Origin of the sequence: Nakamurella flavida, from assembly GCF_030811475.1 — a bacterium.
Classification (GTDB): Bacteria; Actinomycetota; Actinomycetes; order Mycobacteriales; family Nakamurellaceae; genus Nakamurella; species Nakamurella flavida.
The window spans coordinates 1-922,746 of sequence record NZ_JAUSQV010000001.1 but is presented as its reverse complement, the minus strand read 5'-3'; the positions used below and the strand labels follow the sequence as shown (position 1 = coordinate 922,746).

The 922,746-nt window shown below is 72.2% G+C and carries 794 protein-coding genes, 8 tRNA genes, 11 pseudogenes and 4 riboswitches (1 of these 817 only partly in view); of the genes and pseudogenes, 401 read left to right on the top strand and 412 right to left on the bottom strand.

What is annotated here, in order from left to right:
- The 4 genes from J2S58_RS04060 to J2S58_RS04045 all read right to left on the bottom strand — a co-directional run.
- Nucleotides 1-994, bottom strand: the start of a protein-coding gene (locus tag J2S58_RS04060; protein WP_240188723.1) for an FtsX-like permease family protein. Its footprint begins 1,451 nt before the window's first position; 994 of the gene's 2,445 nt are visible here — the first part of the coding sequence; it begins with the start codon at nt 992-994; the stop codon falls past the left edge of the window.
- On the bottom strand, nt 994-1,767 hold the full coding sequence (locus tag J2S58_RS04055) for an ABC transporter ATP-binding protein (RefSeq protein ID WP_205256176.1): 774 nt from the start codon (nt 1,765-1,767) through the stop codon (nt 994-996). Before J2S58_RS04055 ends, J2S58_RS04060 begins: the two co-directional genes overlap by 1 nt.
- A gap of 177 nt (nt 1,768-1,944) precedes the next feature.
- Nucleotides 1,945-2,601, bottom strand: a complete 657-nt coding sequence (locus tag J2S58_RS04050) for a response regulator (protein ID WP_205256177.1) — start codon at nt 2,599-2,601, stop codon at nt 1,945-1,947.
- Nucleotides 2,598-3,827, bottom strand: coding sequence for a sensor histidine kinase (locus J2S58_RS04045; RefSeq protein WP_205256178.1), 1,230 nt, complete (start codon nt 3,825-3,827; stop codon nt 2,598-2,600). Before J2S58_RS04045 ends, J2S58_RS04050 begins: the two co-directional genes overlap by 4 nt.
- Nucleotides 3,828-3,994: 167 nt before the next feature.
- Between J2S58_RS04045 and J2S58_RS04040 the strand changes: the two genes are divergently transcribed.
- On the top strand, nt 3,995-4,582 hold the full coding sequence (locus J2S58_RS04040; protein WP_205256179.1) for a hypothetical protein: 588 nt from the start codon (nt 3,995-3,997) through the stop codon (nt 4,580-4,582).
- Between the two features lie 163 nt (nt 4,583-4,745).
- Here the strand turns inward: J2S58_RS04040 and qcrB are convergent, their stop codons facing one another.
- The 4 genes from qcrB to ctaE all read right to left on the bottom strand — a co-directional run bounded on the left by qcrB (nt 4,746) and on the right by ctaE (nt 8,996).
- Entirely contained in the window at nt 4,746-6,347 is a 1,602-nt protein-coding gene (gene qcrB, locus J2S58_RS04035; RefSeq protein WP_205256180.1) for a cytochrome bc1 complex cytochrome b subunit, read from the bottom strand.
- Nucleotides 6,344-7,495, bottom strand: coding sequence for a cytochrome bc1 complex Rieske iron-sulfur subunit (qcrA, locus tag J2S58_RS04030; protein ID WP_240188669.1), 1,152 nt, complete (start codon nt 7,493-7,495; stop codon nt 6,344-6,346). The genes qcrB and qcrA overlap by 4 nt, the downstream gene beginning before the upstream one ends.
- Nucleotides 7,492-8,301: a cytochrome bc1 complex diheme cytochrome c subunit gene (qcrC, locus tag J2S58_RS04025; RefSeq protein WP_205256181.1), complete on the bottom strand. Its 810-nt coding sequence runs from the start codon at nt 8,299-8,301 to the stop codon at nt 7,492-7,494. Before qcrC ends, qcrA begins: the two co-directional genes overlap by 4 nt.
- 74 nt (nt 8,302-8,375) lie before the next feature.
- Entirely contained in the window at nt 8,376-8,996 is a 621-nt protein-coding gene (gene ctaE / locus J2S58_RS04020; protein ID WP_338093207.1) for an aa3-type cytochrome oxidase subunit III, read from the bottom strand.
- Nucleotides 8,997-9,387: 391 nt separating this feature from the next.
- On the opposite strand from ctaE, the gene J2S58_RS04015 reads away from it, so the two are divergent.
- Nucleotides 9,388-9,798: a hypothetical protein gene (locus J2S58_RS04015; protein WP_205256421.1), complete on the top strand. Its 411-nt coding sequence runs from the start codon at nt 9,388-9,390 to the stop codon at nt 9,796-9,798.
- Nucleotides 9,795-10,847: an anthranilate phosphoribosyltransferase gene (trpD, locus tag J2S58_RS04010; RefSeq protein WP_205256183.1), complete on the top strand. Its 1,053-nt coding sequence runs from the start codon at nt 9,795-9,797 to the stop codon at nt 10,845-10,847. Before J2S58_RS04015 ends, trpD begins: the two co-directional genes overlap by 4 nt.
- A gap of 71 nt (nt 10,848-10,918) precedes the next feature.
- On the opposite strand, the gene J2S58_RS04005 is transcribed toward trpD, so the two are convergent.
- Together J2S58_RS04005 and J2S58_RS04000 are read right to left on the bottom strand one after the other, a co-directional pair.
- On the bottom strand, nt 10,919-11,194 hold the full coding sequence (locus J2S58_RS04005) for an Lrp/AsnC family transcriptional regulator (RefSeq protein ID WP_205256184.1): 276 nt from the start codon (nt 11,192-11,194) through the stop codon (nt 10,919-10,921).
- A gap of 198 nt (nt 11,195-11,392) precedes the next feature.
- Nucleotides 11,393-13,219 (bottom strand): DEDD exonuclease domain-containing protein, encoded by a 1,827-nt coding sequence (locus J2S58_RS04000; RefSeq protein ID WP_205256185.1) that lies wholly within the window; start codon nt 13,217-13,219, stop codon nt 11,393-11,395.
- 213 nt (nt 13,220-13,432) lie between these two features.
- Between J2S58_RS04000 and J2S58_RS03995 the strand changes: the two genes are divergently transcribed.
- The 9 genes from J2S58_RS03995 (at nt 13,433) to J2S58_RS03955 (ending at nt 22,308) form a co-directional block, all read left to right on the top strand.
- Nucleotides 13,433-14,764: an NYN domain-containing protein gene (locus tag J2S58_RS03995; RefSeq protein ID WP_205256186.1), complete on the top strand. Its 1,332-nt coding sequence runs from the start codon at nt 13,433-13,435 to the stop codon at nt 14,762-14,764.
- 153 nt (nt 14,765-14,917) lie between these two features.
- A complete protein-coding gene (locus J2S58_RS03990) occupies nt 14,918-15,106 on the top strand; it encodes a hypothetical protein (RefSeq protein ID WP_205256187.1) in 189 nt (62 codons plus the stop codon).
- A 248-nt stretch (nt 15,107-15,354) separates the two neighbouring features.
- Nucleotides 15,355-15,519: riboswitch (cyclic di-AMP (ydaO/yuaA leader) on the top strand.
- A gap of 9 nt (nt 15,520-15,528) precedes the next feature.
- Complete coding sequence (locus J2S58_RS03985) at nt 15,529-16,845, top strand: C40 family peptidase (protein ID WP_205256188.1); 1,317 nt, start codon at nt 15,529-15,531, stop codon at nt 16,843-16,845.
- A gap of 113 nt (nt 16,846-16,958) precedes the next feature.
- Nucleotides 16,959-18,083, top strand: coding sequence for a glycosyltransferase family 4 protein (locus J2S58_RS03980; RefSeq protein ID WP_205256189.1), 1,125 nt, complete (start codon nt 16,959-16,961; stop codon nt 18,081-18,083).
- 125 nt (nt 18,084-18,208) lie between these two features.
- Nucleotides 18,209-19,015, top strand: coding sequence for a metallophosphoesterase family protein (locus tag J2S58_RS03975; protein ID WP_205256190.1), 807 nt, complete (start codon nt 18,209-18,211; stop codon nt 19,013-19,015).
- A 74-nt stretch (nt 19,016-19,089) separates the two neighbouring features.
- Nucleotides 19,090-19,557, top strand: a complete 468-nt coding sequence (locus J2S58_RS03970) for an SRPBCC family protein (protein WP_205256191.1) — start codon at nt 19,090-19,092, stop codon at nt 19,555-19,557.
- On the top strand, nt 19,554-20,807 hold the full coding sequence (locus J2S58_RS03965; RefSeq protein WP_205256192.1) for an ArsA family ATPase: 1,254 nt from the start codon (nt 19,554-19,556) through the stop codon (nt 20,805-20,807). Before J2S58_RS03970 ends, J2S58_RS03965 begins: the two co-directional genes overlap by 4 nt.
- The gene (locus J2S58_RS03960) at nt 20,804-21,352 is read left to right on the top strand and encodes a hypothetical protein (RefSeq protein WP_205256193.1); all 549 of its coding nucleotides are present in this window, start codon (nt 20,804-20,806) and stop codon (nt 21,350-21,352) included. Before J2S58_RS03965 ends, J2S58_RS03960 begins: the two co-directional genes overlap by 4 nt.
- Nucleotides 21,349-22,308, top strand: a complete 960-nt coding sequence (locus J2S58_RS03955; RefSeq protein WP_205256194.1) for an ROK family protein — start codon at nt 21,349-21,351, stop codon at nt 22,306-22,308. Before J2S58_RS03960 ends, J2S58_RS03955 begins: the two co-directional genes overlap by 4 nt.
- A gap of 29 nt (nt 22,309-22,337) precedes the next feature.
- On the opposite strand, the gene J2S58_RS03950 is transcribed toward J2S58_RS03955, so the two are convergent.
- On the bottom strand, nt 22,338-23,162 hold the full coding sequence (locus J2S58_RS03950) for a DUF308 domain-containing protein (protein WP_205256195.1): 825 nt from the start codon (nt 23,160-23,162) through the stop codon (nt 22,338-22,340).
- A 206-nt stretch (nt 23,163-23,368) separates the two neighbouring features.
- On the opposite strand from J2S58_RS03950, the gene J2S58_RS03945 reads away from it, so the two are divergent.
- From J2S58_RS03945 to J2S58_RS03935, 3 genes are all read left to right on the top strand, one after another.
- Nucleotides 23,369-24,238, top strand: coding sequence for a lysophospholipid acyltransferase family protein (locus J2S58_RS03945; protein ID WP_205256196.1), 870 nt, complete (start codon nt 23,369-23,371; stop codon nt 24,236-24,238).
- A 7-nt stretch (nt 24,239-24,245) separates the two neighbouring features.
- Nucleotides 24,246-24,764, top strand: a complete 519-nt coding sequence (locus J2S58_RS03940) for a polyadenylate-specific 3'-exoribonuclease AS (protein WP_306826351.1) — start codon at nt 24,246-24,248, stop codon at nt 24,762-24,764.
- A gap of 118 nt (nt 24,765-24,882) precedes the next feature.
- Nucleotides 24,883-26,271 (top strand): class II 3-deoxy-7-phosphoheptulonate synthase, encoded by a 1,389-nt coding sequence (locus J2S58_RS03935; protein ID WP_306826350.1) that lies wholly within the window; start codon nt 24,883-24,885, stop codon nt 26,269-26,271.
- 26 nt (nt 26,272-26,297) lie between these two features.
- Here the strand turns inward: J2S58_RS03935 and pknB are convergent, their stop codons facing one another.
- Entirely contained in the window at nt 26,298-28,646 is a 2,349-nt protein-coding gene (gene pknB / locus J2S58_RS03930; RefSeq protein ID WP_205256197.1) for a Stk1 family PASTA domain-containing Ser/Thr kinase, read from the bottom strand.
- Nucleotides 28,647-28,759: 113 nt separating this feature from the next.
- On the opposite strand from pknB, the gene J2S58_RS03925 reads away from it, so the two are divergent.
- Complete coding sequence (locus tag J2S58_RS03925; protein WP_205256424.1) at nt 28,760-29,083, top strand: Rv2175c family DNA-binding protein; 324 nt, start codon at nt 28,760-28,762, stop codon at nt 29,081-29,083.
- Between the two features lie 51 nt (nt 29,084-29,134).
- Here the strand turns inward: J2S58_RS03925 and J2S58_RS03920 are convergent, their stop codons facing one another.
- The gene (locus J2S58_RS03920) at nt 29,135-30,289 is read right to left on the bottom strand and encodes a polyprenyl synthetase family protein (protein WP_205256198.1); all 1,155 of its coding nucleotides are present in this window, start codon (nt 30,287-30,289) and stop codon (nt 29,135-29,137) included.
- A 34-nt stretch (nt 30,290-30,323) separates the two neighbouring features.
- On the opposite strand from J2S58_RS03920, the gene metF reads away from it, so the two are divergent.
- The 4 genes from metF to J2S58_RS03900 all read left to right on the top strand — a co-directional run bounded on the left by metF (nt 30,324) and on the right by J2S58_RS03900 (nt 34,383).
- A complete protein-coding gene (metF, locus tag J2S58_RS03915; protein WP_205256199.1) occupies nt 30,324-31,214 on the top strand; it encodes a methylenetetrahydrofolate reductase [NAD(P)H] in 891 nt (296 codons plus the stop codon).
- Between the two features lie 11 nt (nt 31,215-31,225).
- Entirely contained in the window at nt 31,226-32,725 is a 1,500-nt protein-coding gene (locus J2S58_RS03910; protein ID WP_205256200.1) for a potassium/proton antiporter, read from the top strand.
- Nucleotides 32,726-32,795: 70 nt separating this feature from the next.
- Nucleotides 32,796-33,461 (top strand): signal peptidase II, encoded by a 666-nt coding sequence (gene lspA / locus J2S58_RS03905; RefSeq protein WP_205256201.1) that lies wholly within the window; start codon nt 32,796-32,798, stop codon nt 33,459-33,461.
- Nucleotides 33,454-34,383, top strand: coding sequence for an RluA family pseudouridine synthase (locus J2S58_RS03900; RefSeq protein WP_205256202.1), 930 nt, complete (start codon nt 33,454-33,456; stop codon nt 34,381-34,383). The genes lspA and J2S58_RS03900 overlap by 8 nt, the downstream gene beginning before the upstream one ends.
- A 7-nt stretch (nt 34,384-34,390) precedes the next feature.
- Here J2S58_RS03900 and J2S58_RS03895 read toward each other — a convergent pair whose 3' ends face one another.
- Nucleotides 34,391-36,364, bottom strand: coding sequence for an ABC1 kinase family protein (locus J2S58_RS03895; RefSeq protein WP_205256203.1), 1,974 nt, complete (start codon nt 36,362-36,364; stop codon nt 34,391-34,393).
- 210 nt (nt 36,365-36,574) lie between these two features.
- On the opposite strand from J2S58_RS03895, the gene dnaE reads away from it, so the two are divergent.
- Both dnaE and J2S58_RS03885 read left to right on the top strand, forming a co-directional pair.
- Nucleotides 36,575-40,108 carry a DNA polymerase III subunit alpha gene (gene dnaE / locus J2S58_RS03890; RefSeq protein WP_306826348.1) on the top strand — a complete coding sequence of 1,178 codons (3,534 nt, stop codon included), beginning with the start codon at nt 36,575-36,577 and terminating at the stop codon, nt 40,106-40,108.
- Nucleotides 40,105-40,776, top strand: coding sequence for a DUF2567 domain-containing protein (locus J2S58_RS03885; RefSeq protein WP_205256204.1), 672 nt, complete (start codon nt 40,105-40,107; stop codon nt 40,774-40,776). The genes dnaE and J2S58_RS03885 overlap by 4 nt, the downstream gene beginning before the upstream one ends.
- A gap of 95 nt (nt 40,777-40,871) precedes the next feature.
- Here the strand turns inward: J2S58_RS03885 and J2S58_RS03880 are convergent, their stop codons facing one another.
- Nucleotides 40,872-41,603 carry an NUDIX hydrolase gene (locus tag J2S58_RS03880; RefSeq protein ID WP_306826347.1) on the bottom strand — a complete coding sequence of 244 codons (732 nt, stop codon included), beginning with the start codon at nt 41,601-41,603 and terminating at the stop codon, nt 40,872-40,874.
- A 45-nt stretch (nt 41,604-41,648) separates the two neighbouring features.
- Between J2S58_RS03880 and nadA the strand changes: the two genes are divergently transcribed.
- From nadA to J2S58_RS03830, 10 genes are all read left to right on the top strand, one after another.
- Nucleotides 41,649-42,695, top strand: a complete 1,047-nt coding sequence (gene nadA, locus J2S58_RS03875) for a quinolinate synthase NadA (RefSeq protein ID WP_205256205.1) — start codon at nt 41,649-41,651, stop codon at nt 42,693-42,695.
- Nucleotides 42,692-44,419 carry an L-aspartate oxidase gene (locus tag J2S58_RS03870; RefSeq protein ID WP_205256206.1) on the top strand — a complete coding sequence of 576 codons (1,728 nt, stop codon included), beginning with the start codon at nt 42,692-42,694 and terminating at the stop codon, nt 44,417-44,419. The genes nadA and J2S58_RS03870 overlap by 4 nt, the downstream gene beginning before the upstream one ends.
- Nucleotides 44,416-45,390: a carboxylating nicotinate-nucleotide diphosphorylase gene (nadC, locus tag J2S58_RS03865; RefSeq protein ID WP_205256207.1), complete on the top strand. Its 975-nt coding sequence runs from the start codon at nt 44,416-44,418 to the stop codon at nt 45,388-45,390. Before J2S58_RS03870 ends, nadC begins: the two co-directional genes overlap by 4 nt.
- Nucleotides 45,391-45,446: 56 nt before the next feature.
- Nucleotides 45,447-46,202, top strand: coding sequence for a carbon-nitrogen hydrolase family protein (locus tag J2S58_RS03860; RefSeq protein WP_205256208.1), 756 nt, complete (start codon nt 45,447-45,449; stop codon nt 46,200-46,202).
- An 82-nt stretch (nt 46,203-46,284) separates the two neighbouring features.
- Nucleotides 46,285-47,658: a histidinol dehydrogenase gene (gene hisD / locus J2S58_RS03855; RefSeq protein WP_205256209.1), complete on the top strand. Its 1,374-nt coding sequence runs from the start codon at nt 46,285-46,287 to the stop codon at nt 47,656-47,658.
- Nucleotides 47,655-48,809, top strand: a complete 1,155-nt coding sequence (locus tag J2S58_RS03850; RefSeq protein WP_205256210.1) for a histidinol-phosphate transaminase — start codon at nt 47,655-47,657, stop codon at nt 48,807-48,809. Before hisD ends, J2S58_RS03850 begins: the two co-directional genes overlap by 4 nt.
- A complete protein-coding gene (hisB, locus tag J2S58_RS03845) occupies nt 48,806-49,429 on the top strand; it encodes an imidazoleglycerol-phosphate dehydratase HisB (RefSeq protein WP_205256211.1) in 624 nt (207 codons plus the stop codon). The genes J2S58_RS03850 and hisB overlap by 4 nt, the downstream gene beginning before the upstream one ends.
- The gene (locus J2S58_RS03840) at nt 49,426-49,578 is read left to right on the top strand and encodes a hypothetical protein (RefSeq protein ID WP_205256428.1); all 153 of its coding nucleotides are present in this window, start codon (nt 49,426-49,428) and stop codon (nt 49,576-49,578) included. Before hisB ends, J2S58_RS03840 begins: the two co-directional genes overlap by 4 nt.
- Entirely contained in the window at nt 49,575-50,210 is a 636-nt protein-coding gene (gene hisH / locus J2S58_RS03835) for an imidazole glycerol phosphate synthase subunit HisH (RefSeq protein WP_306826346.1), read from the top strand. Before J2S58_RS03840 ends, hisH begins: the two co-directional genes overlap by 4 nt.
- A 1,265-nt stretch (nt 50,211-51,475) precedes the next feature.
- Nucleotides 51,476-52,498: a hypothetical protein gene (locus tag J2S58_RS03830; protein WP_205256212.1), complete on the top strand. Its 1,023-nt coding sequence runs from the start codon at nt 51,476-51,478 to the stop codon at nt 52,496-52,498.
- Nucleotides 52,499-52,606: 108 nt separating this feature from the next.
- Here the strand turns inward: J2S58_RS03830 and J2S58_RS03825 are convergent, their stop codons facing one another.
- Complete coding sequence (locus J2S58_RS03825; RefSeq protein WP_205256213.1) at nt 52,607-53,599, bottom strand: helix-turn-helix transcriptional regulator; 993 nt, start codon at nt 53,597-53,599, stop codon at nt 52,607-52,609.
- Nucleotides 53,600-53,679: 80 nt separating this feature from the next.
- Here J2S58_RS03825 and J2S58_RS03820 point away from each other — a divergent pair, with 80 nt between their 5' ends.
- From J2S58_RS03820 to J2S58_RS03720, 21 genes are all read left to right on the top strand, one after another.
- Nucleotides 53,680-54,228 carry a DinB family protein gene (locus J2S58_RS03820; RefSeq protein ID WP_205256214.1) on the top strand — a complete coding sequence of 183 codons (549 nt, stop codon included), beginning with the start codon at nt 53,680-53,682 and terminating at the stop codon, nt 54,226-54,228.
- A 645-nt stretch (nt 54,229-54,873) separates the two neighbouring features.
- A complete protein-coding gene (locus tag J2S58_RS03815) occupies nt 54,874-56,874 on the top strand; it encodes a DNA polymerase Y family protein (protein ID WP_205256215.1) in 2,001 nt (666 codons plus the stop codon).
- On the top strand, nt 56,874-60,206 hold the full coding sequence (locus J2S58_RS03810) for an error-prone DNA polymerase (protein ID WP_205256216.1): 3,333 nt from the start codon (nt 56,874-56,876) through the stop codon (nt 60,204-60,206). Before J2S58_RS03815 ends, J2S58_RS03810 begins: the two co-directional genes overlap by 1 nt.
- Nucleotides 60,207-60,266: 60 nt before the next feature.
- The gene (locus J2S58_RS03805) at nt 60,267-60,773 is read left to right on the top strand and encodes a hypothetical protein (RefSeq protein ID WP_205256217.1); all 507 of its coding nucleotides are present in this window, start codon (nt 60,267-60,269) and stop codon (nt 60,771-60,773) included.
- A gap of 11 nt (nt 60,774-60,784) precedes the next feature.
- On the top strand, nt 60,785-61,639 hold the full coding sequence (locus J2S58_RS03800; protein ID WP_205256429.1) for an exodeoxyribonuclease III: 855 nt from the start codon (nt 60,785-60,787) through the stop codon (nt 61,637-61,639).
- The gene (locus J2S58_RS03795) at nt 61,636-62,394 is read left to right on the top strand and encodes a type 1 glutamine amidotransferase (protein ID WP_205256218.1); all 759 of its coding nucleotides are present in this window, start codon (nt 61,636-61,638) and stop codon (nt 62,392-62,394) included. The genes J2S58_RS03800 and J2S58_RS03795 overlap by 4 nt, the downstream gene beginning before the upstream one ends.
- Nucleotides 62,391-65,522, top strand: a complete 3,132-nt coding sequence (locus J2S58_RS03790; protein ID WP_205256219.1) for a bifunctional [glutamine synthetase] adenylyltransferase/[glutamine synthetase]-adenylyl-L-tyrosine phosphorylase — start codon at nt 62,391-62,393, stop codon at nt 65,520-65,522. Before J2S58_RS03795 ends, J2S58_RS03790 begins: the two co-directional genes overlap by 4 nt.
- 270 nt (nt 65,523-65,792) lie before the next feature.
- Nucleotides 65,793-67,511, top strand: coding sequence for a signal recognition particle-docking protein FtsY (gene ftsY, locus J2S58_RS03785; RefSeq protein WP_205256220.1), 1,719 nt, complete (start codon nt 65,793-65,795; stop codon nt 67,509-67,511).
- 328 nt (nt 67,512-67,839) lie between these two features.
- The gene (locus J2S58_RS03780; RefSeq protein WP_205256221.1) at nt 67,840-69,201 is read left to right on the top strand and encodes an ammonium transporter; all 1,362 of its coding nucleotides are present in this window, start codon (nt 67,840-67,842) and stop codon (nt 69,199-69,201) included.
- On the top strand, nt 69,198-69,536 hold the full coding sequence (locus J2S58_RS03775) for a P-II family nitrogen regulator (protein ID WP_205256222.1): 339 nt from the start codon (nt 69,198-69,200) through the stop codon (nt 69,534-69,536). Before J2S58_RS03780 ends, J2S58_RS03775 begins: the two co-directional genes overlap by 4 nt.
- 4 nt (nt 69,537-69,540) lie before the next feature.
- Complete coding sequence (locus J2S58_RS03770; protein WP_205256223.1) at nt 69,541-71,910, top strand: [protein-PII] uridylyltransferase; 2,370 nt, start codon at nt 69,541-69,543, stop codon at nt 71,908-71,910.
- Nucleotides 71,911-71,989: 79 nt separating this feature from the next.
- Nucleotides 71,990-73,540 carry a signal recognition particle protein gene (ffh, locus tag J2S58_RS03765; protein WP_205256224.1) on the top strand — a complete coding sequence of 517 codons (1,551 nt, stop codon included), beginning with the start codon at nt 71,990-71,992 and terminating at the stop codon, nt 73,538-73,540.
- Nucleotides 73,459-74,634, top strand: a complete 1,176-nt coding sequence (locus J2S58_RS03760; RefSeq protein WP_370881851.1) for an amidohydrolase family protein — start codon at nt 73,459-73,461, stop codon at nt 74,632-74,634. The genes ffh and J2S58_RS03760 overlap by 82 nt, the downstream gene beginning before the upstream one ends.
- A gap of 152 nt (nt 74,635-74,786) precedes the next feature.
- Nucleotides 74,787-75,236, top strand: coding sequence for a 30S ribosomal protein S16 (gene rpsP / locus J2S58_RS03755; RefSeq protein ID WP_205256225.1), 450 nt, complete (start codon nt 74,787-74,789; stop codon nt 75,234-75,236).
- Nucleotides 75,233-75,472 (top strand): RNA-binding protein, encoded by a 240-nt coding sequence (locus J2S58_RS03750; protein WP_344470157.1) that lies wholly within the window; start codon nt 75,233-75,235, stop codon nt 75,470-75,472. The genes rpsP and J2S58_RS03750 overlap by 4 nt, the downstream gene beginning before the upstream one ends.
- A gap of 13 nt (nt 75,473-75,485) precedes the next feature.
- Entirely contained in the window at nt 75,486-75,998 is a 513-nt protein-coding gene (gene rimM / locus J2S58_RS03745) for a ribosome maturation factor RimM (RefSeq protein ID WP_205256226.1), read from the top strand.
- Nucleotides 75,999-76,061: 63 nt separating this feature from the next.
- On the top strand, nt 76,062-76,904 hold the full coding sequence (trmD, locus tag J2S58_RS03740; protein WP_205256227.1) for a tRNA (guanosine(37)-N1)-methyltransferase TrmD: 843 nt from the start codon (nt 76,062-76,064) through the stop codon (nt 76,902-76,904).
- Between the two features lie 102 nt (nt 76,905-77,006).
- Nucleotides 77,007-77,363: a 50S ribosomal protein L19 gene (gene rplS, locus J2S58_RS03735; protein WP_205256228.1), complete on the top strand. Its 357-nt coding sequence runs from the start codon at nt 77,007-77,009 to the stop codon at nt 77,361-77,363.
- Between the two features lie 134 nt (nt 77,364-77,497).
- Nucleotides 77,498-78,493, top strand: coding sequence for a signal peptidase I (gene lepB / locus J2S58_RS03730; RefSeq protein ID WP_205256229.1), 996 nt, complete (start codon nt 77,498-77,500; stop codon nt 78,491-78,493).
- Nucleotides 78,490-79,296 carry a ribonuclease HII gene (locus tag J2S58_RS03725; protein WP_205256230.1) on the top strand — a complete coding sequence of 269 codons (807 nt, stop codon included), beginning with the start codon at nt 78,490-78,492 and terminating at the stop codon, nt 79,294-79,296. Before lepB ends, J2S58_RS03725 begins: the two co-directional genes overlap by 4 nt.
- A gap of 98 nt (nt 79,297-79,394) precedes the next feature.
- Nucleotides 79,395-79,715 (top strand): DUF2469 domain-containing protein, encoded by a 321-nt coding sequence (locus J2S58_RS03720; protein WP_205256231.1) that lies wholly within the window; start codon nt 79,395-79,397, stop codon nt 79,713-79,715.
- Between the two features lie 45 nt (nt 79,716-79,760).
- On the opposite strand, the gene J2S58_RS03715 is transcribed toward J2S58_RS03720, so the two are convergent.
- Nucleotides 79,761-80,246 (bottom strand): Lsr2 family DNA-binding protein, encoded by a 486-nt coding sequence (locus J2S58_RS03715; RefSeq protein ID WP_240188674.1) that lies wholly within the window; start codon nt 80,244-80,246, stop codon nt 79,761-79,763.
- A gap of 269 nt (nt 80,247-80,515) precedes the next feature.
- Here J2S58_RS03715 and J2S58_RS03710 point away from each other — a divergent pair, with 269 nt between their 5' ends.
- The 4 genes from J2S58_RS03710 (at nt 80,516) to J2S58_RS03695 (ending at nt 85,213) form a co-directional block, all read left to right on the top strand.
- A complete protein-coding gene (locus J2S58_RS03710) occupies nt 80,516-80,875 on the top strand; it encodes a YraN family protein (RefSeq protein WP_205256433.1) in 360 nt (119 codons plus the stop codon).
- Nucleotides 80,875-82,437, top strand: coding sequence for a YifB family Mg chelatase-like AAA ATPase (locus tag J2S58_RS03705; protein WP_205256232.1), 1,563 nt, complete (start codon nt 80,875-80,877; stop codon nt 82,435-82,437). Before J2S58_RS03710 ends, J2S58_RS03705 begins: the two co-directional genes overlap by 1 nt.
- Nucleotides 82,434-83,780 carry a DNA-processing protein DprA gene (gene dprA / locus J2S58_RS03700; protein WP_205256233.1) on the top strand — a complete coding sequence of 449 codons (1,347 nt, stop codon included), beginning with the start codon at nt 82,434-82,436 and terminating at the stop codon, nt 83,778-83,780. Before J2S58_RS03705 ends, dprA (J2S58_RS03700) begins: the two co-directional genes overlap by 4 nt.
- 362 nt (nt 83,781-84,142) lie before the next feature.
- On the top strand, nt 84,143-85,213 hold the full coding sequence (locus J2S58_RS03695) for a tyrosine-type recombinase/integrase (protein ID WP_205256234.1): 1,071 nt from the start codon (nt 84,143-84,145) through the stop codon (nt 85,211-85,213).
- A gap of 188 nt (nt 85,214-85,401) precedes the next feature.
- Here J2S58_RS03695 and J2S58_RS03690 read toward each other — a convergent pair whose 3' ends face one another.
- On the bottom strand, nt 85,402-86,319 hold the full coding sequence (locus tag J2S58_RS03690; protein WP_205256235.1) for a helix-turn-helix domain-containing protein: 918 nt from the start codon (nt 86,317-86,319) through the stop codon (nt 85,402-85,404).
- Between the two features lie 91 nt (nt 86,320-86,410).
- On the opposite strand from J2S58_RS03690, the gene J2S58_RS03685 reads away from it, so the two are divergent.
- The 5 genes from J2S58_RS03685 to J2S58_RS03665 all read left to right on the top strand — a co-directional run bounded on the left by J2S58_RS03685 (nt 86,411) and on the right by J2S58_RS03665 (nt 92,208).
- Complete coding sequence (locus J2S58_RS03685; protein ID WP_205256236.1) at nt 86,411-87,127, top strand: amidohydrolase family protein; 717 nt, start codon at nt 86,411-86,413, stop codon at nt 87,125-87,127.
- Between the two features lie 410 nt (nt 87,128-87,537).
- Nucleotides 87,538-88,569 carry a sugar ABC transporter substrate-binding protein gene (locus tag J2S58_RS03680; protein WP_205256237.1) on the top strand — a complete coding sequence of 344 codons (1,032 nt, stop codon included), beginning with the start codon at nt 87,538-87,540 and terminating at the stop codon, nt 88,567-88,569.
- A gap of 54 nt (nt 88,570-88,623) precedes the next feature.
- Nucleotides 88,624-90,189 carry a sugar ABC transporter ATP-binding protein gene (locus J2S58_RS03675; protein WP_205256238.1) on the top strand — a complete coding sequence of 522 codons (1,566 nt, stop codon included), beginning with the start codon at nt 88,624-88,626 and terminating at the stop codon, nt 90,187-90,189.
- On the top strand, nt 90,186-91,193 hold the full coding sequence (locus J2S58_RS03670) for an ABC transporter permease (RefSeq protein ID WP_205256239.1): 1,008 nt from the start codon (nt 90,186-90,188) through the stop codon (nt 91,191-91,193). Before J2S58_RS03675 ends, J2S58_RS03670 begins: the two co-directional genes overlap by 4 nt.
- Before the next feature lie 52 nt (nt 91,194-91,245).
- Nucleotides 91,246-92,208, top strand: coding sequence for a cyclase family protein (locus tag J2S58_RS03665; protein WP_205256240.1), 963 nt, complete (start codon nt 91,246-91,248; stop codon nt 92,206-92,208).
- A 56-nt stretch (nt 92,209-92,264) separates the two neighbouring features.
- On the opposite strand, the gene J2S58_RS03660 is transcribed toward J2S58_RS03665, so the two are convergent.
- Nucleotides 92,265-93,035 carry an SDR family oxidoreductase gene (locus J2S58_RS03660; protein ID WP_205256241.1) on the bottom strand — a complete coding sequence of 257 codons (771 nt, stop codon included), beginning with the start codon at nt 93,033-93,035 and terminating at the stop codon, nt 92,265-92,267.
- Nucleotides 93,032-94,051: an alcohol dehydrogenase catalytic domain-containing protein gene (locus J2S58_RS03655; RefSeq protein ID WP_205256242.1), complete on the bottom strand. Its 1,020-nt coding sequence runs from the start codon at nt 94,049-94,051 to the stop codon at nt 93,032-93,034. The genes J2S58_RS03660 and J2S58_RS03655 overlap by 4 nt, the downstream gene beginning before the upstream one ends.
- Before the next feature lie 92 nt (nt 94,052-94,143).
- Here J2S58_RS03655 and J2S58_RS03650 point away from each other — a divergent pair, with 92 nt between their 5' ends.
- Genes J2S58_RS03650 through J2S58_RS03635 form a run of 4 tightly spaced genes read left to right on the top strand, consistent with a single transcriptional unit; the run spans nt 94,144 to nt 97,931 of the window.
- Nucleotides 94,144-94,992, top strand: coding sequence for a hypothetical protein (locus tag J2S58_RS03650; protein WP_205256243.1), 849 nt, complete (start codon nt 94,144-94,146; stop codon nt 94,990-94,992).
- Nucleotides 94,993-94,997: 5 nt separating this feature from the next.
- Nucleotides 94,998-95,966, top strand: coding sequence for a 5-dehydro-2-deoxygluconokinase (iolC, locus tag J2S58_RS03645; protein ID WP_370881850.1), 969 nt, complete (start codon nt 94,998-95,000; stop codon nt 95,964-95,966).
- A complete protein-coding gene (locus J2S58_RS03640) occupies nt 95,959-97,059 on the top strand; it encodes an NAD-dependent epimerase/dehydratase family protein (RefSeq protein ID WP_205256244.1) in 1,101 nt (366 codons plus the stop codon). The genes iolC and J2S58_RS03640 overlap by 8 nt, the downstream gene beginning before the upstream one ends.
- Nucleotides 97,056-97,931: a sugar phosphate isomerase/epimerase family protein gene (locus J2S58_RS03635; RefSeq protein ID WP_205256245.1), complete on the top strand. Its 876-nt coding sequence runs from the start codon at nt 97,056-97,058 to the stop codon at nt 97,929-97,931. The genes J2S58_RS03640 and J2S58_RS03635 overlap by 4 nt, the downstream gene beginning before the upstream one ends.
- Nucleotides 97,932-97,933: 2 nt before the next feature.
- Here J2S58_RS03635 and J2S58_RS03630 read toward each other — a convergent pair whose 3' ends face one another.
- From J2S58_RS03630 to J2S58_RS03620, 3 genes are read right to left on the bottom strand one after another with little or no spacing between them, the layout of a single operon-like run.
- Nucleotides 97,934-99,310 carry an NADP-dependent succinic semialdehyde dehydrogenase gene (locus J2S58_RS03630; RefSeq protein ID WP_205256246.1) on the bottom strand — a complete coding sequence of 459 codons (1,377 nt, stop codon included), beginning with the start codon at nt 99,308-99,310 and terminating at the stop codon, nt 97,934-97,936.
- A gap of 22 nt (nt 99,311-99,332) precedes the next feature.
- Nucleotides 99,333-100,253: a carbohydrate kinase family protein gene (locus J2S58_RS03625; protein ID WP_205256247.1), complete on the bottom strand. Its 921-nt coding sequence runs from the start codon at nt 100,251-100,253 to the stop codon at nt 99,333-99,335.
- Nucleotides 100,250-101,056, bottom strand: coding sequence for a GntR family transcriptional regulator (locus J2S58_RS03620; RefSeq protein ID WP_205256248.1), 807 nt, complete (start codon nt 101,054-101,056; stop codon nt 100,250-100,252). Before J2S58_RS03620 ends, J2S58_RS03625 begins: the two co-directional genes overlap by 4 nt.
- A 74-nt stretch (nt 101,057-101,130) precedes the next feature.
- Here J2S58_RS03620 and J2S58_RS03615 point away from each other — a divergent pair, with 74 nt between their 5' ends.
- A complete protein-coding gene (locus J2S58_RS03615) occupies nt 101,131-102,174 on the top strand; it encodes a tartrate dehydrogenase (protein ID WP_205256249.1) in 1,044 nt (347 codons plus the stop codon).
- 94 nt (nt 102,175-102,268) lie between these two features.
- Here the strand turns inward: J2S58_RS03615 and J2S58_RS03610 are convergent, their stop codons facing one another.
- Nucleotides 102,269-102,808, bottom strand: coding sequence for a M23 family metallopeptidase (locus J2S58_RS03610; protein WP_205256250.1), 540 nt, complete (start codon nt 102,806-102,808; stop codon nt 102,269-102,271).
- A gap of 415 nt (nt 102,809-103,223) precedes the next feature.
- On the opposite strand from J2S58_RS03610, the gene rpsB reads away from it, so the two are divergent.
- The 8 genes from rpsB (at nt 103,224) to J2S58_RS03570 (ending at nt 110,996) form a co-directional block, all read left to right on the top strand.
- Nucleotides 103,224-104,132 carry a 30S ribosomal protein S2 gene (gene rpsB / locus J2S58_RS03605; RefSeq protein ID WP_205256251.1) on the top strand — a complete coding sequence of 303 codons (909 nt, stop codon included), beginning with the start codon at nt 103,224-103,226 and terminating at the stop codon, nt 104,130-104,132.
- A 296-nt stretch (nt 104,133-104,428) separates the two neighbouring features.
- Nucleotides 104,429-105,256 (top strand): translation elongation factor Ts, encoded by an 828-nt coding sequence (tsf, locus tag J2S58_RS03600; protein ID WP_205256252.1) that lies wholly within the window; start codon nt 104,429-104,431, stop codon nt 105,254-105,256.
- Between the two features lie 145 nt (nt 105,257-105,401).
- Complete coding sequence (pyrH, locus tag J2S58_RS03595; RefSeq protein WP_205256253.1) at nt 105,402-106,223, top strand: UMP kinase; 822 nt, start codon at nt 105,402-105,404, stop codon at nt 106,221-106,223.
- A complete protein-coding gene (gene frr, locus J2S58_RS03590) occupies nt 106,220-106,777 on the top strand; it encodes a ribosome recycling factor (protein ID WP_205256254.1) in 558 nt (185 codons plus the stop codon). Before pyrH ends, frr begins: the two co-directional genes overlap by 4 nt.
- Nucleotides 106,777-107,658: a phosphatidate cytidylyltransferase gene (locus J2S58_RS03585; RefSeq protein WP_205256255.1), complete on the top strand. Its 882-nt coding sequence runs from the start codon at nt 106,777-106,779 to the stop codon at nt 107,656-107,658. Before frr ends, J2S58_RS03585 begins: the two co-directional genes overlap by 1 nt.
- Before the next feature lie 87 nt (nt 107,659-107,745).
- Nucleotides 107,746-108,501 (top strand): alpha/beta fold hydrolase, encoded by a 756-nt coding sequence (locus tag J2S58_RS03580; RefSeq protein ID WP_205256256.1) that lies wholly within the window; start codon nt 107,746-107,748, stop codon nt 108,499-108,501.
- 63 nt (nt 108,502-108,564) lie between these two features.
- Nucleotides 108,565-109,434 (top strand): ABC transporter ATP-binding protein, encoded by an 870-nt coding sequence (locus J2S58_RS03575; RefSeq protein WP_205256257.1) that lies wholly within the window; start codon nt 108,565-108,567, stop codon nt 109,432-109,434.
- A gap of 11 nt (nt 109,435-109,445) precedes the next feature.
- Complete coding sequence (locus tag J2S58_RS03570) at nt 109,446-110,996, top strand: hypothetical protein (protein WP_205256258.1); 1,551 nt, start codon at nt 109,446-109,448, stop codon at nt 110,994-110,996.
- A 98-nt stretch (nt 110,997-111,094) separates the two neighbouring features.
- Here J2S58_RS03570 and J2S58_RS03565 read toward each other — a convergent pair whose 3' ends face one another.
- A complete protein-coding gene (locus tag J2S58_RS03565) occupies nt 111,095-112,714 on the bottom strand; it encodes a coiled-coil domain-containing protein (RefSeq protein WP_205256259.1) in 1,620 nt (539 codons plus the stop codon).
- Between the two features lie 57 nt (nt 112,715-112,771).
- Nucleotides 112,772-113,254: a methylmalonyl-CoA epimerase gene (mce, locus tag J2S58_RS03560; protein ID WP_240188675.1), complete on the bottom strand. Its 483-nt coding sequence runs from the start codon at nt 113,252-113,254 to the stop codon at nt 112,772-112,774.
- Between the two features lie 132 nt (nt 113,255-113,386).
- Between mce and J2S58_RS03555 the strand changes: the two genes are divergently transcribed.
- Complete coding sequence (locus J2S58_RS03555) at nt 113,387-114,310, top strand: ABC transporter ATP-binding protein (RefSeq protein ID WP_306826343.1); 924 nt, start codon at nt 113,387-113,389, stop codon at nt 114,308-114,310.
- Entirely contained in the window at nt 114,307-115,371 is a 1,065-nt protein-coding gene (locus J2S58_RS03550) for an ABC transporter permease (protein WP_306826342.1), read from the top strand. The genes J2S58_RS03555 and J2S58_RS03550 overlap by 4 nt, the downstream gene beginning before the upstream one ends.
- Nucleotides 115,372-115,384: 13 nt before the next feature.
- Here J2S58_RS03550 and J2S58_RS03545 read toward each other — a convergent pair whose 3' ends face one another.
- Both J2S58_RS03545 and J2S58_RS03540 read right to left on the bottom strand, forming a co-directional pair.
- Complete coding sequence (locus J2S58_RS03545; protein ID WP_205256260.1) at nt 115,385-115,891, bottom strand: MarR family winged helix-turn-helix transcriptional regulator; 507 nt, start codon at nt 115,889-115,891, stop codon at nt 115,385-115,387.
- Nucleotides 115,892-115,937: 46 nt separating this feature from the next.
- A complete protein-coding gene (locus tag J2S58_RS03540) occupies nt 115,938-117,104 on the bottom strand; it encodes a metallophosphoesterase (RefSeq protein ID WP_205256261.1) in 1,167 nt (388 codons plus the stop codon).
- Nucleotides 117,105-117,405: 301 nt separating this feature from the next.
- Here J2S58_RS03540 and J2S58_RS03535 point away from each other — a divergent pair, with 301 nt between their 5' ends.
- Nucleotides 117,406-118,383, top strand: coding sequence for a tetratricopeptide repeat protein (locus tag J2S58_RS03535; RefSeq protein ID WP_205256262.1), 978 nt, complete (start codon nt 117,406-117,408; stop codon nt 118,381-118,383).
- A 45-nt stretch (nt 118,384-118,428) separates the two neighbouring features.
- On the opposite strand, the gene J2S58_RS03530 is transcribed toward J2S58_RS03535, so the two are convergent.
- From J2S58_RS03530 to J2S58_RS03495, 8 genes are all read right to left on the bottom strand, one after another.
- Nucleotides 118,429-119,718, bottom strand: a complete 1,290-nt coding sequence (locus J2S58_RS03530) for a neutral zinc metallopeptidase (RefSeq protein WP_205256263.1) — start codon at nt 119,716-119,718, stop codon at nt 118,429-118,431.
- A gap of 29 nt (nt 119,719-119,747) precedes the next feature.
- Entirely contained in the window at nt 119,748-121,973 is a 2,226-nt protein-coding gene (gene glgB / locus J2S58_RS03525; RefSeq protein ID WP_344470267.1) for a 1,4-alpha-glucan branching protein GlgB, read from the bottom strand.
- Nucleotides 121,974-122,815: 842 nt separating this feature from the next.
- Nucleotides 122,816-124,261: a maltokinase N-terminal cap-like domain-containing protein gene (locus tag J2S58_RS03520; RefSeq protein ID WP_205256264.1), complete on the bottom strand. Its 1,446-nt coding sequence runs from the start codon at nt 124,259-124,261 to the stop codon at nt 122,816-122,818.
- The gene (gene treS, locus J2S58_RS03515) at nt 124,258-126,048 is read right to left on the bottom strand and encodes a maltose alpha-D-glucosyltransferase (RefSeq protein WP_205256265.1); all 1,791 of its coding nucleotides are present in this window, start codon (nt 126,046-126,048) and stop codon (nt 124,258-124,260) included. Before treS ends, J2S58_RS03520 begins: the two co-directional genes overlap by 4 nt.
- Nucleotides 126,049-126,175: 127 nt before the next feature.
- Nucleotides 126,176-128,197, bottom strand: coding sequence for an alpha-1,4-glucan--maltose-1-phosphate maltosyltransferase (locus J2S58_RS03510; RefSeq protein WP_205256266.1), 2,022 nt, complete (start codon nt 128,195-128,197; stop codon nt 126,176-126,178).
- A 124-nt stretch (nt 128,198-128,321) separates the two neighbouring features.
- A complete protein-coding gene (locus J2S58_RS03505; protein WP_205256267.1) occupies nt 128,322-129,860 on the bottom strand; it encodes an MFS transporter in 1,539 nt (512 codons plus the stop codon).
- 252 nt (nt 129,861-130,112) lie between these two features.
- On the bottom strand, nt 130,113-131,024 hold the full coding sequence (locus tag J2S58_RS03500) for a 2-hydroxyacid dehydrogenase (protein WP_205256268.1): 912 nt from the start codon (nt 131,022-131,024) through the stop codon (nt 130,113-130,115).
- An 89-nt stretch (nt 131,025-131,113) separates the two neighbouring features.
- Nucleotides 131,114-131,683 (bottom strand): GNAT family N-acetyltransferase, encoded by a 570-nt coding sequence (locus J2S58_RS03495; protein WP_240188682.1) that lies wholly within the window; start codon nt 131,681-131,683, stop codon nt 131,114-131,116.
- A gap of 188 nt (nt 131,684-131,871) precedes the next feature.
- On the opposite strand from J2S58_RS03495, the gene J2S58_RS03490 reads away from it, so the two are divergent.
- From J2S58_RS03490 to J2S58_RS03480, 3 genes are all read left to right on the top strand, one after another.
- Nucleotides 131,872-133,152 carry a hypothetical protein gene (locus J2S58_RS03490; protein ID WP_306826341.1) on the top strand — a complete coding sequence of 427 codons (1,281 nt, stop codon included), beginning with the start codon at nt 131,872-131,874 and terminating at the stop codon, nt 133,150-133,152.
- 148 nt (nt 133,153-133,300) lie between these two features.
- Nucleotides 133,301-135,064: a hypothetical protein gene (locus J2S58_RS03485; protein WP_205256271.1), complete on the top strand. Its 1,764-nt coding sequence runs from the start codon at nt 133,301-133,303 to the stop codon at nt 135,062-135,064.
- Nucleotides 135,065-135,235: 171 nt separating this feature from the next.
- Nucleotides 135,236-136,084 (top strand): alpha/beta fold hydrolase, encoded by an 849-nt coding sequence (locus J2S58_RS03480; RefSeq protein WP_205256272.1) that lies wholly within the window; start codon nt 135,236-135,238, stop codon nt 136,082-136,084.
- Nucleotides 136,085-136,094: 10 nt separating this feature from the next.
- Here J2S58_RS03480 and glgX (J2S58_RS03475) read toward each other — a convergent pair whose 3' ends face one another.
- Nucleotides 136,095-138,413: a glycogen debranching protein GlgX gene (gene glgX / locus J2S58_RS03475; RefSeq protein ID WP_205256273.1), complete on the bottom strand. Its 2,319-nt coding sequence runs from the start codon at nt 138,411-138,413 to the stop codon at nt 136,095-136,097.
- Nucleotides 138,414-138,665: 252 nt separating this feature from the next.
- Between glgX (J2S58_RS03475) and J2S58_RS03470 the strand changes: the two genes are divergently transcribed.
- Together J2S58_RS03470 and J2S58_RS03465 are read left to right on the top strand one after the other, a co-directional pair.
- Nucleotides 138,666-139,496 carry an ABC transporter ATP-binding protein gene (locus J2S58_RS03470; RefSeq protein ID WP_306826340.1) on the top strand — a complete coding sequence of 277 codons (831 nt, stop codon included), beginning with the start codon at nt 138,666-138,668 and terminating at the stop codon, nt 139,494-139,496.
- Between the two features lie 36 nt (nt 139,497-139,532).
- Nucleotides 139,533-140,717, top strand: coding sequence for a class I SAM-dependent methyltransferase (locus tag J2S58_RS03465; protein WP_205256275.1), 1,185 nt, complete (start codon nt 139,533-139,535; stop codon nt 140,715-140,717).
- Nucleotides 140,718-140,728: 11 nt separating this feature from the next.
- On the opposite strand, the gene J2S58_RS03460 is transcribed toward J2S58_RS03465, so the two are convergent.
- On the bottom strand, nt 140,729-141,175 hold the full coding sequence (locus J2S58_RS03460; RefSeq protein ID WP_205256276.1) for a MarR family winged helix-turn-helix transcriptional regulator: 447 nt from the start codon (nt 141,173-141,175) through the stop codon (nt 140,729-140,731).
- 147 nt (nt 141,176-141,322) lie between these two features.
- Here J2S58_RS03460 and J2S58_RS03455 point away from each other — a divergent pair, with 147 nt between their 5' ends.
- From J2S58_RS03455 to J2S58_RS03440, 4 genes are all read left to right on the top strand, one after another.
- Entirely contained in the window at nt 141,323-142,249 is a 927-nt protein-coding gene (locus J2S58_RS03455; RefSeq protein ID WP_344470265.1) for a DNA-3-methyladenine glycosylase family protein, read from the top strand.
- Nucleotides 142,250-142,298: 49 nt separating this feature from the next.
- Nucleotides 142,299-142,811 (top strand): mycothiol transferase, encoded by a 513-nt coding sequence (locus J2S58_RS03450; protein WP_205256278.1) that lies wholly within the window; start codon nt 142,299-142,301, stop codon nt 142,809-142,811.
- Nucleotides 142,812-142,830: 19 nt separating this feature from the next.
- On the top strand, nt 142,831-143,568 hold the full coding sequence (gene priA / locus J2S58_RS03445) for a bifunctional 1-(5-phosphoribosyl)-5-((5-phosphoribosylamino)methylideneamino)imidazole-4-carboxamide isomerase/phosphoribosylanthranilate isomerase PriA (RefSeq protein WP_306826338.1): 738 nt from the start codon (nt 142,831-142,833) through the stop codon (nt 143,566-143,568).
- A 99-nt stretch (nt 143,569-143,667) separates the two neighbouring features.
- The gene (locus J2S58_RS03440; protein WP_205256280.1) at nt 143,668-144,210 is read left to right on the top strand and encodes a DUF1003 domain-containing protein; all 543 of its coding nucleotides are present in this window, start codon (nt 143,668-143,670) and stop codon (nt 144,208-144,210) included.
- Between the two features lie 15 nt (nt 144,211-144,225).
- On the opposite strand, the gene J2S58_RS03435 is transcribed toward J2S58_RS03440, so the two are convergent.
- The 3 genes from J2S58_RS03435 to J2S58_RS03425 all read right to left on the bottom strand — a co-directional run bounded on the left by J2S58_RS03435 (nt 144,226) and on the right by J2S58_RS03425 (nt 146,547).
- Nucleotides 144,226-144,618 carry a PPOX class F420-dependent oxidoreductase gene (locus J2S58_RS03435; RefSeq protein WP_205256281.1) on the bottom strand — a complete coding sequence of 131 codons (393 nt, stop codon included), beginning with the start codon at nt 144,616-144,618 and terminating at the stop codon, nt 144,226-144,228.
- Nucleotides 144,619-144,683: 65 nt separating this feature from the next.
- On the bottom strand, nt 144,684-145,586 hold the full coding sequence (locus J2S58_RS03430; protein ID WP_205256282.1) for a hypothetical protein: 903 nt from the start codon (nt 145,584-145,586) through the stop codon (nt 144,684-144,686).
- A 22-nt stretch (nt 145,587-145,608) separates the two neighbouring features.
- Nucleotides 145,609-146,547 (bottom strand): hypothetical protein, encoded by a 939-nt coding sequence (locus J2S58_RS03425; protein ID WP_205256283.1) that lies wholly within the window; start codon nt 146,545-146,547, stop codon nt 145,609-145,611.
- Between the two features lie 119 nt (nt 146,548-146,666).
- On the opposite strand from J2S58_RS03425, the gene J2S58_RS03420 reads away from it, so the two are divergent.
- Nucleotides 146,667-147,461 (top strand): siderophore-interacting protein, encoded by a 795-nt coding sequence (locus tag J2S58_RS03420; RefSeq protein ID WP_205256284.1) that lies wholly within the window; start codon nt 146,667-146,669, stop codon nt 147,459-147,461.
- Nucleotide 147,462: 1 nt separating this feature from the next.
- Here J2S58_RS03420 and J2S58_RS03415 read toward each other — a convergent pair whose 3' ends face one another.
- Entirely contained in the window at nt 147,463-149,706 is a 2,244-nt protein-coding gene (locus J2S58_RS03415; protein WP_205256285.1) for a TerD family protein, read from the bottom strand.
- 272 nt (nt 149,707-149,978) lie between these two features.
- The gene (locus tag J2S58_RS03410) at nt 149,979-150,719 is read right to left on the bottom strand and encodes a DUF5666 domain-containing protein (RefSeq protein WP_205255599.1); all 741 of its coding nucleotides are present in this window, start codon (nt 150,717-150,719) and stop codon (nt 149,979-149,981) included.
- Between the two features lie 148 nt (nt 150,720-150,867).
- Here J2S58_RS03410 and J2S58_RS03405 point away from each other — a divergent pair, with 148 nt between their 5' ends.
- Nucleotides 150,868-151,572 carry a response regulator transcription factor gene (locus J2S58_RS03405; RefSeq protein WP_205255600.1) on the top strand — a complete coding sequence of 235 codons (705 nt, stop codon included), beginning with the start codon at nt 150,868-150,870 and terminating at the stop codon, nt 151,570-151,572.
- Nucleotides 151,573-151,583: 11 nt separating this feature from the next.
- Nucleotides 151,584-153,077 (top strand): HAMP domain-containing sensor histidine kinase, encoded by a 1,494-nt coding sequence (locus J2S58_RS03400; protein WP_205255601.1) that lies wholly within the window; start codon nt 151,584-151,586, stop codon nt 153,075-153,077.
- Nucleotides 153,078-153,088: 11 nt separating this feature from the next.
- Here the strand turns inward: J2S58_RS03400 and J2S58_RS03395 are convergent, their stop codons facing one another.
- A complete protein-coding gene (locus tag J2S58_RS03395; RefSeq protein WP_205255602.1) occupies nt 153,089-154,114 on the bottom strand; it encodes a zinc-dependent alcohol dehydrogenase family protein in 1,026 nt (341 codons plus the stop codon).
- Between the two features lie 200 nt (nt 154,115-154,314).
- Here J2S58_RS03395 and J2S58_RS03390 point away from each other — a divergent pair, with 200 nt between their 5' ends.
- Genes J2S58_RS03390 through J2S58_RS03375 form a run of 4 tightly spaced genes read left to right on the top strand, consistent with a single transcriptional unit; the run spans nt 154,315 to nt 156,948 of the window.
- Nucleotides 154,315-155,349, top strand: a complete 1,035-nt coding sequence (locus J2S58_RS03390; protein WP_205255603.1) for a zinc-dependent alcohol dehydrogenase — start codon at nt 154,315-154,317, stop codon at nt 155,347-155,349.
- Between the two features lie 57 nt (nt 155,350-155,406).
- Complete coding sequence (gene hisF, locus J2S58_RS03385) at nt 155,407-156,201, top strand: imidazole glycerol phosphate synthase subunit HisF (protein WP_205255604.1); 795 nt, start codon at nt 155,407-155,409, stop codon at nt 156,199-156,201.
- Nucleotides 156,198-156,551 (top strand): phosphoribosyl-AMP cyclohydrolase, encoded by a 354-nt coding sequence (gene hisI / locus J2S58_RS03380; RefSeq protein WP_205255605.1) that lies wholly within the window; start codon nt 156,198-156,200, stop codon nt 156,549-156,551. Before hisF ends, hisI begins: the two co-directional genes overlap by 4 nt.
- A gap of 16 nt (nt 156,552-156,567) precedes the next feature.
- Complete coding sequence (locus J2S58_RS03375) at nt 156,568-156,948, top strand: VOC family protein (protein ID WP_205255606.1); 381 nt, start codon at nt 156,568-156,570, stop codon at nt 156,946-156,948.
- Between the two features lie 14 nt (nt 156,949-156,962).
- On the opposite strand, the gene J2S58_RS03370 is transcribed toward J2S58_RS03375, so the two are convergent.
- From J2S58_RS03370 to J2S58_RS03360, 3 genes are read right to left on the bottom strand one after another with little or no spacing between them, the layout of a single operon-like run.
- Nucleotides 156,963-157,520, bottom strand: coding sequence for a nuclear transport factor 2-like protein (locus tag J2S58_RS03370; RefSeq protein ID WP_205255607.1), 558 nt, complete (start codon nt 157,518-157,520; stop codon nt 156,963-156,965).
- On the bottom strand, nt 157,517-158,329 hold the full coding sequence (locus tag J2S58_RS03365; RefSeq protein WP_205255608.1) for a GNAT family N-acetyltransferase: 813 nt from the start codon (nt 158,327-158,329) through the stop codon (nt 157,517-157,519). Before J2S58_RS03365 ends, J2S58_RS03370 begins: the two co-directional genes overlap by 4 nt.
- Entirely contained in the window at nt 158,326-159,606 is a 1,281-nt protein-coding gene (locus tag J2S58_RS03360) for an MFS transporter (protein WP_205255609.1), read from the bottom strand. Before J2S58_RS03360 ends, J2S58_RS03365 begins: the two co-directional genes overlap by 4 nt.
- A 137-nt stretch (nt 159,607-159,743) precedes the next feature.
- Between J2S58_RS03360 and J2S58_RS03355 the strand changes: the two genes are divergently transcribed.
- The 11 genes from J2S58_RS03355 to J2S58_RS03305 all read left to right on the top strand — a co-directional run bounded on the left by J2S58_RS03355 (nt 159,744) and on the right by J2S58_RS03305 (nt 176,407).
- Complete coding sequence (locus J2S58_RS03355; RefSeq protein ID WP_205255610.1) at nt 159,744-161,333, top strand: anthranilate synthase component I; 1,590 nt, start codon at nt 159,744-159,746, stop codon at nt 161,331-161,333.
- Nucleotides 161,326-162,135: a Trp biosynthesis-associated membrane protein gene (locus J2S58_RS03350; protein ID WP_205255611.1), complete on the top strand. Its 810-nt coding sequence runs from the start codon at nt 161,326-161,328 to the stop codon at nt 162,133-162,135. Before J2S58_RS03355 ends, J2S58_RS03350 begins: the two co-directional genes overlap by 8 nt.
- A gap of 168 nt (nt 162,136-162,303) precedes the next feature.
- A complete protein-coding gene (gene trpC, locus J2S58_RS03345; RefSeq protein WP_205255612.1) occupies nt 162,304-163,113 on the top strand; it encodes an indole-3-glycerol phosphate synthase TrpC in 810 nt (269 codons plus the stop codon).
- A 187-nt stretch (nt 163,114-163,300) separates the two neighbouring features.
- Nucleotides 163,301-164,677 carry a tryptophan synthase subunit beta gene (trpB, locus tag J2S58_RS03340; RefSeq protein WP_370881849.1) on the top strand — a complete coding sequence of 459 codons (1,377 nt, stop codon included), beginning with the start codon at nt 163,301-163,303 and terminating at the stop codon, nt 164,675-164,677.
- Between the two features lie 146 nt (nt 164,678-164,823).
- Nucleotides 164,824-165,627 (top strand): tryptophan synthase subunit alpha, encoded by an 804-nt coding sequence (gene trpA / locus J2S58_RS03335; RefSeq protein ID WP_205256041.1) that lies wholly within the window; start codon nt 164,824-164,826, stop codon nt 165,625-165,627.
- On the top strand, nt 165,624-166,751 hold the full coding sequence (lgt, locus tag J2S58_RS03330; RefSeq protein WP_306826336.1) for a prolipoprotein diacylglyceryl transferase: 1,128 nt from the start codon (nt 165,624-165,626) through the stop codon (nt 166,749-166,751). Before trpA ends, lgt begins: the two co-directional genes overlap by 4 nt.
- A 466-nt stretch (nt 166,752-167,217) precedes the next feature.
- Nucleotides 167,218-171,792: a glutamate synthase large subunit gene (gene gltB / locus J2S58_RS03325; protein WP_205255613.1), complete on the top strand. Its 4,575-nt coding sequence runs from the start codon at nt 167,218-167,220 to the stop codon at nt 171,790-171,792.
- Nucleotides 171,785-173,236, top strand: coding sequence for a glutamate synthase subunit beta (locus tag J2S58_RS03320; RefSeq protein WP_205255614.1), 1,452 nt, complete (start codon nt 171,785-171,787; stop codon nt 173,234-173,236). The genes gltB and J2S58_RS03320 overlap by 8 nt, the downstream gene beginning before the upstream one ends.
- Before the next feature lie 161 nt (nt 173,237-173,397).
- A complete protein-coding gene (gene pyk / locus J2S58_RS03315) occupies nt 173,398-174,816 on the top strand; it encodes a pyruvate kinase (RefSeq protein ID WP_205255615.1) in 1,419 nt (472 codons plus the stop codon).
- 7 nt (nt 174,817-174,823) lie between these two features.
- Nucleotides 174,824-175,726, top strand: a complete 903-nt coding sequence (locus J2S58_RS03310; RefSeq protein ID WP_306826335.1) for an acyl-CoA thioesterase — start codon at nt 174,824-174,826, stop codon at nt 175,724-175,726.
- Nucleotides 175,727-175,828: 102 nt separating this feature from the next.
- Nucleotides 175,829-176,407, top strand: a complete 579-nt coding sequence (locus J2S58_RS03305) for a DUF1802 family protein (protein WP_205255616.1) — start codon at nt 175,829-175,831, stop codon at nt 176,405-176,407.
- Between the two features lie 10 nt (nt 176,408-176,417).
- On the opposite strand, the gene J2S58_RS03300 is transcribed toward J2S58_RS03305, so the two are convergent.
- Nucleotides 176,418-176,494: transfer RNA gene (locus tag J2S58_RS03300), tRNA-Leu, on the bottom strand.
- Between the two features lie 221 nt (nt 176,495-176,715).
- Here J2S58_RS03300 and J2S58_RS03295 point away from each other — a divergent pair.
- The 9 genes from J2S58_RS03295 to J2S58_RS03255 all read left to right on the top strand — a co-directional run bounded on the left by J2S58_RS03295 (nt 176,716) and on the right by J2S58_RS03255 (nt 185,381).
- Nucleotides 176,716-177,300: an ANTAR domain-containing response regulator gene (locus J2S58_RS03295; protein ID WP_205255617.1), complete on the top strand. Its 585-nt coding sequence runs from the start codon at nt 176,716-176,718 to the stop codon at nt 177,298-177,300.
- Between the two features lie 266 nt (nt 177,301-177,566).
- Entirely contained in the window at nt 177,567-178,847 is a 1,281-nt protein-coding gene (locus J2S58_RS03290) for a branched-chain amino acid ABC transporter substrate-binding protein (protein ID WP_240188451.1), read from the top strand.
- A 211-nt stretch (nt 178,848-179,058) separates the two neighbouring features.
- Nucleotides 179,059-180,099 carry a branched-chain amino acid ABC transporter permease gene (locus tag J2S58_RS03285; protein WP_205255619.1) on the top strand — a complete coding sequence of 347 codons (1,041 nt, stop codon included), beginning with the start codon at nt 179,059-179,061 and terminating at the stop codon, nt 180,097-180,099.
- Entirely contained in the window at nt 180,096-181,316 is a 1,221-nt protein-coding gene (locus tag J2S58_RS03280) for a branched-chain amino acid ABC transporter permease (RefSeq protein ID WP_205255620.1), read from the top strand. Before J2S58_RS03285 ends, J2S58_RS03280 begins: the two co-directional genes overlap by 4 nt.
- Complete coding sequence (locus tag J2S58_RS03275; protein ID WP_240188452.1) at nt 181,313-182,305, top strand: ABC transporter ATP-binding protein; 993 nt, start codon at nt 181,313-181,315, stop codon at nt 182,303-182,305. The genes J2S58_RS03280 and J2S58_RS03275 overlap by 4 nt, the downstream gene beginning before the upstream one ends.
- Entirely contained in the window at nt 182,292-183,011 is a 720-nt protein-coding gene (locus J2S58_RS03270) for an ABC transporter ATP-binding protein (RefSeq protein WP_240188453.1), read from the top strand. Before J2S58_RS03275 ends, J2S58_RS03270 begins: the two co-directional genes overlap by 14 nt.
- 1 nt (nt 183,012) lies before the next feature.
- The gene (locus J2S58_RS03265; protein ID WP_205255621.1) at nt 183,013-183,576 is read left to right on the top strand and encodes a hypothetical protein; all 564 of its coding nucleotides are present in this window, start codon (nt 183,013-183,015) and stop codon (nt 183,574-183,576) included.
- Nucleotides 183,576-184,409: an alpha/beta fold hydrolase gene (locus tag J2S58_RS03260; RefSeq protein ID WP_205255622.1), complete on the top strand. Its 834-nt coding sequence runs from the start codon at nt 183,576-183,578 to the stop codon at nt 184,407-184,409. Before J2S58_RS03265 ends, J2S58_RS03260 begins: the two co-directional genes overlap by 1 nt.
- 48 nt (nt 184,410-184,457) lie before the next feature.
- Nucleotides 184,458-185,381 (top strand): hypothetical protein, encoded by a 924-nt coding sequence (locus J2S58_RS03255; protein ID WP_205255623.1) that lies wholly within the window; start codon nt 184,458-184,460, stop codon nt 185,379-185,381.
- Nucleotides 185,382-185,400: 19 nt separating this feature from the next.
- On the opposite strand, the gene J2S58_RS03250 is transcribed toward J2S58_RS03255, so the two are convergent.
- The gene (locus tag J2S58_RS03250) at nt 185,401-185,868 is read right to left on the bottom strand and encodes a hotdog fold thioesterase (protein ID WP_205255624.1); all 468 of its coding nucleotides are present in this window, start codon (nt 185,866-185,868) and stop codon (nt 185,401-185,403) included.
- Nucleotides 185,869-186,112: 244 nt separating this feature from the next.
- On the opposite strand from J2S58_RS03250, the gene polA reads away from it, so the two are divergent.
- Entirely contained in the window at nt 186,113-188,782 is a 2,670-nt protein-coding gene (polA, locus tag J2S58_RS03245) for a DNA polymerase I (protein ID WP_205256045.1), read from the top strand.
- A 39-nt stretch (nt 188,783-188,821) separates the two neighbouring features.
- On the opposite strand, the gene add is transcribed toward polA, so the two are convergent.
- The 3 genes from add to J2S58_RS03230 all read right to left on the bottom strand — a co-directional run bounded on the left by add (nt 188,822) and on the right by J2S58_RS03230 (nt 191,655).
- Nucleotides 188,822-189,790 carry an adenosine deaminase gene (gene add, locus J2S58_RS03240; RefSeq protein ID WP_205255625.1) on the bottom strand — a complete coding sequence of 323 codons (969 nt, stop codon included), beginning with the start codon at nt 189,788-189,790 and terminating at the stop codon, nt 188,822-188,824.
- 9 nt (nt 189,791-189,799) lie between these two features.
- Nucleotides 189,800-190,621, bottom strand: coding sequence for a nucleoside phosphorylase (locus J2S58_RS03235; protein ID WP_205255626.1), 822 nt, complete (start codon nt 190,619-190,621; stop codon nt 189,800-189,802).
- A 158-nt stretch (nt 190,622-190,779) separates the two neighbouring features.
- A complete protein-coding gene (locus J2S58_RS03230) occupies nt 190,780-191,655 on the bottom strand; it encodes a class I SAM-dependent methyltransferase (protein ID WP_205255627.1) in 876 nt (291 codons plus the stop codon).
- A 318-nt stretch (nt 191,656-191,973) separates the two neighbouring features.
- On the opposite strand from J2S58_RS03230, the gene rpsA reads away from it, so the two are divergent.
- The 6 genes from rpsA to J2S58_RS03200 all read left to right on the top strand — a co-directional run bounded on the left by rpsA (nt 191,974) and on the right by J2S58_RS03200 (nt 199,257).
- Nucleotides 191,974-193,428: a 30S ribosomal protein S1 gene (gene rpsA, locus J2S58_RS03225; RefSeq protein ID WP_205255628.1), complete on the top strand. Its 1,455-nt coding sequence runs from the start codon at nt 191,974-191,976 to the stop codon at nt 193,426-193,428.
- Between the two features lie 253 nt (nt 193,429-193,681).
- A complete protein-coding gene (locus J2S58_RS03220) occupies nt 193,682-194,461 on the top strand; it encodes a hypothetical protein (protein WP_205255629.1) in 780 nt (259 codons plus the stop codon).
- A 44-nt stretch (nt 194,462-194,505) separates the two neighbouring features.
- Nucleotides 194,506-195,747, top strand: coding sequence for a dephospho-CoA kinase (coaE, locus tag J2S58_RS03215; protein ID WP_205255630.1), 1,242 nt, complete (start codon nt 194,506-194,508; stop codon nt 195,745-195,747).
- Nucleotides 195,748-195,793: 46 nt separating this feature from the next.
- Complete coding sequence (uvrB, locus tag J2S58_RS03210) at nt 195,794-197,965, top strand: excinuclease ABC subunit UvrB (protein WP_205255597.1); 2,172 nt, start codon at nt 195,794-195,796, stop codon at nt 197,963-197,965.
- Between the two features lie 52 nt (nt 197,966-198,017).
- Complete coding sequence (locus J2S58_RS03205) at nt 198,018-198,452, top strand: VOC family protein (protein WP_205255596.1); 435 nt, start codon at nt 198,018-198,020, stop codon at nt 198,450-198,452.
- 181 nt (nt 198,453-198,633) lie between these two features.
- The gene (locus J2S58_RS03200) at nt 198,634-199,257 is read left to right on the top strand and encodes a maleylpyruvate isomerase family mycothiol-dependent enzyme (protein ID WP_205255595.1); all 624 of its coding nucleotides are present in this window, start codon (nt 198,634-198,636) and stop codon (nt 199,255-199,257) included.
- 153 nt (nt 199,258-199,410) lie between these two features.
- Here the strand turns inward: J2S58_RS03200 and J2S58_RS03195 are convergent, their stop codons facing one another.
- Nucleotides 199,411-200,331, bottom strand: coding sequence for an ABC transporter permease (locus J2S58_RS03195; protein WP_205255594.1), 921 nt, complete (start codon nt 200,329-200,331; stop codon nt 199,411-199,413).
- Entirely contained in the window at nt 200,328-203,411 is a 3,084-nt protein-coding gene (locus J2S58_RS03190; RefSeq protein WP_205255593.1) for an alpha/beta fold hydrolase, read from the bottom strand. The genes J2S58_RS03195 and J2S58_RS03190 overlap by 4 nt, the downstream gene beginning before the upstream one ends.
- A 221-nt stretch (nt 203,412-203,632) precedes the next feature.
- Between J2S58_RS03190 and J2S58_RS03185 the strand changes: the two genes are divergently transcribed.
- The gene (locus J2S58_RS03185; protein ID WP_205255592.1) at nt 203,633-205,627 is read left to right on the top strand and encodes a S9 family peptidase; all 1,995 of its coding nucleotides are present in this window, start codon (nt 203,633-203,635) and stop codon (nt 205,625-205,627) included.
- A 45-nt stretch (nt 205,628-205,672) separates the two neighbouring features.
- Here the strand turns inward: J2S58_RS03185 and J2S58_RS03180 are convergent, their stop codons facing one another.
- The 5 genes from J2S58_RS03180 to J2S58_RS03160 are packed head-to-tail and all read right to left on the bottom strand — an operon-like array spanning nt 205,673 to nt 209,908.
- Nucleotides 205,673-206,605, bottom strand: coding sequence for a linear amide C-N hydrolase (locus J2S58_RS03180; protein ID WP_205255591.1), 933 nt, complete (start codon nt 206,603-206,605; stop codon nt 205,673-205,675).
- Nucleotides 206,606-206,659: 54 nt separating this feature from the next.
- On the bottom strand, nt 206,660-207,652 hold the full coding sequence (locus tag J2S58_RS03175) for a hypothetical protein (RefSeq protein ID WP_205255590.1): 993 nt from the start codon (nt 207,650-207,652) through the stop codon (nt 206,660-206,662).
- On the bottom strand, nt 207,649-208,485 hold the full coding sequence (locus J2S58_RS03170; RefSeq protein WP_205255589.1) for a phosphoenolpyruvate hydrolase family protein: 837 nt from the start codon (nt 208,483-208,485) through the stop codon (nt 207,649-207,651). Before J2S58_RS03170 ends, J2S58_RS03175 begins: the two co-directional genes overlap by 4 nt.
- Nucleotides 208,482-209,030, bottom strand: a complete 549-nt coding sequence (locus J2S58_RS03165; RefSeq protein ID WP_205255588.1) for an SIS domain-containing protein — start codon at nt 209,028-209,030, stop codon at nt 208,482-208,484. The genes J2S58_RS03170 and J2S58_RS03165 overlap by 4 nt, the downstream gene beginning before the upstream one ends.
- Complete coding sequence (locus tag J2S58_RS03160) at nt 209,027-209,908, bottom strand: NADP-dependent phosphogluconate dehydrogenase (RefSeq protein WP_205255587.1); 882 nt, start codon at nt 209,906-209,908, stop codon at nt 209,027-209,029. The genes J2S58_RS03165 and J2S58_RS03160 overlap by 4 nt, the downstream gene beginning before the upstream one ends.
- Nucleotides 209,909-210,087: 179 nt before the next feature.
- Here J2S58_RS03160 and J2S58_RS03155 point away from each other — a divergent pair, with 179 nt between their 5' ends.
- The 5 genes from J2S58_RS03155 to J2S58_RS03135 all read left to right on the top strand — a co-directional run bounded on the left by J2S58_RS03155 (nt 210,088) and on the right by J2S58_RS03135 (nt 216,307).
- A complete protein-coding gene (locus tag J2S58_RS03155; RefSeq protein ID WP_205255586.1) occupies nt 210,088-211,584 on the top strand; it encodes an aminotransferase-like domain-containing protein in 1,497 nt (498 codons plus the stop codon).
- Entirely contained in the window at nt 211,577-212,533 is a 957-nt protein-coding gene (locus J2S58_RS03150; protein ID WP_205255585.1) for an ROK family protein, read from the top strand. Before J2S58_RS03155 ends, J2S58_RS03150 begins: the two co-directional genes overlap by 8 nt.
- Nucleotides 212,472-213,713 carry a Gfo/Idh/MocA family protein gene (locus J2S58_RS03145; protein ID WP_306826334.1) on the top strand — a complete coding sequence of 414 codons (1,242 nt, stop codon included), beginning with the start codon at nt 212,472-212,474 and terminating at the stop codon, nt 213,711-213,713. The genes J2S58_RS03150 and J2S58_RS03145 overlap by 62 nt, the downstream gene beginning before the upstream one ends.
- Nucleotides 213,714-213,800: 87 nt before the next feature.
- Entirely contained in the window at nt 213,801-214,832 is a 1,032-nt protein-coding gene (locus J2S58_RS03140) for a zinc-dependent alcohol dehydrogenase family protein (RefSeq protein ID WP_205255583.1), read from the top strand.
- A gap of 56 nt (nt 214,833-214,888) precedes the next feature.
- Nucleotides 214,889-216,307: an FGGY-family carbohydrate kinase gene (locus J2S58_RS03135; protein WP_205255582.1), complete on the top strand. Its 1,419-nt coding sequence runs from the start codon at nt 214,889-214,891 to the stop codon at nt 216,305-216,307.
- A 24-nt stretch (nt 216,308-216,331) separates the two neighbouring features.
- Here J2S58_RS03135 and J2S58_RS03130 read toward each other — a convergent pair whose 3' ends face one another.
- Both J2S58_RS03130 and J2S58_RS03125 read right to left on the bottom strand, forming a co-directional pair.
- Nucleotides 216,332-217,006: an MBL fold metallo-hydrolase gene (locus J2S58_RS03130; RefSeq protein ID WP_205255581.1), complete on the bottom strand. Its 675-nt coding sequence runs from the start codon at nt 217,004-217,006 to the stop codon at nt 216,332-216,334.
- Nucleotides 217,007-217,070: 64 nt separating this feature from the next.
- Nucleotides 217,071-218,174, bottom strand: coding sequence for a Gfo/Idh/MocA family protein (locus J2S58_RS03125; RefSeq protein WP_205255580.1), 1,104 nt, complete (start codon nt 218,172-218,174; stop codon nt 217,071-217,073).
- A 107-nt stretch (nt 218,175-218,281) separates the two neighbouring features.
- Between J2S58_RS03125 and uvrA the strand changes: the two are divergent.
- Together uvrA and J2S58_RS03115 are read left to right on the top strand one after the other, a co-directional pair.
- Nucleotides 218,282-221,188: pseudogene (gene uvrA / locus J2S58_RS03120) on the top strand (excinuclease ABC subunit UvrA); the annotation flags it as partial.
- 358 nt (nt 221,189-221,546) lie between these two features.
- A riboswitch (guanidine-III (ykkC-III) riboswitch) is annotated at nt 221,547-221,611 on the top strand.
- A gap of 11 nt (nt 221,612-221,622) precedes the next feature.
- Nucleotides 221,623-221,937 carry a DMT family transporter gene (locus J2S58_RS03115; protein ID WP_205255578.1) on the top strand — a complete coding sequence of 105 codons (315 nt, stop codon included), beginning with the start codon at nt 221,623-221,625 and terminating at the stop codon, nt 221,935-221,937.
- Between the two features lie 100 nt (nt 221,938-222,037).
- Here J2S58_RS03115 and J2S58_RS03110 read toward each other — a convergent pair whose 3' ends face one another.
- Nucleotides 222,038-222,940, bottom strand: coding sequence for a helix-turn-helix transcriptional regulator (locus tag J2S58_RS03110; RefSeq protein WP_205255577.1), 903 nt, complete (start codon nt 222,938-222,940; stop codon nt 222,038-222,040).
- 163 nt (nt 222,941-223,103) lie between these two features.
- On the opposite strand from J2S58_RS03110, the gene J2S58_RS03105 reads away from it, so the two are divergent.
- Nucleotides 223,104-224,333 (top strand): MFS transporter, encoded by a 1,230-nt coding sequence (locus J2S58_RS03105; protein WP_205255576.1) that lies wholly within the window; start codon nt 223,104-223,106, stop codon nt 224,331-224,333.
- Between the two features lie 392 nt (nt 224,334-224,725).
- On the opposite strand, the gene J2S58_RS03100 is transcribed toward J2S58_RS03105, so the two are convergent.
- Entirely contained in the window at nt 224,726-225,028 is a 303-nt protein-coding gene (locus J2S58_RS03100) for a putative quinol monooxygenase (protein WP_205255575.1), read from the bottom strand.
- 316 nt (nt 225,029-225,344) lie between these two features.
- Here J2S58_RS03100 and J2S58_RS03095 point away from each other — a divergent pair, with 316 nt between their 5' ends.
- Nucleotides 225,345-225,713 carry a bleomycin resistance protein gene (locus tag J2S58_RS03095; protein ID WP_205255574.1) on the top strand — a complete coding sequence of 123 codons (369 nt, stop codon included), beginning with the start codon at nt 225,345-225,347 and terminating at the stop codon, nt 225,711-225,713.
- A gap of 50 nt (nt 225,714-225,763) precedes the next feature.
- Here the strand turns inward: J2S58_RS03095 and J2S58_RS03090 are convergent, their stop codons facing one another.
- From J2S58_RS03090 to J2S58_RS03075, 4 genes are read right to left on the bottom strand one after another with little or no spacing between them, the layout of a single operon-like run.
- Nucleotides 225,764-226,636 carry a hypothetical protein gene (locus J2S58_RS03090; RefSeq protein ID WP_205255573.1) on the bottom strand — a complete coding sequence of 291 codons (873 nt, stop codon included), beginning with the start codon at nt 226,634-226,636 and terminating at the stop codon, nt 225,764-225,766.
- Between the two features lie 9 nt (nt 226,637-226,645).
- The gene (locus J2S58_RS03085) at nt 226,646-227,647 is read right to left on the bottom strand and encodes a LacI family DNA-binding transcriptional regulator (protein ID WP_205255572.1); all 1,002 of its coding nucleotides are present in this window, start codon (nt 227,645-227,647) and stop codon (nt 226,646-226,648) included.
- Nucleotides 227,648-227,679: 32 nt separating this feature from the next.
- A complete protein-coding gene (locus J2S58_RS03080) occupies nt 227,680-228,687 on the bottom strand; it encodes a class I mannose-6-phosphate isomerase (RefSeq protein WP_205255571.1) in 1,008 nt (335 codons plus the stop codon).
- Between the two features lie 36 nt (nt 228,688-228,723).
- Entirely contained in the window at nt 228,724-229,785 is a 1,062-nt protein-coding gene (locus J2S58_RS03075) for a carbohydrate kinase family protein (RefSeq protein ID WP_205255570.1), read from the bottom strand.
- 181 nt (nt 229,786-229,966) lie between these two features.
- Between J2S58_RS03075 and J2S58_RS03070 the strand changes: the two genes are divergently transcribed.
- Nucleotides 229,967-230,812 carry a class I fructose-bisphosphate aldolase gene (locus tag J2S58_RS03070; protein WP_205255569.1) on the top strand — a complete coding sequence of 282 codons (846 nt, stop codon included), beginning with the start codon at nt 229,967-229,969 and terminating at the stop codon, nt 230,810-230,812.
- Nucleotides 230,809-231,972: a Gfo/Idh/MocA family protein gene (locus tag J2S58_RS03065; RefSeq protein ID WP_205255568.1), complete on the top strand. Its 1,164-nt coding sequence runs from the start codon at nt 230,809-230,811 to the stop codon at nt 231,970-231,972. Before J2S58_RS03070 ends, J2S58_RS03065 begins: the two co-directional genes overlap by 4 nt.
- 66 nt (nt 231,973-232,038) lie before the next feature.
- Here J2S58_RS03065 and J2S58_RS03060 read toward each other — a convergent pair whose 3' ends face one another.
- From J2S58_RS03060 to J2S58_RS03050, 3 genes are read right to left on the bottom strand one after another with little or no spacing between them, the layout of a single operon-like run.
- Nucleotides 232,039-232,692, bottom strand: a complete 654-nt coding sequence (locus J2S58_RS03060; protein WP_205255567.1) for an HAD-IA family hydrolase — start codon at nt 232,690-232,692, stop codon at nt 232,039-232,041.
- Nucleotides 232,693-232,713: 21 nt separating this feature from the next.
- Nucleotides 232,714-233,634, bottom strand: a complete 921-nt coding sequence (locus tag J2S58_RS03055; protein WP_205255566.1) for a DUF2090 domain-containing protein — start codon at nt 233,632-233,634, stop codon at nt 232,714-232,716.
- The gene (locus tag J2S58_RS03050; RefSeq protein WP_205255565.1) at nt 233,631-235,082 is read right to left on the bottom strand and encodes an FGGY-family carbohydrate kinase; all 1,452 of its coding nucleotides are present in this window, start codon (nt 235,080-235,082) and stop codon (nt 233,631-233,633) included. The genes J2S58_RS03055 and J2S58_RS03050 overlap by 4 nt, the downstream gene beginning before the upstream one ends.
- Before the next feature lie 130 nt (nt 235,083-235,212).
- Here J2S58_RS03050 and J2S58_RS03045 point away from each other — a divergent pair, with 130 nt between their 5' ends.
- Nucleotides 235,213-236,238: a LacI family DNA-binding transcriptional regulator gene (locus tag J2S58_RS03045; RefSeq protein ID WP_205255564.1), complete on the top strand. Its 1,026-nt coding sequence runs from the start codon at nt 235,213-235,215 to the stop codon at nt 236,236-236,238.
- A 38-nt stretch (nt 236,239-236,276) separates the two neighbouring features.
- The gene (locus J2S58_RS03040; RefSeq protein ID WP_205255563.1) at nt 236,277-236,828 is read left to right on the top strand and encodes an AAA family ATPase; all 552 of its coding nucleotides are present in this window, start codon (nt 236,277-236,279) and stop codon (nt 236,826-236,828) included.
- Here J2S58_RS03040 and J2S58_RS03035 read toward each other — a convergent pair.
- Nucleotides 236,754-237,776, bottom strand: coding sequence for a LacI family DNA-binding transcriptional regulator (locus J2S58_RS03035; RefSeq protein ID WP_205255562.1), 1,023 nt, complete (start codon nt 237,774-237,776; stop codon nt 236,754-236,756). The two genes, J2S58_RS03040 and J2S58_RS03035, sit on opposite strands and share 75 nt — an antisense overlap.
- Nucleotides 237,777-238,256: 480 nt before the next feature.
- Between J2S58_RS03035 and J2S58_RS03030 the strand changes: the two genes are divergently transcribed.
- The 6 genes from J2S58_RS03030 to J2S58_RS03005 all read left to right on the top strand — a co-directional run bounded on the left by J2S58_RS03030 (nt 238,257) and on the right by J2S58_RS03005 (nt 245,250).
- Nucleotides 238,257-239,282, top strand: coding sequence for a zinc-dependent alcohol dehydrogenase family protein (locus J2S58_RS03030; RefSeq protein ID WP_205255561.1), 1,026 nt, complete (start codon nt 238,257-238,259; stop codon nt 239,280-239,282).
- 135 nt (nt 239,283-239,417) lie between these two features.
- Entirely contained in the window at nt 239,418-240,179 is a 762-nt protein-coding gene (locus tag J2S58_RS03025; RefSeq protein ID WP_205255560.1) for an ATP-binding cassette domain-containing protein, read from the top strand.
- Nucleotides 240,176-241,261: an ABC transporter permease gene (locus tag J2S58_RS03020; protein WP_205255559.1), complete on the top strand. Its 1,086-nt coding sequence runs from the start codon at nt 240,176-240,178 to the stop codon at nt 241,259-241,261. Before J2S58_RS03025 ends, J2S58_RS03020 begins: the two co-directional genes overlap by 4 nt.
- Nucleotides 241,262-241,271: 10 nt before the next feature.
- Nucleotides 241,272-242,372 (top strand): ABC transporter substrate-binding protein, encoded by a 1,101-nt coding sequence (locus tag J2S58_RS03015; RefSeq protein WP_205255631.1) that lies wholly within the window; start codon nt 241,272-241,274, stop codon nt 242,370-242,372.
- A 160-nt stretch (nt 242,373-242,532) separates the two neighbouring features.
- Nucleotides 242,533-244,050, top strand: a complete 1,518-nt coding sequence (locus J2S58_RS03010; RefSeq protein WP_205255546.1) for a mannitol dehydrogenase family protein — start codon at nt 242,533-242,535, stop codon at nt 244,048-244,050.
- Nucleotides 244,051-244,068: 18 nt separating this feature from the next.
- On the top strand, nt 244,069-245,250 hold the full coding sequence (locus J2S58_RS03005) for a GNAT family N-acetyltransferase (RefSeq protein WP_205255545.1): 1,182 nt from the start codon (nt 244,069-244,071) through the stop codon (nt 245,248-245,250).
- 30 nt (nt 245,251-245,280) lie between these two features.
- On the opposite strand, the gene J2S58_RS03000 is transcribed toward J2S58_RS03005, so the two are convergent.
- Both J2S58_RS03000 and J2S58_RS02995 read right to left on the bottom strand, forming a co-directional pair.
- Nucleotides 245,281-245,811 (bottom strand): DUF1990 family protein, encoded by a 531-nt coding sequence (locus J2S58_RS03000; RefSeq protein WP_205255544.1) that lies wholly within the window; start codon nt 245,809-245,811, stop codon nt 245,281-245,283.
- A gap of 57 nt (nt 245,812-245,868) precedes the next feature.
- Nucleotides 245,869-247,230 carry a TrpB-like pyridoxal phosphate-dependent enzyme gene (locus tag J2S58_RS02995; protein WP_205255543.1) on the bottom strand — a complete coding sequence of 454 codons (1,362 nt, stop codon included), beginning with the start codon at nt 247,228-247,230 and terminating at the stop codon, nt 245,869-245,871.
- A 170-nt stretch (nt 247,231-247,400) separates the two neighbouring features.
- Between J2S58_RS02995 and J2S58_RS02990 the strand changes: the two genes are divergently transcribed.
- Both J2S58_RS02990 and hisG read left to right on the top strand, forming a co-directional pair.
- Nucleotides 247,401-247,664 (top strand): phosphoribosyl-ATP diphosphatase, encoded by a 264-nt coding sequence (locus J2S58_RS02990; RefSeq protein ID WP_205255542.1) that lies wholly within the window; start codon nt 247,401-247,403, stop codon nt 247,662-247,664.
- A gap of 119 nt (nt 247,665-247,783) precedes the next feature.
- Nucleotides 247,784-248,629 carry an ATP phosphoribosyltransferase gene (gene hisG, locus J2S58_RS02985; protein WP_205255541.1) on the top strand — a complete coding sequence of 282 codons (846 nt, stop codon included), beginning with the start codon at nt 247,784-247,786 and terminating at the stop codon, nt 248,627-248,629.
- Between the two features lie 55 nt (nt 248,630-248,684).
- On the opposite strand, the gene J2S58_RS02980 is transcribed toward hisG, so the two are convergent.
- Nucleotides 248,685-249,734 carry a RecB family exonuclease gene (locus J2S58_RS02980; protein ID WP_240188402.1) on the bottom strand — a complete coding sequence of 350 codons (1,050 nt, stop codon included), beginning with the start codon at nt 249,732-249,734 and terminating at the stop codon, nt 248,685-248,687.
- Between the two features lie 402 nt (nt 249,735-250,136).
- On the opposite strand from J2S58_RS02980, the pseudogene J2S58_RS02975 reads away from it, so the two are divergent.
- The 4 genes and pseudogenes from J2S58_RS02975 to J2S58_RS02960 form a co-directional block, all read left to right on the top strand.
- Nucleotides 250,137-250,964, top strand: a pseudogene (locus tag J2S58_RS02975) (tRNA (adenine-N1)-methyltransferase); the annotation flags it as partial.
- A gap of 252 nt (nt 250,965-251,216) precedes the next feature.
- Nucleotides 251,217-252,926 carry a proteasome ATPase gene (gene arc / locus J2S58_RS02970; RefSeq protein ID WP_205255540.1) on the top strand — a complete coding sequence of 570 codons (1,710 nt, stop codon included), beginning with the start codon at nt 251,217-251,219 and terminating at the stop codon, nt 252,924-252,926.
- 79 nt (nt 252,927-253,005) lie between these two features.
- The gene (locus tag J2S58_RS02965; protein WP_306826332.1) at nt 253,006-253,920 is read left to right on the top strand and encodes an aldo/keto reductase; all 915 of its coding nucleotides are present in this window, start codon (nt 253,006-253,008) and stop codon (nt 253,918-253,920) included.
- Between the two features lie 171 nt (nt 253,921-254,091).
- Nucleotides 254,092-254,664, top strand: coding sequence for a DUF1697 domain-containing protein (locus J2S58_RS02960; RefSeq protein ID WP_205255538.1), 573 nt, complete (start codon nt 254,092-254,094; stop codon nt 254,662-254,664).
- 7 nt (nt 254,665-254,671) lie between these two features.
- On the opposite strand, the gene J2S58_RS02955 is transcribed toward J2S58_RS02960, so the two are convergent.
- Nucleotides 254,672-255,913 carry an FUSC family protein gene (locus J2S58_RS02955; RefSeq protein WP_205255537.1) on the bottom strand — a complete coding sequence of 414 codons (1,242 nt, stop codon included), beginning with the start codon at nt 255,911-255,913 and terminating at the stop codon, nt 254,672-254,674.
- A gap of 208 nt (nt 255,914-256,121) precedes the next feature.
- Here J2S58_RS02955 and dop point away from each other — a divergent pair, with 208 nt between their 5' ends.
- The 7 genes from dop to pafA all read left to right on the top strand — a co-directional run bounded on the left by dop (nt 256,122) and on the right by pafA (nt 263,949).
- Entirely contained in the window at nt 256,122-257,633 is a 1,512-nt protein-coding gene (dop, locus tag J2S58_RS02950; protein WP_205255536.1) for a depupylase/deamidase Dop, read from the top strand.
- A 112-nt stretch (nt 257,634-257,745) separates the two neighbouring features.
- Nucleotides 257,746-257,940, top strand: a complete 195-nt coding sequence (locus tag J2S58_RS02945; RefSeq protein WP_205255535.1) for a ubiquitin-like protein Pup — start codon at nt 257,746-257,748, stop codon at nt 257,938-257,940.
- Complete coding sequence (gene prcB, locus J2S58_RS02940) at nt 257,937-258,812, top strand: proteasome subunit beta (RefSeq protein ID WP_306826331.1); 876 nt, start codon at nt 257,937-257,939, stop codon at nt 258,810-258,812. The genes J2S58_RS02945 and prcB overlap by 4 nt, the downstream gene beginning before the upstream one ends.
- Nucleotides 258,813-258,875: 63 nt before the next feature.
- Nucleotides 258,876-259,703 (top strand): proteasome subunit alpha, encoded by an 828-nt coding sequence (gene prcA, locus J2S58_RS02935; RefSeq protein WP_205255533.1) that lies wholly within the window; start codon nt 258,876-258,878, stop codon nt 259,701-259,703.
- Nucleotides 259,704-259,920: 217 nt separating this feature from the next.
- Nucleotides 259,921-261,372 (top strand): hemolysin family protein, encoded by a 1,452-nt coding sequence (locus tag J2S58_RS02930; RefSeq protein WP_205255532.1) that lies wholly within the window; start codon nt 259,921-259,923, stop codon nt 261,370-261,372.
- Nucleotides 261,369-262,580, top strand: coding sequence for a hemolysin family protein (locus tag J2S58_RS02925; protein ID WP_205255531.1), 1,212 nt, complete (start codon nt 261,369-261,371; stop codon nt 262,578-262,580). The genes J2S58_RS02930 and J2S58_RS02925 overlap by 4 nt, the downstream gene beginning before the upstream one ends.
- Nucleotides 262,581-262,590: 10 nt before the next feature.
- On the top strand, nt 262,591-263,949 hold the full coding sequence (pafA, locus tag J2S58_RS02920; RefSeq protein WP_205255530.1) for a Pup--protein ligase: 1,359 nt from the start codon (nt 262,591-262,593) through the stop codon (nt 263,947-263,949).
- Between the two features lie 59 nt (nt 263,950-264,008).
- Here the strand turns inward: pafA and J2S58_RS02915 are convergent, their stop codons facing one another.
- Both J2S58_RS02915 and J2S58_RS02910 read right to left on the bottom strand, forming a co-directional pair.
- Nucleotides 264,009-264,731 (bottom strand): YqjF family protein, encoded by a 723-nt coding sequence (locus J2S58_RS02915; protein ID WP_205255529.1) that lies wholly within the window; start codon nt 264,729-264,731, stop codon nt 264,009-264,011.
- A gap of 101 nt (nt 264,732-264,832) precedes the next feature.
- Nucleotides 264,833-265,465 carry an FxsA family protein gene (locus J2S58_RS02910; protein WP_205255528.1) on the bottom strand — a complete coding sequence of 211 codons (633 nt, stop codon included), beginning with the start codon at nt 265,463-265,465 and terminating at the stop codon, nt 264,833-264,835.
- 158 nt (nt 265,466-265,623) lie between these two features.
- Here J2S58_RS02910 and J2S58_RS02905 point away from each other — a divergent pair, with 158 nt between their 5' ends.
- The 5 genes from J2S58_RS02905 to J2S58_RS02885 all read left to right on the top strand — a co-directional run bounded on the left by J2S58_RS02905 (nt 265,624) and on the right by J2S58_RS02885 (nt 272,973).
- On the top strand, nt 265,624-266,649 hold the full coding sequence (locus J2S58_RS02905) for a helix-turn-helix transcriptional regulator (protein WP_205255527.1): 1,026 nt from the start codon (nt 265,624-265,626) through the stop codon (nt 266,647-266,649).
- Nucleotides 266,642-267,640, top strand: coding sequence for a helix-turn-helix transcriptional regulator (locus J2S58_RS02900; RefSeq protein WP_205255526.1), 999 nt, complete (start codon nt 266,642-266,644; stop codon nt 267,638-267,640). Before J2S58_RS02905 ends, J2S58_RS02900 begins: the two co-directional genes overlap by 8 nt.
- Nucleotides 267,641-267,802: 162 nt before the next feature.
- Nucleotides 267,803-268,894, top strand: a complete 1,092-nt coding sequence (tatC, locus tag J2S58_RS02895) for a twin-arginine translocase subunit TatC (RefSeq protein WP_306826330.1) — start codon at nt 267,803-267,805, stop codon at nt 268,892-268,894.
- A 136-nt stretch (nt 268,895-269,030) separates the two neighbouring features.
- Nucleotides 269,031-271,841 carry a DEAD/DEAH box helicase gene (locus J2S58_RS02890; protein WP_306826329.1) on the top strand — a complete coding sequence of 937 codons (2,811 nt, stop codon included), beginning with the start codon at nt 269,031-269,033 and terminating at the stop codon, nt 271,839-271,841.
- A gap of 121 nt (nt 271,842-271,962) precedes the next feature.
- Nucleotides 271,963-272,973 carry a DUF4333 domain-containing protein gene (locus J2S58_RS02885; protein WP_205255525.1) on the top strand — a complete coding sequence of 337 codons (1,011 nt, stop codon included), beginning with the start codon at nt 271,963-271,965 and terminating at the stop codon, nt 272,971-272,973.
- Between the two features lie 36 nt (nt 272,974-273,009).
- Here J2S58_RS02885 and J2S58_RS02880 read toward each other — a convergent pair whose 3' ends face one another.
- Nucleotides 273,010-273,999 carry a 5'-3' exonuclease gene (locus tag J2S58_RS02880; protein ID WP_205255524.1) on the bottom strand — a complete coding sequence of 330 codons (990 nt, stop codon included), beginning with the start codon at nt 273,997-273,999 and terminating at the stop codon, nt 273,010-273,012.
- Nucleotides 274,000-274,107: 108 nt separating this feature from the next.
- On the opposite strand from J2S58_RS02880, the gene J2S58_RS02875 reads away from it, so the two are divergent.
- From J2S58_RS02875 to J2S58_RS02865, 3 genes are all read left to right on the top strand, one after another.
- Entirely contained in the window at nt 274,108-275,253 is a 1,146-nt protein-coding gene (locus J2S58_RS02875; protein ID WP_205255523.1) for a M24 family metallopeptidase, read from the top strand.
- 64 nt (nt 275,254-275,317) lie between these two features.
- Nucleotides 275,318-275,803 carry an Lrp/AsnC family transcriptional regulator gene (locus J2S58_RS02870; protein ID WP_344470101.1) on the top strand — a complete coding sequence of 162 codons (486 nt, stop codon included), beginning with the start codon at nt 275,318-275,320 and terminating at the stop codon, nt 275,801-275,803.
- 61 nt (nt 275,804-275,864) lie between these two features.
- Nucleotides 275,865-278,039 (top strand): prolyl oligopeptidase family serine peptidase, encoded by a 2,175-nt coding sequence (locus J2S58_RS02865; RefSeq protein ID WP_205255522.1) that lies wholly within the window; start codon nt 275,865-275,867, stop codon nt 278,037-278,039.
- 82 nt (nt 278,040-278,121) lie between these two features.
- On the opposite strand, the gene J2S58_RS02860 is transcribed toward J2S58_RS02865, so the two are convergent.
- Nucleotides 278,122-278,253: a hypothetical protein gene (locus tag J2S58_RS02860; protein WP_275889258.1), complete on the bottom strand. Its 132-nt coding sequence runs from the start codon at nt 278,251-278,253 to the stop codon at nt 278,122-278,124.
- Between J2S58_RS02860 and J2S58_RS02855 the strand changes: the two are divergent.
- Nucleotides 278,216-279,708, top strand: a pseudogene (locus J2S58_RS02855) (MDR family MFS transporter). The gene J2S58_RS02860 and the pseudogene J2S58_RS02855 overlap by 38 nt on opposite strands.
- A gap of 4 nt (nt 279,709-279,712) precedes the next feature.
- On the opposite strand, the gene J2S58_RS02850 reads toward J2S58_RS02855, so the two are convergent.
- Entirely contained in the window at nt 279,713-282,190 is a 2,478-nt protein-coding gene (locus J2S58_RS02850; RefSeq protein WP_306826328.1) for an HAD-IC family P-type ATPase, read from the bottom strand.
- 213 nt (nt 282,191-282,403) lie between these two features.
- Between J2S58_RS02850 and J2S58_RS02845 the strand changes: the two genes are divergently transcribed.
- The 3 genes from J2S58_RS02845 to J2S58_RS02835 all read left to right on the top strand — a co-directional run bounded on the left by J2S58_RS02845 (nt 282,404) and on the right by J2S58_RS02835 (nt 286,609).
- On the top strand, nt 282,404-284,011 hold the full coding sequence (locus tag J2S58_RS02845; protein ID WP_205255520.1) for an amidohydrolase: 1,608 nt from the start codon (nt 282,404-282,406) through the stop codon (nt 284,009-284,011).
- Nucleotides 284,012-284,081: 70 nt separating this feature from the next.
- Nucleotides 284,082-285,818, top strand: a complete 1,737-nt coding sequence (gene lnt, locus J2S58_RS02840) for an apolipoprotein N-acyltransferase (protein WP_205255519.1) — start codon at nt 284,082-284,084, stop codon at nt 285,816-285,818.
- Between the two features lie 44 nt (nt 285,819-285,862).
- Nucleotides 285,863-286,609, top strand: coding sequence for a polyprenol monophosphomannose synthase (locus J2S58_RS02835; protein ID WP_306826327.1), 747 nt, complete (start codon nt 285,863-285,865; stop codon nt 286,607-286,609).
- A 93-nt stretch (nt 286,610-286,702) separates the two neighbouring features.
- Here J2S58_RS02835 and J2S58_RS02830 read toward each other — a convergent pair whose 3' ends face one another.
- The 3 genes from J2S58_RS02830 to J2S58_RS02820 form a co-directional block, all read right to left on the bottom strand.
- Nucleotides 286,703-287,044, bottom strand: coding sequence for an RNA polymerase-binding protein RbpA (locus tag J2S58_RS02830; RefSeq protein ID WP_205255517.1), 342 nt, complete (start codon nt 287,042-287,044; stop codon nt 286,703-286,705).
- A 463-nt stretch (nt 287,045-287,507) separates the two neighbouring features.
- Nucleotides 287,508-288,197: a thymidine kinase gene (locus J2S58_RS02825; RefSeq protein WP_205255551.1), complete on the bottom strand. Its 690-nt coding sequence runs from the start codon at nt 288,195-288,197 to the stop codon at nt 287,508-287,510.
- 137 nt (nt 288,198-288,334) lie between these two features.
- Complete coding sequence (locus J2S58_RS02820) at nt 288,335-289,126, bottom strand: glycerophosphodiester phosphodiesterase (RefSeq protein WP_306826325.1); 792 nt, start codon at nt 289,124-289,126, stop codon at nt 288,335-288,337.
- Nucleotides 289,127-289,253: 127 nt separating this feature from the next.
- On the opposite strand from J2S58_RS02820, the gene J2S58_RS02815 reads away from it, so the two are divergent.
- Nucleotides 289,254-289,634, top strand: coding sequence for a hypothetical protein (locus J2S58_RS02815; protein WP_205255516.1), 381 nt, complete (start codon nt 289,254-289,256; stop codon nt 289,632-289,634).
- Nucleotides 289,635-289,649: 15 nt separating this feature from the next.
- On the opposite strand, the gene J2S58_RS02810 is transcribed toward J2S58_RS02815, so the two are convergent.
- The 4 genes from J2S58_RS02810 to J2S58_RS02795 form a co-directional block, all read right to left on the bottom strand.
- Nucleotides 289,650-292,451 (bottom strand): MGH1-like glycoside hydrolase domain-containing protein, encoded by a 2,802-nt coding sequence (locus tag J2S58_RS02810; protein WP_306826324.1) that lies wholly within the window; start codon nt 292,449-292,451, stop codon nt 289,650-289,652.
- Between the two features lie 289 nt (nt 292,452-292,740).
- Nucleotides 292,741-296,544, bottom strand: a complete 3,804-nt coding sequence (gene metH / locus J2S58_RS02805) for a methionine synthase (protein WP_306826323.1) — start codon at nt 296,542-296,544, stop codon at nt 292,741-292,743.
- A 180-nt stretch (nt 296,545-296,724) separates the two neighbouring features.
- Complete coding sequence (locus J2S58_RS02800; protein WP_205255515.1) at nt 296,725-298,887, bottom strand: FUSC family protein; 2,163 nt, start codon at nt 298,885-298,887, stop codon at nt 296,725-296,727.
- 121 nt (nt 298,888-299,008) lie between these two features.
- Nucleotides 299,009-299,857 (bottom strand): SMP-30/gluconolactonase/LRE family protein, encoded by an 849-nt coding sequence (locus tag J2S58_RS02795; RefSeq protein ID WP_205255514.1) that lies wholly within the window; start codon nt 299,855-299,857, stop codon nt 299,009-299,011.
- Nucleotides 299,858-300,129: 272 nt separating this feature from the next.
- Between J2S58_RS02795 and J2S58_RS02790 the strand changes: the two genes are divergently transcribed.
- The gene (locus J2S58_RS02790) at nt 300,130-301,107 is read left to right on the top strand and encodes a hypothetical protein (protein ID WP_205255513.1); all 978 of its coding nucleotides are present in this window, start codon (nt 300,130-300,132) and stop codon (nt 301,105-301,107) included.
- Between the two features lie 3 nt (nt 301,108-301,110).
- On the opposite strand, the gene J2S58_RS02785 is transcribed toward J2S58_RS02790, so the two are convergent.
- From J2S58_RS02785 to J2S58_RS02770, 4 genes are read right to left on the bottom strand one after another with little or no spacing between them, the layout of a single operon-like run.
- Nucleotides 301,111-301,767 carry a class I SAM-dependent DNA methyltransferase gene (locus J2S58_RS02785; protein WP_205255512.1) on the bottom strand — a complete coding sequence of 219 codons (657 nt, stop codon included), beginning with the start codon at nt 301,765-301,767 and terminating at the stop codon, nt 301,111-301,113.
- Between the two features lie 10 nt (nt 301,768-301,777).
- On the bottom strand, nt 301,778-302,287 hold the full coding sequence (locus J2S58_RS02780) for a DUF4395 domain-containing protein (protein WP_205255511.1): 510 nt from the start codon (nt 302,285-302,287) through the stop codon (nt 301,778-301,780).
- Nucleotides 302,284-303,660 carry an NtaA/DmoA family FMN-dependent monooxygenase gene (locus J2S58_RS02775; RefSeq protein ID WP_205255510.1) on the bottom strand — a complete coding sequence of 459 codons (1,377 nt, stop codon included), beginning with the start codon at nt 303,658-303,660 and terminating at the stop codon, nt 302,284-302,286. The genes J2S58_RS02780 and J2S58_RS02775 overlap by 4 nt, the downstream gene beginning before the upstream one ends.
- A complete protein-coding gene (locus tag J2S58_RS02770; RefSeq protein WP_205255509.1) occupies nt 303,657-304,874 on the bottom strand; it encodes an LLM class flavin-dependent oxidoreductase in 1,218 nt (405 codons plus the stop codon). Before J2S58_RS02770 ends, J2S58_RS02775 begins: the two co-directional genes overlap by 4 nt.
- A 203-nt stretch (nt 304,875-305,077) precedes the next feature.
- A riboswitch (SAM riboswitch) is annotated at nt 305,078-305,187 on the bottom strand.
- Nucleotides 305,188-305,423: 236 nt separating this feature from the next.
- Between J2S58_RS02770 and J2S58_RS02765 the strand changes: the two genes are divergently transcribed.
- The gene (locus J2S58_RS02765; protein WP_205255508.1) at nt 305,424-305,657 is read left to right on the top strand and encodes a hypothetical protein; all 234 of its coding nucleotides are present in this window, start codon (nt 305,424-305,426) and stop codon (nt 305,655-305,657) included.
- A 69-nt stretch (nt 305,658-305,726) separates the two neighbouring features.
- Entirely contained in the window at nt 305,727-306,548 is an 822-nt protein-coding gene (locus tag J2S58_RS02760) for a thioesterase family protein (RefSeq protein WP_205255507.1), read from the top strand.
- Between the two features lie 21 nt (nt 306,549-306,569).
- On the opposite strand, the gene J2S58_RS02755 is transcribed toward J2S58_RS02760, so the two are convergent.
- The 4 genes from J2S58_RS02755 to J2S58_RS02740 all read right to left on the bottom strand — a co-directional run bounded on the left by J2S58_RS02755 (nt 306,570) and on the right by J2S58_RS02740 (nt 309,615).
- Nucleotides 306,570-307,919 carry a formimidoylglutamate deiminase gene (locus tag J2S58_RS02755; protein ID WP_306826322.1) on the bottom strand — a complete coding sequence of 450 codons (1,350 nt, stop codon included), beginning with the start codon at nt 307,917-307,919 and terminating at the stop codon, nt 306,570-306,572.
- Between the two features lie 210 nt (nt 307,920-308,129).
- A complete protein-coding gene (locus J2S58_RS02750) occupies nt 308,130-308,300 on the bottom strand; it encodes a hypothetical protein (protein ID WP_205255505.1) in 171 nt (56 codons plus the stop codon).
- A 5-nt stretch (nt 308,301-308,305) separates the two neighbouring features.
- The gene (locus J2S58_RS02745; RefSeq protein WP_205255504.1) at nt 308,306-308,686 is read right to left on the bottom strand and encodes a hypothetical protein; all 381 of its coding nucleotides are present in this window, start codon (nt 308,684-308,686) and stop codon (nt 308,306-308,308) included.
- A 113-nt stretch (nt 308,687-308,799) separates the two neighbouring features.
- A complete protein-coding gene (locus J2S58_RS02740; RefSeq protein ID WP_205255503.1) occupies nt 308,800-309,615 on the bottom strand; it encodes an SIMPL domain-containing protein in 816 nt (271 codons plus the stop codon).
- A gap of 941 nt (nt 309,616-310,556) precedes the next feature.
- Here J2S58_RS02740 and J2S58_RS02735 point away from each other — a divergent pair.
- The 3 genes from J2S58_RS02735 to J2S58_RS02725 all read left to right on the top strand — a co-directional run bounded on the left by J2S58_RS02735 (nt 310,557) and on the right by J2S58_RS02725 (nt 317,527).
- Nucleotides 310,557-311,594: a hypothetical protein gene (locus J2S58_RS02735; RefSeq protein WP_205255502.1), complete on the top strand. Its 1,038-nt coding sequence runs from the start codon at nt 310,557-310,559 to the stop codon at nt 311,592-311,594.
- Between the two features lie 113 nt (nt 311,595-311,707).
- Complete coding sequence (locus J2S58_RS02730) at nt 311,708-312,493, top strand: DUF4344 domain-containing metallopeptidase (protein ID WP_205255501.1); 786 nt, start codon at nt 311,708-311,710, stop codon at nt 312,491-312,493.
- Between the two features lie 381 nt (nt 312,494-312,874).
- On the top strand, nt 312,875-317,527 hold the full coding sequence (locus J2S58_RS02725) for an RHS repeat-associated core domain-containing protein (protein WP_205255500.1): 4,653 nt from the start codon (nt 312,875-312,877) through the stop codon (nt 317,525-317,527).
- Between the two features lie 223 nt (nt 317,528-317,750).
- On the opposite strand, the gene J2S58_RS02720 is transcribed toward J2S58_RS02725, so the two are convergent.
- Complete coding sequence (locus tag J2S58_RS02720; protein WP_240188420.1) at nt 317,751-318,359, bottom strand: TraM recognition domain-containing protein; 609 nt, start codon at nt 318,357-318,359, stop codon at nt 317,751-317,753.
- 10 nt (nt 318,360-318,369) lie between these two features.
- On the opposite strand from J2S58_RS02720, the pseudogene J2S58_RS19170 reads away from it, so the two are divergent.
- The 3 genes and pseudogenes from J2S58_RS19170 to J2S58_RS19165 form a co-directional block, all read left to right on the top strand.
- Nucleotides 318,370-318,623: pseudogene (locus J2S58_RS19170) on the top strand (helix-turn-helix domain-containing protein); the annotation flags it as partial.
- A 13-nt stretch (nt 318,624-318,636) separates the two neighbouring features.
- Nucleotides 318,637-318,885 (top strand): hypothetical protein, encoded by a 249-nt coding sequence (locus J2S58_RS02710; RefSeq protein ID WP_205255557.1) that lies wholly within the window; start codon nt 318,637-318,639, stop codon nt 318,883-318,885.
- 503 nt (nt 318,886-319,388) lie between these two features.
- Nucleotides 319,389-319,646, top strand: a pseudogene (locus tag J2S58_RS19165) (tyrosine-type recombinase/integrase); the annotation flags it as partial.
- A 68-nt stretch (nt 319,647-319,714) separates the two neighbouring features.
- Here J2S58_RS19165 and J2S58_RS02700 read toward each other — a convergent pair.
- The 11 genes from J2S58_RS02700 to J2S58_RS02650 form a co-directional block, all read right to left on the bottom strand.
- Nucleotides 319,715-320,497, bottom strand: a complete 783-nt coding sequence (locus J2S58_RS02700) for an alpha/beta fold hydrolase (RefSeq protein WP_205255497.1) — start codon at nt 320,495-320,497, stop codon at nt 319,715-319,717.
- A 939-nt stretch (nt 320,498-321,436) separates the two neighbouring features.
- A complete protein-coding gene (locus tag J2S58_RS02695) occupies nt 321,437-322,444 on the bottom strand; it encodes a LacI family DNA-binding transcriptional regulator (protein ID WP_205255496.1) in 1,008 nt (335 codons plus the stop codon).
- Between the two features lie 29 nt (nt 322,445-322,473).
- On the bottom strand, nt 322,474-323,139 hold the full coding sequence (locus tag J2S58_RS02690) for an SDR family NAD(P)-dependent oxidoreductase (RefSeq protein ID WP_205255495.1): 666 nt from the start codon (nt 323,137-323,139) through the stop codon (nt 322,474-322,476).
- Nucleotides 323,136-323,915, bottom strand: a complete 780-nt coding sequence (locus J2S58_RS02685) for an HpcH/HpaI aldolase family protein (RefSeq protein ID WP_205255494.1) — start codon at nt 323,913-323,915, stop codon at nt 323,136-323,138. The genes J2S58_RS02690 and J2S58_RS02685 overlap by 4 nt, the downstream gene beginning before the upstream one ends.
- The gene (locus J2S58_RS02680) at nt 323,915-325,063 is read right to left on the bottom strand and encodes an ABC transporter substrate-binding protein (RefSeq protein WP_205255493.1); all 1,149 of its coding nucleotides are present in this window, start codon (nt 325,061-325,063) and stop codon (nt 323,915-323,917) included. The genes J2S58_RS02685 and J2S58_RS02680 overlap by 1 nt, the downstream gene beginning before the upstream one ends.
- Nucleotides 325,060-325,959: an ABC transporter permease gene (locus J2S58_RS02675; RefSeq protein ID WP_205255492.1), complete on the bottom strand. Its 900-nt coding sequence runs from the start codon at nt 325,957-325,959 to the stop codon at nt 325,060-325,062. Before J2S58_RS02675 ends, J2S58_RS02680 begins: the two co-directional genes overlap by 4 nt.
- Nucleotides 325,956-326,747 carry an ABC transporter ATP-binding protein gene (locus J2S58_RS02670; protein ID WP_205255491.1) on the bottom strand — a complete coding sequence of 264 codons (792 nt, stop codon included), beginning with the start codon at nt 326,745-326,747 and terminating at the stop codon, nt 325,956-325,958. Before J2S58_RS02670 ends, J2S58_RS02675 begins: the two co-directional genes overlap by 4 nt.
- Before the next feature lies 1 nt (nt 326,748).
- Nucleotides 326,749-327,696: a polysaccharide deacetylase family protein gene (locus tag J2S58_RS02665; protein WP_205255490.1), complete on the bottom strand. Its 948-nt coding sequence runs from the start codon at nt 327,694-327,696 to the stop codon at nt 326,749-326,751.
- Complete coding sequence (locus tag J2S58_RS02660) at nt 327,693-329,033, bottom strand: MmgE/PrpD family protein (RefSeq protein ID WP_205255489.1); 1,341 nt, start codon at nt 329,031-329,033, stop codon at nt 327,693-327,695. The genes J2S58_RS02665 and J2S58_RS02660 overlap by 4 nt, the downstream gene beginning before the upstream one ends.
- On the bottom strand, nt 329,030-330,061 hold the full coding sequence (locus J2S58_RS02655) for a zinc-binding dehydrogenase (protein WP_205255488.1): 1,032 nt from the start codon (nt 330,059-330,061) through the stop codon (nt 329,030-329,032). The genes J2S58_RS02660 and J2S58_RS02655 overlap by 4 nt, the downstream gene beginning before the upstream one ends.
- A complete protein-coding gene (locus J2S58_RS02650) occupies nt 330,055-331,038 on the bottom strand; it encodes an asparaginase (RefSeq protein WP_205255487.1) in 984 nt (327 codons plus the stop codon). The genes J2S58_RS02655 and J2S58_RS02650 overlap by 7 nt, the downstream gene beginning before the upstream one ends.
- 214 nt (nt 331,039-331,252) lie before the next feature.
- Between J2S58_RS02650 and J2S58_RS02645 the strand changes: the two genes are divergently transcribed.
- Complete coding sequence (locus J2S58_RS02645) at nt 331,253-331,657, top strand: GNAT family N-acetyltransferase (protein WP_205255486.1); 405 nt, start codon at nt 331,253-331,255, stop codon at nt 331,655-331,657.
- Between the two features lie 106 nt (nt 331,658-331,763).
- On the opposite strand, the gene J2S58_RS02640 is transcribed toward J2S58_RS02645, so the two are convergent.
- The gene (locus tag J2S58_RS02640; RefSeq protein ID WP_205255485.1) at nt 331,764-332,708 is read right to left on the bottom strand and encodes an ABC transporter permease; all 945 of its coding nucleotides are present in this window, start codon (nt 332,706-332,708) and stop codon (nt 331,764-331,766) included.
- Nucleotides 332,709-332,743: 35 nt separating this feature from the next.
- Entirely contained in the window at nt 332,744-333,754 is a 1,011-nt protein-coding gene (locus J2S58_RS02635) for a sugar ABC transporter substrate-binding protein (RefSeq protein WP_205255484.1), read from the bottom strand.
- Nucleotides 333,755-334,135: 381 nt separating this feature from the next.
- Between J2S58_RS02635 and J2S58_RS02630 the strand changes: the two genes are divergently transcribed.
- Entirely contained in the window at nt 334,136-335,293 is a 1,158-nt protein-coding gene (locus tag J2S58_RS02630) for a glycoside hydrolase family 76 protein (RefSeq protein WP_306826310.1), read from the top strand.
- Here J2S58_RS02630 and J2S58_RS02625 read toward each other — a convergent pair.
- Nucleotides 335,196-336,245, bottom strand: a complete 1,050-nt coding sequence (locus tag J2S58_RS02625; protein WP_205255482.1) for an extracellular solute-binding protein — start codon at nt 336,243-336,245, stop codon at nt 335,196-335,198. The two genes, J2S58_RS02630 and J2S58_RS02625, sit on opposite strands and share 98 nt — an antisense overlap.
- A 221-nt stretch (nt 336,246-336,466) precedes the next feature.
- Here J2S58_RS02625 and J2S58_RS02620 point away from each other — a divergent pair, with 221 nt between their 5' ends.
- The gene (locus tag J2S58_RS02620; protein ID WP_205255481.1) at nt 336,467-337,513 is read left to right on the top strand and encodes a LacI family DNA-binding transcriptional regulator; all 1,047 of its coding nucleotides are present in this window, start codon (nt 336,467-336,469) and stop codon (nt 337,511-337,513) included.
- A gap of 137 nt (nt 337,514-337,650) precedes the next feature.
- Here J2S58_RS02620 and J2S58_RS02615 read toward each other — a convergent pair whose 3' ends face one another.
- The 3 genes from J2S58_RS02615 to J2S58_RS02605 all read right to left on the bottom strand — a co-directional run bounded on the left by J2S58_RS02615 (nt 337,651) and on the right by J2S58_RS02605 (nt 338,947).
- The gene (locus J2S58_RS02615) at nt 337,651-338,004 is read right to left on the bottom strand and encodes a DUF2200 domain-containing protein (protein WP_205255480.1); all 354 of its coding nucleotides are present in this window, start codon (nt 338,002-338,004) and stop codon (nt 337,651-337,653) included.
- 87 nt (nt 338,005-338,091) lie between these two features.
- Complete coding sequence (locus tag J2S58_RS02610) at nt 338,092-338,280, bottom strand: hypothetical protein (protein ID WP_205255479.1); 189 nt, start codon at nt 338,278-338,280, stop codon at nt 338,092-338,094.
- 262 nt (nt 338,281-338,542) lie between these two features.
- On the bottom strand, nt 338,543-338,947 hold the full coding sequence (locus J2S58_RS02605) for a (R)-mandelonitrile lyase (protein ID WP_205255478.1): 405 nt from the start codon (nt 338,945-338,947) through the stop codon (nt 338,543-338,545).
- A gap of 338 nt (nt 338,948-339,285) precedes the next feature.
- Here J2S58_RS02605 and J2S58_RS02600 point away from each other — a divergent pair, with 338 nt between their 5' ends.
- The 3 genes from J2S58_RS02600 (at nt 339,286) to J2S58_RS02590 (ending at nt 341,733) form a co-directional block, all read left to right on the top strand.
- Nucleotides 339,286-340,707, top strand: a complete 1,422-nt coding sequence (locus J2S58_RS02600; protein WP_205255477.1) for an FAD-binding oxidoreductase — start codon at nt 339,286-339,288, stop codon at nt 340,705-340,707.
- 26 nt (nt 340,708-340,733) lie between these two features.
- Nucleotides 340,734-341,120: a DUF2255 family protein gene (locus J2S58_RS02595; RefSeq protein WP_205255476.1), complete on the top strand. Its 387-nt coding sequence runs from the start codon at nt 340,734-340,736 to the stop codon at nt 341,118-341,120.
- A gap of 79 nt (nt 341,121-341,199) precedes the next feature.
- Complete coding sequence (locus J2S58_RS02590) at nt 341,200-341,733, top strand: GNAT family N-acetyltransferase (RefSeq protein ID WP_205255475.1); 534 nt, start codon at nt 341,200-341,202, stop codon at nt 341,731-341,733.
- A gap of 129 nt (nt 341,734-341,862) precedes the next feature.
- Here J2S58_RS02590 and J2S58_RS02585 read toward each other — a convergent pair whose 3' ends face one another.
- The 3 genes from J2S58_RS02585 to J2S58_RS02575 form a co-directional block, all read right to left on the bottom strand.
- Nucleotides 341,863-342,432, bottom strand: a complete 570-nt coding sequence (locus J2S58_RS02585; RefSeq protein WP_205255474.1) for a GNAT family N-acetyltransferase — start codon at nt 342,430-342,432, stop codon at nt 341,863-341,865.
- 55 nt (nt 342,433-342,487) lie between these two features.
- Nucleotides 342,488-344,401, bottom strand: coding sequence for a KUP/HAK/KT family potassium transporter (locus J2S58_RS02580; RefSeq protein ID WP_205255473.1), 1,914 nt, complete (start codon nt 344,399-344,401; stop codon nt 342,488-342,490).
- Nucleotides 344,402-344,703: 302 nt separating this feature from the next.
- Nucleotides 344,704-345,168 carry a DIP1984 family protein gene (locus J2S58_RS02575; RefSeq protein WP_205255472.1) on the bottom strand — a complete coding sequence of 155 codons (465 nt, stop codon included), beginning with the start codon at nt 345,166-345,168 and terminating at the stop codon, nt 344,704-344,706.
- 84 nt (nt 345,169-345,252) lie between these two features.
- On the opposite strand from J2S58_RS02575, the gene J2S58_RS02570 reads away from it, so the two are divergent.
- Nucleotides 345,253-345,843, top strand: a complete 591-nt coding sequence (locus J2S58_RS02570; RefSeq protein ID WP_205255471.1) for a DUF1707 SHOCT-like domain-containing protein — start codon at nt 345,253-345,255, stop codon at nt 345,841-345,843.
- A 36-nt stretch (nt 345,844-345,879) separates the two neighbouring features.
- Here the strand turns inward: J2S58_RS02570 and J2S58_RS02565 are convergent, their stop codons facing one another.
- Nucleotides 345,880-346,815, bottom strand: coding sequence for an alpha/beta hydrolase fold domain-containing protein (locus J2S58_RS02565; RefSeq protein WP_205255470.1), 936 nt, complete (start codon nt 346,813-346,815; stop codon nt 345,880-345,882).
- Nucleotides 346,816-346,973: 158 nt separating this feature from the next.
- Between J2S58_RS02565 and J2S58_RS02560 the strand changes: the two genes are divergently transcribed.
- A complete protein-coding gene (locus tag J2S58_RS02560; protein WP_205255469.1) occupies nt 346,974-347,411 on the top strand; it encodes an organic hydroperoxide resistance protein in 438 nt (145 codons plus the stop codon).
- A gap of 70 nt (nt 347,412-347,481) precedes the next feature.
- Here J2S58_RS02560 and J2S58_RS02555 read toward each other — a convergent pair whose 3' ends face one another.
- Nucleotides 347,482-348,510 (bottom strand): LLM class flavin-dependent oxidoreductase, encoded by a 1,029-nt coding sequence (locus J2S58_RS02555; RefSeq protein WP_205255468.1) that lies wholly within the window; start codon nt 348,508-348,510, stop codon nt 347,482-347,484.
- A gap of 219 nt (nt 348,511-348,729) precedes the next feature.
- Between J2S58_RS02555 and J2S58_RS02550 the strand changes: the two genes are divergently transcribed.
- On the top strand, nt 348,730-350,148 hold the full coding sequence (locus tag J2S58_RS02550) for a serine hydrolase domain-containing protein (protein ID WP_205255467.1): 1,419 nt from the start codon (nt 348,730-348,732) through the stop codon (nt 350,146-350,148).
- A 27-nt stretch (nt 350,149-350,175) separates the two neighbouring features.
- On the opposite strand, the gene J2S58_RS02545 is transcribed toward J2S58_RS02550, so the two are convergent.
- The gene (locus J2S58_RS02545; protein WP_205255466.1) at nt 350,176-351,012 is read right to left on the bottom strand and encodes a DeoR/GlpR family DNA-binding transcription regulator; all 837 of its coding nucleotides are present in this window, start codon (nt 351,010-351,012) and stop codon (nt 350,176-350,178) included.
- Nucleotides 351,013-351,154: 142 nt separating this feature from the next.
- On the opposite strand from J2S58_RS02545, the gene J2S58_RS02540 reads away from it, so the two are divergent.
- From J2S58_RS02540 to J2S58_RS02515, 6 genes are all read left to right on the top strand, one after another.
- The gene (locus J2S58_RS02540) at nt 351,155-352,015 is read left to right on the top strand and encodes a ketose-bisphosphate aldolase (RefSeq protein ID WP_205255465.1); all 861 of its coding nucleotides are present in this window, start codon (nt 351,155-351,157) and stop codon (nt 352,013-352,015) included.
- A gap of 70 nt (nt 352,016-352,085) precedes the next feature.
- Nucleotides 352,086-353,282, top strand: coding sequence for an ADP-dependent glucokinase/phosphofructokinase (locus tag J2S58_RS02535; protein ID WP_205255464.1), 1,197 nt, complete (start codon nt 352,086-352,088; stop codon nt 353,280-353,282).
- Between the two features lie 310 nt (nt 353,283-353,592).
- Complete coding sequence (locus J2S58_RS02530) at nt 353,593-355,281, top strand: phosphatase PAP2 family protein (RefSeq protein ID WP_205255463.1); 1,689 nt, start codon at nt 353,593-353,595, stop codon at nt 355,279-355,281.
- A 45-nt stretch (nt 355,282-355,326) separates the two neighbouring features.
- On the top strand, nt 355,327-356,190 hold the full coding sequence (locus tag J2S58_RS02525; RefSeq protein WP_240188396.1) for a pyridoxamine 5'-phosphate oxidase family protein: 864 nt from the start codon (nt 355,327-355,329) through the stop codon (nt 356,188-356,190).
- Between the two features lie 209 nt (nt 356,191-356,399).
- Nucleotides 356,400-356,924, top strand: a complete 525-nt coding sequence (locus J2S58_RS02520) for a hypothetical protein (RefSeq protein WP_205255462.1) — start codon at nt 356,400-356,402, stop codon at nt 356,922-356,924.
- Nucleotides 356,925-357,145: 221 nt separating this feature from the next.
- On the top strand, nt 357,146-357,850 hold the full coding sequence (locus J2S58_RS02515; protein ID WP_205255461.1) for an ANTAR domain-containing protein: 705 nt from the start codon (nt 357,146-357,148) through the stop codon (nt 357,848-357,850).
- Nucleotides 357,851-357,883: 33 nt separating this feature from the next.
- Here the strand turns inward: J2S58_RS02515 and J2S58_RS02510 are convergent, their stop codons facing one another.
- Nucleotides 357,884-358,573, bottom strand: coding sequence for a GAF and ANTAR domain-containing protein (locus tag J2S58_RS02510; RefSeq protein WP_205255460.1), 690 nt, complete (start codon nt 358,571-358,573; stop codon nt 357,884-357,886).
- Nucleotides 358,574-359,036: 463 nt separating this feature from the next.
- On the opposite strand from J2S58_RS02510, the gene J2S58_RS02505 reads away from it, so the two are divergent.
- The 4 genes from J2S58_RS02505 to J2S58_RS02490 all read left to right on the top strand — a co-directional run bounded on the left by J2S58_RS02505 (nt 359,037) and on the right by J2S58_RS02490 (nt 362,094).
- Nucleotides 359,037-359,708 carry a 1-acyl-sn-glycerol-3-phosphate acyltransferase gene (locus J2S58_RS02505; RefSeq protein WP_205255459.1) on the top strand — a complete coding sequence of 224 codons (672 nt, stop codon included), beginning with the start codon at nt 359,037-359,039 and terminating at the stop codon, nt 359,706-359,708.
- Between the two features lie 117 nt (nt 359,709-359,825).
- Nucleotides 359,826-360,833, top strand: a complete 1,008-nt coding sequence (locus J2S58_RS02500) for a cation diffusion facilitator family transporter (RefSeq protein WP_205255458.1) — start codon at nt 359,826-359,828, stop codon at nt 360,831-360,833.
- Between the two features lie 77 nt (nt 360,834-360,910).
- A complete protein-coding gene (locus tag J2S58_RS02495; protein WP_205255457.1) occupies nt 360,911-361,309 on the top strand; it encodes a cation:proton antiporter domain-containing protein in 399 nt (132 codons plus the stop codon).
- Entirely contained in the window at nt 361,246-362,094 is an 849-nt protein-coding gene (locus tag J2S58_RS02490) for a cation:proton antiporter (RefSeq protein WP_205255456.1), read from the top strand. The genes J2S58_RS02495 and J2S58_RS02490 overlap by 64 nt, the downstream gene beginning before the upstream one ends.
- A 4-nt stretch (nt 362,095-362,098) precedes the next feature.
- Here J2S58_RS02490 and J2S58_RS02485 read toward each other — a convergent pair whose 3' ends face one another.
- Together J2S58_RS02485 and J2S58_RS02480 are read right to left on the bottom strand one after the other, a co-directional pair.
- Nucleotides 362,099-362,947 carry an ABC transporter permease gene (locus J2S58_RS02485; RefSeq protein WP_205255455.1) on the bottom strand — a complete coding sequence of 283 codons (849 nt, stop codon included), beginning with the start codon at nt 362,945-362,947 and terminating at the stop codon, nt 362,099-362,101.
- Nucleotides 362,944-363,954 carry an ATP-binding cassette domain-containing protein gene (locus tag J2S58_RS02480; protein WP_306826292.1) on the bottom strand — a complete coding sequence of 337 codons (1,011 nt, stop codon included), beginning with the start codon at nt 363,952-363,954 and terminating at the stop codon, nt 362,944-362,946. The genes J2S58_RS02485 and J2S58_RS02480 overlap by 4 nt, the downstream gene beginning before the upstream one ends.
- 239 nt (nt 363,955-364,193) lie before the next feature.
- Between J2S58_RS02480 and J2S58_RS02475 the strand changes: the two genes are divergently transcribed.
- Together J2S58_RS02475 and J2S58_RS02470 are read left to right on the top strand one after the other, a co-directional pair.
- Complete coding sequence (locus J2S58_RS02475; protein WP_205255453.1) at nt 364,194-364,853, top strand: TetR/AcrR family transcriptional regulator; 660 nt, start codon at nt 364,194-364,196, stop codon at nt 364,851-364,853.
- On the top strand, nt 364,850-366,517 hold the full coding sequence (locus J2S58_RS02470) for an MDR family MFS transporter (protein ID WP_205255452.1): 1,668 nt from the start codon (nt 364,850-364,852) through the stop codon (nt 366,515-366,517). The genes J2S58_RS02475 and J2S58_RS02470 overlap by 4 nt, the downstream gene beginning before the upstream one ends.
- Before the next feature lie 61 nt (nt 366,518-366,578).
- On the opposite strand, the gene J2S58_RS02465 is transcribed toward J2S58_RS02470, so the two are convergent.
- Nucleotides 366,579-367,160: a mycothiol transferase gene (locus tag J2S58_RS02465; protein WP_205255451.1), complete on the bottom strand. Its 582-nt coding sequence runs from the start codon at nt 367,158-367,160 to the stop codon at nt 366,579-366,581.
- Between the two features lie 110 nt (nt 367,161-367,270).
- Here J2S58_RS02465 and J2S58_RS02460 point away from each other — a divergent pair, with 110 nt between their 5' ends.
- From J2S58_RS02460 to J2S58_RS02445, 4 genes are all read left to right on the top strand, one after another.
- Nucleotides 367,271-368,308: an LLM class flavin-dependent oxidoreductase gene (locus J2S58_RS02460; protein WP_205255450.1), complete on the top strand. Its 1,038-nt coding sequence runs from the start codon at nt 367,271-367,273 to the stop codon at nt 368,306-368,308.
- A 316-nt stretch (nt 368,309-368,624) separates the two neighbouring features.
- Nucleotides 368,625-370,811 carry a bifunctional lysylphosphatidylglycerol flippase/synthetase MprF gene (locus J2S58_RS02455; RefSeq protein ID WP_205255449.1) on the top strand — a complete coding sequence of 729 codons (2,187 nt, stop codon included), beginning with the start codon at nt 368,625-368,627 and terminating at the stop codon, nt 370,809-370,811.
- Nucleotides 370,812-371,034: 223 nt separating this feature from the next.
- Nucleotides 371,035-371,874, top strand: a complete 840-nt coding sequence (locus J2S58_RS02450) for a pentapeptide repeat-containing protein (protein ID WP_205255448.1) — start codon at nt 371,035-371,037, stop codon at nt 371,872-371,874.
- Nucleotides 371,875-371,883: 9 nt separating this feature from the next.
- Nucleotides 371,884-372,123 carry a hypothetical protein gene (locus tag J2S58_RS02445; RefSeq protein WP_205255447.1) on the top strand — a complete coding sequence of 80 codons (240 nt, stop codon included), beginning with the start codon at nt 371,884-371,886 and terminating at the stop codon, nt 372,121-372,123.
- A 9-nt stretch (nt 372,124-372,132) separates the two neighbouring features.
- Here J2S58_RS02445 and J2S58_RS02440 read toward each other — a convergent pair whose 3' ends face one another.
- Complete coding sequence (locus J2S58_RS02440) at nt 372,133-372,726, bottom strand: hypothetical protein (protein WP_205255446.1); 594 nt, start codon at nt 372,724-372,726, stop codon at nt 372,133-372,135.
- A gap of 80 nt (nt 372,727-372,806) precedes the next feature.
- Here J2S58_RS02440 and J2S58_RS02435 point away from each other — a divergent pair, with 80 nt between their 5' ends.
- The 7 genes from J2S58_RS02435 to J2S58_RS02405 all read left to right on the top strand — a co-directional run bounded on the left by J2S58_RS02435 (nt 372,807) and on the right by J2S58_RS02405 (nt 379,627).
- Nucleotides 372,807-373,976 carry a spore photoproduct lyase family protein gene (locus J2S58_RS02435; protein WP_205255445.1) on the top strand — a complete coding sequence of 390 codons (1,170 nt, stop codon included), beginning with the start codon at nt 372,807-372,809 and terminating at the stop codon, nt 373,974-373,976.
- Between the two features lie 111 nt (nt 373,977-374,087).
- Nucleotides 374,088-374,825, top strand: coding sequence for a VIT1/CCC1 transporter family protein (locus J2S58_RS02430; protein ID WP_205255444.1), 738 nt, complete (start codon nt 374,088-374,090; stop codon nt 374,823-374,825).
- A 116-nt stretch (nt 374,826-374,941) separates the two neighbouring features.
- Nucleotides 374,942-375,733 carry a hypothetical protein gene (locus J2S58_RS02425; RefSeq protein ID WP_205255443.1) on the top strand — a complete coding sequence of 264 codons (792 nt, stop codon included), beginning with the start codon at nt 374,942-374,944 and terminating at the stop codon, nt 375,731-375,733.
- Between the two features lie 65 nt (nt 375,734-375,798).
- Nucleotides 375,799-377,433: an alkaline phosphatase D family protein gene (locus tag J2S58_RS02420; protein WP_205255442.1), complete on the top strand. Its 1,635-nt coding sequence runs from the start codon at nt 375,799-375,801 to the stop codon at nt 377,431-377,433.
- Nucleotides 377,430-377,981, top strand: a complete 552-nt coding sequence (locus J2S58_RS02415) for a GNAT family N-acetyltransferase (RefSeq protein ID WP_205255441.1) — start codon at nt 377,430-377,432, stop codon at nt 377,979-377,981. The genes J2S58_RS02420 and J2S58_RS02415 overlap by 4 nt, the downstream gene beginning before the upstream one ends.
- Before the next feature lie 9 nt (nt 377,982-377,990).
- Nucleotides 377,991-378,785: a thymidylate synthase gene (locus J2S58_RS02410; RefSeq protein ID WP_205255440.1), complete on the top strand. Its 795-nt coding sequence runs from the start codon at nt 377,991-377,993 to the stop codon at nt 378,783-378,785.
- Nucleotides 378,782-379,627, top strand: coding sequence for an ACT domain-containing protein (locus J2S58_RS02405; RefSeq protein WP_205255439.1), 846 nt, complete (start codon nt 378,782-378,784; stop codon nt 379,625-379,627). Before J2S58_RS02410 ends, J2S58_RS02405 begins: the two co-directional genes overlap by 4 nt.
- 26 nt (nt 379,628-379,653) lie before the next feature.
- Here the strand turns inward: J2S58_RS02405 and J2S58_RS02400 are convergent, their stop codons facing one another.
- The 5 genes from J2S58_RS02400 to rimO form a co-directional block, all read right to left on the bottom strand.
- Nucleotides 379,654-380,853, bottom strand: coding sequence for a M20 metallopeptidase family protein (locus J2S58_RS02400; RefSeq protein WP_205255438.1), 1,200 nt, complete (start codon nt 380,851-380,853; stop codon nt 379,654-379,656).
- An 87-nt stretch (nt 380,854-380,940) separates the two neighbouring features.
- Nucleotides 380,941-381,303 (bottom strand): helix-turn-helix domain-containing protein, encoded by a 363-nt coding sequence (locus J2S58_RS02395; protein ID WP_205255405.1) that lies wholly within the window; start codon nt 381,301-381,303, stop codon nt 380,941-380,943.
- A gap of 421 nt (nt 381,304-381,724) precedes the next feature.
- Nucleotides 381,725-382,252, bottom strand: a complete 528-nt coding sequence (locus J2S58_RS02390) for a CinA family protein (RefSeq protein WP_205255404.1) — start codon at nt 382,250-382,252, stop codon at nt 381,725-381,727.
- On the bottom strand, nt 382,249-382,854 hold the full coding sequence (gene pgsA / locus J2S58_RS02385) for a CDP-diacylglycerol--glycerol-3-phosphate 3-phosphatidyltransferase (RefSeq protein WP_205255403.1): 606 nt from the start codon (nt 382,852-382,854) through the stop codon (nt 382,249-382,251). The genes J2S58_RS02390 and pgsA overlap by 4 nt, the downstream gene beginning before the upstream one ends.
- On the bottom strand, nt 382,851-384,320 hold the full coding sequence (gene rimO, locus J2S58_RS02380) for a 30S ribosomal protein S12 methylthiotransferase RimO (RefSeq protein WP_205255402.1): 1,470 nt from the start codon (nt 384,318-384,320) through the stop codon (nt 382,851-382,853). Before rimO ends, pgsA begins: the two co-directional genes overlap by 4 nt.
- 127 nt (nt 384,321-384,447) lie before the next feature.
- Here rimO and J2S58_RS02375 point away from each other — a divergent pair, with 127 nt between their 5' ends.
- Complete coding sequence (locus J2S58_RS02375; protein ID WP_306826280.1) at nt 384,448-385,020, top strand: amino-acid N-acetyltransferase; 573 nt, start codon at nt 384,448-384,450, stop codon at nt 385,018-385,020.
- A gap of 18 nt (nt 385,021-385,038) precedes the next feature.
- Here the strand turns inward: J2S58_RS02375 and J2S58_RS02370 are convergent, their stop codons facing one another.
- From J2S58_RS02370 to uvrC, 9 genes are all read right to left on the bottom strand, one after another.
- Nucleotides 385,039-385,386 carry an RNA polymerase-binding protein RbpA gene (locus tag J2S58_RS02370; protein ID WP_205255401.1) on the bottom strand — a complete coding sequence of 116 codons (348 nt, stop codon included), beginning with the start codon at nt 385,384-385,386 and terminating at the stop codon, nt 385,039-385,041.
- A 71-nt stretch (nt 385,387-385,457) separates the two neighbouring features.
- Nucleotides 385,458-385,697 carry a preprotein translocase subunit SecG gene (gene secG / locus J2S58_RS02365; RefSeq protein ID WP_205255400.1) on the bottom strand — a complete coding sequence of 80 codons (240 nt, stop codon included), beginning with the start codon at nt 385,695-385,697 and terminating at the stop codon, nt 385,458-385,460.
- Between the two features lie 98 nt (nt 385,698-385,795).
- A complete protein-coding gene (gene tpiA / locus J2S58_RS02360; RefSeq protein ID WP_205255399.1) occupies nt 385,796-386,593 on the bottom strand; it encodes a triose-phosphate isomerase in 798 nt (265 codons plus the stop codon).
- Between the two features lie 6 nt (nt 386,594-386,599).
- Nucleotides 386,600-387,802: a phosphoglycerate kinase gene (locus tag J2S58_RS02355; protein WP_205255398.1), complete on the bottom strand. Its 1,203-nt coding sequence runs from the start codon at nt 387,800-387,802 to the stop codon at nt 386,600-386,602.
- A 117-nt stretch (nt 387,803-387,919) separates the two neighbouring features.
- Nucleotides 387,920-388,927 carry a type I glyceraldehyde-3-phosphate dehydrogenase gene (gene gap / locus J2S58_RS02350; RefSeq protein WP_205255397.1) on the bottom strand — a complete coding sequence of 336 codons (1,008 nt, stop codon included), beginning with the start codon at nt 388,925-388,927 and terminating at the stop codon, nt 387,920-387,922.
- A 218-nt stretch (nt 388,928-389,145) separates the two neighbouring features.
- Complete coding sequence (gene whiA / locus J2S58_RS02345) at nt 389,146-390,126, bottom strand: DNA-binding protein WhiA (RefSeq protein WP_205255396.1); 981 nt, start codon at nt 390,124-390,126, stop codon at nt 389,146-389,148.
- Nucleotides 390,117-391,235 (bottom strand): gluconeogenesis factor YvcK family protein, encoded by a 1,119-nt coding sequence (locus J2S58_RS02340; RefSeq protein WP_306826273.1) that lies wholly within the window; start codon nt 391,233-391,235, stop codon nt 390,117-390,119. The genes whiA and J2S58_RS02340 overlap by 10 nt, the downstream gene beginning before the upstream one ends.
- The gene (gene rapZ, locus J2S58_RS02335) at nt 391,232-392,083 is read right to left on the bottom strand and encodes an RNase adapter RapZ (RefSeq protein ID WP_205255434.1); all 852 of its coding nucleotides are present in this window, start codon (nt 392,081-392,083) and stop codon (nt 391,232-391,234) included. Before rapZ ends, J2S58_RS02340 begins: the two co-directional genes overlap by 4 nt.
- Nucleotides 392,084-392,341: 258 nt before the next feature.
- Nucleotides 392,342-394,447 carry an excinuclease ABC subunit UvrC gene (gene uvrC / locus J2S58_RS02330; RefSeq protein ID WP_205255395.1) on the bottom strand — a complete coding sequence of 702 codons (2,106 nt, stop codon included), beginning with the start codon at nt 394,445-394,447 and terminating at the stop codon, nt 392,342-392,344.
- 229 nt (nt 394,448-394,676) lie between these two features.
- Here uvrC and glgX (J2S58_RS02325) point away from each other — a divergent pair, with 229 nt between their 5' ends.
- The 5 genes from glgX (J2S58_RS02325) to J2S58_RS02305 all read left to right on the top strand — a co-directional run bounded on the left by glgX (J2S58_RS02325) (nt 394,677) and on the right by J2S58_RS02305 (nt 403,214).
- Nucleotides 394,677-396,992: a glycogen debranching protein GlgX gene (glgX, locus tag J2S58_RS02325; RefSeq protein ID WP_205255394.1), complete on the top strand. Its 2,316-nt coding sequence runs from the start codon at nt 394,677-394,679 to the stop codon at nt 396,990-396,992.
- 89 nt (nt 396,993-397,081) lie between these two features.
- A complete protein-coding gene (treY, locus tag J2S58_RS02320; protein ID WP_205255393.1) occupies nt 397,082-399,367 on the top strand; it encodes a malto-oligosyltrehalose synthase in 2,286 nt (761 codons plus the stop codon).
- 80 nt (nt 399,368-399,447) lie between these two features.
- Complete coding sequence (gene treZ / locus J2S58_RS02315; protein ID WP_205255392.1) at nt 399,448-401,232, top strand: malto-oligosyltrehalose trehalohydrolase; 1,785 nt, start codon at nt 399,448-399,450, stop codon at nt 401,230-401,232.
- 72 nt (nt 401,233-401,304) lie between these two features.
- Nucleotides 401,305-401,679, top strand: a complete 375-nt coding sequence (locus J2S58_RS02310) for a hypothetical protein (RefSeq protein WP_205255391.1) — start codon at nt 401,305-401,307, stop codon at nt 401,677-401,679.
- On the top strand, nt 401,676-403,214 hold the full coding sequence (locus J2S58_RS02305) for a cryptochrome/photolyase family protein (RefSeq protein ID WP_205255390.1): 1,539 nt from the start codon (nt 401,676-401,678) through the stop codon (nt 403,212-403,214). The genes J2S58_RS02310 and J2S58_RS02305 overlap by 4 nt, the downstream gene beginning before the upstream one ends.
- A 12-nt stretch (nt 403,215-403,226) precedes the next feature.
- On the opposite strand, the gene J2S58_RS02300 is transcribed toward J2S58_RS02305, so the two are convergent.
- Together J2S58_RS02300 and J2S58_RS02295 are read right to left on the bottom strand one after the other, a co-directional pair.
- The gene (locus J2S58_RS02300; protein WP_205255389.1) at nt 403,227-403,613 is read right to left on the bottom strand and encodes an SRPBCC family protein; all 387 of its coding nucleotides are present in this window, start codon (nt 403,611-403,613) and stop codon (nt 403,227-403,229) included.
- The gene (locus tag J2S58_RS02295; RefSeq protein WP_370881848.1) at nt 403,613-404,281 is read right to left on the bottom strand and encodes an HAD family hydrolase; all 669 of its coding nucleotides are present in this window, start codon (nt 404,279-404,281) and stop codon (nt 403,613-403,615) included. The genes J2S58_RS02300 and J2S58_RS02295 overlap by 1 nt, the downstream gene beginning before the upstream one ends.
- Before the next feature lie 219 nt (nt 404,282-404,500).
- Between J2S58_RS02295 and J2S58_RS02290 the strand changes: the two genes are divergently transcribed.
- Nucleotides 404,501-405,325: a PAC2 family protein gene (locus J2S58_RS02290; RefSeq protein WP_205255432.1), complete on the top strand. Its 825-nt coding sequence runs from the start codon at nt 404,501-404,503 to the stop codon at nt 405,323-405,325.
- A gap of 61 nt (nt 405,326-405,386) precedes the next feature.
- On the opposite strand, the gene J2S58_RS02285 is transcribed toward J2S58_RS02290, so the two are convergent.
- The 8 genes from J2S58_RS02285 to J2S58_RS02250 form a co-directional block, all read right to left on the bottom strand.
- A complete protein-coding gene (locus tag J2S58_RS02285) occupies nt 405,387-405,635 on the bottom strand; it encodes a DUF4287 domain-containing protein (protein ID WP_205255388.1) in 249 nt (82 codons plus the stop codon).
- Between the two features lie 72 nt (nt 405,636-405,707).
- Nucleotides 405,708-406,925 carry a cysteine--1-D-myo-inosityl 2-amino-2-deoxy-alpha-D-glucopyranoside ligase gene (gene mshC, locus J2S58_RS02280; protein WP_205255387.1) on the bottom strand — a complete coding sequence of 406 codons (1,218 nt, stop codon included), beginning with the start codon at nt 406,923-406,925 and terminating at the stop codon, nt 405,708-405,710.
- A 25-nt stretch (nt 406,926-406,950) separates the two neighbouring features.
- Nucleotides 406,951-407,757 (bottom strand): M10 family metallopeptidase domain-containing protein, encoded by an 807-nt coding sequence (locus tag J2S58_RS02275; protein ID WP_205255386.1) that lies wholly within the window; start codon nt 407,755-407,757, stop codon nt 406,951-406,953.
- On the bottom strand, nt 407,742-408,647 hold the full coding sequence (locus J2S58_RS02270) for an SCO1664 family protein (protein WP_306826259.1): 906 nt from the start codon (nt 408,645-408,647) through the stop codon (nt 407,742-407,744). The genes J2S58_RS02275 and J2S58_RS02270 overlap by 16 nt, the downstream gene beginning before the upstream one ends.
- Nucleotides 408,634-409,197, bottom strand: coding sequence for a DUF3090 domain-containing protein (locus tag J2S58_RS02265; protein WP_205255385.1), 564 nt, complete (start codon nt 409,195-409,197; stop codon nt 408,634-408,636). Before J2S58_RS02265 ends, J2S58_RS02270 begins: the two co-directional genes overlap by 14 nt.
- Nucleotides 409,198-409,257: 60 nt before the next feature.
- The gene (locus tag J2S58_RS02260) at nt 409,258-410,058 is read right to left on the bottom strand and encodes a histidine phosphatase family protein (protein WP_344469975.1); all 801 of its coding nucleotides are present in this window, start codon (nt 410,056-410,058) and stop codon (nt 409,258-409,260) included.
- A gap of 90 nt (nt 410,059-410,148) precedes the next feature.
- Nucleotides 410,149-410,976: an undecaprenyl-diphosphate phosphatase gene (locus J2S58_RS02255; protein ID WP_205255384.1), complete on the bottom strand. Its 828-nt coding sequence runs from the start codon at nt 410,974-410,976 to the stop codon at nt 410,149-410,151.
- On the bottom strand, nt 410,973-412,034 hold the full coding sequence (locus tag J2S58_RS02250) for an LLM class flavin-dependent oxidoreductase (RefSeq protein WP_205255383.1): 1,062 nt from the start codon (nt 412,032-412,034) through the stop codon (nt 410,973-410,975). The genes J2S58_RS02255 and J2S58_RS02250 overlap by 4 nt, the downstream gene beginning before the upstream one ends.
- Nucleotides 412,035-412,152: 118 nt before the next feature.
- Here J2S58_RS02250 and J2S58_RS02245 point away from each other — a divergent pair, with 118 nt between their 5' ends.
- The 3 genes from J2S58_RS02245 to J2S58_RS02235 all read left to right on the top strand — a co-directional run bounded on the left by J2S58_RS02245 (nt 412,153) and on the right by J2S58_RS02235 (nt 415,457).
- Nucleotides 412,153-413,085, top strand: coding sequence for an aldo/keto reductase (locus J2S58_RS02245; protein ID WP_205255382.1), 933 nt, complete (start codon nt 412,153-412,155; stop codon nt 413,083-413,085).
- A 50-nt stretch (nt 413,086-413,135) separates the two neighbouring features.
- The gene (locus J2S58_RS02240) at nt 413,136-415,154 is read left to right on the top strand and encodes an AAA family ATPase (protein ID WP_205255381.1); all 2,019 of its coding nucleotides are present in this window, start codon (nt 413,136-413,138) and stop codon (nt 415,152-415,154) included.
- A 69-nt stretch (nt 415,155-415,223) separates the two neighbouring features.
- Complete coding sequence (locus J2S58_RS02235) at nt 415,224-415,457, top strand: DUF5703 family protein (RefSeq protein ID WP_205255430.1); 234 nt, start codon at nt 415,224-415,226, stop codon at nt 415,455-415,457.
- A 10-nt stretch (nt 415,458-415,467) separates the two neighbouring features.
- Here J2S58_RS02235 and J2S58_RS02230 read toward each other — a convergent pair whose 3' ends face one another.
- Nucleotides 415,468-416,805, bottom strand: coding sequence for a M20/M25/M40 family metallo-hydrolase (locus J2S58_RS02230; protein ID WP_205255429.1), 1,338 nt, complete (start codon nt 416,803-416,805; stop codon nt 415,468-415,470).
- A 131-nt stretch (nt 416,806-416,936) separates the two neighbouring features.
- Here J2S58_RS02230 and J2S58_RS02225 point away from each other — a divergent pair.
- From J2S58_RS02225 to J2S58_RS02200, 6 genes are all read left to right on the top strand, one after another.
- A tRNA-Leu gene (locus J2S58_RS02225) sits at nt 416,937-417,022 on the top strand.
- Nucleotides 417,023-417,163: 141 nt separating this feature from the next.
- Nucleotides 417,164-417,319: a hypothetical protein gene (locus J2S58_RS02220; RefSeq protein ID WP_205255380.1), complete on the top strand. Its 156-nt coding sequence runs from the start codon at nt 417,164-417,166 to the stop codon at nt 417,317-417,319.
- A 125-nt stretch (nt 417,320-417,444) separates the two neighbouring features.
- Nucleotides 417,445-419,109, top strand: coding sequence for a CocE/NonD family hydrolase (locus J2S58_RS02215; protein WP_205255379.1), 1,665 nt, complete (start codon nt 417,445-417,447; stop codon nt 419,107-419,109).
- Nucleotides 419,110-419,177: 68 nt separating this feature from the next.
- Complete coding sequence (locus tag J2S58_RS02210) at nt 419,178-419,780, top strand: TetR/AcrR family transcriptional regulator (protein ID WP_205255378.1); 603 nt, start codon at nt 419,178-419,180, stop codon at nt 419,778-419,780.
- 3 nt (nt 419,781-419,783) lie between these two features.
- The gene (locus J2S58_RS02205; RefSeq protein ID WP_205255377.1) at nt 419,784-422,033 is read left to right on the top strand and encodes an MMPL family transporter; all 2,250 of its coding nucleotides are present in this window, start codon (nt 419,784-419,786) and stop codon (nt 422,031-422,033) included.
- Nucleotides 422,034-422,202: 169 nt separating this feature from the next.
- Nucleotides 422,203-423,228 carry a LacI family DNA-binding transcriptional regulator gene (locus tag J2S58_RS02200; protein ID WP_205255376.1) on the top strand — a complete coding sequence of 342 codons (1,026 nt, stop codon included), beginning with the start codon at nt 422,203-422,205 and terminating at the stop codon, nt 423,226-423,228.
- Between the two features lie 109 nt (nt 423,229-423,337).
- Here the strand turns inward: J2S58_RS02200 and J2S58_RS02195 are convergent, their stop codons facing one another.
- Nucleotides 423,338-424,102 carry an SDR family NAD(P)-dependent oxidoreductase gene (locus J2S58_RS02195; protein ID WP_205255375.1) on the bottom strand — a complete coding sequence of 255 codons (765 nt, stop codon included), beginning with the start codon at nt 424,100-424,102 and terminating at the stop codon, nt 423,338-423,340.
- Nucleotides 424,099-425,148 (bottom strand): NAD(P)-dependent alcohol dehydrogenase, encoded by a 1,050-nt coding sequence (locus tag J2S58_RS02190; RefSeq protein ID WP_205255374.1) that lies wholly within the window; start codon nt 425,146-425,148, stop codon nt 424,099-424,101. Before J2S58_RS02190 ends, J2S58_RS02195 begins: the two co-directional genes overlap by 4 nt.
- Nucleotides 425,149-425,548: 400 nt before the next feature.
- On the opposite strand from J2S58_RS02190, the gene J2S58_RS02185 reads away from it, so the two are divergent.
- Nucleotides 425,549-426,778 carry a substrate-binding domain-containing protein gene (locus J2S58_RS02185; RefSeq protein WP_205255373.1) on the top strand — a complete coding sequence of 410 codons (1,230 nt, stop codon included), beginning with the start codon at nt 425,549-425,551 and terminating at the stop codon, nt 426,776-426,778.
- Between the two features lie 189 nt (nt 426,779-426,967).
- Here the strand turns inward: J2S58_RS02185 and fbaA are convergent, their stop codons facing one another.
- The gene (gene fbaA, locus J2S58_RS02180) at nt 426,968-427,993 is read right to left on the bottom strand and encodes a class II fructose-bisphosphate aldolase (RefSeq protein ID WP_205255372.1); all 1,026 of its coding nucleotides are present in this window, start codon (nt 427,991-427,993) and stop codon (nt 426,968-426,970) included.
- Nucleotides 427,994-428,225: 232 nt separating this feature from the next.
- Here fbaA and J2S58_RS02175 point away from each other — a divergent pair, with 232 nt between their 5' ends.
- Genes J2S58_RS02175 through J2S58_RS02165 form a run of 3 tightly spaced genes read left to right on the top strand, consistent with a single transcriptional unit; the run spans nt 428,226 to nt 431,217 of the window.
- Nucleotides 428,226-429,311 (top strand): PfkB family carbohydrate kinase, encoded by a 1,086-nt coding sequence (locus J2S58_RS02175; protein ID WP_306826246.1) that lies wholly within the window; start codon nt 428,226-428,228, stop codon nt 429,309-429,311.
- Entirely contained in the window at nt 429,308-430,345 is a 1,038-nt protein-coding gene (locus J2S58_RS02170) for an ABC transporter permease (RefSeq protein WP_205255370.1), read from the top strand. The genes J2S58_RS02175 and J2S58_RS02170 overlap by 4 nt, the downstream gene beginning before the upstream one ends.
- A gap of 2 nt (nt 430,346-430,347) precedes the next feature.
- The gene (locus tag J2S58_RS02165) at nt 430,348-431,217 is read left to right on the top strand and encodes an ATP-binding cassette domain-containing protein (RefSeq protein ID WP_205255369.1); all 870 of its coding nucleotides are present in this window, start codon (nt 430,348-430,350) and stop codon (nt 431,215-431,217) included.
- A 183-nt stretch (nt 431,218-431,400) separates the two neighbouring features.
- Here the strand turns inward: J2S58_RS02165 and J2S58_RS02160 are convergent, their stop codons facing one another.
- Nucleotides 431,401-432,501 carry a LacI family DNA-binding transcriptional regulator gene (locus J2S58_RS02160; protein ID WP_205255368.1) on the bottom strand — a complete coding sequence of 367 codons (1,101 nt, stop codon included), beginning with the start codon at nt 432,499-432,501 and terminating at the stop codon, nt 431,401-431,403.
- Nucleotides 432,502-432,552: 51 nt separating this feature from the next.
- Here J2S58_RS02160 and J2S58_RS02155 point away from each other — a divergent pair, with 51 nt between their 5' ends.
- Nucleotides 432,553-433,221 carry a nucleoside/nucleotide kinase family protein gene (locus tag J2S58_RS02155; RefSeq protein ID WP_205255367.1) on the top strand — a complete coding sequence of 223 codons (669 nt, stop codon included), beginning with the start codon at nt 432,553-432,555 and terminating at the stop codon, nt 433,219-433,221.
- Nucleotides 433,222-433,316: 95 nt separating this feature from the next.
- Here the strand turns inward: J2S58_RS02155 and J2S58_RS02150 are convergent, their stop codons facing one another.
- Nucleotides 433,317-435,275, bottom strand: a complete 1,959-nt coding sequence (locus J2S58_RS02150; RefSeq protein WP_205255366.1) for an ABC transporter ATP-binding protein — start codon at nt 435,273-435,275, stop codon at nt 433,317-433,319.
- Nucleotides 435,276-435,484: 209 nt separating this feature from the next.
- On the opposite strand from J2S58_RS02150, the gene J2S58_RS02145 reads away from it, so the two are divergent.
- The 5 genes from J2S58_RS02145 (at nt 435,485) to J2S58_RS02125 (ending at nt 438,574) form a co-directional block, all read left to right on the top strand.
- Nucleotides 435,485-436,048 (top strand): MarR family winged helix-turn-helix transcriptional regulator, encoded by a 564-nt coding sequence (locus J2S58_RS02145; protein ID WP_306826240.1) that lies wholly within the window; start codon nt 435,485-435,487, stop codon nt 436,046-436,048.
- Nucleotides 436,049-436,095: 47 nt separating this feature from the next.
- The gene (locus tag J2S58_RS02140) at nt 436,096-436,437 is read left to right on the top strand and encodes an HNH endonuclease (RefSeq protein ID WP_205255365.1); all 342 of its coding nucleotides are present in this window, start codon (nt 436,096-436,098) and stop codon (nt 436,435-436,437) included.
- A gap of 164 nt (nt 436,438-436,601) precedes the next feature.
- Nucleotides 436,602-436,751: a hypothetical protein gene (locus tag J2S58_RS02135; protein WP_205255364.1), complete on the top strand. Its 150-nt coding sequence runs from the start codon at nt 436,602-436,604 to the stop codon at nt 436,749-436,751.
- Between the two features lie 105 nt (nt 436,752-436,856).
- Nucleotides 436,857-437,633: an SDR family oxidoreductase gene (locus J2S58_RS02130; RefSeq protein WP_205255363.1), complete on the top strand. Its 777-nt coding sequence runs from the start codon at nt 436,857-436,859 to the stop codon at nt 437,631-437,633.
- Nucleotides 437,630-438,574: an alpha/beta fold hydrolase gene (locus tag J2S58_RS02125; RefSeq protein WP_205255362.1), complete on the top strand. Its 945-nt coding sequence runs from the start codon at nt 437,630-437,632 to the stop codon at nt 438,572-438,574. Before J2S58_RS02130 ends, J2S58_RS02125 begins: the two co-directional genes overlap by 4 nt.
- 36 nt (nt 438,575-438,610) lie before the next feature.
- Here the strand turns inward: J2S58_RS02125 and J2S58_RS02120 are convergent, their stop codons facing one another.
- Nucleotides 438,611-439,576 (bottom strand): diacylglycerol/lipid kinase family protein, encoded by a 966-nt coding sequence (locus J2S58_RS02120; RefSeq protein WP_240188380.1) that lies wholly within the window; start codon nt 439,574-439,576, stop codon nt 438,611-438,613.
- Nucleotides 439,577-439,807: 231 nt separating this feature from the next.
- The gene (locus J2S58_RS02115; RefSeq protein WP_205255360.1) at nt 439,808-440,011 is read right to left on the bottom strand and encodes a cold-shock protein; all 204 of its coding nucleotides are present in this window, start codon (nt 440,009-440,011) and stop codon (nt 439,808-439,810) included.
- A 343-nt stretch (nt 440,012-440,354) separates the two neighbouring features.
- On the opposite strand from J2S58_RS02115, the gene J2S58_RS02110 reads away from it, so the two are divergent.
- Nucleotides 440,355-441,302 (top strand): DNA/RNA non-specific endonuclease, encoded by a 948-nt coding sequence (locus tag J2S58_RS02110; protein ID WP_205255359.1) that lies wholly within the window; start codon nt 440,355-440,357, stop codon nt 441,300-441,302.
- A gap of 20 nt (nt 441,303-441,322) precedes the next feature.
- Here J2S58_RS02110 and J2S58_RS02105 read toward each other — a convergent pair whose 3' ends face one another.
- The gene (locus J2S58_RS02105) at nt 441,323-441,799 is read right to left on the bottom strand and encodes an Lrp/AsnC family transcriptional regulator (RefSeq protein WP_205255358.1); all 477 of its coding nucleotides are present in this window, start codon (nt 441,797-441,799) and stop codon (nt 441,323-441,325) included.
- Between the two features lie 137 nt (nt 441,800-441,936).
- On the opposite strand from J2S58_RS02105, the gene J2S58_RS02100 reads away from it, so the two are divergent.
- The 3 genes from J2S58_RS02100 (at nt 441,937) to malQ (ending at nt 446,046) form a co-directional block, all read left to right on the top strand.
- The gene (locus J2S58_RS02100; protein ID WP_205255427.1) at nt 441,937-443,166 is read left to right on the top strand and encodes a histidinol-phosphate transaminase; all 1,230 of its coding nucleotides are present in this window, start codon (nt 441,937-441,939) and stop codon (nt 443,164-443,166) included.
- Entirely contained in the window at nt 443,163-443,804 is a 642-nt protein-coding gene (locus tag J2S58_RS02095; RefSeq protein WP_205255357.1) for a YitT family protein, read from the top strand. Before J2S58_RS02100 ends, J2S58_RS02095 begins: the two co-directional genes overlap by 4 nt.
- A gap of 100 nt (nt 443,805-443,904) precedes the next feature.
- Nucleotides 443,905-446,046 (top strand): 4-alpha-glucanotransferase, encoded by a 2,142-nt coding sequence (malQ, locus tag J2S58_RS02090; RefSeq protein WP_306826231.1) that lies wholly within the window; start codon nt 443,905-443,907, stop codon nt 446,044-446,046.
- A 7-nt stretch (nt 446,047-446,053) separates the two neighbouring features.
- Here the strand turns inward: malQ and J2S58_RS02085 are convergent, their stop codons facing one another.
- Both J2S58_RS02085 and J2S58_RS02080 read right to left on the bottom strand, forming a co-directional pair.
- Entirely contained in the window at nt 446,054-447,598 is a 1,545-nt protein-coding gene (locus tag J2S58_RS02085; protein WP_205255356.1) for an MFS transporter, read from the bottom strand.
- Nucleotides 447,595-448,419 carry an LppX_LprAFG lipoprotein gene (locus tag J2S58_RS02080; RefSeq protein ID WP_205255355.1) on the bottom strand — a complete coding sequence of 275 codons (825 nt, stop codon included), beginning with the start codon at nt 448,417-448,419 and terminating at the stop codon, nt 447,595-447,597. The genes J2S58_RS02085 and J2S58_RS02080 overlap by 4 nt, the downstream gene beginning before the upstream one ends.
- A gap of 246 nt (nt 448,420-448,665) precedes the next feature.
- Here J2S58_RS02080 and J2S58_RS02075 point away from each other — a divergent pair, with 246 nt between their 5' ends.
- Together J2S58_RS02075 and J2S58_RS02070 are read left to right on the top strand one after the other, a co-directional pair.
- Nucleotides 448,666-450,981, top strand: a complete 2,316-nt coding sequence (locus tag J2S58_RS02075; RefSeq protein WP_205255354.1) for a glycosyltransferase family 4 protein — start codon at nt 448,666-448,668, stop codon at nt 450,979-450,981.
- A 93-nt stretch (nt 450,982-451,074) separates the two neighbouring features.
- Entirely contained in the window at nt 451,075-452,028 is a 954-nt protein-coding gene (locus J2S58_RS02070; protein WP_344469929.1) for a glycoside hydrolase family 130 protein, read from the top strand.
- A 101-nt stretch (nt 452,029-452,129) separates the two neighbouring features.
- On the opposite strand, the gene J2S58_RS02065 is transcribed toward J2S58_RS02070, so the two are convergent.
- Both J2S58_RS02065 and J2S58_RS02060 read right to left on the bottom strand, forming a co-directional pair.
- Nucleotides 452,130-452,423: a hypothetical protein gene (locus J2S58_RS02065; RefSeq protein WP_205255352.1), complete on the bottom strand. Its 294-nt coding sequence runs from the start codon at nt 452,421-452,423 to the stop codon at nt 452,130-452,132.
- A gap of 199 nt (nt 452,424-452,622) precedes the next feature.
- The gene (locus J2S58_RS02060) at nt 452,623-453,051 is read right to left on the bottom strand and encodes a hypothetical protein (protein ID WP_205255351.1); all 429 of its coding nucleotides are present in this window, start codon (nt 453,049-453,051) and stop codon (nt 452,623-452,625) included.
- A 126-nt stretch (nt 453,052-453,177) separates the two neighbouring features.
- Here J2S58_RS02060 and J2S58_RS02055 point away from each other — a divergent pair, with 126 nt between their 5' ends.
- On the top strand, nt 453,178-454,116 hold the full coding sequence (locus tag J2S58_RS02055; RefSeq protein WP_205255350.1) for an SMP-30/gluconolactonase/LRE family protein: 939 nt from the start codon (nt 453,178-453,180) through the stop codon (nt 454,114-454,116).
- A gap of 167 nt (nt 454,117-454,283) precedes the next feature.
- Here the strand turns inward: J2S58_RS02055 and J2S58_RS02050 are convergent, their stop codons facing one another.
- Entirely contained in the window at nt 454,284-455,021 is a 738-nt protein-coding gene (locus tag J2S58_RS02050) for a transglycosylase family protein (RefSeq protein ID WP_205255349.1), read from the bottom strand.
- A 1-nt stretch (nt 455,022) separates the two neighbouring features.
- Nucleotides 455,023-455,213, bottom strand: a riboswitch (cyclic di-AMP (ydaO/yuaA leader).
- A 392-nt stretch (nt 455,214-455,605) separates the two neighbouring features.
- Entirely contained in the window at nt 455,606-457,324 is a 1,719-nt protein-coding gene (gene pgi / locus J2S58_RS02045; RefSeq protein ID WP_205255348.1) for a glucose-6-phosphate isomerase, read from the bottom strand.
- A 220-nt stretch (nt 457,325-457,544) separates the two neighbouring features.
- Between pgi and J2S58_RS02040 the strand changes: the two genes are divergently transcribed.
- The 3 genes from J2S58_RS02040 (at nt 457,545) to J2S58_RS02030 (ending at nt 460,194) form a co-directional block, all read left to right on the top strand.
- On the top strand, nt 457,545-458,756 hold the full coding sequence (locus tag J2S58_RS02040) for a glucose-1-phosphate adenylyltransferase family protein (RefSeq protein ID WP_205255347.1): 1,212 nt from the start codon (nt 457,545-457,547) through the stop codon (nt 458,754-458,756).
- Nucleotides 458,757-458,908: 152 nt separating this feature from the next.
- Nucleotides 458,909-459,793, top strand: coding sequence for a formyltetrahydrofolate deformylase (gene purU, locus J2S58_RS02035; protein WP_306826224.1), 885 nt, complete (start codon nt 458,909-458,911; stop codon nt 459,791-459,793).
- A gap of 62 nt (nt 459,794-459,855) precedes the next feature.
- Nucleotides 459,856-460,194 (top strand): antibiotic biosynthesis monooxygenase family protein, encoded by a 339-nt coding sequence (locus J2S58_RS02030; RefSeq protein ID WP_205255346.1) that lies wholly within the window; start codon nt 459,856-459,858, stop codon nt 460,192-460,194.
- A gap of 66 nt (nt 460,195-460,260) precedes the next feature.
- Here the strand turns inward: J2S58_RS02030 and J2S58_RS02025 are convergent, their stop codons facing one another.
- The 16 genes from J2S58_RS02025 to J2S58_RS01950 all read right to left on the bottom strand — a co-directional run bounded on the left by J2S58_RS02025 (nt 460,261) and on the right by J2S58_RS01950 (nt 474,995).
- Nucleotides 460,261-461,025, bottom strand: a complete 765-nt coding sequence (locus J2S58_RS02025) for a sulfite exporter TauE/SafE family protein (protein ID WP_205255345.1) — start codon at nt 461,023-461,025, stop codon at nt 460,261-460,263.
- Nucleotides 461,026-461,068: 43 nt separating this feature from the next.
- A complete protein-coding gene (locus tag J2S58_RS02020; protein ID WP_205255344.1) occupies nt 461,069-461,515 on the bottom strand; it encodes a DUF5709 domain-containing protein in 447 nt (148 codons plus the stop codon).
- Nucleotides 461,516-461,714: 199 nt separating this feature from the next.
- Nucleotides 461,715-462,458: a hypothetical protein gene (locus tag J2S58_RS02015; RefSeq protein WP_205255343.1), complete on the bottom strand. Its 744-nt coding sequence runs from the start codon at nt 462,456-462,458 to the stop codon at nt 461,715-461,717.
- Nucleotides 462,459-462,529: 71 nt separating this feature from the next.
- Entirely contained in the window at nt 462,530-463,009 is a 480-nt protein-coding gene (locus J2S58_RS02010; RefSeq protein WP_205255342.1) for a MarR family winged helix-turn-helix transcriptional regulator, read from the bottom strand.
- 65 nt (nt 463,010-463,074) lie between these two features.
- A complete protein-coding gene (locus J2S58_RS02005; protein ID WP_205255341.1) occupies nt 463,075-464,379 on the bottom strand; it encodes an NAD(P)/FAD-dependent oxidoreductase in 1,305 nt (434 codons plus the stop codon).
- A 174-nt stretch (nt 464,380-464,553) separates the two neighbouring features.
- Complete coding sequence (locus tag J2S58_RS02000) at nt 464,554-465,945, bottom strand: MFS transporter (protein ID WP_205255340.1); 1,392 nt, start codon at nt 465,943-465,945, stop codon at nt 464,554-464,556.
- A gap of 113 nt (nt 465,946-466,058) precedes the next feature.
- A complete protein-coding gene (locus J2S58_RS01995; RefSeq protein WP_205255339.1) occupies nt 466,059-466,757 on the bottom strand; it encodes a DUF998 domain-containing protein in 699 nt (232 codons plus the stop codon).
- Nucleotides 466,758-466,837: 80 nt separating this feature from the next.
- Nucleotides 466,838-467,110, bottom strand: coding sequence for a DUF2277 domain-containing protein (locus J2S58_RS01990; protein WP_205255338.1), 273 nt, complete (start codon nt 467,108-467,110; stop codon nt 466,838-466,840).
- A gap of 58 nt (nt 467,111-467,168) precedes the next feature.
- Nucleotides 467,169-468,041 carry an ATP-binding cassette domain-containing protein gene (locus tag J2S58_RS01985; RefSeq protein ID WP_205255337.1) on the bottom strand — a complete coding sequence of 291 codons (873 nt, stop codon included), beginning with the start codon at nt 468,039-468,041 and terminating at the stop codon, nt 467,169-467,171.
- On the bottom strand, nt 468,038-468,823 hold the full coding sequence (locus J2S58_RS01980; RefSeq protein ID WP_306826218.1) for an ATP-binding cassette domain-containing protein: 786 nt from the start codon (nt 468,821-468,823) through the stop codon (nt 468,038-468,040). Before J2S58_RS01980 ends, J2S58_RS01985 begins: the two co-directional genes overlap by 4 nt.
- Nucleotides 468,820-469,665, bottom strand: coding sequence for an ABC transporter permease (locus tag J2S58_RS01975; protein WP_205255336.1), 846 nt, complete (start codon nt 469,663-469,665; stop codon nt 468,820-468,822). The genes J2S58_RS01980 and J2S58_RS01975 overlap by 4 nt, the downstream gene beginning before the upstream one ends.
- Nucleotides 469,662-470,603: an ABC transporter permease gene (locus tag J2S58_RS01970; RefSeq protein ID WP_205255335.1), complete on the bottom strand. Its 942-nt coding sequence runs from the start codon at nt 470,601-470,603 to the stop codon at nt 469,662-469,664. Before J2S58_RS01970 ends, J2S58_RS01975 begins: the two co-directional genes overlap by 4 nt.
- Before the next feature lie 91 nt (nt 470,604-470,694).
- Nucleotides 470,695-472,254, bottom strand: a complete 1,560-nt coding sequence (locus J2S58_RS01965; RefSeq protein WP_205255334.1) for an ABC transporter substrate-binding protein — start codon at nt 472,252-472,254, stop codon at nt 470,695-470,697.
- 120 nt (nt 472,255-472,374) lie between these two features.
- Complete coding sequence (locus tag J2S58_RS01960) at nt 472,375-473,643, bottom strand: SPFH domain-containing protein (protein ID WP_205255333.1); 1,269 nt, start codon at nt 473,641-473,643, stop codon at nt 472,375-472,377.
- A gap of 5 nt (nt 473,644-473,648) precedes the next feature.
- A complete protein-coding gene (locus J2S58_RS01955) occupies nt 473,649-474,080 on the bottom strand; it encodes an NfeD family protein (protein ID WP_205255332.1) in 432 nt (143 codons plus the stop codon).
- A gap of 78 nt (nt 474,081-474,158) precedes the next feature.
- Nucleotides 474,159-474,995: a DUF3097 domain-containing protein gene (locus J2S58_RS01950; RefSeq protein WP_205255423.1), complete on the bottom strand. Its 837-nt coding sequence runs from the start codon at nt 474,993-474,995 to the stop codon at nt 474,159-474,161.
- Between the two features lie 196 nt (nt 474,996-475,191).
- Between J2S58_RS01950 and J2S58_RS01945 the strand changes: the two genes are divergently transcribed.
- Entirely contained in the window at nt 475,192-475,959 is a 768-nt protein-coding gene (locus J2S58_RS01945; RefSeq protein ID WP_205255331.1) for a hypothetical protein, read from the top strand.
- A 124-nt stretch (nt 475,960-476,083) separates the two neighbouring features.
- Here J2S58_RS01945 and J2S58_RS01940 read toward each other — a convergent pair whose 3' ends face one another.
- The 8 genes from J2S58_RS01940 to J2S58_RS01905 form a co-directional block, all read right to left on the bottom strand.
- Nucleotides 476,084-476,269 carry a CsbD family protein gene (locus J2S58_RS01940; protein ID WP_205255330.1) on the bottom strand — a complete coding sequence of 62 codons (186 nt, stop codon included), beginning with the start codon at nt 476,267-476,269 and terminating at the stop codon, nt 476,084-476,086.
- A 179-nt stretch (nt 476,270-476,448) separates the two neighbouring features.
- Nucleotides 476,449-477,267 (bottom strand): enoyl-ACP reductase FabI, encoded by an 819-nt coding sequence (fabI, locus tag J2S58_RS01935; protein ID WP_205255329.1) that lies wholly within the window; start codon nt 477,265-477,267, stop codon nt 476,449-476,451.
- A 92-nt stretch (nt 477,268-477,359) separates the two neighbouring features.
- Entirely contained in the window at nt 477,360-478,091 is a 732-nt protein-coding gene (gene fabG / locus J2S58_RS01930) for a 3-oxoacyl-ACP reductase FabG (protein ID WP_205255328.1), read from the bottom strand.
- 155 nt (nt 478,092-478,246) lie between these two features.
- Nucleotides 478,247-479,272 carry a VWA domain-containing protein gene (locus J2S58_RS01925; RefSeq protein ID WP_205255327.1) on the bottom strand — a complete coding sequence of 342 codons (1,026 nt, stop codon included), beginning with the start codon at nt 479,270-479,272 and terminating at the stop codon, nt 478,247-478,249.
- Complete coding sequence (locus tag J2S58_RS01920; RefSeq protein ID WP_205255326.1) at nt 479,269-480,318, bottom strand: DUF58 domain-containing protein; 1,050 nt, start codon at nt 480,316-480,318, stop codon at nt 479,269-479,271. The genes J2S58_RS01925 and J2S58_RS01920 overlap by 4 nt, the downstream gene beginning before the upstream one ends.
- The gene (locus J2S58_RS01915) at nt 480,318-481,358 is read right to left on the bottom strand and encodes an AAA family ATPase (RefSeq protein ID WP_240188315.1); all 1,041 of its coding nucleotides are present in this window, start codon (nt 481,356-481,358) and stop codon (nt 480,318-480,320) included. The genes J2S58_RS01920 and J2S58_RS01915 overlap by 1 nt, the downstream gene beginning before the upstream one ends.
- A 290-nt stretch (nt 481,359-481,648) precedes the next feature.
- A complete protein-coding gene (gene mobA / locus J2S58_RS01910) occupies nt 481,649-482,233 on the bottom strand; it encodes a molybdenum cofactor guanylyltransferase (RefSeq protein WP_205255325.1) in 585 nt (194 codons plus the stop codon).
- A complete protein-coding gene (locus J2S58_RS01905) occupies nt 482,230-483,981 on the bottom strand; it encodes an NlpC/P60 family protein (protein WP_205255324.1) in 1,752 nt (583 codons plus the stop codon). The genes mobA and J2S58_RS01905 overlap by 4 nt, the downstream gene beginning before the upstream one ends.
- Before the next feature lie 425 nt (nt 483,982-484,406).
- Here J2S58_RS01905 and J2S58_RS01900 point away from each other — a divergent pair, with 425 nt between their 5' ends.
- The 5 genes from J2S58_RS01900 (at nt 484,407) to J2S58_RS01880 (ending at nt 491,109) form a co-directional block, all read left to right on the top strand.
- On the top strand, nt 484,407-484,916 hold the full coding sequence (locus J2S58_RS01900; protein ID WP_205255323.1) for a hypothetical protein: 510 nt from the start codon (nt 484,407-484,409) through the stop codon (nt 484,914-484,916).
- A gap of 339 nt (nt 484,917-485,255) precedes the next feature.
- Nucleotides 485,256-486,911, top strand: coding sequence for a hypothetical protein (locus tag J2S58_RS01895; protein ID WP_205255322.1), 1,656 nt, complete (start codon nt 485,256-485,258; stop codon nt 486,909-486,911).
- 237 nt (nt 486,912-487,148) lie between these two features.
- Complete coding sequence (locus tag J2S58_RS01890) at nt 487,149-490,013, top strand: aconitate hydratase (protein WP_205255321.1); 2,865 nt, start codon at nt 487,149-487,151, stop codon at nt 490,011-490,013.
- 38 nt (nt 490,014-490,051) lie between these two features.
- Nucleotides 490,052-490,612 (top strand): TetR/AcrR family transcriptional regulator, encoded by a 561-nt coding sequence (locus J2S58_RS01885; protein ID WP_205255320.1) that lies wholly within the window; start codon nt 490,052-490,054, stop codon nt 490,610-490,612.
- On the top strand, nt 490,609-491,109 hold the full coding sequence (locus tag J2S58_RS01880) for a hypothetical protein (protein ID WP_205255319.1): 501 nt from the start codon (nt 490,609-490,611) through the stop codon (nt 491,107-491,109). Before J2S58_RS01885 ends, J2S58_RS01880 begins: the two co-directional genes overlap by 4 nt.
- A 481-nt stretch (nt 491,110-491,590) precedes the next feature.
- Here the strand turns inward: J2S58_RS01880 and J2S58_RS01875 are convergent, their stop codons facing one another.
- The 5 genes from J2S58_RS01875 to J2S58_RS01855 all read right to left on the bottom strand — a co-directional run bounded on the left by J2S58_RS01875 (nt 491,591) and on the right by J2S58_RS01855 (nt 498,515).
- A complete protein-coding gene (locus J2S58_RS01875) occupies nt 491,591-492,028 on the bottom strand; it encodes a hypothetical protein (RefSeq protein ID WP_205255318.1) in 438 nt (145 codons plus the stop codon).
- 82 nt (nt 492,029-492,110) lie between these two features.
- Nucleotides 492,111-493,193 carry a carbohydrate kinase family protein gene (locus J2S58_RS01870; RefSeq protein ID WP_205255317.1) on the bottom strand — a complete coding sequence of 361 codons (1,083 nt, stop codon included), beginning with the start codon at nt 493,191-493,193 and terminating at the stop codon, nt 492,111-492,113.
- Nucleotides 493,194-493,453: 260 nt separating this feature from the next.
- Entirely contained in the window at nt 493,454-493,705 is a 252-nt protein-coding gene (locus tag J2S58_RS01865; protein WP_205255316.1) for a helix-turn-helix domain-containing protein, read from the bottom strand.
- A 425-nt stretch (nt 493,706-494,130) separates the two neighbouring features.
- Nucleotides 494,131-495,756, bottom strand: a complete 1,626-nt coding sequence (locus J2S58_RS01860) for an ABC-F family ATP-binding cassette domain-containing protein (protein ID WP_205255315.1) — start codon at nt 495,754-495,756, stop codon at nt 494,131-494,133.
- Nucleotides 495,757-495,962: 206 nt separating this feature from the next.
- Entirely contained in the window at nt 495,963-498,515 is a 2,553-nt protein-coding gene (locus J2S58_RS01855) for a Tex family protein (protein WP_425575796.1), read from the bottom strand.
- Nucleotides 498,516-498,665: 150 nt separating this feature from the next.
- Between J2S58_RS01855 and J2S58_RS01850 the strand changes: the two genes are divergently transcribed.
- Nucleotides 498,666-498,917, top strand: a complete 252-nt coding sequence (locus J2S58_RS01850; protein ID WP_205255313.1) for an SCO4848 family membrane protein — start codon at nt 498,666-498,668, stop codon at nt 498,915-498,917.
- A gap of 24 nt (nt 498,918-498,941) precedes the next feature.
- Here the strand turns inward: J2S58_RS01850 and J2S58_RS01845 are convergent, their stop codons facing one another.
- Nucleotides 498,942-499,652: a DedA family protein gene (locus tag J2S58_RS01845; protein WP_205255312.1), complete on the bottom strand. Its 711-nt coding sequence runs from the start codon at nt 499,650-499,652 to the stop codon at nt 498,942-498,944.
- 156 nt (nt 499,653-499,808) lie between these two features.
- Here J2S58_RS01845 and J2S58_RS01840 point away from each other — a divergent pair, with 156 nt between their 5' ends.
- Both J2S58_RS01840 and map (J2S58_RS01835) read left to right on the top strand, forming a co-directional pair.
- On the top strand, nt 499,809-500,435 hold the full coding sequence (locus J2S58_RS01840) for an orotidine 5'-phosphate decarboxylase / HUMPS family protein (RefSeq protein WP_205255311.1): 627 nt from the start codon (nt 499,809-499,811) through the stop codon (nt 500,433-500,435).
- A gap of 147 nt (nt 500,436-500,582) precedes the next feature.
- Entirely contained in the window at nt 500,583-501,353 is a 771-nt protein-coding gene (gene map / locus J2S58_RS01835) for a type I methionyl aminopeptidase (RefSeq protein ID WP_205255310.1), read from the top strand.
- A 19-nt stretch (nt 501,354-501,372) separates the two neighbouring features.
- Here the strand turns inward: map (J2S58_RS01835) and J2S58_RS01830 are convergent, their stop codons facing one another.
- The 3 genes from J2S58_RS01830 to J2S58_RS01820 form a co-directional block, all read right to left on the bottom strand.
- Nucleotides 501,373-504,771, bottom strand: coding sequence for a beta strand repeat-containing protein (locus J2S58_RS01830; protein WP_205255309.1), 3,399 nt, complete (start codon nt 504,769-504,771; stop codon nt 501,373-501,375).
- Between the two features lie 35 nt (nt 504,772-504,806).
- The gene (locus J2S58_RS01825; RefSeq protein ID WP_205255308.1) at nt 504,807-505,307 is read right to left on the bottom strand and encodes a hypothetical protein; all 501 of its coding nucleotides are present in this window, start codon (nt 505,305-505,307) and stop codon (nt 504,807-504,809) included.
- A gap of 488 nt (nt 505,308-505,795) precedes the next feature.
- A complete protein-coding gene (locus J2S58_RS01820) occupies nt 505,796-506,506 on the bottom strand; it encodes an acVLRF1 family peptidyl-tRNA hydrolase (RefSeq protein ID WP_205255307.1) in 711 nt (236 codons plus the stop codon).
- A 259-nt stretch (nt 506,507-506,765) separates the two neighbouring features.
- On the opposite strand from J2S58_RS01820, the gene htpG reads away from it, so the two are divergent.
- From htpG to J2S58_RS01800, 4 genes and pseudogenes are all read left to right on the top strand, one after another.
- Nucleotides 506,766-508,697: a molecular chaperone HtpG gene (gene htpG / locus J2S58_RS01815; protein ID WP_205255306.1), complete on the top strand. Its 1,932-nt coding sequence runs from the start codon at nt 506,766-506,768 to the stop codon at nt 508,695-508,697.
- Nucleotides 508,698-508,820: 123 nt separating this feature from the next.
- Nucleotides 508,821-509,741 (top strand): methylenetetrahydrofolate reductase, encoded by a 921-nt coding sequence (locus J2S58_RS01810; protein WP_205255305.1) that lies wholly within the window; start codon nt 508,821-508,823, stop codon nt 509,739-509,741.
- Between the two features lie 1,334 nt (nt 509,742-511,075).
- Nucleotides 511,076-512,264, top strand: a pseudogene (locus J2S58_RS01805) (IS3 family transposase).
- Nucleotides 512,265-512,340: 76 nt separating this feature from the next.
- Entirely contained in the window at nt 512,341-512,823 is a 483-nt protein-coding gene (locus J2S58_RS01800) for an aminotransferase class I/II-fold pyridoxal phosphate-dependent enzyme (protein ID WP_205255304.1), read from the top strand.
- 349 nt (nt 512,824-513,172) lie between these two features.
- Here the strand turns inward: J2S58_RS01800 and J2S58_RS01795 are convergent, their stop codons facing one another.
- Nucleotides 513,173-513,505: a DUF3040 domain-containing protein gene (locus J2S58_RS01795; protein WP_205255303.1), complete on the bottom strand. Its 333-nt coding sequence runs from the start codon at nt 513,503-513,505 to the stop codon at nt 513,173-513,175.
- A 1,401-nt stretch (nt 513,506-514,906) separates the two neighbouring features.
- Between J2S58_RS01795 and J2S58_RS01790 the strand changes: the two genes are divergently transcribed.
- From J2S58_RS01790 to heR, 3 genes and pseudogenes are all read left to right on the top strand, one after another.
- A complete protein-coding gene (locus J2S58_RS01790) occupies nt 514,907-515,743 on the top strand; it encodes a GAF and ANTAR domain-containing protein (RefSeq protein ID WP_205255302.1) in 837 nt (278 codons plus the stop codon).
- Nucleotides 515,744-515,919: 176 nt separating this feature from the next.
- Entirely contained in the window at nt 515,920-516,492 is a 573-nt protein-coding gene (locus J2S58_RS01785; protein WP_205255301.1) for an ANTAR domain-containing protein, read from the top strand.
- A 138-nt stretch (nt 516,493-516,630) separates the two neighbouring features.
- Nucleotides 516,631-517,418, top strand: a pseudogene (gene heR / locus J2S58_RS19160) (heliorhodopsin HeR).
- 238 nt (nt 517,419-517,656) lie between these two features.
- Here heR and J2S58_RS01770 read toward each other — a convergent pair.
- The 3 genes from J2S58_RS01770 to J2S58_RS01760 all read right to left on the bottom strand — a co-directional run bounded on the left by J2S58_RS01770 (nt 517,657) and on the right by J2S58_RS01760 (nt 520,024).
- Nucleotides 517,657-517,980 carry an RNA polymerase sigma factor gene (locus J2S58_RS01770; protein ID WP_205255298.1) on the bottom strand — a complete coding sequence of 108 codons (324 nt, stop codon included), beginning with the start codon at nt 517,978-517,980 and terminating at the stop codon, nt 517,657-517,659.
- Between the two features lie 326 nt (nt 517,981-518,306).
- Nucleotides 518,307-518,996: a GAF and ANTAR domain-containing protein gene (locus J2S58_RS01765; RefSeq protein WP_205255297.1), complete on the bottom strand. Its 690-nt coding sequence runs from the start codon at nt 518,994-518,996 to the stop codon at nt 518,307-518,309.
- Between the two features lie 248 nt (nt 518,997-519,244).
- Nucleotides 519,245-520,024: a GAF and ANTAR domain-containing protein gene (locus J2S58_RS01760; RefSeq protein ID WP_205255296.1), complete on the bottom strand. Its 780-nt coding sequence runs from the start codon at nt 520,022-520,024 to the stop codon at nt 519,245-519,247.
- A gap of 882 nt (nt 520,025-520,906) precedes the next feature.
- On the opposite strand from J2S58_RS01760, the gene J2S58_RS01755 reads away from it, so the two are divergent.
- Nucleotides 520,907-521,317, top strand: a complete 411-nt coding sequence (locus tag J2S58_RS01755) for a hypothetical protein (RefSeq protein ID WP_205255295.1) — start codon at nt 520,907-520,909, stop codon at nt 521,315-521,317.
- Nucleotides 521,318-521,471: 154 nt separating this feature from the next.
- Here J2S58_RS01755 and J2S58_RS19155 read toward each other — a convergent pair whose 3' ends face one another.
- From J2S58_RS19155 to J2S58_RS01730, 6 genes are all read right to left on the bottom strand, one after another.
- Nucleotides 521,472-521,975, bottom strand: a complete 504-nt coding sequence (locus J2S58_RS19155; protein WP_344469973.1) for a Na+/H+ antiporter NhaA — start codon at nt 521,973-521,975, stop codon at nt 521,472-521,474.
- 279 nt (nt 521,976-522,254) lie between these two features.
- The gene (locus J2S58_RS01750; protein ID WP_205255293.1) at nt 522,255-523,988 is read right to left on the bottom strand and encodes a BCCT family transporter; all 1,734 of its coding nucleotides are present in this window, start codon (nt 523,986-523,988) and stop codon (nt 522,255-522,257) included.
- Nucleotides 523,989-524,399: 411 nt separating this feature from the next.
- Complete coding sequence (locus tag J2S58_RS01745; RefSeq protein ID WP_205255421.1) at nt 524,400-525,980, bottom strand: deoxyguanosinetriphosphate triphosphohydrolase family protein; 1,581 nt, start codon at nt 525,978-525,980, stop codon at nt 524,400-524,402.
- 97 nt (nt 525,981-526,077) lie between these two features.
- Entirely contained in the window at nt 526,078-526,830 is a 753-nt protein-coding gene (locus J2S58_RS01740; RefSeq protein ID WP_205255292.1) for an FAD-binding oxidoreductase, read from the bottom strand.
- A 7-nt stretch (nt 526,831-526,837) separates the two neighbouring features.
- The gene (locus J2S58_RS01735) at nt 526,838-527,449 is read right to left on the bottom strand and encodes a sulfite oxidase-like oxidoreductase (protein ID WP_205255291.1); all 612 of its coding nucleotides are present in this window, start codon (nt 527,447-527,449) and stop codon (nt 526,838-526,840) included.
- Nucleotides 527,450-527,554: 105 nt separating this feature from the next.
- The gene (locus J2S58_RS01730) at nt 527,555-528,067 is read right to left on the bottom strand and encodes a DUF421 domain-containing protein (RefSeq protein WP_205255290.1); all 513 of its coding nucleotides are present in this window, start codon (nt 528,065-528,067) and stop codon (nt 527,555-527,557) included.
- A gap of 701 nt (nt 528,068-528,768) precedes the next feature.
- On the opposite strand from J2S58_RS01730, the gene J2S58_RS01725 reads away from it, so the two are divergent.
- Nucleotides 528,769-529,728, top strand: a complete 960-nt coding sequence (locus tag J2S58_RS01725; protein ID WP_205255289.1) for an ROK family protein — start codon at nt 528,769-528,771, stop codon at nt 529,726-529,728.
- Between the two features lie 109 nt (nt 529,729-529,837).
- Here the strand turns inward: J2S58_RS01725 and J2S58_RS01720 are convergent, their stop codons facing one another.
- The 20 genes from J2S58_RS01720 to J2S58_RS01625 all read right to left on the bottom strand — a co-directional run bounded on the left by J2S58_RS01720 (nt 529,838) and on the right by J2S58_RS01625 (nt 551,478).
- Complete coding sequence (locus J2S58_RS01720; protein ID WP_205255288.1) at nt 529,838-531,223, bottom strand: NADH-quinone oxidoreductase subunit N; 1,386 nt, start codon at nt 531,221-531,223, stop codon at nt 529,838-529,840.
- Nucleotides 531,224-531,248: 25 nt separating this feature from the next.
- The gene (locus tag J2S58_RS01715) at nt 531,249-532,736 is read right to left on the bottom strand and encodes a complex I subunit 4 family protein (protein ID WP_205255287.1); all 1,488 of its coding nucleotides are present in this window, start codon (nt 532,734-532,736) and stop codon (nt 531,249-531,251) included.
- Nucleotides 532,736-534,661: a proton-conducting transporter transmembrane domain-containing protein gene (locus tag J2S58_RS01710; RefSeq protein WP_205255286.1), complete on the bottom strand. Its 1,926-nt coding sequence runs from the start codon at nt 534,659-534,661 to the stop codon at nt 532,736-532,738. The genes J2S58_RS01715 and J2S58_RS01710 overlap by 1 nt, the downstream gene beginning before the upstream one ends.
- On the bottom strand, nt 534,658-534,960 hold the full coding sequence (locus J2S58_RS01705) for an NADH-quinone oxidoreductase subunit NuoK (protein ID WP_205255285.1): 303 nt from the start codon (nt 534,958-534,960) through the stop codon (nt 534,658-534,660). Before J2S58_RS01705 ends, J2S58_RS01710 begins: the two co-directional genes overlap by 4 nt.
- Entirely contained in the window at nt 534,957-535,511 is a 555-nt protein-coding gene (locus J2S58_RS01700; protein ID WP_205255284.1) for an NADH-quinone oxidoreductase subunit J, read from the bottom strand. Before J2S58_RS01700 ends, J2S58_RS01705 begins: the two co-directional genes overlap by 4 nt.
- Nucleotides 535,508-536,461: an NADH-quinone oxidoreductase subunit H gene (locus tag J2S58_RS01695; protein ID WP_205255283.1), complete on the bottom strand. Its 954-nt coding sequence runs from the start codon at nt 536,459-536,461 to the stop codon at nt 535,508-535,510. The genes J2S58_RS01700 and J2S58_RS01695 overlap by 4 nt, the downstream gene beginning before the upstream one ends.
- A complete protein-coding gene (locus J2S58_RS01690; protein WP_205255282.1) occupies nt 536,454-537,581 on the bottom strand; it encodes a hypothetical protein in 1,128 nt (375 codons plus the stop codon). The genes J2S58_RS01695 and J2S58_RS01690 overlap by 8 nt, the downstream gene beginning before the upstream one ends.
- Nucleotides 537,572-537,895, bottom strand: a complete 324-nt coding sequence (locus tag J2S58_RS01685) for an NADH-quinone oxidoreductase subunit A (RefSeq protein ID WP_344469972.1) — start codon at nt 537,893-537,895, stop codon at nt 537,572-537,574. Before J2S58_RS01685 ends, J2S58_RS01690 begins: the two co-directional genes overlap by 10 nt.
- Before the next feature lie 54 nt (nt 537,896-537,949).
- On the bottom strand, nt 537,950-538,951 hold the full coding sequence (locus J2S58_RS01680; protein WP_205255280.1) for a mechanosensitive ion channel family protein: 1,002 nt from the start codon (nt 538,949-538,951) through the stop codon (nt 537,950-537,952).
- Between the two features lie 404 nt (nt 538,952-539,355).
- Nucleotides 539,356-540,702, bottom strand: coding sequence for a DUF2254 domain-containing protein (locus tag J2S58_RS01675; protein ID WP_205255279.1), 1,347 nt, complete (start codon nt 540,700-540,702; stop codon nt 539,356-539,358).
- 77 nt (nt 540,703-540,779) lie between these two features.
- A complete protein-coding gene (locus tag J2S58_RS01670) occupies nt 540,780-542,345 on the bottom strand; it encodes a Na+/H+ antiporter (RefSeq protein WP_205255278.1) in 1,566 nt (521 codons plus the stop codon).
- Between the two features lie 251 nt (nt 542,346-542,596).
- The gene (locus tag J2S58_RS01665; protein WP_205255277.1) at nt 542,597-543,355 is read right to left on the bottom strand and encodes a ferritin-like domain-containing protein; all 759 of its coding nucleotides are present in this window, start codon (nt 543,353-543,355) and stop codon (nt 542,597-542,599) included.
- A gap of 18 nt (nt 543,356-543,373) precedes the next feature.
- Nucleotides 543,374-544,033, bottom strand: a complete 660-nt coding sequence (locus tag J2S58_RS01660; protein ID WP_205255276.1) for a ferritin-like domain-containing protein — start codon at nt 544,031-544,033, stop codon at nt 543,374-543,376.
- Between the two features lie 359 nt (nt 544,034-544,392).
- Complete coding sequence (locus J2S58_RS01655) at nt 544,393-544,812, bottom strand: metal-sulfur cluster assembly factor (RefSeq protein WP_370881847.1); 420 nt, start codon at nt 544,810-544,812, stop codon at nt 544,393-544,395.
- Between the two features lie 146 nt (nt 544,813-544,958).
- Nucleotides 544,959-545,465: a Fe-S cluster assembly sulfur transfer protein SufU gene (sufU, locus tag J2S58_RS01650; protein WP_205255275.1), complete on the bottom strand. Its 507-nt coding sequence runs from the start codon at nt 545,463-545,465 to the stop codon at nt 544,959-544,961.
- 1 nt (nt 545,466) lies between these two features.
- The gene (locus J2S58_RS01645) at nt 545,467-546,816 is read right to left on the bottom strand and encodes a cysteine desulfurase (protein ID WP_205255274.1); all 1,350 of its coding nucleotides are present in this window, start codon (nt 546,814-546,816) and stop codon (nt 545,467-545,469) included.
- Nucleotides 546,813-547,598: a Fe-S cluster assembly ATPase SufC gene (gene sufC, locus J2S58_RS01640; RefSeq protein ID WP_205255273.1), complete on the bottom strand. Its 786-nt coding sequence runs from the start codon at nt 547,596-547,598 to the stop codon at nt 546,813-546,815. The genes J2S58_RS01645 and sufC overlap by 4 nt, the downstream gene beginning before the upstream one ends.
- A gap of 75 nt (nt 547,599-547,673) precedes the next feature.
- Nucleotides 547,674-549,050 carry a Fe-S cluster assembly protein SufD gene (gene sufD, locus J2S58_RS01635; protein ID WP_205255272.1) on the bottom strand — a complete coding sequence of 459 codons (1,377 nt, stop codon included), beginning with the start codon at nt 549,048-549,050 and terminating at the stop codon, nt 547,674-547,676.
- A 2-nt stretch (nt 549,051-549,052) separates the two neighbouring features.
- Nucleotides 549,053-550,528 (bottom strand): Fe-S cluster assembly protein SufB, encoded by a 1,476-nt coding sequence (gene sufB / locus J2S58_RS01630; protein WP_240188312.1) that lies wholly within the window; start codon nt 550,526-550,528, stop codon nt 549,053-549,055.
- Nucleotides 550,525-551,478: a helix-turn-helix transcriptional regulator gene (locus J2S58_RS01625; protein WP_306826169.1), complete on the bottom strand. Its 954-nt coding sequence runs from the start codon at nt 551,476-551,478 to the stop codon at nt 550,525-550,527. The genes sufB and J2S58_RS01625 overlap by 4 nt, the downstream gene beginning before the upstream one ends.
- A 242-nt stretch (nt 551,479-551,720) precedes the next feature.
- On the opposite strand from J2S58_RS01625, the gene mptB reads away from it, so the two are divergent.
- The 5 genes from mptB (at nt 551,721) to J2S58_RS01600 (ending at nt 556,631) form a co-directional block, all read left to right on the top strand.
- A complete protein-coding gene (mptB, locus tag J2S58_RS01620; protein ID WP_205255271.1) occupies nt 551,721-553,445 on the top strand; it encodes a polyprenol phosphomannose-dependent alpha 1,6 mannosyltransferase MptB in 1,725 nt (574 codons plus the stop codon).
- Nucleotides 553,442-553,804: an MmcQ/YjbR family DNA-binding protein gene (locus J2S58_RS01615; protein WP_205255270.1), complete on the top strand. Its 363-nt coding sequence runs from the start codon at nt 553,442-553,444 to the stop codon at nt 553,802-553,804. Before mptB ends, J2S58_RS01615 begins: the two co-directional genes overlap by 4 nt.
- Nucleotides 553,805-553,894: 90 nt before the next feature.
- Nucleotides 553,895-554,839, top strand: a complete 945-nt coding sequence (locus J2S58_RS01610) for an ABC transporter ATP-binding protein (RefSeq protein ID WP_205255269.1) — start codon at nt 553,895-553,897, stop codon at nt 554,837-554,839.
- Nucleotides 554,836-555,651 carry an ABC transporter permease gene (locus tag J2S58_RS01605; RefSeq protein ID WP_205255268.1) on the top strand — a complete coding sequence of 272 codons (816 nt, stop codon included), beginning with the start codon at nt 554,836-554,838 and terminating at the stop codon, nt 555,649-555,651. Before J2S58_RS01610 ends, J2S58_RS01605 begins: the two co-directional genes overlap by 4 nt.
- Nucleotides 555,642-556,631, top strand: coding sequence for a COX15/CtaA family protein (locus J2S58_RS01600; RefSeq protein WP_205255267.1), 990 nt, complete (start codon nt 555,642-555,644; stop codon nt 556,629-556,631). The genes J2S58_RS01605 and J2S58_RS01600 overlap by 10 nt, the downstream gene beginning before the upstream one ends.
- A gap of 57 nt (nt 556,632-556,688) precedes the next feature.
- On the opposite strand, the gene J2S58_RS01595 is transcribed toward J2S58_RS01600, so the two are convergent.
- Both J2S58_RS01595 and J2S58_RS01590 read right to left on the bottom strand, forming a co-directional pair.
- Complete coding sequence (locus tag J2S58_RS01595) at nt 556,689-557,009, bottom strand: hypothetical protein (RefSeq protein WP_205255266.1); 321 nt, start codon at nt 557,007-557,009, stop codon at nt 556,689-556,691.
- Nucleotides 557,006-557,968: a heme o synthase gene (locus tag J2S58_RS01590; RefSeq protein WP_370881846.1), complete on the bottom strand. Its 963-nt coding sequence runs from the start codon at nt 557,966-557,968 to the stop codon at nt 557,006-557,008. Before J2S58_RS01590 ends, J2S58_RS01595 begins: the two co-directional genes overlap by 4 nt.
- A 514-nt stretch (nt 557,969-558,482) precedes the next feature.
- On the opposite strand from J2S58_RS01590, the gene tkt reads away from it, so the two are divergent.
- The 17 genes from tkt (at nt 558,483) to pepD (ending at nt 583,449) form a co-directional block, all read left to right on the top strand.
- A complete protein-coding gene (gene tkt, locus J2S58_RS01585; RefSeq protein WP_306826160.1) occupies nt 558,483-560,657 on the top strand; it encodes a transketolase in 2,175 nt (724 codons plus the stop codon).
- Between the two features lie 111 nt (nt 560,658-560,768).
- Nucleotides 560,769-561,902 carry a transaldolase gene (gene tal / locus J2S58_RS01580; RefSeq protein WP_205255265.1) on the top strand — a complete coding sequence of 378 codons (1,134 nt, stop codon included), beginning with the start codon at nt 560,769-560,771 and terminating at the stop codon, nt 561,900-561,902.
- Between the two features lie 162 nt (nt 561,903-562,064).
- Nucleotides 562,065-563,597: a glucose-6-phosphate dehydrogenase gene (gene zwf, locus J2S58_RS01575; RefSeq protein WP_205255264.1), complete on the top strand. Its 1,533-nt coding sequence runs from the start codon at nt 562,065-562,067 to the stop codon at nt 563,595-563,597.
- Nucleotides 563,598-563,679: 82 nt separating this feature from the next.
- Complete coding sequence (locus J2S58_RS01570; RefSeq protein WP_205255263.1) at nt 563,680-565,140, top strand: glucose-6-phosphate dehydrogenase assembly protein OpcA; 1,461 nt, start codon at nt 563,680-563,682, stop codon at nt 565,138-565,140.
- Nucleotides 565,137-565,871 carry a 6-phosphogluconolactonase gene (gene pgl, locus J2S58_RS01565; protein WP_205255262.1) on the top strand — a complete coding sequence of 245 codons (735 nt, stop codon included), beginning with the start codon at nt 565,137-565,139 and terminating at the stop codon, nt 565,869-565,871. The genes J2S58_RS01570 and pgl overlap by 4 nt, the downstream gene beginning before the upstream one ends.
- 169 nt (nt 565,872-566,040) lie before the next feature.
- The gene (locus J2S58_RS01560) at nt 566,041-567,027 is read left to right on the top strand and encodes a malate dehydrogenase (protein WP_205255261.1); all 987 of its coding nucleotides are present in this window, start codon (nt 566,041-566,043) and stop codon (nt 567,025-567,027) included.
- 434 nt (nt 567,028-567,461) lie between these two features.
- Nucleotides 567,462-571,004 carry a hypothetical protein gene (locus J2S58_RS01555; protein WP_205255260.1) on the top strand — a complete coding sequence of 1,181 codons (3,543 nt, stop codon included), beginning with the start codon at nt 567,462-567,464 and terminating at the stop codon, nt 571,002-571,004.
- On the top strand, nt 570,994-571,752 hold the full coding sequence (locus tag J2S58_RS01550; protein WP_205255259.1) for a hypothetical protein: 759 nt from the start codon (nt 570,994-570,996) through the stop codon (nt 571,750-571,752). The genes J2S58_RS01555 and J2S58_RS01550 overlap by 11 nt, the downstream gene beginning before the upstream one ends.
- Nucleotides 571,749-572,975 carry a glycosyltransferase family 4 protein gene (locus tag J2S58_RS01545; RefSeq protein WP_205255258.1) on the top strand — a complete coding sequence of 409 codons (1,227 nt, stop codon included), beginning with the start codon at nt 571,749-571,751 and terminating at the stop codon, nt 572,973-572,975. The genes J2S58_RS01550 and J2S58_RS01545 overlap by 4 nt, the downstream gene beginning before the upstream one ends.
- Before the next feature lie 95 nt (nt 572,976-573,070).
- The gene (locus J2S58_RS01540) at nt 573,071-574,186 is read left to right on the top strand and encodes a glycosyltransferase (protein WP_205255257.1); all 1,116 of its coding nucleotides are present in this window, start codon (nt 573,071-573,073) and stop codon (nt 574,184-574,186) included.
- A gap of 224 nt (nt 574,187-574,410) precedes the next feature.
- Nucleotides 574,411-575,358, top strand: coding sequence for a beta-keto acid cleavage family enzyme (locus J2S58_RS01535; protein WP_205255256.1), 948 nt, complete (start codon nt 574,411-574,413; stop codon nt 575,356-575,358).
- A gap of 40 nt (nt 575,359-575,398) precedes the next feature.
- Nucleotides 575,399-576,646: an epoxide hydrolase family protein gene (locus tag J2S58_RS01530; protein WP_205255255.1), complete on the top strand. Its 1,248-nt coding sequence runs from the start codon at nt 575,399-575,401 to the stop codon at nt 576,644-576,646.
- A gap of 249 nt (nt 576,647-576,895) precedes the next feature.
- On the top strand, nt 576,896-578,041 hold the full coding sequence (locus J2S58_RS01525; protein ID WP_205255254.1) for a sugar ABC transporter substrate-binding protein: 1,146 nt from the start codon (nt 576,896-576,898) through the stop codon (nt 578,039-578,041).
- A 272-nt stretch (nt 578,042-578,313) separates the two neighbouring features.
- Entirely contained in the window at nt 578,314-579,243 is a 930-nt protein-coding gene (locus J2S58_RS01520; protein WP_205255253.1) for an ABC transporter permease, read from the top strand.
- A complete protein-coding gene (locus tag J2S58_RS01515) occupies nt 579,240-580,814 on the top strand; it encodes a sugar ABC transporter ATP-binding protein (protein ID WP_205255252.1) in 1,575 nt (524 codons plus the stop codon). The genes J2S58_RS01520 and J2S58_RS01515 overlap by 4 nt, the downstream gene beginning before the upstream one ends.
- Before the next feature lie 2 nt (nt 580,815-580,816).
- Nucleotides 580,817-581,872 carry an ABC transporter permease gene (locus tag J2S58_RS01510; protein WP_205255251.1) on the top strand — a complete coding sequence of 352 codons (1,056 nt, stop codon included), beginning with the start codon at nt 580,817-580,819 and terminating at the stop codon, nt 581,870-581,872.
- Between the two features lie 113 nt (nt 581,873-581,985).
- A complete protein-coding gene (pepD, locus tag J2S58_RS01505) occupies nt 581,986-583,449 on the top strand; it encodes a beta-Ala-His dipeptidase (RefSeq protein ID WP_205255250.1) in 1,464 nt (487 codons plus the stop codon).
- A gap of 106 nt (nt 583,450-583,555) precedes the next feature.
- On the opposite strand, the gene J2S58_RS01500 is transcribed toward pepD, so the two are convergent.
- Entirely contained in the window at nt 583,556-584,533 is a 978-nt protein-coding gene (locus tag J2S58_RS01500; RefSeq protein WP_205255249.1) for a sugar-binding transcriptional regulator, read from the bottom strand.
- Between the two features lie 270 nt (nt 584,534-584,803).
- On the opposite strand from J2S58_RS01500, the gene J2S58_RS01495 reads away from it, so the two are divergent.
- From J2S58_RS01495 to J2S58_RS01415, 17 genes are all read left to right on the top strand, one after another.
- The gene (locus J2S58_RS01495) at nt 584,804-585,823 is read left to right on the top strand and encodes a substrate-binding domain-containing protein (RefSeq protein ID WP_205255248.1); all 1,020 of its coding nucleotides are present in this window, start codon (nt 584,804-584,806) and stop codon (nt 585,821-585,823) included.
- Nucleotides 585,824-585,886: 63 nt separating this feature from the next.
- On the top strand, nt 585,887-587,404 hold the full coding sequence (locus tag J2S58_RS01490; protein ID WP_205255247.1) for a sugar ABC transporter ATP-binding protein: 1,518 nt from the start codon (nt 585,887-585,889) through the stop codon (nt 587,402-587,404).
- A 103-nt stretch (nt 587,405-587,507) separates the two neighbouring features.
- Nucleotides 587,508-588,524: an ABC transporter permease gene (locus tag J2S58_RS01485; protein ID WP_205255246.1), complete on the top strand. Its 1,017-nt coding sequence runs from the start codon at nt 587,508-587,510 to the stop codon at nt 588,522-588,524.
- Between the two features lie 152 nt (nt 588,525-588,676).
- Nucleotides 588,677-589,666: a thiamine pyrophosphate-dependent dehydrogenase E1 component subunit alpha gene (locus J2S58_RS01480; RefSeq protein ID WP_344469969.1), complete on the top strand. Its 990-nt coding sequence runs from the start codon at nt 588,677-588,679 to the stop codon at nt 589,664-589,666.
- Complete coding sequence (locus J2S58_RS01475; RefSeq protein ID WP_205255245.1) at nt 589,663-590,775, top strand: alpha-ketoacid dehydrogenase subunit beta; 1,113 nt, start codon at nt 589,663-589,665, stop codon at nt 590,773-590,775. The genes J2S58_RS01480 and J2S58_RS01475 overlap by 4 nt, the downstream gene beginning before the upstream one ends.
- Nucleotides 590,776-590,863: 88 nt before the next feature.
- The gene (locus J2S58_RS01470) at nt 590,864-591,109 is read left to right on the top strand and encodes a lipoyl domain-containing protein (RefSeq protein WP_205255244.1); all 246 of its coding nucleotides are present in this window, start codon (nt 590,864-590,866) and stop codon (nt 591,107-591,109) included.
- A 146-nt stretch (nt 591,110-591,255) separates the two neighbouring features.
- Complete coding sequence (locus J2S58_RS01465) at nt 591,256-592,926, top strand: glycerol-3-phosphate dehydrogenase/oxidase (protein ID WP_205255243.1); 1,671 nt, start codon at nt 591,256-591,258, stop codon at nt 592,924-592,926.
- Complete coding sequence (locus J2S58_RS01460; protein WP_205255242.1) at nt 592,923-594,422, top strand: FGGY family carbohydrate kinase; 1,500 nt, start codon at nt 592,923-592,925, stop codon at nt 594,420-594,422. Before J2S58_RS01465 ends, J2S58_RS01460 begins: the two co-directional genes overlap by 4 nt.
- A 94-nt stretch (nt 594,423-594,516) precedes the next feature.
- Nucleotides 594,517-595,383 carry a class II fructose-bisphosphate aldolase gene (locus J2S58_RS01455; protein ID WP_205255241.1) on the top strand — a complete coding sequence of 289 codons (867 nt, stop codon included), beginning with the start codon at nt 594,517-594,519 and terminating at the stop codon, nt 595,381-595,383.
- Nucleotides 595,380-596,102, top strand: a complete 723-nt coding sequence (locus J2S58_RS01450) for a 2-oxo acid dehydrogenase subunit E2 (protein ID WP_205255240.1) — start codon at nt 595,380-595,382, stop codon at nt 596,100-596,102. The genes J2S58_RS01455 and J2S58_RS01450 overlap by 4 nt, the downstream gene beginning before the upstream one ends.
- Nucleotides 596,099-596,926, top strand: a complete 828-nt coding sequence (locus J2S58_RS01445; protein WP_205255239.1) for a lipoate--protein ligase family protein — start codon at nt 596,099-596,101, stop codon at nt 596,924-596,926. The genes J2S58_RS01450 and J2S58_RS01445 overlap by 4 nt, the downstream gene beginning before the upstream one ends.
- A 26-nt stretch (nt 596,927-596,952) precedes the next feature.
- Nucleotides 596,953-598,518, top strand: coding sequence for an iron-containing alcohol dehydrogenase (locus J2S58_RS01440; protein ID WP_205255238.1), 1,566 nt, complete (start codon nt 596,953-596,955; stop codon nt 598,516-598,518).
- Nucleotides 598,505-600,016 (top strand): xylulokinase, encoded by a 1,512-nt coding sequence (locus J2S58_RS01435; protein ID WP_306826136.1) that lies wholly within the window; start codon nt 598,505-598,507, stop codon nt 600,014-600,016. Before J2S58_RS01440 ends, J2S58_RS01435 begins: the two co-directional genes overlap by 14 nt.
- Before the next feature lie 50 nt (nt 600,017-600,066).
- On the top strand, nt 600,067-600,873 hold the full coding sequence (locus J2S58_RS01430; protein ID WP_205255237.1) for an HAD-IIA family hydrolase: 807 nt from the start codon (nt 600,067-600,069) through the stop codon (nt 600,871-600,873).
- Nucleotides 600,874-601,073: 200 nt separating this feature from the next.
- Nucleotides 601,074-602,582, top strand: coding sequence for a glycoside hydrolase 5 family protein (locus J2S58_RS01425; protein ID WP_205255236.1), 1,509 nt, complete (start codon nt 601,074-601,076; stop codon nt 602,580-602,582).
- Between the two features lie 320 nt (nt 602,583-602,902).
- A complete protein-coding gene (locus J2S58_RS01420) occupies nt 602,903-603,970 on the top strand; it encodes a glycosyltransferase family 4 protein (RefSeq protein ID WP_205255235.1) in 1,068 nt (355 codons plus the stop codon).
- Nucleotides 603,967-605,184 (top strand): cellulase family glycosylhydrolase, encoded by a 1,218-nt coding sequence (locus tag J2S58_RS01415; protein ID WP_205255234.1) that lies wholly within the window; start codon nt 603,967-603,969, stop codon nt 605,182-605,184. The genes J2S58_RS01420 and J2S58_RS01415 overlap by 4 nt, the downstream gene beginning before the upstream one ends.
- A gap of 21 nt (nt 605,185-605,205) precedes the next feature.
- Here the strand turns inward: J2S58_RS01415 and J2S58_RS01410 are convergent, their stop codons facing one another.
- Nucleotides 605,206-605,988 carry a DeoR/GlpR family DNA-binding transcription regulator gene (locus J2S58_RS01410; protein WP_205255233.1) on the bottom strand — a complete coding sequence of 261 codons (783 nt, stop codon included), beginning with the start codon at nt 605,986-605,988 and terminating at the stop codon, nt 605,206-605,208.
- A 313-nt stretch (nt 605,989-606,301) separates the two neighbouring features.
- Here J2S58_RS01410 and J2S58_RS01405 point away from each other — a divergent pair, with 313 nt between their 5' ends.
- Nucleotides 606,302-607,789: a xylulokinase gene (locus J2S58_RS01405; protein WP_205255232.1), complete on the top strand. Its 1,488-nt coding sequence runs from the start codon at nt 606,302-606,304 to the stop codon at nt 607,787-607,789.
- Between the two features lie 147 nt (nt 607,790-607,936).
- Here the strand turns inward: J2S58_RS01405 and J2S58_RS01400 are convergent, their stop codons facing one another.
- Both J2S58_RS01400 and J2S58_RS01395 read right to left on the bottom strand, forming a co-directional pair.
- Nucleotides 607,937-609,208, bottom strand: coding sequence for a glycosyltransferase (locus J2S58_RS01400; RefSeq protein ID WP_205255231.1), 1,272 nt, complete (start codon nt 609,206-609,208; stop codon nt 607,937-607,939).
- Complete coding sequence (locus J2S58_RS01395) at nt 609,205-610,074, bottom strand: glycosyltransferase family 2 protein (protein WP_205255230.1); 870 nt, start codon at nt 610,072-610,074, stop codon at nt 609,205-609,207. Before J2S58_RS01395 ends, J2S58_RS01400 begins: the two co-directional genes overlap by 4 nt.
- A 964-nt stretch (nt 610,075-611,038) precedes the next feature.
- Here J2S58_RS01395 and J2S58_RS01390 point away from each other — a divergent pair.
- The gene (locus J2S58_RS01390) at nt 611,039-611,998 is read left to right on the top strand and encodes a patatin-like phospholipase family protein (RefSeq protein ID WP_205255229.1); all 960 of its coding nucleotides are present in this window, start codon (nt 611,039-611,041) and stop codon (nt 611,996-611,998) included.
- Nucleotides 611,999-612,066: 68 nt separating this feature from the next.
- Here the strand turns inward: J2S58_RS01390 and J2S58_RS01385 are convergent, their stop codons facing one another.
- From J2S58_RS01385 to J2S58_RS01350, 8 genes are all read right to left on the bottom strand, one after another.
- Nucleotides 612,067-612,573, bottom strand: coding sequence for a hypothetical protein (locus tag J2S58_RS01385; RefSeq protein WP_205255228.1), 507 nt, complete (start codon nt 612,571-612,573; stop codon nt 612,067-612,069).
- Nucleotides 612,574-612,795: 222 nt separating this feature from the next.
- On the bottom strand, nt 612,796-615,624 hold the full coding sequence (locus J2S58_RS01380; RefSeq protein WP_240188309.1) for a DNA translocase FtsK: 2,829 nt from the start codon (nt 615,622-615,624) through the stop codon (nt 612,796-612,798).
- Nucleotides 615,625-615,727: 103 nt separating this feature from the next.
- Nucleotides 615,728-616,405 (bottom strand): hypothetical protein, encoded by a 678-nt coding sequence (locus tag J2S58_RS01375; protein WP_205255227.1) that lies wholly within the window; start codon nt 616,403-616,405, stop codon nt 615,728-615,730.
- Nucleotides 616,406-616,459: 54 nt separating this feature from the next.
- Nucleotides 616,460-617,740, bottom strand: coding sequence for a uroporphyrinogen-III C-methyltransferase (gene cobA, locus J2S58_RS01370; protein WP_306826123.1), 1,281 nt, complete (start codon nt 617,738-617,740; stop codon nt 616,460-616,462).
- Nucleotides 617,741-617,745: 5 nt separating this feature from the next.
- A complete protein-coding gene (locus J2S58_RS01365; RefSeq protein WP_205255226.1) occupies nt 617,746-619,149 on the bottom strand; it encodes a nitrate/nitrite transporter in 1,404 nt (467 codons plus the stop codon).
- A gap of 208 nt (nt 619,150-619,357) precedes the next feature.
- Complete coding sequence (locus J2S58_RS01360; protein WP_205255225.1) at nt 619,358-619,714, bottom strand: Rieske (2Fe-2S) protein; 357 nt, start codon at nt 619,712-619,714, stop codon at nt 619,358-619,360.
- Nucleotides 619,711-622,227 (bottom strand): nitrite reductase large subunit NirB, encoded by a 2,517-nt coding sequence (gene nirB / locus J2S58_RS01355; RefSeq protein WP_205255224.1) that lies wholly within the window; start codon nt 622,225-622,227, stop codon nt 619,711-619,713. Before nirB ends, J2S58_RS01360 begins: the two co-directional genes overlap by 4 nt.
- Entirely contained in the window at nt 622,227-624,830 is a 2,604-nt protein-coding gene (locus J2S58_RS01350) for a molybdopterin oxidoreductase family protein (RefSeq protein WP_344469968.1), read from the bottom strand. Before J2S58_RS01350 ends, nirB begins: the two co-directional genes overlap by 1 nt.
- A gap of 482 nt (nt 624,831-625,312) precedes the next feature.
- Between J2S58_RS01350 and J2S58_RS01345 the strand changes: the two genes are divergently transcribed.
- Nucleotides 625,313-626,446: a uroporphyrinogen-III synthase gene (locus tag J2S58_RS01345; protein WP_306826118.1), complete on the top strand. Its 1,134-nt coding sequence runs from the start codon at nt 625,313-625,315 to the stop codon at nt 626,444-626,446.
- 225 nt (nt 626,447-626,671) lie between these two features.
- Nucleotides 626,672-627,286: a hypothetical protein gene (locus tag J2S58_RS01340; protein ID WP_205255221.1), complete on the top strand. Its 615-nt coding sequence runs from the start codon at nt 626,672-626,674 to the stop codon at nt 627,284-627,286.
- A gap of 25 nt (nt 627,287-627,311) precedes the next feature.
- Here the strand turns inward: J2S58_RS01340 and J2S58_RS01335 are convergent, their stop codons facing one another.
- From J2S58_RS01335 to J2S58_RS01295, 9 genes are all read right to left on the bottom strand, one after another.
- Nucleotides 627,312-628,319 carry an aldo/keto reductase gene (locus J2S58_RS01335; RefSeq protein WP_370881845.1) on the bottom strand — a complete coding sequence of 336 codons (1,008 nt, stop codon included), beginning with the start codon at nt 628,317-628,319 and terminating at the stop codon, nt 627,312-627,314.
- Nucleotides 628,320-628,556: 237 nt separating this feature from the next.
- Complete coding sequence (locus J2S58_RS01330; protein ID WP_205255219.1) at nt 628,557-628,949, bottom strand: DUF952 domain-containing protein; 393 nt, start codon at nt 628,947-628,949, stop codon at nt 628,557-628,559.
- 1 nt (nt 628,950) lies between these two features.
- Nucleotides 628,951-630,708, bottom strand: coding sequence for a ribonuclease J (locus J2S58_RS01325; protein WP_205255218.1), 1,758 nt, complete (start codon nt 630,706-630,708; stop codon nt 628,951-628,953).
- Complete coding sequence (gene dapA, locus J2S58_RS01320; RefSeq protein WP_205255217.1) at nt 630,705-631,628, bottom strand: 4-hydroxy-tetrahydrodipicolinate synthase; 924 nt, start codon at nt 631,626-631,628, stop codon at nt 630,705-630,707. The genes J2S58_RS01325 and dapA overlap by 4 nt, the downstream gene beginning before the upstream one ends.
- Nucleotides 631,629-631,657: 29 nt before the next feature.
- Complete coding sequence (locus J2S58_RS01315; RefSeq protein ID WP_205255216.1) at nt 631,658-632,287, bottom strand: TIGR03085 family metal-binding protein; 630 nt, start codon at nt 632,285-632,287, stop codon at nt 631,658-631,660.
- Nucleotides 632,288-632,369: 82 nt separating this feature from the next.
- Entirely contained in the window at nt 632,370-633,254 is an 885-nt protein-coding gene (locus J2S58_RS01310; protein WP_205255215.1) for a class F sortase, read from the bottom strand.
- A gap of 88 nt (nt 633,255-633,342) precedes the next feature.
- Complete coding sequence (locus J2S58_RS01305; RefSeq protein WP_205255214.1) at nt 633,343-633,825, bottom strand: hypothetical protein; 483 nt, start codon at nt 633,823-633,825, stop codon at nt 633,343-633,345.
- Nucleotides 633,826-634,228: 403 nt separating this feature from the next.
- Nucleotides 634,229-635,938: a solute symporter family protein gene (locus J2S58_RS01300; protein ID WP_205255213.1), complete on the bottom strand. Its 1,710-nt coding sequence runs from the start codon at nt 635,936-635,938 to the stop codon at nt 634,229-634,231.
- Nucleotides 635,935-636,336 (bottom strand): DUF485 domain-containing protein, encoded by a 402-nt coding sequence (locus J2S58_RS01295; protein ID WP_205255212.1) that lies wholly within the window; start codon nt 636,334-636,336, stop codon nt 635,935-635,937. The genes J2S58_RS01300 and J2S58_RS01295 overlap by 4 nt, the downstream gene beginning before the upstream one ends.
- Before the next feature lie 398 nt (nt 636,337-636,734).
- Here J2S58_RS01295 and J2S58_RS01290 point away from each other — a divergent pair, with 398 nt between their 5' ends.
- Together J2S58_RS01290 and J2S58_RS01285 are read left to right on the top strand one after the other, a co-directional pair.
- Nucleotides 636,735-640,031: a S8 family peptidase gene (locus J2S58_RS01290; RefSeq protein WP_205255211.1), complete on the top strand. Its 3,297-nt coding sequence runs from the start codon at nt 636,735-636,737 to the stop codon at nt 640,029-640,031.
- Nucleotides 640,032-640,174: 143 nt separating this feature from the next.
- Nucleotides 640,175-640,759, top strand: a complete 585-nt coding sequence (locus tag J2S58_RS01285; protein ID WP_205255210.1) for a hypothetical protein — start codon at nt 640,175-640,177, stop codon at nt 640,757-640,759.
- A gap of 29 nt (nt 640,760-640,788) precedes the next feature.
- Here J2S58_RS01285 and thyX read toward each other — a convergent pair whose 3' ends face one another.
- On the bottom strand, nt 640,789-641,550 hold the full coding sequence (gene thyX, locus J2S58_RS01280; protein WP_205255209.1) for an FAD-dependent thymidylate synthase: 762 nt from the start codon (nt 641,548-641,550) through the stop codon (nt 640,789-640,791).
- Between the two features lie 322 nt (nt 641,551-641,872).
- On the opposite strand from thyX, the gene J2S58_RS01275 reads away from it, so the two are divergent.
- Together J2S58_RS01275 and J2S58_RS01270 are read left to right on the top strand one after the other, a co-directional pair.
- Entirely contained in the window at nt 641,873-642,430 is a 558-nt protein-coding gene (locus J2S58_RS01275) for a toxin-antitoxin system HicB family antitoxin (RefSeq protein WP_205255208.1), read from the top strand.
- Nucleotides 642,431-642,504: 74 nt separating this feature from the next.
- A complete protein-coding gene (locus tag J2S58_RS01270) occupies nt 642,505-643,407 on the top strand; it encodes a DUF4097 family beta strand repeat-containing protein (RefSeq protein WP_205255207.1) in 903 nt (300 codons plus the stop codon).
- Nucleotides 643,408-643,458: 51 nt separating this feature from the next.
- Here the strand turns inward: J2S58_RS01270 and J2S58_RS01265 are convergent, their stop codons facing one another.
- Both J2S58_RS01265 and J2S58_RS01260 read right to left on the bottom strand, forming a co-directional pair.
- Nucleotides 643,459-644,871: a gamma-glutamyltransferase gene (locus tag J2S58_RS01265; protein ID WP_205255206.1), complete on the bottom strand. Its 1,413-nt coding sequence runs from the start codon at nt 644,869-644,871 to the stop codon at nt 643,459-643,461.
- A 439-nt stretch (nt 644,872-645,310) separates the two neighbouring features.
- Nucleotides 645,311-646,582, bottom strand: coding sequence for a winged helix-turn-helix domain-containing protein (locus J2S58_RS01260; protein WP_240188308.1), 1,272 nt, complete (start codon nt 646,580-646,582; stop codon nt 645,311-645,313).
- Between the two features lie 105 nt (nt 646,583-646,687).
- Between J2S58_RS01260 and J2S58_RS01255 the strand changes: the two genes are divergently transcribed.
- The 3 genes from J2S58_RS01255 to J2S58_RS01245 all read left to right on the top strand — a co-directional run bounded on the left by J2S58_RS01255 (nt 646,688) and on the right by J2S58_RS01245 (nt 648,955).
- Nucleotides 646,688-647,209 (top strand): GNAT family N-acetyltransferase, encoded by a 522-nt coding sequence (locus J2S58_RS01255; protein WP_205255204.1) that lies wholly within the window; start codon nt 646,688-646,690, stop codon nt 647,207-647,209.
- A 144-nt stretch (nt 647,210-647,353) separates the two neighbouring features.
- Nucleotides 647,354-648,301 (top strand): VOC family protein, encoded by a 948-nt coding sequence (locus J2S58_RS01250; RefSeq protein ID WP_205255203.1) that lies wholly within the window; start codon nt 647,354-647,356, stop codon nt 648,299-648,301.
- A 90-nt stretch (nt 648,302-648,391) separates the two neighbouring features.
- Nucleotides 648,392-648,955, top strand: coding sequence for a DUF421 domain-containing protein (locus J2S58_RS01245; RefSeq protein WP_205255202.1), 564 nt, complete (start codon nt 648,392-648,394; stop codon nt 648,953-648,955).
- Nucleotides 648,956-648,964: 9 nt separating this feature from the next.
- Here J2S58_RS01245 and J2S58_RS01240 read toward each other — a convergent pair whose 3' ends face one another.
- The 16 genes and pseudogenes from J2S58_RS01240 to rimP form a co-directional block, all read right to left on the bottom strand.
- Entirely contained in the window at nt 648,965-649,420 is a 456-nt protein-coding gene (locus tag J2S58_RS01240; RefSeq protein ID WP_205255201.1) for a tetratricopeptide repeat protein, read from the bottom strand.
- Nucleotide 649,421: 1 nt separating this feature from the next.
- Nucleotides 649,422-650,198: a 4-hydroxy-tetrahydrodipicolinate reductase gene (gene dapB, locus J2S58_RS01235; protein WP_205255200.1), complete on the bottom strand. Its 777-nt coding sequence runs from the start codon at nt 650,196-650,198 to the stop codon at nt 649,422-649,424.
- Between the two features lie 80 nt (nt 650,199-650,278).
- Nucleotides 650,279-651,637, bottom strand: a complete 1,359-nt coding sequence (locus J2S58_RS01230) for a M16 family metallopeptidase (RefSeq protein WP_205255199.1) — start codon at nt 651,635-651,637, stop codon at nt 650,279-650,281.
- Nucleotides 651,638-651,746: 109 nt separating this feature from the next.
- Entirely contained in the window at nt 651,747-653,990 is a 2,244-nt protein-coding gene (locus J2S58_RS01225) for a polyribonucleotide nucleotidyltransferase (RefSeq protein WP_205255198.1), read from the bottom strand.
- A 516-nt stretch (nt 653,991-654,506) separates the two neighbouring features.
- Nucleotides 654,507-654,776: a 30S ribosomal protein S15 gene (gene rpsO / locus J2S58_RS01220; RefSeq protein ID WP_205255197.1), complete on the bottom strand. Its 270-nt coding sequence runs from the start codon at nt 654,774-654,776 to the stop codon at nt 654,507-654,509.
- Between the two features lie 173 nt (nt 654,777-654,949).
- On the bottom strand, nt 654,950-655,909 hold the full coding sequence (locus J2S58_RS01215; RefSeq protein ID WP_205255196.1) for a bifunctional riboflavin kinase/FAD synthetase: 960 nt from the start codon (nt 655,907-655,909) through the stop codon (nt 654,950-654,952).
- A 146-nt stretch (nt 655,910-656,055) separates the two neighbouring features.
- Entirely contained in the window at nt 656,056-657,081 is a 1,026-nt protein-coding gene (gene truB, locus J2S58_RS01210; protein ID WP_205255195.1) for a tRNA pseudouridine(55) synthase TruB, read from the bottom strand.
- Complete coding sequence (locus J2S58_RS01205; RefSeq protein ID WP_205255194.1) at nt 657,078-658,487, bottom strand: MFS transporter; 1,410 nt, start codon at nt 658,485-658,487, stop codon at nt 657,078-657,080. Before J2S58_RS01205 ends, truB begins: the two co-directional genes overlap by 4 nt.
- Nucleotides 658,488-658,537: 50 nt before the next feature.
- The gene (locus J2S58_RS01200; protein ID WP_205255193.1) at nt 658,538-659,233 is read right to left on the bottom strand and encodes a GntR family transcriptional regulator; all 696 of its coding nucleotides are present in this window, start codon (nt 659,231-659,233) and stop codon (nt 658,538-658,540) included.
- 230 nt (nt 659,234-659,463) lie between these two features.
- Nucleotides 659,464-660,534: a DHH family phosphoesterase gene (locus J2S58_RS01195; protein WP_306826099.1), complete on the bottom strand. Its 1,071-nt coding sequence runs from the start codon at nt 660,532-660,534 to the stop codon at nt 659,464-659,466.
- Nucleotides 660,535-661,310: 776 nt separating this feature from the next.
- Nucleotides 661,311-661,790 (bottom strand): annotated as a pseudogene (rbfA, locus tag J2S58_RS01190) (30S ribosome-binding factor RbfA); the annotation flags it as partial.
- A 148-nt stretch (nt 661,791-661,938) separates the two neighbouring features.
- A complete protein-coding gene (locus J2S58_RS01185; protein WP_205255191.1) occupies nt 661,939-662,244 on the bottom strand; it encodes a DUF503 domain-containing protein in 306 nt (101 codons plus the stop codon).
- Between the two features lie 80 nt (nt 662,245-662,324).
- Entirely contained in the window at nt 662,325-665,312 is a 2,988-nt protein-coding gene (infB, locus tag J2S58_RS01180; RefSeq protein ID WP_205255190.1) for a translation initiation factor IF-2, read from the bottom strand.
- Nucleotides 665,313-665,392: 80 nt separating this feature from the next.
- Complete coding sequence (locus tag J2S58_RS19150; RefSeq protein WP_344469928.1) at nt 665,393-665,701, bottom strand: YlxR family protein; 309 nt, start codon at nt 665,699-665,701, stop codon at nt 665,393-665,395.
- 146 nt (nt 665,702-665,847) lie between these two features.
- Nucleotides 665,848-666,861: a transcription termination factor NusA gene (gene nusA / locus J2S58_RS01175; protein ID WP_205255188.1), complete on the bottom strand. Its 1,014-nt coding sequence runs from the start codon at nt 666,859-666,861 to the stop codon at nt 665,848-665,850.
- Complete coding sequence (gene rimP / locus J2S58_RS01170; protein ID WP_205255187.1) at nt 666,858-667,574, bottom strand: ribosome maturation factor RimP; 717 nt, start codon at nt 667,572-667,574, stop codon at nt 666,858-666,860. Before rimP ends, nusA begins: the two co-directional genes overlap by 4 nt.
- Nucleotides 667,575-667,825: 251 nt before the next feature.
- On the opposite strand from rimP, the gene J2S58_RS01165 reads away from it, so the two are divergent.
- The gene (locus tag J2S58_RS01165; RefSeq protein ID WP_205255186.1) at nt 667,826-668,341 is read left to right on the top strand and encodes a hypothetical protein; all 516 of its coding nucleotides are present in this window, start codon (nt 667,826-667,828) and stop codon (nt 668,339-668,341) included.
- Nucleotides 668,338-668,892, top strand: coding sequence for a ferritin-like domain-containing protein (locus J2S58_RS01160; protein ID WP_205255185.1), 555 nt, complete (start codon nt 668,338-668,340; stop codon nt 668,890-668,892). Before J2S58_RS01165 ends, J2S58_RS01160 begins: the two co-directional genes overlap by 4 nt.
- A gap of 22 nt (nt 668,893-668,914) precedes the next feature.
- On the opposite strand, the gene J2S58_RS01155 is transcribed toward J2S58_RS01160, so the two are convergent.
- Nucleotides 668,915-670,693 carry a proline--tRNA ligase gene (locus J2S58_RS01155; protein WP_205255184.1) on the bottom strand — a complete coding sequence of 593 codons (1,779 nt, stop codon included), beginning with the start codon at nt 670,691-670,693 and terminating at the stop codon, nt 668,915-668,917.
- A gap of 261 nt (nt 670,694-670,954) precedes the next feature.
- Nucleotides 670,955-672,004 (bottom strand): GNAT family N-acetyltransferase, encoded by a 1,050-nt coding sequence (locus tag J2S58_RS01150; protein ID WP_205255183.1) that lies wholly within the window; start codon nt 672,002-672,004, stop codon nt 670,955-670,957.
- Between the two features lie 527 nt (nt 672,005-672,531).
- Here J2S58_RS01150 and J2S58_RS01145 point away from each other — a divergent pair.
- Nucleotides 672,532-673,485 (top strand): serine protein kinase RIO, encoded by a 954-nt coding sequence (locus tag J2S58_RS01145; RefSeq protein WP_370881844.1) that lies wholly within the window; start codon nt 672,532-672,534, stop codon nt 673,483-673,485.
- 25 nt (nt 673,486-673,510) lie between these two features.
- Nucleotides 673,511-675,013 carry a mycothione reductase gene (locus J2S58_RS01140; protein WP_205255182.1) on the top strand — a complete coding sequence of 501 codons (1,503 nt, stop codon included), beginning with the start codon at nt 673,511-673,513 and terminating at the stop codon, nt 675,011-675,013.
- Between the two features lie 84 nt (nt 675,014-675,097).
- Here the strand turns inward: J2S58_RS01140 and map (J2S58_RS01135) are convergent, their stop codons facing one another.
- The 3 genes and pseudogenes from map (J2S58_RS01135) to J2S58_RS01125 form a co-directional block, all read right to left on the bottom strand.
- The gene (map, locus tag J2S58_RS01135) at nt 675,098-675,952 is read right to left on the bottom strand and encodes a type I methionyl aminopeptidase (RefSeq protein WP_205255181.1); all 855 of its coding nucleotides are present in this window, start codon (nt 675,950-675,952) and stop codon (nt 675,098-675,100) included.
- Between the two features lie 142 nt (nt 675,953-676,094).
- A pseudogene (locus J2S58_RS19145) lies at nt 676,095-678,008 on the bottom strand (bifunctional metallophosphatase/5'-nucleotidase); the annotation flags it as partial.
- A gap of 1,516 nt (nt 678,009-679,524) precedes the next feature.
- Nucleotides 679,525-681,507, bottom strand: coding sequence for a penicillin-binding transpeptidase domain-containing protein (locus J2S58_RS01125; RefSeq protein ID WP_205255179.1), 1,983 nt, complete (start codon nt 681,505-681,507; stop codon nt 679,525-679,527).
- A 232-nt stretch (nt 681,508-681,739) separates the two neighbouring features.
- Here J2S58_RS01125 and J2S58_RS01120 point away from each other — a divergent pair, with 232 nt between their 5' ends.
- Nucleotides 681,740-683,419 (top strand): MFS transporter, encoded by a 1,680-nt coding sequence (locus tag J2S58_RS01120; protein ID WP_370881832.1) that lies wholly within the window; start codon nt 681,740-681,742, stop codon nt 683,417-683,419.
- 24 nt (nt 683,420-683,443) lie between these two features.
- Here the strand turns inward: J2S58_RS01120 and J2S58_RS01115 are convergent, their stop codons facing one another.
- A complete protein-coding gene (locus tag J2S58_RS01115) occupies nt 683,444-684,433 on the bottom strand; it encodes a helix-turn-helix domain-containing protein (protein ID WP_205255177.1) in 990 nt (329 codons plus the stop codon).
- Between the two features lie 552 nt (nt 684,434-684,985).
- Between J2S58_RS01115 and J2S58_RS01110 the strand changes: the two genes are divergently transcribed.
- The 4 genes from J2S58_RS01110 (at nt 684,986) to J2S58_RS01095 (ending at nt 688,914) form a co-directional block, all read left to right on the top strand.
- Nucleotides 684,986-685,657 carry a SipW-dependent-type signal peptide-containing protein gene (locus J2S58_RS01110; protein ID WP_205255176.1) on the top strand — a complete coding sequence of 224 codons (672 nt, stop codon included), beginning with the start codon at nt 684,986-684,988 and terminating at the stop codon, nt 685,655-685,657.
- 7 nt (nt 685,658-685,664) lie between these two features.
- Nucleotides 685,665-686,249 (top strand): signal peptidase I, encoded by a 585-nt coding sequence (locus J2S58_RS01105; RefSeq protein WP_205255175.1) that lies wholly within the window; start codon nt 685,665-685,667, stop codon nt 686,247-686,249.
- Between the two features lie 155 nt (nt 686,250-686,404).
- On the top strand, nt 686,405-687,157 hold the full coding sequence (locus tag J2S58_RS01100) for a hypothetical protein (RefSeq protein ID WP_205255174.1): 753 nt from the start codon (nt 686,405-686,407) through the stop codon (nt 687,155-687,157).
- Entirely contained in the window at nt 687,157-688,914 is a 1,758-nt protein-coding gene (locus J2S58_RS01095) for a choice-of-anchor G family protein (protein WP_205255173.1), read from the top strand. The genes J2S58_RS01100 and J2S58_RS01095 overlap by 1 nt, the downstream gene beginning before the upstream one ends.
- Before the next feature lie 134 nt (nt 688,915-689,048).
- Here J2S58_RS01095 and J2S58_RS01090 read toward each other — a convergent pair whose 3' ends face one another.
- The 4 genes from J2S58_RS01090 to dxr all read right to left on the bottom strand — a co-directional run bounded on the left by J2S58_RS01090 (nt 689,049) and on the right by dxr (nt 693,752).
- A complete protein-coding gene (locus J2S58_RS01090) occupies nt 689,049-689,885 on the bottom strand; it encodes a GNAT family N-acetyltransferase (protein ID WP_205255172.1) in 837 nt (278 codons plus the stop codon).
- A gap of 67 nt (nt 689,886-689,952) precedes the next feature.
- The gene (ispG, locus tag J2S58_RS01085) at nt 689,953-691,101 is read right to left on the bottom strand and encodes a flavodoxin-dependent (E)-4-hydroxy-3-methylbut-2-enyl-diphosphate synthase (RefSeq protein WP_205255410.1); all 1,149 of its coding nucleotides are present in this window, start codon (nt 691,099-691,101) and stop codon (nt 689,953-689,955) included.
- Nucleotides 691,102-691,247: 146 nt separating this feature from the next.
- Nucleotides 691,248-692,573 carry a M50 family metallopeptidase gene (locus tag J2S58_RS01080; protein ID WP_240188305.1) on the bottom strand — a complete coding sequence of 442 codons (1,326 nt, stop codon included), beginning with the start codon at nt 692,571-692,573 and terminating at the stop codon, nt 691,248-691,250.
- Between the two features lie 15 nt (nt 692,574-692,588).
- Nucleotides 692,589-693,752, bottom strand: a complete 1,164-nt coding sequence (gene dxr, locus J2S58_RS01075) for a 1-deoxy-D-xylulose-5-phosphate reductoisomerase (protein ID WP_344469967.1) — start codon at nt 693,750-693,752, stop codon at nt 692,589-692,591.
- Between the two features lie 166 nt (nt 693,753-693,918).
- Between dxr and J2S58_RS01070 the strand changes: the two genes are divergently transcribed.
- On the top strand, nt 693,919-694,770 hold the full coding sequence (locus J2S58_RS01070) for a hypothetical protein (RefSeq protein ID WP_205255437.1): 852 nt from the start codon (nt 693,919-693,921) through the stop codon (nt 694,768-694,770).
- Between the two features lie 63 nt (nt 694,771-694,833).
- Here J2S58_RS01070 and J2S58_RS01065 read toward each other — a convergent pair whose 3' ends face one another.
- Nucleotides 694,834-695,817: an LLM class flavin-dependent oxidoreductase gene (locus J2S58_RS01065; RefSeq protein ID WP_205255170.1), complete on the bottom strand. Its 984-nt coding sequence runs from the start codon at nt 695,815-695,817 to the stop codon at nt 694,834-694,836.
- A gap of 136 nt (nt 695,818-695,953) precedes the next feature.
- Between J2S58_RS01065 and J2S58_RS01060 the strand changes: the two genes are divergently transcribed.
- Together J2S58_RS01060 and J2S58_RS01055 are read left to right on the top strand one after the other, a co-directional pair.
- Entirely contained in the window at nt 695,954-696,304 is a 351-nt protein-coding gene (locus J2S58_RS01060; RefSeq protein WP_205255169.1) for a DUF2631 domain-containing protein, read from the top strand.
- A gap of 106 nt (nt 696,305-696,410) precedes the next feature.
- Nucleotides 696,411-697,850: a YcaO-like family protein gene (locus J2S58_RS01055; RefSeq protein WP_205255168.1), complete on the top strand. Its 1,440-nt coding sequence runs from the start codon at nt 696,411-696,413 to the stop codon at nt 697,848-697,850.
- A 10-nt stretch (nt 697,851-697,860) separates the two neighbouring features.
- Here the strand turns inward: J2S58_RS01055 and J2S58_RS01050 are convergent, their stop codons facing one another.
- Nucleotides 697,861-698,811 carry a polysaccharide deacetylase family protein gene (locus J2S58_RS01050; protein ID WP_205255167.1) on the bottom strand — a complete coding sequence of 317 codons (951 nt, stop codon included), beginning with the start codon at nt 698,809-698,811 and terminating at the stop codon, nt 697,861-697,863.
- 186 nt (nt 698,812-698,997) lie between these two features.
- Here J2S58_RS01050 and J2S58_RS01045 point away from each other — a divergent pair, with 186 nt between their 5' ends.
- Nucleotides 698,998-699,357, top strand: a complete 360-nt coding sequence (locus tag J2S58_RS01045; protein ID WP_205255166.1) for a VOC family protein — start codon at nt 698,998-699,000, stop codon at nt 699,355-699,357.
- Nucleotides 699,358-699,419: 62 nt separating this feature from the next.
- On the opposite strand, the gene J2S58_RS01040 is transcribed toward J2S58_RS01045, so the two are convergent.
- From J2S58_RS01040 to rlmN, 6 genes are all read right to left on the bottom strand, one after another.
- Entirely contained in the window at nt 699,420-700,616 is a 1,197-nt protein-coding gene (locus J2S58_RS01040; RefSeq protein WP_205255165.1) for a substrate-binding domain-containing protein, read from the bottom strand.
- Nucleotides 700,617-700,804: 188 nt separating this feature from the next.
- Nucleotides 700,805-701,590 carry a GAF and ANTAR domain-containing protein gene (locus tag J2S58_RS01035; protein WP_205255164.1) on the bottom strand — a complete coding sequence of 262 codons (786 nt, stop codon included), beginning with the start codon at nt 701,588-701,590 and terminating at the stop codon, nt 700,805-700,807.
- A gap of 288 nt (nt 701,591-701,878) precedes the next feature.
- Nucleotides 701,879-702,688, bottom strand: a complete 810-nt coding sequence (gene eutC / locus J2S58_RS01030; protein WP_205255408.1) for an ethanolamine ammonia-lyase subunit EutC — start codon at nt 702,686-702,688, stop codon at nt 701,879-701,881.
- 104 nt (nt 702,689-702,792) lie between these two features.
- Nucleotides 702,793-704,205: an ethanolamine ammonia-lyase subunit EutB gene (locus J2S58_RS01025; protein ID WP_205255163.1), complete on the bottom strand. Its 1,413-nt coding sequence runs from the start codon at nt 704,203-704,205 to the stop codon at nt 702,793-702,795.
- Nucleotides 704,202-705,662, bottom strand: a complete 1,461-nt coding sequence (gene eat, locus J2S58_RS01020) for an ethanolamine permease (RefSeq protein ID WP_205255162.1) — start codon at nt 705,660-705,662, stop codon at nt 704,202-704,204. Before eat ends, J2S58_RS01025 begins: the two co-directional genes overlap by 4 nt.
- 156 nt (nt 705,663-705,818) lie before the next feature.
- Complete coding sequence (rlmN, locus tag J2S58_RS01015; RefSeq protein WP_205255161.1) at nt 705,819-706,928, bottom strand: dual-specificity RNA methyltransferase RlmN; 1,110 nt, start codon at nt 706,926-706,928, stop codon at nt 705,819-705,821.
- A gap of 395 nt (nt 706,929-707,323) precedes the next feature.
- Here rlmN and J2S58_RS01010 point away from each other — a divergent pair, with 395 nt between their 5' ends.
- Together J2S58_RS01010 and J2S58_RS01005 are read left to right on the top strand one after the other, a co-directional pair.
- On the top strand, nt 707,324-707,617 hold the full coding sequence (locus J2S58_RS01010) for a PTS sugar transporter subunit IIA (protein WP_205255160.1): 294 nt from the start codon (nt 707,324-707,326) through the stop codon (nt 707,615-707,617).
- Nucleotides 707,618-707,622: 5 nt separating this feature from the next.
- Nucleotides 707,623-707,895, top strand: coding sequence for an HPr family phosphocarrier protein (locus tag J2S58_RS01005; protein ID WP_205255159.1), 273 nt, complete (start codon nt 707,623-707,625; stop codon nt 707,893-707,895).
- On the opposite strand, the gene J2S58_RS01000 is transcribed toward J2S58_RS01005, so the two are convergent.
- From J2S58_RS01000 to J2S58_RS00985, 4 genes are all read right to left on the bottom strand, one after another.
- The gene (locus J2S58_RS01000; RefSeq protein WP_205255158.1) at nt 707,896-709,335 is read right to left on the bottom strand and encodes a hypothetical protein; all 1,440 of its coding nucleotides are present in this window, start codon (nt 709,333-709,335) and stop codon (nt 707,896-707,898) included.
- Nucleotides 709,336-709,493: 158 nt separating this feature from the next.
- On the bottom strand, nt 709,494-710,276 hold the full coding sequence (locus tag J2S58_RS00995) for a fructosamine kinase family protein (protein ID WP_205255157.1): 783 nt from the start codon (nt 710,274-710,276) through the stop codon (nt 709,494-709,496).
- Between the two features lie 192 nt (nt 710,277-710,468).
- Nucleotides 710,469-711,071, bottom strand: a complete 603-nt coding sequence (locus tag J2S58_RS00990) for an HdeD family acid-resistance protein (protein ID WP_205255156.1) — start codon at nt 711,069-711,071, stop codon at nt 710,469-710,471.
- On the bottom strand, nt 711,068-712,933 hold the full coding sequence (locus J2S58_RS00985) for a CocE/NonD family hydrolase (RefSeq protein ID WP_240188304.1): 1,866 nt from the start codon (nt 712,931-712,933) through the stop codon (nt 711,068-711,070). The genes J2S58_RS00990 and J2S58_RS00985 overlap by 4 nt, the downstream gene beginning before the upstream one ends.
- A 107-nt stretch (nt 712,934-713,040) precedes the next feature.
- Here J2S58_RS00985 and J2S58_RS00980 point away from each other — a divergent pair, with 107 nt between their 5' ends.
- The 5 genes from J2S58_RS00980 (at nt 713,041) to J2S58_RS00960 (ending at nt 718,800) form a co-directional block, all read left to right on the top strand.
- Complete coding sequence (locus J2S58_RS00980; RefSeq protein ID WP_205255155.1) at nt 713,041-713,670, top strand: TetR/AcrR family transcriptional regulator; 630 nt, start codon at nt 713,041-713,043, stop codon at nt 713,668-713,670.
- A gap of 387 nt (nt 713,671-714,057) precedes the next feature.
- Nucleotides 714,058-714,975, top strand: coding sequence for a diguanylate cyclase domain-containing protein (locus J2S58_RS00975; protein ID WP_205255154.1), 918 nt, complete (start codon nt 714,058-714,060; stop codon nt 714,973-714,975).
- Between the two features lie 207 nt (nt 714,976-715,182).
- Nucleotides 715,183-715,881 carry an MOSC domain-containing protein gene (locus J2S58_RS00970; protein WP_205255153.1) on the top strand — a complete coding sequence of 233 codons (699 nt, stop codon included), beginning with the start codon at nt 715,183-715,185 and terminating at the stop codon, nt 715,879-715,881.
- Entirely contained in the window at nt 715,874-716,692 is an 819-nt protein-coding gene (locus J2S58_RS00965) for an Fpg/Nei family DNA glycosylase (RefSeq protein WP_205255152.1), read from the top strand. The genes J2S58_RS00970 and J2S58_RS00965 overlap by 8 nt, the downstream gene beginning before the upstream one ends.
- A 56-nt stretch (nt 716,693-716,748) precedes the next feature.
- Nucleotides 716,749-718,800, top strand: coding sequence for a S9 family peptidase (locus tag J2S58_RS00960; RefSeq protein ID WP_205255151.1), 2,052 nt, complete (start codon nt 716,749-716,751; stop codon nt 718,798-718,800).
- Here J2S58_RS00960 and J2S58_RS00955 read toward each other — a convergent pair.
- On the bottom strand, nt 718,783-719,460 hold the full coding sequence (locus tag J2S58_RS00955) for a ferritin-like fold-containing protein (RefSeq protein WP_205255406.1): 678 nt from the start codon (nt 719,458-719,460) through the stop codon (nt 718,783-718,785). The two genes, J2S58_RS00960 and J2S58_RS00955, sit on opposite strands and share 18 nt — an antisense overlap.
- Nucleotides 719,461-719,828: 368 nt before the next feature.
- On the opposite strand from J2S58_RS00955, the gene J2S58_RS00950 reads away from it, so the two are divergent.
- Both J2S58_RS00950 and J2S58_RS00945 read left to right on the top strand, forming a co-directional pair.
- The gene (locus J2S58_RS00950) at nt 719,829-721,703 is read left to right on the top strand and encodes a DEAD/DEAH box helicase (RefSeq protein WP_205255150.1); all 1,875 of its coding nucleotides are present in this window, start codon (nt 719,829-719,831) and stop codon (nt 721,701-721,703) included.
- 166 nt (nt 721,704-721,869) lie between these two features.
- The gene (locus tag J2S58_RS00945) at nt 721,870-723,399 is read left to right on the top strand and encodes an Rv3212 family protein (protein WP_205255149.1); all 1,530 of its coding nucleotides are present in this window, start codon (nt 721,870-721,872) and stop codon (nt 723,397-723,399) included.
- Here J2S58_RS00945 and J2S58_RS00940 read toward each other — a convergent pair.
- A complete protein-coding gene (locus tag J2S58_RS00940) occupies nt 723,392-724,654 on the bottom strand; it encodes a DNA polymerase domain-containing protein (protein WP_205255148.1) in 1,263 nt (420 codons plus the stop codon). The two genes, J2S58_RS00945 and J2S58_RS00940, sit on opposite strands and share 8 nt — an antisense overlap.
- A 140-nt stretch (nt 724,655-724,794) precedes the next feature.
- On the opposite strand from J2S58_RS00940, the gene J2S58_RS00935 reads away from it, so the two are divergent.
- Nucleotides 724,795-725,658, top strand: a complete 864-nt coding sequence (locus tag J2S58_RS00935) for an alpha/beta fold hydrolase (protein WP_205255147.1) — start codon at nt 724,795-724,797, stop codon at nt 725,656-725,658.
- A gap of 34 nt (nt 725,659-725,692) precedes the next feature.
- On the opposite strand, the gene J2S58_RS00930 is transcribed toward J2S58_RS00935, so the two are convergent.
- Complete coding sequence (locus J2S58_RS00930; protein ID WP_205255146.1) at nt 725,693-725,980, bottom strand: hypothetical protein; 288 nt, start codon at nt 725,978-725,980, stop codon at nt 725,693-725,695.
- A gap of 95 nt (nt 725,981-726,075) precedes the next feature.
- Nucleotides 726,076-726,957 (bottom strand): PHP domain-containing protein, encoded by an 882-nt coding sequence (locus J2S58_RS00925; protein WP_205255145.1) that lies wholly within the window; start codon nt 726,955-726,957, stop codon nt 726,076-726,078.
- Nucleotides 726,958-727,203: 246 nt separating this feature from the next.
- On the opposite strand from J2S58_RS00925, the gene J2S58_RS00920 reads away from it, so the two are divergent.
- Nucleotides 727,204-728,334: a magnesium and cobalt transport protein CorA gene (locus J2S58_RS00920; RefSeq protein ID WP_205255144.1), complete on the top strand. Its 1,131-nt coding sequence runs from the start codon at nt 727,204-727,206 to the stop codon at nt 728,332-728,334.
- Between the two features lie 16 nt (nt 728,335-728,350).
- Here J2S58_RS00920 and J2S58_RS00915 read toward each other — a convergent pair whose 3' ends face one another.
- The gene (locus tag J2S58_RS00915; protein ID WP_205255143.1) at nt 728,351-728,863 is read right to left on the bottom strand and encodes a YflT domain-containing protein; all 513 of its coding nucleotides are present in this window, start codon (nt 728,861-728,863) and stop codon (nt 728,351-728,353) included.
- Nucleotides 728,864-729,281: 418 nt separating this feature from the next.
- Between J2S58_RS00915 and J2S58_RS00910 the strand changes: the two genes are divergently transcribed.
- A complete protein-coding gene (locus J2S58_RS00910) occupies nt 729,282-730,406 on the top strand; it encodes an Mrp/NBP35 family ATP-binding protein (RefSeq protein ID WP_205255128.1) in 1,125 nt (374 codons plus the stop codon).
- Nucleotides 730,407-730,436: 30 nt separating this feature from the next.
- Here the strand turns inward: J2S58_RS00910 and J2S58_RS00905 are convergent, their stop codons facing one another.
- The 4 genes from J2S58_RS00905 to sigE form a co-directional block, all read right to left on the bottom strand.
- On the bottom strand, nt 730,437-730,994 hold the full coding sequence (locus tag J2S58_RS00905) for a Sec-independent protein translocase family protein (RefSeq protein ID WP_205255127.1): 558 nt from the start codon (nt 730,992-730,994) through the stop codon (nt 730,437-730,439).
- 86 nt (nt 730,995-731,080) lie between these two features.
- Nucleotides 731,081-732,385 (bottom strand): S1C family serine protease, encoded by a 1,305-nt coding sequence (locus tag J2S58_RS00900; protein ID WP_306826062.1) that lies wholly within the window; start codon nt 732,383-732,385, stop codon nt 731,081-731,083.
- A gap of 297 nt (nt 732,386-732,682) precedes the next feature.
- Complete coding sequence (locus tag J2S58_RS00895) at nt 732,683-733,144, bottom strand: anti-sigma factor family protein (RefSeq protein WP_205255125.1); 462 nt, start codon at nt 733,142-733,144, stop codon at nt 732,683-732,685.
- Nucleotides 733,141-733,725 carry an RNA polymerase sigma factor SigE gene (sigE, locus tag J2S58_RS00890; protein WP_344469965.1) on the bottom strand — a complete coding sequence of 195 codons (585 nt, stop codon included), beginning with the start codon at nt 733,723-733,725 and terminating at the stop codon, nt 733,141-733,143. Before sigE ends, J2S58_RS00895 begins: the two co-directional genes overlap by 4 nt.
- Nucleotides 733,726-734,095: 370 nt before the next feature.
- On the opposite strand from sigE, the gene J2S58_RS00885 reads away from it, so the two are divergent.
- Together J2S58_RS00885 and J2S58_RS00880 are read left to right on the top strand one after the other, a co-directional pair.
- Nucleotides 734,096-734,719, top strand: a complete 624-nt coding sequence (locus tag J2S58_RS00885) for an O-methyltransferase (protein WP_306826058.1) — start codon at nt 734,096-734,098, stop codon at nt 734,717-734,719.
- Nucleotides 734,720-734,829: 110 nt separating this feature from the next.
- Entirely contained in the window at nt 734,830-735,612 is a 783-nt protein-coding gene (locus J2S58_RS00880) for a D-alanyl-D-alanine carboxypeptidase family protein (protein WP_240188250.1), read from the top strand.
- A gap of 232 nt (nt 735,613-735,844) precedes the next feature.
- On the opposite strand, the gene glgC is transcribed toward J2S58_RS00880, so the two are convergent.
- The gene (gene glgC, locus J2S58_RS00875) at nt 735,845-737,068 is read right to left on the bottom strand and encodes a glucose-1-phosphate adenylyltransferase (RefSeq protein ID WP_205255122.1); all 1,224 of its coding nucleotides are present in this window, start codon (nt 737,066-737,068) and stop codon (nt 735,845-735,847) included.
- Between the two features lie 202 nt (nt 737,069-737,270).
- On the opposite strand from glgC, the gene glgA reads away from it, so the two are divergent.
- Nucleotides 737,271-738,422, top strand: coding sequence for a glycogen synthase (gene glgA / locus J2S58_RS00870; RefSeq protein ID WP_205255121.1), 1,152 nt, complete (start codon nt 737,271-737,273; stop codon nt 738,420-738,422).
- Nucleotides 738,423-738,569: 147 nt separating this feature from the next.
- On the opposite strand, the gene J2S58_RS00865 is transcribed toward glgA, so the two are convergent.
- Nucleotides 738,570-738,737: a DUF3117 domain-containing protein gene (locus J2S58_RS00865; protein ID WP_090479970.1), complete on the bottom strand. Its 168-nt coding sequence runs from the start codon at nt 738,735-738,737 to the stop codon at nt 738,570-738,572.
- 312 nt (nt 738,738-739,049) lie between these two features.
- Here J2S58_RS00865 and J2S58_RS00860 point away from each other — a divergent pair, with 312 nt between their 5' ends.
- On the top strand, nt 739,050-739,394 hold the full coding sequence (locus J2S58_RS00860) for a DUF6191 domain-containing protein (RefSeq protein ID WP_240188301.1): 345 nt from the start codon (nt 739,050-739,052) through the stop codon (nt 739,392-739,394).
- 126 nt (nt 739,395-739,520) lie between these two features.
- On the opposite strand, the gene J2S58_RS00855 is transcribed toward J2S58_RS00860, so the two are convergent.
- From J2S58_RS00855 to J2S58_RS00835, 5 genes are all read right to left on the bottom strand, one after another.
- Entirely contained in the window at nt 739,521-740,123 is a 603-nt protein-coding gene (locus J2S58_RS00855) for a DNA-3-methyladenine glycosylase I (protein ID WP_205255119.1), read from the bottom strand.
- Entirely contained in the window at nt 740,120-740,605 is a 486-nt protein-coding gene (locus J2S58_RS00850; RefSeq protein WP_205255118.1) for an SRPBCC family protein, read from the bottom strand. Before J2S58_RS00850 ends, J2S58_RS00855 begins: the two co-directional genes overlap by 4 nt.
- The gene (locus tag J2S58_RS00845; RefSeq protein ID WP_205255117.1) at nt 740,602-741,006 is read right to left on the bottom strand and encodes a DivIVA domain-containing protein; all 405 of its coding nucleotides are present in this window, start codon (nt 741,004-741,006) and stop codon (nt 740,602-740,604) included. Before J2S58_RS00845 ends, J2S58_RS00850 begins: the two co-directional genes overlap by 4 nt.
- A gap of 180 nt (nt 741,007-741,186) precedes the next feature.
- Nucleotides 741,187-745,179, bottom strand: coding sequence for a UvrD-helicase domain-containing protein (locus J2S58_RS00840; protein WP_205255116.1), 3,993 nt, complete (start codon nt 745,177-745,179; stop codon nt 741,187-741,189).
- Nucleotides 745,176-748,382 carry an ATP-dependent helicase gene (locus J2S58_RS00835; protein ID WP_205255115.1) on the bottom strand — a complete coding sequence of 1,069 codons (3,207 nt, stop codon included), beginning with the start codon at nt 748,380-748,382 and terminating at the stop codon, nt 745,176-745,178. Before J2S58_RS00835 ends, J2S58_RS00840 begins: the two co-directional genes overlap by 4 nt.
- 81 nt (nt 748,383-748,463) lie before the next feature.
- Between J2S58_RS00835 and J2S58_RS00830 the strand changes: the two genes are divergently transcribed.
- Nucleotides 748,464-748,751, top strand: a complete 288-nt coding sequence (locus J2S58_RS00830) for an MGMT family protein (protein ID WP_205255114.1) — start codon at nt 748,464-748,466, stop codon at nt 748,749-748,751.
- A 128-nt stretch (nt 748,752-748,879) separates the two neighbouring features.
- Nucleotides 748,880-749,947 carry a DUF4192 domain-containing protein gene (locus J2S58_RS00825; RefSeq protein ID WP_205255113.1) on the top strand — a complete coding sequence of 356 codons (1,068 nt, stop codon included), beginning with the start codon at nt 748,880-748,882 and terminating at the stop codon, nt 749,945-749,947.
- Here J2S58_RS00825 and J2S58_RS00820 read toward each other — a convergent pair.
- The 4 genes from J2S58_RS00820 to J2S58_RS00805 all read right to left on the bottom strand — a co-directional run bounded on the left by J2S58_RS00820 (nt 749,830) and on the right by J2S58_RS00805 (nt 754,265).
- Complete coding sequence (locus tag J2S58_RS00820; RefSeq protein ID WP_205255112.1) at nt 749,830-750,711, bottom strand: TIGR02569 family protein; 882 nt, start codon at nt 750,709-750,711, stop codon at nt 749,830-749,832. The two genes, J2S58_RS00825 and J2S58_RS00820, sit on opposite strands and share 118 nt — an antisense overlap.
- 11 nt (nt 750,712-750,722) lie before the next feature.
- Nucleotides 750,723-751,898 (bottom strand): adenylyltransferase/sulfurtransferase MoeZ, encoded by a 1,176-nt coding sequence (moeZ, locus tag J2S58_RS00815; protein WP_205255111.1) that lies wholly within the window; start codon nt 751,896-751,898, stop codon nt 750,723-750,725.
- 100 nt (nt 751,899-751,998) lie between these two features.
- A complete protein-coding gene (locus J2S58_RS00810; RefSeq protein ID WP_205255110.1) occupies nt 751,999-752,973 on the bottom strand; it encodes a DUF3152 domain-containing protein in 975 nt (324 codons plus the stop codon).
- 209 nt (nt 752,974-753,182) lie between these two features.
- Nucleotides 753,183-754,265, bottom strand: coding sequence for an alpha/beta fold hydrolase (locus J2S58_RS00805; RefSeq protein WP_205255109.1), 1,083 nt, complete (start codon nt 754,263-754,265; stop codon nt 753,183-753,185).
- Between the two features lie 162 nt (nt 754,266-754,427).
- Here J2S58_RS00805 and J2S58_RS00800 point away from each other — a divergent pair, with 162 nt between their 5' ends.
- The 3 genes from J2S58_RS00800 (at nt 754,428) to J2S58_RS00790 (ending at nt 757,127) form a co-directional block, all read left to right on the top strand.
- Nucleotides 754,428-754,730 carry a hypothetical protein gene (locus tag J2S58_RS00800; protein WP_205255108.1) on the top strand — a complete coding sequence of 101 codons (303 nt, stop codon included), beginning with the start codon at nt 754,428-754,430 and terminating at the stop codon, nt 754,728-754,730.
- Between the two features lie 11 nt (nt 754,731-754,741).
- Nucleotides 754,742-756,337 (top strand): alpha/beta hydrolase, encoded by a 1,596-nt coding sequence (locus J2S58_RS00795; protein ID WP_205255107.1) that lies wholly within the window; start codon nt 754,742-754,744, stop codon nt 756,335-756,337.
- A 154-nt stretch (nt 756,338-756,491) separates the two neighbouring features.
- A complete protein-coding gene (locus tag J2S58_RS00790; protein WP_205255106.1) occupies nt 756,492-757,127 on the top strand; it encodes a TetR/AcrR family transcriptional regulator in 636 nt (211 codons plus the stop codon).
- A 48-nt stretch (nt 757,128-757,175) separates the two neighbouring features.
- On the opposite strand, the gene J2S58_RS00785 is transcribed toward J2S58_RS00790, so the two are convergent.
- From J2S58_RS00785 to murA, 3 genes are all read right to left on the bottom strand, one after another.
- Entirely contained in the window at nt 757,176-757,403 is a 228-nt protein-coding gene (locus tag J2S58_RS00785) for a DUF3107 domain-containing protein (protein WP_205255105.1), read from the bottom strand.
- A gap of 450 nt (nt 757,404-757,853) precedes the next feature.
- Nucleotides 757,854-758,513: an endonuclease NucS gene (gene nucS, locus J2S58_RS00780; RefSeq protein WP_205255104.1), complete on the bottom strand. Its 660-nt coding sequence runs from the start codon at nt 758,511-758,513 to the stop codon at nt 757,854-757,856.
- A 35-nt stretch (nt 758,514-758,548) separates the two neighbouring features.
- On the bottom strand, nt 758,549-759,802 hold the full coding sequence (gene murA, locus J2S58_RS00775) for a UDP-N-acetylglucosamine 1-carboxyvinyltransferase (protein ID WP_306826045.1): 1,254 nt from the start codon (nt 759,800-759,802) through the stop codon (nt 758,549-758,551).
- A gap of 79 nt (nt 759,803-759,881) precedes the next feature.
- On the opposite strand from murA, the gene J2S58_RS00770 reads away from it, so the two are divergent.
- Nucleotides 759,882-760,472, top strand: a complete 591-nt coding sequence (locus tag J2S58_RS00770; RefSeq protein ID WP_205255102.1) for a cob(I)yrinic acid a,c-diamide adenosyltransferase — start codon at nt 759,882-759,884, stop codon at nt 760,470-760,472.
- A gap of 162 nt (nt 760,473-760,634) precedes the next feature.
- Here J2S58_RS00770 and J2S58_RS00765 read toward each other — a convergent pair whose 3' ends face one another.
- The 24 genes from J2S58_RS00765 to argS all read right to left on the bottom strand — a co-directional run bounded on the left by J2S58_RS00765 (nt 760,635) and on the right by argS (nt 783,692).
- Nucleotides 760,635-761,096, bottom strand: a complete 462-nt coding sequence (locus tag J2S58_RS00765; protein WP_205255101.1) for a DUF2550 domain-containing protein — start codon at nt 761,094-761,096, stop codon at nt 760,635-760,637.
- A 16-nt stretch (nt 761,097-761,112) separates the two neighbouring features.
- On the bottom strand, nt 761,113-761,502 hold the full coding sequence (locus J2S58_RS00760; RefSeq protein ID WP_205255100.1) for a F0F1 ATP synthase subunit epsilon: 390 nt from the start codon (nt 761,500-761,502) through the stop codon (nt 761,113-761,115).
- 206 nt (nt 761,503-761,708) lie between these two features.
- Nucleotides 761,709-763,148: a F0F1 ATP synthase subunit beta gene (gene atpD, locus J2S58_RS00755; protein ID WP_205255099.1), complete on the bottom strand. Its 1,440-nt coding sequence runs from the start codon at nt 763,146-763,148 to the stop codon at nt 761,709-761,711.
- Nucleotides 763,149-763,153: 5 nt separating this feature from the next.
- On the bottom strand, nt 763,154-764,089 hold the full coding sequence (locus tag J2S58_RS00750) for a F0F1 ATP synthase subunit gamma (protein WP_205255098.1): 936 nt from the start codon (nt 764,087-764,089) through the stop codon (nt 763,154-763,156).
- Between the two features lie 112 nt (nt 764,090-764,201).
- Complete coding sequence (gene atpA, locus J2S58_RS00745; protein WP_240188249.1) at nt 764,202-765,845, bottom strand: F0F1 ATP synthase subunit alpha; 1,644 nt, start codon at nt 765,843-765,845, stop codon at nt 764,202-764,204.
- 57 nt (nt 765,846-765,902) lie between these two features.
- Nucleotides 765,903-766,727, bottom strand: coding sequence for a F0F1 ATP synthase subunit delta (locus tag J2S58_RS00740; RefSeq protein ID WP_205255097.1), 825 nt, complete (start codon nt 766,725-766,727; stop codon nt 765,903-765,905).
- Complete coding sequence (locus J2S58_RS00735; protein ID WP_205255096.1) at nt 766,727-767,257, bottom strand: F0F1 ATP synthase subunit B; 531 nt, start codon at nt 767,255-767,257, stop codon at nt 766,727-766,729. Before J2S58_RS00735 ends, J2S58_RS00740 begins: the two co-directional genes overlap by 1 nt.
- A gap of 40 nt (nt 767,258-767,297) precedes the next feature.
- The gene (gene atpE / locus J2S58_RS00730; protein ID WP_205255095.1) at nt 767,298-767,531 is read right to left on the bottom strand and encodes an ATP synthase F0 subunit C; all 234 of its coding nucleotides are present in this window, start codon (nt 767,529-767,531) and stop codon (nt 767,298-767,300) included.
- Between the two features lie 117 nt (nt 767,532-767,648).
- Nucleotides 767,649-768,464: a F0F1 ATP synthase subunit A gene (gene atpB / locus J2S58_RS00725; protein WP_205255094.1), complete on the bottom strand. Its 816-nt coding sequence runs from the start codon at nt 768,462-768,464 to the stop codon at nt 767,649-767,651.
- Complete coding sequence (locus tag J2S58_RS00720) at nt 768,465-768,740, bottom strand: AtpZ/AtpI family protein (RefSeq protein ID WP_205255093.1); 276 nt, start codon at nt 768,738-768,740, stop codon at nt 768,465-768,467.
- 87 nt (nt 768,741-768,827) lie between these two features.
- Nucleotides 768,828-769,430 carry a hypothetical protein gene (locus J2S58_RS00715; protein WP_205255092.1) on the bottom strand — a complete coding sequence of 201 codons (603 nt, stop codon included), beginning with the start codon at nt 769,428-769,430 and terminating at the stop codon, nt 768,828-768,830.
- On the bottom strand, nt 769,427-770,656 hold the full coding sequence (locus J2S58_RS00710) for a glycosyltransferase family 4 protein (RefSeq protein WP_370881843.1): 1,230 nt from the start codon (nt 770,654-770,656) through the stop codon (nt 769,427-769,429). Before J2S58_RS00710 ends, J2S58_RS00715 begins: the two co-directional genes overlap by 4 nt.
- Nucleotides 770,657-770,720: 64 nt before the next feature.
- Complete coding sequence (locus J2S58_RS00705; RefSeq protein ID WP_205255090.1) at nt 770,721-771,365, bottom strand: L-threonylcarbamoyladenylate synthase; 645 nt, start codon at nt 771,363-771,365, stop codon at nt 770,721-770,723.
- Nucleotides 771,366-771,431: 66 nt separating this feature from the next.
- A complete protein-coding gene (gene prmC / locus J2S58_RS00700; RefSeq protein WP_205255089.1) occupies nt 771,432-772,310 on the bottom strand; it encodes a peptide chain release factor N(5)-glutamine methyltransferase in 879 nt (292 codons plus the stop codon).
- The gene (gene prfA / locus J2S58_RS00695) at nt 772,307-773,404 is read right to left on the bottom strand and encodes a peptide chain release factor 1 (protein WP_205255088.1); all 1,098 of its coding nucleotides are present in this window, start codon (nt 773,402-773,404) and stop codon (nt 772,307-772,309) included. Before prfA ends, prmC begins: the two co-directional genes overlap by 4 nt.
- Before the next feature lie 133 nt (nt 773,405-773,537).
- Nucleotides 773,538-773,750 carry a 50S ribosomal protein L31 gene (rpmE, locus tag J2S58_RS00690; protein WP_205255087.1) on the bottom strand — a complete coding sequence of 71 codons (213 nt, stop codon included), beginning with the start codon at nt 773,748-773,750 and terminating at the stop codon, nt 773,538-773,540.
- Nucleotides 773,751-773,876: 126 nt separating this feature from the next.
- Entirely contained in the window at nt 773,877-774,314 is a 438-nt protein-coding gene (locus J2S58_RS00685) for a PPOX class F420-dependent oxidoreductase (RefSeq protein ID WP_205255086.1), read from the bottom strand.
- 9 nt (nt 774,315-774,323) lie between these two features.
- Nucleotides 774,324-776,564: a transcription termination factor Rho gene (rho, locus tag J2S58_RS00680; protein WP_306826035.1), complete on the bottom strand. Its 2,241-nt coding sequence runs from the start codon at nt 776,562-776,564 to the stop codon at nt 774,324-774,326.
- Between the two features lie 393 nt (nt 776,565-776,957).
- On the bottom strand, nt 776,958-777,905 hold the full coding sequence (thrB, locus tag J2S58_RS00675) for a homoserine kinase (RefSeq protein ID WP_205255084.1): 948 nt from the start codon (nt 777,903-777,905) through the stop codon (nt 776,958-776,960).
- 101 nt (nt 777,906-778,006) lie between these two features.
- On the bottom strand, nt 778,007-779,065 hold the full coding sequence (gene thrC / locus J2S58_RS00670) for a threonine synthase (RefSeq protein ID WP_205255083.1): 1,059 nt from the start codon (nt 779,063-779,065) through the stop codon (nt 778,007-778,009).
- A complete protein-coding gene (locus J2S58_RS00665; protein ID WP_205255082.1) occupies nt 779,062-780,378 on the bottom strand; it encodes a homoserine dehydrogenase in 1,317 nt (438 codons plus the stop codon). Before J2S58_RS00665 ends, thrC begins: the two co-directional genes overlap by 4 nt.
- Nucleotides 780,375-780,608 carry a hypothetical protein gene (locus tag J2S58_RS00660; RefSeq protein WP_205255081.1) on the bottom strand — a complete coding sequence of 78 codons (234 nt, stop codon included), beginning with the start codon at nt 780,606-780,608 and terminating at the stop codon, nt 780,375-780,377. Before J2S58_RS00660 ends, J2S58_RS00665 begins: the two co-directional genes overlap by 4 nt.
- The gene (lysA, locus tag J2S58_RS00655) at nt 780,605-782,035 is read right to left on the bottom strand and encodes a diaminopimelate decarboxylase (RefSeq protein WP_205255080.1); all 1,431 of its coding nucleotides are present in this window, start codon (nt 782,033-782,035) and stop codon (nt 780,605-780,607) included. The genes J2S58_RS00660 and lysA overlap by 4 nt, the downstream gene beginning before the upstream one ends.
- A gap of 4 nt (nt 782,036-782,039) precedes the next feature.
- Nucleotides 782,040-783,692 (bottom strand): arginine--tRNA ligase, encoded by a 1,653-nt coding sequence (gene argS, locus J2S58_RS00650; protein WP_205255079.1) that lies wholly within the window; start codon nt 783,690-783,692, stop codon nt 782,040-782,042.
- 210 nt (nt 783,693-783,902) lie between these two features.
- Between argS and J2S58_RS00645 the strand changes: the two genes are divergently transcribed.
- The 7 genes from J2S58_RS00645 (at nt 783,903) to J2S58_RS00615 (ending at nt 789,985) form a co-directional block, all read left to right on the top strand.
- Nucleotides 783,903-784,856: a DUF3105 domain-containing protein gene (locus J2S58_RS00645; RefSeq protein ID WP_240188248.1), complete on the top strand. Its 954-nt coding sequence runs from the start codon at nt 783,903-783,905 to the stop codon at nt 784,854-784,856.
- Nucleotide 784,857: 1 nt separating this feature from the next.
- Nucleotides 784,858-785,658, top strand: a complete 801-nt coding sequence (locus tag J2S58_RS00640) for a DUF305 domain-containing protein (protein ID WP_205255078.1) — start codon at nt 784,858-784,860, stop codon at nt 785,656-785,658.
- Nucleotides 785,659-785,730: 72 nt separating this feature from the next.
- Nucleotides 785,731-785,805 (top strand) — tRNA-Arg (locus J2S58_RS00635).
- An 809-nt stretch (nt 785,806-786,614) separates the two neighbouring features.
- On the top strand, nt 786,615-787,520 hold the full coding sequence (locus J2S58_RS00630; protein ID WP_205255077.1) for a tyrosinase family protein: 906 nt from the start codon (nt 786,615-786,617) through the stop codon (nt 787,518-787,520).
- A 102-nt stretch (nt 787,521-787,622) separates the two neighbouring features.
- Nucleotides 787,623-788,036 carry a hypothetical protein gene (locus J2S58_RS00625; RefSeq protein WP_205255076.1) on the top strand — a complete coding sequence of 138 codons (414 nt, stop codon included), beginning with the start codon at nt 787,623-787,625 and terminating at the stop codon, nt 788,034-788,036.
- A 339-nt stretch (nt 788,037-788,375) separates the two neighbouring features.
- Complete coding sequence (locus J2S58_RS00620; RefSeq protein ID WP_205255075.1) at nt 788,376-789,467, top strand: PP2C family protein-serine/threonine phosphatase; 1,092 nt, start codon at nt 788,376-788,378, stop codon at nt 789,465-789,467.
- A gap of 170 nt (nt 789,468-789,637) precedes the next feature.
- Nucleotides 789,638-789,985, top strand: coding sequence for a helix-turn-helix domain-containing protein (locus J2S58_RS00615; protein WP_205255074.1), 348 nt, complete (start codon nt 789,638-789,640; stop codon nt 789,983-789,985).
- Nucleotides 789,986-789,987: 2 nt separating this feature from the next.
- On the opposite strand, the gene J2S58_RS00610 is transcribed toward J2S58_RS00615, so the two are convergent.
- On the bottom strand, nt 789,988-790,359 hold the full coding sequence (locus J2S58_RS00610; protein ID WP_205255073.1) for a sulfate permease: 372 nt from the start codon (nt 790,357-790,359) through the stop codon (nt 789,988-789,990).
- A 196-nt stretch (nt 790,360-790,555) separates the two neighbouring features.
- Here J2S58_RS00610 and dprA (J2S58_RS00605) point away from each other — a divergent pair, with 196 nt between their 5' ends.
- Nucleotides 790,556-791,554 (top strand): DNA-processing protein DprA, encoded by a 999-nt coding sequence (gene dprA, locus J2S58_RS00605; protein ID WP_205255072.1) that lies wholly within the window; start codon nt 790,556-790,558, stop codon nt 791,552-791,554.
- Between the two features lie 34 nt (nt 791,555-791,588).
- On the opposite strand, the gene J2S58_RS00600 is transcribed toward dprA (J2S58_RS00605), so the two are convergent.
- On the bottom strand, nt 791,589-794,177 hold the full coding sequence (locus J2S58_RS00600; protein ID WP_205255071.1) for an AAA family ATPase: 2,589 nt from the start codon (nt 794,175-794,177) through the stop codon (nt 791,589-791,591).
- A gap of 146 nt (nt 794,178-794,323) precedes the next feature.
- Nucleotides 794,324-797,935, bottom strand: coding sequence for a MobF family relaxase (gene mobF / locus J2S58_RS00595; RefSeq protein WP_240188279.1), 3,612 nt, complete (start codon nt 797,933-797,935; stop codon nt 794,324-794,326).
- A 236-nt stretch (nt 797,936-798,171) separates the two neighbouring features.
- On the opposite strand from mobF, the gene J2S58_RS00590 reads away from it, so the two are divergent.
- Entirely contained in the window at nt 798,172-798,639 is a 468-nt protein-coding gene (locus J2S58_RS00590; RefSeq protein ID WP_205255069.1) for a DNA cytosine methyltransferase, read from the top strand.
- Nucleotides 798,636-799,130: a hypothetical protein gene (locus J2S58_RS00585; RefSeq protein ID WP_205255068.1), complete on the top strand. Its 495-nt coding sequence runs from the start codon at nt 798,636-798,638 to the stop codon at nt 799,128-799,130. The genes J2S58_RS00590 and J2S58_RS00585 overlap by 4 nt, the downstream gene beginning before the upstream one ends.
- A 183-nt stretch (nt 799,131-799,313) precedes the next feature.
- On the opposite strand, the gene J2S58_RS00580 is transcribed toward J2S58_RS00585, so the two are convergent.
- The 9 genes and pseudogenes from J2S58_RS00580 to J2S58_RS00540 form a co-directional block, all read right to left on the bottom strand.
- Nucleotides 799,314-801,089, bottom strand: coding sequence for a DUF262 domain-containing protein (locus J2S58_RS00580; protein ID WP_205255067.1), 1,776 nt, complete (start codon nt 801,087-801,089; stop codon nt 799,314-799,316).
- A 30-nt stretch (nt 801,090-801,119) separates the two neighbouring features.
- A complete protein-coding gene (locus J2S58_RS00575) occupies nt 801,120-803,690 on the bottom strand; it encodes a DEAD/DEAH box helicase family protein (RefSeq protein ID WP_205255066.1) in 2,571 nt (856 codons plus the stop codon).
- Complete coding sequence (locus J2S58_RS00570; RefSeq protein WP_205255065.1) at nt 803,683-805,344, bottom strand: Eco57I restriction-modification methylase domain-containing protein; 1,662 nt, start codon at nt 805,342-805,344, stop codon at nt 803,683-803,685. Before J2S58_RS00570 ends, J2S58_RS00575 begins: the two co-directional genes overlap by 8 nt.
- Entirely contained in the window at nt 805,341-805,985 is a 645-nt protein-coding gene (locus J2S58_RS00565) for an N-6 DNA methylase (protein WP_205255064.1), read from the bottom strand. Before J2S58_RS00565 ends, J2S58_RS00570 begins: the two co-directional genes overlap by 4 nt.
- A 76-nt stretch (nt 805,986-806,061) precedes the next feature.
- Nucleotides 806,062-806,241: pseudogene (locus J2S58_RS00560) on the bottom strand (helix-turn-helix domain-containing protein); the annotation flags it as partial.
- Between the two features lie 135 nt (nt 806,242-806,376).
- A complete protein-coding gene (locus J2S58_RS00555; RefSeq protein WP_205255062.1) occupies nt 806,377-807,513 on the bottom strand; it encodes an alpha/beta hydrolase in 1,137 nt (378 codons plus the stop codon).
- A gap of 71 nt (nt 807,514-807,584) precedes the next feature.
- Nucleotides 807,585-808,520, bottom strand: coding sequence for a hypothetical protein (locus J2S58_RS00550; protein ID WP_205255061.1), 936 nt, complete (start codon nt 808,518-808,520; stop codon nt 807,585-807,587).
- Nucleotides 808,517-808,981 carry a hypothetical protein gene (locus tag J2S58_RS00545; protein WP_205255060.1) on the bottom strand — a complete coding sequence of 155 codons (465 nt, stop codon included), beginning with the start codon at nt 808,979-808,981 and terminating at the stop codon, nt 808,517-808,519. The genes J2S58_RS00550 and J2S58_RS00545 overlap by 4 nt, the downstream gene beginning before the upstream one ends.
- Nucleotides 808,982-809,041: 60 nt before the next feature.
- A complete protein-coding gene (locus tag J2S58_RS00540; protein ID WP_205255059.1) occupies nt 809,042-809,308 on the bottom strand; it encodes a hypothetical protein in 267 nt (88 codons plus the stop codon).
- 133 nt (nt 809,309-809,441) lie between these two features.
- Here J2S58_RS00540 and J2S58_RS00535 point away from each other — a divergent pair, with 133 nt between their 5' ends.
- The 5 genes and pseudogenes from J2S58_RS00535 to J2S58_RS19140 all read left to right on the top strand — a co-directional run.
- On the top strand, nt 809,442-810,803 hold the full coding sequence (locus J2S58_RS00535) for an IS256 family transposase (RefSeq protein ID WP_205255139.1): 1,362 nt from the start codon (nt 809,442-809,444) through the stop codon (nt 810,801-810,803).
- Between the two features lie 89 nt (nt 810,804-810,892).
- The gene (locus J2S58_RS00530) at nt 810,893-811,333 is read left to right on the top strand and encodes a single-stranded DNA-binding protein (protein ID WP_205255058.1); all 441 of its coding nucleotides are present in this window, start codon (nt 810,893-810,895) and stop codon (nt 811,331-811,333) included.
- Nucleotides 811,334-811,370: 37 nt separating this feature from the next.
- The gene (locus J2S58_RS00525; protein ID WP_344469964.1) at nt 811,371-811,910 is read left to right on the top strand and encodes a hypothetical protein; all 540 of its coding nucleotides are present in this window, start codon (nt 811,371-811,373) and stop codon (nt 811,908-811,910) included.
- Nucleotides 811,911-811,914: 4 nt separating this feature from the next.
- Nucleotides 811,915-812,142: a hypothetical protein gene (locus J2S58_RS00520; RefSeq protein ID WP_205255057.1), complete on the top strand. Its 228-nt coding sequence runs from the start codon at nt 811,915-811,917 to the stop codon at nt 812,140-812,142.
- Nucleotides 812,143-812,323: 181 nt separating this feature from the next.
- Nucleotides 812,324-813,358: pseudogene (locus J2S58_RS19140) on the top strand (recombinase family protein); the annotation flags it as partial.
- 243 nt (nt 813,359-813,601) lie between these two features.
- Here the strand turns inward: J2S58_RS19140 and J2S58_RS00510 are convergent.
- From J2S58_RS00510 to J2S58_RS00495, 4 genes are all read right to left on the bottom strand, one after another.
- Nucleotides 813,602-813,841, bottom strand: coding sequence for a hypothetical protein (locus tag J2S58_RS00510; RefSeq protein ID WP_240188245.1), 240 nt, complete (start codon nt 813,839-813,841; stop codon nt 813,602-813,604).
- Nucleotides 813,842-813,971: 130 nt separating this feature from the next.
- Nucleotides 813,972-814,043, bottom strand: a tRNA-Val gene (locus tag J2S58_RS00505).
- 54 nt (nt 814,044-814,097) lie between these two features.
- Complete coding sequence (locus J2S58_RS00500; protein ID WP_205255056.1) at nt 814,098-814,634, bottom strand: peroxiredoxin; 537 nt, start codon at nt 814,632-814,634, stop codon at nt 814,098-814,100.
- The gene (locus tag J2S58_RS00495; protein WP_306826016.1) at nt 814,631-815,065 is read right to left on the bottom strand and encodes a DUF3052 domain-containing protein; all 435 of its coding nucleotides are present in this window, start codon (nt 815,063-815,065) and stop codon (nt 814,631-814,633) included. Before J2S58_RS00495 ends, J2S58_RS00500 begins: the two co-directional genes overlap by 4 nt.
- A 392-nt stretch (nt 815,066-815,457) precedes the next feature.
- On the opposite strand from J2S58_RS00495, the gene aceE reads away from it, so the two are divergent.
- The 7 genes from aceE (at nt 815,458) to J2S58_RS00460 (ending at nt 823,855) form a co-directional block, all read left to right on the top strand.
- Nucleotides 815,458-818,229: a pyruvate dehydrogenase (acetyl-transferring), homodimeric type gene (aceE, locus tag J2S58_RS00490; protein ID WP_344469925.1), complete on the top strand. Its 2,772-nt coding sequence runs from the start codon at nt 815,458-815,460 to the stop codon at nt 818,227-818,229.
- A gap of 210 nt (nt 818,230-818,439) precedes the next feature.
- Entirely contained in the window at nt 818,440-818,643 is a 204-nt protein-coding gene (locus tag J2S58_RS00485) for a cold-shock protein (protein ID WP_205255054.1), read from the top strand.
- Between the two features lie 189 nt (nt 818,644-818,832).
- Nucleotides 818,833-820,059 (top strand): PucR family transcriptional regulator, encoded by a 1,227-nt coding sequence (locus J2S58_RS00480; protein WP_306826013.1) that lies wholly within the window; start codon nt 818,833-818,835, stop codon nt 820,057-820,059.
- A gap of 110 nt (nt 820,060-820,169) precedes the next feature.
- Complete coding sequence (locus tag J2S58_RS00475) at nt 820,170-821,099, top strand: ACP S-malonyltransferase (RefSeq protein ID WP_205255052.1); 930 nt, start codon at nt 820,170-820,172, stop codon at nt 821,097-821,099.
- Entirely contained in the window at nt 821,096-822,073 is a 978-nt protein-coding gene (locus tag J2S58_RS00470) for a beta-ketoacyl-ACP synthase III (RefSeq protein ID WP_205255051.1), read from the top strand. Before J2S58_RS00475 ends, J2S58_RS00470 begins: the two co-directional genes overlap by 4 nt.
- Nucleotides 822,074-822,270: 197 nt before the next feature.
- The gene (locus J2S58_RS00465) at nt 822,271-822,513 is read left to right on the top strand and encodes an acyl carrier protein (protein ID WP_205255050.1); all 243 of its coding nucleotides are present in this window, start codon (nt 822,271-822,273) and stop codon (nt 822,511-822,513) included.
- 115 nt (nt 822,514-822,628) lie between these two features.
- Nucleotides 822,629-823,855, top strand: coding sequence for a beta-ketoacyl-[acyl-carrier-protein] synthase family protein (locus J2S58_RS00460; RefSeq protein ID WP_205255049.1), 1,227 nt, complete (start codon nt 822,629-822,631; stop codon nt 823,853-823,855).
- Nucleotides 823,856-824,057: 202 nt separating this feature from the next.
- Here J2S58_RS00460 and J2S58_RS00455 read toward each other — a convergent pair whose 3' ends face one another.
- The 4 genes from J2S58_RS00455 to J2S58_RS00440 form a co-directional block, all read right to left on the bottom strand.
- Complete coding sequence (locus J2S58_RS00455; protein WP_205255048.1) at nt 824,058-825,524, bottom strand: glycoside hydrolase family 3 N-terminal domain-containing protein; 1,467 nt, start codon at nt 825,522-825,524, stop codon at nt 824,058-824,060.
- Nucleotides 825,524-826,060 carry a hypothetical protein gene (locus tag J2S58_RS00450; protein WP_205255047.1) on the bottom strand — a complete coding sequence of 179 codons (537 nt, stop codon included), beginning with the start codon at nt 826,058-826,060 and terminating at the stop codon, nt 825,524-825,526. Before J2S58_RS00450 ends, J2S58_RS00455 begins: the two co-directional genes overlap by 1 nt.
- Before the next feature lie 203 nt (nt 826,061-826,263).
- Entirely contained in the window at nt 826,264-826,470 is a 207-nt protein-coding gene (locus J2S58_RS19135) for a DUF3145 family protein (RefSeq protein WP_275889208.1), read from the bottom strand.
- A complete protein-coding gene (locus J2S58_RS00440; protein ID WP_205255045.1) occupies nt 826,400-826,891 on the bottom strand; it encodes a DUF3145 domain-containing protein in 492 nt (163 codons plus the stop codon). Before J2S58_RS00440 ends, J2S58_RS19135 begins: the two co-directional genes overlap by 71 nt.
- Nucleotides 826,892-827,328: 437 nt before the next feature.
- Here J2S58_RS00440 and J2S58_RS00435 point away from each other — a divergent pair, with 437 nt between their 5' ends.
- The gene (locus J2S58_RS00435; protein WP_205255044.1) at nt 827,329-828,264 is read left to right on the top strand and encodes a LysR family transcriptional regulator; all 936 of its coding nucleotides are present in this window, start codon (nt 827,329-827,331) and stop codon (nt 828,262-828,264) included.
- A 24-nt stretch (nt 828,265-828,288) separates the two neighbouring features.
- Here J2S58_RS00435 and J2S58_RS00430 read toward each other — a convergent pair whose 3' ends face one another.
- The 3 genes from J2S58_RS00430 to J2S58_RS00420 all read right to left on the bottom strand — a co-directional run bounded on the left by J2S58_RS00430 (nt 828,289) and on the right by J2S58_RS00420 (nt 829,570).
- Nucleotides 828,289-828,564, bottom strand: coding sequence for a hypothetical protein (locus J2S58_RS00430; protein WP_205255043.1), 276 nt, complete (start codon nt 828,562-828,564; stop codon nt 828,289-828,291).
- An 86-nt stretch (nt 828,565-828,650) separates the two neighbouring features.
- Nucleotides 828,651-828,725: transfer RNA gene (locus J2S58_RS00425), tRNA-Ile, on the bottom strand.
- A 62-nt stretch (nt 828,726-828,787) separates the two neighbouring features.
- On the bottom strand, nt 828,788-829,570 hold the full coding sequence (locus tag J2S58_RS00420; RefSeq protein WP_205255042.1) for a hypothetical protein: 783 nt from the start codon (nt 829,568-829,570) through the stop codon (nt 828,788-828,790).
- A 167-nt stretch (nt 829,571-829,737) separates the two neighbouring features.
- Here J2S58_RS00420 and J2S58_RS00415 point away from each other — a divergent pair, with 167 nt between their 5' ends.
- The 3 genes from J2S58_RS00415 (at nt 829,738) to J2S58_RS00405 (ending at nt 831,834) form a co-directional block, all read left to right on the top strand.
- The gene (locus tag J2S58_RS00415; RefSeq protein WP_205255041.1) at nt 829,738-831,402 is read left to right on the top strand and encodes a cellulase family glycosylhydrolase; all 1,665 of its coding nucleotides are present in this window, start codon (nt 829,738-829,740) and stop codon (nt 831,400-831,402) included.
- Nucleotides 831,403-831,517: 115 nt separating this feature from the next.
- A tRNA-Asn gene (locus tag J2S58_RS00410) sits at nt 831,518-831,593 on the top strand.
- Nucleotides 831,594-831,651: 58 nt separating this feature from the next.
- Nucleotides 831,652-831,834, top strand: coding sequence for a hypothetical protein (locus tag J2S58_RS00405; protein WP_205255040.1), 183 nt, complete (start codon nt 831,652-831,654; stop codon nt 831,832-831,834).
- 9 nt (nt 831,835-831,843) lie between these two features.
- Here J2S58_RS00405 and J2S58_RS00400 read toward each other — a convergent pair whose 3' ends face one another.
- Complete coding sequence (locus tag J2S58_RS00400) at nt 831,844-832,512, bottom strand: DUF1707 SHOCT-like domain-containing protein (RefSeq protein WP_240188243.1); 669 nt, start codon at nt 832,510-832,512, stop codon at nt 831,844-831,846.
- Between the two features lie 245 nt (nt 832,513-832,757).
- Here J2S58_RS00400 and J2S58_RS00395 point away from each other — a divergent pair, with 245 nt between their 5' ends.
- Complete coding sequence (locus J2S58_RS00395; RefSeq protein ID WP_205255038.1) at nt 832,758-834,020, top strand: cation:dicarboxylate symporter family transporter; 1,263 nt, start codon at nt 832,758-832,760, stop codon at nt 834,018-834,020.
- Between the two features lie 32 nt (nt 834,021-834,052).
- Here the strand turns inward: J2S58_RS00395 and J2S58_RS00390 are convergent, their stop codons facing one another.
- The 4 genes from J2S58_RS00390 to J2S58_RS00375 form a co-directional block, all read right to left on the bottom strand.
- Nucleotides 834,053-834,610, bottom strand: a complete 558-nt coding sequence (locus tag J2S58_RS00390; RefSeq protein WP_205255037.1) for a hypothetical protein — start codon at nt 834,608-834,610, stop codon at nt 834,053-834,055.
- On the bottom strand, nt 834,607-836,553 hold the full coding sequence (gene dnaG, locus J2S58_RS00385) for a DNA primase (protein WP_205255036.1): 1,947 nt from the start codon (nt 836,551-836,553) through the stop codon (nt 834,607-834,609). The genes J2S58_RS00390 and dnaG overlap by 4 nt, the downstream gene beginning before the upstream one ends.
- An 86-nt stretch (nt 836,554-836,639) precedes the next feature.
- Nucleotides 836,640-837,920, bottom strand: coding sequence for a deoxyguanosinetriphosphate triphosphohydrolase (locus J2S58_RS00380; protein WP_205255035.1), 1,281 nt, complete (start codon nt 837,918-837,920; stop codon nt 836,640-836,642).
- Nucleotides 837,917-838,540, bottom strand: a complete 624-nt coding sequence (locus J2S58_RS00375) for a YdcF family protein (protein WP_306825996.1) — start codon at nt 838,538-838,540, stop codon at nt 837,917-837,919. Before J2S58_RS00375 ends, J2S58_RS00380 begins: the two co-directional genes overlap by 4 nt.
- A 117-nt stretch (nt 838,541-838,657) precedes the next feature.
- Here J2S58_RS00375 and J2S58_RS00370 point away from each other — a divergent pair, with 117 nt between their 5' ends.
- Nucleotides 838,658-840,250 carry a M1 family metallopeptidase gene (locus tag J2S58_RS00370; RefSeq protein WP_205255034.1) on the top strand — a complete coding sequence of 531 codons (1,593 nt, stop codon included), beginning with the start codon at nt 838,658-838,660 and terminating at the stop codon, nt 840,248-840,250.
- Between the two features lie 209 nt (nt 840,251-840,459).
- On the opposite strand, the gene J2S58_RS00365 is transcribed toward J2S58_RS00370, so the two are convergent.
- Together J2S58_RS00365 and J2S58_RS00360 are read right to left on the bottom strand one after the other, a co-directional pair.
- Nucleotides 840,460-841,851 carry a glycine--tRNA ligase gene (locus J2S58_RS00365; protein ID WP_205255033.1) on the bottom strand — a complete coding sequence of 464 codons (1,392 nt, stop codon included), beginning with the start codon at nt 841,849-841,851 and terminating at the stop codon, nt 840,460-840,462.
- A 258-nt stretch (nt 841,852-842,109) separates the two neighbouring features.
- Nucleotides 842,110-842,634, bottom strand: a complete 525-nt coding sequence (locus tag J2S58_RS00360; RefSeq protein WP_205255032.1) for a hypothetical protein — start codon at nt 842,632-842,634, stop codon at nt 842,110-842,112.
- 567 nt (nt 842,635-843,201) lie between these two features.
- On the opposite strand from J2S58_RS00360, the gene J2S58_RS00355 reads away from it, so the two are divergent.
- Nucleotides 843,202-843,462, top strand: a complete 261-nt coding sequence (locus J2S58_RS00355) for a hypothetical protein (RefSeq protein ID WP_205255031.1) — start codon at nt 843,202-843,204, stop codon at nt 843,460-843,462.
- Between the two features lie 111 nt (nt 843,463-843,573).
- Here J2S58_RS00355 and J2S58_RS00350 read toward each other — a convergent pair whose 3' ends face one another.
- From J2S58_RS00350 to J2S58_RS00340, 3 genes are read right to left on the bottom strand one after another with little or no spacing between them, the layout of a single operon-like run.
- The gene (locus J2S58_RS00350) at nt 843,574-846,831 is read right to left on the bottom strand and encodes an AAA family ATPase (protein ID WP_205255030.1); all 3,258 of its coding nucleotides are present in this window, start codon (nt 846,829-846,831) and stop codon (nt 843,574-843,576) included.
- Between the two features lie 7 nt (nt 846,832-846,838).
- Complete coding sequence (locus J2S58_RS00345; RefSeq protein WP_205255029.1) at nt 846,839-847,984, bottom strand: exonuclease SbcCD subunit D; 1,146 nt, start codon at nt 847,982-847,984, stop codon at nt 846,839-846,841.
- A gap of 46 nt (nt 847,985-848,030) precedes the next feature.
- Complete coding sequence (locus J2S58_RS00340) at nt 848,031-850,079, bottom strand: serine/threonine-protein kinase (protein WP_205255028.1); 2,049 nt, start codon at nt 850,077-850,079, stop codon at nt 848,031-848,033.
- A gap of 120 nt (nt 850,080-850,199) precedes the next feature.
- Here J2S58_RS00340 and lipB point away from each other — a divergent pair, with 120 nt between their 5' ends.
- From lipB to J2S58_RS00320, 4 genes are all read left to right on the top strand, one after another.
- Nucleotides 850,200-850,946, top strand: coding sequence for a lipoyl(octanoyl) transferase LipB (gene lipB / locus J2S58_RS00335; protein ID WP_205255027.1), 747 nt, complete (start codon nt 850,200-850,202; stop codon nt 850,944-850,946).
- Nucleotides 850,947-851,164: 218 nt separating this feature from the next.
- Complete coding sequence (locus J2S58_RS00330; protein WP_205255026.1) at nt 851,165-852,277, top strand: hypothetical protein; 1,113 nt, start codon at nt 851,165-851,167, stop codon at nt 852,275-852,277.
- Nucleotides 852,274-853,215, top strand: coding sequence for a lipoyl synthase (gene lipA / locus J2S58_RS00325; protein ID WP_205255025.1), 942 nt, complete (start codon nt 852,274-852,276; stop codon nt 853,213-853,215). The genes J2S58_RS00330 and lipA overlap by 4 nt, the downstream gene beginning before the upstream one ends.
- Nucleotides 853,216-853,365: 150 nt before the next feature.
- Nucleotides 853,366-854,157, top strand: coding sequence for a DUF4191 domain-containing protein (locus J2S58_RS00320; RefSeq protein ID WP_205255024.1), 792 nt, complete (start codon nt 853,366-853,368; stop codon nt 854,155-854,157).
- 124 nt (nt 854,158-854,281) lie between these two features.
- Here J2S58_RS00320 and J2S58_RS00315 read toward each other — a convergent pair whose 3' ends face one another.
- Nucleotides 854,282-854,683 carry an RDD family protein gene (locus J2S58_RS00315; protein WP_205255023.1) on the bottom strand — a complete coding sequence of 134 codons (402 nt, stop codon included), beginning with the start codon at nt 854,681-854,683 and terminating at the stop codon, nt 854,282-854,284.
- Nucleotides 854,684-855,015: 332 nt separating this feature from the next.
- Between J2S58_RS00315 and glnA the strand changes: the two genes are divergently transcribed.
- The 3 genes from glnA (at nt 855,016) to J2S58_RS00300 (ending at nt 857,843) form a co-directional block, all read left to right on the top strand.
- Entirely contained in the window at nt 855,016-856,437 is a 1,422-nt protein-coding gene (gene glnA, locus J2S58_RS00310) for a type I glutamate--ammonia ligase (protein ID WP_205255022.1), read from the top strand.
- A 162-nt stretch (nt 856,438-856,599) separates the two neighbouring features.
- Nucleotides 856,600-857,436 carry a DNA polymerase beta superfamily protein gene (locus tag J2S58_RS00305; protein WP_205255021.1) on the top strand — a complete coding sequence of 279 codons (837 nt, stop codon included), beginning with the start codon at nt 856,600-856,602 and terminating at the stop codon, nt 857,434-857,436.
- Between the two features lie 119 nt (nt 857,437-857,555).
- Nucleotides 857,556-857,843 (top strand): YciI family protein, encoded by a 288-nt coding sequence (locus J2S58_RS00300; protein WP_205255020.1) that lies wholly within the window; start codon nt 857,556-857,558, stop codon nt 857,841-857,843.
- Between the two features lie 45 nt (nt 857,844-857,888).
- On the opposite strand, the gene J2S58_RS00295 is transcribed toward J2S58_RS00300, so the two are convergent.
- The 12 genes from J2S58_RS00295 to rsmD form a co-directional block, all read right to left on the bottom strand.
- Complete coding sequence (locus tag J2S58_RS00295; protein WP_205255019.1) at nt 857,889-858,788, bottom strand: hypothetical protein; 900 nt, start codon at nt 858,786-858,788, stop codon at nt 857,889-857,891.
- Between the two features lie 147 nt (nt 858,789-858,935).
- The gene (locus tag J2S58_RS00290; RefSeq protein ID WP_205255018.1) at nt 858,936-859,679 is read right to left on the bottom strand and encodes a hypothetical protein; all 744 of its coding nucleotides are present in this window, start codon (nt 859,677-859,679) and stop codon (nt 858,936-858,938) included.
- Between the two features lie 97 nt (nt 859,680-859,776).
- The gene (gene smc / locus J2S58_RS00285; RefSeq protein ID WP_205255017.1) at nt 859,777-863,409 is read right to left on the bottom strand and encodes a chromosome segregation protein SMC; all 3,633 of its coding nucleotides are present in this window, start codon (nt 863,407-863,409) and stop codon (nt 859,777-859,779) included.
- Nucleotides 863,410-863,574: 165 nt separating this feature from the next.
- Complete coding sequence (locus J2S58_RS00280) at nt 863,575-863,835, bottom strand: acylphosphatase (RefSeq protein WP_205255016.1); 261 nt, start codon at nt 863,833-863,835, stop codon at nt 863,575-863,577.
- A gap of 50 nt (nt 863,836-863,885) precedes the next feature.
- Entirely contained in the window at nt 863,886-865,295 is a 1,410-nt protein-coding gene (locus J2S58_RS00275) for a bifunctional phosphatase PAP2/diacylglycerol kinase family protein (protein ID WP_205255015.1), read from the bottom strand.
- A 10-nt stretch (nt 865,296-865,305) separates the two neighbouring features.
- Nucleotides 865,306-866,226 (bottom strand): bifunctional DNA-formamidopyrimidine glycosylase/DNA-(apurinic or apyrimidinic site) lyase, encoded by a 921-nt coding sequence (mutM, locus tag J2S58_RS00270; protein ID WP_205255014.1) that lies wholly within the window; start codon nt 866,224-866,226, stop codon nt 865,306-865,308.
- Between the two features lie 4 nt (nt 866,227-866,230).
- Complete coding sequence (rnc, locus tag J2S58_RS00265; protein ID WP_205255013.1) at nt 866,231-867,028, bottom strand: ribonuclease III; 798 nt, start codon at nt 867,026-867,028, stop codon at nt 866,231-866,233.
- A gap of 13 nt (nt 867,029-867,041) precedes the next feature.
- Complete coding sequence (rpmF, locus tag J2S58_RS00260; RefSeq protein ID WP_205255012.1) at nt 867,042-867,221, bottom strand: 50S ribosomal protein L32; 180 nt, start codon at nt 867,219-867,221, stop codon at nt 867,042-867,044.
- 77 nt (nt 867,222-867,298) lie between these two features.
- Entirely contained in the window at nt 867,299-867,895 is a 597-nt protein-coding gene (locus tag J2S58_RS00255; protein WP_205255011.1) for a YceD family protein, read from the bottom strand.
- Between the two features lie 168 nt (nt 867,896-868,063).
- Nucleotides 868,064-868,816: an SPFH domain-containing protein gene (locus J2S58_RS00250; protein ID WP_205255010.1), complete on the bottom strand. Its 753-nt coding sequence runs from the start codon at nt 868,814-868,816 to the stop codon at nt 868,064-868,066.
- Nucleotides 868,817-868,922: 106 nt separating this feature from the next.
- Entirely contained in the window at nt 868,923-869,441 is a 519-nt protein-coding gene (coaD, locus tag J2S58_RS00245; protein ID WP_205255009.1) for a pantetheine-phosphate adenylyltransferase, read from the bottom strand.
- Nucleotides 869,438-869,995, bottom strand: coding sequence for a 16S rRNA (guanine(966)-N(2))-methyltransferase RsmD (gene rsmD / locus J2S58_RS00240; protein ID WP_205255008.1), 558 nt, complete (start codon nt 869,993-869,995; stop codon nt 869,438-869,440). The genes coaD and rsmD overlap by 4 nt, the downstream gene beginning before the upstream one ends.
- Nucleotides 869,996-870,226: 231 nt before the next feature.
- Here rsmD and J2S58_RS00235 point away from each other — a divergent pair, with 231 nt between their 5' ends.
- A complete protein-coding gene (locus tag J2S58_RS00235; protein WP_344469962.1) occupies nt 870,227-871,261 on the top strand; it encodes an aldo/keto reductase in 1,035 nt (344 codons plus the stop codon).
- A gap of 58 nt (nt 871,262-871,319) precedes the next feature.
- Here J2S58_RS00235 and recG read toward each other — a convergent pair whose 3' ends face one another.
- Together recG and J2S58_RS00225 are read right to left on the bottom strand one after the other, a co-directional pair.
- The gene (recG, locus tag J2S58_RS00230; protein WP_205255006.1) at nt 871,320-873,599 is read right to left on the bottom strand and encodes an ATP-dependent DNA helicase RecG; all 2,280 of its coding nucleotides are present in this window, start codon (nt 873,597-873,599) and stop codon (nt 871,320-871,322) included.
- Nucleotides 873,600-873,720: 121 nt separating this feature from the next.
- A complete protein-coding gene (locus J2S58_RS00225; RefSeq protein WP_205255005.1) occupies nt 873,721-874,698 on the bottom strand; it encodes a hypothetical protein in 978 nt (325 codons plus the stop codon).
- Nucleotides 874,699-875,124: 426 nt separating this feature from the next.
- On the opposite strand from J2S58_RS00225, the gene rpmB reads away from it, so the two are divergent.
- Nucleotides 875,125-875,316: a 50S ribosomal protein L28 gene (gene rpmB / locus J2S58_RS00220; RefSeq protein ID WP_205255004.1), complete on the top strand. Its 192-nt coding sequence runs from the start codon at nt 875,125-875,127 to the stop codon at nt 875,314-875,316.
- A gap of 176 nt (nt 875,317-875,492) precedes the next feature.
- On the opposite strand, the gene J2S58_RS00215 is transcribed toward rpmB, so the two are convergent.
- Both J2S58_RS00215 and gcvT read right to left on the bottom strand, forming a co-directional pair.
- Nucleotides 875,493-876,593, bottom strand: coding sequence for a branched-chain amino acid aminotransferase (locus J2S58_RS00215; protein ID WP_205255003.1), 1,101 nt, complete (start codon nt 876,591-876,593; stop codon nt 875,493-875,495).
- Between the two features lie 52 nt (nt 876,594-876,645).
- Complete coding sequence (gcvT, locus tag J2S58_RS00210; protein WP_205255002.1) at nt 876,646-877,809, bottom strand: glycine cleavage system aminomethyltransferase GcvT; 1,164 nt, start codon at nt 877,807-877,809, stop codon at nt 876,646-876,648.
- Between the two features lie 115 nt (nt 877,810-877,924).
- On the opposite strand from gcvT, the gene J2S58_RS00205 reads away from it, so the two are divergent.
- Nucleotides 877,925-879,421, top strand: a complete 1,497-nt coding sequence (locus J2S58_RS00205) for a leucyl aminopeptidase (protein ID WP_205255001.1) — start codon at nt 877,925-877,927, stop codon at nt 879,419-879,421.
- 46 nt (nt 879,422-879,467) lie between these two features.
- On the opposite strand, the gene J2S58_RS00200 is transcribed toward J2S58_RS00205, so the two are convergent.
- A complete protein-coding gene (locus J2S58_RS00200) occupies nt 879,468-879,824 on the bottom strand; it encodes an oxidoreductase (protein WP_205255000.1) in 357 nt (118 codons plus the stop codon).
- A 546-nt stretch (nt 879,825-880,370) separates the two neighbouring features.
- On the opposite strand from J2S58_RS00200, the gene lpdA reads away from it, so the two are divergent.
- From lpdA to J2S58_RS00185, 3 genes are all read left to right on the top strand, one after another.
- A complete protein-coding gene (lpdA, locus tag J2S58_RS00195) occupies nt 880,371-881,747 on the top strand; it encodes a dihydrolipoyl dehydrogenase (protein ID WP_205254999.1) in 1,377 nt (458 codons plus the stop codon).
- A gap of 126 nt (nt 881,748-881,873) precedes the next feature.
- Entirely contained in the window at nt 881,874-883,820 is a 1,947-nt protein-coding gene (gene sucB / locus J2S58_RS00190; RefSeq protein WP_205254998.1) for a 2-oxoglutarate dehydrogenase, E2 component, dihydrolipoamide succinyltransferase, read from the top strand.
- Nucleotides 883,821-883,848: 28 nt separating this feature from the next.
- Nucleotides 883,849-884,772 carry a TIGR01777 family oxidoreductase gene (locus J2S58_RS00185; RefSeq protein WP_205254997.1) on the top strand — a complete coding sequence of 308 codons (924 nt, stop codon included), beginning with the start codon at nt 883,849-883,851 and terminating at the stop codon, nt 884,770-884,772.
- A 48-nt stretch (nt 884,773-884,820) separates the two neighbouring features.
- On the opposite strand, the gene J2S58_RS00180 is transcribed toward J2S58_RS00185, so the two are convergent.
- The 5 genes from J2S58_RS00180 to recO are packed head-to-tail and all read right to left on the bottom strand — an operon-like array spanning nt 884,821 to nt 890,543.
- Nucleotides 884,821-886,659, bottom strand: a complete 1,839-nt coding sequence (locus tag J2S58_RS00180; RefSeq protein ID WP_344469961.1) for a glycoside hydrolase family 15 protein — start codon at nt 886,657-886,659, stop codon at nt 884,821-884,823.
- Between the two features lie 44 nt (nt 886,660-886,703).
- On the bottom strand, nt 886,704-887,687 hold the full coding sequence (locus J2S58_RS00175) for a TIGR03943 family putative permease subunit (protein WP_205254995.1): 984 nt from the start codon (nt 887,685-887,687) through the stop codon (nt 886,704-886,706).
- The gene (locus tag J2S58_RS00170; RefSeq protein WP_205254994.1) at nt 887,684-888,712 is read right to left on the bottom strand and encodes a permease; all 1,029 of its coding nucleotides are present in this window, start codon (nt 888,710-888,712) and stop codon (nt 887,684-887,686) included. The genes J2S58_RS00175 and J2S58_RS00170 overlap by 4 nt, the downstream gene beginning before the upstream one ends.
- A complete protein-coding gene (locus tag J2S58_RS00165) occupies nt 888,709-889,620 on the bottom strand; it encodes an isoprenyl transferase (RefSeq protein ID WP_306825970.1) in 912 nt (303 codons plus the stop codon). Before J2S58_RS00165 ends, J2S58_RS00170 begins: the two co-directional genes overlap by 4 nt.
- Entirely contained in the window at nt 889,617-890,543 is a 927-nt protein-coding gene (gene recO, locus J2S58_RS00160; protein ID WP_205254993.1) for a DNA repair protein RecO, read from the bottom strand. Before recO ends, J2S58_RS00165 begins: the two co-directional genes overlap by 4 nt.
- 281 nt (nt 890,544-890,824) lie before the next feature.
- Between recO and J2S58_RS00155 the strand changes: the two genes are divergently transcribed.
- The 5 genes from J2S58_RS00155 (at nt 890,825) to J2S58_RS00135 (ending at nt 895,119) form a co-directional block, all read left to right on the top strand.
- The gene (locus tag J2S58_RS00155) at nt 890,825-891,208 is read left to right on the top strand and encodes an ankyrin repeat domain-containing protein (RefSeq protein ID WP_205255134.1); all 384 of its coding nucleotides are present in this window, start codon (nt 890,825-890,827) and stop codon (nt 891,206-891,208) included.
- Nucleotides 891,209-891,402: 194 nt separating this feature from the next.
- Nucleotides 891,403-891,885 (top strand): GNAT family N-acetyltransferase, encoded by a 483-nt coding sequence (locus tag J2S58_RS00150; RefSeq protein WP_205254992.1) that lies wholly within the window; start codon nt 891,403-891,405, stop codon nt 891,883-891,885.
- A 76-nt stretch (nt 891,886-891,961) separates the two neighbouring features.
- The gene (fdhD, locus tag J2S58_RS00145) at nt 891,962-892,786 is read left to right on the top strand and encodes a formate dehydrogenase accessory sulfurtransferase FdhD (protein WP_205254991.1); all 825 of its coding nucleotides are present in this window, start codon (nt 891,962-891,964) and stop codon (nt 892,784-892,786) included.
- Between the two features lie 115 nt (nt 892,787-892,901).
- On the top strand, nt 892,902-894,029 hold the full coding sequence (locus J2S58_RS00140) for an LLM class flavin-dependent oxidoreductase (RefSeq protein ID WP_205254990.1): 1,128 nt from the start codon (nt 892,902-892,904) through the stop codon (nt 894,027-894,029).
- A gap of 331 nt (nt 894,030-894,360) precedes the next feature.
- Nucleotides 894,361-895,119, top strand: coding sequence for a hypothetical protein (locus J2S58_RS00135; protein WP_205254989.1), 759 nt, complete (start codon nt 894,361-894,363; stop codon nt 895,117-895,119).
- 61 nt (nt 895,120-895,180) lie between these two features.
- Here J2S58_RS00135 and J2S58_RS00130 read toward each other — a convergent pair whose 3' ends face one another.
- From J2S58_RS00130 to J2S58_RS00090, 9 genes are all read right to left on the bottom strand, one after another.
- Entirely contained in the window at nt 895,181-896,071 is an 891-nt protein-coding gene (locus tag J2S58_RS00130; RefSeq protein ID WP_205254988.1) for a septum formation family protein, read from the bottom strand.
- Nucleotides 896,072-896,116: 45 nt separating this feature from the next.
- Nucleotides 896,117-897,382 (bottom strand): ATP-dependent Clp protease ATP-binding subunit ClpX, encoded by a 1,266-nt coding sequence (clpX, locus tag J2S58_RS00125; RefSeq protein ID WP_205254987.1) that lies wholly within the window; start codon nt 897,380-897,382, stop codon nt 896,117-896,119.
- A 294-nt stretch (nt 897,383-897,676) separates the two neighbouring features.
- Nucleotides 897,677-898,321: an ATP-dependent Clp protease proteolytic subunit gene (locus tag J2S58_RS00120; RefSeq protein ID WP_205255133.1), complete on the bottom strand. Its 645-nt coding sequence runs from the start codon at nt 898,319-898,321 to the stop codon at nt 897,677-897,679.
- A 115-nt stretch (nt 898,322-898,436) separates the two neighbouring features.
- The gene (locus J2S58_RS00115; protein ID WP_344469959.1) at nt 898,437-899,078 is read right to left on the bottom strand and encodes a ClpP family protease; all 642 of its coding nucleotides are present in this window, start codon (nt 899,076-899,078) and stop codon (nt 898,437-898,439) included.
- Nucleotides 899,079-899,415: 337 nt separating this feature from the next.
- Nucleotides 899,416-900,999 (bottom strand): trigger factor, encoded by a 1,584-nt coding sequence (gene tig, locus J2S58_RS00110; RefSeq protein WP_205254985.1) that lies wholly within the window; start codon nt 900,997-900,999, stop codon nt 899,416-899,418.
- Nucleotides 901,000-901,262: 263 nt separating this feature from the next.
- Nucleotides 901,263-902,690: a carotenoid oxygenase family protein gene (locus tag J2S58_RS00105; RefSeq protein WP_205255132.1), complete on the bottom strand. Its 1,428-nt coding sequence runs from the start codon at nt 902,688-902,690 to the stop codon at nt 901,263-901,265.
- Nucleotides 902,691-902,773: 83 nt separating this feature from the next.
- A complete protein-coding gene (locus J2S58_RS00100) occupies nt 902,774-903,400 on the bottom strand; it encodes a hypothetical protein (RefSeq protein ID WP_205254984.1) in 627 nt (208 codons plus the stop codon).
- Nucleotides 903,401-903,506: 106 nt separating this feature from the next.
- Nucleotides 903,507-906,347 carry a LuxR C-terminal-related transcriptional regulator gene (locus J2S58_RS00095; RefSeq protein WP_240188240.1) on the bottom strand — a complete coding sequence of 947 codons (2,841 nt, stop codon included), beginning with the start codon at nt 906,345-906,347 and terminating at the stop codon, nt 903,507-903,509.
- A 92-nt stretch (nt 906,348-906,439) separates the two neighbouring features.
- Nucleotides 906,440-906,513: transfer RNA gene (locus J2S58_RS00090), tRNA-Pro, on the bottom strand.
- A gap of 113 nt (nt 906,514-906,626) precedes the next feature.
- On the opposite strand from J2S58_RS00090, the gene J2S58_RS00085 reads away from it, so the two are divergent.
- The 4 genes from J2S58_RS00085 (at nt 906,627) to J2S58_RS00070 (ending at nt 910,067) form a co-directional block, all read left to right on the top strand.
- A tRNA-Gly gene (locus tag J2S58_RS00085) sits at nt 906,627-906,697 on the top strand.
- Nucleotides 906,698-906,791: 94 nt separating this feature from the next.
- Complete coding sequence (locus J2S58_RS00080; RefSeq protein ID WP_306825957.1) at nt 906,792-907,970, top strand: RtcB family protein; 1,179 nt, start codon at nt 906,792-906,794, stop codon at nt 907,968-907,970.
- Between the two features lie 271 nt (nt 907,971-908,241).
- Nucleotides 908,242-909,465: a pyrophosphate--fructose-6-phosphate 1-phosphotransferase gene (locus J2S58_RS00075; protein WP_205254983.1), complete on the top strand. Its 1,224-nt coding sequence runs from the start codon at nt 908,242-908,244 to the stop codon at nt 909,463-909,465.
- Nucleotides 909,466-909,560: 95 nt separating this feature from the next.
- Nucleotides 909,561-910,067: a hypothetical protein gene (locus tag J2S58_RS00070; protein ID WP_205254982.1), complete on the top strand. Its 507-nt coding sequence runs from the start codon at nt 909,561-909,563 to the stop codon at nt 910,065-910,067.
- A gap of 13 nt (nt 910,068-910,080) precedes the next feature.
- Here J2S58_RS00070 and J2S58_RS00065 read toward each other — a convergent pair whose 3' ends face one another.
- The 3 genes from J2S58_RS00065 to J2S58_RS00055 all read right to left on the bottom strand — a co-directional run bounded on the left by J2S58_RS00065 (nt 910,081) and on the right by J2S58_RS00055 (nt 911,951).
- On the bottom strand, nt 910,081-910,554 hold the full coding sequence (locus J2S58_RS00065; RefSeq protein ID WP_205255129.1) for a ribose-5-phosphate isomerase: 474 nt from the start codon (nt 910,552-910,554) through the stop codon (nt 910,081-910,083).
- A gap of 92 nt (nt 910,555-910,646) precedes the next feature.
- A complete protein-coding gene (locus J2S58_RS00060) occupies nt 910,647-911,180 on the bottom strand; it encodes a universal stress protein (protein ID WP_306825953.1) in 534 nt (177 codons plus the stop codon).
- A 123-nt stretch (nt 911,181-911,303) separates the two neighbouring features.
- Entirely contained in the window at nt 911,304-911,951 is a 648-nt protein-coding gene (locus tag J2S58_RS00055; RefSeq protein ID WP_205257322.1) for a mycothiol-dependent nitroreductase Rv2466c family protein, read from the bottom strand.
- Nucleotides 911,952-912,209: 258 nt separating this feature from the next.
- On the opposite strand from J2S58_RS00055, the gene pepN reads away from it, so the two are divergent.
- A complete protein-coding gene (pepN, locus tag J2S58_RS00050; protein WP_205257321.1) occupies nt 912,210-914,765 on the top strand; it encodes an aminopeptidase N in 2,556 nt (851 codons plus the stop codon).
- Between the two features lie 69 nt (nt 914,766-914,834).
- Here the strand turns inward: pepN and J2S58_RS00045 are convergent, their stop codons facing one another.
- The 3 genes from J2S58_RS00045 to J2S58_RS00035 all read right to left on the bottom strand — a co-directional run bounded on the left by J2S58_RS00045 (nt 914,835) and on the right by J2S58_RS00035 (nt 916,887).
- Nucleotides 914,835-915,329 carry a DUF5130 family protein gene (locus tag J2S58_RS00045; RefSeq protein WP_205257320.1) on the bottom strand — a complete coding sequence of 165 codons (495 nt, stop codon included), beginning with the start codon at nt 915,327-915,329 and terminating at the stop codon, nt 914,835-914,837.
- Complete coding sequence (gene ctaJ, locus J2S58_RS00040; protein ID WP_205257319.1) at nt 915,316-915,546, bottom strand: aa3-type cytochrome oxidase subunit CtaJ; 231 nt, start codon at nt 915,544-915,546, stop codon at nt 915,316-915,318. Before ctaJ ends, J2S58_RS00045 begins: the two co-directional genes overlap by 14 nt.
- A gap of 66 nt (nt 915,547-915,612) precedes the next feature.
- Nucleotides 915,613-916,887: an MFS transporter gene (locus tag J2S58_RS00035; protein ID WP_306825948.1), complete on the bottom strand. Its 1,275-nt coding sequence runs from the start codon at nt 916,885-916,887 to the stop codon at nt 915,613-915,615.
- Nucleotides 916,888-917,515: 628 nt separating this feature from the next.
- Here J2S58_RS00035 and J2S58_RS00030 point away from each other — a divergent pair.
- The gene (locus tag J2S58_RS00030; RefSeq protein WP_275889418.1) at nt 917,516-917,638 is read left to right on the top strand and encodes a hypothetical protein; all 123 of its coding nucleotides are present in this window, start codon (nt 917,516-917,518) and stop codon (nt 917,636-917,638) included.
- Between the two features lie 661 nt (nt 917,639-918,299).
- On the opposite strand, the gene J2S58_RS00025 is transcribed toward J2S58_RS00030, so the two are convergent.
- Complete coding sequence (locus J2S58_RS00025) at nt 918,300-918,845, bottom strand: HNH endonuclease (protein WP_306825946.1); 546 nt, start codon at nt 918,843-918,845, stop codon at nt 918,300-918,302.
- A gap of 218 nt (nt 918,846-919,063) precedes the next feature.
- Here J2S58_RS00025 and J2S58_RS00020 point away from each other — a divergent pair, with 218 nt between their 5' ends.
- The gene (locus tag J2S58_RS00020; RefSeq protein WP_205257317.1) at nt 919,064-919,447 is read left to right on the top strand and encodes a globin; all 384 of its coding nucleotides are present in this window, start codon (nt 919,064-919,066) and stop codon (nt 919,445-919,447) included.
- An 18-nt stretch (nt 919,448-919,465) separates the two neighbouring features.
- On the opposite strand, the gene J2S58_RS00015 is transcribed toward J2S58_RS00020, so the two are convergent.
- The 3 genes from J2S58_RS00015 to J2S58_RS00005 form a co-directional block, all read right to left on the bottom strand.
- Nucleotides 919,466-920,101: a hypothetical protein gene (locus J2S58_RS00015; protein ID WP_205257316.1), complete on the bottom strand. Its 636-nt coding sequence runs from the start codon at nt 920,099-920,101 to the stop codon at nt 919,466-919,468.
- Entirely contained in the window at nt 920,098-920,505 is a 408-nt protein-coding gene (locus J2S58_RS00010; protein ID WP_205257315.1) for an acyl-CoA thioesterase, read from the bottom strand. Before J2S58_RS00010 ends, J2S58_RS00015 begins: the two co-directional genes overlap by 4 nt.
- Nucleotides 920,506-920,582: 77 nt before the next feature.
- Nucleotides 920,583-922,746 (bottom strand): NAD-glutamate dehydrogenase domain-containing protein (locus J2S58_RS00005; RefSeq protein ID WP_306825943.1); only part of this gene is annotated, 2,164 nt, incomplete at its 5' end.

Sequence of the window (922,746 nt, the reverse complement as noted above, 5' to 3'; positions counted from 1 at the left end):
TCAGGCTGGACAGGGCGATGCCGGCGATCCCGGAGCCGGCGGCGGCGACCGCGATCCCCAGCACCAGGCCGATGAGCGAGCCGATCACCCCGAGCAGGAGCGCCTCGAGGATCACCGACCGGCGGACCTGCCGGCGGGAGGCCCCCACGCAGCGCAGCAACCCGATCTGCCGCTGGCGTTGGGCGATGAGGATGGAGAACGTGTTGGCGATGACGAACGACGCCACGAGGCCGGCGATGGCCGCGAACGCCAACAGGATGCTGGTCAGGGCGTCGGTGTCGCCGATGACGGCGGCGCTGCGGGCCTCGGCGGCGACCACGCCGGTCCGGACCAGCGCGTCGGCCCCGAACGCCGCGCCCAGTTCGTCCGCCACCTGCTCGGGAGACACCCCGTCGGCGACGGTGACGGCGATGCGGTCCGGATCCCCGCCGGCCAGCGAGCGGACGAGTTCGGTGGTGCCGAACAGCCGATCGGGGGCGCCGGCCAGCTTGGAGGTGTGCACGTCCACCAGCCCGCCGAGCACGACGGGCCGTTCGGTGCCGTTGCCGTCGTCCAGGGTGATGCGGTCGCCGACGGTCAGTCCGTTGCGGGTGGCGGTGCCGGGGTCGGTGACCACCGAATCCGGTCCGGTCGGCCAGGCGCCGGAGGTGAGGTCGAACCACCGATCGGCCGGGTCGGCCGGGATGCCCTGCAGCCCCACCCAGCCGCGTGCGGAACCCGTCCGCAGCTCGGCGAAGGCCGTCCACCGGGCCTCGGTGGCCGCCACCCCGGCCACCTGCAGGCGGGGGTCCGCGGGGTCGAGCTGCTGCTCGGCGGGCTGCACGTCGACATCGATCAGACTCTCCTCGGCGCCGACCGAGCGGACCAGATCGGTCTGGAAGGAGGCGGTGAAGACCTGCGTCGCGGCGGCGAAGCCCACGCCGATGGCGATGGCGAGCAGGACGGCGACGAACCGGCCGGGATAGGCGCGCAGGTTCGCCCAGGCGGAGCGCATCACGCCCCCAGCGAGGCGAGCGCGGACAGCACGGTCTCCGGCGTGGGTCGCTCCAGCGTGCCGCGGAGTCGGCCGTCGGCCAGGAGGACGGCCCGGTCGGCGTAGGAGGCCGCGTTCGGGTCGTGGGTGACCATGACGACGGTCTGCCCGGTCTCCCGGACGGTGGACCGCAGGAAGGACAGCAGCGCGGCGCCGGTGCGGGAGTCGAGCGCGCCGGTCGGCTCGTCGGCGAAGACGACCGCCGGGCGGGTGATCAGGGCACGGGCGATGGCCACCCGCTGCTGCTGACCGCCGGACAGCTGGGCCGGCCGGTGATCGAGCCGGTCGGTGAGGCCCAGGGACGCGACGAGGGCGTCCAGGGCCACCCGGTCCACGGCCCGGCCGGCCAGTTCCAGCGGCAGGGTGATGTTGTCGCGGGCCGAGAGCATCGGCAGCAGGTTGAACGACTGGAAGACGAAGCCGATCCGGTCCCGGCGCACCTCGGTGAGGCGATCGTCCGGCAGGCCGGTGATCGCGGTCCCGTCGAGGAAGACCTCGCCCGAGGTGGGGCTGTCCAGGCCGGCCAGGCAGTGCATCAGGGTGGACTTGCCGGACCCGGACGGCCCCATGATCGCCGTGAACGACCCGGCGGCGAAAGCGATGTCGACCCGGTCGAGGGCGGTGACCGCGGTGGGGCCGGCACCGAACACCTTGCTCACCGCGGCGGCGCGGGCCACGGCCGTGGTGGTGCCGGGCGGGGGAGCAGCGAGTCCGGCGGTGGGGGGCGGGGTCATCGGGGTCCTTCCTGGCCCGCGGCGGCTCCGCGGTACCCGGACGACGCTAGGGACCGGTCGGCGGCCCGTCATCGGTCGGCGGTCCCGTCATCGCGGTACCGGCGTCCCGTCCTGGCCGGGGCGTCTCCACCCGTGGGGGGAGACCCGCTCCCCGTCGTCCGCGGGCGGGGCGGTGGATCAGCCGACGAGTCCGGTCTCGTAGGCGAACATGACCAGCCCGACCCGGTCCCGGCGCTGGAGCTTGGCCAGCAGACTGCCGACGTGGGTCTTGACGGTGGACTCGGCCATGAACAGCGCCGCCGCGATCTCCGGGTTGGTCAGCCCGCGGGCGACCTCGGCGAGCACCTCCCGTTCCCGGACGGTCAACACCCCGAGCCGGTCGTCGGGCGGCGCGGCCACCCCCGGCAGTGCCGCGGTGACGTGCTGGAGCAGGCGCCGGGTCGCGGACGGGGCGACCACCGCGTCGCCGGCGGCGATGGACCGGATCGCGGACAGCAGCTCCTCGGGGCGGGTGTCCTTGAGCAGGAACCCCGAAGCCCCGGCCTTCAGCGCGGCGAACACGTACTCGTCGAGGTCGAACGTGGTCAGCACCAGCACCTTCGGGGTGTCCGGCCCCGGGGAGGCGAGCAGCCGCCGGGTGGCCTCGACCCCGTCCATGACCGGCATGCGGACGTCCATCAGCACGACATCGGCGGCCGTGGTGGTCAGTCCGGCCAGCGCCGCCGACCCGTCGGCCGCGTCCCCGACCACGGTCATGTCGTCCTGGGCCTCGATGAGCATGCCGAACCCGGCCCGGACGAGCTGCTGGTCGTCCACCAGGTACACCCGGATCACCGGGCGTCCCGCGGGGTCGTCACGGGGGTGCCCATCGGGAGGACCACCCGGACCCGGAAGCCGCCGCCCGGGCGGGGGCCGGCCCACAGGGTGCCGTCGAGGACGGCGACCCGCTCACGCATGCCGCGCAGGCCGTTCCCGGCGCCGTCGGACCGGGCGGCGGCCCCCCGGCCGTCGTCGACGACCTCGACGGCCAGCTCGTTCCCGCTGATCGCGATCTCGACCGTGGCCGAGGCGGCGGGACCGGCGTGCTTCAGGACGTTGGTCAGCGCCTCCTGGACGACGCGGAACACGGTGAGATCGACCGTGGGCGACAGCGCGGGCAGATGGTCGGGCAGGTGGACGTGCACCGTCACGCCGGACTGCCGGGTCTGCTCGACGAGCCGGTCGAGGGAGGCCACACCGGGCTGGGGGAGGTAGGCGGCCCCGTCCGGACTGCCGCCCGACCGGCCGTCCGACCGCAGCACCCCGACCAGGGAACGCATCTCGGACAACGCCTGGCGGCTGGTGTCGGCGATGGTGCGCAGCACGTCCGCGGCCACCGCCGGGTTCTTCGCCGCGGCGGCGGCCCCGCCGTCGGCCTGGACGACGATCACCGCGAGGGAATGGGCGACGATGTCGTGCAGTTCCCGGGCGATCCGGGTCCGTTCCGCGGCGGCGGCGAACTGCACCCGCTGGTCGCGTTCCGCGGTGACCAGGCGGGACCGTTCGGCCAGGGCCGCCATCTCCGCAGCCCGGAAGTCGAGGTCGGCGCGGCGACGATCGCCGGCGACGTAGGCGACCAGGACCAGGGCGGCCAGCGCGATGACCCCGCCCACCGCCGCAGCGCTGCCGTACGACGACCACAGGTCGAGCGAGTACCAGGCCGCCGGAGCCGCGACCGCACCCAGCAGCCCGGCCGTGAGGGCGACGCGGCCCCAGGCCTTGTTGGGGACGCACACCACCGTCGAGTAGATGACCAGGAGCACGCTCGCCGACGCCGGCGTCTGCTGCCGGGTGGTCAGCACGACGAGTTCCACCGCGATGCTCACCAGCAGGACCGGCACCGGGAACGTGCGGCGGAAGACCAGGGGGAGGGCGATGAGCAGGACGAGGAACGACAACCCGCGCTCGCTGCTGCCGGACAACGACTCCCAGAAGAGACCGACGACGAACACGAACAGCGCGATCACGGCGTCACCCGCGAGGTGGTTGGCCGCGAACCACCGATAGATGCTCTGCCGCATCCGAGTGAACCTAGTGCGCGCGGACGACACCCGGATCCCCCCGTGGTGCCGGACCGGCTGTCCACATCTTCGGGTTCGATCGGGAGGAGGCGTCCGCAGCTGCCTAGGGTCGACCCGCAGGTCGGGGTCGGACCCCGACCGCGGAAGGGGGAGCGGTGCGTCCGCCCATGGAGGTGAGCAGGGTCGGGGTACTGGCGATCCTCTTCGGCGTCCCGGCGTGTTCGGCACCCGCCACGCCGCCGCCGGCCGATCTGCCCGCGAGCTGGGTGTCGCTGACGCCGGGCTCACCCGCATCCGTCAGCTGGGTGCGCAACGGCCCCGATCTCACCGGCGAGGTCGACATGATGGTCTCGGTCGACGGCCTGCCGTCGCGACGGTCGACCGGCTTCCGGGGAGTGCTCGACCCGGGATTGGCGCGCATCGTGCTCGCCCTCGACACCGCCCTGCCCGGTGGCGAACGGTCGCTCGCCGGATCGGTGACGGGAACAGAACTCGTCCTCGCCCTGCCCGGTCGGGGCGAGGTGTCGTTGCGGCCGGGAACGGACGCCGAGTACGAGCAGGTGGTGCGGGAGGTGGCTACCGCCCTGGACGTGCAGCCCTCCCGTCGGTTCGACGCCACGGAAGTGGCGGAGGGCGTGCGCAGGATCCTGACGGACCCGGCTCCGGAGGGCGACGCCCTTGACGGGATCCGGGACGTCCACTGCCCGGCCGACCGGCCGGTGACGGTGTCCCTGGGGTCGACTGCTCGTCGGTGATCGACGGGGAGGCGTCCGTCCGCGTCACCGTGCTCGACGGCGACGGTCGGTCCGAGGTGAGCCCCCCGGCCTCACTCGCCGGTTCGTGAATCAGCTCCGTCCCGGATAGACCACTGCGCGCCCGACCCGGAGGTCGGACGCGCAGTGGGGTGGAGCAGGTGGGTCAGCGTTCCGTGGCCGACCCGGACATCTCGTCGTGGAACTCGAGCTCCCCGCGGTTGTCCTTCGGGCTGACGATCCCGGGGACGGGAGCGCCGGCCGAACCGAGCTGGTTCATCCGCTTGGGCACCGACGCACCCTGGTAGGCCAGCGGGATGGGATGTCCGTGGCTGTCCACGCCGCCCAGGGGCTGGTGGATCTCCACGAACTGCCCGCTGGGCAGACGCTTGATGATGCCCGTCTCGATACCGTGCTCGAGCACCGCCCGGTCCGAGTGCTGCAGACCCAGGCACAGGCGGTAGGTGACGATGTAGACGATCACCGGACCCACGATCGAGCCGATCCGACCCGCCCACGTCATCACGTTGAGCGAGATGTCGAACTTGAACGCGATCAGATCGTTCGCGCCGTTGATCAGGTTGATGATGTAGAAGGCCATGAACGCGGCACCCAGGGCAGTACGCACCGGGACGTCCCGGGGGCGCTGCAGCAGGTTGTGCATCGCCTTGTCCTTGGTGAAGGCCGTCTCGATCCAGGGGTACATCATCACGATGATGAGCAGGATCGTCGACCCGAGGATGGCCGGGAAGAACACCGCCGGGATCATGTAGTGCCCGAAGATGTTGCGGACCTCCCAGTTGGGCCAGACGCGGACCATGCCGTCGAGGAAGCCCATGTAGAAGTCCGGCTGCACACCGGCGGAGACCTGCGAGGGGTTGTACGGACCCAGGTTCCAGATCGGGTTGATCTGGAAGACGCCGGCCATGGCGACGATGACACCGAAGACGATGCCGAAGAAGCCACCGCCCTTGGCGGCGAAGGTCGGCAGGATGCGGACGCCGACGACGTTCTTCTCGGTGGCACGCGGCCCGGGGAACTGGGTGTGCTTCTGGAACCAGACCAGGGCGAGGTGGACACCGATGAGGGCGAGCAGGATGCCCGGGATCAACAGGATGTGCAGCGAGTAGAACCGACCGATGACGATGTCGCCGGGGTAGTCCCCGCCGAAGACCGCCCAGTGCATCCACGTCCCGATGACCGGGATGGACAGGATGAACGCGCTGACGGCGCGCAGGCCCGTACCGGACAGCAGATCGTCCGGGAGCGAGTAGCCGAGGAAGCCCTCGGCCATGGCCAGCACCAGCAGCAGGACGCCGATGACCCAGTTGGCCTCACGCGGCTTGCGGAAACCACCGGTGAAGAACACCCGCATCATGTGGATCATGATCGAGAACAGGAAGATCAGCGCGGCCCAGTGGTGGATCTGCCGGATCAGCAGCCCGCCACGGACGTCGAAGGAGATGTCCAGGGTCGAGGCGTAGGCCATCGACATCGGGACACCACGCAGCTTGTCGTACACGCCCTGGTAGACGGTCTCCGTCATGGACGCGTCGTAGAACAGCGTCAGGTAGACGCCCGACAGCAGCAGGATGACGAAGGAGTAGAGGCACGCCTCGCCGAGCATGAACGACCAGTGGCTCGGGAAGACCTTGTTGAGCTGGGTGCGCAGCGGACGGGCGCCGTGGTAGCGGATGTCCGCCTCGTCCAGGCCCTTCGCGGCGATCGACGGCCCCTTGGGCTTGGTCGGGGTGGTGAGACGACTCATGACTGTTCCTTCGGACTGGAGCCCCACGCAGGATATTTACCGTTTTCCCAGAAACCGGGACCGACCGCTTCGATGAAATCACTGGTGGCCACGAAGTAACCCTCGCTGTCCAGCTCGATCGGGAGCTGGGGGAGCGGGCGTGACGCCGGACCGAACACCGGGCGCATGCCGTCGTACAGGTCGAACTGCGACTGGTGGCACGGGCACAGCACACGGCCGGTCTGCTGCTCGTACAGCGAGACGGGGCAACCGACGTGCGTGCAGATCTTGGAGTAGGCGTAGTAGTCGCCGAACTGGAAACCCTCCTGGCCGGTCCGGATCGAGATGCCCTGGTTGGGGCGGACCCGGAAGAGCATCACCGGCGCGTCGGAGAACTTCGCGCCGCCGGAGACGCCGGGGTAGACGGTCGACATGGAGCCGGCCTCGAGGTCCTCCGGACGCACGGGCGTCCCGTCCTGCTGGGTCAGCCGGATCTTGGTGCCGTCGGCCAGCGGAGCCCACGGGGTGACCCACAGCTGCGAGTCGGCGCCCTCGGCCCACGGATTCTTGACGAAACCACCCAGAGCACCGACGGTCGCCGCGAGGCCGAGGCCGCCACCGGCGAGCACGAGCGAGCCCTTGAGCACGCCGCGTCGCTTGACAAGCCCGGACTTGTCGACGACGTCGAACACCTCGCCGGACAGGGTCTTGCGATCGACCTCCGCGGAGAATCCGTCGTGCCGCGTCTGCACGGCGACCTCGTGCGGGGTGATCTTCTTGGCCAGGGCGACGACACCGATGCCCAGGAACAGGAGCGAGCCGCCCAGCGTCAGGCCGATCAGCGGGGTGTAGAGCGCGTAGGCGAGCTGGCTGTCCGAGTAGGCCGTCTGGTACTCGTGCGGCCAGAACAGGAAGATGCCGACGAAGGCGATCGCGAAGATCGCGGTGAGCAGGAACCAGGCGGACACGGCCCGTTCGGCGCGCTTGTCCGCCGGGGAACCCGGCTCGTAGCGGATGCCGTACTCGACGAGCTCGACCCCGTCGAGCTTGGCGCCCAGGCGGGCCAGCTCCTCGCGGGACATCGACTTCAGCTCTTCGTCGCTGACCTCGACCGCGCTGTGGGAGGTGTCCGTGCCGGCGGCGTTCCCGCCGGGGTTGGTGATGGTCATGCCCGGGATCCCATCCACAGGGTGAAGGCGACGATGGCGCTCATGCCGACGACGAAGGCGATCAGGCCCTCGGGGGCAGGACCGAACCCACCGAGCGGAGCCCCACCCGGGTCGATGCTCTGCTTGTTGTTCTGGATGAACGCGATGATCGCGGTCTTCTCCTCCGGGGTGATCTGCCCGTCGGAGAACTTCGGCATGTTCTCGGGTCCGGAGAGCATCGCGGAGTAGATCTGCTCATCGGTGGCCGGATCCAGGTTGGGCGCGTACTTGCCCTGGGAGAGGGCGCCGCCCTGGCCGGTGAAGTTGTGGCACGAGGCGCAGTTGAGCCGGTACATCTCCCCGCCGAGCGCGAGGGCATCGGTGTTCTGCAGCTCACCGTCGGGCACCACCGGGCCGCCGCCGTTGGCCTGGACGTACGCGGCCAGCTGGTCGACCTCCTCCGGATTGAAGAAGGGCTCCTTGCGGGGCGCCTGCGCGCCGTGGTCGGCCAGCGGCATGCGGCCGGTGGAGACCTGGAAGTAGGTGGCGGCCTGACCGGTGCCGATCAGGGACGGACCACGATCCTCGACACCCTGCAGGTTGGAGCCGTGGCAGGTGATGCACGAGTTCGCGTACAGCTGTGCGCCGGCGGCGACCTGCTCGGCGCTGACATCGGCGGCGACCGCCGTCTGCGGGGTGGGGCTCAGGGCGACGTACACCAGGCCCAGGGTGGTCAGGGCGAACAACAGCGCCAGACTGCCCGACAGGCGACGAACCATCTTGGTGCGGAGACGGCCCTTGCGGGGGCCCTTCTCGGAGGACTTCATGCGGGACACCTCGAACTCTTGGCGCGGCGGGTGGGTGCGGTGACCTCGTATGAAGACATACCGGTCGAGGGCCCTCAGCGGATGATGTAGATGGTCATGAACAGACCGATCCACACCACGTCGACGAAGTGCCAGTAGTACGAGACCACGATGGCGCTGGTGGCCTGGGCGGGGGTGAACTTGCTGAGCTTGGTCCGGAAGATCAGCAGCAGGAACGCGATCAGGCCACCGATGACGTGCAGGCCGTGGAAGCCGGTCGTCAGGTAGAAGACCGTGCCGTAGGCCGATGACGAGAGCGTGGTCTCGTGCTCGGTCACCAGGGTGTGGTACTCGTTCGCCTGGCCGAGGACGAAGATCAGGCCCATCACGAAGGTGATCAGGTACCACCGACGGAGGCCGAAGACGTCGCCCTTCTCGGCGGCGAACACACCCATCTGACAGGTCACCGACGAGAGCACCAGGATCGCCGTGAAGAACACGGCGTAGGGCACGTCGAGCTCGGTGGGCAGCGGCGGCCACTCACCGACGTGGGTGGCGCGGGCGGTGAAGTAGATGCCGAAGAGACCGGCGAAGAACATCAGCTCGCTGGCGAGCCAGACGATCGTCCCGACACTCACCATGTTCGGTCGGTTGATCGTGTGGATGCGCGCGGTGATGGACGTCGTCCCAGATGGCGGGCTGGTCGCAGTGGTCACCCAGCGATTATGACCTGTCCGCGCCCGGGTTGCGCCGACGGGTTCCACACGTCGCTCCCGTGTCGCGCACAGCGGACTCATCCTCGCAGCTCACGGGGTTCACGACCTTCGACAACTTGTCGAAATCGATATCCGGCCGGCCCCGGCGGAGCGTCCCGCCGCCGCTCCGGGCGTCGTGCGCCGTCCGCCGGACGGCCGGGAGCCCTACGATCAGGCCCTGCCGCCACCCGCCCGCTCCCGCGGGTGGGACGGGGGCCCACCCCGGCGCGCGGGTCACCCCGCCGCCCGCCCGACCAGGGACGAGGACACCGTGACCGCTGCCCAGCACCCATCCTCCGCAGGGCCCGACGACACCGCGGGCCCGGACGGCCACCGCCGCCCGGTCGTCCTCGTGCACAGCCACCGGCCCGAGGTGCGCGAGCAGATCCGGTCCGCCATCGGCCGCCGACCGGCCGCCGACATCGGCCGCATCGACTTCCTGGACGCGACCGGTGTGGCCGAGGTGCTGATGGCGGTGGACTCCGGCGGCGTCGACGTGGTCGTCCTGGACGGCGAGGCACAGCCGACGGGCGGCATCGGCATCAGCCGGCAGATCCACCAGGAGGCCGGACGCCGTGGTGCGCCGATCCCCCCGGTGATCCTGGTCGTGAAACGGGCCGACGACCGCTGGCTGGCGACCTGGGCCCAGGCGAGCGAGGTCCTGGTGCACCCGCTCGACCCGGTGACCGCGGCCGAGACGGTCGCCCACGTGCTGCGCAGGGTCCTGCACGGTGACCTGGCCGGGACCCCGGGCCGCCCGTGACGCACCCGACCGCCACGCGCACGTGGCCCGACCTGCTGACCCGCCTGCTCGGTCGGAACGATCTCGCCGACGCCGACACCGGCTGGGTGATGGACCGCATCATGGCGGGGGAGGCCACCTCTGCCCAGCTCGCCGGTTTCGCCGTCGCCCTCCGTGCGAAGGGCGCCACGGCGGCGGAGGTCGCCGGCCTGGCCGGGAGCATGCTCGCCCACGCCGTCCGGGTGGAGATCCCGGTGCGGGCCGTGGACCTGGTCGGCACGGGCGGCGACCGGGCCAACACGGTGAACATCTCGACGATGGCCGCGGTGGTGACGGCGGCGGCCGGCGCCCCGGTGGTCAAGCACGGCAACCGGGCCGCGTCCAGCAAGTGCGGGGCCGCGGACCTGCTGGAGGCGCTCGGGGTCCCGCTGTCGCTGCCGGCCGCGGCGGTGGCCGAGTGCGTGCGGGAGGCCGGCATCGGCTTCTGCTTCGCGCCGGTCTACCACCCGTCCCTGCGCCACGCCGCCGCTCCCCGGCGGGAGATGGGCATCCCCACCGTCTTCAACTTCCTCGGCCCGCTGACCAACCCCGCCCAGCCCGTCGCGGGGGCCATCGGGTGCGGTGACCCCACGATGGCGCCGGTGATGGCCGAGGTGTTCGCCCGCCGCGGCGCCGAGGTCCTCGTCTTCCGCGGCGACGACGGGCTGGACGAGCTGACCACGACCACCACGTCCAGCGTCTGGGTCGTCCGGGACGGTGCGGTGCGCCGGGACACCGTGGACCCACGCGATCTGGACATCCCACCCGCCCGGCCGGCCGATCTGGCCGGTGGGGACGCCGCGGTGAACACCGCCGCGGCCCGGGAGTTGTTCGCCGGCGAGCGGGGCGCGGTGCGGGACGCCGTGGTGCTGAACGCGGCCGCGGCCCTGGCCACCCACGCCGGGCTCACCGACGACCTCACCGCCGACCTGCGTCGCGGGATGGAGCGCGCGGGTGCCGCGCTCGACGACGGCGGGGCGGAACGACTGCTGGACCGGTGGGTCGAGGTCGGGCGACGTCTCGCCGGCTGACCGTCCGGCCGGTCACCCGCGGACGGGCCGCGGGGGGCGCGGCCCCGGTCCGGGCCGGGTGTGACGCCGGGTCAGCCGCCGATCGAGAAGGCGTCGTCGGCGTCCCGCTGGTTGTAGGAGCGGAACGCGATGTGGGTGATCGTGCGCTGGACGCCCGGCACCTGCGAGATGTGCCCGGGCACGAGCTCGGCGATCTGCTCGTGGTCGGCGGCGTGGGTGATCGCCACCAGATCGACGTCACCGGCACACGAGTACACCTGGTCCACCCCGGGGATGTCGGCGATCTCCTGGGCGGCCTGCGGGATGCGGCTGGCATCCACGTGGATGAGCACGATCGCGGTCACCATCGGTCCACTCCCTCTCGCCCTGCCGGGGCTCGACCCCGGCGGGCGCATCGTATGCCGGGGCGTGCCCGTCGGCCCGGCCGTCGTGCGGATCTCCGTCGGCTCACCACCGTCGGCTCACCACCGTCGACTCACCACCGTCGGCTCACCACCGTCGGCTCACCACCGTCGACTCACCACCGTCGGCTCACCGCCGTCGGCTCACCACCGTCGGCTCAGCGACCCACGGGCCAGGTCGGCGGTGGCCATGAACGAGCGCCACCGCCCGGCACCGCCGGCCGGGCTGACCCAGGGAGAGCTCGCCTGCACCAGGCGCGATCCCGGCCGGTCCACCCACCGCAGCACCGTCCCCGTCTCCTCGGCGGAGGCCGCCGGGAGCGGGCCGACGCCGGGCAGGACCGTCTCGGCCGAGGCGACCAGCAGCTCCACCACCGGCATCGGGTCGACCCCGCGCCGGGCCCGACCGCTGGCCACCAGCCGACCCCGGCGGACCACGGAGAGCTCCCACCCGCCGCCGTCCGGCCGGGCCACCACCAGGTGGTCGATGGCCGCGAAGGCCCCCAGCCGCTGCCGCCGGTCCACCGCCGCGGCCAGCACGGACAACCGGTCGCGCAGGACGGCGGCCTGGTCGAACCGGCCCCCGGCGGACAGCATCTGCAGCCGGGTCCGCAGAGCGACCAGCACCTCGTCCGACCGGCCGTCGAACAGCGCCGCGATCCGGTCCGGGTGCTCCGCGTAGGCATCCGGCCCCTGCCGGCCCTCGCACGGCGCCCCGCAGCGGCCGAGCTCGGCCAGGGCGCAGGCCGATCCGGACGGCGCCCGCCGGGAGATGCGTGCCGTGCACGTCCGGATGGGCACCACGTCGTGCAGAGCCTCGACAGCCGTCCGGGCGGCCTGCTGGGTGGTGAACGGCCCCAGACACGACTGGCCGTCGGCGGGTCGCCGGGCGATCGACAGGCGCGGGAAGGCCTCCTGGGTCAACACCACCCAGCAGACCTTCATCGGCGCTCTCGACCGGCGGTTGTACGGAGGTTGGTGGGCGGCGATCAACCGTTGCTCGCGCACCTCCGCCTCCAGGGCGTGCGCGCACTCGACGTGGTCCACGCGCTCGGCCAGCAGCACCATGCGGGCGATGCGCGGGCGGGTCTCACTGGCCGAGAAGTACGACCGCACCCGCTGTCGCAGGTCCTGCGAGGTGCCCACGTAGAGGACCTCGTCCCGTGGGCCCTTGAACAGGTAGACGCCCGGCGCCGCCGGCAGGTGATCGGCCAGGTGTCGCTTGCGGCGTCGACCCGGCGCCACGTCCCGGGCGGCGTCGCGCAGCTCGGTCAGGCTGTGCACGCCGACCGTGCCGAGCCGCTCGAAGAGGGCGTGCAGCACGTCGACGGTGGCCCGGGCGTCGGTCAGCGCGCGGTGGTCGGGGGCGACCCGGGAGCCCAGCAGGGGGGCCAGGGCCGACAGACGGACGCTGGGTGCCTCCGCCTTGCTCAGCACCGACCGGGCCAGCCGGACCGTGCACACCACCGCGGGGGCGGGCCAGACCATCTGCAGCTGCGCGCACGCCGCGCGCAGGAAACCCACGTCGAAGGACGCGTTGTGGGCCACCAGCACGCATCCACGGATGAACTCCAGGAAGCCCGGGAGGACCGTGCCGATGCGGGGAGCGTCCACCACCATCGCGTCGGAGATGCCGGTGAGCACGGTGATCTGCGGGGGGATGGACCGCCCCGGGTCGACCAGGGTGGCGAACTCGCCGAGCACCTCGCCGCCCCGCACCTTGACCGCACCGATCTCGGTGATCGCCTCGGTCTGGGCCGAACCGCCGGTGGTCTCCAGGTCGACGACCACGAAGGTGACCTCGCGCAGCGGGTCGCCCAGCTCGTCGAAGGTGTGCTGGCCGCTGTCCACGGCGGGTCCGGACAGGCGGGAACTGCTGCCCGGCGGCCGCACGATCGGGCTCAGACCGGGGGGACGCCGACCGGCGCCGTCCCACCCCGTCCAGGTCCGGTCCCCGCTCGTCAAGGTCATGTCGCGGACGCTAGGACACCGGTACGACAGTGCCGGTTGAGCAGGCGGCGGGGCCGGGGTGACCGACCGGGCGCGGGACCGCCATGACCCCGCCGGGCCACAGGGACGGCGGCGGCGGGCGACGACGGGCGGCGTCCGGCGGGACCGCGCGGACCCCGGACAATGTCACCGTCCGGGACCACGAGTGCCACCCGGATCGAGCAGGAGGACGCCATGACGGACGCAGACTCTCAACCTCTGGTAGAGGGTGAGGCCGAATCCCCGGCCCGGACGGGCGGTCTGCCCGAGCCGGTCCGCGCCCGGGTGGTCGGGTGGGCCGCGATCACCGTGGGAACCCTGCCGCCGTCCGAGGTCCCGGCCGCCCTGCGGTCGGTTGCCCGGTTCGCCCCGGCCAAGCGGGCCCGTGCGGGCGCCGCCGCCCTCGCCCGGGTGCTGGACGGCGAGCCGGCCTTCCGGGCCGCGGTCGCCGCCGGCGCCCCCGCGGCGACCGCCGCACCGGACGGCCGCCGGTCGGGTGGCCGAGGGGTCGACGACCCGGTGCACCGTGCCGCCCTGGCCTTCCTGCTGCGGTCGACCGAGCTCGCGGAGGTGCTGACCGAGGTCCGGGCGGCCCACCCCGAGTCCGACCCGGCGGCGTCCACCGACGCACTGCGGGACGCGCTGGCGCGCAGTCGGCACCAGGTCGACCGGCTGCAGCTGGAACGGGACGAGGCGCTGCGTGGCGCGGCGGTGGGTCAGGAGAGCCCGGAGGTCGCCCGGCTGCGCACCCGACTGCGGGAGCAGGGCACCCGGGTCCGGGAGCTGCAGGACGCCCTCGCGACAGCGCAGGCGGGGGCCCGTTCCGATCAGGCCGCCGTGCGGGCCGAGCTCGACGTGGCGCGGGCCGAGGCCGCGGGGGCGGTCGAGCGTGCCCGGGACGCCGAGGCCCGGGCCGAACAGGCCCAGCTGTCGCTGGCCAGGCTGCGGGAGGCGGGTCGCGAGCGCACGGCGGCCGACGGTCGCCGGGTGGAGCTGCTGCTGGCCACGGCCGAGGGCGCGGTGCGCGGACTGCGCCGGGAATGGGGGATCACCTCGGGCGGGGCGGACCCGGCCGACCTGGTGGCGGCGACGCTGCCGGCCCCCCGGGCGGGTACCGCGCCGGTGGACGCGACCCGGTTGACCGGCTGGCTCACCTTGCCCGCCGCGCACCTGGTCGTGGACGGCTACAACGTCACCAAGACGGGCTATCCGGCGTTGTCCCTGGCCGATCAGCGGGACCGGCTCGTGCGTGCCCTCTCGGCGCTGTCGGCGCGGACGTCGGCGGAGATCACCGTGGTCTTCGACGGTGCCGCGGTGGTCGCCCCGGCTCCGCCGGGCCGTCGCATCCGGGTGCTCTTCTCGCCGCCGGGGATCCCGGCCGACGACGTGATCCGCGATCTCGTGGCCGGGGAGCCGACCGGTCGGGTGGTCGTGGTGGTGTCCTCCGACAAGGAGGTGGTGGAGCGGGCCCGCCGGAACGGGGCCCGGACGGCGCCGTCACCGGTGCTGCTGGATCTCCTGGGCTGAACGGTCGTGATCAGTGCGAGGGGGACTGTCGGAGGGTGCCTCTAGCGTCCGTGCGGAAGGGCGATCCGGCCCGGCGGACGACAGAAGGACGGTCCAGCGATGCATGTCGATTGCGATCAGTGCAGTGTCCGGGGCGCGGCGTGCAGCGGCTGCGTGGTGACCGTGTTGATGGGCTCGACCCCGGACGGGGTGGAGTGGGACGAGACCGAGCGGGCCGCCCTCGGCGTCCTGGCCGACTCCGGTCTCATCCCGCCGCTGCGCCTGGTCACCCCGTTGGAGCTCCGGTCTCCCCGCGAACACGCTGCGGCACGGGCACGACGGGGGCAGCGCGCGGTGGGGTGACGGGTCCGTCCCCGAGTTTGCGGGTCGTCGGAACGAAGTCCGCTCACCCGTCGGAACGCCGTCGCGCCTCCGCCGGGGGTGAAGTCTGTGCGTCCGGGCGCGCCCCGTCTTCCTGTGCGACGGACGGGCCCGGGTGAGAAAGCACACGGGTGAACATGTCGCTTTCAAGCAACCGGAACTGGACTCGCTCGTATCCGTCTCGTAACCTGACCGAGATCTTCCACATCGGTTTGCCATACGGGCAGGCCACAAGGTCACCGCCGAATCGACGTGCCTTCCGCCGTCGAACCGGGGAACCAGGTTTTCTTTGGGGTGAATCCCCGCCGATGGCACGTGCGCGTGTCACGCCGGGGTAGGGCTACTTCCTGGCCCGAATCCGTCAGCTAACCCGGTAGGCGGCACGAAGGAAAGGCACGCCTGCGTTGGCGAATCAGCATCTCGAGCGTTCCGTCCTGCCCATCCTCAGGACGACGAGCGTCTCGGCCCGTTCCCGGCGGCTCACCGCCTACGCGAAGACCGTCGCCGTCGGCACCGCCGCCGTGCTGGCCTTCGCGCTCGTCCCCGCCACCGTGGCGTCCGCCGACCCGGCCACGCCGGAGACGGCCCAGGACGCCAAGCAGGCCTGGTTGGACGCCGAGCGCCAGTCCGAGGTGCTGAACGAGGACGTGCTGCAGGCGCAGGTCGACGAGCAGAACGCCGTCGCCGCCGCCGCTGCGGCCGCCACCCAGGTGGACACCTCCCGGGTCGCGGTGACCGCCGCGCAGGCCCGGTCGGTCGAGTCCGACGCCGCCGCAGCCGGTTACCAGGTCAAGGTCAACGCGTTCGCCAACGCCAGCTTCCGGGGCGCCCGGCTGAACCAGTTCAGCGCCATGCTGACCGCCGACTCCGCGGACGACTTCCTCGACGAGGTCACCTCCCTGGACCGGGTCGCCGAGGACACCCAGACCACGCTCGCCGACGCCCTCGCGGCGAAGGCCGCCGCTGCCCAGGCCAAGGCGGACGCCGACGCCGCCGAGTCCGCCGCCGAGGCCGCGAAGTCCGAGGCCGACGCCGCGCAGGTCGCCGCCCAGCAGGCCGCTGCCGACGTCGTCACCCGCAAGGCCGAGCTCGACACCCAGGTCGCCAGCTACAAGGCGCTGTACGACAGCCTCTCCGAGCAGGAGCGTCTCGCGGCGATCGCCGCCGAGGAGGCCCGTCAGGCCGAGGCCAACCGCGCCGCCCAGGCCGAGATCGAGCAGGCCGCAGCGGCCCAGGCCGCTGCCGCCGCCGTCGCCGCCCCCCGGGCCGATCGGGCCGACCGCTCGGCCGAGCCCGCCGCTGCCGCTCCGTCGTCCGCCAGCGCTGCCGCGGCCCCGGCCGCGTCCGCCCCGGTCGCTGCCTCCGGAGGCAGCTCCGCCGGCCAGGCCGCCGTCGCCGCCGCGCTGTCCAAGGTCGGTTCCCGCTACGTCTACGGCGCAGCCGGTCCCAACCAGTTCGACTGCTCCGGGCTGACCTCCTGGGCCTGGGCCCAGGCCGGGGTCTCCATCCCGCGCACCTCCCGCGATCAGGCCGGGCTGCCCAGCGTCCCGCTGAGCCAGCTGCAGCCGGGTGACCTGGTCACGTACTACTCGCCGGTCAGCCACGTCGGCATGTACATCGGCAACGGCCAGATCGTCCACGCCTCGACCGAGTCCAAGCCGGTCTACGTCACCACCGTCGCCGGCGGCGGCCCCAACCCGACCGGCCACCGCGTCGGCTGATCGCCCCCGGCCAACGGCCGGCGCATCCCGGACCACCGCCGACGGCGGGCCCTCGCGGCCTGCCGTCGGCGGTTCTGTCATGCTCCGGCCCCATCCCAGGCACAGGAGACGCGGTGCGGCGCACGCTGTTGATCACGAACGACTTCCCACCCCGGACCGGCGGGATCCAGTCCTACGTGCACGCCCTGACCCGCGAGGTGCCACCCGACGCCCTGGTCGTCTACGCCCCGGCGTGGCCTGGTGCACAGGAGTTCGACGCCGCGCAGCCCTACCCGGTCCACCGGCATCCCACGTCCCTGATGCTGCCCGGGCCGGCGGTGCGCGGACGTGCCCGGGAACTCGTCACCCGGTACGGCTGCCAGGCGGCCTGGTTCGGTGCGGCCGCCCCGCTGGCGCTACTGGGGCCGTCGCTGCGTGATGTGGGGATCCGTCAGGTGGTGGCCAGCACCCACGGTCACGAGGTCGGCTGGTCGATGCTGCCGGCGTCACGTCAGGCGCTGGGCCGGATCGGCCGGACCGCCGATGTCGTCACCTTCGTCAGCCGGTACGCACGGTCCCGGATCGCCGCGGCCCTGGGCCCGGACGCCGCCCTGGAGAGCCTGCCCCCCGGGGTCGACACGGGGCGCTTTCGTCCCGACCCCGACGGCCGCGCCCGCATCCGGGCCCGGCACGGCCTGACCGACGGTCCGGTGATCGTCTGCGTGTCCCGCCTGGTCCGCCGCAAGGGCCAGGACGTCCTCGTCCGGGCCCTGCCGCGGATCCGTACCCAGGTGCCCGCAGCCCGGCTGTTGATCGTCGGCGACGGCGACGACCGGGCCCGGCTGACGGCCGAGGCGCGGCGGTGCGGGGTGACCGACGCCGTGGTGTTCACCGGAGCGGTGCCGTTCGACGAACTGCCGGCGTACTACGCCGCCGGCGACGTGTTCGCCATGCCGTGCCGCACCCGGGGCGGCGGGCTGGACGTCGAGGGGCTGGGCATCGTCTTCCTCGAGGCCTCCGCGGTGGGGCTGCCGGTGGTGGCCGGGGACGCCGGGGGAGCCCCGGAGACGGTCCGGGCGGGGGAGACCGGCGAGATCGTCGACGGGCGCGACGTGGCGGCCGTCACCGCGACGCTGGTCGATCTGCTCGCCGACCCGGACCGGTGCGCCCGTCTGGGAGCCGCCGGTCGTCGCTGGGTCGAGCGGGAGTGGACCTGGCCGGCCTCCGGGCGGCGACTGGCCGACCTGCTCTCCGGATGAGCCGCGGACGCCGCCCGGGCGACCAGCCCACCCGCCGGAGGGGTCGGACCCGTGCCTCCGGCAGCCGAGGTGGCGGGTGACACGGGTCCCACGGGGGAGTGCCGGCCGCCGGATAGCCTGGGGCGGTGCGGCTCTCCTTCGTCTCCGACATCCACGGCAACATCGAGGGTCTGGCCCGGGTGGCCGAACGGGTCGAGCACCTGATCGTCCTCGGGGACCTGCTCGACTACGTCGACTACCACGACCCGGCGGGCGGGATCCTGGGCACGCTGTTCGGTGCGGAGAAGGTCCGGCACTTCACTGCGCTGCGCACCCGGGGTGACTTCACGGGCCTGCGCACCTTCAACCGGGGCCTGTGGGAGTCCATCGCCGATCCCGCCGGCACCCTGGCCGAGGTCGTGTCCGGGCGGTACCGGGAGGTGCTGGCCGCGGTCGGCCCGGACACCCTGCTGACCCTGGGCAACGTGGACGTCGCCTCCGTCTGGACCGAGGTGGCCGGCGACACGTTGCCCTACCTGGACGGCCAGGTCGTCGAGATCGGCGGAAGGCGGCTGGGTTTCGTCGCCGGCGGGGCCAGCAGTCGTCCCGCGGGTCCCCGCCCGCCGGAGGACCAGGTGTGGCAGCCGCTGGTCCGCCCGGCCGCGGAGTACCGGGCGAGCATCGACGCGGTGTTCGCCGACGGACCGGTCGACGTGCTGTGCACGCACATCCCGCCGGACATCGCCGCCCTGCGGTACGACGTCGTCCCGGCGCGGCTGGAGATGCCGGGACCGGGTCTGGTGGAGGCCATCGACCGGTGGACGCCCCGGTTGTCCGTGTTCGGGCACGTCCACCAGCCGCTCGCCCGCCGGCTGCGGCGGGGTCGCACCGAGTGCGTCAACGTCGGTCACTTCCAGCGGTACCCCCGGGCCTTCGAGATCGACCTCGACTGAGCGACCCGGGTCCGGGTGACCGGGGCCGGTCGTCAGCGGTGCCCGGGCCCCGGCCCGCCGGTTAGCCTTCCCCCATGGCCGAACCCTCCACGCAGTCCCTGACCATGGCTGCCGACCCCGCCGCGATCATGGCGGCGATCGCCGACTTCCGGTCGTACCCGGAGTGGGCCGGGGCCGTGAAGACCGTCGAGGTCACCGACCCGGGCCAGGGCGGCCGGGCCGCGCAGGTCCGTTTCTCGATGGACGCCGGTCCGATCAAGGACACCTACGAGCTGGCCTACCAGTGGGCGGCCGACGACCGGTCCGTCTCCTGGACGCTGGTCAAGGGCCAGCTGCAGAAGGCGCAGCGCGGCTCGTACGTGCTCCGCCCGGTGGCGCCGGTGGACGGCGCCCCGCACACGGAGGTCGTGTACACCCTGGCCGTCGACCTCTCCATCCCGCTCATCGGGGTCTTCCGCCGCAAGGCCGAGAAGGTCGTGATGGACACCGCCCTCAAGGAGTTGCGCAAGCGGGTCGAGGCCACCGGGGCCGGGACCGAGTGAGGATCGCGCTGCACACCGGCAAGGGCGGCGTCGGCAAGACGACCCTCTCAGTGGCCACCGCCGTCGCGGCGGCCCGGGAGGGGCACCGCACGCTGATCCTGTCCACCGACCCCGCGCACTCGGTCGCCGACGTGCTCGGGGCGCCGGTGGCCGCCGATCCCACCCCGGTGGCCGACGTGCCCGGTCTGTGGGCGGCGCAGGTCGACACCCGTCGCCGCGTCGAGGAGAGCTGGGCGGGCATCCGGCAGTACCTGGTGGGCATGCTCGCCGCCGGTGGCATGGCCGAGGTGCAGGCCGAGGAGCTGACCGTGCTGCCCGGGGCCGAGGAGATGGTGGCGCTGCTGGAGCTGCGCCGGCACGCCGAGTCCGCCGAGTTCGACGTGATCGTGGTGGACTGCGCGCCGTCCGGGGAGACGCTGCGGCTCCTGGCACTGCCGGAGACGGTGCAGTTCTACGCGTCCCGGCTGCTGCGCGGACCGAACCGGCTGCTGCGCGGTCTGGCCGCGGGACTGGCCGGACTGTCCGGCGGGCCGACGCCCCCAACCCAGGTGCGGGACGCCGTGGCCGATCTGCTCGCCGACCTGGGCCGGGCCCGCGACCTGCTGGCCGACCCGACCGTCACCGGAATCCGCATCGTGCTCACCCCCGAGCGCGTGGTGGTCGCCGAGGGGCGACGGCTGCTCACCGCCCTGGCCCTGCACGGGTTCCCGGTGGAAAGCGTGCTGGTGAACCGGGTGCTGCCGGACGCCGCCGACGGCGCCTTCGTCGCTCGGCAGCGTGCCGGGCAGCAGACGGTGCTGGCCGGCATCGCCGAGTCGTTCCCCGGGATCCCGGTCACCGCCGTGCCGACGCAGGCCGGCGAGCCGGTCGGCGCGGACGCGTTGGGCGAACTGGCCGTCGCGGCCTTCGCCGGCGCCTCCGTGCTGCCGCCGCTGACCGCGACCCCCGTCCTGCAGGTGTCCGGGTCGGGCGGGGAGTACCGGCTGGAGATCGCCCTCCCGCACGTGGACCGGGCCGAGGTCGGACTGAGTCGGGTGCAGGACGACCTGATCGTCACCGTCGGCGACCACCGCCGGCGCATCGCCCTGCCGTCCCTGCTCCAGCGCTGCCTGACCCGGGGTGCCCGGCTGGCCGACGGCCGGCTGACGGTGGAGTTCGTCGCCGACCCGCAGGCCTGGCCGACCGATCTGCTGGCCGGCGCCACCGGTGAGCGGCGCGCGGCCGCCGAGACCCTGGCGGGGGCGTCATGACGGGCCCCACACCGGGCCCGCTGGCCGCCGAGGCCGGTCTGCTGCTCGACGTGCTGGCCGAACGACTGGCCGCCCTGCAGCCGACGGCGCGGCCCGCCGTCCCGGACGGACCCGGCGCGACACCGGACCCGTCGACCCCGGCCGGTACGGCCCCCGACGCGACCCCGGCCGCCGGGCCGGCGTGCACCACCGGATGCCCGTTCTGCCAGGTGCTCGCCGTCGTCCGCGGCGAGCGACCGGAGACCGCCGCCCGGTTGGTGGACGGCGCCCTGGTCGTGGTCCGCGGGCTCCGCTCCCTGTTGGATCACTCCCCGGCGGATCACGGGTCGTCGGACCACGGCGGGTCCCCGGCCGCGACCGACCCGGGCCGTCCGGCGGAGCCCGGACGTCACCCCACCGACACCCGGCAGGGTGCAGGATCGTCCGCACCGCCGCCGGGACGCACGACCCGCCCCGACGGGACGGACAGCTCCGCAGACCAGGCCGCATCGACCGGCACCGGCACGGCCCCGCAGGCCCGGGTGGAATGGATCGACATCCGATGAATCCCCTGTTCGACCGTCCGTCCGGCAACACCATCGGCATCGACATCGGCGGCACGTCCGTGCGGGCCGCGGTGGTCGACCCGGCCGGGGAGATCCTCGGGTCGCTGCGGGCCGGCACCCCGCACACCGTGGGCGAGACCGAGGACCTGCTCACCACCCTGATCACCAAGCTGGCCAGCACCTTCCCGGTGGACGGGGTGGGGCTGGCCGTGGCCGGCTTCATCAGCAAGGACCGGCAGCGGGTCATGTTCGCGCCCCACCTGGCTTGGCGGGACGCCGACGTGCCCGCCCGACTGGCGGCGCGGGTCGGCCTGCCCGTGGTGATGGAGCACGACGTGAACGCCGCGGCCTGGGCGGAGTACCGCCGGGGGGCCGCCGCCGGGTCCGACCTGGCCCTGCTCATCGCCCTCGGCACCGGGATCGGCGCCGGGTTGGTCATCGACGGCACCGTCTACCGCGGCGCCCACGGGGTGGCGCCCGAGCTGGGCCACCTCACCGTCGTCCCGGACGGTCGACGGTGCGCCTGCGGCAAGCGCGGGTGCTGGGAGCGGTACTGCTCGGGCACCGCGCTGGCCGACACCGCCCGCGAGGCCATGGTGGGCCGGGACGCCCCCGTGCTGCGGCGGCTGTGCCAGGACGACCCGGCCGCCGTCACCGGGACGATGGTCGCCATCGCCGGCACCGAGGGCGATCCGGTCGCGCTCGCCGCCCTGGACCAGCTCGGCCACTGGCTGGCCGTCGGTCTGGCCCTGGTCACCGACGTGCTGGACCCCGAGGTCATCGTGGTCGGCGGTGGGGTGGCCAGTGCCGCCGGGATGTTCCTGCCCGTCGCGGTGTCGGAGTTCGCCGGGCTGATCACCGGGGCCGGCCACCGGCCGGTGCCCCGGGTCGAGCTCGCCCGCTTCGGCGACCGGTCCGGCCTGCTCGGCGCGGCGCTGCTGGCCGCGCACTCCTGACCGCTCCGGCCGCGGGCGCACCGCCCGGGTCAGAGGCGTGCGCCGTCGTCCCACCCGTCGGAGCCGTCCGCGGCCGGCCGGTGCAGACCGGCCACCAGGACGCCCAGACCGCCCAGGATGATCAGCACGGCCAGCACGATCGAGACGTCCTGGTTGAGCTCCAGCAGCGTGGGCCGGGCCAGGAGGAGCACCCCGGCGGCGATGGCGAGCACGGCGGCCACGGTGCGACCCCGGGGGCGGGGCAGCGGGGGCGGGGGTGGCGGCTCGTAGTGGGCGTCGTCCTCCGCGTACTCGCGCTCGCGTTCGGCCTTCTCGGCGTGGAACGCGGCCAGTTCCTCCGCGCGCTCCTGGCGACGGGCCTCGCGGCGCCGGGACCGCTCGTCGGCGGTGTCCGGCGTCCGGTCGACGGACGGGGTGGGACGGGGCGGCGGGAACCGGGTCGGGCCGACCGGCGGGGTGACGTCCTCGGGGCGGTCCAGCAGGTTCCCGGGACGGTCGGCGTCGTCCGCGTCCGGCCCACCGGTGCGGAGCGGCGCGGAGCCGCGGTCGTCCGGGCCGGCTTCGGCACGGGGCCCGTCGAGGGCGGTGTCCGACGGAACGGAATGCCACGTCATGGTCGGCGCGATGCCCGACACGATGGCCAGGAACCGGGCGTCCAGGTCGTCGGCGCTCAGGTCGTCGGCGCTCCGGTCGTCGTGGTCCGGCGCGCTGGTGTTCCGGTCGTCGCGGTCCGGCGCTTCGCGGTCCGGGGTGCCGCGGTCCGGATCCCCGTCTGGACCGGTGGTGCCCTCGGCCGGTGGGCCGCCGTCGGTGGACTCGTCGGCCGGGTCGTCGGGGAGGTGGGGTGTGGTCATCCGCGCACCGGGCCCGTCGCCCCCGCCGCTGCACGCTCACGGTCTGCCGTCATCGCCGCCCCTTGCCGGGTCCCCGGTGGAGCATCGTGCTCCCGTCCCCGACATCGTCCCACCCGCCCGCGCGTCGCCGGCACCGCGGACGGCAGAACCCTCCCGACGGCGTAGGGTTGCCGGAACATCAACGGCGAGGTGAGGGGCTCCTCCACGTGCTCTACAACTTGTGCAAGTACGTGCTCATCGGGCCCCTGCTCCGGGTGTCCTTCCCCGCCACGGTCATCGGCGCCGAGTACGTGCCCGAGTCCGGGGGAGCGATCCTCGTCGGCAACCACGTGTCGGTGGCCGACTCGTTCTTCACCCCGCTGTACGTCAAGCGGCCGGTGTACTACCTGGCCAAGAGCGAGTACTTCACCGAGAAGGGCCTCAAGGGCCGCCTGAAGAAGGCGTTCTTCTCCGGTGTCGGGCAGGTCCCGGTCAACCGCGAGGGTGCCTCGGCCGCCCGCGACGCCCTGGACACCGGCATCAAGCTGCTGAACAAGGGCAACCTGCTCGGCATCTACCCCGAGGGCACCCGTTCTCCCGACGGTCGGCTGTACAAGGGCAAGACGGGCGTGGCCCGGATGGTCCTGGAGACCGGCGTCCCGGTCGTCCCCGTGGTGATGATCGGCACCGACCGGGTCAATCCCATCGGATCCAAGATGTGGCGCCCGCACCGCATCACGATGATAGTCGGACGCCCGCTCGACTTCTCCCGGTACGAGGGCATGGCCGGCGACCGGTTCGTCGAACGGTCGATGACCGACGAGATCATGTACCGCCTGATGGAGCTGTCCGGCCAGGAGTACGTGGACGTCTACGCCGCCAAGGTCAAGGCCGACATCGCCGCCGGCATTCCCGGCGCGCTGCCGCCGTCGGCGCCCAGCGGCCGCAGCACCCGGCTGAAGCTGTCCCGCCGCCTGGCCCAACGGCTGCGCAAGGTGCTGCACGGCCACCCCGCCGTCTCCGCCGTGCCCCCGCTGCCCGCCGAGGGTCGCGGACCGGGCACCGTCACCCGCCTCCCCGGCACCAAGGCGGGCTGATCCCGGCGTGGTGCGTCCCCCCGCGGCCGGTCCGGTCGCCCGGTACTTCTACGACTGCGAATTCATCGAGGACGGCACCACGATCGAGCTGGTGTCGATCGGTGTCGTGGCCCAGGACGGACGGGAGTTCTCCGCCATCTCGGCGGAGTTCGACCCGGCCCGGGCCACCGCCTGGGTGCGCAAGCACGTGCTCGACAAGCTGCCCGGGCCCGCGGACAAGCGGTGGATGTCCCGCACGCGCATCCGGGACGAGCTGTACGCGTTCCTCACCGCCCCGGGTCTGCCGATCGAGCTGTGGGCCTGGTACGCCGCCTACGACCACGTCGTGCTCGGTCAGCTCTGGGGGGCCATGCCCGCGCTGCCGTCCGACGTCCCGCGGCTGACCCGGGAGATCCGGCAGCACTGGGAGTACGCGGGCTGCCCGCCGATCCCCGATCCCGGCGCCGACCGGCACGACTCGCTGGCCGACGCCCGGCTCGGCCGGGATCGCTGGTTGGCCGCCGACGCGGTGATCACCGGCCGCTGACCGGCCGGGCCGACCCGTCCGGCGCGCTCGGGTGAGCTGCGACGGACAGGGACGGGCAGGGACGGGCCCCGACGGGCAGGTGGCACGGGGCGCCGCCGGGATTGCCTAGTCTTGTGCGGTGAAATGGAATCTGGACTTCCGGGAGGACGACCTCCCGACCCTGCCGCCGCTGCCGGCGCCGATGCGCGAGCAGCTCGACGCGGCGCTGGCCCTGCCCGCCGCCCAGCAGCCGGTCTGGCCGGAGCCGGAGCAGGCGCGGTCCGTGCGCACCGTGCTGGAGGCGGTCCCGCCCGTCACCGTCCCCGGTGAGGTCGACCGGCTGGCCGACAAGCTGGCCGCCGTCGCCCGCGGTGAGGCGTTCCTGCTGCAGGGCGGTGACTGTGCCGAGACGTTCGTGGACAACACCGAGCCGCACATCCGCGCCAACATCCGCACCCTGCTGCAGATGGCCGTCGTCCTGACGTACGGGGCCTCCCTGCCGGTGGTCAAGGTCGCCCGCATCGCCGGCCAGTACGCCAAGCCGCGGTCCTCCGAGACCGATTCGCTGGGGCTGCTGTCCTACCGCGGCGACATCATCAACTCCCTCGCCACCCGCCCCGAGGCCCGCGTGGCCGACCCGGCCCGGATGGTGCGCGCCTACGCGAATTCCGCGGCCGCGATGAACCTGGTCCGCGCCGTCACCAGCACCGGCATGGCCGATCTGACCAAGGTCCACGAGTGGAACCAGGAGTTCGTGCTGACCTCGCGGGCCGGCGAGCGGTACGAGCGGGTGGCCGGCGAGATCGACCGGGCCATGCGCTTCATGGCCGCCTGCGGGGTCGACTCGCACTCGCTGCACGAGGTGGAGATCTTCGCCTCGCACGAAGCGCTGCTGCTGGACTACGAGCGCGCCATGCTCCGCCTGGACACCACCCACGAGACGCCGCGCCTCTACGACCTGTCCGGCCACTTCCTGTGGATCGGGGAGCGCACCCGTCAGCTGGACGGCGCCCACATCGCGTTCGCCGAGCTGCTGGCCAACCCGATCGGCGTGAAGATCGGCCCGAGCACCACCCCGGAGATGGCCGTCGAGTACGTCGAGCGGCTCGATCCGCACCACACCGCGGGCCGGCTGACGCTGATCTCCCGGATGGGCAACGGCAAGGTCCGTGACGTGCTCCCGGACATCGTCGCCAAGGTCGAGGCCACCGGGCACCAGGTCATCTGGCAGTGCGACCCGATGCACGGCAACACCCACGAGGCGTCGACGGGCTACAAGACCCGGCACTTCGACCGCATCGTGGACGAGGTCCAGGGCTTCTTCGAGGTGCACCGCGACCTGGGTACCCACCCGGGCGGCATGCACCTGGAGATCACCGGTGAGGACGTCACTGAGTGCCTGGGCGGCGCCCAGGAGATCTCCGACGCGGATCTCGCCGGTCGGTACGAGACCGCGTGCGACCCGCGGCTGAACACCCAGCAGTCCCTCGAGCTGGCCTTCCTGGTCGCGGAGATGCTGCGCGCCTGAGCCTGCATCCCTGCCCCCCCGGGGGGTCAGGGGAAGGCGGTGACCGATACGCGGGTACCCGGGGCGACCCGGGTGCCCGCGTTCGGGTCCTGGCTGATGATGTCGGCCGAGTCCGCGCCGAACAGGGCGGTCACCCGGAGCGGCAGGCCCAGTGCGGCCAACGCGGAACGGGCCTGACCCACCGTTCCGTTCAGCTTGGGGACGGTCACCGCGGTGGACTCGACCAGGGTCACCCGGCTGCCCGCCTGCACCCGCTGACCGGCGGTCGGTTCCGACCGGGCCACGGCGCCGCCGTCGACCCCGGAGTCGAACTCGCTGGACCGGTCGACCGTCACACCGAGCGCGGTGAGCCGGTCGGCCGCGGCCTGGGCGTCCTGCCCCCGCAGGTCCGGCAGGGTCACCGACTCGGCGACGACCAGGGCGACGGTGCTGCCGCGGGGGAGCGCGGTGCCGGCGGGCGGATCGGTGCCGAGCAGGGTGCCGGCGGGGGAGTCCGCGTCGAACCGACGTTGCGTGGTCCCGACGACGAACCCGGCCACCACCAGCTTGTTGCGCGCGTCCTCCGAGGACTTCCCGGTCACCGCGGGCACCGGGACGGGGGCCGGTCCGCCGGACACCAGCAGCCGGACGGTGCCGCCGAGGCGCAACGGGGTGCCGGCGACCGGGTCGACGGCCAGCACGGACCCGGCGGGCACGGTGTCGTCGAACCGTGGTTCCGGGTCGACGGCGGCGACCAGGCCGGCCGCGACGACCGCGGCGGTGGCGGCAGCCACCGAGGTGCCGGCGCGGACGCCCGGCACCCGCGGGGAGCCCGCGGAGACCACGAGGGTGACCTCGGTGCCGCGCAGCACCCGCTCACCGGGCGCCGGTTGGACGGCGGTGACCTGACCCGACGGCGCCGTGTCGTCCGGCTCCGTGTTCACCGCGGGCACCAGTCCGGCATCGCGGACCGCCTGCTCGGCGATCAGGCGGGTCATCCCCACCGCGGCCGGGGTGGTGGACCAACGGCCGCCCACCCACCAGCCGCCGAACGCCGCCGCCGCGGCCAGCAGCACCACGACGAGGACCGCGATCAGCCACCGGCGCAGGCTGCGACGACGCTGCTCCCGTCGCCACCCGGCGGTCTCCGCACGGTCGTCGGCGTCCGGGGCGCGGTCGAAACTGCTGCCGGGAAGGGTCCGGCCGGCGGGGACCGGGTCGCCGTCGGTGTCGACGACGACCGCGGTGCCGTGGGCCCCTTCGGGGGCCCAGGGGGAGCTGCCGTGGCGTGGTGCGGGTCGGTCGTCGGCGTGGCCCCCGGTGGGAACGTCGGGACCGTCCGGGCGGTCGTCGCCGTCGGTGGGCAGCAGCCGGGTGGCATGGGGACCGGCCGGGGCGGCCCCGGCCGCGTCCGTCGGCGTCGCGGTGGCGGCGAGGGTGGTCCGGTCCGGGCCGGTGGCGACCCGGCGTCGCGGCAGCGGCACCGGGACGTGTCCGATGCCGGTCCGGGCGCGCACGCTGACCAGTCCGGCGAGGAACGCCGAGGCGTCCCGGGGTCGGTCCTCCGGGTCGCGGCTGGTGGCCGCGTAGATCAGGTCGTCCAGCTCGGCCGGGATGTTGGGCAGCGCGTCCGCGACGGCCGGGACGTCGGAGTTGACGTGCTGGTAGGCCACCGAGAGCGCCGTCTCCCCGGTGTACGGCGGGGTGCCGACGAGCATCTCGTAGGCCACGATGCCGGCCGAGTAGACGTCGGAGCGGGCGTCGGCCGAGCCGGTGGCGACCTGCTCGGGCGAGAGGTAGGCGACGGTGCCCAGGATGACGTCCCCCGTGGCCACCGACGCCTCCGGGGCCGCGCTCAGCGCCCGGACCAGGCCGAAGTCCGCGATCTTGACCTCGCCCTTGGCCGAGATGAGCACGTTCTCGGGTTTGACGTCGCGGTGGACCAGGCCGGCCGCGTGCGCGGCGCCGAGTGCGGCCAGCAGCGGTTCCAGCACGGCCAGGGTGACCTCGGGGGACAGCGGGGCGTCCGCGGCGATGAGATCGCGCAGGGTGCCCCCGTCGACGAGCTCCATCACCAGGAAGGCCAGCGGGGTGCCGCCGTCCAGCTCGCGCCCCTGGTCGTGGACGGCGACCACCCCGGGGTGGCGCAGACCGGCGGCCAGCCGGGCCTCGCGTTCGAACCGGGCCTGGAACGCCGGGTCGTCGCCGTAGAGGGGATTCATCACCTTCACCGCGACCGGCCGGTCCAGCCGGAGGTCGACGGCGCGGTACACCGCGGACATGCCACCGCGGGCGATCAGGGCGCCCAACCGGTACCGGCCCTCCAGCACCCGGCCGACCAGGGCGCCCGGCGACCCGCCCGGGGCGGCGCCCGCTGAAGATCCGACCCTGTCCACGAGCGCCCATCCTGCCAGGAGGTGGCAGGCTGGACGCCGTGTCCGAGTCTCCTGCGCCTGTCGAGTCCCCCCGCCCCCCCGAGTCCGTCCCCGCCGGTGAGTCACCGTCCGGGATCCCCGAGCTGTCCGTCCCGCAGGTGGCCCAGGAGCTGGGCGTCATCGTCACCAAGGTCCACCAGTGGATCCGGGAACGGCAGCTGCTGGCCGTCCGCCGGGACGGGATCCTGCGGGTGCCCGCCGGTTTCGTCCAGGACGGGGAGATCGTCAAGGGCGTCACGGCGACGATCACCCTGCTGACCGACGCCGGCTACTCCGACCTGGAGATCATCGACTGGATGCACCGGGAGGACGACTCCCTGCCCGGCACCCCGGTGCAGGCGCTGCGCGAGAACCGCGGGCGCGAGGTCAAGCGCCGGGCGCAGGTCGCCGGGTTCTGAGCCCTGGCGCCGACCCGGTGCGCCCGGGGCCCACGGATCGGCGCACCCGGGTCAGCGAACCCGGGCGGTGGCGGCCACGGCCAGATCGGTCAGCCGCTGACGGGCCGCCGGCGAGACGGCGGGCGACCCGTCGGGTTCGGTCGCGTCCAGGGCGGCCACGCCGGAGGCCACCAGCGCGGAGATCTGCTCCTCGAGATGGGCCGGCGCGCCGGTGTCGGCGATGATCCCCGCCAGTCGGGCCACGTCCGCGGTGGGACTGCCCAGGCCGGCGTCGAGCTCCGCCAGCAGGTCGGGCGTCGGGGACAGGGCCGCCCGGGCCGCGGCGACGAGCAGGGTGCGCTTGCCCTCGGTCAGGTCGTCCCCTGCGGGCTTGCCGGTCACCGCGGGGTCGCCGAAGACGCCGAGCAGGTCGTCCCGGAGCTGGAACGCCACGCCGATGTCGGCCCCGTACGCGCGGAGGGCCTGCACGCAGGCCTCACTGCCGCCGGCCAGGGCCGCGCCCAGGTGCAGCGGCCGCTCCACCGTGTAGGCCGCGGTCTTCCACCGGTTGACGGCCATCGCGTCGTCGGCCTGGGCGACCGGGTCGACGGTGGGATCGGCGGTGACCCGCAGATCGAGCATCTGCCCGGCCAGCACCTCGGTGCGCATCGCGCGCCACACCGTGGCGGTCTGGCCGACCCGGTCCAGGCCGGCGGCGCCCTCCAGGTAGAGGTCGTCCGACCAGGCCAGGGCCATGTCCCCGAGCAGCAGGGCCGCGGACAGCCCGAAGTGCTCGCTCTCCCCGGCCAGCCCGGTGTCGGCGTGCTCCTTGGCCACCGCCCGCTGGATGGTCGGCCGGCCGCGGCGGGTGTCCGAGCGGTCCATGATGTCGTCGTGCAGCAGGGCGCAGGCCTGCAGCAGTTCCAGCGCCGCGCCCACCTGCAGGACCGGGACCGGGGAGTCCTGGCCGCCGGCCGCGCGCCAGCCGCAGAACAGGAACTCGGGCCGGAGCCGTTTGCCGCCGTCCAGCACGAACTCGACCAGCCGGTCGAGCAGGCCGGCCAGGCGGGCGTCCACGGCCAGCACCTCGGTGCGGCGGGCGGCCATCTCGTCGACGATCACCGCGTTCAGGGTGGTGACCGTGGACGACACCGGTGGCCGGGACGTCTCGGATGTCCCTGACGGGGCGGCCGGGGCTGACGGGTGCAGGGGGGGCGACTGCTGCATCCCCCCATCCTGCACGGCGGATAGGGTTCGGGACATGGCAACGGTCCGTGATCGGCTCTCCGCGCCGGGGCCGCACGTCTCGGTGGAGTTCATGCCGCCCCGGGACGACGCCGAGGAGGCCGTGCTGTGGGACGCGATCCGGCGGCTCGAGCCGTTGCGACCCTCGTTCGTGTCGGTGACGTACGGCGCGGGCGGCTCGCACCGGGACCGCACGGTCCGCGTCACCGGGCGCATCGCCACCCAGACGACCCTGCTGCCGGTGGCGCATCTCACGGCGGTCGGGCACACCGTGGCCGAGCTGCGGCAGATCATCGGCTCGTACGCGGCCGTCGGCGTCCGGAACATCCTCGCCCTGCGCGGTGACCCGCCGGGGGATCCGCTGGGCACCTGGTCCACCCATCCCGGCGGGCTCACCTACGCCGCCGAGCTCGTCGCGCTGACCCGCAGCCTGGGCGATTTCTGCGTCGGGGTGGCGGCCTTCCCGGAGATGCACCCGCGGTCCACCGACCCGACCACCGATCTGCGGAACTACGCGGCGAAGGTGTCCGCCGGGGCGGAGTTCGCGATCACCCAGATGTTGTTCTCCGCCGCCGACTGGGTATCCCTGCGGGACCGTTCGGTGGCCGCCGGGGTCGACGTCCCGCTGCTCCCGGGCATCATGCCGATCACCTCGCTGGGCCGGTTGCGTCGGATCACCGAGCTGTCCGGGCAGGCCATGCCGGTCGAGCTGGCCGAACGGCTCCGGGCCGTGGAGGGTGATCCCGCGGGTGGCCGGGCGGTCGGCATCGAGCACGCCGTCGACATGTGCCGGGCGCTGCTCGACGAAGGGGCGCCGGGGCTGCACTTCTACACGTTCAACCGGTCCCGGGCCACGCTCGAGGTCCTGGGTGCCCTGGGTCTGACGCCCGCCGTCCTGCGGCGCTGAGGGCGGGGCCGGTGGACCTCGACACGATCGAACGCGCCTTCGGCTTCGCCTCCCTGATCATCGTGCTGGCCCTGGTGGCCGTGCGGCTCACCCGCCGGCTGGGCCTGCCGTCGCTGCTGCTCTTCCTGGGCATCGGGATGTTCCTCGGCTCGGACGCGGTGCCCGGGGTCGAGTTCACCGACACCATCGCGACCGAACAGCTCGGCCTGGCCGCGCTGGTCTTCATCCTCGCCGAGGGTGGGCTGACCACCCGGTGGGACAACGTCCGGCCCGCGCTCGGGCTCGGTGTCGCCCTGGCCACGGTCTCGGTCGTGGTGTCCATCGGGGTGGCCGGGCTCGGGGTGCACCTGCTGCTGGGCTACGACTGGCGCACCTCGCTGCTGTGGGGTGCGGTGCTGTCCAGCACCGACGCGGCCGCTGTGTTCTCGGTGCTCCGCGGGGTGGGGGTGCGGCGCAAGCTCGCCGCCGCGCTCGAACTGGAGTCCGGGCTCAACGACGCACCGGTGGTCATCGCCGTCCTGCTGCTGGCCGGGACCGAGGAGATCACCTGGACGGCCCCGCTGCTGGTGGTCTACGAACTGTTCGCCGGAGCCGTCGTCGGCATCGCGGTGGGCGTGGCCGGGGCCTGGGCGCTGCGCCGGGGCGCGCTGCCCGCGGCCGGGCTGTACCCGTTGGCCACCATCGCGCTCATCGGCGGGGCGTACGCCGGGGCCCAGTACGCGCACGCGTCCGGCTTCCTGGCCGTGTACGTGGCCGCCCTCGTGCTGGGCAACTCCAACCTGCCGCACCGGTCGTCCACGCTGTCCTTCGCCGAGGCCCTCGGCTGGATCGCGCAGATCGGCCTGTTCGTCATGCTCGGCATCTACGTGGAGGCCGAACGGCTGGGCCAGTCGCTGCTCATCGGGGTGGCCATCGGGTTGATCGTGCTGCTGGTGGCGCGCCCGCTGTCGGTGGTGGCCGCGGCACTGCCGTTCCGGTTGCCGTGGCGGGAACAGGCGTTCCTGTCCTGGTCCGGCCTCCGCGGAGCGGTGCCCATCGTGCTCGCGATGATCCCGCTCATGCTCGGCCGCGAGCACTCGGTCCAACTGCTCGACGTCATCGTCGTGGTGGTGGTCATCTACACGCTGCTGCAGGGCACCAGCCTGCCGTGGGTCGCCCGCAAGCTCGGCGTCATCCAGGGCGGCCAGGCCCTCGAGCTCAACCTGGAGGCCGCCCCGCTGGAGGAGATGTCGGCGCACGTGCTGCAGATCACCATCCCGCCGGAGTCGCGGATGCACGGCGTCTACCTGAACCAGCTCCGGCTGCCGGCGCCGTCCGTGGTCTCGCTGATCCTGCGGGCGGGGGAGCCGGTGCCGATCCATCCGCTGGTCCGCCTCGAGGTCGGTGACCAATTGCTCGTGGTCGCCCCGGAACGGGTGCGCACGGCGACCGAACGGCGGCTGCGGGCGGTGGGCCGGGGTGGTGCGCTGGCGAACTGGTTCGGTGAGCAGGGCGGGACCGGATCGTCCTGAACGGCGGCGGCGCCGGGGTCGGGGAGACATCACGGTCCGGACGACGCCCGATCTTTGGGACACTGGGGTCGTGACGATTCCCGCACCCGACCCGGCGCCCGACGATCCGGCGGTCCATCCTGCCGTGGTCCCGGACAGGGCGGCGGTCCCGGAGGATGCCACCACGGCCGACACCACGCGGCCGGCCGGGCGTCGGCGGGTCGTCCTGCTCGCGTCCCTCGCCGGCGCCATCGTCGTCCTGGACCTGATCACCAAGATCATCGCGGTGGCCACGCTCACCCCCGGCGTCAGTGAACGGGTGCTCGGCGGGTTGGTCTACTTCTCGCTCATCCGCAATCCCGGGGCGGCGTTCTCGCTGGCCACGGGCATGACCTGGATCCTCGCGGTGGTCGCGACCATCGTCGTGATCGTCATCATCCGGATGGCGCCGCGCCTGCGGTCGACCCCGTGGTCGGTCTGCCTGGGTCTGATCCTCGGCGGCGCGGTGGGCAATCTCATCGACCGGATCTTCCGTGCCCCGGGCTTCATGCAGGGCCACGTCGTCGACTTCGTCTCGGTGTTCGGCCCGAACGCGGAGTACTTCCCGATCTTCAACGTGGCCGACTCCGCCATCACCGTCGGAGGCATCACGCTGGTCGTCATCGCGCTCATGGGTATCGACTTCGACGGCACCCGGGTGCCCGGTCGTCGTCGCCGCCGCGAGCAGGAAGCCGCCGGGGGGTCTTCCGATGCGTGAGACACGCACCCTGGCCGTTCCCGACGGCCTTGCCGGCATGCGGGTGGATGCGGGCCTGGCCCGCCTGCTCGGCCTGAGCCGCACCACCGTGGCGACCCTGGTCGACGCGGGCGACGTCCTCGTCGACGGACGCCCGGCGATCCGGTCCGAGCGGCTGGTCGCCGACGCCGGCCTGCAGATCACCCTGCCCGAGCCGCCCCGCGCCCCGGTCACCGCGCCGATGACGGTGGACGGGTTGACGATCATCTACCGCGACGCCGACATCGCCGTCATCGACAAACCCGTCGGGGTGGCCGCCCATGCCAGCCCCGGCTGGACGGGTCCGACCGTCACCGGCGCGCTGGCCGGGCTGGGCATCCAGGCGGCGACGTCGGGGGCCAGCGAACGGCAGGGGATCGTGCACCGGCTGGACGCCGGCACCTCCGGGGTGATGGTCACGGCGCTGTCCGAGCACGCCTACACCGTCCTGAAGGACGCGTTCCGCGAGCGCACGGTGGACAAGGTCTACTCCGCCCTCGTCCAGGGCCACCCCGATCCGAGCTCGGGCACCATCGACGCCCCGATCGGTCGGCATCCCACCGCGGACTGGAAGTTCGCGGTCGTGGCCGGCGGTCGGGACAGCGTCACCCACTACGACACCGACGAGGCGTTCCGTGCCGCGTCGCTGCTCACCGTCCACCTGGAGACGGGCCGCACCCACCAGATCCGGGTGCACTTCTCGGCGCTGCACCACCCGTGCGTCGGCGACCTGACCTACGGCGCGGACCCGGTCCTGGCCAAGAGGGTCGGCCTGACCCGGCAGTGGCTGCACGCCCGGTCCCTGGCCTTCGCCCACCCCGCGGACGGCCGCCGCGTCGAGTTCACCAGCCCCTACCCGGCCGATCTGGAGCACGCGCTCGAGGTCGTCCGGGACAGTTCCTGAGCCACGGTCACTCGCCGCGGACGCCCTCCCGGCGCAGCACCTGGGCGATCACCCGCATGATCATGATGCCGGAGCTGATCAGGCCGACGTAGCCCGCCGTCTCCAGCACGGTGATGCCGTCGTCCCCCTGACCGAACGCGGTGGCCACCAGCATCCCGGTGGAAGCGAGGAGCAGGACGCAACCGACCGCGGCGAACAGGGCGCGGTCGACCCAGCTGCCGACCTCGGTGCGCAGCGCGTCGGACATCGGGTCCACGCCGACGCTCAGCTGCCCGGCCCGGACCTGCAGGGCCACGTCCTCCACCAGCCCGGGCAGGGCCCGCAGGGTCGGCAGGTTGCGCAGCGCCTCCTTGGTCAAGGTCTCCCGGGCACTGCCGCCGTGCAGCGCGTTGAGCCCGCCCAGGTTGCGGCTGGCCGAGGTGGCCAGGTCGAACCGGGGGTCGAGCTGCCGCAGGGTGCCGTCCAGGGTGACCAACGCCCGGCCGAGCACGATCAGCGCGGCCGGCACCGGGATGGCGTTGCGGCCCATCACGTCGATGATCTTCTGGATGCTGCCCGCGCTGAACCCACCGGAGTGCATCTGGTCGGACAGCACCTTGCTCAGGTCGGCCGTGAGGGCCTGCGCGTCGACGGTGTGCCCGGTGGACCCGGCCATCTGGCGCAGTGCCCGGGCGAGCAGGGCCGGTTCCCGTGTCCCCAGCCCCGCTCCGATCAGCGTCACCGCCTCCAGGGTGACCGGGTCCAGGAACCCGATGGCGCCGAAGTCGATGAACCAGACCGTGCCGGCGCGGTCCAGCAGGATGTTGCCCGGGTGCGGGTCGGCGTGGAAGACCCCCGAGCGCATGACCTGGGCCAGGAACGCCTGCAGGAGTCGGTCGGCCAGCACCTCGCGGGGAACCCCGCAGGCGTCCACCGCGGCGACATCGGTCAGCGGGCGCCCGTCCACCCGTTCCATGACCAGCACGCTCGCGGTGGTCAGGTCGTCCAGCACGGCCGGGACGGCCACCCCGTCGGGCATCGGGGTCGAGCGCAGCGCGTGGTTGTTGGCCTCCTCGCTCGTGAAGTCCATCTCCCGGCGGACCGATTCGATGACCTCGTCGGCCAGCGCCACCAGCCCGAGCTGACGGGCACCGGCCGAGCGCCGCGCCGCCGAGCGGCTGGCCCAGCGCAGCACGGCGGCGTCCCGGGCCACCCCCACGTCCACGTCCGGACGACGCACCTTGACCACCACCGACCGTCCGTCGGGCATGGTGGCGGCGTGGATCTGGCCGATGGAGGCCGCCGCCAGCGGGGTGCGGTCGAAGGAGGCGAACACCTCGTCCACGCTGTCACCGAGTTCGCGTTCCACGGCCGCGACGACCAGATCGGACTCGATGGGCCGGGCCTGGGTCTGCAACAGGGTCAGTTCGCCGACCAGGGCGGGTGGCAGCAGATCCGAGCGGGTGGCGGCGATCTGGCCGAACTTCACGAACAGGCCGCCGCAGTCCTCCAGGAACCGGCGGACGCGCCGTGCCGTCTCGGGGGTGGCCAGGGCCGCGCGGGAGGTCAGGCGCCGGCCGGCCAGGCCGTGGCGGCGGGCGATCCGGGCGACCTGCATCAGGCGCCGGCCGACGGTGAACGCCGCCCGCAGCCGGGCCCGGCGGGAGGGTCCGGCCTTCTTCGGCTTCCGGCGCAGGACCAGCTCGAAGAGGATGGACAGCACCATGGTGGCCAGGACGGCGAAACCGAACTCCGAGAGCCCGAACCCCAGGAACTCCCCGGGGGTCTCCGGGCGCCCGCCCGTGGTCTCCCGCCGGATGACCTCGGTGACGACCTGCCCGACGAACCAGCCGAGCAGGCCGGTGCCGACCGAGCGGCGGAACCCGCGCTTGATGCCGAGCAGACGTCCGGTGATCACCCCGGCCAGGGCCATGAGGAGCAGGGACGCGACGAAGTTCCACCACATGCCCCCACTCTGCGGGTCACGCTGTGTGATGTCCATACACCGGTTCGCATTGCCGCAGGTCGGGGGAGGGGTCCGGCCGGTCAAGGTCTCACCCTCGACCTGAGGTCGAGGCCCGTTGGTGAGAGCCCGGTCTCGGGGTGCGGCGCGGGGGCCGGGCACTGTCGGGGCGCAGTGCTAGAACAGACGTGGCCGGACATCGGCCGCAGGAGATCGGCCACGACGGCCCGGAGCATCGAGGGGGCAGGAGTGGCAGGGTCCGGCGCGGGCGATTCGTTCGTCCATCTGCACGTGCACACCGAGTACTCGATGCTGGACGGGGCGGCTCGCCTGGGCGAGTTGTTCGACCGGACGGCCGAGATGGGCATGCCGGCCCTGGCCATGACCGACCACGGCAACGTGTTCGGCGCTCACGACTTCTACCGGCAGGCGCGCAAGGCCGGGATCAACCCGATCATCGGCATGGAGGCCTACGTCACCCCGGGCACCTCCCGGTTCGATCGCACCCGGGTCCGCTGGGCGAACGGCGGCGACGACGACGTGTCGGGATCCGGCGCCTACACGCACATGACCCTGCTCTCGGAGTCCACCGAGGGCATGCACAACCTGTTCCGGCTGGCCTCGCGGTCCTCCCTGGAGGGCTACTACTACAAGCCCCGGGCCGACCGGGAGCTGCTGAACCAGTACGCCAAGGGTCTGATCGCCACCACCGGCTGCCCGTCCGGTGAGGTGCAGACGTGGCTGCGGATCGGTGACTACGCGAAGGCGCGCGCCAGCGCGGCGGAGTTCCGGGACATCTTCGGCGCGGACAACTACTTCCTCGAGCTGATGGACCACGGGCTGTCCATCGAGACCCGGGTCCGGGACGGGCTGATCCGGCTCGCCCGCGATCTGCAGCTGCCGATGGTGGCCACCAACGACCTGCACTACACGAACGCCGCGGACGCCGACACGCACGAGGCGCTGCTCTGCGTGCAGTCCGGCAAGACCCTGGACGACCCGAACCGGTTCAAGTTCGACGCCCGCGACTTCTACCTCAAGTCGCCGGCCGAGATGCGGGCGCTCTGGCAGGACAAGTACGACCTGCGCGAGGCGTGCGACAACACCCTGCTCATCGCCGAGCGCTGCTCGGTCGCCTTCGACGAGTCCGCCTCCTACATGCCGCGGTTCCCGGTGCCGGCCGGGGAGGACGAGACCAGCTGGTTCGTCAAGGAGGTCGAGCGCGGGCTGATCGTCCGGTTCCCGAACGGGATCACCCCCGAGGTGCGCAAGCAGGCCGACTTCGAGGTCGGCGTCATCACCCAGATGCGGTTCCCGGGCTACTTCCTGGTCGTGGCCGACTTCATCAACTGGGCCAAGAACAACGGCATCCGGGTCGGCCCGGGCCGTGGCTCGGGCGCCGGCTCGATGGTCGCCTACGCGATGCGCATCACCGATCTGAACCCGCTGCAGCACGGGCTCATCTTCGAGCGGTTCCTCAACCCCGACCGCGTCTCCATGCCCGACTTCGACGTCGACTTCGACGAGCGCCGACGGGGCGACGTCATCCGCTACGTCTCGGAGAAGTACGGCGACGACCGGGTCGCGCAGATCGTCACCTACGGCACCATCAAGGCCAAGCAGGCGGTGAAGGACGCGGCCCGGGTGCTGGGCATGCCGTTCTCCGTCGGTGACCGCATCACCAAGGTGATGCCGCCCCCGGTGATGGGCAAGGACGTCCCGCTGTCCAAGGTGTGGGAACCCACCCACGAGCGCTACTCCGAGGGCGCGGAGTTCCGTCAGCTCGTCGAGATGGACCCGGACGTCAAGACGGTCGTGGAGACCGCCCGTGGCCTCGAAGGGCTGAAGCGGCAGTGGGGCGTGCACGCGGCCGGCGTGATCATGTCCTCCGAGCCGCTGATCGACCTGATCCCGATCATGAAGCGGGAGCAGGACGGCGCGATCATCACGCAGTTCGACTACCCGACGTGCGAGACGCTCGGCCTGATCAAGATGGACTTCCTGGGACTGCGGAACCTCACCGTCCTGGACGACGCGCTGATCAACATCCAGGCCAACCGGGGCGAGACGGTGGTGCTGGAGGAGCTGACCCTGGACGACCGGGTCACCTTCGACCTGCTGGCCCGTGGGGACACCCTCGGGGTGTTCCAGCTCGACGGCGGCCCGATGCGCGCGCTGCTCCGGTCGATGCGGCCGGACAACTTCGAGGACATCTCGGCGGTCGGCGCGCTGTACCGGCCGGGTCCGATGGGCGCGAACTCGCACAACGAGTACGCGGACCGGAAGAACAACCGCAAGCCGGTGGTCCCCATCCACCCCGAGCTGGCCGAGCCGCTCGCCGAGGTGCTGGGCGACACCTACGGGTTGATCGTGTACCAGGAGCAGGTCATGGCCATCGCCCAGCAGGTGGCCGGCTACTCCCTGGGTGCGGCCGACCTGCTCCGGCGCGCGATGGGCAAGAAGAAGAAGTCCGAGCTGGACGCCCAGTTCGAGAAGTTCTCCTCCGGCATGGCCGAGAAGGGGTTCAGCCCGGCGGCGGTCAAGACCCTCTGGGACATCCTGCTGCCGTTCTCGGACTACGCGTTCAACAAGGCGCACTCGGCGGCCTACGGGCTGGTCTCCTACTGGACGGCCTACCTCAAGGCGAACTACCCGTCGGAGTACATGGCCGCGCTGCTCACCTCGGTGGGCGACGACAAGGACAAGATGGCCATCTACCTGGCCGAGTGCCGTTCCCGCGGCATCACCGTGCTGCCGCCGGACGTCAACGCCAGCGAGAAGAACTTCGCCCCGGTGGGTACCGACATCCGGTTCGGTCTGTCCGCGGTGCGCAACGTGGGCACCGGCGTGGTCGCCTCGGTGCTGGCCGCCCGTCGGGACAAGGGCGCCTACACCGACTTCTACGACTTCCTGGACAAGGTCGACGCCACCGCCTGCAACAAGAAGGTCGTCGAGTCGCTCATCAAGGCGGGCGCGTTCGACTCGCTGAACCACCCCCGCAAGGGCCTGCTGATGGACCACGTGCGGGCGGTCGACGAGATCATCGGGCTGAAGAAGGCCGAGGCCTCCGGGCAGTTCGACCTCTTCGGGGAGATGACGCAGGAGGAGAAGGGGTCGAGCTTCCGCGGCAGCATCCCGGACACCGAGTGGGACACCAAGCTGCGCCTGCAGTTCGAGCGGGAGATGTTGGGGCTGTACGTGTCCGGGCACCCGCTGGCCGGGGTGGAGCACGTGCTGGCCGCGCAGTCCGACGCGTCCCTGCCCGACATCCTGGACGGCACCATCCCGGACCGCGCGGTGATCACCGTGGGCGGGATCCTCACCGGGCTGCAGCGCCGGCTGACCAAGAAGGGCGATCCCTGGGCGTCCGCCACCCTGGAGGACCTGGTCGGCGGGGTCGAGGTCGCCTTCTTCCCCAAGGTCTACAGCGAGTGCTCGCTCTCCCTGGCCGAGGACGCCGTGGTGCTGGTCAAGGCGCGGGTGGCCCGCTCCGACGACCGGCTGAGCCTGCACGTGCAGTCGGTGACGGTGCCCGACCTGTCCGACATCGGCAACAAGGGGCCGATGCAGGTGACCCTGTCGGCCACCCGCTGCACCCCGCCCATCGTGGAGCGCCTCAAGGAGGTGCTGCGCGAGCACCCCGGGATGAACGAGGTGACCCTGCGCCTGGTCCACGACGGCCGGATCACCGCGCTGCGACTGGCCGAGCAGTACCGGGTCACCCCGACGTCCGCGCTGATGGGCGATCTCAAGGCGTTGCTCGGCGCAGACTGTCTGACGTGACCCCGCCCGACGACCCGCAGGCCCGGTACGCCCCGGCCCCGTCCGCCTTCCCCGTGCCCGCTCCGGCGGCCGGCCCGGGGCAGCTGGGGCAGATGTGGGTCGACACCACCCCGCCGCCGATCTCCGCGGTGCCGCGCCGACGGGACCGCGGCGTGCTCGGGGTCGGGGTGGCCTTCCTGGTCGCCGGGCTGGTGCAGGCGGTGCTCTGGAGCCTGCTGGCCCCCGGCCGGCAGATCCAGCTGCTCGACCAGGGCCGGTACGCCGTCCTCGGCGGCAGCTTCTCCACCGCCCAGTTCACCTCCATCGCGGTCTTCGTGCTGCTGGGCGTCGTGCTGGCCGTGACCATCGCCGTCGCGGCCTGGCGGGTGCGCACCGCCCGCGGCCCACGGATGCTGCTGACCGTGCTCATCGGCTCGCTGCTCGGCGGGGTGATCGCCTGGGGCCTGGCCACGATGATCGCGCCCGGCACCGATCTGCACGTCGCGGCGGCCACCGGCGCGGTCGGCGACGTCTTCACCGAGCGCCCGGTCACCGGATCGCTGCTGGTGCTGTGCGCGCAGGCCGGTCTGGCCACCGCGGTCTACACGTTCCTCGCCGCCTGGAACGGAACCCCCGGGCTGGGTCGGCTGACCCGGGCGCAGGACGGGGAGCCTTCCGCGGGTCGCTGAGCCTTCCGCGGTCCCCAAGCCTGACGCAGGTCGTCGAGCAGGCGCAGGTCGTCGAGCCGCTCGCCCCGGCTCCGCCGCTCGTCGGTGACCGGCCGTCAGGACCCCGGCGGCCGGAATGCCGCGAACGGGTCGGTGACCCGCAGCTCGGCGACGGTGAAGCGGAACAGTGCGGCCGGGCGGCCGCCGGCCGGGCCGGGGGGAGCGGTGGTGCCGGTCGGCTGGAGCATGCCGCGGCGGGTCAGGATCCGCTGGAGGTTCGTCGGGTCGACCTCGTGTCCCAGGGTGGCCGTCCAGATCCGGCCCAGCTCGGCCAGCGTGAACTCCGCCGGCGCGAGCGCGAACCCGATGTTGGTGTACCCGATCTTCGCGCGCAGGCGTTGGCGGGCGCGCTCGGCGATCGCGCCGTGGTCCAGGGCGGTCGGCGGCAGGTCGTCCACCGGGTGCCAGGCGGTGTCGGCCGGCAGCCGGGCGTCCGCGATCTCCCCGGACCCGCCGTCGCCGGGCATGGGCACCAGGCCCAGGAACCCGGTGGCGACGACCCGACCGCCGGGCACCCGGCCCGGATCGGAGAACACCCCGATCTGTTCCAGGTGGGCGACCCGGGTCAGATCGACCTTCTGGGCCAGCTGCCGCCGCGCGGAGGAGTCGACGTCCTCGTCGGCCCGCACGATCCCGCCCGGCAGGGCCCACCGGCCCAGGTCCGGCTCCTGGCCGCGGCGCCACAGCAGCACCGTGAGGCGGTGCTGGCCGGCGGGGTCCCGGCGGACGGAGAACACCGCGGCCAGGGCCTCGAGGGTGAGGGCGTCGGTTCTGCTAGCATGAGGCACGTTTTCGATCGTAGGTCGAAAACCCCCCGATGACAAAGGAGCATCATGGCCGCCCCCACTCTTCCGGCCCCGTCGCTCGTCCGCCCCGTCCCGCCCGCCTCGGTCCCCGACCCCGTCGACCCCGGCCCCGCGTGGGCCGCCCGGGTCCGGGAACTGGCCGACCAGCGCGACGCGGTGATCCTGGCGCACAACTACCAGCTGCCCGCGATCCAGGACGTGGCGCACCACGTCGGCGATTCGCTCGCGCTCTCCCGCATCGCGACCACGGTCGAGCAGTCGACGATCGTGTTCTGCGGGGTGCACTTCATGGCCGAGACGGCCAAGATCCTCTCGCCGCAGAAGCGGGTGCTCATCCCCGACGCGCGGGCCGGCTGCTCCCTCGCCGACTCGCTGACCGCCGAACAGCTCGCGGGCTGGAAGGCGCAGTACCCGGACGCGGTCGTCGTCTCCTACGTCAACACCACCGCCGCGGTGAAGGCGCTCACCGACATCTGCTGCACATCGTCCAACGCGGTCGAGGTCGTCGCCTCCATTCCGGCCGACCGCACCGTGCTCTTCGGGCCCGACCAGTTCCTCGGCGCCCACGTGCGGCGGGTGCTGGACCGGAAGAACATGCACGTCTGGGGCGGGGAGTGCCACGTGCACGCCGGCATCAACGGTGCCACCCTGGCCGCCAGGGCGGCGGAGTTCCCGGACGCCCAGCTGTTCATCCACCCGGAGTGCGGCTGCTCCACCAGTGCCGTCTACCTCGCCGGCACCGGCGCGCTCGACCCGAAGCGGGTCGAGTTCCTGTCCACCGGCCAGATGGTCGACGAGGCGACGCGCGGCCAGGCCGCCGGGGTGAAGACCGTGCTGGTGGCCACCGAGATCGGCATGATCCACCAGCTCCGCCGGGCCGCACCGAGCATCGACTTCCGGGCGGTGAACGACCGGGCCAGCTGCAGCTACATGAAGATGATCACTCCGGCCAAGCTGCTCACCTCCCTGGAGGAGCTGCGGGACGAGGTGATCGTGCCGGTGGACGTCGCCGCGAAGGCGCGCGCCAGCGTCGAGCGGATGATCGCCATCGGCCAGAGCGGCGGCGGGGAATGACCACCCCGGACCCGGCTGCCGTCATCGACGCGGCCGAGTGGGCCGAGACCCTGCTGCCGGCCTGGGAGGCGACCGCCGACGTGGTCGTGGTCGGCACCGGAGTGGCCGGGCTGACCACGGCGTTCGATCTGATCGCCGCCGGTCGTTCCGTGCTCGTGGTGACGAAGGGCGAACCGGACGAGGGCAGCACCACCTGGGCCCAGGGCGGGGTCGCGGTCGTCCTGGACCAGGTCGCCGATCGGCCGGGCGTGGACGGCGCCCCCGCGGAGGACTCGGTTCCGGCGCACCTGCGGGACACCCTGGAGGCCGGCGGCGGCCTGGTCGACCCGGACGCCGCGGCCCGCATCCTCATCGACGGGCCCGGTGCGGTCGACCGCCTCATCGCCCGGGGTGCACGCTTCGACGTGGGCCCCGGCGGGCTGCTCCGCACCCGGGAGGGCGGCCACCACGCCGACCGGATCATCCACGCCGGTGGCGACGCCACCGGCGCGGAGATCGAACGGGCCCTGCTGGCCGGGATCGACACCGGTCCGGCCGTGCTCACCGATCACCTGGCCCTGGACGTGGTGCTCGACGGTTCCGGTCGGGCCGGTGGGCTGTCCGTGCTGGCCCCCGACGGCTCCGTCGGGCTGATCCGGGCCCGCGCGGTCGTGCTGGCCACGGGCGGCGCCGGCCATCTGTACGCGGCCACCACCAATCCGCCGGTGGCCACCGGTGACGGCCTGGCCATGGCGTTGCGGGCGGGCGCCGAGCTCGCCGACGCCGAGTTCGTCCAGTTCCATCCCACGGTGCTGTTCACCGCCGGGGGTGGACGGGGCCGGCGGCCGCTGGTCACCGAGGCGGTCCGCGGCGCGGGCGCCGTGCTGGTGGACGTGGACGGCGCCCGGATCATGCCCGGCGTGCACCCGTTGGCCGATCTGGCCCCGCGCGACGTGGTCTCCCTGGCCGTCACCCGTCGGATGACCGGCACGGACGGGGCGGGAGCCGCCCCGGCCGACCACGTGCTGCTCGACGCGACCGGCATCGACGGTGCGGAGTTCCGCCGGCGTTTCCCGACCGTGACCGCCGCCTGCCTGGCCGCCGGGATCGACCCCCGGGTCGACCCGATCCCGGTCGCCCCGGCCGCCCACTACAGCTGCGGCGGGGTGCGCACCGACCTCGACGGACGGACGAGCGTGCCCGGCCTCTTCGCGGTGGGCGAGGTCGCGCGCACCGGACTGCACGGGGCGAACCGGCTGGCGTCCAATTCTCTGCTGGAGGGTCTGGTGATGGGGGAGCGGACGGCCGAGGCGGTGAACGCGGCGGTGCTGGCCTCCCGGGTGTGGAACCCGTCGGACGCCGAGCTGGTGCTCACCCGGGCGCCCGGGGCCGATCCGGCCGGGCTCGAGGCGCTGCAGAACGCGATGAGCCGGTGGGCCGGCATCGGCCGGGACGCGGCCGGACTGGCCGCGGCCGACGCCGTCGCCGCCGACACGGCCCGTCGCACGCCCGTGGTGACCGATCGGGCCGCCGTGCAGACGGCGAACCTGGCCCTGGCCGCGCGGGCGTTGCTGGCCGCGGCGGCGGCCCGGACCGAGTCCCGCGGCGCCCACGTCCGAGTCGACTTCCCGGCCACCGACGCCGCGCAGGCCCGGTCGAGCACCGTGCGTCTGGTCGACGGCGAGCTGCGGGTGTCCACCGATCGCGTCGCCGACGGCAGCAGCGACGTCCTGGTGACCCGATGAACACCGGGACGACGACCGACGACGCGGCGGACCGGACCGACACGTCGGGTCGACCGGGGCCGGGTGGGTTCTCCCCGGCCACCGTGGCCGCGCTGGCCCGGGCCGGATTGGACCCGGCCGACGTCGCCCGGGTCGTCGCGGTCGCGCTGGCCGAGGATCTGCGCGACGGGCCGGACGTGACGACCATGGCGACCGTCCCGGTGGACCTGTGGGCCGAGGCCGATCTGACCCCGCGGGAACCGGGGGTGATCGCCGGGGTCGCGGTGGTGATGGCGGTGTTCGACGCGGCCACCGACGGTGCCGTGCGGGTCGAGGCGCTGCTCACCGACGGCGACCGATTGGTGCCCGGCGAGCCGGCCCTGCGCGTGCAGGGCCCGGCCCGGGCCATGCTGACCGCCGAACGGACCGCGCTCAACCTGCTCACCCACCTGTCCGGCATCGCCACCGCCACCCGGGCCTGGGTGGACGCGGTGGCCGGGACGGATGCCCGCGTCCGGGACACCCGCAAGACGCTGCCGGGGCTGCGGGCGTTGGAGAAGTACGCCGTGCGGTGCGGCGGCGGGGTCAACCACCGGATGAGTCTCGGTGACGCTGCGTTGATCAAGGACAACCATGTGATGGCGGCGGGCTCTGTTCGGCAGGCCATCGCGGCGGTACGGTCCCTGGACCCGCACACACCGCTGGAGGTCGAGGTGGACACCCTGCAACAGCTCGACGAGGCGCTGGCGGAAGGGGTTCCGTTGGTCCTGCTGGACAACTTCAGCCTGGCCGACACCCGCGAGGCCGTCCGGCGGGCCGCCGCGCGGAGCCCACGGATCGCCCTGGAGGCGTCCGGCGGGCTGACCCTGCGGCGGGCGGCCGAGGTCGCCGCCACCGGGGTCGACTACATCGCCGTCGGCGCCCTGACCCATTCGGCACCCGCGCTGGACCTGGGCCTGGATCTGCGGACCAGCCTGTCCCCGGCGCGATGACGCCGGACCGGCCCCCGGCCGCACCCGGCTCGCGCCCACCCCTGCGGGTGGCCGCGGTGCAGCTGTCCCCGGTCACCGGGGACGTCGGTGCCAACGCCGTCGACCACGCTCGGTGGGTGGCCGAGGCGGCCGCGTCCGGGGCACGGGTCGTGGTGTTCCCGCAGTTGTCGCTCACCGGCTACGACCCGGACCTCATCGACCTGCACCGCATCCGGGTCGACCCGGGTGACCCGCGCCTGGAGCCGCTCCGCCGGGCCTGTCGCCACCACGGGGTGCACGCCTTCGTCGGTGCCCCGGTGACCGAACCCCGGCCGGTCGCGGTGGGCGCCGGGTCCGCCCCGGACGGGCCGCCGCGCATCGGCACCCTGCACATCGACATCGCCGGTCGGGATCGGGTCGCCTACCTCAAGCGGTACCTGGACGTGGGGGAGATCGGCATCTTCGGACCGGGGGTGAACGACGCCGTCCTGCCCATCGGGGGCTGGCGCCTCGGGCTGGCCACCGGCCGCGACGTCACCGTGGCCGATCACCATTCCCGGCTGGCCTACGCCGGGGTGGAGGTCTCGCTGGTCTCGGGGCTGTACGTGATCGGGGCCGAGCAGCGGCTCGCCGAGCAGATGGCCGCGGCCACCCGGCACGGCAAGTGGGTCGTGCTGGCCCAGTTCTGCGGGGGCACCGGCGGCGGACCGGCCTGCGGCGGCAGCGGGGTCTGGGCCCCCGGCGGGCACCGCGTCCGGCAGCTCGGGCAGGAGCCGGGTGTGGTCCTGGTCGACGTGGACCTCGCGCAGGGCGTGCGTACCGCCGGTTCGTGACGTCCGGATCTCCCCGGCGGACGTGCCCGGGGCGACGTCCGGACCGTTCTGACGGCCGGTGATCACCGCCTACGCTGGACGCATGCTCCAGCGGATCGACCTGCGCCCCTCCTTCGGCTCGACCGTGGACTCCGCGCACGGTCTCACCCGCGCGGTGCGGACCCTGCTCCCGCGGGCGGCGGTGGACATCGCCTCCGCGGCCGCCGTCGTCGAACCACTCATCGACGATGTCCGCGCGCGGGGCGCCGCCGCCGTGCAGGACGCCTCCGAGCGGTTCGACGGGGTGCGTCCGCCCGCGCTGCGGGTGCCGGCCGAGGTCATCGCCGCCTCCGTGTCCGCCCTGCGGCCCGAGGTCCGGGCCGCGCTGCAGGAGGCCATCGCCCGGGCCCGGGTCGGGCACGCGGCGCAGCTGCCGGAGGAGCGGGTCAGCACCATCGCCCCCGGCGGCACCGTCCGGCAGCGCTGGGTGCCGGTGGCCCGCGTCGGGCTGTACGTGCCCGGCGGGCTGGCGCTGTACCCGTCGAGCGTGGTCATGAACGTGGTCCCCGCCCAGGTGGCCGGGGTGCCCGGGATCGTGGTGACGTCGCCGCCGCAGAAGGACAACGACGGCTGGCCGGACGCCAACGTGCTCGCCGCGTGCGCCCTGCTCGGGGTGGACGAGGTGTATTCCGCCGGCGGCGCCCAGGGCATCGCCCTGCTCGCGCTCGGGTCGCTCGAGCAGTCCGACGCCGACGGTCGCGTCGAGCCGGCCGTCGAACCGGTCGACGTGATCACCGGCCCGGGCAACGTGTTCGTCACCGCCGCCAAGCGCGCCCTCCGCGGCACGGTGGCCATCGACTCCGAGGCCGGGCCGACCGAGATCGCCGTGCTGGCCGACGATTCGGCCGATGCCGACTTCGTCGCGGCCGATCTGATCTCGCAGGCCGAGCACGACCCGCTGGCCGCCGCCGTGCTCGTCACCACCTCCGCGGAGCTCGCCGACGCGGTCGAGATCGCCGTCGCCGCACGCATTCCGCGCACCCGGCACGTCGAACGGATCACCGCGGCCCTGTCCGGTCCGCAGTCCGGGATCGTGATCGTCGGATCGATCGACGACGGCCTGGCCGTGGTCGACGCCTACGCGGCCGAGCACCTGGAGATCCAGACGCGGGACGCGGAGGCGGTGGCCGCGCGGGTGCGCAACGCCGGCGCGGTGTTCGTCGGGGCCTTCGCGCCGGTGTCGCTCGGCGACTACTGCGCCGGGTCCAACCACGTCCTGCCCACGTCGGGGACCGCCCGGTTCTCCGCCGGTCTGGCCACCACCACGTTCCTGCGCCCCATGCAGGTCGTCACCTACGACCGGGCCGCGCTGGCCGGGGTGGCCGACCACGTCGTCGCGCTGTCCGCCGCGGAGGACCTGCCGGCCCACGGCGAGGCCGTCACCGCGCGTTTCGAGACTGCCGGAGCGTCGGCATGATCGGGAAGTCCGTCACCCTGGCCGATCTGCCGCTGCGGGCGGACCTGGTGGGGCGCAGCCCGTACGGCGCCCCCCAGCTCGACGTGCCGGTGCAGATCAACACCAACGAGAACCCGTTCCCGCCGTCGCCCGCGCTGGTCGCCGATCTCGCGGCCAGCGTCGGCGCCGCGGCCGTCGAGCTGAACCGGTACCCGGACCGGGACGCGGTCCGACTCCGCGAGCAGCTCGCCGGGTACCTGTCCCGGGCCACCGGGGTGCCGTTGCTGACGGCGAACCTGTGGGCGGCCAACGGGTCCAACGAGATCCTGCTGCAGATCCTGCAGGCCTTCGGCGGTCCCGGTCGGCGCGCGATGGGCTTCGAGCCGTCGTACTCGATGCACCCGATCATCGCCTCCGGCACGCAGACCGACTGGGTGCCGTTCCCGCGCCGGGCCGACTTCACCGTCGACGTCGACGCGGCCGTCGCCGCGATCGAGGAGCACGCCCCGGACGTGCTCTTCGTGACCAGCCCGAACAACCCCACCGGCGGATCGCTCACCCTGGACGAGGTCGCCGCGCTGCTGCAGGCCGCCCCCGGGATGGTGGTGGTCGACGAGGCCTACGCCGAGTTCTCCGACCAGCCGTCCGCGGTCGGACTGATCGACGAGTTCGCCGACCGGTTGCTGGTGGTGCGCACCATGAGCAAGGCCTTCGCCTTCGCGGGTGGACGACTCGGCTACCTGGCCGCCGCACCGGCCGTCGTCGACGCGCTGCTGCTGGTCCGGCTGCCCTACCACCTGTCGACCCTCACCCAGGCGGCCGCGCTGGCCGCGCTCCGGCACGGGCAGGAGACGCTCGCCTCGGTGGCCGCGCTGGTCGCCGAGCGCATCCGCGTCCAGCAGGCCCTCACCGAGCAGGGCTTCTCCGTCGTCGAGTCGGACGCGAACTTCCTGCTGTTCGGGATGTTCGCCGACGCGTCCGCGGCCTGGCAGGCCTACCTGGACGCCGGGGTCCTCGTCCGCGACATGGGTATCCCCGGGTACCTCCGCACCACCATCGGCACCCCCGCGGACAACGACGTCTTCCTGGCCGCCAGTGCCGAGCTGGCGCCCGTCCCGGACGAGACCCTCTCGAACGACACCGCCCCGACCACCCAGGAGCTGCCGGCGTGACCACCGGATCCGATCTCAACCCGCGCCGCCGGGCCCGCATCGAGCGCACCACCAGTGAGTCCTCGGTGCTGGTCGACCTCGACCTGGACGGCACCGGTGTCGTCGACATCTCCACCGGGGTCCGGTTCTACGACCACATGCTGACTGCGTTCGGCGTGCACGGGTCGTTCGACCTGACGGTGAAGGCCACCGGCGACGTCGACATCGACGCCCACCACAGCGTCGAGGACATCGCCATCGTGCTCGGCCAGGCCTTCGCCCAGGCCCTCGGCGACAAGAAGGGCATCCGCCGCTTCGGCGACGCGTTCATCCCGATGGACGAGACGCTGGCCCACGCCGCCGTCGACCTGTCCGGCCGGCCGTTCAGCGTGCACACCGGCGAGCCCGACGCGATCCTCGGCTTCACCGTCGGCAACAACTACCCGGTGGTGCTCAACCGGCACGTCTTCGACTCGTTGGCCTTCCACGCCCGCATCGCCCTGCACGTCCGGGTGCTCTACGGCCGCGACCCGCACCACATCTGCGAGGCCCAGTACAAGGCGATCGCCCGCGCGCTGCGGGAGGCCGTCGAACCGGATCCTCGCGTCGGTGGCATCCCGTCCACCAAGGGTGTGCTGTGAACTGGCTCCCGATCCTGCTCATCGGTCTGGGCGGGTTCCTGTCCGGCGGCGTGCTCGCACTCCGGAAGACCAACCCCACCGGCGCGGTGGTCATCGCGGTGTTCGCGGTCGGCTGCGTGGCCGGGGGCATCCTCTGGTTGCTGTCGTGAGCCCGAAGCTGGTCGTGCTGGACTACGGCTCCGGCAACCTGGCCTCCGCGGCCCGCGCGCTGCTGCGCACCGGGGCGGAGGTCGAGGTGACGTCCGACTTCGACGCCGCCCTCGCGGCCGACGGCCTCGTCGTCCCCGGGGTCGGCGCGTACGAGGCCTGCATGCAGGGACTGAACGCGGTACGCGGCGGCCGCATCATCGGCCGGCGGTTGGCCGGGTCCCGACCGGTGCTGGGCATCTGCGTGGGGATGCAGGTGCTCTTCGACCGCGGCGTCGAGCACGGCGTGGAATCCACCGGGCTCAGCGAGTGGCCGGGAACGGTGGAACGGCTGCAGGCCCCGATCGTCCCGCACATGGGCTGGAACACCGTGCAGCCGGGGGAGAGGTCCGTGCTGTTCGACGGTCTCGACCCGGAGACCCGGTACTACTTCGTGCACTCCTACGCCGTCCGCCGCTGGGAGCTCGAGGTCAGCGGTCCGTTCACCCCGCCGGTGATCACCTGGGCCGAGCACGGCGGCGACCGGTTCGTCGCCGCCGTGGAGAACGGCCCGCTCAGCGCCACCCAGTTCCACCCCGAGAAGTCCGGCGACGCCGGTGCCGAGGTGCTGCAGCGCTGGGTCCGCTCGCTGTAGGTCGCTCGCTGTAGGTCACTCGGCCGGTGCGGGCGCTGGTGTGCCTGTGCCCGGCGGTCGAGGGTGGGCGATCGCGGTGGCCCTGGCCGTGGTGATGCTGTTGCGGCGACCGGCGTCGTGCCGGGCTCGGCCGGTCGTCAGGTCGGACGGGGGCGGGCTCCTGCCCCGGTCTCGCGGTGATCCCTGAGGACCTGCGACGTGTCCGTGTGCCCCATGGGCGGACGGGTCACGAGGGCGGCTCCTGCCGTGCAGTGTGGGTTGCCCGTCCCGATCGTCCCATCCGTCCCTCCTCACCCGTCAGGTTCCCGGCGGGTTGCCCCCGAGGGTTGTCGCTGTTTAGGGTCGAACACATGTTCGACGACCCGGGCGGTGGCGCCGACCCGTTCTCCGACCCGGTCGGGTCGGAAGCGGTCGAGTTGTCCTTCGGTGAGGTCATCGGGGGCGCGGTCCGGGACGGATCGTCCGCCGACGACCTCCCCGATGCCGGTCGTGTCCCTGCCGGCACGGGGTCGGTGGGTGCCGGTGGGGACGGGATCCCGTTCGAGGCCGGGTGGGACGGCACCGGGGTCGTCACCGACTGGTCACCCGACGATGTGTCCGGTGACGGATCCGGCCCGGCGACCGGCGCCCGGTCGGTCGGCCCGGCCGGCCGGCCGATGCCTTCCCGCTCTCCGGGCCGGGCCGACCCGGCCGTCGGCCTCGATCCTCCTGTGGGCCTCTATCATCCGGCGCGGGCCGACTCTCGCGCCGGAGCGGACCGGGCCGCCGTCCTGGCCGATCTCCGTCGACGGCTCGCCGAGGCGTCCGGTCGGCCGGCACCGCTGGGGGCGCCCATCCCGTCCGTCGCTCCCGCGCCGCGGCTGATCGGGGCATCGGCGAGGTCCGCCCGTCGAGCGGACAGCCCGTCGGCCGCCACGTCCGCGACATCCGGGGTGTCTGCCGCGTCCGTCGGTGTCGAGCCGGCGATCACACCTCCGGCGACGGGTCGGGCCGCCGGCCTCTCCGCCCAGGGGACTGCTCCTGCGCGGACGTCGTCCCCACCGCGGACGAACCGGGGGGTCCGCCCGGCTGTGGCACCGCTGTCCACCCTCGACCTGTTCGCGCTGGAGGCCGACCCCGCCGAGCCCGCGTCGGCGTCCCCACCGTCCCGACCCCTTCCGCGTCCGGCCCGGGCCGCGCGAACCGCCGGGCCGACCACCACCCAGCCCCCCCTGCTGCAACCCCTGACCTCCCCGCCGTCGGCGAGAGTCGTCTCCCACAGCCCGATGTCGGACGCCGCCGTGCCGTCGGACGTGCTCGGGCTGTTCGCGCACCCCGCCGCCGCGTCGACCCCCGTGGGGCGGCCGGTGGTCGTCGTGTCGCCCCGCTCGTTCGGCAGCACCGCTTCGTCCGTCGACCCCGCCCACCGGGATGAGGCGTCCGACCCGGCCGGGCCTGGCCGCGGTGCCGCGCTGCGCGATCTCGCCCGACCGGGTTCCGAACGGCACGGCTCCGCTCTCCACGGCTCCGAACGGCACGGCTCCGAACGGCACGGCTCCGATCTGCACGGTTCCGATCTGCACGATCTCGCCGGACCCGGGTCGGCCGGTACGGGTCCGATCGGCGAGCAGGGCGCGGACCGCGGTGCCGACCCGACCCGGCCCACCGTGGTGCCGGTTCCCGAGCCGTTGGCCGTCGTCCTGCCGCGCGGTGGCCTGCCGCGCGGTGGCGTGGTCAGCCTCGCCGGACAGGGGGCGACGAGTCTGTTGTTCTCCCTGCTGGCCGGTTCCCGGGTGCAGTGGGCCGCCCTGGTCGGCATGCCGGGCATCGGGCTGGCCGCGGCGGCCGAGTTCGGCATCGACCTGGATCGCCTGGTCGTCATCCCCGATCCGGGTGAGGACGTCCTGCAGGTGCTGTCGGTGCTGGTCGACGGGGTCGAGGTGGTGGCCGTGGCCGCACCGAAGGCCCCGCCCCCCGCGGGCCGACTCCGGGTGCTGAACGGTCGACTGCGGCAGCGCGGCGCCGTCCTGCTCGTCGCCGGTCCCTGGCCGGGAGCCGACATCACGCTGACTGCGACCCTGCAGGGCTGGACAGGGCTGCACCAGGGGCACGGTCGGCTGCGGGACCGGGAGCTCCTGGTGCAGGCGCGCGGTCGGGGGGCGGCGGCGCAGGGCCGGGAGGCCGTGGTCCTGCTCCGGAGCGACCGGCGGTCCGTCCGCGTCGTCCCCGCCGTGGCCGTCCCCGCCACGGGGACCGCAGCGACCGGGACGTCGGGGGAGCAGGAGAGGCCGACCGCTGCGATGGGTTGACCCGTGCCGTGCCGTGCCGGTCGGCGCTGGTCGGTGCCGTTCCTGCCGCGCGTCCGACGGGTCCCGCGCTGTCTCCGGTCCCCGGTCGGCGTTCCGTCCGTCGCCCGGTCAGCTGCTCGGCTCGAGCGGGGTCCCTGACGCGGATCGCGCGGCGGCCGCGGTCATCCGCGCGCCGATCACGCCCAGCAGATCCACCAGTTCCGGCGGCTCCAGCACTTCGAACGGTGAGGTGATCTGGCCCAGGTGCATCGCGAGATCGGTGAGGTGGTCGGAGCCGGTGGTGAGGATGCTGCTGGTCGCGCTCTCGGCCTGCACCATCGCCATCGAGGCCGGGACGTGCGGGGCGACGGACTGCAGGGGCGCGAAGATCCGCACCCGGGCCGTCCACCGGTAGGGCCCGGTGGACAGGGCCCGGCTGACCATCGTGGCCGCGTCCTCCGGGGGTTCCTGCGGCCGGAAGGTCAACGTGCCGGCCGTCAGGTCCGCCATCCGGTCGGTGCGGAAGGTGCGCCACGCGTCCCGGTCGACGTCCCGGGCGACGAGGTACCAACGACGCCCGGAATAGACCAACCGGTGCGGCTCCACGTCCCGCCGGGTCGGCTCCCGGTCCACCGCCCGGTACTCGAAACGCAGTCGCCGGTGGTCCCGGCAGGCACCCACGATGACGGCCACCCACTCCGGTGACAGGCCCACCGCCCCGGTGTCCAGCGAGACCACCCCGTCGGCCACCGCGCTCGCCTGGGCCCGCACCTCCGGCGGCAGCACCCGTTCCAGGGCGGCCAGTGCCCGCGCCGCCCCCGCGCCCGTCCCCGGCGGGCTGCTGATGGCCCCGGCCGTCACCGTCCGCAGGCCGACGACGATGGCCACGGCCTCCGCCTCGTCCAGGAGCAACGGGGGCATCCGCCCGCCGGTACCGAAGCGGTACCCGCCGGTGTTCCCCCGGCGGGCCGCGACGGGGTATCCGAGCCCCCGCAGCCGGTCGACGTCCCGGCGCACGGTCCGGATGTCGACCTCGAGGCGCTCGGCCAACTCGGCCCCCGAGAACTCCCGCCCGTCGGACAACATCCCGAGCAGGCTCAGCAGGCGGGCGGCGGTGGACATGCCTGCAGAGTGTGCCCCGGTGCGGACGTGAACTGTCCTGTTGGGATGCCACGGTCGGGGTCCCGACCGGAGGAGAACCGATGACCCTCGATCTGAACGCCGAACTGCTGCTCCAGCTGACCTGGCACTGGGAGAACCAGCTGCGGCCCAGACTCGACGGGCTGACCGACGAGGAGTACCGCTGGGAGCCGGTGTCCCCGAGCTGGAACCTCCGTCGCCGGGGTGAGCCGGGGGCGCCCATCGCCGGCGGTTCGGGGGAGTGGGTGATCGACTTCGCCTACCCCCAACCCGTCCCGGCCCCCGTCACCACCATCGCCTGGCGGACGGGGCACCTGCTGGTCGGGGTGTTCGGCGCGCGGCTGGCCCAGCACTTCGGCGGGCCGCCGGTCGACTATCTCGGCTACGACTACCCCGGTTCGGCCGACGAGGCGCTCCGCCGGCTCGACGACCAGTACGCCGCCTGGATCGACGGGGTGCGGTCGCTCGGCGAGGACGGGTTGACCCGGCCCTGCGGCGAGGACGGCCACGAGACCCTCTCCATGGCCGCCCTCGTCCTGCACATCCACCGCGAGGTGATCCACCACGGCGCCGAGATCGCCCTGCTCCGCGATCTGTACGTCCGGCGCTGATGCCCGGGCGGTGACGAGGGCGGGGAGGGGTCGCTGTTCCTGGGTCGCCGCCCGTGGCCCGGCTCCCTCGTGCAGGGTGCGCTCCCCTCGCGTTTCGTCGTGAGGGGAGCGTCCCCGTCGTGAGGGAGCAGCGGACGGACCTGATCGACCACCTGGTCGGCCTTCCCGTTCGACCCTGCCGTCCGATCTCCCCGTTCGACCCTGGTCTGCCGGCCGAGGCGTCACCTCGCACCGGGCGCGCCCTGCTCCCGTCCCGCTCCGTGGTGTCATCGACCCGGGGGAGGAGCGGGCGTCGGGGCCGTTCGATCATGACTGTCGGTGTCCTGTGGGACTGTTGCGGCTGAAGTGAACCAGAGTGACCACAGTGCCACCTGTGCTCGAGACGCGTTGTGTCACAACGGTTCACCCGACCGGGTGGTCCCCGGCGCGAAGTCCCGCAGTGTCGTACCCACCCTCTAGTGTTCGAACAGGAGTTCGAACGGGAGGGTCGATGATGCATCGCACGGAGAGCAGGGCCGGGGTGGTCGCGGCCGGTGTCCCCGGGCTGCCGGTGGGCCGGGGGCGGCGGCGTCGCGCCGTCCGGGGTCGCCGTCGGCCCACCGGCCGCCCCGCCGGACGGGTCGGCGCACCGCCGTCGGTGTCCCGGTGAAGTCCCGCCCGGCGCGCACCCTGGTCCTCTGGTGCCCGGACTGGCCGGCCGTGGCGGCGGCCCGGCAGGCCGGGGTGCCGACCACCGGCCCGGTGGCGGTGTTCCACGCCAACCGGGTCCGCGCCTGCACGGCCGCGGCCCGGGCCGAGGGCATCCGGATCGGTCAACGCCGTCGGGACGCCCAGTCCCGCTGCCCCGAGCTGGTCGTCCTGGCCGCCGACCCGGACCGGGATGCCCGGCTGTTCGCCGCCGTCCCGGACGCGGTCGAGTCGGTGGCGCCGGGGGTGGAGATCCTGCGGGCCGGGCTGCTGGCGTGCTCGGTGCGCGGCCCGGCCCGGTACTTCGGGTCCGAGACCGCCGCGGCCGAACGGATCGTCGACATCGTCGAGGCCCTGGACATCGAGTGCCGGGTGGGTGTCGCGGACGTGCTGTCCGTCGCGGTCCTCGCCGCCCGGGCCTCGGCCATCGTGCCGATCGGGGGTTCGGCGGAGTTCTGCGCGCCGCTTCCGGTGGGCGAGCTCGCCCGCGATCCCGCCATCGCCCCGCCCGAACGGGCCCAGCTCGTCGATCTGCTGATCCGGCTGGGTCTCACCACGGTGGGGTCGTTCGCGGCCCTGCCGGAGGCCAAGGTGGCCACCCGGTTCGGGGTCGACGCCGTGGCGGCGCACCGGCTCGCCCGGGGCGTCGCCGAGCGCGGGCTGTCCCGCCGGTCCATCCCCGAGGACCTGACCGTCGAGCAGGAGTGCGACCCGCCGCTGGACCGGGTGGACACCGCCGCCTTCGCCGCACGTGCACTCGCCGAGCGGTTCCACGCCCGGCTCGCCGACGCGGGCCTGGCCTGCACCCGGCTGGCCATCACCGCCCGCACCGAGAGCGGTGCCGAGCTCACCCGCACCTGGCGATGTGCCCGCCCGTTGACCGCGGCGGCCACCGCCGACCGCCTGCGCTGGCAGCTCGACGGTTGGCTGACCGCCGGTCGTACCCGCCGCGCACCCGGGGGTGGCCCGGCCGGCCCCCTCCCGGTCGGAGGCCAGGGAGATGCCGAGGATTCCGGCGGTCCCGGCGCGATCACCCTGCTGCGGCTGGATCCGATCGAGGCCGTCGGCGCCGGCTTGATCCAGTACGGGCTGTGGGGTTCGGACGGGCAGGACGACCAGCGGGCCGGTTGGGCGCTGGCCCGGGTGCAGGGCCTGCTCGGCCCGGAATCCGTTCTCACCCCGACGCTCTCGGGTGGGCGGAGTCCGGGGGAGCGGGTCACCCTCGTCCCCTGGGGCGAGGAGAAGATCCCGTCCCGCGATCCCGCCGCGCCCTGGCCCGGCGCGGTCCCCTCGCCCTCACCCACCCGGTTGCCGCCGGCCGGCCCCCGCCCGGTGCGGGTGCTGGACCACCACGGCGACGAGGTCGTGGTGGACGACAGAGGCCGGCTCAGCGGCCCGCCGGTGTGGATCGGGCTGGACGACCTCCCGGTCCAGGACATCGCGTCCTGGGCGGGCCCCTGGCTGGTCGACGAGCGCTGGTGGTCACCGCCGACCCCCGTCGTCGCCGGGCCCGGTGCGGGGATCGGCGGATCGGGCGCGGGCATGACCGCGAGCGTGGCTGCGGCCACGGGGATCCCCTCGCTGCTCCCCGCGCGGCCCGTCCCCGCACATGCCGAGCGGCAACGGGTCTCGTCCGGAACGCCGGGATTCTTCGGGCTGCCCGACGAGCTCCACGCGGTCGGCGGGGTCGCCGGTGGTGGACACGGCGGCGTGCCGGGCGGGCAGGCCGAGGCCGATCGACTCGAGCACGCCCGCCGCGCCATGCGCCCGACCAGCTACTCGGCCTCGCACTACGAGACCAGTGCCTACCGACGGGCCGACACCGGCCCGGTCGCCGGCCCGCTGGTCGACACCCCGGCCGCGATCCGCGCCCGGGTGCAGCTGCTCACCGGTGCGGGTGCGGCCCTGTTGCTGCTCGTCGGGACGGCGGGCTGGCAGGTCGAGGGGGTGTACGACTGATGGGCTGGACGAATCCCGTCGTGCCCTGGCGCGAGCTGGAGCGGGCCTTGTCCGGGCGACCCCCGCGGCCGGGCCAGGGGCCGTTGCGCGGGGTCGACCTGCACCGGGCCACCTACCTGCGTGACGCGGCCGAGATACCCTCTCCACCACAGGATCCGGCCGCCGTCGTGCCCTACGCCGAGCTGCACAGCCATTCCACGTTCAGCTTCCTGGACGGCGCGTCCACCCCGGAGCTCCTCGTCGCCGAGGCGCTCCGACTGGGGCTCGAGGCGCTGGCGATCACCGACCACGACGGCCTGTACGGCATCGTCCGGTTCGCCGAGGCCGCCGCCGGGACGTCCCTGCGGACGGTCTACGGGGCCGAGCTCTCCCTGCAGCTGCCCGAACCGCAGCTCGGCGTTCCCGATCCGGTCGGCGACCACCTCCTCGTCCTGGCCCGCGGCCAGGAGGGGTACCGGCGGCTGTCCCGGCAGATCAGCGCCGCCCAGCTGGCCGGCGGGGAGAAGGGCCGCCCCCGCTACGACCTCGACGCGCTGGCGGACGCGGCGGGGGAGCACTGGCTGATCCTCACCGGCTGCCGCAAGGGCAGTGTGCGGCGCGCCCTGCACCGGGGTGGCCCGCCCGCCGCCCGCATCGCGCTCGTCGCCCTGATGGACCGGTTCGGCCGGGACAACATCGCCGTCGAGCTGAGCACCACCCTGCTGCCCACCGATGACGAGGACAACGACGACCTGGCCGAGATCGCCGCCGCACTCGGCCTTCCCGTCGTCGCCACCACCGGGGCGCACTACGCCACCCCGCGGTCCGGGCGGGTGGGCGCGGCGATGGCCGCCGTCCGTGCCCGGCGCAGTCTGGACGAGGCCGACGCCTACCTGCCGCCCGCCTCCGCCGCCCACCTGCGGTCCGGGGCGGAGATGGCGGCCCTGTTCGCCCGGTACCCCACCGCGGTCCCCGCCGCCGCCGCGCTCGGCCGGGAGTGCTCGTTCGATCTCAAGCTGATGGCCCCGCAGCTGCCGCCCTACCCGGTGCCCGCCGGGCACGACGAGAACAGCTGGCTGCGGGAGCTCACGCTGACCGGGGCGGCGCGTCGGTACGGCCCTCCGGAGAACAACCCCGACGCCTACGCACAGATCGACAAGGAGCTCGGGATCATCGCCGAGCTCAACTTCCCCGGGTACTTCCTGATCGTCCACGACCTCGTGGCCTTCTGCCGGAAGAACGACATCCTCTGCCAGGGGCGGGGTTCCGCGGCCAATTCCGCCGCCTGCTACGCCCTGGGCATCACCGCGGTGGACGCCGTCCGCTACCAGTTGCTCTTCGAGCGGTTCCTCGCACCGGAACGCGACGGCCCGCCGGACATCGACATCGACATCGAGTCCGACCGCCGCGAGGAGGTCATCCAGTACTGCTACGACACGTACGGGCGGGACTACGCCGCCCAGGTCGCCAACGTCAACACCTTCCGGCCGCGGATGGCCGTGCGGGACATGGCCAAGGCACTCGGTCATTCCCCGGGCCAGCAGGACGCGTTCTCCAAGCAGCTCGACGGCTGGACCCCGTTGGCCGCCCAGCAGCACGACGACCACCCCATCCCGGCACCGGTCATGGAGCTGGCCGGGGAGGTGCAGGACTTCCCCCGGCACCTGGGCATCCACTCCGGCGGCATGGTCATCTGCGACCGCCCGGTCGCCGACGTCTGCCCGGTGGAGTGGGCCCGGATGGAGAACCGCACGATCCTGCAGTGGGACAAGGACGACTGCGCCGCCATGGGGCTGGTCAAGTTCGACCTGCTCGGGCTGGGCATGCTCTCCGCGCTGCACTACGCGGTCGACCTGGTGCGGGAGTACGACGGCACCGAGGTCGACTTCGCCACCCTGGATCTCGAGGAGCCGGCGGTGTACGCGATGCTGCAGCGGGCCGATTCGGTCGGGGTGTTCCAGGTGGAGTCCCGCGCGCAGATGGCCACCCTGCCGCGGCTCAAGCCGCGCACCTTCTACGACCTGGTCGTCGAGGTCGCGCTGATCCGGCCCGGCCCCATCCAGGGCGACTCCGTGCACCCGTACATCCGCCGCCGCAACGGGCTCGAGCCGGTCGTCTACGACCACCCGAGCATGGAGCGCGCGTTGCGCAAGACCCTGGGCATCCCGCTGTTCCAGGAGCAGCTCATGCAGCTCGCCGTGGACGTCGCCGGCTTCGACGCCGGCGAGGCCGACCAGTTGCGCCGGGCCATGGGCGCCAAGCGGTCCGGGGCCAAGATGGCCCGGCTCAAGGACCGGCTGTTCGCCGGGATGGAACGGGAGCACGGTCTCACCGGTCCCATCGCCGACCGGATCTACGAACGGCTGCTCGCCTTCGCCAACTTCGGCTTCGCGGAGTCGCACGCGCTGTCCTTCGCCGCGCTGGTCTTCTACTCGTCCTGGCTCAAGCTGCACCACCCGGCCGCGTTCTGCGCGGCCCTGCTCCGGGCCCAGCCGATGGGCTTCTACTCACCCCAGTCGCTGATCGCCGACGCCCGCCGGCACGGCGTCCGGATCCGCTGTCCGGACATCAACGTCTCCGGGGTGCACGCCACCCTGGAACCCGGTCCGGACGGCGCCCCCGCCGTCCGGCTCGGCCTGGCCGGCATCCGCACCCTGGGCCCGGAGATCGCCCAGGCGCTGGTCGACGCCCGGCCCGTCGACGGCTACCGCGCCCTGGACGAGTTGACCCGCGCCGTGGAGATGACCACCGCGCAGGCCGAGGCGTTGGCCACCGCGGGCGCCCTGGACGCCCTCACCCTCCCCGGCTCCGCCCCCGGGGACGCCCGGCTCGGCCGCGACCGGCGCCGTGCCCTGTGGGCGGCCGGCGCCGCCGCCGGGCAACGGCAGGGCATGCTGGCCGGCACCACCGCAGGCCTGGACGCCCCCGCGCTGCCCGGGATGAGCGACATCGAGCTGACCGTCGCCGACATCTGGGCCACCGGCATGTCCCCCGAGGCCTACCCGACGGAGTTCTCCCGGGCGACCCTCACCGCCCGCGGGGTACGGACCGCGGCCGAGCTCGCCCGCACCCCGCACGGCACCCGGGTGCTCGTCGCCGGGATGGTCACCCACCGGCAACGGCCGGCCACCGCGTCCGGGGTCATCTTCATCAACCTCGAGGACGAGAGCGGGTTGATCAACGTCATCTGCTCCACGGGGCTGTGGTCCCGGTACCGGCAGATCGCCCGGGGGTCCACATCCCTGCTGGTCCGCGGGTTGCTGGACAGTCACGAGGGGGCGCTGTCGGTGGTGGCCGACCGCATCGCCCGGGTCGCCCTCATCGCGGCCACGCCGTCCCGGGACTTCCGATGAGGAGGTGGACCGGGTGGTGGCGCGGGGATCCCGGTCCGGTCGGTCTGCCAAGATCGACCGATGAGTGTTGTCTTCGAACAGGCGGCGGTGTCGCTGGTCCTGGCCGACTACGCGGTCGCCGACGCCCTGGGCAAGCTCCAGATGGTCGGCGGTGGTCTGCAGATCGTCGGCCGCGACCCGGTCAAGGGCGTGTCGTCGGCCTTCGCGCTCGTCGTCTCGCTGACCTTCCCCCCGGAGACGGTGAACGAGCAGTACGCCTTCGAGGTCCTGCTGGAGGACACGGCCGGGCGGCCGATCGAGCTGCTGGACGCCTCCGCCGGTGCCTCGGCCCGGGTCATGCGCTTCGGCCAGACCCTGCAGATCGAGGAACCCAACTTCCGGGGCAGCGGTGTCCCGCGCCGGGCCCTGCCCACGCGCTCGCACGTCGTCCTGTACTTCAACACCGGCCTGCCCCTGCCGGCCGGCCGCGTCCTGGTCTGGCGGGCCCGCATCGACGGGGAGTCCCGCCCGGAGTGGGCCGTCTCCTTCTTCGTGCCCGCCCCGCCCACCGGCCCCGTGCTCGGCTGATGTCCGCGCCCCTGACCCTGGCCACCTGGAACGTCAACTCGATCCGGGCCCGGCAGGACCGGCTGGTGGCCTGGTTGACCACCCACGACGTCGACGTGCTCGCGGTCCAGGAGACCAAGGTGGCCGACGGGAAGTTCCCGTACGAGGTGATCACCGATCTCGGGTACGAGGTCGCCCACGCCGGCACCTCGGCGTGGAACGGTGTCGCCGTCCTCTCCCGCGTCGGCCTGACCGACGTCCGCATCGGCCTGCCCGGCGCCCCCGCGTTCGGCGACCCCGCCGTCGTCGAGGCACGGGCCATCGGCGCCGTGTGCGGGGGTGTGCGGGTGTGGAGCCTCTACGTCCCCAACGGCCGGGCGCTGGGCGATCCGCACTACGCCTACAAGCTCGAATGGCTCGCCGCCCTGCGGGCCCACGGCGCGGCCGAGCTCGCCGCCGACCCGGCCGTCCAGCTCGCGTTCTGCGGCGACTTCAACATCGCCCCCACCGACGACGACGTCTGGGACATGGCCGCCTTCGTCGACTCCACCCACGTCTCGGGCCCGGAGCGGCAGGCGTTCGCCGACCTGCTCACCACCGGGTTCACCGACGTGGTCCGCCCCTTCGCACCCGGGCCGGGCACCTTCACCTACTGGGACTACCAGCGGCTCAGCTTCGCCAAGCGGATGGGCATGCGGATCGACTTCACCCTGGCCACTCCCGCGCTGGCCGCGCGCGCAGTCGGGGCGTCCATCGACCGGCAGGAACGCAAGGGCAAGGGCGCGTCGGACCACGCCCCTGTCGTCGTCGAGTTCGGTCCGGGGACGTCGAGCGCCGATCCGGCCGAAATCCCTGCCTCCGGAGCCGACGCGGGGGAGCGGGGATGAGCACGCCCGCCCCGGTGACCGTCCTGGTCCTGGAGCACGACCCCATCGACCCGCCGGGGCTGCTGGCCGACTGGCTCGTGGCCGCAGGCGCGCGGATGGACCTGCGTCGCCTGCATGCCGGCGACCCCCTCCCGGACACCCTGGAGGGCATCGACGCCGTGGTCAGCCTGGGCGGGGTGATGGGCGCCCTGGACGACGCGGTCGCGCCGTGGCTCCCGGCCACCCGGTCCCTGCTCGCCTCGGCCACGGCGGCCCACACACCGACGCTCGGCATCTGCCTGGGCGCTCAGTTGCTCGCCGTGGCCAACGGCGGGACCGTCACGGTCGGCGCCGACGGCCCGGAGATCGGTGCCCACCTCACCGCCAAGCGGGATGCGGCCGAGGACGACCCGCTCTTCGCCGACCTGCCGATGACCCCGGACGCCATGCAGTACCACTACGACGTGGTGTCCACCCTCCCGCCCGGAGCGGTCCTGCTGCTGTCCTCCGGCGGCTATCCGCACCAGGCGTTCCGGGTGGGTCCGGCGGCCTGGGCCCTGCAGTTCCACATCGAGGCCACCGCCGACCGGGTCCGGGAATGGGCAGCGGTCGAGGGCCGGCCGGTCGACGCCCGCCTCGGCGCCCGCCTGGACGACGCCGAACAGGTCATGGGCGAGGTGTGGCCCGCCTTCGTCGGCCGGTTCGTGGACCAGGCCCGGAACGCCGGCCGGTTCGCGGTCCCCGGCCGTCGGTTGCCCCTGCTGGGACCGGTATGAGCCGACCCGCCGGCCGCAGCCTGGCCCGGTACGGGCTGCCGGACACCGACCGGGTCCGGGCCGAACTCCGCGCGGTCGACCTCGCGGACGACGCCGGTCCCGCCGTCGGGGCCGAGGGGGTGCTCGCGGCCATCGGCCGGACGGGCCGTCCCGAGCTCGCCGTCACCGCCCTGACCCGGGTGGTCGAGGCCATCGCCCGCGCCGCGGAGGACGGCGGGTCGGCGGCCCGCCGGGCCGCGGCCGGTGAGCGGGCCGACCTGCTCCGGCACCTGGCCGAGGACGCCCGCTTCCGGGGCCGGATGCTCGGAGTGCTGGGCGGGTCCATCGCCCTGGGCGACCACCTCGCCGTCTTCCCCGAGGACTGGCGCCTGCTGGTCACCGAACCACCCGCCGAACGCCTCCTCGCCCCCAGCACACTGCGCGGCGTGCTCGGCGGTGCGGTCGGCATCGACCCGGACGCCCCGCCGTGCACCGGTTCCGAGGGGGCCCGGGCCACTGTCACCGGTCCCGCCGCGGTCAAGGCCCTGCGCCACGCCTACCGGTCACTCCTGCTGATCATCGCCGGGCACGACCTGGCCCCCGCGGTCGAACCCTCCCTGCCCACGACCGCGTTGCCCGCCGTCTGCCAGGCACTCAGCGACCTCGCCGACGCCACCCTGCAGACGGCCCTGAGTGTCGCTGCCGCCGCCCTCCCGGCCCACGGTGCGCCCGCGCGGCTGTCCGTGGTCGCCATGGGGAAGTGCGGCGCCCGGGAGCTGAACTACCTCTCCGACGTCGACGTCATCTTCGTGGCCGATCACCCGTTGCCGCCCACCGCACCGGACGGGCCGAGCGGATCGGCCGCGGAACCGGGGGAGCGCAACGAGCACGGCATGCTCGCCACGGCCACCGCCCTGGCCGCCGGGCTGATGCGGATCTGCGAGCAGGTGGCGTGGGAGGTCGACGCGAACCTCCGCCCCGAGGGCAAGGCCGGTGCCCTGGTCCGCACCCCGTCCGGACACGCCGGGTACTACCGCCGGTGGGCGCACACCTGGGAGTTCCAGGCCCTGCTCAAGGCCCGGCCCGCGGCCGGCTGCGACTCCCTGGGCGAGGAGTTCATCTCCATCGTGGCCCCCGGGGTCTGGAGCGCCGCCGGCCGTGACTCGTTCGTCGACGACGTCCAGGCCATGCGTCGGCGGGTCGAGGACAACATCCCGGAAGGTCTGCGCAGCAAGGAGCTCAAGCTCGGCGCGGGCGGACTGCGGGACGTCGAGTTCGCCGTCCAGCTGCTCCAGCTCGTCCACGGCCGGACCGACGCGGACCTCCGCCTGCCCGGCACGCTGATGGCGCTGCGCAGTCTCATCCGCGGCGGCTACGTCGGGCGCTCCGACGGGGCCGAGATGGCCGCCGCCTACACGTTCCTGCGCCGGGCCGAGCACCGGCTCCAACTCCAGCGCTTGCGCCGCACCCACCTGCTGCCCGACGACCACGCCGACCTGGAGTGGTTGGCCCGCACCGACGGGTACACCTCCTCCGGCACGTCGAGCGCCGCCGAGGTGTTCACCGCCGAGCGGCTCCGGCACGGCACCACGGTGCGCCGCCTGCACGAGAAACTCTTCTACCGCCCGTTGCTGCACGCCGTGGCGGCCGTCGCCGAGGACGAGCTGCGGCTGAGCCCGCAAGCCGCCCAGGCGCGGCTCGCCGCTCTCGGCTTCCGCACCCCCGACGCGGCGTTGCGACACATCGCCGCGCTCACCACCGGCCTGAGCCGACGCGCCGCCATCCAGCGCACGTTGCTGCCGGTGCTGCTGGAGACCTTCTCGGCCAGCCCCGACCCCGACGGCGGCCTGCTGTCCTACCGGCAGGTCTCCGAGGCGCTCGCCGACACCCCCTGGTACCTGCGGCTGCTCCGGGACGAAGGTTCCGTGGCCCAACGGCTGGCCGGTCTGCTGGGTGGATCGCGGATGATCGGCGACCTGCTCACCCGCGCCCCCGACGTGCTCCAGCTCCTGGTCGACGACCGGGCCCTGCTCGAACCCGAACCCGAGCAGGTGGCCGGGGCGCTGTGGGCCCGCAGCCACCGGGCCGTCACCGCCCGGGAGGCCGTGGACGTGGCCCGTTCGGCGCGCCGGCACGAGATGCTCCGGCTCGCCTGCGGCGACCTCCTCGGGCTCATCGAGGTCACCGACATCGCCCGCGGCCTGTCCAGCGTGGCCGAGATCAGCATCCGCGCCGCGCAGTACTGCGCACAGAAGCAGGTCACCTCCGAACGCGGGGCCTTCCGCGCCCGGATGACCGTCATCGCGATGGGCCGGCTCGGTGGCGGTGAGCTCGGCTACTCCTCGGACGCCGATGTCATGTACGTCGCCGAGGCCCTCCCCGGCGAACAGGCCGAGGAGGCGCTCGCGGACGCCGCCGCCGTCGCCGACCTGATGGCCCGGCTCCTCGGCCGCCCGAGCCCGGACCCGCCGCTGGTCGTCGACGCCGGCCTGCGCCCGGAGGGTCGGAACGGCCGCCTGGTGCGCACCCTGGACAGCTTCCGGACCTACTGGGAACGCTTCGCCCTGCCGTGGGAACGGCAGGCGCTGCTCCGCGCCCGGGTCATCGCCGGCGACGAGGAGCTGGGCGCCCGGTTCATCGAGGCGGCCGACGCCTTCCGCTACCCCGAGGGGGGCCTGAGCCAGTCCGACGTGGTGGAGATCCGCCGCATCAAGGCCCGGGTGGACGCCGAACGGCTGCCCCGGGGTGCCGACCCGACCACCCACACCAAGCTGGGCCGGGGCGGTCTCGCCGACATCGAATGGACCGTCCAACTGCTGCAGCTGCAGCACGCCCGGGAGGTCCCCGAGATGCGGGTGACGTCCACCGTGCCGGCCATCTGCGCCGCGCGTGACGCCGGTCTGCTCAGCGCCACCGACGCCCAGGCGTTGATCACCGGATGGCTCACCGCCGCCCACACCCGGAACGCGATCATGCTGGTCCGGGGCAAGCCCGAGGACCAGATCCCGCGGCAGGGCCGGGAGCTCGCGGCCATCGCCCGGGCCCGTGGTTACCCGGCGGGGGAGGACCCGGGGGTGTTCGTCGACGACTACCGGCGGGCCACCCGCAAGGCCCGTCGAGTGGTCGACCACGTCTTCGACGGCGGCTGACCCGGGTTCGAGGCCATGCGTTCGGATCCGCGCCCCAGGGTGTCCGATCCGTGAGCACCCACGACGAACGCGGCCATCCTGGACGTGCTCACCCGCCGGCGGGACAACCGGGCGCGCCCGCCGGCGGCGCCGGAGCCCCCCGCCGGCACGACCCGCTGGTGCGTCGAGGACGGGATTCCGCGCTCGACAGCCGCGGCACGAGCGCTCCGGCACGTCCGCGCCGCCCGCGAGGATGACCGGCCGCGGCGTCGACTCTGCGAGGATGGCCGGGTGTCGACCTGGATATGGATAGTGCTCGCCGTCGTCGTGATCCTGGCCATCGGCTTCGGGATCGGCCTGGCCCGATCGCGCAGCCGACGCATCTCGCTGCGCGACGCCCCGCCCACCCCCGCGGCCGTCACCGAGGGCCCGCCGGCCAAGGGTGGTTACAAGGCCAAGGGGTCGTCCATCAGCTTCTCCGCCGGCGCATCGGGATCCGGCACCGCCACCGCCGCGCGGCCCCCGGCGCAACCCGTCCGCCCCCCGGTGGTCAAACCCTTCCCGGACACCACCACCCCGAGCACGGTCACCCCGAGCACGGTCACCCCGGACACCCCGACCCCGGACACCGCCGGGCCGAACGACGACCGGACCCCACCCGCCGCGGGTGCCCATCCGGTCCGCGACCGCCCGGAGACCGACGGTCAGCCGGGCGTCGGTGACGACGCGTCGGTACCCCGCGACGCTTCCTCCCGGTCCATCCAGGAGGTCGAGCTCCCCGACCTGGCCGAGCTCGAGAAGCAGTTCGCCCAGCCCGAACCCCTGCCCCGGCAGCCCGAGCCGGACACGCAGGTGCCGCCCGCGGCGCAGCCCGGACCCGTCGTCGTCGACGAGGCCGCCACCCTCACGCCCGTCGCGGAACCCCGGTCCACCCCGGCCGCACCGGTCACGCCCGCAGCACCGGTCACGCCCGCAGCGCCGGTCGCCCCTGCAGCGCCCGTCGCCCCCGCGGTCCCGGCCGCACCGGTCACCACCACGCCGGTGGTGGCCGAGCCCGCCGAGATCGAGGTCATCGAGCCGTCGACCGGGCGGTTGGTCAAGCTGCGCGGGCGGCTGTCCCGCTCGCAGAATGCCTTCGGCCGCTCGATGCTGGGCCTGCTCGGGGCGGGCACCCTGGACGAGGACTCCTGGACCGACGTCGAGGACACCCTCCTGCTCGCCGATCTGGGCGCGGCCGCCGCCGCGGAGATCACCGCCAAGCTGCGGGCCGAGGTGGCCCGCCACGGCGTGACCGATGCCGCCAGCGCCCGGGCCATGCTGCGCCGGGTGATGATCGAGGCCGTCGACAGCGGGCCCGGCATCGGCACGGACCGCTCGGTCAAGGCGCTCCCGCACGACGGCCGCCCCTCGGTGCTGCTGGTCGTCGGGGTGAACGGCACCGGCAAGACCACCACGACGGGCAAGCTCGCCCGCGTCCTCGTCGCCGACGGCCGCCACGTCGTACTCGGCGCGGCGGACACCTTCCGTGCGGCGGCGGCCGACCAGTTGCAGACCTGGGCCGAGCGCTCGGGCGCCGTGGTCGTCCGGGCGGAGCAGGGCACCGACCCGGCCTCGGTCGCGTTCGACGCGGTCAAGCGGGGGATCGCCGACGGCGCCGACGCCGTCCTCATCGACACCGCCGGCCGCCTGCACACCAAGACCGGCCTGATGGACGAGCTCGGCAAGGTCAAGCGGGTCGTGGAGAAACAAGCGGCGGTGGACGAGGTGCTCCTCGTGCTCGACGCGACCACCGGGCAGAACGGCCTGGTGCAGGCGACGGTGTTCGCCGAGGTCGTGCAGATCACCGGCATCGTGTTGACCAAGCTGGACGGTACGGCGAAGGGCGGCATCGTCGTGGCCGTGCAGCGCGCCCTGGGCGTGCCGGTCAAGCTCGTCGGGCTGGGGGAGGGCGTGGACGACCTCGCCCCGTTCGAGGCCGCGGCATTCGTCGACGCCCTGCTCGGCGACTGATCCCGACCGCTCCCGACCAACCCCCGACGGGCGTACCGCACCCGACCACCGAGCCCCGCCGATCCCGGATCGGCGGGGCTCCGTCGTGTCCGGGCCCGGTGGCAGCGGGAAAGCCCGGGGCCCCACAGCGGTCCCACACCCGCCATCGAACCCATGTGCACTCTGCGTCACACGGTGTCGACATCGACGCAACACAACGGAAACCGTTTCGGCCGCCCGTTCACCGGCGCGAAACACGCGGGAGCCCGCGGCGCAACAGAAAGGGACGACGGTTCAACCGTCGACTGGGTCGCCCTGATCCTCCTCCCCTTCCAAGCCTGGAGGCTTGATGTTCGAACTCAATGCGGGCAACACCGCCTGGATGCTGATATCGGCGTCCCTGGTGCTGCTGATGACGCCCGGTCTCGCCTTCTTCTACGGCGGCATGACCCGGTCGAAGTCCGTCCTGAACATGATGATGATGTCGTTCGGCGCCCTGGGCGTCGTCGGGGTGATCTGGATGCTCTGGGGCTACTCGATGACCTTCGGTGCCGACCAGGGCGGCATCATCGGCAACCCGTTCGAGTACTTCGGCCTCGTCGGCCTCACCGACGAGAACAGCCTGATGATCGCCTCCGGCGTGCCGGCCACCGTGGCCGTCGGCTACCAGGCCACCTTCGCCGTCATCACCGTCGCGCTGATCTCCGGCGCCATCGCCGACCGCGCCCGTTTCAGCACCTGGCTGGTGTTCGCCGGCCTGTGGGTCACCATCGTCTACAGCCCGATCGCCCACATGGTGTGGGGCGGCGGCATGCTCGGTGGCGGCGGCTGGGTCGCCGACGCGCTGTCCGTGCCGATCGACTTCGCCGGTGGCACCGTGGTGCACATCAACGCCGGTGTCGCCGGCCTGGTGCTCGCGTTGATCATCGGCAAGCGTCGCGGTTTCGCCCGCGACCCCATGAAGCCGCACAACCTGCCGTTCGTCATGCTCGGCGCGGCGCTGCTGTGGTTCGGCTGGTTCGGCTTCAACGCCGGTTCGGAGTTCGGGGCCGACTCGGTCTCCGGCCAGGCCTGGATCAACACCTTCGCCGCCACCTGCATCGCCATGCTGGGCTGGCTCCTCGTGGAGCGCATCCGGGACAGCCACGCCACCAGCCTGGGTGCCGCGTCCGGCATCGTCGCCGGTCTGGTCGCCATCACCCCGGCCGCCGCCGCCGTGGACATCTTCGGCGCCCTGGCCATCGGGCTCGTCGCCGGCATCCTCTGCGCGCTGGCCGTCGGCCTGAAGTACAAGTTCGGCTACGACGACTCCCTCGACGTCGTCGGGGTCCACCTCGTCGGTGGCCTCGTCGGCACCGTCCTCATCGGCCTGTTCGCCCACGTGGAGCGGGACGACGCCGGTGCGGCCACCGGGTCGACCTTCGCCCCCGAGGGCGCGCTGAACGGCCTGTTCTACGGCGGCGGCGTGACCCAGCTGGGTACGCAGATCGTCGTGGCCCTGGTCGCCGTCGTCATCTCGGGTGTGCTCACCGCGATCATCGGCTACGCGCTGAAGGTCACCATGGGCTGGCGCATCCCCGAGGAGGACGAGGTCGAGGGCGTCGACGTCACCACCCACGGTGAGTCCGCCTACGACATCGAGCCCGGCAACGGTTCCGGTTCGTCCGGTGTCCTGTCCAGCACGCACAAGACCCATGGAGCACACGCATGAAGCTCGTGACCGCTGTCATCAAGCCGTTCAAGCTGGACGAGGTGCGCGCCGCCCTGCTGGCCTTCGGGGTCCAGGGCATGACGGTCTCGGAGTCCTCCGGGTACGGCCGTCAGCGCGGCCACACCGAGGTCTACCGGGGCGCGGAGTACACCGTCGAGCTGCTGCCGAAGATCCGCCTGGAGGTGCTGGTCGACGCGGCCGACGCCGACGACGTGATCGACGTGATCGTCCGGTCCGCCCGCACGGGCAAGATCGGTGACGGCAAGGTGTGGGCCATCCCGGTCGAGAACGTGGTGCGCGTCCGCACCGGCGAGACCGGCCCGGAAGCCATCTAGTCCCATGCCCAACTCCTCAGTGCCCAACTCACTGGGGACGGTGGGTGGCTTCCGCGAACTGCGCACGCAACTGTTGAGCCGGGCCGGCCTGTCCGGCCCGGCTCGACGGCGTGCGTTGGCCCGACTGACCGACGGCTGGCTCATCGAGCTGGCCGACGAGGCCGGGGTCAACGTGGGGGGCGTCGCCCTGGTGGCCGTCGGCGGCTTCGGCCGCGGCGAGCTGTCACCGTTCTCCGACCTCGACCTCGTCCTCCTGCACTCCACCGAGACGCCGGCCTCCTACGCCGGCATGCTCGCCGAGCGGCTCTGGTACCCGATCTGGGACTCCCGCATCCGCCTCGACCACTCCGTCCGGTCCGTCGGCGGCGCCCGTCAGGTCGCCCGCACCGACCTGCCCGCGATGCTCGGCATGCTGGACCTGCGGCACATCGCCGGCGATCCCGAACTGGCCACCACCCTGCACCGCCGGGTGCTCGCCGACTGGCGGGCCGACGCCCGCGACCGGTTGCCCGATCTGCGGGAGAGTGCCCGGGAACGGGAACGCCGCAGCGGGGAGCTGGCCTTCGCCACCACTCCCGATCTGAAGGAGTCCCGCGGCGGCATGCGCGATCTGGTCGTCATGCGTGCGGTGGCCGCCTCCTGGGTCGCCGACTGTCCGCACCAGGGGCTGGAGGAGGCGCGCTCGGCCCTGCTGGACGTCCGCGACGCCGCCCAGACCGTGGCCGCCCGAGCCACCGACCGGTTGCAGCCCCAGGACCAGCAGGCCGTCGCCGCCGCCCTCGGCCTGGACGACGCCGACATGCTCCTGCGGCATGTCGCGGCCATCGGCCGCACCGTGGACCACGCCACCGAGCTCACCTGGCACCGGGTCGGTCGGGCGCTGAGTCGCCCCACCGGGCAGGTCACCGATCTCGGCGGCCGGTTCGCCCGCAAGGTCGACCGCACCCCGCTGGCCGACGGCGTCGTCGAGCAGGAGGGCGAGGCGATGCTCGCGCGGGGCGTCAACCCCGCCGTGGACCCGACGCTGACCCTGCGCGCCGCGGCGGCCGCCGCCCAGGCCGGACTGCCGGTGTCCCCGGCCACCGTGCAGCGCCTGGCCAAGACGTCGCCGCCGTTGCCCACCCCGTGGCCGGCTCCGGCCCTGCAGGCGTTCCTGCGGCTCATCGGGGCCGGTGAGTCGATGCTGGCCGTCTGGGAGGACCTGGACCAGGCCGGGCTCATCTCCACCCTGCTGCCCGGCTGGGAACGGCTCCGCTCCCTCCCGCAGCGCGACCCGGTGCACCTGTACACGGTGGACCGGCACCTCATGCAGACGTCGGCCAATGCCGCCGGTCTGATCCGCCGGGTCAGCCGGCCCGATCTGCTCCTGCTCGCGGCGATCTTCCACGACATCGGCAAGGGCACCGGCCGGGACCATTCCGTCGCCGGCGCCGAGATGATCGGGCCCTGGCTGGACCGGATGGGCTGCCGACCGGCCGACCGGGACCGCATCGCCCTGCTCGTCCGCCACCACCTCCTGCTCTCGGAGACGGCGACCAAGCGCGATCCGGACGACCCGGCCACCGTCGCGGTGATCACCGCGGCCATCGGCGACCCGGACACGCTCGATCTGCTGCACGCGCTCACCGAGGCCGATGCCACCGCGGCCGGGCCGGCCGCCTGGACCACCTGGAAGGCCAGTCAGGTCGCCTATCTGGTCGGTCGGGCCAAGGCCGCACTGGCCGGGGCGAGCGCCGAGGGCACCCTCACGGTCGCCGACCAGGCCATGACCGACGCACTGGGCGAGCCGGGAGTGGCCGCCGGCGAGGTGACCGTGCGGATCGTGCCGCGACCCGGGGCGCTCGACGTGGTCGTCACGGCCCCCGATCGCCCCGGTCTGCTGGCCACCGCGGCCGGCGTGCTCACCCTGCACCGGCTCTCGGTGTCCTCCGCTTCCGCACGCACGGTGGACGGCACCGCGGTGCAGACCTGGACGGTGGTGCCGGAGTTCGGCGACGTCCCCGAGTCCGCCGCACTGCGCACCGATCTGCGGCTCGCCCTGGACGGCACTCTCGACGTGGCCGCCCGGTTGGCCCGCCGCACCGCCGCCCCGCGTCGTCCGGGCGCAGCCGCCGCTCCGCCCAGCGTCCGGGTGCTGCCCGGGGCTTCGGACCAGGCGACCGTGCTGGAGGTCCGCGCACGAGACGTCCCCGGGTTGCTGATGACGGTGGCCACCGGTCTGGCGGCCCAGGGGGTGACGGTGGACTCGGCGTGGGTGAACACGCTGGGTGCCGACGCGGTCGACGTGTTCTACCTGCACGACTCCACGGGGGTGCCGCTGGCTGCGTCCAGGGCCGTCGAGGTGGCGGAATCGGTGCGGATCGCGCTGGACTGAGGGACCCGGCGGCAGGATCCGCAGGACGGGGTCGTCGCATCCGGCCCGGCGACGACCTCACCTCGGATAGCCTCTCGGAGTGTTCGACACCCTGTCCGATCGCCTCGGCGCGATCTTCACCAATCTCCGCGGCAAGGGCCGACTGTCCCCGCAGGACATCGACGCCACCTGCCGGGAGATCCGCATCGCCCTCCTCGAGGCCGACGTCGCGCTCCCGGTGGTGCGCGGCTTCATCGGACGCATCAAGGAACGGGCCACCGGCGCCGAGGTGTCCGCCGCGCTGAACCCCGCGCAGCAGATCATCAAGATCGTCAACGAGGAACTGGTCGCCATCCTCGGTGGTGAGACCCGTCGACTGCGCTTCGCCAAGAACCCGCCGACCGTCATCCTGCTCGCCGGTCTGCAGGGCGCGGGCAAGACCACCCTGGCCGGCAAGCTCGCACTGTGGTTGCGCAACCAGGGGCACGCGCCCCTGCTGGTCGCCTGCGACCTCCAGCGGCCCAACGCCGTCACCCAGCTGCAGGTCGTCGGCCAGCAGGCCGGGGTGCAGGTGTACGCCCCGGAGCCCGGCAACGGCGTCGGCGACCCGGTCGCCGTGGCTCGCGACTCGATCCGGCATGCGCAGGTCAAGCAGCACGACGTCGTCCTGGTGGACACCGCCGGTCGGTTGGGTGTGGACGCCGAGCTGATGCAGCAGGCCGCCGACATCCGCGACGCGGTGTCCCCGGACGAGATCCTGTTCGTCGTCGACGCGATGATCGGGCAGGACGCCGTCGCCACCGCGGAGGCGTTCCAGGCCGGTGTCGGCTTCACCGGTGTGGTGCTGACCAAGCTGGACGGTGACGCGCGCGGTGGTGCCGCCCTGTCCGTCCGGCACGTCACCGGCCAGCCCATCCTCTTCGCCTCCACCGGCGAGAAGCTGGCCGACTTCGACACCTTCCACCCGGACCGGATGGCGTCCCGGATCCTGGGCATGGGCGACATGCTCAGCCTCATCGAGCAGGCCGAGCAGGTGTTCGAGGCCGACGAGGCCGAGGCGATGGCGGCCAAGCTGGTCGGCAACGACTTCACCCTGGACGACTTCCTCCAGCAGATGATGATGATCCGCAAGATGGGCCCCATCGGCGGGCTGCTGGGCATGCTGCCCGGGGCCGGCCAGATGAAGGAGGCCCTCGCGGGGGTCGACGACCGGGACATCGACCGGACGGCCGCGATCATCCAGTCGATGACGCCGGGGGAGCGGCAGGATCCGAAGATCATCAACTCCTCCCGCCGGCAGCGCATCGCCAAGGGCTCCGGCTCGACCGTGGCGCAGGTGAACGCGCTGGTCGACCGGTTCTTCGAGGCCCGCAAGATGATGCAGTCGATGGCCGGCAAGTTCGGCCTCCCGGGGGCACGGTCCAACCGGAAGGCGGCCAAGGGCCGCAAGGGCAGGAAGCCCGCCGGACGTGGCCCCACCGCCCCGAAGATGAAGGGGTTGCCCGGCGGGTTCCCCAACCTGGCCGAGCTCGGCGGGATGACCGGGGCCGGTCCCGGCGGTCCGGGTCAATTGCCTGGACAGGCCGCCCCCGGTCAGCTGCCGCCCGGTTTCGACTTCGACCCCAGCACGCTGAAGTTCCCGAAGAAGTAGCCCTCGTGCCGGACGCCGAACTGCTCCGGATCGTCGGGCCCGACGCGGTCACCGGCGACGAGGTGGACCTCTGGGTGCAGGACGGGGTCTTCGTCCCGCCTCCCGGACGGGCACGACCCGACCGGGTCCTCCGCGGGTTCGTCTCGCCCGGTCTGGTGGACGCCCACTGCCACGTCGGCTACTCGGCGCGGGGAGCGGTGGACCTGGCCGAGGCCGAGGAGCAGGCCCGGACGGACCTGGCCACCGGGGTGCTGGCCATCCGGGACTGCGGGTCACCGCTGGACACCCGGCCGCTGGTCGACCGACCCGATCTGCCCGTGCTCCTCCGCGCCGGTCGGCACATCGCCCGGCCCAAGCGTTACATCCGCGACCTCGGCGTCGACCTGGACGACCCGGCCGATCTGCCGGCCGAGGTCGCCCGCCAGGTCGCCTACGGCGACGGCTGGATCAAGGTGGTGGGGGATTGGATCGACCGTTCCCTCGGTGATCTCGCCCCGCTCTGGCCGGACGACGTGCTCGCCTGCGCGGTGGCCGTCGCCCACGACGGCGGCGCACGGGTCACCGCACACGTCTTCGGCGAGGACGCGATCCCGGGGCTGCTGGCCGCCGGCATCGACTGTCTCGAGCACGGCACCGGGCTGACCGAGGAGTCCCTGGCCGCCGTGGTCGACCAGGGTGTGCACCTCGTGCCGACGATGATCAACATCGCCAATTTCCCGACCTTCGCGGACGCCGCCGACCGCTACCCCGCCTACGCCAAGCACATGCGGGACCTGCATGCGCGCAGTGACGCCACGTTCGCCTCGGCGTTCGAGGCCGGTGTCGCCGTCCACGCCGGGACGGACGCCGGCGGGTTCGTGGAGCACGGCCGCATCGTCGACGAGGTGCTGGCGCTGAACCGGGTGGCCCCGCCGCGACGGGTGCTGGCCGCCGCCGGCCGCGAGGCCCGGGACTGGCTCGGACTGTCGACCTGGGAGCCGGGGGACAGCGCCGACCTCGTGCTCCATCCGGCCGATCCCGTCGCCGAGCCGGCGGTGCTCCGGCATCCGTCGCTGGTGATGCGGTCCGGTCGGGTCGTCGTCGGTTCGCCCTGACCCGGCTCCGTCTGGCAGGATGGCGTCTTACGGCTCGCGTTCGGACCCTCTCCCCGGATGCGGCCGCCATTTGGTGTGTCCTGGTCCCGCAACCCCACGCGGAGGCCGGACGCCCGCCCACCGCAGCACACCGTCAAGGAGTAGTCACCACCGTGGCTGTCAAGATCAAGCTCGCTCGCTTCGGCAAGATCCGCGAGCCGTACTACCGCATCGTCGTCGCCGATTCCCGCACCCGCCGCAGCGGCCGGGCCATCGAGGCGATCGGGAAGTACCACCCGAAGGCCGACCCCAGCGTCATCGAGATCGACTCCGCGCGTGCCCTGTACTGGCTGTCCGTCGGCGCCCAGCCGACCGAGTCCGTCGAGGCCCTGCTCAAGGTGACCGGCGACTGGCAGAAGCACAAGGGCCTGCCGGGCACCGAGGGCACCCTGCGCCCGCAGCCGGAGAAGGTCGACAAGAAGGCCCTCTACGAGGCGGCCATGGCCTCCATCGGCGAGGACGACAACAATTCCGCCACCACCCAGCGCAAGCGTGCGCCCAAGGCCGAGACCCCGGCCGAGGCGCCCGCGGAGAGCGCCGAATCGGCGCCGACCGCCGAGTGAGTGTGCTGGAGGACGCCCTGGACCACCTGGTCCGGGGCATCGTCGAGCACGACGAGGACGTCAGCGTCGAGATGACCACCGGTCGTCGTGGCCGCACCCTGCAGGTGCGCGTCCACCCCGACGATCTCGGCAAGGTCATCGGGCGCGGGGGCCGCACGGCCACCGCGCTGCGCACGGTGATGTCCGCCGTCGGCGGCCGTGGCATCCGGGTCGACGTCGTCGACACGGATCGCTGAACAGGTCGTCGCGATGTTCGTCCAGGTCGGACTCGTCGGCCGCCCCCACGGGGTGAAGGGCGAGGTCACCGTGCAGATCAGCACGGACGACCCCGCTGACCGCTTCGCCGCCGGATCGGAGCTGTTGACCGATCCGGCGGGTCGCGGCCCGCTCACCGTCGCCGGCTTCCGGAAGTCCGGGCCGGTGCTCGTCGTCGGGTTCGAGGGCATCGAGGACCGGAACGCCGCCGAGACGCTGCGGGGCACCACCCTGCTCGTCGACAGCGACGAACTTCCGCCGCCCATGGACGACGACGAGTTCTACGACCACCAGTTGATCGGGTTGTCGGCCCGGCTGGGCGACGGCACTGTCCTCGGCGAGGTCGTCGACGTCCTGCACCCCCCGGCCGCGCCGGTGCTGCAGGTCCGCCGGGGCGGTGACGTCGAGGACGAACTGGTCCCGTTCGTCTCGGCCATCGTGCCCACCGTCGATCTGCCGGGCGGCTTCCTGGTCATCGACCCGCCGGACGGCATGTTCGCGTCCTGACCGCGCCCGTCGGCCGCTGACCCGGCCGGCGGGCGGGCCGGAACGCGCAGGAAGGGAGGCGACGTGCGCATCGACGTCATCACGCTCTTCCCGGAGTACCTGGATCCGTTGCGCGCCTCCCTGGTCGGCCGGGCCCAGCAGGACGGGCGGTTCGCCCTCGCCGTGCACGACCTGCGGCAGTTCGCCACCGATCGGCATCGCACCGTGGACGACAGCCCGTACGGCGGTGGCGCCGGAATGGTGATGCGGGCCGACGTCTGGGGACGGGCGTTGGACGCCGTGGCCGGACCGGACACCGTGCTGGTCGTCCCCACCCCCGCCGGTGAACGTCTCGACCAGACTCTCGCGGCCGAGCTGGCCGGAGCGCAGCACCTGGTGTTCGCCTGCGGCCGCTACGAGGGCATCGACCAGCGGGTGGCCGACGTGGCCGCCGAGACCATGGCCGTGCGCGAGATCTCCATCGGCGACTACGTGCTCGCCGGCGGCGAGGTGGCCGTCCTGGTGATGGTCGAGGCCGTCGCCCGCCTGCTCCCCGGGGTGCTCGGCAATCCCGAGTCCGCGGTGACCGACTCGTTCGGCGCCGGATCGCCGGGCCTGCTGGAACACCCGCAGTACACCCGGCCCCCGGTCTACCGTGGCCGTCCCATCCCGGCCGTGCTGACCTCGGGGGACCACGCGGCCGTGGCCCGGTGGCAGCGTGACGAGTCCCTGCGGCGCACTGCCCGTCGGCGGCCGGACCTGCTCGCCGTGCTGGACGCCGACACCCTGGACGAGGCCGACGTCGCGGTCCTGGTCGCCGAACAGGTCCCGGTGCCCGAACCCGCCCTGCGGCGCGCGGAGGAATCCGCTCAGGCCCGCCGGACGAAGGCCGAGAAGGCGGCGGCCCGCCGGGCCCGGCGGGGATGATTTCCCTTGCTGCCGCGCCGTCTGGCAGAATAGAGGGGTTGCCGTTCGGGTGTTGACCCGATCGCCACCCGCCACGACTGATCGACTCGAAGGATTGTTGACATGCAGACCCTGGACGAACTGGACTCCGCCTCGTTGCGGACCGACATGCCGGACTTCCGTCCCGGTGACACCGTTCGGGTGCACGTGAAGGTCATCGAGGGCACGCGCTCCCGTGTGCAGGTCTTCGCCGGGCACGTCATCCGTCGCCAGAACGGCGGCATCCGCGAGACCTTCACCGTCCGGAAGATCAGCTTCGGTGTCGGCGTCGAGCGCACCTTCCCGGTGCACTCCCCGAACATCGACAAGGTCGAGCTCGTGACCCGCGGTGACGTGCGTCGCGCCAAGCTCTACTACCTGCGCGAGCTGCGCGGGAAGGCCGCCAAGATCAAGGAGAAGCGCACCCCGATCGTCAAGTGATCGTGCGCTGAACCTCAGCATCACCGGCCGCCGTGGCCGTCCCGCTCGTCGGGTCGGACGCGGCGGTCTTTGCTGTCCCCGGTCCCTCGTGGCACACCACGAGGACACCGCGCCGACCCGTAATCTGAACCGCGATGAGTGACGATCGTTCTGCCGCACCCGGTCCCGTCGACCCACAGGAACCGGACGGGGACCCGACGGGGTCGGCCCCGGCCGCCGGTTCCGGCGGCACCGCTCGGGCGCCGAAGAAGAAGCGCCCGTTCTGGATCGAGTTCCCGATCCTCATCGTCATCGCGTTCGTGCTGACCTTCCTCATCCAGACGTTCCTGGTGAAGGTCTACTACGTGCCCTCCGGGTCGATGGAGACCACGCTGCACGGTGCCGCGTCCGGCGGGGACCGCATCCTGGCCAACAAGGTGGTCTACGACTTCCGAGACCCGCAACCGGGCGATGTCGCGGTGTTCAAGGGCCCGGAGAACTGGGTGCCCGAGGTCCGCATCAACAGCCCGTCCAACTGGTTCTCCTCGCTGGCCGCCTCGGTCGGGTCGGTCGTCGGCATCGCCCCGCCCGACGAGAAGGATTTCGTGAAGCGGGTGATCGCCACCGGCGGTCAGACGGTGGAGTGCTGTGATGCCACCGGGAACGTGATGGTCGACGGGCGGAGCCTGGACGAGCCGTACATCTACGAGCCGATCCCGTTCGTCCCCGGTGTGCAGGACTGTCAGAGCGTCCCGCTGTCCAGCCGCTGCTTCGGCCCCGTCACCATCCCGGAGGGGCAGATCTGGATGATGGGTGACCATCGGTCCGACTCCGCCGACTCCTCCTACCAGTGCCAGGGTCAGCCCCCGGGCAACGGGGCGCAGTGCCAGGGCCCCGTCCCGGTCGACAACGTGATCGGCAAGGCCATCTTCATCGTCATGCCGCCCTCCCGGTGGGGGACGATCGGCAACCCGGACATCGATCCCTCCGCACAGGCCCTTGCCCTGTCCTCCGGGGCGGGGGTGTCCACCGCGGCCGCGCCCGCTCTGGGCCTGCTCGGGACGATGGTGCTGCGGGGCGGGGTGGCCATGACGCCGGGTCGTCGCCGGCGGCGTCGCACCCGACGGGCGGAGCGGCGGACGGCTCGATGACGGCGGCCACGGCCGTGCGACGGCCACGCAAGCCGGTGACCCCACCCCGGGGCGGCCGGCCCGATCTGCGGTTCGAGAAGGAGCTGCTGCGTTCCGGTGCCGTCCGGTTGGCGGCGATGGACGAGGTCGGACGGGGTGCCCTGGCCGGCCCGGTCACCGTCGGCGTCGTGGTGGTCACCGGGACCATCGGCCGCGTTCCGGCCGGTCTGAAGGACTCCAAGCTGCTCAGTCCCGCGGTGCGGCAGCGTCTGGTGACGCCGGTGCGCCGATGGGTGGGGGAGTACGCCGTCGGGCATGCCTCACCGGACGAGATCGACGCCTGGGGCATCATCGCGGCGCTGCGGGCCGCCGGTCGCCGGGCCCTGGCCCAGCTCGCCGGTCCGGTGGACCTGGTGCTGTTGGACGGTTCCCACGACTATCTGACCTGGCCTGCTCCGCCGCCGGTCACCGACGAGCCGGCGGATCCCGAGCTGTTCCCCGCCGACACGTGGACGGGCCCGACACCGCAGCCGCTGTCCCCGCCGCCGGGTTTCCCCGCGGTGGCCCAGGACGACCTCCCGGTCCGCGTCCGCATCAAGGCCGATCTGACCTGCGCGGCCGTGGCCGGGGCCAGTGTGCTGGCCAAGACCGAACGCGACGGTCTGCTGGTGGATCTGCACGACCGGCACCCGCAGTACGGCTTCGCGATCAACAAGGGCTACGGGACCGCCGAACACGTCGACGCCCTGCGCAACCACGGCCCCAGCCCGGTGCACCGCCGCAGCTGGCGGTTGCCGACCGGTGACGCGGAGCGTGAGGGATGATGGGCCACGCACGCCCGCCCGCCCCGTGAGGACGGCGGCGTGACGAGCAGAGGACCGGCCCGGTGCGGCGCCGGGTGGCGAGAGTACGGAAGGTCGACGTGAGCGCAGAGGATCTCGAGCAGTACGAGACCGAGATGGAGCTGCAGCTCTACCGGGAGTACCGCGACATCGTGGGGCAGTTCGCGTACGTGGTGGAGACCGAGCGACGCTTCTATCTGTGCAACGCGGTGGACCTGCAGGTGCGCAGCCCCGACGGGGACATGTACTTCGAGGTGCGGATGTCCGACGCCTGGGTGTGGGACATGTACCGACCTGCCCGTTTCGTGAAGAACGTCCGCGTGGTCACCTTCAAGGACGTCAACATCGAGGAGCTGGAGAAGCCCGATCTCCGCCTGCCGGAGAACGGGCCGTTCACCTGATCCGCCGGGCGCTCCCGGAGCTCTGTCCGGGGCGCCCGGGCGGTTCTACTGGTGGGCGTCCTGGTAGGCCTGTTCGATCTCGGCCTTGATGCGTCCCCGGTCGCTGACCTGGTAGCCGTTCTGCCGGGCCCAGTCGCGGATCGCCTGGATCTGCGACGGATCTCGCTTCGTGCTGGAGATCGCCGCGGCCCGACCGGCGGTCTGCGCGCGCAACCGTGCCGGCCCGTCGTCCTCCAGCTCCTCGGCTCCGTCGAGCACGTCCTGGACGTCGCCGCGGGTGATCAGCCGGTCGAAGTCCGCCTGGTCCAGCACCATCCGCTGCGGCCGTTCGCCGGGGAGCACGAGATCCAGGGTGACCAGGTCGCGCTTCGTCTCCTGCATGGAGGCGACCTCGAGCACGAAGGCGTCGAGCTTGACCGGGTGGTCGATCGAGGGGTGGTCCAGGACCCGGATCTCGGCCATCTGGTCGCTCTCGGCGATCTCCTTGCCGGAGAGGTCCGAGGTGTAGAGAACGATACTGCGGCGCGCCATTGCTGGACTCCCGTGTTCGGTGTTCGGTGGTCGTTCCTGGTGCTGATCCCGGTGGTCGGTTCCCGGTCGGGGTCAGGGGTACTGCCGGTCGTGACTGTGGTTCCGGGGACCGACAGCGCAGCACGTGGTCGGTCCGTCCGCACCGGGTTTGTCCCCATGTGCAGAACCATCCACATCCTGCACCCCCGCGGCCCGTGCGCCGTTCAACCGTTCCACCCTGACTGCCGTGCCGCACTCGGCACATCGGGACGTGGAGCGGACGGGTGGACATGGCGGCGAAGGACGAGTTGGGCCGGGCCGGGGAAGAGCTGGCGGTGGCCGAGCTGGAACGCAGCGGGTTGATCGTGCTCGACCGCAACTGGCGGTGCCGGGAGGGGGAACTGGACATCGTGGCCACCGACGGCCACGGCACCGCGGTGTTCTGCGAGGTCAAGACCCGGCGTGGGGTCGGCTACGGCACCCCGATGGAGTCCGTGACCCCGGGCAAGCGCCGTCGGCTGCGGCGCCTGGCCCAGTTGTGGCTCGCCGGTCACCGGACGCCGTGGGTGTCCACCCGCTTCGACGTGGTGGGCATCCTGTGGCCGCTGGGCGGGGATCCCGTGCTCGACCACCGGATCGAGGCCTTCTGATGGCCCTGGCGAGGACCTGGGCGGTGGCCCTGAGCGGCGTCTCCGGTTCGGTGATCGCGGTCGAGGCCGATCTGGCCGCGGGACTCCCGGGCACCACGGTGATCGGGCTCGGTGACGCCGCCGTCACCCAGGCCCGGGACCGGGTACGAGCCGCCGTGCTGAACTCCGGCTGCTCCTGGCCGGACCGGCGGATCACGCTGGCGCTCTCGCCGGCGGCGCTGCCCAAGCGCGGCGCGGGCTTCGATCTGGCGCTGGCCATCGCGGTCCTCGCGGCGGCCGGTGTGGTCCCGGTCGAGCGGGCCGCGGAGGCGGTGCTGATCGGCGAGCTGGGCCTGGACGGGCAGGTGCGGCCGGTGCGTGGGGTCCTGCCCTGTCTGCTGGCCGCTGCGGCGGTGGGCCACACCCGGGCGGTCGTTCCCGTGGACAACCTCGCCGAGGCCGGGCTGGCGGGGTCCGTGGCGGCGGTGGGCGTCCGGTCGCTGCGCGATCTGGTCGCGCAGCTCCGGGGGGAGGACGACCGACTCGTGCGGATGGTCCCGGGCCGGCTGCCGGTACCCCCGCTCCTCCCGGACATGACGGACGTCCTCGGTCAGCCCGAGGCCCGCGCCGCTCTCGAACTGGCCGCGGCCGGTGGCCACCACCTCGCCCTGATCGGACCGCCCGGGGCGGGCAAGACGATGCTGGCGACCCGGCTGCCCGGTCTGCTCCCGCCGCTGGATCCCGAGCAGGCGCTCGAGGTGACGGCGGTCCACTCCGTCGCCGGCCTGCTGCACGAGTCCACTCCGCTGATCACCCAGCCCCCGTTCGTCGACCCCCACCATTCGGCCACCCTGGCCTCCCTGGTGGGCGGGGGATCGGGCACCGTCCGGCCGGGGAGTGTGAGTCAGGCCCACCACGGTGTGCTGTTCCTGGACGAGGCGCCGGAATTCCCCGCTTCGGTGCTCGACTCGCTGCGACAGCCGCTCGAGTCCGGCTGCGTGCTCATCGCCCGGGCCCAGGGGGCGGTGCGGTTCCCGGCCCGGTTCCAGCTGGTCATCGCGGCCAACCCCTGCCCGTGCGCGGCGGCCCGGGACGTCGACTGCCGCTGCCCCTCCGGGGTCCGGAGGCGGTATCTCGGCAAGCTCTCCGGTCCGTTGCTGGACCGGGTCGACATCCGGGTCGAGGTGCCTGCCCTCGATCCCTCCGCATTGACCGGCGTCGGCGTCGGCGACGATCCTGGTCGGCCCGAGGGGCCCGCGCCCCAGAGCGACGGTGAGGGATCGGCCGCCATCCGGGCCCGGGTCATGCTGGCCCGGGAGCGGGCCGCCGTCCGGTGGGCCGGCACCCCGTGGAGGTGCAACGCCGAGGTGCCCGGGCCCACCGTGCGCCGCCGCTGGCGACCGGACCGGCGCTCGGCCGGGCTGCTCGACCAGGCCCTCCGATCCGGGCGGTTGACCGGCCGTGGCTACGACCGGGTGCTGAAACTCGCGCTGACCGGCGCCGATCTCGCCGGTCGTGACACCCCGACGACGGCAGACGTCGCCCTGGCTCTCGCGTTGCGCTGCGGGGAGGTGGCGGCATGAGGGCCCCGTCCGACACCACCCCCGCCCCCACCGCCGGGCCTCCCATCGCTCCCGTCGGCGCGCCCACGGCCGGAACCGCGGTGTCGCAGCGTGAGGCCGGATCCACGGTCGGGGGCGCGGTCGATCCTGGTCGCCGCGCCCTGGCGGGTCTGCTGCGTGCCTGTGAACCGCCGGCACCGGCGGTGGGTGCCTTCGTCGGTCAGGTCGGCGCCCGAGCCGCCTGGGCGGCCATCGCCACCCGGCGAGCTCCGCGGGTGGTGCTCGCGGCCACCGCCGCCCGGGTGCAGGGGCGGTCCGCCGCGGAACTGGACGCGGACGCGGAGGCCGACCTGGTCACCGCCGGGGAGAACGGGGCCCGGCTGATCGGGCCCGAAGACCCGGAGTGGCCCACGGAGGCGTTCGCCGCCTTCGAGCTGGCCGGGGCCCGAGGGGTGAGCGGGTCCGCCCCGCCGCTCGCCTTGTACGTGCGCGGGCGGTCCCTGGCCGGGCTGCCCGGTACCGGGATCACCGTCGTCGGGTCCCGCGCCTGCACCCCCTACGGCCGACGGGTGGCTGCCGAGTGGTCCGCCGCGTTGGCCGACGACGGCCTCACGATCATCTCCGGTGCCGCCTTCGGGATCGACGCCGCCGCCCACCAGGCCGCTCTGCACGCGTCGGGACCGGCGACGGGCCTACCGCCGGCCGGTCCCACGGTCGCCGTCCTGGCCTGCGGGATCGACCGGGCCTACCCGCAGGCCAACGCCGCCCTGCTCAGCGCGATCGCCTCACGGGGGACGGTGATCAGCGAGTACCCGCCCGGCACCACCCCGGCCCGGCACCGCTTCCTCGTCCGCAACCGGCTGATCGCGGCGCTCGGGCGGGGAACGTTGGTCGTCGAGGCGGGCCGGCGGTCCGGGACCTTGAGCACGGCGTCGGCGGCCGATGCGCTGGGCCGACTGGTGATGGCCGTCCCCGGTCCGGTCACCTCCGCCCTGTCCGTCGGGTGCCACCTGCTGCTGGGGGACCGGTTCGCGCAGCTCGTCACCACCCCGCAGGACGTGCTGTCCGCACTCGGGTGGCGCGGCGCCGGGCGTGTCGTCGGTGACCCCGGCGGGGGAGTCGACAGGGGGTCACCCCGGGTGGTGGCGTCCGGGATGGTGGACGCGCGGCACCCGACAGACGGGTTGGACGACGACTGCGCCCGCGTCCACGAGGCCCTGCCGACCCGTCGGGCCGCCTCCGTGACGGAGCTGTCCGTCGAGTCGGCCCTGCCGGCCATGACGGTGCTCGGCGGGCTGGGGGTCCTGGAGACGCTGGGGCTCGTGGAACGCGACGGTTCCTCCTGGCGGCGGCGGCCCCGGTGACCGCGTCGGCTGCCGGGCGCCGGTTCGGGGATGCGGGGGATGGTGTGGCCGGCCCGGCGCGGCCCGGCGCGGCCCGGCGCGGCCCGGCGCGGCCCGGCGCGGCCCGGCGCGGCCCGGCCCGGCCCGGCCCGGCGCGGCTCGGCCCGGCGGTCCGCAAGCTTGAGGCCACGGTCGAGGAACGGTGGGTCGGCGGGCGGCGCCTTCACGTGCCGAGACGTGCCGGCGCTGCGTTCCACGGTCCGGTCCTGGCCGGAGTGCGGTCCGGGTGCGCGGGCCGAGGAGTCCCGGTCCGGGTTGCCACCGGTCGCGACGTGCGGCGTGGTCGCTTGACCGTGGTCGGTGCAACCCGCACCGTCGGGTTCATGGCCGCCTCCACCCCAGATCTCCGGAAAAGCCTCCCGGCTGCGCTGGCCGAGGCAGCCGAGGGCTTCGACCGGCATCTGGAGCTCGAACGCAATCTCGCCGTGGCCACCAGGACGGCGTACCGGGCCGATGTCGCCTCCCTGCTCGACCACGTCGCCCGGTTGAACGGTGGAGCGGGCTCGACCGATCTCGGGGCGCTCAGCCTCCCCGCGCTGCGCAGTTGGCTGGCCAGGATGCGGACCACGGGAGCCGGCCGAGCCACGCTGGCCCGTCGCACGGCCGCGGCCCGATCGTTCTGTGCCTGGGCCGTGCGCACCGGGCGGACGGCCCAGGATCCGTCCGTCCGGCTGACCTCCCCCTCGGCCCGGCGGAACCTGCCCGCCGTCCTCCGGACGGACCACATCAGCGAGTTGCTCGACGCCCACGCCGGTGCACCGGCCGACGACGCCGCCGGCCGGACCCCTGATCGGATTCCCGACGACCGCCGGACCGGCGGAACCAACTCCCCGGAACCTGGTTCGACCCCCACCCCGACCCCGACCCCGCCCGACCCGGTCCGCGCCGCACTCGCCCTCCGTGACGCCGCCATCCTGGAACTCCTCTATGCCTCCGCCCTCCGGGTGTCCGAGCTGACCGGGCTGGACGTCGGCGCCGTCGACGAGCACCGCCGGGTGGTCCGTGTCCGGGGCAAGGGGGACAAGGAGCGGGTGGTCCCGTTCGGCGTCCCCGCCCACCGGGCGCTGACCCGATGGCTGACCGAGGGGCGGCCGGTGCTCGCCGGGGCCGGATCCGGAGCGGCGGTCTTCCTGGGCTCCCGGGGCGGCCGCATCGATCCGCGCGCCGTCCGCACGATGGTCCACCGCCGCACCGCCGCCGTCCCCGGCGCACCCGAGATCGGTCCGCACGGTCTGCGGCACACCGCCGCGACCCACCTGCTCGACGGGGGAGCGGACCTGCGGGCCATCCAGGAGATGCTCGGTCACGCCAGCTTGGCGACCACGCAGATATACACCCACGTGTCCTCCGAGCGGCTGGCCGCCGTCTACCGGCAGGCTCACCCGCGGGCCTGATCTGCGGACCGTTCTGGGTGTCCCTCTGCGCGCGGGGAGGCTGATCCACCCTGTGGGGTCCGGTCGGCCGGGCCACCACCCGTCGATCTCGGCTCGGGCGTCACCTGTCGCCAGGAACGGCGCCCGGTCCGAACTCCCGCGGCGCCGGGTGTCCCGCACCCGCTTCCCCGCGCCCGGGTCGCCGGCGGTCACCGCCCGGCTGCGACGCGTGCCCGGTAGGCGCGGGGCGTCACTCCGACCTCCCGCAGGAACTGGCGGTTGAAGTTGGAGAGGTTGCCGAAACCCACGTCGTAGCAGATTGCCGAGACGGGAGCGTCGGACTCCTCCAGGAGTACCCGGGCTCGCGCGACACGCAGCATCCGGACCATCTCGCTGAAGGTCCGCCCGCTCGCGCGTTGGAAGAAGCGGGAGAACGTGGGGGCCGACATCCCCGCCAGACGTGCGGCTTCCGCCATTCGTACCGTGCCCGTGAGGTTCTCGAAGATGTGGTCGAGACCCCGCTGCACCGCGACCGAAGCAGGGAGAACGGCGTCGGGCGGTACGAACCACTCCCGAGCCAGGACAACCCGATCGTCCTTCGGCGACCTGCTGAGAACGACGAAAAGTCGGAGGAGATGGGCGATGCGCAGGAGGCGGTCGGCTGCCGCCATCGCTTCGATCACCTGCGCCGCTTCCACCGCCGTGCGTCCGATGAACTGGATCCCTCGCGAGGCCTGGTCAAGGAGCGGGCGCAACTCCCGCAGTTCGGGCATCTCGACCGACGCGCGCTCCACCCAGGCCCCGGTGAACTGAATGGCTGCGTCACGGTCACGAATGACTTCGCCCGGCCGGAGATCGGAGATCCAGTCGTGTGGCAGCCCGGCCCCGACCAGCGCCACGTGACCCGGCCCGAAGGTGCCGATGTGGTCTCCGACGATGAACCGACCCGTGCTCCGACGGATCAGGTGGATCTCGAATTCCGGATGGTAGTTCCAGCGGGCGATGGGGGCTGGATAGTCGTGTTCGAGCCATCGGATCGAGGAATCCGGTGGTCGGACGACGACTTCCCGTGTCGCGGCCTTGTTCAGCAGCCGCTCGACGCGGGTGGCCGATCGCGAGTCCTCCACTGAAAATAAGTATCAGAATTCGACAGCGGGAGGCTAGGGAAGAACTGCATGGCTCCGTAGCCTCGGCCCGGACCACGCAAAGGAGCGGCCGGTGATCATCGACTCGCACAGCCACATCGGTGCCCGAATCGGCTCGTCCCAGACCGGTCCTGAACTGCGGGCCCGGATGGATGGCGCCGGAGTCGATCTCGCCTGCATCTTCCCGCACGTGGAGGGCGGGTTCCGCAACGACGACGTGGACGAGGCCATGTCGGTCGTCCCCGGACGGTTCATCCCTTTCCTCGCGGTCGATCCCTGGTTCGGGGCCCGTGCGGTCGCGGAGATCCACGAGCGTGCCGACCGCGGCTACCGAGGCGTCAAGCTGCACCCCACCATCCACGGCTACGACCTCGCTGATCTGGTGCTGCTCGCCCCGGTTCTGGAAGCGGTGCGGGACCGCGGGTTGATCCTCCTGGCGCACGGCGCGGACGACATCCTCAATGCACCAGCAGCATTCGCCGCGCTGGCCCGGGCCTATCCCGAGATCCCGGTGCTGATGGCCCACAGCGGAGTCTTCCGCGCCCACGCGCAGGCCATCGCCGCGGCGCGGGAGATCGACAACCTCTACCTCGAGGCGGCGCGTGTCCCCGCCCACGAGATCGCCGTCCAGATCCGCGAACTCGGGCCGACCAGGACGATCTGGGGGAGCGATTCCCCGTTCTGCGACTACACCTGGGAGTACGAGAAGATCCGCCGCTGTGTCGATTCGGAGGAGGCGCGGCTCCTGGTCGCCGGCGGGAACCTGGCCCAGCTGCTCGGGCTGAGCTGAGTGAGGAATGGGTGGCAGTGCGTCGACGAGCCCGGGGTGTCTCCTGGCCGGGGCCTGCCGCGGAGCGGCCCCGGGACCGAACCTGCCCGGGGTCGGGCGAGGACCCCGTCCGGCCGGACCCGGCGGGAGCGCCGACACCGTGGGCCGCGCGCTCGGTGGGGGTTGCAGCCGGCAGCACCGCACCCCCGGCGCCGACCCTCCGAACCCGGCTTCGGGGCGCGTGCGTACGCGAACAGCGGTGACAGATTCGGCAAATCGGTTGCCTGACAGGGCATCCCGTACTCCGCCAGATCGTTATGACCACTTACCTGCTTGATAGGATACGTTGACAACTTGTCAGCACGGGGACGTGTGCCCGGCGCTGACGCCGACCATCGACAGGCGACTATCGACATCGAAGTGGAGTAGTCATGCATAGTGCTGTGCTCACCAGGGCGGCCCGGCGCGGCCGGGCCGTCGCCGGGGCGGCTCTTGCCGCCGGTCTGGTCCTCTCTCTCACCGGGTGTGGCGGTGACAGCGCAGGCAGTGGCGGCAGCGCCGCCAGCAGTGGCGGTAGCGCTGCTGCGGCCGGGGGCCAGAGCCTCGGCCTCATCGCCTTCGACATGACCTCCGCGTCCGATGCGGCGTTCGACAACAGCACGAACAAGGCCTTCACCGACGCCGGCTGGGAGGTGTTGACCCAGGACCCCAAGGGAGATCCCGGCCAGGCGAACACCATCTGCAGTCAGTACGTCACCCGACAGGTCACCGCACTGGTGGTGACCACCTTCGCCCAGGATCAGATGGCGCAGTGCCTCTCGCAGGCTTCGGCCGCGAAGATCCCGGTGTTCTTCCTGGCGAGCCCTCTGCTGGACGGCATGGCCGGTGCGGTCGACGTGGTCGCCCCGGAGCCGATCAACGATGCCTTCGTGACCTACCTGAAGGACAACGCGGTCACCAACATCCTCACCCTGGACTACACGCCAGGGACGCCCTGCCGGCTGCGGGCGGAATACCGGGACAAGGCCATCGCCGACGCCGGTCTGGACATCACGGTCGACAACCACGAGTTCCCGATCCCGGGACAGGTCGTCGACTCGCAGAACGCCACCGCAGCCTGGCTGTCGGCCCACCCCGCCGGCTCCGGCACCTTCGCGATCTGGTCCTGTTTCGCCGATTCGACGGCCGGCGCGCTGGCCGGCATCCAGCAGGCGGGCCGGACCGACGCCCTGCCCGTCTTCACCTGGGACTACAGCGTCTCCATCGTGAACGGCATCCGCAGCGGCGCCGTGGCCGCCGACCTCTGGCTCGATTTCGACGGCGTCGGCGCCCAGGCGCTGCAACTGGTCACCGACTACCTCAAGGACGGCAAGCCCGCCGGTGCCACGGCGGCCAACATCGTGCTGACCAAGGACAACATCGAGAAGTTCCTCGCCGACCATCCCGAGGTCGAGCGCAACTGACCTGCACCATTTCGCCGACCCTGCTCGCCACGAGCCCGAAGGGACGACAGATCGATGGCTTCCCCCGACCCGTCCGATGGTGCGCCGCCGGTGGACCGCCCGGCGCCGTTCATCCAGGCACGCAACGTCAGCCGTTCGTTCGGCGCGGTCGCGGCCCTGACGGACGTCAGTGTGGATTTCCGGCGGGGGGAGATCCACGGACTCGTCGGTGCCAACGGCGCCGGTAAGTCGACGCTGCTGAACATCATCGGCGGGGTCATCACCCCGTCGACGGGCGAGATCCTGGTGGACGGGGAGGCGCGGTCCATCACCCGACCCGGCGACGCGGATGCGCTCGGGTTCGCGTTCATGCACCAGGAACTCGCCCTGATCCCGGACTTCTCGACGATCGACAACATGACGCTCGGGCTCAAGGACGTCGGCCGGGCGGGGTTCGTCGATCGTCGGGTGGCGACCCGTCGGGCCCGGGAGGTGGCCGATCTGCTCGGCATCACCTTCTCCCTGCGGCGGCCGGTGCGACAGCTGAGTCCGGCCGAACGCGGACTGGTCGCCATCGGTCGGGCGCTGGTCCGCAACGCGCGCTTCATCGCCATGGACGAGCCGACGGCCGTGCTGTCCGACGTCGAGTGTCGACGGCTGTTCCGCATCGTGCGCGACCTGGCCGCGACCGGGGTCACGATCGCCTACGTCAGTCACCGCCTCGGTGAGATCGAGGAGCTGAGCGACCGGATCACGGTCTTCAAGGACGGACGGGTCACCGGGCGCCTGGAACGCGGCGGCTACACCCGGGACGATCTGGTGCGGGGAATCACCGGGAGCAATGCCGGACTGGGACCGCGGGCCGAGATCTCCCGGGTGGAGCGGGACGCCCCGGTGCTGTTCCGGGCCGCCCATCTGTCGGACGGCATGCGGGTGCGGGACGTCAGCTTCGACGTCCGCGCGGGCGAGATCGTCGGTCTGGCCGGGGTGGTCGGTGCCGGGCGGACGGAGACCCTCGGTCTGGTGTTCGGGGAAAGTCGGCCGATCAGCGGGTCGATGATGCTGGACGGCGGCCCCTACCGGGCGGCGAACGTCCGCGAGGCCATCCGGCAGGGGGTGGCCCTGGTCCCGGAGGAACGGCGTTCGCAGGCCCTGATCATGACCGATTCCGTGCGCGCCAACATCGCCATGGGCGCGTGGGGGTCCACGGTCACCCGCCGTCTCCTGCCGTTCGTGAGCGACCGCCGTGCCCAGCGCACCGCCCAGGACATGGTCGGCGCCCTGCAGATCAAGGCGCGGGACACCCAGGTCGCGGTGGGCACCCTGTCCGGTGGCAACCAGCAGAAGGTGGTGTTCGGCCGCTGGCTGGCCCGGGGTGCCCGGCTGATGCTGCTCGACGAGCCCACCCGGGGCGTCGACATCGGCGCCCGCCAGCAGATCTGGCAGACCATCGAGGATTTCGCCGCTGCCGGCAACGCCGTCGTCGTCGTGAGCTCCGAGCTCGAGGAGCTGTCCATCTGCCACCGCGTCGTGGTGATGGTCGAGGGCCGGACGGTGGGCGAGCTCGCCGGCCCCGGTGTCACCGAGGAGCAGATGCTCGCGCAGATCTACACCACCCGGACGAAGGAAGAGACCGCATGACCGACATCGCGCCCGTGCCCATCGTCGACTCCCGGAAGGGACGTTCCCCGGGGCAGTCCGCGACGCTGTTCATGGGCAAGTACGGTGCCCTCATCGTGCTCGCCCTGCTGGTGGTCGTGTTCACGATCATGGAGCCGAAGTACTTCCTGACCTGGGGCAACATCGTCCAGATCTTCAACCAGTCCGCGCTGGCGGCGATCGTCTCGTGTGGTCTGACGCTGGTGCTGGCGGCCAACCAGTTCGACCTGAGCGTGGGCAACACCGCCAGCCTGTCCGGCATCGCGGTGGCCGCCCTGCTCATCGCCGGGGTGCCGATCCCCCTCGCGATCCTCCTGGCCGTCTCCATCGGCCTCGTGGTGGGCCTGGTCAACTCCCTGCTGGTCACCCGGCTGGGGGTCAACGCCCTGGTGGCGACCCTCGGGGTGGGCAGTGTAGCGGTGGGTGCGAACTATCTGATCTCCGGCGGGGCGGCCCAGCCGTTCGGGGCGTACGTGCCGGAGTTCACCCAGATCTCGGTGGGCACCTGGCTCGGCATCCCGAAGAACGTCTACTACATGGTGGTGGTCGTCGCGGTGCTGTGGGTGCTGCTCAACCGGACCGTGCTCGGGCGCAACATGCAGGCGGTCGGCGGTAACGCCGAGGCCTCCCGCCTGGTCGGCGTCCCGGTGCGGGGGGTCACCACCTCGGCCTTCGTCATCTGTTCGATCTGTGCGGCGATCACGGGTGTCCTGCTGGCCGCCGTGGTCGGCAGCGGGCAGGCGACCGGTGGCGACGGGTACACCCTGCAGGCCTTCGCGGCGGCGTTCCTGGGCACCGCGGTCATGAGGGAGGGGCAGTTCCACATCCTCGGCACGGTGGTGGGGGTGATCACGGTGGCCACCGGGTTCAACGGGCTGGCCATCATCGGCGTGCCGGCCTTCGCCCAGTTCCTGTTCCAGGGTCTGGTCCTGATCGCGGCGGTGTCGTTCAGCACGGTCGCGCGCAAGCTGACCCGCGCCGGTTGACCCGACCGGTCCACTTACCTCCCCGTCCCATCGCAGCAGAGGATCACCCACCATGTCGAACGACCGGCCGCGCACCATCGCAGAACTGCTCGGGGAGGACGCACCCAAGAACTGGGGCAAGTGGGGCCCGGACGACGAGGTCGGCAGTCTGAACTACCTGACTCCGCAGGAGGCCCTGCGCGGCGCGGCGTCGATCAGGACGGGCCAGTCGTTCACCCTGCAGGTCCCCATCGGCCGTCCCGGCTTCCCGGATCCCGTGCATCCCAGCCGGTCCGCCGCGGTGCGGACGTCGGTGTCCGACGAGGGCTTCTTCCGGCGCGGCGCGGAGGAGCCGGCCAGCGGGCACCACTGGGCCGACGACCGGATCGACATGTTCCTGCAGGGGTCCACCCAGTACGACGCGCTCGGGCACCTCTGGTACGGCGGGCAGATCTGGAACGGCTACGACGCGATGACCACCGACGGCGAACTGCGCAAGGCCTCCATCCTGCCCATCGCCGAACGCGGCGTGGTCGGCCACGGGGTCCTGATCGACATGGCCCGCCACCACGGCAAGGACTCCCTGGAGCGTGGCGAGAGCTTCTCGCACGTCGACCTGCAGGAGGCCGCCCGCGCCCAGGGGGTCGAGATCCAGCCCCGCGACATCATCGTCATCCGTACCGGATGGCTGGGCAGCTACTACCGGACCACGCCGGAGGACTTCTACGCGGACTGGAACGAGCCCGGGCTGACCTGGTCGCGCGAGCTCGTGGAGTGGTTCCAGCGCATGGAGATCCCAAACCTGGTCACCGATCTCGTCGCCAACGAGGCGACCTGGCACGAGTCCGGGGTCGAGCTCCCCCTGCACAACGCGCTCATGCGCAACCTGGGTGTCGCCTTCACCGAGATCGTCTGGCTCGATGACCTCGCCGCGGCGTGCGCGGCCGACAACCGATGGGACTTCCTCTACACCGCGGCCCCCCTCAAGGTGCACGGGGCCAGTGGTGCGCCGGTGAATCCCGTCGTCATCCGCTGACATCGGCCGTTCTCCTCCCCGTGGACATCGTCGTGGGACGGAACGGGTGCGCCGGGTCAGACCGCGGTGTAGCCGCCGTCGACGGACAGGTCGGCACCGGTGACGTACGAGGCGGCGTCCGAGGCCAGGTAGAACACCGCGCCGGCGATCTCCTCGGGCCGGCCCAGGCGGCCCATCGGGGTGCCCTGCAACCAGACGTCGAGCCGCTCGGGGATGGCCCGGCTGCGGGCGGTCAGGGCGGTCTCGATGTAGCCCGGCGAGATGCTGTTCACCCGGACCCCGCGGGTGGCCCACTCCACGGCGAGCGACCTGGTCAGCATGATCACCGCCGCCTTGGAGGCGTTGTAGGTGGCCTGCGGCTGCGGGCGGTTGACCACGTGCCCGGACATGGAGGCGATGTTGACGATGGCTCCTGTTCCGGCCGCGAGCATGGCCCGTCCCTCGGCGCGGCACGAACGGAACATGCCCGTGGCGTTGACGTCCATCACGGTGGACCACTCGTCGTCCGTCACGGTCTCGGCGGCCGATCCGAGGTGCCGGATGCCCGCGCAGTTCACCGCGATGTCCAGTCGTCCCGCATCGGCGACGATCCGGTCGACCGCCCCGTCCACCGACCCGGTGGACGACACGTCCAGCGGCACGAACCGTCCGCCGACCTCCGCCGCAGCCGCCGCGCCGATCTCCGGGTCCAGGTCGCCGATCCAGACCTGGGCACCCGCCCCGGCCAGCAACCGGGCCGCAGCCAGGCCGATGCCGCCCGCGCCACCGGTGACCAGGGCGACCCGGCCGTCCACCCGGAACACCTGTGGTGCCGTCGGCCCCGTCATCGGGCCACCTGCGGGGTGATGAAGACCTTGTCGTACGTACCCGCACGCTGGGCGGCCAGCGCCTCGTCGAACCGTTCCAGCGGGAAGTCGCCCACCGTCAGCTCGTCGAGCGGCAGCTGATGGACCAGGTTGGCCGCCCGCCGATGGGTGAACGGGTTGAGCGCCGTACCCAGGATGGTGAGCTCGCGGGCGTAGATGTCGTGGGGGGAGATGCTGGCCCGGGCATCGGGATGGGCGACACCGAACACGAGCAGTCGGCCACCGCGGGACAGTGCCGGGATGGCCGTCTCCAGCACCGCCGCCGACCCGACCGCGTCGATCGCCGACGGGAAACCGATGCCCCCGCTGGCCTCCAGCAGCCGGTCGACCAGGCCGTCCTCGGTCGGATCCAGCACGATGTCGGCGCCCACCCGCTGGGCGAGATCCCGTCGACCGGAACGGCCCTCGACGGCGACGACCGGACCCACGCCGGCGCGTCGGGCGAGCATGAGCAGCAGCGCGCCCACCGGGCCGACCCCGAAGACCACCAGGGCGGACCCGGAGGCGGGCGCCAGCCGGTCCATCCCGTGGACGGCGCAGGCGAGGGGCTCGGTGAGAGCCGCGCGGCGGGCGTCCTGGGTCCCCGGTACGGGGTAGGCGATGGTCTCGTCGACGGCGAGGAACTCGGCCATCCCGCCGTCCAGGTGCACACCGGGGGCCCGCCGGTCCGGGCACATGTTCACCCGCCCGGACTGGCAGTGCACGCAGACCCCGCAGTAGTAGTGCGGTTCGACGCTGACCAGATCGCCCACCCGCACGGTGCGGACGGCCGAACCGATCTCGACGACCCGGCCGCCGATCTCGTGCCCGAGGGTCACCGGGGGGGCGCTGCGGTACTCCCCGTCCACGATGTGGGCGTCGGTGCCGCACACGCCCACGAACTCCGGCGCCAGCAGGACGTCCGTGGGGCCGACGGAAGGGATGGGGACGTCCTGCACGGTGACGCGGCGGTCACCCAGGTAGCGCGCTGCTCGCATACCGCGAACCTATCAGTTGTCCGCCTATTAGGATAAGTTGACATCTTGTAAGTACCACAGTCGGTACCACGATCGACGAAACGACGGGGCCCATGACGACCACCACCCTCGACCGCCTCCGGGACCACACCGGACGGTTCTCCATGCTGGCCATCGACCAGCGGGAGTCCCTCCGTCAGATGCTGACCGCGGGAGCGTCCACGCCCGTCGGGGACGCCGATCTGGTGGCGTTCAAGCAGCTCGTCGTGCAGACCCTGGCCGGGCACGCCAGCGCGGTCCTCGTCGACCGGCAGTACGGCGGCCCGGCCGCGGCGGCATCCACCCGGCCGGTCATCCTGGCCGCCGATCTGCTCTCCCAATCGGTGCCCGGTGGACCCGTGAACGTCGCCGAGCTCGACGAGGACGTCACGCCGGAGTTCGCCCGGGAGTTCGGTGCCGCGGCCCTCAAGATGCTCGTCCCGTGGGCGCCCGACGGCCGTGACCGGGCGATCGACCTGTCGGCCCGGTTCATGGACCTCTGTCGTCGTGCCGGGCTGCCGGGTGTGGTGGAAGGGGTCGTCCGACCCGACGACATCGCCTCCTGGACCGACGGCGACCGCAACGCCGCCCTCGTCACCGCAGCCCGCGATTTCGCCACCACGGCACCGGATCTCTACAAGGCGGAGGTGCCCTCGTACGGCGTCGAGAGCCCCGAGGAGATCAGCGCCGTGGCCCGGGCCATCACCGGCAGTGTCGACTGCCCGTGGGTGGTGCTGTCCTCGGGGGTGACCGCGGCGCGGTTCCCCGACGCCGTCCGGGCGTGTGTCGCCGGTGGGGCGCAGGGCTTCCTGGCCGGCCGGGCGATCTGGGCGGACGCCACCACCTCCGCCGATCCGCGCGGGTTCCTCGAGGGCGAGTCCACGCGCCGGCTCCGCGGGCTGGCCGCAGCGGAGCAGGCGTGAGCCTGGTGCGGCCCGACGTCGTCGTCGCCGGCCGCATCTGCATCGACCTGTACCCGATCCGCTCCGGTCTCGCCCTGGAGGATGTGCCGTCGTTCAGCAAGTCGATCGGGGGGAGCGCGACGAACGTCGCCGTCGCGGCCACCCGCCAGGGCCTGGACACCCTGTTGTTGACCCGTACCGGTGACGACCCGTTCGGTCGCTACGCCGTCCAGGAACTCGCCCGGTTCGGGGTGCGCACCGGCACCATCCGCCCGGTGCCGGGTATGCAGTCCGTCCTGACGTTCTGCGAGATGTTCCCTCCGGACGACTTCCCGCTGTACATCTACCGGAACCCCACCGCGCCGGACATGTACCTCGACCTCGACGACGTCCCGCTCGCCGAGGTCGCCGCGTCCCGGGTCTTCTGGGCCACCGCGACCGGGCTGTCCCGGGAACCCAGCCGTGCCGCGCACTTCGCGGCGTGGCGGGCCCGGGGTCGAGCGGCGCACACCGTGCTGGACCTCGACCACCGGCCGACCTTCTGGGACAGCGCAGAGGACGCGGCCGCGGCCGTCGGGCCTGCTCTCGACCTGGTGACCATCGCGATCGGCAACGCGGACGAGTGCGAGATCGCGGTCGGTGAGAGGGATCCCGACCGCGCGGCGGACGCCCTGCTGGAGCGGGGGATCGAGCTGGCCATCGTCAAGCGGGGTCCGAAGGGCGTGCTGGCCAAGACGGCCGACGAACGCATCGAGGTGCCGCCCATCCCCGTCGAGGTGGTCAACGGTCTCGGCGCCGGTGATGCGTTCGGAGGAGCGCTGTGCCGCGGCCTGCTCGAGGGTTGGCCGCTCGCGCGGACGATGCGCTTCGCCAACGCAGCGGGGGCCATCGTCGCCACCCGGTTCGAGTGCTCGACGGCCATGCCGACGGGGGACGAGGTCGACGCGTTCCTGGCCCGCCGGTCGATGGACGAGACGGGTGGCAGCGGTGGCTGATCGGAAGCGGGTGCTCGTCCTGGGGGCGACCGGAACGGTGGGCGGCGCGGCGGCCCGCCGGTTCCTGGCCGACGAGGAGTTCGAGGTCGTCGCGGTGTCCCGTCGCACCCCCGGGTACGCGCCGCACGAACGACTGCGCCATGTGGCCGTCGACCTGACGGACGCCGCGGCAGTGGCGGAGGCGGTCGGCTCCGTCGGCCCGATCACCCAGGTCGTGTATGCGGCCCTCTTCGAGCAGCCGTCCCTGGTCAGCGGTTGGACCGATCCGGCGCAGCGCGCCACGAACGACCTGATGTTCCGGAACGTCCTCGCCGGGCTGCGCGATTCACCGGTCGAGCACCTCTCGTTGCTCCAGGGCACGAAGGCGTACGGCTTCCACGTCGGTCGGATGCGGGTGCCGGCCAAGGAGTCCCAGCCGCGGGTCGAACACCCCAACTTCTACTGGCTCCAGGAGGACGCGCTCACCGCGGCGGCCGCCGAGCGCGGTCTCGGCTACACGATCTGGCGGCCGCAGGCCATCTTCGGCGACCAGATCGGCGTCGCGATGAACATGGTGCCGGTGATCGGCGCCTACGCGGCCATCCGGGCCGAGCTCGGGCAGCCCTTCTCCTACCCCGGCGGGCACCTGTATCCCGTCGAGGCCGTCGACGCCCGGCTGTTGGCGAACGCCATGCACTGGGCGGCCCGGGCCCCCGCGGCCCGTGACCAGACCTTCAACATCACCAACGGAGACGTGTTCGCCTGGCCGGACATCTGGCCCGCCTTCGCCGAGATGCTCGGCGTGCCGGTCGGACCCGACGAACGGCTGGGTCTGGCTACCTGGCTGCCCGAGCACGCCGACGTCTGGGACCGGGTGGTGCGCCGCCACGACCTGATGCCCACCACCCTGGATCAGGTGCTCGGTTACTCGCACGAGTTCGCCGACGAGATGCTCGCGTACACCCCGGACGGTTCGGTCCACCGGGCCCGGTCGGCTCCGTTGTTCATGAGCACGGTCAAGTTGCGGAAGGCCGGCTTCACCGAGGTGGTGGACACCGAGGAGATGTTCGCCGATCTGTTCGGGATGCTGCGCGCACGGCGGGTTCTGCCGTGACCGACGGGGTGCCCGACCTGGCCGTCAATCCGGGGGTGTGGATGACCGGTTGGCAACCCGACCGCGCACCGGCCCTGGTGCGGCGCATCGCGGCCATCGGCTACCGGCGCGTGGTGGTCGTGCTGCGCGATCCCCACACCTTCGATCCCGCGGGCGTCCGCGACCTGGTCGAGTCGGCCGGGCTGCGGGCGATGACGAACACCAACCAGGTCGCCGGTCAGGACATCTCGAGCGTGGACGCAGTGGCCCGGGAGAGCGGGATCGCCCGGATCCGGCGCGCGATCGAGCTGTCCGCCGAGCTGGGATCCGACCGCCTGACGGGCGTGCTGTACGGCGTGCTCGGCAGGGCCGGCGGCCCCGCCCCCCGCGCGGTGGTCGACCGCACGGCCCGGATCCTCGGTGAGCTGGCCGAGGAAGCGGCGGAATCCGGCGTCACCCTGCTCGTCGAGGTGGTCAACCGGTACGAGACGGCTTTGCTCAACACGGCGCGTCAGGCCATGGCCTTCGTGGAGGCCTCGGGTTCGGCACGTCTGGGAGTGCACCTCGACGTCTTCCACATGAACATCGAGGAGGACGACATGGTCGCGGCCGTCACCGAGACCCTCCCCCGGCTGGGGTATCTCGAGCTGGAGCAGAACCATCGCGGGGAGCTGCGTCGCGGGCACATCCCGCTGACCGATCTGCTCGCCGGCGTGCTGGACGCCGGTTACCGCGGTCGATTCGGGCTGGAGGCGTTCACCGTCTCGGCGCTCGCGCCGGACCATGCGACGGGCCTGGCCGTGTGGCGTGACGTGCTGGATCGCGACACCCGGATCGCGGAGGACGCCTACGCCCTGCTGGCCGAGGCGTGTGCCGCGGCCGGCAGGGCGTGAGGTCAGCTCTTCCAGACGGTCTTGAGATTGCAGAACTCCCGGATCCCGGCCGCGGAGAGTTCCCGCCCGACACCGGAGGCCTTGACACCGCCGAAGGGCAGCTCGGGGTAGGACGCGGTCATCCCGTTCACGAACACGCCACCGGCGGCCAGCGCCCGGACGAAGTGGTCCTCCTCGGCGGAGTCGTTCGTCCAGACCGCGGAGCTCAGCCCGAAGGTCGTGGCGTTGGCGACGGCGACCGCCTCGGCCGCGTCGGCGACCCGGAAGACCGTCGCCACCGGCCCGAAGGCCTCCTCGGCGTACAGGCGCATGGCCGGGGTGACGCCGGAGATCACCGTCGGCGGGTAGAACCAGCCGGGCCGGTCGGGACGAGTGCCGCCCACCGCGATGTCCGCCCCCTGCTGCCGGGCGTCGTCGACCAGGTCGGCCAGCTCGTCGCGCCCGGACTCGGTGGCCAACGGACCGACGTCGGTCGCCTCGTCGAGCGGGTCACCGACCGAGAGGGCGGCCATCCGCTCGGAGAAGGCGGCGAGGAACTCGTCGTGGACGTCCGCGTGCACGATGAAGCGTTTGGCCGCGATGCACGACTGCCCGCTGTTCTGCGTACGGGCCCTGACCGCGACCGCCGCGGCGGCCGCCACGTCGGCGCTCGGCATGACGACGAACGGGTCGGATCCACCGAGCTCCAGGACGACGTGCTTGATCTCGGAACCGGCGATGGCGGCGAGGGAGCGTCCCGCGGGCTCGGAGCCGGTCAGCGTCGCGGCCGCGATCCGCGGGTCACGCATCACCCGTTCCACCCCGGAAGCGGGGATGAGCAGCGAGGCGAACGACCCCGCGGGGAACCCGGCGCGCTCGAAGAGGGTGTCGAGGTAGAGGGCAGCCTGCGGAACGTTCGACGCGTGCTTGAGCAGGCCCACGTTGCCGGCCATCAGCGCGGGCGCAGCGAACCGGAGGGCCTGCCAGAACGGGTAGTTCCACGGCATGACCGCGAGCACGACGCCGATGGGTTCGTACCGGGTGCCCGCCGCCGACGCGCCCACCGACGACGGGTCGGACAGCCATTCCGGGGCCAGGAAGGACTCGGCGTGCTCGGCGTAGAACCGCATGCCGCGAGCACACTTGCCCACTTCGGCCCGCGACTGCGCGATCGGTCGACCGATCTCCACGGTGATCAGCCGGGCGAGCTCGTCGCCGTCGGCCTCGATCAGATCGGCGGCCGCGCGCATCCAGCCGGCCCGTTCGGCGAACGTACTGGCGGTCAGGGGAGCGACGGCCGCCGCCGCGGCGGCGATGCGGCGTTCGACCTCCGCCTCGTCGATCGCGTCGAACGTGCGCTCGACGATTCCGGTGGTCGGGTTGGTGGTGGCGATGGGCACGAGGACTCCTGGTGGTGGGCGGTCAGCCGGTTCGGGTGAGCAGGTCTCGGATCAGGTCCGGCGCAGGGCCGGAGGGGACGGGCAGGTCGCGCAGGCGCTCGTCGACCTCGCGTCGGTCGGGTATCCCGGATCGCCCGTCCACGGCGCGACAGGAGAGGGCGGCGGTGACGTTGGCGAAACGGATGGCCTCGGGGAGATCTCGGCCCAGGACGACGGCGGCGAGCAGGGCCCCGTGGAAGACGTCGCCGGCGCCCAGGCTGCTGAGCGGGACCACGGGCAGCGCCGGCGCGTAGGCGGCGGCGTCCCCGTCGAGCGCGAAGGATCCGCGGGCGCCGTCGGTCGCGACCACGGTCCGGGCACCGGCGTCGCGGGCCCGACGGGCGGCGGTCAACGGATCGGACCCCCCGAACCGTTCGAGCAGCACCGCGGCGGTGGGGACGTACAGGTCGATCATCCCGAGATCCAGGTCGGGAACCGGGTTGCCGTCGTCGAGCGAGATCCGTGCTCCGGTCGGGTGTCGGTCGGGGATTTCGCGCAGGGCCCGGTATCCGACCTTGTCGACGTGGATCCAGTCGAAGCCGCCCGGGACGGCGGTGGGTGTGGTCGCCGGCCGGGTGAGGATCGTGCGCGTGGCGCTGTCGGTGTTGACCACGACCACCGAGGCGCCCGTCTCGACGCCGCGGCGGACCTCGACGTGATCGGTTCCGACACCTTCGGCGGCCAGCCCGTCGAGCACCATCCGCCCGATCCGGTCGTCGCCGACCACGCCGGCGAAATCGACGTCCACCCCGAGCCGGGCCATGGCCACCGCCGCGGTGGAGGCGTTTCCGCCCCCGGCCAGCACGATGTGCTCGGCCTCCACGCGCTCGTCCTCACCCGGCAGTCGGTGCACGACGGCGATCGTGTCGAGCAGGAGGCTGCCCAGGCACAGCACCCGGGTCATCGCAGCGTCCCGGGGTCGGCGGGCCGGGTGGACGTGCCCCGCAGGTCGGAGCTGAGTGCGGTGCCCTCGGGATAGATGATGTGGACGTACTCGACACCGTTCCCGCGACTGTCGAACGCCACCCGGTGGGCCACCATCACCGCCGAGTCCGACGGCAGCTCCAGCAACCTGGCCTCGGCCGGGGTCGCGTGCCGGGCACTGACCGTCTGGGATCCGCCCACCAGCTCGATGGCGGCGACCCGGTGCAGCAGGTTGTACAGACTGTCCGTCTCCAGCTGCTCCCGGGTGAGGGTGATGCCCGGGGGGAGGGCCAAGAGCGAACGGGTGAGCACGACCGGGATGTCGTCGGCGTACCGCACCCGTTCCAGGTGCAGCAGGCGCGTCCCCGGTGCGATGTGCAGCTCGGCGGCGACCGCGGGTTCGGCCACCGTCTCCTCGAGGACGAGCACGGTGGTCCGCGGGACCCGGCCGGCGTCGACGAGGTCGCGGTAGAGGCTGCTGAGTCCGACCGGGCGGACGAGGCCACTGCGCAGGGCGAAGGCGCCGACACCGCGCTGGGAGTGGACGACCCCGTCGGTGGCCAGCCGAGCCATCGCCTGGCGCAGGGTCGGACGACTGACGCCGAGCGCCCGGGCCAGTTCGTTCTCCGGCGGGAGCGGAACGGCGGCGGGGTAGTGGCTCTCCTCGATGAGCCGCTTGAGCAGCTCGCTGCACTGCCAGTACAGCGCGGTGCCCCCGGTCCGCGTCGGCGGAGCGGCCGCCAGCTTCTCCAGCAGGACGGACTGTGGACTCGCCTCGGTCATCGGGCCTCCGCCATGTCGTCAGCTTATCAGTGTAACTTTACATCTTGTAAAGTCGGCCGACGGAGAGGCACCCCATGCGCATCGCTGTCATCCCAGGTGACGGTATCGGCCAGGAGGTCGTCCCGGCGGCGATCGCCTGTATCGACGCGGCCCTCGCGCGGCACGACAGCCGGGTGGACTGGGTCCACCACGACTGGGGGTCCGACCTGTACCAGCGGACCGGTGGCATGATGCCCGCCGACGGCATCGAGGTGCTGTCCCGACACGACGCCATCTTCCTGGGCGCGGTGGGGATGCCGGGGATCCCGGACACCGAGACGCTGTGGGGTCTGTTGATCCCGATCCGGCGCGAATTCCGCCAGTACGTCAATTTGCGTCCGGTGCGGGCACTGGCGGGGGTGCCCAGTCCGGTCGCCGGGGGTGACGGGATCGACATCGTGCTGGTCCGGGAGAACAACGAGGGCGAGTACTCCGAGGTCGGTGGCCGGACCTATCGCGGCCGGGCCGAGGAGGAGGCCATCCAGGTCAACGTCTTCACCCGGCACGGGATCGAACGGGTGGCCAGGTACGCGGTGGCGCAGGCCCGGCGGCGGCGCGGTCTGCTCACCTCGGCCACGAAGTCGAACGGGATCATCCACTCGATGCCGTTCTGGGACGAGGTCGTCGCCGAGGTGGCGGCAGGTACCCCCGAGGTCCGGCTCGAGAGCATCCTCATCGACGCCCTGGCGGCCCGACTGGTCCTCGACCCGGGTCGCTTCGACGTGATCGTGGCGTCCAACCTGTTCGGCGACATCCTGTCCGACCTCGCCGGTGCGATCGCCGGCTCCATCGGGGTGGCCCCGAGCGCCAACCTCAATCCGGAGCGGGAGTACCCGTCGCTCTTCGAGCCCGTCCACGGCTCGGCGCCCGACATCGCCGGGCGCGGCATCGCCAACCCCGTCGGTGCCATCTGGTCGGGAGCCATGATGTTGGAGCACCTCGGTCACGTCGAAGCGGCCGATGACCTGACCGCCGCGTTCCGGCGCGTCACCGCCGACGGCGTCCGGACCGCCGATCTGGGCGGCACCGCGACCACGAGCGAGGTGTCGGCGGCCGTCGTCGCTCAGTTGACTGCGTGATCTGAGGGACCGGCGATCAGCGTGCACCCGTGAGGGGGGCGGACGCCCCCGGTGCTGGTCCCTACCCGCCTACCGGGAACGCCCACCGTGCCCGTCACGGATCCACCCACGGGTACAGCCGGACCCGGCGGGGTCCGAGCAGGCTCATCGGGTCCAGGTAGTCGCCGTCGAGGAGTCGGGCGCCCCAGTGCAGGCAGGACGTCGAACAACCCGGGTGACCGTCCTGCAGGGTGCCCAGCACGTCGCCCGCCCGGACATCGGCACCCGCCGCGACCGAGGCCAGGACGGGCTCGTACGTGGTGCGCAGACCGGACGGGTGCTGCACCGACACGACCGGGCGACCGGCCACCGTGCCGGCGAAGGCGACCACCCCGTCACCGGCGGCCAGGACGGCCACCCCGGGACCACCGGCCAGGTCCACCCCCCGGTGCCCCGCCCCGTACCGGTGGGCCGGAGCCCGGAACGGGGTGAACACCGGGGCGCCCGGCACGGGCAGGACGAACGTGTCCTGGTCGCCCACCCCGGCCACCAAGGCCACGGCCGGGGGCGAGTTCCGGCCGGACGGGGCATCGGCGGGCGGGGTCAGGGAGGTCAGCAGCAGGCCGGCGACCGTCAGCACCCACGGGAGTCTCATCGGCCCAGGGTCGTCCGCGGGTCGAGCGGAGTCCCGGCGGCCCGGGAAATGGGGACGAGCCCGCGGCCTGGGGACAACTCGGCGCCGCTCGCGCCGGCGGTCCGAGCGGGGCGGTGGTCTCCGGTAGTCTGGAGCAGCTGCCCGTCTCCGGACGGGTTGACTTCGCACGTCCTGCTGCCGGAATCGAACGGTGGTCGGGCCCGTCCGGGCCCGCTCCGCCACTCGTCCACCCCGGCCGTCGCGCACCGAGGTCCTCTCCGCGGCACGATCCCCCGGGATCGGACCGGGGAAGGGCGATGCGCACGAGGGCGTCAGGGCCGCCGACCACCGGTCGACGGCGACAACCGAACCGTGTTCCCACGGTGTCGCGCCCACAGAGGTGCGGCCTGCGGGAGCCTGCCCAGAAAGGACGACCATGGCTGTCGTCACCATGCGCGAGATGCTGGATGCGGGTGTCCACTTCGGGCACCAGACCCGGCGCTGGAACCCGAAGATGAAGCGCTTCATCTTCACCGAGCGCAACGGCATCTACATCATCGATCTCCAGCAGACGCTGTCGTACATCGACCGCGCCTACGAGTTCATCCGCGAGACCGTGGCCCGCGGCGGCACGGTGCTGTTCATCGGCACCAAGCGCCAGGCCCAGGAGGCGATCGCCGAGCAGGCGACCCGCGTCTCCATGCCCTACGTCAACCAGCGCTGGCTGGGCGGCATGCTCACCAACTTCCAGACGGTGCACAAGCGTCTGCAGCGCCTCAAGGACCTCGAGGCGATGGAGACCTCCGGCGAGTTCGACGGCCGCACCAAGAAGGAGGTGCTGCTGCTGACCCGTGAGAAGGACAAGCTGAGCAAGACCCTCGGTGGCATCCGCGACATGGCCAAGGTGCCCTCCGCGGTGTGGATCGTCGACACCAAGAAGGAGCACATCGCCGTCGGCGAGGCTCGCAAGCTGAACATCCCCGTCGTCGCGGTGCTCGACACCAACTGCGATCCCGACGAGGTCGACTTCCCGGTCCCCGGCAACGACGACGCGATCCGCTCCGCCGCGCTGCTGACCAAGGTCGTCGCCCAGGCCGTCGCCGACGGTCTCATCGCCCGGTCCGGTGGCAACACCGGTACCCAGGCCGAGGAGCCGCTGGCCGAGTGGGAGCGGGAGATGCTCGCCGCCTCCGCCGAGGCTCCGGCCATCCCGGCCGACGCCCCGATCACCGACGTCCGGTCGGAGACCGAGGCCGGTGCCGTGGCCGAGAACCAGGTCCAGGCCGATGTCGCGCAGGGTGTCGCCGAGACCCCGGTCGACCAGCAGGGCGTCAACGCGTCCTGACGTGTCGCCGGGCCGGCCGCCCGGCACGCACCGCCCCGGGCGTCGTCGGCACACGCCGACGGCGCCCGGCGGTGCGACACCGCCTTCTCGGCCCGGTCGACCGGACCGCACCGACGAAGAGGTGACGCCCCCCGAGCGCGGGCCTCACCGCCCGCCCGCGACACTGGGGCCCGACGGGGCCCCCGGGGCGGGGCAGGAGTCACGTGGGCAACAGACGGCCCGCGAACAGCATCGCGCCAGGATCAACCACGATCGACCCAGCACCACGATCGAATACAGAAGGGCATGCGCCGACGATGGCGAACTACACCGCTGCAGATGTCAAGCGTCTCCGTGAGTTGACCGGAGCCGGGTTCATGGATTGCAAGAAGGCGCTCGAGGAGACCGACAGCGACTTCGAGAAGGCCGTCGAGGTCCTCCGGATCAAGGGCGCCAAGGACGTCGGGAAGCGCGCCGAGCGCACCGCCGCCGAGGGCATGGTGGCCGCCAGCGGCCACGCGCTCATCGAGCTCAACTCCGAGACCGACTTCGTCGCCAAGAACTCCGAGTTCCAGGAGCTGGGCGCGAAGATCGCCGAGGCCGCCGCCGGGCTGTCCGGCCAGGTCGACGTGGCCGCCGTGCTGGCCGCCCCGCTCGACGGTGGCACCGTCGAGCAGGCGATCGCCGCCCTCTCGGCCAAGATCGGCGAGAAGCTCGTCCTCAACCGGGTCGCCCGCTTCGAGGGCGACACCGCCGTGTACCTGCACAAGCGGTCCGCCGACCTGCCGCCGTCCATCGGCGTGCTCGTCGCCTACACCGGCACCGGTGACGAGGCCCAGGAGACCGCCCGTGGCGCGGCCATGCAGGTCTCCGCGCTCAAGGCCCGCTACGTCTCCCGGGACGCCGTCCCGGCCGACGTGGTCGAGTCCGAGAAGCGCATCGCCGAGGCGACCGCCCGCGAGGAGGGCAAGCCCGAGGGTGCCCTGCCGAAGATCGTCGAGGGCCGGGTGAACGGCTTCTACAAGGAGTCCGTCCTGGTCGAGCAGGCCTCGGTCCGCGACAGCAAGCAGACCGTCGGCAAGCAGCTGGCCGACGCCGGCGTCGCCGTCACCGACTTCGTGCGGTTCGAGGTCGGCACCGCCTGATCCACCCGCCGGGGCACGCCCCGGTGCGATCCGGTCCGCCGTCACCCGCCCACCAGGGCGGGCGACGGCGGGCCGGGGCGGTAACCGTCGCGCAGCAGGTGGGCGCGAGGGGCACGAGGCGAACGCAGGACGAGGGGAGCACTCCATGGGGCAGTCCGACGCGAACGAGTCCGGGGCCGGTCGCACCGACGGCGGCGCCACCGCGGAAGGCGCGGCGACCACCGTCACCGACCGCCCGGCCTTCCGCCGGGTGCTGCTCAAGCTCGGCGGCGAGATGTTCGGCGGCGGTTCCGTCGGCGTCGACCCCACCGTGGTCAAGGAGGTGGCCCGGCAGATCGCCGAGGTCGCCGACAGCGGTGTGCAGGTCGCGGTGGTCATCGGCGGCGGCAACTTCTTCCGCGGCGCCCAGCTCTCCGAGGAGGGCATGGACCGGGCCCGTTCGGACTACATGGGCATGCTCGGCACCGTGATGAACTGCCTGGCCCTGCAGGACTTCCTGGAACGCGAGCACGGCCTGGACACCCGGGTGCAGACCGCGATCACCATGGGGCAGGTCGCCGAGCCGTACATCCCGCGCCGCGCCATCCGGCACCTGGAGAAGGGCCGCGTGGTCATCTTCGGCGCCGGGGTCGGCATGCCGTACTTCTCGACCGACACCACCGCCGCGCAGCGCGCGCTGGAGATCGACGCCGAGGTCGTGCTCCTGGCCAAGGGTGTCGACGGTGTCTACGACAGCGATCCGAAGACCAACCCGGACGCGACCATGTTCGCCGAGATCACCCACCGCGAGGTGCTCGAGCGCGGCCTCAAGGTGGCCGACGCCACCGCGTTCAGCTTGTGCATGGACAACGCCATGCCCATCATCGTGTTCAACCTGTTGCTGGACGGCAACATCGGGCGCGCGGTCCGTGGCGTGCCTATCGGCACCCTGGTCGCCACGCCCGCCACCCGAGAGGATCAGTCGTGATCGACGAAGCCATGTTCGACGCCGAGGAGAAGATGGAGAAGGCCGTCACCAAGGTGAAGGAGGATCTGTCCACGCTCCGCACCGGGCGGGCCAACCCCAACACCTTCGGTCGGGTCACCATCGACTACTACGGCGCGCCGACCCCGCTGACCCAGATGGCCACCATCACCATCCCCGAGGCGCGGATGGCGGTCATCAAGCCCTACGACGCCAGCCAGCTGACCGCGATCGAGAAGGCCATCCAGCAGTCCGATCTCGGGGTCAACCCGGGTAACGACGGCGTCGTCATCCGGGTGGTGTTCCCGCAGCTGACCGAGGAGCGCCGCCGCGAGCTCGGCAAGTCCGCCCGGGCCAAGGGCGAGGACGCGCGGGTCTCCATCCGCAACATCCGCCGCCGCACCAAGGAGGAGCTGGACCGCATCGTCAAGGACGGTGAGGCCGGCGAGGACGAGGGTGCCCGCGCGGAGAAGGAACTGCAGACGCTCACCGACAAGTACATCGCCTCGGTCGAGGATCTGATCAAGAACAAGGAAGCCGAGCTGCTCGAGGTGTGATGAGCCAGTCGCCGCTGGGGCCGACCGGGGACGGCCCGTCCGCCACCGCTGCTGCGGCCCGGCCCGCCTCGCGGGCCGGTCGCAACCTCCCCATGGCGATCGCGGTCGGGCTGGGGCTCGGCGTGGTCATCGTGGCGACCCTGTTGTTCTTCCGCCCGGGCTTCGTCGTCATCATCGCCGCTGCGGTCGCCGCGTCGGTGTGGGAGCTGCGGATCACGCTGGCCTCCCGGGGGATCACCCTGGCCTGGGTGCCGGTCGCCGTCGGATCGATCGCGACCATCGTCCTGGCCTGGCCCTACGGGCACGCAGCCCAGGCCGCCGGCATCGCCCTCACCGCGCTGGCCTGCATGGCCTGGCGCTTCCGGGGCGGAGCCGACGGGTACCTCACCGACGTCGGCGTATCGGTCTTCCTGGCCGTCTACCTCGGACTCTTCGCCTCGGCCGCCACCCTGATGGTCGCGGCGCCGGACGGCTCGGCCCGGGTGCTCACGTTTCTCATCGTGGTGGTCTGCTCCGACACCGGCGGGTACGCCAGCGGGGTGTTCTTCGGCAAGCACCCGATCGCTCCGACGATCTCCCCGAAGAAGTCCTGGGAGGGGTTCGCGGGGTCGGTCGCCGTCGCCATGACCGGTGGGGCGCTGTCCGTCGGCCTGCTGCTGCACGCCCCGTGGTGGCAGGGGCTGCTGCTCGGCATCGTGCTGGCCGTCACCGCCACCGGCGGGGACCTCGCCGAATCACTGATGAAGCGCGATCTCGGCGTCAAGGACATGGGCACCCTGCTCCCCGGGCACGGCGGCATCATGGACCGGCTCGACTCGCTGCTGCCGTCCGCGGTGGTCTGCTGGATGCTGCTCGCCGTATTCGTCCCGGTGACCGGCTGACCGGTCGACCGGCTGAGGGAGACCGGTGACCGGCTGAGCCGTCGACCGACCGACCGGCCCGCCGGCCCGACTGGCAGGATCGGCGCGATGAGCCCCGCACCCCCGATCGTCCTGCTCCACGCGTTCCCGCTGGACAACAGACTCTTCGACGGTGCCCGCTCGCTGCTGAGCGGCCGCCGGCTGATCACCCCGGATCTGCGCGGGTGCGGCGACGCCGGCCCGGTGGAGCCCCACGACACCCCCTCGATCGCCCTGCTGGCCGATGACGTCGTCGCCGGGTGGGACCGGCAGGGGCTGGAGTCCGTGATCCTCGGCGGCGTCTCCCTCGGTGGGTACGTGGCGCTGGACATCGTGCGCCGGCATCCCGGTCGGGTGGCCGGGCTCGTGCTGGTGGACACCCGGTCCGGTGCCGACGACGACGCGGGCCGGCAACGCCGGGAGGACGTCGCCGCGCGGGCGGACCACGGCGACCGGGCCACCGGGGAGGACGCGATCGCCCCCCTGCTGGGGGACGGCGTCGACGGGTCCTGTCGTCGCGAGCTCGCGGCCATCGCCCACGCCGTGCCCGCGGCGACCGTCGCCTGGTTGCAACGTGCCATGGCCTGCCGCCCCGATGCCGACGCCGTGCTGCGGACGGTGGGTGTGCCCGTGCTGGTCGTGGTGGGGGAGCAGGACTCCGTCACGCCGGTCGCCGAGGCGGCCCGGATGGCCGCTCTGGTGCGGGACGGCGGGGGGTCGGCCACCCTGGTCGTCGTCCCGGGTGCGGGACATCTGACCCCGGCCGAGGCTCCGGCCGTATTCGTCGACGCGCTGGTGCAGTGGGTGGACGAGCACTGGTCCTGACCGCGACAGGTCCGGGCCGAAGTGCCCTGGGGTCTGTGGGGCTGCTGTGGCAGGGTGTGCGCCATGACTGACACCCCCCACCCAGACCAGGTGTCCGGTTCCACCACGGCGACCAGCGGTGCCTTACCGGGCTATCCCACCGACCACGCCGCCTACCCGGAGGCGGCAGGGCAGGCGGTGACCATCCGGGGGCTGCGCAAGTCGTTCGGTCAACGGGTGGCCGTGGACGATCTCGATCTCGACGTCCCCCGGGGATCCTTCTTCGGTCTGGTCGGCCCGAACGGCGCCGGGAAGACGACCACGCTGTCGATGGTCACCGGTCTGCTGCGGCCGGATTCCGGCCGCATCTTCGTGGCCGGGGTGGACGTGTGGGGTGATCCGGTCGGCGCCAAGGCGCGGATGGGCGTGCTGCCGGACGGCCTGCGCCTGTTCGAGCGGCTGTCCGGCCCGGAGCTGCTCAGCTATCTCGGCCGGCTGCGGGGCATGCCCGCCGAGACGGTGACCTCCCGGGCGACCGAGCTGCTGCACGTGCTGGATCTCGACGAGGCCGGCGGCAAGTTGGTCGCCGACTACTCCACCGGCATGCGCAAGAAGATCACCCTGGCCGCCGCGCTGCTGCACTCCCCGCCGGTGCTGCTGCTCGACGAACCGCTCGAGGCCGTCGATCCGGTGTCCGCCCGCATCATCCGCACGGTGCTGTCGCGCTACACCGGCGCCGGCGGCACCGTCATCTTCTCCAGCCACGTCATGGCCCTGGTCGAGGGGCTGTGCTCACACGTGGCGGTGATGAGCCGCGGCCGGCTCGTCGCCTCCGGGCCGCTCGCCGAGGTGCGCGGCTCGGCGTCGAGCCTGGACGACGCGTTCATGCACCTGGTCGGCGCCGACGAGGTCGGAGAGGGGGGACTGTCGTGGTTGGGGTCTTCGCAAGCCTGAAATGGCGGCTGGTGACGAGCCGGCTCCGGGCCTCCCGGGGCGGCGCACGGGTCGGCATCGTGATCCTGCTGGTCCTGGCCGTGCTCGTCCTGGGCTTCGCCGCGTTCGGTCTGGTGCTGTTGCGGTCGGTGCCCGATGTCGCCGTCGTCCTGGTCGTCACCCTGTTCACCCTGCAACTGGTGGGCTGGGTGCTGACACCGCTCATCGCCTTCGGCGTCGACGAGACGGTCGACCCGGCGCGCTTCGCCCTGCTGCCCATCCGGATGCGGGACCTGCAGCGCGGTCTGCTGACCTCCTCCCTCATCGGCTATCTCCCTGCGGCGAACGTCATCGTGCTGCTCGGGGCCGTGGTGGCCCTGTCCGCACCGTGGTCGGTGCTGCCGGTCGCGCTCGTGTGCGCCGTCCTGCAGCTGCTGACCTGTGTGGTGCTGTCCCGGGCGGCGTCCACCGCGATGTCCACCCTGATGGAGAGCCGCCGCGGTCGGGACCTCGGCATGGCCGTCGGCTTCGGCATCTTCGTCCTCTACCTGGCGCTGTCCTGGCTGCTGAACAGCGGCGGCGGGTCCGGTGTCCAGTCCGGGGTCGAGAAGGCGGCCGGCATCTTCGGCTGGCTGCCGTCGGGCAGTCTCGCCCTGCTGCCCCAGCTGGTGGCCACCGGCCAGTGGGGACGCGTGGCCCTGGCGGCGGTCATCGGTGTGGCCCCCCTGGTGCTCGGCTGGATCTGGTGGCGCCGGGCGCTGGTCACCACGTTGACCACCGTGTCCTCGAGCACCGAGAGCTCGGCCCCGTCCGGTGCGTCCCACGACACGTCCGTCGGTGGCGGCGTGGCCGGGACGGCCCGGGTGGTCGCCGGCCGCGACCGGTTGCTGATGTGGCGCGATCCGATGCGACGCATGCCGTGGCTGATGATCGGGGTGCTGATCATCGCGTGGCCGTTCTTCGTCGCCCGCGGGCCCGGCGGTGTCTACGCCGTCGCGTTCGGCGCGCTGCTGATCGGCACCCAGTCCGCCAACCAGTACGGGGTGGACGGCTCCGGGCTCTGGCTCCACCTGCAGACGATCGCCGACCGCGCCCGCGCCCGCGGGGAGAGCGTCGGGCACGTGGTCGCCGCGTTCCTCCCCGGAACGGTGCTGGTGCTGGTCGCCCTGGCCCTGCAGGCGACGGTGTACGACGCGTGGGACAAGGTCCCCGGTGCCCTCGGTCTCGCGCTGGGCGTCATGCTCGGCGGGGCTGCCGCGTCGACCTACATCGCCGCGGTCATCCCGTACGCCATGCCGCAGAGCCGCAAGTCGATGTTCGCCTCCAGCGTCCCCGGGCAGAAGGGGCGGACGACCCGCGCCACCCTCGCCATCCTCGGTATCGGCCTGCTGGTGGGCGTCCCGGCCGGTATCGCCGTGGTGCTGTCCCTGGTGGTGGCTCCCTGGTGGGGCTGGGTGGCCCTGGTCCTCGGGCCGGTGTGCGGGTTCCTCGCACTCGACCGGCTGGTCAAGGTGAGCGCTGATCGTTACCTGCAGAACGGGCCGGAGATCCTGGCCACCGTCGCCGCGGGCGACCGCAGCTGAGCCGGGCGGTCGGTCACCGGACATCCGGTGGCCGACCACCCGACTCCGGCCGGCCGGCAGGCGGGCCGATCGTCAGGCCCGGCCGGTCCGGCGGGATGTCAGTGCCGACCCCGTGCCCGGTCCGCGAACGAACGCCCCTGCTTGCGCTTGCCCTCGGGCTGGGCGGACCGGTCGAGCGGCCGGGACCCGGCCGGGGCCGGACGGGAGTCGTGCTCGACCTCCGGATCGTCGATCTCCGGCTCGACCTCGCTCGCCTCGGTCGGATCCGGGTCGACCCCGGTGTCGGTGGCTGCGGCCGGGGCGGCAGCATCCGCCGCCGTCGTGCCCGTCTCCTGGACCGGCCCGGCGGCGGCCCTCTCCAGCTCGTCGCTGAACGGCAGTGCGCCCTCCTGGAAGTCCCGGCCGCGGCCGGTCGGGCGGGCGGCGGGATCGGCGGGGAAGTCCCCGGTGACCGGGCGGGCGGCCTCGGTCGGCGGGGCGGCCACCAGGTCGGGTGCCGACGCCACGTGGCCGTCGATCATGCCCAGGTGGCCGCGCAGATCCTGCATCTGCTGCAGCAGCGTGGACCGCAGATCGGTGAGGGCGATGACGGCGTCGTCCGCCTCGTGCACCCGCTGGGCGGATTCCGCGGTGGCCCGCCGGACCAGCTCGGTGGAGTGATCGGTGGCGTCGCGCACCAACCGGTGGGCGTGGTCGGTGGCTTCCCGCACCAGTCGCTCGGCCTCCGCCGTGGCCGTCTCCACCCGGTGGTGGGCGTCGGCGACGGACAGCTCCTCGCGCTCGGTGAGCCGGGTGTGGAACTCCGCCCGCCGCGCCTGGCTGGCGATCTCGAAGTCCTCGTCGACCTGGGCGCGGCGCGCCGTGCCCTCCGCGTCCAACCGGTCCCGCTCGGCGGTCGCCGTGGCGGTGAGGGTGTCGGCCTGGGTCCGCGCGGAGGTGAGCAGGTAGTCGGCCTCGGCGTGGGCCCGGTCCATCGTCTGCTGGGCCTCGGTGCGGGCGGCGAGCAACGTCGCCTCGGCCTCGGCGCGGGCCGCGCCGAGGGTCGCCTCGGCCTCGGCCCGGGCGGCGCCCACGGTCTGCTGGGCCTCGGTGCGGGCCGCATTCAGCGTCCGCTGGGCCTCGCCGCGGGCGTCGCCCAACGTGCGGTCGGCCTCCGCGGTGGCCGAGGCCAGCGCGGACTCGGACTGCTGTCGGGCGGTCAGCACGAGCGCCTCGGATTCCTGCCGGGCCTGCGCGCGGGTCGCCTCGGCCTCGGCGCTCGCCTCGCCGACCAGGTCGCGGACCTGCTCGGCCAGCTGCCGGCGGGTGCGCTCCCGCTCGTCGTCGAACGACTCCTTCTCGGCGGCCTGCGCGGTCAGCGCGGCGGTGAGCTCGGCCCGCAGCGAGGTGGCGTCGGCGGCGGCGCGGGTGCGGATCTCCGTCGCCTCCTCCTCGGCGATGCGGATCATCCGCTGCATGCGGTCGGACAGACCGGCCATCGACACCGGTTCGCCGGCCTGGCGGTCCAGCTCGGCGCGGAATTCGTCGGCCTGTCGCTGGGCCGCGGCCAGCTGGTCGGTCAGCTCGGTGAGCCGCAGGGAGGTGGCGTCCCGGTTGGCGGTGGCGATCCGGAGGTCGTACTCCAGCCGTTCGAGATGGGAGGTGACCTGTTCGGTGTCGAAACCCCGCCGCACGACGTCGAAGGGAGCCTGGGCGGGAAGCCAGTCGCTGGAGCTCATGCCCCCATCGTTCCACCCCGTGGGGCCGGGCCGGGGAAGGCAGGCCGCAGGACGGCGTCAGCCCGCGGCGCCGGTCCCCACCTGGTCGGTCCGGGCGGGCTGGACGAGCTCGACCAGCACCCCGCCGGCGTCGCGGGGGTGGACGAACAGGATGCGCGACCCGGCGGTGCCGAGGCGGTCGGTGTCGGACAGCAGGCGCATCCCCCGGGCCCGGAGTGCGCCGGCGGCCGAGCCGATGTCGGACACCCGGTAGGCCAGGTGGTGCATGCCGGGCCCCCGCGAGGCCAGGAACCGCCCCACCGGTGAGTCCGGCGAGGTCGGGGCGAGCAGCTGGACCCGGGTGCCGCCGTCGAAGGCGATCATCACCTCGACGACGCCCTGCTCCACGTTCTCCTCACGGTGCTCGAGGCGCCCGCCGAGCACCGCCGTGTGCAGGTGCACCGCGGCGGTCAGGTCGGGCACGGCCAGGCCGATGTGGTCGACACCGACGATGCCGGGCAGAGCGGCGTTCTCGACCGGCCCGTCCACCGTCTGCATCATCGGCCCACGATAGCCACGCGCACCGGCCCGGGGACGTGCGCGAGGGTCACGGCGACGGGTCGCCCGGGTGCGACGGTCGGTTCTGCGTGTCCCGGTGGGCACCCCCGGCCGCCGGCGGGCACACTCGACGAAGTGGACCCCGACACCCGGACGATCGTGGCCAGCGGGGTCGTCAAACGCTACGGCCCCCTGGTCGCCGTGGACGACGTCTCCCTGTCGGTGCGGCGGGGCGAGTTCTTCGGCATCCTCGGCCCCAACGGAGCCGGGAAGACGACGCTGCTGGAGATCATCGAGGGGCTGCGCAAGCCCGACGCGGGCACGGTCACCGTCCTGGGCCTGCCCTCCTGGCCCCGGGACCAGCGGCTGCTGGGCCGGATCGGTGTGCAGCTGCAGGCCAGTTCGTTCTTCGAACGGCTGACCGCGGGGGAGCAGCTCCGCACCTTCTGCGCGCTGTACGGCCGACCGGCGAGCCGGGCGACGGAGCTGCTGGAGCTGGTCGGCCTGCAGGACAAGGCGGGCGTGCGGGCCGAGAAGCTGTCCGGCGGGCAGGCGCAGCGGTTGTCCATCGCGTGCGCTCTGGTGCACGACCCGGAGGTCGTCTTCCTGGACGAGCCGACCGGTGCCCTGGACCCGCAGGCCCGTCGGAATCTGTGGGACCTGTTGCGCGCCATCAACACCCGGGGAGCGACCGTCGTGCTGACCACCCACTCCATGGAGGAGGCGCAGACCCTGTGCGACCGGGTGGCCATCCTGGACGGCGGCCGGGTGCTGCAGCTGGGCACACCGGCCGAGCTCATCCGGGCGCTGGACGCCCCGGTGCGGATCTCCTTGGCCCCCGGGGTGCTGTCGGGGGACGGGGCCCGGGAGCTGGTCGGACCGGTCGATGCCGAGGTGGTGGTCGAGCAGGACGGGGCGGGGACGGCGCTGGTCACCCGGCGGCCCGCGCCGGTGCTCGCCGCGCTGGCCCGGGCGGACGCGCTGACCGGGTTGCAGGTCCAGGGGGCCAACCTGGAGGACGTCTTCCTGGCCCTGACCGGACGGGAGTACCGCGCGTGAGGGTGTTCGCCGCGCTGGCCCTGGCCATGGTCAAGGGATTCTTCCGCGACCGGCTGTCGCTGTTCTTCTCGATCGTCTTCCCGCTGTTCTTCATCATCGTGTTCGGCGCGGTGTTCACCGGGGGCGGTGCGGCCCGGGTCACCGTCCTGGAGGTCGGCAACGTGGCCGTCGTCGACGCCTTGCCCGCCTCCGCGCGCACCGGACTGGACGAGGCCGTGGAGATCCGCGGCGCGGCGTCGATCGACGATGCGCTGACCGCCGTCCGGCGGGGGGATGCCGGGGCTGCCATGGAGCAGCGCGGCCAGGAACTGGTCCTGTACTTCTCCTCCGCCGACCCGGTCACCGCGGCCACCGTGCAGGGCATCTTCGCCGGGTTCGTCGACCAGGTGAACATCGTGACCTCGGGCATCCCGCCGACGTACACGTTGACCTCCCGGCAGGTCGAGGACGATGCGCTGCAACCGATCCAGTTCGTCGCCCCGGGGATGATCGCGTACGGCGTCGCGGTCGGTGCGACCTTCGGCGCGGCGATGATGCTGATCACCTGGCGGGAGAAGCGGGTGCTCCGTCGCCTGCGGCTGGCGCCGATCCGCACCTCGACGGTGGTCGCCGCCCGGGTGGTGGTGTCGCTGACCGTCGCGCTCGTGCAGCTGGCCATCTACGTCGGGGTGTCCGTGCTGCCGTTCCTCGGGCTCCGGCTGTCCGGCGCCTGGTACATGGCCGTCCCGCTGGTCCTGGCCGGGACCCTCGCGTTCCTGTCCATCGGGCTGCTCGTCGGCGCGGTGGCGAAGACGTCCGAGGGCGGGGCCGGGCTGGTCAACCTCATCACCCTGCCGATGGCGTTCCTGTCCGGCGCGTTCCTGCCCATCGACACCGCCCCGGGCTGGCTGACGGTGCTGTCGAAGGCGCTGCCGATGGGCTATCTCGTGGAGGGCATGAAGGACGTGATGGTGCGCGGGGAGGGCCCGACGGCGGCGCTGCTGCCCATCGCGATCCTGCTCGGCTTTGCGGCCGTGCTCACGGCGCTCGCCACCCGGGTGTTCCGCTGGGACGCGGCCTGAGAGTGCGTGCCGGTCAGGCGAAGTCGCCGGAGGCCCGCCGCACCTTGGTCAGCAGGCCGGAGAGCTGGACGAGCTCGGACGGGTCGAGCCCGACGAAGCCGAAGTCGGACGCGGTGACCGCGACGGTGGCCGCGGCCAACCGTTCCCGGCCGGTGTCGGTGAGTTCGACCAGGGTGGTGCGTCGGTCGTTCGGGTGGGGCAGGCGGCGGGCCAGGCCCTCGGCCTCGAGTCGGTCCACGATGTTGGTGATCGACGTCGGGTGCAGCTGCAGCCGCTCGCCCATCAGTCGCATCGGCAGCGACCCACGCTTCGAGAACGACAGCAGCACCAGCGCCTCGTAGCGGGCGAAGGTCAGGTTGTGCGGCCGCAGCCGTTCGTCCACGCTGGCCTGCAGGATCTGCTGCACCCGCATGATGTTGGTGACCGCCTCCATCGAGGCGTTCGGTCCGACGCGTTCGGCCCACGTCTCCGCGGCCTTGGCGATCGGATCGAACGGCAGGGCAGGCGATCCCGAGGTCATCGGAGCACCGTAGCAAGCGGCCGGCCGGGGACGATCCCGGCCCGGCTCAGGGTCGCGTCAGCGTCAGCACCGTGATGTCCGGCGGTGCCCCGACCCGGACGGGCGGACCCCAGAACCCGATGCCGCGGGAGGTGTAGAGCCAGGTGTTGTCGTGGCGGCTCAGCCCCCACAGCACTTTCTGCTGGGCGAGCACGGCGTAGTGGAAGGGCCAGATCTGGCCGCCATGGGTGTGCCCGGCCAGCTGCAGGTCGACATCGGCCGCGGCGGCCGCCCCGACCTGCCGCGGCTGGTGGGCCATGAGCACGACGGGCTCGCCGTCGGCGCGATCGGCCAGCGCGGTCTGCAGGTTGGCCGGATCGCCGTTCTCCTCGCCGGTCCAGTCGTTGATGCCGGCGATGCGCAGGGAATCCCCGCCGCGGCTGACACCCACCGAGGAGTTGTGCAGCACGGTGATGCCCAGGGTCGGCAGGTGCCGCATCCATTCGCCCGCGCCGGAGTAGTACTCGTGGTTGCCGGTGGTGAAGAACGTGCCGTCGACGCTGGTGAGTCCGGCGAGAGGGGCGACGCTGTCGCTGAGCGCGGCCACCGACCCGTCCACCAGGTCGCCGACCAGGGCCACCGCGTCGACCTGCTCGGCGTTGACCGCGGCGACGACCCGCTCGGTGAACGCCCGACCGTTCAACGCACCCAGGTGCAGATCGGTGACCACCGCGATGCGGTACCCGTCCAGACCGGCGGGCAGCCGGGTCAGCGGTACACCCTGCCGCAGCACCCGGACGTCGGTGGACAGCGCCTGGGTCATGCCCCAGCCGACGGTCGCGGTGGCCGCCACCCCGGCACCGACGGCGATGCCCCGGGACACCAGCAGTCGCCGCCGCGGGTCGACCGGGGCGCCGTCGTGGGACGACCGGGCACGGGAGCGCCGCACCACGAGCACCACCAGTCGGACCAGCTCACCGACCAGCAGGGCCAGGAACAGGTACAGCACCATGGCCAGCCAGACGTTCCCGACGCCGTGCAGCAGGGTGATCTGGCTGAAGGCGGCCGACCGTTGCGTGCTCACCGCGGTGAGGAAGACGGCGAACAGCACGCCCAGCACGACCGCGCCCCCGACGCGCCAGCGGCGTGACGTGCCGGTCGATCGGACCAGCCGGAACCAGAGGTAGACGTGCCCGACGAGCAGCAGGCCGCCGAGGCCGAGGAGGAAACCCACGGTCAGCGGGCCCGGATGGCGCGGTGCGGGCAGGCGGACGGGCGGTCGATCGGGATGGTCGGCACGTGATCACGCTACCGAGTCGCCGCGCCACCCCCGGTCCGGCGGACGGACGCGGGTCGGCCCGCCCCCCTCATCTGCCTCCCTCCCGCGGCGTCGGATCTCCTCGTGTCCGGGCCCGAGGGAAGCGCAGGCTGCTCCAGGGGAGGGGACGGCCCGGTCGCCCGGGCGTCCGGCCGGGTCGGTCTCGCCCGCAGCGAACGGCCCCGGGGGCGTCGGGCCCGCGTGGGAGGATGACGGCATGACTCGACCGGATTCGCGCCGCCCGGCGGCCGTCCCCGCCGCCTTCGCCGGCGCCCTGGATCTGTCCTCGCTCAAGCGCCCCGCCCCGACCGCCGCACCCGCGTCCGCAGCGCCCTCGGCCGGTGCGGCGCCGGCCGGTGGCGCCGCACCGGCGGGACGATCGCCGTACGTGGTGGACGTGTCCGAGGCCGATTTCGGCGAGATCATCCAGGTCTCGAACGACGTCCTCGTCGTCATCGATCTGTGGGCCACGTGGTGCGAACCGTGCAAGCAGCTCTCGCCCGTGCTCGAGCGCCTCGCCGCCGCCGGTGGGGGGTCGTGGATCCTGGCCAAGGTCGACGTGGACGCCAACCCGCGCATCGCCCAGGCCTTCGGCGTCCAGTCCATCCCGACGGTGGTCGCGGTCGCCGCGGGCCAGCCGGTCGACGCGTTCAACGGTGCCCTGCCCGAACCCGAGGTGCGGACGTGGATCTCGGGTCTGCTGGACGCCCTGCGCGAGCGGCTGCCCGGCATCGCGGCGGCCGAGGCCGCGGCGGGGGGAGCCGTCGAGCCGGCCCCGGAGCCCGAGGACGAACGGTTCACCGCCGCCGAGGACCTACTGGGCGAGGGTGACTTCGTCGCCGCCCAGCGGGCCTACCAGGCCATCCTGGACGCCGAGCCGGCCAACGAGCAGGCGAAGGCGGCCCTGGCCCAGGCGCAGTTCCTGGCCCGGGTCGACGCCCACGATCCGGCCGTCGTCGAGCGTGCCGACGCCGATCCGACGGATGCGGCGGCGCAGCTGGACGCCGCCGACGTGCAGCTCGCCGGGGGTGACATCGCCGGCGCGTTCGATCGGCTCATCGCCTCCGTGCGCCGGTCCGCGGGTGACGAGCGGACGGCCGCCCGGGAGCGGTTGCTGTCGCTGTTCGCGCTGTTCCCCGCCGACGACGAGCTCGTGGTCAAGGCCCGACGGGCGCTGGCAGCCGCGCTGTACTGACCCTGTCGGCACGGCCAACCCTCGGTCTCCGTCGGCGGTGGGCGATCAGCCGCAACCGGCTGCCCCGCCGTCCAGTCCGCTCGAGAACGCCTGCAGCTGCGCGTAAGTGGCGTCCGGGCGGCCGCGCAGGTAGTCGATCGCCTGATCGGCCGCGTGCCGGCGGGAGGGCTCGCCGGCCCAGGCGCCCAGCAGGCACGTAGCCCGCGAGGCGTCGTCACCGGTCGCCGCGTCGGCCTGGGCCAGGGCGGTCGCCGCCTGCCGGGCCACCGGTCCCAGCGCATCCACCCCGTCCAGGTCGGCAGCGGTCGTCGGGTCGGTGACGGGTGGGATCAGCCCGGCCGCGGCCAACACTGTGGCCATGTCGGGACCGTCGCCGCCCCCGGGAGCGGAGCTGTCGGACGGGTCCCCTTCGACCGGGTCGCTCGCGGTCGCACCGCCGTCGGGCATGCCCAGGGTGGTCGACGCGAGCACCTGCTCGCCGGTCATCGCGCGGCAGGCCGGCACCCCGGCCCGCACTCCGGTGTCCAGGGCCCGGAACCGGTCGACGGCCGAGCCGTGGGCGGCCCCGGCCCGCGGGTCCGAGCCCGGGGCGTCCCGGAAGTCGAGCAGCGGCGCGATCGCGCGGAGGTCGGACCCGGCGGGGATGTGCACGCGCTCGGTCGCGCCCGCGGTGGCCCGGCCCAGGAAGGCACCGGCGAAGCAGTCGGCCTGGAGCTCGACGAGCAGGGCGGGATCGTCGGGTCCGGTCCAGCCGCCCCGGGCCTGCACCGCGTGCCCGTACTCGTGGGCCAGCGCGACCGCCAGGGCGGCGTCCCCGTAGTGGCCGCGCAGCACGGGGATCAGACCGGCGGAGTCGGCGACGATCGCGTCCTGCTCGGGGCAGAAGAACGCGGTCCCCACCAGGTCGGCGGCTCGCCCGACGCACAGCACCGACCCGTCGGTGGGGGCGGGGTCCACGGCCGCGTACCCCCCGGAGAGGACGTCGTCGCCGGGGCCGTCGGGGAGTCCGGTCGCGAAGTCGTCGAGGTCGGCGAGAACCGCCAGGGCCGTGGTCTCGTCGACGGACCGGTCCGCCGGGGACGGTGCGGACGTGCCCGATCCGTCGACCCGCAGGAACGGCACGTCCGTCACCGTCACCGGGTCGATGCGTTCCGCAGCGACCGGCGCCGGCCCGGCGGCACATCCGGACAGGGCCACACCCACCGACAGCACGCCGACGAGCAGCCGGATCCCCGGCCGCAGGCGCCCCCGGGCCGTCCGACCGCTGACCGCCCGGCCACCGGGAGCGGTCAGGGCGCCGAGCCGACGGCTCGACGCCCTGACCCCCGACCTCACGTCAGGGAGAGACCGGGTCACTCACGACCTCACTGGCTGGACGACTCCGGCACCAGCCACAGCGCCCCCAGCGGCGGGATGGTCAGCGTGGCCGAGGCCGGCTGCCCGTGCGAGGGGTTGTTCGACGCCATGACGGCGCCCATGTTGCCCGCACCCGACCCGCCGTACAGCTCGGAGTCGGTGTTGATGGCCTCGCGCCAGACCCCGGAGAACGGCAGACCGATCCGGTAGCCGCTGTGCGGCATCGGTGCGAAGTTCAGCACGCAGGCCACCACGGACCCGTCCGAGCCCCACCGCAGGTAGGCCAGCACGTTGCCCTCGCGGTCGTTGGCGTCGATCCAGGTGAACCCGTCCGGGGTGAAGTCCTGCGAGTACAGCGCCGGGCTGGCGGTGTACACCCGGTTGAGGTCGCCGACGAGCTGCCGGACGCCCTCGTGGAGCGGGTAGTCGCGCAGCTGCCACGGCACCTGCACGTCCTCGTTCCACTCCCACGGGTTGCCCAGCTCCTGGCCCATGAACAGCAGCTGCTTGCCCGGGTGGGCCCACTGGTGCGCCAGGAACGTGCGGAGGGTGGCCGCCTTCTGCCACTCGTCACCCGGGATCTTGGACCAGAGCGAGCCCTTGCCGTGGACGACCTCGTCGTGGCTGATGGGCAGGACGTACTGCTCGCTGAAGGCGTACATGAACGAGAACGTCATCTCGTTGTGGTGCCAACTGCGGTAGATCGGGTCGCGGCTCACGTAGCCGAGGCTGTCGTGCATCCAGCCCATGTTCCACTTCAGGTGGAACCCGAGACCGCCCAGGTGCGTGGGGCGGGTGACGCCCGGCCAGGCGGTGGACTCCTCGGCGATCATCAGCGCGCCCGGGACGCGCTTGCCCACGGTCGCGTTGGTCTCCTGCAGGAAGGCCACCGCGTCCAGGTTCTCGTTGCCGCCGTAGGCGTTCGGCAGCCACTGGCCCGGCTCGCGCGAGTAGTCCAGGTAGAGCATGGAGGCCACGGCGTCGACCCGCAGGCCGTCGATGTGGAACTCCTCCAGCCAGTACAGGGCGTTCGCGACGAGGAAGTTCCGCACCTCGGTGCGACCGAAGTCGAACACCAGGGTGCCCCAGTCGGGCTGCTCGCCGCGCCGCGGATCCGGGTGCTCGTACAGCGCGGAGCCGTCGAACTTGGCCAGCGCCCACTCGTCCTTGGGGAAGTGCGCCGGCACCCAGTCCATGATCACGCCGTAGCCGGCCTGGTGCAGCCGGTCGACCAGGTACCGGAAATCGTCCGGCGAGCCGAACCGGGCGTCCGGCGCGTAGTACGACGTCACCTGGTAGCCCCAGGACGGGGCGTAGGGGTGACCGGCCAGCGGCAGGAACTCGACGTGGGTGAAGCCGGTCTCGTCGAGGTAGGCGATCAGGCTGTCCGCCGCGTTGCGGTACGTCAGGCCCTCCCGCCAGGAGCCGAAGTGCACCTCGTAGACCGACAGCGGGGAGCTGAGCTGGTCGGTCTCGGCCCGGGTGGACAGCCACTGCTCGTCCGACCAGGTGTAGGACGTCGTGGTGACGACGGACGCGGTGGCCGGGGGCTGCTGCGCGGCGAAGGCCATCGGGTCGGCCTTCTCCCGCCAGATGCCGTCCTGGCCCAGGATCCGGTACTTGTAGAGCGTGCCGTCACCGATACCGGGGACGAAGAGCTCCCACACGCCGGAGGACCCGAGGGAGCGCATCGGGAAGCCGGCACCCGACCAGCCCTCGAAGTCGCCGGTGACGCGGACGCCGCGGGCGTTGGGGGCCCAGACGGCGAACGAGGTGCCGGTGACGGTCCCGCCGGGGGTCTCGTACGACCGGACGTGCGAGCCGAGCACGTCCCACAGCTGTTCGTGCCGGCCCTCGCCGATCAGGTAGATGTCGATCTCGCCGAGGGTCGGCAGCCAGCGGTACGGGTCGTCGACCTCGAACGGGCCGTCCTGCGGGTAGCTGACCCGGATCCGGTAGTCACCGACCGCGCCGGGCACCGTGACGCTGAAGATGCCGCCATGGGTGTGCTCGAACGGGATCTCCTGACCGTCGGTCAGCAGGACGACCTCGGTGGCGTGGTGGCGCAGGGTGCGGACGACGGTGGAGCCGTCGGCCTGCGGGTGCGCGCCGAGCAGGCCGTGCGGGTCGTGGGTCTCGCCGCCCAGGACCTTCTCGTAGTCGTCGGTGGACGGCGCCCAGTCGGCCGGCGGTTCGTTCGCCGGTTCCTCGTCGCCGCCGGCGACGGCGGTCACCCCGCCCGCCTGCCCGTGGTCCTCGGGCAGGTTGCTCTCCGCGAGCGGGGTGGCGACCTCGCCCGTGGACACCGCGGCCGGGGCCTGGGCGGCTGCGTGCACGGGGTCGGTCGCCGGCTCGGTGGCCAGCTCCGCGTCGGTCGGGGTGACCTCGGCGTCCGATGCGTCCGGGTTGACCGATGCGTCCGGGGCCTCGGGGGAGGTCTCGGCCACGGGGGAGTCGGTGGAGGCCTCCGTCCGGGTTCCCGCGCCGGTCCCGGCGATCGGGGTGATGGTCTCCGGCGTGGGCTGCTCGTCGGTCACCGGCGGCTTCTTGGCCCGGCTGGCCCGCGGCTTCGCCGGGGCCTTGGCGGGCTTGTCGGCCGGCTTGTCGGGGGTCACCGCGTCGACGACGACCTCGGCCGCGTGCTCGACGGCGTCGCCGACCGCCTCGGCGGCGTGCTCGACCGCCTCACCGACGGCGGCCAGCACCTTCTTGGCCCGGCTGACCCGCGGCTTGCGGGCCGGCGCGGCGGGAGCGTCGCCGGCGGCTGCCGGAGCCGAGGTGTCGCCACCCGCTGCGGCGGCGGGCTTGCGAGCCCGGGTGGCCCGCGGCTTGGCGGCCGGGGCCGCTGTTTCGGTGCCGGTCCCGTCGGTGTCGACCGGGCCGGAGCCGTCGGACGGGGCCGCCGGGTCGGCCACGGCGGCCTTGCGGGCGCGGGGGGCGCGCGGCTTGGGCGCGGCGGCCGGTTCGGCCGCCGCCCCGTCGACCGCCGGGGCGGCCTTGGCGCGGGAGGCGCGGGGCTTGCGGGCCGGGGTGGCCGGAACGGCGGTGCCGTCCGGGCCGAGATGGGGGGTGTCGGTCATGATTTTCCTCCGGCGTGAACCAGGCGGTTGACCGCCTGGAGTGGAATGGCTTCCCAGCTCGGCCGATGACCGTGCTCGTAGACGACCTCGTAGACGGCCTTCTCCAGTTCGAAGGCCCGCAGGACCGCCCCCGCCTGACGCGGGTCGTACCCCAGGACGGCGGTGTAGCCGTCGCAGAACGCCGTGCTGTTGCGGGCGGTCCACTCGGCCGCCCGGTAGGCGTGCTGGGCGTCCGGTCGGGCCCCGACCAACGGCTGGTGGCCCGCGTAGTCGTACGACCGGAGCATGCCGGCCACGTCCTTGAGCGGGCTGTGCAGGGCGCGGCGGTGCTCCAGGGACTTCGAGGGCTCGCCCTCGAAGTCGATGATCAACCATCCGGTCAGCGTCCGCAGCGTCTGGCCCAGGTGCAGATCGCCGTGGATGCGCTGCAGATTCATCCCGGCGGCGTGCTCGCCGGCCAGGGCGAAGACGTCGAGGATGCCCGGCAGCAGCGGCGCGAGCGACGGCGCCTGTTCGGCGGCGCGGCGGGCCTCGCCGGCCATCGTGTCCAGCGTCCGGCGCAGCTCGGCGTTGTCCGCGGTCTGCGTCCCGAACGCGCCGGCCAGGTCGGCGTGCACGGCGGCGACCGCCTCGCCCAGCCGGTAGGACTCGGCGGCCAGGTCGCCGCCGACCTCGTCGGCCCGCAGGTCACCCTCGGCCATGAGATCGCGGACGGAGGACACCGCCATCGACCAGCCCTCGGCGCTGTTGGCGTAGAAGCGGGTCAGCAGACCCATCGTGGTGTCCTGGCCGTCGAGCGGGCCGGTGATCTCCCCGAGGGGCACGGCCACGTGCGTGGACCCGGCGCGGTGCAGCGCGCGGTGCACCTCGGCGTCGGGGTTGCTGCCCGGTTCCAGGCGGCGGAACACCTTGAGGATGGCCGAGTTGCCGAAGACCACCGAGGTGTTGGACTGCTCGGCCCCGATGACGAAACCGTTGGCCTCGACGTCGATCTCGGCGTCGGGTTCGGGCCGGCAGCGCAGGGGTCCGAGGTCGGTGCCCTGGGCGATGTGCTGCAGCACCAGGGAGGTCACGGCCGGGTTGTGCAGGGCGTCCACCGCCTGCAGACCACCCGCCTCGCCGATGACGGCGGCCAGGTGCGCCTCGGGGCCGTCCGCGCTGTGCCAGCCCACCCACAGCTGGTAGCGCAGCGCGCCGTGGGCGGTGTCCACCTCGATCAGCACCTGCTCCACGTCCAGCGGTCCGCCGGTGGCGGAGGGCAGTGCGCGGGCCAGCACGTTGCGCGCCTGCAGCCCGACCCCGGTCAGGGTCTCGCCCTTGCCGGAGAACCAGCGCTGGGTGGGCAGCCAACCGGTCAGCAGAGCGGCCAACTCGGCGTCGGTGGCGCCCACGGGCGTGGTGCCGCCGGGGGCGGCGGTGTCCTCGCTCCTCGGGCTGCTCATCGGGGTCCTTCCGTCGGGGTGGTGATGTCGAACCAGTAGAAGCCGTGGCCCGGCAGCGTGAGCAGGTAGGGCAGGTCGCCGATCGCGGGGAACGGGGTGCCACCGGTCAGCTCGACCGGCACCGCGCCCGGGTAGGCGCGCAGGTCGAGTTCGACCGGCTGGGGGAAGCGCGACAGGTTGTTGACGCACAGCACGGTGTGCGCCTCCTCGGCCGGGGTGACCTCGGCGCCGTTCTCGTCGAGCACGGCCGGACCGCCGTCGAAGTGGCGGACGTAGGACAGCACCGTCGGGTTCGAGCCGCCCAGATCGGTGAACGAACCGACCGCGAAGGCCGCGTAGTTCCGACGGATCTCGATCATCCGGCGGGTCCAGTGCAGCAGCGAGGCGGTGGAGTTCATCTGCGCCTCGACGTTGACCGTCTGGAATCCGTAGATCGGGTCCATGACGGCCGGCAGGTAGAGCCGGGCCGGGTCGCAGCGCGAGAAGCCGGCGTTGCGGTCGGGCGACCACTGCATCGGGGTACGGACCCCGTCACGGTCACCGAGCCAGATGTTGTCACCCATGCCGATCTCGTCCCCGTAGTACAGGACGGGGGAGCCGGGCAGGCTGAGCAGCATCGCGGTGAACAGCTCGATCTGGTTGCGGTCGCCGTCCAGCAGCGGGGCCAGCCGGCGGCGGATGCCGATGTTGGCCTTCATCCGCGGGTCCTTGGCGTACTCCGCCCACATGTAGTCGCGGTCCTCGTCGCTGACCATCTCCAGGGTCAGCTCGTCGTGGTTCCGCAGGAAGATGCCCCATTGGGCGCTCTCCGGGATGGCCGGGGTCTGGGCCAGGATCTCCGAGATGGGGAAGCGGGACTCGCGGCGGGCGGCCATGAAGATGCGCGGCATGAGCGGGAAGTGGAAGCACATGTGCGCCTCGTCGCCACCGACGGCCGGGTCGCCGAAGTACTCGACGACGTCGGCGGGCCACTGGTTGGCCTCGGCCAGCATGACGGCGTGCGGGTACTCCTGGTCGATCACCGCCCGGCACCGCTTGAGGAACTCGTGCGTCTTGGGGAGGTTCTCGCCGTTGGTGCCCTCCTCCTCGAACAGGTAGGGCACGGCGTCGAGCCGGAACCCGTCCAGTCCGAGGTCCAACCAGAAGCGCAGCGTGTCGATCATCGCCTCGCCGACGGCCGGGTGCTCGAAGTTCAGGTCGGGCTGGTGGGAGAAGAAGCGGTGCCAGAAGTACTGCTTGCGCACGGAGTCGAAGGTCCAGTTGCTCGGCTCGGTGTCGACGAAGATGACCCGGGCGTCGGGGTAGCCGGTGTCGTCGTCGCGCCAGACGTAGAAGTCGCCGTAGGGACCGTCGGGATGCCGTCGGGACTCCTGGAACCAGGGGTGGGCATCACTGGTGTGGTTCATGACCAGGTCGGTGATGACCCGGATGCCGCGGGAGTGGGCGGCGTCGAGCAGGGCGACGAAGTCCTCGACGGTGCCGAACTCCGGCAGCACCTTGCGGTAGTCGGCGATGTCGTAGCCGCCGTCGCGCAGGGGCGACTCGTAGAACGGCGGCAGCCAGAGGCAGTCGACGCCGAGCCACTTGAGGTAGTCGAGCTTGTCGATGAGGCCGCGGAGGTCACCGGTGCCGTCGCCGTTGGAGTCGGCGAAGGCCCGGACGAGGACCTCGTAGAACACGGCGCGCTTGTACCACTCCTTGTCGCCCGCGACGGGCCTGGCGTGGGCGAAGCTGCTGGCGTCGGGTTCGTCCGCCTGCGTGTGGTGCTGCCCGGCGAGCTGGGTCATACGGGGCGGTCCTTCCTGGTGGTCCTGTGGAGGCCGGGCACGACCGGGCCGGGACGGTTGTCGTCGGCCCGGTCGGACCGGGGGAGATCGTTCGTCGTCGAACGGTGGGTCGGCGTTCGCCGGTGGGTCAGCGTCGGACGGTGAGGATGTGGGCGGTGCGCCAGCGCGGGTCCAGCCCGACGGTGTTCCGACTGCCCCACCGGTAGGTCTCGCCGGACAGCTCGTCGAACACCTCGACGACGTCGTCCCAGCCCAGGCCGAGCTCCGGCATGTTCAGCTCGGTCTGACCCCACTGCTGCTCGTGGGAGTCCAGCGTGACCACGACGATGACCGTGTCCCCGGTGGCCGGGTCGCGGCGGGAGTAGCAGAGCAGGTTGTCGTTGCTGATGCCGTGGAACCACAGCCCGGTCAGCGTCTGCAGAGCCGGATGGGCTCGCCGTATCGCGTTCAACCGGGTGACCATCGGCTCCAGGGACTCGCCGCGCGTCAGCGCCCCGGCGTAGTCCCGCGGCTTGAGCTGGTACTTCTCCGATTCGGCGTACTCCTCGCTGCCGGGTCGGACGGCCTCGCCCTCATAGAGCTCGAAGCCGGAGTACATGCCCCAAGTCGGCGACAGGGTCGAGGCCAGGACGGCGCGGATGGCGAACATCGCCGGGCCGCCGTGCTGCAGGGACTCGTGCAGGATGTCCGGCGTGTTCGGGAAGAAGTTGGGCCGCATGTGGTCCGCGGACTCCACCAGCTCGACGGCGTAGTCGATGATGTCCTGCTTCTCGGTGCGCCAGGTGAAGTACGTGTACGACTGCGTGAAGCCCAACCGGCCCAGCTCGTGCATCATCGCCGGCTTGGTGAACGCCTCGGCCAGGAAGATCGCCTGCGGGTGCGTGGCGTGCACCTGCGCGATCAGCCACTCCCAGAAGTCGATCGGCTTGGTGTGCGGGTTGTCGACCCGGAAGATCGTCACGCCGTGGTCGATCCAGAAGCGCACGACGCGCAGCACCTCGGCGTAGAGCCCCTCGGGGTCGTTGTCGAAGTTGAGCGGGTAGATGTCCTGGTACTTCTTGGGCGGGTTCTCCGCGTAGGCGATCGACCCGTCCGGCCGGGTGGTGAACCACTCGGGGTGGGCCGCGACCCACGGGTGGTCGGGGGCGCACTGCAGCGCGAGGTCGAGGGCGATCTCCAGCCCCCGTTCGTTCGCGGCGGCCACGAACGCGTCGAAGTCGTCGATGGTGCCCAGCGCGGGGTGCACGGCGTCGTGCCCGCCGTCCTTGGAGCCGATGGCCCACGGGGAACCGACGTCACGGGGATCGGGGTGCACGGACCCGCCGGGCTCCTGCGCGGTGTTGCGGCCCTTGCGGTTGACCTCGCCGATGGGGTGGATCGGCGGCAGGTAGACCACGTCGAAACCCATGGAGACGATGCGGTCGAGCATGCCGATCGAGTCGCGCAGGGTGCCGTGCCGCAGCGGCAGGCCCTCCTCGTCGATCTCGGAGTCCACCGAACGCGGGAAGAACTCGTACCAGGAGCCGAACTCGGCCAGCGGGGTGTCCACCCACACGGTGAGCGGGTCCGAGTCGGTGATCAGCTCGCGGACGGGGTCGGCGGTGAGCGCCGGCCACACGTCGGGGGACAGGGCCGGGGCGATCCGCTCGATGACCGACAGGTCGGTGTTCCGCAACGCGGCCAGGGCCGCACCGATGGCGCCGGCCGAGGGCTGCGCCGGGCGGGCCAGGATCTGCTCGAGCAGCAGTGCGCCGGTCTCCAGGTCGTTGGCCATCTCGTCGGCACCCTGACCGGCGGCCGACTTGACCTCGACGGCGTGCCGCCAGGTGGCCAGCGGGTCACTCCAGGCCTGCACGACGAAGGTCCACAGCCCCATCCGGTCGGGGGTGACGGTGGTCGAGTACCGGGTGCTCCAGGACGCCTCGCGGGTCATCCGGTTCAGCGGTCCCGTTGTCGTCACCGTCCCGGTCGCACCGTCGGCCGTGTCCGCGGTCGGCGGTGTCCACACCACGTTGGCGGCCACTGCGTCGTGTCCCTCCCGGAACACGGTGGCCGAGATGGTGATCGGTGCCCCCACGACCGCTTTGGCCGGATACCGGCCGCAGTCGACGATGGGCTCGATCTGGTTCAGTCCTATGCGTCCAGCCACGCGGGTCAACCTACCGGGGATGGCCGCACCCGGCGACGGCGCACCACCGACGACAGCACCCCCGGGAGGAATATCCCGGGGGTGCTGTCGTCGGTGGTCGTGCCGGTGCGATCGGACGGGTGGATCAGCCCATGTGGGCGGCGCCGGTCGGGGCCGGGACGTCGTCCTTCTTGGCGTTCACGACCACGAGCGCGATCACCACGGCGGCGATGAACAGGCAGGCGGCCCAGGTGAAGGCCGTGCCGTAGCCGTTCACGGTGGCCTGGGCCAGCAGCGCCTCGGAGGGGGCGCCGCCGGTGGCGCGGGCGGCGATGAAGGAGGACACCGAGGAGTACGCCACGGTCGACAGCAGGGCGGTGCCGAGCGAGCCGCCGATCTGCTGCGTGGTGTTGAAGACCGCGCTGGCCACGCCGGCGTCGTCGTTGCTGATGCCGACCAGGGCGAGGTTGGTCGTCGACATGAAGATGAAGCCCATGCCGAACGCCATCACCAGCATGGCCGGGAAGAGGTGCCCGAAGTAGCTGGTCTGCACGTCGATCGTGGAGAACAGGAACAGGCCGATGGTGCCCAGGGTCGCGCCGATGGCGATGACGTACCGGGCGCCGATGCGGAGCACCAGCTGGGAGCCGACGCCGGCGCCGGCCACGATGCCCGCGCTGAACGGCAGGAAGGCGAAGCCGGTCTCCATCGGGCTGAACATCTTGTAGTCCTGCAGGTACAGCGTCAGGAACAGGAAGACCGAGAACATGCCGGCGCCGACGAGCATGCCGACGAGATAGGCCCCGGCGCGGTTCCGGTTGGTGACGATGCGCATGGGCAGCAGCGGGTTGGTGCTGCGCCGCTCGACGAGGACGAACGCGGCCAGCAGGACGACGGCGGCGACGAGCCAGCCGATGGTCTGCATCGATCCCCAGCCGAGCTGGGTGCCGTCCGGGTTGGTCTGGATCGGCCGGGTGAAGCCCCAGACCAGCGCGGCCAGGCCGGCGGTGGCGAGCAGCGCACCGGGCAGGTCGTAGTGCCCGCGCTCGGTGGTCCTGGACTCCTTGAGGATCCGCGCGCCCATGATGGCGGCGATGACGGCGATCGGGATGTTGACCAGGAAGCACCAGCGCCAGCCGGAGATGGCATCGGTGGACAGGTACTCGGTGAGGAAGCCGCCGAGCAGCAGGCCGATGGCCGCGCCGCCGCCGGCGATGGCACCGAAGACCGCGAACGCCTTGGCCCGCTCCTTGGGGAGCGTGAAGGTGACGGTCAGCAGGGACAACGCGGCCGGGGCCAGCATCGCGGCGAAGACGCCCTGCAGGGCGCGACCGGCGTAGAGCATCCACGCCTCGGAGGCGATGCCGCCGATGATCGAGGCCAGGGCGAACCCGGACAGCGCCAGGATCAGCACCTTCTTGCGGCCCACGTAGTCGGCGATCCGGCCGCCGAGCAGCAGCAGCGCACCGAAGGGCAGGGCGTAGGAGGTGATCACCCACTGGATGTCGGACTGCTGCAGTCCGAGATCAGCTGCGGCGGTGGGCATCGCGACGTTGGTGATGGTCGCGTCCAGCACGACCATCAGCTGCGAGATGCCGATGACGACGAGGGCGATCCACCGCCGCGGGTCCAGGGGTTGGGATTCGGTGGCGGCGGGGGGATCGCCGAGGGCGCGGTCGGACATGGCGGTGCTCCGTGTCAATCGTGGGTGTCGAGCGCAGGGGAACGCGGGAGGTCGGCACGGCCACGGTCGTTGGGGCCACTGCCGGCTGAGCGTACGTCCGTTCGACCGTCCGCGGCCGGGGAATTCATCGCTCGGCCGAACGGGTGGACCCCGGGCGCCGCACCTGCTCTGACCGGTCGTCGGCCGGTCACGATCATCCGAACGCTGCCCGAGGCTCTTCCCGTGCCGACCGCCGCGACGGGTGGGGCAGGGTCAGTACTCGCCCTCGACCACGTTGATCAGCTCTTCTCCCGCCACGTAGCGGCGGATCTGGTCACCGACGAGGGCGAACGCGCGGGGCCCGGCCTGGCTGATGTGGCCGGCCGCGTGCGGGGTGAGGATCAGGCCGGGGGCAGTCCAGAGCGGGTGGCCGGCGGGCAGCGGCTCGGGCTCGACCACGTCCAGCGCGGCCCGCAGTCGGCCGCTGGTCAGCTCGGCCAGCAGGGCGTCGGTGTCCACGATCTTCCCGCGGGAGACGTTCACGAGCAGGGCACCGTCGGCCATCCGGGCCAGGAAGTCGGCGTCGACCATGCCCTCCGAGCCCGGAGTCAGGGGCAGGGTCAGCACGACGACGTCGGCGTCCGGCAGCAGGTCGGGCAGCTCGTCGGTCGCGTGGACACCTTCCCGCGCGCTGTGCGCGACCATGACCGGCTCGGCGTCGAAGGCCCGGAGCCGGCGAGCTGTCTGCTCCCCGAGGTCGCCGGCGCCGACCACCACGACCCGCTTGTCACGCATGTCCTCGCCCTCGACGAGGTCCCACCGGCCCTCGCGTTGCGCGTCCAGGAAGTGCGGCAGCCGCCGCTGGGAGGCGAGCACCAGGGCCAGCACCAGCTCGGCCACGGAGCTGCCGTGCACCCCCCGTGCGTCGCACATGACGACACCATCGGGGATGTGCCCGACCATGTCCTCGACGCCGGCGCTCAGCAGCAGGATCACCTCGAGCTCGGGCATCGCGGCGAACTTGCGGGGGAGCTCGTCGGCGTCCTCCACCTGGGGCACCCAGATCCGGGTGTGACGCAGGTTCTCCGGCTCGTCGCCGTACCCGTCCCAGGCGATCACCTCGACCTCGGCCGGGAGGTCACCGAGCAGGGGAGCGGACGCCGGGTCGGGGATGCACACGATCATGCGGACACGGTAACCGCCGGGCCGGACGCCCCGGGGAGTGTCGCCGGGGGCCGGCCGGACCGGAGCGGGCGCGCACCTGGGTGCTGCCATCAGGGCCTCGGTCGCCTCAGGGGTGTCGACCGGGCGCGGGCGAAGCCGAGGGAGCGGTACGGGTGCTCCGCCGCCGGGGTGGCGTGGATGTCGGTGATCTCCGCGCCCGCTCCGTCCAGCCACTGCACGGCCGCGGTGACCACCGCCCTGGCCAGTCCGCGGCCACGGTGGTCCGGTTCCACGAACACGGAGGACATGCTCCCGGACAGGCCGGTGGCGAACCCGGGACCGGGGAGACGTCGGTCCAGGGTGGCCACTGCGCAGGCGGTCACGGTTTCGCCGGACGCCGCGTCGATCACGAACGCCGCAGCATCACCGGTGGTCAGCGGTCGGGGGTCGGGCGGGAGCCCTCCCCGGTGGTGTCGACACCCCGCGCAGCGGTGGACGGGGGTGGCTGCCGCGGGGTCGGCGGCTGCGGCCCCATCATCGCTCCCGGAGCGGACCTCCGCCGGTGCGCCGGCGCGTGGTCCGTGCGGTGGTCCGAACGGTGACGAGGATGGTCGTCGGTGACCTGAGGTGGGGGAGGCGCATCCCGCGAGGGGCCCGTCGGATGGGTCTGCACCGCACATGTCATCCCTCCGGGGGTCATGTCCGCCCCTCTGCACCGAATGGTGACCGGCCGTACTCGGGAGGCCACCGCCACGGGCGATGACGGAGCCACGAGCCCGGTTGTACCGTGGACGGAGGGCGGACGGTCCTCGCCGGCGCCCCCTGCACGTCGGCTCTGCGAACTGCTCAGAGAGGGGAGGCGGCTCCGATGACGACATCCGGACCGGCTGTCTCCCTGCATGTCCCGGGTCCTCGATCGGTGTTCCGGACGCTGATGGTCCGCGCCCTGGTCGTCTCCGGGCTGGCGTTCCTCGCTCTCGTGCTGGGCGCGGTGCTGACCGACGCGCAGGCCGGCGCCGCAGCCCCTCCGGCCGGTGTGTCCGCTGCTGCCGCCGCCGGTGGCTCCCTGGTCGGCGAACTGGGAGATCTGGCCGCCGACGGGGTGGCGCCGGTGGCCGAGGCTGTCGCGCCGGTCGTGCAGCAGGCCGCGCCGGTGGTCGAGGCGGTGACCGACCCGGTCGCCGCAGTCGTCGCGCCCGTCGTTCCGCAGGTCGCGCCGGTGGTCGAACGCGCCGCCGCGCCGGTGGCGCCCGTGGCTCAGCAGGCCGCACCCGTCGTCGAGCAGGTCCTCGCCCCCGTCGCGCCCGTCGTCGAGCAGGTGGCTCCGGTGGTCCGGCAGACTGCCGCACCGGTGGTCGCGCCGGTGGCCGAGATCGTTCGTCCCGCAGTGGATGTGGTCGTTCCCGTCGTCGCGCCCGTGACCGAGATGGTCGAGCCCATCGTCGACGTCGTCGTTCCGGTGGTCGAGCCGGTCGTCGATGTGGTCGCCCCGGTCACCGATGTGGTCGTTCCGGTGGTCGAACCGGTCACCGATGTGGTCGCCCCGGTCGTCGACGTGGTCGAGCCCGCGACCGAGGTCGTCGCCCCGGCTGTGGAGTCCTTCGTCGCCCCGGCCGGTTCGGGTCTCTCGTCGGCCCCTGCGGTCGGCGAGGATGTCGTTCCCGCCGGGGTGGTCGCGGGTGCCGGTCTGCCGGGTGCCGCCACTGCTGTTCTCGCGGGCGGAGCCGCCGACGACGCGATCGCGTCCACCGTGGCGTTCCGTACCGGGCCGATGGTCGTCCCGGCCACCGATCAGGCCGTGGCCGCCGCTGCGCTGACCCTGGGCGCGCCCCGGTCCGTGTCCTTCTCCCCGGACGTCCCGGTCGTGCCGGAACCGGCCGGCGCCGCGGTGGCGCCGGCCGCCTCGAGCCCCGCCGTCGTGGCGAACGCCGATCTGTCCGTCCGGTCGACCCCCTGGGGTGACCCTGCCGCCGCAGCCGTGGGCGGGTGTGCCACCAGTGGCCTCGCCGGCGCTTCCTCGTCCGGGTCCGCCGCGGCGGTCACCGCCGACGCGGACCTGCACGCCCCGACCGGCACCTCGCTGGCCGCGCACACCGACCACCGGCGGGACACCGCCCGCGCGTACCGCCCCTCGTTCTCCCCCGACTGACCCACTCCCCGGAGCCCGACCGCGCCCCGACCCGCCTTTCGCAGGGTCCACGCCGGTCGGTCATTTACTGTCCTCCGCACCCCACACACCCCCGTGTCGTGGACGGCACCCCGTGTCACCCATCCGCACCCTCCACGGGAGTTCCCTCATGTCTTCGTTCCGCTCGTCCCCCCACGGCGCACACCGCGCCGCCCTCACCCGCACCCTGCACCTCAGCGCCCTCACCGGCGGCCTGCTCTTCCTGGGCACCGGCCTGGCCTCGGCCACCGACACCGGACCGTCGTCGTCGGACACCACCCTCACCGCCGACGTCTCCGCCGCGGCGTCCGCCGACGTCACGATCGGGCACGACCCCGCCCTGATCCAGGCCTCGCTCGGCGTCGAGGCCGATGCCTCGGTCGGGGTGCTCGACCCCGGTACCGCCGACGACACCGACGCACTGCTCGACGTGCCGGTCACCGTGTCCGACGTCGACATCGACGTCCTGTCCGACGGCCAGGACGCTGCCCCCGCACCGGCGCCAGTTCCCGAGGATGCTGCCGATGAGCCGGCGCTGATCGACGTGCCGGTCACCGTGATCTACGTCGACGTCGACGTCCTGAACGGCGGTCAGGACGATGCGCCTGCGCCTGCTGACGATGGGCCGGCGGTGGTCGACGTGCCGGTCACCGTGACCGACGTGGACATCGACGTCCTCACCGGCGGCCAGAACGAGGCACCGGCACCGGCTCCCCAACCCGCTCCTGCCCCCGCGGCGGACGACGAGCCCGCAGTGGTGACCGTCCCGGTCACCGTGTGCGGTATCGGGATCGGCGTGCTCGACGACGCCACCGGCACCTGCAGCGCCCCCGCCGACAACGGCGGTGGCACGCTCGTCGACATCCCGGTCACGGTCTGCGGTGTGGGCGTGGGCGTCCTGGGCGACGCCGACGGCACCTGCACCAGCCCCGCCGGCACCACACCCGGCGCCTCCGGCAGCAACCCGGTCGTCACCGTCCCGGTGACGGTCTGCGGCATCGGCGCGGGCGTCCTCGGTGACGCCGACACCACCTGCACCACCCCGGCCGACAACAACGGCGGTTCGGTCGTCGACGTCCCGGTGACGGTGTGTGGGATCAGCGCAGGGGTTCTCGGTGACGCCGACACCACCTGCACCACCCCCGCCGACACCACCGGCGGAACCGGAACCGGCACGCCCGGCACCGCCCCGGTCGTCACGGTCCCGGTGACCGTCTGCGGCATCGGCGCGGGCGTCCTCGGTGACGCCGACACCACCTGCACCACTCCGGCCGACAACGGCGGCGGTTCGGTCATCACCGTCCCGGTGACCGTCTGCGGCATCGGCGCCGGGGTCCTCGGCGATGTCGACACCACCTGCACCACGCCGGGCGGAACCGGCGCCGGCACCACCCCCGGCAACCCCGGCACCCCGGTCATCGACGTCCCGGTGACCGTCTGCGGCATCGGCATCGGGCTGCCCGGCGACGCCGACGGCACCTGCAGCACCCCGACCACCCCGACCACCCCGACCACCCCGACCACCCCGACCGAGTCCACCCACCCGACCCCGGTCGACCCCACCGACACGCCCATCGTCGAGGTCACCGACCCCGAGATCACCACTCCCCAGATCACCACCCCGGCCCTGCCCGTCCTCGTCCGCACCGGCGGACCCGGCCTGGGCGGCGGAATCCTCCGCTCCGCCCCGGCGCCAGCCCCGGCCATGACCACCACCATGACCACCAGCCCGAACCGCACCCCGGCCGTCGCCGGGGAGCAGACCATCGCCCGCACCACCCAGGGATCCCTGGCCTCCACCGGGTTCGGTCTCGGCGGGGCCGTGCCGGCCGCGCTGCTGCTCGTCCTGGTCGGTCTCGCCCTCACCATCCGGAGGCGCCCGCGCATCCACTGATCCCCACATTGCCGTCGTGCCGCGCATCCACCCCCGGGTGGGTGCGCGGCACCTCGGCATACGCCCCGGCCGCGGATCCCGCCGGATCCCCGGGGACCGATGAATCCGGCCGGCCGGCCGGGTCGACCCCGGGTGCCGGGGCCCCACCACGCCTCGGCCGGGAGGAGTGCTGTGATCGACGTCGACACCCGCCAGGTCGCCCTGCCCGACGGAGGCAGGCTGGTCTGCCATCTCGTCCCGCCGGACCCGGACGGTCCGACCACCGGTCTCACCGTCGTCTGGCACCACGGGTCTCCGCAGACGGGAGCGCCTCTGGAGCCCGTGGTGCAGGCGGCCCGGGCCCGAGGGATCCGACTGGTCAGCTACGGCCGCCCGTCGTACGGCGGGTCCACGCCGCGTCCCGGTCGTGATGTCGCCTCGGCCGCATCGGACGTGGGACACATCGCCGACAGCCTGGGCCTCGGGAGGTTCGCGGTGATGGGAGCTTCCGGTGGGGGACCGCACGCGCTGGCCTGCGCCGCCCTGCTCCCCGGTCGGATCACCGGCGTGGTGACCCTGGCCGGTCTGTGCCCACCGCAGGCCCTCCGGGACTGGACGGCCGGGATGGTGGCGCCCGGCGGGTTGGTCGCGGCCGCGCAGGGGCGTTCCGCCCGGTCCACGTTCGCCGAGACGGACGAGTTCGACGAAGCCAGTTTCGTGGACGCCGACTACGCCGCCCTGGCCGGACCGTGGGCTGAGCTCGGCCGCGATGTCGGCCTGGCCGACCAGGACGGTCCGGACGGCCTGATCGACGACGACGTCGCGTTCGCCGCGCCGTGGGGGTTCGACCTCCGCGACGTGCGGGCGCCCGTCCTGGTCGTGCAGGGGGAGCGCGACCGGGTGGTGCCGGCGTCGCACGCACGGGCCCTGGTGGACGGCTGCCCGGACGCACAACTGTGGCTGCGTCCCGCCGATGGTCACATCTCGGTGCTGGCGGCCGTCCCGGTGACGCTGGACTGGCTGCTCGACCTGCCCCGGTGACCCGGTCCGGTCAGCCGGCGGCGGGGAGAGCGGCCGGCTCCGTCGCGTCGGAAACCGCCGGCCCGTCGAACGGCGGGACGCTCCCGTCCCGGTTCGCCTGCAGCAGCCACAGGGTCCGCCCCGGCACGGTCAGCTCCACCCCCGGTGTGAGTGGGGTGGTGTCGGCCGGGGCGCCGTCGACGGTGTCGGTGTCGACGACCGGCGTGTAGCAGTCGGCGTACGGGGTGCCGGGCAGGCGGACGGTGAGCGGATCGGGCCCGGCGTGCAGCAGCAGCAGCCACGAGCGGTCGATCAACGGTTCGCCCATCGCGGAATGGCCGCGGACGTCCCGGCCGTCGATCCACATCAGCAGGGTCTGCCGGGAGCCGTCGAACCAGTCGTTCATGCTCATCTGTGCGCCGGACTCGGTGAACCACACCAGGTCGGCGATCCCGTCGCCACCGATGGGCGCCCGACCCTCGAAGAACTCGCCCTGGTGCAGGGCCGGGGCATCCTGCCGCACGCGCAGGGTGCGGCGCACGAAGGCGAGCATGCTGGCCTGCGCGGTCGGCGGCTGCGGCGAGTCCTCGCTCTCGACGCCGACGGTGTCCCCGGCGCCGTCGGTCAGCCCGGCCAGGCCCGACCAGTCCAGCCAACCGATCTCGTTGTCCTGGCAGTAGGCGTTGTTGTTGCCGCCCTGGGTCCGCCACATCTCGTCGCCCATGACGATCATCGGCGTCCCGGTGGAGAGGATCATCGTGCCGGCCAGGTTGCGGGCCTGGCGCAGCCGGCGGGCCTGGATGGCGGGGTCGTCCGTCTCGCCCTCGGCGCCGTTGTTGCCGGACCGGTTGTTGTCGGTCCCGTCGCGGTTGTTCTCCCCGTTCGCCTCGTTGTGTTTGTGGTCGTAGGAGACCAGATCGCGTAGGGTGAAACCGTCGTGCGCGGTGACGAAGTTGATCGAGGCCCAGGGTCGGCGGGTGGCGCCGTACAGGTCGGAGGATCCGGAGAGCCGGTAGGCCAGGTCGCGCACACCGGGCGCGCCCCGCCAGAAGTCGCGGGTGCTGTCGCGGAAGCGGTCGTTCCACTCGCACCACTCGGTGCCGAACCGGCCGACCGCGTACCCCTCGCCGGTGGCGTCCCACGGCTCGGCGATCAGCTTGAGGGTGGAGAGCACCGGGTCGGTGGCGATCGCGGTGAGCAACGCCGAGCCGGCGTCGAAGGGTCCGCCGTGCGGCCGCCCGTGCACCGAGGCCAGGTCGAAACGGAACCCGTCCACCCCGAGGTCCTGGGCCCAGTAGCGCAGGGAGTCGGTGACCATCCGGGTCACCGGCACCGAGCCCGGGTCCAGGGTGCGTCCGCAGCCGGTGATGTCGTGCCCGTCGGGCAGGTAGTAGGACCGCGGTGAGAAGCCCGACCAGGACAGGGCCGCGGTCTTCCCGGGCCCGCCCTCGCAGGTGTGGTTGTAGACGACGTCCAGCACGACCTCGATTCCGGCCTCGTGCAGCGTGTCCACCATCCAGACGAACTCCTCGAGCTCGCGCCCCGGCACGGCGGCGTACGAGGGGTGCGGGGCGAAGTAGCCGAGGGTGGAGTAGCCCCAGTAGTTCGCCCTGCCGGCCGCCAGCAGGTCCGGCTCGGTGGCATGGGCGTGCACCGGGAGCAGTTCCAGGGTGGTGACCTGCAGAGCCAGCAGGTGGTCGATCACCGCCGGATGGCACACCCCGCGGAACGTGCCCCGCAGGCGTTCCGGGACGTCGGGATGCAGGTTCGTCAACCCGGCCACGTGCGCCTCGTAGAGCACGGTGAGCCCCCAGGGCACGCGGGGGCGGGAGGACACCGATCGGATCGGGCGGGTGACCACACCCAGCGGAGCGCGACCGGCGGTGTCGACCCCGGGCGTGCACGCGGCGTCCACGTCGTAGTCGGTGGTGTCCACCCGCCGGGCGTAGGGATCGAGCAGCAGCTTGGACGGGTCGCCCGCCGCGACCCGGTAGCCGTACCGCTGGCCGTGGGTGATGCCGGGGACGAAGGTGTGCCAGATGCCGTAGGTGCGTTCCTCCATGGCCAGCCGGCGTTCGTTGCCCTGCTCGTCGACCAGGCACAGCTCCACGCCGTCGCCGTGCTGATCGGGGTCGGCCAGGATGGCGAAGTTGGTGCCGGAATCCTGCACCGTGGCCCCCAACGGCAGCGGCCGGCCGGGGAAGGGACTGGATCCGATGCGACGCACGGCCGCCGGGTTGGCCGCGCCCGGCACTGCGCCTGCCTCGTCACCCCAGGGCGCGGAGGGTCCGCCCAGGGGGGTGAAGGACCCGGCGTAGGCATGCTGAACTCGGGGAACGCGACGCGGCATCGCCGGATCATGTCCCATTCGGGGGCATCTGCGAACCCCGCCCCCCTGATCGTGGTGGCCCAGGCGCGCCGGACCGACCATGGTCCACCCGGTCCAGTGCGACCACGGAGGCCCGCTCACGCTCAGTGATCAGGCGAGCACCCTCGTACGCGGAGAGTCAGCGACCCCGGGAGCAAGGGACGCCCCGGTCGGCCCACGTGGGCGGCGGCCGGCGGGGTCCGGTGCAAAATGGCCCACGTGACCGCGACGGGTGTGACCTCTGCCAGCCGGATTCCCCGACCTTCCCTCGTCCCCGGGCCGGAGTCGGTCGTCCATCTGCTGCAGGCCACCGTGCGCCGCGGCGAGGCCGTCCTGCTCGACGCGGTGAACTGGGACGTGCAGGCCGACGAGCGGTGGGTGGTGCTGGGTCCGAACGGCGCCGGGAAGACCACCCTGCTCCAGCTCGCGGCGGCTGCCCTGCACCCCACCTCCGGCCGCGTGCACGTGCTGGGCGAGCGGCTCGGCGCGGTCGACGTGAACCAGATCCGACCCCGCATCGGGGTGTCCTCCGCCGCCCTGGCGTCGCGGGTGGACCCCACCGAGAAGGTGCGCGACGTCGTCGTCTCCGCCGGGTACGGCGTGCTCGGCCGGTGGCGCGAGGAGTACGACGCCCTGGACTTCGCCCGCGCGCAGGAGCTGATGGACGCGATGGGCGTGGCCGCGCTCGGTGACCGCACCTACGGCACCCTCTCGGAGGGGGAGCGCAAGCGGACCCTCGCCGCTCGCGCGTTGATGGCCGACCCTGAGTTGCTACTGCTCGACGAGCCCACCGCCGGGCTCGATCTGGGGGGCCGCGAGGATCTGCTGGCCCGGCTGTCCCGGTTGGCCGTCGACCCGTCCGGCCCGACCACCATCCTGGTCACCCACCACGTCGAGGAGATCCCGCTGGACTTCAGCCATGTGATGCTGATGAAGGCGGGCCGGGTGGTCGCCGCCGGCCCGATCGAGCGGGCGCTCACCGAGGAGACGTTGGCCGAGACCTTCGGCATGACGCTGCGACTCGACCGCCAGGACGGCCGGTACTTCGCCTACGCCGCCCGCTGATCCCGGCGCGACCGTCGGCTCCCGGCGAGATCCTCCATGTCGTACGACTTCTCGCTCGACGACGTCGCCTTCCTGACCGGTCCGGCCGGCGAGCGTGCGATGGTCGGGGCACGGGATCTGCCGCTGACCGACGCGACCCTGATCGCCGATCTGTCCCGGCTCCGGCGTGATGTCGGCGAGCGTGCGGCGCCGGTGGCCGAGACGATCCGCCTGCGCCGGAGGGCGCAGCTCAAGCTCGGTGACCTCGCGGCCGACTGGCTGTTCACCGACGAGGCCCTGCAGCAGGCCAGCCCGCTCCCGGTGGCCCGGCACCGCGCCGACCGTCTCGCCGGCGTGCCCGTCCACGACGTGACCTGCTCGATCGGCACGGAACTCATCACCCTCGCCGCCACGAGTCCGGTGGTGGTCGGATCCGACGTGGACCCCGTCCGTCTGGCCATGGCCCGGCACAACCTCGACCGCACCTCGGGGGCCGAGGGTGTCCTGCTGGTGCGTGCGGACGCCCGCACCCGCACCACCCGCGGTCTGCTGCCGTACGCCGACCCGGGCCGGCGCGGCGGCGGCCGCCGCATCACCACCGTCGACACCCTTCCGCCGGTGGCGGATCTGGAGGCGGCCTGGACGGGTCGGCCGCCGGTGCTGCGGCTCCCGCCGGGGGTCGACTACGACGCGCTGGACCGCCCCGGCGAGGTCGAGGTGGTCTCGCTCGACGGGGCGGTGCGCGAGGCGGTGCTGTGGCCGGTCGAACTGGCCACCGTCCGCCGGCGGGCCAGCGTGCTCACCAGCGACGGCCCCGGCTGGCAGATCGACACCGACGAGCCGGACGACGTCCCGGTGGGCCCGCCGGGACGCTGGATCGTCGACCCCGACGGCGCCGTCGTGCGGGCACACCTGGTGCGGCACTACGCCTTCCGTCACGGACTGTGGCAGCTCGACTCGCATCTGGCCTATCTCACGGGGAACACCCCGCCGCCGGGCACCCGCGCGTTCGAGGTGCTGGACACCGCTCCGTTCACCGAACGCACGGTGGCCGGTTGGTGCCGACGGGACGGCGTCGGCACCCTGGAGATCAAGCAGCGCGGCACCGCGGTCGTCCCCGACGCGCTGCGCGTCCGGCTCCGGCCCGCGCTGAAGGGGCCGACGACGACCGCCGCCACCCTCGTCGTCGCCCGGGTCGGCCGCAGCACCCAGGCCTACTGGTGCCGGGCCCACGCCGCCTGACCCACCTCGGATCAGGCCGGCTCGGCCAGGTTGTCGCGGAACATCCGGAGAACTTCGAGCAGGATGCGCTGCCGCTCCGCGGTGAGCCCCGCGCACATCCGCTCCTGGACCTCGCGGACCGCAGAACTGGCTTCGCACAGTCGGTCCCGCCCCGCATCGGTGAGTGCGGCCGGCAGTTCGCGGCCGCGGGCGGCGGTGGCGGGACGGGTGACCAGGCCGTCGCGTTCCAGTCCCTGCAACACCACGTTCATCGACTGCCGGGTGACGAACGTGCCCCGGGCCAGCTCGGCGTTGGACTGGGCCGGCCGTTGCCCGAGCAGCTCCAGGCAGGAGTACTGGGGGGTGCTCAGCTGCAGCGGCCGGAGCGCGGCGTCCATCGCGTTCCGCAGGGCCACCGCGGACTCCTTGAGGACGTACCCCACCGCGTCCTCCACCGGGCCGAGCTGCTCTTGCATCATGTCAGAAGTCTGACATACGGTGTCGGAAGTCAATACCCTGACATGCAGACGACCTCCCGGAGGAACCCCGTGACCGTCACCCGACCCGATCTCGTCGCCGTCACGATTCCAGGGCCGGTCGTGACCGGTATCCCCGTGATCCTGCGGATGCGGGCCCGCGGGCCGTTCTCGCTGGGCGCCGCCGCACGCTTCTCCGAGGAGTTCCCGGCCGGCCAGGGCGGTGGTGACGAGCCGCGCCTGGATCTCGCCTTCCCGGCGGACCGCGGCGGGTCGGCCGTGGGGGTGCGGGTCACCCAGGACGGCGCTGACGTCATCGCCCGGGTGGTCGCCGACCCGGGCGGGGTGTCGCCGGCGGACGTCCGCGGGCAGGTCGAACGGATCCTCGCCCTGGACGTCGACGGCACCGGTTTCCTCGCCGTCGGTGAGCACGACCCCGTGGTGGGGGAGCTGCAGCGACGTCGCCCGGGTCTCCGGCCGGTGCAGTTCCACAGTCCGTACGAGGCCGCGGCATGGGCGATCATCGGGCAGCGCATCCGGATGACCCAGGCCGCGGTGATCCGGACCAGGATCGCCGAACGACTCGGCGAGACGATGGACTTCGGCGACCGGACGCTGCCGGCCTTCCCGGCGCCCGGCCGGCTCGCGGAGCTGGGGGAGTTCCCCGGACTGACCGGCCGCAAGATCGACCAGCTCCGGGCCCTGGGTCGGGCCGCCGACGAGGGTCTGCTGGATGCCGCGGAACTCCGCGCCCTGCCGGTGGAGGAAGCCCTGACGCATCTGCGGGCTCTGCCGGGCGTCGGCCCGTTCTCCGCCGAACTCGTCCTGCTCCGCGGCGCCGGGCACCCCGATGTCTTCCCGGCCCACGAGAAGCGCCTGCACCGCGCCATGGCCGCGCTCTACGACCTGGGTGAGGACCCGAGCCTGGACGCGCTGCGTGCCGTCGCGGACGGTTGGCGGCCGTACCGCACCTGGACGGCGCTGCTGCTGCGCGTGTGGTTGGAGGACCAGACCCACGAGATCGCGACCGGGCGGCGGGTGATGGACCTGCCGGACCGGGTCGACCCCGACCGCTGAACCGGCCCCGGCACGCCTGTCCGGCGCGGTGCAGGTGCAGGATCGAGCCGTGACCACCACCGCAGAGCTGCTGACCGACGCCTTCGGGCGCGTCCACTCCACCGTGCACGCCGTGCTGAGCGGCGTCGAGCCCGAGGTGCTGACCTACCGGCCGGACCCGGCGGCCAACACCGTCGGCTGGCTGGTCTGGCATCTCACCCGGGTGCAGGACGACCACATCGCCGGGGTGGCCGGCCACGAGCAGGTGTGGACCGCGGACGGGTGGGCGACCCGGTTCGCGTTGCCGTTCGACGACGACGCCATCGGTTACGGCCAGGACGCCGACGAGGTGGCTGCCGTCCGACCGTCGGCGGACCTGCTGCTGGGCTACCTCGACGCCGTCCACGAGCGCACCACCGCCTACCTGGCCACGCTGACCGACGCCGACCTCGACCGCGTCGTCGACGAGGCCTGGGACCCGCCGGTGACCCTGGCCGTCCGGCTGGTCAGCGTGCTGAACGACGATCTGCAGCACGCAGGCCAGGCCGCGTACGTCCGGGGTGTCGCCGACCGGGTGGGCTGAGCCCGTAGGGTTGTCGCCCGTGACCGACTCCAGACTGGAACTCCTGCCCGCCGTCGACGTCGCGGACGGCCAAGCCGTCCGGCTGGTGCAGGGCCGGGCCGGCACCGAGACCACCTACGGCTCTCCGCTGGACGCCGCGTTGGCCTGGCAGCGGGACGGCGCCGAGTGGATCCACCTGGTCGACCTGGACGCGGCCTTCGGACGTGGGTCCAACGCCGAGCTGCTCGCCGAGGTCGTCCGCACCCTGGACGTCCGGGTGGAGCTGTCCGGCGGCATCCGTGACGACGCCTCCCTGGAGGCCGCGCTGGCCACCGGGTGCACGCGGGTGAACATCGGCACCGCGGCCCTCGAGCAGCCGGAGTGGTGTGCACGGATCATCGAGAAGTACGGCGACAAGGTCGCTGTCGGGTTGGACGTGCGCGGCAGCACGCTCGCCGCCCGGGGCTGGACGCAGGACGGCGGCGACCTCTGGGATGTCCTCGGCCGGCTCGACGAGCAGGGTTGCTCCCGGTACGTCGTCACCGACGTCACCAAGGACGGCACCCTGCGCGGCCCGAACCTCGAGCTGCTCGCCCAGGTGTGCGCGGTGACGACGGCCCCGGTGGTCGCCTCCGGTGGGGTGTCCAGCCTGGACGATCTCGTCGCACTGGCCGGGCTCACCGATGCCGGCGTCGAGGGCGCCATCGTCGGCAAGGCGCTCTACGCCGGGGCGTTCACCCTGCCCGAGGCACTGCGCGCGGTCGCCGACGTCGGCTGAGTCGGGCCCGCCGGCGGGCCGGGGTGACCGTGGGGATGCCCGGGTCGTGACATCGTCAGGGTTCGGGCGCCGTCGCGCCGGAACGCTGAAGGGAGTGACATGTCGCCATCGGAGAACCTCGATCGACCGAGCATCGGCCGGCGCCCGCTGCTGCGCAGGCCCGATTCCGAGACGTTCGGCAAGCTCAGCGAAGCGTTCGCCCGGTACATGGGCACCCCGACGTTCCTCCTGCAGATGTCGGCGTTCATCGTCGCGTGGGTGGTCTGGAACTTCGTCGGGCCCGAGGCCCTGCGTTTCGACCCGTACACCTTCACGTTCCTGACCCTGCTGCTCAGCCTGCAGGCGTCGTACGCGGCGCCGTTGATCCTGCTGGCGCAGAACCGGCAGGACGACCGCGACAAGCTGGCCCTGCGCGAGGACCGTCGCCGGGCCGATCTCAACCTGTCCATCTCGGAGTTCCTCGGTCGCGAGCTGGCCGAGATCCGGGTGTCCACCGGTGCGGCGCCCACCCGGGGGTTCATCCGGGAGAACGCCCGGGAGAACCTCGCCCCGGTGACCGACATCGCGCACCGCCTCGACCGCATGGAGGCACAGCTCGACGCGATGCACACGCTGCTCACCGCATCCCAGCGCCGCGGCTGACCCCCCGGGGGCCGGTCAGCCGACGCCGTGCACGTGGTCGGGCCGGATGGTCAGCACCACCCGCACCTGATCGCGCCCGCCGTACCAGGGGTAGGGGCCGCCGGTGTACTTCTGCGCCATCGCCTCGATGCTCTCCACGCCACCCTCGGTGGTCGCCGAGACGACCTCGCCGCGCACCGCGTAGTAGCGGAACAGCTCCTGCGGGTCGGTGATCGTGACGGCCACCCGGGGGTCCCGCTCGATGTTGCGCGTCTTCTGGAACCCCTGCACGGTGTTGATGATGATGTTGGTGCCGTCGGTGTCCACCCAGGTCTGGGTGAGCTGCGGGGATCCGTCCGGCATCGTCGTCGCGATGTAGCAGATGGAGCGTTGGCGGAGCAGGTCGAGCAGTCCCTGGGGCATATCCATCGGTGTCACTCCCGGCTCACGCGGCGGCCCGCCGTGCGGCGGGTCCGCCCGACGGTACGTCCGGCTCACCCCGCCCAGGGCACCGGGGCGTCGCCGAGTCCGATCACGGTGCCGCTCAACGTCTCCGGGCCGACCACGCCGATCAGGCACTGGGCCAGCGAGACGTGACCGTCGGCGTCGGCACCGGGGTACAGGGTGCCGTCGGCGCCGACGTACCCGCTGTTCACCACGACCTCGAGCCGACCACCCGCGGTGACGTCCGGCATCCGGGTCAGCCGCCGCGCGAGCGCGTCGCAGGTCCGGCCCAGGGTGGCGGCGGCCGTGGCGGGCACGTCGAAGGTGCTGGCCAGCACCTCTACGGCATGGGCCTGCGTGCAGGGGATGTCCGCGGCGTCGATGACGTCGCGGCCCGAACGGCAGAGGGCGAACGCGGACGGGAGTCGACCGCCGTCGTACCCGCCCCGCGCCGTGCCGTCGTAGGTGCCGGTGTCCGTGTCGGTACCGAACGGGCTGAGGTCGACGACGCAGGCGACCCAGTCCTGCCCGGCGGCCCGCTGCAGGTCGTCCGGTCCGGCCAGCACCACCCCGGAACGGATGGACGGCATCCACGGTCCGGTGGCGTCCGCGGGGTCTCCGGCGCCCAGGTAGTCCCGCGCGCTCGCGCCGCAGCCCTGCAGCCGCTCGGACCGGGTGATCCCGCGCGCGGGGGTCAGTCCGACCACCTCGCCGAAGCGCGCGCCGTCGCACGGCGCGATCTGCGCCGTGGGAGCGGTGAACCCGGTGGTCGTCTCGTACCCGTTCCGCAGCGAGATGCGTTGCAGCAAGCAGTCGCCGACAGCCGGCGCCCCGGGGATGACGGCGGCCTGGGCCGTCCCGGACACGGCGCGGGTGGCCTGCGGCACGATCACCGCGAGCAGCACCGACATCGCGACCACGAGCAGCCCCAAGCGGCGCCGGTCGGAGATCACCGGTCCCGCCGCGGGGCGCTGGTCAGGCCCATGGCACCGGTCGGTCGCCCAGACCGAGCAGGGTGCCGGTCAGCGGCCGGTCGTCCGGGGCGATGACCCGGCAGACCGCGGTGTCGGCGAATCCACCGTCGGACCCCTGCATCCCCGGCTGCAACACACCGCCCTCGTCGTAGTGGCCGATCGCGGCACGCACCTGCAGGGCTCCGCCGGCGGTGGGATCGGGCATCCGGGTCACGCGGGCGGCGAGCTCACCGCAGGTGCGATCGATCGACGACGCGGTGGCCCCCACCAGATCGCTGGAGTACCCCAGGAACTCGATGTGGTGCGGCTGATCGCAGGGGACCGGCTCGAAGGCTGCGATGTCCGCCGTGTCCGTGCAGGACGCGAAGGCGTCCGGGGGGCGGCCGGTGGAGAACGCGTCCCGGGCCGAGGTCCCGTAGGCCAGGGACAGGGCGTCGAGGTCGGTGGCCAGCACCACGCAGGCGGTCCAGGTCCGGCCGGCCGCGCGCGGCAGGTCACCGGGGGCCAGCTCCATGGCGGTGCTGTTCCCGGCCGGATACCAGTAGCTGAGCACCGGCGTCGGATCGGCGGCGAAGTCGGGCAGGCCGAGGAAGCGCTGGGCCGCCGACCAGCAGGCGTCGTCCTGCGGGTAGGCGATCCGGACACCGTCCGGGAACCCCGTCAGCGAACCGCTGTCGTGCACCAGCACGACCTCGCCGTACCGGCGTCCGGTGCACGGCTCCAGGATCAGGTCCCCGGTGGGATCGGGCGTCCGGAACTGCCCGTCGTTCCCCGCCGACATCGAGATCGGGCTGAGCAGGCAGTCGCCGAGCGCGGGGGGAGCGGGGATGCTCGCGGCCTGGGCGAACCCGCGCACCGATCGCGTTCCGACGTTCGGGACCACGACGGCCGCCAGCACGGTCAGGGTGACCACGAGGGCACCGGCGCCGCGACGTCGCATGCCGCCCACTCTAGGTTCGCCGCCCCCCGGCCGACGGCTCGGCCGGTCCAGGTAAGGGTAGCCTTACCGAGTGGTCGCGCCCGTCGGCGGACCGACAGGACGACCGAAGGCAGGACCGCATGCCCACCCAGCTCACCGTCACCGGCGCGCAGATGCTCACCCCCGGCCTCCGCCGGGTGCACTTCCGCAGCGACGACCTCTCCGCGTTCCGCGACAGCGTGCACACCGACCGGTACGTCAAGCTCGTGTTCCTCAAGCCCGGGGTCACCTACCCGCAACCGCTCCACCTGAAGGCGCTGCGCGATCAGCTGCCGCCGGAGGACATGCCCGTTGTCCGCACCTACGCGGCGCTGTTCCCGGATCACGACGCCGGCACCGTCAGCATCGATTTCGTCGTGCACGGCGACCAGGGCGTGGCGGGCCCGTGGGCGGCTGCGGCGCAGCCGGGGGATCAGCTGCTGGCCAACGGCCCGGGCGGCGCCTACGCCCCCGACCCGACCGCCGACTGGCACCTGCTCGTCGGCGACGAGACCGCGCTGCCGGCGATCACCGCCGCCCTGCAGGCCCTCCCGGCCGACGCCGTCGCCCACGTCGTCGTCGAGGTCGAGGGCGCCGGGTACCAGCTCGACCTGCCGCTCCCCGCCGGCGCCACCCTGCACTGGGTGCACCGCGACACCGGTGGCTCGGTGCAGGACGTCGTGCGGGGCCTGGACTGGCTGCCCGGCCGGGTCCACGTGTTCGCCCACGGCGAGGCGCAGCAGATGATGCACGGCCTGCGCCCGTACCTGCTGCGCGAGCGCGGCGTCCCGCGGGACCTGCTCTCGATCTCCGGCTACTGGCGGCAGGGCCGTACCGAGGAGAGCTTCCGCGAGTGGAAGGCGGAGCTGGCTCGGCAGGAGGAGGGCGCGGTCTGAGTCAGTCCCCGGTGGCGTTCCCGTCGAGGTCCGGGGCCGGATCGTCGGCGGGACCCGGGGAGGTCTCCTGGGGCGCCCACGGGGTCAGGCGCAGCACGACCTCGTCGTAGAAGTCGTCCACCGCTGCCGTCACCGAGGCCACCACGCTGCCCGTCGCCCCGGATCGCTTGGTGCCCAACGGGTACAGCCGCTTGACCCGGAACGATCGCGGCGCCTGCGCCGGGTCGGCGATCAGCCGCGCGGGCTTGTCCCGCAGATCGCCCAGGTGCTCGCGCGTCCCTTCCGTCGGCGGGGCGAACAGGGCCTCGACGGTCAGATCGTCCGGTGCGGTCCGGAGTTGGCGGACCAGCCACTGCACCCGCTTGACCGGTGTCCCCTCGGTCGGCGCGAGCACGTCCAGGCTCAACCGGACCTGGGTGGTCCGGACGTCGGCGGTCACCGCCACGGTGCCGACCGCGCCGGGGATCCGCAGCACGGCGGTCAGCACGCCGTCGTCGGCCAGGCGGCGGGCCGCGTCCTCGTCGAGCAGGACCGGGTCGGCCAGCAACTTGCGCGGCAGCGCACGTTTCACCGGCTTGCCGGTCCGGGTGGTCAGCCGGAGGCAGAGCTGACGGACGAGGCGGTGCCAGCCGGCGACGACGGGTGCGGTGTGCCGGTCACCGGCGGCGAGGGTGCGCTGCGCGACCCCGTCACGGACCGGCACCCAGGACGGGCTCATGTCGGAGAACGCCATCGCGCCGGACTTAGGGTGCTCCAGGTAACGGAGCAGTTCGGCCAGGATCCACATCGGCAGCTGCTCGGTGAACCGGTGGTGCGCCAACAGCATCCGCAGTTCGTGCATCACCTCGGACCACGACAGGTGCACCAGGCGCACCGACTCGGTGAACTTCGGCGGCACCAGTACCGGGTGGGTGTCGGGATCGCTGGTCACCTCGTTCGAGACGGTCAGCAGGACGTCGAACTTCTCCCGCCTGGCCACCCGGAGGTAGGAGGTGATCTGGTCGAGGTTCAGGTCGTTGCTGCCCGTCTTCACCTCGAGCAGCGCGGTCCAGGTGGTCCTGCCGCGGGCCACCCGGATGACCCCGTCCGGGATCACCTTGGCCTCGCCCAGCACGAACGGGGTCTCCAGGAACGTCTCCATCGCCCCCGCGGGTGCACCGGCCCGGGCGGTGATGGCCCGGCCGAACGGGCGGACCGCCCCCATCACCCACATCAGCGCGGCCGTGGCCCGGTTCTCCTGTTCGTCCGCCCCGCCGATCCCCGCGACGGAGAACAACCGGGCGCGCCGCCAGGAGTCGTTGCCGGCCAACACGCTGACCGGGACGCGCGCACGGGGCGCCGACGAACCCGTCACCGTCAACCGGTTGGACGTCGTCCGCACGGTGATCGGCTGCCCCGCGAGCGGGATGCTGGTCTCGGTCACCGATGTCTCCACCGTCACCGTCGCGGTCGAGCGGGGGTCCGCGATGTCGGCGGTGTCGGCGGTGTCGGGTCGGTCGGTGTCGCCGGCCGAGTCCGCTCTCGTGTCCGAGTCCACATCCGTGGCGGGGGTCGCGACCGGGTGGGTCTGCACGGCGGTTCCGGGGTCGCGGTCCGACGGGGCGATGCTCGCGTCCCCGGTGAGGATCGGGGCCGCGGCGGTCTCCTCGGTGCCGGGCTCCTCGGCGGTCATGTCCGGGTGGTCGTGCGTGTCGGTGCCGCCGTCGTCGTGCGCATCGGGTTCGGCTTCGCCGACCGAGATGCCGTAGTCGGTCGCCAGTCCCGCCAGTCCGCCCGCCCAGCCCTGGCCGACCGCCCGCAGGCGCCAGTGGCCGTCGCGGCGGTACACCTCACCGAGGACCAGGGCCCGTTCGGTGCTCAGGTCCCGGACCGGGTAGACGACCAGCGGATCCCCGTCCGCGGTCCGGACCCGCCACTCGATGCCGGGGAGGTCGGCGAAGGCGCCGTCGGTGCTGGCCGCGATGACCACCGCGGTGACGTCCTGCGGCACCTCCCGCAGGTCGATCGACACCTCGTCGGCGCCGTGCCCGTCACCGATCACCTTGCCGGTGTGCACGACGGATCCGTCCGGGGTGGATCGCTGGTTGTAGAACACCATGTCGTCGTCCGACCGGGCCCGTCCGTCGGCCCCGACGAGCAGGGCGATCAGGTCCACATCACCCGCCGGTGGTGTCGCGCTCCACCGGACGGCCACCTGCAGCTGTCCGATGTCCGCCTCGATCGGCAGATTCTGCCCCTTCGTCACCGTCGTCATCCCCATGGCGCGATCACACCACGCGAGGTCCGGCCGGGCTCGGTGACGGAGATCGGGCGGCCGGTCGGCGGGAGGGCGCGTTGCTCGCAGCGGGGTCGGTTGCTCGCGACCGGCCGCGGGCAACGCGGTCCGGCGTGAGCAACGCGGCGACGCGGGAGCACCCGTCAGGAGACAGCGCAGCGGGCCGCCGGTCGGAGATCGACCGGCGGCCCGCTCGCGTGCTGTCCTGACCCGGTCGTCCGTGGGGACGAGCCGAGCTCGGCTCAGCTGGTGGTGGTCGGCGCGCTGGTGGTCGGCGCCGTGCTGGTGGCGCTGCCCGGCGCGGGCGGAGTGGGCAGGGACCCGTCGGCGGGCGGGGTGGGGGCGGTGCCGTCGGCCGGGGGAGCCGGCGGGGTGGGCAGAGACCCGTCCGCGGGCGGGGTGGGCGCCGAGCCGTCGGCCGGCGGGGCGGGCGGGGTCGGGGCGTTGCCGTCACCCAGCGGGCCGCCCTTGCCGGGGCCCTCACCCGGCGCCGGCGGGGTCGGGGCGGTGTTCACGGCGGTGGCGAGCAGGGAGGTGCCGTCGGAGTCGACGGTGCCCTCGGCGTGGATCTCGGTGCCTGCGGCGAGGTCGGCGCTCAGGCCCTCGCCGTAGGTGGTGCTGCTCGTGGTGTGGATGGTCCGGGTGAAGCCCTCGCGGTCGGTGACCACGATGGTGCCGCCGCCGGCGGAGACGACGGTGCCGTCGATGTGCGGCTTGGGGGCGGGCGGGGTGGCCGTGCCGTCGGCGGGGGCCATGGGCGCGGCCGGGGCGGTGCCGTCGGTGCCGGGGGCGGCCGGGGCGGAGCTGGACGTGGCCGACGGATCGACCGAACCGCCCTCGTCGGCCGAGGCGTACGCGGCGCCGCCACCGATGAGGGCGGCGGAGATGGCGGCGGCCACGGTCAGACCGCGCAGGGTCCGGCGACGGGGGGAGGCGGACGGGGCCGCGGCCAGGGGGTGGCCGGCGGGCAGGGTGCTCGACATGGTGGAGCCCTTCGCTTCGGGAGGTCCGGGGGCGGTCGCCGCTCGGACTCCCTGAAGACTGCGTGCCCCTCCTGAAGCGGACCTGAATCAGGAGGCACCGGGCGGAGCCCTCAGCGGAACCTCAGGGTCGGCGGGCAGAGTGGTCACCGTGAACGCCCCTGCTGACACCCCCGCCCGGGTCCTGCTCGTCGAGGACGACGAGACCCTGCGCACCGTCGTCGCCGACGCCCTGCGCGACAACGGTTACGTGGTCGCCACCCTCGCCGACGGCGAGCGCGTGCTGGAGGTGGTGTCCGGTCACCGCCCCGACCTGGCCATCCTGGACGTCATGCTGCCCGGCCGTTCCGGGTTCGAGCTCGCCCGCGTGCTGCGGGGGGAGGCCGACATCCCGGTGGTCTTCGTGACCGCGCGCGACGGGGTCGACGACCGGCTCACCGGTTTCGACCTGGGCGCCGACGACTACCTGGTCAAACCGTTCGAGCTGGCCGAGCTGCTCGCCCGGGTGCGGGCCGTGCTGCGTCGCTCCGGGCGGCTCTCCGCGTCCGTCATCCAGGTGTCCGACCTGGTCGTCGACGAGGACGCCGGGGTGGTCGTCCGGGCCGGCCGGCCCGTCGACCTCACCGCCACCGAACTGCGGCTGCTCACCTATCTGGCCCGCAACCGGGGGCGGGTGCTGTCCAAGACGCAGATCCTCACCCAGGTCTGGGGCTACGACGCCTACGACCCGAACCTGGTGGAGGCCTTCGTGTCCGGGTTGCGCCGCAAGATGGAGGTGCACGGCGACCGGCTCATCCACACCGTCCGCGGTATCGGGTACCGGCTCTCCGCGCCGCCCGGCGCCCCGTCGTCGTGACGGTTCCGGCGGTGCCCGCACCGCAGGAACCGGCGGACCGGCCGGTGCGCACGGTGTCCCTGCGCACCCGGGTGGTGGTCGCGGTCGTCGCCCTGCTGGCCGTCCTGCTCGTCGTGCTCGGGTTGGTGGTCACCACGCTGCTCGGCGACGCCCTGCGGGCCGATCTGCGCACCCGGCTGGACGACCGCGCCGGATACGCCGCCTTCCTCCAGGAGCAGGGGGTGACCGGGCAGAGCCTGGCCGACAACCTCTCCGGATCCGGCGTCTCCAGCACGTTCGTCGCCGGGGGGCAGGAGTACATCGGTCGCGGAACGGGACCGAGCGACGCCGGGCCGCCGAGCCCACCCGCCCCCGGGCGGGGGCCGGCGCTGCCGCAACCCGGCGTCGAACCGACGGTCACCGTCACCGAACAGGACGGCTCGCTGACCGCCACCGTCGAGCTGACCGACGGGACGCTGACCCTGCAGGCGAGCGAGAACGAGATCGACCGCACGCTGTCGGTGCTGCGCACCATCGAGATCGTGGCCGGGGCCATCGCCCTGGTGCTGGCCGCGCTGCTGCTCGTCCGGGTGGTCGGGGTCGCCCTGCGCCCGCTGGAGCGGATGACCTCGTTGGCCCAGCGGATCGGCGCCGGTGCCCGCGGTCGCCGCCTGCGGCCGACCCACCCGGACACCGATCTCGGCCGGACCGCGCAGGCCTTCGACGAGATGCTGGACGCGCTGGAGACGGCGGAACTGGCCGCCCGGCAGGCCGAGGAGCGGATGCGCCGGTTCCTCGCCGACGCCTCCCACGACCTGCGCACCCCGCTGGCCGGGGTGATCGCCGGGTCGGACTCGCTGCTGCGGGCCGATCCCGAGCTGCTGGGTCGCGCCGAGCGGGAGGAACGGCTCGTGCTGATCGTCCGGCAGGCCCGGCGGGCCTCCCGGCTGGTCGACGACCTGCTGGTGATGACCCGCCTGGACACCGCCGCCACTCCGGCCGCCGCGCAGATCGTCGATCTGGGTGATCTCGCCGACCAGGAGGCTCGCGCGGTGGCGCTGCGTCGCCCCGATGTCGAGGTGGCCGTCCGGGACGAGACCGTCGCGGACGGCGGGGCGGCTCGCGTCCGCGTCGTCCCGGACGACCTCCGTCGGGCGGTCGCCAACCTGCTCGACAACGCCGTCAAGGTCAGCCCACCCGGCGGGCGGGTCGACATCCGGGTCACCCGCGACGGCGCCGACCCAGGGCGGGTCGCCCTGCTCGTCGCCGATCAGGGGCCGGGGGTTCCGGACACCGAACGGGAACGCATCTTCGACCGCTTCGTCCGGCTGTCGGAATCCCGGGCCGGGCAGGGGTCCGGACTGGGCCTGCCCATCGCCCGCGCCATCGCCCGCGCCTCCGGCGGGGACGTGCACTGCGGCTCCCGGCCGGACGGCGCCCCCGGAGCACTGTTCACGCTGGAACTCCCGACGGACCGGGCCGTACCCGGTCCGTCGGCCGCCGTGCGGTTCGCCGCCCAGCGCTGAGATCCGCTCCGTCAGACGGTGATGACGATCTTGTGGGCGGACTTGTCGCCGGTGACGGCGGCCAGGGCCTGCGGGTACTCGTCCAGGGTGAAGCGATGCGTGATGATGCCGTCGGTCTTCATCCGCCCGCTGCGCATCGCGGCCAGCGCCGCGCCGAACGAGGTCATCTCGGCGAACGAGCCCTTGATGGTGATCTCCCGGTGGAACACGTCGTACGGCGAGATCGCGATGCGGTCCGCCTCGCCGGTCACCCCGTAGATCATCACGGTGCCGCCGTTGCGGGTGAGCGGCACGCAGATCTCCCCGACGGCGGGGGAGCCGGTCGCCTCGACGACCAGGTCGTAGCCGTCCCCGTCCGGGGACGCCGCCCGCAGCTTCTCGATGTTGGCCGCGGCGTCGTCCCGGTCGATCTGCACGGTGTTGTCCGCGCCCAGGGCACGGGCGGTGTCCAGCTTGAACGCGGTCGGCGCGGCGACCGTCACCGACGACGCGCCGCCGGTGGCCAGCAGCTGGGCGAGCAGCAGGCCGGTCGGCCCGGCGCCCAGCACCAGGGCGGTCGACCCCGGCCGGACCTGCGCGGTCTCCAGGCCGTGCATCGCGCACGCGGCCGGTTCGGTGAACACCGCGGTGTCCGGGTCCAGGCCCTCCGCGGAGAACACGAGATTCTCGTCGGCGCAGGCGTACTCGGCGAAGAAGCCGGGCTGGTTGACGCCCAGGGCCAGCGCGTTCTCGCACAGGATGAACCGGCCGGACAGGCAGTACGAGCACGAGCGGCAGGGGATGTTCGGGTTCACCGCGACCTGCTGGCCGACGGTGACCCGGGTGACGCCCGCACCGATCTCGGCGACCGTGCCCACCACCTCGTGGCCGGGGATGAGCGGGAACTTCGCGCCGAACTCGCCGTGGTGGATGTGCTGATCGGTGCCGCACACCCCGACCTGGGTGACCTTGACGAGCACCTCACCGGCGGCCGGACTGGGCGTCGGCACCTCCGTGACGGCGTAGTCGCCGGCTCCGCTGTACAGCACGGCCTTCATGGACGGGCACCTTCCTGCCGGGGACGTCACCGCAACGGGACACACGTCGACGGGCACGCCCGCGGGCGCGGTCGGTGAGCGGCGGTCCGTGGAGCGTAGGACATCCGGGCCGGACATGTCACCGGTGACACACGGGGGTCGTGCGGGCTACGGTGCGCGGGCCCGGGCCAGGCCCTCCCGGCGCAGAACCGGAGCCCGCCATGCCTGCCACCGTTCGCCAGGTCGTCGTCACCGCCCCCGGGCAGGTCGATCTGGTGCCCGCCGCCGTTCCCACCCCCGCCGCCGGCGAGGCCCTCGTGACCATGGTCGTGGTGGGTGTCTGCGGATCGGACGTGCACGCCTCCCACGGTCGACATCCCTTCGTGCCCTTGCCGTACCACCCGGGACACGAGGTCGTCGGTGTCGTCCGGGCGGTCGGCGACGGAGTCGATCTCGCCGTCGGCAGCCGCGTCGTCGTCGAACCCATCCTGGCCTGCGGGCACTGCAAGTACTGCCGGGACGGTCGCTACAACCTGTGCGCCACCATGTCCTTCTTCGGCTGCACCGCACCGACGGGTGGGCTGGCCGACGAGTTCGTCATCCCGGCCGACCGCCTGGTCCCGGTGCCGGACGCGCTGACCGATCTGCAGGCCGTGCTCATCGAGCCCCTCTCCACCCCGGTGCACGCGGTCCGGCTGGCCGGCCCCGACCTGACCGGGCGGACGGTGGCGATCCTGGGCGCCGGCACCATCGGCCTGCTCACCCTGGCCGCGGCCCGCCGCGCCGGCGCCGCCCGCATCGCCGTCAGCGAGACCCTGGACAGCAAAAGGGATCTCGCGCTCCGGCTGGGCGCCGACTCCGTGCACGACGCCGCGTCCGCGGGGCTGGTCGACGACGTCCGGGCCGATCTCGGGGGCAGCGCCGACGTCGTCTTCGACTGCGTGTCGGTGCAGGCCACCGTGGACCAGGCCATGGCGCTCGCGTTCAAGGGCGGCACCGTGGTCGTGGTGGGCGTCCCCGCCGCCCCGGTCACCGTGCCGCTCCCGGAGATCCAGGACCTGCAGGTCCGCATCCAGGGCAGCGCCACCTACATCCGGGAGGACTACCGGGACGCCATCGCCATGCTCGAGGCCGACCTGGTCCGGCCGGCGGACATGATCACCGCGCAGTACCCGCTGAGCCGGGTCGCCGAGGCCTTCGAGGACGCCTCGAGCGGCCGCCAGGTGAAGGTCGTGGTGCTCGCCGACGCCGGTTGAGCGGGTCTCCCCGCCGCGCGTCCGGCAGATCCCGCGAGGGCTCGTAGGCTGTTCGGCGTGACTGTCGCGGTGCGGGTGATCCCCTGTCTGGACGTGTCCGAGGGCCGGGTGGTCAAGGGCGTCAACTTCGTCGACCTTCGCGACGCCGGCGACCCGGTGGAACTGGCCCGCCGGTACGACGCCGAGGGCGCCGACGAGCTCACCTTCCTGGACATCACCGCGACCAGCGACAACCGCGCCAGCGCCTACGAGATGATCCGGCGCACTGCCGAACAGGTGTTCATCCCGCTCACCGTCGGCGGTGGTGTGCGCACCACGGACGACATCAACGCCCTGCTCCGCGCGGGCGCCGACAAGGTGTCGATCAACTCCGCGGCCGTGGCCCGCCCGGAGTTCCTGTCCGAGGCGGCCGACCGGTTCGGTTCCCAGTGCGTGGTGCTGGCCATCGACGCCCGCCGGGTCTCGGTCGACCACGAACCGGCCTGCCCGTCCGGTTTCGAGGTCACCACCCACGGAGGCCGCAAGGGCACCGGCATCGACGCGGTCGCCTGGGCGCGCCAGGCCGAGCAGGCCGGCGCGGGGGAGATCCTGTTGACCTCCATGGACAGCGACGGCACCAAGGACGGTTTCGACACCGCGATGCTGGCCGAGCTCCGCCGCACCGTGGGCATCCCGCTCATCGCATCCGGGGGTGCCGGCACGCTGGAGCACTTCCCGGCGGCCGTCGCCGCCGGGGCCGACGCCGTCCTCGCCGCCTCGGTCTTCCACTTCGGCGAGCTGAGCATCGATCAGGTCAAACAACGGCTGGCCCAGGACGGCTACCCGGTCCGCCGCACGGCGGTCCCGGCATGACCGCCGACGCCGAGGTGGTCACCGCGGTCGACGGGCTGCGCTTCGACGCCGCCGGGCTGGTCTGCGCGGTCGCCCAGCAGTACGACACCCGGGAGGTGCTGATGGTCGCCTGGATGAACGCCGAGGCGGTCACCCGGACGTTGACCACCGGCCGGGCCACCTACTGGTCCCGCTCGCGCCAGGAGTTCTGGGTCAAGGGCGACACCTCCGGGCACGTGCAACGTGTCGTCGAGGTGCGGCGCGACTGCGACGGCGACGCCCTGCTCGTGCTGGTCGACCAGACCGGCGCCGCCTGCCATACCGGCACCCGGACCTGCTTCGACGACGGGTCGCTGCCGACCACCGCATGACGACCTGGGGGAGCTCATGACCGCCGGACGCCCGCGCATCACCCTGGCCTCCATCGTGCTCGGGGCTGCCTCGGCCCAGGAGCTCGCCCGCTTCTACCGGGACCTGCTGGGCTGGGAGACGGTCGCGGACGAACCCGACTGGGTCAAGCTCCGCGGGCCGGCGCAGGGACTGTCCTTCCAGACCGAACCCGACCACGTCCCGCCGGTGTGGCCGCCCGCACCGGGTGGGCAGCAGATGATGCTGCACCTGGACTTCCTGGTCGACGACCTGGACGAGGCCGGGGCGCACGCTCTGGCCTGCGGGGCCCGCCTGTCCGAGCACCAGTTCGAGGACGGCGTCCGGGTGTACCTCGACCCGGCCGGCCACCCGTTCTGCCTGTTCCTCCCCGGCTCCTGACACAGTCGGGCGCCTCAGCCGATCGAGTGCGGTCCGGCCATCCGCTCCAGCCGCCCGCTGGAACAGTCGACCGTCACCTTGGCCCGTCGCTCGAGGGTGCGGCCGGCCGCGGTCACCGTCACCCGGACCACGGAGGTGGCCACCGGCGGGGTCGCGTCGAGGTCCTCCTCGGGCGGTTCGATGCCGGTCAACGTCCAGCGGTCCCCGCGCTGACCGACCTCGGTCGCGAAGCCGCCGAGGGCCGCGGACCCGACCAGGGCGTTGCTGCCGAAATGGTCGTAGACACTCCACCGGGCGTCGGAGGTGAAGATCTCGGACACCGCGGCCGGGTCGTGCGCGTTCACGGCCTCGACGAGGCCGGACAGCAGGGTGAACATGCCGTCCTGCCGGCAGGCCGACAAGCCCGGCAGGTCGTCCGCCGGGTTCTCGACGGTCGTCCCGCCGGACGTCGCGGTCTCCGCCGCCTCCGCCCGCAGCGCCTGCTCGGTCGATCCGCACGCCGCGGTCGTCGCGGCGACGACAGCGGACAGGGTCAGGGCGAGGAGGCGGGCGCGCACGGTATGACGACTCACCCGGGAAGTGTGCCGGACGAGGCGCCCGTCGCCGACCCGTCCGGCGCGCGCCGGTAGTGGTACCCGTGGTGGACGGTGAAACCCAGCCCCCGGTACAGCGTAAGCGCCGCCTCGTTGCCCCCGTCGACCTGCAGGGCGACCCGGGCGGCGCCGTGCATCCCGCCCCACCGCGCCAGCCCGGCCATCAGCCGGGTGCCGACACCCTCCCGTCGCCGGTCGGGAGAGACGGTCACCGCGGAGATGCCCAGCCACCCGTCGTTCACCGCACCCCGGGCCACGCCGGCCTGGCCCCGGGCATCCCGGATCGAGGCGAAGACCGGGAGATCGGTGGCCACCAGCACCTTCCGGGCATGCGGGGGCAGCGACGTCCCGCGGTAGAGGTAGCCGGTCAGCCACTCCTCGTCCGGGACGGCGGTGGTGACCAGGAACGCGTCCGGACCCGGCGGCAGCCGGGTCGTCAGGACGTCGAGGTCGGCCGTCATCACCAGGTTGGGGGTGAGCACGGTCCAGCCGCGTTCGGCCAGGGTGGTGTCCAACCGGGCCAGGGGCGACCCCGGTGCGTCGACGGGCACCTGCACCGTGGGGGGCAGGCCCCGTTCCCGGTAGAACGACTCGACCACGGCGAGCGCCGCCGGCAGGTCGCGACCGGGAGGTCCCAGGGGCAGCACGGAGTTCGCCCGGGAGGTGAACCCGTCCGCGGCCCGCAGCAGCCAGCCGCCGAGCTCGACCTCGGTGAGGCCCCGCCAGCCACGGGCGAGCACCGCCTCGAGTTCGGCCACGGTGAACACAGGGGGCACGTGTCGGGTCATGCCGCCACCCGACGGTCCGGGCCGGTCAGCGTCAGCAGCAGGGCGAGACCCAATAGCACGGCGCCGAAGCCGGACAGCCCGGCGAAACCGATCAGGCCGAGCAGGGGACCGGAGGCTGCGGCGCCGATCGCCGCGGCCACGTTCATGGCGGCGTCCGACCCGCCCTGCACGGCCAGCCGATCGGCCTCGGGGACCGACTCGGTGAGCAGCGCCGAACCGGCGACCAGGGCGCAGGACCAGCCCACCCCGATCAGCACCAGGCCGACGGTGACCCGCGCCATGGAGTCGCCGGAGGTGCCGGCCACGAGCAGGGCGAGCAGCAACACGCCGGCACCGGTGGCCAGCACCGGGATGCGGCCGAACCGGTCCGCCGCGGCGCCGACCCACGGCGAGAAGGCGAACATGCCGACCACGTGCAGGCTGATGGTGAGGCCGACCAGGGCGAGCGAGGCCCCGTGGTGGTCCATGTGCACGGGGGTCATGGTCATCACCGCGACCATCACGGTGTGGGCGGCGCACAACGCGATCAGCGCGAGCCGGGACGGCCGCTGCCCCCAGGCCCGGCGCAGGGCCGCCACCGCCGACGGCCGCTCTCCGGCGCCGGGGGCGCGGGGAGCAACGTACCGGCCGGCCAGCACCAGGGGGTCGGGGCGCAGGGCCGAGGTGATCAGCGCGGCCACGAGCTGCATGACGGTCGCGATGACGAAGGCACCGGCGATCGGGGCCAACCCCAGCGCCCGGGACAGGGCCTCGCCCGGCACCCCCAGGTTGGGTCCGAGGACGGTGCCGACGGTCGTCGACCACACCACCAGGGAGAGTTGTCGCGACCGCCGGTCGTCCGGGGCGAGATCGACCGCGGCGTACCGACTCTGCAGGGAGGCGGCCGAGCCGGCGCCGGTGAGCCCCAGTCCCACCACCAGGAGCAGGGTGGCCGGGGCGGACGGGGTCATGCCCGCCACCGCGACCAGCAGGGCCGATCCCAGTGCGGCCACCGCCCACCCCGTGGTCAACGAGATCCGACGCCCGGAGCGCACCGCGGCCCGGGCCAACGGCAGGGCGACCGCCGCCGCGACCACCGTGGTCGACGTGCGGGCCACCCCGGCCCACCCCTCGGACCGGGTCACGTCGGTGGCCAGCAGGATCCCGACGCTGAGCCCGGCCCCGAACCCGATGCCGCCGGCCACCTGGGCCAGGGACAGCAGCACCAGGGTGCGCCGCTGCACGGCGCGCACGGCAGCCCCGGACTGCCAGGGCCCGGTCGACGGCGGGAGGGTCACCGGCGGAGCGTAGCCACCGGCGCCGACACCGCCGGGTGCGGCGGCACCGGCACGGTCGGGGCGGCCGCGGCGGGCACAATGACCGCCATGCCCCCGTCGTTCACCGTCCTCGCCCGACCCTGCCCCGGGGCGGCCCGATGACCGCGCCGACGACCACCCGGGCGCTTCCCCTGGGGGAGATCCGGCCGGGCCGCGAGGAGTTCCGGGCGCTGGCCGCGGAGGGTCGCCGGGTCATCCCGGTCACCCGCAGGCTCCTCGCCGACGCCATCACCCCGATCGGGCTCTACTCCACCCTGGCCCAGGACCGGCCCGGCACCTTCCTGCTGGAGTCGGCCGAGCACGGGAAGTCGTGGTCGCGCTGGTCGTTCGTCGGTGTCCAGGCCCGCACCGCGCTGACCGAGGTCGACGGGCACGCGCACTGGCTGGGGGAGGTCCCGGTGGGGTTGCCCACCCACGGCGACCCGCTCGTCGCGCTGGCCGAGACGCTGCGCCTGCTGCAGACCGAGCCGCTGGCCGGGTTGCCCCCGTTGACCGGCGGGATGGTCGGCTATCTCGGCTACGACATCGTGCGGCGGCTGGAGCGGCTCGGTGCGCCCGGCCAGGAACCCGCCGACGAGCTCGGCGTCCCCGAGCTGGTGATGATGCTGGCCACCGACCTCGCCGCGCTGGACCACCACGAGGGCACCGTCACCCTCATCGCCAACGCGGTGAACTGGGACGCCACCGACGAACGGGTGGACGCCGCCTACGACGACGCGGTCGCCCGGTTGGGGGCGATGACCCGTGGCCTGGCCCGGCCGCACGGCGTGGCCGCCGCCGTCTTCACCGCGCAGGACCCGGAGGTCCGGCGGCGGACCGAGTCGGCCGACTACCGGGCCGTGGTCGAGGCGGCCAAGGAGCACATCCGGGCCGGCGACATCTTCCAGGTCGTGCTGTCGCAGCGGTTCGACGTGCCCACCGAGGCCGACGCCCTGGACATCTACCGCGTGCTGCGGGCCACCAACCCCAGCCCCTACATGTTCCTGCTGCGGCTGCCGACCGTGGACGGTCTCCCGCTGGCCGTCGTCGGCTCCTCCCCGGAGGCCCTGGTCACCGTGCGGGACGGGTTGGTGACGATGCACCCCATCGCGGGCACCCGCCCCCGCGGGGCCACCGAGGAGGACGACGTCCTGCTGGCCAAGGACCTGCTCGCCGACACCAAGGAACGCTCCGAGCACGTCATGCTGGTCGACCTCGGCCGCAACGATCTCGGCCGGGTCTGCGCGCCGGGCAGCGTCAAGGTCGTCGACTTCTTCACCGTGGAGCGGTACAGCCACGTCATGCACATCGTGTCCACGGTGACCGGCACCCTGGCCCAGGGGCGTTCGGCCTGGGACGCCCTGGCCGCCTGCTTCCCGGCCGGGACCCTCTCCGGCGCGCCCAAGCCGCGGGCCATGCAGATCATCGACCGGCTCGAACCCGCCCGCCGGGGCGTGTACGGGGGAGTGGTCGGTTACCTGGACTTCGCCGGGGACGCGGACACCGCGATCTCCATCCGCACCGCCCTGCTCGTCGACGGGGTCGCCCACGTCCAGGCCGGCGCGGGCGTGGTCGCCGATTCCGTCCCGGCCACCGAGGACGCGGAGTGCCAGGCCAAGGCGGCCGCCGTCATCGCCGCGGTCGGCGCCGCGGGCACGATGACCCCGGTCGACCGACTGGGCCGTCCGGACGACACCCGGCATGGCTGAGGCCTCGACCGCCCGCCGCCCGCTGGCCGTCATCGCGCTGGCCGCGGTGCTCGGCGCGATCGCCATGGCCGCCGCGGCGGGGTTCACCTGGTGGAGCCAGCCGTTCGACGACTCGCTCACCGGCCGGATCGACGCGACCGCGTCGGGTGCCGCGACGCTGCCCGAGCTGGTCCCCGTCGCCCTGGTCGTGCTCGCCGGTCTGGGCGCCACCCTGGCCACCCGGGGGGTGGCCCGGCGGCTCGTCGGTGGTCTGCTCGTACTGGCCGGCCTGCTGGTGGGCGTGCGTGCGGTGCTGGCCCTCTTCACGCCCCCGGCGGCCCTGGCCGGACAGTTGGTCCGGCCCGCGACCGCGACCGCCGAGGCGACCGGTCGCCCGTGGGGACCCCTGATCGCCGTCGTCGGTGCGTTGGCCGTGGTCGTCGCCGGACTCCTGGTGGTGACGGGCCGCGGGGTCGGCCGGCGTCGGACCCTGGGTGCCCGCTACGAACGTCGGCGACCGGGGAGCCGCACCCCGGGGGCGTCCACGGCGTCGATGCTCCCGGTCCCGGACCCGGGCCGACAGGACGGGGTGACCTCGACCGCCGGCTCCGGCCCGGTCGGCCCGGACGACGGATCGGGAGCCGGCGGAGCGGGGGACGCCGAGGCCCGCACCGTGGACTGGTGGAACCAGCTGGATTCCGGTTCCGACCCGACCGCCGGTGCCGACGGCCGCCAGGTGGTCACCCGTCGGGATGGCCCCGGAGGAGGGGCCACCGACCCGTCCGATCCACCCGAACCGCCCACGGAACGCGGCCCGGGATGACCGGCGCCCCTCGTCCGGGGGGCGATCCCACCCCGTTCCAGGTGTCCGACGGGGCGGTTCGTGGCGGTTACGATGGCCGTCCAAGAGACCGCGTCCAGCAAGCGGCGAGCTCCGATGGCGACGAATGCCCGGAGCCCCACCTGTGGCCCGGCACCGGGGGGTAAGCAGATGAACGTACTCGAGTCGATCATCGACGGGGTCCGTCAGGATCTGGCCGTGCGCGAGGCCGCGCTGTCGTTGGCCGAGGTCAAGGCCCGTGCGGCCGACGCCCCGTCCCCCCGGCGGGTGCTGGACGTGCTCCGCGAGCCCGGCGTGGGGGTCATCGCCGAGGTCAAGCGGTCCAGCCCGTCCAAGGGCGCCCTGGCCACCATCGCCGATCCGGCCGCGCTCGCCGCGCTCTACGCCGACGGCGGCGCGCGGGTCATCTCGGTCCTCACCGAGGAGCGCCGGTTCGGCGGCAGCCTCGCCGACCTGGACGCCGTCCGCGCCGCCGTCGACGTCCCGGTCCTGCGCAAGGACTTCGTGGTCAGCCCGTACCAGGTCCACGAGGCCCGGGCCCACGGCGCCGACCTCGTCCTGCTCATCGTGGCCGCCCTTGAGCAGAACGTGCTGCACGGCCTCCTCGAGCGCGTCGAGTCCCTGGGGATGACGGCGCTGGTCGAGGTGCACACCGAGGAGGAGCGCGACCGCGCGCTCGAGGCCGGGGCCAAGGTCATCGGCGTGAACGCACGGGATCTCAAGACCCTGCAGGTCGACCGGGCCGTCTTCGCCCGGATCGCCTCCAACCTCCCGAACGACGTCATCCGCATCGCCGAGTCCGGCGTGCGGGGACCGGCCGATCTGCTGGCCTACGCCGGAGCGGGCGCCGATGCCGTCCTCGTCGGCGAGGGGCTCGTGACCGCCGGTGATCCGCGGGCCGCGGTGGCCGACCTGGTGACCGCCGGATCCCATCCGTCCTGCCCCCGCCCGTCCCGCTGAGCCTGGCTGTCGGTCGGCTGAGGCATGATCGGCAGGCCGCCTCCCGCGGTGGCGCCGTCCCGTCCCGAGCACGTCTGGAGTGCCTGCTGTGGTGAGTCCCGCTGGGATCGACCGTCCGGTCGACCCGACCACACCCGTCCGGCCCGCGGGCGGTCCGTCCGCCGGCCGTGCCCCCCGTGCGGAGGGCCTGCCGCCCCGCGCCGACGGCCTGCCCCGTCACTCCGACGCCCTGGCCGGCACCGACCACGACCCGGACGAGCGCGGCTACTTCGGTGACTTCGGCGGCCGGTGGCTGCCCGAGGCGCTGGTCGGCGCTCTCGACGAGGTGGCCGAGGCCTACCGCAAGGCCCGCATCGATCCCGAGTTCCTGGCCGAGCTGGACCGGTTGGCCGAGACGTACGCCGGGCGCCCCAGCCCGCTGTCGGACGCCGCGCGGCTGACCGCCGAGGTCGGCGGGGCCCGCATCCTGCTCAAGCGGGAAGACCTGAACCACACCGGCAGCCACAAGATCAACAACGTGCTCGGGCAGGCCCTGCTCGCCCAGCGGATGGGCAAGACGAAGGTCATCGCCGAGACGGGCGCCGGCCAGCACGGCGTGGCCACCGCCACCGCCGCCGCCCTGCTCGGCCTGCAGTGCACCGTCTACATGGGGCGTGTCGACACCGAGCGCCAGGCCCTGAACGTCGCTCGCATGCGCCTGCTCGGCGCGGAGGTCGTCCCGGTGGACAACGGGTCGGCCACCCTCAAGGACGCCATCAACGAGGCGTTCCGCGACTGGGTGACCAACGTCGACCACACCTTCTACCTGTTCGGCACGGTCGGCGGGCCGCACCCGTTCCCGGTCATCGTGCGCGACTTCCAGCGGATCATCGGACTCGAGGCGCGGGTACAGGTGCAGCGGCTCACCGGCCGCCTGCCCGACGCCGTCGCCGCCTGCGTCGGCGGCGGCTCCAACGCCATCGGCATCTTCCACGCCTTCCTGGACGACCCGGACGTCCGCCTGGTCGGTCTCGAGGCCGGCGGCGACGGGGTGGAGACCGGCCGACACGCCTCCACCATCAGTGGCGGGACGGTCGGCGTCCTGCACGGGGCGCGGTCGTTCCTGCTGCAGAACGAGGACGGCCAGGTCGCCGAGTCGCACTCGATCTCCGCCGGCCTGGACTACCCGGGCGTCGGCCCCGAGCACTCGCACCTCGCCGACATCTCCCGCGCGGAGTACCGGCCGATCACCGACACCCAGGCCATGGACGCGTTCGCGCTGCTGTCCCGGACCGAGGGCATCATCCCGGCCATCGAGTCGGCCCACGCGGTCGCCGGCGGGGTGGCCCTGGCCCGCGAGATCGGCCCCGGCGGGATCGTGCTGATCAACGTCTCCGGTCGTGGCGACAAGGACATGGAGACGGCCCTGCGGTGGTTCGGTCTCGGTGACGACACCGCGGTCGACGGCACGGAGCGCGCCACCGAGGCGGCCGAGAAGGGTGCGGTGAACGCCCCCGACGGGCCACCGGCCGTGCGGCCGTCCGACTTCCCCGCCGCCCCCAGCGGCCAGGACATCCAGCTGTGACCGCCGCGGAGCCGGACGGCGCGCTGTCACCCAGCCCGCAGTGGACCTCGGCCGGTCTCGGACCGGTGGACCGGGTGGATCTCGCCGTCCCCGGCGCGACGGGGGCCGCCACTCCGGCGGCGCAGCCCCAGCAGCAGCTCGCCGACATGTTCGCCGCCACCCGCGCCGAGGGCCGGGCCGCGCTGGTCGGCTACCTGCCCGCCGGCTACCCGGACGCGGACACCTCCGTCGCGCTGTTCCGGGCGATGGTGGAGGGCGGCTGCGACCTGGTCGAGGTCGGCATGCCCTTCTCCGACCCGGTTCTCGACGGCCCGGTCATCCAAGACGCCCAGCAGGCCTCGTTGGCCGCCGGGTTCTCGGCCCGCAAGCTGATCACCCTGGTCGAGTCGGTCACCGCGGCCGGTGGTCGCGCCGTGGTCATGACCTACTTCAACCCCGTCATGGCCTACGGGGTCGACGCCTTCGCTCGTGATCTGGCGTCGGCCGGCGGCGCCGGGGTCATCACCCCCGATCTGATCGTCGACGAGGCCGGCCCCTGGCGGTCGGCGATGGACGCGGCCGGGCTGGCCCCGATCTTCCTCGTGGCCCCGTCCACCGGGCCGGAACGCATCGCCCTGACCGCGGGTGCCACCCGCGGCTTCCTGTACGCGGCGTCGACCATGGGCGTCACCGGCGCCCGGGACCAGGTGTCCTCGGCGGCCCCCGGTCTGGTCGCCCGCTGCCGTGAGCTCACCGACCTGCCCATCGGGGTCGGCCTCGGCGTCCGCACCGGACGGCAGGCGGCGGAGATCGCCTCCTACGCCGATGCCGTCATCGTGGGGTCGGCCTTCGTGTCGATAGCCAAGGCCGCGGACAACGGAGCCGTCGGGGCCGCGCGCGCGGTCGCCGCGCTCGCCGAGGAACTGGCCGACGGGGTGCGCACCCCCACCCCGGCCGGCGACGTGGCGTGAACGCCGTCCTCACCGGTATCCCGTCGCCACCGCAGGGGGTCTGGTACCTCGGCCCGCTGGCCATCCGCGCCTACGCGGTCTTCATCATCATCGGCATCGCGGTCGGCGTCTGGTGGGGCAACAAGCGATTCGTCGCCCGCGGTGGACGACCCGGTCGGGTCACCGACATCGCGGTGTTCATGGTGCCGTTCGGCATCGTGGGCGGTCGGATCTACCACGTCGTCACCGACAACCAGCTCTACTTCGGGCCCGGCCGCAACCCCTGGAACGCCCTCGCCATCTGGAACGGTGGCCTCGGCATCTGGGGGGCCATCGCCCTCGGCGCGGTCGGTGCCTGGATCGGCTGCCGGCGGTACAAGGTGTCGTTCCCGGCCTTCGCCGACGCCATCGCCCCCGGCATCGTCACCGCCCAGGCCATCGGCCGCCTCGGCAACTGGTTCAACCAGGAGCTGTTCGGCAGCCCGACCACCTTGCCCTGGGGGCTGGAGGTGTTCGTCCGCACCCCGGACGGGGTGCCCGGCGGTGTGCCCACCGGCGGGCTGTGCGAGTTCCCGACCGACTACGTCAAGGCGAACCCGGAGGTGCTCTGCGGGATCTACCAGCCGACCTTCCTGTACGAGCTGCTCTGGAACCTCGCGGTCGCCGCGATCATCGTCGCCCTCGACCGCCGGTACCGCCTCGGCGGCGGGCGGGTCTTCGCGCTCTACGTGGCCGGCTACACGCTGGGCCGCACCTGGATCGAGATGCTCCGCATCGACCCCGCCAACACCTTCCTCGGACTTCGGATCAACGTGTTCACCTCGGTGATCGTGTTCCTGTGCGCCGTGGTGTTCCTCGTCCTGCGCCGGCACGCCGGTCGGGAGGATCCGGCCCTGGTCCGCGGCCCCGGCCCGGACGACGGGGAGGACGCGGCGGCGACCGACGACGTTCCCCCGGCCGGCGACCGGCCGAGCGACGGCGGACGCGACACCGACGGCGGACGCGACACCGACGGAGATCGCGACACCGACGGGAATCCCACGGTCGACCGGGCCGTCCGCTCGGGTGGGTCGTCCCCGGCCCCCACCGGGACCCCGGCGTCGACCGGGACCACGGGGACGGACCGGGTCGACCCGACCCCCTGACCCGACCGGCCGACCGGCCCCCGCGGCCGGTCGGCGGATGCGACATCGCCGCCTCCGCCGTCGGCACCCGGCTCCACCCGGCAAGATCCACCGGCGGCGCCCCGGGGTCGCCCACCGGGGGTGTCCGGGGGCGTCGGGAAGGTGTCCGGACCGATACCGCCGGAGGTACGCCGCCGGTGCGAGGGTGCGGTAAATTCCCAGGTGGATTGGGCCATCGTCGTCCCGGTGATCACCTGTGCCCGACTGCGCTCCGCGCAGGCGACTACGGGGATCACGGGCGACACGGCGGTGATCCCGCACGGACGCCCTCACCCCTGCTCTGCAACGGATGCGGGGAAGGCCGACCACGTCGGCCCTCCGTGACCGGTCACACGACGGAACGGATGCGCCGCATCCCGCCCACACCCATCACTTCTCGCGTGTCGGTCGCCGTGGCGACCGCACCGCCGACGACGGGAGGCCTGCCGTGGAGTTCTCGGCGATGCCCGCCCCCCAGGGGCTGTACGACCCTGCACTCGAGAGCGATTCCTGCGGTGTCGCCGCGGTCGCGGACATCAAGGGGCGCCGGAGCCACAAGATCGTGGCCGACGGCGTGACCGCCCTGATCAACCTCGACCACCGCGGCGCCGCCGGGGCGGACCCGGCGGTCGGTGACGGCGCGGGCATCCTCATCCAGATCCCGGACGCCTTGCTGCGCGCCGTCGTCGACTTCCCCCTGCCCGTCGCCGACGATCCCCGGCACGGGGAGGCCTATGCCGTCGGCATCGCCTTCCTGCCCGCCGGGGAGACCGAGCGCGCCCGCGCGAAGGAGATCATCGCCGGCATCGCCCGCGACGAGAACCTCGAGCTGCTGGGCTGGCGCACCGTGCCCGCCGACGCGGTCGGCGCCGGCGTGGGACAGATGGCCCGGGACGTGATGCCGGCGTTCGAGCAGCTCTTCCTGGCCGCGCCGGCCCGCGAGGACGGCAGCCGTCCGGCCGGCATCGACCTGGACCGGCTCGTCTACCCGGCCCGCAAGCTCTTCCGCAAGGCCACCACCGAGGCCGGCGTGGGCACCTACTTCTGCTCGCTGTCCAGTCGCACCATGGTCTACAAGGGCATGCTCACCACCGAGCAGCTGCCGGCCTTCTTCGCCGATCTCACCGATGTGCGCACCGAGAGCGCCATCGCGATCGTGCACTCCCGGTTCTCCACGAACACCTTCCCGGCATGGCCGTTGGCGCACCCGTTCCGGTTCATCGCGCACAACGGCGAGATCAACACCGTCCGCGGCAACCGCAACCGGATGCGGGCCCGCGAGGCCCTGCTGGCCACCGATCTCATCCCGGGTGACCTCAAGCGGGTCTTCCCGGTCTGCAGCCCGGACGCCTCGGACTCGGCGACCTTCGACGAGGTGCTCGAGCTGCTGCACCTCGGCGGTCGCAGCCTGCCGCACGCGGTGATGATGATGATCCCGGAGGCCTGGGAGAACAACGTCGCCATGGACCCGGACATCCGGGCGTTCGCCGAGTTCCACGCCTCGGTCATCGAACCCTGGGACGGACCGGCCTGCGTGACCTTCACCGACGGCACGCTGCTCGGCGCGGTGCTGGACCGCAACGGTCTGCGGCCCGGGCGCTGGTGGCTGACCACCGACGACACGGTGGTGCTGGCCTCCGAAGCAGGGGTCCTGTCCATCCCGCCGGAGAAGATCGTCGAGCGCGGCCGGCTGCAGCCGGGTCGGATGTTCCTGGTCGACACCGACCAGGGCCGGATCCTGGTCGACGGTGAGATCAAGAGCGGCTTGGCCCACGAGAACCCGTACGCCGAGTGGGTCTCGGCCGGGCTGCTGCGGCTCAGCGAGCTGCCCAGCCGCGAGTACGTGGTCACCCCGCACGCCGAGGTGCTGCGTCGCCAGCAGATCTTCGGGTACACCGAGGAGGAGCTGCGCGTCCTCGTCGCGCCGATGGCGCAGACGGGGGCCGAGGGCGTCGGGTCGATGGGCACCGACACCCCCGAGGCTGCGCTGTCCGAGCGTCCGCGGATGCTCTTCGACTACTTCACCCAGCTGTTCGCCCAGGTGACCAACCCGCCGTTGGATGCGATCCGGGAATCCGTCGTGACGTCCCTGTCCAGCGTGATCGGGCCGGAGCAGAACCTGCTCAAGCCCGGCCCGGCCTCCTGTCGGCAGATCGTGCTGCCACTGCCGGTCATCGACAACATCGACCTGGCCAAGCTGGTCGGCATCAACGACGACGGCAACCTGCCCGGGTTCGCCGGCGTCAAGATCCCGGGTCTGTACCGGGTGGCGGGCGGCGCCGCGGCCCTGGCCGAGGCGATCGAGGAGTGCCGCCGGGCCGCCGACGCGGCCATCGCCGACGGCGCCCGCATCCTGGTGCTCTCCGACCGGTTCTCCGACGAGGAGAGCGCGCCGATCCCGTCCCTGCTGCTGACCTCCGCCGTGCACCAGCACCTGGTCCGGCAGAAGTCGCGGACCAAGGTCGCCCTGGTCGTGGAGGCCGGGGACGCGCGCGAGGTGCACCACATCGCCCTGCTCCTCGGCTACGGCGCCGGTGCCGTGAACCCGTACCTGGCCATCCGGTCCGCGGCCGATCTGTCCCACCAGGGGCTGCTCGGTGACGTCGACCCCCGCACCGCCATCCACAACCTGGTGTACGCCCTGAGCAAGGGCGTGCTCAAGGTGATGTCCAAGATGGGCATCTCCACCGTGGGCTCGTACCGCGGCGCGCAGATCTTCGCCTGCTTCGGGCTGAACCAGGCGATCCTGGACGAGTACTTCACCGGCACGACGACGCGCACCGGCGGGACCGATCTCGAGGTCATCGCCTCGGACGTCGCGAGCCGGCACGCCGTCGCCTTCGTCCCCAACCCCACGGCGCTGGTGCACCGCGGGCTCGAGGTCGGCGGGCAGTACCAGTGGCGCCGCGAGGGTGAGATCCACCTGTTCAACCCGGAGACGGTCTACCTGCTGCAGCACGCCACCCGCTCCAAGCAGGAGTCGGTGTTCCAGCGGTACACCGACAAGGTGGACGAGCTGGCCCGCCAGGGCGGCACGCTGCGCGGGCTGTTCACCCTGCGCACGGACGCGTCCACCGCCGTCCCGATCGAGGAGGTCGAGCCGGCCACCGAGATCGTCAAGCGCTTCGTCACCGGGGCGATGTCCTACGGGTCGATCTCGGCCGAGGCCCACCAGGACCTCGCCATCGCGATGAACCGCCTCGGCGGCAAGTCGAACACCGGCGAGGGCGGCGAGGACGTCGACCGGCTCCTCGACCCGAAGCGTCGTTCGGCCATCAAGCAGGTCGCCTCCGGCCGCTTCGGGGTGACCAGCGCCTATCTGGTGAACGCCGCGGAGATCCAGATCAAGATGGCCCAGGGGGCCAAGCCGGGCGAGGGCGGTCAGCTGCCGGGGCACAAGGTGTACCCGTGGATCGCCGAGACCCGGCACGCCACCCCGGGTGTCGGTCTGATCTCCCCGCCGCCGCACCACGACATCTACTCGATCGAGGATCTCAAGCAGCTGATCCACGACGTCCGCAACGCCAACCCGGCCGCGGCCGTGTCGGTGAAGCTGGTCTCCGAGCCCGGGGTGGGCACGGTCGCCGCCGGGGTCACCAAGGCGCACGCCGACAAGGTCATCGTGGCCGGCAACGACGGCGGGACCGGCGCGGCCGCGCTGACCTCGCTCAAGCACTGCGGGCAGCCGTGGGAGCTCGGGCTGGCCGAGACCCAGCAGACGCTGCGGCTCAACCAGCTCCGCGCCCAGGTCCGGGTGCAGGTCGACGGTGGGCTCAAGACCGGCCGCGACGTGGTGGTCGCCGCGCTGCTGGGGGCCGAGGAGTTCGGCTTCTCGACGGCGCCGCTGATCGTGGCGGGCTGCATCATGATGCGGGTCTGCCACCTGGACACCTGTCCGGTCGGCATCGCCACCCAGAACCCGGTGCTGCGCGAGCGTTACACCGGGACCCCGGAGTTCGTCGAGACGTTCTTCCTGTACCTGGCCGAGCAGGTCCGCGGTTACCTGGCCGAGCTGGGGTTCCGGACCATCGACGAGGCCGTCGGGCAGGCGCAGCGGCTCGACGTCTCCACCGCGGTCGCCCACCACCGGGCCCGGGGGCTCGACCTGGCCCCGCTGCTGGAGATCCCCGCGATCGACAGCCCGCTCTACAGCACCCATCCGGCCCGGCACGATCTTTCCGCCACGCTGGACGCGCGGCTCGTCGAGCAGGCCGCGCACACCCTGGAGACGGGGGAGCCGGTGCGCATCTCCTCGCCCATCCGCAACGTGGACCGCACGGCCGGCACCATGCTCGGTTCGGAGGTCACCCGTCGGTTCGGTCCGGAGGGGCTGCCGGAGCACACCATCGCCATCGACCTACTCGGGACGGCCGGACAATCGCTGGGGGCATTCCTGCCGCGCGGGGTGTCCATCACCCTCACCGGTGACGCCAACGACTACATCGGCAAGGGGCTCTCCGGCGGGCGCATCGTCGTCCGGCCGGAGGAGAACTCCCCGGCGCAGGCCGAGGGGGCCAAGATCCAGGTCATCGGCGGCAACACGGTCGGCTACGGCGCCACCTCGGGGGAGATGTTCCTGCGGGGGCGGGTCGGCGAGCGCTTCGCCGTCCGCAACTCCGGGGCACTGATGGTCACCGAGGGCTCCGGCGACCACGCCTGCGAGTACATGACCGGCGGTCGCGTGGTCATCCTGGGCCGCACCGGTCGCAACGTCGGCGCCGGGATGAGCGGCGGCATCGCCTACCTGCTCGACGCCGACCCCGCCAAGGTCAACGGCGAGCTCGTCGACCTGGAGGAGCTGGCGCAGGACGAGGTGATCTGGCTGGGCGAGGTCGTCACCGCACACCTCGACCTGACCGGTTCACGGGTCGCCCGCGACCTGCTCGCCAACTGGCCGCTGTCCGCGCAGCGGTTCTCCCGGGTCATGCCCCGGGACTACCGACGCGTCCTGTCCGTGATGGCCGAGGCCGCAGAGCGCGGTCTCGACGCCAACGAGATGATCATGGAGTCCGCGCGTGGCTGATCCCACCGGCTTTCTCAAGCACGGCCGGCACACCCCGGCCCGGCGTCCGGTCGACCTGCGTCTGCGGGACTACCGCGAGGTCTACGAGCCCTTCTCCGAGCAGGACACCCGTATCCAGGCCGCGCGCTGCATGGACTGTGGGATCCCGTTCTGCCACAACGGATGTCCGCTGGGGAACCTCATCCCGGAGTGGAACGACCTGGTGCGCACCGACCGGTGGGCCGAGGCGGCCGAGCGGCTGCACGCCACGAACAACTTCCCGGAGTTCACCGGGCGGTTGTGCCCGGCGCCGTGCGAGGCGTCCTGCGTCCTGGCCATCGGTGACGACGCGGTGGCCATCAAGCTGGTCGAGCAGGAGATCGCCGATCGCTCCATCGCCGACGGCGGCCTGGCGCCCCGGCCGGCGCAGGTCCGCACCGGCCGCAGTGTGGCCGTGGTGGGCTCCGGGCCGGCCGGTCTGGCCGCCGCTCAGCAGTTGGCCCGGGCCGGTCACGACGTGACGGTCTACGAGCGGGACGCACGCATCGGCGGCCTCATGCGCTACGGCATCCCCGAGTTCAAGATGGACCGCGAGGTGCTGGACCGGCGCCTGGAGCAGATGGTCGGCGAGGGTGTCACCTTCGTCGCCGGGGTGTCCGTGGGGACCGACTTCACCCTGGACGAGCTGCGGGCCCGGTTCGACGCCGTGGTGCTGGCCACCGGGGCGACCGTGCCGCGCGAACTGGAGATCGAGGGTCGTCACCTCGACGGCATCCATCTGGCGATGGACTACCTGACCCAGCAGAACCAGGTGCTCGAGGGCACCCGGGACGCGGTGGACATCACCGCGCAGGGCAAGAAGGTCGTGATCATCGGCGGCGGTGACACCGGCGCCGACTGCTACGGCACGGCCCTGCGCCAGGGCGCCGAGTCGGTCACCCAGCTCGACATCCACATCCGTCCGCCGGAGACCCGCCACTCCTCGACGCCGTGGCCCACCTACCCGCTGATGCTGCGCACGTCGGCGGCCCACGAGGAGGGCGGCGAGCGCATCTTCGGCGTCAACTCGACGACGTTCGAGGGTCGGGACGGGCACGTCACCGGACTGCACCTGCTGTCCGGCCGGCGCATCCCGGGCGGGTTCGAGCCGACCCCCGGTTCGGACGCGCACCTGGAGGCCGATCTGGTCCTCATCGCACTGGGCTTCACCGGCCCGGAGCAGGAGGGCCTGCTCGACCAGCTCGGGGTCGGCATGACCTCCCGGGGATGGATCGACCGGGACGCCCAGTACATGACCTCGGTCCCCGGGGTCTTCGTCGCCGGGGACGCCGGGCGCGGGCAGAGCCTCATCGTCTGGGCCATCGCCGAGGGCCGTTCGGCCGCGGCCGGGGTGGACGCCTACCTGGCCGGGGGGTCCTCGTTCCTGCCCGACCCGGTGCACCCCACGGCCGTCGCCCTCCGCTGACCTCCCGCATAAACGATTCATCCGCACCGGCGTGTCCCTCGGGACACGCCGGTGTGGTCGTTCCGGGGCCGGCGGCAGCGTTCCGGGGCCGTTCCACGGTCCATCGCGGCCGACTGTGACCCGGGTGTCAGAATCGGTTCAGACCCCGCTACGCTCGGGGCATGGATCGCCGCGCGAAAATCGTCTGCACACTGGGACCCGCCACCTCCTCCCTGGAGGCGATCACCTCGTTGATCGAGGCCGGGATGAACGTGGCTCGGATGAACTTCAGCCACGGGGACTACAAGGACCACCAGGCGGTGCACGGCCACGTCCGCGCCGCCGCCGAACGCCTGGGCAAGACCGTCGGCATTCTCGCCGACCTGCAGGGCCCGAAGATCCGCCTCGGTCGCTTCACCGACGGCCCCCACCTGTGGGCCACCGGCGACGTCGTCACCATCACGGTGGACGACATCGAGGGCACCAAGGACCGGGTCTCCACCACCTACAAGGGTCTGGCCACCGACGCCCGTCCGGGCGACCGCCTGCTCATCGACGACGGCAAGGTCGGCCTCGTCGTGCTCGAGGTCAAGGGCACCGACGTGGTCTGCTCGGTCACCGAGGGCGGCCCCGTCTCCAACAACAAGGGCATCTCGCTGCCCGGCATGAACGTCTCGGTGCCGGCCATGTCCGAGAAGGACATCGAGGACCTGAAGTTCGCCCTCGAGCTGGGCGTCGACTTCATCGCGCTGTCCTTCGTGCGTTCGCCGGAGGACGTGACGCTGGTCCACCACGTCATGGACGAGGTGGGCGCGAACCGCGTGCCGGTCATCGCCAAGATCGAGAAGCCCGAGGCCGTGGCCAACCTGCACGCCATCGTGCTGGCCTTCGACGGCATCATGGTCGCCCGTGGCGACCTGGGCGTCGAGCTGCCGCTGGAGCAGGTGCCGCTGGTGCAGAAGCGCGCGGTGCAGATCGCCCGCGAGAACGCCAAGCCGGTCATCGTGGCGACCCAGATGCTCGAGTCGATGATCGAGCACTCCCGCCCGACCCGCGCCGAGGCCTCCGACGTCGCCAACGCCGTGCTCGACGGCGCGGACGCGGTGATGCTCTCCGGGGAGACCTCGGTCGGCAAGTTCCCGTTCGTCACCGTGGCGACGATGGCCCGCATCATCGAGGCCGTCGAGTCCGAGTCCGTGATGGCCCCGCCGCTGACCCACACCCCGCGCACCCGCGGTGGCGTGCTGTCCTTCGCGGCGCGCGACATCGGCGAGCGGGTCGGCGCGAAGGCGCTCGTCGCCTTCACCTATTCCGGCGACACCATCCGTCGCCTGTCCCGGCTGCACACCCGGCTCCCCGTGCTCGCCTTCACCCCGCTGGCCTCGGTGCGCAACCAGCTCTCGCTCACCTGGGGCACCCAGACCTTCGAGGTCGCCTCGGTGGAGACCACCGACGAGATGGTCAGCCTGGTCGACCAGGCCATGCTGCGGGCCCCCGGGTACGAGCACGGCGACACGGTCGTCATCGTGGCCGGCGCGCCGCCGAACACGCCCGGCTCGACCAACCTGATCCGGGTGCACCGCCTCGGGTACGACGACTGAGCCGGTCGTGAGCACCCGGCCGGAGCTGCAGCGGGACGTCGACGGCGTCCCCCGCGGGCAACTCGTCCTCGACGGCCTCCTCCAGCTGCTCGCGCTGCAGCAGCTGGGGGAGGACCTGTTCCGCGGGGTGTCGCCGGAACGCTCCCCGGTCCGGGTCTTCGGCGGGCAGGTCGCCGCGCAGGCGCTGACCGCCGCCGGCCGCACCGTCGGGGCCGACCGACCCGTGCACTCCCTGCACGGCTACTTCGTCCGGGCCGGGGATCCGCGGATCCCCATCGACTACCAGGTCGAACGCATCCGGGACGGCCGCTCCTTCACCACCCGACGGGTGACCGCGCTGCAGGGTGAGCAGGTCATCTTCACCATGGCGGCGTCCTTCCAGGTGCGCGAGGTGGGCGTCGACCACGCGACGGCGGCACCGGTCACCCCGGACCCGGAGTCGTTGCCGACCTATGCCGAGCGTGTCGCCCCGTTCCAGGACCAACTGTCCGGGTGGGGACGGTTCCCCCGGCCGTTCGACGTCCGGTACGTCAACGACCCCCCCTGGCAGTCCCGGCTCGCCGGGCCGAGGCCCGGGTTGCGCAACCAGGTCTGGTTCCGGCCCGACGGCGTCGTACCGGACGACGACCTCGTCCACGTGTGCCTGCTGGCCTATCTGTCGGACCTGACGCTGCTGGACTCGCTGCTGGCGTCCCACGCACTGACGCACGGCACCGATCAGCTGCAGCTGGCCTCGCTGGACCACGCCATGTGGTTCCACCGCCCGGTGCGGCTGGACGACTGGGTCCTGTACGACACCGAGTCGCCCAGTGCGGCCGGCGGTCGCGGTCTGGTCACCGGCCGGTTCTTCGCCCGGGACGGCGCCATGATGGCCACCGTGGTGCAGGAGGGTCTCATCCGGATCCGCTGAGTCCGTCGTGACCGGCCGACCCACCGACCCACCGACCCACCGACGCCGTGGGCCCCGGCCCGGTCACCCGCCGGCCCCTCGACGCCGGTTACCGTCACAGCCATGCACCCGTCGACCCCGGCACCGCACCCGTCGACCCCGGCACTGAAGGAATGGGCGGCGGTGGTGCACGCGCTGCTCGCCGGCCGTCAGACGGTGCTGCTGCGCAAGGGCGGCATCGGCGAGAAGCGGTTCACCCTGGACGCGGAGAGCTTCCTGCTCTTCCCGACGACCGCGCACAGCCACGCGGAATCCACCCGACCCGAGCACCACGACCTGCTGACGGCCGGCGAGAACGATTGCCGCGGCGGACATGTGGTCATCCGGGCACGGCTGGACGTGGTGGAGGCGATCGAGGTGCGCCGACCGGAGGCGGTGGCCGAGCTGGAGCCGTTCCACGTCTTCACGACCGCGTCGGTCGTCGCGAACCGCATCGACTTCCGGCCCAGGCGGGCGCTGGCCGTGCTCGTCGTCCGGGCCCGGCCGGTCCTCGAACCCGTCGTGCTCACCCGCGAGGAACGGTTCGGCGGGTGCGTGAGCTGGGTCGACCTGCCGGTGGGGGAGGCGATCGCCGGACCCGCCGCGGTCGACGACGAGGAGCTCCACCGGGTCGGGCGGACGGTGCGGCAGGCGGTCGGCTAGAGCGACCGCGTGGTGCCCCCGGTCAGACTCGAACTGACACTGTGCGGGATTTGAATCCGCTTCCTCTGCCAATTGGGATACGGGGGCGGCAGGTGCCCGTGCGACGGGCGGACTCAGCTTAGACGACGGTTGGGCGCGGGCGACGCGACGAGCGCGGGGCCGACCCGGACACGGGAGGATCGGCGGGTCACCGGTCACATCACAATCCCCGACCCGGGTCTCCGGCCCGGCGTCGCACCGGCGCGACTACAGTCCTGGAAGACCCGGAGGCCGATCGGCGGCCCTGGCACTGTTCGGGAGGAATGCCGATGACCGCTCCACGTCGCGTCCTGATCGCCGAGGACGAAGCGCTGATCCGGCTCGACCTCGCCGAGATGCTGACCGAGGAAGGCTTCGAGGTCGTGGGTGAGGCCGGCGACGGCGAGCAGGCGGTCGCGCTCGCCCAGGAACTGCGCCCCGACCTGGTCATCCTCGACGTCAAAATGCCCAAGAAGGACGGGATCGACGCCGCTGCGGAGATCGTCACCGCCCAGATCGCGCCCGTGGTCATCCTGACTGCGTTCTCCCAGCGGGATCTGATCGAGCGGGCCCGGGACGCGGGTGCGATGGCCTACCTGGTCAAGCCGTTCTCCAAGTCCGATCTGCTGCCGGCGATCGAACTGGCCGTGGCGCGCTACGCCGAGACGGCCGCGCTCCGCGAGGAGGTCGCCGACATCACCCAGCGGCTGGAGGCGCGCAAGATCATCGACCGCGCCAAGGGCCTGCTGATGACGCACCAGAAGATGACCGAGCCCGAGGCCTTCCGCTGGATCCAGCGCACCGCGATGGACCGCCGGACCTCGATGCAGGCCGTGGCCACCGCCGTCCTCGAGGGCCTGGCCGCGAAGAGCTGAACCATGTCGGCGGTCCGCCGCCGCACAGGACGAAACACCCGCACCGGATCTCTCCGGTGCGGGTGTTCCCGTCTGCGCGTCCCGGCATTCCCCCGGATGACCGAAAGGTTTCCCGTGTCGCGATTGGGTTACGAGCGCATGGCGGGCTCCCCAACGTGCGAGCGGGTGGGTTAGGTTCCCGGCGTGCTGGCGCGAGTGGCGCTGCCGGCGGCCCGTCGTACGGGTGGAACGTCCTAATACCGGAGGTGCACGTGCATCGTCGATCGATGCGAGCGGCTCTCGTCCTCGTGGCTGCGGCCACGCTGACGGTGTCCGCCTGTGGCAGCAAGTCCACGACCGGGGGGGCAGCCGGGACGACGTCCGCGGCCGGCTCCTCCCCCGCGAGCGCGAGCGGGTCGGCCAGCGGGTCGGCATCCGGCTCCAGCAGCGCGGCCCCCAGCGGTGACCTGGCCATCAACCCCGAGGTGCAGATCGACATCGACGGCAAGGAGGTCCCGGTCAGCACCGGTACCACCGCCGTGGATCCGGCCGGCGACGGCTCGGCCACCTGCCCGGCCGGCACCTCCATCGCCATGGCGGGTGCCCTCACCGGCCCGAACGCGGCCCTGGGCCTGAACATCCTGTACGGCGCGAACGTCGCGATCGACAAGCACAACAAGGCCAACCCGAACTGCCAGGTCACCGTCAAGCAGTTCGACACCGAGGGCGATCCGCAGAAGGCCACCCAGGTCGCGCCGCAGATCGTCAACGACGCGTCGGTCATCGGCCTCCTCGGCCCGGCGTTCTCCGGTGAGACCAAGGCCGTCGGCCCGATCTTCAGCCAGGCCGGTCTGCTCTCGCTGACCGCCTCGGCGACCAACCCGGACCTGACGAAGAACGGCTGGACCAACTTCTTCCGCGGTCTGGCCAACGACGCCGTCCAGGGCCCCGCGGTCGCCAAGTACCTGGTGAACGCCGCCGGCTACAAGAAGGTCTGCGTCGTCAAGGACAACTCCGACTACGGCGTCGGCCTGGCCGAGGAGATCACCACCGGCCTCGGTGACGTGGCCGACTCGTCCTGCGCCGCCGACGTCAAGACCGGCGACAAGGACTTCTCCGCCACCGCTTCGCTGATCAACAGCGCTCAGCCCGACGCGGTGTTCTACGCGGGCTACTACGCGGAGGCCGCACCGTTCGTGCAGCAGCTGCGGGAGAACGGCGTGACCGCCGCGTTCGTCTCCGCGGACGGCACCAACGATCCGCAGTTCGTCGAGCAGGCCGGGTCCTCCGCCGAGGGCGCCATCCTGTCCTGCCCCTGTGGCCCGGCTCCCGAGGAGTTCGCCGCCGAGTACACGGCCCTGAACGGGTCCGCTCCCGGCGTCTACTCCACCGAGGGCTACGACCTCGCCACGATCATGCTGACCGGGATCGACTCCGGCGTCACCGATCGCGCCGGGCTGATCGACTACGTGAAGAACTACACGGGCCAGGGCCTGGCCCGCGAGTACAAGTGGGACTCCACCGGCGAGCTCGCTTCCTCGTTGATCTGGATCTACAAGGTCGGCTGACCCGACCACCTCCCGCGGCGTCCACGTCACGGGTACGACGCGGCCGGGGGCTCGGCACCACGAGCCCCCGGCCGCGTCCGGTCTGTGCACGGTCGGACGGCCGTGCGGACCCGCCGCGGCCCTCCGGCCGCCGCCGCCCCACCGCCGAGTTCCGGCGGTCGGTCCCACCAGGTTTTCCAGCGATCGCCGGGCGTCGGCGTGAAGGAGCAGGATGAGCACACTGCTGGCCCTGGGAGCTGACTACCTCAGCGCCCCGGCCATCAACTTCAACATCGAGGCGCTCGGTGCGAACTTCTGGCAGTTGACGATCGAGGGACTGGCCTACGGGGCGGTCTACGCGCTGGTGGCGGTGGGGTACACGCTGGTCTACGGCGTCCTGCGGTTGATCAACTTCGCGCACTCGGAGATCTTCATGCTGGGCATGTTCGGCCAGTACGCGGCGCTGATGATGTTGGGCTTCAGCCCGGCCGGCAACGCCTATTCCGAGGGCGCCCTGCTGACGATCGTCTATCTGATCCTCGCCCTGGTGGTGGGCATGCTGATCTCCGGCGGTGCCGCCGTCGGGTTGGAGCGCATCGCCTACCGCCCGCTCCGCAAGCGCAACGCCCCGTCGCTGGTCTTCCTCATCACCGCGATCGGGGCGTCGTTCGTGCTGCAGGAGTTCGTGCACTTCGTCCTGCCCAAGCTCACCGGCGACGAACTGGGCGGCGTCAACGCCCAGCAGCCGATCCGGCTGGTGGAGCAGAAGGAGCAGTTCACGATCTTCGGCGCCTCGGTCACCAACGTCACGCTGATCATCGTGATCTCGGCACTGGTGCTGGCCCTGGCCACCGACCTGTTCGTCAACCGCACCAAGTTCGGCCGCGGCATCCGCGCCGTCGCGCAGGACCCGACCACGGCCACCTTGATGGGCGTCTCCCGTGAGCGCGTCATCATGCTGACCTTCCTCATCGGCGGCATGCTCGCCGGTGCTGCCGCGCTCCTGTACACCCTGCGGGTCCCCAACGGCATCATCTACTCGGGCGGCTTCATCCTGGGCATCAAGGCGTTCTGCGCCGCGGTGCTCGGTGGCATCGGCAACCTGCGTGGTGCGCTGATCGGTGGTCTGCTGCTGGGGGTCATGGAGAACTACGGCCAGATCCTCTTCGGCACGGCCTGGCGCGACGTCGTCGCCTTCGTCCTGCTGATCCTCGTCCTGATGTTCCGGCCCACCGGCATCCTCGGTGAGACTCTCGGAAGGGCACGCGCATGAGCACCCCGGTGAACGAGCGCCCGCACGGCGGGGTCGGCGACCGCTTCCGGCTGTGGTGGAACGCGCTGGCCCGGCCGGTGCAGTGGGCCGTCGGCGTGCCGTTCATCCTCCTGCTGGCCGTGCTGCCCGTGCTGAACCTGCCCGTCATCACCACCGAGGGCACCAACTTCGGTGCGGTCATGGCCCAGTTCGGCATGTACGCCCTGCTGGCCATCGGCCTGAACGTGGTCGTCGGCCAGGCCGGCCTGCTCGACCTCGGCTACGTCGGTTTCTACGCGGTCGGCGCCTACACCGTCGCCCTGCTGACCAGCCCGGACAGTCCGTGGAACCAGACCGGGCCGGACGGGTGGCTGTCGACCCGCTGGGCCTGGCTCGCCGTGCTGCCGATCGCCGTCGCGGTGACGGCGTTGTCCGGCCTGCTGCTCGGATCCCCGACCCTGCGCCTGCGCGGCGACTACCTGGCCATCGTCACTCTCGGGTTCGGCGAGATCGTCCGGCTGCTCGCCGACAACCTCGGCGACATCACCGGTGGCGGTCGCGGTCTGTCCCAGGTGGCGTTCCCGCGGCTCGGTACGTCCGAGACCGATCAGCTCGGCGTCTTCTCCGCCGGCAACGTCTCCGGCACCGTCAACTCCGGCACCTGGTGGTACTGGCTGTCCATCCTGCTGATCGTGGTCATCCTGGTGTTCGTGGGGAACCTCGAGCGCTCCCGGGTCGGCCGGGCCTGGGTCGCGATCCGCGAGGACGAGGACGCGGCCGAGATCATGGGCGTGCCCACGTTCAAGTTCAAGCTGTGGGCGTTCACCATCGGGGCCTCGATCGGCGGCATCTCCGGCGCGCTCTACGCCGGCCAGGTGCAGTTCGTGACCCCGACCAACTTCAACGTCATCAACTCGGTGCTGTTCCTGTGCGCGGTGGTTCTCGGCGGTCAGGGCAACAAGCTCGGTGTCATCCTCGGTGCGTTCATCATCGTGTACCTGCCCAACTTCTTCCTGGGCCGCACGGAGCTGTTCGGCATCGCCATCGACGGCAACGCGATCTCCAACTACAAGTACCTGTTCTTCGGTGTGGCGCTGATGATCCTCATGATCTTCCGGCCGCAGGGGCTGATCCCGGCCCGGCAGAAGCTGCTGACCTACGGCCGCCAGCTGTACGTCGCCGCCCGCCGTCGGCCGACCGAAGGACTGTCCGACCACGTCACGGAGGGGGCGAGATGAGCGATCCCGGCGGCCTGCGGGCCGGATCGGATCACGGCGAGCAGAACCGCGCCGACGAGAACGCCGAGTTCGTCAGCTCCGACAAGGATCTGCCCGGTGGGGTGACCGAGGAGCCAGTCATCGTCGACGTGGCCGAGGTCAACCCGCAGCTGGCCGACCCGGAGGTGGTCGCCGAGATGGTCGCCCCCACCCGGGCCATCGCCACCGACGTCGGGGCCGACCTGCTGCAGATGAAGGACGTCACCATGAAGTTCGGTGGCCTCACCGCGCTCGACGCGGTGACCTTCGAGATCCGCCGTGGCGAGATCCTCGGCCTGATCGGGCCGAACGGCGCCGGCAAGACCACCTGCTTCAACGCGATGACCGGTGTGTACAAGCCGACCTCGGGCGACGTGATCTTCGACGGGCGGCCGCTGGGGGCGCTCAAGCGCAACCAGATCACCCGCCGCGGCATCGCTCGGACGTTCCAGAACATCCGGCTGTTCAGCGAGATGACCGCACTGGAGAACGTCGTCGTCGGCACCGACGCGCGCCACAGGACGTCCGTTCCCGGGGCGCTGTTCCGCTCCTCCCGGCACCGCCGGGAGGAGAAGGACGCCATCGAGCGCAGCATGGCACTGCTCGAGTTCGTCGGCGTGGGGGGCCGGGCCACCGAGAAGGCCCGCAACCTGCCCTACGGCGACCAGCGTCGGCTGGAGATCGCCCGGGCGCTGGCCACCGAGCCCAAGCTGCTGTGCCTGGACGAGCCGGCGGCCGGCTTCAACCCGGCCGAGAAGGCCGCGCTGATGGACCTGATCCGCAAGATCCGTGACGACGGGTACACCGTCCTGCTCATCGAGCACGACATGCGCCTGGTCATGGGCGTCACCGACCGCATCGTGGTGCTCGAGTTCGGCAAGAAGATTGCCGAGGGTGCCCCCGCGGAGATCCGCGACAACCCGGCGGTCATCGCCGCCTACCTGGGAGTGCCCGACGATGCCTCTGCTTGAGATCAAGGACATGGTCGTCGGCTACGGCCGGATCGAGGCGCTGCACGGCATCTCGCTGACCGTCGAGGAGGGCGAGCTGGTCACCCTGATCGGTGCCAACGGCGCCGGCAAGACGACCACCATGCGCGCCATCTCGGGGGTGCGCCCGCTGACCCGGGGCACGATCCTGTTCGACGGCGAGGACATCACGAAGATGAAGGCGCACGTCCGCGTGCTGACCGGCATCGTCCAGGCCCCCGAGGGGCGGGGGGTGTTCCCGGGCATGACCGTCCAGGAGAACTTGGACATGGGGCACTACGCGCGGAAGTTCGAGTCCAAGGCCGCCTACCAGGAGACGCTGGACCGGGTGTTCGAGCTGTTCCCGCGGCTGGCCGAGCGGCGCTCGCAGGTCGGCGGCACCATGTCCGGCGGAGAGCAGCAGATGGTCGCCATCGGCCGGGCGCTGATGGCCCGACCGCGCCTGCTGCTGCTGGACGAACCGTCGATGGGCCTGGCGCCGATGATCATCCAGCAGATCTTCCGGATCATCTCGGACATCAACGCCCTGGGCACCACCATCCTGTTGGTCGAGCAGAACGCCCAGCAGGCGCTGTCCCGCTCCGACCGGGCGTACATCCTGGAGACCGGGGAGGTGGTCAAGTCCGGGCCCGGCAAGCAGCTGCTGGCCGACCCGGCGATCAAGGAGGCCTACCTCGGGGTCGCCTGACATGGCCGCCGGCCCGGCCGGCCCGCGCACCCTCCCGGGGGTCCGCGGCTGGCGGCGGTGGCTGCACCGGGCGGTCCCGCTTCCGGAGGAACGCGCCCGGGGGCGGATCTCCTCGTACGCCTACGGCAACATCCTGGTGCTGGCGGCGATCGCCGGCATCGGCGGCGAACGCATCGACGACGGCTCCGGGATCGTCCTCGTGCTGGCGACCACTCTCACCACCTATCTGGCGCACATCGTGGCCCACTCCATCGGCGGGCGTCTCGGCCGGGATCACGCCGACTGGCGGTCCCACCTGCGTGAGGAGATGGTCGACGCCACGCCCATCCTCAGTTCCGGCACCCTCCCGACGCTGCTGCTGCTGGCCGGGTACCTGCAGTGGCTGCCCACCGCGTGGTCGCACGCCCTGGCCGGCGGCCTGATCGTGGTCCGGCTCGCCCTGATGGGCTTCCAGGTCGAACGCGTCAGCGGCCAGCCGGCCTCCCGCGGCTCGTTCTGGTCCGGCGTGGCGCTCGCCCTGGTCAGCGCAGTGGTGGTGGCCCTCAAGGTCACCTTCGCGCACTGATGGCGGCGAATCCGCCGGCCACCGCCGGTGTCCCCTGGGTGCCCGGCACGGCCACGGCCGGCGACGGCACGCCCCTGGCGTTCTGGACCGCGGGCTCCGGCTCCCCGGTCCTGCTCATCGCCGGTCAGGCCGTGGACCATCATTCCTGGGACCTGGCCGCACCGCGGCTGGTCGAAGACCACCGGTTGGTGGTCTTCGACCACCGCGGCACCGGGGCGAGTGGCTCCGGTGCGGCGCCCCGGTTCAGCACCCGCGATCTGGCCGACGACGCCCGCGCCGTGCTCGACGCGGCCGGCGTGGACCGGGCCCACGTGGTCGGCCATTCCATGGGTGGCCGGATCGCCCAGTGGCTGGCCGTCGACCATCCCGAGCGGATCGACCGGCTCGTCCTGGTGGCCACGACGGCCGGCGACCGGCACGGCCCGCAGCGTGACCCCGCGGCCGACGCGGCCCTGCGATCGGGAGACTTCGCGGCACTGGCCCGGTTGTTCTTCCCCGACGAGTGGGAACCCGAGGCGTTCGCGCGGCTCTTCTCGGTGGGCGGCACCGCCGTCGACCGGGGTCGGCACTTCCGGGCGAGCCGCGCCCACGACACCCTGACCGACCTGGCCGCCGTCCGGGCCCGGACGCTGGTACTGCACGGGGCGGACGACCTGCTGACCGCCCCCGGGCACGCCCAGGTGCTCGCCGACCGACTGCCGCAGGCGCATCTCGTCGTGCTGCCCGAGGCGCGGCACGGTGTCGTGCTGGACGGCGGCGCCGGTCTCGACCTGGTGGTCGATTTCCTCACCGCCCGGGACGTATCAGCGCAGGGTAGGCCGGCTCCGTCCTGACGACGCGGCGCCCGCCCCGGGGCCGCACACCAGGCAGGAGTGTGCTCCATGGCAGGTGCCACCGAGGCCGGCGACGACTTCTCCGTCGGCCGGACCAACTCCAGCGAGGAGCGCAGCCTCCTCGTCGCCGTCGGCGGGGACCCCGACGGGTACCAGACCGACTTCGTCCTCAGCGTCTCCACCCAGGACGACAAGGTGCTCACCAAGAACCCGTCCGGGGTCGACGCCATCCACGCCACGGGCACCGTCGCCCTGCCGACGGGCGGCGCGATCGGCACCATCCCGCCCGGGAACGGTGTGGTCGGCCGGGGCGCCAACGGTCTGGTGGGCTACCAGGAGGGGGCCGCCCGGGACACCGCCACCGAACAGGGCGTGCACGCCGGCGTGCTCGGTGTGGGCGGGGCGTCGCCCGGGGTGTTCGGGACCGGCACCTCCGGTGTCCTCGGCTACTCGGACGGGCAGCCCCGTCAGGAGTTCTGGGAGAGCCAGGCGCTCAGCGGGGTGGCCGGGGTGGGGTCGGACGTCGGGGTGCGCGGGTACTCCGAGGGCACGGCCGGCGTGGCGGGGGCGAGCACGGACGGCCACGGGGTCGACGGGCATTCCACCCTCGGCAACGGCGTGAACGGGACCAGCGAGCGCGGTGTCGGTGTGCGGGGGCGCAGCGAGACCGGACTCGGGGTGCTGGGGGAGTCCGCCGAGGACGTCGGAGGCATGTTCCTGTCGAAGGAGTCCGCCCAGGTGTGGCTGTATCCCGGCTCGATCGGCGCGGTGAACAGCGCGTCGTCCTACACCCCGGAGGCCATCGCCGTCCGGGACCGCGGCCCGGGCCTGCCCGCCCGCGGCCGGGTCGGCGAGCTGTTCGCGGCCCGCGACGACTCCGGCGACGGCAGCCTGTGGTTCTGCGTGCAGGACGCGGGCCCGGCCCGGTGGGCGCAGGTGCTGCTCGGTATGCCGTTCGACGGCACCACCTGAGCCGCGCCGTCCGACCGGGTCAGCGCGGCGCGCGCAGCAGGCAGGACAGCCGGGCGGTGCAGACCCGGCGGTCGGCCTCGTCGCGGATCGCGATCTCCAGGGTGACCATGGTGCGTCCGATGTGCAGCGGGGTGCACACCGCCTCCACCGTCCCCTCGGTGACCGCGCGGTGGTGGGTGCAGGACAGTTCGGTGCCCAGCCCCACCTGCCCGGGCGGGGCGATCAGCACGGCGTGGATGGAGCCGACCGTCTCCGCCAGTGCGGCGCTGGCGCCACCGTGCAGCAGGCCGAACGGCTGGCGGTTGCCGACGACGGGCATGGTGGCCCGCACGCGGTCGCGGCCCACCTCGACGAACCGGATGCCCAGGGCGGCGGCCAGTTCGCCGACCCCGGCGTTGACGGTGCCGACCAGGTCGGGGTCGTCCCAGGGGTTGGCCAGCGAGCGCAGCAGGGCCAGGATCTCGGGGTCGGTGGATGCTCCGGTCATGGCGGCCTGCCCTCCCGCGGCCCGGTGGAACGGGACCCGCTGTCGGTGCCTGACCCTAGACTCGGGCCCGTGATGGCGACGACTCAGACCCGGTCCGCAGGGCCCCTCGATGTCTAGCGGCGAGCCCGGTGGCACGGGTACCGGCACCGCGGCGGGGGAGATCGAGGTGGACGAGTTCGGCGCTTCGTTCGACGGTGACGTGGGCCCGGCGGACACCCCACCGGTGCAGCCCGGCGAGGCCGGCATGCTCCTCCTGCTGGACGGCCACTCGCTGGCCTACCGGGCCTTCTTCGCGCTGCCGGTGGAGAAGTTCTCCACCACCACCGGCCAGCCGACCAACGCCGTCTACGGCTTCACCTCGATGCTGATCAACCTGCTGCGCGACGAGAAGCCCACGCACGTCGCGGTGGCCTTCGACCTGTCCCGGCAGACCTGGCGCAGCGAGGAGTTCGCGGCCTACAAAGCCAACCGGACCAGCTCCCCGGCCGACTTCAAGGGCCAGGTCGAGTTGATCAAGGAGGTGCTCACCGCGCTGCGGATCCCGCACGTCTCCGCCGAGAACTACGAGGCCGACGACGTCATCGCCACGCTGACCACCCGGGCCACCGCGGAGGGTCTCGCGGTGAAGATCTGCTCCGGCGACCGCGACTCGTTCCAGCTGGTCACCGACCACGTGACCATCCTGTACCCGACCCGGGGCGTGTCCGAGATGGGCCGGATCACCCCGGAGGAGGTCGACCGCCGGTACGGGCTCACCCCCGCGCAGTACCCCGACTTCGCCGCGTTGCGCGGCGATCCGTCCGACAACCTGCCCGGCATCCCCGGTGTCGGGGAGAAGACGGCGAGCAAGTGGATCCGCGAGTTCGGCAGCCTGACCGCCCTGGTCGACCGGGTCGACGAGGTCCGCGGCAAGGCCGGCGACGCCCTGCGCGAGGCGCTGTCCAGCGTGATCCAGAACCGCCGGCTCACCGAGCTCGTCCGCGAGGTCCCGCTGGAGGCCGATCCGCTGTCGGACTTCCGGGCCGTGCAGTACGACCGCGAGGCCGTGCACAAGATCTTCGACGACCTGCAGTTCCGGGTGCTGCGCGAGCGGCTGCTGGAGACCTTCGAGCAGGCCGACGAGACCAGCACCGAGGGCTTCACGGTCGAGGGCGCCCGGCTGCCTCCGGGCGGCGTGCGGGCCTTCCTCGACGAGCACGGCCAGGAGCGGGTCGGGCTCACCCTGCGCGGGGTGTACGTCCCGGGCGGCGGTGACGTCTCCACCATCGCCCTGGCCGCCGCGGACGGGGCCGCCGGCGTCATCGACCTGACCACGCTGGACCCGGACGACGAAGCCGCGTTGGCCGCGTGGCTGGCCGATCCGCGCCCGCGCAAGGTGGGTCACGACCTCAAGGCCGCGCTCAACGCCCTGACCGCCCGTGGCTTCACGACGGACGGGATCGTCGACGACACCGCGCTGGCCGCATATCTCGCGCTGCCCGGTCAGCGGACCTTCGACCTGGGCGATCTGGTCCAGCGGTACCTGCACCGGACGCTGGACGTCACCGACGGCACCGGCGAGGCCCAGCTGGAGCTGTCCTTCGGCACCGACGAGGGCAGCGACGCCGTCGACACCAAGGACATGGTGCAGGCGCGGGCGGTCATCGATCTGGCCGCCAAGCTGGAGGAGCAGCTGGAGTCCACCGGTCAGCTGGGCCTGCTGGCCGACATGGAGCTGCCGGTGATGACGGTGCTGGGCGTCATGGAGCGGGCCGGGATCGCCGTCGACGTGCCCTATCTGGAGGAGCTCCAGTCCACCTTCGCCACCGAGATCACCGCGGCGGCCCAGGCTGCCTACGCGGAGATCGGGCGGGAGGTGAATCTCGGCTCGCCCAAGCAGTTGCAGGTCGTGCTGTTCGACGAGTTGGACATGCCGAAGACCAAGCGCACCAAGACGGGTTACACCACCGACGCCGACGCGCTGGTCGCCTTGCACGAGCAGACCGGGCACGCGTTCCTCACCCACCTGTTGCGGCACCGGGACGTCACCCGGCTCAAGAGCACCGTGGACGGCCTGCTCAAGTCGGTCGGTGATGACTGTCGGATCCACACCACCTACCAGCAGACGGTCGCGGCGACGGGCCGGCTGTCCTCCACGGACCCGAACCTGCAGAACATCCCGGTGCGCACCCAGGAGGGCCGGCAGATCCGGCGGGCGTTCATCGCCCCGGCGGCCGACTGGACACTGCTGACGGCCGACTACTCCCAGATCGAGATGCGCATCATGGCGCACCTCTCGCAGGACGAGGGGCTGATCACCGCCTTCCGTTCCGGGGAGGACCTGCACACCTTCGTGGCCATGCGCGCGTTCGGCATCCCGGCCGAGGAGGTCACCCCCGAGCGGCGGCGCCGGATCAAGGCGATGTCCTACGGCCTGGCGTACGGGCTCTCCGCATACGGCCTGTCCGGGCAGCTGAAGATCAGCGTGGACGAGGCGAAAGACCAGATGGAGGCGTACTTCTCGCGTTTCGGCGGGGTGCGCGACTTCCTCCGGGACACCGTCGACCAGGCGCGGATCGACGGGTATACCGAGACGGTCTTCGGCCGCCGTCGGTACGTTCCCGATCTGACCAGCGACAACCGCCAGCGCCGGGACATGGCCGAACGGGTCGCCCTGAACGCGCCGATCCAGGGCAGCGCCGCCGACATCATCAAGGTGGCCATGCTCGACGTGCAGCGGCGCATCGAGGCCGAGGGGCTGCAGTCCCGCCTGCTGCTCCAGGTGCACGACGAACTGGTCTGCGAGGTCGCGCCCGGCGAGCGGGACGCGATGACCACCCTGGTCCGCGAGGAGATGGCCGGTGCGTACGCGCTGGACGTGTCCCTCGACGTCTCCGTGGGGTTCGGCACGAACTGGGACGAAGCCGCGCACTGACCGGCCCGCCCCCGGGCCGGCGGGTCCGGGGGCGGCTGGTCAGCGGGGGAGGCGCGCGGCCAGGGCCGAGCGCTGCCCCGGCTCGAGGAAGGCCGCGGCCACGCTGACCCGGTCCAGCTCGGCGAGATCGGCGGGGGAGAAGCCGAGCTCCTCGTGCAGCACCCGGCGTTCGGCCGCCATCGACGAACCGGTCTGCACGGGGTTGTCGTCGCCGAGGACGACCGGGACGCCGGCGTCCCGGAACCGCGGGGCCGGATGGTCGGCGACGGCGGCGAGCGCACCGGTGAACCAGTTCGACGTCGGGCACATCTCGACGACGACCCCGTGGTCGGCGCACCAGGCCAGCACGTCCGGGTCGTCGACGATGTGGGTGCCGTGCCCGATGCGGGTGACCCCGAGCAGTTCCACCGCCCGCCGGGCCATGACCCCGGGGGCGGCCTCGGCGGCGTGGCAGGTCAGGCCGAGGCCGGCGGCGCCCGCCGCGCGGAACAGCGACACGTACCGCTCGAGATCCGGGAAGCGCAGTTCGTCCCCGGCGAGGTCGAAACCGACCACACCGCGCCCGGCGAACCGCGTGGCCGCCGCGACCACCTCGGCGTTCAGGTCGTCCGGGTGCGAGCGCAGGGCCGCGATCACCACCCCCGCGGGCAGACCGGTCGCCGCGGTCCCGTCGGCGAAGCCCCGGCACACCGCGGCGATCACGTCGTCCATGTCCAGGCCGAACGCCCGCACGTGGGTACCCGGCCCGAAGCGCACCTCCAGGTGGTCCACCCCGTCCGCGGCCGCGTCCTCCACGGCCTCCCGGGCGATCCGGGTGATGGCATCGGGGGAGGAGAAGAACGGGTAGCTGGCGCCGACCCGGTCCAGGAACGTGGTCAGCGTCCCCGGCCGGGGGAGCGTGAGGGCAGCGGCCCAGTCCCGGTCCGGCAGGCCGAGATCTGCGGCGAGCGCCACGGCCGTGGCCGGTCGGACCCGTCCCTCCAGATGGGTGTGCAGATCGATCAGCACCGGCCCGCCCTACAGCTCGAGGGCGACGGCGGTCTCCAGGGCGGCCTCGATGCTGCGCATCCAGCCGTCCTTGAGGCGGGAGTTGGCTTCGTCGTACAGGCTGGCCCCGTCGACGAGGTTGCTGGAACAGGCGCAGATCATCCCGGCCCGGAGCCCCCGCAGGCGGGCGACGACGTACATCGCCGAGCTCTCCATCTCCACGTTGAGGATGCCCATGGCGTTGAGCTGCCCGATCCACTCCGGGGTCTCCGCGTAGAAGGCGTCGTCGGAGGCGTTGAGGCCGCTGTGCACCGCCCAGTCGGCACCTGGCTCCGCGGCGAGCAGGGCCCGCGAACGGGCCGCGAGCTCCAGCGTGATCGTGGGGTCCGGCACCGCCGGGTAACCCGGGTGCACGTAGGCGGCGGTGGTGCCGTCGTTGCGGAGCGACCCCTCGCTGACCAGCAGATCACCGGGCCGGATGCCGGGCTGCAGAGCGGCGGTGCTGCCGACACGGATGAACGAGGTGACCCCGACCCGGGCGAGCTCCTCCACGGCGATGGCCGTTGACGGGCAGCCCATGCCGGTGGACGTCGCGGTGATCAGCCGGCCCCGGTACATCCCCGTCATGGTGCGGTGCTCGCGGTTGTGCGCGATGTCCTTCACGTCGGTGAGGAACTCCGCGACGAACGGCACCCGGAACGGGTCGCCGGGCAGCAGGGCCACCGTGCCGACCTCGCCGGGGGCGATACCGATGTGGTACTGCCGCGCGCCCACACCGGCCGCGCTCTTGTCGACGATCGAACTACCGGCGGGGGCGGGGGTGGCGGGGCTGGGGGATGCGGGTGCGCTCATGGCGACCTCCGGGAAGAGCGGCGCGCGCGTCCGGTCTGCGGGTGCAGCGGGCCACGTTTCCTGGGGAATGCGGAGACTGTACCCAGGGCACGGCGACGGCAGAAGGGGCTCGCCCGCCGACCCGGGAAGCCTCGCCACCCGGACGCGGGGTCCGGCGTTCAGCCGGGCAGCTCGGTCACGAAGATCGCGGTCCCGGGGAAGATCTCGCCGCGTTCGGCCGACCACTGGCCCCACACGCCGTCGAACCCCTCCGGCCACATCGGCTCGACCACGTCGACGAGACGTAGTCCTGCCGCGGTGATCTCGCGGACCCGGTCGCCCAGCGTCCGGTGGTGCTCGACGTAGGCCGGGACGCCGTCCTGATCCACCTCCACGTAGGGCGAACGGTCGAAGTACGACTGGACGGCGGTCAACCCGGCGGGCCCGGGGTCGTCGAGGAAGATCCAGCGCATCGGATGGGTCACCGAGAACACCCAGCGCCCGCCGGGCCGCAGCACCCGGGCCACCTCCCGCATGAGCAGCGCGGAGTCGGCGACGAAGGGGACCGCCCCGAAGGCGGAGAACACCGCGTCGAAGGACCGGTCGGCGAACGGGAGTTCGCAGGCGTCGGCCTGGACGAGCGGGACCTGCACCGCGATGCGGTCGCCCGTCTCCCGGGCGTGCCGCAGCATCCCCGCGGACAGATCGAAGGCCACCACGCGGGCGCCCTGCCGCACCAGCCATCGTGCGCACGGCGCCGACCCGCAGCCGACCTCCAGGATGCGGCGGCCCCGCACGTCGCCGAGCAGGTGCACGTCCTCCTCCCGCAGGTTCTCCGGGCACCAGACGAGATCGGCTTCGCCCAGGAACTCACCGTGCTCGAGGTGGTAGGCGTCGGCGTCGTGGTCCCACCAGCGACGGTTGGCCCGCCGCGACGCCGGCTGATCGGCCGGGACACGGCGCGGGCGCGTCTCGCCCAGCCCGCCGGCGGACCCCCCGGGATCGACGGTGATCGGGTCGGTCGGCAGCGGGTGACTGGGCCCGGAAGCGGTCATGACGGCATTATCGGACGGATACCCGGCCAGCCCGTCGGGGACCCTGGACGGGTGGGCGACCGGGGGGGTCGGGCCGGGCGACCGGAGCGTGCCGTATGGCGTACGCTTGGCCTGCTGTGGGTCTGTGCTGTCTCGGTATGGAGCAGGCCGCACCCGCCCTCGGGCCGGAGCAGTTCGTGGCGACGCAGGATCCCTGCCCCGCCGGAACACCCGGGTCGCGGGTGGAGCGGATCCGCGGCGACACGCATCGACTCGGACCGTCGCCGGCAGACCACCGGCCCCGGTTCCCCGAAACCCCCGTCCGGAGCACCCCACCAGATGTCCACACCCACCATCTCCGTCCCCCAGGTCGCGATCAACGACATCGGGACGGCTGAGGATTTCCTCGCGGCCATCGATCTGACCATCAAGTACTTCAACGATGGCGACATCGTCGAGGGCACGATCGTCAAGGTCGACCGCGACGAGGTCCTGCTCGACATCGGCTACAAGACCGAGGGCGTCATCCCCTCGCGCGAGCTGTCGATCAAGCACGATGTCGACCCGAGCGAGGTCGTCGAGATCGGCGAGCGCGTCGAGGCCCTGGTCCTCCAGAAGGAGGACAAGGAAGGTCGTCTCATCCTGTCCAAGAAGCGTGCGCAGTACGAGCGCGCGTGGGGCACGATCGAGAAGATCAAGGAAGAGGACGGCGTCGTCTCCGGCACCGTCATCGAGGTCGTCAAGGGCGGTCTGATCCTGGACATCGGCCTGCGCGGCTTCCTGCCCGCGTCGCTGGTCGAGATGCGTCGCGTGCGCGACCTGCAGCCCTACGTGGGCCGTCAGCTCGACGCCAAGATCATCGAGCTGGACAAGAACCGCAACAACGTCGTGCTCTCCCGTCGCCAGTGGCTCGAGCAGACCCAGTCCGAGGTGCGCAGCGAGTTCCTCAACCAGCTGGGCCGCGGCCAGGTCCGCAAGGGCGTCGTGTCGTCCATCGTCAACTTCGGTGCCTTCGTGGACCTGGGTGGCGTCGACGGCCTGGTGCACGTCTCCGAGTTGTCCTGGAAGCACATCGACCACCCGTCCGAGGTCGTCGAGGTCGGCCAGGAGGTCACCGTCGAGGTCCTGGACGTCGACATGGACCGCGAGCGCGTCTCGCTGTCGCTGAAGGCGACCCAGGAAGACCCGTGGCGTCACTTCGCCCGTACCCACGCCATCAACCAGGTCGTGCCGGGCAAGGTCACCAAGCTGGTCCCCTTCGGTGCGTTCGTGCGCGTGTACGACGGCATCGAGGGTCTGGTCCACATCTCCGAGCTGGCCGGCCGCCACGTGGAGGTGCCGGAGCAGGTCGTGTCCGTCGACGACGAGATCTTCGTGCGCGTCATCGACATCGATCTCGACCGTCGCCGGATCTCCCTCTCGCTGAAGCAGGCGAACGAGGGCATCACCCCGGAGACCGAGTTCGACGAGGTCCGCGCCCAGTACGGCGTGGTGGACCACTACGACGACGCCGGCAACTTCCTGCCGCCGGAGGGCTTCGACGTCGCCAGCGGCGAGTGGCTCGAGGGCTTCGACAGCCAGCGTGAGGCGTGGGAGAAGCAGTACTCCGACGCGCACGCGACCTACGAGTCGCACCTCAAGCAGATCGCCGCTGCGTTGGTCGCCGACGCCGAGGCGGCCGAGCCGGCCAACTACTCGTCGGGCACCGCCACCGCCGACGAGGAGGCTCCGGTCAACTCGCTGGTCGACGACGAGCAGCTCGCCGCGCTGCGCGCGCGTCTCGCCGGAAGCTGATCCACCGCTCCATCCGCAGTGTCCCGCTGGGGCCGTCACCGAGAGGTGACGGCCCCAGCGGCGTCTCCCGGGTCGGGCGCGGTCGGCACGCCGACACCCCGACACCCGGCGAGAGCAGGCCGTCCGTGCCGGGCGGTCCACCGGTGACGGGGCCGTTCCCGTGGAGGCGGAGTCGCTCCCGGGAGAGCGTCGGGTCACCGGCTACCGTGGTGCCATGCCTCGCGCTCACTCTGGATTCCTCTCTCGTCACCGTGTGCTGAACGTCCTGCCGTTGGCCCTGGCCGCCGGTCTCGTGCTGAGTGCGTGTGGCGCCCCCACCGAGACCCGCCGCACCGTCACCGTGGACGCCACCGTGACGGGTTCGCCGGCCGCCCCGGCCACCGGTACGGATGCGTCCGGCACCGCGGTCACCGTCCCCTCGGACGGCACCGCCACCTCCGGTGACCCGGCCACGGGCACCGGCTCCACCGAGACGCCCGCATCGGGCGCGTCGACGTCGGACTCCGCAGCGACCTCCCCGGCGGCCTCCAGTTCCGCTCCGGCCACGTCCGCGGCCCCGGTGCAGGTGGTGGACCCGTTGAAGAACGACTGCGCCGCCCTGCTGAACGCGGCCGACGTCAAGCGCGAGCTGAACGCCGACATCGCCGACACCCGGGGCCGCATCGTCGACGTGGCCAACCCGGACCGCGGCATCACCGGTCGCATCAAGTGCCTCTACGGGCTCGGTGCGGACGGCAAGACCGGGGACGTGACGGTCAACCTGACCCAGTTCGCCGACGCCGCCGCGGCCACCGCCCAGGTGGACCTCACGGTGACCACCGAGAGCGGATTGGGTGCCCGCGTCTCCGACGCCGCCGTGGCCGGCTATCCCGGTCACGTCCTGCTGCGCGAGGGCGGTCTGTTCCTCATGCAGTACGACACCTGGACGCTGTCCATCGTGGTCGCCAACGGCAAGGCGGACGACGCGACCCTGGCTGCCGGCCTGCCCAAGCTCGCCGAGACCGTGCTCGCCCGGGTGCTCAAGAACGGCTGAGTGGTGGCGGGGACGGGGCCGTCCGACGGGGCCCGGGGCCGGCGATGATCACCGTCGCGGTGACCGGCGGCATCGGCTCGGGCAAGTCGACCCTCGCGGCGCGATGGGCGCAACGCGGTGCCGTGGTCGTGGATTCCGATCGGCTGGCCCGTGAGGTGGTGGCTCCGGGCACCACCGGTCTCGCGGCCGTGGCGCAGAGCTTCGGGCCGGAGATGCTCACCCCCCACGGGGAGCTGGACCGGGCTGCTCTCGCCGCCGTGGTGTTCGCCGACGTCGACGCCCGGCGTCGGCTGGAGGCGATCATCCACCCCCGGGTCCGGCAGGCTTTCGCGGATCGACGCGACGCGGCCGCACCCGACGCCGTCGTGGTCAACGACATCCCCCTGCTGACCGCTCTGCCCGCCGCCGCGGAGTTCCACCTCGTGGTGGGGGTGGGCGCCCCGGCCGAACTGCGGGTGCCGCGGCTGATCGCCCGCGGCCTGTCGGAGGCCGATGCCCGGGCCCGGATCGCGGCGCAGATCTCCGACGCCGACCGGTCGCCGCTGTGCGATCTCTGGCTGGTCAACGACGGTCCGGCCGACCTGTTGAGCGACCGGGCGGACCGGATCTGGGACGACCGCCTGGTGCCGTTCGCCCGCAACGTGCTGGCGGGGGAGCGGGCACCTCGCCGGGGACCCTGGCTGGTCCCGGCGGATCCCCTGTGGGGCGTGCAGGCGCTCCGGCTGGGCGCGCGCGTCTCCCGGGCCGTCGGCGGGGCCCGGGTCGACCACATCGGGTCCACCGCGGTCCCCGGGCTCGCGGCCAAGGACGTCCTGGACCTGCAGCTGACCGCGCCCGACCTGGCCACCGCCCGGGGTTGGGCGGAAGCATTGGTCCGGGCCGGGTTCCCCGCCGTCCGCGGCATCGACCGGGACACCCCCCGTCCGACCGGAGCCGACCCCGGTCCCTGGCACAAGGTGCTCCACGTCAATGCCGATCCGGGAAGAAGTCTCAACCTCTACGTGAGGGTGAGGGAATCCCCGGGGTGGAGGTGGGCCCTGCTGTTCCGGGACTGGCTGGCCGCGGACGCGGGTGCCCGCGCGGATTACCTGGCGGTCAAGGAGGACGCGGCCGCGCGGCATGTCGGCGATGCCACCGCCGAGGGGTACACCCTGGCCAAGGAGGCCTGGCTGATCGGCGCCTGGGACCGGTCGCAGCGATGGGCCGACCGGGCGGGCTGGAAGCCCGGTCCGGGACTCGACATCTCCGGGGAAGGTCCGGTCCCGGGACGTCGAGAGTCGCCCTGAGCTGCGCCGACGCGGACTGTCGGACCCCCCGCGTAGCCTGTGGTTCGTGGCTTTCGCGACAGAACATCCCATCCTCGCCGTCTCCGAGTTCCGACCGGTCAGCGACATCCCGCGGACCGGCGGGCGCTTCGAGGTGGTCAGCGAGTACAGCCCGTCGGGCGACCAGCCGACGGCCATCGCCGACCTGGAGAAGCGCATCCGGGGCGGGGACAAGGACGTCGTCCTGCTCGGCGCCACCGGCACGGGCAAATCGGCGACGACGGCCTGGCTGATCGAGAAGCTGCAGCGGCCCACCCTGGTGATGGCGCCGAACAAGACGCTGGCCGCCCAGTTGGCTAACGAGCTGCGGGAGCTCTTCCCGAACAACGCGGTGGAGTACTTCGTCTCGTACTACGACTACTACCAGCCCGAGGCGTACGTCCCGCAGACGGACACCTACATCGAGAAGGACTCCTCGGTGAACGCCGACGTGGAGCGGCTGCGGCACTCCGCGACCCACTCCCTGCTCTCCCGGCGGGACGTCATCGTGGTCGCGTCGGTGTCCTGCATCTACGGCCTGGGCACTCCGCAGTCCTACCTCGACCGGTCGATCCCCGTCTCCGTCGGCGCCTCGATGGACCGCGACTCGCTGCTCCGCGCCCTGGTCGAGATCCAGTACGCCCGCAACGACGTGGCCTTCACCCGAGGGTCGTTCCGGGTCCGCGGCGACACCGTGGAGATCATCCCGGCCTACGAGGAGCTCGCCGTGCGCATCGAGTTCTTCGGCGACGACATCGAGCGGCTGTACTACCTCCACCCGCTGACCGGTGACGTGGTGCGGGAGGTCAGCGAGCTGCGGATCTTCCCGGCCACCCACTACGCGGCCGGCCCGGAGCGCATGGAGAAGGCCATCCAGCTCATCGAGCAGGAGTTGGAGGACCGACTCGCGGAGATGGACGCCCAGGGCAAGCTGCTCGAGGCCCAGCGCCTGCGCATGCGCACCACCTACGACATCGAGATGATGCGGCAGGTCGGCTTCTGCTCCGGCATCGAGAACTACTCCCGGCCCATCGACGGCCGGCCGGCCGGGTCGGCGCCGGCCACCCTGATCGACTACTTCCCGGAGGACTTCCTCCTGGTCATCGACGAGTCGCACGTGACGGTCCCGCAGATCGGTGCGATGCACGAGGGCGACGCGTCCCGGAAGCGCACCCTGGTCGACCACGGCTTCCGGCTGCCCTCGGCCATGGACAACCGCCCGTTGACCTGGGAGGAGTTCGCCGATCGCATCGGCCAGACGGTCTACCTGTCGGCCACCCCGGGCCCGTACGAGCTGGGCCGGGCGCAGGGTGAGTTCGTCGAGCAGGTCATCCGCCCGACGGGCCTGGTCGACCCCGAGGTCATCATCAAGCCCACCAAGGGCCAGATCGACGACCTCGTCGGCGAGATCCGCGTCCGGGCCGACAAGGACGAGCGGGTGCTGGTCACCACGCTGACCAAGAAGATGTCCGAGGACCTCACCGACTACCTGCTCGAGATGGGCATCCGGGTGCGGTACCTGCACTCCGAGGTGGACACCCTGCGGCGGGTGGAGCTCCTCCGGGAGCTCCGGATGGGCGAGTACGACGTCCTCGTGGGCATCAACCTGCTGCGGGAGGGTCTCGACCTGCCCGAGGTGTCGCTGGTGGCCATTCTCGACGCCGACAAGGAGGGGTTCCTCCGCTCGGAGACCTCGCTGATCCAGACCATCGGCCGCGCCGCGCGCAACGTCAACGGCCAGGTGCACATGTACGCGGACAAGATGACCCCGTCGATGACCAGGGCCATCGACGAGACCAACCGCCGCCGGGAGAAGCAGGTCGCCTACAACGTGGCCCACGACGTCGACCCGCAGCCCCTGCGCAAGAAGATCAACGACATCCTGGAACGGGTCTACGCCGAGGCCGAGGACCAGGTCGAGGTGAAGATGGGCGGCTCCGGCCGCAACGCCTCCCGTGGCCGCAAGGCACCCGGGTCGCCGGGCGGCTCGTCCTCAGGCGTGTACGCCGGGCACAGCACCGCCGGCATGGCCCGCAACGAGCTCGCCGACCTCGTCCAGCAGCTCACCGACCAGATGATGGCCGCGGCCCGGGAGCTGCAGTTCGAGTTGGCCGGCCGGCTGCGTGACGAGATCCAGGAACTGAAGAAGGAGATCCGCGGGATGGACGCCACCGGGGTGGTGACGGTCGGGGCCCGCTGAGGCAGGCTGGTCCGCGGACGGCCACGGACGGGGGCCGGAAAGGGTGGTCGTCATGTCCCGACATCTGCAGGTGGTCTTCGATGCCGCCGGCCCGGCCGCCCTCGCCGAGTTCTGGAAGCTGGCGCTCGGTTACGTCAGCGATCCGCCGCCCGGGGGGTTCGCCTCCTGGGACCAGGCGTTGGCGGCGTGGGGTGTCCCGGCCGAGAACCGGGACGACGCGAACGCCATCGTCGACCCGGACGGGGCGGGTCCGCGGGTCTTCTTCCAGAAGGTCCCGGAGGCCAAGGCCGGCAAGAACCGGTTGCACCTGGACGTCAGTGCCACCCCGACCCGCGGGACCGACGCCGAGATGTGGCCCGAGATCGAACGTCTGGTCGCCGAGCTCGTCGGCCACGGCGCCACCGTCGTGGAGGAACGCCGCAATGCTTTCGGGGACCACTGGATGGTGATGACCGACCCGGAAGGCAACGAATTCTGCGTGCACTGACCGGCGGGCCCACGCCTGCTCCCGCGCGCCTGCCCCGCGGCCTGCGGCCCGCGGCCGGGCGTGCGGCTCGTCCCCCGAGCCGAGCCGAGTCGCGGCCGGACACCTGGCAGGAACGGTTGGCGGGGCGGAGCCGCCTCCGTCGCCCGGGGACAGGCGCTTCCGCCCGTGCCACGATCAGCCGATGGACACCTTCGCCGCCGTCGCCGACGAGCGCCGCGGCCTGGCCGACCTCCTGGCGGGTCTGACCCCCGCTCAGCAGGTGGTCCCGAGCCTGTGCGGATCGTGGCGGGTGCACGACGTGCTCGCTCACCTGGTGATGCCGCTCCAGGTGAGCCTGCCCAGGTTCGCGCTGACCATGGTGGCCTGCCGCGGCGACTTCGACCGGGCGAACGACCGGCTCACCCGGGCACAGGCCCGGACGCCCTTCGACGAACTCGTGGTGATCCTCCGTCGGAAGGCCGACTCCCGGTTCACCCCACCCGGTTCCGGCCCCGAGGCCCCGCTCGCCGATCTGCTCGTCCACGGGTCGGACATCCGCCGCCCGTTGGGCCTGACCCGGGACATCCCGCCGGAACGGTCGGCCGCGGCGTTGACGTTCCTCACCGGGCGGCCCGGCGCCGCCTTCGTGGCCCGGGGAACGACCACCGGCCTGCGGTTCGAGGCGGCAGACCTGGAGTGGTCACACGGCGACGGTCCGGTCGTCCGTGGCCCGGCTGATGCCCTGCTGCTCGCGCTCACCGGACGACAGGCTGCCCCCGACGTCACCGGTGACGGCGTGGCGATCCTGCGCTCCCGGCTGCCCTGACCGTCGCGGCCGGTCGAGTGGTCGTCTCCGGGTGGTGGCCCGCCGTGACCCCGGCGAGCGATCGAGCCGCATCGCCGTCCGGGCCAGTCGTCCGCTCGCGCGAGCGCTGGGATCGGGCCGTCGACCCGGACGCCCTCCCGGGGCGGCTCGGGATCAGCTGGTGATGTCCTTGCGACGGAACCGGATGACCGCGATCGTCCCGAAGATCACCGCGTAGAGCAGGCTGATGCACCCGCCGCGGATCATGTCGTCCCAGCGCACCGGGTCGACCAGCGACCCGGTCCAGGCGAAGGAGTAGTGGGTGGGCAGCCAGTCCCGGATGCCGCCGAGCGCCTCGATCTGGTTGAGGATCTGCGACACGATGGAGATGAGCACCGCGCCGCCGACCGCGCCCAGCGGGGCGTCGGTGAGCACGCTGAGCATCAGCGCCAGCCCCGCCACCCACGTCAACTGCACCGCGACGTAGCCCACGATGAGCGCCAGCCGGACGAGGGACTGTCCGAAACCGAACTCCTCGCCGACGGGTGTCTGCAGCGGTCCGGTGCCGTAGGCGATGGACCCGACCACGAGCGCCGTCACCGGGAGGATGACCAGGGCGATCAACGACAGCAGCCCGGCGACCAGCACCTTCTGCCGCAGGAGGCGGACCCGGGGAACGGGCATGGCCAGCAGGTACCGCAGGGACGACCACGACGCCTCGGAGGCGATGGTGTCCCCGAAGAAGAGCGAGATGACGACGATGAGCAGGAAGCTGGCCGAGAAGAACAGGGCCACGATGGCGAAGTTCACCGCGCCGGAGGTGGCCAGGTCGACCAGCGAGACCGATCCGCCGGTGCTGGAGTCGCCGAAGGCGAACGCGATCACCAGGATGAGGGGCAGCAGGACCATCAGCCCGAGCGCGAACTGGGTGCGTCGCCGACGGAGCTGACGGCTCAGTTCGACGCCGACCCGCAGGGTGCGATCGGGGCGGTACCCCTGGGGCGTGCCCTCGTCGGTGACCGGGACTGAACGGTCGAGGGTGTTCATGGCGGCCACCGCGGCGTCGGCCGAGTGGTCCCTGCGGACCGGGCTCATACCCGTGCTCCTGTCTGGTCGCTGCTGCTTCCACCCGGCGTCGGCATTGGGGCTGAGCCCGTGCCGTCGCCGTTCTCCCCGACGAGGTCGAGGAAGACGTCCTCGAGCCGGTTCCGCGGGGCCATGCTGTTGACCGCGATGCCCGCACCGACGAGCGCGGACAGCACCCGGGACGGCGGGGTGCGGTCGAGGTCGGCCTGGACGCCGGCCTCGGTCACCTCGACGCCGGTGATGCCGAAGTCGTCGCGGAGCAGCGCCGCGGTCCGCTCGGCGTCGTCCACGGCGAAGACCATCTCCCCGGACGAGGACACCAGTTCGGCCACCGTGCCGGCGGCGATCGTCCGGCCCTTGTTCACCACGACCACGTGCGAGCAGGTCTGCTCGACCTCGGAGAGCAGATGGCTGGAGACGAGCACGGTCCGGCCCGTGGCGGCGTACCGCCGGAGCACCTCCCGCATGGCGTGGATCTGCGGCGGGTCCAGCCCGTTGGTCGGTTCGTCGAGCAGGAGCAGTTCGGGCAGGCCGAGCATCGCCTGGGCGATGGCCAGCCGCTGGCGCATGCCCTGCGAGTACGTCCGGACCCGTCGGTCGACGGCCTTGCCGAGGCCGGCGATCTCCAGTGCCACGTCCATGTGGGCGTCCTCGGCGGGGCGGCCGGTGGCCCGCCAGTACAGGTCCAGGTTGGCCTTGCCCGACAGGTGCGGCAGGAACCCCGACCCTTCGACGAAGCTGCCGATGCGGGAGAGGATCTCGGCCCCGGGGGCGATCCGCCGGCCGAAGACCCGGATCTCGCCGGCGGTGGGTGCGATCAGCCCCATCACCATGCGCAGCGAGGTGGTCTTGCCGGCGCCGTTGGGTCCGAGCAGGCCGAGGACCTGGCCGGCCTCCACCCGGAAGGAGACATCCTGCACAGCGGCGACCCCGCCGGGGTAGCGCTTGGCCAGTCCGACGATGGACAGCGGCACGTCCACCAGGGCGGGGTCGATGTCGGCAGCACGTCGGCGCACCCGGCCTCCGAGGGCCAGGGCGAGCACCACGACGACGGCCAGCACGATCAACCCGACCAGGTAGCCGATCGGGATCTCCGACGCGGACACCCGCGTTCCCTGCACCTCGGGTGCGCTGAGCGTGCGGGCCGCCGGCCCGTCGGCCACCGCCGTGTCCGACAGGGCGATGCGGTAGGCGGCGGGCGAGGTCGGGCCGGCGAAGGCCTGGTCGGTGGTGGAGAGACTCACCTCGACGGTCGAGCCCGCCTCCACCTGGAACGCGGTGGCCGGCAGGTCGACGGTCACGTCGACGGGGGTGCCGTCGGCCGGGAGGTCCGTGATGCGGATGGGCGCCACGGCGCCGCCGGCCAGCGTGCGGGTGCCCCCGGCGGTGACCTTGGCCAGGGAGGCGAAGAGCACCGCGCCGTCGGTCGACGGGTCGGCGCCGGAGAGCGACGGGACCGGGAAACCGGAGACCGAGACGGTGACCCGGGGAGTGCCGGTCAGGATGGTCAGCGCCGTCATCGGAGCGGAGCTGAACCGGGCGGTCTGCCCGGGCAGGCCGCCGGCGAAGGTGGTCAGCGCGGTCGAGGCCAGCCCGCTGAGGCCGGGCAGGGTGGAGATGCCGGCCGGGACCCCACCCGGGGGGTTGACGGCGAACTGCGGATCGCCGGACAGCGGGATGTCGAACCTGTCCGTCGTTCCCCCGGTCAGTCCCGGGTAGCTGTCGGCCTGCAGGGTGCGGCTGCGGGCGCTGCCGGTGTCGCTGACCGGGCCGTCCACGGTGTACCGGAAGGCGGTGGACGGCTCGGTGCCGGTGCCGGCCAGGTAGTAGCGGAACCAGTCGGTGATCCGGTTCTCGGTGGCGGTGTCGGGGGACCCGCCGTCGTGGCCGCCGTTGTACCAGCTCACCGCGACGGTCGCGCCGTTCGCGGCGATGGCGCGGGCGTTCGCGTCGGCCTGGTCGAGGCCGAACAGGGTGTCCCGTTCCCCCTGGACGAGCAGGGTGGGGGCGGTGATGTCGCCGACCACCTGGGCCGGGCTGGACCGCTCCAGGAGGGTCTGCAGCTCCGGGTTGATGCGTCCGGTCTCGGCCGCCTGGGCGTAGGCGGCGCACAGCGTGAGCATCAGCCGGCCGCAGGTGGGGGTCGCGGCGGATGCGCCGGGGATCTGTCCACCGGAGGACGGAGTCGCTGCGGCCGAGGTCGTCGGGGCGGCGGAGGTCGGGGCATCCCCGGCGGAGCTCGGAGCGGCAGCGGGGTCGCCCTCCGTGGGTTCGGCGGTGGGCGCGGCGGATGCCGACGACTCGGACCGACGTCCCCCCACGAAACCGCTGTCGCCGCTGTCGCCGGAAGCGATGGACTGGCCGGACAGCGACACCCCGGTGGTCACCGAGGTGACCAGGGCCGAGGCCCAGAACTGCTTGAAGACCCCGTCGGTGGAGCCGGTGGCTGCGGCCGGGGTCGCGGCGGTGAGGTCTCCGTCGTCGGCCTGGGCGTTGGGGAACAGGGCCTGGGACAGGTCGTTCCAGGTGATCGACGGGGCCAGCGCGTCGATCCGGGGGTCGGTGCCGGCGAGCATCAGCGACAGTGCACCGCCGTAGGAGGCACCGGTGACCCCGACCCGGGGGTCGTCCGGGCCGTCCTGCTGCACCTCCGGCCGGGCGGCGAGCCAGTCGACGAGCCCGCGTGCGTCGGCGATCTCGTAGTCCAGCGAGTCCAGGCCGATCTGCCCGGTGGAGTTGCCGAACCCGCGTGCCGAGTAGGCGAGCACCACGAAGCCGGCTCGGGCCATGTCCTGCGCGTCGGCGGCCACGGACCGCTTGGACCCCCCGAAGCCGTGGGCCATGATCACCGCCGGCGCCGGGGTCACCGCGGGCAGGTAGAGCGTGGCGTCGAGGTCGACGGGAGTGTCGACGCCCGGGCCGCCCGCAACGGTGATCGTCTCGTCCTGGGACGCCACCGGCGTGGGGGCCGAGGACGGCCACACGGCGACGGCCACGACGATCAGCAGCACCAGGACGACGGCGGCGGCGGCGATGCGCCGCGCCGGGGTGTGCAGGACGCGCCGGACGGTCGCCGGGACGCCGCTCACCGGTCGGCTCGACGGGCGGTGTGCTGAGGTGCGGGATCGATCCCCGCCGCGGTGAGCGCCATGGCACCAGAGTGCCATGACCCACCGACGGCCCCGGTGACCGAACGGTCCTGGTCAGCCGGGTGACCTCGCCGGACCGGCGGGCGGGCGGACCGGATCGCCGGGCCGGGTATCGGCGGGCTCGGGCGGACGATGTCGGGCCCGGTGGTTAGCGTGAGGGCGTGCATCCCACCGATCTGCCCCTGTGGCGAACCCCCGGCCGCCCCGTGCTCACCCCGGACGGGCAGGTGGTCGTCGCGGTGGCCTGGCCCGACCTGGCGGCGGACCACACGGCCGGGGTGCTGCACCGGCTCAGCCCGGGAGCCGGCGACGGCGACGGCCGGGGCACGGCCGCGGACGTGGTGTTCACCGCGGGCCCGCGCGATTCCGATCCGGTGATCGCGCCCGACGGGCGGACCCTGCTGTTCCGGCGGGCCCCCGCCGCCGGCCCGGCCCAGGTGTACGTCATGCCGGTGGACGGCGGCGAGGCCCGGGCGGTGACCGACGAGCCGTTGGGGGTGCGGTGGGCACGATTCCTGCCCGACGGCCGGGTGGTGTTCGCCGCGCGTGTCCCGGAGGCCGGGCGGTACGGCACGGCGGAGGGTGTCGGCCCGGACGCGGAACCGGCTCGGCTGGTGACCCGGCTGAGCTACCGGTCGGACGGTGAGGGTTTCGTCATTGACAAACCCGTCCAGGCCTTCCTGGTGGATCCGTCCGACGGCGTCCCGGGCGACCCGGTGCCGTCGGCGGTGCAGCTCACCGACGAGCCGCTGGGGATCCGGGACCTGACCGCGGGTGTCGACGGTGACGTCCTCTACACGCGCCCGACCGCCCCGGACGCGGCCACCGCGGAGATCGTCCGGTTGGCCGCCCCGCTCGGGGGTGCTCCGGCCGAGGGCACGGTGCTGCCGTCCGTCGGCAACGCGGGCGACCCGGTCGCCTCGGGTGACCGGGTGTACTTCGTGGCCGCCGACTTCACCGGCCACGACGCCAACGGTCGCACGGTCGGCCTGTGGTGGACCGACGGCGGTGAGCCGGTCCGGATGACCGACCCGGAGACCGTCCAGGTCGACCGGTCCGTCGGGGCACCGGTCGTCGTGCCCGGTGGGGTCCTGGTCGCCGTGCAGGACCGGGGGACCGTGGGGATCCGCCTGGTGCCGGACGGGGCGGTGGGCGCCCGGTTGGACGATCTCCCGATCGTGCTCGCCGGTCCCGTCGTCCTGGGTTTCTCCGCCGCCGAGGGCGATGGGCCCACGGCCGGGGAGTGGATGGTGGCCGCATCGGTCTCCGACACCCGTTCGGCCGGCGAGGTCGTGACCGTGCGCCTGACCGGTTCGACCGACTCGACTCCGGTCGCCGATGCGAAGACGTGGACGGACTTCAGCGCCGGACTGCGGGAGGCGGGCCTGCGGGAGCCGATCGAGCTCGACGGTTCCGGGGCGGACGGCTACCCCGTGCACGGCTGGCTGCTGCTGCCCGACGGTGACGGCCCGCACCCGGTCCTGCTGGTGGTGCACGGCGGGCCGCACGCGGCGTACTCACCGGCGGTCTTCGACGAGGTCCAGGTCTACGCGGCCGCCGGATACGCCGTGGTGTACGGGAACCCGCGTGGTTCGTCCGGTTACGGCGAGGAACACGGACGCACCGTGCTGGGGCGGCTGGGCACGGTGGACGTGGCCGATGTGCTGGCCCTGCTCGACACCGCCCTCCAGCGCACCGATCTCGACGGCGACCGGGTGGGTGTCATGGGTGGCTCCTACGGCGGGTTCATGACCTCGTGGCTCGCCGCCCACTCCCCGGAGCGCTTCGTGGCCGGCATCAGCGAGCGGGCCGTCAACGCCTGGGACTCCTTCGCCGGGTCCAGCGACATCGGCTACCACTTCGCCACGTCCTACGTCGGCGCGGACCGCGACAATCGCTGGCGCATGTCCCCGCTCGCGCACGCCGACCGCATCGCGATCCCGTTGTTCATCATCCATTCCGAGCAGGACTGGCGGTGCCCCGTCGAGCAGGCCCAACGGTTGTTCGTGGAGCTCTCCCTGCGGGGTGCGCCGACGGAGATGCTGCTCTTCCCGGGGGAGGGACACGAGCTGTCCCGATCGGGCCGACCGCGCCACCGCCTGCAGCGGTTCACCGCGATCCTGGCCTGGTGGCAGAAGCACCTGCCGGTCGGCTGATTCGACCGACCGGGGGTCGGGTGCCCCGCCGGGCGACCGGCGGGCTCAGTACGTCAGCGCCGCCGGAGCGAGTGAACCGCCGATGTCCCCGACCAGCCCGGTGCCGCGCGGGTCCAGGGCCATCACGCCGGGGGCGTCCAGCTCGTTGAGGTCGACCCAGGTGAGGTTGGGGCTCTCGGTGGACCAGAAGTAGTACACCCGGTCGGCCAGATTCGCTCCCGCGGTCCACCAGGTCGGGTAGACCCCGCCGTTGTCGGCGTAGGGCGACCCGGCGGGGACGGCCACGTTGTTGGCCAGGCTGAACACCCGGGCGGTCGCCTCCTCCACCGAGGTCGGCTCGGGCAGGTAGTGCAGGAAGTAGTTGGCCCGGACGAACCGGTCCAGCGACGAGATGTCCCCGGGCGGGGGCAGCTCCCCGCCGAACGGTCGGTAGCGCTCGAGGTTGGCCAGCTGCTCGTCGAACGACGGGGAGTTGGCCATCACCGGGAAGTGCCGTCCGTGGTGGACGACGAGCCTGCCGTCGAGCGGCTCGAGGATCGCGGAGTCGCCACTGGGGTCCTCGACCGCGACGTGGCAGCCCATCTGCTGACCGCGGAAGGGGATGGACACGATGCGGACGTCCGCGGCGGCGGCGACCACCTCCGCGACGGTGGCGAAGCTGTCGAGGATGTACTGCACCCACATCAGGTTGCTGACCGCGGGGCGGTCGTCGGCCGGCTCCCATTCGGAGACGTCGAGGTAGAGGGCGTGGGCAGCCAGCCCCTTCTCGTTCATCCCGTCACAGGTTCCCGAACCCCACATGCTCAGCGCGACGGACCGGTACCGCGAGGTCCAGCTGAGCAGGGCCGGGTCGCCGCAATCGCGCGTCAGCCCGGCCGGCAGGCTCCACAGGTCGGGCTCGTCGCTGATCGCCCAGTCCATGGTGCGGGACACCACGGGCGCCATGGGGTTGTCGGACCAGAAGATGCGGGTGCACATGGGTTGAGCATCGATCACCCCGGGTGCGGGGCCGGTGAAGCGGCCCGCCCGGGCTCAGCCGGTCGGGGTCGGCCGGAACGGGTCGGAGACCCGGCTGACCGCGGCCAGCAGGTCGGCGGCGTCGCCTCCGGTGATGGCGGCCAGCGCACAGCTCCAGCCGGCGAGGAAGTAGAGCCAGCCGTCCTCGGTGGGCACGCCGGCCTCCCGGGCCTGGGCCAGGAAGGTCAGCGGGCCGCGGTAGTTGAAGTCCCAGGCGAGGCTGCCCGTCGGGAAGGCGGCCGCGTCCGGCAGGGGGGAACCGGGGGCGGTCTTGCCCAGGCCGGTCGCGTTGATGATCACGGTGCCCGGCGCGGCGGCGCTGGTGAGGGCGGCGTACTGCGCCGGGTCACGGGCCAGCACGGTGGCGAAGCTGTCGGCGGCGATGCCGCAGCGTTCGGCCACCTCGCCGATCTCGGCCAGCGCGGCCTCGCGGCGGCCGACGACGGTGAGCGCCCCGGTGCGGTCGGCCGGCATGGGGACGGCGTGCCCCGCGGTCAGCGTGGCCTCGATGTCCAACCGGGACCGCAGCAGCAACGCGATCGCCGAGCCACCGGAACCCAGGCACAGGGCCGGCGCGGCCGGGCCGGCCGCTCCACCCAGCGGGGCGTCGAGGACGGCGAGCGACTGGGCGTCCCGGGCGAAGGCCGACACCCCGCTCCGGGTGTCCAGCGAGTTGACCTCGTGGGTGAGGCCGACCAGCGGGTCGGTCCGGTCGAACAGGTCCGAGCACGCCCGGTACAACCGCAACTTGTGGCTGGTCACCACGGCGCCGTGCACGTCCGGGTTGTCCCGCATGGCCTCGACCAGCGCGCGGAACGGCGCCGGGTCGTCGGTCTCCGGCAGGTCCACACCGCGGAGTTCCGCATCCGGGGCGAAGAGCGCGGCCCAGGTCGGGAACGCCTGGTGCACGGCCGATCCGCCCGTGCTGACCCCGACGAACAGATACAGCGGCGCTCCGCGGTGGGCGGCCACCTCCGGGACGGTGAGGACGGTGCTGCCGGTGGTCATCGGGTCTCCTGGTCAGGGGCGGGTCGGACGGGCGGGGGAGTCCGGGTGGGTGGGTGTTCGGCCGAGTCGTCCGGGTCCAGGGCGGTGCGCCAGGCGGTCAGCACGGTGCCGACGTCGACCCCGGGCGGGCGGGACTCGAAGGCCGACGCCCCGAAGAATCCGGTGATCCTGGCCCGTTCGGCGCCGGGCAGGGCGGTGAGCAGATCGACGAGATCGTCCGGCCCGCGCAGGTTTCCGCCGTGCAGCAGGACCCCGGTGGACGGGACGGCGGCCAGTACCCCGGCCACCACGTCGGCCGCGGTCCGGCTCGGGTCGCCGGGGTGCCCGGTGATCCCCAGGTGCAGCACGAGACCGGTGGCGCCCACCTCGTGGGCGGCGACGGCGGAGGCGGGGTCGAAGACGTACGCCCAGGCCTCCAGGCCGCGGGCCCGGGCGGCGGCGAGCAGATCGATCTCGGTCCGCAGGCCGAGGCCGGATTCCTCCAGGACGGCGCGCACCGGACCGGTGAACAGGCCCACCGTCGGGGCGTTCAGCACCCCGACGGCACCGAGAGCGATGATGCGGTCGAGCATGTCGTCCGCGGGCAGCAGGCCGTCGTTGGCGCAGACGGTGGCGACGACCGGGACGGAGCCGGCTGCGGCGACCACCGACGGCAGTGCCCCCAGGGTCTGCTCGTTGGCGCTGGCCCAGGGGAGCAGTCCGGCCACGGACGGCAGGCCGCGCTGTCGGTACACGCTGGAGTGGTAGGCGACGATGCGGTCGACCCCGGCGGCGGCCAGGTCCCCGGCGAAGGCGCCGTCGGCCGTGGCGGCCAGCAGCATGGAAGGGCTCACGACAGGTTGGCGTGCCGGCGGTCCAGCTCGGCGGTCGGCACCCCGAGGGCGGTCTGCACCGCGCGGCACAGGACGTCGCCGACGACCAGGCAACCCTGTTCGAACAGCGAGCCGGCGTGCTGCTCGGTGGCCACGCCGTTGCGGACGGGCAGGACCACGGTCCAGCCGGCGAGATCGGTCAGCGGGGTGCCGGAGGCGGTGGTGACCACCGCGACGCCCGCGTCCTGCTCCCGGGCGGTCCGGGCCTGTGCGGTGATGGATCCGCTGCCGCGCGCGCTGAAGCAGACGAGCAGGTCGCCCGCGGCGATGCCGGGCGTGGCGATCTCGCCGACGGCGAAACTGGCCAACCCGATGTGCATCATCCGCATGGCCACCGCCCGGGCCATCAGCCCGGAACGGCCGGCACCGGTGAAGTAGACCCGACGCGCCGCGAGGACCGCGTCGCGCAGGGCGGCCAGTTCGTTCTCGTCGACGGCGTCGGCCAGCGCGACCAGTTCGGCGGCCGCGGAACGCAGGGCGGAGCCGACGGACAGGGGCACGGTCATGACTTCTGGCCTCCGATCTGGGCGCGCGCCGCGGTCAGCAGCTTGTTGCCGACCTGGTCGCTGCGACTGGCGAAACGGGCGTGCAGGGCGGCGGTCATCACCGGCGTCGGGACGGCCAGCCGGATGGCCTCCTCGGCCGTCCAGCGTCCCATCCCGGAGTCCGAGATGCGGGTGCTGACGTCCTCGAGATCGGGGTTGTCCTGCAGGGCGGTGACGATCTGCTCGAGCAGCCAGGACCGGATGGAGCTGCCGCCCTGCCAGGCCTGCATCGCGGCGACCCGGTCCACCTCGGGGTGGGCGCTGAGCAGCGCGAACCCCTCCGCGTAGGCCTGCAGCACCCCGTACTGCACCCCGTTGTGGAAGGCCTTGACCAGGTGTCCGGCGCCGACCCCACCGACCCGGGAGGCTCCGCCGTCGGTGCCGAGGGCGGCCCACAGCCAGGCCAGCTCCGCGTGGTCGGCGGGCTCGCAGCCGACCATCAGCCCGTAGCCGTTCTGCCAGCCCCACTGGCCTCCGCTGACCCCGACGTCGGCGAAGCGCACCCCGTGCTCGGCCAGGGCGGCCGCGTGCCCGGGTGCATCGCGGAAGTCGCTGTTGCCCCCGTCGACGACGAGGTCGCCCGGCTGCAGCACCTCACCCAGGCGCCGGACCGTGGCCCGGGTGATCTCGCCCGCGGGGAGCATCACCCAGACCACGCGGGGACCGGTGATCAGCTCCAGCAGTTCGGCGGGGTCGGCGGCGGTGCGGGCACCGTGCTCCCGGGCGCGGGCCCGGGCCGCTTCCTGCAGATCCACGCCCACCACGTCGTGGCCGGCCCCGACCAGGCGTCGGATCATCCCGCCGCCCATCGCGCCCAGCCCGATCAGGCCTATCTGCATGCTCGCTCCTGTGTGTCCGGTGGTGCCGGCGACGCTCCGCCCCGCCCTGGTCCCGCTCGTCCTACGTGGACAGGTGGCTTGTCCAACCAGCCACCAATCGCCATCATGGTGGCTCCCGGGCGACCCAGACAGAGCCAATCTGGCCCGATCGACCCGAATTGGCAGGTCCGGAGGTGGGCGTGAACGTCCTCGAAGCAGTGGGTGGCTGGTCGGGAAACCCCGGCCCGCTCTACCAGCGGCTGGCGCAGGCCATCGCGGCAGCGGTGTCCCGGGGGGATCTCACCCCGGGCACGGTGCTGCCGCCGGAACGGGGTCTGGCCGCATCCCTGGCCGTCGGGCGCAGCACGGTGGTCGGCGCCTACGACCAACTGCGCAGCCAGGGCGTGCTGGTCAGTCGACGGGGCAGCGGCACGTGGGTGGCCGGCGCCGACCGGGACGCCGGTGCGTCCGGGCGCGGTCCGGACGGACGCGCGAGCGCACCGGCCGCCCTGCCGACCGCGGCGCTGGACACCTCGTCGGTGATCATCGACCTGGCCACCGCCCGGCTGCCCACCGCCACCGCGGTCCGGGAGGGCGTCGGCGCCCTGGGCGGCGATCTGATGGACCATCTGCTGGAAAGGTCCGGGTACTCCCCGATGGGTCTGCCGGAGCTGCGGACGGCGGTCGCCGACCGGTTCACCGAGGAGGGGCTCCCCACCGCGGTCGACCAGGTCCTGATCACCACCGGGAACCAGCAGGCCCTGGCCCTGCTCACCGGCCTGTGCCTGGGGCCCGGGGACACCGCACTGGTCGAGGATCCGACCTCCCCCGGCGTGCTGGACCTGCTCCGGTCCATGCCGGTGACGCTGCGCAGCACGCGTTCGCTGGCCGGGGCCGGGGCGGACCCGCTCATCGCGGCGATCGGCCGGAACCGCCCGGCCCTGACCTACCTGATGACGGCCGGCGGCCCCGAGGGCCGGGTGGTGCGGGACACCGATCTGCTGCACGTCGGGTCGGCGCTGGCCGGCGTCGACGGGGTGGTCGTCGAGGACACGTCGTCCCGGCACCTCGCCCTCGGACCGCTGCCGCCGTACCTGGCCGCGCGGACCGCCTCCGAGCAGGTGGTGACCATCGGATCGATGAGCAAGGTCTTCTGGGGCGGTCTGCGGGTCGGCTGGATCCGCGCCAACGAACGCCTGGTCCAGCGGCTGGCCCGGGCCAAGGTGCGTGCGGATCTGGGCACACCCCTGCTGTCGCAGGCGCTCTCGGTGTGGCTGCTGCAGCGGCTCGCCCAGGTGCGGGACGAGCGGGCCGCCGAGCTGCGCGCGAAGCTCGCCGCGGCGGCGCCCGTGCTCGCCGCCCACCTTCCCGGGTTCTCCTGGGCGGAACCCCAGGCCGGGGTCACCCTCTGGCTGCGGATGCCGCACGGTACGTCCGGGCCGTTCGCCGAGCTCGCCCGTCGGCACGGGGTGGCGGTCGTGGCCGGCGACTCGCTGTCCGCGGACGGCGCGGGGGACGGCTTCGTCCGCGTCTGCTTCGGACTTCCCCCGGCCGTCTTCGCCGAGGGGGTCCGTCGCCTCGGCCGCGCCTGGCAGGACCACGACCGGACCGACCGGGCGGGCGGCGCGACTGCGGACGAGTCCTTCGGGGTGTCGGTGTCGGCCGTGCGCGACTACGGGGTGACCCTCCATGGCTGAGCCGCGCCTGCCCGGCGGCACCGCTGCCCCGGTCGTCCCCGCTCCGGTGCCCTCCGGGCCCGGCTCGGGTCCGGTGCTGGGCATCGACCTCGGCGGCAGCACGCTGCGGTCGCTGGTGATGGACCCGTCCGGTGCGGTGTCCCGGACCACCCGGGTGCTGCTGCCCGACGCCCCCGCGGACCGGGTGCGCGCCCTGGTGTCGCTGGCCGCCGCGCACCGGGACGAGGTGGCCGCCGTGGGGGTGGCGATCGCCGGGACGGTGCGGGGCGGGGTGGTCACCTGGTCGGCCAATCTGGGGGTCGCCGACGTGGACGTCGGATCGCTGCTCGGTGCGGCCACCGGCGTCCCGGTGCAGGTGCTCAACGACGCCCGGGCCGCCGGCCTCGCCGAGGCCCGGCTGGGCGCCGGTCGGGGTGCCCGGGCGGTCCTGGTGGTCGCCGTCGGGACGGGGATCGGCGGCGCGATCGTGCTGGACGGCCGGGTGCTGGACGGCACCGGCGACGCGGGGGAGATCGGCCACATGGTGCTGGACGCGGCCGGCCCGCCGTGTCCGTGCGGGCGGTCGGGGTGCTGGGAGGTGCTGGTCGGCGGCCGAGCCCTGGCACGCGCGGCCGAACGGGTCGTCGGCCCCGGTCCGGGCGGGGACGTGATGACCCGGTGGGAGGCCCGGGTGGAAGACGGCGACCCGGCCGCCACGGAAGTGCTGACCACGGCGGCCGGGTTGTTCGCGACCGGCGTGGACAACCTGTGCGCAGTGCTCTCCCCGGACGTGCTGGTGCTGGCCGGCGGGGTGATGGCCCGGGGTGGCGCGGTGGCCGGCGCCTACCGCGCCGCCCTCGACGGACTGCGCTGGACGGCCGGGACCCGGGTGGTCGACGCCGTCACCGGTGACCGGGCCGGTCAGCTGGGAGCCGCACTGCGCGCGGCCGATCTGCTCCCACCCGGGTGAGCCGACCGGCACCGTCCGGGCGCATTCGCAGTCCAATCGATCCGTTTTGGACCTACTGCCCGGACCAATCCCGGGCCACCATGGCGGAGCAGGGTGCGGCGTCGTGCGCCGCCCGGCCCCTCCGGGGTGCCGTCGCCGGCCCGCCAGGACACCACTCGAGGAAGAGATCACCGTGCGCGTTGGGATTGTCGGAGCCGGACTCCGCGGAAGCATGTTCGCGAACGCCCTGCAGCAGGTACCCGAGATCGAGGTCGCCGGCGCGGCGGAACCGAACACCGCGGTCGCCGAACGGTTCGCCACCGAGTTCTCCGTGCCCACCTTCGCCTCCGCCACCGAGCTGTACGACGCCGGGGTCGACGCGGTCATCGTCGCCACCCCCGACTTCGCGCACGAGGAGCCGGCCGTCGAGGCGGCCCGCCGCGGCCTGCACCTGCTGATCGAGAAGCCGTTGGCCACCACGATGGAGGCCGCGAACGCGATCGCCGCCGCGGCCCGGGAGAGCGGATCCCTGGTCGTCGCCGCGTTCGAGAACCGGTGGAACCCGGCGTTCCTGGAGGCCAAGGCGGCGGTGGCGGCCGGACAGGTCGGCGACGTCATCTCCCAGTCCGCGTTCCTGTCCAGCACCACCCGGGTGCCCACCCGCATGCTGTCCTGGGCGGCGAAGACGTCGCCGACGTGGTTCTTCATGTCGCACACCGTCGACCTGGCCATGATGTTCGCGAACCAGCCGGTCGTCGCCGTCTACGCCAAGGGCAGCAAGCGGGTGCTCGCATCGATGGGCATCGACACCCTGGACGGCGTGCAGGCCATGCTGACCTTTGCCGACGGCACCACCGCCCTGCTCGACTCGACCTGGGCCCTGCCGGACAACCTGCCCTCGCCGTTCCCGTTCCGCTTCGAGGTCCGGGGAACCAGCGGGTCCGTCCTCATCGACCAGACCAACCAGAGCGTCGCCATCTCCGGCCCCGAGGGCTACGTCTGGCCGCGGACGTACTTCCCGACCGCCGACGGCCGCTTCCACGGCTTCCCGTCGTGGATGGCGCACGCCTTCGCCGACAACATCCTGGGCCGTTCCGCCCCCGAGGTGTCCCTCGAGCACGCGCTGGCCGTCACCGAGGTCCAGGTCGCCATCGAGACGTCCATCGCGCAGGGCCGCGAGGTCACCCTTCCGCAGGGCTGAGCCCGCCCACGCCGCCCGGCGTACCTTCCTCCCCGGGGCCCCCACCCCGTCCCGGCTCCGACATCCCGCACACACGAACGGACAGACATGCGCGCAGTGGTCTACACCGAGCCCGAGAAGTTCTCCGTCACCGAGGTCCCCGACCGCCCCCTCGCCCCGGGCGAGGTGCGCATGGAGAACGTCATCGTCGGCGTCTGCGGCACCGACGCCCACCTGCACATCGGTGAGTTCGGTCCCGTCTACCCGCTGACCCCGGGCCACGAGATCGTCGGCCGGATCACCGAACTCGGTGAGGGCGCCCAGGGTTTCGCGATCGGTGACCTGGTCTCGGTGGACAACACCATCTACTGCTTCGCGTGCCCGCCCTGCAAGCGCGGTGACTTCCTCTGGTGCCACAACGGTGTCGCGCTCGGCGTGCAGGCCCCGGGTGGTTTCGCCGAGCACACCATCGCTCAGGCGACCCGCTGCTACCCGATCGGGGACCTCAGCCTGGAGGCCGCCGCGCTCATCGAGCCGACCGCCTGCGTCGTGCACGGCCTGGACCGGATGGACATCACGCCGGCCGACGACGTGCTGATCATCGGGGCCGGCCCGACCAGCCAGATCCTGGCCCAGCTCGTCGGGCACGGCGGCGCGGGCAGCGTCACGGTCGCCGCGCCCAACGCGGCCAAGCTGGCCGTGGCCAAGTCGCACGGGGCGAACCACACCGTGCTGGTGGACCGCAACGACTTCGCCGCCTCCGCCGACGAGCTCCGCGCCATCGCTCCCGAGGGCTTCGACATCGTCATCGACGGCACCGGTGCGATCTCGGTCCTCTCGGAGCTCATCCCGTTCGTCAAGTCCTGCGGGACGCTGATGGTCTACGGCATGGCCGGTGAGGAGGAGACCATCTCCATCAAGCCGTTCGAGCTGTTCCGTCGGGAGATCACCCTGCGCGGTTCCTTCGCGCAGAGCTACGAGTTCGCCCGCGCGATCAAGCTGCTGCAGGGCGGCAAGGTCGACCCGACGGGCATCATCACCCACAGCTTCGGTCTCGACGAGTACGCCGATGCGCTCGGTTCGCTGCGCCGCCCCGAGGTCCTCAAGGCCGTCATGTACCCGAACGGGCCGCAGGACTGATCACCGGATCGCGGGTCGACGGCGCTCCCGCGCGTGAACCCGCCGGGGGCGCCGTCGTGCTGTCCCTGGACATCGGCAGCACCGGGGTCCGGGCCGCCCGGTTCGCCGACGGACGTCTCGGCCCGGTGCACGAGCGCCGCTACCGCACCGCCGCCCAGGCGACGAACGGTCGACCGGACCCGGCGGTGGTGCTGGCCACCGTCGTCGACCTGCTCGACGGCATCGATCCGATCGCGGTGCGGGCGGTCTCGGTCTCCGTGCAGTGGCAGACCCTGCTGGCCGTCGACGCCGACGACCGGCCGCTGGGCGACGTGCTCACCTGGGAATCGACGGTGCCGGCCGCCGACCTCGCCGAGGTGCGGGACGCCCTGCGGGGGGTCTTCTCCCGGGAGACCAGCGGCACCTATCTGCACAGCAGCTCCCCGGTCGCCGCGGTGCGCACCGTGTCCGTCCCGGGTACGGCCCGGCTGACCGACCTCGCCGGTTGGCTCACGCGCCGGTTGACCGGGCGGGACGTCGGCTGGAGTCCGGTGATCGCCGCGGCCAGCGGACTGTGGGACCGGTGGGCGGGCGGCTGGACCAGCCCGGTGCTGAGCGCACTCGGGGTGGACGAGCACCGGCTCGGTGGGGTCTGTGCGCATCCGGTCCACCCGCGGCTCGGGTCGTGGGCGGCGGGGTGGGCGCCGGCTGCCGCCTGGCTGCCGGCTCTCGGCGACGGGCTGTGCCACAACCTCGGCCTGGGTGCCGTCGGGCCGGGGGCCACCGCGCTGACCGTGGGGACGTCCGGCAGCGTGCGGGCCCTGCTGCCCGGTTCGCCCGCGGTGCCCGACGGGCTGTGGGCCTTCCGGGTGGGGGAACGGACCACCGCGGTGGGCGGTGCGGTGACTTCGGCGGGCAACGTCCTGGAGTGGGTCACCGGCTTCACCGGGACGCCGGTCCCGTGGGCGTCCTTCGACGGCGACCGACCCGCTCTCCCGGACGTCCGGGCCGTCCCCGACGTGTACGGCCGACGGGGACCGGACTACCCCGACGGGGTGTTCGGCGCGGTGTCCGGGCTGTCGCCGGGCAGCACTCCCGCCGACCTGGTGCGCGCCTTCGCGGTGGACATCTGGCGCCCGTTCGCCGTGCTGCAGGCCCTGCTGGACTCCGTGACCGGGGGCGATCCGGACTCTCCGGTGACCGCGGCGGGCGGCGTCCTGCGCCGGCACCCGGCGGCGGCACAGCTCGCCGCCGACGCGCTCGGTCGGCCGGTGCACCTGCTGGACGAGGCGGAACCGGCCCTGCGGGGTGCCGCACTGGTCGCCGCGGCGTCCCTCATCGCACCCGTCGACGGCGTTCTGGCCTGGGTCGACGCGGCCGCCCGGTCGGTCGCCGACGAGGGGCCCGTTCGGCCGCCCACCGTCCCGGCTCGGACCGTGTCACCCCGGCCGGCCTGGACGCGGGCCCTGCGGGAGCGGTGGTCGCAGCCCGGCTGAGACCGGTGTCACCCAGGATCGCGGTCACCAGCCGCGGGCGCGCCACTCGGCCAGGGACGGCCGTTCCCGACCCACCGTGGTGTCGTCCCCGTGACCGGGGTAGACCAGGGTGTCGTCGGGCAGTGCGTCGAACACCCGCTGCTCGAGATCGTCCATCAGCGAGGCGAAGTCGGCGGGGGAGTTGGTCTTGCCCGGCCCGCCGGGGAACAGCGAGTCGCCGGTGAACAGGTGGGCGGGCCCGTGCGGGTCGCGGTACAGCAGGGCGACCGAACCCGGGGTGTGCCCGCGGAGGGCGATGACCTCGAGCTGCTGCCCGCCGAAGGCAACCGTGTCCCCGTGGCCCAACGGGACGTCGATGGTCTCCGGGATGTCGGCCACGTCCGCGGCGCCGGCGAGGAGCCGCGCCCCGGTCCGCTCGGCCACGGCAGCCAGCGCCTCGCGGTGGTCCCAGTGGGAGTGGGTGGTCACCACGGCGGTCACCCGACGCTCGGGCACCGCACCGATCATGGCGACGATGCTCTCCACGTCGTTCGCCGCGTCGATGAGGACGGCCTCGCCGCTGTCCCGTTCGACGAGCAGGTAGGCGTTGTTGTCCATCGGGCCCACCGACAGCTTGGTGACGGTGATGCCCGTCAGCTCACGGGTGACGGGGTCACCCTGGGGGTCGACGTGGCCGGTGTAGGCGGGCGCTGCGCTCATGTCCGCGACGGTATCGCCCGGCCCCGACGGTGGCACCGCGGGGCCGGGCGATCTCCCGCCCCCGTCAGAGGCTGACGACGACCCGTTCGGCGGAGGACACCCGGGCGGCGTCCAGCACCTCGGCGGTGTGCACGGCGTCGGTCGCCGGCACCGGCGGTGCGGAGCCGTCCCGGATCGCGGCGGCCACCGCCGGGTAGAAGGTGTCCCACCGGCCGCGCTCGCTCGGCCAGGCGCGCAGGTCCTCGCCCTGCGAGCCCTGCGCGAGGGTGCCCCAGGCCGATTCCGGCTCGGTGCCCCAGGCGTCCCCCAGTGAGGCGGGGGAGCCGCCGTTCTTGAGCTGCTCCTCCTGGATGTCGAAGCCACCCACGACGTACCCGGCCCGGGTCCCGTTGACCTGCATGCGGGCGCCCTGCGTGGCCGACACCATGCCGGCCGCGACGGTGGTCCGTACCCCGGACTCGTGGGTGATGTGCAGCTCGATGTCGTCCTCGGCGCCGGCGCCCGGCCGCAGCGTGCGGAGCTCGGCGTGCACGGTGGCGGCCCTGCCGAACAGGCTGAGCGCCTGGTCGACCAGGTGCGGCCCCAGGTCCACCAGGGTCCCGCCGCCCTCGGCGATCGAGCTGCCGTGCCAGGAGTCCTTGAGCGGCCGGAAGCGTTCGATGCGGTTGGTGAAGGTGTGCACGTCACCCAACGTCCCGGCGGCCAGCAGGGCCTGCACGGTCAGGTAGTCGGAGTCCCAGCGACGGTTCTGGTAGGGCACGATGACCCGCCCGACGGCGGCGGCGTGCTCGACGAGCCCACGGGCGTCCGGAGCGTTCAGCGCGAACGGCTTGTCCAGCACCACGTGCAGACCCAGGTCGAGGGCCTGGTGGGCCAACGGGACGTGGGTTCCCGAGGGTGTGGTGATGGTCACCCCGACGACACCGAGGCCGGGCAGGGCATCCAGGCCGTCGACGGTGGTCGCGGCCGGGGCGTCCTGCGCCACCTCCGCCCGGCGCTGCGCCGAGGTGGTCGTGACGGCGACCAACTGCAGGTCGGAGGCCGACAGCAGCAGCGGACGGTGGAAGGTGCGCCCTCCGCTGCCGTAGCCGACCAGTCCCCAGCGCAACGCTTCGGCGGTCGGATCGGTGACGTCGGGGGTCGCGGACGGCGTGGGGGCGGCGGTCATCGGGCCATCGTGCCGTGTCCCGGGCGTCCCGGCAGCCCCGGGTGCCCACCCCGGTGATCCGCGCGGGTGAGGACTGTCGGACCCCGCGCCTACCATGGCTCAACGTGATGGATCAGTTGATCGTGCGCGGCGCCCGCGAGCACAACCTGCGGAATGTCGACCTCTCCCTGCCGCGTGACGCGCTCATCGTCTTCACGGGTCTGTCGGGGTCGGGGAAGTCCTCCCTGGCCTTCGACACCATCTTCGCCGAGGGCCAGCGGCGGTACGTGGAGTCGTTGTCCTCCTACGCCCGGCAGTTCCTGGGGCAGATGGACAAGCCCGACGTCGACTTCATCGAGGGCCTGTCGCCGGCGGTCTCCATCGACCAGAAGTCGACCTCCCGCAACCCCCGGTCCACGGTCGGCACCATCACCGAGATCTACGACTACCTGCGTCTGCTGTACGCCCGCATCGGGCACCCGCACTGCCCCGTCTGTGGTGAGCCCATCGCGAAGCAGACCCCCCAGCAGATCGTCGACCGGGTGCTGGAGATGCCCGAGGGCACCCGGTTCCAGGTGCTGGCCCCGGTCATCCGGGAACGCAAGGGTGAGTACGTGGACCTGATGGCCGAGTTGCAGGCCAAGGGGTACTCCCGCGTCCGGGTCGACGGCACGGTCTACCCGCTGACCGAGACGCCCACGCTCAAGAAGCAGGAGAAGCACTCCATCGAGGTGGTCGTCGACCGCCTGGTCAACCGGGAGACGGCCAAGCAGCGCATCACCGATTCGGTGGAGACCGGCCTGCTGCTGGCAGAGGGCCTGGTCATCCTCGACTTCATCGATCTCGAGGAGAACGACCCGGACCGCGAGCGTCGGTACTCCGAGCGCCTCGCCTGCCCGAACGACCATCCGCTCGCCCTCGACGAGCTGGAGCCCCGGGCGTTCTCGTTCAACTCGCCGTTCGGTGCCTGCCCGGACTGCGCGGGCCTGGGTACCCGGATGGAGGTCGATTCGGAGCTGATCGTCCCCGACCCGGAGCTGTCGCTGGCCGACGGGGCCATCCACCCCTGGAACCAGGGTGCGTCGTCGGACTACTTCGTCCGCCTGCTCGAGGGATTGGCCGCCGCGCAGGGGTTCTCGATGAAGACCCCGTGGCAGAAACTCCCCACCAAGATCCACAAGGCCGTGCTCAACGGGACGACCGACCAGGTCCACGTGAAGTACCGCAACCGGTTCGGGCGGCAGCGGTCGTACTACGCCGAGTACGAGGGTGTCATCCCGTTCCTGGAACGCCGTGCGGCGCAGACGGACTCGGATTCCGCCCGGGAGAAGTACGAGGGGTACATGCGGGAGGTGCCCTGCCCGACCTGCCTGGGCACGCGCCTCAAGCCGGAGATCCTCTCCGTCACTCTCACCCATGCCGAGCAGGGCGGCGTCAGCATCGCCCAGCTCGCCCGGATGTCCATCCGGGACGCGGCCGCCTTCTTCCCCGGCCTGGTGCTGTCTCAGCGCGACCGGATGATCGCCGAGCGCGTGCTGAAGGAGGTCGACGCCCGCCTGGGCTTCCTGCTCGATGTCGGGCTGGACTACCTGTCGCTGGACCGCGCGGCCGGCACCCTGTCCGGTGGCGAGGCGCAGCGGATCCGGCTGGCCACCCAGATCGGTTCCGGGCTGGTGGGCGTGCTGTACGTGCTGGACGAGCCGTCCATCGGGCTGCATCAGCGGGACAACCACCGGTTGATCCAGACGCTGACCCGGCTGCGCGATCTGGGGAACACCCTCATCGTCGTCGAGCACGACGAGGACACCATCCGCACCGCGGACTGGGTCGTCGACATCGGCCCGGGCGCCGGTGAGCACGGCGGCAACGTGGTGGTCTCCGGCACGGTCGCCGATCTCGAGGCCAACCCGGAGTCGGCCACCGGTCAGTTCGTCTCCGGGGCCCGGTCCATCCCGGTGCCGGCGAAGCGACGGCCGATCGACAAGCAGCGCAAGCTGACCGTGGTCGGGGCGCGGGAGCACAACCTGGCCAACGTGACGGTCGACTTCCCGCTGGGCACGCTGACCTCGGTCACCGGGGTCTCCGGGTCGGGCAAGTCCACGCTGGTCAACGACATCCTGTACGCGGTGCTGGCGAACCGGATCAACGGTGCCCGGATGATCCCCGGCCGGCACACCCGGGTCACCGGCCTGGACCACGTCGACAAGGTGGTCGGCGTCGACCAGTCGCCCATCGGGCGCACGCCCCGGTCCAACCCCGCCACGTACACGGGTGTCTTCGACCACGTCCGCAAGCTGTTCGCCTCCACCACCGAGGCCAAGGTGCGCGGGTACCAGCAGGGCCGGTTCTCGTTCAACGTGAAGGGCGGCCGCTGCGAGGCCTGCTCGGGCGACGGCACCCTCAAGATCGAGATGAACTTCCTGCCGGACATCTACGTGCCGTGCGAGGTGTGCAAGGGGGCCCGGTTCAACCGGGAGACCCTGGAGGTCCACTACAAGGGCAAGAACATCGCCGAGGTGTTGGACACCACCATCGAGGAGGCCGCGGAGTTCTTCGAGGCGATCGGCCCGATCCACCGGCACCTCAAGACCCTCGTCGAGGTCGGTCTGGGGTACGTGCGCCTGGGCCAGTCCGCGCCGACGCTGTCCGGTGGTGAGGCCCAGCGGGTCAAGCTGGCCAGCGAGCTGCAGAAGCGGTCCACCGGTCGCACCGTCTACGTGCTGGACGAGCCGACCACCGGGTTGCACTTCGCCGACGTGGAGAAACTGCTCAAGGTCATCAACGGGTTGGTCGACAAGGGCAACACGGTGATCGTCATCGAGCACAACCTCGACGTCATCAAGACCTCCGACCACGTCATCGACATGGGGCCCGAGGGCGGATCCGGCGGCGGTCGCCTGGTCGCCGAGGGCACCCCGGAGCAGATCGCGAAGGTCGCCGACTCCTACACCGGGCAGTTCCTCGGCCCCATCCTGCAGGGCCGGCAGCCCACCGCGGTGAGCGCCGGTGCCGGCTCGACCGCGGCATCGGGGAAGCGGACGACCGCACCGAAGCGGACGACCGGCGGTGCGTCGAACGGGGCCGCCACGAACGGGGCCGGGGCGAACGGCTCGTCCACCAACGGCTCGGCCGCGAAGGGTTCGGCGAACGGATCGACGGGAGGCGGAGCCACGAACGGTGCGCCGACGGGGGCACCGGTCACGGTGCCGGCCGGTGCACCGGCCGACGAGGAGGCGCAGGCGGCGGCCAAGGCGGCGCTGGCCAAGGCGCGGCGTCGGGCGGCCAAGCTGCGCTGAGCGCCGCCGTCAGGCGCCGGGTCGACCACGGCGTCGACCGGGCCCGGTCAGATCGGTCACCACAGCTGGTGACGCCGTACCCGGTGTGACACGGTGGATCTCGAGCCCAGCAGGCTCCCGGACGAGCGGTGCCGTACCCGGAAAGCGACAAGACGGCTGCCTGGGAGGCTGTCATGTCGTGGATCCTGCTCGTCCTGTCCGGGGTGCTGGAATCGGTCTGGGCCACCGCACTCGGCCGGTCGGAGGGGTTCACCCGGCCGGTGCCGACGGTGGTGTTCGGCGTCGCCCTGCTGCTGAGCATGGCCGGGCTCGCCGTTGCCATGCGCGATCTCCCGATCGGTACCGCCTACGCGGTCTGGGTCGGTATCGGCGCCGTGCTGACCGTCGCCTACGCGATGGTCACCGGGACGGAGACGGTGTCCGTGCTCAAGATCGTCTTCCTGGTCGGCATCGTCGGCTGCGTGGTGGGTCTGAAGGCCCTCCACTAGTCACTCCGACGGCTCGAGCCGTGGACCTGGCACGCCGCTCTCGGGGGAGGCTCGGGCGGTCACGCCGGGAGCGGCGCGGGCTTGGGCCCGGGGGCGGACGTCACGGCGTGCCCTCGACGGGCGCGTGGATCCGCCGGGTCGGTTCCGGCGCTGTCCAGGACGCGAGGAGGTCCAGGGCGTGCGCGGTCGCCGAATGGGGTTCGGCCGCGTACAGGGTCAGGGTCAGGCCGGGATCGGCCACCATGTCCATGCTCTCGTAGGCCAGATCGAGATCACCGACGTCCCGGTGGTGGAAGCGCTTCGTCCCGGCGCCGTGGGTGCGGACGTCGTGGGAGTTCCAGCGGCGCGCGAAGTCCGGGCTGCGGGTGGACAGCTCGCCGACGAGGTCGTGCAGATCCTTGTCGTGCGGATCGCGACCGGCCTCGGTGCGCAGGATGGCGACGGCGACCCCGGCGGCGGTGTCCCAGTCCGGGTAGAACTCCCGGGCTGCGTCCTGGTGCAGGAAGGTGAACCGCACGAAGTTCGGGTGCTCATCAGGGTCGGGGGCGGTCGCGTACAGCGCGTCGTGCATGGCCCGGCCGAGAGGGTTGGTGGCCAGCAGGTCCATCCGACCGTTGCGGACGAGGGCGGGCGCGGTGAACCGGTCCAGTGCCCACAACAGGGACGGTCGCGGTGTCCACCGCCGGCCGGGACGAACCCGGGCGCGCATGCCGGCACTGGTTCCGTCCGCGGCGTGCGCGAGGTGGAACAGGTGCGCCCGTTCGGCGTCGTCCAGCTGCAGGGCCCGGGCCAACGAGTCCAGGACGGAGGCCGAGGCGCCGCCCAGCGCCCCCCGCTCCAGTTTCGCGTAGTACTCGACGCTCACGCCGGCCAGGACGGCGACCTCGGTCCGGCGCAGACCCGCGACCCGACGACCGCCGGTCGTGGGCAGACCGGCCTGCGTGGGGGTGATCTTGGCGCGGCGCGAGATGAGGAAGTCGCGAACCTCGGATCGGTTGTCCACCCGAGGGACGCTACGTCGACCCGTGTCCCCGTGGGGTGCTCTGTCGGTGCACGCCACGGCAGGGGCTCCCCGCCTGCGCGCCGCGGGCGTCGACTGCGAGGGACAGGATCCGCCGGCCGCCACCGACCGGCTCGGCCCGCACGACCTCAGGAGATTCCGACCCGTGCCCGCTCTCGATGAAACCGGTGCCCGCGCCCCGTCGCCCGTCCGGGGAACCCCCGAGACCCGCGACACGACCGCCGATGCGACGTCCCGACTGCCGTGGGCCGCGCTGCTGGTGATGGCGTTCACCGGGTTCCTGCTCATCACCACCGAGACGATGCCGGCCGGCCTGCTCGCCCGGATCGCCGCCGGCCTGGGTACCTCGGAGGGCACGGTCGGTCAGTTCGTCAGCGCTTACGCCCTCGGCACGATCCTGGCCACCGTCCCGGCGATCGCGCTGACCCGCGGCCTGCGGCGCAAGCCGGTGTTCGTGGTGGCGGTCACCGGAGTCCTGCTGGCCAACACCGTGACCGCGGTCTCCTCGGACGTGGTGCTCTCGCTCGGGGCACGGTTCGTGGCCGGTGCGTTCTCGGGACTGGCCTGGGCCATGCTCGCCGGTTACGCCCGCCGCATCTCGCCGCCGACCCTGGCCGGCCGGGCCCTGTCCATCGCCTCGCTGGGTACCCCGATCGGCCTCGCGGTCGGCACCCCGTTCGGAGCGTGGCTGGGCGCCACCCACGACTGGCGCTGGTCGTTCGGGATCCTGTCCGTGCTGGTGGCGGTCGCCCTCGCCCTGACCTTCGTCCTCGTCCCGGACGCTCCCGGTCAGCAGGCCGAGACCCAGCTGTCCATGGCTCGGGTCCTCGGCCTCCCGAGCGTCGCAGCGGTTCTCGTGGTCATCGTGGCCTGGATGGTCGGCCACAACCTCCTCTACACCTACATCGGTCCCTACCTGCGGACGGCGGCCGACGGTCTGGCGGTCGAAGCCGCCCTGGTGACCTTCGGGGTCGCGGCCATCGTCGGTGTCGCGATCACCGGCGCGCTCGTCGACCGCGCCCTGCGGCCACTGCTGCTCGCGAGCATCGGCCTGTTCGGCGGCGCCGGGGTGATCATGCTGGTCGGACACTCGTCGACCGTCGCGGTGCTGTTCGCCATCGTCCTGTGGGGCATCGGTTACGGCGGAGCCGCCACCCAGCTGCAGACCGCGATCAGCAACGCCGCCGGCCCCAACGCCGACATCGCCAACTCCCTGCTCGGCGTCGCGTTCAACCTCGCCATCCTCGCCGGAGGGGTCGGCGGGGCGCTGCTGCTGGCCGCCGGGGGCCTCGTCCTGCCCGCGGTGATGGCCGCTCTGGCCACCGTCGCGCTGGTCGTGGCCGTCCGGGCCCGCCGCGCCTTCCCGGTCGGCTGAGCCCCCGCCGGAACCATGCGGTCCGTCCGGTCCGCCCTGGTCCCGGACGGACCGCGGGGGCTGGGGTGGTCACGGCTACAGAAGCACGCGGCGCCACCGCCCGTTCCCGACCGTGCGCGATCGTCGGCCGGGAACCATCGGCCGAGAACGTCCCCGCCGGACCATCAGCACGACCGGACGAGCACCCGCAGCGGTAGTAGTGGACGGCCAGCAGAGCTCGTTGCCGTCGGCGAAGGCGGTGTCATGCGGTCGGCGCAGTGTGCACGGAGCCCCGGGGCCCGGGTCGCAGGGGCCCGGAGGGGACGTCCTGCTCCGAGGGGATGTCAATCATCGTCCGGGGGACAGGGGACCGGACGGATTCGACGACCACCCGGGTCGAGATCGTCCCGGCCTCAGGCCGAAGCGATAACCGTGTCGGTGTCGAAGAGGGTGAGAGTCGGCGGTCCGGCCAAGTGGTCGCCCAGCCCGCTGGCCCCGTCGCCGGCCCGCCAGGCGCGGTACCGGCCGTCGGCCTCCGCATCGGCCCATTTCTCGACGGCCACGACGTGGGCCGGGTCGGCCCGGTCGACGAGGACCTCGACGCCCAGACAGCCCGGGAACGCGCGGGTGTCTGCGAGCACCGTCTGCAGGTGGGCCAGCCCCACCTCGGGGGCGTCGGGCTTCAGACGGAGGTCGAGGAAGGCCGTGATGGGCATGGTGCTCCGATCGGTGGTTGTCGAGGTGAGCGGTTCGGGTTCCAGCGCACAGGCCGGCCCTGTGAGAGGGACCTGCACGTGCAGGATGAAACCTGCCGGGGAGAACAGGAACACCCCGGTCGGCGGCCCCTACCTCCGTGGCGGGGTGGAGAAGCGGTCCGGGTCCGTCGGACTCGCCGTCCCCGGCGCGAGCTCCCCTCGGCTCATCGTCCGGCCCGGCCGCCGGCCCCCGGTCGTCAGGTCGCCTCGGGTCACGATCGGGCGTCCCTCGGCCGGCCTCGGCGGACAGAGGGGCCACCGGGCGCAGACTGGCGCCATGGCCGTCCGCACCGTGCCCAACCTGCCCGCCCGCGACCTGGCGGCGACCAGCGCGTTCTACGGCGGCTTCGGTTTTGTCGAGACGTTCCGGGACGACGGCTGGATGATCCTGCGTCGCGGGTCGCTCGTCCTGGAGTTCTTCCCCTTCCCGGATCTGGATCCGGCGACGAGCTCCTTCCTGTGCAGCGTGCGGGTCGCCGATCTGGACGCGTTGTGGGCGGACGTCGCCGCATCCGACGTACCCCTGGCCGCCCGGGGGATCCCACGACTGACGCCGATCGCGCGGCGGAGCTGGGGCCAGCGGGCGGCGTACCTCATTGACCTCGACGGGACGCAGCTCAACCTCATCGAGGACGCATCCGGCTGATGGGCTGTGGCACTGGGGGAACGTGTCGAGCGCAGCCGTGACCGGCCGCCTCAGGTCAGCGGCGGCGGGGTCGTCCCCAGATTGCGCAGGGTCGAGGTGAGGGACCGGGCGGGGTCGGTGGTGTCCACGTTGCACAGCGCGGTCGGGACGGCGTCGGAGTAGTTGGTGTCGACCGGGACCCGGGTGACCGTGGTGGTGAGTGCACCGCCCGCGGTGGGGTCGGGCATCGCGGTGGACCGGGCCACCAGCTCGGCGCACGAGGCCTGCAGCTCCTCCTCCGGGGTCCCGCGGGGAACACTCCGGTAGCCGAGCGTCTCCGACCGGTGCGGCTCCAGACAGCTGACCGGACCGCCGTCCGGCTCGTCGAGACACGCCGACAGCACGGCGCTCTCCGGCCCGGGCCGGGACATCACTCCCCGGGCCGATCCGAGGAAAACCGGGGCGTCCCCGGTGGGGGACACCGGGTGGATCAGGCAGGCGGCCCACACCTGCCCGGCGGCCCGCTGACGGGCGTCGGGGCCGGCCAGGTCCACGACCACCCACTGCGCCGGGACCCATGCGGTCGGACCCACGGGAGTGGACGGCAGACCGAGATAGGGGTCCATCAGCTCCGCGCACCGGTCGAGCGGGGACACCGCGTCGGCGGTGACGACATCGGCGGCGGCGTAGTCCGGGAAGACCAGGATGACCTCGGCCGCCCGGGGACCGTCGCACGGCGCCAGCACCGGACTGGGCAGGCCGAAACCGGACGGGGGAACGGCCTGCGGATCGGGAACCGGTTGGCAGTCGCCGACCTGCGGAACCGGCCGCACCGGCTCGGCGGTGGCCGTCCCGGGCCGGACGTGGTTGACCACCCCGGAGATCACCGCGACGGCCAGCAGCACGGCGCAGAGCAGCACCGCACCCCACAGTCGCCTGGCCACCCGTCGAACCTACCGATCGCCCCCGGCAGCGTGACCGACCCGCTCCGACCCCCGCAGGATCAGCCGCGTCGGCAGTATCTGGAGCCGGTCGCTCCGGGCCGGGGCGCCGGAGAGTCGGTCGAGCACCAGTTCGGCGGCCAGCCGGCCCATCTCGGTGACGTCCTGGCTGACCACCGACACGGCGGGGGTCAGCAGGGCCGCGGCCTCGAAGTCGTCGAAACCGATGAGCGGCAGGCGACGGCCGGACTCCCGGAAGGCCAGGACGGCACCGAGGCTGGCCCGGTTGTTGGCGGCGAAGACCGCGTCGGCCGCGCCGCTGGCCATCAGCTCGGCGACCACCGCGGCCGCCTGGTCCTTGCTGTGGGCGGCCGCGCTGACCAGCGCCGGATCGGGGGCGAGCCCGTGCTCGGCCAGGGCGTCGGCGTACCCGCGGTAGCGCTCGGCCATGGTGCTGATCGCCCGGGAATCCCCGACGAAGGCCACCGACCGGGCGCCCTGCGCCAGCAGCTCGACCGTCGCGGCACGCGCGCCGCCGGCGTTGTCGGCCAGGATCGTGTCCGCCCCGGCCAGGTCGCCCGGCCGGTCGAGGAAGACGACCGGGGGTACCGGCCCGGGCACCTGGGACCACGCCCGGCCGGCCTGTCGCGGCGGCACCACGATCAACCCTTCGACCTGTTGGCCCAGCAGACGGTCGACCAGGGCGTCGTGCCGGTCACCCTCCTCGTCCGAACTCGCCGTGGTGAGCAGGAACCCGTGCTCCCGGGCGAGCAGCTCGATGGCCCGGGCGATCGTGGAGTAGTACGGGTTGGCCAGGTCGCTGATGATCAGCCCGATGGTCCGGGAACTCCGGCCCGGCCGCAGGCTCGCTGCAGCGAGATTCCGCCGGTAGCCGAGGGTTCCGATGGCTGCACCGATCCGGCCGGCCAACACGGGATCGATGTTCCGCTCGCCGTTGACGAACCGCGACACCGTCTTGAGGGCGACGCCGGCCTCCCGCGCGACGTCGTTCATCGTCGGCGGACGATCGGCCCGCCCCGGGACCGTCACGACGCTCGGCGCGCCAACGGCGGACGGGCCAGCACCACGGCGCCGGACCCGGCGAGCGTGAGGTCCCCGGCGGCGAACGGGATCAGCACGGTGGCCCCCGCCGGTGCGTCGATCCGGGCGCCGGAGGCCGTTCCGCCGACGGTCACCGGACCGTCGACCACCACGAGCACGCCGAATCCGGCCGGGACCGAACGCCCACCGTCGACGGCCAGTCGATCGAGGCGGAAGTACGGGGCACTCTCCGCGGGCAGGCAGTCACCGTCCTCGACGGGTCCGCGGACCAGTGCGGCCACGTCCGCCGCGGTGCGGGCAGTGGTCTCCACCGCCTCCAGTGCGGTGGCGAACCCGAGATCGAGGTGACCGTCGGTCACCCCGTCCAGGTCGAACCCACGCCACTCGAGCAGGATCGACAGGTCCTCGGGCTCCTGCACCTCCACCAGCAGGATGCCCTCGCCGATCGCGTGCAGCACCCCCGGCGGGACGTAGACCGTGTGCCCGGCCGGCACCTCGATGCGGTGCATCAGCTCGAGCAGTTCGTCGGTGTCCTGGTTCTCGATCATCGCCAGCAACCGGTCGCTGGCGATGTCCTCGCGCAGGCCGAGGTGGACGACGCCGGGGGTGAGCAGGAACCATGCCTCGGCCTTGCCGTGCGCGGAGCCGAGATGCTCGTGGGCGAACGTCCGGTGCGGGTGGGCGTGGATGGGCAGGCGCTGGCCGGCATCCAGCAGCTTGACCAGGAGCATGGTGTCGGCACCGAACGCCGCCACGTGATCGTCGCCCAGCCAGCCGGCCGGGTCGGCGGCCACGGCGTCGGCGAGATCGGTGCCGTCCGCCAAGCGGGTGCGGCCCACCGGGTCCTGCCCGCGCACGCACGTGGTCGACCCGACCCAGTCCTCCGGGGTGTTCGGTGCGGCCGGGCCGTCCCCACGGAACTCCGCGATGCGCTCGCCCCCGCGGTAGAAGCGGTCGCGCGGCTGGTTGGCGGGGAGCTGCAGCAGGTCCATGGGTGTCCTTCGGGGGGTCGGGGAGGGCAGCGGGGGTCAGGGGCGGGTGGCGAACAACCCGGCCAGTTCCGGGTTCCCCGCCAGCACCACGTCCGGGGTGGGGCGGCGGCCGGAGATCACCACGGCCGCGGTCGCGGCGGCGAGAGTCACGGCCTGGCGGGGCGTTCCACCGGCCACGAGCCCGGCGAGCAACCCGGCTGTGCACGCGTCGCCGGCGCCGTTCGTCGTGCGCGGGTCGGCCACCGGGACCGGCAGGATGCGGAAGTCGGCGTCGGCCCAGGTGTCCGCCATCGGGGCCAGGACGCGCCCCCCGGCAGCGAGCCGCTCCCGTCCCGCGGTGCGGACGAGCAGCCCGCGGCCACCGTCGGACAGCACGACCACGGCCGCGCCCCAGGCCAACAGTCGCCCGGCCAGGTCGGCGGCCAGCGCGGCCGCGGCCGCGTCGTCGGTCGGCGCATCCAGGCCGAGCGCCGAGGTGAGGTCGTCGACGCTGGGGCTGATCACGTCGGTGTGCGGTAGGCAGGCCCGCAGCACCGCGGTCCAGTCGATGCGCCCGACGGCGGAGTCCCGGTCGACCACGGCCAGATCCAGGGACGTGGTCGCGCCGGCGGCCCGCGCGCGGGTGAACAGGTCGACCAGGGCCGCGCCGTCGGCGGCGGCCATCGCCGGCAGCAGCGGGGGATAGCCCACGTGCAGCAGGTCGAGGCCGGCCGGGTCGAGCGCGGCCCCGTCGAACAGTGCGTTGGCGCCGGTGTGGTGCCAGAAGGTGCGATCGGTGCCGGGCGGCTCGACGACCACGCTGTAGGAGGTGGTCGATCCGGGGATGACCTGGATGCGCCCGTGCAGGCCCGGATAGGCCTCGACCTCCGCGGCCACCACCGCGCCCAGCGGGTCGTCGCCGACCCCGGCCACCACGTCGACCTGACGGCCCAGATCGGCCAGCGCGCGCCCGGTGTTGGCCGCCGATCCACCCAGGCTCATCCGCAGGGCGCCGATGTCGACGAGCTGGCCGGGTTCCACCCGGGCGGGACCGGGCAGCGTGGGAGTCAGGTCGAGGCAGATGTGTCCGGCAACGGCCAACCCGGTGGTGCTGGTCATGCGCCCTCGTCCCTGATCGACCGGCGGGCCGCGATGACCGGGCCGGGTGTCGGAACGCAGCCTAGACAACGTTGTCTCACTCTGGCTAGTCTGGGCGGACCCCGAGGACCGTCCTGCCCCGCAGCGGTCCCACGGCATGAGACCGGCCCGTCCCGGCCGGCCCGGACCTGTCAGGAGAGCGATGTCGCTGTACCGGCTCAACCGTCTGTTCAACCCGAAGTCCGGCCGTGCGCTCGACGTGGCCGTGGATCACGGCTTCTTCGGCGAACCCTCGTTCATCACCGGCATCGAGGACATGTCCGCGGTGGTGGACACCCTGGTCGACGCGAACCCCGACGCCATCCAGTTGACGCTCGGGCAGGCCCGCCACCTGCAGGCCAAGCCGGGCAAGGCCAAGCCGGCGCTGGTCATGCGCACCGACGTCGCCAACGTCTACGGCAACCCGCTCGACTCGCACATCTTCAGCCACCACGTGCCGTTCGCCATCGAGGAGGCCGTCCGCCTCGACGCCGTCGCGGTGTGCGTCAATCTCATGCACCTGCCCGGCCGCCCGGAGATCCGCGAGGCCAACATCATCTCGATCATGGCGCTGCGCGAGCAGGCCACCCGCTACGGCATGCCGTTGATGATCGAGCCCCTGGTCATGCAGGACAACGCGAAGGCCGGCGGCGGATACATGGTCGACGGCGACACCGCCAAGATCGTCACCCTGGTGCGCCAGGCCAAGGAGCTCGGCGCCGACCTCATCAAGGCCGACCCCACCGACGACATCACCGACTACCACAAGGTCATCACCGTCGCCGGTGACGTCCCGGTGCTGGTCCGCGGCGGCGGGCGCGTCGACGACCGCACGCTGTTGGAGCGCACTGTCGCCGTCCTGGAGCAGGGCGCCCAGGGGATCGTCTACGGCCGCAACGTGATCCAGCACGAGAACCCGGCCGGTATCACCGCCGCGCTGATGGCCGTGCTGCACGACGGCGCCTCCGTCGACGATGCGCTGGCCCTGGTCGGCGGGGGAGCGGCATGAGCACCCAGCAGACGGTGAACGTCGCCATCATCGGCGGCGGCCTGATGGGCCGGGAGATCGCCGCGGCCATCGCCCGTTGGCCCGCGTTGATCGACCACCCGGTGCGGCCCCGGCTGACCGCGGTGTGCGACATCAACCCGGCCGCGCTGACCTGGTTCGAGCAGATCGACACCGTCACCACCACGACGACCGACTACCACGACCTGCTCACCGACGACGCGATCGACGTCGTCTACGTGGCCGTCCGGCACGACCTGCACGAGCAGCTCTACGGCGACGTCATCCGGGCCGGGAAGTCCCTGCTGGCCGAGAAGCCCTTCGGTATCGACGGTCCGGCCGCGGAGTCCGTGCTGGCCGCGATGGCCGAGCACCCGGAGAGCTTCGTCCGCTGCTCCAGCGAGATGCCGTTCTTCCCCGGTGCCCAGTGGGCGATCCGCTACGTGCAGTCCGGCGCGCTGGGCACCATCGTGCGGGCGAACAACAGCTTCCTGCACAGCAGCGACCTGGACGTGTCCAAGCCGATCAACTGGAAGCGGCAGACGCAGTTCTGCGGCGAGGCCGGCGTCATGAACGATCTCGGCCTGCACGGCTGGCACGTCCCGCTGCGGCTGGGCTGGGCGCCGACGTCGGTCTACGCCATGCTGCAGAACATCGTCCCCGAGCGCACCGGACCGGACGGCACCCCGGTGCCCTGCGACACCTGGGACAACGCCGATCTGCACTGCTGGAGCGAACACGAGGGCGTCCGCTTCCCGCTGACGGTGAGCACCCGCCGCATCGACCCGGGCCAGAAGAACACCTGGGAGTTCGAGGCCATCGGGATGGACGGCGGCGTCCGCTTCTCCACCAAGAACCCGAAGCAGGTCGAGGTCTTCGCCGTCCGCGACATCCCGGGCATCGGCAAGGAGCAGGCCTGGCAGCAGATCGACGTGGGCAGTCAGTCGGTGTGGCCGACCGTCACCGGTGGCATCTTCGAGTCCGGCTTTTCCGACTCGATCCTGCAGATGTGGGCGGCGTTCCTGGCCGAGCGGGCCGGCGAGCTGGGCGACCGCTTCGGCGCCGCCCGCCCCGAGGAGGCCGCGCACACCCACACGCTCTACGCCGCGGCAGCCCGGTCGAACGAGCAGGGTGCGGCGGTCGCGGTTCCGCCGCTCGGCTGACACCTGCTGCTGTACACCAGGAAGCGCCCGGCGGGATCATCCCGCCGGGCGCCCTCGTGTTCCCGTTCACCAGCTGACGTGCAGCCCGTCCGCCTCCACCGCGATGCGCACCCCGGCCAGGTCAGGCACGGCGGCGCGCACCCCCTCGACGACGAGCCCCGGGTGCGAGGTCCGGACCGCCATGACCTGGCACCCGGCGGCCAGCGCGGAGGCGACGCCGGCCGGCGCGTCCTCGACGGCCAGACAGCGCGCCGGATCGAGCTCCAACAGGCCCGCCCCGAGGCGGAACGGCTCCGGATCGGGCTTCCCGCGGGTGACATCGGCCGAGGTGATGATGCGGTCGGGCATCGGCAGCCCGGCTGCGCCGAGACGGGCCGCGGCCAGCCCCGGCGGGCAGCTGGTGACGATGGCCCACCGGTCCGCAGGCAGCCCGGCCAGCAGATCGACCACCCCGGGCAGCGGGACGACGCCGTCGGTGTCGGCGGTCTCCCCGGCGATGAGCACCGCGTTCAGCTCCGCGATGCGGGCGTCGGACAGCGTGGGGTCGATGACCCGCAGCGCCCCGGACGCCGGCATGCCGTGGAACCGGCCGATGACCTCGGCCACCGGCCAGCCCATCGACTCGCACATCAGCGTCCAGTTGCGGTTCACGCTGCCGGTGGAGTCGACGAGGGTGCCGTCCAGATCGAACAGCACCCCCGCCACGACGAGCTCACTCATGCGGTCAGTCAACCGGATCGGTCAGACCCGGGTGAAATCGGTGAACGGCCGGGCGCGGCCCGCGATGGCCTGCACGCAGTTCTCGAGACGACGACGGCCCTCGGAGGCGACGTAGGCCTGACGATCGGGACGCGTCATGCCCACGGTCTCCCGCCAGATGGCGCGGCCGGCGATGAAGCCGCTCACGCCGCCGTCGTCGCACGAGACCTTGAGGACCTCGGTGAACTCGTCGAACGCGACACCGGCCGACAGCACCGCCCACGGCACGTCGATGGAGTTGGCCAGCCGGCGGCACGCGGCCGGGCTGCCCGGGTACTCCAGCTTGAGCAGGTCCGGGCCCAGCTCGGCCAGCGCCTCGGCGGCGCCGATGATCCGGTCGGCTTTCTGCGCCTCGGTCGCCGGCTCCTCGCCGGGGATCGTGTAGATCAGGTTCTCGATGACCGACGGCACGCCGGCGGCCTTGCAGTCGGCGATGACCTCGCGGACGACCTGCAGGGCGTCGGCGGTCAGGTCGGGCTCGCCCGCGCCGACCTTGCGGTCGACCCGCATCTGCACGAAGAACTTGACCGCGTCGCCACCCTGGTCGCGGGTCCACTGCGCGTTCAACGCCGGGTCGCGGTGGGCGTGCGGCTCCCCGTTGAAGGTGTTGCGCTCGGAGGGCTCGGCGGCGACGAGCACGCCGTAGGGCAGCCCCTCGGTGGGCAGCTGCTTCAGGGCGGGGGTGCCGAAGGTCGGGTCGAGCAGGAAGCCGGAGGCGACCCCGCGCAGGCCCTGGACGACGTCGGCCTTGCTGTTCTCCAGCTCCTCGTCGCTCGGGGCCGGGGCGTTGACCGCGGCGTACATGCGCTTGAGGGTGTTGCGCTGGTCCATCGCGATGATCGCGAAGGTGTTCTCGGCGGTGGCGATGCGGTGCAGTCCGCCCAGTTCGGTGCTCTGCGTCATGCCGTGCTCTCCTCGGGTGTGCGGGTGGCCGCGGCGCGGCCGGATGGGGGTCGACGCGCGGACGCGCCAGGTTCGGGGGTGGTCTCGGTGGTCGGATCGTTCGGTGGCCCGCCCTCGGCGCGGACGCCGGCCTGCCGGGCGAACAGGGTCGCGCCGTAGGCGCCGGCCTGCTGCCGCTGGGAGAACGTGACGCCGGGCAGGGCTGCCTGCTTGGCCATCCGCACTGACGCCATCCGGGTCCAGCCGCCGGCGACCACGGTGCGCGTGGACGGCCCGACCTGCGCGCCCATCACGGCGAGCAGGTCGACGATGGCGCCGATGCCGTGATCCAGGGCGGCGACCCAGAGGGCGGCCGGGGTGGTGCCGTCGGCGTCCACGGTGATCCGCAGGGCGCCGTCGTCGTTGCCGGCTCCGGTCACCCGTACGCCGGCGGCGTGGGGGGGGCGATGGGTGAGCAGGTCGACGGCGGCCCGGTCGAGGCGGTCGCGGGCGGCGGGTTCGTGCGCCCCGAGCAGGTCCAGGGTGCGGCGGAGCAGGAGGCCGGAGCGGGTGCCGGCGATCAGCACCTGGCGGCCGGGCAGGACGTGCTGGACCGTCTCGATGCCCAGGGTGGTCAGCAGCTCGCGGGTGGTGGCGTCGGTGGTGTCGGCGACGGCCCGGACGAGAACCTGTGCGGTGCCGAAGGAATCGAAGACACAGTCCCGTTCGACGGCCCCGGATCCGACGGCGGCGACGGGGTGGTCGTGCCCGGCCACGGTGATGACGGCGCCGCGCAGTGCTTCGGGGACGTCGCCGGTGACCCGACCGAGCGGGGTGCCGGCGGCGGCCAGCGGGGGCAGCAGGCCGTCGTCGGCGCCCAGTGCGTCCAGCATCTCCGGCCAGGCGGCGGCGGTGTCCTGGTCGAGCAGTCCGGTGCGGGCGGCCAGGGAGAACTCCGCCGTCGGCTCGCAGCCCAGCCGGTGGGCGATGTACTCCGGCCCGGAGAGCCAGACGTGGCCGTTCAGGTCGACGCCCTGCGTGCGCATCCAGGCCAGCTTGGCCGTGGTGGGCAGGGCGGAGACCGGGAGGCCGGTGCGGCCGGGGAAGGCGGTGACGAGTTCGGCGGCCAGGGCCGGCAGCTCGGCGCCGCCGCGCGGGTCGAACCAGGCCATGATGGGGAACCGGGGCCGGCGGGACGGATCCAGCAGGACGCCCGATTCACCGAAGCCGGTCACGCCCACCGCGGTGGCCCGGACCGCGCCGCACCGCTGTTCGGCCTGGTCCAGGGCCCGGCCGGTGACGGCGAGCACGGCCTCGAACAGGGCGTCGGGATCGGTCTCGGTGTACCGCCCGCTGGTCCACCGGGTGCCGGTGGTCGCCTGGGCCAGCTCGTCGCCGTCCACCGACGTGACGAGCACCTTGGTGTCCGAGGTGCCGATGTCGATGCCCAGGAGGACGGGGGTGGCCATCGTCCGTGCTCCTCTCCGGTGGGTGGGCGCCCGTGGGGCGGCTCCGGTCGACGGTGTGTGTCAACGTTGTCAGGGGGGAGTGTGCCACAGTTCTGACAACGATGACAGAACGGGTGTCATACTCGTGTCGATGAGCACCATGCGGGAAGTCGCCCACGCCGCCGGCGTCAGCATCAAGACGGTGTCCCGGGTCGTCAACGGTGACCGGTACGTCACCGAGCCGGTGCAGGACCGGGTCCGCGCTGCCATCGAGACCCTCGGCTACGTCCCGAATCTCGCTGCCCGCACGCTGCGCACGGGCCGGGAGGCCGCGATCGGGGTGGCCGTCCCGCAGATCACCGACCCGTTCTTCGCCGCCGTCGTGCAGGCCGTGGAGGACGCGGCTCGCCCGCGCGGGGCCGCCGTCATCGTCACCAGCTACGGCAACGACGCGGAGGCCGAGCAGTCCGCGACCGAGGCGCTGCTCAGCCGCCAGGTGAGCGGACTGATCAGCGTGCCGGTGGCGGCGGACCAGTCCTACCTGCGCAGTTGGCAGGCCAAGGTGCCGATGGTCTTCATCGACCGTCGCCCACAGGGCATCGTGGCCGACAGCGTGGTGGAGGACGACGTCACCGGTGCCCGGCAGGCGGTCGAGCACCTGCTCGCCCACGGTCACCGCGATGTGGCCATCCTCGGCGACCCGCCCGAGGTGCCCACGGCCGGCCGCCGGCTGGAGGGCTACCGGGCCGCCCTGGCGGCCGCCGGCATCGCCGAACGCCCGGATCTGGTCTGCACGGCGCCCACCGTGTCGGCCGACCCGCTCCCGCACCTGCGGCGGCTGCTGGCCGGGAAGCGCGCCCCGACGGCGGTGTTCTCGGCCAACGCCCGGTGCTCCCTCGGGGTCATCCCGGCCCTGCAACGGCTGGGCCGCACCGATGTCGCGGTGATCAGCTACGGCGACTTCGCCATGGCGCAGGCCCTCGTACCGGCGGTCACCGTCGTGCGGCAGGACCCGCAGGCACTGGGGGAGTTCGCCGTCGCACGGCTGATGCAGCGCGTCGATCAGCCCACCGCCCGGTTGCGGCGGCACACCGTGCTCCCCGTCCGGATGGAGCTCCGGCAGTCGTGCGGACTCGGTGCCCGGGACCGGTGCCTGACCGCCGTGGCCACCCCGTGACGGGAGCCCCCCCGCCCGGGCGTCCCGCGATCTGGTGCGTGGCCGGACTGCCCGGGAGTGGCAAGACCACCGGCGGCCTCGCCCTGGCCGCAGCCCTGGGTGCCGCCGTGGTGGACCTGGACACCGCGACCAACCCGCTGCTGGCCGTGATCGCGGAACTGACCGGCGCCGGGACGGACATGGACCACCCTGCCCTGCAGGGAACCGTGCGCGACGCCCGCTACGCCACCGTGCTGGACGTGGCGGCCGAGAACGCCGCACTGGGCCGCGACGTGGTGGTGATCGCCCCGTTCACCCGGGAGGCGACGGATGCGGACGCCTGGGGTTCCCTTCGTCGGCGGCTCGCACCGGTGCCGGCGCGTCTGGTGTGGGTGGCGGTGCCGACGGCGGTGGCGCAGGCCCGTCGGTCGGCTCGCGGCCTGGTCCGGGACCTCAAGGGCACCCCGGTCCCGGCGGACGCCGCCCTGGCCCGGGTGGGTGGGGCGCCCGTGGTGCCGCACCTGCTCATGGACGGGTCAGCCGACACCCAGTCGGAGGTCCGCCGCGTGATCGCTGCCGCAGGACCCGCGGAGCACGAGCTGGACGGGTAGCACCGTCTCCCCGGTGACCCGGCGGTGGGGCTCGTCGACCCGGTGGAACAGGTGCTTGGCCGCGAACCGGCCGAGCCCGACGGGGTCCTGGTCCACCACGGTCACCGGCGGCACGATGGTGTCGGCCAGGGGGAAGTCCCCGAAGCTGATGAACGCGATGTCGCTGCGCCCCAGCTCGTGCAGCAACGGCAGCACCTCGAGCGAGCTGCGGGCATTGGAGCAGAACATCGCGGTCGGCGGGTCGGGCAGGGCCAGCAGACCCGGGACCGTGGTGGCGAAATCGGGCCGGTGTGCGGAGAGCACCGGGGGGACGAGGTCGGGATCGGCGGTCAGGCCCGCGGCCCGCAGGGCCGCGTGGTACCCGTCCAGGCGCCGGGCCGTCGTCGGCACGAGGTGCGAGTCGCCGACGAACGCGATCCGTCGGTGCCCGTGTCCCACGAGGTGGGCGACGGCGTCCCGGGCGCCACCGAAGTCGTCCTCCAGCACGCTGTCCGCGGTCAGCCGGCTGGGCTGCCGGTCGATGAAGACCAGGGCGGTGCGGTCCTGCCAGGGCTCCAGGTAGGACTGGTCGACCGCCACCGGGGCGAGGATCAGCCCGATGATCTGCCGGCCGAGCAGGGCCTCCACGGCGGGCCGTTCGTAGGCCGGGTTGTCGCCCAGGCTGGTGACGAAGACCGCCGCCCCGCGGGTGCGGGCGGCCTGTTCGACGGCGTGGGCGACCTGCGAGAAGAACGAGTCCGAGATGTCCGGGACGGCGATGCCGATGGCCGCGTCCCGCCCCGACCGGAAGGTCCGGGCCAGGGAGTTGGGCACGTAGTTGAGTTCGCGGACCGCCGCCATCACCCGGGTGCGCACGTCCTCGGAGACGTACCGGTCCTCGTTCATCACGCGGGACACGGTCTTCGCGCTGACCCCCGCCCGGCTGGCGACGTCCCGCATGGTGCTCATCGGTCTCCTCTCGGTCTCGGTGGTCGGGTCGTCCCCGGTCCGGCGGCGTGGGCGTGCTGGCGGCTCATGCGTACGGGCACGTGCGTGACGGACGGGTGAGCCCACAGGACATCAGATGTGTGGGAACAGGACATCACGGACGGGAGGGAGCGCTGTCCTCAGGGGCGAACAGCCTCGCCGGGAGCGGGCGGCGCGGGCCCAGTATGACACCGGTGACAGGCCGTGCCAGGGCCAATCTGTCACCGGTGTCAGAAATATTCCTGACACCGGTGACATACCCGCGCCCCATGCCCTACAGTCGTCCCAGCGACCACCGCCGGGCAGCCGGACGGGGCCGCCGCCCCGTCCGAGAACGCCGCGTTCGTCGACGATCTCGCTCGAAACCCGCCGCTCGTCGTCCCGTTTCCCCTGCTGTCGTCGCCGTCCGCCACTCCCGGCAACGGTGGCCGGTCGGCCCGCTCCGCCAGACAAGGACCGTCGATGAAAGCCGTCGTCTACGACGCCCCGCTCAGCTATGCCATCACCGAGATCCCCACCCCCGAACCGGGCGCCGGCGAGGTCCGCATCAAGGTCCAGCAGGTCGGGGTGTGCGGGACCGATCTGCACATCCATGCGGGTGATTTCATGGCCGAGTTCCCGCTCATCCCCGGTCACGAGGTCGTCGGCGTCATCGACGCGCTGGGGGAAGGGGTCGTCGGTCTGGCCCTGGGGGAGCAGGTCGCGGTCAACCCGAACATCTACTGCGGGCACTGCGACTACTGCCTGGCGGGGCGGCTCATCCTCTGCCCGAACCTGAAGGGCATGGGGAGCAACTTCCCCGGGTTCTTCGCCGAGTACTCCGTCGTCCCGGCCACCCTGGTCTTCTCCACGCAGGGTCTGGACCCGGACGTGGCGGTGTTCGCCGAGCCGGCGTCCTGCGCCATGCACGGTCTGGAGTCCGCCCAGGTTCGACCGGGCAGTAGTGCCCTCGTGCTGGGGGCGGGGCCGACCGGCCTGCTGCTCGCCCAGATGCTGGCCTCCGGCGGCGCCTCGTCGGTCACCGTCGCGGCCCCCACGCAGTACAAGCTGGACACCGCCGAGAAGCTCGGGGTCGACCGGACGGTCCTCATCGACCGCGACGACGCCGAGGGCAACATCGACAGGCTCCGGGCCGCCTCGCCGAAGGGTGACGGGTACGACCTCGTCGTCGAGGCCACCGGATCTGCCGCCGTGGGCGCCATCTGCGTCCCCCTGACCCGCAACGGGGGCACCGTCCTGATCTACGGCGTCACGCACACCACGGACACCGTCGCCTTCCACCCGTTCGACGTGTTCCGGCGCGAGATCACCATCAAGGGCTCGTTCGCCGAGATCACCTCGGTGGCCGCGGCGATCTCCGCGCTGCGTGCCGGCCGGGTGCGCACCGACGGGCTCATCACCCACCGGTTCCACATCGACGACTACGCACAGGCTCTCGAAGCGGTCGCCAGCAATCCCGACGCGCACAAGGTCGTCCTCCACACCTGAGACGGCTCCACCCGAGGCGGCGCGACCCCGCCGCTCGCACCCCACCGGGGCCCCGGCACCGGCGCACTCCCGTTCTGTCCTCCCGCATTCCCGGAACGGCGCATCCCGCGCCCCGACACCCAGGGTGGTGACCAGATGAGTCCTGTGCTGCAGGCCCAGGGCCTGACCCGGAGCTTCGGCAATGTCCGGGCTTTGGACAACTGCGACTTCGACATCGAGCCCGGTGAGGTCGTCGCCCTCATCGGCGACAACGGCGCCGGCAAGTCCACGTTGGTGAAGGCGCTCTCGGGCAACCTCGCCCTGGACGCCGGCCAGATCAGCTTCGACGGCAAGCCGGTCGAGATCACCTCGCAGCAGCAGGCGTCGGCCATGGGGATCGAGGTGGTCTACCAGGACCTCGCCCTGGCCCCGCATCTCGACCCCGCGCAGAACGTCTTCCTCGGTCGGGAGATCCCGGCCGCGGGCCTGCTCGGCAAGCTCGGCTTCATGGACAACCGCGCCATGCGCCGGAAGGCCAAGGAGGGCTTCGACGAGCTGGGCGCCACCGTCCGTTCCATGGTCGCCCCCGTCGGGGCCATGTCCGGTGGGCAGCGGCAGTGCATCGCCATCGCCCGCGCCATCACCTGGGCCGACCGGGTCGTCTTCCTCGACGAGCCGACCGCCGCACTGGGTGTCGTGCAGACCAAGAACGTCCTGGAGACCATCAAGAAGGTCCGGGACAAGGGCATCGCAATCGTCTTCATCTCGCACTCCATGCCGCACGTGCTCGAGGTCGCCGACCGGATCCAGGTGTTGCGCCTGGGGCGCCGCGTGGCCACCTTCCGAGCCGACGCCACCCATGTCGAGGAACTGGTCGGTGCCATGACCGGCGCCCTGGACGCGAAGGACGCCGCATGACCGCCACCACCACGACCCCCACCGCCCCGGTGGGCGGCCGGCCGGAGGTCGACCTCGGCGAGAACCGGGACCCGCTGCTCAAGCGCCTGTTCAAGCTGCAGTCGGTCTGGATCCTGTGCGTGCTGATCGCGATCATCGCGATCTTCTCGGCCAGTGCCGGTTCGAAGTTCTTCGCCTGGTCCAACTTCTCGATCATCACCCAGAACGTGTCGATCTGGGCCGTGCTCGGCGTGGGCATGACCTTCGTGATCATCACCTCGGGCATCGACCTGTCCATCGGTTCGGTCCTGGTCTTCTCCTCGGTCGTCGCGGCCAAGGTGATGGAGTCCATGGGCGGGGACGGTTGGGGCACCGCGATCGTCGGCATCGTCTGCGCCACCCTCAGCGGGCTCGTCTGGGGCCTCGTCAACGGCTGGCTGGTCGCCAAGTCCAAGATCCCGCCGCTGATCGTCACCCTCGGCACGCTGTCCATCTCGCTCGGTCTGGCCCAGATCATCACCGACGGCCTGGACATCCGCGCGGTGCCGGACAGCCTCACCGACTCCATCGGCTACGGGAAGTTCCTCGGGATCCCGGCGCTGTCCATCATCGCGCTGGTCGTGGTGATCATCGGCGGCATCGTCCTGCACAAGACCCGGTTCGGCCGCTACACCTATGCGATCGGCTCCAACGAGGAGGCGGCCCGCCGCGTCGGCATCAAGGTCAGCGGGCACCTGATCAAGATCTACGCGCTGACCGGCTTCCTGGCCGGCTTCGCCGGGCTGCTCTCCCTGGCCCAGTACGCCACCACCACCATCGCCGGTCAGTCGCTCACCAACCTGAACGTCATCGCGGCCGTGGTCATCGGCGGCACCTCGATCTTCGGCGGTGAGGGCTCCATCTTCGGCACCGTCGTCGGCCTCTTCATCCCGGCCGTCCTGCTCTCCGGCTTCACCATCCTCGGGGTCACCCCCTACTGGCAGACCGTGGCCGTGGGCTCCGTGCTCATCGCCGCCGTCTACATCGACCAGTCCCGTCGCGCCGCGGCCACCCGCGGAGCTCGTCCGTCCCTGATGGGCCACCTGGCCCGCAAGAAGAAGTGAGAGGAATTCGATGAAGCGTTCCATCGTCCTGACGACGACGGCTGCCGTCGTCGCCGCCATGGCCCTGGCGGGTTGCTCGTCCAGCGCCCCCGCCTCGTCCGGTGGCAGCACCAGCGCCGCCGCCACCTCGGCGGCGTCGTCGGCAGCCAGCTCGGCCGCCTCCGCCACGGGGTCCTCCGCTGCGTCGTCGTCCGGTTCCAGCGCTGCGTCGTCCTCCGTCGCCGCCCCGAGCTCGGCGAGCAAGGACTACAACATCTCCTTCATCCAGGGTGTCGCCGGGGACGAGTTCTACATCTCCATGCAGTGCGGCATCGAGGCCGAGGCCAAGCGTCTCGGCGTCACCGTCAACACCCAGGGCGCGCAGAAGTTCGACCCGACCCTGCAGAAGCCGATCGTCGACTCGGTCGTCTCCTCCAAGCCCGATGCGATCCTCATCGCCCCGACCGACGTCACCGCCATGCAGCGGCCGTTGGCCGATGCGGCCGCGGCCGGCATCAAGGTCGTCCTGGTCGACACCACCACCGAGGATCCGTCCTTCGCCGCCTCGCAGGTCTCCTCGGACAACGTCGGCGGCGGCGCGGCGGCCTTCGACGCGATCAAGGCGCTGCACCCCGACGGCGGCAAGCTGCTCGTCATCTCCGTCGACCCCGGCATCTCCACCACCGACGCCCGCGTGCAGGGCTTCGAGGAGGCGGCGGCCGCCGACTCGGCGTTCAGCTACGTCGGCGTGCAGTACTCGCACAACGACCCGGCCACCGCCGCCCAGCTGGTCACCGCCGCCCTGCAGAAGGACCCCGACATCGTCGGCATCTTCGCCACCAACCTGTTCGCCGCCGAGGGCACCTCCACCGGTGTCAAGCAGGCCGGCAAGGGCTCCGAGCTGAGCATCGTCGGCTTCGACGCCGGCCCGAACCAGGTCAAGGCGCTCAAGGACGGCACCGTGCAGGCCCTCGTGGCCCAGCGGCCCGCCCAGATCGGCACCGACGGCCTCGACCAGGCCGTCGCCGCCCTCGACGGCGGTACGGTGACCCCGAAGATCCAGACCGGCTTCGAGATCATCACCGCCGACAACGTCGACAGCTCGGACGCGGTGTACCAGTCCAGCTGCTGACACCAGTGACGACGGCAGCGGCCGGGAGGGGCACCACGCCCTCCCGGCCGCTGCCGTGTCTCCACCTCCCCGCACCACCCGCCCCGCACCACCCGCCCCGCACCACCCGCCCCGCACCACCCGCCCGGATCCACCACCCCGACGTGAGACGGAAGCCCCGATGACCGCAGCCACCGCCGCCCTCCCGCTCCGCGCGGACACCCTCGCCCGCATCGGGGAGACCGTCCCGGTCCCGGCCTACGACCGGGCCGCGCTGACGACCGGCATCGTCCACCTGGGGGTCGGGGGCTTCCACCGGGCCCACGAGGCGATGTACCTCGACGAGTGGATGAACACCGACCCGGCCGCGGCGGAGCAGGGATGGGGGATCTGCGGGGTGGGCGTGCTGGCCGGCGACGAGCGGATGAAGAGGGTGCTCGACGAGCAGGACGGGCTCTACACCCTCGTCCTCAAGCACCCGGACGGCAGTTGGACCGCCCGGGTCGTCGGCTCCCTGGTCGACTACCTCTGGGCGCCGGAGGATCCGGAGGCGGTCCTGGAGCGCATGGCCGACCCGGCCACCCGCATCGTCTCGCTCACGGTCACCGAGGGCGGCTACTCCATCCACCCGGTCACCGGCGAGTTCGACGTCACCCCGGCCGTGCAGGCCGACCTCGCCCCGGGCGCCGTCCCGGCGACCGCCTTCGGGCTCGTCGTCGAGGCCCTGGCCCGCCGCCGCGAACGCGGCATCCCCGCGTTCACCGTGCTGTCCTGCGACAACATCCAGGGCAACGGCGATGTCGCGGCCCGGTCCTTCCGGGCCTTCGCCGAGCTGCGCGACCCCGACCTCGCCGGGTGGATCGCCGAACACGTCCGTTTCCCCAACTCCATGGTCGACCGCATCACCCCGGCCACCACCGACGACGACCGGGCCGAGATCGCCCGGCGCTTCGGCATTCTCGACGGCTGGCCGGTGGTCTGCGAGCCGTGGGTGCAGTGGGTGCTGCAGGACGAGTTCGGTGACCAGGGCGACGCCCCCGCCCGGCCGGCCTGGGAGAGCGTGGGCGTGCAGTTCGTCGCCGAGGTCGAGCCCTACGAGAAGATGAAGCTGCGCCTGCTCAACGCCTCCCACCAGGCGATGTCGTACCTGGGCCGGCTCGCCGGGTACGACCTGGTGTCCCAGGTCTGCCGGGACCCTGCCTTCGCGGCCTTCCTGCTCGCCTACATGAGCGAGGAGGCCACGCCGACCCTCGACCCGGTGCCGGGCATCGACCTGGACGCCTACCGGCACAGCCTCATCGAACGGTTCGGCAACGAGGGCGTGCGGGACACGTTGGCGCGCAACTGTGCCGAGACCTCCGACCGCATCCCGACGTTCATCCTGCCGGTGGTCCGGGACCGGTTGGCCGCCGGCGGCGACGTCACCGCCTGCGCCACCGTGATCGCCAGCTGGGTCCGGTACCTGGGCGGGGTCGACGAGAACGGCCGACCCCTGGAGATCGTCGACCGCAACGCCGCCACCCTCGTCCCGCTCGCCGCGGCCGAGGACCCGACGGCCTTCCTGCGGCAGGACCTGTTCGGCGGACTGGCCGACGAGCCGCGCTTCACCGAGCCCTACCTGTGGGCGCTGCAATCACTACGCACCCGGGGAGCGCGGGCGACCGCGGCCGCCGTCGCGGAGCGGGGCGCGCGGGGCTGAGCCCGCTAGCCTGCCGTCGTGGAGATCCGTGAGCTGACCCGGGACGACGCGATGGCCTCGACGGCGATGAGCCGGAACGCCTTCGGCGGCTCCCTCGATCTGTCGTTCTTCACCCTGGGCGCCGGCATCACCCGGTGGGGGCTGTTCGACGGGGCCGACCTGGTGGCCAAGGCCAACGACCGGCACTACGACAGCCTGATCGGCGGCCGCCCGGTGCCCACCGCCGGGGTCGGCGGGGTCGTCGTCACGCCGGAGACCCACGGTCGCGGGTCGGCCCGGACGGTGATGACGCATCTGCTGCACCGGGCGCGCGAGCGCGGCGCTGTGATCTCCACGCTGTTCCGGACGGTCCCGGCGCTCTACCGCTCGCTGGGGTACGAACAGGTGACCGAGCGGGTCGACGGCGCCCTGCCCAGCGCCGCCCTCCGCGGGATGCGGGTCCCCGCGGGGATCACCCTGCGCCGGGCCACCGTCGCCGACGCCCCCGCGGTCCGGCAGGTCTACGACGACATCGCCGCCCAGGGCTCGTGCTGGCTGGACCGCCGGCCACCGCTGTTCCCCCGGGGCACCGCCGCCGACGCGGACCTGATCTCCGCCGTCCACGGCACCACCCTCGCGGTGGACGACGCGGGAACGGTGCAGGGGTACGTTCGCTGGACCCGGGGTGACGGGGTCGGCACCGGGGCGGTGTTGACCGCGTCGGAACTGTTGTCCCGCACCGCGTCCGGCACCGCCGGCCTGCTCGCCGCGTTGGCGTCCTTCGACGCCGTGACCCCGGAGATCCACCTGCGCACCACCGGCACCGATCCGGTGTTCTGGGCCGTGCCCGGCTACGGCTGGCGGGTCGAGAAGGTGGAGCCCTACCTGCTGCGGGTGATCGACCTGGCCGGCGCCGTCGCCGCCCGCGGCTGGCCCGTCGGGGTGTCCGGCGCTCTCGAGCTGACGGTCACCGACCCGCTGTGCCCGTGGAACTCCGGCGACCACCGGCTGGTGATCGAGGGCGGACGTGGCCGGCTGGAACCCGGTGACGGGAGCGGTGTCTCCGTCACCGTCAACGGGTCGGCCGTCCTGATCGCCGGATCAATCGGCGCGGCCGCCCTGCGCCGGGGCGGGATGGTGGCCGGTGGGGGAGCCGAACACGACGCCGTGCTGGACGTGCTCACCGCCGGCCCGCGGCCGGGAATCCTCGACTTCTTCTGACCGAGCCCCGCGTGGCCGACGGTCGGGTGCTCAGCCCAGTGCGCGGACGTACCGCTCGGACACCAACCGCTGGACGGCGCGGCCGATCGGCCCGGCGAGGCGCACCGGCCACCACGCCGGGCGGGAGAACGCCTCGACGGTGAACGTCACGGTGTCGTCCGGCTCGTGGACGACCAGGAACCGTTCCTCACCGGCCTCCGGGTGGCCGGGCAGGGTGCCGTAGGCCCAGCCGGCCCGACGCGGTTCCTCGACGGTGTAGACGACGCGACAGGGCAGCCACCGGGTCAGCGGTCCGACCCCCAGGCCCAGCAGGACGTCGTCGCCCTCATGGGCGGTCGCTGCGGTGGCCTCGATGCGCAGCCCGGTCCGCCGTTGCACCTGCCAGGACATGACCCGTTCCGCAGCGAGTGCGAACGCCGCGTCGCCCCGGCCGATCGTCCGGGTGACGGACAGGTGGTGGTACCCGCCGGGGAACACCTCGTCCCGCGTGGCGCCGATCTCCGGATAGGTCAAGCTGGTCGCGCTCGCGGCGGACAGGCGGCGTTCGATGCGGGGGGTCACCGGACCAGTGTGCCGGGCCGGTGCCCCCCTGCGTCGTGGGGCCGGGACGGGGCTCGCTCAGCCGGCGACGGACGGCACCGCGGCGAGCGCGGACTCCAGATCGGTGTCGGACAGACCGGAGTCCACCATGGCGCCCTTCAGGTACGCCTCGTAGGCCGCGAGGTCGAGCAGCCCGTGGCCGCAGAGTGCGGTGACGGTCACCTTCTCCTCGCCGGACTCCCTGCAGGCCAACGCTTCTCGCATGGTGGCCGCGAGAGCGTGGGTGGGCTCGGGGGCCGGGACGATGCCCTCCGTCCGGGCGAACCTGATGGCGGCGGCGAAGCACTCCGTCTGCTCGACGGCGATGGCCTCCATCAGACCGAGCTCGTAGACGTGCGAGATCAGCGGAGCCATCCCGTGGTAACGCAGCCCGCCGGCGTGGATCGGGTCGGGCACGAAGTCGTGGCCCAGGGTGTGCATCTTCATCAGCGGGGTGAAGCCGGCGGTGTCGCCGTAGTCGTAGCGGTACTCCCCACGGGTGAGGGAGGGGCACGATGCCGGCTCGACCGCCCGGATGACCGGGTTCATCCGGCCGGCCAGCTTCTCGCGGATGAACGGAAAGGCCAGTCCGCCGAAGTTGGACCCGCCGCCGGTGCAGCCGATGACCACGTCGACATCGGACTCGCCGGCCTTCGCCAGCTGGAGCAGGGCCTCCTCGCCGATGATCGTCTGGTGCAGCAGCACGTGGTTGAGCACCGACCCAAGGGCGTACTTGGTGTCCTCGTGCTGGGCGGCGACCTCGACCGCCTCCGAGATCGCGATCCCCAACGACCCGGTGTGGTCCTCGGGGAAGGCCCGCCCGGCCGACGTCAGCCGGGAGGGCGACCGGTGGACGGTGCCTCCGAAGGTCTCGATCACGGTGCGGCGGCCGGGCTTCGCGTCGTAGGACCCGCCCACCTGCCAGATCTCGCACTCCATGTCGAAGAGCGAACAGGCGAAGGCCAGCGCGGTGCCCCACTGGCCCGCGCCGGTCTCGGTGGTCAGCTTCCGGATGCCGGCGAGCTGGTTGTAGTAGGCCTGCGGCACGGCGGTGTTGGGCTTGTGCGACCCGGCGGGGGAGACGCCCTCGTACTTGTAGTAGATCCGGGCGGGCGTGCCCAGCGCCTTCTCCAGCCGGTGCGCCCGGTACAGCGGTGACGGCCGCCACATCCGGTAGATGTCCTGCACGGCCTCGGGGATGTCGATGTACCGCTCGGTCGACACCTCCTGCAGGATCAGATCCATCGGGAAGAGGGGCGCCAGGTCGTCGGGGCCCACGGGCTGGTGGGTCACCGGGTGCAGCGGCGGCGGGGGCGGGGCCGGCAGGTCCGGGACGATGTTGTACCAACGCGTCGGCATCTCGGACTCGTCGAGCTGGAACTTGTGCTGCAGCGGGGCCATGGCGGTCGCCTTCCACACCCGGACCGGGCACCACCGCCCGATCGGTCGCCGCAGCCTAACGGCCCCACCGCGCCGGCCGGACGTGGCCACCGGGCCCGTCGACGCGGTGGGGGCGATGTTCGGGGCGGGCTGGTCCCGGGCGGTCGGGTGGTCTGGGAGAATGAGGCCTCGTGAAGACGTTCGACTCGCTGTTCGCCGAGCTGCAGGACCGTGCTGCCACCCGTCCCGCGGGTTCCGGCACCGTCGAGGCACTGGACGCCGGGGTGCACGCCCAGGGCAAGAAGCTCCTCGAGGAGGCCGGCGAGGTCTGGCTGGCCGCCGAGCACGAGGGTGACGATGCGCTGGCGCTCGAGATATCCCAGCTCATCTACCGCGCACAGGTCATCATGATCGGGCGGGGCATCTCGGTGGAGCAGGTCTACCGGCATCTGTAGGGCACCGCTCGGGCTCTCCGCCCGGGCCCGGTGCCCGCACCCCGGTCCTGCATCCGGGCCGTCGATCCCGCCCTCGAACCCCCCGCCCGCCCCGCGGGTCATCCCCCTGGAGTCTGAGAATGTTGCGTGTCGCCGTTCCCAACAAGGGCACCCTGAGCGAGCCGGCCTCGGCCATGCTGCGGGAGGCCGGCTACCGGCAGCGCAGCGAGTCCCGCGACCTGACCGTGCTGGACATCGCCAACGACGTCGAGTTCTTCTACCTGCGCCCCAAGGACATCGCCGTCTACGTCGGCTCGGGCCGGCTGGATCTCGGCATCACCGGCCGGGACCTCGCCCTGGACTCACGGGCCCCGGTCCGCGAGGAGCTCCCCCTCGGGTTCGGGCACTCCTCGTTCCGGTACGCCGGACCGGCCGAACGCGAATGGCACGTCGCCGACCTCGCCGGGCTGCGGGTGGCCACGTCCTATCCGAACCTGGTGCGGGACGACCTGGCCGCCCACGGCCTGACCGCGGACGTCATCCGGCTCGACGGCGCGGTGGAGATCTCCGTGCAGCTCGGCGTGGCCGATGCCATCGCCGATGTGGTGGAGTCCGGTCGCAGCCTGCGGCAGCACCAGCTCGCCGCCTTCGGCGATGTCATCTGTGCCTCGGAGGCCGTGATCCTGGCGCGGACGGACGCGGAGACCAGCACCGCCGCCCAGCAGTTGATCAACCGACTCAAGGGCGTCGTCTTCGCCCAGCAGTACCTGATGCTCGACTACGACTGCCCGGTGACGCTGCTGGAGCGGGCCACCGCGATCACGCCTGGCCTCGAGTCGCCGACGGTGGCGCCACTGGCCGACCCCGCCTGGGTCGCCGTCCGGGCCATGGTCCGTCGGCCGGACGCGAACCCCGTCATGGACGCCCTGTCCGAGCTCGGCGCCAAGGCGATCCTCGCCTCGGACATCCGCTCCTGCCGCCTCTGAAACGAGATGTCCGTCCCGGCAGTCGGGCAGGGTCGGCGGCGTGGCGCCGCCGACCTCACTCCTCCGAAGCCGGGGGCGCGAGCAGTTCCGGGACGAGATCGGCCGGATAGCTCGGTGGAGTCCCGTCGAAGGCCGGGCACACCGCTGTGTGCGTGCACCAGGAACATCCGCGCCCCGGGGACGCCGGGAAGTCTCCCGTGGTGACGGCGGCCGTCATGGCCGCCCACAGCGCGCGGACCGACCGTTCGAAGATCACCAGCTCGGCCTCGGAGGTCGTAGTGGTCAGGGTGACGCCGTCCCCGAGGTAGATCAGCTTGAGCTGGGCGGGGACGACGCCCCGGCTCCGGAAGATCATCAGGGCGTAGAACTTGAGCTGGTAGAGGGCCGATGCCTCCAAATCCGGCCGCGGCGAGCGGCCCGTCTTGTAGTCGACGACCCGGATCAGGCCGGTCGGGGAGACGTCCACCCGATCGACGAACCCCCGCAGCGGGAGGTCACCGTCGACGACGAGGTCCAGGCCGAGTTCGCAGGCCTCGGGGGTGAGCCGCCGGGGATCCTCCAACGCGAAATACGTGTCGACCAACGCTTCGGCCGAGGCCAGCCAGTCGTCCAGCTCCGCAGCCGGAACCACCTCGGCCACGTCCGGCCGTTGCTCTGCCAGGGTCGACCAGGCCGGGCGGACCGCGGCAACGGCCTCGTCCCGCGTGCGTTCGACGGCCGGTCGGCCGAACAGCCCCTCCAGCACCGCGTGCACCAGGGTGCCGCGGACGGCCGGAGCGCTGGGCGGCTCGGCCAACCTGTCGATGGCCCGCAGGCGGTAGAGCAGCGGGCACTGCTTGAAGTCCGCCGCGCGCGACGGCGACAGCGCCAGTGGCCGGCGGGCCGGGGGCGGGTCCGCGGGCGAGGTGGTGGGGGGCTCGATCGGTCGGCTCCCGGTCGGGACCCGCGGTGACACCGGCGGACCGGTGGGCCTCGGCCCGCCGGTGCTCGACCCGCTCGGCGGTGTCCCGTCCATGTGCGGAGCACCGTACGACGCCGCGGGCGGGCCGGTCCGGTGGGCACGGGGTCGGCCCGGTGAGCGGGCGGGACGCAGGGCGGTGGTCATGGTGGGGACGGTAGGACCGGACACCGACAGTCGCTCCGGACCGGGGCCGGGCTGTCGCGGGCGGTCGGGCCGGGGACGGGCGCCGACTACTGTGCCCGGGTGCCTGCCGACTCCGACGCCGCCCTGCCGACCGACTCCGTCGCGTCGCCCCCCGTGCCCTCGCCCGGTCCCGATCCGATCGGGTCCGGGGGGCAGGAGCCCGATGCGGTCGAGTTCGATCAGCCGGACTCCTCCCCGGACGGTGGGCCCGCGGACGGCGCGGAACCGACCGCCGCCGACGACGTCGAGGCACCCGCCCCCTCGATCGACCCGGCCCCGGCGGGGGGATCGGTGCCCGATCCGGCAGGGGACACCGCCCCGGTCCTCCCGGTCGGCACCGAGGATCTCCCCGGCCCGCGGCGGGTCAGCGGGCCGTTCGAGTCCGGCGACCGCGTGCAGCTCACCGACTCCAAGGGCCGGAAGTACACGGTGATCCTGGAGACCGGCGGCACGTACCACACGCATCGGGGGGCGCTGCCGCACGACGCCATCATCGGCCTGCCCGAGGGCAGCGTGGTCAATTCCGCGGCCGGGTCGGCCTACCTCGCGTTGCGGCCGCTGCTCACCGACTACGTGCTGTCCATGCCCCGTGGGGCGGCCGTCATCTACCCGAAGGACGCGGCCCAGATCGTCTACTTCGGCGACATCTTCCCCGGCGCCCGGGTTCTCGAGGCCGGCGCAGGCTCGGGTGCGCTGACCTGTGCCCTGGTGCGTGCGGTCGGGCCGGAGGGTTCCGTCATCTCCTACGAGGTGCGCGAGGACCACGCCGAGCACGCCGCCCGGAACGTGCAGCGCTTCTTCGGGCAGACCCCGCCGACCTGGTCGATGACCGTCGCGGACGTGAAGGAGCACCACGGCGAGGTCGACCGGATCGTCCTGGACATGCTCGAACCGTGGGACGTGCTGGACACCGTGGCCGAGAACCTCATCCCCGGCGGTGTCCTCACCGTCTACGTGGCCACCACCACGCAGCTCTCCCGAATCGCCGAGAGCCTGCGCGAGTACGGCGGATTCACCGAGCCGGAGGCCTGGGAGTCGATGAACCGGCCCTGGCACCTCGTCGGTCTCTCCGTGCGGCCCGAGCACCGGATGATCGGTCACACGGCCTTCCTGCTGACCGCGCGGCGCCTGGCCCCCGGGCAGACCGCACCCCGCCCGCAGCGCCGGCCCACGTCCTCCGGCCGCACCTGACCGGCCGGCGGCGCGGGACTGTCGGGGTCCGGGGGTAGACAGGGTGGGACGGCCCGCCGGGTCGTCGCCGGGGGCGCGGTCTGTCGGACGGGACACAGTCGTGTCCCGCCGGAGGCGCCGGTCCCCCCGGTAGTGTCGGAGTCTCCAATGCTCCGATGATCGGGAGGCACAGTGACGGTCCAGCCGCCCGGAGCCGACGGAGCTTTCTCGGGGTCGGACCCCGCGGACGGCTACCGCCAGACTCCGGCACAGATGAGCACCCAGATCCGGGTGCTCCAGGACGAGATCGCCCAGCTCCGCCGACGGGTCGCCGCCGCGCCGATGGACACCCGACCGCTGGAACGCCAGCTGTCGGAATCGGCCACCCGGATCGGCAGCCTGAGCGAACGTAACGAGAAGCTCGTGGTCACCCTGCGGGAGGCCCGCGCCCAGCTGCTGCAGCTGCGCGAGGAGGTCGACCGGCTCGCCCAGCCGCCGAGCGGCTACGGCGTCTTCCTCGGCCCGGGCCCGGAGGGCACCGTCGAGGTGTTCACCGGCGGTCGGCGCATGCGCCTGGTCACGTCGCCCTCGGTGGAGCTCGAGAACCTCCGGCGCGGCCAGCAGCTCCGACTGAACGAGGCCCTGACGGTGGTCGAGGCCGGCTCGTTCGAGCTGACCGGCGAGGTCTGCTCCCTGCGCGAGGTGCTGGACGGGGACCGGGCGCTCGTGGTCGGCCACGCCGACGAGGAACGGGTCGTCCACCTGGCCGCGCCGTTGCTCGACGCGCCGCTCAAGCCGGGCGATTCCCTGCTGGTCGACACCAAGGCCGGGTACGCCTACGAGCGGGTCCCGAAGTCCGAGGTCGAGGATCTGGTGCTCGAGGAGGTGCCGGACGTCGAGTACGAGGACATCGGTGGCCTCAAGCGCCAGATCGAGCAGATCCGTGACGCGGTCGAACTGCCGTTCCTGCACGCCGACCTGTTCCGGGAGTTCCAGTTGCGCCCGCCGAAGGGTGTGCTGCTCTACGGCCCGCCCGGGTGCGGCAAGACCCTCATCGCCAAGGCGGTGGCGAACTCGCTGGCCAAGCAGGTCGCCGCGGCCCGCGGCGAGGAGAAGCTCACCAGCTACTTCCTCAACATCAAGGGCCCCGAGCTCCTCAACAAGTACGTCGGGGAGACCGAGCGCACCATCCGGATGATCTTCCAGCGGGCCCGGGAGAAGGCGTCCGACGGCACCCCGGTGATCGTCTTCTTCGACGAGATGGACTCGGTGTTCCGCACCCGCGGCACGGGGGTGTCCTCGGACGTGGAGACGACCATCGTCCCGCAGCTGCTGAGCGAGATCGACGGTGTCGAGGGGCTCGAGAACGTCATCGTGATCGGGGCGTCCAACCGCGAGGACATGATCGACCCGGCCATCCTGCGGCCCGGTCGGCTCGACGTGAAGATCAAGATCGAACGGCCGGACGCGGAGGCCGCCCAGGACATCTTCGGCAAGTACCTGATCGACGGGCTGCCCATCCACCCCGACGATCTCGCCGAGTTCGGGGGCGACCGGGCCGGCACCATCGCCGCGATGATCCAGCACACCGTCGAGCGGATGTACGAGGAGACGGACGAGAACCGCTTCCTGGAGGTCACCTACGCCAACGGGGACAAGGAGGTCCTGTACTTCAAGGACTTCAACTCCGGGGCCATGATCCAGAACATCGTCGACCGGGCCAAGAAGTCGGCCATCAAGGATCGCCTGCTCAGCGGGGGTGTCGGGCCGTTCGGTCTGCGGATGTCCCAGATGCTCGAGGCGATCGTCGACGAGTTCGCCGAGAACGAGGACCTGCCGAACACCACGAATCCCGATGACTGGGCACGGATCTCGGGCAAGAAGGGGGAGCGGATCGTGTACATCCGCACCCTGGTGTCCGGGAAGCAGTCGGAGGGGTCGCGGGCCATCGACACGGCCGCGAACACCGGGCAGTACCTGTGACGTGGGCCCGCTGGCAGTGACGGACCGGTTTCATCGCGCGCGGCCTCCGCGTCGCGCGCGATGGGCGGTCGGCACCGCGGTGCTCGGTCGCCCCGCTTACATCAACACCGGGTCGGCCGAGCTGCCCGAGGACAGATCCGTCTCCGGGATGCAGGCGACCACCTCGGCCGTGCTCGATGCCGCCACCGCCGCCGGCATCGACTGGGTGGACACGGCCCGGTCGTACGGCCGGGCCGAGGAGTTCGTCGGTCGGTGGTGGCGCGACTCCGCGGAACGCGACCCGGACTTCTCCGCCCACGCCCCGACCGTCTCGAGCAAGTGGGGATACGCGTACGTCGGTGACTGGGACCGGGACGCCGCCGTCCACGAGGTCAAGGAACACAGCCGGGCCCAGTTCGAGCGGCAGTGGCGGGCCACCCGCGAAACACTGCCGCACGTGCACCTCTACCAGGTGCATTCGCTGACGGTGGATTCGCCGTTGTTCGACGACGCCGAACTGCTGGAGGCTCTGGCCGACCTCCGGGACGCCGGCGTGGCCCTCGGGTTCACCACCAGCGGACCCCGGCAGGGCGAGACCGTCGACCGCGCCATGGATCTCGATCTCGACGGCCGACTCTTCTCGGCCGTGCAGGCCACCTGGAACCTGCTCGAGACCAGTGTCGCCCCCGCTCTGGCCCGGGCCTCCCGGAGGGAGCTGACCGTGCTGGTCAAGGAATCCCTGGCCAACGGCCGTCTGGTGACCCAGCCGCCGCCGGCGCTGACCGCGGTCGCCGAACGCCACGGTGTCGCGCCGGACGCCGTGGCCCTCGCCGCCGCCGCCCAGCAACCCTTCGTCGACCGCGTGCTGCTCGGCCCGGCCGGCCCCGGCCAGCTGGCGAGCAACCTGGCCGCCACCGACGTCTCGCTGACCGTCGACGATCTGGCCGAGCTCGCCGGCATCGCGGAGCCCGCCGAGCGATACTGGGCCACCCGGAGCGCACTGCCCTGGCGCTGACCCGCCCCGTCCCGCCCCGCCCCGTCCCGCCCCGTCCCACACTCCGGCCGGAAGACTCCCGGCGCTCCCCGGCTCCCGGCTGGTGCGGGCTCCCGGGCCCGGCGGCGATCAGCGCCGACCGGGCCTCGCGAGGTCGTGCGGGACCCCGACCGGGAGGTCCAGACTGGGCGGGTGCCCCCCACGCGCCCGCTCGTCGTCCTGCTCCGCGGGATCAACGTCGGGCGCGCGAACAGGCTGGCCATGGCCGACTTCCGCGCGGTGCTCACCGAGCTCGGCCTGCAGGATGTGCAGACCGTCCTGCAGAGCGGCAACGCCATCGGCCGAGCGGGCGGCGATCCTGCCGACCACGAGCGGACCGTGCACGACGCTCTGGCCGCCCGTGGCCTGACGGTGGCCGTGCTGGTCCGGGAGGTCGCGGACCTCGCCCTGGCCGTGGATCAGGACCCGCTGGCCGTGCTGGCCACCGACCCGTCCCGCCACCTGATCGGATTCCTCGCCGAACCGCTCACCGCCGACGCCCGCACCCGCCTGACCGATGCGCTGCAGACCGCCCAGGACTCCGTCCTGGACGCGGGTGACCGGTTCGCGGTGGTCGGCGACCACGTCTTCCTGTGGTGCCCGCACGGGGTGTCGCGGTCGCCGTTCGGCACCGTCCCCTGGCCGGCGCGGGCGGGGGTGGTCGCCACCCTCCGCAATGCCCGGACGGTGCGCTCGCTGCTGGATCGGGCGGCCGCGCTGGGCTGAACCGCGCTCAGCGCCGCTCGGCCGGTTCGCCGTCCCCGTCGTCGGGGGAGCCGTCGGGGGAGTCAGCGCGGGAATCGCCGGGGGGTCCTGCGGGAGCCGACCCCTGCAGGCCGGCCTCCAGTTCGTCGAGGATCCGGCCGGTCTCCACGACCAGGGTGCCCAGATGGATCCCGCGGCTCAGGCTCGCGGCGAGCATGTCGGCCAGATCGGCGTCGATCTCAGCCAACCGCGCCCGCGCCCGCGCGACGGCGCGGTGGGCCAGCGCCAGAGGTTCCCCGTCGCCGGAGGACGGGTCGTCCTCGGCCAGCAGCGCGGCCGAGAAGGCGGCCACCGCTCCGGCCGTCGTCGTCAGCACGTCCGCCGTCATCGGGTACGGGGGTTGCTCGCCATCGGACGACCGCACCTTCTGGGCGGTGTCCCGCAGGGTCCGGGCCACCACGCGGACCTGCACCTCGACGATCAGCAGGGTGTCCAGCGCCTGCTGGGTGCGGGCCAGGGCACCCGTCCAGGACGCCCGCCCCGGATGCAGGGCGAGGGACTGCTCGGCCTGGTCGACATCGGACTCCGCCGTCGCGGCCACCGACGCCTGCTCGCGGGCGGTGCGCAACCAGCGGGCGGCGTGCTCGGCCCGCCACGGAGCCGCCAGGCCGTCGGCCATGGCCCCGAGGGCGTCGACCACCCCGTCCGACAGATCGGCGACGGCGCGGCGACCGGCGTTGACGTGGTTCGGGGGGATGACGACGAGGTTGACCAGGACGGCCACGATCGCCCCGATCAGGGTGTCCAGCACCCGTTCCCGGACCTGTCCGGTCCCCAGGGCCAGGACGAACAGCCCGCTGATCGGGATCTGCGCGGCGGCTCCCGGGGCGAGTCGCAGGACCTTGCCGACCAGGAAGCCGATGCCCACGATGATCGCGATCGACCACGCGTGGAGGCCGATGAACCCACCCAGCAGGATCGCCACCACCAGGCCGACGACGACCGCCAGCACCTTCTGTCCCGCGTCCTTGAGGGACGCCCGCACCGTCAGCAGGGCGATCAGCGACGCGGTGATGGGCGCCCAGATGGGTGAGGTCGAGTGCAGGATCAGCTGCGCCAACGCCCAGGCCAGGCCGGCGGACAGGGCGACCTTGACGGCCTGGACGATCGTCGCCCGGTCCAGGCCGAGCAGGTCCGCCGGCCCGCGGCGGCGCCAGGCGGTGAGCGGGGCCATCTCCCGCAGTCGCTCGAGCACGCGGGTGGGCGGCACCCGGCGTGGGGCCCACCGGGGCCGGGCCCATCGCGATCCCTGCTCCGACCCGCCCATCCCGTCATCCTCCCGCACCGGGCCCGCCCCCGGACGGCCTGCTCGGGCGCCCGCCGCAGCGGTGGTGAGCAGGGACACGGACCAGGGTGAGCAGGGTCATGCGCCGGGTGGCCGGAAGGGGGCCGCCCGCCGCCACCACTAGATTCGGGTCATGTCCGTCCGCCGCATCCTGGGTACCGAGGTGGAGTACGGCATCTCCGTACCCGGTGACCCGACCGTCAACCCCGTGATCTCCTCCACGCAGATCGTGCTGGCCTACGCCGCCTCGGTGGCCGCCCCCCGGGCGCGCCGGCCCCGGTGGGACTACGAGGTGGAATCGCCCCTGCGCGACGCCCGCGGTTACGACCTGTCGGCGCTGTTCGGCGCGGAGCCCGACCTCGACGACGTCGGCGCCGCCAACGTCATCCTGTCGAACGGGGCCCGGCTCTACGTCGACCACGCGCACCCGGAGTTCTCCGCGCCCGAGGTAACCAACCCGCTGGACGGGGTGCTTTTCGACAAGGCCGGCGAACGGGTCATGGAAGCGGCCGCACAGCTCGCCGGTCGGGTCCCGACGGCCAAGCCGGTCCAGCTGTACAAGAACAACGTCGACGGCAAGGGGGCCTCGTACGGCACCCACGAGAACTACCTGTGCCGGCGGGACACCCCGTTCCCGGCGATCATCGCCGGGCTGATCCCGTTCTTCGCCAGCCGACAGGTGTTCACCGGGTCGGGCCGGGTCGGCCTGGGCCCGTCCGGCGCGAAGGACGGCTACCAGCTGTCCCAGCGCTCGGACTACATCGAGGTCGAGGTCGGTCTGGAGACCACGCTCAAGCGTGGCATCATCAACACCCGCGACGAGCCGCACGCCGACGCCGACAAGCACCGCCGGCTGCACGTGATCATCGGCGACGCCAACCTGGCCGAGATGGCGACCTACCTCAAGCTCGGCACCACCGCCCTGGTCCTGGCCATGATCGAGGACGGCTGGCCGCTGCCGGCCATGGACCTGGCCCACGCCGTGGGCGCGGTCCACGAGATCTCCCACGACACCTCCCTGACCACCACGGTGGCACTCGCCGGCGGCGGGCGGGTCACCGCGCTGGACATCCAGCGGGCCTACCGCGACGCGGCCGCCGCCTACGTCGCGGACCGGTACGGCGACGACGCGGACGAGCAGACCGTGGACGTCCTGCACCACTGGGGACGCGTCCTCGACCAGCTCGCCACCGATCCGTTGGAACTGGCCGACGAGCTCGACTGGCCGGCGAAACTCCGTCTGCTGGAGGGGTTCCGGGCCCGGGACGGTCTGTCCTGGGGCGCGCCGCGACTCGCCCTGGTCGATCTGCAGTACTCCGACGTCCGCCTGGACAAGGGCCTGTACAACCGGCTGGTCTCCCGCGGGTCGATGAAGCGGCTGGTCACCGAGGAGGCCGTGATCGCCGCGATGACGAACCCGCCCGAGGACACCCGCGCCTACTTCCGGGGCCGCTGCGTCGCGCAGTACGCGGACAAGCTCGCCGCCGCCTCCTGGGACTCCGTCATCTTCGACGTGGGTCGTGAGTCGCTGGTCCGGATCCCCACCCTGGAGCCGACCCGTGGCACCCGGGCGCACGTCGGAGCCCTGCTGGACGCTGCCGCCGACGCCACGGAGTTGGTGGACGCGCTGACCCGCCGGTCCTGAGGGGGAGGCCGGTTCGGGACGCCGCCACCGCCGGGACGTCGGGGCCGGGGAGGGCGGGGCTGTCGGGACCGCTGGGTAAGGTCGGCACCAGCGACGGTGAGGGAGAACTGACATGGCGCAGGAGCAGACGACCAGGCAGGGTGGCGGCGACTCGGACGAGTCGACCGACGGCGCATCGGCCGCCGGTCAGGAGCGCCGCGACAAGCTCGCGGCCGAGACCGACGACATCCTGGACGAGATCGACGACGTGCTGGAATCCAACGCCGAGGACTTCGTGCGGTCCTACGTCCAGAAGGGCGGCCAGTGACCCCGTCCGCTCCCACGGGGGCCGGGTCCTGGCCGGTGTCGGCCCTGCCCGCGGCATACCTGCGGCCCGGATCGGCGTCCTTCAGCGATTTCCTCGCCGAGGTCGACCCGGGCCTGCTGCCCGGGCACGGACACAGCGCCGGGGCGGCCCACCTCGCCGCCCCCCACGGCACCACCATCGTCGCGGTGACCTGCTCCGAGGGCGTCGTGCTGGCCGGTGACCGGCGGGCGACCATGGGCAACCTGGTGGCGTCCCGGGAGATCGAGAAGGTCTTCGTCGCCGATTCGCACTCGGCGGTCGGCATCGCCGGCACGGCCGGTCTGGCCGTCGAGATGGTGCGTCTGTTCCAGCTGGAGCTCGAGCACTACGAGAAGATCGAGGGCGTCCGACTCTCCCTGGACGGCAAGGCCAACCGGCTGGCCGCGATGATCCGGGGCAACCTTGGCGCCGCCATGCAGGGGCTCGCGGTCGTCCCGCTGTTCGCCGGGGTCGACCCGGCCCCGCGCGTCCCGGTCCTGCGCACCACCGGTGAGCGGTCGCCGGGCCGGATCTTCTCCTACGACGTGGTCGGCGGGAAGTACGAGGAACACGACTACCACGCCGTCGGTTCGGGCTCGCTGTTCGCCCGGTCGGCGCTCAAGAAGCGGTTCGACCCGTCCGCCGATCTGCCCGGTGCCGTCCGGGCCGCCGTCGAGGCGTTGTACGACGCGGCCGACGACGACACCGCCACCGGCGGGCCGGATCTGACCCGGCGCATCTATCCGGTGGTCGTCGCCATCACCGCCCAGGGGGCGGTGCGGTGGACCGACGACGCCGTGGGCGCCGTCGCCCAGGCCGTGGTCACCGGCCGGATGACCAACCCCGGCGGCTGACGGACCGCCGTCCACACCCGCCCGACCGTCCGCCGCCCCCGTTCTTCGAGGAGTCCCCCCGCCGTGAGCATGCCCCTGTACGCCTCACCCGAGCAGTTCATGCGGGACCGCTCCGAGTACGCCCGCAAGGGCATCGGGCGGGGGCGCAGTGTCGTGGTGACCACCTACTCCGGCGGGGTGCTGTTCGTCGCGGAGAACCACTCGCCGACGCTGCACAAGGTCAGCGAGATCTACGACCGCATCGGTTTCGCCGGGGTCGGCCGCTACAACGAGTTCGAGAACCTGCGGACCGCCGGGATCCGGCTCGCCGACGTCCGGGGTTTCTCCTACGACCGCAAGGACGTCACCGGCCGCTGGCTCGCCAACGCCTTCGCCCAGACCCTCGGATCCATCTTCTCCGAGCACCAGAAGCCGTTCGAGGTCGAGGTGTGCGTGGCCGAGGTGGCCACCGTCGAGGAGTCCGCGGACGAGCAGGGCCCCCGTGATCAGCTGTACCGCATCTCCTACGACGGGTCGATCGTCGACGAGTCGCGCTACGTGGTGATGGGTGGGGCGACCGAACCGGTGCTCACCTCCCTGAAAGCCTCCTTCGAGGCTGGATGGGACCTGCGGACGGCGCTCGCGGCCGCGGTCACCGCGCTGGGGACCACCGGGGAGAACCCGCCCCGCAGCCTGATCCCCGCCCAGCTCGAGGTCGCCGTCCTCGACCGGTCCCTGCCCGGCCGCACGTTCCGCCGGGTGGCGGGCACCGTCCTGCAGGAGCTGCTCGAGCCCGCTGCGACACCGGCCGGTCCTGCGCCGGTGGACCCACCCGCCGAGCCCGCCGAACCGACGGATCCGGTCGAGGCCGGGGCCGACATCCCGGTGGAGCCGACCGGCCCGGCCACCTGATCGCTCCGCCCGCCGCCGTCGTGCCCCGGTCCGTCCGGCGCCGGGGGAGCGGCGTTCCCCGGTCGGTCGGTTCCACCATCGCCGGGACCGGACATTCGTCACCGGCCCGAAACCTCCACGCTCCCGGCAGTGTCGGGCCCATCGGCTACCGTCGTCTGGTCGTGAGGTGCGGCGGCCGAGGGTCGTCGACCGTGTCTGCTTGTAGGGAGCTCGAGCGTTGATCACCCAGTGGGTGCTGCTCGTCGTCGGGTTCATCCTGATCGCCGGTACCGCCCTGTACGTGTCCGCCGAGTTCAGTCTGGTCACCGTGGACCGGGCGACGGTCGCCCGCCAGGCCGCCTCCGGGGACCGCGGGGCCAAGTCGCTCATGACCGGTCTGCGGTCGCTGTCCACGCAGCTGTCCGGGGCCCAGGTGGGGATCACCGTGACCACCCTGGCCCTGGGTTTCGTGATGGAGCCGTCCTTGGCCCAGCTGCTCAGCGGGCCGCTGGGCGCGTTGGGGCTGGACGAGGGCGTCGCGTCGTCGGTGTCGGTGATCATCGCCCTGGTCGTGGCGACCGTGCTGTCCATGGTCCTGGGTGAACTGGTACCCAAGAACATCGCCATCGCCGAGCCGCTGGAGACCGCGAAGCAGGTCATCACCCCGATGCGGGTGTCCACCACCCTCTTCCGGCCGCTGATCTGGGTGCTCAACGGCATCGCCAACGGCGTGCTCCGGGTGATCGGCATCGAGCCGCAGGAGGAACTCCGGTCCGCCCGTTCGTCGGTCGAGCTGCACTCGCTGGTCCGCCGGTCCGCCGCGCGCGGCACCCTGGAGGCGCCGACCGCCGGTCTGCTGGCCCGGTCCATCGCCTTCTCCGGCAAGACCGCGGCCGACGTGCTGACCCCGCGGCCGCGGGTGCGGTTCGTCAAGGCCTCGGACCCGGCCGGGGAGATCGTGGCCGCCGCCGTGGAGACCGGTCACTCGCGGTTCCCGGTGTCCGGGGAGGATTCCGACGACGTGGTCGGCCTCGTCCACCTCAAGCGGGCGGTGGCCATCCCGCCCGACGACCGGGACGGGGTGAGCGTGCGCCAGCTGATGGTGCCGGTCCCCGTGGTGCCCGAGTCGATCCCGCTGGACGACCTGCTCGACCAGCTGCGTGAGTTCGGCCTGCAGATGGCGGTGGTGGCCGACGAGTACGGCGGCACCGCCGGCATCCTCACGCTGGAGGACGTGGTCGAGGAGCTGGTCGGTGAGATCACCGACGAGCACGACCCCACGGCGGTGCGCGGCGAGCGGCGGAGCGACGGCACCTGGGCGTTGCCGGGCACCCTGCGCCCCGACGAGATCGAGGAGCTGACCGGGGTCAGCCTGCCCGAGTCGGGCGCGTACGAGACGGTGGCCGGTCTGCTGATCGCCCGCCTCGGCCGGATGCCGCAGAACGGGGACACCGTGGAGGTCTCGGCCACGATGGGCGCGGAGGCCCGCCTCGGCGCCCTGGCCGGTCAGGCCGACGACGAACCCGTGCCCGCCGAACCGGAGGAGGACCTGCCGCGTGCCGTCACCGTCCGGCTGACCGTGCACCGGCTGGCCCGCCGGCGCATCGAGACGGTGCAGCTGTCCGCCGTCCAGCGTGACGATCCGGCCGAGGACGGCCAGCGCCTCCAGGACGAGAGCAGCGCCCGATGATCACCAACTGGTTGTTGCTGCTGCTGGTCGTCGTGCTGCTCGGGGTCAGCGCCTTCTTCGTCGCCGCCGAGTTCTCCCTCATCGCCGCGCGGCGCAGTGTGATCGAGCCGCTGGCCGTGTCCAGCAAACGGGCCCGGGCCACGCTCAAGGCGATGGAGAACGTCTCGTTGATGATGGCGTGCGCGCAGTTCGGGATCACCCTGTGCGGCGTGCTGCTCGGCGCCCTCGGCGAGCCCGCGGTGGCCAGCCTGCTCGAGCCGGTGTTCCACGATCTCGGCGTGCCCGAGGGATGGCTGCACCCGGTCGCGCTGACCGTGGCGCTGCTGCTGGTGGTCTCCGCGCACGTGGCGCTGGGCGAGATGGTGCCCAAGAACATCGCCATCGCCGGGCCGGAGAAGACCGCGATGGCGCTGGCCCCGCCCCTGCAGGCGGTGGCGACCATGCTCGGGCCGATCATCCGGGTGCTCAACTTCGCGGCCAACGGCATCGTCCGGATGCTCGGTCGCGAGCCGAAGGACGAGGTGGCCTCCGCGTTCACCCGCGAGGAGGTCGCCGACCTGATCTCCGAGTCGCGGGCCGAGGGCCTGCTGGACGCCGACGAACACCAGCTCATCACCTCGGCGCTGGATCTGGACGTCGCCGAGGTGCGCACGGTGCTCGTCCCGGAGGACGCCGTCGTCACCCTCGCCGCAGGGGCCAGCCCCGCCGAGGTGGAGCGGGCCTGCCAGCGGACCGGCTTCTCCCGCTTCCCCATCCGGGAAGCCGATGGGCGACTCAGCGGCTACCTGCACATCCGGGACGTGGTCGGCCGTGACGACGACCGCGACGAGCCCATCCCGACCGAGAGGATCCGTCCGCTCCCGGTGGTCAGCGCGGACACCGACCTGCGGACGGCACTGGACACCATGCGGCGCCTCGGCGCGCACCTCGCCCAGGTCGTCGTCCCGGAGCGGGCCACGCCGGTGTCGACGGGGTCCTCGCCGATGACCCCCGGGGGTTCCGCCCCGACGGCCGCCCCGGCGGACGCGAGCGCACCGGAGTCGCACGAGCGCGGAGCGGGCCACGATCCGGCGGGTACCGAACCGGGTGATCTTCTCGGTGTCGTCATGCTCGAGGACGTGATCGAGACGCTGATCGGGGAGATCCGCGACGCGACCCGGCGCGGTCCCTGGACCGCGGCGGCCGGTCGCGACGCGGGCCGGGCATAGGCTCGACGGCATGCAGCGGCGGATCCTCGGGATCGAGACGGAGTTCGGCATCACCTGCACCTTCCACGGTCAGCGCAGGTTGAGCCCCGACGAGGTGGCGAGATACCTGTTCCGCCGGGTGGTGTCCTGGGGCCGTTCGTCGAACGTGTTCCTGCGCAACGGGTCCCGGCTCTACCTGGACGTGGGATCGCACCCGGAGTACGCGACGGCCGAGTGCGACGACCTGCCCACGCTGATCGCCCACGACAAGGCCGGCGAGCGGATCCTGCAGGACCTCGTGGTCGACGCGGAGGCCCGGCTGGCCGAGGAGGGCATCGGCGGTGACATCTACCTGTTCAAGAACAACACCGACTCCGCGGGCAACTCCTACGGCTGCCACGAGAACTTCCTCATCAGCCGGGGCGGCGAGTTCGCCAGGATCTCCGACGGACTCATCCCGTTCCTGGTCACCCGTCAGCTGATCGCCGGTGCCGGCAAGGTGCTGCAGTCCCCGCGCGGTGCCGCGTACTGCCTCTCGCAGCGCGCCGACCACATCTGGGAGGGCGTGTCCAGCGCCACCACCCGGTCCCGGCCGATCATCAACACCCGGGACGAGCCGCACGCCGACGCCGAGAAGTACCGCCGGCTGCACGTCATCGTCGGCGACTCCAACATGAGCGAGACGACGACGTTGCTCAAGGTGGGCAGCGCGGCCCTGGTGCTGGAGATGATCGAGGCGGGGGTGGGTCTGCGGGACTTCACCTTCGAGAACCCGATCCGCGCCATCCGCGAGATCTCCCACGACATCACCGGTCGCAAACCCGTCCGGTTGGCCGGTGGCGGGGAGATCTCCGCCCTGGACGCCCAGACCGAGTACTACGCCAAGGCCGCCGAGTACGTGGCCAAGCGGGGGACCGACCCGGTCAGCGAGCGGGTGCTGGACCTATGGCGGCGGACCCTGGAGGCCGTGCAGACCGGCGACTTCTCCACGGTGGACACCGAGATCGACTGGGTCATCAAGAAGAAGCTGATCGACGGCTACATGGCCAAGAACGGCCTCGACCTGGCCAGCCCCCGGGTGGCCCAGATCGACCTGACCTACCACGACGTCCGCCCCGGTCGCGGCCTGCACTCCCTGCTGGTTGCCCGGGGCCGGGCGGCCCGGGTGGTCACCGATGCGCAGATCGACGAGGCGGTGACCCTGCCGCCGCAGACGACCCGGGCGCGGTTGCGCGGCGAGTTCGTCGCCGCGGCCCAGGACGCGGGACGCGACTACACCGTCGACTGGGTCCACCTCAAGCTCAACGACCAGGCCCAGCGGACCGTCCTGCTCAAGGATCCGTTCCGCAACAACGACGAGCGGGTGCAGAAGCTCATCGAATCCATGTGACCGGTCGGCCGCGCCCGGCCGCTGCCTGGCGTCCCCGGCCGCGGGCGGCGGGCCGGGTTTCAGGCGACGCGCGACGGCGTGCCGAAGCGCGTCCGGACACCCGGCGTCCAGAGCGGCCGCAACGTGGGCTCACCGGCGACAGGGAAACCGGCGGCGGTGCCCAGATCGTCGGACAGGTGCAGCAGCCTCGCTTCGTGCAACGGCCAGGCCTCGTGCTCGTTCGGCGTCCAGATCGTCCGTCCGCCCAGGCTGCTGTGCATGCCCCAGCGCAGGGTCAGGAACTCCTCGGTGGCCGTCGGCTCCACGGGACCGCCGACCTCCAGCACGATCTCGCTGCGGGCACCCGGCCCCGGCCAGCGACGGTGCGTGCGGTAGGTGTGCACCCGGCCCAGCGTCTCCGCCGTCATCGACGACCACAGGTACGGGATGCGGATGCCGAACCGGGCGAGCAGGACGATGGCCAACCGGCTCGCGTCCAGCGACCGGAAGACCACCCCGTGCCGTCCCGCGGCGTCGACGGAGTAGAGCCGGATGTTGGTCTCCAGGAAGGACCCGAAGAAGGGGGCCGGCACCCGGCCCAGCCCGGCGCGGTGCATCTCGAACGGGATCAGCCCGACGAACGTGCGGCCGTCGGCATCCAGGTCCGGCTCGGTCCCCCGGGGCAGGTGCGGCGCCACATCGGCCGGGTCGACGGCCCAGTGCAGGAAGGCCAGGTTCAGCCAGCGCTGATCGGAGAGCACCGGACCGGCCAGGGCAGGAGCGTTCCGCGGGGGAGGGGTCACCTCTCGATCATCCGCGTGCGACCGTGCGGTCCGGTCGGACCGGGACGCAGGTCACCCGCGGGGGGACGACGTGGCGTGGGTGCCGTCGTCCGTGCCGGAGGTCAGCGGCGTGCCGCACCGCCGGCCGGGCCCGCGTCCGGGTCGACCCTGCTGCCGTCCACGACGACCCCGTCGATGACCTGGCCCTCGACGACATCGGCGTCGATCACCTCGCCGTGGACCCGGCGCAGCCCGGTCGACCGGGCCCCGTCCGCGAACGCACCGGTCGGAACCTGCCCCACGCCGAGCACGCGGATCACGCCGACCCGGGCGTCCGGCCCCGCGGCGGGACCGTCCACGATCACACCGCCGTCGACGACCGGACCACCGCCGGGAACGCCGAGCGCGACGGCCCGGGCCTGCGCGGCGCGCACCAGCCGACGCCGGATCAGCTTGCGGGTGGGCGGCAGGATCAGCGCGAGACCGACGAGGTCACCGATGAAGCCGGGCAGCACCATCAGCATGGCGCCGCCACCGATCAGCAGACCGTCCGTCACCTCGTTCTGCGGCTGGCGGCGTTCGCGCACCGCACGGGTCAGATCGGTCAGCGCCCGGGCGCCCTGGGTGCGGGCCAGCCAGATGCCCAGGGCCGAGGTGGCGAGCACCAGCAGCAGGGTCCAGCCGGCGCCGATCAGGGAACCCACGCCCAGCAGGACGACCAGCTCGAGGATGACGAACAGTGCGATGGCAGCCATGCCTGGTGAACGTCGGGGGACGCCCCGGTGATCCCGGTCGGAGCTGTGAGTCCGATGAGCCTGCCGCGACCGGCGCGGGACGGACGGATCGATCCGGGCCCCGGCCTGTCGGGGCGCCGGATGCGAACACGCGTGCGGAGATGTGACAGGCTTGCCCGGTGGCGACGGCGAAGGCGGAACGACTGCTCAACCTGGTCATCGCCCTGGTCAACTCACCGCGGTACCGGTCCGTGTCCTGGATCCGGGACAAGGTGGCCGGCTACGCCGACGCGACCAGCGACGAGGCCTTCTTCCGGATGTTCGAACGGGACAAGCAGGAACTGCGCGAGCTGGGCATCCCCCTGCAGACCCCGCCCGGTACGGACGACGGGTACCGGATCGCGGCCGTGGACTTCACGCTTCCCCAGCTCAGCTTCACCCCCGCCGAGGCCGCTGCGCTCGCGCTGGCCGGCCGGTTGTGGGAGACCACCGTGCTCGGCGAGGCGGGATCGGGCGCGCTGCGCAAGATCCGGGACGCGGCCGGCCCCGGCACCCCGACCGACACCGTCGGCACGGACGTCGAGGCATCCGCGGCCGATCTCCTGCAGCCCCGGGTGCGCACCTCCGACCCGGCGTTCACCCCGCTCTACGCCGCCGTCCGCGCCGGCAAGGCCGTGTCCTTCGCCTACCGCAAGGAGGTCGGCGGACCCACCGAACCCCGTGCTCTCGAACCGTGGGGGCTCGTGTCGTTCCGGGGTCGCTGGTACGTCATCGGACGGGACCGCGGACGCGGGGAACGCCGCACCTTCCGGCTGTCCCGCATCGTCGGGCCGGTCAAGGCGGTGGGCCGGGCGGGTGCCGTGCAGGCGCCGGCCGGGGTCGACCTGCTCGCCGAGGTCGCGGCCAGCGTGGAGCGACCGTCCGCCCGGACCGGCACCGTCCGCATCCGGTCCGGCCGGGCCGCCGGACTCCGCCGGTCCGCGCTGAACCAGCTGGAGACCCCGGCGGGTGCCACGCCGGGTACGGACGACTGGGACGTCGTCGAGATCCCGGTGGGTCACCTGTGGGACACCGCGCGGATGATCGCCGGGCACGGGCCGGACGTGGTCGTGCTGACCCCGCCGGACCTGGCCGACGCCGTGGTGCGGCTGTTGTCCGGGCTGGCCACCCCGGTGGCCGCGGGGCGGGGAGACGGACATGAGTGAGACCGCGACCGGGCGACTGGCCCGGATGCTGGCGATGGTCCCGTACATCTCCCGGCGCCCCGGGGTGGCGCTGGCCGACCTGGCCGCCGAGTTCGGGGTGAGCACCGCCCAGGTCGGCGCCGACCTGGATCTGCTCATGGTGTGCGGGCTGCCCGGCTACTACCCGGACGACCTCATCGACGTGGTGCTCGACGAGGAGGGCGGCACCGTCGCCATCGCCTTCGACGCCGGCATCGAACGGCCGGTCCGGTTGACCGCCGACGAGGCCGTCGCGCTCACCGTGGCGCTGCGGGCCCTGGCCGAGCTCCCCGGCCTGGTGGATGCCTCGGCGGTGCTGTCCGCCCTGGCCAAGCTGGAGGGTGCGGGCGCCGCCGGTCTGGAGGGTGCCGGGGTGCGGGTCGCCGCGGCCGACGCCGCCCCCGCGCTGGGCACCGTTCGGCAGGGGGTGAGCGAACGGCGCCGCATGGAGATGCGGTACTACACCGCCTCCCGCGACCAGGTCACCGACCGCACCGTGGACCCGATCCGGTTGCTGGTCACCGATGGGCACAGCTACCTCGAGGCGTACTGCCACCTCGCGGCGTCCGTCCGGTTCTTCCGGGTCGACCGCATCGACGCGGTCCGCCTGCTCGACGAACCCGCCCAGGCCCCGCTCTGGGTCGACTCGGACGTGCCCGACCGGGTGTTCCACCCCGACCCGCACGTCGAGCCGGTGACCCTGGCCCTGGGGGCGAGCGCCCGGTGGATCGCCGAGTACTACCCGGTGGAGGACCCGCTCCCGGACGACCCCGACGAGGCCACCCCGGAGCGGTCCGGCTCGTCCGCGGCCACCGGCGGTGACGCGGTGCACGTGCGGATCCGGGCGGGCGAGGACTGGCTGGTCCGCCTGGTGCTGTCCCAGGGCGGTGCCGCGTCCTTCGTCGACCGTCCCGACCTGGACGCCGCGGTGCGCGACCGCGCCACCGAGGCGCTGCTCGCCTACCGGGTCTGAGCCGGATCCGTGCCGCCGCCGGTGTGCCCCCCGCGGTGATCCCGTCGTTCACCTCCGTGGTCGGGACCGGCCCGTAGGATCGGCCGGGCCGGACGGTCACGACCGGCGGACGACCGGCAGGGGCGAACGCCCCGGCCGGCCCGATCGCGAGGAGTGCACACCGTGAAGCTGCCCCGGCTTCCCCTGCCCGGTCGCCGACCGCCGCGGGAGCTCTCCGACGGCACGATGTCCCTGATGGAGCATCTCTACGAGCTCCGCCGGCGACTCTTCTTCGCCGTGCTCGGGCTGCTGCTGGGCGGCATCGTCGGCTTCATCTGGTACTCCGTGACCATCCCGCCCATCCCCACCCTGGGCGACATCATGATCGGCCCCTACTGCGCCGTCCCGTCCCAGTACCGCGCCGATCTCACCGCCGGCGGCGACACCTGCCAGCTGCTCGCCACCGGCCCGTTCAGCATCCTGCAGGTCCGCCTCAAGGCCGCGCTGCTGGCCGGGGCGGTCATCTCCTGCCCGGTGTGGCTCTACCAGCTGTGGGCGTTCGTCAGCCCGGCGCTGTACTCCAAGGAGCGCCGGTTCGCCGTCACCTTCGTGTGCACCGCGGCCGTCCTGTTCGCCGGCGGCGCCGTGCTGGCCTACATCGTCATCCGGGAGGGACTGGTCGTCCTGCTCGGCATGGGCGGGGACACCGCCGTGGCCGCGCTGGAACCCGACAAGTACTTCTCGTTCCTCATCGCCATGCTGTTGATCTTCGGTGTGTCCTTCGAGCTGCCGCTGATCCTGATCATGCTGAACTTCGCCGGTGCGTTGCCGGGCGCGAAGCTGGGCCAGGCCCGTCGGTACGCGATGTTCGGGCTGGTCGTCTTCGCCGGGCTCGTCGTCCCGGGCAACGACCCGATCACCATGCTCGCCCTGGCCGTGTCGCTGTGCGTGCTCTACGAGGTCGCCGTACAGGTGTCGAAGGTCCACGACCGCCGCAAGGAGCGGAAACTCGTCGCGGCCGGCATGGGCGAACTGGACGACGACAAGGCCTCGGCCCTGCCCGGAGCCACCGAGGCCGTCGGTGGGGTCGCCCCGGTCGCCGCGCCGTCCCCGATCGTCCGGCCCTCCGCCGTCACCCCCACCGCCCAGCCCCCGGCCACCCCACCGCCGGTGACGCAGACCGGGGTGCCGCAGACCGGGGTGACCCAGCCGCCTCCGCCGCCGGTCCCGCCGGCCGGCCCCGTGCGCCCCGACGACCTGGGCGACGCGACCTGATCCCGGAGTCCCGCCCGGGCGACCCGACCTCCGGGGGCCCGGCCGGGCGGTGTGCAACGCTGGAAGGGTGACACACGGCAGTGGGAACGGCGGAACCGGGCACGGCGACGAGGGCCGGCGGCGGGTACGGACCCGGGTGCCGAGCCGGCCGGCGGTCGATCGCGCGGACGCCCCCGAGGACGACGACGCCCCCCTGTCGCCGGCCGACCGGTTCGCCCGGTCCCGTGACCAGGCCGCGCACCCGCACTTCACCGAGTTCGCCGCCACCCGGCCGTTCGCGCTCGATCCGTTCCAGATCGAGGCGTGCCGCGCGCTGGAGCAGGGCCGAGGTGTGCTGGTCTGCGCGCCGACCGGCGCGGGCAAGACGGTGGTCGGCGAGTTCGCCGTCCACCGGGCACTGGCCATCGGTGGGAAGTGCTTCTACACCACCCCGATCAAGGCGCTCTCGAACCAGAAGTACGCCGACCTGGTCGCCCAGTACGGCCCGGCCCAGGTCGGATTGCTGACCGGGGACACCTCGATCAACTCGCACGCGCCCGTGGTCGTGATGACCACCGAGGTGCTGCGCAACATGCTGTACGCCGACTCCGCGGACCTGCACGGGCTGACCGCCGTGGTGATGGACGAGATCCACTACCTGGCCGACAAGTTCCGCGGGGCGGTGTGGGAGGAGGTCATCCTCCATCTGGACGAGGGGGTCCAGGTCGTCGGGCTGTCGGCCACCGTGTCCAACGCCGAGGAGTTCGGCGCCTGGCTGCAGGCCGTGCGCGGCCACACCACGGTCGTCGTCGACGAGATCCGGCCGGTGCCGCTGTGGCAGCACATGATGGTGGGCCGTCGCATGTTCGATCTGTTCACCGGGACGGGGGCGGACGGTCCGGCCGACAGCGAGCCGGGCACCCAGCACACCCGCATCGACCCGACCCTGGCCCGCGCGGTGGCCGACGCCGAAGCCCTCGCCGGACGGTCGGGCTTCCGCGGCGGCCAGCGGGGGCAGCGCGGCGCCGCACCGTCCGGCGGCGGCCCGCGGTGGCGCCCGCCGGCCCGCACCGACGTCATCGAACGGTTGGACGGGGCCGGGCTGCTGCCCGCGATCACCTTCATCTTCTCGCGCGCGGGATGCGATGCGGCGGTCACCCAGTGCGTCCGGTCCGGCATGCGGCTGACCACCGAGTCCGAGCGCGAGACGATCCGGCAGGTCGTCGACCGGCGCACGGCCGACCTGCCCGAGGGCGATCTGGCCGTCCTGGGGTATTGGGAGTGGCGGGAGGCCCTGGAGCGGGGCATCGCCGCCCACCACGCCGGGATGCTGCCCGCGTTCAAGGAGACCGTGGAGGAACTCTTCGTCGCCGGGTTGGTCAAGGCCGTGTTCGCCACCGAGACGCTGGCCCTGGGCATCAACATGCCCGCCCGCACCGTCGTGCTGGAGAAGCTGGTCAAGTACAACGGCGAGGGGCACGTCGACCTGACGCCGGGGGAGTACACCCAGCTCACCGGCCGGGCCGGTCGTCGCGGTATCGACGTCGAGGGTCACGCCGTCGTCGTCTGGTCACCCGGGATCGACCCACGGGCGGTGGCCGGTCTGGCCTCCAAGCGCACCTACCCGCTGCGCAGCTCGTTCCGACCCAGCTACAACATGGCCGTCAATCTCGTCCACCGGATGGGCCGGGAGGCGGCGAAGGATCTCCTGGAGCAGTCGTTCGCCCAGTTCCAGGCGGACGCCGGGGTGGTCAGCCTGGCCCGGCAGGTGCGCCGCAACGCCGACGCCGTGGAGTCCTACGCCGAGAAGATGGTGTGCCACCTCGGCGACACCGCCGAGTACCTGGGTCTGCTCGAGCAGCTGGCCGGCACCGAGAAGTCCCTGGCTCGGGCCGGTGCGACCGGCCGACGCGACGAGACGACCCGCGACCTCGGCCTGCTGCGGCGCGGGGACGTGGTGTCCGTCCCGACCGGACGCCGGGCCGGACTGGCCGTGGTGCTGGATCCCGGCGTCTCCCACGACGGGACCGCCCGCCCGCTCGTCTGCACGGCCGGCCGATGGGCCGGACGGCTGTCCACTGCGGACTTCCGCGGTCCGGTGCCGTCCCTGGGTCGGCTCAAGCTGGGCAAGTTCACCGACCACAAGTCGGCCGGGGTGCGCCGTGACCTGGCCGCGGCCATCGCCGCGTCGGGCATCCGCCCGCCGACCCGACCGCAGCGACCGACCGCAGTCGAGGACGCCGACGTGGTCATGCTGCGTCGCACGGTGCGGGCGCACCCGGTGCACGGCTGCGCGGACCGCGAGCAGCATCTGCAGTGGGCGCGGCGATGGTCCCGGATGCGACACGAGAACACCGCGCTGGACGCCCGGGTGCACACCGCCCGGGGGTCGCTGGGCAAGGCGCTGGAGCAGATCCTGGCTCTGCTGGAGAGCCGCGGGTACGTCCGGGGCGACCAGGTGACGCCGGCGGGCACCATGCTCTCCCGGATCTGGTCGGAGAGCGATCTGGTGGTGGCCGAGTGCCTCCGGCAGGGCATCTGGACCGGGCTGGAACCGGCCGATCTGGCCTCCGTGGTGTCGGTGCTGGTGTACGAGGCGCGTCGGGAGGGGGCGCCGATGCGAGCCCCCGGCGGCGCGACGGCCGCACCCATCGAGGCCACTCACCGGGTGTGGACGGAGATCGTCAGGCAGGAGGGCGAGCACCGTCTGCCGCCGACCCGGGAACCCGACCCCGGCTTCGCCGGTGCCGTCGGGGCGTGGGCCCGGGGCAGCTCGTTGGCCGAGGCGCTCACCGTGGCCATCGCCGGCGGCGCCGAACTGTCCGCGGGTGACTTCGTCCGGTGGTGCCGGCAGGTCATCGACCTGCTCGACCAGCTCTCCGGGGTGGCGCCCGCGCCGCTGGACACCGTTGCGCGGACGGCCGTGGCGGCGCTCCGCCGCGGCGTGGTCTCGGTCGGGGCCGTCTGATCCCGGCTCCCGTCCGGGTGACGACGTGTCGCGCACCGCACCCGTTCCCCGGCAGCACACCCGGCCCGTGGTTGGATCGGGCCAGCGACGTCGGCCCGTCCGACCCCAGCCAGGAGGCGCCATGAGCACGCCGTACGGACCCCCCGCAGGTGACCGGAGCGGACGCGAGCCGTCCCCGGAGGACCAGCAGTGGTCGGCCCCGGCCACCGGGTCCGGTGACCGTCCGACCGCGGAACAACCGGTGGCCTCGTCGGGTGACGGCGAGCGTCGGCCGGACGGCGCGGCGGGGGACGCGCAGCCCGGGTACGGGCAGGGGGCGTACGGGCAGCAGGGTCACGGGCAGCAGGACGACGGCGGGCAGGGGTCGCGGCAGCCGGATCCGGCGACCACCGCGTACGCCCCGCCGGGGGACCAGCAGGGCTGGAGTCAGGGGTACACCCAGGCGTACGGCGCACCGACAGGATCGCAGTCCGGCACCCCCGAGCAGCCCGGTCCGGTCCAGCCCGGTGCCTACGGGGAGCCCGGCTCCTACCAGCCTGGTGCCTATCAGCCCGGCGCCTACCAGCCGGGTGCCTATGGTCAGCCCGGTGCCTACGGTCAGCCCGGTGCCTACGGTCAGCCCGGTGCCTACCAGCCGGGTGCCTACGGGCAGCCGGGCGCGTACCAGCCGGGCGCCTACGGGCAGCCCGGCGCCCCCCAGCCCGGCACGTACGGCCAGCCGGCCCCCGGTGGGTACGGCCAGCCTGCCGCCGGTGCGTACGGCCAGCCGGGGTACGCCCCCGCTGCGGTCGCCGCGCCGCCGAAGAAGCAGACCGGGCTGATCATCGGCGTCGTGTCGGCCGTGGTGGTGCTGGCGCTGGTCGCGATCGGGCTGTTCGTCTGGCCGGGTCCGCTGAGCTCCAAGGTCTTCGACTCGACCCAGGTGGCCCGCGGGGTGGAGAAGATCCTCACCGATCCCGCCCCCGGCGGCTACGCCCTCCCGGCCATCTCGGGTGCGTCCTGCCCGGCGGGCCAGGAGGTCCGGCAGGGCGCGTCGTTCGACTGCTCGGTGCAGCAGGACGGTGAGACCAAGCGGGTGCGGATCACCGTTCTCGACGGCGACGGCCGGTACGAGGTCAGCCCGCCGCAGTGACGCCCGCGGCGGCCCGGTGGGGCCCCGCCGCTCGGATCACCGTTGCAGAGCGGCGATCTCGTCCAGCAGTCGCTTGACCGGGTTGCCGATGCCCCACTGCTCGACCAGGTCGATCAACGCCTGGGGATGCGCCGGCTCCGTCGGGAGCGTGCCGTCACCGGCCGGGTCCACGGTGATCGCGGCGTCGGTGCGGACGGCGACCACCCGCGGCGCCACGGTCAGGTAGTCCCGGGCGGCGGCCAGCTTGGCCCGCGGCCCGGCGCCGAGCCCGGACGTCGGATCGTCCACCGCGGCGAGGATCTCCGGCACCCCGCCGTATGCCCGGACCAGGGACGCGGCGGTCTTGTCGCCGACTCCCGGGACCCCGGGGAGTCCGTCGGACGGGTCTCCGCGCAGGGCGGCGAAGGCGGGGTAGTGCCCCGGCGGGATGTCGTACTTCTCGGCGACGCTCTGCGCGGTGTGTACGACGACCTTGCTCATCCCGGCGCCGATGTACCGCACCCGGACCTCGGGCGGACCGGGCCGGGCCACCTGGAACAGGTCCCGGTCGCCGGTGACGACCTCCACCTCGTCCCGGGTCTCGGTGGCGGCCAGAGTGCCGATGACGTCGTCGGCCTCGCACTCCAGTGCACCGGCGATGGTGATGCCGATGGCCGCCAGCACCTCCAGCAGCACGGGCACCTGGGGCCCGAGCAGATCGGGCACCTCCTCGATGCGGTCCGGCTCGGGGTGCAGACCGCCCACCGAGAGATCCAGCGGCGCCACGTTCCCCGTGTTCGCCGGCGTGGCCCCGGCGACCCGGTGCGTCTTGTAGCTGGGCACCAGGTCGACCCGCCACTGCGGCCGCCAGTCCAGGTCCAGGCACGCGATGACCCGCGTCGGCTGCCCGTCGTGCAGGACGCGGCGGACGATCTCCAGCGTCCCGCGGACCGCGTTGACCGGCCGACCATCGGGCGCGGTGACCGACGCGGGGGAGGAGTGGAAGGCCCGGAAGTAGATGCCGGCCAGGTCCAGCAGCTGCAGCATGTCCCGGGACGCTACCCGCCGGGCCCGACACGGCTCCGCGTGGCGGGTGGGTGCCGGGTGGGGTGGGACCGGGCCGGATGTCGGGGGCTGCCGGTTACTCTCCCGGTCATGACGACCTCAGCAGCCGCCCCCGCCGACCTGACGGAGCTGTACGCCGACCGGATCCGGCAGCTGTCGGGGCAGGCCAGGAGGGCCGGGGCGGACGTGGTGCTGATCTCGCCCGGACCGGACCTGGCGTACTTCCTCGGGCATTCGGTGTCCTCCCACGAGCGGTTGACCTGCCTGGTGGTCCCGGCCGACGGGGCGGCCGCCCTCCTCGTCCCCACCCTGGAACGGCCGGGTTGGGCCGGCACCCCCGCCGAGCAGCTCGGCCTGACCATCGCCACCTGGACGGACGGCGAGGACCCGTACCGCGCCCTGGCCGGTCTGCTGCCCGCCGACGCCCGGGTCCTGGCGGTCGATTACCACATGCCCGCGGTGCACGCCCTGAACACCCGGGCCGCCGTGCCGGGCTCCGAGCTCACCCTCGCCGGGGAGGCGATCGGGCAGATCCGGATGCGCAAGTCCGCGGCCGAGATCGAGGCCCTGGCCGCGGCGGGCGCGGCCATCGACCGCACCCACGCCCGCGTCGGGGAGTTCCTGCGGGCCGGCCGCAGCGAGAACGAGGTCGCGCAGGACATCGCCGCGGACATCGTGGCCCAGGGTCACGCCCGCCCCGACTTCGTCATCGTCGGGTCCGGCCCCAACGGCGCCAGCCCGCACCACATGGCCTCCGACCGGGTGATCGAACCGGGCGACGCCGTGGTGGTGGACATCGGTGGTCCGATGCCGTCCGGCTACTTCTCCGACTGCACCCGCACCTACCTGGTCGCCGGCGATGGGCCGGCCGACCCGGACTTCCCTGCCGTGTACGAGATCGTCCGCCGGGCGCAGGCCGCCGGGGTGGCCGCCGTCCGGCCCGGGGTGCCGGCCCAGGAGATCGACCGCGCCTCCCGGCAGGTCATCGTGGACGCCGGGTACGGCGAGTTCTTCATCACCCGGACCGGCCACGGCATCGGGCTCGAGGTCCACGAGCATCCGTACATGGTCGAGGGCAACGAGACGACACTCGAGGCGGGCATGGCGTTCTCGGTGGAACCGGGCATCTACCTGCCGGGTCGGTTCGGGGTCCGCATCGAGGACATCGTGGTCGTCGGGGACGACGGCCCGCTGCTGATGAACAACGCACCCACCGCCCTCGTCACCGTCGGCTGACCCCCGCCCCGGCAGTCACCCACACCACCCGCATCCGACGTCCCGCGCAGAACAGGAGCCACCCGTGCTGGAGGAGATCGACGCCCGCATCGCGGCCGTGCTGGCCGCCGACGGTCGGTGCAGCTTCACCGATCTCGCCGAACGGGTGGGGCTGAGCGTCTCCGCGGTGCACCAACGGGTGCGCCGCCTGGAGAAGCGCGGGGTGATCCGCAGCTATGCGGCGTTGATCGACGGGGATCAGATCGGCCTGCCGCTCACCGCCTTCGTCTCGCTGACCCCCATCGACCCGGCCGCCCCCGACGACTACCCGTTGGCCCTGGCCACCATCGAGGAGATCGAGTCGTGCCACTCGGTCGCGGGGGTGGAGAGTTACATCATCAAGGTCCGGGTGGCCTCGCCGTCGGCGCTGGAGGCGTTGCTCGCCCGCATCCGGGCGGTGGCCGCGGTGTCCACCCGCACCACCGTGGTGCTGTCCACGCCCTTCGAGCACCGGCCGCTGCTGGCCGCGGTGGCGGCGCAGCCCGGAACAGCTCCCCCCGTGCCGGACTGACCAAGGGATCCGTGGGGGCGCTCCGCCGACCGTTGTCCGACCCCTGTGATGGGATCGGCGGATGACCGAACCAGCGTGGACGTATCCGACCGCCGACCGCGACGACACCGTCGAGGTGCTGCACGGAACGTCGGTCCCCGATCCCTACCGGTACCTGGAGGACCCGGACGCGGACCGCACCCGGGCGTTCGTCACCGCCCAGAACGCCGTCAGCGAGCCCTATCTCGCCGGACTCGAGGCTCGGGCACCGTTCCTGGCCTCGACCACCGACCTGCTCACCGCGGCCCATGCCGGCACACCGTGGGAACGCGGCGGGCGGTACTTCCGGTTGGCCAACCCCGGGGAGCTCGACCAGGACCAACTGCTCGTCGGTGATTCCCTGGACCAGCTGCTGACCGCCCCCCGGGTGCTGCTGGACCCCAACACCTTCTCGGCGGACGGAACGACGGCGCTGACCGCGGCCCGGGTCAGCCCGGACGGTGCCCTGCTCGCCTACGGCCTGTCCGAGGCCGGGTCGGACTGGCGCACCGTCGCCGTGCGCGACATCGCCACCGGTGCCGACCTGCCCGACCGCCTCGACTGGACGAAGTGGGTCGCGCCCACCTGGCTGCCGGACTCGTCAGGGTTCCTGTACTGGCGCTACCCGGCGCCGGGCAGCTCGACGCGCACCGCCACGGAGCCCGGGATCGACACCGCGCCCGAGACCGACACCGCGCTCGACGCCGACGCGCTGACCGACGCGATGGGGGCGGGTGAGCTCGTCCTGCACCGCCTGGGCACCGACCCGGCCGACGACGAGGTGCTCTGGACCCCGGCGGAACGCGACTGGATGGTCGACCCGTGGGTCAGTCCGGACGGCACCCTGCTGGTCCTCACCGCGAGCCCTGGCACCGACTCCCGCAGCACGGTCGAGGTCCGCCGGATCTCCGCCGACGGCGGACTGGGTCCGGTGATGACCGTGGTCGGCGAACTCACCGATGCCCAGACCGTGGTGCACGCCGAGACCGGACCGGACGGGGCGGTGCTGTACCTGCGCACCGAACGCGACGCCCCCCGGGGACGCCTCGTCGCCGTCGACCCGGACGCCCCGGAGGCGCCCTGGCGGGAGATCGTCCCGCAGCACGCGACGGATGTCCTGGTCGACGCCGATCCCGCTGCCGACACGTTCGTCCTCGTCTGGTCACGAGATGCCGCCCACCACCTGGAGATCCGGGACCGGGAAGGTTCCTTGCGGTCGGCGCTCGAGCTACCCGGGGACCAGGGCCCGGTGTCGGTCACCGCGGTCAACACCCGCGCGGCCGGCACCGAGGTGTTCCTCGGCGTCACCTCCTTCACCCGGGAGGGCACCGCGCATCGCCTGGACCTCACCACGGGGCAGGTGCGTGAACTGCCGGCCCCGGCCGGGCGGCGGGCGCCGGAGCTGCCGGCCACCCGGTCCGAGCGGGTGTCCGCGCCCTCGGCGGACGGCACCCCGGTGCCGATGACCCTGCTCGCCCGGGCCGACCTGCCCGCCGGGCCGCGGCCGACCCTGCTCTACGGGTACGGCGGCTTCGACGTGCCGATCCTGCCGTCGTTCTCCGCCCTGTTCGCGTCCTGGGTGGCGGCCGGCGGTGTGCTGGCCGTGGCCAATCTCCGCGGTGGCGGTGAGTTCGGCGCCGCCTGGCACGAGGCCGGCATGGGGGTGCACAAGCAGCGGGTGTTCGACGACGTCATCGGCTGCGCCGAGCACCTGATCGCCACCGGGGTGACCACCGCCGGGCAGCTGGCCGTGCACGGGCGGTCCAACGGCGGCCTGCTGGTCGGTGCGGCGATGACCCAGCGGCCGGAGCTCTTCGCCGCGGCCCTGCCCACCGTGGGCGTGCTGGACATGCTGCGCTTCCACCGGTTCACCATCGGCTGGGCCTGGACGAGCGAGTACGGCGACCCGGACGACCCGGCCCTGTTCCCGGCGCTGCTGGCCTATTCGCCGCTGCACCGGCTGATCCCGGGCACGGCCTACCCGCCCACCCTGATCAACACCGGTGACCACGACGACCGCGTGGTGCCCGCGCACTCGCTGAAGTTCGGGGCCGAGCTGCAGCGGTGCCAGGCCGGTCCGGGCCCGGTGCTGCTGCGGGTGGACACGCGGGCCGGCCACGGCATGGGCAAACCCGCCCGGGCCCGTGCCGCGGAGTACGCCGACCAGTTGTCCTTCGCCGCCGAGCACACCGGTCTGGTCCCGGACACGGCCTCCTGAGCTCGGCCGGGAAGACACGGGGGAGTCAGGTGGTTAGCTAGGAGAAGAATCGTCGGCCGTCCGCCGCGGTCCGGAGAGGTCCTCAGATGGTCGGCACCACATCCCGTGCGTCCCGCTCGACCGGGGCGGCCGGTGTGGGCTTCCGCTCCGACCGCGGGCCGGTGCTGATCTCGTTGATGCTGTCCAGCTCGCTCATCGCGCTGGACGCGACCATCCTGGCCACCGCGGTGCCCTCGGTCGTCGCGGACCTGGGCGGGTTCTCCCAGGTCCCTGGCTCTTCTCGGTCTACCTGCTGGCCCAGGCGGTCTCCACACCGATCTTCGGCAAGCTCGCGGACACCTTCGGCCGCAAGCCGGTCATGATGGTCGGCATCGGGCTGTTCCTGATCGGGTCGATCCTGTGCGGCTTCGCCTGGAGCATGCCGGCCCTCATCGCGTTCCGCGCCGTCCAGGGGCTGGGCGCCGGTGCGGTGCAGCCGATGGGGCTCACCATCGTCGGGGACATCTACACCGTGGCCGAGCGGGCCAAGGTGCAGGGCTACCTGGCCAGCGTGTGGGGCATCTCCTCGGTCGTCGGGCCGGCGCTGGGCGGTGTGTTCTCCGAGTACGTCAGCTGGCGGTGGATCTTCTTCGTCAACATCCCGCTCTGCCTGATCGCCGGCTGGATGCTGCTGCGGCACCTGCACGAGAACGTCACCCGGCAGCGCCGCACCATCGACTACACCGGGGCCGTCCTGCTGACGGCCGGCTGCTCGGCCGTGCTGCTCGGTCTGCTCGAGGGCGGGGTGGCCTGGGCCTGGACCTCGCCGCTGGGTATCGGTGTGCCGGTCGGGGGCGTGCTCCTGCTGGCGGTGTTCGTGGCGGTGGAGCGACGGGCGCAGGACCCGATCCTGCCGCTGTGGATCCTGCGCCGCCGCGTCCTGGTGGCCAGCACGCTGACCTCGTTGGTGGTGGGGGCGGTCGTCCTCGGCTTGACCACGTACATCCCGACGTTCGGCCAGTTCGTGCTCGGCGCCGGACCGCTGGCCGCCGGATTCGCTCTGGCCACCCTGACCATCGGGTGGCCGATCGCCGCCGCCCTGTCCGGCCGGCTCTACCTGCGGGTGGGTTTCGGGTGGACGGCCGTCATCGGCGCCGTCATCGCCCTGGTCGGCACCCTGCTCATCCTGTCCCTGGACGGGTCGCTCTGGCAGATCGCGCTGGGCTGCTTCGTGGTCGGCGCCGGGCTCGGACTGGTCGCCAGCCCGTCCCTGGTCGCCGCGCAGTCCAGCGTGGGCTGGTTGCAGCGCGGGGTCGTCACCGGGACGAATGTGTTCGCCCGGTCCATCGGCAGCGCCGTCGGGGTGGCCGCCTTCGGTGCCATCGCCAACGCCACCCTGGGCGCGAGCGACGACGCGGGCGGTCGACCCCCGGCCGCTCTGGTCGCCGGCGCCTCGCACCAGGTCTTCCTGGCCGTGGCGATCCTGGCCGCCGTGATGGTGGCGACCGTCCTGCTGCTGCCCCGGGGGCGCTCGGCCCTGCAGGACGAGGTCGTCGAACAACCCACCGGGCAGCAGTCCAGCACGCGGCGGTCCGGCACGCAGCAGTCCGGCGAGCAGCGACCCACCCAGCAGCGACCCACCGAGCAGCCGACCACGGCGGTCGACCTGTCGGCCGACGCCCGGCGCTGACCGATCAGCTGCCGGCGGCCCGTCGCATCCCGGGGGCCTGCCGGTAGACCAGTTCGACCAGCAGGGCGCCGCCCGCACCCACCAGCAGCGACTGCCCGAGCAGCGGCAGGGGAGCGCTGAACTCGAAGAAGCGCTGGCCGATCGGCAGGACGAAGGCCAGCACGGCCACCCCGACCATCGTGCCGACCAGTGCCACCTTCCACGGGCGGAACGGGCGGGCGAGCACGACCAGGATCCAGAACGCGGTGCACAGCAGGCTGATGGTGGCCGCCGTGCTCGGCTGCCAGCAGGCCGGGTTCTCCGGGGTGACCCCGTCGACGGGCAGCGCGCAGACCGCCCGGCGGAGCTCCGCCGGCACCCCGTAGTGGGCCCGGGCCAGCAGGTACGAGGTGAGCACGACCAGCCCGGCGACGACCCCGGCGGGGACGGCGAACCGCAGCACACGGGTCAGGAACCCGGGGACGTACCGGCGCTTGTTCGGTCCCAGGGCCAGGAAGAACGCGGGGATGCCGATCGTCACCGCGGACACCAGGGTCAGGTGGCGGGGTAGGAACGGGAACGGCAGCGCGAACAGGGCGGCGGAGACGATCGCCACCAGGCTCATCACGTTCTTGGCCACGAACAGGTTGGCCACCCGCTCCACGTTGCCGATGACCCGGCGGCCCTCGGCCAGCACGGCCGGCAGGTGGGAGAACTTTCCGTCCAGCAGCACCAGCTGGGCGACGGCCTTGGTCGCCTGCGCGCCGTTGCCCATGGCCACCCCGATGTCGGCGTCCTTGAGGGCCAGGGCGTCGTTCACCCCGTCCCCGGTCATCGCGGCGACGTGTCCGTTCATCCGCAACGCGCGGACCAGCGAGCGCTTCTGCTCGGGAGAGACCCGGCCGAACACGGTGGTGCGCTCGACGATCTCGCGCAGCTCCTCCGGGTCCTCGCCGAGCGTGCGGGCGTCGACGACCTGCTCGTCGGTGACGTCCAGTCCGACCCGGCGGGCGATGGCCGCGACGGTGGTCGGGTTGTCCCCGGAGATGATCTTGATGGTGACGCCCTGCTCGCGGAAGTAGTTCAGCGTGTCCTTGGCGTCGGGGCGGACCTGCTCGCTGAGCACGACCAGCGCGCGGTGCACCAGGCCGCCGGGCAGCTCGGTCCCGGACAGCTGCTGGTCGGTGTTGGACAGCAGCAGCACCCGGCGTCCGGTGGTGGCGAGCTCGCCGACCCGCTCCCGGATCGGGTCGTCCTCGGCGAGCAGCACGTCCGGTGCGCCCATCACCCAGGTCTCCCGGCCGGCGAACTCCGCCGCGCTCCACTTGCGGGCGGAGTTGAACGCGACCGAGTCGCGTCGTTCCCAGTGGGCGGGGGCGGGCAGGGCGTGGGCCACGGCCTGCAGGGTGCCGTTGGCGTTCGGGTCGTCGGCCAGCGCCCCGAGGGCGTCCTTGAGGTCACCGTTCTCGTACACGTCCAGCGGAAGCAGGTCCTCGAAGACGATGTCGCCGACGGTGAGGGTGCCCGTCTTGTCCAGGCACACCACGTCGACCCGGGCCAGGCCCTCGACCGCCGGGAGTTCCTGCACCAGCACCTGCTGGCGGGTCAGCGACACCGCGGCGAGCAGGAACGCGACGGAGGTCAGCAGGACCAGGCCCTCCGGGACCAGCCCGACCAGGCCGCCGGTGGAGCGGATGATCACCTCGCGCCAGCCCTGATCGCCGATGGCCCGGGACTGCGACCACAGCTGCAGCGGCAGGGCGACGACGATGATCCAGGTGATGTACTTGAGCAGCGTGTTGACCGAGGACTGGATCTCCGACCGGGTCCGGGTGAACACCTTCGCCTCGGCGGCGATCTTGTTCGCGTAGGCCTGCGCGCCGACCGCCGCGGCCGGGAACCGGCCCGACCCGGCGACGACCACCGTGCCGGAGAGCACCGGGTCACCCACGGCCTTGGGCATCGCGTCCGACTCACCGGTCAGGTTCGACTCGTTGATCTCCAGCGCGGCGGAGGACACCACGGTGCCGTCGGCCGGCACCTGGTCACCGGTGCGCAGCTCGATGAGGTCACCCAGGACGACCTGGGCGGTGGGGATCTCGACGAGCTCGCCGTCGCGGACCACCCGGGTGGTCGGCGCGTTGAGCAGGGCGAGCCGGTCGAGCTTCCGCTTGGCCAGGTACTCCTGGACGATCCCGATCAGCGAGTTGACGATCAACACCACGCCGAACAGGCCGTCGGCCACCGACCCGGTGATCAGGATGAGCACGAACAGGGCGCCGAGGATGGCGTTGAACCGGGTGAAAACGTTTGTGCGCACGATCGCCCACAGCGATCGCGACGACGCGTTGTCGGTGACGTTGATCTCCCCGCGGGCGACCCGCTGGGCCACCTCCGCGGAGGTCAGGCCGTGCGGGGAGGTGGCGAGAGCGGGCTCGGCGCCGGCCGGAGCGGGGTCGGCAGGGGCTCCGACCGGGCCCGGGGGGCGGGAAGGTGTCGTCACAGGGGCCACCTTCCCAGACTCGCCGCGATGACACGTCACCCCCCGCGGTGGCATTTGCCGCAGAGTGACCGGACCTCATCTCCCCTTCACGAGCCGGGACCGCCGGCGTCGGGCATCCCCGCGGCCGGGTCCTCGCGGGGGAGTGCGGTTGACTGACGGGATGCCGTTCCGACCTCCCTGCCCTGCCCGCGCGACCGGTGACCGGATCCCGCGATGACCACGGTGCTGTACCGGGACGGCCGACTGCACTCCGCCGCGGAACCCGAGGCCACCGCGCTGGCCGTCACCGACGGGGTGATCAGCTGGCTCGGGGGCGAGCACGCGGTCACCGCGGCCGGGCACGTGGACGAGACGGTGTGGCTGGACGGGGCACTGATCGTCCCGGGGTTCGTCGACGCGCATGTGCACGCCACGGACGCCGGACTGGTCACCGCCGGGGTGGACCTGACCGGGGTGCGGTCCGCGCGGGAGCTCCTGGACGCGGTCGCGGCGGCGTCGTCGGCGCAGCCGGCCGGGGTGCTGTGGGGAGCGGGCTGGGACGTCAGCGCCTGGCCGGACCCGACCCTGCCCGACCGGGCCGAGCTGGACCGGGCCGCCGGTGACCGTCCGGTCTACCTGGCCCGCGTCGACGTGCACTCCGCGCTGATCTCCACCGCGCTGGCCGCCGCGGCCGGGTCGGCGCCACAGGACGCCGCCCTGGTCGATCGGGAGAAGCACGCCCGGGCCCGGGCCACCGCCCGGGCCATGGTCACCCCCGCCCAGCGCGACGCCGCCCAGCGGGCGTTCCTCGACCGGTGCGTGCGGGCGGGGATCGTCGAGGTGCACGAGAACGCCGCCGCGGACGCGGCCGGCGAGGCGGATCTGGCCGCCCTGCTGGCCCAGGAGCACCCCGTCCGGGTGCGGGGTTACCTGGCCCGGCTCGTCGACGACGCCGTCGATGCCCGCGCGCAGCTGGCCCGGACCGGGGCCTGGGGGCTGGCCGGTGACCTGTCGGTCGACGGCGCCCTGGGATCCCACTCGGCCGCGCTGACCGCGCCCTACGCCGACCGGCCGGGCACCAGCGGCGCCCGGTACCTGACGGTGGACGAGATCACCGCGCATCTGCAGGCCTGCACGGAGGCCGGGATCCAAGCCGGCTTCCACGCCATCGGCGACGACGCGATCGCCGCGGTGGCCGAGGGGTTCCGGCGGGTGCTCGACCGGCTCGGGCCGGCCGGCGGGCCCCGGATCGCGGCCTGCGCGCACCGGGTCGAGCACGTGGAGATGCCGAGCGCGGACGATCTCGCGGTGTTCGCGCGGTGCGGGGTGATCGCCAGCGTGCAACCTCTGTTCGACGCCACCTGGGGCGGTCCCGACGGGATGTATGCGGCCCGGCTCGGCACCGACCGGGCGGCGGCGATGAACCCGTTCGCGGCGCTGGCCGCGGCCGGCGTGAGCCTGGCCCTGGGTTCCGACGCCCCGGTGACCGTGCCCGATCCCTGGGCGATCGTGCAGGCCGCGGTGCACCACCAGACCGCCGGCTCCGGTCTCTCCCCGCGGTCGGCGCTGGTCGCGCACACCCGCGGCGGTCACCGCGCCGCCCGCCGGACCGAACGCGGCGTCGGCACCATCGGCGTCGGGGCGCCGGCCGATCTGGCCGTCGTGGCCGCCGGCGACCTGGTGTTCCCGCCCGGTGACAGCGCCGTCCAGCGCTGGTCCACCGACCCGCGATCACGGGTCCCGCTGCTGCCCGACCTCACCCCCGGCGCCCCGCTGCCCACCACCCTGGCCACCCTGGTGGACGGCCGGGTCGTCTGGGACAGCGGGATCCTCGGCGGCTGAGGCCCCGCGCCGGGCGGGGGCGGCGGTCGCGCACCGGGCCCCGGGCCGCCGGCCGATTACCCTCGACGCCGTGGCCACCCCGACCCTGCACGACGGCAGCGATCCCGCGGGGGGATCCACCCACGACGTCCCCGCCGACGCGCTGGCCCGGGCCCGGCGCGACCGTCGGCGCCTGCGGCGGCAGGGCCGGTTGCGGCGCCTGCTCGGCGCGGGTGGACTGCGCATCCTGGTCGCCGTCCTCGGCGGCCTGGCGCTGTACGCCTCCTACGCGCCGTCCACCCTCTGGTGGCTGGCCCCGGTCGGTCTGGGGCTGCTCGGCTTGGCCGTGCACGGCCGCCGGATCCGCCCCGCCCTCGGGCTGGGCCTGCTCTTCGGGTTGTCGTTCTACGTGCCGCTGCTCATCTGGACGTCGGTGTACATCGGGCCGGTGGCCGTCTCGCTGGCCGTGCTCGAGGCGATGCTCACCGCACCGGTCGCCGCGGCGCTGGCCTTCTCCTCTCGCCGTGCCGCTCACTGGCGGCCCGGCACGGCCACCGTGCTCTGGCCGCTGTGGGCCGCGGCGCTCTGGGTGGCGGGGGAGGCACTGCGCGCCCGTTTCCCGTTCGGCGGGTTCCCGTGGGGCGGCATTGCCTTCTCCCAGCCCGACGGCCCGCTGCTGCCGGCCGCGTCGTTGATCGGGGCGACCGGGTTGGCCTTCCTCACCGCTCTGGCCGGGTTCGCCCTCACCGGGCTGGCCCGGGCGGGGTGGGCCGCGCGGGGTCGATGGCGCCCGGCCCGGCCGCTGCTGCTGCTGGCCGTGGTCGCCCTGATCGCCCCGTTCGTCGTCGGGGTGGCCGGCCGCGCCACCGTGCAGACGGGGGAGGACGCGCCGCGCAGCGTCATCGCCGTCATCCAGGGGAACGTGCCCGAGCCCGGTCTGGAGTTCAACGCCACCCGCCGCGCGGTCACCCAGCTGCACGCCGACCGCACCCGGGCGCTGGCCGCGGCCGTCCGGGCGGGCACCGCGCCGGCCCCGCGCCTGGTCGTGTGGCCGGAGAACTCCTCGGACATCGACCCCTACCGCGACCCGGTCGCCGCCGAGATGATCAGCGACGCCGCCCGGGACATCGGGGTACCCATCCTGGTCGGCGCCGTGGTCGACGCGAGCGACGACCCGGACGACCGCGGCTCCTACAACATGGGGATCGTCTGGGACCCGCAGACCGGCCCCGGCCAGACGTACACCAAGCGGCACCCGGTGCCGTTCGCCGAGTACATGCCCTGGCGGTCGTTCTTCCGCCTGTTCACCTCCTGGGTCGACCGGGCCGGCTTCTTCCTCCCCGGGGACGCACCCGGCAACCTGGACGTCGCCGGGGTGCCGGTGGGCGACGTCATCTGCTTCGAGGTGGTGTACGAGAACCTGGTCCGCGACGTGGTTGCGGGCGGTGCGCAGGTGCTGGTCGTGCAGACCAACAACGCCACCTTCGGGTGGACCGACGAGACGTACCAGCAGCAGGCGATGAGCCGCGTCCGGGCGGTGGAGAACGGGCGCGAGGTGCTCATCGCGGCGACCAGCGGGGTGTCGGCGGTGATCGCTCCGACCGGGGCCGTGGAGTCCTCGATCCCGCTGTTCACCCCCGGTTACCTCACCCCGAGTGTTCCGCTCATCTCCACGACAACACCCGGTACCGTGCTCGGTGCCCCTGTGGAATGGGGGCTGACCGGGGCCGCGATGCTGGCCCTGGTGTGGCAGGCGATCGTCAGCATGCGACGCGGCCGACCCGATCGCCGGACACCGGACGGAGCGGGGACGGTGGGCGCGCGCTGACCGCCGAGGTGTTCGGAGAGGCTCGACCGGTGAACGGACCGCACGTGGATCACCCCCTGGTGATCATCCCGACCTATCAGGAACGGGAGAACCTGCCGCGCATCCTGGACCGGTTGCTCCTCGCCGTCCCCCAGGCGCACGTGCTGGTGGTGGACGACGGCAGCCCGGACGGCACCGGTGAGCTGGCCGACGAGCGCGCCGCGGCCGACGAGCGGGTCAACGTGCTGCACCGCAACGAGAAGGCCGGGCTGGGCGCCGCGTACATCGCCGGGTTCGGGTGGGGTCTGTCCCGCGGGTACCCGGTGCTGGTGGAGATGGACGCGGACGGTTCGCACGCGCCGGAGCAGCTGCCCCGGCTGCTCGAGGCGCTGCAGGACGCCGATGTGGTGCTGGGCGCCCGCTACGTCCCGGGCGGGTCGGTGGTCAACTGGCCCAAGCACCGGGAGTTCCTGTCCCGCGGCGGCAACATCTACTCCCGCCTGGTCCTCGGGGTCGGCCTGCACGACATCACCGGTGGCTATCGCGCGTTCCGTGCCGAGGTTCTGCAGAAGCTGTCGCTGGACGCGGTGGAGTCCCACGGCTACTGCTTCCAGGTCGATCTGGCCTGGCGGGCGATCCAGGAGGGCTTCCGGGTGGTGGAGGTGCCGATCACGTTCACCGAACGGGAGATCGGTGACTCCAAGATGAGCGGCAACATCGTTCGCGAGGCTCTGCTCAAGGTGACCCTGTGGGGTGCCGCCCACCGCTGGCGACAGCTCCGCGGCCTGGTCACCGGCCGCCGCGCCGGCTGATCCCGCCCGGTCCGGTCGGGCGAATCCGCCCGGGACACGAGAAAGCCCCCCACTCCGAGGTCATCGGGGTGGGGGGCTTCGTCGTGGACCGGATCAGGACGCGGTGCGCCGGCTCTTCAGCTCGGTGAGCCGCTCGTTGAGGATCTCTTCGAGCTCCTCGATGGAGCGACGCTCCAGGAGCATGTCCCAGTGGGTGCGCGGCGGCTTGGCGGCCTTGCCCTCGGGCACGGAGCCGTCGATGAGCATGGAGGACAGCCCGTGCATGCGGCAGTCCCACACCGCGGGGACCTCGGCGTCGTCGGCCATCGGTACGGTGAACTCGTGGTCCCGCGGGCACCGGAAGGTCGCGGTGCGCCGGGGCGCGAGGTCGTGGTTGCGGTCGGCCTCGTAGCTCGTTGATCCGAGGCGGCTGCCGCGCAGGACGCGATCGGCCATGGTGGGTCCTTCCTTACTGCTGCTGACGCTGGTGACAGCGATGGCGATCCGCGGCCGGCGGTGTGCTGCGCGCGCCGGGCCGGGGTGCCTTCGTGCCGGGTGTGGGGGTCCGGCACCGGCTCTCTGCTGAGCCGCTACCGACGGGTAACGCTGTTCTCCGTGCATTCGTTCCCCCGGACAGCGGGGATGGGACGTGTGCCACGCCTCACGACCGGTGCGGGGTCGATCCGGGTCGGGCACCACAGCGGACGAGCGGTACGGCTGGTGTTCGAACCATCGACCTGACCACCCCACGCCGGTCCGCGCTGGGTGATCGGCGATCGGTGGGTCACCCGTTCAGGACGTACTACCCGATGGTCGGGTTGCCCGGATGCGGTGGTCACCGCCCGGGGGCGTGGCGGTGATCACGGATCCGAACGAATCATGACTATACGTCACCTCATGTGACCTGTCGGTTGCCCCGTCAGCCACTGTCCGGCCACGGCAGGGCCCGGTCACTGCTGCCCGGCCCCAGGTTGCCGGCCCGGTGGTGGGCGCGGCAGAGCACCTGGTAGTGCACCTCCGGTTCCCGGTGACCCCCGTCCGTCGGCCCGCCGGCGGCCAGGTCGACCGTCGGCACGGTGTCGGCGACGACCATGGTGGCGCCCTCCCGGGCCAGTACCCCGTCGACGACCCGGCCATTCAGCCGACCCGGGCGCCCGCACCAGCAGAGCACCTCGACCTGCAGCGGCAGCACCTCGTCGGCCAGCTCGAACAGGCGGGCCGAGGCGGGGAACAGCCGGCCCCGGAAGTCGGTGGCGATGCCGAAGGCGTAGACGTCGACCTGGGTGTCGTCGGCCAGTTGCGCGAGCTGTTCGATCTGCAGCGGGGTGAAGAACTGGACCTCGTCGACGATCAGGTAGTCCACCCGTCGGCCGGCGGCCCAGGACTGCCGCACCAGGTCGGCGATGTCCAGATCGTCGGGCACCTCCACGGCCGGGCGCCCGATCCCCATCCGGGAGCTGATCCGTCCGCTGCTCACCCGGTCCCAGCGGGTCAGCAGCAGACCGCGCCGGCCCTGCCGGGAATGGTTGTAGTCCAGTTGCAGGGCCAGGGTCGACTTGCCGCAGTCCATCGGGCCGTAGAAGAACTTGACCAGTCCGTACGGGGTCATGCCCCGGCGGCCCCCGGCGGCGGGCACGGCGGCCGGATCGATCGGCCGGTCGTCGGCGGGGTCCTCGGGCACGCCCGGGACTGTAGCGCGATGCCCGGCGGTGGCCGCGCCGTCGGTTGGTGGCGGCGACCTGGGGTTCAGGCGGGCCACTGCCCCCGTTGCCGCAGCACGTCCCGCAGGAGATCCGGGCGGTCGGTCATGATCCCGTCGACCCCCAGGTCGAGCAGCCTGCGCATCTGCGCGGGGTCGTCCACCGTCCAGACGTGGACCTCGAGACCGGCCGCGTGGGCCGTCTGCACGAACCGTCCGGTGACCACCGGCACCAGCCCCGAGCGCATCGGCACCTGGGCGGCGACCGCCCGGTCCGGCGCGCGATGGGCGCGCCCGGTGACGGATGCGGTGACCAGGGCGAGCACCTGCCGGGGGGCCAGCGAGGTGACCACCGCCGCGGGTGCCGCCCGGCGGAGGCGCTCGAGCCGTCGGTCGGAGAACGAGCCCACGCAGATCCGGTCGGCCGCCGTGGTGCCACGCAGCAGGTCCAGCAGCGGATCGACGGCCGGGTCGGCCTTGGCGTCGACGGTGAACCGGGCGTCGGGGAAGGCGTCGAGCAGGTCGACCAGCCGGGGGATGGGATCGCGACCACCCACCCGCGCTGCGGCGACCTGTTCCCAGGTCAGATCCGCGATGCGGCCGGAGGTGTCGGTGACCCGGTCCAGCGACGGGTCGTGGAAGGCGACCAGGACGCCGTCCGCGGTGGCGTGCACATCGGTCTCCAGGAAGGTGAAACCCTCGTCGACCGCGCGGGAGAAGGCGGCCATGGTGTTCTCGCGGCCGGCGAGATCGCCGGTGTGCCAACCGCGATGGGCGAAGGCGCGTGGCCCGGGACCGTCCAGGTAGCGGCTGGAGGAGGTGTTCGTCGGACCGGCCACGCCGGTCAGTCTGGCACGGGCCGTCCGCGGCGGTGGGCGCCCGGCCGGGGACTCGCGCCACCGGTCGTCCCGGCATGTCCGGGCCGGGAACGGCCGGACCCGCCGGGTGGACGCTAGGTTGTCCGGCGTGCCCCCCTCCGTGACCCAGCTCGATCCCGTCGGCGACGGGCCGGTTGGACGCAGCCGTGACCAGCCCGGCCGGTGCCTGTGGTGCGGTCGCGAGCTCGTCGGCGGGACGACGGTGGGCCGGCGGCGCCGGTACTGCGCCCAGGCCTGCCGGCAGCGGGCGTACGAGCACCGGCACGCGCTGGAGCGCGGTGATCTGCCCGTCGACGCGGTGGTGCTCTCCGCGGCGGAACGCGACGATCTGGCCGACCGGCTCTTCCAGGTGCGCTGTGCGGCCGAGGACGTGGCCACGGCGGTGGACGAGGCGGCCCCCCGGCAGGACCTGCGCGCGTTGGTCGGCGAACTGCTGCTCGCGGCCAGGGCGGCCGAACGGATCCGCTGACCGGGCCCGCTCCCGTCAGCCGTGCCGGTCCTCCTCCGGTCGCCGGCAGAGCAGGTGGGCGACCAGCGCGGTCCAGCCGGTCTGGTGGCTGGCACCCAGCCCCTCGCCGGTGTCGCCGTCGAAGTACTCGCTGAACGTGGGGTGGGCCCGCCAGAGCGGGTCGTCGGTCGCCTCGATCCGAGAGCCGTCGCTGGGCCGCCGGCCGTCCGGGCCGGGCCGGAAGAGCCCGATCAGCCGGTCGTCGAGCAGGTCGGCGGCCTGCGCCAGGCTCATCGACCGGCCGGACCCGGTGGGCACCTCGACGGTGCGGTCGGGATCGAACGCTCCGTGCGACCGCAGGGCGTCGGCCAGCAGGGCGTTCACCGGGAACCAGACGGGGCCCCGCCAGTTGGAGTTGCCGCCGAACATGCCGCTGTGGCTCTCGCCGGGCTCGTAGCCGATGCCGAACGGCACCCCGTCGACCACGGTGGTGAACGGGGTCCGGTACTCGGCGGACAGCGAGCGGATGCCGTGCGGTGACAGGAACGCCCCCTCGTCGAACAACCGGCTCAGCACGGCCGGCAACCGGTCCCCGCCGACCAGGGCGAGGGCGGTGCGGGACCCGTCGGGCCCGGTGCAGCTCTGCAGGCCGACGCTGTCCTGGGGTCGGTGCCGGACGAGCCAGGTCAGCCGGGCGGTGTAGTCGGGGAGCTGCTCGGCCAGCGTCGCCGGGGGGACGGCCACTCCCAGCAGCGGCAGCAGGCCGACCATGCTGCGCACCCGCAGCCGCTCCGAGGTCCCGTCGGGGTGGGTGAGCACGTCGTAGAAGAACCGGTCCTCCTCGTCCCACAGCGAGATGCCGTGCGAACCGAACTCGGTCATCGCCTTGGCGATGGACAGGAAGTGCTCCAGGAACGTGGTGGCCACGTCGTCCCACGCCTTGGAGCCGGGGGCCAGCTCGACGGCGATGGTCAGCATCTGCAGGCAGGAGAACGCCATCCAGGCCGTGGCGTCGGACTGCTGCAGTCGGGTGCCCGGCGGCAGGCCCTTGGACCGGTCGAACAGGCCGATGTTGTCCATCCCCAGGAACCCGCCCTCGAAGAGGTCGGAACCGTCCGGGTCCTTGCGGTTGAGCCACCAGGCGAAGTTGAGCAGCAGCTTGGACAGGATGCGGGCCAGGAAGTCCGGGTCCCGGCGGCCGTCGATCAGGTAGACCTGCCAGGTCGCCCAGGCGTGGACGGGCGGGTTGACGTCACCGAACTCCCACTCGTAGGCGGGCAGCTGGCCGTTGGGGTGCATCGACCACTCCCGGCACAGCAGGACCAACTGGTGCTTGGCGAATGCGGGGTCCACGTGGGCCAGCGCGACGCAGTGGAACGCCAGGTCCCAGGAGGCGAACCAGGGGTACTCCCACTCGTCGGGCATGGACAGCACGTCGGCCAGCGCGAGGTGGCCCCAGGACTCGTTGCGACCGGTGAGCCGCTGCGCGGGCGGTGCGGGGGAGGCGGGGTCGCCGCTGAGCCAGTGGGCCACGGTGTACCGGTAGAGCTGTTTGCCCCAGAGCAGCCCGGCGAACGCCCGCCGCGCGATGTCGCGGTCGACGGCGTCCCGGTCGGCGGGGATGACCACGTCGTAGAACTCGTCGGCCTCCAGGCGGCGATCGGCCACCACCGCGTCGAAGTCCGGACCGAAGGTCGCCTCGCCGGGCTCGTCGGTGCTCAGCCGCAGCCGGATGCTCACCGACGCACCGGGGGCGACGGCCGAGAAGCGGTACCAGAAGGCCGCTTTCGTGCGTGGCTCGCTTCCCGGGCCCGACGGGGCCGCGTCCTGGCCGTGGTGGTCGGGCCGGGTGTCGGTGACGTCGTCGTCATCGGCCCCGGCGACGAACACCGCGTCGGCGTCACCGTGCACCACGTACCGGTCGATGCCGTTCTTGGCGTACCGGGTGCGGTTGCGCTCGGCGCCGTACAGCCCGACCGCGTCGGTCTCGTTGTCGCACAGCAGCAGGGTGGGTGCGGGGGAGTCCGCCGCGGGGCAGTCGTGGGCGACGAGTTCGTAGCGGCCGAGCATCTCGTGCTCGGCGCGGACGGCGGTGACCCCGGCGACGGTGGAGAACGACCGGCCGCGCGGTCGCAGCGAGGCCGTGCGCGGGTCGCGTCCCCAGGCCCAGGTGTTGCGGAACCACAACTGGGGCAACAGGTGCAGCTCGGCCGGGTCGGGGCCGTGGTTCGTCGCGGTGACGGTGATGCAGTAGTCGTCGGGACCGGCCTTGGCGTAGGTGACCGCGACGTCGAAGAACCGGTTGTCGTCCAGCACCCCGGTGTCGGACAGTTCGTACTCCCGCTCGTCCCGTCCGCGGGCCGCGTTGGCCTCGCGCAGCAGCCGATAGGGGTACTCGGCCTGCGGGTAGCGGTACAGCCACTCCATCCAGCTGTGGGTGGGCGTGGAATCCACCGCCCACCAGTACTCCTTCACGTCCTCGCCGTGGTTGCCCTCGCCGTTGGTCAGCCCGAACAAGCGCTCCTTGAGCACCGGGTCGCGGCCGTTCCACAGGGCGATCGAGAAGTTCAGGAAGCCGAACCGGTCGCACACCCCGCCCAGGCCGTCCTCCCCCCAGCGGTAGGCGCGCTGGTGGGCCTGGTCGAACGGCAGGGAGGTCCAGGCGTCGCCGTCGGCGGAGTAGTCCTCCCGGACGGTGCCCCACTGCCGCCCGGAGAGGTACGGGCCCCACAGCCGCCACGGCGCGCCCGGATCGGAGGACTCGGCCAGTCGGCGGTGTTCGGCGGTGGGAGGCGCGGCGGGACGATCCGAGCCGGGGGTCACAGAGGGTGAGCTCACCGCGACATCATGGTCGCGTCGAGGTGGTCTGCCCATGAAGTTCGAGGAGATTGCGCGAGCGGGGAACACGGGGCGGGGGGGGCCCGTTGTACCCAGTGGTCGGGTGCCGATCCCCGGGCCTCACATAAAAATGCCGCTCAGGACTACCGCGGGTCACCCCGGCTGGAGCCTGTTCGGCCCGTCGCCCCGAGGCGATTCGGCACCCGGCCGTCACACGAACCGGCCCCCGCACCCGATCAGGGCGCGGGGGCCGTTCGCGTGCGTCCCGGACCCCGTACCGGGCCGGCGGTCACTCGTCGTCGGTGCGGTACCCCAGGTTGGGCGCCAGCCAGCGCTGCGCCTCGGTGACGTCCCAGCCCTTGCGGGCCGCGTAGCTCTCCACCTGATCGCGGCCGATCTGGCCGACCACGAAGTACTGGGACTGCGGGTGGGAGAAGTACAGCCCGCTCACCGCCGCGCCCGGCCACATGGCCATCGACTCGGTGAGCTCGATCCCGGTGGCGGCCTGGACGTCCAGCAGGTCCCAGATGGTCTGCTTCTCGGTGTGTTCGGGGCACGCCGGGTAGCCCGGCGCGGGCCGGATGCCGACGTAGCGTTCGGCGATGAGCGAGGCGTTGTCCAGGTCCTCGTCGGGCTGGTAGGCCCAGAACTCGGTGCGCACCCGCTCGTGCAGCCGCTCGGCGAACGCCTCGGCGAGCCGATCGGCCAGCGACTCCAGCAGGATCGCGTTGTAGTCGTCGTGCTCGGCCTTGAACGCGGCGGTCCGCTCGGCCACGCCCAGCCCGGCGGTGACGGCGAACGCCCCCACGTAGTCGGCCAGCCCGGTCTCCGCCGGTGCGACGAAGTCGGCCAGCGAGCGGTGCGGCACCCCCGGGCGGTGCTCGGTCTGCTGGCGGACCTGGTGCAGGGTGGTCAGCACCTCCGTCCGGCTCTCGTCGGTGAAGACCGTGATGTCGTCGTCGTCCACCGTGTTGGCCGGGAAGAGGCCGAACACCCCGGCGGCCCGGACCCAGCGCTCCTCGATCATGCGATCGAGCATCTCCTGGGCGTCCTCGTACAGCCGGCGGGCGGTCTCGCCGGTGGCCGGGCTGTTGAGGATGTCCGGGAAGCGGCCCTTCATCTCCCACGCGTTGAAGAACGGCTGCCAGTCGATGTACGGACGCAGCTCGGCCAGCGGGTAGTCGGTGAACGTCTGGACGAACTGGCGGGCGGTGGCCCGTCCGGTACCCACCGCGCCGCCGTCGCGGTGCACGTCCGGGGCCTGGCGGGCGAGCAGCCGCGGTCGGGGCGGCCGGTATCCCGTCCAGTCGATCGGGGTGGCGTCGGTACGCGCGTCGGCGTAGGACAGCATCTTCTTGGCCTCGCTGCGGGCGGCGTACCGCTCCCGCAGGGCGGTGTAGTCGGCCTCCACGTCGGCGAGCAGCCCGGGTCGCTGGTCGGGGGAGAGCAGCGCCGCGACGACCGGGACGGACCGGGACGCGTCCTTCACCCAGATGACCGGGCCGTGGTAGCGCTGGTCGACCTTGACCGCGGTGTGCGCCCGGGAGGTGGTCGCCCCGCCGATGATGAGTGGGATCTCGAACCCCTGCCGCTCCATCTCGGTCGCGAAGTTCACCATCTCGTCCAGCGACGGCGTGATCAGCCCGGACAGCCCGATGACGTCGGCGTCGTGCTCCTTGGCCGCGTCCAGGATCTTCTGGGCCGGGACCATCACGCCGAGATCGATCACGTCGTAGTTGTTGCACTGCAGGACCACACCGACGATGTTCTTGCCGATGTCGTGCACGTCGCCCTTGACCGTGGCCATGATGACCGTGCCGTTGGACCGGCCGGCGTCCTCCGGGGACTTGCCCGCCTCGATGTACGGGATGAGGTAGGCGACCGACTTCTTCATCACCCGGGCCGACTTCACCACCTGCGGCAGGAACATCTTGCCCGCGCCGAACAGGTCGCCGACCACGTTCATCCCGGCCATCAGCGGACCCTCGATGACCTCGATGGGTTCGCCGCCGCGGTCGGCGATGAGCTGCCGCAGCTCCTCGGTGTCGGTCTCGGCCCAGCTGTCGATCCCCTTGACCAGGGCGTGGGTGATCCGCTCGCCGACCGGCAGCTCCCGCCACGTCTCGTCCGCGCCGGCGGCCTTGGTACCGGCCCCGGCGAACTCGGTGGCGATCTCCAGCAGGCGTTCGGCGGCGTCCGGGCGGCGGTTGAGCACCACGTCCTCGATGCGATCGCGCAGCCGCACGTCGACCTGGTCGTAGACGACCAGCGCCCCGGCGTTGACGATGCCCATGTCCATCCCCGCGGAGATCGCGTGGAACAGGAACACCGCGTGGATGGCCTCGCGGACGGCGTTGTTCCCGCGGAAGGAGAACGAGACGTTGGAGACACCCCCGGAGACCAGCGCGCCGGGCAGGTTCTGCTTGACCCAGCGGGTGCCCTCGATGAAGTCGACGCCGTAGTTGGCGTGCTCCTCGATGCCGGTGGCCACGGCGAAGATGTTCGGGTCGAAGATGATGTCCTCGGCCGGGAAACCGACCTCGTCGACCAGGATCCGGTAGGCCCGCTCGCAGATCTCCTGACGGCGGGCCAGGTTGTCGGCCTGCCCGTCCTCGTCGAACGCCATCACCACGATCGCCGCGCCGTACTTGCGGCACAGCCGGGCGTGCTCGACGAACCTGTCGACGCCTTCCTTCATGGAGATGGAGTTGACGACGGGCTTGCCCTGCACGCAGCGCAGGCCGGCCTCGATGACCTCGAACTTGGACGAGTCGACCATCAGCGGGACCCGGTTGATGTCGGGTTCGGAGGCGATGAGCTTGAGGAAGCGGTCCATGGCCGCGACGCCGTCGATCATCCCCTCGTCCATGTTGACGTCGATGATCTGCGCGCCGTTCTCCACCTGCTGCCGGGCCACGGCCAGCGCCGCGGGGTAGTCACCGTCGCGGATCAGGTTCCGGAACTTCGCCGACCCGGTGATGTTGGTGCGCTCGCCGATGTTGACGAACAGCGAGTCCGCGGTGATGTTCAACGGCTCGAGACCCGAGAGCCGGCAGGCGGTCTCGCGTTCCGGCGGGACGCGTGGCGTGACGCCCTGCACGCAGGCGGCCATCGCGGCGATGTGGTCGGGGGTGGTGCCGCAGCAGCCGCCCAGCAGGTTGAGCAGGCCGCTCTCGCTGAACTCGCGGACCACGCCGGCCGTCTGGTCGGGCAGCTCGTCGTACTCGCCGAACGCATTGGGCAGCCCGGCGTTCGGGTAGCAGGAGACGAAACAGTCGGCGATGCGGGAGATCTCGGCCAGGTAGGGGCGCATCTCGGCGGCGCCCAGGGCGCAGTTCAGGCCGACCAGCAGCGGCCGGGCGTGCCGCACCGAGTTCCAGAACGCCTCGGTCACCTGCCCGGACAAGGTCCGCCCGCTGGCGTCGGTGATGGTGCCGGAGATCATCACCGGCCAGCGCCGCCCGCGCTCCTCGAACAGCGTCTCCAGGGCGAAGATGGCCGCCTTGGCGTTGAGCGTGTCGAAGATGGTCTCGATGAGCAGCAGATCGGCGCCGCCGTCGACCAGCCCGTTGGCCTGCTGCAGGTAGGCGTCCACCAGTTCGGTGTAGGTGACGTTCCGGGCGCCCGGGTCGTTGACGTCGGGGGAGATGGACGCGGTCCGGTTGGTGGGGCCCAGGGCTCCCGCGACGTAGCGGGGTCGGGACGGGTCGGCCGCGGTCACCGCGTCGCACTCCGCGCGGGCCAGCCGGGCCGATTCGTGGTTCAGCTCGTAGGCCAGCTCCTGCATGCCGTAGTCGGCCAGCGAGATGACCTGGGCGTTGAACGTGTTGGTCTCGACGAGGTCCGCGCCGGCGTCCAGGTAGGCGCGATGGATCGCCGAGATGGCCTCGGGCTGGGTGAGCGTCAACAGGTCGTTGTTGCCCTTGAGGTCGCTCGGCCAGTCGGCGAACCGGTCGCCGCGGTACTCCGCCTCGCTGAAGGTGTGCCGCTGGATCATCGTCCCCATCGCGCCGTCGAGCACGAGGATGCGCGACCGCAGCAGGGCGGTCAGTGCCTCCGTGGCGTCGGGGCGGACGAGACTCAGGTCGGGCACGGGGTTCCTCAGTGTTCGGGGATGCAATGTTCGGCGGTGCGGTGGTCGGTCGCGCGGGTCGGTGCGGGTCGGTGCTGGTCGGCGGGGCCGGTACCCGGATGAACGTTACCGGCGTGCCCGGTCATTCCTCCCCTCCCACCGCACGTCACGCCGGCGATGCCGCCGCAGCCCGGGGGAGCCTCAGGGCCGGTGGGTCGGCCCGGCCGCGGTCGGTGTGGTGAGGGAGAGCCCGGCCAGGGTGTGGGCGAGCAGGGCCGCGTCGTCGAGGTACAGGCCCACCCAGGTCACCCGGAGGGCCAGCTGGATCCCCGTCGGTCGATCGGCCCCCGGCGGGTCGGCCAGCAGCGTGGCGACCACCCGGTGCTCCAGGTCGGCCGGCGGGGGCGGCGGCAGCGCGCCGGTGGGGCGGGTGAGGGCGTCGGCCCAGGCCCGGAACCAGACCGCCGACTCCTGGGCGCGCACCCGGATCTCGTCCTCCACCCGGTGCGCCGCCCCGGCGCGCGGGTGGACCGGCATCGACGCGTCGGGCAGGCCGGCCAGGGCCTCGGCCGCCAGTCGGAGCCGGCCCACCCCGTTGGCGGCCAGGCTGAGCTCGGCCACGCCGATCGGCCGGGTCCGTTCGGCCAGGTACTGGCGTAGCGCGCCCTCCAGCCGGACCGAGGCCGGCGCGGCCGCCGGCACCGCGGTGTGCGCCGATCGGCCGCGCAGGGCGGCCGTGACCGCCCCGGTCAGGGTGTCCGTCGAGGCCCGGTAGGCATCGGCCAGGGCCTCCCGGACGGAGTCGGCGGCGCCGCGGGGCCAGAGCAGGACGCCGACCAACAGCGCCGCCCCGCAGCCCAGGGCGACGTCTTCGACGCGCACCAGGCCGAGTGTCCATCCGACCGGCTGCAGGAGGGTGAACAGGACGAGCACGACGACGGTGAAGGCGGCCTGGCCGGCGGCCACGGATCCGGTGGCGGGGGCGAAGCCGGCGATCAGCACGGCCAGGGGCAGCAGGACCCACAGGGTGCCCGGGCCGGTGCCGACCAGCGCGAGAAGGGCCCACCCGACGACGAACCCGACCACCGTGCCGAGCAGGGCCCGGCCGACGGTGGCGGTCGTGCTCACCGCGGAGGTGCGGAGCACCGACATGGCGCCCAGGGCGATCCAGAACCCGTGCTGGACGTGGCTGACCTGGGCGATCAGCACGGCCACGCCGAGGCCGGCCCCCGTCCGCAGGCCGTTCTGGACGGCGACCGAGCCCAGGCGCGCTTGCCGCACGGTGAGCAGCCGGATCGCGTCCCCGGTGCCGACGGCCAGGGTGGTGGTGGATCGGCCGATCAGCCGTTGCCAGACCGGGCGGGCGTCGGCGTCCGCGGCGTCGCGCACCGTGCGGCCGAGCAGATCGCAGGCATAGGCCCACTCGTGGACCAGCTGGGCCCGGTGTTCGGCTCGGAGCAGGCCGGCGCGCAGCCCACTGCCGGCCAGGCTGTCGGCGAGTCGGTCGGTGGCCCGGTCGCGGGCGGCCGACAGCGCCGTCAGGCAGGCGTCGAGTCGATCCCGGTGGGCTCGGCTCCGCTCGGCGGCGGGCAGCAGCTTCGCGGCCGCCGTGAGGACATCGGCGCATCCGGCGACGATCTCCCGGGTCCAGGACGGCCACGCCCGCACCGTGGCCGCACTGGCCCGGCCGGTCAGGGTGGCCAGCCAGTCGACCTCGTCCACCAGGCGCAGCAGCAGCCGGCTGCCGGTGGTCATGCCGACGGGCCGGGCGGCGCTCGCCCGCATCACCCGCCGGAGGTCATCGTCGGCCACCCGGACCGGATCGGGGTCCCCGTCCCCCGGTGCCGCACCGGCCGGGTGCGGGGCGTCGTCGAGCATTCCGTGCAGTCGGCCGGCCAGCGCCCGGCAGGACGCCGCGGACAGCAGTCTCATCCGGTCGTGGTCGGCCGGCGGCCAGAGGAACAGCGCGGCCGGCACGGCCAGGGCCAGGGCGATGGCCCAACCGATCAGCCGGTCGGGGATGTCGGCGGGCGGGGCCGGCACCGTCGCCGGGAGGATGAAGGTGAGCAGCGCCGCGCGGGTGCCGCCGGCCGTGGCGGCCGACAGGAACCCGGCGAAGACCACGAGGAACCCGACCACCGCCATCAGGGCCGAGGCCAGCCACCACGACGTCGACACCAGGGTGCCGAGGGCGATGAGCACTGCTCCGAGCACGGCGAGCAGTCCGAAGGCGGCGGCCCGGGCCTGCCGCGTCCCGGGGAACTCGGCGAACAGCAGCAGGGCGAAGGTGCCGAACACACCGAAGGAGACGATCTGCGGGCGGCCGATGAGCAGATCGGTTACGGCCAGGACGACGGTGGACACCAGGGCCACCCGCACCGCACGCCGGAGCGCGACACGGTCGGGATCGTGGTCCCGGAACCACCCGCCCAGGGCTCCCCACCCCCGCCGCACGCCGTCCCCCCGCGTTCCCCGCAGCCGCGGGTCAGCCGGCGAACGGTCGGAGCGGCAGACCGCGGACCCCGACCGAGGCGCGGAACAGCGACCCGGCGAGCGGATCGTCGTCGGGCTCGAGGTTCTCCCGGGAGGTGGTGATGAACAGCTGGTCCAGGTCCGGCCCGCCGAACGTGCAGGCGGTGACCTGCCGGGCCGGCACCTCCAGGACCGCGTCCAGGGTGCCGTCCGGGAGGTAGCGACGGACGGCGCCGCCCCCGAACAGCGCGACCCACACCCCGCCCTCGGAGTCGACGGTGAGGCCGTCCGGGTGACCGTCGTCGGGGTCGATCTCGACGAAGGTGCGCCGGTTCGTCAGCCCGGCGGCGGTCTCGTAGTCGAACAGCGCGACCCGGCCGGTGGGGGTGTCGTCGAAGTAGGCGAGCGAACCGTCCGGGCTCCACTCCAGACCGTTGGAGATGGTCAGGTCGGTCAGCACGGTGCGGATCGAGCCGTCCGGGTCGAGGCGGTAGAGCTGCGCCGCGCCCGGCCGCTGGTCGTAGGCCATCGTCCCGCAGTAGAAGCGGCCGTCGGGGTCGCAGCCGCCCTCGTTCATCCGGATGGTCGGGTCGCCGAAGACCTCGGGCAGCGCGGTCAGGTGGCCCTCGTCGTCCTCCAGGGCGAACCCGCGTTCGACGGCGATGATGGCGCCGCCGGCCGTGCGGGGCCGGATGACCGCGGCGACGGTGCCGACCTGCCGACGGTGCACGGTGCCGTCGTCGCCGAGGGTCAGGATGTCGCCGGCGAGCATGTCCACCCAGCGCAGCCCGCCCCAGGTGGGCGACCAGGCCGGGCCCTCTCCGTGGTAGGCGACGGGGTCGGTGATCTGTTCGACCTGCACGGTTGCTCCCGGGGGCACGGCATCGGTGGTGGTTGGGGGGGACGCCGAGAATACGGGCCGACCGCGGACGCCCGGCCCGTGCTCGTTCCGGTGACGGGATCTCCGCGGCCGTCACGCAGTGCTGTTCGGGCCGGCCGCACTGTCGTCCGCACAGGTCCACCTCGGGCACCGGGGGCTGATGATGCCCGCTGACCTGCGGCGACAGCTTGTCCGGGTGCCACACTGATGCGGTGTCCTCACTCCCTCATCGGGATGATGGGCCAGCCGGTGTCGTGTCCCGGACCTCCCCAGGATGGCTGAGTCTCCTGCTGGGCTGTCTGCTTCTGCTGACCGGATGTGCCATCGACCCCGAACACTTCGACGGGCTCAACCCCGTCCCCGGCGCCGCCCGCAAGGACGTCGCGTACTCCGAGATGCGCGCCCTGCGCATCGCGGCGGACCGGGCCGAGGCGATCGCCGGCCACGACGGGATCATCTGGCGGTCGTGCAGCGGCGCCGCCGCCGCGGCGGCCGGACTGCAGTGCGGCAGCCTCACCGCGGGCGCCTCGACCACCTCGACCGATCCGGTCGTCGTCCGGCGCCCCGTGGTGGATGCGGTGGCCCGGACAGGGGTGGCCCTCATGGTGATCGGGCCGGATGCGCCGATCGACGATCTGGCTTCCGCCGTCCTGGGCGAACCGTCCACCCCGCTGGTCCGCACCTTCGATCTGGTGGCCGTGTCCGCGCGGTCGGTCGCCGATCTCGAGACGGTCCGGGTGGCGCTGGGGGAGCAGACCTGGAGTCTGATCGGGACAGGCACGACGGCCGGGATCGTCGCCGACTACGCGGTGACCCACCCGGACCGCACCCGCGCCGCCGTGCTGGACCGACCCACCCCGGCCACGACCACCGGGCCCGTGATGAGCACCATCGACACCACCGGCGACCCCATGACCCTCACCGCGGCGGGGCCGGCAGCAGCGCAGATCCGGGTGGCCGCCCGGTCGTGCAGCCCCGGCCCCGCGACACTTCCGCCGGGTGGATCGGACGGATTGATGGCCGCCCCGACCACTTGCGTGATCCCGCCGGTGCTGCTCGTCGCCCCGGCTGCGGGCGCCGTCGGGAAGACCGCTGCGGGCAGCACCGACGACGCCTGGGGTGGGCTGCTGCTCACCGTCTCGTCGGACGCGGCCACGGACACCTGCGTGGACGCGGCCATCGGCGACTTCCTGCTGACCCTCGGCGTGCCGACGAGTGGATCCTGCACCTGAGCGTCAGTCCCGCTGGGCCAGGACGAAGGCCTGCTCGTGCCGCTCGGTCCGTTCCGCACCCCGCGTCATCCGGACGCGGACGGTCCCGCCGTGTGCGGCGATGACCCGGGCGAGCTCATCGGCGGTGTGCAGATACGCGGTCAGGTCCAGGTCGTGCCCGTAGCCGCGAGCGATGTGCCGGCTCCCCGTCCCGCTCTGCCCGGCCACCAGCAGCCAACCGCCGGGCGCCAGCACCCGCAGCAGTTCGCCGACGACCACGGGCAGGTCGACGGGTGGGGTGTGGATCACCGAGTACCAGGCCAGTACCCCGGCCGCCGAGCCGGAGGCCACCGGCAGGGCGTCGATACTCGCCGCCGCGAACGCAAGGTCCGGATGCAGACCGCGGGCGATGCGGACCATCTCGGGGGAGAGATCGACACCGAAGGCCCGCACCCCGCGGTCGGCCAGGTGGCGGGTGACCCGGCCCGGTCCGCACCCGGCGTCCAGCACGGGGCCACGACCGGCCGTCCGGGCCACGAACCCGGCCAGCATTGCCAGGTCGAGATCGGCCTCGGCCTCGTCGATCCTGACCAGGTCGGCGTAGCTCCCGGCGACCGTGTCGTAGGCCGCCCGCACGAGCCCCCACCGGTCGGTCGGGCGGTGGCCCACGCGGTCGGTCATGGCCCGGACGCTAGACGGCGCCCCCGACACGGCCGGTCCCGCGCGCGGGGTGCCGCAGCCGGATGTCGTTGCACGCCTCGCACACCGAGGCCGGGATGACGCCGAGCGCCTGCAGCCGTCCGAAGATCAGACAGCCCAGGCAGATCGCGAACGCGGCCTCCAGGAAGGCGGCGACGGTGATCAGGCCGACGAGCACCCATGCCGCGCCGTGCGCCCCGGCCATGTAGCTGATCAGCGCGGCGACCGACAGTGTGGCCCCGATGGCCTGGGCGAACCGCTTCGGCGGCCCAGGCACCAGACGCAGCGCGCCGAACCGGGGGGCCAGCACCCGGGTGGCGAGCTGTCCGAACACCGAGAACCGGGGCCCGGAGGCCACCCGGGCGAGGAACCCGGCGGCCAGCACGGCGAGCAGCCATGGGCTGCGCGTCACCAGTGTCAGGGCGCACAGCAGCACGACCAGGCCGGCCACCGACCGGGCGGCCTTCTCGTTCACCGGGTTGGGGAAGGTCAACAGACTCATGACGCCACAGCCTTCTTCGTGTTCGCGGGGAGGGCGAGCCCGAGGTGCTCCCGCAGGGTCGTCCCGGTGTACTCGGTGCGGAACACCCCGCGCTCTTGCAGGATCGGGACGACGGAGTCGGCGAAGTCGGCCAACCCGTCGGGGGTGATGTGCGGGACGAGGATGAAGCCGTCGCTGGCGTGGGCCTGCACGTACTCGTCGATCAGGTCGGCGACCCGCTCCGGGGTGCCGACGAAGGTCTGCCGGGCACTCATCTCGATGACGACCCCGCGCAGCGACAGTCCCTTCTCCGCGGCCAGGTCCCGCCACTTCTGCGCGGTTTCCCGCGGATCGGTGTGCTGGCGCACGCTGGCCCGCCCGCGGGCGATGGTGTTCTCGCCGACGACCGGGTCGACGGTGGGTACCGGTCCGTCCGGGTCGTGGTCGGACAGGTCCAGGTTCCACAGCTGCTCGGCGAGCTTGATCGCCGTCTGCCCGGACACCTGTCGGCGGCGGATGTCGGCGGCGTTCTCCTCCGCCTGCTCCTGGGTGTCGCCGAGGGCGAAGGTGGCCGCCGGCAGCACGAGGAGCTGGTCGTGGGTCCGGCCGAACCGGCCGAGCCGGCCCTTGATGTCGGCGTAGAACGCCTGTCCGGCCTCCAGGGTGCCGTGCCGGGTGAAGATCGCGTCGGCGGACGCGGCGGCGAACTCCCGGCCCTGCTCGGAGTCACCGGCCTGGAAGATCACCGGCCGGCCCTGTGGGCTCTGCGGCACGGTGAACTGCCCCGAGATGTCGAAGTGGTTGTCGTGCACCGCGTATCGGCCGGGGCCGTCGCCGGGCACACCGCCCAGGAAGGTGGCCGCCTTGTCCGCGGTCACCTCGACCCCGGCCCAGGAGTCGAACAGCACGCCGGCCGCGTCCAGGAAGCTCTCCGCCCGTTCGTAGCGCTGGTCCTGCGGCAGGAAGCCGCCGCGGCGGAAGTTCTCCCCGGTGAAGGCGTCCCAGGAGGTGACGACGTTCCAGGCGGCCCGGCCGGCGGACAGGTGGTCCAGGGTGGCGAACTGCCGCGCCACCTCGAACGGCTCGTTGAACGTGGAGTTGATGGTGCCGGCCAGCCCGAGTCGATCGGTCACCCCGGCCAGCGCGGCCAGGACCGCGAAGGTGTCCGGGCGGCCGACGACGTCCAGGTCGTAGATGCGCCCGTTCTGCTCCCGCAGCCGTAGACCCTCGGCCAGGAACAGGAAGTCGAACTTCGCCCGCTCGGCGACCTGGGCGAACCGGCGGAAGGAGTCGAAGTCGATGTGGCTGCCCGAGCGGGGGTCGCTCCACACGGTGGTGTTGTTGACGCCGGGGAAGTGCGCGGCGAGATGGATCTGCTTGCGTGGGCGGCTCATGCCACTCCTCCGGTGGTGACGGCGGTGCTGCCGGTGGCCGCGGTGGCCGCGGCGGCGGACGCGTAGCGGCTGGGCGGGCGGTCCAGGCCGAGCCGTTCGCGCAGGGTGGTCTCGGCGTACTCCCGCCGGAACAGCCCGCGGGACTGCAGCTCGGGAACGAGGTCGGCGGTGATGGCGTCCAGATCGTCGGGCAGGGCGGCCGGGCGCAGTCGGTACCCGGAGATCCCGGCGTGCTGCCAGGACGCGAGCACATCGGCGACGAGCGCCGCCGACCCGGTGAGGATGGCGGCGTCGGAGGCGTACTCGGTCCCCTCCGTCCCGTCCGCGGCGTCCAGGCGGGCCCGCCGGGCCGCGCCGGACTCGCCGGGCCGGTCGAGGAACACGACCAGGTCGGCGAAGACCCGCACCTCCCCCTGCTCACGGCCGGCTTCGGCCTCCGCCTCGCGCACCAGACCCACGATGTGCGCGGCGTCGTCCGCGTCGCGGGGCGTCACGAACACGATGTCGGCGCTGCGTGCGGCCAGCCGGTAGGCGTGCTCCACGTGGGCGAGGGCGGTGACGACCGGCTGGCCCTGCGGGGGGCGGGGCACGATCGACGGGCCCTTCACCGAGAAGAAGTCCCCGGCGAAGTCGATGTAGTGCACCTTGGACCGGTCGATGAACCGACCGGTGGCCGCGTCGCGGATCTCGGCGTCGTCCTCCCAGCTGTCCCAGAGCCGGCGGGAGACCTCCACGTGGTCGGCGGCCTCGTCGAACAGGACGCCCAGCTGGTCGGCGTCCCTGACGTCGGGTGGGGTGCGCCGGCCGACGTTGGCGAACTCGGTGGCCCGGTGGGACACCTGGATGCGGGTGCCGGCCCGGCCCCGGGACACGAAGTCCAGGGTGGCGATCGCCTTGGCCGCGTGGAACGGCTCGGTGTGCGTCGCGACCTGGGTGGGGACCAGGCCGATCCGCTCGGTGAGCGGGGCGACGCGGCAGGCGGTGAGCACCGCGTCCAGTCGCCCCTGGACGTGCTGCGGGTCAAGGGACAGCGGAGGCAGGTCGAACGAGTCCTCCACCGTGACGAAGTCGAGCAGGCCGGCCTCGGCGGAGCGGACCAGGTCGACCCAGTAGCCGGCGGTGAACAGCTCGGCCGGCCGGGCGGTGGGTTCGCGCCAGGCGGCGGGGTGCCAGCCGGCGCCGTCGAGGGCGATGGCGAGATGCAGGGGGGTCATGGAAACCTTCGGGGATGGGTGCGGTCCCGGGCGTCGGAGACGCGTCAGGGAGCAGGGGCGAACGGAGGGGCGGCTGCGGTCAGCGCGGACAGAGTGCGCTGTGCGAGCGCTGCAGATCGATGTGGCGGCGCGTCACCCACCGGGCGGTCAGGGCCGGCGAGTTGCTCATGGCGTTCGACCTGCTTCCGCGGGCGTCCGCCCGCTCCGTGCGCTTGCCGCGTCGATCGACACGGCCCGGTTGTCACCTGGAGCACCCCACCGCAGGGAGGGTTGCCGGTCAGCAAGCCAGGGCTCGATGCTGACGCTCATCACCGCTGACGACGATAACAGCGCCGTCGGAATTCCCTACCGCACCGGTGGGGGAAGATGGTCCGTCCCGAAGGCGAATCGGGGAACGCGGGCTCGGTCCCCGGTCGTGGGGTCTTCCGAGGAGTCCGACTCCCGGCGCACACTGGCGTGGGTGCCATCGCACCGTCTCGGGGTCGGTGGACCCGCGGTGGGGAGACCGGCAGCCTGACGCGGTCTGTTCGCAGGGGAGGAGGGTCCGGCGTGACGGCTGCCCGTTCCGACGACGACCGACCCGTCCGGCTGGGCGCCCAGGACGCGCTGCCCACCGGGCGACACTGGCGCTGCCGCATCCACTGGCACCACTTCGTCGACTTCCCCGATCCCAACCCCGAGACCCGCGGCCTGGAACAGCAGGGCTACCGGGCCTGCACCCTGTGCAGCAAGGAGAAGGACACCCGGGAGTACCTGCCGCGACGCGGTCTCATCCGACCCTGACGTCCCGCCACCGTCGGTGGGCCGACGTCGGCGGCATGCCGCTCCGACCGGAGGGCGAGGATGGGGGTCATGAGCGAGGCGGAGCAGGAACGCAGCACACCGGCGAGCGCCGTGCCGGAACACACCGCGCAGGGACAGACCACGACCTGGGACCGGTCCTGGCGGTCGTTCACCTCCATCCAGGGCGGACTCATCGTCGGCCACGCGGTGGCCGCCGCCCTGGCCGACCTGACCTCGACGGCCGGTCGGCGGCCGGTGGTGCGGACGAGCACGACGCACTTCCTGCAGGCCGTGGCCCCCGATCTCGCGGTGACGGCGCGGGTCGAACCGGACCGGCTCGGGTCGACGTCGAGCGTGCGCAGCGGGACGTGGCAGGCCGGCACGCTGCGAGCGGTCACCCAGGTGCTGGCGATCGGTTCGGCCCCGGGTTCCTCCACCACGCACGCCGGGGATCTGCCCGCCGGGTTCGTCGGTCCGGAGGGCGGCGAGGCCCTGGTGCAGCCCGCGGACTTCGTCCCGTTCACCACGCACCTGGAGTTCCGGGCGCTGGGCACCGGGCGGCCCCTGGCCGGCGGCGCGGAGCCCCGGTTGACCGCCTGGGTGCGGCTGCGGGAGCCCGCCCACCTGCCGGACGCGACGACCCAGCTCGGGGTGCTGGTGGACTGTCTGCCGCCGAGCCTCTACGCCGTGCTGTCGGCGCCCGTCATCGTGCCGACGGTCGAACTGACCCTGCATGTCATCGGCACCCCGCCCCCGCTGGGTGCCTGGGTGCGGGTGGACCAGTGGACGGCCTGGCAGGACGGCGGGGTGTGCGTGGACGAGGCCGATCTGCACGACGAGCAGGGCAGCCTCGTCGCCCGGGTCCGGCAGACCCGTCGGCTGCCGCGCTGATCGGCCGGCCGGGCGGTCGGCTCAGTCGCTCGCCCACAGCGGCGCGATGGCCTCGGCGAGCAGGCGCCCGACGTCACCGAGCACGTGGGCGCCGTCGCTGACCACGGTCCGACCCGCGACCACGACGGTGTCGACGTCGCATGCGGTGGCGCACAGCAGGATCTGCCCCGGGAGCGATCCGGCCGTCCGCGGGGAGTCGGTTTGGACGGCGACGAGGTCGGCGGCCGCCCCGACCTCCAGGCGGCCGGCCGACGGCCACCCCAGGGAGTCGTACCGGGTCGCCGCGGTCAGCAACTCGACGGGGGAGAAGCGGCCCCGTTCCCGGCTGTCCAGCCGTTCGTGCATCTCCAGCGCCCGCGCCTCCTCGAGGAGATCGATGACGGCGTGCTGATCGGACCCGAGGGACAGCGGCGACCCGGCCCGCTGAAGGGCCCGGGCCGGGCCGATCCCGTCGGCGAGATCCCGTTCGGTGGTCGGGCAGAAGCAGGAGGTGGTGCCGGTGCGGCCCAGGGTGGCGATGTCTCCTCCCGTCAGATGGGTCGCGTGGACGGCGCTGGTCCGCGGGCCCAGCACGCCTTCGGCATCGAGCAGGGCCGTGGGGGACAGGCCGTAGAAGCCCTGGCAGGCCTCGTTCTCCGCTGGTTGCTCGGACAGGTGCACGTGCAGCGGCCGGCCGGCCGCGGCGTCCGCGACCACCCGGAGCGCGCCCCGGGGAACCGCCCGTACGGAGTGCACCGCGGCGCCGATGCGCACGGCGTCCGTGTCGCGCAGCAGGGCGACGCGTTCGGCCCACCGGTCCGCGGTGCCGTCGCCGAACCGGAGCTGCCGGTCACCGAGCTCCTGGTGCCCCTGAGATGTGAGACCCCCGGCCAGGTAACAGGTGTCGAGCAGGGTCAGGCGGATCCCGGCGTCGTCGGCGGCCTGGACGAGTGCTGCACCCATGGCGTTCGGGTCGTCAAAGGGCCGGCCGTCGGGCTGGTGGTGCAGGTAGTGGAACTCGCCGACGGCGGTGATCCCGGCCAGGGCCATCTCGGCGTAGGTCGCCTGGGCCAGGGCCAGGTACCGGTCGGGATCCAGGCGGCCGGCCACCTCGTACATGCCTTCGCGCCACGTCCAGAACGTCCCGCCGTCGCCGTGGGTGCGCCCGCGCAGCGCGCGGTGGAAGGCGTGGCTGTGGCAGTTGGCCAGACCGGGCAGCACGACGCCGGGCAGGCGGGTGGCGTCGGGATGGGGCTCCGACCCGACGGCGACGTCCGTCAGCACGCCGGCCGCGGCGGTGAACGACACGTCCCGGGCCGGGCCGGTCGGGAGCACTGCGTCCCGAGCGAACCATCGGGAGACCGTGCGCGTCACCGGATCGGGATCGTTCACCGGCCGCTGCGCGACGTCGACCCCGCTGCTTGCCTCCGGACCTCGACTGCGGTCGACAGGGAGAGGATCGGGTGACGGGACGGCGGTTCCGGACATGCCGTCAGCCTCGCATCCGTCGAGCCGACGCCGGCGCATGGCCGCGGAGGATGTCTGACGGATCGGCGACGGCGAGGTGCAGAAGGAGCGGTGAGGTCAGGGGGCCGCGAGCGGTCAGCGGGTGGCGGGGTTCGGCGGGAGGTACTTCTTGGCGATGGCCGGCGTGGGCTGGCCCAGGATGCGACTCTGCCAGTCGACCATCTCCGCTGCCTTGCGCATGGCGTCCTTGCGCTGGTCCGGCGTGAGGCCGTCGAACGGGTTGCGACGGGTGGTGGGTGCAGACATCGCGGTCACGTCCCTTCCTGATCCAGTTCAGTATCCGCCGGATCATCCCCGGTTGTCGATGACGGATCGGCCGGGGCCAGTTCGCCCTGACGGAGGAGCTCCGTCCCGATCTCCCGACCGATGGCGACCAGGTCGGGGTCACCGAGCCGGTCGGCGGTCTGGGTGAGCTGGATGGTCAGGCTGATGGTGAGGGCGGGGGAGAACTCATCGCGGTGGTCCATGACCCACTTGAACCGGTCCCACGCAGCTGCGACCTCGCCCTGCCTGCGCTGGTCCGCGTCGGTCTTGGACTTCTGGCGGGTGGCCAGGGTCGCGGCCGCGTAGGCGATGGCCGCGCCGATCACCGCGCACAGGCCGCCGAACCCGGCGGACAGGAAGAAGTTCACGACGGCATCGTGTCAGCTGGCGTGACCGCTCGGCGGGTGGCTTTCGGTGCTTCCTCAGGGTGACGGATCGACCCGGTGACCCGTCAACCTGCCTCGGCGGGGTTCGGGCCGGCTCATCGCATCTCGAAGGCGACCTGGACCTGGACGGACACGTCCTGGGTGCCGGCCTCGATCGGGACGGGCGATCCGGCGGCTGCAGAGGACGCGGCGTAGCTCTGGTACGCCCCGCCGCCGTTCAGGGGGGTCTCGACCACTGAGAACACCGGTCCGAGAGTCACCCCGGCGGCCGCGGCCAACTGCTCGGCCTGAGCCTTCGCCTTGACGACCGCGTCGGCTCGGGCCTGCGCCCTGACGGGGGTGTCGTCGTCGATCGACAGGGCGATCCACTGGATGCGGATGGCGTCGCCGGTCGCCTGGGTGACCGCATCGAGTACAGCACCGGCCGAGGCCAGCGGGCGGATCGTGGCCGTGACCATGTTGCTGACCTGGTAACCGGTGATGCCGCCGGCCTGGTCGTAGCTCGGTTGGACCGACACCTGGTTGGTCTGGATGTCGGCGTCGGCGACGCCCTGGGCCTTCAAGGCGGTGAGGAGACCGGCGGACCGCTGGTTGTTGTCGTCCAACGCTGCCTGCGCAGTCGCGGCGGCGGTCTGCACGCCAAGCGTCACTGTGACGATGTCCGGTACGCCGGTGGCTTGTCCGGTGCCGAGCGTGGTGATCAATCGCAGACCACCGGACGGCGCATCGGGCACGGCGCTCGTCGTAGCAGCGGCCACGGCCTCGACGGCCTGCTGGGTCGGAGACAGTGGAGAGGCGCCGCCGGTATCGACGGCCTGGTCGTTCCCGGCGCCGGAAGAACACGCCGTCACGAGCACGGTGGTGAGTCCGGCCAGCCCGGCCAACACGACTCTGGTCTGGGTGGCGCTCATGAGGGTTCCTCCCGGTCGGCGACGTCACCGGACAGACGGAAGGGCGGGACGAGCGGTTGCATAGGAGGTAGATCGGTAGCAGTTGACTGCTTCCCTGGGACTCGGCTCATTGCGTCACGTGACGTATAGGCGCGGGTCCGGGTGGGGACGGACGGGGCCGGCAGGTCGGGCTGGATGGTGAGTCGCTGGCGCCCGGAGCAGCCCCTCGTAAAGGTTCGCCGGCCACCAACTCCCCATGCCGGTCGGACCAAGAACTCCGATACCGACGGCGCGGCCGAGCAGCCCAGCAACCATCCAGCCGCGCTGCAGTCAGGAGCCTGGCTGAGGATTGGCCGGATGGTGTCAGCCTCGGTGAGCAGGCCCGGACATCGCCGCGACCTACCGTCGCTCAGCACGGATCGTTGTGCCGATAATGTGCATTATGTCAGGCTAGGACCCGCACTTCGGCACCTTACGACTCGCCAACCTGGCCCTGTGCGCACAAGACCCAAAGGAACCGATGAGCGAAACTTCAGGAGGCCAACGCGCGCGTCCCATTCGAGGTCTTGTCAGTAAAGCTTTTTGACCTGCGCCGGCCATGCAGTTCCAAGCCGGGAGGAAGCGGAAAGCCAGCTCAGGGGCCGGCCACTCTCCCTCAAACACTTGTTCACTGCGTCGCCGGTGGTCTCTTCCTGATGGCCGTCTTTACGTGTGATCGTGGCTGGCGGCCGCTGTAGCGCACCGAGGGTGCTCCCCCATGCCGTCTCCCGGTCGCTGCATCTGGGAGTCCGCTGTCACGCTGCGTGATGACATGTCCCTCCACAGATAAGACCACAGAGAGTACTGATCGACTACTGTCCGATGCACGGTCGTTCCTCGGCCGTGGCGTCTCGGCCGCCGGTCAGCCGATCCCTCCGGACGGACGGGTCCTTATCCCCATGATCAACTCCAGGCTTCGGTTCGTGCTGCCTGTCATCGCCCTTCTCGCCTTGGCGGGGTGTTCCTCCGGCGCGCAGGACGCTTCGAGCACAGATGAACTGAGCTCTTCTCCCGCAACCGTGTCCGACGCGGGCGGGGTGTCCCCCCCGGGTACGTCCACCGGGTCCACGGACGCGGCTCCTGTCCGCGCCGACGTGCAGGGGCCGATCTCGTTCATGTCCGGTACGAACTGCGACCGGGGCGGGAACTCGATCACCGCGTGCGTCTACTACCACGCCGACCTCGAGAGGTTCACCGGGCCGGGTCAGCTCAACGGGGCCTTCAGCCTCGCCTCCTTCGACCAGTACGAGAACCACGGCGAGATCTACGACAACCACGGACCGGTCAGTCCCGTTGCCGGGAGCGGAGATCCGGTCTGGTCCTCCTACCAGTCCAAGGGGGCGGGGATCGAGGCGTACGTGAAGTACCACGTGCAGGAGGACCCGTTCCGCACCGAGGACGTGGTCGGGTACTCCATCGACATGCCCTATGTCGGAAGCAACTCGTCGGGGTGCACCGCCACGGAGTTCCTCTTCTGCAGCAAGCAGGACCCCGGCGAGAAGGCCTACAGCGCGGACTACCACTTCACCTTCAGCAATCGTCCGATCACCGTCGAGGTCCACAACAACGTGCCCGGGCTCGTGCTCACCAAGCAGCGCCCGGCGACCATGGCCGGGATCCTGGCCGATCCGACGGCGACCAATCAGGCTGACGACAGGGCCACCCTGACCGCCGACGGCGGCGACGGGCGCGGACGGGCGTATTACGGGGGCTATCGGTCCAACCAGACCGACGCCACCTTGACGGTCGAATACGAGGCGACCGAAGCTGCCGTCTCCACTGACGTGGGTGTCACGCTGGAGATCCAGGCCACCGTGAACAAGGACGACCCCACGAAGGCGAGTCCGGCCACCAAGTGCGAGGTCTCCTCGCCGACCACGACCTCGACCCTGAAGTGCAGGGTGGTGGTGGCGGGGTCGAACTCCGGGCCGAGCACCGTTCTGGTCGAGATCTCCAAGTGATGCCCGGGGCCGGCTCGGGCTCCGCCGGACGGTCGGCACGGGCGGCGTCGGCGCCCGTTGCCGCACCCGCCTCGCACTGTGGGAACCCACGCGCGCCCGCTGCACGGCGGTGGATGCCCGTCGTGCTGGTGGCGGCCGCTGTCGTGACAGCCGCCGTCATGCTCGTCGCCGGTCGATCCTTCGTGGAGGGGCAGGCGCCCCCGGCCGGTGAGGTCGTCCTCGCCTTCGATGAGCCCACCGACCCTGCCGAGCAGGGGCCCGCGGACCTGGTGCGCCGGGCTGAGGTGTTTCCTGCCCTGACGACGGAGATGACCGAGCAGCTCTCGCTTCCCCACGATGTCCGGGTCCGGTTCTCCGCGGGCGGCGGTGGGGCCGCCTATGACGCTGCCCGCCACGAACTCGTGGTGCCCTACGCCTTTGTCGCGCAGGTCCGGGCCGCCCTGTCGTCCCAGCGGCCGACCGCCACTGTGGCCGAGCTGGACATCGCCACCGTGCAGGCGACGTCCGGGGTGATGCTCCACGAGATCGGTCACGTGCTGGTCGAGGCCTACCGCCTGCCGGTACTCGGCGGGGAGGAGGTCGTCGCCGACACGTTCGCCGCCGCCGCTGTGCGCTTGGTCGGTGACCGGGTGCAGGGCCTGGACCAGGACGTACTGGCCTACGCGGACTTCCTCCAGGGCTATGGCGATCGCACCACCACGGTGGATCTGTTCGACGACCATCTGCCGGCTCAGCTGCGGGCCGCACGCCTGCGGTGTCTGGTCTACGGCAACGACCCGGGCGGGCACGCAGACCTCGCCGCGGACCTCCCGGCCGCTGATCGACCCTTCTGCGTCGCGGATTTCACCGAGGCCCACGACTCCTGGGTCGCCGTCCTGCAGCAGTACCGCCAGGTCTGACCTTCCGACCTCCCCACTGCCCGGGACGTTCGCCCGGGATTTCGCCCGACTCCGAGGAGACCCGTGCCGACGACCCCCGCTGCCGACCACCCAGCTGCCGGTGCCGGCCCGCTGATGACCCGTCGCTCCCGGCCCTGCCGCCTCGTCGCGCTCGCGGTCACCGCCGCCCTCACGGTCGCTGCATGCACGGGGCAGGTGCCCGTGCCCCGGGCCGCCACGACAGATCCGGTGCGGTCCGCTGTCGCCGCAGCGGCGCCGGCGAGCTCCGCCGGCGTCGATGTCCTGTCGGCCGGCGGTTCTGGGGCTGCTGCGGATCTCGCGGCACTTCCGACTTCGTCCGTCGGAGCCGGGCAGCCCTTCGCCCCCGACTACGGCAGTGCCGTGGTGTCCGACAAGATCGGTATCGCCAGCTCGCTGACCCCGACGCTGCAGCCGCCCGATCCGCAGCAGGGTCAGTACACGTTCACGGTCCGGGGCCTGTCCGCCGCGGCCGGCACGGTGTCGTGGTCGGACACCATCTCCAGTCCGACCCTGCGGTACCCGTCCGGCCGCCTTCAGCAGGGAGCGGCGTACCAGTGGGTCGCCGTCCGACCCGACGGAAGCACGCAGGGTCCCTACTACTTCAGGGTCGACGCCCAACGCGCCCAACGACAACCCACCGACTCCTTCTCCTCCATCACGGTCGGCCTGGCCACCGGCGAACCCGCCACGTCGTGGAGCTCGCACACGGTCAGCGGTGGAAGCGGCGCCCTGGGCGTCACCCTGGCCTACGCGCCGAACAGTCGCGCTCAGGAGGGTGTCCCCAGTGGTTGGCGGCTCGAGGTCCCCTCCGGCTCGTCGTGGACGGGGCTCATCGCCCGGGTCGACGGTTCCATCACCCTCACCGGCACCTCCGGGAGCGCCGTCAGCTTCGTGGAGGCCTCCCCCGGCCTCTACGCGCCGGTCTGGGGGTCCGGCCAGCAACCCACCGGCGCCTTCACCTGGGTCTCCCGCAACGCCGACGGAACCTGGACGACCACCGGACAGGACCAGGTCACCACCGTGTTCTCGGCCACGCCGGACGCCCCCGCGCAGGATGCGACCGCCTTCGTCACCGATGTGAGCCACAGCGGAGTCCGTTCCGTGCAGCAGGTCTGGGCCGATGACCGGCTGCAGTCCCTGTCGGATCCGATCTCCGGGCAGCAGATCCAGCTCCGGTACGGCGGGGGCCCCGGGTGCCCGACCGTCGAACCGACGGGGTTCGTCCCGGCGCCCGCGGGGGCCCTGTGCGCCGTCGACTTCTGGGACGGCTCACGCAGCGAGATGCACTACGTCGCCAGCGGATCCGGTGTTCAGCTGGGGCGGGCGGTCGACATGTCGGGGGCCGGGGTGGATGCCCAGGTGACCGATGCGGCCTATGACGCGGCCGGTCGCATGTCCGCCCTGCGCACCCCCCTCGCCGCCGCCGCCGTCGCGGCTGCCGTACCCGGCGTGGACGCGGCAGGGACCACGACCCTGCTGCACTACGACGACCAGGGCCGCGTCGTGGCCATCGACGCCCCGGCCACGGGGGACCCGTCGGTGCGGATGACGCGCACCTACGCCTACCGGTCAGGTACCACGACGATCAGCACGCCGGGCGTCTCGACCCCGGCCGGCTACCTCGGCGAGGTGGACTTCGACCCTGCGTATCTGACCCCGACCACCTGGCGCGACGCCTCGGCCCGCACATCCACCCAGTCCTGGGACAACGCGGCCGACCACCAGAAGTCGGTCACGGACGCCGCCGGCGGGGTGTCCACCTTCGACTACACCGACGGCGTGCGCACGCGGACGACCGGACCCACCATCGGAGGGGTCGGTGACTCGTCGCCGTCCACCACCTACCTACTGGACCGCACCTTCACCGACGACCCTGTGAACGGGAAGCCGCTGACCGGACTGGCCACCACCTACTGGGCCAACCCGAGTTACACCGGCGCACCGGCCCGGACGGAGACCGGCCCCACCCTGGCCGGGCAACCGATCCAGTCGCTGGCCCTGAACTGGCCGCGCAGCCCGGTCGGGGGGGAACAACAACCCTGGAGCGCCCGCCTCACCGGTCTCTGGACCGTGGGCGCCAAGGGCACCTACGCCGTGACCGTCGAGCCGGATTCGACCAGCCGGTTGTGGGTCGACAACGTGGCCTGCGTGCAGTCGGCGTGCGATTCCCTCGATCTCGAGGCCGGCCCGCACCGCATCCGCATCGACACCTCCGTCGCGACGCCCGTCGCCGACAGCGCCGGCACCCTGACCCTAAGTGCCGGCCCCGCCGGCCTGTCACCGTCGCCCATCCCGATGGACCAGCTCAGCCCGGACTACCAGCTCAAGACGGCCAAGAAGACCGCGGACAACCTGAACGCCGACGAGCCCGTCACGTCCACCGCGACGGCGGTGTTCCAGGACCCGTCGACCGGACAACTCACCAGCCGGACCGACGACGGCGGACTGACCACCCGGCAGACCTACGAGTCGCTGGACACGGCCGCCGGAGCCTGGGGTCGACAGCTGACTGCCCAGTCACCGGCCGGGGACACCACCACCCTCACCTACTGGGGGGTGGACGAACAGGCCACGGCACCGTGCCCGGGAAGCGTCCCGGCGAACCAGGCCGGCCACCCGCGCGCCACCACCGACCCGAACCGCACGGGCACAGGTGACCCGTCGGCCGTCTACTCGACCTGGTACGACAACGCAGGACGCACGTCGGCCACTTCCGACGGGCATCGCACGAGCTGCACGGAGTTCGACGCCGCGGGCCGGGTGGTGCACCACGAGGCACGGGACCAGACTGCCTCCTCCAGCACCGACACCGACCATCGCTACCAGAACAACCCTCTGCAGACCCGGGTCACGGCCACCGCGGCCGACGGAACGGTCACCACGACGACGTCGGTGGTGGACATCACCGGCAGGCTGACCGCCAGCATCGACAGCTGGGGGACCACCGCCCGAACCACCTTTGATCCGGCTTCGGGACTGGCCGTCAGCACCACGATCACCACCGCGCCGACCGATGGGACTGCCCCGGTCAGCAGCACCACCACCACCAGTCACACCCCGGACGGCAGCCCGCTGGCCGTCACCCTCGACGGGGCCCTGCTGTCCACCACCCGGTACCTCGCCGACGGCCGGCCGGATTCGGTCGCCTTCGGCAACGGGGTGAAGGCGACCCTGGCCTACGACGCCAACGAACGGGCCACCGCGGTCACGTACACCACCGCCGACGGCCGCACCTTTTCCGACAAGCACCGGATCAGCGCGACGGGCCGGATCCTGGTCGACGAGCGGACGACCCCGGACACCCGTGCCACCTTCCGCTACGGCTACGACCGTTCCGGCCGTCTGGTCCAGGCAGCCCTGGACACCACGGCCCAGGTCGATCACCGCGCCTGGGCATGGACCTACGACGCGAACGGCAACCGCACCAGCCAGACCGTCGACGGCGCCACCTCCACCTGGACCTACGACGCCGTCGGGAGCCGGTTGCTGTCCACCACCGACCCGACGGTCGGCGCCCTCACCTACGACCAGCTCACCGGGGCCGACCTCGTCGGGGTGGGCGCACTGGCTCTGGCCTACGACCACACCGGGGCGCTCGTCCGCGCCGCCGACGCCACCACCACGGTGGACTACCACCGGGACGGCGGCGGGCAGGTGATCGCCCGCACCATGACTGCCGCAGGCGCGCCGGCGGTGACCGCCCGGTACAGCCAAGGCGGGTACCTGCTGGACGAGGCCAACCACGTGCTCTCCCGGACGCTGACCCTGGCCGGCGGTGTCACCGTGCAAACCACCTCCACCGCCCCGCCCACCTCACTGAGCGCAGCGCCGACGCAGCCGACGCCCCCCACCACGACACCGCCCCCGGCCGTCAGCAGCGCAGCGGTGCCGCCGACTACGCCGGCACCGTCACCGCTGATGACCTTCCCGAATCCCCCGACCCCCACACCCGGTCCCATCGCTACGCCCGACGCGGTGCCTCAGACTTCGGCTGGTACGCAGTCTCCGTCTGCCGATTCTTCGAGCGAGATCGTCGGGACGGCCTCCCCCGCCGCGGGGACACGGACCACTCCGGCGGCTCCGGCCGCTGGGGCCGTCGGCACCTCGACGATGCTCCGACAGGACGTGGCGGCAGCCGACCCCGCGGCCCCGCTCGCTACCTGGGGCTATCCGGATCTGCGGGGTGACCGCTGGTTCGACACCGGCGCCGACGGCGCGCCTGCCACTACGCCGCCCCATTTGTACGACCCCTTCGGGAACGCGCTGAACGGGCAAGTCGCTCTCGACCCGTCAGCGGCCACACCGGCCTGGCAGCAGAAGAACGGGCTTGACACGATCGGCCTGTCGACCGCCTACCTCCTGATGGGCGCTCGGGTCTACCTGCCCGTGCTCGGCCGGTTTACCCAGCCCGACCCCGTCATCGGCGGCGGCCTCAACGCCTACGACTACGCCTCACAAGACCCGATCAACCGCGATGACCCCCGCGGGACGAGCGACGGCGAATCCACGTGGGGAGACTGGCTCGCGATCGGCCTGGAATTCATGATCGATGTCGCGTTGGCCGCCGCGACAGACGGGGCGTTCCTGGCCATCGCTTCCTCCCGGTCGTTGCTCGTTCGGGCGGCCGGATCATTCGCCCTGGGCTTTGTCGAGGGAGCGGTCGGGGCTACGGAGGCTCACGCGATCGGCCAGGGACTCGACCTCGCCACCGGCCAGGCCACCGCCTTCGACACTGGGAAGTTCGGCACCGCCGTGCTGGAAGGAGCAGTGGCCAACGGCGCGGCGATGGTCAGCTACACCGAAGGGGCAGTGAGTGCTCGAGCTGAAATCCGCGCCCAGAACGATTTCCAGGCTCGCCTGCAGCCCTTGGGGGCCCCGGGCGGCGGGCAGGTCGTCAATCCACTCCCGCCGGTGGCGGTCGTCAACCCTCAGGCGGCGCCCGTTCGCAACGCCGTCCTGGCGGCACAGCCAGACGAGGACGGAGATGTCTTCTACGACGCGCGCCAGGGCTAAATTCCAAGATGCCTCCCCGGCCCGCCGGAATCAGCCGTGGCTCAAACCTGCGTCCACGTCATCGTGCTCGACGTCCGTTCTCTCCGGCACCAGCACGTCTTGGTCGGTCACCATAATCATCAGATTGAAAGCCTGGATGGCAGAGGAGTGGAGTAGCCGTCGGTGTCCGGGTCCTCGTCGTCGTCGTACGGGTCATGGTCGGGGTCCCAGGGCGGCTGGTCGCTCACGGTCGCCGCCCGGCCAGCGGCAGGTCGTGGGCGCGGGGGTCGTCGAAGTCGCGGGCGGCGCGCTGGATCTGTTCGGCGTCTGTGCGACGCCACCACGGGGTCAGCTCGATCTCGACCGGCGGCATCTGGGAGGGCAGCACGATCGCCCGGCCCGGTGGGATGTTGCGGGTGTCGGCGACGGTGCGGGTGGCCTGACGACGGCTGGACAGGGAGTTGACCGAACCGGAGGCGTCCCGGGAGTAGGTGGCCACCTCGACGTCACCGAACGCCTCGGCCAGCTCCTTGCTGTCCGAGGCGCCCTCTCCACCGCCGACCGTCATCCGCATGCCGGCCGCGCTCCGGATCGCCTCGCCCTGGTCCCGGCCGTAGGCGCCGCGCAGCAATGACCGGGTCTGCACCACCATGTGGGCGCTGATCCCCCAGCGGCGCGAGTCCGACAGCACCGTCTCCCAGTCCGGCAGGCGGCACGTGTTCACCGACTCGTCGGCGATGATCGGCAACGGCGGGTCCAACTGCGCCCCTTCCGAGGCCGACGCCAGATCCCGTGCTGCGTCGAGGATGTCGGCGACGATCAACGAGACGATCTTTGTACCCCCGGCCAGCATGGTGCGGTGGGAGTTCGAACACGCCCTGATGTCCGAGCGCACCCGCGACGGCCTCGCCGCGGCCCGGGCTCGCGGCCGGGTCGGCGGACCCAAACCCAAGCTTCGACCCCGGCAGGCCGAACCGCCCGCTCCATGTACGACCAGACCGGTGATGACGGCAAGGCCAGGTTCACCGTTGCCCAGATCGCCGCCGAATTTGGCGTCAGCCGACCCACTATCTACCGCTACCTTGAGCTGGACGACGCGGACCCAAAGGGGTTGTGACTACAGTCCCGTCATGCCTGACCAGCCCCGCCAGCCGTTGTCGGACTTGCCCGCGTCTCGCCTGCTCGGCCACCCGGTCGTTCTCGTGGTCATCAGCCTCGCCTTCGTCGCAACGGTATGGACCCTGATATCCATGATCACCGATGGCGAATCCTCCCCCGGGAAGATCATCTTCCGGTCCCTGTCTGTAGTCGTCGTCGGATTCGCGACTTGGTCCGCCTGGCAGCTGTTCCAGGCTCGGCGCCGCGCTCGGAACAGCTGACCTCCATGCTGAATCCGGATGAGGTTGAAATCGCCGCCGAGACGATCAGACGGCAGCTTCACATACGCACTGCCCTGCTGACCTCTCTCGCACGGTCGGACGAGGTCCTGGCCGTGATCAAGGGGTGCCGGGACCAGGACGAGGCAACCCGTGCGGTGCAGGACCTCCTCGGACTCGAGAAGATCCAGGCACACGCTGTCCTGTTCCAGCAATGGGTCGGGCTGACCAGTCAACGAGCCGAGGGGCTGAGCGCAGAGATAGAAGCAGACCGCAGGGAGCTAGCTTCCCTCACGAATTAGGATCCGGACACTCCTCCGGGGCCCTGAGGGCGAGAGGAGGGCGGCTAGTTGGACCGTGTCGTCGATGTGCGAGCGTCCGAAACGCAACTAACCGGCTCGGCACCCAAGCGACGCAGTGTCCTGACCGTCTTTGACTAGTCCGACGAGGTCGTCGAGCAGTGGCTGTCGGTCGGACTCCCCTCGGCGGGCGGCAGAACCGACCGGTTCCCGTCCGAGCGCGGCTCCATGGTCGGCCTCGGCACGATCAACGAGCGGTTCAGCCGCTACCGAGACGAGCCGAACCTGTCCCCTGGTTTGGACTTCCACTCGTTCTGACGGTCCTACGTCACGCACTTGATCGAGGATGACATCGACCTGCTGTTCGTCCAGCTGCAGGTCGGGCACGAGCACGCTTCCACCACGGCCCTCTACACCTGCGTCTCCAGCGACTACCGCACCCGTACGCTGGCCGCCGCCCTGTAGTCCGCGATCGGCGCGCCTTTGAGCGGATTGGCTCGTGGACGGTCGTCGGCTCAGTAGGGCGACGGATCTCAAAGGGTCCTGTCGAGGATAAGTCGTATCGCTTCCTTCGGTGCATCCCATTGCGGGAAGTGGCCGCAACGGTCGAACCAGTGCAGGATCGCATCGGGGAACAGACTCGTGGCCCGTGCGGCCTGGCTCCGCACGGTCACCCGGTCACGACGTCCCCAACCGATCGTCACCCTGCCGGGCGCGGTTCCTGCTGGGGCGCCTTGCTGTTTCGGGCCCTTGGTGAGGGCGTCCAGGGCGGCTCCGTTCGATGGGGACTCGACCAGGCCACGCACGTCCGGCAGCACCGTCTCCAGCGAGAGCGCCCAGGGTCGCGCCGAGAACTGCACCAGCAGCAGGGTCCTTCCAATTGCGCTCCCCAGCAGCAGAGGCAGCCACTTTCGCAGAACTCGGACCAGAGCGACCGACGGCCGCAGGGTGGCGCTGAAGACAAGGAGTTCACGGTCGCTCCAGAAGCCGCCCGGGTCCAGCGCCACGGTGTCGCCGCCGACTCCCCGCCTCGCGAGCTCGAGCACTATGCGTCCGCCCAACGACTGGCCGACGGTGCTGACCCCGTCCAGCCCCTGTTCCCGGATGAACTCCGCCACGGCGTCGGTCAGGGTGGCGATCGACACCTCCCCGGCCAAGGGTGGGGTCTCACCGAAACCCGGCAGGTCGACAGCGACGACCTCACGATGTTCGGCGAGTTCGTCGAGGATCGGCGCCCAAGATCGCCACCCAGCGCCTAGGCCGTGCACGAGCAACAGGGGGCTTCCGCTTCCGCGCCTCACATGATTCAACGTCACTACGCAGTGGTACCCCGGGCGGGACTGGCTCAAGCGGCGCCGGGCGCACGAGAACGCGGCGCCAGCCTGTCCCGCTGCACGATCCCCTCTCACGCGACGGCCGCGCGGATGTCGGTTGGTAGCGAGAGCTCCGCGATACAGGCGGCGCGTCACTGCCGACGTCTGGCTGCGTCTCGCTGTCGAGGACCACGAGCTGGCCTACGGCAACCGCCCGGGGCTGTTGGACGCCCCGTGACAAGCAGCTCAGAGCCCGCAGGTCCCGAAATTTCAGAGATGGGGATATGTGTTTGAAGGTTGATTACCAGACATCCCCAACGAGACCTGTGCTCATCTTTTTTGCAAGGCGCCAATATAAATATTTATGATCCCGATCCGAGCCTTAGTGTAAAACTCTTCCGCGCTCAACAACATAGGTCCCCTTACAGTCGTTCCACGTGCGTGAGTCACCGCTCACCATTTTCGATCGTTGGGCAACTCGTCCACCGGCTTGTACCAATGTCTTGCCCTAGTGCAGGGTGATGACAAAATTCTCTGGCCAACATACGGTTCTATCGAAAATCGCCTAATTACTTTCCGAAGTGACGTGCATCGGGAGAGGAATTGCGCTCGTGAAGGCGATGCAGCTCGCATCTTCACGACGGCGTCGTTCAGGTGGCGGTGTTGACGCGGTGGTAGCCCACCTTTTTCGAAAGGCCCTCAAACACCTGCATATGAAAATTCCTCGTTGTCGGCGTCGACAACCGCAGCGCCGACTGTGCCGGCGCCCGCTTTCTGGTCGGTGTCGAGCGCGGATGCCGGGCCCGGTGACGCCGATGGGATCGTTGCTGCCCCGCGGCAGGGACGACAGAGGTTGTGGTCGCCAGCCTCTACTCAAGTCCGCCGGCCCAGCGCTTGCGAGGTGTTGTGGCCGATAGTGGCAACTCACCTGCCAGGCACCCGTCACGACGTTGCAGTGGACCCCGACGATGCCCGCGGCATCAGCACCGGACGCAACCGTGTCGAGCTCGCCTGCCGCCCACCCAGCACCTCGTTGAGTGCCGCGAACGCCGCCACCCCCATCTGCTCCAGGTCGACCCGCACCGAGCTCAACGGCACGCTCAGTTCAGCGGAGATGGGCATGTCGTTGTAGCCGACGACCGCGATGTCCTCCCCCACCGCCAGGCCGCGCTCGCGGAGTACGCCCATCGCGCCGATGGCGGAGAAGTCGTTGACGGCGAAGACCCCATCGGGCCGTCCCCGGGTGAGCAGCTCGGTCATCCCCTGTCGCCCGCCGGCGACGTCGAAGCCGGAGTGGACGACGAAGGTCGTGTCCACGGGGACGCCGCGGCGGGCGGCCTCGGCGCGGAACCCGGCCGAGCGGTGGGCGGCGGTGGTCGCGTAGCTGGGGCCGGCGAGGACGGCGAGTCGCCGGCAGCCGCGGTCGACCAGGTGCGCCGCGGCCAGCGCTCCCCCGGTGCGGTCGTCCCCGGTGACCGACGGCAGCCCGCGGCTCCCCCGGCTGACCAGCACCAAGGGGAAGCCCTCGTCGTACAGCCCCCGCAGATAGGGGTCGACCAGGCGCGCATCGGCCACGATCAGCCCGTCGACCCGTTCGGCGCGGTAGTTCTCGATCCGGGCGTTGCGATCGTCGATGACGTCCCAGGTGCTGTTCACCACGGCCTGGATGCCGTGACCCGCGGCCTCCCGCTGGATGGCCTCGAACACGGTGGCCAGCACGATGTCGGTGATCCGGGGCACGAGGACGCCGACGATGCCGGTCCGCCCGCTACGCAGGCTGGCCGCCCACCGGTTCACCCGGTACCCGACATCGGCGGCGGCGGCCTCCACCGAGGCGATGGTCTCCGGGCTGATCCGCGCCGCGTCGCCCCGCAACACCCGGGACACCGTCGACACGTGGAAACCGGTCAGCTGCGCGACGTCGCGCAGCGTGGCCTGTCGTGCGGTCATCGGACGCTCCAGCATGGGTGTGGCCGCGGTCAGCTGAGGTGGCTGCCGCCGTTGATGTCGAAGGTCATGCCCGTCACCGATGCGCAGGCGTCGGACAACAGGAACAGCATGACCTCTGCGACCTCCGTGGCCTCGCTGACCCGCGGCAGCGGCATCCGGGACAGCAGCCACGCGCGTTGCTCGGCGTTAAGCCGGTCGTGCATGGCGGTGCGGACCGGCCCCGGCGCGACGGCGTTCACCCGCACCCCCCGCGGCCCGTAGTGGACGGCCAGATGCCGCATCAGGCCGAGCACCCCCGCCTTGGCCGCGGCGTACGCGGCCCCGGACAGTTCGGTGCCGCCGTCCCGCGCGTTCAGGCTGCTCATCAGCACCATCGCCCCGCCGCCGGCCGTCACCATCCGGGGCAGCACGGCGCGGCTGACCACGTACGCCGAGGTCAGGTTGTGCCGCATCACCCGCTCCCACTCCAGCAGGTCGATCGACTCGATGCCGCCGGCGCCGACCACCCCCGCGACATGGACAACGTGGGTGGGCGTCGGGATCGAGTCCAGGTAGGCCTCGACCGCATCGGGGTCGCTGCAGTCCACCCCGACCGACAGGTCGAGGACGTCGACCCGCCGGCCCTGGGCACGGGCGAGATCGGCGACCGCTCCCCCGATCCCGCCGCTGCCCCCGGTCACCAGCAGCGAGCTCATCGCGGCCCCAGGATCGCCTGGTGCGCCTCCCGGTAGGCGTCGGACAGCATCATCTCCGGCTGGTTGTAGACGATGAACCGGGCTCCGAGATCGATCCAGCGGTGGGCGTCCTCGACGGAGTACGCCAGCACCCCGGCGTGCTTCCCCGCCGCCACCGCCTGCTTGACCACCGACTCGGCCGCCTGGATCACGTCGGGGTGGTGCGGGGCGTACCCCAGACCCATGTCCATGGACAGATCCGCCCGCCCCGGGAACACGACATCGATACCGGTGGCGAGGATCTCGGGGAGGTTGTCCAGTCCCTTCACGGATTCGACGAGCCCGATCACCACCGTGTTGGCGATGCTCCACTCGAGGTAGGCCGGGAAGTCGTGGCGGCGGGTGCCGTGGGCGGCGGCGCGGGCCGCCGAGCACAGCGTCCGGTGGCCGACCGGCGGGTACTTCGCCGAGTCCACCGCGCGGGACGCCTGCTCGGCGGTCTCGACGACGGGGATGACGACCCCGCCCGCGCCGGTGTCCAGGGCCCAGAGCAGTTCCTTCTCCTCCGCGTGACGCACCCGGATGAGCGGGGTCGCACCGGTGGCCTCGGCGGCCCGCACCATGGCGAGCACGGTCTGTTCGTCGGCGGCGGCGTGCTCGGTGTCGATGATCAGGAAGTCGTAGCCGAGGCTACCGAGGATCTCCGCGATGGCCGGTTCCTGCAGCAGGGTGAGACTGCCGAGACTGACCCGGTCCTCGCCGAGTGCCTGCAGAACGCGATTGGGCTGTGGGTACATCAGGAGCTCGTGGCGGTGGTCGAGGCGGAAGCGGACGCACCGGACGAGCCGGTGGTCGCCGACGCGTCGCCACAGGAGTTCCCGGCGGGCGCGGAGCCGATGAGTTCCACGGCCTTGGTCACCGGGGTGGCGTCGTACCAGACCGACGGCTCGGGCAGGGTCTCGACGATCTTGTTGTCCAGGAGCCACTGGCCGTCGTCGCTCATCGCGGTGGCGGTGTCGACGGCGCCGTTCGGGTCCATGTAGGGCCACTGGTCGGTGCCGTAGAGCGCGGCGACGGTCTCGGCGGGGACGGAGGTGTGGGCGGCGACGATGGCCACCACGTCGTCCTTGTTCGCCGGGTCCTGGTAGTAGCGCACGCCTTCCAGCCAGCCGGCCAGCCAGCGGGTCGCGACGTCGGGCGATCCGTCGAGGAAGTTCTGCGACATGGTGATCAGGCCCTGCTGCTCGTCGGGCGCGATCTCGTAGGTGGCCTTCACCCGTTGCGCGGTGCCGTCCGCGATGGACTGGTACGCCAGCGGCTGGGTCAGGAAGCCCGCGTCGACGGCGCCGGTCTTCAGGGCGTTGACGGTGTCCGGGTAGGTCAGGTTGACCACCCCGCCGAGGTCGGCCTGGCTCATCCCGGCGCTCTGCAGGAACAGGTCCAGCCAGTACTCGGTGGACGAGCCCTTGGCCAGGATCGCGACCTTCTTGCCGCGCAAGCCTTCCGCATCGGTGATGCCGGCCGCGGTCGAGGACACCAGCATGGAGTCGGACGTGCACCGGTACTGGTTGCGGTCGGCGACGGCCTTCATCTTGAGGCCCTGGTTGACGGCGTTGAAGAACGCACCGCCCAGGCCCGGGATGTTGACGTCGATGCTGCCCTGGCTCTGCACGCTGAGCGTGGAGTAGATGTCGTTGGTGCTGTACTCGTTGGAGATGCCGTGATCGGCGAAGAAACCCTTGTCCTGGGCGACGAACAGTGGCGCCAGCGAGACGATGTTCAGGGCGTTGACGGTGACGGTGTCTCCCCCGGCGGCACCGCCGGAGGCCGTGCCACCGCCGGCGGCCGGCGCGGGGTCGGACGATCCACAGGCGCTGACCCCGATCAGGGTCGCGGCCAGGAGCACTGCCGTCAGCGCCGAGCGCCGGGTGCGGGTGAAGTTCATCGCGTCGTACCTTCCGTCCATCCGAAGAAGCGCCGCTGCACGCGCAGCAACGCCGTGGTGAGCAGGAACCCCATCGCCGCGATCACGGCGAGAGTCGCGTACATGTTGTCGATCTGGTAGATCTGCCAGTACCGCCAGGTCAACGACCCGATGCCGTCCGAGGCGGCGAGGAACTCACCGGCGATGACGCCCAGCAGGGCCAGGCCCGCGGCGAGCCGGATGCCGGCGAAGATGGAGGGCAGGGCCCCGGGAAGCACGATGCGCAGCAACACCTGTCGGCGATCGGCGCCCATGTTCTGCGCCATCAGGATCAGCCGCTCGTCACCCTGGCGGACCCCGGCCATGGAGTTCACCACGGCGGGGAAGAACGAGATGATGCCGGCCAGCACGATGATCGGGGTGCTGCCGATGCCGAAGATGACCAGCAGCATCGGCAGGATCGCCACCACCGGAATGGGGTAGGCGACCGCGATCAACGGATCCAGGATGACCCGCGCCCACTTGAGGCGGGCCATGGCGATCCCGACGGCGATGCCCGGGATGACTCCGAGCAGGAAGCCCAGCGTGATGCGGCGGATCGAGACACCGATGTTGGGCCACAGGTCGCCGTTGGAGCTGAGCGTGAACAGGGCGGCCAGGCTGTCGGACGGGGCCGGGAAGAAGGTGTCGTCGATGATGCCGGACCGGCTGCCGATCTCCCACAGCAGCAACACCCCCAGCACGGGGATGAGCGTGCCCAGCGGCGAGGAGATGATGCGGAACGCCCGGGACGGCCCACGGGCAACCCGGCCCCCGCTGCGGTACTCGACGACCACCGGCTCGGCGTCCGTCGTGCGCTCCGGGAGACGGGGCGTCGTCGCACTGGAGCCAGGGGTCGTGTGCGGATCGGCGGTCACTTCCGTCCCTCCGCTTCGGCCCACTCGGCGGCCATGGTCGCGCCCTTCAGTCGGTTCCACAGGTGCTCCTTCAGTTCCGCGAACCGTGGATCGCGTTCGGTGCTCAGCCCTCTCGGCCGCGGGAAGGGGACGACGATCTCCTCCACCACCCGGGTGGGCCGTTGGCCGAGGACGATCACCCGGTCGCCGAGGAGCAGGGCCTCCTCGATGCTGTGGGTGATGAACAGGACGATCTTCTTGTCCGCGCTCCAGACCTGGAGGAGCTGTTCCTGCAGCAGGGTGCGCGTCTGCGCGTCGACGGCCGCGAACGGTTCGTCCATCAGCAGGACCTCTGGGTCGTTGGCCAGGGCCCGGGCGATCCCGGCCCGCTGGCGCATCCCGCCGGACAGCTGGTGGGGCTTGGAGTCGGCGAACGCGTCGATATTCATCGTCGCGAGATGCCCCATCGCGATCTCCCGACGTTCCTTGCGGGGCACCCCACGCAGTTCCAGACCGAACGCGACGTTGTCGACGACACTGCGCCACGGGATCAGCGCGTAGTCCTGCCAGACGATCGACGTCATCGGGCCGGTGGCGGTCCGGGTGCCGACGAAACGCACGGAGCCGGAATCCGGTTGGTGCAGGCCGCCCAGCAGACCGAGCAGGGTGCTCTTGCCGCACCCGCTCGGCCCGATGATGCAGATGAACTCCTGCTCGTGCACGGTGGCCTGCAGGTCGGCGATGACCGGGAGGGGCTCACCGGTGGGTGTGCGGTAGCCCTTGCTGACGGAGTCGATCTCGATGCGCATGTCAGCGTCCCGTCGTCGGTGCGAGGTCGCGGTAGTGCTCGTGGAACCAGTCCGCGATGTCCCGGCGCCGGGCGAACCAGACGCCGTCCTGGGCGTTGCACCAGTCGATGAGATCGGCCAGCGCACCGGCCCGGCCCGCCTGGCCCACCAGCCGGGCGTGCAGCCCGATCGAGATCATCTTGGGATGGGTGGCGCCCTCGCGGAGCAGGTACTCGATCCCCCGGCGGCAGTTCTCGAAGAAGTCGCCGGGATGGCCGTACCCGGGGCTGAACGCGAACCGGCCGTCGTTGTAGGTGTGGGTGTACGGGACCACCAGCTGGATGGCCTCGCCGACCGGGGTGAAGAACGGGAGGTCGTCGTTGTAGGAGTTGGAGTCGTAGGTGAACCCGCCCTCCTCGACCAGCAGTCGGCGGGTGTTCACCGAGGGCGCGTAACGGGAGTACCAGCCGACCGGCCGTTCCCCGCACAGCTCGGTGATCATCTCGACCGTTCGGGCGATCTCGGCACGTTCCTCGTCCTCGGTCATCTCCGACGGCTCGGTCCAGCGCAGACCGTGCGAGCAGACCTCGTGCCCGGCCGGCAGGATGGCCGCGGCGAACTCCGGGTTGCGCTGCAGGGCCAGGGCGCAGGCGTACACGGTGACGGGCGTCCCGGTGCTCTCGAACAGGCGCATCAGCCGCCAGATGCCGGCCCGACTGCCGTACTCGTACACCGACTCCTGGCTCAGGTCCCGCTCCCCGGGACGGGAGGGCACGTAGGAGATCTCGCCGATGGTCTCGTTGTGCGGGTCGCCGTCGAGCAGGTTGTGCTCGGCGCCCTCCTCGTAGTTCAGGCACAGGCTCACGGCGACCTTGGCGTCGTTCGGCCATCGGATCACCGGTATGTCGCGTCCGTAGCCCACGAAATCGCGTTCGGTTCCCACGGCGGGCACCGTCTCGGAGCGGGTCATCGTCTGCCTTCCAGGTCGGGGGTGGTGGTGCGGTCGCCGCTGACACGCGAGGCGAGGGTGCGGATCGGGGTGTCACCCGGCGCCCGGCGGAGCTCGTCCAGCCAGGCCCGCAGATCGGCCCGGCCGCCGTCGGCGAGAAGCGCCGCGCAGACGTCGATCTCGGCCCGGTCGCTCAGGGGTCGTTCCCGATCGCCGAGGTGGACGACCGCCTGCCGCGCGACGGTTCGCCCGTCGTCGAAGTGGAAGTCGACCCGGGTGGGCCGGCCGCGCGGGTAGCCGTCGTCGAGCTCCGGCGCGTGGTCGATGAGGACCGACGCGGCCAGCGCCGCCAGATCCCCGTCGTCCGGCCCGGGACGGCGACCGCTCAGGCCGTAGGCCACGGCCCAGGGAACGCTGAACCGCCGGGCCAGCACGGTTCGGCCGTGGGAACCGGCCAGGGCCGCCGCGGCGCGGTAGGTCCGGACGTGTGTCCCGACGACCCGGTCCGCGCCGCCCTCCCGGCGGAGGTCGTCGGCGACCTGCCAGGCGGTCAGGGTGTGGGCGCACAGGCCGAGCGGCTTGAGGTAGGCCTGCAGGAGCAACGGGGTGTCGGGACCGCCGGCCGCTGCCGCCCTCGGGTGGGCCACCGAGGCGAAGTGGGACACGGCATCGACCGGGGTGTCGGCCAGGTCGAGCCCCAGGAGTCCGACGGTGACCCCGTTGGCCGTGCCCAGCGCGGGCAACAGGTAGTGCGTCGACGCCCCGGCGACGAGGGTGGAATCCGGCCCGGTGAGGGCCACGGACAGCGCCGCGCGCGCTGCCGCTTCCTGCGCCTGGAGGTCCCCGCCGAGGATGGTCGCGGTGGCGACGGCCGCGGCCGCCGTGCCCCAGCCGCCGTGGGGGTGGATGCCGGTTCGCGGACGGCCGAGCAGCAGGCCGAGCCGGGCGCCGGCTTCCCAGCCCGTGGCGAAGGCGGCCAGCACGTCGCCGAGTGCGGCGTCGACGGTCAGCCCGACCGACCAGGCCGCGCCGAACGCGTGCAGCCCGGGATGACCGGCGGCCTCGCGGAGCCCGTCGTCGCACTGGCCGACGGTGACGGCGGCGGCGTGGATGCCGGCCGCTGCCGCGGGGGTGGCCACCGGGGCTCCCCCGGTGAGCAGGGGGTGATCACCCGCGCCGGCGATGGTGGTCAACGCGGACACGGCCGGATCGGCGCCACCGGCGATCGCACCGGCCACCGAGCGCGCCAGCAGTCGTCGGGAGATCTCACCCAGGGCGGCGTCGCTCCGGGAGCGCTCCCCCACGTCGGCCGCCGTGGTGACCAGGGTCGGCAGGACCTCGTCCAGGACGGTCGTCATGGCGTCAACACCAGCTTCCCGCGGACACCGCGGGCAGCGATCAACTCGTGGGCCCGGGCCGCCTCGGCCACCGGCAGGACGTCGTCCACCGCAGGGCGGATGTGTCCGTCGGCGAGCAGCTGCAGGACCCGGGCGACCTCGTGCGGCTGCTGACTGCGGCTCCCGAACACCCGGTACTCGTTGCGGAACGCCTCGATCACGTCGAAGCGTGGGTGCTCCCCGCCATGCCCCCCGCCGACGACCATCCGCCCGGACCGGGCCAGGGAGGTCAGCGCCTGCTCGAACACCGTGCCGCCGATGTGCTCGACGACGACGTCCGCTCCACACCCGTCGGTGAGCTCGCGGACCTGGTCGGGCCAGTGCTCGTCGGTGGTGTCCAGCACGGCGCTCGCCCCGCACGCGAGGACGAAGTCGGTCTTGGCCGGTGAACTGACCAGGCCGATCACCCGGGCCCCACCGAACCGGGCGACCTGCACCACCGCATGGCCCAGGCCACCGGCCGCCCCCGCGACGACGACGGTCTCGCCCGGGACGAGGTTCGCGATGGAGTACAGCATCCGCCAGGCGGTACCGAAGGAGATCGGCGTGGCCGCGGCCAGCACGGGATCGACATCCGGAGCGCGGAGCAGGCCGCGTGCGGACACCGTCATGTGGGCGGCGTACCCGCCCCACCCGGTGATCCCGGGCATGAACCCGCGCAGGCAGAGGTTCGACCGGCCGGTGGTGCACTCCAGGCAGGTTCCGCAGGGTGTGTTGGGCAGGACCACGACGCGATCACCCACGGCCCAGCCGGTCACATCCTGGCCCAGCTCGATGATCTCGCCGACGACCTCGCGACCCAGCACGTGCGGGAAGGTCAGCGGCATCCGGGAGGCGCCGGACCTGAGCTCGAGATCGAGATGGTTGACGGCCGTGGCCAAGACGCGCAGCACGACCTCTCCGGAAGCCGGCTCGCGGATCTCCGTCCGTCGATAGCGCAGCACGTCGACGTCACCCAGACCGTCCATCACCACGGCGTCGGTCAGCACGGCGCACCCGCCGTGATCATGCGGTGCACGAGCGGGGCGACGCCGTCGTCCGCGGAGCTGTGCGCGAGGGCGAGAGCGAGGGCGATCCGGGCCCGCGACCCGGTGAGGTCACCGGCGAAGATCGCCCCGGCGCGCTCCAGGTCGGCTCCCCCGCCGTCGCCGTACACCGGCCGCACCACGCCGTTCCGGGTCCGGCTGGTGATGAGTACCGGGATGCCCTTGCCGACAGCCGTCTGGACGGCCTCGAGGGTGGCCGTGTTCGCATTGCCACTCCCGAAGGCCTCGACGACGATGCCCCGGGCGCCGGCCTCGACGGAAGCCAGGAGATGGGTGCCGTCCACCCCGGCGGAGAGGGTCACCAGGTCGACACGGGGCAGATCGTCGGGCACCGGGAGGTCGGCCAGCAGGCCACCACGGCTCGGTGTCGACAGGGGAAGCAGCACACCCGCCTCCACCAGCGCGGAGGCACCAGCCGCGCCGCCGGAGAAGGCGACCAGCGAGGAGGTGTGCACCTTGCGACCCTCGATCGCCGCGACAGCCGTACCGCCCATGACGATCGCCGGGCCGACCGGGACGTCGGCCGTCGCCACCGCGACCGCATCGGCGAGATTGCGGGCTCCGTCACCGTCGGGCACGTCGGCGGCACGCTGCGCGCCGGTGAGCACCAACCGGGCGTCGCGTGGAAAGTACTGGCCACAGAGGAAGGCCATCTCCTCCAGCGTGTCCGTGCCGTGCGTGAGAACGACGGCGTACGAACCACTGTCGAACTCGGCTTGGACGCAGCGGACCGCGGCGAGCATGTCCGCGATGCTCAGGCCATAGCTGGGTCGACCACTGAAATCGACCGGAACGATCTGGATCCCGGTCGTCGTCGGCAGGCTCGCCACCAGGTCGTGGACGTCGTCCGCCACCTCCAGCCCGAGCTCTCCCCGCCGGGACGCGATGGTTCCCCCGGTCGACACCAGCGACACCCGCATGCGGAACCCTTCTGAGCTTGCCGCCCACGCAGGTGCGCGAACGTTCGCTCACCGTATTGCGCGAACGTTCGCTCGACAAGGGTTCGCGGAGATGTCGCGCGATGTTCACGACCCGTCACACGGCGGAAATCCGAGAACCGGGTTCCCGGCGCGCCCCCGCACACGGACGTGGGCAGGCCGGCTCGGTGCACGCCCTCCGGCTAGGTTTCGTCCGATGACCGCAGCCCTGGCCTGGAGAGGCCCGTTCGCCAACGACGAGGCGCACCGACTGCACGCCGACGCCTTCGGTACCCGCGTCCATACCGCGCAGGAATGGGACTGGGAGCAGCTGGTCCTGAACCACAGTCTGGGATGGGTCACCGCCCGCCAGAACGGTGAGCTCGTGGGGTTCGTCAACGTGGTCTGGGACGGCGGCGCTCACGCGTGGCTGCAGGACACCATGGTGTCCACCACCCACCAGTCCCAGGGCATCGGTCGTCGGCTGGTGGAGCGGGCCGGCCGCGGGGCACGCGAGGCCGGATGCGAATGGCTGCATGTTGACTTCGAGGACCGCCTCCGTCCGTTCTATTTCGACGCCTGCGGGTTCACCCCCACCACCGCCGGGCTCCTCCGCCTGTGACAGATCGGCACTGCCCGGGGATGACGAGGGTCCAGCCCCCGCCGTCAGGAGAGGTCCTCCGGCGAACGCCGCCGGTTCGAACCCACCGGCACGGGCCCCACACAGCTCAACGCTCGCCGGCCGTCGTGCCGTGCGCGCGCTCGTCGCTGCGTCGGGCGGGATGGGCGCTGTTCACCACCAGGGCCACGACCAGCAGGGTGGCGTGCAGGACCTGCGAGGCGTAGGCGGTCACGTTGGCCAGGGAGAGGCCGTTGTCCAGGACGGTGATCACCAGCAGGGCCAGCACGGTCCCCCGGATCGAGCCGCGCCCGCCGGCCAGGCGGCCACCTCCGAGGATCACCGACGCGATGACGACGACCTCGGCTCCGGTGCCGGCCGACGGGAGCCCGGTGCCCAGCTGGGAGGTGCGCATCAGGCCGACGACGGCGGCGGCCAGACCGGACAGCACGAAGAGAGCGAGGACGGTGCGGCGCTCCCGGCCACTGTCGAGGCGGGTCGGGGCCGGGAGACGACCGATCTCCCTGAACCGGTGCCCGGGACGGGATCGGGAGGCGACCCCACCCAGGACGGCGACACCCAGCAAGATCAGGGCCGGGAGCGGCAGCCCCCACAGGGGTTCCGCGGTGCCCAGGGTGCGAAACCCGGTCAGGCCCAGGGCCAGGCCGCTGGGCACCAGGTAGGACAGGGCCCGGAGCAGGGCCATCGCGGCGAAGGTCATGGCGATGCTGTTGATACCACCGAGGGTGACCAGCAGACCGTTGGTCAGGCCGGTGAGCAGGCCGGTGCCGACCGCGAGCAGAACCGCCGGCATCAGACCGATGCTGGGTGCGGTGGCCGCCAGGACGATGCCGGCGAAAGCCGCTGCCGCCCCGACGGACAGGTCCACGTTGCCGGTCATGATCAGAAAGGTGGCCGGGACGGCGAGAACTCCGACCACGGCGAGGTCCTGCAGGACGTTGACGAGATTGCCAGAGGACAGGAAGTACGGGCTGGACACGGCGAAGACGATGCAGGCGAGCACACCGGTGATCACGAGGAGAACCTCGGTCACCGTCGGCCAGTGGACGGCCCAGGAGTTCCCCCGCGTCATCGGCCCGTGCACCCGGTGGTGTCGTAGTACTCCTCGACCGTGGATGCCGTGAGGAGAACGGTCTGGACGTGGAGGAACTCCGGTACCGCCTCCCCCGCCATCGCGGCGAGCAGGGTCGGGAGGACGAGCTGGCCGTAGCGGTCCGGGAAGAGAGCCGCCGCTCCCACCCACCGCCGATCGGTCCGGAGCTGACAGCGCTCGAACTCTCCGGCGCCCACCGCGGCGACCGCCGCCACGTCGCCGCCCCCGGGCGGCAGCAGGGCGATGGCGGCCGCGACCTGCTGGGCACGCACATCGTCGATCGCGGCGATCAGGACATCGGCGTCGGGGGGCAGCTCGCCCAGGATGGCTCCCAGGGCGCTCGGGTCACCGGGATCGACGAAGACCTCGGCATCCGACCGGCCCGGACACTCGTCCGCGAAGCCGGCGCGGATGCCCGCCACGCGCCTTTCCGTGGTTCCCGCGTCCGCCGGGTCCGCGGCGGCATCCTCGGTGGCGGGGGCGGCTGCGCCGACCACGACGAGCCGGGCGTCCGGACAGGAGTCGCGCTGTCGCGCAGCGCGACCCAGGGTTGCTCCGACCAGGTGTCCCGCCCGCGTGTCGTCCGATCCCACCGCGACGGTGCGACAGGGCACAGGGTCCGCATCGATGGTGACCAGGGGGACCCCGACGGGCCCCAGTTCGCAGAGGGACACCGCGATACCGGCAGCGCGGTGGACGATCCATCCGTCGACGTCCTGCGTGGCCAGGCGCCGCGCGCAGTCCAGGACCAGCGCCGGGTCGTCGCCGGGGTCGCATCGGATGAGCTCGGCCCCGGACAGCGTGGCCTGCGCGGCCACGGAATCGGTCACCGCCCGGCTGAAGGCGTCCGATCCGGCGGCCGCGATCAGACCGATCCGCAGGCCCGTGCCGGCGTCAGGGTCCACCGAACTCGACGGCAGGACGGTGTGATCGGAAGCCACCTCGGACCGCCCCGTGTCGACGGAGGTCGTCTCGGTGCCGGCCACCGGCGTCACGGTGGACGTGATGGGGGCCGGTGACGCCGGCGGCGGCAGGGTCGAGGTCGCCACGGGCCTGGAGGTTCCGACGGCGTCGGACGGAACCGGACCGGTGGTGGCGCAGGCCGACAGCACGACACCGAGGATCAGGGCCGTCCAGGCGCGGAGCAGAGAACGCCGAACCCTCGCCCGAACCCCGTGCGCCGGCCTTCCCGGCGCCTCGCGTGGTGGAACTGCTGACATGATTCTCCCGACGTCCGCCCGATCCGCCACGGCGGAGTCCGTCCCCACCCAACCAGAATCGAGGCCTGCGGTTTGTCCTCCCTGCGGCGCTCGCGGCTTGCCACCCTGGCTCTGATCCTGCTGGCCGTCGTCGGCTGTGGTGCGCGAGTGCCGTCCGAATTACCGGCCGTGGACGCGCTGGTGCGCCTGTACGACCAACGCAGCGGTGTCTGGCCGACGACCGGGTGGTGGAACAGCGCCAACGCCCTGACCGCATTGATCGACTCCATGCTCGAGTCCGGCGACCGGCGGTACGTCTGGGTCGTGCAGAACACCTACACGCAGAAGCGGGATGCAGCGCGGGGGGACTTCATCAACGAGTTCACCGACGACACCGGCTGGTGGGCGCTGGCCTGGATCAAGGCCTACGACCTGACCGGGGACCGTCGCTACCTGCAGACCGCGCAGCGCGGGGTGGACCACATGTGGACCGCTCGCGACGAGACCTGCGGTGGAGGCCTGTGGTGGAAGGACGACCGCCGCTACAAGAACGCCATCTCCAACGAGCTTTACGTGAAGGCGGCGGCGCAGTTGGCGGTGCGACTGGGTACCGACCAGCCGGCCGGTGCCGTTCAACTGGAGCGGGCGGTGGACGTCTGGCAGTGGTTCCGGGCCTCCGGGATGATCAACGCCGACGGGCTGGTCAACGACGGGCTCAACACCTCGACCTGCCGCAACAACAGGGGCATCACCTGGACGTACAACCAGGGAGTGGTGCTGGGCGCGCTGGTGGCGCTGGCTCAGGCGACCGGGGATTCGCGGTACCTGGAGCGCGCCCGGACGTTGGCCGATGCGTCCACGGCCGCCGGTGGCCTGCACGTCGACGGCGTCCTCACCGAGCCCTGCGAAGCGACCGGTTGCGACGTCAACGGGCCCAGCTTCAAGGGCATCTACGTCAGGAACGTCGGCGAGCTGAACCGGGCATTGGACGACCATCCGTACCAGGACTACCTCGCCGGTCTGGCGGCTGTCGCCTACGAGAACGACCGCACCCCCGATGACCAGTACGGACTGCACTGGGCGGGTCCGCTCGACCACGTGAGCGCGGCGAGCCAGCAGAGCGCGGTGGACCTCCTCGTCGCCGCGCAGCCCGTCCCCGACGACCCCACCTCCTCGGTCGCTCCTTCCACGGAGGAGACGCCCGCCCCGACCGTTCCCGGGACGCAGATCACCACGCCGACTCCTGCATTCTCCACCGACGCATCACCTCCCGCGTCGATCTCGCTTCCGTCCTCCACCGCGACCAGCGCGACCGCCCAGGGCTGACAGGGCGCCGTCGTCGGCCTGGTGGGGATCCTGGTCCTGAGAAGCCCAGGGAACTGGCGGCGAACTCCGGGTTGTCGGTCTTGAACGTCGGGTAGCCCCAGCTGCCCTGCAGGATCATCGCGGCCTTGCCGGTGTGCACGAGCGCGAAGTCCGAACCCGCGTCGGCGGTCACGGAGGCGAAGCCGTCGACGAAGGCACCGGCGTTCACCAGCTCCTGGATATTGGTCAGGGCCTCGGTGACGGCCGGGTCGGACCAGGCGTCGGGCTTGCCGGCCAGGATGTTCTCGAAGACCTCGGGGCCGCCGATCCGGTCGGTGAGGTACTGCAGCCACATCAGTTCGGGCCAGACGGACTGCCCGGCGATGGACAGCGGCGCGATGCCGGCGGCCTTGAACGTCGGGATGGACGCGAGCAGCTCGTCGTAGGTGGTCGGGACGGACAGGCCGACCTGGTCGAACACCGCCTTGTTGTAGTACATGACCACGGGCTGGACGTCGTTGAGCGGCACGGCGAACGTCTTGCCGTCCACCACGCCGTTCTGGGCCACCGAAGGCGTCACACGCTTCACGAGATCGGCGGTGGCGTCGGTGATGTCGTCGACCTGCTGGTTGGAGACGTAGTCGTTGAGGGCGCCACCGGTCCAGTTCATGATGAGCGTGGGGGCCTGCCCGGAGCCGACCGAGGTGCGGATCTTCTCCTTGTAGGCGTCGTTCGCGAACGCCTCCACGCCGATCTTCTGGTCCGCGTGGGCGGCGTTCCAGGTCTGGAACGTCTGCTCGATGACGGGCCAGCCGCCACCGGTCAGCACCCAGGCGTTGGCCTCACCGGCCGCGGCCGGGGCCGCACCGCCCGCACCGGAGGCACCGCCCGGGGTAGCCCCGCCACAGGCGGCGAGCGTGAGGCCGGCCAGCAGGGTCAGCGCCACGAGGGGCCGTCGGGAAATTCTGGTCAAGGGCGTCATTGCCTTTCCGAGGGGGACTCCGGGCCGCGAAACAATTTCACTAATTGTTTCGGGGATGAGCCGACCGTACAGAGAGCTCACGCTCGCTGACAACCACCTCACGGCCCTGTCTTGGCCGGATGTACCCGGCGAACGGGTGATTGCGGGGTGTGCGAAACTATTTCGTACCGGGAGGAAGATCATCGCCGGACCAGGACGGACGGAGTGACGCTGTGGGCAGACCCGAACGCACGACGCTGGATGCGGTGGCCGCCGCCGCCGGCGTCTCCAAGGCCACCGCCTCCAAGGTCCTCAACGATCGGGACGGGGTGTCGGACGCGACCCGGCAACGGGTGCTCGCGGCGATGAAGCGGCTCCGGTACGAGCCCAGCACGGCCCGGGCCGCCGGCTCCCTGCACCCCGTCGTCACCGTCCTGTTCGATGCCTACGAGAGCCTCTACGCAGCACAGGTTCTCGCCGGCGTGGTCGCCGCCGGACTCGAGCTGGACATCGACGTGGTGACCACCAATCCCACCGGCGCCCACCGGCACGACCCGCTGAGCGCCGAGTGGTTCCATCGGGTTGCCGACAAGGGCCACGTCGGGGTCATCGTCGTCACCACCGAGGTCAGCCCCGAGGTCGCCGGTGATTCGACGGGCGCCGGCCTGGGTCTGGTGCTGGTCGATCCGGTCACCGCCCGTGACGTGGACGACGACGGGCTGGTCAGCGTCAGCGCCACCAATTGGACCGGCGGCTACCAGGCCACCGAGCACCTGATCGCCCTCGGCCACCGGCGGATCGGGTTCGCCGGTGGACCCGCGGAGTCCCAACCCGCCCGGCAGCGGCTGCACGGGCACGTGGCGGCGCTGAGCGCGGCCGGGCTGGCGAACGACCCGGCGCTGACCAAGCAGGACGGTTTCCGGTACGAGGACGGCCGGGACATGGCGGCGGCGTTCCTCGACCTGCCGTCACCGCCGACGGCCATCGTGGCCAGCTGCGACGCCGGGGCGCTCGGGGTCATCGCGGCCGCCCGGGACCGGCAGCTGCGCCTGCCGCAGGAACTCAGCATCATCGGTTTCGACGACACCTACGCCGCGGAGTCCGCCTCCCCTCGCCTGACCACCATCCACCAACCGCTGCGCGAGATGGGGCGCCTGGCCCTGCGCACCGTGCTCGCCCAGTCCCGCGGGCAGGCACCGGAAGCGCATCACTACGAGCTGGTCACCAGCCTCATCGTCCGGGACTCCACCGCGCCGCCGCCCGGGCCGCCGACAGCCTGAACCGGGATCTCCGATGCCGGAGGGGACTCACCTGCGGGCACCGCTGCCCGCGGTCACCTGCCCGCGCCTCCTGGTCGACGGCGACGAGGCTGCCACCGGCCGGACCGCGCCGCGGACCCGGGCGGCGAGCCCGTGCTTCACGACCCGCGCAGGATCGACGACATCTTCTTCCCGCGAGCGACCTCGTCGACGAGCTTGTCCATCCACCGGATCTGCTGCATCAGCGGGTCCTCGATGTCCTCGACGCGGATCCCGCAGATCAGGCCGGTGATCTGCGTGGCGTTCGGATGGAGCGCCGGGGCACCGGCGAAGAACTCCTCCAGGGTGATGTCCTCGGCCACGGCCCTGGTCAGACCGGCCTCGTCGTATCCGGTCAGCCAGGAGACCACCTGGTCCACCTCGGCGGCTGTGTGCCCCTTCCGTTCCGCCTTGGCCACGTAGTGCGGGCGGATGGCGGAATACGGGGTGGTGAAGATGCGGTGGCCGGTCATCGATACCCCCTCCGGTGATGGTCCGGGTGCCGATGACCGTAACGGGTCCGACCCCGATGTGCAGCGCGGCGGACCGGGCCGGACGGGTCAGTCGGCCAGGTCCTGCAGGGTGCGGGCGACGGCACCAGGCAGGTCACCGGCCGCCAGGAGTTCGGTCCGGCCGTCGGCCAGGCTGCCCACCCAGAAGACGGCACGGTGGGTGTTCGGCGTGAGCCACCACAACAGGAGGCTGAACAGCCACACCCCGGCCGGGCCGCCCTGCGGATCGCCACCCATTCCGTCCCCGGGAGGCCGTCCCGAGGCATGTCGGTGGGCGGCTCGAACAGGTAGTCGTAGGAGCGCAGGGCGTCGAAGACCGTGCTGGTCAGGAACGCGTCGACCTCGGCGAGCGGCCGATGGGTCCGCCACGCCAACCTGACCTTCTTCGCCATCGCTCCCCCGCGTCCGTCCACACCGGCCGGGTGCCCCCGCCGGGCGGGATCCCACCACACGAGCACGGCTCCGGCACGTCAGCGCCGCACCTCGGTGGACGGGCGGATCACTCCGCGGGGGCGGTGTACTCCTCGTCGGAGACGGGGTCGAGCCAGGTGACGACCTGGCCCTGGTCGTCGGCCTCCTGCATGGCCACATGGGCCATGAACCGGGTGGAGGTGGCGCCGTGCCAGTGCTCCTCACCGGGCTCGATGACAACGACGTCACCGGGCCGGATGACGACGGGGTCACCACCCCGGCGTGCGACCAGGCCGACCCCGTCGGTGACGTAGAGGGTCTGGCCCAGCGGGTGGTGGTGCCAGGCGGTGCGCGCTCCGGGGGTGAACCGCACGTGGGCGCAGCCGATCGCCGACTGGTCGTCGGGGTTGCGGATCCCGTCGATGAACACCGCACCGGTGAACCAGCCCTCCGGGCCGCGCTGGGTGTCGGTGGTGCTGGCGGTGATCTTCACGGGTGTCTCCTCGGATCTCGGAACCGCTCCGACGGGCTAGCCCCGGGTGGGACCGCGACGACGTGGGCAACGGGCGACGTACCGGTTCCACGCTAGGTCCGGCCCGGTGGTCGCACCACTGCCGAACGGTGCCCTGTCACAACCCCCCACGACGCCGTGGCGCCGCCCCGCCCGTCCGCCCGGAACCGGACATGTCCGCTAGCGGATCTTGTCCGGCACACTTCGCTTTCCGGACGCTGGTCACGGCACCGGGGGGTTGCTGCGGCACCGAGGCGCGCGGGGGTCCTGGAGATGGTCGTGCGGCCGACACCGTCCGGCGGGGTCGCGGGAGCGCGTCGGTGACCGCGGGGGGCTCGACGCTGGGTCGCCCCACCGGAGCCGCCTCGCCCCCGCGACTGACGGGAGAGGTCGTCCGGCCCGGCGACGAGGCCTGGGGGCGGGCGCGGACCCCGTGGAACCTGCTCGTCACCCGCCGGCCGGCTGCCGTCGTGTTCGCCGGGTCGACCGCCGACGTCGTGCATGCCGTGGACTGGGCCCGCCGGACCGGGACCGCCTTCCGGATCCGCAGCGGCCGGCACAGCCTGGAGGGGTGGTCGTCCCTGGACGGCGGGCTGGTCATCGACGTGAGCCGGCTGAAGTCGGTGGACATCGACCCCGTGGCCGGGACCGCGACGCTCGGCGCCGGCCTCACCCAGCTCGAGGCGGTGGCCGCGCTCGGCGCCCACGGACTGGCCGCGCCCACCGGGACGGAAGGCAGCGTGGGGCTGGCCGGCGCCACCCTGGGCGGCGGGTTCGGACTCCTCACCCGCGCCTTCGGGATGGCCTGTGACAACCTCCTGGCTGTCGAGATCGTCGTCGCCGACGACCGCGGCGGCGCCCGGACCGTGCACGTCGACGAGTCGCACTCCCCCGACCTGCTGTGGGCGTTGCGCGGGGCGGGCAACGGGAGCCTGGGTGTCGTCACCGCGCTGACCTACCGGGTGCATCCCGTGTCGCAGGCCGCCACCCTGGTGGCTCGCTGGCCCGGTCTGGCGCACCTGTCCGAGGTGCTCGAGGTGTGGCAAGGGTCCGCACCGGCGGGCGATCCGCGCCTGACCAGCCAGCTGGAGGTCCGTCGCGACGAGGTCGTGCTCATCGCCGCGCTCGTCGACGGAACGGCGGCGGAGGCCATCGGCCTGCTCGCCGACCTGGTCGCCCTCGGCGACCCGGAGGTCACCACCACGCAGGGCTCATGGGCCGATCTCTACGCAGACCTGCAGATCCCGCTGGACGCCGAACCCGCGAACTGGAAGTTCGCCTCCCAGATCGTCCGCACCCCGTTGCCTCCCACGGCGATCGCCGTCGTCGGCGAGTTCATGGCCGCCGCACCCACCGCCGCGTGCAACTGGTTCGCCAACGCGTTCGGTGGAGCGCTGCCCACCGCGGAGCCGTCCGGCGGCGCCGCCTTCGCCCACCGGGACGCCCTGTTCTACGCCGAGCCCGGTGCCGGCTGGGGTCGGCGGGGTCCCGGCGCCGGCGACTGCGATGCGGACGCCCGCGAGACGACAGCGTGTCTGACCTGGGTGGCGGAGTTCTCGGCGGCGCTCGCCCCGTACGTGGACGGGGCGTACATCAACGTCCCCAACCCGGAGATGGCGGACGCGGAGCGGGCCTACTGGGGCGCGAACGTCGACCGACTGCGCCGGGTCAAGACCTGCTGGGATCCGCACGACGTGTTCTCGTCCCCGCAGGCCGTCGGCCCCCTCCGACCGGAGGGGTGAGCCACCACCGCGCGCAGACTGGGCTGGTGACCTCCTCCTGGACCGCCGCCGAGCTCGAGACGATCGGCGCCGCCGGTGAGCTGGAGATCGCGGTGACGCGTCTCGACGCGACGCTGCGCCCGTGGACCCCGATCTGGGTGGTGGTGGCCGGCCCGGACGTCTTCGTGCGCACCTGGTTCCAGCGCGAGACCGGCTGGTTCGGTGCCGCGCTCCGTTCCGGGCGGGCCCGCGTGCGTGTGCCCGGCCTCGAGATCGACGTCTTCCTCGCGCACGTCGGTTCGAGCGAGGCCCGGTCGGCGGTCGACGACGCCTACCGGGCGAAGTACGGGTCCTTCGGGGCGGCGTCGGCGGACCGGATGTGCACCGAGCAGGCCGTGGCCACCACCCTGCGGCTGAGCCCGGCCGGCCACTGACTGTCCGCGGGCCGAACCACCAGTGGTGGGAGCGACCCGCGCTGCCCCGTGGACAGCCGGCCAGGGCAGGATCGACCCCGTGATCGCCGCCCTGCCGCTCCCCGCCACCGTGTCGGCCGGGAGCCGGGACCTCCTGCTGCGCCGCGCCACCGGCGACGACCTGACCGCGCTCGTCCACCTGCTCTCCGACGACCCGGTGAGCGCCGGCCGCGGGGACCGCGCCCGGGACGCCGACACCGAGGCGTACCGGTCCGCCCTGCAGGAGATCATCGACGACCCGGCCAACGAGATCCTGGTGGCCACCGCGTCCTCCGGCGAGGTGGTCGCCACGTTCCAGCTCACCCGTATCCCCGGGATGGCCCGCCGGGGCACGCGGCGCCTGCTCGTCGAAGCGGTCCGCGTGAGCAGCACCCACCGCTCCGGCGGCATCGGCGGCGCGCTCATGCGATGGGTCGTCGACACCGCCGCCCCGGCGGTCGGGGCCTCGCTCGTCCAGCTGACGTCCGACGAGGCACGGACGGACGCCCACCGGTTCTACGAACAGCTGGGCTTCGTCGGCTCCCACCGCGGCTTCAAGTACCGGATCACGCCGGCACCTCAGACCCGCGGGTAGCAGGGCGAGCCGTGGTGGTCTGATCCCACCCCCGCGTCACTCTGTCGGGAGGGTGGGTCACCGGCCTCCGGAGACGGGGGCCATCGCGACCGGTCTGCCACGTCGTGGAGCGCCCGTGACAGCCGTGCCTCACCGTGGCTCGCCGGGCGGCTCGACATCCGGTGCGCTGAGCTGCATCTGCACCACCGCGACATCACGCCAGGCACCCAGCTTGTGACCGATGCGCCGGTAGGTGCCGACCGGCTCGAAACCCAGCGCCGCGTGCAGGCCGGCGCTGGCCGGATTGGGCAGGGTCATCCCGGCGGTGACGGTGCGGAACCCGCGGGCGGTGAGGCGCTCGAGCAGCGCCGTGTACAGCGCTCGTCCGCCGCCGCGACCGGTGGCGCCCGGCGCCAGGTAGACACTCACCTCGGCCGCCCAGCGGTAGGCGGGCCGGGCCTTGTGCGGCACGGCGTACGCGTACCCGATCACCGTGCTCTTGTCGCCGTCCGGGTCGCCGCCCGCGTCGAGCACCAACCAGGCGTGGGCGAGCTGGGCGGCGGCGATACGGGCGGCCATCTCGGCCACCGTGGGCGGGTCGGTCTCGAAGGTGATCGCCGTGTCGGTGACGTAGGGGGCGTAGATGTCCGCGCACGCCGCCGCGTCCGCCGCGGTCGCGTCCCGCACCACCGGCCCGGCGCCCTGCTGTCGATCCGTCACCGGTCCACCGTAGGAGTCCGCAGATCCCAGCGACGACCGGATGTCGCCCGCCCGCTCAGATGTCGACATCCCGTCCGACCACGACGGTCCGGCCGTTGGGCAGGCCGAGTGAATCGATGCGTTCGGGAGCCAGTCGGTCGAGCCCGATGAAGACCCGTTGCCGCCAGGTCGCCACCACGGTGCGGGCCCGGTAGTGCGGGGTGACGTCGGACAGGAAGTAGATGGCCGCGGCGACGTCGACGCGGGCCAGTTCCGGCGCCTCGTCGCAGGCCAGCCGGACGAGCTCCGGGACGGAGAACCGCTCGTAGTAGCCGATGTGGAAGGCGATCTCGTACACCCCGCTGCCGTGGTCGACGACCCGGATGCGCTCCTGCGCGGGCACCACGGCCAGGTCGGCGACCGTGGAGTGCACGATCAGCACGTGTTCGTGCAGGGCGTGGGTGAAGTCCAGCATGGACCGCATGGCCAGCGGGGCGATGTCCGCCGCGCGGCCCAGGTAGACCGCGGTGCCGGGGACGCGGGCCGCCCCGATGTGCTGGGCGATCTCGGTGTCGATGCTGTAGTCGGCGGTGCCCGCGTCGTCCTGCAGACGGCGGCGCAACCGGTGGGTCCCCCACGACCAGATGCCCATCAGGGAGGCCACGACGAAGCCGATGGACAGTGGCAGCCATCCGCCGGTCGGGATCTTCAGCGCGTTGGAGGCCAGGAAGAACAGCATGATCACCCAGATGAACGCGCCGACGGCGAACTCCCAGCTCCACTGCCGCGTGACGTGCCGCAGCACCAGGTAGATGGTGGTGGTGATGACGATCGTCATCGTCACGGCCAGCCCGTAGGCGTCGGTCAGCGCCTCGGAGCTGCGGAACGTGAGCACCAGGGTCAGCACCCCGGCGGCCAGCAGCAGGTTGACCGCGGGGAGATAGATCTGGCGGGAGTTCTCGTCGGAGGTGTGGGTGACCCGCAGCCGGGGCAGCAGCCCCAGCCGGCCGGCCTGGTGCACGACGCTGAAGCTGCCGGAGATCACCGCCTGGGAGGCGATGACCGTGGCCAGGGTGGCGATGACGACCGTGGGGATGGTCGCCCAGTGCGGGATCAGGCCCCAGAACGGGTCGTTCACCGCGTCCGGGTTGCGCAGCACCTCCGCCCCCTGCCCGAGGTAGTTGCACACCAGGGCCGGGAAGACGACGGCCAGCCAGGCCAGCGCGATGGGCCGGCGCCCGAAGTGGCCCATGTCGGCGTACAACGCCTCCGCCCCGGTGATCGCCAGCACCACACCGCCGAGCGCGACGAACGCGACCCACGGCTGCTCGGCGACCAGCAGCGCGATCCAGTGCGGCGAGAGCGCGGCCAGCACCTCGGGACTACGGACGAGGGAGAGCAGGCCGACGACCAGGATGATCGAGAACCAGACCACCATGACCGGGCCGAACAACCCGCCGATCCGTTCGGTGCCGAACCGCTGGAGCAGGAACAGCCCCGTCAGGATGACCACGGCGATGGGCACCACGACACCGGCCAGATCGGTGTCGAAGGTCTCGATCCCCTCCACCGCCGAGAGCACCGACACCGCCGGGGTGATCACCGAATCACCCAGGAAGGTCGCGGCCCCGATCATCGCGAGAACCGCGCACACCTGGGTGATCCGGGGCCCGCCACCGCTGAGTCGCAGCAGACCGAACAGGGCGAGCAGCCCGCCCTCGCCGGCGTTGTCGGTGCGCATGAGCAGCCGGACGTACAGCACGGTCACCACCAGGAAAAGCGACCAGATCAACATCGACACGGTGCCGAGCACCATGACCTTGTCCAGCCGACTGTCCGGTGTGGTGACCACCTGCTGGTAGGTGTAGAGGCCGCTGGTGCCGATGTCCCCGAACACGATGCCCAGGGCGCCGATGGCGGCGGCTCCGCCCACCGGCGCCGCCCTGCCCGCGCGCCGTCCGGTCGTACCGACCGCCACGGTGTCCGTCATGCCCAGTCCCTCATACCCATAGTGTGACGCACAGTCATCCTCGATCACAGAGCGCCCCGCGGGCAGTGTGCCTGGCGCCACGACAGCAGCGTGATGCCGGACAGCGAGGTCCCCGAACCCACCCTCGACGCGACCGGCCAGCACACGGTGATGCGACGTCCTCGATGAGGCGTCACCTGTACGTCGTGCTGGGCGTGCATCGTGCGAAGGATGGCGCCGCCCGCGCGCCGACAGGAGGTCGGGTTGCCCGCCGACCGCGGGTTCGTGCTCGCTCCGGTCTCGTCTACCGACTCGCTGCCTGCTCAGACCTGCAGGTCGACCTCCCAGTTGGTGCGCTGGATCTCGACGTCCAACTCGCGCAGTTCGCGGGCGACGACATCGGCCTGACGCCGGAGGTCCACCACGGGCAGGGCCGCGAAGTGCCGCAGCTCGGACCGCATCTGCCGGTAGCCGGCGTCGGAGCCCTGGGCGGCGGCCGCCGCGGTGGTCAGCAGGGAGTGCCGGGACCGCAGGGTCTCCCGGCGGGCCAGGGCCGCGGTCATCGTCCGTCCGTCGGCCAGCCGTGTCGTGGCGTTGGAAAGGTTGATCGCCACCACCAGGTCCGCCACCTGGTCGAGCACCGCGGACGCCTCGGTGACCAGGGCGCCGGCGTCCTCGGCCGGTTCCTCGCCCTCCTGGAAGCGGGCGTTGGCGATGATCCGGGACCGCAACTGCTCCACCCGGCGCTGCAGATCGGCCCGGGTCATCAGCGCTTCGGCAAGCTTCACGCCGGCGATCCTGCCACGACCGGGCTCGCCGGGTCGGCGCCGTCGGACGGGCCGCCGTGGGCGGGGTCTGGATAGCATCGGCCGATGACTGGACCCGATCCGGATGGACTGCGCGTCGGTGACCGGGAGCGGGAGCAGGCGGTGACCGTCCTGCACGACGCGGTCGGCGGCGGCTATCTCGACCTCGCCGAGTTCGAGGAACGCTCCCGCACGGTGTACGCCGCCCGGACGAGGGGCGACCTGCGCTCGGCGCTGGCCGACCTGCCCGCCGGCGCCCGACTGTTCCCGCCCCCGCCACCGGTCGGAATGGTGGCCACCGGCACCGAGCCGACCGCCGGCGCGGAGACGATGGAGATCGACTGGACCACGCGCAAGCGTCGTGGACCGTGGCAGGTCCCGGCCCACCTGATCATCCGGGGAGCGATGGGCACCGCCGATCTCGATCTCCGCGAGGCCACCGTCCCGGCCACCGGCTGCGTGATCACCGTGCTGACGTCGTGGAGCACGGTCAAGATCCGCCTGGGCGACACCATGTCCGTGCGGACGCAGGACTTCGAGGGCGGGTCGATGTCGGCACTGAAGGACAAGGCGGGCGCCCCGGCGGGTCCGGGCGGCCCGGTCATCGACATCCGCGGACACAACGACTGGACGACGGTGGTGCTGCGGCGCGCCTGACCGGCTGCCGCCGCATGGGTCGACCGGCCTCCCCGGTCAGCCGGTCGCCGCGTCCAGTCGGGCGGCGAAGAACGCGGCCAGCTCCGCGAGTGCCGCGCGGGCGGTGTCCACCCGGGCCGTGGCCATGAAATCGTGGTCGACCCCGGGGTACTCCCGGTGCACCACGTGCACGCCGCCGGCCCGCAACGTACGGGCGAGTTCGGCGCCCTCCGGCGCCAGCGTGTCCTGCTCCCCGGTCAGGATCACGGTGGGCGGCATGGCCCGGGCCAGGTGGGGGTCCCGGCAGGGGGAGGCCAGCGGTTCCCGCTGGCGGGCGACCTCCGGGAAGTAGCTCCAGCCGACGAACCGCTGCACGAACGGGCCGATCGCCGGACGGGGGATGACCGAGGTGCGATCTGTGCGGGTGACGTCCAGGACGGGCACGAAGAGCCCGACGCCCAATGCCCCGGGCCCACCGGTGTCGCGCAGGTGCTGGCAGGCGTTGACGGCGAGCTTGGCCCCGGCGCTCACGCCGGACAGCAGCAGGCGCGCACCGTCCCATCCGTCCGCCTGCTGGACCCACCGCACGACGTCGAACACCTCCTCCTCGGCGACCGGGTACCGGACCCGGGGGGCGGTGTCGTAGTCCGGCAGCACCACGGTCACCCCGAGCTCGGTGACGAGGTGCCCGGCGATGTGGCTGTCCTGCTCGGGGTACCGGTTCACGAAACCGCCGCCGTGCAGGTGCACGACGACCGGCGTCGCCCGGCCGGCCCCGGCCGGGCGGTGCACCAGGGCCCGCAGGGCCCCGTGCCGGGTGGGGATGCGGATCGTCTCCGGGGGCGGTGCCGCCGGGCCCGGCCGCAGGGCGGCGGGCGCCTTGACCCGGACCCGCGATCCCACCTGGGCCAGCACCCAGAAGACCGGGCGGACGGGACGACGCGGCGGCCGGCGCCGCGGGGACGGCTGCGACGACTGGTTCTCCTCGGACATGTCTCCGATCCTGCTGCACCCACCGGGCCGGCGGTGGCCGGGGTAAGGCGGGACACCCCCGGGCGGTCGATTCGCCCGGACGGGAATGGTTCGGCGTGCGGCGACCTTGTCCCTGCTGGCATCCGTCCCTGGATGCCGCCGACCTCGAGGAGCCCATCGTGACCACCGCAACTCCCCTGTACACCGCCTCCGCCACCGCATCGGGCGACGGGCGCAACGGACACGTCGAGAGCTCGGACTCCGTCCTCGGGTTCGACCTGGCCGTGCCGAAGGAGATGGGTGGCCCGGGCGGCGCGCTGACCAACCCCGAGCAGCTCTTCGCCGCCGGGTACGCCGCGTGCTTCCACGGAGCGCTCAAGGCCGTGGCCCGCATCGAGAAGCAGACGCTGACCGACACCGCCGTCGTGGCCGACGTGTCGTTCCTCGGTGGTGAGGGCGGCCCGAACCTCGCCGTCGCACTGCACGTCGAGATCCCCGGCCTCGACGAGACGGTCGCCCGCGACCTGGTCGAGAAGGCCCACCAGATGTGCCCGTACTCCCGTGCGACCCGCGGCAACATCCAGGTCGACCTCTCGGTGGACGTGGCCGGCGCCTGATCCCGCCGAACGACAGGAAGGGCCGGCCCCATCGGGGCCGGCCCTTCCTGCTGTCACGCGAGGCGCGAGCTCAGACCGTGGCGACCCGCGGCGCGACCTCGGTGCCCAGCAGCTCGATGCCCCGCAGCAGATCCGCGTGGGCCAGGCGGGGGTTGGTCATCTGGATGGACACCCGGTCGACCCCGCCGAGCTGCTCGCTGGTCCGGGTCAGCTTGTCGACGATGGTGTCCGGATCACCCATGAAGAAGGCGCCGTTCGGTCCGCTCGTCGCGTCGAACTGGGCGCGGGACGGAGCGGCGAACCCGCGTTCACGCGAGATGGACGAGAACATCTGGTGCCAGCCCGGGTAGATGGTGTCGGCCGCGGCCTTGACGCTCTCCCCGACGTACCCGAACACGTGCAGGCCGACCTGCAGCTTCTCCGGGGCGTGCCCGGCCTCGGCGCCGGCCCGGCGGTACAGGTCGACCAACGGGGCGAACCGACGTGGCTCGCCACCGATGATGGCCACCATCAGCGGCAGGCCCAGCAGTCCGGCCCGGACGAACGACTCCGGGGAACCACCGACCCCCACCCAGATGGGCAGCGGATCCTGCATCGGGCGGGGGTAGACGCCCTGCCCGGTCAACGGCGGACGGTGCCGGCCGCTCCACGTCACGTGGGCGGAGTCGCGGATCTTCAGCAGCAATTCGAGCTTCTCGGCGAAGAGGCTGTCGTAGTCCTGCAGCGGCAGGCCGAAGAGCGGGAACGCCTCGGTGAACGACCCGCGCCCGACGACCAGGTCGATGCGGCCCTTGGCGATCAGGTCCAGGGTCGCGAACTGCTGGAACACCCGGACCGGGTCCGCCGCGCTCAGCACGGTGACCGCGCTGCCCAGGCGGATGCGCGAGGTGCGGGCCGCGGCAGCACCGAGGATCACCGGCGGGGCCGAGTCGTAGTACTCCTCCCGGTGGTGCTCGCCGATGCCGAACGAGTACAGACCGGACGTGTCGGCCAGGGCGATCTCCTCCAGCAGGTGCTCGAGGCGTTCCGCCGGGCCCACCAGGTGTCCGGTGGCCGGGTCCGTGACCGCCGAGACGAAGCTGTCGATTCCGACGTGCATGGTGTTCTCCCCTGTCGATCCCGGGAATCCCGATGCGGACCCGGCTTGTAGACGTGTCAACCAATGTACCGGTCCGTTCCATACCCAGCCTCCCCCGCCCCACCCGCGCCGACGCCGGCGGACCTCGTGCACCGGGTGGCCGGGCCCGCTGTGCGACGCTGGTCGGCGCCGGGCCGCCGTCGCCACCGCGGGGGCCCATGTCATCCCGAGAGGACGGCCGTGACCGCAACCCCGCTCCCCCGCGCCACCCCGAGCGCGGCCGGGGTCGACGCCGCCGGCGTGCTGGCCTTCGTCCGCGCTCTGGAAGCCACCCCCGGCATCGACCCGCACAGCCTCATGCTGCTGCGCGGCGGCCGGGTGGTCGCCGAGGGCTGGTGGGCGCCGTACGCCGCGGACCGGGCCCACCTCCTCTACTCGCTGAGCAAGAGCTTCACCTCGACGGCACTGGCCCTGGCCGTCGGTGACGGGCTGGTCGACCTGGATGGCACCGTGCTCGGCCACTTCCCCGAGCTCGACGCCCGGATCGCCGACCCGCGCAGTCGACGGATGCTGGTGCGGCACGTGGCCGCCATGGCCAGCGGGCACCGCGACGACGTGGTGACCCGGGCCCTGGCGGCGGACCCGGACGATCTCGTCCACGGGTTCCTGTCCGTCCCGCCCGACGCGGACCCGGGCTCGTTGTGGGCCTACAACCAGCCGTGTACCTTCACGGTCGGCGCCGTCGTCCAACGGGTCACCGGTGGCAGCCTGTCCGCCCTGCTCGCCGACCGGTTCCCGCCGTTCGCCGCCGCACCGACCGGCTGGCTGACCGACCGGGGCGGACGGGAGATCGGCTGGTCGGGTCTGCACGCCACCACCGAGACCGTCGCGGCGCTCGGCCAGCTGTACCTGCAGGACGGGGTGTGGGAGGGCCGCCGCGTGCTCCCGGCCGGCTGGGTCGCCGAGGCCACCCGCAGCCACATCTCCACCGGGCAGCACCCGGAGGGGCACCAGGACTGGGAGCAGGGGTACGGCTTCCAGTTCTGGATGGCGCGTCACGGCTACCGGGGCGACGGTGCCTTCGGGCAGTACTGCATCGTGCTGCCCGAGCAGGACACCGTGCTGGCCATCACCTCGCAGACCCCGCAGATGCAATCGGTGCTGGACCTGGTGTGGGAGTACCTGCTGCCCGCGCTGGGTGCTGCCGGATCCCCGGCCACGGACACGGATCTCGCGGCCCACCTCGAGGCGTTGGTGCTCCCGTTGCCTACCTCCGACGGGCCCATCGATCCGGCGATCACCGGGTCCTTCAGCGCCCGGGACGGCAACGACCAACCCGGTCTCACCGCGGTCCGTCTGCACCCCGCGGGCGGCGGGTGGACCGTCGGACTGGTCGAGGGGGCGGACACGCTGACGATGACGGCACGGGAAGGGGCCTGGACCGTCACCGACGCGATGGCCACCGCCGTCGCGGGAAGCGGATCCGACCTGCAGGTCGACGTGGTCCTCGTGGAGACCCCGCACCGGCTCTCGCTGTTCTGCCACCCCGGCGACGGGACGTTCACCGCCCGGTGGCAGACCGTGCCGCTGCACAACCCGCCCCTGCGGGATCTCCGCCTTCCCGATCCGGCCCGGCCGGCCACGGAGTTCACCCGCTGAGCCCCTGCGCATGCCCGGGTGGTCGGCTCACCCCGACGGGCTGACCACCCGCACCCCGGCATCGGCGAGCGCCCGGGCCAGGTCGCCGGTGGGCGCGGTGTCGGTGACGAACACGTCGGCCACGGCGAGATCGCCGACCCGGGCGAACAGGTCGCGCCCGAACTTCGACGAGTCGGCCAGCACGACGACCGACCGGGCCCGCTCCGCCATCTCCCGCATCATGGTGGCCTCGGCGAGATGGCTGGTGCTCCACCCGTTCCCGGCCGAGACCCCGCCGACGGCGACGAACGCGAGATCGGCGCGCACCGCCATCGGTTCACCCCCGGCCGCGACGGGGAAGCTGACCGGACCGGTGGTGTCCTGGGCGGAGAGCCGCACCGTGCCACCGAACACGTACAGCTCGTGGAAGACCCCGGGTGGCACCTCGGCCGGGATCCGCAGGTTGTTCGTGGCCAGGATCAGGTCGTGGTGGTGCTCGAGATGGCGGACCACCGACAGCACGGTGGTACCGGCGTTCATCATCACCACCTGACCGTCCTGGACCAGGCCGGCGGCCAGCGCGCCGATGATCTCCTTGGCGTCGGAGCGGAGCCGGGTGCGCACGTCGACGGTGGTGTCGGGGCGGGGCAGCGCCTGCGGGGCCAGCGCGCCACCGTGGGTGCGGATGAGCACCCCGTCCGCGTCCAGCTGGTCGAGATCGCGCCGCACGGTGTCCGCGGAGACCCCGAAGTGCTGGGCCAGGGCGGCCACGGTGACCTGCCCCCGCTCGACGACGAAGGCGGCCAGGTCGGCCTTGCGCCCCGCGGGCAGTCGGCGGTCGTCCTCGTCCGGGCGTGCTCGTGCCGCCCGGGATGCGTCCTCCACGCTGCCTCCTCCGCCGGCGACCGCTCGGGTTGACCCGTGCCGGCCTTGCCATTACCGTCGCACGAATCCGCACAAAGTCGCAAGACTCTGCAGGAACCCGCAGGCCGGTCCACCCGGTCGATCCCCAAGGAGAGCTCCCCGCATGTTGCTGAACGGCACGGATCTGCTCGGCGTCGCCCACCGGAACGACTTCGCGGTGCCCGCCTTCAACATCAGCGACTACGCGATGCTCAACGGTGTCGTCCGGACCTGCGAGGAGCTGCGCTCCCCGGTGATCCTGGCCATTCACCCCGACGAGCTCAGCCACATCGGCACCGACGTGTTGCCGTCCGTGCTGGCCAAGGCCCACCGTGCATCCGTGCCGATCACCGTCCACCTGGACCACGGCGCCTCCGTCGAGCAGGTGCTCACCGCCATCCAGGCCGGCTTCACCTCGGTGATGATCGACGGCTCGCTCCTGCCGTTCGAGGAGAACGTGGCGCTCACCCGCCGGGTCGTCGAGATCGCCCACGCGGTCGGCGTCTCGGTGGAGGGCGAGCTCGGCACCATCGGCAAGACCGACGACGAGGCCGAGGACGGCACCGCGACGATCATCTACACCGAGCCGGCGGACGCGGTCTCCTTCGTGGAGCGGACCGGGGTGGACAGCCTGGCCATCGCGATCGGGACCTGTCACGGCATCTACCCGGCCTCGATGAAGCCCGCGCTGCGCCTGGATCTGCTCGACGAGATCCGGGCCGCGGTCGACATCCCGCTGGTGCTGCACGGCGGGTCGAACAACCCCGACGACGAGATCGGGCGCGCCGCCCGGTCCGGCGTCAACAAGATCAACATCTCCAGCGACATCAAGGTCGCGTACCACGACGCGATGCGCGAGGTGCTGACCGATCGCGGCCTGCGCGAGCCCAACTCGATCCAGCCGCGGTGCATCGCCGCCATACAGGTCGTCGCCGCCCAGAAGATCGAGCTGTTCGGTGCTGCCGGCCGTGCCGACCTCTACTGAGCCTTCCCAGGGAGAACCTGGAAAGCGTTCCGGCACATCAGGTCTCCCGTCAGGTCTGCCCGTCCTGGGGTTGGGTGGCACGGTCGACTACGTCGTCGACTGGGACCCGGCGTCGGTGCAGACCCTGGTCGACCGGTACGGCATCACAGTGGACGAGCTGCACCGCTACGCCCCCATCGACGACGAGCGATCCCTGCTGGTGTGCCTGCTCGCCTTCGTCGCGACGGGCACCGGGGGCGAACGGTTCGTCGCCTCGCCCCGGGTGGTGACGACCTTCGCCGCGCACTTCCCCACCCGGGTCGACCTCGGCGGCACCTGTGTGCGCGCCGCCCTGGCCATGGACCGGTTGGGGCTGCCGAGCGTGGTGCACCTGGTCAGCATCGACGACGACGTCCGCCGGCTGCTGCCGGCCGGCGTCGCGCACGTCTGCAGTGCCGCGGCCGACAGCACCGATCCGCACCTGATCGTGCAGTTCGCCGCCGGGTCGAGCGTCGTCCTGGCCGGCACCCGCATCACCGCGGCACATCCCAACCGGGTGATCCTGGCCAACGACGTCCCCAACGAGCTGATGGTCCTCAGCGAGCAGCTGGACACGCTGGTCATGGATGCTCCCGTCCTGCTCCTGTCGGGCTTCAACACGATGAAGGACCCGGCGCTGGTCGCCGATCGGCTGGACCGGCTCCGCCGGGTGGTCGCGCGGATGCCCGCGGGCGGGGTGGTGCTCTACGAGGACGGCGGTTTCCACGACCGGGCCATCGGCACACAGGTCCGGGCGGGTGTCGCCGAACTGGTCGAGCTGTTCAGCATGAACGAGGACGAATGGCAGAACCACCTCGGCCGGACCGTCGACCTGCTCGATCCGCTCGACGCGCGGCGTGGCCTTCAGGAGCTGCAGGCTCTGGTCCCCGCCCGGACCCTCGTGGTGCACACCAAGTTCTGGTCCGTCGCCATCGGGGCGGACGCCGCCCGCTGGGCACCTGTGCTGCGCGGCGGCATCACCATGGCCAGTACCCGGTTCTGCCACGGGGACACCTTCACCCCCGCCGACCACCGTCGGGTGGGCGCGGGCCCGCCCCACCCCGACGGCGCGGCCTTCGCTTGCGAGCTGAACGCAGACGGGGCCGGCGATCTGTGGTGCGAGCCCGGGCTGCTGCTGGAGGTGGACCACCCGCACACCGTGGGGCTCGGTGATTCCTTCGCCGGCGGGATGGTGAGCGCGCTGGTCACAGGATCGGAGGATTCAGCCACCTCTCATCACAAGGAGTGACCTTTCTTGCACCCTGGGTGAGAGTGGCCGGAGAATTCCGCGGCAAGAGAGAGGAGTGCCACCGGCGCGATCGCAGGTCCGTGGGGGACCCGGTGCCCGGCGGCCACCACGGATGTCTCCTTCCCCGGCCCTCCGGCGACCCAGCTCCCGACGACACCTCGGCGTCAGCGCAGCCGTCGCGATGGTCGGCCTGGTGGTGCTGTCCGCCCCCGCCCACGCCGAACCCGCCGCCACGACAGCCCCAACGACACCTGTGTCGTCACCCGGGTCGACAGCTGCATCGGCACCGAGTGCCGCCCAGCCCGACCTGGTGACCCTGCTCGACGGATTCGCCGCCCTGTGGACCTCCGACGGGACGAACGACCTGCACGGCACCGTCCTGGACGCCGCAACCCTGGCCCGCAACGATCAGGTCGTCACCTGGGTGAACGGCAATGCCACCGCTGCGCAACAGTTCTCGGCCCTGCAGACCTCCGCGTACGAGAACAAGAAGGACGACACCTACGACGAGTCGATCACCGTCGCTCCCGGGCTCGGCTCCGTCCTGGCCCCGATCTACGTCCAGGGCCGGCAGACCGACGCCCTCCCCCTCACCGACGCCCTGCTGGCCAGCACGGGCGGCTCGAGCGGGGACTTCCTGACCGGCATCGGGGCCGCCAAGGACGCCTACAGCTACCCCCGCCCGTTCCTGGCCTCGGACACCGCGGCTCCCCCGGCCGGCGAGCCGTGCAGCGAGAGTGACAACGGAGAATCACTGCAGGCCAACCGGGTCGGCAAGCCGTATGCGGACGCGACCGGCAACCTCCTGGTCACCCGGGTCGGCACCGCCGTCGACACCACGCACACCTACGCCGACCACGACGTCGTCCTGGATCCCGGCTACGCGGGTCTGTGCACGGCCGGGTCGTTCCCCAGCGGCCACACCGCCACGGCCTACCAGTCGGGGATCACCCTGGCCACACTGCTGCCCGAACTCGCACCGGAGATCCTCTCCCGCGCCTCGGAACAGGCCAACAACCGGCTCGTCCTCGGGGTGCACTACCCGTTGGACCTCATGGGCGGGCGGATCAGTGGGGAGGCCGGGATCGCCGCGCAGTGGTCCGACGCGCAGTACGTCAGCAGCGTGCTGCTGCCGGCACGCGCGGAGCTGGTGGCCTATCTGCAGGCGCAGTGCGGGGACGTGCTGACGGCGTGCATCGCCCGCTCCACCCCTTACCAGGCCGATCCGTACGGCGGGAGCGCGATGCCGGGTGGGACCGCCCAGATCGTCACCGACCGGGCGTCCGCGGTGGCGGCCTACACCGAACGGCTCACCTACGGCTTCCCGTCGGTGACCGCCTCCGGGGCCGCTCCGGCCGTCCCCGCCGGGGCGGAGAACCTGCTGCTCACCACCTTCCCCACGTTGACCGACGCGCAGCGCGACGCTGTCCTGGCCCAGACGCAGATCCCCGCCGGCTACGCACTGGACCGCACCATGACCGGCGAAGGGTCCTGGCAGCGGCTCGACCTCGCGGCGGCGATGAGCGCCACCGTCCAGCTGGACGCCGACGGGTCGGTCACCGTGACCGGCACCGGCGGCACCGCACAGGTGCTCCCCGCCCCGACGCCCACCACGCCGCCGGTGCCCACCACGCAGACCGACACCACCACCACCCCGGCCAGCACCGACACCACCACGCCGACCAGTACCGACACGCCGGGCACGAGCGAGACCACCACGACACCGACACCGACACCGACACCGAAGACGGAGACGGAGACGGAGACGGAGTCCGTGGTGACGGTGTCCGTGGTGACGATCTGGACCTCCCGCGGCCCGGTCGGGTACGGATCGAACGGGTTCGGCCATGCGGAGGACCACGGTGATCCCGTCACCGGGCAGCTGGCCGCGACCGGCGTACCCGCGGCGCGCACGACCTGGCTGGGATTCGGGGTGCTGATCGGCGGCGCGGGGCTCGTCCTGCTGGGCCGGACCCGACGGCGATCGCGTCTGCACTGACCCGAGGACGGCCGCGTCCCCTCATGCGTCCGGCATTCTGGGGACATGACCGAGCCGGACATCGCGAGCCTGTTCGACCGGGTCCCGCCAGGGTGGTCGTCCGTGATCGTCGACGGTCGCCGGTACGGCCTCACCCGCACCGTGTCGGCCGGCGGGCGGATCCAGAAGGTGTACGCCGAGGAACTCGGTGGCACCGACGTGATCAGTGCAAACCTCTACGCGGGTGGGGTGTTCCGGCCCTGCGAGATGCCGGCCGCCAAGGTCGTCGCCTTCCTGGAGTCGGTGACCGCGCCGGAGGACCGGGGAACCGCGCGGGTAGCGTCGTCGGCGACGGCAGAGCGGCCTTCCGGCCCCCAGCCGTCGGACACCACCGGACGATCGAGTCCGGTGGTCCACGATCCCGATCCCGGAAAGGGACACGTCATGGCTGACGACAAGACCGGCGCCGCCAAGGTCGCCGAACTGGCGAAGGACATCCGCATTGCCATGCTCACCACGATGGATGCCGAGGGGCACCACATCTCCCGGCCCATGGCCCAGCAGGAGGTCGAGTTCGACGGCGACCTCTGGTTCTTCGCCGAGCGCACCTCGCGCAAGGTCCAGCACATCACCGCCAACTCCGAGGTCGGCGTCACGCTCAGTTCGAACGACACCTGGATCTCCCTCGAGGGCGAAGCCGTCGTCGTCGACGACCTGGCCAAGAAGAAGGAACTGTGGAACGCCTTCGTCGGCGCCTGGTTCACCGACGGTCCCGAGGACCCGAACGTCGTCCTGATCAAGATCGAGGCGCACGGCGCGGAGTACTGGGACAGCCCCGGTGGCCGCATCGCCACGGTGATCAGCTTCGTCAAGGCCAAGGTGACCGGCAAGCCCTACGACGGCGGCGAGAACGAACGCGTCGACCTCTGAGCAGCCGAACGCTGCGATGGTGGTGATCGGACGGCCGGTGGGCAGCGCGCCCACCGGCCGTTCGGCTGTCCCGGGGCATTGCGGCCGGTGTCTCCGGCGTGTTCCCTGGGCGGATGCACCCGGTGCCGGCTTACGGCGAAACGCAGCGGCAGACCGAAGGCCTGCGCCGGGCGATGATCCGGCAGCATGCCCTGTTCGGCGACATTAGCGTGACGGTGCCCGTTCACCAGGTGCTGCTGCGCACACCCGATCTCGTCCTCCTGCTGAGCGACGTGCTGGTGTTCAGCGGGACGATCATGTTCTCCGTCCGCCTGGTGGTCAGGGCGGTGTCGAACCCAGTGGCAGCGGGGCCGGACGGACCTGTGCCCAGGGTCCGGAAGGTGTCCGGTCGGCGGCGGTCCCCGTCCTTCCTCGACCGCAGCGACATCCGGATCGGGGTCAAGCTCGCCGACGGGAGATCGGCGATGAGCGCCGGGTGGGGTCGTGGCGAACACGGGACCGCGCAGTCCGCGGGACCGGCGATCACCCTGGACTGTCTGCCCGGCGGCGGCTTGCCGGGAGCGGTGTCGACCACCGTGCTGCTCTCCCCCGTCCCGCCCGCCGGACCCGTCGTCGTGGTGGTGGCCATCCCGTCCCGGCAGATCCGCGAGGTGACCACCTTGGACGGTGCGGCCCTGCAGGAGGCGCGGGAGCGCGTCCAGCCGTTCTGGCCGGACGCGGAACAGCCGGTCTGACCGCACCTTCCCGCCGCTCCGTCGTCCGGCGGCACGGCGAGTGGCCCAGCGGTCACGCCGATCCGGCGCTCGGCGTTCTCCGGCGGCATGTGACCGTGCCGGCGTTTGGCGACAGGGTGCGCGGGTTACCCTTCGGTCAGGTTGAAGGTCCAGCCGCCTGAATCATGCGGTCGAGTCGCGCCGAGTGCGCCGCTCCCGCGGGCGGGACGGACCGACGGACCATGGCCATCATCGACAGCTTCCGCGGTTTCGTCGAGATCGCGCAACGCGCACCCGCCACTTCCGGGTCCTATCTGATCGGGTCCCGGCTGGCCTGGGCCGCCGCCCAAGTCCTCGGCGGACAGGGCGCGGGCCTGAGCATCGCAGCGGGGTCGTACCTGCGCTGGCCGTGGGGAGCGAGCAGCGAGGGTTCCGCGGCCGCGGAGCGGGCCCAGTTCACCGCCGGCGAGGGGCCCTGCCTGACCGCCTATGCGCGGCAGGTGGCGGTCGTCGCGGACGAGACGGGCATCGCCCGGGACTGGCCCGCCTTCGCGGACCACCTGCTGATCCGGACGCCGTTCCGGTCGGTGCTCGCCGTTCCGCTCCGACACCGGTTGGGCGCGCTGGACGTCTACTCCGTGGAAGCCACGGGCGCCGGGGCCGTCGATCTCCTGGCGGTACGGATGGTCGCCGAGGAGATCCTGGTGTCTCTCCTGGCCGACGACGTCGTCGCCTCGTTGCAGTCCGACCCGACCGCCGCGGCCCCGTGGTCAGAGCGCAGCAGGGTGTCGGTGGCCATCGGGATGCTCAACGTGGCCCTGGAGCTCGGACAGGCCGATGCGTTGGCCGTGCTGCGGTCCCACGCCTTCGGTGCGGGGCGGTCGGTGGACGAGGTCGCCGGGGACCTCGTCGACGGACTCCTCACCCCGGACGACCTGGGTCGGTGACGAGCCGGCGGGCGCCAGGTGCCCCCCGATGCGTCAGGCCTGCGCGGCCCGTTCGACGACCTCGGCGGCGATGTCCCGGACCTTGCGGTTCGTGTCCTGGGACTGCCGGACCATGTGGGCGAACGCCTCGTCGGGAGTGCACCGCAGCACCCCGATCAGGACGCCCTTGGCCATGTCGATGATCTCCCGCGACTGCATCGCCACCACGAGGTTCTCGCTCAACGCGACGGCGGAGGCGTACAGGGCGTGATTGGCCAGGGCGACGGCGGCATAACCGGCGAAGACCCGGAGCAGGCCGACCGCGTCGTCGTCGAGCGTGCCCTCGTCGAAGCGGTAGACGTTCATCCCGCCGGCGATCTTCTGCGGCATGGGCATGCCCACCGAGACGATGCTGCGCACCCCCTGGCGAGCGGCTGCCGCAGCCAGGTCGCGGTAGACGTCCTCGTTCCCGGTGTCGTCGATCCGGACGATCTGTTCGGTCTGCGCGGCATGGATGCACGGGCCGAAACCGTCCTCGTACTGACGTTCGTCGAGGCTCGCGGCCAACCCACCGCTGAACGCGATGGTCCAGGGGCGGTCGTTCTCCACCAGCGTCACCGACACCTCCTCGGTGCCCGGCACGCAGGCCAGGGCCAGTTCGGCCGTCCGGGTCAGCACCTCGACCAGCGGAGCCGTGCCGACCACGATCGTGCCCAGCTCGGCGAAGGCCTGCTGGGGGTCCATGACGGGGGGAACCTGCCGATCCGGGTGGCCGGGGTCCGGCCGGGATGCGGGGGCGGCCGGACGCGGGACGGGCGATGGGCGGCCAGGGGGGGGATGCGACATGGAGAGCTCCTCGAGCCCGAAGGGGCGGAGCTCCGCGGGTCACGGGTCACTCAGCAGGGAAGGCCCCGCCACCGCGGGGAGCGGGGCAGGGGCTGCGCGAGCTGGTGGGTTCAACCCTGACCGGGACGACAGGCGCACCTGGCAGGTGAACGAGCGGGGTGCGGCGACGCAGGTGCACACCGTACCGCGATGCCCGCGCACCCGCCGGTGTCCGGCTCCACCGGGCCCCCGGGTCGCCGACCACTCCCACCGGGCAGGATGGGCGGATGCATCCCGGACCGCCTGCCACCGAGCCGGACCGCCGGGCCGTGCCGGAGGGAACGGGGCGGCGTGGCCGACCGGGACCGGCAGGGTGACGAGCATGGCCGGAGCACGGGAGCCGTTCGACGCGACCCGGTGGAACGCCGGCGGTGCCGCCCTGCGCTTCGGGATCGACCGGCTGGTCAAGCTGAGCCTGCGGGGGGTCTGGGTGCGGGGTGTCGTCCCCACCGGCCCCGTCGTCTGGGCGGCGAACCACCACAGCTGGTGGGACTTCTTCGCCGCGGCCGCTGCCCTGCGCGCGGCCGGCCGGAAGGACGTCGGGGTCCTGATGGACCCGATGAACATCGGCCGGCAGGGACTGTTCGGCCGGGTCGGGGCGGTCGGGACCGATCACCTCCGGACCGCGGTCGGACTGGTGGAGGCCGGGATGGTGCTCGTCGTCTTCCCCGAGGGGGAGATGCGCAACCCGGGCCCGCTCGGACCGACGCGGCGCGGCGCCACCTGGCTGGCCGATCGCGCCGGCGCGGCCCTGCACCCGGTGGCCACCCGGGTACTGCTCCGCGGCCAGCAGTCCGCCGAGGCGTACCTGGACATCGGGCCGCCCCTGCCGCCCGGGGCGTCGCTGGACACCGAGCTCCGGACCCGGTTGGCCGCTCTGGACGCGGAGCTGGCCGCGAGCGATCCCACCCGTCCACTGCCCGGGTTCGTCCCGATGGCGCGCGGACTGCGCAGCTGGAACGAGCGGGTGCGGGCGCTCCGCGGGCGTGACTGACCGGACGTCGATGCGGTGGAACGGGTCTGCCCGGGACGGGACGGGACGGGACGGACCGCGGGCCGCCCGTGGCCACCTCGATGGCGGGGCGGAACCGTACAGGCGTAGAACCGACCGGTGAGCTCTCCCCTCCCCGCCGGTGCCCCGCCCTCCCCGGCCCGCCCCACCTCCCGCACGCCGACCGGGAGCGCAGCGCCCGAGAAGAGCGAGAGCCTGGTGACGGTGATCGTCGCCTTCGCGGCCAACGTGCTCATCGCCGTGGCCAAGACGGTGGCCGCGACGGTCACCGGCTCGTCCTCCCTGCTCGCCGAGGCGGCGCACTCCTGGGCCGACGCCGGCAACGAGATCTTCCTGCTCATCGCCGACCGGCGTTCCCGGCGGCCGGCCGACGAGGACCACCCGCTCGGCTTCGGTCGCGAGGCGTACGTCTGGTCGATGTTCGCCGCGCTGGGGCTGTTCGCGGCCGGCTCGGCGGTGTCCCTCACCCACGGCATCACGGAACTGATGGATCCGTCGCCCGCGGAGAACTTCGTCGTCGGGTACGTGGTGCTGGCGGTGGCCTTCGTCCTGGAGGGGGTGTCGTTCCTGCAGTCCACCCGGCAGGCCCGGCGCGAGGCCGGCACCCTGGAACGTGACCTGCTCGAGCACGTGCTGGCCACCTCCGACCCCACCCTGCGCGCCGTGTTCTTCGAGGACGCGGCCGCGCTCATCGGTCTGCTGGTCGCCGCGGCCGGCTTGGCCGCCCACCAGATCACCGGGTCAGCCGTGCCGGACGCGATCGCGTCCATCGTCATCGGCCTGCTGCTCGGCGTCGTCGCCCTGGTGCTGATCAACCGCAACCGGCGCTTCCTCGTCGGCGAGGTGGTCGACCCGCGGGTCCGCGCGGCGTCCGTCCAGGCGATCCTCGCGCTGCCGGAGATCGCCCGGGTCACCTACCTGCGGCTGGAGATCGTCGGACCGCGACAGATCAACCTGGTCGCCGATGTCGACCTCACCGGCGACGACCGGGAGTCGCACCTGGCGGTACGCCTGCGCGATCTGGAGGCCCGGCTCGTGCGGACGCCCGCGGTGGTCGGGGCCGTGCTCAGTCTGTCCGCGCCCGACGAACCGTCGCTCACCCGCTGACCCGGGCCCCGCCCCGCCGACCGAAGCCGGCCACTGCCGGACAGGCACACCGCCCCGCTACCCCCACCGCTGACAGGATGCCCTCGACCCCCACCGTCGATCCCCGCGAAGGGCCCGCCCGTGACGACGAACCCGCTCTGGGCGCTGCTGCTCGTCATGGTGGTGGCGACCCTGGCGCCGCTCCTGTCCCGGGCCGGCCGCCGCAGGTGCTCTTCCTCATCCTGGGCGGGGTGCTCATCGGTCCGCACGTCCTCGGGACCACCGAGTCGTCCAGCATCCAGCTCATCTCCGGACTGGGCCTGAGATTCCTGTTCCTGCTGGCCGGGTACGAGCTGGATCCGCGGTTGCTGCGGCAGCGGGCCGGGGGTCAGGCGGTCGCCTCGTGGGTGGTCAGTGCGGTGCTGGCCGTTCGGTGGTGGGGCTGCTGGCCGCCACCGGCTTCGTCCGCGCCTTCGTCCCCGTCGCCATCGCGCTGACCACCACCGCGCTGGGCACGCTGCTGCCGATCATGCGGGAGAACGGGATCCTCGGCGGGGTGTTCGGGCGGACGGTGTTCGCCGCCGGCGCCATCGGCGAGATCCTGCCCATCCTGGCCATCTCCCTGTTCCTCGGATCCGAGCAGACCTGGTGGGAGGCGCTGGTCATCGCGTCCATCGCCGCCCTGGCCTACGTGCTCGCCCTGGTCGCCAGGGTGCTGGCCCGCACCCGGCTGGCCACCGTCGTCGGGGAGAACCAGCACGCCACCTCGCAACTCACCCTGCGGATCACCGTGGTGCTGCTGGTCGGCCTGCTGCTGGTGACCCAGCAGTTCGGCATCGAGGCGGCGCTGGGGGCGTTCTTCGCCGGCATGGTACTGCGCTGGACCACCGGCGCCAACCCCGAACTGGACGAGAAGCTCGACGCCGTCGGGTACGGCATCTTCATCCCGGTCTTCTTCGTCAGCTCCGGGATGGCCCTGGACGTGGTGTCCATCGTCGAGAACCCGTTGCGCCTCCTGGTGTTCCTCGTCCTGCTGGTCGTCGTCCGCGGGGTGCCGGCGCTGCTGATCTACCGCCGCACCCTGGATCTGCGGGAGCGGACGGCCCTGATGCTGCTGACCGCGACGGCGCTCCCGCTGCTGGTCGCCCTGGCCGAGATCGGCGTCAGCTCGGGCATCATGCTGCCGGAGAACGCGGCGGCCCTCGTCGGCGCCGGAGTGCTCTCGGTGGCCGTGTTCCCCCTCCTGGCCACCCGGCTCGCGGCTCGCACCCCCGTCGCCTGACCGGTCACTTCCGGTTGTACAGGCGCATGGTCACCGTGCCGAACACCGCCGTGAGGCCCACCGACCACAGGGCCACCCAGCCGAGCTGGGCGGCGTCGAACGTGCCGGACATGGTGGCGCGCACCGCATCCGCGACGTGGGTGACCGGGTTGACGGCGACGAACGCCTGCAGCCACCCGGGCATGGTCAGCGGGTCGACGTAGACGCTGGACAGGAAGGTCAGCGGCATCAGCACCATCATGCTCACGCCCATCACCGACTTCTCCGAGCGGAGCAGCAGGCCGAACATCGTCCACACCCAGGAGAAGGCGAAGCAGAACACCAACAGCACCAGCACTCCGGCGATCACCCCGGCCGCTCCCCCGGCGGGGCGGAACCCGAGGATCAACCCGAGGACGACGATCACCACCGAGGCGATGACGTACCGGAACAGATCGCCGAGCAGATAGCCGACCATCGGGGCGGGCCGCCAGATCGGCAGGGTGCGGAAGCGGTCGAAGACCCCCTTGGCGATGTCGGTGTTGACCGACACCCCGGTGTACATGGTGATCATCGCGATGCTGGCGACCAGGATGCCGGGCAGGAAGTACTGCAGGTAGTCGGTGGTCGAGCCGGCCAGCGCACCCCCGAACAGGTACGTGAACATCAACGTCATCATGATCGGGAAGAGGGTGACGTCGAACAGCTGCTCGGGGACGTGCTTGATCTTCAGCACGGCGCGCCACCCGAAGGTGACCGACGCGGACAGTCCGCTGGGCCGCGGCGGACGCTGACCGGTAGCCAGGACGGTGCCCAGCCCGCGGGTGTCGACCTCGCGGTCGACCGGGGTGCTGACGCTGGTGTCGGCGGTCATGCCGCTTCCCTTCCGGTGGTGGCGGGGCTGTGGGGGTGGGCGCCGTCGGTCAGGGCGAGGAACACCTCGTCCAGGCTCGGCTGGCCCAGCGAGAAGGTGTCCACGACGATGCCGGCGCGGGCGAGCTCGGCCAGCGCGCGGGCCGCCTGCTCGGCAGCGAGCTCGGTGACCGGGGTGGCCACGTGGTCGGTGCGCTCGCCGATGCGGGCGGTCAGCGCGACCGGATCGGCGTCCAGCGCCACCTCGGACCCCAGCGCCCGGCCCAGCATCCCGGCCGCCTCGGCGCGCCGCTCGGGCGACCGCAGCCGCACGTGCACCGAGCCCACCCCGACCGAGGCCTTGAGCTCTCCCTTGGTGCCCTCGGCGATGACGGCCCCGTGATCGATGACGGCGATCCGGGAGGCCAGCTGGTCGGCCTCGTCGAGGTACTGGGTGGTCAGCAGCACGGTGGTGCCCTGGGCGACCACGGCCCGGACGATGTCCCACACCTGGCTGCGGCTGCGCGGATCCAGACCGGTGGTGGGTTCGTCCAGGAAGAGCAGCTGCGGCGTGGACAGGATGCTCGCCGCGATGTCGATCCGTCGCCGCATCCCGCCCGAGTACTGCTTGACCTGCCGGTCGGCGGCCTCGGTCAACCCGAACGCCTCCAGCAGCTCGGTCGCGCGGATCCGGGCCGACCGGCGGGGTGACCCGAGCAGCCGGCCGAGCAGCACCAGGTTCTCCACCCCGGTCAGGTCCTCGTCGACCGACGCGTACTGCCCGGTCAGGCTGATCAGACCGCGGACCGCATCGGCCTCGCGCACCACGTCGTGCCCGAACACCGAGGCCTGTCCGCCGTCCGGGCGGAGCAGGGTGGCCAGCATCCGCACCGCCGTCGTCTTGCCGGCCCCGTTCGGTCCGAGCACCCCGTACACGGACCCGGCCGCGACCGTCAGGTCCAGCCCGTCGACCGCCCGGTTGTCGCCGAAGACCTTGACCAGGCCCACGGCCTCGATGGCAGGTGTCACCGGTGCCTCCCCTCCGTCAGCCGCCGGCGCCGCCGCCGGTCGTTCGGGGGGTGGACGGCCCGGGGGCCGGGAACTCATCGGTCCGCCGACACGGCCGGGTGGTCGGCGGTTCGGAGTCGCCGTGCCGGTACCCCGTTTCCCGCGAGACCGACCCGGCCCGCACCGGTGGCGGACCGTGGCGACGCCTGTCACCCGCCCGGGGCTGGTGAGAACTTGCAGAGTCTGCAATCATGCAGTTCATGCATGTTGTCGCCCCCGGAGGGCTACGAGAGGCCAAGAAGAAGGCCACCCGCGAGCAACTCACCTCCGCCGCCCGTCGACTCACCCTGGAGCACGGACTCGACGCGGTGACCGTCGAGATGATCTGCCTGGAGGTCGGGGTCTCGGTCCGTACCTTCCACAACTACTTCCCCACCAAGGACGACGCCCTGGCCGGTGACCAGCCCACCTTCGGTGACGAGGCGGCCGCCCGCCGGTTCGTCGCCGGCGGCCCGACCGGCGCCCTGCTGCCCGACCTGCTGGAGCTGATGGACCCGAGCGCAACCGTGCAGGACGTGGACCGCGCCGAGCTGCACCTGGCGCACGCGGTCGTCCTGCGAGAGCCCCGGGTGCTGGCCCGGCAGCTCGCCCACGCGATGGCCCAGGAGGACCGGATCGCCGGTCTGATCGCGGAGCGGCGCAGCCTGCCCGCGGCCGACGCCGCGTGCCGCACGGTGTCGGCCGTGGCGCTCGCGATCCTGCGGCGGTCGGTGACGGACTGGGTCACCGCTGACGACGACAGTCCCCTGCGCCCGCATCTCGACGCCGGACTGGCCGTCGCGATGACCGAACTGGGTCCCGACCCCACAGCCTCCCGCGAACCGTCCCCCGTCTGCCCCACCACCCAGGAGCGCCCGTGACCACCGCCCCCGCAGCACCGATCGTGCTGACCCAACGCCGGATCTGGCTGATCTTCTCGGCCCTGTTGGCGGGCATGCTGCTCTCCAGCCTGGACCAGACCATCGTGTCGACCGCGATGCCGACCATCGTCGGCGACCTCGGCGGGGTCGCCCACATGACGTGGGTGACCACGGCCTACCTGCTGGCCACCACGATCGCCATGCCCATCTACGGCAAGTTCGGTGACATCTTCGGCCGCCGCACGCTCTTCCTCATCGCCATCGCGCTGTTCACCCTGGCCTCGCTGGGCGCCGCGTTGTCCACCGGGTTCTGGGAGTTCGTGCTGTTCCGCGGGATCCAGGGGCTCGGCGGCGGCGGGCTGATGATCCTCTCGCAGGCGATCATCGCGGACATCGTGCCGGCCAAGGAGCGTGGCAAGTACCTGGCCCCGATGGGCGCCGTGTTCGGCGTCAGCTCGATCGGCGGACCGCTGCTGGGCGGCCTGTTCACCGACCACCTGACCTGGGAGTGGTGCTTCTGGATCAACATCCCGGTCGGCGTCATCGCCTTCGCGATCGCCTGGAAGACCCTGAGCCTGCCGCGCAAGCGCAACACCCGGAAGGTCGACTACCTGGGCATCGTGCTGCTCTCCGCCGCGACGACCTGCCTCATCCTGTTCACCGACTGGGGCGGGAAGCAGTACGCCTGGACCTCGCCCACCATCCTGGGGCTGATGGCCGCGTTCGTGGCCGCGGTGATCGCGTTCATCGTGGTGGAGAACCGCGCCGAGCAGCCGGTCATCCCGATGGCGTTGTTTCGCAACCGCGCCTTCGTGCTGGCCACCTCGATCGGTCTGGTCCTCGGCCTGGCCATGTTCTCCGCCCTGGCCTTCATGCCCACGTTCCTGCAGATGGCCTCCGGGACCTCGGCATCGATCTCCGGGCTGCTGATGATCCCCATGATCATCGGGTTGATCGGCACCCTGACGGTCTCGATGCGGCAGATCACCAGGACCGGGCGCTACAAGATCTTCCCGATCCTGGGCTCCGTGGTCACCGCCCTGGGCATGCTGTGGCTGACCACCCTGGCCGGGAACACCCCGATCTGGCTGATCTGCGCCATGCTGTTCGTCCTCGGCGCCGGCCTCGGCTTCATCATGCAGGTGATCGTCCTGGTCGTGCAGAACGCCGTGGACCCCCGCGACGTGGGTACCGCGACCAGCACGAACAACTACTTCCGCGAGGTGGGCGCCAGCCTGGGTGTCGCCATCTTCGGATCCATCTTCACCAACCGGCTGGTCGACAGCCTGGGAGCTGCGTTCGTGGCCAACCCGGAGCAGGCGGCGACCAGCGGCCTGAACCCGGCCTCCCTGGTGCCCGCCCAGGTCAAGGCGGTCGGTGAACCCCTGCACACCGCGATCGTCGACTCCTACGCCGGCGCCCTGGCCCCGGTGTTCTGGTACCTGATCCCGGCGGCGCTCGTGGCGCTGGCCCTGGCCTTCTGGCTACCGGAGATCCCGCTGTCCGACGAGGCCGGCATGATCGCGCGTGGCGAGGCCGTCGCCGACGAGTCCGCCCTCGCCGGGCTGGCCCCGGTGTCGGTGACGGACGCGTCCGATCCGGTGCTGGCCGTTCCCGGTCCGCACGCCGACGACGACCGGCCGCACCCGGACCGCACCCGCTGATTCCCGCAGTGCGGTCCCGGGCCCGTCGCCGCTCTCCGCGGGGGCGGGCCCGCGCTCGTCCTCAGGGGCGCCAGCCCGCGGGCGGGTCCTCCCCGACCAACCCGTCCACCGCCTCGCGCAACAGATCCGCGTGGCCGGTGTGCCGGCCGTACTCCTCGATCAGATCGCACAGCAGCCGCCGCAGACTGGGATGGTGGCCCTCGTCGTCGGCCATCCCCGGGACGGGCTGGTCGAGATCACCGTCGGCCAGGACGCCGGCCAGGCGTTCCCGGGCCCGGGCGACCTCCCCGTCCCACAGCGCGTACAGCTCGGCCGGCGTGTCCTGCGCCGCGCTGGTGAAGATCCAACCCGGACCCTGAGACCAGTCCCCCTCCGACCACGGCGGCCCGTACCCGGCCTCGACCAGGTTCACCCCGAACTTCTCGTGCTCGACGAAAGCCAGGTGCTTGAGCAGGCCCCCCAGGGTCAGCTCCGACGCCCCGATGCGGGTGTCCAGTCCGGCGGCGTCCAGCCCGCCCGCCTTCCACCGGAACGTCCAGCGCATCCGGTCGAGGGACGCCACCACCTGTTCGACATCGGAACCGGCCAGCGGCGGTTCCCAGGGGGGTGTGGCGTCGGGTGTGCTGGCGGATGTGGTGGTCATGCCCGCAGACGCTAGGACTCCCCGCGGACAGCTGCTGTCCTGATGCTCACCGATCTGCCGGCCCGCCGTCGGACTCCGCGGGGACCGACGGTGCTGGCAGGATCACGGGCATGCCCACCCCGGACGTCCCGCTGCGCCAGCTCGGGTTCCTGACCATCGGCCTGTTCGACGAGGCCGACCCCCGCGCCGGTCACGAGAACCTGCTGCAGGTCATCGAGCTGGGCGAGCAGCTCGGTTTCGACAGCGCCTGGTTGCGGCACCGCCATCTGCAGTTCGGCGTCTCCTCCCCCGTCGCCGTGCTCGCCGCCGCCTCGCAGCGGACCTCCCGCATCGGGCTGGGCACCGCCGTCACCCCCTTGGGCTGGGAGAACCCGCTCCGGCTCGCGGAGGACTGGGCCACCGTCGACCTGCTGTCCGGGGGCCGGCTCAACCCGGGGCTCAGCGTCGGGCCGCCGATGCGGTACGACGAGGTGAAGGGTGCGCTGTACCCGGACACCGCCGAGATCGAGGACTTCAGCTACGCACGGGTGCTCCGTCTGCGGCGCATGCTCGCCGGCGAGCCGGTCACCGACTTCCGCGGCACCGCCGGCATCGAGGAGTTCTCCGACCGGGTCCAGCCGCAGGCCGCCGGCCTGGCCGAACGGCTCTGGTACGGCGCGGCCAGCACCCGGTCCGCGGCCTGGGCCGGAGAACAGGGGCTCAACCTGCTGGCCAGCAGTGTCGTGCGGGCCGAACCCGCGGACGGGTCCGCCGACGACCCCGACTTCGCCGCCGTCCAGCTCGGCCACATCCGGGCCTTCCGCGCCGCCCACCCCGACGGGGAACGGGCCCGGGTCTCCCAGGGGCTGGTCGTCATCCCCACGGACTCGGCCACCCCCGACCAGCGCCGCCGCTACCAGGAGTACGTCGACGCCCGGCACCCGCGGACCCGGACCCCGCAGGGCCCGGCCCGGATGATGTTCGCCCCGGACCTCATCGGGACGGGCGAGCAGATCGCCGAGCAGTTGTACGCCCACGCCGCCTTCCGCGAGGTCGACGAGGTGGCCTTCGCCCTGCCGTTCAGCTTCCGGCACGAGGACTACGTCCAGATCCTCACCGACATGGCCACCCACCTCGGCCCGGCCCTGGGGTGGCGCCCGTCCACCTGACCTCGACCAGCGGCCGGCTGGGCGGCAACCCTGAGTTCACCCCGGCCACCTAGGGTGACCACATGCGGCACGTGCGTGCCACGAGGGCGGTCGACGGCGACCCCTGCGACCCGGTCGGCGCACCGGCGACCGGACGGGTTCGACGGGCAGCAGGCGGACATCGGACCCGGCGGACCGCCGTCACCGGACGGTGATCCCGCCGCACTGCGCAGGCCCTCATGACCTGCACGAACACTCGTCCGACCTGGCGGTCGGGACCTAGGATGCACGACACAGCCCCGAGCCACCGGCTCCGGGCAGGGGGAGGTTGGCCGTCATGACCGATGTGGAGCACAAGCCGGGGGGCGCAAGCGTGGCGGCTCCGGCGACCGGCGGCCCGACGGCCGCGGCGGTCGCCGCGGACACGGCGCCCGGTCGCAAGCGGGCACTGTTCCTGGCCGTGGCCAAGCGGGTGCCGTTCACCACCGCCTACGTGCTGATCACCATGGCCCTGTCGATAGCGTTCGGCACGCTCTGGTCGAACGCCGAGGACAAGCCGTGGTACCCGGACATCTCCTACGGGCTCCCCTCCTTCGAGGCCGGTCGCTGGTGGACGCTGGTCACCGGAAACTTCTTCGCCCTGTACCCCGTCTACTACCTCTTCGTGGCCGGCGCCTTCGCCCTGCTCACCGGGTTCGCCGAATACAAGCTCGGCACCCGGCGCACCATCGTCCTCACCGTCGCGTACCAGGTCGTCGCCGTCCTCGTCGTGGCCCTGGTCTTCCTGATCTTCCGCAACACCGGCTGGACCTGGGCGGCCGACCGCGCCCAGGAGACCGATGTCGGCTTCTCGGCCGGGATGCTCGCCGTGCTGGGCGTCGCCTCCGCAGCGGTCCGTCCCCCGTGGCGACTGCGGCTGCGGCTGGCGATCTGGATCTACGTCCTGTTCTCGTTCCTCTTCGTCGGGCAGATGGCCGATGCGGAACACCTGGTCGCCGTGGCTCTCTCGCTCCCGTTCTCGACCCGGTTGGCCGGGCCCCGTGGCCTGCGGGCCCGCGCGCTGCCCACCCGGCACGAGGTCCGGCTCCTGGCGTTCGCCATGTCGCTGGTCACCACCGGCATGCTCATCATCGGTAATCTGCTGCCCAACCGGATCACCCCCCTGGGAGTGGACGACGGGGTCGACGACACCGCCACCTGGTTCGTGCTGGGCATCCTGCTGCTGACCGTCCTCATCGCCAACGGGCTCCGCCGCGGGTACCGCTGGGCGTGGGTGACCGAGATCGTGTTGCTCGCACTCCCGCTGCTGCTCGTCGTCCTGGTCATCGCGGTCTGGATCCTGTCGCTGATCTTCCCCGACGCCGATCTCGATCTCGACGGCATCCCGGAGTTCGTGGCCACCTCGGTGATCACCGCGTCCTTCCTGGTCATGCTCATCGTCACCCGGCGCTCCTTCCGGGTCCCCCGGCGTAGCCGGCGCAGGCTCGCCACCAGCAGCGCCCACCCCGAGACCGCCCGCGAGCTGATCAAGAAGTGGGGCGGCGACACGATCTCCTGGATGACCACCTGGTCGGAGAACCGGCACATGATCACCGAGGACGGGGAGAGCTTCATCGCGTTCGTGCGGCACGCCAACGTTGCGGTCGCCCTCGGCGATCCCGTCGGGCCCCCCGGATCGAAGAAGGCCACGATCGACGCCTTCGTGACGCTGTGCGACCGGGCCGGGATGGTGCCCTACATCTTCTCGTGCACCGCCGAGACCACCGCGGTCACCGATGCCCTGGGGTGGCAGAGCGCCCAGGTCGCCGAGGACAACGTCATCGACCTGCCCGCCTTGGAGTTCAAGGGCAAGAAGTGGCAGGACATCCGCACGGCGTTGAACAAGGCCCCCAAGGAAGGCATCACCTTCCGGATGGTCAACCTCTCCGACGAGCCGTGGGCACTGGTCCGACAGGTCGAGAACCTCTCCCAGGAATGGCTGGGCGACAAGAAGCTCCCCGAGATGGGATTCACCCTCGGCGGGCTCACCGAGGCCCTGGACCCGGAGGTCCGGGTCGGCCTGGCCCTGGACCAGGAAGGGATCGTCCAGGGGGTGACCTCGTGGATGCCGGTCTACGGCCGCGACGGCGAGATCGCCGGGTGGACGCTGGATCTCATGCGCCGGGCCGACGGTGGCTTCCGGGCCACCATGGAGTTCCTCATCGCCTCGTCCTGCCTGTGGTTCAAGGACCAGGGGGCGAAATTCGTCTCGCTGTCCGGTGCGCCGCTGGCCCGTTCGGAGGGCGAGGAGGGCCACCCGGAGAAGGCGGTGGAGAAGTTCCTGAACACCCTGGGCGCCACCCTGGAACCGGTGTACGGATTCCGTTCCCTGCACAAGTTCAAGGCCAAGTTCCAGCCCCGGCTCACCCCGATGTACATGGTCTACCGGGACGAGGCCGACCTGCCCCGGATCGGCCTGGCCATCACCCGTGCGTACCTGCCGAACGCCGGCATCGGTGAGATGTTGTCGGTCGTCCGGCACTGATCGACACCTCCGGGTGAACCCCGCGGTGATCATCTCCGCGGGGTTTGCACCGGCCGGAACGGTGTTGTACAGTCACGTTCAGTACAAGGGGGATGCGCACTTGGGGCGCCTCGCCAGGTTCAATTCCTGGGTCCTCCACCAGTGCGAGAGGCCCGTCCGGGAGTCCCCGGGCGGGCCTTTTCGTTCGTCCGGACGACGAGAGCTGACGGGGCGGTGACGTGACGTGGACGGTTCCCGTCTGGAGCTCACCGACCTGGCCGCCGACTGCAGCCGGTGCGCCGGTCTGTGCTGCGTCGTCCCGGCGTTCGCCCGATCCGCCGACTTCGCGATCGACAAGCCCGCCGGGACGCCGTGCCCGAATCTGCAGCCCGACACCCGGTGCGGCATCCACACCCGCCTGCGGGACCGCGGCTTCGCCGGATGCACCGTCTACGACTGCTTCGGCGCGGGCCAGCAACTGACCCAGGTCGGCTTCGGCGGCCGCAGCTGGCAGGGGTCCCCCGCCCTCGCCCGCGACATGTTCGCCACCTTCCCGGTCGCCCGCGACCTGCACGAGCTGCTGTGGTTCGTCGTGGCCGCCCGGGACGTCACCACGGGTGCGCTGCGCCGTCGACTGCAGGACAGCGTCGACGCCCTCTCCGCCCACCGGGCGGCTCCCCCCGAGGTCCTGCGCCGGCTCGACGTCGACGCCCTCCACGCCTCGACCAACGTGCTGCTCCGCGCGGCGTCCGACCAGGCCCGCTCCGCCTCCCCCGGCCCCCGGGCCGACCACCGCGGCGCCGACCTGTTCGGGGCCGATCTCCGGCCGGCGGACCTGCGCGGAGCCAGCCTGCGCGGGGCGTTGATGATCGGGGCGGACCTGCGTCGCGTCGACCTGGCGCTGGCCGATCTCACCGGCGCCGATCTCCGCGGAGCGGACCTCCGCGGGGCCGATCTCCGCACCGCGCTGTTCGTCCAGCAGGCCCAGCTGGAGTCCGCCCGCGGGGACGACAGCACCGCGCTCCCCCCGCGGCTGACCCAACCGGCGCACTGGGCGACCCGGCGTCGAGGGCCCCGCGCGTAGCATCCGGGCATGCCCGAGAACACCGCGCCCGGACCGGACGTCACCGAGATCGAGACCATCCTGACCGCCGTCGAGAGCGGCAGCGGCGGGGATCCGGACCGCCGGGACCGCGAGTACGAGGTGCTCACCCGCATCCAGGCCGAGGTCAACGCCGCCGTCACCAGGGCCGGCGACGAGCAGGATTCCGAGTCCCTGCGACGCCTGCTCGAGCGCATCAACGACGCGATCGACGCCAACCGCGCCGGCTGACGCCCGCCCTCACCGGTCCCGCGGCTCGCGGGCCCGCATCTCGGCCCGCTCCGCCGCCAACCGGGCCGCCCGTCGTTCCACGTCCAGCTCACGCTGCTCGTCGCCGACCTCCCCACCCCGGGCCGCCGGCGGAGTTCGCCGCGGCGGGGCCAGTACCTCCTTGCCGCCCAGGGCGGCCACCGCGGCGGAATGCTCAGCGGCGATGTCCTCAAGATCGACCGGGCGGCCCGAGTTCAGCATCAGCCGGACCATCGGCACACCGCGCTGAGGCGCGGCCACCCCCTGCACTGCCGACCAGTACAGGTCGTCCGGTCGACGCCACCGACGTCGGATACCGGTCCGGGTGACCAGGGTGGGCGGCCGAATCATCCGCTGCACCGCGCCCGGCACGAGGAAGACGATCCAGATCAGACCCACCCATCCCCGTTCGGCGACCATGTAACCGATGAGGCAGACGACGATCGCCGAGGCCCCGGCGAAGCGCCACCAGGACCCGCGGGTTCGCAGCACCTGCCGACCCAGGATGCGTTCGTCGACCACCGCGCGCTCGCCTGCCGACGCACCTTCGTCCACGGCGGCGAGATCGTCGTTCGGCTGACCCATGACGTGTGGATACCACGGCTGTCGTCGCACGTCACACCGGGCGCGGGCAGCACCGGCGGCCGCCTCGCGTTGACTGTGGTGTGACCTCCTCCAGCGCGGCCCTCCCGGCACCGGCGCTCGCCGACCCGCTGGACCCGACGGACACCGGCGTCGACACGGACGGCGACGACACCCCGGGTTCCGGTCGACGGTGGCGACCGCGTCGGGTGATGATCACCCGCTCGGCCGCCGAGCTGCCGCACGGGCAGGAGATCCTGCGCCGGTGCGCGGCCGCCGGGGTGGCGAACATCGATCTGCTCACCTCCGACCGGCTGCCGTCGCTCGGCGGGGACAACCCCCGCGCCGCCTACGCCCTGGCCAAGTCCACCCTGGCCGTCGTCGTCGCGCCGCCGTCCAAGCGGGCCCTGCAGCCCATCCCGCCCAGCGCGGACTGGCGGTTCGACCTGGCCGTCGGATGTCCGGCGCACTGCCAGTACTGCTATCTGGCCGGATCGTTGACCGGTCCACCGGTGATCCGCGCCTACGCGAACCTGCCGGAGATCCTCGCCGGGCTGGATCCGGCCGTCGGCCAGGGGGCGGTCACCTCGCGCAGCACCGACCGTCGGCACGAGGGCACGACGTTCGAGGCCTCCTGCTACACCGACCCGCTCGGGATCGAGGACGTCACCGGGTCCCTGTCGGCGACCATCGCGCACTTCGGCCGGCACGACTGGGCCGGCCCCGTGCAACTACGGGCCACCACCAAGTTCGCCGCCGTCGAACCGCTGCTGACCCTCGACCACGGGGGACGCACCCGCATCCGCATGTCGGTCAACGCCGCTGATGTCGCCGGTCGGTTCGACGGCGGTACCTCGCCGGTTCCGGCCCGGCTGGCCGCGTTGGGTCGTCTCGCTCGGGCCGGCTATCCGGTCGGCCTGACCGTGGCGCCGATCATGCCGGTGGAGGGTTGGCAGGAGCAGTACGGCGAGCTGTTCGACGCGGCGCAGCGCATCCTCGGCGGGGTTCCCGGGCTCGATCTCACCGCGGAGCTGATCACCCACAGGTTCACCGCCCGCAGCAAGGAGATCCTGCTCGACTGGTATCCGCGCACCCGGCTGGAGATGGACGAGGACCTGCGGCGGCAGAAGCGGGGCAAGTTCGGCGCCGTCAAGTACGTCTACCCGACCCCGATCATGAACGAGATGAAGGCCTGGTTCCCGTCGGCCCTGGCCGAACGCCTCCCGGCGGCCCGGTTCCTCTACTGGACGTGATGGGTGCCAGGTGCCGGGTGAGCCCAGGTTTGCCTTGCTGGCCGGAGATGTCGTCGCCCGCTAGCGTTCGACCGGCGTGAGCAGTGGAAGCAGGACGAACCCGGGAGCATCGTGAGCGACGACGGATCGGATGTCCCGACCCCCACCCAGCACCCCGCAGAACCGCACAGCGGCGCCCTGGGGGCCCGGCTGAACTGGTTGCGCGCGGGGGTGCTCGGCGCCAACGACGGGATCGTCTCCACGGCCGGTCTGGTGGTCGGCGTGGCCGGTGCGACCACGGCCACCGGCCCCATCCTCACCGCCGGGATCGCGGGTCTGGTGGCCGGGGCGGTGTCGATGGCGCTCGGTGAGTACGTCTCGGTGAGCAGTCAACGCGACAGCGAGAAGGCCCTGCTGGACAAGGAGCGGGCCGAACTGGCCGAGTTCCCGGAGGCCGAGCTCGAGGAACTCGCCGCGATCTACGTGGCCAAGGGGGCGAGCCCGCAGACCGCGCGGACCCTGGCCGAGGAACTCACCGCCCACGACGCGTTCGCCGCGCACGTGGACGCCGAGCTGGGCATCGACCCCGACGATCTGACCAGCCCCGGGCAGGCGGCCGTCTCCTCGGCCGTCGCGTTCACCACCGGATCGCTGCTCCCCCTGCTGGCCATCCTGCTCCCGCCCGTCGGAGCGCGCGTTCCGGTGACCTTCGTGGTGGTCCTGCTGGCCCTGGCCCTGACCGGCGCGATCAGTGCCCGCCTGGGCGGCGCCCGGCAGCGCCCGGCCGTCCTGCGCCTGGTGGTCGGCGGGGCACTGGCCATGGCCGTGACCTACGGGGTCGGTCAACTCGTGGGCGCCGTCGGCCTCTGAGCGCTCCGGCGATCCGTGCTGCCGGCACCACGGCCAGGGGGATCGGTGCGCCCGGCCGCTAGCCTGGTCGGGGACCGGGGTCCGCCCCGGATCACCGCCGACATCAGGGGAACGACGTGCCCAGTCCGCAGGAGCAGTACGGCGAGGTGTTGCGCGCCGGGCAGGAGGCCGTGGTCAACGGGGTGCAGGCCTGGGCCCGGACCACCCAGGACCTGCTCCACAAGGTGCAGGACATCCGTCCGGGCACGCTGCACCCGCAGCAGGTGATCGACCAGGCGGCCTCGCTCGCCGAGCAGATCCTCCACCTGCAGCAGGAACTCGCCACCACCGTCGACCACGCGCAGGCCGGCGTGCGGACCGCGGCCCGTGAGCGGGCCGAGCACACCGGGGACGCCGTCCGTCCCTACCTGGAGTCCGTGGTGGCAGCGATCCGGCCGTACGTCGAGACCGCCGCGCATCTCGTCGAGCAGCAGCTCGAGCAGGCGCGGGAGCAGGCGGAACGGCTGGCCGACGCCCTGCGCGAACGGGCCGAGGACGCCGTCGACGTGGCCCGGGCGGCAGCGGGTTCCGTCACCGGTTCGGCAGGCATCCACCAGGAAACCGACCGCGTGACGACACCGCCCCCGGCCGGCACGGCGGCAGACACCACCGTGGCTGCGTCGGACGCGGAGCCCGCGGTCGCGCCCAGCCGGACGACACCCGACGACACGGTGCCCACCGTCGACCCGATCGGGCCCAGCGCACCCGCCGCTCCCGGTCCATCCACTGCCGCAGGATCCCCGCCGCCGGCGGACTACAGCGGCTGGACCAAGACCCGGCTCCAGGCCGAGCTGACCGCCCGCGCCCTTCCCCGCTCCGGGACGGTCGCCCAGTTGCGCTCCCGGCTGGAGACCGCCGACCGGGCCTGACCGGCGGGCGACCGTCGGTGGTCCGATCGACCGGGGTCACGCGGCGCCCCTGGTAAGAAGATCAGGTGACCCGTCTGCTGATCGGCCCGGTGCTGCGGCACGTCGGTACCCACGACGCGACCGTCTGGGTCGAGGTCGACGGGCCGTGCGAGGTCGAGATCCTGGGTCACCGCGCCCGCACCTGGACGATGGCCGGCCACCACTACGCCCTGGTCACGATCACCGGGCTCGCGGCCGGCTCCGACCACCCGTACCAGGTCAGACTGGACGACGACCTGGTCTGGCCGCGGCCCGACGATCCCCGGCCCGCCTGCCGGATCCGCACCCTCGGGGGCGGCGACGACGTCAGGGTGGTCTTCGGATCCTGTCGGTTCTCCACCGAGGACGCGGTGCGCGGCCAGAAGTTCGCCGACGACGCCCTGGACTGCTACGCCCGGGATCTCGTCCACACCCCGCAGGACCGTTGGCCCGACGCCCTTCTCATGCTGGGCGACCAGGTGTACGCGGACGACACCTCGGCGGCGACGAAGCAGCGGATCGCCGCCCGGCGCGACCCGACCGTCGGTGCGAAGGAGGAGGTGGCGGACTTCGAGGAGTACACCTGGCTCTACGACGAGTCCTGGACCGATCCGGACGTGCGGTGGCTGTTCTCCGTCCTGCCCACCTCGATGATCTTCGACGACCACGACGTGCACGACGACTGGAACACCTCGCACGCCTGGCGCCGCGACATGCAGGGGACCTCCTGGTGGCAGGAACGCGTCATTGGGGCCCTGTCGAGCTATTGGGTGTACCAGCACCTGGGCAACCTCTCCCCGGCCGAGCTGGCCGCGGACGATCTCTACCAGCGGGTTCTCACCCACGACGGGGACGTCGAGCCGCTGCTGCGGGTCTTCGCCGCCGCGGCCGACCGAGAGGCCGACGGGGCCAAGGGCTACCGCTGGTCCTACCGTCGCGATCTGGGCCGGGTCCGGCTGCTGGTCGTCGACTCGCGGTGCGGGCGCATCCTGGCCGACGATCGCCGGACCATGGTCAGCGATCCGGAGTTCGACTGGATCATCGAGCAGGTCGCCGGCGACTACGACCACCTGCTGCTCGGCACGTCGCTGCCCTGGCTGCTGCCCCGGGCCATGCACGACGTGGAGGCCTGGAACGAGGTCCTGGGCGCGGGCCGCCGGGGCAGGGTCGTCGCCGCGGTCTCCGAGAAGCTGCGCCGCGCCGCCGATCTCGAGCACTGGGCCTCCTTCGGGGAGTCGTTCGCCCGGCTGTCCGGGCTGATCCGATCGGTGGCTGCGGGCGAGCACGCCCCGGGTGGCGTCGCCCCGGCGACCGTCTGCGTGCTGTCGGGCGATGTCCACCACGCCTACGTGGCCACCGCCCACTACCCCGAACCGGTCGACTCCGCCGTCTACCAGCTGACCTGCTCGCCGCTGCACAACCACGTCCCGCCGGTGATGAAGATGCTGTTCCGCGGGGCCTGGAGCCGGGCCGCCGAACGCTGCACCCGCGTCGTGCTCGGCCTGCTGGCCACCGTGCCGGTCCCCCCGCTGAGCTGGACCCGGGACGCCGGGCCGTTCTTCGGGGACGAGATCGCCGTGCTCGCCCTGTCCGGCCGGCGCGCCGAGCTCCGGCTGGCCAAGGCCAGCTCCCCCGGTGAGCGGAGCACCCTGCACGAGGTCGAGCACCTCACCCTGTCGTGACCGACGACGCCCGGACCGCGGTGCGGCCGGCCCGCCCGGCTGATCTCGGTCGGATCGTCGAGGTGCACCTGGCCGCACGGACCGGCTACTACCGCGGCCATCTGGGGAGTGGGGCGCTCGACCGCAGCAACGCCGCGGCGGCGGCGGCCTGGCCCGCCCACCTGCAGCCGGATCCCGGCCGGCTGGTGCTGGTCGCCGAACGCGCGGGCCGGGTGATCGGCGTGGCCCACTCCGGGCCGCCCCACCACCCCGAGGCCGACCCGGCGATCACCCGCGAGCTGCATCAGCTGCACGTCGACCCCACGGTCGCCCGTTCCGGGGCGGGTTCGCTGCTGATGGCCGAGACGCTGTCGACCTGGGCGGCGGCCGGTCATCGCGCCGGCCGGCTGTGGGTGTGGGGGTTCAACGCCCCGGCGCTGGCGTTCTACACCGCGTTCGGATGGCGGCCGGACGGCGCCGTCCGACCCGACACCCCACCGATCGACGGCCACGCGATGATCGGCCTGCGCCGTGACGATCTGACGGAAGGCAGCCCGCCGCCCGCCTAGGCTGAGCCGATGCAGCAGTACTTGGATCTCCTGGACCGCATCCTCACCACCGGGACGGACAAGTCCGATCGGACCGGCACCGGGACCCGCAGCGTCTTCGGACACCAGATGCGCTTCGACCTGGCCGAGGGTTTCCCACTCGTCACCACGAAGAAGGTGCACGTCCGTTCGGTGGTCGTGGAACTGCTCTGGTTCCTGCGCGGCTCGACGAACGTGCGATGGCTGCAGGAGCGCGGGGTGAGCATCTGGGACGAGTGGGCCGACGTGGACGGCGAGCTCGGCCCCGTCTACGGGCACCAGTGGCGATCCTGGCCCACCCCCGACGGCGGACACATCGACCAGATCCAGCAGGTGCTGACCTCGCTGCGGACCAACCCCGACTCCCGACGCCACCTGGTGTCGGCGTGGAACGTCGCCGAGGTCGGCGACATGGCCCTCCCGCCGTGCCACACCATGTTCCAGTTCTACGTCGCGAACGGGAAGCTGTCCTGCCAGCTCTACCAGCGGTCGGCGGACGTGTTCCTCGGGGTGCCGTTCAACATTGCCTCCTACGCCCTGCTCACGCAGATGGTCGCGCAGGTCGTCGGGCTGGAGCCGGGCGACTTCGTGCACACCCTGGGCGACGCGCACCTGTACTCCAACCACCTGGACCAGGCCCGACTGCAGCTGACCCGGGAACCTCGGCCCCTGCCGACCCTGCAGCTGGATCCGACCATCACCGAACTGGACGCCTTCGACCAGCAGCACATCGCCGTCCTGGGGTACGACCCGCACCCGGGCATCAAGGCCCCCATCGCGGTATGAGCATCACCCTGGTCGCGGCCGTGGCCGCCAACGGAGTCATCGGCGCGGACGGCGGGCTGCCGTGGCGGCTGCCGGCCGACCTGCGCCGGTTCAAGGCGCTGACCCTGGGCCACACGATGGTGATGGGTCGCCGCACCTACGACTCCATCGGCCGCCCCCTGCCGGGACGGCAGACCGTGGTGGTCACCCGGCAGGCCGACTGGACGGTCGACGGCGTGCAGACGGCCGCCTCGGTGCCCGAGGCGATCGCGCTGGCCGGGGACGGCGAGATCATGGTGGTCGGCGGCGGCGAGATCTACCGGCAGACCCTGGATCTCGCCGACAGGTTGGAGATCACCCACGTGGACGCGGAGGTCGCCGGGGACACCACCTTCCCGGTCATCGACCGGACGCGGTGGGAGGTCACCCGGGACGAGCCCGGCGAGGGCTTCCGGTTCGTCAGCTACCGGCGGACACCCGTGCGGGACCTCGACGCCCTCCTGGCCGATCTGCGGCCCCGGCGCCGCGCCGGGGAGTACGTGTACTGCCGCGTCCCCGGGGCCCTGGTCCCAGACGGGCTCGCGCCCGTCGTCACGGTGACCGAGGACGAGGGCCTGACCCTGGTGCTGGCGCGGGACGGGGCGGCGGCCGGCGGCTTCCCCGCCGAGCCGGTGCTGGCCTGGATCGAACTGGGGGTGGATTCGGCGCTGGACGCGGTCGGGCTGACCGCGGCCGTCGCCACCGCCCTGGCCGGCCGGGGCATCCCGGCCAACGTCGTCGCCGGGTACACCCACGACCACCTCTTCGTGCCCGCCGACCGGGCGGACGAGGCGCTGGAGATCCTGGGTGGGCTCGGCCGCTGACCGGATGCGGCCGAGCCGTCCCGGACTCAGCCGCGAGCCATCCGGCGCACGGCCAGCTCGGCCAGCAGGGCGGCCGCGTCGGGCAGCACGGCATCGTCGAACGAGGCCAGCGGCGAATGGTTGCTGGCCGCCTCGCCGAGCGGCTTCGTCCCGGCCCCCAGGAACAGGTAGGCCCCCGGGACCTCGGCCAGCACCCGGGAGAAGTCCTCGGACCCGGTGAGCGGGAAGGGCAACTCGGCGAACCGGTCGTCGCCGAACACCGCGCGGGCCGTCTCGGCCGCGAACGCGTACTCGGCGTCGTCGTTGACCGTCACCGGGTACTCGCCCTGGAACTCGGCGTGGGCGACCAGTCCGTGGGCCCGGGCGATGCCCTCGCACAGGGCGACGGCCTCGGCGGCGACGCGCTCGGCGGTCGCGGAGTCGAAGGTGCGGACGGTGGCGTCGAAGACGGCCTCGTCCGGGATCACGTTCCGCTTCGTCCCGGCGTGGAACGACCCGACCGTGATGACCACCGGGTCGAAGACGCTGAACCGCCGGGTGACCATGGTCTGCAGGGCGAGCACCATCTCCGCCGCCGCCGGGATCGGGTCCTTGCTCATGTGCGGCGCGGAACCGTGGCCGCCGGCGCCGACCACCCGGACGTGCAGGCCGGCCGACGAGGCCATCAGCGGACCCGGGCGGGCCGTGATCTGCCCGTTGGGGAAGTAGCCGGAGAAGACGTGCAGGCCGTAGGCCGCGTCCACCGGGCGACCGGCGGCCTGCAGTACGCCCTCGGCCAGCATGACCGAGGCGCCGTCGAAGCCCTCCTCGCCGGGCTGGAACATGAAGACGACGTCACCGGTGAGCTCGGCCCGGCGGGCGGCCAGCAGTCGGGCCGCGCCGACCAGACCGGCCATGTGCAGGTCGTGGCCGCAGGCGTGCATCGATCCGTGGTGCGGGGAGTCGGCGGCGGGGGCGAACGACTCCCCGGTGAGCTCGGTGACGGGCAGCGCATCCATGTCGCCGCGGAGCAGGACGACCGGGCCGTCGCCGGTACCGCGCAGGACCGCGGTGACGGAGGTCGTGTCGGTCCCGGTGCTGATCTCCAGGTCGAGCCCGCTCAGCGCGTCCAGGATCACCTGCTGGGTCACCGGGAGGTCGAGTCCGACCTCGGGAACCGCGTGCAGGGCGCGCCGCAGAGCGCTCAGGTCAGCGGTCAGCTCGCGAGCTTCGTCGTGCAACGCCATGAGGGCGTACCTCTTTCCCCCGGAGGTCGACCCCCGGAGGACCACCCTCCCACAGCCGGCGGCCCCGGGGACCGGGGCCGCGTCCGGTCAGCCGACCGGGGTGCTTGGCCGACCGTTGTAGGGCATGACGATGCGCAGGGCCGGATCCAGGCGCCGGGCCGGGTCGAGGCCGAGCTTGCTGGAGTTGGCGGTGACGGCGGACTTCGCCGATGCGGCGGCCATCTCGGTCCGGATGGTGCGACTCACCGTGTCGAGCACCTCGGCGAGCTGGAGGTCGAGCGCGTCGCAGATCGAGGCCAGCAGCTCGCTGGAGGCCTCCTTGCGGCCGCGTTCCACCTCGGAGAGGTACCCGAGCGAAACGTTCGCCGCTGTGGAGACGTCCCGCAGGGTGCGGTTCTGTTGCGTGCGGGCTTCCCGCAGGGTCTCACCCAGAGCATTACGCAGTAGCACGTCGCACCTCCTCCCTCGTGCCGACCGTGGCCACGGCGGCCTGGGCCACCGCGTCGCGGTCTGTGTCGGACGACCGGCTCTTCCCTGCACTGTTCCCCATCACGCTACCGGCGTATCCCGACAGGACGCCTCGGGGCGGCGGTGTCGGGTCGGACGGAGCAGCGGGACGGGGTCGGACGACTGCGGTGACGACGCCGTCGGGCGCCGTCGGGCGGGAGCGGACCCCCGCGGATGTGGTGCGAGTTCTCATCACAAGGCACAACGTGTTCCTGTCCGGCAATGTTCCACCCGGCTCGTGATGGCCGGGTTACGGGACCGTGTCAGGACGGTCCGGAAGGCCCTGTCCGGCACGATCACTCGGACGGGTGGTGGGTGACGGGGCTTCCCGCGACCTGGACGGACCGCCGGCGGGTCAGGGCGGTCAGTCGTGTGCCGAATCCGGGTCCGCGGCGGCGGCCGCATCCCGCAGCAGCTGCAGACCGGCCCGGACGACGGCCGCACGCACCTCGTGCCGGGTCCCGCCGGTCCCCGGTCCACGGGCCTCGCGCAGCAGGCCGCCCGGTCCCACCACCGCGGCGAACCAGGTTCCGACAGGATGCCCGTCCTGCGGATCCGGTCCGGCCACACCGGTCAGGCCGACCCCGACATCGGCGCCGCACCGGGCGGCGGCTCCTCGGGCGAGGGCCTCGGCCACCTCCCGATCCACCGGACCCCGGCGGGCGAGGAGGTCGGTGTCCACCCCGGCGAGCGTGTGCTTGAGGTCCGTCGAGTAGACGACCAGGCCACCCCGGACCACCGTGCTGGACCCCGGCACCTCGGTCAGCGCGGCGGTGAGCAGACCGGCGGTCAGCGACTCGGCGGTGGCCACGGTCCAACCCCGGTCGCGCAGCGCCGACACCACGGTCGGCAACAGGTCCGCGTCCAGACCGAGCGCGTCGGCCAGGGTCATGACCGGCTGGTGGGCCCGCGACGGACGGCGGCGGCGATCCGCCCACGGGCGACGACGCCGGCGGCGCGGATCAGGTAGTCGATCCCGGTGATCACGGTCAGCGCCACGGCAATACCCATGGTGAGCCAGCGCAGCCAGTCGAAGACGTCGGGCAGCGGCATGATGTAGAGCCCGATGGCGAACACCTGCGCCAGGGTCTTGGCCTTGCCGCCCGGGCTGGCCGAGATGACGCCGTAACGGATCACCGCGAATCGCAGCAGGGTGATGCCGATCTCCCGGATCAGCACCACGACGGTCACCCACCAGGCCAGGTCGGAGACCATGGACAGGGCCACCAACGCCGAGCCGGTGAGTGCCTTGTCGGCGATGGGGTCGGCGATGCGGCCGAAGTCGGTGACCTGCCCGCGCTTGCGGGCGATGTGACCGTCGAACCGGTCGGTGATCGCGGCCAGCGCGAAGATGAGGAAGGCCACCCAGCGCCAGGTGGTGTCGTGCCCGCCGCCGGCGAACAGGGCCAGCAGGAAGACCGGCACCAGGACCAGCCGCAACACGGTCAGCGCATTGGGCAGGTTCACCAGGGGGACGGGCTGCGGCGTGCTCACGGCAGACGCACTCCGTCGGGCCCATGGGCGAGGGGAACGGCGCGCAGGTCGACCCCGTCCGAGGCGACCACCCGGGCGCGGACGATCCGGCCCGGGCGCAGGCTCTCGTCCTCCGGGGACAGACCCGCCGGCAGCAACAGCGTCGTACTGCCGTCCACCTCCGGCGCCTGATGGGCGGCGCGGCCGATCAGCTCGCCCGGAGCGGCGTCCAGCGGATCCTGTTCGTCCACCAGCACCTCGACCACGGTGCCGATGCGGTCCTCGGCGCGCTGCGCGGTGAGTTCCTCCACCAGCGAGGTGATCCGCTCGACGCGTTCGGCGACGACCTCCTCCGGCAGGTGGTCGGGCAGGTCCATGGCCGCGGTCCCGTCCTCGTCGGAGTAACCGAAGACCCCGACGGTGTCCAGGCGGGCGGCGATGAGGAACCGCTCGAGATCGGCCAGCTCCTCCTCGGTCTCCCCGGGAAACCCGACGATGACGTTGGACCGGATTCCCGCCTCGGGCGCGGCCGCCCGGATCTGCTCGACCAACCCGAGGAAGGAATCGGGCGAACCGAACCGCCGCATGCGCCGCAGCGTCGCCGCGCTGGCGTGCTGGAACGACATGTCGTAGTAGTCGGCCACCGACGGCAACTGCGCGATGGCCTCGATGAGCCAGGGCCGGGTCTCGGCGGGCTGCAGGTAGGAGAGCCGGACGCGATCGATGCCGGGCACCGCGTCCAGAGCGGTCAGCAACTCCTCGAGCGGCCGCTCACCGGCGAGGTCCTTGCCGTACGACGTGGAGTTCTCGCTCACCAGGACGATCTCCCGGACCCCCTGGCCGGCCAGCCAGTGCGCCTCGTCCACGACCTCCCCCGCCGGGCGGGACACGAAGGCCCCGCGGAACGACGGGATCGCGCAGAACGTGCAGCGCCGGTCGCACCCGGAGGCGATCTTGACCGGCGCGATCGGCCCGGACCGCAGCAGGGTCCGCACCAGTGTCGGGCCCGAGGCCGGAGCGTGGCCGGGCAGGGACACCGCCGCGGCCGCGGCCGGACGGGAGACCGGGGTCAACGGCAGTCGGGTCCGCCGGTCGCTGGGGACGTGCGACGGCGGGGCGTGCCCGTCCAGGACGTCGCCCAGCAGGTTGGCCAGATCGGGGTAGCTGTCGAAACCGAGCACGGCGTCGGCCTCGGGCAGCGCCGCGGCCAGCTCCTGCCCGTACCGCTCGGCCAGGCAGCCGACGGCCACGACCTTGGCGCCGGTGTCGGCCGCGGCCAGCAGGGTGTCGATCGAGTCCTTCTTGGCACTGGCCACGAAGGCGCAGGTGTTGACGACCATGACATCGGCCTCGGCGCCTTCCGCTACTAAGGACCAGCCGCCGGCGTCGAGCCGTCCGGCGATCTCGGAGGAGTCGACCTCGTTGCGCGCACAACCCAGGGACACGATGCTGACCCGGCGACCGGTCGACGGAGGGGCTGTGGACACCCGATCACCCTAGTCGCCGCCGCCGCGCCCGACGGACCTCCACGGCCCCGGGGTGACGTGATCGCGCCCCCCGGGCCGCGCCGGCCCCGTGCGGGACGGGTCCCGATCCGCCCCTAGGGTGGTCGGCGTGAACGACGTCGCGCACCCCGCCCCCTCGCACTCCCCCGCCCCCACCGGCGCCGGCGTGTCGGTCGAGCGGGCCCGTGCGAGCGACGTCCGGGCGATCAAGGAATTGGTGGACTTCTACGCAGGGCCGATCCTGCTCCGCAAGAGTCTGGCCAACCTGTTCGAGGACGTCACCGAGTTCTGGGTGGCCCGCGACGAGCGGCACGGGCACCCGGGATCCGACCCGGCTCCGGCCGTCGGCTGTGGAGCGCTGCACGTGCTGTGGGAGGACCTCGGCGAGCTCCGCACGATCGCCACCCACCCCCGGGCGCGGGGGCGCGGGGTGGGTCGGGCGGTGTGCGAGGAACTGTTCGTCGAGGCCCGTCGCCTCGGGTTGACCCGGCTGTTCGTCCTGACGTTCGAGGTGGACTTCTTCGCCTCGCTCGGGTTCGCCCCGATCGGCGAGCTCGACCTCTCCCAGGAGGCGTTCGCCGAGCTGCGCAGCTCCTACGACGCGGGCGTGGCCGAGTTCCTCGATCTGCCCTACGTGAAGCCGAACACCCTGGGCAACACCAGGATGATCAAGCACCTCTGACGGGGTGCGCCCTGCGGATCAGCCGAGGGGTGTGCGGCGATCGGCGACCTTGGCCAGGGCCTCGGCCAGCAGGGCCTCGCCATCGGCGTCGGTCCGCCGTTCCTTGACGTACGCCAGGTGCGACTTGTACGGCTCGTTGCGGAGGGCGGGCGGCGGCGCCTGCTGATCCTGGCCGGCCGGCAACCCACAGCGCGGGCAGTCCCAGGTCTGCGGGATCTCGGCGTCCATCGAGAAGGCCAACCGCGTGGCGTGGCCGTTGGCGCAGAAGAACATCATGCGTTGACGGGGCGCGGACTCGCCGCGGTCGGCCTCACCCATCCGCCCGGCACCGATCCTGGATCCCCTGATGGGACTGCCACCCGCCATGTCTGACCCCTCGGTTCAGGCTCCGGGACGTCCCGGGGCTCCGTGCACGTGCCGCGACCGGCGTCGGACGGTCAGGAGGCCCCGACCTTGAGCAGCAGGCCGATCCCGATGATGCAGACGGTCCACACCCCGGCGATGAACAGGGTCAGTCGGTCGAGGTTCTTCTCGACCACCGACGACCCGGACAGCGACGACTGCATGCTGCCACCGAACAGCGACGACAGCCCGCCGCCCTTGGCCCGGTGCAGCAGGATCAAGGCCATCATGGCGAGGCTGGTGATGACGAGCAGGATCTCCAGGAACAGTTTCATGACTGCCTTGCACTCTGCGTGCGGCCGCCGCCCCGGGAGCGGGGCGGCGGCGGACACGGATCAAATGGGGGTGGAACGCGCCGATCGTACCGCGCAGCTCAGGCCAGGACACCGACCGCGTTGGCGGCCAGGGTGGCGAACTCGGTGGCGTCCAGCGCCGCTCCGCCCACCAGCGCACCGTCGACGTCGTCCTGGTCGACGATCTCCGACACGTTGCCGGACTTCACCGAACCGCCGTAGAGGATGCGGGTCGCGCCGGCGATCTCGGATCCGAAGCGCTCGGCGAGCGCGGCGCGCAGGGCGCTGCACACCTCCTGGGCATCCGCGGGGGTGGCGACGCGGCCGGTGCCGATGGCCCAGACGGGCTCGTAGGCCAGCACCAGCGAGGCGGCCTGCTCGGGGGTGACATCGGCGAGCGCGGCCAGCAGCTGATCCACCGAGTGCTGCACCTGGTTGCCCGCCTCGCGGACCTCCAGGCCCTCACCGACGCAGAGCAGCGGGGTGAGCCCGTGGCGGTAGGCGGCGGCGACCTTCTGGGCCAGCAGCGCGTCGGACTCGCCGTGGATCTCCCGGCGTTCGGAGTGACCGATCAGCACGTAGTGCACACCGAGCTTGGCCAGCATGGAGCCGGAGATGTCACCGGTGAACGCACCGGAATCCTTCGGGGACAGATCCTGCGCGCCCAGTACGAGGGACAGCTTGTCCCCGTCGAGCAGGGTCTGCACCGACCGCAGATCGGTGAACGGCGGGATGACCGCGACCTCGACGTGGGCGTAGTACTTCTCGGGGAGCGTGAAGGCGATCTTCTGGACCAGGGCGATGCCCTCGAGGTGGTTCAGGTTCATCTTCCAGTTGCCGGCGATCAGCGGCTTGCGGACGGCGGGGGTGGGGCTCATGACGGTTCAGTCCTCCAGGACGGCGATACCGGGCAGCTCGGCACCCTCGAGGAACTCCAGGGACGCACCGCCCCCGGTGGAGATGTGGGAGAAGCCGGATTCCTCGACGCCCAGGGTGCGGACGGCAGCGGCGGAGTCGCCCCCGCCGACGACCGAGAAGGCGTCACTGGCCGCGATGGCCTGCGCGACCGCCAGGGTGCCCGCCGAGAACGCCTTCATCTCGAAGACGCCGACGGGGCCGTTCCAGAAGATGGTGCGGGCCTGGGCGATGACCCGACCGAACGCCTCGCGGGTGTTCGGGCCGATGTCCAGCCCCTGCCAGCCGTCGGGGATGCCGGCGGCGTCCACGATCTCGGTCGCGGCGTCCGGGGCGAAGTCGTCGGCGATGACCAGGTCGGACGGCAGCACGATCTTGTCGCCGTACTTCTCCAGCAGACCGCGCGTGGTGTCGATCTGGTCGGCCTGGAGCAGGGAGTCACCGACGCCGTGCCCCTGGGCGGCCAGGAACGTGTAGGCCATGCCGCCGCCGATGAGGAGCGCGTCGACCTGGGGCAGCAGGGCGGTGATGACGCCGAGCTTGTCCGACACCTTGGACCCGCCGAGGATCACCACGTACGGCCGCTCGGGTTCGCCGGTCAGCCGACGGAGCACCTCCGTCTCGGCGGAGACCAGCGAGCCGGCGTAGTGCGGGAGCAACCGGGCGACCTCGTAGACCGAGGCCTGCTTGCGGTGCACGACGCCGAAGCCGTCGGAGACGAAGGCCGCACCCTCGCCACCGGAGACCAGGTCGACCAGCTCCGCGGCGAGTTCACCGCGGGCCGCCTCGTCCTTCGCGGTCTCCCGCGGATCGAAGCGCACGTTCTCCAGCAGGGCCACCGACCCGCCGGACAGCCCGGCCACGGTGGAGCGGGCCGACTCCCCCACCAGATCGGTGGCGAAGGCCACCGGCCGGCCGAGCAGCTCACCCAGTCGATCGGCCACCGGGGCCAGGGAGTACCGGTCCTCCGGGGCACCCTTGGGGCGACCCAGGTGCGCCATGACCACGACCTTGGCGCCCGCGCCGGCCAGCGCGTTCAGCGTCGGCTGGGAGGCCCGGATGCGGCCGTCGTCGGTGATCGTCGAGCCGTCGAGCGGCACGTTCAGGTCGGCGCGGACCAGCACGGTCCGGTCGGCCACACCGTCGGCGAGCAGGTCATCCAGGGTGAGCACGGCGGTTCTCCTCCAGCGGGGTGGGGCGGCGGGGCGACACGGGCCGGGGCGTCCGGCCGGAAACAGCACGACCGCGGCGCATCCCCGGGACCTCAGGGATGCGCCGCGGTCGATGGATCAGAGCTTCGAACCGACGATGGCGGTGAAGTCCGCCAGGCGGTTGGAGTAGCCCCACTCGTTGTCGTACCAGCCGACGACCTTGATGAGGTTGCCCTCGAGGGCCAGGGTCAGCGGGGCGTCGAAGGTGCAGGACGCCGGTGAGCCGACGATGTCCGAGGACACGATCGGATCGGTGGAGTACACGAGCTTGCCGGCCAGCGGGCCCTCGGACGCGGCGGCCTGGAAGGCGGCGTTCACGTCGTCGACGGACACGGACTTGCTGAGCTCGACGGTGAGGTCGGTGACCGAGCCGTCCGGCACCGGCACGCGCAGGGCGTAGCCGTGCAGCTTGCCCTTGAGCTCCGGGAGCACCAGGGCGGTGGCCTTGGCGGCACCGGTGGAGGTCGGGATGATGTTGACCGCCGCCGCCCGGGCACGACGGAGGTCGCTGTGCGGGTAGTCCAGGATGACCTGGTCGTTGGTGTAGGCGTGGATCGTGGTCATCAGACCCTTGACGATCCCGAAGTTCTCGTGCAGCACCTTGGCCATCGGGGCCACGCAGTTGGTGGTGCAGGAGGCGTTGGACAGGATCGTCTGGCTGCCGTCGTACTGCTCGTCGTTCACGCCGACGACGACGGTGAGGTCCTCACCGGTGGCCGGCGCGGAGATGATGACCTTCTTGGCGCCGGCGGAGATGTGCTTGCGGGCCGCCTCGGCCTTGGTGAAGAAACCGGTGGACTCGATGACCACGTCGACGCCCAGATCGCCCCAGGGCAGTGCGCCCGGGTCGCGGTCGGACAGGACCTTGAGGTCCTTGCCGTCGATCGTGATGACGCCCTCGCCGGCGCTCACCTCGTAGGGGAGCTTGCCCAGCACCGAGTCGTACTTCAGCAGGTGGGCGAGCGTCTTGGTATCCGTCAGGTCGTTGACGGCGACGATCTCGACATCGTTGCCGATGGAATCGACCGCTCGCCAGAAGTTACGACCGATACGGCCGAATCCGTTCACACCGACACGCACTGTCACGTCTGTCAGCCCTCCTCGAATGGTTCCCGCCACAGTCCTGGTGACTGCCCTCACGGGATCGATCAAGTGACGCCGACCACGGCATTGGGGAGCGTCGCGGGTGCCACTCTAGCGGCCCGCGACACCGCGGTTCGACCGGGGCGACCCCGCCGACGGGACGACGACCCGCCCGCCGGGCCCGGCCGCTGTCACCCGATCGTGATCACCGGTGCCGGGCGTCAGCTGTCCAGCATGTCGGCGGTGACGGCGGATTCGGTGTCCGGGATGCCCATGTCGTGGGCCCGCTTGTCCGCCATCGTCAACAGCCGGCGGATGCGTCCGGCGACGGCGTCCTTGGTCATCGGCGGGTCCGCCAGCTGGCCGAGCTCCTCCAGCGAGGCCTGCCCGTGCGCGATGCGCAGCCGGCCCGCCTGGGTCAGGTGATCCGGGGCCTGATCACCCAGGATGTCCAGCGCCCGCTCCACCCGGGCGGCGGCCGCGACGGCGGCCCGGGCCGAGCGGCGGAGGTTCGCGTCGTCGAAGTTGGCGAGCCGGTTGGCCGTCGCCCGCACCTCGCGGCGCATCCGCCGTTCCTCCCACGCCAACATGCACGAATGGGCCCCCAGCCGGGTGAGCAGGGCGGCGATGGCATCCCCGTCACGGACGAGCACGCGGTCGGCGCCGCGCACCTCGCGGGCCTTGGCCCCGATCCCCATCCGGCGGGCGGCCCCGACCAGGGCCAGCGCGGCCTCCGGGCCCGGGCAGGTGACCTCCAGGGAGGCACTGCGGCCCGGTTCGGTGAGGGAACCGTGGGCCAGGAACGCGCCGCGCCAGGCCGCCTCGGCGTCCCCGACCGACCCGGAGACGATCTGCGGGGGCAGGCCGCGGACGGGCCGGCCCCGCTGGTCGAGCAGTCCGGTCTGCCGGGCCAGGGCGTCGCCGCCGGCCACCACGCGGACCAGGTAGTGGGTGCCCTTGCGCAGACCGGACGGGCCGAGCACCTGCACCTCGGCCGCATGACCGTAGAGCTCGTTGATCTCCTTGCGCAGCCGTCGGGCCACGGACCCGGTGTCCAGTTCGGCCTCCACCACCACCCGGCCGGCGACGATGTGCAGCCCGCCGGCGAAGCGCAGCAGGGCCGAGACCTCGGACTTGCGGGCCGCGACCTTGCTGACCACCACGCGGCTCAATTCGTCTTTCACCGAGGCCGTCATCGCCATCGGGCACCCTCCCTGACTCCCACTGCTGGGCCGATACCGGTCGGTCCGTCGGTCTCCGCCGTGCGCACCCGATCCCCGGCGTCCGCCGGTGTCCGGCCCGGCGGCGTGCCCGGGCGGGACGGCCCGGCGTCGGGCGGTGCACTGCCGGACGCGGAGACCGGACCGCGGGACAGTATGCGGTCCAGCGAGCGGGACAACGCGCGGGTGTCGTGCCGGTCCTCGCCGGGCACCGCGATGTCGTCCAGGACCACCCGGGCACCGAGGCGTTCCGCGGCCCGGGACAGCCGCCCGGGCAGGCTCACCGCACCCCGGTCGGCCAGCACGGTGTCCAGTCGCAGACCCGGCGCGTGCGCCGCGAGCACGTCCAGGTGCTGTTCGGGCGAGAAGCCGTCCGTCTCGCCGGGTTGCGCGACGAGGTTGAGGGCCAGCAACCGGTGCGCGGTGGTCGACTGCAGCGCGGCGGCCAGCTCGGGCAGCAACAGGTGGACGAGCACGCTGGTGAACCACGACCCGGGCCCCAGGGTCACCAGGTCCGCCCCCGCGATGGCGGCCAGGGCCTGCGGGCAGGCCGGGGCGTCGGCCGGTTCCAGGGAGACCGACCGCACCCGGCCGGGGGTGCTGGCCACGGCGACCTGGCCGCGGATGCGGCGCAGCGCGGTCGGGTCCTCGTCGAGTCCCTCGACCTCGGCGGCGATGTCCAGGGGGATCGTCGACATCGGCAGGACCCGCCCGCGGGCGCCGAGCATGTCCCCGGCCGCATCCAGGGCGGCGACCGGATCGCCGGTCACCTGGGTGAGCCCGACCAGCAGCAGGTTGCCGACCGGATGCCCGGCCAGCGCCCCCTGGCCGCCGAACCGGTGCTGGAAGGTACTGGACCACAACGGTCCGGCTCCGTCGTCCCTGCTCAGCGCGCTGAGCGCCATCCGCAGGTCACCGGGCGGCAGGATGCCCGGCACCTCACGGCGCAACCGACCGGAGGACCCGCCGTCGTCGGCCACCGTCACCACGGCGGTGATGTCGACGTCCAGGCCGACGAGGGCCTGCAGCATCGCGTACAGGCCGTGCCCGCCGCCCAACGCGACGACCCGGGGGCGGCGCGGGGAACTCACTCCCTACCCAGGTCGCGGTGGACCACGGAGACGGTGAGGGCGTCGCTGGACAGCCGCCGGGCCATCTCCTCGGCGACGGCCACGCTGCGGTGCTTGCCGCCGGTGCAGCCGACCGCCAGGGTCAGGTACCGCTTCCCCTCGCGGCGGTAGCCCGCACTGACCAGGTCGACGAGCTGGACGTACCGATCGAGGAACTCCGCGGCGCCCTCCTGCGACAGCACGTAGTCCGACACCGCCCGCTCCTGCCCGGTGTGGTCGCGCAGCTCCGGGATCCAGTGCGGGTTGGGCAGGAAGCGCATGTCGATGACCAGGTCGGAGTCCAGCGGCAGACCGTACTTGTAGCCGAACGACACGATCGTCATCGTCGGGCGGCGCCCGGTGCCGGTGAAACCACGCTCGACCTCGGCCCGCAACTGGTGGACGGAGAGGTCCGAGGTGTCGATGACCAGATCGGCCTCGTCGCGCAGCGGCCCGAGCAGAGCGCGCTCGGCGGCCAGCCCGTCCACCAGGCGCCCGTCACCCTGCAGCGGGTGGGCCCTCCGGTTGGCCTCGTACCGTCGGATCAGGGCCGCGTCCCCGGCCTCCAGGAAGAGCACCCGGGGCCGGTAGCCCCGGTTGTCCAGATCCCGGATCACCTCGGCCAGGTCGTGGGTGAATGCCCGGGAGCGCACGTCCAGCACCACCGCGATCCGGGTGACCTCCCCCTGGGCCCGCGAGCCCAGTTCGACCATCGTCGCGATCAGCTCCGGCGGCAGGTTGTCCACGACGAACCAGCCGAGATCCTCCAGGCACTTGGCCGCCGTCGACCGACCCGCCCCGGACAGGCCGGAGACGATGGCGACCTGGATGCCCGAGTCCGGGTCCTGGGGCTCGGCCACCTCGAGCGGTGCGCGCCGCGGCCCCAGGGGCTCGGGCGGGTCCGCGGCCGGGGCGGGCAGATCGGGGACGAGCGACAGCGGAGCAGGACGCTCCCGCGGTCGATCGGGTGGCTGGGTCATGGACGCGTCACCCTTCCGGGGTCGCCGGGGCCGGGGCCGCCGCGGGTCGGGACGGGGCCGCACCGGCCGCGTCATGGGTCGAGACGCTAACCCGCGGTGGCGTCGCGGTCACGCTTTTGCCGCGATCGGCGGAGCCGCGGCATCGGGGTCGGCCGAGGGCGGCGTGGCCCCGGGACCGAGCGCCTTCACCACGCCCTCCGCGGTGCGGCGACCGAAGCCCGGGACGGCCATCACGTCCTCGACGGTGGCCCGGCGGATGGCGGCGACGGAGCCGAAGTGCTTGATCAGGGCGGTGCGGCGGGTCTCCCCGAGCCCGGGCACCGAGTCCAGCGCGGACACCGTCATGGACGACGACCGCTTGGCCCGGTGGTAGGTGATGGCGAAGCGGTGGGCCTCGTCCCGCAGGCGTTGCAGCAGGTAGAGCGCCTCGCTGGTCCGCGGGAAGATCACCGGGAATTCCTGTTCGGGGACCCAGACCTCCTCGAGCCGCTTGGCCAGGCCGCACACGGTGACGTCGACGATGCCCAGCTCCGCGAGCTGCGCCGCGGCCGCGTTGACCTGGGGCGCGCCGCCGTCGACCACCAGCAACTGGGGCGGGTAGGCGAAACGGCGGATCCGCCCGGTGTTCGGATCGATGGCGGGCGGCACGTTCGAGGTCGGCGCCTCGGGGACCGGCCCGGAGGTGAGCGGGGCGGACGGACCTGCGGTCTCCTCGGGGGCCTCCTCCAGCGCGCCCTTGCCCGCGGCCCCGTGGGTGAAGCGGCGCCGGACGACCTCGGCGATGGACGCGACGTCGTCGCCGGGGCGGTCACGGATGGCGAACCGTCGGTAGTCGCTGCGCTTGGCCAGCCCGTCCTCGAAGACGACCAGCGAAGCGACCACGTTGGTGCCCTGCACGTGCGAGATGTCGATGCACTCGATGCGCAGCGGGGCGCTCTCCATCTCCAGCATCTCGCCCAGCTCGGCCAACGCCGCGGACCGGGCGGTCAGGTCGCTGGCCCGCTTGAGCCGGTGCTGGGCCAGCGCCTCGGCGGCGTTGCGGGTCACCGTCTCGGCCAGGGCGCGCTTGTCCCCGCGCCGGGGCACCCGCAGCGACACCCGGGATCCGTGCAGGCCCGACAGCCAGGCATCCAGATCCTCCGCGCCACCGGCGTCGGCCTCCGGGTCGGCCGGCTCCGTGCCGGCGCGTTCGCGGGTCAGGCTTCCGGGCAGGGCCGGGACCAGGATCTCCCGGGGGACCGCGGCGGCTCCCTCGTCGTCGGCCCGTGAGCCGTAGAACTGCAGCAGGAAGTTCTCCACCAGGTCGCCGAGCCGGGACTCGTGGTCGTCGGCCGGCTCCGCCACGTCGACGATCCAGCCGCGCTGCCCGCGCACCCGGCCGCCGCGCACGTGGAAGACCTGCACCGAGGCCAGCAGGTCGTCCGAGGCGATGCCCACCACGTCCGCGTCGGTGCCGTCACCCAGCACCACCGCCTGCTTCTCCACGGCACGGCGCAGCGCACCCAGGTCGTCCCGGAGGCGCGCGGCCCGTTCGAAGTCCAGGTCGGCCGAGGCGGCCGCCATCTCCCGGTCCAGCCGGCGCATCAGGCCGTCGGCCTTGCCCGCCATGAAGTCGCAGAACTGCTCGACGATGTCCCGGTGCTCCTCGGGGCTGACCTGCCCGGTGCACGGGGCGGAGCACTTCCCGATGTACCCCAGCAGGCACGGCCGGCCGATCTGCTGCGAGCGGCGGAACACCCCGGCCGAGCACGTCCGCGCGGGGAACACCCGCAGCAGCAGGTCGAGGGTCTCCCGGATCGCCCAGGCGTGGGCGTAGGGGCCGAAGTAGCGAACCCCCTTGCGGTGCGGGCCACGCATCACCTGCAGCCGCGGGAACTCCTCCCCCACGGTCACCGCGAGCTCGGGGTAGGACTTGTCGTCGCGGTACCGGACGTTGAAGCGCGGGTCGAACTCCTTGATCCAGTTGTATTCCAGCTGCAGCGCCTCGACCTCGGTGGAGACGACGGTCCACTGCACGGAGGTGGCGGTCGTCACCATCTGGGCCGTGCGCGGGTGCAGGCCGGACAGATCGGCGAAGTAGGAGTTCAGCCGGGAACGCAGGCTCTTGGCCTTGCCGACGTAGATGACACGGCTCTGCGCATCGCTGAATCGGTACACACCAGGGGATTCCGGGATCGAACCCGGCGCCGGTCGGTACGTCGAGGGGTCGGCCACACAGCGAGGGTAATGCGCACCCACCGACAGTCGGCCCGACCGCGGGCCGGGCCGCAGTCGTGGGCCGCGGGACCCGGTGTCGGTGGCCTGCGGTTAGATAGAACCCGTCCGGTCGGGGTACCTCCGACCCGGGGAGGCGCATCGCGCCGGCCCCCGACACGCAGATGTGATGGCGCGCCCAGCAGGTGGCGTGCCGCCCCTGCACGCTGAGAAACCAAGGAGCATCTTCATGGAGGTCTGGCCGGGAACCGCCTACCCGCTGGGCGCGACCTACGACGGGACCGGCACCAACTTCGCGATCTTCAGCGAGGTGGCCGAGAAGGTCGAACTGGTGCTGATCGGTGAGCGCGGCAAGGAGACCCGCATCCCGATGCCCGAGGTCGACGGATACGTCTGGCACTGCTACATCCCCGTCGTGGGCCCGGGCCAGCGGTACGGCTACCGCGTGCACGGCCCCAACGACCCCGCGTCCGGGACACGGTGCAACCCCAACAAGCTGTTGCTCGACCCGTACGCCAAGGCCGTGTCCGGCCAGATCGACTGGGACCCGTCGCTGTTCTCCTACAACCTGGGTGACCCGGACTCGGTGAACAACGACGACTCGGGCCGCCACATGATGTACGGCGTCGTGATCAACCCGTTCTTCGACTGGACGGGCGATCGGCAGCCCCGCACGCCGTACCACGAGACGGTCATCTACGAGGCGCACGTCAAGGGCCTGACCGAGCTGCACCCGGAGATCCCGGAGGCGCAGCGCGGCACCTACGCCGGTGTCACCCACCCCGCCGTCATCGACCACCTGACCCGCCTCGGCGTCACCGCGCTCGAGCTGATGCCGGTCCACCAGTTCGTGAACGACAGCACCCTGATGGACAAGGGCCTGTCGAACTACTGGGGCTACAACACCATCGGCTTCTTCGCCCCGCAGAACACCTACGGCGCCTTCGGCGACCGCGGGCAGCAGGTGCAGGAGTTCAAGGCCATGGTCAAGGCCATGCACGCCGCGGGAATCGAGGTCATCCTCGACGTGGTCTACAACCACACCGCCGAGGGCAACCACCTGGGCCCCACGCTGTCGTTCCGGGGTATCGACAACGCGGCCTACTACCGCCTGGTCGAGGACGACAAGCAGTTCTACATGGACTACACCGGCACCGGGAACTCGCTGAACGTCCGGCATCCGCACTCCCTGCAGCTGCTCATGGACTCGCTGCGGTACTGGGTGACCGAGATGCACGTGGACGGCTTCCGCTTCGACCTCGCGGCCACGTTGGCCCGCGAGTTCTACGACGTGGACCGGCTCTCCACCTTCTTCGAGCTCGTCCAGCAGGACCCGATCGTCTCCCAGGTCAAGCTCATCGCCGAGCCGTGGGACATCGGCCCCGGCGGGTACCAGGTCGGCAACTTCCCGCCCCAGTGGACCGAGTGGAACGGCAAGTACCGCGACACCGTCCGCGACTTCTGGCGGGGTGAGCCGGCCACCCTGGGTGAGTTCGCCTCGCGGCTCACCGGCTCGGCCGACCTGTACGAGTACTCCGGTCGCCGTCCGGTCGCGTCGATCAACTTCGTCACCGCGCACGACGGCTTCACCATGGCCGACCTCGTCTCGTACAACGAGAAGCACAACGAGGCCAACGGTGAGGACAACAACGACGGCGAATCGCACAACCGGTCCTGGAACTGCGGCGTCGAGGGCCCGACCGACGATCCCGAGATCGTCACGATGCGCCAGCGCCAGCAGCGGAACTTCCTGGCCACCCTGATGCTCTCGCAGGGCGTGCCGATGATCGCCCACGGCGATGAGCTGGGCCGCACCCAGCAGGGCAACAACAACACCTACTGCCAGGACTCCGAGCTGTCCTGGATCGACTGGAGCAACGCCGACGAGGCGCTCATCGAGTTCACCGCCTCGGTCAACCGGCTGCGTGCGCAGCACCCGACGTTCCGTCGCCGCCGGTTCTTCGACGGCCGCCCGGTGGCCCGAGGCGAGGGCGAGCCGCTGCCCGACATCGCCTGGATCACCCCCGCCGGCGAGGTGATGACCCCGGAGGACTGGGATTCCGGGTTCGGCCGATCGGTCGGGGTGTTCCTCAACGGCAACGGCATCCGCGGCATGGACCGCCGCGGCAGCCGGGTGGTCGACGACTCGTTCCTCATGCTGTTCAGCGCGCACGACCAGCCGCTGGACTTCACCCTGCCGCACGAGGAGTACGGCACGGCCTGGCGCCTGGTCATCGACACCGCCGGCGTGCCCGAGCACATCGAGCCGTTGCCGGCCGGAGCCTCGGTGACCGTGGCCGACAAGGGTCTGGTCGTGCTGCAGGCCGTCATGGCCGTCGACACCCCGGTCGCCTCGGGTGCGCCCGCCGCCGCAGCCGTGCCGACCGTCGCGCCGGTGCCGGTGGCCACCCAGGTCGCGCTGCACGAGCAGCCGCCCACCGGTGAGCCGGTGAACGCCGATCCCCTGCCGGACGATCTGAGCCCCAGCCCGGCCGCGGCCGGCGCGACGATGGATCCGGACGACGGGACCCAGGGCCAGAGCTGACCGTCGTGACCCGCCACTCCCTGCCGATCCGCTCCGTTCAGTCCGACCCGCCGGCGCTGCAGCGCGCCGGCGGGAGAGGTGGTCCCGCCATGAAGATCCCTGTGTCCACCTACCGGTTGCAGATCACCGAGTCGTTCGATCTGCACGCCGCGGCCGCCCTGGTGCCGCAGATCGCCCGCCTCGGTGCCGACTGGGTCTACCTGTCGCCGATCCTGCAGGCGGAGGAGGGCTCGGAGCACGGCTACGACGTCACCGACCACTCCCGGGTCGACGTGTCCCGGGGCGGGTCGGCCGGGTTGGCGGCCGTGGCGCAGGCGGCGCACGCGGCCGGTCTCGGCGTGCTCGCGGACATCGTCCCCAACCACGTCGGCGTGGCCACCGCCGCGCAGTCGGTGTGGTGGTGGGACGTGCTGACCCACGGTCGGGGGTCCCGGTACGCCGAAGCGTTCGACATCGACTGGGCTGCCGGCGACGGGCGGCTCCGGCTGCCCGTCCTCGGCGACGGCCCGGACGAGCTGGACGAGCTCGTGGTCAAGGACGGGGAGCTGCACTACTACGACAACCGCTACCCCATCGCGGCCGGGACCGGCGGCGGGACGGCGAAGCAGGTGCACGACCGGCAGGCCTACGAGCTGGTCAGCTGGCGCCGGGCCGACGCCGAGCTGAACTACCGTCGGTTCTTCGCGGTGACCACCCTCGCCGGGATCCGGGTCGAACTGCCCGCCGTGTTCGACGAGTCGCACGCCGAGATCAAGCGGTGGATCGACGAGGGCCTTATCGACGGGCTGCGCATCGACCACCCGGACGGCCTGTACGACCCGGGTGCCTACCTGGACCGTCTGGCCCAGCTGACCGGGGGCCGGTACGTGCTGGTCGAGAAGATCATCGAGGGCGACGAGACCGTCCCGGCCTCCTGGGCCACCGCCGGCACCACCGGCTACGAGGCACTGGCCGCGCTGGACCGGGTGCTCGTCGACCCGGCCGGTCAGGAGGCGCTGGACCTGCTGGACACCGATCTGCGCGGCGGCCTGGTCGTCGACTGGGGCCGGATGACCCGCAGCACCAAGCGTGCGGTCGCCGACGGCATCCTGCGCTCGGAGGTCCTGCGCCTCGCGCGCCTGGTGCCGGACATCGAGGGGGCCGACGACGCGATCGCCGAGCTGTTGTCCTCGTTCAGCGTCTACCGCACCTACCTGCCGCTGGGCGAGCAGTACCTGGACGAGGCGCTGGCCTTCGCCACCGCCACTCGCCCAGATCTGGCCGACACGCTGCGACAGGTGTCCGAGCGGCTCCGGGAGATCGGCACCGAGTTCAGCACCCGCTTTCAGCAGACCTCCGGCATGGTCATGGCCAAGGGTGTGGAGGACTGCGCCTTCTACCGGTGGACCCGGCTCACCTCCCTTACCGAGGTGGGCGCCGACCCGGCCGAGTTCTCCCTGCCCCCGCAGGAGTTCCACCGGGTGCAGATCGAGCGCGGCCGGCGCAGCCCGTACGCGATGACCACGATGACCACCCACGACACCAAGCGCAGTGAGGACACCCGGGCACGGATCTCTGTGGTCGCCGAGATCGCCGCCGACTGGAGCGCCGACGTCCGGCAGTGGCTGGCCTGGGCACCCCTGGCCGACGGCCCGCTCGCCAACCTGCTCTTCCAGGCGGCGGTCGGCGCCTGGCCGATCGAGCGCGAGCGCCTGCACGCCTACGCGGAGAAGGCCTCCCGCGAGGCCGGCAACTCCACCGCGTGGATCGACGGCGACGAGGACTTCGAGAAGACCATGCACGCCCTGGTCGACGCGATCTACGACCACCCGCGGCTGCACGCCGCGGTGCTGCGCACGGTCGACCGGCTCGCCGGTCCCGGGCGGGTCAACGGGCTGACCGCCAAACTCGTCCAGCTCACCTCGACCGGTGTGCCGGACGTCTACCAGGGCAGTGAGCTGTGGGAGCGGTCGCTGGTCGATCCGGACAACCGGCGCCCGGTGGACCACCCACTGCGCGCCGAGCTGCTCACCCGGATCGACGGCGGCTGGGTGCCCCCCGTCGACGAGGAGGGCGCGGCCAAGCTCCTGGTCACCACCCGGGCCCTGCACCTGCGTCGGGACCGCCCCGAGCTGTTCACCGGGTACACCCCGATCACCGCGTCGGGCCCGGCCGCCGATCACCTGCTCGGCTTCGACCGCGGTGGCGCGATCACCCTGGCCACCCGGTTGCCGGTCGGACTGGAGCGGGTCGGCGGGTGGTCCGGCACCACCGTCGAGCTGTCGGCGGACCTGACCGACGTGCTCACCGGTCGGGAGCTGGCCGGGGGAACCACCGAGGTGGGCGAGCTCTTCGCGCACTACCCGGTGGCCCTGCTCGCCCCCACCGAGCGCTGACCCCTCCCCGCCACCCGTCCGTCATCCCGCCGCCCGTCAACCCGCCGCCTGCAAGGGTCCGGCAGTTCCGAAGGAGCACCATGTCCCGACCGTTCCGCGTGTGGGCCCCCCGGGCCGACACCGTCACCCTCGTCCTGGACGGGGCGACCGTGGACGGCGCCCGCCACGAGGTCCCCATGACCGGTTCGGCCGACGGGTGGTGGGCGGCGCAGGTGGGTGCCGACGTGGTCGCCGACGGGGCTGAGGTCGACTACGGGTTCCGGCTCGACGACGCCGACACCGTCCTGCCGGATCCGCGCTCGCGGCGGCAACCGGCGGGCGTGCACCAGCTGTCCCGCACCTACGACCCGGCCGCGCATGCGTGGCAGGACACCGCCTGGACCGGGCGGCAGCTGGCCGGCGGGCTGATCTACGAGATGCACATCGGCACCTTCACCCCGCAGGGCACCTTCGACGCGGCCATCGACAAGCTCGACCACCTCGTCGGGCTCGGGGTGACCCTGGTGGAGATCCTGCCCGTCAACGCATTCAACGGCGAGCACAACTGGGGCTACGACGGGGTTCTCTGGTTCGCCGTGCAGGAGCAGTACGGCGGCCCGGCCGGCTACCAGCGGTTCGTCGACGCCTGCCACGCCGCCGGTCTCGGCGTCATCCAGGACGTGGTCTACAACCACCTGGGCGCGAGCGGGAACTACCTCCCGTCCTACGGCCCCTACCTGCACGACGACGGCCGCGGGAACACCTGGGGCGACTCGGTGAACCTGGACGGTCCCGACTCCGGCGAGGTGCGCCGATTCATCCTGGACAACGTCACGATGTGGCTGCGCGACCACCACGTCGACGGCCTCCGACTGGACGCCGTGCACGCGCTGCAGGACCACTCGGCGGTCCACCTGCTCGAGGAGATGGCGCAGGAGGTGGCTGCGCTGTCCGCCCACCTCGGCCGCCCGCTCACGCTGATCGCCGAGTCGGACCTGAACGACCCCAAGCTCATCACCCCCCGCGAGGCCGGCGGCTACGGGCTCACCGCGCAGTGGAACGACGACTTCCACCACGTCCTGCACGTCGCCCTCACCGGTGAGACGGTCGGCTACTACAGCGATTTCGGGTCCATGGAGGCCATCGCCAAGGTGGTGACCGAGGGCTTCTTCCACAACGGGACCTGGTCCAGCTTCCGGGGGCGCAAGCACGGCCGCCGGATCGACCCGTCCACCCTGCAGGCCTGGCGGTTCGTCGGCTACCTGCAGGACCACGACCAGATCGGCAACCGCGCGGCGGGTGACCGGATCAGCGACAAGCTGACCTCCTCCGACCTCTTCGTCGGTGCCGTGCTCGTCCTCACCGGCCCGTTCACCCCGATGCTCTTCATGGGCGAGGAGTGGGCGGCGTCCACCCCGTGGCAGTTCTTCACCTCCCACCCCGAGCCCGAACTGGGCGAGGCCACCGCCAAGGGCCGACTCGCCGAGTTCGCCGAGATGGGCTGGGACCCGGACACGGTGCCCAACCCCCAGGACCCGGAGACCTTCACCCGCTCGAAGCTGAACTGGTCGGAGACCACCGAGCCCGGCCATGCCGACCTGCTCGACCTCTACCGCCGGCTGGCCGCCCTCCGCCGGGCCCGCCCGGAGCTCACCGATCCGCGGTTCACCGAGGTCAGCGCGCAGTGGGACGACGACCAACGCTGGCTGGTCATCGACCGGTCCGGGGTGCGGATCGCGGTCAACCTGAGCACCTCGACCCGGACCGTGCCGCTGCGGGCACCGGCGGGCGACCTCCTGCTGGCCACCGACGACGCCATCAGCGTGCAGGGCTCGTCGGTCACCCTGCCCGCCAACACCGCCGCGGTGATCGCCCCGGTCGGCTGACCCCGCCCGCCGACCCGCCTCCGGATCGGGCCCGCCACCAGGCCCGATCCGGTCATGGGTGATGATCGGAGCATGCCTGTGTCCACCACCGTCGTGGGATCCCTGACCGCCGCCTACGGAGTCCTCGAGCTCCTGAAGCCCGACCTGCTCGCGAAGCAGACGAGGATGGCGGGTACGCACCCGATCATCGCCCGGCGCCTGCGCACCGTCGGCCGGGTCCTGGGTGTCCGAGACGTCGTCAGCGGGTCCGTCCTCGCCGCCGCCTCCACCCCCCGCGCCCGACGGATCGCCACCGCCGCCCGTGTCGTCTTCGATCTCGGCGACGGCATCGTCCTGGCCTCGACACTCCCGGCCCCCGCGCCGAAGGGGAAGATCCTCGCCGTCACCGGAGGGTGGGCGGCGTTGTCCCTGCTCGCCCTGGTCGCCGCCGAGCGCCTCGAGTCGTGAGTGGTCAGGTCGCGAGCGCCGATCCGGGCACCCGCTGGCTGTTCGGCGACCAACTGGGACCGCACTTCCTGGACGCCGCCGACCAGCCGGTCCTGATGATCGAGTCCCGGCGGGTCTTCGCCCGGCGGCGGTTCCACCGCCAGAAGGCCCATCTGGTGCTGTCGGCCATGCGGCACCGGGCCGCCGAGCTCGGTGACCGCTGCACCTACGTCAGGGCCGACACGTACGCCGAGGCCGTCACCGCCGCGCAGGCCGACGGGGTCGACCTCTCGGTGTGCCAGCCGACGTCGTTCGCCGCCGTGCGGCTCGTCGAGCGACTCGACGACGTCCGGATGCTGCCCGCCCGGGGATTCGCCACCTCCCGGGACGAGTTCACCGACTGGGCCGGCGGGCGGAAGTCGAAGTCCCTGCTCATGGAGGACTTCTACCGGCTCGCCCGCAAGCGGCTGGGTGTGCTGATGGACGGCGACGACCCGGTGCAGGGTCGGTGGAACTTCGACGCCGAGAATCGCGGCGGCCCGCCGAAGCCGGCGGAGCGGGTGCAGCGCGACGGCGCCGGCGTGCTGGACGTGCCGCCGCCGTGGTGGCCCGAGGAGGACGAGATCGACGCCGAGGTGCGTGCCGACCTGGATCGCTGGGCGGCCGACGGCGACGTCACCTTCATCGGAGACGACGGGCCCCGACTGTTCCCGGCCACCGCCGCCGAGGCGCAGAGCGCCCTGGGCCGTTTCCTGGACGGGCGGTTGTCCGCGTTCGGCCGGTACGAGGACGCGATGCTCGCCGACGACCCGTGGATGGCGCACTCCCTGCTGTCCTCCTCGCTCAACCTGGGTCTGCTGGATCCGGTGGACGTGGTGCACACCGCCGAGCAGGCCTACCGCGCCGGCGACGCGCCGATCGAGGCGGTGGAGGGCTTCGTCCGGCAGGTGATCGGCTGGCGCGACTACATGTGGAACCTGTACTGGCACCTGGGGGACGACTACCGGCACGGCAACGAGCTGCAGGCCCGTGAACCGCTGCCGGCCTGGTTCGCGGATCTGGACGCCGACGCCGTGCAGGCCCGGTGCCTGTCCTCGATCCTGCGCGACGTCCGGCAGCACGGCTGGGTGCACCACATCCCGCGGCTGATGGTGCTGGGCAACTATGGCCTGCAGCGCGGCTGGCGCCCCGATCAGCTCACCGACTGGTTCCACCGGGCGTTCGTGGACGGGTACGACTGGGTGATGGTGCCCAATGTGGTGGGCATGTCGCAGTACGCGGACGGCGGGCGGATCACCACCAAGCCGTATGCGGGCGGCGGCGCGTACATCAACCGGATGAGCGACTACTGCAAGCCCTGCGCCTACTCCCCCACGGTCCGGGTCGGCGAGAAGGCCTGCCCGTTCACCGCGGGGTACTGGTGGTTCCTGAACCGGCACCGGGACGGTCTGTCCGGCAACTTCCGGATGAAGCAGCCGCTGATGGGGTTGACCCGGCTGTCCGATCTGGAGGCGCTGGTCGAGCAGGAGGACGAACGGGGCTCCCGGGCGCCCTGAGTCCGGCCGCGCTCAGCGGCGGACGAGCCGGTTGAGCGCGATCTGCGCGAGCGGAGCGTAGGCCAGGACGAGCGGCGCCGGACCGTGCACCCGCAGGGCGGTCCGGCTGCCGTCGCCGTCCGGCTGCACCAGATGGTCCAGGGTGAGGACGACGCCCAGCGGCAGGTGCACCTTCCAGGCCCAGCGGCGGCGGTCGTCGTCCACGGACAGCACCGTGAAGGGGAACGAGACCCCCGGCAGGCTGAACACCCGGCCGGTGCTGCCGGATCGCAGTACCGGGTCGGAGCTCTCGGCCCGCCGGATCTGCGGCGACCATCCGGGCCAGCGGGCGGGTTCGACGTACCGGATCCACACGGTGTCGGCCGGGGCGTCGCCGTGCGCGGTGAGCAATCGGTGCATCAGGACTGCACCCCGACCCAGTCCCCGGCGCCGAACTCGGCGTGGATGGTCCGCAGCGACCCGGCCGTCATGGAGACCAGGGTCGGGGCGAAGGCCCGGGCCGGTCCCGGTGGCACCGGCACCTCGGAGGGCACGACGAGAACGGCAACGCCGGCAAGTTCGGCGGCCCGGGTGCCGGTGGGCGAATCCTCCACGGCCAGGCTGTTCGGGGCGGCCACGTCGAGCAGTTCCATGGCCCGCAGGTACGGGTCCGGGTGCGGCTTGCCCCGGGCGACCTCGTCCCCGCAGACGGTGACGTCGAAGTTGTCCCGACCCAGGGTCTCCAACGCGATCTCGACGAGCGAGCGGTAGGTCGCGGTGACCAGCGCGGTGGCCAACCCGGCGGCCCGGACGTCGGCGAGCAGCTCGCGGGCGCCCGGCCGCCACGGCATGCCGGCCCGGAACACCTCCCCGGTCAACTCCATCAAGCGGGCGGTGGACGCGGCCGCGTCGCGCTCGATGCCCAGATCGGCGTGCAGCAGCGCGATGGCCGGCCCGATGGGTTTGCCGACCATCGCCGCCCGGGCCTGCGCGGACATCGTCCCGCCCAGCTCCACGGCCAACCGCTCGAGGGCGATCGTCCAGAGCTTCTCCGAGTCGGTGAGCGTGCCGTCCATGTCGAAGAGCACCGCCCGCAGCGGGACACGCCCGGGGTCGCGGCTCATCCGCGGATCGGGGACGTCGGGTCGGCGGACGTCGTCAGGCAGCTCACCCGCCCAGCCTAGTGGGGGCCCGGTGGCCGATCGGGTCCCCCGCCCGGGTCGCCGGGTCGCGGGGTGACCGAGGGCCCGACCCGCCCGACGTAGGCTGGTCGGGTGAGTGAGGCTCCTGCACTGCGGAATCCGGTGATGATCGCCGCGTTCGAAGGGTGGAACGACGCGGGGGACGCGGCGACCTCCGCGGTCGAACAACTCTCGCTGACCTGGGACGCGGTTCCCCTGGGCGAACTGGATCCCGAGGGCTACTACGACTTCCAGGTCTCCCGACCGACGGTGAAGCTGGTGGACGGGGTGACCCGGACCATCGAGTGGCCCACCACCCGGATGTCGGTGTGTCGACTGCCGCAGGCCGCCTGCGACGTGATCCTCGTGCACGGCATCGAGCCGAACTTCCGGTGGAAGGCGTTCTGCGCGGAGCTGCTGCAGGTCGTGACCGACCACAACGTGACCACCGTGATCAGCCTGGGGGCACTGCTGGCCGACGTGCCGCACACCCGACCCGTCCAGGTCACCGGGTCCGCGCACGACGAGGCCACCGCCGAGCGGCTGGGCCTGACCCGGTCCACCTACGAGGGTCCGACGGGCATCTCGGGTGTCTTCCAGGATCTGTGCGTACAGGCCGGCATCCCCGCGGTGTCGTTCTGGGCCTCCGTGCCGCACTACGTCTCGCAGGCGCCCTCGCCGAAGGCGACGCTGGCCCTGCTGCACCGGGTCGAGGAGATCCTCGACGTCGAGGTGCCGCTGGGTGCGTTGCCGGAGCAGGCCACCGAGTGGGAGGCGGAGGTCTCCCAGATCGCCGCCGAGGACGAGGAGATCACCGAGTACATCCGGTCGCTGGAGGAACGCGAGGAGGCCGACGAGCCGCCGCTCGAGCCCGCGTCCGGCGAGTCCATCGCCGCCGAGTTCGAGCGCTATCTCCGCCGGCGCGGGCCCCGTCCCGACGGGCGCCGCTGATCCCGTTCGCCCGCGCGCGACCGTCCACACGCACCGCGCTGACCGGGCGCCGGCTCGCCGATCAGGCGAGAGAGCTGCGCACGTAGGCCACGACCGCGTTGGCGTGGCCGTGACCCATCCCGTGTTCGCTCTTCAGCCAGGACACCACGGCCATGTGGGGCTCGACGGCCAGCCTCTCGGCGGCGAGGTCCAGCCACTCCTGGATCGGCCGGCCATGGGTCTTCTCGATGCCGGCGAAGTACGAGGCCGGCCCCGTCGGTCGGCTGCCGTCGGCCGGCGGTTCGGGTGCCGTCACGCGGGGCGTCGTCATGACGGGACGATAGCGCCGCAGACCGACGGCGTCCCGTCGGTGGGTCCGCCGAGCGCTGCGCTGCCTTGCGGCTCAGCGCAGGTCGAGCCCCAGCAGGGCGTCGGCAGCGGTGGCGACGAGGTCGCCGTCCAGCGCGTCGTCGGCGGCCCACCGGTCGAGAACCGCCAGTGCGCGCGGGGTGTCGAGGTCGTCGGCCAGCGCGGCGCGCAGCTCGGCCACCACGGCCTCGGCCCCGCCCCCGGTACGGGTGGCGGCGGACCGCCAGCGGGCGACCCGTTCCTGGGCCTGCACGAGCAGCTCGTCGGACCAGTCGCGGTCCACGCGGTAGTGCCCGCTGATCAGCGCAGCCCGCAGGGCGACCTGGTCGACCCCGTGCGCCCGGAGCCGGGAGACGAAGACCAGGTTGCCGCGGGACTTCGACATCTTCTCGCCGGCCAGGCCGATCATCGCCGCGTGCGAGTAGTGGTGGGCGAACGGGTGCTCGCCGGTCAGGGTCTCCGCGTGCGCGGCGGAGCACTCGTGGTGCGGGAAGACGAGATCGCTGCCCCCGCCCTGCAGATCGATGGTGTCGCCGAGGTAGTTGCCCGCGATCACCGCGCACTCGACGTGCCAGCCGGGCCGGCCCCGGCCGACCGGTGACTCCCAGGCCGGCTCGCCGGGCCGCTCCACCCGCCACAGCAGCGGATCCAGCGGCGCACGCTTCCCGGCGCGGTCGGGGTCGCCGCCGCGCTCGGCGGACAGGGCCAGCATGGTCGGCAGGTCGTAGCGGGACTCGTACCCGAACCGGGGGGCGGCGGTCAGGTCGTAGTAGACGTCGGGGTACTCGTCGCCGTCGAGCCGGTAGGCGGCCCCGGAGCGCAGCAGGGTGTCGACGGCGGCGGAGATCTCGTCCATCGCCTCCACGGCGCCGACGTAGTGCTTCGGCGGGATGACGCGCAGCCCGACCATGTCGTCGCGGAAGAGCTGGATCTCCCGGTCGGCGAGCTTGCGCCACGGCACCCCGTCGCGCTCGGCCCGCTCCAGCAGCGGGTCGTCGATGTCGGTGATGTTCTGCGCGTAGTCGACCTGGTGGCCGGCGTCGAGCCACATGCGGTGCACGAGGTCGAACGCGAGGTAGGTCGCGGCGTGGCCGAGGTGGGTGGCGTCGTACGGGGTGATGCCGCAGACGTACATCGTCGCGGTCGGGCCGGGTGCGGTGGCGCACACCGCATCCCGCGCATGGTCGTACAGGTTCAGGGTGACCGGGGAACCCGGGACGGACGGGACGGAGGGCGGGTTCCAGGACAGCACGACGCGAGCCTACTGCGCCGGTGGACTACTCCTCGTGACGCGACGCGGACGGCCCGACACCGGACTCGCGGACGCCCGGCAGGACGTGGCGGTTGGCCTGCAGGACGGCGCCCTGCCACGGCCGCAGATCGCTCCCGCGCACGCGATCGGGCGGCGAGGACGACGGGAACATGAGGTTCTGCACGTCGCGGTGGTGCGGCAGGTTGAGGGCGTGGCCGAGTTCGTGGACGAGCACGGTCTCGTCGTAGGCGTCCGGTCGTCCGGCGTCGAACAGCGGCGCCTGGGCGATCACCCAGTCGGCATTGATGCCCAGCGAACAGCCCGTGGTGAAGCCGGCGATGTCGCGCACCACGATCACGGTGACCGGGGCGCCCACCAGGGTGATCTCCTTGGCCGGGACGGCGAGGTGCCGGCGGTAGAACTCGGTGCGGCCCAGGACGTCGTCGAGCAGCAGGGCCCGGTTCGCCCGGGGGTCCAGCGCCGGGGTGGGAGCGGGCTCGGTGATCGTGTCGACCGCGGTGACCCGCACCCGGATCCCGACCTCGCGGAGCACCTCGTCCGCCCGGTCCAGGGACGGCTGCACGGCGGCGGGCGTGGTCAGGGCGGTGCCGCCCTCGTCGGACAGGATCAACACCCGGACGCGCAGGGTGGCCGGTCCGGTGCGTTCTCCGCCGACCAGATCGGCGGCGGCCTCCCCCAGCCGGGCGACCCCGCTCGTCAGGTCGGCGGCGGCCGCGGTCGCGGTGCGGGTGAGGGTGCGGACGGCGCCGAACGCGGCCCGTCCGGCGAGGTCCAGCGGACCCCGGCGCGGCGGCGTCACAGGGGCGGCCACGGGATCGGCGAGCGGTTCTGCGGGGCGTGCGGGAACACCGGGTTGTCCACCAGGGCGGCGAGACGCCGTCCCAGTGCACGCTTCTCGCCCCGGGTGATCAGGCCGTCGAGCTCGCGACCCAGCTCACCGGTGAGCTGTTCGCGCAGCGCGTGCACACCGGCCAGCACCGGTTCCGGGAGATCCCGACCGGCCCACCCCCAGAGGATGGTGCGGAGCTTGTCCTCGTGGTGCAGACACAGTCCGTGGTCCACGCCGAGCACCCGCCCGTCGGGCAGCGGCAGGATGTGCGCGCCCTTGCGGTCGGCGTTGTTGACGACGAGGTCGAACCCGGCCAGCAGGGCCAGCCCGTCGACGTCGGCATGGGCCAGCACGACGGGATCGCCGTCGTTGTCCCGGGCCCGCAGGACGGGGAGCCAGCCGGCGGGCATCCGGCCGGCGGGGACGAGATCCACGATGTCGTCCGGGTCGGCGTCTGGGATCCACTGCTGGACCATGCCGCTACCGAACGGGCCGGGACGCAGCAGGGTCAGCGGCACGCAGTGCCAGCCGGCCGCCGCGGAGATCAGGTAGGAGGCGTACTCCCGCTCGGCCAGGGTGCCGTCCGGGAAGTCCCACAGCGGCCGCTCGCCGCGGGTTGGCTTGTAGATGCAGGGCACGGAGACGCCGTTGAGCTCGGCCTGCCCCAGCAGGGTCAGGTTGGACGCGTCGGACATCCGGCCGTCGACCTCAATCTCACCCTCGGTGAGCACGATCCGGACGACCTCCGGGTCGAGATCGGGCGCGTGGACGGTGATCTCGACCGGCTCGTCGGAGTAGGTGCCCTCGTCGCCGAGGTCTTCCTCGTCCCCCGGGCCGTTCGCGTCGGCAGGTGTCGGGTCAGCCGAGGACACCGCGGTGGTACCCGTTCAGTCGGGGGCAGATGTGCCCCTCCGGATCGAGCGGGTTCGCGCACAGCGGGCACGGCGGGCGGCCGGCCGCGACGAGGCGCCCGGCCAGGTCGGCGAACTGCTGCGCCTCGGCGAGGGACAGGAAGACCCGCAGGGCGTCCGGGCCGTCCTCCCGGTCCTCCAGCACGACGTCCTCACCGACCTCCTCCTCGGAGATCGCGAGCAGCTCGACGATGACCTGGGAGCCTTCGCCGTCCCAGGCCAGGCCCATGGTGCCCACCCGGAACTCGGCGTCGACCGGGGTGCTGAGCATCGCGGCGGTGGCATCGGCGCCGGCGACCGGGTCGACCTGGGCGCCGAAGCGCTTGCCGACCTCGGTGATCAGCGTGCCCAACCGGTCGGCGAGGACGGCGACCTGCTGCTTCTCGCAGGAGACGGAGAGCACGCGGCGACCGTCGACCACCTGGAGGTAGAACTCACGTTCTCCGGGTTGGCCGATGGTCCCGGCGAGGAATCGCTCGGGGGAACGGAAGATGTGAACCTGACGGGCCATGACTCTCTCAGCCTAACCATCGGATCGGATCGTCGTGGTGCCGTGGGTGGGTGCGCCCGGTCACCGGGTCGTCCCCCCGGGCACCGCGTCGGACGGGTCGGCCACCGCCGGTTCCGAGTCCTGACCGCCCGCCGCGACCGGTTCGGGCGGCGGCGGCCGCAGGAAGCCGAGGTCACCGGTGTCGTTGACCCGCTCGACGAACGGGCGCAGCGGGGTGTACCGGATCACCGACACCGAGGCCGGGTTGACCACGATGCGCTGGAACGCGTCCAGGTGCATGCCCAGCGCGTCGGCCAGGATCGCCTTGATCACGTCGCCGTGCGAGCAGACCACCAGGCACCGGCCCTGACCGGGGACGGCGGCCGCGCGGGCGGCCGCCCCGGACATCAGCGGGGCGTCGGGACCCGGGACGACCGGGGAGTCGTCGGCCGCGGGCCGGTCCGGGTCACCCAGGGCCCAGTCGCGGACGGCGGCAACGGTGCGGGCGGAGACCTGGGCGAGTCCCTCCCCGTCCGGGAAGACCGCCGCGGACGGGTGTTGCTGGACGGTGCGCCAGAGCGGCTCGTCACCCAGGTCCTTCAGGGCCCGGCCGGTCCAGGAGCCGTAGTCGACCTCGGCGAGCCGGTCGTCGATCTGCACGGGGAGGCCGAGCGCCTCGGCCAGCGGGGCCAGGGTCTGCCGGCAGCGGTCCATCGGGGAGCTGACCAGGGCGTCGACCCGCACCCCGGCGAGCCGGCCGGCCACCGCGGCGGCCTGCGCGGTGCCGGTGTCGTCGAGGTTCACCCCGGCGCTGCGCCCGGCCAGGATGCCCGCGGTGTTGGCGGTCGAGCGGCCGTGCCGGATGAGGATGACGGTGGTGATCACCGGGGGTGCAGCCGCGGGCGGGTCACCGGCGGGGGTGGCGGGGGTCGTCTGGGGTGCACTCACGGGGCCAGTGTGCCCGCCCGCGGCTCAGGTCGCGGCCAGGGCCCCGGTGGACAGGGCGATGATCAGGCCGACACCCAGTGCCCAGCGGTACCAGACGAACACCCGGATGGTGTGCCGGGAGACGAAGCGGAGCATCCAGCCGACGGTGAAGTAGGCGACGACGAAGCTGACCACCGTGCCGACCAACGTCGGCACGAGACCGACTCCCCCGCTCAGTGCCTCCGGTGTCTCCAGGACGGCCGCGCCGGCCAGGGCCGGGATGCCGAGCAGGAACCCCAGCCGGGTCACCTCGGCCCGCTTGTAGCCGAGCATCAGACCGGCCGAGATCGTCGCGCCGGACCGCGAGACACCCGGGATCAGCGCGAGGGTCTGCGCGACGCCGATGATCACGACGTCGCGCAGGGTGAGGTCCTGCTCGCGGCGGTTCTGCTTGGCCACCGCCTCGGCGACGAGCATCACGAAGCCCCAGACGATGAGCCCCGCGGCCACCACCCAGAGCGACCGCAGCGGTCCCTTGATCAGATCGCGGGCGAACAACCCGACCAGCACGATCGGCACCGACCCGATGATCGTCAGCCAGGCCATCCGGTAGTCGTCCACCCGCCGGGCCGCCGGGTCGCGCAGGCCGCGGAACCAGGCGACGGCGAGCCGGACGATGTCCCTGCGCAGGTAGAGGATCAACGCCGCGATGGCGCCGACCTGGATGACGGCGATGAACGAGGTGATCGACGGGTCGTCGATGGTCAGCCCCATCATCTTGGCCACCACGGTCTGGTGCCCCGTCGAGGACACCGGGAGGAACTCGGTGAGGCCCTCCACGATGCCCAGGATGATCGCTTGGAAGATCGTCACGCCAGGACTCCGACTCGTTCGGCTGTCTCCAGCACGGTTCTCAGGGTGGTGATGCGGGCGGCGGGATCGGCGTCGAACACGCCCAGGGTGACCTCGTCGATGCCGGCGTCCCGGTAGGCCAGGAGCCGCTCGCCGATCTCCCCGGGTGGGCCGAGCAGGCTGGTCGAGCGGAGGAACTCCAGCGGGACGGCAGCCGCCGCACCGGCGTGGTCACGGCTCAGGTACCGGTCCTGCACGGTGGCCACCGCATCCCCGTGACCCATGGTCGCGGCCAGCCGGGCGTAGACGTTGCCGGTCCGCGAGCCCATGCCCCCGAGGTAGAGCGCGGCGTGTCCCCGGACGCGGTCCGCGGCGGTCGCGACGTCCGGGCCGAGTGCGACGGAGACCTGTGCGCACAGGTCGACCGCACCCGGGGGTCGGCCGGCGGCGGCCGCGGCGGCACGGATGGCGTGGACGGCGCCGCCGGGGGCCGCGGCGTGCGCGGGGTCGACGAACAGGCCCAGCCAGCCGTCCGCGATCTCCCCGGTGAGCGCGAGGTTGGCCGGGCCCAGGGCGGCCAGGTAGACGGGCACCTCGGGGCGCACGGGGCGCAGGGACAGCAGCAGCGACTTGCCGGGGCCGTCGGGCAGCGGGAGCGTGAAGTGCTCGCCGTCCGCGACGACCCGCCGGCGACCCAACGCCTGCCGGACGATGCCGATGTACTCCCGGGTCCGGCCGATGGGGTCGGCGTACCGGACGCCGTGCCAGCCCTCCGACACCTGCGCGCCGGAGACGCCCAGTCCGAGCGAGAACCGCCCGTCGGACAACGCGTCCAGGGTGGCCGCCGTCATCGCGGTCATCGCGGGGGTGCGACCGGGGATCTGGAGGACGGCCGACCCGATGCCGATCCGGCGGGTGCGGGCGGCCACCGCGGTGAGCACGCTGACCGCGTCGCTTCCGTAGGCCTCGGCGGCCCAGACGGTGGCGTAGCCGAACTCGTCGGCGGCCTGCGCGAGGGCCAGGTTGTCGGCCAGCTCGGCGGCGGTGGTGGCGTAGCCGATGCCCACTCCCAGTCGCACGTGGCATCTCCCTGCGGTCACGATCGTTCCCGGTCGAGCCCGGTCCGGGCGCGGGCCGACGGTACAGCCGGGCGAGTCCCCCGGGGGTGAAGCAGGGCCGGGCCGTAGGTTGGCGGCCATGGACGGACGCCGGGTGGGGCGGAGCGGGTTGCGGGTCTCCCGGCTCGGCCTGGGCACCATGACCTGGGGCCGGGACACCGACGCCGAGGCCGCCGCGGCCCAGCTGGAGTCGTTCGTCACCGCCGGAGGCACTTTCGTCGACACGTCCAACGTCTACGGCGACGGCAAGGCCGAGGAGATGCTCGGCTCGCTCGTCCCCGTCGTGGTGCCGCGCTCGTCGATCGTGCTCGGCACGACCACGGTGGGCGTCGGCGGCGGCCGTCGGGCCCTGCTCGACGCGCTGGACGCCACCCTCGTCCGGCTGGGCACCGATCACGTCGACCTCTGGCAGGTGCACGGCTTCGACACCGGCGTCCCCTACGAGGAGACGGCCACCGCCCTGCAGATCGCGGTGGACTCCGGTCGCGCCGGCTACATCGGGCTCTCCGGGCAGAACGCCTGGCAGGCCGCCACGCTGTCCGCCCACCTGGGCACCGGCCGGTACCGCGTGGTGTCCCTGGAGGTCGAGTACTCGCTGGTGGAACGGTCGGCGGAGGACGCGATCCTGCCCGCGGCGGCCGTGCACGACTGGGGCGTGCTCGGCTGGGCACCGCTGGGTCGCGGGGTGCTGACCGGGAAGTACCGGCACGGCACTCCCCCGGACTCCCGCGGGGCCTCCGCCCACTTCGCCCGGTACGTCGGCAAGCACCGCACCGAGCGGGCGGCGCGGATCGTCGAGGCCACGGTGACCGCCGCCCAGGGGCTGGGCTGCACGCCGCTCGCGGTGGCCTGCGCGTGGGCGCGGGACCGGCCCGGGATCGCCTCGGTGGTGCTGGGTGCCCGGGATGCGGGGCAGTTGACCGCCGCACTGGCCGCCGAGGAGCTGATCCTGCCCGCGGAGATCCGGGCCGCCCTGGACGAGGTCAGCGACCCGTTCGACGCTCCGATCTGAGCTGTCCCCATCGGCCCGGGACGGGGCCGGTGCGCCGGTAGGGTCCGGACGTGCCCGACCAGACCGCCGTCTTCGCCGAGTTCTGCGCGAACGGCCTGTGGCCCGGTGTCGGGCAGGCCCTGGCCGCCCAGTTCGCCGAGGCCGGCATCACCTCCCCCGCCGCCGTCACCGCCCAGCGACTGCGCACGCTGCCCCGGGTGACCGATCGTCGGGCCGACCGGCTGTACACCTCGTGGATCAGCGCGGGCCAGACCTACGCGGTGGCCGAACTGCTCGTCCCGTTGGACCTGCCGGTGCGCTGGGCCGGGCGGCTCATCGAGGCCCTGGGCGACGACGCCGCCGGCGTGCTGCGGACCGATCCCTGGCGGCTGCTGGCCCTGCCGGACGCCACCGTGAACCAGGCCGACCAGCTCGCCCGCTCCGTCCAGCCCGAGGTCTCCCGGGAGGACGCGCGCCGGGGGAAGGCCCTGGTCGACTGGACATTGGCCCGCTTCGCCCGTGACGGGCACACGGCCGCGCCGGCCGACCTCGTCGCCCAGGCGCTCCGACCGTTCGGGGTCGAGGCGGCCTCGGCGGTGGCCGCCGCCGCGGACGCCGGGGCCGTGGACCGGGTGACTGATCCGGCCCGGGCCGGCGAGCCGGACGCGCAGGACACCTGGCTGGCCCGGTCCGTGCTGGCGGCGGCCGAGGACGACATCGCCCTGGGGCTGCTGCGTCTCCAGCGCACGGCGACGTCGCTGGCCGGTGCCCGTGCGGTCAAGCGGGTGGTCGGCGAGCTGGACGCGGTGCAGGCCGGCGCGGTGACCCAGGTCGCCGGCGCCGGGGTCAGCCTGCTCACCGGCGGTCCCGGCACCGGGAAGAGCCGGACGGTGTCCGCCGTCGTCGCCCTGGCCCAGGCGGTCTCGGCCACCGTCGCGCTGGCCGCACCGACCGGTCGCGCGGCCAAGCGGCTGGAGGAGCTGACCGGGGCACCGGCCACCACCGTGCACCGGTTGCTCGGTGCCCGCCGCGCCGCCGGCGCCGCGTCCGCGATGTTCGAGCACACCGCGGACGACCCCGTCGAGGCCGATCTCGTGGTGGTGGACGAGGCGTCGATGCTGGACGTGGAGCTGGCCGCCGCCCTGATCGACGCCCTGTCGGACGGCACCCACCTGCTCCTGGTCGGCGATCCGGCCCAGTTGCCGTCCATCGGGCCGGGCCGGGTACTCGGCGACCTGCTCGACTCCGGGGTGTTCCCGGTGACCGAGCTGCGGACGCTCTACCGGCAGAGCGAGGGCGGCGCGATCGCGCGGCTGGCCACCGCCGTGCGCGACGGCGAACTGCCGGTCATCGACGACCCCGACCGCGAGGTGGTGCTCGTGCCGGCGCGCGGCTCGGCCGAGGCCGCCCACCGGGTCGCCCAGCTGGTCACCGACTCGATCCCCCGGGTGTTCGGGGTGAGCGGCGACCAGGTGCAGGTGGTCACCCCGGTGCACCGCGGTCCGGCCGGCACGCAGGCGCTGAACGTCGCCCTGAAGGCCAGGCTCAACCCGCCCGCCGAGGCCGGTCATGCCGTGCGCGGGTTCCAGAAGGGTGACCGGGTGGTGGCCACCGCGAACCATCCCGAGGCCGAACCGGTGGGTTACGCGAACGGCGAGGTCGGGACGGTGGTGTCCACCGGGGACGGCGTCCGCGTGGCGTTCACCGGCGGCGAGGCCGAGATCAGCGGCAAGGCCCTGAACGACCTGCTGCACGGGTGGGCGATCACCGTGCACCGCGCTCAGGGATCGGAGTGGGAGGCGGTGGTCGCGGTGGTCCCGCCGGAGGCGGGCTCGATGCTGTCCCGGCCGCTGTTCTACACCGCGCTGACCCGGGCCCGGATCCACCTGTCCGTGGTGCACGCGGCCGGCCCGGCCCTGGCCCGCGCGGTGCACGAGATCGGCACGGTGCCCCGACGCACCCGGCTGGCCGCCCTGGTGCGGCATCCCCCGGTCGACACCGGGGATGCCGTCGACGCCGACGGGTACGGCGATGCGGACAGCGATCCGGACGAGCCGTTCGACGAGATGGAGGAACCGCCGGAAGAATGACCGGCACGGCGGCGTTCCCCCTGCGGGACGGCCCGCCGCCGGCCACCACGAGCGCGTCAGGAGGGCGTCATCGTCACGTCAGCGTCACCGAGCACCGCGTCGTCCGCCGGGCCGGAGTTCGAGTACCAGGCCCTGCGCCTGGACCCGACGGTGTCCCGGGCGGCCGCCGCCACCATGCTGGCCGTCCGCGCCGAGTTCTCCGGCTGGGAACTGTCCCGGGTGCTGCGCTTCCCGGACGGCAGCCGCCGGGTGTGGTTGCGCCGCAAGCGGTCCGCCGGGATCCTCCCCGGCCTGAGCCTCTGACCGCAGCCGGTCAGCCCGCCCGCAGCAGGCGGTTCAGCACCCGGGTACCGAACATCAGGGAGTCCACCGGGACCCGCTCGTCCACCCCGTGGAACAGGGCGGAGAAGTCGAGATCGGCGGGCAGCCGCATGGGTGAGAAGCCGTAGCCGGCGATACCGAGGTCGTCGAAGGCCTTGTTGTCGGTGCCGCCGGACAGCATGTAGGGAACCGGGTGGCCGTCCGGGTCCTCGGCCCGCAGCGCGGCGCTCATCGCGTCGACCAGGCTCCCCTCGAACGGGTACTCCAGCGGCTTGAGCCACGTCCAGTCGATGGTGATCCCGTCCCCGACGATCTCCTGGATCTGCTCGCGGAAGGTGTCCTGCGAGCCCGGCAGCACCCGGCAGTCGACGGTGGCCTGCGCGGTGGACGGGATGACGTTGGCCTTGTAGCCGGCCTGCAGCATCGTGGGGTTCGCGGTGTTGCGCAGGGTGGCGTTGACCATGCGGGCGACCGGGCCGAGCTTGCCGACGGCGCCCAGCAGGTCGTCCTCGGGGAACTCCAGACCGGTGAGCTCGGTGATGCGCGCCAGGAACGCGTCCACGGTGGCCGTGCGGGTGATGGGGAACTCGTGCCGACCGAGCCGGGCCACAGCCTCGGCCACCCGGGTGACGGCGTTGTCCTCGTGCACCATCGAGCCGTGCCCGGCGGTGCCGTCGGCGGTGAGAGTGGCCCAGGCGACCCCCTTCTCGGCCGCGGCGACCAGGTAGGCGCGGCGGGTGTCGTCGAGCGGGACGGAGAACCCGCCGACCTCGGAGATGGCCTCGGTGACCCCGTCGAACAGCTGCGGGTGGTTCTCCACGAGCCACTGGGCGCCGTACGCGCTGCCGGCCTCCTCGTCCGACATGAAGGCGAAGACGATGTCCCGGGGCGGCACCACCCCCTCGGCCTTGAGCTGCCGGGCCACCGCGACGGACATGGCGACCATGCCCTTCATGTCGACGGCGCCACGACCCCAGACGAACCCGTCCTGCACGGCACCGGAGAACGGATCGACGGTCCACTCGGCCGGGTTGGCCGGGACGACGTCGACGTGGCCGTGCACCAGCAGGGCACCGCGGCTCCGGTCGGCGCCGGCCAGTCGGCAGATGACGTTGCCCCGGCCGGGTGCGGCCTCCAGGTAGGTGGTCTCGTACCCGACCTCCTCCAGCTTGTCCTGCAGATAGCGCGCGGCCCGCGCCTCCCCGTCCCCGATGGTCGCCGGATCTCCGGTGTTCACCGACTCGAACCGGATGAGCTCGCTGCACAGCTGCACCACCTCGTTCTCGGCGGCGCTGCGGGCGGGGGCGGTGGCGGGGTGGTCGGCAGGCATACCTGTTCCTACCATCGCGTCCCCCGTCGGCGCGGCGATGGTGGTCATCGCCGGGACGTCCGCGGTGGCACGCCGGGCCCCGGGGATCGAGTAAGCTCGTCCAGCGCGGCCGACACGGCCGTGGCACACCTGTCCGGGTGGCGGAATGGCAGACGCGCTAGCTTGAGGTGCTAGTGCCCGCAAGGGCGTGGGGGTTCAAGTCCCCCCTCGGACACCACGATCCACCTGATCCTCACGGGCTCGGCCCGAACTCCCCGTTCCGCCGCCGACCGGCCCGATACCGGCGCGCCGGCACGGTCCGGGCCCGTCGGCAGACCTCGTAGCCTGGGGATCCAGCACCACCATCGAAGGAGCCATCATGACGACGCCCGACGACAAGCCCACCCAGGCCGACGAGCACGAGGGCAACACCGCCCCCGCTTCCCTGCGCACCGACGAGGACGACATGGACCCCGCCGACCGCGAGAAGCACGAGGTCGAGCTCAACGCGTTCCGGGCCAGCCTCAACCTCTGACCCGGTTGTCGGGCCGACCCTTTCGAGGCCGGCCCCGACCGGCACGCCGACCGGCCCCGGAGCATCCACTCCGGGGCCCTCGTGCATCCTGCTGTCGTCCGGGTGATGGATCGGGTCCACCGAAGATGCAGGAGTTGACCGTGCTCAGGACGCTCATCGGTGCCGCGGCGGACCTCGCCCTCGGTCGCTCGCCCCGCGCCACCCGGTACGACGTCGAGCGTGACATCGCCGTCCGGATGCCGGACGGGGTGACCCTGCTCGGCGACCGGTACGCCCCACGGCGGCAGAGCGGGCCGATGCCGGTGGTGCTCATCCGCCTGCCGTACGGGCGGGCCGGAGCGTTCGGGCAGGTCTACCCGGCACCATTGGCCCGGCGCGGCTTCCAGGTGTTCATCCAGGCCACCCGGGGCACCTTCGGATCCGGCGGTCAGTTCCGACCGTTCACCACCGAGCACGAGGACGGCATGGCCACGCTGGCCTGGCTGCGGGAGCAGCCCTGGTGCGACGGCCGGGTCGCCATGGTCGGCGGCAGCTACTTCGGCCACACCCAGTGGGCGGTGGCTCCCTATGCCGACCCGCCCCTGGTCTGCGCGTCCCCGCACATCACCTCGGCGGACATCGCGCAGCGGATCTTCTACCCCGGCGGCGCCCCCTCGACGCAGACCGCCCTGGGCTGGTCGGCGGGCATCGGCCGACAGGAGCGCGGAGGACTCGACGCCCTGCGCCCCGGGAAGCAGAACCGGCTCCGCCGCGCCCTGGACCGGCTGCCGCTGCAGGCGGCGGATGTCGCGGTGGCCGGGGCGCCGGTGCCGTTCTGGCGGGACTTCGCCGGGCACGCCGCACCGGGTGACGACTTCTGGTCCGGTGCCGACCACGCCGCCCAGGTCGCGCGGATGCCGCCGGTAAGCATGGTGACCGGCTGGTGGGACCTGTTCCTGGCCGGCAACCTCGACGACTTCACCGCCCTGCAGCGCGCGGGTGTCCCGGCCCGACTCGTGGTGGGCCCGTGGCAGCACGGCGAACCGGCCGAGCTGAAGGCCGCCGTGAACAGCGACCTGGTCTGGCTCGACCACCACCTGCGCGGCGGCCCCGCACCGGGCGGCCCGCCCGTGCGGATCCACCTGCAGCAGTCGGGCAGCTGGTTGGGTCTGGACTTGTGGCCGCCGGCCGACCGCATCCCGACGCCGCTGTACCTCGCCCCGTCCGGACAGCTGTCCGGAGCGGCCCCGACGGGCGACGAGGACGCCGACCGCTTCACCTACGACCCGGCCGACCCCACGCCGACCGTGGGCGGTCCCCTGCTGTCCGGCCCCGGCAAGCAGGCGGACAACGCGCCGGTCGAAGCCCGGGACGACGTTCTGGTGTTCACCGGGCCTGTGCTGGACGCCGATCTGGACCTCGTGGGGCCGGTCGGCGCCCGCGTCTACGCGCGTACCTCGCTCCCCCACGCCGACGTGTTCGTCCGGCTGTGCGACGTCGACCCCGCCGGGGTGTCCCGCAACATCACCGACGGCATCCGGCGCCTGGACCCGCGCACCGTCCCGGCCACGGACGTGACGGTCGGTGCCGACGGAGTGCTGGCGGTCGACGTCGAACTGTTCCCCACCGCCTACCGGGTCGGCGCCGGGCACCGGCTCCGGGTCCAGGTCAGCGGCGGCGCCTTCCCCCGCTTCGCCCGCAACCACGGCACCGGGGAGCCCTTCGCGACGGCCACCGGCGGGGTGCGGTGCACGTTCGAGGTGTTCCACGACGCGGAACGGCCGTCGCACCTGATCCTGCCGATTCTATGACGCACCCGACCGACCGATCTGGTCGGTAAACCGACCGCCCTGGTCGCCGGCGGCGTACTGTCGTCTGCGTGACCACCCGAGCGTTCCGCGCGCAGGCCGACGCGGACATCGTCGACCGGGCCGCGGCGCTCTTCGCACAGCGCGGATTCGCCAAGACCTCCGTCCAGGACATCGCCGACGCGGTCGTGCTGTCCAAAGCCGGTCTGCTGCACCATTTCCCGAGCAAGGAAGCGCTGCGCGCGGCCGTCTTCTCGCGGGCCGCGTCGCTCGAGGCCCAGGCCGTCGAGGCCATCGGCGACGTGCCGACCGGCCCGTCCCGGGACGCCCGCGCACTGGAGGTCCTGGTCGATCTGGCCCTGGCCCATCCCGGACTGGTCGCCCTGCTGCTGTCCCCCGTCGGTCACGGGCCGGCCGAAGGGCCCGACGAGGAGATCCACCGCATCGGCGACCGGGTGATCGCCCTGTTCGGCGTCGACCCGGCCGCCGCGGTCACCGAACGCACGGTCCGCGTCCTGGGCGCCCTGGCCGCGCTGGCCCTGCTCACCCTGGCGGCCACCGAGCACGACCAGGCCATCACGTGGCGTCCGCTCATCCTCACCACCTGTCTCGACACGCTCGGCCGACGCAGCCCCGGCGTGCACCCGTCCGATCCCCACCAGCTGGAGGCCTGATCCATGGCTGCTCTGTTGTCCCGTCTCGGTGCGTTCGCGCACCGCCGCCGGATGCTCGTCGTCCTCGTCTGGCTCGCCGTCCTCATCGGCGGCGCGGCCGGCGCCGTCTCGGTCACCCCGCAGACGTCGAACTCGTTCTCCATCCCGGGCCAGGAGTCGACCATCGCCCTGGAGCGCATCGGCCAGGAGTTCGGGACCGGGTCCGGGGCCACCGCGCAGGTCGTGATGCGGGCGCCGGACGGTCAGCAGCTGACCTCGCCGCAGAACGCGGCCGCGGTGACGACCCTGGTGGAGAAGCTCGGCACCCTGCCGGGGGTGGCGTCGGCCAGCAACCCGTTGAGCCCCACCGCGCCGACGGTCAACCAGCAGCAGAACACCGCCTACAGCACCGTCACCTACACCGCAGTGCCCGGCGAGGTGACCGCCGAGGAGCAGACCGCGATGACGGACGCGCTCACCGCGGAGTCGGCCGCCACCGGCCTGACCCTGGAGGTCACCGGAGAGGCTGCCCAGGCTCCGCTGCACATCGGCGGCATCGCCGAGATCCTGGGCGTGGTCGTCGCCCTCGTCGTCCTGGCCATCACCTTCGGCACGCTGATCACCGCGGGCATGAACCTGCTGACCGCTCTCATCGGCGTCGGCGTCGGCGTGCTGGGCATCACCATCGTCACCGGCTTCACCGAGCTGTCCTCGACCACCCCGATCCTGGCGGCCATGCTCGGTCTGGCCGTCGGCATCGACTACGGCCTGTTCATCATCAGCCGGTACCGGCAGGAACTCTCCCGCGGCCGCAGCGTCGCCGAGGCCATCCCGCTCGCGGTCGGCACGGCCGGATCGGCCGTGGTGACCGCCGGCATCACGGTGGTCATCGCGCTCGCCGGGCTGACCGTCGTCGGCATCCCGTTCCTGACGCAGATGGGTCTGGCTGCCGCGGCCACCATCGTCGTGGCCGTGCTGGTCGCGCTGACCCTGGTGCCGGCCGTCCTCTCCCTGCTCGGCCGCCGCGTGCTGCCGCGTCGGCAGCGGGCCGCCCAGTACGGGGCGCACGCCGCCCCCGTCACCCCCCGTGAGGGCCGGTTCCTGCCCGGCTGGATCGGGACGGTGACCCGCCACCGCGTCGTCGCGCTGCTGCTGTCCGTCGTCGCCCTCGGCGCCGTGGCCGTCCCGTTCGCCTCGATGCAGACCACGCTCATCCAGACCCCGCCGGACGGCACCACCCAGGCCCGCGCCCAGCAGCTGCTGGTCGACGGGTTCGGGCCCGGCTTCACCGGGCCGATCACCGTGCTGTTCGACGGAGCCGGAGCGACCCAGGCCGCGGCGGCCGCCACCCCGGGCATCACCGCGCTCGCCGACGTGGTCACCGTGACCCCGCCCATCCCGAACCCCGCCGGTACCGCGGCCCTGCTGACCGTCGTCCCCGGCTCCGGTCCGACCACCGAGGCGACCGAGACCCTGGTCGCCGACCTCCGGGCGTTCCTGGCCGACAACGCGGGGGGCACGACCGCCTCGGTGACCGGGGCGACCGCGGTCAGCGTGGACGTGGCGCAGAGCCTGGACGAGGCCCTGCCGATCTACCTGCTGCTGGTCGTCGGTCTGGCCCTGGTACTGCTGATCCTGGTCTTCCGTTCGCTGCTGGTCCCGCTGGTCGGAGTGCTGGGCTTCCTGCTCACCATCGGTGCGTCCCTCGGTGCGACCACCGCGGTCTTCCAGTGGGGGTGGCTGGGCTCCCTGGTCAATCTGGAGAGTGCCGGTCCGCTGATCAGCCTCACGCCGATCCTGGTCATCGGCATCCTGTTCGGGCTGGCCATGGACTACCAGATCTTCCTGGTGTCCCGGATGCACGAGGCCCACACCCGCGGCGAGTCCGCCGCCGGGGCGATCCGGACCGGGTTCCGGCAGGCCGCCCCGGTGGTCGTCGCCGCCGCGCTCATCATGTTCTCGGTGTTCGCCGGGTTCGTGCCGGCGGGCGACGCCACCATCAAGTCGATCGCGTTCGCGCTCGCCGCGGGCATCCTGTTCGACGCCTTCGTGGTGCGGATGATCCTGGTGCCGGCCGCTCTCGCCCTGCTCGGCGAGCGGGCGTGGTGGCTGCCGCGCTGGCTGCAGAAGCTGCCGCACCTGGATGTCGAGGGCAGTGCGCTGACCCAGGACGAGCAGCCGTCCACCCCGAGCGCGGCCGGCGCCGGGGGCCAGGGCGGCGGTGCCACCGGTGCGGACGACCCGCGGGGTGACCTGGTCGGCTCCACCCGCTGATCCCGCTCCGCCGATCTGCCCGACGGCCCACCTCCCCCGGGAGGTGGGCCTTCCGGGTCCGGGCAGGCGTCCCGAGCGGCGGGTCGCGCTCGGCCGAAAGCCCGTGCGGGACGCCGCTGATCGCCCCTGGCGGGGGAGAAAATGGCTGGTACGCGCGTACTATCCGCACATGCCGCCGAAGGGACACCGCCGCCCGGCGACCATGGCGGACATCGCCCGGGCCAGCGGCGTCTCCATCACCACCGTCTCCCACGTCATCAACCGCACGCGCCCCGTCCGAGCCGCCACCGAGGAGGCCGTGCTCGCGGCGATCGCCGAGGTCGGTTACCTGCACAGCGGTCTGGGCAGTCCGAACACCGGGAACCGGACCTTCGGGGTCGCGATGTCGGCGATCTCCAACCAGTCGTTCGACGAGCTGATCAACGGGATCGAACGGGCGGCATCACGCTTCGGGTACTCGCTGCTGCTCAGCGACACCCACGACGACGTCTCGGTCGAGCTGCGGGCGCTGTCGGGGTTGATGGCCCGTCAGGTCGAGGCCATCCTGCTCGCACCGTCGGCCGACCCGACCGCGGCCCTGCGGTACACCCAGGGCCAGGGCGTCCCCGTCGTCCTGCTGGACCGCACGGTGGACGCCGACGTCGACCAGATCAGTTCGGAGAACGTCGTCTCCACCGGCCAGCTGGTCGACCACCTGGCCGGTCTCGGTCACCAGGACATCACCCTGGTCAGCGGGTTCCCGGGCATCAGCACCACCGACGAGCGCACCCGGGGCTTCCGACAGGCCATGGCGCGCAACGGTTTGGAGGTGCGACCGGACAACATCCTGCCCGGGCACGGCGCCGCCGGCCGCACCGAGGAGCTCATCGTGCGGGCGATGACCTCCGCGCGGCCGCCCTCGGCCCTGGTGGTCGGGAACAACCGGATGACGATCGGGGCGATGCGCGCCCTGCGCCGCCTGGGGCTCGAGGTGCCGCGGGACGTCGCCCTCGTCGCCTTCGACGACTTCGAGTGGGCCGACCTGTTCCGGCCACGACTCACCGTCATCGCCCAACCCACCGGGCGGATGGCCGAGCAGGCCGTCGAACTGGCCATGTCCCGGCTGGCCACCCCCGGCCGGGAGACCCGCCGGGTGGTGATGACCCCGTCCTTCGTGCACCGGGAATCCTGCGGGTGCTTCCCGGATCCGGTCTGAACCGGCTGCCGCCCGCGCGCGGAGTGATGCACGACGGCGGACGGCGCGGCCGGGACGACCGACCGCACCGCCCGCCGGGGTGCACCACGCGCGGCAGGCCCGCCGCGGATCAGTAGACGGTGTAACCGCCGTCGATGACCAGGATGGTGCCGGTGCAGAACGCGGCCGCGTCACTGGCCAGGAAGACCACGCTGCCGGCGATCTCGGACGGCACCGCGTAGCGCTGCTGCGGGGAGTCCTCGATCCACATCCGCTTGAACTGCGGCTCGTCGACCGGGGCCATCTCCGTCTTGACGTACCCCGGCGACACCGCGTTGACGCGGATCTTGTACGGCGCCCACTCGGCGGCCAACGACTTCGTCAACTGGTGCACCGCGGCCTTGGACGCGTTGTAGGCGGCCTGGTTCTGCGGGCGGTTGACGATCATGGCCGAGATGGATCCGATGTTGACGATCGACCCGCCGGTCGCCTTCATGTGCTCACCGACGGCGCGGCTGCACTTGAACAGCGCGCGCACGTTCAGATCGAAGACGTGGTCCCACTCGTCGTCCGGCACGTCCCAGGAATCGCGGTGGTAGCAGATGCCGGCGTTGTTCACGAGGATGTCGATGCCGCCGAGGGTCTCGACGGTGGCCGCGGTCATCGCGGCGATGTCGGCGTCCTTCGTGATGTCGGCGACGACGCTGTGCAGGGTCAGGCCGTCGCTCGCGGCGGACGCCACCGCGGCGGCGTTCCGCTCCTCGTCGCGCCCGGAGATCATCACCTGGGCACCGGCCTCGGCCAGCCCGCGGGCGAACGCCTCACCGAGCCCACGGTTGCCCCCGGTGACCAGGGCCCGCTTGCCGGCCAGGGAGAAGCTGTCCAGGACGCTCACTTGGCCTCCACGATGGTCTTGAGGTTGTCCGGGTTTTTGTCCGCGTTCAACGCGTCCTCGACGGTGTCCAGGTCGAAACGACTGGTGACCAGGGAATCCAGGTCGACCTGGCCGGAGGCGACGAGATGCGCGCCCAGCGGCCAGGTGTCGGTGTAGCGGAACACCGAGGTCACCACCAGCTCGTTGTTCATGATGGTCGGGATGGGCATCGAGACCTCGTCGAACCCGGTACCCACCAGCACGGCGACACCGGCTCCGCGCAGCGACTCCAGGCCGGAGACGATGGCGCGCGGGATGCCGCAGGCGTCGACGAAGGCGTCGACCTTGAGCGGACGGGAGTCCTCGGTCATCGGGTCGATGGTGGAGGTGGCGCCGAACCGCATGGCCATGGCCCGGCGCTCGGCGACCGGGTCGCTGACGATGACCTCGGCGGCACCGAACGCGCGCGCCGCCTGGGTGGCGATGACGCCGATGGGGCCCGCGCCGGCGATGAGCACGCGCGAGCCGGGGACGATGCGCGCCTTGCGGGACGCCGCGATACCCACCGACAACGGCTCGATCAGCGCGGCGGCCTCGTCGCTCACCGCGTCGGGCACCGCGTGGGCGAAGTCGGACTCGATGACGACGTACTCGCAGAACGCACCGTCGATCGGCGGGGTCGCGTAGAACTCCATGAACGGGCACAGGTTGTAGCGGCCGGCCTTGCACTGGCTGCACAGCCGGCACGGCTTCTGCGGCTCCACGGCGACACGCTCGCCGATCCGGGAGGTGTCCACGCCCTCGCCGACGGCGACGATCCGGCCGGACAGCTCGTGCCCCAGGACCAGCGGCGCGTCCACGACGAAGGGGCCGACCCGGCCCTCGCGGTAGTAGTGGATGTCCGACCCGCAGACACCGACCTTCGAGACGTGGACCAGGACCTGATGCAGCGCGGGGGTGGGAACGGCGCGCTCGTCCATCGAGATCTTCAACGCGCCGGTCAGGACGCTGGCGCGCATGCTGCTCGGCAGGGTCTCGCCTGCGACGACCGAGGTGGCTGCTGTCATGGGGTGGGAACCTCCGTGGGACGACGGGAGGTGACAACACGTCTGCGCTGACACCGGGCCGCGCGCGAGGGGGCTGGTGAGAGAGCGGGCCCGTGCGCGGCGGACCTGGATCGCCGCCGCGTCGACGGTGATCCGGGCCCGGCGAGCGTCCCACAGGGCAAGGGTTCGCGCAATGATTTGCGCGGCACAGGAGACCGAGTCCGAAGCGTTACCGCAAGTGGTTGCGCAAGCATGTTGGCAGCCTTATGGTCCTCGCACAGTCTTCGTGACGGCGACCACAACGCGGTGATCAGCTGGGCTCCGGCCCGGCTCGTCCCCGTCCAGTTCCCGGCGTCACCGAGGGTGAATCGACATCCGCAATGGTGCGTGAGTGCGCACCAGATGAGTGCTCGGAGAACACATGCAGACCTCTTCCCTCCGTCGGTGGACGGCCCCGTTCGCCCTCGTGGCCGCCTCCGCCCTGGTGCTCTCCGCCTGTGGTGGCGCCTCCGACACGGCGAGCTCGGCCACCAGCGCCGCCGGCAGCGCCGTGTCGTCCGCGACCTCCGCGGCCGGCAGCGCCGTGAGCAGCGCGACCGCCTCGAGCAGCGCCGCCTCCGGGTCGGCCACCTCCGGTTCGGCCGGCTCCTCCAGCGCCTCCAGCGCCGCGGTTCCGGACGGCGACCCGGTCTCGGTCACCCTGATCACCAAGGACTCCACCAACCCGTTCTGGATCGCCATGCAGGAAGGCGCCCAGAAGGCCGCCGGCGAGCTCAACGGCGTCACCATCACCATCGCCGCCGGCAAGGCCGACGGTGACGAGCAGGGCCAGGTCGACGCGATCGAGCAGTCCATCGCCCGCGGCGACAAGGGCATCCTGATCACCCCCAACGGCCCCGCGGTCAACCCGGCGATCGAGAAGGCCCGCGCTGCCGGCCTCTTCGTCATCGCGCTGGACACCCCGCCGGACCCGGCCGACACGGTCGACATCACCTTCGCCACCGACAACTTCTCGGCCGGCAACCTGGTCGGCGAGTGGGCCAAGGGCTCCCTGGCCGGCCAGAAGGCGACCATCGCCCTGCTCGACGCGTTCAACGACAAGATCGTGACCGTCGACGTCAACCGCGACCAGGGCTTCCTGTCCGGCATGGGCATCGACGTCGCCGACAAGACCGTCAAGGGCGACGAGGCCAAGACCGGCTCGTACGACGGTGGCGAGTACGAGATCGCCTGCCAGGAGGCCTCGCAGGCCACCCCTGACGGCGGCAAGACGGCCATGGAGAACTGCCTGGCCGCCAACCCCGACATCAACGTCGTCTACACCATCAACGAGCAGGCTGCCATCGGTGCCGCCAGCGCGCTGCAGGCCGCCGGCAAGACCGACACCCTCGTCGTCTCCGTCGACGGTGGCTGCGAAGGCGTCTCCAACGTCAAGAACGGCACCATCGGCGCCACCTCGCAGCAGTACCCGCTGCTGATGGCCCAGCTCGGCGTCAACGCGATCGTCACCATCGCCCGTGGCGGCGAGAAGCCGGCCGTGACCGAGGGCCTGGACTTCTACGACACCGGCGTCGCGCTGGTGACGGACAAGCCGGTCGACGGCGTGGACAGCATCGACACCACCGAGGGCACCAACCTCTGCTGGGGCTGATCCCTCCCGGGTCACCGGCGCTCCGGCGCCGGTGACCCACCCCGCTCCACCCGCATCGCCTCACCGGCGGCGCGCATCGGAGAGCATCCGAGCACCACGCAGGCCGAACGCCGAACGGCCCCGCCCGACTCTCGTCGGGCGGGGCCGTTCGTGTGGAGCCAGGGCGGCGGGCCGGCGGTCGGCCGCGGGTCAGCGGCCCATGCTCCGACCGGCCGAGCCCAGCTGCTGGGTGGCCTCGACAACCCGGGCGGCCATGGCCGTCTCGGCGGTCGCGCCCCACGAACGCGGATCGTAGGACTTCTTGTTCCCGTAGTGGCCGTCGATCTTCAGCACGTGGTCGTAGCGGCTGAACATGTGCCCGGCGATGGATCGCGTGAAGGCGTACTGGGTGTCGGTGTCGATGTTCATCTTCACCACGCCGTGGCCGACGGCGGCCGCGATGTCCGCCGCGCTGGACCCGGATCCGCCGTGGAAGACCAGATCGAACGGCTTCTCCGTCCCCGTCCGAGCACCGATGTCCCGCTGGATCTCCCCGAGGATCTCCGGCCGCAGATGCACCGAGGAAGGGTTGTAGACGCCGTGCACGTTGCCGAACGCGAAAGCGACCAGGTACCGGCCGCGCTCCCCCGTACCCAGGGCCTCGACGACCGCCCGGGCGTCGTCCACCGAGGAGTAGAGCTTCTCGTTGATCTCGTGCGAGACCCCGTCCTCCTCACCACCGATGATGCCGACCTCGATCTCCAGCACCGTGTCCGCCCGGACCGAGAGGTCGAGCAGACGCCGTGCGGTGTCCAGGTTCTCGGTCATCCCGACGGCCGAGCCGTCCCACATGTGCGAGTTGTACAGCGGGCCGAGACCGCGGCCACGCCGCTCGATCGAATCCTGCAGCAGCGGCTCCACCCAGTCCCCCAGCGAACCGGTCGGACAGTGGTCGGTGTGCAGCCCGACGGTGATGCCGTACCCGGCGGCGACCCGGTGCGCGTAGTCCGCGAGCGCGGCCGACCCCAGGAAGCGGTCCTTCACCCGCCCACCGGACAGGTACTGCGCGGTGCCCACGGAGACCTGCACGATGCCGTCGCTCTCGGCCTCGGCGAAGCCCTGCAGGGCGGCGTTCAGGGTCTGCGAACCGGTGACGTTGATGGCGGGGTAGGCGAATCCGCCGGCCTTGGCCCGGTCGAGCATCTCGCGGTACTGCTCGGGGGTGGCGATGGGCATGGGAGTCCTTGCGTCGGAGGGTGGACGGGATCCCCGCAAGCTACGGACCGCCCCCGACCTTGGCAACATCGTGCGCAAGCCTTTGCGGCCGGCCGGAGACTGTGCGCAAATCCTTGCGCAGCGCCTTTCCCGGTGGCTATGGTTCGCGGACCGGTTCCGGAACCCGACGCAGCCGTCGGTGGGGCGAGCCGCACGGTCGCGGAGGGTCCTGACGTGTGCAGTGGGGTGGAACGTGCCTGAACGCACCGCATCCCACCGCCCGGACAGTTCCGTCGCCGCCGCCCGACCCGTCGGCGTGTTCGTCGGACTGGCCACGCTCGACGTCATCCACTACCTGCCCGTCGCGCCCGGTGCGAACGAGAAGGTCACCGCGACCGACTCCTCCATCGCCGCCGGTGGTCCGGCCGCCAACGCCGCCGTCACCTTCGCCGGGCTCGGCGGGGACGCCGTCCTGATCACCGCGATCGGTCGACACCCGGTCGGGGACCTCATCCGGGCCGACCTCGACCGGTACGGCGTCCGGGTCGTCGACCTGTCCGCCGAGGTGGACAGCGAACCCGCCCTGTCCGCCATCACCGTCAGCGGCAACGGCGATCGGAGCGTCGTCAGCATGGACGCCACCGGGTTCGACCTCGCCGAGATCCCGGACCTGGCCCCGTGGATCGGGCCGGCGGACATCCTGTTGATCGACGGGCACCACCCCGCGCTGGCCGACGTGGCCGCCCGCACCGCGAACCGCCTCGGTGTACCGGTGGTCATCGACGCCGGTCGCTGGAAGCCGCAGATGGCCACTCTCGTCCCCCAGGCCGGCACGGTGATCTGCTCCGGCGACTTCCGCGTGCCCGGTTCGCACGACGTGCGGGAGAGCGCCGCGCGCCTGGTCGCCGACGGAAACCGGATCGTGATCACCACTCAGGGCGCGGAGGCGGTCCTGTGGTGGGAGGGTGGGCGGCACGGGGAGATCGTTCCCCCGCGGATCGCGGCGGTGGACACGCTCGGTGCGGGGGACGTCTTCCACGGTGCCTACTGCTTCTTCGCCACCCAGGAGGACACATGCCTCACCGATCGACTCGGAGGGGCGGCGTCGGTGGCCGCGGTGCGGTGCGCGCGGCGCGGCGCCCGGGCCTGGTTGTCCGACCTCCCCCACCGCTCTCCCCGTCCCTCCCCCGGGACCGCCTCACCACCGGACCACCCTGATCCCATTCCACGGCCCCATCTCGACGACGCCGGTCGTCCCGACAAGCGTGAACCCGCACCAGCTCCCCGCCCACCCAGTGCCACCATCGCTGCGGTACTGCCCCAGAGGACGATGCCATGACCGACACCCCCACCCACGCGCCGGCGAATGCCGCTGAACAGTTCGCTCTTCGCCGGCAATCGCCCGGTCAGCGCATCCAGAGCGTGCTGCACGCCCACCCCTCGATCAGCCCGTTCCTGGTGCTGGTCATCTCGTTCATCATCTTCACGATCATCAACCCGCGGTTCGCCAGCGGCGGCACGATCTCGCTGATCCTGCAGCAGGTCGCGGTCATCGCCGCCCTGGCCATCGGCCAGACGCTGATCATCCTGACCGCCGGCATCGACCTGTCGGTCGGCGCCATCACCATCCTGGCCATGCTGCTGTCGGCCAACCTGGCCGCCACCGGGGGCGTCCCCGGCTTCCTGGCCATCCTCATCGGCATCGCCGTCGGCGGCGCCGCAGGCGCGCTGAACGGCATCCTGGTGACCCGGCTCCGGCTCCCACCGTTCATCGTCACGCTGGGCACGTTGAGCATCTTCACCGCCATCGCCCTGCTGTACTCCGGTGGCCAGAGCGTGCAGGCCCGCGCGATGCCCGACATCATGAACTGGACCGGCAAGGTCATCCCGATCTTCGGCACCTTCTCCATCACCACCGGCGTCGTGCTGGTCATCATCCTGGCCGCGGTGATGGCGTTCGTGCTGTCCCAGACCTCCTGGGGCCGGCACGTCTACTCCGTCGGCAACGACGCCGAGGCCTCCCGCCTGGTCGGCATCCGCGTCGACCGCGTCCTGCTCAGCGTCTACATCGTCGCCGGCGTCATCTTCGGCATCACCGCGTGGATCGCGATCGGTCGGGCCGGCACCGCCAGCCCCAACGCATTCGTCGACGCCAACCTGGAGAGCATCACCGCCGTCGTCATCGGCGGCACCAGCCTCTTCGGTGGCCGCGGCACCATCATCGGCACCATCCTCGGCGCGCTGATCGTCGGCGCCTTCCGGTTCGGGCTCTCCCTGGCCGGCGTGGACGACCAGTACCGCGTGCTCGCCGTCGGCATCCTCATCATCATCGCCGTCGCCCTCGACCAGTGGATCCGGAAAGTGAAGGCCTGACCATGAGCACTCCCCTCACCAGCACCGAGAAGAACCCGGGCGCCCAGAAGGGACTCGGCAAGCCGAACTACGACGCCGCTCCCGTGCTCTCCGCCCGGGGTCTGGTCAAGACCTTCGGCCGCGTCGTCGGTCTCGACGGCGTCGACCTGGACCTGTACCCCGGCGAGGTGCTCGCGATCATCGGCGACAACGGCGCCGGCAAGTCGACCCTCATCAAGGCCCTCACCGGCGCCGTCATCCCCGACGCCGGCGAGATCCAGTTGGACGGCGAGCACGTCGCGTTCAAGTCCCCCCAGGAAGCCCGGCACGCGGGCATCGAGACCGTCTACCAGACGCTCGCGGTGGCCCCGGCGCTGGACATCGCCAGCAACCTGTTCCTCGGTCGGGAGACCCTGCGGCCGGGCCCGCTCGGCAGCATCTTCCGCATGATGGACAAGAAGGGCATGAACAAGGCGGCCGGCAAGTCGATGTCCGATCTGGGCATCGGCACCATCCAGAACATGTCGCAGTCCGTGGAGACCCTCTCCGGCGGGCAGCGCCAGGCGGTCGCGGTGGCCCGGGCGGCCACCTTCGCCACCAAGTTCGTGGTGCTCGACGAGCCGACCGCGGCCCTCGGCGTCAAGGAGACCGGGCAGGTGCTCAACCTGATCCGCTCCATCAAGGCCCGTGGTCTGCCGGTCATCCTGATCAGCCACAACATGCCCAACGTGTTCGAGGTGGCCGACCGCATCCACATCGCCCGCCTGGGCGGCCGCGCGGGCGTCATCACCCCGCAGTCGCACACCCCCACCGAGGCGGTCGCCATCATGACGGGCGCCACCCCGATGGACCCGGCCCGTGCCTGCACCTGGGGCTCGTACCACGACAAGTGAGATGCCACAGGTGGTTCGGCCGCGTTGAGCGACGGCCGAACCACCTGTGCCACCCGGGAGAACGCCCGGTCCGCCCTGCATCGGGGGTCGGGCCGGGCGTTCTGCTGTCGTCGGGCCCGAGCGGCGGGCAGGGGCAGGATCCCGGGACATCCTGCGTCGCGCCGGGTCGGGCCCCGACGAAGGTCAGGCAGCGCCGGTGGAACTGGGCAGGGCGTCGGCGATGGCCCGGGGGACGTCGGTGGGGACGACAGCGACGATCGAGTCCCGGTGGCAGCCGCAGGAGTCGCGGTGCACGAAGGTCGGCCGGAGCACGACACGGCGGGCCGGCAGACTCCGGTCCCGCAGCCGGGACATCACCATCGACACCGCCTGCTGGCCCATGGCCTGCACCGGTTGCGCCACCACCGTCAACCGGGGGTGGAACAGATCGGCCCACTCGAAGTCGTCGAACGAGACGACCGCGAGATCCCCCGGCACGTCGACCCCGGCCCGGCCCGCCCCGCGGATCACGCCGATGGTCATCTGGTTGTTGCCGACCAGGACGGCCGTGGGCGGTTCGGGCAGGGCGAGCAGCTCCCGGATGACGATCTCGGCGCGTGCACCGTCGGACTCGCCGCTGACGACCAGCTCGGGATCGACCCGGAGGCGGTGGCGGCGCATGCCGAGCCGGAACCCGGCGATGCGTTCCTCGGTGGTGCTCAGGCCGGCCAGCCCGCTGATCATGGCGATGCGCCGGTGCCCCGACCCGGCGAGGTGATCGACCAGCTCCGCGGTGGGAACCACGCTCTCCGAGGCGATCTGGTCGACATCGGCGTCCAGGAAACGGTCGATGAGGAGCACGGGGATGTCCGCCTGGCGGGCCACCTCCAGCGCGGCCGACGGATCGGCCGACGGAGCCAGCACGACGGCCTCCACCTTGCGCGCCACCAGCTCCGTCACGGCGCGCAACTCCTCCGCGGCGTCGTCGTGGGTCTCGGCGAGCAGCAGGGAGAAGCCGGCCCCGGACACGGCCTGCTCGATGGAACTGACCAGTTCGGTGAAGTAGGGGTTGGACAGGACGGACATGGCCAGGCCGATGGTCTGCGACCCGGCCGAGCGCATGGACCGGGATGCGTTGTCCGGGACGTATCCTCGGTCCGCGATCGCCGCGAGGACAGCCCGCTCGGTGTCGATCGCCACCGGCCGTGTCTTGTTGACCACGTGTGACACCGTTGTCACCGATACCCCGGCCGCCCGGGCGATGTCGGCCATCGACGCCGTCCGGCGGGGTCTGCTTCCGCCCATCCCGGCATTCTAGACGTTGCGCAAACTGTTGCGAGGAAAGGATCCATCCCGATGACCGGTCCGGAGTCCAGGCCCACCACCCCGCCCGATCCCGCCGTCGTCGAGGTGGGCGGCATCGATCTCGCCGCGCTCACCCGGCGCATCGCCGGCCTGCTCGAGGATCGGGACCGGGTGATCATCGGGGTGACCGGTACGCCGGGCGCCGGGAAGTCGACCCTGTCCACGATGCTGGCCGGGGTGTTGACCGAATCGATGGTCGTGGTGCCGTTCGACGGGTTCCACCTGGCCAACATCGTGCTGGAGGCCAACGGCACCCGGGGCCGCAAGGGCGCCATCGACACCTTCGACCTGGGTGGTTTCCGGGCGCTGATCCGTCGACTGCGGGCCAACGACGAACCGGTCGTCTACGCCCCGACCTTCCTGCGGGAGATCGAGGAACCCATCGCCTCGGCGGTCGCCGTGCCGCAGGACGTCCGCATCGTCCTCACCGAGGGCAACTACCTCCTCGAGGAGGAGGCCGCCCTGGACGGGCTGCTGGACGAGGTCTGGTTCCTGGAGGTCGACGACAAGGTCCGCCTGCAGCGACTGGTCGATCGGCACGTCGCCTTCGGGAAGTCCCCCGAGGACGCGCTGGCCTGGGCGACGGGCACCGACGAGGTCAACGCCGAGCGCATCCGCCGCAGTCGTCCCCGCGCCGATCTGGTCGTCCGCATCGGCTGACCGTCGGCCACGCCTGGCCGGACGGACGGCCGGGGAGCACACCACCGCCCGGCCCGGCGCACGGCCGGGTCGGGCGGGATCCTGCAGCGCAGCGGTCAGCGGGCCAGGGCGGCGTACCGGCCGCCGGCCGCGACCAGCTCGTCGTGGCTCCCGGACTCGACGACGCGACCGTGGTCCAGCACGGCGATCCGATCCGCGTCGCGGACGGTGGACAGCCGGTGGGCGATGGTGATGGTGGTGCGTCCGCGGGCCAGGTCGTCGAACGCCTGCTGCACGGCGCGCTCGGTCTCCGTGTCCAGCGCACTCGTCGCCTCGTCGAGGACGAGGACCCGGGGATCGCGCAGCAGCGTGCGGGCGATCGCGATCCGCTGCTTCTCACCGCCGGAGAACCGGTGCCCGCGGGAGCCGACCATGGTGTCGTACCCGTCGGGCAGGGACGCGATGAGGTCGTGGATGCGGGCCGAGCGGGCCGCCTGTTCGATCTGCTCGTCGGTGGCGTCGGGCCGGGCGTAGCGCAGGTTCTCCCGGACGCTGGTGTGCATCAGATAGGTCTCCTGGCTCACCACGCCGACGACCGCGGCCAGGTCGGCCAGGGCCATGTCCCGCAGGTCGACCCCGTCCAGGGTGATCCGCCCACCGGTCGGGTCCTGCAACCGGGCCAGCAGGGCCGCCAGCGTGCTCTTGCCCGAACCGGTCTCACCGACCAGGGCCAGCGTGGTGCCGGCCGGGACGTCCAGGCTGACGCCGGCCACCGCGGCCGTCCCGCTGCCCTCGTAGGCGAAGGTGACGTCCTCCAGGCGGATGTGTCCGCGCACCCCGCCGAGGTCCAGCGCGGCCGGGTGCTCGGGTTCGGCGATCTCCACCGGGAGGTCCAGGTACTCGAAGATGCGGGCGAACAGGGCCAGCGAACTGGTCAGCGAGACGCCCACGTTGAGCAGCCCCATCAGCGGGCGGAACAGCCCGGCCTGCAGGGCGGTGAAGGCGACCAGGGTGCCGATGGACATCCCGCCGGAGGTGGCCGGCAGCCCGGCCCCGAGGTAGATCACCGCGGGGATCGCCGCGAAGAGCACGCTCATGGTGGCCATCCGCCACCGGCCGGCCAGCTCCGAGCGGAGCTCCAGGTCGATCAGTCGGCGGGAGGAGTCGGAGAACCGTTGCGCCAGAGCCGGTCCGGTGGCCATGGTCTTGCTCAGCTGCACCCCGCCGATGGACAGCCCCTCGTCGATGGTCACCGTGAGGTCGGCCAGCTCGCGCTGTCGGCGGGCGGTGATCTCCCGGCGCATCCGACCGACCGTGCGAGTGAGCGCGATGGCGGGCGGCATGACGACGAGCGAGATGAGGGACAGCCGCCAGCTCAGGGCGGCCATGGCCACGGCGGTCGCGACCGAGGTGGTCAGGTTGGAGGCCACCGAGGTGGCCGTGGAGGTGACCACCGACTGCATGCCGCCGATGTCGTTCGTGATGCGGGACTGCACCTCGCCGGTCCGGGTGCGGGTGAAGAAGGCCATCGACTGCCGCTGCAGGTGGGTGAACACTCCGGAGCGCAACGTGTGCATGACGCGCTGGCCGACGGTGGTGCTGATCCAGGTCTGCAGCACACCCAGCACGGCGGTGACGGCCGCGACCCCGAGCATGCCGGCCACCAGCCACACGAGCAGTCCGACATCGCGGTCGGGCAGGGCCTCGTCGATGACGGCACGCAGCAGGAACGGGGACGCCATCGCGACGACCGACGAGATGACGATGATGACCAGGACGGTGATCAGCGGCCACCGGTGATCGGTGAACAGGCCGGCGATGCGTCGCCAGGACACCGACCGGGCCTGCGCGCGTTCCTCGGCGCTGACCCGGCCGCCACCCCGTCCGCCTCGGCCGGAGGCTCCGGGCTCGTCCGGGAGGTCGGTCGGCACACCCGCGCCGACGGGCACGGGCCGACCGGACGGGCCGACGATCGGCGGGTCAATCGACGGGGAGCCGACCGGTGCGCTGCCCGGCAGGTCGGTGGAACGGGACGGGGACGAGCCGGGGCGGCTCGGGGAGTGGATGAACACCATGGGTCCTCCAGGAGGAAGGGGGCGGGCTCACCGGAACGGGAGCCTCGGCCCTGGAACGGGTGTGAGGGACGGGGCGGAGACAGGAGGGGATCGACGGCGGCGATGGTGCCGCTCTCGAGGACGGAACAGCGATCCGATCCGGGCCGACCCAACAACCTGAGGTTACCTCATCATGAGGCTGCAACACAACATGCGGCTAGGATGTTCCCGTGCTCCCCACTCCATCGTCCGCGCAGCCCGCGCCGGCGGCACCGCCCGCCGTGTCCGGGGCATCCGCACCGACGGCACCCACCCCTCCGGTCGCGCCGGCGGCTCCGGCCGCGCAGGACCCTGCCCGTACGGTCGCGCCGGGACACGATCACCGGCACGCAGGCGAGTCCCTGCCGGATGCGTTCTGGTCCGTCGCCCGTCGCCTGCGTGAGACCTTCCGGGAGACGACCGCACCCTGGGAGATCACCCCGGCCCAGGCCCGGGCACTGGTGGTGCTCCTGCGCCGGGGAAGCATCCGGCTCAGCGATCTGTCGGCCGATCTGCGCATCGCCCCGCGCTCGGCCACCGAGGTCGTCGACGCCCTGGCCGACCGCGGACTGGTGGCCCGCGGGCCCGACCCGACCGACCGCCGGGCCGTTCTCGTCACGGTGACCCCGGCCGGTCACGCCGCCGGGGCGGCCATCGGCGAGGCCCGGGCAGCGGAGGCCGACCGGTTCTTCGCCGCCCTGCCCGAGGCGGACCGGCTCGAACTCCACCGCCTGCTCCGGGCGTTGCTGCCCTGACCGGCCCGCCCACCGGACTCGGCGACGGGCGACCGCGCCGTGACCGGATGGATCTGATCCTGCTCCGCGACGGGGACCGGTGCTGCTGGTGCGCAACACCGTTCGGACGACTGACCCGGCCGACCACCGACCACCTGGTGCCGCGGGTCAAGGGCGGCCCCTCCTGGTTGGAGAACGAGGTCGCCGCCTGCCCCCGGTGCAACGGGCAGCGGGGCCACCGGTCGCCGACCGACTGGGCGACGCAGTGCGAACAACTGGGTCGCACCCCCGACCGGGACGCCCTGGCCCGCCAGCTGCACGCCCTGCTGGAGGCCATCGACCGGCGCGGCGGGCAACGCCGGGCCCGTCAGTACGCCCTGGCCCAACTCCGGCGGATCACCCGGGGCTGAGCACCGTCGACGCCGCACAGCGGGGTGCCAGGACGTTCCCATCCCGCTGGCAGCCCTTGCCCCGATGTCTCGCCCACGCTGTTCCGTCCGCTCCCATCGGCCGCGAGTCCACTGATGACAGACGCGGGGCACAGCGCCCCGCCCCGTCCCGGACGGAGTCCGTCATGGCCGAGTACGCCGTGGTTCTCGTGGTGGGTTTCCTGGTCGTGCTGTGCGGGTTCGCCGCTTTGCTGGCCCGCCCCCGGCGATCGGCTGCGGCGCACCGCGGCGACGACGACCGATCGTTCCTCCCGGCGACCGGAGCGGCCTCCTGACGACCGGAGCGACCGGAGGGGTCCGGCGTTCTCCGGCCCGTCCGCGCCGACGGGAGGGACCGGCGGTAGGTTGCCAGCCGTGACCCCCGCAGGCCCCCGATCGTGATGACCGACGCGGTCGCCGCCGCCTCCCCCATCGCCCCGCGCCGACCGCGCCGGGTCCTGGTCACCGGCGGCGCGAGCGGGATCGGTCGGGCCTGCGCCGAGGCCCTCGCCGCCCTCGGCGACCAGGTCACGGTGGCCGACCTCGACGCCGCGGCCGCCACCGACGTGGCCGAGCAGATCGGCGGCCGGGCATGGGTGGTCGATCTGGCCCACACCGCCGCCCTGGACGACCTCTCCTTGGACGTCGACGTGCTGGTCAACTGCGCCGGACTGCAGAGGGTGGCGCCGGTGCACGAGTTCTCCCCCGCCGACTTCCGGCTCCTGCACGCCGTCATGCTCGAAGCGCCGTTCCTGCTCATCCGCGCCTGCCTGCCCGGCATGTACGAGCGGGGATGGGGTCGCATCGTCAACCTGTCCTCCGTGCACGGACTCGTCGCCTCGGAGTTCAAGGTCGGATACGTGGCGGCCAAGCACGGTCTCGAGGGGCTGAGCAAGGCCGTCGCCCTGGAGGGCGGGCCGCACGGCGTCACCAGCAACTGCGTCAACCCCGGTTACGTCCGCACCCCGTTGGTCACCCGGCAGATCGCCGACCAGGCCCGCCTGCACGGGATCGACGAGGACCGGGTGATCACGGACGTCCTGTTGGCCGAGTCCGCGAACAAGCGCCTGGTGGAGCCGGGTGAGGTCGCGGGGCTGGTGGTGTTCCTGGTCGGCGAGCACAGCGGCATGATCAACGGGGCCTCCTACGCGATGGACGGCGGGTGGACGGCTCGATGACGGCGGGAGCGGGCGACATGCAGCAGGTGCGGCAGGTCCGGGAGATCGACGTACCGGTGCGGGGCGGGCCGCTCCGGGTCGGCATCTGGGAACCGACCGGAGCCCACCGGACCGACCCGGGCGGCGCGGACAGCGGGAGCGGTGTCACCACGGTGCTGGCCATCCACGGCATCACCTCCTCGCACCGGGCCTTCCTGGCGCTGGCTCGTGCCGTACCCGACATCCGGCTCGTGGCACCGGATCTCCGCGGGCGGGCCGGGTCGGCCGACCTGCCGGGGCCGTGGGGACTGGGCACCCACGCGGAGGACGTCGCCGTGGTGCTCGAGCGGTGCACCGCCGGGCCGGTCGTCGTCGTCGGACATTCCATGGGCGCGTTCGTCGCGGTCCTCCTGGCCCACGCCCGCCCCGATCTCGTGCGCTCCCTGGTGCTGGTCGACGGCGGGGTCCCCTTCCCACTGCCGGACGGTGTGGACGCGCAGCAGCAGATGCTGTCCACGTTGGGACCGGCGGCCGATCGGCTCTCGCAGACCTTCCCGGACCGGGAGAGCTACCGGGCCTTCTGGCGGGCCCATCCCGCGCTGGGCACGCACTTCTCCCCCGACATCAGCGATTTCGCCGACCACGACCTGGTCGGCGAACCACCCGAGATGCATCCGAGCACCCGGCGCGAGGCGATGCTGGCCGACGGCGTCGAGCTCTTCGGCGAGGGCCCGGTGGCCGCGGCGTGGCGCGCCGGACTGCCCCCGGTCCGGTTCCTGTGGGCACCCCGCGGCCTGACCGACCAACCGCCCGGGCTGTATCCGCGCGCGACGATCGACGCCGCCGCCGACCGGGCGGGGTTCACCGTGCGGGAGACCCCGGACAACCACTACACGGTGCTGATGACCGACGACGGGGCGGGCCGGGTCGCTGCCGCGGTCCGCGAGGCCCTGGCCGGGTGACCGCGACCTCGCGTCACGGACACGGGCACCGAGACCTCAGGCGCGCTGGGCCATGTCGGGCGTGCGGTCCGGCTGCGGCACGCACAGCCACAACGCACCGGGCCGCACCCGGACGTCGAGCACCCGGCCGGGCTCGATGACGTCGCCGTCCATCTCGCGGGGTTCGGACCGTTCGCTGGTGACCACGATGTGGCGCCCGCGGAGCACCTCCATGTTCGGCACCCGCTTCCGTCGGCGGAGCACGCCCCAGGCCAACGCCACCCAGTGGGCGAGGTTCCGCGGGGCGAGGATCGCCACCTCCAGCTGACCGTTGTCGGGTTCGGCGTCGGGCAGCAGGCGGACCCCGCCCTGCAGACGCCCGACGTTGCCCACGAGGACGGACCGCGCGGACCGGCGCATCGGGGCGTCGTCGTCGATGCGGATCTCCACCTGCATCGACCGGTCGCGCAGATGCTTCAGGGCGCTGACCACGTACGCGGGCGAGCCGATCACGGACTTGAGCTTGGTGGACGCGGAATCGAGAAGCTGTGCGTCGAAACCCATCCCGGCCATGACGGCGAAGACCTGACCGTCGACCTCCCCGACGTCCATCCGACGGCGGCCCCGCTCCACGGCCAGCCGGACGCCCTCGGCGGGGTCGTCGGGCAGGGACAGATTGGCGGCCAACAGGTTTCCGGTACCGGCGGGGAGAACGGCCAGGGCCGCATCGCTTCCCGCCAGGCCCTCGACGCACGAGCGGACGGTGCCGTCGCCTCCGCAGGCGAAGACGACGTCGTACCCGTCCGCGACGGCCTGACGCGCCTGGCCGGCGCCGGGATCGGACTCGGTGGTCTCCACCCAGTGCGCCGCGGGCCAGCCGGCGGCCGCCAGCTCGGCGTCGACCACCGCCCGTCGTTCGTCGATGTCGGTGACCCGCACCGGGTTGACGATGACGGTGCAGCGCAGCGGACCGGACTCCCGTCGCTGGCGATCGCCGGGACTGACGGTGTCGTGCTGGGTCATGGCTGCTCTCACGGGAGGAAGGGTGCGCGGATCGATCGGGCCGGTACCGACAGGTGGACACGAACCCGGTGGCGGATCGGGCAGGTGGGACGACGCCGACCCGGCATCGTGCCCCGGACAGACATCAGGCCCAGCAGGGCGAGCCTGCTGGGCCTGACTGACAGCTTTGCCATCGGCACGGGGCCGGTGGACAGCGATCATGTTCCGCCGAGGCGGAAGGGGATCACCAGATCAGATGACGGTGACGCCGGTGGCCTGGGGGCCCTTGGCGCCCTGGGTCACCTCGTACGAGACCTGCTGGTTCTCGTCGAGCGAGCGGTACCCGCCGGACTGGATCTCCGAGTAGTGGACGAAGACGTCGGGCCCACCCTGCGCGGGGGTGATGAAGCCGAAGCCCTTTTCAGCGTTGAACCACTTGACGGTTCCCTGGGCCATGTGTATCTCCTACTGGTCTTGCTGAACATCGTGAAGCGGACGCATCGCGACGGGCTAGTCGACGATGGAACGTCAAACACAAGGTCCTTCGGACCAAGCCAACTCTGGCGAATCGAGATCGTGCGGGGTATTCGCCCCGTCGTTCCTCGCGTCACGCAGAATCGCTAACCACGTACAGCATGCCACGGATGTCGGCGTGACACCAGAACCGGCCCCTCGAGGCTTGATTCACTCTCCGACCACCCGGCGGGGCCGACCGGCTCGGCCCCGCCCACGCCGGTGTCGTTCCGTCCGCCGCGTCCGGTCTCGGGCCGGTGTCGGCCCTGCTGGCTACGGTGCGCCCATGACCTCTGCCCCTCCCCCGGCCCCGCAGGACCCCGCCGCGATCCCGGCCGCGGCCGGGTCGGGATACGACCCGGCCTTCCTCGGGGTCCCCGTCCCGCTGCCTGCCGCCGCCGGCCGGCCGACCAGAGTGCTGCCGTCCACGCACTTCTCGGTGGTGATGGACCTGCAGCGACGGCTGGCCGCGGTCACCGCCGTCAACATCGACGGCGCCGCCCTGCGCGACTTGGACCGGGCCGGCATCGACTGGGAGCTCGATCCCCGTCTGCCGGCCGACCAGCAGGCCGGGCCGGAGCTGTACCGCGACAACGACCTGGACCGCGGCCACCTGGTCCGCCGCCGTGACCCGGTGTGGGGCGGGGCCGCCGAGGCGGCCCGGGCGAACGCCGAGACGTTCCGGTACACCAATGCCGCCCCGCAGGCCGCGGACTTCAACCAGGGCAAGGAACTGTGGCTGGGGCTGGAGGACCAGCTGCTGGGCACGGCCGAATCGGGTGGACGGCGGTTGTCGGTGTTCACCGGGCCGGTCCTGGCCCCGGCGGACCCGCTGTACCGGGGGATCCGCATCCCGCTGCGCTTCTTCAAGGTCGCGGTCGTGGCGGTCGACACGGTGGACGGGGCGGACACAGTGGACACGGCGGACACGGTGGCGCCGAGCCCGGGGGTGACGGTGGCCGGTCTCGCGTCGGCGGGCTATCTGCTGGACCAGAGCGAGCTGGTCGACCTGGCCGAACCCGGCAGCGTGCGCTCGCGAGCGGACGGCCCGCCGCTCGGGGCCTACCGCACCTTCCAGGTCCCGGTGGCCGACATCGCCGCCCTCACCGGTCTCGATTTCGGCGCGCTGTCCGAGGTCGACGTCCTGGCCCCGGTGGGCGCCGGGGTGCGGGAGGTGGACCCGAGCCGCTGGGTGCCACTGACCGGGCCGCAGGACGTGATCCTGCCCGGTTGAGCCCCCGGCGTCCGGCCGGATCAGCCGTCGGGGCGGGCGGCCCGGTCGAGCAGGGCGGTCAGGCGCAGCGGCATGGTCTCCACCAGGCTGACCGTGGTGTTCGTCCTGGTCACCCCGCGCACGCCGAGCATCCCGGTGGTGATGCGCAGCAGGTCGGCGGTGTCCCGGGCGACCACCTTGACCAGCAGATCGGCCTCGCCCGTCGTGGAGTGGATCTCCACCACCTCGGGGATGCCGCGCAGGCCGGCGACGGAGAACGAACCGTCGGACTGGCTCAGTGCGATGGAGACGAACGCGACCAGGGGGTAGCCGAGGGCGGCCGGATCGACCCGGAGACTGGACCCCCGCAACGCGCCGGTCTCGGTCATCCGCCGGAGGCGGGCGTGCACGGTGTTGCGCGCGATGCCCAACGACCGGGACAGCGACAACGCGGTGGCGTCCGGGTCGACCTCCAGCGCCAGCAGCAACCGGGCATCCAGGGCATCCAACCTCGTCACTTGAGCAGAATGACACGCACGAACCAATTTTGGTGCTCTTCTGCGCAGTCAGTTGCGGGGGTGTTGCGCAGCAGGCTCATCTCGCCGACGGTGGAGGGATGACCGCGACCCCGCCCCCGGCCTCGTCCGGCCCCATGATGACCTCCCCCGCCACCTCTCCCCCCGCCACCACCGCGGGGCTCACCGAGCCGGGCCTGCGCGCCCCCGTGCTGCGTGCGGCGGTGCGGGCGTTGCCCGCGTACGTCGCCGGACGTCGGGCAGCCACCCCGGGCACCGCCGCCCTGGCCGCCAACGAAAGCCACCACGCACCCCTGCCGTCGGTGCTCCGTGCGGTGCGCGACGCGGCGGGGGCACTGAACCGGTACCCGGACCCGGCCTGCGTGGACCTGCGCGAGGCGCTCGCCGGCCACCTGTCCGTCGGTGCCGACGAGATCGCGGTGGGCCCCGGGTCGGTCGGTGTCCTGCAGCAGATCCTGACCACGGTGTGCGACCACGGTGACGAGGTCGTCTTCGCGTGGCGGTCGTTCGAGGCGTACCCGATCCTCACCGGGATCGCCGGCGCGACGGGTGTCCGGGTGCCGCTGCGGGCCGACGAGTCGCACGACCTGGCGGCCATGGCCGCGGCCGTCACCGACCGCACACGCGTCATCGTGCTGTGCTCCCCGAACAATCCGACCGGTACCCCGATCCCGGCCGCGGACCTCGACGCGTTCCTGGCCCGGGTGCCCACCCGGGTGCTGGTGGTGCTGGACGAGGCGTACGTCGAGTTCGTCCCGCCGGCCGGCACCTCCGACGTGGCGGACGTCGCCGAGCCGGTGGATGCCCTGGCCGTCTACCGCGCGCACCGGAATGTCTGCGTGCTGCGGACGTTCTCCAAGGCGCACGGCCTGGCGGGCCTGCGGGTGGGCTACGCGGTGGCCCGACCGACCCTGGCCGCAGGGCTGCGCAGCACCGCGCTGCCGTTCGGGGTCAGCGCCCTGGCCCAACGGGCGGCGATCGCCTCGCTGGCCGCCGCCGACGAGATGGCCGTCCGGGTCGCCGATCTCGACCGTGAGCGCACCCGGGTGGTCGCCGTCCTGCGGGCCGCCGGGTGGGCCGTCCCGGAGACCCACGCCAACTTCGTCTTCCTGCGGCTGTCCGACCCGGACCGGCTCCGGGTCACCCGGGGTTTCGACGATGCGGAGATCCTGGTCCGCGGCTACCCCGGTGACGGGGTCCGGATCACCCTGGGCGCGCCGGCCGACAACGACCGGGTGGTCGCCGTCCTCACCCACCCGGCCGTGCTCCGGTCGCACCACCCCACCGACCCCGAACCCACCGCCGCCGCCGCACCGACCGGCACCGCACTCGCCGGGTCCGCCCGATGAGCGCGTCGACCGATCGCCCGGTCCGGCCCGTTCCCGCCCGCTCCCCCCTGCACCACTCCGTGCTGGACGACACGCTGGGCCTGCTGACCGGCACCGTGCTCGCCGCGCTCGGCCTGTTCCTGCTCACCGCCAGCCATGCCGTCACCGGGGGGACCGCCGGGGTGGCCCTGCTCGTCAGCTACGCCACGCCGCTGCCGTTCGGGGCGCTGTTCTTCCTGGTCAACCTGCCGTTCTTCGTGCTCGCCGTCCGGGCCAAGGGGTGGGCCTTCACGGTGCGCTCGGCGGTGTGCGTGGCGGCGGTGTCCGTGCTGTCGGCCCTGCTGCCGTCGGTCATCGGGCTGGAGCACCTGAACCCGGTGGTGGGCGTCCTGCTGGGCAACCTGCTGGTCGGGGTGGCGCTGCTCGTCCTGTTCCGGCACCACACCAGCCTGGGCGGCTTCGGCATCCTGGCCCTGGTCGTGCAGGAGCGGACGGGGTGGCGCGCCGGGTACGTGCAGATGGCACTGGACGTGGTGGTGGTGCTCACCGCCCTGGCCGTGGTCCCCCCGGGGAACGTGCTGATCTCCGCGGCCGGCGCGATCGTGCTCAACCTGGTCCTGGCCCTGAACCACCGGCCCGGTCGCTACCAGGATCGCTGACCCGACGCACCCTGCCGCACCGTGGGACGGGTCGGTTACCGTTCGCTCCGTCCGGTCGGCGGACGGGCCGGAGCACCGGCCGGGACGGACGGAGATCGGTGTGAGCGAACTGGATCCCGCGGTGCGCGCCCTGGCGCAGGCCCACGGCATCGCCACGGAGTTCTGGGACTGGCGGGGGCAGCACACCGAGGTCGCGCACGACACCGTCACCGCTGTGCTGGCCGCCCTGGACGTGCCGGCCGGATCGGAGCAGGAGGCGCAGGATTCGCTGGCCGCCCTCCACCGTGCGCACTGGACCCGCACCCTGCCCGCCTTCCTGGTCGGCCGGCAGGGGCACTCGGTGACCTGCTGGGTGCACGTCACCCACGGGGACGCGGTGGACATCCGGGTCGATCTCGAGGACGGCGGCCGCCGTGACGACCTGGTGCAGCTCGAGAACTGGACCCCACCGGAGCATGTGGACGGCCGGGACATCGGCGAGGCCAGCTTCGCCCTGCCCGCCGACCTGCCCCTGGGGTACCACACCGTGCGCGTGTGGTCGGGTGGACAGGAGGCCAGCACGACCGTCGTCATCACCCCCGCGTTCCTCGGCTTCCCCGCCCGTACCGGCGACCGGCGGACCTGGGGTGTGGCCACGCAGCTGTACAGCGTGCGGTCGGCCCAGTCCTGGGGTGTCGGCGACCTGACCGATCTCACCGACCTCGCCGTCTGGGCCGGCTCCGGCCACGGGGCGGGGTACGTGCTGGTTAACCCCCTGCACGCCGCGGAGCCGGTCGCCCCGATGGAACCCTCGCCCTACCTCCCGACCACCCGGCGCTTCGCCAACCCGCTGTACCTGCGGGTCGAGCGCATCCCGGAGTTCGCCGACCTCGCGTCCGGCGACCGCGACGCCGTCCTCGCCCTGCGCACCGACGTGCACACCCGGCTGGACGATCTCGACCGGATCGACCGGGACACCGCATGGACGGCCAAGTCGGCGGCGCTGCGCATCGTGCACGCCGCCGGCCGGACCCCCGGCCGGGACATCGCCTACGCGGCCTTCCAGCACCGGGAGGGCCCGGGGCTGCAGAGCTTCGCCCTGTGGTGCGCGCTGGCCACGGTGCACGGGCCGGACTGGGCGCACTGGCCCGCCGGGCTCCGGCACCCGGGCTCCCCGGAGGTGGCGGCGTTCGCCGGCGAGCACGCCGACGAGGTGGACTTCCAGCGGTGGCTGCAGTGGTGCCTGGACGAACAGCTCGGCGCCGCGCAGGCCGCCGCGGTCGACGCGGGGATGACGCTGGGCATCGTGCACGACCTGGCCGTCGGGGTGCACCCACGCGGTGCCGACGCCTGGAGCCTGCAGGACAGCTACGCCGCCGGGGTCAGCGTCGGCGCCCCGCCGGACGCCTTCAACCAGGCCGGGCAGGACTGGGCACAACCGCCGTGGCGGCCGGACCGGCTGGCCGAGCTCGGGTACGCGCCGTTCCGGGAACTGGTCGCCACCGTGCTGCGCCACGCCGGCGGGGTCCGCGTCGACCACATCATCGGGTTGTTCCGGCTGTGGTGGATCCCGGCCGGGCACGAGCCCACCCAGGGCACCTACGTCCGGTACGACCACGAGGCGATGATCGGCATCCTGGCCCTGGAGGCCCATCGGGCGGGCGCCCTGGTGGTCGGCGAGGACCTGGGCACGGTCGAGCCGTGGGTCCGTGACTTCCTCCGCGAACGCGGCATTCTCGGCACGTCCATCCTGTGGTTCGAGTTCGAGTACGGCGCCGGACCGGACGGCGGCGACCGGCCGCTGCGTCCCGAGTGGTGGCGGGAGTACTGCCTGGCCTCGGTGACCACCCACGACCTGCCGCCCACCGCCGGGTACCTGGCCGGGGAGCACGTCCGGCTGCGGCACCGGCTCGGCCTGCTCACCCGCACGCTGGAGGACGAACTGGCCGCGGACGGCGCCGAGCGGGAGGCGTGGTTGCAGACCCTGCGCGAGCGCGGCGCCGTCCCCGCCGACGGCGAGGTGAGCGTCGAGGACCTGGTGATCGGTCTGCACCGCTACCTGACCTGGACGCCGTCCCGTCTGCTCTGCGTCTCGCTGACCGACGCGGTGGGCGACCCCCGGACGCAGAACCAGCCGGGGACGATCGACGAGTACCCGAACTGGCGGGTGCCGTTGTCCGGCCCGGACGGCACACCGATCGGCCTCGAGGACGTGCTGACGAGCCGCCGGGCTGCCCGGCTCTTCGACACCGTGCGCGGGTGACCCCGGATCACCCGACAGGATCGGCCGACGCCCGGTCGGGGCGCTCGGCGTGCACCCGCCCGGGGAGCAGCAGCGCAGCGGCCGCCCCGAGCAGGCAGATGCCCGCGGTGATCCAGAAGATCTCCCGGTACTCGGTGAGCAGTGCGGCGGACAACGCGTCCTGGTAGGCGGCCAGTTCGCGGGTGAACTCGTCCTCGGTGATGCCGATCGGCAGCGGGGTGTCCAGATCCGCGGTCAGCTCGCGGAACCGGTGCAGCCCCCATGCGGTCAACGCCGCCACCCCGACGAGCATCCCGGTCATCCGGGCGACCACGACGGCGGCCGAGGCGATGCCGTGCCGGCCGGCGGGCACCACCTGCAACACCGCATTGGCCACCGGGGCGATCACCAGACCCAGCCCGAGTCCGGCCAGGGCCAGATCGACCGGCACGGCGGGGATCCCGAGATGCCGGGCGGACAGCGCGTCGACCGGCCAACCGGCGATCAGCAGATAGGCCCCGGCGGCCAGGATCAGCCCGGCAACGGTGACGCCCCGGTTGCCGAACCGCGCGGACCACGACCCGCCGGCCAGGGCGCCGACGGGCAGCGCGACCAGGAACGGCAGCAGCATGCGCGCCGCCGCCCCCGACTCCGTGCCCAGGAGCGTGTGGGCGACGAGCTCGACGTCCACCAGGGTGACCATCAACGCCGCGCCGGCGGCGAGGCTGACGCCCAGGCACGCCAGGAACGGCCGCATCGCCACCCCGGCCGGGTCGAGCAGCATCACCGTGGACCGGCGCTCCCACCACACGAAGACGAGCCCGGCGACCACGGCCGCGGCCAGCACCGGCAGCCCCCAGCGCGGCAGCACGGCGTTCTCCGGGTCCGGGTTGTACAGCCCCACGACGACCAGGCCGAGCGCCAGGGCCAGCAACGCGCCGCCGACCACGTCCACCCGGGCGGTGGCCGCCCCGGGCGGTCGCCCGCCGGCCACCGTCCGCTGCACGACCACCATCGCCACCGCGGTGAGGGGCAGGTTGACCCAGAACACCCAGCGCCAGCTCTCCGCCTCCAGACCGCGGGTGACCGACCAGGCCTGGGCCAGGGCGGCCACGCCGACGCCGTAGAGCGTGCCCAGCACACTGCCCAACTCCTGCGCGCCGCCCACCGCCCCGAGCACCCGGGACCGGCCGCGGTCCCAGAGATCGGCGACCAGGGCGAGGGTCACCGGGAGCAGGGCCCCGCCGGCCGCACCCTGCACCACCCGGCCGGCGACCAGGACCGGGACGTCACCGGCCAGTGCGGTGACCACCGAGCCGGCCGCGAACGCCAGCAGGCACGCCTGCAGGACGGCGCGGCGGCCGAAGCGGTCCGACAGCTGCCCCAGCAGCGGCATGCCGGCCACGTACCCGAGCAGATATCCGGTGATCACCGGGGTGGCCTGCTCCAGCCGGTTGGCCGGGATGCCGAGATCGCGGACCATGTCCACCAGCAGCCCGACGACCACGTAGGCGTCCAGCGCGCCGACCAGCACGGCCAACCCGGCCGCGCCGACGGCCCACCGTCGGTTCACGACGGCGGGGTGATCGAGACGGCCTGGTCGAAGTCGGCGAAGGTCAGGCCGACCGAGGCGGCCTGGCCGTCCGCGCCGTCCAGGTCGAAGCGCAGATCGGTGACCCGGGAGGTGGCCGCGTCGACCGTGACGGTGGCGGCCACGTCGGAGGTGATCCCGGGGGCCAGACCCACGGCCACGGCCTGCGGTACTCCCCCGGTCAGCTGGTAGCCGCCGTCGGACCGGCCGGCCACGGTCGGGTCGGACATCGACTCGACGACCTTCACCACCCCCCGGTCCGGGTCCAGGATGGCGGTCGGGTCGTACACGGCGTCGGCGAAGGCGCCGGCCAGCTTGGTGTATCCGCCGGTCGGGCCCTTCAGGTAGAGATCGCCCGCGGTGACCACGAACTCGACCTCGAGGAGCTGCCCGAACTGCAACGCGGTGGCGGTGCCCTGGGCGTCGCCCTCCGCGGTGAGCACCCCGTCGGCCTTGGTGATGGTGAGTTCCGGCAACTGCCCGGTCACCGCGATGGCGAACGAGGCACTGGTGACCGCGCGCATCGCCGTCGCGGACCGCGCCACCAGGTCCGGGCCGCCGGGCAGGTCGACCACGGGCGGGTCGGCCGAACACCCGGCCAGCAGCAGCACCCCGGCCACGGCGGTGACCAGGGTCCGCCGGCGCCACCGGCCGCGGGCCTGGACCCGCGCTGCGGTGGCAGGGCGGGCGCCGATGTCGTGCGCGGCTCCGTCGTCCTCGTCGGTGACGTCGTCCGCGGTGGCGACGAGCGCCGGGTCGACCGGCGCCGTCGTGCCCGGCGCCGTCGCGGTCGGTGTGCTCACGGATCGCCCCATCGTCGACGGGCGGGCCCCCCGCACGTCCCCACCCGACGCAGCGGCGCCGACGTCGCGATCCTCCCCCGCCCGGCGTCCCCCATCAACACCGACCCGCCCGCCCGGGCCGGTTCCACCTGTTCGGGGCGGTCGGGGCGCCCGACGGCACGTCGGCCCACCCCCCGTACGCGGTATAGGTTCGGTGCCTGGTCCGGGCGGCAGAGTCCGGGCCCTCACGGTCTCTGGAGGCCCCGGGTGCGCGTCGCCGTCGTCAGCACCTTCCCGCCGCGCCCCTGCGGCATCGGCACGTTCTCCCAGGATCTGCGCGCCGCCCTGCGGGAGAGCTCGCCGACCATCGACGTCGACATCATCTCGATCGTCCGGGAGCAGACCGAGCAGACCGACCCCGACGTCCTCCCGCTCATCCGGCAGGACGTCCGCAGCGACTACCCGGCCGTCGCCCAGATCGTGGATTCCCGCGGGACCGACGTCGTCCTCGTCGAGCACGAGTACGGCATCTTCGGCGGTCCGGACGGGGCCTACCTGCTGTCCCTGGTCCAGGAGCTCAGCCAGCCCCTGGTGCTGACCCTGCACACCGTGCTGTCCCGCCCGTCGGTGTCGCAGGCCGAGACGCTGCGCGCGTTGTGCCGCCACGCCACCCTGGTCACCGTGTTCACCGAGACCGCCCGGCGGATGGTCGTGAGCCAGCGGCTGGTCGCCCCGGAACGCATCCGGGTCGTCCCGCACGGTGCCCCGACCATCCTGCTGCCGCACTCGCCGAGCAAGGACGTCCGGGTGGCCGTGGGCGGCCCGGCGGCCGCCGACACCTCCCGGCCGGCCATCGAACGCCTCGAGGGCCGCACCGTGCTCAGCACGTTCGGCCTGATCTCCGAGGGCAAGGCGCTGGAGGTGGCCATCAGGGCGCTGCCCGCCGTGGTGGCCGCCCACCCCGAGGTGCTGTACCTGATCGCCGGCCAGACCCACCCCGAGGTGGTCAAGCGCGAGGGCGAGAAGTACCGGCTCGGCCTGGAGCGGCTGGTCCGCGACCTGGGGTTGACCGATCACGTGCACTTCCTGGACCGCTTCCTCACCGACGAGGAGCTGGCCGCCCTGCTGGCCTCGACCGACATCTACCTGACGCCGTACCGCTCACGCGAGCAGATCGTCTCCGGCGCCCTGACCTTCGCGGTCGCTGCCGGTTGCCCGGTGGTGTCCACGCCGTACTACTACGCCGAGGACCTGCTCGCCTCGGGTGCCGGCGTGCTCGTGCCGTTCGACGACTCCCCTGCGCTGGGCCGCGCGGTCATCGACTTCCTCGACGACCCGCAGCGGCTGGCCGCGGCGCGGACCGAGGCCCGCCGGGTGGGCGCCAAGCTGGCCTGGCCGGCCGTCGGCGGACAGATCATGACCGTGCTGCGCGAGGCGCGGGAGCTCGGCCCCGCCGGGCGCCGCAAGCCCGTCGCCCCGGCCTCCGGGCCGCGCCTGCGCCCGGACCACCTGCTGAGCCTGAGCGACGACGTCGGGATCATCCAGCACGCCCGGGGTGTCGTCCCGCTGCGCTCCAGTGGCTACTGCGTGGACGACGTGGCCCGTCAGGTCATCGTGGCCATCGGGATGGAACGGTCCGGTGACTCCGGGGTGTACGACCGCATGCTCGCCCGCGGCCTGGCGTTCCTGCTGCACGCCTTCGACCCGGACACCGGCCTGATGCGAAACTTCATGGGCTACGACCGGCAGTGGCTCGACGAGCCGCACGACGGTGACCACCTGGGTCGCACGGCCTGGGCCCTGGGGGCCGTGGTGGCCGCCCACCCGCCCCGGTCGGTCCGGCGCCCCGCTCTGGATCTGTTGCGGGCCATGGCCGATCGGTTGCGCACGGTCGACAGCCTGCGGGCCGCCGCGCTCACGGTGGTCGGTCTCACCCGGCCGGAACTCGACGCCCTGCCCGGTGATCTCGTCGATCTGCTGCGCGCGCTGTCCACCCGTCTGCTCAGTGCCTACCGGGACTGGAACCGTGAGGGCTGGCACTGGTTCGAACCCACGCTGACCTACGACAACGCGCGGTTGCCGCAGGCCCTGATCGCCGCCGGCGAGCGCCTGGGCGACAGCGGCATGGTCGACGCCGGACTCGAGGCGCTGCAGTGGTACGCCGACGAGTGCGGGTTGGCCGGCGAGCACGTGCGGCTGGTCGGCAACCGGTGGCGCAGCGCCCAGGACGATCACGACGACCCCGACCTGCCGGTGGGCGACTCCCCGCCCAGCGAGGGTGACGAGCAGCCACTCGATGCCTCCGCGCTGGCCGAGGCGTTCGCCGACGCACGGCGGGTGACCGGGGACGAGGCCCACGGGGTGTTGGCGGTGCGCTCGCTGGAGTGGTTCTACGGCCGGAACCGGCTCGGCGTGCCGGTGTACGACTTCGCCACCGGTGGGTGCCACGACGGCCTGGGTGACGAGGCACTGAACGACAACGAGGGCGCGGAGTCGACACTGGCCTTCCTGCAGGCCCTGCTCGAGCTGGAGAACGCCGGTCTGCAGTCCTCGCTCCCGCCGTCGTCCTCCAGTTCCCGCTGACCACCCGATCGCCCCGCCGCCTCGCGACCGACAAGATCGCCAACCGGAGGGGCGGGTCCATCGCACAGCGGTGGAGCGGCTACCTTGAGTGATATGAACCGCCCTGTGAGCGCACTGAGTGACGACCTCTTCCGGCGGGCGGTGGGCAACCCGCTGTTGGCCCCCAACCGCTGGCCGTACCGCATCAACGCGGTCATGAACGCCGGGGCCACCACCGTCGGGGACGAGACCGTCCTGCTGTGCCGCGTCGAGGACCGCCGTGGGATCAGCCACCTGACGGTCGCCCGGTCGAAGGACGGCGTCTCCAACTGGGTCGTGGACGAGACCCCACTGCTCGCTCCGCAACCGGATGTGCCCGGCGAGTCCTGGGGTCTGGAGGACGCCCGGATCACCCGGATCGACGAACTCGACCTCTGGACGATCACCTACACCTCGTTCGGCCCCGGCGGGCCGGCCGTGTCGCTGGCCACCACCCGCGACTTCCGCACCGTCGAGCGCCTGGGCGTCATCCGGCCCCCCGAGGACAAGAACGCGGCGCTGCTGTCGCGCCGGGTGGGTGGGCAGTTCATCCTGTTCCACCGGCCGATGACCGTGTCCGGCGGACGGGCCGACATCTGGCTCAGCCGGTCACCGGATCTGCAGCAGTGGGGCGAGCCGGAACCGGTGATGAGCGCCCGCACCGGCGGGTCCTGGGACTCGGCCCGCATCGGCATCGGGCCGCCGCCGCTGGAGACCCCCGACGGCTGGCTGCTGGTCTACCACGGGGTGCGGCAGACCGTGGCCGGGGCGTTGTACCGGGCCGGTCTGGCCCTGCTCGACCTGGACGACCCGAGCAAGGTCATCGCCCGCTGCGAGGAGTGGGTGATGAGCCCGCGCGAGCAGTACGAACTGGTCGGCGACGTGCCCGGGGTCGTCTTCCCCTGCGGCCTGGTCTGGGACGAACCCACCGACGAGATCCGCCTCTACTACGGGGCTGCCGACACCTGCATCGGGCTGGCGACCTCCACGCTCACCGAGGTGCTCACGCACCTGCGCGAAGGCCACTGACCCGGCACCTGCCCGGCACGCACAGCGGTCCCGTTCCCGGTCGGGAACGGGACCGCTGTCGTGGTGGAGCCGGGTGCGACCGGGCGATCGGCGCGGCCGGCTCAGAACTTGCCGAGACCCGGGGCCGGGGTGCTCGTGAGGATCTCCTCGTAGCGGGCGCGCTGGATCCCGTTGACCAGCTTGCGGGACTCCTCCCGGTCACGCACCACCTTGGAGACGACGACCACGGCGAACATGGAGCACAGGAACCCCATGGCCAGGGTGTAGCGCTGCTGCACGGTGATGTCGAGCAGCAGCACGTTGACCGCGTTCCAGACGGCGACCGCACCGAGGAAGACCACGGCGGTGCCGAAGAAGGCGGAGGTGTGCTCCTCGACGAGCTTGGGATCGGACATGAGGGGTTCCTTTCGGGTCGTTCCAGGGACGCAGGCCCGACGGGACTGCGTGGACGGTGCGGGACGGGCGAGCAGGTGCCGCACAGATCGGGCCGCGGCACCGGCGGGGTGCAGGATGCTGCTGTGAGGTGGCGGAGTCGATGTCCCACAGGGATTTTCGGCAGTCACGACCCCCAACGGTCGGCCGGCGGCCGATCGATCAGTCCGGCGGGGACGCCGGCGTGCGACGGGCGCGGCGGACGGGTTTGGCCGCCCGGCGGTGCTTGGTGCTGACCACCGCCTTGGCCAGGCTGTGGCGACGGCCGTCCATCTGGTGCACCTTGAGCACCTGCTCCAGCTTGGTGTGCCGGATCCGGCTGGCCTGCTTGCTGATGCCCTGGGCGTGCCCGATGGTGTCGTAGCTGGCCTGGGGCAGGGTGGTGCGGAGCGCGTGCACCGACTGGGCTTCCATGATGTCGAGGACCAGCCGGGCCCGGGAGAGCAGCTTGATGCGGCGGAGCTCCGCCTCCATCTCGTCCTCCGGGGGATGCGGCATGGTGACCGCCTCCGCCAGCAGGGACTCGATGTAGTCGTACATCTCGGCCAGCTCCATGCAGGAAGCATGCCCGCCGACAACCTGTGTTGTCAACGACAATCCTGATTGTCGTGGACAACTTTTCTTGTCGTCGCGCGTCGGAGCCCGTTCGGGCCCACTGAACGGCGCGGTCGGGTATCGCGTATGCAGGAGGGACGACATCCCTCGACGTGGAGCCGCATGCGTGTGCGATGGGTCCGAGTCCTCACCCCCGTCCTGCTCGCCCTCACCGTGGGGGTGGTGTCGGCCCCTGTCGCGACCGCCCATCCCGGCGGCGGTCCGGGCCGGCCGACCTCCATCGACCTGCCCGCCGGTTTCCAGCCCGAGGGCATCTCCAGTACCGGTTCCACCTTCTTCGTCGGCTCGCGGACCGACGGAGCCATCTACCGGGGCAGCCTGCGTACGGGTGAGGGTGCCGTCCTCGTACCGGGCACCACCGGCGGATTCGCGGCCGGGACCGAGGTCGACTCCCGTCAGCGCCTGTGGGTCGCCGGCGGGTCCACCGGACTGGGCACGGTCTACGACACCCGGACCGGCGCGGAACTCGCCCGGTACACCTTCGACGGCAGCGGCGCGGCGTTCATCAACGACGTGGTGGTCACCGAGCGGGCCGCCTACTTCACCGACTCACGGTTCCCGGTGGTCTACGTCGTCGCGCTGACCGGCCGTAGCCTGCCGGACTCGTTCTCCGCCCTGCCGCTGACCGGCGCCGTGCAGGTGGTGCCCGGTGCGACCAACCTGAACGGCATCGAGACCACGCCGGACGGGAAGGGTCTGCTCGTCGTGCAGTCCAACGCCGGGCTGCTGTTCCGGCTCGATCCCCGGACCGGGGTGACCACCCCGGTCGACCTGGGCGGGGTCGACGTGCTCAACGGGGACGGCCTGTTGCGGCAGGGCCGCACCCTGTACGTCGTGCAGAACCGGCTGAACCGCATCGCGGAGTTCCGGCTGTCCCGCACGGGCGACCGCGGTGAGCTCGTGCGGACCATCACCAGCCCGCAGTTCGACGTGCCGACCACGGTCACCCGGTCCGGTGGGTCGCTGTGGGCCGTCAACGCGCGCTTCGGGGTGGAGTCGCCGCTCACCGCCGGCTACACGGTGGTGCCGGTCCCCCGCTGACCGAGTGCCGGACGGCGATGCGGACATCCCCTCCCGACAGTCCGAGGCCGTCGGCCGCCGGGCGGGTGTCGCGGCGGGTCCGCAGCTGGGCCCGAGGGTCCCGGTACGAGGACGGGCGCCCCATCTCCGCGAGGAGGTGGGACGCCCGTCAGGTGTCGCAGGGTGGATCAGCCGAGGCGGATGACCTGGCCCGGGTAGATCAGGTCGGCGTTGCTGATGATGTCCTGGTTGGCCGCGAACACGGCCTCCCAACCACCGGAGACGCCCTGGGCGGTGGCGATCTTCGACAGCGTGTCGCCGGAGACGACGGTGTAGGTGCCGTCGGCCGCGCTGGCCGCGACGACCGGCGCCTCAGCGGACTCGCTGTGCCGGCTCGAGCGGGACTCGCCCTCGGACACGGTGGCCCGGGTGGACTCGACGGACTCCGTGCGCTCGCTGGAGCGCGAGCGGGAGGCGGCGGGCGCCTGCTCGGTCTCCGCAGCCTGCGAACGGCTGGAGGACCCACTGTCGGCGGCCACGCTGCGCTGCGTCGGACCCTCCTGGCCACCGGCGTAGGCACAGGCCCACGCGCCCCAGCCCTGGCCGGCCAGGGTCTTCTCGGCGATGGCGATCTGCTGGGCCTTGGTGGCCAGATCGGCGCGGGAGGCGTACTCCTGGCCGCCGAAGGCGTTCCAGGTGGACTGCGAGAACTGCAGGCCGCCGTAGTAGCCGTTGCCGGTGTTGATCGACCAGTTGCCACTGCTCTCGCACTGCGCGACCGCGTCCCAGGTGGAGTCGGGCGCCGCCGAGGCGGTGCCGGACAGGCCGAGGGCGGCGGCACCGGCGATGACACCGACGGTCGCGCCCTTGACGGCGATGGAGCGGGTCTTGGAGGCCTTGCGGTGGCGTCCGATGTAGTTCGACATGTTGATCCCCTGGCTGCGCCTGCGAGGTGAGCTGTCGGATTCGGGCGCTGGTCGTCGTGTCAGGACGTCCAGGGGGTCATCGCCCGGCCGGATCTCTCCGGCTTCACCCCGAGGGGATCGTGGTGCGATCCCCGTACTTCGGTGGGTTCCCCGCCGCTGTCCGAGCTTTCTTCCGATCGGGAGGTCCCGAGACCCGGGTGGACAGCGTTCGGCGCTGGGTCTCGAGGTGGTGTGGGTGGCCGTGGGCTTCCCCTCGACCGAAGGCGACCATACGGACCGAACCTGAACGTGCAAGGACTTCCCGGCGTATCTCGAACCGGTCACGATCCAGTGTCCGAACGGTCTCTTCCATCGTTTTCCCAGATCGTTGCCGGTGGCCTGCCGGATTGCCCCGATCGACGCTGGGCCTTTCGGGGTGGCAATTTTCACTCGATCGGGGGTACTCCGCCCAGTCGTCCGGGGCGGAAACGGGTCCCGTCACCCCTGGTGACCGCCGTCACGTGACGAAGAGTGACACCAGATCGAACCGGTCGGTGCGCCCGGTCCTGGAGACCGGGCGACCGACCGGACGCGCCGTGCACGGATCAGGCCTGGGCCCGCCCGCGGCCCTGCAGGTAGCGGCGCACCAGGGTGACCGTCGAGTCGTCCTGGCCCTGCGTGCTCTGCTCGCCGGTCAGCATCGGGGCCAGCTCCTTGGCCATGGCCTTGCCCAGCTCGACCCCCCACTGGTCGAAGCTGTTGATGCCCCAGATCACGCCCTGGACGAAGGTGATGTGCTCGTAGAGGGCGACCAACTGGCCCAGCACCGACGGGGTGAGGCGCTGCGCCATGATCGACGTGGACGGCCGGTTGCCCGGCATCACCTTGTGCGGCACCACGTCCGCGGCCACGCCCTCCGCCGCGATCTCCTCGGCGGTCTTGCCGAAGGCAAGCGCCGCGCTCTGCGCGAAGTAGTTCGACATGAACAGGTCGTGGACGTCGGTCCCGCCGGCGACCTGCCCACCGTCGGCGTCGGAGAGGGCGTGGTTGGGCTCCACGAAGCCGATGAAGTCGGCCGGGATCAGCCGGGTCCCCTGGTGGATCAACTGGTAGAACGCGTGCTGGCCGTTGGTACCCGGCTCGCCCCAGAAGATCTCGCCGGTGTCGCACTGCACGGCGGTGCCGTCCAGTCGCACCGACTTGCCGTTGCTCTCCATGGTCAGCTGCTGCAGGTAGGCCGGGAACCGCAGCAGGTACTGCGAGTACGGCAGGACGGCGTGGGTCTGCGAGCCGAAGAAGTCCACGTACCAGACGTTCAACAGGCCGAGCAGGACGGGCACGTTCTGCTCGAACGGCGTCGTGCGGAAGTGTTCGTCCATCGCGTGGAAGCCGGCCAGCATCTCGGCGAACTGGTCCTGGCCGATGGCGATCATGAGCGACAGCCCGACGGCGGAGTCGAACGAGTACCGCCCACCCACCCAGTCCCAGAACCCGTACATGTTGGCGGTGTCGATGCCGAACTCGCCGACCAGCTTCTCGTTGGTGGACACCGCGACGAAGTGCTGCGCGACGGCGTCCTGCGCCTGCTCCGCGGTCAGCCCCGCCGCGGACGCGAGACCGTCGGTCAGCCAGGTGCGGGCCAGCCGGGCGTTGGTCAGCGTCTCCAGGGTGGTGAAGGTCTTAGAGGCCACGATGAACAGCGTGGTCTCGGGGTCCAGATCGAGGGTCTTCTCGTAGACGTCCGTGGGGTCGATGTTGGAGACGAAACGGCAATCCAGGGACCGCTGCGCGTAGCTCTTCAGCGCCTCGTGGGCCATCACCGGGCCCAGATCGGACCCGCCGATGCCGATGTTCACCACCGCCGCGATGGGCTTGCCGGTGGCACCGGTCCACTCCCCGGAGCGGACCCGTCCGGCGAACTCGCCCATCCGGTCGAGCACCTCGTGCACCTCCGCGACGACGTCCTGCCCGTCGACCGTCAGCTCGGCGTGACGCGGCAGACGCAGCGCGGTGTGCAGCACCGCGCGGTCCTCGGTGGAGTTGATGTGCTCCCCGGCGAACATCGCGTCGATCCGCTCCCGCAGACCGCTCGCCGCGGTGAGATCCCGCAGCAGACCGAGGGTCTCGCGGGTGACCCGGTGCTTGGAGTAGTCGACGTAGAGGTCACCGGCGTGGGCGGCGAGCTCACTGCCCCGGTCCGGGTCGTCGGCGAAGATCTGCCGCAGGTGCAGGTTCTCGACGGTGGGCAGGTGATCGCGCAGCGCCTGCCAGGCCGGTGACTGCTGGGTCGACCCGGTGGAGGGATCGGATGCGGTCGGGCTCATGGGGGCCTCCGGGAGGTCAGGGCACCATCGGGTGTCGGGACGTGGGGTACAGGGCCCGTCGGATGACCGGAGTCGACCGGCGGGTGTGCGCCAGTCTCGTCGTCGCCGCGTGGGCGGCTGCACCCGGGGTCGGCGCCGTCCTCCCCCCGCCGTGCTCGGTCGGGGCCGCCGGCCGGTCTCCCCGGTGCGGCCGGGCGGGCCGCCCGGCAGGATGGTCGGGATGTCGTCCTCCCCGCGTGTCCTGTGCATCGTGCTCGCCGGCGGACAGGGGTCCCGACTGGGACCGCTCACGGTCGGCCGGGCCAAGCCCTCGCTGCCGGTCGGCGGGCACTACCGCCTCATCGACATCGCCCTGTCGAACGCGGCGCACAGCGGGCTGGGGCACGTCTGGGTGCTGCAGCAGTACGAACCGCACCTGCTCGACGAACACCTGGCCGGCGGCCGACCCTGGGACCTGGACCGCACCCGCGGCGGCTTCCGCACCCTGCCGCCCTACCAGGGCCAGGACCAGGACGGCTTCGCCCAGGGCAACGCCTCCGCCCTGCTGCAGAACTGGCCCGTCATCGAGGCGCTGGACCCGGACGTCCTCGTCGTCTGCAGCGCGGACCACCTGTTCCGGCTCGACCACCGGCCGGTGATCACCGAACACCTGGAGAGCGGGAACGAGGCCACCATCGTGACCACCACGGTCCCCCGGGCCGCCGACGCGGCGCGGGCGCTGGTGGTGCGGAGCGACGGCGGCCGGGTCACCGCCGTGGACAACAAGCCCGACGAGCCGGCCGGCCGCGAGGTGGGGACCGAGGTGTTCCTGTACTCCCCGGCCGCACTGGCCGAGCACCTCTCGGCGCTGACCGCCGCGGGCGGCGAGCTGGGTGACTACGGCGACCGGCTGATCCCGTCGATGGTGGACGGGGGCCGGGTCGGCGCCGTGCGGCACCAGGGGTACTGGCGCGACCTCGGCACCCCGGAGTCCTACCTGGACGGACAGCTGGATCTGCTCCGCGACCGGCCGGCGCTACGGCTGGACGACGAGGACTGGCCGATGCTCACCTCCATGCCGATCCGCAGCCCGGCCCGGGTGCGGTCGGGCGCGGAGCTCGAGCGGGCCTGGCTGTCCCCCGGGGCGGACGTGGCCGGCTCGGTGGTGAACTCGATCCTCGGGCCCGGCGTGCGCGTCGAGGCGGGCGCGCACGTCCAGGACAGCGTGCTCATGCACGACGTGGTGATCCGGGCCGGGGCACGGGTGGAACGGTCGGTGGTGGCGGAGAACGCATCCGTCGGGCGGGACGCCCGGGTGGGCTCGAACACCGCCGACGAGCCGGTGCCGGTGCTGATCGGCGCCCGCCGACGGGTGGCCGCGGGCGCCGTCCTGGAACCCGGGGCGACCCTGGATCCCACCTCGCCCCGGTCGGCTCTGCACGCGGCCCGCTGACCCCGCCGAGGCCGGGCCCCGGCCGGGTCCGGTCGCGTGGGCCGAGCGGCGCGGACCGACCCAGCCGGTACCGTCGACACGCCGCGGCACCAGCGCGGTCGTCCCCCCGCCCGGCGGGTGGGGCCCCTCCTGCACCGGAACGGACCCGTCACGTGACCACCCTGTCCCCGCCCACCCGGGAACCCGGACGGGCCTTCGTGCTCACCCTGTCCTGCGCCGACCGGCGCGGCATCGTGTGGACGGTGGCCGGGTTCCTCGCCGACCAGGGCTGCACCATCCTCGACAGCCAGCAGTTCGGCGACGCCTCCACCGGACAGTTCTTCATGCGGGTCCATCTGCGCAGCGAGGTCGGCGCCATCGAGGTGGACGACCTGCGCGCCCGCTTCGACCCGGTGGCGACCGAGTTCGCGATGACCTACCAGCTGGCCGACACCGCACGGCCCGCCCGCCTGGTCGTCATGGTGTCCCAGCAGGGGCACTGCCTGAACGACCTGCTGTTCCGCTCCCGCTCGGGGGCGCTGCCCGCCGAGATCGTCGCCGTGGTGTCCAACCATCGCGATTTCGAGGACCTGGTGACCTGGCACGGCCTGCCGTTCCACCACATCCCGGTCACCGCGGACACCAAGCAGGCCGCCGAGGACGACCTGCGCGCCGTGGTGGCCCGGTACGAGGCGGACACCATCGTGCTGGCCCGGTACATGCAGGTGCTCTCCGACCGGTTGTGCGGTGACTTCCCCGGCCGGATCATCAACATCCACCACAGCCTGCTGCCCAGCTTCAAGGGCGCACGGCCCTACGCCCAGGCGTACGCGCGGGGGGTCAAGGTCATCGGGGCGACCGCGCACTACGTCACGGCGGCGCTGGACGAGGGTCCGATCATCGAGCAGGACTTCGTCCGGGTCGACCACGCGCACGGCCCGGCCGAGCTCACCGCCCGCGGCCGTGATCTGGAGGCGATGGCCCTGGCCCGGGCCGTCACCTGGCACGCCGAACGCCGGGTGCTGCTGTACGCGGGGCGCACCATCGTCTTCGCCTGACCCTCTCCGGGGTGGTGGACCCCGGTAGCCGATGCTGTCCGCCGCCGGGCACCATGGACGGCATGAGCATCGTCAAGATCAACGCCATCACCGTCCAGGCCGACAGCGGCGACGAGCTGGCCCGCCGGTTCGCGGCGCGGGCCGGTGCCGTCGACGGGCAGGACGGCTTCGAGGGGTTCGAGCTCCTGCAGCCCACGGACGACCGGCACACCTGGCTGGTCGTCACGCGCTGGCGGGACGAGGAGGCCTTCCAGGCGTGGGTGTCGTCCTCGTCCTTCGCGCACGGGCACCGCTCGGCGGCCGAGCGCGCCGGCCAGGCGCCCCCCGCGCACGTCGGGGTGTCCAGCGAGGTGTGGTCGTTCGTGCCGGCCGGCGGCTCGTCCGGCACCATTACGAGCTGACCGGAGGGGGCACGTCGTCGGTCCGGCCGGACCTCCGCCCGGCGGGCCCGGCGATGCTCTTCGGCCTCAGCCGTAGGCCTGGATGCCCAACCGGATGGCCAACCCCAGGCCGGCGATGCCGATGATTGCCCGCAGCACCGTGGCCGGGGCGCGGCGCACCACCTTCGGGCCCAGCCAGGACCCGACGACGGCACCCGCGGCCAGCGGGAGCACATGGCTCCACGGCACGTCGGCGAAGATCACGAAGCCGACGGCCGCGACCCCGTTGGCCGTCAGCATCAGGATGTTCTTGGCCGCGTTGGCCCGGGGCAGGGTGTCTCCCCCGGCGAACAGCAGCAGGGCCAGCATCAGCACGCCCGCAGCCGCCCCGAAGTACCCGCCGTACACGGCGACGGCGAACACCCCGATCGCCACTACCGGGCGGACCCGACCCGACAACATGGCCGGGACCCCGCCGGCGGCGGGCCGTCTCCTGCGGGGGATGAGGATGGTCAGCGCGGCCAGGCCGACCAGGAACGGCACGATGCGGGCGAAGTTGTCCGCCGGGGTGAGGAGCAGCAGCGCCGCCCCGGACATCCCGCCCACCGCGGCCAGCAGACCCCAGATCCGCAGCGGGCGCGCCTGCCCGGTGAGTTCGGGTCGGGAACTGGCCGCCGACCCGAACCCGCCGAACAGCAGCGCCACGGTGTTGGAGATGTTCGCCGCCACCGGGGTCAGTCCGGTGAGCAGCAGCGCTGGATAGGTGAAGAGCGAGGCCAGTCCGGCGATGCTGCCGGTCAGCCCGCCGGCCACCCCGGCCCCGACCAGCAGCACCGCGTCCCAGCCCGTCATCGCCCACCCACCGGGGCGGACGGGTCAGCGGGCGGGCGGGCGCTCAGCGCTCGTCGTCGGCGACGATGTGGACCGCGGCCTCCTCGGCACTGGCCCCGGCACCGTCGATGCCGACATCCTCGGCGAGCAGGTCCTTCTCGAGGTCGCCGAGGCCGCCGTCGGTGTCGATCAACCGGCCGGCCCGCTCGGTGCCGACCTCGTCACCCTCCTCGTCGAACAGGGAAGTGTCCTCGCGGTCCCACACCTCGGGGGTCTCGGCGGCCAGCAGTTCGTCCAGGCTGGCGCCCTCCTCCTCCTCGGCCTCGGTGGGCACGTGCACCGACGGCTCGCGGTCGGGCGGGGAGTAGCCCTCGTCCAACGAGTCACCCAGCGCGCGGGGGTCCAGGGTGTCCCCGGCGGTCAGCTGCTCGGCCACCCCGTCGGCGCCGTGCACCTCGGTGCCGGCGTTGCTCTCGTCGATCTGCTCGGGGGTTTCCAACGGGTTCGACACGTGACGTCCTCTCGCATGGTCGGCGCGCTGCGATCCGCGCCGTGGGCATCTGCGCCCCGGTCCACCGTAGTCGTCGGATCGGCGCGGCCCGTCGGGGTCCGACCTCGGCCGCCGCTTCCGACCAGGTCCTGCGCCGGGGCGTCACCGGCCGGGTCCCCGGGTCGATCCCCGCTCAGGCTCGGTGGACCGGCGGGCCGGCTCAGCCGATCCCGGCCAGCAGGGCGTTGATGACCGCGTACGCCAGCAGGATGCCCGCGGTGACCAGGCAGGCCACGCAGAGCATCAGCAGGCCCCGCAGTCGACCGGGCATCAGCGGCACCAGGGTGGGCCGGCCGGTGAGCGAGTCGAGGACACCACCACCGGCCTTCACGCCGCGCCACAACCCCCGCAGAGCCCACAGGGCGCGGCCGGAGGACACCGGCTTCGGGCCGGAGCGCAGGTTGCCGGCCAGCCCCTCCCACAGCTCGCGACCGCTGACCACGGCGATGAGGTCGGCGGTGAGCTCCGCGGGCGCGCGGACGGCGCGGAGCAGTTGGTGGCGGCGGACGGCCAGCCACGCGGCGGGGATGCACCCCAGGAGGACGAGCAGGAGGGATTCGCGGACGACGGGGCCGCCGCGGGAGATCGCCGCCCAGAGGAGCAGCAGACCGGCGAGGACGGGCGCCGCGGCGACGATGCGGAGAGCGTGGGCGGCGAGCCGGATGACCGGGACGACCACAGTGGTGAGCTGGCCCGCGGCACGGTCCCGGGTGGTGGTGACCGCACGGGTGGCCCGAGCGGCCAGGGACGGGGTCGACGGGACGGCTTCCGGCAGGTCGCCGGGATCGATCCGGGAGACCTCGGTCGTCCCCGCGCGAATCACGTCACGATCGTCCGGACGGACGTCCTTGCGCAGGGAGATCCGGTCCTGCGGGTCGTCCTGCCCGTCGGGTTGCGTCGGCACGTCCGTTCCGCGCGACGCCGTCGAGCGTTCCGGCGGGTCCACGGTGTTCGGCGCGTCCGGCCCGGGGGCGGTCATTCGCCGTCGGTCTCGCAGCAGCCCTCGGCGGCGAGCCGGGCGTTGACCTTGTCCCCGATGGCCGCGAGGGCGTCGAGTTCGGCGGGCGTCAGCAGATCGACGACCAACCGGCGGACGGCGGCGACGTGCCCGGGAGCGGCCTCACCGATGGCCTGGCGACCGACCGGGGTGATCTCGACGAACGCGCCACGACCGTCGGTGGAACATTCCCGCCGGCTGATCAGCCCACGGGTCTGCATGCGCTTGAGGTGGTGGGACAGGCGGCTCTTCTCCCACCCGGTCATCCGACCGAGCTCACCGACGCGCAGGACACCGTCCTCGAGCTCGGAGAGCACCACCAGCACCTCGTAGTCGGCGTTGGACAGACCCGAGTCCTGGGTGAGCTGGCGGTTCAGCGCAGCCGCCAGCGGGCCTCGCAGCCGCTGCAGCCCACGCCACCCGGCGAGCTCCCGATCGTCCAACCATCGCACCGTCACACCACCATCGTACGCGGCAGTAGTTGACACGTCAGTATCCGATCGGGAGCCCGGCCGGGCGCCGGTCAGGAACGCTGGTGCTCGAACACCGGCACGTCCCCGACGATCGGGTTCGTCCGGCGGGAGGGCGCCAGGTACTTGGTGGTGAGGTTGATCAGCGTAGCCAACCGGTTCCGGTTGCCCAGCAGCATGATGATGTGGATGAACAGCCACACCAGCCAGGCGATGGTACCGGTGAGACGGACCGACCGCTTGCCCGGCAGGGCGATGTCGGCCACCGCGGCGCGACGGCCGACCGTGGCCATCGTGCCCTTGTCGTGGTACACGAACGGCTGCGTCGGGCGACCGGTGACCAGGGCCGCGATCTGCTTGCCGGCGTGCTTGCCGCCCTGCAGGGCGGGCTGGGCCAGCTGCGGCTGCGGGTCCGGCGCGAGGCCGACGTCACCCACCGCGAAGATGTTGGGGAACCCGGTGACGCGCAGATCGGCATCGGTGGTGATGCGCCCGCCGCGGCCCTGGGGCATGCCCCATTCGCCGACGATCTTGGGCACGGCCACGCCGGTGGCCCAGATGACCACGCCGGCCTTGAGGAACTCGCCGCTGCCGAACAGCACGCCGTCCTCGCGGACCTCGGCCACCGAGGTGTTGAGCCGCAGCTCGACGCCGCGCTCGCGGAGAGCCTTGGCCGCGTACTCGCGCAGGCTCGGGGCGAACGGCCCGAGCACCTTGTCGGTCATCTCGACCAGCACGATGTGGGTGCGACGCGGATCCAGCTCGGGGTAGATGGCCGCCATGGCGTCGTTGCGCAGCTCGGCCAGCGCGCCGGCCATCTCGACGCCGGTGGGGCCGGCACCGACGACCACGATCGCCACGTCGTCGCCGGAGTTGGAGGCGGCGGCGTGCTCGAGGTTGGTGAAGATGCGGTCGCGCAGGGTCAACGCCTGGGCGCGGGTGTAGATCGCCAGGGAGTTCTCCTCGGCACCCTTGGTGCCGAAGTAGTTCGTCGTCGCGCCCGAGGCGAGGATCAGGTAGTCGAACGACATCGTCGCGCCGTCCTGGAAGGACAGCTCGTTGCTCTCGGTGTCGATGCCGGTGACCAGACCCTGGCGGAAGCTGACGTTGCGCTGCCGCATCCGCGCGGCGCGCAGGAAGAAGGTGACGTCGCCGGGGTTCAGCCCGGCCGTCGCGACCTGGTACAGCAGCGGCTGGAAGGCGTTGTAGGTGTGCCGGTCGACCAGGGTGATGTCGACATCGGAGCTCTGCAGCGAGCGCAGCGCGGACAGACCGGCGAAACCACCGCCGACGATCACGACGTGCGGGCGCCGGCGAGCCGACGCGGCGGCGCGGACGGGGAGGACCGATTCACTCATGTGGATCCCTCGAAATCGATGCTGATGGGGCCGGGGACCGGACGGGCCTCGTCGACGATCCGGTGTCACGCAGTGCTGTCGTCCTCACCGTAACCGGCCCGTACGACATCGACCGATCGGAGCGCTCCCGGGCAGCCGCGGATCGCGGCCCGGCGCTCGACCGGCTCGGTGATGTTACCGGGTGCCCGGCTTCGACGTCGCATCGTCGGTGGCGGAGGTGGATCGCCCCAGCACCGCACGCCCGCGGGCGATGACGACCGAACGGTGGGGCCGGGTGGTGCGGTCGATCCCGAACGCCACCACCATGACGAGCAGGCCCGCGGCGGCCAGTGCCCCGCCCACCCAGCCCAGCGACGGGTAGCCGAGCCCGGCCGCGATGACCACACCGCCCAACCAGGCCCCCAACGCGTTGCCGAGATTGCCGGCGGCGTGACTGAGCGAGGCGGCCAGCGACTGGGCGCCGTCGGCCACGTCCATCAACCGGGCCTGCATCGCCGGCATGGTCGAGGCGGTCGCCAGGCCGAGCAGGAAGACGCCGCCGGCCGCGGTCAGCGGGTGCCGGGTGGCCACGGTGAACAACACCATCACCGCGACGATGCCCACCATGCCCAGCAGGATCGTGCGCGGCACCGACCAGTCGGCCAGCCGACCGCCGATCACGGTGCCCAGCGTCATGCCCACGCCGAACAGGGCCAGCACCAGTGGGACCCAACCGAGGGAGAGCCCGGCCGTCTCGGTCAGCGTCGAGGTGATGTAGGTGTAGACGGCGAAGATCCCGCCGAAGCCGACCACACCCGCGGCCAGGGTCAGCCAGACCTGCAGTCGGGACAGCGCGGTCAGCTCCTGGGTCATGCTGGCGGAGGCGTCCCGCCGCACGGCCGGGACGACCAGCCTGACCCCGACCATGGTGACCACGCCCAGCGCGGCGACCAGCCAGAACGCGGCCCGCCAGCCCCAGGCCTGCCCGATCGCCGTCGCCACCGGCACACCGATGATGTTGGCCACGGTGAGCCCGAGCATGACCGAGGCGATGGCCCGGCCCCGGCGGGCGGCGGGTACCAGCGAGGCCGCGACAACCGCGGCCACCCCGAAGTAGGCGCCGTGCGGGAGTCCGGAGACGAACCGGGCGATGGTCAGGCTGGTCAGATCGGGGGCCAGTGCCCCGGCCACGTGCCCGGCCGCGAACAGACCGATCAGGGCGATCAGCAGGGCCCGGCGGGACACCCGGGCGCCGAGGACGGCCAGGGCCGGTGCCCCGACCACCACCCCGAGGGCGTAGGCGGAGATCAGGTGTCCGGCGGTCGGCTCGGAGACCCCGAGCGATCCGGCGATGGTCGGCAGCAGACCCATCGAGGCGAACTCGGTGACGCCGATCGCAAAACCACCCAGCGCCAGCGCGACCAGAGCCGGAGTCACCGACCGCGGCCCGGGAGCGACGGGCGCCGACCGTTCCGCGTCGAGCCCGGCGGGCGGGACCGGGGCTGCGTCGCTGGACGGGCCGGTGGAGATGCCGGCGGACGGGCCGGCGGTGGAGGGTGCGAGACCGAGGTCGAGCGGCGGGGTCATGGCGTCCTTCAGACGGTGGCGGGTGCGTGGCGTGAGAACGCCGACGGCCCCCCGCGGACGTCACCCGAGTCGTGCTGCAGGCCGTCCTCGTCCATCCAACGGCACCCGGGGAGTCAGCCGGCGTGTGGGCGCTGTGATGTTGCTCGCTCCGGCGCCGACCCCGCCGGCCCGTCCGGAACGGCCGGGACGCGCGGTGCGGGCGGGGGCGCGTCCGGACGCCCCGCCGCGGGACGGACCGGCAGCGAGCCGACCGCGACGGCGTACAGACCCAGCAGCAGCATGTCGACGAGCACGGTGAAGCCCTGCCAGAAGGCCCAGGCGTCCTGCTGACCGATGCCCAGGATGTCCACCCCGGCCGCCGCCGCGCCGATGAGCAGCAGACCGGCCAACGACGCGAGACCCAGGCCGGCGGCCGTCCGCGCGACGCGGGTGGGCGCGAACCGCAGGGCCAGCACGATCCCGGTGGGCAGGGCGACCATGGCGGCGATGGCCCCGGCCGCATGCACCTGGGCCTGCAGGGACTGCTGCAGGCCGCCCGCGTCGGTCCGGACGACGGCCATCACCAGCGTCCCGACGGTGCCGACGGCCAGGCAGAGGATCGGCGCGCGGCCGGGCACCGGCCGGGCCCGCCAGAGCAGCAGGGGTCCGATCCCGAGCAGGACGGCCCACAGGGAGAACATCCAGCCGCGCGGACCCAACCCGTACTGGCTGTAGGAGATGTCCGGGATCAACGGATCGCCGGCGCCGGCCTGCACGCCGATCCACAGCAGCCAGCACGCGGCCACGCACGCTCGACCCACCCGCGACCCCATGGCCTCATTGTGACCCGCCGCCGGCCGGGCGCCCATCATCTGGTCCGGTCACACCGGCTCCGGTCACCGACGGCGGCGGCTCAGGTGGTCGCGAACCGCTGCGCGCTGCGGGCCCTGGCCTTGGCCGCCTCCACGTCCCGGTCCTTCGGGGGCGCGGCGGTGGTCAGGTGGCCGAGCAGGTGCCGGGTCGCCGCGGCGATCTCCAGCACGGCCTCGTCGAAGGCGGCCTGGTTGGCCGCCGACGGCTTGGTCGTCCCGCTGATCTTGCGGACGTACTGCAGGGCGGCGGCGTGCACCTCGTCCCCGGTCGCCGGGGGCTCGAAGTTGTGCAGGACGCGGATGTTTCGACACATGCACCCAGCCTGGCACCGCCCGCCCCGGCGCGGCAGCCCCGCCGGGATCCGGATCGGTTCAGTCGGGCGGCGGGAACGCGGTGTCGGCGCCGCCCGCCGCAGCCTCGGCGGCCGCCCGTTCCCGTTCCCTGGCCGCCTCCAGCGCCCCCCGCACCGAGGGCACGGCGGCGACGAGCTCCGCCGTGTACGGGTGGGTGGGGGCGTCCAGCACGTCCCCGGTCGCCCCGGTCTCGACGATCTCCCCCGCGCGCATCACCGCGACCCGTTCGCACAGCCGGCGGACCACCCCGAGGTCGTGCGAGACGAAGACCAGGGTCAGCGATCGTTCACGGACGAGCTCGGCCAGCAGGTCGAGGACCTGCGCCCGGACGGTCACGTCCAGTGCGGACACCGCCTCGTCGGCGAGCAGGATCGCCGGGCCGCCGACGACGGCCCGGGCCAGGGAGATCCGCTGGCGTTGCCCGCCGGAGAACTGGTGCGGATAGCGGTCGACGGCGTCCGGGTCGAGCCCGACCCGGGCGAGCGCCGCCCGGACCCGCTCCGCCGTTCCCCCGTCGCCGCCGTGCACCCGCAACGGCTCGGCGACGATGGCGCCGACCCGCATGCGGGGATCGAGCGAACCCATCGGATCCTGGAACACCATCTGCAGCCGGCGGGTCAGGTGCATCCGGTCGGCCGCCGAACACGCGGTGACGTCCCGGCCGTCCACCTCGACGGTGCCGGCGGTGAGCCGGTCGAGGCCGGCCAGCGCCCGCAGCAGGGTCGTCTTTCCCGACCCGGACTCGCCGACGATGCCGAACCGCTCGCCACGCCGGACGGTCAGGTCGACCCCGGCCAGGGCGGTGACCTGGCCGGGGGCGGTGAACAGCGAGGTGCGTGGTCGGCGGAACACGCGCTGCGCCCCGGTGATCCGGACGACGGGATCGGTCATCGCGTCCCGCCCAGGTCGGCATCGGCCAGCAGTGCCCGGGTGCGGTCGTGCTCCGGCGCGGTGAGCAGGCGGACCACCGGCCCCGACTCGACGATCGCGCCGTCGTCCATGACCAGGATCCGGTCGCACACCGACGCGACGACGGCGAGGTCGTGGGAGATGAAGAGCAGGGCCGAACCGACCTCCCGGGTCCGCGCCGCGATGAGCGCCAGCACCCGGGCCTGCACGGTGACGTCCAGGGCGGTGGTCGGCTCGTCGCAGACCAGCAGATCGGGACGGTCGGCCAGGGCGATGGCCAGCACGATGCGCTGCCGTTGGCCCCCGGAGAGCTGGTGCGGGTAGGAGTCCGCGATGCGGGCCGGGTCGTCCAACCCGGTCCGGGCGAGGAGATCGAGGACCGCCGTGGCCGATCGCCGAGGCGGGACCCGACGGCGCATCGCCCCGGCGACCTGTCGGCCCACCTTCCAGGTCGGGTTCAGGGCCGTCATCGGCTCCTGGAAGACCATCCCGACGCGGCTCCCGCGCACCGCCGCCAGCTCCCGCTCGGACGCGGTGGTCAGCTCCAGGTCGCCACCGGCCAGGGTGATCGACCCGGTCATGGCCAGGGTGGCGGGCAGCAGGCCCGCCACGGCCAGACAGGTCAGCGTCTTGCCCGACCCGGAGGTTCCGATGACGCCGACCCGCTCCCCCGCACCGACCTCGAACGAGACGTCGCGGACGAGCGGCCCGGCCGCGCCGGTGATCGTCAGCCCCCGCACGCGCACCGCCGCGCTCCCGGTCACCGGACCTCCAGCATCGGATCGGAACGGTCCCGCAGCCCGTCGCCGAGCAGGGTGAAACCGAGCACGGCGAGCAGGACGGCCAGCCCCGGCCACAGCAGCATCAGCGGCTGGAACGACAGGGCCGGCTGAGCCTCGTAGAGCATGCGGCCCCAGGAAGCCGTCGTCGGCCCGGCACCCAACCCGAGATAGGACAGCGCCGCCTCGGCCAAGATGGCGATCGCGTACGACACCGAGCACTGGACGATGATCACCCCGCGCACGTTCGGCAGCACGTGGGTCAGCGCGATGCCCGGCCCGGACACCCCCGCGACCCGCGCCGCCTGGACGTAGTCGGTACCCATCACCCGTCGGGTGCCCGTGCGGACCACCCGGACGAAGCCCGGCACCGTGGCGACCCCGATGGCGATCATCGCGGTGGTCACCGACGCACCGCGGACGGCCGCCAGGATCAGTGCCGTCAGCAGGGCCGGGAACGCCAACCACAGATCGGTGACCCGGAGCAGCAGCTCGGACACCCGGGGACCGGCCATCCCGGCCAGGACGCCGAGCGGGACCCCGACCACGGCGGCGATGCCGACCGCGACGATGCCGACGTACACCGTCGTCCGTGCCCCGGCCATCAGCAGCGATGCGATGTCCCGTCCGCGCAGATCCGTGCCGAGCAGATGGCCGGCCGTCCCCGGGCCGACGCTCCGGTGCGCGACGTCGGTGAAGATGGTCGACCACGGCGTCCAGAACACCGACACGACGGCGACCAGGACGATGACCGCGACGAGGACGGCGCCGACCACCAGCGAGGGGTCGCGCCGGCGGGAGCGGGCCGCGACCGGGGCCGCCGTCATCCGCGCCGCACCCGCGGGTCGAGCGCGGCCGCGGCCACGTCGACCAGGAAGGAGACGGCCAGCGCGAACACGACGAGGACCAGCACGATGCCCTGCACGGCCAGCAGATCCTGCCGGCCCACCGAATCGGCCAGCCACGAACCGATCCCGGGGATGACGAACACCCGCTCCACCACCACCGCACCGACCAGCACGGTCACCAGTTGCACCCCGAGCACGGTCAGCACCGGCAGGGCCGCGTTGCGCAGCCCGTGCCGGACCACCGCCTGCATCGTGGTCAACCCGGTGGACCGGGCGGTGCGCAGGTAGTCCTGGTTGAGTTCGTCCAGGACCGCGCTGCGCACGTACCGGGTCAGCACCGCGCCCTGCACCAGCCCGAGGGAGAGCCACGGCAGCACCATGTGCGCCAGGAAGCCCCCAGGGTCCTGGGCCGGCACCCGGTAGCCGTTGGCCGGCAGCCAGCCGAGCGTCACGGCGAACACGGTGACCAGCAACAGCCCGGCCAGGAAGGCGGGGACGGCCACGCCGACCTGGGACAGCACCGACACCAGGGTGCCCTCCGGCCGACCCCGACGCACGGCGGCCAGCACCCCGCACGGCACCGCGACGACCAGCGAGACCACCACCGCGCCGGCGACCAACCACAGGGTGACCGCCAACCGGTCCGCGATCTGCGGACCGATCGGCACCCCGGACACGTAGGACACCCCGAAGTCGCCGTGCAGGATCCCGCCGGCCCAGTCCAGGTACTGGGTGACCAGGGAACGGTCGAGCCCGAACCGGGTCCGCAGGGCGGCCACGGCCTCGTCCGTCGCCCCGGTGCCCAGGGCCGTGCGGGCGGGGTCACCCAGCACGGTGAGCAGGGCGAAGACCGCGACGGAGGCGACGAGGACGCTGAGCAGGAAGATGCCCACCCGACGCAGCAACGGCCAGGTCATCGGCGGCCCGCCCAGACGGGTGGCCGGGGCGGCTCGGACCGGTCGCGGACGGCCCCGGTGCGCCCGCTGGGCCGGGTCGACACGGCGGTGCTCAGCCCACGGAGACGGTGGTCAGGTCGAACGACTCACCGATGGCGTTCTGCGGTAGACCGCGGACGGACGCGTCGGCCACCACCAGGTTCGGGAACGACCACAGCCACGCCGCCGCCGCGTCCTGGGTGATGGTCTCCATCGCCGCCCGGTAGTCGGCGACGTACTCCTCCGGAGTACCGGCGTCGCCGGCGGCGAACAGGTCGCGCACCTGGGCGTTGTCGTACCGGGTGTAGTACGCAGGATCGCCGAAGATGGTGGAGATGTCCCGCGGCTCGACGTGGTTGACGATCGTCAGGTCGTAGTCGGCCTGCCCGAAGACCTGGTCCAGCCACACCGGGAAGGTCACCGAACTGGCCTCGACGGTGATGCCCGCCTCGGCGAGCTGGGAGACCACGATCGCCCCGGCGGCCTGCGCGTACGGGACCGGCGGCAGCTTCAGGGTCAGCCGGAGGTCACTCTGCCCGGCCTCGGCGAGCAGGGCGCGGGCCTTGGCCACGTCGTGCGGGTACACCCCGGTCAGGTCGGTGAACCACGGGTCGGTGGGCGCCTCGTGGCCGCCGATCAGGCTGCCGTACCCGCTCCAGGCCCCGTCCAGGATCTGCTGCCGGTCCAGCGCGTAGCTGATGGCCTGCCGGACCCGGACGTCGGAGAGCGGGGCCCGGCCGTTGTTCATGGCCATCATCACCTCGCCGTTGGTCGTGCCCTCGATGACCTGGTAGCGGGTGGTGTCGGCGAACTGGGCCAGCGACTCCGGCGTCTGCACCGCGGAGATGACCTGGATGCCGCCGGTGAGCATGGCGTTGTCCATGGCCGCCGGATCCTGGAAGTAGCGGAAGGTGGCCGTGGCCAACGCTGCCGGGGTGCCCCAGTACGTCGGGTTGCGGGTGAGCACGATCTGCTCGCCGCGGTTCCACGACCCGAAGGCGTAGGGCCCGGTGCCGATGGGGGTGGTGGCGAGATCGGCCACGCCCGTCCGGGAGAACATCGCGCCGATCCGGGTGGTCATCCGGAACAGCCAGGAGTTGCTCGGCTCGGTCAGGGTGACGGTCAGCTCGGTGTCGCTGGTGGCCACGGCACTCGCGACGACGTCCATCCCCGCCTTGACCGCCGGCTTCCAGTCGGCCTTGACCCGGTCGATGGAGAAGGCGGCGTCCTGCGCGGTGAACGGGGCGCCGTCGGAGAAGGTGACCCCGCTGCGCAGCTGGAAGGTGTAGGTCAGCCCGTCCGGGGAGACCGTCCAGCTCTCGGCGAGCTTGGGCACGATGGCGCCACTCTGGTCCTGGCTGACCAGGGTCTCGTACACGTTGTCCAGCAGCACCTGCGGGATGGCGGCCCCGTCGGCCTGGGTGAAGTCCAGGCTCCCCGGCTCGAGGACGAACCCGATGGCCAGTGACGCGTCCGCCGGTGCCGGGGGCGAGGCGGACCCGCTCGACCCGGCGGTGGTTCCGGCCGTCGGCTCCTGGACCGACGAGCCCGCCGAGCATCCGGCGAGGACGGTCAGGGCAGTGATCGCGGCGGCGACCAGCGGGTGGAAGCGGTAGCGCGTCCTCGGCGTCATCGACGTCCCTTCGTGCCCCGCCCGGAGCCGGGCGGGTGGCAGAGATTGCGCGACATCATGGCATCGCGACACCCCTGCCACCCGCACCGAACAGCTGAGACCCTGGCCACTCCGGCCGGATCAGCCGGCGGGCGGTGCCGCCGGGTCCGGGCCGGCGGCGATCTGCGGCGCGGCGTCCGAGGTCGCCGGGGCGGACACCGGGGCGCCCAGCACCGGCTGGGGCGGATACCGCAACTGGGCGTCGATCTCGGCGCGGGACTTTGCGGCGAGCGCGGCGTCCTTGTCCTCGATGCTGATGGCCGCCTCGCGTTCGGCCGCCCGCACCGCCTCGGCCACCTCGTCCGCACTGGTCCCGCCGAACCAGTCGGCCACGTCCTCGTCGTCCGCGGCCGGACTGCTCGCCGGGGCGTCCTGCGTCGTCGACGGCTCGTACCGGAACACGCCGTCGTCGCCCTTGGCCCCCAGCATCTTCGCGAACCCCTCGAGGGAGGAGGAGAACTCGCTGGGGATCACCCACACCTTGTTGGAGTCGCCCTTGGCCATCTCGGGCAGGGTCTGCAGGTACTGGTAGGCCAGCAGCTCGGGGGTGGGCTTGCCCGCCTTGACCGCGGCGAAGACCTTCTCGATGGCCTTGGCCTGCCCCTGGGCCTGCAGGTACTGCGCGGCCCGCTCGCCCTGAGCGGTGAGGATGCGGCGCTGCCGCTCCCCCTCGGCCTGCAGGATGGCGGCCTGCTTGGCTCCCTCCGCGGTCAGCACCGCGGCCTGCTTCTGCCCCTGGGCCGTCTTGATGAAGGCCTCGCGCTGGCCCTCGGCGGTCAGGATCATGGCGCGCTTGTCGCGATCGGCGCGCATCTGCTTCTCCATGGAGTCCTGGATGGACAGGGGCGGGTCCACCGCCTTGAGCTCCACCCGGGCGACCCGCAGGCCCCACTTGCCGGTGGCCTCGTCCAGTACGCCGCGCAGCTGCCCGTTGATCGCGTCGCGGCTGGTCAGCGTCTGCTCGAGGGTCATCCCGCCCACGACGTTGCGCAGGGTGGTGGTGGTGAGCTGCTCGACGGCGACGATGTAGTTGGCGATCTCGTAGACCGCCGACCTCGGGTCGGTGACCTGGAAGAACACGACGGTGTCGATGGACACCGTCAGGTTGTCCTCGGTGATCACCGGCTGGGGCGGGAACGAGACCACCTGCTCCCGCAGGTCCACGCGGGCCCGGATGCGGTCCACGAAGGGCATCAGCCAGAGCAGGCCGGCGTTGCTCGTCTTGTTGAACCGGCCCAGGCGTTCCACCACGGCCGACTGCGCCTGCGGGATGACCTTGACCGACCGGACGACGAGCAGCACCACCAGCACGGCGATGATCAGAGTGACGATCAACAACGGATCAGGCATCTTCTCTACGGCCCCCAGATCACGACCGCGGTGGCTCCGCGGACCTCGACGACGGTGACCGGCGTACCGGGGGTGAGGGGTCGGTGTCCGTCCATGCCGACGGCCGACCACACCTCCCCGCCGATCTTCACCTGACCGCCGTCGGCGTCCACAGTGGACACCACGGTGGCCTTGCCGCCGATCAGTGCACCGGCACCCGTCTGCAGGGTGGGCGTCCGGTTGAAACGCTTGAGCAGGTACGGCCGCGCCCCGACCACCAGCAGCAGGGACGTGAGCGCGAAGGCGAGCAGCTGCAGCCAGAGCAGGTCCGGCGCGAACAACGCCACCCCGCCGGCCGCGAGCGCCCCGCCGCCCAGCATGAGCAGCACGAACTCCGCGCCCATCGCCTCGGCGATCGAGAGGAGAACGGCGCCGCTGAGCCAGATCCAGGCGGGCATGTCCCCCACTGTGCCAGAACCGTCCGACGGGCCCGGGGGGTGCGAGCAGGCGTGATCAGGACGTGATGCGGGCGCCCGTCAGCCGGTGACGAAGTCGATGAGCCGTTCCACGGCGGTGATCAGCGGGGTGTCCAGATCGCGCACGGTGCGCACCGAACCGTTGATCCGTCCCCACATGGTGATGGGGTCGCTCACCCCGAGCTGCCGGCACACGCCGGTCTTCCAGTCCTGCCCGCGCGGGACGACCGGCCACGCGGCGATGCCGACGGCACCGGGCCGGACGGCCTGCCAGATGTCGATGTAGGGGTGGCCGGTCACCAGCACGTACGGGGAGCTGACGGACGCCGCGATGCGCGACTCCTTGGATCCGGCGACGAGGTGGTCGGCCAGCACCCCGACCCGGCGGTCGGTGCCGGGCCCGAACTCGGCCAGGGCGGCCGGCAGGTTGTCCAGGCCGTCCAGCGGCTCCACGACGATGCCCTCGACCCGCAGGTCGTGGCCCCAGACCCGCTCGACCAGGGCGGCGTCGTGGATCCCCTCCACCCAGATCCGGCTCGCCCGGGCGGTCCGGGCGCGCAGCCCGGCGACCTCGACCGATCCGGAGGCGGACCGGCGCGGACCCGCGGGGGCGGCGGTGGGCCGCACCAGGGTGGCGGGGCGGCCGTCGACCAGGAACGCGCCGTCCTCCAGGGGGAACACCCGGCGCCGTCCGTGCCGGTCCTCCAACGTCACCGCGGAGGACGTGCAGCTGACGACGGCTCCGCAGAAGCCGGAGAGCGGGTCCTCCGCGACCACGTCCGGCGTGGCCGGCACCCGGTCCGGAGCGCGGCGGGCCCGGGGGGCGGCCAGCACGTCCCGGCCGTACCGGTCGCCCGCGGGGGGCGGGACCGGCGGTGGGCCGGCAGCGGTCGGCAGGCGGCGGCGAGGGGGCGGGGAGCCGGTCACCCGGGGCACGGTACGGGCCGGAGGCTCCGCCCGGGGGGAGGCGACGCGTCGGGTCCGCCGCCCCGTCCCCCGGGCTCCGTCCCGGCCCGTCCCCCGCGCTCCGTCCCGGCCTGTCACCCGGCCGCAGGAAGCCGGACCGTCGGTGAGGTGCCGTACCGTTGAGCGCATGTCGAGCGTCCACGCCGCCACCACGGTGGCCGTCTGGGCCGCCGCGTGGCAGGCAGGCTGCGCCCCGGACGATGTGCTGGCCGCGATCGACGGCGCAGGCCACCGCGCCGGGGTGCGCGCCGCCGGCCCCGAGGTGGCCGAGTCCACCGGTCTGCCCGGTCCCGGTTCCCCGGGTGCCGGTTCGGCCGCGCTGTTGCCCCTGCTGCGCGATCCGGCCGTGACCCTGCTGCTGCCCACCGCGGGTGACCTGCGCGGTCTCCCGGTGCGCGGGAGCATCGTGGTGCCCGCGCTGGACGCCGGGGCCGTGGTGTCGCTGCCCTCGGCCGGGCTGGCCCTCATCCCCCAGGACGGTTTCTGGCGGGTGTATCCGTGCACCGGCTCGCACCCCGCGATGGGTCTGCGCGAGGCCCGCACCCTGCTCGACCAGGCGGTGGCCGCCGCCACCGCCACCCTGGTCCAGCTGGACGTGGCCCGGGAGTCCCCCGCCGTGCACGACCGCATCCGCGGTCTGATGCTGGCCGAGGCGGTCGACTTCCCGCCCGGCACACCGCGAGCCGCATCGGAACTGCTGGCCACCGTCATCTCGCTGGAGGCGGTGCTGATCGCCGCCGGCCACCACGAGACCGGGGCGGTCAACAGCCACCAGCTCGCCGTGGTCGACGACGCCCTGCGGCCGTTGACCATGGCCGTGCGGGAGGGCCGGCGCGCCGCGGTCGCGGCCACCGTGCACGCCTTCACCGGTACCGGGGTCCGCACCGGCTTCTGAGCCGCCCCGCACCCGGCCCCCGCGGGGACCTCCCACGGGACTGCGGATCAGTGCGTCACGCAGAACGGGCCGGGCCCGGGACTCTCGTCCCGGACCCGGCCCGTCGTGTGCGCTACAGGTCGGATCAGCTGCCGAAGACGTCCTTGGCCGTGTCCTTGACCTTCTCGCCGGCCTGCTTGGTGTTGGCGGAAGCCTGGTCGGCCTGGCCCTCGGCCTGGAGGCTCTCGTTGTCCGTGAGCTTGCCGACGCCCTCCTTGACCTTGCCCAAGGCCTCTTCGCCGGCGTTCTTGATCTTGTCACCCAGGCTCATGATGCTTCCCTTCGGTCGTTCCGGACCCACATCCCTGCAGCCCGGCGATGTCGGTGTCGCTGTGGGACCGGACCGTCCGGTGGACGTCCTGGCCCCGCGCAAGACGATACACAGCGTCTGATTTGTGAACACCCTGTGATCGATGGAAATCCGGTGCATGTCGCACCGCGCGGAACGGATCAGTCGGCGGCGGGCTCGGTGGCGGCCCGTCGGGCCGCGAAACCCTGGGAGTGGAAACCGCCGTCCACCATGACCATCGACCCGGTGGTGGCCGGGAAGAGGTCGGACAGCAGGGCCACGCAGGCCCGGGCGACCGGGGTCGGATCCGAGGTGTCCCAGCCCAGTGGTGCGCGGTCGGTCCACGCGTCCTCCAGATCGCCGAAGCCGGGGATGGACTTGGCGGCCAGGGTCCGGACGGGTCCCGCGGAGACCAGATTGACCCGGATCCCCTGCGGGCCGAGATCGCGGGCCAGGTACCGGGAGGTGGACTCCAGGGCGGCCTTGGCCACGCCCATCCAGTCGTAGGCCGGCCACGCCTGGCGGGCGTCGAAGTCGAGCCCGACGATGCTGCCGCCCGCGCTCATCATGGGCAGGGCGGCGACGGCGAGAGCCTTGAGCGAGTACGCCGAGGCGTGCACCGTGGTGGCCACGTCCTCCCAGGTGGTGTCCAGGAAGACGCCGCCCAGGGCGGTGGCCGGGGCGAACCCGATGGAGTGCAGCACGCCGTCCAGGCTGGGCACGTGCTCCCCCACCCGCGCGGCCAGCGAGGACAGCTGCGCCTGGTCGGTGACGTCGAGCTCGACCACCGGGGCGGGCTGCGGGAGCCGCTTGGCGATGCGCTCCACCAGCGAGAGCCGGCCGAACCCGGTGAGCACGACGGTCGCGCCCTGCTCCTGGGCCAGGCGGGCGGTGTGGAAGGCCATCGAGGCCTCGGTGATGACGCCGGTGATGAGCAGGTTCTTGCCGGCCAGCAGGCCGGTGCCGAGGTGATCGGTCATGCGGTGAGGTCCTTGTCTGTCGGGGGTCGGGCGGCCCGGGGGGTCCCGGTGCCCGAGGGGGTGGTGATCCGGCGGGTTCGCGGTCCGGGAGGTCAGTGGCCCATGCCGAGACCACCGTCGACCGGCAGGACGGCCCCGGTGATGTAGGCGGCGGCGTCGGAGGCCAGGAAGGCCACGGCCCCCGCCACCTCGTCGGCCTCGGCGTACCGGCGTAGGGGGACCTGCTCGACGATGGCCTTGCGGCGGTCGTCCGGCAGACCACGCGTCATGTCGGTGTCCACGAACCCCGGGGCGATCACGTTGGCGGTGATGTTGCGGGACCCGAGCTCGCGCGCGACCGACCGGGCCAGGCCGACCAGTCCGGACTTGGACGCGGCGTAGTTGACCTGCCCGGCGCCGCCGGACAGCCCGACCACCGAGCTGATGAAGATCATCCGGCCCCACCGCTTGCGGAGCATGCCGCTCGCGGCGCGCTTGGCCACCCGGTAGGCGCCGGTGAGGTTGGCGTCCACGACACCGGTGAACGATTCCTCGGACATCCGCAGCAGCAGGGTGTCGTCGGTGATGCCGGCGTTGGAGACCAGTACCTCGACCGGGCCCTGGGCGGCCTCCACGGCGGAGAACGCGGCATCCACCGAGGCGGCGTCGGTGACGTCGCACAGCACACCGGACAGGCCCTCGGGGGCCTCCCCGGAGCGGTGGGTGACCGTCACCCGGTGGCCCGCGGCGGCCAGATGGCGGGCGATGGCCAGTCCGATCCCCCGGTTGCCGCCGGTGACGAGCACCGAACGGGACGGCGGGGACGGCTTCTCGGCACTGCTCACGGGTACTGCCTCCACCGGTGGGGCCTGGACTGCGCACCGCCCGGTCGGCGATGCCCGCCGCAGACCCTATCTGCCGGGCTCCGGGCGCGATCGTCGCCCGCGCCGGGGAGCGGCTCCGGGACGCCGGACCCCGGCGTCCGGTCGCCCGGACGGGGTCAGGGGATGCGGCCGCCGATGACCAGTGCGGCGCCCGCACCCAGCACGACGATGATCGTCCCGGCGATGAGCCAGGGTCGGGAGACGTCCTTCTCCTGGGTCTCGTAGCCGATCTGCTCGCCGAGCTCGGCGTACACCGACTTGAGTTCGGCGGTGGTGGCCGCGGTGTGGAAATCCCCGCCGGAGATCTGCGCGATCTCCTGCATCGACGCGGTGTCCAACGGGACCGGGATCCTCTCGCCCTGGAAGTCGATCGAGCCGTTGTCGGTGCCGAAGGCGATCACCGAGACCGGGATCTTCGCGTCCGCCGCGCGCTGGGCCGCGTCCTGCTCGGTCCGCCCGACGGTGCGCTTGCCGTCGGTCATCAGCACGATGCGGGCCGGCACGGTGGTCGGAGCCTCGGCGCCGTCCTGACTGCTGCCGTCGGGGGTGCTGCCGTCCGCGGTGGGCGCCTGCGCGGTGGCTCCGGCTCCGGCCAGGGTCCGGGAGAAGGACTCGATGGTCTGCAGGCAGGAGATGATCGCCTCCCCGGTGGCCGTGCGTTCGTCCAGCTTCAGCGACGCGATGGCGGCCTTGGCCGCGGCCCGGTCGGGGGTCGGCGCGACCAGCACGGTGGCGATCCCGGCGAAGGACACGATGCCCAGGTTCACCCCGGGCGTCAGATCGTCCACGAACTGGGTCGCCGCCTCCTGGGCGGCCTCCAACCGGTTCGGCGAGACGTCGGTGGCCTCCATCGACAGGGAGACGTCGATGGCCAGCATCACGGTGGCCTCGTTCCGGGGCACCTTGGCCTCGGCGGTGGGCCCGGCCAGCGCAACGGTCAGGGAGATCAGGCCGACGAGGACCAGCGCGGTGGGCAGATGCCGACGACGCCCCGGTCGCCGTGGCGCCACCCGCTCGAGCAGCTCCAGGTTGGCGAACCGCAGGGTGTGCCGGCGGGAGCGGCGCTGGGCCAGCACGTAGCCCACGAGCAGCAGCAGGACCAGGGCTCCGGCGGCGAACCAGACAGGGTGGGCAAAGCTCATGCCACGGTCCTGCCCGGTGCGGTCCCGCCCGGCCGGTCCGTCGTCGATCCCGGGCCGGACGGGGTGGCGCCGGTCCACCCCCGTTTGCGGCCGATGACGAACCGGAGCATGTCGGCCACCCAGTCCCCGTCCGTGCGCAGTGTCAGCTGGGCCGCGCCGGCCCGCCGGACGGCCGAGGCGACACGGGCCCGGTGCTCGGCGGCCTCCCGGGCGAAGGCGGCCCGCAGGGCCGGCGTCGTGTCGACCTCGCGCGTGCGGCCGCTCTCGGGGTCCTGCAGGGTGACGGTCCCGACCGCGGGCAGCTCGAGGTCGCGCGGGTCCAGCACCTCGATGGCCACCAGGTCGTGGCGGCCGGACAGGGCGCGCAGCGATCGCTCCCAGTCCACCGGGCCGATGAAGTCGGAGATGACCACGGCCAGACCCCGGCGGCGGGGCGGTCGGCGCAGCTGCTCGATGGCGGTCACCAGGTCGGCGCGGTCGCCCGGGGCACTGCGGGGAGCGCCGGCCAGGGTCCGGAGCAGGTACTGCAGATGGGGTCGACCACCGCGGGCGGGGATGCGGAGCAGGCCCGGCCCGGCGGCGACCACGGCGCCGATGCGGTTGCCGCCCCCGCGGGTGAGGTGTCCGACGGCGGCGGCAGCCGCGACGACCAGGTCCCGCTTCTCGCAGCCGACGGTGCCGAAGTCCAGGGACGCCGACAGGTCCGCGACCAGCCACGTCTCCAGCTCGCGGTCGGCCACCGTCTGGCGGATGTGAGCCTCGGTCGTCCGGGCGGTCACCGACCAGTCCATCCGGCGGACGTCGTCCCCCGGGTGGTAGGGCCGGGCATCACCGGGCTCGCTCCCCGGGCCGGGAACCAGGCCGAGGTGGTTGCCCTGCAGGACCCCGTCCAGTCGGCGGCGCACGACCAGCTCCAGGGAGGCCAGGGCGGCGTCCAACCGGTCCGGGTCGGCGGTCGACGGCGGCTGTCCGGGTCGGGGTCCGGGGTCCGTCGCCGCCCCGGCCGCCTCCGGGTCCGGGAGCCCGACCCCGCGCCGACCGAACATCAGGCGACCCCGGGCTGGACGTACGGGCTCACCTGCGGCAGCGGGATGGCCTGGAGCAGCCGCTCCAGGATCGCGTCCACCGGCACGCCGTCGGCCAGGGCGTCGTAGGAGAGCACGAGGCGGTGACGCAGCACGTCCGCGGCCACGTCGATGACGTCCTGGGGCACGACGAAGTCCCGCCCCCGCACGAGGGCCAGTGCCCGGGCGGCCGCGATCATCCCGAGGGAGGCGCGGGGTGACGCCCCGTACGACAGCCACCCGGCCACATCGGTGAGTCCGTGCTCGGCCGGGGTGCGCGTCGCGAAGACGAGCCGCACCACGTAGTCGACGAGCGAGTGGTGGACGAACACGGACGCGGCCACCTGCTGCAACCGGACGAGCTCGGTGACCGGCAGGATCTGCCCGGCCACCGGCGGTGTCCCGCCCATCCGGTAGATGATCTCGCGCTCCTCGTCCGGCTCGGGATAACCCACCAGCAGCTTGAACAGGAACCGATCGCGCTGGGCCTCGGGCAGGGGGTACACGCCCTCGTTCTCGATGGGGTTCTGGGTGGCCATGACCAGGAACGGGTCGGGCATCGGATAGGTGACCCCGCCGATGGAGACGTGCCGCTCCGCCATGACCTCGAGGAGGGCGGACTGCACCTTGGCCGGGGCGCGGTTGATCTCGTCGGTGAGCACGAAGTTGGCCACCACCGGGCCGAGTTCGGTGTCGAACTCCTCGCGTCCGGCCCGGTAGATGCGGGTGCCGAGGAGGTCGGACGGGACCAGGTCGGGGGTGAACTGGATGCGGGAGAAGGTGCCGCCGACCACCCGCGCGAAGGTCTCCACGGCCAGGGTCTTGGCCACCCCGGGAACGCCCTCGATGAGCAGGTGTCCGCGCGCCAGCAGCCCGACGAGCATCCGCTCGACGAGCCGGTCCTGACCGACGATGACGCGCTTGACCTCGAACACGGTCCGTTCGAGCAGCGCCGCGTCGGCCCGGGGAGTGCTGGGCCCCGCAGGTGAGCCGGCCGGGCCGCCCGGTCCACCGCCCGCCATCCCCCCGGTCGGACCACCGTGGCCCCCCGCAGCCGGCATACCCGTCGTGCCGTTGCCCGAACCCGTCACCCAGATCTCCTGATCGTCCGTGCCGGTCGTCGACCGCCACCGCGTGCCACTGCCCTTCATGGTGCCCGGCCCGGGAACCGGACCCGACCTCAGCCCGTCCGACGGCGGACAGCCGGCCCGCCGTGAGCTGCCGCAGTGACACCCGGCCCGAGCCGAACACACCGGACGTCGGGACGGGGTGAACGGCTTCGTCGACCCAACTTTCAACCTCTGGTAGAGGGTTAGGGCGTTGTGATCCCTCGCCATCGAGCCAGGTCAGCCGGGGTGTCCACATCTGCGGACTCCTCGGCGCCGCCGGCGACCTCGAGGACGGTCAGGGGGGCCAGGAGTCGGCGCAGGGCGATGTCGGTCCAGTCCCCGCGGGCCTGCACGGCCGTGCGCAACGCGCCCACCCGCCAGACGCCCAGCAGGATCTGACGGCGGCCGGCGGGATCGACGAGGACGACTCCGTCCCCCTCGCCGGTCAACGCGCCCGCCAGTCTGGCCACCACGGTCGGGGTGATCCCCGGGAGATCGGCGGCCAGCAGGGCGACGACCGCGCGCCCGGCGAGGTCGTCGATCAAGGGCAGGGCAGTGGCGACCGCGGCGGCGGGCCCGGAACCGGGCGGGTCCTCCCGCACCTGCCGACAGTGGGCGGGCAGGATCCGAGACGGCCCGACGACCACCGTCGGGACCGGCCCCACGGCGGCCAGGCATCGGTCCAGCAGGGATCGCCCGTCTTTCGTCAGTGACGGTTTGTCGACGCCGCCCAGTCGCCGGCCGGATCCCCCGGCGAGGACGACGGCCGCGTCCAGCACGCGGGTCACCCGGGGCGGACCGCTCCGATGTAGCCGCTGGTCCGCATGGTCGCGATGCGCACGACGCTGCCCGAGTTGGGCGCCTCGATGACCTGTCCCCCGCCGATGTAGATGGCGACGTGGTGGATCGTGCTCGGATCGGAGGTGTTGCGGGCGTAGAACACCAGATCGCCGGGCTGCAGCGCGCTCTGGGAGATCCGGGTCCCGCTGTTGTACTGATATCCGGAGTAGTGCGGCAGCGAGACGCCGACCTGCGCCCAGGCGTACAGGGCCAGACCCGAGCAGTCGAAGCCGATCTTGTTGTAGTCGCCGTAGCTGTCGGCCACGCCGCCGTCGCGGATGCCCCGCGACGGCCCTGAGGCGGTGCCTCCGCCCCAGGCGTAGGTGGTGCCGAGCCACTGCTTGGCCGCCTCCACGACGCGCTGGCCCCGGCTCGACGACGACGCGGAACTCACCGGTGCGGTCGCGACGGGTGCGGTGGAGCCGCCCCCGGAGGAGCCGGATCCGGAGGATGCCGGAGCACTGCTGGCCTGCCCCTCGCAGGCCACGCCGTTGCCATTGGGGTCCAGGGCGTTGCGGTACCCGTCCTCGCCCCGGTTCATCGGCGCGGCGCCGGCGTCGCGGGCGTCGTCGCAGGTGTCGAAGTAGGTGGGCGAGGGTGCGCTCGCGGCCGCGGCAGCCGCGGCGGCGGATGCCGCAGCCGCGGCACGGCTGGCGGCGAGTTGGGCGGCCTGCTGGGCGTCGGCGGCCCGCTGTTCGGCGGCGGCCCGCTCGGCGGCGGCCTGGCGGTCCGCGGCGGCCTGGGCCGCGGCGGCCGCAGCGTCGCGGGCGGCCTGTTCGGCGGCGGCCTGTTCGGCGGCGACCCGCGCGGCTTCGGCGGCCTGTCGAGCGGCCTCCTCCTCGGCCGCCTTCCGCGCGGCCTCCTCGGCCGCCACGCGGGCAGCCTCCTCTGCCGCCTTGCGGGCGGCTTCCTCCTCGGCGATCTTCGCCGCGAGCCACTGGTTGTACTCCTCGCGCTGCCCCTGCAGGGTGCCGGCGAAGGCGAGTGCCGCGTCGTACTCGGCCTGCTGGCGGCCGAGCTGGGCCTGCAGGGCGGCGAGCTGGTCCTGCCCGTCCTGGTAAGCCGCGGCGGCGCTCTGCTGGGCCGCGTCCGCGGTGGCCTTCGCCTGATCGGCCCGGGCCTGGGCGGCCTGGGCCTCGTCGACCGCGGCCCGGGCCGCGGAATCCAGGTTGGCCTTGGCGTTCCGGGTGGCCTCGAGCTTGGCCATCACGTCCAGCTGCGATGCGGAGATCTGGTCGAGCAGTTCTCGGCGCTGCAGGAGATCGGTCGCGCTGCCGGAATCCAGCAGGGCGGACACGGAGCCGAGGACCGAGCCCTGCCGGAAGGAGGCGGCGGCGAAAGCGGCGGCGTCCTGACGGGCCTTCGTGATGGCGGCGGCGGACTCGGCCGCGGTCGCCTGGGCGGCGGCCGCCGCGGCGGCGGCATCGGCCGCGTCGGCCTGGGCGATCTGGAGGTCGACGGCGGCCTTGTTGGACAGCTCGGCCTTCAGCTCGAGGTCCTGCTGCAACCGCTGGATGTCACCCTCGGTGCGCGAGACCACGCCGTCGAGGCGACCGACCTCGGCCGCGGCCTGGGTGGCCTGGTCCTGGCTGTCCTCGAGCTGAGCATCGGACGGGTTGTCCGGCGGCGGCGGGACCGCGGCGGCGGACGGCACCAGGGTGCTCGCCAGGATGGCGGCGCCGAGAACTCCACTCACGATGCGGGTGAAGCCTCTACGTGCGCGACTCGACGCTGCCACGTCACTCCCTTCGCTGCGCCTGTCGGCGCGATGTCGATCCGGACATGAGTTCGGACCGGCGGCATGTCAACTCGACACGCCAGGGAGCACCTTCTCACTCTGGCCCCCTTGTTGACCAGCAGTCCCGGTAAACCCTTGGTGCCCATGTGTAACAAATGCCCCGTCCGCGTGTCGCCTCCCCCCGGACGCCGAGATCCATCACTCTGCGTGACACAGGGAGGTCGTCCGCGCTGGGGGAGCTCCGCGTGTGGGCCACGACACCTGGGACACGCCCGTCGCCGCCTGGCCCGGGTTCCGGCCCGATGCCTCGCCGACCGCGGATCGCCGGGAGAACCGCGACCGGGATCGCCGGGAGAACACGGGGCAGCCCGCAGACTGATCCGATGACCGACAGCCGCCCCCTCGTCCGCTCCCGGACCGGCGCTCCGGCCGTCCTGCTCGTCCTGTCGTGCGCGCTGGTCGTGGCGGGCCTGTTCCTGCCGTGGCTGCGGTCGGGATCGGTCGAGCGCAACAGCTTCCAGGTGGCGGCGGTCATCGACCGGCTCGCTCTGGTCCGCGACAGTTCGCTGTCCTGGTTGCCCGACGCCTGGCCCGGAGTCGCGGTCGTCGTGCTGGTGCCGATCGCCCTGCTGGTGACCGGTCTGCGTCGGTGGGCCGGGGGGTGCGCGCTGACCGTCGGGGTCCTGACCCTGGGCCTGGGGGTGGCCACCCTGGTCCTCGGTTCCGGGAGGGCCGGCGCCGGGATCAGGCTCGCCCCGGCCGGGCCGGTGGTGCTCGCCCTCGGCGCGGCGGGTCTGGTGGTCACCGGCGTCCTACTGCTGGTGCGCGCCCGACCGATCGGGGCGAAGCCCATCCCCACGGGTGGTCCGGGGTCCCGGTCTGCTCCCGGGTGACCGACCGTCCGGAGCGACGGCGAGGGCTACGGCGGGCCGTCGATCCTCACGACGGTCGGGAGCTATCCGCTCCAGCGCTGTTCACCCGCGTGCGGAGTCCTCGCTCCGGCGACGCCACCGGCTCTTTCGGGTTGTTCTTCGGATCACCTGGCCGGTTGACAGCGGCGAGACCGGAGAATGTGACCGGCCGTGGGTGATCCGTGACCTCTTCCCCGGGAGAGCGAGCCACCCACGAACGGCACGGCACGGCCGGATCGACGGGGATCCGGGTTCCACCAGAACGCGAGTGCGACCAGGACAACGGTGCCCACCCGGCGCCCGAGGTGAGAAGGACAGCCCATGAGTGAGTACGGCCCGCCGAACGGTCCGGGACGCGAGAGCGATCCGCGCCGACCCGGAGACGGTCAGGGCACGCCGCCCGCCGGCTCCCAGGACCAGACCGGCCCGCTCCGCCTGCCCGCGAGTCAGCAGGGTGACGGCTCGGGATGGGCCGCCCCGAGCGCTGCGCCCGCCGCCGGCGCACCGGGCTGGTCGGGTGCGCCCGCCCAGCCGGACCCCCAGCAGGGCTGGCAGAACGCGCCGGGCCCGCAGGGCTGGCAGCCGCCCGCCGGCGCCCCGCAGGGATGGCAGAGCCCGCCCGCCGGCGCCCCCCAGGGCTGGGCGGGCGATCCCGCCGCACCGCAGCAGGGATGGGACCCGAACACCGGGCAGCCGACCTTCCAGCAGGACACCGAGCCCCCCAAGCAGAAGTCACGCGGGCCGATCCTGGTCATCGCGGCCGCCCTGGTCGCACTGCTGCTGGTCGGGACGGGGGTCTGGTACTTCGCCTACCGCGACACCAAGCCCGCTGCCGGCGCCTCCACGCCGCAGGCTGCGGTCGAGACCTTCGCCACCGCTCTGTCGTCCAACGACCTGGTCGGCATGGCCACCGCGCTGGATCCGGCCGAGGGGTCGGTCTACCAGGATTTCAACGTCGCGATCCTGGACGAGATGAAGCGACTCGAGATCATCAAGTCCGATGTCGAACCCAACTCCCTGACCGGGTCGACGATCACCGTGTCCGGGCTGACCTACGGGGCGACCACCACCCCGCAGCCCGATCACCTGGCCTTCGTCGAGGTCACCGGCGGGACCCTCACCGTCACCAGTGACCCGAGCAAGGTGCCGTTCACCGACAAGATCGACACCGCCCTGAGCGACGCCCTGGGTCCGCAGTGGGACGAGATGCAGGGTTCCGCCCAGACGCAGACCGTGAACATCGCCGACGCCACCCAGGAGCTGGGCCACCCGCTGCGCATCGCCACCGTGATGCGGGACGGAGAGTGGTACCCGAGCGTCTTCTACACGGTGGCCGGACTGGCCACCGATGCCGCCGGTCTGGCCCAGCCGACCGCGGCCGACACGATCCCCGCCGCCGGCGCCGATTCCGAGTCCGCCGCCGTGGACCAGCTGATCGCCGCGGCCACCGCGGGCGACCTGGAGAAGGTCATCGGGCTGCTCCCGCCGGACGAGATGGGCGTCGTGCACGACTACGGCAAGCTGCTGATCCAGCAGACCGGTGAGCCCACCGCCGAGGATCTCGGTGGCGTCGGGTTCAGCAACGCACAGTGGGACGTCACCGACGTGGCCGGTGGTCGCAAGGTCTCCCTCCTCAGCGCCGATGTGGAGACCCCCGAGGGCACCGTCACCATCACCCGGGACGTCGCCGCCGGGACGCTGACGATCAGCGGCATCCCGGACCAGCCGACCATCACCCTGGACGACGCCACCCTGGAGTCCTTGGCGAGCCAGATGGGCGAGGACCTCGACCCGCAGGTGCTGGACATCGTCAAGCGGGAGTTCAAGCAGCTGATCGGGCTCGGCGTGGTCACCACCCAGGTCGACGGCAAGTGGTACGTGAGCCCGATCCGCACCGGATCGGACGTGCTGATCTCGTTGATGAAGGGCCTGGAGCCGGCCGACATCGACTACTTCATCAGCCTCGCGGGGAACTGACCCGCCCACCCGCAGGGACCTGCCAGCACCGGCCGGCGGCCCGGACCGCACCCGCGGTCCGGGCCGTCGGCCGTGTGCGGGAGGATGCGCTCGATCGTGTTGCCGCTCTAACAGGACAAGCGTACTGTTTGATCTGGATCGCCTGCCGACGTCGGCGACGGTCCCGCTCCGCCCGAGGTCGTGCGCCGCCGCCGCTCGACCCGGTAACCGCCGCCGCGTGCCACCGAGGAGAGTGCCGTGCCTGCCGCCAGCAAGAACAGTTTCGCCGCCCACCAGACCCTGTCCGTGACCTCCGCCGACGGGGACCACGACTACGAGATCTACAAGATCAGCGATGTCGAAGGGCTGGAGAACGCGGCCAAGCTGCCGTTCTCGCTCAAGGTGCTGCTGGAGAACCTCGTCCGCACCGAGGACGGCGCGAACATCACCAAGGACCACATCCTCGCCCTGGCGAACTGGGATCCGACCGCCGAACCGGACACCGAGATCCAGTTCACCCCGGCGCGGGTGATCATGCAGGACTTCACCGGCGTGCCCTGCGTCGTCGACCTGGCCACCATGCGCGAGGCCATGGCCGACCTCGGCGGCGACCCGGACAAGATCAACCCGCTGGCCCCGGCCGAGCTGGTCATCGACCACTCCGTCATCGCCGACGTGTTCGGTCGTGCGGACGCCTTCGAGCGCAACGTCGACCTGGAGTACGAGCGCAACTTCGAGCGCTACCAGTTCCTGCGCTGGGGCCAGACCGCGTTCGACGAGTTCAAGGTCGTCCCGCCGGGCACCGGCATCGTGCACCAGGTCAACATCGAGCACCTGGCCCGCGTCGTCATGGACCGTGGGGGTGTCGCGTACCCCGACTCCTGCGTCGGCACCGACTCGCACACCACCATGGTCAACGGCCTGGGCGTGCTGGGCTGGGGCGTCGGCGGCATCGAGGCCGAGGCGGCCATGCTCGGCCAGCCCGTCTCCATGCTCATCCCCCGCGTCGTCGGCTTCAAGCTGACCGGCGAGATCCCGTCCGGCACCACCGCCACCGACGTCGTGCTCACGATCACCGAGATGCTGCGCAAGCACGGCGTGGTCGGCAAGTTCGTGGAGTTCTACGGCGAGGGCGTCGGGGTCGTCCCGCTGGCCAACCGGGCCACCATCGGCAACATGAGCCCCGAATTCGGCTCCACCGCGGCGATCTTCCCGATCGACGACGAGACCATCAAGTACCTCGAGCTGACCGGCCGTCCCGCCGCGCAGGTCGCCCTGGTCGAGCAGTACGCCAAGGCCCAGGGCCTGTGGCACGACCCGTCGCACGAGCCGGTCTTCTCCGAGTACCTGGAGCTCGACCTGTCCACGGTCGTGCCGTCCATCGCCGGGCCGAAGCGTCCCCAGGACCGCATCGAGCTGGCTGCGGCCAAGCCGGCGTTCCGCACCGCGGTGCACGACTACATCACCAACAACGCGGCCACCCCGGAGACCTCGGTCGACGAGTCGGTGCAGGAGACGTTCCCGGCCAGCGACCCGGCGTCGTTCTCCCCGGGCAGCGACCAGGAGGACGCCGACCAGCCCACGCTGACCACGGTGCACTCCGCGGCCTCGGGTGCCGACGGCCGGCCGAGCCGGCCGACCCGGGTGACCTCGTCCGAGTACGGCACGTTCGACCTGGACCACGGCGCCGTCGTCATCGCCGCGATCACCTCGTGCACCAACACGTCCAACCCGTCGGTGATGCTGGGCGCGGCCCTGCTCGCCCGCAACGCCGTCGAGCGTGGCCTGACCGTCAAGCCGTGGGTGAAGACCACCATGGCGCCGGGGTCACAGGTCGTCACCGACTACTACACCAAGGCCGGCCTGTGGCCGTACCTGGACAAGCTGGGCTACAACCTCGTCGGCTACGGCTGCACCACCTGCATCGGCAACTCCGGTCCGCTGCCGGAGGAGATCTCCGCCGCCGTCAACGAGGCCGACCTGACCGTGGTCTCGGTGCTCTCCGGCAACCGGAACTTCGAGGGTCGGATCAACCCGGACGTCAAGATGAACTACCTGGCCTCCCCGCCGCTGGTCATCGCCTACGCCCTCGCCGGGACGATGGACTTCGACTTCGAGACCCAGCCCCTCGGGCAGGACGAGCAGGGCACCGACGTCTTCCTGAAGGACCTGTGGCCCTCGCCGCAGGAGATCCAGGAGACGATCGCCAGCTCGATCAACAAGCAGATGTTCGCCGACAGCTACGCGGACGTCTTCGACGGCGGCGAGCGCTGGAAGGCGCTGCCCACGCCGACGGGCAAGACCTTCGAGTGGGACGCGGACTCCACCTACGTCCGCAAGCCCCCGTACTTCGACGGGATGCCCGCGCAGCCCACCCCGGTCACCGACATCGCCGGCGCCCGGGTGCTGGCCCTGCTCGGTGACAGCGTCACCACCGACCACATCTCCCCCGCCGGGGCGATCAAGGCGGACACGCCGGCCGGGAAGTACCTGACCGAGCACGGCATCGAGCGTCGCGACTTCAACTCCTACGGCTCGCGCCGCGGCAACCACGAGGTGATGATCCGGGGGACCTTCGCCAACATCCGGCTGCGCAACCAGCTGCTGGACGGGGTGCAGGGCGGCTACACCCGCGACTTCACCCAGGGCGAGGGCCTCGACGCGCCGCAGGCGTTCATCTACGACGCCGCGCAGAACTACGCCGAGCAGGGCACCCCGCTGGTCATCCTGGGCGGCAAGGAGTACGGCTCGGGCTCGTCCCGTGACTGGGCGGCCAAGGGCACCGCGCTGCTCGGCGTGCGGGCGGTCATCACCGAGTCGTTCGAGCGTATCCACCGCTCCAACCTCATCGGCATGGGCGTCATCCCGCTGCAGTTCCCGGCCGGGGAGAACGCCGCATCGCTCGGGCTCGACGGGACCGAGACCTTCGCGATCAGCGGCATCACCGGGCTGAACGAGGGCCGCACCCCGCGCACCGTCGCGGTCAGCGCGACGAAGGCCGACGGCACGGTCGTCAGCTTCGATGCTGTCGTCCGCATCGACACCCCCGGTGAGGCGGACTACTACCGCAACGGCGGCATCATGCAGTACGTGCTGCGCAACCTGCTGGCCGGCACGGCGTGACGGTGCGATCCGGCGCGGTCCGGCGCGGCTGAGCCCCGATGCCGAAGGTCAGCGCCGATCACCTGCTGGCGCGCCGACGGCAGATCCTCACCGGTGCCCGTGCCGCGTTCGCGCGGCACGGGTACGAGGGGGCCACGGTGCGGGTGCTGGAGGACGGGATCGGCCTGAGCCGCGGGGCGATCTTCCACCACTTCCCGGACAAGGAGTCGCTCTTCCTGGCCCTGGCCGTGGAGGACGCGGAGGAGATGGCCGCGACGGTGGCCCGACAGGGTCTGGTGCAGGTGATGCGTGACCTGATCACCGCACCCGACGCGGGCTGGCTGGGTACCCAGCTCGAGGTCTCCCGCCGGCTGCGCACCGATCCGGTCTTCCGGCACGGCTGGCAGTCCCGCACCGAGGCCATCGCGGCCGCCACCCGGGCCCGCCTGATCCGTCAGCGGGACGCGGGAGTGCTTCGCGCCGACGTCGAGATCGACGTCCTGGCCGGGTATCTCGCCCTGGTCCTGGAGGGGCTGGTGTCCCACCTGGCGGCCGGGCTCCCCGTCGGGCATCTGGCCGAGGTGCTCGACCTGGTCGAGGGGTCGGTCCGCGCACGGTGAGGCTCTCCCCCCACAGGACCGTGGTCTGGGCGGTGGTGTTGTTCGTCGCCGCGGTGGGGGCGCTGTCGGCGCTCTTCCATTCGTGGCAGTTCGTCGCCCAGATGGCGGGGACCTTCCTGGTGGTCCGCTTCGCCCTGTGGTGGCGCGATCGACCGGTGCGCAGATTGTCACCCAGGGGGCAGGAACGGTTCGCCGCTGTCATGCGGACCGGGGAGCCGAGCGGTGACCCGATCATCGACCGCCTGGCCATCCGCCGGCTCCGTCAGGACGCGAAGGACACCCCCCGCTCCCAACGGGTGGTCGCCATGCTGGGACTGGCGGCAGCGGCGGGCATCGAGGTTGCCGCGGCGATCGTGCGGACCCCGGTGTGGGCGGTGGCCGCTGTCGCGTCGGCGGTGACCCTGCTCTTCGTCGCCCGACGCCCGCCGGCATCCGCCCATCCGGCGGAGGGCCGATACGAGCGACTGCTGGCGGGGACGCCTCCGCACATCCACTGACCACGCCCGGCGCGGAGCGGGAACCCGTCGCACCCGACCGGGTGACCTCCCCCCGTCGGATGCTCGCGGACCTCAGCCGATTCTCCCCCGGGCCAGGATCGAACTCTGGCTACCCTGGGCGGTGGGCAGCAGCGGGGCGCGGCTCGACACTCGACCCGAGGAGACCGGTGATGCCGGAACACGACACGAACCAGCCGACGACGCACCCGGACTACCCGCGCCACCTCCCGGGACGCCACCCCCTCCGCCCGCGACCGGAGGTCGCGGAGTCGTGGCGGAGGTCGGCGCGTGCCGCAGGGGTGGCGGCAGGTCTGCTCGTCCGCATGGCTCGACAGCTGCGTCCCACGCACTGATCCGGTGCTGGCCGGACCTGGGCTCACCCAGCTGGGGACGGGCGCGGAAGAGGCACCGGTCCCCCGACGCACCGCGACCGCCGGGCCCCATGCATCCGGGCCCGGCGGTCGACAGGATGCTGAGCAGGTCAGTCGGTGCGGGTCACCGGGGACTCGCTGAGGGCGGCGTCGATGACCAGACCGATCCCGATCCCGGCCAGCCACACGTCCTTGGCCAGGGCGATGCCCCCGGGGGTGGGGCGCAGGTACTTGTCGTGCACGCCGGGCGTCCGGATGTAGAAGCCGAGGAGGCTCCCGGCGAACCCGGTCAGGGCGATCCCGGCGAGTCCGGCGGGGACGATCGGGGCGAGCAGCGCCGCACCGACGACGACCTCCCCGACGGCCAGACCCTTGAGGAAGATGCTGGGCTGCACCTTGTGCAGGACGGGGTAGGCACCGGCGGCCTGGCCGTGGATGGCCGTGGCGGTCGCCTGGTCACCCTTCAGCTTGCCCAGCCCGGAATTGAGAATGTACGAACCGGCGGCGATGCGGCCCGGGGCACGGCGCAGTTTGGCGGCCAACGACATGGAGTCCTCCTGATCGGTGAGCAGCCTCCACCCTCTCACTACCTCGGACGGTTCGTGCGCACCGGCCCGTCCGGGCGGGGGCTCAGGCGTCGGAGAAGCGGGCGATGGTCGCGCCGGCTCTCCGTACGGCATTGCGGGGGCCCTCCGGGATGGCCTCGTCGAGGAACTCGTACCCGTGGGCGAGAACGGCTGCCGATCGCGAGCCCGCGGCAGCCTGCTTGCGGACACCGGCGATCCAGTCGCTCACGTCGCCCCAGCCCGGTGCGGCCAGGGAGCCACCGACCTGCTGCACCGACAACGCCGCACACAGGTTGGCGAAGGCCATCCGGGTCCGCAGCGGCCACTCGCGCAGGGTGCCGGCGATGAAGGCCGCGGCGAAGACGTCCCCGGCTCCGGTGGCGTCGACGGCGTTCACCGGCAGGGAGGGCACCCATTCCTCCTCGCCGGTCAACGCGTCCAGGCCGATGGAACCCTGACCACCGCAGGTCACCACCACAATGGGCACCAGATCGGCCAGATGCATGAGCGCGGCTCGCGGGTCCTCGGTGCGGGTGTAGGCCATCGCCTCGGTGCTGTTGGGCAGGAACGCGTGCAGATCCGCCAACTGCGTGAGCGTCGAGGTGGGCCACTGCTCCGTGGCGTCCCAGCCGACGTCCCCGAAGAGCAACGTTCCGTGAGCCCGGGCCTGCGCCACCCAGGGTTCGGGCTGTTCACCCAGGTGCACCACGCCCGCCGCGGCGGGGGGCGGGTCGCCCAGCAGGTCGGCGGCCGACAGCGGTGAATCGTGGGCATGGGTGACCATCGCCCGGTCGCGGTGCACGGCCAGGGAGACCGTCACCGGTGAATGCCACTGATCGATGCGTCGGGAAAGGGAGAGATCGACCCCTTCCTCGACGAGGGTGCGCCACAGGAAATCGCCGTACACGTCGTCGCCGAAGGAGGACGCGAGCCCCGTGCGCAGGCCCAATCGCGTGGCGGCGACGGCCAGATTGGCGATTCCCCCGGGACAGGCGCCCATTCCCTCGGCCGGCAGTTCGGTGCCTGCCGAAGGAAGGGACGGCAGACCGGTGAGCACCATGTCGAAGAAGACGGTGCCGGACATGATGACGTCGAGACCGTCGGAGCCGCTCGGGGTGGTGAGGGCGGACGGAGGGGTTTCGGACATCACCCCAGCCTTCCATCCCGAGCGACCCACCGGGGCGCCGTTCCCCCACGACCTGGCGACGCTCTCAGATCCGTTGCATCACAACGCTTGTCCGGACGTCCGGCCCAGCACGGCGATCCCCGGCGCTCCCGCTCCCCCGCCGGGCGGCAGCGGCCGGACGCAGAAGGGCACCGGGCGGTCTGTCCTCCGCCCGGTGCCCTGATGCCGATCGACGCCGGGATTCCGCCCGCTCCGTGTGCGGAGGGAGTCCTGGTGTCGACCTACTTCTTCTTGCGGGTCGCCCCGCCCCGGCCGCGCAAGGGCACTTCGGCGTCCATCAGCAAGCGGTGCACGAAACCGTAGGACCGTCCGGTCCCCTCGGCGAGCGCCCGAATGCTCTGCCCCTTTTCGTACTTCTTGCGCAGATCCGCGGCGAGTTTCTCCCGAGCGACCCCGGTGATGCGGGCACCCTTCTTCAGGGTGGTTTTCGCTCGCGCCCGTGATGCTGGCGATGTGGTCGTGTCGGTAGCCACGTACCCCCACCTCTCCCTGGCTGCTGCGGTCGACGGTGGTCTGCCCTGTGCGGACCCCTCAGCGCGTCAATCTTCGAGCAGATCACCCTCCCGCGCCAGTTTGCATCACGCTTCGAAGCCGAGAACGGGCATCAACGGCGAGCATCACCCGACCGCGCGATGATCATGAGTTCACGGCGTTCACCTGCGCCCACTCGGCTCTGTGGCCCGACACCGGCACGACGATTCGCGCCTGGGTGAACGTTCACTCGGGCATCAAACGGGCAGACAAACGGGCACATTTTCATGCGGGTTCGGGCAGGAAGATCCTCGGAGTGCCGGGGGCCGCCTCCCGGCGTCGCCGACGGCGTGTTCTCCCCGGTCCCCCACGGGCAGGCCGGGTCCCCGCGTCGGGGTGCCGCGTCGGGCAGGGGTGCGCGCCGGCCTCAGGCCAGTTCGACCAGTTCGAGGTAGTCGGCCGACCAGTGGTCCTCGGTCCCGTCGGGCAGGAGGATGACCCGCTCGGGATGCAGGGCGGACACCGCACCCGGATCGTGGGTGACCAGGACGACGGCGCCGGCGTACCGGCGCAGGGCGTCGAGGACCTGCTCACGCGAGGCGGGATCGAGGTTGTTGGTCGGCTCGTCGAGCAGCAGCACGTTCGCGGCGGAGGAGACCAGACCGGCCAACGCCAGCCGGGTCTTCTCGCCACCGGACAGCGTGCCGGCCGGCTGGTCCATCTGCTCACTGGTGAACAGGAAGGTGCCCAACAGGTTTCGCAGCTCCTGGGCGTTCGCGTCGGGTGCTGCGTGTCGGGTGTTCTCCCACACGGTGGCGTCCGGGTCCAGGGTCTCGTGCTCCTGCGCGTAGTACCCGAGCTTGAGGCCGTGCCCCGCCTCCACCTCACCGGTGTCCGGCTTCTCACGGCCCCCGAGCAGTTTGAGCAGGGTGGTCTTGCCGGCACCGTTGAACCCGAGGACGACGACGCGGCTCCCCCGGTCGATGGCCAGGTCGACGCCGGTGAAGATCTCCAGCGAGCCGTACGTCTTCGACAGGTTGCTCGCCGTCAGCGGGGTCTTGCCGCAGGCCGCCGGGTTCGGGAACCGGATCTTGGCCACCCTGTCGCTGACCCGCACCTCGTCCAGGGAGGACAGCAGCTTCTCGGCCCGGTTGACCATCTGGTGGGCGGCCGCGGCCTTGGTGGCCTTCGCGCCCAGCTTGGCCGCCTGCAGCATCAGCGCCGAGGCCTTCTTCTCGGCGTTCGCGCGCTCGCGGCGACGACGCTGCTCGTCGGTGGACCGAGCCTCGAGGTACCGACCCCAGGTCATGTTGTAGACGTCGAGCTCGCCGCGCACGGCGTCCAGGAACCAGACCTTGTTGACGACGGCGGCCAGCAGCTCGACGTCGTGGCTGATGATGATGAGCCCGCCGCTGAAGGTCTTGAGGAAGTCGCGCAGCCAGGTGATGGAGTCGGCGTCGAGGTGGTTGGTGGGCTCGTCGAGCAGCAGCTGCGTGCTCTGCCCGCCGGCACCGGCATCGGCCTCGGCGGCGAACAGGATCCGGGCCAGCTCCACGCGGCGACGCTGGCCACCGGACAGGGTGCGCATGGGCTGCTCGAGGATGCGGTCGGCCAGACCGAGGTTGGAGCAGATGCGGGCCGCCTCGGACTCGGCGGCGTACCCGCCCATCGAGGAGAACCGCTCCTCGATCTGCCCGTACCGGTTGGTGGCGTCGTCGAGCTGGCTGCCGGTGAGCTCGGACATCTGGATCTGCACCTTGGCCAGCTGCGACACCATCACGTCGAGCCCGCGGGCGGACAGCACCCGATCCCGCGCGATCATGTCGAGGTCGCCCTCACGGGGGTCCTGCGGGAGGTAGCCGATGGGTCCCTTCCGGCTCACCGACCCGGCGTAGGGGATGCCCTCGTCGGCCAGCACCCGCAGGGTGGTCGTCTTCCCGGCGCCGTTGCGGCCGACGAGGCCGATCCGATCGCCGTGCTGCAGCCGGACATTGGTGTCGGCGAGCAGAATGCGGGCGCCGGCCCGCAGCTCGAGTCCGGTAGCAGTGATCACGTGGCCGAAGTCTACCGGCGCGGCCCCCCACCCGAGGGTCGCCGACGGTGTTCGTCGCACCACCCCCGGGTCGTGGCCGATGCAGGCCGGCCGCAGACAGGAGCTCCCCGACCCTGCCCCCGGCCCCGGGCTTGAGGACCCGGGACGGGACGACCCGCCGGCCGGCCCAGGACGGGTGGGGATCGGCGGGGCCGCCCCGCCCGGGGTCAGCCGTCCCGACGCCAGCCCGCCTGGCGCAGCGCGTCGGCCAGCGACCCACCGGGCCGACGGTCACCGGATCGGTCGTCCTGTCCCGTCCCGCGCCCACCGGCGGGACCCTTCGGCGTGCCGCCGGTGCCGCCCTCCCGCCGCGGGCCGCGCCTCTGATCGGCCGGCCGGCCGTCGGACCGCCGCTCGGTGGCCGCCGCGCCGGACTGTCCCCCGCCGCCGCCGGCCGACCGACCGGCCGCCCGTCCGGCGCCCGTACCGCCACCGCCCGGCGCGCCCCGTCCGGCCCCCCGGTCGCGACGTCCGGAGCCGCCATGTCCTGCGCCGTCCGGGCCCGCGCCCTCCACCGGGTCCTGCAGGCGCATGGTCAGCGAGATGCGCTTGCGCTGCGGGTCGACCTCCAGCACCTTGACCCGCACGACCTGCCCGGAGCGGACCACGTCCCGCGGGTCGGCCACGAAGGTGTCAGCCAGCGCGCTGACGTGCACGAGGCCGTCCTGGTGCACCCCGATGTCGACGAAAGCTCCGAAGGCGGCGACGTTGGTGACGACGCCCTCCAGCACCATGCCGGGCCGGACGTCGCCGATGGTCTGCACGTCCGCGGTGAAGGTGGCGGTGCGGAACTCCGGACGCGGGTCACGACCGGGCTTGTCGAGCTCGGCGAGGATGTCGGCGACGGTGGGAACGCCGAAGCGTTCGTCGGTGAAGTCGGTCGGGCGCAACGCGGTGAGCACCGCGGTGTTGCCGATCAGGGAGTCCACGGCGGTCCCGGTCGCGGCCAGGATCCGGCGCACCACCGGGTAGGCCTCCGGGTGCACCCCGGAGGCGTCCAACGGGTCCGCTCCCCCGGCGATCCGCAGGAACCCTGCACTCTGCTCGTAGGCCTTGGGCCCCAGTCGCGGTACGGCGTTCAGCGCGCGGCGGGTCGGGAAGGGGCCGTTGGCCTCCCGGTGGGCCACGATGTTCTCCGCCACGGTGCCGCTGATGCCGGAGACGCGGGCCAGCAGCGGCACCGACGCGGTGTTCACGTCGACGCCGACCGCGTTCACGCAGTCCTCCACGGTGCTGTCCAGGTGTCGGGCGAGCAGACCGGGCGTGAGGTCGTGCTGGTACTGCCCGACCCCGATCGACTTCGGGTCGATCTTGACCAGCTCAGCCAGCGGATCCTGCAGACGCCGGGCGATGGACACGGCCCCGCGCAGCGACACGTCCATGCCGGGCAGTTCGGCACCGGCCAGCGCGGACGCGGAGTAGACGGACGCCCCCGCCTCGGACACCACCACCGAACGCACTCCGGTCACCCCGTCGCCGGCCAGGGCGGCGATGAGCTCCCCGGCCAGCTGGTCGGTCTCCCGGGACGCGGTCCCGTTGCCGATGGCGATGAGCTCGACGCCGTGCACCCGGACCAACCGGCGGAGCGTGTCCAGCGTTTCCTGCCGGCGGCGGTGCGGGACGTGCGGGTACACGGTGTCGGTGGCCAGCACCCGCCCGGTGCCGTCGACCACGGCGACCTTGACCCCGGTGCGCAGGCCCGGGTCCAGGCCCAGGGTGGTGCGTCCGCCGGCCGGAGCGGCCAACAGCACGTCCCGCAGGTTGGCCGCGAAGACGGCCGCGGCGGACTCCTCGGCCGCCGCCCGCAGCCGGGCCCGGACGTCGACGGCGAGCGAGACGAACAACCGGGTGCGCCAGGTCCAGCGCACCGCGTCGAGCAGCCAGGCGTCGGCGGCCCGCCCGCGGGCGGCGATCCCGAACCGCGCCGCGATCGCCCGCTCGAAGGGACCGGGTCCGGCATCCCGGGTGGGCTCCTCCGCCGCCCCGATGGCCAGGTCGAGCACCCCCTCGGACTCACCGCGGAGCAGGGCCAGCACCCGGTGCGACGGCAGTGCCCGGACCGGCTGGGTGAACGCGAAATAGTCGCGGAACTTCTCCCCGTCGACCTCCCGCCCGTCCTTGACGGCGCTGGTCAAGCGACCCTCCCGCCACAGCCGTTCGCGGAGCTCCCCGATCAGATCGGCGTCCTCCCCGAACGTCTCGGACAGGATCGACCGCGCCCCGGTCAGCACCGCGTCGACGTCGGCCACACCCCGGTCGGCGTCGACGTACAGCGCCGCCACCTGGCGCGGGTCCTGACTCGGATCGGCCAGCAGGCCCGCGGCCAGCGGTCCGAGACCGGCTTCGCGGGCGATCTGGGCGCGGGTACGGCGGCGCGGCTTGAACGGCAGGTAGATGTCCTCGACCCGGGACTTGGTGTCCGCCGCGGCCAGCGCCCGGGCCAGCTCGACGGTCAACGCGCCCTGGCCGGCGATGGAGGCCAGCACGGCGTCCCGGCGTTCGTCGAGCTCGCGCAGGTAGTCCAACCGTTCCTGCAGGGTGCGCAGCTGGGCGTCGTCCAGTCCGCCGGTGGCCTCCTTGCGGTACCGCGCCACGAACGGGACGGTTGCCCCGCCGTCCAGCAGGTCGATCGCCGCCTGCACCTGGCGCAGGGCCACGGCCAGCTCGTCCGCGATGCGCCGGGCGACGCTCGGCACCGGGACCGGCGCCACCTGCGGCAGGGGCGGCGTGGTGGGTGCGTCGGGAACGGGTGGGACCAGGCTCGACACGGATGTCCTCTCGGGCGTACTCGACGGGCGCCCGGGTTCGCGGGCCGTGGACGACGGTCCGCGCTCGCGGGGGCGCCCACGGTAGCGCGGCATACTTCGGAGGTGATCCTGTCTCGCCGCTGGTCGGTCTTCCTCGTGCTCGCCGGTCTGTTCAACATCGGGATCTGGCCGCGGTTCGGCGCGGCGATCTGGCAGGACCAGCGGGCCTGGCAGGGCGCGATCGGCAGTTCGACGCCGACGGCCTTCCTCTGGGTCCACGCCGCGCTGATCGCGGTCGCCCTGACGGTGGGCATCGCGGTCGGCGTGCTGGGTCTGCGCGGCCTGGTGGCCGGTCGACGCCGCGCGACCGTCTGACGGCCGGCGAGCGGTCGTCCGGGGTCAGCCGGCGCGATCGACGGCGGCGGCAGCAGCCGGTTCGGGCGCGTCGACCGGGTGACCGTGCGGCTCCTTGCGGTGCCGGACCCGGCGGACGACGAACACGGTCAGCGCGATGGCCACCAGGCCGATGACGACGTACTGCAGGACGCCCGCGTACTCCTCGACCACGGCCCAGTTCTGCCCGAGCAGGTAGCCGGCCAGCACGAACGCGGTGTTCCAGATCAGGCTGCCGGCCGTGGTGAGCAGGCTGAACTTGACGACGTTCATCCGTTCCACGCCGGCCGGGATGGAGATGAGGCTCCGGAACACCGGGATCATCCGACCGAAGAAGACCGCCTTGCCGCCGTGCCGGGTGAACCAGGCCACGGTGCGGTCGATGTCGCCCGCGTGCATGAGCGGGATGCGTTCGGCCAACGCGCAGAGGCGCTGCTGGCCGACCCGGCGGCCGAGCCAGTACAGCGCAAGGGCACCGAGGAGCGAGCCCAGCGTGGTGACCAGGATGACCGGGATGACGTGGAAGGTGCCCTGGCTGGCGGTGAAGCCGGCGAGCGGGAGGACGATCTCGCTGGGCAACGGCGGGAACAGGTTCTCCGCGGCAACGGCCAGACCGGCGCCGGCCACGCCGAGCGTCTCCATCAGACCGACCACCCAGCCGGCCACCCCTCCGAGTTCGGCGGTGGACGTCTCGGCCAGGCGGAGGGCTACCGTCATGACGCCGACGATACCGATGGACCGGGTGCCGTCCGGCCTGCTCGTGGGCGCGGCGCCGCCCCCTGAGCGGGGGTTCCCGGCGGACCTGTGAGACCTTTCACGGATCGACCGGCGCGTTCCCACCCCGCCCGGTTCCGACCGGCCGGAGGTGAGGCGATGTCCGTCCGTCTGCAGGTGGCCCTGGACTCCCCCGCCGGATTCGCCGTCCTGCCCGCCATCGCCCCGTTCCTCGACATCGTCGAGGTGGGCACTCCCCTGCTCAAGCGGTTCGGGCTCGCGGCGATCACCACGGTGGCCACGCTCGCCCCCGGGGTGCCGGTGCTGGCCGACAGCAAGACGGTGGACGGGGCGGCCGACGAGTGCGCGATGCTGTTCGACGCCGGCGCGGCCTTCGTCACCGTGCTCTCCACCGCCGGTCCGGACACCCTGGTCGCCGCCGGTCGAGCCGCCCGGGCGCGCGGGCGGGCAATCGTGCTGGACACCATCCTGGAGGCCGATCCGTTGGCCGCCCTGGGACGCGGATACCCCGACGGCATCACGGCGCTCGCCCTGCACACCGCGACCGACGCGCGGCTGGCCGGTCGGGACGGTGGCGCGGGCGGGTGGGCGGATGCCGGGCGGCTGGCGTCCCCCCTCGACCTGGTCGTCGCGGGCGGTATCGGGCCCGACACGGTGGGCGCTGCACTGGCCGCCGGCCCGGCCGTGGTGGTCGTCGGCCAGGCGATCATCGGCGCCGTCGACCCCGTGGCGGCGGCCCGGGATCTACGCGCCGCCCTGACCTGACCTGCCGCCCCGCGCCGGGCGCGGGTGCCGGCCGGCGGGTGCGACGGTCGCCCGGCGGTTCCCGGGGCCGGGTTACCCTCCCGACGACGGGGCTGCGGTCGCCCGGCGATCGCCGTGCCCGTCCGGACGAGGGGACGAGGGAGCGGGATGACCGAGCTGAAGACGGCCGACGAGATCGCGGCGATGCGCGTCACGGGTCGATTCGTGGCCCAGGTCCTGGACGAGCTGGTGGCGATGGCCGCCCCCGGGGTCAACCTGATGGAACTCGAGCACCATGCGCGGGCGATGGTCGCCGACCGGGGCGCGGAGTCCTGCTACTGGGACTACTCCCCGTCCTTCGGCCGCGGCCCGTTCCGCAACGTGGTCTGCCTGGCCGTCAACGACGCCGTCCTGCACGGCCTGCCGCGGGACCAGGTGCTGGCCGACGGGGATCTGCTCACTGCCGACTTCGCGGTCGGCATCGACGGCTGGGTGGCCGACTCGGCGCGCTCGGTGGTGGTCGGCACGGCGGCCCCCGAGGACCTGCACCTGATCGAGACCACGCAGCTCGCGCTGGCGGCCGGTATCGATCAGGCCCGGCCGGGCAATCGTCTGGGCGACATCTCCGCCGCCATCGGGTCGGTCATCCGCGAGCGCGGGTACTCGGTCAACCTGGAGTTCGGCGGGCACGGTCTGGGCCGCACGATGCACGAGGACCCGCACGTGGCCAACGACGGTCGGCGGCACCGCGGGGAGACGCTCCGCTCCGGGCTCACCCTGGCCATCGAGCCGTGGCTGGCCCGCACCACGAACAAGATCGTTCTCGACCCGGACGGCTGGACGATCCGGTCCGCGGACGGGTCGCGCACCGCCCACTCCGAGCACACCGTGGCCATCACCCCGGACGGGCCGCAGGTGCTGACCCTCTCGGCGGCCTGACCGACCGCCACCGCTCCGCTCACCCGGTGCTGGTCAACGGCTGGGCGGCAGCGGTCAGCCCGGTGGCGGAGGCGGTCAGAGTGGCCGTCCCCACCCGGGTGTCGCCGGTGTAGAACGTCGCGGTGGAGGCGCCGGACGCGATGGTCACGGCGGTGACGGCCGACCCGCCGGCCGCGGTGGCGAACCGGGCCGTTCCCGTGGTGCTGGAGGTCAGGGCGACGGTGATCGCACCCCCGCCCACCGGGTTGCCGAACGGGTCCTGACGCTGCACGGTCAGCGGCCCCAGCGTGGCCGTCGTGGCGGCCCGTCCGGTCACCGGGGCGGTGAGGTAGACCAGCCGGGTGGCGGCGGCCGGCACCGTGGTGACCGTCTGGCTCGTCCCGGTCAATCCCGCCGCGGTCACCGCGAGAGTGGCCGTCCCGGAACGGGTGTCGCCGGCGTAGAAGGTCACCGTGGCCGCCCCGGCGGGGATCGTCACCAGGTTCGTGGCCGGACCGCCGGCGGTGGTGGAGAAGGTGGCGGTGCCGGTGGTGCTCGAGCCGAGCTGGACTCCGAGGCCACCGTCGGGCGCGGGCGCGGCGTTGCCGAACGCGTCCTGGGCCTGCACGCTGATCGGCCCGGTCGACGCGACGGCGCTCGCCGTCCCGGTGGGTGCCGCCGTGGTGATCACCAGGCGGCTCGCCGGCGCCGGGGTCACCACCTGGATCTGGGTGGCCGTGGTCAGGCCGCTGAGGACGACCGACACCACCGGTGACCCGGCCCGGGTGTCCCCGTACCGGAACGACGCGGTCGAGGCACCCTCGGGCAGGGCCAGCGTGGTCAGGGCGGCGCCGTCGAGGCCGGCGAACCGGGCGCCGCTGGACGAGGAGGCCAGGGTGAGGAGAAGACCGCCCGTCGGCGCGGGCACGGCGTTGCCGAAGGTGTCCTGCCGCTGCACGGTGAGCGGCCCCAGCGTGGCGGTGTCGGCGGCGGGTCCGGTGGTCGGCGGCGTGATCAGCGTGAGCTTGGCGGCCGTCCCGGGGGTGATGGTCTGCACCTGCGTCGCCGACGCGAGACCGGCGGCCGCCGCGGTGAGAGTCGGCGTGCCGACGCGGGTGTCGCCGTAGTAGAAGCTCACCGCGGAGGATCCGGCCGGGATCGTCACCGTGGTCAGCACGGTGCCGCCCGAGGTGGTGGAGAAGACGGGTACCCCGGCCGTGGAGGACGTCAGGGTGACCGGGGTGCCGCCGGTCGGCGCCAGCACCGCGTTGCCGAAGGCGTCCTGGCGCTGCACGGTGACCGCGCCGAGATTCGTCCTGGACGACGCGGTCGCCGTCCTGGCCGCGGTGGTGACGACGAGCCGGGTCGCCGTGGCGGTGATGGTCTCGGTCTGGGTCGCGGAGGTCAGCCCGCTGCTCGCGGCGGTGATCTTCGGGGTGCCCGCTCGGGTGTCCCCGTAGCCGAAGGAGGTCGTGCTGGCGCCGGCCGCGATGGTCACCGTCGTGGTGACCGCGCCGCCGGGGGTGGCGGCGAACTGGCCGGTGGTGGTGGCCGACGACGACAGGGTGACGGTGAGCGCGGTGGTCGCCACCACGGCGTTGCCGAAGGTGTCCTGCCGCTGGACGGTCAGCGGGCCCAGGCTCGGGGCGGCCGTGGGCGCGGCGGTGATGACCGGGGTGAGGAAGACCAGCTTGCGCGCGGTCGCGGGAACGATGGTGGCGCCCTGCGAGACGGCGGTCAGACCGGGCGAGGTGAAGGTCAGCACCGGTGTGCCGGCCCGGGTGTCGCCGTAGTAGAGCGTGGTCGAGGACGCACCGACGGCGATGGTCGTCGAGGTCAGCGCGGTGCCGCTGGCCCGGGCCGCGAAGCGGGTGGTTCCCGCGGAGTTCGACGCGGGGACGACGGGGACGGCGGCGGTGGCGACCACGGCGTTGCCGAACACATCCTGCTGCTGCACGGTGATGGCGCCGAGGTTGGCCGCTGACGAGGCACCGCCGGTGCGGGCCGCCGAGGTGACCGCGAGCCTGGTGGCCGTCCCGGCGCGGATCGTCTGGGTCTGGGTGGCCGACGTCAGGCCCGTCGTCGCCGCGGTCACCACGGGTGATCCCGCCCGGGTGTCGCCGTAGGTGAACGAGACGGTGGAGGTACCGGCCGGCATCGTGACCGTCCCGATGGTCGCACCACCCGCCGTGGTCGAGAAGCCGGTCGTCCCCGTCGAGCTCGACGACAGGGTGATCGTGATCGCCGCGGTGGTGGGCACGGCGTTGCCGAAGGCGTCCTGCCGCTGCACCGTCAGGGGCCCGAGAGTGGGGGCGGCGGTGGCCGTCCCGGTCACCGCCAGCGAGGTCACGGCCAGTTTGCTGGCGGCCGCCGCGGTGATGCGTTGCGCCTGCGAACCGGAGGCGAGACCGGCGGCGGTGGCGCTGACCACCGGCGACCCGGCCCGGGTGTCGCCGTAGTAGAAGGTCGCCGTCGAGGAGTTGGCCGGGATGGACACGGTGGTGACGGCGGTCCCGCCGGAGGTGGCGGCGAAGCGGGCGGTCCCGGTGGTCGACGAGGTGAGGGCGACCGACGCCGCGGCGCCGAGGACGACCGGGTTGCCGAGCCAGTCCTGCCGCTGCACGGTGATGGGCCCCAGCGTCGCGCCGGTGGCCGCCGGGCCCGATTGTGCTGCCGTGGTCATGACCAGGTGGTACCCGTCGGCCGGGATGACGGCGAAGGTGCTGCTGGTCGCCGGGGTGAGCCCGGACGCGGTCGCCTGCAGGTGGTAGTCGTCGGCGGCCCGGTTGACGGAGAGGTCGTCGAACGTCACGGCGCCCTGCGCGTCGGTGGTCCGGGTGAGGGTGCCGTTCAGCACGCCCTGCCCGGCACCACCGGTGAGGCCGATGGTGACGGGGATGCCGGCGACCTCGGCCGGATCCCCGGTGGCGGTGACCAGGCACAGCTCGACGCCCGGGGAGACGGGCGTGCCGGCGATGGTGGAGGTGGGCTGCTGGCAGAACACGACGGCGGCCGGCAGGGCCACCTGGACGGGGTCGCTGACCGCGGTCGCCGTCCACGACCGGTAGACCGCGGTGACCCGGTAGCTGACGGCTCCGGTGCGGAGTCCGGTGTCGGCGCAGGAGAGCGCGGCCAGCGGACGGGCGGGGCCGGAGTTGCAGACCGGCTGGGTGGTGCCGCCCCCCACCCGTTCCACGAAGTACCCGGTGGGCACCGGGCCGCGGGCCGGCGGTGCCCACCGCACGGGGAGCGACGCCATGTTGGTCAGCCGCGGCACCGTGAGCGCGGAGGGCGGAGCGAGGGTGCCGGTCTGGGCGACGCCGCCGCCACGCCCGGCGGTACCCCAGTCCGCGGACGCGCTGACCGAGCAGAGCATCAGGAGGACGCACAGCACCACCGCGACCGGTACCCGCAGGGCCCGGTCGCGGTGGTTCGACATCGTCTGCACGGCTTCCTGTTCGGGGCGGCGGTGGATCAGCTGGCGGCGAAGTACAGCGGCACGGTGACGTTCTTGCACTCGTCCTGGTTGGCCGACCGGTTGACCATGGCGATGGTGACGGAGCCGTTCGCGGCGGCCCCGGCGGCGATCGGGCCGTAGGTGATCGCGGGGGTGCCCACGCTGTAGTCGGCGGCGCTGCAGGCCCCGGTGGGTCCGGCCGTCCACGTGGTGCCGTCCGCATTGGCCACGGTGACGAGCACGCTGGCCAGGTTGAGCACACCCGTGGAGGGGTTGGTGACGCTGAAGGCGACGCTCTGCGCCGGCCCGCCCGGGGTGAGCGGGTCACCGGTGGCCGGGTCGGACGCGACGACGAAGGCCGGCGCCGAGCCGGTCTCGGCCGCACCGGAACCGGTGCCGGTGCTGCTCCAGTAGGCGTAGGCGACCCCGCCGCCGAGGAGCAGGACACCCGCCCCGACGACGACGGCGGCCTTGCGGCGGGTGGTGGCGAGAAGGGACCTGGACACGGACATGGACATGGTTGCTCCTGACGGAAGGCACACGGAAGAAGAGGAGGAGGACGAGCTGGATCTGCCGAGAAGGCAGGAGGTGATCGGTGCAGAGGGTCGGCGAAACACCGTGCGGTCCGCCGGACGAGATCCTCGTCCGGCCTGCGGCAGGCATCCTGACCTGCACCGACGATAGTTGAACGGCGCAGGACCGGACAGTGGTGATGATCAGGTCAACCCGTCCTCGACCGTCGTTCATCACCCGGTGTCCCGGCGGCGACGGAACGGCACGAGATCCCGCGGCCTCGCCCGCGTACCGGGGCGCAAGCGATTTCGTTACCTCGTCTAACCGTGCACCCACCGTGACCGGACGGGGACCACAGGGGGGTTCTCCCGGCCACGTCCGACCCGTCCGGGGCCGTGCCGAGCGGTCGGGACACGCACAGGAACGGGAGATCGGCCGGATGGTCACCGCCGGGCGGACCCGGCGGTGCCGTCGCCCCCGTGGTCGGGCCGGTTCAGCGCACCCGGGCGCGACTCATCGGCGGATCCACCCCGCGGACGAGGATCTCCACGGCGAGACTGCGCCCGGCCACCTCGTCCAGCACGGCCCGCCGCGGTTCGGCGATGTCACCGAAGTGCCGTCGTGGGAGGGCGGCCACCGCCGCCAGTCGCGGATCGGAGAGCACCTCGGTGACCGCCGGCCCGTCGCCCGCGGTGACCAGCAGCCGGACGGCCGCCGCCGGCCCGGTCACCAGCGGGCCGAGCACCCGGGCGGCGGCGTCGGCGCTGTCCTCGAGGGCGGCGGTGCGCTGGTTGCCGCGCCGGCGGGCGAAGCGCTGCTGGGACCACCCGCCCGCCGCCGTCCGGCCCTGGACGTACGCGCGGTCGGTGGACGAACTGAGCACCCGGCCGTCCCGGGCGACCCCCACCGAATGGGCCCCCGCCCGCACCAGGATCAGCCCCATGCCGGTGCCACCCAGATGGGCCAGGTGGGCCAGCAGCGCTTCCAACGGTTCTCCCGCGGCGGGATCCATCGGCCCGAACGGCGCCTGCAACCGGGCGGTGGTGCCGTCGCCCCCCTGCACGGTGACGCCGTCGGCGTCCGCGGTGATGTCGGCGAGTCCGTCGTTGCGCCCGGAGAAGCGGTTCACCCAGCCGACCAGTCGCTCGGGGGCGATCTCCACGACGGTGCCGCCGCCGGGGGCCGGCCGCGCGCGGCTCGTCACCGGCGGGCCGCGGTGGGGGACGACTCGGCGGGTGGGCGCATCGATCCACCGTAGAGGGGATCGGCCGTCGGCCGTGCCGGATCGGGGTCTCCAGCGAGCGGCGACGGCGGCCGGGCCGGCCGACGGTCACCCGGTGTCGTGGGGGCCAATTATCGTGTCCGGTGCACCGGGGGTACGGCCGCGCCGCTCCCCCGGACCTGTCCGTCGGGTACCCGCCAGGCCGGTACCCGCCAGTCCAGTACGAGGAGCACCGTCACCGATGTCGACCGAGACGATCGAGTTCCAGGCCGAGGCCCGTCAGCTGCTGCAGCTGATGATCCACTCCATCTACTCGTCCAAGGACGTCTTCCTGCGCGAGCTGATCTCGAACTCCTCCGACGCGCTGGACAAGGTCCGGATGGCCGCCTACCAGGACAAGGACCTGGTCGCCGACACCTCCGACCTGCACATCTCGCTGAGCACCGATCCGGCGGCCCGCACGGTCACCGTGGCCGACAACGGCATCGGGATGACCCGGCAGGAGGTCGTCGACCTCATCGGCACCATCGCCAAGTCCGGCACCGGCGAGCTGCTGGCCAAGTTGCGGCAGGCGCGGGAGGCCGGCGGGTCCGAGCAGGCCACCGCCGATCTGATCGGTCAGTTCGGGGTCGGCTTCTACTCGAGCTTCATGGTCGCCGACCGGGTCACCATGGTCACCCGCAAGGCGGGCACCGAGGGCGGCGTGCAATGGGAGTCCGCCGGTGAGGGCTCGTACACGGTGACCGACGCGCCGGACGCGCCGCAGGGCACCTCGGTGACCCTGCACCTCAAGCCGGAGGACACCGAGGACGCCCTGCACGACTACAGCAACCCGCGCACCGTCCGCGAGATCGTCAAGCGCTACTCCGATTTCATCACCTGGCCGATCCGGATGGCCCCGCTCACCACCCCCGCCGCAATCGACGGCGAGGACGCCGACGAGTCGGCGGCGCCGGCCGAGCCGGAGGTCATCAACTCCCGGCAGGCGCTGTGGGCCCGCCCGCAGAGCGAGGTCTCCGAGGAGGAGTACGCCGAGTTCTACCGGCACGTCAGCCACGACTGGCAGGAGCCGCTGGAGACGATCCGGCTGTCCGCCGAGGGCACGTTCGAGTACCAGGCGCTGCTGTTCCTGCCCCGGCAGGCGCCGATGAACCTCTTCTACCGGGACTCCGCCCGCGGGGTGCAGCTCTACGTCAAGCGCGTCTTCATCATGGACGACTGCGAGGCGCTGATCCCCGAGTACCTGCGCTTCGTCAAGGGTGTCGTCGACGCGCACGACCTGTCGCTCAACATCTCCCGCGAGATCCTGCAGCAGGACCGGCAGATCCAGCTGATCCGCAAGCGGTTGGTCAAGAAGGTGCTGTCGACGCTGAAGTCGATGATGACCGACGAGTCCGGGACGGAGAAGTACGACACCTTCTGGACGCAGTTCGGTCGGGCCCTCAAGGAAGGTCTGCTCTCCGACCGGGACAACCAGAACGCCATCCTCGAGGTCTGCTCGTTCCCGTCCACCCACGACGCGGCGAAGCCCACCACCCTGCAGGCCTATCTCGAGCGGATGCCCGAGGGGCAGGACGCGATCTACTACGCCACCGGGGAATCCCGTGCGGCCCTGGAGCACTCGCCGCACATGGAGGCCTTCCGGGCCAAGGGTTACGAGGTGCTGCTGCTCACCGACCAGGTCGACGAGGTCTGGGTCGACGCCGTCCCGGCGTTCGAGGACAAGCAGTTCGTCTCCATCACCCGGGGCGAAGTGGACCTGGGCGGCGAGGACGTCGACGCCGACACCCAGCAGGGCTACGACGCGCTCCTCGGCCGGCTCACCACCGATCTGGCCGACGAGGTCAAGGCGGTCCGGCTCTCCCACCGGCTCACCGATTCCGCGGTGTGCCTGGTCGGCGAGGCCGGCGACCTGACCCCGACCCTGGAGAAGATGTACCGGGCCATGGGCCAGCAGCCGCCGACGGTGAAGCGGACCCTCGAACTCAACCCCTCGCACCCGCTGGTCGTCGGGCTCCGCACCGCCTTCGAGGCGAACGCGGACGATCCCTCCATCCAGGCCACCGCGCGGTTGCTGTACGGCATGGCCCTGCTCGCCGAGGGCGGCGAGCTGGCCGAACCGGCCGCCTTCGTGGCCGCTCTGTCCGATCGCCTGGCCGCGACGCTGGCCTGAGCGACCAGCATCTCCGACGGGCGGCGGTGACCCAGGGGGTCGCCGCCGCCGGCTGTTCCGACTTCTGAGCCACCGCACGGGATCCCGTCTCGGAGCCGCCGATGATGGGGTTAGGGTCGCTCGGTGGATCTTGTGCAGCGGCTCGGCCGAGGCGAGGGCGGTTTCCTGCTCTTCGGTCTCACCCCACCCAAGGCGAGTGCCGCGGGTGTGGACCTCGATCGGATCGCCGGTTCGACGGTGGCCCGTCTGCAGTCGCTGGACCCCGATGGGGTGGTCATCTACGACATCCTGGAGGAGCGGGATCGCAACCCCGAGACGCGACCCTTCCCCTTCCTACCCACGCTGGATCCGGCCGACTACCTCGACCAGCACCTGGCCGGGTGGACGAAACCCGCGATCGTCTACCGAGCCGTGGGCAAGTACCCCGAGGACCACCTCTCGGAGTGGTTGCGGCAGCAGCCGACGGACCGGGTGGCGACAGTGCTCGTCGGTGCCTCGTCGAGTGCCCACCCGGGTCTGACGACGTTGCCGCGAGCCCAGGAACTGCGTCAGCAGACGCAGCCGGATCTGCTGACCGGAGCTGTCGTCATCCCCGAACGCCACACCAACCGCGGCGACGAGCACCTGCGGATGCTGGCCAAGCAGACGGCGGGATGCTCGTTCTTCGTCAGTCAGGTGCTCTACGACGCGGACGCGGCCAAGAACCTGGTGTCGGACTACCGCGACGAGTGCGATGCCCGCGGGGTCGCCCCCCGACCGATCGCGTTCACCCTCTCGGTGTGCGGTTCGCTCAAGACGCTGCAGTTCCTGACCTGGCTCGGCGTGCAGGTGCCGCGGTGGATGCAGCGGGATCTCGAACGGAGCCAGGACACCCTGGCCGCCTCCCTCGACCACTCCCGCGCCGTGGGCCTGGACATGCTCGACTACTGCCGTCGGCTGGGCGTCCCGGCCGGGCTCAACATCGAGAGCGTCTCGGCCCGTCGCGTCGAGATCGACGCAGCGGTCCAGCTCGCCTCCGAGCTGCGCCCGGCGCTGCACGCCTGACGCGGTCCGTCTTCGCGGTCGACTGGCCGATGCGCCCCACCGGGGGCAGCATCTGGACCGGGGGTGGTCACCATGGCCCGACGATCCCGACGCCGCCACCGGGATTTCCTGGGCGTCCGCGCCCGCTGGCACGCATCGGCGAGCCGGGCTCTCGGCCGAGAGATCCGCGGCCTGCGCCACCCGGTCGATGTGCGGGCGCTCCGCAAACGCGTCCGTGCCACCCGGCGGGCCCTGCGGCCGGTGGACCCGTGGTCGGCGGCGCGGTCACCTGCGGGGTGGGTCGCACCCCCCGGCGTGCTGCCCGGCTGGAACTGGCAACCGCCCGGGCACGGGCTGGTCACGCACCTTCAGGGGATGCCCTGGTGGGCCCGGGTGTGGCGGATGACGCCCTTCGTCGACCGGTACGCACGCGCCTGGATGTGGCGTCACGGCCACCTCGGCATCATCCCCACGCTCGCCTGGCCGGACGAACCCGGCGGATCGGCCGGTGATCGCGCCCCACGCCTGCCGCTCCCCCCGGATCCACGGCACCGGGCACGCGCCGTCCCGTGGCCGCCGTTCGAGGGGTGACGACAGACCGTACCCGCGACCGGGTCACCGGTCGGTGGCCGACCGGGCGGGACGTGCTGCGCCCGGACGAGGTGTGGCAGACGGCCCCTGGTCGATGTCCGCGGTGCCCGAGGAAGCCCGTCCCGAGCTTTTCACCAGGCCGCCCGGGATGGGCTGGTCTCCGAGGCGGCGTGAGAGCCGGTTTCGCGGCTTGTGTGCAGGTCGCCTTTCTCCATCGGCTTGACAGGAGAGCCAGCGGTGCTCTGCACCAAGCCGCACGCTCGATGCCGGGTCGGTCTGGAGACCTGCCGAGCATGGAACGACAACGGTCGTCTGTGACACATCGCAGGTAGGAGGGACTCGCAGTAACCGGAGCACTTCGAGCTGGTTGCTCACGGGGCAGGCTTGGCAGGTGGGTACCTGGAGCATCGAGTCAGCAGGTGTCGTCGCTCTGCCTGATGGTCGCCGGGTCCGGGGGCGCGCTCTGCGGGACGGCGCACCACAGGGCCAGGACATGCCGGAGTTCGGTGCGTATCTCACTGCTCGGCCCCACCATGAACGGGGCTGGGAATCACGCTGGGTGCGCTGGCCCGACTTCTGGGTGCCGCGGTCACCGTCGGACGCTCTCGGCGCGCTGGAGCTGGCCTTCGAGCGATCACCTGAGATGAGGGTGGAAATTGCGTGCGGTGGCGGAACGGGGAGAACAGGAACAGCCATGGGACTGCCCAGACTTCGGTTGACTCCTTTCCTGTGAGGCCTCGGGCCTTGCTGGAAAGATCAGAACCGTGCCCAAGCCGTTTCCCCCAGAGTTCCGCCGGGACGTGGTCGCCGTCGCCCGCCAGGGCGACCAGCCGATCGCGCAAGTCGCTAATAACTCAGTGTCTCCCCGAGCTGCCTGCAGCGGTGGCTCCAAATCGCCGACCGGCATGACAACGTCCCCAGCCCGGCGTCGCCGACCGGGACCAGCTCGGCCGTGGACCTGGAGACCGCGAGCTGCGAGCTGCGAGCTGCGGACCAAACAGCTCGAGCAGGAGAACGAGATACTGCGCCGAGCGACCGCCCACTTTTCTCGGGACACCCTCCCAAAATGATGTACCCGCTGGTCCAGACCGAGCCGCGGACCGGATCCCGGTCGCGGTGACCTGCCGGGTGCTCGGCTTGCTCCAAGCAGGCGTTCTACCAGTGGCGCCCCGACCCGGTCAGTCGACGCGACTGGGACGACGCGCACCTGATCAACGCCGCGATCGACATCCACCACGACGACCCCGAGTTCGGGTACCGGTTCATCGCCGACGAGCTGGCCACCGCCGGCATCACGGCCAGCCGCAACCGCGTGCACCGGTTGTGTTCCCAGCAGCAGTTGTGGTTCGTGCACTCCCGACGCCGAGGTCTGCACCGCAAGCCCGGACCGCCGGTCCACGACGACCTATTGCGCCGCGAGTTCACCGCGCAGCGTCCCAACTAGCTGTGGCTCGCCGACATGCCCCCGCAAGCGGGAGGTGCCCCTCCGACCATCCCACCGGTGAGGGCAAGCTCTTTCTCTGCGCGGTCAAGGAAGCCTGCTCCAAGCGGATCGTCGGCTACTCCATCGACGCCCGGATGACCGCCGACCTCTCGGTCAGAACACCGAGCAACGCGCTGGCGCTACGCGGCGCCGTCGGCGCAGTCGTGCACTCCGACAGGGGCAGTCAATTCCGTTCCCACGTCTACGTCCGGGCACTGCGCGACGCCCAGCTCCGCGGGTCGATGGGCAGGGTCGGATCCTGCGCCGACAATGCCGCCATGGAATCGTTCTTCAGCCTGCTGCAGAAGAACGTCCTCAACCGGCAACGATGGACCGACCGCGAACAGCTCCGGCTGGCCATCGTGACCTGGATCGAACGCACCTACCATCGCCGCCGCCGGCAGGAAGCCCTCGGCCGCTTGACCCCCATCGAATTCGAGACCCTGCACCAAACCACTCGCGCCGCCTGACAACCCCAACAACACGAGTCAACGAAAGTCTGAGCAGTCCCCTTGGTGGACCCGGTGAATCATCTTGTCTATCCCGGTGACACTCCCCCGACCCGGGACCTGTTCTTCTCCGGCCACACCGCCGTCATGGTGTTGCTGGTCCTCATCGCGCCGCCGGGCTGGCTCCGACGAGTCCTGGGTCTCGCGGCCGCCGCGGTGGCGGTCATGTCGCCGCGTCCTCGTCGGTGGTCGCGGTCAAGTCGATTCCCAGGCGTACGCCCTGAGCGGTCTGCGCGTTGCCTACCTCTGCGGACCAGCCGCACCCATGGACGAACTGCGCCGGTCAACCCCACCGTGGGCGGTGAGCCTGCCCGGGCAACTCGCCGCCGTGCGTGCCCTGTCGGCCGAGTGCCACTACAGGGGCCGCTGGGAGTACACCGCCGTCCTGCGCGATGCCCTGCACCGGCGGCTGTCCGCTCTGGGGCTCGAGGTGGTCCCGGGAATGGCGAATTTCCTGCTCACTTACATCCGGGATGACGGACCGACCGCGGCCGAGGTGGTGGACCAGTGCCGGGAATAGGGGGTGTTCCTGCGCGACGTGGGGTCCATGGGCCGAGCCCTGGGTGTCCGTGCACTCCGGGTGGCGGTCAAGGACGAGGCGGGGTTCGAAAAGATCGTCGGCCCACTGGCGCGGTCTCTGGGAGCCCGAACGCGGCACTGATGCCGCTGAGCCACCACGCGACGAACACCGGGGCGGCCAGCACACCGATTGTCCAGTGGGCATGCCGCGCCAGCACAGCGGGTCGAGCTCCCCGCCCGTCTCTTCCCGCCGGGAGCACGGATCGCCCCGGCGCGACGGTCCGTCGGGTCTGTCGGCGTCGCGGAACAGCCAGGAGCTCGGCGGAGCGCAGGACGAGATCGGTCAGCGGCTAGAGGAGTTTGCGGTCGGCAGCCGGTTCACTCGATGTGCGGAACAGCACCTGATGGCGGTGCCGGTAGAACAGGGCCGCCGCTGAAGCCAGCATCAGCAATGCTCCGAACACGACACCCAGGCCCACACCCAGGAGCGCGTCGGTGATGACCAGGCCGGCGACGAGCAGGACGGCCCCGACTCCGAACAGGAGTACCGGGATGAGGATCCTGCGGCGCTGCAGGCGTTGAAACCGCTTGTCCGCGATGCTGGAACTGAAGGCCGGATCGTCCTGGCTCAGCGCCAGTTCGATCTGGGCCAGGGCGCGCTGGTCGTCTTCCGACAGTGGCATCTCATTCTCCTTGGTGCGTTGACCGACGGGGTGACGATGGTCGGACCGACAGGATGACCGGCCTGGCCGGTCGAGCCGGTGTACTTGGGTGACGGTTGGAACAACCGCGGGCGACAGCGCGGCCCCCAGGGGGAAGCGCCCCGACGGTGGCGGAGGCGGGATCGCTGTCATGGACGGCGATGTCGGCCTGGCCGTGCAATCCACCGGATCCGATGGTGACGTCGCGGACACTTCCCACCGCGGCGCCCTGGTCGGTCAGCCCCTGAGTGTTCGGTTTGTCACCGCGGACCGACCCTGATCCTGACCGGATTCTGATGATCTCCTCCAAGGCCACGAGCCCCGCCTCCGATCCGACGGTCGACACATCCGGTCCGAGACCGGGACCCCGGACCAGGGGACGTCGGTTGACAGCGAGACTGTGCAGAGTGCGTGGCGACGAGGATGACACCGATGACGAGCCCGCCAATGGCGGTGACGAGATTGTCATCGCTCCAACCGACGTGTTCCCCGGCGCAGGTCACGACGAGTGGTGCGGCGTATTCATCGGCGTCCAACATGGCACTTTGCGGGTCATGGCTTCCGCACGGCGGGTCCGAGGCCGCGCGGCTCGATGTTCTCTACCGAGTACGGCTTCTCGCCGCCTCTCATCGGTATCCGTGAGCTGATTCCCGCCGTCCTCCGATACCGGTCACTCCAGGGCGGCGACACGGATGAGCGTCAGTCGGACCGCCATCTCCGGCAGCGACTCAGGACTGATGGAGGGGTGAAGATCGTCCACGGCCTGCTCGGCGCAGCGACGCGACATCCACCGGCTCGTCCTGCAACTCGACACAGACATCGTCGACGATCTGTTCCAGGTCTCTACGCCGCGCGGGCCGGCTTGCCTGCCTGGGCGTCCGCTCCGTGTCCAGGAGAGGACTGGTCATCGGCCCGCTCCGACGTCGTTGCGGCCCTGCTCGGCCTCGGAGGGTTGCCGGTTTCGATCCGATGGACCGCGATCGATGTGGCCCGACGGATGAGCAACGTCGGCCAACCTCTGCATCGGCACAGCCGACTGGAGAAGTGCGCGGCGGCTGAAGGCGAAGGGGTTCACGTCGATCGTCCTGAGGGGTGGCGGAAATGACCCCGGAGCTGCCTGGCTGCTGGGCGTTGGTGCCCATTCCGTGCGCGATCACTGCTGGGAGTGACAGGCCCACAGACTCCAGACCGACTGTTCGAACAGTCTCCGTCAGGCTACACGCGGTGGTGACCGGGAGCTCGTTCGTCTCCTGACCTGAGGAGCGACACCATGTTCCACCTGTGGTCACGGGTGGACGGGCGCGGGAACGCCTGCCGAGTGAGGCCGGGCGCGGCGGTACCGTCGCGGTGACCAGCCGATCGGTGTCGCGACAGGAGCTCTTCATGGACCACGCGGGACGCCCCGAAGATCTGGCCGACCACCCCGCCGATCTGGACGCCCAGGAGGGGGGCGCAGACCGGGCTCAGCAGGAGGCCGAGCAGCAGGACGCGGATCTGGCCGCCAGTTTGTCCGACTTGGCGGCGTTGTCGACGGACCGGGTCGGGTTGGTGGAGTTGCTCACCAAGATTGCCACGATGGCGGTGCAAGCGATTCCCGGCGCCGACGGTGCCGGTCTGACCCTCTTGGAACCGGACCGGGCCGACATCATCGTCAAGAGCACCGATTTCGTCCGGCAGATAGATGACATCCAGTACAGCATCGGACAGGGACCCTGCATCAGCGCCGCCGCGACGGGCACGGCCATGCGGTCCGGGTCGTTGGGCGGTGACCCGCGCTGGCCGCGGTTCGGGCCCCGCGCCGGGCGGCTGGGTGTGCACAGCGTGCTGTCGTTGCCGTTGAGCACCCCCTCCGGGGTGGTGGGAGCGATGAACGTGTACGCCCACGCGAAGGACGCCTTCGACGAACGAGCCGAGCAGTTGGGTGAGATGTTCTCGGTCCCTGCGGCGATATCCGTCCTGAACGCCCAGATACTGGCCCAGAGCCAACGGCTGGCCACCCAGTTGCAAGCGGCACTGGTGAGCCGGCCGGCGATCGATCAAGCCGTCGGGATCCTCATCAGCCGCAGTGGTGACACCGCCGAGGAGGCATTCCTCCGATTGCGGCAGATGAGTCAGAACCAGCACGTCAAACTGACGGTGGTGGGTCAGCAGATCGTGGCCGAGGCCGCCACCCGGGCCCGGGCCCGGGCCCGGGCCCGCACTCGTCGCCCCGCCGAATAATCCCAGACCGCCCGCCCCACCGGACGCGGCCGACCGGGTAGTGTCGGCAGCGCGTCACCCGCAGGATCTGGACCCGACTCCCGTCCGCAGTGATCGCATCGGGTCTCACCATCGGCGCGGGACCCGGCCCAGGGCTCGAACAATCTGCGATCGGGACGCGCCCGGGAGTGCTGGCCGTGGGTCTGCCCCGCAGAACGCAGTTGACCGATCAGCTCGATGCCCTGACCGTGGCCCTGGATGGTAGCGGCGACGACCTTCCCGCGATCCTGGCCGTGCTGGTGGCGGATCTCACCGCCGCGATCAGCTCCTTCTCCGGTCTGGTCATGACGGTGACCGCGGGCAGTCAACCCCTCGCAGTCGATGTGATGATCTCCCGCGTCGCGGCCACATCATTGCTGCTGCCGTTGCGGACCGCCCCCGGCGACCGCCTCGTGCTGTACGCCCAGAACCCAGGTGCATTCGTCGATCTGGCCGCCGACGCCGAGCGCATTCCGGGCTTCGGTACGTCGGTGGTCCTGGACCGACACCTGCCCCCGCCCACCGCATCGGACAGTCGGCGGCTGCTGAACGATCTGGCGGAGCGGTCCGCCGTCGACCAGGCCATCGGGTTCCTCGTCGACCAGGGCTACCCCCCCGGACAGGCCCATCCTGAACTGCTCCGCCGGGCCACCACCACGGGCGTCAGCATCACCACGATGGCCCGCCGGATCGTCTCCCGCCCGGGTGGTCCCAGACGGCCCGCCAGCTGAGTCGGCTGCCCGCGAGAGACGCCAGACGGGCAGGCGCGGCCAGGGGTCCTACCTGCCCGGGGTGCGACGCTGGACAAGCCCCCGGACACCGGGGCCGGCGCGAGCTGCACCGAACCTCGATCTGATCGGCGGCTCGACATGGACGGAACGGCTACATCTCCGCAGGACGTCGCGGTTGGGGTGAACGACCGACGACTGGCTGGACTGCGTCGATGGAATCTCGGTCTGACCGTTCTTCACGCGGCTCAGGCCGTGGCGATCCTGGTGCTCGGCGGCGGGTTCGCCGTCACCGTGACCTCGTCCTATCCGTCGGGCCCCCCGGGGTCCACCCCGAATCCACCTTCGGGGCTGTTCGACATCGCCGTCGGACCGGCCGTCGCAGTGTTCCTGTTCCTGGCTGCGGTCGACCACCTGCTGACCGCCACGGCTGCCAGATCGGTCTACGAGCGGGACCTGCGCCGCGGGATCAACCGGTTCCGGTGGCTGGAGTACTCGGTCAGCTCCACGATCATGATCGTGTTGATCGGTTCTATTTCGGCCTGACCGGCATCAGCACGATGGTCACGGTCATCGGAGCCAACGTGGCGATGATCTTGTTCGGCTGGCTGCAGGAAAGCTTCAACCCACCCGGCCGAAACGAAACGACGATGCTGCCGTTCTGGTTCGGCACGATCGCCGGCCTCGCGCCATGGGTGGCGATTGCCATCAACCTGGTCGGGGCCGAGCAGATCCCAGGTTTCGTCCTCGGTATCGCGGTGTCGCTGCTGATCGCGTTCTTCACCTTCGCGGTGAATCAATGGCTGCAGTACCGCCAGGTGGGCCCGTGGCGGGATTACGCCTTCGGCGAGAACACCTACCTGGTCCTGAGTCTGGTTGCCAAGTCCCTGCTGGCGTGGCAGATCTTCGCGGGCTCACTCGCGTCATGACCCGATTGCTCGGTTGCGCCGGCACAACGGTCCACCGAAACGGCTCCATGTCCGCGAGATGTCCCGCGGCAGCCTGACCAGCGTTGCGTGACAGGAGGACGGGCGCCATCTCACACTTCCCGATCAGACAGGCTGCACTCGCGTGTTCAGTCTCAGATTCTCCATCGCGAGCACTGTCCCGGGCCACAGCCGATTAACCATGCACGGTGGCGTGAATCCGAGATGCTTACCTCGCTCGTCAGGTGCGACCGGGCCTCGTCGCCGGTCGTCCTCCCGAGATCGGCGGAGCGCTGTGGCCGAGGTTCTGACGCCCACCACCTGGCGCACGATGTCCGTCGACGGCCCGCTGGTAAGCGATGCGACAGATCCACTGCGTGACCGAGATGTCGGACTCGCGGAAGCGGGCAGCTGACGTCCACACCTCGATGTAGACGTCCTGAGTGATCTTCTCAGCGTCGACCTCGCTGCCCAGGATCCCCCGACAGATGCCGTACACGACGGGGACCGTGTGGTCGTACAGGTGGGCCAGTGCCATCCTGTCCCCGGCCGCGATCAGCGTCATCAGGTGCGCCCTGTCTTGTGGGCATTCAGTCACAGGTTCCTGTCTTTCGTCCGAATATCGATGACGTGGTGTTCTGAGATCCACGTGCAATCGGTCGCAGTTGCTGGCGGCCACGTTCATTCCGTGGGCTCGTACCCCGATCGATGTCGGTGGTGGTCGCACTCCCGGAGGCTGGGACTTCTTGATCGCGGGCGTCGACATCGTCGAGAACATCGACTCGGCGTGGTCCCTGGGATCAGTGGACCAAGCTCTCCTTGACCCTGAGCCGGTCCTGCGATCTCGCCGTTCCCCGTCGGACGGGCGCGGGGCGGGTTCGGGACGAATGGTCATGAGGCCCATCCGTCGACCACGGAGCCGGCGAGGTCGGCCAGGGTCCGATTGTCGTCGTGACACAGCCGGCGCAGCATGTCCAGGGCCTCATCGGCGGTGAGTTGATGCTGCTGCATCAGGATGCCTTGGGCCTGGCCGATCTGGTCCCGGGATCGGGGAGAGGTGATCAGGGCGCGCACTGGCCGGCTGGCCAGCACGATCGAGATGGACGTCGCGATCACTGCTGCCTGGGCGATCTGATCGGCGGTGGGGGGTCGTGGTGTGGCGGTGTAGAAGGTGACCGCCCCGAAGGTGCGGCGGCCGCGTAGGGCCACGGACATGACCGAGCCGATACCCAGGGCCGCGGCGGCTGGACCCCAGAGCGGCCAGCGGGCGTCGGCGGCGACGTCGGGTGAGGTGAGCACGCCGAGCTGGGAGCGAGTCTGCCGGTACGGCCCGTGCTGGTTGTGTAGTTGCTGCCGATCGGCGGCGCGGACCAGGTGGTGGGTGGGGGCCACGGTGGTGAATGACCCGGGTAGGTGCGGGTCCTGCTCGCAGACGCCGGCGTAGTCGGCGACTCCGCAGCCGAGCGCGATGTCCAGGAGATCGGCGATGCCGGTGACGTCGGTCGTGCCGGTGTCGCCGACGGCGGACTGGGTGCTCTGCAGGACCCGGACGGAGAAGTCGCGCGCGGTCGAGGACATCATGATGAGCTCTGCTTACCGGGGACTCAGCTGCCGCTGGCACCCACCGGGGTGAATCGAAGGATGAGGAACCACGGTCCCGCGCAGGTGATCCTCTGCGCGTCCCCTGGCGTCCTGTTGGCCGGGCGGTGGGTCTCGAGGTGGCACGGCGTGTGCGGTGCCACCGCCCCGGGTCGGCTGTTGCGTCCAGCCTCAGAGGAACTTACACCGTAAGAAGGTGCTTGCGCCACCGGTGCCCCTTGTGGCGGTCCTCAGCTCGGGGGAGGTGGGGTCTTCAGTCGGGCGGGGAGCCGGGTGCGGTTGACGGCTTCTTCGACCAGCGAGGCGGCCACGGCCGAGAGCTTGCGGTTCTCGTGCTGGCTGATGTGCCGCAGCCGGTCGAACGCCTCGTCGGAGGTCAGCCCGCCTCGGGAACGAAGGATGCCGATGGCCTGATCGATCACGGCGCGGTTGGTCAACGCAGCCTGCAGGTGGCCGGCCAGACGTTGGGTCTGGGCCAGGATCTGGGCGTTCTGCACCGAGACGGCCGCCGGTGCGGCGAAGACCTCGCCGATGCGTTCGGACTGTTCGTCGAAGCTGTCCTTGCCGTGCGCGTAGACGTTCATCGCACCCACCACCCCGGCCGGGGTGATCAGGGGCAGGGACAACACGCTGTGCACGCCCAGACGACCCACCCGGGGCCCGAACCGCGGCCAACGCGGGTCCCCGCCCAACGATCCCGAGCGCATCGTCTGCCTCTGGGCGGCGGCGTCGATGCACGGACCCTCACCCAGGCTGTACTGGATGTCATCGACCTGCACCACGAACGACGCCGTTTTCACGATGGTGTCCGACCGGCCCTCCTCGAGCAGGGTCAACCCGGCGCCTTCAGCGCCGGGGATGGCCTGGACCGCGAAGGTGGCGATCTGGGTCAGCACCGATTCCAGCGTGGAACCCAGCGAGGTCAGACCGGCCAAACCGGCCAGGCTCGTGGCCAGGTCCTCGTCAGCATCCCGGTCCTGGGCGGAGCCACCGGACGCAGATTCAGACATGCACGCGCTCCTCGACCCGGATGCGGAACCCCGCACACAAGGCGACAGTGGATCACGAACGCCCCCAGAACCGGTACCGGCGGCTCATGATCGGCTCGGCCTGTCGTGCTGCCGACCCCCGATCGGCACTCCCCAAGGCCCGCTCTGCCGCTCGATCTTCCGGAGTGGTGACCCAGCATCGAGACGACGAGGGCCGAGGACTCCCACGGAGTTCCCCCTCACCCTGCCCGCTCATCGTGGTCAGCATCTCGCCGTGCTCACTGACGCCCTGGAGATCCCCGGCACAGACCTGCATGCCATCCTGGCCGTCCTGCACGACGACCTCACCGAGGTCATCGCGGCCCTCCTCGGCCTGTCCATCACCTTGGTGCTGACCGGCCCTGCCGACTCCGCCAGCACCGTGATCAGCACCCTGCGCGACGGCACACCGGCGGCAGCATCAGCGGACCGCGATTTCCCAGGCCGGAAAGATCGCCCAGGCAATCGGGATGCTGCTGGCCTGCGGGCACGCAGCCGGCGGGGCCGAGCTGGACCGCCGTGCCGCCCGGCACCGTCTGACCGCCATCAGACCGCTCGGCATGCCCCGAACCCACCACCGCCGCCACCGAATGACTCCGCTCTTGGCAGCGACCCCGGAGTGGAACTACGCTGAAACGGCTGATTCACCAGCCGCCCCGGGGCCGGTGCCGCCGCTCACGCCGCCGCACCGCATCGAACCCGGCAAACCCTTCAGGTTCCACCCGGCGCCCGGGATACTCCATGTCCGTCGAACGTATCGCCGCTCACCACCCTCCCCGTTTCCGAGCCACGGCACAGCGAGTACCCGATGTCCGGGACGCCGGGCCAGTCGGCGTCTTCCCGAGGTCCGGGCCCATATCCGGCGTGGACCACTACCCGGCCATGCCGGGAGCCGAACACACCGAACAGGCCATCGCGGCGGCCGCCGCCCACGCCGTCTCCGTCCTCCGCGACCAGGTTGCTGGCCGGCTCCGTGATGCCGCGCTCCGCGAGATCGGCCGCGCCGTCCAGGACATCCTGGACCACCCGCACTGGTGCCGGGAGATCATCGCCCCCGGCCACGACGACGTCGACCCCACCCAGGGCTTGGATCTGGACAGCCACGGCCGATTGGAATCCCTCGTCCCGGACCTCACGCTCCCCCTGCCCGGTCAGTACGCCGGGTACGTCGCCGTCACCAGTGACGACCTACCGCTGATCCCCTCCCAACGGGCCGACCTGACCACCTGGCTACGCCGGGAGACCCGCCCCGAAACCGCGGGCCCCCAGGCCTGAAAGAACCGATCGGAACTCTGCTCCGGCCTGCGTCGTGAGCCGCGGGTCGCCAGAGGGACAGGGTCCAATCGACGTCGCCCGTCACGACTGCGCGGCTCGTGCCGGGTCCTGGTCCGCCGGCCCGAGCCGGGCTGCCGGACCAGGCCGGCCATCGTCATGGGCCCCAGGGCCCGTCGAGATCGGTGCCGGACTGTTTCCTCTGGTGCAGACGCCGGTAGATGCACCCGCAGCACGATCGCGGCCAGCGCTGCGGCCAGGAACGAATCCGCCAGGACTCCTCCCTTGACGTGCTCGGCGCGGACGCTGCCGGACCCGAAGGACAGGTTCTCCTCCAGCCGGGCCTGCGTTGAATCGAGGAACCAGCGCCGTCGCACCCAGGATGCCCACGGTCTTGCCGACGACCAAGGACGATGCCCAGGGCGACCCGATCCTGCAGAGAGTCAACCAGCCCGCTCAGCCCCCTCACGGTGCCCCCGGCCGGAAGAACGCGAAACACCGGCACCGCGAACCCCGCGGACACCGGCCGCCACAGGTGCCGGAGGTGTTCGCCGTCCCGAGACCCCGCGTCCGGGCCACCGGCGCCTCGGGACCGGATCACCGGGACGGTGAACCCGAGCCGAACCCCGGCCACGGAGGTGTCGAGACCGGAGGCGTGCATCAACGCCCACGCAACGAGCGCCAACGCCATCAGCAGCCACAGGTTGAGCAGGACGTGCAGCAAAGCCGGCGCCTCCCCCAGGGACAGGTCCAGGGCACTGGGATCCACGACGGTGTCCGAAGCGCCTCGGAGCTGTCCGACCAGGGGTGTCGGCCCACACCAGTGCCAGGACAGTACCCAGCATCAGCAGAGCCCCGCCAACCTCAGCGTCTTCCCGTGTCCTGGGTTCGCCTTCTGCGCGACCGTCCTGGGTGGCCGTCACCGCGGGCGCTGTTCGGATCAGCGCGGGCGATCGGGACCCGGCACTGCGGCCCCCTCCAGGTGCGCTCGAGCAGCGGGTGGGTGCTGGTCCCGTTCGACGTCCGTCCTCCCACCCGTGCGCGCCTCAGGTGCTCGATCTTCGCCCCGTACGCGTTTCCTGACGGCCCTCCATGGCCGGGTGAGACCGGTGTGGATGCCTTCCTGCATGGGTGCGTCGACCTCGAGGCCGTAGTGGGCGCCGACGCGTTCGAGCAGGACGTCCCGTTCGGCCTTGTCGTAGGCCCGTCGTTCCCGGGCGAAGGCCAAGCCGGTGGACCAGCAGGCCAGCAGCATGACGACGCTGAAGGGCAGTGCGGTGATGATCGCCGCGGTCTTCAGGGCGTCGAGGCCGCCGGTGAGGAGCAGAGCGACCGCCAACAGGGCCGCCACGACCGCGAAGAACACCCGCAACCAGGTCCGGGGAGAGATCTGCCCACCGGAGGCCAGCATCGCCATGACCAAGGCCCCCGAGTCCGACGAGGTGACGAAGAAGACCCCGATCAGCAGGATCGCCCCGACGGCCAGAACGGATCCGCCGGGGAACCCCCGGAGCAGACCGAACAGCGAGCCCTCGACGTCCACGGATCCATCCGGGCCGATCAACCCCCCGATGCCGTCGGTCTGCCGATGGATCGCAGCGCCTCCCAGGACGGCGAACCACAGGAGGGTCAGCAGCGTGGGTACCAGGAGGACTCCGGCGACGAACTGCCGCACGGTGCGCCCCTTGGAGATGCGGGCGATGAAGATCCCCACGAACGGCGCCCAGGACATCCACCAGCCCCAGTAGAAGGTCGTCCAGGCGCCCTGCCATGCCTCGCCGGCAGCGCCCTGCTGGGCTGTGACGTTGAACGACATGCCCACGATGCTCTGCAGGTAGGCGCCGACGGATTGGACGAAGTCACGCAGGAGGAACTGCGTCGGGCCGACGATGAGGATGAACAGCAGGAGGCCGGCAGCGAGCAGCAGGTTGAAATTCGACAGGATCTTCATCCCCTTGTTCACACCGGTGACCAGCGAGACGATGGTGACTGCGGTGACCACGGCGATGATCGCGATCTGCTGGACGGTCCCGCTGTCGGCGATGCCTGCGCTCTGCAGTCCGGAGCCGATCTGGATGACGCCGAGCCCGAGTGAGGTGGCGACCCCGAACAGGGTCCCGACCAGGGCGAGGACGTCCACGAGGTTCCCCCAGCCGCCGTGCACCCGGCGTCCCAGCAACGGCTCCAGTGCCCAGCGGATCGAGACCGGGCGCCCGCGGCGGTGGATGGCGTAGGCCAGGGCGAGGCCCAGGACGACGTAGATGGCCCAGGCGTGCAGACCCCAGTGCAGGTAGGTCTGGGTGATGGCCTGTTGGGCGAGCTGCTCCTGCGTCCCCGTCACTCCGGGACGCGGTGAGGCGAAGTGGCTCAGCGGCTCGGACACCCCGTAGAAGACCAGGCCGATACCCATCCCGGCGGCGAACAGCAGGGCGAACCACGACCCGGTGGAGAACTCCGGCTCATCGGTGTCCTTGCCCAACCTGATGGAGCCCCAGCGCCCGAAGCCCACGAACAGGGCGAACCCGACGAAGAACGCCACGATCAGGACGTAATACCAGCTGAAGTTCATCACGATGGTGTCCTGCAATCCGAGGAACAGCGCCTCGGCCGCAGACGGTGCGGTCAGGGTGAACGCGACGAAACCCAGAACGGTCAGCGCCGCCGGCCAGAACACCCACTTCTTCAGGTGCGGAGCGCGCGAATCAGCCGGTTCGTCAGGATTTTTCTCTGGCTTTTCGGGGATCGTCGCGGGTGGTTCAGAGGAAGCCATCGGGTCATGGTGCCCGCCCGAGCTCGGATCCGGTCAACCGGCACGGCACGATGAGACATGCATCGCCTCGGTAAGCCCGACCCGGCAGGTGCACACAGGCGGGCGGGTGGGTGGTCGTCCACGGAGTCGTTCGGGAGGCAACCCGGGCCGAGTGTGCTGTTCGTGATCGACCGGGCACTGACTGCGCCGCCGTGGTGATCCGGTGACGCGCTGGGGATCGCCTCGGGGACGACCTGACGGGGACACCCTTGGGCGGCAAGCGAGCACGCACGCCCGATCCCCGATCGCGCTTCCGGAATGCTCGGGCACGGGCCGTCAGAGAGCCGAACCGGCGTCCCACAGCTGCCCGCTCCACCCGGCCAGAGTGGCGGACGACGCGGCGGCGCGGTCGTCGGTCAGCGAGGCGACGTAGTCGATGATGCCGCGGCCGCGACCCAGTCGGATGACGTCGTCGCGGGAGTGCGCCGGGTCACCCAGCGGGTCGACGAGCAGGGCCGGGTCTTGTTCGGCCACTCGGCGGTAGTCGGTGGTGGCCAGCTCGACGAGGTCGACCAGCCGGCGCGGCGCCCGGCCGGCGTCGATCGGGTCGGTGAGCCAGGACTCCAGGTCGGCGACCAGCCGGGTCAGCACCTCTGCCTGCCCGCGCTGGTACATGGCCAGATCCGGCCGATGCAGGACGAACCGTTGGTGCACGAACTTGAGCACGGCCACCTCGTGCCACCCCTGTCGGCCGAGCTCGACATGGGCCGACCGCACCGCCGGGTCGGCGGAGACCGTGACGGACTCGCGGAGATGGGTGATCCACGAGGCGGTGAACGACCCCACCGACCGCTCGGCGTCCAACGACGAGTCGAACGGGACGGCGAGCAGTCCGTCGACGAGATCGGTGGCCACGCGGCCGACAGCCACCTCGAAGCACTCGTCGTCGAAGACCCAGGCGTCCTTCACCGCGAGGCGGCGGCGCATCAGCTCGAGGGAGTATCCGGGCCGGCGTTCCCTGTGCAACAGGTCGGCGGTCGATGCCGCCTCGAACGCGGTGCGTCGGCGCGTCCAGGCCCGGAACTCCGCGGCCACCGACGCGTGCTGCAGCACTCCGGCGCGGTGGAAGTCGTCGAGATCGTGCAGGGAGTAGGCGATGTCGTCGGCGATGTCCATCACCGAGCACTCCACCGTCTGCCGCAGCGGGCCGATCCGCGGATACGCGGACAGCACGTCCAGCATCTCCGACAGGTCGAGCACGTACGCGGAGTACTTCGCCGATCCCGGTCCGTCCTCACCGGGCCCGCCACCGCGGGGCGCGGCGTCCATCGAGCTCGGGTGCGGATCGGGGACGTGGTGCCGGGCCCACGGGTACTTCAGGACCGCGGCCCGGACCGCGGCGGTCAGGTTGAGCCCCTCCCCGCTGTACCCGTGCACGTCGAGCTCGGTGAGGATCCGGAAGGTCTGCGCGTTGCCCTCGAAGCCGTCGGCGAGCCCGAACCTGTTGCGCGCGATCCGGTCCAGGATGCGCTCGCCCAGATGCCCGAACGGCGGGTGGCCGAGATCGTGGGCGCTCGCCGCGGCCTGCACGACCACCGGGTCGCAGCCGCCGAGCTCGTCCAGCAGCGCCCGGTGCGGGCCGTTGCGCAGGCTGACGGCGATGGCCCGGGCCACCGAGGTGACCTTGATGGTGTGCGTCAGCCGGTTGTGCACGACCTGCCCGGCGGCGCCCTGGGAGATGACCTGGGTGACGGCGGCCAGCCGGGAGAAGTACGGCGAGAACCGGATGCGTTCCAGGTCGTCCCGGAACGCCCCCTCGGTCGCGTCCTGCACCCCGCTCCGACCCATCCCGGCGTCCCGGGAATCGCTACCGTCCTCGGGCTGCCGGCGGGCCAGGCGCGGGTCGTCGTCGCGCATCGTGACGCTGTACGGGCCGGGCTCGGCGTCACCCACCGGGCCCACCGGGCTCGTCGGGCCGGTCGGGCCGTCGGTGGTGACGGTGGTGACGGTGGGCTCAGCCACTGGGCCCGAACCTCTCCACCCGCACGGAGTCCTCGTCGGCCCCGGCCCGGACGGCCAATGAACTGGCCGCCTCGGCGAACGCGGCGGACCCGCAGACGAAGACCGTGGGACCCGCGGTGAGGTCGGGGAGGTCGTCGAGCCCGATCCGGCCGGCGGGTCGCTCGGGCCGGTCCTCCCGGGACAGCACGATGCGCGCACCCGCGGCGGCCAGCTCCTCGGCGTAGGGCAGGTCGGCCCAGCGGCCCGCGGCCGCGACCATCGTGAACAGCTCGGGGCGGCCACGGTCACGGGCGTGCCGCAGCATGGCGACCAGCGGGACCACCCCCGTGCCGCCGCCGACGGCGACGGCCGGCCGATCGGCGTCCCAGACGAACCAACCGCCGATGGGTCCCCGGACCTCCAGCGTGTCGCCGGGAGCCAGTACATCGGCCAGGAACCCGGACACCTCGCCGTCGTCCAGCCGCTCGACCAGCAGCTCGATCAACGGGTCCGACGGCGGGGACGCCACCGAGTACGACCGGGAGGCGGTGTACCCGTCCGGGGCGGTCAACCGGACCACGTAGTGCTGGCCCGGGAGATGGTCCACCCGGGCCGGCACGTCGAGCCGGATCATCGCCGTTCGCGGCGTGGGATGGGCGACCTCCCGCACCGTGGCGGTTCGCCAACCACCGGCCGGCGCGCGTCCCGGACGCAGGATGGCCGCGTCCGATCCGGCGGTCGCGCCGGGGAGGGAGGAGGCAGGCATGGAGGGGTCAGTCACCCTGGTACCGCTGCTCGGCCCAGGGGTCGCCCCGGTCGTGGTAGCCGTTGCGTTCCCAGAAGCCCGGCTCGTCGTGGTCCATCAGCGTCAGCCGGGTCACCCACTTCGCGCTCTTCCAGAAGTACAGATGGGGCACCAGCAGGCGGACGGGCCCGCCGTGCTCGCGGGTCAGCGCCTTGCCCTCGTGCGACCACGCCACCCACGCCTTGCCGTCCTGGATGTCGGCCAGCGGCAGGTTCGTCGTGTACTTGGTGGTCGACGTGGCCATGACGAAGGACGCTTCGGGGAGCGGACGGGCCGTGGCCAGCAGGCCGTCGAGGGAGACGCCGCCGAAGCTGGTGGCGAGCTTGGACCAGGTGGTCACGCAGTGGATGTCGCCCTGGTACTCCGACTGGGGCAGGGCGTGCATCTCGTCCCACGTCCAGGTGGTCGGGTTCTCCACCAGGCCGTCGATGGTGAACGTCCACTTCTGCGGATCCAGGTGCGGGGTGACCTCGGCGGTCAGTACCGGCCATCCGGATCCGGTGTCGTACTGGCCGGGAGGCAGCCGGGGGTCGCGCTCCGTGCGGGTGCGGCCGAAGAAACCGCGGGTCGGTCCGGTCATGGCAAACCTCTTTCCCGTGCAGGGCTGACGCAGTCCGATTGTGCCCTGAGCCCGCACCACCACCCACACGGCCCTGGTGGACGGCCGAGAACAGCGGGCCGCCGGTCAAGCGGGGTCGTGAGGGGCGGGAATCGCGTCCCGGCTTCCCGCCTGCTCGACGGTGATCACACTCAAGGTGCCGTTGGTCTCCAGGACGACCGCGGCGACCAGCTCCGTCCCGCCCACCCCGGCTGCGCGCATCGCCTGCAGGACACCCTGCTCGGTGATCCGCTGCTCCCGCAGAACGGCCTCGAGGACGACTCCGTCACGGACGAGCACTGTGGGGGACGATGTCAGTCCTCGCCGGATCCAGGTGAAGCGGACGGACATCCAGGCGGCCGCCAGCTGGAGAAGGGCCAGGACGGCCAGACCGACGGCTCCCTCGGCCCAGGCCACCGATTTCGTCAGCACCATGGAGGCGAGTGTCGAACCGAGCGCGACGGTCACGATGAAGTCGAAGGCGCTCAACTGGGCCAAGGTCCTCTTGCCGGTGACCCGGAGAACGGCGATCAGCCAGATGTAGCCCAGTGGACCGACGATCAGCACGCGGTAGATGCCGGACAGGTTGTCGTAGAACATGTCGAGTGCCTTCCCCTGTGTGGGCGAGTACGCGGAACGCCGTCCGGCGTGGTCGGACCCTGCCCTTTCGCCTCACCGCGGGGAGAATCCGTTCGGGCGGTGGAGCACTCGAGCGGCCGTGGGACGACCTGAGGACGCTGCAGGTCCCGGTTCGTGAGCCGGCCTGGCGGGCGCTCGCACCTGCAACTGTGGCAGCCCGACGTCCCCGCCATCATGGCACCGCTCCGCCGGGGTGGTCCGGGCGGACGGTGCCGGGCGGATCCGTTCGCGGCCGGATACCGAACGGGAGGTACCTCGGCAGCTCTGCGTCCGCCGGGGCGGAGCTCACGGTGGGTGTCCGGTCTCGACGGGTCGGGGGGTGACCGCCGCCGACCGGCGCATCCGGGGCTCTCCTCTTCGCTCGGCGCTGCTCTGTCGCGTCGGACGGTGGCCACCTCGAGCGAGCCGCCCGGTTCGTCGCTGAGTTCCGGGGGTACATCCTGGAGACGAACCCGACCATCGAGCTGGGCCACCGCGGTGGGTGGTGGAGTGCCGAGCATCCTGGGGCCATGCTCGCGGTGGCCCGCGCGGCAGTACCGATCACGGGGCCGACGGTGACGGAGGGATCGGCTCGCACCCGAAGGCCCGACGGGCTGGGGATCGAGGGAATCAGAACAGGAGACAGGAACCATGATGCCGAGCGAGAACTGTGTGCCGAGACGATGAGCGGAACCGAGGAGCTGCTGGTCGCCGGGGTCGACGTCGGTGGGACGAACATCGAGGTCGGCCTGGTGGGTGACGGGCACGAGGTGCGCGCCCGGGGCAAGGTGGCCACGCCGGACGGGGGCCCGGAGGAGGTCCTCACCGCGATCGCAGATCTCGTGCGGTCGATGGGCGCGGAGCCCGCTGCGGTCGGGGTGGGAATTCCCGGCGTCGTGCACGACGGTCGGGTCCTGACCGTGCCCAACCTGGAGAACTGGCACGAACACGTCGCTGTGGACTCCGAGCTGGCCGATCGCCTGGGAGTCCCGGTCGCCCTGGGCAACGACGCGGACGTGGGACTCCTCGGGGAGTGGTTGGACGGGGCGGCCAAGGGGGCAACCAACGCCCTGGGGGTCTGGATGGGCACCGGCATCGGGGGTGGACTCATTCTCGACGGGCGGCCCTACCACGGTGCCCGCGGCGCAGCGGGCGAGCTGGGCCATGTGATCATCCGCGCGGACGGTGCGCTGTGCAGCTGCGGACGTCGTGGGTGCGTCGAGGCGTACGCCGGTCGGCGATCCATGGCCAGGATCGCGTCTGCGCTGGTGGAAGCCGGTCGGTCGACCAGTCTGTTCGACATCCAGCAGGACGAGGGAAAGCCCCGGCTGACGTCCAAGGTGTGGGCTCGCGCCCTGGACGAGGGGGACGAGATGGCGCACGAACTGATCGACGCCGCCGTCGCCGGCATCGGTCTGGCCGTCGGCTCCTGTCTGAACCTGCTCGATCTCGAGCTGGTGGTGATCGGCGGGGGCCTGGCCGAGAAGTTGGGTCAACCGCTGGCCGACCGGATCGGTTCGGCCACCAGACCCTGGGTGCTGCAGCCGCACCCTGATCTGCAGTTCGTCGTCTCCACACTCGGTGACGACGCGGGGGTCGTCGGAGCAGCGGCACTGGCCCGGGCATCGGTCATCGGACACTGAGGGCGGCTGTCGGCGGGGGGCGGGCCCGCGAGGGCCCGCGCAGGGTTTCCGAGCCGGCTGTCCGCCGGGCCCCACCGCCCGGAGAGGCTGCTCCCCCGGCACCTCCGGATCATCCGGGGAGCAACGATCCGGCGGCCAGTCCGACCACGACCGACGCAGCTGCCGCGACGACCGCGGCACCCGTCGCCCAGGGCCGGCGAACGAGGGCTGTTCCCGGATCGTCGGGTGCTGACCGGAAGACCAGGATCAGCCACCGCAGGTAGTAGAAGAGGCTGATCAGCGTGTTGACCAACAGGATCACCGTCAGCCACGCCGCTCCCCCGGCGGCCGCCGCGGACGCCACGAGCAGCTTCCCGACGAAGATCGCGGTCGGTGGGGTACCCACCAGGCCCAGGAGCGCGATCAGGAGGCACCCGGCCAGCACCGGGCGGGTCCGGGACATTCCGAGGTGATCGGCGAGGGTTCGTCGGGCGGGCTCGGCCGCCACCACCGCGAAAGCCGCCAGGTTCGTGACCGGATAACCGATCAGGTAGAACAGCAGCGCCGGACCACCGGTCGTGAGACCGAGGGCGGCGGCCACGAGGAGATACCCGACCTGGCTGACGGTCGACCACCCCAGCAGCCGACGGGCGTCGGTCTGCGGGTAGGCGGCCAGGTTGCCCCACGTCATCGTCACCACCGCCACCGCGCCGACCAGCACCGTCGGGTGCGCGGCCGCCGGGAGCACGTCCACCACCCTCGCCACGGCGACCACGGCACCGATCTTCGGCACCGTGGTGAGGAAGGCCGCGGCGGTGTGCGACGAGGCCTGGGTGGCGTCCGGCACCCAGAAGTGTCCGGGTACCGCACCGGCCTCGAAGAGCAGACCGACGAGGACGGCGACGGCGCCGAGGATCACCACCGCGGCCGGCGCCTCCGGCAACCGGTCCGTCAGGGCCGAATAGGAGCTGGTGCCGGTGAGACCGGCGAGCAGGACGATCCCGAGCAGCATCACGATGCCTGCGAGGGCGCCGATGAGGTAGGTCTTCAGGGTCGCCTCGGCGCTGAGCCTGTCCCGGGCCAGCCCGATGAGGCCGTAGAGCGGAATCCCGGTGATCAGGAAACCCACCGCCAGGACGAGCAGATCCTGGGTCCCACCCAGGATCATGGAGCCCGTGGCGGCCAGCAGGAGCAAGGTGTAGGTCTCGCTCTCCCGATCGCTCCCGGCCAGCTCGTCCGAGCCGAGCCAGATGACCAGGAGGGTCGCCCCGGCGACGGCGAGGCGGACGATCCCGGTCGTCAGGTCCGTCCGGTAGCTGCCGCCGAACGCAACCTGTTCGGGGCCGGCCAGGGCGACACCGGCGGCCGCCATGCTGCCCGCCAGGGCGACGACAGCCCCGATGCGGGCCATCCACTGCTGGGTCCGACGCAGGAACGACCCCCCGATGAGGCACGCCAGGGCACCGGCGACGAGCACCAGCTCGGGGAGCAGGACAGCGGGACTCAGGGACGTCATGGACCCTCCGGACGCCGGGGGCCGTTCACCGCACGACCGCCCGGACGATGCTGTCCGCGGCGGGGACGACCACGTCCTGCAGCACACCCGGGGCGATCCCGAGAACGAGCGACAGCCCCAGCAGCACCGTGACCGGCAGCATCTCCCGCACCGTCAGATCGGGGAATCCGACCGAGACACCGCGGGTCTCCCCCAGGGTGATCCGCTGCAGTGCGCGCAACCACAGGGCAGCGGTGATGACGATGCCCGGCAACGCCACGGCGACGACCGGGCTCAGGGCGATGGACCCGGCGAAGATCTGGAACTCGGCGACGAATCCGGAGAAGGCAGGCAGCCCGAGCGAGGCGAACGCGCCGACCGCGAGCAGCCCGGTGAACCGCGGGGCCGGCCCGGCGAGGCCGCCGTAGTCCGCCATCCGGTAGGTCTGGGTGCGTTCCCACATCGGTCCCGTGAGGAGGAACAACGCGCCGGTGATCAGACCGTGGCTGACCATCTGGACCACCGCTCCGGTCACCGCAATCTGCCGGGCCTGTTCCTGGTCGGCACCGATCAGTCCGGCGGCCCCGACGGCGATGACGACGTAGCCCATGTGGTTGACCGAGGTGTAGGCGACCATGCGCTTGAAGTCCGCCTGACCCAGGGCGACCATGGCGCCGTAGAGCACCGAGATCACCCCCACGGCCAGGATCACCCAGGCGAACGAACGCCATGCGGCCGGGAGCAGCGGCATCGCGATGCGCAGGAATCCGTAGGTCCCCATCTTGAGCAGGATCCCGGCCAGCACCGCGGACCCGGTGGCCGAGGCCTCGGTGTGCGCCGGGGGCAACCAGGTGTGGAAGGGGATGGTGGGGGTCTTGATGGCCAGTCCGACGAGGACCGCCGCGAGCACCAGCCCGCCGGCGACAGGCCGGTCCTGCAGAGGGGGATCAGCCGCGAGCGCCGCCATGTCGAACGTGTGGGGGGACGAACCTGCGAAGAGCCCGATGAAACCGGCGAGCAGGGCGATGGACCCCACGAAGGTGTACAGGAAGAACTTCAGGGCCGCCCGTGCCGCCCCGGCATGCCCCCATCCGGAGATGAGGAAGTACATGCCGACGATCGACAGGTCGAAGAAGACGAAGAAGACGATCAGGTCCTGTGCGGCGAAGACACCCAGGCAGCTGGTCTGGAGGAAGAGGAACAGCGCTGCCTGCGTTCGGGGGCGCGGTGTGCTGCGCCGCGAGGCGACGGCGCAGGCCGCGAAGACGATCGCCGTCAGGGCGAGCAGGGGAAGGGAGAGCCCGTCGACACCGACGGCGTAGGCGGTGCCGGCGGCGGGGATCCAGTCGACCCGCTCGGCGAAGGCCGCCTGCCCCGTCGGCGGGGTCCGGTAGACGGCCCACAGGACGACGACCAGGCCCACTTCGACGAGGGTGACGGCGACCCACGCATTCCGGGCCACCGACCCGGAGACGGGTGCCACCGCCAGGACCGCCGCGACCAGCAGGGGGAGGAAGACGATGGCGCTGAGCATCAACCCACCACCACCAGGAGACCGGCGCCCAGGACGAGCAGCACGACCATCATCAGCAGGTACTGGTGCACCTGACCGGTCTGCGGGCGCCGGGACAGGGACCCCAGACGGCGGACCGTCCGGGCGGTGGCCTCGACAGAGGCGTCCACGCCCCGCGCGTCGATCACCACGGCCGCCGCGGCAGCGGCCAGGGTGACCCGCACCGTGTCGTGCACACCGCCGTCCACGACGCGGTCGTCCCAGCCCGCCGACGCCCGTCCGGCCCTCATCGATCGGGTCGCCACCGTCATCAGGCCCCTGTCCACCACGTGATCGTCGAATCGGGCGAGCCGAGTGGCTCCGTGCAGGACGGGGACGGTGACAAGGCGGTCGACCACACGCTGCAGACCCCACCAGCCGGCCGCCCAGCGCCACCGCGGCGGCCCCCATCTGACCACCGCTGCCGCGACCACCACCGCGATGACGCCCGAGACGAGCCATTCCGAGAGGCCCGGCGCCGGGCTCCCTCCGGCGTCCAGGGCGCTCCGCACCGCCGAGGCCACCGGCGGCAGGGCGAGGAACACGAGGACGACAGCGGCTGCGGCGAGCACGATCACGGGGATCCGCTCGGCTCGTCCGATGTGTCTGGTACCGGGGCGCTCCTCGTCCCATCCCGCTGCCGGACCCGGCGGCGGTCGTCGCCAGAGGACGACGACGATTCTGGTGGCGTAGACCGCGGCCAGTGCCGCGCCGATCAACCCGACCGTGTAGAGCGGGAGCGACTGCTGCCGTGCTGAGGCCAGCACCGCGTCCTTCGCGGCCCACAGGGCCAGCGGCGGGAGACCGGCCAGGCCGAGCGCGGCCACGCCTGCGGCGATCCCGACGACGGGCCAGCGACGCGCCACTCCCTGCAGTGATGACAGCTGCTTGGTTCCCAGAGCGGACAACCAGGCACCTGCGGCCAGGAAGAGCGCGGCCTTCGTCGCGGCATGGGCGATCAGCTGGCTGATCCCGCCGGACACCGCCCCCAGTCCCGCCGCCATCACCACGAACCCGAGCTGAGCTGCGGTCGATGCGGCCAGCAGCTGTTTCAGATCGCGCTGCGCAACCGCCACCAGACCCATTCCGACGGCGGTCGCGGCGCCCAGCCACGCGGCTGTGTGCGCTGCCCAGCCCGTGGCGTGCAGCAACGGCGCCACGCGCAGGAGCAGATAGCCCCCCATCGCGACCATCGCCGCCGAATGGAGCAGAGCACTGACCGGGCTCGGGCCCTCCATGGCCCGGGACAACCAGAACGAGAAGGGCAGCTGGGCCGCCTTTCCCGCGGCGGCGACCAGGAGGCCGGCCGCGGCGACGTCCCGCCACCCCGGAGTGGCCCCGGGCAGTGCGGCCAGGCCGAGACCGCTCCCGCCGGCCAAGGCTGCGGCCGCCGCCAGGTACAGCCCCAGATCGGCCGCCCGGGTGGTCAGGAAGGCCGTCAGACCGGAGTCCACCCGGGACTCCTCACGCCAGTGGAACCCGATCAGGGCGTAGGAGGCGGCGCCCATGATCTCCCAGCCCACCAACAGGGCGGGCAGCGTCATCGCCGTGGCGGTGATCGCCACCGAGGACGAGAACATCAGCATCAGACCGTGGAACCGCGGCCTCGGCGTGATCCCCTCCCCGGCGGCGAAGACGAGAACCAGGAGGGTCACCGCGGCCACGGTCGGCACCGTGAGGGCGGCGAGCGTGTCGACCCGCGCCTCGAAGGAGGCGCCGGCCACGAACGGATGCCGAACCACCGGACGCGTGATCGCCACGATCACGGCGAGCACCAGTCCGGTGGCGGCGGTGGTCAGCGACACGGCCACGGCAGACCGGTCCCACCGCCGGCCGGCCACGCACAGCAGGGCACCGACCACGGCGGGGAGCCCCAGCAGCGCCCAGAGCGCCACCCCGGCGTTCACCCGGCCAACTCGGTGGCGTCGTCGGTCATGTCGGAGCGGCGGTGGCGGTGCACCAGGGTGGCGACGGCGAACCCCATCGCCATCTCGACCGTCATCGCCGCCAGGATCACCAGCAGGAGCACCTGTCCGGTCGGGGTGGGATTCAGGAACCACCAGAACGCCCCGGCGGCGAGCAGGAGCCCGTTGATCATCAACTCCAGACCCATCATGATCATGACCAGGACCTGCTGGGAGAGCGCACCGTAGAGACCGACACTGAACAGGGCGGCAGCCACCAGCAGCACCGTCTGCAGGGTCATCGCCCACCGCCGTGTCGGGGATGCCCGGATCGAGTGCGCAGATCGTCGCCGAACCGCTGGTAGCGGCCTCGATGCAGGGCCAGCACCAGTCCGGCCACGATGGTCGCCACCATCACCACGCTGACCCCCATCATGACCAGCATGTGGTCGCCCATCAGGTCGCGACCCAGCTCGGTGGTCGGGTCGACCGCGGGCACACCCCGGCGGGACGGCCACGGCACCGCCAGTACCCCGGCCGACAGCAAGACGAACACCGCGACCGAGACGGCGATCGCGAGGCGCTTGTCGTGGACCATGCTCATCGGCATCAGAGCCGGATTCATCCCCATGAACATGACCATGTAGACCGCCATCACGGCCATCTCCATCACCATCATGAGAACGGTCACCGCACCGAGGTAGTCCGACCCGACCAGGACCAGGGTGGCGCCCACCGCCACGAAGGACACCGCCAGGGCGTAGGTGGCGCGCGCCATCGAATCGACGACGAAGACCGTCACGCCCGCGACGACCGCGACGACCGACAGCGACCAGAACAGCACGTCCGTCATGAGTCGCCTCCGCTCGTCCCGACCACGATCGCCACCACCAGGAGCTGCACCAGGGCGGCGGGGAGCAGGACCACCCAGCCGACCTCCAGGAACCGGTCCGGACGGAGCGTGGGGAGGCGGCGGCGCAGGAGGACGAGGGCGGCCAGCACAGCAGCCGTCTTGACCACCACCCACAGCCAGGCCGGCAGCAGCGGGCCGCCGCCGCCGCCGAGGAACATCGGCACCGCGAACGCGGCCCCGGCGACGAGCAGCAGGTAGCGACCCCCGAGAAGCAGCAGCCGGTCCGGTCCCGACGTCTCCACCAGCACGCCACCGGCGAGATCGGCCCCCATCGGCGCGGACAGGGGCCCCCAGACGGCGAACCCCGCCACTCCCAGCAGGTACACCGCGAAGGCCACCGGCATCCAGACGGCGAACCACCAGCCGCCCTGGGCCGCCACGACGCCGGTCAGCCGCAGACTCCCGGCCGCCACCGCCGGCGCGGTCAGCGCGAACATGAGCGGTAGCTCGTAGGCCATCGCGAGCGCCAGGAAGCGGTATCCGCCGATCAGGGCGAAGTCGCTGTTGGGGGCCCAGCCGGCCAACCAGACGACCGCCCAGACGACGACGTCGAGCGCGTTGAACCACACGACACCCACCGGCAGGTCGAGAACGGGACGGTCGCCGATCGGGACCACCGTCAGCATGAGCAGCGCGACCAGCGGGAGCCCCAGGATCCCGACCTGATGCAGGACGGGGTCACGATTCAGGGTGCGGCGACGCCGCTGGACCAGCAGCCGTGCGACCTCCGCCAGCGGGGACGCCGATCCGGACAGCGCCGAACGGCCGGAGGAGCGGGCTCGCAGGGCCCCGTCCAGACCGGCTGCAGCCAGAGCCAGCAGGATCGCCACCACCACCAGGGGCAGCACCCAGATCGGCCCCAGCCCGTCGTCACCCGCGGTGTCAGGCATCACCGGGCACCGTCCGGGCCACGGCGGGGGGCCACGTGCTGGCCACCACGAGTCTCGCAGCAGCCAGATCGTTCCCGGTGAGCAGCTCCGGCAGGGCGGCGGCGGCGGCGCGGCCCGCGTCGACCGGGGGGGCCGATCCACCGCTCAGGGCGGCGGCGGCGGCGTCGAACTGGGCGCACAGACGCGCGAAGACATCCCCGTCCACGCCGGTGGGACCGACGCCCGGACGGACGCCGAGACCGCCCAACGACCACCGCAGCAGGCGTGACCCGCGGACGTCGGCGGCCAGCCGGACGAGGAGGGCAGCTGTCCCGGGTTGCCCGGCGCGGGCCGGGTCCAGGAGGGCGTCCCTCACCCGTACGGCCCGGTCCGCAGCGAGCTGCGCTCCGGCCAACCGGAGGGTGGACGCGGCAGCATCGCACCAGCCGGCCGCACCCTCCGCCGGGTTCACCGCCCCGTCCCATCCTTCCGTGGCTCCTGCCATCAGCTCGACCTGCGCGTCGACCACCAGATCCCCGTGCAGGACACACCGCACGACGAGTCCCGGCGGCCAGTGCCGCAGGCACGGACCGAGCGGCACGTGCACCTCGTCCATCTCCAGTCCGTCGCGGTCACTGCCGCCCGTCGCCAGCGGAATACCCGAGGGCGCCATGTCCATGTCGCCCATGTCCATGGCGCCCGGGTCCATGTCGCCCGGGTCCATGTCGCTGTTCATGTCCGTGTCGTCGCCGTGCGGGTGGCCGTCGGTCCGTTCGTCCGTCACCGGGGCGGGGTCGGCGGCCCGATCCACGGCGTCGCGCATCTGTCGGTCCCGATCCTGGAGATCCTCGGCAAGGCGGTCGAGACCGTCGCTCACCTCATCGGTCCGGGTGAACGTGCCCCGGGCCCGCGGTCCCGGGAGATGACCCCAGAGCCGCTCGAGCACCTCGTCCCACGACCGGTCCGGCGACCCGCAGATCACCAGGGCATCGGCGTCGGCCGGTCCGGAGGCCAACCGCCACCCCCGCTGCCGGGCCGCCTGTTCCACACCCACCCGCACCCGCCAGCCGCCCGGCACCTCCACCGGGAGGACGTGCACCGACCGACGGGCCAGACGGCTGACCGCCGATGTCAGACCCATCGCAGCGCCCCCTCCCGCCGGGCCCAGAGCACAGCGACCATGAGCACACCCAGGAAGGCGAACATCTCGATCACCGCCGAGGTACCGACCTCGCGGACGACCAGTGCCCAGGGATACATGAAGAGCATCTCGACGTCGAAGGCCAGGAACAGGAGCGTGGCCGGGTACCACCGGACGTGGTAACGGGAGAGGGCGTGTTCGGCGGGCGCCCACCCCGACAGGAACGGGGTGGTGCCGGTCGACGGCGCGTCCTGCACGGTCAGCGCGCGGTGGGCCAGACGCAGAGCGAGCACGCCCAGAGCGAAGACCGCGATCACGGTGGGCAGCCCCCACAACGACGTCACCGCCGCCCCCCGGGGCGCCGGCCCTCAGTCACCCTCGCCGCCGCTCCGGAACTTCACCGTCGGAACCCCCACGATCTCGACGGTGGCCGAGGCGATGGCGATGCCGGCGTCGTCCAGACCACGCAGGATGTCCCGGGACATCCGGTCCTTGATCTCCCGGACCCCGCGCACGGGCACGAGGAACCGGAGGGAGAGCTCCAGCCAGTTGTCCGTCAACCGCCAGTACACCGACGGGTCCACCGACGCGTCGGACATGGCGTACCGGGAGCGCATGGACATCAACGACCGCTCGGCGGCCGGATCGTCGACGATGGCGTGTGCCGCCGCTGCGGACATCAGGATCGACTCGACCACGGCCGCCTCGTCCCGGTAGGAGATGGGCAGCACGATCTCCTCCCACAGGTACGGGAAATCGCGGCTGTAGTTGTACACGGGGTCACTGAAGATGGCGCCGTTGGTGACCGTGACCAACCGGCCGGTGTACTGCCGGGAGTTCACCCAGACCGCGGGATCGGCGGCGGCGACCGAGGGCGGTTGTCCCATCTCCATGATGGTCGTGCGCAGGAATCCGAGTTTGACGACGTCACCGCGGACTCCGCCCAGGGTGATCCGGTCGCCGATGGCGAACGTGTCGCCGCGGAGGATGACGAAGAACGCGGCCAACGAGACGATCACCTGCTGGAGGGCGAAGGCCAGGCCCGCACTGATGAGACCGACCCCTGTGGTGATGTCCGTGTCGGGGGTGACCCAGATCGAGATGACCCCGATGACCAGGACCACCGCGACCACCAGTTGGAGCCCCTGCCGCGCCCAGAAGCGCCGCGGGTCGGCGACCTCCCCGCCCAGGACCCGGCGGAGCGCCATCAGGATCAGTTGCCGGACGAGGAGGACCACCCCGAGCAGGACCAGGGTGAAGAGAACCTTCACGCCCGTGGTGACGCTGATACCGACCAGCGTGACCCCGAAGACCTCGACAGGTCCCTGGGTGTCGGGTGCCGAGGAGAGCAGTGTCCAGTCCGAAGCCATCGTCGATCTCCTCGCCATCGGTGGACCGGCGGCCCTTTCGAACCCGCCGGGCGGTGGGCATCCTGGAAACTCCGCCGTGGGCTCATCACTGCCCTTGGGGAGGACCGGTGCCGGCTGCAGGGACGTCTGCGCCGCCGACTCGGGGAGTCCCCCATCCTTCACCGACCCACTCGCGTGTGACGACCCGTGGATCGCCGACCCGGATCCCTCCCGACCGGTGCTCGCGAGGATGGTCCGGACACCCGGGGATCATCAGACCGAGGGATCCGCCCGAGAACGACCGCGCGCGTCCGTCCACTGTCGTGCCCCTGCTGCTGGAGGCTCCGGCGAACCGTACCCCCGGGGATCGCCGCGACTGTGCCGACACGGGAACAGGAACGTTCCGGTGCCGCGGTCCCCGGGCGTCAGCGACCGAAGGGCCACCGTCCCTCGAGAGCGGCGGTGACGGCGCGGGCTTCCCGACCGAGCTCGTCGGTCTCGGTGCGGTCGAAGTCGGCGGAGGCGATCGTCCCGCGCAGGCGATCCAGCTGACGGCTCACCGACCGGCCGTGGTCGGGAGTCCGGGCCGACCACGCGACCTCCCGCAGCAGGGCCATGATGCGGGTCAGCACGGCCGGGTCGGCGGCGCCGTAGCGCCGGGGCTGGGCGACCGCTTCGTCCAGGAGAGAGTCGAAGGTCGGTCGGCGGCGGATGACACGCACCACGCCCTCCTCGTCCCGGTGGACCTGGTCGGACAGGTCCCGACCGGCGATCTCGCACAGCAGGGCCGAGGTGTGACCCAGCGCGTGGATGGCGGTGGTGGGGTCGTTGACACCGGGCGAGAGCGCTTTCGCCGCGACGTCCGTCAACTGCCGCAGACCGAAGGCGAAGTCCTGGGTGTCGGTCCGCTCGACCCCGATGGTCAGGAACCGGCCCACGCACTCCACCAGGTCGTCCGGTACCGAGGTGGTGTCCGAGCCGGACCTCACCCAGCAGCACCCCAGCGGTGTTCCCCGGACGACGAATCCGCCGGGCAGTTGGTCGATGCGGACCAGACCGTCCTGTTCGGTCACCGCATCGGTCAGGCCCTGCATGTCCACCGAGGTCAGAAATCCGGACTGCTGCGCGACCACCAGGGCGGCCCACGGTGGCGGCGACGGCAGATCCTCGGCGGCAGTGTCCCAGGGTTCGGTGAGGAGTCGGCTGACGGTCGAACTGGCGTCGCGATGGACACTGCGCACCATCGTCTCGACCCGGATCTCCCGAGCCAGGTGGGCGAGGAAGAGCACCAGGGTCACCACACTCGCGACGGCCAACGCGAAGGCGAGGGTGACCGACACCTGCGGGACGAACTGCTCCTGCTGTTCATCCGGGCTCCGGACCGTCCGCAGGACGGTCAACGCGTACACGAAGGTGGCCAGGAACAATCCGAGGGTCACGTGCACGAACCGGTCGCGGGTGAACGTCCGCAGAAGGCGGGGTGAGAACTGACCGCTCGCCAACTGGAGGGTGACCACCGTGAGCGAGAAGGTCAGCGACGTCACGGTGATGAGCGAACTGGCGATGGCGTCCAGGACGGTCCGGGCGGCGGACGCCCCACCGCCGAAGAGGTAGGAGGACACCACCTCGGAGAGGTGGTCGTCGATGGCCGTGTCGAGCTGGGGAAGCAGGACACCGGCAACCAGGGCGACCAGGATGGCGAGGACGGGGACCGGCCACAGCTGGGTCCGGAACGCGTCGGCCGCGTCGGCCGCTCGACTGCGCATGCTCATTCGACAGACTCCCTCGCGGGCGCCGATCGCCCGGGTGGCCCACTCTAGGAGGCCGCGGCATGAAGGGTGGACCCGACTCAGGAGCGGTAGCGCAGCGCCCGGGCCTCGACGTCGAACAGGACGTCCTCCGCCGCGGCGGGGCTGACCTCTCCCCGTTGACGGGCCTGCAACACGGCTTCGCGTTCCACCTCGGTCGCCGCGGTCAGCACCTCCCGTAGCCGCGGCCCGGCGTCGGCGCCGCCCATGTCCCCCTCGACCAGATCCTCGACCTGCCGGCGGTAATGCAGCCGGTTCTCGTACTGCTGGACCACCGCGGCCAGGACGTCCGGATCGACGTCCTCGACCCCGCGTAGGTGGTCCAGTGCCGCCTCGGCGACCTCGCGGTGCAGTCGTCGGGTGTCCGAGCGCACATCGACCTCCTCGGCCACGCCGAGACCCTTGACCAGGGGCGTGAGCGTCAACCCCTGGAGGACGAGGGTGACCAGGACGACCAGCAGGGAGACCAGGACGACCTCCTCCCGGGCCGGGAACGGGCCGCCGCCCCGGACGACCTCCGGCAGGGCGAGTGCCGTGGCCACGGTCACCACCCCGCGCATGCCCGCCCAGGAGGCCACCGCCGATTCCCGCCAGCCGTACGGGGTGGCCGACCCGGCCCGTCGTGCCCGTCGACCGACCACTGCCGACGCGGTGAACATCGCTGCGGCCCGCAGGATCACCAGGACCGCGATCACCGCCCCGGCCACCTTCAGCGTCTGCATGTCGTCCAGCAGGGCTGTGCTCCCGAGCACGTCGGTGAGTTCCAGCCCCAGGAAGGCGAACAGGAGCCCGCTCAGGGCGAACTCGACGTACTGCCACACCGAGCGGCCCAACACCCAGCCTGCCGACGTCACCTCTCGGGAGAGCTTCACCCGCAGGAACAATCCGGCCACCAGAACCGCCAGCACACCCGAGGCACCCACGGCCTCGGCCAGCAGGTACAGACCGAAGGGGACGGCCAGGGTCACGGTGGTCTCGGTCGCCGCGTCGTGCAGCAGGCCCAGGGCCCGGCGGGTCAACCATCCCCCGGCCAGACCGAGGAGGGCACCGCCGACCACGGCGACGACCAGCCCGAGGCCGATCTGGCCGACGGTCACCCCACCCACGAGCACGGCGGTCACCGACAACTGGTAGATGACCAGTGCCGTCGCGTCGTTGAACTGTCCTTCCCCCTCCAGGAGGGTGACCAACCGCTGCGGCAGGTGCACTCTGCTGGCGACCGCACTGGCGGCGACCGGGTCCGGCGGTGAGACCACCGCGCCCAGCACCGCGGCGACCGCCCAGGGCAGCCCGAGTGCGTGGCCGACCACCGCCACCACCGTCGCCGTGAGCAGGGTGAGCCCGACGGCCAGTCCCAGGATCGGCCGCACCGCCGCCCGCAGTTCCCGGACCGACGTGCTCTGCGTCGCGGCGAAGAGCAGTGGCGGCAGGACCAGCGGCAGGATCAACTCGGGATTCAGCTCGGGTGCCGGGACGAAGGGGAGAACACCCAGCACCAACCCGTAGACGGTCAGCAGGACCGGCTGTGGCACGCCTACCCGGTCGGCGACCGGGGTCAGGACCACCACGCCGAGCACGAGGAGCCCCAACAGGGCGACGGCATTCATCCGTTCATCCTGCGGTGTCCGGAGCAGCACACGGGCAGGGGGGCGTCGGCATCTGTCACGGGCGGGAATGGGTTCACCTGGGACAGGTTCCCCGATGTCGACCGGTCATGTCGGGCCGGGACGGACGACACAGGGGCCCGGAAGACCCGGCGTCCCGCAACAGGAAAACGGCGGCGACCCCACGTGGGGTCGCCGCCGTGATCAGGACGGTCCGGTGGCCCGGGGCCGCACGGCCCCGGGCCACCGATGGGTCAGGAAACGTCCGCGTCCACCTCGGACCGCTTGTGCGACGCGTAGACAGCCGCGCCGGCCAGCCCGAGGACGGCAGCGCCGCCGACGGCCAGCAGGCCCGAGTTGTCCGACGTGGTCGTCCCGCCGCCACCGGTGGCCATGCCGCCGGCGGGAACGGTGGAGACCTGCGTCAGGAACGGGGTCACCGCGGCCAGCACGGTGGCCTTGTCGATCGGCGTCTCGTACGCACCCTTGTAGACCCCACCCTCAGCAGGCAGACCCAACAACACCGCGACGACCGCGGCATGCCGCGCCTCGACCCCGAAGATCCCCGCCGCAGCCTGCAGGATCGCCTTGTCCTTGATGAACCCGGCCGCCCCCAGATACGCACCCACACCCACGTTCTCGAACGTCACCGACGTCGTCAGATACGAGGTCCGGGAATCGAACGCCCCGCCGAAGTCCACACCCGGAGCCGACACCGGCGTCCCGCCCAGAGACTTGATGGTGTCCGTCAACGCCGTGACGTGGTACTCCTCATCAGCCTGGATCTGCTTGAGGTAATCGGCCTCCACACCCGAGACCAGACCGGCCTTGTTGCCCTGCACGTAGAACGCCGCCTCCAGGTACTCCAGCGTCAACGCGTAGTTCAGGACATCGATGTCGGTCGCGAAATCACCCGGCGCCGCGTAGGCCCACCGGTTGTTCAACGCCCCCAGCGCCACCGACGCCGGAACCGACGCCATCTCGCCCCGCACGAACTCTGCACGCTTGCTCATGATGATCTTCTCTCCCGCTCAGGCGATCAGCGGCTTGACGGCGGCCAGAACGGTGTCCATCGAGGCGTTCTTCTCGATCGGGTTCGGGAACGGGTTCGTCCCCAACAGCGAAGCGACCACCGCGGCATGCCGCGACTCCACCCCCGCGATCGACGCCGCCGCAGCCAACACCTCCAGCGACTGGATCAACGGCACCTGCCCGTGATACGCCGTCACACCCAGCTCCTCGAACGCCGACGCGTTCTTCAGGAACGAGTCCCGCGAGTCGAACGTGCCCGCCGGATACGTGATCTTCGGAGCCGCCACCGGCGTCCCCCCGAACGAGGTCACCGCCGCGGTCACCGCAGCCACGTGCTGCTTCTCGTGATCACCGATCGGCGTCACCAACTCCAACTCCCGATCCGTGAGCAGACCCGCCTGCAGACCCATCGCATAGAAATCGGCCTCCAGGTACTCCAGAGTCAACGCGTAGTTCAGGATGTCCACATCCGTGGCCGCCAGACCCGCCTCACGACGCGCCTTGGTCACCGCACCTGCAGACGGGGCGCCGAGCAGACCACCGGCCACGAAACCGGCACCCACCCCCACCATCCCCGCGTACTTCAGGAAACTCCGACGCTGCAGACCAGTGCTGAACTCCAGCACCGGCTTACCGCCGAAGATCGTGTTGTCAGCCATCCGACCCATCCCTTCCCGGGGGTCTGGCACAGCTGCGACGAGGAGCCAACCAAAGATCTGGCGAGGTCGACGGTGCAGCCCTGCACGAATCACTCGACGCCGCCCTTATACGACGTAGAGTAACCATCACGGACAGTACGCGTTCCCTCACAGAAGTCCAGGGTTTCGGCAGACTTTCTTCGCGCCGATACCTGCTGCGCGCCAGGCCATCCCCCCCTGGGCCCCTGGTCACTCATCCGGGGCAGGAAGTGTCGGCTTGGGAATGTCCTCCCACAGACAGCGACGTCCCCGGCCCTGAGACAGGACCGGGGACGCGACAGAGGGTGACGGGCTCACCGGGAACCCTCGAGATGGACCCGTCAGATGTTGAAGCCCAGGGCGCGCATCTGCTCGCGGCCGTCGTCGGTGATCTTCTCCGGGCCCCACGGCGGCAGCCAGACCCAGTTGATCCGGAAGTCCGACACCAGCCCGCCGTCGGGGCCGCCGGTCAGTGCGGCCGAGACCTGCTCCTCGATCATCTCGGTCAGCGGACAGGCGGCACTCGTCAACGTCATGTCGACGGTGGCCATCGGCCCCTGCGGGCCGGGGTCGACGGACAGGTCGTAGACCAGACCCAGATCGACGATGTTGATCCCGAGCTCGGGATCGACGACGTCCTTCAGGGCCTCCTCCAGATCGGCCAGCGCGGGCATGGCGACCGGGGCACCGGCCGGCACGGCACTCCCGAGCTGCGCGTCGAGCGCGGCGGCGCTGCGCGCCGCACGGTCATCGGTGTCCAGCCCGGCGTGCCCGGCCTGGTCGTGACCCGGGTGGTCGTGACCCGCGTGGTCGTGGCCAGCGTGGTCGTGATCGGAGTGGTCGTGGTGACCGGTGGGATCGATCGGCGGCCCGACCTGGGTGGGTCGGGCGGTGTCGGCGATGTCGGTCATCGGGACGCTCCTTCGGTCTGGTGGACGGGCTCGTTGTTGTGTCCGGCGGTGGTCTGGCCGTCGGTGACCTGGGCGGCGGCGTCCTTGAACGCCATCCAGCCCAGCAGTGCGCACTTGACGCGGGCCGGGTACTTGGCGACACCGGCGAAGGCGATGCCGTCCCCGAGGACCTCCTCGTCGCCCTGCACGGTGCCGCGGCTGGTGACCATGGTCGTGAAGTCACCCAGGACGCCGAGCACCTCCCCCAACGGTCGGCCGATGACCAGATCGGTCATCACCGAGGTGGAGGCCTGGGAGATGGAGCAGCCCATGGCGTCCCACGACACGTCGGCGACCACGGCGTCGGTGCCCGTCCCGCTGAGCTCGACGCGCAGGGTGATCTCGTCACCACAGGTCGGGTTGACGTGGTGCACCTGCGCGCCGTACGGCTCACGCAGCCCGTTGTGATGGGGCGTGCGGTAGTGGTCCAGAATGATCTCCTGGTAGAGCTGCTCCATCTGCATGTCAGTGCCTCCGACCGAAGAAGTCCTGGCTGCGGCGGACGGCGGTGAGCAGCACGTCCACCTCGTCCGGGGTGTTGTACAGCGCGAACGAGGCCCGCACGGACGCGGCGACGCCGAACCGGCGGTGCAACGGCCAGGCGCAGTGGTGCCCCACCCGGATCTGCACCCCCTCGTCGTCCAGCACCTGACCGACGTCGTGCGCGTGGATGCCGTCGACCGCGAAGGAGACGGCGCCACCGCGGTCGCTGACCGTGTCCGGGCCGAGGATCCGGACACCGGGGATGGCGGCGAGACCCTGCAGGGCCAACCCGGTGAGCTCCTCCTCGTGGGCGGCGACGACGTCCATGCCGATGCCGGTGAGGTAGTCCACCGCCGCGCCGAGACCGACGGCCTGCGAGGTCATCGGCACGCCGGCCTCGAACCGGGCCGGCGGTTCGGCGTAGGTGCTGTGGTCCATGAACACCTGGCTGATCATCGATCCGCCGGTGAGGAACGGGGGCATCTGCTCGAGCAGCTCGTACCGCCCGTACAGGGCGCCGATGCCGCTGGGGCCCAGCATCTTGTGCCCGGAGAACGCCGCGAAGTCGACGCCGAGCTCGCGGACGTCGACGATCTGGTGCGGCACCGACTGGCAGGCGTCCAGCACGGTGAGCGCGCCGACCTTCTGGGCCGCGGCCACCAGCACGTGCACCGGGTTGACCGTGCCGAGCACGTTCGACTGGTGGGTGAAGGCCACCACGCGGGTGCGCGGGGTGATGATCTCGTCGAGGTTCGACAGGTCGAGGCGGAAGTCCTCGGTGACGCCGAACCACTTGAGCGTGGCGCCGGTGCGGCGGCACAGCTCCTGCCACGGCACGAGGTTGGCGTGGTGCTCCATCTCGGTCACCACGACCTCGTCGCCGGGGCCCAGCGCGAACCGGGACCGGGCGGGATCGCCGCTGTCCAGGTACCCGGCGTTGCCGAGGGAGTAGGCGACCAGGTTGATGGCCTCCGTCGCGTTCTTGGTGAACACGATCTCCTCGGGCCGGCCGGCCCCCACGAACGCCGCGACCTTCGCCCGGGCGCCCTCGTAGAAGTCGGTGGCCTCCTCGGCGAGCTGGTGTGCGCCGCGGTGCACGGCGGCGTTGCTCGTGGTGACGAATTCCTGCTCCGCGTCGATCACCGTGATCGGCCGCTGGGAGGTCGCCCCGGAATCCAGGTACACCAACGGCCTCCCGTCCCGGACGGTGCGTTCCAGGATCGGGAAGTCGGCGCGCACCGCGGCCAGGGCGAGGCCGGTCAAGCCCCGCCCGGTGGCCGGGTGCGGGGAAGTGCCGGACGCGGTGTCCGGACCACCGATGACGGTGGTCATGACGCGGCGCCGGCTCCCACCCCGGTGAACCGCACGTACCCGGTGCTCTCGAGCTCGTCGGCCAGCTCGGGGCCCCCGGACTCGACGACCCGACCGGAGACGAAGACGTGTACGTGGTCGGGCTTGATGTACCGCAGGATGCGCGTGTAGTGGGTGATCAGCAGGACGCCGACACCCTCACCGGCGGCGGCCGACTGCTCCTTGAAGCGGTTCACCCCGTCGGAGACGATGCGCAGAGCGTCGACATCCAGGCCGGAGTCGGTCTCGTCCAGCACGGCGATCTTCGGCTTGAGCAGGGCCATCTGCAGGATCTCGTGACGCTTCTTCTCGCCGCCGGAGAAGCCCTCGTTGACCGAGCGCTCGGAGAACACCGGGTCGATCTCCAGGTCGAGCATCGACTGCTTGACCTCCTTGACCCAGGTGCGGATGGGCGGTGCCTCGCCACGGACCGCGGTGGCCGCGGTACGCAGGAAGTTCGAGGTCGAGACGCCGGGGACCTCCACCGGGTACTGCATGGCCAGGAACACCCCGGCGCGGGCGCGCTCGTCGACCGTCATGGCCAGCACGTCCTCACCGTCCAGGGTGACGGTGCCGGACGTGACGACGTACTTGGGGTGCCCGGCCAGCGAGTACGCCAGGGTGGACTTGCCGGAGCCGTTCGGGCCCATGATCGCGTGGGTCTCCCCGGACGCGATGGTCAGGTCGACCCCGCGCAGGATCTCCTTCGGGCCGTCCTCGGTCACGACGCTGACGTGCAGGTCGCGGATCTCCAGTGTTGCCATGCTTTGACTCCAATATGTGGGACGGAAGGTGGTGCGGTGCAGGGGGCCCGGGGCCGTGCCGGCGGGCCGGGCGGCCTAGTAGCCGCCGACGGCCAGTTCGCGCTCGATGGTCTCGCTGGCCCGCTCGACCACGGACGGCACGCCGATCTTCTGCAGGACCTCGCCGAAGAAGCCGCGGACGACCAACCGACGGGCCACGTCCGACGGGATGCCGCGGGACAGCAGGTAGAACAGCTGCTCGTCGTCGAACCGGCCGGTCGCGCTGGCGTGACCGGCGCCGACGATCTCGCCGGTCTCGATCTCCAGGTTCGGCACCGAGTCGGCGCGGGCGCCCTCGGTGAGCAACAGGTTGCGGTTCATCTCGTAGGTGTCGGTGCCCTCGGCGGTGCGCCGGATGAGCACGTCACCGATCCAGACCGTGTGCGCACCCTTGCCCTGCAGCGCGCCCTTGTAGAGGACGTTGGACTTGCAGTGCGGGGCGGTGTGGTCGACGAACAGCCGGTGCTCGAGGTGCTGGCCGGTGTCGGCGAAGTACAGCCCGAGGAACTCCAGGTCACCACCCGGTCCGGCGTAGTCCACCGAGGTCAGCGCGCGGGACAGATCGGACCCGAAGGAGAGCGCCACGTGCTTGATGGTGGCGTCGCGACCGAGCCGGACGTGGTGGTGGGTCAGGTGCACCGCGTCGGCGGCCCACTCCCCCAGCGCAGCCACGGTCACCTGCGCGCCGTCGCCGACGACGATCTCGACGACGTCGGTCAGCGTGGTGCTGCCCTGCTGGATGAGGACGATGTCCGCCTTCGCGTGGTTGCCCACCTCGATGACGGTCCAGCCGGCCGTGGCCTCGCCGCCGGCCTGCCCGGTCAGGGTGACCTCGACGGGCCCGGAGACCTGTGCGTCGGCCGGCACCTGCACGAGCAGGGTGCGCGCGGCCTCGTGCCAGGCCCGCGCCGCGGGCCGGTCGGTGGGCAGGTAGCCGGACCGGCCGCGGGCCGCACGGGCCTCGTCCCCGGACAGCTCGGCCACGTGCACGCCCTCGGGGGCCGACCAGGTGGCGGTCAGCGGATCACCGGTCAGCGGGGCGTCGTCGTGCAGGCCTCGCAGGCGACGCAGCGGGGTGAACCGCCACATCTCCTCGCGACCGGACGGCACCGGGTGGTCGGCCAGATCGGCCGAGCCCACCGGGTGCAGGAACGGCGCGCCGCCGGTGACGGGCACGGTGACCCCGCCGACGTGCGTGTGCGCACCGGCGTCCGGCGCCGGGTCGGCGCTCGGACCGACGGAGGCGACCGTGGTCAACCCCTCCGGCGTGGTCAGGCCGTCCGGGGCCGGCCCGTCGACCGGGAACGCGTCACCCTCGTCGATCGGGTCGACGACGTCCGTGGCCTCCGTGTGGGGGGTGGTCACGTGGGCCGGGACGGCGAGCGTGTTCGTGTCATCGGTGCTCGTGGTCATGCTCAGCCCACCGCCCCTTCCATCTGCAGTTCGATCAGGCGGTTCAGTTCCAGCGCATACTCCATGGGGAGCTCGCGGGCGATCGGCTCGACGAAGCCGCGGACGATCATCGCCATCGCCTCGTCCTCGGTCAGGCCGCGGCTCATCAGGTAGAAGAGCTGCTCCTCGCTGACCCGGGACACCGTCGCCTCGTGACCCATCGACACGTCGTCCTCGCGGACGTCGACGTAGGGGTAGGTGTCCGAGCGGGAGATGGTGTCGACCAGCAGCGCGTCGCACTTCACCGTGGACTTGCTGTGGTGGTTGCCCGGGTTGACCTGGACCAGCCCGCGGTAGGACGTGCGCCCGCCACCGCGCGACACCGACTTGGAGATGATGGTGGAGCTGGTGTGCGGCGCGAGGTGGAGCATCTTGGCGCCGGTGTCCTGGTGCTGGCCCTCGCCGGCGAACGCGATCGACATGACCTCGCCCTTGGCGTGCTCGCCCATCATCCAGACGGCCGGGTACTTCATCGTCACCTTGGAGCCGATGTTGCCGTCGACCCACTCCATGGTCGCGCCGGCCTCGGCCTTGGCCCGCTTGGTGACCAGGTTGTAGACGTTGTTCGACCAGTTCTGGATGGTGGTGTACCGGCAGCGGCCACCCTTCTTGACGATGATCTCCACGACGGCGGAGTGCAGCGAGTCCGACTTGTAGATCGGCGCGGTGCAGCCCTCGACGTAGTGCACGTAGGCGTCCTCGTCGACGATGATCAACGTCCGCTCGAACTGGCCCATGTTCTCGGTGTTGATGCGGAAGTAGGCCTGCAGCGGGATCTCCACGTGCACGCCCTTGGGGACGTAGACGAACGATCCGCCGGACCACACGGCCGAGTTCAGCGCGGAGAACTTGTTGTCCCCGGACGGGATGACCGAACCGAAGTACTCCTGGAAGATCTCCGGGTGCTCCTTCAGGGCCGTGTCGGTGTCCAGGAAGATGACGCCCTGGTCCTCGAGCTCCTTCTGGATGGAGTGGTAGACGACCTCGGACTCGTACTGGGCCGCGACACCGGAGACCAGACGCTGCTTCTCCGCCTCCGGGATGCCCAGCTTGTCGTAGGTGTTCTTGATGTCCTCGGGCAGGTCCTCCCAGCTGGCGGCCTGCTTCTCACCCGAGCGCACGAAGTACTTGATCGTGTCGAAGTGGATGCCCGACAGGTCGGCGCCCCAGGTCGGCATCGGCTGGCGGTCGAAGAGCTGCAGGGCCTTGAGCCGACGCGCCAGCATCCACTCCGGCTCGCTCTTCTTGGCCGAGATGTCGCGGACGACGTCCTCGTTCAGGCCACGGCGGGCGGACGCGCCGGCGGCGTCGGAATCCGACCAGCCGAACGCGTAGCGGCCCAGCGTGTCGATGGTCTCGGCCTGGGTCAACGGAGCACCCGGAGCCGCGGCTCCGGTCTCGTCGAGCAGGTCGAGGGGCTTCTCGGGAGCAGTCGTCATGACGATGTCCTTCCCAGTGGTGCGGACTCGGTGGTGGGGAGTGCAGAAGTGGTCGGTGCTGTGGCGAGCGGTGGTACGGGGAATGCGGCGGTCATCTGTTTCTGTTCTGTCCGACGGGCTGGGGGTTCGGGCGGGGCGGTTTCGGGCGGTTCCGTTCCGGCCGGCGGGCCTTCATCAGAAGGTGACGTGCCGACGAGCTCCGGTCCGGCCGTGTTCACCGCCCGGGGGATGAAGGTCGTGCAGAACGAGTCGCCCCGGGCGATGGTGGCGATCCGCTGTGCATAGGTGCCCAACGCCGCGGTGAGGACATGCATTTCCTCCTCGCAGAACTGGGGGAACTCCGCCGCGACGTGGGCCACCGGGCAGTGGTGCTGGCACAACTGCCGGCCGATGCCCACCTGGTGCAGCGACGCGGCGAAGCCCGCGTCGGTGAGCGCCTCGGTGACCACCTCGGAACGGGCGGCGACATCGGCGGCCGCGGCCAGCGCGGGCCGGGCCGGGGCGAGCGCCGCCTGGGCCCAGTCCCGCGCGAAGGCGGTGACCGCGGCCGGGCCGGCCGTGGCCCGCAGGAAGCGCAGGGCCTGGATGGCGACCTGGTCGTAGGCGTGCGGGAAGCGGGCGCGACCGGCATCGGTCAGCAGATAGGCGCGGGCGGGTCGGCCCCGGCCGCGACCCCGGGGCGAGCTGGCCGGCCGGGAGGTGACCTCGCCGTCCTCGACGAGCTGGTCCAGATGACGACGGACGCCGGCGGTGGACAGGCCCAGCCGGTCGGCCAGAGCGGCAGCGGTCAGCGGACCGGCGGACATGAGCAGGTGGACGACGGCCTGCCGGGTCCCCCCCTCGGCCTCCGGCAGACCCGACGTCACGACGCCGGACAGCGCGGCGGGGTCCGGGACGATCTCCACCGTCGCCCCGGCCCGCAAGGGCGCAGGGAGGTCAGCGGTTTTCACAACACAAGTGTGTGCTTTATCCGGAGGGCTTTCAAAGTGGCCGGCCCGCCCTGGCTGTGCATCCCGACACACAGGGCAGCCTTGCCTGGGCGCCTGTGGGTGCGAGGACAGCCGGGTGGATCATCGCGATCCCGGACGCGACCGGGTTTTCGCAGGTCATCCTGCATGCCCGCGACAGCGGACCGCCGGCCGGGGCCGCGGACCCGGGGAAGGCTTCCCTTGCCGACTCCTAGACTGCGGCGATGACCGCGCCGCGCCCCGACGCCGCCACGTCGGCGTCCGAGCCCGTCGCGACCGCTGCGTCGGGACCGGCCGCGGCGGCCCCGGTCCCCGGACGACAGGCCACCGTCGTCCCGGTCCGCACACTCCCGGCCGCACTCCCGACCGCCGAACCCCTGGACGACGTCGAGAACGGTCAACTGGGCCGGCTGCGCCGATGGGGCACGGTCGGGGCCCTTCTCCTCATGGTCGGATCCACCTCGTCCTACGGCGCCGCCAGCCCCATCCCGAACCCGGTCGACGGCCTCCGCGTCCTGGGCCTGCTGTCCCGCGTCGGGCCTGCCGCCCTGGCCTGCTCGGCCACCGGGATCGGCCTGCTCGTCGTCTGCTGGTTCCTCATCGGGCGACTCGCCGCCCCGGGCCGGCCCCGACGGCTGTCCCGCCGACAGCTGAGCACAACGCTGGCCATGTGGGCGGTGCCGCTCATGGTCACCCCGCCCATCTTCAGCCGGGACGTCTACTCCTACCTGGCCGTCGGTCAGATGATGGCGCAGGGCGACAACCCCTACTCCTCGGGCCCGTACGACACGCTCGGCGACGCCGATCCGTTCGCCCACCAGGTGGACGCCCGCTGGCAGCACACCGCCAGCCCCTACGGCCCGGCGTTCCTGCTCATCGCCCGCGGGGTCGTCACCGTCGTCGGTGACCACGTCGTGCTCGGGGTCCTGCTGCAGCGCCTGGTCGAGGTGACCGGCGTCGCGATGATCGTCTGGGCCCTCCCCCGGCTGGCCCGTCGCTTCGGACTGGACCCGGTGGCGGCGCTCTGGCTCGGCGCCCTCAACCCGCTGGTGCTGTTCCACCTGGTGGCCGGCGCTCACAACGAAGCCCTGATGATCGGCGGCATGCTGGCCGGCCTGGTGCTGGCCCTGCCCGGCCCGCAGGCCGCCACCCGGTGGCGGGCGGGTCTGCCCGGGGTGATCACCGGGACGGCCCTGATCACCGTCGCGGTGGGCATCAAGATCACCGCGGCGCTGGCGCTGGCCTTCCTGGTGGTCGCACTGGCCCGACGGTCGGGTGGCCGGTGGCCGGATCTGTTCCGGTGGGCCGGCCTGGTCGGTGCGGTCGCCGTCGGCACGTTCGGGCTGCTCACCCTGGCCGCGGGGGCGGGTTTCGGCTGGATCGGCGCGCTCGGCGCACCCGGGTCGGTCCGCTCGTTCCTGTCCGTATCCACCAGCCTCGGGGTCGGCGCCGGGCAACTGGGGCTCCTGCTCGGTCTGGGCGACCACACCCAGGCGGCCATCGACGTCCTGCAACCGGTGGGCACCGGGATCGGTCTGCTGCTGGCCACCGTCGTGCTGTGGCGCTGCTGGCGCCACGACCTGGGACCCCTGCTCGGCCTGGGCATCGGGATGGGCGCGGTGGTCCTGCTCAGCCCGGTCATCCAACCCTGGTACCTGCTGTGGGCGGCTCTGCCGCTCGCCGCGTCGACCGCCGACCCCCGGGTGCGCCGGACGACGATCTGGCTGACCGCGGTCTTCTCGGTCATCATCATGCCCAACGGAGCGACCATCCCGGTCTTCACCATCGTGCGGGCCGTCGCGGTGGCCGCCGTCGTGGTCGCGGTCGTCCTGTTCCTGCTCGCCCGAAGGGGCATGCCACGGTCGACCCTCCGGAGCGGGGAGACTGCGGATGGTGACGGAGCCGAGACACGGTCCGCACGATCGACCGGAACGGGGGTGCAGGCATGACCAGTGAGCAGAACCGGGGCGCGACGTCCTGGGACGAGGTGGTGACGGCCGGTGTCGCACTGCCCGAGGTGCAGGAGTCGACGTCGTACCGCACGCCCGCGCTCAAGGTGGCCGGCTCGCTGATGGCCCGGCTGCGGAACGACGACGACGGCGCGGTCATGTTCCGCTGCGCGGCGGAGGAGAAGGCCGCCTTCCTGGCCGAGGGAGAGCCCTTCTTCACCACCGCGCACTACGACGGGCACGACTCGGTGCTCGTGCGGCTGGAGCAGCTGCCGCCGGACCGCCTGGCCGAGCTGGTCGAGGGCGCGTGGTGGGTCGCCGCCCCGTCCCGCCTGCGCGCGGCCGGCACCGGCCGGTAGCCCGTTCCCACCGGGCCTTCCGGTCCCCCGGGCGGTCGGCTGCCGACGCTGCGGCCGGTCCCCGGCGCGGCCCCCCTATCCTGGATCCTCGTGACCACCCCCTCGCGCCCCCGTGCCGACGGACCGGCGGTGGCGGTGGACGGACTCACCCGGCGGTACGGGTCGACCACCGCCGTCGACGGACTGTCCCTGCAGCTGGATCACGGCAGCCTCGTCGCCCTGATCGGCCCCAACGGCGCCGGCAAGACCAGCACCCTGGACTGCCTGATCGGTTTCGCCCGCCCCGACGGCGGCACCGTCCGCGTGCTCGGACTGGACCCCTGGGCGCAGAGTGCCGCGGTCCGGCCGCAGATCGGCGTGATGCTGCAGGCGGGTGGGGCTCAGGCCGCCGCCCGGGTGGGCGAGATGCTCGACCTGCTGGCCCGCTGCTCGGCCCACCCGCTGCATCCCGCCTGGCTGCTCGACGTGCTCGGGCTGCGCGAGGTGACCGGTACGCCTATCCGCCGGCTGTCCGGTGGGCAGGCCCAGCGCCTCGGCCTGGCCATGGCCCTGGTCGGCCGACCCGCGGTGCTGTTCCTCGACGAGCCCACCGCCGGGATGGATCCGCAGGCCCGCCACCTGGTCTGGGATCTGCTCTCCGCGGCCCGCGCCGACGGGGTGGCCATCCTGCTCACCACCCATCTCCTGGACGAGGTCGAGCAGTTGGCCGACCGGGTCGTCATCGTCGACCACGGCCGGGTGGTCGCCGCCGGCTCGCCGGCCGAGCTGACCCGGTCCTCCAGCACCGACCTCCGCTTCACCGCCGCCGCCGGGATGGACGTCGCGCCGTTGATCGGCGCCCTGCCCGACGGGTTCGCCGTCCGGGAGACCTCGCGGGGCCGCTACCTGGTGCAGGGCGACGTCGACCCGGCCACCGTGGCCACGGTCACCTCGTTCTGCGCCCGCCTGGGCGTGATGCCGTCGGATCTCGAGGTCGGCCGGCGCACCCTGGACGAGGTCTACCTCGAACTGACCGGACGGGAGGTGCGTCGATGAGCACGTCGTGGAACACCACAGGCGGCTCGCCGCGCTTCCCCGCCGGCACCTTCACCCCCGACCCCCGGCCGTCCTCGGCGGCCCGCCGGGCGGTGTCCACCGCGGTGCTCGACCTGCGCCTGCTCGTCCGCAACGGGGAGCAACTGCTGCTGGCCCTGGTCATCCCGCTCGCCGCGCTGATCGGCGGCACGTACATCACCGTCATCGATCTGCCCGAACCCCGGATCGCCGCGGTGACCCCCGGCGTGCTCGCCCTGGCCGTGCTGTCCACCGCGTTCACCGCCCAGGCCATCACCACCGGGTTCGACCGGCGTTACGGGGTGCTCCGCCGGCTGGCCGCGGCCGGGATGGGGCGACTGCAGCTGGTACTGAGCAAGGTGCTGGCCGCGCTCGTGGTCATCCTCGGCCAGTACGTCGTCCTGCTCGCCGTGGCCGCCCTCCTCGGCTGGCGTCCGGCCGGCGCCGTCGTCCCCGCCGTGGCCTGGACCGTGCTGCTCACCGTCCTGGCGGCCGCGGCCTTCCTCGGCCTGGCCCTGCTGCTCGGCGGCACCCTGCGCGCCGAGGCCGTCCTGGGCCTGGCCAACCTGGCCTGGTTGCTGCTCGTCGGTCTCGGCGGGGTCATCGTGCCGCTGACCTCGGCTCCCGGCTGGCTGGCCACGGTCGGTGCACTCACCCCGTCCGGTGCGCTCAGCCAGGGCCTGCGGGCCGTGCTCCAGGACGGTCATGCGCCGTCGGCCGGGGTGATCCTCGTCCTGCTCGGCTGGACCGCCCTCGGGTGGGCCGGCACCGTAACGTGGTTCAAGTGGCAGTGATCCCGTCCTCGACCGTCCCCCCGGCTGCACCCGACCCCGCCCCGGCGTCCCGTACCCCCTGGTATTCGCGGACCCCGTCGCTCGGCCTGCAGAAGCTGTTCGCCTGGGCCGCGGTGATCACCCACGGCGGCATCGCCGTCACCGGGGCCACCGTCCGGGTCACCGGTTCCGGCCTGGGTTGCGAGACCTGGCCGGAGTGCCAGCCGGGATCGCTGACCCCGGTCTCCCGGGAGGATCTGTCGGCCTTCCACCAGGCCATCGAGTTCGGCAACCGCACGCTCACCGGCGTGGTCCTCGTCGCCTCGCTGGGCACGTTCCTGCTGATCTGGCGGGCCCGGCCGGCGCGTCGGGGCCTGCCCCTGCTGGCCGCGGTGCTGCCACTGGGCGTGCTGTTCCAGGCCGTCCTCGGCGGCATCACCGTGCTCACCGGCCTGACCTGGTGGACCGTCGCACCGCACATGATCGTCTCGTTGGTGCTGCTGGTGGTCGCGGTGGCCGTGCTGCACCGGCTGCAGGAGCCCGACGGGGAGAAGCTGCAGCTCATCCCGCGCCCGCTCCGCGTGCTCACCTGGTCGACCCTGGGCGTGCTGGGCGCGCTCTGCGTGGCCGGCACGCTGGTCACCGCGGCCGGTCCGCACGCCGGTGACGCGGAAACCCCGCGCCTCGAGCTGCCCGTCCGCACCCTGGCCCAGATCCACGCGGACCTGATGTTCACCTACCTGGGTCTGGTGGTCGCGTTGACCGTCGGCCTGCTCGCCGTGCACGCACCGCGCCGGTTGATCAAGCGCGCGGTCGTCCTCATCGGGGTCACCCTGGCGCAGGGGCTGATCGGTCTCGTGCAGTTCGCCATCGGCGTCCCCGAGGCCCTGGTCGTCGCGCACGTGCTGGGCGCCGTCCTGCTGGTGGCCGCGGCGGCGTTCCTGGCCGTGGGAACCACCACCCGGGACGCCGAGCTCGCCCGGTCCATCCCCCGCAGCTGATCGTCCGTCCGGATCGTCGGACCGACTCGCCGGATCTGCCGTGATCGCCAGTGGCGGTCAGCGACCGCTGCCGGCCATCCGCTTCCAGTCGGCGGGCGTCGGGGTGATCCGGGACGTGCGGGCACGGTCCCAGTCCCCGAGAGGCACCGCGGCCCGGCGGCAGATCTCCTGGGCCACGGGCAGCGAGCTGACCACCGCGTCGCCGTAGCGGCCATCGGCCGCCATGACGACGATGCGTGCCCCGCTCCGTCCCAGGTGGTCCACGGTCGCCGTGCTGGGTCCGTGCTCGTCGACGAACCGGGTCAGGATGCCGACCGCGGCCTCGTCGTTCGGCGGGACCACCACCGCACCCTCTGCGGGATCGACCGGGGCGGTCACCAGGGCCAACCGACGACACCGAGGCCGAAGGCGGCATCCACGGCCCAGGCCACCGAGACGGCCGTGAGGTAGAGGTTCGACAGGTGGAACACGGTCATGAACTCACCGGGGGGCGTGCGGTCCTGGCGGACCGGGGCGCGGAGCACCCGGACGTGCAGCCGGTGCACGGCGCCGAGGAAGGCCAGCCCGACGGGGGCGGCCACGGCGGCGTAGATCCACGACGAGGCGGGCACCAGCAGCAGCGAGCAGACCACCATCGCCCAGCTGTAGAGCACCATCTGGCGGATGACCACCCGCTCGGTGGCCACCACCGGGAGCATGGGCACGCCGGCGGCGGCGTAGTCCTCGCGGTAGCGCATGGCCAGCGCCCAGGTGTGCGGCGGGGTCCAGAAGAAGATGACGCCGAAGAAGACCCAGGCCGGCCAGCCGATCCCGCCGGTGACGGCGGACCAGCCGATGATCACCGGCATGCATCCGGCCAGCCCGCCCCAGACGATGTTCTGCGAGGTCCGGCGCTTGAGCCACATCGAGTAGACGAAGACGTAGAACAGGATCGCCACGTCGGCCAGCACGGCCGCCTGCCAGGTGGTGAACGCGGCCAGCACGACGGTGGCGGCGATGCCGAGCACGACGCCGAACACCAGCGCGGCCCGCGGGGTCACCGTGTGGCGGGCCAACGGGCGGGTCCGGGTCCGCCGCATGATCGCGTCGATGTCGGCGTCGACGACGCAGTTCAGCGCGTTGGCGCTGCCCGCGGCGAGTGCCCCGCCGAGCAGGGTGACCAGGACGAGACCGAGCGGGGGAACCCCGCGCTGGGCGGCGAACATGGCCGGGATGGTGGTGATGAGCAGCAGTTCGATGATGCGGGGCTTGGTCAGCGCGACGTAGGCGCCGACCTTGCCGCGCAGCAGTGCCCGGGAGGTCACGTCCGCGGGTCCGCCGATCGGGTCGGCCCCCACGGCGGCGCCGGGGGTGCCCGCGACGGGCTGCTCACCCACGGCGCGTTCGCCGTCGGACTGCACGCTCGACTCGGGCCGGGATGCGACGCCCACGGATCCGGTACTCCATTCACCTGGTGCCGGCGCGGACGCCGATCATGCGGAGCCGTACGTACGGGGAGCCGCGCGACCGGTCCGACGGAGTCGGACGGGGGTGCGCGGCGGCCGACGGGAACGGCGGGCCCGTCGGACCGGACCCGTGGCGGGTCCGTTCCTCCCGTCATCGTAGGTGTTCACCGTCCGCCGGGGTCGGTTCCCGGGGGCCGGGCCGGTCGTCACGCTCGTCACCCCGTGTGCGGCGAGGGGTGACGGGAGGTCGGACGTCCGTCGGCGACCGGGCGCCGTCCGGACCGTCGGAGCCGGGGACTACGCTCGTCGTGCGACTAAGACAGTCCGATCCGACGAACCACAGACGTTCGCGACGGCCACGCTTCGTGCTGCGCCGATCGCCCTGCCCGAGGGAGGGCCGCCATCCGTGACGAGCACTGCTGAGATCGAGTCCCTGACCACCCCCCACGTCCCCAGCGACTGGACCGAGCTGGACACCCGCGCGGTCGACACCGTGCGCGTGCTGTCCGCCGACGCCGTGCAGAAGGTCGGCAGCGGCCACCCCGGCACCGCGATGAGCCTGGCCCCGCTGGCGTACTCGCTGTTCCAGCGGGTCATGCGCTCCGACCCGGCCGACCCGGACTGGGTGGGTCGGGACCGCTTCGTGCTCTCCTGCGGCCACTCCAGCCTGACCCTGTACATCCAGCTCTACCTGGGCGGCTTCGGCCTCGAGCTCGAGGACATCGAGGCCCTGCGCACCTGGGGCTCGTTGACCCCGGCGCACCCGGAGTACCACCACACCAAGGGTGTGGAGATCACCACCGGCCCGCTGGGCCAGGGTCTCTCCTCCGCCGTGGGCATGGCCATGGCCGCCCGCCGCGAGCGCGGCCTGTTCGACCCGGACGCCGCCCCCGGCAGCAGCCCGTTCGACCACTTCATCTACGTGGTGGCCTCCGACGGTGACATCGAGGAGGGCGTCACCTCCGAGGCGTCGTCCATCGCCGGCCGGCAGCAGCTCGGCAACCTCATCGTGTTCTACGACCACAACGAGATCTCCATCGAGGACGACACCGCGATCGCCCTGTCCGAGGACGTCGCCGCCCGCTACGAGGCGTACGGCTGGCACGTGCTCAAGGTCGAGGGCGGCGAGAACGTCGTCGGCATCCTGGACGCCGTCGAGCAGGCCAAGGCCGTCACCGACCGCCCGACCTTCATCCAGCTGCGCACCATCATCGGCTTCCCCGCGCCGAACCTGCAGAACACCGGCAAGGTGCACGGCGCCGCGCTGGGCGTCGACGAGGTCAAGGCGGTCAAGAAGATCCTGGGCTTCGACCCCGAGGCCTCCTTCGAGGTCGACGACACCGTCATCAAGCACACCCGGCAGCTGCTGGACCGGGGCCGGGACGCCAAGGCGGCCTGGCAGAAGAGCTTCGACGAGTGGGCCGCGGCCAACCCGGAGAACAAGGCCCTCTTCGACAGGCTCACCGCTCGCGAGCTGCCCGAGGGCTGGGCAGACTCCCTGCCCACCTACCCGGTGGACGCCAAGGGTGTCGCCACCCGCAAGGCCTCCGGCGAGGTCCTGTCGGCCATCGGGCCGGTCCTGCCCGAGCTGTGGGGCGGCTCCGCCGACCTCGCGGAGTCCAACAACACCACCATCAAGGGCGCCGAGTCCTTCGGCCCGCCCGCGGCGACCACCGACGCCTGGACGACCAGCCTCTACGGCCGCACCCTGCACTTCGGCATCCGCGAGCACGCCATGGGCGCGATCCTGACCGGCATCGCCATGCACGGCCCGACCCGGCCGTACGGCGGCACCTTCATGACGTTCTCGGACTACATGCGTGGTGCCGTACGCCTGGCCGCCGTCATGGGCGCGCCAGTCACCTACGTCTGGACGCACGACTCCATCGGTCTCGGCGAGGACGGCCCCACCCACCAGCCGGTGGAGCACCTGGCCGCGCTGCGCGCGATCCCGGGTCTGTCCCTGCTGCGGCCGGCGGACGCCAACGAGACCGCCTACGCCTGGCAGGCGCTCCTGGAGCGGCAGGGCGAGTGGAAGTCCGGTCCGGTCGGCCTCGCGCTGACCCGGCAGAACGTGCCCACCCTCGAGGGCACCAGCGCCGAGGGCGTCGACAAGGGCGCCTACATCCTTGCGGACTGGGACGACGCGGCCGAGAAGAAGGTCATCCTGCTGGCCACCGGCAGCGAGGTGCAGATCGCCGTCGAAGCCAAGTCCGTGCTGGCGGGTGAGGGCATCAGCGCCCGCGTCGTGTCCGTCCCGTGCCTGGACTGGTTCGAGGTGCAGGAGCAGTCCTACATCGAATCCGTCCTCCCGCAGGCCGTGCAGGCCCGCGTCTCCATCGAGGCCGGCATCTCGCAGCCGTGGTGGCGTTGGATCGGCTCGGCCGGGCGCCCCGTCTCGCTGGAGCACTTCGGTGCCTCGGCCGACGCGGCCACCCTGTACGAGAAGTTCGACATCACCACCGAGGCCGCCGTCCGCGCGGCCAAGGAGTCCCTGGCCGCGATCGGCGGCGGGGTCTCCACGGAGAGCAGCAAGGACAAGCTCGCCCCCGCGGTGTTCGACACCTTCCCGCACAACTGACGCCCCCGGGCCCGGCCGTCACGGCCGGGCCCGGTCCGCGTCATCCCGCAGTCCCGTCCTGCCGGTCATCGAGAAACGGTGGCCCCCAGACCATCTGGAAGAAGCTCACCCATGACCACTCCCCAGTCCGGCGGCCCGCTCGCCGACCTGTCCGCCGCCGGAGTCTCCCTCTGGCTCGACGACCTCTCCCGCCAGCGCCTGCACTCGGGCAACCTGGCCGACCTGATCAAGGACAAGCACATCGTCGGGGTCACCACGAACCCGTCGATCTTCGCCGCCGCCCTCAAGGACGGTGAGTCCTACCAGGAGCAGGCCGGCCAGCTGGCCGCCCAGAAGGCCTCCGTCGACGACGCGGTCCGCGCCATCACCACCGACGACGTGCGCGACGCCTGCGACCTGTTCGCGGACGTGTTCGCATCCAGCGGCCACGTGGACGGCCGGGTGTCCATCGAGGTCGACCCGCGCCTCGCGCACGACACCGAGAACACCATCGCCCAGGCCAAGGAACTGGCGAAGATCGTCGACCGGCCCAACGTGCTGATCAAGATCCCGGCCACCGTCGAGGGGCTGCCGGCCATCACCGCCGTGCTCGCCGAGGGCATCAGCGTCAACGTCACGCTGATCTTCTCCCTCGAGCGCTACACCGCGGTCATCGACGCCTACCTCGACGGCATCGAGCAGGCCAAGGCCAACGGTCACGCCGTCGCTGAGATCCACTCCGTGGCCTCGTTCTTCGTCTCCCGGGTGGACTCCGAGATCGACAAGCGCCTCAAGGCCATCGGGTCCCCGGAGGCCTCATCGCTGCTCGGCAAGGCGGCCATCGCCAACGCCCGGCTGGCCTACCAGCTGTACGAGCAGAAGTTCAGCGGTGAGCGCTGGGAAGCCCTCGCGGCCGACGGCGCCAACGCGCAGCGCCCGTTGTGGGCGTCGACCGGCGTCAAGGACCCGGCGTACGACGACACCCAGTACGTGGTCGAACTGGTCGCGCCGCACACGGTGAACACCGCGCCGGAGAAGACCATCGATGCGGTCGCCGACCACGGCGTCATCCGCGGCGACACCATCGCGGGCACCTACGGTGCGTCCTCCGCGGTGTTCAGCAGCCTCGAGGCCGTCGGTGTCGACATCGACGACGTGTTCGCCGTGCTCGAGACCGAGGGTGTGGAGAAGTTCGAGCAGTCCTGGGCCGAGCTGCTGGAGACCGTCCAGCAGTCCCTCGCCGAGCCCGGCACCGAGAACCAGTAGTCCACCGGGGCGGGTGGTCGGCCGACCGGCCGACCACCCGCCCCGTCGCTTTCCGCCGACCGTCGCCGCTCGGCCCCTCCCCCCGCGGCGGGTGTGTCGTCCCCTGACGAACCCATCGGCCGCCCTGCCGGCCGTACGCCGACGGAAGGACCTGACCAGGCCATGACGACCCCCTTCAGCAACCCGCTGCGCGATCCCCGGGACAAGCGGCTGCCGCGCATCGCCGGCCCCTCGGGCATCGTGATCTTCGGTGTCACCGGCGACCTGTCGCGCAAGAAGCTCATGCCGGCCATCTACGACCTGGCCAACCGCGGACTGCTGCCGCCGGGCTTCTCGCTGGTCGGTTTCGCCCGGCGGGACTGGGGCCACGAGGACTTCGGTCAGGTCGTCCACGACGCCGTGAAGCAGTACGCCCGCACGCCGTTCTCCGAGGAGGTCTGGCGGCATCTGGCCGAGGGCTTCCGCTTCGTGCAGGGCACCTTCGACGACGATCTGGCGTTCGACCAGCTCGCCCACACCCTGTCCGATCTCGACCAGGTCCGTGGCACCGGCGGGAACCATGCCTTCTACCTGTCGATCCCGCCGGGCGCGTTCCCGACGGTGCTCAAGCAGCTCAAGCGCGCGGGGCTGTGCGAGCAACGGGACAACGAGTGGCGCCGGGTCGTCATCGAGAAGCCGTTCGGTCACGACCTGCAGTCCGCCCAGCAGCTGAACGCCCTGGTCGGCGAGGTCTTCCCGGCCGAGAGCGTCTTCCGCATCGACCACTACCTGGGCAAGGAGACGGTCCAGAACCTGCTGGCGCTGCGCTTCGCGAACCAGCTGTACGAGCCCATCTGGAACTCGCACTACGTCGACCACGTGCAGATCACCCAGGCCGAGGACATCGGGGTCGGCGGACGCGCCGGCTACTACGACGGCATCGGCGCGGCCCGCGACGTCATCCAGAACCACCTGCTGCAGCTCCTGGCCCTCACAGCCATGGAGGAGCCCGTCTCCTTCGACCCGACGAACCTGCGCCGGGAGAAGGTCAAGGCGCTGTCCGCGGTCGTCCTGCCCAAGGACCTGGACGCCGGCACGGCTCGTGGCCAGTACGCCGCCGGCTGGCAGGGCGGCGCCAAGGTGCTCGGGTACCTCGAGGAGGAGGGCATCGACCCGGCCTCCACCACCGAGACCTACGCCGCGGTCAAGCTGCTGGTGGACACCCGTCGCTGGGCCGGCGTGCCGTTCTACCTGCGCACCGGCAAGCGGCTGGGCAAGCGGGTGTCGGAGATCGCCGTGGTCTTCAAGCGCGCGCCGCACCTGCCGTTCTCGCAGACCGACACCGAGGAACTGGGGTCCAACGCGCTGGTCATCCGGGTGCAGCCCGACGAGGGCATCACCCTGCGATTCGGCTCGAAGGTGCCCGGGCCGGCGATGGAGGTCCGCGACGTGTCGATGGACTTCTCCTACGGCCAGTCCTTCACCGAGGCCTCCCCGGAGGCCTACGAGCGGCTGATCCTGGACGTGCTGCTCGGCGAGCCCTCCCTGTTCCCGCAGGACGAGGAGGTCGAGCTGTCCTGGAAGATCCTCGACCCGATCGAGAAGGCCTGGGCCCGCAACGGCGCCCAGCCCGAGCCGTACAGCTCCGGCACCTGGGGCCCGGCGTCCGCCGACGCCATGATGGCCCGCGACGGCCGTGTCTGGCGCCGGCCGTGACGCCGCCCCGCGCGGGCCGGCCCGCCCTGTCCGAACCGGGCCACGGCCCCTCCCTCACCACCCCGAGAACGGGAGTCCGGCGTTGATCATCGACCTGCCCTCCACCACTTCGTCCAAGATCAACAAGGCGATGGTCGACCTGCGCGAGAAGGGCGGCACCGTCGCCCTGGGTCGCGTGCTCACCCTGGTCATCGTCACCGACGAGGGCGAGTCCGAGGAGCCCATCGAGGCCGCCAACGCCGCGTCCTTCGAACATCCCTGCCGGGTCATCGTGGTCGGCCGTGGATCGCGGCGCGGAGCCGCCCGGATGGATGCCCAGATCCGGGTGGGCGGTGACGCCGGTGCCAGCGAGGTCGTCGTGGTGCGCCTGTACGGGCAGCTCGCCGACCACGGCGCCACCGTGGTGGTCCCCCTGCTGCTGGCCGACGCGCCCGTCGTGGTCTGGTGGCCCGGCGAGAGCCCCGCCGTCCCCGCCGAGGACCCGATCGGTTCGCTGGCCCAGCGCCGGATCACCGACGGCGCCCGCACCAAGCGGCCGCTCGCCACCCTGGCCGCGCTGCAGGACAGCTACCGCCCCGGTGACACCGACCTGACCTGGACCCGGCTCACCTCCTGGCGGGGCCTGCTGGCCGCCGCCCTGGACCAGCCGCCGCACGAGAAGGTCATCTCCGCCGTGGTGGCGGGTTCGCCCGACTCGGTCTCCACCGATCTGATGGCGGCCTGGCTGGCCGTCCGCCTGCGCTGCCCCGTGCGCCGGGTGCGCAGCGGCCGTTCCGGCAGCGGTCTGGGCTCGGTCGTGCTGACCCGCAAGTCCGGGGACACCAGCCTGATCCGGCCCGACCAGCTCACCGCCACGCTGTCCGTCCCGGACCAGCCGCGCCGTGAGGTGGCCCTGCGCCGCCGCGGTCTGCGCGACTGCATCGCCGAGGAACTGCGCCGCCTCGACCCGGACGACGTCTTCGCCGAGGTGCTCGCCAAGGGCCTGCCCATGGTGGCCAAGCACGCCGAGGCCGCCGCGAAGGCATCCACCCGGGCCGGGACGAAGTCGGCGACGCCGGCCACCGCCCCGGTCGAGGCCGCCGCCGACCCCGCGACCCCGAAGGCCCGGGGGGGCCGCCGCCGGAAGACCGACGCCGGTCTGACCACCGTTCCGGACGGGGCGCCCGGCAACGGTCCGACGCTGGCCACCGACGGCGACACGCACACCGCGGACGACCTCGCGGGCTCCGCCCGCCGGGCGGCCGAGGCCGGTGACTCCGTGGCCGAGTCGGGCTCCACCCGGTCGCGCACCACCGCCCGGCGCGGCGCCGGGACGGCCCCGAGGACCCGGACCCCCCGCGCGGCGGTCGCGGCCACCGCGGACGCACCCACCACGGCGGCCCCCAGGAAGGCCGCCTCCCGCAGGGCGGCACCGGCGAAGACGGCGTCGACGAAGCCGGCGACCCGGCAGTCGGCCGGACGCAAGGATGCCGCCACTGAGTCCGCCCCCGCACCCGACGCCACCCCCACGCCGGCCCGGCGCGCGCGCAGGACCGCCCGATGAGCGCCGATCCCACCGTCGTGGTGCACGCCTCCGCCGACCTGCTGACCGCGGCGACGGCGGCCCGGTTGATCACCGCCCTGGTCGACGTCCAGGCGGAAGGTCGGGTCCCGTCGGTCGTCCTCACCGGCGGCGGCACTGGTATCGGGGTGCTCGCCCACGTCCAGGCCTCCCCGGCCCGGGACGCGGTCGACTGGAGTCGGGTCGAGGTGTTCTGGGGTGACGAGCGTTTCCTCGGCGCCGCCGATCCCGAACGCAACGACGTGCAGGCCCGCGACGCCCTGCTCGACCATCTGCCCCTGGACCCCGCTCGGGTGCACGCGATGGCCGCGGACGACGGCCCCGCCGGTGGCGATCCGGACGCCGCCGCGGCCGCCTACCGGGCGGCGCTCGACGGGCGCGACCACTTCGACGTGCTGATGCTCGGCGTCGGTCCCGAGGGGCACGTCGCGTCGATCTTCCCGGATTCCCCCGCCGTGCGGTCGACCGAGTCGGCCACCGCCGTCCGGGACTGCCCGAAGCCTCCGCCCACCCGGATCAGCCTGACCCTGCCCAGCATCGGCTGGGCCGACCACGTCTGGCTGATCACCGCCGGTGCGGGCAAGGCGGAGGCGGTGGCCCGGGCAGTGTCCGGCGCCGACCCCGTCGACGTCCCCGCCGCGGGCGCCCGCGGGCGACTCAGCACGCTGTGGCTGATCGACCGGGCCGCCGCCACGGATCTTCCCCCGCACTGACGCCGTCGCCCGGACGGGCTGTGGTCGGCACCGCAGGAGACGATGCCCACTCGGCCCGCCCGGGTTCCGCCCCGACCGGGATAATCGGCGGGTCGATCACCCGCCCGCCGCGACCGAGAACCGGCGCGGCGCGCAAGACACCAGACGATTCTCGAAGAGGAGATCACCCATGAGCCAGGCCCCCGTCAAGGTCACCGTGACCGGAGCTGCCGGTCAGATCGGCTACGCGCTGCTGTTCCGCATCGCCTCCGGACAGATGCTCGGCCCGGACACGCCCGTCGCGCTGAGCATGCTGGAGATCCCGCAGGGCCTGAAGGCCGCCGAGGGCACCGCGATGGAGCTGCAGGACTGCGCGTTCCCCCTGCTCGACAGCATCCAGATCACCGACGACGCCACCCAGGCCTTCGACGGCACCTCGGTCGCCCTGCTGGTCGGCGCCCGCCCGCGTGGGCCGGGCATGGAGCGCGGCGACCTGCTGTCGGCCAACGGCGGCATCTTCAAGCCGCAGGGGCAGGCACTCAACGCCGGGGCCGCGGACGACGTCCGCGTCCTGGTCGTCGGCAACCCGGCGAACACCAATGCCCTCATCGCGTCGTCCTTCGCCCCGGACATCCCCACCACCCGGTTCAGCGCGATGACCCGCCTCGACCACTTCCGCGCCGTGGGCCAGGTCGCCGAGAAGCTGGGGGTGCCGGTCTCGGACGTCCACAAGATCACCATCTGGGGCAACCACTCCGCCACGCAGTACCCGGACCTGTTCCACGCCGAGGTGGGCGGCCGATCGGTCGCCGATCAGGTCGAGCAGGAGTGGCTGGAGGGCACCTTCATCCCGACCGTCGCCAAGCGCGGCGCGGCCATCATCGACGCCCGCGGGGCGTCGTCCGCCGCATCGGCCGCGAACGCGGCGATCATGCACGTCAACACCTGGGTCCACGGCACCCCCGAGGGCGACTGGACCAGCGCCGCCGTCCCGTCCGACGGTTCCTACGGCGTCCCGGAGGGGATCTTCTCCTCCTTCCCGGTCACCGCGTCCGGCGGTGAGTGGTCCATCGTCCAGGGGCTGGAGATCGACGACTTCTCCCGCGGCCGCATCGACGCCTCGGTCAAGGAGCTCACCGAGGAGCGCGACGCGGTCAAGGCCCTCGGCCTGCTCTGAGCCTGACCGGCGCCCGACCAGTGACGGACGTGGGCCGCAGAGCGACCCACAGCAGCACCGCCCGAACGACCCGACGCCCTTCCGGCGCCGGGTCGTTCGGCTTTCCGGGGCCCTGCGCCGCCCTCCGCCGCCGGGTTCCACCGGGGGCCACAACGACGCACCGACTACGCAGGGTGCCGGGCAAACGGACAACCGTCCCTCATTCGGGCGGTTGTTGGCCTTTGTCACAGCTCTGGGTCACCACAATGACCACCTCATGACGTAATCTCGGTCCTGCGCATTCGGGGATGCGCTCGGGTGGCTCTCTGCCGCCGTGTCGTCCGGGGGGTTCCGGTTCGACACCGGGAACACAGCCGTTTCCGACGGTTCGTCCTGCTCTCCTGCGCGGAGGGCGACGAACGGACATCATCGAAGCGGACGGACGGTACCCACGCATGCGCTCACCAGTCGAGGAGCCAGCCATCACGGAGGCCAGCGCCACCCCGCCGACCACCGCACCGGGCCCCTCCGGCCTGAAGCGGGTGGCCGGCATCACCGCGTCCCTGGTGGGCACGCAGGCCTTCACCAGCATCCTGGGCCTGGCCTTCTGGACCCTCGCCGCCCGCACCTTCGCCGAGTCCGACGTCGGGGTGGCCGGCGCCGCCGTCGCCATGATGATGCTGCTGGGGTCGCTCGGTTCGCTGGGCCTGGGCACCCTGCTGATCGCCAAGCTCCCGCACACCCACGAGTCCTCGCGCCGGGTCCTGGTCCGTACCAGCCTGTTCGCGGCCGGGGTCACCGGCGGGCTGTTGGCCGTGGTCGTCCCGCTGGTCGCCGTGCACGCGTTCGGTGCGGACAACCTGCGGCCCCTGGTCGGCACGCCGCTGGCGCTGGCCGGTCTGGCCCTGGGCACCGGCCTGATGTCGGTCATCCTGGTGCTCGACCAGGCGGTGCTGACCATCGGCGTCGGCAACCTGCAGCTGGAACGCAACATCGTGGCCAGCGTGGTCAAGATCGGCGCCCTGCTGGGGCTGAACGCCCTCGGGGCGGGCGGCGGCATGGCCATCTTCCTGGCCTGGACCATCGGCTCGCTGGTGTCGCTGCCGCTGGTCTCCTTCCGGACCCGGGGCGGACGCGCGGGTTCGGGACGGCTCATCGACCTGCGCCTGCTCCGTGGGATGGGCCGGGACGCGGCCAGTCACCACGCTCTGAACATCACCATCCAGGCGACCCTGCAGATCCTGCCGATCATGGTCACGGTGCTGCTCTCCGCCCAGGAGAACGCCTACTTCAACTCGGCCGTCCTGGTCTCCGGGTTCGTCTTCGCCCTGCCGTTCGCCATCAGCGTGGGCCTGTTCGCCGCGGCCCGCGGCGACGAGCGGGAGGTGCTCAGCCGCATGCGGCTGACCATCCCGGTCGGCCTCGCGGTGAGCCTGTCCGCCATCATCGTCATCTTCCCGCTGGCCCCGCTGGTGCTGAACCTCTTCGGGTCCGCCTACTCCGACGAGGGCGCGAACATCCTGCGGGCACTGGTGCTGGCCGGCCTGCCGTTCGTGATCAAGGACCACTTCGTGGCCCTGCGACGGGTCCAGGGGCGCACCACCGAGGCGACCCTGCTGCTGGTGGTCTTCACCGTGCTGGAACTGGTCGCGGCGGCCATCGGTGCCGAACTGGGGGGCACGGTCGGCCTGTGTCTCGGCTTCGTCGGTGTGCTGGTCGTCGAGGCGTTGATCCTAGCCGTCCCGCTGTACCGCGGGTACCGCCAGATGACCCGAACCACCCCGAACGAGGGGCAGAACGCCGTCGCGGTGTCGACTTCACCGGGAGAAGAACGCCTCGGGGGGCACGATGACGAGCGGTCGGCGCTGCGCCGCGGGCCGGACGAGGAGAGTCGCATGGACCGCGCCACCCCGGACACGGGAGTGACATCGGCCGGTGCCGGGGGGATCCCGGACGTGCCCGCACCGCAGCTCCCTGCCGGTGCCGAGGCTGCCGCCACCCCGGTGGCCGGCGCCCGGACCGCCACCGCCGAACGACCGGTCGAGCAGCACGCCGCAACCGGAGATCCCGGGCCGAGCAATGGGTCACCGCGACCCGGCCGTCTCCGGCGGTTGCTGACCGGCCCCGACCCGCAGGCCCCGCTGGTGGTCGTCCCCGGGCGGCCGTTCACCGGGCCGGTGCTCGTCGTCATGGCCCTGGGCCTGCTGCTCATGGCCGTCGCCGCCGCGTCCTCCCGGACGGCGACGGCCACCGGTCTGCAGCAGACGCTGTGGGTCGCCGGTCTCGCGATCATCTTCGTCCCGGCCTGCGTGCGGGTGCTGTGGCCGCGCACGCCGCACGCCGAATGGCTGGTCCTGGCCATCGCCCTGCCGGTGCTGCTGCAGCTGAGCCGCCTGGTCATCTCCCCGGACCGGTTCGTCTTCCACGACGAGCTGATCCACGCGAACACCCTGCGCCAGATCGACGAGACGCACCGGCTGTTCAGCGAGAACCCGCTGCTGCCCGTATCGGGCTACTACCCGGGCCTGGAGGTCGTCACCGACGCCCTGCACCAGACCACCGGGCTGAGCTCGTTCGTCGCCGGCACCGTGGTGCTGGTGGCCGCGCGGGTCATCCTGGTGCTGGCCCTCATCGGACTGGTCACCCTGCTGACCGGGTCCCGTCGGGCCGGCGCCATCGCCAGCGTCGTCTACGTGCTGAACTCGCAGTTCCTGTTCTTCAACTCGCAGTACTCGTACCAGACTCTGGCCCTGCCGCTGGCGGTCCTGACCATCTACCTGTTCCTCACCCGTCGGCGGGGGGCGCGCACCGCGCTCGTGCTGCCGCTGGCCGGGGTGGCGGCGGTCGCGCTGACCCACCACGTCACCGCAATCCTGCTGGTCGGCACCTTCGCGGTGTGGGTCGCCCTGGCCGCGATCCTGCGCAGCCGGAAGGCCACCGGCACCGCCGTCGACGACGGGCGGCGGGCGGACGACCGCCGGGACATCGGCGGCCTGCTCGTCATGCTCGGCGCCAGCGTCGTCACCTGGCTGTTGACCGCGGTCAACCCGGGCAGCCCCATCGGGTCGTACCTGCTGGCCATCGTGACCAGCTCGTCCACCGACGTGGCGAGCCTGGCCGAGGGCGAGCAGACCAAGGCCCTGTTCGCCAACACCGCCGGCGCCGGACCCGCGCCGTGGGAGCAGGTGCTGATCATCGCCGCGGTGCTGATCAGCGCGGTGGCGCTGCTCGCCGCCCTGCTGTTCGGTCGGTCCCGGTTGCGCCGCCGTGACGCGTTCGGCGTGCTGATCACCCTGCTGGCCCTGCTGTACCCGGTGGTTCCCGGTGGGCACCTGACCCGGGCCACAGCCGAGGTCGGCGACCGGGCGGCCGGGTTCGTCTTCCTGGGTATCGCCGCCGTGGTCGGCTGGTGGTTGATCCACCGTCGGTGGACCGGCCGGCGCAGCGTGATCGGCACCGCGGTGCTGACCGTGGCCGCGACGATCACCTTCCTGGGCAACATCGTGCTGGGCTCGGGCCCCACCGCCCAGCAGCTGCCGGGGCCGTACCTCATCTCGGCGGACGCACGCAGCGTGGACGCCGACAACCTCGCCGCGGCGGAGTGGATGGCGGCGAACCTGCCGGTGGAGAGCCGGGTCTACGGCGACCGGGTGGGCGGCCTGCTGGCCGCGGCCTACGGCGGCCAGTTCACCGTCCGGCACGTCTCCACCCTGATCGACGCCTCCCGGCTGCTGCTCGACCCGCAGCTCACCGACGCCGACTTCGACCTGATCAAGCGGGCCCAGCTCGAGTACCTCATCGTCGACCGGCGGCTGGCCAACGGCCTGCCCAACCAGCAGGTCTACATCGAGAACGGCGAGTTCGAGGGCCAGGGACGCACCACCCCGGTGTCCCCGGAGGCCCTGGACAAGTTCACCGGCGTCGCCGGTGTCCAGCGCATCTACGACAACGGATCCATCGTGATCTACGACCTCCGGGAGCTCCGCGATGCCCAGTGACACCCTCACCACCCAGGACCGGGACACCGGTCGTGCGGTCAGCCGCGACCTGGTGTGGCGCGCCGGCCTGGTGCTGCTCGCCGAGCTGCTGGTCGTCATCGGTGCGCCCACCTGGTTGACCACCCCGGTGGTCGTCGTCGCCGCCCTGGTCGTGCTGGAGCGGGTGGCCCGGCTGCGCCGCCGCGGCCGGCTCGATGCCGTCCTCGTCGGGTTGGGCGGCGCCGTGGTCGTCGTCGCGCTCACCGGGCTGCTGCTCACCGTGCTGCCCTGGGGCCTGACCCGGTTGACCTGGTCGATCGCGCTCAGCCTGCTCGCCCTGCTCGCCCTGGCCCTGGCCGAGGGCCGACCGGCGGCACCATCACTGGCCGCCGGCCTGCGCGGGCAGGTGTCCGTGCTGACCCTGGTCTGCACGCTCATTGCCGGCGGCATCGTCACCGAGGCGATCGTGATGTCCGTGGTGTCGACCGATCAGGTCACGGTGCCCGGCGTGCAGATGGCCGCGCCCCCCGCGGTCGACGGTGCCACCACGGTCACCATCACCTCCGGCCGCGCGGCCGGCCCGCTCGACATCGTGGTGGAGACCTCCACCGGGCGATCCGTACTGGCCACCGGCATCGTGCTCGACCCCGACGTCCCGGTGCAGGTGCCGTTGACGCTGACCGCCGGCGAGACGGTCACCGTGCAGCTGATCAACCCGGGCCAGAGCACCCCGGTCCGCGAACTCATCCTGGACGGGACCCCCCGATGACCGCCCGCCCCTCCCCGCTGGCGCGGCTGCGCGCGGCGGTCACCGGTCACGGCCGGACACCGCTGCCCGTCCCGGCCGACCGACCCATCCGGGTGCTGCACGTGGTGCAGCGCTACTTCCCCGAACTCGGCGGCCTGGAAACGCACGTCGCCGAGGTCACCAAGCGGCTGGCGCTGCGCTCCGACGTCGAGGTCACCATCCTGACCACCGACCGCAGCGGCGCCCTGCCCGAGCGCGACGAGGTCGGCGGCGTCCCGGTGATCCGCCGGCGCAGCTGGCCGAAGGAACAGGACTTCTACTTCTCCCCCGGCATCGGCAAGGTCATCGCCCAGCCCCAGTGGGACGTCATCCACTTCCAGGGCATCAACACCCTGGTGCCGCTGGTCGGCATGCTGGCCGCGATCCGGGCCGGCAAGCGGTTCGTGCTGACCTTCCACAGCGGCGGTCACTCCTCGGCCGGGCGCACGGCGGCCCGCGGGGCGCAGTTCTCCGTGCTGGCCCCGCTGCTGCGGCGGTCGGCCAAGCTCATCGCAGTGAGCCGGTTCGAGAAGAAGCGGTTCAGCGCGGCCACCGGTATCGACCCCGACCACTTCGTGGTCATCGGCAACGGGGGCGCCCTGCCCGCCGTCGCCGCCGACGTGACGGCGCGTCAGGGGCGGATGGTCTCCAGCGGACGACTGGAGAAGTACAAAGGCCACCACCGGGCCATCGAGGCGATGCCGCTGATCCTGGCGGAGATGCCGGACGCCGATCTCGTCGTCCTGGGCGCCGGCCCCTACGAGCAGGCGCTGCGCGATCTCGCCGTCGAGCTCGGCGTGCAGGACAGCGTGGCCATCCGTCATCTGCCGCCCGCGGACCGCTCGGCCATGGCCCGGGAGCTGGCGCAGTCGAGCCTGATGATGGCGCTCTCCAGCTACGAGGCGCACCCGGTGGGCGTCATGGAGGCGGTCGCCTCCGGGTTGCCCGTGCTCGGCTTCGACATCGCCGGCACCGGTGACCTCGTCGAGGACGGCCTGGTCACCGGGATCTCCGCCGAGTCGAGCAACGAGGAGATCGCAGCCGCCGCGCTGCAGCTCCTGCGCGCGCAGGACCCGACGGCCCCGCGCACCCGCCCCGAGGTGGACCTGCCCACCTGGGAGCGCTGCGCCGACGGGGTTGCCGGGGTCTACCAGGAGGTCGTCGGCCGCGCGGTGGCGCCGGCGGACCGGGTGGCCGGCGGATGACCGACGGCACCGCCCCCGGCCCGCCCGCCGCCCCGGCGGACGCGAACCGCCGGACCGAGCCTGCGGACCACGCGCATGCTCCGATCCTGGGGAGGGTGGTGCACGTCATCACCACCCTGACCACCGGTGGGGCCGAGCGCCAGGTGCAGGCGATCACCGCCCACAGCCGCCACCCCACCACGGTCATCGCGCTGTACCACGGCGGGGTGGTGGCCGACGCGATGGCCGCCGCCGGCCAGGACGTGCAGATCCTCGGGGGCATGGACGGCTGGGCCAAGCTGACCGCCGTTCCCCGGCTCGCCCGCTCGTTGCGGCGGCTGCGACCGGACGTCGTCCAGGTGCATCTGCTCTCCGCCCAGCTCTGGGCCATCCCGGCCGCGCGCCTGGCCCGCATCCGCACCGTCATCTCCACCGAGCACTCGCTCATGGACACCACCATCGAGAACCGCCCGCTGACCCCGCAGCTCAAGTGGCTCTACCGCGGGCTGGAGGCGTTGAGCACGCACACCGTCGCGGTGTCCCGGATGACCCGCACCCGGTTGCTGGCCTGGGGTGTGGCCGACCGGCGCATCACCGTGGTGGACAACGGGATCGACTTCGCCGCCCTGCGGTTCGATCCGGCGGCCCGCGACCGGGTGCGGTCCGAGCTCGGCATCGGTCCGGACGTGCAGGTGGTCGGCGGGGTCGGCCGGCTGGAGCCGGTCAAGCGCTTCCCCCAGCTCCTCGAGGCCCTGGCCCCGACGCTCGGCCGGGGACGACGGGAACTGGTGCTGGCCGGCGACGGCCCGCTGCGCGCCGAGCTCGTCGCCCGCGCCCAGGCGCTGGGGGTGGCCGACGCCGTGCACGTGCTCGGCCCTCGCGGGGACGTCCCCGCCGTGCTGGCCGCGATGGACGTGCTGGTCAGCCCGTCCCGGGACGAAACCTTCGGCATGGCCGTCATCGAGGGCATGGGCGCCGGGTTGCCCGTCGCCTACGCCCAGTGCCCGGCGCTGGACGAGCTGTCCGAGCAGCCCGCCTCCGCCCTGCCGCTGGCACCGTCGGATGCCTCCGCCGACGCCGAGCGGGTCGCCCTGGTCGCCGCCGTCGAGGAGCTGTTCTCCCGCGTCCCGGCCGACCGGACCCGGCCGGACGCGGACGTGGTCGCGCGCTACGGCATCGAGGCCACGGCCCGGCGGTTGGACGATCTGGCCGTCCGGTTGGCCCGGCGCTGAGTTTCCTCTCTCCCGCGCGACGGTGCACGCCCCGACAGTGCCCCCGGAACACCCCCGCCCGTCTCCCGGGCGGGGGTGTTCCGCTGTCCGAGCGGGTGTCTGACTGAATATTCATGGCGTGCCAATCTAGGCAAAAGCGCCGGTTCTCCCTAGCATCGACTCCGGACAGCCCCGAGGCCCGCCCCCGGCGTGGTCCGCCGGACCTTCGACAGCCTGGAGACATCGTGGTCACCGCCCTGGACAAGTACGCCGACATGAAGCCCACCTGGACCTCGCCGGTGATCATCGAGTCGCACATCAACGGCATCCGGACCAAGGAGATGAACCCGAACACCCCGGTCGGCTACGAGGAGATCGCCGAGGACGCGATCCGCTGCTGGGAAGCCGGCGCGGGCGCGATCCACGCCCACAACACCAGCTTCGACCTGCTCGGCGAGAACGCCTACAAGGACTACATGCGGACCTGGGACCGAGTCCTGGCCAAGCACCCGGACATCACCTGGTACCCGACGACCTGCAACAACCTGCGGCTGCTCCCGGACGAGAACGGCCTGGAGCACGTGATGTTCCTGAACGAGCACGCGAACGCCCGGATCGCGTGCGTGGACACCGGTCTCACCCTGTTCGCCACCGACGTCGACGCCGAGGGCTACCTGTCGGGGCCGGAGTTCGGCTTCAACTACCAGCGCGTGGCCAGCCAGTGGAAGATGCTGCGCGAACGGAACATCCCGATGGTCTACGGGGTCTACGAGCCCGGTCACCTGCGGCACGCGATGCACTACGTCAACCGGGGGCTGTCCACGCCGGGGTCGATGTGGGACTTCTACCTGATCGGCGACTACGGCCTGACCGCCACCGAGCCGATCGGCACCAACGGCATGAAGCCCAGCCTGGAGAGCCTGTACTACTACCTGCACATGATCGAGGAGGCCACGGTCACCCACCCCTGGTACATCTCGATCTGGGGACAGGGCGCGCTGGACGACACCTCCATCCTGCGCCGCGCCATCGAGCTCGGCGGCCACATCAAGACCGGTCTCGAGCTCTTCTACGACCCGGCCCGCAACCCCACCAATCTCGAGCTGCTGCAGCAGGCCCAGGAGATCGCCCGCGAGGTGGGTCGACCCATCGCGACCCACGACGAGGCCCGCGCCCTCTACCAGCTCCGCTGACCCGTTCCGCCCACTCCCCCCCGAGAACGAGAGGTCGACGATGACCGAGTACGACGTCCAACCCTTCGAGATCGCCATCTCCGAGGCCGATCTCGCCGACATGAACGAGCGCCTGCGACGCACCCGCTTCCCGCAGGACTTCGCGAACGACGACTGGCGCTACGGGTACAACACCGGCTACCACAAGCAGCTGGTCGACTACTGGATCAACTCCTACGACTGGCGTGACGTCGAGCGGCGGATGAACGAGCTGCCGCACTTCCGGGTCGAACTGATGGGCGTCCCGCTGCACTTCATCCATGTGAAGGGCAAGCGTGCCGAGGGCGCGCCGGCCCCGATGCCGTTGCTCATCCACCACGGCTGGCCGTGGACGTTCTGGGACCTGCGCAAGGTGATCGGACCGCTCACCGACCCGGCGGCGCACGGCGGCGATGCCGCCGACGCGTTCGACGTCGTGCTCATCTCCCTGCCCGGCTACGGTTTCTCCTCCCCGCTCACCGAGACCGGCTGGAACTGGTGGAAGACGGCGGATCTCGAGAACACCCTGATGAAGGAGGTTCTCGGGTACGAGAAGTACGCCGTGGCCGGCGGGGACTGGGGCGCCCTGGTCACCCAGCAGCACGGGCACAAGTACGAGGCCGACGTGTACGGCATCTACACCCACTTCGCCGCGCAGATGAGCCACTACCTGTTCGAGCACCCGGACAAGCCCGCCGACGTCGAGTTCGACCCGGCCCTCGGCCTGCCCGCCGCCGGCGAGTACGGCGAGGGCGAGGAGGGGTGGTTCGAGCGCGGCAAGCTGTTCGTGGAGAACGAGAGCGGCTACGGAGAGATGCAGCTGACCAAGCCGCAGACCCTGGCGTCGCTGTTCGCCGACTCCCCGGCCGGCCAGCTCGCGTGGATCACCGAGAAGCGCTACTTCTGGGGTCTGGCCGAACGCGGCGTCGGCACCGAGGCGTTCGAGAAGGTCTGGCCCAAGGAGGATCTGGTCACCACCGCGGCCGTGTACTTCCTGACCAACACCGGGGGGACGTCCTCGCGCTACTACTGGGAATGCCGCAACAACCCCTGGTCGCCCTCCCACGACCGTTTCCCGGTCGTGGGCGCGCCGACGGCGGTGGCCATCTACCCGGGGGAGATCTACAAGCCGCCGCGCAAGTGGACCGAGCGCTACTTCAACCTCCAGCAGTACCGGGTGCACACCGAGGGCGGGCACTTCGCCCCGCTCGAGGTTCCCGACATCTACGTCGACGACGTGCGGACGTTCTTCCGGACCTTACGCGGCTAGTCGCGGGCACCGACCCACCACGCGGGGGCGCCGATCACGGCGCCCCCGCGTTCGGCTGCACGCCGGCGCCTGGACCCGGCGCCCGGGGCCGGCTCTTACGCCACCGGGGACCGGTGGACACCCACCCTTGACGAGATGAGCATTCTGCTCCAAACTCCACACATCAAGATGCAGCGTCTGCATAATCATTCGCGGCCTGCCACCCTGGGGAACGGTCCCTCCTCCCCGACATTGGACAAAGGAGTCTCGATGTTCCGCATCAGGCATTTCCGCCGGCGAGTCACCGCCGTCGCCCTGGCGGCCGCCGTGCTGACCACCAGCGCCGCCTGCTCCACCACCACGGCGGCCGGCGGGGGCGGTTCGAGCCAGGCCCCCATCGCCAACGACGACCTCGTCCTCGTCGCCTCGGTCATCAACACGACCAACCCCTACATGGCCTCGATGATCGAGGGCGCCCAGGCGCTGGGCAAGAAGCTCGGCGTCGAGGTGCAGATCGTCGACTCCGCCGGCAGCAGCCAGACCGAGATCTCCAAGATCCAGGCCATCCTGGCCCAGGGCAAGAAGGTCGCCCTGATGGTCAACACCGTGGCCAGCTCGGACGCCCCCACCATCGTCAACGCGGTCAAGGCCGCCGGCGGCTACGTCGTGGTCTGGTGGAACAAGCCGGACAGCCTCGAGCCGTGGGACGTCGGCAACAACTTCGTCGCCTTCCAGAAGTACTCCGGCGTGGAGAGCGGCGAGTGCACGGGCAAGGCCCTGGCCGAGAGCCTCGGCGGCAAAGGCAATGTCGTCGGGCTGGCCGGCGTGGAGGACAGCACCACCAGCCAGACCCGGGTCGCCGGCTTCAAGGAGGCCCTCAAGGCCTACCCGAACATCAAGCTGCTCGACGTCCAGTCCGCGAACTGGGACCCGCAGCAGGGCCTCTCGGTGACGCAGAGCCTGCTCACCAAGTACCCGGACCAGGTCGACGGCATCTGGGCCGCCGACGACGCGATGATCATCGGCGCCACCAACGCGGCCAAGAACGCCGGGCTGTACAACAAGATCAAGTTCGTCTCCGACGGTCTCTACCCGCCGGTCGTCGACATGATGAAGGAGCCGAACTCCCCCATCGTCGGCGAGACCTTCCACCGCGGGTACATGGCCGCTTCCATCGGTCTCTACACCGCCTACCTGGCCGCCACCGGCAAGATCGACCCGTCCACGCTGCCGCAGGAGAAGCGGGACAGCCTGTTCAAGCTCGCCTGCGTCACGCCGTCGAACTTCCAGGACTTCACGAAGTACGACGACGACATCGCCGGGTGGATCGACACGCTGACGGCCAAGGAAGACCCGTGGAACGTCGAGCCGACCCCGCTCGTCGGGCAGGGCCCGGAGAAGATCCCGGCCGGCTGATCCAGCCCCGCCGCGGGCCGTGTCACGGTCCGCTCGTGCAGTCCTGAGGCCCTCGCGGGTCGGTGCCGGCGCACCGACCCGCGAGGTCGCCCCGCCGCCTGCGGGCCCACCGGGTCCGGCACGCCAGCACCAGCCCGCACGACCCCTCTGATGTCGACGAAGATCCGGAGAACGCCGTGACGCACCAGGTCACCCAAGACCCTCCCGGGAGGAGCGCGGCCCTCGCGCCCCCGGCCCACCACCGCCGTTTCGAGCTCCGGAGCCTGGGTGAGGTGGGCGCTCTCGTCGTCCTCATCGTCGTCTTCGCGGTCATCAACCCCAGCACGTTCCTGTCCATCGGCAACATCCGGACCATCCTCGACCAGGCGGCCACGCCGCTCATCGTCGGCGTCGGCGCCACCCTGATCGTGCTCATGGGCTCCATCGACCTGTCCGTCGAGGGCCTGATGGGCGCCGGCGGCATGGCCTTCATCCTCACCACCGAGAACAGCCGCGGCTCGGCCGATCTCGGCCCGCTCTCGTTCGTCATCGGCATCGCGATGGGCGCCGTGCTGGGCATGATCGCCGGCGCGATCCACACCCGGCTGAAGGTCCCCTCGTTCATCGTCACCCTGGGCTTCTGGTTCGTGGGGCTGGGTATCGCCACCGTGCTCTTCGGCACCGAGACGATCCCGCTGCTGCCGGACGGTGGCGTCAAGGCCTGGCCGAACAGCACCCTGCTCGGCCTGCCCCACTCGTTCTGGCTGGCCGTCCTCGTCGTCGCGATCGGCTGGGTGATCACCCGGTTCACCCGGCTCGGCCGGTCCGCCTACGCGATCGGTGACAACGAGGAGATCGCCCGCAGCAACGGCATCGCGGTCGGCCGGACCAAGATCGCCATCTTCGCCCTGGCCGGTGCGTGCACGGGCCTGGCCGGTGTGCTGGCCACGCTGCGGCTGGGCGCCGGCTCCCCCTCGGTCGGCGGCGGTGTCCTGTTCGTCACCGTGGCCGCGGTCGTCATCGGCGGCACGTCGCTGGGGGGCGGGCGCGGCGGCGTGCTGCGCACGCTGCTCGGCGTCCTGCTGCTCACCGTGCTGACCAACGGGCTGATCCTGTCCGGCGTCGACTCCAGCGTGCAGTCCGGTGTCTCCGGTGCCGTCCTCATCCTCGCCATCGTCGTCGCGGCCTGGCCGCAGCGCAGCCGCCTCCGGATCATGAAATGACCCGGGCCACGGGCGGTCCCGCCGCCGGCGCTCCGCAGGACGACAGCCGCCGTTCCGACGCCCCCGCGCTCAGGCTGACCGGCATCTCCAAGTCGTTCGGTCCGGTCGTCGCGGTGAAGAACATCTCGCTGGAGATCGCCCGCAACCAGGTCATCGGCCTGATCGGCGAGAACGGGGCCGGCAAGTCGACCCTGCTCAAGATCCTCTCCGGCCTGCACGAACCGACCTCCGGGACGATGGAGGTGGCCGGACGGCCGGTGCGCTTCCGCCGCCCCCAGGACGCCGCCGCCGCGGGATTCGGGGTGGTGCACCAGGAACAGTCGCTGCTGACGAACCTCTCCGTCGCGGAGAACATCGCGATGAGCGCGGTGTCCTCGGCCGGTCACGCCACCAAGTTCGGCTGGTACCGCTGGGGTCAGCTCAACCGGGAGGCCACCGCGGTGCTGGCCCGGGTCGGCGCCGACATCGACCCCAGGGCCATCGTCGGCGACCTGTCCTTCGTGGACCGGCAGATGGTCGAGATCGCCCGGGCGCTGCGGGTGGACGAGCAGCTGCAGGCCAGCCCACTGGTCATCCTCGACGAGCCCACCGCGGTGCTGGAGCGCAACGAGACCGCCATCCTGGAGCGGGAGATCGCCGCCCTGAAGTCCGTCGGGTCGGTCATCTTCGTCTCCCACCGACTCGACGAGGTCCGCCGCATCTGCGACCGCATCATCGTCATGCGGCACGGTGAGATCGTGGCCGACCGGCCGACCGACGACGTCACCGAGGACGAACTGTTCAAGCTGATGATCGGACACGCGTCCAAGGCCAGGAAGCGGACCGACGCCGACCGCACCGGCACCGGTCCCGATCTACTCACGGTCACCGGGCTGACCCGCAAGGGCGAGTACAAGGACGTCAGCTTCTCGGTGCGGCCCGGCCACTGCGTCGCCATGGTCGGCACCCTCGGCTCGGGCCGGGAGTCCCTCGTGCGGGCCCTGTTCGGGGCGGAACCGTTCGACTCCGGCGAGATCGTCTACCAGGGCCGGACCCTGCAGTCCTGGTCGACGACGAAGGCCACCCGCAGCCACATGGCCTACGTGCCGGCCGAGCGGAAGTCCGAGGGCATGGTCGGCGGGTTCTCCTCCGCCGAGAACATCACCCTGGCCCGCACCGGCGAGGGGTCGAAGTTCCTGCTCAACCGCAAGGGCCAGAACACCTTGGCGCGCGAGTGGTTCCAGCGGCTGGACGTGCGTCCGAACGACATCAAGCTCAACCTGCAGCGCTTCTCCGGCGGCAACCAGCAGAAGGTCGTCATGGCCAAGTGGCTGCAGTCCGAGGGGCTGCAGCTGTTGATCCTGGACCACCCGCTGCGCGGCCTGGATCCGGGGGCCGCCGAGACGGTCAACGAGCAGATCAAAGCGGCCCGGGATGCCGGCGCCGCGATCATCCTGCTCGCCGACACGCTCGAGGAGGCCCTGGACATGGGGGACGACATCCTCGTCCTGCGCGACGGTGAGGTCACCGCCCGCTTCGACCTGACCGTGGACACCCCGACGACCCTCGACCTGCTCGAAAAGATGGTGTGACCATGGCCCGACCCGGCACCACCCCCTCCACCACCCAGGCCGACGCCCCGACCGACGACGGGCACACCACCGGCGCGGCCCCGGCGAAAGCGCCGCAGCCCGGTCCGCGCCGACGCTGGTCGGCCCTGGACGTGTGGGCCTCCGTCGGCCCGCTGGCCGTCTTCATCGTGCTGTTCGTCCTGGTCGTCTCGCTGCGGCCGGCCTTCCTGGGCGGCGGCGGCCTGGCCATCGTGGCCACCCAGGCCATCGCCATTCTGCTGGTCGCCCTCGGGCAGGGCATGGTGCTGCACGTCGGCTCCATCGACCTGTCGAACGCGGCGACCGCCCTGCTGTCGGCGGTCCTCCTGGCCAAGACCCTGGGCCCGATGGGCGCCGGCAGCATCGTGCTGGTACTGATCCTGGGCACGGCCATCGGCGCGGTGAACGGCCTGCTGGTCGCCACGTTCCAGGTGCCGAGCTTCGCGCTGACCCTGGGCACCCTGGGCATCCTCCAGGCCGTCACCCTGGTCGTCAGCGACAAGACGACGGTCTACGCCTCCGACACGAGCCTGCTCACACCGATGTTCGGCACCGCGATCGGCGGCCTGGCCTCGGCGTTCTGGGTCGGGGTCGTCCTGGCGATCGTGCTGTGGGCCCTGCTCCGCTTCACCGTGCCCGGCCAGAGCCTGACCGCGGTGGGGCTGAACGAGACCGGCGCCCTGTTCTCCGGGGTGCGGACGCGTGCGGCCAAGGTCAGTGCGTTCGCGTTGTCCGGGCTGCTCGCCTCGGTGGCCGGCATCATGATCATCGCGCAGGCGGGTTCGGCGTCCAGCACGGGCCTGGGCAGCGATCTGCTGCTGCCCGGCATCACCGCGGCCATCGTGGGCGGCACCGCCATCACCGGCGGCATCACCAACCCGGTGAACATCGTCTTCGGCGCGCTGACCGTGACGCTCATCCCGATCGGCGCCGCCGCACTGGGCATGCCGTCCGAGGCGCAGAGCCTGGTCTACGGCCTGGTCATCATCGTCGCCGTCGCTCTGACCATCAGCCGCAAGCGCGTCGGCATCGTCAAGTAGTCCACCGGCGGTGGGCGCCCGAGCCGTTCCGGTCCGGGCGTCCGCCGCCGCCGGCCTGTCCGGGCCGACCCGTTCCGCCCGTTTCCCGTCCCGAACCCACCGAGGAGAGTTCCATGCCCGTCCTGGAGTCCCTGCAGCCGCAGGAAGTGCTGCGGTTCTTCGAGATCCTGTCCGACATCCCCCGCGGCTCGGAGAACGAGAAGCAGGCCGCCGACTGGGTGGTGAACTTCGCGCGGGAGCGTGGTCTGGAGGCTTTCCAGGACGAGAAGCACTGCGTCGTCGTGCGCAAGCCCGGCCAGGGCGGGTTGGAGAACGCACCGACGTTGATCCTGCACGGCCACCTGGACATGGTGTGCGCGAAGAAGGAGGGGGTGGAGATCGACTTCCTCACCGAGCCGATCACGCTCGTCGTCGACGGCGACTTCATCCGCGCGGACGGCACTTCCCTCGGCGCGGACAACGGCATCGGCTGCTCCTACATCCTGGCGTTGCTGGACTCCACCGATCTGCCCCACCCGCCGCTGGAGGCCGTGATGACGGCCATGGAGGAGAAGGGCAAGGTCGGCGCGGGCCAGTTCGACACCTCGGTGCTCACCGGCACCCGGATGATCGACTTCAACTGGATCACCGACCACGAGATCCTGGCCGGCTGCAGCGGTGACGTCACCTTCCTGGTGGACGTCCCCGGTGAGTTCGAGGCCGTCCCGTCGGAGCTCTCGGCGACGCGCTCGCTGCAGGTCCGCGGTCTGCTCGGCGGGCACTGCGAGTTCGACATCCACCTGGAGCGGGCCAACGCCATCCTCGTCCTGGCCCGGGTGCTGAACACGGTGCTGGCCCGGTACGACTTCCGGGTCAGCGGTCTGACCGGCGGCACCCAGAACAGTGCCATCCCCGCCGACGCCGAGGCCGTGCTGTCCCTGCGACCCGACGACGTCCCGGCGGTGACGAAGCTGATCGCCGAACTCGCCGACACCCTGCACGCCGAGTACGAGCGGGCCGGCGACGACATCCGCCTGGAGCTCGAAGAGACCGCAGCGCCGGAGCGGGCGTTCTCCGCCGAGGCCACCGCCCGTTTCGCCCGGCTCACCGCGCTGATCCCGAACGGGGTGCTCAGCTGGAGCCTGCTCACCCCCGGGGTCGTCGAGACCTCCAACAACGTGGGCACCCTGCGCCCGATCGACGGCGGCGTGCGGCTGGCCTCCACCATCACCGCCCAGGTGACCTCGCGCAAGGACGAGATCTTCGACCGGGTGCGGGTTCTCGCCGCCCTGGCCGGGGGCGGGGTGAGCGTGGAGCAGTTCGGCCTGGACGCGCCCGAGTTCCCGTACCAGGAGAACTCGATCCTGCTGAAGACGGCCGCGGAGGCCTACCGGGACGTGATCGGCGCCGAGCCCGACATCCACGTGTCGCAGTGCAGCCTGGAGCTGGGCATGTTCAGCCGGAAGATCCCCGGCCTGGAGATCATCTCCATCGGCACCGAGCTGCACGCCCTGCACTCGCCGCTGGAGTCGGTGAACCACACCTCGGTCGCCAAGGTGTGGCCGCTGGTGCGCGAGGTGGTCAGCCGACTGAGCTGACCCCGACCCCGGGCGGTCACCGCCGCCCGCCCGGGGACACCTCCGACGACGCACGACGAAGCCCCCGCCGCCCTTCCGGGCCGCGGGGGCTTCGTCGTTCCAGGAGTCAGCGCGTGCGGTTGTCCAGCAGCCACTGCGCGGTGGTCGAATCGGTGACCAGGACGTTGATCCAGCCCCCGAGGAGGGCGGCCCGCACGGCGGCGTACTTCGAGGGACCCCCGCCGACCCCGAGCCGCCGCTCGGCCCGGCGCAGCTGGGCCAGGGTGGCCCCGACCACCAGTTCGTCGAGTTCGTTGGCCACGGGGGTGCCGTCCTCGCAGATGTACCGCAGGTTGACCTCGCCGACGGCGCCGAGCTTCTTGACCCGGGCGACCTGGTCGGCGGTGAAGAAGTTGTCGCCGGCCCGCAGCGGCGGCACGATGTCGCCGGATCCGAACCCGGTGAGCGCCAGATCGATGGAGTCCAGCTTGGCCAGGGTCTCCCGGGCGTGGCTGTCGTGGGCCAGCAGCGTCTCCTTGACCTCCCGGTTCGGCAGCACCCCGGGCAGCCGCAGGTACAGCGGCTCGCCGCCGGTGAGGGTGGCCAGCTGCTGGGTGTTCTGCGCGGCGAGATGCTGCTGGGCCGGCGGACCGAGATCCCCCAGCATCTCCACGACGTACCGGGTCCCGGAGTTGCGCAGCGGCTGCAGATTGCGCACCGCCTCCTGCAGCGTCCGGCTCCAGGGGGTGAACCCGATGACCTCGGCGTCCAGCGGGGTGGTCTGCAGCTGCAGGGCCAGCAACTGGCCGAGTTCGCGGACGAGCTGGGTCTCGTCGAGCACCTCGCCGATGTCGTACACGTGCGCGCTGCGCAGGTCGTACGCGGTCTCGAGTTCCCGTTCCAGCACCGACTGCTCGTCCGCCGGCAGCACGACCGTGGTGCGGACGATGTCCAGGCCGACCGCCTGCTCCAGGAGGCGGGACACCCGGGACTGCGAGATGTTCAGCCGTTCGGCGATGGCGTTCTGCCGCAGGCCCCGGGTGTGGTACAGCCAGGCGACCGTGGCGATCAGTCGTCGGGCACTGGGTGCGGGCGGCGCCTTCACCACGGCGATCGTTCTCCTGTGCGCGTCATGCTGACCCTCCCCTTCCCCGTCGTGACGGTGCTCCCCCGGCGTGCCGTCCCGGTGAGTTTCCCGCACCACGGGTGTCTCCGGTGGGATCTTTCCCTCCCGGCCAGCGGCTCTGCGGGGTAAATATTCACTCGTTGACAGCATAATGACGCAGCCTTAGGCTCCGGGGGTATTGATGCTACTAGTCAATATTTATTCGAACAAGGGCCGACGTCGACGTCGGCACGACCCGAGGAGAAGGCAATGGCAGCCTGGAAGCGCACCCGCATCGTCGCGGCGTTGGGCATGGCGGGAGTACTGACCCTGACCGCCTGCGGCGGGTCGGACAGTGCGGGATCCGCCGGGACCTCGGGCGGTGCGAGCAGCGCCGCCAGTGCCGGCGGCGCGAGTTCGGACTACACGATCGGCATCTCGGTCGCCGACCAGAAGTCGCTCTTCTACATCGCCGCGGTCGACGGCATGAAGAAGGCCGCGGAGGAGGCGGGCGTGAAGACCGTCGTGCTCTCGGCGGACAACAACTCCACCCAGCAGGTCAACCAGGTCAACGACCTGATCACCCAGCAGGTCAACGCCATCGTCTTCATCGCGCAGGACGCCACCTCCGCCGCTGCCGGCGTGCGGGCCGCCAACAAGGCCGACATCCCCGTCATCGCCGTCGACCAGAAGCCGGAGAGTGGCGACGGCAAGCTCGCCACCTACATCGCCACGGACAGCGTGAAGGCCGCCGACGCGCTCTGCACCTGGATGTTCGAGCAGATGGGCGGCTCCGGCGAGATCGGCATCCTGCAGGGCGTTCTCGGTGCCACCGCCGAGCTGCAGCGCAGCCAGGGCTGCCAGCAGGCGCTCGACAAGAACCCCGGAATCTCCGTGGTCGCCAAGCAGTCCGCCAACTGGGACGAGACCGAGGGCTACAAGGCCGCGCAGAACATGCTGCAGGCCAACCCGGACATCAAGGCCATCTTCGGCGAGAGCGACGCCATGGCCATGGGTGCGGCCAAGGCCGCCAAGGACGCCGGCCGGACGATCTACACCGTGGGCATCGACGGCTTCCCGACCATGATCACCGCGATCGAGGACAAGTTGACCAACGCCACCCAGGCGCAGGTGCCCTACGTCATGGGCCAGCAGTCGATCAAGGACGCACTGACCATCCTCGGCGGCGGCACCGTCCCGGCCGAGCAGTACCAGGACACCGTGCTGGTCACCCAGGACAACGCGGCGACCATCGACCCGGTGCAGTTCTACGGCCCGAACGTCAAGTAGCACCGGCGTTCTCCCGTCCAGCCCGCCACCGCCCCTCACCTGCCAGCCAGAACGGAGACCCGCATGTCCGACGACGTACCTGCACCCGGCCCCGGAGGGCGGGCACTCACCGGCTCCGCGCTCCGGAAGTCCTACGCGGGCATCGAGGTCGTCAAGGGTGTCGACTTCGCCATCCCGGCCGGCGCCGTCGTCGGCCTGATCGGGGAGAACGGAGCCGGCAAGTCCACCCTCAGCTCGATGATCGCCGGCGTCGTCCTGCCGACGTCGGGTGAGATGACGCTGGACGGGGAGAGCTACGCGCCGACATCGCCGTCGGACGCGCTGGATCGGGGCGTGGCCCTGATCCACCAGGAGATCCGGATGGTGCCGTCGCTCTCGGTGGCGGAGAACATCTTCCTGGGGCGCCTCCCCGTCCGCGGCGGCAAGGTGGACACCGGATCGATGGTCCGCCAGTCCCGCGAGGTGTTGGACCTGCTCGGGATCGACCTCGACCCGCGCCGGTCGGTCGTCGGCCTGTCCATGGCCGTGCAGCAGAGCATCGAGATCGCCAAGGCGATCTCCCGCGGGCCGAAGTACGTCATCTTCGACGAGCCGTCCGCCTCGCTGACCGGGCACGAGACCGACCGGGTCCTCGACCAGATCCGCCGCATGGCCGAGCACGGGGTGGGCGTCGTCTACATCTCCCACCGCCTGGAGGAGGTCCGTGACGTCAGCTCGCAGATCATCTGCCTGCGCGACGGCGCCCTGGTGAAGAACTGGGACCGCGGGAACGTCCCGGCCCCGGAGATGGTGTCGGCGATGGTCGGCCGGGAGTTCACCTTCGAACACCAGGCTCCCGAGCCGCACCGCGAGGACGTCGTCCTGGAGGTCCGCGGCCTGGGCCGCAAGGGCGTCTTCTCCGGTGTCGACTTCACCGTCTCGCGTGGCGAGATCCTCGGTGTGGCCGGCCTCGTCGGCGCCGGCCGCACCGAGATGGTGCGCACCATCGCCGGAGCGGACCGCTACGACGAGGGCGAGGTGCTCCTCGAGGGCCGACCCGTCCGCCTGGACTCCCCGGCCGCGGCCATCGCCGCCGGCGTGGTCATGGTCCCGGAGGACCGCAAGGGCCAGGGATTGAACCTGGGGCTGTCCAGCGCGGTGAACATCCTGCAGCCCTGGGAGCGGGAGATGGGCCGCGGCCGGTTCATCACCAATCGTCTGCTGAACAGGGCCGCGGCCAAGAGCCGCGCCGACTTCGACATCCGCGGGTCGATGGACCTGCCCGTGGTCCGGCTGTCCGGCGGCAACCAGCAGAAGGTCCTGCTGGCCAAATGGCTGGTCCACGAGCCCACCGTGCTCATCCTGGACGAGCCCACCCGCGGGGTGGACGTGGGCGCGAAGATGGCGATCTACGAGATCATCCGCGACTGTGCCGCCCGTGGGGTCGCCGTGGTCGTCGTCTCCTCGGAACTCGAGGAGGTGCTGGGCCTCTCGCACCGCGTCATGGTGATGTCCGGCGGGCGGCAACGGGGCATCCTGCCCCGCGCGGATGCCGACGCCGAGACGGTCATGCAGCTCGCCGTTCCCACCGGCCAGCAGTGACCCGTCCGATCACCCCGCCCGCCCGCAGGCGGACCACCACCACCCCGCCCATCCCGCAGACCGCCCCAACCTGGACGCACGGAGCAAAGGAGCTCGACCGGCCGTGACCACCACCCAGCCTCAGAAGTCGCCCGATTCACCGGTGACGGACCCGCTGCCGTCCGTCGGCGTGGGCAGCAAACTGCTCACCCGGCTCCGCAACCTCGGCGGCCCCGTGGTCGGCCTCGTCGTGATGGTCGTGGCGATGTCGTTCCTGTCGCCGTTCTTCCTCACCTCGCGCAACCTGAGCAACATCATCGCGCAGGTCTCCGACATCGGGATCATGGCCGCCGGGGCCACCCTGGTCATCCTCATCGGCGGCATCGATCTGTCGGTGGCCGCGAACCTGGCCCTGACCATGATGTTCAGCGCCTGGCTGTTCCAGGTCATCGAGGTGCCGTGGCCGGTGGCGATGATCCTGGGGTTGCTGCTCGGGATGGCCGTCGGGCTGCTCAACGGGGCGCTCACCTCCTACGGCAAGGTCCAGGCGTTCGCCGCCACCCTGGCCACCATGTCGGCGTGCGCGGGCATGGCGCTGTTCATCACCAAGGGCAACACGATCAACGGGTTCCCGTCCTGGTTCAGCAACCTCACGTCCAACGTGCTCGGATCGGTTCCCGTGCAGGGGATCCTGCTCGTGGTGATCTACCTGCTCATCGGCATGTGGCTGCGCTACCGTCCCGGTGGCCGGGCGCTCTACGCCATCGGCGGCAACGAGCAGGCCGCGCGCCTCTCCGGGCTCCCCGTCCGCTGGGCCAAGACCCGCGTCTACATCATCGCCGGCGGGCTGGCCGCGGTCGCCGGCTGGGTCAACATCTCCCTGCTGGACTCGGCACAGCCGACGGCCGGCGCGGGCTACCTGCTCAACGTCATCGCCGTCGTCGTCATCGGCGGTGCCAGCCTGTCCGGCGGCGTGGGCTCGATGGGCGGCACGTTCATCGGTCTGCTCATCATCGGCGTGCTCAACAACGGTCTGTCCCTGCTGCACGTCAACCCGAACCTGCAGCAGGTGGTCATCGGTGCGGTCATCCTGGCCGCCGTGCTGACCGACCGGGCCGGGAACCGCCTGCGCGCGGCCTGAAATCCCCACCCGCCGGCCCGGGCCGTCCCCGGTCCACCCCACCCGGCCGAACCTCCCCACCAAGAAGGGTCACGAAGGTGACGACAGAAGTCACGACATCCGCACTCACGGATGCACTCTCGAACGACACGCTGGTCGAGATGCAGCGGCGGATGCTGCGCATCCGGCGGTTCGACGAGCGCGCCTCCAAGATGGTGAAGCGGGGCCAGATCCCCGGCACCGTGCACACCAGCATCGGCCAGGAGGCCCAGGTCGTCGGTGCCTGCATGGCCCTCGGCGACAGCGACTACATGAGCGGGAACCACCGCAGCCACGGTCACCCCATCGGCAAGGGCGCCCCGCTGGGCCCGCTGATGGCCGAGCTCGTCGGCAAGTCCGGCGGAGTGTGCGGCGGCAAGGGCGGCTCCCTGCACCTGGCCGACTTCGCTGTCGGCAGTCTCGGCGAGTCCGGCATCGTCGGCAGCTCCATCCCGATCGCCGTCGGCGCCGGCCTGTCCTCCAAGGTCCTGGACAACGGCCGGGTGTCGCTGGCCTTCTTCGGTGACGGCGCCGCCAACCAGGGCTGCCTCTACGAGGGCATGAACATCTCCGGCGTCTGGAAGCTGCCGGTCATCTTCCTGTGCGAGAACAACCAGTACGCGCTGTCCACCCCGGCCCACACCGTCACCTCCGGCGTGATCGCCGACCGGGCCGCCGGTTTCGGCATGCCCGGTGTGCGGGTGGAGAACGGCCAGGACGTGCTCGCCGTCTTCGACGCGGTCGCCACCGCCGTGCAGCGGGCCCGCGCCGGTGAGGGTCCCTCCCTCGTCGAGGTGGTGACCTACCGCTTCAACGAGCACTCCGAGGGTCTCAAGCTCGGCGTGGACTACCGCGACACCGACGAGAAGGCCGACTGGCTGGCCAAGGACCCCATCGTGCTGTTCCGCGCGGTGCTCATCGAGCGCGGTGTGGCCACCGCCGAGGAGATGGACGCCCTGGAGGCCGACGTGCTGCGCGAGGTCGACGAGGCCTTCGCCTTCACCAACGACAGCCCCTACCCCGATCCCTCCGTCGCCTTCGACGACCTGTACACCGACTCGAAGTTCGCGGTGCACACCTGGAACGACCAGTCCACCTTCGGCACCCTGGAGAACGTGCGATGACCGTCATGAGCTACCTCGGCGCGATCGGCGCCGCCCAGAAGGAGGCCATGCTGGCCGACGACCGGGTCGTCATCATCGGGGAGGACGTCGAGGCCAACGTCTACGGCACCACCGGCGGGGCCGGGAAGTCCCGGGCGTCGGAGGGTGACTTCCTGCAGCAGTTCGGCCGCAACCGCATCCGCAACACCCCCATCTCCGAGGAGGTGATCGTGGGCGCCGCGGTCGGTGCCGCGATGACCGGGCTGCGGCCGATCGTCGACCTGTCCTATTCCAGCTTCCTGTACATGGCGATGGACCAGTTCGTGAACCAGGCGGCCAAGAACCGCTACATGTTCGGCGGCCAGGCCAGCGTCCCCGTGGTGTTCCGCTCGGCGATGTTCTACGGGCTGAGCACCGGCGCGCACCACTCCGACCGGCCGTACCCCATGTTCATGAACGTGCCCGGCCTGAAGATCGTCACCCCCGCGTACCCGAGCGATGCCAAGGGCCTGCTCCGCACCGCCGTGGACAGCGACGACCCGGTGTTGATCTTCGAGGCCTGCGTGCTGTGGGGCAGCAAGGAGGAGGTCGACGAGAACGAGTACAAGATCCCGTTCGGGGTCGGTCGCTCCGTGCGCACCGGCACCGACGCCACCGTCATCGCCGTGTCCGGCGCCGTTCCCGAGGCGGTCGCCGCGGCCGACACCCTGGCGAAGGAGGGCATCTCGGTCGAGGTGTTCGATCCGCGCACGCTCGTCCCGCTGGACGTCGAGGGCATCCTGACCGCCGCGGCGAAGACCGGCCGCGTCGTCGTAGCCGACCCGGCCCACCGGACCTGTGGTGCCGCCGCGGAGATCTCGGCCCTGGTGTCCGAGCACGTCTTCGACTCGCTCCGGGCCCCGGTCCGTCGGATCACCACCCCGGACATCCAGATCCCGTTCAGCCCCGCGCTGGAGAAGCAGCTGTACCCGAACCGCATCGCCATCGCGGACGCGGTCCGGGCCTCCCTGGGCGTCATCGCCCCCGATGCCGCCGGCGCGAACGGCGCCGCCGGGAACGGCGGTCGGGGTGGCAGCGTGGCCACCCCGGGCGCCGACCGCGAGGAGCTGGCCACCGGCTCGGCGCGCTGACCCCGCACCATCCCGCCGTCCCCAGCGGGGACGGCACCCGACACCACGACCGCATCCACAACCGATCCACCTGACGAGGAGACACGACATGGCACGAGTGGAGGTCCTGCTCCCGCAGTGGGGCATGGGCATGAGCGAGGGCACCATCACCAGCTGGCTCAAGGCCGTCGGTGACACCGTCGCCGAGGACGAGCCGTTGGCCGAGGTGGAGGCCGAGAAGGTGGAGGAGACCCTGGAGTCGCCGGCCGCGGGAACGCTGGTGGAGATCCTGGTCGCCGAGGACGAGACCGTCGAGGTCCGCACCCCGGTGGCCGTCATCGAGACCACCGACTGATCGGTCCACCCCGGCCCGCGCCCCGGACTCCACCCAGCAGCCCCGACCGGCCCTGCGGTGGACACCGGGGCCCGGGCCACGCGGGCCGGCACGACGGCGTGCCGGCCCGCCGCACCACCACCAGCCCATCAGGAGAGGAACCACCCATGGTCAGGCCCGAGCTCACCGGGGAGCCGTTCGACGTCATCGTCGTCGGCGCCGGGATCAACGGGGTCGGCATCGCCCAGGACGCGGCGTTGCGCGGCCTGCGCGTGGTGCTCGTCGAGCAGGACGATCTCTGCAGCGGCGTCTCGGCGTGGTCCGGGCGGCTGGTGCACGGCGGCCTGCGGTATCTCGAGCAGTACGACGTCGGCCTGGTCTACGAGTCGCTGAACGAGCGGGAGCGGTTGTTCAAGCTCGCTCCGCACCTGGTCAAGCCCAAGCCCCTGATGGTGCCGGTCTACAAGCACAACCGGCGGCCGGGCTGGATGGTCGAGCTGGGCATGATCGCCTACGACGCGCTCTCCCTGCGCAAGACCCCGCCCTACCACCGGGCCCTGTCCAAGAAGAAGACCACCGCGCGGTTCACCGGCGTCGGCACCGACGGCCTGTCCGGATCGGTGGTGTTCTACGACGGTCAGGTGGAGAACGCGGAGCGACTCTGCGTGGAGCTCGCGGTCGACGCCGCCGCGGCCGGGGCGGTCATCGCCCTGAAGACGCGCGTGCAGGCACCGCTCCTGGAGAACGGCCGGGTCGTCGGCGTCCGCGCCCAGGACACCATCACCGGCGAGACCTTCGAGATCCGCGGGTCGGTCGTCTACAACGTGGCCGGCGCGGCCATCGACCGGCTGCTGGCCGACCCGTCCCTGCCCGCACAGCCCCGACTCAACGGTGGCACCAAGGGATCCCACCTCATCGTCGACCCGTTCCCGGGTGCGCCGACCGACGTCGTCTACTACGAGTCGCGGCAGGACGGCCGGCTGGTCCTGATCATCCCGTGGCGCGGCCGCTACATGATCGGCACCACCGACATCCGGTTCGACCAGGACCCGGACGAGGCCCGGTGCGACATCGGCGAGGTCGACTACCTCCTCGGGGAGGTCAACACCCTGATCCCGGAGGCGAACCTCTCGCTGCAGGACGTGCTGTACACGTTCAGCGGCGTGCGTCCCCTGCCGTACGTGCCGGACAAGGCCGAGTCGGCCGTGCCGCGCAGCCACGTGCTGCACGACCACGGCGATTCCGGCCTGCCCGGGCTCGTCACCATCGTCGGCGGCAAGCTGACCACCTACCGTCAGCTCGCGCAGGACACCATCGACGACGCCTTCCGCCGGCTCGGTCGCAAGGCCCCGCCGGTGTCCACCAAGAACCGGCGCTACCCCGGCGCGCAGTTCGTCGACCTGGACACCCTGAAGGCGTCCGTCGCCGGCCGCACCGGCCTGCCGGCCGACCAGGTCACCCGGCTGGTCGACCTGTACGGCAGCCGCGCCTTCGCGGTGTGGCAGCTGGCCGAGCGCTACCCGGAGCTCAACCGGACCGTGCACCCCAGCGGGGTGCTGGCCGCCGAACTGGTCTTCGCCCTCGACGAGGACCTGGCCCGCTCGCTCACCGACGTCCTCGCCCGCCGGGTGCTGCTGGCGTTCGAACCGGGCCACGCCCTCGAGGAGGTCGACGACATCACCAAGGTCATCGCCGACCACCTCGACCAGGACGACGCCTGGGCCCAGGCGCAGATCGCCGAGTACCGGGAGTGGCTCGACAAGCTCAAGGTTCCGGATCCGGACGGCCCCCGTTCGGAGAGCTTCGGCGCCGGGGTCGTCGTGGGCGCGTCGTCGTGACCGGGCCGCTGGTGCTGGCCCTCGACGAGGGGTCCAGCAGCTGCCGCTCCATCCTCGTCGACAGCACCGGCGCCATGCACGGGGAGTCCCGGGCGAACGTGGCCTGGGTGCACCCCCGGCACAGCTGGGTCGAACTCGACCCGGTCCGGCTGTGGCAGGACCAGCTCGGCACCATCGAGCGGGCCATGCGCACCGTCGGCGCCGACGGCGTCGACCTCGCGGCGGTGGCCATCACCACCCACCGCGAGACGGCGATGATGTGGGACCGGGCGACCGGGGAGCCGGTGCACAACGCGCTGGTGTGGATCTCCAAGCAGACCGACGACATCGTGCGCCGGTGGTCGGCGGACGGTCTGGACGACGTCTTCCGGCAGCGGACCGGCGTCTTCAACGACTCCTTCTTCTCCGCGGCCAAGGTCGCCTGGATGCTGGAGAACGTGTCCGGTCTGCGCCGGCGGGCCGAGGCCGGCGAGATCGCGTTCGGCACCCCGGACACCTGGCTGCTCTGGAACCTCACCGGGGGGCGGTCGCACCTGACCGACCACGGGTGCGCGTCCCGCACCGCCCTGTTCAACCTGGAGTCGTTGACCTGGGACGCCGAGCTCTGCGCCACCCTCGGCATCCCGCTGGAGATATTCCCGGAGGCGATCGCCTCGGACGGCGACTTCGGTGTCAGTTCGGTCGACGTGCTGGGGGCGGAAGTCCCGGTCCGGGCGGTGCTCGCCGACCAGCAGGCCGGTCTGTTCGGCCAGGCCTGCTTCCGGCCCGGATCGGTCAAGAACACCTTCGGCACCGCCGGGGTGCTGGTGGCCAACGCCGGCGACAAGCCGCTGGCCGTGGACGGTCTCACCACCAGCGTGGGGTGGACCGTCGGCGGGGTGACGGACTACGAGCTCGAGGGGGTGGTCTTCCACTCCGGCCAGACGCTGTCCTGGATGAAGGACAACCTGCGCCTGTTCGAGTCCAACGACGACATCGAGTACCTGGCGCGGTCGGTGCCCGACTCCGCCGGGGTGTACGTCGTCCCCGCGTTCGGTGGCATGTGCGCACCGCACTGGGACCGCGAGGCCAAGGCCGCGATCGTGGGCCTGACGCTGGAGTCCACATCGGCGCACGTGGTGCGCGCCGGCATGGACAGCATGGCGTTCCAGACCGCGGACATCATCGACTCGCTGGAGGCCGGCGGGGTACCCGTCGACATCCTCAAGGTCGACGGCGGCTCCGCCCGCAGCGATCTACTCTGCCAGCTCACCGCCGACCTGTCCGGAAAGGTCATCCAGCGGCCCACCTCGCTGGAACGCACCGCCCTGGGCGCCGCCTTCGTGGCCGGGATCGGCGCCGGCCTCTGGGACGGCGTCGCCGACTTCGAGGCCATGTGGCAGCTCGACCGCGAATTCACCCCGCAGATCTCCGACGCCGCCCGCGGCGAGCTCCACGCCGGCTGGCGGGACGCACTCGAGTGCACCCTGCCGAGCCTGCGATCCCGATCCACCTGACCTCCCGGCTCTCCCGACATGCCGGCCCACCCGGCCGTCCGCCGTCCCCATCCCCCACATCTCCGGCACCACCGCCGAGAAGAGGAAGTGCGTCATGCGCGACCCCCAACCGCTCCGCTGGGTCGAAGCCGCCCGATCGGGCGGCTACGCCCTCGGCGGGTTCAACATGCACAACGACGAGACCACCCAGGCCCTGCTGCAGGCCGCCGAGAAGGCCGATGCGCCGATCTTCATGCAGGTCGGGCGGGCGATCATCCCGCACATGGGCGTGAAGAAGGCTTTCGAGCTGACCGTGCGCAACGCCCGGGAGACCGACGCGCTCTACGCCATCCACCTGGATCACGGCACCTGGGACGAGGTGCTGGAGGCGGTCCGCCTCGGCTTCGACTCCATCATGTTCGACGCCGCCCACCTGCCGTTCGAGGAGAACATCGCCCTCACCCGCCGCGTGGTCGAGCTGTGCCACGACTACGGCATCCCCGTCGAGGCCGAACTGGGCAAGATCCCGGACGTCGGCGCCCCGGTGGAGTGGGCGTCCTACTACACCGACGTGCACGAGGCCGAACGCTTCGTGGCCGAGACCGGTGTCGACCTGCTGGCCATCTCGGCCGGTGTCGTCCACGGCGTCATCCCCGGCCTGGAGCAGGAACCGCTGGCCGTCGACCTGATCGACCGGATCCGCGCGGTCGTGCCGGTCCCCCTGGTGCTGCACGGGATCTCGGGCGTCCCGGACGCCGAGATCAAGGAGGCCGTCGCCCACGGCGTGCACAAGATGAACGGCGACACCGATCTGCGGCACGCCTTCCGCGCCGGACTGGAGGACGCCTGGTCCCAGGGCGACCTGCAGCTGGAGGAGGTCCTGGACGCGGGCCGCGTGCGGATGATCGACGCCACCGTGGCCAAGTTCGAGGCCATGGGCAGCGCCGGCACCGCGACCGCCCTGAAGGCGGCCGTCCGATGACCGCCGCCGCCGGTGGCATCGACACCGCGACCACCGCCGACGCCGCCCCGGACGGGGTGGCCAAGCCCCTGGCCGGCATGCGCAAGGTCGCCGCCCGCCGCATGGTCGAGGCCTGGGCCGCCCCGGTCTTCCACCTCGGGGTCGACGTCGACATGACCCGGGTGCTGTCCGCGGACCTGAAGTCCCTCGGCGGCACGGTCACCGATGCGATCCTGCAGGCCTGCGCCACCGCGCTGGTGGCCACCCCGGCGCTGAACGCCCACTTCGCCGACAACGTGATCACCACGTTCCAGCGGGTCAACATCGGGCTGGCCGTGGCCACCGAGAAGGGGCTCACCGTCCCGGTGCTCACCGATCTGCAGGGCGCGGATCTGGCCACCATCGCCGGCAAGCGCAAGGACGTGGTCACCCGGGCCCGGGCCGGCAAGCTGGGCATGGCCGATGTCAGCGGGGGCACCTTCACCGTGTCCAACCTGGGCATGCTCGGCATCGACCGCTTCGACGCCATCCTCAACCCCCCGCAGATCGCCATCCTGGCCGTCGGCAGCACCGTGCCGACGCCGGTGGTCCGGGACGGGGAGGTCGCGGTGCGGCCGCTGGCCGCCTTCACCCTGACCTGCGACCACCGGGCCGTGGACGGTGCCAGTGGCGCCGCCCTGCTCAGCGCGATCCGTCGGGCCATGGAGGACGGCGACCCGTCGGCGGATTCCCCGGCGTGACCGTGACCGCGGAGGTCGGATCGGGGACGGCGCTGCGCGAACAGCTCGCCGTCCTGCTCGGTGGCGCCCCCGAACTCCGGGTCGCCGCCGGGTCCGAGATGACCTCCGCGGCAGCAGATCTCGCCGTCGGCCCGACCCTGCTCACCCATGTCGCCGCGGGCGACGGGGCGGGTTGGCTGCGGCTGTACTCCCCCGCCCCCACCGTCGGCTTCAGCCGGCGGGACGCCCGGGAACCGGGCTTCGCCGACGCGGTGGCGATCGCCGCCGACCAGGGTTTCCAGTCCGCGATGCGCGCGCCCGGTGGTCGGGCCGCGGCCTACCACCGCTCCACCCTGTGCTTCGACCTGGTCGTGCCGGACCGGGGCGCGGACGCGGTCGCCCGGTTGGCCGCCCTCGGCGAGGTGCTGGCCGCGGTGCTGCGCGGGCGGGGGGTGGACGCCCGCGTCGGTCCCGTGCCGGACGAGTACTGCCCGGGGCGGTACAGCGTGAACGGCGGCGGCAGGGTCAAGCTGATCGGCACCGCGGGCCGGCGGGTCCGGGGGGCCCTGCTGCTCGGCGGGAGCATCGTCGTCGCCGATGCCGCCCCGCTGCGTGCCGTCATCGGGGCGGTCTATCCTGCTCTCGGCCTGCACTGCGATCCCGAGAGCGTGGGTGCAGCAGCCGATCTCGGATTCGTCGGGTCGGTCGAGGACATGCAGGCCGCCCTGCTGGCCACGCTCGGCACCGCCACCGGGCTGCGACCCGCAGCGTTGCCCCCGGCGGACGATCCCCCGCCGGACCGCGGCGGCACCCGGCCCCCGGATCCGTTCCGCCCCCGATCCTGATCCATCCGCTCGACGAGGAGTGCGCAGTGTCCGTGCAGAACCAGCCGACCCAGCCGTCGGTCCAGAACCCGCTCGCCCGCCGTCGGGCCGCCGCCGCAGCCGCAGGGGTGCCGAAGGCCACGACGTCCACCCCTGGGACCACGGAGGATCCGGTGGTCGTGGCCCGCCGGGTGGTGGCCGACGCGGACCCGGAGGGCACCCTGCCCCGTTGCGGGATCCGGGCCGTGCACATCGGCTCCCTGGACTGGTCGACCGTCCCGGACGCCGTGCAGGGCCTGCTGGGCGACTCCGCAGCCGGGCAGGACCCCCGGACCGTCGCCCTGCTCATGGACGGGACGGTCATCCGCCGCCGGGGCGAGGCGATCAAGCCGGAGATCTCCCGCCTGCTGGCCGAGCGGTACTCGGTCCGCGAGGTCGTCCTGGACGACGGCCATTCCGAGCTGCACGCCTCCGAGCCCGTGCTCGAGGACGCCCGGACGGCGGTCGCCGGGGCCGACGCCGTGGTGAGCATCGGCGGCGGCACCATCACCGACATCGGCAAGGTCGCCTCCGCCTCCGCCGGGGTCCCGCTGGTGGTGGTGCAGACGGCCGCGTCGGTGGACGGTTTCACCGACGACGTCTCCGTGCTGCTGCGCAACGGGGTCAAGCGCACCACCCCCACCCGGTGGCCGGACATCGTGCTGGCCGACGTGGACACCGTCCACGAGGCCCCCCGGGCTATGAAGATCGCCGGGTTCGGCGAGTTCACCTCGATGTTCACCGCCCCCGCCGACTGGTTGCTGGCGGCCCTGGTCGGGACCGACACCTCGTTCCACCGCGCGCCGGTGCTGATCCTCGACGAGGCCGCCCGGGACATCGACGACTGGTCGGTCGCCCTGGACACCGACCCGCAGGCCACCGGTCGGCTGGCCCGCGCCCTGGCCGTTCGGGGCATCGCCACCGGCGTCTCCGGCGGGACCGCCTGCCTGTCCGGGGTCGAACACCTGATCAGCCACATGCTGGACCTGTCCAACGGGGCGGCTCACCGGCCCATCGGCCTGCACGGGGCCCAGGTCGGCGCGGCCGGGGTCGTCGCGGCCGCCACCTGGCAGCTGCTGTTCGACCGGCTCGCGGACGCCGACCTCGACGCGCTGACCGAGCGGGTCCGCACCGGCCCCCTCACCGCGTCGCAGAACACCGTGCGGGACGCGTTCTCCGCGGTCGACCCCAGCGGCGCGATCGGCGGCGAGTGCTGGTCGGACTACGGGAAGAAGGCCGCCGCCCTCGACGGCCTCCGGGAACAGCTGGCCGCTCTGCTGACCGGGTGGCCGGCGGCCGCCGAGCGCCTGCGTCCGCTGGTCCGCACCCCCGACCGGTTGGCCACCGCCCTCGTCGCCGCCGGCGCCCCGGCCCGGTTGACCGAGCTGGGTTCGGTGGGCGACGCCGACCACGGCGTGTGGGCCGTCACCAACTGCGCCTACATGCGCAACCGGTTGACCGCGATCGATCTGCTCATCGCCCTCGGCTGGTGGGAGGACTCCGACATCGCCGCGGTCCTCGAGGCCGCCGAGCGGGCCGTGGCCGGAGCGGAGGCCGACCGTGCCGCGCGGTGACCTGGTCATCGGGGTGGACTGCTCGACCACCGCGGCCAAGGCCGTGGTCTGGGGACCGACCGGGATCGCCCTGTCCCAGGGGCGGGCCGAGTTCGACCTGAGCCACCCCCGGTCGACCTGGGCCGAGCAGAACCCGGAGGACTGGTGGACGGCCACCCAGCAGGCCATCCGCCGGGCCGTGCAGACCGTCGACCGGGAACGCATCTCGGCCATCGCGATCACCCACCAGCGGGAGACCTTCGCCTGCCTGGATCGCGCCGGCATGCCGCTCCGACCGGCGATGGTCTGGGCGGACACCCGGGCGACCGAGGAGGTGCAGAAGTACGGCACCGCGGAGGTCCACCGGATCACCGGCAAGCCGCCGAACCCGACCCCGGCCTGGTACAAGCTGCTGTGGCTGGCCACCCACGAACCGGAGACGGTGCAGCACACGGCGATGGTCGTCGACGTGGGCGGCTTCCTGATCCACCGGCTCACCGGCGAGTTCCGCACCAGCTGGGCCAGCGCCGACCCGCTGGGCGTGGTCGATCTGAGCACCTTCGACTACTCCGACGAGCTGCTGGCCACCGTGGGCCTGGGGCGCGAGGCCTTCCCGACGCTGCACGCACCGGGTGAGCAGCTGGGCACCATCACCGAGGCCGCCGCGCGGCAGACCGGCCTGCCGGCCGGACTGCCCGTCATCGCCGGCCTCGGAGACGGCCAGGCGGCCCAGCTCGGCTGCGGCATCACCGCCCCCGGGACGGCCTACCTCAACCTGGGCACCGGGATCGTCTCCGGCACCTTCAGCCGCACCTATGCCAGCGACGTGCGCTTCCGGACGCTGGCCGCCGGGATCGCCGGGGGTTACACGCTGGAGACGTTCATCGGCGGCGGCACCTACAACATCCGCTGGTTCGTGGAGAAGTTCGCCGGAGTGAACACCCAGATGCTCGGGTTGGACCTGTCCCCCGAGCAGGTCCTGGAGGCCGCGGCCGACATGCTCCCGCCGGGCAGCGACGGGCTGATCGCCCTGCCGTACTGGACGGGCGCGCTCACCCCCTACTGGGACCACCACGCCCGCGGCGCGCTCATCGGGTTGACCGGGGTGCACGGCAAGGGACACGTGTACCGGGCGATCCTGGAGTCCCTGGCCTTCGAGCAGCGGTTCCTCACCACGGGGGCCGAGGAGGCCCTGGGCGACCAGGTCACCCGCATCGTCGCCCTGGGCGGCGGGTCGCGGAGCCGCATCTGGTGCCAGATCCTCGCCGACGTCATGCAGCGCCGGGTCGAGGTGGTCAGCGAGTACGAGAGCACCTGCCTGGGCGCCGGGGTGCTGGCCGCGGCCGCCGTCGGCATCCACCCCTCCGTGGAGACCGCGGCCGCCGAGATGACGGGCACCGGCCGGGCGTTCGACCCCGACCACACCCACGTCGGGGCCTACGACCGGCTGTACGAGGTCTACCGGCAGATGTACCCCGCCCTGCGTGATCTGTTCGGCGCGCTGGCGGCCGCCCAGTGACCACCACCGGGACCAGCACCGGGACACCCACCACAGGAAGCGACCACGCCGTGCTCAGGACCCCCACCCGGACCTACGACGGGTACATCTTCGATCTCGACGGCACGGTGTACCTGGGCTCGGAGCTGCTGCCCGGGGCACAGCGGCTGCTGACCGGGTTGCGCGAGCAGGGGTCGCGGATCGTGTTCCTGTCCAACAACCCCACCCGCGACCCGCAGATGTACGTGGACAAGCTCACCGGTCTGGGCATCGAGGTCTCCCTCGAGGAGATCCTCAACACCGTGTCCACGATGACCACCTGGCTCACCGACCACGCGGCCGGCAAGAAGGTGTTCGTCATCGGCGAGCAGCCCCTGAAGTCGGCCATCGCCGCGGCCGGCCTGGAGCTCAGCGAGGACCCGGCGGAGATCGACGTGGTGGTGGCGAGCTACGACCGGGGCTTCGACTACCGCAAGCTGCAGATCGCCTACGACGCTCTGGCCTTCCACAAGCGGGCCGTGCTGGTGACCACCAATCCCGACGTGTTCTGCCCGTTCCCCGGAGGCCGGGGGGAGCCCGACGCCGGGGCCATCGTGGCCGCGATCGAGGCGTGCACCGGGGTGCGGTGCTCGGTGAACGCCGGGAAACCGGACAGCCTCATGGTCCGGACCGCGATGAACCGCATCGGGCTGGCCCCCGAGCAGTGCGTCATGGTGGGCGACCGGCTCAGCACCGACATCGCGATGGGCATCGCCGCGGGCATGGACTCGGCGCTGGTGCTCACCGGGGAGACCACGTTGCCCATGCTGGCCGCCTCGTCGGTCCGGCCCACCTGGGTGCTCGATCGCATCGACGAGCTGCTGGCCGCCTCGGGCTGATCACCGGCACCGGGGTGGTCCGACGGGGCGGGGACGGCCGGCTGTCGAGCCGGTCACCCGCAGTTGATCCCGGGCTCTGTATCTTACCCTGAGTGATGCCAGGACCACGGACCGGCGCCAGGCGGTGAACCTGCTGCCCCCAGGGCTCAACTCCGGCCGAGCCCCTTCTCTCCGTCCGGTATGTCCGAATACTCGGACCTGTGAGACGATTCCTGGCCCTGCTGACCGCCGCCACCTGCACCCTCGCCCTACTGACCGCGGGGTCGACGGGCGTGGCCTTGGCCGCTCCCGCACAACGGACAGGAACGGCGACCGTGGCCCCGGCGAGCGCACAGGCGGTACAGGCGGCCGGCACCGACTTCGTCCGGCGGGAGGGCAGTGCGCTCACGCTGGGCGGGGCGCCGTTCCGATTCTCGGGCACCAACATGTACTGGCTGGCCCTGGACGACAACGTCAAGGACGAGCAGGGCGCCGCCACCTACCCCACGGAGTTCCGGATCGTCGACGCCTTCGCCAGCGCCCGGGCGTCCGGTGTCACCGTCGTCCGGGCCTGGGCCAACTCGGTGGGCTGTGAGCGGTGCATCTCCCCACGTCTCGGCGAGATCAACCAGGCCGCGTTCGCGAGCCTGGACCGGGCCGTCCTGGAGGCCAAGCGCTCCGACATCCGGCTCGTGCTCAGCCTGCTGGACAACTGGGACCAGTTCCACGGCAGCAAGATGACCTACGCGCGGTGGCGCGGGACGACCGAGGACCGGTTCTGGACGGATCCCCAGCTGATCGCCGACTACCAGGCGTTCATCACCGCGGTGCTCACCCACCGCAACCCGCTCACCGGGCTGGCCTACCGCGACGACCCGACGATCATGGCGTGGCAGACGGGCAACGAGCTGTGGTGCCAGACCTGCCCGGGCAATCCCTGGTTCCCGGACTGGACCCGGCAGATCGCCGACCACATCAAGTCCGTCGCCCCCCGACAGCTGGTCGTGGACGGGCACGGCACCGATCCGGCCTGCACCACGGCCTGCCTGGACGCCCCGTCCCTGCAGATCGCCTCGGTGGACATTGTCGACGACCACCACTACCCGCCGTCGATCGCACGGCTGCGGGACTCGGTGACCCGCACCCGTGCGGCCGGCAAGGCCTACCTGGTCGGCGAGTACGACTGGCGCAACGCCACCGGCGGCGACCGGCTCGCGGACTTCCTCACCGCTGTGGAGACCTCCGGCGCGGCCGGGGACCTGTTCTGGGGACTCATCCCGCACGCCGACCGCGCGGGCTTCGTCGACCACCAGGACAGCTTCGAGTTCTACTTCCCGGGCCGGGACGACGACGAGCGGGCCCGCTCGGCCCTGCTGCGCCGGCACGCCGAGGTGATGTCCCGCCCGGGGGCCCTGGCGTCGTCCGCCGCCGCCGCCACCGCGGCGATGACCCCGGGCACGCCGGTGTTCAGCACCGCGTGGGCCACCCCGTCCGGGGTGGAGCTGGCCTACCGCGGGGTCGGTGGTGCGTCGGTGTACACCCTGCAGCGCATGCCGCCCGGGGGGACGTGGACCACGGTCTACACCAACCTGCGCGACCAGAAGGTCACCTATCACCGCAGCGTGCTCGATCCGAACGCCCGGGCCGTGTCCGGCACCCAGTACCGGATCCGCGCCTACGGACTCACCGGGATCGGCGGCCCCTGGTCGGCCCCGATCACCGCGCGCTGACCTCCCGACCACCTGTCGCGGTGACCGCTGGTCATCACCGGTCATCGGTTTGTCCCCGGAACGGGTGATCTCCGACCCGGAAGCCGACGATCGGACCGTCGTGGCGTGTCGTTTTGGTAATCTTGCCCTGTTCATCCGCGTTGTCCGAAGTGTGGGGGCTTCGAGTGCGCCGGTGACCGACCAATGACGGGGCCGGGAGCCGGATCGCCTCCGGCCGGCAACGTGTTCGGGGGCGGCAGCAGCAGATGAGTGAGATGACGATGATTCCTGCGGGTCGGGCGGGTGGGGCCCGTCCGTCTCCGCGCACCGGTCCACGGCTGGTGCTCGCGTCACGCGGGGACGCCCTCACCCCGTATCTGTTCGCCGCCCTGGAGCGCCGCTATCCGGTGGTCGGTCGACTCGACCCCGAGCTCACCCCGGCCCAGCGGTACTCGGTGGCCGCCACCACCTTCCGTCCCGACCGCTCGGCCTGGGCGGAGCGGTTCTTCAAGAGCGGTCTGGCCTTCCGGATGCGCAGCCGTAACGCCGTGCGCCAGTTGGCCGCGGTCCGCGAGGGCTACGACGCCGTCGTGCAGGTGCACGCCCTGTTCGACGTGCCCGGTACCCGCTCGATGCTCTACGTGGACTGCACCCACCGGCAGTCGGCCGAGCAGTGGCCGGACTGGAACCCGATGACCGGCCCGCAGCTGGAGCAGTGGTACGCCCGGGAACGCGACGGGTACCTCCGCGCCGCGCACCTGTTCGCGTTCTGCGAGGAGACTCGGGACTCGCTGGTCCAGCACTACGGCGTTCCGGCCGAACGGGTCACCGTGACCGGCGCCGGCGCCAATGTCGAACGCTTCCCCGAGATCGCCCCCGGCCCGCGGGAACCGGTCATCCTGTTCATCGGCAACGACTGGGTGCGCAAGGGCGGCCGGGTGCTCCTCCAGGCCTTCGCGAAGGTCCGGGCCGCGATCCCGGCCGCGCAGCTCGTGCTGGTCGGCACCGACCCCCCGGACGCGATCGATCAGCCGGGCGTGCAGGTGCTGGGTCGGGTGCGCGACCGTGCGGCGATCGCCCGGCTGTACGGGCGGGCAGCGGTGTTCGCGATGCCCTCGTACTTCGATCCGTTCCCGCTCGTCCTGCTGGAGGCGATGGGCTTCGGCGTGCCCGTCGTGGCCTCCCGCAGCTGTGGCATCCCGGAGATCGTGGTCGACGGCGAGACCGGCGCCCTGGTCGACGCGGGAGACGTCGACGCCCTGGCCCGCGAGCTCGTCGCGGTCCTGGCCGACCCCGCCCGGGCCCGGGCCATGGGGCTGGCCGGACGCGCCCGCGTCGAGGAGCGGTTCAGCTGGGACGCCGTCGTGCAGCGGATGGATCCCGCCCTGCAGGCATCCTGGACGGCATGACGCCGTACCGCAGGACCCCGCGCGCCTCCCCCCTCGCCCGCCTGGCCACCGCAGGACTCCTGCTGGCCGTCCTCGCCGGATGCACGACGGGAGGGCTGTCCACCGACGACACCTCCTCCGCCACAACGGCTCCGCCGGTCGCCGTCGCGGACGTCCCGGGGGATGCCGACTCCTTCGTCACCACCGACGGCATGTCCTTCGCCGTGGACGGGCAACCGTTCCCGTTCGTCGGGGTGAACATCTACGACGCCGCGGCCAGTGACCGGTACTCCTGCAACCCCGGGACCCGGCTCAGTGACGCCGATCTCACCGAGACCCTGCGGCGGTTGCACGACGATCACGGCGCGACCGTGCTCCGCTTCTGGGCCTACCAGACCTACACGCAGGGCGGGACCGACTACCGCGGCGTGGACCGCGTGATCACGGCGGCGAAGGAGGTCGGCATGCGCGTCCTGCCCGTCCTGGAGGACGGGCCCGGCGACTGCACGACCTCCAGCGACGGCGAGTCCAAGGACAAGTACGCCGGCGACACCTGGTACTCGCAGGGCTACAAGGAGCCCTACGGCAACGCCACCCTGGCCTACCGCAACTACGTCGGGATGATCACCCAGCACTACAAGGACGAGCCCACCATCCTGGGCTGGAGCCTGATCAACGAGGCCGACACCTCGGCGCGGGACTCCACCGGCGAGAGCGTCCTGGTGCCGTTCTCGAAGGACATGGCCGACGTGGTGCAGGCGGCCGACCCCAACCACCTGCTCACCCTGGGGACCCAGAGCAACGGCGCGCCCGGTGCCAGCGGGACCGACTTCACCGCGGTGTACTCGCTGCCCCAGCTCGACTTCGCCGAGGTGCACGACTGGGGCTACTGGGGTGCCGACGACCAGGCCATGCCCGGGGGCGACGGCGCCACCCCGCCGGACCCGCAGAGTGCGGAGTGCCAGACCCGCACGGCACCGATCGGCTGTTCCTTCGCTCTGGCTCCGGCCCTGGGCAAGCCGCTGCTGGTCGGCGAGGCCGGCATCCAGGCGACCGACGCCGACGCCCGCGAGCGGCGGGCCGACCAGCTCACCGCGAAGATGCGGGCCGCGTTCGGTGCCGGTGCCGGCGGCTATCTGCTGTGGCAGGTCAACACCGAGAACACCGACGGCTACGGCATCCTGCTCGCCGATCAGGACCCGGTGCTGACCGACATGGGCGCCCTGACCCGCTGATCCCCGGGCGTTCCGGACCGCTCAGACCGGCGCCGTCTCCAGGTGCACCCCGGCCGCCGTCAGCTCGGCCCGCTCCTCCGGGTCCAGCTCGCTGTCGGAGATCACCAGGTCGAACGCGGTGAGCGGGCACAGCAGGTGGGGGGCGGGTCGACCGAACTTCACGTGGTCCACGAGCAGCACGCTGCGCCGGGCATTGCGCATGAACGCCTTCCGGGTCTCCACCGTCTCCTCGCTGGGGTGGTAGCACGACAACCGGCGCACCCCGGTGGTCGACAGGAACGCCAGATCGGCATGGATCTGGTCGATCGACTCGACCGCCCGGGCGCCGAAACTCGCCTCCTGCACACGGTTGTACCGGCCCCCGATCACGATGAGCTCGATCCCCGGGGCATCGGCCAGCTGCGCGACCAACGGGGCGAAGTTGGTGGCCACGGTGATCCCGGACAGCCGGGCGAGATGGGGCGCGAGGGCCAACGCGGTCGTGCTGTCGTCGAGGTGGATCGTCTGCCCCGGAGCCAACAGCTGCGCCGCCCGGGCCGCGATGGCCGTCTTGAACCGGACACCCTGCCGGATCCTCTCGGCGACCCGGATCTGCAGGGTGGCCGCGGGGTTCGCGGTGGCCCGGCCACGGACCTTGGTCAGGTACCCCTGCGTGGCCAGCGCGTCCAGGTCGCGGTGCACGGTCATCAGGCTGACGCCCAGCTCCCCCACCAGATCGTCGATCCGGGCGAACCCGTCCCGGAAGACCGTGCGCAGGATGGCGGCGCGCCGATCGGCCTGACCCCGTGCGTCGGTCGTCCCCATCGATGCCCCTCCGTCCGGCGACGGGCATCCCGCCGCCGTGGGCAGTAGATCACACGAGCTGTGATAACCGCCCGGAACCGGCCGTACGGGGTCGGTGCCTGTCGCCGATGGACGGCCGAGGTGCGGGTGGTGTGAGGGGATTCGACCGTCGGAGGCGCGCCGCCGGCCTTGTGGCGCCCCGGGGCGCCTGTTAACTTCGACGGCACGATCACACCGCGGTGGTCATCGCGGGGTCCGATGCGCCGGCGCGATCGCCGCGGGTCAGGACAGGAGCGGCGCCGATGGACCCCCGACCGGCCACTGCAGGACCCCGATGACGCGCCGCTCGCCCGATGGGGACGGGCCCGTCTGGGTGGGGATCGATCTGGGCACCACCGGGGTCAAGGTGGTGCTGAGCGATGCCGGCGGTCGCGAGGTCGCCGCGGACCACCGTCGCTACGCGTTCGCCACCGACGGCCACGGCGTCGAACAGGATGCCGACGCCTGGTGGGCCGCGCTGGTCGGCATCCTCCCGGCGCTGGTCAGCGGTCGTGACGTCCGGGCGGTGGCGGTGACCAGTCAGGGCCCCACCCTGGTGCCGGTGGACGGGCACGGTGACCCCACCGGCCCGGCCCTGCTGTGGGCCGACCGCCGGGCGCAGACCGATGCGGATCGGATCCGCGCCTGGACCGAGGACGAGATCGTCGTTCCCGATGCCTATTTCGGTACGGCCAAGCTCGGATGGCTGGCCCGGGAGCGCCCGGACCAGCTGACCGGAGCCCGGCACGTGCTGTCCTGCAACGGATTCGTGGTGTCCAGGCTCACCGGACAAGCGACGCTGGACGTGACGACCGCGTCGCTGATGCAGGCCTGGGTGCCCGAGGACGGGGCCTTCAACGGACGGCTGGCCGAGCACGGCGTGCCGATGCACCTGCTCCCGCCGGTCCACGGCGCCACCGAGGTCGTCGGCGAGATCAGCCGGGCCACAGCCGATCTGACCGGGCTGCCCCGGGGGTGTCCCGTGGCTGCCGGGGCCATCGACGCGGTCGGCACCGCCCTGGAGTCCGCCGTGCTCGCCCCGGGCGACCCGTTCGCGGAGATGACCGGGTTCTCCACGGTCGGCATGGTCGCCGTCCCCCGGGGTGTCCGACTGCCGGGGTTCCTCAACCTGCACCACTGCTTCCCCGACACCGACCTGGTGCTCACCGCGCAGGTCACCTCGGGGGCGGTGATCGACTGGCTGGTGGGCACCCTCGCCGGCGGGACGTCCCTGCTGGACCCGGATCTGCTGGCCGCCCGCGCGCGACCCAACCCGGTCCGGATGGTGCCGAGCCTCGCCGGGGAGCGCACGCCGACCTGGGCCACCCAGGCCCGGGGTTCGTTGACCGGGGTGCACCTGTCGAGCACCGGCGCGGACCTGGTGGTGGCGGCGATGGAGGGCGTGGCGCTGGCCCTGGGCGCCGACATCGCGGCCCTGGTGAACCGGGGCATCGCGGTGGATCGGGTGCTCAGCACCGGGGGTGGATCCCGCAACGCCACCTGGCTGCAGATCAAGGCCGATGTACTGGGTGTCCCGGTGCAGCGACCGGTGAGTGGCTCGGGTGCCGCCCACGGCGCGGCATTCCTGGCCGGTCTCGCCGTCGGGGAGGTGTCCGGGCGGGACCAGCTCCGCGCCTTCGCCGACCCGGTGACCCGGGAGTACCGGCCCGACCCGATCCGCACCGCGGCCTACCGGGAACGGCTGGCCGAGTTCACCGCGCAGCGCGACTTCGCCAATGCACTCGAACGCGCGGCAGGTGGGGTCACGCCGTCATCGGCGTGACCCCACCTGCGCGCACGGAGGAGCCGACCGGAGGCGGAGTTCCGGCCGGCCGTCGAGAACCCCGCCCCGGCGCGCGTCGGACACGCCGGAGCGGGGTGGATGGGGGCCGGGGCCCGGACGGATCCGGGACCCCGGGATGGGGATGGGTCAGGCGACCGAGCGCAGGCCGTCCGCCGGGACGCGTGCCGCCCCGATGGCCTGGAACAGGCGCTGGTAGGCCGCAACCGTGTTGTCCCACGAGTGGGGGTCGGTGTACCGCTCACCCTTGCGTTCGACGATCCACTGCATGGCCTCGGCCAGTGCCGCCGGGTCCGCCGCCGGGGTGAAGGTGGTGCCGGCGTAGTCCCCCGCGGCCTCCACCAGTCCGCCGACCTCGCTGACGATCACCGGCAGGCCGGCACTCATCGCGATGTGCAGCGGCCCGGACGAGGACGACCGGCGGTACGGCAGGACCACGGCGTCGGCATCGGCGAAGTGCCGGCTGACCTCGGAGTCGGTGACGTACCGGTTGACCACGGTGATCCGATCCCGGTTGGGGCTGATGACGACCGCGTCGAGCGGGGCCGTCCAGTTCTCCCAGGTCTCGCCGACGAGCACGAGCCGGCTGCTGTTCCGCACGTCGTCGGGCAGCAGGTCGAACGCGGCGACGAGGTCCTCCACCCCCTTGTAGGGCCGGATGATCCCGAAGTACAGGAATGTGAACTCGTCCGACGGGATCTCGGCGGCCAGTGCGGCTTCGGCGTCGATGACCGTCGGCACAGTGAGTACGGCGGGGGCGCTGGGGCCGGCCGGCAGCTCGGAGGCCAACGGGGTGCCGTGGTGGTCGTACGGGCCGTGGGCGGCCAGCACGACGCGCTCGTCGGGCAGCTCGTAGGTCCGGCGGAGCAGGTCGAGGTCGTAACGGGAGTGCACCACGTGCCCGTCGACGTTGTTGAGCAGGGCCTTCATCGCCTTGGTCACGTACTTGACGACACCCGGGATGCGGGCCTCACCGGTGTCCTGCACCTCGTGCCACTCGATGACGACCTGGCTGCCCGCCTGCTGGGCCAGTTTGGCCAGCCGCAGGTACGAGTGCAGCACGGCGCCGGTCCACCACTGCAGGACGACAACGTCGGGCGGCGAGTCCTGCAGGAACTTCCGGGCCCGGCGCATGCTCTTGCCCCAGTACCAGTCGACCCCGTCGAAGACCTCCACCGAGTCGGCGTACTGCAGGTCGTTGACCGCGGTGCCGACCCGGTCCTTGCCCGGGTACAGCGCCTTGGGGATGAGCCGCCGCATGAGAATCGCGCGGGTGGGCGCGATCTCTGCCAGCGCATTGGTCAGCCGGCAGGTGTAGTAGCTGATGCCGGACGTGAAGTGCCATCCGGATCCGACCACGAGCACGCTGGGCGCGGTGCCCGTCCCCCCCGGGGCGGTCACGCGGAGGCCTCTTCGATCACGGGACGCTCGGCGGCGGTGCGGAAGGCCGGGGTGCTGACGGTCGCGGTCGCCGTGGCGGCCCGACGGGAGCGGCGGCCGAGCTTGACGCCGGACGCGGTGCGGGTGGGGGTGCGACGGGCTCGGACCCACTCGGTGCCGATGGTCTTGAGGACGCGCAGGCCGTCCTTCACCGCGTGCAGGTTGCTCTCGCCGTGGATGCGCTCCAGCTCGACACTGGGCACCTCGGTGACGAGCAGGTTCGCGGTGGCGACCCGGCAGTTGATGAGGGTCTCGATCTCGAACCCGTCGCCCCACTGCATGTCGCTCGAGACCGGCTGCGGGGACGGCAGTGCCAGGTGCGGCAGGATGTCGCGCCAGAACGCGTTGTAGCCGTAGCAGAGATCGGTGTACCGCGTGCCGAAGCTGATGTTGGTGGCCAGGGTCAGGCCCTTGTTCCCCAGGTCGCGGATCGGAGTGATGTCGACGCTGCCGCCACCGGTCAGCACGCGGCTGCCCTTGGCGAAGTCGGCGCCGGCGAGGAGAGCCGCGACGTAGCGGTCGATCTCGAGCGGATCGGCCGAACCGTCCGCGTCGAACATGACGATGATGTCGCCGGTGGCCTCGGCGAACCCGACGGCCAGGGCGTTGCCCTTGCCGCGCCGGGTCTGCTGCACGAGGCGGGCGTCGGGACGGACGCGGGCGACGACCGCGGGCGTGTCGTCGACGGAATGGCCGTCGACGACGATGATCTCGGCCTTGGAGGGGAGCTGAGGAAGCATCACCTCCAGGTTCCGGGCCTCGTTCCGGGCCGGGACGATGATGGTGACCTTGGGGTCGCGTACTGGTCGAGCGTGGACAACGTGCATGACATGAACTCCGCCGAGTCGTGTTCCGTCGGGATCGGTCTCGCCTCTGACTCCCCGTGAGGCAAAGGCGACCGATTCAGCCCCTACGGATCATGGTCACCCCCACGTGAACGATCCCAAGATTAAATGCTCATCCGGACGAATTGGACATATCTGCCGTTTCTGTTACCTATCGCACAGGGTGCTAACGCAAACAGGTGGTGCGACGACAGGGCACCCGTTCCGTGGTGTCGAATCGTCACCCACGGTCAGAACGAACCCTTCCGAGGGAGGGCATCACTCCCCGGAAGGACGACATCCCGCGTTCCGGAGCTCGTCACTCTGCGAACGCACGACTCATCACCCCTGGGAACATCCTCCGCTCGGGAAGCGCCCCACCGGGTGAGTCCGGGTCCGTCCGGGCACACGGAGTGACAGCAAGCTCCCTCGCACGTCCATCGTGCTCCGCTCCCGCTCCCGACCGGCCCGGAAATCAGGCGCCGTCCGGCCCGTGTGCCGGGTCCAGGGCGGCCACCTGCGCCGCGATGGGCGTGCACCTCGGCGGATCGCCGCAGGGCGGATTCCTGCGCCCGCAAGAGCCCGAGCCGCAATTCCCCCTCCCGGCGCAGAACCTCCGCGGGCGCCTGCACGAGGGGCAGGTCGGGGAACGCGGTGCGCAGTGCGCCCCAGACCTCCGGCGGCGCTTGCCGGATCTCCAGCCACGTCCGGCCGTCCGACATGGCGAGGCCACCGAACGAGGCCCCGGAGGATGCCTCCAGTTCGGCCAGCAGGGCGAAGAGGCGTTCCGTCTCCGGATCTTCCTGGGTCATCGGTCCATCCTCGGGCCGCCACGCCCCCGTCGCGGGCTGTCGAGGTCCCGCGCCGGCGTGATCGTCCCCCGCCCGGAGCGTCGCGCGGTGTGGGATCCTGGCTCGTCCGGGACGATGCTCGGTGCGCCCGTTCCGTCCGCCCCGAGGAGATTCCCGTGACCGCTCCCGCCCCCGAGCTCCCCGGGGACGACGAGGTGCTGCGTGCCCTGCTGCACCGTCGGGACACCGGCAGTCGCGACGACGGCCACCGGATCGCGTTGGTCGTGGCGGGCGGCGGGATGCGCGGGGCCTACGCGGCCGGGATGGCGCACGCGCTGTCCGACGCCGGCCTGTGCGACACCTTCGACGTCGTCTACGGCAGTTCCGCCGGTGCGTACATCGGTGCCGCCGTCGTGCTGGGCGGCGGCGAGGGGACGGCTCGGGTCTTCTTCGAGGACATGGCCGACCGCGACTTCATCGACGCCCGGCGCCTGCGCGACCGTCGGCCGGTGGTGTCCCTGGACCACCTGATCGACCGCATCCTGACGCACGCCAAGCCGATGGCCTGGGACCGGCTGGGCAGCACGCCCACCCCGCTGCACGTGGTGGCGACGGATGCGGCGGACCTGACCGGACACGTGCTGCGGCCGGGCAGCCCCGCGGAGTGGAAGCTGGCGTTCCGCGCGACGTCCTCGATCCCCTTCCTGGCCGGCCGGGCGGTCGAGCTGCACGGGCGCCGCTGGATCGACGGCTCGGTGGCCGAACCGCTCCCGGTGCTGCGGGCGCTGCGCGACGGCAGCACGCACGTGCTGGCCCTGGTGAACCGGCCCGCCGCGCACCTGCGGCGCATCGCCGCCGTCCGGCGCGCTCCGCTGTGGGCGCAGGCGCTGGACCGGATGGCGCCGGGCCTGGGGGCCATGGCCCAGGAGGGCCGCCGGCTGCGCCCGATCCTGGACGTCCTGGACGACGCGCGGCACCCCGATCGCGCCCGGCGGTTCCTCCGCACCCTGGCGCCCGGCGAGGACGCGGGTGTGCAGGGCCTGACCATCGACCCCGTCCGGGTCGAACACGCCGCCCGCATCGGCCACGCCACGCTCACCCGGGCCGTGGCCCAGGTGGCCGGCGTCCTGGGCTGAGCGACGCGACCGCGAACCGCCTCGGCCGAGTCACGTGGGCCGGGCGTCCAGTCCGTCGCCTGAGGGTCCTACGCCCGCTGTTCGGCGTCGGCGAGCTCGAGCTCCCGGCAGCGCCCCCGCAGTGCGGCGATCTCCCGATCGAGCCCGGGGGCATCCAGCCTTCCGGAAGCACCCTGGTCGATGACGCTGACGACCCGGAGGACGAACTCGCGCCACAGGGCCCGCTCGACGCCGACCCGGATCACTCGACGGCCCGGGTTCACGGTGGTGGTGACCGCGGTCAGGAAGGCCGCGCCCAGAGCGACGGCACCCGGAACCCAGAAGAGCGCGGACGACTCGGGAAACCACTTGGCCAGGACGGCGAGGCCCGCGACGGCGGTGAGCAGGGACCCGACCACACTCGTCCCATGGCTCAGGAACTTCCAGGGCTCGAACTTCCGCTCCCGGCCGCCGAGCTTCCCGGCCCCGACATCGAGCAGATAGCCCAACATCGCCGTCTGCACCGCGAAGTACCCGCTGGCGGATGACAGCTTTGCTCGACCCACGGCGACGAGCTCCTCGTGCTTCTCGTTCATGGCCGCCCCCGCGCCTGACCCCGACGGCGTGGATCCCGGTCGTGCAGCCACCCGTCTGACCTGGGCGAAGTGTGGAAGAGGCCGGCTCGGAGGTCAACCACCTCACTCGTTCGGCGCACGGTGGGCACCGAACGCAGTCCCTCGGTGCGAGATGACCGTCCGCGACGACACCGGCCCCCATCCCCGGAGGCGGGTTGGGGGCCGGGGCCGTCGGCGCTCGGGTCAGATCTCGTCCGGGACCGCCGGCGGAACACCGGCCAGGGAGGCGAGCACCTCGTCCAGTTCGTCGGGGTTGATGAGCACCTCGCGCGCCTTGGATCCCTCGGACGGGCCCACGATGCCGCGGGTCTCCATCAGGTCCATCAGTCGGCCGGCCTTGGCGAAGCCCACCCGGAGCTTGCGCTGCAGCATCGAGGTGGACCCGAGCTGCGAGGTGACCACCAGATCGACCGCGGCGAGCAGCAGATCGAGATCGGCACCGATGTCCGGGTCGACGTCACGGGCGGCGTCACCCTTGGGCGCGGTGACGTGGTCGTCGTACTCCGGCTGCGCCTGCGTCTTGGTGAACTCGACGATCTCGGCGATCTCCTCGTCCGAGACGTACGCACCCTGGATGCGGACCGCCTTGGACGCACCCATCGGGAGGTACAGCCCGTCGCCCATGCCGATCAACTTCTCGGCGCCCGGCTGGTCCAGGATGACGCGGGAGTCGGTGAGCGAGGACGTGGCGAAGGCCAACCGGGACGGCACGTTCGTCTTGATCAGACCGGTCACCACGTCCACCGACGGCCGCTGGGTGGCCAGCACCAGGTGGATACCGGCGGCTCGGGCCTTCTGGGTGATGCGGACGATGGCGTCCTCGACGTCCCGCGGGGCGGTCATCATCAGGTCGGCGAGCTCGTCGATGATCCCGAGGATGTACGGGTAGGGCTTGTAGACCCGCTCGGACCCGGGCGGGGTGGTGATCTGCCCGGTACGCACCTTGCGGTTGAAGTCGTCCACGTGCCGCACCCCGTGCGCCAGCATGTCCTGGTAGCGCTGCTCCATCTCCTCGACCAGCCAGGCCAGGGCCGCGGCGGCCTTCTTGGGCTGGGTGATGATCGGGGTGATCAGGTGCGGAATGCCCTCGTAGGGCGTCAGCTCGACCATCTTCGGGTCGATGAGGATCATCCGGACCTCGTCCGGGCTGGCCCGCTGCAGCAACGAGACCAGCATCGAGTTGACGAAGCTGGACTTGCCCGAGCCGGTGGCCCCGGCGACCAGCAGGTGCGGGGTCTTGGCCAGATTGGCGGTGACGAACCCACCCTCGACGTCCTTGCCCAGACCGATGACCAGCGGGTGCTGATCGGTGCGGGCGTCCGGTGCGGCGAGGACGTCGCCCAGGCGCACCATCTCGCGGTCGCTGTTCGGGACCTCGATGCCGACGGCGGACTTGCCCGGGATGGGGGCGAGCAGCCGGACGTTGTCGGTGGCCACCGCGTAGGCGATGTTGCGGGTCAACGCGGTGATCTTCTCGACCTTGACGCCGGGCCCGAGCTCGACCTCGTAGCGGGTCACGGTGGGTCCACGGGTGAACCCGGTGACCGCGGCGTCCACGTTGAACTGCTCGAGCACCAGGTTGATGCGCTCGATCATCTCGTCGTTGGCCGAGGACCGCTGCTTGGGCGGGGCGCCGAGCTTGAGCAGCGACGGCGAGGGCAGCTGGTAGGCACCCACGTTGACGCGGTCCAGCGTCAGCTGGTCCTCGCGCTGCGCGGGCGGCGCCGGGTCGGCCGCCGGCGGGGTCAGCGCCCGGGCCCGGGGGCGGGCCACGGCCGTGGTCGGGCGTTCGTCGGCGGCCACCGGGATGGCCCGCGTCGCGGTCTGGTCGGCCGGGGGCTCGTACGCCGCGGGGGCGTCCGACTCCTCGTACCGGGGATCGAAGTCCGGGTCGACGCTCCCCTCGGGCGCCGACCAGGCCTGCGACCCGCGGGCGGGCCGGCGGATCCTCGTGGTGGGTGCCGTGTCGACCGGCTCGGCGTCCTGATCGTCCCCGTATCCGTCGGTGGCCGGGACGGCGCGGGACCGGCGCGGACGGCGGGTGGCCGTGCGGGCGGCCGGAGCCGACTCGTCCCCGTCAGGCCCGTACCCGTCGTCCCCGTGATCGACTCCATCGTCGCCGTCGGCGTCGTCGGCATGGTCGGCGGCCGGCCGACGGAGGTGGGCGATCCCGTCCCCGACGAGCCGGGGGACGTCCCGCAACGGGATGCCGGCCACGAGCAGGCCGCCGAAGACGGCGAGCAGCACGAGCACCAGCACCGCCGGGACGGTGGTGATCCCGATGAACAGCGGCTGACCGATCACCCAACCCACCGTCCCGCCGGCATCGGTGCGCAACGCGACCGTGTCCAGGGCGGGGTCGGCCAGGCCGTTGACGTGCAGCACGTGGAAGATGCCGGTGACGGCCAGGGTCAGCGCGACCGCGCCCACGATGCGCCGGGGGCGTTCGGGCGGGTTCGGCGCGTTGCGGAGCAGGACGACGGCCACCGCGACGAGGACCAGCGGCAGCACGAGCGCGGGGGTGCCGAACCAGACGCGGACCGCGTCGTCGGCCAGCTCCCCGACGGGGCCGGCGGCGCCGAACCAGGATCCGATGACGACGATCGCGGCGACGGCCAGCAGACCGAGCGCGAGCCCGTCCCGGCGGTGTTCCGGACCGATGTCCCGCGCACCGGCGGCGCCGTGCCCGACGGCGCGGACCATGCCGCCGACCCAGCGGGCCAGGGTGCGCCAGACGGCGGCGATCGCCCGACCGATGGCCTGCAGGGCCACCACCACCGGCGAGGGGCCGGTGCGCGGCGGTCGGGGTGCGGGGGCGGCGGACCGGGCGGCGCCGGACGCCTTCGGCCTGGTCTTGCCGGCCGCCGGACGGGCGCCCGTGGAACGCCCGGACGACCCGGCCGAGCCGCTGCGACCGGTACCGCCGGGGGCGGTGCGCGTACGGGGTGGTCGGGGCGCGGACCCGGAGCGTCCGCGTGCGGACACGGCGGAACCGCTGCTCTTGGTGGCCATGCCCATCACGCTAGTCGCTGCAGTCCCATCGACCCCGTGTGCCACACCGGCCGTCGCAGCCCCTCCCCCCACCCATCCCGGTTCGGCCCCGGGATCGGCGTCGTCAGGCGTCGACGGTCTGCGCGGCCGACGCGCGCGGCGGGTCCGCCTTGAGCCGACGCTGGGTCTCCTTGGCCGCCTTGCGGAGTCCCTCGTGCTCCGCGAGGTACCCGCCGACGACACCCACCACCGGCACGATCGAGACCAACCGGGCCAGGCGACCGCCCTTCGGTCGGTCGTCCAGCAGGTCGCCGACCCGGCCGAGCGTCCCGGCCACCCGCAGCACCGTCTTCACCACGCCCGAGGCCCCGGACCGGTCCTCCGCGGGCCCGAAGGCCTCCTCGACGTACACCCCGAGCCCCTTGCCCTGCAGCGACTCCACCTCGTCGGCGGTCAGCGGCTTGTCCAGCAGGACCTGCGCCAGCAGGGCGACCCGCTCCGCACGGTCACGCCCGGTGGGACCGGTCAGGCCGTGCTCGTGGGCCACCCCGAGGACGACCAGGGACTGGACGGCGGCGCCGACCCCGTCCTGCAGGGGGAGCAGATCGGCGAACTTGCCGGCGAACCGCGGGGTGGCGGACACGACCGCGGCGAACCGGGAGACGGTGTCGGCCCACCACTTCGCCCGCTGTCCGGCCGGCAGCTCCTCCGGCGGCCGACCGAGGCGGCGGACCACCGGCCCCCACAACGCGTCGACACGGGACAGCAGATCGACCACGGCGGGGTCGGAGATCGGAGCCATGGGCTGAGGGTAATGGGGACGGATCATGCTGCGGCCGGGGCGGGTGGGCCCGGGTCAGCGCCCGGTCAGGGGCGGCATCTCGGCCGTCGCGGCGATCACCGCGGGGTCGGCCAGGGCGACCACCGGGCCGATGACGATCACCGCGGGAGACCGCACCCCGCGGGCGCGCACCAGATCCCCGATGTCGGCCAGGGTGCCGACGGTCGTCCGCTGCTCCGGGGTGCAGCCCCGCTCGACGACGGCGACCGGGGTGTGCCGGTCGCGGCCGTGCGCGACGAGCTCGCCGGCGATCCCGGGCAACGCGCCGACCCCCATGAGCACGACGAGCGTGCCGGCCGAGCGGGCCAGATGGGCCCAGTCCGCGTCGGCGTACCCGTCGACGTCGTGGCCGGTGAGGATGGTGACCTGCCGGGCCAGCCCGCGGTGGGTGACCGGGATGCCCGCGGCGGCCGGGACGGCCAGCGCACTGGACACCCCGGGGACCACCTCGACCTGCACCCCGGCCCGGCGGCAGGCGTCGACCTCCTCGGCCCCGCGGCCGAAGACGAACGGGTCACCGCCCTTGAGCCGCACGACCTGCCGGCCGAGCTGGGCGTGCTCGACCAACAGCGCGTTGATCTCGGCCTGCGGCACCGGGTGTCGGCCGGGGGTCTTGCCCACGTCGATGACGTGGACGGCCGGGCCGAGCTCGGCGAGCACCGACACCGGCGACAACCGGTCGTGCACCACGACGTCCGCGGCGGCGAGTTCCCGCCGGGCGCGCACCGTCATCAGATCGGGATCACCGGGGCCACCGCCGACCACGACGACCCGGCCGACCCCGGGGCGGTGCCGCCGGAGCGGGACGGCGCCGGAGTCCAGGGCCAGGGCCAGGGCGTCGCGGACGGCCCGGGTACGCCGCGGGTCGACCTGCCGGCCGGCGGACGCGGAGTCCCCGGGTCCGCCGATCGGCCCGCTCCCGATGCTGACCGTCACGCCCGGGCGGCGGAGCACGGCCGGGGTGGCCGCGGATCCGCGGTCGGCCCGGTCGGACCGCACGCAGAACGTCCGCTGGGCGTCGGCCGCCCGTTCCACGGCCTCGTCGGTCGCCGGGTCACCGGTCGCGGTGACCGCGAGCCACATCCCGTCGAGGTCCCCGGCGAGGTACTCCCGTTCGTGCCAGACCAGGTCTCCGGCGTCCGCGGCGGCGACCACGTCCTCGCAGGCGTACGGAGCGACCACGGTCACCAGGGCACCCGCCGCGACCAGGCCGGCGGCCCGACGGGCGGCCACCGGTCCCCCGCCGACCACCACCACGGGGCGGCCAGCAAGGTCCAAGTGCAGCGGATAGCTCACGGACCTCAGACGCCTTCCAGCTTGGACTTCGACGAACGCAGGTAGACGTACCAGGTTACGGCGATGCAGACCGCGTAGAAGGCGATGAAGACGACGTAGGCGGCGGTGGCCGTCTTGTAGGTGAGGAACGACTGCCGGAAGGCCAGGTTGACCAGCACACCGCCGAATGCGCCGATGGCACCGGCGATGCCGATGAGGGCGCCGGACAGCCGCTGGGACTTGGCCATCGACACCGCGGGCTCGGCGCCGGCGATGATCTCGGAGCCCGACTTGGACCGGAAGATCGCCGGGATCATCTTGTAGACCGAGCCGTTGCCGATGCCGCTGAAGGTGAACAGCATGACGAACCCGACCAGGTAGAGCGGCAGCGACTGCATCAGCGAGGCGGTCAGCACCACCGCGGCGCCCAGGGCCATCGCGATGAAGTTGACGAAGGACACCTTCGCACCGCCGAGCCGGTCGGCGAGCATGCCGCCGACCGGACGGATCAGCGAGCCGATCAACGGACCGATGAACGTGAGGTAGGCGGCCTTGACCGGGGTGGAGAAGATGTCGGCGAACTGCACCTGCAGAACCTGGCCGAAGGCGAAGCTGTACCCGATGAACGACCCGAAGGTGCCGATGTACAGCAGGGAGATGATCCAGGTGTGCTTCTCGCGCACCACGTCCCGCATGGCCCGCTTGCTGTTGGACATCTGCGAGAGGTTGTTCATCGTGAGCGCGGCGCCCAGTGCGGCCAGCAGGATCAGCGGGATGTAGATGATGGCCAGCAGACGCGGGTTGGTCGCACCGACGGTGGCCAGGATGAGCAGCCCGAGGAGCTGGACGACCGGCACTCCGAGATTGCCGCCGCCGGCGTTGATCCCGAGGGCCCAGCCCTTGAGCCGCGCCGGGTAGTAGGCATTGATGTTGGTCATCGAGGAGGCGAAGTTGCCGCCGCCCACCCCGGCCAGGCAGGCCACGATCAGCAGCGTCGTGTACGAGACGCCGGGCTCGAGCACGACGATGATGCCGATGGTGGGGATCAGCAGCATCAGCGCGCTGACGATGGTCCAGTTGCGGCCGCCGAACGTCGCGACGGCGAACGTGTACGGCAGCCGGAGCAGGGCGCCGAGCAGGGTCGGCAGCGCGGTGAGCAGGAACTTGCCCGCCGGGTCGATGCCGTACACCGGGCCGAGGAACAGCACGATGACCGACCACATGCTCCACACCGAGAACCCGATGTGCTCGGAGATGACGGAGAACAGCAGGTTGCGCTTGGCCACCTTGGCCCCGGTCTGCTCCCAGAAGACCGGATCCTCGGGCCGCCAGTCGTCGATCCAGGTCGAGCCCCGGCCGGACGGGGGCGCGGTCGGGGTGGCGGTGGTCGGCGCGGCGCCGGCCCGGGAGGTGTCGGGAGGTGTGCTCATCGTGGGGTCCGTTCCGGATGGCCGTCGGGGCGGCGGGGCTGGGGAGCCAGGGCCCGGCGCCGGGGGCGGCGCGGCGGGCGGGGTCGGTCCGGCGTCATCGGCGGTCCAGGACGGGCGGGGGCGCACCGGGGCGGGTGCGGGCGGCGGATGGGGCACCGGGGCGTCAGTGCGGCGGTGCGGCGGTGCTCGTGGTGCAGGTGGTGGGGGGTCAGCCGGGGACGGTGAGAACCAGCTCGCCGTCCTCGACGGCGACGGTGTAGCCGGCCAGGGCCGGCTGACCGGTGGTGGAGCAGCCGGTGGCCAGTTCGTAGGCGTTCATGTGCAGCGGGCACAGCACGATGGACCCGTCGATCTGCCCGTCGGCCAGCGGACCGCCCTTGTGCGGGCACCGGGCCTGCACCGCGTGCACCGCGCCCGATCGCAGCCGGAAGACGGCGATCTGCCGGCCGTCCACGGCGAAGGCGCGGCCTTCGCCGACCGGTACCTGGTCGACGGAACCCAGGCGGTGGACGGTGCCGACGGCGGTGGCGGAGGTGCTCGACGTGCTCAGGAGTGGGGTGCTCATCGGACCGGCACCTGCGGGAGGACCTCGAGCGGGAGGGAGGAGCGGAACTGACCGGGGGTGGCCGGGGCCGCCCCCTCCTTCCACGGGTCGGAGTACGCGTCGACCGCCTCCTGGATCCGGGCGTCCAGATCGGCGGCGATGCCCAGGCTGTCCTGCACTATGACCTCCTTGAGGAAGTCCAGGCCCACCCGCGGCACGAACGCGTAGGTGCGCTCGAGCCACTTGGCGTTCTCCCGGTAGTACTGCATGAACCGGCCGGTGAGGGTCTTGGCCGTCTCGGGGTCGTCGACGGTGGCCAGCAGATCGCCCTTGCGGATGTGCGCACCCGCGGCGCCGCCGATGTAGACCTCCCACCGCCCGCCCTCGATGGCCACGATGCCGATGTCCTTGACCAGCGACTCGGCGCAGTTCCGGGGGCACCCGGAGACGGCGAGCTTGAGCTTGGCGGGTGACTCGATGCCCTGGAACCGGCTCTCGATGTCGATGCCCAGCTGGGTGGAGTCACCGACGCCGAAGCGGCAGAAGTCCTTGCCCACACACGTCTTCACGGTGCGGAAGCTCTTGCCGTAGGCGTACCCGGACGGCATGTCCAGATCGGCCCAGACCTTCGGCAGGTCCTCCTTGCGCACGCCGAGCAGGTCGATCCGCTGCCCACCGGTCAGCTTGACCAGCGGGATGTTCCACTTCTCGGCCACGTCGGCGATCCGCCGCAGCTGATCGGGGGTGGTCACCCCGCCCTTCATCTGCGGGACCACGGAGAAGGTGCCGTCCTTCTGGATGTTGGCGTGGACGCGGTCGTTGATGAACTTCGCGTCCTTCTCGTCGATGTACTGATCGGCCCACATCATCTTGAGCAGCGAAGCCAGGCCCATCTTCGATTTCGCGTCCTCGGCACCCTCGGGGGCCAGGGCGGCGAACACCGAGGAGACGGAGCGCAGACCCTGCTCGCGGATGGCGACCATCAGGGCCGGCTTGTCCATCGGGACCCCCGGCACGTACCAGTTCGCCGACGGGTCCTCGACGACGGCGCCGCCGGCGGCCCACTCGACGATCTGGCAGACCATCGTCTTGCACGAACCACAGCCCTTGCCGGCGCGGGTCTTGTCCATCACCCCGGCGACGGACTTGACGCCGCTCTCCACGCACGCCACCAGATGACCCTTGGTGACGCCGTTGCAGTTGCAGACCTGGGCGTCGTCGGCGAGCTCGGCCGCACCGACCTCAGCCGTCGGACTGCCCAGGTTGAACATCATCTCCACGCGCTCGTCGGGCAGCGGCAACCCCCGGTCGAACGCCTGCATGAGGAAGGCGACCTTGGACGTGTCGCCGAGAACCGTTGCTCCGACCAGCTTGTCGTCACGGATGACGATGGACTTGTAGATGCCCTTGGTCGGCTCGGAGAAAACGATGTGCTCGTCGCCCTCGCGCTCCGGGCCGAGCACGCCCATGGAGGCGACCTCGACGCCGGCCACCTTGAGCTTGGTCGCGGTGCGCGAGCCGAGGTAGGCCGAGCTGGTGTCCACGCCGGTGATCTGGTCGGCGAGCACGACGGCCTGTTCCCACAGCGGGGCGACCAGGCCGTACACCTCGCCGCGGTGCTGGACGCACTCCCCCACCGCGTACACGTCGGGGTCGTCCACGGTGCGCATGTAGTCGTCGACGACGATGGCCCGTTCGACGGTGAACCCGCTGGTCAGCGCGACGTCGACGTTGGGCCGGATGCCGGCGGCGACGACGACCATGTCGCACTCGAGCTGCGGGTGGTCCAGCAGCCACACCCCGCGGACCCGGTCCTCGCCGATGATCGCGGTGGTGCGCGCCTTGAGGTGCACCTCGATGCCGAGCTTCTCGACACTCTGCCGCAGGATGTCGCCGCCCTGCGGACCCATCTGCGCGTTCATCAGGTGCGCCCCGGCGTGCACCACGTCGACCACCAGGCCGTGGGTCTGCAGACCCCGCGCGGCCTCGAGGCCGAGCAGTCCACCGCCGATGACCACCGCGCGGCGGTGCTCGTCGTGCTGGGCGTACTCGACCATGCGACGGGTGTCGTCGATGGTGCGGAACGCGAACACCCCCGGCAGCAGTTCGCCGTCGTCGGTGCGCAGGCCCTCGATGGCCGGCATGAACGAGTAGCTGCCGGTGGCGAAGATGAGGGTGTCGTAGTCGGTGGCGCTGCCGTCGCTGCCGTAGACGATCTTGGCGAACCGGTCGACGCGGGTGACCCGCACCCCGGCGTGCAGGGTGATCTGGTTCTCCTCGTACCAGGGCAGCGTGTTGAGGAAGATGTCGGCGTCGGTCTCCTCGCCGGACAGGACGTGGGACAGCATGATGCGGTTGTAGTTGCCGTAGGGCTCGTCGCCGAACATGGTGATCCGGAACTGCAGTGCCTCTCCGCGTTCCAGGATCTCCTCGACGGTGCGCGCCCCGGCCATGCCGTTGCCGATGACCACCAGCCGGCGGCGGGTGTCCAGCGGCTCCGTGTCGGTGTCCGGCCGTTCCTGCAGCGTCGTCATCAGACCTCGACCAGACCCAGATCGAGGACGACGGTGCCGCTCACGCCGTCCGGCGCGGCCAGGTACAGCTCGACGGCGGTGCCGCCCTCCATGTCCTCGACCACCCGCAGCGGGATGTGCACGTCGCTCTTGGCACCGATCGGGAAGTAGCGCATCGGGACGCCGTCGCGCATGAGTACCGCGACGACCAGCTCGTCGGAGGTGTTCCCGCCGCGGAAGTACAACGCCTGGGCCACCGACCCGTCCGGGACCAGGTAGGTCAGATCGGCGTGCAGGACGGCGGGCTTGTCGATGCCCTGGCCGGTGAAGGCGTAGATGCCCTGCAGGAAACGGTTCTTGGTGTGCATGCGGCTTCCCTTGCTGGTCGAGGACGTGATCGGCGATGTGCTCTGCGGACGGGACGGGGAGCGGACCCGGGCGGCGGTGGAGGGGGGTCGCGTGGGCCGACGTGCGGTGACGGCGACGGGCCGCTCGGGGACCTGCTGCAGCAGGTGCGTGTCGTCGGAATCCCCGACGCGCTCCAGGGCGGCCGCGCACACCTTGAACTCGGGCATGCGCGAGTACGGGTCGAGCGCGGCCAGGGTCAGGGTGTTCGCGTTGGACGCGCCGCCCCAGTGGAACGGGACGAACACGGTGTCGCGGCGGATGCCGTCGTCGAGCTGGGCCCGGAACCGGGCGGCGCCGCGGCGGGTGCGCACCTCGACGATGTCGCCGGCCCCGATGCCCTGCCCGCGGGCGAGGTCCGGGTGCAGCTGCACGCACGGGTCCGGCACCATGCGGGCGTTGTTGCGCCGGGTCTGCGTGCCCGACTGGTACTGGGTGAGCAGCCGCCCGGTGGTGAGCGCGAAGGGGTAGTCGGCATCGGGCATCTCGGCCGGGTCACGGTGCTCGACCCGGATGAAGCGGGCCCGTCCGTCCGGCGTGGGGAACCGCTCGAGGAACATCCGCGGTGTGCCCGGGTGCTCGTCGGTCGGGCAGGGCCAGAACACGCCCTGCTCGGCGTCGATGCGCTCGTAGCTGATGCCGGCGTAGTCGGCGATGCCACCGGCGCTGGCCCGGCGCAGTTCGTCGAACACGGTGCGCGGGTCGGCGGAGAAGTACTGCCCGCGGTCGAGCCGGCGGGCCAGTTCGATCATCAGCTGCAGGTCGTCGAGCACGCCGGCGGGCGGCGGCAGGGCCTGACGGCGGTGGATGACCCGGCCCTCGAAGTTGGTCATCGTGCCCTCCTCCTCGGCCCACTGGGCAGTCGGCAGGACGACGTCGGCGCGGGCCGCGGTCTCGGACAGGAAGATGTCGGACACCACGAGCAGGTCCAACGCGGCGAGGCGATCGGCGACGCGGTTGGCGTCCGGGGCCGAGACGACGAGGTTGGACGCCATCACCATCAGGACCCGGACGCCGTCGGGAGTGCCGATGGCGTCGAGCATCTCGAACGCGGACTTCCCGGGGCGGGGCAGCTCGGCCGGGTCGATCCCCCAGACGGCGGCGACGTGGGCGCGCGCGGCGGGGTCGTCCAACCGCCGGTACCCGGGCAGCTGGTCGGCCTTCTGGCCGTGCTCCCGGCCGCCCTGTCCGTTGCCCTGACCGGTGATGGTGCCGTACCCGGAGAACGGCTTGCCGGGCAGACCGAGCGCCAGGGCCAGGTTGATGAACGCCTGCGCGGTGTCGGTGCCGTTGGAGTGCTGCTCGGCACCGCGGGCGGTGAGGATCATCGCCGAGGGAGCCTCGGCGAGGATCTGCACGGTGCGGCGCAGATCGTCCACGGCGATGCCGGTGATGCGCTCGACCCGGTCGGGCCAGAACGACCGGACACCGGCCCGCACGGCGGCGAAACCCGTGGTGCGGGCGTCGATGTAGGCCTGGTCGACGTAACCCTCGCGGATGGCCAGGTGTAGGAGGCCGTTGGCCAGGGCGAGATCGGTGCCGGGGGTGGGCCGCAGGTGGACCGAGGCGCCCTGGGCGGTGGAGGTGCGGCGGGGGTCCACCACGATGTGCTGCGCCCCCGCGGCGCGTCCCGCGTCGAACCACTGCATGGCCGGCGGCATGGTGTCGGCCGGGTTGGCCCCGACGAGCAGGATGGCCGCAGTCTCGCCGATGTCGGAGACCGGGAACGGCATGCCCCGGTCGACCCCGAACGCCTTGTTCCCGGCGGTGGCCGAGGACGACATGCAGAACCGACCGTTGTAGTCGATCATCGCGGTCCGCAGGGCGACCCGCGCAAATTTGCCCAGGCTGTAGGCCTTCTCGTTGGTCAGCCCACCGCCGCCGAACACCCCGATCGAGTCGCGCCCGTACCGCTGCTGACTCGCGGTGATCCCGTCGACGACGCGGCCCAGCGCCTCGTCCCAGGTGGCCGGGCGCAGCGCACTGGAGCGATCGCCGGGTACGGCGCGGACCAGCGGGGTGAGCAGCCGGTCGGGGTGGTCGAGCAGCTCGGTGGCGTTCCACCCCTTGGAGCACAGTCCCCCGCGGTTGGTCGGGAAGTCCTCCTGCGGCTGCAGGGTGGCCGGACGACTGCCGGCCACCAGGGTGATGCCGCACTGGAACGAGCAGTAGGGGCAATGGGTGTCGGTCGGGCTGTCGGTCGGGCTGTCGGTCGGGATGTCACGCCCGGGGGACGGCGCCCCGCGGGTGGGAAGGGGCAGGGCGACGGACACGGGCGACCCCCTCACGGAGTGCGGCCCCCCAGGGCGCGGCGGCGGCTGGACGGGACGAGCGGCGGACATCGGGGGTGGACACGGCGACTCCGTCGGGCCGTGGCGGTCGGGGCGGCGCCCACGGCTGCCGGACCGCCCGGACCGCCGTGTCCCCCCGGGCAGCCATCACCCGGTGGAGTGGTCCCATGGTGTCCGCCCGCCCTCGGGCGCTGGTTGCGCCCGCGTTACCCGTTGGTACCGATCTGCGCACAGGGCGACGGTCCGTCGCTGTGAGGTACCGCCGGCAGCGTTCCGGTGGTCGGCAGATCCGGTGGTCGCCCGGGGTAGGGAGCGGGACAGCCCGTGCCCCGGGGCCGAGGACCCACGCCGGAAACATGGGATGGGGATACTTCCGTTCATGCCGACCCAGCTCCAGCCCGAGGTCCGTCGTGGCTGACGTCAGCTCCCTGGCGGGATTCACCATCGGCATCACCGCCGCCCGCCGGCGGGAGGAGTTCGGGGCCGCGTTGGCCCGCCGCGGGGCGACCGTGCTCTACGGCCCCGCCATCCGCATCGTGCCGCTGGAGAACGACGACGAACTCCGCCGGGCCACCCAGGCCTGCGTGGACGCGCCGCCGGACATCGTGGTCGCCACGACGGGCATCGGTTTCCGCGGGTGGATCGAGGCGGCCGACGGCTGGGGCCTCGGCGAGGGCCTGCTGGACGTGCTGAAGCGGGCGACCCTTCTCGCCCGTGGCCCGAAGGTGGTCGGGGCGATGCACGCGGCCGGCCTGTTCGGCGAGTGGTCGCCGGAGTCCGAGTCGTCCACCGAGGTGCTGGAACGACTGCTGACCATGGACCTGCAGGGCCGGCGGGTGGCCATCCAGCTGCACGGTGAACCGCTGCCGGACATGGTGGACGTGCTGCACGAGGCGGGCGCCACCGTCGAGCAGATCCAGGTCTACCGCTGGACGTTGCCGGTCGACACCGCCCCCCTGGTGAAGCTCTGCCAGCAGGTCGCCGCGCGGGAGATGCAGGCACTCACCTTCACCAGCGCGCCGGCCGCGGTGAGCTTCCTGCAGATCGCCGACGAGCTCGGCCTGGGCGATCAGGTCCGGGACGCCCTGCACTCCGAGGTGCTGGCGGTGGCGGTGGGGCCGGTCACGGCCGCCCCGCTGGACCGCGCCGGCATCCCCGTGGTGCAGCCCAACCGGTCCCGGCTGGGCGCGATGGTCCGGGAGATCTCCGTGCAGGTCCCCGCCCGGTTCGCCCGTCGGGTCGTTGCCGCCGGGCACACGCTCGAGCTGCGGGGCACCGGTGTGTTGATCGACGACCGCTTCGTCAGCCCCGGGCCCAGCGGCATGGCCCTGCTGCGCTCCCTCGTCGAACACCCCGGCCAGGTGCACACCCGGGCCGAGCTGTCCGCCGTCCTCCCCGGCGGATCCGCCGACGACCACGCCATCGAGGTGGCCATCGGCCGACTGCGAACCGCCCTCGGCGAGCCCCGCATCATCCAGACCGTGGTCAAGCGCGGCTACCGACTGGCCTTCGACCCGGAGGTCGCGTCCAGCGGCCGGTACTGAGGTCACGCCGGGGCGGCGACTCCCCCCGTCGCCGCCCGGCAACCTCTCGGCGCCGCCTTCCGTCCTCCCGGCGGGGGATCTGCCGGTCATCCCTGGAGTGGCCGGCAACCGACCCGTCTCCCACGATGGTGCGGGACGGGCCGGCCGGATCACCCGGCACGACGGTGCGCCCACCCTGTCCGGAGCGGAACCGGACAGGAGCGCCGACGCGGAACGGAGGAACCGATGAGGCGTCTGGTCCTCCTGATGATCGGCGCGATCCTGGCCGGGTCGGTGACCCTCCTGGTCCCGGGGACCGCCGCGGCGTGCAGCTGCACGAACGAACCGTTCTCGGCCCAGCAGGCCAGGGCCGACATCATCTTCACCGGCACCCCCACCGCCGCGGACGTCCCGCTCCCGGTCGACGGCCTGCAGTCCTCCGACGCCCCGGTGCACTGGTCGTTCAGCGTCGACGCGGTCCACCGGGGTCCGGTCACCGCCACGGTCGAGGTCGACTCGGCGCTGTCCGAGGCCTCCTGCGGCATCGCCCTGCGCGCCGGCCGGCCGTACCTGGTGCTCGGCACGATCGCCGACGGTCGGATCAGCACCCACCTGTGCAGCGGCACCGCGCCCCTGGCCGCCGTGGCTGCGACCGACCTGGCCGCCCTCGGCCCGGCCGAGCCGCCGGCGGACGACATGCAGAGCGTGTTCGACGCCCGGGCGGCCACCGAACGGGCGCAGGAGGACGCGGACTCCGGTTCGTGGACGGGACCCCGAATCGCCGTCGTCGCGGCGTTGGTGGCCGCGGTGCTCGGGTCCGGCGTCCTCGCCCTGAACCGACGCTCCCGGCGGGAGCCGTGATGCGCGGAGCGCCGGCCCGCCGGGATCACCAGCGGGTGTGGACGCTCTCCCGGATACGCGCGTCGTAGACCCGGCGCACGGTGTCGGCGAACCCGGCGGGCAGCGTGGACTCCCCCGCCGCGGCGTTGCGCCGGGCCTGGTCGGCGTTGCGGGCCCCGGGGATCACGGTGGTGACGCCGGGCTGGTCGATGATCCAACGCAGCGCAGCCTGCGGCAGCGGAACATCCTGGGGCAGATCGGCTCTCAGCTCGTCGACGGCGGCCAGTCCGGTGGCGAAGTCGACGCCGGAGAAGGTCTCGCCCACGTCGAACGCGGCCCCGTCGCGGTTGTAGTTGCGGTGGTCGTTCTCGTCGAACGTCGTGTCGGCGGTGTACTTCCCGGACAGCAGCCCACTGGCCAGCGGCACGCGGGCGATGATGCCGACGCCGGCCTCCATCGCGGCGGGGAGCACCTCGTCGAGCGGCTTGAGCCGGAAGGCGTTGAGGATGATCTGCACGCTGACCACCCCGGGCCGGGCGATGGCCGTCAACGCCTCCGCGGTGGTCTCCACCGACACCCCGAATCCGGCCACGACGTTCTCCTGACGGAGCTCGGCCAGGGTGTCGAACACCGGGTCCATGTCGTAGACGGCCGGCGGCGGGCAGTGCAATTGGACGAGGTCGAGGGTGTCGGTCTGCAGGTTGGTGCGGCTGCGGTCCACCCAGGCCCGCAGGTTCTCCTCGGAGTAGGTCTCCGCGACGAACGGGTCGGCGCGCCGACCGACCTTGGTGGCGACCATGATCCCGGCCGCGGCGTCCCCGAGCTCGGCCCGGAACCGGGCGATGAGCTTCTCGCTGCGGCCGTCGCCGTAGACATCGGCGGTGTCGAAGAACGTCACGCCGCTGTCGTGGGCGGCCCGCAGGACGGCCAGGGCGTCGTCCTCGCTGACCTCACCCCAGTCGGCGCCGAGCTGCCAGCAGCCCAGGCCCACCACCGAGGCCGAGGCGTGGGCCGCCCCGGTCAGCTTGAGTCGTCCGAAGGTGCGGTGTTCCAGAGTCATGGATGGATCTCCTCGGTGCAGGTGGTGGTGGCGCGGATCGGGGACGTGGCGGCCGGTTCGTGATCGGGCGGCCGGAAGCTCCCCACGGCTGACCCGCCCCCTCGGGAGTACCCCGCCCGTGCCGGGGCGGAACGCACACACCCCCGGCTCTTCCCGGTACCGGATGTGGGTGCGAGGGATGAGCCAGGGGTGCGGGCGGCAGAGGACATCCGCGAACAGAGGCGGGAGCGCTCACTCGGGGGCGAGTGGGAGCTCCCAACCCTGTTCGCCGCGAGTCAACGGGACGGTGTCGAACACGGCGACCAGGGGCAGCGGGCCGTAGACGTGCGGAAATCCGTTCTCCACCACGACCTCCGCGCCGACCAGGGCCGGATCGACGCGCAGCAGCAGCATCGGCTCGTCCACGTCGGCGTAGTAGCGCTCGAGCACACCGGCGACCTGCCCGGCGTAGCTGCAGTGGATGAAACCCTCCTGCTCGAGGGTGCGACCCCGGGTGGAGACCCGGGATTCGCCGTCCCGTTGCAGATCGGCCCACTGCGCCTGGGTGGCGCAGTGGTAGAGCAGCCCCTGGCTCTCGTCGGACCCGTGCGGGACGTCCGAGGCCGACCGGTCCGCCGTCGTCATCTCAGACGGCCAGCACGGTCGGCACGATCATCGGGCGGCGACGGTAGACGTCGCCGACCCACCGGCCGACCACGCGGCGCACGGACTGGGCGATGCGGTGCGGATCGGTGATCCCGTCGGCCTCGCTGCGGGCGAGCTCCGCCTCGACGATGGGGACGACCGCGTCCAACGCGTTCGGATCGTCGGAGAACCCGCGGCCGGCGATCGTCGGCGCGCCGACGGCCCGTCCGGTGTGCGAGTCGATGGCCACCGTGATGGAGATGAAGCCGCCCTCACCGAGCACGAGCCGGTCGGACAGGGTGGTCTCCCCGACATCGCCGACGGCGTTGCCGTCCACGTAGACCATGCCGACGGGGATGTGGCCGGAGATCCGGGCGCGGCCGTCGATGAGGTCGACGACGGTGCCGTCCGGCGCCAGGATGACCCGGTCGGACGGAACCCCGGTCAGCACGGCCAGTTTCGCCTGCGCGCGCAGGTGGCGCCATTCGCCGTGCACCGGGATGACGTTCTTCGGCTTGACCGCGTTGTACATGAAGAGCAGCTCGCCGGCCGAGGCGTGGCCGGACACGTGCACCTTGGCCACGCCCTGGTGGACGACGGTCACGCCCACCCGGGCGAGCTCGTTGATCACGGTGAAGACGCTGGTCTCGTTGCCCGGGATCATCGAGCTGGCCAGGATGACGGTGTCGCCCTGGATGAGGTTGACCTGGCGGTGCTCGCCGCGCGACATCCGGGACAGCGCGGACAGCGGCTCGCCCTGCGACCCGGTGGAGATGAGCAGCACCTGCTCCGGCGGCAGCTCCAGCACCTTGTCCAACGAGCGGACCAGACCGTCCGGCACCGTCAGCAGGCCCAGTTCCTGGGCGATCTGCATGTTCCGCACCATCGACCGGCCGACGAAGGCGACCTTGCGGTGATGGGCCTCCGCCGCGTCCAGCATCTGCTGGACCCGGTGCACGTGCGAGGCGAACGAGGCCACGATGACCCGCTGCCGGGCCTTGGCGATGAACGAGTCGAGCACCGGCCCGATGTCGCGCTCGGGGGCGACGAACCCGGGGACCTCGGCGTTGGTGGAGTCGACGCAGAACAGATCCACGCCCTCCTCACCGAGCCGGGCGAAGCCGCCCAGGTCGGTCAGGCGGCCGTCGAGCGGGAGCTGATCGAGCTTGATGTCGCCGGTGTGCAGGACGGTGCCGGCCGGGGTGCGGATGGCCACGGCCAGGGCGTCCGGGATGGAGTGGTTGACCGCGAAGAACTCGAGGTCCCAGGCGCCGACCGACCGTCGCTCGCCCTCCTTCACCACCTCCAGCTTCGGGGTGATGTGGTGCTCGCGGCACTTCGCGGCGATCAGGGCGAGGGAGAAGCGAGCCCCGATGACCGGGAGGTCCTTGCGCAGTCGCAGCAGCCACGGCAGGGCCCCGATGTGGTCCTCGTGGCCGTGCGTGATGACCACCGCGTCGATGTCGTCGACGCGGTTCTCCACCAGGCGGAGGTCGGGCAGGATCAGGTCGACCCCGGGCTGCGCGTCCTCGGGGAACAGCACCCCGCAGTCGACGATCAGCAGCCGGCCGTCGTACTCGTAGACGGTCATGTTGCGGCCGATCTCGCCGATGCCGCCCAGCGCGACCATGCGCAGCGCACCCTTGGGCAGGCGGGGCGGGGCCAGCGGGGCGCGGGCCGGGCGATCGCCCCCGCGGCCACCGCGGTCCCCTCGGTCGCCGCCGCCGTACGACCGGTCGCCCGGTCCGGTTGAACTCATCTCAAGGGTCCGATCTCATCGAGGTCCCGGGCGATAGCCTCGGTCTGTTCATGGGTGGCGGGGATCTGCGGCAGCCGGGGATCCCCGACGCCGAACCCCCGCAGGCGCAGGGCGGCCTTGGCGAAGACCAGGCCGGCCCCGCCGCCGCAACGCCCCATCGCGACGTGCGCGGGGAGCAGTGCTTCGTGGATGGCGCGGGCCCGGACGTAGTCGCCGCGCTCGGTGGCCTCCACCATGGCCCGGACGTGCGGTCCCACGACGTGGGAGATGATGCTGACGATCCCGACCCCGCCGACGCTCAACCAGGGCAGCGTGAGCGGGTCGTCGCCCGAGTAGTAGGCCAGGTCCGACCCGGCGATCACCCGCGAACCGGCGTACAGATCTCCCTTGGCGTCCTTCACCGCGGTGATCCGCGGGTGTTCGGCCAGGCGGAGCAGGGTGTCCGGCTCGATGGCCACCACCGACCGGGCGGGGATGTCGTACAGCATGATCGGCAACTCGGTCGCGTCGGCGACGGCCGCGAAGTGGGCGAGCAGGCCCTGCTGCTGCGGGCGCGAGTAGTACGGCGTCACCACGAGCGCGCCGTGGGCGCCGGCCGCCTCGGCCTGCCGGGCCAGGCGGATCGAGTGCGCCGTGTCCGACGTGCCGACTCCGGTGACCACCGTGGCCCGGTCCCCCACCGCCTCGACGACGGCCCGGACGACCCGTTGCTTCTCGTCGTCGCTCGTCGTCGGGGACTCGCCGGTCGTGCCGTTGACGACCAGGCCGTCGTTGCCCTCGTCGACGAGGCGTTCGGCCAGGGCGGAGGTGGCGTCGAGGTCGAGATCGCCCGCAGCGGTGAACGGGGTGACCATCGCGGCCAGCACGGTGCCGAAGGGACGTCCCTCGCGGCCGGACGGTCCGGCGATGAGCGCAGTCATAGCGGCAAACCTACCGCCCGGGCACCGCCCTACATCGACCGGTTCAGCCGCCGGAGCGCCGCGACGTCGGCATCCGCGCCCGTGAGCTCGACCCGACAGGCGTCGCGACCGGAGAGCCAGAGCAGGATCTCGCCGGGCGCGCCGGTCATCGTCACCGACGGTTCGCCACTCTTCAGGGTCACCACCGGGCCACCCCCGGTGTCCGCACGCACCCCGATCGGAGCCTTGCGCACCATCTGCTTGACGACGAACGAGCTCAGGATCCCGCGCAGCTCGGCGGTCTCGGCCTGGCCCAGGACGCGGGGTTCCCACCCCGGTGCGCCGCGGCGGGCGTCCTCGTGGTGGATGAACATCTCGGCCGAGTTCGCCAGCTGGTCGATCTTCCCCCAGCCCATCGGGTTCCAGGCCGGGGGTCCCGAGCGGTACAGCTCGACCAGGTGGGCCCACGGCTGCGCGGTGTACCCGGCCATGACCTTGTCCGTCCACCCGGACAGCGGGGGGAGCAGGGTGCCCAGGGCCCCGTCCGGCCGACGCTCGCGCACCAGCAGGTGGGCGGCCAGGTCAGCGGTGGTCCAGCCCTCGTCCAGGGTCGGCGCGTCCGGACCGAGCTCGAGGAAGAGGTCGGCCAGGGCGGAACGTTCGGACTGCGCGAGGGTCATGGTTGCGAATCTAGCCCGGCCCACCCCGGGGTCGGTTCGGTGCCGACGGAGCGGGGCCGGGCGACCGAGGGGTGTCGACGGGTCAGACCACCGGAGTGGCGACCACCACGACGTTGTCCTCGTAACGCTGGGCCACGGTGTCGAACGGGCCGCCGCAGGTGATGAGGACCAACCGGGCCGGGCCGTGGGTCACGAACAGATCGGCGGGCAGCCCCTCGGCCTTCTCGAACACCTCCCGCGCGGTGATGCGGTACTCCACGGTGCGACCGCCGAGGGTCGCCACCTGGACGGTGTCACCCTCGTTCACCTTCGTCAGGCCGATGAGGGCGCCGGGCACGTTGGCGTAGTTGACGTGGCCGACCAGCACGGTGCTCCCGGCAGGAGAACCGGGCAGCACGCTGCCGGTGTAGAAGCCGACCTGGGCCGGATCCTCCGGCGGATCGACCACTCCGTCCGTGCTGCCCACCGGCAGCACGGGCGCGGTGACGCCGAGCGAGGGGATCGAGATGGATTGCGCGACAGCGGCTCTCGGCCCGGCTGGGGTCGTCGCCACGGGCGTGGAGGCGGCCGGAGCCGGAGTGGGGGCGGCCGGGGACGGTTCCGTGGTCGCGGGCGTCTCACTCGGCGAGGCCGCCGGTACGTCGGTCACGGCGGGGCTCACGGCCGGCGAACTGTCGGTGGCGGCGGAGGCAGTGGCCGGTGCCGGAGGGACGGTGCTGGCCGGGGCCGCGACGGCGGCCACCGAACCGGGTGCGCTCGTCCGGGCCGGAACAGTGCCCTGGGGGGATTCGGACGATGCCGCCGGCGCGGCGGCCGCGGAGACCGAGCCGAACTCGGTGGGGGCCGGCGTCAGTCCGTTGAACAGGACCATCGCGGTGACCAGCAGGGCGGTGCCCAGGGTCATGATCGTCAGGGTGAGGCGATCGCGCTGGGTCAGCCCGCGCCGACGCACCCGGGGGGCTGCCACGTCCGATCGTCCTCCACTCGCCGCCCGCCTGGCTCCAGGCGGGCCGATGCTTCCCTGCGGGGGCCGCACGGCCCCCGCAGGGAGTCAATCAGTGCTGCTGCGCGTGCTCGCGGCGACGCACCGCAACGGTGGCACCGCCGGCGACGAGCAGGAAGCCCGCGGCGCCGAGGCCGATGAGCATGCCCTTCTCGCCGTCGCTCGCGCTGGCGGCGAGATCGCCCACACCGGCCGGGACGGCGGTGGGGGTGGCGGTCGGGCCGGTGTAGGACAGCGGCAGGGCGAAGAAGTACACGAGCCCGGTGGCCGGGTCCTCGGACTGCGCCCCGATCGCGATCTGGTCCTCGGCCGTGCTCACGGCCGGGATGGTGATCTGCACGGTGAAGGAGCCGTCGGCCGCGGTGGTGGTCTCGGCGAGCAGGTCACCCATCTCGTCCTCGGCGGTCAGCACACCGACCTTGACCGGGATCTCCGGCGTCGGAGCGGTGCCGTCGGTCGTCGCGCAGCCGGAGAAGTTCTGACCGGAGACGGTGACGACCGTGCCCGGGGCCAGATCGGTCGGCACGGCGGTCAAGCTCGGAATGGCACAGTCCGGCGACGGCAGAGCCGTCGAAGTCGGTTCGGCCGAGGCGGCCAGCGGCGCGGCGGCTGCCAGCGCGAGGGCCAGACCGGTGGCTGCCACCGATCGAGCCAGGAATCCACGAGTACGCACAGTTCCCCTCCCATAAGGATCACCGGCGTCTTGCCGCCGGACTGGGTCGGAGGTTACGCATGTGAATCCTGTGAACAGTGTTACTGAGGAGCATGACGGGGCGTGTCGCCGAGTTTTCCTGAGCTTTCGGCCCGGACGACATCGAGCGCCCTTCGAGGCGAAGCCCCGGATGCCTGACAGGGCCTGGACAACGAAGAACCGGCCGGGTGTGCCCCGGCCGGTTCCCCGGTCCCTTCCGCGTCAGTCCCCGATCCGTTCCGGACCGTCAGTGCTCCTCCGCCTTCTCGGCGCCGGCACCGGTCAGCGAGCGCATTTCCATCTCCGCCCACTTGGCCTTGTTCCATTCCCGGCTGGTCACCGTGCCGAGCCAGGCGAAGAAGAATCCGAGGGGGATGGAGACGAGTCCGGGGTTGTCCAGCGGGAACCAGGAGAAGTCGACGCCGGGGTCGCTGATCAGGCTGGGCGACTTACCGGTGGTCGGGTTGACGGGCTTGCCGGACACGTTCGGCGAGAACACCAGCAGCAGGAGCGCCGACCCCAACCCGCCGTAGATCCCCCAGGTCGCCCCGCGGGTGTTGAACCGCTTCCAGAACAACGACAGCAGGATCGACGGCAGATTGGCCGACGCGGCGATCGCGAACGCGATGGCCACCAGGAAGGCGACATTCAGACCCTGCGCGGGAATGGCCAGCGCGATGGCCACCGCGCCGATGACCACGGCCGAGATCCGACCGACCCGGACCTCCTGCTTGCCCGTCGTCCGCCCGGGTCGGAGGACCCCGGCGTAGAGATCGTGGGCCAGCGAGGCCGACGAGGCCAAGGTCAGGCCGGCGACGACGGCCAGGATCGTCGCGAACGCCACCGCCGCGATGACCGACAGCATCACCGCCCCGAGTCCGGTCCCCACGCCGCCGAGGGCCTCGGCCAGTTGCGGCGCCGCGGTGTTGCCGGCGGGATTCCGTTCGACGATCTCCTTCTGGGTCAGCAGGGCGGCAGCGCCGAAGCCGATGATCAGCGTCATCAGGTAGAAGACGCCGATGATGCCGATCGCCCAGTTCACCGATTTCCGCGCGGCCTTGGAGTCCGGGACCGTGTAGAAGCGGACCAGGATGTGCGGCAGGCCGGCGGTGCCGAGCACCAGGGCGATGCCCAGGGAGATGAAGTCCAGTTTGGAGAACAGCGTCGCCGTCGCGTCCGCGGTCTCCTTGCCGTAGTACAGCCCCGGCTCGAGAAAACCCTCCTTGCCGGAGTTGTCGGCCGCCGCGCCCAGCAGCGAGGAGACGTTGAACCCGTATTTGGCCAGCACCCAGAAGGTCATCACGCCGGCGCCGGTGATCAGCAGACAGGCCTTGACGATCTGCACCCAGGTGGTGCCCTTCATCCCGCCGAAGACCACGTAGATGATCATCAGCAGGCCGACACCGGCCACGGTCCAGTTCTTGGCCGCCGGCGAGGAGATCCCGAGCAGCAACGAGACCAGGGTGCCCGCGCCGACCATCTGGGCGAGCAGGTAGAAGATCGACACGACCACGGTGGAGATCGACGCGGCGGTCCGCACCGGCCGCTGACGCATCCGGAACGACAGGACGTCGGCCATCGTGTACTTGCCGGTGTTGCGCATCAGCTCGGCGACGAGCAGCAGGGCGACCAACCAGGCGACCAGGAAGCCGATGGAGTAGAGGAACCCGTCGTACCCGTAGAGGGAGATGATGCCGGCGATGCCCAGGAACGAGGCCGCGGACATGTAGTCCCCGCCGATGGCCAGACCGTTCTGGAATCCGGTGAAGGACCGCCCGCCGGCGTAGAAGTCGGCCGCCGTCCGGGTCTGCCGGCTCGCCCAGATGGTGATGCCGATCGTCGCCGCCACGAAGACGGCGAACAGCGTGATCGTCAGCCCCTGGTGGGAGGTGTCGGTGCCGGGGGCGGCCAGCGCCGTCGTGGTGGTGGAGAGGGCACCGGTCCCGGCGGCGTTCATCGGGCGGCCTCCTCGATCTCGGCGCGCATGCGGTCGGCCAGCGGGTCGATCCGGCGGTCGGCGTGCCGGGAATAGGCCAGCGCGATGCCGAAGGTCGAGACGAACTGGAGCAGGCCGAAGATCAACCCCACGTTGACGTTCCCGAACACCGGGGTGTCCATGAAGCCGCGGGCGTAGGCGGCACACAGCACGTACGTCAGGTACCAGACGAGGAAGGCGACCGTCAGCGGGAAGATGAACGAGCGCACGGCGCGCCGGAGATCGGCGAACTGCGCACTGTCCTGGAGCTCCTCCCAGGGCGGACCGACCGCCGGGGACGACCTGGGTGAGTCGGAACCGGCGGACCCGGGGCGATGTGCGCCGCCGGATTCCGGTGGTGGGGAGGACGGGGGGGCCATGGAACCTCCGGGGGCGATGGGTGGCGCCGTCCGGCCGTGAGGTGGGTCGTTCGACATGCGCACCCTCGACCGTGACGCCCGTCACGCTAGGCCGCTCGCGACCGACCCACCAGTCGACGCACCGCGGATCCCCGTGGCCGCCGGGTCGGGAAACCGGGCGGGTGACGCCGGGCACCGCATCTCCTCCGACGTGGGACGGCGGCAGGAGAACACGCGGTGCAAGGGCTCGGAAGCGACCGGACGTCCCTCGACCGTCACCCGTCGGGGGAGATTCATCACCCCCGAGGGTGGCCTCTGTCGGTGGGTCGGGTTAGGTTTTCGTGTGACCGGCCTGAGTGTTCGCTGTCACCACAGCACGCCCGTCCGGGGCCCCCACCCACGCGAAGACAGGACTGCGGATGCGATCACCTCGCACGGCACGGCGACGGCTCATGGCGGTGACGTTGGCGGGAGCCACCGCCATCACCCTCTCGGTGACGGGGGTGAACACCTCCGCAGCCGCTCCGGCCGCTCCCCTCCCCCCGGCGGCGCAGCCGGTTCCGCTGGCCGATGCGGCCGGCACCCCCTCCACGGGCAAGCTCAGCGAGCAGGTCGACCTGACCTCCGGGGCCAGCCAGGCGGTCTTCGTGCAGTTCACCGGACAGGGCGCGGCCGACGCGAGCGCCGAGACCCTCGCCGCCGGCGCCGGGACCCCGGCCGCCCAGGCCGCGGCCCAGGCCCGCACCAGCGAGGTCGAGGGCACCACGGACGCCGTGGTCGACGAGGCCATGGCCACCGATGCCGCCGCCGAGGAGCTCTTCACCATCACCAACGCCGTTCCCGGCGTGGCCATCCGGACCACCCCGGCCGCCCTGGCCGCGTTGGCCGAGCGGGACGACGTCGCCAAGATCACCCCGTTGGTGCCCAAGAAGCTGATGAACTCCAACGCCGTCCAGCTCACCCAGACACTGAAGACGTGGCAGGACACCGGGCAGACCGGCAAGAACGTCAGCGTCGGCATCATCGACACCGGCATCGACTACACGCACGCCGATTTCGGTGGACCGGGCACCGTCGAGGCCTTCGAGGCCGCCTCCGCCGACGAGGCCGGACCGTTCACCCCGACCGCCAAGGTCGTCGGTGGCTACGACTTCGTGGGCGACGCCTACAACGCGAACGTCGAGGCCGATTCCACCCCGATCCCCGACCCGAACCCGATCGACTGCGAGGGCCACGGCACCCATGTCGCCGGCACCGCAGCCGGTTTCGGCGTGAACGCGGACGGCAGCACCTTCACCGGCGACTACCCGTCGCTCACCGGTGACGAGCTCAACGCGATGCGCATCGGCCCCGGCACCGCGCCGCTGGCCGATCTCTACGCGCTGAAGGTGTTCGGCTGCGAGGGCAGCACCAACGCCACCATGGTCGCCCTCGACTGGGCCCTGGACCCGAACGCGGACGGCGACTTCTCCGACCACCTGGACGTCATCAACCTGTCCCTGGGCAGTGACTACGGCGTGGTGGACGACCCGGACAACCTGCTGATCAACAAGCTCGCCTACTACGGCGTCATCCCGGTCCTGTCCGCCGGCAACTCCGGCGATCTGACCGATTCCGGCGGTTCCCCGGGCAACGCGGTGCGCAGCATCGCCGTGGCCAGCACGGTGGACTCCTTCCAGCTCCGGGACGGCGTCCGCGTCGACGCCCCGGCCGATGTCGCCGGTGTCGCCGGCGGCCAGTTCTCCGTCGCCTACCCGTGGGCGTCCGCACCGGACGTGTCCGGCACGGTCACCCCGCTCAGCGCCGCCAACGCGGACGGTTGCACCGCGCTGTCCCCCGAGGACGCCGCGCTCGTCGCCGGCAAGATCGCCTGGCTGCAGTGGGACGACAACGACGCCACCCGGGCCTGTGGCTCCGGCGCCCGTTCCGCCAACGTCGCCGCCGCCGGCGCCATCGGTGCCCTGTTCACCTCCGACCTGGTCGTGTTCGGCGCCGGCATCACCGGAAGCCCGGTCATCCCGGTCGTCCAGCTGACCTCGGCCTCCACCGCCGCGCTCGCCCCGGCGGCCGTGGCCGGCACCCTGCAGATCACCTTCTCCGGTGAGCTCGCCCGCAGCCTGCCGACCTACGACGACTCCATCACCGACACGATCTCGTCGTTCACCTCGCGCAGCTCGCACGGCTCGCTGGGCGTGGTCAAGCCCGATGTCGCCGCCCCCGGTGACACCATCGCCTCCGCCGGCATCGGCTCCGGGGACGACGCGGCCGTGCTCTCCGGCACCTCGATGGCCTCTCCGCACACCGCCGGCATCGCCGCGCTGGTGCGGGCCGCCCACCCGGCCTGGAGCGTCGAGCAGGTCAAGGCGGCGGTCATGAACACCGCCGACAACGACCTGTTCACCGGCACCGACCGCAGCGGTCTCCGCTACGGCCCGAACCGGGTCGGCACCGGGCGCGTCGATGCGCTCGCCGCCGTCACCACCCCGCTGCTCGCCTTCTCCACCAACGTCTCCGGGGGCGTCAGCGCCTCCTTCGGCGTCGTCGAGGCCCCCGTCTCCGCCGACACCGTGACGCGCACCCGCACGGTGACCGTCCAGAACACCGGATCGGCCGCCGCCGACGTGGCGATGTCCTACGACGAGATCACCCCGCAGCCGGGCGTCGCGTACAGCGTCTCCCCGACCACCGCCACCGTGCCCGCCGGCGGGTCCGTCACCGCCACCGTCACCATGACGGTGTCGCCCGCGCAGCTGCGCAAGGTCATCGATCCCACGATGGAGGCCCTGCAGCTGGATGTGCCGCGGCAGTTCGTGTCCGCCGCCTCGGGTCTCCTGCTGGTCAAGCCCGCGGGCGATCAGTCCGCTCTGCGGGTGCCGGTCTACGGTGCGGCGAAGCCCGCCTCGCTGACCCGGGCCTACGACTCGGCCTACGGGACCTCCCGCGCGCTGCGCATCGCCGGTCGTGGCGTCAGCCAGGCCCCGTCCAGCTCGTCGTTCAACTCCATGGTCTCGGTCATGACCATGGGTTACGACAGCCCCCGGGCGCCGATCTGCTCGGCGACGATCACCACCGGGTGCACCTACAACGCCTCCACCCTGGCCGGCGACCTGCACTACGTCGGGGCCGGCGCGACCAAGGGCCCGGACGGCACCGTGGCCACCGGCAGCGTGTGGTTCGGTGCCACCACGTGGAGCCGATGGGCGACCGTCGGCAACACCACGTACCCCTACGTCGACATCGACGTGAACGGTGACGGCACCCCGGACCTGCGGTCCCAGGTGCAGAACCTGACCGGCACCGACGTGCTCGTCGCGATCCTGGCCGACCTGGCCACCGGGGACACCCTCGACGTCCAGCCGGTGAACTTCCAGTTCGGCGACGTGGACACGAACGTGTTCGACACCAACACGATCCTCATCCCGGTGAACCCGGCGTTCCTCGGCATCACGCCGGCGGACACCAGCTTCCCGATCAGCTACTCGGTGGGCACCCAGAGCGGGCTCGCCCCGTACAACCTGGGCGACATCGACAGCACCCCGATGATCCCGTTCGATGTCGCGACCCCGGCCGTCCAGGTCTCCGACCCGCTGTACTTCGACAACAGCAACACCGCCATCCCGTACACCCGTGGCGGGACCGGCGCCGCGCAGGCGCTCGTCATCCACCTGCACGGGCTGAACGGAACCAAGGGCCAGGTGGTCAGCCTCCGCGGCTGACACCGGCCGCCTGCGCAGGCGGGCAACCGATCGGGCAGACGCCCCGTCCCCTCCAGGGGCGGGGCGTCTGCCCGTTTCCGGAGTCCCGGCACGACACCCGGGTCGGCGACACTCGACCGCACGACCACAGATCGGAGTACGCGATGACCTGGACGACGACACGGACCCGGCCCCTGCGCGACCCCGCGTCCCCGGCACCGGGTCCGGACCGCACCGGCGCAGGAGCCTTCGGGGCGGCCCTCCTCGCGACGGTGCTCGCCCTGGTGCTGACCGCGTGCGGGTCCACCGACGCCGGATCGGGCGCGGCCACCGCCCCGACCACGACATCCTCGGCCGCACCGTCCAGCAGCGATCCGTCGAACCCGGCCCCGACCTCCCCGATCCTTACCACGGCCCCGTCCTCAGGTGCGTCCTCCGGTGCGGGGACGACGGATCCCGCCGGACCGAGCATCGTGCCGTCGCCATCCGTCTCGGTCTCTCTCCCGGCCGGGCCCGGCGCAGCGGAGCAGACGCTCACCGGCACGATCGGGCCCGGCGTGGAGTCCGGGTGCGTCGTGCTCACCGCTGACGGCGGCGTGCTGGCGAACCTCGTCGGCCTGCCCTCGGCGGAGCTGCTTGCCCAGGGCGGCGACGACCCCGTGCAGGTCCGCGGGCAGTTCGTCGAGGGCGGGATGTCGTTCTGTCAGCAGGGGCGGATGTTCCAGGTCACCGAGGTGGTGCCGGACTGAGGCCCGTCCGCTCCACGAGGACCCGTGGATCAGCCCTCGCCGACCAGTGGCGACGCGGCGAGCCGCGTCCCGTCGGGGAGGTCGCTGATCCGGAAGTCGGCGAACGCATGCGGGGCGAGGGCCTGCAGCTGCTCCAACACGGCGACGGCCAGGGACCGGATCTCGACATCGGCCGCCTCCGTGGCCCGGGTGCCGATGAGATGACGCCAGGCGCGCAGGTTGCCGGTCATCACCAGGTCCGTCCGGGACGCCGCCGGGAGCACGCCCCGGGCGGCCTGCCGCGCCTGCTTGCGGGCCAGCGCGCCGTCGGGCGCATCGACCGCCGCCTCGTCCAGCAGTCGAAGGATGTCGGCGTGGGCCTGCGCCGCGGCCTGCACGGCGGTCGAGAAGCGTTCGTGCAGTGCGGGATCGGCGGCGATGACGGCCGGCTCCACCACCCCCGGCCCGCCCGCCGGGGTGAACCGCGGCGAGAGCTGCGAGAACGAGAAGTGCCGGTGACGGACCAGCTCGTGGGACACCGACCGGGAGATGCCCGTCAGGTAGAACGTGGCCGAGCTGTGCTCGAGCACCGATAGATGACCGACCTGCAGGATGTGCTCGAGGTAGCCGGCGTTGGTCGCGGTGGCCGGCACCGCCTTGGACCACGACCGGTAGCAGGCGCGGCCGGCGAACTCGGCGAGCGCCTGGCCACCGTCGGCATCGGTCTGCCACGGCACGTCCGCCGGCGGGAGGAATTCCGTCCGGCCGATCAACTGCACCCCAGGCGCGGACGGGGACTCGGGGGCGCTCACCCGGCGACCCTCTCACACCGGGTCAATGCCCTCCGGTCGCCGCTGTGGCGGGTCGGCCGGGTGCTCCGGCACGTGTCGGGTGGGCCGACCGGCGCGGGTGTCGAGCGGGGCCCGGTATCGGGACGCCATGGGCACCGCACGGTGGCCACCCGAATGTGCGCGACCACCGCGGCCCGCGGAACGGCCGCCGTCGAGGTCCCCACCCGCACTGACGCCTTCGCACGGTGGGAGAAGCCTGTGACGTCACTGCGTGGGCCATGTGGCGTCAAACTGACGTCACAAATCTCTTGAGTGACGTCATCTCTGGTGTCACACTGATGTCATGGACCTGACCCCGTACGTGAGTTCCCTCCGTGAAGATCTGCTGTCCGCCGCGGCCGTCGGCGACGAGGACACCCGGCGGGCGGCGACCCTGCTCGCCGGCGCCATCGAACCCGCCGCCCGCCTCGCGCTGATGAACGCCCTGTCCGACCTGGCCGCCGAGGTCACCGGCGAGCTGCACGGCCGGACCGTGGACCTGCACCTGGACGGACGCAACGTCCGGGTCCGCATCACCGACCATCCGGTCGCCGGCCCGGGCGGCCCCGGCGCCGACACCCCCACCGGGGTGGAGGCGGACGGGACGCCCACCTCCCCCGACGAACTGCGCCGCCACCTGCAGGACGTCGGAGGCGAACTGTCACGGACCACGGTGCGCCTGTTCCAGGAGCTCAAGTCCCAGGCCGAACGGGCCGCGGGTGACCAGGGCGTCTCCCTCAACACCTACATCTCCCGCGCCGTCGCCGACTCGGTGCGTTCCGCGGTGCCCGGGAAGGGCCACCGCGAGCACTCGGCCACCAGGCCGGGCGGCAGCACCGTCACCGGGTTCGTCCAGGGCTGATCGGGCCGACCGGCACGCCACGACCGCGCGCAGCCGACACCCTCAGCCGCCCACCCGCTTCCCCGAGGAGACCCATGGACACCTTCCTGACCCCCGAGCCCATCGTCGTCGAGGTCCGCAACGCCGCGGGCGACATCCGCATCGACCTCACCGACACGCACACCACCACCGTCGAGGTGGGACCGGCGACGGGCGGTGCGATGTCCTTCCTGGACGGCGTCCTGCGGTCGGCGGGCGTGAACCGGGACGGCGACGAACCGCTGCCCCGGGTCGAACTCATCCCCGCCCGCCCGGGCCGCACCGACCCGACCGCCGACACCACTGCCGACCGGTCCACCACCGAGCGGCCCGCCGGCAGGGCCCGGTTGGTCGTCGACACCGACCCGGCGCGGACCAGCTGGCGCTCCGCGTTCTCGGTCGTCGTCACCGCCCCGGCCGGCTCGGACGTCCGCGTCCAGTCACAGGCCGCCGATCTGACCGTGCACGGTCCCGCCCACCACGTGGACGCGCGCACCGCCTCCGGCACCGTCGTCCTGCAGGAGGCGAACGGGTCGCTGGCCGCCTCGACGGCCTCCGGCGCGGTGACCGTCGGCTCCACCGGCGAGCAGATCGACATCCGGACGGCGTCCGGTGACATCACCGTGGGCAGCGTGCAGCACGACGCCACGGTGGCCACCACCTCCGGGGCGGTCCGGCTCACCACCGTGCAGGCACCCACCTCGGTGCGCAGCGTGTCCGGACGGGTCACCGTGGCCGATCTGATCGGCGGCGGGGTCGAGATCACCTCGGTCAGCGGTGATGTCGTCGTCGGAGTTCATCCCGGAACCGCGGCTGCCCTGACCCTGCACACCGCTTCCGGGACGGCCGGCAGCGATCTGGAGATCACCCCGGAGGCCCCGGACAGCAGCTCCCCCGCGTCGATCGCGGTGACCAGCACGTCCGGCGACATCCGGGTACGCAGCTCCGTGCCCGCCTGAGACCGACGGCACGAGGCCTGGTGGGACCCGGTCACCGGACCCCGCGCCGTATCAGTCGGCCAGCAGCAGGGCCGTGCCGCCGCGCCGGGGGTCGGCGGCGGCGCCGTCGCGCCCGATCATCGCGACGCCACCGAAGAACGGCCGCTGACCGGGCCATTCGAGGACCTGCTCGCCCCGGGCCGACAGGGTCGCGGCGACACCCGGGCCGAAGCCAGGCTCCAGATGCACCAGGCCGGGCGCGGCGGCGAGCCGAGGGGCGGCCACCGACGCAGCCGTCCCCCGCTGCTCCAGCAGCATCCCGGCCAGCACCTGCAGCAGGCTGCTGCGGATCCGGCTGCCGCCGGCGGCGCCACCGGCGGCGAGCAGGCCACCCGAGACGGCATCCGTGACGACGTGGGGCACCATCATCGACGGCATCCGGTCGCCGGGCACCAGGATGCCGCGCAGCAGTTCGCCCTCGCCCAGCATGGAGTTCCCGTGCACGCCACCGGTCCACACCCCTGACCCCAACCCGAGGGAATGGGTCACCGCGCAGGCGTTCCCGTCCGGGTCCACCGCCACCAGGCTGGTGGTCTCCGAGCGACGGGTGGGTGCGCGCAGGGCATCGACCAGGGCCAGCGCCCGCGGAACCCCGCCCGCGCGGACCGCGTCGACGTCCAGGGCGAGGAGGGTGTCGGCGAAGGCGTCGAGGTCGTTGCCGCGCACCCTGACCTCCGCCGGTCCGAACGGCACGGTGCGCAGCGTCAGATCCGCGACCCGGTAGGCCGCCATGTCGTCCGGGGACATCGCTCCCCCGTCGGCGCGGACGGCGTCGACCAGCGCGCGGCCGCGGCGACCGGTGGTCAGCACCTCCGGGCCCTCGTGCAGCAGGTCGTCCATGGTGTCGGCCAGACCCTCGTGCAGCAGCAGTTCGCCGCCCTGCAGATGGCGCCGACCGCCCACGCCGTCGGGACGGGTGTAGACCCCCACTCCGGCGCCGATGACCATGGCCGCGGCGACGTCGGGCAGCAGATCGGCGTGCTGCTGCGGGAACGCCGCCCCGGCCTCGGCGAGATCCCTGGCCGGACGGACGATCTCGGCCCAGTCCAACCGTCCGAACCGGCGGTGCAGCTCGGCGACGCCGAGCGGGGTACCGGGCACGGCCACACTGGGCCCGCCGATCGCGTACGGCACCGACACCCCGCCGAAGGCCACGGCGATGTCGTGCGAGGGGCCGGGGAGCGTGCCGTCCAGTCCGGGGACGGCGACGAAGAAGTCCAGTCCGTGGACGGTCCCGGTCGACGCCTCGAACACGGTGGCGAAGCCGCCGCCACCGAGCCCGGTGAACAGGGTCTCGGCCGCGCACCCGGCCAACACCATCGCGGCGGCGGCGTCCGCGGCGGACCCGCCGGCCGACAGGACGGTGAGTCCGACGGCCGCGGTGGACGGATGACCGGCGGCGACCCCGGCGGGCAGTGAACTCACCGACGAAGATTACCGGCCGACCCCTACCCGGAGGGACCGCGCCGGACCGTCTGCTCCCCGCCGACCGGCACCGACCACGTCGGGTCGGGGCGGTGCGCCGACCCGACGCGACGGCCCGAACGGACCGAGCCCCGACCCACCTCCCGCAATGCGGGGGCGGACCGGGGCTCGGTCAGGCGCTGCTGGCGTACTGCAGCAGCAGGGCGGATCAGGCGAAGATGAGGAAGGCCGTGCCCAGCAGGGCGGCGACGAGGGCCATCGTGGCCACCGTCAGGGTGTAGGCGCGATCGGCCCGGTACATCTCGGTGATCTCGTTCATGGGTGCTACCTCCAGCGTCGAATCGGATGGTGGCCGCTTCGTTGCTGACCTCGTGAGAGGTGGGCGCAGGAGTCCTGCTCCCTGCTCTCACCCGGTATGACGCCCCAGAGCCACGAAAGGTTACCCGTTCGTGACCACCCTCACCTCGCGGTCCAGGTCCGCCGCCAGGTTCCCGCGGGGAGCGACCTCGACGGCGGCCAGCCCGAGCCATTGCGCCATCACTGCCAGCCGCCCGGCGGCCGCGGCCGCGGCCGCGGCCGCCACGGGATCCTGCCCCGGTTCGCACCATGCGGCCTGCACGAGCAGCCGACCGCCGGACCGATCGGCCTTCAGATCGAGCCGTCCGGCGATCCGGTCGCCGACCAGCAGGGGGAGCACGTAGTACCCGAAGATCCGACGGGCGGCCGGGGTGTAGATCTCGATGCGGTAGTGGAAGTCGAAGATGCGTTCGGTGCGGTCGCGTTCCCAGACCAGCGGGTCGAACGGGCACAGCAGGGCCGCCCCGGCCGTCGCTCGCGGCACCCGGGCGTCGCGGTGCAGATAGCCCGGCTGCCGCCAGCCCTGCACCTCGACCGGGAGGAGCACGCCGTCCTCGACCAGATCCCGGACGGCCAGGCGGGTGGGCGCCACCCCCATGCGGAAGTAGTCGGCGAGATCCCCCACCGTGCCGACCCCGTGGGCGCGGGCGGCGCGCTCGACGAGGACCCGCTGCGCGTCCGCGGGCTCCGGTACCTCCATGGCGAGGACCGCGGCCGGCAGGACCCGTTCGATCAGGTCGTAGTACCGCTCGAAGCCCACCCGGTGGGCCGTGCCGATCTCGCCGAGGCTGAACAGCGCCTCGCAGGCCCGCTTGGTCTCCGACCACTCCCACCAGCCGCTGATCGACTTCTTCCGCGCGCCCAGGGCGGCCTCGATCTGCCCCGACGTGGCCGGGCCGATGTCCCGCACCACCTCGAGGACGGCGGTGAGCAGGGCGGCGTGGTCAGTCCGGTAGCGCTCCGCCGAGGTCGAGCTCCAGTGCCGGCGCGGCCACCGCAGCAACGGGTACAGCTCGACGGGCACCATCGACGCCTCGTGCGCCCAGGTCTCGACCAGGACGCGGTCGGCCGCCCGCTTCGGCCAGACCAGGGAGTCGAGCAGCTCCACCGGGTAGTCACCGAGGCGGGCGTGCAGGGTGAGCAGATGGGCCCGGGCCAGCACGTTGACCGAGTCGATCTGCAGCAGGCCCAGGGCCTGGACCACCCGACGCAGATGCCCCCGGTCCCGCGGGCCGGGCGACGGCGGCCGATCCAGCTGCTGCGCGGCCACGGCGATCCGGCGCGCCTGCGCGGCGGACAGGGTCCGTGACGGACCGCTCCCCCGACCGCTGGTTCCGCCGGCGCCGATGACCATGTGTGGCATGGTGCCAGGCAGGTCCGACAACCCGGCCCGGACACCACCCCGAGCCGGGACGGAACGCCGGAAGCAATGCGGAAGGCACGACCCGAGGAGGGGTGCATGGCGCTGGCCACCGTGCGCGCGGCCGGACGAGCGGACGCCGTCGCGCTGTCCGACCTGCAGATCGAGATCTGGCGGACGGCCTTCGCCGACCTGCTGCCCGCGGCCCTGCTGAGCGGCCTCGCCGCGGACCCGTCGCCCCACCGGCAGGCGTGGCGCGACAAGATCGACGCCGGCGACGTCGTCCTGCTCGCCCTGGAGGGGGCCACCCCGGTCGGCCTGGCCACCGGCCGCACCGATCCGGCGGATCCCGACACCGGGGAGATCGAGGTGCTGGGCGTGCTGCCGCGCTGGGGTCGACGCGGCCACGGCGGACGGCTGCTCGCCGAGACGGGCCGACTGCTGGCCGGGCGGGGCGCGGTGCGCGGCCGCTGGTGGATCCCCGCCCGGGACGTGGTCAGCGCGACCTTCCTGGCGGCGGCGGGGTGGACGGCGGACGGCACCACCCGGGCCCTGGACGCCGACGGCCGTCCCCTGGTCGAGGTCCGGTACGGCGGCGGGCTCGCCTTCACCGTGTGGTGAGGCCTTCGGTCGTGAGCCGCGATAATACTTGACGTCTCAACTATTTAGCGGGAGACTGGTGTCACGGCGCCCGAACGGCACCGACGGCGACGGCTTCCGACCCTGAGGGACCCGGTCGCCGCAGGTTCTCGCGAACGGATCCACATGACCTCCCCCAGCACGATCTCCCCCACCACGACCGCGTCCGCGTCCGTCGACTCCGCCGCAACGCTGCTGCCCGCAGCCACGGCGATGGACGCGGTCACCCTGCACGTCGCCGATCTGGCGCGCATGTCCGGCTACTACCGCGACGCGCTCGGGCTGGTCGAACTCGACAACGGCGTCCGGCGGACCGATGTCGGCGCTCCCGGCCGCGGCGTGGTGGTGCTGGGTCGGGGCGCCGTGCCCCTGGTCGTGCTGACCCACACCCCGGACCTGCCCACGCCGCGGGCCGGCCAGGCCGGCCTGTTCCACACCGCCCTGCTCTTCACCGACCGGCCCGCCCTGGCGCGGGCCGTCGCCTCCGCCGCCGCGCATCCGCTGTCGGTGTACGTCGGTTCGGCCGATCACCTGGTCTCCCAGGCCTTCTACTTCACCGACCCGGAGGGCAACGGCATCGAGCTGTACTGGGACCGCCCACGGGCGCAGTGGCAGTGGGACGGCGGACGGGTGCGGATGGCCTCGCTGCCCCTCGACCCGCGGGCGTTCCTGTCGACCCATCTCGAGCGGGACCACCCGATCGCCCCGACCGCCGGCGACGCCGAGGTCGGCCACGTCCACCTCAAGGTCGGGGACATCCCGACCGCGCGCGACTTCTACGTCGGGACCCTGGGTTTCGCGATCACCGCGGATCTGGGCACCGCACTGTTCGTCTCCGCCGGTGGGTACCACCACCACATGGGGATGAACACGTGGGAGAGCGCCGGCGCGGGACCGCGGGCGGCGACCATCGGCCTGGGGCAGGTGTCGATCACCGTCCCCGGCCGCGCCGATCTGCAGCAGCTGGGGGCGCGACTGTCCGCGCGGGCGGTCGACTTCCAGGACGACGGCCGCACCCTGCGGCTGCTCGACCCGTGGAACTCCCTGCTGGAGATCAGCGCCGTCGACGCGTAGCCACCGGGCGACCGCACACGGGGCGGTGGATGATCGCCGGGGGCCGGCTGCGGCCCCGTCATCCTGGGAGCCTTCGTGTGGCATGAACTGTTGACCGTCCAGATCCCCGTCCTGGACAAGATCCTGCGGACCGTCCTGGTCTACGCGCTCATCGTGGTCATCTTCCGGATCATCGGGAAGACCGCGATCTCGAGCATGAACACGATGGACTTCGTGGTGATGTTCCTGCTCTCCAACGTCGTGCAGAACGCCATCATCGGCGACGACGACTCGCTGCTGGGTGGGGTGATCGGGGCGGTGACCCTGGTGGTGGTCAACCAGGCGGTCGATCGGCTGGCCTACCGCGACAAGCGGTTCCGCCACCTCGTCGAGGGCCGGCCCACCGTCGTGGTCCGGGAGGGCCGGGTGGACGAGGAGGCGCTGCGGCGGCTCGGCATCCGGCACGCCGAACTCGATCACGCCGTGCGGGTGCAGAACGGGGACACCACCGACCAGGTGTGGTCCGGGGTGATGGAACCGGGCGGTCAGTTGGTGCTGGACATCCGGCCGGCGGACCAGGCGGCCACGCAGGCCGACGTACAGGCGCTGACCGAGCGACTGGCCCGGATCGAGGCCCTGCTCATCGCTCGTCCCGACGGACCGGCGGCCACCTGACCGCCCGGATCAACCGGCGGTCCGCTCCTCGCCCTCCAGGGCGATGGACCGACGCATGGCCTCCCGGGCCCGCTTGCGATCGCCGGACAGGTTGTAGGCGACGGAGAGTTTGTACCAGCCGCGCCAGTCCTCCGGGGTCGCCTCGACCTCGGTGCGGACGCTCTCGAAGTAGGCGTCCGCCGCTTCCCGCTCGACCCGCCCGGAGGGGCGCACCGGCAGCTGCGGCTCCTCCGGCATGGCATCCTCGGCCAGCAACCGGCGGGCCAGGTGCTGGGTGCGGAAGCCGAACCGGAGCTCGAAGACCACCAGCACGGCACCGATGATCGGCAGGAGGAGGATGCCGATGCCCAGGCCGACGGCGACCGGACGGCCGGAGCCGATCATGTCCAGTGAGGTGCGGCTGATCAGGTAGAAGTAGACGGCCAGCACCGCGACGAGCACGGCGACGACCCAACGTGCCCGCATGTCAGTCCAACTCCAGCAGGGACTCGAGCCCGACGGTCAGACCCGGGCGACGGGTGGTGGCCCGCACCGCCAGCAGTACGCCGGGCATGAACGAGGACCGGTGCAGGGAGTCGTGGCGCAGGGTCAGCGTCTCTCCGCTGCTGCCCAGCACGACCTCGAGGTGGGCCACCATCCCCGGCATGCGGACGGCGTGGACGGCGATGCCGTCGACGTCGGCGCCGCGGGCACCGTCCGGATCGGAGGTGGTGGCGTCGGGCACGGGGCCGAGACCGGCGTCGGCGCGGGCGCGGGCGATCTCCCGGGCCGCGGAGATGGCCGTGAAGGACGGGGCGTCGATCTTGCCGGCGTGGTGCCGTTCGATGACCTCGACGGACTCGAAGAAGCGGGCGGCCTGCCGGGCGAACCGAGCCGTCAGCACGGCACCCACGGCGAAGTTCGGTGCCACGACCACGGATCGCTCGGGATGGTCGGCCAACCAGCCCCGGACGACCTCCAGCCGGGGGCCGAGCAGCCCGGACGTCCCGGTGACCACGTCGATCCCGTTCTCCAGGCAGAAGCGCAGATTGTCCATGACCACATCGGGGTGGGTGAACTCGACGGCCACCTGCACACCGGCCTCGACCAACGGCGTCAGCGACGCGCGCCCGCCGACCTCGGCGACCAGCTCGAGATCCCCGGCGTCCTGCACGGCCTGACAGGTCTGGGCGCCCATCCGACCGCGGGCACCGATGACGCCGACCCGGAGATGCCCGGGAACGGCCTTGCTGGGGTCGGACATGGCTGCCTCCTGGGCGCTGGGGCCTGCTGCTGCGTCGGGCTGGATCGGGGCGGGTGGGACGGGGTGCCGATCGGGCGGGGTCAGCGCACCAGCTCGGCCACCGCTCCGGGCAGGTCGTCGGTTCCGGCGTAGGGGCCGACCACGACGGCGGACCGGTGCCCGGTCAGCAACCGGGCCGCCACGGCGGTGACCTGACCCGGGGTGACCGCGGCGATCTCGGCCAGCGACCGGTCGACCGAGCGGTGGTCGGGCCGGGTCAGGATCGTGCGACCGATCCGGCTCATCCGGGATTCCGGATCCTCCAGGCCGAGCACGAGCGACCCGGCCAGCTGGCCCTTGGCCCGCCGGACCTCGGCATCGGTGATGCCGCCCCCGGCGAGGTCGTCGAGCTCGCGGCGCACCAGACCGGCGACCTCACCGAGGTTCTCCGGCTGGCAGCCCGCGTACACCGAGAAGGAGCCGACGTCGGCGTAGGCGGAGGTCCCGGCGTAGCAGGAATAGGCCAGGCCGCGTTCCTCCCGGATGGTCCGGAACAACCGGGAGCTCATCCCGCCGCCGAGGGCGGTGCTCAGCACCTCGAGGGCGGCCCGGTCGGGGTCATCCCGCGGGAGGGACCGCACCCCGACGCACAGGTGGGCCTGCTCGGTGTCCCGCTCGACCACGGCCAGCGGACGGACCCGGCCCAGTCGCCCGGAACCGGTGCGCGGCGGACGCGGCGGACGGGGCTCACCGAGGCGGCCGGCGAACGCCGTCCGGACCCAGTGCATGACCTCGGCGTGGTCCACGCCCCCGGCCACCGAGACGACCATCCGTTCCGGGGAGTACCGCCGGCGGTAGTACCCGGCGACCTGACCGCGGGTCATGGCCGAGATGGTGTCCACCGAGCCGATGACCGGCTGGGCCACCGGGTGGCCGGCGAACACCCCCGCCGCGAAGGCATCGGCCAGGGTGTCCTCGGGATCGTCGTCGCGCATGGCGATCTCCTCGAGGATCACCTGGCGTTCGGTGTCCACGTCCGGCGCCGCGACCACCGCGTCGAGCACCACGTCGCACACCACCCCGACGGCCATCGCGGCCTGTTCGGCGAGAACCCGTGCGTAGTAACAGGTGTACTCGTGCGAGGTGAAGGCGTTGAGCTCACCGCCGACGGCGTCGACCAGCTCGGCGATCTCCGGCCCGCTGCGGCTGCGGGTGCCCTTGAACAGGACGTGCTCCAGGTAGTGCGACGCCCCGGCCAGGCGCGGGGTCTCGTCGACACTGCCGACGCCGACCCACACCCCCACCGATGCGCTGCGGGCCCCGGGTACCGCCTCGGTGACCACCCGCAGTCCCTCGGGCAGGGTGGACAGGGTGATCGTGCTGCCGCCCTCGCCCCGCTCCAGCACACGGGTACGGACGGCGGGTCGACGCGGCGGGCGCGACGCGGTGGCTGCGCTCATCGCCCAGACCTCTCGGAACTCACCCGGCACCGGGGGCGGAGGACCCCGGAGACCGGAACGGCCGGGATCATCGCGAGATGATCCCGGCCGCAGCGGGTGTGGGTGATGATCAGACCTGGGCCGGGGCCGAGGCCGCACCGTTGGCCGACGCGTCGGCGGCAGCCACCGGCACGAGGCTGATCTTGCCGCGGGCGTCGATCTCGGCGATCTCGACCTGCAGCTTGTCGCCGACGTTGACGACGTCCTCGACCTTGTTCACGCGCTTGCCCTGGCCGAGCTTGGAGATGTGCACCAGGCCGTCACGGCCCGGCAGCAGCGAGACGAAGGCACCGAAGGCGGTGGTCTTGACGACCGTGCCCAGGAACCGCTCGCCGACCTTGGGCAGCTGCGGGTTGGCGATCGCGTTGATCGTGTCGATCGCCGCCTGGACGGCCTGCGCGTCGACACCGGAGACGAAGATGGTGCCGTCGTCCTCGATGGCGATGTCCGCGCCGGTCTCCTCGGTGATCGAGTTGATCATCTTGCCCTTCGGCCCGATGACCTCGCCGATCTTGTCCACCGGGACCTTGATGGTCGTGATCCGCGGCGCGAACGGGCTCATCTCGTCGGGCTCGTCGATCGCCTCGTTCAGCACGTCCAGGATGGCGAACCGGGCGTCCCGGGCCTGCACCAGCGCGGCCTTGAGGACGTCGGACGGGATGCCGCTGAGCTTGGTGTCCAGCTGCAGGGCGGTGACGAAGGTACGGGTGCCGGCGACCTTGAAGTCCATGTCGCCGAACGCGTCCTCGGCGCCCAGGATGTCGGTGAGCGCGACGTAGTGCGTGCTCTCCGTGCCGTCCTCGCCGGTGACGACGTCACTGACCAGGCCCATGGCGATACCGGCGACGGAGGCCTTCAGCGGCACACCGGCGTTCAGCAGCGACATGGTCGAGGCGCAGACCGAGCCCATCGAGGTGGAGCCGTTGGAGCCCAGCGCCTCGGAGACCTGCCGGATGGCGTAGGGGAACTCCTCGCGGGAGGGCAGCACGGGCACCAGGGCCCGCTCGGCCAGCGCGCCGTGGCCGATCTCGCGGCGCTTGGGCGAACCCACGCGGCCGGTCTCGCCGGTGGAGTACGGCGGGAAGTTGTAGTTGTGCATGTAGCGCTTGCGCGACTCGGGGTTCAGCGTGTCGAGCTGCTGCTCCATGCGCAGCATGTTCAGGGTGGTGACGCCCATGATCTGGGTCTCGCCACGCTCGAAGATCGCGCTGCCGTGCACGCGCGGGACGTAGCCGACCTCGGCACCCAGGGTGCGGATGTCGGTGAGGCCACGACCGTCGATGCGAACCTTGTCGCGTAGCACGCGCTGGCGGACCAGCTTCTTGGTCAGCGAGCGGTAGGCGTTGCCGATCTCGCCGGTGCGACCGGCGAACTGCTCGCCGATCTGATCCAGCAGGGCCTGCTTGATCTCGTCGGTGCGGGCCTCGCGCTCCTGCTTGCCGGCGATGGTCAGCGCCTGGGCCAGGTCGTCGGAGGCAGCCGCGGACACGGCGTCGAAGACGTCGGACTGGTAGGCCGGGAAGACCGGGAACTCCCGGGCGACCGGGGTCGACTGGGCGGCCAGCTCGGACTGCGCGCGGCACAGCTGGGCCAGGAACGGCTTGGCGGCCTCGAGGCCGGCGGCCACGACCTCCTCGGTCGGCGCGGTGGCGCCGCCGTTGACGAGCTCGATGGTGCGCTCGGTGGCCTCGGCCTCGACCATCATGATCGCGACGTCCTCGGCGGCGGTGCCGACGTTGACGGTGCGACCGGCGACGACCATGTCGAAGGTGGCGCGCTCCAGCTCGGAGTGGCGCGGGAAGGCCACCCACTGGCCGTCGATCAGCGCGACGCGGACGCCGGCGACCGGGCCGTCGAAGGGCAGACCGGAGATGGTGGTCGACGCGGACGCGGCGTTGATGGCCAGGACGTCGTAGAGCACGTCCGGGTTCAGCGCGAGAACGGTGACCACGACCTGGATCTCGTTGCGCAGACCGTCGACGAAGGTGGGGCGCAGCGGGCGGTCGATGAGCCGGCAGGTGAGGATCGCGTCCTCGGACGGGCGGCCCTCACGACGGAAGAACGAGCCGGGGATGCGACCGGCGGCGTACATCCGCTCCTCGACGTCGATCGTCAGGGGGAAGAAGTCGAAGTGCTCCTTGGGGTGCTTGCTGGCGGTGGTCGCCGACAGCAGCATGGTGTCCTCGTCGAGGTACGCGACGACGCTGCCGGCGGCCTGCTGGGCCAGCCGACCGGACTCGAAGCGGATGGTGCGGGTGCCGAACGAGCCGTTGTCCAGGACAGCGGTGGCGCTCGTGGCGGTGGGATCGGACATGTGTCTCCTTGTGCTGGGGAAGGCCACGACACACCGGGACGGGACGTGTGCGCCGAGGGGCGCACCGGGCGCCGCGCTCGATGGACCCGCCCCCGGATGCTCCGGGAATCGGGTCGCGAGCCGCCGTGGCGGGTCCGCGAACGATGTTGCCGGCCTTCGATCGAAGCTGTCGGAACCTGCGGGGCACGAGGGTGCGAACGAGGTGTTCCGACGGCCACTACCGAAAACCGACCCGGGTTCGCCGGACGGGCACGGGCGACGGCGCGTGCCGTGCGGTGGTGTCGTGACGGTCTTCAGTTGTGACGCCGGCGGCGTTCGGTGCCGGCCGGCGGTGGTGCCCCGGATCGTCCGGGCCTCGTCCGGCCGTGACGGCCGGCCCGGGATCGGACCCCGGATCGTGGTGCGGGCGTCGGCCACTGCCTGCGGCCGACGTGACGGTGCCTCCGGGGCCGCCCGTGGGACGGCTCCCGGAAACACCTCAGGGGAGGCCCGGTGGGCACTCCCCTGACGGTGGAACTAGCGACGCAGCCCGAGCCGCTCGATCAGCGTGCGGTAACGGGTGATGTCGACGGTCTGCAGGTAACGCAGGAGCCGGCGACGACGCCCGACGAGGGCCATCAGCCCACGGCGGGAGTGGTGATCGTGCTTGTGCATCTTGAGGTGCTCGGTGAGATCCTGGATGCGCTTGGTCAGCATGGCCACCTGGGCCTCGGCCGAACCGGTGTCGCCCTCGTGCGTGGCGTACTCCGCGAGGATGTCCTTCTTCTGCTCAGTGCTCAACGCCATGGTGCTGTACTCCTCGGTGTATCCGTCCGTGTGCTGCCCGCTCCGGTGTCGTGACCGGGGGGATGACGGTACCGGCCGCCACGGACTGCAGCCGGACCCACGACTCGATGTTACCAGCGCGCGACCTGCGGGTCCGCGACCCCCCGCGGCTCGGCACCCACCGTGCGCGACGATCAGGTCGTCTCGGCGGCCAGGACCTCGCGGGTCCGGGCGACGTCCAGGTCGATCTGGGCGATCAGGGCCTCGACGGAGTCGAACCGCCAGGTGGGCCGGAGCCGTTCCACGAACTCCAGCGCGACCCGACGCCCGTAGAAGTTGCCGCCCTCGTCGATGACGAAGGCCTCCACGGTGCGGACCTTCCCGGAGAAGGTGGGGTTGGTGCCGATGGAGATGGCCGTGGGTGACCGGCGGCTGCCCAGCACGAACCAGCCGGCGTAGATGCCGTCGGCCGGGACGGCGGTGTGCGGTTCCATGTCGAGATTGGCCGTCGGGTACCCGAGTTCGCTGCCGCCCCGTCCCTCCCCGTGGACGACGAAACCCTCCACCCGGTGGTGCCGGCCCAACGCCCCGGCCGCCGCCCGGACGTCGCCGGCGTCGACGCAGGCCCGCACGTACGTGGAGGACACGACCACCTCGTCCGCCCGCCCCGCGGCGTCCTGGGCGGCCACCAGGTCGAACCCGCGGGCGGCGAAGCCCCACCGCGGGCCCAGCTCCTGCAGCGTGCGCACCGAACCGGCTCCGCGGTGACCGAACCGGAAGTTCTCCCCCACCACCACCAGGGCCGCGTGCAACCGGTCGACCACGATGTCGTGGACGAACGTCTCGGCCGGAACGGCAGCCAGGGCGGGGGTGAACGGCACGACCAGGAACGCGTCGACGCCGAGCTCGGCGATCAGCTCGGCCCGGCGGCGCAGGGTGGCCAGCATCGCCGGGTGATTTCCCGGTCGGACGACCTCGGCCGGGTGCGGGTCGAACGTCATCACCACGGTGGGCAGGCCCAGCTCACGGGCGGAGGCCACCGCATCCGCGATGAGCGCCTGGTGCCCGCGGTGCACCCCGTCGAACATCCCCACGGTCAGGACGCACCGCCCCCAGCCCGCCGGGATCTCCTCCAACCCGCGCCAACGCTCCACACCTGCTCCTCGATCATCGGGACACTGCGACCAGCCTGCCACGACGGGGCGGTGGCCCCCGACGGGTGGTCACCGGGCCCTCACGGGGCACCCGGGCCGGATCCGCTGCGCCGCATCGGGTTCGATCGGCGACCGGTGGTCGGGGATCAGCCGGCGGTCTGCCAGCCCAGGACCGAGCGGGCCCGACCGGCGTCCTCCCGGACCAGGGCGATCAGGGCGTCGTCCCCCGCCCGGAAGACCCCGACGACACCGGGCAGGCCGGCGGCCGGGACGCTGCGGCCGTGGCCCAGATCGGTGGCCTCCTCGGCCGACACCGTCCGGGTGGCGAAGGCGAGCCGGACGGCGTCGGCGGCGGCCAGCAGCTCGGCGGCCACCCGATCGCCGGCGTCGGGCGCGTCGCCGTCGGGACCGGCGACGGGCAGGGTCAGCGCGCCGTCCAGCGAGAACGGGCCCACTCGGGTCCGCCTCAGCCGGGTCAGGTGACCGCCCACCCCGAGGGCGGCCCCGAGATCGCGGGCCAGCGCCCGGATGTAGGTCCCGGTGGTGCAGTCCACCTCGACCTCCAGGTCCAGATGTCCGTCCCCGTCGTGGTGCTCGGCCAGCAACGCGAACCGGGACACGGTGACGGGCCGCGCCGCCAGTTCGACCGCCTCGCCGTCCCGGACGCGCTGGTAGGCGCGCCGGCCGTCGACCTTGATCGCGGACACCGAGCTCGGTACCTGCAGCAGGTCACCGGTGAGCGGCCCGATGGCGGCCCGGACGCCCGCGGTGTCCAGCGCGGCGACCGCGGAGGCGGCCGCCTCGGCGACGATCTCCCCGTCGCTGTCGTCGGTGGTGGTCGACGCGCCGAGCCGGATGGTCGCCGAGTAGGTCTTGTCGGTCAGCGCCAGGTGTCCGAGCAGCTTGGTCGACCGGTCGACGGCGATGACCAGCAATCCGGTGGCCAGCGGATCCAGCGTGCCGGCGTGACCGACCTTGCGGGTGCGCAGCAGACCCCGGACCCGGCCGACCACGTCGTGCGAGGTCCAGGTGGTGGGCTTGTCCACCAGCAGCAGCCCGCCCCCCGGAGGCAGCGGCACCGGCGGGCGGCGCGGGGGTCGGTCGGTCCGCGGCGCCCGAGCCGTCCGTGACGCCTGGGCCGCCCGGGCGGAGGAGCCGTCGGCGCCGGTCATCGGGGCACCCGGGGAACCCAGAGCGGGTCGCCCATGTCCTCCACGAGCCGGCGGTCGCGTTCCGCGGCGGCAGCTTCCACGGCCAGCATCTCCTCGTCGACCAGATCGCCCCGGTGCGGGGAGATCGAGAACGGTACCGACTCGCCCCGCGCGTCGGCGAGCAGCACCGCGGCCCGCGTCCGCCGCCACCAGGTCAGCAGCCGGAGCAGCCCGAGCACCGTCACCACGACGAAGACCCCGAAGGCCCAGCGGAACGCGGCCAGCGAGTGGGTGTCGCCGCCACCGTCGACCAGATCGAGGATCTGGCCGACCAGGTACACCGACAGCACGGCCCCGGCGAACCCGCCCACGTTGACCAGCCCGGTCGCGGTGGAGATGCGGTGCCGGGGGTTGTAGTCGCGGGCCAGCAGGAAGCCCACCGAGGAGGCCGGGCCACCGATGGACAGGGCGATGACGACCGCGACGACCAGCGCGGTCGGCGGCCGCCCGCCCGGCCAGGCGATCAGGGTGATCCAGCCGACCAGGCACAGCAGACTCACCGACACCGCGATGGGGATGCGCACGACCGGCCGCCGGGCCACCGTGGGCCCGATGACCAGGCTCGCGGCCACGCCGCCCAGCACGAACGCCAACAACATCCCGGCGGCCGTCGAGGGCGCGTACCCCAACCCCTGGGTCAGGTACGGGTAGCCCCACAGCACGCCGAACGTGGTCGGGCAGGCCATCGTCGTCAGGTGGACCCAGAACCCCAACCGCCCGGACGGCAGCTGCCAGGCCAGTTTGACCTCGGTCCACACGCGGGCCCCCTGCACCGGCCCCGCCGCGGCCCGCTCGTCCCGCTCCCGGAACGGCGCGGCCGTCGCCGGCCGGAGCAGCAGCACCGAGTAGGCCAGCGACAACCCTCCGGCCAGGGCGAAGGTCGGGCCCCAGCCCCACCCGTGCAGCATGCCGGTGAGCGGAACGGTGGCGACGACGTTGCCGGCCATGCCGACCAGGCCGGTGAACACCGCCTGGGTCGGGTAGCGGCGGGCCGGGAACCAGCCGGCGACCAGGCGCAGCACGGAGATGTAGGTCATCGCGTCGCCCATGCCGAGCAGGCCCCGGGCCAGCAGGGCCGGCACGTACGAGTCGACCACCGCGAACAGGAGCTGGGCCGTCCCCATGACCAGGGTCGCGGCCAGCAGCATCCGACGTGCGCCGTACCGGTCGACCAGGATCCCGGTGGGGATCTGCATGACCGCGTAGACGGCCAGCTGCAGCACGACGAAGGTGCCCAGCGCCGCCGCGCCCACGTGGAGCCGGTCCGCGGCCATCGGCCCGGCCACGCCCAGGGACGTCCGGTTGAACACGGCGAGGAAGTAGACCCCCGCGCCGACTCCCCAGATCACCCAGGGCAGCCCGGTCACCCGGGGCAGCCGCAGACGTCGAGGGTCCGCCGGCGATGCCGACCCGGGCGTCATGCGGCACCGCCCGCGGCGGATCCGCCGGCCCCGGCGCCGAGGAGGCGGCGCTCGGCGGTGGCGAGATGCTCGACGGTCAGTCGGCGGGTGAGGTCGGCATCCCCCGCACCGATGGCCGCGGCGATCGCCTCGTGGTCGGCACAGGTGGAGGCCAGGCGGGTCTCGTCCGGCCGCCCGGACCGGTCCAGCAGGTTGGCCGTCCCCATCCGCAGCTGGCGGTCGCGCAGCGAGCCGTAGAGCCGCTGCAGGATCATGTTGCCGTCCGCGGCCACGACGGTCGCGTGGAAGTCCCGGTCGGCGGTGACGTAGGCCGTCATGTCCCCGTCGGCCGCCGCCTTCCGCAGCGCGGCCAGCGGCACCTGCAGCGAGCGGGCCAGATCGGCGCCCCGGCCGGCCGCGATCACGGCGAGCGCACAGTGCACCTCGACGAGCCGGCGGGTGGCCAGCACGTCCCGGGCTTCCTGGGCCGACACCGGCTGGACCAGCGCCCCGCGCTTGGGCAGCAGGGTGATCATGCCCTCCGCCTCGAGGCGGAGCAGGGCCTCGCGGACCGGTGTGCGGGACACCGAGGTCTCCAGGGCCAGTCCGCCCTCGGAGAGCAGGGTGTTGTCCGGGTAGCGACGGGTCAGGATCCCGTCGCGGACGTGGGCGTGGACCCGATCGGCGGCCGATCGGGAGGCGGTTGCATCCATGATGTATCTATCCTGGCAGGGTGCTCCGCCGTCGGCCAACCCCGAGGCGCGTGAGATGCGTCCCGACAGGGCGATCGCTCACCGGCCGGACTGTCGCAGGGCACCGGCCGGTCCGACACCGGGCCTCCTGCTCGGCGCCGGCCGCGACCGATGGCAGACGGCAGCCGCAGGGCGCTGCCGCTCGCCGTCCGGTCGGCGGCGGTCAGCGGTGAGCGATCAACGGCCGGCTCTCAGCGGTCGAGGATCTCGGTGATGGCGGCGAAGGCCGCCGCGGGCTCGCCGTGATGGGTGAACCCCGCCGCCCGGGGATGTCCGCCGCCGCCGAGCGACCCGGCCACGGCGGCCACGTCGATCCCGTCACGGGAGCGCAGCGACACCTGCCACTCCCCCGGTGCGGTCTGCTTGGCCACCGCGGCCACGGCGGCCTCCTTCGAGGTCCGCAGGATGTCGATCACCGGGTCGAGCTCCTCCTGGCGGAGATGTGCCCAGTCACGGGACTCGATGGCCAGATGAACCAGCCCGGCGCCGTGAGCGGCCGCGCGGTCGAGTTCGGCCCGGCCGAGAACGGTGGACAGCATCCCCAGCCAGCCGAAGGGGTGGGTGTCGGTGATCGGGCGCATCAGTTCGGCCGGGCAGACGCCGGCGTCCAGCAACCGGGCGGCCAGGAGGTGGGCCGAGGCCGAGGCGAAACGGAACGCCACCGTGTCGGTGGCCAGTCCGGCGTACAGGTTGGCGGCGATGTCCCGGTCGATCCCGATGCCGAGACCGTCGAGCAGTCGGGTCACCAGCACGACGGTGGCCTCCGCGTCGGTGTCGATCAGGTGGTGCTGCCCGAACCGGGTGTTCGAGGCGTGGTGGTCCACGACGAGACTGGTGCGCGCCGTGCTCAGCAGAGCGGCCGTGGAACCCAGCCGGTCGGTGGAACCCACGTCGAGGGTGACCAGCAGATCGGGCTGGGGCGGCAGATCGGCGGCGGCCACGACCAGGTGCTGGCCCGGCAGTTCGCGCAGGGACTCGGGGACGGCTCGAGGCTCGCCGAACGACACCCAGACCTGCACCCCCCGCCGTCGCAACCCGAGCCCGAGGGCCAGCGCACTACCCAACGCGTCGGCGTCCGGGTTCACGTGCGCGAGCAGCACCACGGAGGACGCCGTGGCCAGCAGATCGACCGCGCGATCCAGGTCCGAGTGCGGGACCGCGGGGACGACCGGCCGCAGACCTCGCCGGGTGCTGTCCGGCCCGGCCGAGCGGCGGGTGTGCGGGCCGCGCATCCGTGCGGACGCGATACGGGCGTCGGTCACGTCACCTCCAGGACTGGTGTCTCGGTGTCTACGTCGGTACTGCGCCTTGCTCCACGGGCGGTGACCCGTCCCCGCCCGGGGTGCGTGTGGACCGGACCCACCCGTCCCGATCCGGCGCAGCCGGTGCCGGGGGCGGGCGGTGTCGTCGTGATCGGATCGTGATGCTGTCACCCCGACGCCGACCGCGTCGAGACTACGGGTGAGCCACGGACCGGGCAGGCCGCGGCGACGAGCTCGGTGGACCCGTCGACGCGACGAGCCCGGCCACGTTGCGAGGATCCCCTCCCTCCGGAGGAGCCCGCCTGCACTTCTGCGCCTCTCGAAGTGCGCCGACCGACGGAGCGAACCGGATGTATCGGACACTCAGGGCAGTTGTCCCCCGGTTGCCACCCGAGAGAGTGAAGTTGAGCTGACCCTGGGTGAGGCTCGACGATGGGCCGGCCGACCGACTCGGACAGTGATGGTCGCCGGCGCAGAGTGATTGCCTGGACGCCGAGTCAGCCGGACGGATCGGATCGTGTCCAGGCCGGCGCCCCCGGGTCCGTCCGCGAGGGTCGGGGCAGGCCTCCGAACTGCCGGCACGCCCCGGGCGATACTCCCGGGTGTCAGTTCCGGTCGGGACCGGCGGGCGAGCCGACGCCCGTGACGGATCCCCGAGCGGAACGACCGTCCGGTTCACCGCGCTCCCGAGTCCCTTCGCCACCGGCGTCGTCCAGACCGGTGTCGTCCAGATCGGTGTCGCCCGGATCGGTGTCGTCCAAATCGGTGTCGCCCGGATCGGTGTCGGCCTCGTCGGACGGATCGCCCTCGTCGGAGTCGTCCTCGTCCTCCGGTTCGACCCGGGGCACGCGGTAGGGGTCGGGTTCCCCGGCGTACTGCGCCGAGGCGGCCTGCTGGGCGACGGCCGCGTCGGCCGCCTGGGCGGCGGCGAGCAGATCGTCGATACGGGAGGCGTTCTCGGGGACGGCGTCGAGCTTGAACGACAGTGTCGGGGTGAACTTGATGCCGGTCTGGCGGCCCACGGCGGTGCGGAGGACACCGGTGGCACTGGCCAGGGCGAGTCCGGTGGCCTGGACGTCGTCGTCGTCGCCGTACACCGTGTAGTAGACGACGGCGTCCCGGAGATCGGGGGTGACGGTGGCCCCGGTGACGGTGAGCATGGCCAGTCGCGGATCCTTGACCTGGTGCTCGAGTTCCGTCGCCACGATGGCCACGATGCGCTTGGAGAGCCGCCGGGCCCGTGCTGAATCGACCATCTCGTTCCTCGTTCCGTTCGTCCGGTTCCGACGGGGGTCCCGGGTCCTGCATCAGTGATGGGTGCGTTCTGCGTCCGGTCCGGGCCGGGTCCGACCGGTCGGCCTCGAAGGTGCCCGTGGGCACGGTCCGAGCCACGTCGCAGCTCGGTCAGTCCTCGTCCTGCTCGCCGATGATCCGCCGGCGGGTGGAGAGCATCTGCAGCTCCACCTCGCCGGCGACCTGGCGTTCGCAGGTGTCCAGCACCCGGTGCACCTGATCCACCGAGCCGGACACCGTGGCCACGCCGATGAGCGCGCGAGCCAACCGGTCCGGGTCACCGGCCTCGGTGACCGCCACCTCGAGGCGGCGCAGCTTGACGATCACCGGGCGGATGACCGCCCGCTTGTGCTTGAGAGAGTGCACCGGCTCGGCCGGAGACACCAGGACGTCGCATTCGAGCACACCGACGAACACGGAGACCTCCTGGCCGTTGGCGGACGGACGGGGAAGGCGGCCGGACCCCGCAGGGTCCGACCGCCGTTCCCGGTACGCGATCAGCTCCGGGGCTTCTCGCGGACCTCGTACGTCTCGATCGTGTCCTCGATCTCGATGTTGTTCCAGCTGCCGAGGCCGATACCGCACTCGAAGCCCTCGCGGACCTCCACGGCGTCGTCCTTGAACCGCTTGAGCGAATCGATGGTGAGGTGATCGTTGATGACCACACCGTTGCGGAGCAGGCGGGCCCGGGCGTTGCGCCGGATCTCGCCGTTCCGCACGATGCAACCCGCGATGTTGCCGAACTTGGAGGACCGGAAGATCTCCCGGATCTCCGCGGAACCCATCGCGACCTCTTCGAACTCGGGCTTGAGCATGCCCTTGAGAGCGGCTTCGACCTCGTCGATGGCCTGGTAGATCACCGTGTAGTACCGGATGTCCACGCCCTCGCGGTCCGCCATCTCCTGCACGCCCCGGACCGGCTTCACGTTGAAGCCGATCACGATCGCGTCGGTGATGACGGCGAGGTTGATGTCGTCCTGGGTGATGCCGCCGACCCCGCGGTGGACGACCCGCAGGTCGACCTCCTCGCCCACGTCGAGCTTCAGCAGCGAGTCCTCCAGCGCCTCCACGGTGCCGGAGTTGTCGCCCTTGATGATCAGCGTGAGCTGCTGGATCTTGTTCTCGGCCAGGGCCGCACCCAGGTCCTCGAGCGAGATCCGGCGACGGTTGGCGACCTGGGCCTTGCGGGCCCGGGCCTGCCGGCTCTGGGCGATCTGCCGGGCGACGCGATCCTCCTCGACGACCATGAACGAGTCGCCGGCGCCGGGCACCGAGGTGAACCCGAGCACCTGCACGGGCCGCGCCGGGGTGGCCTCGGAGACGTTCTCCCCGTGGTCGCCCAGCATGGCCCGGACCCGCCCGTAGGCGTTGCCGGAGACGATCGAATCACCGACGCGGAGCGTGCCGCGCTGCACCAGCACCGTGGCCACCGGGCCGCGACCGCGGTCCAGATGGGCCTCGATGGTGACGCCCTGCGCCTCCATGTCGGGGTTCGCCCGCAGATCCAGGGCCGCGTCCGCGGTCAGCAGGACGGCCTCGAGGAGCCCGTCGATGTTGGTCCGCGCCCGCGCCGAGATCTCCACGAACATGGTGTCGCCGCCGTACTCCTCGGCGACCAGCCCGTACTCGGTGAGCTGCTGGCGGATCTTGTCGGGGTTGGCCCCCTCCTTGTCGATCTTGTTGATCGCCACCACGATCGGCACCTCGGCCGCCTTGGCGTGGTTGATCGCCTCGACGGTCTGCGGCATGACGCCGTCGTCCGCCGCCACGACCAGCACCACGATGTCGGTGGACTGCGAACCGCGGGCACGCATGGCGGTGAACGCCTCGTGACCCGGGGTGTCGATGAAGGTGATCAGCCGCTCGACGTCGTTCAGGTGGGTCGCCACCTGGTAGGCGCCGATGTGCTGGGTGATGCCGCCGGCCTCGCGGTCGACCACGTTGGTGCTGCGGATCGCGTCCAGCAGCTTGGTCTTGCCGTGGTCGACGTGACCCATGACGGTGACCACCGGCGGGCGGATGACGAGTTCCTCCTCGCCGCCCTCGTTCTCGCCGTAGGTCAGGTGGTAGGTCTCCAGCAGCTCGCGGTCCTCGTCGTCCGGGGAGACGATCAGGACCTCGTAGCCCATCTCGGAGCCGAGCAGCTCCAGGATGTCGTCGGAGACCGACTGCGTCGCGGTCACCATCTCGCCCAGGTGGAACAGCGCCTGGACCATCGAGGCCGGGTTGGCGTCGATCTTGTCGGCGAAGTCGGAGAGCGACGACCCGCGGGCCAGCCGGACGGTGGCGCCGTTGCCGCGGGGCAGCGTCACACCACCGATCGACGGGGCCTGCATGTTGTCGAATTCCTGCCGACGCTGCTTCTTGGACTTGCGTCCCTTGCGCGCCGGACCACCCTGACGACCGAACGCACCGGGCGCGGCACTGCCGCGACCACGTCCGCCACCGCCACCGGGACGGCCACCGCCACCGGTCGGCGGGCCGCTGCGGTATCCGCCGCCGGCACCGGCCGGGGCACCGCCCGGACCACCGGGACCGCGGTAGCCACCGCCACCGCCACCGGGCGCCGGACGTGCGCCGCCGCCGGGCATGCCGGGACGACCACCGGGCGCACCCGGACGGGGGGCCGCACCGGGCACACCGCCGGGACGGGCACCGGGTGCCGGGCGGGGACCGCCGGCACCGGGGGCTCCGCCCGGACGGGCTGCCGGGGGACGCGGAGCTCCGGGGACGCCACCGGCGCCGCCGGGACGTGCCGGTGCCGTGCGGGCACCGCCGGAGCTGAAGGGGTTGTTGCCCATACGCGGGGGGCGCGGGGCACCGGGGACGCCACCGACCGGACGAGCCGGTCGGGCCGCCTCGGCAGCGGGCGCCTGGGCGGCCGGCGCCTGAGCGGCGGGCGCCTGCTGAGCGGGTTCCGGCTGGGCCGGAGCCTGGACGGCCGGAGCCTGGACGACCGGTTCGGCGACGACGGGGGCCTGGCGGGGAGCCGGGGCCGGTCGGGCCGGGCTCGGGCGGCTGGGCGCCGGGGCACCGGTGAACGCCGGGGCCTGGGTCTGCGACGGTCGCGGGGATTCCGCGGCCGGCTGCTGGATCGCCGGGGCCGCGGGTGCGACCGCGGCGGCGGCCGGGGCCGACGACTCCGTGGGTTGCACGGGTGCCGGTGCGGCCGGACGCGCCGGGGCACTGGGCCGACCGGGGGCGCCCGGACGCATGCCGGAGGGCTGGCCGGGAGTGCTCACCCGGCCGGGTGTCGCGGCACCGGATCCGTTGCTCGTGCCGTTCGCCGCGCCGTTGCCGCCACCGGATCGGGCGGGGGTGCCGCCGGCCGGGTAGGCGTCGCGGAGCTTGCGGACGACGGGAGCCTCGATGGTCGAGGACGGGGACTTGACGAACTCACCGAGATCGGTGAGCTTCGCCATGATTTCCTTGCTGGTCTTGCCGAGCTCTTTCGCGAGCTCATGTACTCGGGCCTTGCCTGCCACTGCTCTCCTTACGGTGAGGCCGGGCGGCAGAACCCGCGCGACCTCGTTAGTGATGCCGGATGACACTCATGGGTGGAGCTTCACGGCTTGCTCACGACGGTCGACCTGCTCTCTGAGGACCGGCGTCCCCCACCCTTCGCGGGGGGCGTCCGAGGTCCGCCGTCCTCCTCGGGGAGGAGGGAGCGGACCCTGCTGCTGTCGAGCGGGACGGACACCTTCAGTGCCCGTCCGAACGCACGACGGTGCTCCGCGAGGTCGTAACACCGTCGGGCGGGGTGGAGCCAGGCTCCCCTCCCCGGAAGACGTTGCCGCAGATCGGGAACCAGGTTCCCGTCCGCCACGACGACACGGAGCAGATCGTCGGCCGCCTCGCGCTTCCGACATCCCACGCACGTCCGGACCGGGCCCTGCGGGACGACCGGCGCCGGGTCCGAGGACCTGACGACGGCCGCGCGGGGCGCGGGGACGGAGCGGGATGCTGAGGAACGCGAACGGACCACGGTCGAGTCTACCGCCTCACGGGCGGTGATGCCGGTCAGGACTCCCCGTCCTGCTCCACCGGGACCGCGTCGCTGCGGATGTCGATGCGCCATCCGGTGAGCCGGGCGGCGAGGCGGGCGTTCTGCCCCTCCTTGCCGATGGCCAGGGACAGCTGGTAGTCCGGGACCACCACGCGGGCCGCCCGGGTGGCCAGATCGACCACGGTCACCGACAGCGCCCGGGCGGGCGACAGGGCGTTGCCGACGAACGTCGCCGGGTCCTCGTCCCAGTCGATGATGTCGATCTTCTCGCCGTTCAGCTCGCTCATCACCGCGCGCACCCGCGACCCCATGGGCCCGATGCACGCACCCTTGGCGTTGACCCCGGCGACCATCGGCCGGACCGAGATCTTGGACCGGTGCCCGGCCTCCCGGGCCACGGCGGTGATCTCCACGCTGCCGTCGGCGATCTCCGGCACCTCCAACGCGAACAGTTTGCGCACCAGGTTGGGGTGGGTGCGGGACAGGGTGATCTGCGGACCCCGGGGACCCCGGGTCACCGCGACCACGTAACACCGGAGGCGCTGTCCGTGGACGTAGCTCTCGCCCGGCACCTGCTCGCCGGACGGGATGAGGCCCTCGACGTCACCCAGGCTGACCACCACGACGCCGCGGGCGTTGAGCTTGCCGTCGGTGGTGATCGTCCCGGTGATGAGGTCGTTCTCCCGACCCGCGAAGTCCCCGAACGTGCGCTCGTTCTCCACGTCGCGCAGCCGCTGCAGGATGACCTGCCGGGCGGTGGTCGCGGCGATCCGGCCGAAGTCGTCGGGGGTGTCGTCCCACTCGGTGGTCCGTGCGCCCGGTTCGGTGCGGTCGAGCTCCGCGGTCTCCCGGGCCAGCACCCGGATCTCGCCGGTGCGTCGGTCCACCTCCACCCGGGCGTGGGCGGCGTGCCCCTCGGTGTGCCGGTAGGCGGACAGCAGGGCCGTCTCCAGCGTCTCGAGCAACGACTCGAAGCCGATGCCCTTCTCCTTCTCGACCGCCCGCAGGGCGGTGATGTCCACGTTCATCGGGTCTGCTCCTGCTGGTCGGGCGTCCCGGCGGGGACGGTCTGCGTGGGCTCCAGGTCCGCGGCCCCGTCATCGAGCCCGCCGACCGGCTCGTCGTCGTCGGCCTCGTCGTCCGCGTCATCGCCGTCGGCGTCGTCGTCCAGGTCGTCGTCCAGGTCACCGTCGGGATCGTCGGTGAGGTCGACCGGGTCGGCCGGCGTCACGCCCAGGGCCTGGGCGACGGCGGCCGGCAACGGGGAGAACTCGACCTCGACGACGGCGCGACCGATGTCGGCGAGCGGGACCGTCAGCGGGTCCAGGCCGGTGCGGCCGGTGAGCAGGTGGACGACCTCGTCGTCGGCGCCGGCGACGCGCCCCTGCAGGGTGCTGCCGTCGGTGCGGGTGATGCTCAGCAGGCGGGTGCGGGCCCGGCGGAAGTGCCGGGGGGCGGTCAGCGGCCGGCCGATGCCGGGGCTGGTGACCTCGAGCGTGTAGGGCGCGGACCCGGTGGGGTCGTTCGCCTCGTCCTCGTCGAGCACGGCGGAGATGGCCCGGCTGACCTCGGCCGCGGCGTCCAGACCGACCCCGTCGTCGCCGTCGATCACCACCCGCACCAGGCGGCGTCGGCCCGCGGCGATGACCGTGAGGTCCTCCAGATCGAAGCCCGCCCGTTCGCTGACCTGCGTCACGATCTCCCGCAGGCGGGTGTCGTTGGTCCCTGTCCTGGCAGCCATGGTCCACTCCTTCTGAAGTTGTCCGGCGGGGCGCCGGTCGTTCGTCGCCCGCGGTCCTGGTGCCGCGCAGCCCGCAGATCCTATCCGCCGTGCCCGGTCGGTCGATCGCCCGCGGCGAGGGTCCCGGCGTCGACGGTCACCGCGCCCGGCCGGCCGGGCGTACCCGCGGGTGCTTGATCGACCACGACCCGCGGGCGGCCCACGGCGGGCAGGACCCCGGTGGGACCGGACCCACCTGACATGATGGGTCGGTGTTCAGCCCTCCCCCGACGTCGATCAGCCGGCGTGCCCTGCTCGCCGGAGCCGGCGCCCTCGCCGTGGTCGGCGTCGCAGGGTGCGACGCCCTGTCCGGCACGCAGACGACGACGACGGTCACCGCGCAGGCGGCCCCGGCCGCCGATCCGCTGCCCGGTCTCGTCGCGACGACCCGGTTGCACCTGCTCCGCCTGACCGCGGCCATCGCAGCCGTCCCGGACGACGCGGCCCGGTTGACCCCCCTGCGCGACGATCGCCAGGCCCATCTCGATGCGTTGACCCAGGAAGTCGATCGCGTGGCCGGCACCACCAGTCCCCCCGCGCCGGACAGCGGCTCGGCCGATCTCCGTCTCCCGGAGGATCCGGCGGCGATCATCTCCACCCTCCGCGGGGACGCCGCCACCGCCCAGGTCCAGTTCACCGACGCCATGACGACGGTGTCGCGGTACCGCGGCGCGTTGCTGGGTTCGATCGCGGCCTGCCTGGCCAGTCATCGGGCGGTGCTGGCATGACCGCCCCGAGCACGCCGGCCGGTGACCCCGGCACCTCCACCGCCCCGCCGGAGAACGTCGACTCGCCGACCGGGGCGGTCGGCACCCCGACCCCGACCGTGGCCGCCGGACCCCTGGGTCAGGACGAGATCGATGCCCTGCAGGGCGCTCTCGGCGCCGAACAGGCTGCCGTCTACTCCTACGGCCTGGTGGCCGCCCACCCCCAGGACCAGAACGAACTGACCACCACGTTGCAGATCCTGCAGGGGCACCGCAACCGCCGGGACCTGACCGAGGAACGACTGACGCAGGGCGGCGCCACCCCGGTGGGCAACGCCGCGGCCTATCAGCCGGCGACCCCCGTGACGGACGTGGCCGGCGCCCGGGTGCTGGCCCAGGACATCGAGTTCGACTGCGCCGCAGCCTGGCGGGTGGTCATCGGGTCCACCGACCAGGCCGAGCTCCGCGGGTTCGCGCTGGCCGGGCTGTCCGACGCCGCCGTCCGCCTGGCCCAGTGGAAGGTGCTGGCCGGCACGGTGCCGAGCACCGTGCCCTTCCCCGGCCAGGGCTGACCCCCCGGCCGGCCCGACCGGGTCAGGCTCCGTCGGGTCGCAGGTGGCCGGTGCGGACGACCGTGACGATCTGCCCGGCGGCCTCGGCCAACGCCAGTTCCGTCTTCTCACCCGTGGCCCGGTCGCGCAGTTCGATGACCCCGGTGCTCACGCCGCGACCGACCACGACCACGGTCGGTACACCGATGAGCTCCGCGTCGGCGAACTTGACCCCGGGCGAGGCGTTGCGGTCGTCCAGCATCACCCGCACCCCCACCGCGTCGAGGGCCTCGGCGAGATCCTCGGCGGCACCGGCGATCTCGGGCCCCTTGCCGGCGATGACCAGGTGCACGTCGGCCGGTGCGATCTCCCGGGGCCAGATCAGCCCGCGGTCGTCGTGGCTGTTCTCCGCGATGGCCGCCACCGCCCGGGAGACGCCGATGCCGTAGGACCCCATGGTCACGGTGACCAGCTTGCCGTTGGCGTCGAGCACCTGGCAGCCCAGGGCGTCGGCGTACTTGCGACCCAGCTGGAAGATGTGGCCCATCTCGATGCCACGGGCCAGCGTCAGCGGACCCGACCCGTCCGGCGACGGGTCGCCCTCGACGATCTCGGCGACGTCCAGGGTGCCGTCGCCGGTGAAGTCCCGCCCGGCGACCAGGTCGAACACGTGCCGACCACGGACATCGGCGCCGGTGATCCAGACGGTGCCGGGCACCACGCGGGGGTCGAGCAGGTAACGGATGCCCGATGCGGCCGCCTCCCCGAGCACGCCGGGGCCGATGTAGCCCTTGACCAGGAGCGGGTGCCGGGCGAAGTCCTCGTCACCGAAGGGCTCCACCTCGGCCGGCGCGACCTGCGCCTCCAGCCGCTTCAGATCGACCTCCCGGTCGCCGGGCAGCCCGACGGCCAGGGGCTCACGGGTGCCGTCCGGGTGCCGCAGGACGACCAGCACGTTCTTCAGGGTGTCCGCGCCGGTGAAGGCGGGCTCGCGCGGGTACCGCTCGTTGGCCACGGCCACCAGGGTCGCGATGGTCGGGGTGTCCGGGGTGTCCTCGACGTGCGCGGCGGGGAGCCCGTCGATCGGGCGGGCCGGCGGGGCAGGCGTCTGCACGGCCTCCACGTTGGCCGCGTATCCACCGGGCGACCGGACGTAGGTGTCCTCACCCACCTCGCTGTCGGCCAGGAACTCCTCTGAGGCGCTGCCGCCCATGGCCCCCGACATCGCCGAGACGATCACGTACTTCAGGCCCAGGCGGTCGAAGATGCGCACATAGGCGGCGCGGTGCCGGTCGTAGGACGCCTGCAGCCCGGCCTCGTCGATGTCGAAGGAGTAGCTGTCCTTCATGACGAACTCGCGGCCGCGCAGGATGCCGGCGCGGGGTCGTGCCTCGTCCCGGTACTTGGTCTGGATCTGGTACAGCGAGATCGGCAGGCCCTTGTAGGAGCTGGTGATGTCCTTGACCAGCAGGGTGAACATCTCCTCGTGGGTGGGTCCCAGCAGATAGTCACCGCCCTTGCGGTCCTTCAGGCGGAACAGGTTGTCGCCGTACTCGGTCCAGCGGCCGGTGGCCTCGTAGGGCTCGCGGGGCAGCAGGGCCGGGAAGTGCACCTCCTGGGCACCGATGGCGTCCATCTCCTCGCGCACCACGGTCTCCACGTTGCGCAGCACCTTCAGGCCCAGCGGCAACCACGTGTAGATGCCCGGGGCGGCGCGGCGGACGTACCCGGCGCGGACCAGCAGTCGGTGACTGGGCACCTCGGCGTCGGCCGGATCCTCCCGCAGGGTGCGCAGGAACAGGGTGGACAGCCGGGTGATCACGACACGGACTCCTGATGGATCGGGGCGGTGGATCGGGGCGGTGGGGCGAGCCGGGGTGGCCCGGTCCGTCGCGGGGTCAACCCTAGTGCGCGGGTCGACGTCGCATGTCGCGGCCGCCGCCGGCGTGCGCGCGCCACGACCGGGTGTCGATCATGACCGTCGCGCGGCGTGTCCTCCACGACACGCCGCAGCGGACAACGGCATCGTCATGATCGACACCCGATGGGGACGCCGAGGCGGGGCCGCTGCCGCCTCGGGTACTCAGGAGTCGGTCGGCGGCAGGCGCAGGCCCGCGACCGAGTGCTGTTTGACCGGCCCGAAGCCCACCCGGGCGTAGATGCGACCGGCACCGGTGGGCGAGTCGGAATCGACGTCCAGATCGGCCCGGCGGTACCCGGCCGCCGCCAGGATCGGCAGCACCCGCTGCACCATCAGCGAGGCCAGACCCAGCCCGCGGTGAGCGCGGGCCGTCCCGATCCGGGAGAGGTACGCCGTGCGGAAGCCCCGTTCGACGGTCTCCGCGTCGTACTCGGCGACCAGGACGAACCCGACGATCCGCCCGTCGTCGGTCGTCGCCACCACGCTGACGTCCGGCCGGAAGGTGGCCGACCCGGGGTAGCGACTCCGCCAGGTCTCCGCGTCCATCGGCACCGAACCCCAGTGGTCGCCGAAGGCCTCGTTGGACACCAGTCGGACGGCATCCTCGTCGGCGGAACGGTACGGGCGGACGACATGTCCCGGGACGTCGGGAACGGCGGGCCGAGCGGTGGCATCGTCGAGCTCCACCCGCATCTCGGTGAACCACCGCCACACCTCGAAACCACGGTCGGCGACCAGGGCGGCCACCCCGGGGCGTTCGACGGGCAGCCCGATCTTGACCTCGCCGACGAGGGTCGGCGCGGTCGCGTCCCGCAGTGCCCGGGCGCTCCGGACGGATTCGTCGACGATCCACCGGCCCAGGCCCCGGCGTTCGTGGTCGGGATGCACGGCTCCGTCCAGGTAGGCCATCCAGGTGCGGGCAGCCGATCCGGACGGGGTCACCACCTGCACGACGCCGTACGCGACGAGCTCCGGGCCGTCGAAGACGCCCACCGTGCCGTTCGCCAGGTCGACCATCGGGCTGGTGAACGTCTCGGTGACCTCGTCGGCGTCGACGTGGAAGTCGGCCGGATGGGCACGTTCCTCGGCGGTGAGCAGGCCGGCCACGGCCGCGGCGTCGACCGTCTCCAGCGGGCGCACCGTCCAGGACGACGGGAGACCGTCGGGCAGCGCGGCGGTGGCGGGGCGGGCGGGAGACACCGGGAGGGACATGCCCCCGACCGTATCGAGCGCAGCGGCGTGCCTCCATCGGATTACCGCCTCCTCGCCCGTCCTCCGCCCGCACCTCCCGGACTCCTCCGGGCCGGCACCGCGGGCAGGCGGGGTGCAGGGGGGCCGGGAGGAAAACCCGTTGCGGGCGGCCCGCGGACCGGCCCATGCTCGACGAGCCCGATGGGCACCCCGGCGCGCACCGTGCCGGGCGGAGGGAGGAGGACAGCCATGTCGATCGCCGCTGCACCTCGGCCGGCCCGTTCCGGCCGCCGCGCCCGCACCCTCCCCCACCGCTCGTCGGACTGACCCACCGCGGTCCCGACGAGAGGCCTGCCGAAAGGCCCGTCGTGCCCCTGCACTTCACCTCCAGCCGTTCCGAGATCCTCACCGCCGCACTGCGATGCGCCCAGGAAGGGCCACCCGCCCCCACCGATGTCGCCCATGACACCGACACCCACACCGACGGCCCCGACCTGGCGGACCCCCGCGCCCGCGAGTACCGGGACCCCGGTGACGACCACGACGAGATCGACGAGATCGACGACCCGGATGCCGACCGGCGGATGCGCCGGTCGAGCAGGGCCCGCCGGTCCGGGACCGCCCACCTGGTCCGCGAGGGCGCGTCCGGCCGCCGCGACGCCGACCGCGACGGTCACCCGGACCCGGACAGCCCGGACGGGCGGGGCGGGACGGCGGGCGGACCTCCGGCAGAGTCCGCGCTGTCCAGCTACGACATCGCCACCCACGGACCGGGTCCGGCACCCGCATGGCTGGTGACCTCGCTGGCCGCCCGGGACACCCCGCTGGGTGTCCTGAAGACCGGGAAGGAGGCCGACGTCGGCCTGCTCGACCGGTCGGTGCCGGGCGAGCCCGGCTGCCTGCTCGCGGTCAAGGAGTACCGCAGCGCCGAGCACCGGTTGTTCCACCGGGACGCCGGCTACCTGGAGGGCCGCCGCACCCGGCGGTCGCGGGAGTCCCGGGCGATGGCCGCCCGGACGGCGTTCGGCCGTGACCTGCTGTCCGCCCGATGGTCGGCCGCGGAGTTCGCCGCCCTGGGCACCCTGTGGTCGGCGGGATGTCGGGTGCCCTACCCGGTGCAGCTCATCGGCACCGAACTGATGATGGAGTTCGTGGGGACGCCCGGCGGGGCGGCGGCTCCGCGTCTGGCCACCTGGGACGACGACACCGCGGGGTTCACCGCGCTGTGGGACTCCCTGGTCGGGTCGTTGATCGTGATGGCCGAGTGCGGGCTCGCGCACGGCGACCTGTCGCCGTACAACATCCTGGTCGCCGACGGGGAGGCGGTGCTGATCGACCTGCCCCAGGTGGTCGACCTGGTGGCGAATCCGGGGGGCCCGACCTTCCTGCGGCGCGACTGCGCCAACGTCGCCGGGTTCTTCGCCCGGCGGGGGGTCGACGGTGCCGACGGGCCGTTGCTGGCCGAGCGGCTGCTCACGCTCGCCCGGCCCACCGGGAGGTGAGGACGGGCGTGGTTAACCTGGTCCGGTGCGCAACTTCGATCTCGTCATCATCGGCACCGGTTCGGCCAACAGCATCCCCGGCCCGGAGTTCGACCACTGGAACATCGCGGTGGTCGAGTCCGGACTCTTCGGTGGGACCTGCCTGAACGTCGGGTGCATCCCCACCAAGATGTTCGTGTACCCGGCGGACATCGCGGAGGCGGTCACCACGGCCGGTCCGCTCAATCTTACCGGCCCCACCCCGACGGTCGACTGGCCGGGCCTGCGGGACCGCATCTTCGGTCGCATCGACAGCATCGAGGCCGGCGGCCGCGAGTACCGCACCGGTGACCGGAACCCCAACGTCACGGTGTTCGCCGGCCACGGCCGCTTCACCGGCGACAAGCAGCTCACGGTCGACCTGCACGACGGCGGCACCGCCGAGTTCACCGCCGACCGGGTCGTCATCGGCGCCGGGTCCCGGGCCACCGTGCCGCCGTTCCCGGGTCTGGGCGACCGCCCGGGCGAACCGGGCGAGAACGGCGTGGTGTTCCACACCTCGGACACGATCATGCGGATCGACGATCTCCCGGCGTCCATCGTGATCGTCGGCGGTGGCTACATCGCCGCCGAGTTCGCCCACGTGTTCGCCTCCTTCGGCACCCGGGTCACGCAGATCGCCCGAGGCCCGCACCTGCTCGGTCACCACGACGCGGACATCTCCGTCGCCTACACCGCGGTGGCCCGACACCGGTACGACGTGCGCACCCGCACCACCGTGACCGCGGTGGAGGCGGCCCCCGGCGGCGGTCAGCTCGTGCACCTGGACGGTCCGGACGGCACGGACACCGTGCAGGCCGATCAACTCCTCATCGCCACCGGCCGCACCCCCAACGGCGACCGACTCGATCTGGATCGCACCGGCGTCGCGATGGACAAGGCCGGCCGCATCGTCGTCGACGAGTACCAGCGCACGGGCGTCACGGACATCTGGGCGCTGGGCGACGTGAGCTCGCACTACCCGCTCAAGCACGTCGCCAACGCCGAGGCGCGCACCGTGCGGCACAACCTGGCCCACCCGGAGAAGCTCGTCGCCACGGACCACCGGTTCGTGCCGGCGGCGGTGTTCACCCACCCGCAGATCGCCTCGGTCGGGTGCACGCAGGGCGAGCTGGTGGAGAACGGTCAGGACTTCGTCGTCGCGCAGCACCGGTACGGGCACATCGCCGCCGGGTGGGCCCGCGAGGACGAGACCGGTTTCGTCAAGCTCATCGCCGACCCGCAGAGCGGCAAGCTGCTGGGCGCCCACATCATGGGGCCGGAGGCCGCGACGGTCATCCAGCCGCTCATCCAGGCGATGTCCTTCGGGCAGACCGCCGCGGAGCTGGCCCGGGGGCAGTACTGGATCCACCCGGCCCTCACCGAGGTGCTGGAGAACGCCCTGCTGGCCCTACCGGCGCCGCTGGAGTACGGCGAGCTGGACGCCGCCGAGCACGACGGTGGCGGCGTGGCCCAACTCAGCAACCAGGCCGAACCCATCGAGGTCTGACCAGAGGTGTGATCCCGATCGGTCCGGTCGTACCCACCCCCGGGCCGACCGGGACCACCTCCGGGCGGATGGCCGGCCGGACCGTCACGGCAGGGTGAGAATCTCCGCACCGGTGTCGGTGACCACCAGGGTGTGCTCGAACTGGGCCGTCCAGGATCGGTCGCGGGTGGTCACCGTCCAGCCGTCGTCCCACTGGTCCCAGGTGATGCCGCCCAGGGTGAGCATCGGCTCGATGGTGAAGGTCATCCCCTTCTCCAGCACGGTGGTCACCTCCGGCGCGTCGTAGTGCAGGACCACCAGCCCGGAGTGGAAGGTGCGGCCGATGCCGTGCCCGGTGTAGTCCCGCACCACGCCGTAGCCGAAGCGCTTGGCGTAGGACTCGATGACCCGACCGACGACGTTGAGCTGCCGGCCGGGGGCCACGGCCCTGATCGCCCGGCGCAGGCACTCCTGCGTCCGTTCGACCAGCAGGCCGTTCTCCGGCGCCACCTCACCGGCGAGGAAGGTGGCGTTGGTGTCGCCGTGCACGCCGTCGAGGTAGGCGGTGACGTCGATGTTCACGATGTCCCCGTCCTGGATCACCGTGCCGTCCGGGATGCCGTGGCAGATCACCTCGTTGAGCGAGGTGCAGCAGGACTTCGGATATCCGCGGTAGCCCAGGGTCGACGGGTAGGCGCCGTGATCCAGGATGACCTGGTGGGCGATCGCGTCCAGCGCGTCGGTGGTGACTCCCGGGGCGACGGCGGCGCCCGCCTCGGCCAGTGCCCGGGCGGCGATCCGGGACGCCACCCGCATCCGCTCGATGATGTCGTCGCTCTGCACCCACGGATCGGTACTCGGTGCCGGGCGGGGTTTCCCGACGTACTCCGGACGCGGGATCGACGTCGGGACGGCGCGGGACGGGGTCGGCGGTCCGGGACGCAGGGCGGTGCGGAGCATGCCGCCGAGCATAGGTCGGGCGGGCGGGGCGCGACCGGACGGCCGGGACACGACGCAGGGCCGGTCGGCCGGGGAGTTCCCCCGGCCGACCGGCCCTGGTGTCGTGCTGTGGTGCCGGTGGTGCGGTGGATCAGCCGGCGGTGATCGTCATCGGCAGGCTGACCACGGTGCCGGACGGAGCAGCGACGACGGACAGGGTCTGCTCCCCCGTCGGGGCGTCGTCCGGGACGGCGAAACTGATCTGCGCCGAACCGTTCGCCACGGTGACGTCGCCGAGCGGCCGATCGCCGAGCAGCACCCCGACCAACTGGTTCGCCGGAGCGCCCAGGCTGGTCAGGTCGAGCCCGCTGACCGTGAAGGTCACCGTCTCCCCGGTGGCCACGGTGGTCGGCGCGCCGACCACCTCGACGGCCTGTCGGGCGAAGTCCGGGGCCAGGTCCTGGTTGTCACCCAGGTACTGGATCCAGGCGTCGCGGTCGATCAGGCCGCTGTCGGCGGTGTCCGTGCCGTCCAGGAACGCCCGGAAGTTGTCGCCCCCGGCGGCCAGGAACGAGAACGTCCCGATGCGGTAGGGCGCCGCCGGGTCGATCGGCGCGCCGTCGACGGTGATCGAGGTGATCCGGTCACCCTGCGGGCGGGTCGAGTCGAACGTGTAGGTCACGTTGTCCGACAGGCCGAGCTGCAGGTAGGGCCGGCTCGGTGCCGCCCCGCCGGGGTTGGTCTGCCACTGCTGCTCGAGGAGCTCCTTGACCTTCGCCCCGGTCAGCGTCGTGGTGTACAGGTTGTTGACGAAGGGCAGCACCGAGTTGGCCTCGGCGTAGGTGATCACGCCGTCCGCGCCGAACAGCAGCTCGTTGCGCAACCCACCCGGGTTGACCACGCCGATCTGCGCGCCGCCCCGCTCCGGGCTGGACAGCGTGCTCAGCAGGCTGTCGGCGACCAGGTCGCCCAGCGCGGACTCCTTCGAGCGGTCGTCCCGGGTCCCGCCGGTGTAGACGCCGTCGGGCCCGTACGAACCGCCGGAGAAGGCGGTGGTGATGTCGTCGGCGACGGAGCCGACCTGCTGATCCCCGACGGTCGCCGCATTGGCCAGGGCGGCGTCGACGATGGTCTTGACCGCCGCGACCCGCGGGAAGGTCGCGACCAGCTCCTCCTCGGTCACCTGGTCGGTGATCTGCGGGATGTTGGCGGCCGCGTACCCCTTGGTCTCCCCGGTGGCTGTGTCGTAGGCCAGGTTGACCCCGCCGACGTTGGCTCCGTAGGAACCGGTCTGCAGGACCGGACGGAACGCACCGTCGACCCCGGGAACCGGAGCGTCGAAGGCGTACACCTGGTGGGTGTGCCCGTTGAAGATCACGTCCACCGCGGGCGAGGTCTGGGTGACGATCTCCGCGAAGACCGGGTTGGCGGCGACCGCCTCGTCCAGCGTGGTCGTGGTGCCGACCGCGTTGGCGCCCTCGTGGTACTCCGCGACGATCACGTCGGCCTCGCCGTTGGCCTCGTCGCCGTCGGTGAGCTGGGCAGCGACGCGGTTGACCGCGTCCACCGGATCACCGAACTCGAGTTCGGCGATCCCGGCCGGGCTGACCAGGGTGGAGGTCTCCTGGGTGACGGCACCGATGACGCCGACCCGGACACCCTGCTTGACGATCACGGTGTACTCGGGCAGGGCCGGGGTGGTGGTCCCCTTGAGGTAGACGTTGGCACCCAGGTACGGGAAGTCCACCGGGGCGTTGCCGCCGTCGCCGCCGATGACCCGACCGGTCAGATCGGCGAAGCCCTGGTCGAACTCGTGGTTGCCCACGGCCGAGGCGTCGAAGCCCAGCGCGTTCATCACGTCGATGGTGGGCTGGTCCTGGGCGATCGCGGAGGCGAACAACGAGGCGCCGATGTTGTCCCCGGCGGAGAGCAGCAGCGTGTTGTCGGCCCCGAGAGTCTCTCGCAGCCCCTCGATGGTGCCCGCGAACTTGACGGTGTTGGCGTCGATGCGGCCGTGGAAGTCGTTGATGGTGATCAGGCCGATGGACACGATGGTGCTGGCCGGTCCTCCGGTGACGTCCTGGCAGCCCAGCGGGGTGTTGTCCCCGCCGGTGAGCGAGATGGCGTACGCGCACAGCGTGTTGACGCCGTCGGTCAGCGGCACCTCGGCGATGAACCCGTGGGCACCGGTGATGCCCAGCGCGGCGTTGACGTCGTCACGGGGCTGATCGGCGGCGAAGGCCGCCCCGGTCGCGCCGTTGTAGATGTGCACCTCGGTGGAGACGTCGGGCGCGTTGGGGTCGACCGCCCACCCGGCGAGCCGGACGGAGGTGCCGTCGGCGGAGGCCTGGACGGAGTCCAGCGATCCGACGGCGGCCAGCGGCTTGACCTCACGGCAGCCGAGGAGGGAGTTGCTGCCCCCGGTGAAGGAGATGGCGTAGGCGCAGAGGGTGTTGACCCCGGCGGTCAGCGGGACCTCGACGCTGAAGCCGTGGTCACCGGGGATGCCCAGGGCCGCGTTCACGTCCGCCCGCGGGCCGTCGGCGAGGAAGGCCGCGCCGGTCGCGCCGTTGTAGATGTGGACGTCGCTGCTCTCCTCCGGGAAGTTCGGGTCCACGGCCCAGCCCGCGAGCACGGCGGTGCCGTCGGCGGTCACCCGTACGTCGTCCAGCGAGCCGGCCGCGGCGGCGAGATCGAAGTTCTCGCAGCCCAGATCGGTGTTGCTCCCCCCGGAGACCGGGATGAGGAACAGGCAGACCTCGTTGGCGCCCGGGTTCAACGGCACCGTGAAGTCGAACCCGTGGTCACCCGGGACGCCCAGGGCCTGGTTCACGTCGGGTCGGGGGATGTCCGCGGTGAAGGGGTAGCCGACACCGTTCACGTAGGCGTGGATCTGGTTGGAGGCCGCCGGGGCGATCGGGTCGACCGTCCATCCGGTCAGGCTCAGGGTCCCCACCCCGGCGTCGGTGACCCCGAAGGTTCCGTCGTCCACGACGCCGACCGGCTCCGGGCCGCTGGTGGTGCGGCACCCGAGGGAGGTGTTGCCGCCGCCGGTGAGCGAGATGGCGTAGACGCAGATCTCGTTCGACCCGGCCTGTAGCGGGACGGACGCGGCGAACCCGTGACGCCCGGTCACTCCCCGGGCCGCGTTGACGTCCGGACGCGGCACGTCGGCCGCGACGGCGTAGCCGACGCCGTTGACGTAGACGTGCGCCTGGGTCGACGCCGCGGGGGCGTTCGGGTCCAGCGCCCACCCGCTGACGATCGCCTGGGTGCCGCTGACGGCGGCGGTGTCGAACGACCCCACGGCCGGCCCTGCGGCGGCCGCCGACGGCGCACCGGCCACGGCGAGGACGAGGGCGGAGACCACCGCCAGGACCGCTCCCAGGGATCGGGGCCGTCGGCGCTGACGGGGTGGGGGTGGTGCGGTCTGGGCACTTCGCGACACGTGCTCTCCTCCGGTCGGGCGGTCGCACCCGTCCGGGGCGCGACAACCCACCGATGGTCACCGACACGTCCGCCAGGAAGAAGAGCTGACGTGAAAACGATGTGAAAACGTGGCCTGAACACTGTGCGCGGGGAGTACAAGCGCCTCAGTCCAGCGGGATGCTGCCGAACAGCCGGGCGATGGCCTCGTTGGTGTAGGTGGAGCTGCTGCCCCCGTAGATGAAGGCGACCACGGCGAGATCGTGCCGATAGGCGACGGTCCACGCGTGGGCCTGCAGGGTGCTTGTCTCGTCGGTGTACTCGGCCGTGCCGGTCTTGGCGTGGACGTCGCCGAACGGCAGGAGGACCTTGGCGCTGCCGTCCTCGGAGGCCACCGCACCCATGAAGTCCTGGATGTCGCGTTGGACCTGAGCGGACGGCGGTGCCGGGACGGCCCTGTCGATCGTCGTCGTCGTGCCGCGGATGACGGTGGGCACCGGCATCGTCCCGTTGGCCACGGTGGCCGCCATCAGCAGGGCGGAGAACGGGGTGAGCAGGTCCTGGCCCTGCCCGAACCCGTTCTCGGCCCGCTGGACGACGGACTCGGCCGGCGGGACGGCCCCGGTCAGGGTGGTGATCCCGGGCACGACGAAGTCCAGCCCGATGCCGTAGTGCAGGGCCATGTCGGGGAGCGCCTCGGCCGGCATCTGCGTGGCCAGCTCGGCGAAGGTGGTGTTGCAGGACTTGGCGAACGCGGTCCGTGCGGTGACCGTGCCCAGGTCGAAGCTGGCGTTGTTCCTGATCTCCCGGCCGTCGAAGATCGCCGATCCGGGGCAGCCCACCGGGGTCTCCTGGGTGATGAGTCCCCGTTCCAGGGCCGCGGTGGCGGTGACGATCTTGAAGATGGAACCGGGCGGGAAGCGCCCCGTGAAGGACGGTGCGCCCATCGCGTCGGTCCCCGGGTTCTGCGCCACGGCCATGATCTCCCCGGTCGACGGCTGCATGACCATCATCAGGGCGGGTTGCGCGATGCCGTCGACCACCGCCTCGGCGGCGGTCTGCAACCCGATGTCCAGCCCCAGGGTCACCCGGCTGCCGTCGGTCGCGGCGCCCTCGCCCAGTACCTCCAGTTCCTCACCGGTGGTGTCGATGCTGACCACCCGCCAGCCGTCCTTCGCCTTGGTCAGCTCGGCGGCGACCGGCGTCACCTGCGACAACAACGCCCGGGCGAACTCGCGGGTGGGCGGCAGATCGCGGGTCTGCACGGGGAAGGTCAATCCGGGCAGACCCTGCAGCGCGGGCTGCACGGACTGGTAGTCGCCCTCCCGCAGATTCACCACCGTGTAGGCGACCTCGGCAGGCTGTCCCGGCGCACCGGTCGTGCCGGTCGGATCGGTCGTGCCTGTCGTGCCGGTCGTGCCGGTCGCGCCGGCCCCGGGGGTTCCCGCGGCCGCGGCCGGGTCGGGCTGCGCCGCCTCCTGCTCGGCGGCCTGCGCTCCGGCGACGATGCTCTCCGGGGTGATGGTCGGATCGATGGGAGCGAGGGCGGTCGCCAGCGCGGCGGCGGTGGCGGCCAGGTCGGGCACCCGGGCCGGGAACAGCACGACGGAGTACACCCGCACCGGGGCGACGATCTGCTGGTCGTGGCGATCCACCACCACGCCCGGTGCCGCCGCGGTGGTGCGGACGGCCAGGGTCTGCCGCGCGCCGAGACGGGGGTGCACCACGGCCGGCGACCAGTCCAGGGACCAGCTGTCCCCGCCCGTCCGGGTGAACGCCCACGGTGCCGTGTACTGCCAGGTCCCCCCGCCGGGAAGCGACCAGTCGTAGGTGGCGGTGGTGGTGGCCGTGTCGGCCGACGTGCGGTCCACGGCGCCGGTGGTCACCGTCAACCCGGTCGGCGCCAGCGCCGTCACCACCTCCCCGACCAACAGCTCCGCCTCGTCGGCCCGGGACGTCAGCGGGCCGACCCGGTCGGCGAGCAGGGACCCCCAGGCGGTGGTCAGGGCGGCGACCTCGACGTCGGGGCCGGGACCGGGGTCGGGCGGCGCCTGGGCGGTGCATCCCGCCAGCAGGACGATCATCGCGGCGACGCCCGCCACCCGCAGGCGCGATCGTCGACGGGCCGGTCTGCCGGGCGTGGAGGACATGGGCGTCAGTATCCCCACTGCATCCCCACCGCATCGTCACCACCGCACCGTCAGCAAGGCACGGGCCCCACCACCGCACGGTCCGCACCGCCACCGACCCCACCGGGAATCCTGTCGCGTGCCCGGCGCCGTGCCGCGGCGGGCCCTCCGCCCCTGGTCGACGGGGCAGGGGCGCGTTGTACTGTCCGGGTCTCGACGATCCCGGCGGGCCGTCACTCCCGGCGACGGGGGCATGGGTGGCGGACCCCGACCACACGCCTGCAGGGGGCCCACCGTGTCCGTTCCCGACTCCGCCGAGGGTGCGTCACCGCGCCGCACCTCGCCCGCACCCGCCCCGGCGGCCGACCCGCGGGGCGGTTCGGGAAAGCGGTACCTCGCGCTCACCGCCATGCTCTGCGCCGTCTCCATGACCTTCATCGACCAGACGATCGTGTCGATCGCGAGCCCGGAGGTGGCACGCGAGCTGGATCTGGGCCGCGGGTCGATCCAATGGGTGATCAACGGCTACATCCTGGCGCTGGCCGCGAGCTTCGCCCTCGGGGGTCGATGGGCGGACGTGTTCGGCTCGAAGCGGATGGTGCTGATCGGCATCCTCGGTTTCGCCGGCTCGTCCGCTCTCTGCGGGTTGACCCCAACCGGTTCGCTGGCCGGCACCTGGATCGTGGGGTTCCGGGTGCTCCAGGGCGTCTCGGCGGCGATCATGATCCCGGCCGCCCTCGCGGTGGTGGTCGCGTCCTTCCCGATCCGGGAGCGCGGCCGGGCGCTGGCCATCTTCTTCGGCGTCAGCGGTGGGCTGACCGCGGTAGGGCCCATCGCCGGCGGATACCTGACGCAGTGGACGTGGCGGGCGATCTTCTGGGTCAACATCCCGATCGCGGTCCTCGCGATCGTCCTCACCCTGCTCGCCCACATCGATCTGCGAGGCCGGCGGGCCCGGATCGACGTCCGCGGTGCACTGCTCGTCGCCGTCGGCATGGCGCTGAGCGTGCTCGGACTGGAACAGGCCAACAGCTGGGGCTGGGACGACCTGCGGACCTGGGCGTGCATCATCGGCGGGCTGGTCGTCCTGGCGGTGTTCGTGCTGGTGGAACTGCGCACCCGGGTCCCGCTGATCAAGGTGCGGATCTTCCGGGACAGGGCGTTCAGCATCGACAACGGCGTGCTGTTCTTCTCGATGATGGCGTTCGTGCCGGTGTTCTTCTTCGCGAGCGTGTACTCCCAGGTGTCCCTCGGGTTCGGCGCCAGCAGCGCCGGGCTCTACCTCCTGGTCTTCTTCGGCGGCTTCGCCCCGGCCGCGCAGATCGGGGGCCGGATCCTGGACAGCCGCGGGGCCAGACCGGCGATGATCGCGGGCGGTGCGCTGGGCACGCTCGGGTTCGCCCTCTGGGCCACCCGGGTCACGGAGCTGGACCTGGGCGCGCAGTGGTGGGCGATCGTCCTGGCCGGCGCGGGCATCGGCCTCCTGCTCGGACCGGCCAGCACCGACGCGGTGAACCGGTCCATCGACGCGTCCTACGGGGAGGTCACCGGCATCTCGCAGACGCTGCGGAACTACGGCTCGTCCCTCGGGCTGGCCGTTCTGGGCAGCGTGCTCGGGAACGTGTTCGCCGATCGGCTGACCATCTCCTTCGAGGCGCTCGGGATCCCGGCGGACGAGGCGGCCCGGTTGGCCTCGGCCGCCGCCACCCAGGCCGGTGGGGGCACCGGCGCGGGTGGGGCGTCCGCCGCTCCGGCCGCGCTGCAGACCGGGATCGAGGCGGCGGTGGCGACCGACTTCGCCCTCGCCACCCAGGCGGTGCTCTGGGGGATGGCCATCGCCCTCGCCGTGAGCTGCATCCTGGCCCTGTTCCACCCCGGCGGCCGGGTCACCGAGGAGCGGACCGCCGAGGCGGCGGCACCGGCCACGGGCTGACGGTCGGGGCACCCGCCGCCGGGTTCAGCCTGCGTCCGCCGCCGGCACCCACTCGCGAGGGGACACCCCGAAACGGGCCCGGAACGCCCGGGCGAACTGGTCACGCCCGTGGAAGCCGACCTGCCGGGCCACCTCGGCCAGGCTCGGTCGCGGATGCCGCAGGTCCGTCAGCAGCGCCACCGCCCGCTCCATCCGCGCCTCGCGGATGATCTGGGCCGCACTGATGTCCTCCGCCTCGAACAGCCGGTGCACGTACCGCACGCTGACGCCGAGATGGTCGGCGAGGGCCTCGACGCGCAGATCCGGGTCGGCCAGGTGGACGGCCACGAACTCCCGGAGGCGGTGACGTTCCGCGGACTCGCGGTCGTGCCGGTCGGCCTCGGGTCGGCCAGCCTCGCGCACCAGCGCCCGCACCATCTCCACCAGGGTGCCGTCCACCTCGTCGGGATCGACCTCGGGGCGACCGAGCTGTCCGGCCAAGGTGCGCAGGAAGCTGACGGTGGATCGGGTCAGCGGGGTCAGCGGCATCGGTCGACCGACCACCCGGGGCAGGAAGCCCTGCGCCGTACCCAGTTCCGACAGCGGGGTGCTGAGGCTGACCTGACGGTCACGATGGTCGGTGCGGACCAGGAAGGGTCGATCGGACCGGGCCACCGTGGGGACACCGGGGCGCCGCTGGGCCCATTGGCCGGCCATCCGCAGGGACACCTCGGCGTCGAGGGAGAACGTCAGGTAGACCCGAGCCGAACCACTCCGGGCCTGGGCCGGTGTCCGGGTGTTCGTGTACGGCCCGGTGTCCAGGACGGACAGCGCCGTCCGCCCGAAGTCGGCCCGCAGCAATGTCGCCGACCAGGCGGCGGGATCCGGGGCCGTGCAGGTGACGGCGAACGAGGAACCCAACCGTGCCAGCCCGGCCTCGCCGGAGAACACCTCAGCCGTCACCGATCCCGCCCCGCCGGCCGGCGATCCGCCGCCCTCCGCTTGCGGGCCGATCTGCTCAGGCCCCTGCGCCATGGCCGTCTCCCCCAACGGTCGTCGGACCGGGCGCACGAACACCCGGTCCCTCGTCACGTCCACATCATCACGCTCCGGCCGCCGAATCAATGCCCGGTCACAGGGAACCACCAACAGTGATGATCGTTTGTGACGCGAAATGTCGAACGGCCGGTGCAGCGCGCACGATATTACACGCCGCAACGCCAACGAATGATCTTCCATCTTCGCCGGGAACACACGACCCGACCATTCGTGCCTACTCTCCCGCCACTGCAGAGTTCCACGGCCGGTGATGTCCCGGCCTTGTCCGGGCGCCGGACAGACCCCCGGCCGGGCGATAGGAAACGCATGGGGGAATGCTTATTGTTTGCTTCGGAAGGTGGCCGGCCCCACACGAAAGGCCACCGACCGGGACGGTCGTCCATTCACCGGATATCCGGTGCGCAGCCGAGCAGCCCGTCCGATCTTCCTCGGTTCACATCCTTTCGCCCCACGGCACAGGTGTGCCCCGACCTGCTGTCGCGCGGCAACGCGCATCCCGCCCACCGTTTCTGCACGAGGAGAAAAGCCGTGTCCGAAGAACTGCAGCAGTCCGTGCACCAGCGTCCGCGTCGGAAGGGCAAGGTCCGCGCCGTGCTCGCCGGTTGTGCGGTGCTCGGTATCGGGGCCACCGTCACGCTGGCCGCGTGGACCGACACCGAATGGGTGTACGGCGCCGGCAACGGCGACGGCGATCCCATCTCGACCTCCACCTTCGAGGTCCAGCAGAACGTCTTCGACGGCGTCGGCTTCACCGACCGGGAGACCGCGCCCGGTGGCGCACTGGTCTTCTCCCCCACCGCCACCGCACTGACCCCGGGCGACACGGTCACCGCGCCCATGCAGCTGCAGACGACGGCGACGTCCGAGGCGGCCTCCATCACGCTCGCGGGGGCCGTGCTGAACGGTTCGGAGCAGCCGCTGTTCGACACCGTCACCTACGGCGCCTACACCGGCGTCAGCCAGGCCGACTGCGACGCCCAGGACTTCGCCGCCGGCGACGTCCTGGTGCCGGAGGGCTCCGCGCTGACCGTGGGCAGTGACCCGGCGACGCCGATCGTCCTCGCGGCCAATGCCGCTGACACGAGCGACATCTGCTTCGTCATCACGCTGCCGGACGATGCCCCGGACACCGTCCAGGGCCAGGGAATCGCACCGGCGTGGCTGTTCAACGCCGACTCGGTCGCCCCGCTCCTCCCCTGATGCTGCGATGACTTCTGGGGCCACCACCGGCCCGGGGCGGCGGTGGGTGAGCGGGATCCGCGAGGTCCTGCTCACCGCCGCCGCCGGTCTCGGCCTGATCAGTGTGCTGGCGGTGACAGCTGCACTGTTCCTGCACGTCTCGCTCATCGTCTTCAAGACCGGATCGATGACACCGGCCATCCCGGCCGGCTCGGTCGCGCTGGTCCGCGAGGTCCCGGCGAGCGATCTGGCCATCGGTGACGTGGTGACCGTGAGCAGGGCCGGTGTCAGCCTGCCCGTCACCCACCGCATCGTGCAGATCGACCCGGCGGCGGACGGGTCGGCGGCGGGTCGGGTGCTCACCCTGCGCGGCGACGCCAACCCGGGGCCGGATCCGGTGACCTATCCGGTCACCACCGTCCGGCGGGTGATCGCATCCGCGCCGGAATTGGGCCACGTGGTGCAATTCCTGGCCAAGCCGTGGGTCCTGGGCGCCATGACGATTTTCATCACCGCCCTCGTCACCTGGACGTTCTGGCCGACCGGGAATGCGTCCCGCAGGCGCCGGGAAGACCCGGTCGAACCACCGACCGAAGCGATTTCGCGATCCTGATCGGCCGGCTCCCCGCCGTGTTCCGATCCTGCATTCCACACCATTGTCCGACTGACTGAGGTCCGTCGGTCCGTTCGCGGAGAGGCCCGATCAACGTGAGACGTCCCGTCGTGGGGAAACGTGCTGGAACCCGGATCGGCAGGTGGTCACTGCCATTGCTCGGCCTGCTCGCGCTGGCGCTGATCGCTCCCGTCCAGGCCGCGGCCGCCGATCCCCTGCAGCCGCTGCCGCCGGCCACCCCCGGTGACCTGACGCTGAGCTCGTCGAAGGTGCCGCTGGTCATCCCGTCCCTGGAACCGGGCCAGTCCTTCTCCTGGCAGGTATTGGCCGAACTGGACGGCCGCACCAGCGGGAGCCTCGAGGTCCAGGTGAGCGCCGGGGGTACCCGCGCCGCCACCGACGACGGGTACCGGGCCCGGCTGCAGACGTGCGCCCAGCCGTGGACCGACGCCGACGGTGTCGACACCGTGCCGGTCTGCGCGACCGGGAGCACCGAGGTCGTCGCCGCCACCCCCCTGGTGCGGCTCACCCCGCAGCCGGCGGTCGCTCTGCCCGTGCTGACCGAGCAGAACCCGGTCTACGTGGCGGTCACCCTCGACCTACCCACCCAGACCACCCAGCGGGCCGCCGTCGGCGACATCTCGCTGGCCATCCGGTTCACCGCCGCCGGGGACGACCCCGCCTCGACCGGCGGTGGCACCCCTCCGAGCGGCTCGGGCGGATACCCGGGTTCGGGCGGGTATCCCGGGGTGACCCAGCCGGGCTCCTCGGCGCCGGTGGACGGAATGCTCAGCTGGACCGGTTTCGCCCTGCTGCCGTTCCTGGCCCTCGGGGCGGGCGCGGTCACGGTCGGACTGCTGTTGGCCCTGGCCGGACGCCGGTCCCGCACGAACACGAGGACAGTCTGATGAACCTCCACCGTCGAACGACCCCGCACACCGGCGGTGGCCCCGGCCGTCGGGCCGCCCGCGCCCTGGCCTTCGGTCTGGTGTTGTGCACCGGCCTCGCCGTCGCCGCTCAGCCGGTCCGGGCCTCCTGGACCGACGCCGAGTGGGTCAACGGTCCCGTCGGGGTGCGCGTGCCCCGCGACTGCGCCACGGCGGGGCTCTACGCCGCCCAGGGTGGCGGGCGTTTCCTGGACGGCAGCGTCCTGGGCCTCGACCTGGACACCCTCGCCCAGCTGCAGGGCATCACCGCCCTGAACTCCGGGACCGTCTCGAGTTCCGTCCCGGCGCGTCCCCCGGTCGCCCCGAACACCTACGCCAACCCGTTGGACGCCACCGTCATCAGCGCCGTCAACGCGGCGCTGGGGAACGGCCTGCAGCTCGGCCTGCCGGCCGGCCGGATCGGGGCCTACAACCAGTGGGGTCAGGCCCCCAGTACGGGGCAGTCCGCCGGCGCGGCCGGACTGGTCAGCAACAGCGGGGCGATCGGCCTGACCGGCACCCCCGCCGACGCCTCCCTGCCCACCGCGGCCACGATCCGTCTGGGTGCCCTGCTCCCGGCGGTGACCGCGCTGGCCGACGCCCGGGTGGATGTCGGCGTCCTGGCCTCCTCGACCCAGCTCGACTGGTGCCGGACCCTGGAGAACCGGGTCACCGACCCGGCCGCACCCGTGGTGGTCGACCGTGACTACGGCATCGCCTCGCTCGCCCTGCAGACGAACTCGCCCGTGGTCGCCGGCGCCCGCACCGCGGCCTCCGCCGCGGTCACCACGCTCAACACCACCATCGCCGCCCTCGGCGGGCCGAACGGACTGATCGCGACCACCCTGCGGGCCCAGGTCCTGGCGGCCGTCACCCCGGTTCTGGGCGCCCTCGGGCTCGGCACGGTGACCGCCACCGCGACGGTGGCAGTGGACCTGGCCCCGGTGAACGCCCTGCTCTCCCAGACACTGACCGACGGGATCGTCACCATCGATCTGGCCAACGGCCTGGTCCGGGTCGATCTCGCTCGGCTGCTCAACGGGGCGAACGGACTGAACGGACTGGATCCCAACACCGAACTGCTGATCAATGCGGCGGTCGTGAATGCGCTCGTCGCCCGCACCGGCGCCCTGCTCGACGCCTGGACGACGCAGGTGGTGGCCGCAGCCCAGCAGGCCGTCAGCGCGGCCACGGTCAACGTGAACCTCGCCGTCAATCTCCAGCTGAACGTCCTGGGCACCATCACCAACGTGGCGACGGTGAACGTGACGCTGCAGGACACGCTGAACCGCATCACCACCGGACAGGCGACGCTCGGGGTGAGCGCTCAGGCTGCGGCCGGTCTCTCGGGAGCAGTGCTCGCCGTGGTCAACCCCGTCCTGGCCACGATCCTCGGGACCGCGCTCACACCGGCGGTCCGGGCGACGATCGCGGCGGCGGTCGGCACCACCATCGCACCGGTCCTGACCACCGCGGTGACCACGCTGGGCTCCTCCCTGGCCACCGCGACCGCACCGGTGGTGACCCTGGTGGGAGCGATCTTCACCCCGCTGCAGAACGCCCTGTCGATCCGGGTGAACGTCCAGCCCGACCAGCCCGGTGCACCGACGACCGGACCGGCGGTACCGGCCGGCCGCTACCAGGTGGACGCGCTGCGGATCGGGGTGCTGGACGGGCTGGGCACGGCCGCATCCGTGGAGCTGGCCCGGTCCTTCGCCGGACCGAACGCCGAGCTGTAGCCCACACGCAGAACCTGGCGGGGCCTTCGGGGATCGCCTCCCCCGTGGGCCCCGTCGGCATGTCCGTGCCCCGGGCCCGTCCGCCGGTCGTCCCGGGGCACGTCCAGAACAGCACAGGTCCAGAACGGCACCATTCAGAACAGCACGGAGGCGAACGTCCCGACCTGCTCGAAGCCGATCCGCGCGTAGAGCGCACGGGCGGCGGTGTTGTGGGCGTTGACGTACAGGCTGGGCAGCCGGTTCAGGTCCTGCTGCACCGACCGGACGACCGCGGCCAGGGCCGCGGCGGCCAGCCCCTGGCCGCGGACCGCCGGGTGCATCCACACCCCCTGGATGACGGCGACGTGCCGGGACAGCGCGCCCACCTCGGCCTTGAACAGGACGTGCTCGCCGTCGAAGCGGGCGTAGGCCCGGCCGGCGCCGATCAGCTCGGTGACCCGGGCGCGGTAGGACCGTCCGCCGTCACCGAGCCGGGGGTCGACGCCCACCTCCTCGGTGAACATGGCCACCGCGGCCGGGTAGTACTCCTCGAACCGTTCCGGGCGGACCACCTCAACACCGTCGTCGGCGGCGACGGCCGGATCGGTCACGCAGGTCAGCAGGGGCTGATCGGCCCGGACGTCGCGGGCGGGCCCCCAGCGCGGCTCCAGGTCCCGCCAGAACGGCAGCACCAGCTCGGCCCGGCCCAGGATGGTCGCGCACCCCCGCTTGCGGCGGCCCGCCATGGCGGCGAAGGCGCGCATGGCGGCCGGGGACCCGGCCAGCGGCACCATGGTGCTCCCGGCGAACAGCAGTCCGTCCCGGCCACCGCCCAACCCCCAGAAGTCGCCACCGAGCCCGTGCGGGTTCATGCCGGCCTGCTCGAACCGGGCGCTGACCAGACAGGACGCGACCGGGTCGGCGGTGAGCACCTGGCTGACCGCCGGGGTGTGGGCGGGCCCGAGCACACGGGAGAAGGCGGGACGGATCACGGGCGGTGGGATCTCTTCCGGGGGCGATCGACGGGGTCGTCGCGTCGAGGCGTGCTGGGCGGGTGGATCAGGCCAGCTGGACGGACGGCTCGCCGCTGACCACGCCGGCGGCCTTCATCGTCTCGGCCAGTCGCATGGCCTCCTCGATGAGCGTCTCGACGATGTCGGCCTCGGGGACGGTCTTGATGACCTCGCCCTTGACGAAGATCTGGCCCTTGCCGTTGCCGGAGGCGACCCCGAGATCGGCCTCGCGGGCCTCCCCCGGCCCGTTCACGACGCAGCCCATCACGGCGACCCGGAGCGGGACGTCGAGCCCCTCCAGACCGGCGGTGACCTGCTCGGCCAGGGTGTAGACATCCACCTGGGCCCGCCCGCAGGACGGGCAGGAGACGATCTCCAGACCCCGCTCGCGCAGGTTGAGCGACTCCAGGATCTGCAGGCCGACCTTGACCTCCTCGACCGGCGGCGCGGACAGCGAGACGCGGATGGTGTCGCCGATGCCCTTGCTGAGCAGCGCGCCGAAGGCGACGGCGGACTTGATGGTGCCCTGGAACGCCGGGCCGGCCTCGGTGACGCCGAGGTGCAGCGGGTAGTCGCACTTCTCGGCGAGCAGCTCGTAGGCGCGCACCATGATCACCGGGTCGTTGTGCTTGACCGAGATCTTGATGTCCCGGTAGCCGTGCTCCTCGAACAGCGAGCACTCCCAGAGGGCGGACTCGACCAGCGCCTCGGGGGTGGCCTTGCCGTACTTGGCCAGCAGCCGCGGGTCCAGGCTGCCGGCGTTGACCCCGATGCGGATGCCGATGCCGGCGTCCATGGCGGCCTTGGCGATCTCGCCGACCTTGTCGTCGAACTTGCGGATGTTGCCGGGGTTGACCCGGACGGCCGCACAGCCGGCGTCGATGGCGGCGAAGACGTACCGCGGCTGGAAGTGGATGTCGGCGATGACCGGGATCTGCGACTTGCGGGCGATGGCCGGCAGTGCCTCGGCGTCGTCGGTGTCCGGGACGGCGACGCGGACGATCTGGCAGCCGGAGGCGGTGAGCTCGGCGATCTGCTGGAGGGTGGCATTGACGTCGGCGGTCTTGGTGGTGGTCATCGACTGCACCGACACCGGGAAGTCGCTGCCCACCCCGACATCGCCCACCTTCAACTGGCGGGTCTTCCGGCGCGGCGCGAGCACCGGCACGACCCGGTCCGCGGGCATGCTCGGCATCCCCAACCCGATGCCCGCCGGCCCGCCGGCCCCGCCGGGAACGCGGGTGGCCGTGGTGGTGGAGGCGGACACGGGAGACGACATGAGCAGGACCTTTCCGAGCACGGGGTGCAGCAGGGGCGGTACGGGGCGGACCGGGGGGCCGGTCAGCCGAAGAGCTTGATCGGGTTGACCACGTCGGCGACGAAGGTCAGCACGGTGAGCCCGATGAACAACAATGCCACCACGTAGGCCACCGGCATCAGCTTGGCCACGTCGAACGGCCCGGGGTCGGCCTTGCGGCGGACCTTCGCCCAACCGCGCCGCAACCACTCGATGGCCGCGCCGAGCACGTGCCCGCCGTCCAACGGCAGCAGGGGCAGCAGGTTGATGAGGAACAGGCTCATGTTGAACCCGGCGACCAGGTTCAGGAACAGCGAGATCTTGTCCTTGGCACTGAAGTCCGAGGCCAGGATCTCGCCACCGATCCGACCGGCCCCGTAGATGCCGACCGGGGTGTTCACGTCGCGCGGCTGTCCGCTGAAGATGGAGTCCCACAGGGCGGGGATCCGGGCGGGGATGTTCACCACCGCCTGCGCGGCCCGGCCGATGAACTCACCCGTGCGATCGACCGCCGTACCGAAGCTCTGCGTCTGGTAGGCGGTGGTCGCACTCACACCCAGGAAGCCCACCTGCTCGGTGCCGATCTGCTTCCCGACGTCGTCGTAGATGCCGCGCTCGTTCTCGGTCACGGGCACCTGGACGGTCACCTGCTGCCCGGCACGTTCGTACACCAGCGGAACGGTCTGCCCGGCGGAGTCCCGGATGAGCGGGGTGAGCTCGTCCCAGGTCTGCACCGCGGTACCGCCGAAGGAGACGATGCGGTCCCCGGGCAGCAGACCCACGACCGCGGCCGGGGTGGGTGCGTCACCCGGCGCGCAGGTGCGACCGGCCCCCGCGTCGGACGTCGGGATGATGCAGGCGTTGACCGCGGCGATGGTGGTGGTCGGCGAGTTCACGCCCAGCCCCATCAGCAGCGCGGCGAAGACGAACACCGCGATGACCAGGTTCATGAGCGGCCCGGCGAGCATGATCACGATCCGCTTGGCCGGGTGCAGCTGGTAGAACTGGCGCCCCTCGTCGGCCGGGCTGACCTGCGCACGATCACCGTTGCGGGCGTCCTCGACGATCTGCCGGACGATGCCGGCCGGGCCGAGCGAGGTGGTGGTGATGCGCTGTCGGCCCTGTTTGTCCGGCGGCACCATGCCGACCATGCGGATGTAGCCGCCGAGCGGTATCGCCTTCAGGCCGTACTCGGTCTCCCCGCGCTGCCGGGAGAACAGGGTGCGGCCGAACCCGACCATGTACTGGGTGGTCCGGACGTCGAACAGCTTCGCGAACGTGAGGTGGCCCAGCTCGTGCAGGGCCACCGAGAACAACAGGGCGAGGACGAACAGCACGAAGCCCGCCACCACCCACAACCACTCCGGCATGCGCCGTCCCCTCGATCAGACCCCGGCCGTCGGCGCGGGGGTGTGCCGGGGAACCCCGGAGCGCACCATCTCGCGGGCCCGGGTGCGGGCCCACTCCTCGCTGGCCAGGACGTCCTCGAGGTCCCGCGGGTTGCCCCGGAGTCCGTCGGCCTCGTCCAGGATGCCCGCCAGCAGATCGGGAATGTGTGTGAAGCGCAGCCGACCGGCCACGAAGGCCGCCACGGCCTCCTCGTTGGCCGCGTTCCACGCGGCCGGGACGGTTCCCCCGGCCTCCCCGGCCCGGCGGGCCAGCCCGAGGGCGGGGAAGGCGTCGTGGTCGACCGGTTCGAAGGTCCAGGTGGACGCGGTGGTGAAGTCGCAGGCCGACGCGACATCGCCGAGCCGCTCCGGCCAGCTCAGGCCCAGGGCGATCGGCAGGGCCATGTCCGGCGGGGAGGCCTGGGCGATGGTGGAGCCGTCCCGGAATGTCACCATGGAGTGCACCACCGACTGCGGGTGCACGGTCACCTCGATGCGGTCGTAGGGCACGGCGAAGAGCAGGTGCGCCTCGATGAGCTCGAGCCCCTTGTTGACCAGGGTCGCCGAGTTGATGGTGACCACCGGACCCATCGCCCAGGTCGGGTGGGCCAGGGCCTGCTCGACGGTCACGTCCGCCAGCTGCCCTCGGGTGCGCCCGCGGAACGGCCCGCCCGAGGCGGTGAGCACGAGCCGGGCCACCTCCCCCGCACTCCCGCCGCGCAGGCACTGGGCCAGGGCGCTGTGTTCGGAGTCGACGGGCACGATCTGCCCGGGCCGGGCCAGCCCCGTGACCAACGAGCCCCCGGCGACCAGCGACTCCTTGTTGGCCAGCGCGAGGGTCCGGCCGGCACGCAGCGCGGCCAGGGTCGGGGCGAGGCCGACCGAACCGGTGATGCCGTTCAGCACCACGTCGGCGTCCACGGTGGCGACCAGCTCGGTGGCGGCGTCCGGACCGGTCAGCGGCCGGGGGCCGGACCAGGAGTCGGGGACGGACCCGGCGACGGCGGTCCGTGCCCCCGGGTGCGCGGCCCGCTGCCGGTCGAACAGCTCGGGGTGGGAACCGCCGGCGGCCAGACCGACCACGTCGAACCGGTCCGGGTGCCGGGCGATGACGTCCAGCGCCTGGGTGCCGATGGAGCCGGTCGAGCCCAGCAGGATCACCCGCCGGCGACCGGACGGGACGGGCCGTGCCGGCGCATCCTGCGGGGCGGCCGACGGAGGTGGTGCCTCGGTGCTCACCGCGCCATCCTCCCCCCTCCCGGTCGGCCGACGGTGATGCGGGGCAACGGCCGGGCCGGGGACCCGTCCGGCCCGGGATACTGGGGCGGTGAGCCACCGAGACCGTCTCAGCCCCCGATGGGTGACGGTCATCGTGGTGCTGGCCCTGCTGGCCTCCGCAGGCGTCGCGCTGGCCATCGTCCGGGTCACCACCGACCCCGCGGCCGCGGCCGATCCGGTCCCGGCCGTCAGCAGCCCCGCGGTCGAGCCGGACCCCACCACCGCCGTGACGGACCCGATCACGGATCCGAGCCCGGCGACCGACGTGTCCCCGGGCAGCACAACCACCCGGCCGAGCACCACCGGCCCGACGACCAGCCCGGTGAGCACCGTGCTGCTGCCCGGGTCCCGGTTGACGTTGCCGTCGGCCTGGCGGGGTACGGCCGACCTGACGATCGCGGTACTGGGCGCCTGCGCGGGGCCGGCCGGAACGGCCGGCACCTCGACCTACCGCACCACGGCGGATCTGGCCGTCGACGTGGCCAAGGCGGGGACGAACGGGCTGGGCGACCCCAATCCCTTCCTGCTCACCCTGGGGATCAACGCGGCCGGGGTCCCCGGTCTCGCCCTGTACTCCGCCGCGACCGACGCCGGCGGCGGCCTCCAGCGGTACTGGACGGTGCGGGGCTCGGCCGGACCGGACGGCCGCACCGAGATCGACGGCCGACTGGTCTGGTCCGATCCCGGTCAGGACACCCTGCTCAATCTGTTGAACGACACCGAGACGGACCTGCAGCCGTGCCAGTCGGGCAGCACCGTCGGCCTGCCCCGGGCGCTGGCCCCCGGGTCGACCGTGACGGGATGGGTGGACGGATCGAGCGCCGAGCTGACGGTCACCGCGACCACGGTGGACGGGCAGCGGTCGGTGGTCGCGACGGTGTCGGCGGCCCGGCAGCCCTGAGCCCGCCGGTGCCCCGATGCCGGCCGGTCGCGACCGCCGCGCGGCCCGCGTTGCGCCGCCGGGTCAGCGCAGAGCCGGGAGCACCCGGGTGGCGAAGGCCTCGTCGGACGCGGCGAGCAGTGCGGGGTCGGCGTCCCGGGAACCGGGGACGACGATGATCCGGTTGAGTCCGAGGTCGAACAGCTCCCGCAGGCGACGGGTGCACTCGGCGGGCGGGCCGACCACGGCGAACCGGTCGAGGAAGGCATCGGGCAGGGAGGCCGCGTGCGCCGCGGAGCGCAGGCCGTGCTCGGCCTCGGCGTAGGCCCGACCGAGTCGTTCGACCACGGCACGATCCGCGGGCGGCAGCCCGTCCAGGGGACCGCGCGCGACGAAGTGGGCGAAGATCGCCGCGCTCCCCCGGACGAGGTCGCGGGCCACGCCGACGTCCTCGTGCACGGCGACGTCGACGAACGCGCCGACCCGGACGTCCCGGCCGGCGGCCGCCGTACGCACCTGCCGGACCGCGGCGGCCAGCCGGTCGGGATCGGCTCCCACCGTCAGGTCGACTCCGTCCGCGCACCGGGCGGCCAGGGCGATGGTCACGGGCCCGGACGCGGCCACCGCCACCGGGACCCCGGGTGCGGCGAAGCGGTCGGCCCAGGCCATGCGGGGACCGGTGGGCGGACCCCCGGTGCCCAGATGACCCCGGATCTCCTGCACCGCGCTCTCCAGCGCCGCCCCGGTGGCCGGAGCCAGACCGAGCTGGGCGACGGCCGAGTCGCCCCGGCCGATCACCGCCTCGATCCGGCCGCCCGACTCGACCTGCAGGGTGAGCAGGGCCGACGCGGTCACCGCGGGCACCCGGGTGACCGGATTGGTGACCGCCGGGCCCAGCCGCAGGGTCGTGGTGGCCCGGACGGCCAGGGCGAGTTCGACGTACGGGTCGCCGACCAGGATCTCGCTGTCGGCCAGGAACAGGCCGGTGAATCCCCACGCCTGCGCACGTGCCGCGAGATCGGCCGCCCCGGGGAGGGGGAAGCCGTGCAACCACACATCACGTCCCACCGGGGCAGTATCCGATGCCGGGATGGGGTCGGTGTGGGGTCGCCGGGGACGGGAGCCGGCCGGGCGCGGCGCCGACGTGAGACGATGACGGGGGTCGACCCACAGGTCGACCGCGACCACCTGGCGAGGAGTAGACGTGGCAGGCGAACTGGAACGTCAGCAGCCCACCGGCGGCGAGGAGGGCGCGGGAACGCACGCCTCCGGCAGCACGATGGAGGTCGCGAGCGGGCACAACGCCGTGGTGTCGTACAACCCCGACGCTCCGTCCGAGGAGTGGGGCTGGCACGGCAGCTGGGAGAAGATGGCCCCGCGCGGCAGCACGCTGATCCTGCTGCTCGGCGTGGTGGCGCTGCTGGTGATGACCTTCCTGGGCAACCACGTCTCGCACACCGAGGACTGGTGGCTCATCGCCATCGCCATCGCGATGAGCGTCTGGATCATCCGCCGGGCCCGTGCCGCCAAGCAGGACCGCGCCCGCCGTCCCTGACCGGTCGACCTGTTCCCCGTCGCCACGGATGGCGGTGGCCTGTCCACCGGCTGCCGTCATCGCTGTGCCGGCCGTGTCGGCACCGATCCTCCGGAAGGTCCCGACGATGACCGTCGCCGACGCGATCACCGCCTACCGCGCCGCGCTGCAGCCGGTCGGCGAGGTGGTCTCGTTCCCCCTCTCGGCGCTGGACCGCACCGGCGTGCCGGTGACCAGCTGTTCCCTGGTCGACCGGTCCACCGGAACCGTCGGGCACCACGGCAACGGGTACGGGCTGACCGACGAGGCCGCCGAGGTCAGCGGCCTCGGGGAGCTGGCCGAGGGTGTGCTGACCGGCCACGGGGTGTCCGCGCTCCGGGACCGCGCCGTGCGCCTGTCGTTCCGTGAGCTGGTCGCCGCCCAGGGGGTCGACCGGGTCGCCGACCCGCTCACCCTGTGCCTGCCCGCCGGATCGCCCTACACCTCGGACATGTCGCTGACCTGGTTGCCGATGGAACGGGTCCGCAGCGGGGACACCGTCTGGGTGCCCCAGGAGTTCGTCGTCAACGGACCGGGCGAGCTGACCGACGGGGTCACTGCGGGGACGGCCCTCGTCACGCCGATCACCAACGGCCTGGGCGCCGGGTCGGATCGGGCCCGCGCTCTCGCGCACGGTCTCGGCGAGATCCTGCAACGGCACACCAACGGCCTGCGCTTCCGCGCCCTCGACTCCCGGTCACCGGTCATCGATCCCGCCGGCCTCCCGCCGCGGGTCGCCGCCCTGGTGGACCGGCTCCGCGCGGTGGGGGTGGAGCCGGTGCTCAAGCACGCGGGCACCGAACTCGGCGTCGTCTCGACGTACGCCATGGGTCGCGACGACTCCCCCGACTCCCGGATCATGCTGACCGCCTGCGGGGAGGCGGCCCACCCCGATGCGGAGACCAGCCTGCTCAAGGCGTTGCTGGAGTACGCGAACTCCCGGGCCCGCAAGGCGTTCTGCTTCGGCCCCCGTCAGGCCGCGATGGACCTGGCGCCCGCCGCCTACCGCGACGGCCTGGACCCGTCGGGCGGCGAACCCCGCGCGGTGGCCGCCATGCGGGCCTGGGCGGACCTGAGCACCGACGACCTGCGCGCCCTGACCGAGCCCGACGTCGGCCGGACGGTCGGTTACGACTCGATCCGGCTCGACCTCCCGCCGCTCCCCGATCAGCAGGCCCTGCTGGACCATCTGCTCTCCGCGCTGGCCGGCCACGACGTGCTGGCCACCACCGTCGCCGTCGACGGGGTGGTGGCGGTCAAGGTCCTGGTGCCCGGACTGGAGGTGGAGACCCTGTCGTACGGCCGGATCGGCGAGGCCAACGCGCGCGCCGCTCTCGCCGCGGACCTGGATCTGGTCCGCGTGCAGCCGGGCCCGTCGGGGACGCACACCGAGCGGGTCCTGCTCACGCCCCAGGCACAGGAGCGACTCGGCGGGCCCGTGTGGTGGTCCCGGGCCGTGCGCGACGCGATCGTCGGGCCACGCTATCCGCTCTACCGCGAGCCCCCTCGGCACAGCGTCGAGGTCTGACCGGCCCGGATCAGTCGAACCGTTCCACCGACCAGTTCGACATCATTCCCCGCACCCCGGCCTCCACCAGGGCCGCGTCGCCGAGCCTGCGCGGGTCGAACCGGGCACCGCCGCGCCAGGCGGCGAGGCGGGGCATCCGTCCGGTGATGGCCTCGATCCGACGCAGCGGACCGAACACCTCCCGTTCCAGGGCGTCCGGGGTGATCTCCTCGGGGGTGACGTGGCTGCTGGTGTGGAACCCGATCTCGTGGTGGCGCGCGATCTCGGCCAGCTCGTCGTCGGTCAACTCGGCGCAGCCCGATTCGTCGGTCGGTTCGAACAGCGGGAAGAACGTCGCCCGCACCCCCAGCTCGGCGCAGAGCTCGGCGCCGAACCGCCCCGCGAAGCCGTACCCGTCGTAGAAGCCGACGACGATGCGCGGGCCGGGGAGGGTGCCCGCAGAGTCACCCCCGCCGGCGGCCGGATCGGCGGGCCAGGGGTCCAGGGTGGGGCCGAGTGCGGCAACCCGCCGGACCATGGCCTCCGCCTGCGGCCGGTTCTCCGGATCGATGTCGTGGTAGTTGAGCGCGATGACCGGGGAGCGCAGGATCGCCGCACTGTGCCCCGGGGTCCAGGGGCCGCCGTCGCCGTGCACCGCATCGGTGGTCGGACCCGCGGCCACCCGGTCCGCGGGCGGGGTCAGCAACCGCTCCCCGAGCGCGGACTGGAGCACGTAGGCGTCCGGGGTGAACAGCGGCGGCGGGCGCAGCGGCAGGCCCAGTTCGGCCGCCAGCCACGACACCTCCTGCGTCGCAGCATCATCGGGTTCGGCCCCGTGGACGGTGGCCGGGCCGAACAGGGCGACCGCGGCCCCGCCCGGCGCCTCGGACTGGGCCAGGATCACCTGACGCAACGGCGAGGGATCGGCATCGGTGGGCACGTCGGCATCGGAGAAGTCGCGGGCGCTGGAGGACCTGGTCACGTCCCGATCGAACCACGGGGCCCGCGGGACACTTTCCCCTCCGCGGGCGCGGGGGCGTCGGCCGCACCCCCGGGCAGGTGTCGCCGGGACCTCGGGAGATCGAACGCCCGTCGGCCTTGACGCATGTCAGGTTGCTGACATACCGTCTCGAATGTCAGACCACTGACATCGACGAAGGAGACCACGATGGCGTCCGGCCCCGGCTTCATCTCCCTGCAGGTTCGCGACATGGCGGCGTCGGCCGCGTTCTACGAGGAGTTCCTCGGCTTCACCCGGCAGCCCGGGCCGCCGCACGCCGTCGTCTTCGCCACCACGCCGGCGTCCTTCGCCGTGCGGGAGCCGCTCCCCGGTGTCGATCTCGATGCCGGGCCACTCGGCCGCGGCATCGCGGTGTGGATGCACGCACCGGACGCCCAACGCGTCCACGACACGATGGTCGCCGCCGGCGTCCCCATCGCCGCCGCCCCCACCGACGGCCCGTTCGGCCGCACCTTCACCTTTGCCGACCCCGACGGATACCTGATCACCCTGCACGACCGCGCCTGAGCGCCGGTCCCGACCGGAGATGACGGTCCGGTCGGGACCGGTGCGTCCCGCGCCCGGGCCGGTCAGCCCCAGCAGATCTCGGCCCCCTCGGCGGCGGTCAGCGATTCCACCCCGTCCGCGGGCGTGTCGGTGATCAGGGCCACGCCGGTGTCGAAGAAGTCCAGACCCTCGGTGACGGCAGGCTTCTCACCGCCTCGGGCGATGGTGGCGATGGCACTGACGCCCAGCTCGGCCATCCGCAGCGGGTACTGCTGCGAGGTGGCGTCGATGATGCCGTCCTGCACATCGGCGACGCCCTGGCAGGACCCGTCGACCGACACCAGGATGGCGTCGGTGATGCCCGCGGCCTTGAGTGCCGCGTCGGCGCCCTGGGCGGCGGGCTCGTTCAACGTGTAGACGACGTTGACGTCGGTGCGCTGGCCCAGGCACAGCTCCATCGCCGTCCGGCCGCCGTCCACCGCGCCGCCGGTGGGCTCGTTGCAGACGATGTCGTACTCACCGCCCGAATAGGAACCGGACGGGTCCTCGTCCCCGTTGCGCTGCGGGTCCTTCGTGTCGATGCCCATGCCGGTCAGGAAGCCCTGGTCGCGGTTGTAGTCGACGGTGACGATCTTGTCGTTGAACTGGTCGAGCAGGGCGATGACCGCCTTGCGTCCACCCAGCTGCTGCGCCGTCCACTGCCCGATCAGCTCGCCGGCGGTGAAGTTGTCGGTGGCGAAGGTGATGTCGACCGTGTCGGCCGGTTCGGGCGGGGTGTCCAGCGCGACGACGTACAGGCCGGCGGAACGGGCCTGCTCGATCGCCGGGTTGACCGCGGGGCCGCTGGGGGTGATGAGGATGCCCTGGTCGCCCCGGGCGATGGCCTCCTCGATGGCGCGCACCTGACCCTCCTCGTCGCCGTCCTCCCGGCCCGCCGCCACGGTGAGCTGGACGTTGTCCTTCTCGGCGGCGGCCTTCGCACCGTTCTGCATGGCGATGAAGAACGGATTGATCAGGTCCTTGGTGATGAGGGTGACCGCGATGCTCTCGCCGGCGGGCGCGGACCCTGCGGACCCGGAAGCGCTGGACGAGGCATCGGTGGCCGACCCGGCCGTCCCGGACGTGGCACCGGCCGTGCTGCCGGCCGTCGCGCCGGCCGATTCCGCGGTCGAGCCGGAGCCGCCGGCCGTCGTGGACCCTCCACATCCGGCGAGCAGCAGGGCACCGGCGGAGAGGAATGCCAGGGGCAGCGCCCGCTTCGTGGTGGATGAGGTGTGCATGCGGCAGCTCCCGGTCGTCGACATCGGCTGGACGGACGCACACCCGCACCCGACGATTCCGGACAGGCTGTACGTACAGTCTGGACAGCCATGACCATAGCGACCACGACTCGGAAGCACCACCATCGCGAGCACATCGTCACCATGGGCGGTGGTGCCGACCCTCGTGGCCCGCGCCGACCGGACCGTCAGTCGGGCACCGTGTTGACGACCTCGTCCGCGTAGCGCCACAACGGAAGCCGGCGTTGCCGGGCCCGCTGGGTGAGCTCGTCCAGAGCACGGTCCTTGTCGACAGCGGATCGGACCATGACGACCCCCTGGGCCCGGCCGATCACGGTCTGCGCGTAGATGGCCTGGAGGAGCTGGACATGGCTGGTCTTCTGCGGATTGGCGGCCACGAAGTCCGCCAGGCCGCGTTGCAGGTACTCCACCAGGACGGTCGGCAGGTGGACATCGAGTCTCGCCGACGCGGACTCGCTGGTGCAGTACAGGTTGAGGGCGGCGGCGGGGATGGCTCCGGCACGCAGCGGGAAGGCGGTGACCGCCCGCACCCCGACCGCCCGGGCGGTGGCGCCCATCCGCGGCCACCGGCGGTGGAGTTCGTCCAGATCGGCGTGCACGGCGCGCCCGCTGCGCAGGGCGCGCAGGCAGGGTCCGTCCCCGCCCCGGTACTGCTCCTCGTCCAGCACCAGGACCCGGTGGTGGGTGTGGGCACAGGTGAAGGGGTCCCCGTCGAACTGGGCGGTGACACCGGCCCACCGGACGTCGGGCAGCAGGCGGACCGCCTGCACCGAGACCTTCTGCATCAGCCGGAGCAACGATTCCTGGTCGGTGACCCGGGGGCTCAACGCATCCACCAGGTCCGCCATGTCCTGCGGGTGTGCCGCCAGCGCCGCCAGGACCTCCTCGGACATTCCCGTGCGGTCGGCGTCGGACTCCCCGCCCCAACGATCAGCATCCTCGGTCCCGGTCACGGGCTCCTCCGTCGACCGAAGCTCGGCGCGGTACGCCTACCCACGAGCGGCCGGCACACCGGGGACCTGAAGATCCCGACGGACACTGGTAAGGCTTCGACCAGAAAAACCCTACGCTCTTTCGGACCATCGACCTTCACCCGAATGGGTGCCTGGTATGACGCAACGTCACCCTCAGACGGGCGGTGGAGAGGGAGGTCCGCCTTCCCAACGGGGACGGGCGCCCGGACGACTTCCGTCGCCACCGGTGGCCCGGATGGCCGCCGGTCCGATCTTCTGGTGCAGGACTCAGTCCAGAGCGGCCGCCGCCCCGGCAGCCCCCAGGGCGGTGCGGGAGGTGTCCTTCAGGGTGACGCCCGATCGTCCCGACGACCGGGCCCCGTCGACCAGGCTCGCGCACACCCGGGCCGCCTGGGCGTAGGACAGCCCGTCCGGCGGGTGGATGTTGGAGATGCAGTTCCGGTCGGAGTCGGCCGTGCGACCCGGCTGGGGCCGGTGGGTCAGGTAGATGCCCAGGCTGTCGGCGACCGACAGACCCGGCCGCTCCCCGATGAGCACCAGCACCGTGCTCGCGCCCGAAGCCGCCGCGATGTGGTCGCCGAGGGCGACCCGGGCCTGGGTGGCGATCACCGGCGGGGCCAGGGTCCACCGCCCGTCGAACTCGGCCACCAGGGCCGCCAGCAACTCCGCCCCGTGGTCGACCAGCGCCCGGGGCGACAGCCCGTCGGCGAGCACCACCACGAGATCGGCCTCGCCGCCGAGGATCTCGTCCAGCTCGGCCGGTTCCCGGCCCAGATCGGGGCGACGCAGGTACTCCCCCCGATCCCTCGCCCGGCTGGTCACCACCACCGGAGCGCCCAGACCGACATCGCCGACCCGGGCGGCGAACTCGGCGACGGGCAGCGGGTCGTGCACCGCGTCCCGGGCGCTGGCGTGGGCGGCCTTGAGCTCCAGCACGTGCCGGGTGGAGAGCGAGTCCCCGGCCCGCCCGAGCCCGATGCGCGACTGGGTGGTCGGCCGCAGCAACGCCCAGAAGTCACCGGCGGCCCGGTCTTCCGGTGCCGGGTCCGCCCCCGTGCGCTCGGCCTCCTCGAGCACCTCGACCAGGGCGTCGACCGCCACGTCGTCGTCCACGGCGCGGGCCTGACTGCCCCCGTCGGCGACGGGCCCCTCCGGCGTCTGCGCGTCCACACCCGTGCTGCTCACGACGCGCTCGTCAGCTGACGCAGGGCCGACCCGGCCGGGTCCACCGGCAGTACCCGGCCGGTCGCATCCGTCATCCCCAGGGACTCCAACCAGGTCTCGAACTCCGGCGCCGCGCGGAGGCCGAGGGCCTGGCGGGCGTAGAGCACGTCGTGGAACGAGAGGCTCTGGTAGCCCAGCATGACGTCGTCCGCCCCGGGGACGGCGATGACGAAGGCGGCACCCGCGGTGCCGAGGAGGGTGAGCAGGGTGTCCATGTCGTCCTGGTCGGCCTCGGCGTGGTTGGTGTAGCAGACGTCCACCCCCATCGGCAGGCCGAGCAGCTTGCCGCAGAAGTGGTCCTCCAGGCCGGCCCGGATGATCTGCTTGCCGTCGTACAGGTACTCCGGACCGATGAAGCCGACCACGGTGTTGACCAGCAGGGGTTCCAGGTCGCGGCACACCGCGTAGGCCCGGGCCTCCAGGGTCTGCTGGTCGACCGGCCGGCCGGCGGTGCCCAGATGCGCGCCGGCGCTGAGCGCGGAACCCTGCCCGGTCTCCAGGTACATCACGTTGTTCCCGACCGTGCCGCGGTTCAACGACCGACCCGCCTCGTTGCCCTGCCGCAGCAGAGCCAGGTCCACGCCGAAACCGCTGTTGGCGCCCTGCGTCCCGGCCACCGACTGGAACACCAGGTCCACCGGCACACCGGCCTCGATGAGTTCCAGGGTCGTGGTGACGTGGGACAGCACGCACGACTGGGTGGGGATGGCGAACCGCTGCCGGATCTCGTCCAGCAGGTGCAGCAGATCGGCGGTAGCCGCGGGTGAGTCGGTCGCCGGGTTGATGCCGATGACGGCGTCCCCGCAGCCCAGCAGGAGTCCGTCCAGGGTCGCTGCGGCGATCCCGCGCGGGTCGTCGGTCGGGTGGTTGGGCTGCAGCCGGGTGCTCAGCCGCCCGGGCAGCCCGACGGTGGTGCGGAACGCGGCCGTCACCCGGGTCGCCCGGGCCACCGCGATGAGGTCCTGCGCGCGCATGATCTTGCTGACCGCCGCGACCATCTCCGGGGTCAGCCCCGGGGCCAGTGTGGTCAGCCGCTCCCCCGCGTCCGGCCGGATCGCCGTCTCCAGCAACCAGTCCCGGAACCCGCCGACCGTCAGGTGCGACACCGCGGCGAACGCCTCGGCGTCGTGGCTGTCGATGATCAGCCGGGTGATTTCGTCGTCCTCGTACGGCACCACCTGCTCCTGCAGGAAGGTGTCCAGGCCGACGTCGGCCAGGGCCCACTGGGCCGCGGCCCGTTCCGCGTCCGACCCGGCGGCGCAGCCGGCCAGCTGGTCGCCCGAGCGCAACGGCGTGGCCCGGGCCATCAGGTCGACGAGCCCGTCGAACTCGTGGGCGGCCCCGCCGAGCTGCTGTCGGTAGGTCGTCACCCGAGGTCGTCCTGGGCCTTCGCCAGCACCGCGAACTCCTCGTCCGGCGAACTGGCGACCAGGTGGTGCCGGCTGTACAGGCCGAAGTACAGCAGGAACAGCGCGACCACACCGAGGCAGGCCAGCGCCGCGGTGCTGTCCACCAGGAACGTCGCGATGACCGCGAACACGGCGACGACCAGGGCGAAGCCGGTGGTGACGGTGCCGCCGGGGGTGCGGTAGGGCCGCTCCATCTCCGGCTCGCGGCGGCGCAGCACGATGTGGCTGACCATCATGAGCACGTAGCTCAGGGCCGCGCCGAACACCGCCATGTTCAGCAGCATGGCCCCCTCACCGGTCAGCGACAACGCGAACCCGATGACGCCCGGCACGATCAGGGCCAGCACCGGCGCCTTGCGCTTGTTGGTCACCGACAGGCCGGTGGGCAGGTACCCGGCGCGGGAGAGCGCGAACAACTGCCGGGAGTAGGCGTAGATGATCGAGAAGAAGCTCGCGATCAGCCCGGCCAGACCGATGTAGTTGACGACGGTGGCCGCGGTCCCGGTGCCCAGCGCCTCGACCAGCGGGTTGCCCGACTCCTGCATCGCGCTCGCGCCACCCGCGCCGGTGGTCAGCACCAGCACCACGGCGCCGGACACGAGCAGGATGCCCATCGCGGCGATGATGCCGCGCGGCACGTTGCGGGCCGGGTCCTTGGCCTCCTCGGCGGCGAGCGGGACGCCCTCCACCGCGAGGAAGAACCAGATCGCGAACGGGATGGCCGACCAGATGCCCAGGTAGCCGAACGGCAGGAAGGACGAGGCACCCGCGGCATCGGTGGGCGTGATGTCGGTCAGGTTGGCCGAGTCGAACAGGCCGAGCGCGGAGACCGCGAAGATCACCAGGCCGACCAGGGCGATGCCCGTGATCACGAACATGACCTTCAGGGCCTCGCCCACCCCGGACAGGTGCAGGCCGATGAAGATCGCGTAGACGACCAGGTAGACCCACCAGCCGTCGGTGATGCCGAACAGGCCGAGGGACTCGACGTAGGCGCCGATGAAGGTGGCGATGGCGGCCGGGGCGATGGCGTACTCGAGCAGGATCGCCGTCCCGGTGAGGTAGCCGCCCCACGGTCCGAGGGCACGCCGGGCGAAGGTGTAGCCGCCGCCGGCGGCCGGCAACGCGGAGGACATCTCGGCCATGCCCAGCACCATGGCCAGGTACATCGCGGCGATGATCACGAACGCGATCAGCAGCCCACCGAAGCCACCCTCGGCCAGCCCGAAGTTCCAGCCGGAGTAGTCGCCGGAGATGACGTAGCTGACCCCGAGGCCGGCGAGCAGGACCCAGCCCGCCGTCCCGGTGCGCAGGGTCCGCTTGGCCAGGTACTCCTGACTCCCGGTTCGCGGGTCACCGTCCGGGTCACCGCTGTGAGCTCCGTCGGACGGGGACGTGCTGGGCTCGGTGACCGACACGGCGGGCCTCCACGATCACGCGGCGCCGGGGCGGCACCGATCACGGCGACCGTAAAGCGGCGGTGTGATGGCGGCGTGTCGGCAGATGACCGGGTGATGACGTCCGGCATCGACCACTCGGACCATCAGCCCCTGTCCGCGTGGGCGGTCGAGCGCTCAGCGGCTCTCGGCGGCCAGCTGCCCGCAGGCGGCGGCGATCTCCTGGCCGCGGGTGTCCCGGACGGTGCAGGAGATGCCGGCGGCCTTGACGCGGCGGACGAACTCCTCCTCGACCGGCTTGGGCGAGGCGTCCCACTCCGACCCCGGAGTGGGGTTCAGCGGGATGAGGTTGACGTGCACCAGGTGGCCGAGCTCGCGCCGGAGCACCTCGGCGAGCAGATCGGCCCGCCAGGGCTGGTCGTTGACGTCGCGGATGAGGGCGTACTCGATGGAGACGCGGCGGCCGGTGGTGTCGGCGTAGGCGCGGGCGGCCTGCAGGACCTCGGCCACCTTCCAGCGCTGGTTCACCGGGACCAGGGTGTCGCGCAGCTCGTCGTCCGCGGCGTGCAGGGACACCGCCAGGCGCACCTGCATCTTCTCTGCGGTCAGCTTCTCGATGGCGGGCACGAGTCCGACCGTCGACACGGTCACCGATCGGGCCGAGATGCCCAGGCCCTGCGGCGCCGGCGCGGTGATCATCTTCACCGCGGCCAGCACCCGGTTGTAGTTGGCCATGGGCTCGCCCATGCCCATGAACACGATGTTGGACAGCCGCCCGGGGTGGCCGAGGGCACCGTCGCGGGCCGCCTTCGCGGCCAACCGGACCTGCTCGACGATCTCCCCGGTGGACAGGTTGCGCTGCAGACCGCCCTGGCCGGTGGCGCAGAACGGACAGGCCATGCCGCAGCCGGCCTGCGACGAGACGCAGACGGTGATCCGGTCCGGGTAGGCCATCAGCACCGACTCGATGAGGGTGCCGTCGTGGGCGCGCCACAACGTCTTGCGGGTGTCGCCCTCGTCGCACGCCAGCGAGCGGACCTCGGTGAGCAGCTCGGGCAGCAGCGTGTCGACGAGTTCCTGCCGCCCGGCGGCGGGGAGATCGGTCATCTCGGCCGCATCACGGGTCAGCCCGCCGAAGTAGTGCCGGGCCAGCTGGTCGACCCGGAACTTCGGGTGCCCGGCGGCCTTCACCACGTCGGCGCGGCCGGTGGCGTCGAGGTCGGCGAGGTGACGGGGCGGCTGGCCGCGACGGGGGGCGGTGAACACGAGCGGCAGAGGAGTCTTCATGACGCCGTCCAGTCTCCCACGCCGACGGCCCGACAGCCCTGGTCCGGAGCCTGACGAACCCCACCGGACACGTGGGATCGGACACCTGGACGTGCCGGGTGTCCCCGTCCGGGGAAGACTGGCGGACCTTACCGGTGACGCGGTCGGCCCCGAACCCGACGGGCCGGGAGGTCACCGCGGACCGCCGGCGCCGCCGGACAGCCGGTCCCGACCCGAGGGGACGCGCTGCATGAGCAAGCCCGGCACCGACCTGATCACCCCCGACCTCGTCGTGCGGGACCTGCGGGCGACGAACAAGGCGGACGCCAGCCGGCAGCTCGCCGCCCGCCTCGCGGACGCGGGCCGGGTCACCGACCTGGCCGGGTTCCGAGGACGTCGCCGCCCGGGAACTGCGGATGGCCACCGGGATGACCGGCGGCATCGGCCTGCCCCACGCCCGTTCCGGTCACGTGACCACGCTGTCGCTGGCCGTGGGCCTGGTCCCGGACGGCGTCGACTTCGGGGCCCCCGACGGGCCCGCGACGCTGGTCTTCCTCATCGCCGCCCCCGACAAGGGCGCCGCCGACCACCTGACGATCCTGGCCGCACTGGCCCGCCGACTGGTCAACCCGGCGTTCCGCGAGACCATCCTCGCCGCCCCCGACGCCGCTGCGGTGGCCGACTTCGTCCGGTCCGAACTCGGACACTGACCCCGGTGACCGGTCGGCAGGCGCTCATCGGGTCACGCCTGGGTCTGCACCTGCAGCCCGCCGCCCTGTTCGCCCGGACAGCCGCGTCCACCGGCCTCCCGGTCACCCTGGCCCTGCCGGGTCGACCCCCGGTCGACGGGCGGAACGTCCTCCTGGTGGTGGGGCTGGGCGCCCGGTGCGGCCAGGCGGTCGAGATCGAGGTGGTCGGAACGGGTCCGGAGGCGGATGCGGCGCTCCGGGCGTTGGTCGACCTGCTGGAGACCGACCACGACGCCTGATCAGCCGGCGCGCCGGTCGCCCGCCCCGGGGCCCGACTCCCCCGGGCCGGCCTCTGTCGTGATCTCCCGTCGGGACCGGTGACTGCCGGTGAGCTGCTCCACCACCAGTGCCGCGACCACCACCAGGAACACCCGGGCCAGCAGGGTGGCGGGCAGACCGACGCGGCTGACATCGGTGGGTGACAGGACCACCGTCCCGGCCAGACCGATGTAGGCGGCGGCGAGCGCGAACAGGACGATGACGGGGACCGTGCGTCGGTGGCCCCGGGCTCGCGCGAGGACGAGCGACCCCAGGGCGAGGAGCGTCCACAGGGCGAAGACGTCGACATTCGGTCCGTCGGCGAAGAACAGACCGGTGACCGGGTCCGGCACCAGCGTGGGGAGCGATGTCTCCCCGTCCGCCCGCAGCAGACTCACATCGGCCAGCCCGTCCCGGATGTACCGGCGGGCGGCCATGGGATCGGTCGCGAGGGTACGAGCCAGGGCGCCGACGAACTCGGTGCTCACCCACACCCGGCCCTGCGCACACGGATCGGATTGCCCGGGCACCACCGGCTGGGCGACCTGGACGGCGTCGACGAGCAGACACGCCGGGGCTCCGTCGCGGGCGACGAACTCCTGGACCAGTTCGGGGAACGAGGGAGAGGACTGTGCGAACACGCCCCACTGCTGGATGGTTCGCCCCGCCAGACCGGGTGTCCCCCGCCAATCCCCCCACTCGCGTTCCGCGGTCGCGTTGGAGGACAGGACGTTTGCTGCCGCGGTGCCGACCAGCACCAGGACCACACCCGCGGTCACGAGCCATCGGACGCTTCCGCTCCGGCGATCGTCCCGCCGGGCCTGCCACCATCCGCGGACGACGACGAGCAGCGGGACGAACAGGATCAGACCGAGCACCGGACGGATGAGGCACAGCGCCCACCCGGTGACCACCATCAGCGCCAGTGGAGTCGGGCGAGGACCCACCTGCACCGCGTGGAGCACTGCGGCCGCGAAGCCGGCCAGCAGGGCGAAGGACACCGCCTCGGCCCCGATGAGGGTGTCGAACGCGGACACCGTCGGGGTGAGCGCGAGCACGGCGATCACCCCGGCGGCGGCCCCGGCGATCCATCGCCGGACCGGCAGCCGGCCGACCCGATGGATCAGGAACCCCCAGGCCACGGTGGACAGCACGAACTGCGCCAGGACCCGCGCCCGGTCGGTCGGCAACAGGGCGTACAGGAGCGTGGACGGCCACGGCCGGAGACTGCTGCCGTCCCAGCTGGTCGCCCCCCAGTCGAGCCACCCCGCATCCGGCGCCCGGTACATCCCACTGTCCGGTCCCTCGAGGACCGGACCCATCATCACCAACTGCCAGGTACGAGCCACCAGATAGGCGATGACGACCGTCCGACCGACGCCCCCCAGCCACCATCTGCTCGAGTGATCGACTGTTCCCACGGCCGGGACCTTGACGATCAACAGCCCGCGACCCGGGAGCCGCGCGGTCGGCGGTGTCGTCGCAGGTCGAAGAACCCGACTCCCGGTCGGCAGGGTCCGGTGTCGCGGTGTGCGGCGGGCTCCGTCAGGCCCGGCTGCCGCGGACGACCAACCGTCGTTCACGCGTACCGGACAGCCACCCGCTCCACCTCGCGCCCGTAGGACGGTCCGTGCGAGGCGGCATGGACGAGCAGCGGGTGCAGCTGGTGCAGCCCCGTGCGCTGCGGCCAGTCCGCGGGCAGGTGTGCCGCCTCGGCGTAGGCGGCCTGGACGCGGTCCAGGTACGGGCAGCCGAACAGCTCGAGCATGGCCAGATCCGTCTGCCCGTGCCCACCGTGGGCGGCCGGGTCGATGACGACCACACCGCCCGGGGTGAAGAGCACGTTCCCGCCCCACAGATCGCCGTGGATGCGGGCCGGCGGCCGGTCGTCGTCGAACTCCCCGTCCCGCAGGCGCTGGCAGACCCGTTCCACCGCAGCCATTCCCGCAGCACCCAGATGACCGACCTGTACGGCCCGACGGGCGTAGGGCAGCAGCCTCAGGTCGGCGAACGACGTCCCCCAGGTCGCGTGCTCGGCCATCGGCGCGACCTGCCGACCGATCCAGGCGTCCCCGCTCCAGCCGTCGGGCGCGGCCCCGAAGGCCCGCGCGCCGGCGGCGTGCGTCGCCGCGAGGGCCCGCCCGAAGTCCTCGGCCGCCGCCCGGGTCGGGGTGGCCTCCGTCAGCCGGTCCAGGGTGATCGACGTGTCGCCGACCGCACGGACCCCCACCACCGCGGCCCCACCCTCGCCCTCGGCCTGGGCCAGCCAGGCCAAGCCGGCGGCCTCGGCGGCGAAGAATCGCGGTGGCGCATCGCTCCGGGTCTTGACGAACTCCGGGGCGGCCGAGGGGTGATCGCTCATCGGGCCACCGTAGGACCGATGGCCGCCGACCCCGACGCAGGCGCGGACACCGCTGATCTCGTCGATCCGTCTGCTCTCCCGCGCACCCGTCCGCCCGTCGGACGGGCGGAAGGGTGCGTGGGTACCGTCCTGGCGTGACCGGCTCGGTGAGCCGCGATGACGGCGGTGGCTGCGCGGTCCGAGCCTGCATGCTTACCGACCCGGGAGGGCCTGCGGGAGGGTGACCAGTGCGGCCAACCCGGAGACCATGGCGAAGAACCCGAACACCTGCACCAGTCCGATCGCGCCGGTTCCCGGAGCCAGGAGCAGCACGATGCCCAGAGCAAGGGACAGCACACCGCTCACGGCGTTGCCTGCCGAGTGCCCGGGCGCCCATCCGCCCCCGGACAGGCCCACGACGATCTCCAGCACCCCGGAGATCAGCGCCCACGAGGCGATGAGAACCACCAGGACGGTGACGGTGAGGCCGGGCCAGGCCAGGACGACGACGCCGGAGATCAGGTGGAGCAGGGCGAGAACCAACCGGGAGACCCAGGACCGCCGCCCGGCGGGCGTGATCAACGACGCGAGGGCGAGGGCCGAGGCACCGAAGGCGAAGACGGCGAACACCAGGACCACGGCCCCCAGCGTGATCCCGGGCCAGAGGATCGCCACGATACCCACGGCCACCCCGAGGACGGCCTGAGCGGCGAGGGCGCGCGGTGACTGCGCAGCCGGCGGGTCGACCGTGCCGCCGGGCCCGGGGTTGCCGTGGGCCGGCCGGGTGCGGGCCCGCCCTGGGAGGTCGGTGCTCATGCGGGGTCCTCGGACTCCTCGGCGTGGAGCACGGGGAGCAGCAGCCGGGAGGAGGAGTGAACGGTGTTCAGGCTGGAGTCGCCGATGGCGGTGTGGGTGAAACCCAGGACGGTGGGGCCGTTCTCGCCGGTGTCCGCACTGGCCAGTACCAGCTGGAGGCGGTGACCGACGGGGAGGCGGCGGGCGTTGGGGACGATGGGGATGCGGTAGTGCACGGTCTGCCCGACCGGGACGGCCACCGGTTCGGTGCACGGCAGCACGGGTACGCCGGGCCGACTGGCTCCCTCGTCCACCGTGCGCAGGGTCGCCCGGAGCCAACCGGCACTGATGGGCACGGCGGTGGCGTCCTCGGCCAGGTCGTACAGCACCACGATCCACGCGGTGTCGGTGGCGGTGATCCGTGCGTCGAGGTCCAGTTCGATGTCACCCACGATGTCCATGGCCCGCGGGACGGGTTCGGTCTGCCAGGTCAACCGGTCGGGCAGGGACGGCGGGTTGGCGTTGCGGGGGCGGCCGGTCTCGTTCGTCACGTACAGGAAGGAGCGGGTGCCGGATTCGCCCTCCTCGGGGGCCAGGGTCCCGTCGGCGCACAGCGCATAGGGCACGAGTGTGCTCTCGGGAGGCGGCCAGGACTCGGCGGTGCGCCACCGATCGGTGCCGGGGATGACGTAGCGGATGGGCGGGCCGTCGGTGATGCCGGTATCCCGGCCCTTGAGCCACTGGTCGTTCCAGGCCAGGGCCTCCTCGTGCATGCTCTCCCACGGCCAGGCCAGGGCATCCTTGTCGACCAGGGTCATCCGCACGTGGGGGTTGTGGGTCAGCCCGCGCCAGACCGGGAAGGTACTGGGCAGGTGCATGGGCACGTTGTCCCACTGGCAGCCCAGGTACACCGGGATGTCGATCCGCCCCAGCATCGGGCGGACGTCACGGGCGTCCCACCACGCGTCGTGGGTGGGGTGTTCCACCGCGCCCTGCTGCCACAGTCGGCCGAAGGGCTCCTCCTCGTAGTGGGCGTGGTCCATCAGCCCGAGGACCTTGGCAGCGGTATCGCCGGTCACGTGTTCCATCTGGCGATGGACCACCGAGGTGGTCAGCACGCGACGGGCGAAGTCGATGCCTCGGGAGCGCCAGAAATGGTCCGACACACCGGACATGACTCCGACGGCGGACATCCACCGGGCGAAGAACCCCGAGCTGAGCACCCCGCGCTGCCAGACCGCGTCGTACAGGTCGTCCATGGTGGCGAACGGGAAGATGGCCTTCAGGTGCGGCGGCCGCAGGGTGGCTGCCGCCAGCTGGGCCAGGGCGAAGTAGCTGATCCCCATACCGCCGACGTTGCCGTCGCACCACGGCTGGGCGGCGATCCACTCGATGACGTCGTGGACGTCCTGCCACTCCTGCCCGTCGTACAGCTCGAACGTCCCCCCGGACCCCGATGTGCCGCGCGCGTTGACCACGAGGTGGGCGTAGCCGCGCGGGACGAAGAAGTCGCTGGTCCCTGACTCCGCGAAGCCCAACGGGGCGCCCAGGTCCTGCACCTGCCGCGGGTAGCAGCTGAACGACAACAGCGCCGGGCCGCGCACCACCCCCGCATCGATCCCCACCGCACCGTCGGCGCTGAGCTCGACCCGGTGGTCCCCGGTGGTGGGCAGGAAGACATCGGCGCGGAGGAGGGTGCCGTCCCGCACCGGCACCAGGATCGAGTTGGTCCGGTGGATGCGGTACTCCGGTTCGCTCAGTGCCCGGTACTCCCGCCCGGACCGTTGGATCCCGTTCAGCCGCCGTTGCCCCGATCCGTCCCCGGCCGCCGGCACCGCCGGACCGCGGTGACCATTGCGCCTCCGCTCCCTGTTCATGACCATTGCGCACACCCTTTCCCGGTTATTTCCTATGTGTAGGAAACTTGATGGGGACGGTAGACCCCCGATGCCGGGCCGACAAGAGTAATTTCCTGGTGGTGGGACATCCTGTGCTCCGTGGACCGAAGGCCGCCCGTGGCCAGATCGCCGAGTCGATCCTGACCGCCGCCCGAGAGGAGTTCGCCGCGCACGGCTACGCGGCGACCACCCTGCAGGGGGTCGCCCGCATCGCCGGGGTCGACACCAAACTCGTCCGCTACTACTTCACCGACAAGCCGTCCCTGTTCGACGCGTGCATCACCGTGCCCGACCGGTTCCTGGACCACATCCGCGCGAGCGTCGACGTGCCGGTGTCGCGGCGCGGCGAGGCAGCCGTCCGCGCCATGCTGGCGCTCTGGTCGGACCCCGATCTGGCCAGGGTGCTGCGCACCGTCCTGCTCATCGCCGCGCACGACCACACCGCGATGGCCCGCGTGCGGATGATCTTCACCGAGGGCCTCGTCCCCGCCATCACCCGCGGCCTGCCCCCGCAGGAGACCAGCATCCGCGGTGGGCTGATCACCGGCCAGATGGTCGGACTGGCGTTCACCCGGTTCGTCTTCGCGCTGGAGGACGCCGCAGCCGTCCCGGAACCCGTCCTGATCGCCCTGGTCGGCGAGACGATCCAGCAGTACCTGACCCATCCCCTCCCGGTCCCGTCAGCACACGAGGACACCGGCGACCCCGCCCCGGACTCCTGACACACCTCGGTGAGGAGTCGCCCGTGGGGGCTGGGGTCACGTCCCCCCGGGGGCCGTCGTCTCCGGACCCGACCGCGATCACCACGCATCGCCGGTCGGTGAGGACCCGCAAGCCCGGCCCGAGGCGCCCCCGCTCGGCCGCTCGTCGGCGCGGCTCGGCGTTCGCCTGCGCGGGCACATCCTCCGGTCGGTCGACCGACATCCCCTGTGCCTCTGCCTTTCTCGCCGTGTCTCGCCGTGTCTCGGTGCCTCGCCGTACGTCGTCAGAACCACGACGGGGGGAGCTCAGGTCCCGGCCGACGAGAGCCCCGGTGGACCGACACCCCGGGGTGCAGGCGGTCCGACCGACCGACACCGTCCCCGGACCCCATCGGGCATGATCACCGCATGACTTCGGTAGACCACGCCGTCAACATCGCCACGGAGGAACTCCCGCGGGTCCTGCTCCGCGCGATCGGGGCGGCACAACACGGCAGCACCATCGCCGATGCCGCACAGCCCGACCTTCCGCTGGTGTACGTCAACCAGTCGTTCACCGACATGACCGGATACGAGGCGGACGAGGTCCTCGGACGCAACTGCCGGTTCCTGCAGGGCCCGGACACCGACCCGGCGGTGGTCCGGAGCATCCGGGCGGCCATCCAGGAGGGCCGCGATTCGCGCACCGTGTTGCTGAACCACCGCAAGGACGGCACGCCGTTCCACAACGAGCTCACCATCTCGACCGTGCGCGACGACGCCGGGCAGATCACGCATCTCATCGGCGTGCAGATCGACGTCACCGACCAGGTCGAGCTGCAGCGCGAGCTGACCGAGCAGGCGACCACCGATTCGCTGACCGGTCTGGGCAACCGGAAGCGCGTCACCGACACGTTGCAGTCCTGGCAGTCGGCCGCCACCGACGCGGACGGGGCCGTGGTCGTCTACCTGGACATCGAGAACTTCCAACGGGTCAACGAGGCCTACGACTACGAGGTCGGCAACCGACTGCTCATCCACGTGGGGCGCAGACTCAGCGAACTGGCCGCACCGGGCGACGTCGTGGCCCGGCTGGACGCCGACACCTTCGTCCTGGCCCGGCGCGTCCCCCGGGCCGACACCGCAGCCGTGGCCGGCGATCTGATCGAGCAGGTCACCGAGGCCGTGTCCGAGCCGCTGCGTCTGTTCGGCAGGCGCATACCCGCCGCAGTCACCTGCAGCACGGCGACGTGGCCGACCGACGGCGATCCGGCCGCGGCGATCCTGGAAGCCGCCCACCACAACCTGCGGACCACCCGGGTGGCGGCCAGATCCGCGGTGCGCTGAGTCCGCCGGCGGGTGCGCGAGCTGCTCGGCCGGCCGACCCCGCCGGTGGCGGTTCGGGTGCTCGACCTCGGTGGTCCTGCACGACATCTCCTCCCCCCAGGACGACCCGAGGTGACGCTCGTCCCCGCCGTCCCCGGTCGCGGAGTGGACGCAGCCGTCCCCGCCGACTCCCCGTGTGACGTGCGGGCGCGCACTACGGTGATCACCATGTCGCGCGTTCTCTCGGTCAACCTCGCCACCGCCCGCACCGTCAGCGCGCCCCGGAGCACCTGGTCACGCACCTCGGGGATCGACAAGCGTCCGGTGGACCACCCGGTCCAGGTCACCGCCCCCGGCCGCAGGGGGGTGGCCGGCAGCGGGATGGCCGGCGACGACGTCTGCAACCTGCGCCACCACGGCGGGGACGACCAGGCCGTCTACGCCTACGCCCGGGAGGACCTGGACCGCTGGGAGTCCGAGCTCGGCCGGACCCTGCCGTCCGGCTGCTTCGGCGAGAACCTCACCACCACCGGCATCTCCGTCAGCGACACCGTCGTCGGCGAGCGGTGGCGGATCGGCGACGGGCTCGTGCTGGAGGTCAGCGACCCCCGGATCCCCTGTCGGACCTTCGCCACCTTCCTGGACGAGCGGGCGTGGATGCGGCGCTTCACCGAGGCAGCGGCCCCCGGCACCTACTTCCGCGTCGTCACCCCCGGTGCGGTCCGGGCCGGCGATCCGATCACCGTGCTGTCCACGCCCGATCACGGCATCACCGTGGCCCTGGCCTTCCGGGCGATGACCACGGAACCCGATCTGCTCCCCCATCTCGTGGACGCGACCGGTCTGTCGCAGGAGGCCCGGGACAACGCCCGCCGCCGCACCCGGATCGCGCTCGACACCGACCCGCAGACCCCCACCGATGCCTGAACTGCCCGAGGTCGAACGGGCCCGCACGCTCATCGCCGGGACCTCCCTGGGCCGCCGCATCGCCGACGTGGACGACACCGACACCTTCGTGTGCCGACCGCACGCCCCGGGCGTGATCCGCGGCGCCCTGCTCGGCCGGACGTTGACCGCTGCCCACCGCCGCGGGAAGTCGATGTGGTGCGAGACCTCCTCCACCGACGGTGATCCCGATCCGGGGCCCTACCTCGGCATCCACCTCGGCATGGGCGGGGTCATGGTGTTCACCCACCCCGACGGCACCGAGCAGCGGGACGGCGACCGGGCCAAGGGCGGCAGCGGCGGGAACCCCGTCTGGAACCGGTTCACCCTGCGCTTCGAGGACGGCAGCTCCCTGGTGCTCTTCGACAAACGGCGCCTCGGGCGCGTGCGTCTCGACCCGGACATCGACGCCCTCGGACCGGACGCCCAGGACCTCACTCCGGCGACGTTCCGCGCCGCCCTCGGGACGAGCACGGCACCGGTGAAGGCCCGGATGCTCGACCAGTCGGTGATGGCCGGGGTCGGCAACCTGCTGGCCGACGAGGCCCTCTGGCGGGCCCGGGTCCACCCGTCCCGGCGCAGTCGGGAGCTGACCACGAACGAGGCGAACCGGCTGCAGCGCAATCTGTCCCGTTCGATCGACGACGCGGTCGAGAACGGCGGGGTGCACACCGGGACGGTCATCGCGGCCCGGCATCCGGGCGGGGAATGTCCGCGCTGCGGCGCACCGATGGAACGCGGCACCGTCGGCGGGCGCACCACCTGGTGGTGTTCGGTCGAGCAGACCCGCTGAGCCCGGCGGCCGGGCCCGCAGTGCCGCGCCGCCGCGGGTCGGGCAGGATCCTCCCGGTGAGCAACCACGACACCCCCGCCGCCGGTACGCCCGCCCCGACGGTCCCGCCGGGGTCCTGGCCGTCACCCCTCTCCGCCGCCGACGCCGTCGCGGCCGGACGAGCACTGGAGGGCGTCGCCGTCGCCGGGACCGCGGTCTGGTGGTCGGAGGGCCGGCCGGAGGAGAACGGGCGGATCGTCGTCTGCCGCACCGAGGGTGGCCGGGTGCAGGATCTGGTCCCGGCCCCGTGGAACGTCCGCTCCCGGGTGCACGAGTACGGCGGACGCAGCTGGCTGCCCGTGCCGCGGGACGGGGCGGCCGGATGGGACCTGGTCTTCGTCGAGCTCTCCGATCAACGGGTGTACCGCCTGGATCCGGACGATCCGACCGGCACACCGTGGCCGCTGACCCCCGCCCCGGCCGCGGGCGCAGGCCTGCGGTACGTCGATCCGAGCCTGGATCCGTCCCGGTCGCGGGTGCTGGCCGTCCGCGAGGAGCACCTGCCGGAGTCGCCCACCCCCGGATCGCCGGACGACGACGGTCACGACGGCCGCCGCATCCGCCGGACGATCGTCGGCATCCCGCTGGACGGATGTGGTGCCTCCGATCCCGACCTCGTCGAGGACGTGCTGCGCGACGTGCCCCGGGCGGACTTCCTCGCCGGCCCCCGGGTCGACCCGACCGGCACCCATCTGCTGTGGAGCAGCTGGGACCACCCGGCCATGCCCTGGGACTCCACCGTGCTGCATCTCGCCGGGATCGGCGCGAGCGGGCGGGCCACCGGAGCCCGTGCGCTGGCCGGCGGTGCGGGGGTCTCGGTCATCGACGCCGACTTCGTGCCCGCCCACGACGGCCGTGTGCTGGTGGTCGCGCAGTCCGACGGGACCGGTTGGTGGCAGCCCCATCTCCTCGACCCGCACACCGGCAGCACCACCGCCCTGACCACCCGGGCGGCCGACTTCGCGACCCCGCCGTGGACCGCGGGCTGGCGGAGCTGGGTACGGCGGCCCTCGGGTGATCTGGTCGTCACCCCGGGCGGATGCCCTGCGCTGCTACCGATCTCGCTCGTCGAGGCGAGCCCCCTCGACCCGTCGTGGACCGAATGCCTGGACCTCGCCGCCGGGATGGACGGCCCGGTGGCGGCCATCGTCGCGGCCGATCGCGCACCGACCGCCGTGGTCACCCTGGACCCGGAGGGCGGCCACACGGTCCTCCGGACCGCGACCGACACCACGCCCGATCCCGCCTGGCTCCCGACGCCGGAACCCCGGACGGTGCAGGGCGTGCACGTGGTCGTGTACCCGCCGACCCATCCCGATCACCGGGCCGCACCGGGCACCTCGCCGACCATCGTCCTGGTGCACGGCGGGCCCACCGCCTCGCACGCCCGCGCGCTGTCCCTGCGGACGGCGTACTTCACCAGCCGGGGCTTCACCGTCGTCGGACTGGATCACCGCGGGTCGACCGGATACGGCCGCGCGTACCGGGATGCGTTGCGCGGCAACTGGGCCCGGCTCGACATCGACGACGCGATCACCGTCGGCCGCGCCCTGCTCGCGGACGGGACCGCGGGGTCGGTGGTGATCAGCGGCGGCTCGGCGGGCGGGCTGACCGTGCTGGGCACGTTGACCACCGCCGACCAGCCGTTCGCCGCGGGCACCTCGTCCTACGGGATCGGCGATCTCGTCGCCCTGGCTGAGGACACCCACGACTTCGAGTCCCGCTACCTGGATTCGCTGCTGGGCTCCGACCCGGCGGTGTGGCGGGAGCGGTCGCCGCTGACCCGGGCCGCCGACCTGTCCACCCCGGTCCTGCTGCTGCAGGGCGGCCTCGACCCGGTGGTGCCGCCGGCCCAGGCCGAGGCGTTCGCCGCGGTCTGCCGGGAGCGCGGCGTCCCGCACGCCCTGGTGATGTTCCCGCAGGAGAGCCACGGCTTCCGGGCCGGGCCGGCCCGCATCGCCGCGCTGGAGGCCGAGCTGTCGTTCTACGGGCAGATCCTGGGCTTCCCGACCCCGGGCGTGCCGCGCGTGCCGTTGGTGAGCGGCGCCGGGTCAGGCCAGGCCGAGTGACTTCATCCGCTCGGTGTGGCCCAGCTGCAGGCGGCGGAAGAGCGCACCGATGCCGGCCAGATCGCCGGAGCCGCTGACGATCAGTTCGGCGAGGTGATCGCGGTCGGCCACCACGAACTGGGCCTGGGTGATCGCCTCACCCAGCAGACGACGACCCCACAGGGCGAGCGGCCCGGCCAGCCGCGGATCGACCCGGCATGCCTTGCGCACCTCGCGCACGGCGAAGGCGGAGTGCCCCGAATCGCCCAGCACCTCGAAGACGAGGTCCCGGGTGACCGGATCGAGCCATTCGGCGATCTCCCGGTAGAAATCCGCGGCCAACCCGTCCCCGACGTGCGCCTTGACCAACGACTCCAACCAGGAGTGCGGGGCCGTGGAGTCGTGGAACGCGTTGAACGGCACGATGAACGGCGCCATGGCGGCCTCCACCGCGACCCCGCGGGCCTCCAGGTGACCGACCAACGCGCGGAAGTGACCCATCTCGGCCGCGGCCATCTGCGACAGCGCCATCCGGCCGGCCAGGGTCGGCGCGTACCGGGCGTCGGCGGCCATCCGATCGAAGGCGGACAGCTCACCGAAGGCCAGCACACCCAGGAGGTCCACCACCGCTGCGGAGGTCGCGTCCGACTCGGACACCTCGGCGGCGCCCGTCGTCGGCATCTGCTGCTGCACCCGGGCCACCTCTGCATCGCCGGACGGACCCGGCTGGCCCGTACCGGTGGCCGCCGTCCGACCGGGTCGCGCCGCTCCGGCGATCACGCCGGCCCGTCGCACCCGTGCCGGACACCGGCACCACTGGTGATCAGCCTAGAGGCACCGCCCGTGCCCGTGCGCGCCCCGGCCGGTCGGCGGACCCGACCGAGTACCATGAGCTGGACAGATGACTCCACGACGGAGCCGTCGCACTGTGCGCGCGTCGCCCGCCGGAGCTCTGCGCTTCCGCCGTTGGACGTTGGCCTCGGGTCCTCACCGGACACCCGCTCGCCTCCCCGTGAACGCGCGCGGACGCCGAGAAAGGCACACCGCGTATGCCCAGCACCTCCGAGAACCCGGTCACCGACAGCACTGTCGACGAGACCACCCTCCCCGCCCAGGACACCACCGACGACACCACCGACACCGTCACGGACGGCGTCGCCGACCCGGACGGCGCCGTGGCCGACGCCGCGATCGCCCCCGAGGACGCGCAGATCTCCCACCCGCTCGTCGGTGACGCCCCCGTCGAGCCGCAGGCGCCGACCTTCGCCGAGCTGGGCGTGACCGAGCCGATCGTCCGGGCACTGCACGAGGCCGGCATCGACCGCACCTTCGCCATCCAGGCCCTCACCCTGCCGATCGCCCTGGGCGGGGCCGACCTGATCGGCCAGGCCCGCACCGGCATGGGCAAGACGCTCGGCTTCGGCGTCCCCGTGCTGCACCGGCTCGCCGCCGCCGACGGCGGGCAGACCCCGGCCGCCGGCCGCGCCCCCCGCGCGCTGATCATGGTGCCGACCCGCGAGCTGTGCGTGCAGGTGGCCCGTGACCTGCACGACGCGGCCAAGCACCTCGACCTCACCGTGATGGCCGTCTACGGCGGCCGCGCGTACGAGCCGCAGCTCGCCGCCCTGCAGGCCGGCGTGGACGTGGTCGTCGGCACCCCCGGCCGCCTGCTGGACCTGGCCAAGAGCGGATCGCTCGTCCTCGGCGGCATCGGCGTGCTCGTGCTGGACGAGGCCGACGAGATGCTCGACCTGGGCTTCCTGCCCGACATCGAGCGCGTGCTCGCGATGGTCCCGGACGTCAAGCAGACGATGCTGTTCTCCGCGACGATGCCCGGCCCGATCATCACCCTGGCCCGCTCGTTCATGACCCAGCCCACCCACATCCGTGCCGAGCTGGCCGCCGAGGGCGTCACCCACCGCACCACGGCGCAGTACGTGTACCGGGCCCACGCGATGGACAAGGTCGAGATGGTGGCCCGTGTCCTGCAGGCCAAGGACCGAGGGCTGACCATGGTGTTCACCCGCACCAAGCGCACCGCGGCCAAGGTCGCCGACGAGCTGACCGAGCGTGGCTTCGCCGCGGCCGCCGTGCACGGCGATCTCGGCCAGGGCGCCCGCGAGCAGGCCCTGCGGGCCTTCCGCTCCGGCAAGGTCGACGTGCTGGTCGCCACCGACGTGGCCGCTCGTGGCATCGACGTCGACGACGTCACGCACGTCATCAACTACCAGTGCCCGGAGGAGGACAAGACCTACATCCACCGCATCGGGCGCACCGGCCGGGCGGGCAAGACCGGTGTGGCCGTGTCCCTCATCGACTGGGACGACATCCCCCGCTGGAAGCTGATCAACACCGCCCTCGGACTGCCCTTCGAGGACCCGGCCGAGACCTACTCGACCTCCCCGCACTTCTTCGCCGATCTGTCCATCCCCGAGGGCGTCACCGGCCGGCTCCCCCGCGGCCAGCGCACCCGCGCCGGACTGGACGCCGAGACCCTCGAGGACCTCGGCGAGACCGGCGGCCGGCGTCGTGGCGCCACCCCGTCCCGGACACCGAAGGCCGCCCCGGCCGCCGCCGACCCCGACACCACCCACCCCGAGGGTCGGTCCGACCGTCCGGAGCGGTCCGCGGACGGCGCCCGGAACGGACGTTCGCGGTCCCGCACCCGCCGCCGCGTCGGTGACGACACCGCCCCCGAGTCGACGGCGACCACCGAGCCCGGGCAGTCCGGCGGCGCGGACGACACCTCCGCCCCCGCCCGCGCCGACGACGCGAACGGACCGGACGGCGCGGCTCCGACCCCGCGCCGCCGGTCCCGCCGCCGCACCCGCTCCACCGGTGCCGCGAAGGATGCCGGCGGGGCTGCCGACGGCGCCTCGAACGGATCCGCACCGGCCACCGCCGACGCCCGTACCGACAGCTGATCCCGTCCACCGTCCCGCCGACCGGTCATCCGGAGCGGCGGGGCGGTGATCGGCACCGGTGCCGGACCCGGCCGGCCACCCCTGAACCGTCCCGCCCGTGCTCCTTCCATCGGTCGGGCCGCCGGGCGGACCGGAGGTTCACCCCCGGCCCCGTAGGCTCGCGGCCGTGTCCCTGACCCCGGCCCGTCGCCGTCGCATCGACCGTCTGGTCGCCGCCGCCCTGGCGGCGATCACCGTCGTCGTCGTGGCGATCGTGTACCTGACCAGCGACATCCGGGCCACCACGGTGGACGCCGGACCGGTCGAGGCGGCCCCCGATGCGCCCGTCACCGTGCCGTCGTCGCTGTCCCCGGTGTGGGAGCTGACGACCGACCCGGCCCTCGGCGCCGTCGCCTCCCCCTACGGCGTGGTCGTCACCGCGGACGAGCACACGGTCACCGGCTCCGACGCCGTCACCGGGGCACAGCGGTGGACGTTCAGTCGCGAGAACCTACCGCTGTGCGCGATCGGGTCCGGGGACACCGATGCGCGCGGGGTGACCACCCGGGGCAAGGTCCGCGGCGTGATGACGGTCTTCGAGAAGGGCGGCTCCTGCTCCCAGGTCCGGCTGATCGACCCGGTCACCGGGGAACGGCACTACGACCGGACCAGCCCGAACCAGGTGGGTGGCGCCCTCGCCTTCGGCGGCCCCTACGCCGCCTGGCTCGGGCCGGACCTGTTGGAGCTGTGGCGCGACGACCTCGTCCGCACCATCCAGTACGGCGACCAGCCCCAGCCGACCAAGGCAGACACCCTGCACACCGGTTGCCTGTTCTCCGACATCGCGCTGGCCGACACCCAGTTCGCCACCATCGAGCACTGCGCCGCCACCGGCGGCGGCGCCCGCCTGGTCATCAACTGGGCCACCCCCGACTCGGCACCGAACAAGCCCGACGGGCAGGACGTGTTCAAGCACGACCCGCGGGCCGACATCGACACCGGATCCCCCGCCGCGCGCATCGTCGGCATCACCCAGGACCGGGTCGCCGTCCTGGTGTCCGCACCCGAACCCGCCGTCGTGGTGTACGACGCCACCGGTACCGAGACCTCCCGGACCCCGGTGGACATCCCCGCCCAGGACATCCAGGACGCCGACGTGGTCCCCACCGCCCCCGGGGCCACCGACCCGGTCGGCGTGCACATCACCCCGTCGGTCCAGGGTGACGACGTCCGGTACTCCCTGGTCGGCTCGCACCTGCTGGCCGTGAGCCAGAACCAGATCCAGGTCCCCGCTCCGGCCACCAGCACCTCGGCCACGACCTCGGCGCCGACCTCCGGCGGCTCGATCGGCGCGGCCGGATCGTTCGGCTCGGCCGGTGGGGCGTTCGGATCCCTGGCCACCTCCGGCACCGCCACCACGACGGCGGTCGGCGCCGAACCGGCGGCCACGGTCAGCGCCCGCGACCTCACCCTGCGGTGGACCACCGATCAGGTACGCGGACTGCCCGCGCTCATCGGTGACGCCGTGCTCGTCCCCGTGGACGCCGGCCTCGAGGTGCTGGCCGAGATCGCCGGCACGCCCCGGGTGGTGCCCGGCACGGCGGACACCACCGTGCTGCCGGTCGATCGGGGCGGCTGGACCGGCCGGGTGGACGCCGCCGCCGTCGGCACCGTCGTCGTGGAGACCCGCGGCGGCACCGTCGTCGGGCTCAGCTGACCGGATCGCCCGTCGCGTCCGCCCCGTCGGCCGTCGGCCGCAGATGCGCCCACGGGTCGTAATCGACCTCCAGGGGGGCCTGGGCGGGCCGCCGGGCCTCCGGGACGTGCTGCAGGTTGACCCGGATGCGGTACCAGACCGAGCTGCGGCCGCGCATGCCGTCGACGAGGACGTCGGCCGGCTCCAGCATCGCGGCGACCTCGGGATGCCGCTCCTGCCACACCGCCAGCCCTGCCTGCGCCTCGGCCTTCGTCCGGGCCCGGGCGATCTCCAGCAGCGGCATCAGCGACTGGCGCGCCCCGGCGCTCTTCGGCGGCTTCTCGGCCGGGCCCAGCCGCTCGGCCAGCTCCAGCAGGGCATCCAGGGAGCCGGCGGTCGCCTCGATGCCCGCCCACGGGTCGCCCCGGTCGGCCCACCGCCGGAGCACGGCCGGCACGGTGAAGGCCTCCGGCCGACAACCCGGCACCTCGGCCCAGTCGAGCGGGGTCGACACCCGCGCCTCGGGGACGGCCCGCACCGAGTAGGCGGAGGCGACGGTGCGGTCCTTGGCGTTCTGGTTGAAGTCGACGAAGACCCCCTGACGCTCCTCCTTCCACCACCGGCTGGTGGCCAGGTCGGGGGCGCGGTTCTCCACCTCGCGGGCGACGGTCTCGGCGGCCAGTCGCAGCTGCCGGAAGGTCCAGCGCGGCTCGACACGGGCGTAGACGTGGAAGCCGCGCGACCCGGACGTCTTGGGCCAGGCGTCCAGGCCGTGGTCGGTGAGCACCTCGCGGACGACCTCGGCCACCTCCAGGATCTGCCCGTACGGCACGCCGGGCACCGGATCCAGGTCGATGCGCAGCTCGTCGGGGGCGTCCAGATCCTCGGCCTGCACCGGGTGCGGATTGAGGTCCAGGCAACCCAGGTTGACGACCCAGGCCAAGGCGGCGGCGTCCCGGACGACGACCTCCTCGGCGGAACGACCGGAGGCGTACCTGAGCTCGGCCACCTCGATCCAGTCCGGGCGGTTGGTGGGCGCCCGCTTCTGGAAGAACGCCTCCTCGCCGATGCCCTTGACGAACCGCTTGAGGATCATCGGCCGGCCGGTCACCCCGCGCAGCGCGCCGTCGGCGACGGTGAGGTAGTAGGAGACCAGGTCGAGCTTGGTCAGGTCCCGGGTGGCGTCCCCGTCACGCACCCCCGGGAAGACGACCTTGCCCGGATGGGTGATCGTCACCTCGTGGGCTCCGACGGTGAGCACGGTCGCATCGGCCATCACCGCAGCGTAGGCGGCGTTCCTCCCCGGGTCGGGGTGGGTGGTCGGGGTGGGTGGTGCCGGAGCGGCGGGCCGGGGTGGCGGGCGGCGGGTCCGGACCCCTGGTCGGATCCCGATCCGGCGCGGGTGAGGATGTCGGCATGGCCGATCAGCTGACGCCCACCGCCGCCACCCGTCGCACGCTGCCCTCGCCGGTGGGCCCGCTCGCCGCGCTCCGCGCGGACCCGCCCGGCGACCGTGCGGGCGCGATCCTCCTCGTCCCCGGGTACACCGGGTCCAAGGAGGACTTCGCCGTGCTGCTGGACCCGCTGGCCGCCGCCGGATTCACCGCGGTCGCCCTCGACCAGCCCGGGCAGCTGGACTCCCCCGGACCCGATGACGAGACCGCCTACACGCCGGACGCTCTCGGCGCCGTCGTCGCCGCGGTGCTCGCCGACCTGACCGACGAGCTGGGCACCCCGCCCGTCCTGCTGGGGCACTCCTACGGCGGGCTGGTGTCGCGGGCGGCGGTGATCGGCGGCGCCCGGCCGGCCGGGCTCGTGCTGTTCTGCTCCGGCCCCGGCCGGCTCGGCGATCCCGTCCGGGTGGCCGCGCTGGAGTCCGGTGAACCGCTGATGCGGGCACACGGCCGAGAGGTGGTCTTCGACGCCCGGGAGGCGCAGCTCGCCGCCCAGGGGCCGGTCCGCAGCCCGGAGCTGCAGGCGTTCCACCGGCGGCGCTTCCTGGGGTCCAGCCAGGCGGGCCTGCTGGGCATGGGCACGGCGTTGCTGGTCGAGCCGGACCGCAGCGCCGAGCTGGCGGGGGTACTGACCGTGAACGGCATCCCGGTCGCCGTCGTCGCCGGAGATGCCGACGACGCCTGGCCGCTCACCGCTCAGGCCGGGATGGCCGCCACCCTGGGCACCGAACTGGTCATCGTCCCCGACGCCGGGCACTCCGCGGCGGCGGACAACCCCGAGGGCGTGCTGGAGGTGCTGGTGCCGCTGCTCCGAGCCTGGTCCTGACCCGGCGGGACGGCTGGGACCGGGAAGGACGGGCCTAGCTCCACCAGCCCCACCACAGGACGGCCAGCGACAGGACGATCACGGTGGCATCGGCCCCGGCCCGTGCACTCGTTGACCATCGGGCGCGCAGGCCGACGACCACCTCACCGGCCACGCCGACGGCCACATGGGCGACCACCCGCCCCCACGTCGGGCCCGCGGCGTCCTGCACGCCCCAGGCGGCGAGCACCGACGGGGCCAGCAGCTGCAGGGCCAGCAACAGCAGCCCGAGCAGCAGCAGACCGGCGGCGAGCACGCCGGCGACCGTGTCCAGGATGCGCACCCCACGACCCGGGCGCGGGTGCGACGGGAGGACCGCATCGGCCGTGGCGAAGGGGATCGGGGTGGTCGGGATCGGCTCGCCGGGACGGGCCGGGGTCACTCCCCGCCGCCCGCCCGGGCGAGCGGGCCCAACGGCCGCACGACGCCGCTGGACCGGTCGATCAGCGCGGCGAGCTGCTCGGGGGCGGTGTGCTCCTGGCCCAGTCGCAGGGTCTTGTTCGATCCGTGATAGTCCGAGCTGCCCGTCATGACCAGGCCCAGGCGGCCGGCCAGCTCACGCAGCTCCCCGCGCACCTCGGGGCCGTGGTCGGGGTGGTCGACCTCGACCCCGGCCAGCCCCAGGTCGACCAGGGTGCCGATGTAGTCGGGGGTGAGCACCCGCCCCTCGCCCCGACCCCGGGGGTGCGCCAGGACGGGTACCCCGCCCGCGGCGGCGATCATGCTGACCGCGGCGGGGAGATCGGTGTCCGGCTTGGGTACGTAGTACGGGCCCTGGCCGGAGAGATACGTCGCGAAGGCGTCCGTGACGGAGTCCACCACTCCGGCGGCGACCAGGGCCCGCCCGATGTGCGGACGGCCGACGGGGGCGCCCGCGGCGATCTCCAGCACCTGCTGCTCGGAGATGGGCACCCCGGCCGCCACCAGCCGCTGCACGATGGCCATGCCCCGCAGCAGGCGGGCCTGCCGCAGACGCAGGTGCTCCGCGACGATCGTCGGATCGGTCGGGTCGAACAGGTACCCGAGCAGGTGGACGCTGACCTGCCGGCCGGCCAGGGCGACCTGGGTGGAGAACTCGGTGCCCAGGACCACGGTCAACCCGGCCGGGCGGGCGGCGGTCACCGCCTCCCATCCGCCGGTGGTGTCGTGGTCGGTGACGCCGAGGACGTCCAGACCGGCGGCCACGGCGCCGGCCAGCAGTTGGACGGGCGTGTCCGTGCCGTCGGAACGGTCGGAATGGGTGTGCAGGTCGATGAGCATCGCTGCCCATCCTGCCCGGTCGCCCCCGCGTCCCCGGCACGCCACCCGGTCGCGGAGCGGCCATCTGCGCGCCACCGGGCGTTCACCGGTCGCCGGATACGCTTCCTACGCTCCGGCACCGGCCGCTGATCGGTCCCGACCTGCGTCGACGGGCGCAGACCGAACCGCCGGGTGCATGCTGAACGGTCCGTGTCGACGGGTGCCGCCCGGAACGGACGGTCGCCGAAGAGATCCCCGGAGTGCGCCATGCCTGTTCTGCCGTCCCTGCCGCTGCGCTCGGTCCGTTCCCGTCGCGCCGGGCGGCACCCCGGGCCCGCCACCGAGACCCCGCACGGCCTGACCCGTCGGACGGCCCCCGGGCTGCCCTGCCTGGTGGACTGCGCCGCCTACGTCGACGGCGTGCGGGTGCCCGGCTGCCACGACCCGGCGGACGCCCTGGCCCTGGTCCGCGAGCAGGGCAAGGGGTTCGTCTGGGTCGGGCTGCACGAGCCCGACGAGGTGGACATGCGGCAGATCTCCGGACTGTTCGGGCTGCACGAACTGTCCGTCGAGGACGCGGTCCACGCCTACCAACGGCCCAAGCTGGACCGCTACCGCAGCCACCTGTTCCTCGTCCTCAAGACCGTCCGCTTCGTGGAGCACGCCCGGGCCGATCAGATCGACGCCGTGGGCGGATCGGTGGAGATCGTCCAGACCGGCGAGATCATGATGTTCATCGGGGCTGACTTCATCATCACCGTCCGGCACGGCGCCCACTCGGGCCTGGCCGAACTGCGCCAGCGGCTGGAGAGCGATCCCGAGCACCTGGCGCTCGGCCCCTCGGCCGTCGCGCACGACATCGCCGACCGCATCGTGGACAACTACGTGACCGTGGTCGAGCACGTCGAGGAGGACATGGACGCCATCGAGACGGCCGTCTTCTCGCCGCGGACGACCATGTCGGTGGAACGCATCTACTCGTTCAAGCGGGAGATCCAGGAGCTCCGCCGGGCCGTCACCCCGCTCGCCGCCCCGCTGCGCTTCCTCGCCCACACCCCGCACGATCTCGTCGCGCCGGGCATCGCCCAGTACTTCCTGGACGTCGAGGACCACCTCGCGCACGTGGCGGAACGCGTGTACTCCTTCGACGAGCTGCTCACCAGCCTGATCAACGCCCTGATGGCGCAGGTGGCCACCCGGCAGAACGAGGACATGCGCAAGATCTCCGCGTGGGCGGCGATCGCGTTGGTCCCCACCGCGATCGCCGGGATCTACGGGATGAACTTCGAGTACATGCCCGAGCTGGGCTGGACGTTCGGCTACCCGATGGCCATCGGCCTGATGGTCCTGGTGTGTGCCGGGTTGCACCGGGCGTTGCGCCGCAAGGGCTGGCTCTGAGAGGTGCGGTGGGCGGTCAGCCGCGCTGGCCGAGCTCCATCCGGATGAGCAGCTCGCGGGCCTGCTCGGCCGATCGCGGCTGGCACAGCACGTCGTACTTGCGCGCCACCACCTGCGAGGCGGAGGTGAAGTCCCGGCGGCCCTTGGCCACCGAGTACCCGAAGTAGCCGACGACGGCACCGAACGCGGCGCCGATCGCGATGGACGCCACGATCAGCAGCAGCATGCCGCCGACCACGGACGAGAAGAAGCCCATCAGCAGGCCGACGAACAGGCCCATCCAGGCTCCCGAGGCGGCCCCGGCCGCAGCCAGCTTGCCCGCGGTCAGCCGGCCGGTGACCCGCTCGACCATCTGCAGCTCGGAACCGACGATGGTGACGTCCTGGATGGAGAAGTCGTTGCGGACCAGATGCTCCACCGCGGCCTGCGCCTGCGCGTAGGTCGGGTACTGGGCCACCGCGAAACCGGTGGGCGGGGTCGGCAGATTGGGAACGGCTGCCGACGTCCGGAACCCCATGGGAGTGGTCATGACAACCCTTCTTCGTCGTGCGGACACTGCGCGGCTGCCGACCCGACCGGCAGGCCGATCGCGTCCGTGCTGCCGTTCCCACCGTACCGAGACCCGTCGCGGGCCCGGCGAACGCCGTCCGCACCCGGTCGCGCCGCCGACGGAGGACACCGGGTGGTCAGGACGTGGAGTCGGGACGGCGCCGCCCCCGGCGCCGTCCCGACCCGTTCATGATGTCCCACCACCCGGGGAGCCCGCTCGGCGCCGGATGTGAGGCAGGCGTGCAAAGCCGTACCCTGGGCCGCAGGGCGGCGACCGGTCGACGATCGCCACCCCGGGCATCATCCCGAGCCTGCGGGCCGGCCCGACCGGGGCGCGACCTGCCGGAGCACGAGCCGCCGCGGACGACACCCCCCGCACGTCGCGAAGCGAAGGAAACATGGCTGTCACCGTCGAGGACGTCCGTACCGCCCTGTCCGCCGTCAAGGATCCCGAGATCCGCCGTCCCATCACCGATCTGGGCATGGTCGACACCGTCGCCGTCGACCCCGCCGGTGGGGTCGACCTGACCGTCCTGCTGACCATCGCCGCGTGTCCCCTGCGCGACACCCTCACCCGGGACGTCACCGCGGCCGTCCGTGCGGTGCCCGGGGTGACCGACCTGCGACTCACCCTCGGAGTGATGACCGACGACCAGCGCTCGGCGCTGCGGGACAGCCTCAAGGGCGGCGCCACCAAGGACATCCCCTTCGCCCGTCCGGAGTCCCGGACCCGGGTGTACGCGATCGCCTCGGGCAAGGGCGGCGTCGGGAAGTCGACCGTCACGGTCAACCTGGCCGCCGCACTGGCTGCGCAGGGACTGGCCGTGGGAGTGCTCGACGCCGACGTCTACGGCTTCTCCATCCCCCGGATGCTCGGCGTGACCGGCCGCCCGACGCGGATCGGCGAGATGATCCTGCCGCCGGTCGCCCACGGCATCAAGGTCATCAGCGTCGGCATGTTCGTCGACGGGAACACCCCGGTGGTCTGGCGTGGGCCGATGCTGCACCGCGCCCTGCAGCAGTTCCTGGCCGACGTGTTCTGGGGCGACCTGGACGTCCTGCTGCTGGACCTCCCGCCCGGGACGGGCGACATCGCCATCTCGACGGCACAGCTCATCCCGTCCACCGAGATCCTCGTCGTCACCACCCCGCAGACCGCGGCGGCCGAAGTGGCCGAACGGGCCGGGGCGATCGCCCTGCAGACCCGGCAGAAGGTGGCGGGCGTCATCGAGAACATGTCCCCGATGTTGCTGCCCGACGGGTCGCGGATGGCGCTCTTCGGCTCCGGCGGCGGTCGGATCGTCGCGGACTCACTGAGCCGGGCCACCGGGACCACGGTGGAGCTGCTGGGTCAGGTGCCGCTGGAAGTGGGCCTGCGCGAGGCCGGCGACAGCGGTACCCCGCTGGTGCTCACCGCACCGACGGCGCCCGCCGCCCAGGTGCTGCGGCAGGTCGCGGACGGCCTGGCCCGTCGTTCCCGGCCCCTGGCCGGGGTGTCGCTGGGCATCTCGCCCAAGCGCTGACCGGGACCGGCCGCCCGACGAACGGCGGCGTCAGGTCCCGTCGGCGTCGAACGGCGGTCGCTCCCCGGGGGCCAGGGCCGGCTGGGGGGTGATCCTGGGCGGCGGCGCCTGCACGACCGGGTCGACCGGGGCCTTCTGCAGGGACGGTCCGCCCACCGGCGGGGTGGACGCGGCCGGCGCGGCGGCGGCGGTGGCCCAGGGCATCGTCGCCGAGACCGGCTTCTCCTCCGCCGTGGCGGTCGACGCGGCTGCGGGCTGGGAGTCCAGGCCGAGGAAACCCTTGACGCCGCCGGAGAACTCGTCGCCCAGGATGTTCTTGCCGATCAGCCGCTTGGGGTGCAGATCGCGCAGGTCGCGCAGCTCCTGGATCTCCTTGAGGGACTGCAGGTCGGCGATCTGCCGCCGCAGTTCCTCCATCTCGGGGCCGATCTGCGTGCGCAGTTCCGCCTGCGCGCCGGCGGCCATGCCGCGCACCTTCTTCAGCATGTCCACCACCCACTGCACGGCGGTGGGGATCCGTTCGGGGCCCAGCAGGAAGAGGCCGATCAGCACGATGAGTCCGATCTGCGCCCAGGAGAGACCGAACACCGTGCGGCACCTCCCGATCGCGATCCGGCCGACCATCCGTCCGGTGGGATCAGCCTACCGGCGGGGTGGGTCGGTCCTGTGTGGGACTACTCGTTGCCGAGGGTGACGGTCACGGTCATCTCGCGACCGTCGCGGAGCACCGTCACCGGCACCTGGTCACCCGGCTCGTGCGAACGCACCGCGACGACCAGTTCGTCGGCGTTGCCCACCGACCGGTCCCCCACGGCCGTGATGACGTCACCCTCGGCCAGACCGGCTGCGGCAGCGGGTCCCCCGGCCTGCACATTCTGCACCTGGGCGCCGTCGGTGACCCCGTCCGTCGCGGACCGGGTGTTGACGCCGAGGGCCGCGTGGGTGACCGATCCGGTGGTGATGATCTGCTGGGCGATGTCCCGGGCGGTGTCGATGGGGATGGCGAACCCGAGGCCGATGGAGCCGCTCTCCTGTCCGCCCAGGGTGCGGATGGCCGTGTTGATGCCGACGACCGCGCCGGTGGAGTCGATGAGCGGGCCCCCGGAGTTGCCGGGGTTCACCGCGGCGTCGGTCTGCACCGCATCGATGACGGCGTCGGTGTCCGACCCGCCGCCCTGCAGGCGCACCGGGCGGTCGACGGCCGAGACGATGCCGGTGGTGACCGTGCCGGCCAGACCCAGCGGGGATCCGATCGCGATGACCGGGTCGCCGACGGCCAGGGAGTCCGAGTCACCCAGCTGGGCCACCGTCGCCCCCTGCACGTCGACCTTCACCACCGCCAGGTCGGTCAGCGGGTCACGCCCCACGATGGTGCCGGGCACCCGGGTCTCGGCCGCGTCGTCGAACACCACGGTCAACTGGGCGGCGGGGTTGTCCGCGGCCAGGGAGATCACGTGGTTGTTGGTGAGGATGTATCCCGCACCGTCGATGACCACCCCGGACCCGGTGCCGCCGACATCGCCGGTCCGGATCTCGAGGGACACGACGGCGGGCAGCACCCGGGACGCGAGGTCCGAGACCGAGCCGGTCGCCCGCTCCACGCCGGGCTGCACCTCCGCGAGCTGGACGCCGGCGTCCGTCGTCGACGCGGGGAGCCGGTTCACCAACAGGGAACCGACCACCGCGCCCACCAACCCGATGAGCAGGGCCACGGCGGAGATCCCGACGAGGGCCGAGGGACGCAGCCGACGGCCCCACAGCGCGTCCCGCAGGGTCAACCGGGGAGCGGGGGTCTGTTCGACGCCGACCTCGGCCGGCCCCGCGAGGGCGGGTTCGCCCAGTCGGGCGGGCGCGGCGGGATCACGCCAGGGCGACGCGTCGTCGACCGTGGCCGCGGGCTCGTCGTCGGGGACGGGGTGGCGGGGTGGCCGCTGCAGGCCCCCCGAACCGCCGAAGGCGTCGAGCAGGGCGGCGGGCACGGGAGGGGGTCCGGTCCGCACCGGTTCGGGCCCGTCGGCCCGACGGAAGGGTGCGGTGTGACCGGACGGTCGGGCGAAGGCGCCGGCCTCGGCCGGATCAACGGGTGGCCGGGAGATCGGACGCGCGGTGAGTCGCCGGCCGCTGTCGGTCGTCGCATCCATCGGTGGCCGTCTCCCTGAGAGTGCAGGGCGGTGAAGAGGGACGCCGCCCGGCGTCGACGGTCGTCATCCCGGTGCGGGAGCGCCCTGTCTGCAGATTACGCGGAGCCGTCGTCGACCCGGCGGGACGACGACGGGTCAGGACCGGCCGGGAGGATCGAACGGGGACGAACCGGGCAGGGCGGTGTGCGTGCCGCCGACGGCCGGATCGTGTGGCGCGTCGGAGACCGCCCCGGCCGTCAGGCCGAGGGTGAGGCCGGCGACCAGGGCACCGGCGCCGAGCCGGAAGCGTCGCCCACGGACCCCTCGGTGCTCACGCTGCACCGGGACGGCCCCGCGGACCTGCACGGCGCCGGAACCGCAGGCGGGCACGGCCACCGGGATGGACCGCAGCGCGTCCAGCAGGGAACCCGGCATGCGGGGGGCCTCGGCCGAGCGGAGGAACTCCCGGGCGGAGGCCTGCTCCTGCACCTCCGCGGCGCAGTGCGGGCAGCGGGAGAGGTGGGCGGCGGCCCGCTGATAGGCGATGAGGGACATCTCGCCGTCGGTGAAGGCGACGATCGCGTCCAGGGTGAGGTGATCCTCGAACAGGGCGGTCATCGCACCCCCTCCGTCTCCACCTGCTCCGCGCGGGCGGCCCTCCGGCGTTCGAGCCCGGAGCGCAACGCCTGCCTCCCCCGGTGGATCCGGGAGCGCACGGTGCCGAGTTTGACCCCCAGCGTCGCGCCGATCTCCTCGTAGGACAAGCCCTCGACGTCACACAGCACCACGGCGGCCCGGAACTCGGGCAGCAGATCGTCCAGTGCGGCCTGCAGATCGGGGTCGAGGTTCGCGTCGCTCCACGCCTGCTCGGGCGAGGGCTCGCGACCGGCGATGCGATCGGTCTCCTCCGGCAGGGCTTCCATCCGGATGCGCTGGCGTCGCCGGACCATGTCCAGGAAGACGTTGGTGGCGATGCGGTGCAGCCACCCCTCGAAGGATCCCGGTCGGAAGTTGTTCAGGGAACGGAAGACCCGGATGAAGGTCTCCTGGGTGATGTCCTCGGCGTCGTGGCTGTTGCCGGCCAGACGGTAGGCCAGGCGGTAGACCCGGTCGCCGTGGTCGCGCACCACGTCCTCCCAGGCCGGCGGGGTCCACACCGCAGGGTCGAGCGCACCGGGGAGATCCCCGGGGACCCGCACGGCCTGCGACGGGACCGGTTCGGTCGAGACGGGCACGATGGACAGGACAACCACCTCCGGGAACGCGGACCGGGAACGGTCCGTGGACGCCCAGTCTGGCCGACCGGAATGTGAGCGGAATGTGAGGTCGCACCGGGGATCTGTGACGGATGGTCACAGATCCGTCACCGGCCCCCGGTGCGCCCGGCGCGCCGCGCGCACCCCCGCCCGGTAACCTCAGGCCCGCGCCGCGGTCACGCGTGCTCGGACAACACCCCGCCGCCCTCCGCGGATGGGTCCTCGTGCCGCCACCCGCCGCCGGTTGCACATGCATCCGTTCCCGGCCCGGGCCACCGCTCGCGGGCTGCCCTGTGTTGTGAGGAGGTTGCCGGTGACCACCAGCCGGTCCTACGCCGAGTTCTTCGTCCCCGAGGACGACGTGGTGCTCTCCGCCCGCTCCCGGGCCGCCGATCTGGGTTGCGCGCCGGTGGGCTCCGGCGCCGCCGCCGCCCTGCACTTCATCGCCGCGGCCATCGCCGCTCGGGCCGTGGTGGAGATCGGCACCGGAGCCGGGGTGAGCGGGCTGGCCCTGCTCGCCGGGATGGCCCCGGACGGCGTCCTCACCTCCATCGACCTCGAGGCCGAGCACCAGCGGGCCGCGAAGCAGGCGTTCACCGAGATCGGGGTGGCCTCCACCCGGACCCGGCTCATCAACGGTCGCGCCCTGGACGTGCTCCCCCGCCTGACCGACGGCGCGTACGACCTCGTGCTGATCGACGGCGCCCGCACCGAGTACCCCCAGTACGTCACCGAGGCCCTGCGCCTCCTGCGGGTCGGTGGCATCGTCCTGGTGAACGGCGCACTCGCCGGGGACAAGGTGCCCGACCCCGGCCAGCGGGACGCCGACACCGTCGCCGTCCGCGAGGCCGGCAAGCAGATCCGGGACGACGAGAACCTGCTCCCCCTGCTGCTGCCCCTGGGCGACGGCGTGCTCGCCGCGATCAAGAAGTCCTGACCGTGACCGTCCGACGCTCTGTTCCGGCTGCCCTCGTCCGCTCACTCTCCGGTCTCCGCACGTCACCGACAGGCTCCGGGTCACCACGGGCGCTCGGTGCCGCCCTCGGGATGGCCGGCCTCCTGGTGCTCGCGGCCGCCTGCGGGTCCGACCAGGCCGCTCCCCCGGCGGCCGTCGCCGACGCCTCCCCGTCGTCCGCGGTGACGTCCGCGGCTGTGTCCTCACCGGCTGTGTCCTCGCCGGCTGTGTCCCCGCCGGCCGCATCCTCTGCACCCGCGTCCTCGGCGCCGACCGGCCCGTCCTCCGCCGTGACGTCGCCGACCGCGCCCGGCGTCTCCAGCTCGGGCACATTCGTGCCTGCGGTCCCCGCCCCGTCGGCAGCCGCCGCCCCCGTCGCGCCGCCCGCTGAGGCCACGCCGGCGTCCTCCGCCCCGATCGACCGCAACGATCCCGTCGCCGTCGTCGCCGGCCCCGAGGGTGGCGCCCGCTGCTCGGCCGCCACCGAGTACGCCGACGAGTCCGGCGAGGGCCTCGACCCGGCCGTGGCCGCGGCCTGGGACGCCGCACGCCGGGCGGCCACCGACGCGGGGGTCCACCTGTGCCTCGCCGACGGGAAGCGCAGCTGGGACCAGCAGGTCGCCATCGCCCAGGACTACGTCGACAAGTACGGGGCCGAGACGGCCAAGAAGTACGCGTTGCCGCCGGAGTCCTCCGAGCACGTGCGCGGACTGGCCGTCGACGTCCAACCGGCCTCGGCCTACACCTGGCTGGAGGCCCGCAAGGGATCGGACGGTTTCTGCCGCACCTACGACAACGAGCCGTGGCACTTCGAGTGGTCCGCGGCCCACATCACCGAGGGATGCCCCGCCACGGTCGCCCACCCGGCCGGCTGACCGGTACCGGGACGATCGGCACCGGGATGATCAGCACGGTGGACCCCGCCCGATCCTGATCGCCCCCCGCCGGAGGGGTGCGCCACCGTGGTGACGGCGGACGCCGCCCGATCGGCCCGTCGGGACGATGGGGCGAGGACGCGCGAGGGCATCGAGGTCCCTCTCGACGACGACAGCCCCCGGACCGAGGTCCGGGGGCTGTCGTCGTGTCAAGGGTGCGCGGTCCCCCGGGTCACATCTGGATCGTGACGCCCTTGCCCACCACGGTGATGCCGCCGGGGCTCACCGTGTACCGCTCACGGTCGATGGCGATGTCCACGCCGACCTGCGCGCCGTCGGGCACGACGACGTTCTTGTCCAGGATCGCGTTGCGCACCATGGCGTTCCGCCCGACCCGCACACCGGGCAGCAGGACGGAGCCCTCCACGTGCGAACCGGCCTCGATGCGGACGTCCTCGCTGATGACCGACCGCTTGACCGTCCCGCCCGAGATGATCGTGCCCGGCCCGACCATCGAATCCAGCGCGGTCCCGTTCTCCACGAACTTCGCCGGAGCCAGCCCGGTGGGCATGGAGAGGATCGGCCAGTAGCGGTTGTACAGGTTGAAGATCGGGTGCACCGACACCAGATCCATGTGCGCGTCGTGGTAGGCGTCGAGGGTGCCGACATCCCGCCAGTAGCCCTGGTCGCGGTCGGTGGAACCGGGCACCTGGTTGCGAGCGAAGTCGTAGACCTTGGTCGTCCCGCGATCGACGAAGTACGGGATGATGTTCCCGCCCATGTCGTGGACGGAATCCTCGTCCGCCGCGTCCTTCTTCAGCGCCTCGATCAGCGCCGACGTGGTGAAGACGTAGTTGCCCATCGAGGCGTAGGCGACATCCGGGTCGTCCGGCACGGCCGGCGGATCCGCGGGCTTCTCCAGGAAGCTGTCGATCGTCAGCCCGTCGGCGGCGGTCTGGATCACACCGAACGCGGTGGCCTCGCTGCGCGGCACCCGGATCCCCGCGACGGTGCACTCGGCGCCGTTGGCGATGTGGTCGGCGACCATCTGCGACGGGTCCATCCGGTACACGTGGTCGGCACCGAAAACCACGACGTAGTCGGGGTTGTCGTCGTAGACGAGGTTGAGCGACTGGAAGATGGCGTCCGCGCTGCCGGTGTACCACCGCGGCCCGAGGCGCTGCTGCGCCGGCACCGGGGTGATGTAGTTCCCGATCAGCTGGCTCATCCGCCAGGTGGTGGTGATGTGCCGGTCCAGCGAATGGGACTTGTACTGGGTCAGTACGCAGATCCGCAGATACCCGGCGTTGACGAGGTTGGACAGGACGAAGTCGATGAGGCGGAAGTTCCCGCCGAACGGGACTGCCGGCTTGGCGCGATCGGCCGTCAGCGGCCACAGCCGCTTGCCCTCGCCGCCAGCCATCACGATGCCGAGAACTCTGGGCTTGGAGACCATGTCCGGAACACTAGCGGCGTAGCTCACACTTCTGCACGGCGGGACACCCCCCGTTCGCGCACTCGGTGACAGGGCGTCGCCAGAGATCGACGGGCCGGGGTGACGGGGGGTCCTCACGGGCCTGCCGGTGGCTCCGCCGACATCCGGCCGCCGGGGACGGGCCGACCGGGCGATGTCCGGTGACGGGCGCTAGGTTCCCCGTGTGCATACCGCCATCCTCACCCGCGAGTTCCCGCCGGACGTCTACGGCGGCGCCGGTGTCCACGTCGAGTACCTGGTTCGTGAGCTGCGCAAGCTCATCGAGGTCGACGTGCACGCCTTCGGTGCCGACCGGGAAGGCGCGCAGGGCCACGTCCCCGCCGCCGAACTGGCGGGCGCCAACGCCGCGCTGACCTCGCTCTCGGTCGACCTGTCCATGGCCGCAGCGGTCGGCGGCGTCGACCTGCTGCACTCGCACACCTGGTACGCCAACATGGCCGGGCACCTGGGCAAGCTGCTCTACGGGGTGCCGCACGTGGTGTCGGCGCACTCGCTGGAGCCACGCCGTCCCTGGAAGGCCGAGCAACTGGGCGGCGGGTACCGGCTCTCGTCCTGGGCGGAGAAGACGGCGTACGAAGCGGCCGACGCGGTGATCGCCGTGTCCACCGGCATGCGGGCCGACGTCCTGGACTGCTACCCCGATCTCGACCCCGCCAAGGTGCACGTGATCCGCAACGGCATCGACACCGAGATCTACCAGGCCACCGCCGACCGTTCCCTGCTGCTCGAGCGTGGGGTCGACCTGGACGCGCCCATCGCTGCCTTCGTCGGACGCATCACCCGGCAGAAGGGGGTCAAGCACCTGCTCGCCGCGGCGCACCGGTTCGACCCCGGCATCCAGCTGGTCCTGTGCGCGGGCGCCCCGGACACCCCGGAGATCGCCGCCGAGACGGCCGCCGCGGTCGAGGAACTGCAGCGGACCCGACCGGGTGTCTTCTGGTTCGACGGGATGCTCACCCTGGACCAGGTCAAGCAGGTGCTGACCGCGTCGACCGTGTTCTGCTGCCCCTCGGTCTACGAGCCGCTGGGGATCGTCAACCTGGAGGCGATGGCCTGTGGCGCGGCGGTGGTCGCCAGCGATGTCGGCGGCATCCCGGAGGTGGTGGACGACGGCGTCACCGGCCTGCTGGTCCACTACGACGAGGCCGACCCGGCCGGTTTCGAAGCCCGCTTCGCCCAGGCCGTGAACGACGTGGTCGCTGATCCGACCCGCGCGGCAGGCTTCGGCGTCGCCGGGCGGGCCCGCGCCATCGAGGACTTCTCGTGGACTGCGATCGCCGAGCAGACCGTCGATCTGTACCGATCGGTGCTCTGACCGACGGTCGTCGGGATACGCCACGATCGCGGCCCACCACCACTGCGCGCGATGTGCAGGATGGTGGGCCGCGATCGGATCGGTCGGCCGGTCGTCGGCAGAGCGGACGGTCGGACTACCGGAACGGCGGGAACGAATCAGCCGGAATCAGCTGACGACTGCCTTCAGTGCATCACCGAGCGCGGAGGCCTCGTCGGCCGAGATCTCGACCACCAGCCGACCGCCGCCCTCCAGCGGAACCCGCATGACGATGCCCCGACCCTCCTTGGTGACCTCGAGAGGACCATCCCCGGTACGGGGTTTCATGGCCGCCATCTGCGACTCCCTCCACTACGGTGCTCGCCCGGCACGCTGCGGGATCTCACCCGGTCACGGACCGCACGCGCTCACACTTCGACCGACCGGCGGAACCGCCGAGTCATCGCCCGCGCGCCTCGCGGGATCTTCATTCTCCCTCATCGCAGCGGTGCCGGAGAACCCTGGTCGCGGCGCGGCCCGAACCTGCCGGCGCCGGGTTCCACGCAACGCCCCCGGCGGGGATCGGCGGTCACCGGGAGGAGCCGTCCGGTCCCCCGGCCGGGCACCGTTCCGAACCCCGCCGTGCCGTAGCCTGGCCGAGTGGGACCGATGGGAGAGCTGGGGGCGCTGTTCAACCCCGGCATGCGCCACGAGCTGGCCGAGCGCAAGGCCAAGGCCCTGCGGCGCGAGGAAGAGGGCAACGCCGGCGACGGCGAGCTCCGCATCGATCTCGAGACCGGCGTGGCCACCATCAAGATCCAGGCCCCGGGTGGGACCGCACCTCAGGACGGCGATGACGACGCCGGTTCGGTCGATCCCGACGACGAGGACCTGGGCGCCCAGGATCCTCTCGATGCCGACGCGACCGACGCCCTCGACCAACCGGACGACAACCCGTCCGCCGCCCCGCGCCCGCGGGTGACCGGGAAGTCCGGCCGCCGCCGTACCGCCTGAACCCGCGGATGTCCCGCGGCCGACCGGGCACATCGTTCCCCCCGGCTGTGGTGGCGGTCGTCCTGCCGGTTGGCTCGCCGAGTCCACGGGCACGCGGCCGGATCGTCACCGGGTCCCGTCCACGCCTCAGGCGCCGCGGGTCTCGGACACCTCTGTGGCCTTTGAGGCCTCGGAGGCCTCCGTGGCCCGGAAACAGCCCACGATGTGGTCGTCGACCATCCCGGTCGCCTGCATCAGGGCGTAGGCGGTGGTCGGCCCGACGAACCGGAACCCGCGGCGCTTCAGGTCCTTGGCCAGCGCGGCGGACTCCGCGCTCGTGGCGGGGACGTCCGCCAAGGTGCGGGGGCGCACCCGGCCGGGCGGCGGAGCATGGCTCCAGAGGAGGGCGTCCAGTCCGTCGGGCAGGGACTGCGCCGCCCGGGCGTTGGAGATCGCGGCGCGGATCTTGCTGCCGTTCCGCACGATCCCGGCGTCGGCCAGCAGGCGGTCGACATCCTCCTCGCCGAACGCGGCGACCGTGGGGATGTCGAAATCGGCGAAGGCGGCCCGGAAGGCCGGCCGTTTGCGCAGGATGGTCAACCAGCTGAGCCCGGACTGGAACGCTTCCAGCGTCAGGCGTTCGAACAGCAGTCGATCACCGCGGACGACCCGGCCCCACTCGGTGTCGTGGTACTCGACGTAGTCCGGCGCGCTCCCCCACGGGCACCGGACGACGTCGGCGGTGGTCACGGCAGCGGCCGGGTGGTCACCGAGTCGGGCAGGATCCCACGATCCACCAGGCGGGCCAGCCGGTTGAGGGACAGCTGCAGCGAGAAACGGGCGAGCGGTGCGACCAGTGGCCACCCGATCCGCCCGAGGATGCCGAACGGGAGGGTGAGCTCCTCCGCCCAGACCATGCGCGAGGTCCCGTCCCCCAGATCGGTCACCTCGAAGATGCCGAGACCCTGGACGAACGCGGCCTGGTGGGCGGTGTGCCAGCGATGCGGCGGGTCGTAGACCGTGACCTCCATGATGTCCAGGAACCCGATACCGCTCACCCCGGTGAACGCGGCCAAACGGGATCCGACCTCCGGCTGCGGCACGGCGGATTCCAGCGGGTACAGCGTCGTCGCCACGATCCAGCGCTCCTGGAACGGCAGGTCGATCACCGCCGCGAAGGCGGTGTGCACATCGGTGCGCAGGACCACGGAAGCCTCCACCCGGACGGTCATGAGCTGGACACCCCCGCGGAGGTGACCGACGGCTGGTCCGCGCCCGGAGGCGTGTGGCGCTCACCGGTCTGCGCGTCTCCCGGCCCCACGTCGTCGGTCTCCGCCACCCGATCAGGATCCCCACCCAGGTCGGTGAGGGCGGCGCGGAGCCGGTCGACCTCGGTCCCGAGCCGGTGCAACGTCCAGTCCACGTCGCTCATCCGGTAACCGCGCAGCGCCAACGCGAACCGCACCCGCTCCACGTTCTCCGCGGTGATCCCCGCCTCGGGGAGCTGAGCCGGAGAGGTGCGGGGCGGGAGCGGGGCGAGCTGCTCACCCCGCCCGAACACCAGGACGGCGATGGCGAACACGATCAACCCGATCACCGCCGCGAACAGGAGGTACTGCAACAGCGTGGTCATGCCCCGATCGTGCCATGGACCACCGACGACGAGCCGTGAGGTCGGACAGCTGACGCGGCCATCCTGGCCCGGTCCCGACCGGGTGCGAGGTCAGCATCACCCGCAGGCCGGGCCCGGCGCTCGACCGGTCCCGTTCGACGCGCGTCCGGCACGGAGCCGCTCGCGCGGCGGACCTGCCGGTCAACGGGAGGCAGGCTGCCCTCCGTCGGTCCCGGGACCGTCGGGCGTCGCGACGCTCGCGGCGATCAACGCGGCGAGGCCCTCGCCGTCGAGAAGATCGACAGGGGCGACGGTCTCGTTGGACGCCACGAAGTGGAACGCGGCCCGCACCTCCCGCAGCGGAACCGACCAGAGCTGTGCCACGGCCAGCCGGTAGCTGGCCAGCTGCACCGCAGAGCTGGCGAGGCGGTCTGCCGACGGTCGCCGGCCGGTCTTCCAGTCCACGACGGTGTATCCGCCGTCGGGGTCGGCGAACACGGCGTCGATCCGACCCTTGACCCCGATACCCGCGATGGTCGTGGAGAACGGGACCTCGATGTCGACCGGCGACCGGGCGGAGAACCCGGAGGTGAGGAACGCGGCCTGCAGTGCCTCCAGCTGCGGATCGGCGGGGGCCTCGGCGCCCGGGGCCCCGACCAGATCGGTCATGTCGAGCAGAGCCTCGCCGGTGTAGAAGTACTCGACCCACTGGTGGAACGCGGACCCACGCGTGCGCCCCACGGTCGGGGCGACCGGCAGCGGGCGGCGCAGACGGCGCGCGAGCCGCCCGGGATCCTCGGCCAGCTCCACCAGGGTCGACACGGACACCGAGCCCGGCAGCCACACACGCACCGGCGCCGGGTGCAACGCATCCTGCCGTTCGGCGAGCAGCAGATCGACGTCCGCGGCCCAGCCGAACGGATCGGGCTCCTCGTCATCCCCGCCCCCATCGTGGGCATCGGGAACATCCGATAACCCGCCGTCGCCGCGCACCCCCTGCTCGTCCGGGCGGTGCTCGTCCGGGCGGTGCTCGTCCGGGCGGTGCTCGTCCGGGCGGTGCTCGTCCGGGCGGTGCTCGTCCGGGCGATGCTCGTCCGGGCGATGCTCGTCCGGTATGGGCGATCCGGGGCCCGCATCCGAGGAGCTCCCCCCTCGAGCGCCACTCCTCGGACCCCCGACCGTGTCCGGCTTCTCGTCCGAACTGTCCGCCGTACGGGCCGGAGACGGCCGCTCTCCGTCGTCGACGGGGTCGAACAGCACGTCCACGTCATCGTCGTCCTCGGGCGGCGGCTCCCCCGGGTCCATGGATCCGTCGTCGATCTCCGGCCGCGGCGATCCGGTCCCACCTCCGGTGGGACCCTCCGGCCGGCGACCGTCGACGGCGCCGACCCAGCCGGGCGAACGGGTGGTGGGACCACCGCCACCGTCCGCCACTCCTCGAGCGTCTCCGTGGCCGTCGACCTCACCGGTGTCCGTCCCCTCGCGGCCCGCGGAGCCCGATCCCGCCCGGGGGATCCGGTCGAGCGCACGCCGCACGAGGTCCGCGCCGTGCTCGACGGCGGAGCGTCGTGTGCCGAGGGGATCCTGCGGCCAGCGAGCGGTGGGGACCCTCTCGGTCAACGGGTTGCGATCGTCCGGCGCCGGGGCGGCCGCCCACTGCTCGTGGGCGATCGGCTCGGAGATCGCCTCGGCGAGCTCGGTGAGGAATTCGCTGGGACCCAGCGGCTTGAGACCGGTGGCGCCCCAGTGGTGCCCGGACGCCAGCAGGGTGTGCTCGGACCGGGTCAGGGCGACGTAGAGCAGCCGGCGTTCCTCGCGCAGCTGGAACTCCTTGACGGATTCCACGTGGGCGGCGAGCGTCGCCGCGAGTTCCCCCTGGTCGACCCCCTTCGGCAGGGCCAGCTCCGGGAGCTCCGCCCGGTCCCCACGGAGCGAGGGGGGCAGCTGCGAGGCGTCCCCGAGCCAGGTCTCCGCACGCGTGCTGGGGAAGACGCCGACCGACAGGTGGGGGACGGCCACCGTGTCCCACTCGAGGCCCTTCGCCGCGTGGACCGTCAGGATCTGCACACTGCCGGCCGTGACGCTGGCCTCTCCGGGGCGCAGCCCGTCCTCCCGCTCCTGCGCGGCGGCGAAGTAGTCCAGCAGCTCGGCGGGACCGGCACCCGTGGCCGCCACTTCGGCCACCACGTCGGCGATGGCGTCGAGATGCGCCCGGCCGGCCGGCCCGTGCACGGCGGCCTCGACATCCAGACCGGTGGTGCGCTCCACGTCCGCGACCAGATCCACCAGCGGCTGACCGAGCCGCTGCCGGAGCCGGTCGAGCTCGCCGGCGAAACGGGTGATCCGGGCCAGCCCGGTCGCGGTGTACCCCCCCGGGTCTCCCGGATCGGCGGCCGCATCGACCAGGGAGACCGCATCGATGTCCTCGCCGGGCAGGGCACGGTCCACGGCGTCCCGGACCACGTCGATCCCCTCGACCGACCCGGAGGCCGGGCCGTCCGAGGGCGTCCCGACCGCCAGGGCCCGGGCCCGCCGGGCCAACGCATCGAGATCGGACATCCCGATCTGCCATCGGGCCCCGGTCAACAGCCGCACCGCCGAAGGGCCCGCAGTGGGGTCGACCAGGACGTGCAGGGTCGCGACCAGATCGGCCACCTCAGGTTCCGACAACAGCCCACCGAGTCCGACCACCTCGACCGGCAGTCCCCGCGCGCGCAGCGCCTCGGCCATGGCCGGCATGTCCCGCCGCCGACGCAGGAGGACGGCGGTGGTGGGCGGTTCGACCGTCGCCGCCGGTACCCGACCGACCGGGCCCACTCCCCCCGGCCCGTCGGGCGGGAGCCGTGCGTCCGGTTCGTCGTGGGCGACGGAGGATTCTCCGGCCACCGGGGACCACCCGACCTGGCGCCACCGGTCCACGATGCGGTCGGCCACCCACGCGTCCTCCTCGACGACGGTGGAGAAGAGCCCCAGTCGGACCGTTCCCTGTTCCGCCCCCTCCCGAGGTCGCAGAGTGGCGACCGGGATCCGTCCGGAACGCAAGGGGGCGGACACGGCGTTGGCCAGATCCAGGACGCTCGTCGGGTTCCGGAAACTCGTCAGCAGGGACAGCACCGGGGCCGGCCGCCCCGGCGCGAGCGGGAAGTCGTCGACGAACCGCACCAGGTTCCCGGCGCTCGCTCCCCGCCAGGAGTAGATGGACTGCACGGGATCACCCACCGCCGTCACGGGATGACCGCGATGCCCCCGGGACGCGGCACGGCCCGCCGTCGTACCGGGTTCATGCCCCGAGGCCACGTCCACGCCGAACAATCCACGCAGGAGGATGCGCTGGGCATGTCCGGTGTCCTGGTACTCGTCCAGGAGGACGACCCGGAACCGGTCGCGCATCTGCCCACCCAGCGTGGGGTAGTCGCTGACCAGCCGGGCGGCGAGATTCATCTGGTCGGCGAAGTCCACGACATCGGCCGATCGCTTGGCCGCGGCGAACGCCTCCACCAGCGGCAGGATCCACAACCTGTCCTGCAGGCTCTTCACCGGCTGTTCGAGCTTGCTGTGCAGGGCTTTGCGCTGGCGTGCGCCAGGTGGCGCCGTCCGCATGGTGTCCAGCAGATCCTGCAACGTGACGGCCAGATCGGAGGTGGCGGTGAGGTGGTCCGACAGGCCACCGGACAGAGCGAGCAGCCGCTCGGTGACCTGGTCGGGACCCAGATCGGTGTCCAGATCTCCGTCCCACCGCCCGACGACCCGCCTGGCCAACTGCCAGGACGCCGTCGGCGTGAGTACGGCCGCCGCCGGCTCCACACCCAGCAGCGGCCCGAACTCGCTGATCAGCTGACCGCCGAAGGCGTGGTAGGTGACCACGGTGGGCTCGCCGCCGTCGATCGTCCCCTGGTCGCCCTGCGCGATCCCGGGCATCGCCGGGAGTGCGGCGAGTGCCCGGAGCCGCCGCCGGATCCGGAGACCGAGCTCCCCCGCGGCCTTGCGCGTGAAGGTCAGACCGAGCACCTGCTCGGGACGGACCTGTCCGGTGGCCACCAGGTAGACCACCCTGGCTGCCATCGTCTCGGTCTTCCCCGACCCGGCCCCGGCGACCACGAGCGCCGGGGCGAGCGGCGCCTGGATCACGGCGATCTGTTCGGCGGTGGGTCGGGGCAGCCCCAGCGCATCGGCCAGCTCGACGGCGGTGATCACCGGGTCACCTGTCGACCCTCGTCGCGCAAGGGACAGGATCCGCGAACCGGGCACCGGTCGCAGGCGGGATTCTGCCGCGCCTCCAGGCCCGAGTCGGTGAGCCGTCGGGCGACCTCGCGCACCTGAGCCGCCCAGCGGGGATGGTCCTCGGGGTCGAGCGCCGGTTGCTCGTACACCTTGGGCCGGCCGGTGCGCAGGTGGATCAGTTCTCCGCCGCCGGGTTGCCGGGCCGCCGGGGCACCCGACGGATCGGCGGAGGTGCCGGCGGCGACGTCGTGCCCCAGCGCGAGGGCGAGCTGGTAGACGGCCAGCTGGGCGTTCTCCACGACCTGGGCCCGGGTCGGTGGCGTGGCGCCGGTCTTGAAGTCCGAGACGACGACCGAGCCGTCGGGTCGGCGGGAGAGCCAGTCGACCCGACCGGAGATCACCACCGACGGCCCGCCGTCGTCGGCCGGCAGGGTCGCGGAGACCTCCTGCTCGGATCCGAGGAACTCCCGGTCGGCGGATTGGGTACCCACCCACTCCTGCGCGGCCGTCATCATGGCGGACAGGCTGCGCCGAGCCCGGGCGACCTGCCACGGCGGCAGATGCGCCTGGCGATCCAGGAACGCCTCGACCTGCGCGGTGAGCTCTGTCGTGGGGACGCCGAGACCGAGACCCTGCGCCAGGGCGTGCACGACGCTCCCGTCGATCTGCGCCTGCCCCGCGGGGGTGCGCCCGCCCCGCCGTTCGAGCACCCCGCGCAACGAACACACGGAGATCGACTCGACCGCGGACGGAGACACCACCACCGGACCACGCTGCCAGTCCGAGCGCCCCGACGGATCCCCCAGGCCGAACCACTGGGCCGGGTGGGCACCCGGCACGCCCGCCGCCGCCAGTCGGGCGAGTTGGCGGGCCGCCCCCTGGGCGATCTCCTCGTCGACCCCGACGCGTCCGACGATCCGACGCAGCTCCGCGACCAGCCCGGTCATCTGCAGTTCCCGGCGTGGCCCCCAGGCGTCCCCGGGCCACCCGGCGGGCAGGTCGGCGGTTCCGTCGGACAACTCGCCCAGGAAGCGGGACGGCTCGCTGTCCGCCGCGGAGACCGCGGTGACGACGAGGCGGGATCGGGCCCGGGTGGCGGCCACGTAGAACAGTCGTCGCTCGTCGGCGAGCAGGCCGGCCGTCCGGGAGACGGTGGCGGGCAACCCCGCAGCCGCCTGCAGCAGCTCGTCGGCACCGAGCAGGTCGGTCCGGCCCCGCAGGTCGGGCCACCGACCCTCCTGCACGCCCACCAGGACGACCACCTGCCACTCCAGACCCTTGGCCGCGTGCGCCGACATGACCCGGACCGCCTGGATGCCCTGGGCCGCCGAACGCGACTCGGGAGTGAGCGGTTCGGCCGCGACGACGTCGAGGAAGGACTGCACCCCGGCTCCGGGCAACCGGTCGGCATGATCGCCACTCCACTCGAACAAGGCCACCACCGCGTCCAACGTGGCGTCGGCCGCACGCCCGGCCCGCCCCCCGGCCACCGCCTGCGCACCGAGACGATCGGCCAGACCGGACCGTTCCCACACCTCCCACAGAGCCCGGACCGCGTCCGTCCCGGCCGTGGACCGGACCGCCACCATCCGGCTGAGACGGGCCAACGGCTCCCGGAGGTCGTCGGCGAGGTCGGCAGGCAGGGCCGCTCCCGCCAGCACGGCGGCGATCAGGTCCGCCGTGGACCCCTCGCCCTGACGCACCGCACGCAGACGGCGGCGGAGCTGCCGGACACGCAGCGGATCCACCCGGCCCAGGGGCCCGGTGAGCAACGCCAGCGCGATCTCGCCGGTCAGCGCGGCGGGGTCGACCGTGCACCTCAACACGGTGAGCAGGGCCGCCACGGTCGGGTCCTGGGTGAGGGGCCGATCGGGATCCCGGGCCTGGATCGGAACCCCCGCGGTGCCGAACGCGCGGCGGATCACCGGCAGGCTCGCCTCCGGCGAACGGACCAGCACGGCCATGTCCGCCCACGGCACCCCGTCGGCGAGATGCGCCCGGCGCAGGACGTCGGCCGCATAGGCCGCCTCGGCCGACGCGGTGGGAAACACGCGCACCTCGAGAGCGGGCGGGCCCTCGACCCCGGTGGGACCACCGCCGGGCTCGACCTGGGTGGAGTGCAGCTCCCGCTGGACCCCTGGGCCCGGGAGCCCGCGGGCCAGCAGCCGGGTGGCCCGGACCAGCTCGGGCACCATCCGGTGGCAGTCCGTGAGGGTCACGGTGGTGTCGACCTCGATGTCCCGCAGTGCGGCCGGTTCGGCGCCCCGGAACGCGTAGATGGCCTGGTCGGGATCGCCGAGGACGATGAGCTCGTCGGCACCGGAGGCGACCATCTCGATCAGCCGCGCCTGGGCGGGATCGACATCCTGGTACTCATCGACGAAGACGCGCCGCACCCGGGCCTGTTCCGCGGCCAGGGCCCGGTCGTCACGGAGGACGGCGACCGCCGCCGCGGTCAGTTCGGCCTGGTCCAGGGCCGCGCCGAACCGGTTGCTGCCCTGGCGGAGGTCTGCGACGTCCTGGTACTCCCGCGCGAGGGCGGCCACGGCCCGCCATTCCGGACGGCGCGCCCGCCGGCCCCATTCCGCGAGTCGAGCCGGCGACAGACCCCGTTCGGCGGCCCGCATGAGCAGGTCGCGGACCTCGGCGGCGAACCTGGGGGTGCCGAGCGCACCGGTGAAGGCGTCGGGCCACAGCCCGGTCCCGGCATCGCGGTGCCCGACCAGCAGCTCGCGGACCATCAGATCGGACTCCCCTGCCGACAGCAGGCGCGGGACGGGCTCGCCGGTGCGGTGGGCGTGTCTCCGCAGGACCGAATACGCATACCCGTGCAGGGTGCGGACCAGGGGCTCGCGGGTGGTCACCCTGACCCGCCGGGCGAGCCGTTCGGTCAACTCCGCGGCGGCCCGCCGCGAGAAGGTCAGCACCAGGATGGATTCGGGGTCCACCCCCCGGCCCATCACCCGCTCGCCCACCGCTTCGACCAGGGTCGAGGACTTACCGGTACCCGGCCCCGCCAACACCCGCAGCCGGCCGCCGGGATGGTCGATCACCGCCTGCTGGGCGGGTGACGGCACGGGCGTCGCACGTGCGGCCGGGAAGGCCACCCGGTAGGCCGGTCCGCGAGCGGTCGCGGCCGTCTGCGTCGCCCCCTCGGGGGTCCTGGTCCGCTGCATGCCCGGAGTCCATCACGTCCCCCCGACAGCGGGTGGGCGGCGCCGACACCGATCACCGACGGCCGGCCGCAGACTGTGCGGATGGACGAGCAACTGGCCGAACGCATGCTCGAGGTCGTCCGGGCGACCCCTCCGGGTTCGGTGATCACCTACGGGGACGTCGCCGCCCGGGCCGGCTCGCTCTCCCCGCGACTCGCCGGTTGGGTGCTCTCCCAGCTCTCGGACGAGTCCGTCCCCTGGCACCGCGTCGTGCGGGCGGACGGGACACCCGCGCCCCATCTGCTGGTCGAACAGTCGGCACGACTGGCCGCGGAGGGCGTGCCGATGAGCGGGGGACGGGTGGATCTCCGGCGGTACCGGGACCACTGACCACCCCGGGCGTGATCCCGACCGGGTGCTGCTCGTGCCCGGCGCCGCCGCTGTCCCCATGCTCGATTTCCATCCCGACCGGCCGCCGTCCGCGCCGTCGCCGTCCGCCGGACGGCAGGGTCGGCCGCATGACGGCACACGAGCGCGACGCGATCAGACTCCGAGGGACCGCGGCACTCTTCGCCGTGATCCCGATCATGCTCGGCTTCCACCCCGAGGACAGCCTCGTGCTGGTCTGCCTGCGCGGACCGCAGGGCACCGTCGGTCCGGTCGGGCGGGCGGACGTGGACGCGGGACAGGAGGGCGCCGACCGGCTGGTCGCCTTCGCCGCGGCCCATGCCGACGTGGTGGCACTGGTCCGCTACTCCCCCCTGCCCGAGGACGGCGTCCTGACCGGCCTGCTCCGTCGAAGACTCGGGCGGCTGGGCATCCCCGTGGTGGGGGTGTGGGCCGTCCATGACGGTTGGGCCGTGGAGATGGGGCGCGACGGCGCGCATCGGGCCCCGATCGAGTCCCGGGACGATCCGGCCGTCGTCCACCTGCGTGCGGCGAACGCGCTCGCCGGCCGGTCCGTGCTGCCCAGTCGTCGCCATCTCGTGGCCTCGATCGCCGCACCCGTCGGCGAGGCCGCCCGGGTGGCCCGCGCAGCGTTCGCCCGGGCCGCGGCCGACGAGCCCGGTGATGCCGACCAGCTCGCCGACGCCGCACTGGAGCAGCGCGCCAACACAGGGTGCGTGGAGGTGGAGCTCGCAGCTCGTCTCGTCCGGACGATCGACGGGAGGACGGCGCGGGACCGCCTCATCGCCCGGGCCGTCCGCGAGCCCGACCTGCCCTGGGTGGCGATGTTGGTGAGCCTGGCCGGGTTGACCTCCGACGCGGTGGCGTCGCCGGTGTGCGCCATGCTGTCCCTGGTCGCCTACCGCTACGGGGACGGCGCACTGGCCCAGATCGCGGCGCAGCGCAGTCTGGATCACGATCCGGCGAATTCGCTCGCCCGCATCATGACCGACGTCATGGACCGGGCCCTACCTCCGGAACGACTGACCACCCTGCTGGGCGCCACCGACGACGACCCGGATCAGGCCGACGCGGACAGCACCGGCGAGAGGACCTCGCTCACCGACAGCAGGTGCACCAAGGCCTCCGATGCGTCCATCTCCGACACCCGGCCGCTCACCGGGTCGACCGACACGTGAGGCGACGGGTGGATCAGTTGGGCGCCGAGCCGGAAGATCAGCGCGCGTCGCAGCATCTGCGGCCATTCGGGCAACCGACCCGCCCACTCGTCGACCAGATCGATCGACGCCCCGCCGAACGTGAGTGCGTCGACCGCCAGCACGGCCGATGCCCACGACGCGGGACGCCAGTGCGGCGCGATGTCCACCACGGCCGGCGGAGCATCACCGGCGAACAGCACGTCGGCGAACAGGTCGCCGTGGGTGAGTTGGGCAGGAAGGTCGACCTCCCGCCGCCCGGACGCCAGCTCCGCGACGAGCGCGGAACCGTGACCCTCCGGGAGCCGGCCGTCGTCGGCCACCTCGCCCCACGCCAGTTGGTCGGCCCAGTGCCCCACCGTGTGACCACGCCGCAGGAAGCGCGGTTCGGTTACGTCGGCGAGCGCCTGGTGGAGCCTCGAGGACACGGCCAGCATGTCGTCGTACCGCGGGAGCGGCACGCCCGACACCCGACGGCGCGCGGCCCAGCCGCCCACCACCCAGCGCCCGTCGGAGGAGCGGACGGGGCGGGCGAGCCGCACGGACGGGACGTGCAGGTGCTCCAGCACACCCGCCACCCAGGACGTCTCGGCGGCGTCGGGCGCCGGGCTCAGCACGATGTCACCGAACAGGAACGGGGCACCCTGCCGACCCGACGGGAGTTGCTCCGCGGCCCCCCCGACCGCCCCGAAGGCAGCCAGCACGTGGTCGGGCGGCGGGGCACTCCCGACCGGAGACGTCGCCACCTCGGTCTCGATCAGTAGCTGGGCAGTGCCGGGTCGACCTGCTTGATCCAGGCCAGCACACCCCCGCCGACATGCACCGCGTCGGAGAACCCGGCCTTGTGCAGGACGGCCAGGGCCTCGGCCGACCGCGCCCCGGACTTGCAGTGCAACACGACCGGCTTGTCCTGCGGCAGGGTGCTCAGGGCCTCGCCGGACAGGATGTCGCCCTTGGGGATGAGCACCGAGCCGGGGATCGAGACGATCTCGTACTCGTTCGGCTCGCGCACGTCGACGAGCAGGAAGTCCTCTCGGGCGTCGATCCGACGCTTGAGCTCGGTGGCCGAGATGGTGTGGTCGGCCACGGCCGCCGCCGCGTCGTCGGAGACCGAACCGCAGAAGGCCTCGTAGTCGATGAGGCCGGTGACCGGCTCCCCCGCGGGGTCCCGCCGGACCTTCACCGTGCGGTAGGTCATCTCGAGCGCGTCGTAGACCATCAGCCGGCCCAGCAGGGTCTCGCCGATGCCGGTGAGCAGCTTGATCGCCTCGGTGACCATGATCGATCCGATCGAGGCGCACAGGACACCCAGGACGCCGCCCTCAGCGCACGAAGGGACCATGCCCGGCGGCGGGGGCTCGGGGTAGAGATCGCGGTACTGGACGCCCTCACGGCCGTTCGACGGCTTGTCCCAGAAGACGCTGACCTGCCCCTCGAACCGGTAGATCGAGCCCCACACGTACGGCTTGTTCAGCAGAACGCAGGCGTCGTTGACGAGGTACCGGGTCGCGAAGTTGTCGGTGCCGTCCAGGATGAGGTCATACTCGGCGAAGATCTCCAACGCGTTCGAGGAGTCCAGCCGGTCGGTGTGCAGGTTGACCTGCACGTGCGGGTTGATCTCGGCGATCGACTCGCCCGCGGACACGGCCTTGGACTTGCCGATGTCGGACTGTCCGTGGATGACCTGCCGCTGCAGATTGGACTCGTCGACCGTGTCGAAGTCCAGGATGCCCAGCGTGCCCACACCGGCCGCGGCCAGGTACAGCAGCGCGGGCGAACCGAGGCCACCCGCCCCGACCGCCAGCACGCGGGCGTTCTTCAGCCGCTTCTGACCGATCATGCCCACGTCCGGGATGATGAGGTGTCGCGAATAGCGCTCGACCTCGGTCTTGGTCAGCGAGTCGGCCGGTTCGACCAGCGGGGGCAGGGACACGGGGTTCTCCTCGGGCACGGGGAATAGTGTGCCTCACCGCCAACACACGGAGAGCCCCCGTTCTTCCCGCGGCGACACCGACGGTCCCGAGCGGTACCTCTCAGCCGGAGACGACGCTGGGCGCGGCAGGCGCCACGGCGTCCGGGAACGGGTACGGGTTGGCGGTGCACACCTTCCCGTCTGGCGGGATGACCTGCGGGTTCAGGTACGCCAGGTCGTCGTTGGCCACACTCCACGACTGCTGCATCATCACCGGGGCCTGACCGCCGTTCACCGGGCACGGTTGATGCCCGTTGCCCAGGGCGTGCCCCACCTCGTGGTTGATCACGTACGTGCGGTACCCGGACAGGTCCGTGCCGTAGGCCATCGCCCCGCGCACCCACCGCGAGTTGTTGATCAGGACCCGCCCGGAATCGCGCTCGTAGCAGGACGGTTCGAGCTGGACGGAGAATCCGCACAGGTCATTGCTGTGGGCGGTCATCTGACTGGTCAGGGCGATCTGGAAGGAGGCGTCCGGCCCGGCGACCCGCTGCAGGCTGATCTGCCCTCCGCCGATCCAGGACCGGGGATCGGCGAGGATCGCATCGACCTGGGCGGCGAACGCAGCGTCGGCCGCCGCGTCCTGGATGCCGTCCTCCACTTGGATCGCATAGGTCACCACCCGGGGCCCGGTCCCCAGGACGGGCCCGGTGCCCGGGACCTCGTGCCAGGTGCCGGCCCCGGTCGTGGTGAACGGCTCACCCGACGGCAGTGCCCCCGACGGGACACGGAGCGCGTCGGCGGTGATGTTCGCCGGATCGGCCGTCAGCGCCACGGGCAGACCTGGATCGGGTGCCGCCGGGGTGGGGTCGGCGCCGTCCGTGGGGACCGCCTCGGTCGTCGAGGTCGGCGGGGGGGTTGCCGCGGCGACGTCCTGCGGTGGAACCTCTGACGACGCGACCGGCGGGGACGTGGTGGGCGCGGTGGTGGACGGAGCTGCCTGGGTGAGCGGCGCTGCCGTGGCGGGGCCCGACGCGGATCCGCCGCCGGGCGACGCGGCCTGCCAGACGACGAGCACGCTGAGCACGACCAGCACCGGGATCGCGTAGATCCGCCAGCCCCACCGCCGCGACGGGCGGCGGACCGGGCCCGCGGCGGGTCGGCGTCCACGGACGGGCCGCCGGTCCCCCGCCGAAGACGTCCGTGACACCCGATCCGTCGACCGCCCGGGTGAGGCCGGGCGGGCCGCGGACCGCGACGGGGTCTGCCGGGTCGATCGACCGGAGGATCCGGGGCCAGGACGAGTCACGAGCTGGAGGGTTCCACACGGGGGGCGGGGCGAACGTGCGGCACGCCTGTGTGATCCGTGCGGTCCCAGAGGGCCAGGATCGCCCGCGCCGTCGCGATCGGATCCTCCATCTGCGCCACGTGACCCACCCCGGGCAGCACCAGCAGGGTGGCATCGCGGAACTCCCCGACCGTCCGTCGGGACAGGCGGACGTCGACGAGGCGGTCCCGGGTGCCCCAGACGATCAGCACGGGACACGTGAGGGAACGGGCCGCAGAGCCGAAGGACCACCGGCCCGGACGCAGATACCGACCCATCATCGAACGCAGGGGCCCCAGCGTCGCCAGCGACGCCCACGGCAGCCCGGTGCGCCAGTCCAGGTCGGCGGCGGCGGCCTCGTAGGACGCGTCGTCGATGAGGTCCGGGTCGCCGAAACAGAGCCGGCCCGTCCCCCGGGCCCGGGTCGCCGCGTCGATCCCGCCCAGTCGACGGCCCGCCACACCCGCGGTTCCCGGCAGCAGCAGCAGGGCCAGCCGGGGATCCCCGCCACGATCGGTGGTCAACCGCAGGTCGGGCACGGCCGGCGAGATCAGGGTCAGGCTGGCCACCAGATCGGGATGACGGGCGGCGAGCAGGGTGGCGACATATCCCCCGAGGGAGTTGCCCACCAGATGGACCGGACCGGCACCGCTGACCCGGCGGATCGCGGCGGCGACGAGGTCGGCGTCCCCGAGCAGCGAGTAGCGGCCGCGCGGCGGCGGATCCGACCGGCCGCTCCCGGGGAGATCGACGCTGAAGCCGACCGTCCGGTCGGCCAGGACTGCGGCCAACCGGGTCCAGTTGGTCGAGGAACCACCCAACCCGTGCACGAACCAGACCGGGGTGGGCCCGACGGGGCCGTCGTGACGCCGGACGTACACACCCCGACCATCGATCAGTTTCGTCTGTCCGGGAGGCGGGAGCGTGGCCATCGGCGGGGCGGGCGGGAGCGGAACCTCGGAGAGCTCCGCCGTCGTCCAGGACGCCAGTTCGTCCCGCGCAGCGGGTCCGCTCATCGGCCAGGCCGCACCGACACGGGGAGCGGAGGGGGCGGGGGGCACCGCTCCATCCTGCCCCGCTCCCCCAGGGATCCTCGAGTTGTCCCCCTGTCCGGTCTCCGTCCCCACTGTTCGCATCGGGCGCGGTCCGCACACCTGGAGTCGGCAGATTGACGAACGGCCGGCCGACCGGTCTCCCACTCGTCAGGACAGGAAGGGGCACCCGTGTCCACCGATCTCACCGTCGACACCGACCTGCTGAGGCTGAGCGCCGAGGCGGTCCGAGAAGCGGGTGCCAGTTACGGGTTCAACCTGATGAGCGCGGCCGGTATCGAGATGTCCTTCACCCCGGCAAGTCTGGGGCCCGGCCCGCACGGTGCCGACGTCGTCCGGCTGGCCCAGCGCTGCGTGCAGGATGCCGTCGCGGCGGTCCGGGCCCTCTCCGACAGCGCCGGTCGCTATGCGGTCGCCCTGGACAACGCGGCCGTCACCTTCGCCTCCACCGAGTCGATGCTCGGGCCCCGCTGATGCGGCACGAGATGACCCAGTGGGCGGCGGCCTTCGAGCTCCCCGATCCGATGCCCCTGGCCAGTGAGGCCCTGGACTGCGACCCCGAAGCGCTGCACCAGGCATTCGTCCAGACGAGGCAGGCCTGCGTCGGTGTCTGGCGTGGCACCCAGCTCGTCGAGGACACCTGGACCCGACTCGCCGCGGGGTGGTCGGCACCCGAACCCGCCGCTGCGCTCGGCGCACTGGTCCGGGCGGGCTGGAGCACGCGAGCGATCCTGGTCCGTCAGGCCGACCAGGCCGATCGGACCCGGGCGGAGCTGGCTTCCTGCCGAGCCGCGATGCAAGCAGCTCTGGACGAGGCGGTCTCCGCGATCGCCGGCGCCGGCCTTCCCCTCGACGGCGGTGCCGCGGCGGCCGCCCTGGCGGCCGGCCCGGCGTGGTCCGATCCCGCCCGGCCGTCCGCTCGGCCCATCGTCGAGAAATTCTGTGCGGCGGCGACAGTGGCGCAGGCTCAGGTCCGATCCACGCTCGCCGACCTGGCCCGAGCACTCTCGGTCGACCCCCTGCAGCCCATCCAGGGCCTGATGGCCCGCAGCCCGGTGTTGGCGCGACCGTGCGACCGATCCACGCCGCAGGATTTCGCCCTGCAGCTGGCCCAGGAGGCCAACATGGCCCGATTGGAACGGGATCTGAGCTCTGGGGACACCGACACGAAGACGACCGCCCGAGGGATCAAGGACGCACTGGAGGAGGCGGCGGCACGTGGCGAGGAAGCCACCCTCGTGCTGTACGAGAGCGCTCACGGTGCCGTTCAGGCCCGCGCCGCCATCGCCGTCGGCGACCTCGCCACGGCCACCCGCACCACCCTCACCGTGCCCGGGATCTTCAACACGCCGGCCGACATGTCCGGGGCGTTGAAGGATGCCGGTGTTCTGCAGGCGCAGACGGAGTGGGCGAGCGACGAGGAGACAGCGGTGATCGCCTGGTTCGGGTACTCCATCCCCGGATCCGGGGTGCTGCGGCCGCCGAGCGTCCGGGACTCCCTGAACCTCTTCTCCGGGTTGTCGAGAGTCGGCAGTCTGCTCGCGACCGCCGATGACGACGCCGCTGTCGCCGGCGGGGAATCGTTGGCGCGCGACTTGACCCTGTTCCGCACGTACATGCCGGACGAGGTGATCGTCACCGGGGACGGCTTCTCGATGGGTTCGACCACGGTGTCGCAGGCGGCCCGGCACGCCGGGGTGTTCGACCAGATCGTCCTCGCGGGGTCACCGGGTGCCGGCGAGGGCGTGCGGTCCGTCGACGACTACCCCGGGCTGGACGGTGCGGATGTCTGGGTCAACTCCCTGGACGACGACCCGGTGACGAACGCCGGCCCCGACGTCCTCGGGCAGGTGAAGGCGTCCCTGACCCATGACCACGGCAACCTCGTCCCGTTCGGGGCCGACCCCGCGACCGAGTCCTTCGGAGCGAGGGTCATGGACCACCGGTCACCCGCCGACGACCACGGCCTGGGTCTGGGCAATCACACCAGTACGAACTACCTGACCGCGTCGCTCCTGCAGTCCACGGTGGCCGTGATCGTGGGCAAGCCGGACCAGGTGCCGGTCAGACGCGGCCGGTGAGGACGGGCCCGGTGAGGAGGAGCCCGGTGAGGAAGCAGGCCGACACACCTCGGGCACGGGCGATCACGCCCGGCGCCACCCGCCGCACGCCTGGACGTTCTGCGAGCCCTACGCCGTAGGGTGGGTCGGCGATGACGAGGAAGGTGTGCAGCTGATGGCCGAACCCACCGTGGCCCGTCCGACGACGCGCCTCTCCCGGTCGGCCCGACGCGAACAGCTCCTGCAGGCCGCCAAAGGCGCGTTCGTCACGCAGGGCTATCACTCCGCGGCCATGGACGACATCGCCGAACGGGCGGGGGTGAGCAAGCCCGTTCTCTACCAACACTTCCCGTCCAAGCTCGAGCTGTATCTCGCGCTGCTCGCCGAGTCGGCCGACCACATGGTCACCCTCGTCCGCGACGCGATCGCCACCACCACGGAGAACCGGGAACGGGTGCATGCCGCGGTGGATGCCTACTTCAGCTTCGTGGCGGACAACGGTGAGGCCTACCGGCTCATCTTCGAGTCCGACCTTCGCGGCCAGGTGGAGGTCGAACGGATCGTCGAGCACGCCACCGAGGCCTGCATCGCGGAGATCACCCAGACGATCATCACGGACACCGGCAGTGATCCCGGTCGGGCACGACTGATTGCGTCGGGGATGGTGGGGCTGTCGCAGGTCAGTGCCCGCTACTGGATCTCCCAGGTGGACGGAGTGCCCCGCGAGGAGGCCATCGCCCTGCTCTCCACCCTGGCGTGGCGGGGCATCTCCCACTTCCCGCCCCGGCACGAGGAGCACCGGGGCGGGTGAGGGAGGCCGGCGGACGGGCGTCGAAGCCTCGTCCGCGGTTCGAACGGATCAGGCGTTGAAGAAGCCGACCCGCCGGCCGTCGGCCGGGGCGATCTCGACGTAGGCGATACGCGCCGAAGGGATGATCACCCGGCGGCCCTTGTCGTCGGTCAGCACCAGGGTGCCCTTGGGGTCGGCGAGTGCCGTGGCGAGCTGCGCCTCGATCTCGTCGGGGGTGGCGGCCGAGCTCACGGTCAGTTCGCGGCCGCTCTCCGCCACACCGATCTTGACGTCCACGCGGACCTCTTCCCATCTTGTTCGGACCAGGGGCGTGCACGGTCGCCCGCCGCCCCTGGATGTCCCACCAGGCTAGTGCAGCCCACCCCGGAGCCCCGGCGCCCACCATCCGCCATCGGCGAACACCGGCCCCCGGCGGCCACCCGCTCCGGGCCCCGGCCCACGATCACCGGGCCTCCGGACCACCGTGCGGCCGCCGGACCCGATGATCACCGGCGAGGCTCGAGAGCTGCGGTGTGGACCGCGCACCTCCACCCCGGGCGGTCGTCGGTCGTCGACCAGCCCGCCGTCCGGCGATCGGGGCCTGCGCGCGGCGTGTGACGGGTGGGGGCCGACCTTCGGCGGGCCGGCGGGCCGGGGATCGCGGCCGACGGTCGGCGGGCCTGGAGCCCGGTGGGCCGGGATCGGTGGGCCGGGATCGGCGTCCATCCCGTGCGACCTCACCCGACCTCAGAAGAGTCGGAACTCCCCCGAGTCCAACCCGCGCAGGATGTCGTAGTCGAGCACCACGCACCGGATCCCCCGGTCCTCGGCCAGCGTCCGGGCCTGCGGCTTGATCTGCTGGGCGGCGAAGATTCCCTGGACGGGCGCGAGCAGCGGATCGCGGTTGAGCAGCTCGAGGTACCTCGTCAGCTGCTCCACCCCGTCGATCTCACCGCGACGCTTGATCTCCACGGCCACCGACCGCCCGTCGGCGTCCCGGCACATCAGGTCGACCGGGCCGATCGGCGTCGGAAACTCGCGACGGACCAACGACCACCCGTGCCCCAGAGTGGCCACGTGCTCGGCGAGCAGCACCTGCAGATGAGACTCGACGCCGTCCTTGGTCAGCCCCGGGTCGACGCCGAACTCGTGCCGCACGTCGGTGAGCACTTCCTCCAAGGCGATCTGCAACTGTTCGCCGGCCTTGTTCTGCACGACCCAGCGGCCCGGTTCCTCGATCAACCAGCACGGCGGGGACATCCAGTTCAGCGGCTTGTAGGACCCACCGTCGGAATGGACGAGAACCGAACCATCCGCCTTGACCATCAACAGCCGTACCGCCGAGGGCAGGTGGGCGGTCAGTCGCCCGACGTAGTCCACTGAGCATCGAGCCACCACGAGTCGCACCGGGCCACCCTAGCCGCCGGGACGGGGGCCGTCGGTCAGTCGGTGACGCGTTCGATCGTGGCCCCGAGGGACTGCAGATCCTCCACGAACCGCGGGTATCCGCGGTCGATGTGGAACACCTCGTGCACCTCGGTGACCCCCTCGGCGGCCATGCCGGCCAGCACCAGCCCGGCGCCCGCGCGGATGTCGGTCGACCAGACCGGGGCGCTCGACAGCTGGTCGCGGCCGCGGATGGACGCGTGGTGCCCGTCGGTCCGTGCGTCGGCGCCCATCCGGATCAGTTCGTCCACGAAACGGAACCTGGCCTCGAACACGTTCTCGGTGATCATCGAGTGACCGTCGGACACCGCGGCCAGGGTCAGGGCCATGGGCTGCAGATCGGTCGGGAAGCCGGGGTAGGGCATGGTGATGAAGTCGACCGCCCGAGGGCGTCCGGGCATCGCCACGGTGAACGCCTCGGGCTCCAGCTCGATCTCGGCCCCGGCGGCACGCAGCCGCTCCAGGGGCGCAGTCAGGTAGGCCGGGTTCACCCCACTCACCCGCACCTCGCCCCGGGTCACCGCCGCCGCGTAGGCCCAGGTGCCACCGACGACCCGGTCACCCACGGTCCGGTGTCGGGTGGGCGAGAGCCGGTCGACGCCCCGGATGGTGATGGTGCCGGTACCGGCGCCCTGGATGTCCGCGCCCATCTGCTGCAGCATGACGGCCAGGTCGATGATCTCCGGCTCACGAGCGGCATTGTCGATCACCGTGGTCCCCCGGGCGAGTACCGCTGCGGTGAGGATGTTCTCGGTCGCACCGACACTCGGGAAGTCGAGCCCGATGCTCGCTCCGTGCAGCTCGGTCGCGCGGCCGACCACCTTGCCGTGTTCGATGGCCATCTCGGCCCCCATGGCGCGCAGCCCCGACTGGTGCATGTCCAGAGGCCGTGAACCGATGGCGTCGCCGCCGGGCAGGGCCACCTCGGCACGGTGACAGCGCCCCATCAGCGGACCGAGGACACAGACAGACGCGCGGAGGCGCCCCACCGCGGGGAAGTCCGCGTGCCAGGACAGTTCGGCCGGGGTGGTCACCGACACCGTGTCGCCGGTCAGGACGACCTCACACCCCAGGCCACGGAGAACCTCGGCCATCAGCGGGACATCCAGGATGTCCGGGCAGTTCTCGATCACCGTGGTGCCCTCGGCGAGCAACGCGGCCGCCATCAGTTTCAGCACACTGTTCTTGGCGCCGGCGACGCGGACATCGCCGGTCAGCCTCACCCCACCGGTCACCAGGAAACGTTCCACGCCCGGCACTCTATCCGCGAACGGGGTGCCGCCCGGCCGCCCGGGAGCCGGCCGGCACCACGCCCGTAGGGTGGCCGTCATGGCCGTTCACCTGACCCGCATCTACACCCGTACCGGCGACGACGGGACCACCGGCCTCGCCGATTTCTCCCGAGTCAGCAAGACCGACCCGCGCCTGGTCGCCTACGCCGACTGCGACGAGACCAACGCCGCCCTGGGCATCGTGATGGCACTGGGGCAGCCCGCCGACCCGCTGAGGACCGTCATCAGCCGGGTCCAGAACGAACTGTTCGACCTCGGGGCGGACCTGGCCACGCCGGTGTCCGCCGAGGAGCTGGCCGGCGGCGCGGGCCAGCCGGCCAGACTGCGCATCACCCAGGACTACATCGACCGCCTGGAGAGTGATTGCGACACGCACAACGAGGCGCTTCCCGCCCTCACCTCGTTCATCCTGCCCGGGGGAACGGCGGCGGCGGCCCTCCTGCACCAGGCCCGCACCGTGGCACGCCGAGCCGAGCGCAGCGCCTGGACGCAGGTCAACGCCGATCCCGAGCACACCAATGCCCTCGCCGCCCTATACCTGAACCGGCTGTCGGACCTGCTGTTCATCCTCGCCCGGGTGGCGAACCCGGACGGCGACGTGACCTGGGTACCGGGCGGCTCGCGCTGACGGGCGGGTCCAGGTCGGCCACGAGACGGCCGGCCTGGACCGACCCGGCGACGGCTCGATCGGACGGGGTCTGCGCCGCGGACACCTGCCTCAGACGCCGGATCGCACGCGCGTGACCACAGGCGTCGGCGGGGGAGCTCCGGCACCGACGACGGGAGAATTTCAGTCGCGGCGGCGCAGGGACCCGCGCCGATGCGCGGGGCTGCTCGGCGGCAGGGACTCAAGCCACGACAGCACCCCGGTCGACACCTGCTCGCTGACCGCCAGCTCGAACGGGGTGCCCCCATCGGTGCAGGTGATGATCACCGACCCGACCGGCAGCAGATCGGCCTCCGTACCGGCCGGACAGCGACGCTCCCCCAAGGTGAGCCGCTCCCGGGACAGTCGGCGCGCGGGCATCGGCAGCGGCGAGAACGACCGGTACAGCAGGAGGTTCGGACCGTCGAACCGGCCCTGGCCGAGCACCCATCCGTGGCCCGCACGGGACACATCGAACCGCCACGACACGCTGACCGCCCCGGACCGGGCCAACCGCGACCGCCGCACCGTCACCATCACGATGACCAGCACGACGAGAGCGAGCAGGGCGAGACCGAGAATCTCCACGATCAGGACGAGGTCCACCGGTCGGGGTGCCGACTCAGATGTCGTTGCCGGTGGCCAACAGCTGGGCCTGTGCCCGCCGCAGATCGGCCTCGGCCTCCGCGGAATCACCGCGGGCCTTCGCCGCCTCGTACGTCTGACGGGCGTGACTCACGTCGATCTCGTCGGAGAGCTGGGCATCCTCGGCGAGGATGGACACGCCCTCCTTCGTCACGGAGAGGAATCCGCCGTGGACGGCGATGCCCAGAACGTTCCCGCCCGCCTGCTGGATGCGCGCCGCGAAACCCTCGCGCAACTGGGCGAGCAACGGGGCATGACCGGGCATGATCCCGATGTCACCGTCCACGGTCCGGGCGACCACCATCTCGGCGGTCCCGGACCACACCTTGCGCTCGACGGCGACCAGGTCTACCTGCATCTCGGCCACGGACACTCCACTCTCGTCGTGGGGAGGTGCCGGTCGCGGACGACCAGCTTGGACAAAGCCTAACGGTTCGGCGACCCGTCGCCGGGCCACCGGTCACTGCTCAGCCGCGCACACCTCCGCCGAGTGACCTCGGGGGATGGCGGCGGGCCCACGAACAGATGTGGCGGGGTCCGCCGGGACCCCGCCACATCCATTCCGCCGGAGGATCAGCCCTCGAGCGTCTTGGCCTTGGCCAGCACGTCGTCGATGCCACCCACGTTCAGGAAGGCCTGCTCGGGGATGTGGTCGTACTCGCCCTTGGCGATGGCGTTGAACGACTCGATGGTGTGGTCCATCTCGACGTACGAACCGTCCATGCCGGTGAACTGCTTGGCCACGAAGAAGTTCTGGCCCAGGTAACGCTCCATGCGGCGAGCGCGACCCACGAGGAGCTTGTCCTCCTCGGACAGCTCGTCCATGCCGAGGATCGCGATGATGTCCTGGAGCTCCTTGTACTTCTGGAGGATCCGGATGACCTCCTGCGCGACGCGGTAGTGCTCGTCACCGACGTACTGCGGGTCCAGGATCCGCGACGTTGAGGACAACGGGTTCACCGCGGGGTAGATCCCCTTCTCGGTGATCGCCCGGTCGAGCTCGGTGGTCGCGTCCAGGTGGGCGAAGGTGGTCGCCGGCGCCGGGTCGGTGTAGTCGTCCGCAGGCACGTAGATCGCCTGCAGCGAGGTGATCGAGCGGCCCTTGGTGGAGGTGATCCGCTCCTGCAGCTCGCCCATCTCGTCGGCCAGGGTGGGCTGGTACCCCACCGCGGACGGCATGCGGCCGAGCAGGGTGGAGACCTCGGAACCCGCCTGGGTGAACCGGAAGATGTTGTCGATGAAGAGCAGCACGTCCTGGTTCTGCACATCGCGGAAGTACTCCGCCATGGTCAGCGCGGACAGGGCGACGCGCATGCGGGTCCCCGGCGGCTCGTCCATCTGGCCGAAGACGAGTGCGGTGTCGTTGATGACGCCCGACTCGGTCATCTCGGTGAAGAGGTCGTTGCCCTCGCGGGTGCGCTCGCCCACTCCGGCGAAGACCGAGGTGCCACCGAAGTTCTTGGCGACGCGGGTGATCATCTCCTGGATGAGGACGGTCTTGCCCACGCCGGCCCCACCGAACAGGCCGATCTTGCCGCCCTGCACGTACGGGGTCAGCAGGTCGATGACCTTGATGCCGGTGACCAGCTGGGTGGTCCGACCCTCGAGCTGGTCGAACGACGGGGGCTTGCGGTAGATCGGCCAGTGCTCGGCGTCCTCGGCGGTACCGGGAGCGTCCAGGCACTTGCCGAGGGCGTTGAAGACGTGCCCCTTGACCGCGTCACCGACGGGCACCGAGATCGGCTTCCCGGTGTCGGTGACCGAGGCGCCGCGCACCAGACCGTCGGTCGGCTGCATGGAGATGGCGCGGATGATGTCGTCGCCGAGGTGCAGCGCGACCTCGAGGGTCAGGGTGCGGTCGTCGCCGAGCCCGGACACGGGGACGTGCAGAGCGTTGAACAGCTCGGGCACCTCGCCGCGGGGGAACTCGACGTCCACGACCGGGCCGATGACCCGGACGACCCGACCGGTCACACCGGTCGACTGCGGGGTTGTCTGGAAAGCAGTGCTCATCGTGATCAGTCCTCTTCGTTTCCGGCCGCGGCGAGGGCATCGGCGCCGCCGACGATCTCGCTGAGTTCCTGGGTGATCTGGGCCTGCCGGGCCTGGTTGGCCTCCCGGCTCAACTTCTTGATGATGTCGTTGGCGTTGTCGGTGGCGCTCTTGCACGCAGCACGACGGGCGGCGGACTCGCTCGCCGCCGAATCCAGCAGGGCCGCGTAGATGCGGGTGGTGATGTACTTCGGCAACATCTCGTCGAGCAGCGCCTCGGGGGACGGCTCGAACTCGTAGGACGGACCCAGCTTGGCGTCCGATCCCGTGCCCGACTGCTCCACGTACTCGATCTCCATGGGTGCCAGCCGCCGTGCGGTGGGCGACTGGGTCATCATCGAGACGAAGTGGGTGGACACCACGTGGATCTCGTCGACGCCCTGCCCACCGTCCGGCGTGGTCCCGTCCGACCCGACCAGGAAGGCCGGCAGCAGACTGGCCGCCGCGGCCTCGGCATCGGCGTAGGTCGGCTGCTCGGAGAAGCCGGACCAGGAGTCGACGACCGGGCGCTGCCGGAAGTTGTAGTACCCCAGACCCTTCCGGCCGATGACGAAGAGCACGACCTCCTTGCCCTGGCTCCTGAGTAGGGCGGTGAGCTCCTCCGCGGACTTGATCGCGTTGGCGTTGTAGCCACCGCAGAGCCCACGATCCGAGGTGACGAGCAGGATCGCCGCCCGTCGGGCGTTCTCCCGCTCGGTCAGCAACGGGTGGTCCAGGGTCGACACGTTCGCCAGCGCCTCGAGGACGTCGGTGATGAGCTCGGAGTACGGAGCAGCCGCAGCCACCTTGGCCTGGGCCTTGGCGATCCGGGAGGTGGCGATCATCTCCATCGCCTTGGTGGTCTTCTGCGTCGAGCGCACCGAGCGCACCCGTTGCCTGAGCACCCTGACCTGGGCGGCCATCAGGAACTCCCATCGATTGCGGAGAAGGACCGAGCGGCGGACGCCGGCCCGGTCACCACCACCGTCGCCGAAGCGACGGTGGTGGTCATGGAGGACATCATGGGAACGACTGTCACTTCTTCGGCTGCGCGCGTCGGACCTGGATCTTCTCCTGGCCCACGTCCGCGGAATCCATGGGCTTGACCTCGGCCTGACGGCCCAGGATCGAACCCTCGGACGTGGTGAAGCTGTCGGAGAAGTCCTCCAGCGCGGTCAGCAGGGCGTCCTCGGCATCCTTGGACAGGTCGCGCGAGCTCTTGATGGACTCGAGCGGGCTGCTCGGAGCGTGCCGCAGGAACTGCAGGAACTCGCTCTCGAAGCGGCGGATGTCCTCCACCGGGACACGGTCCAGGTGCCCACGGGTGCCGGCCCAGATGGAGACGACCTGCTCCTCCACCGGGTACGGGGAGAACTGCGGCTGCTTGAGCAGTTCCACCAGTCGCGAGCCGCGGGCCAGGGACCGCTTGGACGCCGAGTCCAGATCGGACCCGAAGGCGGCGAACGCCTCCAGCTCGCGGTAGGCCGACAGGTCCAGACGCAGGGTGCCGGAGACCTTCCGCATGGCCTTGATCTGCGCGGCGCCGCCGACCCGGGAGACCGACACGCCGACGTTGACGGCGGGGCGGACACCGGCGTTGAACAGGTCGCCCTGCAGGAAGCACTGGCCGTCGGTGATCGAGATGACGTTGGTCGGGATGTACGCGGAGACGTCACCGGCCTTGGTCTCGATGATGGGCAGACCGGTCATCGAGCCCGCGCCCAGCTCGTCGGACAGCTTCGCGCAGCGCTCCAGCAGACGGGAGTGCAAGTAGAAGACGTCGCCCGGGTAGGCCTCGCGGCCCGGCGGGCGCCGCAGCAGCAGCGAGATCGCGCGGTAGGCCTCGGCCTGCTTGGACAGGTCGTCGAAGATGATCAGGACGTGCTTGCCCTGGTACATCCAGTGCTGGCCGATCGAGGAGCCGGTGTACGGCGCGAGCCACTTGAAGCCGGCGCTGTCCGAGGCGGGCGAGGCGACGATCGTCGTGTACTCCAGCGCGCCGGCGTCCTCGAGGGACTGCCGGACACCGGCGATCGTGGTGCCCTTCTGACCGACGGCGACGTAGACGCAGCGGACCTGCTGCTTCGGGTCGCCGGTCTCCCAGTTCTGCTTCTGGTTGATGATCGTGTCGACGCAGACGGCGGTCTTGCCGGTCTTGCGGTCGCCGATGATCAGCTGGCGCTGGCCGCGGCCGATCGGCGTCATCGCGTCGATGGCCTTGATGCCGGTCTGCAGCGGCTCGCCCACGCCCTGCCGCTCGACGACCGAGGCCGCCTGCAGCTCCAGGGCACGGGTGCCCTCCGACGCGATCTCGCCCAGGCCGTCGATCGGCTGGCCCAGCGGGTTGACCACGCGGCCCAGGAAGGCGTCGCCGACGGGGACGGAGAGGATCTCGCCGGTGCGGGTGACCTCCTGTCCCTCCTCGATGGTGTTCGCGTCACCGAGGATGACCGCGCCGATGGAGCGGACGTCGAGGTTCAGGGCGACACCCAGCACCCCTCCGGGGAACTGCAGCAACTCGTTCGCCATGGCCGACGGCAGACCCTCGACGGTGGCGATGCCGTCACCGGTGCTGGCGACGACGCCGACCTCCTCCCGGGTCACCTCGGGGGTGTAGTCGGCGACATAGCTGTCGATCGCCGAACGGATCTCGTCCGCGGAGATGGTCAACTCGCTCATCGTGGTCCTGTTCCGTCGATATCTGGGTTCATGCCGAAGTGGTGGTGGAGCAGCCGGTCAAGACCCGGCAAGGGTGCGGCGCAACGAGTCGAGCCGGCCCGCGATGCTGCCGTCGATGACCTCGTCACCGACCTGCACGCGCACCCCGCCGACCAGGCCTGGTTCCACCTCGAGGTGGACGCTGACCTCACTGCCGTAGATGCGGTTCAGTGCGGCCGTGAGCCGGCGCACCTGATCCGGGGTGAAGGCCACGGCGGACTTGACCGTCGCCACCACCTTGTCGCGGCGGTCGGCGGCCTGGTCCACGAGCTCGCGCAGGCCGTGGGTGACCGACCGTCCGGCGGTGTCCTGGGCGAGACCGACGACCATGGAGGTGACCAGCGGATCGGCGCGCTCCCCGAGGAGCCGGGTGATCAACGATCCGCGCGCCTGCGGATCGACGGTCGGATCGTCCAGGACGACCGAGAGCTCCGGACTGGCGTCGACGATCCGGCTGAACCGGAACATCTGGTCCTCGACCTCGTCGATGGTGCCGGTGCGCTCGGCTCGCAGGAACATCGCCGTCCGGCCGAGCCGGGTGACACCGGTCTGCAGGTCGCGCCCGTTCGACCAGGTCTGGCCCAGCGCGAAGCGGACGAGGGCCAGCGTGCGATCGCCGACCTTGCCCTGGAGCACCCGGGTGAGGATGCCCTCGCGGGTCTCCAGCGACAGCGTCGCCTCCGAGAGGGTCCGCCGCAGCGGCACCTCCCGCAGGAGCAGGGACCCGACGGACCGGAGTTCGTCACCCAGGGCGCCGAGACCGTCGTCGTCCAGGTTGGCCGCGTCCTGCAGCAGGCGCGCGGTGCTGGCCTCGAGGGCCTGCCGACTGGCGATGTGCTGCATCAGCGCTCCAGTTCGGCCAGGAAGCGCTCGACCGTGCGGTGCGCCCGGTCGTCGTCCTGCAGGGACTCGCCGACGATGCGGCCGGCGAGATCGACCGAGACACGACCCATGTCCGAACGGAGTTCGGCCACGATCTGCTGCCGCTGGGCGTCGAGCTGGGCCCGACCGGACGCGGAGATGCGCTCGGCCTCGGCCCGGGCCTGGGTCAGCATGTCGTCGCGGATGGCCTGCGCCTGGGCGCGGGCGTCCTCGCGGATCTTGGCGGCTTCCTCGCGGGCGCCGGCGAGCTGCTGGTTGTAACGGTCCAGCGCGGCCTTGGCCTCGTTCTGGGCGGCCTCGGCCTTCTCGATGCCGCCCTCGATCGCGGCGGTCCGTGCTGCGTAGGCCTTCTCGAACTGCGGCCAGACGAACTTGCCGAGCACGAAGACCAGGATGCCGAAGGCGACGGCGGCCAGGACCACCTCACCCCAGGGCAGACCGATGGGATTGGTGGCCTCTTCCGCCGCGAGCGGCGTGGTGGCGGTGAACATCTACGGGGTCCTCTCGACGCGCAGGGAACGAATCAGAGGATCAGGTGATGATGAACGGAACCACGAAGCCCAGGAGGGCCAGCGCCTCGGACACCGCGAAGCCCAGGAACGCGTAGGTCCGGGTCAGACCGGCCGACTCCGGCTGGCGCGCGGTGGACTGGATGTACGAGGCCCAGACGATGCCGACACCGATGCCGGGGCCGATGGCGGCGAGGCCATACCCGACGGTGCCGATGTTGCCGGTGAGCTCGGCGAGCTGGGTCACATCAGCCATTGGAGTGTTTCTCCCTTTCGGAACGTCGCGGTGCCTCCGCGGTGGAGCACTGCAGGTGGTGCTGACTGGCCTCGCCCGGTGCGGACCAGGGTGGAACGGCTTGTGCGGTGCGCGAACTCAGTGCTCGTCCGCGAGGGACGACTCGAGGTAGATCGCGGCGAGCAGGGTGAAGACGTAGGCCTGCAGCGAGATGATGAGCAGCTCGAAGAAGACCAGGCCGAGGCTGCCGATACCCGGCAGGATGCTCAGCGCGATCTGGGTCGTGTTGCCCGACTCGAGGAGGTAGAGGAAACCGACCGCGGCCACGGTGATGAGCATGTGGCCGGCGAACATGTTGGCGAACAACCGGACGGCCAGGGTGAACGGCCGCAGGATGATGTTCGACAGGAACTCGATGGGGATGAGCAGGACGTGCATGCCCACGGGGATGCCGGGGATGTAGCACATCAGCTTGAAGAACCCGAAGAGCCCGTGCTTCTTGATCCCCACACCCATGTAGAGCAGCCAGACCAGCACCGCGAGCATGACCGGGATCGCGAAGTGCGAGGTCACCGGCAGCTGGGCGATGGGGACGATGCCCCAGAGGTTCTGGATCAGGATGAAGACGAACAGCGTGGTGAGGAAGCCGGCCCACGCCTTGCCGTGCTTGCCGAGGATCTCGATCGCGATGCCGTTGCGGACGAAGCCGTAGATCGACTCCCCCATGAACTGCAGCTTGCCGGGCATCATCGCGGCCTTGCGGGACGCGGCGAGGAAGAACCCGATGATGATGAGGGTGCCGAGGACGAGCAGGACCATCGCCTTGACCGACGCGATGACGCTGCCGTCACCGATCTTGTCGAAGAAGAAGGAATGCTCGACGGTCGGCGGCGTGAAGCCACCCTCGCCCTCAGGAGCCGCCATCAGGCTCTGGGACAGCAGGGTCAGAGACACTCAGGTCTCCCTTCTGGTGCCGGCCGGAGGCGGCTCGTCATTGGTGTCGTCTCGAACTGGTCGGCCGGGTTCCTCGGCCATGGCTCGCGCCACGACCGCGTAGATCCCGAGTGCCATGCCGACGATCAGGCCGATGGGGGTCATCAGGCGGGTACCCCACCAGTGATCCAGCAGCCAACCGATGCCACCCCACACGATGAAACCGCCGAGCAGGGTGGAGACGACGGCCCAGCCCTGGTTGCTCCCCGTGTGAGGAGAACGTGAGGCGGCAATCATTCTCATGGCGATCGGGACACTATCAGGGTGCCTGCGGGCTCGTCGCACGCGGGCGCGAAGTTTTCTACGAGTTGTCGAAGAGGCACGTCAGGGGGTGTCGCGTCCGGGGTCGTCGGCCGCGTCCCGCACCGTCAGCGCCCCGGGAACGACCGTTCGGGGGACGGCACCACCGTCGGCGACGGGCGGTGCCGTCCCGCCCCCGACCGGGTCGACGTAGAGGATCTGCCGCGTCCACACCGTCCGCAGCTGGGCGCCCAGCCAGCCGAACAGCCCCACCCCGATGGCGCCGGCCATCCAGCGGCTGTCCACCACCGCGTCCCGCGGGATGAGCACCATGACCAGGCCCAGCGCGACGATCTTGACTACGTAGGTGAACAGCGCCGCCATCATCACGGCCGACGGGTTCTCCCGGCCCACCCGGGCCACCGCGACGGCCGACACCGTGAAGAAGGCCCCGACGATGGCCGTCCCCAGCAGCGCGCCCCAGACCCCGGGCCACCCCGTCACCAGGGCGGCCGCCACGGTGACCAGCACCCCGCCGACGAGCAGCACCGTCCAGCACAGCCGCAGGTGGTCCAGGCTCCAGATGTGCGCGCCGCTGCGCTGCTGCATCCGGGCCACCCGGGCCACGTCGGCGGACAGGTCCACCGGGCCGGGTCGTGGGCGGCCGGTGGGCGGTGACGCGGTCATGACGGGTGTCCGATCGAAGGGGTCGGGAGGGCGGATTCGGCGGCGCGGGTGTCCTGGCGCTGGCGTCGGCTCAGGCGAGCGGCCCGGACCCGGGGCCAGGCCGAGCAGGTGACCGCCAGGACGAGGCCCCCACCCACCACGAGCAGATAGATGCCGAGATACCGGGAGAGATCCACGAACGCCAGCGAGACGGCGGACCCGGCCAACAGGGCGGCCCACAGGTAGAAGATCAGCACCGCCTGGCGCTGGGTGTGCCCGATCGAGAGCATCCGGTGGTGCAGGTGCTCCTTGTCGGCACTGAACGGGTGCAGCCCCTTGCGGGTCCGCCGGATCACCGCGAGGAGGAAGTCCAGGATGGGGATGAAGACCACGGCCAGGGCGACGATGAGCGGGGCCAGGAAGGCGATCGTCGTCCGCGGGCCGAAGGTCGAGGTGTCGAGCTTGCTGGTGGCGCTGATGGTCGCTCCGGCCATGGCCAGCCCGATGAACATGGCTCCGGAGTCGCCCATGAAGATGCGGGCCGGGGAGAAGTTGTGGGGCAGGAATCCCAGACACGCCCCGACCAGGGCGGCGGCGATGAGCGGGGCCTGCGAGGCGGCCGTGTCGTTGGCCGACAGGTAGAGCTGCCGCGCCGAGAAGGCGAACACCGCCAGCCCGGAGATGAGGGCGACCCCGGCGAGGAGCCCGTCCAGACCGTCGATGAAGTTCATCGCGTTCACCAGGATCACCGTCAACAGGATGGTGATCAACGTGCTCTGCGTCTGGTCCAACGAGACCAGACTGCCGCCGCTGGGCTCGTCGCTGGGCACCCACACCCGGTTGACCTGCACCCCGAAGAGGGCCATCACCCCGGCGGCCAGGATCTGCCCGGCCAGCTTGGTCACCGCATCCAGGTCGAACCGGTCGTCCAGCACGCCGACGGCGCAGATCACCGCCCCGGCGGCGAGCACACCCATGATCTCCGACGACGTCCGGAACGCGCTGCCCAGCGTGGCCAGGTTCATGGCCATCAGCACGGCGACCGAGAACCCGGCGAAGACCGCGACCCCACCCATCCGCGGGACGGGCGTCCGGTGGACGTCGCGGTCGCGGATCGGGGTCACCGCACCGACCTTGACCGCGAGCGTGCGGACCACCCCGGTCAGCAGGAAGGTGACGATCAGCGCCGACGCGAAGACCAGCGCGTACTCGCGCGCCGGGATCGCGTAGTCGGACACGGGAGCCAGCGTAGAGGGCGTGCGGGCGGGTACCGCTCCCCCGCGGATCGGGGGCGCGCCGCGATCCTCCCGGTCAGCCCGCCGCCTGCACCTCGCCGATCACCTCGCGGAGCCGCTCCAGCGGGACCGCCCCCTGCCGGAGCACGGTGGGCACCTCACCGGTGAGATCCAGGACGGTGGAGGCGATCCCCACCGCGGCCGACCCGCCGTCCAGGTACACGGCGACGTCGGACCCGAGCTGCTCGACGGCCTGCGCGGCGGTCGTGGCCGGCGGCTGACCGCTGCGGTTGGCGCTGGACACGGCCATCGGCCCGACCAGGCGCAACAGGTCGAGAGCGGCGGGGTGCAGCGGCATCCGGATCATCACCGTCCCCCGGGTGTCGCCCAGATCCCAGGCCAGGGACGGGGCGTGGTGCATGACCAGGGACAACCCGCCCGGCCAGAACGCCCGGATCAGGGTGCGCGCGACGTCCGGCACCGTCCCGACCAGACCGTCCACGGTGTTCCACGACCCGACCAGGACGGGGACGGGCATGTCCGGCCCGCGACCCTTGGTGGCCAGCAGCGCCCGCACGGCGGCGGCGTTGAAGGCGTCGGCGCCCAACCCGTAGACGGTGTCGGTCGGCAGGACGACCAGGTGGCCGGAACGGGCGGCGGTCGCGGCGGCATCCAGGCCGGCGCGACGGGCGGTGGGGTCGGAGCAGTCGAAGACGGTCACCGGGGCATCATCCCAGCCCCGGGGGCGACGCCGGTCCCACCGGTCCCTCGGGACCGGCGCGGCGCGTCAGCGTGCGGGGAGAGCGACCCGCCGGGCGGAGACGAACCGGGGCCGTCCGGCCAGATCGGTGTGGGCGGTGACATCGGTGAGGATGCGCCGCGCGCGCAACAGGGCGGGGACGGATTCGCCGTGGGTGTCGTCGTGCTCCACGGCCAGCACCCCGTCCACCCGGAGCAGCCCGGCGACCACGGCGACCAGCGGCCGGATGACGTCCAGTCCGTCGGGACCTGCGAAGACCGCCTCGGCGGGGTCGTGCTCGCCGACCTCGGGTTCGACCGGGGTTCCGACGGGCACGTACGGCGGGTTGGCCGTGACCAGGTCGACGGCACCGTCCAGATCGGCCAGGCCGCGGATGTCGAACACGTCCACTCCGCGCAGCTCCACGGGGGTGCCGCCGGCATCGCGGTGCGACTCGGTGTTCCGGCGGGCCCAGGCCAGGGCGCCCGGTGACCGTTCGACACCGATGACCCGGGCGTCGGGTCGCGCGGTGGCGATGGCCAGGGCGATGGCCGCGCTCCCGGTGAACAGATCGACGACCAGGGGTGACCGCACCCCGGCGATCGCGTCCAGCGCCCAGACCACCAGGGACTCCGTCTCCGGACGGGGGATGAAGACTCCCGGTCCGACGGCGACGTCGACCCCGGCCAGATGAGCCGTGCCGAGCAGGTGTTGCAACGGGATGCGGGTGGCCCGTCGGTCGACCAGGGCGCGGAAACGCTCCACGAACCCGTCGTCGACCAGAGGGTGCAGACCCAGCTTCGTCCGCGGCACCCGGAGCAGGTCGGCGGCCAGGATCTCCGCGTCGGCCCGGGCACCGGGCACCCCGGCCGCCTCGAGCGTCCCCTGGGCGGCGCTGATCTCGCTGCGCAGCGGTACCCGGCTCATCGGTGGCCCGCCAGGCGCTCGGCGCGATCCGCGCGCTCCAGGGCGTCCAGCACCGCGTCGAGGTCCCCGTCGAGCACGGCGTCCAGATTGTGGGCCTTGAAGCCGACCCGGTGGTCGGCGATGCGGTTCTCCGGGAAGTTGTACGTCCGGACCCGTTCGGACCGGTCCACGGTGCGCACCTGGGACCGTCGGGCATCGGCGGCGGCCTCGTCCGCGACGGAACGGGCAGCCACGAGCAGGCGGGCACGCAGGATGCGCAGGGCCTGCTCCTTGTTCTGCAGCTGGCTCTTCTCGTTCTGGCAGGACACCACGATGCCGGTGGGCAGGTGGGTGATCCGGACGGCGGAGTCGGTGGTGTTGACGGACTGTCCACCCGGGCCGGACGACCGGAACACGTCGATCCGCAGATCGGACGGCACCACCTCGACGTCCACGTCCTCGGCCTCCGGGGCGACGAACACCCCGGCCGCGGAGGTGTGGATGCGGCCCTGCGACTCCGTCACGGGCACCCGTTGGACCCGGTGCACGCCACCCTCGTACTTGAGCCGGGCCCACACACCGTCCGCCGGTGCGGGCGCTCCCGGCGCCTTCACCGCGACGGTGACGTCCTTGTATCCCCCCAGGTCGGACTCGGACGCGGCGAGGACCTCGGTCTTCCAGTTGCGGCGTTCGGCGTACCGCAGGTACATGCGGAGCAGATCACCGGCGAACAGGGCCGACTCCTCGCCGCCCTCCCCCGCCTTGATCTCGACCAGGACGTCCTTGGCGTCGTCCGGGTCGCGCGGGGTCAGCAGCTCGGCCAGGCGGAGCTCCAGGTCGGACACCCGCACCGCCAGTTCGGCGGCCTCCTGCGCGAAGGCCGCGTCGTCGGCGCCCAGTTCGACGGCGGCCTCGAGATCACCGCGGGCGGTGTCGAGATCGGCCGCGGTGGTGACGATCGGGGTGAGCGCGGCGTAGCGACGACCCAACCGACGGGCCGCGGCGGGATCAGCGTGCAGCGACGGCTCGGCCATCGCGCGCTGCAGATCGGCGTACTCGGCGGTCAGTGCCGAGGTGTGCGCCTGCGCGGGGGCGGATCCGGCGTCGGGGCTCATGGTTCCTCTCGGGACGGGGGCGGCGGTGCTGGCAGGTCGGCGCGCACTCCGGGCGGGAGCGGACGGCTCGACCGGACCCCGGAAACACGAAAGCGCCCGCCGGCCCGAAGGCCGTGCGGGCGCCCGTGGAGCGTCAGCGGCTGCGCTTGCCGTACCGCGCCTCGAAGCGGGCGACGCGGCCGCCGGTGTCCAGGATCTTCTGCTTGCCGGTGTAGAACGGGTGGCAGTTGGAGCAGACCTCGACGGTGATCTTGTCGCCGGCGGAGGTGCTCCGGGTGGTGAAGGTGTTGCCACAGCCACAGACGACCTCGGTCGCGGTGTACTGCGGGTGGATGCCGGACTTCATGGTGATTCCTCTCTCGTGGCCGCCGGGTCGCTCCCCCAGGTGGGCGAAACGTGAACCGGAGCCGGACTCGACCTGTCAGTGTGCCAGACGCACCTGACGACAGTCCAAACGATCGGTCCGCCCCCGCTATTCCGCGGAGGCGGCTCCGCCGAGCCGGACGGCCAGGGCGCCGGCCGGCCGGGAGGTGAAGCGCTGCGGCAGCAGCGTCAGCCGGCCGAGCAGCCCGTACTTGCCCCGGATGGCGTCGAGCACCGCCGGTGCGTCGTGCGGCGCCAGCACCCGTGCCGTCGCCGGGACGCCGCGCCCGACCGGTCGGCCCCGCCGGTCGCAGGGCTGCACGAGGACGTGCCCGCTGCGTCGGATCCGCTTGACCTTCCCGGCGTTCGGGTTGGTCCAGACGAGCAGCTCCCCGGCCAGGTCGCCCACGCCCGGCGCCGCCCAGACCGGGGTCGGCACCGCCCGCCCGTCCTTGCGGAAGGTGGTGAGCAGGACGTAGCTGGTGCGGGCCAGCACCGCGTACCCGGCGGCCTTGGCCGCCGGGTCCGACCCGTCACCCGTGGTCATCGGTGACGATCAGTCGTTGCCGGGCGTGGTCTTGGCGACCTGCATGAGGAACTCGACGTTGTTGCGCGTCTTGCGCAGCCGGTCCAGCACCAGCTCGACGGCCTGCTGCGTGTCGAGCGCGGACAGCACCCGGCGCAGCTTGACCACGATGGCCAGCTCGTCGGGCGAGAGCAGCAGGTCCTCCTTGCGGGTGGAGGACTGATCGACGTCGATGGCCGGGAAGATGCGCTTGTCGGCGAGGCGACGATCGAGCTTGAGCTCGGCGTTACCGGTGCCCTTGAACTCCTCGAAGATCACCGTGTCACCGGCGGAACCGGTCTCCACCAGGGCGGACGCGAAGATGGTGAGCGACCCGCCGTTCTCGATGTTGCGGGCCGCGCCCAGGAAACGCTTCGGCGGGAACAACGCCGTCGAGTCCACACCACCGGACAGGATGCGTCCGGACGCCGGTGCGGCCAGGTTGTAGGCCCGGCCCAGGCGAGTGATCGAGTCGAGCAGCACCACGACGTCGCGACCCATCTCGACGAGCCGCTTGGCCCGCTCGATGGACAGCTCGGCGACCAGGGTGTGGTCTGCCGGCGGACGGTCGAAGGTGGAGGCGATGACCTCACCCTTGACCGATCGCTGCATGTCGGTGACCTCTTCGGGTCGCTCGTCGATCAGCACGACCATGAGGTGGCACTCCGGGTTGTTCGTGGTGATGGCGTTCGCGATGGCCTGCATGACCATCGTCTTGCCGGCCTTGGGCGGCGACACGATGAGCGCGCGCTGACCCTTGCCGACCGGCATCACCAGGTCGATCACCCGGGTGGTGAGGATGTGCGACTCGGTCTCCAGACGGAGTCGGTCGTTCGGGTACAGCGGGGTGAGCTTGGTGAACTCGGGGCGGTTGCGGGCCGTCTCCGGGTCCAGACCGTTGACCGAGTCCAGCCGGACCAGGGCGTTGAACTTCTGCCGCTGGGTGGTTCCCTGCCCCGGGGTCTCCCCCTCGCGGGCCTGGCGGACCGCACCGGTGACCGCGTCACCGCGACGCAGCCCGTTCTTCCGGACCTGGGACAGCGAGACGTAGACGTCGTTCGGGCCGGTCAGGTACCCCGAGGTCCGGATGAACGCGTACGAGTCCATCACGTCGAGGATGCCCGCGACGGGGATCAGGACGTCGTCGTCGCGGACCTCGGTCTCGACCGGGGCATCGCCGGCGAACCGGTCACGGCCGCGACGGTTGCGATCACGGAACCGGCGGCCGCGCCGCCCACCGAGCTCGTCGTCGTCCTGGTCGTTGCGGTCGTTGCGGTCGCGGCCGGTGTTGCCGTTGCGGTCGTTCCCGGTGTTCCGGTCGCTGCCGCCGTTCCGGTCGGCCCCACCGTTGCGGTCACCACGGTCGTTGCGGTCCGCGCGGTCGTTGCCGCCGGTCCGGTCGTTGCGATCGTTGCGGCGGTCGCCGCGCTGCTGGTCGCGCTGCTGGTTGACCTGGCCGTCACGCTGCTGGCCGTCACGCTGCTGGCCGTCGCGCTGCTCGCGGACCTGGCCGTTGTCCACCGCGGCGTCGTCGCGGTCACGACGGCCACGGCGGGTGCGACGACCGCGCGGGTCCCCGTCGGTGTCGCCGTCGGCGTTGTTCGCGGCGGCGTCGTCGGAGCCCCGGGTGTCCGGAGCGGCACTGTCGCCGACCTGATCGGACCGGCCGGCGGATCCGGTCGGGGCGGCTTCGGACCGGGCGCCCTCGCGACCGTCGGCGCGCTCGGCACCGGCGTCCTGACGCGCGCCGTCCGCGGTGGTGGCCCCGTTGCGGTCGGCGGCGGCGGGCGCGGCCGGCGGGGTGGCCGGCGCGTGATCGATGGCATCGGGGGCGCTCCCCCGTGTCTCGGGTGCGCCCTCCGGACGACGCGCGGAACGACGACGACCCTCGGTGTCACCGGCGGAGTTCTGCGTCGGCAGGCTGGACGCCGACTGCTCGCGCGGGGCGTCGCTCGAGGTGGGAGAGCTGGGAGCAGCCGCAGGGGCGGTCTCCGGGCGTGCGGTGGACCGGGCCGACGTCGAGCCGGACTGCCGATCGGTGATGGCCGCGACGAGGTCTCCCTTGCGCATGCCGGAGGTGCCACGGATGCCGAGCTCGCCCGCGAGGGCCTTGAGATCGGTCAGCACCATGCCCGACAGACCTTCGCCACGACGACCGCGACGGGGCGCGGAATCGGCCCGATCTGCGGTGGCGACGGAGGAGATGTCGAGCGACTCCGTGGTTTCGGTCACGAAGATCCTTCCTGTCCGGTCCTGTGTCCGACCGGGTATGTGCGCCATCGCGACGGCGATGGCTGCCCTCCCACGCCCGAGCGGGCGCGGCGGAGTGGTGATCACCGAGTTGGACGACAGCCGCGAGGAGCAGTGGCGTGGCCGGATCGGGAACCCGGGGAATCCTCGGATCGTCACCGGGTGGACCGGGACCGTCACGAGAAGATTTCCGGAGGTGCCCCCCCAAGGAAGACTCCGGCTCAGGCGTCGGGACAGAAAGAGTCCCGTACGGCCGGTGATCTCTTCCAGGGTAACCACAGTTCGCGGCGGGCGGCAACACTCCCGGAGCGTGTCGCCGCATACCGGGATCCGGACCGACGCCCCGGGCACGCCCGGGGGTCGATCACGCTGCGGTCATCCGGCCGACGTCGTCCCGTCTCCGGCGCCGGTGGTCTCGGCTCCGGAACGGCAGACCGGAACCTGCTGGACGGTGAACCCCGGCCGCTCCCACCGCGCCGGGTCGACGTCCTGGGTGGTCAGGGCGATCACCGACGGCCCTGCTCCGGACACCACGGCGGCCAGACCGGCGGCGCGGAGATCGGCGACCAGTGCGGCGGTGGCCGGCATGGCCGGCGCGCGGTAGGGCTGATGGAGCCGGTCGACGGTGGCCCGGAGCAGATACCGCGGCTCGACGGTGAGGGCCAGGGCCAGCAGACCGGCCGCAGCGGCATTCGCGGCGGCGTCCGCGTGCGGCACCGACGCCGGGAGCAGGCCCCGGGTCGCGTGGGTGGAACTCGCCTGGTCGGCGGTGAAGACCAGGATCCGGACATCGGGGTGCACGTCACGGCGGATCACCCCCACCGCGCCGTCGGGTCCCGCTTGCGACGTCGCCGAGCCCCCGGAGGACGTCGAAGGCGCCGGCTGCGGGAAGGAGACGGTGAATCCGCCGACCAGGGCGGGGGCGACGTTGTCCGGGTGTCCCTCCATCCCGCTCGCCAGGGTGAGGACGGCGGCGTCGGACAGCAGGTCGGGGCCACCGGCGAGCAGGGCACGACCGAGCAGCAGGCCGGCGACGATGGCCGCGGCGGACGAGCCGAGCCCGCCACCGTGCGGGATGCGGTTCTCGCACCGCACCTGCAGGCCGGCGGGCAACTCTTCCCCCGCGGCGGCGAACGCCCGCGCCATCGCGGTGACGACGAGGTGCGAGGCGTCGCGGGGGACCTCGTCGGCTCCCACGCCGACGACGTCGACGAGCAGGGTCGCGCCGGCCCGTCGGGCACGGACCCGGTCGAAGATCTCCAGAGCGAGCCCGAAACTGTCGAACCCGGGCCCGAGATTGGCCGAGGTCGCTGGTACGCGCACCTCGACCCATCCCCCGTCGTCCGGGGACGGCGCCGACCGCCGGGCCCCCGGTTCCCAGGACGCCGCCGGTGCGCCTTCGGGATCGGTCGCAGCCGGAACGGTCACCGCAGGTCCAGGGCCCCGGCGACCGCCTCGGCGGCGACGGGGACGACGACCGGTTCGGTCATCGCGCGCAGGGCGATGTCCGGGTCCTTCAGGCCGTGCCCGGTGACCGTGCAGACCACCAGGGCGTCGGACGGCAGGCGACCGTCGGCCGCGGTGGCCAGCAGTCCGGCCACCGACGCGGCGGACGCCGGCTCGACGAAGACGCCCTCGGACGAGGCGAGCAGCCGGTAGGCGTCCAGGATCTGCTCGTCGGTGACCGCGTCGATCAGCCCGTGCGAGGAGTCCCGGGCGGTGATGGCACCGGCCCAGGACGCGGGCGCACCGATCCGGATGGCGGTGGCGATGGTGTCCGGGTGCAGGACGGGGTGGCCCAGGACGAGGGGGGCGGCACCGGCGGCCTGGAAGCCGAACATCCGGGGCAGCGCGTCGACGACGCCGTCCGCGTGGTACTCGGAGTAGCCCTTCCAGTAGGCGGTGATGTTGCCCGCGTTGCCCACGGGCAGGCAGTGCACGTCCGGGGCGCGGCCGAGGGCGTCGCAGATCTCGAACGCCGCCGTCTTCTGCCCCTCGATGCGGACCGGGTTGACCGAGTTGACCAGGGCGATCTCCTCGTGGGCGGCCGCGGTCTTGCGGGCCAGCTCCAGGCAGTCGTCGAAGTTGCCCTGCACCTGCAGGATCCGGGCGCCGTAGGCCACGGCCTGGGCCAGCTTCCCGCTGGCGATCTTGCCCTGCGGCACCAGCACGGCACTGGTCATCCCAGCCCGGGCCGCGTACGCCGCCGCCGACGCGGAGGTGTTGCCGGTGGAGGCGCAGATGACCGCCCTCGCCCCGCTGGCCAGCGCGTGGGTGACGGCCACCGTCATGCCGCGGTCCTTGAAGGATCCGGTGGGGTTGGCGCCCTCGATCTTCAGGTACACCTGCGCACCGACCCGGTCGGACAGCGCCGGGGCCGGCAGCAGCGGGGTGTTCCCCTCCTGCAGGGTGATCACCCGGGCACCGGGCGGGACGGCCACCCGGTCGGCGAAGGCTTCGATCAAGCCGGGCCAGGCGTTCACCGCAGGTCTCCCATCACTCGCATCACCGAGGTCACCCGGTGGACGTACTCCAGTTCGGACAACCGCGCGACGGTGTCGGAGAGGACCGTGTCGGGAGCGGCGTGGGTGACCACGACGAGCGCGGCACCCTCTCCCCCACCGGTGTCCCGGCCCTCCTGCCGGACGGTCGAGATCGACACGCCCGCCTCGGCGAACGCACCGGCCACCGCGGCCAGCACACCGGATCGGTCGTCGACGTCCAGGCTGATGTGGAACCGGCTGGACACCGACTCCATCGACCGGGCGGGCAGATCCGCCGCGGCCGACTCACGCGGTCCACGGCCGCCGGCGAGCCGGTTGCGACCCACCGCGACGAGGTCGCCGAGCACCGCGGAAGCGGTCGGGGCGCCGCCGGCTCCAGGGCCGTAGAACATCAGCCGACCGGCCGATTCCGCCTCGACGTACACGGCGTTGTAGGCCCCGTCGACCCCGGCCAGCGGGTGGGCGTCCGGCAGCATCACCGGGTGCACCCGGGCGGAGACGGCCTCACCGCCGTCGTCGTCGGTGAGGCGCTCGCAGATGGCGAGAAGCTTGATGGTGCAGCCGATCCGGCGGGCGGCCCGGATGTCGGCTGCGGACACCTCGGCGATGCCCTCGCGGTACACATCGGACGCGCCGACACGGGTGTGGAAGGCGATGGAGGCCAGGATCGCGGCCTTGGCGGCGGCGTCGAAACCGTCCACGTCGGCGGTCGGGTCGGCCTCGGCGAAGCCCAGCCGGGTGGCCTCGGCCAGCGCCTCGGCGTACCCGACGCCGTCGGCCGTCATCGCCGACAGGATGAAGTTGGTGGTGCCGTTGACGATGCCCATCACCCGGGTGATCCGGTCACCGGCGAGGGATTCGCGCAGTGGGCGGATGAGCGGGATGGCCCCGGCCACCGCGGCCTCGAAGTAGAGGTCGGCCCCGGCGGCGTCGGCCGCCTCGTACAGCTCCGGGCCGTGCTCGGCGAGCAGGGCCTTGTTGGCGGTGACCACGGACGCTCCGCGACGCAACGCGGTCAGCAGCAGCTCCCGGGTCGGATCGATCCCGCCGATCACCTCGACGACCACGTCGACGTCGTCCCGGGCGACCAGCCCGGCGACGTCCGTGGTCAACAGGTGGGCCGGCACCTCCGGATGCCGGGCCGGCCGCCGCACGGCCACGCCCACCAGCTCCAGGGGGGCGCCGATGCGGGCGGCGAACTCGTCGCCGTTCTCGGTCAGCAGCCGGGCCACCTGCGATCCGACCACCCCGGCACCCAGCAGCGCGACCCGCAGGGCGGGTCCGCGACTCACCCCCCGCTCCCGCGTCGGGTGGTCAGCCGGAAGAGGCGGAAGGAGAACAGCAGCAGGGCGATGACCACCACGACGGCGAGCACGGCGATGGACGTCCGCAGCCAGTCGGGCATGTCGGGCTTGACGAGCACGACCACGATGAGGACGCCGGCCAGCGCCAGCAGCACCACCCCGGGGACGAGGGAGGGCTGCTTGCGGGCGGGCACGGGGCCGCCGGGGGGTGTGGTCACCAGGTCTCCAGGAGCATCAGGTCGAGGTCGGTCTCACGGCGCAGCACGGTTCTGGACCGTCCGTCGGCCACCGCGACCACCGGCGGCCGGGGCACGCGGTTGTAGCTGCTGGCCATGGCGTAGCAGTAGGCACCGGTCGCGGCGACCGCGAGCAGGTCCCCCACCGCGAGGTCGGCAGGAAGGTAGCAGTCGCGGACGACGATGTCCCCGCTCTCGCAGTGCTTGCCGACCACCCGACTCAGGGCCGGCGGGGCGTCGGAGGAGCGGGAGGCCAGCGTGACGGTGTAGTCGGCGTCGTACAGCGCGGTGCGGATGTTGTCGCTCATGCCGCCGTCCACCGAGACGTACCGGCGGACCAGGCCGCCGTCGAGCACGACCTCCTTGATGGTCCCGACCTCGTAGACGGTGACCGTGCCGGGCCCGGCGATGGCCCGGCCCGGTTCGACGACCACCGAGGGCACGACCAGCCCGGCGAGCTGGCACTCCCGACTCACGATGTCCTGCAACGACTTCGCCATCGCGTCGACCGCGGGCGGGTCGTCGGCCGGGGTGTAGGCGATGCCCAGACCGCCGCCGAGGTCGAGCACGGTCAGCGTGTCCGTCAGCTCGGGGTGGTCCTCGAGCACGCGGCGGAGCAGGCCGACCACCCGGTGGGCCGCCACCTCGAAGCCCGCCGGGTCGAAGATCTGCGACCCGATGTGCGAGTGCAGCCCGATGAGGCGCAGGCCGCCGCACGCCACGATCCGACGGACGGCCTCCGCCGCGTCGCCGGAACTCAGCGAGAAGCCGAACTTCTGGTCCTCGTGGGCGGTGGCGATGAACTCGTGGGTGTGCGCCTCCACGCCGACGGTGACCCGGATCAGCACGGGGATCGGTTCGCCGTGCCGGTGGGCGCCGGGGCGCTCCCGCTCCTCGGCGAGCGCGGCCAGACGGCCGATCTCGTCGAACGAATCGACCACGATGCCGCCGATGCCGGCCTGCGTCGCCGCCGCCAGCTCGGCGGCGGACTTGTTGGAACCGTGCAGGGCGATCCGCTCGGCCGGGAAGCCGGCGCGGAGCGCGAGGGCCAGCTCCCCGCCGGTGCACACGTCCAGGGACAGTCCCTCGTCGGCCAGCCAGCGGACCACCTCGCCGCACAGGAAGGCCTTGCCCGCGTAGTGCACGGCGTCGGCGCGCCCGAAGGCGTCGGCGAAGTCCCGGCACCGTGACCGGAAGTCGGCCTCGTCCAGGGCCATCAGCGGGGTGCCGTGCTCCGCGGCGAGGTCGCGGACGTCGTTGCCGGCCAGGGTGAGCGCACCGTCGGCGTTGCGGGTGGCGTTCCGCGGCCAGACGGCGGGGTGCAGGGTCGAGAGGTCGGCGGGAGCGCCGTCGGCGGGACGATCGGCGTGCATCTCCCCCGAGCGGGGTCCGGCGGGATGGGCCCTCACGCCGTCACATCCGTTCCGGGGCGCTGACACCCAGCACGGCCAGCCCGTTGGCCAGCACCCGGCGGGTCGCCCGGCACAGCCAGAGCCGGGCCACCGTGGAGTCGTCCGGGTCGGCGTCGCCCATCGGCAGCACCCGGACGGAGTCGTAGAACTTGTGGTAGCCCGACGCCAGGTCCTCCAGGTAACGGGAGACCCGGTGCGGTTCGCGCAGATCGGCGGCGGACCGGAGCACCTGGGGATACGCCGCGAGCAGGGCGATGAGCTCGGACTCCCGGGCCGTGTCCAGCAGGGCCGGGTCGTAGCAGTCCCCCAGCTCGATCCCGAGATCGGCAGCGCTGCGGGCCAGCGAGCAGAGCCGGGCGTGCGCGTACTGGACGTAGAAGACCGGGTTGTCGCTGGTCTGCCGGGTCCACAGATCCAGGTCCAGGTCCAGCGTGGTGTCCACCGAGTACCGGATCAGGGAGTAGCGGGCGGCATCCACCCCGAGGGCGTCGATCAGGTCGTCGAGGGTGATGACGGTGCCGGCCCGCTTGGACATCCGCAGCGGCTGACCGTCGCGGACCAGGTTGACCAGCTGGCCGATGAGCACCTCGACGACGGCCGGATCGTCACCGAAGGCCGCGGCCGCGGCCTTGAGCCGGGCGATGTACCCGTGGTGGTCGGCGCCGAGCATGTAGATGCACAGGTCGAAGCCCCGTGAGCGCTTGTCCAGGAAGTAGGCGAGGTCGCCGGCGATGTAGGCCGGGTCGCCGTCGCTCTTGACGACCACCCGGTCCTTGTCGTCGCCGTACTCGGTGGACCGCAGCCACCAGGCGCCGTCCTTCGCGTAGAGATGCCCGGAGTCGGTGAGCCGGGCCACCGCCGCGGTGACGGCGCCGCTGGCGTGCAGCGAGTCCTCGTGGAAGTAGACGTCGAAATCGGTGCGGAACTCGTGCAGCGTGGCCTTGATCCCGGCGAACATCCGGTCCACCCCGGCCCGCCGGTACAGCGCCAGCGCCTCGTCGTCCGGCAGCCCCGGGGCCTCGGGGTGTTCGGCGGTGATGGCCGCGGCGATCTCGGTGATGTACTCGCCGGCGTACCCGTCCTCCGGGGCGTCCTCCCCCCGCGCGGCGGCGACCAGGGACCGGCCGAACCGGTCGATCTGGGCGCCGGCGTCGTTGAAGTAGTACTCGCGGGTGACGGTCGCGCCCTGGGCGGTCAGCACCCGCCCCAGCGCGTCGCCCACGGCGGCCCAGCGGGCCCCGCCGATGTGCACCGGGCCGGTGGGGTTGGCCGAGACGAACTCCAGGTTGACCGATCGCCCGGCCATGGCCGTGCCGGACCCGTAGGCAGCGCCGGCCCGGACGATCTCCCCGACGAGCGCACCGGCGGCCGACACGTCCAGGGTGATGTTCAGGAACCCGGGGCCGGCGATGTCGGTGCGGGCGATGCCCGGGGTGCTCTCCAACCGTCGCGCCAGCACGGCGGCGATCTCCCGCGGCGGGCGACCGGAGGACTTGGCCAGCTTCAGGGCCAGGGGGGTGGCGTAGTCGCCGTGGTCGCGGTTACGGGGCCGGTCCACCACGATCTCGACGGTGGCGTCGGCCTGCAGGTCGCCGGCGTCGACGGCCGCGACGAGCGCAGCCCGCAGGGCCTCGAGAAGTTGGGCGGGATTCACCCGACCAGTCTAGGAAAGGCCCGGGCTCCCGCCGACCACCGGCCGCCGGAGCCCCGGATCGACGCCCCGCGCTCACATCCTGACCACCGATTCGGCCCGTACACTCCACGTTCGGCGCGCATCCGCGCAGGTGAGCGCCGTTCTCGTGTCCCACGGTGACGGGTGATCCCGCCTCCGGCGCGGGCCCGGGACGCGCAGTGTCCGAACCGAATGACCGATCCGACCGACGAGGGTGCTCCTTTCATGATGGCCAGCGGCAAGTCCGCCAAGAAGCGTCGTTCCTCCTCCAGCCCGCTGATCTCGAAGCGCCAGGGCCTGCCCTGGCTGACGATCATCGCGGTCGTGGTCATCGTCGGCCTCGCCGCGGGGATCTTCACCGTGGTGCTGTCCAAGAACCGGGAGAACGAGGCGGCCACCGCCGCGGTCCAGCCGTTCATCCCGACGGCGGAGAACAAGGACCCGTCCACGGCGATCCAGGGGATCTTCGTCGGCGCCTCCACCACGGACGAGAACGGCGCCCTGTCGTACACCGACTACAAGGCCGCCCTGCACGTCTCCCCGACCCAGCGGGTCGCCTACGACCGCTTCCCCCCGGTCGGCGGACCGCACGACGCGATCTGGGCCGCCTGCAACGGCGTCGTCTACGCCGTCCCCGTGCGCGACGAGAACATGGTCCACACCATGGAGCACGGTGCGGTCTGGATCACCTACAACCCGGACACCATCGCCGCCGGTGATCTCGATGTCCTCAAGGGCCTGGTCGAGGGGCAGACGTACATCACCCTGTCCCCGTACCCGAACCTGGACACCCCCGTCTCGCTGCAGTCCTGGGGACATCAGCTCAAGGTCGACTCCGCGTCGGACGAGCGGGTCAAGCAGTTCATCACCGCGCTGCGCCTGAACCCGTACACGTACCCCGAGATCGGCGCGACCTGCTCGCAGCCGTCCTTCGACACCGCCAACCCCCCGGCGTTCGACGGTTCGCCCCGTGACGCCGATGCCGTGCCGATGGACGGTGCCGGTCTAACCACGGCCACCGACGAGCCCGCGGCCACCGACGCCGCCACCCCGACCGCGGCGCCCACCAGCCCGGCCACCGACCCGACCAGCGGCGCGCAGAGCCCGGCCGCCACCGAGTCGGCTCCGGCGACCTCCGGATCCTGAGATGGCCGAGGCCCGCACGTCGACCGAATCCACGGAACCCTCCGCGATGATCGACCCGGACGCCGACGGCACGCCGGGAGCGGTCGGACGACCCGGTGACGGGCCGTCCGGTCGGTCGGTCCTCGCCGGCTGGGGGCAGACCCGGACGGCGCTGGTGCTCGCCGTGATCGCGCTGTCCCTGCTGCTCGTCGGGGCGACCGCGGGGATGGCGCTGCGGGGTTCCTCGGCGGCCCCGGCGGGCGGTATCGCGGTGCCGTCCACCGATTCGGTCGACGCCGGCTTCTCCCGCGACATGATCGTCCACCACACGCAGGGCACGTTGATGGCCTACTACGCCGAGCAGCACACCACCGACGACGAGATCGCCGTCATGGCCTACGACATCGACGCCACCCAGACCGCCCAGATCGGCCAGATGCAGGGCTGGCTGGCCCTCTGGCAGCTGCCGCAGGTGACCGGCGAGCCGGCCATGGGATGGATGACGAGCGGGAGTCACGCGGGGATGGACATGGGCACCTTCGTCCCGACGGACCCGTCGGCGCCGATGCCGGGCATGGCCACCGCGGCCGAGATGGCGACCCTGCAATCCCTGCGGGGCGAGGCGTCCGACGTGATGTTCCTGCAGCTGATGATCCGGCACCACCAGGGTGGTGCCGCGATGATGGAGGACGGCGCCGCCCACGCCTCCTCTCCGGTGGTCCGGAACTTCGCCGCGCAGATGCTCCAGGCCCAGACCAGCGAGATCGCCGTGATGACGCAGATGTTGGCGCAGCGCGGCGCCTCCCCCCTCCCGGCACCCTGACCGTGCGACGGTCCCGCGGGTGCCCCCGCCTGGCGGATCGGGCGTCGGGGGTGCGGTAGTGTTGCAACCCGCGCCCCCGTAGCTCAGGGGATAGAGCACCGCCCTCCGGAGGCGGGTGCGCAGGTTCGAATCCTGCCGGGGGCACCACACGGTGCCGCACAGCGCGCCAGACCTCAGGCCGTACCGATCTCCTCGGTACGGCCTGAGTCGTCTCTCACCCCGGGCTCTGCCACGGCCGCCCGCGCGGCCCGGACGACCGTCGGTGATGCAGGTCACCGGTGTGCTCCCCGCCATGTCCTCGTGACGGGAGCGACGCTCCCGCACCAGGTCTCCGGTGCGCTCGGACGACCCCCGGAGGCCGCCACCGCACCGACCGGGACATCCGGGGCCGGGCGCGGCGACGGGCCTGTCCGGCGCATCCCTACCGTCCCGGACCCGGTGGCCCGGGGGCCCGACCCCGTCCGGGGTCGACAGCGAGATCGGTTGCCGGACAACGGCTGTCCAGGCCCACCGGGACGACGGAGTCGGACCGCGCAGTGCGGCCACGTCGGGTCGCCGGTGAGAATGACCCGCTCGGCCGCGGCCGGTCGGGGCCACCGGTGCGGTCCGGCTGTGCCGCCCATGGCGTCCGGGTGGTACCGACCGGCCTCCGGACCCCGGATGCGGTGCTCCTGTCGTCCTTCCGTGTGCACCGAGGATCACCGAGGGCACGGGCGCCCCCGGGGTGCCACCCCATCGGTGGACCGCTTTACACGTCCGGGGGGCCGGTCGATACTGGGTCCGCCGCTCACCCGGCCGGCTCCGCCGGACGTGCTTCCCGATCGGCGCCGCCCCGGGGAACACCGTCGTCGTCGGGGGCGGCCTCCGGAGACGGGGCGCCCGTCGCCCCGCCCGGCCCGACGGTCACCGGCCGTCGGACACGGACCGACCTGCCGACCCACCAGAGAACGGACACGATGGCCACGCTGCGAGTACGCCCGAACCTGCTCAACCTCCCCCTGGCCCAGGTTCAGCGCATCACCACGGCGATCAACGTCCTGAAGACCTCCGGTCAGTACGACGAGTTCATCAAGCGCCACATGCGCGCGATGATGATCGTCGTCCCGGCCGGCTCGTACAGCAACGCCGCCCACAACAGCCCGATCTTCCTGCCGTGGCACCGGGCCTTCGCCTGGGAGTTCGAGACGGCGCTGATGAAGGTCGATCCCACCATCACCGGGTTGCCGTACTGGAAGTGGGAGACCGCCACCACGCTGAACGGTGGCAACCCGAAGAAGTCGGTCCTGTGGACCGCGAACTACTGGGGTCCGGACGGTGATCCCGCCAACGGCGACCGGGTGACGACCGGCCCGTTCAAGGACTGGAAGGCCGTCCTCTACAACTACACGACCACCGGGTTCTCGCTCCGGTCGACGCCGGGCATCATCCGCCGGATGGGCCGGGACCCGCAGAGCGCGGTGACCACGCTCCCCAACGAGGCGCAGCTGGCCGACACCCTGTCGTACACCACCTACGACGTCGCGCCGTACAACTCGATCACCAACAGCTTCCGCGGTCGGATGGAGGGCTGGACGTCCGGCCCGCGGATGCACAACCAGGTGCACCGCTACATCGGTGGCGACATGACGGCCGGCACCTCCCCGAACGACCCGACGTTCTGGTTGCACCACGCGAACGTGGACCGGCTGTGGTGGCAGTGGCAGAACGCCGCCTCCCCGCGACGGCCCTACCTGCCCGGTGCGGACGGCCCGGTGGGCATCCGGGCCACCGATGCGATGCAGGGCCTGCTGACGACGGACACCACGCCGGCGTCCGTCCAGGACATCGGCGACTTCGCCCGCCTGGGCTACCGCTACGCGTGACCGCGTGTCCTGCGTGACCGGCGCCCGGGACAGATGGTCCCCGGCGCGCGCCGTCCCCGTTCGTCCCCTGCCGTCACCGCCCGTTCCCGAGGAGAGATCACCATGGCCAGTCGTCGACTGTTCCTGACCGGCGGCGGAGCCGTCGCCGCCCTGACCCTGCTCGGCTCCGAGACCCTGGTGCAGTCGGCCAGTGCGACCTCCCCGTCCACGGTCGACCCGGTCGCACCGGCCGGGGCCGACAGCTCGGGCATGGCCGGCATGTCGGGCATGGACCACTCCGCGATGGGCCCCGGAACCGTCCGGAAGTCCTTCGTCCATCGCGGCAAGAAGGTCGACATCGACGTGTCGGACTCGATGGCCATGGCCACCGTGGACGGTCGGACGAAGGTGCACCTCGAACGGTGGAGTGCCACCCAGTTCCACTCGCACGCACTGCCGTTCCAGCTCTACTCCGATCCGACCCAGCTGCTCAAGGCACTGCTCGACGCACAGACCGCGCAGCTGATCATCCTCTGACCCGGCGGCCCCGAGGGTCGTCCCCTCGCCGCACCGGTGCCCTGACGACACGGTCGGGTGACGTCCTCCCCGTCCGCCTCCACCTCCTTGACGCGTTCTGACGTTCGCCTAGAGTAGCGATCTGACTACTGTGCGTTCGACTCCGTCGGGCATGTCGTCGAGCACGAGGGGATGAGCATGTCGCTGGAGGGAACTGCGGCCCGGCCGCTGACGCTCGTCGACGGCGGGCGGCCGGGACGACCGGCGCGGTCGGGTCCGTCGGGTCCGTCGGCACCCCGGGGAGTGGCCGACGGGAGCCGCTCCCCGCTCCGTTCCGCCTCAGCGGGTCCGACCGATGCGGTGACCCCGGACGACGAGCTCGATCGGTTGACCCGCCTGGCCCGGCGCGTGTTCGACGTCCCGATGGTGTCCATCGCCCTGCACAGCCCCCGCGGGCGTACCGGTGGCCCGGTCGACCACGACGTGTTCCAGCGGGCCACCCTGGACAGCGCGGCGGTGGTGCTGGTGCCCGACGCCCGCGCCGATCCCCGCTTCGCCCGTCACCGCTCGGTGGTCGGTGCATCGTCGGTGCGCTTCTTCGCCGGCCGCCGCCTGCTCGACGACGACGGGCGCCCGGTCGGCGTGCTGTCGCTGCGCGACACCCGGATCCGCCTCCTCAGTGATGCCCATCTGCTGCTCCTCGACGAGATCGCGGGGTGGGTGGAACAGGAGATCGGCCGCGCAGCGAGCCGATCGGCCGCCACCCGGGTGCACGCCGACCTCCTTCCCCGGTGCGCTCCGTCGCTCCCGGGCTACGACCTCGCGGCCGCATCCGTGCTGGCCGGCGGACAGGGTGCGGGGTTCTTCGACTGGTATCCCGCCCGCGATGCCGGCACACCGACCGCCGTGGGGTGGTCGGTCGTGGACGTGATGGGGTCGCCGGCCGCCACCGCGGTCGTCGCCGCCGGACTGCGCGGTGCGCTGCGCGCGCACGGCACCCCGGACCGGGACGACCCCGCCGCGACCCTGGCCTCCGCCGCCGACGTGGTGGCCGCCGATCTGGCCGCCACCTCGACGTTCGCGACCCTCATCGCCGGACGCCTGACCACCGACGGCGAGATCAGCGTTGCCGACGCCGGCCACGGGCTGGCCCTGCTGGCCCGGGCCGACGGGACGACGGAGCACCTGGCCACCCATGCGTTGCCGCTCGGCATCGGCGACCGCCCCAGCTGGACGTCCTGGACGAGGCGACTGGCTCCGGGGGACTCGCTCGTCGTGTTCACCGAGGGACTGCTCGGTCTCTACGACGGCACCCTGGCGAGCCTGGGCCACGTGGAGACGCTGGTCCGCGGGGCCGACCGTGCGCACGACGTGCTGGACCGGGTCCGGGCCCTGGCCCGCCGGCGCGGGAGCGCCGCAGACGTCACGGTGCTGGTGCTGCGACGCCGTTGAACCGTACGGCCGACACGGTGCTGGTGGACCTCCGTAGAGAGTTTGAGAACCCCTGCCCACACCTGAAAACCTTGTCTTTGCGCAGGTCACGGGGCTTCTACAACCACGACCAGCGCTCCTCCGAGCCTACCGTTACCGACTCCAGGGGTCGAGTGGTGCGATCACTTGGGATGGCTCAAACCCTCCTTCGCCCAGAGCAGGTCGACGATCTGGTGGCGCAATATCGCGAGGGAGCAACGCTCGTCGAGTTGGCATCCCGCTTCGGAGTGAACCGCCGCACGGTCGCCACGCACCTCACCCGGCGAGAGGTCGCCATCCGTCGGGGGCGGTTCGATCCTTCCCGCATCCACGAAGCAGCCGACCTCTACCTCAGCGGGTTGACGCTGGTAGAGGTCGGCATGAAGGTCGGGGCGGGGCCTCAGGCGGTCCGGCGAGCGCTCGCTTCGCACGGCGTCGTGATCCGGCCTGGCGGGCGCTGCGGTTCTCGCATCACGGCATCCACTGCCGTGGGCGGTTGAGCCTAGACACGAAGGGCTGGCTCACGCAGGCTCGGCTCGACGCGCGAGTCGTGGCGCTGGTGACGACGGACCGCAGCCTCGCGCAGGCGCGTACGGATGAGCAGAGCGACGCTCACGGGTCCCATGAGGATGAACTTGAGCGCGTTCCAGCATGCCCACAGCACGATGAGGTGGAGCCAGCCTGGGCCGCCGTCGGCTGCTGAGCCAGAGCAGATGCTGGCGATCAGGATGTACGGGAGCGCGACCAGCATCGCGGGTATCCCCCACTTGAGTCCGCGCCGGGTGCGGATGGCAGCGAGCAGTCGGTTGCTCGGCATGTAGCGGTGCAGGTAGTCGCGGGTGCGAACGCTGAGCGTCCAGATAAGGCGGAACATGACAGGCCTCTCGTCACACGTGTTACTCCGTCGAGGAGGCAGAACGTGTGTGAGTGCCCGAAGGCCGTCCCGGAGGACCCGCAATATGAGGAGAACCTGCCTCACCGTCCACTGTACGCGGGGGTCGGCGTTCATGGAACCCTTCGGCTTCCGCGTCGCCGCGCGCACCTCTCTGTAGGAGTGAGAGGACCCGACGATGACGAACCTGAGCCACGTAGTCCAGGACGAGCGCACAGCACGGATGGTGCTGTCGATGATCGTCGAACCAGACGACGCCGTGACAGGTCGCCTCCTTGGCGAACTGGGCGTGGTTCAGCTGCTTCGGCTCGCCGAGAGTGATGAGGCGATGCCGGGCGTCAGCGCCGTTGACGCTCAGGTGTGGCGTGCCCAGTTCAAGCGCTCAGACGCTTGGACACTTGAGCAGAACATCGTCGCAGCCGAGCGCGCCGGTGTCGGCACGCTGATCCCCGGCGATAAGGAGTGGCCCTCTGCACTCGACGATCTTGGCGACCGGCGACCGTACGTCCTGTGGACCCGCGGCGCGACATCGTTCCTCGCGCGACCACTCAGCGACTTGGTCACGATCACCGGAGCGAGGGCTTCGACCTCCTACGGCGACCATGTAGCCGGGCAGCTTGCCTCCGACCTCGCCAACGCTGAACGGGTCATCGTGGCCGGCGGTGCGTACGGCATCGAAGGGGCGGCCCATCAAGCGGCCCTCGCGTCAGGCGGCGACACGATCGCGGTCATGGCGAACGGCGTTGATCGCCCCTACCCGATGGGTCACCGCGAACTACTTGAACGAGTGGCCGACCTCGGCCTCCTGGTCAGCGAGGTTCCACCGCGCGCATTTCCGACACGCCACCGCTTCATTGCTCGGGCGCGGCTCATGGCTGCGCTCTCCGCAGCAACCGTCGTGGTTGAGGCCGGCGTCCGCTCGGGATCAATGACCGTCGCCAGGCGTGCGCACGAGCTCGGCCGCACCGTCGGAGCTGTTCCCGGCCCCGTGACCAGCGCAACGAGCGCCGGGCCACACCAACTCCTGCGAGATGGCGCTTCACTAGTCACGGATGCCGCGGACCTTCTCTCTCCACGCGGACGTGACAGCGCAAGCGCAATCCGGGCTTCTGCGGCATCCCGCGATTCAGGGCGACCCTCAGCAGCCACGGAGTCGATGAACGCCCGCGCCCTGTAGCCGCCTGCGAGCCGCTTCCACGCCGATCCGCCGCTCAGGTGGCGGTGTATGCCGAGCGCGCTGCTTTCGCCTTCTCCCAGTCTTCCTGCACTTCGCTCACAGTCGGCTTGGTGCTCATGTACTCGGCGGCGTGAGAGTGTCCGGTCATTCGCTCGCAAGCACGATCGAAGAGAGGTTCAATGACTGCGATGGCAGCATCGAGCCGAGAGCTGTCGATCTTCGACAGGCGGGTCATCATGATGTTCTTGCGGTACCGCTGTGTGACGTTCTGTAGGAGCTCCTGCTCGACGAAAGCTTCGCACCAGGCGCGAATGAGGTCGTAGGTCTCTTTGATGAGTGCATCCTGAACCACGGGCTCGGCACTCGTCATCTCTTGAAGCTTGACGTTGATCCGCTTGGCCAGATCGGCTGGCGTATCGAGCCTCGGCTCGACGTCCGGGGCCAGGATTCCCTTGGCCTCTCCGCCGTCCCGCACCTCGTAGATTTTCGTCCTGAGCTTCTTGTTCTGCCTGGCCGCCATCAGCGCTGACGCGAACATGATGTTGTGGGTCAAGACAACGACCTGATGTGTCTCGGCAAGATTCTGGATGCGTGCAGCAACCTCATCAAGTCTGCGGTAGTCGAGACTTGTGACCGGGTCATCGAAGATCAGAGGTGCTTTGGTCCCTCGCATCCGACTCTCGGCAAGAAAGTCGGCCAGCGCCAACACCTTCTGCTCACCTTCCGAGAGCACCGCAGAGGGCTTGTAGGAGGCGACCGCCTTCTTGCGTTGCGCCTGTCCGCTGCGCCCTTGAAATCGAAGTGCGACCTGAGGCGCTCGAAGACGAGCGCACTCCTCGGCGAACAGCGTCTCGAAGTTCTTGTTCACGAGGTCTTCACTGGCAAGCTTGGACTGGACCGTGAGTTGCTTTGACGCGCCGCTTGAAATGACCCGTGAGAGCTTGTCAAGTTGTTGCGCTCTTCGCGCACGTCGGACGTACTCGCGGGCTGCGGCGATGTTCCGGTTCAATTCAATTCGTGCCGTGAGTTCTGAAAGCTCCTTCTGCTTTCCGGTGAGCGCGCTTGCCGCATTTGCTTTGTCCTCCGACATCTGCTGAACGGCGGCCCGTGCAGTCGCCAGTTCGGCTCCGACTTTGGAGGCCACTGCTTCTGCGCTCTCTCGGAGGGTGCCTGCGGTCACGGGCTTCCCATTCGCGGTGTCCTGAGCTGCGGCTCGGGCCGCCGCGAGCACGTCACATGCTTGGCTCGCCCATACCGGTGGGTCTTCACCATCCCGCTGTTCTGTGGCGAACTCGTTCGCGCGGGTGAGCTCGGCTTCGTCGAACCTGAGGCTGGAGTTGCGCACCTCGGTGTTTGCGTCCGCGACCTGACGGACAAGCGTTTCATCGAGGAACGTGCGATAGCGAGTCAGCAGGTTCAAGGCCGTCGGGCTGAGCTCCTGCATGCAGTAGAGACACTTGTCTCCGGCAGTTGGATAGTGCTCGCGGTCAAGGTGTTGGCGGTACGAGTCTCCCGCAACGATGAACTCCTGCCATTCCCCATCTGCGGGGCCTGGCAGCTCATCCTGACTGAAGAGTTGCTCTCGCGCTTCTGTCCTTCGACCTTCCGCTTCCTGGAGTTTCACCCGGGCCTTCTCGTAGACGACCGCATCGAAGTTCATCGCCGTTGTAAGCACGCCGTGCAGCCTATTGAGGTGACGTACCGTCTCCTGTGTACTGGAGAGAATCGCGTCGAGCGAGTTGGAACGGAGTGCCGCGATCTCACCTTCGAGACGTTCGCGGTCGGCCTCGGCACCGTCAGGCAGCGTTGCCAGTGCGTCAAGCTCCGCGAGGTCTGTGGTGGCACCCAGGGTCTCGATCACGGGATATACCTTCGTACCTCGCGTGAACCTCGACAACAGCGGGTTGCTCCCCGGCGCCAAGGCCTTGACCTCGGTTGCGATCCGCAGCTGAATGCCTTGTAGCCCGGCAGCGACGTGACCAAACAGTGCGAGTTCGGCCGGCGTGTAGACGTAACCCAGATCGCTGTCAACGTGCAACGAGACTGCGCTCGCGTCGAAGACGCTGATGCGGGTGAAAGGCGCAAGGCCGGATTTGTCCTTCCACATCACCGAGGAGTTTGTGCCAGACAGTCGGTACTGGATGGTGGCGCTGGGCGACGGCGGGCTGTCGAGATAGGCGGTGTGCGCGTTCGGCAGGATGTCTTCAGCGGTCCGAACAGCCGAGATGCGCTTCAGTATTCGTGCATACCCCGTCTTCCCCGATCCGTTCTGCCCAAAGAGCACGGTCAATTCCGGGTCGAAGCCAAGTTCTTGGTCAGCGGCGAGCGCATTGACGCCTTCGATGCTTGCCAGACTGACGAGTTCAAGAGTCTCCTCTTCCGCCGCATCCGTGGCGACGAGTTCAAGCTTCGGAACTTCCGGGGCCTCACCATCGCCAAGCCCCTTCTCCGCAAGGAAGGTGGTGTAGGCAGCGTCCAGCAGGGCATCGCTCGGCGCCTGGCGAGAGAGGATCGTTTCGGCAGTGATCTGACGCACCCATGCGTCCTGCCCGTTCGCCCAATCCACGAGCAAGCGTCGGGGCGTCGCGCCTCCCAAGTTGACCGGGACCTCTTCAGCGGCCACGTCTGCCTCCGTCCTGGCGAACGGTGTCAGGAGATACGTGTCGCCGATCCAGCTCGAACTGTCATGGTGCTGTCCATCATGCCTGAGGAGTCGGGGGTCGGGCTGGACGACACAGCGGGCCGCGGCGCTCCGAAGCTCGTTCTGGCTCACAGCGACGGCCCCGTTCGCTGGGTCCGAGAGTGTCGGGAGTGTTCTTGATCTTGTTCGACGCGAGCGAGGTTCAGCGTTCTGTCCAGGGCTGTACGCGCCCGCGCGGCGTCGATCTTCTGGGCCGCAGACTCGGGTGGGGCGCCGAGGGGTGCATCGTCGGTGACGCGGTAGCGGTCGCGGTAGGCGGCGACCACGCGGGCGGCCTTACGCCAGGCCACGGCTCGTCGTCGGTCGTCTGGCTCCGCTCCAAGAGCCTTCGTCCACGGTGCGTTCTCGGTGAGTGCAGCTTCGAGTGCGGCGTCGGCGCGGGCCTCGATCAGTTCCTCTCGCTCGTCGAGGGCCTCCCGCATCTCTGCGTCGATGACTCCATGCGCCTGCGAGATGAGGCCGGCGATGAGTCGCGGTGGCTTGCGAGTCCTGCCGGATCCTGCGGGCCGGGCGGTCGCACGCTCGACGCGGTAGTGGAGGACGGCGGCGATGTCGTCGGCGTCACCAAATCCACGCGCAGCGACCAGGCGCGGCAGCAGCGCTTCGATGTTGTGGTGGTTCGCTTCGGCCCGGCGGAGTTCGGCCGTGAGCGGGCCGAACGCCTCGGACTCGATGGCGCTCTCGGCCTGTTCGTCGGTGAGCCCGGAGCCGCGCACGAGGGTGGCCCACCGGTCGTGTTGGGCTGCGGCAGCGATGGTCTCGTACTCGGCGGCGAGCTGGGCGATCGAGCGCCACTGCTCTTGCTCGGCGACGATCGTCTCGTGCGCCGAAAGTTCGGCGCCGCTGTGCTGGAGAACGCCGTAGAGAACGCTCCGCGCGGTGGCATGCGGGTCGTCGCCAGGGTGTGGCTGGGCATGGTCGTCGACGCGGTCGAGCGTCACGTAGGCGTGGTTGGAGTGCCGCCCTCGTGTCATCGCGACGTAGAAGGTCTCCCTCGTCGAGGTCGGTTCGACCAGTACGTGCGCGGTGTCGGTCGTGATGCCTTGCGCGCGGTAGGCGGTGACTGCGTAGCCGAGATCGACATGCTCGGACACGTACGCGGCTGGGAGGACGATGCTGCCGCCGAACCCGCGCCCACGCCTGCGAGCCGTGATGGTTCCGTCGACACGAACAATGGTGCCAGTCCCGTAGTCGCGCGCGATAGTCATGGTTCCGTCGTCGCCGACTGCGGTGATGGTCCAGATGTCGCCGTTGCGCACCCAGTCCCGCCCGGCCAGGGTGCGCAGGTTCCGGTTGTTGCGTCGGGTGATGATGGTGTCGCCGACGCCTGCAGTGGTGCCGTCGCGCAGCTCGACTTCGCGGTCGGGGGTCAGCGTCTTGTTGAGGATCAGGTCGGCGCGGGCGCGACTGTTCAGCATGGTCACGTCTTCGTGGGTTTCGGCGATCAGCACAGAGACGAGCCCGGCGTCGCGGTCGGCGCGCCAAGCGTTGTAGGCGGCGTCGGTCGAGGACTCGGCGTCGCCGTCGGTGATGCGCTGGTGGGCGAGGTAGCTGTCGATGGCCGTCGTGCGCCCGTGACGCAGTTCAAGTGAGGCGGTCTTCTCCCAGGCGTGGGTGAAGCGGTGAACGTCGACCAGTTCGGCGGTGTCGGTCCGGTCTCGGGCGATCAGCGCGAACGCCCCGCCGGCGTCCACGGATTGCAGTTGGGCGTAGTCGCCGACTAGAAGCACCTTCGCGCCCGCGTCCTGGGCGAGGTGGGTGAGGCGGTCCAGTGACGGGGTGCCAGCGAGGGAGGCTTCGTCGATGATGACGAGCTGGCCCGCCTCGAACGTGGTGCCGTGGATGAGGTGGTTCTGCCACCACTTCGCCGTGTTCTCAGTCTCGATCCCGAGATCGTCCGCGAGGACTTGCGCGGCGACCGCTGACGGGGCGAGCCCGACGACGGAACCGGAGCCGTGCTCGGCTTCCCAGGCGCGGCGGAGCGCGTTCATCGCGGTGGTTTTGCCCGCCCCGGCGGGACCGACCAGCACGTCGAGCACCCGCCCCGACACCGCGATGCGGGTCAAGGCATCGGCTTGGTCGTCGCCGAGCATCCGACCATCCGCGTCGGGTCTGCGCGTGATCTTTTCGACCCTCGCGAGCTGCACCGTCGGACCGGCCAGGTTCGCTGCTCGTTCGAGGAGTCTGTCCTCGGCCGTGAGCTGGGACTCGGAGGTGAACACGGTCGAGCTCTTCGGACGGAACACTGAGGTGCCGTCAGGCCGGCGGAACACGACCGGCGAGGCCGCGAGTTCAGGTGGTGTCAGCCGGAGCGAGACGAGTTCGGCTGCGTCGGCGACCATCGCGACGATAGCTTCCCGGTCCTGCATGGTGGCGAACCGCCAGCCCATCGTATGCCGGGATGCCTCGGCCATGAGATTCCATCGCCGCCAGGTCGAGCGCTTCTCACCGACCACCTCGACGACCGAGCGCCCGAGTTCGCCGATCACGTCGAGCGGCAGGTCGTCCGCGCGCAGCAGCAACGGCTTTCCGTTGTCGGTGACTTCGCGCGCCCACGTCGTCGCGTCCCGTCCGAGGGTCTTCGTGGCGCGCTCCCGCCACTTGGAGGTGAGGGCTGCCAAGGATCGGACCTGCTTCTCAGGCCGGGTGGCAAGCGTCGCTTGGGCTCGGAGTTTTATGATCGCTGCTGGTGTCGGTCGCCTTCCGCGCACTGCGACGTACTCAGCGATGAGACGGTCGGTCTCGGCGTCGATGTGACGAGCGCGGGTAGAGAACTCGGCGACCAGTTCCTCGGGCACTCCGGTGATCGCCCACGCCGGATTCCGGTCCCGACCCATCTCGCGCGCCTCCCAGGAAACGCCGAAGGTGCGCGTCATGTGGTCGGCGAACGCGGCTTCGTGTAGTTCGGAGAGCCCGACGACGGCGGCGTGCATCGGTCTGCCGTCGAGCGAGCGCCACTTCCCATCGAGGACGGTCCTGGCCTTGTTGCTGATGACGACGTGCGTGTGGAGGTGGGGGTCGCCGGCGCGGGAGTCGAAATGATCGAACGCGGTCGCGATGAGCCCGGTGACATCGACCTGCGCAACCGCGCCGTCCCCGGCGGTTGCGCCCGTGCGTGTCGCTGCAACCTCGCGTTCCATGAACGCAACCACCTCCGCAATCGCTTGATGATGCGCCTCCGCGATCAGCGTTTGGACCCCGGCATCGGCGACGGCCCACAGCACTGACGCGGACTTCGGGATCGAGAAGGTGAAGTCGAAGCCCGCCACCGTACGCCGTGTGCTCCGGGCAGACTCCTCGACGACGATCTGCGCGACGGCCTCGCCCTTGGCGCCAGGGGTCATCATCGGATCGAGGCCGGCGATCCGCGCCTCGATCCGGTCCTCCTGGCTCTTGTAGGTCGGGAACGCTCGACCGAGCGGCTCGTCGGTAATCGGATCGTGGCCACTCCCCATCAGTAGCTGGAGCTGATGTTCTGACACTCGGTCGCCCACCTGAATCTCGCCCTTGCCCAGGGCCGCCACGCCCGCCCCGAGCCAGCGACCAGGCGGGGTTCCTTCTTCCATGTAGTAGCGAGTGAGCGGCGTGGATAGTGGCCTGTTCCCGTCGGCAGCCGCGACCGTCTTGAGCAGGTACTTGTAGCCGCCACCCGCCGACATCACACGCATCGAAATCGTCATGCTCACCTCCGCTCCTGGCGAGCAGGTGAGCACCCACACTCGGTGATCTCAGCCGCGGTGAGCCCGGTCAACCTCGATCTGCAAGAGGCGTGTGGCCTCGGATGGCGGTCGGAGCTCAGGCCGGAGACGGACGACCTTGGGGGCGGCAAGCGGGGGCTCGGTTGAGCGGCAGGCGCGTGTCGGAGTCGTGCACCTGACAGGTGACCAGCTCGGCATCAGTTCTCGATGAGGCACGGATGCCGAGGACGACCGTCACCGGAGCAGACTTCATGCACAACCTCGACATCAGCGGCGATTCAGAACTCAGGATCGGGTCGCTGTTCAGCGGCTACGGCGGCCTCGACCTCGCCGTCGAGCACGTCTTCAACGCCAGCACCGTGTGGTTCTCCGAACTCAACGAGCCAGTCGCCCGTGTCTTCGCCCACCACTGGCCCGGCGCACCGAACCTCGGCGACATCACGACCATCGACTGGAGCCAGGTCGAGCCCGTGGACATCCTCATCGGAGGCTTCCCCTGCCAAGACGTGTCCACCGTCGGCAAGCGCGCCGGCCTCGCACCCGGCACGCGCTCTGGGCTCTGGGCTCTGGGCTCACATGGCCACAGCCATCGACCTACTCCAACCGCAGTGGGTCGTCATCGAGAACGTCCGCGGGCTGCTGTCCTCACCAGCGACGCGGCCACCCGCACAAGGAGACGACTATGACCGACGCAACCCCGGCGATGCAACCCCCGACGGCGCAACCCTTCGCGGCCTGGAACCCGACCCGTGGCGCTTGGGAGACAACGCAACTCGACCTCTACGGGCTCTCGGCGCCGTTCTCGGCGATCTGGCCGACCTGCGGCTGGATGCGCGATGGATCGGCCTACCGGCTTCCGTCGTCGGCGCTCCTCGCCAACGATTCCGCATCCTCGCCCTCGCCCGGCGCGCTGTTCCGCACCCCGCTGGCGACGGACTCATCGCGCGGCGGGGAGACGCTCGACCAGGTGCGAGCGAGACGAGGGACGATCGCGCTCTCGCACCAGATCATCGACTACGCACTCCACGGACCGGCTGGCTCGCCGAGCAGGAGAGCCGAATCGGAGACCCTGTGGTCTCTGATCGACGGACTGATCAGCGCTGGGGACGCTACGCCAACGCCATCGCCCGCTGGGAACACATCACCGGACGGTCAGCACCCGCACCAGCCCTCCTGAACGACGCCGACGGCCCCCGCCCAGCACCAGCATTCGTCGAATGGCTCATGGGCTTACCGAACGGATGGGTTACGGACAGCGATGACCTGACGCAGAACCAGCAGATCACCGCGCTGGGCAACGGAGTGCTACCTCTCCAGGCCGTGCCCGCACTGTCACTGCTCGCCGCGTGAACGTGGGTTACTACAGAGCCGCGTCCTCCGGTGCGCCCGGTGTTGTTCCCAGAGCGGCGAGTAGGCGGGTCCGGATTCGCTGCTTGCGCTGCTCGAAGAACGACGTGAAGTCGGCCAGGTCGAGCGCAAGGCCGTCGAGGTCGTTCTCGGCGAGGTAGGTGGCTCGCTTGTCCTCGTTCGGGAAGCCGGTGTCGATCCACTCCGCAGGCAGGCCGTCCTGCTTCTCGATGTTGGCGGTCCCGGCGAGCAACTGGAGGTTCGGCAGGAGATTCACGGCCGCCAGGTAGTCGTCGATGCTGTCGAGCGGGACTCCAGCGTCGAGGAGCTTCTTCTTGGTGAAGCGGGACTTGGGGAAGATGTGGTCTTCGTGGAACTTCTTGCTCAGGTCTAGCCCCGGGTACAGAACCGAGAGGACGGAGAACGTCCGCTGGCCGGCGTACTTGAGGTTGAGCAGTTCGTCGATCTCGGCGTTGTCGAACGTGAGGCTCTTGCCGACGGCCGCCATTGCCTCCTCGACCGCAGCGACCGGGAAGCCGTTCGTCGAGTTGGTGCGGAGGACATCGCGGATGCGGGTGAGGAGCGTGTCGAGTCCCGACCCCCAGATGCCGCGCTTGACCAGTGAGCGGGTCACCCACCGTTGGAGGGCGAGCCTGTCGGCGGCGTCCGCGGTGGAGTCGAGGTATGAGTCACCTGCGCCCCGGAGGTGCAGGTAATGCGCGATCGGGACGATCACGCTGTTCGCGGTGAGGTTACGTTCATTGTACCCGAACTGCTGGAGCAGCGTCGCGGCGCGGAGCAAGGCTCCCTTGATCTGCGGCCAGGCTGCCTCCACCTTGGCCATGTTCCCCTGGGTGAAGTTGGTGACCTTGAACCGCACATCCACGTCCGCGATCGTCAACGCGGTCTTCAGCACTACATCCTTGGAGAACGAGAACTGTCGCCCGGCGTTGCTATTGATCTCGGAGACCAGCGAGCGGACTTCCTCGCGCGCGTCCAGCTCTTGCCATTGGTTCGTCGCCATCGACAGCAGCAGGTCGGAGTACGAGAGCGTGGTGCCGCCGCTGTTGACGCGGACGAAGATTTCGAGCACCTTGTCGGCGTCCTGATCGGTGACCAGGAAGTAGTTCATCGGCTTGAGGACCCGCACCGCCTCGTACAGGTCGTAGAGCCGTTGGAACGCGTCAGCCGATCCGGCGATGCCGCGTTGCTCCAGCTCTCGCATGATCGCGGGGCCAGCGTTGGCGAGATCGAGTACTGCGCCGACCCGGAACCACTTGACGGCCTCGCCGTTCGCCGGGGAGGCCTCCCGGTCGGTGAGGAACCGCAGGTCGTACTTCGTGCCGAGCTCCTCGTCGTCGGGCTCGTCGACGAGGTTGAGGTATAGGCGCTTGACGGGGAACGCGTCCGCGCTGTTCCACCACGCGTACTTCTTCTTCTCCGCGAAGCTGCCGTACAGCGCGATGTTCAGCGAGGTGAGCCGCTGCTGTCCATCGAGCACCGCCGTCGTGCCACTCCCGGAGGGAACCGTTGCCTTGTCGGCGTAGGGGTTGTCGCGCTCGTGGTAGTTGGTCAGGAACTGGTAGAAGGTGTACGACTGCGCAGTTTGAGGCTTGACGTCCCAGAGCAGGAACGACCCGACGGGGTACCCACGCATGAGGCTATCGACGAGCTTGGTGATCTGATCGGCACCCCACACGAACTCTCGCTGGATCGCCGGCATCAGGTACTCGCGCTTGTGGATAGCGGTCAGCATCTCCTCGATGCTGCGCGGGGTCTGGAACGACATGCGGATTCTCTCGGTCGGGCTGGCAGATGGTCAGGCGATGGCGTCGTCATCGACGGCCACGACAGTGTCGTAGAGGCCGTAGTGCCGCAGCCCCTTGTGGGACTCGATGCCGGTGTAGGACAGGGACGAGTCCTCGTAGCGCCGGAAGGCGAAGACGGCCTGGTTCATGTGGGTGGCGTTGAAGACGCCGAGGTTCACGAGCAGATGGAAGTCCTCAACGGTCAGTCCAGTGACGGTGCGGAACAGGCCCGGTTCGAGCTTGGTGACGACGTCCTGGAGGGTGTTCTCGCGGAAGTCGGTTAGATACATGAACGCCGGGATGCGGGTGGCGAACTTGACCAGCTTCTCTTGAATCTGCTTCCGCTTGGACTTGTACTCCTTCTCTTCCGCCGTGATTTCCTTCTTCTCCGCCGGAGTGATCTCTTCGCCCTTCTCCTTCTTCGCCTTCTTCACAGCGTCGCTCTTGTTCACGACGGTCTCGAAGATGTCGTTGCCGAGCGCGCGGAAGCCTTCGATGTTCATGACGGCGTTGAGGGCGTCGGGGTTGTTCATGATCTTGCGCAGGGTGTCGTTGTCGACGTTGACGAGTATCGCGGATTCCCACTTGCGGGCCAGGAGGGTCGCGGACGTGCCCGACATGGCGATGTCGAGGATGCCGCCAGCATCGACCTGGGTCATGTTCGACCCGTCGTAGGCCAACACGGGCAGGAACTTCACGAGCTCCTCGACGGCCTGCTCCGGGTTCGGCGTCTCCGGCGAGAGACCAGCCCCGTAGTCGGCGATCTGACGCAGCGCCCGGGTGGGCGCGAAGTCGAAGACGAAGCACACCGGCTTGAGGACAGCTTCGGCGCTCGGATTGTCCCCGTCGGGGTTCTTGATCGACCATGGGGACTGCACACGGAACGCGGCCTGGAAGTAGGTCTCGGGCGAGTTGAGGTTTCGCAGCATCAGGATCGAGGACCACTGCTTGACGGTGACGCCCGTGGTGAGCTTGCCGCAGGACAGGGTGATCGTCTTCGTGTCGTGGCCGTCGCCGATCGCCGCTCGCACCGGTGGGAGGGCATCCAGGCCAATGCCCGCGCCAGTGCCTGCGACGACGAGGACCTTGTAGTCGTGCCAGAACACGTTCTGCTTCTCCGCGAGCAGGTTGGCCATCGCCTGGCAGGCAGCCACATTGGGTAGGAACCAGAACGAGTGCTGCAGGTAGGGCAGGAGCCGGACATCGGAGTATGGGAATGGCGGGCGGGTGCCCATTCGCATGGCGTCGACCTGGGTGGGCAGGTGAGCGCCACGGATGAGGTCGAGCCACTTCTGAACGTCGGTCTTGTGGGTGAACTCGGCGTCCTTGCCGATTCCCTTTGCGTCGAAGAACTCGTTGAGGTCGAACTCGTCGAACTCTCCCTGGTTCGCGACGGCGATGAGCTCGTCAGGCATCTGGTAGGTGAACAGGCGCATCTCCGGGAGCGCCCCGTACGGGTTCCACGCGTCCGGGTGCGCGACGGTGTACTCGGCCTTGGCGCGCTGCTCGTCGGTGTAGGTCCAGTTGAAGATTTGCTCCTCGATGAACTCACCTGTGGCCAGTGCTTTGAACGGTGTTCCCGACAGGTACAGGTAGGCGCGGGTGGTGATCGGCAGGAAGTCGTCCTCGTCGTTGCCGAGCTCGTCGAGTTCCTCGTCGAAGGCCACGAGGCCGTCGTTGTACTCGGCGGCCAGTTCCTTCTGCTTGACCTTCTCGTCCTCGCCCTCGAACAGCTCTTTAGCGGACTCTCGCCAAGCGCCGAAGTGGTACTCGTCGAAGATGACGAGGTCCCAGTTGGTGGTGTGGACCCACTCGTTCTTCGCTTTGATGAGCCCGGTCTTCCGGTCGCGCCCGAGCAGGTCCTGGAACGAGCCGAAGTACACCAGCGGTCTCGTCTTGTCCGCGTCGTCCGGGCTACCCCCGGTGGCCGAGGAGAGGTACTGCCAGCCGTCGAAGTCGGCGTGAGACTCCAGGTCGGTCTGCCAGGCATCTTCCACCGCAGGCTTGAAGGTGACCACGAGGATGCGTCTCGCGCCGAGCCGCTTCGCGAGCTGGTAGGAGGCGAAGGTCTTCCCGAAGCGCATCTTGGCGTTCCAGAGGAACCGTGGTACCGCCTGGGAATCCTCGGCCCATATCGACTTGAAGTAGCCCTCGGCCTTATCGACGGCACTGGCCTGCTCCGGACGCATCGGGAACGTCTCGTGGTGCGTGCCGCTGAGCTTGACGCCGGTGCGAAGCTCGGTGATCGCCGTACGCACATCCTCCGGGGTGCAGCGCATCCACTCTCGCGCCGAGCCGAAGATCGGGTTCGCGAAGCCCTTGTCGATCAGCCGCTGGCGCACATCCGAGTCGCGAAAGATCGACCCGTCGCCGCGTTCGGCGAGCTCGTCGACGTGGAGCGTGTAGGCCTGCTGCATCTGGCCCTGAGACTCGCGGATGCGCGCATTCACATCCGTCTTCGTCGTCTGCCCGACCTTGAGAAGTCCTGCATATCCTGCTGGTGGATCGTTCGGCGACCACGCGTAGATGCGCAGCCTCGCTTCGGGTCTCTCTGGGAGAAGCTCGTCGATGTCTCTACTCATCGCTATCGTCGGCCCCGTCCTCGTCGAAGGGGGTGTCGTCGTGGGCAGCGACCTGGGACTCGATGAACGCGATCTCGTCGTCGGTCAGTCCGTAGCGCTCGTACAGGAGAGCATCTGTCCAGTCCCGATCGAGAGGAACATCTGGGACAAAAGCGTACACATCCCGAGTAGCGTGCTGAGTGGACTTACGGAGCGACACAAGGAAGCGGACAAAGCGGGTGCGCAGGTACGCGGCGTACCGCGTCGCTTCCTCCTCAGCGTCAAACCTTCCAGCGACAAGATACGTTTCCGTGCAAGCTGTGCCGGGGCCAGCAATGATCGGTTTGGAGAGGAACTTCGTCTCGACCGCAGCGCTCGTGCCCTGCACAGCAGTCATCAGGACCTTCCACTGATCGATCCACCCGTCACTCAGCGGAACCTCACTTCGGGCGACCCAAGTGATCTTGCGAGAACCGAACAGCTGTACCGGGTCCTTCAAACCGCTGGCGGTTGGCTTGCCATGAAAGAAGGTGCGTAGACCGAATGGCTTGCCTGTAGACACGCGAGTGTCGAGCGTTGGCTCGTGCTTCGCGCGGACCTTCTCTAGGATTGGAATAGCTTCGTTGCGTCGAACCAAGACATCGTAGGCATCGAGGAACCGGGTCGCCTTCTCGCCCACCGGCTGCCCGTCCCACATCGTCTGGATCGTGCAAGGGCCGTCGTGTTCGCGGTCCCAGAGGAAGTATGAGACCCCGCCTCTGATCTTCACGCCTGGGAAGGCCTCGTAGAGCTTTGGGTAGTCGACGATGTCGTGCATGCGGTGATCGGACAGCATCTTCTTGCGGTACTCATCGAGGCCCTTGCCTCCCGCAAACCAGCGAGACGGAGTGACAAAGACTGCGAAGCGTGGGTCGAGCCCCAGCGCCTTCTCTACGAACATCTGGTAAATCGGTGCAGCGGAGGTGCCGTAGCCGCCGTCGCTGAGCTGGTACGGCGGGTTGCCGATAATGACGTCGAACTGCATGTTGTCTCCGAACAGCTCGGCGATCCGAGCCTTGATGTCGTCGGTATGGATGAAGGCGTAGGCGTGAGTCTCAAGATCGTCACCACGTGCGTAGTCATCCTCGCCCGCTCCGCAGTAGATGCACTTGCGGTTGGTATAGACGATGACTTCTTCGCTGGTCAGCGGATCGGATCGGAACTCTCGTTTCCCGCCGCCCCAGGTGTGCTCGGTGCGCTCGAACCAGATATTGCCGTCCTCGGTCGTGAATGACTTGGCGATCGAGTGCGTGCCGTTGGCGAACTTCGAGCAGTAGACGCTCCGGCGCGCAAGCAGCGCAGTGAGCTGGGTGATCCCGATGCCGAACACCTGATGGGTGAGGATGTGATCGACGCGTTGGTCGAGGTCGGGGATTGCGAGGATCAGTCCGTCGGTGAGCCGACGGACGATCTCGCGGAGGAACACGCCGGACTTGGTGAACGGATCGAGGAACGTGACATCGGGGTTAGCCCAGATGTTCGCGCCGTCGTTGGCGTCTGCCCACGCGGCGGCAAGCGTGTCGAGCATCTGGTTCGCGAACTCGGGCGGGGTGAAGACCTCATCGTTCGAGAGGTTTGCGATGCAGGTCAAGACATCCGGGTTGTGCCCTCTGAGGGTAAAGGGTGCAAGGGTCACGCGGCGGCCTCGGCGATCTGATTGACGGTCATGGTCGGGTAGGTCTGCGCGGGAACGAACAGGTCGTCGTCGTCCAGTTCGCCGAACAGTGTGCCCTCGTACGAGGCTCTCTGGGTGAGATCGTCGTAGCGGAAGTCGCGCCTCTGGAACTTCCCTTTGCCGAGGTAGCCCCACTCAGGGAAGGTGATCGGCTGGCCACTCACCAAGGTCATGGTCAAGGCATCCCCCTGGACGATGTTCACGGCTAGGACCGCGCGCGCCGCTTGCGCCCACTGGTCATCGCTGCTGATGCCCAGAAACGTGTTGAACACCTCGGCTAGATTGTCGCGGCACTCCTCGGCGTTGTCTGCGAGGAGCTCGATGCCGTACGTGCACATCAGCGCAAACAGAGCGTAGTGACGCCTCTCAAACTCGCTTTTGCCGTGGCGAAGTTGGACGGTGACGAGTTTGCGAGCTAGGACTGGGACAAGGAAGTTGCCGGAGCCGCAGGCGGGCTCGAGCACGCGAGAGTCGATCCGCTCGGACTCATGCTTGACGAGATCGAGCATGTCCTCGACCATCCACCCCGGCGTGAACACCTCGCCGTGATCGGCAACGCGCTGCTTAGACTTCACCAAGCGCTGGGCTTCACTCAGCGTCATCGTCTCCCCTTCCCGTGCTCGTCGTCACGATCGCAGGAGTGACCGCTGACATTTGCGTGGGCTGCTGAGCGGTCTCGTCGTCGCTGGCCGCCGCGCCCGCACGCACCCAGTCGTCGATCTCGCTGGCTTGGAACTTCCAGAGGCGTCCGACCTTGTGGGCTGGCATGGCCTTCTCGGCGATCCAGGTGTAGACGGTGTCTTTGGTGACCCCGAGGTGGGCGGCGATGTCGTCTGCGGACAGCCACGGCTCAGCCACGTTGGTCCTCCCTCGCTCAATGGCCCAGGCAGGCCAACACTTACGATGATACCGGTGGAGGTGCGGCTTGAGTGGGGTTTCTCCGGGCGTGGCCGAACGAGATGGGTGCCGAGGGTGGTCGCTCTGCTCGGCCGATCAGTGCGGGACACGGGCCTTGAGCCAGGTGGTCACTGCTTCCTGCCACCGGTCGGGGTCGGTGTTCCAGCACAGGGTGTGATCGGCGTCGAAGGTCTCCAGCTTGACGAGGTCCGGGCGGGCGTCTCGGAGTGCTTGTGAAAGCCGGATCGGTACGGAGTCGTCTCGGGTGCCGTGGAGGATCAGGGTCGGCGTGGTGAGGTCTGCGGCTCGTGCGGTCCAGTCGAAGGAGCGGAGTGGGACGCGGCCCGTCAGGCCGACTGTCCGAGCCAGCGGGTCGAGGGTGAGCCACGGGGTCGCGAGGTGTCCGGCGGCGGGGGGCAGTCCGCTTCGGGCACAGTTGGCCTTGATAACTTCGGTCCAGTTGGGGGCGGGTGAGTCGAGTACGAGCGCGGCTATCAGCCCTTGGTGTCGAGGCCGGTCGGCGAGTTGGAGGGCGATGGCGGCCCCCATTGACCAGCCGAAGATCACGACCTGTTCGGCTCCTCGTCGCACGGCGTACCCGATGGCTTCGTCAATGTCGGTCGTCTCGGTGTGGCCGAGGGTTGTTCGGCCGGTGCCGACTCGTGGCCCTTCGGTGGTGTTGCGGTAGCTGACCACGAGGGAGGTGTAGCCGAGTTCGGTTGCGACCCGCACGCCGCGGAGGGTGCCGGCGCGGGTGCTGCCGAGGCCGTGGATGTGGATCGCCCAGGTCGAGGGGTCGCCGTCGATGCGCCAGGCCGGGCATGGTCCTGCGGGGGTGGTGATGGTGATGTCGCGGGCGTGGAGCCCGGCATCGGCCGGGGTGGCGTAGTAGATCCCGCTCCACGAGGCACGATCCCCGGTCTTCGGGGTGAAGCCGGGTGCAGAGCCGGTGATCCTGCGAGCGATGCCAGCGGGTCCGCGATCGACGGCATCTGTGGAGAGCTGGACCCAGCCTCCACGCTTGAACCAGAGGTTGTAGATGCCAGCCGCGGTCGTTTGGGCGGTGCGGTCGAGCACGATCAGGTCGCCGTTGTCGTCGTGCTCGAATCCTCGGGCGGGGAGGTCGAACGTGCGCGGGCCGGCGGGCGCGGTGAACCGCCGCGCGATTACCCACCCGAGCCCGCCGGCTGCTGCTGCCGCGATCCCGCTGCCGAGGGCGATGCGCCCGATCACGATTCACGCTCCTCGACATTCGGGACGGGCAAGGTCGTCGCGACGGTGGTGTCGTTTCCGACGAGGTGACTCTAGGCTCGTTGGAGTAGGTCGCGGTCTTCGGCGCTGATGTCGAAGGTGATGCGGGGGTCGATCATCGCGTCGCGGATTTCGACGATCACCCGATGGAGGTGCCCTTCGGGGTCTTCCGTGCTGGCGGCGAGCGGGTCTGCTTGGCTCAGGCCGGGCCGCACCTGTGTCGCTCGGTTCCAGAGTGACTCCAGCTGTGCCGCGAGGGCGGCTGTGCGCTTGTCGCGCAGGTAGTGCTGGGCGCGCCGGACGGCGGGTTGCGCGGCGAACCCGGCGCAGAGGAATAGGAACGTCAGGAGCGAGAGCGGCCCGTAGGCGGGCTGAACGGCATGCAGGAAGCCGAGTCGGCCGGTGACGTGGGCGATGTCCATGACGATCACAGCGAGGCAGAGGGCGACGCCGAAAGCTGACCCGAGCGTCAGCAGCGCTGCGGGCAGGCGCTGGACACCGGCGCTGTGCCGGTATCGCCGGGCGGCGAGGGTGAGCATCGCGGCGATGACGATGCCGCCATAGACGAAGGTGATGATCGAGTAGGCAGTCGTCGCGGGTTGGGCGCCGAAGTCGTTCATGAACTGCGTGGTCGTCGGGCCGCGGTCGATGAACAGGAATGCTGCGGTGATCGCGAGTAGCGCGACGAGCAGGACGGGCGTACTGACGGCGGCGCGGACGAGCCTGGGCCGGTACTCGCCGGTCTTCATGACGCCGCGTCCGAGGAAGAAGAGTCCGACCATCAGGAGCGCGTCCGCGATCAGCGTCGCGATGTTCGTGCCGCCGAGGAGCGGATCGACGGCCGTGTAGATTCCATCGACGTTCAGCGTCATCGCGATGGCGATGGTGAAGGCGGCGCGGGTGATACTTCGGTCGGTGCGTTTGCGGCGGAAGATGAGCAGGCTCGCCACGAGCGCCCACATGAGCGTCGCGACGAGCGTCTGGATCATCCGAATATCTCCGAGTAGGCCGACTCGGCGAACACTGATCCTCGGATGCCGGCGGCGAGCTGGTCGGCGAGAGACTCGGCGGCGATCTCGGTTTCGCTGTCAAGGTCTTGCCGCCGGAGCAGGCGTCCGCGTGTGCGGGGCGGGATGTTGGGCAGCAGCATGTCCACGGCTGGGCAGTCCTCTCCGTCGCAGTGGCCGAGGATCATGTGGGCGAGTTCGTGGAGGATGAACTGCTGTCTGTGGAGTGTCGAGTCAGTGTGGGCGTGGAGCACGAGGTCGTCTGTATCGGTTGCCAGCCAGAGCGCGCAGAGGCCGTCGTGCGTGTCGAGGTCGGCGAGCTCGATGACGCGGAGCCTGCGGTGCCGCTGGTCCTGGACAGAGCGGAGGAGGTCGTCGAAGGTGAAGGTGTTGCCGAGCTGAAGGCCCGCGACGGCCGCCGATACGGCCTGTTCTATGTTCACGGTTCGCCCCTCTCAGTGGGGAGCAGTGACCGGTATCGGCTTCGCCCTGCGCGACACCTGTCAGTGCTCAGGCGTTGGTGTCATTTCCTCATCCAGGAACTTGGTGATGGCGTGGAGTGCTTTCGGCGAGATGTCGCCGAGGGTGCGGGCAGCATAGGACTTCACCTTCGCGGCACGCATGGACCGAACCAGGTCGAGCTGCGCTGAGTCCTTCTCGGGCGTGGCGGCACCGTCCTCGCCGAGCAGGAACGCCGCGTCCACGTCGAAGAACGCGGCGAGCCCCTCGAAGACGGCGGGGTCTTGGACGTAACGGTGGCCGTTGACCATGTACGTCCAGCGCGACCGCGACAGGTTGGTGCCTCCTGACGGCGCTTGGGAATCAGGGGCGCACCTGCCTGACGGGCGTGTCAGATGGTCTGTGTAAGTGACGGTCCTGCCGGAAAGGACTACAGCTATGACCATGATTGAGGAGGGTGGTGCTGACGGTGTCGTCGATGAGCCGTTGTCCACTGCTGAGGTGGCGCAGCGGTTGCGTGCCTCTGGCGCTCTGGATGAACTGTTCGCTCAGATCGATAGGGGCCAGCTGCCGCTGACCGGTGACGGCGGGCTGGTGCCGGGGTTGATCAAGGCGGCGCTGGAACGCGGGTTGCAGGCCGAGTTGTCTGACCATCTCGGGTACGACAAGGGTGATCCGCAGGCCCGGCTGTTCCCGAATTCCCGGAACGGCTCGACGCCCAAGACGGTGTCCTCGCAGGTCGGGCCGGTGGATTTGGACATTCCCAGAGACCGGGCCGGGTCGTTCACTCCGCGGCTGGTGCCCCAGGGCTCCCGCCGGTTGGGCGGTTTGGACGAGATCATCGTTTCGCTCTACGCCGGCGGGATGACGTTGCGCGACATCCAGCATCACCTGGCCGCCACGGTCGGCACGGAACTCTCGCACGAGACGATCTCCAAGATCTGCGACGAGGTCCTGGACGCGGTCACCGAGTGGCAACACCGCCCATTGGAGGCGTTGTACCCGGTGATCTATCTGGACGCGCTGATCGTGAAGGTCCGCGACGGCGGGCACGTCCGCAACCGCGCCGCGCACATCGCCGTCGGTGTCGACATGAACGGTGTGAAGCGGGTTCTGGGGATCTGGATCCAGGCCAGCGAAGGCGCGAAGTTCTGGGCGTCGGTGTGCGCTGAACTGGCCAACCGCGGGGTTCGCGACGTGCTGATCGTGTGTTGCGACGGCCTGACCGGGTTCCCCGAGGCGGTCGCTGCCACGTGGCCGCTGGCCACCGTGCAGACCTGCGTGGTCCACCTGATCCGCCAGGCGATGCGGTTCGTAGGCTACGGCGACCGCAGAGCCGTCGCGGCGGCGTTGAAACCGATCTACCAGGCACCCGATGAAGACGCGGCCAGGGTCGAACTCGACGCGTTCGCCGACTCCGAACTCGGCCGCAGGTACCCGACCACGGCCGCGGCGTTCCAACGGTCCTGGGACCGGTTCACCCCGTTCCTGGCGTTCCCGCCGGCGCTGCGGAAGGTCATCTACACCACGAACGCGATCGAATCGTTGAACTACCAACTCCGCAAGATCATCAAGAACCGCGGCCACTTCCCCAACGACCTGGCCGCAGTGAAGCTGCTCTGGCTGGCGATCTGCAACATCGAGGACAAACGCGCCGCCGACCGAGCCAAAGAAGCCGGCCGCGGTCGACGCGAGAAACGCCAAGCTGAAGGACGACTTGTCGAGGGACAGGTGACCACGAACTGGAAACAAGCCCTGGCCCAACTGTCGTTGGTCTACCCCGACCGCATCGAACCCCATCTGTGACCGCCGTCACTTACACAGAAATCTTGACAAGCTCTGCCTGACAGAGCGACCCACACGCAGTTGGTCGCCCGAGTCAGGAGGAGGCCATCATGGCCATTCACACCCAGGAATCGCTATCAGGCTTCATCGCCCCGGAGCCGTTGCTCACCGAGACGGCCAAGGGAGACGCCAGGTTCTTCGCCCGTATCGGCAAGGAACACTTCCGCCGTGAGGACGACGGCTCGTTCACGCAGACCGAGACGACCTACCACCACCTGGTGATGTTCGGGCGTTCCGCTGAGCACGCGCACGCGAACTTCACCCAGGGCGACAACTTCGTCGCCGAGGGCTACACGCGGCCGGTCAACTACGAGCGCAACGGTCAGGCGATCGAGGGCGAAGAGTTCGTCGCCAAGAAGATCGGCCATGACGCCGCGCGAACCCGCTACGAGGTGGACCGCACCCCGCGCAATGGAGTCGGCCGGGACGCAGCGGCGTACGACCCGACGCAGCGAGCAGCGGCGACGGCGCACGCCCCGGTCAGCATGTGAGTTCGGGAGCCGAAGCACCATGAACGATCAGCACGAGATGGATGAGCCGGATGTCTTCGACGGGCCGCCCCACGCCACCAACGCAGACATGCCCGAACCGCCGCACCCCGTGAACTGGAACCTGCTGACAGCGCACGAGCTGGAGCAGGAATGGCTCGCGCTGAACCGGTGGGTTGACTGGCTGCGACGCACCTACGGCCTCACCGTCGCGGTGGTGCCGCCGTTCTGGCATCACCACCCGGAGATGGTCTGGGAGCTATCGGCACTGCACCTGCATTGGCTCGCGGCCTACGACCCCGATCAGAACGCATCCGCGCCGCTCGGCTGGCATCGCGACTTCGCCGACGCGCGCGAACGCCTTCGCTACTGGGTCACCGCCTGCGGCACCCGTGGCGACCACGACCGACCGACCCGGCAAGCTGCATGGCCCGGTGAAGACCCAGCTCCCACGATCCAGGACTTCACCTTCACCGACCGCGACACCGAGTTCGTCGAGTTCGTCATCGCCCAAGTCCGCAAGCGCCAGGAGGCCGAAGACGAGTTCTACGCCAACCTGGCCGACGACGAGGCTCCGTAGACCGATGAGCCGCTACACGAAGAAGACAGATCGTCGCCCCTACGAGGAGCGGTCGTTCTCCGTCCGGGCCGTCCACCGCGAACGCGCCGACCTGCACAAGCTCGCCGAGGTTCTCATCCGGCTGACGTTGCAGGAGACCGGCGAAAGCCGCGCGGCCCGCGAGGCGGTGCGGATGCCCGACACCTACCGGGCGGCACCGGATGGCCTGGCCGCCTCTGAAGCCGCCCGGTAGAATGAACCCTGCAAGCCTCGCGATGCGGGGTGTTGTGGCCTAAACCTCGCCGCTCGGCGGGCAACACGCACCGAGACCATCAGGTCTCGCCCTACAGCCTTCATCGGCTGCTCTCACGATCAACACCCCTCCCACGAACAGTGGGAGCGCGAGGGTCGAACCGCGTGAGAGTGAGCCCCCGATGACCACCATTGCCGACGATCCGGCAGCCAGCCTCATCGACCCGCCCAAGACTGCGGCTGCCGCCGTGTCCTACCTGCGAGTCTCCACCCGCGAGCAGGCAGAGAAAGGCGGCACCGACGAAGGCTTCTCGATCCCGGCCCAGCGCGAAGCGACCAGGCGTAAGGCCGAACAGCTCGGCGCCGGCATCGTCGAGGAGTTCGTCGACGCGGGAGCCTCAGCCAAGTCGTCCGACCGGCTGATGCGGATGATCCAGTACGTCAAGGCCAACAAGGTCGCCTACTGCATCGTCCACAAGGTCGACCGGCTCGCCCGCAACCGCGCCGACGACGTGAGCATCCACCTCGCACTCCAACAGTGCGGGGTCATGCTCGTATCCGCGTCGGAGAACATCGACGAGACCCCCTCCGGGATGCTGCTGCACGGCATCATGTCCACCATCGCCGAGTTCTACTCCCGCAACCTCGCCACCGAGGTCGCCAAGGGCATGACCCAGAAGGCCATCGGTGGCGGCACCAACGGGCGCGCCCCCATCGGGTATCTGAACGTCCGCAAGCGCGACGAACTCGGCCGCGAATCCCGCACCATCGAGCTCGATCCCGAGCGAGCACCGATGATCGAGTGGGCGTTCAAGGCGTACGCCTCAGGTAACTGGAGCGTGAGCCAGCTCCACGACGACCTCACCTCGCGGGGGCTGCGCAGCCTGCCGACGCCGAAGCGGCCGGCGAAGCCGTTGGCGGTGTCTACCATCCATCGGCTCCTGACCAACCCGTACTACAAGGGCGATGTCATCTACCGAGGCACCCGCTACAAGGGCAACCACCCGGCGCTCGTGCCTGCCGAGGTCTGGTACCAGGTCCAGTCCGTGCTCACCGCGCACCAGTGCGCCGTCGAGGCGACCCAAGTCCACGGCCACTACCTCAAAGGCACCGTCCACTGCGGCCAGTGCGGGTCCCGGCTCATCGTCTCGAACGCGAAGAACCGGCACGGCAACGTCTACTGCTACTTCGTGTGCTCGGGTCGGCACTCCAAGCGCACCGACTGCACGCGCCAGGCGATGCTCATCGAAGATGTCGAGAAGCTCGTCGAGGACTACTACACCCGCGTCCAGATCACGCCCGCCCAGCAGGACGCCCTCGCAGGGATGCTCCACCACGAGTTCGACCGGCTCATGGCCGCTGAAACCGAGGAACTGGAACGCCTCACCACCAACCGCGACCGGCTCGAAGGCGAGCAGGACCGTCTCATGCAGGCGCACTACGCCGACGCGATCCCGCTCTCAGTGCTCAAGCGCGAACAGGATCGGATCGTCGCCGAACTCGACCAAGTGACCCGCCGCATCGACGCCCACCACGGCGACTACGCCGACGCCCGCGCCCACCTCGACGACGCCCTCGGCCTGCTCGCCAACTGCGCCGATATCTACACCCGCTGCGACGACACCAACCGGCGGCTGTGCAACCAGGCGTTCTTCACGAAGGTCTTCATCGACGAGGACAACGAGCTGCGCGTCGAGCACAACCGGCCCTTCGAGATGCTCCTCGATCCGCAGGTCAACGCCAACGCCCTGACCTGGGCCGCAGACGCCGACAAGGCCCGAACCTCAACCAACGTTTCCGTTGGCAAGGGTTCGAGCCTTGTGCGTGGGGTGGGCGCGACAGGGTTCGAACCTGCGACCGCCCGGGTGTAAACCGGGTGCTCTCCCGCTGAGCTACACGCCCCTGACACCGACCCCGAGAGGCCGGTGATCGGTCCTCCGGAGACCGCCTGCCCGGCTAACCGCCGACGGCCGGTGCGGTGGCGAGGTCGGTTTCCGAGCCCCGCCCCGACAGCGCGGCCACCGCTCGTCGCCAGCCGGCCTGATCACGCACCTCACCCGGCCCCTTGACCTCGGCGAACACGACGGTGCCGGACGGTTCGACCAGGAAGGTCCCGCGCACGGCCATCCCGGCCTTGGCCAGGAAACACCCGTAGGCGCGTGCCGTCTCGCCGTGCGGCCAGAAATCGCTGAGCAGCGGGAACGAGTATCCCTCGGCGCGGGACCACGCCTGCAGGGTCGGGGGCGGATCGGTGGAGATGCCGAGAACCTGCACGTGGTGGTTCTGGAACGAAGCGAGATCGTCCCGGACGGCGCTCAGCTCACCGCTGCAGATCCGGGAGAAGGCGAAGGGGTAGAAGACCAACAGGACAGCCTTGCTCACCAGCAACTCGGACAGCGTCACCGGCACGTTGTTCGCGTCCGGCAGGGTGAAGTCCGGTGCCCGGTCCCCCACCGCGACCGGCCCGTCCGACCCGGCGAGCGGGTCGGTCACCGACGGACCTTGCCCGACTTCGGTCGCACCAGCCGGGTGATCATCCACCCGCTGCCACTGCCGCTGGGCACGCTGGTCGTCTGGGACAGGCCCGCGGTGGCGGTGGCCTCCGCGATGTCACTGGGCTCGACATAGCCGTCACGCCCGGTCTTCGGCGTCAGCAGCCAGATGACCCCGGCATCGGCGAGCAGCGAGATGCTGTCCACCAACGCATCGGTGAGGTCGCCGTCGGGCTCGCGCCACCAGAACAGCACCGCATCCAGGACCTCGTCGGTGTCCTCGTCCAGCAGGTCGGAGTCGATCACGTCCTGGACGGCGTCACGCAGTTCGTGGTCGACGTCCTCGTCGTAGCCGACCTCTCCGACGGTGTCTCCCGGTGACATCCCGAGCCGAGCAGCCGCTGCAACCGACTGCTCTGCCAATTCACTCACTGCTGCTGCACTCCTTCACGCCCGGCGGTCATCGGCCCCGACAGATGTGTCGGGTCACTCCACGGCCTCATGGCTGATTACCTTATGCGTCGCGGGCCCTTCCGTGAACAACACAATCTTCACGTGGGTGTTTTCCCGGCACCTCCGCCCCGACCGGGCGACGCCCCCGGCGCGCCGCCCCACCCCTGGTGTCACCGTCCGGCACCGACCGCCGGGACGGGGCCGTTCGTGCTGGCCGGGAGGCCGGGCGCGGCCCGGCGCGCATGCCCGCCCGCCGATGGGCCAGGATGGGGTGTGATCGCGTACCGCCCATCCGGCGGCGGCGGTCGACCACCACCGGCCGTGTCAGGAACCCACCCCGGCGCCGGGCCCACGAGGAGATCGGATCGATCGTGTCAGGGAAAGACGAACTGCGGCCGCGGAATCACCTCATCCCGGACGGGATCGCGCAGATCCCGGATGCCGACCCCGAGGAGACGCAGGAGTGGCTGGACTCCTTCGACGCCATGGTCGACGCCGGCGGTCAGCAACGCGCCCGCTACCTGATGAACCGCATCCTGGGCCGGGCCAAGGAACGGCACGTCGGCCTGCCCGGGCTGATCACCACCGACTACCTCAACACCATCGCGACCGGGGCCGAGCCCGACTTCCCCGGTGACGAGGAGATCGAGCGTCGCTACCGCGCCTGGATCCGCTGGAACGCCGCCGTGATGGTGCACCGCGCCCAGCGCCCGGGCATCGGCGTCGGTGGTCACCTGTCGACCTACGCCTCGTCGGCCACCCTGTACGAGGTCGGCTACAACCACTTCTTCCGCGGCAAGGACCACCCGGGCGGCGGTGACCACGTCTTCTTCCAGGGCCACGCCTCCCCCGGCATGTACGCCCGCGCCTTCCTCGAGGGACGGCTGAGCAGCGACCGGTTGGACGGGTTCCGCCAGGAGGCCTCCCACCCGGGCGGCGGGCTGCCGTCCTACCCGCACCCGCGGCTGATGCCGGACTTCTGGGAGTACCCGACCGTCTCCATGGGCCTCGGCCCGATGAACGCTATCCAGCAGGCCCGGTTCAACCGTTACCTGCACCACCGTGGCATCAAGGACACCTCCGACCAGCACGTCTGGGCCTTCCTCGGCGACGGCGAGATGGACGAGGTGGAGTCGCGCGGCCTGGTGCAGGTCGCCGCGGTCGACGGGCTCGACAACCTGACCTTCGTCATCAACTGCAACCTGCAGCGCCTGGACGGCCCGGTCCGCGGCAACGGCAAGATCATCCAGGAGCTGGAGTCCTTCTTCCGGGGCGCCGGCTGGAACGTCGTCAAGGTCATCTGGGGCCGCGAGTGGGACGGCCTGCTCCAGCAGGACACCGACGGCGCGTTGGTCGACCTGATGAACGCCACCCCGGACGGGGACTACCAGACCTACAAGGCCAACGACGGCGCCTACGTGCGCGAGCACTTCTTCGGTCGCGATCCGCGCACCAAGCAGATGGTGTCGTCGATGACCGACGACGAGATCTGGGGCCTCAAGCGCGGCGGCCACGACTACCGGAAGGTCTACGCGGCCTACGCGGCGGCGCTGGCCCACAAGGGCCAGCCGACGGTCATCCTGGCCAAGACGATCAAGGGCTTCCACCTGGGGTCCTCGTTCGAGGGGCGCAACGCCACGCACCAGATGAAGAAGCTGACGCTGGCCAACCTCAAGGAGTTCCGGGACGAGCTGCACATCCCGATCGAGGACGCCGAGCTGGAGAAGGATCCCTACCAGCCGCCGTACTTCCACCCCGGCGACGACGCCCCGGAGATCCGCTACCTCAAGGAGCGCCGGGCCCAGCTCGGCGGTTTCGTCCCCGAGCGCCGCACCACCGCCAAGGCGCTGACCCCGCCGTCGGACAAGGTGTGGGAGGTGATGAACCGCGGCTCGGGCAAGCAGGAGATCGCCACCACCATGGCCTTCGTGCGCCTGGTGCGCGACCTGTTCAAGGAGGAGGGCATCGGCAAGCGGATCGTGCCGATCATCCCGGACGAGGCGCGCACCTTCGGGATGGACTCGTTCTTCCCGTCGCAGAAGATCTACAACCCCTCGGGCCAGCTGTACACGGCGGTCGACGCCAACCTGATGCTGGCCTACAAGGAGTCCGAGCAGGGCGTCATCCTGCACGAGGGCATCAACGAGGACGGCTCGACGGCGACGTACACCGCGGTGTCGACGAGCTACGCCACCCACGGCGAGCCGATGATCCCGATCTACATCTTCTACTCGATGTTCGGGTTCCAGCGGACCGGTGACGGCTTCTGGGCCATGGGCGACCAGATGGGCCGCGGCTTCATCCTGGGCGCCACCGCCGGACGCACCACGCTGACCGGCGAGGGCCTGCAGCACGCCGACGGCCACTCGCAGCTGCTCGCCGCCACCCAGCCGCACATCGTGGCCTACGACCCGGCGTACGGGTACGAGATCGGGCACATCGTCCGGGACGGCATCCGGCGGATGTACACCACGAACGAGGACGGGGTGCTGACCGGCGAGAACATCTCCTACTACATCACCCTGTACAACGAGCCCTACCAGCAGCCGGCCGGCCCCGCCGACCTGGACGTGGACGGGTTGCTGAAGGGGATCTACCGGCTCGCGCCGGCGCCGGACGGCGACGGGGACCGGGCGCACGCCCAGCTCCTCGCCTCGGGTGTGGGTGTGCGGTGGGCCCTGGAGGCCCAGCACCTCCTGGCGCAGGACTGGTCGGTGGCCGCCGACGTCTGGTCGGTGACCAGCTGGTCGGAGCTGCGGCGGGACGCCGAGGAGATCGAGCGGGCCCGCCTGCTCGATCCGGGTGCCGAGCACGACGATCCGTACATCACCCGGGCGCTGCGTGACGCTCCCGGGCCGGTGCTGGCCACCAGCGACTACCAGCGTGCGGTGCAGAACCAGATCGCACCCTGGGTCCCGGGCGACTACACCGCCCTGGGCGCCGATGGCTTCGGCTTCTCCGACACCCGGCAGGCGGCGCGCCGGTTCTTCCTGATCGACGGCCCGTCCCTGGTCGTCGCCACCCTGGCTGCTCTCGAGCGGCGCGGCGAGTACCGCGCCGGTGCGGCCGCGGAGGCGGCGGAGAAGTACCAGCTCAGCGACGTGCGGGCCGGTCGATCGGGCAGCGCCGGCGGCGAGTCCTGATCCGTCGGGGTGATCTTGCGAAGATCACCCCGACGGCTCCGGCCAACTGTGGCGCACGCCTCAGTTCATTGGGTACTCTCCCGATGTTGTTGCTCTCCTGGTGTGTCGAACGGCATCTCTCGGGGTAGGCACTTCCCCTCGGTCGGAGGCCCGGTCGGGGTGTCCGATCCCGCGGTCTCGGCCCGCGGACGACGCTCGAGGAGAGCAGGCATGGCGCAGGGCACTGTGAAGTGGTTCAACGCGGAGAAGGGCTACGGCTTCATCTCCCCCGAGGACGGCTCCGGGGACGTCTTCGTGCACTACTCCGCCATCGGCGGCTCCGGCTACAAGTCCCTCGAGGAGGGCCAGTCCGTGAGCTTCGAGGTCGAGCAGTCGGCCAAGGGTCCGCAGGCCACCAACGTGAGCCCTGCCTGACACGCGACAGACCGGTCATCGGGGCCGGCACCCGATCACGGGTGCCGGCCCCGATGTCGTTCTCGCGGACGTCCACCGACGCCGGTCGCCGTGCGCCGACCGGTCCGGGCTCACCGGCGAGCGTCTCCGGGCCCCGGACCCCCGGCTCGAGTCCTCGGCTCCGGCTGCCGGGCCTGGCAGGCTGACCCGGTGACCCCGGATGCGAACGCGCCCGCCGACACCGCCCACCGGGGCGACAGCTCGGCGGCGGCGCCGGGGGTCAGCGCCCGCACCCTGGCCACCGTGGAACGGGCCGCCGGCGTGCTGGCCACCCGTTCCGTCGCGCTGATGGACCGACGCCTGTCCTGGTTCCGGTCGCTGTCCGCCGACCAACGATCCTGGGTGTCCCTGGTCGCCCAGGCCGGCATCTCCGGGTACGTCCGGTGGGTGGACGACCCCGGCACGGGCTACCGCATCACCGACCGGGTGTTCGGCACCGCCCCCCGCGACCTGGTGCGGGCGGTCTCGCTGCGGCGCACGGTGGAGCTGGTGCGGATCGCCATCACCGTGGCCGAGGAGGAACTCCCCGCGCTGGCCACCGACGCCGTCGAGGCCGCGGCCCTGCGCGACTCCCTGCTGCGCTACAGCCGGGAGGTCGCCTTCGCCGCGGCCGCCGTCTACGCAGCCGCGGCCGAGACCCGCGGCGCGTGGGACGCCCGGGTGGAGGCCGCCGTGGTCGACGGCATCGTGCGCGGGGAGGACCAGTCGAGCCTGTCCTCGCGGGCGGCGGCGCTCGACTGGGATCCGAGCGCCGGTGTCGTCGTCGTCGTCGGCAGCGCACCACCGGGTGACCGGGCGGAGAGCGTGGCCTCGGTCGCCGAATGGGCCGGATCCACCGGTGTCCGGGCCATGGCCGGAGTCCAGGCCGACCGGCTCGTGGTCGTGGTGGCCGCCCCCAGCGACGGGCGGGACGGGATGCTGGACGGGATGACGGACCTGTTCGCCCCGGGTCCGGTGGTGTACGGACGACCGGCGACCGGACTGCCCGGCGCCGTCGTGTCGGCCGCCGAGGCACTGGCCGGACTCGCCGCCAGCACAGCGTGGCCGGATGCCCCCCGCCCGGTGGACAGCGACGACCTGCTGGTGGAACGGGTGCTCAACGGTGACCCGCTCGCCGCGCGACGGGTGCGCTCGGCCGTCTACGCGCCACTCGCCGGCGGCCCGGCTCCCCTGCTGACCACCATCGAGGCCTATCTGGCCGCCGGTGGTGGGCTGGAGCCCGCCGCCCGGAGCCTGTTCGTGCACCCCAACACCGTCCGCTACCGACTCCACCGCATCGCCGAGCTCACCGGGCGCGATCCCTGGCGCCCCCGCGATCTGGCCGTGCTCCGCACCGCGGTGATCCTCGGCCGCCTCGCCGGAGACGGCTCGCTCTGAGATTTGGCGGTTCCGCCTCACGTTCCTGGAGGATTCCTCCAATTGAGTGGACCGGACTTCGTGTCGAGCCCTGCCGCCGACCGGCAGGTCGGCGTGGTTGTCTGTACGACGTGCTGGCCGTCGTCTGTCCCGGGCAGGGATCGCAGAAACCTGGAATGTTCGCTCCGTGGCTCGCCCTCCCCGGAGCTCCCGAGCAACTGGCGACCCTGTCGGAACGGGCCGGTCTCGACCTGATCGCCCTCGGCACCGGAGCCGGCGCCGAGGAGATCAAGGACACCGCGGTCACCCAGCCCCTGGTGGTGGCGGCGGCCCTGCTGGCCGCCGCCCACCTCGAGCTCCCCGCCGGTGCGACCGTCGCCGGGCACTCCGTCGGGGAACTGGCCGCGGCCGCCCTGGCCGGGGTGATCAGCACCGGGGACGCCGTCGGCCTGGCCGGCACACGGGGTCGCGCGATGAGCGCGGCCTGCGCCCTGGAGCCGACCGGGATGAGTGCCGTCCTGGGCGGCGATCCGGAGACCGTGCTGGCCGCCCTGGCCGAGCGGGACCTGGTGGGCGCCAACGTGAACGGTGCCGGCCAGATCGTCGCCGCCGGCACGACCGCGGCCCTGCGGGCCCTGGCCGACGACCCGATCACCGGCACCCGCGTCATCCCGCTCCCCGTGGCCGGGGCCTTCCACACCTCGTACATGGCCACCGCGCAGCTCGCCCTGGCCCCCGACCTGGCCGCGCTCGACCCCGCGGACCCGGTCCGCCCCCTGCTCGGCAACGCCGACGGGGCGGTCGTCGGCAGTGGCGCGGCGTTCCTGCAGTCCCTGGGTGCGCAGGTCACCCGCCCCGTGCGCTGGGATCTCTGCATGCAGACCCTGCGCGCGGAGGGCGTCACCGGCGTCCTGGAGCTCCCCCCGGCCGGCACCCTGGTCGGCCTCGTGAAACGTGAACTGAAGGGTGTCGCCACCATGGCCCTCAAGGGTCCCGACGATCTCGACGCGGCCGCGGCCTTCATGGCCGAGCACGCCGGCCCCGGCACGGTGGCGGCATGACCCGCATCCAGCTGCCCCCGGTCGTCGCGGGCTCGCGCATCAGCGGACTGGGTTCGTTCCGACCCGAGCGGGTCGTGGACAACCACGAGCTCGCCCGGATCATGGACACCAACGACGAATGGATCCGCAGCCGCGTCGGCATCCAGGAGCGTCGTTTCGCCGGGCCCGAGGACACGGTCGTCTCGATGGGCGCTGCGGCGTCGGCCAAGGCCCTGGCCGAGGCGGGTCTGCAGCCCTCCGACGTGGACACCGTCATCGTGGCGACCTGCACGCTGGAGAGCCAGATCCCCCACGCCGCCACCCAGGTCGCGGGCCTCCTCGGCATCCACGCCCCCGGGTCCTTCGACATCAACGCGGCCTGTGCCGGCTTCTGCTACGGCCTGGCCGCGGCCGACCAGGCCGTCCGCACCGGCAACTCCCGGACCGTGCTCGTCGTCGGGTCGGAGAAGCTCACCTCGTGGACGGACCCGACCGACCGCGCCACGGCCATCATCTTCGCCGACGGTGCCGGCGCGGCCGTCGTCACCGCCACCGACGACCCCGGTGTGGGGCCGGTCGTCTGGGGCAGCGACGAGACCCAGTCGGACGCGATCCGGGTCGCCGACCGCAACGGCAGCCTGTTCCAGGAAGGTCAGGCCGTCTTCCGCTGGGCGACGACCGCGATCGGACCGGTGGCCGTCCGCGCCGCCGAGGCCGCCGGGGTCTCCCTGGCCGACATCGACGTGCTGGTGCCCCACCAGGCGAACCTGCGCATCGTGGAGGCGGTGGCCAAGAAGGTCATCGCCGCCGGCGGTCGCCCCGATCTGGTCGTCGCCCGGGACATCGTCACCTCCGGCAACACCTCGTCGGCGTCCATCCCGCTCGCCCTGGACCGCATGCGGGCGGCCGGCGAGGTCGCCTCCGGCGCGCTGGTGCTGGCCGTCGGCTTCGGTGCCGGTCTGACCTACGCCGCCCAGGTCTTCCGCTGCCCGTGACCGGTGCGTCCGTCCACCGGGCCGTGCGGTCCCGGGCCGTGGTCCGTCCCACCGGACCGCGTCGCGCGGGCCACGGGTCGGGCCATACGGCAGAATCCGCCCGGGGACGGGGCCCGCGCCCCGGCGTCGGATCCGCGCCCCGTTCCTGACCACCCACCGAGCACCACCCCGCAGCACCACCTGAGAGAGGAACACCTGTGAGCAACGAGGACACCCTCGCCGGTCTGGCCGAGATCGTCGAAGAGGTCGCCGGCGTCAGCGCCGCCGACGTCAGCGCCGACAAGACCTTCACCGACGACCTGGACATCGACTCGCTGTCGATGGTCGAGATCGCCGTGCAGGCCGAGGACCGTTTCGGCGTCAAGATCCCGGACGACGAGCTGGCCAACCTCAAGACCGTGGGCGACGCCGTCTCCTACATCGACCGCAACCGTTCCTGATCGTTCACGATCGGCCCTGACCAGCGCGATCCGCGCTGATCAGGGCGGCCCGGCCGCCGGCCGACCCCGCCCCACCCGCTGTCCCCTGTTCTGACCCGGAGAGTTGAGGCTCGCGATGTATACCGACCACGACGTCGTCGTCACCGGTATCGGCGCCACCACGCCGATCGGCGGCACCGCCCCCGATACCTGGCGGGCCATGCTCGAAGGGCGGAACGGGGTCACCACGAACGACGCCCCGTGGGTGGAGAAGTACCAGCTGCCGGTGAAGATCCACGCGCCGCTGGCCGTGGAGCCCACCGAGATCCTCACCCGGGTCGAGGCCCGCCGGTTGGACCGGGCCCAGCAGGTGGCGCTGGTCGCCGCCCGCGAGGCGTGGGCCGACGCCGGGGAGCCGGGCGTCGACCCCGAGCGCCTCGCGGCGGTGGTGGGCACCGGCATCGGCGGCGCGCTCACCCTGCTCGGGCAGGACGACATCCTGGAGAACGACGGCCTCCGCAAGGTCGCCGTGCTCACCATCCCCATGCTCATGCCCAACGGCCCGGCCGCCGCGGTCGGCCTGTGGGTCAAGGCCCGTGGCGGCGTGCACGCGCCCGTGTCGGCCTGCGCCTCCGGGGCCGAGGCCATCGCCTGGGCGTACCGGCTGATCAAGTCCGGTGAGGTCGACGTGGCCATCGCCGGCGGCGCCGAGGCCGTCACCCACCAGCTGCCGGTGGCCGGGTTCGCCCAGATGCGGGCCATGAGCACGCGCAACGACGACCCCGAGCACGCCTCCCGCCCGTTCGACCTGGACCGCGACGGGTTCGTCCTCGGCGAGGGCGCCGGGATCATGGTGCTCGAACGGGCGGACTTCGCCAAGGCGCGCGGCGCCCGGATCTACGGGCGTCTGGCCGGCATCGGCATGTCCAACGACGCGTACCACATCACCGCCCCGGAGCCCGACGGCGAGGGCTCGGCCCGGGCCATCGGCAAGGCCCTGCGGATGGCCGACCTGACCCCGATGGACATCGGCCACGTCAACGCGCACGCCACGTCGACCCCGGTCGGCGACATCGCCGAGTCCAAGACCATCCTGCGGGCCATCGGTGACCACCCCGTCGTCACCTCGACCAAGTCGATGACCGGGCACATGCTGGGCGCCTCCGGCGCGGTCGAGGCCATCGCCACGATGCTGGCCGTCCGCGACGGCATCGTCCCCGGGACGCGGAACATCGTGAACCTCGATCCCGAGATCAAGGTCGACGTGGCCACCGAGAACCGCGAGGTCAAGCTGACCGCCGCCATCAACGACTCGTTCGGGTTCGGTGGCCACAACGTCGCGCTGGTCTTCACCGCCGACTGATCCCACCGCGCCGGCACACGCCGACAGCCGACCCGGGCGCTCCCGGACGGCTGTCGGCGTGCTGCGTCCGGATGCACCCCGAGGGCGTAGACGCCGCTGGGGCGCCGCTCTCCGCGTGAGCCGAGAACAGCCCGAGGACACCGGCGTCGGAAGCGGTGGACCCGCGATCGCGGACGCGCGGACGGGCTGCCCGGCCTGCGGGTCAGCCGGCCGAGCGGGCCCGGTCGGCGATGGCCTGGTGCGCCGCCGACCCGACGACGTCCAGCCCCGGCGTGGGCGTCCGTGTGGCTGCGATCCGCAGGGCGGTGACCCGCACCGCGGCCTCGCGCAGCCGGGCCGGGTCCAGGGACCCGTCACCCACGGCGGTGACGATGCCGCCGTGCGCGGCGACCGGGTCGACCGGCATCAGCAGGAGGTCCTGGCCGGCGGCCAGGGCCCGCCACCCCGCCTCGGCGGAGGAGTACGCGTCGGCCACCGGTGCCATCTCCAGCGCGTCGCTCACCGCGATGCCGGTGAAGCTGAGCGGCTCGCAGCCACCCACCCCCGGTCCGCGCAGCAGGTCGGTCAGCGCCTCCCGGCTCAGACTGGTGGGCAACCGGTCGACACCGATCGCGGGCTGCAGCACGTGGCCGGTCATCACCAGCGCGACCCCGGCGTCGACGGCCTGCCGGAACGGGACCGCCGCCCCGTCGTTCCACTCCGTGCAGCTGGTGGTGACGGTGGGCAGCTCTTCGTGCGTGTCGGCGGCGATGGCCCCGATCCCCGGGAAGTGCTTGACCGTGGCGGCGACCCCGGCGCTCTGGTATCCCCGCACCGCCGCGACCACCAGCGCCGCGACCCGCTCGGGGTCCGCGCCGAAGGACCGGTCGCCGATCGCCGAGGAGGAACGGTCCGGGACGATGTCGGCGTCCGGGGCGAAGTCCACCGTGATGCCGACCGCACGCATCTCGGCGCCCGCCGCTGCGGCCGCCTGTTCGGTGAGCGCGGCGGCCTCGGCGGTGTCGGACACCGCGGCCAGCTCGGAGGCCCCCGGGAAGTCGGTGAACCCGTTGACCAACCGCTGGACGTCGCCGTACTCCTGGTCGGTGGCGATCAGCACGGGAAGGTCGGGGCTCTGCTGCTGCAGGGCGGCGGTGACCGCGGCGACCTGGGCGGGGGTGCCGGAGTCGGTGCCGTCGACGACCCCCCGGGAACCCATCAGGATGACCCCGCCCAGGCCGAGGGCGGACACCAGATCGGTGCCCACCGCATCGGCCGAGCTCGCCATGATGACCGCACCGGCCTGCCGGGACACGTCCATCGCGTCGACCAGGGCCGCTGCGGCGGCCATGTCCGCGGCGGTCACGGGTCCACCGGGCGGCACGGGGGCGTCCGCGGCCGGCGCGGCCGTCGACGACCCGGGCGGGGACGGCGCGCTGGTCGGGGCCGCAGCGTCGGACGTGGCCGCCGGGGATGACGGGGCGGTGGTGGACGGGGCGGCCGGGGTGGGTGTGGGGCCGGCCACCTCCGACGACGGGGACGTGACCGGGGAGGACGACGGGGGCGGCGAGCTGGACGTCGACACCACACCGCCGGCGTCCGAGGCGGTCGGGGCCGAGCAGGCCGTCAGGAGCAGACCGCCACTGAGCAGGATGAGACCGGAGCGACGAAGGGTCCGGGTGCGGGACATCAGCAGGCCGCCTTGTTCTGGGGGGTGGGGTCGATCCCGTCGATGACGAGCCGGCCGTCCTGGGTGACGACGCGGTAGGTGAGGTCCCAGCTGATGCAGTTCGCCGGGAGATCGGCCGGCGCGAAGGCCGGGTCCTGTCGGGAGCTGAACCACACCCGGACGCGCGTCGGGTCCTGGTCCACCGAGACGAGGACGATGCTCGAGTCCAGGGTGGTCGAGTACCGGTGCTCCCAGGTGGCCCGGTCCTGGGAGACGGTCTGTCCCGCCGAGACGACCGCGGTCCAGGCATCGTGATCGCCGGTGTTGATGGCGTCGAAGTAGCGCTGGAGGACGGTTCGGACCTCGGCGGCCATCGGGTCGTCCGCGGTGTCGGGGCCGAGACGGACGGTGCGGTCGTCGGACGGGGAGGTCGGGGTCCACGGGGCGACGGCGGCGGTCGGCGCGGAACGTCCCAGGGCCCAGGCTCCGGCGGCGCCGCCGGCGGCGACGACCAGCAGCGCGCAGACGAGCAGCACCGTGCGGACACCCGATCTCATCCGGCCCCCTCCGTCTCTGGCCCGTGTACCTGATGGAGGCACGGGAGGTCGACGTGAGGGGACGCTATCGGGTTGCCCCGGAACGGGCGATCAGTGGTGGAGGTCTCGGCCCGTGGGTCAGGGTCGGCGCGGTGTCACCAGGTGACGGCGGGGCGGCACACCGGAGCGACGACCGGGTGGTGATCCGACATCGACCGGGGCGATCATCCGACCTGGTGCAGCCAGGTGACGACGGATCCCTCGCCGGCCCGGCGGTAGGGCTCGAGCTCCGCGTCGATGTCGGTACCCAGCAGACCGGACAGAGCGTGCCGGGTGGTGCTCCTACATCGACCGGGGCGATCATCCGACCTGGTGCAGCCAGGTGACGACGGATCCCTCGCCGGCCCGGCGGTAGGGCTCGAGCTCCGCATCGATGTCGGTACCCAGCAGACCGGACAGAGCATGCCGGGCGGTCTCCCACGAGCTGGACCGTTCGACGAGCGCCCGCAGTTGATCCTCGGCGACCATCACGTCACCGTTGGCGGACATGGGGGCACGCCAGATCGGCCGACCGGGCAGATGGCAGATGCGCTCACCGTCGTTGCCCGGGCTCGCCTCTTCGGTCACCTCGAAGCGCAGCATGGGCCACGCCTTCAGTGCCTGGGCTAGCCGACCACCGGTGCCGGGGTCGCCCGTCCAGCTCACGTCCGCCCTGAGGTGACCGGGAGCAGCCGGTTGTGCCGTCCAGGTGAGCGTCACACGCCCACCGAGCACACCGGAAAGAGCCCACTCGACGTGCGGGCAGATGGCTGCCGGCGCCGAGTGGACGAACACCACACCACGTGTAGCCACCGTGCACCTCCGCTTTCACTCCGTCGTCTTCCCCAACGCGGAGCTGTGCGGGCGGGCCGGGCCTACCGTGCGGATTCTTTTGTCCGGACACGCACGATCAGACGTGCATTCCTGGGATCATTGTGCACGGTGTGACAGGGCTGCGTCCAGCCTTGGCGATCATCTTCTCGTGATCGGGGCGTGACACCACGTGTTGACGAGATCACCGCGTCCGGTCGGGCCCCAGGCCCTCCCCATCGGTGCGGGTCGACCATCCGCCGGGCCGGCGGGAATCCACCCCCAGGTCGCGCCGGCTGCACCCAGACCGACGAGCAGGACGAACAGGACGAGAAGCAGGGCCGCAGAGGTCATGACCTGAGCATCGGCCGCCCCTATCCTGTGGTCCATCTGTTTGTTCTGTCCGTCATCGGTAAGCTGAGCTGCATGGTGCACCGTTCATGATCGACGTCCGGCGGCTGGAGATCCTCCGCGAGGTGGACCGCTGCGGAACGGTCGCCGCTGCGGCCCTGGCCGTCCATCTGACCCCGTCGGCGGTGTCCCAGCAGGTGGCGGCCCTGGCCCGCGAGGTGGGGACGCCGATGCTGGAACCGGACGGTCGCCGGGTGCGCCTGACCGAGGCGGCACGCATCCTGCTCGGGCACGCGCACGAGATCTTCACCCGGCTCGAGCACGCCGAGTCCGATCTGGCCGCGTTCCGCGCCGGCGATTCCGGGACGGTCCGGTTGGGCGCGTTCCCCTCGGCCGTCCGCGGGGTCGCCGTACCGGTGCTCCGGCGCCTCGCCGACCGCTCCGGCCTGCGCGTCGAGATCCGGGAGATCGACCCGGGCGATGCGGTCGACGCCCTGCTGGGGCGGCGGGTCGACGTGGCCGTCACCCTCACCGCGAACGAGATGTTCGTCGGCCAGGACGATGCGCGGATCGCCAGCGTCCCGTTGTTCGACGACCTGATGGATCTGGTCCTGCCGGTCGGTCATCGCCTGGCCGGGCAGGAGACGGTGGATCTGGCCGATCTGGCCGGGGAGGACTGGATCGTCAACCTGCCGGGCACCCCGTGCTTCGCCGTGACGTACGCGGCCTGTGAGTCGCGCGGTTTCCGGCCGATCGCCCGGCACTACGCCGACGAGTTCATCGGGTCGCTCGCGCTCGTCGCCGCGGGGGCGGGGGTGGCCCTGCTCCCCCGCCTGGCCCACGACGGCGTGGCCGGCCCGGGGGTGGTGGTCCGGCCGACCACGGGACCGACCCCGGTCCGTCGGATCGGGCTGCAGGTCCGGGCGGGCACCGCGGGCCAACCGCACATCGCTCCCCTGCTGGACGCTCTGCGCGAGGTCGGGGCGGACCTGCACCGCCGGGACCTCCCCGTCGCCGCCGGGTGAGTGCGCTCGAAGGGTCGAGCCGGCTCAGGTGGTGACCAGGTGCAGGTGACGACCGGTCCGGGCCGGGGCCTCGTGACGGTCGGCGCGCCCGGCCGGCGGGCGCACGCCCCCGCCCGCGGTGGCCGGCAGCCGCCGGTTGGCCGCCGGGATGCCGAGCAGCGCCTCGACGGGCTCCCGACAGTCCGCGCACAGCGCGAGGAGGCGCACGGCCCGCACCGCGGACTCCCGCTGGACGCGGTACCGGCGGACATCGGTGGTGGCCGTGTGGCAGACGGTGCAGATGGCGACGAGATCGGTCATGGGGCGCATCCTGCAAGGGACCACCGACAGTGGCCCTCCCCGACGGCAGCCAGGGCCGGCACGGGGCGGCAGTACGAGCGCGACGGTGGGGCGGGTGGGGCTCGAACCCACGACCTGACGGATTATGAGTCCGCTGCTCTGACCGACTGAGCTACCGCCCCGTCGGGCACCCTACCGGCCGGTCAGCGCCGCACCGGCGGTCCTGCCGGTCGCACCGGGAGCGTCAGCCGGTGGCCGGGGCGGCCGTCCCGTCCGTGGTGGCCGCCGACGTCTCCGTGGCCGGCGGGGCCGGCGCCGGGACCGGGACGGTCAGCGAGTCGGTGACGGTGCGCTTGTGGTAGCCGGCGTCGCCGGCGTTCTTGATGACCAGGTCGTAGGTGTAGTCGATCTGGTTGGCGTACACCCCGGCGGTGCCCAGCGCCTCGTCGGTCAGCGGTTGCTCGCCGGCCAGGAGGGTCCATCGGCCGATCAGGTCCGGGCCGAACCCCCGGACCGGCGCGACCTGGTCGTAGGGGAAGTTCACCGACATCGAATAGCCGGGCAGCGCGGCCGGCGCCTGGTCGACCGTCGTGGACGTCACCAGCCCGTCGAGCCCGGGATTGGTCGACCGCAGCGAGGTGACCACCGAGGACCGCGACAACGCCACGTCGGGGGTGGTCGTCCCGGCCACCGGGACCAGGTGCAGCGACAGGTTCATGTCCTTGGCCGCGAGGGAGGACCAGGCCGACGGATCACCGGTGGTCCAGTAGTCGACGGTCAACGCGAACGGCTCCCCCGCCACCGAGAGATCGTGGTGGGCGCTGCCCTCGGCGAGATCGTTGGTCACCGACGGGGCGACGCCCGACGCAGTCAACGTGGTCGGGGCCTCGGACGCCGCGGAGGTCGGGGCGGGAGCAGCGGTGGTCGTCGGCGCGGAACACGCGGTCAGCAGAATCAGCCCGACGGCGACCCCGGCGGGCGCCACCCACCGGCCGGGGCGCCCTCGACTCCCCAGGGTGAACGGCATTCCCCCGCTGTGACCCGGAATGGGTGATGAGAACACGTGTGAGCCCCCGGATCAGGTGATGGAAATGAGGCCCGCCGAATGCTGCGGGTGGCCCGCCGAAGGCCTGCTCACCTGTCGAGGTGACGATGTGGCGCCCGGGCGGACACCGGTGAGGATATCCTCGAACCATGTGGGCACGGGGTGAGAAGAGCGGTATCGCTGCACGTCAGAGGGCTGCAGCGGTGGCGGTGTTCACCCTCGCGGTGACCGTTTTCCTCGGCGTCGCCCTGTCGTCGTCACCGCGCGTGGAGGCTGCCGTGACCACCCCGGGGTATCTGCACACCAATGGGTCGGCCATTGTCACCGAATCGGGGACGCCGGTCACGCTGAAGGCGGTCAACTGGTTCGGGATGGAGACGTCGAACTGCGCGCCGCACGGGCTCTGGCAGATCTCCCTGGACCAGGGCCTCGACCGCATCGCCGCCTTCGGCTTCACCACGCTGCGTCTGCCGTTCTCCAACGAATGCCTCCGGTCCACCGCCCCCGTGTCCGGCATCGAGGCCCGCAATCCCGAGCTCGCCGGGCGCACCCCGCTGCAGGTGATGGATGCCGTGGTCGCCGAGGCCGGCGCCCGGGGCATGCAGGTCATCCTCGACCGGCACCGGCCGGACTCGGGCAGCCAGTCCGAACTCTGGTACACCTCGCGCTACAGCGAGAAGGACTGGATCGACGACTGGGTCATGCTGGCGAAGCGGTACGCCGGCAATCCCACCGTCATCGGCGCCGACCTCCACAACGAGCCCCGCGGCTCCGCGTGCTGGGGGTGCGGTGATGCCGCCCGCGACTGGGCCGCCGCCGCGACCCGGGCCGGCAACGCCGTGCTGGCCGCGAACCCCCGCTGGCTCGTCATCGTCGAGGGTGTGGAGCGGTCCGCGGACGGGTCCACCACCTGGTGGGGCGGCAACCTCCGGGACACCGCGGCCAAGCCCATCCAGCTCGCCGTCAAGAACCAGCTGGTCTACTCCGCCCACGACTACCCCGCCAGCGTCTTCCCGCAGACCTGGTTCGCCGACCCGGCCTATCCGGCCAACCTGCCCGCCGTGTGGGACCGCTCCTGGGGCTACCTGGCCAAGCAGAACATCGCTCCCGTGCTGCTCGGCGAGTTCGGCACGAAGCTGGAGACTGAGTCCGACCGCGCCTGGCTCCGCACCCTGGTGGGCTACCTCGGCGAGAACCGCATCAGCTTCGCCTTCTGGTCGTTCAACCCGAACAGCGGTGACACCGGCGGCCTGGTCGCCGACGACTGGGTGACACCGCAGCAGGCCAAGCTCGACGCACTCGCCCCGCTCCTGGGGGCGGCACCCGGGCCCACCTCGGCCCCGACCACGACGGCCGGTACCACCGCACCCACCACCACCAAGCCCAGCACCACCGCACCCACCACCACCAAGCCCAGCACCACCGCACCCACCACCACCAAGCCCAGCACCACCGCACCCACCACCACCAAGCCCAGCACCACCGCACCCACCACTCCCCCGACCAGCACCCCAGCGTCCGGCAAGCCGTCGGTGACCTGGACCCGTCGATCGGCGTGGAACGACGGATACGTGGCCGACGTGACCGTCCGTGCCTCGGGTGCCCTGCCGACCTGGACGGTCAGCTGGGCCGATCCGTCCGCCGTCGCCGTCACCAATGCGTGGGGCATGAGCTGCTCGGTGGGTGGGGGCCGCATCACCTGCACCGGGAGCGACTGGGCCCGCTCGCTGCCCGCGGGCGGCACCGCCACCGTGGGGCTGCAGGTCCGCATCGCCGGGCCCGCGCCGGAACGCCCCGTCCTCACGGTGTCCTGACCCGCCCGGGCCGGACCCGCCCGGCGGCCGACCGGTGGGCCGGACCACCTCCCGCGGTGGGCTATTCTTGGACGGCACTGCGGCAGCCGGGTCACCGGCCGCCAGGTGTCTGCAGTCCCCTGTAGCTCAATTGGCAGAGCATCCGACTGTTAATCGGACGGTTGTTGGTTCGAGTCCAACCGGGGGAGCCACACAGGTGCGGTGTCGAAACCGCCGGGATGGTTCCCACATCTCCATCGGAGGCCGATCGTGTTCCGTCTCATCCTGGGCGCTGCCCTCGGTTACGTCCTAGGCGCTCGAGCCGGCCGTGAGAGGTTCGAGCAGATCAAGCGCCTGAGTGCCGCCGCCGCCGACAACCCCGCCGTCCAGGGTGCCGCGGGAGTCGTCCGGGCCAAGGTCGGCGAGCTGCTCAACGGGACCCGCCGGCGCTGAGCCCCACGGTCAGCGCAGTTCCTTCCTGCCGTCGTCCGTGATCTGCTCCGGCAGACGGCCCCGCTTGACCTCGACCCCGCCCATGAGCGCGAGTCCGTTGACCCGGAGCACCGGTCCGCCGGGGTACCCGTCCGATCGCGCGTGGTCCTCGAAGCCGCCCATCAGTCCGATCCCGCTCACGAGGACGGTGACATCCGCCGGGACGGTGATCTCGATGCCGCCCATCACGGCCACCGCGGTGATCGTCACCTGACGCTCGGCGAACCGTGCCTGGGTCAGGTCCAGCTCGACCCCACCCATCACGGCCACCGCCGTGAACTGCCGCGGCACCACCCAGCGGCCGGACCGGGTCGCCCCCGACATCACCGCGACCGCCGCCGACGACGTCGGATAGCCGCCGCCGACCCGGGACACGATCCCCGGAGACCCCGGCTCGGGGGGCGGGGCCGGGAGGGCGACCCCCGCGGCGGTCACCGGTCGGTGGCCGGGCAGGTCGCTGGTCAACGGCTCCAACTCACCGAGCGTCTTCGCCCGGTACACCGCGTCCAGCCGCTCCTCGAGTTCGGGGACCTCGATGCGCCCCTCGGCCATGGCGGTGTGCAGGGCGACGGCGACCTGTTCCCGGTCCTGGTTCGAGGCCCGGAGATGCCGTGGGTCCCGGTCGGGCTGCTCGGTCATGCCCGTCACTGTAGGACCCGGTCGACGAGCGTCGACCCCGATCTCCGACGCGCGGATCCAGAGGTAGCTCGCACTGCGTCCCGGCTACACGTTCGGTGAACACCTGTGGACCTAGCGTCATCGCCGGTGGCCGCCGGGCCGTCCTCGATGTCGCCGCCCCAGGAGCCCCCGTGAGTCGACCGATCCCCGAATCGTCCACACCACAACCGGTCTCGCCCGGTGACGGTCGGCCCCGTCGCCGACGGATGGCCACCCACTGGCTCTATCTGGCCGTCATCGCCGCCGTCGTCCTGGGCACCGCGGTGGGACTCGTCCTCCGGTCGGACGCCGCCGGGTTGGCCGTCCTGGGGACCGCGTTCGTCAACCTGGTCAAGATGATGATCGGCCCGATCATCTTCTGCAGCATCGTGTTGGGGATCGGCTCCGTGCGCAAGGCATCCCAGGTCGGCAAGGTCGGGGGGTACGCGCTGATCTACTTCCTGGTCATGTCGACCTTCGCCCTGGTCGTCGGGCTGCTGGTCGGGAACATCGTGCATCCCGGCGACGGTCTGGCCGCCGGCGGCGTCCCCGCCTACACGGTCCCGGCCACCACCGGGACCGGCAACTTCCTCCTCGACGTCATCCCCACGACCCTGTTCTCCTCGCTCACCGACGGGTCCGTGCTCCAGGCGCTGTTCGTCGCCCTGCTGGTCGGTTTCGCCGTCCAGGCCATGGGGAGCAGGGGCGAACCGGTGCTGTCCGCGATCGGCAGCCTGCAGAAGCTGGTGTTCACCATCCTGGCCGGGATCATGTGGCTGGCCCCCGTCGGCGCCTTCGGTGCCATCGCAGGGGTGGTCGGCGGAGCGGGATGGTCGGCGATCGGCTCGCTGGCGCTGCTGATGGGCGCGTTCTACCTGACCTGCGCGATCTTCGTGTTCGGCGTGCTGGGTGCCCTGCTCAAGGTCACCACCGGGTTCAGTGTGTTCAAGCTGCTGTCCTACCTGCGCCGGGAGTTCCTGCTCATCGTGGCGACCGCGTCGTCGGAGACGGCCCTGCCCAGGTTGATCACCAAGATGGAGCACCTCGGGGTGTCCCGCCCCGTCGTCGGGGTCGTCGTGCCCACCGGGTACTCCTTCAACCTGGACGGCACGGCCATCTACCTGACGATGGCGTCCCTGTTCATCGGGAACGCGTTGGGCGACCCGCTGTCCGTCGGAGAGCAGATCTCCCTGCTGCTCTTCATGATCATCGCGTCCAAGGGGGCCGCCGGGGTGACCGGAGCCGGCCTGGCCACCCTCGGCGGCGGGCTCGCGGCGCACCGTCCCGATCTCGTCAACGGCGTGAGCTTGATCGTGGCGATCGACCGGTTCATGTCCGAGGCGCGCGCGGTCACCAACTTCGCCGGCAACGCGGTGGCCACCGTCGTCGTCGGACATCTGGTCGAGGGCGTGGACCACGAGCGGATCCGAGCGGTGCTCGACGGGAAGATCCCGTTCGACGAGGAGGAGATGCTGCTCGGCGAGCACTGATCCCGGGTCCAGCCGGTCCGCGTCGGTACGGCTCAGCTCCGCGGGTCGAGCTGACGGGCCAGGTCCACGGCCGCCGCGGCCAGACCCGGCCGGTCTGGATCCACCCCCGGATCCAGGCGGAACTGAGCGTGCAGACCATCGCGACCGGGTATCCGCCGCCAGGCCAGCCAGCCGCTGCCGGACTCCCCGGTCAGACGTCCGCTCGTGGCCACCGACCGGCGCACCCGCGCGTGCACCACGTCCGTCAGCCGGGTCGGACCGGCCAACTGCACCGCGACCGGGGTGGCGTCCCGCGCCACGTCGATGCCGGCGTCTGCGCCGACCGGCTCGATGCCGGCGGGCGGGCCGGGCCAGCGGCCGACCGAACGCACCGGCACCACGGTGAGCAGCCCGTCGGCCAGTCGCGCGGTGGCGACCCGGTCCCAGTCGAGCCGGACACCGCCGTCGCCGTCCAGCACCCACAGTCCGTACCGGGTGGCGCCGAGGACGGTCCCGCCGGTGGTCTCGGCCAGGCCGAGCACCCGCTCGTCGTCCGCGAGCACGGCGCGCAGCCGCGGCGGCACCACCGCTCGGCGCCGCCACCAGCTCACGGTCCGGCCTCGCCGGCCGCGCGTTCACCCAGCTGGCGGCGGTACAGCGACATCGCCTGCAGGTCGGCGGCGAGATCCTGCACGAGCTGCTGCTGCCCCTCGGCCTCGGCCCGTTGCAGCTGGGACCGCAGATCGGCCTCCTGGATGCGGGCCCACCGCTCGGCCATCCGGGCCAGGATCGAGCCGGCGTAGGTCGCGTCCGCCTCCCGGCCGACGTTCACCGGCTCCACCATCAGTTCGTTCACCAACGAGCGCGCGGGGCCGGCCGGCAGCTTCTCGGTCACGGTGGTGACCCAGTCCGGCCCGGACATCGCGGAGCGGGGCCCGCCCGCGGCCTCCACCGCCTCGTGGATCATCCGGTAGGCGACCACCAGGAACGCCTCGGGCTGCACCTGCGGGTAGTCCCCGGCGACCAGGGCCGGCTGCTGCAGGGCCAGCTTGAGGGTCTCCCGCTCGACCGCGGCCCGCTGGTCACGGGCCTTGGGATACTCCCAGCCGGGCGGCGCGGACGGCTCCGGCGGGGCCACCGGCTCGCTCTCGCCGCTCCCCCGGCCGATCCGCCGGGGGGGCGTCGTCACCGGGGTGCGCGCGGCCTGCGCGGCCTCCGCCGCCTGCTGGGCCGCCGCCTCCCGCACGCGGCGGGTGATCCGTTCCGGTTCGGCGCCCAGCAGGTTGGCCAGGGTCCGGGCGTAGTCCTCCCGGAGCTCCTCGCGTTTGATCCGGGCGACCAGGGGCACGGTCGCATCGGCGGCGGCCACCCGGCTCTCAGAGGTCAACAGGTCGAAGCGGGACAACGTGGTCCGCACCGCGAACTCGAAGAGCGGTCTGCGGGTCTCCACCAGCGCCCGCAACGCCTCGTCGCCGGAGGACTGCCGCATCTCGCACGGGTCCTGGCCCTCCGGCGCGATGGCCACGGAGGTCTCGGCGGCGAACCGCTGGTCGGACTCGAACGCCTTCATGGCCGCCTTCTGCCCGGCCGCGTCGCCGTCGAAGGTGTAGATCACCTCGGCCCGGTGCTGATCGGAGTCACCGAGGTACCGGCGCAGCAGCACGATGTGCTCGTCGCCGAACGCCGTCCCGCACGACGCGACCGCGGTCGTCACCCCGGCCAGGTGCATGGCCATGACGTCGGTGTACCCCTCGACGACCACAGCCCGCCGCTGTCGGTCGATGTCCCGTTTGGCCAGGTCCAGGCCGTACAGCACCTGCGACTTGCGGTAGACCGGGGTCTCGGCCGTGTTCACGTACTTGGCCTGCATCGGGTCGTCGTCGAACAGCCGGCGCGCCCCGAACCCGACCACGTCACCGGTGCCGTCGCGGATGGACCACAGCAGCCGCCGGTGGAACTGGTCGATCGGCCCGCGACGGCCCTGCTTGGCCAGCCCGGCCTTGATCAGCTCCTCGATGGTGAACCCCTGGGTGGTCAGCGCCGAGACCAGGCTGTCCCACCCGGCCGGGGCGAATCCGCAGCCGAAGTGCTCGGCCGCGGCCTGGTCGAACCCCCGCTCGGCCAGGAAGGCCCGACCGGCCGCTCCCCCGTCGCCGGCGAGCTGCTCGGCGTAGAACGCGGCGGCGGCCTTGTTGGCCGCGATCAGCCGGGATCGCGATCCCCGGTCCGAACGGACCGAACTGCCACCCTCGACGAGACTGAGGGTGATCCCGGCGCGGTCGGCCAGCCGCATGACCGTCTCGACGAAATCCAGGTGCTCCATGCGGGAGACGAAGGCGAAGACGTCCCCGCCCTCCCCGCAGCCGAAGCAGTGGAAACTGGACCGCGCCGGGGACACGTTGAACGACGGGGACTTCTCGTCGTGGAACGGGCACAGGCCCTTGAAGTTGCCGCCACCGGCCCGGCGCAGGGCCACGTAGTCGCCCACCACGGCCTCGATGCGGCTGGCGTCGCGGACCCGTTCCTTGTCCGCGTCGGAGATCCTGCCAGCCACCCGACGATTCTAGGTGGCCGTCGCCGGGTCCCCGGTCGGCCGTCCACAGCCGGGGCGGGTGCCGGGGTGGACGGGCCGCGCCCGGGTCAGCCGCACCAGCGGCGGTGCCGCGCGACAGCCTGGGCGTCGGTGAGCAGGGACACCTGGTCCAGCACCACCCGCAGCCGCGCGTCGTCCCCGCCGGCCGCCCGCCAGGCCGGGACGAAGGCCGGGTCCAGGGCCGGCTCACCCCGGTCGGCGACCGCGGCGACGAGTTCACCCAGCAGCTCCTGCTCCTGGATCTGCACCCGCAACCGGGACGGATCGTCCATCACGTACCGCAGCGCCATCGCCTTGAGCAGGGCCACCTCGGCCCGCAGCAACCGCGGTACCTGCAGGTCGGCGGCGTAGCGCCGCAGCGGCCCCGGCCCGGCGGTGGCCCGGGTGGCGGCGATCGGCCCAGTGACCAGCCGCCCGGTCAGCTCGCTGGTCATCTGCTTCACGGCGGCCTCGCCGACCGGACCCGGCGGAGCCCCGACGGCCGCGGCCACCGCGGGCAGGGCCAGCAGATCGACCAGCACCCCGGACAGCTCCCCGGGAGACTCCACCGAGTACCCGGCGGCCGCGGCGGCGGCGACCGCGGCGCGCTCGTCCGGATCGGCCAGCCGGGTCAGGTCGATGCGGCCGGCGCCGATGCCGTCCTCGACGTCGTGGACGGAGTAGGCGACGTCGTCGGCCCAGTCCATCACCTGGGCCTCCAGGCATCGCCGGGTCCCGGCGGGTGTCCCCTCCCGCACCCAGCCGAAGACCTCGGCGTCGTCGGGGTAGTAGCCGAACTTGCTGCCCGGCCCGGACCGCGGCCACGGGTACTTGATCACCGCGTCGAGGGATGCCCGGGTGAGGTTGAGACCGGCGGGTGTGCCGTCCGGCCCGGTGATCTTGGGTTCCAGTCTGGCCAGCAGGCGAAGGTTCTGCGCGTTGGCCTCGAACCCGCCGCAGTCGGTGGCCAGGGCGTCGAGCGCGGCCTCGCCGTTGTGGCCGAAGGGCGGGTGCCCGATGTCGTGGGCGAGCCCGGCCAGATCGGTGAGGTCGGCATCGCAACCCACCTGTGCGCCGATCTCCCGGGCGATCTGGGCGACCTCCAGGGAGTGGGTGAGGCGGGTCCGCGGGACGGCGTCCTCGTCGGGGGCCACCACCTGCGTCTTGCCGGCCAGCCGCCGGAAGGACGCGGCGTGCAGGACCCGGGCCCGGTCCCGCGCGAACGGGCTCCGATCGGTGGCCCGGGCCGCGCCGGGCAGCGCCGCGGTCTTGCCCGACTCGGACACCCGCCGGGCCGTCGCCCCGGAGTCGTACCCCCCGGCGACGTCCGTACTGACGACGGGGTTCACAGCACGGCCGAGCCGACGCCGGACGACCCGCCGGTGAGCCGGTAGAACAGGACGCCCAGGGTCTCCCGCAGCACGTACCGCGCCTGCACCCCGTCGGCCAGCGACGGGCCCTGCTGCACCGACGACACCTGCACGTCCATCCCCAGATCACCCGCCATCAGCGCCGCCCGCGCCGCGTGCCACGGGTCGGTCACCAGTACGACGGACGTCCATCCCCGGTCCCGCAGGGTCGGCGCCGCGTCCCGCAGGCTGAGCAGGGTGTCCTCGCCGCTGCCCACCGCGACCACTGCGTCCGCCGGCAGACCGGCGGCCAGCAGGTATTCGCGGCCGGCCGCGCCCTCCGTCGTCGCATCGCCCTGCTGTCCCCCGCCCACCGTCACCACATGGGCGGCGACCCCGGCGCGGTACAGCTCGGCGGCGTGGTCGAGGCGGGCGGCGAACACCGGCGAGGGGTCGCCGTCGTACTGGGCCGCACCGAGCACCACGATGGCCGCGGCCGGGTCCCGCTGGTCGCGCTGGGCGACCACCTCGATGTGCACGACGGTCCCGGCGACGACGAGGACCGCGACCACGAGGAAACCCGCGAGGTACCGGACCACCGTCCGCCCCACCGTCGTCACGCCCACCGCCCCCGAGTCCCGTGCCGTCCGGCATCGGTCTCGATGATGCCAGCCGACGATGATGCCAGCCGGAGGCGGACTCACCGTCCGGTGACCACCGCCGGATAGTTTCGTGCCATGACGCGACGCACCCGTAGAGACCGCCGGCCCTGGACGGTCGCGGCCGTCGCCCTCGTGCTCACGACGGCGGCGTGCGGGTCCACCGTGGCCGGCACGCCGGTGGCCGCCACCGCGCCGTCCACCGCGGCGTCCTCCAGCGCACAGTCGTCCAATGCGTCCGGCGGGATCACGGTGCCCCCGGAGACCGACGATCCGACGACGGCCGACCCCGCCGCGCCGACCACCCCGATGCCCGACGCGGACGGTGCCGTCGGCGACCCGGGTATCGGTGACCCGTACTACCCCGAGGCCGGCAACGGCGGTTACCAGGTCGACCACTACGACGTCGACCTCACCTACGACCCGGACAGCAACCGGCTCGACGCCACCACCACGGTCACCGGGACCGTCACCTCGCCCGAGAGGCTGGGTCGGTTCAACCTCGACCTGCAGCCCGAGATGGAGGTCGACTCCGTCACCGTGTCCGGTGTCGATGCCGCGTTCGACCGGCAGGACGCCGAACTGGTCGTCACTCCCGTCACCGGCCTCGACCCCGGCAGCCCCCTCGAGGTGGTGGTCACCTACGGCGGCGAGCCGGGCCCGGTCAGCGGCGGCACGGCCAACCTCGGTGACGGCGGCTGGTTCCGCACCGACGCCGGCGGCGCGCTGGCCCTGGGCGAACCCACCGCGGCGTCCGCCTGGTACCCGGTCAACGAGCACCCGGCCGACACCGCGACGTTCGCCGTCACCGCCGTCGTGCCCGACCCGTTCCGGGTCATCTCCAACGGCATCGCCGTGACCGACGGGCTTCCCGATCCCGGCGCGGGACGGTCGGCGTTCCGGTGGGAGCTCGGCACCCCGGTGGCCAGCTACCTGACGACGCTGTACATCGACCCCTTCACCACCACGGAGGACCAGCTCGACGACGGCACGCCGATCCTGAACGCGTTCGCGCCCGGCGAGGAACGCGCGCAGGAGGTCGCCGCGGGGACCAAGCAGATCCTCGAGGTGCTGGCGGACCGGTTCGGGGAGTACCCGTTCGAGGCCGCCGGCGGCATCTTCACCGGACAGAGTCTCGGGTTCGCCCTGGAGACCGCGACCCGCCCGGTCTACACCTTCTCCGCCGACACCGATCTGCTCGTCCACGAGCTCGCCCACCAGTGGTACGGCGACGACGTGACCATCGACCGGTGGGCCGACATCTGCCTCAACGAGTGCTTCGCCTCCTACGCGCCGTGGCTCTACCACGAGGACGTCGACGGGGTGAATCCCGACGGGTTCTGGAAGATCCAGATGGCCCAGGTGGTCGACGACCCCGACTTCTGGGCGTCCCCGCTGGTCGACATGGGCGCCGGTGAGGAGTTCACCCGGGTGTACGACCGCGGACCGCTGGCCCTGCACGCCCTCCGCCGGGAGATCGGTGACGCGGCGTTCGACCAGCTGCTGTCCGGATGGATCTCCACCTACGGCGGCCGGAACGCCTCGTTCGACGAGCTGGAGGCGTTCATCTCCCAGGTCGCCGGACGGGACATGGGCCCGTTCGTGGACGCCTGGTTCCGCGGCACCACCGTGCCCGCGGAGGAGTTCCGGTACCCGGGCACCCTGGGCTGAGGGCTTCCGGAGCTTCCCGTTCGAAGCGGTTCCCCGGTCGCAGCGGCTCCCCGGTCGCGGCGGTTCCCCGTGTCGCAGCACACGGCGCTGCCCGACCGGTCCGTGGACCGGTCGGGCAGCGGGTGCGGAGGACCGCCGGTGTCGAACAGCGTCGTCCTGCGGTATCGGCGGGGCTCCGCGGTGCACATCGACGGCACGCCGCCCAGGGGTCAGCTGCCGATGAGCTTTCCGGCCAGGAAGCCCTGCACCTGGTCCAGCGCCACGCGCTGCTGGGTCATCGAATCCCGGTCGCGGATGGTCACGGCCTGGTCCTGCGCGGTGTCGAAGTCGACGGTCAGGCAGAACGGGGTCCCGATCTCGTCCTGACGGCGGTACCGGCGGCCGATCTGCCCGGCGTCGTCGAAGTCGACGTTCCAGGTCCTGCGCAGCGACGCCGCGAGGTCACGGGCGATCGGCGACAGATCGGCGTGGCGGGACAGCGGCAGGACCGCGGCCTTCACCGGCGCCAGCCGCGGATCGAGCCGCAGCACGGTGCGGACGTCGACGCCGCCCTTGGTGTTCGGTGCCTCGTCCTCGGCGTACGCGTCGACCAGGAAGGTCATCAGTGACCGGGTCAACCCGGCCGCCGGCTCGATGACGTACGGGGTCCACCGTTCGCCGGTCGCCTGGTCGAAGTACGACAGGTCGTTGCCGGAGTGCTTGGAATGGGTGGTGAGGTCGAAGTCGGTGCGGTTGGCGATGCCCTCCAGCTCGCCCCACTCACTGCCCTGGAATCCGAAGCGGTACTCGATGTCCACGGTCCGCTTGGAATAGTGGGAGAGCTTCTCCGCGGGGTGCTCGAAATGCCGCAGGTTGTCGGGGTTCACCCCGAGATCGACGTACCAGCGGGTGCGCTCGTCGATCCAGTACTGGTGCCATTCCTCGTCGGTTCCCGGCTCGACGAAGAATTCCATCTCCATCTGCTCGAACTCCCGCGTCCGGAAGATGAAGTTGCCCGGCGTGATCTCGTTCCGGAACGACTTGCCGATCTGCCCGATGCCGAACGGCGGCTTGCGCCGGGCCGACCCCATGACGTTCTGGAAGTTGACGAAGATGCCCTGCGCGGTCTCCGGACGTAGGTAGTGCAAACCGCTCTCGTCCTCGACGGGGCCGAGGTAGGTCTTCAGCATCATGTCGAAGTTGCGCGACTCGGTCCACTGGCCGCGGACCCCACAGTTCGGGCAGCTGATGTCGGCCAGGCCGTTCTCCGGCGCCCGACCCTTCTTCTCCTCGAATTCCTCCTCGAGGTGGTCGGCGCGGAAACGCTTGTGGCAGTTCAGGCATTCGGTGAGCGGGTCGGTGAAGGCGCCCACGTGACCGGAGGCCACCCACACCTGGCGCGGGAGGATGATCGAGGAATCGAGACCGACGACGTCGTCCCGGCCGCGGACGACCGAGGCCCACCACTGCCGCTTGATGTTCTCCTTGAGTTCGACACCCAGCGGGCCGTAGTCCCACGCCGAACGCGTTCCTCCGTAGATCTCGCCGGAGGGGAAGACGAACCCCCGACGCTTGGCGAGCGAGACGACACTGTCGATGCGGTTGGTCTTGGCGGCGGCCACGGTGCGAACTCCCGGCGATGGGCCCGTTGCGGCCGGCGCCGGGCGCGGCCGCTCGCGGGCGGTTTCCTGCCACGGTGGATCCCGCGACAGACCGCGAGCCTAACGACGCCCACCGGTCCGGACGACCAGCCCACCCCGCCCACCGGCTGCGACCTGCCCCATCTCACCCTGCCCGCCGACGGACGGCGGGCAGCAGGCTCGCCGGCAGGGGGTACCCGTCGTCCTCCTCCGCGCGGGGTCCGGTCCGCGGTCCGGTGGTCAACGGCCCGGATCGGTGACGGTCGGCCGACTCCACCGCAGGTCACCGGGCACCGTGGGCCCGGCATCGGCATCGGCATCGGCACCGGCGTCCGCCTCCGCTCCGGCCGCTGCCGACACCTCGAAGACCCCGCTGGTCTCGATCTCCGCCCCGGACAACCACGGCACCACCGTCATCCGCACCTCGAACGGTGACAGGGCCCGGCGGTAGTCCGCCGCGGAGGCGAACTCGGCGACCAGCACCCGATGACCGGCCTCCTCCGTCGACCCGGCCCACCGCAGCCATCTCGTGGACGGTTGGGCGGCCAGCAGCGCCACCGCCGCCCGGTCCGCGGCATCTCCGGCGACGGGTCCGGGGTCGATGGGCGCCCGGGCACCCTCGGGAGCTCCGGGACCCGGCGCGAGGTCGTCGGTCCGACCGTCCGTGGGGCGGGGTTCGGGCTGCGGGGTGACTCCGTCCGGGATGAGTCCGTCCGGGGTGGGTCCGGGCACGACGGAGCGGAAATGAGCCACCAGCAGGAACATCGGACCCCTCCTCGGTTCGCACCCCGCGGCACCGACGGGAGCCCCCGTCCCGCGACCGGCGGCGGTCTATTCATTCTCGACGCCGGGGGCGCATCCGGTACCCACCGGTCCGTTGCGGTGCGCCGGCGATCCGGCGGGTTCCCTCCCCGCGGACGGCCGGGCCGTTCAGCGGCGACCGGCCGGGCGCTGACCAGGCCGATCAGGGCTTGCCCGACACCATCCGCAGTGCCCGACTCGCTCCGACCCTGCACGGCGGCGGACCGGACGCACCCGACGGCGAACCACCTGCGCCCGACGGCGATCCGGGCGTGCCCGGCAGTGATCCGGGTGGCCGTTCGGCCGGGAGTCGCGTCCGGGTCCTGTTCCCTGCGGTGGTCTGTCATCCTCGACGCGGGCACGGTCCCGGTGTCGAAGGGTGCGAGCGCAGCCGCCGTCCGAACGGGATCGGCGGAGGACTGCCGGGCCCGCGGGCGAGGCGGGGCGGACCGGGCCGCGACCGTCGACATCGACCGGCCGCGCGTTCCTTCGCACAGACCACCCGGACGACCGTGGACCCCAGGAGCCGACATGACCCGACCCGCCCGACGGCCACCCGGCGCCGTGCGACCCGCCCAGGTCGTGGTGGTGGTGCTCGTCCTCGCCGTCTTCCTCACCGCGGTGCTCGTCGGCGGCGCGGTCGGTGCGGCCGTCATCGCCGCTCTGGCCCTGGCTGCCGGCGTCCTGCTGGCCGTGCGCTGGTCGGCCATGGACCGGCGCATCCGGGTCCTGCGCCTGGTCACGGTCCTCGCATGCCTGGCGGTCGCGGTGTCGGTGGCCGTTCGCGGCTGACCCGGCAGCCGAACCATCCGCATGCGTCAGGGCCGTCACGGCCCGGCACGGCCGACCGGGTCCGGTGGCCCTGAGCTCGACCGGCCCCGCGACCGGCCGGACCAGGGTCATTCAGCCGACCGCGACGGCTCCCCGCCCTGCCGCGGTGAGGGTGACCGTGGACCCTCCCGGCGTCCGGTTGACCCGCAACCGGTTGGGGATCCGTTGCCGCAGCTCGTCCACGTGGGAGACCAGGCCGACCACCCGTCCACCGGCTCGCAGATCGTCGAGGGTGTCCATCACCATGTCGAGGGCGTCGGCGTCCAACGTGCCGAAACCCTCGTCGATGAACAGGGTGTCGAGCACACGCCCGCCGGCGTCGGCGGCCACGACGTCGGCCAGGCCGAGCGCGAGGGCCAGGGAGGCCAGGAAGGTCTCCCCGCCGGACAGCGTGCGGGTGGACCGCAGCATGCCCGACCAGCTGTCGCGTACGTCCACCCCGAGACCGCCGGCGCGGCCCCGCGACTCCCGTTCCTGCGAGTGCTCGAAGGTGTACCGGCCGGCCGACATCACCTGGAGACGTTCACCGGCCGCGTGCACGACCTGCCGCAGCTTCGCCGCCAGCACGTAGGTCCGCAACGAGATACCCAGCGCGTTCTGCCCCCGGCCGAGCACGACATCGGTGAGTGCGGCCAGCTCGGTGTCCCGGTGCGCCAGCGGTTCCCGTTCGATGAGGGCCCGGGCGAGGTCGGCGACGGCACTGGTGACCGCCGCTCGGCGACCGGCGGTCTCGGACGCGGTGGCGACCGCGAGGTCCGCGGCGGTCGCGGCCTCGCGGGCAGCGGCCTCCAGCCCGGCCAGATCGATCTCCCGGGCCGGGTCGACGTCGGCGAGATCGGGAGCGGCCAGGGCGTCGGCGATGCTGGCCTCGTCGTGCTCGGCGCGGCGGACCGACGCCCGCATCGCGACCCGGTCCACCGCGGCCGCGCGTCGCGCCGTGTCCAGGTCGGCCAGGCCGGACGCGTCGAGGGCCGCGGCCACCAGGTCCTCGGCCTCGAGCACGGCCGTGCGGAACCGGCCCACGGTGACGGCGGCGGCGTCGCGTTCCTGGTAGGCCGCCGCGCGGGCGAGCAGGTACGTCCGTCGTTGCACCACGTCGGGGAACCCGGCGCGCGCCCGCTCCAGCTGCTGGGCGCGGCTCTGGATGCCCTCGTCCAGGGCGTGCAGGCGGACTTCGAGGCCGGCCAGCCGCTCGGCCATCGAGGCCCGCCCGGCGCGCCGGTCCTCCAGGGCGGCGCGAGCGGCCTGCACCCGTCGGCGCACCGAACCCAACCGGGCCGCGGTGCTCTCGGTGTCGGCCAACTCGGCCCGTGCCGCGTCCAGGTGGGCCGTGGCGGTCTCGACCGTGACCCCACCGGCGGCCTCCCGTGCGTGGTGCACGCCCTGCTCCACACGCAACCGTTCGGCGGTGGCGTGCTCCCGGGCCTGGGCGGCCACGGCCTCCGCTCGTTCGGCGGCGGCCACCTCGCGATCCGACACCCGGTCGGGTACGTCGGCCGGAGCCGGGTGCTCCACCGATCCGCAGACCGCGCACGGATCCCCGGGAATGAGATCCGCGGCGAGCTCCCCCGCCATCCCGGCGATCCGTCTCTCCTGGAGCCGTTGACGGTGGTCGACGGCCCGCTGATGGAGATCGACGGCCGACGTGGCCGCGGTGACCGCCGGTGTGAGGTCGGCCGATCGCGCCTGCAGGGTGGTCGCCGCGTCCCGGGCCGCGGCGGCGGCCGCGCAGAGCGCCCGCACTCCCGGGAGCCGGTCGTGCGCCGAACGGGCCCGGGTCTCCTCCTGCACCAGGGTCTCCATCTCGACCGGGGCGTCCCGCAGCGCCGCGTCGAGGGCGGAGAGATCCTCCACCACTCGGGCCCGCTGGTTCCGGACGCGGTCGAGGGCCAAGCGGTCCTGCTGGTCCTGGGCGGCCAGTTCGACCAGCGCGGCCAGTGCCCCGGCCCGTTCCAGGTCCGCGGCCGCCGCCACCTGCAGGGGGGACACCATGACCGCCGGGGTGCCCGAAGCAGCATCGTCCCCGTCGCCCCCGACGGGGCCCTGCAACGCCTCGGGTGATGGCTCCCCGGAGCGGTCGAAGAGGGCGGGTTCGTCTGCCTCGTCCGTCGAGGGGTTCTCGGGCCCGCGCACCTCGGCACCGGCTCCCGCACCTGCGGGCGGCTCGACGCCGACCGCAGCCCCGTCCGACCCGGCCCGGGATCCCCGTCCGGGTCGTACCCCGTGCTCGGGACCTCCCGGAGCGCCGCTCGGCGGTGCTCCGGACATCTGCTCGCCGGGTTCCCGGGCGACGAGGTCGGCGAGGCGGGCAGCAGCCCGGGTGTCCTGGTCGACCGCGCGGGCGAGGTCACGGGAGGCGATGGCGTGCCGATCGGCCGCCGCCAGCACCGGATCGGCACGCTCGGCGGTCTCGACCGCTGCCCGGGCCCGGGCGATCTGGGCGGCGCCGTCCCGCAACACCTGACGACGGGCCAGCAGTCCGCGCCGTCGCGTCAGGCGTTCGGCATCCCGGCGCGCCGTCGCCGCGACCTCGGCGGTGCGGGATCGGATCGCTTCGGCGCGCACCCGGTCGTCCTGGGCGGCATCGGCCGCATCGGTGGCCCGGTCGCGCAGATCGGCGAGCCACCCATGCTCGGGCGTGTCCACCGGTGGCGTTCCGGCTGCTTCGGCCGCCCGGGCGGCCAATCGGCCGATCCGCTCGTCGCTCTCGCGCAACCGGGCCCCGGACTCCCGGCGGGCGTTCTGGAACCATTCCTGGACGGTGCCGAACCGGCCGGTGTCGAACAGTCGCTCGAGCAGATTGGCCCGGCTCTCGGTGTCGGCCCGGAGGAACTGCGCGAAGTCACCCTGCGGGAGCAGGACGACCTGGAAGAACTGGTCGGCGGACATGCCGAGCAGATCCCCGACGATCGCCCCGACCTCCTCGGCGCGGGACACCCCCTCGGCCGGCCGGCCGGACGGTGACGGCCCGATCCACGTCAGGATCACCTTGTGCTTCTCCACCGTCGTCCCGACGCCACGGCTCTTGGGTCGCTCGTACTCGGGGTTGCGGGTGATGACCACGCGGTGGCCGCCCAGGGTGACGTCCAGCCGGACCTGGGTGCGGGTGTGCGGATCGGCGCGGTCGCACCGCAGGCGCCGGGCCTCCTGCCGCACCCCGGGAACCCGGTTGAACAGAGCGAACGCGACGGCGTCCAGCAGGCTGGTCTTGCCCGCACCGGTGTCCCCGTGCAGGAGGAAGAGCCCGTCCGCACCGAGGCGGTCGAAGTCCACCTCGACGGTCCCGGCGTAGGGCCCGAAGGCGGTCACCTCGAGGCTGTGCACCCTCATCGGAGGGTCACCCGGTCATCTCCCCGCGGCGCTGGGCCGCGAGGGCGCCACCGATCAACGCCCGCTCCGCCGCGCTGGCCCGGTCGCCCCGACACTCGGCGAGGAACTGCTCGATCAGGGCGTCGTCACCGGACAGCGCCCCCGCCGACGGGGCACGGTGCGCGCGGGGAACGGCGACCTCCACCGGGTCCCACGCGATGGTCAGGGTGTGCGGGAAGACCTGCTGCAGCTTCCGCATGGGCTCCAGCGGACGCACCTTGTCGGTGAGCTCGACCGAGAGGTAGTGCTCGCGCAATTCTTCGTGCCCGGAGAGGATCTCCTCCAGCGAACCGCGGACCACGGCCAGCGCCCGGGGGACGGGCAGCGGTGCGATCTCGACCGTCACCCGCCCGTCGGCGGACAGCTCGACCAGTGACACGCTCTTGCGCTGGTGGCTTTCGCCGAAGCTGTAGGCCAGCGGAGAACCGGAGTAGCGCACGGTCTCCCGAACGGCCTGCGCCCCGTGCAGGTGACCCAACGCGACGAAGTCGATGCCGTCGAACACGTCGGCACCGACGGACTCCACCCCGCCGACGGCGATCGACCGCTCCGAACCGCCCGCGGTCGCCCCGGTGACGAACGCGTGGGCGAGCACGACCGAGCGCACTCCCGACCGGCCCGCGAGATCGGCCCGCACCTGCGCCATGGCGTGGTCCATCGCCGCCTGGTGGGAGGGCGGGCCGGTGAGGTTCCAGGCCTGACGGGCGATCTCGGGCTCGAGATAGGGCAGCGGGTACACCGCGACGGGACCGTGGTCGTCCTCGATCAGAACGGGCTCGGCCACCCGGGTCAGCGATGTCCGCAGGTGCAGGCCCCCGGCGGCCAGGAACGAGGTGAACGCGCCGAGGCGCGCCGCCGAGTCGTGGTTGCCGGAGGTCACGACGACGGTCGCCCCCGCACCCCGGATGGCCTCGAGCCCGCGGGTGACCACCTGGACGGCCTCGGGGCTGGGCACCGCCCGGTCGTAGAGATCGCCGGCCACCAGCACCAGATCGACCTGCCGCTCTCGGACCATCTCGGCCAACCGGAGCAGCACGGCCTCCTGGTCGGCGAGCAGCGACCGACCGTGGAAGGTGCGGCCGACGTGCCAGTCGGAGGTGTGCAGGAGCAGCATGGGTCTCACGGTAGGGACAGGGTCCGACAGTGCTCCTCCGCCACGCTCATGCCGTGGCCACCTCCTCGATGCGGTAGCCCTCGCCGGTCTCGACGACGGTCATCACCAGGGCCGCGCCGTCCCGTGCGGCGGTCCGGCCGACCGTGACCCCGTCGCCGTCCTGCACCTCGTAGGACGGCAGGTGGTCGGTCACCAGCAGACGCATGCCCGGCAGACCGGAGACGGTGGGTCGGGCGGTACCCGGGCCGACCGGGCCGATCACCCCCGCCGAGGCGATCTCGTGTGCCGCCCCGGACACCGTGGCGCCGGTGTTCCGCAGTCGTTCCATCGTCGCCAGGTCAGCCGCCCGGGCCGGACCGGGGACGTAGACGCGGTCCAGGAGCATCGGGTCGCCCTGGCTCAGGGCCCGGCCCCGCTCCGCCGAGAGCGCACGGACGACGGTCAACCAGTCGACCCCGGGGTCGACCGCAGATCCGGTCACGGACTCGCCTCCCGGCCCGGCCCCGGCCTCACCCGCACCTCCGCCCGCTCCGGACGCTCCGGCCGCTCCCACCGCGGCGACGGCCGCTCCGGACGACGGGAGCGCGGCCGTCCCTGTGGTGCTCGACCCTCCGACGGCGACCGGGGCGCCGGTCGGGACAGCCGCCGCCGACCCGTCCGTCGGCCCGACACCGTCCGGTGTCGCTCCGGCGGGCGCCGCGGCATCCGAGGACCACCCGGACGCCCCCGGCGACCCGGTGCCGGATGACGCCGCGGCCGCGCCGGGGCCGCCCACGCCGCCCGGAGTCGGGGGCGGAAGCGCCACGGCGGCCCCGGACGACTCGGATTCGGCACCCGTCGTCGTGAACTGCCCGATCAGTGCCATGCCGGTCAGGGCGACCAGGACGAACGCGGCGACCAGGCCGGCCGCCCGCCGGCGGCGGCGGACCGGGGCCGGTGTGCGGCGACGGCTCCGACCACCCCGTCGGCTCCCCCGGGCGGGAGGAACGGGTCGGTCCACGCCGCCCGCTGACCCGGACCTCAGACGGGCCCGGGTCAGGGCCTGGGCGGCGCCCGCCGGGTCGGGTGCTTCCCCCAACGGCCGGGACCGCGATGCAGGTGCGGAGCCCGCGTGGACGGCCCCGGCATCCGGCGACGTCGCGTGCCCACCTTGCGCTCCTGCTGCAGGCGCCGGCGCACGGGGGGAAGCTTCCGGCCCGTCCCCCACTCCGGACGGCATGGGGAGAGGCTCCGGCCGACCCACCGCGCGCAGACCGACCACCAGGCCGGCCGCCCCGGGCCGACGGATCGGGTCGGGGCGCAGCATGGCTCGGACCAGGGCGGCCAGAGGCGCTGATCCGATGGTGTCCGGGACGTCGGGCCACGGCCCCGCATCGGCGAGACGGACCACGTCCGCCAGTTCCGACGCCGGCCAGGCCGGTTCGCCGATCAGGCAGGCCCGGGCGACCGAACCCAGTGCGAAGACGTCGGCTGCCGCGTCCGGCTGCGACCCCGCCGCCACCTCGGGAGCGGCGTGGCAGGGCGTGAGCTCGACCTCCCCGTCCCCCTCGGCAAGCGCGTGGCCGGCACCCAGATCGACGAGCAGGGGGCGGCCCACCGCGTCCAGCACGATGTTGCGCGTCGAGAGGTCCCCGTGCACGATCCGGCGTTCGTGTGCGGTGGCCAGCACCGACGCGAGCGGGATCAGCACGGTGAGGCACTGGCCGACGGTGAGCCGCCCCGCTCGCGCCAGCAACGCGGCCAGGGTCCCGCCGGTGGCCAGTTCGGTGACCAGGGTCGGACGGTCGGGGTCGGCGACGACGTCCAGCACATGCGGGACGTGCGGATGGTCGATGATCTCGGCGAGAGTGGCCTCGCGACGGGCGGCGGCCAGCCCGCCCGGCGCGAAGATCTTGAGGGCGACGGCCCGGCCGGTGCGCTCGTCGGTACCCGTCCAGGTCTGTGCGGACGCTCCGGCCCCGAGCGGCTCGTCCAGCCGGTAGGGACCGATCGAGCGGGCCACGGACAGCTCGCTGGATGGTGCGGGGTCCGACTCGTGGTCGTACCGGTCGTGTCCGTCCAGGGGTCGGCCGGAACGGGGTGCATCGTCGTCCATGGGAGCGGACGGTAAGCCGGATGCCGGACGGACACCGTAGTTGTCCACACCGGTCGTCGGCTCCCGACGAGGCTGTCCACACCGGGGTCCCCGGGATCACCCGGCGCGTACGGTGACCCCATGCGAGACAGGACCAAACCGCTGGTTTTCCTCGAGGCCGGCCGGGTGGAATACCAGGCTGCGTGGGACTGGCAGCGGCGGCTGGCCGACGAGCGGGTCGCCGGCGGGTCCGACACCGTCCTCCTCCTCGAGCACCCGGACACCTACACCGCCGGCCGACGCACCCGCCCCGAGGATCTGCCCACCGACGGAACCCCGGTGGTGGAGGTCGACCGCGGCGGCCGCATCACCTGGCACGGTCCGGGTCAGTTGGTCGGGTACCCCGTCATCGGTCTGAGCTCACCCATGGACGTGGTCGGCTACGTGCGGCTTCTGGAGGAGGCCCTCATCACGGTGTGCGACGACATGGGGCTGAGCACGGGACGCATCGACGGCCGGAGCGGGGTGTGGTTGGCGGCCGAGGCCGGCCGACCCGAGCGCAAGATCGCCGCCATCGGCGTCCGCATCGCCCGCGGGGTGACCACCCACGGGTTCGCGCTGAACTGCGATCCCGATCTCCGAGCGTTCGACCGCATCGTGCCGTGCGGCATCGCCGACGCCGGGGTCACCTCCCTCAGCGCGGAGACGGGCCGGCATGTCGGCATCGCGGAGCTGCTGCCGGTGGTCCGTGCCCGGCTGACCGACATGCTCGACGGCCGACTGGCCGTCACCGAACGGGCAGTCGCCCGTGACGAGCCCGGGGCCGTCGGCGCCACCCTGCCGGGAGGCGTGTCGTGGGCGCTCGATCCCGCCCTGGCCGGCCGATGACCGGCGACCGGCGGATGGCCGCATCGGAGCCCGTGCCGTCCATCGTGGTCCAGGTGCCCCACGCGGGCGAGGGGTTTCGTCACTCGTCGACGCCCCACGTCAGAGAACCGGCGCCGGACGTTACGGTGTATATGCAGGATGACCGGTCCCGGTCCGACGCGACCACTGCGTCCGGTGAACGGTCGATAAACGAACTCCCAAGACTTGAGGAGAACTTCATGAGCACCACCTGGCCCAAAAACGCCGCACAGGATCTGGCCGCCAAGGCGTCCGATGTGGCGGACAAGGTGAGCGAGAAGCTGGCCGACGTCGGCAGCGAGGTCTCCAGCAAGGCCAGCACGCTCGCCGGTGACGTGTCCGCCAAGGCGAGTGCCCTCGCCTCCGACGTCTCCGACCGCGCCGTCGAGCGCGCCCACGACCTGCAGAAGGCCGCCGCTCCGATCGCGGCCAAGGCCGGTGACTCCCTGAACGAGTCCGCCAGCCGGCTCGGCCGTCGTGCACGCAAGGCCGCCGCCAAGGCCCAGGATCGGGCCGCCAAGCAGGCGAAGGCGTCGGCCAAGGACGCCAAGAAGGTGGCGAACAAGAAGGGCCACTCCCTGCTGGAGACCGCCCAGCAGAGGGCCGCGGAGGCCGCGGCCGCCCTGGCCACCTCCGCTGCCGCCGGCACGCACACGGCATCGAAGAAGGTGACCAAGGCCGCGGATCGCGCTGCCAAGCAGGCCCGCAAGAACGCGAACCCGGGCCACCCGGTCCGCAACGTGCTGCTGATCGCCGGGCTCGCCGGCCTGGTCGTCGTGGCCATCCGCCTCTTCAAGTCCCCCCAGACCCCCATCCCGGACAACCGGCCGGCGCCGACGGGCAAGCCCGCCGACACCGTGGCCGCCAAGGTCTCCTCGGTGGCCGACCAGGCCGCCGATGCCGCGGCCAAGGCCAAGGAAGCCGTGTCCAGCAAGGTCGAGGACCTCGCCGACAAGGCCGCCCCGGTCGTCGACCAGGTGAAGGACTCCGTCGGTGAGGCCGTGGACAAGGCCAAGGACGCCGTGTCCGACGCCGCCGGCAGTGTGCAGAGCAAGGCCGGTGACGTCGCCGACAAGGCCGCCGCCAAGGCCTCCGACGCCGCCGACACCGTGAAGGCCGGTGCCGACAAGGCCGCGGACGCCGCTGCCGACAAGGCCGGCACCGCTTCGGACAAGGCCTCCCAGGCTGCCGACAAGGTCGCGAGCAAGGCCGACCAGGCCGCGTCCACCGTCGGCGACAAGGCCGCCGAGGCCGCCGACAAGACCAAGGCCGCGGCCAAGGACGCACAGAACAAGGCGGGCGGCACCAAGTGACCCTGGCTCCGGAAGGTCGTCGGCTGCTGCGCCTGGAGGTCCGCAACGCCGCCGTCCCCATCGAGAAGAAGCCGGAATGGATCAAGACCAAGCTTCGGACCGGTCCGGAGTTCCAGGCTCTGCAATCGCTGGTGAAGAAGGAAGGGCTGCACACCGTCTGCCAGGAGGCGGGGTGCCCCAACATCTACGAGTGCTGGGAGGACCGCGAGGCCACCTTCCTCATCGGCGGTGACCAGTGCACCCGTCGGTGCGACTTCTGCCTCATCGACACGGGCAAGCCCCAGGAACTCGACCGGGACGAGCCGCGTCGGGTCGCCGAGTCGATCGCCACCATGAACCTGCGGTACGCCACGATCACCGGCGTCACCCGCGACGACCTGGATGACGAGGGTGCCTGGCTCTACGCCGAGACCGTCCGGGCGGTGCACGCCGCGGCACCGGACACCGGGGTGGAGATCCTGACGCCCGATTTCTCCGGGCGTCCCGAACTGCTCCAGCAGGTGTTCGACGCGCGGCCGGAAGTCTTCGCGCACAACGTCGAGACGGTGCCGCGCATCTTCCGTCGGATCCGACCGGCCTTCACCTACGAGAAGTCGCTCGACGTCATCTCGCAGGGGCGGGCGGCCGGCATGGTCACCAAGTCCAACCTGATCCTGGGCATGGGCGAGACCCGCGCCGAGATCAGCGAGGCCCTGGTCGACCTGCACGGAGCTGGGTGCGATCTGATCACCATCACCCAGTACCTGCGCCCGACGCCCCGTCACCACCCGGTGGAGCGGTGGGTCAAGCCCGAGGAGTTCGTCGAACTGCGCGAAGAGGCCGACGCCATCGGTTTCGCCGGCGTGATGTCGGGTCCCCTGGTCCGCTCGTCCTACCGGGCCGGCACCCTCTACAAGCAGGGCGCCGCCGCTCGCGAGCGACGGGCGGCCACGGCCTGACCGACGTGGCGCGATCACCCGGTCGCGCCGCCCGGGACGCCGGTCGCACCGGCGAACTGCACCATCGATCAGGATCCAGCGCTTCCGGAGGCCGATCGCGGCACATCGTCGCGGTCGGCCTCCTGCGTGCCCGAGCCGTATCCTGAGCCCATGGCCAAGACCTCGACCAGCGGTGCCTCGCCGGTGAAAGCCTCCGGATCCCCGTCCAAGGCCGAACTGAAGCAGCTGAAGAAGAGCAAGAAGTCCGAGAAGCGCGCAGCGAGCAAGGACCGCCGCAAGCAGATCTGGCAGGCGTTCCAGATGCAGCGCAAGGAGGACAAGCGCCTCCTGCCGTTGATGATCGGCGCTCTGCTGCTCACCGCGGTGGTCATCACCGGCATCGGGGTGCTCGTCGGACTTCCCTGGTGGGCCGTCCTGCCGTTCGGCATCATCTTCGGCGCCTTGGTCGCCATGATCATCTTCTCCCGCCGGGTCCAGGCCAACGTGTACGCCAAGGCCGAGGGAACACCGGGAGCCGCGGCCTGGTCCCTGCAGAACAACTTGCGTGGTCGCTGGCGGGTGACCCCCGCCGTCGCCGGTACCGCCCAGTTCGACGCGGTTCACCGCGTGATCGGTCGTCCCGGTGTCGTGCTGATCGGTGAGGGTGCGCCGCACCGGGTCAAGCCGCTGCTCGCCCAGGAGAAGAAGCGCATCGCCCGGGTCGTCGGCGACACCCCCATCTACGACATGATCGTGGGCACCGAGGAGGGTCAGGTCCCGCTGCGCAAGCTGAACCAGAAGCTGATGAAGCTGCCGCGCAACATCGCCGCCAATTCCGTCGGTGACATCGACAACCGACTGAACGCCCTGGGCGCCCGATCCCCGCAGGCGGGCATCCCGAAGGGGCCGATGCCGGCCGGCGCCAAGATGCGCAGCGTGCAACGGTCCGCCCGCCGCCGCTGACGGACCAGGCACACGCTCCCGACGGGACGGAGTCGACAACCCCGACCCCGTCGGGCTCGCGCCCGCGGACTCGTCGTCCGGATTCCCGCACCGCAGGGGTCACCCGCGCCGTGCGGGAGATGGCTCAGCGGCTGCGGATCACGACGGTGCGGCACAGGCGGTCGTGCAGCCCCCGGCCGTCGCCGTTCATGATCAGCGGCGGCACGAGCAGGAAGATCAACGCGGTCCGGGGCACGGCCCAGAGCCCGACCGTCGTGCGTCCGTCCACGGGGACCACCCGCATGCCCAACGCCGCTTGACCCGGGGTCTGGCCGAACACGGCGACCGTCACGACGGTCAGCACGGCCCAGACGACCAGGCTCCAGTTCTGCGGCGCCTCGGGGGCCGTGACGGCGAAGGCGGCCACGGCGGACAGGGCGATGTCGACGACGAAGGCCCCGAGTCGCGGCCCGAAGGACACCACCGCACCGACACCGGCGGCCGGGAGACCCAGACGGGCACCGGGATGCTGCTGCTCGTCGGGCATGTCGCCCAGCGTAGGCGAGCGACTGCCCGCCACCCGATCGGGCGTCCCGTTAACCGGGGGGAAACAATCCAGAGACCGCAGGGCAACACCTGCTCCCTAGCGTGGCGCCTGCATGTCGCGCCGTGGACGTGTCGCAATCCCTGCCGGGCGCTCGGCACGGACCCCGGGATGTGCACGGCTCGCCCTGCCTGCCAGGATCCTTCCTGGCGGCCGAGGCCTCGGCCGCGAGGGGACGATATCCGTCCTCCCCGCCGGAGAGCCTCACCCCTGCAGGCCGACAGCGACCGACAGCGGAACGACAGCGGAACCACCCGACGACAAGGAGCGCGTGCGTGTTCTCCACACCAGAAGAGCTGGTTGCCTACATCAAGGACAACGATGTCGAGGTCTTCGACATCCGTTTCTGCGACCTGCCCGGCGTGATGCAGCACCTGACGGTGCCGGCGTCCACGGTCACCGTCGAGTCGCTCGCCGGCGGCATGGCGTTCGACGGCTCGTCCATCCGGGGCTTCCAGTCCATCCACGAGTCGGACATGACCCTGCTGCCGGACGTCACCACGGCGCGGATCGATCCCTTCCGCCGACGGAAGACGATGATCACCAGCTTCTTCGTCCACGACCCGCTGACCCTGCAGCCCTACTCGCGCGATCCGCGCAACGTGGCCCGCAAGGCCGAGGAGTACCTGACCAGCACCGGCATCGCCGACACCTGCTTCTTCGGTGCCGAGGCCGAGTTCTACGTCTTCGACGACGTGCGTTACTCGACCACCGCCAACGGCTCGTTCTACAAGGTCGACTCCGAGGAGGGTGACTGGAACACCGGTCGCGAGGAGCCGGGCGGGAACCTGGGCTACAAGACCCGGTTCAAGGGCGGGTACTTCCCCGTTCCGCCGTACGACCACCAGGCCGATCTCCGCGAGGACATGACGGCCAACCTCATCAGCATGGGGTTCGAGGTCGAGCGCGGCCACCACGAGGTGGGCACCGGCGGTCAGGCCGAGATCAACTACAAGTTCAACACCCTGCTGGCCTCCGCCGACGAGGTCATGCTGTTCAAGTACATCATCAAGAACACCGCCTGGGCGGCCGGCAAGACGGTCACCTTCATGCCCAAGCCGCTGTTCGGTGACAACGGTTCCGGCATGCACGCGCACCAGTCGCTGTGGATGGGCGGCAAGCCCCTGTTCTACGACGAGGCCGGCTACGGCGGCCTGTCCGACCTCGCCCGCTACTACATCGGCGGCCTACTGCATCACGCCCCGTCGCTGCTGGCCTTCACCAACCCGACGGTGAACTCCTACCACCGGCTGGTCCCGGGCTACGAGGCCCCGGTCAACCTGGTCTACTCGGCCCGGAACCGGTCCGCCTGCATCCGCATCCCGCTGACCGGCACGAACGCGAAGGCCAAGCGCCTGGAGTTCCGCTGCCCCGACCCGTCCTCGAACCCGTACCTGGCGTTCGCGGCGATGATGATGGCCGGCCTGGACGGCATCAAGAACAAGATCGAGCCGCCGGCACCGGTCGACAAGGACCTCTACGAGCTCCCGCCGGACGAGGCCGCGAACATCCCGCAGGTGCCGGCGTCGCTGGGTGCCGTGATCGACCGCCTCGAGGCCGATCACGACTACCTGCTCGAGGGTGGCGTCTTCACCCCCGACCTCATCGAGACGTGGATCCGTCTCAAGCGCGAGGAGATCGACGCCATTCGTCTCCGCCCGCACCCGTACGAGTTCAACATGTACTTCGACATCTGAGTCGACCTGCATTCCGTGAGCCCCCGGCGTCCTCGACGCCGGGGGCTCACGGCTTTCTCGGCTGCACCGAGGGTCGACCCGCTCGCACGGACGGCTCGACGGAGGGACCTGAGGGGTCGAAATCTGTTCGCCGTCTCGCGACCGCGATGACAGGATCCGCCGATGACCGTTCCGATCATCGACACCGTCGACGGCGATGTCGCCCTCCCGCCCGGTTTCGCTCACCCCCATGCCTCCGAGGAGGCCAGGCGGATCGCCGAGGCGGGCATGGTCCTGCGGGCACAGGTGGGGTCCGGCGTCCACGGCACCGCCATCGACGGCCAGGACGACCGCGACGAGATGGGCATCTGCCTGGAGCCACCCGAGTACGTGACCGGTGTCGCCCGGGTCCCGGCCGGCACCGCGACGGCAGCCGGCACCGTGGAGTTCGAGCAGTACCAGCGGCACACCGTCTGGGACCGCCCGGGCGGACTGGCCAACCGGTCCGGGGCCGGAGATCTCGACGTCGTCATCTACTCGGCCCGGAAGTGGTGCCGGCTCGCGCTGGCCGGCAACCCGACGGTCCTGCTCCTGCTGTTCGTCCCGGATGCCGAAGTGGTCCACCGCGCCGCTGCCGGCGCTGAGCTCGTGGCCAACGCCCACCGGTTCGTGTCCGGTCTGGCCGCCGATCGCTTCCTGGGATATCTGCGCGGCCAGAAGGCGGCAATGACCGGGCAACCGGGCGCGCACACTAACCGCCCCGAACTCGTCGCCCGGCACGGTTACGACACCAAGTTCGCCATGCATGCCCTGCGACTGGGCATTCAGGGCGTGGAGCTGTTGACCACCGGGCGCATCACCCTCCCCGTACCGGAACCGGACCGGGAGTACCTGCGGTCGGTCCGCCGTGGTGACGTGGGACTGCCGGAGGTGGTCACGGCCATCGGGGAGGCAGAGGCACGGCTGGAGTCACTGCGGTCCGGGGGCGGAGTCCCCGACAGCCGGACTTCGCCTGGGTGAACGGCTGGCTGCACCGCTCCTCCGTCGAGTACTGGGCGACCCTGGGGAGGTGAGTCCGGGCCACGCCGTGGGCCATCGGGAGAGAGAGCTGTGTCCGCCAGGCACCCTAGGCTCACCGCATGCCGATCTTCGCGCTCGAATACACCTACGTGGACTCCCCCGACGACCTGACGGCGCACCGGCCCGCCCACCGGGCGTTCCTGGCGGGCGAGCTGCCGGGCGTCACCATCCTGTCCAGCGGCCCCTACACCGGGCCGGGTGGAGCCGGCGCGCTGCTCATCCTGCGCGCGGACTCCGCGGAAGACCTGCTGGCGACGATGGACCAGGATCCCTTCCACCAGCTCGGACTCATCCCGGAACGCTCCGTACACGAGTGGACCCCGGTCAACGGGCCCTGGGCGACCTGACGGCCGCGATCGCCGTAGACCGACAAGCCAGCCCGAACAACGGGCTCACCGCTCCTGGTGGGTCGGCACCGGCTCATGGTCCGTCGACCGCACCGGTCGGGTATCCGGCGGTGCGGGTGCACCGGGCACAGCGGTGCGCACCTCCGGCCCCCCGGACGCAGCCGATCGGGCGTCCCGACGCAGCGGGCTGGGGAGGTGCGGGGCGCCGGCGACGAGATCACGCAGGCGGTTCCACCGGGCGTCGTAGCGTTCGTCGAAGCGGCGCCGGGACCGCCGGGTCATCCGGGCGCGGCCGGTGTACCAACGGCGGCTCCACCACGAGTCGGGCTTGGCCAGCCGGAGCGCGCCGACCAGGGCGACGGGGAAGAGCACCACACCGACCATGCCGGTGGCGATCTTCCCCTTCAGCAGGCACACCACCGACAGCAGCAGGACGGCGACCATGCCCAGCTGCGGACCCCAGGTGTCGCCCAGGGACGGGAACACGTCGACCCCCGAGATCAGCACGCCGGTGATGGCCAGCACCACGAAGATGGCGTCCACCGACTTGCGGCCCGCCGGCGTCCAGTAGACGTCGTCCAGGTGCAGCCACAGCGCGAACTCGTCGAAGGCCAGGCTGACCCCGACCCCGAAGACCAGGGCGGTCGCATTCAACGCCGTCCCGGCCGGTTGCACCGCGATCAGCCCGATCCCGGAACCCAGCATGAGCAGGATGCCGATCACCTGGTGGTGGATGTGCACGCCGCCGATGCTGATGTTCCGCAGGATGCGCCGGGTGCGGTCCGCCTTGTCGGCGACCCGGTTGCTGACCGCGCGGATGCGCCGGGTGACCAGTCGGGTGAGCAGGAAGGTGACGAGGATGCCGATGAACAGCCAGAGCACCGGGTCCAGGACGTCGATCTGCAGGTCGAGGCCGAGACCGAGGTCCGACGACGAGCTGTCCACCACCCTGCACCCCCCGTTCCTGGCCGTGCCCGGGACGGGCTCGCCGACCCCGGTAGCCGCCCCGCGACCCCCCGTGGGTCCAGCCCCGATCCTGCCAGTCGCCGGGGCGTCGGCCCTCACGAGCGGCGACAACGGCCGTGGTCCTGATCACCCGGTGAGGGAGTCGCACTCCGGGGTCAGCCTCAGCACGTCGGCCATGGCCGGGTCCTCGAAACCGGCCAGCGCCGGGTCCTCCTCGGACAGTGCGGCGATGCGCGCCTGTGCCGTCTGCACCACGGCCTGCGCCGCCTGCTCGTCCGCAGCCTCACCCACGTCGATCGAGGCGGTGCCGGTCACGATGCCGAGCTCCTTCAGGTAGCCCAGGTACGCCTCGTGCAGCGCGGCCCCGTCGACGACCTCGGGGGGATCGAGGGCCGCCATCCGGCCGGTCGCGGTGATGACGGTGTCGGCCACGGCCGCGTAGTACGCCGACCACTCCTCCCGGAAGTCGACGGGCTCGGTCCCGTCCGCTCCCGGCGCCGCCAGGATGGCCACGACGATCTCGGTCAGCTGCGTGCACATGGTCCCGGCCCACAACCCGGTCACCGGGTCGACGGCCGCCCCGCTGTCGGACGGTCCCCCGCCGGCCCAGGCATCGGTCGACGTGTCCTCCCCGGGCGTCGGGACGGTGGTCGTGGGCGATGCGGTCACGGTGACGGTCGCCGGAGCCGGAGCGGACGAGCTGGTCGACGGGACGGTGATGGCGGTCGAGGCGCCCGTCGCGTCGGACGAAGAAATGACCGCAGCGGACGCGGCCACCGGGGTTCCCGATGTCGGGGTCGAGCAGCCGGCGAGCAGGACGGCGAGAAGGACGGTGGCCGGAGCGAGCCGTCGGCCGGCGGGCGCGATCATCGGGGCTCCTGTCTGCCCGAGGCGGGCGGGGGCGTCCGGGGCATCATGCGCGCCGCCCGCCGTCCGGTCCACCGCTGGGTCACACCCCCGCGTGCGGTCAACCGGACGGGGAGGACGCTCCGCCGGCCAACGCGCGCCGCCCCTGGACCCGCTCCTCCGCCCCGCGGATGCGCTGGCTGATCACGGCGGTGATGCCGTCGCCGCGCATGGAGACTCCGTAGAGCGCATCGGCCGACTCCATCGTGAACTTCTGGTGGGTGATGACGATCAACTGGGAGGACTCCCGCAGCTCCGTCATCAGGCCGACGAGGCGGGTCAGGTTGACCTCGTCCAGCGCGGCCTCGACCTCGTCCATGATGTAGAACGGGCTGGGCCGCGCCCGGAAGATGGCGACGAGCAGGGCGACCGCGGTCAACGAGCGTTCCCCGCCGGAGAGCAGCGACAATCGCTTGACCTTCTTCCCCGGCGGCCGGGCGTGCACCTCGATGCCGGTGGTGAGCAGGTCGTCCGGATCGGTCAGGACGAGCTCGCCCTCCCCGCCGGGGAACAGCGTGGCGAAGACGGTGACGAACTCCCGCGCCACGTCGGCGTACGCGCTCGCGAACACCTCCAGGATCTTGTCGTCGACGTCCTGGATCACCGAGAGCAGGTCCTTGCGGGTCGCCTTCAGGTCCTCCAGCTGGGTCGACAGGAAGGCGTGTCGTTCCTCCAGGGCGGCGAACTCCTCCAGCGCCAGGGGGTTCACCTTGCCCAGCGTGGCCAGGTCGCGCTCGGCGCGGCGGGCCCGGCGCTCCTGGGTGTCCCGGTCGAACTCCATGGGCAGCGGTTCGCTGACCGTCTCCCCCCGCTCCCTGGCCGCCCGGTACTCGGCCATCTCCACGGCGGTCGGCGGCACGGGCACCTGCGGACCGAACGACTCCAGCAGGTCGGTCCCGCTCATCGCGAACTCGGCCAGGGCGCGTTCGGCGAGCTGATCCACCCGGAGCGCCTGCTGGGCGCGAACCACCTCGTCGCGGTGCACGGCGTCGGTGAGCCGATCCCACTGGGTCTTCACCTCGGCCGTGCGGGCGCGGGCGGTCTGCAGCTCGGCGTCGGTCCTGGTGCGACGGGCGGCCGCGTTCTCCCGGTCCGCCGAAGCCGCGGCCAGCGAGGTCTCCAGGGACCGGGTGATGCGCTGACCGAGATCGACGACCTGCTCGGCCACGACCGCGGCGGCCTGGCGACGGGCGGCCGCGGCGACGGCCCGTGCCCGGGATTCCCGTTCGGCCCGGGCCGCCCGGCGCAGGTTGTCCGCGGTGCCGGCCGACGCGCGGGCCCGCTCCTCGACGGTGCGGACGACCAGGCGGGCCTCGACCTCCCGGTTGCGCGCGGCGGCCGTGCGCTGGGTGAGGGCGTCCCGTTCGGCCGGGTCGATCTCCTCGGGGGATTCCTCCGACTCCGCGGCCAGCAGCCGCTCCTCCAACTCGGTCAGCGCGGCCTGGTGCTGGTCACGGGCGTTCTCGGCGGCGACCCGACGCTGTTCCAGGCGGTCGGCCTCGGCCGCGGCCGACCGCGCCGCGGCGCCGGACCGGGACAGCTGCTCGGCCACCGCGGACATCTGCGCGTCGGACTCGTGCAGCGCGGCCAGGGTCGTCTCGGCTGCGGCCCGGCAGCGTTCGGCCTCCTGGCGGGCACCGACCAGCGCCGCGTCCAGCTCGCCCAGGGTGGCCGTCGTCGTGTCGAGGTCGGTCCGGGCCCGGTCGACGGCCGCCTGGATCTCCAGGACGCTCTGCCGGCCGGCACTGCCGCCGACCGCCCAGTGGGAGCCGAGCTGCTCCCCGGTGCGGGTCACCGCGAGCACGTCGGGGAGGTCGGCGACCAGCCGACGGGCCGCGGCGAGGTCCGCCACCACGACGACGTCCCGCAGCACCCGGTCGACGGCGGCCCGGACGGGGCCGGGCGCGGTCACCAGATCGGCGGCCCAGGTGGCGCCGTCGGGCAGGGCGGGTCGGTCCTGCTGTCCCGGCCGGGCGGCGTCGGTACCGATGACCAGGCCGGCGCGCCCCGCCTCCTGCTCCCGCAGCAGATCCAGGGCGGCGACCGCCGCGTCGGCGTCGGCCACCGCGACGGCATCGGTGACCGGGCCGAGCGCAGCCGCGAGGGCCGCCTCGGCGCCGGGAGCGATGGTCAGCAGCGCGGAGACCGGGCCGAGGACACCCCGCAACGCGTCGGCGGCCAGGACGGCCCCGGCCCCGTCCTTGTGGTCCAGGCTCAGCGAGAGCGCATCCACGCGGGCGCGCAGCCCGGTGGCCGCGGTGCCGGCCGTGCGGTGGGCCTCGACCAGCTCGCGCACCCGGGCGGCGGCGACCCGGGCGGCCTCGGCCGCGGCCTCGTGGTCCTCGTCCAGGCCGACCTCACCGGAGTCCAGATCACCGACCGATTCCTGCAGGACGGCGAACTGGTCCTCGGCGGCGGCGGCCCGCTCCCGGGCCTCGGCGACGGCCGCGGCGAGGCGGGTCGCCTCCTCGGCACCCGCAGTGGACCGGCTGCGGGCGGTGTTGACCTGTCCGGCGAGCCGGGCCAGGCCCTCGCGCCGGTCGGCCACGGCCCGCGACGCCCGGACGAACGCGGCCTCGGCCGCCTGCAGGGCGACCTCGGCGTCGGCCCGGTCGGCGGCCGCCTCGGCCAGGGTCTCCCGGGCGCCGTCCACCGCGTCCTGGCGCTCGGCCTGGTCGGCCTCGGCCCGGTCGGCGGCCGCCTCCAGTTCGTCGGGATCCCGGCCCGGGGCCGCTGCCGTGGTCCCACCGGCCAGGTTGCGGGCCCGCTCCCGGGCCAGGGACACGGTCCCCCGGTAGCGCTCGACGAGCGCGGACAGTGCAAACCAGGTGTCCTGCGCGGCCTGCAGCGCGGGGGTGGCCTCCGCGACGGCCCGGACGGCGGCGTCCTCGGTGCGCGTGGCCTCGGCCAGCTCGGCCTCGAGCCGGGCGCGCAACTGCTGGGCCTCCTGCTCGGCCCGGGAGTCCTGGGCGATCCGCTCGGTCAGCGCGGCGAGGTCGTCGGCGAGCAGGCGGGCCCGGGAGTCCCGCAGGTCGGCCTGCACACCGGCGGCCCGCCGGGCGACCTCGGCCTGCCGACCGAGCGGCTTGAGCTGCCGCCGGAGCTCGGAGGTCAGATCGGTGACCCGGGCGAGGTTGGCCTGCATGCCGGTGAGCCGCCGCTCCGCCTTCTCCCGGCGTTTGCGGTGCTTGAGGACGCCCGCGGCCTCCTCGATGAAGCCGCGGCGGTCCTCGGGCCGGGCCGACAGCACGGCATCGAGCTGCCCCTGGCCGACGATGACGTGCATCTCCCGGCCGATGCCGGAGTCGGACAGCAGCTCCTGGATGTCCAGCAGACGGCAGGACGAGCCGTTGATCTCGTACTCCCCGGCCCCGTCCCGGAACATCCGCCGGGTGATGGACACCTCGGTGTAGTCGATCGGCAGGGCGCCGTCGGAGTTGTCGATGGTGAGCGTGACCTCGGCGCGGCCCAGCGGGGGGCGGTCGGCCGTGCCGGCGAAGATGACGTCCTCCATCTTGCCGCCGCGCAGCGCCTTGGCGCCCTGCTCGCCGAGGACCCAGGCGATCGCGTCGACCACGTTGGACTTGCCCGAACCGTTGGGCCCCACGACGGCGGTGATGCCCGGTTCGAAGTGCAGCGTGGTCGCCGAGGCGAAGGACTTGAAGCCCTTGAGGGTGAGGGACTTCAGGTGCACGGGGCACGTCCCTTCCGAGGTGGGCGGGGGCGGTGGGCGGGGGCGGCAGGAGCGACGCGGACGGCACGGACGGGGACGACACGGAGACCGCCGGGGTCCGCTGAGATTAGCGCGACCGACCCCCCGACCCGGGGAGGTCGCGGGGCGGGGAGGCTGCAGCCGCCGTCAGCGCTCGTGGAAGCCGGTGACCCCGTCGCGCGCGGCGCCGAACCGCTCCACCACCGTGCCGACCGATCCCGGGGTGCTGCCGCCGCGCAGCCGGGCCAACAGCTCCCGGCAGCTCTCGGCCGGCCCCTGGGCGACCACCTCGACGCGCCCGTCGGCCAGGTTGGTCGCGGTGCCGGTCAGTCCGAGTTCCAGTGCCTGCGCCCGGGTCCACCAGCGGAATCCGACCCCCTGGACGCGACCGTGCACCCACGCGGTCATCCGCACGGCGTCCTGCGCTCCGTCCCTGCCGTCGTTCCCCGCCACCGCGGTCAGCCGCGGTACACGGTGAGCGTGGCGTCCAGCAGGTCGAAGTCCACGGAGGTGGTGGTCGGGGTGATCTCGCCGTCGTGGGCGGTGGGCAGGGCCCCGGACCGGGAGCCGACGGTCACCGACGTCGCGGCGACCGATCCGCACACCGCGCTGCGCTCCACGATGCCGATGAGGGAGAACAGGACGGCGCGGGTCCGGGACCACGGCAGATCACCGCGGAGGTACTGGACATCCAGCACGGGCTCGTCGAGCCGTTCCCGCCACGACGGAGCCAGCCCGCGCGGGGTGTACCGCCCGTTCCCGACGAACGCCACCCACACCTTCACCACCCGGCCGTTGATGTCCAGGGTGACCGGGGCGTGCTTGCGCAGCGTGTTGCGCAGGGCCAGCGCGGTCGCCGGCCACTTGCCGATCTTCTTCGCGTAGGCGTCCCGCCGACGCACCATCTCCGGGTATCCGCCGATGCTCGCGGTGTTCAGGAAGACCTCGTCGTTGGCCGTGGCCACCCGCACTCCCCCGGCGCGCCCCTCCCGCACGGCCTGCACCGTGTCGATCGCCTCCTCGAGGCCGACCGCTCGGGCGAAGTGGTTGAACGTCCCGGACGGGAAGACGGCGAGCGGCAGCCCCCGTTCCAGGGCGACCCGGGCCACGGACGCCACGGTCCCGTCGCCGCCGGAGACCGCCAGCGCCCGCACCTCGGGGCCGAGCTCGGCCGCGATGTCGACACCGTCGGCCAGGGTGATGAACCGGGCACCGGGCAGTTCGCGTTCGATCAGGGCGCGAGCGCTGCCGGAGGACCCGGAATGCTCGTTGAGCACCACGGTCAGCCCACGACCGTCCGGCAGAGCCGGCGCGGTGGCCGTGGTCATCACGGCCGGACCCTTGGGTCGGACCGGCCACAACCACTTCCCGATCAGCGCGGCGGCGACCCCGATGCCCACCCCGGTGACCACGTCCGACGGGTAGTGCACCCCCACGTGCACCCGCGAGTAGGCGACACCCGCGGCCAGCGGGGCGACGACGAGGGCTGCGGGTGGGAACTCCAGGGCCAGACCGGTGGCGAAGGCCGCGGCCGACGCACTGTGACCGCTGGGGAACGAGGACGTCCAGGGCACCCGCCCGATCTGCCGGGCCGCATGGGTGCGCTGCGGGTCCGGCCGGCGCCGGCCGACGACGGGCTTGATGACGGAGTTGGCGAGCAGGCTGGACGCACCCAGGGACATCACCCCGCGGATGGCGCCCCGGCGCGGGCGGCGGCCGAGCGCGGCGGCCACACCGGCGACACCGAACCACAGCACGCCGTGGTTGGCCGCGGTGGTCAACGCCCGGAGCGCGATGTCGAGCGGTTGGGGCACCGGCGTCTGCGCGGGGACGATGCGCGGGTCGGGGGTGTCGTCGGTGGTCCTCATCGCGCCCACTCTACGAACGACGCGCGGCCGGGGACCGGGGCCCCCGGACCGGAGCAGCGGCCGGACGCCGCGGCGCGGGTTGGCAGCGGCGGCAGAAGAACGAGGACCGGTTCATGAACGCGTCCCGGACGATCGCCGTCCCGCAGCGGGGGCACGGCTCCCCCTCCCGGCCGTAGGCGTTCAACGCGCGGTCGAAGTACCCGGACTCGCCGTTGACGTTGACGTACAGGGAGTCGAAGCTCGTGCCGCCGACCTCGAGCGCCTCGGCCATGACCTCGCGAGCGGCGGCCAGCACCGCGAGCACCGCCGGCCGGGTCAACGAGTCGGTCCGGCGGGCGTAGTGCAGCCGCGCCCGCCACAGGGCCTCGTCGGCGTAGATGTTGCCGATGCCGGAGATCACCGTCTGGTCCAGCAGGGCGCGCTTGATGTCCGTGCGCTTGCCGCGGATCACCGCGGCGGTGGCCGCGGCCGACCAGTCCGGGTCCATCGGGTCACGGGCGATGTGCGCGATGGCGGCGGGCAGGTCGGCCCCGCCGGGGGCGAAGGCCATGCCGCCGAAGGTGCGCTGGTCCAGGAAGTCGACGTCCGGGCCGTCGTCGTCGAACACGAACCGGACCCGCAGATGGGGATGACGGGGGGCGGGGTCGCCCCCGTGCAGATCGACCTGGCCGGAACCGATCCGGAACTGGCCGCTCATGCCCAGGTGGCACAGGATGGCGTCGCCGTCGTCGAGCACCCACCACAGGTACTTCCCGCGCCGGTCCACCCCGGTCACCCGGCGACCTGCGGTGACGGCGCGGAAATCGACGGCTCCGCCCACGTGGCGACGGACGGCGCGATCGGACAGGACCTGGACGTCGGCGATGCGGCGGCCGGTGACGTGACCGACCAGGCCCCGCCGTACCGACTCGACCTCGGGGAGTTCGGGCACCGGATCAGGCGGTGGGCGCGGGCGGGGATCCCTCGGTCCCGGCGATCACCGGGGCGACCACGGGATCGACCAGACCGGGCGGGGGCCCGACGGTGGCGGCGTACGCGGCGGCCGCGGCCACTTGCTCGGCTTCCTTCTTGGTGCGCCCCGACCCCGTCCCGCTGGGCACCGAGTTCAGCAGCACCTGCGCGGCGAACAGCTTGGCGTGGTCCGGGCCCTCCTCGGTGACCCGGTACTCCGGGGCACCCAGGCCGCGGGCCGCGGCCAGCTCCTGCAGGGACGTCTTCCAGTCCAGACCCGCGCCGAGACGCGGGGCGGCCAGCAGGAGATCGGCGAAGAGTCGCAGGATGACCTGGCGGCTGACGTCCAATCCGTACTGCAGGAAGACCGCACCCAGCACGGCCTCGACGGCGTCGGCGACGATCGAGGCCTTGTCGCGTCCGCCGGTGAGTTCCTCACCGCGACCGAGCCGCAGCTGGCCCCCCAGGCCCATCGTGCGTCCGACGCCGGCGAGCGCGTGCATGTTGACGATAGAGGCGCGCAGCTTGGCCAGCTGTCCCTCGGGCAGGTCGGGGTGCGAGTGGTACAGGGTGTCGGTGATCACCACACCGAGCACCGAGTCACCCAGGAACTCCAGGCGCTCGTTGGTCGGCAGCCCGCCGTTCTCGTAGGCGAAGGAACGGTGGGTGAGGGCCAACACGACCAGCTCGGCGTCCAACGGGACGCCGAGCTGGGCGGAGAGGACGGCTGCGTCCGGGATGTTGCTGCCCGACGGGGTCGGGTGACCGGAACCGGACGACACGGTCGTCACAGGGTCAGACCCCGACGACCTGCCGGCCGCGGTACTGACCACAGGTGCGACAGGCCTCGTGCGGGGAGGTCAGCTCACCGCAGGCGCGGTTGGGGCAGGTGACCAGCGTGGGCACACTGGTCTTCCACTGCGATCGGCGCGCGCGGGTGTTGCTGCGCGACATCTTCCGCTTCGGAACGGCCACGATGGTTCTCCTTCTCGTTCACTGCTCGATCAGATCACCGGCGAACCGGGCCGCGGGCGGCCCGGAGTGCCGGACGGTCAGTTCTGGCTGGGGGTGTGGGTGCCCGGATCAGCGTTCCCGGGACCATCGGTCCCGAACTTCAGCTTCAACGCGGCCCACCGAGGGTCCAGTGTCTCATGGGAATGACCCTCCTCGAGCTCCTCGCGTCGCTCGCCGCATTCCGGGCACAGGCCCAGGCAGTCGGGACGACACAACGGCACCAGTGGCAACGCGAGCACGAGCTCGTCGCGCACCAGGGGCTCGAGGTCGATCAGGTCGTCCACGAGACGGGGGATCTCGTCGTCCTCGGTGGTCGCCGCGGTGGTCGATCCCGGGTAGGCGTACAGCTCACGCAGGATCACCCGGACCGGCTGGGTGATCTCGATCAGGCAGCGCGAGCACTCGCCGACCGCCTCGGCCGTGGCCGCCCCGGACACCAGGACCCCCTCGGACACCGACTCCAGGCGCAGGTCCAGCTCCACCTCGTGACCGGCCGGGACGGCGATGACCGGAAGACCGAGCGACTCGGTGACCGGCGCGCTGATCCGGACCGGACGCATCGTGCCGGGCCGTCGCCCCAGGACCCGGGTGTCGAAGACCCACGGGGAGGCGGAGTTGAGACGGGGCGGAGCCATGCGGGGAACGATCCTGACGTCGAGGGGTGCTGCGGTGGAACCACGGTCCGGGCGTGTCGGCCCGGAAGACTGCAGAGGCGGAGCCGACCGGCCCCGGGCAACCGTTCCAGAGTACTCGACGGCCGATCGCCGGACAACGCTGTCGGCCCCGGCCCCGAGCGGCCACGGTCAGAGCCGGTAGTCCACCGACCCGCCGCTGCGCAGCGACGTCCGTCCGCGACCGACCTCGCGCAGTGTCTTGGTGAGGGTCTCCTCCAGCGCGCCCAGGCTGCTGTCGACATAGGTGTCGCACTCGGCGCGCATCCGGTCGGCGTCGCCGTGGGCGGCGTCGAGCACGCGTGCCGACTCGCGGTGGGCGGCCTGCACGACGTCGGTCTGCGAGACCAACCGGGCCTGTTCGGCCTGACCGTCGGCGACGGCGCCCTCGTAGGACGCCCGGCCGGCGGCGACCAGGCGTTCGGCCTCGGCGTGACCGCGGGCGATCGACGCATCGTGCTGGTCCTGGCCGGCCTGCGCGGCCCGGTCGGCGTCCGCCCGGGCGCGGGCGATCATCGCCTCGGCGCGGGAGGAGGCCTCGGCGAGCTGCCGTTCCGCCTCGGCGACCAGCCGGTTGGCCTCGAGCTGCGCTGACGACACGGTGTCCGAGGCCGAGGCGTGGGCCTCGGTGACGAGGCGGTCGGCCTCGGTGCGGGCGTCGGCGACCGTCGTCTCGGCCGAGCTGCGGGCGTCGGCGATCATCGCGTCACGGTGGTCGAGCACGTCCTGCGCGTCGTCGACCTCGCCGGGCAGTGCCTCCCGGACGTCATCGAGGAGTTCCAGCACATCGCCGCGCGGCACCACGCAGGAGCCGGTCATCGGCACCCCGCGGGCTTCCTCGACGATGGTGACCAACTCGTCGAGGGCTTCGAAAACCCGGTACACGGGCGGTCCTCCTCTCAGCTGTGGTGGGCGCGCCGGTGCGCGCCGAACCGGGGAGAGTCTTTCACCCGCCCGACGGGGCACCGGCCGACACGCCCGGCCGGATCGCTCAGCCCGGGTCGGTCCCGGTGCCGGCGGCCGGGCCGTCGGGCGGGGTGCCCAGCTTCGCGGCCAGCGCCCGGCCGACCACCGGGGGCAGCATCCGCTGCACGTCCCCGCCGTAGGTGGCCACCTGCTTGACCAGCGAGGAGGAGATGAAGGAGAACTCCGGAGCGGTGGGCAGGAACAGTGTGTCCACCCCGGTCAGACCGTGGTTCATCTGCGCCATCTGCAGCTCGTAGTCGAAGTCGGACACCGCCCGCAGACCCTTGACGATCGCGGTGATGCCGTGGGCGGCGCAGTAGTCGACGAGCAACCCGCCGAAGGTGTCCACCCGGACGGTCGGCAGGTGCGCGGTGGTCTCGCGGAGCAGGTCCAGGCGCTCGGACACGGCGAACAGGCCATCCTTGGCCGGGTTCACCAACACCGCGACGGTGAGGACGTCGAACAGTCCCGCGGCGCGGGCGATGACGTCGAGGTGGCCGAGGGTGGGCGGGTCGAACGAGCCCGGGCAGACCGCGTGCGTCATGGGGCGCGACCGTAACAGAGGCGGGTGTCCCCGTACCGCTTCTCGCGGACCGCGCTCAGCGGCTCGGGGAACCCGAACGCCCCACCCTTGGACCGTCGTTCGACCACCACGTCCGCGGCGGGTCGGAACCGGCCCCCGGCGACCAGAGCGGTGAGCACGGCGGCGATCTCGTCGTCCGGCACGTCGTACGGCGGATCGGCCACGACCACGTCGAACGACTCGCCGGCCAGGGCGGCGTAGGCCGCGACACCGCGCGGCACCACCTCCACCCGCGCACCGACCCCGAGCGCCTGCACGTTCGCCCGCGCCGCGGCCAGGGCCGCCCGGTCCTGCTCCACGAGCACCACCTGATCGGCGCCCCGGGACAACAGCTCCAGGCCCAGCGCTCCGGTGCCGGCGTAGAGGTCGAGCACCCGGGCCCCGGCCAGTCCACCCGCGGCGTAGAGGGAACTGCCCAGCGCGGCCCGCACCTTCTCGGCGGTCGGCCGGGTGAGCTCACCGGCCGGCGTGACGAGCCGGCGCCCGCCGAACTCACCGGCGACGATGCGGGTCACGGGGCATCCGGCGGCGGTGTCCTCGACGAGGTCCGCCGGTTCCGTTGGCTCCACGCTCTCGGCACGCACGCCTCCCGGCTCAGGACGGTGTCGCGGCCGGGGGTCCCGGCTGCGGCAACAGGACGGTATCCCGGCGCCCGACCCCGAGGCGGCCGCGGTGGGGGAACCTCGCCACCGGAGGAGGATCGGGTCATGACCACCGACCGCACCGAGTCCCCCAGCACACCCACGATGGAGTACCGCCGGCTCGGCTCGGCGGGCTGCGCGGTGTCCGCCTTCACGCTCGGGACGATGACCTTCGGCAACGAGACCGACGAGGCCGGTTCCCGTGAGCAGCTCGACGCCTTCGTGGCGGCGGGCGGCACCTTCATCGACACCGCGGACGTGTACAACGCCGGGGTCTCGGAGTCGATCATCGGCCGCTGGCTGGCCGATCGCGGCCCCGCCGTCCGCGACCAGATCGTGCTGACCACCAAGGCGCGCTTCCCGATGGGCGACGGACCCAACGACCTGGGCCTGTCCCGCCGCCACCTGCAGACCGCCGTCCGGGCCTCCCTGACCCGGCTGGGCGTGGACACCCTGGACCTCTACCAGGTGCACGCCTATGACCCGTTGACCCCGCTGGAGGAGACCCTGCGCGCGCTGGACGACATGGTGCGTTCCGGGACGGTGCGGTACATCGGCCTGTCCAACTTCACCGGCTGGCAGATCCAGAAGGCGGTGGCGGTGGCCCGGGAACTGGGCCTGAACCTGCCGGTGACCCTGCAGCCGCAGTACAACCTGCTGGTCCGCGAGATCGAGTGGGAGATCGTGCCGTCCGCCCTGGATGCCGGGATCGGGCTGCTGCCCTGGTCGCCGCTCGGCGGGGGCTGGCTGACCGGCAAGTACACGCAGGGCGAACGACCGACCGGCGCGACCCGGCTGGGCGAGGACCCCACCCGAGGCGTGGAGAACTACGACGTGCGCTCCGGCCAGCAGCGGACCTGGGACGTGCTCGACGCGGTCCGCTCGGTGGCCTCGGCCCGCGGCGTGGGCATGGCGCAGGTGGCGCTGGCGTGGCTGGTCGATCGCCCGGGGGTCACCTCGGTCATCCTCGGCGCACGCACCCTGACCCAGTTGCAGGACAACCTGTCCGCGGCCGGCCTGCACCTGGACGCGACCGAGACCGCCCTGCTGGACACGGCCAGCGACCCGCACCCGGTCGACTACCCCTACGGCGGGCCGGGTTCCGAGCAGCGCAGCCGCACCATCCGAGGCGGTCGCTGACCGGTGCGAGCGGGCCGCACGGGTGCACCTGCTCCGTGCGGCCCCAACCCCGTGCCCCTCAGGCCTTCTCGAGGAATTCCTGGTTCTCCGCGGCGATCACGTCGGCGACCATGCGCGCCAGACCGGGCCAGGACGCCAGGGTGGGATCGTCGCCGACCAGTCCCCCGGCGTCCGCCCGGGCCTGCTCGATGACCTCGCGATCGCGCAGCAGCGACAGCTGGCGCAGCGAGGTGTTCTTCCCCGACTGCACGGTGCCGAGCACGTCGCCCTCCCGCCGCTGCGCGAGATCGGCCTCGGCCAGCTCGAACCCGTCCGCGCTGGCCGCCACCGCGGCGAGCCGGGCCCGGCCGCGCCCGCCCTCCAGTGCCCGGGTGACGAGCAGACAGATGCCCGGCGCGGAACCCCGCCCCACGCGCCCCCTCAGCTGGTGCAGCTGGGACATGCCGAACCGTTCGGCGTCCATGATCACCATCATCGACGCGTTGGGGACGTCCACGCCGACCTCGATGACCGTCGTGGCGACGAGCACGTCGATGTCGCCGGCACCGAAATCCCGCATCACCTGGTCCTTCTCGGCCGGCGGCAGGCGCCCGTGCACGACGCCCAGCGACAACCCCGCCAGGGGACCGTCGGCCAGCTCGGCCGCCACGTCGACCACGGCCAGCGGCGGCGGGCGGAGGCCGGCGTCACTGCCGCTGGCGCCGTCCTCGTCGTCCCACTCGCCGTCGGGTCCCTCGTCGCGATCCCGCCCCTTGGCGCCGCGTTCGGGCTCGTCCCCGATCTTGGGGCAGACGACGTAGACCTGGTGACCCTTGCCGACCTCCTCCCGGACCCGTTGCCAGGCGCGGTCCAGCCACTGCGGTCTCTCCTCGACCGGGACGACCGTGGTGGTGATGGGCGAGCGGCCCGCGGGCAGCTCGGACAGGATCGAGGTGTCCAGGTCGCCGTAGACGGTCATCGCCACCGTGCGGGGGATCGGGGTCGCCGTCATCACCAGGACGTGCGGTGTGGTGCCGGACGGGGATCGCCTGGTGCGCAACGTGTCCCGCTGCTCGACCCCGAACCGGTGCTGCTCGTCGACGACGACCAGGCCCAGGTCGGCGAAGTCGACGCCGGCGGAGAGCAGGGCATGGGTGCCGACGACGATCCCGGCCTCCCCGGACACGATCTGCAGCAACGCCTTCCGTCGGGCCGGCACCGGCAGCGACCCGGTGAGCAGCACCACCCGCGTCGCCCCGTCGGCGGCGTCCAGCTCACCGGCCCGGCCGAGCGGGCCGAGGGTCGCCCGCAGCGACCGGGCGTGCTGGGCCGCGAGCACCTCGGTCGGGGCGAGCAGCGCGGTCTGCCGACCGGCGTCGATCACCTGCAGCATGGCCCGCAGCGCCACGATCGTCTTGCCCGATCCGACCTCGCCCTGCAGCAGGCGGTTCATCGGGCGCGGCTGGGCCAGATCGCCGGAGATGGTCCGGCCGACCGCCGTCTGCCCCCGGGTCAGCGTGAACGGCAGCCGCCCGTTGAACTCCGCCAGCAACCCGTCCGGGCGCTCCGGGCAGGCGGGCGCGGGGGTGTCCTGGGCGGCGGCGCGGCGGGCGGCGAGCACGAGCTGGACGGACAGGGCCTCGTCGTAGCGGAGCCGGTGCTGGGCGGCGGCCAACGCCTCCCGGTCACCCGGCCGGTGGATGTGCTGCAGGGCGCGGGCCAGGCCGGTGAGCCCGTGCCGCGCGGCGAGCACGTCCGGCAGCGGGTCCTCGAGCGTGCAGGCCTGCAGCACGAGATCGACGCTCTTCTGCAGCACGCTCTGGCCGATCCCCTCGACCAGCGGGTAGACCGGGATGATCCCGCCGGCGAAGGACTCGATCGTCTCCAGGTCCCCCGCCCGCCCCTCGGTCGAGTCATCGGCGAGCAGCACCACGCTGGGCGAGGTCATCTGCAGGGTCCGGCGGAACTGGGTGACCTTGCCGGAGAACATCGCGTCGGTGCCCACCGGCAGGTTGCGCTTCCACTGGTGCTGGTTGAAGAACGTGCAGGTCAGCTCCAGGTTGCCGTCTCCGACGACGACATTGGTGATCAACCGGACGCCCCGGCGGTTGCCCAGCTGCCGTTCGGTCACGCTGCGCACCTTGGCCCACACGGTGGCCCGTTCGTCGACCACGAGACCGGCCAGATCGGTCAGCTTGCCGCGCTCGTCGTACTTCCGCGGGTAGTAGCGGAGCAGCTCGCCCACGGTGGTCAGCCGCAGCTTGTCGGCGAGTTTGGCGGCCGTCCGCGCTCCCAGGACGGGTGCGAGGGCGGAGGACTGCTCCACCCGCGCTCCTCGGGGGGCATCGGCCGGGGACATCGCGGCGCCTTCCTGCTGTTCGGTCGGGCGCACCGGGGCGCCGGAGGGACGGGCACCATCCTGCCCGCCCTCCCCGACACTGCAGCGCCCGGCGTCGTCCTCCGGCCGGGCAGCCGGGGACTCAGTCCAGGTCGGAGGGGGTGGGCTCGCGCAGGGTGACAGCCAGGTCGAACAGCGTCCCGGAGGCGTAGGCCTGCGAGATCACCTCGCCGGGCGAATCGGTGTGGATGTGGAAGTGGTCGACCCCGGACCGCGACCACCACTGGACGTCCTCGCCCAGGGCGAGCAGGTCCTGGTGCAGGGCGGCGCTCTCACTCGTCCCGCAGCGGATCTCGAACGTCACCTCGGCGGTGAACGCGCGTCCCCGGTTCTCCCCCGGGCCCGCCCCGCAAGCCGCCGGCACCGCGGGCGGGTCGGGGGTCTGCGACGCCTGCTCGAGCCCGACCAGGAGCATGCCGATGAGCCCGCGGGTGCGGTACTCGACCCGATCGCGCGGATCGGTGGGTTGACCCACCCCCCAGCCCTGCATGGCGGTGGCCGCGGAGATGGCCGCCACCGCGTGCAGGTCCGCGCCGTCCACGACGACCTCGGCGGCGCTGACCCCGGCGAGGCGGGCGGCCTCGGCCGCCGAGGGTTCCCGGTTCGGCACCTCCGGCGGGCCGGGTCGGTTCAGGCTGTCCCGCAGGGCTGCCGCACCCGCGATCAGGCCGGTGACCAGGGCGATGGTCGGCGCCTCGCCGGGCGGATCCACGGGCTCGGCCGCTCCGAACGGTCCACCGGTGAGCCGGGACACCGACCCCTGGGTCGGCTGCGTCGGTCCGTCCGCCTCCAGCAACGCCGCCTGGGTGCCGGCGATCCCGGCCGCCAGGGCGTGCAGATAGGTCTGCACCTCACGGGCGGCGGGCTCGGACGCGGCGACCTCCGGCGGGCCGGGCATCGTGGAGTCGACCACGGCGGCGAGCAGCAGCTGCCGCCCCTCGCGCAGCACGGCACCCTCCACCGCGCTGGGCAGGATCCCCCAGTGCGGCATCACGGGCACGTCCGGGTTCAGCACCGTGGCGAACCAGCGGTGGACCAGGTCGGCGTCCAGGGACGTCATGCCCCCATCCTGCCCCGGCCCGGCCCGTCGACCCAGCCCCGCCGGTCCCCGGGAGGGTGATCCCGGCGGGTGATTCTCGGCCGGACGACCCTGCGTGACCGGACGATCACCCGTGATCGCGGGGCGTCCGTCGCAGGATCGCCGCCGGCCCGACTCCGGGGCCGGCGACCCGGACCGGCGACCCGAGAACGGCCGGTCGCCGCTGTCGGACGGCTGTCCGGAGGTGATTTGGCGGCCCGGACGCACGTGGGTATCCTTGTGGGGTTGCCCGGCAGTCGCCGGGCTCTTGGCGTGCCATCCGTCCACGATCCCGATCGTGCCGGTGCGGGCGACCGGGGACCTGCTGTGGCAGGTGATCATGCACATGAAGACTGAGTCGGTTGCGGGCAGGACGCCGCCCGACCATCGCGATGGGAGTAACCGGCCATGGCTGCCGTATGTGACGTGTGTAGCAAGGGTCCGGGCTTCGGGAAGAGCGTTTCCCACTCCCACCGACGGACGAACCGCCGTTGGAACCCGAACATCCAGCCCGTGCGGGCCCAGGTGGCCCCCGGCACCGTGCGCAAGCTCAACGTGTGCACCTCCTGCCTCAAGGCCGGCAAGGTCGTCCGGGGCTGATCCCACCGCACCCACCGTCCACCGCGGACGGGTGTCGAGCACTGATACAGACGAAACAGCGGCGGGAGACCCCTCGGGTCCCGCCGCTGTTGCGTACCCGCTCCATCTCGACGGAGCGGGAGTCAGCCCTCCCGGGCGCGGTCGGTCGGTCCTCGCACCACCGCGCTCGGGGGAGGTCAGTCGAGGGTGACCATCCAGCCGGCGGGGTCCTCCCGGCGGCCGGACTGCAGGTCCGTCAACTCGCGGCGCAGCTCCAGGGTCAGCGGCCCGGAGTTGCCGTCGGCGATGGTGAACTCCCCGTCCGCGTGCTTCACCGAACCCACGGGCGTGATGACCGCGGCGGTGCCGCAGGCGAACACCTCGGTGAGCTCACCGGACTCCACGCGTTTGGCCCACTCGTCGGTGGAGATCCGCCGCTCGGTGGCGGTGTAGCCGAGCCCCCGGGCCAGCTCCAGCAACGAGTCGCGGGTGATGCCGGGCAGCAGGGAGCCGGACAGTTCGGGCGTGACGACCTCCGGACCGACGCCGTCCTGACCACCGAAGACGAAGAACAGGTTCATCCCGCCCATCTCCTCGACCCACCGCCGCTCCACGGCGTCCAGCCACACGACCTGGTCGCAGCCGTGCTCGGCCGCCTGGGCCTGGGCCGCCAGGGAGGCCGCGTAGTTCCCCCCGGTCTTCGCCGCACCGGTCCCTCCCGGGGCCGCGCGGACGAACTCGGTGGACCACCACACCGTCACCGGGTGGATGCCCTTGGCGAAGTAGGAACCGGCCGGCGAGGCGATCAGGCAGTACGTGTAGCTGGCCGACGGACGGACGCCCAGACCGACCTCGGTCGCGATCATGAACGGCCGCAGGTACAGGGAGGACTCCGGGGCGGTCGGCACCCAGTCCGCGTCGATGGCGACCAACTCGCGGATGGACGCCAGGAACAGGTCCTCGGGCAGACGGGGCATGCCCAGCCGGTCCGCCGACCGGTTGAACCGGGCCGCGTTCTGCTCGGGCCGGAAGCTGGCCACCGTGCCGTCCGGCTGGGCGTAGGCCTTGAGCCCCTCGAAGATCTCCTGCGCGTAGTGCAGCACCATCGTGGCCGGATCCAGGGTGAGCGGGCCGTACGGCACCACCCGGGCGTCGTGCCAGCCCCGGCCCTGGTCGTAGTCGATCAGCACCATGTGGTCGGTGAAGTGCCGGCCGAACCCGGGGTCGGTGAGAATCTGCTCGCGACGCCCGTCCGGCGTGGGGCGGGTCGTCGCGGTCACCGAGAAGCGCTCATCCATGCCTGGACGATATCGCGTCACTAGGACGTCCGAGCATTCGCCCGGGCGTCGATCAGCGCACGTGCGACGGGACGAACGGCGGCTTGACCACCCGGGCGGCCAACGACCGGCCGCGCACCTGCACCGCGACCTCCGCGCCCTCGCCGGGACCGCCGGCGTCGAGCAGGGCCAGGGCGATGCCCTTGCCGAGCGTCGGCGAGAACGTCCCCGACGTGGTCTCCCCCACCCGGGCACCCGCCGCGTCCTGGACCTCCAGATGCGGACGCAGCACCCCGCGGTCCAGGGCCAACAGCCCCCACAGGGTGCGCCGGGGGCCGGCGGCCTTCTCCGCGACGAGGGCCTCCCGGCCGAAGAACGCGGGCTTGCTCCACCCCACGGCCCACCCGGACCGCGCCTGCACGGGACTGATCTCCCGGCTGAGGTCCTGACCGTGCAGCGGATAACCCATCTCGGTGCGCAGGGTGTCCCGCGCCCCGAGACCGGCCGGCCGCCCGCCGTGGGCGGCGGCCCGGTCCGCCAGCACGTCCCACAGTTGCGGCGCCGCCGACCAGCTCGGCAGCAGTTCGTACCCGTGCTCGCCGGTGTAACCGGTCCGACAGATGCGCACGGGCTCCCCGGCGATCTCCCCGTCGGCCCACTGCATGTAGTCCAGATCGGTCGGCAGCCCGGCGTCCCGCAGCACCGCGGCCGACGCGGGGCCCTGGACGGCGATGACCCCGAACTCCGCGTGTCGATCGGTGACGGTGATGGTGTCCGGTGCGGCCTGCTGCAGCAGGGCGACGACCTGACCCGCGTTCGCCGCGTTGGGCACCAGGAAGACCTCGTCCGGGCCGACCAGGTAGGCGATGAGGTCGTCGACCACGCCTCCGTCGTCGGCGCAGCACAGGGTGTACTGCGCCTGCCCCGGGCCGATGCGGCCCAGGTCGGCGGTCAGGCACGCGTTCACGAAGTCGGCCGCCCCCGGCCCGGTGACCGAGGCCTTGCCGAGGTGGGAGACGTCGAACACGCCGACCGTGCTGCGTACCGCGGTGTGCTCGGCGACCACCCCGGAACCGGCGTAGGAGATGGGCATCTCCCAGCCGCCGAACGGGGCCATCGTGGCGCCCAGGGCCAGGTGGGTCGGGTGCAGTGGGGAGTGCAGCAGCCCACCGGGTCCGGTGACCGGAGGTGCGGCACTGGGGGGCGGGGTGACGGACGGCTGGCTCGGCACGGACATGCCAGGACCGTAGCCTTGCGCTGCCCGTGGGTGGCGCACCCGCCCGCCCCGCCGGGCGGAGGCCCGATGATCCGGGTCCGAGCCCCGGCCCCCGCCCCGAACCCAGGGAGACTCCATGACCTCCGTCCGCCTGTCCGATCTCGACCCGCTCACCGCCGGCGTCGACGCCGTCGTCATCGGCTCCCACCCGGCGGCCGGCGACGGGACCGGTCCGATCGCGGCCGACCCGGCTCACGCGGCGATCGTCGCCGCCGCGGCCCTGGTCGGGGCGACCGGCAAGGCCGGATCGGTCACCACGGTGCCGGGTGCCGGCCTGGTCGCGGCGACCCGCGCCATCGTGGTCGGTCTCGGCACCCCCGCCGACCAGCCGGCGGAGGCCCTCGACCCGGTCGCCCGCCCGGTGTTCGCCGAGCGCGTCCGGCGGGCCGCCGGGGCCGCTTCCCGGGCGGCTGCCGGGCTCGACAAGATCGTCTCCACCCTGCCCGCCCTCGACCTGGGCGCCGCGGCCGAAGGGCACCTGCTCGGCGGCTACGCGTTCACCACCTACAAGGACCCGGCGAAGGCGCCGGTCGGCACCGTCCACCTGATCGCCGCGGACACCCCGGCCGCCCAGCAGGAACTGGCCCGGGCGGTGGCGGCGGCGGGCGCCGTGGCCATGGCCCGTGACCTGGTCAACACCGCGCCCAACGACCTGTACCCGGCGGAGTTCGCGGCGCGGGTGACCGCGGCGGCGCAGCAGTCCGGCGTCGAGGTCACCGTGTGGGACGAGGACGACCTGCGCCGGGACGGATTCGGCGGCATCCTCGCCGTGGGGTCCGGCTCGACCCGGCCGCCGCGGCTGATCCGGATCACCCACACCCCGTCGACCTCGCACCGGTCGATCGCCCTGGTCGGCAAGGGGATCACCTTCGATTCCGGCGGCCTGTCCATCAAGCCGGCGCTGGGGATGGACCAGATGACGGCCGACATGTCGGGGGCCGCCGCCGTGGTCGCCACCGTGCTGGCCGCAGCCGCCCTCGACCTCCCCGTCACCGTCACCGGCTGGGCCGCGATGGCGGAGAACCTCCCGTCGGGGTCGGCGTACCGGCCGGGCGACGTGATCCGCCACTACGGCGGGACCACCTCCCACGTGCTCAACACCGACGCCGAGGGTCGCCTCGTGCTCGCCGACGCCATCGCCCGGGCGGTGGAGGACGGACCCGACGCGCTGGTGGAGACCTCGACCCTGACCGGGGCGCAGACCGTCGCGCTGGGCAAGCGGACGATGGGCGTGATGGGTTCACCGGCCCTGCGTGACCGGGTGGCGGCGATCGCCGACTCCGTCGGCGAGGCCGCCTGGGCCATGCCGCTGCCGGAGGAGCTCCGCGAGGGGATCGACTCGCCGCTCGCCGATCTGGCCAACGTCGCCGGCAACCGGTACGGCGGCATGCTGGTGGCCGGGCACTACCTGGCCCACTTCGTCGGAGGTCGCACGCCGTGGGTCCACCTGGACGTCGCCGGCCCCGCCTTCCACGACGCCGGCCCGTACGGCTACACCGGCAAGGGCGGCACCGGGGTGCCGGTCCGGACCCTGCTGGCCGTGCTGGCCGATCTGGCCGACCGACCCGCCTGAGGCCACGCGCCTCCGACCGCGCCGACGGCTGCCGACCCCACCGGGATCAGCGGCCGTCGGCGGCGTCCCGCTCGCGGCGGCGCGCGAGGATGGTCTGCCTCCGGGAGTAGTCACGCATGCGTTGCGGGTACCCGACGATGGTCGCGTCGTAGACGGGCAGGGCGTGCTCCCGGGCGAACGAGCTCGCCGCCGCCGTGGTCCCCGTCCGCACCCGGTGGAACTCCCCGTCCGCGGCGACGAGCACCATGCTGACCTCGTTGAACGACGTGGCCGGTTCGACGAACACCTCGACACCCCGCCGGGCCGCCACCCAGTCCACCAGGGCCTGGTCGCGTTCACGTCGCTCGGCCCGACCCGAGGTCGCCTTCTTCCCACGCCGGAACCAGGACATCAGACCGGTCACTCCCCTTCCCTGCTGCTCGTCACCGCTCGTGGTCGGTGCTGGGTCGCCCCTGCTCGTCCTGCCGTCCGCACCGCTGCCGCCGCGACCGGCGCGTACTCCACCGGGCCGGCATGTCGCTCCGGCGGCCCGCCGTGTCCGGTCCCCCGGCCCGGCGGCCCAGTCTGGCCGTCGCGGTGTGGGGCCCCGGTGTCCACCGCCACCGCCGTCACCGCCGCCGCCCGCCCCCGACCGCGGACGGGGCCGGACGGCGACCGTCGGGGGAGGATGTCAAGATGGGGGCGCCCCGAGCGGTTCGCCACCGACCTGACCCGACCTGACCCGACCCGGATGGGTACCAGCCCAGCCGGCGTCGTCCTCAGGTGGTTCTCAGCATGGCGGTGGGTCGTGGGATCGGCGTGGGAGGGTCCTGTGGTCGTCAGCAGGACGCCCCGGAGCCGTCGGGGTGGCAGTGGGCGGTACGGGCCGGTGCCCGGGCCGCATCAGTGGTGCAGTGTCCGGGACCGACAGCAAGACAGCTGAAGCAGAAGACTGAGGAGCACGTATTCCATGAGCGACACCAACGTGGATCTGGTCGTACTCGGGGGCGGGTCCGGTGGCTACGCCGCCGCCCTGCGGGCCGCCGAGCTGGGTTCCTCGGTGGTGCTCATCGAGAAGGAGAAGGTCGGGGGGACCTGCCTGCACTGGGGCTGCGTCCCGGCCAAGACCCTCCTGCACGCCGCCGAGGTCGCCGACGAGGCCCGCGAGGGCCTGACCCTCGGTGTGAGGACCAGCTTCGACGGCGTGGACGTCCCCGCCCTGCTGAAGTACAAGGACGGCGTCATCAACCGCCTGTACAAGGGTCTGCAGGGGCTCATCAAGTCCCGCAAGATCACCACCGTCGAGGGTGTGGGTCGCTACGAGGGCGGCACCACCGTCTCGGTCGGCGAGGACCGCTACATCGGCAAGGACGTCGTCCTGGCCACCGGTTCCTACTCCCGCTCGCTGCCCGGGCTGGAGATCGAGGGCCGGGTCATCACCTCCACCCAGGCGCTGAGCCTGGAGTGGATCCCGCAGAAGGCGATCGTGCTGGGCGGCGGCGTCATCGGCGTCGAGTTCGCCTCCACCTGGGCATCGTTCGGGGCCGAGGTCACCATCGTCGAGGCCCTCCCGAGCCTGGTCCCGGCGGAGGACCCCTGGGCGGTCAAGCAGCTCGAACGGGCCTTCCGCAAGCGGAAGATCGCCTTCAAGACCGGCGTCCGCTTCTCCGGCGTCACCCAGGACGAGTCCGGCGTCACCGTCACCCTCGAGGACGGCACCACCCTGCAGGCCGACCTGCTGCTGGTCGCCGTCGGCCGCGGCCCGGCCACCGCCGGGTGCGGCTTCGAGGAGGCCGGCGTGACGATGGACCGCGGCTTCGTGATCACCGACGAGCGCCTGCACACCAACCTGCCCCACGTCTACGCCGTCGGCGACATCGTGCCCGGCCTGCAGCTGGCCCACCGCGGCTTCCAGCAGGGCATCTTCGTGGCCGAGGAGATCGCCGGGCTCGACCCGGTGGTCGTCCCGGACGTGAACATCCCCAAGATCACCTACTGCGACCCCAACATCGCCTCCGTCGGGCTCACCGAGGCCAAGGCCGTCGAGCAGCACGGCAAGGACGCGATCGAGACCTACGCCTACGACCTCGGCGGCAACGGCAAGTCGCAGATCCTCAAGACCGCGGGTGGCGTGAAGGTCGTCCGGGTGAAGGACGGCCCCATCGTCGGCGTGCACATGGTCGGCGCGCGGGTGGGCGAGCTCATCGGTGAGGCGCAGCTGATCGTGAACTGGGAGGCCTACCCGGAGGACGTCGCGCCCCTGGTGCACGGTCACCCCTCGCAGTACGAGGCCGTCGGCGAGGCCATGCTGGCCATGGCCGGCAAGCCGCTGCACGTGCACGACTGATCCCGCCCCCGGGCGGCCTGCCGCCCGTCGATCGGTATCGCCGCACTCCCGATGTCCCCGGCACCAGCCGGGTCCGCTTCCGTGATCAGGTCGCAGCAGACCGGTACTAGGCAGGAGATCCTTTCCATGTCCCATTCCGTCCAGATGCCCGCCCTCGGCGAGAGCGTCACCGAGGGCACCGTCACCCGGTGGCTCAAGCAGGTCGGTGACGAGGTCGCCGTCGACGAGCCGTTGCTCGAGGTCTCCACCGACAAGGTCGACACCGAGATCCCGTCCCCGGTGGCCGGGGTCCTGGAACGGATCGTGGTGGCCGAGGACGAGACCGCCGAGGTCGGTGCCGAGCTCGCCGTGATCGGTGACGGTTCCGGTGGTGAGTCGTCGGACGACGGTCCCGCCGCCGACGAGCAGGTCACCGAGGGCGGCAGCGGCGACCTGCCGCCGGACGCCGAGGGGGCCGCCGAGGACGAGGCCGCCACCGGGGTCGACGCCCAGCCCGAGCCGGAGGCCGGTCCGCTGGACTCCAGCGCCGGCAACGCCCCCGATGCGCCGTCCACCGACGCCGAGGTCGCGGCCGAGAAGCCCACCGCGGGCACCGCATCCGCCGCCCAGGGCACCGCCGTGACCCTGCCGGAGATGGGCGAGAGCGTCACCGAGGGCACCGTCACCCGCTGGCTGAAGAAGGTCGGCGACCAGGTCGCGGTCGACGAGCCCCTGCTCGAGGTGTCCACCGACAAGGTCGACACCGAGGTCCCGTCGCCCGTCGCCGGCACCCTGCTGGAGATCTCCGTGGCCGAGGACGAGACCGTCGAGGTCGGCGCCCAGCTCGCCCTCATCGGCGACGCGTCCGCCGCCTCGCCCGAGCTCGCCCCGAAGCCGGCCGAGCCCGCCGCGAAGGCACCGGAGGCGGAAGCGCCTGCACCCCGGGCCGAGGCGCCTGCACCGAAGGCCGAGCCGAAGGACACGGTGCCTGCGGAGCAGCCCGAGGAGACCGAACCCCCGAAGCAGGCCGAGGCCGAGCCCGCGAAGTCCACGGAACCCTCGGCGCCGTCCGCGCCCGCCGCGCCCGCTGCTGCGTCGACGCCGTCCTGGCAGCCGCCGGCCGTGGAGTCGACCGGTGCGGCCGGTTACGTCACCCCGGTGATCCGCAAGTTCGCCGCCGGCCTGCAGGTCGACCTGGCCTCGGTGTCCGGCACCGGAGTGGGCGGCCGCATCCGTCGGGAGGACGTCCAGGCCGCCGCGGACGCCGCGGCCGCAGCTCAGGCCGCTCCCCCGGCTGCTCCGGCTCCGGCCGAGGCGGCACCCGCCGCGGCGGCCAAGCCCTCGGCCGCCCCCAGCCCGGAGGCCGCGGCGCTCATCGGGACCACGGTGAAGCTGCCGCGGATCCGTCAGTCGATCGCCAAGAACATGCTGGCCGGGCTGCACACGGCCGCTCAGCTCACCACGGTCATCGAGGTCGACGTCACCCGTGTCGCGGCTCTGCGCGCGCGGTCCAAGGCGGCGTTCGAGGCCCGCGAGGGCGTCAAGCTGTCGTTCCTGCCGTTCTTCGTCAAGGCCACCCTCGAGGCGGCCAAGCAGTTCCCGATCATCAACTCGACGATCTCGGACGACCTCAAGGAGCTGACCTACCATCCGGCGGTCAACCTGGGCATCGCCGTGGACACCCCCCGCGGGCTGATCGTCCCGGTGATCAAGAACGCCGACGACCTCAATCTCGGCGGCATCGCCCGGAAGATCGCCGATCTGGCCGCGCGGACACGCAACAACAAGATCGGTCCGGACGAGCTGTCCGGCGGCACCCTCACGGTGACCAACACCGGATCGGTCGGGGCGCTCTTCGACACCCCGATCTTCGTGCCGCCGCAGTCGGCCATCCTCGGGACAGGGGCCATCGTCAAGCGGCCCGCGGTCATCCAGGACGCGGACGGCAACGACGTCATCGCGATCCGGTCGATGTGCTACCTGGCGCTGTCCTACGACCACCGGAACATCGACGGGGCCGACGCGTCCCGTTTCCTCGGCGCGGTCAAGAAGCGCATCGAGGCCGGCGAGTTCTCCGGGGACCTGGGTCTGTGACGCGAACGGTCGGGGCGGTGGTGGCGCGATGAGGATCGTCGGCGCTGGAATGAGCGGGTTCCTCGGAACCCGGCTGTCCACCGCCCTGACCGGGCGCGGTGACGAGGTCGTGCACCTCGTCCGCCGGGCGCCCACCGCACCGCACGAGGTGCGGTGGGACCCGGACGCCGGTGACCTCCCCGCCGGTGTGCTCGACGGCGCCGACGCCGTGGTCAACCTCTGCGGTGTCGGGGTCGGCGACCACCGGTGGACCGACGACTACAAGAAGCAGATCCTCACCTCGCGCGTGCGACCCACCACCCTGCTGGCCGCGGCCGCGGCGGGAGCCGGGTTGCCCACGCTGATCAACGCATCCGGCTCGGGGTACTACGGCAATCGCGGCGACGAGATCATGACCGAGGAGTCCGGCCAGGGCACGACCTTCCTGGCCGAGGTCTGCGGCGAGTGGGAGGGTGCCACCGCACCTGCCGTCGACGCCGGCACCCGGGTGGTTCTCCTCCGCACGGCACCCGTGGTCGGGCAGGGCGGTGACCTGCTGACCAAACTGTCGCTGCTCACCAAGCTGATGCTGGGCGGCAAGCTCGGCGACGGTCGCCAGTACCTGCCGTGGATCTCCCTCACCGATCAGATCGCCGCCATCCTGTTCCTGCTCGACGCGGACGGCTCCACGCGGGGCGGGGCATCCGGTGCGGACGCCACCCGAGTCGCCGGGGCGGTCAACATGGCCGCCCCGCACCCGGTGACCAACGCCGAATTCACCCGGACGCTCGGTTCGGTCCTGAACCGGCCCACGCCCTGGGTGGTACCCGGATTCGCCCTGCACCTGATCCTCGGCCAGTTCGCCGAGGAGATCCTGGGCGGACAACGCGCCGTCCCGGAGGTGCTCACCCGGGCCGGCTATGCCTTCGCCCACCCGACGCTGGCCGCGGCCCTGCGGGCCGAGACGAGCTGAGCAACACCGGCTCCCGATGGGCCGGGCGGCCGGTCGGCGGACCGTCGGTCAGGCGGGGTCGGCGGCCGGCTGGTCGTCGGCCAGGGCCATCGCGGCCTGCATGAGGGCCAGGTGGGACAGCCCCTGCGGCAGGTTGCCCAGGAACGCCCCGTCGCGGGCGTCGATCATCTCGGCCAGGATGCCGACGTCGTTGGTCATCGGGACGAGCTGGTCCATCAGCTCGCGGGCCTCGTCCCGCCGCCCGACCCAGGCCAGGGCCGACACCGTCCAGAAGGCGCACGCGACGAAGGTGCCCTCCTCGGCGTCCATCCCGCTGTAGCGGTACATGAGCGGCCCCGCCCCCAGCCGGGCACGCAGGACGTCGATGGTGCTGGACATCCGCGGTCCCCGGTCGAATCCGCTCGCCGCGTGCAGCAGCATCGAGGCGTCGAGCTCGTCGGTGCCCGGGTACCAGACGTAGGCGCCGACATCGGCGTTCCAGCAGTGCTCGTGCACCCACGTGCGGATCCGTTCGGCCTCGTCACGCCACCGGGCCGGGTCACCGGGGATCTGACCCAGCTCGGCCAGCTGGACGGCGCAGGTCAGCGCCTGCCAGCAGCCCAGCTTGGACGACGTGTAGTGCTGCTCCTCCTCGAGCTCCCAGATGCCGGCGTCGCGCCGCTGCCACAGATCGCAGGCCCGGTCCGCGATGCCGGCCAGCAGGCGGCCGGTCTCGGCGTCCAGCAGGTTGCCGTTGACCACGCACAGCCGGACGATGTCGAACAGGTCCCCGAACACCCCGAGCTGCAGCTGGTCGGCCGCGGCGTTCCCGACGACCACCGGCCCCACACCGCGCCAGCCCGGAACGTCCGGGTACTCGTGCCCGCCGGGGAGGTCGCCGGACAGCGAGTAGAACACCGACAGGTCCGGGCCGTGGCGCCGCATGGTCCGCAGCAGCCAGCTCACTGCCGCATGGGTCTCCTCCTGGAGGCCGAACCGGAACAGCGCGTTCAGCGTGTAGGCGGTGTCCCGGATCCAGGCGTACCGGTAGTCCCAGTTCTTGCCGCCGGCCAGCCGCTCCGGGAGGGAGGTGGTGGCTGCCGCGGCCACCGAGCCGTGCGGGCTGTGGATGAGCAGTTTGAGCGCCAGTGCGCTGCGGAGCACGGCCTCGGACCACGGCCCGTCGAAACCGAACTCACCGGCCCAGGCCTGCCAGTTGACGATGGTCCGGTCCACCCCGGCGTCCAGCTGTTCCGGCGTCGACAGGTGCAGCGGTTCGCTCTCGGTGGCGACGAGACCGAGCAGGTGCCGGCTGCCGGGTGCGGTGGTGAACCGCCCGTCGATCTGCTGGTCGTGCACCTGCGGGTCCATCTCGCCGAGGGTGCGCACGGCCATCGTGATGCTGTCGACCCGCAGCACGTCGCCGTGGGTGGTCCGGTAGATCCAGGGTGTCGCCCGGGCCAGACAGGTCCCCGGCGCCACCCGCCAGCGCATCGGCACGCTCCCGGCCACGCCGTCGACCCGGCGAGCCAGCTCCACCCACGGCAGCCGCCCGGCGATACCGGTGTTGAGCGCATCGGTCACCCGCACCACGCCACCGTCCGCAGTGGTCCAGGTGGTCTCCAGGACGTTCGTCCCCGGCACGTACCGGCGGGTCACGGTGAGCAGCGCCGCGTCCAGTGCCGGGGCCAGCTCGATGCGGCCCCCGTCCTGGGCGTCGAGCAGGGCCGCGAAGGCGGGCGGCGAGTCCAGGTCGGGAATGGGCAGCCAGTCGACCGCGCCGTCGCGTCCGATCAGGGCGACCGTGCGGCCGTCACCGATGGCGGCGTAGGACCGCAGATCGGCGTAGCGCTGCGGCGGGACGGGCCGGGTGGCGGCCCCGTCCGGATCCTCCGACGTCGCCCACACGGGTCCGGCCAGACCGTCCGGTCCGGATGTCAGGAAGCCCACGATCAGTGCTCGTAGGGGTCGGCGGGCTGCAGGACGGTCGTCAGCGAGACCAGGGTGACCGTCGGGACGTAGTTGTTCGCCGCCGAGCCCGTCCCGGGGACCGTGGTGACCACGGCGCTCACCCAGGTGTTCTCCGGGGCCGGTGCGGTTCCCTCGAGGTGGATCTGCATGGGGTTGGCGTCGGCCGCGCAACAGTTGATGACCATGCGGGCGATCGACCACCCGCCGCTGAATCCGTCACCGGCCGGTGCGATGAACCCCGTGACGGTGACGGGCGTGGTCGCGAGTTGCTGGGTCGGGTCGTAGAGCGCACGCAGGACCACCTGCTGCAGGCCCAGGTCGGGATTCGTCCCGTCCGGCAGCGGGGCGAAGGCCATGCCACCCCCGGCGGCGCCGGTCCCGGTGGCCGCCGTCCCGCCGTTGGCCCGGGCGGCCGCACCGCCCATCGTGGCCCGCTGCGAGACGGGCGTGTCCGCGGCGACGAGGTCGACCCCGGACAGCGCCTGGGATCGTGCGGTCCGGCTCACCGAGTCGGCGCCCAGCGCGGGCGGGGCGACGAGGAGCAGCACCAACACCGGGACGAGCATCAGCCAGGGCGCCCGGGAGTGGGCGTGGTCGTGCCCGTGGGCGTCGGTACCGCCTGCACCCGGGTGGCCGACGGCCTGGCCGTCGTGCCGAATCCCATGGTCCCCATGGTTCTGGTGGTCGGGGTCTGCGCCCGCCCGGTGCGCCCGGGACTCCGCCCGCACGGCCATGACCAGGCTGAGCAGGCCGACGACCACGAGGATGCCGCCACCGACGAGCAGCAGGGGCGCGAAGCCCGGCTTCACGTAGGAGGTGAACCGACCCGACAGGGTGATCGCGACGAGCAGTCCACCGAGCATGGCCACCACGATGGACTGGGTCTCGGAGTTCATCCCGCCCCGCGACGGCGAAGCCGCGCGCTCCGGGGCCGGGTCGAGCGGGGTGTCGGCCGGCACGGTCACAGTCGTCCTCCCCAGAACAGCAGTCCCACACCCGTCCCGATGACGATGGCGACGACGAAGGTCAACGGTGCGAACCGCACGGTGAACCGACGTCCGAAGGTACCCGCCTGCATGGCGACCAGCTTCACGTCGACGGCCGGGCCGACGGTGAGGAAGACCAGCTTGCCGACCACGGGGATCGACGAGAACGCCGCCGCGACGAAGGCGTCGGCCTCCGAGCACAGCGCCAGGATGAACGCCAACGCGGCCATGAGCAGGATCGACAGCACGATGGACGAGGCGATGTGCTCGTCCATCCACCGGCGGGCGAGCACGTTGAACGCGGCGGCGGCGGCCGCGCCGACGACCAGGAAGCCGGCGGCCTGGGCGAAGTCGCCGAGCATGGTGGAGAGGAACACCCGCCAGCCGCCGGTCGACTCCTGTTCGGCGAACCGCGGTCGCGGGCGCATCCAGTCCGGCCGGCCGATGCGCTGCCAGATCCAGCCCACCACCATCGCGGTGAGCAGGCCGGCGATCAGCCGGGCCCAGACCATGCCCGGTTCGGTGGGGAACGCGATGGCCGTGGCCACCAGCACGATCGGGTTGACCGCGGGTGCGGACAGCAGGAAGGCCAGGGCCGCCGACGCGGGCACGCCCCGTTCCATCAGTCGGTTGGCGATGGGCACCGACCCGCACTCGCAGCCCGGCAGGGCCACGCCGCACAACCCGGCGACGGGGACGGCGAGCGCCTCCCGCTCGGGCATCAACCGGCGGAAGACCCGGGCGGGCACGAACGCGGCGATCGCGCCGGACACCACCACCCCGAGCACGAGGAACGGGGTCGCCTGGACCACGACGGCCACGAACACCGTCGACCAGGTCTGCATGGCGGGCCGGTCGAGCAGGGTAGCCAGCGGCCCGCGGAAGACGATGGCCACGACGAGCACGAGGCCGAAGATCTCCAGCGAGCCGGGGCGGTACCCCTTGCGGGGAGGCGCCGGGACGCCACCGGGAGTGGGTCCGGCCGTCCGGGTGGGCGCGTTCACGACCGCCCCGACCCGGTCGTCTCGCCCTGTTCGGTGGCCGGGGACGTGGCCGCGCCGGCCCGGGGGTCGCCGGGGGACGGGTCACCGGGGAGCACCCCGCCGAAGCGCCGGGTCCTGGCGGCGTAGATCTCGCAGGCCCGCCACAGATCGCGGCGGTCGAAGTCCGGGAAGAGCGTGTCGAGGAAGACGAGCTCGGCGTAGGCGGACTGCCACAGCAGGAAGTTGCTGGTGCGCTGCTCACCGGAGGACCGCAGGAACAGATCGACATCGGGCATGTCCGGCTCGTCGAGGTAGCGGGCCACGGTGCGCTCGTCGACCTTGTCCGGGCGCAGTCGTCCGGCGGCCGCGTCGATCGCGATGGCCCGTGCGGCGTCGGCGATCTCGGCCCGGCCGCCGTAGTTCACGCACATGGTCAGGGTGAGCACCGAGTTGCCGGCCGTCATCCGTTCGGCCTCCTCCAGCTCGGTGATCACGCTGCGCCAGAGCCGCGGCCGGCGGCCGGCCCAGCGCACCCGGACCCCCAGCTCGTGCATGGAGTCCCGGCGGCGGCGGATGACGTCGCGATTGAAGCCCATGAGGAAGCGCACCTCGTCGGGCGAGCGCTTCCAGTTCTCGGTGGAGAACGCGTAGGCCGAGAGATGGGTGACGCCCAGCTCGATGGCCCCCTCGACCACGTCGAACAGGGCGGCCTCGCCGCGCTTGTGCCCCTCGGTCCGCGGCAGTCCACGGGAGCGGGCCCACCGGCCGTTGCCGTCCATGACGAGGGCGACGTGCGCGGGTACCGCATCGGCGGGCAGGGCGGGCGGGACGGCCCCACTCGGGTGCGGGGTCGGTGCGGCGGGACGCTCGCCGGCCGTGCGGGAAGCGGCGGTGCCGGACGGGGCGGGGGTGCGACGGGATCCGATCACGAGCGGGCGGCCACCTCGGGCAGGGGTTCGGCGGTGCCGGGGCCGAACAGCCCGGCGGGGAGGGAGACGTCCACCGGGGCGGGACCGGCGGCGGGAACGGCGAGGTCGAGCCGGGGCGGCTGCGGTCGCTCCGCCGCGGTCCCGTCCGACGGGCCGGCCGGGGGACGCCCCAACGGCGTGGCCGCGGTGCGGTCGACCATCGGCAGGGAGCGCAAACCCCGCTCCAGGTGCCACTGCAGCAGGGCGGCGATCAGGCCGGACGCCTCGCGCCGGTGCACCCCGGTCGAGGTGTCGACCCGGTCCCAGTCGCCGGCGGCCAGGGCGGCCATCAGGTCGACGCAGGACGAGGCCGGCCGGGTGGCGCCGGCGGCCCCGGCACTGCGGCAGGCCACGCAGAGCAGGCCGCCGGAGGCGATGGAGAAGGCGGCGTGCGGCCCCGGCGACCCGCAGCGGGCGCACTCCCGCAGGGCGGGTGCCCAGCCGGCGATCACCATGGCGCGCAACAGGAACGAGTCCAGGACCAGCGAGGGCTCCCGGTCGGTGGTGCTCAACGCGCGCAGGGCGCCGACCAGCAGCAGGTACAGCTTGAGGGAGGGCTCCCGCTCCTCGGCGGTCATCCGCTCGGCGGCCTCGACGATCGCGGTGGCGGCGGTGTACCGCGGGTAGTCCGCGGCCAGCACCGAGCCGAAGCTGTCGAGGGCCACGGCCTGGGTGACGATGTCGAGGTTGCGGCCCTCGTACAACTGCAGATCGACGTGCGAGAAGGGCTCCAGCCGGCCGCCGAACTTGCTGCGGGTGCGGCGGACCCCCTTGGCCACCGCGCGGACCCGTCCGGTGCGCCGGGTGAGCAGGGTGACGATGCGGTCGGCCTCGCCGAGCTTGGTCACCCGCAGCACCACAGCACTGTCGCGGTACACGGTCACCCGGCCATGGTGCCACCGCGGACGGGCCCGCCTCCCGCCCGACGCGCGGCCCGGGCCGGTCGGTCCGGCGGACCTAGGCTGTGTCGGTGACCGGAACCACCGACAGCCCGTCCGCCGCCGCCGCGCAGCACCCGACCCCGGCGGGACCCGGGCACGGCGACCCGCAGCAGGGCAGCTCCCGCCCCGAGGTGACCCGCCCCGAGCCCGCGCACACCGAGCCCGCGCACACCGAGACCGGGCCCACCGACACGGCCCACCCGGACGGCGGGCCGGATGACGGACTGACCGACACCGAACTCGCGTTCCTGGAGTCCGTGCTCGATCTGGCCCGCACGGGCCGCACCGACGAGCTAACCCACCTGCTGGACGCCGGCGTGCCGGTGAATCTGACCAGCCCGGCCGGCGACTCGCTGCTGATGCTCGCGGCGTACCACGTGCACCCGGACACCGTGCGGGCTCTGCTGGCCCGCGGCGCGGACACCGAGCGGGTCAACGACCGCGGCCAGACGGCGCTCACCGCCGCCGTCTTCCGGAACGACCCGGCCGTCGTCACCGATCTCCTCGCCGCCGGCGCCGACCCCCACGGTGGGACCACCACCCCCGTGGACACCGCCCGGGTGTTCGGTCTGGACGCCATGGGACGGCTGCTCCGCCCGGGCTCCTGACCTCCGCCCACCAGGGGCGATCCCGCACGGACGACCGCGATCGGATCCCGGTCGCCGGGGTGGGCGACCGGCATGGGGACGGCACGAGATCCCCCTGGCCAGGTGCACTAACCTGACCCTTCTACGGAGGGGCTGCCGATGTCGGGGGGCGGCCCCGGAGTCCGTCGTCACCCCGCGCAAGTCAGGAGTGGTGCGTGAGCTCGTCCCCCACGGTGCGACCGGCCGGACCACAGGACGCCGAGGCGTTCGCCGCCTGCCATCTCGCCTGCTGGAAGGAGGCCTACGCCGATCTCTGGGGCGCCGACCGCTTCGACGGCATCGACCCGGAGCGCATGGCCCGCCAGCGGCGCAAGGAGATCACCTCGGGCGCCGCCCGGCACTACCTGGCCGAACTGGACGGCGAGGTCATCGGGATCGCCATCGCCGGCCCCAACCGGGACGAGGGCCCCGCCGCCGAGCAGGAGCTGTACGCCATCTACGTCCGCTCGGCCGAGCAGGGTTCGGGGGTGGCGGGCACGCTGCTGGCCGCCGCCCTCGGGGACGAGCCGGCCTCGCTGTGGGTCTACCGGGACAACCCCCGGGCCAGCGCGTTCTACGTGCACAACGGCTTCATCCCCGACGGCGGCGAGCGCACCGATTCGGTCGGCATCCTGGAGATCCGGATGGTCCGCCGCTGACGGACCGGTGGGCGGAGCCCGACCCGGGGAGCACTCGGGTGGGTGGTCCGCGCCGCCGCGGTGGCAGGCTGGGGTCATGAGCCGCGTCACCGTCCGCACCCCCATCCGTCGTTACCGCGACGGCGCCTTCACCTCCCGCCCCGATTCCGTGGCCGGTGAGGAGCCGTTGGAGATCCGGTTGGACGGGGCCCCGCTGAGCGTCACCATGCGCACCCCGGGCGCCGACATCGACCTCGTCCACGGTCTGCTGCACGCCGAGGGCCTGATCACGTCCGCGAACGACGTCCGTTCCGCGCGGTACTGCAACGGCACCGACGAGGACGGCCGCAACACCTACAACGTCATCGACGTGGAACTGGTGAACCCGGCGGCGGTGGCCCCGACGGCTCGCCGGTTCACCACCAGTTCCGCCTGCGGGGTCTGCGGTTCGGAGTCGGTGCACGCCATCACCCACCGCATGCGGCATCCGCTGGGTGCCGGGCCCCACCTGTCCCCCGCCCAGCTGAGCGCCCTGCCGGACGAGCTGCGCACGCGGCAGAAGGCGTTCGAGCGCACCGGCGGTCTGCACGCGGCCGCCCTGGTCCGGCCCGACGGCACCCTCGGCGCGGTGCGGGAGGACGTCGGCCGGCACAACGCGGTGGACAAGATCATCGGGTCGAGCATGCTCGGCGGCACCTTCCCGTTGACCGACCACGCCCTGCTGACGTCGTCACGGGCGTCGTTCGAGCTGGTGCAGAAGGCGCTGCTGGCCGGTATCGGCATGCTCGTCGCCGTGTCCGCGCCCTCCTCGCTGGCCGTGCAACTGGCCACCGACGGCGGCCTGACCCTCGTCGGGTTCACCTCGACCGCGGGGTTCAACGTCTACAGCGGGCAGCAGCGCATCGAGGGCGCCACCGTCTGACGGGTGGCCCTCGTCGCCCGTTGGGGAATCCCGCCGGGGCCCGGTGGGTTGTCCCTGACAGGCGGTGCGCACACCCCCGCGCCCGCGATCTCGCGATCGGTCAGGAGTACCCACCATGACGTCCAGCCCGAGCACCCTCACCTCCCCCGCCGGTGTGCACGACGGCGGCGCCCCGCTGCCCGGCACCGGACCCGGCGAGGGCGGAGCCGTCCCGCTCTCGGTGCTGGACCTCGTCGGGGTGGGCGTCGGGGTCTCGCCCGGTCAGGCCCTCCGGGAATCGGCCGATCTGGCCGTGCTCACCGAATCCCTGGGCTACCGGCGCTTCTGGGTCGCCGAGCACCACGGCATGCCGGCCGTGGCGTCCGCGGCACCGGCCGTCGTGCTGGCCGCGATCGGCGCCCGGACGTCCACCATCCGGTTGGGTTCGGGTGGGGTGATGCTCCCGAACCATGCCCCGCTGACCGTGGCCGAGCAGTTCGGCACGCTCGACAACCTCTACCCCGGCCGGGTCGACCTCGGCCTGGGCCGCGCCCCCGGTACCGACCAGCTCACCGCCTACGCCCTCCGCCGCCGGATGACCGAGGACGGGGACGACCCCCGTCACGACGACTTCGCCGACCGCCTGACCGAGCTGCAGCACTTCCTCGGCCGGGACTTCCCCGCCGACCACCCCTTCGGCCGTATCCGGGTCACCCCCGCGGTGACCGGGACGCTGCCGGTGTGGCTGCTCGGGTCCTCGGACTACTCGGCCCGGCTGGCCGGCCGACTCGGCATGCCGTTCGCCTTCGCCCACCACTTCGCCGGCGCCGGCGGGGCCACCGAGATGGCCCTGGACGTCTACCGTCGCTCGTTCCGTCCGTCGGCCACGCTGGCCGAGCCGTACAGCATGATCGGCGTGACCACGCTGGCCGCGGACGACGAGGCGACCGCCCGGTACGAGTCGATGGCCGGGGCGCTCTCCATGGTGCTTCTGCGCACCGGGCGACTGCAGGAAGTCCCCACCCCCGCGCAGGCCGCCGCCTACCCGTACAGCGCCGCCGAGCTCGATCTGGTCCGTTCCATGCAGGCCACAGAGGTGACCGGGACCCCGGACGCCGTCGCCACCGGGCTGGCCGATCTGGTCTCCCGCATGGGAGTGAACGAGCTGATGATCTCCACCCGGGTGCACGGCGCCCAGGCCCGACACCGTTCGTTCGAGCTGGTCGCCGGGGCCTGGGCGCGTCAGCAGCGTCGGGCGGCCTGACCCCGCGCCACGGCCCGGGCCGGTGGTCGCCGGTGGTGCCGCGCGGGTCGGTGTGACCGTCCGTCCGCTCGGGGGGTCCCTCGCCGGGCCGAACCCCGGGCGTTCGGCCGCCGGGGCCTGAGTTCCGGGACGCGCGCTCGCGGTCTCAACCTCTGCTCGCGACCGCACGGGTCGCGAACGCGCGGACGGATCTTCTCGCCTCGGGCGACCTCACGGCCGTACGAGATCGGCCCGCACTCCAGGCTCGGCTCCCCGAGCGGTATCTGGCGGAGTCGGTGACCGCTCCGTCAGGGGTCAGCCCGCGCGCGAGCGCCGACCCCAGGAGAGTCCGATGCACCGTCTCCGCCCGACCCGTCCCCGGCCGACTCCGGCCCAGCCGCTCAGATCCGCCTCCACCCTTCGTCACACCAGCCCCCGCCGCACCGGCCTCCGCGCCGCGACGGGTGCGTTGGCGGTCCTGCTGACCGTGGCCGCCTGCGGTTCGAGCACGCAGGACCAGGCCGGGGCGCTGGCCGCCGCCCTGTCGTCCGCCGCCTCGGCCGGGCAGGCCTCGGCCGCGGCGGCCCCGACGTCCACCGCGTCCGATCCGGCCGGGGCCGAGACCGGGGATCCGACCACCGGCGAGCTCGCCGGCACCCCTGCCACGACCACGCTCGTGGGGACGACAGCGCCCGACCCGTCGACGGCTGCCGAGACGACCGGATCGGGGACCGACTCCCCCGGGGGCACGGACGACGGTCAGGACGGCACCGGGGGTGGGGACGGCCTCGCCGGTATGGACGAGGAGATGGCAGCGATGTCCCCGGAGTGCCAGGGTGCGCTCAACGGCTTCCTGGCCATCTCGCCGTTGCTGCTCGGCCCGATCACCGGGGGGTCGGTCACCCAGGCCGAGATCGATCAGGCCTTCGCCGCGGCGGACGGGGTCCTGCCCGCCGACCTCACCGACGAAGCGGCCGTGATCCGGCAGGCGGCGCAGGACTCGATCGGCGTCGACATGTCCCGGGCCGCGGAGATCATCGACGACCCGGCGGTGACCGCGGCCATGGACGCCCTGTCCGAGGGCGTCGATCTCCGGTGCGGTGGCGGCTGACCGTCCATCCGGCGTCGACCGTCGTGGGATCGTTGCGACGCGGTCGATCTCGGTCCGGCGGTCAACCGGCCCAGGGCAGGGCGTCCTCGCCGATACCGATGGTCGACCCGACGAGCGCACGCCCGGCGGACACCACGCAGGCGGCCCACCCGCGGACCGGTGCGGCCGCGGGCAGACCGGCGGTGGCGCTGCCGTCCTCGAAGTGCACGACGAGAGCCGCAGCGCCGAGATCGGCGGGCCGGCCGAGGGCCCGTCCGGTGACGGCCTCGGCCAGCCGGGTGCACGACCCGGTGAGGCGGTCACCCAGCAGATCGGCGTCGTCCAGGGACGTGGTGGCCAGGATCTCCGTGCGGTGCGGGTCGGTGCACGGGAGGACCGGATAGCGCACCGCGTCCGGATCGGCCAGGCAGGTGCCGAGCTCGGCCGGGAGGACACGTTCGGCGGAGAAGGCTCCGGCGGCCGAGCCACGGTAGGGCTGCGCACTGCTGATCAGGCAGGCCACCCAGGTCTGACCGGCGGAGCGCTGGAAGGCGGTCGGGCCGGCGATGCCGATGGACCCGGCCGGGACGGGATCCCAGCGGGCCAGGTCCGGGTCGGCCAGTACCGGTGAGGCCTGTCCGAGGTAGCGCACAGCCGGACCGCGGCAGGCGCCGACATCGGGTTCGGTGATGCCCAGGCTCGACTGCCGGGCTAACGACCCGCCGTCCAGGGCCACCTCGACCACCTCACCGAAGTGGTCGCCGGCGCAGTCGACGCGGGTGAAGGACGCGGGCCACGGACCACGGTCGGCCGGATCCCCGTCCTCCGCACCGATGCAGTCACCGATGCCGAACGGAGCGGGGATCACCGCAGCCTGCGGCGTTCCGCCGACGGGCCGACCGATCACGCCCGGGAGGACGACGGCGAGCAGGACGACGAGGCCCAGGAGCAGCAGTCCACCTGTCCGCCGCATCCCTCACGATAACCCTGCGCCGGGAGGGTCCCCGGCGCCGGACCGTCAGGCGGACTTCTCCCGCGGGGTGCGCTTCACGCGCGGGACGATCGTCGGGTAGACGTTCGACCGGACGGTCTCGGCGGTGACCACGATGCGCTCGACGTCGTCCCGGCCGGGCACGTCGTACATCGCCGGGAGGAGAACCTCCTCCATGATCGCGCGGAGGCCGCGCGCGCCGGTGCCGCGGAGGATGGCCTCGTCGGCGATGGCCTCCATGGCGTCCGGCTCGAACTCCAGCCCGACGCCGTCCATCTCGAACAGCCGCTGATACTGCTTGGACAACGCGTCCCGCGGCTCGGTCAGGATCTTGATCAGCGATTCCTTGTCCAGGTGCGTCACCGAGGCGACGACCGGGAGGCGGCCGATGAACTCCGGGATCAGCCCGAACTTGATCAGGTCCTCGGGAAGCGTGTCGGAGAAGACGTCGGAGGCGTCGATGTCGAACTTGGAACGGATCTCCGCCCCGAACCCCACGCCGCGGCGGCCGACACGTTCCTGGACGATCTTCTCCAGGCCCGCGAAGGCTCCGGCCACGATGAACAGCACGTTCGTGGTGTCGATCTGGATGAACTCCTGGTGCGGGTGCTTGCGGCCCCCCTGCGGCGGGACGGAGGCCTGGGTGCCTTCCAGGATCTTGAGCAGTGCCTGCTGGACGCCTTCACCGGACACGTCCCGGGTGATCGACGGGTTCTCCGACTTGCGGGCGATCTTGTCGACCTCGTCGATGTACACGATGCCGGTCTCGGCCCGCTTCACGTCGTAGTCGGCGGCCTGGATCAGCTTCAGCAGGATGTTCTCGACGTCCTCGCCGACGTAGCCGGCCTCGGTGAGGGCGGTGGCGTCCGCGATGGCGAACGGCACGTTGAGCATCTTGGCCAGCGTCTGGGCGAGATACGTCTTGCCACAGCCGGTCGGGCCGAGCATCAGGATGTTGGACTTGGCCAGCTCCACCGGCTCGGGACCCCGATCGGGTCCGGCCTGGATGCGCTTGTAGTGGTTGTAGACGGCGACCGAGAGCGCCTTCTTGGCGGAGTCCTGTCCGATCACGTACTGATCGAGGTACTCACGGATGGCGACCGGCTTCGGCAGCTCGTCGAGCTTGACCTCGCTGGTCTCCGCGAGCTCTTCCTCGATGATCTCGTTGCACAGGTCGATGCACTCGTCGCAGATGTAGACCCCGGGGCCCGCGATGAGCTTGCGGACCTGCTTCTGGCTCTTCCCGCAGAAAGAACACTTGAGCAGATCGCCCCCGTCACCGATGCGTGCCATGAGCCCTCTCGATCCTTCTCCGTGGGCCAGCAGGACCCGGTCAGTGACCCGTGCAGACGCTACCGGCTGGTGGTCCGTCCACCACGGCACCGGGCCGCGACACGGGAATGCAACGCAGGACAGCCGATCGGCCCGACACCCCGCCGGCACCGTTCCGGAGAACGGCACCATCGGGCGTCACCCGTGGTGAGGGTATCGGCCCGAGGGGCGTCGACGGCCGTTCTGTGGCCAATCACCCCGGAACGAGATCCGGTGCGACCCGGACGGGGTGTCCCCCCGCCCGGATCACCGTGGTCAGCTGGCGAGCTTGCGGTACGGCAGCACCTCATCGATGAGGCCGTACTCCTTGGCCTCGGCGGCGGTCAGGATCTTGTCGCGGTCGATGTCGATCCGGACCTGCTCGGGGGTCTTGTTGGAGTGCCGCGCCAGGATCGTCTCCAGCGCCATCCGCATGCGGCCGATCTCCTTGGCCTGGATCTCCAGGTCGGACACCTGGCCGTACACACCCTCGGTCGCCGGCTGGTGGATCAGGATGCGGGAGTTCGGCAGGGCCATGCGCATACCGGGCGAACCGGCGGCGAGCAGGACGGCGGCGGCCGAGGCGGCCTGGCCCAGGCACACGGTGCGGATGTGCGGTCGCACGTACTGCATCGTGTCGTAGATGGCCGTCATCGAGGTGAAGGAGCCACCGGGCGAGTTGATGTACATGACGATCTCGCGGTCCGGGTCGGTGGACTCCAGCGTCAGCAGCTGGGCCATCACGTCGTTGGCCGAGGCGTCGTCGATCTGCACCCCGAGGAAGATGATGCGCTCCTCGAAGAGCTTGTTGTACGGGTTCGATTCCTTCACGCCGTAGGACGTGCGCTCCACGAACGACGGGAGGATGTACCGGGCCTGCGGGGCGCTCAACGCGTCGCCGTGGGCGAGCCCGCCGGGCATCTGGTGGCCGAGATTGTGGGTCATGGTGTTCTCCTGGTGTGCGGTGTCGGGTCCGGCTGCCGGGACGCCGCCCGGCCCGCCGCCGGAGGTCCGACGGCCGGCCCGGGCGCCGGGCTCACTTCTTGGTGGAGGAGGACCCGACCGCGCCGGTGGGCTGGTCGGCGGCGCGCGAGACCACCTGGTCGATGAAGCCGTACTCCAGCGCCTCCTGGGCGGTGAACCAGCGGTCGCGGTCGGAATCGGTCTCGATCCGCTCCGCCGTCTGGCCGGTGTGCTGGGCCTGCAGCTGGGTCAGCTCGCGCTTGGACTGGTTCAGCATGTCGGCCTGGATGGCGATGTCCGCGGCGGTGCCGCCCACGCCGGCGCTCGGCTGGTGCATGAGGATGCGGGTGTGCGGCAGGGCGGAACGCTTGCCCGGGGCTCCCGCGGTGAGCAGGAACTGACCCATGGAGGCGGCCAGGCCCATCGCGGTGGTGGCCACGTCGGGCTCGATCAGCATCATCGTGTCGTAGATGGCCATGCCCGCGGTGACACTGCCACCCGGGGAGTTGATGTAGAGGGTGATGTCCTTCTCGGGATCCTCGGCCGCGAGCAGCAGCAACTGGGCGGTGATCTCGTTGGCGTTGGTGTCCCGCACCTCCGAGCCGAGGATGATGATGCGCTCGCGGAGCAGGCGCTCGGACACGGAGTCGTTCAACGACAGGCCCGGGGTGCCGCGCATGACCGCCGGGTAGATCTCCGGCGCGGCCTGGCGCAGGGTCCTCAGGGCGGCGAACGGGTTGCGGTGACTCACAGACTCACTCCTCGATGTCGACATCTGAGATGCGCAGGGGACGGGTTCCGCCCGCGGCCGGGAGGTCCCGGCCGGGCCGGGGTGACCGCTCTCCCCTGTCCTGACAGTAACGACGCGGTCCGGGCACCCACTCCCCGGCTCGGCCTTTTTCGCTGATGGCGTGAGAACGGTCGGTCCCCCGCTCCCCGGCCGACACCGCGGTCCCGACACGAAACCCCGGCCGGGAGGACCCGGCCGGGGCTCGCGTGTCACTGCTGGGGGCGGGCACGGCCGTCACGGCCGCGCTCCGCCGAGCGGACGGTCAGGCGCGCGTGGTCGGCGCCTCGTCCGAGCCGGCCGCCAGGGTGTCGCTGTCGGCGGAGTCGGCGTAGACCTCGCCGTCGGTGGCGCCGTCGGCGACCACGGAGGGGTCGGCCTCGGCCACCACGCCGTCGTCGTCGACCACCAGGTCGTCCTCCGCGGCGGTGGACCCGTCCTCGTCGACCGCGTGGTCGGCGGTGTCGGTCGGGTCCTGGACGGAACCCTCGATCACACCGGCGGTCTCGTCCTCGTCGTCCTCGACGTCCTCGACACCGAAGAGCGCCGCGATGTCCAGGACGTTGCCGGACGCGTCGGTGACGGTGGCCTGCTCGACGACGCCGGCCAGCGCCTTCCCGCGACGGACGTCGGCGAAGACCGACCCGAGCTGGTTGGCCTCCTGCAGACGCTTGAAGTAGTCGTCCGGCGAGAGGCCGAACCGCTGCGCGTTGTAGATGACCCGCTGGGTGAACTCGTCCTGGTCCACGCCCACACCCCGGGACTCGGCCAGCGCGTCCAGCAGCAGCTGCGTCTTGACGGCCTCCTCGGCGGCGGTGCGCAGCTCGGCGTCGAACTCCTCGCGGGTGCGACCCTCGCCCTCGAGGTAGACCGCGAAGGCGGCCTCGTCGTGGTCGAAGGAGTGGATGGCGTCGTGGACGCGGGCGTCGAACTCCGCCTTGACGATGCTCTCCGGGGTGGGGACCTCGGTGGCGGCCAGCAAGGCCTCCAGCACCTTGTCCCGGGCCTGCGTGCCCTGGGTGAGGTTCTTGACCCGGCGGATCTTCTCGGTGAGGTCGGCGCGCAGCTCGGCCACGGAGTCGAACTCGCTGGCCAGCTGGGCGAAGTCGTCGTCGACGGCGGGGAGCTCGCGCTCCTGGACGGCGGTGACGGCGACGGTCACGTCGGCGTCCTGCCCGGCGTACTCGCCGGCGACCAGCTTGGTGGTGAAGGTGGAGACGTCGCCGGCGGACATCCCGGTGACGGCCTCGTCGATGCCCTCGACGAGGTCGCCCTCGCCGATGCGGTAGGTCAGCGCGTCCGCCGAGGCCTCCGGCAGCTCGTCGCCGTCGACGGCCGCGCGGAGGTCGATGACGACGGCATCGCCGTCGGCGGCGGGGCGCTCGACGACGGTGGTGGTGGCGAACCGCTCGCGCAGGGCATCCACCTGCTCGTCGACGTCGGCCTCGGTGATCTCGACGTCGTCGACCGTGACGGCCAGGCCGTCCAGCTCGGGCAGGGTGATCTCCGGTCGGACGTCGACCTCGGCGGTGAACGCCAGGGTGTCGTTGTCGTCGATCCGGGTGACCTCGATCTCGGGCTGGCCCAGCACGGTGAGCGAGGCCTCGCTGACGGCCTGGCCGTACTTGGCCGGCACCGCGTCGTTGACGACCTCGGAGAGGATCGCGCCGCGGCCGAGGCGGGCGTCCAGGATCCGCGCGGGCACCTTGCCGGGGCGGAAGCCGGGGATCCGGACCTGACCGGCCAGGGTCTTGTAGGCCTTGTCGAACTGGGGCTTGAGCTCATCGAACGGAACCTCGACGGTGAGCTTCACCCGGGTCGGGTTCAGGTGCTCGACAGTGCTCTTCACGGCGTTGACTCCTCGGTGCACGATGGTGGCGGGTGGCCCGTCATCCCGGGTCGGTGACGTCGGCCACCGACGGCCGCGGCAGGGGGCGGCACCGTCAGGGCGCCGCCTCGGGCATGACCAGCGACGATTCTAGGCGAACTCCGCGCCGGTGCCGGACCAGCTGCCGGCCGGGTGACCACGGCACCGGGGATCGTGTGGCCGCCCCCACCGCCCCCCGCCGCCCCCCGCGGCCCGGTGCGCCCCTCGCCGCACCGGGCCCGCGATCACTCCTGGCCGGGCAGCCAGTTGCCGTGCAGACCGAGCGGCACCCGCACCGGGAGCTGCACGGTGGCCACCGGCCCGGCGGACACGTCGGCTGCGTCCAGCACCACCAGGCGGCTGGGCGCCACCCCGGCCGGGTCGGCGACGATGTCCAGCCACCAGCCGTCGTCGGGGGCGGTGGACCCCGGTCGCGGCGCGAAGGACGGCTCCCCCACCAGGCCGTCCGACGTCCACTGCTGCGCACTGCCGGTCGCGGTGTCGAACACCCGCACGGCGTCGAACGCGCCCATCACCGCAGGGGCGGTCGCGGTCCGGTACCCGACGGCCACCCGCCGGTGGGCCGATCCCAGCCGACGGTCGTCGATGCGCGGGAACTCCAGGCGGCCGGCCTCGATCTCCTCGTGCGCGATCGTCCCCGCCACCGGATCGACGGTGGTGCGGACGAACGCGGAGGTGTGCGTCCCCCGGCCCATCCCCATCCCGGGATCGCTGTGCTGGACCATGTCCAGCACGATCGGCGAGTCCACACTGCTCGGGGACCCGTCCTGGCCGGGCCGGCTGAACGCGTTGGCCATGTGCCAGGTCCAGAACGTGTCGCCGTGGGCCCAGCGGACCGGGCTCCCGTCGCGGGGCACGATCGCCACCCGGGTGCCCTCGTCGGGCTCCCAGGACAGCATCGACCCGCCACGCATCGCCGCCATCACGTCGAAGAAGAGCGGCGAGAGCACGAGCACGACGCTGTGCTCGGTGAGCGCCATGTCGTGGATCATCACCGGGCGATCGACCCCGGCGACCGGGGTGTCCGCCCGGACGACGCGGCCCGTGCGGTCGATGATCGACCAGGTCAGGTAGGGCGCCTCCAGCATGTAGCAGAAGACGAGCATCTCCCCGGTGACCGGATCGATCTTGGGGTGCGCGGTCATGCCGACCGGCAGGGCACCGTCGAAGGTCTCCCGGCCGAGGGTGGCGAGGTCCGGGCCGAGGCAGAAGGGGGTGCTGCCCTCGGCCATCGCCATCACCCGGCCGGAGTGCCGGACGACGTTGATGTCGGGCATGTCGCGGAAGCTGCCGGCCAGGTCGGGACCGACCTCCTCGGCGGTGGGCAGCTGCCCGGCCCGGCCGGACATCAGTCCGGGCCACAGCACATGTCCCGCGGCCTCCTCCCGTTCGATCATCGGCGTGCGGACGAAACGGTTGCGGTAACGGACCTGCCCGTCCCGCAGCATGACGGCGTGCACCATGCCGTCGCCCTCGAGCGGATAGAGATAGGACCCGACGGGGGTGAACCGGGGGTTGGGCCCGTTGCGCAGGTACTCCCCGTCCAACTCGGGCGGCAGTACCCCGGAGATGACGGTCGCCGGCAGGTCGACCTCGTCCAGGGTGGGCCGGAACGCACCGAGCAGGTGCTCGTCGTGCGACATGTCGGCCATGCCGGGGTGCGCGTGGTGGGTGGGCCGGGCGGGGTGGATGGCCGGGACCCCCTCGGGCCCGGGCGACGCTCCGGGCGGGGTGGTCATGCCGCGGCCCGCGAGCCTGCCGGGGCAGCGCCGGACCGGCCGGTCACCCGGTCGGGGTACGTGGCGGTGAACTTGACCATGAACCAGACGATGGCGATGGGCAGGATCCAGTTGAGGGCCAGGTCGACGAACTGGTCGTCCTGCAGGACGCGGGTGTTGTCGCCCAGGGCGGTCACCGCCACCGACATCAGGCCCATGACCAGGATGGCCACGCCCCAGGCGGTGCTCAGCACCCGGTTGATCCTGACGAAGGTCGGCGACCCCCAGTACTGGCGCGGGGTGCCCTGGCGGGCGTACTCGGCGGTGAACGGCATGACCGGCACGGTGGCCAGCACGTAGAGGCCGAGGACCACGCCGACGAGCGGCACGCCCCAGAAGTACAGCCAGCGATCGGTACCCGCGTCACCCAGGAACCCGGCGATCGCGATGGCCCCGAAGAGCACCAGGGTGCCCAGGTTGAGGATCTTCGGCCCGTGCTTGCGGGCGTTGGCCAGCACGGAGGCCAGGGTGAGTCCGACGGCGATGAGCGCCGCCCAGCCGACCCCGTTGGCGGCGAAGCGCTCCGAGGCGAGGTCGAACACGATCCAGGGGATGAAGCCCAGCAGTACTCCCAGATTCTTCATGATCAGGACACTACGAATCCGTCATATGGGAGATATCCGCCGATCGGCGGATAATCGGACCGGACGGATGATGGGCGGCGCCCGTGGCGCGGCCCCGCCGGCGACCTCAGCCCTCGACGCCCCCCGGCGGCAGGTCCATGCGGGCGACCTCCACCCGTGACCGCGCCCCGAGCTTGGCCAGGATGTGCGAGACGTGCGTCTGCACGGTGCGTGGTGAGAGGAAGAGCCGAGCCGCGATCTCCGGATTGGTCAGGCCGTCCCGCACCAGCAGGGTCACCCGCCGTTCGGTCGGGGTCAGGCTGGCCGGTCCGCGGCGGTCCGTCCGGTGCTCCGCCCGGGACCCCCGCCGGATCCCGACCGTGCGCAGCCGGGCCGAGGCGCGATCCGCGCCGGCTCTGGCTCCCATGCCCTGGTAGGCGGCGACGGCGAGATCCAGGGTCGGCCGGGCGATGTCGGCCCGCCCGGCCGAACCGGCGGCGTAGGCCAGTTCCTCCTGGGCGGTGGCGGCCAGGGGGACGTTGCCCGCCCGGGTCGCAGCCTCGGCGGCCGCCACCAGCTGGTCCACCGAACCGGACGCCATGCCGCCGACCAGGTCCGGGGTCGCGGCGAGGAGCGGGATCCGCGTGGTCGGCAGGGCGGCCACGTCCCCGGCCACCCGCCCGGCGAGGTCCGGGTCCCACCGGGTGAGCGCGATCCGGGCGACGTCCGGGGCGCACCGGAGCATCCACAACGGCCCGGCCGGTGCGGCGGTCGACCAGAGCCGACGGGCGGCGGCGACCGCCGCGGTCGCGGTCGCGGCACCGCCGGACTCGAGCACCAGCAGGTCGGCCAGCTGCGGGTCCGGGCTGCCGAACTGCCAGGGGAACCCGGTCGCGGCGAAGTCGTCCAGGCGTCGCCGCGCGGCGGCGAGGTGGCCCCGCCGGGCGTCCAGACCCGCCCGCTCCCCCACGGCCAGCGACGTCCAGCCCGTGCCGATCTCCTCGGCCAGTTCCAACCCGGTGTCGCCCTCCGCCGTGGCGTCGTCCCACTGGCCGGCCGACGAGGCGATCCCGGCGGCGACGAAGCTGTGGAACGGGTCGAGCCAGCGCGCCCCGAACCGGGCGCCGGTCCGGCGGGCGTCGACCGACACGCGCTGGGCGACCTCGGGACCGTGCGCGTACAGGGCGAACAGCGGCGGCCAGATGAGGGAGGTCATCCGGCTCTCCACCTTCGCCCGGTCGGACAGGGCCAGACCACGCTGTCGCTCGACGACGTCCAACGCCGTCGCCGGCCGGGCATCCAGGTACTCCAGGATGGCCAGGCTGCTCAGCAGGCCGTACTCGACCTCGGCGTCCCCGGCCGCCCGGGCCTCGTCCAGCAAGGGGGCGAGCGAGGCGCGGGCCGCCGCCCGTTCGCCGGCGAGCACCTGCACCCAGCAGCGGAGCTGGCTGAGTTGACGGCGGACACCGCCCGGCAGCTGGGCGACCGAGAGGGTGCGTTCGATCGCCTGACCGGCCGCGACGGTGTCACCCCGGTTGACCAGGACCCGCAGCACGATGGTCTGCAGGGTGGCCGCGGCCTGCCGGTCGGTGGTGACGGCCAGATGCCGGGCGGCGATCTCCACCGCACGCGCCTGCTGTCCCCCGGCGTAGTGCGCCTGGGCCTGGTCCACGGCGACCAGGTCACCCTCTGCGCCCGGATCGGCCACCCGCAGATCGCCGAGGAGTTCCGCCTGGACGGCCGGCGCCCAGGCGCCCGCCTCGGCGGCCGCGGCCCGCAGGGCGGTCAGCAGGGCCCCGTCCCGACCGGTCTCCGGGTCGGCCGCGAGGAGCAGGTGCTGGGCGATCACCGCGGGGCTCTGGCCCGCGGTGCCCCGCAGCTCGGCGGCGCGGCGGTGGACGGCCCGCCGGACGCCGGGTTCGAGCAGGTGATCGGCCCGTTCCTGGTAGAGATCGTGGACGAACTGCAGCCGGGCCCCGGCCCGGTCTCCGGCCGCGTCCTCGGGTCGGTCCTCGGTCCACTGCGCGACGCCCGAGGCGACCGCGGCGTCCACGGTCGCGCGGATGGCGTCCGGCGTCACGTACAGCAGATCGGCCAGGTCCTGCGGGGTGGCCGCCGTCCCCCAGACGGCCAACGCCCCCAGCAGCTCACCCGCGGCCTCCCCGATCCCCCGCAGGTGGCTGTCGAGATGGGCGTGCAGGCCGGCGCCGGCAGCGGGCGGCTGCCCGATCAGGTCGACCCGCTCCCGCCCGGCCGGGGTCAGCCGACCCGCGGCCGTCAGGGCGCCGAGCACGTCGGCGACGAACAACGGGTTGCCCCGACATGCCTGCAGGTGTGCGCGGAGCCGGGGCCCGGGCCACTCGCCCAGGATCGTGTGGGCCATGGTCTCGACCGCCATGTCGGACATGGGCGGGAGCACCAGCCGGTGGTCCACCGACCGGGTCACCATCGTCACCGATTCCCGGGCCGGCAGCGCCCGACCGGCCAGGATCAGCACCAGCGGGAGGTCGCGGGCAGCCCAGACCAGCCGGCGGAGCGTCGCGAGGGAGGCCGAGTCGGCCCAGTGCAGATCGTCCACCCAGCACAGCACGGGCCCCTCCGCGGCCCACCCGTCGACCCGGCCGAAAGCGGCCTCCCCGGGATCCTGCCCGTCAGCGGTGGGCCCGAGGAGCTCGTGCACGACACCGAACCCGGTGCGGGACAACCGCTCCCGCCCCCGTGCGGAGACCACCCGGAAACCCTGCGCCCGGGCCAGATCGGCGACGGATCGACCGAGATGGGACTTGCCCATGCCCGGGTGACCCTCCAGGGACACCGAGACACCACGCCGGAGGGGGCTCCCGTTCGCATCCTGTTCGGCCGACAGTCCGGCCGGGATCGCCGACACCCACGAACGCAGGGCCGCCTCGAGATGGTCCCGGGAATCGGGCAGGTGTGCGTCCGGGCCCGTTTCCCGTCGGCGCGTCATGCCGCCAGCCTAGGGAACGGACGAAGGGGACCGGGTGTGGCGGTGCCGCACGCAGCGCTGTCGAACGCAGCGGTGCCGAAGGCGCAACCGGGTCGGGGTGACAGGATTTGAACCTGCGACATCCTGCTCCCAAAGCAGGCGCGCTACCAAGCTGCGCTACACCCCGTGACGCGTCCCGGCGGAGGAACACCCCGTCGAGCCGTCGAACGCGGAGCCTACCCGGTGGGCTACTATTCGACCGCGTCGGCGACCGGTGCGCGACCGGGAAGGCCTTCACGTGCGGGCGTAGCTCAATGGTAGAGCCTCAGTCTTCCAAACTGATTACGCGAGTTCGATTCTCGTCGCCCGCTCGATCCGGCTCCGGAACCGTCCCGCGGTCGCCGCGGACACCGCCGGTCGCCCGCGCCCGGAAAACCACTGGCGCCGGTTTGTGACCATCGGTGGGTGAAGCACCTCGCGAAGAAGTTGATCAGTTGGGCCTCGATCCTCGAGGACTCGACCCTGGCGCAGGCCCGGACGGCGTCGACCATGCCGTTCATCCACCCCCACCTGGCCCTGATGCCCGATGCCCACCTCGGCAAGGGAGCCACCGTCGGCTCGGTCATCCCCACCCTCGGCGCGATCATGCCCGCGGCCGTCGGCGTCGACATCGGGTGCGGCATGATCGCCGTCCGCACCCAGTTCCCGGCCGACCGGTTCGTCGGCGCCGCGGCCGGCCGACTGGCCGCCCTGCGGGAGGCGATCGAGGCCGCCGTGCCGTGCTCGGCCGGCGCCTACAACACCGTCCTCACCGGCACCGCTGCGGGGCGGGTCGCCGAGCTGGAGACCCTGGCCGACACGGCCGGCTTCGACCCGGCCCGGTACGCCGGCAACTGGCGCCTGCAGCTGGGCACGCTCGGCTCGGGCAACCACTTCATCGAGGTGACCCAGGACGAGACCGGCGCGGTGTGGCTGTTCCTGCACTCCGGCTCCCGGGGCGTGGGCAACAGGATCGCCCAGCGGCACATCACGGTGGCCCAGGAGCGGATGAAGCAGTGGTGGATCACCCTGCCCGACCGGGACCTGGCCTACCTGGTGGAGGGCACCGACGACTTCTGGACCTACATCCGGGAGTTGCGGTGGGCGCAGACCTTCGCCCTGCTGAACCGTGAGGAGATGATGGACCGGGTGGTCCAGTGCGTCGCCGACTGGTCCGGTGAGGACGTCCGGGAGCAGGAACGCATCAACTGCCACCACAACTTCACGCAGCAGGAACGGCACTTCGGCAAGCAGGTCTGGGTGTCCCGCAAGGGTGCGATCGAGGCCGGGAAGGGCATGCCGGGTCTCATCCCGGGCTCCATGGGCACGGCCAGCTACGTGGTGACCGGGCTCGGAAACCCGGTGTCGCTGAACAGCTCTCCGCACGGAGCGGGCCGGATGTACTCGCGGTCCGCGGCGCGCAGGCGCTTCACCGGGGACGACCTGCGGGCGGCGATGGCCGGGATCGAGTACCGGGACACCGACGCGTTCCTCGACGAGATTCCCGCGGCCTACAAGGACATCGACCAGGTCATGGCCGACGCGGCCGACCTGGTGGAGATCCGGCACACGTTGCGGCAGATCGTCAACGTCAAGGGCGACTGACCGCGCGGGCACCCACGCGACCGACCGCCCGGACGCCCGACCGACAGGGCGTCCGGCCGGTCGGTGTCGCCGGCCGGCGACCCCTGGCAGGCGGCGGACCGGAGGTGCCCACGACGGGCGGGGCACGCGCGGGGGCCCCGGGCACCACGCCCCGGGATTACCGCCCGTCGGTGCCGCTCGGTACCGTCTTCCCGTCCCGCGGGCCCGTCACCGGTCCGCCCACCGGATCGTCCGCCGCGGATCGCGGGGGGCGGCCAGCAGAAAGGCCACCATGACCGTCCGCAAGGTCGCCCTGCTCACCGCGGGCGGATTCGCCCCCTGCCTGTCCTCCGCCGTCGGCGGCCTCATCGAGCGCTACACCGAGCTGGCGCCGGAGGTCGAGATCATCGCCTACCAGTACGGCTACCAGGGGCTGCTGTCCGGCCGGTACCTCACCGTCACCCCGGAGGTCCGGGAGAAGGCGGCTCTGCTGCACCGGTTCGGCGGCTCCCCCATCGGCAATTCCCGGGTCAAGCTGACCAACGCCAAGGACCTGGTCAAGCGCGGGCTCGTGCAGGAGGGCCAGGACCCGCTGCAGGTGGCGGCCGAGCGGCTGACCGCGGACGGTGTCGACGTCCTGCACACCATCGGCGGCGACGACACCAACACCACCGCAGCGGATCTCGCCGCCCACCTGGCCGAGAACGACTACGGCCTGACCGTGGTCGGCCTCCCCAAGACCATCGACAACGACGTCATCCCGATCAAGCAGTCGCTGGGCGCCTGGACGGCGGCCGAGCAGGGCGCCGAGTTCGCCCGGAACGTCGTCGGGGAGCACAATTCGGGGTCGAGGATGCTCATCGTCCACGAGGTGATGGGCCGGCACTGCGGGTGGCTGACCGCGGCCACCGCCCAGGCCTACCGCCGGTGGCTGGACACCCAGGAATGGCTGCCCGAGTTCGGCCTGAGCCGCGAGGCGTGGGACGTCCACGCGGTCTACGTGCCCGAGGCGGTCTTCGATCTGGACCGGGAGGCCGCGCGGCTCACCGAGGTGATGGACCGGGTCGGCAACGTGACGATCTTCCTGTCCGAGGGTGCCGGTCTGGACACCATCGTCGCCCAGCTCGAGGCCAGCGGCGCCGAGGTGCCGCGTGACCCGTTCGGTCACGTCAAGATCGACAGGATCAACCCGGGCCAGTGGTTCGCCGAGCAGTTCGCGGAGCGACTCGGAGCGGAGAAGGTCATGGTCCAGAAGTCCGGCTACTACTCCCGGTCGGCTGCGGCGAACACCGACGACCTGCGCCTCATCAAGTCCATGACCGACTACGCCGTGGACTGCGCGCTGCGCGGCGAATCCGGTGTCATCGGGCACGACGAGGAGAACGGTGACCGGCTGACCGCCATCGCCTTCGACCGGATCAAGGGTGGCAAGGCCTTCGACCTGAGCTCGCCCTGGTACGGCGAGCTGTTGGACGGGATCGGGCAGCCGGCCACCTCGGCCGCGGCGGCCCACTGACTCCCGGGTCCGCTCCCGCCCCCGGGGACACCCCGGGGCGGGACGGCGCGGCGGGCGGGGCGGAGATCCGTTCCGGTGAGGTCCATGCTGGCGGGGTGGAACCCTCCTCCGCGCGTCGACGGCGCCGCCCGCCCCGTTCCCGGCCCACCGGCGGGTCCGACGTCGGCCCTGCCGGAGGCTCGGAACGGGCCGGCCCCGCCACTGCGGTCGAACCGGACGCCGGGGCGGAGGAGGCGGACGGGGCCGACCGGGCGGACGGCGACGCCGGGTCGTCACCCGGGCAGGGCGACCGCGGAGATCAGCCCGCATCCGGCCGGTCCGCGTCGTCCCCGTCGTCCACGCCCCGTTCGCCCCAGGCTCCGCCGAAGAGCCGCCGCGAACGTCAGGAGGAGGCCTCGGACCGCTTCCTGCGGGCCCTGGTCACCCATCGGGGCACCCAGGTCTCCAGCGAGGCGGCGATGCGGGCCCGCGAGGCAGGCACACCGACCGCCCAGGATCTCGCCGACGCGGAACGTGACGTCGTGGTCAAGCGGCGCTACTACACCCCGACCGAGGACCTGCCGACCGGCCGCACCCGGGGGCGCGCGGGTCCCCGGAGCTGACCGCCGCGCGGCATCAGCCGGCGGGCAGCACCGGCGGGGTCGGGTCGGCCTCGTAGGCGGCCATCTCGTCGATCCGGCGCTGGTGCCGCGGGTCGTGCGAGAACGGGGTGGCCAGGAACAGGTCGACGAACCCGATCGCGGTCTCCTCGTCGTGCATGCGCGCACCGATCGAGACGACGTTCGCGTTGTTGTGCTGCCGGGCCAGGGACGCGGTGTCGGAGTTCCAGGCCAGCGCGGCGCGCACGCCCGACACCTTGTTGGCGGCGATCTGCTCGCCGTTGCCGGACCCGCCGATCACCACGCCCAGGCTGCCCTCGTCGGCGACGACGCGGCGACCGGTCTCCAGGCAGAAGGGGGGGTAGTCGTCGATCGGGTCGTAGGTCGCCGCCCCCACGTCGACCACGTCGTGGCCGGATTCGGCGAGGTGGGCCACCAGACGGGCCTTGAGCTCGAAACCTGCATGGTCGGACCCGATGTAGACGCGCATGGCGTGCAGTCTGGCAGACCCCTCGGCCCGCCCGTCGTCGACACCCGCCCCGGCCCCCGCGGGCGGGTGTCGACGACGGGTGGTGCAGCCGATCAGGGGACGACCAGCACCGGGAACTTCTGGGTCGCCACGACCGCCCGGGAGACCGATCCCGAGGCGATGCGGTGCAGGACGTCGGCGAAGCCCTTGTGCCGCTTGCCCACGACCACACAGGCGGCGTCGCGCTCGACGGCCACCCGGACGAGCTCGGAGCCGGCCTCACCCGTGGTGGACACCAGCTCCCACTCGACGCCGTCGAGATCTCCGCAGGCACGGAGGGTGTCGACCAGCTCGCGCTCCACGGCGTCCTCCGCCGCGTCGTTCACCGCGTACTCCTCGGGGATGGGGACGTACCCCTCGACCATCGGCATGGCACGCCGCCGGACGTGCACCAGCACCACCGCGCGGCCGGCCGCCCGGGCGAGGAAGACCGCGGCCCGCAGCGGTCGTCCACACGCCTGTACGTCGTCGATCCCGACGACCATGGGTCCGCTGCGCATGTCCGGCGGAACGGGCACGACGGCCGCGTGCGACTCCGGCGCACCGGAGGTCGCGACGGCGGGCGGAGGGGGGGTGAATGTGCTCATGGCGGGCTCCCAGGGTCTGCCTACCGAGCCACCAGAGGCCCCGTCGGCACCGATCAGCGTAGCCGCAGCGGCACCGCCGGACGTGCTGATCGGCCGGTGCCGCCGCGGCGTGCGAGGAAGCGGTCAGTCGAAGCGCGGGGCCTCGGTGCGGCTGCGCTTGAGCTCGAAGAACGACGGGTAGGCGGCCATGGCGACGGTCGCGTCCCACAGCCGGCCCGCCTCCTCGCCCCGCGGGATGCGGGTGATGACCGGGCCGAAGAACGCGACCCCGTCGACGTGGATGATGGGCGTGCCCACGTCGTCGCCGACCGGCTTCACGCCGGCGTCGTGACTGACCCGGAGCGCGTCGTCCCACTCGGTCGAGGTGGCGGCGTCCGCCAGATCGGCCGGGAGGTCGAGTGCGGCCAGCGAGGCCCGGATGACCTCGGCCTGGTCCTCGACCCCCTCGTTGTGGATGCGGGTGCCCATCTCGGTGTAGAGCGGCCCCAGGATGTCGTTGCCGACCCGGTCGGCGGCGGCCACGGCCACCCGGACCGGCCCCCAGGTCTTCCCGATCAGTTCGCGGTACTCCGCCGGGATGTCCTTGTCCTCGTTGAGGATGGCCAGGCTCATGACGTGCCATTCGGCGTCGATGTCGCGGACCTTCTCGACCTCGACGAGCCAGCGGGAGGTGATCCAGGCGAAGGGGCAGCGGGGGTCGAACCAGAAGTCCGCACGGTGCCTCCCGTCCTGGCCGGGCTGGGCGGTGACGGGTGCTGCGGTGTCGGCCATCTGATCTCCTCGACGAGTGGTGCGGGGCGTGTGGTGCGGGGGACGTGGTGTGGTGCCGGGTGGTTCGCGGTCGGCGGGCTCCGGTCGGTACGGCCGATCGGGGACGCCCACTGTCGGGGGGCACCGGCATGCTCCCGATGGGGCAACACGGCCGGGAGTTAGGTTTGTTCCCGCACCTCACGTCGCTGGCCGGTCGATCCGGGCACCGACGCCCCGCACGTCCGCGTTCTGCAGATCCGCAATCGGAGGAGCACCACCATGGCCCAGGCGCCCAACCTGACCCGGGAACAGGCACGGCAGCGGTCGGCCACCGTCACCGTGCAGTCCTACGACGTCCAGATCGACCTGACCGACGGCGCCGGCAGCCCCACGCCCGAGGCGTTCACCACCCGGAGCACGGTGCGGTTCACCGCCACCCCGGGCGGTTCCACCTTCGTCGACTTCGTCGGGCGCGCCATCTCCGCGGCGACGCTGAACGGGCGACCGCTGGACGTGACCGGCTGGACCTCGCCGACCGGCCTGGAGCTCCCCGGGCTGGCGGAGAGCAACCAGCTCGTCGTCGACGCCGTCGGGCTCTACACCAACACCGGCGAGGGGCTGCACCGGTTCGTCGACCCGGTCGACGACGCCACCTACCTCTACTCGCAGTTCGAGACGGCCGACGCCAAGCGGCTCTACGCCTGCTTCGACCAGCCCGATCTCAAGGCCACCTATTCGTTCAGGGTCACGGCACCGGCGGGCTGGGAGGTGGTGTCCAACGGTGCCCCGACCGGCCCGCAGGACGACCCCTCCGGTGCGGTGGTGCACGGGTTCGCCACCACCCAGCCGATGAGCACCTACGTCACCGCCCTGATCGCCGGGCCCTATTCGGTGGTCCGGGATCACCACGACGGCATCGACCTGGGCCTGTTCTGCCGGGCGAGCCTGGCCGAGTTCCTGGACGCCGACCGGCTGTTCGCCCAGACCAAGCAGGGGTTCGACTTCTTCCACTCCGCCTTCGGGGTGCGGTACCCGTTCGGCAAGTACGACCAGCTGTTCGTCCCGGAGTTCAACGCCGGCGCCATGGAGAACGCGGGCGCGGTGACCTTCCGCGAGGAGTACGTCTTCCGCTCCCGGGTCACCCGGTACCTCTACGAGCGGCGCTGCGAGACGATCCTGCACGAGATGGCCCACATGTGGTTCGGCGATCTGGTCACCATGCGCTGGTGGGACGACCTGTGGCTGAACGAGTCGTTCGCCACCTGGGCCTCGGTGGTGGCCCAGAACGCGGCGACCGAGTACACCTCGGCCTGGACGACCTTCGCCAACGTGGAGAAGTCCTGGGCGTACGTGCAGGACCAGTTGCCGTCCACCCACCCCATCGCCGCGGACATGGTCGACCTCGCCGCGGTCGAGGTGAACTTCGACGGCATCACCTACGCCAAGGGCGCCAGCGTGCTCAAGCAGCTCGCCGCGTACGTGGGCTACGAGGAGTTCCTGACCGGCCTGCGCGCCTACTTCGCCGCCCACGCCTTCGGCAACGCCACCCTGGCCGACCTGCTGGGCGCTTTGGAGCAGACCTCGGGACGCGATCTGTCCGCGTGGTCGGCGGCCTGGCTGCAGACCACCGGGATCAACGGCCTGTCCGCCGATTTCGACGTCGACGACGCCGGGCTCTTCACCCGGTTCGAGATCGTGCAGACACCGGCCTCGCCGGGCGCGGGCGAACTGCGGCCGCACCGGCTGGCCGTGGGCGTCTACGGGGACGACGGCTCCGGGGCACTCGTGCGCACCCACCGGGTCGAGCTGGACGTGACGTCCGGCCGCACGGCCGTGCCGGACCTTGTCGGGGTGTCCCGGGGCGATCTGGTGCTGGTCAACGACGACGACCTGACCTACTGCAAGCTCAGCCTGGACACCGGCTCGCTGGCCACCGTGGTGGAACGGATCGCGGACATCGCCGAGTCACTCCCCCGCACGCTGACCTGGTCCGCGGTCTGGGAGATGACCCGGGACGCCCAGATGCGCGCCCGGGACTTCGTCGCCCTGGCCGCCCGCGGCCTGGCCGGAGAGGACCAGATCGGTGTCGTGCAGCGGGTCCTCGCCCAGATGCACACGGCGACCGGCTCCTACGCCGATCCGGCGTGGGCTGCGACGGAGGGCTGGCCGACGCTCACCTCCACGCTGCTGGACCTGGCGCGTTCGGCCGAGCCCGCCGGTGACGTGCAGCTGGCCGCGGTCAACGCCCTCGCGCAGGCCAGGCTGGACGGCCCGGCGTTGGAGGCGATCGCGGGCTGGCGGGACGGCACCGTCGGCCTGCCGGGCCTGACGGTGGACACCGACCTGTCCTGGACGCTGCTGGGGGCGCTGGTCGCGCACGGCCGCGCCGGCGAACCGGAGATCTCCACCGCCGCGGCAGCCGATCCGACCGCGTCGGGAGATCGCCGCGCGACCGGTGTCCGGGCCCTCATCCCGACCGTGGCCAACAAGCAGGCGGTCTGGGACCGGTTGATGACCGACGACACGATGGCCAACGCCCTGCAGGACGCGGCCATCGGCGGATTCGCCCACCCCGCCCAGGCGGAGCTGCTCACCGGGTTCCGGGAGCGCTACTTCGCCGAGATCGCCGGGGTGTGGGAGCGGCGGTCCAGCGAGGTGGCCCAGAAGGTGGCCGTCGGGCTGTTCCCGCGGTGGTCGATCGATCAGGACACCGTCGCGGAGGCCCTGGCCTGGGAGGACGGTGAGCACCCGGCCGCCCTGCGGCGACTGGTCTCGGAAGGACGTGCCGGGCTGCAGCGCGCACTCGCCGCCCGCGGGTACGACGCCGCCGGCTGACCGGGCGGACAGCGAAGAGCCGGGGGCGTCCGATGGACGCCCCCGGCTCGTCGTTCCGGCTGACTCAGGTCACCAGGAGGAGCGCTCCGGCAGGGTTCCGGCCTGATCGGCGAGGATGCGCAGCCCGGTGGACAGCGCCCCGAACACGTCGCCGTCCGCGCAGGAGGAGACCACGGCCAGGACGGCGAGCCGTGCCGCCCGGTCGCTCACCCGTCGGGCCGCCTCGGAACCGGTGACCACCTCGACGACCCGCTGCCCCGGGGAGACGGCGAGCAGCACGGCCATCGGCGCGTCCTCGCCCAGATCGCCCAGCAGGCTCTCGGCGCGTCCCCGGGTGTCCCCGCCGAGATCGCCCAGGTATGCGGAGAACCGCAACCCGGTCGCCCGTTCGGCGTGGGTGATGACGTCGTCGAGCACCAGCAACTGCTCGATCGTCAGGGGGTGGTCGGCCTCACCGACCGGCCCGACGGACGGCGGCTCCCACTTGCGTCGTTCCGTCTCCTTGGCCAGGGCGCCCTGATCGGGGCCGGGAGCACCGGAGACCTCGACCTCACCACGTGCCATGGGCACCTCCACGACTCTCGGCGGGGCTGACCCCGGTTCCGGACACGACCACCGGGGCGTCGCCGGCCCACCACTGCGCGGGGTAGTCCCACGACTGACCCGCGGCGTAACGCGGGCGCTTCTTGGCGCGCGAAGGCACGAGGGTCAACAGGGCGATCAGGCCGTACAGCGCCGCGGGCGCGACGACGAAGGTCGCGACCGTCTGCAGGATGCTCACGGCGATCACGGTATCGGACGGTGGGGCCCCGGGTGCGCCCACCCGCCGAGGACGCCGTCCGGGCCCTCAGCCCGGCGGGGTGGACAACCGGGCGCGCTCGACCTCCAGGAAGGACCGGCCGACGACCGCCCCCAGGAGCAGCACGATGACCCCGGCCACGACGAAGACGGCGGGGACCGAGACCTCGTGGGCGACGAACCCGCCGAGAGCGGCCCCGGCGGGCAGCGCGCCCCACGCCAGCACCCGGAAGGCGCTCGAGACGCGGGCGATCAGATCGAGCGGGGTGCGTCGCTGGCGCCGGGTGGCCGACAGCACGTTCCAGCTGCCCTGGGCCACTCCCAGGGCCGCGTACAGCAGCAACGCCTGCGCCATCCCGGGGAACAGTCCCAGCAGCACGAAGACGACCCCCATGGCGATCAGCGCGAGCAGCATCACCGGGCCCCCGCGGTACCGCTCCACGACCCGCGGAACCAGCTGGGCGGCCGTCAGGGTGCCGATCGAGTAGGCCACCAGCAGGGACGGGTAGAAGAGCTCGGAGAATCCGAGAGTCTGCGTTCCGTACAGCACCAGCACGGCATCGGTGGTGCCGTTCGCGAGGGCCAGGACGGCGACGGTGACCACCAGTACCCGGAGCACCCGGTCGCGCCACAGCACCGACATCCCTTGTCGGATGCGTCCCCAGGTGGACAGGCCCGCCTGGGGCGTGCCGGGAGCCACCGGGGCCATCGCTTCCGTGCCCGGGCGGACGAGACCGACGAACACGGCCGCCAGCAGGAAGCACCCGCCGCACACCGCCAGCGCCAGCCCCGGCGCGACGGCCACCAGCACCCCGGCGAGGACCGGGCCGGCGAGGTCCAGCGCGAGTGTCTCGGTCGTGACGAAGCGAGAGTTGGCGCGCTCCAGTGCCCGCCCCGGGACGAGTCGCACCATGAGCGACTGGGCCGCCCCGTCGGTGAAGGTCTCGGCCGCGGTCATCGCGAACGCGAACACGCAGAGCGCCGGGATCGACGCGTGGTCGAGGAAGAGGAGCACGGCCAGGACCACGGCGAGGGCCGCGCGGACCACGTGCGCGGCGGCCATCACCCGGATGGGATTCCACCGGTCGACCAGTGCACCGGCCGGAACCGCGACCAGCAGCCAGGGCAGCGAGCTGGCCGCGGCGACCAGGGCCACGGCACCCGGCGAGGGATCGATGGCCACCGCGGCCAGGGGGACGGCGACGACCCGGAGCCCGTCCCCGGTCAGCGAGGACGACCAGGCCCAGACCAACCGCCGGAAGGGACGGGGCAGGGATCCGGTGGCCGAGCCGTCCTGCGGCACGGCCGGTTCACCTGCGGACACTGTGTGCTCACCCCCGGCCCGCCTGTGCGACGACACAATCCCGACACTCGTTCGTGCGCCGGGCGGACCCGAGCTGTCGGCTGCATTCCTCGTTCCGGATACGTCCGGATCAGCACCCCGACAGTGGCCCGACGCTGGGGGTCACCCTCGCACACCACGGGAGAGTCGGTCGATCGCTCGTCCGGCCCGCGAACCCACGGTCCCGAACGCCGTCCGCCGTCCATCGCTGGTGGAGCCGACAGCGGCGCGCAGCCGTTCCACGTGATGAAACGCTCTCTTTTGAGTGAATGCCAGCCCTATCGGGCTGCAACCAAATGGGTCACGAGGCGCCCGAAGTCATTCCCGTCGCCGATCGTGGATCAAGAGGGTCAGAAGTTCGAACACGCTCCGTGATCAATCGTCTGCGCCATTCAGGGTCACCGACTGACCCGCCCCTATATTGATCTCAGAGCAAGTGGTTCGGAACAGCCCGAAGTCATTGTGACACAAGGGATCTGGATCGGACCAGTGCTCGAACTGCGATCCCGGGGTCCGGCCAGACCCCGCCCGCGAGACTCACCTCCGACCTTCACCCCCAGACCCGCCCAGGCAGTGCACCGCACTCCGGGCAGACCTCAAGGAGATACTCATGTCTGCAGCTCGTGGCACCCGCGTCGGCTTCGGCACCCGCGTCGGCTTCGGCACCCGCGTCGGCTTCGGCACCCGCGTCGGCTTCGGCACCCGCGTCGGCTTCGGCACCCGCGTCGGCTGATCCGGACCCGCGGATGACTACGCAACGGTCATCCCACGGGCATGAATAATTACGCAGTGCAATGCTGACACGGTCAGCCGAATGTGACCCGGACGTCGCCCCGAGAGCGACAGGATCACTGAACGTCATGAACGGCGGACACCATGGTGTTCGCGGGACTTGCCCGATGGTGTAGAGGCTCAGAGCCGGGGAGAGGCAGACGGAACCCGGCCGGGCAGGCCCCGGGTCCGGACAACCCTCTGACGTGCACAGGAACCACGACGGCTCCGAGCGGCAGGCTCGCGGCGGCGCCGGAGTTCAGATTTCGGGTCGTCGTCGGGCGACCACGGTGAGTATTTGCCGGTGACGCTGCGCATCCCGGTGAAGTGTGCCGGACCGTCACACCCGGACACCAGAGCTGCAACCAGGCAGATCCTTCAGATTTGTTTGTCGTATTCGTCCGATGGTCACGTTCACCGGTCGACAGGGATCACCCCACGACGGCCCCCGGCCATCGGGCACAGGTGGCATCGCACGCCTGGCCCCGTCGTGGACTCCGGTCCACCACCCCCGCCGGCCACCACCCCCGCTGGCCATCGCCCTGCCGAGCTCAGCTCCCCCACACGTGGATGAGCCTGACCCACCTCGGGCTGCGTGGCCGAGATGCGACCGACACCCGACGTCAGGCCGCGTGGGCCAACCACGGCGCCCAGGCCGGATCGTGACCCGTCCCGGGCGTCACCCGCCCGCGCCCCGTTCTCGGCGGCCCGGGGACGACCCGCATCGACCACCCCAGCTCCGCGACCAGGCGACTCCCCTTGCGCCGGTTGCAGCTCAGGCAACAGGCGACGCAGTTCTCCCAGGTGTGCTGACCTCCCCGGCTGCGGGGGATCACGTGGTCGATGGTCTCCCCGACGTTCTCGCAGTAGGCGCAGCGCCGCCCGTCACGGGTCAGCACCCCGGCCCGGGTGACCGCGCTCGGCGCGGGCCGCGGCACGGAGACGTAGCGCAGCAATCGGACCACCGAGGGAACGGCGAGGGTGCAGGTCGGCGACCGGAACATCGTCCGTTGGTGTTCGGCGACGCATTCCGCCTTGCCGGCCAGCACCAGGATCAGGGCCCGCCGGCAGCTCACGATGGCCAGGGGTTCGTGGCTCGCGTTGACCACCAAAGCCCGGGTGATCACCTCGGTGGGACCGCTGGACATGGGGATCAGGAACGGGGTCACCGCGCACCTCCTGGCCGGCCGAGCACACAACGGCTCACCGCGCCACGGAACCGGGCGCGCACGCCGTCCACACGTCATCAGTCAACAGGTTCCCGGTCGTCCTGGCGACACCATGACGTCCACGACACGTCGCGTCCATCCCCGCTCCGTCACGTGACGGAGCAGCAGCAGCGCTCCCGGCGGCCGGGAGAGGGCCCGCGACGCGGGACAATGGACCGGTGAGCACTCCTCCCACGTTCTACGACCAGATCGGCGGTCACGACGCCTTCGTCGGCATCGTGCACCGCTTCTACGAGCGGGTGGCCCAGGATCCGGTGCTGCGGCCGCTCTACCCCGAGGAGGACCTGGGTCCGGCCGAGGTCCGGCTGCGGATGTTCCTGGAGCAGTACTGGGGTGGCCCACGCACGTACTCCGACCAGCGCGGGCATCCCCGGCTGCGGATGCGGCACGCACCGTTCACCATCGGCATGCCCGAGCGCGACGCCTGGCTCGCGGCCATGCAGCACGCGGTCGACGGTGCCGACCTGGCCGAGGCCGATCGGGAACGCCTGTGGGCGTATCTCGTGATGGCCGCCGACAGCCTGGTGAACTCGCTGCACTGAGCTCCCCCGCCGGTCCGATCAGAGCAGCAGCGGGATGAGCGCGTGCCTGCGGCGGAGCACTGCGCCGTACCGGGCGTCCAACCGGACCCAGGAGTCCGTCGCGCTGATCCGGACGATCTCCGCCTCGCCCGGTCCGGCGAACCCCATGCCGGACAGCGCGAAGAGCACCCGGACGGTGAGCGGGACCCGCATGCCGTTGCCGCTGACCTCCATGACCTCGGAGTCCAACAGGGCCGCGGAGGCGCCGCCCGCCGGTCCCGGTCGGTCGCGGGCGCCGCTGGTGAACTCCTGGGCCAGGGCGGCCAGGACCGTCGCCGGCACCCGGTCGACCAGCACCCATCCGCCGGCCGGGGGCAACTGCGAACGCCACGCGGCGTCGGCCGTCGTACCCGGGTCGACGTCCTCGGCGACCGACACCTCCAGACCGGCCAGCAGACTGCCGGCGTACACCGTCACGTCCGTGGGGGTGATCGATCCGGCGACCGCCCGGGTGACCAGGGCGTCGAACGGGGTGCCGGCCCAGATGCGCACCAGATCGCCATCGGCCCGCAGCCGGACCGGGGTGGCCGGATCCCACCGAGCGACCCGCCCGACGAACGCACCGGCGTCGGCCCGGTCCTCCGGCGACGCGGCGCGGAAACGGGCGCCGCTCATGCCACGAGGTAACGCTCGAGGAAGGCGCGTTCCCGCTCGTCCAACCGCCGCGGCCGGAACGTCGTGGGGTCGACGGCCACCATCACCGTGCTGGCCCGGGCCGCGGTCGCCCCGCCCACGGTGACCTGGTAGTCGATGGTGAACGAGGCGTTCCTCATCGCGGTGATCCCCATCGACACGGTGACCGGCAGGTCGTAGCCGATGGCCCGCGTGTAGTCGATCTCCAGGTGGGCGACGACGACGCCCTGGGTGAGCCGGTCCACCCCGTGCTGCGCGGCGTCCCGGAACAGCCAGTCGACCCGGGCCTCCTCCAGCAGGGTGAGCGTGCGGGCGTTGTTCACGTGCCCGAACGCGTCGAGATCGGACCACCGCACCCGCACCTGCGAGACGTACCGCTGGGTCATCGTCGCTCCCCCGTTCCTGTCGTGGGTCGGCGACCCGTGCGCACCCGGCCCGTCCGGGGCGAGGACCGGGGCGCACCTCAGCGGATCAGCGTACGGATCTCCCGGGCGGCCACCGACAGCGCGGCCAGGCCGGAGCCGTCCGGGTCCTGGGCCAACTGGGCCAACGTGGTGCGGGCGCGGGCGAGCCGGGCCGCGTTCTCCCGTTCCCAGCGGGCGATCTTCTCCTCGCCGGTGGATCCCACCGGCGACGAGGAGATCACGTCCGCGGTGATCATCCGGATCGAGCGGTAGAGGTCGTCGCGCAGGGCCTGCCGGGCCAGCGCCCGCCACCGGTCGGTCCGGTCCAGCCTGGTCACCGCGAGCAGGGTCCGATCGAAGTCCAGGTGCGCCGACAGCGCGTAGTAGAGATCGGCGCACTCGTCCAGATCCCGCCCGGTCTCCCCGGCGATGTCGATCACGTCGAGCAGGCTGAAGGAGTACAACGCGTACCCGAGCCGGGTGGCCAACGCGGCCGGGGCACCGACGGCGGCCAACCGTGCGGTCTCCGCCTGGGCCGCGGTGCGTTCGATCTCCCGCAGCAGCCGCGGCATCCGCGGGACGAGGTGCCCGAGGGCGGAGCGGTAGCGCTCGCCTTCGGCCAGCACGTCGAGCGGCTGCGGACGTCGGGTGAGCAACCACCGGGAGACCCGGTCCAGCAGGCGCCGCACCGAGAGGAACAGCACGTTCTGCCCCGCGGCGGGCATCAGGTTGTCCTGCGCGGCGATCTCGGCCCACAACTCGGGCAGGCGGAAGACGTCCGCGGCCACGGCGAAGGCCCGGATGGCATCGACCGGCTCGGCCGCCATCTCCTCGCCCAGCCGGAACACGAAGGACAAGCCGGCCGCGTTGACCAGCTGATTCACGGTCATCGTGGTGACGATCTCCCGGGCCAGGGGATGGCCGGCCGCGACCGGGGCGCCGGGACCCTCGGGCTCCCCACCAGCCCCCTCCCCCGCGGGGCGGACCAGGCCCCGCATCGGGGTCGGGAAGTACAGCGGGAGTCGCCCGGCGAAGGCCGGCTCGTCGGGCAGGTCACTGGCCAGCATCGCCGTCGACAGCGCGGACTTGACGTAGGCGAGCAGCACCGCCAACTCGGGGGAACTGAGCCCCTCCCCCGCCGCCTCCCGGGTCGCCAGCTGGGCGCGGGGCGGGAGGAACTCCAGTTTCCGGTCGAGTCGGCCCTGCTGCACCAGGGCGTCGATCAACCGCCCGTGCACGCTCACCATGATCCCCGCGTGGGCGCGGGAGACGCCGAGAACCCTGTTCTGGTCGACGTTGTCGGCCAGGACCAGGGTCCCCACCTCGTCGGTCATCGAGACCAGCAGGGACTGTCGGCCCGCCTCGTCGAGCTCGCCCCGCCGCATGAGGTCCTGCAGCGCGATCTTGATGTTGACCTCGTGGTCGGAAGTGTCCACCCCCGCGGAGTTGTCGATGGCGTCGGTGTTGATCAATCCACCGGCGCGGGAGAACTCGATGCGGCCGAGCTGGCTGACGCCGAGGTTGCCGCCCTCGCCGACCACCCGGGCCCGCAGATCGGAGCCGTCGACCCGCACGGGATCGTTGGCCTTGTCGCCGATGTCGGCGTTGGTCTCCGTCGAGGCCTTGACGTAGGTGCCGATCCCGCCGTTCCACAACAGGTCCACGGGCGCGGTGAGGATGGCCCGGATCAGATCGGCCGGGGACAGGGCGAGGACGTCGTCGGCCAGGCCGAGCGCGGCCCGCACCGGCGCGGCCAGCGGGACGGATTTCTCGGTGCGGGCGTGGACACCGCCGCCGGGCGAGAGCAGCGCCGTGTCGTAGTCCGCCCAGGAGGAGCGGGGCAGGGCGAACAGACGGGCGCGCTCGGCGAACGACGCGGCCGCGTCCGGATCCGGGTCCAGGAAGACATGGCGGTGGTCGAATGCGGCTACCAGCCGGATGTGGGGGGACAGCAGCATGCCGTTGCCGAACACGTCCCCGGACATGTCGCCGATGCCGGCGACGGTGAACTCCTGGGTCTGGGTGTCGATGCCCAGATCGCGGAAGTGGTGGCGCACCGACTCCCACGCCCCGCGCGCCGTGATGCCCATCGCCTTGTGGTCGTACCCGACGCTGCCGCCGGAGGCGAACGCGTCGCCCAGCCAGAACCCGTACTCCGCGGCCACCGCGTTGGCGGTGTCGGAGAAGGTCGCCGTGCCCTTGTCCGCGGCGACGACCAGATAC

What these genes read in the sequence shown, in the direction of transcription:
- J2S58_RS00065 (WP_205255129.1), bottom strand. Translation starts at nt 910,554, where the DNA reads ATGCGCGTCTACATCGGGTCCGACCATGCAGGTTTCGAGCTCAAGGCC.
- J2S58_RS01760 (WP_205255296.1), bottom strand. Translation starts at nt 520,024, where the DNA reads ATGTCTGAATCTGCGTCCGGTGGCTCCGCCCAGGACCGGGATGCTGAC.
- J2S58_RS03790 (WP_205256219.1), top strand. Translation starts at nt 62,391, where the DNA reads ATGAGCCGACCCGCCGGCCGCAGCCTGGCCCGGTACGGGCTGCCGGAC.
- nusA (WP_205255188.1), bottom strand. Translation starts at nt 666,861, where the DNA reads ATGAACGTGGACATCACCGCCCTGCGGGCGGTCGAGAAGGAGAAGGGC.
- coaD (WP_205255009.1), bottom strand. Translation starts at nt 869,441, where the DNA reads ATGACGCACGCGGTCTGCCCGGGCTCGTTCGACCCGCCCACCCTCGGC.
- qcrA (WP_240188669.1), bottom strand. Translation starts at nt 7,495, where the DNA reads ATGACCATCACCAACCCCGGCGGGAACGCCGCCGGCACGGACACCTCC.
- J2S58_RS00795 (WP_205255107.1), top strand. Translation starts at nt 754,742, where the DNA reads ATGACCCAGTGGGCGGCGGCCTTCGAGCTCCCCGATCCGATGCCCCTG.
- J2S58_RS02130 (WP_205255363.1), top strand. Translation starts at nt 436,857, where the DNA reads ATGACCGACGCGGTCGCCGCCGCCTCCCCCATCGCCCCGCGCCGACCG.
- J2S58_RS03725 (WP_205256230.1), top strand. Translation starts at nt 78,490, where the DNA reads ATGACGGCGGCCACGGCCGTGCGACGGCCACGCAAGCCGGTGACCCCA.
- J2S58_RS01550 (WP_205255259.1), top strand. Translation starts at nt 570,994, where the DNA reads ATGCCCAGTGACACCCTCACCACCCAGGACCGGGACACCGGTCGTGCG.
- J2S58_RS03805 (WP_205256217.1), top strand. Translation starts at nt 60,267, where the DNA reads ATGAGTGTTGTCTTCGAACAGGCGGCGGTGTCGCTGGTCCTGGCCGAC.
- J2S58_RS02485 (WP_205255455.1), bottom strand. Translation starts at nt 362,947, where the DNA reads ATGACCGCCGACACCAGCGTCAGCACCCCGGTCGACCGCGAGGTCGAC.
- rimM (WP_205256226.1), top strand. Translation starts at nt 75,486, where the DNA reads ATGTTCGTCCAGGTCGGACTCGTCGGCCGCCCCCACGGGGTGAAGGGC.
- J2S58_RS01680 (WP_205255280.1), bottom strand. Translation starts at nt 538,951, where the DNA reads ATGGCTTCGGACTGGACACTGCTCTCCTCGGCACCCGACACCCAGGGA.
- J2S58_RS03535 (WP_205256262.1), top strand. Translation starts at nt 117,406, where the DNA reads ATGACTCGACCGGATTCGCGCCGCCCGGCGGCCGTCCCCGCCGCCTTC.
- sufU (WP_205255275.1), bottom strand. Translation starts at nt 545,465, where the DNA reads ATGCAGATGGAGCAGCTCTACCAGGAGATCATTCTGGACCACTACCGC.
- glgX (WP_205255394.1), top strand. Translation starts at nt 394,677, where the DNA reads ATGGAGGTCTGGCCGGGAACCGCCTACCCGCTGGGCGCGACCTACGAC.
- J2S58_RS03160 (WP_205255587.1), bottom strand. Translation starts at nt 209,908, where the DNA reads ATGCAGATAGGCCTGATCGGGCTGGGCGCGATGGGCGGCGGGATGATC.
- J2S58_RS03390 (WP_205255603.1), top strand. Translation starts at nt 154,315, where the DNA reads ATGCCTGCCACCGTTCGCCAGGTCGTCGTCACCGCCCCCGGGCAGGTC.
- J2S58_RS01985 (WP_205255337.1), bottom strand. Translation starts at nt 468,041, where the DNA reads ATGACCGATCCCGTCGTCCGGATCACCGGGGCGCAGCGCGTGTTCCGC.
- J2S58_RS00790 (WP_205255106.1), top strand. Translation starts at nt 756,492, where the DNA reads ATGGCCGAACCCACCGTGGCCCGTCCGACGACGCGCCTCTCCCGGTCG.
- J2S58_RS02185 (WP_205255373.1), top strand. Translation starts at nt 425,549, where the DNA reads ATGCAGACCTCTTCCCTCCGTCGGTGGACGGCCCCGTTCGCCCTCGTG.
- htpG (WP_205255306.1), top strand. Translation starts at nt 506,766, where the DNA reads ATGTCGACCGAGACGATCGAGTTCCAGGCCGAGGCCCGTCAGCTGCTG.
- J2S58_RS02465 (WP_205255451.1), bottom strand. Translation starts at nt 367,160, where the DNA reads ATGACCACCACATCCGCCAGCACACCCGACGCCACACCCCCCTGGGAA.
- J2S58_RS03070 (WP_205255569.1), top strand. Translation starts at nt 229,967, where the DNA reads ATGTCGCTGTACCGGCTCAACCGTCTGTTCAACCCGAAGTCCGGCCGT.
- J2S58_RS00400 (WP_240188243.1), bottom strand. Translation starts at nt 832,512, where the DNA reads ATGACCGAGCAGCCCGACCGGGACCCACGGCATCTCCGGGCCTCGAAC.
- J2S58_RS02245 (WP_205255382.1), top strand. Translation starts at nt 412,153, where the DNA reads ATGGACGGACGCCGGGTGGGGCGGAGCGGGTTGCGGGTCTCCCGGCTC.
- J2S58_RS00585 (WP_205255068.1), top strand. Translation starts at nt 798,636, where the DNA reads ATGACCGACGCAACCCCGGCGATGCAACCCCCGACGGCGCAACCCTTC.
- J2S58_RS01695 (WP_205255283.1), bottom strand. Translation starts at nt 536,461, where the DNA reads ATGCCTGACACCGCGGGTGACGACGGGCTGGGGCCGATCTGGGTGCTG.
- J2S58_RS03795 (WP_205256218.1), top strand. Translation starts at nt 61,636, where the DNA reads ATGAGCACGCCCGCCCCGGTGACCGTCCTGGTCCTGGAGCACGACCCC.
- J2S58_RS01125 (WP_205255179.1), bottom strand. Translation starts at nt 681,507, where the DNA reads ATGTCCTCCACGCCCGGCAGACCGGCCCGTCGACGATCGCGCCTGCGG.
- J2S58_RS03285 (WP_205255619.1), top strand. Translation starts at nt 179,059, where the DNA reads ATGAGCACACTGCTGGCCCTGGGAGCTGACTACCTCAGCGCCCCGGCC.
- J2S58_RS01795 (WP_205255303.1), bottom strand. Translation starts at nt 513,505, where the DNA reads ATGCCACTGTCGGAAGACGACCAGCGCGCCCTGGCCCAGATCGAACTG.
- pyk (WP_205255615.1), top strand. Translation starts at nt 173,398, where the DNA reads ATGGATCGCCGCGCGAAAATCGTCTGCACACTGGGACCCGCCACCTCC.
- J2S58_RS01645 (WP_205255274.1), bottom strand. Translation starts at nt 546,816, where the DNA reads ATGACCACCGTCATCGGTGGTCCGGACACCGCGTCCGGCACTTCCCCG.
- clpX (WP_205254987.1), bottom strand. Translation starts at nt 897,382, where the DNA reads ATGGCACGCATCGGTGACGGGGGCGATCTGCTCAAGTGTTCTTTCTGC.
- J2S58_RS01395 (WP_205255230.1), bottom strand. Translation starts at nt 610,074, where the DNA reads ATGCACGTTGTCCACGCTCGACCAGTACGCGACCCCAAGGTCACCATC.
- J2S58_RS00770 (WP_205255102.1), top strand. Translation starts at nt 759,882, where the DNA reads ATGGCCGTTCACCTGACCCGCATCTACACCCGTACCGGCGACGACGGG.
- polA (WP_205256045.1), top strand. Translation starts at nt 186,113, where the DNA reads ATGCTCCTCCTGCTGGACGGCCACTCGCTGGCCTACCGGGCCTTCTTC.
- J2S58_RS01555 (WP_205255260.1), top strand. Translation starts at nt 567,462, where the DNA reads ATGCGCTCACCAGTCGAGGAGCCAGCCATCACGGAGGCCAGCGCCACC.
- tal (WP_205255265.1), top strand. Translation starts at nt 560,769, where the DNA reads ATGACCACTCCCCAGTCCGGCGGCCCGCTCGCCGACCTGTCCGCCGCC.
- dop (WP_205255536.1), top strand. Translation starts at nt 256,122, where the DNA reads ATGTCCGTCCGCCGCATCCTGGGTACCGAGGTGGAGTACGGCATCTCC.
- J2S58_RS03705 (WP_205256232.1), top strand. Translation starts at nt 80,875, where the DNA reads ATGGCCCTGGCGAGGACCTGGGCGGTGGCCCTGAGCGGCGTCTCCGGT.
- J2S58_RS02830 (WP_205255517.1), bottom strand. Translation starts at nt 287,044, where the DNA reads ATGGCCGATCGCGTCCTGCGCGGCAGCCGCCTCGGATCAACGAGCTAC.
- J2S58_RS03295 (WP_205255617.1), top strand. Translation starts at nt 176,716, where the DNA reads ATGACCGCTCCACGTCGCGTCCTGATCGCCGAGGACGAAGCGCTGATC.
- J2S58_RS03665 (WP_205256240.1), top strand. Translation starts at nt 91,246, where the DNA reads ATGTCGAACGACCGGCCGCGCACCATCGCAGAACTGCTCGGGGAGGAC.
- J2S58_RS01665 (WP_205255277.1), bottom strand. Translation starts at nt 543,355, where the DNA reads ATGAGCAAGCGTGCAGAGTTCGTGCGGGGCGAGATGGCGTCGGTTCCG.
- J2S58_RS02405 (WP_205255439.1), top strand. Translation starts at nt 378,782, where the DNA reads ATGAGCATCACCCTGGTCGCGGCCGTGGCCGCCAACGGAGTCATCGGC.
- J2S58_RS01455 (WP_205255241.1), top strand. Translation starts at nt 594,517, where the DNA reads ATGCGCGACCCCCAACCGCTCCGCTGGGTCGAAGCCGCCCGATCGGGC.
- J2S58_RS03230 (WP_205255627.1), bottom strand. Translation starts at nt 191,655, where the DNA reads ATGACCGCTTCCGGGCCCAGTCACCCGCTGCCGACCGACCCGATCACC.
- J2S58_RS01410 (WP_205255233.1), bottom strand. Translation starts at nt 605,988, where the DNA reads ATGGGGACGACCGACGCACGGGGTCAGGCCGATCGGCGCGCCGCCATC.
- J2S58_RS03970 (WP_205256191.1), top strand. Translation starts at nt 19,090, where the DNA reads ATGGCCGAACCCTCCACGCAGTCCCTGACCATGGCTGCCGACCCCGCC.
- J2S58_RS02945 (WP_205255535.1), top strand. Translation starts at nt 257,746, where the DNA reads ATGGCGCAGGAGCAGACGACCAGGCAGGGTGGCGGCGACTCGGACGAG.
- J2S58_RS03495 (WP_240188682.1), bottom strand. Translation starts at nt 131,683, where the DNA reads ATGTGCGGTGCAGACCCATCCGACGGGCCCCTCGCGGGATGCGCCTCC.
- J2S58_RS00135 (WP_205254989.1), top strand. Translation starts at nt 894,361, where the DNA reads ATGCACCGTCTCCGCCCGACCCGTCCCCGGCCGACTCCGGCCCAGCCG.
- J2S58_RS02460 (WP_205255450.1), top strand. Translation starts at nt 367,271, where the DNA reads ATGCCCACCCCGGACGTCCCGCTGCGCCAGCTCGGGTTCCTGACCATC.
- J2S58_RS01670 (WP_205255278.1), bottom strand. Translation starts at nt 542,345, where the DNA reads ATGAATGCCGTCGCCCTGTTGGGGCTCCTCGTGCTCGGCGTGGTGGTC.
- rlmN (WP_205255161.1), bottom strand. Translation starts at nt 706,928, where the DNA reads ATGAAGACTCCTCTGCCGCTCGTGTTCACCGCCCCCCGTCGCGGCCAG.
- J2S58_RS01660 (WP_205255276.1), bottom strand. Translation starts at nt 544,033, where the DNA reads ATGGCTGACAACACGATCTTCGGCGGTAAGCCGGTGCTGGAGTTCAGC.
- tpiA (WP_205255399.1), bottom strand. Translation starts at nt 386,593, where the DNA reads ATGAGCCCCACCCCCGCCGTCCGCAAGCCGCTGATCGCCGGCAACTGG.
- J2S58_RS02495 (WP_205255457.1), top strand. Translation starts at nt 360,911, where the DNA reads ATGCCCTCGACCCCCACCGTCGATCCCCGCGAAGGGCCCGCCCGTGAC.
- J2S58_RS02515 (WP_205255461.1), top strand. Translation starts at nt 357,146, where the DNA reads ATGGCCATCATCGACAGCTTCCGCGGTTTCGTCGAGATCGCGCAACGC.
- J2S58_RS04055 (WP_205256176.1), bottom strand. Translation starts at nt 1,767, where the DNA reads ATGACCCCGCCCCCCACCGCCGGACTCGCTGCTCCCCCGCCCGGCACC.
- J2S58_RS01255 (WP_205255204.1), top strand. Translation starts at nt 646,688, where the DNA reads ATGGCGCTGGCCACCGTGCGCGCGGCCGGACGAGCGGACGCCGTCGCG.
- J2S58_RS03375 (WP_205255606.1), top strand. Translation starts at nt 156,568, where the DNA reads ATGACCGCCGGACGCCCGCGCATCACCCTGGCCTCCATCGTGCTCGGG.
- J2S58_RS01970 (WP_205255335.1), bottom strand. Translation starts at nt 470,603, where the DNA reads ATGACCTGGCCGTTGCTGCGTCGGGTGGGCATCTTCCTGCTCAGCGTC.
- J2S58_RS01740 (WP_205255292.1), bottom strand. Translation starts at nt 526,830, where the DNA reads ATGCCTGCCTCCTCCCTCCCCGGCGCGACCGCCGGATCGGACGCGGCC.
- J2S58_RS01475 (WP_205255245.1), top strand. Translation starts at nt 589,663, where the DNA reads ATGACCGTCATGAGCTACCTCGGCGCGATCGGCGCCGCCCAGAAGGAG.
- J2S58_RS01940 (WP_205255330.1), bottom strand. Translation starts at nt 476,269, where the DNA reads ATGAGCCTGGGTGACAAGATCAAGAACGCCGGCGAAGAGGCCTTGGGC.
- treZ (WP_205255392.1), top strand. Translation starts at nt 399,448, where the DNA reads ATGTCCCGACCGTTCCGCGTGTGGGCCCCCCGGGCCGACACCGTCACC.
- J2S58_RS03065 (WP_205255568.1), top strand. Translation starts at nt 230,809, where the DNA reads ATGAGCACCCAGCAGACGGTGAACGTCGCCATCATCGGCGGCGGCCTG.
- J2S58_RS02170 (WP_205255370.1), top strand. Translation starts at nt 429,308, where the DNA reads ATGACCGACACCCCCACCCACGCGCCGGCGAATGCCGCTGAACAGTTC.
- J2S58_RS01230 (WP_205255199.1), bottom strand. Translation starts at nt 651,637, where the DNA reads ATGAGCGCAGCCACCGCGTCGCGCCCGCCGCGTCGACCCGCCGTCCGT.
- J2S58_RS01010 (WP_205255160.1), top strand. Translation starts at nt 707,324, where the DNA reads ATGGCCACCGGGATGACCGGCGGCATCGGCCTGCCCCACGCCCGTTCC.
- J2S58_RS01830 (WP_205255309.1), bottom strand. Translation starts at nt 504,771, where the DNA reads ATGTCGAACCACCGCGACCGGGCCCTGCGGGTACCGGTCGCGGTGGTG.
- J2S58_RS00715 (WP_205255092.1), bottom strand. Translation starts at nt 769,430, where the DNA reads ATGACCGCGTCACCGCCCACCGGCCGCCCACGACCCGGCCCGGTGGAC.
- J2S58_RS01405 (WP_205255232.1), top strand. Translation starts at nt 606,302, where the DNA reads ATGACGCGCCGCTCGCCCGATGGGGACGGGCCCGTCTGGGTGGGGATC.
- J2S58_RS01955 (WP_205255332.1), bottom strand. Translation starts at nt 474,080, where the DNA reads ATGCCCGCCTGGATCTGGCTCAGCGGCGCCGTTCTCCTCTCGATCGCC.
- J2S58_RS01465 (WP_205255243.1), top strand. Translation starts at nt 591,256, where the DNA reads ATGGTCAGGCCCGAGCTCACCGGGGAGCCGTTCGACGTCATCGTCGTC.
- J2S58_RS01790 (WP_205255302.1), top strand. Translation starts at nt 514,907, where the DNA reads ATGGACCACGCGGGACGCCCCGAAGATCTGGCCGACCACCCCGCCGAT.
- J2S58_RS00750 (WP_205255098.1), bottom strand. Translation starts at nt 764,089, where the DNA reads ATGGCCGCCCAGGTCAGGGTGCTCAGGCAACGGGTGCGCTCGGTGCGC.
- J2S58_RS03440 (WP_205256280.1), top strand. Translation starts at nt 143,668, where the DNA reads ATGTCGCCATCGGAGAACCTCGATCGACCGAGCATCGGCCGGCGCCCG.
- J2S58_RS00255 (WP_205255011.1), bottom strand. Translation starts at nt 867,895, where the DNA reads ATGGCTCCGCCCCGTCTCAACTCCGCCTCCCCGTGGGTCTTCGACACC.
- sufD (WP_205255272.1), bottom strand. Translation starts at nt 549,050, where the DNA reads ATGACCACGAGCACCGATGACACGAACACGCTCGCCGTCCCGGCCCAC.
- J2S58_RS01605 (WP_205255268.1), top strand. Translation starts at nt 554,836, where the DNA reads ATGAGCACGTCGTGGAACACCACAGGCGGCTCGCCGCGCTTCCCCGCC.
- J2S58_RS00910 (WP_205255128.1), top strand. Translation starts at nt 729,282, where the DNA reads ATGGCTGTCACCGTCGAGGACGTCCGTACCGCCCTGTCCGCCGTCAAG.
- J2S58_RS00530 (WP_205255058.1), top strand. Translation starts at nt 810,893, where the DNA reads ATGGCCATTCACACCCAGGAATCGCTATCAGGCTTCATCGCCCCGGAG.
- hisG (WP_205255541.1), top strand. Translation starts at nt 247,784, where the DNA reads ATGTTGCGTGTCGCCGTTCCCAACAAGGGCACCCTGAGCGAGCCGGCC.
- J2S58_RS03655 (WP_205256242.1), bottom strand. Translation starts at nt 94,051, where the DNA reads ATGCGAGCAGCGCGCTACCTGGGTGACCGCCGCGTCACCGTGCAGGAC.
- rpsB (WP_205256251.1), top strand. Translation starts at nt 103,224, where the DNA reads ATGGCTGTCGTCACCATGCGCGAGATGCTGGATGCGGGTGTCCACTTC.
- J2S58_RS04040 (WP_205256179.1), top strand. Translation starts at nt 3,995, where the DNA reads ATGGAGGTGAGCAGGGTCGGGGTACTGGCGATCCTCTTCGGCGTCCCG.
- J2S58_RS00130 (WP_205254988.1), bottom strand. Translation starts at nt 896,071, where the DNA reads ATGCGGCGGACAGGTGGACTGCTGCTCCTGGGCCTCGTCGTCCTGCTC.
- J2S58_RS00535 (WP_205255139.1), top strand. Translation starts at nt 809,442, where the DNA reads ATGATTGAGGAGGGTGGTGCTGACGGTGTCGTCGATGAGCCGTTGTCC.
- J2S58_RS02510 (WP_205255460.1), bottom strand. Translation starts at nt 358,573, where the DNA reads ATGGACCCCCAGCAGGCCTTCGCCGAGCTGGGCACGATCGTGGTCGGC.
- J2S58_RS00850 (WP_205255118.1), bottom strand. Translation starts at nt 740,605, where the DNA reads ATGACCGTCCGGGTGGAGGCTTCCGTGGTCCTGCGCACCGATGTGCAC.
- J2S58_RS00735 (WP_205255096.1), bottom strand. Translation starts at nt 767,257, where the DNA reads ATGTTCACCGCCACCACGCCGCTCGCGGCGGAAGAGGCCACCAATCCC.
- J2S58_RS02055 (WP_205255350.1), top strand. Translation starts at nt 453,178, where the DNA reads ATGCGTGTGCGATGGGTCCGAGTCCTCACCCCCGTCCTGCTCGCCCTC.
- J2S58_RS00835 (WP_205255115.1), bottom strand. Translation starts at nt 748,382, where the DNA reads ATGCAGCGGACCAGGACCCCCGAGGGGGCGACGCAGACGGCCGCGACC.
- J2S58_RS02290 (WP_205255432.1), top strand. Translation starts at nt 404,501, where the DNA reads ATGATCGCCGCGTTCGAAGGGTGGAACGACGCGGGGGACGCGGCGACC.
- recG (WP_205255006.1), bottom strand. Translation starts at nt 873,599, where the DNA reads ATGTCCCCGGCCGATGCCCCCCGAGGAGCGCGGGTGGAGCAGTCCTCC.
- J2S58_RS03055 (WP_205255566.1), bottom strand. Translation starts at nt 233,634, where the DNA reads ATGACGCAGAGCACCGAACTGGGCGGACTGCACCGCATCGCCACCGCC.
- J2S58_RS03180 (WP_205255591.1), bottom strand. Translation starts at nt 206,605, where the DNA reads ATGTGCACCCGCATCTTCTGGTCCGACAACCCCATGGCGCCCGTGGTG.
- J2S58_RS03490 (WP_306826341.1), top strand. Translation starts at nt 131,872, where the DNA reads ATGACGACATCCGGACCGGCTGTCTCCCTGCATGTCCCGGGTCCTCGA.
- J2S58_RS01380 (WP_240188309.1), bottom strand. Translation starts at nt 615,624, where the DNA reads ATGGCCACCAAGAGCAGCGGTTCCGCCGTGTCCGCACGCGGACGCTCC.
- J2S58_RS00615 (WP_205255074.1), top strand. Translation starts at nt 789,638, where the DNA reads ATGGCTCAAACCCTCCTTCGCCCAGAGCAGGTCGACGATCTGGTGGCG.
- J2S58_RS02860 (WP_275889258.1), bottom strand. Translation starts at nt 278,253, where the DNA reads ATGGTCGCGTCCAGCGCGATGAGCGAGCTGGACAGCATCAACGAGATC.
- J2S58_RS02730 (WP_205255501.1), top strand. Translation starts at nt 311,708, where the DNA reads ATGCCCGTCGTGCTGGTGGCGGCCGCTGTCGTGACAGCCGCCGTCATG.
- lepB (WP_205256229.1), top strand. Translation starts at nt 77,498, where the DNA reads ATGAGTGACGATCGTTCTGCCGCACCCGGTCCCGTCGACCCACAGGAA.
- J2S58_RS01675 (WP_205255279.1), bottom strand. Translation starts at nt 540,702, where the DNA reads ATGAGCATGCGCAGTCGAGCGGCCGACGCGGCCGACGCGTTCCGGACC.
- J2S58_RS00355 (WP_205255031.1), top strand. Translation starts at nt 843,202, where the DNA reads ATGACCCGACCCGCCCGACGGCCACCCGGCGCCGTGCGACCCGCCCAG.
- J2S58_RS01945 (WP_205255331.1), top strand. Translation starts at nt 475,192, where the DNA reads ATGTCGAGCGTCCACGCCGCCACCACGGTGGCCGTCTGGGCCGCCGCG.
- pepN (WP_205257321.1), top strand. Translation starts at nt 912,210, where the DNA reads ATGGCCCAGGCGCCCAACCTGACCCGGGAACAGGCACGGCAGCGGTCG.
- J2S58_RS01045 (WP_205255166.1), top strand. Translation starts at nt 698,998, where the DNA reads ATGGCGTCCGGCCCCGGCTTCATCTCCCTGCAGGTTCGCGACATGGCG.
- J2S58_RS03050 (WP_205255565.1), bottom strand. Translation starts at nt 235,082, where the DNA reads ATGGCCACCCCCGTCCTCCTGGGCATCGACATCGGCACCTCGGACACC.
- J2S58_RS02995 (WP_205255543.1), bottom strand. Translation starts at nt 247,230, where the DNA reads ATGGCCCCGCTGCAGCACAAGTTCCAGCTCGACGAGTCCGAGATGCCG.
- J2S58_RS00950 (WP_205255150.1), top strand. Translation starts at nt 719,829, where the DNA reads ATGCCCAGCACCTCCGAGAACCCGGTCACCGACAGCACTGTCGACGAG.
- rplS (WP_205256228.1), top strand. Translation starts at nt 77,007, where the DNA reads ATGCAGACCCTGGACGAACTGGACTCCGCCTCGTTGCGGACCGACATG.
- J2S58_RS03950 (WP_205256195.1), bottom strand. Translation starts at nt 23,162, where the DNA reads ATGACCACACCCCACCTCCCCGACGACCCGGCCGACGAGTCCACCGAC.
- J2S58_RS02885 (WP_205255525.1), top strand. Translation starts at nt 271,963, where the DNA reads ATGAGCACGCCGTACGGACCCCCCGCAGGTGACCGGAGCGGACGCGAG.
- J2S58_RS03675 (WP_205256238.1), top strand. Translation starts at nt 88,624, where the DNA reads ATGGCTTCCCCCGACCCGTCCGATGGTGCGCCGCCGGTGGACCGCCCG.
- J2S58_RS02190 (WP_205255374.1), bottom strand. Translation starts at nt 425,148, where the DNA reads ATGACAGCAGCCACCTCGGTCGTCGCAGGCGAGACCCTGCCGAGCAGC.
- J2S58_RS01510 (WP_205255251.1), top strand. Translation starts at nt 580,817, where the DNA reads ATGGCCCGACCCGGCACCACCCCCTCCACCACCCAGGCCGACGCCCCG.
- nadC (WP_205256207.1), top strand. Translation starts at nt 44,416, where the DNA reads ATGAACACCGGGACGACGACCGACGACGCGGCGGACCGGACCGACACG.
- ispG (WP_205255410.1), bottom strand. Translation starts at nt 691,101, where the DNA reads ATGCCGAGCATGCCCGCGGACCGGGTCGTGCCGGTGCTCGCGCCGCGC.
- J2S58_RS03810 (WP_205256216.1), top strand. Translation starts at nt 56,874, where the DNA reads ATGGGCTGGACGAATCCCGTCGTGCCCTGGCGCGAGCTGGAGCGGGCC.
- J2S58_RS03115 (WP_205255578.1), top strand. Translation starts at nt 221,623, where the DNA reads ATGTCGTGGATCCTGCTCGTCCTGTCCGGGGTGCTGGAATCGGTCTGG.
- J2S58_RS03395 (WP_205255602.1), bottom strand. Translation starts at nt 154,114, where the DNA reads ATGAAGGCCGTGCTGTACAGCGGAGCCGGCGACTACGCCGTCACGGAG.
- J2S58_RS19155 (WP_344469973.1), bottom strand. Translation starts at nt 521,975, where the DNA reads ATGCACGCCTCCGGTCTCGACACCTCCGTGGCCGGGGTTCGGCTCGGG.
- J2S58_RS01080 (WP_240188305.1), bottom strand. Translation starts at nt 692,573, where the DNA reads ATGCCGGAGTGGTTGTGGGTGGTGGCGGGCTTCGTGCTGTTCGTCCTC.
- J2S58_RS00290 (WP_205255018.1), bottom strand. Translation starts at nt 859,679, where the DNA reads ATGATCGCGCCCGCCGGCCGACGGCTCGCTCCGGCCACCGTCCTTCTC.
- J2S58_RS02200 (WP_205255376.1), top strand. Translation starts at nt 422,203, where the DNA reads ATGCCGCCGAAGGGACACCGCCGCCCGGCGACCATGGCGGACATCGCC.
- nirB (WP_205255224.1), bottom strand. Translation starts at nt 622,227, where the DNA reads ATGACGACGCTGCAGGAACGGCCGGACACCGACACGGAGCCGCTGGAC.
- J2S58_RS01960 (WP_205255333.1), bottom strand. Translation starts at nt 473,643, where the DNA reads ATGCCTGATCCGTTGTTGATCGTCACTCTGATCATCGCCGTGCTGGTG.
- J2S58_RS02980 (WP_240188402.1), bottom strand. Translation starts at nt 249,734, where the DNA reads ATGACCACCGCCCTGCGTCCCGCCCGCTCACCGGGCCGACCCCGTGCC.
- J2S58_RS00925 (WP_205255145.1), bottom strand. Translation starts at nt 726,957, where the DNA reads ATGCTCATCGACCTGCACACCCATTCCGACCGTTCCGACGGCACGGAC.
- J2S58_RS00045 (WP_205257320.1), bottom strand. Translation starts at nt 915,329, where the DNA reads ATGGCACGTGGTGAGGTCGAGGTCTCCGGTGCTCCCGGCCCCGATCAG.
- pyrH (WP_205256253.1), top strand. Translation starts at nt 105,402, where the DNA reads ATGGGGCAGTCCGACGCGAACGAGTCCGGGGCCGGTCGCACCGACGGC.
- J2S58_RS02095 (WP_205255357.1), top strand. Translation starts at nt 443,163, where the DNA reads ATGAGCGCGTCGACCGATCGCCCGGTCCGGCCCGTTCCCGCCCGCTCC.
- J2S58_RS00095 (WP_240188240.1), bottom strand. Translation starts at nt 906,347, where the DNA reads ATGACGCGCCGACGGGAAACGGGCCCGGACGCACACCTGCCCGATTCC.
- J2S58_RS02070 (WP_344469929.1), top strand. Translation starts at nt 451,075, where the DNA reads ATGAACCGCCCTGTGAGCGCACTGAGTGACGACCTCTTCCGGCGGGCG.
- J2S58_RS03715 (WP_240188674.1), bottom strand. Translation starts at nt 80,246, where the DNA reads ATGGCGCGCCGCAGTATCGTTCTCTACACCTCGGACCTCTCCGGCAAG.
- J2S58_RS03365 (WP_205255608.1), bottom strand. Translation starts at nt 158,329, where the DNA reads ATGACCCGACACGTGCCCCCTGTGTTCACCGTGGCCGAACTCGAGGCG.
- J2S58_RS01470 (WP_205255244.1), top strand. Translation starts at nt 590,864, where the DNA reads ATGGCACGAGTGGAGGTCCTGCTCCCGCAGTGGGGCATGGGCATGAGC.
- J2S58_RS00010 (WP_205257315.1), bottom strand. Translation starts at nt 920,505, where the DNA reads ATGACCCAGCGGTACGTCTCGCAGGTGCGGGTGCGGTGGTCCGATCTC.
- fbaA (WP_205255372.1), bottom strand. Translation starts at nt 427,993, where the DNA reads ATGCCCATCGCCACCCCCGAGCAGTACCGCGAGATGCTCGACCGGGCC.
- J2S58_RS01925 (WP_205255327.1), bottom strand. Translation starts at nt 479,272, where the DNA reads ATGAGCTTTGCCCACCCTGTCTGGTTCGCCGCCGGAGCCCTGGTCCTG.
- J2S58_RS03355 (WP_205255610.1), top strand. Translation starts at nt 159,744, where the DNA reads ATGACCGCGCCGACGACCACCCGGGCGCTTCCCCTGGGGGAGATCCGG.
- J2S58_RS03680 (WP_205256237.1), top strand. Translation starts at nt 87,538, where the DNA reads ATGCATAGTGCTGTGCTCACCAGGGCGGCCCGGCGCGGCCGGGCCGTC.
- J2S58_RS02445 (WP_205255447.1), top strand. Translation starts at nt 371,884, where the DNA reads ATGCCCGAGAACACCGCGCCCGGACCGGACGTCACCGAGATCGAGACC.
- J2S58_RS02160 (WP_205255368.1), bottom strand. Translation starts at nt 432,501, where the DNA reads ATGGGCGGAAGCAGACCCCGCCGGACGGCGTCGATGGCCGACATCGCC.
- J2S58_RS02670 (WP_205255491.1), bottom strand. Translation starts at nt 326,747, where the DNA reads ATGCGCATCGAGATCGACTCCGTCAGCAAGGGCTACCGCACACCCACC.
- J2S58_RS01360 (WP_205255225.1), bottom strand. Translation starts at nt 619,714, where the DNA reads ATGAGCACCCCACTCCTGAGCACGTCGAGCACCTCCGCCACCGCCGTC.
- coaE (WP_205255630.1), top strand. Translation starts at nt 194,506, where the DNA reads ATGATCACCGTCGCGGTGACCGGCGGCATCGGCTCGGGCAAGTCGACC.
- J2S58_RS01845 (WP_205255312.1), bottom strand. Translation starts at nt 499,652, where the DNA reads ATGACGGTAGCCCTCCGCCTGGCCGAGACGTCCACCGCCGAACTCGGA.
- J2S58_RS01480 (WP_344469969.1), top strand. Translation starts at nt 588,677, where the DNA reads ATGCTGCGCATCCGGCGGTTCGACGAGCGCGCCTCCAAGATGGTGAAG.
- qcrB (WP_205256180.1), bottom strand. Translation starts at nt 6,347, where the DNA reads ATGAGTCGTCTCACCACCCCGACCAAGCCCAAGGGGCCGTCGATCGCC.
- J2S58_RS03565 (WP_205256259.1), bottom strand. Translation starts at nt 112,714, where the DNA reads ATGAGCTCCAGCGACTGGCTTCCCGCCCAGGCTCCCTTCGACGTCGTG.
- J2S58_RS02025 (WP_205255345.1), bottom strand. Translation starts at nt 461,025, where the DNA reads ATGACGGGCTGGGACGCGGTGCTGCTGGTCGGGGCCGGGGTGGCCGGC.
- J2S58_RS03265 (WP_205255621.1), top strand. Translation starts at nt 183,013, where the DNA reads ATGGCCGCCGGCCCGGCCGGCCCGCGCACCCTCCCGGGGGTCCGCGGC.
- J2S58_RS00865 (WP_090479970.1), bottom strand. Translation starts at nt 738,737, where the DNA reads ATGGCGGCCATGAAACCCCGTACCGGGGATGGTCCTCTCGAGGTCACC.
- J2S58_RS01915 (WP_240188315.1), bottom strand. Translation starts at nt 481,358, where the DNA reads ATGGCGGGCGGTGGACCGGGCGGCCCGGCCGGCTCACCTGCGGGGCCC.
- map (WP_205255310.1), top strand. Translation starts at nt 500,583, where the DNA reads ATGACCGAGCTGAAGACGGCCGACGAGATCGCGGCGATGCGCGTCACG.
- J2S58_RS00845 (WP_205255117.1), bottom strand. Translation starts at nt 741,006, where the DNA reads ATGACCACGCTGTTGCAGTACCTCCTGTTCGCGGCGGTGATCGGGTTG.
- nadA (WP_205256205.1), top strand. Translation starts at nt 41,649, where the DNA reads ATGGCCGCCCCCACTCTTCCGGCCCCGTCGCTCGTCCGCCCCGTCCCG.
- J2S58_RS03425 (WP_205256283.1), bottom strand. Translation starts at nt 146,547, where the DNA reads ATGCGACGTCGCGGCGCCGGTGCCCTCGTGGTCACCCTGACCGTGCTG.
- J2S58_RS03150 (WP_205255585.1), top strand. Translation starts at nt 211,577, where the DNA reads ATGGCTGAGCCGCGCCTGCCCGGCGGCACCGCTGCCCCGGTCGTCCCC.
- J2S58_RS00455 (WP_205255048.1), bottom strand. Translation starts at nt 825,524, where the DNA reads ATGTCCCGCACCCGGACCCTTCGTCGCTCCGGTCTCATCCTGCTCAGT.
- J2S58_RS01545 (WP_205255258.1), top strand. Translation starts at nt 571,749, where the DNA reads ATGACCGCCCGCCCCTCCCCGCTGGCGCGGCTGCGCGCGGCGGTCACC.
- J2S58_RS02690 (WP_205255495.1), bottom strand. Translation starts at nt 323,139, where the DNA reads ATGAGCTCGCTGCTGGTGACCGGGGGCAGCGGCGGGATCGGGGGAGCG.
- J2S58_RS02685 (WP_205255494.1), bottom strand. Translation starts at nt 323,915, where the DNA reads ATGTACCCACAGCCCAATCGCGTTCTGCAGGCACTCGGCGAGGACCGG.
- J2S58_RS00275 (WP_205255015.1), bottom strand. Translation starts at nt 865,295, where the DNA reads ATGAGGACCACCGACGACACCCCCGACCCGCGCATCGTCCCCGCGCAG.
- J2S58_RS01240 (WP_205255201.1), bottom strand. Translation starts at nt 649,420, where the DNA reads ATGCGGGCACGTTGGGTCGTCGCCGTGCTCGTCGCGGTGCTGGCCGTC.
- J2S58_RS00990 (WP_205255156.1), bottom strand. Translation starts at nt 711,071, where the DNA reads ATGAGCACCGACCTCCCAGGGCGGGCCCGCACCCGGCCGGCCCACGGC.
- J2S58_RS02230 (WP_205255429.1), bottom strand. Translation starts at nt 416,805, where the DNA reads ATGCCTGCCGACCACCCCGCCACCGCCCCCGCCCGCAGCGCCGCCGAG.
- trpA (WP_205256041.1), top strand. Translation starts at nt 164,824, where the DNA reads ATGTTCGCCGCCACCCGCGCCGAGGGCCGGGCCGCGCTGGTCGGCTAC.
- J2S58_RS01975 (WP_205255336.1), bottom strand. Translation starts at nt 469,665, where the DNA reads ATGACGGCGGCCCCGGTCGCGGCCCGCTCCCGCCGGCGCGACCCCTCG.
- J2S58_RS02770 (WP_205255509.1), bottom strand. Translation starts at nt 304,874, where the DNA reads ATGACCCCCCTGCATCTCGCCATCGCCCTCGACGGCGCCGGCTGGCAC.
- atpE (WP_205255095.1), bottom strand. Translation starts at nt 767,531, where the DNA reads ATGGCTGATGTGACCCAGCTCGCCGAGCTCACCGGCAACATCGGCACC.
- J2S58_RS03250 (WP_205255624.1), bottom strand. Translation starts at nt 185,868, where the DNA reads ATGACCGGAGCATCCACCGACCCCGAGATCCTGGCCCTGCTGCGCTCG.
- J2S58_RS00985 (WP_240188304.1), bottom strand. Translation starts at nt 712,933, where the DNA reads ATGGTCATGAACAGGGAGCGGAGGCGCAATGGTCACCGCGGTCCGGCG.
- J2S58_RS01615 (WP_205255270.1), top strand. Translation starts at nt 553,442, where the DNA reads ATGACCAGTGAGCAGAACCGGGGCGCGACGTCCTGGGACGAGGTGGTG.
- hisI (WP_205255605.1), top strand. Translation starts at nt 156,198, where the DNA reads ATGACCGCCGACGCCGAGGTGGTCACCGCGGTCGACGGGCTGCGCTTC.
- J2S58_RS02505 (WP_205255459.1), top strand. Translation starts at nt 359,037, where the DNA reads ATGGCCGGAGCACGGGAGCCGTTCGACGCGACCCGGTGGAACGCCGGC.
- J2S58_RS03060 (WP_205255567.1), bottom strand. Translation starts at nt 232,692, where the DNA reads ATGAGTGAGCTCGTCGTGGCGGGGGTGCTGTTCGATCTGGACGGCACC.
- J2S58_RS03820 (WP_205256214.1), top strand. Translation starts at nt 53,680, where the DNA reads ATGACCCTCGATCTGAACGCCGAACTGCTGCTCCAGCTGACCTGGCAC.
- pepD (WP_205255250.1), top strand. Translation starts at nt 581,986, where the DNA reads ATGCCCGTCCTGGAGTCCCTGCAGCCGCAGGAAGTGCTGCGGTTCTTC.
- J2S58_RS03895 (WP_205256203.1), bottom strand. Translation starts at nt 36,364, where the DNA reads ATGGACATCACACAGCGTGACCCGCAGAGTGGGGGCATGTGGTGGAAC.
- J2S58_RS04000 (WP_205256185.1), bottom strand. Translation starts at nt 13,219, where the DNA reads ATGACCTTGACGAGCGGGGACCGGACCTGGACGGGGTGGGACGGCGCC.
- J2S58_RS00685 (WP_205255086.1), bottom strand. Translation starts at nt 774,314, where the DNA reads ATGACCACGGGTGACGGGTCGGACCCGGCGGCCAAGGCCGCCGGGTAC.
- J2S58_RS03025 (WP_205255560.1), top strand. Translation starts at nt 239,418, where the DNA reads ATGAGTCCTGTGCTGCAGGCCCAGGGCCTGACCCGGAGCTTCGGCAAT.
- J2S58_RS02135 (WP_205255364.1), top strand. Translation starts at nt 436,602, where the DNA reads ATGGCCGAGTACGCCGTGGTTCTCGTGGTGGGTTTCCTGGTCGTGCTG.
- J2S58_RS03075 (WP_205255570.1), bottom strand. Translation starts at nt 229,785, where the DNA reads ATGACCAGCACCACCGGGTTGGCCGTTGCCGGACACATCTGCCTCGAC.
- J2S58_RS02065 (WP_205255352.1), bottom strand. Translation starts at nt 452,423, where the DNA reads ATGTCCGATCCCAAGCTCGTCGAGGAGCACACCTCCGCCTTCTTCGGC.
- J2S58_RS01330 (WP_205255219.1), bottom strand. Translation starts at nt 628,949, where the DNA reads ATGACGACGGCGGACCGGTCGGCCTCGGACGTCCCGCACGGGTCCGAC.
- J2S58_RS03615 (WP_205256249.1), top strand. Translation starts at nt 101,131, where the DNA reads ATGCGCATCGCTGTCATCCCAGGTGACGGTATCGGCCAGGAGGTCGTC.
- J2S58_RS02740 (WP_205255503.1), bottom strand. Translation starts at nt 309,615, where the DNA reads ATGAGCGCCACCCAGACCAGAGTCGTGTTGGCCGGGCTGGCCGGACTC.
- J2S58_RS01295 (WP_205255212.1), bottom strand. Translation starts at nt 636,336, where the DNA reads ATGGCCCCCCCGTCCTCCCCACCACCGGAATCCGGCGGCGCACATCGC.
- J2S58_RS03100 (WP_205255575.1), bottom strand. Translation starts at nt 225,028, where the DNA reads ATGCCCATCACGGCCTTCCTCGACCTCCGTCTGAAGCCCGACGCCCCC.
- J2S58_RS00395 (WP_205255038.1), top strand. Translation starts at nt 832,758, where the DNA reads ATGGCCACCCACTGGCTCTATCTGGCCGTCATCGCCGCCGTCGTCCTG.
- J2S58_RS01415 (WP_205255234.1), top strand. Translation starts at nt 603,967, where the DNA reads ATGACGCCGTACCGCAGGACCCCGCGCGCCTCCCCCCTCGCCCGCCTG.
- J2S58_RS02910 (WP_205255528.1), bottom strand. Translation starts at nt 265,465, where the DNA reads ATGGCTGCCATCGCACTGTTCGTCATCCTCGAGCTGGTCGTCCTGCTG.
- J2S58_RS01690 (WP_205255282.1), bottom strand. Translation starts at nt 537,581, where the DNA reads ATGGGTCTGACATCGGCGGTCAGCCGTCTGGCCCGTCGGTCGGTGCAC.
- J2S58_RS02165 (WP_205255369.1), top strand. Translation starts at nt 430,348, where the DNA reads ATGAGCACTCCCCTCACCAGCACCGAGAAGAACCCGGGCGCCCAGAAG.
- J2S58_RS00030 (WP_275889418.1), top strand. Translation starts at nt 917,516, where the DNA reads ATGTCTGCAGCTCGTGGCACCCGCGTCGGCTTCGGCACCCGCGTCGGC.
- J2S58_RS03900 (WP_205256202.1), top strand. Translation starts at nt 33,454, where the DNA reads ATGCGTGAGACACGCACCCTGGCCGTTCCCGACGGCCTTGCCGGCATG.
- J2S58_RS03955 (WP_205256194.1), top strand. Translation starts at nt 21,349, where the DNA reads ATGAATCCCCTGTTCGACCGTCCGTCCGGCAACACCATCGGCATCGAC.
- mptB (WP_205255271.1), top strand. Translation starts at nt 551,721, where the DNA reads ATGACCGCGCCGCGCCCCGACGCCGCCACGTCGGCGTCCGAGCCCGTC.
- J2S58_RS03545 (WP_205256260.1), bottom strand. Translation starts at nt 115,891, where the DNA reads ATGACCTCGGGATCGCCTGCCCTGCCGTTCGATCCGATCGCCAAGGCC.
- J2S58_RS01325 (WP_205255218.1), bottom strand. Translation starts at nt 630,708, where the DNA reads ATGAGTTCAACCGGACCGGGCGACCGGTCGTACGGCGGCGGCGACCGA.
- J2S58_RS01885 (WP_205255320.1), top strand. Translation starts at nt 490,052, where the DNA reads ATGCCGAAGGTCAGCGCCGATCACCTGCTGGCGCGCCGACGGCAGATC.
- J2S58_RS03010 (WP_205255546.1), top strand. Translation starts at nt 242,533, where the DNA reads ATGACCGCAGCCACCGCCGCCCTCCCGCTCCGCGCGGACACCCTCGCC.
- J2S58_RS01990 (WP_205255338.1), bottom strand. Translation starts at nt 467,110, where the DNA reads ATGTGTCGAAACATCCGCGTCCTGCACAACTTCGAGCCCCCGGCGACC.
- J2S58_RS03235 (WP_205255626.1), bottom strand. Translation starts at nt 190,621, where the DNA reads ATGAGCGCACCCGCATCCCCCAGCCCCGCCACCCCCGCCCCCGCCGGT.
- J2S58_RS03130 (WP_205255581.1), bottom strand. Translation starts at nt 217,006, where the DNA reads ATGAGCGCAGCGCCCGCCTACACCGGCCACGTCGACCCCCAGGGTGAC.
- J2S58_RS02440 (WP_205255446.1), bottom strand. Translation starts at nt 372,726, where the DNA reads ATGGGTCAGCCGAACGACGATCTCGCCGCCGTGGACGAAGGTGCGTCG.
- J2S58_RS00315 (WP_205255023.1), bottom strand. Translation starts at nt 854,683, where the DNA reads ATGCCCGACGAGCAGCAGCATCCCGGTGCCCGTCTGGGTCTCCCGGCC.
- J2S58_RS02880 (WP_205255524.1), bottom strand. Translation starts at nt 273,999, where the DNA reads ATGCTGCAGCTGCTGGACCTGGCCGGCATCTACTTCCGGGCCTTCCAC.
- J2S58_RS03045 (WP_205255564.1), top strand. Translation starts at nt 235,213, where the DNA reads ATGAGCACCATGCGGGAAGTCGCCCACGCCGCCGGCGTCAGCATCAAG.
- rimP (WP_205255187.1), bottom strand. Translation starts at nt 667,574, where the DNA reads ATGGCTGCCAGGACAGGGACCAACGACACCCGCCTGCGGGAGATCGTG.
- J2S58_RS01150 (WP_205255183.1), bottom strand. Translation starts at nt 672,004, where the DNA reads ATGTCCCTCCCGGTGTCTCCCGCCCGCCCCGCCACCGCCGCGCTGCCC.
- J2S58_RS03830 (WP_205256212.1), top strand. Translation starts at nt 51,476, where the DNA reads ATGTCGGACGCCGCCGTGCCGTCGGACGTGCTCGGGCTGTTCGCGCAC.
- J2S58_RS00185 (WP_205254997.1), top strand. Translation starts at nt 883,849, where the DNA reads ATGAGGATCGTCGGCGCTGGAATGAGCGGGTTCCTCGGAACCCGGCTG.
- secG (WP_205255400.1), bottom strand. Translation starts at nt 385,697, where the DNA reads ATGAAACTGTTCCTGGAGATCCTGCTCGTCATCACCAGCCTCGCCATG.
- pgi (WP_205255348.1), bottom strand. Translation starts at nt 457,324, where the DNA reads ATGAGCCCGACCGCATCCGATCCCTCCACCGGGTCGACCCAGCAGTCA.
- J2S58_RS01895 (WP_205255322.1), top strand. Translation starts at nt 485,256, where the DNA reads ATGAGTGAGTACGGCCCGCCGAACGGTCCGGGACGCGAGAGCGATCCG.
- J2S58_RS01270 (WP_205255207.1), top strand. Translation starts at nt 642,505, where the DNA reads ATGGACACCTTCCTGACCCCCGAGCCCATCGTCGTCGAGGTCCGCAAC.
- J2S58_RS01870 (WP_205255317.1), bottom strand. Translation starts at nt 493,193, where the DNA reads ATGTCCGAAACCCCTCCGTCCGCCCTCACCACCCCGAGCGGCTCCGAC.
- J2S58_RS02750 (WP_205255505.1), bottom strand. Translation starts at nt 308,300, where the DNA reads ATGTCTGCACCCACCACCCGTCGCAACCCGTTCGACGGCCTCACGCCG.
- prmC (WP_205255089.1), bottom strand. Translation starts at nt 772,310, where the DNA reads ATGAGCCGGGTACCGCTGCGCAGCGAGATCAGCGCCGCCCAGGGGACG.
- metF (WP_205256199.1), top strand. Translation starts at nt 30,324, where the DNA reads ATGGCAACGGTCCGTGATCGGCTCTCCGCGCCGGGGCCGCACGTCTCG.
- J2S58_RS00485 (WP_205255054.1), top strand. Translation starts at nt 818,440, where the DNA reads ATGGCGCAGGGCACTGTGAAGTGGTTCAACGCGGAGAAGGGCTACGGC.
- J2S58_RS03125 (WP_205255580.1), bottom strand. Translation starts at nt 218,174, where the DNA reads ATGACCGCCGCCCCCACGCCGTCCGCGACCCCCGACGTCACCGATCCG.
- J2S58_RS00280 (WP_205255016.1), bottom strand. Translation starts at nt 863,835, where the DNA reads ATGACCGCGTGGGTGCACGGTCGCGTCCAGGGGGTCGGATTCCGCTGG.
- J2S58_RS00330 (WP_205255026.1), top strand. Translation starts at nt 851,165, where the DNA reads ATGAGCACCACCTGGCCCAAAAACGCCGCACAGGATCTGGCCGCCAAG.
- J2S58_RS02925 (WP_205255531.1), top strand. Translation starts at nt 261,369, where the DNA reads ATGATCACCAACTGGTTGTTGCTGCTGCTGGTCGTCGTGCTGCTCGGG.
- J2S58_RS00235 (WP_344469962.1), top strand. Translation starts at nt 870,227, where the DNA reads ATGGAGTACCGCCGGCTCGGCTCGGCGGGCTGCGCGGTGTCCGCCTTC.
- J2S58_RS00540 (WP_205255059.1), bottom strand. Translation starts at nt 809,308, where the DNA reads ATGGTCAACGGCCACCGTTACGTCCAAGACCCCGCCGTCTTCGAGGGG.
- J2S58_RS00895 (WP_205255125.1), bottom strand. Translation starts at nt 733,144, where the DNA reads ATGACCGCCCTGTTCGAGGATCACCTCACCCTGGACGCGATCGTCGCC.
- J2S58_RS02400 (WP_205255438.1), bottom strand. Translation starts at nt 380,853, where the DNA reads ATGGCGTTGCACGACGAAGCTCGCGAGCTGACCGCTGACCTGAGCGCT.
- J2S58_RS01375 (WP_205255227.1), bottom strand. Translation starts at nt 616,405, where the DNA reads ATGGCTCCGATCTCCGACCCCGCCGTGGTCGATCTGCTGTCCCGTGTC.
- J2S58_RS02875 (WP_205255523.1), top strand. Translation starts at nt 274,108, where the DNA reads ATGACGACCTCAGCAGCCGCCCCCGCCGACCTGACGGAGCTGTACGCC.
- J2S58_RS01825 (WP_205255308.1), bottom strand. Translation starts at nt 505,307, where the DNA reads ATGTCCATGTCCGTGTCCAGGTCCCTTCTCGCCACCACCCGCCGCAAG.
- J2S58_RS00305 (WP_205255021.1), top strand. Translation starts at nt 856,600, where the DNA reads ATGACCGTTCCGATCATCGACACCGTCGACGGCGATGTCGCCCTCCCG.
- J2S58_RS03695 (WP_205256234.1), top strand. Translation starts at nt 84,143, where the DNA reads ATGGCCGCCTCCACCCCAGATCTCCGGAAAAGCCTCCCGGCTGCGCTG.
- sucB (WP_205254998.1), top strand. Translation starts at nt 881,874, where the DNA reads ATGTCCCATTCCGTCCAGATGCCCGCCCTCGGCGAGAGCGTCACCGAG.
- J2S58_RS03460 (WP_205256276.1), bottom strand. Translation starts at nt 141,175, where the DNA reads ATGATGCAAGAGCAGCTCGGCCCGGTGGAGGACGCGGTGGGGTACGTC.
- J2S58_RS01745 (WP_205255421.1), bottom strand. Translation starts at nt 525,980, where the DNA reads ATGCGCGACGACGACCCGCGCCTGGCCCGCCGGCAGCCCGAGGACGGT.
- J2S58_RS01285 (WP_205255210.1), top strand. Translation starts at nt 640,175, where the DNA reads ATGACCTGGACGACGACACGGACCCGGCCCCTGCGCGACCCCGCGTCC.
- J2S58_RS03610 (WP_205256250.1), bottom strand. Translation starts at nt 102,808, where the DNA reads ATGAGACTCCCGTGGGTGCTGACGGTCGCCGGCCTGCTGCTGACCTCC.
- J2S58_RS00075 (WP_205254983.1), top strand. Translation starts at nt 908,242, where the DNA reads ATGACCGTCCGCAAGGTCGCCCTGCTCACCGCGGGCGGATTCGCCCCC.
- J2S58_RS02100 (WP_205255427.1), top strand. Translation starts at nt 441,937, where the DNA reads ATGACCTCCCCCGCCACCTCTCCCCCCGCCACCACCGCGGGGCTCACC.
- J2S58_RS03585 (WP_205256255.1), top strand. Translation starts at nt 106,777, where the DNA reads ATGAGCCAGTCGCCGCTGGGGCCGACCGGGGACGGCCCGTCCGCCACC.
- rpsO (WP_205255197.1), bottom strand. Translation starts at nt 654,776, where the DNA reads ATGGCGTTGAGCACTGAGCAGAAGAAGGACATCCTCGCGGAGTACGCC.
- J2S58_RS00345 (WP_205255029.1), bottom strand. Translation starts at nt 847,984, where the DNA reads ATGCTGCTCCTGCACACCTCCGACTGGCACGTCGGCCGCACCTTCCAC.
- J2S58_RS03195 (WP_205255594.1), bottom strand. Translation starts at nt 200,331, where the DNA reads ATGAGCCCGGTCCGCAGGGACCACTCGGCCGACGCCGCGGTGGCCGCC.
- J2S58_RS01840 (WP_205255311.1), top strand. Translation starts at nt 499,809, where the DNA reads ATGTCCGTCCGTCTGCAGGTGGCCCTGGACTCCCCCGCCGGATTCGCC.
- J2S58_RS03165 (WP_205255588.1), bottom strand. Translation starts at nt 209,030, where the DNA reads ATGACCGTGCCCCTGTCCGTCGGCTCCGCCCTGCGTTCCGCGGCCGCC.
- fdhD (WP_205254991.1), top strand. Translation starts at nt 891,962, where the DNA reads ATGAGCCGCGTCACCGTCCGCACCCCCATCCGTCGTTACCGCGACGGC.
- J2S58_RS01765 (WP_205255297.1), bottom strand. Translation starts at nt 518,996, where the DNA reads ATGATGTCCTCGACCGCGCGCGACTTCTCCGTCCGGGTCCTGCAGAGC.
- J2S58_RS00205 (WP_205255001.1), top strand. Translation starts at nt 877,925, where the DNA reads ATGACCTCCGTCCGCCTGTCCGATCTCGACCCGCTCACCGCCGGCGTC.
- J2S58_RS01725 (WP_205255289.1), top strand. Translation starts at nt 528,769, where the DNA reads ATGAGCGGAACCGAGGAGCTGCTGGTCGCCGGGGTCGACGTCGGTGGG.
- J2S58_RS02665 (WP_205255490.1), bottom strand. Translation starts at nt 327,696, where the DNA reads ATGACCCGCTCCGAGACGGTGCCCGCCGTGGGAACCGAACGCGATTTC.
- J2S58_RS00625 (WP_205255076.1), top strand. Translation starts at nt 787,623, where the DNA reads ATGGCCAGTCGTCGACTGTTCCTGACCGGCGGCGGAGCCGTCGCCGCC.
- dprA (WP_205255072.1), top strand. Translation starts at nt 790,556, where the DNA reads ATGACGAACCTGAGCCACGTAGTCCAGGACGAGCGCACAGCACGGATG.
- J2S58_RS00470 (WP_205255051.1), top strand. Translation starts at nt 821,096, where the DNA reads ATGACCCGCATCCAGCTGCCCCCGGTCGTCGCGGGCTCGCGCATCAGC.
- J2S58_RS02710 (WP_205255557.1), top strand. Translation starts at nt 318,637, where the DNA reads ATGCCTGACCAGCCCCGCCAGCCGTTGTCGGACTTGCCCGCGTCTCGC.
- J2S58_RS00320 (WP_205255024.1), top strand. Translation starts at nt 853,366, where the DNA reads ATGGCCAAGACCTCGACCAGCGGTGCCTCGCCGGTGAAAGCCTCCGGA.
- J2S58_RS00965 (WP_205255152.1), top strand. Translation starts at nt 715,874, where the DNA reads ATGCCTGAACTGCCCGAGGTCGAACGGGCCCGCACGCTCATCGCCGGG.
- J2S58_RS02000 (WP_205255340.1), bottom strand. Translation starts at nt 465,945, where the DNA reads ATGACCCCGCCGCTCGACCTCGGTCTCGCACCCTCCACCGCCGGCCCG.
- J2S58_RS00920 (WP_205255144.1), top strand. Translation starts at nt 727,204, where the DNA reads ATGCCTGTTCTGCCGTCCCTGCCGCTGCGCTCGGTCCGTTCCCGTCGC.
- J2S58_RS01365 (WP_205255226.1), bottom strand. Translation starts at nt 619,149, where the DNA reads ATGAGCACACCTCCCGACACCTCCCGGGCCGGCGCCGCGCCGACCACC.
- J2S58_RS00975 (WP_205255154.1), top strand. Translation starts at nt 714,058, where the DNA reads ATGACTTCGGTAGACCACGCCGTCAACATCGCCACGGAGGAACTCCCG.
- J2S58_RS03410 (WP_205255599.1), bottom strand. Translation starts at nt 150,719, where the DNA reads ATGTCGAGCACCCTGCCCGCCGGCCACCCCCTGGCCGCGGCCCCGTCC.
- J2S58_RS01875 (WP_205255318.1), bottom strand. Translation starts at nt 492,028, where the DNA reads ATGTCGTTGGCCGCCAAACTGCGCCGTGCCCCGGGCCGCATCGCCGCC.
- dapB (WP_205255200.1), bottom strand. Translation starts at nt 650,198, where the DNA reads ATGTCCGACCCCAGCAAGGCCGTTCCCGGGCATCTCCGGGTCGGCGTC.
- J2S58_RS01095 (WP_205255173.1), top strand. Translation starts at nt 687,157, where the DNA reads ATGAACCTCCACCGTCGAACGACCCCGCACACCGGCGGTGGCCCCGGC.
- J2S58_RS02040 (WP_205255347.1), top strand. Translation starts at nt 457,545, where the DNA reads ATGTCGTCCTCCCCGCGTGTCCTGTGCATCGTGCTCGCCGGCGGACAG.
- J2S58_RS02140 (WP_205255365.1), top strand. Translation starts at nt 436,096, where the DNA reads ATGGATCTGATCCTGCTCCGCGACGGGGACCGGTGCTGCTGGTGCGCA.
- J2S58_RS00215 (WP_205255003.1), bottom strand. Translation starts at nt 876,593, where the DNA reads ATGGATGAGCGCTTCTCGGTGACCGCGACGACCCGCCCCACGCCGGAC.
- J2S58_RS00880 (WP_240188250.1), top strand. Translation starts at nt 734,830, where the DNA reads ATGGCCGGCCTCCTGGTGCTCGCGGCCGCCTGCGGGTCCGACCAGGCC.
- J2S58_RS01525 (WP_205255254.1), top strand. Translation starts at nt 576,896, where the DNA reads ATGTTCCGCATCAGGCATTTCCGCCGGCGAGTCACCGCCGTCGCCCTG.
- J2S58_RS03290 (WP_240188451.1), top strand. Translation starts at nt 177,567, where the DNA reads ATGCGAGCGGCTCTCGTCCTCGTGGCTGCGGCCACGCTGACGGTGTCC.
- J2S58_RS03485 (WP_205256271.1), top strand. Translation starts at nt 133,301, where the DNA reads ATGTCTTCGTTCCGCTCGTCCCCCCACGGCGCACACCGCGCCGCCCTC.
- J2S58_RS02760 (WP_205255507.1), top strand. Translation starts at nt 305,727, where the DNA reads ATGAGCGAGGCGGAGCAGGAACGCAGCACACCGGCGAGCGCCGTGCCG.
- J2S58_RS01920 (WP_205255326.1), bottom strand. Translation starts at nt 480,318, where the DNA reads ATGTTCGGTCGGCGCGGGGTCGGGCTCCCGGACCCGGAGGCGGCCGGG.
- lpdA (WP_205254999.1), top strand. Translation starts at nt 880,371, where the DNA reads ATGAGCGACACCAACGTGGATCTGGTCGTACTCGGGGGCGGGTCCGGT.
- J2S58_RS02680 (WP_205255493.1), bottom strand. Translation starts at nt 325,063, where the DNA reads ATGAACTTCACCCGCACCCGGCGCTCGGCGCTGACGGCAGTGCTCCTG.
- J2S58_RS03140 (WP_205255583.1), top strand. Translation starts at nt 213,801, where the DNA reads ATGCGCGCAGTGGTCTACACCGAGCCCGAGAAGTTCTCCGTCACCGAG.
- J2S58_RS03175 (WP_205255590.1), bottom strand. Translation starts at nt 207,652, where the DNA reads ATGACCACCGGCAGCACCGTCCTCACCGTCCCGGAGGTGGCCGCCCAC.
- J2S58_RS02155 (WP_205255367.1), top strand. Translation starts at nt 432,553, where the DNA reads ATGACCGGTCCGGAGTCCAGGCCCACCACCCCGCCCGATCCCGCCGTC.
- mobF (WP_240188279.1), bottom strand. Translation starts at nt 797,935, where the DNA reads ATGACGATTTCGATGCGTGTGATGTCGGCGGGTGGCGGCTACAAGTAC.
- J2S58_RS00740 (WP_205255097.1), bottom strand. Translation starts at nt 766,727, where the DNA reads ATGCAGCACATCGCCAGTCGGCAGGCCCTCGAGGCCAGCACCGCGCGC.
- J2S58_RS03020 (WP_205255559.1), top strand. Translation starts at nt 240,176, where the DNA reads ATGACCGCCACCACCACGACCCCCACCGCCCCGGTGGGCGGCCGGCCG.
- J2S58_RS00225 (WP_205255005.1), bottom strand. Translation starts at nt 874,698, where the DNA reads ATGACGTCCCTGGACGCCGACCTGGTCCACCGCTGGTTCGCCACGGTG.
- J2S58_RS03255 (WP_205255623.1), top strand. Translation starts at nt 184,458, where the DNA reads ATGGCAGGTGCCACCGAGGCCGGCGACGACTTCTCCGTCGGCCGGACC.
- J2S58_RS03920 (WP_205256198.1), bottom strand. Translation starts at nt 30,289, where the DNA reads ATGCAGCAGTCGCCCCCCCTGCACCCGTCAGCCCCGGCCGCCCCGTCA.
- J2S58_RS01965 (WP_205255334.1), bottom strand. Translation starts at nt 472,254, where the DNA reads ATGACGCCGAGGACGCGCTACCGCTTCCACCCGCTGGTCGCCGCCGCG.
- J2S58_RS03035 (WP_205255562.1), bottom strand. Translation starts at nt 237,776, where the DNA reads ATGAGCACCATGCGGGACGTCGCCAGCCGGGCGGGGGTCAGCGCGAAG.
- J2S58_RS02300 (WP_205255389.1), bottom strand. Translation starts at nt 403,613, where the DNA reads ATGCACCGATTGCTCACCGCGCACGGCGACGCCCCGGCCGACACCGTG.
- J2S58_RS02115 (WP_205255360.1), bottom strand. Translation starts at nt 440,011, where the DNA reads ATGGCCCAGGGAACCGTCAAGTGGTTCAACGCTGAAAAGGGCTTCGGC.
- J2S58_RS00550 (WP_205255061.1), bottom strand. Translation starts at nt 808,520, where the DNA reads ATGATCCAGACGCTCGTCGCGACGCTCATGTGGGCGCTCGTGGCGAGC.
- J2S58_RS02285 (WP_205255388.1), bottom strand. Translation starts at nt 405,635, where the DNA reads ATGACGACGCCCCGCGTGACGGCACCCGAACCGCCGGCCGACGGCAGC.
- J2S58_RS03350 (WP_205255611.1), top strand. Translation starts at nt 161,326, where the DNA reads ATGGCTGAGGCCTCGACCGCCCGCCGCCCGCTGGCCGTCATCGCGCTG.
- J2S58_RS03275 (WP_240188452.1), top strand. Translation starts at nt 181,313, where the DNA reads ATGAGCGATCCCGGCGGCCTGCGGGCCGGATCGGATCACGGCGAGCAG.
- J2S58_RS00860 (WP_240188301.1), top strand. Translation starts at nt 739,050, where the DNA reads ATGGGAGAGCTGGGGGCGCTGTTCAACCCCGGCATGCGCCACGAGCTG.
- J2S58_RS02475 (WP_205255453.1), top strand. Translation starts at nt 364,194, where the DNA reads ATGCATGTTGTCGCCCCCGGAGGGCTACGAGAGGCCAAGAAGAAGGCC.
- J2S58_RS02775 (WP_205255510.1), bottom strand. Translation starts at nt 303,660, where the DNA reads ATGAGCCGCCCACGCAAGCAGATCCATCTCGCCGCGCACTTCCCCGGC.
- trpC (WP_205255612.1), top strand. Translation starts at nt 162,304, where the DNA reads ATGAACGTACTCGAGTCGATCATCGACGGGGTCCGTCAGGATCTGGCC.
- atpA (WP_240188249.1), bottom strand. Translation starts at nt 765,845, where the DNA reads ATGAGCGAGTTGACCATCTCCGCGGACGAGATCCGTTCGGCGATCGAC.
- J2S58_RS02570 (WP_205255471.1), top strand. Translation starts at nt 345,253, where the DNA reads ATGACTGGACCCGATCCGGATGGACTGCGCGTCGGTGACCGGGAGCGG.
- J2S58_RS02390 (WP_205255404.1), bottom strand. Translation starts at nt 382,252, where the DNA reads ATGACCCTGGCCGACGCGCTCGGTCTGGACGCGGACCTGTTGCCGACC.
- J2S58_RS03085 (WP_205255572.1), bottom strand. Translation starts at nt 227,647, where the DNA reads ATGAACGACGTCGCGCGGGAGGCCGGCGTCGCCCTCAAGACGGTGTCG.
- J2S58_RS03015 (WP_205255631.1), top strand. Translation starts at nt 241,272, where the DNA reads ATGAAGCGTTCCATCGTCCTGACGACGACGGCTGCCGTCGTCGCCGCC.
- J2S58_RS00450 (WP_205255047.1), bottom strand. Translation starts at nt 826,060, where the DNA reads ATGAGATCGGGTGTCCGCACGGTGCTGCTCGTCTGCGCGCTGCTGGTC.
- J2S58_RS03455 (WP_344470265.1), top strand. Translation starts at nt 141,323, where the DNA reads ATGCGGGCCCGCGGGCCGTTCTCGCTGGGCGCCGCCGCACGCTTCTCC.
- dapA (WP_205255217.1), bottom strand. Translation starts at nt 631,628, where the DNA reads ATGACTGCGCTCATCGCCGGACCGTCCGGCCGCGAGGGACGTCCCTTC.
- glgC (WP_205255122.1), bottom strand. Translation starts at nt 737,068, where the DNA reads ATGGTCTCCAAGCCCAGAGTTCTCGGCATCGTGATGGCTGGCGGCGAG.
- J2S58_RS03500 (WP_205256268.1), bottom strand. Translation starts at nt 131,024, where the DNA reads ATGATCGTGTGCATCCCCGACCCGGCGTCCGCTCCCCTGCTCGGTGAC.
- J2S58_RS02220 (WP_205255380.1), top strand. Translation starts at nt 417,164, where the DNA reads ATGACGACGCCCGACGACAAGCCCACCCAGGCCGACGAGCACGAGGGC.
- J2S58_RS03030 (WP_205255561.1), top strand. Translation starts at nt 238,257, where the DNA reads ATGAAAGCCGTCGTCTACGACGCCCCGCTCAGCTATGCCATCACCGAG.
- J2S58_RS03520 (WP_205256264.1), bottom strand. Translation starts at nt 124,261, where the DNA reads ATGAGCAGCCCGAGGAGCGAGGACACCGCCGCCCCCGGCGGCACCACG.
- J2S58_RS00055 (WP_205257322.1), bottom strand. Translation starts at nt 911,951, where the DNA reads ATGGCCGACACCGCAGCACCCGTCACCGCCCAGCCCGGCCAGGACGGG.
- J2S58_RS00940 (WP_205255148.1), bottom strand. Translation starts at nt 724,654, where the DNA reads ATGGCCGATGCGACCGTGCTCACCGTCGGAGCCCACGAGGTGACGATC.
- J2S58_RS02030 (WP_205255346.1), top strand. Translation starts at nt 459,856, where the DNA reads ATGAGCATCGTCAAGATCAACGCCATCACCGTCCAGGCCGACAGCGGC.
- J2S58_RS00630 (WP_205255077.1), top strand. Translation starts at nt 786,615, where the DNA reads ATGGCCACGCTGCGAGTACGCCCGAACCTGCTCAACCTCCCCCTGGCC.
- J2S58_RS02865 (WP_205255522.1), top strand. Translation starts at nt 275,865, where the DNA reads ATGACCGAACCAGCGTGGACGTATCCGACCGCCGACCGCGACGACACC.
- whiA (WP_205255396.1), bottom strand. Translation starts at nt 390,126, where the DNA reads ATGGCGATGACGGCCTCGGTGAAAGACGAATTGAGCCGCGTGGTGGTC.
- J2S58_RS04045 (WP_205256178.1), bottom strand. Translation starts at nt 3,827, where the DNA reads ATGCGGCAGAGCATCTATCGGTGGTTCGCGGCCAACCACCTCGCGGGT.
- J2S58_RS03825 (WP_205256213.1), bottom strand. Translation starts at nt 53,599, where the DNA reads ATGTCCACCGCCGCCCGCCTGCTGAGCCTGCTCGGGATGTTGTCCGAC.
- J2S58_RS03995 (WP_205256186.1), top strand. Translation starts at nt 13,433, where the DNA reads ATGACGGACGCAGACTCTCAACCTCTGGTAGAGGGTGAGGCCGAATCC.
- J2S58_RS00645 (WP_240188248.1), top strand. Translation starts at nt 783,903, where the DNA reads ATGACCGATCCGACCGACGAGGGTGCTCCTTTCATGATGGCCAGCGGC.
- J2S58_RS03650 (WP_205256243.1), top strand. Translation starts at nt 94,144, where the DNA reads ATGACGACCACCACCCTCGACCGCCTCCGGGACCACACCGGACGGTTC.
- J2S58_RS01720 (WP_205255288.1), bottom strand. Translation starts at nt 531,223, where the DNA reads ATGACGTCCCTGAGTCCCGCTGTCCTGCTCCCCGAGCTGGTGCTCGTC.
- dprA (WP_205256233.1), top strand. Translation starts at nt 82,434, where the DNA reads ATGAGGGCCCCGTCCGACACCACCCCCGCCCCCACCGCCGGGCCTCCC.
- J2S58_RS01300 (WP_205255213.1), bottom strand. Translation starts at nt 635,938, where the DNA reads ATGAACGCCGCCGGGACCGGTGCCCTCTCCACCACCACGACGGCGCTG.
- J2S58_RS02900 (WP_205255526.1), top strand. Translation starts at nt 266,642, where the DNA reads ATGAGTGAGACCGCGACCGGGCGACTGGCCCGGATGCTGGCGATGGTC.
- J2S58_RS01900 (WP_205255323.1), top strand. Translation starts at nt 484,407, where the DNA reads ATGACCGACAGCCGCCCCCTCGTCCGCTCCCGGACCGGCGCTCCGGCC.
- J2S58_RS00610 (WP_205255073.1), bottom strand. Translation starts at nt 790,359, where the DNA reads ATGTTCCGCCTTATCTGGACGCTCAGCGTTCGCACCCGCGACTACCTG.
- J2S58_RS01560 (WP_205255261.1), top strand. Translation starts at nt 566,041, where the DNA reads ATGAGCCAGGCCCCCGTCAAGGTCACCGTGACCGGAGCTGCCGGTCAG.
- J2S58_RS00140 (WP_205254990.1), top strand. Translation starts at nt 892,902, where the DNA reads ATGACGTCCAGCCCGAGCACCCTCACCTCCCCCGCCGGTGTGCACGAC.
- J2S58_RS01515 (WP_205255252.1), top strand. Translation starts at nt 579,240, where the DNA reads ATGACCCGGGCCACGGGCGGTCCCGCCGCCGGCGCTCCGCAGGACGAC.
- J2S58_RS01200 (WP_205255193.1), bottom strand. Translation starts at nt 659,233, where the DNA reads ATGGATGCAACCGCCTCCCGATCGGCCGCCGATCGGGTCCACGCCCAC.
- J2S58_RS03620 (WP_205256248.1), bottom strand. Translation starts at nt 101,056, where the DNA reads ATGACCGAGGCGAGTCCACAGTCCGTCCTGCTGGAGAAGCTGGCGGCC.
- J2S58_RS01040 (WP_205255165.1), bottom strand. Translation starts at nt 700,616, where the DNA reads ATGCACACCTCATCCACCACGAAGCGGGCGCTGCCCCTGGCATTCCTC.
- J2S58_RS03780 (WP_205256221.1), top strand. Translation starts at nt 67,840, where the DNA reads ATGTTCGAACTCAATGCGGGCAACACCGCCTGGATGCTGATATCGGCG.
- J2S58_RS03200 (WP_205255595.1), top strand. Translation starts at nt 198,634, where the DNA reads ATGGACACCTTCGCCGCCGTCGCCGACGAGCGCCGCGGCCTGGCCGAC.
- tsf (WP_205256252.1), top strand. Translation starts at nt 104,429, where the DNA reads ATGGCGAACTACACCGCTGCAGATGTCAAGCGTCTCCGTGAGTTGACC.
- J2S58_RS02615 (WP_205255480.1), bottom strand. Translation starts at nt 338,004, where the DNA reads ATGACCGGCCACCGCATCTTCACCACCCCGTATTCCGCCATCCGCCCG.
- J2S58_RS02645 (WP_205255486.1), top strand. Translation starts at nt 331,253, where the DNA reads ATGACCGCAGCCCTGGCCTGGAGAGGCCCGTTCGCCAACGACGAGGCG.
- J2S58_RS04005 (WP_205256184.1), bottom strand. Translation starts at nt 11,194, where the DNA reads ATGGTGACCGCGATCGTGCTCATCCACGTGGATGCCAGCCGCATCCCG.
- glgX (WP_205256273.1), bottom strand. Translation starts at nt 138,413, where the DNA reads ATGCCGCGTCGCGTTCCCCGAGTTCAGCATGCCTACGCCGGGTCCTTC.
- J2S58_RS00340 (WP_205255028.1), bottom strand. Translation starts at nt 850,079, where the DNA reads ATGGACGACGATGCACCCCGTTCCGGCCGACCCCTGGACGGACACGAC.
- atpD (WP_205255099.1), bottom strand. Translation starts at nt 763,148, where the DNA reads ATGAGCACTGCTTTCCAGACAACCCCGCAGTCGACCGGTGTGACCGGT.
- rpmE (WP_205255087.1), bottom strand. Translation starts at nt 773,750, where the DNA reads ATGAAGTCCGGCATCCACCCGCAGTACACCGCGACCGAGGTCGTCTGT.
- J2S58_RS03080 (WP_205255571.1), bottom strand. Translation starts at nt 228,687, where the DNA reads ATGGACCTGCTGCAGCTCCCCGCCAACCAGCCGCGCGACCGCTTCTAC.
- J2S58_RS00995 (WP_205255157.1), bottom strand. Translation starts at nt 710,276, where the DNA reads ATGAGCGATCACCCCTCGGCCGCCCCGGAGTTCGTCAAGACCCGGAGC.
- J2S58_RS03960 (WP_205256193.1), top strand. Translation starts at nt 20,804, where the DNA reads ATGACGGGCCCCACACCGGGCCCGCTGGCCGCCGAGGCCGGTCTGCTG.
- J2S58_RS02610 (WP_205255479.1), bottom strand. Translation starts at nt 338,280, where the DNA reads ATGGGTGGCGATCCGCAGGGCGGCCCGGCCGGGGTGTGGCTGTTCAGC.
- J2S58_RS02785 (WP_205255512.1), bottom strand. Translation starts at nt 301,767, where the DNA reads ATGACCGACCGCGTGGGCCACCGCCCGACCGACCGGTGGGGGCTCGTG.
- J2S58_RS00415 (WP_205255041.1), top strand. Translation starts at nt 829,738, where the DNA reads ATGTGGGCACGGGGTGAGAAGAGCGGTATCGCTGCACGTCAGAGGGCT.
- J2S58_RS01450 (WP_205255240.1), top strand. Translation starts at nt 595,380, where the DNA reads ATGACCGCCGCCGCCGGTGGCATCGACACCGCGACCACCGCCGACGCC.
- sufB (WP_240188312.1), bottom strand. Translation starts at nt 550,528, where the DNA reads ATGACGACTGCTCCCGAGAAGCCCCTCGACCTGCTCGACGAGACCGGA.
- J2S58_RS01160 (WP_205255185.1), top strand. Translation starts at nt 668,338, where the DNA reads ATGACCGCCCCGAGCACGCCGGCCGGTGACCCCGGCACCTCCACCGCC.
- J2S58_RS00915 (WP_205255143.1), bottom strand. Translation starts at nt 728,863, where the DNA reads ATGACCACTCCCATGGGGTTCCGGACGTCGGCAGCCGTTCCCAATCTG.
- J2S58_RS00640 (WP_205255078.1), top strand. Translation starts at nt 784,858, where the DNA reads ATGGCCGAGGCCCGCACGTCGACCGAATCCACGGAACCCTCCGCGATG.
- J2S58_RS02215 (WP_205255379.1), top strand. Translation starts at nt 417,445, where the DNA reads ATGCAGGAGTTGACCGTGCTCAGGACGCTCATCGGTGCCGCGGCGGAC.
- J2S58_RS00300 (WP_205255020.1), top strand. Translation starts at nt 857,556, where the DNA reads ATGCCGATCTTCGCGCTCGAATACACCTACGTGGACTCCCCCGACGAC.
- J2S58_RS03435 (WP_205256281.1), bottom strand. Translation starts at nt 144,618, where the DNA reads ATGGATATGCCCCAGGGACTGCTCGACCTGCTCCGCCAACGCTCCATC.
- J2S58_RS02580 (WP_205255473.1), bottom strand. Translation starts at nt 344,401, where the DNA reads ATGACGGACACCGTGGCGGTCGGTACGACCGGACGGCGCGCGGGCAGG.
- map (WP_205255181.1), bottom strand. Translation starts at nt 675,952, where the DNA reads ATGCTCCGCACCGCCCTGCGTCCCGGACCGCCGACCCCGTCCCGCGCC.
- pgl (WP_205255262.1), top strand. Translation starts at nt 565,137, where the DNA reads ATGAGCGCCGATCCCACCGTCGTGGTGCACGCCTCCGCCGACCTGCTG.
- lipB (WP_205255027.1), top strand. Translation starts at nt 850,200, where the DNA reads ATGCGAGACAGGACCAAACCGCTGGTTTTCCTCGAGGCCGGCCGGGTG.
- J2S58_RS03770 (WP_205256223.1), top strand. Translation starts at nt 69,541, where the DNA reads ATGCCCAACTCCTCAGTGCCCAACTCACTGGGGACGGTGGGTGGCTTC.
- prfA (WP_205255088.1), bottom strand. Translation starts at nt 773,404, where the DNA reads ATGAGCCCCGACGCCGGATCCGCCCCCGCGCAGGCGCACACCTCGGCA.
- J2S58_RS00120 (WP_205255133.1), bottom strand. Translation starts at nt 898,321, where the DNA reads ATGCCCGGCGGGCTCGCCCACGGCGACGCGTTGAGCGCCCCGCAGGCC.
- J2S58_RS01700 (WP_205255284.1), bottom strand. Translation starts at nt 535,511, where the DNA reads ATGACGGACGTGCTGTTCTGGTCGCTGTCGGTCGTCGCGGTCGTCGCG.
- J2S58_RS00430 (WP_205255043.1), bottom strand. Translation starts at nt 828,564, where the DNA reads ATGACCGATCTCGTCGCCATCTGCACCGTCTGCCACACGGCCACCACC.
- rpsA (WP_205255628.1), top strand. Translation starts at nt 191,974, where the DNA reads ATGTCCACACCCACCATCTCCGTCCCCCAGGTCGCGATCAACGACATC.
- J2S58_RS02825 (WP_205255551.1), bottom strand. Translation starts at nt 288,197, where the DNA reads ATGACCCCGTACGGACTGGTCAAGTTCTTCTACGGCCCGATGGACTGC.
- J2S58_RS00575 (WP_205255066.1), bottom strand. Translation starts at nt 803,690, where the DNA reads ATGAGTAGAGACATCGACGAGCTTCTCCCAGAGAGACCCGAAGCGAGG.
- J2S58_RS00015 (WP_205257316.1), bottom strand. Translation starts at nt 920,101, where the DNA reads ATGAGCGGCGCCCGTTTCCGCGCCGCGTCGCCGGAGGACCGGGCCGAC.
- J2S58_RS00350 (WP_205255030.1), bottom strand. Translation starts at nt 846,831, where the DNA reads ATGAGGGTGCACAGCCTCGAGGTGACCGCCTTCGGGCCCTACGCCGGG.
- gcvT (WP_205255002.1), bottom strand. Translation starts at nt 877,809, where the DNA reads ATGTCCGTGCCGAGCCAGCCGTCCGTCACCCCGCCCCCCAGTGCCGCA.
- J2S58_RS19135 (WP_275889208.1), bottom strand. Translation starts at nt 826,470, where the DNA reads ATGCGGAGCTCGAGCCCTACCGCCGGGCCGGCGAGGGATCCGTCGTCA.
- J2S58_RS02050 (WP_205255349.1), bottom strand. Translation starts at nt 455,021, where the DNA reads ATGTCGAACTACATCGGACGCCACCGCAAGGCCTCCAAGACCCGCTCC.
- J2S58_RS02005 (WP_205255341.1), bottom strand. Translation starts at nt 464,379, where the DNA reads ATGAGTGAATCGGTCCTCCCCGTCCGCGCCGCCGCGTCGGCTCGCCGG.
- treY (WP_205255393.1), top strand. Translation starts at nt 397,082, where the DNA reads ATGAAGATCCCTGTGTCCACCTACCGGTTGCAGATCACCGAGTCGTTC.
- J2S58_RS01995 (WP_205255339.1), bottom strand. Translation starts at nt 466,757, where the DNA reads ATGGGGTCGCGGGTGGGTCGAGCGTGCGTGGCCGCGTGCTGGCTGCTG.
- J2S58_RS02720 (WP_240188420.1), bottom strand. Translation starts at nt 318,359, where the DNA reads ATGCTGGCCGGGGGTACAAAGATCGTCTCGTTGATCGTCGCCGACATC.
- J2S58_RS00580 (WP_205255067.1), bottom strand. Translation starts at nt 801,089, where the DNA reads ATGTCGTTCCAGACCCCGCGCAGCATCGAGGAGATGCTGACCGCTATC.
- J2S58_RS01495 (WP_205255248.1), top strand. Translation starts at nt 584,804, where the DNA reads ATGGCAGCCTGGAAGCGCACCCGCATCGTCGCGGCGTTGGGCATGGCG.
- J2S58_RS02150 (WP_205255366.1), bottom strand. Translation starts at nt 435,275, where the DNA reads ATGGTGTTCATCCACTCCCCGAGCCGCCCCGGCTCGTCCCCGTCCCGT.
- J2S58_RS02205 (WP_205255377.1), top strand. Translation starts at nt 419,784, where the DNA reads ATGGCTGCTCTGTTGTCCCGTCTCGGTGCGTTCGCGCACCGCCGCCGG.
- pafA (WP_205255530.1), top strand. Translation starts at nt 262,591, where the DNA reads ATGCAGCGGCGGATCCTCGGGATCGAGACGGAGTTCGGCATCACCTGC.
- J2S58_RS02695 (WP_205255496.1), bottom strand. Translation starts at nt 322,444, where the DNA reads ATGACCGCACGACAGGCCACGCTGCGCGACGTCGCGCAGCTGACCGGT.
- J2S58_RS00420 (WP_205255042.1), bottom strand. Translation starts at nt 829,570, where the DNA reads ATGCCGTTCACCCTGGGGAGTCGAGGGCGCCCCGGCCGGTGGGTGGCG.
- J2S58_RS03850 (WP_205256210.1), top strand. Translation starts at nt 47,655, where the DNA reads ATGATCGGGAAGTCCGTCACCCTGGCCGATCTGCCGCTGCGGGCGGAC.
- J2S58_RS00060 (WP_306825953.1), bottom strand. Translation starts at nt 911,180, where the DNA reads ATGAGCACATTCACCCCCCCTCCGCCCGCCGTCGCGACCTCCGGTGCG.
- J2S58_RS00565 (WP_205255064.1), bottom strand. Translation starts at nt 805,985, where the DNA reads ATGACGCTGAGTGAAGCCCAGCGCTTGGTGAAGTCTAAGCAGCGCGTT.
- J2S58_RS02120 (WP_240188380.1), bottom strand. Translation starts at nt 439,576, where the DNA reads ATGACCCAGCACGACACCGTCAGTCCCGGCGATCGCCAGCGACGGGAG.
- fabI (WP_205255329.1), bottom strand. Translation starts at nt 477,267, where the DNA reads ATGACCGATCACCTCGGCACCGGCCTGCTGGCCGGCAAGAACCTGCTC.
- J2S58_RS03095 (WP_205255574.1), top strand. Translation starts at nt 225,345, where the DNA reads ATGGCCGTCCGCACCGTGCCCAACCTGCCCGCCCGCGACCTGGCGGCG.
- J2S58_RS00955 (WP_205255406.1), bottom strand. Translation starts at nt 719,460, where the DNA reads ATGCCGACGACGGGCGCCGCCGAGGTGTCCGAGTCGGACGCGACCTCC.
- J2S58_RS00525 (WP_344469964.1), top strand. Translation starts at nt 811,371, where the DNA reads ATGGATGAGCCGGATGTCTTCGACGGGCCGCCCCACGCCACCAACGCA.
- J2S58_RS03670 (WP_205256239.1), top strand. Translation starts at nt 90,186, where the DNA reads ATGACCGACATCGCGCCCGTGCCCATCGTCGACTCCCGGAAGGGACGT.
- mce (WP_240188675.1), bottom strand. Translation starts at nt 113,254, where the DNA reads ATGATGCAGACGGTGGACGGGCCGGTCGAGAACGCCGCTCTGCCCGGC.
- J2S58_RS03870 (WP_205256206.1), top strand. Translation starts at nt 42,692, where the DNA reads ATGACCACCCCGGACCCGGCTGCCGTCATCGACGCGGCCGAGTGGGCC.
- J2S58_RS03580 (WP_205256256.1), top strand. Translation starts at nt 107,746, where the DNA reads ATGAGCCCCGCACCCCCGATCGTCCTGCTCCACGCGTTCCCGCTGGAC.
- J2S58_RS01385 (WP_205255228.1), bottom strand. Translation starts at nt 612,573, where the DNA reads ATGAACGAGAAGCACGAGGAGCTCGTCGCCGTGGGTCGAGCAAAGCTG.
- J2S58_RS00825 (WP_205255113.1), top strand. Translation starts at nt 748,880, where the DNA reads ATGACGGCACACGAGCGCGACGCGATCAGACTCCGAGGGACCGCGGCA.
- J2S58_RS03465 (WP_205256275.1), top strand. Translation starts at nt 139,533, where the DNA reads ATGTCGTACGACTTCTCGCTCGACGACGTCGCCTTCCTGACCGGTCCG.
- J2S58_RS00520 (WP_205255057.1), top strand. Translation starts at nt 811,915, where the DNA reads ATGAGCCGCTACACGAAGAAGACAGATCGTCGCCCCTACGAGGAGCGG.
- J2S58_RS00460 (WP_205255049.1), top strand. Translation starts at nt 822,629, where the DNA reads ATGTATACCGACCACGACGTCGTCGTCACCGGTATCGGCGCCACCACG.
- J2S58_RS01490 (WP_205255247.1), top strand. Translation starts at nt 585,887, where the DNA reads ATGTCCGACGACGTACCTGCACCCGGCCCCGGAGGGCGGGCACTCACC.
- zwf (WP_205255264.1), top strand. Translation starts at nt 562,065, where the DNA reads ATGACGACCCCCTTCAGCAACCCGCTGCGCGATCCCCGGGACAAGCGG.
- hisD (WP_205256209.1), top strand. Translation starts at nt 46,285, where the DNA reads ATGCTCCAGCGGATCGACCTGCGCCCCTCCTTCGGCTCGACCGTGGAC.
- J2S58_RS02555 (WP_205255468.1), bottom strand. Translation starts at nt 348,510, where the DNA reads ATGCACGTCGGAATCGACAGCTTCGTCTCGGCGGTCACGGACCCGGCC.
- J2S58_RS03505 (WP_205256267.1), bottom strand. Translation starts at nt 129,860, where the DNA reads ATGTCCGACCGCGCCCTCGGCGATCCCCCCGCCGCCACCGAATCCCAA.
- treS (WP_205256265.1), bottom strand. Translation starts at nt 126,048, where the DNA reads ATGACCCAGCTCGCCGGGCAGCACCACACGCAGGCGGACGAACCCGAC.
- J2S58_RS03280 (WP_205255620.1), top strand. Translation starts at nt 180,096, where the DNA reads ATGAGCACCCCGGTGAACGAGCGCCCGCACGGCGGGGTCGGCGACCGC.
- J2S58_RS01120 (WP_370881832.1), top strand. Translation starts at nt 681,740, where the DNA reads ATGGGTGGCGGACCCCGACCACACGCCTGCAGGGGGCCCACCGTGTCC.
- J2S58_RS00105 (WP_205255132.1), bottom strand. Translation starts at nt 902,690, where the DNA reads ATGGCCGACATGTCGCACGACGAGCACCTGCTCGGTGCGTTCCGGCCC.
- J2S58_RS01715 (WP_205255287.1), bottom strand. Translation starts at nt 532,736, where the DNA reads ATGCTCAGCGCCATCGTCTTCCTCCCCCTGCTGGTCGCGGCGGTCCTG.
- J2S58_RS02125 (WP_205255362.1), top strand. Translation starts at nt 437,630, where the DNA reads ATGACGGCGGGAGCGGGCGACATGCAGCAGGTGCGGCAGGTCCGGGAG.
- truB (WP_205255195.1), bottom strand. Translation starts at nt 657,081, where the DNA reads ATGACCGGCGCCGACGGCTCCTCCGCCCGGGCGGCCCAGGCGTCACGG.
- J2S58_RS01275 (WP_205255208.1), top strand. Translation starts at nt 641,873, where the DNA reads ATGGACCTGACCCCGTACGTGAGTTCCCTCCGTGAAGATCTGCTGTCC.
- J2S58_RS01105 (WP_205255175.1), top strand. Translation starts at nt 685,665, where the DNA reads ATGACTTCTGGGGCCACCACCGGCCCGGGGCGGCGGTGGGTGAGCGGG.
- J2S58_RS01530 (WP_205255255.1), top strand. Translation starts at nt 575,399, where the DNA reads ATGACCGAGTACGACGTCCAACCCTTCGAGATCGCCATCTCCGAGGCC.
- J2S58_RS02650 (WP_205255487.1), bottom strand. Translation starts at nt 331,038, where the DNA reads ATGCGGGTGTCGCTGGTGTCGACCGGGGGAACCATCGCGTCCCGGCGG.
- J2S58_RS02110 (WP_205255359.1), top strand. Translation starts at nt 440,355, where the DNA reads ATGACCTCTGCCCCTCCCCCGGCCCCGCAGGACCCCGCCGCGATCCCG.
- J2S58_RS01260 (WP_240188308.1), bottom strand. Translation starts at nt 646,582, where the DNA reads ATGGTCATCGGCGCCGGCGGAACCAGCGGTCGGGGGAGCGGTCCGTCA.
- J2S58_RS01225 (WP_205255198.1), bottom strand. Translation starts at nt 653,990, where the DNA reads ATGTCCGATCCCACCGCCACGAGCGCCACCGCTGTCCTGGACAACGGC.
- J2S58_RS01115 (WP_205255177.1), bottom strand. Translation starts at nt 684,433, where the DNA reads ATGGCGCAGGGGCCTGAGCAGATCGGCCCGCAAGCGGAGGGCGGCGGA.
- arc (WP_205255540.1), top strand. Translation starts at nt 251,217, where the DNA reads ATGAGCACCCAGATCCGGGTGCTCCAGGACGAGATCGCCCAGCTCCGC.
- sufC (WP_205255273.1), bottom strand. Translation starts at nt 547,598, where the DNA reads ATGGCAACACTGGAGATCCGCGACCTGCACGTCAGCGTCGTGACCGAG.
- J2S58_RS01730 (WP_205255290.1), bottom strand. Translation starts at nt 528,067, where the DNA reads ATGTTCTACGACAACCTGTCCGGCATCTACCGCGTGCTGATCGTCGGT.
- J2S58_RS01705 (WP_205255285.1), bottom strand. Translation starts at nt 534,960, where the DNA reads ATGACCCTGCAGACGGTGCTGCTGGTGGCTGCCGCCCTGTTCAGTGTC.
- J2S58_RS03260 (WP_205255622.1), top strand. Translation starts at nt 183,576, where the DNA reads ATGGCGGCGAATCCGCCGGCCACCGCCGGTGTCCCCTGGGTGCCCGGC.
- qcrC (WP_205256181.1), bottom strand. Translation starts at nt 8,301, where the DNA reads ATGAAGTCCTCCGAGAAGGGCCCCCGCAAGGGCCGTCTCCGCACCAAG.
- J2S58_RS03710 (WP_205256433.1), top strand. Translation starts at nt 80,516, where the DNA reads ATGGCGGCGAAGGACGAGTTGGGCCGGGCCGGGGAAGAGCTGGCGGTG.
- J2S58_RS03575 (WP_205256257.1), top strand. Translation starts at nt 108,565, where the DNA reads ATGACTGACACCCCCCACCCAGACCAGGTGTCCGGTTCCACCACGGCG.
- J2S58_RS02310 (WP_205255391.1), top strand. Translation starts at nt 401,305, where the DNA reads ATGCCTGTGTCCACCACCGTCGTGGGATCCCTGACCGCCGCCTACGGA.
- J2S58_RS02845 (WP_205255520.1), top strand. Translation starts at nt 282,404, where the DNA reads ATGACCACGGTGCTGTACCGGGACGGCCGACTGCACTCCGCCGCGGAA.
- J2S58_RS02565 (WP_205255470.1), bottom strand. Translation starts at nt 346,815, where the DNA reads ATGTCCGAGGAGAACCAGTCGTCGCAGCCGTCCCCGCGGCGCCGGCCG.
- J2S58_RS02660 (WP_205255489.1), bottom strand. Translation starts at nt 329,033, where the DNA reads ATGACGACCGTCCTGGACGAGGTCCTGCCGACCCTGGTCACCACGGCG.
- J2S58_RS00435 (WP_205255044.1), top strand. Translation starts at nt 827,329, where the DNA reads ATGATCGACGTCCGGCGGCTGGAGATCCTCCGCGAGGTGGACCGCTGC.
- J2S58_RS02370 (WP_205255401.1), bottom strand. Translation starts at nt 385,386, where the DNA reads ATGGCGGGTGGCAGTCCCATCAGGGGATCCAGGATCGGTGCCGGGCGG.
- J2S58_RS00720 (WP_205255093.1), bottom strand. Translation starts at nt 768,740, where the DNA reads ATGATTGCCGCCTCACGTTCTCCTCACACGGGGAGCAACCAGGGCTGG.
- J2S58_RS03205 (WP_205255596.1), top strand. Translation starts at nt 198,018, where the DNA reads ATGTCCCGACATCTGCAGGTGGTCTTCGATGCCGCCGGCCCGGCCGCC.
- J2S58_RS03305 (WP_205255616.1), top strand. Translation starts at nt 175,829, where the DNA reads ATGCACCCGTCGACCCCGGCACCGCACCCGTCGACCCCGGCACTGAAG.
- J2S58_RS03775 (WP_205256222.1), top strand. Translation starts at nt 69,198, where the DNA reads ATGAAGCTCGTGACCGCTGTCATCAAGCCGTTCAAGCTGGACGAGGTG.
- rpmB (WP_205255004.1), top strand. Translation starts at nt 875,125, where the DNA reads ATGGCTGCCGTATGTGACGTGTGTAGCAAGGGTCCGGGCTTCGGGAAG.
- J2S58_RS02525 (WP_240188396.1), top strand. Translation starts at nt 355,327, where the DNA reads ATGACCGAGCCGGACATCGCGAGCCTGTTCGACCGGGTCCCGCCAGGG.
- J2S58_RS00935 (WP_205255147.1), top strand. Translation starts at nt 724,795, where the DNA reads ATGGCCGATCAGCTGACGCCCACCGCCGCCACCCGTCGCACGCTGCCC.
- J2S58_RS00590 (WP_205255069.1), top strand. Translation starts at nt 798,172, where the DNA reads ATGCCGAGGACGACCGTCACCGGAGCAGACTTCATGCACAACCTCGAC.
- J2S58_RS02455 (WP_205255449.1), top strand. Translation starts at nt 368,625, where the DNA reads ATGACCGATGTGGAGCACAAGCCGGGGGGCGCAAGCGTGGCGGCTCCG.
- J2S58_RS01770 (WP_205255298.1), bottom strand. Translation starts at nt 517,980, where the DNA reads ATGACGCTGATCGCGGCCGGGGACAGGATGGCACTGGCCCACCTGTAC.
- J2S58_RS00360 (WP_205255032.1), bottom strand. Translation starts at nt 842,634, where the DNA reads ATGTTCCTGCTGGTGGCTCATTTCCGCTCCGTCGTGCCCGGACCCACC.
- J2S58_RS01340 (WP_205255221.1), top strand. Translation starts at nt 626,672, where the DNA reads ATGAGGCGTCTGGTCCTCCTGATGATCGGCGCGATCCTGGCCGGGTCG.
- J2S58_RS02780 (WP_205255511.1), bottom strand. Translation starts at nt 302,287, where the DNA reads ATGAGTCTGTTGACCTTCCCCAACCCGGTGAACGAGAAGGCCGCCCGG.
- J2S58_RS02540 (WP_205255465.1), top strand. Translation starts at nt 351,155, where the DNA reads ATGTTGCTGAACGGCACGGATCTGCTCGGCGTCGCCCACCGGAACGAC.
- J2S58_RS03625 (WP_205256247.1), bottom strand. Translation starts at nt 100,253, where the DNA reads ATGACCCGGGTGCTGTGCCTGGGCAGCCTCCTGCTCGACACGATCGCC.
- J2S58_RS01055 (WP_205255168.1), top strand. Translation starts at nt 696,411, where the DNA reads ATGACCGTCGCCGACGCGATCACCGCCTACCGCGCCGCGCTGCAGCCG.
- J2S58_RS00100 (WP_205254984.1), bottom strand. Translation starts at nt 903,400, where the DNA reads ATGAAGAATCTGGGAGTACTGCTGGGCTTCATCCCCTGGATCGTGTTC.
- J2S58_RS03420 (WP_205256284.1), top strand. Translation starts at nt 146,667, where the DNA reads ATGCCCACCCAGCTCACCGTCACCGGCGCGCAGATGCTCACCCCCGGC.
- J2S58_RS00830 (WP_205255114.1), top strand. Translation starts at nt 748,464, where the DNA reads ATGGACGAGCAACTGGCCGAACGCATGCTCGAGGTCGTCCGGGCGACC.
- J2S58_RS01250 (WP_205255203.1), top strand. Translation starts at nt 647,354, where the DNA reads ATGACCTCCCCCAGCACGATCTCCCCCACCACGACCGCGTCCGCGTCC.
- J2S58_RS00370 (WP_205255034.1), top strand. Translation starts at nt 838,658, where the DNA reads ATGACGCGACGCACCCGTAGAGACCGCCGGCCCTGGACGGTCGCGGCC.
- J2S58_RS00970 (WP_205255153.1), top strand. Translation starts at nt 715,183, where the DNA reads ATGTCGCGCGTTCTCTCGGTCAACCTCGCCACCGCCCGCACCGTCAGC.
- J2S58_RS01315 (WP_205255216.1), bottom strand. Translation starts at nt 632,287, where the DNA reads ATGACCCTCGCGCAGTCCGAACGTTCCGCCCTGGCCGACCTCTTCCTC.
- J2S58_RS01735 (WP_205255291.1), bottom strand. Translation starts at nt 527,449, where the DNA reads ATGACCGGACCGACCCGCGGTTTCTTCGGCCGCACCCGCACGGAGCGC.
- J2S58_RS03270 (WP_240188453.1), top strand. Translation starts at nt 182,292, where the DNA reads ATGCCTCTGCTTGAGATCAAGGACATGGTCGTCGGCTACGGCCGGATC.
- J2S58_RS01290 (WP_205255211.1), top strand. Translation starts at nt 636,735, where the DNA reads ATGCGATCACCTCGCACGGCACGGCGACGGCTCATGGCGGTGACGTTG.
- J2S58_RS02410 (WP_205255440.1), top strand. Translation starts at nt 377,991, where the DNA reads ATGCAGCAGTACTTGGATCTCCTGGACCGCATCCTCACCACCGGGACG.
- J2S58_RS03660 (WP_205256241.1), bottom strand. Translation starts at nt 93,035, where the DNA reads ATGACGGGGCCGACGGCACCACAGGTGTTCCGGGTGGACGGCCGGGTC.
- J2S58_RS02265 (WP_205255385.1), bottom strand. Translation starts at nt 409,197, where the DNA reads ATGGCCCGTCAGGTTCACATCTTCCGTTCCCCCGAGCGATTCCTCGCC.